At 50.2% G+C, this 922,746-nt stretch carries 806 protein-coding genes, 18 tRNA genes, 6 rRNA genes, 2 other RNA genes, 34 pseudogenes and 3 riboswitches (2 of these 869 only partly in view); of the genes and pseudogenes, 376 read left to right on the forward strand and 490 right to left on the reverse strand.

All coding sequences use genetic code 11. The features are described 5' to 3' along the window. Positions 1–1,562: the 5' portion of a M10 family metallopeptidase C-terminal domain-containing protein gene (locus EL143_RS00555; protein ID WP_158087827.1), read on the reverse strand. 208 nt of this gene lie to the left of the window's left edge; only the first 1,562 of its 1,770 coding nucleotides appear in the window; the start codon lies at positions 1,560–1,562; its stop codon lies beyond the left edge, outside the window. A 179-nt stretch (positions 1,563–1,741) separates the two neighbouring features. Between EL143_RS00555 and EL143_RS00560 the strand changes: the two genes are divergently transcribed. The 3 genes from EL143_RS00560 (at position 1,742) to metK (ending at position 4,209) form a co-directional block, all read left to right on the forward strand. After that, entirely contained in the window at positions 1,742–1,924 is a 183-nt protein-coding gene (locus EL143_RS00560) for a hypothetical protein (RefSeq protein WP_126326470.1), read from the forward strand. Between the two features lie 9 nt (positions 1,925–1,933). Then, positions 1,934–2,809: a lysophospholipid acyltransferase family protein gene (locus tag EL143_RS00565; RefSeq protein WP_085416367.1), complete on the forward strand. Its 876-nt coding sequence runs from the start codon at positions 1,934–1,936 to the stop codon at positions 2,807–2,809. Between the two features lie 230 nt (positions 2,810–3,039). Beyond that, a complete protein-coding gene (gene metK, locus EL143_RS00570) occupies positions 3,040–4,209 on the forward strand; it encodes a methionine adenosyltransferase (protein ID WP_085416368.1) in 1,170 nt (389 codons plus the stop codon). A gap of 94 nt (positions 4,210–4,303) precedes the next feature. On the opposite strand, the gene EL143_RS00575 is transcribed toward metK, so the two are convergent. From EL143_RS00575 to EL143_RS00590, 4 genes are all read right to left on the reverse strand, one after another. Next, on the reverse strand, positions 4,304–4,642 hold the full coding sequence (locus EL143_RS00575; RefSeq protein ID WP_085416369.1) for a hypothetical protein: 339 nt from the start codon (positions 4,640–4,642) through the stop codon (positions 4,304–4,306). A 116-nt stretch (positions 4,643–4,758) separates the two neighbouring features. Beyond that, a complete protein-coding gene (gene menA / locus EL143_RS00580; protein WP_085416370.1) occupies positions 4,759–5,676 on the reverse strand; it encodes a 1,4-dihydroxy-2-naphthoate octaprenyltransferase in 918 nt (305 codons plus the stop codon). Positions 5,677–5,732: 56 nt separating this feature from the next. Further along, complete coding sequence (locus EL143_RS00585; protein ID WP_197719605.1) at positions 5,733–8,612, reverse strand: Rne/Rng family ribonuclease; 2,880 nt, start codon at positions 8,610–8,612, stop codon at positions 5,733–5,735. 292 nt (positions 8,613–8,904) lie between these two features. After that, the gene (locus EL143_RS00590; protein ID WP_085416371.1) at positions 8,905–9,204 is read right to left on the reverse strand and encodes a hypothetical protein; all 300 of its coding nucleotides are present in this window, start codon (positions 9,202–9,204) and stop codon (positions 8,905–8,907) included. A gap of 45 nt (positions 9,205–9,249) precedes the next feature. On the opposite strand from EL143_RS00590, the gene EL143_RS00595 reads away from it, so the two are divergent. Further along, the gene (locus EL143_RS00595) at positions 9,250–10,236 is read left to right on the forward strand and encodes an RluA family pseudouridine synthase (RefSeq protein ID WP_085416372.1); all 987 of its coding nucleotides are present in this window, start codon (positions 9,250–9,252) and stop codon (positions 10,234–10,236) included. Between the two features lie 81 nt (positions 10,237–10,317). On the opposite strand, the gene EL143_RS00600 is transcribed toward EL143_RS00595, so the two are convergent. Next, positions 10,318–10,761: a hypothetical protein gene (locus EL143_RS00600; RefSeq protein ID WP_126326472.1), complete on the reverse strand. Its 444-nt coding sequence runs from the start codon at positions 10,759–10,761 to the stop codon at positions 10,318–10,320. A 223-nt stretch (positions 10,762–10,984) separates the two neighbouring features. Here EL143_RS00600 and EL143_RS00605 point away from each other — a divergent pair, with 223 nt between their 5' ends. Next, positions 10,985–11,638, forward strand: a complete 654-nt coding sequence (locus EL143_RS00605) for an HAD-IA family hydrolase (RefSeq protein WP_085416412.1) — start codon at positions 10,985–10,987, stop codon at positions 11,636–11,638. Positions 11,639–11,731: 93 nt separating this feature from the next. Next, positions 11,732–12,727, forward strand: coding sequence for a S49 family peptidase (locus tag EL143_RS00610; RefSeq protein ID WP_085416374.1), 996 nt, complete (start codon positions 11,732–11,734; stop codon positions 12,725–12,727). A 97-nt stretch (positions 12,728–12,824) separates the two neighbouring features. Here EL143_RS00610 and rnhB read toward each other — a convergent pair whose 3' ends face one another. Further along, complete coding sequence (gene rnhB / locus EL143_RS00615; protein ID WP_085416413.1) at positions 12,825–13,415, reverse strand: ribonuclease HII; 591 nt, start codon at positions 13,413–13,415, stop codon at positions 12,825–12,827. 199 nt (positions 13,416–13,614) lie between these two features. Here rnhB and pyrH point away from each other — a divergent pair, with 199 nt between their 5' ends. The 17 genes from pyrH (at position 13,615) to ptsP (ending at position 30,768) form a co-directional block, all read left to right on the forward strand. Beyond that, entirely contained in the window at positions 13,615–14,334 is a 720-nt protein-coding gene (gene pyrH, locus EL143_RS00620; RefSeq protein ID WP_085416376.1) for a UMP kinase, read from the forward strand. 248 nt (positions 14,335–14,582) lie between these two features. After that, positions 14,583–15,530, forward strand: a complete 948-nt coding sequence (locus EL143_RS00625) for a DUF4424 family protein (RefSeq protein ID WP_232001310.1) — start codon at positions 14,583–14,585, stop codon at positions 15,528–15,530. Positions 15,531–15,666: 136 nt separating this feature from the next. Next, a complete protein-coding gene (gene frr, locus EL143_RS00630) occupies positions 15,667–16,224 on the forward strand; it encodes a ribosome recycling factor (RefSeq protein ID WP_085416378.1) in 558 nt (185 codons plus the stop codon). Between the two features lie 51 nt (positions 16,225–16,275). Beyond that, entirely contained in the window at positions 16,276–17,022 is a 747-nt protein-coding gene (locus EL143_RS00635; RefSeq protein ID WP_085416379.1) for an isoprenyl transferase, read from the forward strand. Between the two features lie 3 nt (positions 17,023–17,025). Further along, positions 17,026–17,820, forward strand: coding sequence for a phosphatidate cytidylyltransferase (locus EL143_RS00640; protein WP_085416380.1), 795 nt, complete (start codon positions 17,026–17,028; stop codon positions 17,818–17,820). A 105-nt stretch (positions 17,821–17,925) separates the two neighbouring features. Then, a complete protein-coding gene (gene ispC / locus EL143_RS00645; RefSeq protein ID WP_085416381.1) occupies positions 17,926–19,113 on the forward strand; it encodes a 1-deoxy-D-xylulose-5-phosphate reductoisomerase in 1,188 nt (395 codons plus the stop codon). A 9-nt stretch (positions 19,114–19,122) separates the two neighbouring features. After that, positions 19,123–20,466 carry an RIP metalloprotease RseP gene (gene rseP / locus EL143_RS00650; protein ID WP_085416382.1) on the forward strand — a complete coding sequence of 448 codons (1,344 nt, stop codon included), beginning with the start codon at positions 19,123–19,125 and terminating at the stop codon, positions 20,464–20,466. 5 nt (positions 20,467–20,471) lie between these two features. Next, the gene (bamA, locus tag EL143_RS00655; RefSeq protein WP_085416383.1) at positions 20,472–22,886 is read left to right on the forward strand and encodes an outer membrane protein assembly factor BamA; all 2,415 of its coding nucleotides are present in this window, start codon (positions 20,472–20,474) and stop codon (positions 22,884–22,886) included. Positions 22,887–22,926: 40 nt separating this feature from the next. Next, positions 22,927–23,433, forward strand: a complete 507-nt coding sequence (locus EL143_RS00660) for an OmpH family outer membrane protein (protein WP_085416384.1) — start codon at positions 22,927–22,929, stop codon at positions 23,431–23,433. A 105-nt stretch (positions 23,434–23,538) separates the two neighbouring features. Beyond that, entirely contained in the window at positions 23,539–24,579 is a 1,041-nt protein-coding gene (lpxD, locus tag EL143_RS00665) for a UDP-3-O-(3-hydroxymyristoyl)glucosamine N-acyltransferase (protein WP_085416414.1), read from the forward strand. A 48-nt stretch (positions 24,580–24,627) separates the two neighbouring features. Further along, positions 24,628–25,086 carry a 3-hydroxyacyl-ACP dehydratase FabZ gene (gene fabZ / locus EL143_RS00670; protein ID WP_085416385.1) on the forward strand — a complete coding sequence of 153 codons (459 nt, stop codon included), beginning with the start codon at positions 24,628–24,630 and terminating at the stop codon, positions 25,084–25,086. 61 nt (positions 25,087–25,147) lie between these two features. Then, positions 25,148–25,924, forward strand: a complete 777-nt coding sequence (gene lpxA, locus EL143_RS00675) for an acyl-ACP--UDP-N-acetylglucosamine O-acyltransferase (protein WP_085416386.1) — start codon at positions 25,148–25,150, stop codon at positions 25,922–25,924. Positions 25,925–26,233: 309 nt separating this feature from the next. Further along, positions 26,234–26,884 (forward strand): acetyltransferase, encoded by a 651-nt coding sequence (locus EL143_RS00680; protein WP_085416387.1) that lies wholly within the window; start codon positions 26,234–26,236, stop codon positions 26,882–26,884. 67 nt (positions 26,885–26,951) lie between these two features. Continuing rightward, positions 26,952–28,106: a lipid-A-disaccharide synthase gene (gene lpxB, locus EL143_RS00685; RefSeq protein ID WP_085416388.1), complete on the forward strand. Its 1,155-nt coding sequence runs from the start codon at positions 26,952–26,954 to the stop codon at positions 28,104–28,106. Positions 28,107–28,329: 223 nt separating this feature from the next. Continuing rightward, entirely contained in the window at positions 28,330–28,746 is a 417-nt protein-coding gene (locus EL143_RS00690; protein ID WP_085416389.1) for a PTS sugar transporter subunit IIA, read from the forward strand. After that, positions 28,743–29,012, forward strand: a complete 270-nt coding sequence (locus EL143_RS00695) for an HPr family phosphocarrier protein (RefSeq protein ID WP_085416390.1) — start codon at positions 28,743–28,745, stop codon at positions 29,010–29,012. The genes EL143_RS00690 and EL143_RS00695 overlap by 4 nt, the downstream gene beginning before the upstream one ends. A 1-nt stretch (position 29,013) precedes the next feature. Beyond that, positions 29,014–30,768 carry a phosphoenolpyruvate--protein phosphotransferase gene (gene ptsP / locus EL143_RS00700; RefSeq protein WP_085416391.1) on the forward strand — a complete coding sequence of 585 codons (1,755 nt, stop codon included), beginning with the start codon at positions 29,014–29,016 and terminating at the stop codon, positions 30,766–30,768. Between the two features lie 77 nt (positions 30,769–30,845). Here the strand turns inward: ptsP and rfaQ are convergent, their stop codons facing one another. Then, positions 30,846–31,916 (reverse strand): putative lipopolysaccharide heptosyltransferase III, encoded by a 1,071-nt coding sequence (gene rfaQ / locus EL143_RS00705; RefSeq protein ID WP_169709817.1) that lies wholly within the window; start codon positions 31,914–31,916, stop codon positions 30,846–30,848. Between the two features lie 131 nt (positions 31,917–32,047). Between rfaQ and glnE the strand changes: the two genes are divergently transcribed. The 4 genes from glnE (at position 32,048) to EL143_RS00725 (ending at position 36,406) form a co-directional block, all read left to right on the forward strand. Then, on the forward strand, positions 32,048–34,732 hold the full coding sequence (glnE, locus tag EL143_RS00710) for a bifunctional [glutamate--ammonia ligase]-adenylyl-L-tyrosine phosphorylase/[glutamate--ammonia-ligase] adenylyltransferase (RefSeq protein WP_085416393.1): 2,685 nt from the start codon (positions 32,048–32,050) through the stop codon (positions 34,730–34,732). A gap of 92 nt (positions 34,733–34,824) precedes the next feature. Next, positions 34,825–35,082: a hypothetical protein gene (locus EL143_RS00715; protein WP_085416394.1), complete on the forward strand. Its 258-nt coding sequence runs from the start codon at positions 34,825–34,827 to the stop codon at positions 35,080–35,082. Positions 35,083–35,348: 266 nt separating this feature from the next. Beyond that, entirely contained in the window at positions 35,349–35,954 is a 606-nt protein-coding gene (locus EL143_RS00720) for a glutathione S-transferase N-terminal domain-containing protein (protein WP_085416395.1), read from the forward strand. Positions 35,955–36,004: 50 nt separating this feature from the next. After that, on the forward strand, positions 36,005–36,406 hold the full coding sequence (locus EL143_RS00725; protein ID WP_085416415.1) for a ClpXP protease specificity-enhancing factor: 402 nt from the start codon (positions 36,005–36,007) through the stop codon (positions 36,404–36,406). Positions 36,407–36,493: 87 nt separating this feature from the next. Here EL143_RS00725 and galU read toward each other — a convergent pair whose 3' ends face one another. The 5 genes from galU to EL143_RS00750 all read right to left on the reverse strand — a co-directional run bounded on the left by galU (position 36,494) and on the right by EL143_RS00750 (position 42,785). Beyond that, the gene (galU, locus tag EL143_RS00730) at positions 36,494–37,366 is read right to left on the reverse strand and encodes a UTP--glucose-1-phosphate uridylyltransferase GalU (protein WP_085416416.1); all 873 of its coding nucleotides are present in this window, start codon (positions 37,364–37,366) and stop codon (positions 36,494–36,496) included. 105 nt (positions 37,367–37,471) lie between these two features. Then, positions 37,472–39,895, reverse strand: coding sequence for an NAD-dependent DNA ligase LigA (gene ligA / locus EL143_RS00735; RefSeq protein ID WP_085416417.1), 2,424 nt, complete (start codon positions 39,893–39,895; stop codon positions 37,472–37,474). Positions 39,896–40,004: 109 nt separating this feature from the next. Continuing rightward, positions 40,005–41,333: a cell division protein ZipA C-terminal FtsZ-binding domain-containing protein gene (locus EL143_RS00740; RefSeq protein WP_085416396.1), complete on the reverse strand. Its 1,329-nt coding sequence runs from the start codon at positions 41,331–41,333 to the stop codon at positions 40,005–40,007. 113 nt (positions 41,334–41,446) lie between these two features. Beyond that, entirely contained in the window at positions 41,447–42,037 is a 591-nt protein-coding gene (gene ampD, locus EL143_RS00745) for a 1,6-anhydro-N-acetylmuramyl-L-alanine amidase AmpD (RefSeq protein ID WP_085416397.1), read from the reverse strand. After that, complete coding sequence (locus EL143_RS00750) at positions 42,018–42,785, reverse strand: alpha/beta fold hydrolase (RefSeq protein WP_085416418.1); 768 nt, start codon at positions 42,783–42,785, stop codon at positions 42,018–42,020. The genes ampD and EL143_RS00750 overlap by 20 nt, the downstream gene beginning before the upstream one ends. 351 nt (positions 42,786–43,136) lie before the next feature. Here EL143_RS00750 and mltG point away from each other — a divergent pair, with 351 nt between their 5' ends. Beyond that, a complete protein-coding gene (gene mltG / locus EL143_RS00755) occupies positions 43,137–44,165 on the forward strand; it encodes an endolytic transglycosylase MltG (RefSeq protein WP_085416398.1) in 1,029 nt (342 codons plus the stop codon). Between the two features lie 124 nt (positions 44,166–44,289). On the opposite strand, the gene EL143_RS00760 is transcribed toward mltG, so the two are convergent. Then, a complete protein-coding gene (locus EL143_RS00760) occupies positions 44,290–46,317 on the reverse strand; it encodes a prolyl oligopeptidase family serine peptidase (protein WP_085416419.1) in 2,028 nt (675 codons plus the stop codon). Between the two features lie 74 nt (positions 46,318–46,391). Between EL143_RS00760 and EL143_RS00765 the strand changes: the two genes are divergently transcribed. After that, the gene (locus EL143_RS00765; protein ID WP_085416399.1) at positions 46,392–46,952 is read left to right on the forward strand and encodes a hypoxanthine-guanine phosphoribosyltransferase; all 561 of its coding nucleotides are present in this window, start codon (positions 46,392–46,394) and stop codon (positions 46,950–46,952) included. Positions 46,953–47,418: 466 nt separating this feature from the next. After that, positions 47,419–48,591 carry a calcium-binding protein gene (locus tag EL143_RS00770; RefSeq protein ID WP_158087829.1) on the forward strand — a complete coding sequence of 391 codons (1,173 nt, stop codon included), beginning with the start codon at positions 47,419–47,421 and terminating at the stop codon, positions 48,589–48,591. Positions 48,592–48,943: 352 nt separating this feature from the next. Here EL143_RS00770 and aceK read toward each other — a convergent pair whose 3' ends face one another. The 22 genes and pseudogenes from aceK to EL143_RS12540 all read right to left on the reverse strand — a co-directional run bounded on the left by aceK (position 48,944) and on the right by EL143_RS12540 (position 72,259). After that, positions 48,944–50,710, reverse strand: a complete 1,767-nt coding sequence (aceK, locus tag EL143_RS00775) for a bifunctional isocitrate dehydrogenase kinase/phosphatase (RefSeq protein ID WP_085416401.1) — start codon at positions 50,708–50,710, stop codon at positions 48,944–48,946. A gap of 488 nt (positions 50,711–51,198) precedes the next feature. Next, positions 51,199–55,377, reverse strand: a complete 4,179-nt coding sequence (gene rpoC / locus EL143_RS00780; protein WP_085416402.1) for a DNA-directed RNA polymerase subunit beta' — start codon at positions 55,375–55,377, stop codon at positions 51,199–51,201. Positions 55,378–55,440: 63 nt separating this feature from the next. Next, the gene (locus EL143_RS00785; RefSeq protein ID WP_085416403.1) at positions 55,441–55,911 is read right to left on the reverse strand and encodes a hypothetical protein; all 471 of its coding nucleotides are present in this window, start codon (positions 55,909–55,911) and stop codon (positions 55,441–55,443) included. A gap of 89 nt (positions 55,912–56,000) precedes the next feature. After that, complete coding sequence (gene rpoB / locus EL143_RS00790; protein ID WP_085416404.1) at positions 56,001–60,179, reverse strand: DNA-directed RNA polymerase subunit beta; 4,179 nt, start codon at positions 60,177–60,179, stop codon at positions 56,001–56,003. A gap of 201 nt (positions 60,180–60,380) precedes the next feature. Then, positions 60,381–60,752 carry a 50S ribosomal protein L7/L12 gene (gene rplL, locus EL143_RS00795; RefSeq protein ID WP_085416405.1) on the reverse strand — a complete coding sequence of 124 codons (372 nt, stop codon included), beginning with the start codon at positions 60,750–60,752 and terminating at the stop codon, positions 60,381–60,383. Positions 60,753–60,815: 63 nt separating this feature from the next. Beyond that, on the reverse strand, positions 60,816–61,313 hold the full coding sequence (gene rplJ / locus EL143_RS00800; protein ID WP_085416406.1) for a 50S ribosomal protein L10: 498 nt from the start codon (positions 61,311–61,313) through the stop codon (positions 60,816–60,818). Between the two features lie 245 nt (positions 61,314–61,558). Then, complete coding sequence (rplA, locus tag EL143_RS00805; protein WP_085416407.1) at positions 61,559–62,254, reverse strand: 50S ribosomal protein L1; 696 nt, start codon at positions 62,252–62,254, stop codon at positions 61,559–61,561. After that, positions 62,254–62,685, reverse strand: coding sequence for a 50S ribosomal protein L11 (rplK, locus tag EL143_RS00810; RefSeq protein ID WP_085416408.1), 432 nt, complete (start codon positions 62,683–62,685; stop codon positions 62,254–62,256). Before rplK ends, rplA begins: the two co-directional genes overlap by 1 nt. A 218-nt stretch (positions 62,686–62,903) precedes the next feature. Further along, positions 62,904–63,443, reverse strand: coding sequence for a transcription termination/antitermination protein NusG (gene nusG / locus EL143_RS00815; protein WP_085416409.1), 540 nt, complete (start codon positions 63,441–63,443; stop codon positions 62,904–62,906). 5 nt (positions 63,444–63,448) lie between these two features. Further along, the gene (gene secE, locus EL143_RS00820) at positions 63,449–63,892 is read right to left on the reverse strand and encodes a preprotein translocase subunit SecE (RefSeq protein ID WP_158087830.1); all 444 of its coding nucleotides are present in this window, start codon (positions 63,890–63,892) and stop codon (positions 63,449–63,451) included. A gap of 61 nt (positions 63,893–63,953) precedes the next feature. Continuing rightward, positions 63,954–64,029 (reverse strand) — tRNA-Trp (locus EL143_RS00825). A 7-nt stretch (positions 64,030–64,036) separates the two neighbouring features. Beyond that, on the reverse strand, positions 64,037–65,221 hold the full coding sequence (gene tuf, locus EL143_RS00830) for an elongation factor Tu (protein ID WP_126326477.1): 1,185 nt from the start codon (positions 65,219–65,221) through the stop codon (positions 64,037–64,039). Between the two features lie 55 nt (positions 65,222–65,276). Next, positions 65,277–65,351 (reverse strand) — tRNA-Thr (locus EL143_RS00835). Positions 65,352–65,361: 10 nt separating this feature from the next. Continuing rightward, positions 65,362–65,435: transfer RNA gene (locus tag EL143_RS00840), tRNA-Gly, on the reverse strand. A gap of 37 nt (positions 65,436–65,472) precedes the next feature. Further along, positions 65,473–65,556 (reverse strand) — tRNA-Tyr (locus EL143_RS00845). A 108-nt stretch (positions 65,557–65,664) separates the two neighbouring features. Continuing rightward, complete coding sequence (locus tag EL143_RS00850) at positions 65,665–65,916, reverse strand: YfhL family 4Fe-4S dicluster ferredoxin (protein ID WP_085417484.1); 252 nt, start codon at positions 65,914–65,916, stop codon at positions 65,665–65,667. A 192-nt stretch (positions 65,917–66,108) separates the two neighbouring features. Continuing rightward, positions 66,109–66,669 carry a 16S rRNA (guanine(966)-N(2))-methyltransferase RsmD gene (gene rsmD / locus EL143_RS00855; RefSeq protein WP_085417483.1) on the reverse strand — a complete coding sequence of 187 codons (561 nt, stop codon included), beginning with the start codon at positions 66,667–66,669 and terminating at the stop codon, positions 66,109–66,111. 219 nt (positions 66,670–66,888) lie between these two features. After that, complete coding sequence (gene topA / locus EL143_RS00860) at positions 66,889–69,183, reverse strand: type I DNA topoisomerase (RefSeq protein ID WP_085417482.1); 2,295 nt, start codon at positions 69,181–69,183, stop codon at positions 66,889–66,891. 99 nt (positions 69,184–69,282) lie between these two features. Further along, entirely contained in the window at positions 69,283–69,738 is a 456-nt protein-coding gene (locus EL143_RS00865) for a DUF494 domain-containing protein (protein WP_085417481.1), read from the reverse strand. Between the two features lie 22 nt (positions 69,739–69,760). After that, positions 69,761–70,744: pseudogene (gene dprA, locus EL143_RS00870) on the reverse strand (DNA-processing protein DprA); the annotation flags it as partial. A 126-nt stretch (positions 70,745–70,870) separates the two neighbouring features. Then, positions 70,871–70,942: pseudogene (locus EL143_RS12900) on the reverse strand (hypothetical protein); the annotation flags it as partial. A gap of 201 nt (positions 70,943–71,143) precedes the next feature. Beyond that, positions 71,144–72,259, reverse strand: a complete 1,116-nt coding sequence (locus tag EL143_RS12540) for a peptidoglycan-binding protein LysM (protein ID WP_232001314.1) — start codon at positions 72,257–72,259, stop codon at positions 71,144–71,146. Positions 72,260–72,432: 173 nt separating this feature from the next. Here EL143_RS12540 and def point away from each other — a divergent pair, with 173 nt between their 5' ends. Genes def through EL143_RS00905 form a run of 6 tightly spaced genes read left to right on the forward strand, consistent with a single transcriptional unit; the run spans position 72,433 to position 79,128 of the window. Next, positions 72,433–72,936 carry a peptide deformylase gene (gene def, locus EL143_RS00880; protein ID WP_085417479.1) on the forward strand — a complete coding sequence of 168 codons (504 nt, stop codon included), beginning with the start codon at positions 72,433–72,435 and terminating at the stop codon, positions 72,934–72,936. A 24-nt stretch (positions 72,937–72,960) separates the two neighbouring features. Beyond that, positions 72,961–73,884: a methionyl-tRNA formyltransferase gene (gene fmt / locus EL143_RS00885; protein WP_085417478.1), complete on the forward strand. Its 924-nt coding sequence runs from the start codon at positions 72,961–72,963 to the stop codon at positions 73,882–73,884. Further along, positions 73,881–75,143 (forward strand): 16S rRNA (cytosine(967)-C(5))-methyltransferase RsmB, encoded by a 1,263-nt coding sequence (gene rsmB / locus EL143_RS00890; protein ID WP_085417477.1) that lies wholly within the window; start codon positions 73,881–73,883, stop codon positions 75,141–75,143. Before fmt ends, rsmB begins: the two co-directional genes overlap by 4 nt. Beyond that, positions 75,109–75,711: a DUF4390 domain-containing protein gene (locus EL143_RS00895; protein WP_085417476.1), complete on the forward strand. Its 603-nt coding sequence runs from the start codon at positions 75,109–75,111 to the stop codon at positions 75,709–75,711. Before rsmB ends, EL143_RS00895 begins: the two co-directional genes overlap by 35 nt. 7 nt (positions 75,712–75,718) lie before the next feature. Then, on the forward strand, positions 75,719–77,830 hold the full coding sequence (locus tag EL143_RS00900; RefSeq protein ID WP_085417485.1) for a sensor histidine kinase: 2,112 nt from the start codon (positions 75,719–75,721) through the stop codon (positions 77,828–77,830). Then, the gene (locus EL143_RS00905; RefSeq protein ID WP_085417475.1) at positions 77,827–79,128 is read left to right on the forward strand and encodes a sigma-54-dependent transcriptional regulator; all 1,302 of its coding nucleotides are present in this window, start codon (positions 77,827–77,829) and stop codon (positions 79,126–79,128) included. Before EL143_RS00900 ends, EL143_RS00905 begins: the two co-directional genes overlap by 4 nt. A gap of 56 nt (positions 79,129–79,184) precedes the next feature. On the opposite strand, the gene EL143_RS00910 is transcribed toward EL143_RS00905, so the two are convergent. After that, positions 79,185–80,162, reverse strand: a complete 978-nt coding sequence (locus EL143_RS00910; protein ID WP_126326483.1) for an IS30 family transposase — start codon at positions 80,160–80,162, stop codon at positions 79,185–79,187. Between the two features lie 108 nt (positions 80,163–80,270). Continuing rightward, entirely contained in the window at positions 80,271–81,674 is a 1,404-nt protein-coding gene (locus EL143_RS00915; protein ID WP_085416993.1) for a cryptochrome/photolyase family protein, read from the reverse strand. Positions 81,675–81,868: 194 nt separating this feature from the next. Here EL143_RS00915 and EL143_RS00920 point away from each other — a divergent pair. Both EL143_RS00920 and asd read left to right on the forward strand, forming a co-directional pair. Then, positions 81,869–81,944: transfer RNA gene (locus EL143_RS00920), tRNA-Phe, on the forward strand. A gap of 160 nt (positions 81,945–82,104) precedes the next feature. Continuing rightward, positions 82,105–83,223, forward strand: coding sequence for an aspartate-semialdehyde dehydrogenase (asd, locus tag EL143_RS00925; protein WP_085416992.1), 1,119 nt, complete (start codon positions 82,105–82,107; stop codon positions 83,221–83,223). A gap of 80 nt (positions 83,224–83,303) precedes the next feature. On the opposite strand, the gene EL143_RS00930 is transcribed toward asd, so the two are convergent. Both EL143_RS00930 and EL143_RS00935 read right to left on the reverse strand, forming a co-directional pair. Next, on the reverse strand, positions 83,304–84,185 hold the full coding sequence (locus EL143_RS00930; protein WP_085416991.1) for a prephenate dehydrogenase: 882 nt from the start codon (positions 84,183–84,185) through the stop codon (positions 83,304–83,306). Between the two features lie 60 nt (positions 84,186–84,245). Beyond that, positions 84,246–85,037, reverse strand: a complete 792-nt coding sequence (locus tag EL143_RS00935) for a 3'-5' exonuclease (protein ID WP_085416994.1) — start codon at positions 85,035–85,037, stop codon at positions 84,246–84,248. Between the two features lie 173 nt (positions 85,038–85,210). On the opposite strand from EL143_RS00935, the gene EL143_RS00940 reads away from it, so the two are divergent. Further along, positions 85,211–86,017, forward strand: a complete 807-nt coding sequence (locus tag EL143_RS00940; RefSeq protein ID WP_085416990.1) for a DsbC family protein — start codon at positions 85,211–85,213, stop codon at positions 86,015–86,017. Between the two features lie 59 nt (positions 86,018–86,076). Here EL143_RS00940 and EL143_RS00945 read toward each other — a convergent pair whose 3' ends face one another. From EL143_RS00945 to EL143_RS01015, 15 genes are all read right to left on the reverse strand, one after another. Beyond that, positions 86,077–87,471: a sensor histidine kinase gene (locus tag EL143_RS00945; protein WP_085416989.1), complete on the reverse strand. Its 1,395-nt coding sequence runs from the start codon at positions 87,469–87,471 to the stop codon at positions 86,077–86,079. A gap of 17 nt (positions 87,472–87,488) precedes the next feature. Beyond that, positions 87,489–88,166: a response regulator transcription factor gene (locus EL143_RS00950; RefSeq protein WP_085416988.1), complete on the reverse strand. Its 678-nt coding sequence runs from the start codon at positions 88,164–88,166 to the stop codon at positions 87,489–87,491. 204 nt (positions 88,167–88,370) lie between these two features. Next, positions 88,371–90,170, reverse strand: coding sequence for a PglL family O-oligosaccharyltransferase (locus EL143_RS00955; protein WP_085416987.1), 1,800 nt, complete (start codon positions 90,168–90,170; stop codon positions 88,371–88,373). Then, positions 90,167–90,523 carry a DUF2069 domain-containing protein gene (locus tag EL143_RS00960; protein WP_085416986.1) on the reverse strand — a complete coding sequence of 119 codons (357 nt, stop codon included), beginning with the start codon at positions 90,521–90,523 and terminating at the stop codon, positions 90,167–90,169. Before EL143_RS00960 ends, EL143_RS00955 begins: the two co-directional genes overlap by 4 nt. A 155-nt stretch (positions 90,524–90,678) precedes the next feature. After that, a complete protein-coding gene (tatC, locus tag EL143_RS00965; RefSeq protein ID WP_085416985.1) occupies positions 90,679–91,422 on the reverse strand; it encodes a twin-arginine translocase subunit TatC in 744 nt (247 codons plus the stop codon). Positions 91,423–91,547: 125 nt separating this feature from the next. Next, positions 91,548–92,081, reverse strand: a complete 534-nt coding sequence (gene tatB / locus EL143_RS00970; RefSeq protein ID WP_085416984.1) for a Sec-independent protein translocase protein TatB — start codon at positions 92,079–92,081, stop codon at positions 91,548–91,550. 2 nt (positions 92,082–92,083) lie between these two features. Beyond that, positions 92,084–92,293, reverse strand: coding sequence for a Sec-independent protein translocase subunit TatA (gene tatA, locus EL143_RS00975; protein ID WP_085416983.1), 210 nt, complete (start codon positions 92,291–92,293; stop codon positions 92,084–92,086). Between the two features lie 71 nt (positions 92,294–92,364). Next, complete coding sequence (locus tag EL143_RS00980; RefSeq protein WP_085416982.1) at positions 92,365–92,688, reverse strand: histidine triad nucleotide-binding protein; 324 nt, start codon at positions 92,686–92,688, stop codon at positions 92,365–92,367. An 89-nt stretch (positions 92,689–92,777) separates the two neighbouring features. Next, positions 92,778–93,101 carry a phosphoribosyl-ATP diphosphatase gene (locus EL143_RS00985; RefSeq protein WP_085416981.1) on the reverse strand — a complete coding sequence of 108 codons (324 nt, stop codon included), beginning with the start codon at positions 93,099–93,101 and terminating at the stop codon, positions 92,778–92,780. Positions 93,102–93,160: 59 nt separating this feature from the next. Then, on the reverse strand, positions 93,161–93,559 hold the full coding sequence (gene hisI, locus EL143_RS00990; RefSeq protein WP_085416980.1) for a phosphoribosyl-AMP cyclohydrolase: 399 nt from the start codon (positions 93,557–93,559) through the stop codon (positions 93,161–93,163). A gap of 77 nt (positions 93,560–93,636) precedes the next feature. Further along, positions 93,637–95,163 (reverse strand): amidase, encoded by a 1,527-nt coding sequence (locus EL143_RS00995; protein WP_372338561.1) that lies wholly within the window; start codon positions 95,161–95,163, stop codon positions 93,637–93,639. 26 nt (positions 95,164–95,189) lie between these two features. Beyond that, positions 95,190–95,654, reverse strand: coding sequence for a copper resistance protein NlpE N-terminal domain-containing protein (locus EL143_RS01000; protein ID WP_085416977.1), 465 nt, complete (start codon positions 95,652–95,654; stop codon positions 95,190–95,192). A gap of 40 nt (positions 95,655–95,694) precedes the next feature. Beyond that, positions 95,695–96,453 carry a sulfite exporter TauE/SafE family protein gene (locus EL143_RS01005; protein ID WP_085416975.1) on the reverse strand — a complete coding sequence of 253 codons (759 nt, stop codon included), beginning with the start codon at positions 96,451–96,453 and terminating at the stop codon, positions 95,695–95,697. A gap of 27 nt (positions 96,454–96,480) precedes the next feature. Then, positions 96,481–97,032 (reverse strand): CreA family protein, encoded by a 552-nt coding sequence (locus EL143_RS01010; RefSeq protein WP_085416973.1) that lies wholly within the window; start codon positions 97,030–97,032, stop codon positions 96,481–96,483. Positions 97,033–97,142: 110 nt separating this feature from the next. Further along, positions 97,143–98,021, reverse strand: coding sequence for a LysR substrate-binding domain-containing protein (locus EL143_RS01015; RefSeq protein WP_085416971.1), 879 nt, complete (start codon positions 98,019–98,021; stop codon positions 97,143–97,145). Positions 98,022–98,134: 113 nt separating this feature from the next. On the opposite strand from EL143_RS01015, the gene EL143_RS01020 reads away from it, so the two are divergent. Together EL143_RS01020 and EL143_RS01025 are read left to right on the forward strand one after the other, a co-directional pair. Further along, positions 98,135–98,815, forward strand: coding sequence for an FMN-dependent NADH-azoreductase (locus tag EL143_RS01020; protein WP_085416969.1), 681 nt, complete (start codon positions 98,135–98,137; stop codon positions 98,813–98,815). A 101-nt stretch (positions 98,816–98,916) separates the two neighbouring features. Beyond that, positions 98,917–99,372: a J domain-containing protein gene (locus tag EL143_RS01025; RefSeq protein WP_085416967.1), complete on the forward strand. Its 456-nt coding sequence runs from the start codon at positions 98,917–98,919 to the stop codon at positions 99,370–99,372. Between the two features lie 143 nt (positions 99,373–99,515). On the opposite strand, the gene EL143_RS01030 is transcribed toward EL143_RS01025, so the two are convergent. From EL143_RS01030 to pilC, 4 genes are all read right to left on the reverse strand, one after another. After that, positions 99,516–101,510 (reverse strand): transglutaminase family protein, encoded by a 1,995-nt coding sequence (locus tag EL143_RS01030; protein ID WP_085416965.1) that lies wholly within the window; start codon positions 101,508–101,510, stop codon positions 99,516–99,518. 249 nt (positions 101,511–101,759) lie between these two features. Then, positions 101,760–102,701: a DUF58 domain-containing protein gene (locus tag EL143_RS01035; RefSeq protein ID WP_085416963.1), complete on the reverse strand. Its 942-nt coding sequence runs from the start codon at positions 102,699–102,701 to the stop codon at positions 101,760–101,762. Further along, positions 102,685–103,596 carry an AAA family ATPase gene (locus EL143_RS01040; RefSeq protein ID WP_085416961.1) on the reverse strand — a complete coding sequence of 304 codons (912 nt, stop codon included), beginning with the start codon at positions 103,594–103,596 and terminating at the stop codon, positions 102,685–102,687. Before EL143_RS01040 ends, EL143_RS01035 begins: the two co-directional genes overlap by 17 nt. Before the next feature lie 86 nt (positions 103,597–103,682). Next, complete coding sequence (gene pilC / locus EL143_RS01045; protein ID WP_085416959.1) at positions 103,683–106,832, reverse strand: PilC family type IV pilus tip adhesin; 3,150 nt, start codon at positions 106,830–106,832, stop codon at positions 103,683–103,685. 519 nt (positions 106,833–107,351) lie between these two features. Between pilC and EL143_RS01050 the strand changes: the two genes are divergently transcribed. Next, entirely contained in the window at positions 107,352–108,884 is a 1,533-nt protein-coding gene (locus tag EL143_RS01050; protein WP_085416957.1) for an AmpG family muropeptide MFS transporter, read from the forward strand. A gap of 242 nt (positions 108,885–109,126) precedes the next feature. Here the strand turns inward: EL143_RS01050 and EL143_RS01055 are convergent, their stop codons facing one another. From EL143_RS01055 to EL143_RS01065, 3 genes are all read right to left on the reverse strand, one after another. Then, positions 109,127–110,299, reverse strand: coding sequence for an HlyD family efflux transporter periplasmic adaptor subunit (locus tag EL143_RS01055; RefSeq protein WP_085416956.1), 1,173 nt, complete (start codon positions 110,297–110,299; stop codon positions 109,127–109,129). Positions 110,300–110,515: 216 nt separating this feature from the next. Next, positions 110,516–111,832, reverse strand: a complete 1,317-nt coding sequence (locus EL143_RS01060; RefSeq protein WP_232001316.1) for an efflux transporter outer membrane subunit — start codon at positions 111,830–111,832, stop codon at positions 110,516–110,518. Between the two features lie 167 nt (positions 111,833–111,999). Continuing rightward, the gene (locus EL143_RS01065) at positions 112,000–112,494 is read right to left on the reverse strand and encodes a MarR family transcriptional regulator (protein WP_009117565.1); all 495 of its coding nucleotides are present in this window, start codon (positions 112,492–112,494) and stop codon (positions 112,000–112,002) included. 313 nt (positions 112,495–112,807) lie between these two features. Beyond that, a riboswitch (PreQ1 riboswitch) is annotated at positions 112,808–112,852 on the forward strand. Positions 112,853–112,856: 4 nt separating this feature from the next. On the opposite strand from EL143_RS01065, the gene queF reads away from it, so the two are divergent. Together queF and EL143_RS01075 are read left to right on the forward strand one after the other, a co-directional pair. Continuing rightward, on the forward strand, positions 112,857–113,330 hold the full coding sequence (queF, locus tag EL143_RS01070; RefSeq protein ID WP_085416952.1) for a preQ(1) synthase: 474 nt from the start codon (positions 112,857–112,859) through the stop codon (positions 113,328–113,330). A gap of 11 nt (positions 113,331–113,341) precedes the next feature. Continuing rightward, entirely contained in the window at positions 113,342–114,031 is a 690-nt protein-coding gene (locus EL143_RS01075) for a 7-cyano-7-deazaguanine/7-aminomethyl-7-deazaguanine transporter (protein ID WP_085416950.1), read from the forward strand. A gap of 134 nt (positions 114,032–114,165) precedes the next feature. Here the strand turns inward: EL143_RS01075 and rpmA are convergent, their stop codons facing one another. Together rpmA and rplU are read right to left on the reverse strand one after the other, a co-directional pair. Further along, a complete protein-coding gene (gene rpmA / locus EL143_RS01080; RefSeq protein ID WP_085416948.1) occupies positions 114,166–114,438 on the reverse strand; it encodes a 50S ribosomal protein L27 in 273 nt (90 codons plus the stop codon). Between the two features lie 28 nt (positions 114,439–114,466). Continuing rightward, positions 114,467–114,775 carry a 50S ribosomal protein L21 gene (gene rplU / locus EL143_RS01085; RefSeq protein ID WP_003763980.1) on the reverse strand — a complete coding sequence of 103 codons (309 nt, stop codon included), beginning with the start codon at positions 114,773–114,775 and terminating at the stop codon, positions 114,467–114,469. Positions 114,776–114,990: 215 nt separating this feature from the next. Here rplU and EL143_RS01090 point away from each other — a divergent pair, with 215 nt between their 5' ends. The 3 genes from EL143_RS01090 (at position 114,991) to EL143_RS01100 (ending at position 116,516) form a co-directional block, all read left to right on the forward strand. Next, on the forward strand, positions 114,991–115,965 hold the full coding sequence (locus EL143_RS01090) for a polyprenyl synthetase family protein (protein WP_085416946.1): 975 nt from the start codon (positions 114,991–114,993) through the stop codon (positions 115,963–115,965). A 20-nt stretch (positions 115,966–115,985) separates the two neighbouring features. Further along, a tRNA-Arg gene (locus EL143_RS01095) sits at positions 115,986–116,060 on the forward strand. A gap of 72 nt (positions 116,061–116,132) precedes the next feature. Beyond that, positions 116,133–116,516 carry a nuclear transport factor 2 family protein gene (locus EL143_RS01100; protein WP_085416945.1) on the forward strand — a complete coding sequence of 128 codons (384 nt, stop codon included), beginning with the start codon at positions 116,133–116,135 and terminating at the stop codon, positions 116,514–116,516. Between the two features lie 64 nt (positions 116,517–116,580). Here EL143_RS01100 and EL143_RS01105 read toward each other — a convergent pair whose 3' ends face one another. The 8 genes from EL143_RS01105 to parC all read right to left on the reverse strand — a co-directional run bounded on the left by EL143_RS01105 (position 116,581) and on the right by parC (position 125,943). Next, complete coding sequence (locus EL143_RS01105; RefSeq protein WP_085416943.1) at positions 116,581–117,414, reverse strand: NAD-dependent epimerase/dehydratase family protein; 834 nt, start codon at positions 117,412–117,414, stop codon at positions 116,581–116,583. Between the two features lie 28 nt (positions 117,415–117,442). After that, complete coding sequence (locus EL143_RS01110; RefSeq protein ID WP_085416941.1) at positions 117,443–117,913, reverse strand: DUF2269 family protein; 471 nt, start codon at positions 117,911–117,913, stop codon at positions 117,443–117,445. Continuing rightward, positions 117,910–118,296 carry a DoxX-like family protein gene (locus EL143_RS01115; RefSeq protein ID WP_085416940.1) on the reverse strand — a complete coding sequence of 129 codons (387 nt, stop codon included), beginning with the start codon at positions 118,294–118,296 and terminating at the stop codon, positions 117,910–117,912. Before EL143_RS01115 ends, EL143_RS01110 begins: the two co-directional genes overlap by 4 nt. A 596-nt stretch (positions 118,297–118,892) precedes the next feature. Further along, entirely contained in the window at positions 118,893–119,156 is a 264-nt protein-coding gene (locus EL143_RS01120; RefSeq protein WP_085416938.1) for a glutaredoxin, read from the reverse strand. 2 nt (positions 119,157–119,158) lie between these two features. After that, positions 119,159–119,917, reverse strand: a complete 759-nt coding sequence (locus EL143_RS01125) for a class I SAM-dependent methyltransferase (protein WP_085416936.1) — start codon at positions 119,915–119,917, stop codon at positions 119,159–119,161. Between the two features lie 272 nt (positions 119,918–120,189). Continuing rightward, positions 120,190–121,959 (reverse strand): sigma-54-dependent transcriptional regulator, encoded by a 1,770-nt coding sequence (locus EL143_RS01130; protein ID WP_085416935.1) that lies wholly within the window; start codon positions 121,957–121,959, stop codon positions 120,190–120,192. Continuing rightward, complete coding sequence (locus EL143_RS01135; RefSeq protein ID WP_085416933.1) at positions 121,946–123,574, reverse strand: two-component system sensor histidine kinase NtrB; 1,629 nt, start codon at positions 123,572–123,574, stop codon at positions 121,946–121,948. The genes EL143_RS01130 and EL143_RS01135 overlap by 14 nt, the downstream gene beginning before the upstream one ends. 68 nt (positions 123,575–123,642) lie before the next feature. Beyond that, complete coding sequence (gene parC / locus EL143_RS01140; RefSeq protein WP_085416932.1) at positions 123,643–125,943, reverse strand: DNA topoisomerase IV subunit A; 2,301 nt, start codon at positions 125,941–125,943, stop codon at positions 123,643–123,645. Positions 125,944–126,156: 213 nt separating this feature from the next. Between parC and EL143_RS01145 the strand changes: the two genes are divergently transcribed. Next, positions 126,157–127,200 (forward strand): metallophosphoesterase, encoded by a 1,044-nt coding sequence (locus EL143_RS01145; RefSeq protein ID WP_085416930.1) that lies wholly within the window; start codon positions 126,157–126,159, stop codon positions 127,198–127,200. Between the two features lie 145 nt (positions 127,201–127,345). On the opposite strand, the gene carB is transcribed toward EL143_RS01145, so the two are convergent. From carB to EL143_RS01185, 8 genes are all read right to left on the reverse strand, one after another. Beyond that, complete coding sequence (carB, locus tag EL143_RS01150; protein WP_085416929.1) at positions 127,346–130,555, reverse strand: carbamoyl-phosphate synthase large subunit; 3,210 nt, start codon at positions 130,553–130,555, stop codon at positions 127,346–127,348. 39 nt (positions 130,556–130,594) lie between these two features. Continuing rightward, positions 130,595–131,464, reverse strand: coding sequence for a hypothetical protein (locus tag EL143_RS01155; protein ID WP_126326485.1), 870 nt, complete (start codon positions 131,462–131,464; stop codon positions 130,595–130,597). Between the two features lie 185 nt (positions 131,465–131,649). Then, on the reverse strand, positions 131,650–131,925 hold the full coding sequence (locus EL143_RS01160) for a PhzF family phenazine biosynthesis protein (protein ID WP_232001317.1): 276 nt from the start codon (positions 131,923–131,925) through the stop codon (positions 131,650–131,652). A gap of 408 nt (positions 131,926–132,333) precedes the next feature. Further along, on the reverse strand, positions 132,334–132,837 hold the full coding sequence (locus EL143_RS01165) for an isoprenylcysteine carboxyl methyltransferase family protein (RefSeq protein WP_085417487.1): 504 nt from the start codon (positions 132,835–132,837) through the stop codon (positions 132,334–132,336). A gap of 92 nt (positions 132,838–132,929) precedes the next feature. After that, positions 132,930–133,772, reverse strand: coding sequence for a PhzF family phenazine biosynthesis protein (locus EL143_RS01170; protein WP_085417488.1), 843 nt, complete (start codon positions 133,770–133,772; stop codon positions 132,930–132,932). A 51-nt stretch (positions 133,773–133,823) separates the two neighbouring features. Beyond that, the gene (gene leuE / locus EL143_RS01175) at positions 133,824–134,474 is read right to left on the reverse strand and encodes a leucine efflux protein LeuE (RefSeq protein WP_054618290.1); all 651 of its coding nucleotides are present in this window, start codon (positions 134,472–134,474) and stop codon (positions 133,824–133,826) included. Between the two features lie 219 nt (positions 134,475–134,693). After that, positions 134,694–135,500: a cation transporter gene (locus EL143_RS01180; protein ID WP_085417494.1), complete on the reverse strand. Its 807-nt coding sequence runs from the start codon at positions 135,498–135,500 to the stop codon at positions 134,694–134,696. A gap of 223 nt (positions 135,501–135,723) precedes the next feature. Beyond that, the gene (locus tag EL143_RS01185; protein ID WP_085417489.1) at positions 135,724–136,458 is read right to left on the reverse strand and encodes a dienelactone hydrolase family protein; all 735 of its coding nucleotides are present in this window, start codon (positions 136,456–136,458) and stop codon (positions 135,724–135,726) included. A gap of 144 nt (positions 136,459–136,602) precedes the next feature. On the opposite strand from EL143_RS01185, the pseudogene EL143_RS01190 reads away from it, so the two are divergent. Beyond that, a pseudogene (locus tag EL143_RS01190) lies at positions 136,603–138,068 on the forward strand (DASS family sodium-coupled anion symporter). An 82-nt stretch (positions 138,069–138,150) separates the two neighbouring features. Here EL143_RS01190 and EL143_RS01195 read toward each other — a convergent pair. Then, the gene (locus EL143_RS01195; protein WP_009115799.1) at positions 138,151–138,309 is read right to left on the reverse strand and encodes a DUF1328 domain-containing protein; all 159 of its coding nucleotides are present in this window, start codon (positions 138,307–138,309) and stop codon (positions 138,151–138,153) included. A gap of 492 nt (positions 138,310–138,801) precedes the next feature. Here EL143_RS01195 and EL143_RS01200 point away from each other — a divergent pair, with 492 nt between their 5' ends. The 5 genes from EL143_RS01200 to EL143_RS01220 all read left to right on the forward strand — a co-directional run bounded on the left by EL143_RS01200 (position 138,802) and on the right by EL143_RS01220 (position 144,779). Beyond that, positions 138,802–138,999, forward strand: a complete 198-nt coding sequence (locus EL143_RS01200; protein WP_085417490.1) for a CsbD family protein — start codon at positions 138,802–138,804, stop codon at positions 138,997–138,999. A gap of 354 nt (positions 139,000–139,353) precedes the next feature. Next, positions 139,354–142,140 (forward strand): DNA polymerase I, encoded by a 2,787-nt coding sequence (gene polA, locus EL143_RS01205; protein WP_085417491.1) that lies wholly within the window; start codon positions 139,354–139,356, stop codon positions 142,138–142,140. Between the two features lie 457 nt (positions 142,141–142,597). Then, positions 142,598–143,170 carry a hypothetical protein gene (locus tag EL143_RS01210; RefSeq protein WP_126326487.1) on the forward strand — a complete coding sequence of 191 codons (573 nt, stop codon included), beginning with the start codon at positions 142,598–142,600 and terminating at the stop codon, positions 143,168–143,170. Positions 143,171–143,187: 17 nt separating this feature from the next. After that, positions 143,188–143,535: an STAS-like domain-containing protein gene (locus tag EL143_RS01215; RefSeq protein WP_085417492.1), complete on the forward strand. Its 348-nt coding sequence runs from the start codon at positions 143,188–143,190 to the stop codon at positions 143,533–143,535. A 272-nt stretch (positions 143,536–143,807) separates the two neighbouring features. Then, entirely contained in the window at positions 143,808–144,779 is a 972-nt protein-coding gene (locus EL143_RS01220) for a calcium/sodium antiporter (protein WP_085417493.1), read from the forward strand. Positions 144,780–144,828: 49 nt separating this feature from the next. Here the strand turns inward: EL143_RS01220 and EL143_RS01225 are convergent, their stop codons facing one another. The 11 genes from EL143_RS01225 to EL143_RS01275 form a co-directional block, all read right to left on the reverse strand. Continuing rightward, on the reverse strand, positions 144,829–145,806 hold the full coding sequence (locus tag EL143_RS01225) for an IS30 family transposase (protein ID WP_126326489.1): 978 nt from the start codon (positions 145,804–145,806) through the stop codon (positions 144,829–144,831). A 139-nt stretch (positions 145,807–145,945) separates the two neighbouring features. Continuing rightward, a complete protein-coding gene (locus EL143_RS01230; protein ID WP_085415335.1) occupies positions 145,946–147,178 on the reverse strand; it encodes an HlyD family type I secretion periplasmic adaptor subunit in 1,233 nt (410 codons plus the stop codon). A 76-nt stretch (positions 147,179–147,254) separates the two neighbouring features. Then, positions 147,255–149,429 (reverse strand): type I secretion system permease/ATPase, encoded by a 2,175-nt coding sequence (locus EL143_RS01235; protein ID WP_085415336.1) that lies wholly within the window; start codon positions 149,427–149,429, stop codon positions 147,255–147,257. Between the two features lie 43 nt (positions 149,430–149,472). Beyond that, positions 149,473–150,756: a TolC family protein gene (locus EL143_RS01240; RefSeq protein WP_085415337.1), complete on the reverse strand. Its 1,284-nt coding sequence runs from the start codon at positions 150,754–150,756 to the stop codon at positions 149,473–149,475. 249 nt (positions 150,757–151,005) lie between these two features. Continuing rightward, positions 151,006–151,578 (reverse strand): 50S ribosomal protein L25/general stress protein Ctc, encoded by a 573-nt coding sequence (locus EL143_RS01245; protein WP_085415338.1) that lies wholly within the window; start codon positions 151,576–151,578, stop codon positions 151,006–151,008. 66 nt (positions 151,579–151,644) lie between these two features. After that, positions 151,645–152,631, reverse strand: a complete 987-nt coding sequence (locus tag EL143_RS01250; protein WP_126326802.1) for a ribose-phosphate pyrophosphokinase — start codon at positions 152,629–152,631, stop codon at positions 151,645–151,647. Positions 152,632–152,804: 173 nt separating this feature from the next. Next, positions 152,805–152,881, reverse strand: a tRNA-Gln gene (locus tag EL143_RS01255). A gap of 10 nt (positions 152,882–152,891) precedes the next feature. After that, positions 152,892–152,968: transfer RNA gene (locus EL143_RS01260), tRNA-Gln, on the reverse strand. 13 nt (positions 152,969–152,981) lie between these two features. Continuing rightward, a complete protein-coding gene (gene ispE / locus EL143_RS01265; protein ID WP_169709806.1) occupies positions 152,982–153,830 on the reverse strand; it encodes a 4-(cytidine 5'-diphospho)-2-C-methyl-D-erythritol kinase in 849 nt (282 codons plus the stop codon). Continuing rightward, positions 153,827–154,420: an outer membrane lipoprotein LolB gene (locus EL143_RS01270; RefSeq protein ID WP_085415341.1), complete on the reverse strand. Its 594-nt coding sequence runs from the start codon at positions 154,418–154,420 to the stop codon at positions 153,827–153,829. Before EL143_RS01270 ends, ispE begins: the two co-directional genes overlap by 4 nt. A gap of 111 nt (positions 154,421–154,531) precedes the next feature. Continuing rightward, positions 154,532–156,367, reverse strand: a complete 1,836-nt coding sequence (locus EL143_RS01275; RefSeq protein WP_085415342.1) for a tetratricopeptide repeat protein — start codon at positions 156,365–156,367, stop codon at positions 154,532–154,534. A gap of 297 nt (positions 156,368–156,664) precedes the next feature. On the opposite strand from EL143_RS01275, the gene EL143_RS01280 reads away from it, so the two are divergent. Then, the gene (locus EL143_RS01280) at positions 156,665–157,267 is read left to right on the forward strand and encodes an NUDIX hydrolase (protein WP_085415343.1); all 603 of its coding nucleotides are present in this window, start codon (positions 156,665–156,667) and stop codon (positions 157,265–157,267) included. Positions 157,268–157,382: 115 nt separating this feature from the next. Here EL143_RS01280 and EL143_RS01285 read toward each other — a convergent pair whose 3' ends face one another. Continuing rightward, positions 157,383–158,165, reverse strand: a complete 783-nt coding sequence (locus tag EL143_RS01285; RefSeq protein ID WP_085415344.1) for a competence/damage-inducible protein A — start codon at positions 158,163–158,165, stop codon at positions 157,383–157,385. Between the two features lie 153 nt (positions 158,166–158,318). Here EL143_RS01285 and argG point away from each other — a divergent pair, with 153 nt between their 5' ends. Beyond that, positions 158,319–159,665: an argininosuccinate synthase gene (argG, locus tag EL143_RS01290; protein ID WP_085415345.1), complete on the forward strand. Its 1,347-nt coding sequence runs from the start codon at positions 158,319–158,321 to the stop codon at positions 159,663–159,665. Positions 159,666–159,825: 160 nt separating this feature from the next. On the opposite strand, the gene ccoP is transcribed toward argG, so the two are convergent. Genes ccoP through ccoN form a run of 4 tightly spaced genes read right to left on the reverse strand, consistent with a single transcriptional unit; the run spans position 159,826 to position 163,528 of the window. Beyond that, positions 159,826–161,259 (reverse strand): cytochrome-c oxidase, cbb3-type subunit III, encoded by a 1,434-nt coding sequence (gene ccoP / locus EL143_RS01295; protein WP_085415346.1) that lies wholly within the window; start codon positions 161,257–161,259, stop codon positions 159,826–159,828. Positions 161,260–161,304: 45 nt separating this feature from the next. Then, entirely contained in the window at positions 161,305–161,454 is a 150-nt protein-coding gene (locus tag EL143_RS01300) for a cbb3-type cytochrome oxidase subunit 3 (RefSeq protein ID WP_085415347.1), read from the reverse strand. A gap of 4 nt (positions 161,455–161,458) precedes the next feature. Then, a complete protein-coding gene (gene ccoO / locus EL143_RS01305; protein ID WP_085415348.1) occupies positions 161,459–162,067 on the reverse strand; it encodes a cytochrome-c oxidase, cbb3-type subunit II in 609 nt (202 codons plus the stop codon). 24 nt (positions 162,068–162,091) lie between these two features. Next, positions 162,092–163,528, reverse strand: a complete 1,437-nt coding sequence (gene ccoN / locus EL143_RS01310) for a cytochrome-c oxidase, cbb3-type subunit I (protein WP_197719606.1) — start codon at positions 163,526–163,528, stop codon at positions 162,092–162,094. 334 nt (positions 163,529–163,862) lie between these two features. Between ccoN and EL143_RS01315 the strand changes: the two genes are divergently transcribed. Together EL143_RS01315 and EL143_RS01320 are read left to right on the forward strand one after the other, a co-directional pair. After that, a complete protein-coding gene (locus EL143_RS01315) occupies positions 163,863–165,653 on the forward strand; it encodes a M61 family metallopeptidase (protein ID WP_085415349.1) in 1,791 nt (596 codons plus the stop codon). An 18-nt stretch (positions 165,654–165,671) separates the two neighbouring features. Next, the gene (locus EL143_RS01320) at positions 165,672–166,109 is read left to right on the forward strand and encodes a TIGR01244 family sulfur transferase (RefSeq protein ID WP_085415350.1); all 438 of its coding nucleotides are present in this window, start codon (positions 165,672–165,674) and stop codon (positions 166,107–166,109) included. A 342-nt stretch (positions 166,110–166,451) separates the two neighbouring features. Here the strand turns inward: EL143_RS01320 and EL143_RS01325 are convergent, their stop codons facing one another. The 9 genes from EL143_RS01325 to EL143_RS01365 all read right to left on the reverse strand — a co-directional run bounded on the left by EL143_RS01325 (position 166,452) and on the right by EL143_RS01365 (position 174,879). Next, entirely contained in the window at positions 166,452–168,050 is a 1,599-nt protein-coding gene (locus tag EL143_RS01325) for an isocitrate lyase (protein ID WP_085415351.1), read from the reverse strand. 476 nt (positions 168,051–168,526) lie between these two features. Further along, entirely contained in the window at positions 168,527–169,405 is an 879-nt protein-coding gene (locus EL143_RS01330; RefSeq protein WP_085415352.1) for a lipid A biosynthesis lauroyl acyltransferase, read from the reverse strand. Positions 169,406–169,554: 149 nt separating this feature from the next. Beyond that, positions 169,555–169,878 (reverse strand): ribosome hibernation-promoting factor, HPF/YfiA family, encoded by a 324-nt coding sequence (gene hpf / locus EL143_RS01335; RefSeq protein ID WP_085415353.1) that lies wholly within the window; start codon positions 169,876–169,878, stop codon positions 169,555–169,557. 76 nt (positions 169,879–169,954) lie between these two features. Continuing rightward, positions 169,955–171,313 (reverse strand): RNA polymerase factor sigma-54, encoded by a 1,359-nt coding sequence (gene rpoN, locus EL143_RS01340; RefSeq protein WP_085415354.1) that lies wholly within the window; start codon positions 171,311–171,313, stop codon positions 169,955–169,957. Positions 171,314–171,395: 82 nt separating this feature from the next. Continuing rightward, on the reverse strand, positions 171,396–172,130 hold the full coding sequence (gene lptB, locus EL143_RS01345; protein ID WP_085415355.1) for an LPS export ABC transporter ATP-binding protein: 735 nt from the start codon (positions 172,128–172,130) through the stop codon (positions 171,396–171,398). Between the two features lie 118 nt (positions 172,131–172,248). Further along, the gene (lptA, locus tag EL143_RS01350; protein ID WP_085415356.1) at positions 172,249–172,755 is read right to left on the reverse strand and encodes a lipopolysaccharide transport periplasmic protein LptA; all 507 of its coding nucleotides are present in this window, start codon (positions 172,753–172,755) and stop codon (positions 172,249–172,251) included. Next, positions 172,736–173,317 carry an LPS export ABC transporter periplasmic protein LptC gene (lptC, locus tag EL143_RS01355; RefSeq protein WP_085415357.1) on the reverse strand — a complete coding sequence of 194 codons (582 nt, stop codon included), beginning with the start codon at positions 173,315–173,317 and terminating at the stop codon, positions 172,736–172,738. Before lptC ends, lptA begins: the two co-directional genes overlap by 20 nt. Next, positions 173,314–173,850 carry a KdsC family phosphatase gene (locus tag EL143_RS01360; RefSeq protein ID WP_085415358.1) on the reverse strand — a complete coding sequence of 179 codons (537 nt, stop codon included), beginning with the start codon at positions 173,848–173,850 and terminating at the stop codon, positions 173,314–173,316. Before EL143_RS01360 ends, lptC begins: the two co-directional genes overlap by 4 nt. A gap of 51 nt (positions 173,851–173,901) precedes the next feature. Beyond that, the gene (locus tag EL143_RS01365) at positions 173,902–174,879 is read right to left on the reverse strand and encodes a KpsF/GutQ family sugar-phosphate isomerase (protein WP_085415359.1); all 978 of its coding nucleotides are present in this window, start codon (positions 174,877–174,879) and stop codon (positions 173,902–173,904) included. Positions 174,880–175,041: 162 nt separating this feature from the next. Between EL143_RS01365 and tal the strand changes: the two genes are divergently transcribed. From tal to rpsI, 9 genes are all read left to right on the forward strand, one after another. After that, positions 175,042–176,097 (forward strand): transaldolase, encoded by a 1,056-nt coding sequence (gene tal, locus EL143_RS01370; protein WP_085415360.1) that lies wholly within the window; start codon positions 175,042–175,044, stop codon positions 176,095–176,097. A 382-nt stretch (positions 176,098–176,479) separates the two neighbouring features. Then, complete coding sequence (gene acpP / locus EL143_RS01375) at positions 176,480–176,716, forward strand: acyl carrier protein (RefSeq protein ID WP_009117440.1); 237 nt, start codon at positions 176,480–176,482, stop codon at positions 176,714–176,716. A 165-nt stretch (positions 176,717–176,881) separates the two neighbouring features. Continuing rightward, a complete protein-coding gene (gene fabF / locus EL143_RS01380) occupies positions 176,882–178,129 on the forward strand; it encodes a beta-ketoacyl-ACP synthase II (protein WP_085415361.1) in 1,248 nt (415 codons plus the stop codon). Positions 178,130–178,314: 185 nt separating this feature from the next. Next, positions 178,315–179,304, forward strand: a complete 990-nt coding sequence (locus EL143_RS01385; RefSeq protein WP_085415362.1) for an NAD(P)H-dependent glycerol-3-phosphate dehydrogenase — start codon at positions 178,315–178,317, stop codon at positions 179,302–179,304. Between the two features lie 119 nt (positions 179,305–179,423). Continuing rightward, a complete protein-coding gene (locus EL143_RS01390; protein WP_085415363.1) occupies positions 179,424–179,741 on the forward strand; it encodes a hypothetical protein in 318 nt (105 codons plus the stop codon). Between the two features lie 17 nt (positions 179,742–179,758). Next, positions 179,759–180,070, forward strand: a complete 312-nt coding sequence (locus EL143_RS01395; RefSeq protein WP_085415364.1) for a cell division protein ZapA — start codon at positions 179,759–179,761, stop codon at positions 180,068–180,070. Positions 180,071–180,085: 15 nt separating this feature from the next. Further along, a non-coding RNA gene (gene ssrS / locus EL143_RS01400) (6S RNA) lies at positions 180,086–180,268 on the forward strand. A 290-nt stretch (positions 180,269–180,558) separates the two neighbouring features. Beyond that, positions 180,559–180,987, forward strand: a complete 429-nt coding sequence (rplM, locus tag EL143_RS01405) for a 50S ribosomal protein L13 (protein ID WP_085415365.1) — start codon at positions 180,559–180,561, stop codon at positions 180,985–180,987. A gap of 9 nt (positions 180,988–180,996) precedes the next feature. Further along, a complete protein-coding gene (gene rpsI, locus EL143_RS01410; protein ID WP_085415366.1) occupies positions 180,997–181,389 on the forward strand; it encodes a 30S ribosomal protein S9 in 393 nt (130 codons plus the stop codon). A 130-nt stretch (positions 181,390–181,519) separates the two neighbouring features. Here rpsI and EL143_RS01415 read toward each other — a convergent pair. Continuing rightward, positions 181,520–182,144, reverse strand: a pseudogene (locus tag EL143_RS01415) (IS1595 family transposase). 130 nt (positions 182,145–182,274) lie between these two features. Between EL143_RS01415 and EL143_RS01420 the strand changes: the two are divergent. The 3 genes from EL143_RS01420 (at position 182,275) to EL143_RS01430 (ending at position 185,056) form a co-directional block, all read left to right on the forward strand. Continuing rightward, positions 182,275–182,514 carry a GlsB/YeaQ/YmgE family stress response membrane protein gene (locus EL143_RS01420; RefSeq protein ID WP_085415367.1) on the forward strand — a complete coding sequence of 80 codons (240 nt, stop codon included), beginning with the start codon at positions 182,275–182,277 and terminating at the stop codon, positions 182,512–182,514. A 62-nt stretch (positions 182,515–182,576) separates the two neighbouring features. Beyond that, on the forward strand, positions 182,577–183,089 hold the full coding sequence (locus tag EL143_RS01425; protein WP_085415368.1) for a protein disulfide oxidoreductase: 513 nt from the start codon (positions 182,577–182,579) through the stop codon (positions 183,087–183,089). A gap of 458 nt (positions 183,090–183,547) precedes the next feature. Beyond that, complete coding sequence (locus EL143_RS01430) at positions 183,548–185,056, forward strand: catalase (protein WP_085415369.1); 1,509 nt, start codon at positions 183,548–183,550, stop codon at positions 185,054–185,056. A 298-nt stretch (positions 185,057–185,354) separates the two neighbouring features. Here EL143_RS01430 and accD read toward each other — a convergent pair whose 3' ends face one another. The 5 genes from accD to EL143_RS01455 all read right to left on the reverse strand — a co-directional run bounded on the left by accD (position 185,355) and on the right by EL143_RS01455 (position 189,103). Then, entirely contained in the window at positions 185,355–186,224 is an 870-nt protein-coding gene (accD, locus tag EL143_RS01435; RefSeq protein ID WP_085415370.1) for an acetyl-CoA carboxylase, carboxyltransferase subunit beta, read from the reverse strand. Further along, positions 186,208–186,576, reverse strand: a complete 369-nt coding sequence (locus tag EL143_RS01440; RefSeq protein ID WP_126326493.1) for a hypothetical protein — start codon at positions 186,574–186,576, stop codon at positions 186,208–186,210. Before EL143_RS01440 ends, accD begins: the two co-directional genes overlap by 17 nt. A gap of 13 nt (positions 186,577–186,589) precedes the next feature. Then, positions 186,590–187,372: a tryptophan synthase subunit alpha gene (trpA, locus tag EL143_RS01445; protein ID WP_085415371.1), complete on the reverse strand. Its 783-nt coding sequence runs from the start codon at positions 187,370–187,372 to the stop codon at positions 186,590–186,592. Between the two features lie 87 nt (positions 187,373–187,459). Then, complete coding sequence (locus EL143_RS01450; protein WP_009115922.1) at positions 187,460–188,815, reverse strand: PFL family protein; 1,356 nt, start codon at positions 188,813–188,815, stop codon at positions 187,460–187,462. 15 nt (positions 188,816–188,830) lie between these two features. Further along, positions 188,831–189,103, reverse strand: a complete 273-nt coding sequence (locus EL143_RS01455; protein WP_085415372.1) for an ACT domain-containing protein — start codon at positions 189,101–189,103, stop codon at positions 188,831–188,833. Positions 189,104–189,476: 373 nt separating this feature from the next. Here EL143_RS01455 and EL143_RS01460 point away from each other — a divergent pair, with 373 nt between their 5' ends. Beyond that, positions 189,477–190,085, forward strand: coding sequence for an MlaC/ttg2D family ABC transporter substrate-binding protein (locus tag EL143_RS01460; RefSeq protein ID WP_085415373.1), 609 nt, complete (start codon positions 189,477–189,479; stop codon positions 190,083–190,085). Positions 190,086–190,157: 72 nt separating this feature from the next. Here the strand turns inward: EL143_RS01460 and EL143_RS01465 are convergent, their stop codons facing one another. The 6 genes from EL143_RS01465 to EL143_RS01490 all read right to left on the reverse strand — a co-directional run bounded on the left by EL143_RS01465 (position 190,158) and on the right by EL143_RS01490 (position 193,435). After that, complete coding sequence (locus EL143_RS01465; RefSeq protein ID WP_197719607.1) at positions 190,158–190,355, reverse strand: zf-HC2 domain-containing protein; 198 nt, start codon at positions 190,353–190,355, stop codon at positions 190,158–190,160. Further along, positions 190,355–190,948, reverse strand: coding sequence for a sigma-70 family RNA polymerase sigma factor (locus EL143_RS01470; RefSeq protein WP_085415374.1), 594 nt, complete (start codon positions 190,946–190,948; stop codon positions 190,355–190,357). Before EL143_RS01470 ends, EL143_RS01465 begins: the two co-directional genes overlap by 1 nt. A gap of 2 nt (positions 190,949–190,950) precedes the next feature. Continuing rightward, entirely contained in the window at positions 190,951–191,700 is a 750-nt protein-coding gene (locus EL143_RS01475; RefSeq protein ID WP_085415375.1) for an HvfC family RiPP maturation protein, read from the reverse strand. Continuing rightward, entirely contained in the window at positions 191,675–192,520 is an 846-nt protein-coding gene (locus EL143_RS01480; protein ID WP_085415376.1) for an HvfB family MNIO-type RiPP peptide maturase, read from the reverse strand. The genes EL143_RS01475 and EL143_RS01480 overlap by 26 nt, the downstream gene beginning before the upstream one ends. A gap of 84 nt (positions 192,521–192,604) precedes the next feature. Next, the gene (locus EL143_RS01485; protein WP_197719608.1) at positions 192,605–192,898 is read right to left on the reverse strand and encodes an HvfA family oxazolone/thioamide-modified RiPP metallophore; all 294 of its coding nucleotides are present in this window, start codon (positions 192,896–192,898) and stop codon (positions 192,605–192,607) included. Positions 192,899–192,955: 57 nt separating this feature from the next. Further along, on the reverse strand, positions 192,956–193,435 hold the full coding sequence (locus EL143_RS01490) for an HvfX family Cu-binding RiPP maturation protein (protein ID WP_085415378.1): 480 nt from the start codon (positions 193,433–193,435) through the stop codon (positions 192,956–192,958). A 425-nt stretch (positions 193,436–193,860) separates the two neighbouring features. Between EL143_RS01490 and EL143_RS01495 the strand changes: the two genes are divergently transcribed. Beyond that, positions 193,861–195,207: a DUF2868 domain-containing protein gene (locus EL143_RS01495; RefSeq protein WP_126326495.1), complete on the forward strand. Its 1,347-nt coding sequence runs from the start codon at positions 193,861–193,863 to the stop codon at positions 195,205–195,207. 129 nt (positions 195,208–195,336) lie between these two features. Then, on the forward strand, positions 195,337–196,671 hold the full coding sequence (locus tag EL143_RS01500) for a GTPase/DUF3482 domain-containing protein (protein ID WP_085415379.1): 1,335 nt from the start codon (positions 195,337–195,339) through the stop codon (positions 196,669–196,671). 600 nt (positions 196,672–197,271) lie between these two features. On the opposite strand, the gene EL143_RS01505 is transcribed toward EL143_RS01500, so the two are convergent. Then, positions 197,272–197,736 (reverse strand): winged helix-turn-helix transcriptional regulator, encoded by a 465-nt coding sequence (locus EL143_RS01505; protein ID WP_085415380.1) that lies wholly within the window; start codon positions 197,734–197,736, stop codon positions 197,272–197,274. Between the two features lie 263 nt (positions 197,737–197,999). Here EL143_RS01505 and EL143_RS01510 point away from each other — a divergent pair, with 263 nt between their 5' ends. Together EL143_RS01510 and EL143_RS01515 are read left to right on the forward strand one after the other, a co-directional pair. After that, positions 198,000–199,271, forward strand: a complete 1,272-nt coding sequence (locus EL143_RS01510; RefSeq protein ID WP_085415381.1) for a D-amino acid dehydrogenase — start codon at positions 198,000–198,002, stop codon at positions 199,269–199,271. A 237-nt stretch (positions 199,272–199,508) separates the two neighbouring features. Continuing rightward, entirely contained in the window at positions 199,509–201,035 is a 1,527-nt protein-coding gene (locus tag EL143_RS01515) for a helicase HerA-like domain-containing protein (protein WP_085415382.1), read from the forward strand. A gap of 142 nt (positions 201,036–201,177) precedes the next feature. Here the strand turns inward: EL143_RS01515 and EL143_RS01520 are convergent, their stop codons facing one another. From EL143_RS01520 to zwf, 5 genes are all read right to left on the reverse strand, one after another. Further along, positions 201,178–202,653 carry a DUF3360 family protein gene (locus EL143_RS01520; RefSeq protein WP_085415383.1) on the reverse strand — a complete coding sequence of 492 codons (1,476 nt, stop codon included), beginning with the start codon at positions 202,651–202,653 and terminating at the stop codon, positions 201,178–201,180. A 312-nt stretch (positions 202,654–202,965) separates the two neighbouring features. After that, on the reverse strand, positions 202,966–203,826 hold the full coding sequence (locus EL143_RS01525) for an SIS domain-containing protein (RefSeq protein WP_085415384.1): 861 nt from the start codon (positions 203,824–203,826) through the stop codon (positions 202,966–202,968). Between the two features lie 194 nt (positions 203,827–204,020). Then, on the reverse strand, positions 204,021–205,043 hold the full coding sequence (locus EL143_RS01530) for a glucokinase (protein ID WP_085415385.1): 1,023 nt from the start codon (positions 205,041–205,043) through the stop codon (positions 204,021–204,023). After that, entirely contained in the window at positions 205,024–205,725 is a 702-nt protein-coding gene (gene pgl / locus EL143_RS01535) for a 6-phosphogluconolactonase (RefSeq protein WP_085415386.1), read from the reverse strand. The genes EL143_RS01530 and pgl overlap by 20 nt, the downstream gene beginning before the upstream one ends. Before the next feature lie 120 nt (positions 205,726–205,845). Further along, positions 205,846–207,282, reverse strand: coding sequence for a glucose-6-phosphate dehydrogenase (gene zwf, locus EL143_RS01540; RefSeq protein WP_085415387.1), 1,437 nt, complete (start codon positions 207,280–207,282; stop codon positions 205,846–205,848). 420 nt (positions 207,283–207,702) lie between these two features. Between zwf and edd the strand changes: the two genes are divergently transcribed. The 5 genes from edd to EL143_RS01565 all read left to right on the forward strand — a co-directional run bounded on the left by edd (position 207,703) and on the right by EL143_RS01565 (position 213,158). Then, on the forward strand, positions 207,703–209,532 hold the full coding sequence (gene edd, locus EL143_RS01545; RefSeq protein WP_085415388.1) for a phosphogluconate dehydratase: 1,830 nt from the start codon (positions 207,703–207,705) through the stop codon (positions 209,530–209,532). Between the two features lie 70 nt (positions 209,533–209,602). Continuing rightward, a complete protein-coding gene (locus EL143_RS01550) occupies positions 209,603–210,229 on the forward strand; it encodes a bifunctional 4-hydroxy-2-oxoglutarate aldolase/2-dehydro-3-deoxy-phosphogluconate aldolase (protein ID WP_085415389.1) in 627 nt (208 codons plus the stop codon). A gap of 187 nt (positions 210,230–210,416) precedes the next feature. Then, positions 210,417–211,238, forward strand: a complete 822-nt coding sequence (gene mutM / locus EL143_RS01555) for a bifunctional DNA-formamidopyrimidine glycosylase/DNA-(apurinic or apyrimidinic site) lyase (RefSeq protein ID WP_085415390.1) — start codon at positions 210,417–210,419, stop codon at positions 211,236–211,238. A 177-nt stretch (positions 211,239–211,415) separates the two neighbouring features. Then, positions 211,416–212,219 (forward strand): lysophospholipid acyltransferase family protein, encoded by an 804-nt coding sequence (locus EL143_RS01560; protein ID WP_085415391.1) that lies wholly within the window; start codon positions 211,416–211,418, stop codon positions 212,217–212,219. A 204-nt stretch (positions 212,220–212,423) separates the two neighbouring features. After that, entirely contained in the window at positions 212,424–213,158 is a 735-nt protein-coding gene (locus EL143_RS01565; protein ID WP_085415392.1) for a glutathione peroxidase, read from the forward strand. Between the two features lie 68 nt (positions 213,159–213,226). On the opposite strand, the gene EL143_RS12195 is transcribed toward EL143_RS01565, so the two are convergent. Further along, complete coding sequence (locus EL143_RS12195; RefSeq protein ID WP_158087805.1) at positions 213,227–213,388, reverse strand: hypothetical protein; 162 nt, start codon at positions 213,386–213,388, stop codon at positions 213,227–213,229. A 38-nt stretch (positions 213,389–213,426) separates the two neighbouring features. On the opposite strand from EL143_RS12195, the gene EL143_RS01570 reads away from it, so the two are divergent. Beyond that, entirely contained in the window at positions 213,427–214,872 is a 1,446-nt protein-coding gene (locus EL143_RS01570) for a dihydrolipoyl dehydrogenase (RefSeq protein ID WP_085415393.1), read from the forward strand. An 86-nt stretch (positions 214,873–214,958) separates the two neighbouring features. On the opposite strand, the gene EL143_RS01575 is transcribed toward EL143_RS01570, so the two are convergent. After that, entirely contained in the window at positions 214,959–215,594 is a 636-nt protein-coding gene (locus EL143_RS01575) for an MBL fold metallo-hydrolase (RefSeq protein WP_085415394.1), read from the reverse strand. Positions 215,595–215,678: 84 nt separating this feature from the next. On the opposite strand from EL143_RS01575, the gene EL143_RS01580 reads away from it, so the two are divergent. Both EL143_RS01580 and EL143_RS01585 read left to right on the forward strand, forming a co-directional pair. Continuing rightward, a complete protein-coding gene (locus EL143_RS01580; protein WP_085415395.1) occupies positions 215,679–216,482 on the forward strand; it encodes a DNA ligase in 804 nt (267 codons plus the stop codon). Positions 216,483–216,534: 52 nt separating this feature from the next. After that, complete coding sequence (locus tag EL143_RS01585) at positions 216,535–216,729, forward strand: hypothetical protein (protein WP_054618697.1); 195 nt, start codon at positions 216,535–216,537, stop codon at positions 216,727–216,729. 133 nt (positions 216,730–216,862) lie between these two features. Here EL143_RS01585 and rmuC read toward each other — a convergent pair whose 3' ends face one another. After that, a complete protein-coding gene (gene rmuC / locus EL143_RS01590) occupies positions 216,863–218,338 on the reverse strand; it encodes a DNA recombination protein RmuC (RefSeq protein WP_085415504.1) in 1,476 nt (491 codons plus the stop codon). 179 nt (positions 218,339–218,517) lie between these two features. Here rmuC and dusB point away from each other — a divergent pair, with 179 nt between their 5' ends. The 3 genes from dusB (at position 218,518) to purH (ending at position 221,522) form a co-directional block, all read left to right on the forward strand. Then, entirely contained in the window at positions 218,518–219,510 is a 993-nt protein-coding gene (dusB, locus tag EL143_RS01595; RefSeq protein WP_085415396.1) for a tRNA dihydrouridine synthase DusB, read from the forward strand. A gap of 107 nt (positions 219,511–219,617) precedes the next feature. Beyond that, positions 219,618–219,863 (forward strand): Fis family transcriptional regulator, encoded by a 246-nt coding sequence (locus EL143_RS01600; RefSeq protein ID WP_085415397.1) that lies wholly within the window; start codon positions 219,618–219,620, stop codon positions 219,861–219,863. Between the two features lie 81 nt (positions 219,864–219,944). Beyond that, a complete protein-coding gene (purH, locus tag EL143_RS01605; RefSeq protein WP_085415398.1) occupies positions 219,945–221,522 on the forward strand; it encodes a bifunctional phosphoribosylaminoimidazolecarboxamide formyltransferase/IMP cyclohydrolase in 1,578 nt (525 codons plus the stop codon). 198 nt (positions 221,523–221,720) lie between these two features. Here purH and EL143_RS01610 read toward each other — a convergent pair whose 3' ends face one another. Then, positions 221,721–222,266 carry a DNA-3-methyladenine glycosylase I gene (locus EL143_RS01610; RefSeq protein ID WP_085415399.1) on the reverse strand — a complete coding sequence of 182 codons (546 nt, stop codon included), beginning with the start codon at positions 222,264–222,266 and terminating at the stop codon, positions 221,721–221,723. 119 nt (positions 222,267–222,385) lie between these two features. Then, positions 222,386–222,787, reverse strand: a complete 402-nt coding sequence (locus EL143_RS01615; RefSeq protein ID WP_143824209.1) for a hypothetical protein — start codon at positions 222,785–222,787, stop codon at positions 222,386–222,388. Positions 222,788–222,949: 162 nt separating this feature from the next. Between EL143_RS01615 and EL143_RS01620 the strand changes: the two genes are divergently transcribed. Continuing rightward, complete coding sequence (locus EL143_RS01620) at positions 222,950–223,390, forward strand: VOC family protein (RefSeq protein ID WP_054618704.1); 441 nt, start codon at positions 222,950–222,952, stop codon at positions 223,388–223,390. Between the two features lie 79 nt (positions 223,391–223,469). Then, a complete protein-coding gene (locus EL143_RS01625) occupies positions 223,470–223,820 on the forward strand; it encodes a DUF1801 domain-containing protein (RefSeq protein WP_054618705.1) in 351 nt (116 codons plus the stop codon). 74 nt (positions 223,821–223,894) lie between these two features. On the opposite strand, the gene EL143_RS01630 is transcribed toward EL143_RS01625, so the two are convergent. From EL143_RS01630 to gcvT, 5 genes are all read right to left on the reverse strand, one after another. Next, positions 223,895–224,584, reverse strand: a complete 690-nt coding sequence (locus tag EL143_RS01630) for an aspartate/glutamate racemase family protein (protein WP_085415401.1) — start codon at positions 224,582–224,584, stop codon at positions 223,895–223,897. Between the two features lie 152 nt (positions 224,585–224,736). Further along, the gene (gene gcvH / locus EL143_RS01635; RefSeq protein ID WP_085415402.1) at positions 224,737–225,120 is read right to left on the reverse strand and encodes a glycine cleavage system protein GcvH; all 384 of its coding nucleotides are present in this window, start codon (positions 225,118–225,120) and stop codon (positions 224,737–224,739) included. Positions 225,121–225,221: 101 nt separating this feature from the next. Continuing rightward, positions 225,222–225,800 carry a DJ-1/PfpI family protein gene (locus EL143_RS01640; RefSeq protein WP_085415403.1) on the reverse strand — a complete coding sequence of 193 codons (579 nt, stop codon included), beginning with the start codon at positions 225,798–225,800 and terminating at the stop codon, positions 225,222–225,224. Positions 225,801–225,920: 120 nt separating this feature from the next. Further along, on the reverse strand, positions 225,921–226,310 hold the full coding sequence (locus tag EL143_RS01645; RefSeq protein WP_085415404.1) for a VOC family protein: 390 nt from the start codon (positions 226,308–226,310) through the stop codon (positions 225,921–225,923). Between the two features lie 420 nt (positions 226,311–226,730). Further along, positions 226,731–227,831: a glycine cleavage system aminomethyltransferase GcvT gene (gcvT, locus tag EL143_RS01650; protein WP_085415405.1), complete on the reverse strand. Its 1,101-nt coding sequence runs from the start codon at positions 227,829–227,831 to the stop codon at positions 226,731–226,733. Between the two features lie 161 nt (positions 227,832–227,992). Further along, positions 227,993–228,089, reverse strand: a riboswitch (glycine riboswitch). 227 nt (positions 228,090–228,316) lie between these two features. Between gcvT and EL143_RS01655 the strand changes: the two genes are divergently transcribed. Then, positions 228,317–228,802 carry an Lrp/AsnC family transcriptional regulator gene (locus EL143_RS01655; RefSeq protein WP_085415406.1) on the forward strand — a complete coding sequence of 162 codons (486 nt, stop codon included), beginning with the start codon at positions 228,317–228,319 and terminating at the stop codon, positions 228,800–228,802. A 67-nt stretch (positions 228,803–228,869) separates the two neighbouring features. Here EL143_RS01655 and pntB read toward each other — a convergent pair whose 3' ends face one another. The 7 genes from pntB to EL143_RS01690 all read right to left on the reverse strand — a co-directional run bounded on the left by pntB (position 228,870) and on the right by EL143_RS01690 (position 238,424). Further along, positions 228,870–230,258 (reverse strand): Re/Si-specific NAD(P)(+) transhydrogenase subunit beta, encoded by a 1,389-nt coding sequence (pntB, locus tag EL143_RS01660; RefSeq protein ID WP_085415407.1) that lies wholly within the window; start codon positions 230,256–230,258, stop codon positions 228,870–228,872. After that, complete coding sequence (locus EL143_RS01665; protein ID WP_231718071.1) at positions 230,258–230,626, reverse strand: antibiotic biosynthesis monooxygenase family protein; 369 nt, start codon at positions 230,624–230,626, stop codon at positions 230,258–230,260. The genes pntB and EL143_RS01665 overlap by 1 nt, the downstream gene beginning before the upstream one ends. A 39-nt stretch (positions 230,627–230,665) precedes the next feature. Then, positions 230,666–232,201 (reverse strand): Re/Si-specific NAD(P)(+) transhydrogenase subunit alpha, encoded by a 1,536-nt coding sequence (locus EL143_RS01670; protein ID WP_085415408.1) that lies wholly within the window; start codon positions 232,199–232,201, stop codon positions 230,666–230,668. Between the two features lie 402 nt (positions 232,202–232,603). After that, a complete protein-coding gene (locus EL143_RS01675) occupies positions 232,604–234,160 on the reverse strand; it encodes a TerC family protein (protein ID WP_085415409.1) in 1,557 nt (518 codons plus the stop codon). A 263-nt stretch (positions 234,161–234,423) separates the two neighbouring features. Further along, entirely contained in the window at positions 234,424–235,608 is a 1,185-nt protein-coding gene (gene ccsB / locus EL143_RS01680; RefSeq protein WP_085415410.1) for a c-type cytochrome biogenesis protein CcsB, read from the reverse strand. Further along, positions 235,601–237,550 carry a cytochrome c biogenesis protein ResB gene (locus EL143_RS01685; protein ID WP_085415505.1) on the reverse strand — a complete coding sequence of 650 codons (1,950 nt, stop codon included), beginning with the start codon at positions 237,548–237,550 and terminating at the stop codon, positions 235,601–235,603. The genes ccsB and EL143_RS01685 overlap by 8 nt, the downstream gene beginning before the upstream one ends. 244 nt (positions 237,551–237,794) lie before the next feature. Beyond that, positions 237,795–238,424, reverse strand: coding sequence for a c-type cytochrome (locus EL143_RS01690; protein ID WP_085415411.1), 630 nt, complete (start codon positions 238,422–238,424; stop codon positions 237,795–237,797). 138 nt (positions 238,425–238,562) lie between these two features. Here EL143_RS01690 and yihA point away from each other — a divergent pair, with 138 nt between their 5' ends. Beyond that, entirely contained in the window at positions 238,563–239,213 is a 651-nt protein-coding gene (gene yihA, locus EL143_RS01695) for a ribosome biogenesis GTP-binding protein YihA/YsxC (protein ID WP_085415412.1), read from the forward strand. A gap of 189 nt (positions 239,214–239,402) precedes the next feature. On the opposite strand, the gene EL143_RS01700 is transcribed toward yihA, so the two are convergent. The 4 genes from EL143_RS01700 to EL143_RS01715 all read right to left on the reverse strand — a co-directional run bounded on the left by EL143_RS01700 (position 239,403) and on the right by EL143_RS01715 (position 243,953). Next, positions 239,403–240,359 (reverse strand): AEC family transporter, encoded by a 957-nt coding sequence (locus tag EL143_RS01700; RefSeq protein WP_085415413.1) that lies wholly within the window; start codon positions 240,357–240,359, stop codon positions 239,403–239,405. Between the two features lie 76 nt (positions 240,360–240,435). Next, a complete protein-coding gene (locus tag EL143_RS01705; protein WP_085415414.1) occupies positions 240,436–241,905 on the reverse strand; it encodes a protein adenylyltransferase SelO in 1,470 nt (489 codons plus the stop codon). 136 nt (positions 241,906–242,041) lie between these two features. Further along, positions 242,042–243,484 (reverse strand): metalloprotease TldD, encoded by a 1,443-nt coding sequence (gene tldD, locus EL143_RS01710; protein ID WP_085415415.1) that lies wholly within the window; start codon positions 243,482–243,484, stop codon positions 242,042–242,044. A gap of 283 nt (positions 243,485–243,767) precedes the next feature. Then, a complete protein-coding gene (locus EL143_RS01715; RefSeq protein WP_126326499.1) occupies positions 243,768–243,953 on the reverse strand; it encodes a hypothetical protein in 186 nt (61 codons plus the stop codon). Positions 243,954–244,119: 166 nt separating this feature from the next. Between EL143_RS01715 and EL143_RS01720 the strand changes: the two genes are divergently transcribed. Further along, entirely contained in the window at positions 244,120–245,085 is a 966-nt protein-coding gene (locus tag EL143_RS01720) for an MBL fold metallo-hydrolase (protein WP_197719609.1), read from the forward strand. Positions 245,086–245,190: 105 nt separating this feature from the next. Here the strand turns inward: EL143_RS01720 and EL143_RS01725 are convergent, their stop codons facing one another. From EL143_RS01725 to glnA, 3 genes are all read right to left on the reverse strand, one after another. Further along, the gene (locus tag EL143_RS01725) at positions 245,191–246,225 is read right to left on the reverse strand and encodes a lysozyme inhibitor LprI family protein (protein WP_085415416.1); all 1,035 of its coding nucleotides are present in this window, start codon (positions 246,223–246,225) and stop codon (positions 245,191–245,193) included. Positions 246,226–246,320: 95 nt separating this feature from the next. Then, positions 246,321–247,562, reverse strand: a complete 1,242-nt coding sequence (gltS, locus tag EL143_RS01730) for a sodium/glutamate symporter (protein ID WP_085415417.1) — start codon at positions 247,560–247,562, stop codon at positions 246,321–246,323. A 353-nt stretch (positions 247,563–247,915) separates the two neighbouring features. Further along, the gene (glnA, locus tag EL143_RS01735) at positions 247,916–249,334 is read right to left on the reverse strand and encodes a type I glutamate--ammonia ligase (RefSeq protein WP_085415507.1); all 1,419 of its coding nucleotides are present in this window, start codon (positions 249,332–249,334) and stop codon (positions 247,916–247,918) included. A gap of 330 nt (positions 249,335–249,664) precedes the next feature. Between glnA and aroE the strand changes: the two genes are divergently transcribed. Both aroE and mtgA read left to right on the forward strand, forming a co-directional pair. Continuing rightward, positions 249,665–250,483 (forward strand): shikimate dehydrogenase, encoded by an 819-nt coding sequence (aroE, locus tag EL143_RS01740; RefSeq protein WP_372338549.1) that lies wholly within the window; start codon positions 249,665–249,667, stop codon positions 250,481–250,483. Then, the gene (mtgA, locus tag EL143_RS01745; protein ID WP_085415419.1) at positions 250,470–251,156 is read left to right on the forward strand and encodes a monofunctional biosynthetic peptidoglycan transglycosylase; all 687 of its coding nucleotides are present in this window, start codon (positions 250,470–250,472) and stop codon (positions 251,154–251,156) included. Before aroE ends, mtgA begins: the two co-directional genes overlap by 14 nt. A 135-nt stretch (positions 251,157–251,291) precedes the next feature. Here mtgA and EL143_RS01750 read toward each other — a convergent pair whose 3' ends face one another. The 5 genes from EL143_RS01750 to EL143_RS01770 form a co-directional block, all read right to left on the reverse strand. Beyond that, complete coding sequence (locus EL143_RS01750; protein ID WP_085415420.1) at positions 251,292–252,350, reverse strand: hypothetical protein; 1,059 nt, start codon at positions 252,348–252,350, stop codon at positions 251,292–251,294. Between the two features lie 302 nt (positions 252,351–252,652). Continuing rightward, positions 252,653–252,979, reverse strand: coding sequence for a hypothetical protein (locus EL143_RS01755; protein WP_126326501.1), 327 nt, complete (start codon positions 252,977–252,979; stop codon positions 252,653–252,655). Between the two features lie 417 nt (positions 252,980–253,396). Further along, on the reverse strand, positions 253,397–255,091 hold the full coding sequence (locus EL143_RS01760) for a calcium-binding protein (RefSeq protein ID WP_085415422.1): 1,695 nt from the start codon (positions 255,089–255,091) through the stop codon (positions 253,397–253,399). Positions 255,092–255,460: 369 nt separating this feature from the next. Continuing rightward, the gene (gene dapB, locus EL143_RS01765; protein WP_085415423.1) at positions 255,461–256,270 is read right to left on the reverse strand and encodes a 4-hydroxy-tetrahydrodipicolinate reductase; all 810 of its coding nucleotides are present in this window, start codon (positions 256,268–256,270) and stop codon (positions 255,461–255,463) included. A 21-nt stretch (positions 256,271–256,291) separates the two neighbouring features. Beyond that, positions 256,292–256,732 (reverse strand): outer membrane protein assembly factor BamE, encoded by a 441-nt coding sequence (locus EL143_RS01770; RefSeq protein WP_085415424.1) that lies wholly within the window; start codon positions 256,730–256,732, stop codon positions 256,292–256,294. 155 nt (positions 256,733–256,887) lie between these two features. Here EL143_RS01770 and fur point away from each other — a divergent pair, with 155 nt between their 5' ends. The 3 genes from fur (at position 256,888) to dapD (ending at position 259,265) form a co-directional block, all read left to right on the forward strand. Further along, on the forward strand, positions 256,888–257,316 hold the full coding sequence (gene fur, locus EL143_RS01775) for a ferric iron uptake transcriptional regulator (RefSeq protein WP_085415425.1): 429 nt from the start codon (positions 256,888–256,890) through the stop codon (positions 257,314–257,316). Between the two features lie 118 nt (positions 257,317–257,434). Then, a complete protein-coding gene (aat, locus tag EL143_RS01780; protein ID WP_085415508.1) occupies positions 257,435–258,184 on the forward strand; it encodes a leucyl/phenylalanyl-tRNA--protein transferase in 750 nt (249 codons plus the stop codon). 259 nt (positions 258,185–258,443) lie between these two features. Continuing rightward, positions 258,444–259,265, forward strand: a complete 822-nt coding sequence (dapD, locus tag EL143_RS01785) for a 2,3,4,5-tetrahydropyridine-2,6-dicarboxylate N-succinyltransferase (RefSeq protein WP_085415509.1) — start codon at positions 258,444–258,446, stop codon at positions 259,263–259,265. Positions 259,266–259,505: 240 nt separating this feature from the next. Here dapD and EL143_RS01790 read toward each other — a convergent pair whose 3' ends face one another. The 4 genes from EL143_RS01790 to EL143_RS01805 form a co-directional block, all read right to left on the reverse strand. Continuing rightward, positions 259,506–263,423 (reverse strand): translocation/assembly module TamB domain-containing protein, encoded by a 3,918-nt coding sequence (locus EL143_RS01790; RefSeq protein WP_085415426.1) that lies wholly within the window; start codon positions 263,421–263,423, stop codon positions 259,506–259,508. Further along, positions 263,423–265,264 (reverse strand): autotransporter assembly complex protein TamA, encoded by a 1,842-nt coding sequence (locus EL143_RS01795; RefSeq protein WP_085415427.1) that lies wholly within the window; start codon positions 265,262–265,264, stop codon positions 263,423–263,425. Before EL143_RS01795 ends, EL143_RS01790 begins: the two co-directional genes overlap by 1 nt. Positions 265,265–265,547: 283 nt before the next feature. Further along, positions 265,548–266,033 (reverse strand): DUF302 domain-containing protein, encoded by a 486-nt coding sequence (locus EL143_RS01800; RefSeq protein WP_085415510.1) that lies wholly within the window; start codon positions 266,031–266,033, stop codon positions 265,548–265,550. Between the two features lie 63 nt (positions 266,034–266,096). Beyond that, positions 266,097–266,462 carry a rhodanese-like domain-containing protein gene (locus EL143_RS01805; protein ID WP_085415428.1) on the reverse strand — a complete coding sequence of 122 codons (366 nt, stop codon included), beginning with the start codon at positions 266,460–266,462 and terminating at the stop codon, positions 266,097–266,099. A gap of 194 nt (positions 266,463–266,656) precedes the next feature. Between EL143_RS01805 and sstT the strand changes: the two genes are divergently transcribed. From sstT to metE, 5 genes are all read left to right on the forward strand, one after another. Then, the gene (gene sstT / locus EL143_RS01810; protein ID WP_085415429.1) at positions 266,657–267,904 is read left to right on the forward strand and encodes a serine/threonine transporter SstT; all 1,248 of its coding nucleotides are present in this window, start codon (positions 266,657–266,659) and stop codon (positions 267,902–267,904) included. Positions 267,905–268,174: 270 nt separating this feature from the next. Beyond that, a complete protein-coding gene (locus EL143_RS01815; protein ID WP_085415511.1) occupies positions 268,175–269,131 on the forward strand; it encodes an L-lactate dehydrogenase in 957 nt (318 codons plus the stop codon). Between the two features lie 108 nt (positions 269,132–269,239). Next, positions 269,240–270,826 carry an L-lactate permease gene (locus EL143_RS01820; protein WP_085415430.1) on the forward strand — a complete coding sequence of 529 codons (1,587 nt, stop codon included), beginning with the start codon at positions 269,240–269,242 and terminating at the stop codon, positions 270,824–270,826. A 173-nt stretch (positions 270,827–270,999) separates the two neighbouring features. Next, a complete protein-coding gene (locus tag EL143_RS01825) occupies positions 271,000–271,698 on the forward strand; it encodes a hypothetical protein (protein WP_126326503.1) in 699 nt (232 codons plus the stop codon). A gap of 214 nt (positions 271,699–271,912) precedes the next feature. Next, positions 271,913–274,189 carry a 5-methyltetrahydropteroyltriglutamate--homocysteine S-methyltransferase gene (gene metE, locus EL143_RS01830; RefSeq protein WP_085415431.1) on the forward strand — a complete coding sequence of 759 codons (2,277 nt, stop codon included), beginning with the start codon at positions 271,913–271,915 and terminating at the stop codon, positions 274,187–274,189. A gap of 410 nt (positions 274,190–274,599) precedes the next feature. Here metE and EL143_RS01835 read toward each other — a convergent pair whose 3' ends face one another. The 14 genes from EL143_RS01835 to sodA all read right to left on the reverse strand — a co-directional run bounded on the left by EL143_RS01835 (position 274,600) and on the right by sodA (position 289,135). Continuing rightward, a complete protein-coding gene (locus EL143_RS01835; protein ID WP_085415432.1) occupies positions 274,600–274,980 on the reverse strand; it encodes an MAPEG family protein in 381 nt (126 codons plus the stop codon). 55 nt (positions 274,981–275,035) lie between these two features. Then, entirely contained in the window at positions 275,036–275,473 is a 438-nt protein-coding gene (locus EL143_RS01840) for a c-type cytochrome (protein WP_085415433.1), read from the reverse strand. A gap of 222 nt (positions 275,474–275,695) precedes the next feature. Beyond that, positions 275,696–277,147 carry an alanine/glycine:cation symporter family protein gene (locus EL143_RS01845; protein WP_085415434.1) on the reverse strand — a complete coding sequence of 484 codons (1,452 nt, stop codon included), beginning with the start codon at positions 277,145–277,147 and terminating at the stop codon, positions 275,696–275,698. A 245-nt stretch (positions 277,148–277,392) separates the two neighbouring features. Continuing rightward, positions 277,393–278,862, reverse strand: coding sequence for an aldehyde dehydrogenase (locus EL143_RS01850; protein ID WP_085415435.1), 1,470 nt, complete (start codon positions 278,860–278,862; stop codon positions 277,393–277,395). 195 nt (positions 278,863–279,057) lie between these two features. After that, positions 279,058–279,921, reverse strand: a complete 864-nt coding sequence (dapA, locus tag EL143_RS01855; protein WP_085415436.1) for a 4-hydroxy-tetrahydrodipicolinate synthase — start codon at positions 279,919–279,921, stop codon at positions 279,058–279,060. An 88-nt stretch (positions 279,922–280,009) separates the two neighbouring features. Next, positions 280,010–281,263, reverse strand: coding sequence for an NAD(P)/FAD-dependent oxidoreductase (locus EL143_RS01860; RefSeq protein WP_085415437.1), 1,254 nt, complete (start codon positions 281,261–281,263; stop codon positions 280,010–280,012). Continuing rightward, entirely contained in the window at positions 281,260–282,210 is a 951-nt protein-coding gene (locus EL143_RS01865; protein WP_085415438.1) for a 4-hydroxyproline epimerase, read from the reverse strand. Before EL143_RS01865 ends, EL143_RS01860 begins: the two co-directional genes overlap by 4 nt. Before the next feature lie 296 nt (positions 282,211–282,506). Continuing rightward, a complete protein-coding gene (locus EL143_RS01870; protein WP_085415439.1) occupies positions 282,507–283,259 on the reverse strand; it encodes an AraC family transcriptional regulator in 753 nt (250 codons plus the stop codon). A 205-nt stretch (positions 283,260–283,464) separates the two neighbouring features. Beyond that, positions 283,465–283,857 (reverse strand): hypothetical protein, encoded by a 393-nt coding sequence (locus EL143_RS01875; protein WP_085415440.1) that lies wholly within the window; start codon positions 283,855–283,857, stop codon positions 283,465–283,467. A gap of 113 nt (positions 283,858–283,970) precedes the next feature. Further along, entirely contained in the window at positions 283,971–284,447 is a 477-nt protein-coding gene (locus EL143_RS01880) for a DUF4112 domain-containing protein (RefSeq protein ID WP_085415441.1), read from the reverse strand. A 182-nt stretch (positions 284,448–284,629) separates the two neighbouring features. Next, positions 284,630–284,908: a hypothetical protein gene (locus EL143_RS01885; RefSeq protein WP_085415442.1), complete on the reverse strand. Its 279-nt coding sequence runs from the start codon at positions 284,906–284,908 to the stop codon at positions 284,630–284,632. Between the two features lie 86 nt (positions 284,909–284,994). Then, the gene (gene betB, locus EL143_RS01890; protein ID WP_085415443.1) at positions 284,995–286,458 is read right to left on the reverse strand and encodes a betaine-aldehyde dehydrogenase; all 1,464 of its coding nucleotides are present in this window, start codon (positions 286,456–286,458) and stop codon (positions 284,995–284,997) included. Positions 286,459–286,752: 294 nt separating this feature from the next. Next, positions 286,753–288,279 (reverse strand): family 20 glycosylhydrolase, encoded by a 1,527-nt coding sequence (locus EL143_RS01895; RefSeq protein ID WP_085415444.1) that lies wholly within the window; start codon positions 288,277–288,279, stop codon positions 286,753–286,755. A 232-nt stretch (positions 288,280–288,511) separates the two neighbouring features. Beyond that, the gene (sodA, locus tag EL143_RS01900; RefSeq protein ID WP_085415445.1) at positions 288,512–289,135 is read right to left on the reverse strand and encodes a superoxide dismutase [Mn]; all 624 of its coding nucleotides are present in this window, start codon (positions 289,133–289,135) and stop codon (positions 288,512–288,514) included. Between the two features lie 216 nt (positions 289,136–289,351). Between sodA and EL143_RS01905 the strand changes: the two genes are divergently transcribed. Then, complete coding sequence (locus tag EL143_RS01905) at positions 289,352–289,897, forward strand: hypothetical protein (RefSeq protein WP_232001321.1); 546 nt, start codon at positions 289,352–289,354, stop codon at positions 289,895–289,897. Between the two features lie 115 nt (positions 289,898–290,012). Then, positions 290,013–291,101, forward strand: a complete 1,089-nt coding sequence (locus EL143_RS01910) for a class I SAM-dependent methyltransferase (protein ID WP_085415446.1) — start codon at positions 290,013–290,015, stop codon at positions 291,099–291,101. 54 nt (positions 291,102–291,155) lie between these two features. Here EL143_RS01910 and EL143_RS01915 read toward each other — a convergent pair whose 3' ends face one another. The 25 genes from EL143_RS01915 to tmk all read right to left on the reverse strand — a co-directional run bounded on the left by EL143_RS01915 (position 291,156) and on the right by tmk (position 314,099). Beyond that, positions 291,156–292,397 carry an aromatic amino acid transporter gene (locus EL143_RS01915; protein WP_085415447.1) on the reverse strand — a complete coding sequence of 414 codons (1,242 nt, stop codon included), beginning with the start codon at positions 292,395–292,397 and terminating at the stop codon, positions 291,156–291,158. A 251-nt stretch (positions 292,398–292,648) separates the two neighbouring features. Further along, positions 292,649–292,724: transfer RNA gene (locus EL143_RS01920), tRNA-Asn, on the reverse strand. A gap of 76 nt (positions 292,725–292,800) precedes the next feature. Continuing rightward, positions 292,801–293,271, reverse strand: coding sequence for a 23S rRNA (pseudouridine(1915)-N(3))-methyltransferase RlmH (gene rlmH, locus EL143_RS01925; RefSeq protein WP_085415448.1), 471 nt, complete (start codon positions 293,269–293,271; stop codon positions 292,801–292,803). 20 nt (positions 293,272–293,291) lie between these two features. After that, positions 293,292–293,684 (reverse strand): ribosome silencing factor, encoded by a 393-nt coding sequence (rsfS, locus tag EL143_RS01930; protein ID WP_085415449.1) that lies wholly within the window; start codon positions 293,682–293,684, stop codon positions 293,292–293,294. A gap of 277 nt (positions 293,685–293,961) precedes the next feature. Continuing rightward, positions 293,962–295,227: a cell division protein FtsZ gene (gene ftsZ / locus EL143_RS01935; RefSeq protein ID WP_085415450.1), complete on the reverse strand. Its 1,266-nt coding sequence runs from the start codon at positions 295,225–295,227 to the stop codon at positions 293,962–293,964. A gap of 152 nt (positions 295,228–295,379) precedes the next feature. Continuing rightward, a complete protein-coding gene (gene ftsA, locus EL143_RS01940) occupies positions 295,380–296,615 on the reverse strand; it encodes a cell division protein FtsA (protein WP_085415451.1) in 1,236 nt (411 codons plus the stop codon). 27 nt (positions 296,616–296,642) lie between these two features. After that, complete coding sequence (locus tag EL143_RS01945; protein ID WP_085415452.1) at positions 296,643–297,380, reverse strand: cell division protein FtsQ/DivIB; 738 nt, start codon at positions 297,378–297,380, stop codon at positions 296,643–296,645. Next, positions 297,370–298,281 carry a D-alanine--D-alanine ligase gene (locus EL143_RS01950; RefSeq protein ID WP_085415453.1) on the reverse strand — a complete coding sequence of 304 codons (912 nt, stop codon included), beginning with the start codon at positions 298,279–298,281 and terminating at the stop codon, positions 297,370–297,372. The genes EL143_RS01945 and EL143_RS01950 overlap by 11 nt, the downstream gene beginning before the upstream one ends. 77 nt (positions 298,282–298,358) lie before the next feature. Continuing rightward, entirely contained in the window at positions 298,359–299,756 is a 1,398-nt protein-coding gene (gene murC, locus EL143_RS01955; protein WP_085415454.1) for a UDP-N-acetylmuramate--L-alanine ligase, read from the reverse strand. Between the two features lie 330 nt (positions 299,757–300,086). After that, positions 300,087–300,881 carry a thiazole synthase gene (locus tag EL143_RS01960; protein ID WP_085415455.1) on the reverse strand — a complete coding sequence of 265 codons (795 nt, stop codon included), beginning with the start codon at positions 300,879–300,881 and terminating at the stop codon, positions 300,087–300,089. Positions 300,882–301,008: 127 nt separating this feature from the next. Beyond that, positions 301,009–301,452, reverse strand: a complete 444-nt coding sequence (gene yciA, locus EL143_RS01965) for an acyl-CoA thioester hydrolase YciA (RefSeq protein ID WP_009115759.1) — start codon at positions 301,450–301,452, stop codon at positions 301,009–301,011. 105 nt (positions 301,453–301,557) lie between these two features. Then, positions 301,558–301,752: a sulfur carrier protein ThiS gene (gene thiS, locus EL143_RS01970; RefSeq protein ID WP_085415456.1), complete on the reverse strand. Its 195-nt coding sequence runs from the start codon at positions 301,750–301,752 to the stop codon at positions 301,558–301,560. 138 nt (positions 301,753–301,890) lie between these two features. Continuing rightward, entirely contained in the window at positions 301,891–303,048 is a 1,158-nt protein-coding gene (locus tag EL143_RS01975) for an FAD-dependent oxidoreductase (RefSeq protein WP_372338550.1), read from the reverse strand. Positions 303,049–303,059: 11 nt separating this feature from the next. After that, a complete protein-coding gene (locus EL143_RS01980) occupies positions 303,060–303,425 on the reverse strand; it encodes a TIGR02328 family protein (protein WP_085415515.1) in 366 nt (121 codons plus the stop codon). After that, positions 303,422–304,375, reverse strand: coding sequence for a LysR family transcriptional regulator (locus EL143_RS01985; protein WP_085415457.1), 954 nt, complete (start codon positions 304,373–304,375; stop codon positions 303,422–303,424). The genes EL143_RS01980 and EL143_RS01985 overlap by 4 nt, the downstream gene beginning before the upstream one ends. A gap of 361 nt (positions 304,376–304,736) precedes the next feature. Beyond that, complete coding sequence (moaA, locus tag EL143_RS01990; RefSeq protein WP_085415516.1) at positions 304,737–305,711, reverse strand: GTP 3',8-cyclase MoaA; 975 nt, start codon at positions 305,709–305,711, stop codon at positions 304,737–304,739. A 265-nt stretch (positions 305,712–305,976) separates the two neighbouring features. Beyond that, a complete protein-coding gene (yccS, locus tag EL143_RS01995; RefSeq protein WP_085415458.1) occupies positions 305,977–308,139 on the reverse strand; it encodes a YccS family putative transporter in 2,163 nt (720 codons plus the stop codon). Positions 308,140–308,250: 111 nt separating this feature from the next. After that, positions 308,251–309,522, reverse strand: coding sequence for a lipid IV(A) 3-deoxy-D-manno-octulosonic acid transferase (waaA, locus tag EL143_RS02000; RefSeq protein ID WP_085415517.1), 1,272 nt, complete (start codon positions 309,520–309,522; stop codon positions 308,251–308,253). 129 nt (positions 309,523–309,651) lie between these two features. Continuing rightward, complete coding sequence (locus EL143_RS02005) at positions 309,652–310,383, reverse strand: LytR/AlgR family response regulator transcription factor (RefSeq protein ID WP_085415459.1); 732 nt, start codon at positions 310,381–310,383, stop codon at positions 309,652–309,654. 285 nt (positions 310,384–310,668) lie between these two features. Continuing rightward, positions 310,669–310,745, reverse strand: a tRNA-Met gene (locus tag EL143_RS02010). A 207-nt stretch (positions 310,746–310,952) separates the two neighbouring features. Next, positions 310,953–311,744, reverse strand: coding sequence for a TatD family hydrolase (locus tag EL143_RS02015; RefSeq protein WP_085415460.1), 792 nt, complete (start codon positions 311,742–311,744; stop codon positions 310,953–310,955). Between the two features lie 8 nt (positions 311,745–311,752). Further along, positions 311,753–312,028 (reverse strand): DUF3079 domain-containing protein, encoded by a 276-nt coding sequence (locus tag EL143_RS02020; protein ID WP_085415461.1) that lies wholly within the window; start codon positions 312,026–312,028, stop codon positions 311,753–311,755. 72 nt (positions 312,029–312,100) lie between these two features. Continuing rightward, positions 312,101–312,454 (reverse strand): PilZ domain-containing protein, encoded by a 354-nt coding sequence (locus tag EL143_RS02025; protein ID WP_085415462.1) that lies wholly within the window; start codon positions 312,452–312,454, stop codon positions 312,101–312,103. A 17-nt stretch (positions 312,455–312,471) separates the two neighbouring features. Further along, positions 312,472–313,449 carry a DNA polymerase III subunit delta' gene (locus EL143_RS02030; protein ID WP_085415463.1) on the reverse strand — a complete coding sequence of 326 codons (978 nt, stop codon included), beginning with the start codon at positions 313,447–313,449 and terminating at the stop codon, positions 312,472–312,474. 32 nt (positions 313,450–313,481) lie between these two features. Then, positions 313,482–314,099: a dTMP kinase gene (tmk, locus tag EL143_RS02035; RefSeq protein WP_085415464.1), complete on the reverse strand. Its 618-nt coding sequence runs from the start codon at positions 314,097–314,099 to the stop codon at positions 313,482–313,484. Between tmk and EL143_RS02040 the strand changes: the two genes are divergently transcribed. Continuing rightward, a complete protein-coding gene (locus EL143_RS02040) occupies positions 314,098–314,331 on the forward strand; it encodes a hypothetical protein (protein ID WP_085415465.1) in 234 nt (77 codons plus the stop codon). The genes tmk and EL143_RS02040 overlap by 2 nt on opposite strands. 10 nt (positions 314,332–314,341) lie before the next feature. After that, a complete protein-coding gene (gene sodC, locus EL143_RS02045; RefSeq protein WP_085415466.1) occupies positions 314,342–314,866 on the forward strand; it encodes a superoxide dismutase family protein in 525 nt (174 codons plus the stop codon). Positions 314,867–314,940: 74 nt separating this feature from the next. Here the strand turns inward: sodC and EL143_RS02050 are convergent, their stop codons facing one another. Then, positions 314,941–315,573: an esterase/lipase family protein gene (locus tag EL143_RS02050; protein WP_085415467.1), complete on the reverse strand. Its 633-nt coding sequence runs from the start codon at positions 315,571–315,573 to the stop codon at positions 314,941–314,943. A 478-nt stretch (positions 315,574–316,051) separates the two neighbouring features. On the opposite strand from EL143_RS02050, the gene EL143_RS02055 reads away from it, so the two are divergent. Then, entirely contained in the window at positions 316,052–317,125 is a 1,074-nt protein-coding gene (locus EL143_RS02055) for a zinc-dependent alcohol dehydrogenase family protein (RefSeq protein ID WP_197719629.1), read from the forward strand. A 269-nt stretch (positions 317,126–317,394) separates the two neighbouring features. Here the strand turns inward: EL143_RS02055 and EL143_RS02060 are convergent, their stop codons facing one another. Further along, positions 317,395–318,183 carry an inositol monophosphatase family protein gene (locus EL143_RS02060; protein ID WP_085415469.1) on the reverse strand — a complete coding sequence of 263 codons (789 nt, stop codon included), beginning with the start codon at positions 318,181–318,183 and terminating at the stop codon, positions 317,395–317,397. Positions 318,184–318,253: 70 nt separating this feature from the next. Here EL143_RS02060 and EL143_RS02065 point away from each other — a divergent pair, with 70 nt between their 5' ends. Then, positions 318,254–318,982 (forward strand): 16S rRNA (uracil(1498)-N(3))-methyltransferase, encoded by a 729-nt coding sequence (locus tag EL143_RS02065; RefSeq protein ID WP_085415470.1) that lies wholly within the window; start codon positions 318,254–318,256, stop codon positions 318,980–318,982. Between the two features lie 110 nt (positions 318,983–319,092). Here EL143_RS02065 and EL143_RS02070 read toward each other — a convergent pair whose 3' ends face one another. Together EL143_RS02070 and EL143_RS02075 are read right to left on the reverse strand one after the other, a co-directional pair. Then, positions 319,093–319,644: an NAD(P)H-dependent oxidoreductase gene (locus tag EL143_RS02070; protein WP_085415471.1), complete on the reverse strand. Its 552-nt coding sequence runs from the start codon at positions 319,642–319,644 to the stop codon at positions 319,093–319,095. A gap of 50 nt (positions 319,645–319,694) precedes the next feature. Further along, complete coding sequence (locus EL143_RS02075) at positions 319,695–320,072, reverse strand: nuclear transport factor 2 family protein (protein WP_085415472.1); 378 nt, start codon at positions 320,070–320,072, stop codon at positions 319,695–319,697. 102 nt (positions 320,073–320,174) lie between these two features. Between EL143_RS02075 and EL143_RS02080 the strand changes: the two genes are divergently transcribed. The 4 genes from EL143_RS02080 to rpmG all read left to right on the forward strand — a co-directional run bounded on the left by EL143_RS02080 (position 320,175) and on the right by rpmG (position 323,144). Then, positions 320,175–320,525, forward strand: a complete 351-nt coding sequence (locus tag EL143_RS02080) for a winged helix-turn-helix transcriptional regulator (protein WP_085415473.1) — start codon at positions 320,175–320,177, stop codon at positions 320,523–320,525. Between the two features lie 79 nt (positions 320,526–320,604). After that, positions 320,605–322,503, forward strand: a complete 1,899-nt coding sequence (speA, locus tag EL143_RS02085) for an arginine decarboxylase (protein WP_085415474.1) — start codon at positions 320,605–320,607, stop codon at positions 322,501–322,503. A gap of 227 nt (positions 322,504–322,730) precedes the next feature. Beyond that, entirely contained in the window at positions 322,731–322,964 is a 234-nt protein-coding gene (gene rpmB / locus EL143_RS02090; RefSeq protein WP_085415475.1) for a 50S ribosomal protein L28, read from the forward strand. 24 nt (positions 322,965–322,988) lie between these two features. Beyond that, positions 322,989–323,144: a 50S ribosomal protein L33 gene (gene rpmG, locus EL143_RS02095; protein ID WP_085415476.1), complete on the forward strand. Its 156-nt coding sequence runs from the start codon at positions 322,989–322,991 to the stop codon at positions 323,142–323,144. A gap of 459 nt (positions 323,145–323,603) precedes the next feature. Here the strand turns inward: rpmG and tsf are convergent, their stop codons facing one another. The 3 genes from tsf to EL143_RS02110 form a co-directional block, all read right to left on the reverse strand. Next, positions 323,604–324,458, reverse strand: coding sequence for a translation elongation factor Ts (gene tsf / locus EL143_RS02100; protein WP_085415477.1), 855 nt, complete (start codon positions 324,456–324,458; stop codon positions 323,604–323,606). Positions 324,459–324,614: 156 nt separating this feature from the next. Further along, on the reverse strand, positions 324,615–325,343 hold the full coding sequence (gene rpsB / locus EL143_RS02105; RefSeq protein ID WP_085415478.1) for a 30S ribosomal protein S2: 729 nt from the start codon (positions 325,341–325,343) through the stop codon (positions 324,615–324,617). Between the two features lie 147 nt (positions 325,344–325,490). Continuing rightward, positions 325,491–325,694: a hypothetical protein gene (locus EL143_RS02110; protein ID WP_085415479.1), complete on the reverse strand. Its 204-nt coding sequence runs from the start codon at positions 325,692–325,694 to the stop codon at positions 325,491–325,493. 249 nt (positions 325,695–325,943) lie between these two features. On the opposite strand from EL143_RS02110, the gene EL143_RS02115 reads away from it, so the two are divergent. The 8 genes from EL143_RS02115 to EL143_RS02145 all read left to right on the forward strand — a co-directional run bounded on the left by EL143_RS02115 (position 325,944) and on the right by EL143_RS02145 (position 333,369). Then, positions 325,944–326,474, forward strand: coding sequence for an inorganic diphosphatase (locus EL143_RS02115; RefSeq protein ID WP_085415480.1), 531 nt, complete (start codon positions 325,944–325,946; stop codon positions 326,472–326,474). A 3-nt stretch (positions 326,475–326,477) separates the two neighbouring features. Further along, positions 326,478–326,630, forward strand: a complete 153-nt coding sequence (locus EL143_RS12200; protein ID WP_158087806.1) for a hypothetical protein — start codon at positions 326,478–326,480, stop codon at positions 326,628–326,630. A 50-nt stretch (positions 326,631–326,680) separates the two neighbouring features. Beyond that, positions 326,681–327,745: a class II fructose-bisphosphate aldolase gene (gene fba / locus EL143_RS02120; protein WP_085415481.1), complete on the forward strand. Its 1,065-nt coding sequence runs from the start codon at positions 326,681–326,683 to the stop codon at positions 327,743–327,745. Between the two features lie 140 nt (positions 327,746–327,885). Continuing rightward, positions 327,886–328,398 carry a hypothetical protein gene (locus EL143_RS02125; protein ID WP_085415482.1) on the forward strand — a complete coding sequence of 171 codons (513 nt, stop codon included), beginning with the start codon at positions 327,886–327,888 and terminating at the stop codon, positions 328,396–328,398. A 137-nt stretch (positions 328,399–328,535) separates the two neighbouring features. Continuing rightward, positions 328,536–328,910 carry a hypothetical protein gene (locus EL143_RS02130; protein ID WP_085415483.1) on the forward strand — a complete coding sequence of 125 codons (375 nt, stop codon included), beginning with the start codon at positions 328,536–328,538 and terminating at the stop codon, positions 328,908–328,910. A 70-nt stretch (positions 328,911–328,980) separates the two neighbouring features. Continuing rightward, positions 328,981–329,757, forward strand: coding sequence for a type I methionyl aminopeptidase (map, locus tag EL143_RS02135; RefSeq protein ID WP_085415484.1), 777 nt, complete (start codon positions 328,981–328,983; stop codon positions 329,755–329,757). A 322-nt stretch (positions 329,758–330,079) separates the two neighbouring features. Beyond that, entirely contained in the window at positions 330,080–330,370 is a 291-nt protein-coding gene (locus EL143_RS02140; protein ID WP_085415486.1) for a helix-turn-helix domain-containing protein, read from the forward strand. A gap of 170 nt (positions 330,371–330,540) precedes the next feature. Beyond that, positions 330,541–333,369 (forward strand): valine--tRNA ligase, encoded by a 2,829-nt coding sequence (locus EL143_RS02145; protein WP_085415487.1) that lies wholly within the window; start codon positions 330,541–330,543, stop codon positions 333,367–333,369. A gap of 252 nt (positions 333,370–333,621) precedes the next feature. On the opposite strand, the gene EL143_RS02150 is transcribed toward EL143_RS02145, so the two are convergent. Next, entirely contained in the window at positions 333,622–334,041 is a 420-nt protein-coding gene (locus EL143_RS02150) for a hypothetical protein (RefSeq protein ID WP_126326507.1), read from the reverse strand. 56 nt (positions 334,042–334,097) lie between these two features. Between EL143_RS02150 and EL143_RS02155 the strand changes: the two genes are divergently transcribed. Beyond that, positions 334,098–334,298, forward strand: a complete 201-nt coding sequence (locus EL143_RS02155) for a hypothetical protein (protein ID WP_126326509.1) — start codon at positions 334,098–334,100, stop codon at positions 334,296–334,298. Here the strand turns inward: EL143_RS02155 and pyrI are convergent. From pyrI to EL143_RS12205, 7 genes are all read right to left on the reverse strand, one after another. Continuing rightward, on the reverse strand, positions 334,253–334,711 hold the full coding sequence (gene pyrI, locus EL143_RS02160) for an aspartate carbamoyltransferase regulatory subunit (protein WP_085415489.1): 459 nt from the start codon (positions 334,709–334,711) through the stop codon (positions 334,253–334,255). The two genes, EL143_RS02155 and pyrI, sit on opposite strands and share 46 nt — an antisense overlap. Before the next feature lie 10 nt (positions 334,712–334,721). Then, complete coding sequence (gene pyrB / locus EL143_RS02165; protein WP_085415518.1) at positions 334,722–335,642, reverse strand: aspartate carbamoyltransferase; 921 nt, start codon at positions 335,640–335,642, stop codon at positions 334,722–334,724. A 290-nt stretch (positions 335,643–335,932) separates the two neighbouring features. Continuing rightward, the gene (gene speD, locus EL143_RS02170; protein WP_085415490.1) at positions 335,933–336,313 is read right to left on the reverse strand and encodes an adenosylmethionine decarboxylase; all 381 of its coding nucleotides are present in this window, start codon (positions 336,311–336,313) and stop codon (positions 335,933–335,935) included. Continuing rightward, a complete protein-coding gene (locus tag EL143_RS02175) occupies positions 336,310–337,971 on the reverse strand; it encodes a DUF4178 domain-containing protein (RefSeq protein WP_085415491.1) in 1,662 nt (553 codons plus the stop codon). The genes speD and EL143_RS02175 overlap by 4 nt, the downstream gene beginning before the upstream one ends. A gap of 71 nt (positions 337,972–338,042) precedes the next feature. Continuing rightward, positions 338,043–339,068: an SPFH domain-containing protein gene (locus EL143_RS02180; RefSeq protein WP_085415492.1), complete on the reverse strand. Its 1,026-nt coding sequence runs from the start codon at positions 339,066–339,068 to the stop codon at positions 338,043–338,045. A gap of 57 nt (positions 339,069–339,125) precedes the next feature. Beyond that, positions 339,126–339,524, reverse strand: coding sequence for a DUF350 domain-containing protein (locus EL143_RS02185; protein ID WP_197719610.1), 399 nt, complete (start codon positions 339,522–339,524; stop codon positions 339,126–339,128). A 160-nt stretch (positions 339,525–339,684) separates the two neighbouring features. After that, positions 339,685–339,825, reverse strand: a complete 141-nt coding sequence (locus EL143_RS12205; RefSeq protein ID WP_158087807.1) for a hypothetical protein — start codon at positions 339,823–339,825, stop codon at positions 339,685–339,687. 249 nt (positions 339,826–340,074) lie between these two features. Here EL143_RS12205 and EL143_RS02195 point away from each other — a divergent pair, with 249 nt between their 5' ends. Continuing rightward, complete coding sequence (locus EL143_RS02195) at positions 340,075–341,589, forward strand: polyamine aminopropyltransferase (protein WP_085415493.1); 1,515 nt, start codon at positions 340,075–340,077, stop codon at positions 341,587–341,589. Positions 341,590–341,664: 75 nt separating this feature from the next. Here the strand turns inward: EL143_RS02195 and EL143_RS02200 are convergent, their stop codons facing one another. Then, positions 341,665–342,261, reverse strand: a complete 597-nt coding sequence (locus EL143_RS02200) for a uracil-DNA glycosylase family protein (protein WP_085415494.1) — start codon at positions 342,259–342,261, stop codon at positions 341,665–341,667. A 168-nt stretch (positions 342,262–342,429) separates the two neighbouring features. Here EL143_RS02200 and mmsB point away from each other — a divergent pair, with 168 nt between their 5' ends. Next, positions 342,430–343,341: a 3-hydroxyisobutyrate dehydrogenase gene (gene mmsB / locus EL143_RS02205; protein WP_085415495.1), complete on the forward strand. Its 912-nt coding sequence runs from the start codon at positions 342,430–342,432 to the stop codon at positions 343,339–343,341. Positions 343,342–343,812: 471 nt separating this feature from the next. Here mmsB and EL143_RS02210 read toward each other — a convergent pair whose 3' ends face one another. The 3 genes from EL143_RS02210 to EL143_RS02220 all read right to left on the reverse strand — a co-directional run bounded on the left by EL143_RS02210 (position 343,813) and on the right by EL143_RS02220 (position 347,973). Next, entirely contained in the window at positions 343,813–345,312 is a 1,500-nt protein-coding gene (locus tag EL143_RS02210; RefSeq protein ID WP_085415496.1) for a CoA-acylating methylmalonate-semialdehyde dehydrogenase, read from the reverse strand. 71 nt (positions 345,313–345,383) lie between these two features. Continuing rightward, the gene (locus EL143_RS02215) at positions 345,384–346,541 is read right to left on the reverse strand and encodes an iron-containing alcohol dehydrogenase (protein WP_085415497.1); all 1,158 of its coding nucleotides are present in this window, start codon (positions 346,539–346,541) and stop codon (positions 345,384–345,386) included. A gap of 40 nt (positions 346,542–346,581) precedes the next feature. Beyond that, complete coding sequence (locus tag EL143_RS02220; protein ID WP_085415498.1) at positions 346,582–347,973, reverse strand: GntP family permease; 1,392 nt, start codon at positions 347,971–347,973, stop codon at positions 346,582–346,584. A 312-nt stretch (positions 347,974–348,285) separates the two neighbouring features. Here EL143_RS02220 and EL143_RS02225 point away from each other — a divergent pair, with 312 nt between their 5' ends. After that, positions 348,286–349,062 carry an IclR family transcriptional regulator gene (locus tag EL143_RS02225; protein ID WP_085415499.1) on the forward strand — a complete coding sequence of 259 codons (777 nt, stop codon included), beginning with the start codon at positions 348,286–348,288 and terminating at the stop codon, positions 349,060–349,062. 95 nt (positions 349,063–349,157) lie between these two features. Here the strand turns inward: EL143_RS02225 and EL143_RS02230 are convergent. The 4 genes and pseudogenes from EL143_RS02230 to EL143_RS02240 all read right to left on the reverse strand — a co-directional run bounded on the left by EL143_RS02230 (position 349,158) and on the right by EL143_RS02240 (position 355,478). Next, positions 349,158–350,172 (reverse strand): annotated as a pseudogene (locus EL143_RS02230) (virulence RhuM family protein). A 47-nt stretch (positions 350,173–350,219) separates the two neighbouring features. Then, the gene (locus tag EL143_RS12405) at positions 350,220–350,771 is read right to left on the reverse strand and encodes a TaqI-like C-terminal specificity domain-containing protein (RefSeq protein ID WP_197719611.1); all 552 of its coding nucleotides are present in this window, start codon (positions 350,769–350,771) and stop codon (positions 350,220–350,222) included. Then, complete coding sequence (locus EL143_RS02235) at positions 350,771–353,134, reverse strand: Eco57I restriction-modification methylase domain-containing protein (RefSeq protein ID WP_197719612.1); 2,364 nt, start codon at positions 353,132–353,134, stop codon at positions 350,771–350,773. Before EL143_RS02235 ends, EL143_RS12405 begins: the two co-directional genes overlap by 1 nt. 55 nt (positions 353,135–353,189) lie before the next feature. Beyond that, a complete protein-coding gene (locus EL143_RS02240; RefSeq protein ID WP_085415500.1) occupies positions 353,190–355,478 on the reverse strand; it encodes a Tex family protein in 2,289 nt (762 codons plus the stop codon). Positions 355,479–355,566: 88 nt separating this feature from the next. On the opposite strand from EL143_RS02240, the pseudogene EL143_RS02245 reads away from it, so the two are divergent. Further along, positions 355,567–355,971: pseudogene (locus EL143_RS02245) on the forward strand (IS1595 family transposase); the annotation flags it as partial. A 312-nt stretch (positions 355,972–356,283) separates the two neighbouring features. On the opposite strand, the gene EL143_RS02250 reads toward EL143_RS02245, so the two are convergent. The 6 genes from EL143_RS02250 to EL143_RS02275 all read right to left on the reverse strand — a co-directional run bounded on the left by EL143_RS02250 (position 356,284) and on the right by EL143_RS02275 (position 362,171). Continuing rightward, positions 356,284–356,580 carry a ComEA family DNA-binding protein gene (locus tag EL143_RS02250; RefSeq protein WP_085417575.1) on the reverse strand — a complete coding sequence of 99 codons (297 nt, stop codon included), beginning with the start codon at positions 356,578–356,580 and terminating at the stop codon, positions 356,284–356,286. Positions 356,581–356,840: 260 nt separating this feature from the next. Then, positions 356,841–356,953, reverse strand: a 5S ribosomal RNA gene (gene rrf, locus EL143_RS02255). A gap of 152 nt (positions 356,954–357,105) precedes the next feature. Then, positions 357,106–359,992, reverse strand: a 23S ribosomal RNA gene (locus tag EL143_RS02260). Between the two features lie 333 nt (positions 359,993–360,325). Next, positions 360,326–360,401, reverse strand: a tRNA-Ala gene (locus EL143_RS02265). A 49-nt stretch (positions 360,402–360,450) separates the two neighbouring features. Continuing rightward, positions 360,451–360,527, reverse strand: a tRNA-Ile gene (locus EL143_RS02270). 103 nt (positions 360,528–360,630) lie between these two features. Beyond that, a 16S ribosomal RNA gene (locus tag EL143_RS02275) occupies positions 360,631–362,171 on the reverse strand. The 16S, 23S and 5S rRNA genes sit together here with 2 tRNA genes alongside, the layout of an rRNA operon. Positions 362,172–362,712: 541 nt before the next feature. Between EL143_RS02275 and thrB the strand changes: the two genes are divergently transcribed. Next, positions 362,713–363,636 carry a homoserine kinase gene (gene thrB, locus EL143_RS02280; RefSeq protein ID WP_085416836.1) on the forward strand — a complete coding sequence of 308 codons (924 nt, stop codon included), beginning with the start codon at positions 362,713–362,715 and terminating at the stop codon, positions 363,634–363,636. Between the two features lie 53 nt (positions 363,637–363,689). On the opposite strand, the gene EL143_RS02285 is transcribed toward thrB, so the two are convergent. The 4 genes from EL143_RS02285 to hemL form a co-directional block, all read right to left on the reverse strand. Then, entirely contained in the window at positions 363,690–363,926 is a 237-nt protein-coding gene (locus EL143_RS02285) for a TM2 domain-containing protein (protein WP_085416838.1), read from the reverse strand. Positions 363,927–364,095: 169 nt separating this feature from the next. Then, complete coding sequence (locus tag EL143_RS02290; protein ID WP_372338571.1) at positions 364,096–364,668, reverse strand: 5-formyltetrahydrofolate cyclo-ligase; 573 nt, start codon at positions 364,666–364,668, stop codon at positions 364,096–364,098. Positions 364,669–365,217: 549 nt separating this feature from the next. Further along, positions 365,218–366,396 carry a phosphoglycerate kinase gene (locus EL143_RS02295; protein WP_085416844.1) on the reverse strand — a complete coding sequence of 393 codons (1,179 nt, stop codon included), beginning with the start codon at positions 366,394–366,396 and terminating at the stop codon, positions 365,218–365,220. A gap of 161 nt (positions 366,397–366,557) precedes the next feature. After that, positions 366,558–367,841 carry a glutamate-1-semialdehyde 2,1-aminomutase gene (hemL, locus tag EL143_RS02300; protein WP_085416924.1) on the reverse strand — a complete coding sequence of 428 codons (1,284 nt, stop codon included), beginning with the start codon at positions 367,839–367,841 and terminating at the stop codon, positions 366,558–366,560. 196 nt (positions 367,842–368,037) lie between these two features. On the opposite strand from hemL, the gene EL143_RS02305 reads away from it, so the two are divergent. Both EL143_RS02305 and EL143_RS02310 read left to right on the forward strand, forming a co-directional pair. Next, on the forward strand, positions 368,038–368,751 hold the full coding sequence (locus tag EL143_RS02305) for an AzlC family ABC transporter permease (RefSeq protein ID WP_085416845.1): 714 nt from the start codon (positions 368,038–368,040) through the stop codon (positions 368,749–368,751). Further along, positions 368,748–369,047, forward strand: a complete 300-nt coding sequence (locus tag EL143_RS02310; RefSeq protein ID WP_085416847.1) for an AzlD family protein — start codon at positions 368,748–368,750, stop codon at positions 369,045–369,047. The genes EL143_RS02305 and EL143_RS02310 overlap by 4 nt, the downstream gene beginning before the upstream one ends. A 50-nt stretch (positions 369,048–369,097) precedes the next feature. On the opposite strand, the gene lysS is transcribed toward EL143_RS02310, so the two are convergent. Both lysS and EL143_RS02320 read right to left on the reverse strand, forming a co-directional pair. Beyond that, positions 369,098–370,612, reverse strand: a complete 1,515-nt coding sequence (lysS, locus tag EL143_RS02315; protein WP_085416849.1) for a lysine--tRNA ligase — start codon at positions 370,610–370,612, stop codon at positions 369,098–369,100. A 187-nt stretch (positions 370,613–370,799) separates the two neighbouring features. After that, positions 370,800–371,252, reverse strand: coding sequence for a hypothetical protein (locus tag EL143_RS02320; RefSeq protein WP_126326513.1), 453 nt, complete (start codon positions 371,250–371,252; stop codon positions 370,800–370,802). A 290-nt stretch (positions 371,253–371,542) separates the two neighbouring features. Here EL143_RS02320 and EL143_RS02325 point away from each other — a divergent pair, with 290 nt between their 5' ends. The 5 genes from EL143_RS02325 (at position 371,543) to EL143_RS02345 (ending at position 376,691) form a co-directional block, all read left to right on the forward strand. Further along, positions 371,543–373,705 (forward strand): primosomal protein N', encoded by a 2,163-nt coding sequence (locus EL143_RS02325; RefSeq protein WP_085416853.1) that lies wholly within the window; start codon positions 371,543–371,545, stop codon positions 373,703–373,705. A gap of 128 nt (positions 373,706–373,833) precedes the next feature. Further along, positions 373,834–375,237, forward strand: a complete 1,404-nt coding sequence (dacB, locus tag EL143_RS02330; RefSeq protein ID WP_085416855.1) for a D-alanyl-D-alanine carboxypeptidase/D-alanyl-D-alanine endopeptidase — start codon at positions 373,834–373,836, stop codon at positions 375,235–375,237. A 74-nt stretch (positions 375,238–375,311) separates the two neighbouring features. After that, positions 375,312–375,572: a glutaredoxin 3 gene (gene grxC / locus EL143_RS02335; protein ID WP_085416857.1), complete on the forward strand. Its 261-nt coding sequence runs from the start codon at positions 375,312–375,314 to the stop codon at positions 375,570–375,572. Positions 375,573–375,623: 51 nt separating this feature from the next. Further along, positions 375,624–376,091, forward strand: coding sequence for a protein-export chaperone SecB (secB, locus tag EL143_RS02340; protein WP_085416859.1), 468 nt, complete (start codon positions 375,624–375,626; stop codon positions 376,089–376,091). 222 nt (positions 376,092–376,313) lie between these two features. After that, positions 376,314–376,691: an ACP-like domain-containing protein gene (locus tag EL143_RS02345; RefSeq protein WP_085416861.1), complete on the forward strand. Its 378-nt coding sequence runs from the start codon at positions 376,314–376,316 to the stop codon at positions 376,689–376,691. Positions 376,692–376,795: 104 nt separating this feature from the next. On the opposite strand, the gene EL143_RS02350 is transcribed toward EL143_RS02345, so the two are convergent. The 4 genes from EL143_RS02350 to orn all read right to left on the reverse strand — a co-directional run bounded on the left by EL143_RS02350 (position 376,796) and on the right by orn (position 380,934). Then, entirely contained in the window at positions 376,796–377,569 is a 774-nt protein-coding gene (locus EL143_RS02350) for a ParA family protein (RefSeq protein ID WP_085416862.1), read from the reverse strand. 116 nt (positions 377,570–377,685) lie between these two features. Beyond that, on the reverse strand, positions 377,686–378,312 hold the full coding sequence (rsmG, locus tag EL143_RS02355) for a 16S rRNA (guanine(527)-N(7))-methyltransferase RsmG (protein ID WP_085416864.1): 627 nt from the start codon (positions 378,310–378,312) through the stop codon (positions 377,686–377,688). A gap of 253 nt (positions 378,313–378,565) precedes the next feature. Further along, positions 378,566–380,200, reverse strand: a complete 1,635-nt coding sequence (pgi, locus tag EL143_RS02360; RefSeq protein WP_085416866.1) for a glucose-6-phosphate isomerase — start codon at positions 380,198–380,200, stop codon at positions 378,566–378,568. Positions 380,201–380,385: 185 nt separating this feature from the next. Beyond that, entirely contained in the window at positions 380,386–380,934 is a 549-nt protein-coding gene (orn, locus tag EL143_RS02365) for an oligoribonuclease (RefSeq protein ID WP_085416868.1), read from the reverse strand. A 122-nt stretch (positions 380,935–381,056) separates the two neighbouring features. Here orn and EL143_RS02370 point away from each other — a divergent pair. Then, positions 381,057–381,132 (forward strand) — tRNA-Lys (locus tag EL143_RS02370). A gap of 66 nt (positions 381,133–381,198) precedes the next feature. Here EL143_RS02370 and EL143_RS02375 read toward each other — a convergent pair. Next, positions 381,199–382,174 (reverse strand): annotated as a pseudogene (locus tag EL143_RS02375) (tyrosine-type recombinase/integrase); the annotation flags it as partial. Further along, the gene (locus tag EL143_RS02380; protein WP_085416870.1) at positions 382,075–382,404 is read right to left on the reverse strand and encodes a helix-turn-helix domain-containing protein; all 330 of its coding nucleotides are present in this window, start codon (positions 382,402–382,404) and stop codon (positions 382,075–382,077) included. The pseudogene EL143_RS02375 and the gene EL143_RS02380, both read right to left, overlap by 100 nt. A gap of 222 nt (positions 382,405–382,626) precedes the next feature. On the opposite strand from EL143_RS02380, the pseudogene EL143_RS02385 reads away from it, so the two are divergent. Continuing rightward, positions 382,627–383,294 (forward strand): annotated as a pseudogene (locus tag EL143_RS02385) (IS1595 family transposase). Between the two features lie 514 nt (positions 383,295–383,808). Here EL143_RS02385 and EL143_RS02390 read toward each other — a convergent pair. Beyond that, complete coding sequence (locus tag EL143_RS02390; protein ID WP_085417572.1) at positions 383,809–384,459, reverse strand: LexA family protein; 651 nt, start codon at positions 384,457–384,459, stop codon at positions 383,809–383,811. Between the two features lie 159 nt (positions 384,460–384,618). Here EL143_RS02390 and EL143_RS02395 point away from each other — a divergent pair, with 159 nt between their 5' ends. Continuing rightward, positions 384,619–384,759 (forward strand): Cro/CI family transcriptional regulator, encoded by a 141-nt coding sequence (locus tag EL143_RS02395; RefSeq protein WP_232001361.1) that lies wholly within the window; start codon positions 384,619–384,621, stop codon positions 384,757–384,759. A gap of 148 nt (positions 384,760–384,907) precedes the next feature. On the opposite strand, the gene EL143_RS02400 is transcribed toward EL143_RS02395, so the two are convergent. After that, on the reverse strand, positions 384,908–385,201 hold the full coding sequence (locus EL143_RS02400) for a HigA family addiction module antitoxin (RefSeq protein ID WP_085417571.1): 294 nt from the start codon (positions 385,199–385,201) through the stop codon (positions 384,908–384,910). Positions 385,202–385,210: 9 nt separating this feature from the next. After that, complete coding sequence (locus EL143_RS02405) at positions 385,211–385,489, reverse strand: type II toxin-antitoxin system RelE/ParE family toxin (protein WP_085417570.1); 279 nt, start codon at positions 385,487–385,489, stop codon at positions 385,211–385,213. 42 nt (positions 385,490–385,531) lie between these two features. Between EL143_RS02405 and EL143_RS02410 the strand changes: the two genes are divergently transcribed. The 8 genes from EL143_RS02410 (at position 385,532) to EL143_RS12815 (ending at position 389,345) form a co-directional block, all read left to right on the forward strand. Beyond that, positions 385,532–385,717: a hypothetical protein gene (locus tag EL143_RS02410; RefSeq protein ID WP_085417569.1), complete on the forward strand. Its 186-nt coding sequence runs from the start codon at positions 385,532–385,534 to the stop codon at positions 385,715–385,717. Positions 385,718–385,733: 16 nt separating this feature from the next. Further along, the gene (locus EL143_RS02415) at positions 385,734–386,192 is read left to right on the forward strand and encodes a hypothetical protein (RefSeq protein ID WP_085417568.1); all 459 of its coding nucleotides are present in this window, start codon (positions 385,734–385,736) and stop codon (positions 386,190–386,192) included. A 164-nt stretch (positions 386,193–386,356) separates the two neighbouring features. Next, the gene (locus tag EL143_RS02420) at positions 386,357–387,334 is read left to right on the forward strand and encodes an IS30 family transposase (RefSeq protein ID WP_085417567.1); all 978 of its coding nucleotides are present in this window, start codon (positions 386,357–386,359) and stop codon (positions 387,332–387,334) included. Beyond that, a complete protein-coding gene (locus EL143_RS02425) occupies positions 387,331–388,056 on the forward strand; it encodes an N-6 DNA methylase (protein WP_232001323.1) in 726 nt (241 codons plus the stop codon). The genes EL143_RS02420 and EL143_RS02425 overlap by 4 nt, the downstream gene beginning before the upstream one ends. A 22-nt stretch (positions 388,057–388,078) precedes the next feature. Then, positions 388,079–388,330 carry a hypothetical protein gene (locus EL143_RS02430; RefSeq protein ID WP_085417565.1) on the forward strand — a complete coding sequence of 84 codons (252 nt, stop codon included), beginning with the start codon at positions 388,079–388,081 and terminating at the stop codon, positions 388,328–388,330. Between the two features lie 11 nt (positions 388,331–388,341). Then, complete coding sequence (locus EL143_RS02435) at positions 388,342–388,536, forward strand: hypothetical protein (RefSeq protein ID WP_126326515.1); 195 nt, start codon at positions 388,342–388,344, stop codon at positions 388,534–388,536. Continuing rightward, positions 388,527–388,970, forward strand: a complete 444-nt coding sequence (locus EL143_RS02440; RefSeq protein ID WP_232001324.1) for a hypothetical protein — start codon at positions 388,527–388,529, stop codon at positions 388,968–388,970. The genes EL143_RS02435 and EL143_RS02440 overlap by 10 nt, the downstream gene beginning before the upstream one ends. Positions 388,971–389,216: 246 nt before the next feature. Further along, the gene (locus EL143_RS12815; protein ID WP_269471231.1) at positions 389,217–389,345 is read left to right on the forward strand and encodes a hypothetical protein; all 129 of its coding nucleotides are present in this window, start codon (positions 389,217–389,219) and stop codon (positions 389,343–389,345) included. A gap of 17 nt (positions 389,346–389,362) precedes the next feature. On the opposite strand, the gene EL143_RS02445 is transcribed toward EL143_RS12815, so the two are convergent. From EL143_RS02445 to EL143_RS02455, 3 genes are all read right to left on the reverse strand, one after another. Then, positions 389,363–389,644, reverse strand: coding sequence for a hypothetical protein (locus EL143_RS02445; protein ID WP_232001326.1), 282 nt, complete (start codon positions 389,642–389,644; stop codon positions 389,363–389,365). Between the two features lie 100 nt (positions 389,645–389,744). After that, a complete protein-coding gene (locus EL143_RS02450) occupies positions 389,745–390,551 on the reverse strand; it encodes an integrase core domain-containing protein (RefSeq protein ID WP_126326518.1) in 807 nt (268 codons plus the stop codon). 33 nt (positions 390,552–390,584) lie between these two features. Then, the gene (locus EL143_RS02455) at positions 390,585–391,112 is read right to left on the reverse strand and encodes a hypothetical protein (RefSeq protein WP_085417551.1); all 528 of its coding nucleotides are present in this window, start codon (positions 391,110–391,112) and stop codon (positions 390,585–390,587) included. A gap of 21 nt (positions 391,113–391,133) precedes the next feature. On the opposite strand from EL143_RS02455, the pseudogene EL143_RS02460 reads away from it, so the two are divergent. The 3 genes and pseudogenes from EL143_RS02460 (at position 391,134) to EL143_RS02470 (ending at position 392,916) form a co-directional block, all read left to right on the forward strand. Then, a pseudogene (locus EL143_RS02460) lies at positions 391,134–391,801 on the forward strand (IS1595 family transposase). A 55-nt stretch (positions 391,802–391,856) separates the two neighbouring features. Further along, positions 391,857–392,126: a hypothetical protein gene (locus EL143_RS02465; RefSeq protein WP_232001327.1), complete on the forward strand. Its 270-nt coding sequence runs from the start codon at positions 391,857–391,859 to the stop codon at positions 392,124–392,126. 19 nt (positions 392,127–392,145) lie between these two features. Further along, complete coding sequence (locus EL143_RS02470) at positions 392,146–392,916, forward strand: TIGR03915 family putative DNA repair protein (protein WP_085417554.1); 771 nt, start codon at positions 392,146–392,148, stop codon at positions 392,914–392,916. 68 nt (positions 392,917–392,984) lie between these two features. Here the strand turns inward: EL143_RS02470 and EL143_RS02475 are convergent, their stop codons facing one another. Both EL143_RS02475 and EL143_RS12545 read right to left on the reverse strand, forming a co-directional pair. After that, positions 392,985–394,262 carry a BaiN/RdsA family NAD(P)/FAD-dependent oxidoreductase gene (locus EL143_RS02475; protein WP_085417552.1) on the reverse strand — a complete coding sequence of 426 codons (1,278 nt, stop codon included), beginning with the start codon at positions 394,260–394,262 and terminating at the stop codon, positions 392,985–392,987. A gap of 184 nt (positions 394,263–394,446) precedes the next feature. Beyond that, on the reverse strand, positions 394,447–397,671 hold the full coding sequence (locus EL143_RS12545) for a calcium-binding protein (protein ID WP_269471232.1): 3,225 nt from the start codon (positions 397,669–397,671) through the stop codon (positions 394,447–394,449). Between the two features lie 490 nt (positions 397,672–398,161). On the opposite strand from EL143_RS12545, the pseudogene EL143_RS02485 reads away from it, so the two are divergent. The 3 genes and pseudogenes from EL143_RS02485 to EL143_RS02495 all read left to right on the forward strand — a co-directional run bounded on the left by EL143_RS02485 (position 398,162) and on the right by EL143_RS02495 (position 400,983). Continuing rightward, positions 398,162–398,892 (forward strand): annotated as a pseudogene (locus tag EL143_RS02485) (IS1595 family transposase). A 557-nt stretch (positions 398,893–399,449) separates the two neighbouring features. After that, positions 399,450–400,625, forward strand: coding sequence for a hypothetical protein (locus EL143_RS02490; RefSeq protein WP_085416872.1), 1,176 nt, complete (start codon positions 399,450–399,452; stop codon positions 400,623–400,625). Between the two features lie 52 nt (positions 400,626–400,677). Beyond that, positions 400,678–400,983, forward strand: coding sequence for a PAAR domain-containing protein (locus tag EL143_RS02495; RefSeq protein WP_232001329.1), 306 nt, complete (start codon positions 400,678–400,680; stop codon positions 400,981–400,983). 596 nt (positions 400,984–401,579) lie between these two features. Here EL143_RS02495 and EL143_RS02500 read toward each other — a convergent pair. Both EL143_RS02500 and arsC read right to left on the reverse strand, forming a co-directional pair. Beyond that, positions 401,580–402,230: a YdcF family protein gene (locus EL143_RS02500; RefSeq protein WP_085416875.1), complete on the reverse strand. Its 651-nt coding sequence runs from the start codon at positions 402,228–402,230 to the stop codon at positions 401,580–401,582. A gap of 8 nt (positions 402,231–402,238) precedes the next feature. After that, on the reverse strand, positions 402,239–402,595 hold the full coding sequence (gene arsC, locus EL143_RS02505; RefSeq protein ID WP_085416877.1) for an arsenate reductase (glutaredoxin): 357 nt from the start codon (positions 402,593–402,595) through the stop codon (positions 402,239–402,241). A gap of 143 nt (positions 402,596–402,738) precedes the next feature. Between arsC and EL143_RS02510 the strand changes: the two genes are divergently transcribed. After that, a complete protein-coding gene (locus EL143_RS02510; protein ID WP_085416879.1) occupies positions 402,739–403,215 on the forward strand; it encodes a TlpA disulfide reductase family protein in 477 nt (158 codons plus the stop codon). A gap of 247 nt (positions 403,216–403,462) precedes the next feature. Here EL143_RS02510 and EL143_RS02515 read toward each other — a convergent pair whose 3' ends face one another. Further along, the gene (locus tag EL143_RS02515) at positions 403,463–403,756 is read right to left on the reverse strand and encodes a hypothetical protein (RefSeq protein ID WP_085416881.1); all 294 of its coding nucleotides are present in this window, start codon (positions 403,754–403,756) and stop codon (positions 403,463–403,465) included. Positions 403,757–403,885: 129 nt separating this feature from the next. Between EL143_RS02515 and EL143_RS02520 the strand changes: the two genes are divergently transcribed. Genes EL143_RS02520 through EL143_RS02530 form a run of 3 tightly spaced genes read left to right on the forward strand, consistent with a single transcriptional unit; the run spans position 403,886 to position 405,312 of the window. After that, positions 403,886–404,305 (forward strand): CopD family protein, encoded by a 420-nt coding sequence (locus EL143_RS02520; protein ID WP_085416883.1) that lies wholly within the window; start codon positions 403,886–403,888, stop codon positions 404,303–404,305. A gap of 60 nt (positions 404,306–404,365) precedes the next feature. After that, positions 404,366–404,833: a CYTH domain-containing protein gene (locus EL143_RS02525; protein WP_085416885.1), complete on the forward strand. Its 468-nt coding sequence runs from the start codon at positions 404,366–404,368 to the stop codon at positions 404,831–404,833. A 32-nt stretch (positions 404,834–404,865) separates the two neighbouring features. Next, on the forward strand, positions 404,866–405,312 hold the full coding sequence (locus tag EL143_RS02530; RefSeq protein ID WP_126326522.1) for a hypothetical protein: 447 nt from the start codon (positions 404,866–404,868) through the stop codon (positions 405,310–405,312). Positions 405,313–405,835: 523 nt separating this feature from the next. Here EL143_RS02530 and EL143_RS02535 read toward each other — a convergent pair. From EL143_RS02535 to EL143_RS02610, 16 genes are all read right to left on the reverse strand, one after another. Next, positions 405,836–406,261, reverse strand: coding sequence for a F0F1 ATP synthase subunit epsilon (locus tag EL143_RS02535; protein WP_085416889.1), 426 nt, complete (start codon positions 406,259–406,261; stop codon positions 405,836–405,838). 10 nt (positions 406,262–406,271) lie between these two features. Beyond that, positions 406,272–407,669, reverse strand: a complete 1,398-nt coding sequence (gene atpD, locus EL143_RS02540; protein ID WP_085416891.1) for a F0F1 ATP synthase subunit beta — start codon at positions 407,667–407,669, stop codon at positions 406,272–406,274. Between the two features lie 38 nt (positions 407,670–407,707). Then, the gene (gene atpG, locus EL143_RS02545; protein ID WP_085416893.1) at positions 407,708–408,583 is read right to left on the reverse strand and encodes a F0F1 ATP synthase subunit gamma; all 876 of its coding nucleotides are present in this window, start codon (positions 408,581–408,583) and stop codon (positions 407,708–407,710) included. 27 nt (positions 408,584–408,610) lie between these two features. Beyond that, the gene (gene atpA, locus EL143_RS02550; RefSeq protein ID WP_085416894.1) at positions 408,611–410,158 is read right to left on the reverse strand and encodes a F0F1 ATP synthase subunit alpha; all 1,548 of its coding nucleotides are present in this window, start codon (positions 410,156–410,158) and stop codon (positions 408,611–408,613) included. A 10-nt stretch (positions 410,159–410,168) separates the two neighbouring features. Then, on the reverse strand, positions 410,169–410,717 hold the full coding sequence (locus tag EL143_RS02555) for a F0F1 ATP synthase subunit delta (RefSeq protein WP_085416896.1): 549 nt from the start codon (positions 410,715–410,717) through the stop codon (positions 410,169–410,171). A 4-nt stretch (positions 410,718–410,721) separates the two neighbouring features. Next, complete coding sequence (locus EL143_RS02560; RefSeq protein WP_085416898.1) at positions 410,722–411,192, reverse strand: F0F1 ATP synthase subunit B; 471 nt, start codon at positions 411,190–411,192, stop codon at positions 410,722–410,724. A gap of 76 nt (positions 411,193–411,268) precedes the next feature. After that, a complete protein-coding gene (gene atpE, locus EL143_RS02565) occupies positions 411,269–411,502 on the reverse strand; it encodes a F0F1 ATP synthase subunit C (RefSeq protein WP_085416900.1) in 234 nt (77 codons plus the stop codon). A 95-nt stretch (positions 411,503–411,597) separates the two neighbouring features. Next, entirely contained in the window at positions 411,598–412,464 is an 867-nt protein-coding gene (atpB, locus tag EL143_RS02570; RefSeq protein ID WP_085416902.1) for a F0F1 ATP synthase subunit A, read from the reverse strand. Continuing rightward, positions 412,454–412,807 carry an ATP synthase subunit I gene (locus EL143_RS02575; RefSeq protein WP_085416904.1) on the reverse strand — a complete coding sequence of 118 codons (354 nt, stop codon included), beginning with the start codon at positions 412,805–412,807 and terminating at the stop codon, positions 412,454–412,456. The genes atpB and EL143_RS02575 overlap by 11 nt, the downstream gene beginning before the upstream one ends. Positions 412,808–413,407: 600 nt before the next feature. Then, positions 413,408–414,268 carry a ParB/RepB/Spo0J family partition protein gene (locus EL143_RS02580; RefSeq protein ID WP_085416905.1) on the reverse strand — a complete coding sequence of 287 codons (861 nt, stop codon included), beginning with the start codon at positions 414,266–414,268 and terminating at the stop codon, positions 413,408–413,410. A 45-nt stretch (positions 414,269–414,313) separates the two neighbouring features. Next, positions 414,314–415,309, reverse strand: coding sequence for a serine hydrolase domain-containing protein (locus EL143_RS02585; protein ID WP_085416907.1), 996 nt, complete (start codon positions 415,307–415,309; stop codon positions 414,314–414,316). Between the two features lie 217 nt (positions 415,310–415,526). Continuing rightward, positions 415,527–416,570, reverse strand: coding sequence for a 3-deoxy-7-phosphoheptulonate synthase AroG (gene aroG, locus EL143_RS02590; RefSeq protein ID WP_085416908.1), 1,044 nt, complete (start codon positions 416,568–416,570; stop codon positions 415,527–415,529). Between the two features lie 196 nt (positions 416,571–416,766). Further along, on the reverse strand, positions 416,767–417,255 hold the full coding sequence (locus EL143_RS02595) for a peroxiredoxin family protein (RefSeq protein ID WP_085416909.1): 489 nt from the start codon (positions 417,253–417,255) through the stop codon (positions 416,767–416,769). Then, on the reverse strand, positions 417,252–417,641 hold the full coding sequence (locus tag EL143_RS02600; RefSeq protein WP_085416910.1) for an acyl-CoA thioesterase: 390 nt from the start codon (positions 417,639–417,641) through the stop codon (positions 417,252–417,254). The genes EL143_RS02595 and EL143_RS02600 overlap by 4 nt, the downstream gene beginning before the upstream one ends. Before the next feature lies 1 nt (position 417,642). Then, the gene (locus tag EL143_RS02605; protein WP_085416911.1) at positions 417,643–418,002 is read right to left on the reverse strand and encodes a VacJ; all 360 of its coding nucleotides are present in this window, start codon (positions 418,000–418,002) and stop codon (positions 417,643–417,645) included. 955 nt (positions 418,003–418,957) lie between these two features. Next, on the reverse strand, positions 418,958–420,193 hold the full coding sequence (locus EL143_RS02610; protein ID WP_372338570.1) for a LysM peptidoglycan-binding domain-containing M23 family metallopeptidase: 1,236 nt from the start codon (positions 420,191–420,193) through the stop codon (positions 418,958–418,960). A gap of 350 nt (positions 420,194–420,543) precedes the next feature. Here EL143_RS02610 and EL143_RS02615 point away from each other — a divergent pair, with 350 nt between their 5' ends. The 6 genes from EL143_RS02615 (at position 420,544) to EL143_RS12820 (ending at position 429,412) form a co-directional block, all read left to right on the forward strand. Next, positions 420,544–421,533, forward strand: a complete 990-nt coding sequence (locus EL143_RS02615; protein ID WP_085416912.1) for a hypothetical protein — start codon at positions 420,544–420,546, stop codon at positions 421,531–421,533. Between the two features lie 176 nt (positions 421,534–421,709). Continuing rightward, a complete protein-coding gene (gene obgE, locus EL143_RS02620; protein WP_085416914.1) occupies positions 421,710–422,852 on the forward strand; it encodes a GTPase ObgE in 1,143 nt (380 codons plus the stop codon). Positions 422,853–423,215: 363 nt separating this feature from the next. Continuing rightward, positions 423,216–424,625 (forward strand): cysteine--tRNA ligase, encoded by a 1,410-nt coding sequence (cysS, locus tag EL143_RS02625; protein WP_085416915.1) that lies wholly within the window; start codon positions 423,216–423,218, stop codon positions 424,623–424,625. 235 nt (positions 424,626–424,860) lie between these two features. Then, complete coding sequence (gene rpmE, locus EL143_RS02630) at positions 424,861–425,076, forward strand: 50S ribosomal protein L31 (RefSeq protein WP_085416917.1); 216 nt, start codon at positions 424,861–424,863, stop codon at positions 425,074–425,076. Positions 425,077–425,208: 132 nt separating this feature from the next. After that, positions 425,209–426,849 (forward strand): hypothetical protein, encoded by a 1,641-nt coding sequence (locus EL143_RS02635; protein ID WP_085416919.1) that lies wholly within the window; start codon positions 425,209–425,211, stop codon positions 426,847–426,849. Positions 426,850–427,120: 271 nt separating this feature from the next. After that, a complete protein-coding gene (locus tag EL143_RS12820; RefSeq protein WP_085416920.1) occupies positions 427,121–429,412 on the forward strand; it encodes a NosD domain-containing protein in 2,292 nt (763 codons plus the stop codon). Positions 429,413–429,633: 221 nt separating this feature from the next. Here EL143_RS12820 and gnd read toward each other — a convergent pair whose 3' ends face one another. From gnd to EL143_RS02655, 3 genes are all read right to left on the reverse strand, one after another. Continuing rightward, positions 429,634–431,082 (reverse strand): decarboxylating NADP(+)-dependent phosphogluconate dehydrogenase, encoded by a 1,449-nt coding sequence (gene gnd / locus EL143_RS02645; protein WP_085416922.1) that lies wholly within the window; start codon positions 431,080–431,082, stop codon positions 429,634–429,636. Positions 431,083–431,374: 292 nt separating this feature from the next. Further along, the gene (locus tag EL143_RS02650) at positions 431,375–432,310 is read right to left on the reverse strand and encodes a peptidylprolyl isomerase (RefSeq protein WP_085417208.1); all 936 of its coding nucleotides are present in this window, start codon (positions 432,308–432,310) and stop codon (positions 431,375–431,377) included. Continuing rightward, the gene (locus tag EL143_RS02655) at positions 432,307–434,652 is read right to left on the reverse strand and encodes an LPS-assembly protein LptD (RefSeq protein ID WP_085417207.1); all 2,346 of its coding nucleotides are present in this window, start codon (positions 434,650–434,652) and stop codon (positions 432,307–432,309) included. Before EL143_RS02655 ends, EL143_RS02650 begins: the two co-directional genes overlap by 4 nt. A 61-nt stretch (positions 434,653–434,713) precedes the next feature. On the opposite strand from EL143_RS02655, the gene amgK reads away from it, so the two are divergent. The 3 genes from amgK to EL143_RS02670 all read left to right on the forward strand — a co-directional run bounded on the left by amgK (position 434,714) and on the right by EL143_RS02670 (position 438,298). Continuing rightward, positions 434,714–435,718 (forward strand): N-acetylmuramate/N-acetylglucosamine kinase AmgK, encoded by a 1,005-nt coding sequence (amgK, locus tag EL143_RS02660; protein WP_085417206.1) that lies wholly within the window; start codon positions 434,714–434,716, stop codon positions 435,716–435,718. 133 nt (positions 435,719–435,851) lie between these two features. Continuing rightward, the gene (gene murJ / locus EL143_RS02665; RefSeq protein WP_085417205.1) at positions 435,852–437,393 is read left to right on the forward strand and encodes a murein biosynthesis integral membrane protein MurJ; all 1,542 of its coding nucleotides are present in this window, start codon (positions 435,852–435,854) and stop codon (positions 437,391–437,393) included. A 347-nt stretch (positions 437,394–437,740) separates the two neighbouring features. After that, positions 437,741–438,298 (forward strand): opacity family porin, encoded by a 558-nt coding sequence (locus EL143_RS02670; protein ID WP_085417204.1) that lies wholly within the window; start codon positions 437,741–437,743, stop codon positions 438,296–438,298. Positions 438,299–438,384: 86 nt separating this feature from the next. Here the strand turns inward: EL143_RS02670 and murG are convergent, their stop codons facing one another. The 17 genes from murG to mraZ all read right to left on the reverse strand — a co-directional run bounded on the left by murG (position 438,385) and on the right by mraZ (position 454,529). Then, entirely contained in the window at positions 438,385–439,452 is a 1,068-nt protein-coding gene (gene murG, locus EL143_RS02675; RefSeq protein WP_085417203.1) for an undecaprenyldiphospho-muramoylpentapeptide beta-N-acetylglucosaminyltransferase, read from the reverse strand. Between the two features lie 4 nt (positions 439,453–439,456). Beyond that, a complete protein-coding gene (gene ftsW / locus EL143_RS02680; protein WP_085417202.1) occupies positions 439,457–440,617 on the reverse strand; it encodes a putative lipid II flippase FtsW in 1,161 nt (386 codons plus the stop codon). Positions 440,618–440,952: 335 nt separating this feature from the next. After that, positions 440,953–441,369: a hypothetical protein gene (locus EL143_RS02685; protein ID WP_126326525.1), complete on the reverse strand. Its 417-nt coding sequence runs from the start codon at positions 441,367–441,369 to the stop codon at positions 440,953–440,955. A 99-nt stretch (positions 441,370–441,468) separates the two neighbouring features. Further along, complete coding sequence (gene murD / locus EL143_RS02690; RefSeq protein WP_085417200.1) at positions 441,469–442,806, reverse strand: UDP-N-acetylmuramoyl-L-alanine--D-glutamate ligase; 1,338 nt, start codon at positions 442,804–442,806, stop codon at positions 441,469–441,471. Between the two features lie 172 nt (positions 442,807–442,978). Then, a complete protein-coding gene (locus tag EL143_RS02695; protein WP_085417199.1) occupies positions 442,979–443,269 on the reverse strand; it encodes a GIY-YIG nuclease family protein in 291 nt (96 codons plus the stop codon). Positions 443,270–443,464: 195 nt separating this feature from the next. Next, positions 443,465–443,962 carry a group II truncated hemoglobin gene (locus EL143_RS02700; protein ID WP_085417198.1) on the reverse strand — a complete coding sequence of 166 codons (498 nt, stop codon included), beginning with the start codon at positions 443,960–443,962 and terminating at the stop codon, positions 443,465–443,467. Between the two features lie 16 nt (positions 443,963–443,978). Beyond that, a complete protein-coding gene (gene mraY / locus EL143_RS02705; protein ID WP_085417197.1) occupies positions 443,979–445,061 on the reverse strand; it encodes a phospho-N-acetylmuramoyl-pentapeptide-transferase in 1,083 nt (360 codons plus the stop codon). A 94-nt stretch (positions 445,062–445,155) separates the two neighbouring features. Further along, the gene (locus EL143_RS12215) at positions 445,156–445,326 is read right to left on the reverse strand and encodes a hypothetical protein (RefSeq protein WP_169709830.1); all 171 of its coding nucleotides are present in this window, start codon (positions 445,324–445,326) and stop codon (positions 445,156–445,158) included. Positions 445,327–445,385: 59 nt separating this feature from the next. Then, positions 445,386–446,750 (reverse strand): UDP-N-acetylmuramoyl-tripeptide--D-alanyl-D-alanine ligase, encoded by a 1,365-nt coding sequence (locus EL143_RS02710; protein WP_085417210.1) that lies wholly within the window; start codon positions 446,748–446,750, stop codon positions 445,386–445,388. Positions 446,751–446,798: 48 nt separating this feature from the next. Then, complete coding sequence (locus EL143_RS02715) at positions 446,799–447,971, reverse strand: PIN domain-containing protein (RefSeq protein WP_085417196.1); 1,173 nt, start codon at positions 447,969–447,971, stop codon at positions 446,799–446,801. A gap of 54 nt (positions 447,972–448,025) precedes the next feature. Further along, positions 448,026–448,547 carry a M23 family metallopeptidase gene (locus EL143_RS02720; protein ID WP_197719613.1) on the reverse strand — a complete coding sequence of 174 codons (522 nt, stop codon included), beginning with the start codon at positions 448,545–448,547 and terminating at the stop codon, positions 448,026–448,028. Between the two features lie 59 nt (positions 448,548–448,606). Further along, positions 448,607–449,476 (reverse strand): peptidase, encoded by an 870-nt coding sequence (locus EL143_RS02725; RefSeq protein WP_085417195.1) that lies wholly within the window; start codon positions 449,474–449,476, stop codon positions 448,607–448,609. Positions 449,477–449,527: 51 nt separating this feature from the next. After that, positions 449,528–451,003, reverse strand: coding sequence for a UDP-N-acetylmuramoyl-L-alanyl-D-glutamate--2,6-diaminopimelate ligase (locus EL143_RS02730; RefSeq protein WP_085417194.1), 1,476 nt, complete (start codon positions 451,001–451,003; stop codon positions 449,528–449,530). A gap of 19 nt (positions 451,004–451,022) precedes the next feature. Beyond that, entirely contained in the window at positions 451,023–452,789 is a 1,767-nt protein-coding gene (locus EL143_RS02735) for a peptidoglycan D,D-transpeptidase FtsI family protein (RefSeq protein WP_085417193.1), read from the reverse strand. Between the two features lie 25 nt (positions 452,790–452,814). Beyond that, on the reverse strand, positions 452,815–453,075 hold the full coding sequence (gene ftsL, locus EL143_RS02740) for a cell division protein FtsL (protein WP_085417192.1): 261 nt from the start codon (positions 453,073–453,075) through the stop codon (positions 452,815–452,817). Between the two features lie 39 nt (positions 453,076–453,114). Next, complete coding sequence (rsmH, locus tag EL143_RS02745; RefSeq protein WP_085417191.1) at positions 453,115–454,077, reverse strand: 16S rRNA (cytosine(1402)-N(4))-methyltransferase RsmH; 963 nt, start codon at positions 454,075–454,077, stop codon at positions 453,115–453,117. After that, positions 454,074–454,529 (reverse strand): division/cell wall cluster transcriptional repressor MraZ, encoded by a 456-nt coding sequence (gene mraZ, locus EL143_RS02750; RefSeq protein WP_009115447.1) that lies wholly within the window; start codon positions 454,527–454,529, stop codon positions 454,074–454,076. Before mraZ ends, rsmH begins: the two co-directional genes overlap by 4 nt. A gap of 328 nt (positions 454,530–454,857) precedes the next feature. On the opposite strand from mraZ, the gene EL143_RS02755 reads away from it, so the two are divergent. From EL143_RS02755 to EL143_RS02800, 10 genes are all read left to right on the forward strand, one after another. Next, a complete protein-coding gene (locus EL143_RS02755; RefSeq protein WP_085417190.1) occupies positions 454,858–456,015 on the forward strand; it encodes a class I SAM-dependent methyltransferase in 1,158 nt (385 codons plus the stop codon). Between the two features lie 151 nt (positions 456,016–456,166). Next, positions 456,167–456,243: transfer RNA gene (locus tag EL143_RS02760), tRNA-Met, on the forward strand. Between the two features lie 6 nt (positions 456,244–456,249). Beyond that, positions 456,250–456,325, forward strand: a tRNA-Ala gene (locus EL143_RS02765). 333 nt (positions 456,326–456,658) lie between these two features. Next, entirely contained in the window at positions 456,659–458,461 is a 1,803-nt protein-coding gene (locus tag EL143_RS02770) for a DUF294 nucleotidyltransferase-like domain-containing protein (protein WP_085417189.1), read from the forward strand. Positions 458,462–458,471: 10 nt separating this feature from the next. Next, positions 458,472–459,089, forward strand: coding sequence for a 3'-5' exonuclease (locus tag EL143_RS02775; protein ID WP_085417188.1), 618 nt, complete (start codon positions 458,472–458,474; stop codon positions 459,087–459,089). A gap of 8 nt (positions 459,090–459,097) precedes the next feature. Then, a complete protein-coding gene (locus tag EL143_RS02780) occupies positions 459,098–459,772 on the forward strand; it encodes a TIGR02117 family protein (protein WP_085417187.1) in 675 nt (224 codons plus the stop codon). A 306-nt stretch (positions 459,773–460,078) separates the two neighbouring features. After that, positions 460,079–461,461 (forward strand): Na+/H+ antiporter family protein, encoded by a 1,383-nt coding sequence (locus EL143_RS02785; RefSeq protein ID WP_085417186.1) that lies wholly within the window; start codon positions 460,079–460,081, stop codon positions 461,459–461,461. Then, on the forward strand, positions 461,461–461,685 hold the full coding sequence (locus EL143_RS02790; RefSeq protein ID WP_085417185.1) for a SlyX family protein: 225 nt from the start codon (positions 461,461–461,463) through the stop codon (positions 461,683–461,685). Before EL143_RS02785 ends, EL143_RS02790 begins: the two co-directional genes overlap by 1 nt. A 241-nt stretch (positions 461,686–461,926) precedes the next feature. After that, on the forward strand, positions 461,927–462,304 hold the full coding sequence (locus EL143_RS02795; RefSeq protein WP_085417184.1) for a hypothetical protein: 378 nt from the start codon (positions 461,927–461,929) through the stop codon (positions 462,302–462,304). Between the two features lie 219 nt (positions 462,305–462,523). Further along, a complete protein-coding gene (locus EL143_RS02800) occupies positions 462,524–463,369 on the forward strand; it encodes a class I SAM-dependent methyltransferase (RefSeq protein ID WP_085417183.1) in 846 nt (281 codons plus the stop codon). Between the two features lie 344 nt (positions 463,370–463,713). On the opposite strand, the gene EL143_RS02805 is transcribed toward EL143_RS02800, so the two are convergent. Together EL143_RS02805 and EL143_RS02810 are read right to left on the reverse strand one after the other, a co-directional pair. Continuing rightward, entirely contained in the window at positions 463,714–464,586 is an 873-nt protein-coding gene (locus EL143_RS02805; protein ID WP_085417182.1) for a pirin family protein, read from the reverse strand. Positions 464,587–464,661: 75 nt separating this feature from the next. Then, on the reverse strand, positions 464,662–464,901 hold the full coding sequence (locus tag EL143_RS02810) for a DUF896 domain-containing protein (protein WP_085417181.1): 240 nt from the start codon (positions 464,899–464,901) through the stop codon (positions 464,662–464,664). Between the two features lie 197 nt (positions 464,902–465,098). Here EL143_RS02810 and EL143_RS02815 point away from each other — a divergent pair, with 197 nt between their 5' ends. Together EL143_RS02815 and truC are read left to right on the forward strand one after the other, a co-directional pair. Beyond that, positions 465,099–465,470: a winged helix-turn-helix transcriptional regulator gene (locus tag EL143_RS02815; protein ID WP_085417180.1), complete on the forward strand. Its 372-nt coding sequence runs from the start codon at positions 465,099–465,101 to the stop codon at positions 465,468–465,470. A gap of 278 nt (positions 465,471–465,748) precedes the next feature. Further along, the gene (gene truC / locus EL143_RS02820) at positions 465,749–466,465 is read left to right on the forward strand and encodes a tRNA pseudouridine(65) synthase TruC (RefSeq protein ID WP_085417179.1); all 717 of its coding nucleotides are present in this window, start codon (positions 465,749–465,751) and stop codon (positions 466,463–466,465) included. Between the two features lie 323 nt (positions 466,466–466,788). On the opposite strand, the gene EL143_RS02825 is transcribed toward truC, so the two are convergent. Both EL143_RS02825 and EL143_RS02830 read right to left on the reverse strand, forming a co-directional pair. Further along, the gene (locus EL143_RS02825) at positions 466,789–467,199 is read right to left on the reverse strand and encodes a hypothetical protein (protein ID WP_232001330.1); all 411 of its coding nucleotides are present in this window, start codon (positions 467,197–467,199) and stop codon (positions 466,789–466,791) included. Between the two features lie 299 nt (positions 467,200–467,498). Further along, a pseudogene (locus tag EL143_RS02830) lies at positions 467,499–468,491 on the reverse strand (IS5 family transposase); the annotation flags it as partial. 148 nt (positions 468,492–468,639) lie between these two features. Here EL143_RS02830 and prfB point away from each other — a divergent pair. From prfB to EL143_RS02845, 3 genes are all read left to right on the forward strand, one after another. Then, complete coding sequence (prfB, locus tag EL143_RS02835) at positions 468,640–469,743, forward strand: peptide chain release factor 2 (protein WP_085417544.1); 1,104 nt, start codon at positions 468,640–468,642, stop codon at positions 469,741–469,743. Between the two features lie 68 nt (positions 469,744–469,811). After that, complete coding sequence (locus EL143_RS02840) at positions 469,812–470,231, forward strand: NfeD family protein (protein ID WP_085417543.1); 420 nt, start codon at positions 469,812–469,814, stop codon at positions 470,229–470,231. Positions 470,232–470,262: 31 nt separating this feature from the next. Beyond that, on the forward strand, positions 470,263–471,213 hold the full coding sequence (locus EL143_RS02845) for an SPFH domain-containing protein (RefSeq protein WP_040667286.1): 951 nt from the start codon (positions 470,263–470,265) through the stop codon (positions 471,211–471,213). Between the two features lie 226 nt (positions 471,214–471,439). Here the strand turns inward: EL143_RS02845 and yecR are convergent, their stop codons facing one another. The 4 genes from yecR to cyaY all read right to left on the reverse strand — a co-directional run bounded on the left by yecR (position 471,440) and on the right by cyaY (position 473,669). Beyond that, positions 471,440–471,817, reverse strand: coding sequence for a YecR family lipoprotein (yecR, locus tag EL143_RS02855; RefSeq protein ID WP_085417542.1), 378 nt, complete (start codon positions 471,815–471,817; stop codon positions 471,440–471,442). A 249-nt stretch (positions 471,818–472,066) separates the two neighbouring features. Then, the gene (locus EL143_RS02860; RefSeq protein WP_126326526.1) at positions 472,067–472,258 is read right to left on the reverse strand and encodes a hypothetical protein; all 192 of its coding nucleotides are present in this window, start codon (positions 472,256–472,258) and stop codon (positions 472,067–472,069) included. Between the two features lie 142 nt (positions 472,259–472,400). Then, on the reverse strand, positions 472,401–473,267 hold the full coding sequence (gene rsgA, locus EL143_RS02865) for a ribosome small subunit-dependent GTPase A (protein ID WP_085417541.1): 867 nt from the start codon (positions 473,265–473,267) through the stop codon (positions 472,401–472,403). Between the two features lie 72 nt (positions 473,268–473,339). Beyond that, complete coding sequence (gene cyaY, locus EL143_RS02870; protein WP_085417545.1) at positions 473,340–473,669, reverse strand: iron donor protein CyaY; 330 nt, start codon at positions 473,667–473,669, stop codon at positions 473,340–473,342. Between the two features lie 66 nt (positions 473,670–473,735). Between cyaY and lptM the strand changes: the two genes are divergently transcribed. From lptM to EL143_RS02885, 3 genes are all read left to right on the forward strand, one after another. Next, complete coding sequence (lptM, locus tag EL143_RS02875; RefSeq protein WP_085417540.1) at positions 473,736–473,897, forward strand: LPS translocon maturation chaperone LptM; 162 nt, start codon at positions 473,736–473,738, stop codon at positions 473,895–473,897. Positions 473,898–473,899: 2 nt separating this feature from the next. After that, a complete protein-coding gene (lysA, locus tag EL143_RS02880) occupies positions 473,900–475,120 on the forward strand; it encodes a diaminopimelate decarboxylase (RefSeq protein ID WP_085417539.1) in 1,221 nt (406 codons plus the stop codon). Between the two features lie 433 nt (positions 475,121–475,553). Further along, positions 475,554–475,865 (forward strand): DUF2288 domain-containing protein, encoded by a 312-nt coding sequence (locus tag EL143_RS02885; RefSeq protein WP_085417538.1) that lies wholly within the window; start codon positions 475,554–475,556, stop codon positions 475,863–475,865. 79 nt (positions 475,866–475,944) lie between these two features. Here the strand turns inward: EL143_RS02885 and EL143_RS02890 are convergent, their stop codons facing one another. The 14 genes and pseudogenes from EL143_RS02890 to EL143_RS02955 form a co-directional block, all read right to left on the reverse strand. Then, positions 475,945–476,475, reverse strand: coding sequence for a DUF4126 domain-containing protein (locus EL143_RS02890; protein WP_232001331.1), 531 nt, complete (start codon positions 476,473–476,475; stop codon positions 475,945–475,947). A gap of 259 nt (positions 476,476–476,734) precedes the next feature. Continuing rightward, positions 476,735–477,330, reverse strand: a pseudogene (locus EL143_RS02895) (IS1595 family transposase). 9 nt (positions 477,331–477,339) lie between these two features. Then, on the reverse strand, positions 477,340–477,564 hold the full coding sequence (locus tag EL143_RS12905; RefSeq protein WP_408634065.1) for a transposase: 225 nt from the start codon (positions 477,562–477,564) through the stop codon (positions 477,340–477,342). A 279-nt stretch (positions 477,565–477,843) separates the two neighbouring features. Further along, positions 477,844–478,149 carry an IS630 transposase-related protein gene (locus EL143_RS02905; protein ID WP_085417536.1) on the reverse strand — a complete coding sequence of 102 codons (306 nt, stop codon included), beginning with the start codon at positions 478,147–478,149 and terminating at the stop codon, positions 477,844–477,846. A gap of 111 nt (positions 478,150–478,260) precedes the next feature. Then, positions 478,261–478,557 (reverse strand): ComEA family DNA-binding protein, encoded by a 297-nt coding sequence (locus tag EL143_RS02910; protein WP_085417575.1) that lies wholly within the window; start codon positions 478,555–478,557, stop codon positions 478,261–478,263. A 260-nt stretch (positions 478,558–478,817) separates the two neighbouring features. Then, a 5S ribosomal RNA gene (gene rrf, locus EL143_RS02915) occupies positions 478,818–478,930 on the reverse strand. A gap of 152 nt (positions 478,931–479,082) precedes the next feature. Beyond that, positions 479,083–481,969, reverse strand: a 23S ribosomal RNA gene (locus tag EL143_RS02920). Between the two features lie 333 nt (positions 481,970–482,302). After that, positions 482,303–482,378: transfer RNA gene (locus tag EL143_RS02925), tRNA-Ala, on the reverse strand. Positions 482,379–482,427: 49 nt separating this feature from the next. Then, positions 482,428–482,504, reverse strand: a tRNA-Ile gene (locus EL143_RS02930). A 103-nt stretch (positions 482,505–482,607) separates the two neighbouring features. Then, positions 482,608–484,148 (reverse strand): 16S ribosomal RNA (locus EL143_RS02935). A gap of 359 nt (positions 484,149–484,507) precedes the next feature. Further along, on the reverse strand, positions 484,508–484,924 hold the full coding sequence (dksA, locus tag EL143_RS02940) for an RNA polymerase-binding protein DksA (RefSeq protein WP_085416007.1): 417 nt from the start codon (positions 484,922–484,924) through the stop codon (positions 484,508–484,510). 222 nt (positions 484,925–485,146) lie between these two features. Next, the gene (locus tag EL143_RS02945; protein ID WP_085416008.1) at positions 485,147–485,704 is read right to left on the reverse strand and encodes a YggT family protein; all 558 of its coding nucleotides are present in this window, start codon (positions 485,702–485,704) and stop codon (positions 485,147–485,149) included. 150 nt (positions 485,705–485,854) lie between these two features. Beyond that, on the reverse strand, positions 485,855–486,649 hold the full coding sequence (gene proC, locus EL143_RS02950) for a pyrroline-5-carboxylate reductase (RefSeq protein ID WP_085416009.1): 795 nt from the start codon (positions 486,647–486,649) through the stop codon (positions 485,855–485,857). Between the two features lie 65 nt (positions 486,650–486,714). After that, positions 486,715–487,407, reverse strand: coding sequence for a YggS family pyridoxal phosphate-dependent enzyme (locus tag EL143_RS02955; RefSeq protein ID WP_085416010.1), 693 nt, complete (start codon positions 487,405–487,407; stop codon positions 486,715–486,717). Between the two features lie 139 nt (positions 487,408–487,546). Here EL143_RS02955 and EL143_RS02960 point away from each other — a divergent pair, with 139 nt between their 5' ends. Beyond that, entirely contained in the window at positions 487,547–488,584 is a 1,038-nt protein-coding gene (locus EL143_RS02960; protein WP_040667268.1) for a type IV pilus twitching motility protein PilT, read from the forward strand. 24 nt (positions 488,585–488,608) lie between these two features. Then, on the forward strand, positions 488,609–489,862 hold the full coding sequence (locus EL143_RS02965) for a PilT/PilU family type 4a pilus ATPase (RefSeq protein ID WP_085416011.1): 1,254 nt from the start codon (positions 488,609–488,611) through the stop codon (positions 489,860–489,862). A gap of 231 nt (positions 489,863–490,093) precedes the next feature. Here EL143_RS02965 and EL143_RS02970 read toward each other — a convergent pair whose 3' ends face one another. From EL143_RS02970 to EL143_RS02990, 5 genes are all read right to left on the reverse strand, one after another. Beyond that, positions 490,094–490,987, reverse strand: a complete 894-nt coding sequence (locus EL143_RS02970; protein WP_085416013.1) for a polyprenyl synthetase family protein — start codon at positions 490,985–490,987, stop codon at positions 490,094–490,096. After that, positions 490,974–491,204, reverse strand: coding sequence for an exodeoxyribonuclease VII small subunit (locus EL143_RS02975; protein ID WP_085416106.1), 231 nt, complete (start codon positions 491,202–491,204; stop codon positions 490,974–490,976). Before EL143_RS02975 ends, EL143_RS02970 begins: the two co-directional genes overlap by 14 nt. A 238-nt stretch (positions 491,205–491,442) precedes the next feature. Next, positions 491,443–492,204, reverse strand: coding sequence for a 3-oxoacyl-ACP reductase FabG (gene fabG / locus EL143_RS02980; RefSeq protein WP_085416014.1), 762 nt, complete (start codon positions 492,202–492,204; stop codon positions 491,443–491,445). A 138-nt stretch (positions 492,205–492,342) separates the two neighbouring features. Then, on the reverse strand, positions 492,343–492,852 hold the full coding sequence (locus tag EL143_RS02985; RefSeq protein ID WP_085416015.1) for a hypothetical protein: 510 nt from the start codon (positions 492,850–492,852) through the stop codon (positions 492,343–492,345). A gap of 219 nt (positions 492,853–493,071) precedes the next feature. After that, complete coding sequence (locus EL143_RS02990; protein WP_126326534.1) at positions 493,072–495,141, reverse strand: hypothetical protein; 2,070 nt, start codon at positions 495,139–495,141, stop codon at positions 493,072–493,074. Between the two features lie 185 nt (positions 495,142–495,326). On the opposite strand from EL143_RS02990, the gene EL143_RS02995 reads away from it, so the two are divergent. Beyond that, entirely contained in the window at positions 495,327–496,034 is a 708-nt protein-coding gene (locus EL143_RS02995) for a CobW family GTP-binding protein (protein WP_085416017.1), read from the forward strand. A gap of 23 nt (positions 496,035–496,057) precedes the next feature. Here the strand turns inward: EL143_RS02995 and EL143_RS03000 are convergent, their stop codons facing one another. Beyond that, positions 496,058–496,378 (reverse strand): hypothetical protein, encoded by a 321-nt coding sequence (locus tag EL143_RS03000; protein WP_085416018.1) that lies wholly within the window; start codon positions 496,376–496,378, stop codon positions 496,058–496,060. A 327-nt stretch (positions 496,379–496,705) separates the two neighbouring features. Here EL143_RS03000 and EL143_RS03005 point away from each other — a divergent pair, with 327 nt between their 5' ends. Then, entirely contained in the window at positions 496,706–497,038 is a 333-nt protein-coding gene (locus tag EL143_RS03005) for a zinc ribbon domain-containing protein YjdM (protein WP_085416019.1), read from the forward strand. A 64-nt stretch (positions 497,039–497,102) separates the two neighbouring features. On the opposite strand, the gene gltX is transcribed toward EL143_RS03005, so the two are convergent. Continuing rightward, on the reverse strand, positions 497,103–498,497 hold the full coding sequence (gene gltX / locus EL143_RS03010) for a glutamate--tRNA ligase (RefSeq protein WP_085416021.1): 1,395 nt from the start codon (positions 498,495–498,497) through the stop codon (positions 497,103–497,105). Between the two features lie 222 nt (positions 498,498–498,719). Between gltX and EL143_RS03015 the strand changes: the two genes are divergently transcribed. Continuing rightward, positions 498,720–500,258, forward strand: a complete 1,539-nt coding sequence (locus tag EL143_RS03015; protein WP_085416022.1) for an ABC transporter permease/substrate-binding protein — start codon at positions 498,720–498,722, stop codon at positions 500,256–500,258. Continuing rightward, entirely contained in the window at positions 500,255–501,190 is a 936-nt protein-coding gene (locus tag EL143_RS03020; protein WP_085416023.1) for an ABC transporter ATP-binding protein, read from the forward strand. The genes EL143_RS03015 and EL143_RS03020 overlap by 4 nt, the downstream gene beginning before the upstream one ends. 73 nt (positions 501,191–501,263) lie before the next feature. Here the strand turns inward: EL143_RS03020 and EL143_RS03025 are convergent, their stop codons facing one another. From EL143_RS03025 to EL143_RS12915, 5 genes and pseudogenes are all read right to left on the reverse strand, one after another. Beyond that, complete coding sequence (locus tag EL143_RS03025; RefSeq protein ID WP_232001332.1) at positions 501,264–501,593, reverse strand: hypothetical protein; 330 nt, start codon at positions 501,591–501,593, stop codon at positions 501,264–501,266. 38 nt (positions 501,594–501,631) lie between these two features. After that, positions 501,632–502,258 carry an FMN-dependent NADH-azoreductase gene (locus EL143_RS03030; protein WP_085416025.1) on the reverse strand — a complete coding sequence of 209 codons (627 nt, stop codon included), beginning with the start codon at positions 502,256–502,258 and terminating at the stop codon, positions 501,632–501,634. Positions 502,259–502,466: 208 nt separating this feature from the next. Next, positions 502,467–503,351: a polysaccharide deacetylase family protein gene (locus EL143_RS03035; RefSeq protein ID WP_085416026.1), complete on the reverse strand. Its 885-nt coding sequence runs from the start codon at positions 503,349–503,351 to the stop codon at positions 502,467–502,469. A 171-nt stretch (positions 503,352–503,522) separates the two neighbouring features. Beyond that, positions 503,523–504,576: pseudogene (locus EL143_RS03040) on the reverse strand (amidase family protein). Further along, positions 504,518–504,706 (reverse strand): annotated as a pseudogene (locus tag EL143_RS12915) (amidase family protein); the annotation flags it as partial. The pseudogenes EL143_RS03040 and EL143_RS12915, both read right to left, overlap by 59 nt. Here EL143_RS12915 and EL143_RS12415 point away from each other — a divergent pair. The 10 genes from EL143_RS12415 to EL143_RS03090 all read left to right on the forward strand — a co-directional run bounded on the left by EL143_RS12415 (position 504,638) and on the right by EL143_RS03090 (position 515,237). After that, positions 504,638–504,925, forward strand: a complete 288-nt coding sequence (locus EL143_RS12415) for a hypothetical protein (RefSeq protein WP_197719641.1) — start codon at positions 504,638–504,640, stop codon at positions 504,923–504,925. The pseudogene EL143_RS12915 and the gene EL143_RS12415 sit on opposite strands and share 69 nt — an antisense overlap. A gap of 216 nt (positions 504,926–505,141) precedes the next feature. Then, positions 505,142–506,197 carry an NAD(P)H-dependent flavin oxidoreductase gene (locus EL143_RS03050; RefSeq protein ID WP_085416029.1) on the forward strand — a complete coding sequence of 352 codons (1,056 nt, stop codon included), beginning with the start codon at positions 505,142–505,144 and terminating at the stop codon, positions 506,195–506,197. 404 nt (positions 506,198–506,601) lie between these two features. Beyond that, on the forward strand, positions 506,602–507,231 hold the full coding sequence (locus EL143_RS03055; protein ID WP_085416030.1) for a TetR/AcrR family transcriptional regulator: 630 nt from the start codon (positions 506,602–506,604) through the stop codon (positions 507,229–507,231). Further along, entirely contained in the window at positions 507,228–508,199 is a 972-nt protein-coding gene (locus tag EL143_RS03060) for an HlyD family secretion protein (protein WP_085416031.1), read from the forward strand. Before EL143_RS03055 ends, EL143_RS03060 begins: the two co-directional genes overlap by 4 nt. Before the next feature lie 68 nt (positions 508,200–508,267). Further along, on the forward strand, positions 508,268–508,612 hold the full coding sequence (locus EL143_RS03065) for a DUF4298 domain-containing protein (RefSeq protein ID WP_085416032.1): 345 nt from the start codon (positions 508,268–508,270) through the stop codon (positions 508,610–508,612). A 316-nt stretch (positions 508,613–508,928) separates the two neighbouring features. Beyond that, complete coding sequence (locus EL143_RS03070) at positions 508,929–511,148, forward strand: TonB-dependent siderophore receptor (protein ID WP_085416034.1); 2,220 nt, start codon at positions 508,929–508,931, stop codon at positions 511,146–511,148. Positions 511,149–511,298: 150 nt separating this feature from the next. Then, on the forward strand, positions 511,299–513,065 hold the full coding sequence (locus tag EL143_RS03075; protein ID WP_085416035.1) for an ABC transporter ATP-binding protein/permease: 1,767 nt from the start codon (positions 511,299–511,301) through the stop codon (positions 513,063–513,065). Between the two features lie 117 nt (positions 513,066–513,182). Beyond that, positions 513,183–514,049: an ABC transporter six-transmembrane domain-containing protein gene (locus EL143_RS03080; protein ID WP_085416036.1), complete on the forward strand. Its 867-nt coding sequence runs from the start codon at positions 513,183–513,185 to the stop codon at positions 514,047–514,049. Between the two features lie 173 nt (positions 514,050–514,222). Further along, positions 514,223–514,558 (forward strand): TfoX/Sxy family protein, encoded by a 336-nt coding sequence (locus EL143_RS03085; RefSeq protein WP_085416037.1) that lies wholly within the window; start codon positions 514,223–514,225, stop codon positions 514,556–514,558. 13 nt (positions 514,559–514,571) lie between these two features. Continuing rightward, positions 514,572–515,237: a glutathione S-transferase gene (locus tag EL143_RS03090; protein ID WP_085416038.1), complete on the forward strand. Its 666-nt coding sequence runs from the start codon at positions 514,572–514,574 to the stop codon at positions 515,235–515,237. A 309-nt stretch (positions 515,238–515,546) separates the two neighbouring features. On the opposite strand, the gene EL143_RS03095 is transcribed toward EL143_RS03090, so the two are convergent. The 4 genes from EL143_RS03095 to EL143_RS03110 all read right to left on the reverse strand — a co-directional run bounded on the left by EL143_RS03095 (position 515,547) and on the right by EL143_RS03110 (position 524,020). Then, positions 515,547–518,579 carry a type I restriction endonuclease subunit R gene (locus tag EL143_RS03095; RefSeq protein ID WP_085416039.1) on the reverse strand — a complete coding sequence of 1,011 codons (3,033 nt, stop codon included), beginning with the start codon at positions 518,577–518,579 and terminating at the stop codon, positions 515,547–515,549. Positions 518,580–518,628: 49 nt separating this feature from the next. Next, complete coding sequence (locus EL143_RS03100; protein WP_085416041.1) at positions 518,629–519,753, reverse strand: Fic family protein; 1,125 nt, start codon at positions 519,751–519,753, stop codon at positions 518,629–518,631. Between the two features lie 295 nt (positions 519,754–520,048). Beyond that, positions 520,049–521,266, reverse strand: coding sequence for a restriction endonuclease subunit S (locus tag EL143_RS03105; RefSeq protein WP_085416042.1), 1,218 nt, complete (start codon positions 521,264–521,266; stop codon positions 520,049–520,051). 3 nt (positions 521,267–521,269) lie between these two features. Beyond that, positions 521,270–524,020: a type I restriction-modification system subunit M gene (locus EL143_RS03110; protein WP_085416043.1), complete on the reverse strand. Its 2,751-nt coding sequence runs from the start codon at positions 524,018–524,020 to the stop codon at positions 521,270–521,272. Between the two features lie 278 nt (positions 524,021–524,298). On the opposite strand from EL143_RS03110, the gene EL143_RS03115 reads away from it, so the two are divergent. Both EL143_RS03115 and EL143_RS03120 read left to right on the forward strand, forming a co-directional pair. Beyond that, on the forward strand, positions 524,299–524,499 hold the full coding sequence (locus EL143_RS03115) for a hypothetical protein (RefSeq protein WP_126326538.1): 201 nt from the start codon (positions 524,299–524,301) through the stop codon (positions 524,497–524,499). A gap of 92 nt (positions 524,500–524,591) precedes the next feature. Further along, entirely contained in the window at positions 524,592–525,734 is a 1,143-nt protein-coding gene (locus EL143_RS03120) for an NADH-dependent flavin oxidoreductase (RefSeq protein WP_085416045.1), read from the forward strand. Positions 525,735–525,830: 96 nt separating this feature from the next. On the opposite strand, the gene EL143_RS03125 is transcribed toward EL143_RS03120, so the two are convergent. Continuing rightward, positions 525,831–526,082, reverse strand: a complete 252-nt coding sequence (locus tag EL143_RS03125; protein ID WP_085358990.1) for a hypothetical protein — start codon at positions 526,080–526,082, stop codon at positions 525,831–525,833. A 188-nt stretch (positions 526,083–526,270) separates the two neighbouring features. Between EL143_RS03125 and EL143_RS03130 the strand changes: the two genes are divergently transcribed. After that, the gene (locus tag EL143_RS03130) at positions 526,271–526,756 is read left to right on the forward strand and encodes a VOC family protein (protein ID WP_085416109.1); all 486 of its coding nucleotides are present in this window, start codon (positions 526,271–526,273) and stop codon (positions 526,754–526,756) included. Positions 526,757–526,955: 199 nt separating this feature from the next. Here EL143_RS03130 and EL143_RS03135 read toward each other — a convergent pair whose 3' ends face one another. Next, positions 526,956–527,432 (reverse strand): DUF2938 domain-containing protein, encoded by a 477-nt coding sequence (locus tag EL143_RS03135; RefSeq protein ID WP_085416046.1) that lies wholly within the window; start codon positions 527,430–527,432, stop codon positions 526,956–526,958. A 107-nt stretch (positions 527,433–527,539) separates the two neighbouring features. On the opposite strand from EL143_RS03135, the gene EL143_RS03140 reads away from it, so the two are divergent. Together EL143_RS03140 and EL143_RS03145 are read left to right on the forward strand one after the other, a co-directional pair. Then, the gene (locus tag EL143_RS03140; RefSeq protein ID WP_085416047.1) at positions 527,540–527,950 is read left to right on the forward strand and encodes a helix-turn-helix domain-containing protein; all 411 of its coding nucleotides are present in this window, start codon (positions 527,540–527,542) and stop codon (positions 527,948–527,950) included. A gap of 165 nt (positions 527,951–528,115) precedes the next feature. Beyond that, on the forward strand, positions 528,116–528,961 hold the full coding sequence (locus EL143_RS03145; RefSeq protein ID WP_085416049.1) for a CPBP family intramembrane glutamic endopeptidase: 846 nt from the start codon (positions 528,116–528,118) through the stop codon (positions 528,959–528,961). Between the two features lie 73 nt (positions 528,962–529,034). Here the strand turns inward: EL143_RS03145 and EL143_RS03150 are convergent, their stop codons facing one another. Next, a complete protein-coding gene (locus EL143_RS03150; RefSeq protein WP_085390884.1) occupies positions 529,035–529,541 on the reverse strand; it encodes an HPP family protein in 507 nt (168 codons plus the stop codon). 85 nt (positions 529,542–529,626) lie between these two features. Here EL143_RS03150 and EL143_RS03155 point away from each other — a divergent pair, with 85 nt between their 5' ends. The 10 genes from EL143_RS03155 to EL143_RS03200 all read left to right on the forward strand — a co-directional run bounded on the left by EL143_RS03155 (position 529,627) and on the right by EL143_RS03200 (position 540,650). Next, the gene (locus tag EL143_RS03155; RefSeq protein ID WP_085390885.1) at positions 529,627–530,175 is read left to right on the forward strand and encodes a TetR/AcrR family transcriptional regulator; all 549 of its coding nucleotides are present in this window, start codon (positions 529,627–529,629) and stop codon (positions 530,173–530,175) included. A 62-nt stretch (positions 530,176–530,237) separates the two neighbouring features. Further along, positions 530,238–533,369 carry an ATP-binding cassette domain-containing protein gene (locus EL143_RS03160; protein WP_085416050.1) on the forward strand — a complete coding sequence of 1,044 codons (3,132 nt, stop codon included), beginning with the start codon at positions 530,238–530,240 and terminating at the stop codon, positions 533,367–533,369. Positions 533,370–533,404: 35 nt separating this feature from the next. Further along, positions 533,405–533,857: a methyltransferase family protein gene (locus EL143_RS03165; protein ID WP_085416051.1), complete on the forward strand. Its 453-nt coding sequence runs from the start codon at positions 533,405–533,407 to the stop codon at positions 533,855–533,857. A gap of 122 nt (positions 533,858–533,979) precedes the next feature. Further along, positions 533,980–534,846, forward strand: coding sequence for an alpha/beta fold hydrolase (locus EL143_RS03170; RefSeq protein ID WP_085416053.1), 867 nt, complete (start codon positions 533,980–533,982; stop codon positions 534,844–534,846). Positions 534,847–534,902: 56 nt separating this feature from the next. Continuing rightward, a complete protein-coding gene (locus EL143_RS03175) occupies positions 534,903–535,643 on the forward strand; it encodes an HD domain-containing protein (RefSeq protein ID WP_085416056.1) in 741 nt (246 codons plus the stop codon). 34 nt (positions 535,644–535,677) lie between these two features. Then, a complete protein-coding gene (locus tag EL143_RS03180; protein ID WP_085416057.1) occupies positions 535,678–536,799 on the forward strand; it encodes an ABC-2 transporter permease in 1,122 nt (373 codons plus the stop codon). Positions 536,800–536,835: 36 nt separating this feature from the next. Then, positions 536,836–537,591, forward strand: coding sequence for a methylated-DNA--[protein]-cysteine S-methyltransferase (locus EL143_RS03185; protein ID WP_085416058.1), 756 nt, complete (start codon positions 536,836–536,838; stop codon positions 537,589–537,591). 53 nt (positions 537,592–537,644) lie between these two features. After that, positions 537,645–538,196: a hypothetical protein gene (locus EL143_RS03190; RefSeq protein ID WP_085416060.1), complete on the forward strand. Its 552-nt coding sequence runs from the start codon at positions 537,645–537,647 to the stop codon at positions 538,194–538,196. A gap of 239 nt (positions 538,197–538,435) precedes the next feature. Continuing rightward, the gene (locus EL143_RS03195; RefSeq protein ID WP_085416061.1) at positions 538,436–539,125 is read left to right on the forward strand and encodes a DNA alkylation repair protein; all 690 of its coding nucleotides are present in this window, start codon (positions 538,436–538,438) and stop codon (positions 539,123–539,125) included. Positions 539,126–539,192: 67 nt separating this feature from the next. Next, positions 539,193–540,650, forward strand: coding sequence for an efflux transporter outer membrane subunit (locus EL143_RS03200; protein WP_085416062.1), 1,458 nt, complete (start codon positions 539,193–539,195; stop codon positions 540,648–540,650). 253 nt (positions 540,651–540,903) lie between these two features. On the opposite strand, the gene EL143_RS03205 is transcribed toward EL143_RS03200, so the two are convergent. After that, entirely contained in the window at positions 540,904–541,530 is a 627-nt protein-coding gene (locus EL143_RS03205; RefSeq protein ID WP_085416063.1) for an opacity family porin, read from the reverse strand. Between the two features lie 301 nt (positions 541,531–541,831). On the opposite strand from EL143_RS03205, the gene EL143_RS03210 reads away from it, so the two are divergent. Continuing rightward, positions 541,832–543,103 (forward strand): O-acetylhomoserine aminocarboxypropyltransferase/cysteine synthase family protein, encoded by a 1,272-nt coding sequence (locus EL143_RS03210; RefSeq protein WP_085416111.1) that lies wholly within the window; start codon positions 541,832–541,834, stop codon positions 543,101–543,103. Positions 543,104–543,253: 150 nt separating this feature from the next. Here the strand turns inward: EL143_RS03210 and glmS are convergent, their stop codons facing one another. The 12 genes and pseudogenes from glmS to EL143_RS03265 all read right to left on the reverse strand — a co-directional run bounded on the left by glmS (position 543,254) and on the right by EL143_RS03265 (position 554,586). Continuing rightward, entirely contained in the window at positions 543,254–545,092 is a 1,839-nt protein-coding gene (gene glmS / locus EL143_RS03215) for a glutamine--fructose-6-phosphate transaminase (isomerizing) (RefSeq protein WP_085416064.1), read from the reverse strand. A 145-nt stretch (positions 545,093–545,237) separates the two neighbouring features. After that, positions 545,238–546,611: a bifunctional UDP-N-acetylglucosamine diphosphorylase/glucosamine-1-phosphate N-acetyltransferase GlmU gene (gene glmU, locus EL143_RS03220; protein ID WP_085416065.1), complete on the reverse strand. Its 1,374-nt coding sequence runs from the start codon at positions 546,609–546,611 to the stop codon at positions 545,238–545,240. A gap of 46 nt (positions 546,612–546,657) precedes the next feature. Next, positions 546,658–546,918: a spore cortex protein gene (locus tag EL143_RS03225; RefSeq protein ID WP_085416067.1), complete on the reverse strand. Its 261-nt coding sequence runs from the start codon at positions 546,916–546,918 to the stop codon at positions 546,658–546,660. A gap of 68 nt (positions 546,919–546,986) precedes the next feature. Next, on the reverse strand, positions 546,987–547,658 hold the full coding sequence (locus EL143_RS03230; RefSeq protein ID WP_085416068.1) for a pyrimidine 5'-nucleotidase: 672 nt from the start codon (positions 547,656–547,658) through the stop codon (positions 546,987–546,989). Positions 547,659–547,895: 237 nt separating this feature from the next. Next, positions 547,896–549,977, reverse strand: coding sequence for a methionine--tRNA ligase (gene metG, locus EL143_RS03235; protein WP_085416069.1), 2,082 nt, complete (start codon positions 549,975–549,977; stop codon positions 547,896–547,898). Positions 549,978–550,196: 219 nt separating this feature from the next. Then, positions 550,197–550,472, reverse strand: coding sequence for a chaperone modulator CbpM (locus tag EL143_RS03240; RefSeq protein ID WP_085416070.1), 276 nt, complete (start codon positions 550,470–550,472; stop codon positions 550,197–550,199). Between the two features lie 3 nt (positions 550,473–550,475). After that, entirely contained in the window at positions 550,476–551,465 is a 990-nt protein-coding gene (locus EL143_RS03245; protein ID WP_085416071.1) for a DnaJ C-terminal domain-containing protein, read from the reverse strand. 134 nt (positions 551,466–551,599) lie between these two features. Then, the gene (mltA, locus tag EL143_RS03250; RefSeq protein WP_085416072.1) at positions 551,600–552,922 is read right to left on the reverse strand and encodes a murein transglycosylase A; all 1,323 of its coding nucleotides are present in this window, start codon (positions 552,920–552,922) and stop codon (positions 551,600–551,602) included. 135 nt (positions 552,923–553,057) lie between these two features. Beyond that, positions 553,058–553,486: a DUF3617 domain-containing protein gene (locus tag EL143_RS03255; RefSeq protein WP_085416073.1), complete on the reverse strand. Its 429-nt coding sequence runs from the start codon at positions 553,484–553,486 to the stop codon at positions 553,058–553,060. Positions 553,487–553,671: 185 nt separating this feature from the next. After that, the gene (locus EL143_RS12825; protein ID WP_269471233.1) at positions 553,672–553,806 is read right to left on the reverse strand and encodes a hypothetical protein; all 135 of its coding nucleotides are present in this window, start codon (positions 553,804–553,806) and stop codon (positions 553,672–553,674) included. 40 nt (positions 553,807–553,846) lie between these two features. Beyond that, positions 553,847–554,161, reverse strand: a pseudogene (locus EL143_RS03260) (IS3 family transposase); the annotation flags it as partial. A 203-nt stretch (positions 554,162–554,364) separates the two neighbouring features. Then, positions 554,365–554,586 carry a hypothetical protein gene (locus EL143_RS03265; RefSeq protein ID WP_085416075.1) on the reverse strand — a complete coding sequence of 74 codons (222 nt, stop codon included), beginning with the start codon at positions 554,584–554,586 and terminating at the stop codon, positions 554,365–554,367. Positions 554,587–554,753: 167 nt separating this feature from the next. Between EL143_RS03265 and EL143_RS03270 the strand changes: the two genes are divergently transcribed. Continuing rightward, entirely contained in the window at positions 554,754–556,607 is a 1,854-nt protein-coding gene (locus EL143_RS03270) for a ribonuclease catalytic domain-containing protein (protein WP_085416076.1), read from the forward strand. Positions 556,608–556,780: 173 nt separating this feature from the next. On the opposite strand, the gene ggt is transcribed toward EL143_RS03270, so the two are convergent. Further along, on the reverse strand, positions 556,781–558,532 hold the full coding sequence (ggt, locus tag EL143_RS03275; RefSeq protein WP_085416112.1) for a gamma-glutamyltransferase: 1,752 nt from the start codon (positions 558,530–558,532) through the stop codon (positions 556,781–556,783). A 136-nt stretch (positions 558,533–558,668) separates the two neighbouring features. Continuing rightward, positions 558,669–560,501 (reverse strand): DNA helicase RecQ, encoded by a 1,833-nt coding sequence (recQ, locus tag EL143_RS03280; RefSeq protein ID WP_085416077.1) that lies wholly within the window; start codon positions 560,499–560,501, stop codon positions 558,669–558,671. Between the two features lie 62 nt (positions 560,502–560,563). On the opposite strand from recQ, the gene EL143_RS03285 reads away from it, so the two are divergent. The 4 genes from EL143_RS03285 to EL143_RS03300 all read left to right on the forward strand — a co-directional run bounded on the left by EL143_RS03285 (position 560,564) and on the right by EL143_RS03300 (position 562,811). Further along, positions 560,564–561,001 (forward strand): surface-adhesin E family protein, encoded by a 438-nt coding sequence (locus EL143_RS03285; RefSeq protein WP_085416078.1) that lies wholly within the window; start codon positions 560,564–560,566, stop codon positions 560,999–561,001. 22 nt (positions 561,002–561,023) lie between these two features. Next, a complete protein-coding gene (locus tag EL143_RS03290; protein WP_232001333.1) occupies positions 561,024–561,434 on the forward strand; it encodes a hypothetical protein in 411 nt (136 codons plus the stop codon). Positions 561,435–561,549: 115 nt separating this feature from the next. Continuing rightward, a complete protein-coding gene (locus tag EL143_RS03295; RefSeq protein ID WP_085416079.1) occupies positions 561,550–562,029 on the forward strand; it encodes a hypothetical protein in 480 nt (159 codons plus the stop codon). A 98-nt stretch (positions 562,030–562,127) separates the two neighbouring features. Continuing rightward, positions 562,128–562,811, forward strand: coding sequence for a 2,3-diphosphoglycerate-dependent phosphoglycerate mutase (locus tag EL143_RS03300; RefSeq protein WP_085416080.1), 684 nt, complete (start codon positions 562,128–562,130; stop codon positions 562,809–562,811). A 67-nt stretch (positions 562,812–562,878) separates the two neighbouring features. Here the strand turns inward: EL143_RS03300 and lpxC are convergent, their stop codons facing one another. After that, the gene (gene lpxC, locus EL143_RS03305) at positions 562,879–563,799 is read right to left on the reverse strand and encodes a UDP-3-O-acyl-N-acetylglucosamine deacetylase (protein WP_085416081.1); all 921 of its coding nucleotides are present in this window, start codon (positions 563,797–563,799) and stop codon (positions 562,879–562,881) included. A gap of 564 nt (positions 563,800–564,363) precedes the next feature. Between lpxC and gap the strand changes: the two genes are divergently transcribed. The 3 genes from gap (at position 564,364) to ftsY (ending at position 567,302) form a co-directional block, all read left to right on the forward strand. Then, positions 564,364–565,371 carry a type I glyceraldehyde-3-phosphate dehydrogenase gene (gene gap / locus EL143_RS03310; RefSeq protein ID WP_085416083.1) on the forward strand — a complete coding sequence of 336 codons (1,008 nt, stop codon included), beginning with the start codon at positions 564,364–564,366 and terminating at the stop codon, positions 565,369–565,371. A 314-nt stretch (positions 565,372–565,685) separates the two neighbouring features. Then, on the forward strand, positions 565,686–565,898 hold the full coding sequence (locus EL143_RS03315) for a hypothetical protein (protein WP_085416084.1): 213 nt from the start codon (positions 565,686–565,688) through the stop codon (positions 565,896–565,898). 156 nt (positions 565,899–566,054) lie between these two features. Further along, positions 566,055–567,302 (forward strand): signal recognition particle-docking protein FtsY, encoded by a 1,248-nt coding sequence (gene ftsY, locus EL143_RS03320; protein WP_085416085.1) that lies wholly within the window; start codon positions 566,055–566,057, stop codon positions 567,300–567,302. 57 nt (positions 567,303–567,359) lie between these two features. Here the strand turns inward: ftsY and EL143_RS03325 are convergent, their stop codons facing one another. Further along, positions 567,360–567,971, reverse strand: a complete 612-nt coding sequence (locus EL143_RS03325; RefSeq protein ID WP_085416086.1) for a LysE family translocator — start codon at positions 567,969–567,971, stop codon at positions 567,360–567,362. 147 nt (positions 567,972–568,118) lie between these two features. On the opposite strand from EL143_RS03325, the gene EL143_RS03330 reads away from it, so the two are divergent. Further along, on the forward strand, positions 568,119–568,958 hold the full coding sequence (locus EL143_RS03330; RefSeq protein WP_085416087.1) for a LysR family transcriptional regulator: 840 nt from the start codon (positions 568,119–568,121) through the stop codon (positions 568,956–568,958). A 75-nt stretch (positions 568,959–569,033) separates the two neighbouring features. Here the strand turns inward: EL143_RS03330 and EL143_RS03335 are convergent, their stop codons facing one another. The 4 genes from EL143_RS03335 to tsaA all read right to left on the reverse strand — a co-directional run bounded on the left by EL143_RS03335 (position 569,034) and on the right by tsaA (position 573,446). Next, positions 569,034–569,438: a VOC family protein gene (locus EL143_RS03335; RefSeq protein WP_085416088.1), complete on the reverse strand. Its 405-nt coding sequence runs from the start codon at positions 569,436–569,438 to the stop codon at positions 569,034–569,036. Between the two features lie 62 nt (positions 569,439–569,500). Further along, the gene (locus EL143_RS03340) at positions 569,501–570,355 is read right to left on the reverse strand and encodes an AraC family transcriptional regulator (RefSeq protein ID WP_085416089.1); all 855 of its coding nucleotides are present in this window, start codon (positions 570,353–570,355) and stop codon (positions 569,501–569,503) included. Positions 570,356–570,551: 196 nt separating this feature from the next. Then, positions 570,552–572,597, reverse strand: a complete 2,046-nt coding sequence (locus EL143_RS03345) for a M3 family metallopeptidase (protein WP_085416090.1) — start codon at positions 572,595–572,597, stop codon at positions 570,552–570,554. A gap of 168 nt (positions 572,598–572,765) precedes the next feature. Beyond that, complete coding sequence (tsaA, locus tag EL143_RS03350; protein ID WP_085416091.1) at positions 572,766–573,446, reverse strand: tRNA (N6-threonylcarbamoyladenosine(37)-N6)-methyltransferase TrmO; 681 nt, start codon at positions 573,444–573,446, stop codon at positions 572,766–572,768. Between the two features lie 96 nt (positions 573,447–573,542). On the opposite strand from tsaA, the gene EL143_RS03355 reads away from it, so the two are divergent. From EL143_RS03355 to EL143_RS03430, 15 genes and pseudogenes are all read left to right on the forward strand, one after another. Further along, a complete protein-coding gene (locus EL143_RS03355; protein ID WP_085416092.1) occupies positions 573,543–574,181 on the forward strand; it encodes a nicotinamidase in 639 nt (212 codons plus the stop codon). Between the two features lie 77 nt (positions 574,182–574,258). Further along, positions 574,259–575,236, forward strand: a complete 978-nt coding sequence (gene waaC / locus EL143_RS03360; RefSeq protein WP_085416093.1) for a lipopolysaccharide heptosyltransferase I — start codon at positions 574,259–574,261, stop codon at positions 575,234–575,236. A 165-nt stretch (positions 575,237–575,401) separates the two neighbouring features. Continuing rightward, positions 575,402–576,148, forward strand: coding sequence for an electron transfer flavoprotein subunit beta/FixA family protein (locus EL143_RS03365; RefSeq protein ID WP_085416094.1), 747 nt, complete (start codon positions 575,402–575,404; stop codon positions 576,146–576,148). A gap of 10 nt (positions 576,149–576,158) precedes the next feature. Then, positions 576,159–577,094 (forward strand): electron transfer flavoprotein subunit alpha/FixB family protein, encoded by a 936-nt coding sequence (locus tag EL143_RS03370; protein WP_085416095.1) that lies wholly within the window; start codon positions 576,159–576,161, stop codon positions 577,092–577,094. 119 nt (positions 577,095–577,213) lie between these two features. After that, on the forward strand, positions 577,214–578,275 hold the full coding sequence (locus EL143_RS03375; RefSeq protein WP_085416096.1) for a threonine aldolase family protein: 1,062 nt from the start codon (positions 577,214–577,216) through the stop codon (positions 578,273–578,275). Positions 578,276–578,330: 55 nt separating this feature from the next. Continuing rightward, on the forward strand, positions 578,331–578,951 hold the full coding sequence (locus EL143_RS03380; protein WP_085416097.1) for an IMPACT family protein: 621 nt from the start codon (positions 578,331–578,333) through the stop codon (positions 578,949–578,951). Positions 578,952–579,164: 213 nt separating this feature from the next. Then, a complete protein-coding gene (locus tag EL143_RS03385; RefSeq protein ID WP_085416099.1) occupies positions 579,165–581,375 on the forward strand; it encodes a UvrD-helicase domain-containing protein in 2,211 nt (736 codons plus the stop codon). Positions 581,376–581,556: 181 nt separating this feature from the next. Next, positions 581,557–582,468, forward strand: a pseudogene (locus EL143_RS03390) (IS30 family transposase); the annotation flags it as partial. Between the two features lie 179 nt (positions 582,469–582,647). After that, positions 582,648–583,424, forward strand: a complete 777-nt coding sequence (locus EL143_RS03400; RefSeq protein WP_126326546.1) for an ankyrin repeat domain-containing protein — start codon at positions 582,648–582,650, stop codon at positions 583,422–583,424. Between the two features lie 241 nt (positions 583,425–583,665). Further along, a complete protein-coding gene (locus EL143_RS03405; protein WP_085416102.1) occupies positions 583,666–584,559 on the forward strand; it encodes a mechanosensitive ion channel family protein in 894 nt (297 codons plus the stop codon). Between the two features lie 20 nt (positions 584,560–584,579). After that, complete coding sequence (pncC, locus tag EL143_RS03410; RefSeq protein ID WP_085416103.1) at positions 584,580–585,047, forward strand: nicotinamide-nucleotide amidase; 468 nt, start codon at positions 584,580–584,582, stop codon at positions 585,045–585,047. A gap of 198 nt (positions 585,048–585,245) precedes the next feature. After that, positions 585,246–586,739 carry a vWA domain-containing protein gene (locus EL143_RS03415; protein WP_372338564.1) on the forward strand — a complete coding sequence of 498 codons (1,494 nt, stop codon included), beginning with the start codon at positions 585,246–585,248 and terminating at the stop codon, positions 586,737–586,739. Positions 586,740–586,842: 103 nt separating this feature from the next. Continuing rightward, complete coding sequence (locus EL143_RS03420; protein ID WP_232001334.1) at positions 586,843–587,490, forward strand: YdcF family protein; 648 nt, start codon at positions 586,843–586,845, stop codon at positions 587,488–587,490. Positions 587,491–587,625: 135 nt separating this feature from the next. Further along, on the forward strand, positions 587,626–588,996 hold the full coding sequence (purB, locus tag EL143_RS03425; RefSeq protein WP_085416105.1) for an adenylosuccinate lyase: 1,371 nt from the start codon (positions 587,626–587,628) through the stop codon (positions 588,994–588,996). A gap of 122 nt (positions 588,997–589,118) precedes the next feature. After that, a complete protein-coding gene (locus EL143_RS03430; RefSeq protein WP_126326548.1) occupies positions 589,119–590,096 on the forward strand; it encodes an IS30 family transposase in 978 nt (325 codons plus the stop codon). Positions 590,097–590,166: 70 nt separating this feature from the next. On the opposite strand, the gene EL143_RS03435 is transcribed toward EL143_RS03430, so the two are convergent. Continuing rightward, positions 590,167–591,843 (reverse strand): formate--tetrahydrofolate ligase, encoded by a 1,677-nt coding sequence (locus EL143_RS03435; protein ID WP_085417173.1) that lies wholly within the window; start codon positions 591,841–591,843, stop codon positions 590,167–590,169. A gap of 83 nt (positions 591,844–591,926) precedes the next feature. On the opposite strand from EL143_RS03435, the gene EL143_RS03440 reads away from it, so the two are divergent. The 11 genes from EL143_RS03440 (at position 591,927) to ygiD (EL143_RS03490) (ending at position 601,279) form a co-directional block, all read left to right on the forward strand. Continuing rightward, positions 591,927–592,358 (forward strand): EamA family transporter, encoded by a 432-nt coding sequence (locus EL143_RS03440; RefSeq protein ID WP_085417172.1) that lies wholly within the window; start codon positions 591,927–591,929, stop codon positions 592,356–592,358. A 134-nt stretch (positions 592,359–592,492) separates the two neighbouring features. Beyond that, a complete protein-coding gene (locus EL143_RS03445) occupies positions 592,493–593,056 on the forward strand; it encodes an L-threonylcarbamoyladenylate synthase (RefSeq protein ID WP_085417171.1) in 564 nt (187 codons plus the stop codon). 177 nt (positions 593,057–593,233) lie between these two features. Next, positions 593,234–594,031 (forward strand): ABC transporter ATP-binding protein, encoded by a 798-nt coding sequence (locus EL143_RS03450; protein ID WP_085417170.1) that lies wholly within the window; start codon positions 593,234–593,236, stop codon positions 594,029–594,031. A gap of 73 nt (positions 594,032–594,104) precedes the next feature. Beyond that, positions 594,105–594,881 carry a lipid asymmetry maintenance ABC transporter permease subunit MlaE gene (mlaE, locus tag EL143_RS03455; RefSeq protein ID WP_085417169.1) on the forward strand — a complete coding sequence of 259 codons (777 nt, stop codon included), beginning with the start codon at positions 594,105–594,107 and terminating at the stop codon, positions 594,879–594,881. A gap of 4 nt (positions 594,882–594,885) precedes the next feature. Next, positions 594,886–595,398, forward strand: a complete 513-nt coding sequence (gene mlaD / locus EL143_RS03460; protein WP_085417168.1) for an outer membrane lipid asymmetry maintenance protein MlaD — start codon at positions 594,886–594,888, stop codon at positions 595,396–595,398. 49 nt (positions 595,399–595,447) lie between these two features. Further along, positions 595,448–596,044, forward strand: a complete 597-nt coding sequence (locus EL143_RS03465; protein WP_085417167.1) for an MlaC/ttg2D family ABC transporter substrate-binding protein — start codon at positions 595,448–595,450, stop codon at positions 596,042–596,044. A gap of 2 nt (positions 596,045–596,046) precedes the next feature. Then, positions 596,047–596,322 carry an STAS domain-containing protein gene (locus EL143_RS03470; protein WP_085417166.1) on the forward strand — a complete coding sequence of 92 codons (276 nt, stop codon included), beginning with the start codon at positions 596,047–596,049 and terminating at the stop codon, positions 596,320–596,322. Beyond that, positions 596,319–597,197, forward strand: coding sequence for an MlaA family lipoprotein (locus EL143_RS03475; RefSeq protein ID WP_085417165.1), 879 nt, complete (start codon positions 596,319–596,321; stop codon positions 597,195–597,197). Before EL143_RS03470 ends, EL143_RS03475 begins: the two co-directional genes overlap by 4 nt. Positions 597,198–597,640: 443 nt before the next feature. After that, positions 597,641–598,873, forward strand: coding sequence for a capsule biosynthesis protein (locus EL143_RS03480; RefSeq protein ID WP_085417164.1), 1,233 nt, complete (start codon positions 597,641–597,643; stop codon positions 598,871–598,873). Positions 598,874–599,066: 193 nt separating this feature from the next. After that, on the forward strand, positions 599,067–600,197 hold the full coding sequence (dnaJ, locus tag EL143_RS03485; RefSeq protein WP_085417163.1) for a molecular chaperone DnaJ: 1,131 nt from the start codon (positions 599,067–599,069) through the stop codon (positions 600,195–600,197). Between the two features lie 281 nt (positions 600,198–600,478). Further along, entirely contained in the window at positions 600,479–601,279 is an 801-nt protein-coding gene (gene ygiD / locus EL143_RS03490) for a 4,5-DOPA-extradiol-dioxygenase (RefSeq protein WP_085417162.1), read from the forward strand. A gap of 67 nt (positions 601,280–601,346) precedes the next feature. On the opposite strand, the gene EL143_RS03495 is transcribed toward ygiD (EL143_RS03490), so the two are convergent. Beyond that, the gene (locus EL143_RS03495; RefSeq protein WP_085417178.1) at positions 601,347–601,967 is read right to left on the reverse strand and encodes an HI_0552 family protein; all 621 of its coding nucleotides are present in this window, start codon (positions 601,965–601,967) and stop codon (positions 601,347–601,349) included. 185 nt (positions 601,968–602,152) lie between these two features. Between EL143_RS03495 and EL143_RS03500 the strand changes: the two genes are divergently transcribed. Continuing rightward, positions 602,153–602,680 (forward strand): YhcB family protein, encoded by a 528-nt coding sequence (locus EL143_RS03500; protein ID WP_085417161.1) that lies wholly within the window; start codon positions 602,153–602,155, stop codon positions 602,678–602,680. Between the two features lie 77 nt (positions 602,681–602,757). Further along, entirely contained in the window at positions 602,758–603,924 is a 1,167-nt protein-coding gene (prpF, locus tag EL143_RS03505; RefSeq protein ID WP_085417160.1) for a 2-methylaconitate cis-trans isomerase PrpF, read from the forward strand. 230 nt (positions 603,925–604,154) lie between these two features. Here prpF and EL143_RS03510 read toward each other — a convergent pair whose 3' ends face one another. Next, on the reverse strand, positions 604,155–605,447 hold the full coding sequence (locus EL143_RS03510; protein WP_085417159.1) for a M16 family metallopeptidase: 1,293 nt from the start codon (positions 605,445–605,447) through the stop codon (positions 604,155–604,157). A gap of 99 nt (positions 605,448–605,546) precedes the next feature. Further along, a complete protein-coding gene (locus EL143_RS03515; RefSeq protein WP_085417158.1) occupies positions 605,547–606,866 on the reverse strand; it encodes a M16 family metallopeptidase in 1,320 nt (439 codons plus the stop codon). A 262-nt stretch (positions 606,867–607,128) separates the two neighbouring features. Here EL143_RS03515 and EL143_RS03520 point away from each other — a divergent pair. The 9 genes and pseudogenes from EL143_RS03520 to EL143_RS03560 form a co-directional block, all read left to right on the forward strand. Further along, a pseudogene (locus EL143_RS03520) lies at positions 607,129–607,772 on the forward strand (TonB-dependent receptor plug domain-containing protein); the annotation flags it as partial. Between the two features lie 257 nt (positions 607,773–608,029). Next, positions 608,030–608,929, forward strand: coding sequence for an ABC transporter ATP-binding protein (locus EL143_RS03525; RefSeq protein WP_085417157.1), 900 nt, complete (start codon positions 608,030–608,032; stop codon positions 608,927–608,929). 8 nt (positions 608,930–608,937) lie between these two features. After that, on the forward strand, positions 608,938–609,693 hold the full coding sequence (locus tag EL143_RS03530) for an ABC transporter permease (RefSeq protein WP_085417177.1): 756 nt from the start codon (positions 608,938–608,940) through the stop codon (positions 609,691–609,693). Between the two features lie 215 nt (positions 609,694–609,908). Beyond that, the gene (cysG, locus tag EL143_RS03535; RefSeq protein WP_085417156.1) at positions 609,909–611,357 is read left to right on the forward strand and encodes a siroheme synthase CysG; all 1,449 of its coding nucleotides are present in this window, start codon (positions 609,909–609,911) and stop codon (positions 611,355–611,357) included. Between the two features lie 10 nt (positions 611,358–611,367). Further along, on the forward strand, positions 611,368–612,111 hold the full coding sequence (locus EL143_RS03540) for a phosphoadenylyl-sulfate reductase (RefSeq protein ID WP_085417155.1): 744 nt from the start codon (positions 611,368–611,370) through the stop codon (positions 612,109–612,111). 79 nt (positions 612,112–612,190) lie between these two features. After that, a complete protein-coding gene (cysD, locus tag EL143_RS03545; protein WP_085417154.1) occupies positions 612,191–613,111 on the forward strand; it encodes a sulfate adenylyltransferase subunit CysD in 921 nt (306 codons plus the stop codon). 198 nt (positions 613,112–613,309) lie between these two features. Next, positions 613,310–615,076, forward strand: a complete 1,767-nt coding sequence (cysI, locus tag EL143_RS03550; protein ID WP_085417153.1) for an assimilatory sulfite reductase (NADPH) hemoprotein subunit — start codon at positions 613,310–613,312, stop codon at positions 615,074–615,076. 91 nt (positions 615,077–615,167) lie between these two features. Continuing rightward, on the forward strand, positions 615,168–616,478 hold the full coding sequence (locus EL143_RS03555; protein ID WP_085417176.1) for a sulfate adenylyltransferase subunit 1: 1,311 nt from the start codon (positions 615,168–615,170) through the stop codon (positions 616,476–616,478). Positions 616,479–616,558: 80 nt separating this feature from the next. Next, complete coding sequence (locus EL143_RS03560) at positions 616,559–618,334, forward strand: assimilatory sulfite reductase (NADPH) flavoprotein subunit (RefSeq protein WP_085417152.1); 1,776 nt, start codon at positions 616,559–616,561, stop codon at positions 618,332–618,334. 60 nt (positions 618,335–618,394) lie between these two features. Here the strand turns inward: EL143_RS03560 and ushA are convergent, their stop codons facing one another. Beyond that, a complete protein-coding gene (gene ushA / locus EL143_RS03565; RefSeq protein WP_085417151.1) occupies positions 618,395–619,978 on the reverse strand; it encodes a bifunctional UDP-sugar hydrolase/5'-nucleotidase UshA in 1,584 nt (527 codons plus the stop codon). A gap of 121 nt (positions 619,979–620,099) precedes the next feature. Further along, positions 620,100–621,680 (reverse strand): inorganic phosphate transporter, encoded by a 1,581-nt coding sequence (locus EL143_RS03570; RefSeq protein ID WP_085417150.1) that lies wholly within the window; start codon positions 621,678–621,680, stop codon positions 620,100–620,102. A gap of 154 nt (positions 621,681–621,834) precedes the next feature. Here EL143_RS03570 and thiE point away from each other — a divergent pair, with 154 nt between their 5' ends. The 3 genes from thiE to EL143_RS03585 all read left to right on the forward strand — a co-directional run bounded on the left by thiE (position 621,835) and on the right by EL143_RS03585 (position 624,719). Next, positions 621,835–622,461 carry a thiamine phosphate synthase gene (gene thiE, locus EL143_RS03575; RefSeq protein ID WP_197719616.1) on the forward strand — a complete coding sequence of 209 codons (627 nt, stop codon included), beginning with the start codon at positions 621,835–621,837 and terminating at the stop codon, positions 622,459–622,461. A 282-nt stretch (positions 622,462–622,743) separates the two neighbouring features. Continuing rightward, positions 622,744–623,316 (forward strand): TMEM165/GDT1 family protein, encoded by a 573-nt coding sequence (locus EL143_RS03580; RefSeq protein WP_085417174.1) that lies wholly within the window; start codon positions 622,744–622,746, stop codon positions 623,314–623,316. A gap of 146 nt (positions 623,317–623,462) precedes the next feature. Next, positions 623,463–624,719, forward strand: coding sequence for an NRAMP family divalent metal transporter (locus EL143_RS03585; RefSeq protein ID WP_085417149.1), 1,257 nt, complete (start codon positions 623,463–623,465; stop codon positions 624,717–624,719). A gap of 91 nt (positions 624,720–624,810) precedes the next feature. Here EL143_RS03585 and EL143_RS03590 read toward each other — a convergent pair whose 3' ends face one another. Then, entirely contained in the window at positions 624,811–625,320 is a 510-nt protein-coding gene (locus EL143_RS03590) for a c-type cytochrome (protein WP_085417148.1), read from the reverse strand. A gap of 190 nt (positions 625,321–625,510) precedes the next feature. Further along, positions 625,511–625,586 (reverse strand) — tRNA-Lys (locus EL143_RS03595). 103 nt (positions 625,587–625,689) lie between these two features. Here EL143_RS03595 and murU point away from each other — a divergent pair. Further along, positions 625,690–626,385 (forward strand): N-acetylmuramate alpha-1-phosphate uridylyltransferase MurU, encoded by a 696-nt coding sequence (murU, locus tag EL143_RS03600; RefSeq protein WP_085417147.1) that lies wholly within the window; start codon positions 625,690–625,692, stop codon positions 626,383–626,385. Between the two features lie 562 nt (positions 626,386–626,947). On the opposite strand, the gene EL143_RS03605 is transcribed toward murU, so the two are convergent. Beyond that, the gene (locus EL143_RS03605; RefSeq protein WP_085417145.1) at positions 626,948–627,247 is read right to left on the reverse strand and encodes a calcium-binding protein; all 300 of its coding nucleotides are present in this window, start codon (positions 627,245–627,247) and stop codon (positions 626,948–626,950) included. 279 nt (positions 627,248–627,526) lie between these two features. Between EL143_RS03605 and EL143_RS03610 the strand changes: the two genes are divergently transcribed. Beyond that, positions 627,527–628,504 carry an IS30 family transposase gene (locus EL143_RS03610; protein ID WP_126326550.1) on the forward strand — a complete coding sequence of 326 codons (978 nt, stop codon included), beginning with the start codon at positions 627,527–627,529 and terminating at the stop codon, positions 628,502–628,504. Positions 628,505–628,780: 276 nt separating this feature from the next. Here EL143_RS03610 and EL143_RS03615 read toward each other — a convergent pair. From EL143_RS03615 to bioH, 4 genes and pseudogenes are all read right to left on the reverse strand, one after another. Next, positions 628,781–629,433: pseudogene (locus EL143_RS03615) on the reverse strand (IS1595 family transposase). Positions 629,434–629,529: 96 nt separating this feature from the next. Beyond that, positions 629,530–630,423 carry a patatin-like phospholipase family protein gene (locus tag EL143_RS03620; protein ID WP_085417262.1) on the reverse strand — a complete coding sequence of 298 codons (894 nt, stop codon included), beginning with the start codon at positions 630,421–630,423 and terminating at the stop codon, positions 629,530–629,532. A 208-nt stretch (positions 630,424–630,631) separates the two neighbouring features. After that, positions 630,632–631,426 carry a class I SAM-dependent methyltransferase gene (locus EL143_RS03625; protein ID WP_085417263.1) on the reverse strand — a complete coding sequence of 265 codons (795 nt, stop codon included), beginning with the start codon at positions 631,424–631,426 and terminating at the stop codon, positions 630,632–630,634. A gap of 11 nt (positions 631,427–631,437) precedes the next feature. Beyond that, the gene (gene bioH, locus EL143_RS03630; RefSeq protein WP_085417264.1) at positions 631,438–632,193 is read right to left on the reverse strand and encodes a pimeloyl-ACP methyl ester esterase BioH; all 756 of its coding nucleotides are present in this window, start codon (positions 632,191–632,193) and stop codon (positions 631,438–631,440) included. Here bioH and EL143_RS03635 point away from each other — a divergent pair. The 16 genes and pseudogenes from EL143_RS03635 (at position 632,192) to EL143_RS03700 (ending at position 658,967) form a co-directional block, all read left to right on the forward strand. Beyond that, positions 632,192–632,899, forward strand: coding sequence for a ComF family protein (locus EL143_RS03635; protein ID WP_085417265.1), 708 nt, complete (start codon positions 632,192–632,194; stop codon positions 632,897–632,899). The two genes, bioH and EL143_RS03635, sit on opposite strands and share 2 nt — an antisense overlap. A gap of 50 nt (positions 632,900–632,949) precedes the next feature. Next, complete coding sequence (gene trmL / locus EL143_RS03640; RefSeq protein WP_085417266.1) at positions 632,950–633,414, forward strand: tRNA (uridine(34)/cytosine(34)/5-carboxymethylaminomethyluridine(34)-2'-O)-methyltransferase TrmL; 465 nt, start codon at positions 632,950–632,952, stop codon at positions 633,412–633,414. A gap of 90 nt (positions 633,415–633,504) precedes the next feature. Next, positions 633,505–634,221 (forward strand): septal ring lytic transglycosylase RlpA family protein, encoded by a 717-nt coding sequence (locus EL143_RS03645; protein WP_085417267.1) that lies wholly within the window; start codon positions 633,505–633,507, stop codon positions 634,219–634,221. Positions 634,222–634,316: 95 nt separating this feature from the next. Then, on the forward strand, positions 634,317–634,901 hold the full coding sequence (gene ruvA, locus EL143_RS03650) for a Holliday junction branch migration protein RuvA (RefSeq protein WP_085417268.1): 585 nt from the start codon (positions 634,317–634,319) through the stop codon (positions 634,899–634,901). Positions 634,902–634,921: 20 nt separating this feature from the next. Further along, the gene (locus EL143_RS03655; RefSeq protein ID WP_085417269.1) at positions 634,922–635,446 is read left to right on the forward strand and encodes a hypothetical protein; all 525 of its coding nucleotides are present in this window, start codon (positions 634,922–634,924) and stop codon (positions 635,444–635,446) included. A 59-nt stretch (positions 635,447–635,505) separates the two neighbouring features. Next, positions 635,506–637,368, forward strand: coding sequence for an ABC transporter ATP-binding protein (locus tag EL143_RS03660; RefSeq protein WP_085417282.1), 1,863 nt, complete (start codon positions 635,506–635,508; stop codon positions 637,366–637,368). A gap of 322 nt (positions 637,369–637,690) precedes the next feature. Next, positions 637,691–639,493 carry a DUF3616 domain-containing protein gene (locus tag EL143_RS03665; RefSeq protein ID WP_085417270.1) on the forward strand — a complete coding sequence of 601 codons (1,803 nt, stop codon included), beginning with the start codon at positions 637,691–637,693 and terminating at the stop codon, positions 639,491–639,493. Between the two features lie 122 nt (positions 639,494–639,615). Continuing rightward, a complete protein-coding gene (locus EL143_RS03670) occupies positions 639,616–640,614 on the forward strand; it encodes a DUF3616 domain-containing protein (protein WP_085417271.1) in 999 nt (332 codons plus the stop codon). Positions 640,615–641,038: 424 nt separating this feature from the next. Beyond that, a pseudogene (locus EL143_RS12920) lies at positions 641,039–641,428 on the forward strand (ESPR domain-containing protein); the annotation flags it as partial. Between the two features lie 174 nt (positions 641,429–641,602). After that, entirely contained in the window at positions 641,603–652,897 is an 11,295-nt protein-coding gene (locus tag EL143_RS03675) for a YadA-like family protein (RefSeq protein WP_269471234.1), read from the forward strand. A 63-nt stretch (positions 652,898–652,960) separates the two neighbouring features. Beyond that, positions 652,961–653,392 (forward strand): annotated as a pseudogene (locus EL143_RS12570) (outer membrane protein assembly factor BamE); the annotation flags it as partial. A gap of 120 nt (positions 653,393–653,512) precedes the next feature. After that, positions 653,513–653,791, forward strand: a pseudogene (locus EL143_RS12575) (OmpA family protein); the annotation flags it as partial. A 256-nt stretch (positions 653,792–654,047) separates the two neighbouring features. Then, complete coding sequence (mgtE, locus tag EL143_RS03685; RefSeq protein ID WP_085417273.1) at positions 654,048–655,487, forward strand: magnesium transporter; 1,440 nt, start codon at positions 654,048–654,050, stop codon at positions 655,485–655,487. Between the two features lie 215 nt (positions 655,488–655,702). After that, the gene (gene prmC, locus EL143_RS03690) at positions 655,703–656,515 is read left to right on the forward strand and encodes a peptide chain release factor N(5)-glutamine methyltransferase (RefSeq protein WP_085417274.1); all 813 of its coding nucleotides are present in this window, start codon (positions 655,703–655,705) and stop codon (positions 656,513–656,515) included. A 248-nt stretch (positions 656,516–656,763) separates the two neighbouring features. Beyond that, positions 656,764–658,344: an L-lactate permease gene (locus EL143_RS03695; protein WP_085417275.1), complete on the forward strand. Its 1,581-nt coding sequence runs from the start codon at positions 656,764–656,766 to the stop codon at positions 658,342–658,344. Positions 658,345–658,577: 233 nt separating this feature from the next. Then, positions 658,578–658,967, forward strand: a complete 390-nt coding sequence (locus EL143_RS03700; protein ID WP_085417276.1) for a hypothetical protein — start codon at positions 658,578–658,580, stop codon at positions 658,965–658,967. Positions 658,968–659,033: 66 nt separating this feature from the next. On the opposite strand, the gene EL143_RS03705 is transcribed toward EL143_RS03700, so the two are convergent. Beyond that, on the reverse strand, positions 659,034–659,396 hold the full coding sequence (locus tag EL143_RS03705) for a YMGG-like glycine zipper-containing protein (RefSeq protein WP_085417277.1): 363 nt from the start codon (positions 659,394–659,396) through the stop codon (positions 659,034–659,036). Between the two features lie 209 nt (positions 659,397–659,605). After that, a complete protein-coding gene (locus tag EL143_RS03710; RefSeq protein ID WP_085417278.1) occupies positions 659,606–660,499 on the reverse strand; it encodes a DMT family transporter in 894 nt (297 codons plus the stop codon). 394 nt (positions 660,500–660,893) lie between these two features. Between EL143_RS03710 and EL143_RS03715 the strand changes: the two genes are divergently transcribed. The 3 genes from EL143_RS03715 to EL143_RS03725 all read left to right on the forward strand — a co-directional run bounded on the left by EL143_RS03715 (position 660,894) and on the right by EL143_RS03725 (position 663,174). Further along, positions 660,894–661,211: a cupin domain-containing protein gene (locus EL143_RS03715; RefSeq protein ID WP_085417279.1), complete on the forward strand. Its 318-nt coding sequence runs from the start codon at positions 660,894–660,896 to the stop codon at positions 661,209–661,211. A 75-nt stretch (positions 661,212–661,286) separates the two neighbouring features. Beyond that, complete coding sequence (locus tag EL143_RS03720; RefSeq protein ID WP_126326555.1) at positions 661,287–662,519, forward strand: DUF262 domain-containing protein; 1,233 nt, start codon at positions 661,287–661,289, stop codon at positions 662,517–662,519. Between the two features lie 25 nt (positions 662,520–662,544). Continuing rightward, positions 662,545–663,174 (forward strand): HEPN domain-containing protein, encoded by a 630-nt coding sequence (locus tag EL143_RS03725; RefSeq protein WP_126326557.1) that lies wholly within the window; start codon positions 662,545–662,547, stop codon positions 663,172–663,174. A gap of 271 nt (positions 663,175–663,445) precedes the next feature. On the opposite strand, the gene acnD is transcribed toward EL143_RS03725, so the two are convergent. From acnD to EL143_RS03765, 8 genes are all read right to left on the reverse strand, one after another. After that, positions 663,446–666,052: a Fe/S-dependent 2-methylisocitrate dehydratase AcnD gene (gene acnD, locus EL143_RS03730; protein ID WP_085417211.1), complete on the reverse strand. Its 2,607-nt coding sequence runs from the start codon at positions 666,050–666,052 to the stop codon at positions 663,446–663,448. Positions 666,053–666,198: 146 nt separating this feature from the next. Continuing rightward, complete coding sequence (locus EL143_RS03735) at positions 666,199–667,080, reverse strand: EamA family transporter (protein WP_085417212.1); 882 nt, start codon at positions 667,078–667,080, stop codon at positions 666,199–666,201. Between the two features lie 138 nt (positions 667,081–667,218). Next, on the reverse strand, positions 667,219–667,827 hold the full coding sequence (locus EL143_RS03740; protein WP_085417213.1) for an RICIN domain-containing protein: 609 nt from the start codon (positions 667,825–667,827) through the stop codon (positions 667,219–667,221). Positions 667,828–667,968: 141 nt separating this feature from the next. Then, positions 667,969–669,123, reverse strand: a complete 1,155-nt coding sequence (gene prpC / locus EL143_RS03745) for a bifunctional 2-methylcitrate synthase/citrate synthase (protein ID WP_085417214.1) — start codon at positions 669,121–669,123, stop codon at positions 667,969–667,971. A 127-nt stretch (positions 669,124–669,250) separates the two neighbouring features. After that, entirely contained in the window at positions 669,251–669,847 is a 597-nt protein-coding gene (locus EL143_RS03750; RefSeq protein ID WP_085417215.1) for a DJ-1/PfpI family protein, read from the reverse strand. An 83-nt stretch (positions 669,848–669,930) separates the two neighbouring features. Beyond that, a complete protein-coding gene (prpB, locus tag EL143_RS03755; RefSeq protein ID WP_085417216.1) occupies positions 669,931–670,812 on the reverse strand; it encodes a methylisocitrate lyase in 882 nt (293 codons plus the stop codon). A 383-nt stretch (positions 670,813–671,195) separates the two neighbouring features. Beyond that, positions 671,196–672,707, reverse strand: coding sequence for an alanine/glycine:cation symporter family protein (locus tag EL143_RS03760; RefSeq protein WP_085417217.1), 1,512 nt, complete (start codon positions 672,705–672,707; stop codon positions 671,196–671,198). Positions 672,708–672,962: 255 nt separating this feature from the next. Beyond that, on the reverse strand, positions 672,963–673,346 hold the full coding sequence (locus tag EL143_RS03765; protein ID WP_085417218.1) for a nuclear transport factor 2 family protein: 384 nt from the start codon (positions 673,344–673,346) through the stop codon (positions 672,963–672,965). A 203-nt stretch (positions 673,347–673,549) separates the two neighbouring features. On the opposite strand from EL143_RS03765, the gene EL143_RS03770 reads away from it, so the two are divergent. Genes EL143_RS03770 through pcaF form a run of 3 tightly spaced genes read left to right on the forward strand, consistent with a single transcriptional unit; the run spans position 673,550 to position 676,097 of the window. Further along, positions 673,550–674,209 (forward strand): 3-oxoacid CoA-transferase subunit A, encoded by a 660-nt coding sequence (locus EL143_RS03770; RefSeq protein WP_054599750.1) that lies wholly within the window; start codon positions 673,550–673,552, stop codon positions 674,207–674,209. 14 nt (positions 674,210–674,223) lie between these two features. Beyond that, entirely contained in the window at positions 674,224–674,886 is a 663-nt protein-coding gene (locus tag EL143_RS03775; RefSeq protein ID WP_085356537.1) for a 3-oxoacid CoA-transferase subunit B, read from the forward strand. Beyond that, complete coding sequence (gene pcaF, locus EL143_RS03780; protein ID WP_126326558.1) at positions 674,883–676,097, forward strand: 3-oxoadipyl-CoA thiolase; 1,215 nt, start codon at positions 674,883–674,885, stop codon at positions 676,095–676,097. Before EL143_RS03775 ends, pcaF begins: the two co-directional genes overlap by 4 nt. Here pcaF and EL143_RS03785 read toward each other — a convergent pair. After that, on the reverse strand, positions 676,017–677,027 hold the full coding sequence (locus EL143_RS03785) for a LysR family transcriptional regulator (protein ID WP_085417219.1): 1,011 nt from the start codon (positions 677,025–677,027) through the stop codon (positions 676,017–676,019). The two genes, pcaF and EL143_RS03785, sit on opposite strands and share 81 nt — an antisense overlap. A gap of 266 nt (positions 677,028–677,293) precedes the next feature. Between EL143_RS03785 and EL143_RS03790 the strand changes: the two are divergent. Continuing rightward, positions 677,294–677,698: pseudogene (locus tag EL143_RS03790) on the forward strand (IS30 family transposase); the annotation flags it as partial. 64 nt (positions 677,699–677,762) lie between these two features. On the opposite strand, the gene EL143_RS03795 reads toward EL143_RS03790, so the two are convergent. Next, the gene (locus tag EL143_RS03795) at positions 677,763–678,344 is read right to left on the reverse strand and encodes a superoxide dismutase (RefSeq protein WP_085417220.1); all 582 of its coding nucleotides are present in this window, start codon (positions 678,342–678,344) and stop codon (positions 677,763–677,765) included. 209 nt (positions 678,345–678,553) lie between these two features. Here EL143_RS03795 and EL143_RS03800 point away from each other — a divergent pair, with 209 nt between their 5' ends. Next, the gene (locus EL143_RS03800; protein WP_126326559.1) at positions 678,554–679,531 is read left to right on the forward strand and encodes an IS30 family transposase; all 978 of its coding nucleotides are present in this window, start codon (positions 678,554–678,556) and stop codon (positions 679,529–679,531) included. Between the two features lie 60 nt (positions 679,532–679,591). On the opposite strand, the gene EL143_RS03805 is transcribed toward EL143_RS03800, so the two are convergent. The 9 genes from EL143_RS03805 to EL143_RS03845 all read right to left on the reverse strand — a co-directional run bounded on the left by EL143_RS03805 (position 679,592) and on the right by EL143_RS03845 (position 690,173). Continuing rightward, positions 679,592–680,911, reverse strand: a complete 1,320-nt coding sequence (locus tag EL143_RS03805) for a short-chain fatty acid transporter (RefSeq protein ID WP_085417222.1) — start codon at positions 680,909–680,911, stop codon at positions 679,592–679,594. 331 nt (positions 680,912–681,242) lie between these two features. Further along, complete coding sequence (locus EL143_RS03810) at positions 681,243–682,271, reverse strand: formylglycine-generating enzyme family protein (protein WP_085417223.1); 1,029 nt, start codon at positions 682,269–682,271, stop codon at positions 681,243–681,245. Between the two features lie 171 nt (positions 682,272–682,442). After that, entirely contained in the window at positions 682,443–684,167 is a 1,725-nt protein-coding gene (locus tag EL143_RS03815; RefSeq protein ID WP_085417224.1) for an arylsulfatase, read from the reverse strand. Positions 684,168–684,415: 248 nt separating this feature from the next. Continuing rightward, complete coding sequence (locus EL143_RS03820; protein WP_054598608.1) at positions 684,416–684,763, reverse strand: Rieske (2Fe-2S) protein; 348 nt, start codon at positions 684,761–684,763, stop codon at positions 684,416–684,418. Beyond that, the gene (locus EL143_RS03825; RefSeq protein WP_054598609.1) at positions 684,753–685,616 is read right to left on the reverse strand and encodes a dioxygenase family protein; all 864 of its coding nucleotides are present in this window, start codon (positions 685,614–685,616) and stop codon (positions 684,753–684,755) included. The genes EL143_RS03820 and EL143_RS03825 overlap by 11 nt, the downstream gene beginning before the upstream one ends. A 112-nt stretch (positions 685,617–685,728) precedes the next feature. Next, a complete protein-coding gene (locus EL143_RS03830; protein WP_085417225.1) occupies positions 685,729–686,796 on the reverse strand; it encodes a maleylacetate reductase in 1,068 nt (355 codons plus the stop codon). Between the two features lie 198 nt (positions 686,797–686,994). Beyond that, on the reverse strand, positions 686,995–688,464 hold the full coding sequence (locus EL143_RS03835; RefSeq protein ID WP_085356895.1) for an aldehyde dehydrogenase family protein: 1,470 nt from the start codon (positions 688,462–688,464) through the stop codon (positions 686,995–686,997). A gap of 177 nt (positions 688,465–688,641) precedes the next feature. Beyond that, positions 688,642–689,646: a hydroxyquinol 1,2-dioxygenase gene (locus EL143_RS03840; protein WP_085417226.1), complete on the reverse strand. Its 1,005-nt coding sequence runs from the start codon at positions 689,644–689,646 to the stop codon at positions 688,642–688,644. 23 nt (positions 689,647–689,669) lie between these two features. Next, positions 689,670–690,173: a cupin domain-containing protein gene (locus EL143_RS03845; RefSeq protein ID WP_054598613.1), complete on the reverse strand. Its 504-nt coding sequence runs from the start codon at positions 690,171–690,173 to the stop codon at positions 689,670–689,672. A gap of 461 nt (positions 690,174–690,634) precedes the next feature. Here EL143_RS03845 and EL143_RS03850 point away from each other — a divergent pair, with 461 nt between their 5' ends. From EL143_RS03850 to mutS, 4 genes are all read left to right on the forward strand, one after another. Further along, on the forward strand, positions 690,635–691,651 hold the full coding sequence (locus EL143_RS03850) for a YeiH family protein (RefSeq protein ID WP_085417227.1): 1,017 nt from the start codon (positions 690,635–690,637) through the stop codon (positions 691,649–691,651). 53 nt (positions 691,652–691,704) lie between these two features. Continuing rightward, positions 691,705–692,244, forward strand: a complete 540-nt coding sequence (gene ruvC / locus EL143_RS03855) for a crossover junction endodeoxyribonuclease RuvC (protein WP_085417228.1) — start codon at positions 691,705–691,707, stop codon at positions 692,242–692,244. 176 nt (positions 692,245–692,420) lie between these two features. Further along, on the forward strand, positions 692,421–693,350 hold the full coding sequence (ppk2, locus tag EL143_RS03860) for a polyphosphate kinase 2 (RefSeq protein ID WP_085417229.1): 930 nt from the start codon (positions 692,421–692,423) through the stop codon (positions 693,348–693,350). A 96-nt stretch (positions 693,351–693,446) separates the two neighbouring features. After that, positions 693,447–696,035 carry a DNA mismatch repair protein MutS gene (gene mutS / locus EL143_RS03865; RefSeq protein WP_085417230.1) on the forward strand — a complete coding sequence of 863 codons (2,589 nt, stop codon included), beginning with the start codon at positions 693,447–693,449 and terminating at the stop codon, positions 696,033–696,035. A gap of 180 nt (positions 696,036–696,215) precedes the next feature. Here mutS and pyk read toward each other — a convergent pair whose 3' ends face one another. Beyond that, positions 696,216–697,685: a pyruvate kinase gene (gene pyk, locus EL143_RS03870; protein ID WP_085417234.1), complete on the reverse strand. Its 1,470-nt coding sequence runs from the start codon at positions 697,683–697,685 to the stop codon at positions 696,216–696,218. Positions 697,686–697,852: 167 nt separating this feature from the next. Beyond that, positions 697,853–698,386, reverse strand: a complete 534-nt coding sequence (locus EL143_RS03875; RefSeq protein ID WP_085417231.1) for a gamma carbonic anhydrase family protein — start codon at positions 698,384–698,386, stop codon at positions 697,853–697,855. Positions 698,387–698,447: 61 nt separating this feature from the next. Here EL143_RS03875 and argE point away from each other — a divergent pair, with 61 nt between their 5' ends. Next, on the forward strand, positions 698,448–699,605 hold the full coding sequence (gene argE / locus EL143_RS03880) for an acetylornithine deacetylase (protein WP_085417232.1): 1,158 nt from the start codon (positions 698,448–698,450) through the stop codon (positions 699,603–699,605). Between the two features lie 335 nt (positions 699,606–699,940). Here the strand turns inward: argE and EL143_RS03885 are convergent, their stop codons facing one another. The 15 genes from EL143_RS03885 to wecB all read right to left on the reverse strand — a co-directional run bounded on the left by EL143_RS03885 (position 699,941) and on the right by wecB (position 719,262). Next, positions 699,941–700,438, reverse strand: a complete 498-nt coding sequence (locus EL143_RS03885; RefSeq protein ID WP_085417531.1) for a pilin — start codon at positions 700,436–700,438, stop codon at positions 699,941–699,943. A 175-nt stretch (positions 700,439–700,613) separates the two neighbouring features. Further along, positions 700,614–701,105 (reverse strand): pilin, encoded by a 492-nt coding sequence (locus tag EL143_RS03890; RefSeq protein ID WP_085417529.1) that lies wholly within the window; start codon positions 701,103–701,105, stop codon positions 700,614–700,616. Between the two features lie 755 nt (positions 701,106–701,860). Next, positions 701,861–702,511, reverse strand: coding sequence for an ABC transporter ATP-binding protein (locus tag EL143_RS03895; RefSeq protein ID WP_085417528.1), 651 nt, complete (start codon positions 702,509–702,511; stop codon positions 701,861–701,863). After that, complete coding sequence (locus tag EL143_RS03900; RefSeq protein ID WP_085417527.1) at positions 702,508–703,305, reverse strand: ABC transporter permease; 798 nt, start codon at positions 703,303–703,305, stop codon at positions 702,508–702,510. Before EL143_RS03900 ends, EL143_RS03895 begins: the two co-directional genes overlap by 4 nt. After that, on the reverse strand, positions 703,305–704,468 hold the full coding sequence (locus tag EL143_RS03905; RefSeq protein WP_085417526.1) for a capsule biosynthesis protein: 1,164 nt from the start codon (positions 704,466–704,468) through the stop codon (positions 703,305–703,307). Before EL143_RS03905 ends, EL143_RS03900 begins: the two co-directional genes overlap by 1 nt. Positions 704,469–704,484: 16 nt before the next feature. Next, positions 704,485–705,645 carry a polysaccharide biosynthesis/export family protein gene (locus EL143_RS03910; protein ID WP_085417525.1) on the reverse strand — a complete coding sequence of 387 codons (1,161 nt, stop codon included), beginning with the start codon at positions 705,643–705,645 and terminating at the stop codon, positions 704,485–704,487. A 165-nt stretch (positions 705,646–705,810) separates the two neighbouring features. Beyond that, a complete protein-coding gene (locus tag EL143_RS03915; RefSeq protein WP_197719617.1) occupies positions 705,811–707,838 on the reverse strand; it encodes a capsular polysaccharide biosynthesis protein in 2,028 nt (675 codons plus the stop codon). A 1-nt stretch (position 707,839) separates the two neighbouring features. Further along, entirely contained in the window at positions 707,840–708,820 is a 981-nt protein-coding gene (locus EL143_RS03920; RefSeq protein WP_085417524.1) for a CgeB family protein, read from the reverse strand. Further along, positions 708,820–709,968: a DUF6270 domain-containing protein gene (locus tag EL143_RS03925; protein ID WP_126326560.1), complete on the reverse strand. Its 1,149-nt coding sequence runs from the start codon at positions 709,966–709,968 to the stop codon at positions 708,820–708,822. Before EL143_RS03925 ends, EL143_RS03920 begins: the two co-directional genes overlap by 1 nt. A 6-nt stretch (positions 709,969–709,974) precedes the next feature. Then, positions 709,975–711,072, reverse strand: coding sequence for an alpha/beta hydrolase (locus tag EL143_RS03930; RefSeq protein ID WP_126326562.1), 1,098 nt, complete (start codon positions 711,070–711,072; stop codon positions 709,975–709,977). Positions 711,073–711,081: 9 nt separating this feature from the next. After that, a complete protein-coding gene (locus EL143_RS03935) occupies positions 711,082–712,269 on the reverse strand; it encodes a glycosyltransferase (RefSeq protein ID WP_085417546.1) in 1,188 nt (395 codons plus the stop codon). 14 nt (positions 712,270–712,283) lie between these two features. Further along, positions 712,284–714,647 carry a glycosyltransferase gene (locus EL143_RS03940; RefSeq protein ID WP_085417547.1) on the reverse strand — a complete coding sequence of 788 codons (2,364 nt, stop codon included), beginning with the start codon at positions 714,645–714,647 and terminating at the stop codon, positions 712,284–712,286. Next, the gene (locus EL143_RS03945; RefSeq protein WP_085417548.1) at positions 714,644–716,698 is read right to left on the reverse strand and encodes a CgeB family protein; all 2,055 of its coding nucleotides are present in this window, start codon (positions 716,696–716,698) and stop codon (positions 714,644–714,646) included. Before EL143_RS03945 ends, EL143_RS03940 begins: the two co-directional genes overlap by 4 nt. 158 nt (positions 716,699–716,856) lie before the next feature. Beyond that, positions 716,857–718,122, reverse strand: a complete 1,266-nt coding sequence (gene wecC, locus EL143_RS03950) for a UDP-N-acetyl-D-mannosamine dehydrogenase (RefSeq protein WP_085417549.1) — start codon at positions 718,120–718,122, stop codon at positions 716,857–716,859. A 66-nt stretch (positions 718,123–718,188) separates the two neighbouring features. Next, on the reverse strand, positions 718,189–719,262 hold the full coding sequence (gene wecB, locus EL143_RS03955) for a non-hydrolyzing UDP-N-acetylglucosamine 2-epimerase (protein WP_408634064.1): 1,074 nt from the start codon (positions 719,260–719,262) through the stop codon (positions 718,189–718,191). Positions 719,263–719,512: 250 nt separating this feature from the next. On the opposite strand from wecB, the pseudogene EL143_RS13000 reads away from it, so the two are divergent. From EL143_RS13000 to EL143_RS03970, 3 genes and pseudogenes are all read left to right on the forward strand, one after another. Continuing rightward, positions 719,513–720,318: pseudogene (locus EL143_RS13000) on the forward strand (integrase core domain-containing protein). Positions 720,319–720,477: 159 nt separating this feature from the next. Beyond that, positions 720,478–721,314: a 3-deoxy-8-phosphooctulonate synthase gene (kdsA, locus tag EL143_RS03965; protein WP_085417428.1), complete on the forward strand. Its 837-nt coding sequence runs from the start codon at positions 720,478–720,480 to the stop codon at positions 721,312–721,314. Positions 721,315–721,516: 202 nt separating this feature from the next. Then, positions 721,517–721,711, forward strand: a complete 195-nt coding sequence (locus tag EL143_RS03970) for a hypothetical protein (RefSeq protein WP_085417429.1) — start codon at positions 721,517–721,519, stop codon at positions 721,709–721,711. A 71-nt stretch (positions 721,712–721,782) separates the two neighbouring features. Here the strand turns inward: EL143_RS03970 and EL143_RS12830 are convergent, their stop codons facing one another. The 4 genes from EL143_RS12830 to EL143_RS03985 form a co-directional block, all read right to left on the reverse strand. After that, the gene (locus tag EL143_RS12830) at positions 721,783–721,914 is read right to left on the reverse strand and encodes a hypothetical protein (protein ID WP_269471236.1); all 132 of its coding nucleotides are present in this window, start codon (positions 721,912–721,914) and stop codon (positions 721,783–721,785) included. A gap of 34 nt (positions 721,915–721,948) precedes the next feature. Next, positions 721,949–723,322, reverse strand: coding sequence for a tRNA uridine-5-carboxymethylaminomethyl(34) synthesis GTPase MnmE (mnmE, locus tag EL143_RS03975; protein ID WP_085417430.1), 1,374 nt, complete (start codon positions 723,320–723,322; stop codon positions 721,949–721,951). Positions 723,323–723,427: 105 nt separating this feature from the next. Beyond that, positions 723,428–725,155, reverse strand: a complete 1,728-nt coding sequence (locus tag EL143_RS03980) for a hypothetical protein (RefSeq protein WP_085417431.1) — start codon at positions 725,153–725,155, stop codon at positions 723,428–723,430. A gap of 180 nt (positions 725,156–725,335) precedes the next feature. Then, the gene (locus EL143_RS03985) at positions 725,336–725,983 is read right to left on the reverse strand and encodes a site-2 protease family protein (RefSeq protein ID WP_085417432.1); all 648 of its coding nucleotides are present in this window, start codon (positions 725,981–725,983) and stop codon (positions 725,336–725,338) included. Positions 725,984–726,136: 153 nt separating this feature from the next. Here EL143_RS03985 and EL143_RS03990 point away from each other — a divergent pair, with 153 nt between their 5' ends. Next, positions 726,137–727,999 (forward strand): acyltransferase family protein, encoded by a 1,863-nt coding sequence (locus EL143_RS03990; protein ID WP_085417433.1) that lies wholly within the window; start codon positions 726,137–726,139, stop codon positions 727,997–727,999. 350 nt (positions 728,000–728,349) lie between these two features. Here EL143_RS03990 and EL143_RS03995 read toward each other — a convergent pair whose 3' ends face one another. Both EL143_RS03995 and EL143_RS04000 read right to left on the reverse strand, forming a co-directional pair. Further along, the gene (locus EL143_RS03995) at positions 728,350–728,970 is read right to left on the reverse strand and encodes an L-threonylcarbamoyladenylate synthase (protein ID WP_085417434.1); all 621 of its coding nucleotides are present in this window, start codon (positions 728,968–728,970) and stop codon (positions 728,350–728,352) included. A 62-nt stretch (positions 728,971–729,032) separates the two neighbouring features. Beyond that, positions 729,033–730,517, reverse strand: a complete 1,485-nt coding sequence (locus EL143_RS04000) for a patatin-like phospholipase family protein (protein WP_085417435.1) — start codon at positions 730,515–730,517, stop codon at positions 729,033–729,035. A 372-nt stretch (positions 730,518–730,889) separates the two neighbouring features. On the opposite strand from EL143_RS04000, the gene EL143_RS04005 reads away from it, so the two are divergent. Continuing rightward, positions 730,890–732,086 (forward strand): O-antigen polymerase, encoded by a 1,197-nt coding sequence (locus EL143_RS04005; RefSeq protein ID WP_085417436.1) that lies wholly within the window; start codon positions 730,890–730,892, stop codon positions 732,084–732,086. Positions 732,087–732,156: 70 nt separating this feature from the next. On the opposite strand, the gene EL143_RS04010 is transcribed toward EL143_RS04005, so the two are convergent. From EL143_RS04010 to EL143_RS04020, 3 genes are read right to left on the reverse strand one after another with little or no spacing between them, the layout of a single operon-like run. Then, positions 732,157–732,990 carry a PHP domain-containing protein gene (locus tag EL143_RS04010; protein ID WP_085417437.1) on the reverse strand — a complete coding sequence of 278 codons (834 nt, stop codon included), beginning with the start codon at positions 732,988–732,990 and terminating at the stop codon, positions 732,157–732,159. After that, positions 732,983–733,201, reverse strand: a complete 219-nt coding sequence (locus EL143_RS04015; protein WP_085417438.1) for an oxidoreductase-like domain-containing protein — start codon at positions 733,199–733,201, stop codon at positions 732,983–732,985. Before EL143_RS04015 ends, EL143_RS04010 begins: the two co-directional genes overlap by 8 nt. After that, on the reverse strand, positions 733,179–733,412 hold the full coding sequence (locus EL143_RS04020) for an RNA-binding S4 domain-containing protein (protein ID WP_085417439.1): 234 nt from the start codon (positions 733,410–733,412) through the stop codon (positions 733,179–733,181). Before EL143_RS04020 ends, EL143_RS04015 begins: the two co-directional genes overlap by 23 nt. Before the next feature lie 196 nt (positions 733,413–733,608). Between EL143_RS04020 and EL143_RS04025 the strand changes: the two genes are divergently transcribed. The 3 genes and pseudogenes from EL143_RS04025 to EL143_RS04035 all read left to right on the forward strand — a co-directional run bounded on the left by EL143_RS04025 (position 733,609) and on the right by EL143_RS04035 (position 738,644). Further along, entirely contained in the window at positions 733,609–733,917 is a 309-nt protein-coding gene (locus EL143_RS04025) for a PepSY domain-containing protein (protein ID WP_126326566.1), read from the forward strand. A 118-nt stretch (positions 733,918–734,035) separates the two neighbouring features. Then, the gene (gene dnaE / locus EL143_RS04030; RefSeq protein WP_085417440.1) at positions 734,036–737,476 is read left to right on the forward strand and encodes a DNA polymerase III subunit alpha; all 3,441 of its coding nucleotides are present in this window, start codon (positions 734,036–734,038) and stop codon (positions 737,474–737,476) included. Between the two features lie 190 nt (positions 737,477–737,666). Then, positions 737,667–738,644: pseudogene (locus EL143_RS04035) on the forward strand (IS30 family transposase). A gap of 131 nt (positions 738,645–738,775) precedes the next feature. Here EL143_RS04035 and EL143_RS04040 read toward each other — a convergent pair. The 13 genes and pseudogenes from EL143_RS04040 to EL143_RS04095 all read right to left on the reverse strand — a co-directional run bounded on the left by EL143_RS04040 (position 738,776) and on the right by EL143_RS04095 (position 751,645). Continuing rightward, positions 738,776–739,387: a hypothetical protein gene (locus EL143_RS04040; RefSeq protein ID WP_126326568.1), complete on the reverse strand. Its 612-nt coding sequence runs from the start codon at positions 739,385–739,387 to the stop codon at positions 738,776–738,778. Between the two features lie 42 nt (positions 739,388–739,429). Further along, positions 739,430–740,037, reverse strand: a pseudogene (locus EL143_RS04045) (IS1595 family transposase). Between the two features lie 107 nt (positions 740,038–740,144). Next, positions 740,145–740,498 carry an AHH domain-containing protein gene (locus tag EL143_RS12940; protein WP_408634066.1) on the reverse strand — a complete coding sequence of 118 codons (354 nt, stop codon included), beginning with the start codon at positions 740,496–740,498 and terminating at the stop codon, positions 740,145–740,147. Positions 740,499–740,531: 33 nt separating this feature from the next. Further along, a pseudogene (locus tag EL143_RS12945) lies at positions 740,532–741,335 on the reverse strand (RHS repeat domain-containing protein); the annotation flags it as partial. Positions 741,336–741,353: 18 nt separating this feature from the next. Further along, positions 741,354–741,716, reverse strand: a complete 363-nt coding sequence (locus EL143_RS04055; RefSeq protein ID WP_126326572.1) for a hypothetical protein — start codon at positions 741,714–741,716, stop codon at positions 741,354–741,356. A 26-nt stretch (positions 741,717–741,742) separates the two neighbouring features. Then, positions 741,743–743,560: pseudogene (locus EL143_RS04060) on the reverse strand (RHS repeat-associated core domain-containing protein); the annotation flags it as partial. Between the two features lie 30 nt (positions 743,561–743,590). Then, positions 743,591–744,046, reverse strand: coding sequence for a hypothetical protein (locus tag EL143_RS04065; protein ID WP_126326576.1), 456 nt, complete (start codon positions 744,044–744,046; stop codon positions 743,591–743,593). A 4-nt stretch (positions 744,047–744,050) separates the two neighbouring features. Continuing rightward, positions 744,051–745,682: an RHS repeat-associated core domain-containing protein gene (locus EL143_RS04070; protein ID WP_232001335.1), complete on the reverse strand. Its 1,632-nt coding sequence runs from the start codon at positions 745,680–745,682 to the stop codon at positions 744,051–744,053. A 280-nt stretch (positions 745,683–745,962) separates the two neighbouring features. After that, positions 745,963–746,385, reverse strand: coding sequence for a DUF4265 domain-containing protein (locus tag EL143_RS04075; RefSeq protein WP_158087848.1), 423 nt, complete (start codon positions 746,383–746,385; stop codon positions 745,963–745,965). A gap of 11 nt (positions 746,386–746,396) precedes the next feature. After that, positions 746,397–747,137, reverse strand: a complete 741-nt coding sequence (locus EL143_RS12610) for an RHS repeat-associated core domain-containing protein (RefSeq protein WP_126326578.1) — start codon at positions 747,135–747,137, stop codon at positions 746,397–746,399. A gap of 122 nt (positions 747,138–747,259) precedes the next feature. Further along, positions 747,260–749,431, reverse strand: a complete 2,172-nt coding sequence (locus tag EL143_RS12615; protein WP_232001336.1) for a DUF6531 domain-containing protein — start codon at positions 749,429–749,431, stop codon at positions 747,260–747,262. Between the two features lie 252 nt (positions 749,432–749,683). Then, on the reverse strand, positions 749,684–749,986 hold the full coding sequence (locus EL143_RS04090) for a hypothetical protein (RefSeq protein ID WP_085417557.1): 303 nt from the start codon (positions 749,984–749,986) through the stop codon (positions 749,684–749,686). A 12-nt stretch (positions 749,987–749,998) separates the two neighbouring features. After that, complete coding sequence (locus tag EL143_RS04095; protein ID WP_126326580.1) at positions 749,999–751,645, reverse strand: RHS repeat domain-containing protein; 1,647 nt, start codon at positions 751,643–751,645, stop codon at positions 749,999–750,001. 75 nt (positions 751,646–751,720) lie between these two features. Here EL143_RS04095 and EL143_RS12620 point away from each other — a divergent pair, with 75 nt between their 5' ends. After that, positions 751,721–751,882, forward strand: coding sequence for a hypothetical protein (locus tag EL143_RS12620; protein ID WP_232001338.1), 162 nt, complete (start codon positions 751,721–751,723; stop codon positions 751,880–751,882). A gap of 102 nt (positions 751,883–751,984) precedes the next feature. On the opposite strand, the gene EL143_RS04100 is transcribed toward EL143_RS12620, so the two are convergent. The 27 genes and pseudogenes from EL143_RS04100 to tagF form a co-directional block, all read right to left on the reverse strand. Beyond that, positions 751,985–752,320: a hypothetical protein gene (locus EL143_RS04100; protein ID WP_040667335.1), complete on the reverse strand. Its 336-nt coding sequence runs from the start codon at positions 752,318–752,320 to the stop codon at positions 751,985–751,987. 11 nt (positions 752,321–752,331) lie between these two features. Beyond that, positions 752,332–753,219, reverse strand: coding sequence for an RHS repeat domain-containing protein (locus tag EL143_RS04105; protein ID WP_232001339.1), 888 nt, complete (start codon positions 753,217–753,219; stop codon positions 752,332–752,334). A gap of 313 nt (positions 753,220–753,532) precedes the next feature. Then, positions 753,533–753,736 carry a DUF4926 domain-containing protein gene (locus EL143_RS04110; protein WP_085357097.1) on the reverse strand — a complete coding sequence of 68 codons (204 nt, stop codon included), beginning with the start codon at positions 753,734–753,736 and terminating at the stop codon, positions 753,533–753,535. A 23-nt stretch (positions 753,737–753,759) separates the two neighbouring features. Continuing rightward, the gene (locus EL143_RS04115) at positions 753,760–757,887 is read right to left on the reverse strand and encodes a DUF6883 domain-containing protein (protein ID WP_197719618.1); all 4,128 of its coding nucleotides are present in this window, start codon (positions 757,885–757,887) and stop codon (positions 753,760–753,762) included. A gap of 59 nt (positions 757,888–757,946) precedes the next feature. Then, positions 757,947–758,588: pseudogene (locus EL143_RS04120) on the reverse strand (DUF2169 domain-containing protein); the annotation flags it as partial. Between the two features lie 66 nt (positions 758,589–758,654). Next, complete coding sequence (locus EL143_RS04125) at positions 758,655–759,017, reverse strand: cytochrome C biogenesis protein (RefSeq protein WP_126326582.1); 363 nt, start codon at positions 759,015–759,017, stop codon at positions 758,655–758,657. Positions 759,018–759,026: 9 nt separating this feature from the next. After that, positions 759,027–763,331: an RHS repeat-associated core domain-containing protein gene (locus tag EL143_RS12625; protein WP_126326584.1), complete on the reverse strand. Its 4,305-nt coding sequence runs from the start codon at positions 763,329–763,331 to the stop codon at positions 759,027–759,029. A 59-nt stretch (positions 763,332–763,390) separates the two neighbouring features. Further along, on the reverse strand, positions 763,391–764,527 hold the full coding sequence (locus EL143_RS04135; RefSeq protein ID WP_085417459.1) for a DUF2169 family type VI secretion system accessory protein: 1,137 nt from the start codon (positions 764,525–764,527) through the stop codon (positions 763,391–763,393). Between the two features lie 12 nt (positions 764,528–764,539). Further along, positions 764,540–765,265 (reverse strand): annotated as a pseudogene (locus EL143_RS04140) (bacteriophage T4 gp5 trimerisation domain-containing protein); the annotation flags it as partial. A 110-nt stretch (positions 765,266–765,375) separates the two neighbouring features. Next, positions 765,376–765,870 (reverse strand): hypothetical protein, encoded by a 495-nt coding sequence (locus EL143_RS04145; RefSeq protein WP_126326586.1) that lies wholly within the window; start codon positions 765,868–765,870, stop codon positions 765,376–765,378. Between the two features lie 13 nt (positions 765,871–765,883). Further along, positions 765,884–770,071 carry a DUF6531 domain-containing protein gene (locus EL143_RS12630; RefSeq protein ID WP_126326588.1) on the reverse strand — a complete coding sequence of 1,396 codons (4,188 nt, stop codon included), beginning with the start codon at positions 770,069–770,071 and terminating at the stop codon, positions 765,884–765,886. Positions 770,072–770,130: 59 nt separating this feature from the next. Beyond that, positions 770,131–771,267: a DUF2169 family type VI secretion system accessory protein gene (locus EL143_RS04155; RefSeq protein ID WP_085417459.1), complete on the reverse strand. Its 1,137-nt coding sequence runs from the start codon at positions 771,265–771,267 to the stop codon at positions 770,131–770,133. A gap of 12 nt (positions 771,268–771,279) precedes the next feature. Continuing rightward, positions 771,280–773,553, reverse strand: coding sequence for a type VI secretion system Vgr family protein (locus EL143_RS04160; RefSeq protein ID WP_085417464.1), 2,274 nt, complete (start codon positions 773,551–773,553; stop codon positions 771,280–771,282). Positions 773,554–773,702: 149 nt separating this feature from the next. Continuing rightward, positions 773,703–777,260 carry a type VI secretion system membrane subunit TssM gene (tssM, locus tag EL143_RS04165; protein WP_085417460.1) on the reverse strand — a complete coding sequence of 1,186 codons (3,558 nt, stop codon included), beginning with the start codon at positions 777,258–777,260 and terminating at the stop codon, positions 773,703–773,705. 31 nt (positions 777,261–777,291) lie between these two features. Beyond that, positions 777,292–778,557, reverse strand: a complete 1,266-nt coding sequence (gene tssL / locus EL143_RS04170; RefSeq protein ID WP_085417461.1) for a type VI secretion system protein TssL, long form — start codon at positions 778,555–778,557, stop codon at positions 777,292–777,294. Between the two features lie 24 nt (positions 778,558–778,581). Then, positions 778,582–779,925, reverse strand: a complete 1,344-nt coding sequence (gene tssK, locus EL143_RS04175) for a type VI secretion system baseplate subunit TssK (RefSeq protein ID WP_085417462.1) — start codon at positions 779,923–779,925, stop codon at positions 778,582–778,584. Between the two features lie 31 nt (positions 779,926–779,956). Further along, a complete protein-coding gene (gene tssJ, locus EL143_RS04180; RefSeq protein ID WP_085417463.1) occupies positions 779,957–780,583 on the reverse strand; it encodes a type VI secretion system lipoprotein TssJ in 627 nt (208 codons plus the stop codon). Between the two features lie 156 nt (positions 780,584–780,739). After that, positions 780,740–783,388: a type VI secretion system ATPase TssH gene (gene tssH, locus EL143_RS04185; protein WP_085417465.1), complete on the reverse strand. Its 2,649-nt coding sequence runs from the start codon at positions 783,386–783,388 to the stop codon at positions 780,740–780,742. An 81-nt stretch (positions 783,389–783,469) separates the two neighbouring features. Then, complete coding sequence (gene tssG / locus EL143_RS04190) at positions 783,470–784,510, reverse strand: type VI secretion system baseplate subunit TssG (protein WP_085417466.1); 1,041 nt, start codon at positions 784,508–784,510, stop codon at positions 783,470–783,472. Further along, positions 784,507–786,483: a type VI secretion system baseplate subunit TssF gene (locus EL143_RS04195; RefSeq protein WP_085417467.1), complete on the reverse strand. Its 1,977-nt coding sequence runs from the start codon at positions 786,481–786,483 to the stop codon at positions 784,507–784,509. Before EL143_RS04195 ends, tssG (EL143_RS04190) begins: the two co-directional genes overlap by 4 nt. Further along, entirely contained in the window at positions 786,476–786,991 is a 516-nt protein-coding gene (gene tssE / locus EL143_RS04200) for a type VI secretion system baseplate subunit TssE (RefSeq protein WP_085417468.1), read from the reverse strand. The genes EL143_RS04195 and tssE (EL143_RS04200) overlap by 8 nt, the downstream gene beginning before the upstream one ends. A 32-nt stretch (positions 786,992–787,023) precedes the next feature. Beyond that, positions 787,024–787,839, reverse strand: a complete 816-nt coding sequence (locus EL143_RS04205) for a type VI secretion system accessory protein TagJ (RefSeq protein WP_085417469.1) — start codon at positions 787,837–787,839, stop codon at positions 787,024–787,026. A gap of 160 nt (positions 787,840–787,999) precedes the next feature. Beyond that, on the reverse strand, positions 788,000–788,482 hold the full coding sequence (locus EL143_RS04210; RefSeq protein WP_085417470.1) for an Hcp family type VI secretion system effector: 483 nt from the start codon (positions 788,480–788,482) through the stop codon (positions 788,000–788,002). 79 nt (positions 788,483–788,561) lie between these two features. Next, a complete protein-coding gene (gene tssC, locus EL143_RS04215; protein ID WP_085363575.1) occupies positions 788,562–790,061 on the reverse strand; it encodes a type VI secretion system contractile sheath large subunit in 1,500 nt (499 codons plus the stop codon). Positions 790,062–790,095: 34 nt separating this feature from the next. Further along, positions 790,096–790,614: a type VI secretion system contractile sheath small subunit gene (gene tssB / locus EL143_RS04220; protein ID WP_085417471.1), complete on the reverse strand. Its 519-nt coding sequence runs from the start codon at positions 790,612–790,614 to the stop codon at positions 790,096–790,098. Between the two features lie 70 nt (positions 790,615–790,684). Then, positions 790,685–791,752: a type VI secretion system protein TssA gene (tssA, locus tag EL143_RS04225; RefSeq protein WP_085417472.1), complete on the reverse strand. Its 1,068-nt coding sequence runs from the start codon at positions 791,750–791,752 to the stop codon at positions 790,685–790,687. A gap of 4 nt (positions 791,753–791,756) precedes the next feature. Further along, positions 791,757–792,311, reverse strand: coding sequence for a type VI secretion system-associated protein TagF (gene tagF, locus EL143_RS04230; protein WP_085417473.1), 555 nt, complete (start codon positions 792,309–792,311; stop codon positions 791,757–791,759). 320 nt (positions 792,312–792,631) lie between these two features. On the opposite strand from tagF, the gene EL143_RS04235 reads away from it, so the two are divergent. The 15 genes and pseudogenes from EL143_RS04235 to EL143_RS04310 all read left to right on the forward strand — a co-directional run bounded on the left by EL143_RS04235 (position 792,632) and on the right by EL143_RS04310 (position 814,599). Further along, complete coding sequence (locus EL143_RS04235; protein ID WP_232001341.1) at positions 792,632–796,855, forward strand: DUF6531 domain-containing protein; 4,224 nt, start codon at positions 792,632–792,634, stop codon at positions 796,853–796,855. 12 nt (positions 796,856–796,867) lie between these two features. Beyond that, positions 796,868–797,260, forward strand: coding sequence for a hypothetical protein (locus tag EL143_RS04240; protein WP_126326590.1), 393 nt, complete (start codon positions 796,868–796,870; stop codon positions 797,258–797,260). 844 nt (positions 797,261–798,104) lie between these two features. Further along, positions 798,105–799,571: an RHS repeat domain-containing protein gene (locus EL143_RS12265; RefSeq protein WP_408634067.1), complete on the forward strand. Its 1,467-nt coding sequence runs from the start codon at positions 798,105–798,107 to the stop codon at positions 799,569–799,571. 40 nt (positions 799,572–799,611) lie between these two features. Beyond that, entirely contained in the window at positions 799,612–800,028 is a 417-nt protein-coding gene (locus EL143_RS04255; protein ID WP_085417519.1) for a CTP synthase, read from the forward strand. Between the two features lie 229 nt (positions 800,029–800,257). Then, positions 800,258–800,989: pseudogene (locus EL143_RS12640) on the forward strand (RHS repeat-associated core domain-containing protein); the annotation flags it as partial. Between the two features lie 71 nt (positions 800,990–801,060). After that, positions 801,061–801,354 (forward strand): hypothetical protein, encoded by a 294-nt coding sequence (locus EL143_RS12645; protein WP_232001342.1) that lies wholly within the window; start codon positions 801,061–801,063, stop codon positions 801,352–801,354. Positions 801,355–801,375: 21 nt separating this feature from the next. After that, entirely contained in the window at positions 801,376–801,783 is a 408-nt protein-coding gene (locus tag EL143_RS04270) for a hypothetical protein (protein WP_085417518.1), read from the forward strand. A gap of 189 nt (positions 801,784–801,972) precedes the next feature. Continuing rightward, positions 801,973–802,260 carry an RHS repeat domain-containing protein gene (locus EL143_RS04275; protein ID WP_232001343.1) on the forward strand — a complete coding sequence of 96 codons (288 nt, stop codon included), beginning with the start codon at positions 801,973–801,975 and terminating at the stop codon, positions 802,258–802,260. After that, positions 802,158–804,479, forward strand: coding sequence for an RHS repeat-associated core domain-containing protein (locus EL143_RS12655; RefSeq protein WP_126326592.1), 2,322 nt, complete (start codon positions 802,158–802,160; stop codon positions 804,477–804,479). Before EL143_RS04275 ends, EL143_RS12655 begins: the two co-directional genes overlap by 103 nt. A 1-nt stretch (position 804,480) precedes the next feature. After that, the gene (locus tag EL143_RS04285; RefSeq protein WP_085360961.1) at positions 804,481–804,906 is read left to right on the forward strand and encodes a hypothetical protein; all 426 of its coding nucleotides are present in this window, start codon (positions 804,481–804,483) and stop codon (positions 804,904–804,906) included. A 177-nt stretch (positions 804,907–805,083) separates the two neighbouring features. Next, on the forward strand, positions 805,084–809,370 hold the full coding sequence (locus EL143_RS04290; protein WP_170162405.1) for a DUF6531 domain-containing protein: 4,287 nt from the start codon (positions 805,084–805,086) through the stop codon (positions 809,368–809,370). 18 nt (positions 809,371–809,388) lie between these two features. Then, a complete protein-coding gene (locus tag EL143_RS04295; RefSeq protein ID WP_085417588.1) occupies positions 809,389–809,901 on the forward strand; it encodes a hypothetical protein in 513 nt (170 codons plus the stop codon). Between the two features lie 218 nt (positions 809,902–810,119). Then, on the forward strand, positions 810,120–813,461 hold the full coding sequence (locus EL143_RS12660) for an RHS repeat-associated core domain-containing protein (RefSeq protein ID WP_126326594.1): 3,342 nt from the start codon (positions 810,120–810,122) through the stop codon (positions 813,459–813,461). A 19-nt stretch (positions 813,462–813,480) separates the two neighbouring features. Then, positions 813,481–814,014, forward strand: coding sequence for a hypothetical protein (locus tag EL143_RS04305; RefSeq protein ID WP_085417517.1), 534 nt, complete (start codon positions 813,481–813,483; stop codon positions 814,012–814,014). 183 nt (positions 814,015–814,197) lie between these two features. Further along, positions 814,198–814,599, forward strand: a complete 402-nt coding sequence (locus tag EL143_RS04310; protein ID WP_232001344.1) for a hypothetical protein — start codon at positions 814,198–814,200, stop codon at positions 814,597–814,599. Positions 814,600–814,631: 32 nt separating this feature from the next. Here the strand turns inward: EL143_RS04310 and EL143_RS04315 are convergent, their stop codons facing one another. The 12 genes from EL143_RS04315 to tssB (EL143_RS04360) form a co-directional block, all read right to left on the reverse strand. Further along, positions 814,632–815,327 (reverse strand): RHS repeat domain-containing protein, encoded by a 696-nt coding sequence (locus EL143_RS04315; RefSeq protein WP_232001345.1) that lies wholly within the window; start codon positions 815,325–815,327, stop codon positions 814,632–814,634. Next, on the reverse strand, positions 815,209–816,435 hold the full coding sequence (locus tag EL143_RS12665) for an RHS domain-containing protein (protein ID WP_232001347.1): 1,227 nt from the start codon (positions 816,433–816,435) through the stop codon (positions 815,209–815,211). The genes EL143_RS04315 and EL143_RS12665 overlap by 119 nt, the downstream gene beginning before the upstream one ends. 22 nt (positions 816,436–816,457) lie before the next feature. Beyond that, a complete protein-coding gene (locus EL143_RS04325) occupies positions 816,458–817,546 on the reverse strand; it encodes a hypothetical protein (protein ID WP_085417586.1) in 1,089 nt (362 codons plus the stop codon). Between the two features lie 78 nt (positions 817,547–817,624). Beyond that, a complete protein-coding gene (locus EL143_RS04330; RefSeq protein WP_170162406.1) occupies positions 817,625–818,635 on the reverse strand; it encodes a DUF2931 family protein in 1,011 nt (336 codons plus the stop codon). Between the two features lie 71 nt (positions 818,636–818,706). Then, positions 818,707–818,868 carry a hypothetical protein gene (locus tag EL143_RS12270; RefSeq protein WP_158087853.1) on the reverse strand — a complete coding sequence of 54 codons (162 nt, stop codon included), beginning with the start codon at positions 818,866–818,868 and terminating at the stop codon, positions 818,707–818,709. 61 nt (positions 818,869–818,929) lie between these two features. Further along, entirely contained in the window at positions 818,930–819,946 is a 1,017-nt protein-coding gene (locus EL143_RS04335; RefSeq protein WP_170162407.1) for a DUF2931 family protein, read from the reverse strand. A gap of 71 nt (positions 819,947–820,017) precedes the next feature. Next, a complete protein-coding gene (locus EL143_RS12275; RefSeq protein WP_158087853.1) occupies positions 820,018–820,179 on the reverse strand; it encodes a hypothetical protein in 162 nt (53 codons plus the stop codon). 61 nt (positions 820,180–820,240) lie between these two features. Then, complete coding sequence (locus tag EL143_RS04340) at positions 820,241–821,251, reverse strand: DUF2931 family protein (protein WP_170162408.1); 1,011 nt, start codon at positions 821,249–821,251, stop codon at positions 820,241–820,243. 71 nt (positions 821,252–821,322) lie between these two features. Beyond that, a complete protein-coding gene (locus EL143_RS04345; protein WP_085417582.1) occupies positions 821,323–822,669 on the reverse strand; it encodes a phospholipase effector Tle1 domain-containing protein in 1,347 nt (448 codons plus the stop codon). A 16-nt stretch (positions 822,670–822,685) separates the two neighbouring features. Beyond that, positions 822,686–825,133 (reverse strand): type VI secretion system Vgr family protein, encoded by a 2,448-nt coding sequence (locus EL143_RS04350; RefSeq protein ID WP_126326602.1) that lies wholly within the window; start codon positions 825,131–825,133, stop codon positions 822,686–822,688. 317 nt (positions 825,134–825,450) lie between these two features. Then, the gene (gene tssC, locus EL143_RS04355; RefSeq protein WP_085417558.1) at positions 825,451–826,983 is read right to left on the reverse strand and encodes a type VI secretion system contractile sheath large subunit; all 1,533 of its coding nucleotides are present in this window, start codon (positions 826,981–826,983) and stop codon (positions 825,451–825,453) included. Between the two features lie 35 nt (positions 826,984–827,018). Continuing rightward, positions 827,019–827,519, reverse strand: coding sequence for a type VI secretion system contractile sheath small subunit (gene tssB, locus EL143_RS04360; RefSeq protein WP_085417559.1), 501 nt, complete (start codon positions 827,517–827,519; stop codon positions 827,019–827,021). A gap of 234 nt (positions 827,520–827,753) precedes the next feature. Here tssB (EL143_RS04360) and tssK (EL143_RS04365) point away from each other — a divergent pair, with 234 nt between their 5' ends. From tssK (EL143_RS04365) to EL143_RS13005, 14 genes and pseudogenes are all read left to right on the forward strand, one after another. Next, the gene (gene tssK / locus EL143_RS04365) at positions 827,754–829,103 is read left to right on the forward strand and encodes a type VI secretion system baseplate subunit TssK (protein WP_085417560.1); all 1,350 of its coding nucleotides are present in this window, start codon (positions 827,754–827,756) and stop codon (positions 829,101–829,103) included. 3 nt (positions 829,104–829,106) lie between these two features. Further along, complete coding sequence (locus EL143_RS04370; protein WP_085417561.1) at positions 829,107–829,766, forward strand: DotU/TssL family secretion system protein; 660 nt, start codon at positions 829,107–829,109, stop codon at positions 829,764–829,766. Between the two features lie 5 nt (positions 829,767–829,771). Further along, on the forward strand, positions 829,772–831,418 hold the full coding sequence (locus tag EL143_RS04375; RefSeq protein WP_126326605.1) for an OmpA family protein: 1,647 nt from the start codon (positions 829,772–829,774) through the stop codon (positions 831,416–831,418). Between the two features lie 116 nt (positions 831,419–831,534). Beyond that, positions 831,535–832,023, forward strand: a complete 489-nt coding sequence (locus EL143_RS04380; RefSeq protein ID WP_085417562.1) for an Hcp family type VI secretion system effector — start codon at positions 831,535–831,537, stop codon at positions 832,021–832,023. A gap of 141 nt (positions 832,024–832,164) precedes the next feature. Next, a pseudogene (locus EL143_RS04385) lies at positions 832,165–832,772 on the forward strand (IS1595 family transposase). An 83-nt stretch (positions 832,773–832,855) separates the two neighbouring features. Then, the gene (gene tssH / locus EL143_RS04390) at positions 832,856–835,684 is read left to right on the forward strand and encodes a type VI secretion system ATPase TssH (RefSeq protein ID WP_085417532.1); all 2,829 of its coding nucleotides are present in this window, start codon (positions 832,856–832,858) and stop codon (positions 835,682–835,684) included. A 363-nt stretch (positions 835,685–836,047) separates the two neighbouring features. Then, a pseudogene (locus EL143_RS04395) lies at positions 836,048–836,700 on the forward strand (IS1595 family transposase). Between the two features lie 118 nt (positions 836,701–836,818). Continuing rightward, positions 836,819–837,259, forward strand: coding sequence for a hypothetical protein (locus EL143_RS04400; RefSeq protein WP_126326607.1), 441 nt, complete (start codon positions 836,819–836,821; stop codon positions 837,257–837,259). A 43-nt stretch (positions 837,260–837,302) separates the two neighbouring features. After that, positions 837,303–838,109, forward strand: a complete 807-nt coding sequence (locus EL143_RS04405) for an integrase core domain-containing protein (protein WP_126326518.1) — start codon at positions 837,303–837,305, stop codon at positions 838,107–838,109. A gap of 38 nt (positions 838,110–838,147) precedes the next feature. Further along, positions 838,148–839,686: a type VI secretion system baseplate subunit TssF gene (gene tssF, locus EL143_RS04410; protein ID WP_126326609.1), complete on the forward strand. Its 1,539-nt coding sequence runs from the start codon at positions 838,148–838,150 to the stop codon at positions 839,684–839,686. Then, positions 839,650–840,771, forward strand: a complete 1,122-nt coding sequence (gene tssG / locus EL143_RS04415; RefSeq protein ID WP_085417426.1) for a type VI secretion system baseplate subunit TssG — start codon at positions 839,650–839,652, stop codon at positions 840,769–840,771. Before tssF ends, tssG (EL143_RS04415) begins: the two co-directional genes overlap by 37 nt. Before the next feature lie 85 nt (positions 840,772–840,856). Next, a complete protein-coding gene (tssJ, locus tag EL143_RS04420; protein ID WP_085417425.1) occupies positions 840,857–841,393 on the forward strand; it encodes a type VI secretion system lipoprotein TssJ in 537 nt (178 codons plus the stop codon). Positions 841,394–841,403: 10 nt separating this feature from the next. Next, positions 841,404–841,817, forward strand: coding sequence for a type VI secretion system baseplate subunit TssE (tssE, locus tag EL143_RS04425; protein ID WP_085417424.1), 414 nt, complete (start codon positions 841,404–841,406; stop codon positions 841,815–841,817). A gap of 161 nt (positions 841,818–841,978) precedes the next feature. Then, positions 841,979–842,772: pseudogene (locus tag EL143_RS13005) on the forward strand (integrase core domain-containing protein). Positions 842,773–843,196: 424 nt separating this feature from the next. On the opposite strand, the gene purD reads toward EL143_RS13005, so the two are convergent. Both purD and EL143_RS04440 read right to left on the reverse strand, forming a co-directional pair. Next, positions 843,197–844,468: a phosphoribosylamine--glycine ligase gene (gene purD / locus EL143_RS04435; RefSeq protein ID WP_085417423.1), complete on the reverse strand. Its 1,272-nt coding sequence runs from the start codon at positions 844,466–844,468 to the stop codon at positions 843,197–843,199. 88 nt (positions 844,469–844,556) lie between these two features. Then, entirely contained in the window at positions 844,557–844,766 is a 210-nt protein-coding gene (locus EL143_RS04440) for a hypothetical protein (protein ID WP_126326611.1), read from the reverse strand. 274 nt (positions 844,767–845,040) lie between these two features. On the opposite strand from EL143_RS04440, the gene mnmG reads away from it, so the two are divergent. Next, the gene (gene mnmG, locus EL143_RS04445) at positions 845,041–846,927 is read left to right on the forward strand and encodes a tRNA uridine-5-carboxymethylaminomethyl(34) synthesis enzyme MnmG (protein WP_085417421.1); all 1,887 of its coding nucleotides are present in this window, start codon (positions 845,041–845,043) and stop codon (positions 846,925–846,927) included. 275 nt (positions 846,928–847,202) lie between these two features. On the opposite strand, the gene EL143_RS04450 is transcribed toward mnmG, so the two are convergent. Continuing rightward, positions 847,203–848,096: a LysR family transcriptional regulator gene (locus EL143_RS04450; RefSeq protein WP_085417420.1), complete on the reverse strand. Its 894-nt coding sequence runs from the start codon at positions 848,094–848,096 to the stop codon at positions 847,203–847,205. Positions 848,097–848,196: 100 nt separating this feature from the next. Here EL143_RS04450 and EL143_RS04455 point away from each other — a divergent pair, with 100 nt between their 5' ends. Both EL143_RS04455 and ygiD (EL143_RS04460) read left to right on the forward strand, forming a co-directional pair. Then, complete coding sequence (locus tag EL143_RS04455) at positions 848,197–848,607, forward strand: DoxX family protein (protein ID WP_085417419.1); 411 nt, start codon at positions 848,197–848,199, stop codon at positions 848,605–848,607. 263 nt (positions 848,608–848,870) lie between these two features. Continuing rightward, positions 848,871–849,656 carry a 4,5-DOPA-extradiol-dioxygenase gene (gene ygiD / locus EL143_RS04460; RefSeq protein ID WP_085417418.1) on the forward strand — a complete coding sequence of 262 codons (786 nt, stop codon included), beginning with the start codon at positions 848,871–848,873 and terminating at the stop codon, positions 849,654–849,656. Between the two features lie 52 nt (positions 849,657–849,708). Here the strand turns inward: ygiD (EL143_RS04460) and EL143_RS12685 are convergent, their stop codons facing one another. Beyond that, positions 849,709–849,840, reverse strand: coding sequence for a lipoprotein signal peptidase (locus EL143_RS12685; RefSeq protein WP_085417417.1), 132 nt, complete (start codon positions 849,838–849,840; stop codon positions 849,709–849,711). Between the two features lie 51 nt (positions 849,841–849,891). Here EL143_RS12685 and EL143_RS04470 point away from each other — a divergent pair, with 51 nt between their 5' ends. Further along, positions 849,892–850,236, forward strand: a complete 345-nt coding sequence (locus EL143_RS04470; protein WP_085417416.1) for a cupin domain-containing protein — start codon at positions 849,892–849,894, stop codon at positions 850,234–850,236. A gap of 98 nt (positions 850,237–850,334) precedes the next feature. Here the strand turns inward: EL143_RS04470 and EL143_RS04475 are convergent, their stop codons facing one another. Together EL143_RS04475 and EL143_RS04480 are read right to left on the reverse strand one after the other, a co-directional pair. After that, positions 850,335–851,747 (reverse strand): surface lipoprotein assembly modifier, encoded by a 1,413-nt coding sequence (locus EL143_RS04475; protein ID WP_085417415.1) that lies wholly within the window; start codon positions 851,745–851,747, stop codon positions 850,335–850,337. 284 nt (positions 851,748–852,031) lie between these two features. Beyond that, positions 852,032–852,760 (reverse strand): Slam-dependent surface lipoprotein, encoded by a 729-nt coding sequence (locus EL143_RS04480; RefSeq protein ID WP_085417414.1) that lies wholly within the window; start codon positions 852,758–852,760, stop codon positions 852,032–852,034. A 431-nt stretch (positions 852,761–853,191) separates the two neighbouring features. Between EL143_RS04480 and fghA the strand changes: the two genes are divergently transcribed. Together fghA and EL143_RS04490 are read left to right on the forward strand one after the other, a co-directional pair. Further along, a complete protein-coding gene (fghA, locus tag EL143_RS04485; protein WP_085417413.1) occupies positions 853,192–854,034 on the forward strand; it encodes an S-formylglutathione hydrolase in 843 nt (280 codons plus the stop codon). An 86-nt stretch (positions 854,035–854,120) separates the two neighbouring features. Then, positions 854,121–854,855 (forward strand): LOG family protein, encoded by a 735-nt coding sequence (locus EL143_RS04490; RefSeq protein ID WP_085417412.1) that lies wholly within the window; start codon positions 854,121–854,123, stop codon positions 854,853–854,855. A 276-nt stretch (positions 854,856–855,131) separates the two neighbouring features. On the opposite strand, the gene thiC is transcribed toward EL143_RS04490, so the two are convergent. Further along, the gene (gene thiC, locus EL143_RS04495; RefSeq protein ID WP_085417411.1) at positions 855,132–857,006 is read right to left on the reverse strand and encodes a phosphomethylpyrimidine synthase ThiC; all 1,875 of its coding nucleotides are present in this window, start codon (positions 857,004–857,006) and stop codon (positions 855,132–855,134) included. A gap of 91 nt (positions 857,007–857,097) precedes the next feature. Beyond that, positions 857,098–857,201: riboswitch (TPP riboswitch) on the reverse strand. 125 nt (positions 857,202–857,326) lie between these two features. Between thiC and EL143_RS04500 the strand changes: the two genes are divergently transcribed. From EL143_RS04500 to EL143_RS04510, 3 genes are all read left to right on the forward strand, one after another. Next, entirely contained in the window at positions 857,327–857,590 is a 264-nt protein-coding gene (locus EL143_RS04500; protein WP_169709833.1) for a cytochrome-c oxidase, read from the forward strand. A gap of 175 nt (positions 857,591–857,765) precedes the next feature. Then, the gene (locus EL143_RS04505; RefSeq protein WP_085417410.1) at positions 857,766–858,293 is read left to right on the forward strand and encodes a PepSY domain-containing protein; all 528 of its coding nucleotides are present in this window, start codon (positions 857,766–857,768) and stop codon (positions 858,291–858,293) included. A 708-nt stretch (positions 858,294–859,001) separates the two neighbouring features. Beyond that, positions 859,002–859,310, forward strand: coding sequence for a hypothetical protein (locus EL143_RS04510; protein WP_126326614.1), 309 nt, complete (start codon positions 859,002–859,004; stop codon positions 859,308–859,310). Here EL143_RS04510 and EL143_RS12690 read toward each other — a convergent pair. Continuing rightward, a complete protein-coding gene (locus EL143_RS12690; protein WP_232001351.1) occupies positions 859,305–859,580 on the reverse strand; it encodes a hypothetical protein in 276 nt (91 codons plus the stop codon). The two genes, EL143_RS04510 and EL143_RS12690, sit on opposite strands and share 6 nt — an antisense overlap. On the opposite strand from EL143_RS12690, the gene EL143_RS12695 reads away from it, so the two are divergent. From EL143_RS12695 to EL143_RS04545, 7 genes are all read left to right on the forward strand, one after another. Continuing rightward, complete coding sequence (locus EL143_RS12695; RefSeq protein ID WP_232001353.1) at positions 859,570–865,740, forward strand: calcium-binding protein; 6,171 nt, start codon at positions 859,570–859,572, stop codon at positions 865,738–865,740. The genes EL143_RS12690 and EL143_RS12695 overlap by 11 nt on opposite strands. A gap of 304 nt (positions 865,741–866,044) precedes the next feature. After that, entirely contained in the window at positions 866,045–867,739 is a 1,695-nt protein-coding gene (recJ, locus tag EL143_RS04520) for a single-stranded-DNA-specific exonuclease RecJ (RefSeq protein WP_085417235.1), read from the forward strand. 204 nt (positions 867,740–867,943) lie between these two features. Continuing rightward, complete coding sequence (locus tag EL143_RS04525) at positions 867,944–868,618, forward strand: histidine phosphatase family protein (RefSeq protein WP_085417236.1); 675 nt, start codon at positions 867,944–867,946, stop codon at positions 868,616–868,618. Between the two features lie 361 nt (positions 868,619–868,979). Continuing rightward, positions 868,980–869,573 (forward strand): Csu type fimbrial protein, encoded by a 594-nt coding sequence (locus EL143_RS04530; RefSeq protein ID WP_085417237.1) that lies wholly within the window; start codon positions 868,980–868,982, stop codon positions 869,571–869,573. A gap of 31 nt (positions 869,574–869,604) precedes the next feature. Next, positions 869,605–870,330 carry a fimbrial biogenesis chaperone gene (locus EL143_RS04535; protein WP_085417238.1) on the forward strand — a complete coding sequence of 242 codons (726 nt, stop codon included), beginning with the start codon at positions 869,605–869,607 and terminating at the stop codon, positions 870,328–870,330. After that, positions 870,317–872,944, forward strand: coding sequence for a fimbria/pilus outer membrane usher protein (locus tag EL143_RS04540; RefSeq protein ID WP_085417239.1), 2,628 nt, complete (start codon positions 870,317–870,319; stop codon positions 872,942–872,944). The genes EL143_RS04535 and EL143_RS04540 overlap by 14 nt, the downstream gene beginning before the upstream one ends. Next, positions 872,923–873,948: a Csu type fimbrial protein gene (locus EL143_RS04545; protein WP_085417240.1), complete on the forward strand. Its 1,026-nt coding sequence runs from the start codon at positions 872,923–872,925 to the stop codon at positions 873,946–873,948. Before EL143_RS04540 ends, EL143_RS04545 begins: the two co-directional genes overlap by 22 nt. Before the next feature lie 204 nt (positions 873,949–874,152). On the opposite strand, the gene dmpE is transcribed toward EL143_RS04545, so the two are convergent. The 15 genes from dmpE to EL143_RS04615 form a co-directional block, all read right to left on the reverse strand. Continuing rightward, entirely contained in the window at positions 874,153–874,938 is a 786-nt protein-coding gene (gene dmpE / locus EL143_RS04550) for a 2-oxopent-4-enoate hydratase (protein ID WP_085417241.1), read from the reverse strand. Beyond that, the gene (locus EL143_RS12835) at positions 874,935–875,066 is read right to left on the reverse strand and encodes a hypothetical protein (protein WP_269471237.1); all 132 of its coding nucleotides are present in this window, start codon (positions 875,064–875,066) and stop codon (positions 874,935–874,937) included. The genes dmpE and EL143_RS12835 overlap by 4 nt, the downstream gene beginning before the upstream one ends. A 131-nt stretch (positions 875,067–875,197) precedes the next feature. Continuing rightward, positions 875,198–876,658 carry a 2-hydroxymuconic semialdehyde dehydrogenase gene (locus EL143_RS04555; protein ID WP_085417242.1) on the reverse strand — a complete coding sequence of 487 codons (1,461 nt, stop codon included), beginning with the start codon at positions 876,656–876,658 and terminating at the stop codon, positions 875,198–875,200. Positions 876,659–876,893: 235 nt separating this feature from the next. Next, positions 876,894–877,820 (reverse strand): catechol 2,3-dioxygenase, encoded by a 927-nt coding sequence (locus tag EL143_RS04560; RefSeq protein WP_085417243.1) that lies wholly within the window; start codon positions 877,818–877,820, stop codon positions 876,894–876,896. 89 nt (positions 877,821–877,909) lie between these two features. After that, positions 877,910–878,290: a 2Fe-2S iron-sulfur cluster-binding protein gene (locus EL143_RS04565; protein WP_231718136.1), complete on the reverse strand. Its 381-nt coding sequence runs from the start codon at positions 878,288–878,290 to the stop codon at positions 877,910–877,912. Positions 878,291–878,301: 11 nt separating this feature from the next. Beyond that, positions 878,302–878,493 carry a 4-oxalocrotonate tautomerase gene (locus EL143_RS04570; RefSeq protein WP_054600024.1) on the reverse strand — a complete coding sequence of 64 codons (192 nt, stop codon included), beginning with the start codon at positions 878,491–878,493 and terminating at the stop codon, positions 878,302–878,304. A 21-nt stretch (positions 878,494–878,514) separates the two neighbouring features. Continuing rightward, the gene (dmpH, locus tag EL143_RS04575) at positions 878,515–879,306 is read right to left on the reverse strand and encodes a 2-oxo-3-hexenedioate decarboxylase (protein WP_085417244.1); all 792 of its coding nucleotides are present in this window, start codon (positions 879,304–879,306) and stop codon (positions 878,515–878,517) included. Further along, positions 879,303–880,334, reverse strand: coding sequence for a 4-hydroxy-2-oxovalerate aldolase (dmpG, locus tag EL143_RS04580; RefSeq protein ID WP_085417245.1), 1,032 nt, complete (start codon positions 880,332–880,334; stop codon positions 879,303–879,305). The genes dmpH and dmpG overlap by 4 nt, the downstream gene beginning before the upstream one ends. A gap of 10 nt (positions 880,335–880,344) precedes the next feature. Beyond that, positions 880,345–881,253 carry an acetaldehyde dehydrogenase (acetylating) gene (locus EL143_RS04585; RefSeq protein ID WP_085417246.1) on the reverse strand — a complete coding sequence of 303 codons (909 nt, stop codon included), beginning with the start codon at positions 881,251–881,253 and terminating at the stop codon, positions 880,345–880,347. A gap of 72 nt (positions 881,254–881,325) precedes the next feature. Continuing rightward, a complete protein-coding gene (locus EL143_RS04590) occupies positions 881,326–882,387 on the reverse strand; it encodes an NADH:ubiquinone reductase (Na(+)-transporting) subunit F (RefSeq protein WP_085417247.1) in 1,062 nt (353 codons plus the stop codon). 18 nt (positions 882,388–882,405) lie between these two features. Next, positions 882,406–882,768, reverse strand: a complete 363-nt coding sequence (locus EL143_RS04595; protein ID WP_085417248.1) for a phenol hydroxylase subunit P4 — start codon at positions 882,766–882,768, stop codon at positions 882,406–882,408. 93 nt (positions 882,769–882,861) lie between these two features. After that, a complete protein-coding gene (locus EL143_RS04600) occupies positions 882,862–884,361 on the reverse strand; it encodes an aromatic/alkene/methane monooxygenase hydroxylase/oxygenase subunit alpha (RefSeq protein ID WP_085363678.1) in 1,500 nt (499 codons plus the stop codon). Between the two features lie 34 nt (positions 884,362–884,395). Further along, on the reverse strand, positions 884,396–884,668 hold the full coding sequence (locus EL143_RS04605; protein ID WP_085417249.1) for an MmoB/DmpM family protein: 273 nt from the start codon (positions 884,666–884,668) through the stop codon (positions 884,396–884,398). A gap of 2 nt (positions 884,669–884,670) precedes the next feature. Next, positions 884,671–885,675, reverse strand: coding sequence for an aromatic/alkene monooxygenase hydroxylase subunit beta (locus EL143_RS04610; RefSeq protein WP_085417250.1), 1,005 nt, complete (start codon positions 885,673–885,675; stop codon positions 884,671–884,673). Positions 885,676–885,792: 117 nt separating this feature from the next. Beyond that, a complete protein-coding gene (locus EL143_RS04615; protein ID WP_085417251.1) occupies positions 885,793–886,047 on the reverse strand; it encodes a phenol hydroxylase subunit in 255 nt (84 codons plus the stop codon). Positions 886,048–886,449: 402 nt separating this feature from the next. Here EL143_RS04615 and EL143_RS04620 point away from each other — a divergent pair, with 402 nt between their 5' ends. Continuing rightward, positions 886,450–888,144: a sigma-54-dependent Fis family transcriptional regulator gene (locus EL143_RS04620; RefSeq protein WP_085417252.1), complete on the forward strand. Its 1,695-nt coding sequence runs from the start codon at positions 886,450–886,452 to the stop codon at positions 888,142–888,144. A gap of 88 nt (positions 888,145–888,232) precedes the next feature. On the opposite strand, the gene rbsB is transcribed toward EL143_RS04620, so the two are convergent. From rbsB to ubiG, 5 genes are all read right to left on the reverse strand, one after another. After that, entirely contained in the window at positions 888,233–889,156 is a 924-nt protein-coding gene (gene rbsB, locus EL143_RS04625) for a ribose ABC transporter substrate-binding protein RbsB (RefSeq protein WP_085417253.1), read from the reverse strand. A gap of 32 nt (positions 889,157–889,188) precedes the next feature. Further along, positions 889,189–890,127 (reverse strand): ABC transporter permease, encoded by a 939-nt coding sequence (locus EL143_RS04630; protein WP_054600382.1) that lies wholly within the window; start codon positions 890,125–890,127, stop codon positions 889,189–889,191. Next, the gene (locus EL143_RS04635; RefSeq protein ID WP_085417254.1) at positions 890,124–891,617 is read right to left on the reverse strand and encodes a sugar ABC transporter ATP-binding protein; all 1,494 of its coding nucleotides are present in this window, start codon (positions 891,615–891,617) and stop codon (positions 890,124–890,126) included. The genes EL143_RS04630 and EL143_RS04635 overlap by 4 nt, the downstream gene beginning before the upstream one ends. After that, a complete protein-coding gene (rbsD, locus tag EL143_RS04640) occupies positions 891,617–892,018 on the reverse strand; it encodes a D-ribose pyranase (protein WP_085417255.1) in 402 nt (133 codons plus the stop codon). The genes EL143_RS04635 and rbsD overlap by 1 nt, the downstream gene beginning before the upstream one ends. A 232-nt stretch (positions 892,019–892,250) precedes the next feature. Further along, positions 892,251–892,988, reverse strand: coding sequence for a bifunctional 2-polyprenyl-6-hydroxyphenol methylase/3-demethylubiquinol 3-O-methyltransferase UbiG (ubiG, locus tag EL143_RS04645; protein WP_085417256.1), 738 nt, complete (start codon positions 892,986–892,988; stop codon positions 892,251–892,253). Between the two features lie 137 nt (positions 892,989–893,125). Here ubiG and EL143_RS04650 point away from each other — a divergent pair, with 137 nt between their 5' ends. The 3 genes from EL143_RS04650 to rnpB all read left to right on the forward strand — a co-directional run bounded on the left by EL143_RS04650 (position 893,126) and on the right by rnpB (position 895,038). Then, positions 893,126–893,920, forward strand: a complete 795-nt coding sequence (locus EL143_RS04650; RefSeq protein ID WP_085417257.1) for an alpha/beta hydrolase — start codon at positions 893,126–893,128, stop codon at positions 893,918–893,920. 160 nt (positions 893,921–894,080) lie between these two features. Beyond that, positions 894,081–894,620, forward strand: a complete 540-nt coding sequence (locus EL143_RS04655) for a hypothetical protein (RefSeq protein WP_085417258.1) — start codon at positions 894,081–894,083, stop codon at positions 894,618–894,620. Between the two features lie 55 nt (positions 894,621–894,675). Then, positions 894,676–895,038: RNase P RNA component class A (gene rnpB / locus EL143_RS04660), an RNA gene on the forward strand. 93 nt (positions 895,039–895,131) lie between these two features. Here the strand turns inward: rnpB and EL143_RS04665 are convergent. Beyond that, on the reverse strand, positions 895,132–895,458 hold the full coding sequence (locus EL143_RS04665; protein ID WP_085417259.1) for an FKBP-type peptidyl-prolyl cis-trans isomerase: 327 nt from the start codon (positions 895,456–895,458) through the stop codon (positions 895,132–895,134). 49 nt (positions 895,459–895,507) lie between these two features. Next, the gene (locus EL143_RS04670) at positions 895,508–895,738 is read right to left on the reverse strand and encodes a DUF2061 domain-containing protein (RefSeq protein ID WP_040667363.1); all 231 of its coding nucleotides are present in this window, start codon (positions 895,736–895,738) and stop codon (positions 895,508–895,510) included. A 159-nt stretch (positions 895,739–895,897) separates the two neighbouring features. Between EL143_RS04670 and EL143_RS04675 the strand changes: the two genes are divergently transcribed. The 22 genes and pseudogenes from EL143_RS04675 to proB all read left to right on the forward strand — a co-directional run bounded on the left by EL143_RS04675 (position 895,898) and on the right by proB (position 918,070). Next, positions 895,898–896,845: a D-2-hydroxyacid dehydrogenase gene (locus EL143_RS04675; RefSeq protein ID WP_085417260.1), complete on the forward strand. Its 948-nt coding sequence runs from the start codon at positions 895,898–895,900 to the stop codon at positions 896,843–896,845. A 120-nt stretch (positions 896,846–896,965) separates the two neighbouring features. Beyond that, on the forward strand, positions 896,966–899,101 hold the full coding sequence (gene dinG / locus EL143_RS04680) for an ATP-dependent DNA helicase DinG (RefSeq protein WP_085417261.1): 2,136 nt from the start codon (positions 896,966–896,968) through the stop codon (positions 899,099–899,101). 660 nt (positions 899,102–899,761) lie between these two features. After that, positions 899,762–900,130 carry an NADH-quinone oxidoreductase subunit A gene (locus tag EL143_RS04685; protein WP_085416694.1) on the forward strand — a complete coding sequence of 123 codons (369 nt, stop codon included), beginning with the start codon at positions 899,762–899,764 and terminating at the stop codon, positions 900,128–900,130. Then, positions 900,121–900,600 carry a NuoB/complex I 20 kDa subunit family protein gene (locus tag EL143_RS04690; protein ID WP_009115715.1) on the forward strand — a complete coding sequence of 160 codons (480 nt, stop codon included), beginning with the start codon at positions 900,121–900,123 and terminating at the stop codon, positions 900,598–900,600. The genes EL143_RS04685 and EL143_RS04690 overlap by 10 nt, the downstream gene beginning before the upstream one ends. A 9-nt stretch (positions 900,601–900,609) precedes the next feature. Further along, positions 900,610–901,197, forward strand: coding sequence for an NADH-quinone oxidoreductase subunit C (locus EL143_RS04695; protein WP_054599409.1), 588 nt, complete (start codon positions 900,610–900,612; stop codon positions 901,195–901,197). Then, complete coding sequence (gene nuoD / locus EL143_RS04700; RefSeq protein WP_085416693.1) at positions 901,190–902,446, forward strand: NADH dehydrogenase (quinone) subunit D; 1,257 nt, start codon at positions 901,190–901,192, stop codon at positions 902,444–902,446. Before EL143_RS04695 ends, nuoD begins: the two co-directional genes overlap by 8 nt. Continuing rightward, the gene (gene nuoE, locus EL143_RS04705; protein ID WP_085364297.1) at positions 902,446–902,919 is read left to right on the forward strand and encodes an NADH-quinone oxidoreductase subunit NuoE; all 474 of its coding nucleotides are present in this window, start codon (positions 902,446–902,448) and stop codon (positions 902,917–902,919) included. The genes nuoD and nuoE overlap by 1 nt, the downstream gene beginning before the upstream one ends. A gap of 159 nt (positions 902,920–903,078) precedes the next feature. Continuing rightward, positions 903,079–903,429: an ester cyclase gene (locus EL143_RS04710; protein ID WP_231990503.1), complete on the forward strand. Its 351-nt coding sequence runs from the start codon at positions 903,079–903,081 to the stop codon at positions 903,427–903,429. A 48-nt stretch (positions 903,430–903,477) separates the two neighbouring features. Continuing rightward, a pseudogene (locus EL143_RS04715) lies at positions 903,478–903,620 on the forward strand (NADH-quinone oxidoreductase subunit NuoE); the annotation flags it as partial. Positions 903,621–903,660: 40 nt separating this feature from the next. Further along, the gene (locus EL143_RS04720; protein WP_085416692.1) at positions 903,661–904,056 is read left to right on the forward strand and encodes a GFA family protein; all 396 of its coding nucleotides are present in this window, start codon (positions 903,661–903,663) and stop codon (positions 904,054–904,056) included. 218 nt (positions 904,057–904,274) lie between these two features. Further along, positions 904,275–905,570 carry an NADH-quinone oxidoreductase subunit NuoF gene (gene nuoF / locus EL143_RS04725; RefSeq protein WP_009119547.1) on the forward strand — a complete coding sequence of 432 codons (1,296 nt, stop codon included), beginning with the start codon at positions 904,275–904,277 and terminating at the stop codon, positions 905,568–905,570. A gap of 179 nt (positions 905,571–905,749) precedes the next feature. Continuing rightward, positions 905,750–906,280 (forward strand): DUF411 domain-containing protein, encoded by a 531-nt coding sequence (locus tag EL143_RS04730; RefSeq protein ID WP_009115723.1) that lies wholly within the window; start codon positions 905,750–905,752, stop codon positions 906,278–906,280. 323 nt (positions 906,281–906,603) lie between these two features. Then, positions 906,604–908,862 (forward strand): NADH-quinone oxidoreductase subunit NuoG, encoded by a 2,259-nt coding sequence (gene nuoG, locus EL143_RS04735; RefSeq protein ID WP_085416691.1) that lies wholly within the window; start codon positions 906,604–906,606, stop codon positions 908,860–908,862. A 2-nt stretch (positions 908,863–908,864) separates the two neighbouring features. Next, positions 908,865–909,914 carry an NADH-quinone oxidoreductase subunit NuoH gene (gene nuoH / locus EL143_RS04740; protein WP_085416690.1) on the forward strand — a complete coding sequence of 350 codons (1,050 nt, stop codon included), beginning with the start codon at positions 908,865–908,867 and terminating at the stop codon, positions 909,912–909,914. 15 nt (positions 909,915–909,929) lie between these two features. Then, positions 909,930–910,409, forward strand: a complete 480-nt coding sequence (nuoI, locus tag EL143_RS04745; RefSeq protein WP_009115726.1) for an NADH-quinone oxidoreductase subunit NuoI — start codon at positions 909,930–909,932, stop codon at positions 910,407–910,409. 12 nt (positions 910,410–910,421) lie between these two features. Then, on the forward strand, positions 910,422–911,081 hold the full coding sequence (locus tag EL143_RS04750) for an NADH-quinone oxidoreductase subunit J (protein WP_085416689.1): 660 nt from the start codon (positions 910,422–910,424) through the stop codon (positions 911,079–911,081). Continuing rightward, positions 911,078–911,383, forward strand: a complete 306-nt coding sequence (gene nuoK, locus EL143_RS04755) for an NADH-quinone oxidoreductase subunit NuoK (RefSeq protein ID WP_009115728.1) — start codon at positions 911,078–911,080, stop codon at positions 911,381–911,383. The genes EL143_RS04750 and nuoK overlap by 4 nt, the downstream gene beginning before the upstream one ends. An 18-nt stretch (positions 911,384–911,401) precedes the next feature. Further along, entirely contained in the window at positions 911,402–913,420 is a 2,019-nt protein-coding gene (gene nuoL / locus EL143_RS04760) for an NADH-quinone oxidoreductase subunit L (protein ID WP_085416688.1), read from the forward strand. A 37-nt stretch (positions 913,421–913,457) separates the two neighbouring features. Continuing rightward, a complete protein-coding gene (locus tag EL143_RS04765; protein ID WP_085416687.1) occupies positions 913,458–914,975 on the forward strand; it encodes an NADH-quinone oxidoreductase subunit M in 1,518 nt (505 codons plus the stop codon). Positions 914,976–914,984: 9 nt separating this feature from the next. After that, complete coding sequence (gene nuoN, locus EL143_RS04770) at positions 914,985–916,436, forward strand: NADH-quinone oxidoreductase subunit NuoN (RefSeq protein WP_085416686.1); 1,452 nt, start codon at positions 914,985–914,987, stop codon at positions 916,434–916,436. Positions 916,437–916,585: 149 nt separating this feature from the next. Then, a complete protein-coding gene (locus EL143_RS04775) occupies positions 916,586–916,885 on the forward strand; it encodes a DUF2818 family protein (protein ID WP_085416685.1) in 300 nt (99 codons plus the stop codon). A gap of 54 nt (positions 916,886–916,939) precedes the next feature. Next, positions 916,940–918,070 carry a glutamate 5-kinase gene (gene proB, locus EL143_RS04780; RefSeq protein WP_085416684.1) on the forward strand — a complete coding sequence of 377 codons (1,131 nt, stop codon included), beginning with the start codon at positions 916,940–916,942 and terminating at the stop codon, positions 918,068–918,070. A 96-nt stretch (positions 918,071–918,166) separates the two neighbouring features. Here proB and carA read toward each other — a convergent pair whose 3' ends face one another. After that, positions 918,167–919,297 (reverse strand): glutamine-hydrolyzing carbamoyl-phosphate synthase small subunit, encoded by a 1,131-nt coding sequence (gene carA, locus EL143_RS04785; protein WP_085416683.1) that lies wholly within the window; start codon positions 919,295–919,297, stop codon positions 918,167–918,169. Positions 919,298–919,739: 442 nt separating this feature from the next. On the opposite strand from carA, the gene EL143_RS04790 reads away from it, so the two are divergent. The 4 genes from EL143_RS04790 (at position 919,740) to EL143_RS04805 (ending at position 922,542) form a co-directional block, all read left to right on the forward strand. Further along, positions 919,740–920,057: a DUF5339 domain-containing protein gene (locus EL143_RS04790; protein ID WP_126326618.1), complete on the forward strand. Its 318-nt coding sequence runs from the start codon at positions 919,740–919,742 to the stop codon at positions 920,055–920,057. A gap of 452 nt (positions 920,058–920,509) precedes the next feature. Further along, positions 920,510–921,358, forward strand: coding sequence for an energy transducer TonB (locus tag EL143_RS04795; RefSeq protein WP_126326620.1), 849 nt, complete (start codon positions 920,510–920,512; stop codon positions 921,356–921,358). 95 nt (positions 921,359–921,453) lie between these two features. Next, positions 921,454–922,113, forward strand: coding sequence for a MotA/TolQ/ExbB proton channel family protein (locus EL143_RS04800; protein WP_009115737.1), 660 nt, complete (start codon positions 921,454–921,456; stop codon positions 922,111–922,113). 45 nt (positions 922,114–922,158) lie between these two features. After that, positions 922,159–922,542: an ExbD/TolR family protein gene (locus tag EL143_RS04805; RefSeq protein ID WP_085416699.1), complete on the forward strand. Its 384-nt coding sequence runs from the start codon at positions 922,159–922,161 to the stop codon at positions 922,540–922,542. Between the two features lie 110 nt (positions 922,543–922,652). Here the strand turns inward: EL143_RS04805 and EL143_RS04810 are convergent, their stop codons facing one another. Continuing rightward, positions 922,653–922,746, reverse strand: partial view of an FxsA family protein gene (locus EL143_RS04810; protein ID WP_085416698.1) — the end only. 395 nt of this gene lie beyond the right edge of the window; only the last 94 of its 489 coding nucleotides appear in the window; its start codon lies beyond the right edge, outside the window — the gene reads right to left on this strand; the stop codon is at positions 922,653–922,655.

Genomic DNA, 922,746 nt, shown 5'->3' on the forward strand with positions numbered 1-922,746 from the left:
TCTTTGCCGCTGTTGCTGTTGGCCGAGAACACAAACACGTCTTTACCTGCGTTGCCGGTAAGCGTGTCGTTGCCCGCTCCGCCGATTAAGATGTCGTTGTTGTGGCTGCCCACCAGTTTGTCGTCTCCGCCCTGCGGGTTGGTATCGACCAAATCTTTGTAGTTTTCGCGCACAAAGCGGATCACTTCCTCATCGCTGCTGGAAATGCCGTTGGCTTTCAGATAATCGCGGATACCGGCCACGGCGTTGTCGTAGCTGCTGCCTTTTACGGTGGTGCCGTCAGACTGCCAGCTCAGATGGTCGATATTCAAACGGTCGCCGACCAAAATGTCTGATGAGCTTGATGAGGCGCGCGTGCCGGCAATGATGGTGTCGTTGCCTGCCGCACCGTTAAACGCATCGCCCAGCAGCAGATCGGAATCATCTATACCGCCGACCAGTTTGGCCGAGCCGCTCACACGGTTGTCTCCCGCCAAAATTTTGCCCTTGTCTTCTACAAAAATACCGAAATCGCCCTCGAAATGACCCCAGTCATAACTCACCCTCAAGGTGGATTTGTCGGTTTGCTGGCCGTTACTTACGGTGTAGGTAACTTCCGGCGTTTCGTAAACGGTGTATGCACCGTTGGAAACAAATTCGTAATCGCCGTTGGCTTTCAGCTGCAAAGTGCCGCCGTCAAACTGGATTTTGTCGCCCGGCTTGTGACCCATACCGCTTTCTTTGAAGCTGGTTACACCCAAGCTTCCGAAAGGCTTGCCGCCCAGCGTGCTGCTGGCGTTGTCCAGCACATTACCGCGGATATCCGCATAAAGCTCATCTTTGTCGATTAAGATGCTTTCTTTGTCGGATGGCTCGCGCAATACTAAGTTGGAAGAAGAAGCAGCATAACCGTTGCTCACGGTAAACGCGATTACCGGTATTTTGGCGCCTTCTTTCAAATCGTCGGCTTTGATGGTGTAGGAGCCGTCGCGGTTAACCGTCACTTCGCCGAAGTTGTCCACTTCCACGGTCTGCCCGCTGGCATAATAGGCGTTGCCCACACGGAAGCCTGCGATATAAGGCTTGTCGGAACCTTCGTAATTATGCAGCACATTGCCGCTGGATTCTCCGTCGTTCAATACGCCTGTGGTGTTCAAATCCACCGACACATTGGCTTTCACATTGGCCTCGGGATAAACCTCGGCTTTTACCTGTTTGTCCAGCGTAATGGTTAATTCGGACTGGTCGGTTTGACCGCCGCTTTTCACGGTGTAACGCACCACGGGCATTTTTACCGCATCAACGCGCTGGCCTTCCACCGAGAAATCATACATACCGTTTGCATTCAGCTTGAACGTACCGATGCCGAAAATCGCGGCAGTCTCTCCCGCTTTGTAGGTCATCCCGTTAATGGAATAGCTTTCTACCTTAGCCGGCTCGTCCGCATTACCCGTATTGCCCAACACATAACCCACAAGCTTGTTGCTGGTTGCTTGAACGGCTTCGTCTCCATCGGTAAACCGGCTTACCGCAGCATTGGCCGCTTGGTTGCCCGCGGCCAAAATAGTTTGATTTTCTCTCATATTACATTTTCTCTTATATGTTATTACCTTAAACAGACTGCTCATCAATCATCATTTTTTGCAGTCATATTAAAGACGCTTTTCATGCCTCATTAGTTCATTACAAATTGAAGGGCAATATACTTATCGAACCTAATTATTTTCAAGATATGGCTTTATTCTATTTTCATTAAATATACATGTTCACCATAATTAGACAAACGGCAGCTATCAGGGTCAAACGCTTAAAGATTGCCGCCCGTAAAACCGGGTTTGGCAACACCCCGGTTTCAGACAGGCATCGGCATTTCCACCACACCAAATCCACATGCCTGATGGGCGCATCCGCCGTTTTCCATTACAATCCGTTTTCCATTTCATGAATCCACATTATGCAGAGCCTCTTATTTTTCCTGTTCCGCTGTTTGGCCGCCTTACCGCTTTCCTGGCTGCACCGCTTGGGCGCGCTATTGGGCAATCTGGCATTTTATTTCGACTCATCCGACAAACAGCGCATTAAGGCCAACCTGCAAGCCGCCGGCCTGAATGCGGACAATGCAACGGTAAAAGCCGTGTTTCAGGAAACCGCCAAAGGCGGCTTGGAGCTGCCCGTAGCCTTTTTCAGGCCGCCGGAACGCATTGAAACTTTGTTTAAAGCGGTACACGGCTGGGAACACGTTGAATCCGCATTAAACGCAGGCGAAGGGCTGCTGTTTATCACTCCGCATATCGGCAGCTACGATTTGGCCGGCCGCTACATCAGCCAGCAGCTGCCTTTTCCACTAACCGCCATGTACAAACCGCCGAAAATCAAAGCATTCGATGCCGTGATGCAGGCAGGCCGCGTGCGCGGCAAAGGCAAAACCGCGCCTACCAATATGCAAGGCGTCAAGCAAATCATCAAAGCCCTGCGCGCAGGCGAAGCAACCATCGTTTTGCCCGACCATGTACCCGCACCCGAAGAAGGCGACGGCGTATGGGCCAAGTTTTTCGGGCGCGACGCCTACACCATGACGCTGGCCGGCAAACTCGCCCAAGTAAAAGGCGTAAAAACCCTGTTTTTCTGCGGCGAAAGGCTGCCGGACGGTCAAGGCTTCGTGCTGCACATCGAGCCGTTGCAAGGCGGACTCAACGGCGACAAAGCCCACGACGCCCAAATCATCAATAACAACGTCGAATACTGGGTGCGCCGCTTCCCCACCCAATACCTGTTTGCCTACAACCGCTACAAACATCCCGCAGGCGCCCCGCAAGCGCCAAACCAATAAATATGCCTGTCTGAAAACACTTTTCAGACAGGCATATTTTCAGTTTACCCAAAATTAATACCAAGCTCAGTAATCAAGCGGCACGAAACAATCCGGTTTAACGCGCAAATTGTTTGTTTTGCCGCCGGATAAAAGCGCCTTTCCGCCCCGTTCTCTGCTATAATTTGCGCCGTTTGGTTTCTATCGGCAAACGGAAAATCTGTTTGCCCTTTTGCAGAAAGAATTTCCCAATGAGCGAATATCTATTCACTTCCGAATCCGTTTCCGAAGGCCATCCCGACAAAGTTGCCGACCAAATTTCCGATGCCATTCTCGATGCCATTCTGGCGCAAGACCCTACCGCCCGCGTGGCAGCGGAAACCCTTGTCAACACAGGCTTATGCGTGTTGGCAGGCGAAGTTACCACCACCGCGCAGGTTGACTACATCAAAGTTGCCCGCGAAACCATCCGGCGCATCGGCTACAACTCTTCCGAGCTGGGCTTCGACGCCAACGGCTGCGCCGTAATGATGTGTTACGACCAGCAATCGCCCGACATCGCACAAGGCGTGAACGAAGGCGAAGGTTTGGATTTGGAACAAGGTGCCGGCGACCAGGGTTTGATGTTCGGCTACGCCTGCGACGAAACCCCGACCCTGATGCCTTTTGCCATTTATTACAGCCACCGCCTGATGCAGCGCCAAAGCGAAGTACGCCGCGACGGCCGCCTGCCGTGGCTGCGCCCCGATGCAAAAGCCCAAATCACCTGCGTTTACGATGCCGAAACCGGCAAGGTGAAACGCATCGACACCGTGGTGCTTTCCACACAACACGAGCCGGAAATCGGGCATGACGCCTTATGCGAAGCCGTAATGGAACACATCATCAAACCCGTATTGCCCGCAGAAATGCTCACGCCCGAAACCAAATACCTGATCAACCCGACCGGCCGCTTCGTAATCGGCGGCCCGCAAGGCGATTGCGGCTTGACCGGCCGTAAAATCATTGTCGACAGCTACGGCGGCGCAGCACCGCACGGCGGCGGCGCTTTTTCAGGCAAAGACCCGACCAAAGTCGACCGCTCCGCTGCCTATGCCTGCCGCTATGTCGCAAAAAACATCGTTGCCGCAGGTTTGGCAACCCAATGCCAGATCCAAGTTTCCTACGCCATCGGCATTGCCGAACCCACTTCGATTTCCATCGACACGTTCGGCACAGGCAAATTAGACGAAGAAGCCCTTATCACTTTGGTACGCAAACATTTTGATTTGCGCCCCAAAGGCATCGTGCAGATGCTCGACCTGTTGCGCCCGATTTACAGCAAAACCGCCGCCTACGGCCACTTCGGCCGCGAAGAACCGGAATTCACTTGGGAGCGCACCGACAAAGCAGCCGCTTTGAAAGCCGAGGCGGGCTTGTAAGCCTTCCGAATCCTTAGCAGCACACCAAATAAAATTAAAATGCCTGTCTGAAACCTTTTCAGACAGGCATTTGTATTAAGCCACCGATAACGGCTTATTTCACAATCTCAACCGGGCCGTGGTCATCGCAATGATCGCCGTGTTGATGGTGCAGGCGGCCGTTTACGATATAGTCGATATGATCGCCGTGCGGCACCGCTTCGTGGCCGCAACCTTCGCCGTGAACATGGCCTGCGCAATCGTGCACCGGTCGGCAACCGTCGGGATTGGTTTCGTTCACTTCTAAAACATGCTCGTCATAATGGCCGTTGTGCTCGTGATGCAGGTGGCCGTCGTGCAGATAATCAACATGATCGCCATGTTTGATGGCGGTGTGTCTGCAATCTTTTCCGTGCACATGATCATGGCTTTGATGGATTTTACAGTCGCTCATGGCAAACTCCTTTTCTGATTGAGGTGGAAGTATTAACCATCATACACGACCTGTTTTTATCTGTAAACCATTGTTATTACATAACATTACATCAAAACAAGCTGTTTTTTCCGCACTCAATCCGCCGCTGCCAGCCACAAACAGGCCACCCACACCAGCACCGAAATGCTCCACTTCGGCAAAAGCCTGTCCAAAGCCTTAATGCCTGTCTGAAACACTTGATAAAGATGAATGCCCGAAAGCAGCGCAAGCATGATATTCAGACAGGCATAGGCCGTACCGTCGAACACATGCGCCAACCACACCAGCCACAAAACAAAAGCGGTGCCGCACATCACAGCATGGTAACGCTTGGCACCCGCCGGCCCCAAACGCGCAGCAACCGTCATTTTTCCCGCAGCCAAATCATCATCCATATCGCGCATATTGTTCAGATTCAGCACCATGCTGCACCATAAGCCCAATGCCGTTGCCGGCAGTAAGGACCAGCCTTGCAGCGCGCCTGTTTGCAGATATTCGCTACCGAGCACGCCCAGCCAGCCGAAAAACACCAGCACCGCCAAATCGCCCCACCCTGCATAACCGTAAGGCTTACTGCCCGCGGTGTAACCGAATGCCGCGGCAACTGCCGCAGCGCCCAAGCCCAGCCACAGCAGCCACATGCCAAAGCCATGCCGCCCAATCGCAGGCAGCGCCTGCGCCAGCAGCGCCATGCCGCTGACGCAACACATCCCGGCCGCAAACAGCAATGCTCGACGCATCGCCTGTTGGGTAATCCGCCCCGAAGCCACCATCCGCGGCGGCTGTTTATCCGCCTTATCCACACCGTGGCAGGCGTCGCCATAATCGTTGGCCAGATTACTGAACGCCTGCAAAGCAACCGCAGTCAGGCAACACAGCAATGTAACCGAACCATCATGCCGTTGATCCAATTTCGCCAGCAAAGCGCCGCATAAAACAGAGGCTGCCGCCAAAGGCAAAGTTCGGATGCGTAAAGCAGCCAGCCAATCACATAGGGAAGCAGTATTTTTCATATCAAACAAATGCCTGTCTGAAAAATTTCAGACAGGCATTCCATATCGAACCGCGGTTATGACGAAGTGGTTTCCACTTGCTGTAAAGGTTCGCCGGCTTCCGAATCCTGCGCGGCAGGGCGCGGAACATCGGAGCGGCGGCGGCCTTTCGGCAGCTCGGGCTGTTCGGCTTGCGCAGCGGCGGCCAGAGCAGAATTATCGGTTTGCACCAACACCAAACCGCCTAAGTCCAATTCGGGCTTTTTGCTCTTCGGTGCAGCCGCTTTCCGCTTCGGTTTCGCAGGCGTATCCTGCTTGGGTTCGGGTTGTTCAGCTTGCGGTGCGGTTTCTCCCGCCGCCACTTCCACCTCTCCCAGAATCAGGCGCACGGCTTCTTTCACTTTTGCACTGCTTTGAGCAATGATAGCAGCATCTTCGTCCTCTTCAAGCGCAAACAAAACAGACACGGAAGCAGGCACATCTACCACAGGTTCGGGAATCGTAATAACCAGCGGGGCATTGGAAACCTCTTCCTCAAAACCCGTTACCGAAACCACCACCGGCGCCGCTTTGTTTTCACCAAACACATGGGCCACGGCATCGCGCACCCGGTCGCCGACAGCCGCAATCATCAGATTGCGCTCGATTTTCTCGGCTGAAGGAATGTTGCGTTTTTTCTCACCGCGTCCGCCTCGGCGGTCATTCGAGCGGTTGCGTTCGTTACGCTCGCGGTTATTGCGGCGCTGTTTGTCGGCATTTTCGGCCTTGGCTGTTTGCTCCGCCTTGTTGCCTTTGCCTGCTTTGGCGGTTTTTTCTGCCGCAACGTTCCCAACCGCTGCATCATCCGCCATAGCAGCCTTCTTAACTGCATCAACCGCTTCGGTTTGCGCCGGCACCTGTACCGCCGGAACCGCATCCTCATGATTGCGCCCTTTGCGGTTATTGCGGCGGCGGTTGTCTTGCTGTTCGTTCTGAACGGCTTTCACAGTTTCGTCCGTTACCGAATCACGCGGTTCGTTGCGCTCTTTACGGTTGTCGCGGCGCTCCTGATTACGCTCTTCCTTGCGGTTGCTTTGACGGCGGTTTTGCGGCTGCTTCGCTTGCTCTTGCGCGCTTGTTTCCTCACGGTTTTTATCGCCGCTCTCGGCATCTGCATCGGCATGACGGGCGGCATTACGGCGGTTGCCGCCGCGGCGCCCGCTATGCCGGCTGTTTTTCATATTGCGGCGGCTGTTGCCTTTACGCTGCGGCTCGGGCTTGGCTTCTTCTTTCTTGCCGCCGCCGAACAGGCCTTTAAACCAAGATTTAAAGTTATCCCACCAGGAATCTTTTTTCTCTTCAACCACCGGCGCAGGCTGATCGTGGCGCACGCCTTTTACCGCAGGTTCCGGGCGCGCGGCTTTGGTTGCTTTATTGGCCGCAAAGGGCACGGTGTCTTCTTTTTCCGGCTCTGCCACGCGTTTATAGCTCGGCGCCGCATCTTCGTCCACATCGTCAACCCGCACACGGGTTACTTCATAATGCGGATTCTCCAAATGAATATTGGGTATCAGCACCACCGAAACATCCAAACGCTCTTCCATGCCAAACAATTCGGCACGCTTCTCATTCAGTAGGAAGGTTGCCACATCCACCGGAACTTGTGCATGCACTTCGCCGGTGTTGTCTTTCATCGCCTCTTCCTGAATGATGCGCAACACATGCAGCGCAGTCGATTCGATGCCGCGGATAACGCCCGTACCCGCGCAGCGCGGGCAGGCAATATGACTGCTTTCGCCCAAAGCGGGTTTCAAGCGCTGGCGGGAAAGCTCCAGCAGGCCGAAACGGGAAAGTTTGCCCATCTGAACACGGGCGCGGTCTTTCTTCAAAGCATCGCGCAACACGTTTTCCACATCGCGTTGGTGCTTGGGGTTTTCCATATCGATAAAATCGATTACCACCAAGCCGCCCAAATCGCGCAAACGCATCTGGCGCGCCACTTCTTCGGCCGCTTCCATATTGGTTTTGAAAGCCGTGTCTTCAATATCGGCGCCGCGTGTAGCGCGGGCGGAGTTCACATCAATCGAAACCAGTGCTTCGGTGTGGTCGATAACAATCGCGCCGCCGCCGGGCAGGCTCACGCTGCGTGAAAACGCGCTTTCAATCTGATGCTCGATTTGGAAACGGGAAAACAGGGGCGTGTGGTCTTGGTAAAGCTTCAACCGCCCGACATTGCTCGGCATCACATAGCTCATGAATTCCGAAACCTGATCATGCACTTCCTGATTATCCACCAGAATTTCGCCGATGTCGGGTCGGAAATAGTCGCGGATGGCGCGTATCAGCAGCGAGCTTTCCATAAACAAAAGATACGGCTCTTGATGCGCTTTGCCCGCTTCTTCAATCGCCTGCCACAATTGCAGCAAATAATTGAAATCCCATTGCAATTCTTCAACGCTTCTGCCGATACCTGCCGTGCGGGCGATCAGGCTCATGCCGCGCGGCACGTCCAATTCCGCCATTGCCGCTTTCAACTCTTGGCGCTCGTCGCCTTCGATGCGGCGCGACACGCCGCCGCCGCGCGGATTGTTCGGCATCAAAACCAGATAGCGTCCGGCCAGGCTGATGAAAGTGGTTAAGGCCGCGCCTTTATTGCCGCGCTCGTCTTTTTCCACCTGCACGATAACCTGCATGCCTTCTTTGAGCACATCCTGAATGCGCGCACGACCGCCTTCGTAGTCTTGAAAATAGGAACGGGAAACTTCTTTGAACGGGAGAAAGCCGTGGCGGTCGGTGCCGTAGTCAACGAAACATGCCTCCAACGACGGTTCGATGCGGGTAATCACACCCTTATAGATATTGCCTTTACGCTGCTCTTTACCCAGCGTTTCGATGTCCAAATCCAGCAGGGTTTGGCCATCCACAATCGCCACGCGCAGCTCTTCGGCTTGCGTGGCATTGAACAACATGCGTTTCATTTTATTATAACCTCTTGGTTTTAAATATTTTTTAAAACCCAATAAGGCACTATTACGAAGCGCGTAACCAGTATTTGGACTTTGCTTCCGCAAGTGTTCATGCCTGTCTGAAAAATATGAAGGCCGGTGGTTTGTATGGTTTGTTCAAACGGCGGCGGCATGTGCGGATGTTAATTAAAGAAGGAAAATAAAGAACGATAGGCTGCGTGTGAGCCTGCCGGGCGGAACCCGGTATGTTTACGGTGCCGTTGCGGGATAAATCCAGCCGCCAACGACACTCCGAATAGAGCCATCAACTTCTTAAATTATTATTTGAGCGGTCTTCCGCCCGAAGCGGCGTTGTGTTTAACGTCTTACGGCTGTAGCGGCTGCCATGCTCAAATTTTAAGTCAAACTTAATTACTGTGTCCGGCTGTCGGGCTTGGCGGCAAGCCGGAAGAAATGCTTTGTAGAGTGCGTTTTTAATATAAAATAGCCTACCAAACCCTGAATCAAACTGGATTTTTATCATTCGGCGCGCTTGTGCTCTGATTACTCCCGAGGCTTTCGGCTTGGCCGTTGCAGTAGCGGATACAGGTTTGGTATCAATCAATTAACCTGCCTGTTTTAAAAGCAGGCTTGCGGATTATATTAGAAAATGCCTGTAATTAGCAAAGACTTAGTCAACCATTTGAATATTTCTGAAAATGATGCGGGGCAACGCCTTGATAACTTTCTGTTTAAAGTTTTGAAAGGCGTGCCCAAGAGCCATGTTTTGCGCATTATCCGCGCCGGCGAAGTACGTTTGAACAAGAAGCGCTGCAAGCCTTCCGACCGTATCGAAACAGGCGATATTCTGCGCATTCCCCCGGTGCGCACGGCTGAAAAGCAGGCCCGGCCTGCGCAAACCGTGCCGGCGCGCGAGTTTGACATTGTTTATGAAGACGATGCCATGCTGGTGGTGAACAAGCCTTGCGGCGTGGCGGTTCACGGCGGCAGCGGGGTGAGCTTCGGCGTAATCGAACAAATCCGTCGCGCCCGCCCCGAAGCCAAATATCTGGAACTGGTGCACCGCCTCGACAAAGACACCAGCGGCTTGCTGATGATTGCCAAAAAGCGCAGCGCGCTGGTCAGGCTGCACGAAGCCATCCGCAACGACCATCCGAAAAAAGTTTATCTCGCGCTGGGTGTAGGCAGGCTGCCGAACAATAAATGCCATGTCAAGCTACCGCTGTTCAAATATACCGGCGCGCAGGGCGAAAAGATGGTGCGCGTGAGCGAAGACGGCCAATCCGCCCACACCATCTTGCGCGTGCTCAACCATTTTTCAGGCGCAACGCTGCACCGGATAGGCCTGTCTGAACTGACTTTGGCGGAAGCCACTTTAAAAACCGGCCGCACCCATCAAATCCGTGTGCATATGCAGTCGCAACACTGCCCCATCGCCGGAGACGAGCGCTACGGCGACTATCAGGCCAACAAACGCCTGCAGAAGCTGGGCTTGAAAAGAATGTTTCTGCACGCCGCGGAGCTGCACCTCAACCACCCGCTGAGCGGAGAGAAACTGCTGCTTAAGGCGGAATTGCCGAAGGAGCTTCAGCAATTCCTGATGCTGCTGAGCAAGGCTGAAACTGAGGGTTGTTAAACCGCTCCCTATAAAACAATGCCTGTCTGAAAAACTTTTCAGACAGGCATTTTTAGGAATCCAAACCACGGCCGACGGGCTTTATCGCCAGACCAAATACAACAACCTAGCCAAAAACGCCGCTACCAACAAAGCCAATACCGCATATTCCATCCAGCGCATAAACCGCCCAACCAAGCGGTAACACCTGCGCGGCAAATAGCAAACCGCCACCTCGAGCAGCAATCTGAATCCGAAACACAATATCGCCGCAAACAAAATCTGCTCGGCCAAACCGGCAAACCGCACAACGCCGCCGAATTTACCGGGCACCCAAATCCCTTTTCCGGCATACCCCCGATAAGCATAAAGCATCGCCGCAGCAGCGACCGCAACATAAATCAATCTGCGCCTTAAAGACAAACGGTTTTCGGTATAGGTTGCATCCGCCGCCTGAACGCTCCTGTCCCATTTTGTCAACACAACCGTTCCCAGCACAATCAACAGCGGCATACTGATCAACATGGCCAACACCAGCAACAACATTCCCATCTTCCCTTTAAATATCAGAACCATTTGCCTGCTTAAAATTATAGGCAACACCAATGCCTGTCTGAAACCTTTCAGACAGGCATTTCCATCCGCCGCCCAACCGGTTGAAAACAAAAAGTATATAATACCGCCGAAAAACCATCTGACATCCCCCCGCAGGCACAGCGCAGCCAATCCGCCGCCCCTGCCCGTTCCCTACCACAACCTTACAACCGCCATGCCTCCAAAACTGATTATTTTCGACTGGGACGGCACCCTCGCCGACACCACCTTCCCCATCATCCTAACCATGCAGCACGCCTTTGCCGAATGCGGTCTCGACATACCGGCGGAAGCAGCCGTCCGCCCGCTGATCGGCAAAAGCCTTGCCGGCATCATCCACACGCTGGCGCCCGACCTGCCTGCAGAGCGGATCGAACACATCGCCTATGTTTACACCCGCAGCTACCTCAATCCCAACAATCAAAACATGAAGCTCTTCAGCGATGCCGTTGCCTGTCTGAACACATTGAAAACACAAGGCTACTGGCTGGCCGTGGCCACAGGCAAGGGCCGCACCGGCCTCAATCAGGCAATCGCCCAAACCGGCACCGCCGGTTACTGGCTGGCCACCCGCTGCGCCAGCGAATGCCCGCCCAAACCTGCGCCCGACATGGTTTGGGAAATCTGCGACGAATTAGGCCTCACGCCCGCAGAAGCCTTGGTAGTGGGCGACACCGTTTACGATTTGGACATGGCTGCCAACGCCAAAGCCCGCGCCGTCGGCGTGGCCACCGGTGCCCACACGATTGACCAGCTTCAAAGCGCACCCCATCTAGCCATACTGAAATGCCTGTCTGAATTACCCGGCTTTCTCGACACCCTGAAATAAGGCGGCCAAACCGTAAAAGTTGCAGCGAAACTTTTCAGACAGGCATAAAGTCCCTACAATAACACCACTCAACTTATTGGATAATCAGTATTTATGTCATACAAAATCAGCCGAGACAACGACCAAACCCCGCCGATTGGCGACAATCCGCAAGAAAACTGGGAGCGCAACACCCTGCGCGCCGTATTGCTTGAAGCCTATAAAGAACAACGCAGCGCCCGCAATTGGCGCAACTTTTGGCGTTGCGTATGGGCTTTGCTCCTTGTATCTTTTATTGCCGCCATCATGAGTTCGTGCAATCCGAAAAGCGAACACAAAAGCAGTATGCGCAGCGAACACACCGCCGTGATCAACCTCGAAGGCATCATCGGCGGCCCTTACAGCGACCAAGTGGCCATGCTGCGCGACGGCATGGAAGCCGCTTATGCCAATCCGAAGGTAAAAGGCATCATCATCCGCGCCAACAGCCCCGGCGGATCGCCTGTGGTTTCCAATTCGGCGTTTAACGAAATCCGCCGCCTTAAAGCCGAACACAAAAACATTCCGGTTTACGTTGTAGCCGAAGATGTGTGCGCGTCCGGCTGCTACTACATCGCCGCCGCAGCCGACAAAATTTATGCCGACCCGGCCAGCATAGTGGGCAGCATAGGCGTGATCAGCGGCAGCTTCGACTTTACCGGCCTGATGGACAAACTGGGCATCAAGCGCCGCCTCTACACAGCCGGCAGCAACAAAGGCTTCGGCGACCCGTTCTCACCGGAAACGCCCGAACAAAAAGCCATTTTGGAAAAAATGCTGCAGGAAATCCACAAGCAGTTTATTTCAGCCGTGAAGTCCGGCAGAGGTTCACGTTTGAAAGAAAAAGATTTTTCTGAAATTTTCAGCGCACGCGTCTATACCGGCGCCGAAGCGAAAACCGTTGGCTTGATTGACGATTTCGGCAGCGTGTACAGCGTATCCCGCGATGTGATCAAAGCGCCCGAGCTGGTGGACTACACGCCTGATGAAGATTTCAACCTGCTGCTCAGCCGCCATTTAGGTTCGGAAATCGCCGGCAAAATCGAGCAGGTTTTTGACCGTGTATGGTAAGCAACGATTCGGCTAGCCGATAAAAAATGCCTGTCTGAAAAAATTTTTCAGACAGGCATTTAAGTCTTCATAGCCAACCTACTTACATAAAACAATATCATTCAAACAGCTTCCCCTGCGCCAACAAAGCTTTAACCGGCGCAAAGCCGCTACGGTGCTCCGGCAACGCCCCGTATTGACGCAAAGCAGCCAAATGCTCGGCCGTGCCGTAGCCTTTGTGGCGCTCAAACCCATATTGCGGATAGCGTTCCGCCAGAGCATACATCTCCGCATCGCGCGCCGTTTTGGCAAGTACCGAGGCTGCCGAAATCTGCATGATTTTGCTGTCGCCCTTCACCACCGCCTCCGCCTCAAAACCCAAATCCTGCGGAATCCGGTTGCCGTCAATCAACACATAATCCGGCGGCACATCCAAACCCTGCACCGCACGTTTCATCGCCAGCATAGTGGCATGAAGAATATTCAGACAGGCAATTTCCTGCACACCCGCCGAAGCCACACACCAAGCCACCGCCTGCGCCTTAATCAGCAAAGCCAGCTCATCACGCTTTTTTTCAGTCAGTTTTTTCGAGTCGGTCAAGCCCGCCAAGCGGCAATCCTCAGGCAATATTACCGCCGCCGCAAAAACGCTGCCGACCAAAGGCCCCCTGCCCGCTTCGTCCACGCCGGCCACCAGCTTTTGCATCATCATTATCCTGTATCCTGTTTATCGTTTATTAAAACCGCCTATTGTAAACCCCTCGCGCGCCGCCGCAAAATCAAGCCCGGCAAAAAGGAAAACAACAAGCAAAAATCCTGCGCCAAACCACCAAAAAAACGCAGCCTTTACGGCTCGAAAAGCGTATAATATCGCCGTTTGAATTCCAAAAGCATAAGAGAGTACCCCCATGACCCAAGCAACCAAATACAAACGCGTACTGCTGAAACTTTCCGGCGAGGCCCTGATGGGCAACGACCCCTTCGGCATCAACCGCGACACCATCATGCAAATCGTCAGCCAAATCAAAGAAATCACCGACATGGGCGTGCAAGTCGGTGTGGTTGTCGGCGGCGGCAATATTTTCCGCGGCGTATCCGCCCAAGCAGGCAGCATGGATCGTGCCACAGCAGACTACATGGGCATGATGGCAACCGTGATGAACGCTTTGGCATTGAAAGACGCTTTCGAATCACTAGGCGTAAAAGCCCGCGTACAATCCGCACTCTCCATGCAGCAAATCACCGAAACCTACGCCCGCCCGAAAGCCATCCAATATTTGGAAGAAGGTAAAGTGGTTATTTTCGCCGCAGGTACCGGCAACCCGTTCTTCACCACCGACACGGCGGCTGCCCTGCGCGGCGCGGAAATGAACTGCGATATCATGATGAAAGCCACCAACGTCGACGGCGTTTACAATGCTGACCCGAAAAAAGACCCTTCCGCCGTACGCTACCAAACCCTTACATTTGACGAAGCACTGATTAAAAACCTGAAAGTAATGGATGCCACCGCATTCGCCCTGTGCCGCGAACGCAAACTGAACATCGTGGTATTCGGTATCAGCAAAGAAGGCGCCCTCAAACGCGTTATCCTCGGCGAAGACGAAGGCACCTTGGTTCATAATTAACTGCCGGCCGGTTACACAACGGTGGGATTTCATACCGAACTGCAATTTATAAGGCAGCAGATGAAATTTCACACCGGCAAACCGTAAAGAGCGTGTCGTCAGATACATACGGCACGCTCTAAACTTACACAGCAACACCTTGATTCATTTAAATTAAAATAAACGATATCCGCCATACGGCTGCGCCCAACAGATATTTACAAACAGGAAATACCATGAGGATACGCCTGCTACTTGCCGCATCACTAATGACACCGCTTATTGGGCAGGCCAACGACAGCTCCAGCTTTATCGGCACAGGCGGCATTGAATATCTGAAAAACCCGCACATCAGTATGCTGAGCGAAGATTTATATATCAGCAAACAACAAATCCGCGTGGCTTACCAGCTCAAAAATCAAAGCAAACAGGATATCCACGAAACCATACTGTTTCCCCTACCGATATTGGAGCGCTTTTACGATAGTGATTTTGCCGATACGGCCGCACTTGTTAAAAGCTTTAAAGTTCAAGTTAACGGCCAAAATTTACAGCCCGACATCCATGTGCGCGCCTTCATGCATCCGCATACCCCTCAAGGCGCCAAAACCGGCAAGCCGGTTGATGTAACCGAATCACTGAAAAAATGCGGCTTCAGCGATACGGAATTGATGGCTCCCTGGACTGAACACCCCCCCAACCTGCAACTATATGAAAAACTAAGCCGGTGCGATAATCCGAAAATACGCAAATTAACAGCTGCCCGCAATCCGCAAGAAGACACCTCCGAGATTTCCCCATGGGCCTCGCAAATCATTTACAGCTGGCGGCAAACTTTTAAAGCAGGCTCAATAACCGAGGTTAAGCACCAATACACCCCGCTGGTAGGCAGCAGCGTTCACTTCGATGCACGAAAAAATAAAGAAAACGCCTTTTATACCTCCTACTGTATTGATGACAATTTCCGCCGTAAAATGAAAGCCGGTGGAAAAAATTATCCGGCCCACCGCGCATTAAGCTATATACTGACAACCGGTGCCAACTGGGCGGGGCCCATCGGTAGATTCACGCTCACCATCGAGCGCGATCCCAACGAATTGGTATCGCTATGCTGGGATAAATCACTGAAAAAAGTCGGTGCAAACCACTTCCGTGCCGTTAAACACCATTTCACACCCACACGGGATTTAGACATTATATTTGCCGAAGGCATCTAACCGCGGCTAGAATAAGCCGATTAACACAAACAGCCGGATATACCGACGCAGCCGAACCTGCATCCTATCCGTCCCTTCCATTCCCTCCCGGCCTTACGGTTGGGCAAATTTAAGCATTTTTTAAAGAGAACCCGATATGATTAATGACATTCAAAAAAGCGCCGAAAGCAAAATGCAGAAATCTTTGGAAGTATTGAAAGACAACCTGGCCAAAGTACGCACCGGCCGCGCCCATACCGGCCTGCTCGACCAAGTGGACGTTGAATATTACGGCAGCCCCGTACCTGTAAGCCAAGTAGCCAATGTTACCCTGCTCGACGCGCGCACCATCGGCGTGAAAGTGTATGAAAGCAATATGGCCGCCGCAGTAGAAAAAGCCATCCGCGATTCCAACCTCGGCCTGAACCCTGCCGCCATGGGCGATGTCATCCGCGTACCCATGCCCATGCTCACGGAAGAGCGCCGCAAAGATTTGATTAAAGTGGTGCGCGGCGAAGTGGAAGAAGGCCGTGTCGCCATCCGCAATGTGCGCCGCGATGCCAACACCGAAATCAAAAACTTGCTGAAAGACAAAGAAATCTCGGAAGATGAAGCGCGCCGCGCCGAAGAAGCCATTCAAAAGCTGACCGACAAATATATCGCCGAAACCGATAAAACGCTCGCAGCCAAAGAAGAAGACCTGATGGCTGTTTAAGCCGCTTATTCCAATCCCTTTTCAGACAGGCCTGCCTGAAGGAGCGCCACCGTGAAGAGCAGCACCCAAACCATTCTGGAATATACTCAGATTCCCCGCCACATCGCCATCATTATGGATGGTAACGGCCGCTGGGCAAAAAAGCGTCTGCTGCCCCGGGTAATGGGGCACCAGCGGGGGCTTAAGGCCTTAGAAAACCTATGTAAAGAATGCGCCCGGCTGGGTGTTCAATATCTGACCGTTTTCGCGTTTTCCACCGAAAATTGGCGCAGGCCTGAAGAAGAAGTGTCTTTCTTGATGGGTTTGTTTTTGCAGGCATTGAAGAAAAAAGTGCAAAAAATGCACAAACACGGCTTGCGTCTGAAAGTGATTGGGGAGCGCAGCCACTTCAATGCCGAAATCCGTCAAGGCATTGAAGAAGCGGAAGCGCTTACCTCAGGCAACACCGGCCTCACACTGGTTGTAGCCGCCGATTACGGCGGCCGCTGGGATATTCTTCAGGCAGCCAACAAAGCCTTAAAAGCAGGCAAAACCGAGCTGACCGAAGCCGACCTGGCCGAGCATCTGATGCTGGCGGAAGCTCCCGAACCGGATTTATTCATCCGAACCGGCGGCGAAACCCGAATCAGCAACTTCCTGCTTTGGCAAATGGCCTATGCCGAATTTTATTTCACCGAAACATTGTGGCCGGATTTTGATTCCGACGCATTCAACGCAGCCATTGCCTCATTTCAAAAGCGCGAGCGTCGGTTCGGCCGAACGTCAGAGCAATTACCGGCAGACCAGCAACGGAATTAAACCATGTTACAACGCATTATTACCGCGCTCGTCCTGCTGCCCTTAATGATGGGCATGCTGTTTTACGCACCGAATAGCCTGTGGGCTTTTTTCTGCGGGTTAATCTCCATAATCGCCCTGTGGGAATACAGCCGTTTGTGTAAAATGCCGTTCAACCAAAAAATGCCCTATCTGGCCGGAACCGCTTTATTCATGCTGTTCGCCCATTTAGGCGGCTGGCAGCTCCCTAATCTCGCATGGTGGATGGTGTTGGCTTTCTGGTTAGTGGTGATGCCTTTATGGCTCAACAACAAATGGGCACTGCCTAATGATTGGAAAGGCTTGGCTGTCGGCTGGATGCTGATGCTGCCTTTTTGGTTTGCCCTCGTTGGCTTGCGCCCCGAGCCGGAAGCCGCCTTGCCCCTTTTGGCCGTAATGGGTTTGGTATGGGTTGCTGACTCGTTTGCCTATTTTATAGGCAGGGCATACGGCAAACGCAAAATCGCGCCTGCAATCAGCCCGGGCAAAAGCTGGGAAGGCGCCGCCGGCGGCATAATATGTGCCATAATTTATATGCTCCTGGTTCGCAACGCCGGCTGGCTTGGGTTTGAAACCACATGGCTGGGAGCCGCCGCTATTGCCGCGATTTTAACCATTGTCAGCATTTGCGGCGATTTACTGGAAAGCTGGCTCAAACGCACCTCAGGCGTGAAAGACAGCAGCAATCTGCTCCCCGGCCACGGCGGCGTGTTTGACCGGACGGATTCGCTGCTTGCCGTATTAAGCGTTTATGCCGCCATCAATTTTCTGTTTGCCTGACTTTCAGACAGGCATAGCGTCAAGCTCTGCAATGCCTGTCTGAAAACATAACAACAAAACCATTCGGACACAGCAAGCGACATGCCTGTCTGAAAACGAACCAACATCATGAAACAAACTCTAACCATACTTGGTGCAACCGGCAGCATCGGCGTCAATACGCTCGACGTGATTGCCCGCCACCCTGAAAAATTCGAAGTTTTCGCACTGGCAGGCCATCGCCAAGTGAGCAAACTGGCTGAACAATGCCGCACTTTCCGCCCCAAATTTGCCGTTGTCGCGGATGAAGCCTGCGCCAAAGAGCTGGATGCCTGTCTGAAAGCAAGCCGCACAGCCACTGAAGTCTTGTTCGGCGGGCAAGCATTGATTGATGTTGCCGCCGCTCCTGAAGTAACCGGCGTTATGGCCGCCATTGTAGGTGCTGCCGGATTGCCTGCCACATTGGCTGCCGCAGAAAAAGGCAAAACCGTTTATCTGGCGAATAAAGAAACTTTGGTTGTTTCCGGCTCACTCTTCATGGAAACCGCCGAAAAATCGGGTGCAAAAATACTGCCCATTGATAGCGAACATAATGCTATTTACCAAGTTTTGCCCGAACATTACACAGATAATCCGCACAAGCACGGAATTCAGTCTATCATTCTGACCGCCTCAGGCGGCCCTTTCTTGGAGGCTGATTTAAATACGTTTGATAACATCACCCCTGCCCAAGCGGTAAAACACCCCAACTGGAGCATGGGCAAAAAAATCTCGGTTGATTCGGCCACGATGATGAACAAAGGGTTGGAGCTGATTGAAGCACATTGGCTGTTCCAATGCCCGCCTGAAAAGCTGGAAGTGGTTATCCACCCGCAAAGCGTAATCCACAGCATGGTGCGCTATCTTGACGGTTCGGTATTGGCACAAATGGGCAATCCGGATATGCGTACACCCATTGCATATTGCCTAGGCTTGCCGGAGCGCATAGAGGCAGGTGTAAAGCCTTTAGATTTCAGCAGCTTGAGCAACCTGACATTTAAAACACCGGATTTCAGCCGCTTCCCCTGCCTCAAACTGGCTTACCAAGCCATGCAGACAGGCGGCAGCGCACCCTGCGTTCTAAACGCAGCCAATGAAATCGCCGTCGATGCTTTTTTGGCAGAAAAAATCCGTTTCACCGATATCGCCCGCGTGGTAGCACATTGTTTGTCACAAAACTCTTCCAGCGATAGCAGCAGCATTGAAAGCCTGCTGGCACAAGACAAGCAAACCCGCGCCGAGGCAACACAGTTTATTGCGGCAATGCGCCGCTAGGAGTTTGATTTGCTGACCATTATTGCCTTTTTAGCGGCAATCCTGCTATTAGTAAGCCTGCACGAATTCGGCCATTATTTTGTTGCGCGCCGATGCGGCGTCAAAGTATTGCGCTTCAGCGTAGGCTTCGGCAAACCTTTCTATACCAAAAAAATCGGCGACACCGAATGGTGCCTCGCACCAATTCCGTTGGGCGGCTATGTTAAAATGGTCGACTCCCGCGAGGGTCATGTTGCCGAAAAAGATCTGCCCTATGCATTCGACCAACAACACCCCGCCAAGCGCATCGCCATCGTTGCAGCCGGCCCTATTACCAATTTGCTATTGGCCGTTTTATTGTTCGGATTGAGTTTTTCGTTTGGCGTTACCGAAATCAAACCTTTTATAGGCACGGTAGAAAAACACAGCATTGCCGACAAAGCCGGTTTTCGTGAAGGTGATTTGATTTTAAGCGTTAACGGAGAAACCGTTAAAGACTGGGCGGACGCCCGAACAAAAATCACATTAAATTTAGACGCCGGAAAAGTTGACATCCAGGTCGTCGACAACCAAAATCAGCCTGCCCTGCGCCAGATTGATATTGCCGGTACCCCGGAAGCATCACTGGTTGCCAAACGCAACGGCTATATCGGCTTAGATGCTGCAAAGCGTTCAAACCTGATTGGCAAAATCAAAGAAAACAGCCCTGCCGATAAGGCAGGATTGAAAAAAGGCGACCTTATTGTTTCCGTTGACGGTAAAATGACGCCTTCATGGCAAGATTGGAGCGCAATAGTACAAAACAGTCCCGGTCAGAAACTGATGTTGGGCGTTGTGCGTAACGGTCAAAACCTGCAAATTGCCATCCGCCCCGACTCTCAAGAAACACGTAACCGCAACCGCTTGGTAGGCTTTATTGGCGTTTCTTCCGACATCGACAAAGCTTGGGAAGAAAAAATCAGCCGCAAATACACCCCTTCGGTAAGCCAAGCTTTCAAAATGGGTTGGGACAAAACCGTAGAATTTTCAACGTTAACAGCAAAATTTTTCGGCAAGCTGCTGACAGGCCAAGCTTCTATTAACCATATATCCGGCCCTTTAACAATTGCTGACGTAGCCGGTAAAACAGCCGCTATCAGTATGCAGGCTTATTTAGAATTTTTAGCCTTGGTGAGTGTCAGCTTAGGCGTTTTGAATTTCATGCCTGTTCCCGTGCTTGACGGCGGTCATTTAGTGTTTTATACCCTAGAGTGGCTGCGCGGCAAACCTTTGAGCGAACGAGTGCAGATGATGGGCATACGTATCGGTATTACCGCTATGTTGATGCTGATGCTGCTGGCCTTCTTTAACGATATTACCCGTCTGTTTGGATAGAGTTTATGAAACTGAAAAAGATTACCGCTGCTTTAGTATTAATGGGGATTGCTCCGCTGGCCCTAGCCGATTTCACCATTAGAGACATCCGCATCGAGGGCTTGCAAAGTACCGAGCCGGTAACAGTGTTCTCTTATCTGCCTGTAAAAGTGGGCGATACATTTACCGATGCTCGCGGAGAAGAAATTGTCAAAGAGCTTTATGCTACCGGTTTCTTTGACGACGTTCGCGTAGAAACCATGGGCGATCAGGTTCTGCTGACTGTAATTGAGCGTCCCACCATCAGTGAGCTGACCATTACCGGCGCAAAATCGCTGCCGGCTGACGCCATCAAGAAAAATTTAGCTTCCTTCGGTTTGGGCCAGTCCCAACCTTTCAGTCAGGCCAAACTCAATCAGGCAGTAAGCGGCTTGAAAGAGGAATATGTTAACCGCGGCAAACAAATGGTCAATATTACGCCAACCGTTAACAAACTGGCTCGTAATCGTGTATCAATCGACCTCAAAATCGAAGAAGGCAAAACCACTAAAATTGCAGATATCCGTTTTGAAGGCAATGAGAAATATTCAGACCGCCGCTTGCTCAGACAAATGTCGCTCAGCGAAGGCAGCATGTGGAGCTGGTTGACCAAAAGCAATCAATTTAACCAAGAAAAATTCAACCAAGACATGGAGCGCCTGAGCGATTTCTACCAAAACAACGGTTATTTTGACTTCCGCATTTTAGATGCAGATGTACAAACCGCTGAAGAAGATAAGGCCAAGCAAACCATTACAGTCAAACTGCATGAAGGCGAACGCTATCGTTGGGGCAATGTAACCATCGAAGGCGATACGAATGAAGTGCCTAAAGAAGACTTATACAAATTGCTGAAAATGAAAGAAGGCAAATGGTATGAGCGCGAACTGATGGTGCAAAGCCTTCAAGACATTCAAAATGCCATGGGTAGCGCCGGTTATGCATACAGCGAAGTAAACGTACAGCCGCGCCCAAATCCGGAAACAGGCAAAGTTGACTTTGTTTTGCTCGTTGATCCGGGCCGCAAAGTTTATGTAAATGAAATCAACATTACCGGCAACAACAAAACGCGAGACGAAGTCATCCGCCGCGAACTGCGCCAATTGGAATCCGCGCCTTATGATTCTTCCAAGCTGCAACGCTCAAAAGAGCGCGTGGAGCTGCTGGGTTATTTTGACAATGTGAAGTTTGATGCGAAACCGGTAGAAGGAACGCCCGACCAAGTCGATATAGATATGAGCGTTGAAGAACGCTCAACCGGCTCGTTGGATTTAAGCGCAGGCTGGGTACAGGACACCGGCTTGGTCGTGTCTTTCGGTGTGGCACAAGATAATCTGTTTGGTACAGGCAAATCTCTTTCCGCCCGCTTATCCCGCAGCAAAACCACTAAAAATGCTTCTTTGTCATTTACCGATCCTTATTTCACGCCCGACGGCATCAGCTTAGGCTATGATTTATACGGTAAAATCTATGACCCGAGAAAATCCGACACCACAACCCGCCAGCAATACAAAACCACTACATTCGGTGCAGGTGTCCGCACAGGCATTCCGGTTACCGAGTACGATCGAATCAACTTAGGCTTGGCGCCGGAGCATTTTAAAGTAAACACCTATGAAAATGCACCGAAGCGCTATCGTGATTTTGTAAAAGAATATGGCAAACTTAATAATGAAAGCACCGGCGAAGGTTCATTCAGCGGCTGGACTTTGAAAGGCACTCTGGGCTGGGGTCGCAATAAAACCGATAATGCATTATGGCCGACCCGCGGTTACTTGACGGATGTGAATCTTGAAGCCGGTTTGCCGGGCGGTGATTTGCAATACTACAGCCTAACCCATAATCAAAAATGGTTTTTCCCTTTAAATAAAAACCTTACCTTGATGTTGGGAGGCAATATCGGCTATGCCGACGGTTACAGCAAAACTAAAGAGTTGCCTTTCTTTGAAAATTTCTATGGCGGCGGTTTAGGTTCTGTGCGCGGTTATGAGAGCGGCACGCTAGGCCCGAAAGTTTATGACCGTGAAGGTGACAAAGTAAGCTATGGCGGTAACAAAATGGTGGCAGGCACGGCTGAACTCCTCTTCCCATTCCCCGGCGTAAAAGACAGCCGTACTGTGCGTTTAAGCTTATTCGCTGATGCAGGCAGTGTGTGGGATGGTAAAACCTACAACGATGACAGCAGCGATAGGCGCCATACCGACAACACGCCGCAAAACGTTTATGGTTTGGGCAACACCCATAAGTCGACATTCAAGGAAGAGCTCCGTTATTCCGCAGGCGCGGCTGTCACTTGGATTTCACCATTAGGCCCGATGAAATTCAGCTATGCCTACCCGATTAAGAAAAAACCGACTGATGAAATCCAGCGTTTCCAATTTCAGTTGGGTACCACATTTTAGAAATAACATAAAACCAAATTTAAGATATAAAGGTTGATTAATGAGTAGAATCCATTCCGTTTCCCGCATTACGGCAGCTTTGGTGTTAAGCTGCTGTATGGCAGGCGGTGCTTTGGCCGAGGGCGTTCAAAAACTTGGATTTATTGATACTGAACGAGTATATCGCGAATCCAAACAAGCCCAACGTATTCAAACTTCCCTGGAAAGCGAGTTTGCCTCGCGCCAAAACAAATTGCAGAAAATGCAGCAAGAAGGCGAAGCATTGGAAAAACGCTTGGCTTCCGGTCAAATACCCGAAACAGAACGGGAAGCTGCGGTAAAAAAACTGACAGACATGATTCAGGAATTCCGCTTGGAGCAAGCGAAACTTACTGAAGATTACAATCTGAGCCGCAACGAAAAATTTGCAGCATTACAGCAAAATGCCAACCGCGTCATCATTGACCTGGCGAAAAAAGAAGGATACGACCTGATTATCCAAGATGCCGTTTATGTAACCGGGAAGTTCGACATTACCGACCAGGTTATCAAGCTGCTGAACAAATAGTTTTCAGACAGGCATTCTTTAAAACTAAGGCTTTTCATTGAGTCTATGGCAAGGCTCAATGAAAAGCTGATTTCGGTTAATCGGCTTTATTATTTTAGGTTAGACATGGCATCTTACACATTATCCCAAATTGTTGCGGAGCTTGGCGGAGAATGGCGCGGCGAAGATATCGCTGTGTCAGGCGTACGCCCGCTTGATAGCGCGGAAGCTAACCATATCGGTTTTTTGGCAAACCCGAAATACAAGGCAACCGTGGCTGAAAGTTCGGCCGGTGCCGTTATTGTCAGCCCTAAAGTGGCTGATGAATTCAATAACCGCAATCTTATCATCGCTGCCGACCCTTACTTATACTTCGCCAAAACTGCCAGATTGTTCTCCCCTATTGTCAAAGCCAATAGCGGCATACACCCTACCGCCGTTATCGAACCTTCGGCCACCGTGCCTGCCGGCTGTGAAATCGGCGCGCACGCCTATATCGGTGCGAATACTGTTTTAGGAGAAGGCTGCCGGATTTTGGCCGGCGCGGTTGTCGAACATGACTGCACACTCGGAAACGAAGTGGTAATCCACCCCAATGCGGTCATTTACCACGGCTGCACTTTAGGCAACCGTGTCGAAATACATGGCGGAAGCGTGATTGGTGCCGACGGCTTCGGTTTGGCTTTTGCCGGCGACTCTTGGTTTAAAATACCGCAAACCGGCGGTGTAACGCTGCACGATGATGTCGAAATCGGTGCCAACAGCATGATAGACAGAGGCGCCATGACCGACACAGTAGTAGGCCGCGGTACAAAAATCGACAATCAGGTACAAATCGGCCACAATTGCCAAATCGGCGAGCATACGGTTATTGCAGCCTGTGCTGGCATTTCAGGCAGCACAAAAATCGGTTCCTACTGCATTATCGGCGGGGCAGCCATGTTTGTCGGCCATATTGAAATTGCCGACAAAACCACTATCGGCGGCGGCACGGCCGTTACCCACTCGATTAAAGAACCGGGTCATTATGCCACCTGTTATCCAATGCAAACCCACAAAGAATGGGCGCGCAACGCAGTACATATACGGCATTTGAGCGAAATGTCGAAAAAAATCAAGCAACTTGAGCAAGACATCGCTGCTATGCAGCACTCAAACAAAGCATAAAACCGGCCGCTTTCCAACAAGCTGCCCATACTTTAGGACAATAAAACAATGGAAATCAAATTACCGATTGAAGTTCGTGAAATTCAAAACTTATTGCCTCACCGCTTTCCTTTTTTGCTATTGGATCGCATAGTTGCCGCTGAACCCGGCAAATCGCTTACCGCCATTAAAAACGTTTCCTTCAACGAATCGTTTTTTCAAGGCCACTTTCCCGAATCACCGGTGATGCCCGGCGTATTGATTATCGAAGCGATGGCGCAAGCCTGCGGCGTGCTGGCCGTGCTTTCACAGGGCAGTACGCAGCGCCGAGAAGGAGAAATCACACTCTTCGCAGGCTTGGATAATGTGCGCTTCAAGCGCCAAGTTATCCCCGGAGACCAGCTGGTTTTCGAAGTCGAGCTTTTAGCGCACAAACGCGGTATCGGCAAATTCAACGCCGTTGCCAAAGTAGACGGCCAGCTGGCCGTAGAAGCACAAATCATGTGTGCCCAACGTATTGTTGAATAGCCCGTAAACCATGCCTGTCTGAATTTTCAGACAGGCATTTCCTCCAATAAAGAAAGCAGCCATGAGTTTGATTCACCCTACTGCCATTATCGATCCCAAAGCGGAACTGGACAGCAGCGTCAAAGTCGGCGCCTATACCGTTATCGGCTCTAATGTGCAAATCGGCGCCGGCACCGAAATCGGCCCGCATACGGTTATCGAAGGTCATACCACCATCGGCGAAAACAACCGGATTTTCCAATTCGCTTCACTCGGCGCACAACCTCAAGATAAAAAATACCGCGACGAGCCTACGCGATTGATTATCGGCAACGGCAATACCATCCGCGAATTCACAACATTCAACACCGGCACCGTTACCGGCATAGGCGAAACCCGCATAGGTGATGACAACTGGCTGATGGCTTATGTGCACATTGCACACGATTGCGTGATCGGCAACCACACTATTTTTGCCAACAACGCCTCGCTCGCAGGCCACGTTACCATTGGCGACTGGGTAATTCTCGGAGGTTACACGCTCGTTTTCCAGTTTTGCATCATCGGCGACCATGCCATGACGGCATTCGCAGCAGGCGTACACAAAGACGTTCCGCCTTACGTTATGGCGGCAGGCTACCGCGCAGAACCTTCGGGCCTCAACACCGAAGGTATGCGCAGGCGCGGCTTTACCCCCGAACAAATTGCCAACGTGAAAAATATTTATAAACTGATTTACCGCCAAGGCCTGAGTTTGGAAGAAGCCAAGCAACAAGTTTTGGCACTGAGCGAAAGCGCCCCGGAATTGCATGCCTTCAAACCGTTTTTTGAAGCTTCCACCCGCGGAATTGTGCGTTAATCCAAGCATACGCCTGTCTGAAAACAGCATATCATTCAGACAGGCATAAACTAAATCACACATAATTTTTCTAAAAGAAATAAACTATCGAATCGGAAAAATGTCTTTAAAATAAGAATGATAATGCAATGGCTATGAGTTGATCATAAACAGCATAAACAAGCTAAAACTTTAATCAAACTATCCACTAGCTGTCTAATCACCGGATAATTCGTCGGAAGCTTGCTTATCCGCTATACCGTTTAATAACATATCAACAACAACCATTCCTGCTCAAAACCAATAACGACAACTTTAAGGATTGTGCCCATGACGGATATTTCAGCTTCCTCCTCCAAAAAACTGGTTATTCTCGGTGCCGGCGGACATGCCAAAGTAGTATTGGATACCGCCCTACTCATGAGAAAATGGTCGGAAATAGTATTTGTGGACGACTTCCACAACAGTGAAAACCATTTCATGGGCATTCCGTTATTGGGCGACAGCAGCCTGCTTGGAAAAAGCATCTGCCCAGACCAATACGACGCCGTTGTTGCCGTTGGCGATAATGTGGTACGCGGCAGAATGCTCAATCTTGCAAAAGAGCTGGGCTTTACGCTGCCCTGCCTGTATCACCCCAGCGCCATCATCAGCCAATTCGCCACAATCGGGGAAGGCAGCGTGTTATTCGCCCAAACAGTCGTTAATGCCGATGCCAAAATCGGCAGAGGTGCCATTATCAATACCGCGTCATCTGTAGACCACGATAGCGTTTTAGGCGATTTCGTCCACATCAGCCCCGGAGCACGCCTGGCCGGAAACACCCATGTAGGCGATTTCAGTTGGGTGGGAATCGGCAGCTGCACCCGGGAAGGCAGCACAATCGGCAGTCATTGCATCGTTGGCGCCGGCGCCGTGGTGCTTGGTGATTTGCCTGATAACACTACGGCAGTAGGTGTCCCCGCAAAGGCACTCAAGTAACTCCTTAAAAAACCACCCGTTACCAACCCATTCCAAGTGCCTACATTCTGAAATACAGCCTAATCACATGACATCCCCCAAGCCTCTGACTATTGCCATGTGCGCAGGAGAAGCCTCCGGCGATCTGCTTGGCGCACATTTGATCAAAGCCATCCAAAAACACCGCCCCGACGCCCGATTCATCGGTATCGGCGGCCCCCAAATGCTGGCTCTTGGTTTTGAAAGCCTTTACGAGCAAGAAAAATTGGCCGTCCGCGGGTTTGCCGAAGTCATCAAACGCCTGCCTGAAATTTTAAAAATACGGAAAGGCCTGACAAAACAAATGTTGTCATTAAAGCCTGATATTTTCGTGGGAATCGACGCTCCGGACTTTAATCTCGGCGTAGAAGCCAAGCTCAAACAAGCCGGCATACCCACCATTCATTATGTAAGCCCTTCAGTTTGGGCGTGGCGGCGCGAGCGGGTCAACAAAATTGTTACCCAAACCAACAAAGTGCTCTGCCTATTCCCAATGGAACCCCAGCTTTACACGGAAGCAGGTGGGAAAGCCGAGTTTATCGGCCATCCGTTAGCCGAAACCATGCCTATGGATACGGACAAAAATGCCGCCCGTGACACATTGGGCATCCCGAGGGAAATTCCCGTCTTCGCGCTGCTACCGGGCAGCCGTGTCAGCGAAATCGATTACATGGCGCCAGTTTTTCTGGAAGCCGCCTGCCTTCTGCAACAACGCTACCCCTTGGCCCGTTTCGTTTTACCCGCCGCCACGGAGGCCACACGCCGCCGCCTGCGGCTTTTGCTGGCCAAACCCAGCTTCAGCCAACTGGATGTTCTGATGACCGAAGGCAACGCCACGCTTGCGGCCACCGCAGCGGATGTGGTTATCGTAACCAGCGGCACCGCTACTTTGGAAGTTGCCTTATGCAAACGGCCGATGGTGATCAGCTACAAAATCTCCCCGCTTACCTATGCTTATGTTCGCCCCAAAATTAAAGTACCCCATGTAGGCTTGCCCAATATCCTGCTCGACAAAGAGGCCGTACCCGAACTTATGCAAGATATGGCAAAACCCGAATTTATCGCTTTGGCGGCCGCCAAATGGTATGAATCCCCCGAGCGGATTGCCTCCCTTAAAGCAGACTTTTACCATCTGCACGAACTGCTGAAAAAAGACACCGCCAACCTTGCCGCCGAAGCTGTATTGCAAGAAGCTAAAATATAAAGACCTCAAACCGGATAAATTTCAAATCCTTATCACACTCATCCTCCTTTTCAAACCTTATATAGATTTTCAAAACCACCGGCTATATAATTCCCATTTAAACATGATAAAAACCAGCTCCGGGCCATCCATATAAAATCCATATAAAAATCACGCTCTCGGTGACAAATACACATTTCACCGCGATATATGCCTGTCTGAAACACAACAAGGAATACACAATATGATCGGTGTTATCATCCTCACCCATCAATCACTTGATGAGGCATTTCGTACATTAACGCAACATTTTTTCCCCGACATACCCGACAACATCCGCCTGCTCGGTGTTAAAAACAGCGAAGACCATGATGATGTGATCCGGCAAATCAACCAATTAATGGAAGAAATCAACGCCGATCAGGGCGTGCTCGTACTCACCGATATATTCGGCGCCACACCCTGCAATGCCGCCCGAAAACTGGTGATTCCCAACAAAACCGCCATGCTTACCGGTTTAAATGTGCCAATGATGATTAAAGCCATCCAACACTCCGGCAGCAGCATCGATTTAGCCGAATTTACCGCCAAAGTCAAACAAGCCGCCATAAACGGCATTATCGATATTACTTCACCAAACGGAGGGGTCTGCTCATCATGATTAAACAATCCGTCGAAATCATCAACAAGCTCGGCCTTCATGCACGGGCTTCCAGCAAATTCACCCAAACCGCATCAGGCTTTCAAAGCGAAGTGTGGGTCAGCCGCAACGGCCACCGCGTTAACGGCAAAAGCATTATGGGGCTGATGATGCTGGCTGCCGCAAAAGGCACGGTTATCGAACTTGAAACCGACGGTGCCGACGAACAAGCCGCCATGCAGGCATTGGTCGGCCTGATTGACGATTATTTCGGCGAAGGAGAATAAAATGAGCATCGTCCTACATGGTGTAGCCGCCGGCAAAGGCATCGCCATAGGCCGTGCTCACCTCCTTTCCCGCGGCATGAGCGAAGTGCCGCAGCAAAACCTCGAACCGGATGACATCCCCGCAGAAACCGCCCGTTACGAATCCGCCATTAAAGCCACCCGCCGGCAAATGGAGCAACTGCGCAGCAACATTCCCGAAAACGCCCCCACCGAGCTGGGTGCGTTCATCTCGCTGCACTTGATGCTGCTGACCGATGTAACCCTGTCGCGCGAACCGGTCGACATCATTGAAGAAGAATATATCAATGCCGAATGGGCGCTCAAAATCCAAACCGACCGCCTAAGCCGCCAGTTTGACGCCATCGAAGACGAATACCTGCGCGGCCGCAAGCAAGACATGCTGCAAGTGGTGGAACGCATCCACAACAACCTTATCGGCCAAAGCAACGAACTGAACCTCAGCCCGGATTTGCTGGACGACACGATTCTGATCGCCCAAGACATCTCGCCCGCCGACACCGTTCATTTCAAAGAACAGCGCGTTGCCGCTTTCGTAACCGATGCCGGCGGCCCTACCAGCCATACCGCCATTTTGGGGCGCAGCTTGGAAATTCCTTCCGTTATCGGCCTGCGCAACGCCCGCAACCTGATTAGTGAAGACGAATGGGTTATCGTAGACGGCATCAACGGCATTCTGATTATCGCGCCGGACGACCTCGTGATTGCCGAATACCGGCGCAAATTGCGCGAGTACCGCAGCCGCCAACGCCAGCTCAGCAAGCTGAAAGACACCGCGGCTACCACCGAAGACGGCGTCGATATCGAACTGCTCGCCAACATCGAATCGGCCGACGACATCAAAGCCCTGCATAAATACGGAGCCGACGGCGTAGGTCTGTTCCGCAGCGAATTTCTCTTTCTCAACCGCGACACCCTGCCCGATGAAAACGAGCAATACGAGGTTTACAGCGACATCATCAAAAAGCTCAAAGGCAAACAGCTCACCATCCGAACCGTTGACTTGGGCGTAGACAAAAACCCGCGCTGGTTCGGCCAGCACGGCACACCCAACGGCAACCCCAACCCCGCCCTCGGCCTAACCGGTATCCGCCTGTGCTTGGCCGAGCCCGTGATGTTCCGCACCCAGATGCGTGCCATCCTGCGTGCCGCCGTGCACGGCCCGGTAAAAATCATGTGGCCGATGATTGCCTCGGTTTCCGAACTGAAACAATGCCTTATCCATTTGGAAACAGCACAAAAACAGCTGACCGAGCGGGGTGAAGCATGGCAAGAAGTGGAAGTGGGCTGCATGATTGAAATCCCCGCCGCCGCGCTGACTACCGCCACACTGCTCCGATATGTCGATTTCATTTCCATCGGCACCAACGACCTCATCCAATACACCCTTTCGGTGGATCGCGGCGACGACAGCGTCAGCTACCTTTACCAGCCCGCCCATCCGGCCGTATTGCGCCTGTTGGCCCACATCATCCGCACTGCCAACCGTATCGGCAAATCGGTGTCGGTATGCGGCGAAATGGCCGGCGACACCGACTTTACCCGCCTGCTTCTCGGCCTCGGCCTGCGCCGCTTCTCTATGAACACTACCAACCTGCTGGCCGTTAAAGATGTGGTGCTACACAGCAATATCGACGAATTGGAAACGGAAATCGGTAAAGTGATGCGTAACGATGACCCCGACAAATCGGAAAAACTTTTGAAAAAACTGAATGAAACAGAAGAAATCTCCGTATAAAAACCTTCATTAAACACAATGCCTGTCTGAAAGCACCGAAAGCTTTCAGACAGGCATTGTGTCGGATTCAATATTTTTCAGACAGGCATTTGCCGCTCCACCGCTTCCCATACGGCATCCACCGGAATATTGTCCAAATAACGCTCGCTGGTGTTCACATCAATACTATCGGGGTGAGGCAGCTCTCCGAAATCTCCCGCCCACACCACTTCCGCACGATCCGAATAAGGCCGCCAACGGCTGACCCAGCTCGGGCCGAACAAAGCAACTTGAGGCTTGTCCAACGCAGCCGCGATATGCATGGGCACGGAATCGACACCGATAAACAGTTTGGCGCGGTCAATCCCGGCAGCCAGTTCGCGCAAAGTCAACACACCGTCAAGCACCCACAATTTTTGCGGTAAAGCGATATGAATCTGAGATTGCAAATATTCCAACATCGCATGTTCGCGCGCATCGGGCGCGGCCGTGAGCACCACATTACGCCCGGAATCGAGCAGCCTTTTCAAAAGCTCGACCATTTTATCGTCTTCCCAGCACTTGAAAAACCAACGCGACCCGGGATGCACCAATACATAATCTTCACCCCGCCAGCCCCTGTCTTTCAATTTCTGGTCAAAGTGCCGGCGTGTTTCCTCAGAAATACCCACGCGCACTTTAGGCTTGTAATGTTTTAAATCAAGCTTTAAAGGAGCGAGCATGCTCAAATTATTATCGACAGTATGCACATCCACACCGTTGGGTTCTACCAAGCCCGTATGCAGGTTACGCCATAAAGCATTTTGCCGGTTATGCCAATTGAAAGCCAAACCGCATGGAGCTTTACTGAGTTTGGTTACCAAACCGGCACGCCAGCGGTTGGAAAAATTCAACACAAAATCATAACCTTGCACTTCTATCCATCGGATCAACGCAATTTCCTGCTGAATATGAAACAACCGCCCCTGTTTTTTCCAAGCGCGATCCACTGTATGTATTTGGGAAATCAAAGGATTGTCGATTAAAATATCTTCCATTCCCTTATACACCAGCATATCTACATGACAATCAGGAACAGCCGCTTTCAACGCATCGGCCACAGCCGTGGTAAGCAGCACATCTCCGTGGTGCATCATCTGTATCAATAAAAATCGTTGTTTTTGATTCATCACTTTGCAATCTGATTATCTGCCCGCAGGCAATTTTTATTATCGGCATCCATTATAAAACCAAAGTGGTTTTTCAGACAGGCATTTGATACTATATTTGCCGATGCCTGTCTGAAAACCGATAAACCGCCATGTCTACCATCGAAACCGCCCGCCGCTATTCACAATACCTTTCCCGCCATCTCGACAACGGCAACCTCAAGCCCGAGGTTCTGAACCCGCTGCTGCAACGCCCGCTTGAAACCGCCGACTTTGAAGCGTTTACCGATTGGAAAAAACTGCAACAAGATGAACATGAAGCAGAATTGGCGCGCCAACTCCGAATACTACGCCGCTATGTGATGGCGCACATCCTCATCCGCGACCTCAGCCGCCAGAGCAATTTAGCGGAAGTAACCGGCACCATTACCCGCTTTGCCGAATTTGCCGTCAACGCAGCCTTAAACTACGCCTACGCCTATTATCAAGACATGTACGGCACGCCGATCGGCCGATACAGCGGCACACCGCAACACTTGAGCGTAGTCGCCATGGGCAAAGCCGGCGGCTATGAATTGAACGTGTCCTCCGACATCGACCTGATATTCATCTACCCCGAAAACGGCGACACCGACGGCAAACGCGAACGCACCAATCAGGAATTCTTCACCAAAGTCGGCCAAAAATTAATCACCCTGTTAAACGACATCACCGCCGACGGCCAAGTGTTCCGCGTAGACATGCGCCTGCGGCCCGACGGCGACAGCGGCCCGCTCGTACTCAGCGAAACCGCATTGGAACAATACCTCATCACACAAGGCCGCGAATGGGAGCGCTACGCCTGGTGCAAAGGCCGCATCATCACACCGTATGCCAACGATATTTCCTCACTCGTGCGCCCCTTTGTGTTCCGCAAATATCTGGATTTCAACGCCTACGAAGCCATGCGCGGGCTGCACCGGCAAATCCGCCGCGAAGTGCAGAAAAAAGATATGGCCGACAACATCAAACTCGGCGCCGGCGGCATACGCGAAATCGAATTCATCGCCCAAATTTTCCAAATGATACGCGGCGGCCAAATCCGCGCCCTGCAACTGAAAGGCACGCAGGAAACCCTGAAAAAGCTGGAAGAATTAAGCATTCTCAGCAGCGAAACCGTTGCCCGCCTGCTGGAAGCCTACCATTTCCTACGCGACATCGAACACCGCCTGCAATACTGGGACGACCAGCAAACGCAAACCCTGCCGCAGCAGCCTGAACAGCAGCAACTGCTGGCCGAAAGCATGGGCTTTGACAACTACGAAGCGTTTTCAGACAGGCTTCGGAAACACCGCCGCTTCGTCAACCAAACCTTCGAGCAAGTGCTTGCCGAGCCTGAAGAGCAACAAGACGAAGAGGCTCAAGAATTTGCCGCACTCTGGCACGAAGGCGGCGACGATGCCGAAAAGCATAAGCAGCTCGCCTCACTCGGCTTTGATGCCGACAGCGTTGCCGCACGGCTCGCACAACTAAAAAAAGGCAGCAAATACCGCCACCTGTCCGCCCGCGCACTGCACCGCTTCGATGCCGTGGTGCCGCAAATCATCGCCGCCGCCCAACCATGCAGCAACCCCACCCAAACCCTGTTCCGACTGCTCGATTTTCTCGAAACCGTCAGCACCCGTTCCTCATATCTTGCCTTTCTGCATGAATATCCCAAACAATTGCAGCAACTTGCCGAAATCATGAGCCAAAGCTCATGGGTGGCCGATTATCTGCAACGCCATCCCGTTTTGCTTGACGGCCTGCTTTCATCGCAATTAATGGTGCAGACACAAGATTGGCACAAAATTAGTGCGGAGCTCACCCAAACCCTCGAAGCCTGCGACGACACGGAAAATAAAATGGACACACTGCGCCATTTCCAACACGCGCAAACTTTCCGCTTAGCCGTGCAGGATTTGGCAGGCTTATGGAAAGTGGAAGCCCTCAGCGACGAGCTTTCCCTGATTGCCGACATCATCCTCGCCCAAACCCTAATTCACGCATGGCGCGACATGCCGAAAACCCACACCGACACCCCATGCTTCGCCATCATCGGCTACGGCAAACTCGGCGGCAAAGAGCTGGGCTACACCTCTGACCTCGATCTGGTTTTTCTATACGACGACCCGCATCCCGACGCTTCCGACACCTACACCCGCCTCGCCCGCAGGCTGACCACCTGGCTCTCCGGCAGCACCGGTGCCGGCACGCTCTATGATGTTGACCTGCGCCTGCGCCCCAACGGCGACAGCGGCTTTCTCGCCCATACCGTGGCCGCTTTTGAAAAATACCAACACGAAAACGCTTGGACATGGGAGCACCAAGCCCTCACCCGCGCCCGCTATATCGCCGGTTCGCCTGAAATCGGCAACGCTTTCGAACGCATCCGCCGCGAAATCCTTACCCGCGAACGCGACGCCGGCACACTGCGCAGCGAAATCATAGACATGCGGGAAAAAATGTTCCCTACCCACCCGCCTGTCGAGAACGATGTAAAATATGCGCGCGGCGGCATAGTTGATGTAGAATTCATTGTGCAATACCTGATTCTCGCCCAATCACGCCATTGCCCCGCCTTGCTGGAAAACTACGGCAACATCGCCCTTTTGCGCATTGCCGCCGAACACGGCCTGATTGATCAAGAATCCGCACGTCTCTGCCGCCGCGCCTACCGCTTTTTCCGCAAACTGCAACACAATAAAAAACTGCGTGATGCAGACAAAGTTGAAGCCGACGAAGAATTATCCGCGCATTATCAGGCGGTAAAAAAACTGTGGCAGGAAGTATTCGGAGAAGCCCCGAAAACAGCTTAAAGCAGCAATGCCTGTCTGAAAATTCAGACAGGCATTTTGAAAACACAACCTATTGTAAATAACCACCCTCAAACCAAACACATCGAATACACATGAATACAATCGACATCACTCTAGCCGCCTTATTGGTTATCTGGTTTCTCGCCAGCATCGTGTGGGGCAGCATCTGGCTCAATCTGGTTACCTCCAGCCAAGAAGACAAAGAAGAGTTCCTCAACGAAAGCATCCGCTCCCCTTCCGACCGCCTCGGCGTGAGCATGCTGCGCTTTCCCGTGCTGCACCTCATCATTTGGCTGCTGAATGTGGTCGGCTTGTGCTGGGTGGCGACCGGCTGGTGGCAAAACCTATAAAATCTTGTCCGAAATCAACCGATGCCTGTCTGAATATATGTTCAGACAGGCATCTTTGCGCTTAAAACCGTCTGCAAGAGCCGGGAGCATGGTTTCCTAAAAAAGCCCCGTTTCCATCAAAGCCCCAACATCCGCCAAAACACAAATTTTAAATTAAAAACATACACTTAAAATCATTTTCTTGGTTTTTTGCTGCAAAAATATTATACTGCTTCATATTTTCTTTCCTAACACATCCCTCAAAAATATTCAGGAGCATCCCCAAGATGATGATTCTTTATTCAGGTATTACCTGCCCGTTCAGCCACCGTTGCCGCTTTGTGCTTTTCGAAAAAGGTATGGATTTTGAAATCAAAGATGTAGACGTGTTCAACAAGCCGGAAGACTTGGCCATTATGAACCCGTATAACCAAGTGCCGGTTTTGGTGGAACGCGACCTGATTTTGCACGAATCCAATATCATCAACGAATACATCGACGAACGCTTTCCCCACCCGCAACTGATGCCGGGTGATCCGGTGATGCGTGGCCGCGGCCGATTGGTGCTGTTCCGTCTGGAAAAAGAGCTGTTCAGCCATGTACACGTTTTGGAAGATCCCGAAGCCACGCCGAAAGAGCAGGCCAAAGCGCGCGAGGCAATCACCAGCGGCCTTACCGTGCTTGCGCCCGCATTCAATAAAAACAAATACATTTTGGGCGACGATTTCTCCATGATCGATGTTGCACTTGCCCCGCTGTTGTGGCGCCTGAATCATTATGAAATCAAGTTGGGCAAATCGGCTGCCCCGCTGTTAAAATATGCTGAAAGAATTTTCCAACGCGAAGCCTTTATCGAAGCGCTTACCCCAGCCGAAAAAGCCATGCGCCGTTAATCAAATGCAAGGGAAAGCCGGGCTTTCCCTTTCTGCTATGGTGGATGTATATGACAACCAGTACCAAACCCTATTTACTCCGCGCACTGTATGAATGGTGCATCGACAACAACCAAACGCCGCATATCGTTGCCTGGGTCAACGAGCACACGCGCGTGCCGATGCAATATGTGCGCGACAATGAAATCGTGTTAAACATCGGCCCCTCCGCCAGCCCAAACGTGAGCATCGACAATGAATGGGTTCACTTCTCTGCCCGCTTCGGCGGCGTGGCACACGAAATCTGGATTCCCGTAGGCCACATCGTGAGCGTCTTCGCCCGCGAAAGCGGAGAAGGCATGGGCTTTGAAGTTGAGCCTTGGCAACCTGCAAACGCCTCTGCCGAAAAAACAGACGACACCCCGCCGGATGGCAATACGCCGAAGAAAAAAGGGCTGAAGTTGGTGAAATAAACGGTTCAAACCAAATATGCCTGTCTGAAAAATATCTTCAGACAGGCATATTTATTGAAACTAGGCGGGTTAAACCGATATAGATATTCAGTCGGCTAAAACATAACGCTTCAACAACTTAGCAAACTCCCCACCCGTTTCAGGGTGCTTCAAACCATAAGCTATCGTCGCTTCCAAATAACCGAGCTTACTGCCGCAATCATAGCGCGTTCCCTCAAAAGCATGTGCCAAAACGGTTTCTTCCTGCAGAAGCTTGGCAATGGCGTCCGTCAGCTGGATTTCATTGCCTGCGCCGCGCGGCAGATTGACCAACAAATCGAAAATACGCGGAGTCAGGATATAGCGGCCGACCACGGCCAAATTTGAAGGTGCATCTTCCGGCTTGGGTTTTTCCACAATGCTTTTCACCCGCTGCGTATGCCGGAACGCTTCGGTTTCCACAATGCCGTAAGACCCGGTTTGCGAAGGATCCACGGTTTCCACGCCGAGCACGCTGCTGCCGGTTTCGCTATACAGATCAACCATCTGCTTTAATGCTCCTTGCGGCGCATCAATCAAATCATCCGCCAGCAACACCGCAAAAGGCTCCTGCTCGACTGCCGGGCGCGCGCACAAAACCGCATGCCCCAAACCGAGCGCTTCGGGCTGGCGGGTGTAGAGAAAGCTCACGTCTTTCGGCACGATGTCTTTCAAATGCGCCAGCAATTTTTCTTTATTACGCAAAGCCAGCTCCGATTCCAATTCATACGCTTTGTCGAAATGGTCTTCAATGCTGCGCTTGTTGCGGCCGGTTACAAAAATAATCTCGGTGCAGCCTGCTTCCACAGCCTCTTCAACCGCATATTGAATCAAAGGCTTGTCAACAATCGGCAGCATTTCTTTGGGGCTGGCCTTGGTGGCGGGCAGAAAACGCGTGCCCATGCCGGCCACGGGGAAAACGGCTTTTCTTAAAGGTTTAATAGTGTTCATGAATTCATATAAAATCAAATTATTAATTTGGTCATTATAACATAAACTCAATAATTAAAACTTCAACCTAACAGGCGACTTCTGCTAGCTCCAAAGTTATTCACTTTTATTCAAGATTTCAATCAATGCGGTTTCGTCCAACACCGCCACGCCCAAAGCATTGGCTTTCTCCAGCTTGCTGCCTGCCGCCTCGCCAGCCACCACATAATCGGTTTTCTTCGACACGCTGCCCGATACCTTGCCGCCTGCCGCTTCAATCAAAGCTTGTGCTTCATCACGCTTTAAGGTCGGCAGCGTTCCGGTTAACACAAAGGTTTTGCCTGCTGCGGCATGATGCCTGTCTGAAACCTCAACAGGCTGATCGTCAGACAGGTTTTCCGCCAGAAAGTGCTGAACCGCCTGCAACAATCTGCGGTTTTCATCTGCTGCGCGCCATGCCTGCCACTCGGCCGGCAAAGCTTTATCGTTCAGCAACGCATCTATATCCTGCCCCGCCAAATCCCACAGAGCCTGCGCCTTGTTTTCGGTAAGCCGGATGCCTGGCAGGCGGGCCAGCCATTTCTGCGGTTGTGCATATTGAGCTAAAGGCAGGCTGACCGGCTGAGTTTTCGGCATCACACCGGCCGCCAACAGCTCATCTATCATCGCCTGTTGCTCACTTTGTGCGAAAAAATGAGCGATTGAACAGGCCACCACGGCGCCGATGTCGGGCAAACAGGCCAACAGCGGCTCCGGCGCCCGCCGCACGTTTTCAAGCGTACCGAACGCCTGCGCCAGCACTTTGGCCGTGCGTTCGCCCACATGCCGGATGCCGAGCGCAAACAGAAAACGCGACAATTCCGGCTGCCGGCTGGCGGCAATGCCGTCAAGAATATTCTGCGCCCATTTGGTGGGCGACTGTTTTTTATTTTTGCCCTCGTCCGCCACATCTTCGGCGGCATTTTCTTTCATACGCTGCAAAGCGGCAATATCCAAATGATATAAATCGGCAAAATGGCGTACCAAATCCTGCTCCACCAAAGCCTCAATCTGCCTCTGCCCCAGACCCTCGATATCCATCGCTTTACGCGAAGCAAAATGAATCAAACCCTGAGCGCGCTGGGCTTGGCAAAGCATTCCGCCGCTGCAGCGTGCCACCGCTTCCCCCGCCTCACGCTCGATGTCGCTGCCGCAAATCGGACAATGCACGGGCAAACGGTAAGGCAGGTAAACCGGTTCTGCGCCTCCGCTTTCCACGGCGGGCACAAACAAATCGCTCTGCACGGTTTCTTGCAGATGCCTGTCTGAAACATTTGCAGCGCGCATCGGCCGCCTATCTGCCACAACCCTTACCACTTCGGGAATCACATCGCCGGCACGTCGCACCACCACGGTATCGCCCACACGCACATCTTTGCGGCTCACTTCGTCCTGATTGTGCAAAGTGGCGTTGGTTACGGTTACACCGCCCACAAATACCGGCTGCAAACGGGCAACCGGCGTTACCGCGCCCGTGCGGCCTATCTGCACGTCAATCGCCTCCACCACTGTTAACGCCTCCTCGGCAGGAAACTTGTGGGCAACCGCCCAGCGCGGCGCGCGGGAAATAAAACCCAGCTCGCGCTGCTGCGCCAAGCTGTTCACCTTCACCACCATGCCGTCGATTTCATATGGCAACTCGGGGCGTTTTTGGCGCATATCTTCATAAAAACGCAACACTTCCGCGATATTGCGGAAGCAGCCGAAATGCCCGTGCGGGAGGCTGAATCCGAGTTCGCTTAAATAAGCCAGCTCCTGAATATGCGCTTCGAGCACTTTACCGCCCTGCTGGCGAGCAATGCCGTAAGCAAAAAAATGCAGCTTGCGTTGCGCCGTGATGCGCGAATCCAATTGGCGCAGGCTGCCGGCTGCGGCATTGCGCGGATTGGCAAAGGTTTTCTGCCCCGCCTCGGCCTGCCGACGGTTTAATGCTTCAAAATCGGCCTTCAGCATCAGCACTTCGCCGCGCACTTCAATCAACTCGGGTGCATCGCTGCCATACAGGCGCAACGGCACGTTGCCGATGGTTTTTACGTTTTGCGTGATGTCTTCGCCTGTTTCGCCGTCGCCCCGGGTTGCACCGCGCACCAACACACCGTTGCGATACAGCAAGCTCACGGCCAAGCCGTCGAACTTCGGTTCAATCACATACTCGGGCTTGCCGCCTCCCAAACTGCTGCGCACCCGCTCGTCGAACGCCAGCATTTCGGCATGGTCGAACACGCCGTTGTCATCCTGCGGCGAAAAAGCATTGGAAAGCGACAACATGGGCACTTCGTGCCGCACGCTCTCGAAGCCCGCCAACAAGCCGCCGCCCACCCGCTGCGTCGGGCTTTCAGGCAGGCGTAGTTCGGGATGCGCCGCTTCCAGCGCTTCCAGTTCGCGGAACAGTCGGTCGTATTCCGCATCCGGCACGGTAGGCGCGTCGAGCGTGTAATATTCGTGGGCATAGCGGTTGAGTTGGTCGGTAAGCGTTCGGATGCGGTGTGATAAGTCGTTCATAATGATATGTGAATGAATGCAGGCAAAGAGAGAAATGCCTGTCTGAAAAAAAGCGGGCACTGAATCAAGTGCCCGCCCATTATAACGCATATAGTGATTTGGCTATAGCTTAAGAGAAGAGGCGTGCGGCGAGATCGCCACCCGGCTCGATGCCCACTTTCTTCATCTCTTCTTGGCGCGCCAATACGAAACTGCGCACGTTTTTCAACCACTCCGGAGAAAGCTGGTTCATATTATCGTCAACCAAATCCAAGCCGAGGCTGCCGGAGAAGTTTACGGCGATGTCCATAAAGCGGTTGAAATATTTCTCGCCGGCCGGTACGCGGGTAATGTCAAACAGCATGCTGAAACCGCGGTAAGCCTGGCTGGAAAGCAGGCTGGCGGTAAACGGGCTGCCGTCCACCGTAACAATGCTGAACAGCGGCTCGCCGTTGCCGTCAGGCAGGTGAAACGCGCCGTCGTGACCCAAGCGGAAACCTGAGTTTTCCAAGACGCTGCGCAACTCCATGCCGCTGATGCTGCCGCGCGACACCAAATGGATAGCAATGGTTTGGTCGACACGCTCGCACAGCTCGTCCAGCGGGCGGGCGGTATTGAGGAAGCTGGGCACATCCATCAGCAGCAATCCGGCGTCAAGCTGCTCGGCAAAGTGGTTTACCTGCTCGCCGAAACGCTCCAATTCCTGGGTTGTGGCCAAACCGTTGCGGCTGATGGCCTGCAAGCCCACTACAAAGCCCTGGTAATAAACGCTGGGAATCGGCTCGGCAATCTGCCAGCGGTCGTCCATAGTGCAGCCGGCAATCTGAAAACGGCGGCCTGCAAAACGCGGCAGAGCGTGCAGTTCTTGCGGCTCGCGCAGGGAAATGTAGGCCATGTAATCGAAATTGTGGTTAAACCACGGCAATTGCTGCTGCACCATATCATCCAAATCAAGCAACAGCTCTTTTTTGTTTTTCACTTTGGTTTGCGAAGGCACGGGCACTTCTACTTTCTTAAACTTAAAGCCCCTGCCCTGCTTTGCTTCTTTCTCCAATTGGGCATCCAAATCGAGCGAAAACGCCGTACCGAAATTGTCTTCTTCCATCTCGATTTCGACATTGCGGTGGTCGCCGGAAGCTTTGCGCGCACGCTGCTTCTGCGCTTTTTGCTCGGCTTTTGCGGCAGCGGCGGCCATTTGGTCGAACATATCTTCGGTGGGCAGCTCGGAAATGTCTTTTTCCCTTAATTTCTTAACGGGTTCGCTTTTGGGCTGGTGGCCCGGCAAACGGCCGTCGCGCACGGAACGGGTTTGCTTTTCCAGCAGCGCGTCTTTGTCGGAATGGCCGAACTGGGCGCGCACCTGCTGGCGGTATTTGTTTTCCTGATACATATTGTAGGCAATCACGCCGAGAATCACGACGGCGCCTAAAACTAAAAAAATCAGCATGGCATCACTCATTGTTAGAAATAGCTGTTTGGTATGATTTTAAGATTTAATTTTGAACGGTAGAAACTGGCCGTGATTATACCCAAAATTAACGGCTTAGGCATCCATGCCTGTCTGAAAAACGCTCAGCGCACCACGGGAAAACCCGCCTGCCGCACACGCGCCCAATCGAAAAAATGGCCGGGGTCGGATTTGCGGCCGGGCGCGATGTCTTGGTGGCCGGTAACGGCTTCAATCGGATAGGCCTGCCGCAAAGCGTGCAGGAGCATACTCAAACTTTCATACTGCGCCTCGGCAAACGGCTCGAAATCGCAGCCTTCCAGCTCGATGCCTATCGAAAACGCATTGCATTTTTCGCGCCCGCGAAACGAAGACACGCCTGCGTGGTAAGCCATATCGTCGCACGATACAAACTGAACCACTTCGCCGCTTCGGGCAATCAGAAAATGGCTGGACACGCGCAATTCGGTCAGAATGCTGAAAAAAGGGTGCTCCGCCGGATTGATGCGGTTGGTAAACAGTTTTTCCACCGCTCCGTTGCCGTATTCAAACGGCGGCAGCGAAATATTGTGCAACACCACCAAATTCACGCGCTCACCTGTCTCACGCGCGCAGAAATTGGGCGAATCCACCCGCCTCGCCCGATTGAACCAGCCGTTTTGCCAATTGTTCTCCACTGTTTGCCTCACTATGTTTTCAGACAGGCATGGTTTCATGCTTTTGAAACGCCTGCAGCGCCGCCCACACCATATCGGGCTGCTCTTTGATGACTTCGTGCGCCGCAAAGGGTATGTTCATCAGATGCGCATCGGGCAATTCGCTTTTCAGCGCCGCCCAGTCCACCAGCGAATAAAGAAAATCCGCCTCGCCGCGGATAGCCAGCACTTGCGCTTTGATGCGGCTGACGGTTTGGTTGGGATAGCCGGTATCGCTTTCGTCCAACCACATCGCCCTCAGGCCGGCAGCCCATTTTTCCACATCCGCCTCAGGATTCTCCGCCTCATAAGCGGCCAGTTGCCCCGGCATATGCTCGCGCACGAATTCGGCATCAACTGCTTCAAACATCGGGCGCGTTGCGCTTAAGTGGTCTTTATGCCAATCTGAACCTATGGTGATGATGCGCTGTACATGTTCATCTTCCGCGCCCAAGCGGTAAGCAATGATGCCGCCGTCGCTGAAGCCGAACACGCTGTATTGCCGGATATCCAAATGCTGCAAAATCCGGCGCACATCTTCGGCGGCTTGCGCATAAGTCAATGCGGCATGGCCGAAAGTGCTGCGGCCGTGCCCCCTCGTATCAATGGCGAGCACGCGGAAGTGCTGCTGCAAACGCGGCAGCAAAGCGGCGAAATCTTCAATCGAGCCGAACCCGCCATGCAGCAGCACCATCACCGGTGCGTCTGCCTGCCCGCCGAGCCGGAAATGCAAATCCGCGCCTTTGTGGGTTAGAAAATGAGAATGCATCATTCACTTTCTCCTTACCATAGTTAATCAACGCATTTTTGATACGGGGCAGCAATCAGAAAGCTGTGCGGATACACAAAACTGATTTTTCTCGGTTTAAGCAACCTACAAAACCGTTCCCTTTTAGCGCTAAAGCGGCAGCAACATATCAGAATATGCAAACGTTTTTTCAGACAGGCATGATAACAGCGGGATGTGTCAGCTTCTGTCAGAAGCATTTTCGGTGCAATGCCTGTCTGAAACCGGATGCACGCCCGCACCCGAAAAAACACCGCCCGCATTGTAACACGCCCCACGCGGCATATCCTGTTATACTTACGCCCGATTTCATCCATAATACATCAATAATTCATGGTAAAACAAAAGACTAAAAAGCATTCCGGCAAGCCCGTTCTGGTTGGCGCACTCATATTTCTGGCCGCAGCCACAGCCGGCGGCGCTTTCGGCTACCTGCTCTTTGCCGAAAAAGACAACGGCCAAACCTACCGCATGCGTGTCGCCAAAGGCCAGGGCATTTCCGGCGTAAGTCGCAAGCTGGCTGAAGACGATGTGATCTACAACCGCACCGTCATGATGGCCGGCGCTTATGTTTTAGGCGTACAAAACAAGCTGCACACCGGCAACTACAAGCTGCCGCAAAAAGTATCCGCCTGGCAGATTCTCAAACGCCTCAAAGAAGGCCGCCCCGACACCGTTACCATCCGCATCATCGAAGGCATGAAATTCAGCCAGATGCGCAGCGTCATCAACCAGTCGCCCGATTTGGCGCACGACACCAAAAACCTGAGCGATACCGAGCTTCTGCAAAAAATCGACCCCGCGGCACCGAGCAGCCATCCCGAAGGCCTGTTTGCGCCCGACAGCTATGAAGTCGATGCCGAAAGCAGCGATTTGGCGCTCTACAAACTGGCCTACAAAACCCAACAAAAAAACCTGCAAGCAGCTTGGGAGGAACGACAAAGCGGCCTGCCCTACAAAAACCCTTACGAGCTCTTGACCATGGCCAGCATTGTGGAAAAAGAAACCGGCCATAAAGACGACCGCCGCCACGTTGCCGCCGTGTTTGTCAACCGCCTCAACATCGGCATGCGCCTACAAACCGACCCCAGCGTTATCTACGGCATGGGCGATGCTTATAAAGGCAACATCCGTAAGTCCGACCTCCAGCGCGACACACCTTATAATACCTACACCCGCGCAGGCCTCACCCCCACGCCCATCTCCCTGCCCGGCAAAGCTTCGCTGGAAGCCGCCGCGCATCCGAGCAATGCCAACTATCTTTACTTCGTTTCCAAAATGGACGGCACGGGCAAAAGCAAATTCAGCCACTCGCTGAGCGAACACAACGATGCCGTGCGCCAATATATTTTGAAAAAATAGGCACCTGCCGCGCAGATAACTCAATGCCTGTCTGAAAAGGTTTTCAGACAGGCATTTTTATCAGCATTACGATCCAAGTAAAGCAAGTAAAAGGCGCAATACTTGGGCTCTGCAGGCGCCGCTTTCAGTTGCTTGACCGCGCCACCGCCCCGCCGGCCAATGCCTCTTCCAAAAACCGCAACACACAAGCCAGCTCTTCCGCGGTTTCTTCCTGCGTTCCGTTGCCGGTATGGCCGCCGCCCGAGGGCGCATACAGCCAGCTCGGTTGGGAAAGATGGCGCAGCTTGGCATAAAACTTCAAAGCGTGCGCCGGATGAACGCGGTCATCGCTCATGCTGGTGGTAATCAAAGCAGGCGGATACGCGCTTTGCCCGTTTAGATTGTGATAAGGCGAAAACGCTTGCAGAAACGCGCGGTCAAGCTCGTTGTCAGGGTCGCCGTATTCCTCAATCCAGCTGGCACCGGCCGACCATTTCGTGTAGCCCAACATATCGGTCAGCGGCACTTCGCACACCAACGCACCGATACTCTGCGGCGCCCGTACAAAAGCAGACGCCACAACCAAGCCGCCGTTGCTGCCGCCCTGCAAAGCAATCCGCTTAGCAGACGACAAACCGCGCGCGCATATATCCTGCACCACTGCCAGCAAATCATCCACGCTGCGGTGTTTGTGTTTACCTTGCGCCGCCGCATGCCAATGCTTGAATTCGCCGCCGCCGCGCACATTCGCCACCACAAACGAGCGCCCCGCTTCCAGCCAATGCCGCCCCATAGTACCCAAATAATGCGGCAATTCCGGCATTCCGAACCCGCCGTAAACATAAATCAGCGTAGGCGTATCGGGCGAAGCGGCCTTACCCACATGGTAATAAGGAATCTCGGTTCCGTCGGCCGATTGTGCCCAAAACTGATTAATTTCAATGCCCGCCGCATCAAACTGCTTGGGCTGGCGGCGCAGCACCGTCAGCTCCATCACATTCAAATCCAATGAAAACAAAGTGAGCGGGGTTGTGAAATGGCTGGCCGCAAAATACACCACATCGCCGCCCCAAGGCTGGTCGGTCATTTCCACCGCGCCGCCGGGCAGTTCCGGCAATGTCTGCTCCTGCCATGTGCCGCCGGCATAGCGCCATGCTTTCAGACAGGCATTGACCTTGTCCAAATAATTCACCACCACAAAGCGCTTGGTCGTTTCCACGCTTTCAACCGCCTGATTTTCATCCGGCGCAAACAGCAGCTGCGCCGCACCCAATTCGCCCTTGTTCAATTTTACCGCCAGCAAAGCGCCCGAAGGATAAGACCGGTTCGCCCGTTTCCATTCCGCGCGCAACTGCACCATCAGCTGGCCGGCCAAATAGCCGACAATTTCACAATCTTTCGGCAGCGCCAGCAATTGCACTTCGCCTGCGGCATCCACCTGAAAATAATCTTTGGTAAAAAAACCCGTACCCGCTTCGATTAAATCGACCGGCACACCTTGTCCGTCCAAATAGCGCCACGCATGCACCATCACACCTTGTTCATCCATTTGGTAAACCGGCAACGCCTCTTCAAAACTCTGGCCGCGCTCCATCAGCCAAACCTGCCGCGGATAACCCGAAACCGTAAGCTGTCGCTCATCCCAAGCCGGACACACCCAAACGCTGTTTTCATCCCGCCATGCAATATGGCTTTTACCTGCCGGAAAATGAAAGCCGCCCTCCACCAGCGAGCGCGCCGCCAAATCAAATTCCAAAGTGTAGGCCGCATCGGCGCCGGCCACACTCAAGTTCAGCAAAACCCGCTGTGGGTTTTCTACATAATGCGACACACCGTCCAAATACACGTCATCGCCCAAAACGGCGTCGAAATCAGCCACATCAAACAAAATCTCCCAATCCGGCATGCCCGCGCGGTAAGAAGCAGCCGAACACACGCGGTACACGCCCTTCGGATGCCGGGCATTTTGATGGAAGTGGTACATTCTCGCCCGATGCTCCTGACAAAACGGAATCTGCCGCTCATCCTGCAACTGCGCCGTAATATCGGCTTTCAAACGCTCAAATTCCGGCGTCTGCATAAAGCGCGCAAGCGTTTCCCCGTGCGCCCGTTTCACAAAATCCAAGGTTTCCGGCGCATCCAAATCTTCCAAAGAAGCAAATTTATCCTGCATGACAAAATATCGCGTGAAAAAATAAAACGCGATTATAATATGCTTTTCAATCGAATTAAGCGCAACCCAAAACAATGGATATCGAAACCAAACGCCTCCAAACCCAATCCCTGCTCGACAACGCCGATTTATTGTTCGACGAGGCTGCATGCCGCAGCGCACTGCACAAAATCGCCGCAGACATTACCCGCGACCTGAGCGACAAATACCCGCTGATTCTGCCCGTAATGGGCGGCGCCGTCGTGTTCAGCGGCCAGCTGCTGCCGCTGCTGCATTTTCCGCTGGATTTCGATTATGTCCACGTTTCCCGCTACGGCGACAAACTGCAAGGCGGCAATTTCAACTGGAAGCGTATGCCCGAAGCCGAAACCATTGCCGGCCGGCATATTGTGGTGCTCGACGACATTCTCGACGAAGGCCACACCATGGCCGCCATCAAAACCAAGTTGCTCGAAATGGGTGCCGCCAGCTGCCGCACCGCCGTATTTGCCAACAAACTCATCAGCAAAGAAAAACCCGTCAGCGCCGATTACGTCGGCCTCGACGTACCCGACCGATATGTGTTCGGCTACGGCATGGACGCCGCAGGCGCATGGCGGAACATCGGCAAAATTTATGCGTTAAAGCAAAATTAAAATACACAAAATAAATGCCTGTCTGAAAGAATTTTTCAGGCAGGCATTTATTTTGCAAATAGTTTTATCAAAAATAAACTTATATCAAACAATAAATCGGTGACAGCTCTTTCCCAAATCAAAAACGTTCATATAAATATAAACAAGTCAAACATAACCACGGTTATATTTGTCGACTCATTCAACACTTAAGCAAATGGAATATGCATAACTTATAAATTCAGTTTAATCAAAATGCATAAATAAAATTCCAAAAACTAATATTTTCTGATTTGTTGCATAAAAGTCATGATTAAAAAAATATCAATATACCGTTTATTTCATTAATACACCACATTTCTCAAAAATCATTTATTTTTTCCAGCTTAGCTAATATAGATATACCCTTTACACACGATTTCCTAACGATTCGTATCGTTAGTTTTTTTAAGGCATTTTTAAAATATTAATTTCGGAGGTTATGACAATGTCAGCATTTGGTTTTAAAGCTTCTTATGCTTACTACTGTGCCCCTACCGGCGGCAAACAATGGGACTTCGGCAAAAGCTGGGGATATGGCAAAGGTTCTTTCAACAAAAGTTGGGGATATGGCAAAGATTTTTGTTATGACAAAAACTGGGGCAAAGATTTCGGCAAAGGCTGGGGCTACAGCAAAGATGCCTACCTGAAAGGTTGGGGTTACGGCTATGGAAAAGGCTGGGATTACGGTTATGGAAAACAGCCGAAAGGTTCTTGGTGCTGGGACAGCAAAAAAGGCTGGTATTTCGAATCTTACAGCAAAGTACCTTCAGACAAAAACGACCTTGTTTACGGCACAGATAAAGATGACGACATTTCCACCGGCAAAGGCAACGACATCATCATCGCCAAAGACGGCAATGACGTTCTAGACGGCGAATCCGGTCGCGATATCATGGTTGGCGGCAACGGTAACGACACTTATTATGTAGATAACAAATGCGATGTTGTTGTCGAAAAAGCCGATCAAGGCGACGACACCATTCTGAGCAGCGTAAATATTGCAGCGCCTGCCAATGTTGAAAACATCAGCCTGCTGACCGATAACAACCTGACTGCCATCGGCAACAAACTGAACAATGTGCTGCACGGTAACGACGGACACAATTTCCTGAAATCATTGGAAGGTAACGATAACCTCTACGGCCATGCCGGTAACGATATCTTGGTTGGCGGCAACGGCAACGACTTCCTGAACGGCGGAGCGGGCTGCGACGTTCTCAATGGCGGCGCCGGTTGCGACACTTATGTGTTCGGCCGCGGCTTTGACAACGATGTGATCTACGATTGCGATACCAATCCTGAACACAACGACATTCTTCAGTTCAACGGTGATATTACTGCTTCCGACCTGTGCTTCGAGCGTGTAGGCAACGATTTGCTGATTAATATTGCCAGCCAAGCGGAAGACGGCGGCAAGACCTCTGAAGACAGCATTACCATCAACAACTGGTTTAAAGGCAGCCAATACCAAATCGAAGAATTTGTGTTTACCGACAGCAACGTAACTTGGGATGCCAAACAAATCGCTGATGCAGTTAACTGCTACTCTTGTGCAGATACCGGCTTGTCAAGCTCTGTTCAAGATCAAATCCAAGCGCAAACCCAAATCTGCTGCTAAGCTGCTCTAGTTGAAAACAACAAACAACACATAAGCAAATGCCTGTCTGAAAACTTTCAGACAGGCATTTTTTCCATCCCATTTAAATAACTTATTTATATAGAATAAGCCTCTTTATTGCTATGCTTTCACCATACTCATGCTTTCGACCCGAATATTTCCTAATATCTCAAGAAACCGGCCAAAATATAATTCAAAGCAATCAAGATAACGGATATGCCTGTCTGAAAGTTTTCAGACAGGCATAACATAATACCGAGCTTCAAAAACTCCATATTTATGAAGCAACCTAAAATCAGCCATGCGTCTCGTCTATTCTGTAATTGGTTTGACCATACACGCCGGCAAAACATCAAACATCAGTACGATCCACCAAACCGGCTTCTGTTTTTTCAGGCCTAAAGCGCAATGATTGAGGATAAGGATAAAAATCGTCCAATTCTCCTTTCATCAAGCGCTCTTTCTTACCCTGCCAAAATTCAGGGGTCAGCAGATCTTTATGGTGCTGTAAAAAGACTTGCCGCACATCCGGCTCTCCCAACAGAAAAGGCCCGAATTCCTCGGGGAACACGTCCCCTTTATTTACCGGATACCATACTTCTCCCGACATTTCGTATTCAGGATTCGGCGCCGGAGGAATTTTGCGGAAATTACAGTCGGTCATATATTCGATTTCATCATAATCATAGAAAATGACACGGCCGAAACGGGTCATCCCGAAATTTTTGTAAAGCATATCGCCCGGAAAAATATTGGCGCTCGCCAACTCTTTCAAAGCAAAACCATAATCGATAACAGCAGCCGCTTTCTCTTCAGGTGATGCTTTTTGCATAAACAGATTGAGCGGTTTCAACCGGTATTCGATATAAACATGCTTGATTACCACCAAATCATCGGTTTCTTCGATTTGGCTGGGCGCAAGTGTGCGCATTTCCGCCAAAAATGCTTCATCACAACGGTCTTTAGGCAGCGCCACATCGGAAAACTCCAAGGTATCCGCCATTCGCCCTACCCTGTCATGTTTTTTTACCAACAGATATTTCTGGCGCACATACTCCCTATCGAAATCCTTATTCGGCCCGAAAGTATCCTTAATCACTTTGAACACATAAGGAAACGAAGGCAGGGTGAACACACTCATCACCAAACCTTTAATGCCAGGAGCCAAAATAAACTTATCTTGCGAATTACTCAAATGACGCGTGAACTCGCGCCAAAAAATATTTTTGCCTTGCTTGTGCAAGCCAATCAAAGTATAGAAGTCGCCATCCGAACGCATCGGCAGCATTTCACGCAAAAACCGAACATAGCCGCTGGGAACCGGCATATCCACTAAAAAGTAGGCTCGGGCAAATGAGAACAACACCGAAATCTGCCGGGGATCAAACAAAGCGGCATCAATCTGAAGCTTCCTTTCCCCGTTGTGTACCACAGCCAAAGCAAATGGATGCTTGCTGCTGCCATTAATCATCATGCCGAAAATATAAGCAGACTTATTCCGATAAAAAGCGGCGTTCAATACCTGGATATGGAGGTTTAATTCTTTCGGCGGCCATTCTTCTTTTAAATAATTTTTAGCTGCATGTAAGATGCCGCTAATATCTTCCCTCATATTCGCAAACGGCACATTCCAGTCAAAATGGCTCAAAATTTTGCGCAAACAGCCACGTAAACCTTGCTTGTCGGGATAAAAAGATTGGAAAATCCGCTCGTCAGAATCAATAAACTCGGTGCTGGTTGCGGGTTTCACGAAAATGAACTGATTGTTAAAATATTCTTTTGCCAAAAGCTTGGTAGACACAGAATTGAAAAACGTTTCCGCCAACTCGGGCTGCTTATGATTAATCAGTAATGCGATATATTCTTTTTTTGCGGCCGCCCAAACTTCATCAGGCAAATTGCCCGCATTGTATTGCACCCGCAGCTTCTCCACAGCTTCAGCAACCCGGTTGTCATACATTTGGATACGCAAAGCAACCAATTCCTGAATGCCTTTCCAATCGGCAGCTTCAAATAAACCTTTAGCCCGTGCAGACGCTTCACGATAAAGAGTGTAGTGGCGGTTAAAGCCGGCCAACATCGTTTCGGCCACCGAGCGGGCAGTTTCTCGTTTACTCATCATCTTTCCTTTATATTATTGTTACTTTTTTCTTCTCTAAGCTTTACGGTATGATAGTCAATTAATATATTTTTGAACAAAGCAGTAAGCCGAAGACAATACAAGAATTTTTTACTGTTTCAGCATTTTACAAAATCGCTCTCTTTGAATTAAGGCATAGCAACGCGGTAACATAAAGCCAAGTTGGTTAACTATAGTCAATTCACTTAAGTTTAAGAACGATACCGTTATACTCGGGCTTGCCCCGAGTATCTTGAGCTCCAGTAACTTTAAAGAGATACTCGGGTCGAACCTGAGTATGACAAGCGTACTATTTTTTAAGTTGATTTACTATAGTTCAGATATGAATGTTTAAGTTTCACGACCATACATAACCTTATGACTTTTTCTAATCCGATGCAATAACCTCTTACTATATGCCTGTCTGAAAAAAACCGCCGACCATAATCAGTCGGCGGTTTTTTTAACTAAGCGAGAAGCGATCAGAATTATTCCGGCAGCTCTTCACCCGCTTGTTCCACTTCATTGGCTTCAGCCCATTCATTACGGCGGGTACGGTGATAAGTCAAACCTGTGCCCGCAGGAATCAACCGGCCGACAATCACGTTCTCTTTCAGGCCACGCAATTCATCATGTTTACCCATAATGGCAGCCTCGGTTAACACGCGTGTGGTTTCTTGGAACGACGCCGCAGAAATGAAGCTGTCGGTCGACAACGATGCTTTGGTAATACCCAACAGAATGTTATCGAAACGGGCCGGCTCTTTACCTTCGGCAATGGCTTTTTCATTCGCCTGCATCACATCGGCGCGCTCTACCTGTTCACCAGGAATGAATCCGGTTTCGCCTGCATCGGCAATGTTCACCCGACGTAACATCTGACGGATAATCACTTCGATATGCTTGTCTGAAATCTTCACACCTTGCAAACGGTACACTTCCTGCACCTCTTGCACAATGTAACGCGCCAAAGCTTCAACACCTTGCAAACGCAGAATATCATGCGGATCAACGGCGCCATCCACAATGGTTTCACCACGGTTCACCACTTGGCCATCGTGCACCAGAATCTGTTTCTCTTTAGAAATCAGAGTTTCATACGCCACACCGTCCAAATCGGTAATGATCAAACGCTGCTTGCCTTTGGTTTCCTTACCGAAAGAAACGGTACCGGTAACTTCAGCCAACATGCCGGCATCTTTCGGCACGCGTGCTTCAAACAGCTCGGCAACCCGCGGCAGACCACCGGTAATATCGCGGGTTTTCGAAGAAGCTTGCGGAATACGGGCCAATACATCACCTTTCCCAACTTCCTGATCTTCGCGTACCGTAATAATGGCACCAACTGGGAATGCCATAGATACGGATGTTTCCGTACCCGGAATTTTTACTTCCTCACCATTTTCGTCCAACAGTTTTACTGTCGGGCGCAACAATTTGGAAGCGCTTGATGCACGGCGCTTGCCGTCAATTACCACCAAGGTCGACAAACCGGTAATTTCATCGGTTTGCTTGGTAACGGTTACACCTTCTTCGATATTTTCAAACTTCACACGACCGGCGTGTTCGGTAATCATTGGGCGTGTATGCGGATCCCAAGTGGCCAAAGTTTGGCCGGCTTTCACGCCTGAGCCGTCATTTACCAATAAAGTGGCACCGTAAGGTACTTTATGGCGCTCACGTTCGCGGCCGATTTCATCGTGAATCACCACCTCGGAAGAGCGGCCAATCACAATCAACTCACCTTTGTTATTCATCACATAACGCATTTGGCTGTTGAAGCGTGCCGTACCGTTGGATTTAGCTTCAACTTGGCTGGCCGCTGCGGCTCGGGATGCCGCACCACCAATGTGGAAAGTACGCATTGTCAACTGAGTACCCGGTTCACCGATTGATTGTGCGGCGATTACGCCAACAGCTTCACCGGCATTAACCAGTTTACCGCGCGCCAAGTCCCGGCCATAACATTTGGCACACAAACCATAACGGGTTTTACAGGTAATCGGCGTGCGTACTTTAACTTCATCCACACCCGAGTTATCAATCAAGTCAACCAATTGCTCGCTCAGCAGCGTGCCGGCTTCAACCAGAGTCTCACCACTGGAAGGATCAACCACATCGGCAGCTGTTACACGACCCAAAATACGGTCACGCAACGGCTCGATAACATCACCGCCTTGCACCACAGCTTTCATAATAAAACCGTCGGAGGTGCCGCAATCGTCTTCAATAACCACCAAATCTTGGGTTACGTCTACCAAGCGGCGGGTCAAATAACCTGAGTTTGCGGTTTTCAATGCGGTATCCGCCAAACCTTTACGCGCACCGTGTGTGGAAATAAAGTATTGCAATACTGTCAGACCCTCGCGGAAGTTTGCGGTAATCGGAGTTTCGATAATCGAACCGTCCGGTTTAGCCATCAAACCACGCATACCGGAAAGCTGCTTGATCTGCGCCGCAGAACCACGGGCACCCGAGTCGGCCATCATATAGATGGAGTTAAACGACTCTTGATCTACTTCCTTACCTTCTCGGTCAGTTACTTTCTGCGTAGAAAGATTATCCATCATCGCTTTAGCGATTCTATCGCCTGTACGACCCCAAATATCCACTACTTTGTTGTAACGCTCACCGTTGGTTACCAAGCCCTGACGGTATTGGTTTTCAATTTCTTTAACTTCACTTTGTGCCTCAGCCAACAACGCAGCTTTCTGCTCAGGCACTTCCATATCGTCCACGCAAATCGAAATGCCGCCCTTAGCTGCCAATGCAAAACCCATATACATCAAGTGGTCGGCAAAAATCACCGTATCACGCAAACCGCATAAACGGAATGAAGCATTAATCAATTTGGAAATTTCTTTTTTCTTCAATGCCTTATTAATATATTCAAACGGCAGGCCTTTAGGCAGAATTTCGCTTAACAATGCGCGGCCTACGGTAGTTTCGTAACGGTTAACTACCGGCTCAAACTCTCCCTCGTCATTCTTTACCCACTCGCGTACACGTACGGTAATTTTCGTACCAAGTTCTACCTGTTTGGTGTGGTAAGCACGGTGTACTTCTTTCACATCGGCAAACAAGCTGCCTTCACCTTTACCGTTGATTTTGTCTCGGGTCATATAGTACAAGCCCAATACAATATCTTGCGAAGGCACGATAATCGGCTCACCATTGGCTGGAGACAATACGTTGTTGGAGGCCAGCATCAAAGTACGCGCTTCCATTTGTGCTTCCAAGCTCAACGGAACGTGAACAGCCATTTGGTCACCGTCGAAGTCTGCGTTAAACGCCGCACACACAAGCGGATGCAGCTGAATGGCTTTACCTTCAATCAGAATCGGCTCAAAAGCTTGGATACCCAAACGGTGCAAAGTCGGGGCACGGTTAAGCATAATCGGATGTTCACGGATTACCTCTTCCAAGATATCCCACACTTCCGGCACTTCCTGCTCTACCAGCTTTTTCGCAGCTTTTACGGTTGAAGCCAAACCTTGCAATTCCAATTTATGGAAGATGAAAGGCTTAAACAACTCCAAGGCCATTTTTTTCGGTAAACCGCATTGATGCAGACGCAGGTATGGGCCTACGGTAATTACGGAACGGCCGGAATAGTCAACGCGCTTACCCAACAGGTTTTGACGGAAACGGCCGCCTTTACCTTTAATCATATCAGCCAAAGACTTCAACGGACGCTTATTTGCACCGGTCATTGCTTTACCGCGACGACCGTTATCCAGCAATGAATCGACAGCTTCTTGCAACATGCGTTTTTCATTACGCACGATAATGTCTGGGGCATGCAACTCCAACAGACGCTTCAAACGGTTATTACGGTTAATAACCCGACGATACAAATCATTCAAATCAGAAGTAGCAAAACGACCACCGTCCAAAGGAACCAACGGACGCAAATCCGGTGGCAACACTGGCAGCACATCCATAATCATCCATTCAAGCTTCATGCCCGAACGTTGGAAAGCTTCCAATACTTTCAAACGTTTAGCAATTTTCTTGATTTTGGTATCTGAACCGGTGGATTCCAATTCTTGACGCAATAATTCGATTTCGGCAGCAATATCCAAATTACGCAGTAAATCACGGATACCTTCCGCACCCATTTTGGCGTCAAAATCATCACCATACTCTTCCAACTTGCTGTAATAATCTTCTTCAGTCAGCAATTGGCGGCGTTGCAGCGGAGTCATGCCTGGGTCGGTAACGACAAAAGCTTCAAAATACAATACGCGTTCAATATCGCGTAAAGTCATATCTAATACCATACCCAAGCGGGAAGGTAATGATTTCAAAAACCAAATATGTGCAATTGGCGCAGCCAATTCAATGTGGCCCATGCGCTCACGGCGTACTTTAGACAAAGTTACTTCCACACCACATTTTTCGCAGGTTACACCTTTAAATTTCAAGCGTTTGTATTTACCGCACAAACATTCATAATCCTTAACAGGGCCGAAGATTTTGGCGCAGAATAGGCCGTCACGCTCAGGTTTAAAAGTGCGGTAGTTGATGGTTTCCGGCTTTTTAACTTCACCGTACGACCATGAGCGAATGGTTTCCGGGGAAGCAATGCCAATTTTAATCGCATCAAATTCTTCTTCCATGCCTGCTGATTGCAGGGGGTTAAACAGGTCTAACAAAGCTTTCATTTTTGCTCCTTGGGGTACAAGCTGACCCTCTTTGGCGTTTTAAATGGTATTCGGACAGAAAATTCAGTTTGATTTGATACAAGATAATTTGTCGGATTCATTTCCTGTGACATAAGCTGTCATCTGTTTATCTTTAATTTGCTCAACTTGCAGATAACTTTTTTCAGATTTCCTGCGCTGAACATCACCTTGTAACTCAGAGAACATCCACTCGTCCGTTTGTTTAGCTAATTCCGATTTCAATTCCGTATGTATGCGATCTACTTGATTGAATCGCGCATCCAAAAAAACTTGCTGGCCTTTAAGCAACCAAGTTCCTTTCATCCCGATGCGATACAAAAGAAAACTGCCGTCATCATTTGGTATCTTAAGATTCACAGATGATTCAAGTCCCTTATCATTAGCAAACGAAAAAGTCATCTCTGTTTCATCAGAACTTTTACATTGCCAATTTCCAATGAGTTGCTCAGGGGTTATTGCCCATACAGTAGAAACACTTAATGCCATCAATAAAGATATCGAAATCTTCTTCATGCCAAACTTCCTAACTTCGATTTAACATATTCAGCAGCGAGATTTTCAGACAGGCATACAAACTTTCCATGCCTGTCTGAAAACCGTTGTCAATACCGCTCTAAATCGATATCCAAGCCCAGCGAACGGATTTCTTTTACCAAAACATTGAAAGATTCAGGCATACCCGCATCGATTTTGTGTTCACCTTTAACAATGTTTTCATACATCTTCGTACGGCCGGTAACGTCATCGGATTTAACGGTAAGCATTTCTTGCAAGGTGTAGGCTGCGCCGTAAGCTTCAAGCGCCCAAACCTCCATCTCACCGAAGCGCTGGCCACCGAATTGTGCTTTACCGCCAAGAGGCTGCTGGGTAACGAGTGAATACGGGCCGGTTGAACGGGCATGCATCTTCTCATCCACTAAGTGGTGTAGTTTTAGATAATGCATCACGCCTACCGTTACTTTGCGGTCAAACGGCTCACCGGAACGGCCATCATACAAAGTGATTTGCGTTTTGCTATCGTTAAAACCCAATTTTTGAACTTCCGGATCATCACTCGGGTAAGCCAAATCAAGCATTTCGTAGATTTCGGCCTCTTTGGCACCATCGAATACCGGGGAAGCAAAGGTTGCACCTTCTTTCAGATTTTCAGCAAGAGCCAGAATTTCTTCGTCGCTCAACTCATCCAAATTTTCCTGTTTACCGCTGCCGTTGTACAAACGGTTGAGGAATTCACGGATTTCACTTGCTTTACGCTGTTCGGCCAACATACGGTCGATGCGTTCACCGATACCTTTTGCAGCCCAGCCCAAATGCACTTCCAAAATCTGACCGATATTCATACGAGAAGGTACGCCCAACGGATTCAATACGATATCCACAGGGCGGCCGTCTGCCATATAGGGCATATCTTCTACCGGAAGGATACGGGATACCACACCCTTATTACCGTGTCGACCAGCCATTTTGTCACCTGCTTGCAGGCGGCGTTTAATAGCGATAAACACTTTCACCATTTTTTGTACGCCGGGTTGCAGTTCGTCGCCTTGAGTCATTTTTTTCTTTTTAATTTCATAAAGAATTTCAGACTCTTCTCGTTTTTGCTGCAGACTGAGCTTAATGAGCTCGAGCTGTTTCGCTAAATCTTCACTAACTGGGCGGATATCAAACCAATCGTGCTTACTGGGCAGGCTTGCTAAATATTCGGAAGTAATCTCACTGCCTTTAGTCAGCTTCATAGGGCCGCCATTGGCTTTTTGCCCAACCAGCATACGTTCGATACGGTCGAATGCATCATTATCGAAAATACGCAATTGGTCGCCCAAATCTTGACGATAGCGTTTCAATTCGGCATCAATAATAGATTGCGCACGTTTATCACGCGGAATACCTTCACGGGTGAAAACTTGAACGTCAATCACTGTACCGCTCATACCGGTAGGCATACGCAATGAGGTATCCTTCACGTCACTGGCTTTTTCACCGAAAATGGCGCGTAGCAATTTTTCTTCCGGGGTCAATTGGGTTTCACCTTTAGGCGTTACCTTGCCCACCAATACGTCTCCCGCTTCTACTTCTGCACCGATATAAACAATACCGCTCTCATCCAAACGGTTTTGCATACGCTCTGAAAGGTTCGGAATATCACGGGTAATTTCTTCCGCGCCCAATTTGGTATCGCGGGCAACTACGTTTAATTCTTCGATATGAATAGAGGTATAGCGGTCATCTGCTGCCACCTTTTCCGAAATCAAAATTGAATCTTCGTAGTTATAACCATTCCACGGCATAAACGCGATGGTCATATTCTGGCCCAATGCTAACTCACCCAAATCAGTAGAGGCACCGTCGGCAACTACATCACCGCGTTGTAACACGTCACCCGCTTTAACCACAGGGCGTTGGTTGATATTAGTAGATTGGTTAGAACGTGTGAATTTCACTAAATTATAAATATCCACACCTACTTCACCGGCAGTGGCTTCTTCGTCATGCACACGCACTACGATACGGTTGGCATCCACATACTCCACCACGCCGCCACGGCGCGCAACAATAGCAGTTGCCGAATCAACAGCAACGGAACGCTCAATGCCTGTACCTACCATTGGCTTTTCAGGACGCAAACAAGGAACGGCCTGACGCTGCATGTTCGCACCCATCAATGCACGGTTCGCATCATCGTGCTCAAGGAAGGGAATAAGCGAAGCCGCCACAGAAACCACCTGTCCGGTTGCAACGTCCATATATTGGACGCGGTCCGCGGTAGCCATAATGGTTTCGCCCTTTTCACGGCAAGTGATTAAATCACCTGTTAAATTGCCTGCTTCATCTAACTCTGCGTTGGCCTGTGCAATTACATACCTGCCTTCCTCAATAGCAGACAAATAATCAATTTCATTGGTTACTTTGCCATCAATAACACGGCGGTAAGGAGTTTCTAAAAAGCCGTATTCATTTGTTCGCGCATATACAGATAATGAGTTAATCAATCCGATATTTGGACCTTCAGGCGTCTCAATCGGACATACGCGACCGTAATGGGTTGGATGCACGTCCCGCACTTCGAAACCTGCTCGTTCACGGGTCAAACCACCTGGACCTAAAGCCGATACACGGCGTTTATGGGTAATTTCAGACAGGGGGTTGGTCTGATCCATGAACTGACTCAACTGGCTGGAACCGAAAAACTCTTTAATGGCCGCAGAAACCGGTTTAGCGTTGATTAAATCGGTAGGCATTAAGTTTTCTGACTCTGCTTGATTCAAGCGTTCTTTTACTGCACGTTCGACACGTGACAAACCACTTCTGAACTGATTTTCCGTAAGCTCTCCGACAGAACGGACACGGCGGTTACCCAAATGGTCAATATCATCTACCTCTCCATGACCATTGCGCAGCTCAACCAAAGTTGCAATCGAAACGACAATATCCTCTACACTTAATACATAGCCACCTTTCTCAGCAGCACCTGCAAAGGTTTCATTAATTAGACGACCATACCAAGATGCTTTTTGAGCATCAGTCAATTTTTGTTCATATGTCCGTGTATTAAATTTCATACGGCCAACACGCGACAAATCGTAGCTATCTTCATTGAAGAATAAGCGGTTAAACAACAACTCAACCGCCTCCTCTGTAGGAGGTTCACCAGGACGCATCATGCGGTAAATCGCTACCCTTGCGGCTTGTTGATCAACTGTCTCATCTGTACTTAATGTTGCAGAAATATAACCACCTTGATCCAACTCATTAATATACAGGGTTTCCAAATTGGTAACGCCTTGGATATCCAGCTGAGCCAACAATTCTTCTGTAATCTCATCATTAGCAACAGCTAATACTTCACCTGTATCAGGCACAACAACATCTTTGGCTAAAATTTTTCCAATCAAAGTATCTGGTTCTATCGCTAAACGCTTCAAGCCTGATTTTTCAATATCACGGATATTTTTAGCAGTAATACGCTTACCGGCACTTACCAAAACATTGCCATCTTTATCTGCGATATCCAACTTAGCTGTTTCACCTTTCAAACGAGCAGGCACCAAGTCTGTTTCAATACCATTTTTAGATAAATAGAATGTTTCTTTATCATAAAAAGTATCTAAAATCTGCTCATTGCTGTAACCCAAAGCTTTTAAAAGAATAGTTACAGGCATTTTCCGACGACGGTCAATACGGAAATATAATAAATCTTTTGGATCAAACTCAAAATCTAACCATGAACCACGATAGGGAATAACTCTTGCGGAAAACAATAACTTACCAGAAGAATGCGTTTTACCACGGTCATGTTCAAAAAACACACCGGGGGAACGATGCAGCTGAGATACAATAACCCGCTCGGTTCCATTGATTACAAAAGAGCCGCTTGGGGTCATCAAAGGAATTTCACCCATGTAAACTTCATTTTCGCGCACCTCTTTTACTGTAGGCTTAGAGGATTCTTTATCTAAAATCACCAACCTGATACGAGCACGCAAAGGAGCAGCATAAGTGATGCCGCGTAATTGACATTCAGCGATGTCAAACAGAGGCTCCCCTAAAATATAATGCACAAATTCAAGACGTGCGTAACCATTATGACTAACTATCGGGAAAATAGAATTGAATGCAGCTTGCAAACCATCATCACTACGTTTATCAAAAGGTTTTTCTTGCTGCAAAAATTTAGAATAAGAGTCTAATTGTGTTGCCAACAAAAATGGCACATCCAAAACATTTGCACGCTTTGCAAAACTCTTACGAATGCGCTTCTTTTCTGTAAAAGAATAACTCATGTAAAACACTCCCAAAAACGGAAAGATGGTTAAAGAGAAACTATTGAATCTTACTTATTAACAAGTCCATATTCACAAATTTAAATAAATTTACTGTGTAACAACCAAAAAATAGAAAATTTATGTAAACTTATGAGTTATATTTTTCTAAAAGCGAAATAAGGCTGGCAGTAAACTGCCAGCCCAATCTGCAGAAAAAGCTTATTTGATTTCGACTTTAGCGCCAGCTTCTTCCAATTGTTTCTTAATATCATCAGCTTCTGCTTGAGAAACACCTTCTTTAAGCGTTTTCGGAGCACCATCGACCATATCTTTAGCTTCTTTCAAGCCTAAACCAGTAATGGCGCGAACAACTTTAATAACACCTACTTTTTGGTCACCGGCAGAAGCTAAAATAACATCAAATTCAGTTTTAGCTTCAGCGGCAGCAGCACCAGCAGCAGGACCAGCAGCAACAGCAACAGCAGCAGCTGATACACCAAATTTTTCTTCAAACGCCTTAACTAAGTCGTTCAACTCCATTACAGTTAAATTACCAACTGCTTCTAAAATGTCTTCTTTAGTAATAGCCATGCTATCAAACTCCTAATTTTTAATTCAAAATATTTGATTATTTAGTTAATAAAGCTGTTATTTTCAAGCAGCTTCGCCTTCCTTCTTCTCTGCCAAAGCAGCCAATCCTCGAGCAAGACTTGAAACAGGCGCTTGCATAACAAATAACAATTTAGACAACAATTCTTCACGGCTTGGAATAGATGCTAACTCACTAACCTGACTTGCATCCATAACTTCACCATTATAAGAACCTGCCTTAATAATGATTTTGTCATCTTTTTTCGAGAATTGATGTAACACTTTTGCAGCAGCAACAGCATCTTCTGATGCAGCATAAACTAAAGGGCCTACCATTTGCTCAGCTAAAGCAGCAAATGAAGTACCTTCAACTGCGCGACGAGCCAATGTATTCTTAAGAACGCGTAAATACACACCTTCTTTTCGTGCATTGGAACGCAACTCTGTCATGCTAGCAACACTGATACCGCGATATTCGGCGATAACCATAGTTTGAGCATTAGCAATACTTGTACTAATTTCTTCTACGGCTGCTTTCTTGGTTTCAATATTGAGACTCAAGGTCTACCTCCCACTGTTTACAATCAAAATATCTAAAAGCAAAAATAGATATTTCACCAGCGCGGCAACCTGAAAAGACATTCACAAGCAATTTTGCTTTAACACTTCAGGACTACCGTCTGCGTAGGGTTAAATTATTAAATCTTTCGATCCCTACGGTCTTGGACATCTACTTAAATAATTAAGTAGCCCATAGTATATGGTGACTTTTGGCAACCCAAAAGTCACCTATAAAATCTTACTGCTTAGTTGTTCACACTCGTTGTGTCGACCCGAACACCTAAACCCATCGTGCTACTTACAGCCACTTTCTTTAAATATTGGCCTTTAGCAGCAGCAGGCTTTGCTTTAACCAAAGCATCTAACAATGCGTAAAAATTCTCTTTTAAATCAGTTTCAGAGAAAGAAGCCCGACCAATTGTTGCATGTACAATACCAGCCTTGTCTGTCCTATATTGAATTTGGCCTGCTTTTGCATTTTTAACAGCTTCTGCAACATTGGGGGTTACTGTTCCTACTTTAGGGTTCGGCATTAAGCCACGAGGCCCCAAAATAGTTCCTAACTGTCCAACGATGCGCATAGCATCAGGAGAAGCAATCACCACATCAAAATCTAAATTACCTTTTTTGACTTCTTCGGCTAAATCCTCAAAACCTACAACATCTGCACCAGCTTCTTTTGCCGCCTCTGCATTAGCACCTTGGGTAAACACAGCTACTCGAGTAACTTTACCCGTACCTTTAGGTAACACAACAGAACCACGAATCACTTGATCAGACTTGCGAGGATCAACACCCAAATTAAATGAAGCATCAATTGACTCGTCAAATTTTGCTGTCGCAGCTTTCTTCACTAAAGAAATAGCCTCATCAATTGAATATAATTTATTGGCCTCAACTGACTGCCTCAGAGTTTTTAAACGCTTGGACACCTTAGCCATTACACACCCTCCACATCGAGACCCATAGAACGAGCAGAACCAGCAATAGTACGAACAGCCGCATCTAAATCAGCAGCAGTTAAGTCTGGCTCTTTAGTTTTAGCAATCTCTTCCAGTTGCGCACGTGTTATTTTACCTACCTTGCTAGTTAACGGATTTGAACTACCTTTTTGCAAACCAGCCGCCTTCTTCAACAAGATTGAAGCAGGGGGCGTCTTCATCACAAAAGTAAATGATTTATCAGCAAAAGCTGTAATCACCACAGGAATTGGAAGACCAGGCTCCATCCCTTGAGTTGCCGCATTAAACGCTTTACAAAATTCCATAATATTCAAACCACGTTGGCCTAATGCTGGACCAACCGGCGGTGAAGGGTTCGCTTTCCCTGCAGGAATTTGCAGTTTAATATAACCAATAATTTTTTTTGCCACAATTAAGCTCCTAATAACGGGTATAACGTGGAAACTTCCACTCCCCAAAAAATCAAGTCTTAAATTATAAAATGCTTTTTATTTAATTGCAACTGATTAAATAATCCCATATTTATGAATAAACCGTATTATTCATAAATATCTAAAATGATAAAGCCACTTTATGCTTAAAATTAAGTGACTTTGTATTTCAATATTTTCGAAAAATTAATTCAAAGTTAAATTTTTTCAACTTGGCTAAATTCAAGCTCAACAGGTGTTTCTCTGCCAAAAATCTGAACTAAAACCCTTAGCTTGTTACGCTCATAATCAACATCTTCTACTACGCCATTAAAATCAGCAAATGGACCATCATTTACTCTCACTTGCTGACCAATATCAAACTCAACTTTAGGCTTAGGTTTACGATCAGTATCACCCTTGCCCACTTGATTCATCAACGACTCAACTTCTTTCTGAGAAATAGGAATAGGCCGATTCGCAGTACCACCAATAAAGCCATTCACCCTAGGCGTACTTTTTACCAAATGCCATGACTCATCCGTCATTTCCATTTCCACAAGAACATAACCCGGAAAAAACTTTCGTTCACTAACAGTACGTCGCCCATTCTTGATATCCACCACTTCTTCAACTGGCACAAGAATCTCACCAAAATAGCCCTCCATATTTTCACGAGCAACTCGTTCTTTCAAGGTTTTTTGGACATTTTTTTCAAAGCCAGAATAAGCTTGAACAACATACCAGCATTTAGCCATTTTTCTTAACCTCTCAACAATACTGCATTAAATACTATAGTAATCAGGCTATCTACAGTATAAATAAAGGCTGATAATATTAGTGCAAAAATGATTACTCTAATTGTAATTTTAGTAGACTCGGCTCTAGTCGGCCAAACAACTTTCTTAAATTCAACATACGAATCTTTAATATAAGAAAGAAAGCCTCTGCCATATTGACACCAAGACAAAATCATTACCACTGCAACCAAACCACTCAAAACTAAGAGCGCATATCTTAAATACAGGGAAATATTCAAGACATTAAAATAGTACACCCACAACCCTAAACCAAATATAGAAAATGCGATAACTGACTTCATGTAATCAGCAACGCTTATTCTTTTCTTAACTTGGTTGCTTTTTTTATCCCACTGAGCAATACCCGTATTAGGTGAGTGTGATTCAGAAGGTGTTTTCTCTGTCATTTTAAACCCAAACAAATTAATAAAAACTAACCGACTCATAAGGCCGGTTAGTTTTCTGATTTGGCAGGCCAGGAGGGTCTCGAACCCCCAACCCTCGGTTTTGGAGACCGATACTCTACCAATTGAGCTACTGGCCTCTAAACTTTAAGCAATAATAGAAGAAACCACACCTGCACCTACAGTCCGGCCACCTTCACGAATCGCAAAACGCAAACCTTCTTCCATAGCAATCGGTGCAATCAATTCTACTGTGATGGCTACATTCTCGCCAGGCATAACCATTTCAACACCTTCTTCCAAAGTCACAGCACCTGTCACATCTGTTGTACGGAAGTAGAACTGAGGACGGTAGTTTGCAAAGAATGGAGTATGACGACCACCTTCTTCTTTGCTCAAAACATACACTTCAGCTTTAAATTTGGTGTGAGGTGTAATTGTACCCGGTTTGGCCAATACTTGACCGCGCTCCACTTCTTCACGCTTAGTACCGCGCAACAAAACACCAACGTTATCACCAGCTTGCCCCTGATCCAACAGCTTACGGAACATCTCAACACCGGTACAAGTGGTTTTTTGGGTTTCTTTCAAACCTACGATTTCAATTTCATCGCCTACGTTGATAATACCACGCTCAACACGACCGGTTACTACGGTACCGCGGCCAGAAATAGAAAATACGTCTTCAATCGGTAACAGGAACGGTTTGTCGACAGCGCGCTCAGGCGTAGGAATATAGCTATCCAATGCTGCAGCCAGTTCATAGATTTTTTCTTTGTATGCTGCGTCACCTTCCAAAGCTTTCAATGCAGAACCTTGGACGATCGGGCAGTCATCACCCGGGAAATCGTAACTAGACAACAGGTCACGGATTTCCATCTCAACCAATTCCAACAACTCTGCATCGTCAACCATATCGCATTTATTCATAAATACGATAATGTAAGGCACACCCACCTGACGAGCCAACAGAATATGTTCGCGAGTTTGCGGCATAGGACCGTCGGCTGCAGAACATACCAAAATCGCACCATCCATTTGGGCTGCACCGGTAATCATGTTTTTAACGTAGTCTGCGTGACCCGGGCAATCTACGTGTGCATAGTGGCGGGTTTCAGTTTCATACTCTACATGTGAAGTGTTAATGGTAATGCCGCGGGCTTTTTCTTCCGGAGCATTGTCGATTTGGTCGTAGCCTTTAGCCTGACCACCAAATTTCTCAGCCAAAATTGTGGTTAGTGCTGCTGTCAATGTGGTTTTACCATGGTCAACGTGACCGATGGTGCCAACGTTTACGTGCGGTTTGCTACGTTCAAATTTTTCCTTAGCCATGGCAATTTCCTATATTTAATAAAAGTTTTGTTTAAAGTTACGGATTTCAAGAATTTGGTGCCCATGGGCAGATTTGAACTGCCGACCTCTCCCTTACCAAGGGAGTGCTCTACCCCTGAGCTACATGGGCCAATATGAATTGGAGCGGGTGAAGGGAATCGAACCCTCACCGTAAGCTTGGAAGGCTTCTGCTCTACCATTGAGCTACACCCGCATACTTACTATTCTTTTGCCCCATAAACTTGGATGTTTGGTGGTGGGAGAAGGATTCGAACCTTCGAAGCTCTCGCAACAGATTTACAGTCTGCCCCCTTTGACCGCTCGGGAATCCCACCTCAAGAGAAAACGAATAATACAAACTAGCTTAAAAGCCGTCAAGTATTATTCGTTATATTTTTCCAATTATCTCTTAAAATTTTAATTTATAAACGAATTATTTCAGACTATTTTGCCGCAACAATGCGTTCATATTTAGCCTGCAACTCTTCTTGGCTTTCCGGATGCTCTTCATCTATTAAGATACAGTCTACCGGACATACCTGCTGGCATTGAGGTTCATCATAATGGCCAACACATTGTGTGCATAAGCTCGGATTGATTTCATAGATTTCCTCGCCCTGATAAATTGCATCATTAGGGCATTCCGGTTCACATACGTCGCAATTGATGCACTCATCCGTAATAAAGAGTGACATTTCAAAATCCTTTTATATTTTCAAATTTAAACTTAATTAGTTAACTGAGGATTATAGCACAAACTGTTTTTTTCGCTGGCTGTTTAAGCTATTTTTCAATTTGAGAATAATTATTAAAATCAAAGAAGTATAAACCAATTCAGTGTGATATAGATGCTGACATCATGAGGCCTTTTATTGCTTATTTTTCACTTAGGGTTGATATATTCTTACTTCAAATAGGCTTTTTCCTGATTTGCCTTTACGATGCAGATACAGCCATTGGGGGATTGGAGGCATATTTGCTGCTTCTATATACACCATTGCTTTTTCAGACAGGCATTTTTCCAACACTTCGAATAATATTTCCCAATCCTCCCATATATATGGTGGATCAAGAAACACTACATCAAACTTTTCGCCTGATGATTTTAAATAATTAAGCGCATCCTGAGATGCTACGGTTATCTTATCTTGAAGCTCCAGTTCAACTGCATTTTGCTGCAATAGGCGGCTGCTATCTTTGTATTTTTCCACCATTACAACATGTCTGGCATTACGAGACGCCGCCTCTAACCCCAAAACACCACTGCCTGCAAATAAATCCAGCACTTTCAGACCGGTCAAATCTTGACCGAGCCAATTAAATAGCCGCTCTCTAACCATATCTGCGGTAGGACGCAAACCGTCGGCTGATAAGAATCGGATTTTCCGCCCTCTGCAGCTACCGCCGATAATTCTTACTTGATTAGCGTGCTTTGAATGTTTTGACACCTTAACCTCCTTTTTCAGACAGGCCTTGATTGTTGTTTCAAATTGATTTTTTAACTGTACTATGTGCAGCCTATGAATGCCTGTCTGAACAATTTCCGGGATGTAACACCGCCGACAAGCAGTATTTCACGAAACAAAACCTAGTTAGTTCTGTAACTTGTAAACTACTCAGCCTAAACAGATAAAGAAAAGCGGATATTAATATCCGCTTTACAGCTTTTATTCCTTAGGTGCAGGTGGTTCAATTTGTTCGCCCCAGCCGCACTCTTTTTGCGGGCAAACTTTTTCAGTGCCTCTTCGCTTGGTCGTTTTAATCGTTAAAACAGGCCATTGGCAATTGGGGCAGGTTTCTGCAATAGGCGGATTCCATACTGCATAATCGCAATCCGGATAAGTGTTGCAACTGTAAAAAAGTTTACCATATCGTGATTTTCGCTCGATTAGCTGGCCTTTACCGCATTTCGGACATGCCACACCGGTTTCTTTCGGTTTTTCCAACGGCTCGATATGTTTGCATTTCGGGTAATTGGCGCAGCCGATAAACTTACCATAACGGCCTTTTTTATAAACCAACTGCCCACCGCATTTCGGACAATCCCGCCCTTCGACTACTGTTGGCTCTTCCAACTCTTTTGCCGCGTCTTCTGCGGTTTCATTCACATTTCGCGTATAGTCACAGTCAGGATAGCCAGAGCAGGCAATAAAACGGCCGCGTCTGCCGAATTTAATTTGTAATTTATGATTGCCGCATTTCGGGCAAATTTCTTCTAATTCTTCAGTAGTGATTTTAGCCCGCTCAATTCCTTCCTTTTCAACCACCTGCTTGTGGAATCCCTTCCAGAATTTATCCATAACAGGAATCCATTGGCGCTTACCGCTGGCGATTTCATCCAAACTATCTTCCAGCTTGGCCGTAAAATCATAATCTACATATTGCTCAAAATGCTCTGTTAAGAATTTATTCACAATATCGCCGGTATCAGTAGGCATAAAGCGGCGCTGATCCACGGTAACATATTCTCGGTCTTTGAGTGTTTTAATAATGCTTGCGTAGGTTGAGGGGCGGCCGATACCGAAATCTTCCAGCGCCTTTACCAATGTGGCCTCATTAAATCTCGGAGGCGGTTGGGTAAAATGCTGCTCACCATAAAGCTTGTCGACGGGCAGTTCATCCCCCAGCTTCAAATCAGGCAGTTTTTTATTGTTTTCGTCTTCATCGTCTTCGTCTTGGCCTTCCTGATAAACATTCAAGAAGCCGGCAAACGCAAGCACCTGGCCTGTAACTCTGAACACGCCTTGACCAACATGGATATCAACCGTAGTTGCATCAAACTTGGCATCCACCATCTGACAAGCAACCGTTCTCTGCCAAATCATTTGGTAAAGCTTAAATTGATCGGTACTTAAAAACGGCTTCACACTTTCCGGCGTACGGTAAACCGACGTTGGCCGTATCGCTTCGTGTGCTTCTTGGGCATTTTTCGATTTGGTTTTATAAGCTCTCGCTTCTTTGGGCAGAAAATCCGCGCCGATTTTATTTTCAATATAATGCCGCAACTCAACAACCGCATCGGCAGACAGGCTCACGCTATCGGTACGCATATAAGTAATCAAACCAACTGCGCCCTGCCCTACATCGATACCTTCGAAAAGCTGCTGGGCCGTACGCATGGTGCGGTCGGTAGTCATACCGAGTTTGCGCACTGCGTCCTGCTGCATGGTAGAAGTAGTGTAAGGAGCAACCGGCTTTCTGGTCGCTTTCTTTTTCACCACATCAGTAACAACAGCCTTCTCGCCTTCCAAACCTTTCAACACTTCAGCCTGCGAAGCTTCGTCCGGCAAAGAAAACTGCTCCATCTTATTGCCTTGCCAGTGCGTCAACTTGGCGCTGAATTTCTGGCGGCCTTTATGGCTGTCCATATGGACAGACCAATATTCCCGGCTTTCAAAAGCACGGATTTCGTTTTCCCGCTCACAGATCAACCGCAGCGCGGGGCTTTGTACACGGCCCGCACTCAATCCCCGACGAATCTTTTTCCAAAGCAGAGGAGATAAGTTAAAACCCACCAAATAATCTAAGGCACGGCGCGCTTGTTGTGCATCCACCAAATTAAAGTCCAATTCACGCGGATTTTGAATCGCCTCTTGAACGGCTTTTTTGGTCACTTCATGAAACACAATGCGCTGCGGATGAATATTTTTCAAACCGCGCTTGCTTTTCAAGATTTCCCACAAATGCCATGAAATGGCCTCGCCTTCCCTATCCGGGTCGGTGGCCAGATAAATATTGTCTGCCTCTTTTGCGGCTGCCACAATGGCATCCACATGTTTGCCGTTTTTGGCGACAATTTGATATTTCATGGCAAAGTCATGCTCGGGATCAACCGCCCCATTTTTAGGAATCAAATCGCGCACATGCCCGTAAGATGCCAGCACCTGAAAATCAGAGCCTAAATATTTCTGCATGGACTTAGCTTTGGTAACTGATTCGACAATCAATAAATTTTTGGTCATCTACGCCGCTCTCTATAATTTTTAAATTTATTATGTTTTCAGACAGGCATTCAGGTTAAAGAATGCCTGTCTGAAAAGAAAAACAGATACTGTACCGACTTAATGCATCGTTGCCGCACCATGCAATGCAACCATCAAGTCATCACCAATCAAAACAGGCAACTCGGACTGGTGGGCCCACAACACCAACAAAGCCAGAATTTTCGCCATATTAACCGTTACTTCTTCCTGCGGCATAAACAATAAGGCATTAATCACAAACTCTCGTTGCGCTGCATCAATTGCTTTCTCTTGCTCTAAATAATGCAGCAAACCCAACACTTCCTGAGGCAGAACTTCCAACTCTTCCCGGCAATAAACCCGTACAACCTTACCGGCATTTTCCGGTAGATTCATTTTGGGCTGGCTCTCCAAAGCTTCCAACAACATCAGTAAATTACCGATTTCCACATCGCCAAAGCCGGCTTCTTCCAGCAACACCCCCAAATCATTGGAAGGCGGGCATGCATCAAAATTTCCAAAATGTTCGATTAAAAAAGCAATTACATCTGCCATGTCGTTCCTTAACTTCCTAATTTTATTTTGCAATCCGCTGGTAACGCCCTCCAGGCATTGCAGCAACGATGCCATCAAGCTCCATTTCCAACAATAATGCGTATACATCCGCCGTTGCCATAAGCAGTTGTTCAGCCAAGCTATCGGGATGAACCGGAGCATATCCCATTCTTTCCAACAGGCTCTCGGCTTCTTTTTTGTTATGTTTTTCAGACAGGCATTTAGAAATAAAGTTGTCTTCTTTCTGCTCCGCGGACGAATCCTGACTCTGACGGGATTCAGACTGCCTATATATAGAATATGATGATACTTGTGGTTTTTGCAACAACCGCGGACATTCTTGTAAAATATCTTCCAAGCTTTCTACCAGTTTCGCACCTTCTTTAATTAGTTTATGGCATCCCTTGCTGTGCGGATTGTCTATGGAACCGGGCACCGCCATGACCTCTCGCCCCATATCAGCCGCCAACTTCGCCGTAATCAGCGAACCGGATTCCAATGCAGCTTCCACTACCAGCGAAGCCTGCCCCAGCGCAGCAATCAAACGGTTTCGCCGCGGAAAGTTCCCGGCCAAAGGTCTGGTACCCAAAGGAAACTCCGACACAATCAAGCCTTTTTCAGCGATTTGATAAGCCAATTTTTGATTGGATTGAGGATAAATTCTGTCAATTCCGGTTCCCCACACCGCTACCGTTCCCCCATCTCCGGCCAAAGCGCCTTGATGTGCCGCAGTATCGATGCCGGATGCCATACCCGAAACCACTCCTATACCCTGCTGCGACAAGGTTTGGGCAAAATCATGAGCAATACGCATCGCTTGAGGTGTTGCATGACGGCTGCCGACAATCGATACCGAAGGGCGGCACAACAACTCCGGATTGCCTCTCAAAAAAAGCAAGGGAGGCGGAGTAAGCCCTTCCGTCAGCATTAAAGGAAAATCTTCGTCGCCCAATAACATCAAACGGCAACGTTCGCCTTCCGACCACTTTAACGCCGCATCAGCCGAAGCTTTTGCAAGCTCACGTCCGGTATCCCACTCTTTTGCCGCCTGTTTATGGTGCACCAAGTGCGCAATTTGTTCTGCCGACGCGGCTAAAGCTTGTTTAGCAGAGCCGAAAAAACGGATAAGGTTTAAAAAACTTTCGGCACCGATGTAAGGCGTGAGTGCCAATTGCACCCAAGCATAGTATTCATAATGATTCATTATTCCGCCTTGTAATGTGTTTCAGACAGGCATTATTACCGGATTAAAATTATTTTCTTAATTACAGTTTCACATGTAGCTCATATACTGTAAAGAACAATTTACAGCAAATACCCATATCCCCGCCCTCAATAGAAATAATAAAGCACACAAATTTTGTGTGCTTTATTTCAGACAGGCATTAATTCTTAACCACCAGAATTAATAGGGATTAATGTTGCTTCTGTAATTATATTCGTTGTGTTCGGTATCATGAGGATCCTGCGGAACATTTCTCACATGAACCTTATCGCTCTTCATATTATCCAAATCCTGCCCCGATTCCGAAGCCACATCACCGATATTGATATTGGTTAGGCTCTCCAGAATAATAGCCGAAGATAAATTTTGGCTGGTTTTATACACCATTGCCAGGCCGACTTCCTCAGCAGGAATAGACACATATTTCATCATGCTGCGTCGGCCTTTTTTACCTTCGTCAAAATCCATTTTAACCTGTTGGCTCTTTTTATATAAGCTCACTACACTGCCCACATCCAAACCGCCCGCCTCACCTTTATTCAGAGTAATGGTTTGAAACTGGCCTGCTTCGCCTACGCCGTCGAAAATCGATACCACACGCGCATCAATATGTTGACTGGGCGCATGGGGCTGAATATTGCGATTGAGTGTTTGCAGGTTTTCATCCAACTTCAGCAGATAATCGCCTTTTTTGATTTCCGAAATCGCTTCTTCCACTACCATAGGTTGTGCGGTTTTGGTAGGCACTTTAGCCAGCGGATGTAAGCGGGTGTAATATTCGCCGTCCTGCAAATATTGGGCATCTTTTTCGCTGCGCGCGTCTAAAGCGCTGTTGGTGTAAGGCAAAGTGCTGATAATGCCGCTGAATACCACTTCCTGACCTAAAAACTTATTGGTTTCCGGATCGAGAACATCTTTACGCGCACGGTATACCAAATAGCGACCCGGCTCATTGATACCGTAAGCATAAACGCGGTCACCTTTACTATACATTACCCGATTGTCCGGGCCTTTAATCAAGCGTGGTGCATTTTGAGTTTCCTTTTGCGGAATCACTTGCGGATGCCGCATAAACATACGGAAAAAATCCACGTTCACGGCTTGGATACCGTAGCCGGAAGACACTTCGCGCACGCGGGGCGCCAGCTTAACGGTAGGAATGTGTTCACTTTGATTGTAAGTACGGCTGATTTTTGCTTTGGATGTTTTTTTGGCTTTTACCTTCGATTTAGCCATAGCCGGCGCAGAAATAGCCACGCCAAGCGCACAAAGCAAGGTTATAATATGTTTTTGCATGACGAACTCCCCTTGAAATACTTCAATACAGTCATCTATTCGTTTAATTAATTAAAACAAACGAGCCAATTAACTTAACCCGCCCCTAAATACTTAATGCGGTATTTTAACACCGTTTTCAGTTAATATCCTAGCGTTGAAAGAAAACTGACATTATTGTTATCGAGAGAATTATGGCTTTATTAAATATCTTAAAATATCCCGATGAACGGCTGCATATTGTTGCCAAACCGGTTGCGGAAATTGACGGGCGCATTAAAACTTTGGTTGCCGACATGTTTGAAACCATGTACGAAGCCCGCGGCATCGGTTTGGCGGCAACCCAAGTAGATGTGCATGAACGTGTGGTTGTGATGGATTTAAGCGAAGAGCGCAACGAGCCGCGCGTATTCATCAACCCGCAAATTACCCATAAAGACGGTGAAACCACTTACGAAGAAGGCTGTCTTTCCGTTCCCGGCATTTACGATAATGTAACGCGCGCCGAAAGGGTAACCGTTGAAGCGCTTGATGAAAACGGCGAGAAATTTACCTTGGAAGCCGACGGCTTACTTGCCATCTGCATACAGCACGAGTTGGATCATTTGATGGGCAAAGTGTTTGTCGAACATCTTTCCCAACTGAAACAAAACCGCATCAAAACCAAGCTGAAAAAACGCGCAAAACACGACTTATAAACTTTTCAGACAGGCATACCCCTTATGAACGTTATCTTTGCCGGCACACCCGACTTTGCCGCCACCGCGCTTAAAGCCATTGCAGATGCCGGTTTCCACATCCCTTTGGTATTGACCCAACCCGACCGCCCGAAAGGCCGCGGTATGCAGCTGCAAGCCAGCCCGGTAAAGCAAGCGGCACAAACGCTCGGTTTAAACATTGCCCAACCGCAAACCTTGCGCAGTGAAGAAACCCAAGCCTTACTGCGCGAACAAAATGCCGATGTAATGGTGGTTGCCGCTTACGGGTTGATTCTGCCTGAAGCTGTTTTAAGCATCCCCAAACACGGCTGTCTGAATATTCATGCCTCACTCCTCCCGCGCTGGCGCGGAGCCGCCCCTATACAGCGCGCCATCGAAGCCGGCGATACCGAAACCGGTATATGCATCATGAAAATGGACGCAGGCTTGGATACGGGCGACATTATCAGCGAACACAAATACACCATCCAACCCACCGACACAGCCAATGAAGTACACGATGCCCTAGCTGAAATCGGCGCTCAAGCAATCGTGGCAGATTTGCAACAACTCGCTCAATCCGGCCGCTTAACTGCCACTAAGCAAAGCGAAAACGGCATCACTTACGCTCAAAAATTAAACAAAGAAGAAGCCAAGATCGATTGGCATCAACCGGCTGCTGCAATCGAACGAAAAATCAGGGCGTTCAACCCCGTACCGGCGGCATGGACAGTATGGCAGGATGCTCCGTTGAAAATCTGGCAGGCCGAGATCATCAACGAAACAGGCGCACCGGGTGAAGTGCTGCGCTGTGATTCCGAGGGCTTGGTAGTGGCGTGTGAAGAACAGGCTTTACGCATCACCTCGCTGCAACCCGCCGGCAGCAAACGTATGGATATTGCCGCTTTTGCAGCAGGCAGACACATTGATCAAGGCACCGTATTATGAGCTTGGCACGCATTCAAACCTTAGCAGCACAAAGCGTCGCAGAAGTTGCACAAGGCAGAAACCTGCAAGATGTACTTGCCGATATCCGCTCGGCCAACCCAGACTTAGGCCTGTCTGAAAAAGGTGCTTTGCAGGATATTGCTTACGGCTGCCAGCGTTACGCGGGCAGCTTGCGTTTTATGCTTGCCCGAATGCTGAAAAAGCCGATTACCCATCCGCAATTGGAAAGCCTGCTGCTGGTTGCACTCTACCAGCTCAACCATACGCGAAACGCACCGCACGCAGTTGTCAATGAAGCAGTAGAAGCAATCGCCCGCATCGGCAAAGGCCAATACCGTTCGTTTGCCAACGCCATTTTGCGCCGCTTTCTGCGTGAAAAAGACAAGCTCAACACACAATGCAAAACTAATATAGTTGCCAAATATAACCATCCCGAATGGTGGGTTAAATATCTGCAAAACCACTATCCGAAATATTGGAACAACATCATCACTGCATCACAAAGCCATCCGCCGCTAACACTACGCATCAACTGCCGCCACACAAATGCCGAACGCTACATAGATGAATTACAAGAAGCAGGCATTGAAGCCAAACAATTGGGCACCCATGCAGTAAAACTGAAAGAAGCCCTGCCCGTTAGCCAAATTCCCGGATTCAGCGAAGGCAGGGTATCCGTGCAGGATTATGGTGCGCAACAAGCCGCATTGATCTTAAAACCGCAAAACGGCGAGCGCATTTTAGATGCCTGTGCCGCGCCCGGAGGAAAAACCGGCCACATACTGGAATTGGCAGACTGCCACCTCACAGCACTAGACATCGATGAAGCCCGTTTGGCGCGCGTACGCAACAATTTAGACCGTTTAGGCTTTCAGACAGGCATTGTTATCCGCTGCGCCGACGCACAAGACACGGCATCGTGGTATGATGGGCAAATATTTGATGCCATACTTGCCGACGTACCCTGCACCGCCTCCGGCGTAGTAAAGCGCAATCCCGACATCAAATGGCTACGCCGCCCCACGGATGCATTCAAAACAGCACGCCAGCAAGAAACATTACTCGATACCCTTTGGGAGCTTCTCAAACCGGGCGGCCGTATGCTTTTAGCAACTTGCTCCATATTTGAAGAAGAAAACAGCAGCCAATTACAAAAATTCCTAAACCGGCATGCTGATGCCCAATGCGACGAAACACATGTTTTACTCCCAAATAACAACCAAGATGGCTTTTATTACGCGCTTATTCAAAAGCGGTAGTGCCTTTCTACTGCTTTTTATAGCCCTTACTGCATTCTTCCCCATTTCCTCCCGGGCAGAAGGCATCAGTGCACTCCGCAGCCAAGCTTACCTAACCGAAAATGGTCAGCTGGCCATCAGCAGCCGTTTCAAAAACGAATTGCCCGATCAACTCAAGCAGGCCCTAAGGCAAGGCGTTCCGCTGCATTTCACACTGCAATATCAATTATCCGCACCCACCTGGGCAGCTTACAAATTCAAATTCAACCAAATCGTAGGCAGCGACAGCCAAGTTTCCTACAAGCTCTCATATCACCCACTCACCAACCGTTACCGAATAAGTGTCGGAACGTTCTCCACAGAATACAATAATTTAGAAACCGCTCTTCGCGGGGTCGGCGCCATTTCCGATTGGCGCGTATTGCCATCAGGCGCTTTATCGGGCGAAACCGCGGAAAGTGTCCGAGCAGAAATCAGATTGGCGCTCAGCACCTCCAAGCTTCCCAAACCTTTCCAGATTAACGCCATCAATTCGAAAAGCTGGCAACTTGATTCAGGCTGGAAATCACTGAACATCAGCACGGAATAACGCCATGATCCAGCGCCTGCTTCCACTGATTATTATCACGTCTATCGCATTGCTTTACCTGCTGACCTTGTCAACCAGAAGCAACAGCGACCTAGCCGATTATTTCTGGTGGTTTATCGTAGCCGCTTCCGTGCTGATTGCCATATTGTTCGTTGCCGTTATCCGCTACATTTGGTTTTTGACCCAGGCGCACCGAAAAAAAGTATTAGGCTCGCAAATCGCACGCCGCTTGGCTATCATGTTTACCGTAGTAACCGTTTTACCCGGTTTGTTTGTATTCGGCGTATCCGCCCAATTTATTTCCAACAGCATCAATTCTTGGTTTGGCGACGAAACCGACCAAGCTTTGGAACATAGTTTGAGCCTGAGCAAATCGGCCCTCAACTTGGCAGTAGACAACTCGTTCGGCCGTGCCGTTAATATGCAAGTGGATTTATTCCGCTCCGTTTCACGCGGCCGAAGCCTGATGAGTTCATTGGAAAACGCACCTTTAGCCAACCAATTTGAACAATTAGCTCTTTATAATTTGAGCACCAATCAAACCAGCACCGAACGCAATCCCAGAAAATTACCGGCCGCCTCCCCTTCTTCGGAAATATTAGACGAGCTTGCCAATGACGGCTCTTCCCGCTCAATAGAAAGCATCAACGGTACGTTATATGCACAAGGCTGGCTGGTGCTACCCGAATATAACCAGCAGCAATACGCTTTATTTTTCCGCCAGCCCATTCCAAACAAAGTAGCACAAGATGCAACCCTAATCGAAAGCGCTCGGGCTAAATATGCCGAGCTCAGTTACGCAAAAAAAGGATTACGTAACTTTTTCCTGATTACCCTTCTGGTTGCCACACTCATTGCCATTATGCTGGCACTGAGCATGGCTCTGTTTTTCTCTTACCGCTTTATCGAACCCATCCTCTCTTTGGCCGAAGGCGCACGCGCTATCGCCCAGGGCGATTTTTCACAAAAACGTCCCGTATTCCGCAACGACGAATTAGGCAGGCTCACCCATTTGTTCAACCATATGACCGAGCAACTCAGCCTTGCCCAAGAATCGGCAGAGCGCAACCGTTTGCAAACAGAAGCCGCCAGAGATTATTTGGAAACCGTATTAGAGAGCCTGACCGCAGGTGTGGTTACCCTTGATCATTCAGGCATTCTGAAAACTTTTAACCAAAGTGCAGAAAAAATCCTCGGTATTCCGTTGGATGATATGCTGGGCAGCAATTGGCGCGAATGGAGCCGGCAATCACCTCAGCAAGCCATGCTGGCAGAAGTTTTAGAAACCATTTTAGGCACATTGGAAACCGACAAGCCCATACAGATACCTTACACGGCGCCTGACGAAGCAAGAATTCTACTGGGCAAGGCTACACCTTTGCAGGAAGACGGCTTAGTTATCGTATTCGACGACGTTACAGCCTTAGTCCGCGCCCAAAAAGAAGCGGCATGGGGAGAAGTGGCCAAACGGCTGGCACATGAAATCCGTAATCCGCTCACACCCATCCAGCTTTCTGCCGAGCGCATGGCATGGAAGCTGCAAGACAAATTGGATGAGAAAGATGCCCAAATTCTCAACCGCTCGACCAATACCATCATCAAGCAAGTAGAAGCTTTAAAAGAAATGGTAGAAGCATTCCGCAATTATGCCCGATCCCCCTCGCTGAAATTCGAAACCATTGATTTAAACGAAATCTGCGAAGAAGTGCTTTTATTATATGAAGGCAGCCCGTGTACATTTACATCCAATTTGAGTAATATACCCGTTTATATCCAAGCTGATCATGGCGCAATGCGTCAGGTTCTGCACAATATTTTGAAAAATGCAGCAGAAGCCGCCTCAGAAAGCGACTCCCCCAAAGTTGATTTAAGCATTGGCCGTGATGAACAATATGCCATATTAACCGTATGCAATAACGGCAAAAGCTTCAGCAACGAAATGCTCCACAACGCTTTCGAGCCTTATATTACCGATAAACCAACCGGCACAGGTTTAGGCTTGCCGGTAGTTAAGAAAATCATTGAAGAGCATGGCGGACGCATCAGCATAAACAATCAAACAACAGGCGGGGCGTGTGTTAAGATCTCCCTGCCGGAATTGGTGGAAAATAAAGAATGAGAAGTAGCGACATCTTAATCGTAGATGACGAAATCGGCATCCGCGACTTACTATCAGACATTTTGCAAGACGAAGGGCACACAGTTGCTTTGGCTGAAAACGCCGAAGAAGCCCGTCGTTTGCGCAATCAAATCCGCCCGGCGATGGTACTGCTGGATATATGGATGCCGGATTGTGACGGGATTACCTTATTAAAAGAATGGTCGAAAAACGGCCAGCTCAATATGCCGGTTGTCATGATGAGCGGCCATGCCAGCATTGACACCGCCGTTGAGGCAACCAAAATCGGCGCACTGGATTTTTTAGAAAAGCCTATTGCATTAAAGCGGCTCTTAGCCACCGTTGAACGCGCTCTAAAATACAGCGAAATGCAGGCTGCATCCGGCTTATCGTTCGACAAACTCGGCAACAGCCCCGCTATTCAAGAACTCAACCAAACCCTGGAAACAGCGGCCAAACAAAATGTGCCCGTATTGTTAAACGGCGAATCAGGTTCCCCATTCGAGCTGGTAGCGCGCTATTTTCAAAAAAACAAAACGCCTTGGGTCGAACCGAACAAAACAGAACATATCGTCGACACACCGATGGAGTTACTGCAAAAAGCCGCCAACGGCATTTTATATTTAGGCGACATTTCCCAATACAGCCGCAATATCCAACAGGGCATTGCATTCTTAATCAGCAAAACCGACCGCTACAATGCGCGTATCGTCTGCTCTTGCAGCGTCCCGTTTGAAAACCTGCAGGAAAACAATCCCGACTGCAAACTGGTTTCGGCGCTGGAAAAACACATTATCCATATTCCGCCTTTACGGGAACAAGCCGACGATATCGCATTTTTGATTGATACCATCATCACAGAGTTAGCGGAAACCCAAAAAATTCCTCCGGTAAAATTCAGCCCTGCCGCGATAAGCGCCCTGCGCCAATATGAATGGCCGGGCAATTACGACCAGCTGTGCAACATCGTTAAAAATCTCGCGTTGACCGCCGAGCAAAATGAAGTGGACGAATCTGCCGTTATGGAGATTTTAGGCCAGTTCTCAACCAACCAATCGCCGGAAATCATCGGCGGCTTCAACTTCAACCTGCCTTTGCGAGAATTGCGTGAAGAAGTGGAGCGGCGCTATTTTGAATACCATATTGCCCAAGAAGGCCAAAATATGAGCCGCGTTGCACAAAAAGTCGGCTTGGAGCGCACTCACCTTTACCGCAAACTGAAGCAGCTGAAAATCAACTTCTCCCGCCGCCAAAACTCCGGCAAATCCGATGAGATAGGCGAAAACGGCGAAGAGTAACCCTCAAATACGACAATGCCTGTCTGAAAACTTTCAGACAGGCTTAGATTCGAATTTCAAGTGCAACACTCAGGCAGTAGAGGTTGGAACAGATTCAAGAATAAAACACTTGGCGTTTCATAGCCAAGTGTTTTTCTTGGCCTACGGTTCAGTTCATCTTGAACCCTGCGTATCTCCCGATGGCTGATGTTGCGGAAATCGGTTTGTTTGGGGAAATATTGGCGGATGAGTCCGTTGGTATTTTCATTCAGTCCTTTTTCCCAAGAACGGTAGGGGCGGCAAAAATAGGTTTCCGCCTCCAATGCTTGGGCTATTCGGATGTGTCGGTAGAATTCTTTGCCGTTATCCATGGTAATGGTATGTACCCTGTTTTTATGCGCCTTCAATACCTTGATGACGGCGTTGGCAGTGTCTTTGGCTTTGAAGTTCTTTAACTTGCAGATGATGGTGTAGCGGGTAACCCGCTCGACCAAGGTCAGTAATGCGCTTTTCTGATCTTTGCCGACGACGGTGTCGGCTTCCCAATCGCCGATGCGGGATTTTTGGTCGACGATGGCGGGTCGGTTTTCAATGCCGACGCGGTCGGGTACTTTGCCTCTGCTCCATGTACTGCCGTAGCGTTTACGGTAGGATTTGCCGGCTATTCTGAGATGCTGCCGCAAAGTGCCGCCGTTGCTTTTGTCTTGACGCAGATAGCGGTAAATGGTGCTGTGGTGGAGTGTGATTTGGTGGTGTTTGTGCAAATAGGCGCACACTTGTTCGGGACTGAGTTTGAGTCGGATGAGGGTGTCGATGTGTTGAATCAGCCGGGAATGGAGCTTATAGGGTTTTCGCTTACGCTGTTTGGTAAGCCGGCTTTGCTGTTGGGCTTTTTCGGCACTGTATTGCTGCCCTTGTGGGCAGTGCCGTTTGATTTCGCGGCTGATGGTGCTTTTGTGGCGGTTAAGCAGTTTGGCGATTTCGCTGATGCTGTGGTGGCGGGACAGGTATTGGATGTGGTATCGTTCGTCTTGGGTCAGTTGTGTGTAGCTCATGGCAATCTTTCTTGCAGGAAAGGCCGTATGCTACCGCATACCGGCCTTTTTCTGTTATGGAAAGTTGCACTTCAAATCCGAATCCGCCAGGCATTTTTTATAAACCAACTAATCGGCAACTCCGTCATACAGCACAAGCGTCTTCTTTCTTTGGCTTGAATACTCCGCAACAGGATCGGGATAACCGTTGGTATTGATACTGGCTTTCCCGAGCCACGGGGTATGAATAACATCTTTCGGCACATGGGCGAGCTCAGGAACATACCGGCGGATAGTTTGTCCGACAGGATCAAGCTTTTGCGCCGCGAACACAGGATGCATCATACTCAGCGGCTTTTGTGCACATGCACCCACACCCACAGCATCCTGCCAGCAGCCATTGTTTACGGCCAAATCAAAATCCAACAATTGTCCGGCAAAGTAAGCTTCCCCCAAACGCCAGTCACACAATAAAACCTGTGACAAAAAAGCCGCAGCATAACTGCGTAAATTGTCCGGCAAATAGCCTGTTTGATTCAGACACCGCATCGCAGCATCGAGCAAAGGATAACCCGTCCGCCCCTCCTGCCACGCAACAAGATATTGAGGATTGTTTTCCCAAGCTATATTCCGATATTTCGGATTAAAACCCTGCAGTAACACGTTTGGATAGCGATAAACCAGTCGGTGATAAAATTCGCGCCGCATCAAAGCATTTAGCAAAACCTCTTCATCCTCGCCCCCCATTCTCTTGATCAAACCAATCAAATAGCGAACAGAAATCACACCAAAACGCAAATAAGGCGAAAGCCTGAAGTTATCACTCTGCGCAGACAAACCGCGCCCAAGGTGATAGTCCCCCATGCGGCGCATCAATCCAGCCAGCAGCTTATCCGCCGCCCGCTCACCGCCTTCAAAGACTGAAGCCCCATCCTCCACACCCAATTGCTTTAAAGACGGCAACTCCGGCGCAAAACGTAAATGTTCAGACAGGCCTGTCTGAAGCCCTGTCAAAGCCGCCCAGTCGTCAGAAGGCTGCCAAACCATTCCGTCCGACGCCGCAAGCCAAGCTTTTCTATAAGCATCGAAATCCGTATAAAGTTTGCCTTCGGAATCGGCCGAGACAAATTTTGATAACACTGCATCATCATTCACCACCTTAAATTGCCGCCCATCCCCAACCAAGTGCGCCGCAACCACGTTTTCCTGATGCACAGAGTCCGGCTCTCCCGCTCCCGCACACACCACATAAGCAGCATCCACATCATTTGCAAAAGCAGGCACCTCCCGCTCCGCCGAGCCGATTGCCACAAACAGCGGCACACCTTTTTCAGCCAACCTGCTTTGAAGTTCAGACAGGCATTGATGCACAAACACCCGCCTCCGCCGACGCCCTTCTGAAACCGGCGCCTCTTCCGGTTCAAACACATACATACCCACCACAGGCAAACCGAGCCTAACAGCCTCCTGCAAAGCAGTGTGGTCAAACGCCCGCAAATCATAACGGAACCAAACAAGAGTGGTCTGAAACATAACGCAAACGGCTTCCGTAAATATTTTCGCAACGAATATTCTACCCGATTGCCCCCGCAACTCATTAAAAACTTCACCAATCACAACACATCAGTAACTTTTATCCCATATAAAATAATTATTTGTAAAAAAAGCACAACACAGATATTGAACAAATGCAGCAGGTATGGTTTAATACGCCTTCTTCACACAGCGGCCAGATAGCTCAGTTGGTAGAGCAACGGACTGAAAATCCGTGTGTCGGCGGTTCGATCCCGCCTCTGGCCACCAAAAAAACCGCTTATGCGGTTATTTTTTATCCTCATCACTCTTTTTCATTCATCTTCCAAATTCTTCAACCTATTCCACTATTGAACCCCCGCCCTATAAAGAGTATATTTATCCGATTTTCGGAAATATTAACATCTGCATATTCTTGAGGAGCACATAAATGAAAGTAGGTTTTATCGGCTGGCGCGGCATGGTCGGTTCTGTTTTGATGCAGCGCATGCAGGAAGAAAACGATTTTGCCGATATCAAAGAAGCCTTTTTCTTCACCACTTCCAACGTAGGCGGCGCCGCACCTGATTTCGGCCAAGCAGTCAAAACGCTGTTGGATGCCAACAATATCGAAGAGCTGGCGCGCATGGATATTATCGTTACCTGCCAAGGTGGCGATTACACCAAATCCGTGTATCAGCCCCTGCGCGAAAGCGGCTGGAACGGTTATTGGATTGATGCCGCTTCTGCGCTCCGCATGAATGACGATGCCATCATCGTGCTCGACCCTGTAAACCGCAACGTGATTGATGCCGGCCTCAAAAACGGCGTGAAAAACTACATCGGCGGCAACTGCACCGTATCGCTCATGTTGATGGCACTGGGCGGCCTGTTCCAAAACAATTTGGTTGAATGGGCTACCAGCATGACTTATCAGGCGGCTTCGGGTGCGGGTGCGAAAAACATGCGCGAGCTTATCAGCGGCATGGGAGCCATCCACAACCAAGTGGCTGACGAATTGGCAGACCCCGCCAGCGCGATTTTGGATATCGACCGCAAAGTTTCCGATTTCCTGCGCAGCGAAGCCTACCCTAAAGCCAATTTCGGTGTGCCGCTGGCCGGCAGCCTGATTCCGTGGATTGATGCCGATTTGGGTAACGGCCAGTCCAAAGAGGAATGGAAAGGCGACGTGGAAACAAACAAGATTTTGGGTAACACCGGCAATCCCACCATTATCGACGGCTTGTGTGTACGCGTCGGCGCGATGCGCTGCCACAGCCAGGCGATTACGTTGAAATTGAAAAAAGATTTGTCCGTAGCCGAAATCGAACAGCTCCTGGCCGGTGCAAACGACTGGGTAAAAGTGGTGCCGAATGAGAAAGAAGCTTCCGTTAAGGAGCTGACGCCCGCCTCCGTTACCGGCACTTTAACCGTACCGGTAGGCCGCATCCGCAAGCTGGCCATGGGCGGCGAATACATCAGCGCCTTTACCGTGGGCGACCAGTTGTTGTGGGGTGCCGCTGAGCCTATCCGCCGCATTTTGAATATTGTGTTGGGCAAACCGCTCTAAACGATTTTTGCCAATAAAAATGCCTGTCTGAAACATTTAAATGTTTTTCAGACAGGCATTTTGATTAGGTGTTTTACACATCAGCTCTGTTTATCAAGCCAATCATCCCGTGTTGCCTTAGCCTCTTCAAAATAGCGATACAGGCTCTCAGAATCGCCCGTTTCCAATAAACGTTGAACCGTATCCAACTGGGCGCGCTGCCCCGCAATCAAGTCAAGCAAACCCTGTCGGTTAGCCAGGCAGATATCCGTCCAGATAGCAGGATGGCTGGATGCGATGCGGGTAAAATCGCGAAAGCCCGATGCGGCAAAATCCAAGTAAAGCTGCCCGTCGGCATGGTCTTTGATTTGGTGCACATACGAAAAAGCCAATACATGAGGCATATGCGAAACTGCTGCGAAAATAGCATCATGCTCTTCTGCCGGCATGATAAAAGTGTGTGCACCCACTGCCTGCCATAAACTTTGCATCAAATCTAATGCAACAGGATTTTGTTGCTCGTGCGGGCACAGAATCAGCTTTTTACCTTCATACAAGCCAAACTTGGCCGCCAAGGCACCATGCCTGTCTGAACCGGCAATCGGATGCGCGGCCACACAATTGGGCAGATGCGCCGGCAAATAGCGGGCGAACGCCTGAATCGCCGACTGCTTGGTGCTACCTACATCGCTGACTATGGTTTGTGCGCTTAACAAAGGTGCCAGCTCGGTGCAAATTGCAGGCAAAGTTGCCACCGGCGTTGCAATCAACACCAAATCCGAGGCGGCTATGCTTTGCGGCTGAATACCTTGAGCCGTTTCATCAATCACTTTGCGTTCAAGCGCGCGCTCAAGGTTTTGCCTGTTCACGTCCACACCCACCACATGGCGCACCAAACCTTTGCGCTTGAGATCCAGCGCAAATGAGCCGCCGATCAGGCCGACGCCGATCAGAGTGATTTGGTTCAACGGGGTGGTAGACATAACAATCGGATTTTATTTTGAAAGAATAAAAAACGGCAAACCGGTTCAGACAGGCATATTTCACCGCCATGCGGCCAAAAACTCGTGCCAATGTGCTGCATCTTCCTGTGTTTTCAGATAATTGCGCAGAATACGGATTTCCTGCTCATATTCGTCGCCGTCCAGCGCGCCGCTCATTAAGCGGAAACGCAGATACATTAAATAAGTGTTGGCCGCATCGGTTTCGCAATAATCGCGGATGGCCTTGAGCATGCCTGTCTGAAAAGCTTCCCAAACCTTGCTGCCGTCCATGCCTAACTTACCCGGGAAGCCGCAAAGTTTGGCCATATCGTCTAGCGGCACATTGGCGCGCGGCTGATAAAGCGCCAGCAAGTCCATCAAATCGCAATGGCGGTTATGGTAGCGGCTGATGTAGTTGTTCCACTTAAAATCACGGCTGTCGCCGAAATCGCCCTCTCCCGTATCCCAATAGCGCGCTGCGGTAATGCCGTGAATCAAGGCGCGGTAATGCAGCACCGGCAAATCGAAGCCGCCGCCGTTCCAGCTTACCAATTGCGGCGTATGCGTTTCAATCAGGTCGAAAAATTTGGCAATCACGGTTTCTTCGCTGTCGTGCTCGTCGCCTATCGTGCCGATATGGATTTTTTCCGCTCCCCAGCGCATGCAGCAGGAAACCGCCACCACTTGATGCAGATGGTGCTGCATAAAATCATTACCGGTTTGGGCGCGCCGTTTCTGTTGCGCAAAAGCCACCACGTCGTTATCAGGAATGTCTTCAGGCAAACCGTAAAGCAACCTTATGCCGTGCACATCGGGAATCGTTTCAATATCAAAGGCAAGAATCGGGGTCATAATGGCGGTTCCATAGTCAACAACGGCATTGTGCATGAAGTTTCAGCCTTTGACAAACCTGCTTGTCCACCGGCACAGGTGTGCTAAATTACATAAATTTTCTTGGTGTATCACAATGGTTTAGGCATAATATCGCACGTTTGAAATTAGATAAGACTGAAAGTTTTAAGCCAATGAATTTATCGAAAACCCTTCTCTCAATCGCCTTTCTGCCGTTGATCGCTTGCAGCCAGCCTACAGCCAGCAATCCAAACAAAGCCGCCGGCAGCCCTCAAAAGAGCGCATCCAAACCGGCAATCAAAAGCGATGTTCCCGAAGCCACGGCAAAAACCATCAGCAGCAAGCTGGAGCAGGCATACGGCCAGCAAAAATTGAAAGTGCAAAGTATCCAGGCCTCGCCGGTAGCAGGCTTGTTTGAAGTGGTGGTTTCCGGCAATCAGATTGTTTATACCGATGCCGATGCTGATTATATGTTTGTTGGCGATTTAATCGATATTAAAAGCCGCAAGAGCCTCACGGAAGAGCGCTCTGCCGATATCAGCCGCGTAGATTTCGCCAGCCTGCCTTTGGAAATGGCCATTAAAGAGGTGCGTGGCAACGGTAAGTTGAAAGTAGCCGTGTTCTCCGACCCCGACTGCCCGTTCTGCAAACGCTTGGAAAAAGAATTCGGCCAAATGAACGACATCACCATCTACAACTTTATGATGCCTATTGCCAGCCTGCACCCGCAAGCGCACCAAAAATCGGTTCAAATCTGGTGCCAAAAAGACCGCACTGCCGCTTGGGCCAACTGGATGCGCAAAGGTGAGATGCCGCCCGCGGTTGCAGAATGCGACAATCCGGTAGAGGAAACCACTTCTCTTGGAGAACAACTCGGATTCACCGGCACGCCTGCGGTGATTTTCCCCAACGGCAAAGTACAGGCCGGTTATTCGCCTAAAGCCCAATTGGAACAGGCAATCAGAAGCAATCAGAAATAACGGTTTGCCCAAACAAATGCCTGTCTGAAAGGTTTTCAGACAGGCATGTTGTTACACGGCTACAAACCCGCTTTCAATTCTTTTGCCCGCTTAGGCAACACAAAACGAATCCGCAAGCCGTTGGGGCTGATGTTGTTGGCCATAATTTTGCCGCAATGCTGCTCGACAATATGCTTGGTAAGCGCAAGACCCAATCCTGTGCCTTGCTTGTTGGCGCTGCTGTCCGCACGGTAAAACGCGGTGAAAATATGCGGCAGCTGGTTTTCCGACACTCCCGGGCCGTTATCCGTGATGTCCACCATCCAATTTTTTGAATCCTGATAAATTTTCACCTTAATCGTGCTGCCTTCCGGGCTGTAATTCATGGCGTTTCGGATAACGTTATCGAATGCGCGGTAAAGGTAACTTTCATTGGCCAAAAGTTTGGCATCTTCCGGCACTTTTTCCACCACCAATTCCACGGTTTGATGATTCTTCTCCGCCACAGCTTGGCTGTCTTCCACCAAATGACGCAGAAACGGCACCAGCGCCAGATTTTCTTTTTCCATGGGGATATTGTCGGTTTCCAAGCGCGAAAGCGTCAGCAACTCACCCACCAGCGCATCCATGCGCACCAGCTCGCTTTCCAGGCGCTGCAAATATTCGTCCTGCTTTTTCGGCTGAGTCTGAATCAGGCCGACAATAGCCTGCATACGCGCAAGCGGCGAACGCATTTCGTGCGACACATGATGCAAAAGGTGCCGCTCTTTTTCCACCAGTTTTTGTAACTGTTGCGCCATTTTGTCAAACTGATCGGCCAATTGCGACAATTCGTCATCGCGGTCTGTCATCTGTTGCGAAATGCGTGTTTCCAAATCGCCTGCTGCCAGCCTGTTCATACCCCGGCCTAAAATACGGATAGGCTTGGTAATATTGTTGGCCAGAATATATGCCAATAGCAAACCCACCACAAAAATAAAGCTCAAGATAATGATTTCGTGCCACACCGGCTCAAGCGGCAGCCCGGGAATAAACAATGGGCTGATCGGGCGCTGAAGCTGGCGGTTTTTCCAATCACGCACGAAAAACAGATATTCCTCACCCCATCTGTCATACTCAATACGGGCATTTTCCAAATCAACCTGCTTTACCGCCGCATTGCGCATCGACTCGACCACTTTGGGATCTATCGGCCTGCCCAGCACATCTTTCCGGTTATCGCCGGTAATCATATACACATTTTTAGAAATAGGATGCTCGCTCCATTCCTGCAATGTGTCTTTCGCACCTTGCGCACCGCGTGCACGGAAGGCCGAAATCATGCTATTAAGCAGCGTGGTTTCCAATACACGCTGCTGCTTGAAATGGTTTTCCGCAATGGTGTTCTGCACCACCCAGAAAGAAAAACTCGCCACGAATATGGCGCAGATAATCACGGCGCAAAACGTGGCGAATATACGTTGAAACAGTTTCATGAACAGTCTGTTTGCTATTAGTTTTTAACAAATAAATAACCCAAACCGCGTACGGTTTGAATCAGAGAAGCATCACCCAATTTATGGCGGATGCTGGAAATATGTACATCAATACTGCGGTCAAATTTGGCCAGCTTGCGGTCGAGCGCCTCGATAGACAAGGTTTCTTTACTTACCACCTGACCCGCATGACGCATCAGCACTTCCAACAGATTGAATTCCGTACTGGTCAATTCCAAAGGCTCTTCACCGATGGTTGCCTGACGCTTGGCCGGATACAGAGTAACATTGCTTACTGAAATGCTGTTAGGCGCTGTGCTTTGTTCGGAAGCACTTTGGGCGCGGCGCAAAATGGCGTTGATACGAGCCAAAAGCTCACGCGGCGTACACGGCTTGGGCACATAATCATCCGCCCCCATTTCCAAGCCGATGATGCGGTCGATATCGTCACCTTTGGCAGTAAGCATAATCACAGGAATCGTGCTTTGCGCACGCACGGTTTTCAACACCTCCAAACCGTTCATTTTCGGCATCATAGAATCCAATACAACCACGTCGTAATTGCCGGACAAAATTTCTTGCACACCTGCTTCACCATCCGGCACGCTATTTACCGACAAACCTTCGGCTGTGAGATATTCGGTCAGAAGCTCGGTTAATAAAGCGTCGTCATCTACCAATAACACATGGCTCATTGCATATTTCCTTATCTGGTTGTCTTTAAAATTTTAAGGATGCCTTCCGTTATGAAGGGGCAAAGCTATCTTAACATGCAAGCCTGTATTTTTGGTAGCATGTCTGCTCGCCCCTTTGCTCTTTTTTGCACGGAATGTCAAGGGCTTTACATAGCAATACTGTGTCAGCCGCCCCTGCCCGCGCCTTTTCAGACAGGCATGTTTCTATTGCTTGCAAGGCTTGGCATTCGGATTGATTTTGGCATATTCCGCGCAAGCCTGCTCCCACTCCGGCCGCAAACCGGAAAGATGCGAAGATTTGTCTATCAGGGAACCGTAATACGGCATCTGCATCGGGTAATACTCATACATCATGCGCATCCACCGGCGCCCTGCCGCCTGATGGCCTGTCCGGTAAAGATACATACCCACCACATGCGCATTGGCATAAGGGCGGAAGACCATCGCCTCCAACGCAGCACCAACCGCCCACGGCTGAAGCTCGGCATCAGCAGGCGAAACCCGGCGCATCAAAGAAAGCTGCGCATAATAACGTAACATGGGTTCGGTTCTGGCAATTTTCAACATACCGTTGATTTTTTCCTGCTTTTGTTCAGCGGTTTCCGTTTTCTCGGTGGTGTTGAACTTGACCAATTCGTGATACACCAAACCCAAGCGCACAATGCCCACGATGATAAACACCGACGCAACCGCCACGCCCCAATTCAGCCATTTAATCTGATGCCTGTCTGAATCGGCTGTCGGTTCAACATCCTGCATACCCAGCATCAGCCCGACCGGCACCAAAAAGTATATATACCACAAAGGATATTCCAGCAAAGAGTGACAGAAAGAAATGGAGAGCAAAGCCAAAGGTAAAAAATTTTCATTGCTTACCGGCTTTTTAAAATAAGGCCACACCACCCAAAGCAAGCCGCCGAATACCAACAACGCACCCACCAAGCCCATGTCCGCCAAAATCTGCAAAACAATATTATGCGTATGCGTATAAAGCACGCTGGTTTCATCATTACGCCAGCCGGTAGGAAACACATTGGTTAAAAAACTTTGCAGTGAATACGATTCCCAGCCGTGTCCCCATATCGGAGCCGTCAAAAAGACATGCCACGCGCGTACCCACTCCACTTCGCGCGGGGAAGCAGCAAAATCCTTGCTGCCCATCCGGTCGAGTGCGCTGAAATAATCAATGCCAATCAGTGCCATCAGCTTATCAAACGAAAGCTGCACCACCACCACCATAAGCAAAGCAAACAAAAACACCTTAACCGCATGATTGCCTTCACTGCCTCTGCGCCAGCGCCAAAATACCGCCAACAAAGCCACCGCTGCCACATAGGCAAACAGGCTGCGGGAATTCACCATGCCCATGATTAGCGCCAAATACACGATCATAAAGCAGCCGAACCAATTCGACACCCGCCGCTGCGACCACAGAAAAGCGGCGGCCACCACGCCCCACATCAAGTAATGCCCCAAATGGTTACGTTGCGCCAGCTGACCCATAATATTATTAATATCGCTATACAGCACATAGCCCTTCAAATGCGAAGCCCAGCCGGTAAACTGAATAATGCAAACCAGCGACTGCAGCAGCGCACCCGTGACCAGCACCGAAGCAAACACCGTAACCACCCGCTCCTGCCCGACTTCCCGAATCCAGCCCCTGCATGCCCAAAGCATCAGCCCAATCACCACAAACGACCAGGCCGCCATATCGCTCATACCCGGATAAGGCAGCTCCATAACCCTTGCCTGCACGGCCCAATAAGCAGCCAAAGCAAAAAAATACACGCTGCCCCGCGGTATCCGCGCACCCAACATTCCCGAAAGCGCACTGCCCAACACAAAAAACAGCGCGAGCAGCAATGAAGCACTTTCCAGATAAAGGCTCGACAACGGCCCCGTCCGCCAAATGGACATAAACGGCACGATACAGACAAACGCCAACCCGCACACCAATAAAGTGGTATCGGTTTTACGGCTTTCCACATAATCCAAAATCACACAGCGGCCTTTCTTTTATTTTTCACAAAAGCCAAACAAGCAATAAAAAACACCACGCTCAACACCAACATCAATGCGGCACACACCCTGCTCAGCGGCTGCACATCAAACAGGCGCATTACCGCTTCGGCAAAATAAATCAAAATCATCATACAAGACCATTGAAAAGTATAGACCTTTCCTTTCAACACTCCGGCCAGCGGCAAGCACAAAGGCAAAGCTTTCAAAGCCATCCAAGAGCCGCCCGCGCGCAAAGGCGCCAACCACAGCTCCCAAGCAACACTCAGGATAATCATGCCGATCAGGCTGATTGCGGCAGCCGCTTGCGGCCATTGTTTTTCATAATGATTCATTTTGAAATATTAAATAAAGTTATCAAATGCATTATAAACAAAAGTTCGCCTGAAACCCCTTCCGACTTCAGACGATTCTTTTTCAATTTAATTCCGTGGTTTGAATGCCTGTCTGAAAACAAGTCCACCGCTCCAAACACACCATACCGACCAGCCTAATCTTCAAATTCCTCGGCCGCACGCTCTATCGGCTTAACCATCCGTGCCAGCACCAAACCCAGCTCGTAAAGCACAATCAACGGCACTGCCAGCATAAATTGCGAAATCACATCCGGCGGTGTAATCACAGCCGCCACCACAAACGCGCCCACAATCACATAAGGTCTTGCCGCTATCATTTTTTCCATCGAAACCACACCCATTCGGTGCAGCAGAACCACCACTACCGGCGTTTCAAAAGTCGCACCGAATGCCACAAACATGCCCAATACAAACGACAGATATTTATCAATATCCGTCGCCATATTCACGCCCTCCGGCGTTACACCGGCCAGAAACTTGAAGATCACCGGAAAAACCAAAAAATAGGCAAACGCCATACCGCAGGCAAACAAAATCAAACTGGAAAGCACCAGCGGGAAAATCAGTTTTTTTTCATGCTTATAAAGCGCCGGCGCCACAAACGCCCACACTTGGTAGAGCGTGTGCGGCAGAGTCGCCAAAAAAGCCGCCATCAGTGCCACTTTAACCGGCACAAAAAAAGGCGCAATCACTTCCGTAGCAATCATGCTCGTGCCTTTCGGCAGATTCGCCATCAAAGGTTGTGCCACAAATGTGTAGAGCTGCTGCGCAAAAGGCATGGCTGTAAAAAATGCCGCCAACATCACCACAACAATCCACACCAAACGGCGGCGCAGCTCAATAAGATGTTCGACCAGAGTCTGAGTTTGCTCAGTCACTTTTTATCCATATAATTTAACAGCCGGATTTCACCGCTGCTACTGCTTTTATAAACCGAATGACGCGTTAGAAAGTTTTCATTAAGCTATGCCTGTCTGAAACGCCAATACAAAGCAAGACAAACTTACCGCCCTTGGCCTTTTCTCACACTCAAACGCGGGCGCGTCCGGTATTTCGGGCGCATATCACGCCGCTGCATCATGGCGCGCCGCTTGAGCGACACGGGCGGCGGCGCATGGCGCAGGCCATAATCGGAACCGTAATCGTCTGCATCAAAGTCATGCAGATCCACCAACGGCTTGCCCGCTTCGTCCAAACCGAAATCGGCGGGCGTGCGCTGCTGCGGCAAACGCTCCCAGGCGGGGCGCAAATCCAGCCCGTCGCGTATGGCTTGCGAGCTTTCTTTTACCGAATCGCCTACACTTTGAAAGCTTTCTTTAAAATCCTTTGCTGCGTCTTCCACATCTTTTTTGACGCTACTCAATTCAGAAGCATCAATCTGGCGCCCCAGCTCGGATTTGACATTGTTCACAAAATACTGGATTCTGCCGGCCCACTGCCCCGCAGCGCGCGCCACTTTGGGCAGGCGCTCCGGCCCCAGTACAATCAGAGCCACCACACCGATCAGCAATAATTCGCTGAAACCGAAATCAAACATAATCAGGCTTGTTTGTCTGGATTGCTCTCATCGGCTTTGTGTTCGATCACATCGTCTTTTTTCGCCTCTTCCGAGCCTTCATTCAAACCTTTTTTAAAATCGTGCACCGCACCACCCAAATCTTTACCGACATTGCGCAGTTTTTTCGTGCCGAACACCAGCACCACAATCACCAATACAATGATCCAGTGCCAAATTGAAAAGCTGCCCATAAGAATTCCTTTTTAATTTAAAGCGTAAATAATCACAATCATGAAATGCGCCAAGCATTTTCAGACAGGCATCAAACAGGCCGCCCCATAATATGGATATGCAGGTGAAACACTTCCTGCCCGCCGCCCTTACCTGTGTTGATTTGGGTTTTGAAACCGTTGGCCAAGCCGTTAGCCTCTGCAATTTGCGGCACTTTCATCATCATTCTGCCCAACAGCGCCTCATGTTCGGGCTTGGCATGCGCCAGCGAATCGAAATGCTCTTTGGGAATCAGCAGCAAATGCACCGGCGCGGCAGGGTTGATGTCTTTAAAACACAGCATCTCATCGTCTTCATACACCACGCCCGCAGGGATTTGCTTATCCACAATTTTGCAGAAAATACAGTCAGTCATCAAAAATACTCCGAAACCGTAGGCCGATTGCGCTATTGTATCAGCACACAGCGCCTGCCCATTGAATAAATACAGATTTTAATACAAATTCAGCTTTCCTGCCGCGCCGCTTTTTCCGCCAGCCCCGACAAACCCTGCCTGCGCGCCAACTCATTTAACACATCTTCAACGCGCAAGCCGTGATGCGCCAGCAATACCTGCGTGTGAAACCACAAATCCGCCACTTCGTAAATCAGATGTTCTCCGCCGCCGTCTTTTGAAGCCATCAGCACTTCTCCCGCTTCTTCAATCACTTTTTTCAGGATTTTGTCTTCGCCTTTGTGCAGAAGCTGGGCCACATAAGACGTTTCCGGATCTTGGCCTTTGCGGGAATCGATAACGTTTTGGATTTGGGTTAAAACTTGGTCGGTCATAGTTAGTATTCTCTTGATTTAATTGAACCGCATGGCGGCATACTGATTTCAGACAGGCATCAACCGTGCGTATGCCCGTAAATCTCTTTTTCGTCTTTCAATACCGCATCTACAATGTGCCATTTGCCATCGCGCCACACGCGGTAAAAACAGCTTTCACGCCCCGTATGGCAGGCAATACCGCTGGCTTGGTCTATCAGCATAATCACCGCATCGCCGTCGCAATCCAAACGCAGCTCGTGCACTTTTTGCGTATGCCCCGACTCTTCGCCTTTCATCCATTGCTTTTGGCGCGAACGGCTGTAATAGTGGGCATAACCCGTTTCGGCGGTTTTTTGCAGCGCTTCGTCGTTCATCCAAGCCACCATCAGCACGCGCAGGGTTTTCGCGTCTTGTGCGATGGCGCAAACTAAGCCTTTTTCATCGAATTTAACGGCATCCAGCAGTGGGTTCGGCATGTTTGTTACTCCTTTTTCAGACGGCCTTGTTGTTACAGGCTTTCTTATACGACATTTTTAAGGTTGGTAATTTTGTCTTATATGGACGGCTGTTTATCCGCCCACGGTTGAATCTGCTCTAATTGCGCCGCCAAGCGCAGCAGTAAATCTTCCCGCCCGTGTGCTGCGGCAAACTGTGTACCTATCGGCAGCCCGTTGTGCCAAAACAGCGGCACACTCATGGCAGGATTGCCGCTCATATTAAATGGTGCGGTGTAGCCGATGTATTGCAACGTGCACTCGGCTTCTTTCTCAATCAAGGGGTTTTGTTTCATCAGCCAGCCTAATTTCAACGTGCCGAACAGCAAACGGATGATCTTTTGCTCGGTTTCAGACGGCATGAGTTCGCCGATTTTCGGTGTGCTACGCGGGCAAATCGGTGTCATTAAGACATCGTAGCGTGTAAAAAACGCTTCGGCGGCGCGCCCCTGTGTCAGCATCACATCACGCGCCCACGCCATTTCGCCTGCACTGATTTGCTGTCCTTGTGAAATCAACGCCCAAGTTGTCGGTTCCAACTGGCTGTGATGCAGTTTTTGCCCCGTTGCCTGTTGATGAAGATAAAGCAGTTTTGCTGTTTCACCCATCACCAAGACCCTTGCTGCACGGTTGAGTATTTTAGGCGGGGAAAAATCGGGAGAGGCTTCTTCCAAATGATGCCCTGCATCTGACAACAATTTCAGGCTGTGGGCAAATGCCGCTTGCGTGTCTGCATCATTTTCTCCGCCAAACCACGGCTTCTGCCAAAAAGCGATTTTCAGACAGCCTGTGTCGTGTTTGAGGCCGTCTGAAAACGATTCGGCAGGTCGGGGGCAGGCATACAGGGCGTGTGTTTGGGTTTGAGCTGCAATATCGAGAAACAGGGCGCTGTCGCGCACGCTGCGGGTCAGCACATGTTCGTTGACCAAGCCTTGCCATGCTTCGCTTTGTAACGGTTCAAAGCTGCTGCGGCCACGGCTCGGTTTCAAGCCGAAGATGCCGCAATTATGGGCGGGCACACGTATCGAACCGCCGCCGTCGCCGCCATGCGCTGCCGGCACAACACCTGCGGCAACGGCTGCCGCCGAACCGCCGCTGCTGCCGCCCGGTGTATAGCTTAAGTTCCACGGATTACGGGTAATGCCATAGATTTCTGTTTCCGTTACAGGATACGCGCCCCATTCCGGCGTGGTGGTTTTACCGAAAATGCGCAACCCCGCATTTAGATAAGCCTGAGTTAAAGCGCTGTTTTGTTTGGCTACATAATTTTTCATCATGCGCGAACCAGACCATGTGGGCGTGCCTTCCCAATCGGCGATTAAGTCTTTCAATAGAAACGGCACGCCAACCAAAGGCGCATGGGGATTTTCAGACGGCCTCTGCCATGAAAAAGCCCGTTCGCGCAAATCATGGGCCAATAAATTCAGCTTGGGATTTACCGCGTCTAAACGGTTTAAGGCCGTCTGAAGTACTTCATCGGCAGATACTTCGCCTTTGCGGATCAACTCTGCCAAGCCGACGGCATCATATTTTCTGTATTCCTCAAACTGCATGATTTCTCCTCGTTGTACAGCAGAGCAGGCCATCGGAAGAATGCCTGTCTGAAAACCATTCACTGCCCGGGCACAAAACTGCCGGTTTTCGCCAAACCGCAGATTTTCCCTTTGCTGTCGGGATAGGCTTTGCCGTCGTTGCCGCGCATTTGCAGGCCTTTTTCGTGAGCGAAAAACACCATATTGTCGCCCGTTGCATCCAATTGCAGCAGGCCGTCGTCGCGCCAAAGGAAGATGCCGCGTTTTTCAGACGGCAATACGCCGGCCACTCTGCCGACGTGTCGGGTAGTTAAGCTGTAATGCAGGTTGTCGCGCAAAACGATGGTGGCTTCGATGTAATCGCAGTCGGCGCAAGGCAGTTCGCCGCGATAGATGCCGACCCAAGAAGCCGAATCTTTGGCGGCAACCGGTGATAAAACTTCGCGTTCGGCTTGGAGTTCGCTGCTGCGTTCGGGCGTGCAGGCCGTCTGAAATACGGTTAGGGCAAGCAGAATAAAGCGGTAGGATTTTGTGTTCATGTTCATTAATTTATCTTTTGAAATCTGTATTTTCAGACGGCCTCATTTACTTCAAAAACGCCGCGGCCACGGCCACAACCGTCATCACAAACAAAATCGTGCGTAAGGTGTTGGGCGAGAGTTTTAAGGCAATTTTCACGCCGATCATCGAACCGATGGCATTGCCTGCTGCCAGCACAAGGCCGACATCCCACCAAATCTGCCCCTGTACGATAAACACGGCCAAAGCCACGACGGTAAACGCCAGCGTGCACACCAGTTTTAAGGCGTTGGCGCGCAGCAGGTTGTAGTGCAGCACGCCCGCCAGCACGGGCAGCAGAATAAACGCGGTGCTGGCCTGCACAAAACCGCCGTAAATACCGACGGCAAACAGCAAAACCGCCGCCCCGCGCGTGTCGGACACTTTGCGTTCCTGCACGTTTTGCGGCGGCAATAAAAGCTGCGGTTTGAGAAAAGTGAGCGTGGCCACGCCGAGAATACAGACGAGCAATGCGGGTTTCAGAATCTGATTAGGCAGAACCGAAGCCAACACGGAGCCGACCAAACCGCCGAATATCATCGGCAGCAAAATGCCGCGCAAATCGTGCGTAGGCAACGCGCCGGCGTTTCTAAACCCGCGGATACCGGTGAGCGACTGGAAAAAAATGCCGACGCGGTTGCTGGCGTTGGCAATGTCGGGCGGCACGCCGAAGGCCATCAACAGCGGCAGAATCAGGTTGGAACCGCCGCCCGCCAAAATATTGATGATGCTGGCAAAAATGCCCAGCACGGCAATCGCCGCATAATGCCAAAGGGTTAAATCCATGCTGCTCCGATCTTTTTCAGACAGGCATCAGCGCTGTGCTGCCGCAGTAACGATGCACGAGCCGTGAATCTGCTGGTTGGGCTGCACACTCACTTTGGCAGCATCCAGCGGCGCGCCGGTATAGCAGGAAAAAGCGTCCATCGAATTTTTCGGCGAACCTTGAATCACTTTATCGCTGTACACCATGTATGAAAACACTTTGCGCGCGGGGTCGTAATAGCGCATCACTTGCAGGGTTTTGAAAATAAAGCTGGAGCCTTTTTTGAAAATTTTCTGCGGCTTGGCGATTTCGGCTTCGTTGAAAGTGATTTGCGGTGCGGTCTGAACGCAGGATACGGAAGCGTCGGAAGCATCTTCTTCCAAGTTCACCGTTTCTTTCAGGCCGCCTTTTTTGGCGTAGGAAATATAGCAGGTAACGCCTTTGATTTGCGGGTCGTCGAACGCATGGATTTCAATACGGTCGTTTTTGCCGAGCATGTTGAACACGGTGCTGGCCTCGCCGATTTTATCGGTACCGTCTCCGCCGCCGCACGCGCCCAATAATGAAGACAACGCCAATATCCCAATCGTTTTTTTCATTTTTATATCCATTTCGTTATTCAATCGTTTTCAGACAGGCATTCAAGCTAAAACGCTTTCAATTATACAGAGTTCGCAGACAAGTATATCAATAAACATTTGCCGCCCCCTCAACCCGCCTGCGTCAACAGCCACACCTTCACTTGCTGAACCACCGATGTATCCGCATGCCGCTGCGGCTCGCACAACCAGTAAAATTTATCATGCAAACAAGGTTCTGCCGCCACGCTTAAAAGCCGCAAATCCAATTCCTCCCGCACCAGCTTCACACTCAGTAAAGCCACGCCCTGCCCCGCAACGGCTGCCTGTATGGCATGGCTGCCGTCTGAATAACGGATGCCGCTTTGCACATCCGCATGCGGCACTCCCGCTGCATCCGCCCACTTGTTCCAGTCCGCCGCATCATGTGTATCACGGTGCCAATCAAGATGAATCAGCGGCCAATCCCGCACATTTTTCGATAATTTTGCCAATAAGGCCGGGCTGGCCACGGGCGCAAAACATTCTTGGAACAAAGGCGTTGATTGCACCTCGGGATAGTGCCCGTTACCGTAGCGCACCGCCAAATCGGCTGCGCCCGATTTTAAATCGGCAGGTTCGTAAGATGCATGGATATGGAGGTCGATATTCGGGAAGGCGGTCTGAAAAGCGGCCAACTTAGGTACCAGCCATTTCCCTGCAAATTCGGGCGTTACCGAAATACTGACCACTTGGCGCACCGGTTCGCAAATGCGTTCCAACGCGGTCGTGATGACGGCAAAGCCTTGCGCAGCCGCATCAAACAGGATGCGGCCTTCGGCGGTGAGCGACACAGCACGCACTTTTCTGACAAACAAAGGTTTGCCCAGCTGCATTTCCAGTAAGCGGATACGGTGGCTGATAGCAGTGGCGGTTACATTCAGTTCAGCCGCCGCCGATTTAAAACTGCCGGTACGCGCCGCCGCTTCAAACGCATAAAGCGCATCAAGGGAACAATTCGGCTTTCGCATGATATAGATGAATTAAATTGACTTATAAATTGAGAATATATCGTTTGTAGCAAGAGCAAACAAGCAAGACAATCAATATACATTGATTTTGTTCATCTGAAAGGAAGCTGATAATGACTACCCTACTCCACATAGACGCCAGCGCCCGCAGCGGCTTATCCGGCCGCGATCCGCATGGTTCTCACACCCGCCGTTTGAGCGCGCGCTTTGTCGAACAATGGCGCCAACACCTACCGAACACCGAAATAATCTACCGCGATGTCGGGCAGCATCCGCCCGCACCGGTAAGCGGCGCATGGATTCATGCCGCTTTCACGCCCGATCAGCAACGCGAACCGTGGATGCACGATGTTTTGCGCCAAAGCGACGAATTGGTTGACGAGCTGATTCGTGCAGACATCATTGTAGCCGGAGTGCCGATGTATAACTTCGGCCCCCCCGCCCAGTTCAAAGCCTATATCGACAATATCGTGCGCGTGGGTCGCACATTCGGTTTCGACCGCAGCCACGCAGGCGAGCCTTATTGGCCGCTATTGGCCGATATGGGCAAGCGCCTGATTATCCTTTCTTCACGCGGCGATTACGGTTACGACAAAGGCGGCAGAATCAGCGCACGCAACCATGTCGAGCCGGCCGTTCAAACCGCTTTCGGATACATCGGTATCACAAAGAGCCACTGTATCGCGGTGGAGTACGATGAATTTGCCGATGAGCGTTTGGCCGCGTCTATCCGGCAAGCAGAAAACGAAGTGGATGATTTGGTGAATCGGCTGACAAAAAATTCAGCGCGTTGAATTCACACACAAACATGCCTGTCTGAAAGCAATATTCTCACTCTTTTCAGACAGGCATTGATATAATAAGGCTATTTAAATAAAAAACTTGCCGCAGCGCAATGCCGAAAAAACCGCATACCCACTACGACAACCTCAAAGTTCCCCGCGATGCCGATTTAAAAACCATACGCGCGGCCTATCGTGCGCTCTGCAAGCAATACCATCCCGACCGCTGCCCCGACAATCCCGATGCACACCGCGTGATGAGCATCATCAACCGCTCTTATAAAGTGCTGACCACGCCGGAAAAGCGGCGCAGGCATGATGAATGGATTGCCCGCCAGTCTGCCTCCGGCACTCAGGAGCCTGCTTCCCAACGCATTTCCAGCCCGATGCCCAAAGGCTTCCGCCAACCCGAGCAACAGGTTCCCCGTGCGAAATATCTGCTGTGGCTGCTCAGCGTTGCCCTGCTGATTGCCGCACTCTTTTTCTACACCCAGCACCAACGCTCCGCCGCCGCCAACGACGGGCGCGATTTGCCGGTTAAAACACAGCCGAAAACTGCGGGCGAATGACGCACCGCCAATCAGGAACGGTTTCAACAGCTTCAAACGGTAATGCCTGTCTGAAAAAAGTTTCAGACAGGCATTACCGTTATTACATTTACCGTTATGGCAATACTGTTCTTTTAAATTTATTTGCCATATTCAGGCATTTCCTAATGCCTGTCTGAAACCGATTTCTCCGCCTGCTTCTGATAAGCAGCCGCCATTTTTCTTACCTGTTTCAACCAAGCATGTTGCTGCGCTTGCGTGGGCGGGCGGTCTGCCGTATATTGCCAATTCTCATACTGCTCCAACACGCGCTCCAACTGCGCATCCTGCAAACCGTTTTCCCGCATCAGGGTGCGCAATTCGGATGCGGTTACGCCGTAACGCGTTTCGTCTTCCACGCCCAATAGTGCGTTTTTCAGCAATACAAAACCTTCTTCAAGCGGGTTTTGATCATTTCTGCGGCCTTTTCGCCACCAGAAAAACACGGGAATCAGCGCAAGCGCGCCGCCAACGCCCAGCACCAGCGCAAAAGCGGCAAAGCCGAATCCGCCCAAGCCGAGTTTGGCAAACAGATTGTTTTGGCGGCTTTGGTCGTAGTTCACCACCCATTGCTGCCAGTAATACTGGCCGGTTTCACGCCATTTGGCAAACGCGCCGCCGCCGTTTTGCACCAAACCCTGCTCGTTTTGCGGCAAAGACTGCTGCAAGCCGCCCGCCGCACGGTTTGACGATACCGCCGCAGTCGGATCCACCCGCAGCCACACCTTTTCTTCCGGCAGCCACACTTCCGCCCAAGCATGCGCGTCTTTGGAACGAATCTGCCAAAAATCACCTTCGGCAATGTAGTCCGCGCCCAAATAACCGGTTACCACCCGCGCAGGCAAACCGGCGGCACGCATCATCACCACAAAACTTTGCGCATAATGCTCGCAAAACCCTTGTTTGGTCTGAAACATAAACGCATCCACGCCGTTCGCACCCTCCGTGAGCGGTGGCTGCAAAGTGTAGCTGAACGCATTTTTGCGGTAATAAGCCAATACCTTTTGAATAAACGCCTGCGAATCGGCCGATTGCTGCGCCAAGCTTTGCGCCAGCACACGCGAACGCGTGTTGCCCGGTGGCAGGTAGAGATAATGCTGCAAAACAGCCGGATTGGGCTGATCGGGCAGCCTGCCGCCCAACCGGGCTTGCAGATCAAGGCGGCGCAAACTTTCGTAGCTGCGCTGCGCCCGCAGCACATTGCCCAAACGGCGCGCAATGCTTTTCGGAAAACTGCCGACCGACTGGTCAAGCGCGGGAATCACGCCGTTTTGGTCGCGCAAAATGATTTGGTAGGAAACAGTCTCTCCCGGCATATCGTCTGCACGCGCTTCGTCAATCGTGTTATCGGGCTGAGCCTGCCAGCTCGTGCCGTTGAAATCGGTCATGATAATCGCGCGCCAATACAGCTCTTCGGGCGCAGGTGCATTTCCTTTGAATGTTATATTGGCAACCCATTCGTTGCTCTGCACCAGATTGCTGATGCTGCCCGGCTGCATGGTGTTGGAAAGCCCGGTTTTGGCCTGATTGCTTTTTTGCGGAATGCCCCACAAAGGCTCGCTTTTACGCGGCACCGCCACAAACAGCACCACCATCAGCGGCAGCGTCAACACCAAAGCCAGCGCACCTGTTTTGGCCGCATCTTTCAAATACAAACCGCCCAACATACCGAAACACACGCTGGCGGCAAACAGACACAGCACGGCCCATACGCCGGTGAGCGGGCTTTGGTCGAACAGCACCCCGCCGCCCATCAGAAACAGCATGGCCAGCAGCAACACCTGCCAGTCGCGCCGTGTGCTGCTTTCAAAGGCTTTGAGTGCCACCATCAAAAGCAACAGCGAAATGCCGCCTTCCCTACCGATAACCGAACCCACCTGCAACCACACCAGCAAGCCCGCACCTACGGCAAGCAGCAACAAAACCAAAGGCGGCGTTTTGTGCCAACCGGCCTGCATCTGCACAAACCGCGCCAACAACAATGCGGCAAAAGTAAGCATCACGCCGCCCGGCAGGTTTGCCATCAAAGGCAAAGCCGACATCAGCAGCACGCACAAAATCGCAGCCTGCACAGCAGGACGCGGCTGCCCGGATAGGAAAGGAGGGTTTTGGATAAACATAATGAATCAAGTCGCAATGTGTGGCGCCGTGTTTTCAGACAGGCATAGGGTATAAAGAATGCCTGTCTGAAAACCTGATTGAGAGCAGCCCAATTAAATTATTGTGTAAAGGTATGGCGCAACCGCCTGCATCGTAGCAGTACCGTCATATCCGAGCTTGCCGCGTGCATCTCGGAAAGCTGCCGGATTTAACAATACTCGGCCCAAGCCAGAATATTGGTGTGTATGGCCATTGTTTGGCTTAACCCGCTACAACAAAGCCAACGCTGCCAACGCCATTTCCCGCTGGCCTTTCTGCGGCGGAATCGTACGCTGCGGCAACTCAAGAATATAAGGCAGCTTGGTTTTTTCCGCTTCCAGCACGCGGTAGCACAGCATGCCCGCCAGCCGGTCTTTATCGGCCTGAGCCGGATAATCCCGATAGGAAATCACCATATTGCGAACAGCCGCCTGCGGCTCCTCGAAACGCTTGTCCAACATTTCGCCGGTTTTGGCATAAGTTTTCCAAGCTACATGCTGCAACGACATTCCAGGCCGGTGCTCCTGCAAATAAGCCAATTCGTCACCACCCTGAACGCGCGGGCGTGCGGGGTCTTCTTCTCCGTCCGGCAAAGCCGCGTGCAGCACTTGGTGCTCAATAGGCGCGGGATAAACCAACGATTCGGTCTGCCAATGCCACGCCGTTTGCAACATGCTCAACCCGAAAGGCGCGATACTCGCCACTTGCAACTCCGGCACATGTAAATAACCGCGCCGCCGCATCACCACCTGCCAAACAAACGGTTCGGGACGCTTCGCATCAATCCGCCAATCAAGCCAGCGCGGCAATGTATTTTCGACAGTCGGGTTATCCACCCGCAGCCACAACCAACGGCTGCGTCCGCGATGCTCTACAACGTCAAGCGCCAGTTGCGCCTCCGTACCGGCAAACACTTCCTGCGGTACCCTCAACCCCACCTTCAAAGCCGAAAACTGGCGCATGTTGAGCAACACTGCCACACACACAAAACCCAGCAGCCAAAATGATATGGCATAAGCCAAATTCACTTGATACTGCAAGCCCACCAGCCAAAGCAGTACCACCGCCGCCAACATCCCGGCACCAAAGCGCGTAGGCCGCAAGCGGAAACGCCCCACAGCCACCGGTTCCGGCTGCTTTTCAGGCTGAATAGGTTTACGAAACAGCAACATGATTAAGCAAACCTTCCAAAATCTGACGGCTGCTGTGTTGCTGCTGCACAGATTGCAAACGGTGCGCCGCCACAGGCACCCAAACCGCTTTCACATCGTCCGGTAAAATATGCGCCCTACCCTGCATAAATGCCCAGGCCTTAGCCGCAGCAATTACCGCCAAGCCCGCCCGCGGGCTCAATCCGGTTACAAAACGTCCCGGCTGGCGGGTAGCCTGCACCAACCTGAACACATATTCTGCCACCGCAGGCGAACATTTCACTTCAACCGCCTGCTGCTGCCACTGCACCAAAGTTTCCGCATTACACACCGCTTTGACAGCCGACAAGGTTTGCCGTTTATCCCCCTCCAGATACAGCCTTTTTTCAGCTTCTTCAGAAGGATAACCCATGCTCAGGCGCATCATAAAACGGTCGAGCTGGGATTCCGGCAAAGGAAACGTACCGAGCTGCTCAACCGGATTTTGCGTGGCCACCACCAAAAACGGGCGCGGCAAACGGTAAGTTTTACCGTCCACCGACACCTGTTTTTCTTCCATCGCTTCCAGCAAGGCCGACTGCAGCTTGGGCGAAGCGCGGTTTATTTCATCCGCCAGTAAAAACGAATGAAACACCGGCCCGGGATGAAACTCAAACTTACCCTCATCAGGCCGGTAAATATTGATACCGAGCAAATCCGAAGGCAGCATATCATTGGTAAATTGCACACGCCGGTAGTTCAAACCCAACACCGCCGCCACGCCATGCGCCAAAGTGGTTTTCCCCACGCCGGGTACATCTTCCAATAGCACATGCCCGCCCGCCAACACACAGGCCAGCAGCTGCTGCATCACCGTTTCTTTCCCCAAAATCAGCGTATTGAGCTGTTCTAATGCATTTTGTATCGAAGGATTCATGATTTTCCTTTTTTTCTTTATGAAGTTGTTGATGATACGAAATGCCTGTCTGAAAACTTTCAGACAGGCATTGTTTTTAAAGATGCTTAAGTCAGTTCACGCCAACTGATGCGGCGGACAAACTGATCGCACAAAGGACCGTCAACTTGCAAACTATACAACTCACCTTCAGTCGATTGGAGAACGATACTTTGGTTTTCTTTAGACTTAAAGCAAGTATTAGGCTGCCGTTTGATTGACTCCCCCGGCCCTTTAATAGGCTTTTCTTCACCGCTTCCTGCATTTTGTCCATCAACAGTCAAGGTATCACCTTTCAACGCAGCAGCCACAGAACCGTTACTTACCAACCCGTTGAATAATTTTCCGTTGGCAAAATAATTTCCGTCCTCGCCGCCGTCTTTATAAACGACCCGCGCATCTCTTTTGGTTAAAGCACCTCCGTTTGTGCTGTTAATTTGAAGCAAACGGCTTTTGGCTTCAATAGTATCTTCTGTTTTCTGCACGGCACAGATATCGCCCGAAATCTCATCTTTATTTGAAACGGTGTTTTTCACATAAGCACGGGTTTCTATAAGAGCCGTACGCAGCAACATCTTGCCTTGGGTAACCACACGCTCCCCGTTCAAATCGCTCAAATCAATTTTCCAACCTTTATGCTGCGGTTGAATCTGATTATTGCTCAAATAATAAAACCCCCGTCTCTGTGTAAATTGCTGAGACAACAAATCTGTTTCTTGAGCCGGTAACGAGGGTGTGGTGTTTACATCGTCAAAAATACCGTAAACAGATTGGGTTTCCGTGCTGTTGAAATCTTCATCGTATACCTCACTACCCGTACCCACGATAACGATATATTTACCGTTCGGCCGATAAGAAATGGTAGGCGCAGCTACAATGGGCTTGTTACCGTTACCGGTAAAAATACGTGTTACTTTCCATTCGTTTATCCCGCCGCGCAAATCGAAACGGTAAAGATTGCCGCCATAATCACCCGCATAAGCCAAGTCATAGATACCGTCAGACTCTATATCCAACAACACCGGCGTTGAAAGGCCGCCCACTCCGTCTGCCACAACTATTTTTTTCAACAATTGACCCGGTTTACTGCCTGAAACAGGCTGAGCGGTAACCGCATCATGTCCCAGCATATCATACAGGTACAAAGCTGTTTCGTTCACATTCTCGGAAGAGCCGTTTTTTGCGGGCTTGTTTTTGTAACCGCTGGCCAAAATACCTGCATAGCGTATATCACGGCTGCTGGCATCCACCAAAACACGCCCGATACGAGGCGTACCGATGGTAAAGCCCAAATTATTTCCCTCTCCTTTTTCTGTTTCAAATAAAGGAACTTGGCTTTCCCAGCTTGAAGCTTCTGCATGAATACCGACGGGTCTTCCGGTATGAATATGTTTGCCGCCTACGTTCAAAGCATAAGCCCCCCTGCCGCCCTGCCCCATCGCACCAAACATAAAGTAATGTCTGTCACCGTTTTCTTTTTTAGGCGTACCCAAAACAGTAAACCCGCCGTTGATCAAATACCGGTGTGGGTTGGCATCGGTTTTACCATACTCTTCGTGAGCTACTTGCTTCAATATTGAAGCAAGATTTTCATTGCTGCGCTCCATTGTTGCAGGAATATAACTTGCCTTCAAATCATAAGGATGGTCGCCTTCGGATTTTTGGAAAATATGCACCATGCCGTCGTTAGCCGAAGTAATCAAAAATTCCTGTCTCCCTGTTTCGTTGCTTCCGATGGCTGTAACAGGGCTGTCAATAATATCGCCCAAATTGCGCGCTTTACCTTCACGAATACGGTAAGGTTGTGAGTATTTCCGTTGTTCGGCCATGTTTTTAATTGAGTTGTCATCAGCGGAACGTGCGGTCCACTTCAACAGTGCATCCCGCCATTCATTGGCATCCTGGCCGGTCTGGGTAATGCCAAAAAACTCATTACCCGGTGGAGACGCATTCAACTTCTCAACAAAATGCGTTCCGTTTCCTACATTAATCAATGTTTTTCGATTTGTATAAGAAGGCTCTTTATAATCTTCACTAAACTCAAGATTTTTTTTGTCGTTTTTATTGGCTTCATAAAAACGGATTTGGCTGCTCCATGAACCGCTGTCGATAAGCACCGAAATAGCGCCTTCGGCACCGGATCTATTGGCCACGATAGCCGGCGCCACCGTTCCGCTGGTTGCGGTAGCCACAACACCGCCCGACTCATTTGCGGATTCGGCTGCCTGCTTAAAAGCGTTTAGCAATTCTTGCCGGTCGTTGGCGATAAAAAAGTTCTTCTTTCCCCGATATGAGCTGGCACCATTTCTCAAATAGTCCTCACCTCTTCTCGTAATACCGCTTAAACCGATGGTAAACGTATTAATCGTTTGCTTTTCATATTTACTTTTTGGCTGTTTCGTTTGACGATCTTCCTCAGTAGGATCGACACGGACATCCCCGTTCCAACTTCTTCCGGTTCTATCGATTCCTTCGGTTTTAAAATCCTTTGTGGCCAATGTGTGGCTGAAAAATTGTAAACCGTTATCAACATCCCAATGTGAATCAACTGGGCCGTCATCTTTATTTTCGCACCTACCGGGCTCCCCGGGGCCGAAATAGGGATCGTAAAAATACTTATCCCAACTAATCCAACTCGAACCCACATATTGACCATTTTTTTTATAACTGTAGTTAAAAGTTTTGTTACGCCATCTCCCTGTAGTACAACTACTGTTCGCATCACCATCGGTCATTACAACAATGAAGTTTTTTTCGCAACGGTATTTAGTCTTATCCCTCATGATATTGGTTACTTCGTAATAACGGCGTGTGGTGGGCGTACCGTCATTCGGTCTGATTCGACCCACCCTTTGTTTAACATCCCGCCAATCCGAAGTATAGTCATTCAAATCAGATCTGCCGTTGTTGTGATAAGTTTGCAAACCCCAGTTGAAATTATCTTGGTATTGATCCAATACTGCATAAAGGGCATCTTGAGTAGCCTTCAATCTGGTTGTGGAATCTCTTCTGTTCACCGGCTCATTCATACTGCCCGAATCGTCAATAAGCAGCATAAAATTAGGCTTCACCTTGCTTTGTGCTGTGGTTACCTTATTTTGCAGCCTGAAAGGCGTTTCCGAAATAGTGGCTGCAGAAGCAGAATGATATGCGGCCATCAAGGTTAGTGCTCCCAATACACTTTGGCAGATGGGCTTCATGTTTTTTTGTTGAGACATTTTTATATTCCCCTAGAGTTTAGTCGGTATATGCTCTTGGTTTAGGTAATTGAAACAACCCGCCCGTCATAACGAACGGATATAAATACATTTTTTAAATTTTATCATACAGGTTGCGGCAAGCTGCAAATAAATATGGCCTTTACTCTTTCCAAACACATTCATGCTGCAATATCTCCACATTTGCTTCAGCCTGATGACATAAAGAGTAAACAGAATGGAACACTTGTTTAATTCATCATTACTTAAGATACGCGGATAAAGAACATAACCAGCGGGTAATATCAATGCCTGTCTGAACAATATTGTCCAGACAGGCATTGATTAAGCTGAAGTCTGGAACCGAAACAGATTGTTCGATTATCGGGATACATCAAACTTGATGGAAAAACATATTTCCAGCCATTGATACCGCTTATGTTGTACTTTTATTGATTTAATATACAATTTGGCATTTTATTCCCTGCCTGCGCTGCAATTCTGTGCTAACGCTTTCAGACAGGCATTTAGGATGGTTACATGTCATCACATCAAAACAGCTGGGGCAAAGCTTTTGCCAGCTATCTGGACGGCCGCTCGATTACTTTGTTTTTTCTCGGTTTTTCTGCGGGCATTCCCATTTTGCTTATTTTTTCGAGCCTCTCTTTGTGGCTGCGCGAAGCGGGGGTAGACAGAAGCACGGTTACGATGTTCAGCTGGGCGGCTTTGGCTTACTCGTTTAAATTTGTTTGGGCGCCTTTGATCGATTCGCTTCAGCTTCCATTATTGGGCAGATTGTTTGGCAAGCGGCGTTCTTGGCTGCTGCTGGCGCAGGTACTTATTGTGGCGGCAATCTGCTTGATGGCGCTGATCAATCCTGTAGACAAACATGCGCTCACAGTGATGGCCGCCGCCGCCGTGTTGTTGGGTTTTTCTTCGGCAACACAAGATGTGGTGATTGACGCTTACCGTATTGAAGTGGCTAAAGGGGATGATGCGATGCAGTCTGTAACCGCCGCCACTTATAATGCCGGCTACCGGATCGGCATGATTGTGGCCGGGGCGGGCGCTTTGTTTTTGGCTTCGTGGCTGGGTTCTAAAGAAGGTGCTTATCTGTATGAGGCTTGGCGCCACACTTATCTGATTATGGCGCTGACTATGGGCGCGGGCATTGTAACGACTTTGCTCTGCCGCGAGCCGGATGTTTCAGACAGGCATTCGGAAGCGCCGCTACGCTCGGGCGATAATTTCCGCTTGTTGCTTTTGTTTGTGTTTATGGCTGCGGCATTTGTGGCTGCGTTTGCTTTTTCGGGAACATTCCTGCCGGCCACAGAAAGCGTGCTGGGCACATTTTTAATCGAGGCCGTGCGCCTGCTTATCGGCGCCTGCGCGGCGGCGGCGGCTTGTGTGCTGACGGTTAAAAGCGGCCTGGTGCCTGCCGGTTTGGCCAAAACGACCTGGCTGGATCCTGTGATGGATTTTTTCCACCGCTACGGCAAATCCGCCCTGCTGCTGCTTGCTTTAATCGGCGTATACCGCATTTCGGATATTGTGGCCGGCGTGATTTCCAATGTGTTTTATCAGGATTTGGGATTTTCAAAAGAAGACATTGCGGCTGCTGTGAAAACTTTCGGTTTGATTATGACGATTGCCGGCGGCTTTTTAGGTGGCCTGTTGGCGCAACGTTTCTCTTTGATGAAAATGATGATGTTGGGCGGTGTTTTGGCATCTGCGACGAACTTGATGTTTGTTGTTTTGGCCAACCGCGGGCAGGATATGGCTTTGATGTACACGGCCGTGGCGTTTGACAATCTTGCCGCCGGCTTGGCGGGTGCAGTGTTTATTGCGTTTCTTTCCGCTTTGACCAACATCCGCTTTACTGCCGTGCAATATGCGATATTCAGCTCTTTGATGACTTTATTGCCGAAAGTTTTAGGCGGCTATTCCGGCACGATTGTGGACAAGGTCGGCTATCAGAATTTCTTCCTGTTTACCGCCATACTGGGTTTGCCCGTTTTGGTTTTGGTTTATTTGGTCGACAAAAAAATCTTCCAAAAGCAGATTCGGGATTGATATTCGGCAACTGGAATATAGCTAAGGTAACAGTAATGCCTGTCTGAAAGAATTCAGACAGGCATTGTGTTTTGGGAAGCCGGTAAAGTTATGGCAAAGCAACTTATTTTTATCTGAGTTTGTTTGTCATAAATATAGCCAATCGAGTTACATAATAACGATACACCGCCATTCTCGGGCACACTATTCTTGAGTGATTAACTATATTTCTGTGTAAACGGTTAGCAATGCCTGTCTGAAACCTATTTCGAATACTTTTCAAACACTTGCTCAATAAGCGTTTCCACCGGTGTCCAATCCACCGTATTCCCCTCCGACGCTTCCGTTTTTCTGCGTGCCGCCGATGCTATTACCGGCCCGCTGCTGTCTATGGTGCTCACTCGAACCGTCATCGACAAGCCAACCCTAAGCGGATTTTCGGCAAGCTCTTTCGGATCCAAGCTGATGCGCACCGGAACTTGGGTAACCTTGGTTTGATTTTCAGGATGCTGCTCTTCAATGTCGCGCTGGTTTCTCGTGCCGACTGAAAGCCCGAGCACCTTGCCGTTATACACGACTTTTTTACCGTACATTTCCGAGGTCATCGTTACAGGCTGACCGATACGCATTTTCCGCAACTGGGATTCCTTAAAATTGGCGTCAACCCATAAATCGTTAAGCGGCACCACCGACATCAAAGGCACTCCAACCGCAACCTGTTGCCCGACCTGAACATGACGCTCAGCCACCTGTCCGTCAACCGGGGCGCGTATTTGTGTGCGCTGAAGATTCAACCAAGCGTCTTTGATATGGCTCACCGCATTTTGCACGGCCGGCTGCTTACGCAGAGGAATATTTTTGCCCAAAGATGCCAACACTGCTTCTTGTTCCGCTTCCACCGCACGCAAAGCTGCTTGCGCCTGCACAACTGCCGCACGCGCATGGCTTAATTCTTCCCCTGAAATGGCATCGCTGCCGGCCAAAGATTCCCGGCGGCGCAAATCGACTTGAGCTTTCGCCAAATCGGCTTTGCGGGCTAAAACTGCAGCCTTGCTTTGCGCGCCGGCCGCTATCTGCTGCTTGTTTTGCCGGATGGCCTGTATCAACTCGTTTTGCGCGCGTTCGTAAGCGAGCTGGTAATCGCTGTCATCCAAAGTAACCAGCACGAAGCCTTTATTCACAATTTCCGTATCTTCCGCCGAAACTTGGCGCACCGTTCCGGCAATTTGCGGCGCAATCTGCACGGAGTGTCCTGCCACGCGGGCGTTATTGGTCGTTTGCTCGTGTTGCCAGATTAAAAAATACATCATGGCAAAGCCCAAGCCCACCACAATCAGCAGCAAAACCACTAAGGTGATGTTGCGCTTTTTATGGCGGCTGGTTGATGGAACTGTTTCGTTTTCCGCCGGTAAAGCTTGGTCTTTCGTATTATTCATTGTTTATCTACCCGTTATTTCACTCATATTTTCAGACAGGCATTTGAATAACTATGCCTGTCTGAAAAGACATTTATCCCAAATTGTCATTAAAAACAGCCGCTGGCTGTTCAAACACAAGTTTTTTCAACCACAGCTTCCATAACTGCAGTGTTTTTAATATTCCATTATTATATTTTATCTGCTTATAAAAATGCAGAATGAAACTGCCAGTTCTCACAAATGCTGTTCTTGCTTAAATCCGCCTCCCAGTTGAACATTCAGATTACTCCACGCCGCAAGTGCAGCCGAATGTTTCATCAGGACTACCGCCTGCTGCTGCAACACATCATCTTGCTTGCGGTAATATTCCGCTTTATTTGCCAAGCCCGCATTGACGCGCCTTAGTATACTTGCAGAAATTTTACGGGCAGTTGCCGCTGCCTGCTCTGCCTGCGCATGTTGCGCTTTATGATTTTGATAGTCTGTTATGGCATCTGCCGCCAGCCGCATCGCATCCAAAACCGTTTGATCGTATACCGCTACCTGTTCATCATATTCCGCATTGCGTTTTGCCAGTTTCGAGCGCAAAGCACCGGACGTAAAAATCGGCAGATGAACCGCCGGCACCACCCCAAGCATACCCGAATTGCCGCGCACCAAATCAAATGCATCAATATGCGATAAACCTGTCAGCAATTTCAGCTCTATATTCGGATAAAAATCCGCTTTAGCTTCCCGAATATTTTGGCTTCGCACATCCAACAATTCACGCTGCACCGAGATGTCAGGACGACGGCCTAATATATCGGCTTTCAAACCGCCTACTTTCACATCCGGCACGCCGGACATCGCCGCCGGCTGTTGCTTGTCCAAGCTATCCGGTTTACTTCCGGTCAACACAGCCAAAGCATGGCGGGCATGGGCGATTTCTTTATCTAATTGTAATTTTTGCAGCGCCAATTGCTGCTGCATCTGTTGCTGCTCATAAACAGCAGACGGCGCGGCAAGTTGCGCTTTTACCCGCTCCTGCATCAGCTTTTCGATTTGTTTTGAGTTTTCAATGCGTTGATTCAGAATATCCTGTTGGGCAAGCAGACCCTGCCAGGTAAAATACTGCTCGGCCACCGCATGTGTCAGCAAAATTTCCGCTTGCCTGATTTCATAATAAGCGGCGTTCCGACGCCCCAGTACAGACGCAATACGCGCTTTATTCTTTCCCCAAAAATCAAACGACCATTTGGCTTGCGCTGAGATGTGCGCAAGCCTGAAATTGCGGTCAGGCTCAGCAAATGAAGCCGACGGCCTCTTTCCGAGCAAAGCCCCCTTGCCTTCGGCCACAAGGCCTGTCTGAACTTTACTTTCTTCACCCAAAATACCAAGCTCGGCTTGAAGCTGTTCAAAACGGGCTTGCGCGCTTTTCAGCGAAGGTGCATTTTTTAAAGCTGCGTTAATATAGCGGTTCAACTGCGGGTCTTTCAAAACCAGCCACCATTGCTCTTGCACTGCAAAAGTTTGTCCGGAGGAAAGTGCATGCTCAGCAGGTGTGTTCACCTTCCCTTCCTTAGGAAACTGCGCACAAGCACCGGCCAAACATAAAGCCGCAATTACCACACTATGCCTAATATATTGCATACCCATCTCAAACCTATTAATTAAGGGCTGTTGCTACGATACTATCATAACAACAGCCCATCCAAAACACCTCAGAATCGACGCAATCAAGCCCCCAAACTGGTTAACACTTTACCCAGCAATGCCTGCAACTGGTCAAATTCTTCTTTGCTGAAATCTTTCCACAATGGCGCATAGCCTTTGCTCATGTGCGGCTGTACTTCTTTGATAAAATCTTCACCGGTTTTGGTTAGTTTCAACACGATTTGGCGGCGGTCTTTTTCATTCATGCTGCGCTCAATCCAACCGCGGCCAACCATTTCATCGGAAAGCCTTGTTGCACTGGTACGCGTTAAATCCATCAAATCGCTCAAACGCGAAGGCAGGATTTCATGGTTGGGACTGATGTAAACAGACAGAATGGCAAACCACAGATTTTCATTAATGCCGTATTCTTTCAAAAGTTCGTTTTGGCGGCTGCTCAAACGATCCGAAGTAATACGGAGCAAACGCATCGTATGCGCTTCACGCTCTGAAAAATCGGGCAGTTGCTCGGATAATTGTTTCAGGGCGTGTTCCAGCCCGGCTTGTGTAAAACTCATGATGATGTTCTCGTCTTGTATCGGTATTTGGCGGTGCCTTTAAGCGCTTTACAAACTTCACGCTCGGCGTTATTGATGTAGCGATACTAACTACTGTATATTATTTTTACCAATAATCACGACATACGGTTTTAGTTTTCTTATAAACGGTTTTATCTTTTTTTAACAAAACCATTAATCTTTTTTATATATCCGTTTATCTAAAAACTTATATATAAATCATCATCTAATAAATTTTTTCAAACAAGTAATTCCAATATCATAATAAAAATAATTTTTTGCAAAATCCAATATTTAATCTAAAATACCGCCCTTCCCTGTGGTTCGCAAACTCCCACATTAAAAAAACTAAGGAATCAAAAATGACCCGAGAAATCGAAGAATTGGGCGGCATTACCCTTTTGGGCAGCCGGAAAACCCAATATCCCGCCACTTATACGCCTTCCATTCTGGAAGCGTTCGACAACAAACATCAGGGCAATGATTATTTTGTTAAATTCATCTGCCCCGAATTTACCAGCCTCTGCCCGATGACCGGCCAGCCCGATTTTGCCACCATCCACATCCGTTATATCCCCGATGTCAAAATGGTGGAAAGCAAATCACTGAAACTCTACTTATTCAGCTTCCGCAACCACGGCGACTTTCATGAAGATTGCGTCAACATCATTATGAAAGACCTGATTGCGCTCATGCAGCCGAAATACATCGAAGTATTCGGCGAATTCACTCCGCGCGGCGGCATTGCCATCCATCCTTTTGCCAATTACGGCCGCTCAGGTACACCGTTTGAAAAACTGGCGCAAGAGCGTTTATTCAAACACGATATGCAATAAGGAAACACTTCATGTATGAATTTTCTCCTGCGCAACAGCGCAAAGCCTTACTGCGCCTTTCGCTCCTGCATATCGCTATCATTGCCGTCAGCAATTATCTGGTTCAGTTTCCTTTTACCGTAACGCTGCCTACCGGTTATGAAGTCCATTCAACCTGGGGAGCGCTTACTTTCCCGTTTATCTTCCTTACCACAGATTTAACCGTACGCATTTTCGGCCAACGCTTGGCCCGGCGGATTATTTTTTGGGTGATGCTGCCTGCTTTATTGCTCTCTTATATCTTATCGGTCGTGTTTCAAGACGGCGGCTGGACAGGCTCGGCCTCATTGGCCGTATTCAATTTATTTGTATTCCGAATTGCATTGGCCAGCTTCTCTGCTTACGCAGCCGGCCAGATTTTAGATATTTTCGTGTTCAACAAATTGCGCCGCTTGAAATCATGGTGGATTGCCCCCACCGCTTCGACTTTTGTCGGCAATGCCGTTGATACCCTGTTGTTTTTTGCCATCGCTTTTTACGCCAGCAGCGACGAATTTATGGCTGCAAACTGGCCGCACATCGCATTTGTCGATTACTTGTTCAAGCTGGTTATCTGCATGCTGTTTTTCCTGCCGGCCTACGGCTTTATCCTAAACACTTTAACTAAGAAGCTGACCGAGCTGCATTTTAACGAACAGCCTGTTGCCATACAGCCCAAATAAAGCAATGCCTGTCTGAAAACTGTGTTTCAGACAGGCATTGCTAATATTGCAGCCGTAAAATTCAGAAGCGGCATTCACACTAACACAAAAAACCCTGCTTAAATAAGCAGGGTTTGTTTCAGAAATATTCCGAATTACTCATCTACGCCGGGGTAAGGGCGAACGCTTACAGTTTTGCGGTTCAAGCGGCCTTTCACGGCGAATTCCACATAACCGTCTACTTTTGCAAACAGAGTGTGGTCTTTGCCCATGCCTACATTTTCGCCGGCATGAAATTTGGTGCCGCGTTGGCGAACAATGATAGAGCCTGCAGGAATCAGTTCGTTACCGAAAGCTTTCACGCCCAAGCGTTTGGCTTCTGAATCGCGACCGTTTTTAGAGCTACCGCCAGCTTTTTTAGTTGCCATTTGTGTTTACTCCTAAAATGTTAAAAAATTAAGCGATTGCCACGATTTCGATTTGGGTGAAATTTTGGCGGTGGCCTTGTCGTTTTTGGTAGTGTTTGCGGCGGCGCATTTTGAAAATGCGGACTTTCTCGCCACGACCGTGGGCTACCACTTTAGCCGTTACTTTTGCACCTTCGATAAAAGGCGCACCTACTTTTACAGACTCACCGTCAGCAATCATCAAAACTTCAGTCAGTTCGATTTGGCTGTCGAGTTCGGCAGGTATCTGTTCTACTTTCAATTTTTCGCCAACGGCAACTTTATATTGCTTGCCGCCGGTTTTTACGACCGCGTACATACTCAACTCCATGAGAATTTGGTTAACAAATGCTGCGCTCACACGCAGAATCGGTAATTCTATTATCTTTATCGGTTTTTGTCAAAGACTTATCTAAAAACAATCCACCCTTTTCGATTGCTGCATTTCAAGATAGTTACTGATATAATTGCGCGCTGTATTTTTTATCGGCGAACCGCCCTGCAAGGGCAAACTGCCTGAACAGAAAGTTCATCATGCTCAAAAACCTGCCTTATTTTCAAAAAAACCTCGAAAGCGATTTAGGCCGCGTCAATGTTGTGATAAACCGCGCCGTGCAATCGGAAGTGGCGCTGATTTCACAAATCGGCACCTATATCATCAGCGCCGGCGGCAAACGCCTGCGTCCGATCATCACCATTCTGGCAGGAAAATCTTTAGGTTATGACAACGACAAGCTCTATTCTTTAGCCGCAATGGTGGAATTTATCCACACTTCGACGCTGCTGCATGATGATGTGGTAGATGAAAGCGAACTGCGCCGCGGCCGCAAAACGGCCAACAACATGTTTGGCAATGCGGCTGCCGTATTGGTGGGAGACTTTCTCTACACGCGTGCATTCCAGCTGATGGTCGGTTCGGGCAGCATGAAAATTCTGGAAGTGATGGCGGATGCCACCAATATTATTGCCGAAGGCGAGGTGATGCAGCTGATGAACATCGGCAACACCGACATTACCGAAGCGGAATATGTTCAGGTTATCCAATATAAAACCGCCAAACTCTTTGAGGCCGCCGCGCAAGTGGGTGCTATTTTGGCAGGCGCCTCAGCCGAACAGGAGCAAGCGCTGAAAGACTACGGCATGTATGTGGGCACGGCATTTCAGATAATCGACGATATTCTTGATTATTCGGGCGACACGGCGGAAATCGGTAAAAATGTGGGTGATGATTTGGCTGAAGGCAAGCCGACTTTACCTTTGATTTACCTGATGCGCCAGGGTAGCGCCGAGGCGGCGGAAGACGTGCGCACAGCCTTGCATAATGCCGACCGCAGTTACTTTGAAAAAATCCACCATCACGTTACCAACTCGGACGCGTTGGCTTATTCCACCGAACAGGCGCGGATTGCAGTGCAACATGCGCTGGCTTCTTTGGATAAATTGCCCGATAATGAAGTTACCCTGGCCATGCGCTCTTTAGCCGAGCAATCATTGGCCCGCATCTCTTAAAGTTTAAAAGTTTGCATAACCTCGCCGTAGTTCAACGGATAGAACGTATGCCTCCTAAGCGTAAAATACAGGTTCGATTCCTGTCGGCGAGGCCACTGAATTTTTCAGTTGAAAGGCTGTCTGAATGATTTTCAGACAGCCTTTAAAACTTATCCAAGGATGATACTTTGCAAGATTTATTAGCCCATCTTACCGCTTTGGAATCCGAACTTCACCACAAAGGCATTTTATGTGCCGCTGAGCGCCTGCAGACATTACTGCATCCGCAGTTTCACGAAGTCGGCCGCTCAGGCATGCCCTACACGAGAGACACGGTTATCCGTTATTTGACAAATTGTACCGAAGCGCCCCAAACTCGTTCGTTTCACCACCGCCTACAAAGCCTCGGCCCGCAGCAGGCGCTGCTTACTTATCTTTCCGTTTCCACCGATTCCCACACACCCCTCTACACTTGGCGCTCATCCGTGTGGATACTCGAAGGCGGGCAATGGCAGCTGCTTTACCATCAAGGCACGCCTGCCTCATCCGAATCCATACACGCACTCTCGTAAACCAAACCTTATAATGCCTGTCTGAAAGCCATTGGCTGCTTTTCAGACAGGCATTCCTTCAGGCCTACTGAAAACAATCTACCGACAAAGGCTTACGCCCCAACAATGCTTCAAATCCGGTTGATTCCGCCACAGAACCTACACGCAAAAGCTTCATGCTGTCTGAGCTTACCATGCCGTTACTGAAGCGCTTGGCAGCATAGGCGGCCAAATCAGCCACCCAAGCCGGTATGGGAATGATTTTCCGCGTATCTTTGCCATGAATATTCCGGCGCATCACAGCCAGATATTCGGCCAAACTGCATTCGCGCCCGCCCGCCATATCCACCACATCAGAAACAACCCGCTTTTCTTCCACCAACCTGCACAAACCTTCCGCCACATCGTCCACATGCACCGGCTGCAAACGGTACGCTCCTCCCTCCGGCAACGGCAGCAGCGGCAACTTAGCCAACTTGATAAACAACTCACAGCTTGCCCCGCCGCGCCCGAACACCACAGAAGGCCGCGCAATCCGCACGTCCAAGCCGCTTTGCAACAACGCCGCGTCACCACGGCCTTTGCTGCCTAAAAAAGCCGTTTCATGATCCTTATGCGCCCCCAAAGCGGAAAGTTGAACAAACCGCCCCACTCCCGCTTCACACGCGGAACGCGCAATCTCAAGCGGCGCAATATGATGCACGGTTTCCAACACATCCGCCCGATACGACATCACACCAACGGCGTTAACCACACAATCCGCCCCTTGCAGCAAAGGCATGAGCCGATCCTTCTGCGGTCGCAGATAATCAAAATCCACCCGCTGAACGGCCTTTACCCGATGCCCGCGCTCACTCAGCATCTGCTCCACGCGTTTACCGATAAACCCGCTCCCGCCAAACAACACGATGTTCATCATCAATCCTTTCAGACAGGCATCGCAATAATCAATAAGGCTTCAAAACCATCAAGAAATACACCACCAGCATCGCTGCAAACGCAGGATAACCCAGCAGCTCCCAATACCTTGCCGCCCGCCAATATTCCGGAGGCATGTCGTCTTTATTTTCCGCCGCAGCCTGCGCCGCCATTTTCGCCATGCGGATTTGCAACACCACCACCGGCAACCAGCAAATTCCGGCCAGCGCATACAGCGCCAACGCGCCCCAAATCCAAGTAACACTCCACGGCACACCCAGCTCGCGCATCATCCACAAACCCGACAAAGGCTGAAAAATCACCGCCGGCGTAGTAAACCACCAATCGGCCCGACACACCCATTTAGCCACCACCGCCTGCGCCGGAACACAGCCGCTGCGGTTGGCAAAAAACAGATAAAACGCCGTACCGAAACCTGTACCCACCATCAACGTGGCCGACAAAATATGCAAAGTCTTCACGATCAAATAAGTGTTCATTTCCCACTCCTTTTCATCAAATAAAACATCAACGCCGCAATCGGCAGGTTTTTCAATAAAGGTGCAAACGGATGCAGCCAATGTTCAGGCAGGCACAGCCCCACAATCAGGCTGTACACAACCACCACAACCAGCTGCACCGCCCAAAGCACCGCCCTCCTGCGCAACGGGCTGAAACATGCCAAGCCCAACACAACATCCAGCGCCGAAGCCGTCCGCAACACCGGCATCTGCCAAACCTGCCCGACACCCACCTGCCCCAACAAATCCAACGACACTTCCTGCGCAGTCAGCAGCGGCTGCACACCGCTCCAAATCCATAAAATTCCGACGGATGCCGCAAGATAGGCCGGCGTATCATTCAAGTATTTTTGATTGCCCATAACCGTTCCAAAATTTCCTTAATTTCTGTCTATGCAGAAATATTGAATTAAAAAATAGAGAATACATCTAAACCATGTCGAACCAGCATGTTTCCACATGAAATGTATGGAAGCATTAATACGATTTTCTTAACTGAAAAAGCGCTGTCTTAGCCCGGTTTTATTTAAATGCCTGTCTGAACCATACGCCACGCAACAGACTTCATTTCCATGAAAGCTATTTTATACTTTTATTTATTTCTGTCAATACAGAAATAAATAAATTTAGTTATTCAAAAAACGGCCTTCACAAAGGTTCATCAATCCAACTAAGAATGTCTAAGTCATACACTCAACCAAACTTGTATAGTAAATCAACTTAAGAATAGTACGTTCGTCATGCTCGGGCTTGACCCGAGTATCTCCTAAAGTTAGCGGAACTCAAGATATTCGGGTCAAGCCCGAGTATGACGGAAATGCTACTAAAATTAAGTGTTTTAACTATATATACATGACAAAAGGAATCTTTTAAGTTGGTTGACTCTATAAAAGCCTCTTCAAAAGCAAATGCCTGTCTGAAAAATCTTTCAGACAGGCATTTTGAAACACCACGCATCCTACTTACCGAAATAAGTCATCAACTCTTCCGGCGAAAACACATAATCTCCGTTTTCCGTAATCAGCACCGGCACGCCGACCGACAATGTACCCCGGCATGACGCATAGGCATCCGCCGTATCCCTAAGCTGCAAAAAACGTTTCAGATTGGCCATACTTTCGGTAATGTTGACTGCCTCACAATCAACACCCAACTCTTGCAAAGCCGCATCAAACGGCGGCGTATCCGGACATAAGCTGCTGTAAAAATAGAGATTCGGCATAGTTACTCCTGCTGATTAACGGGTTGAAACGGCAAATATACATCAAACCGCGTGCTCTTTCCCGAATATTGGTAGGCGGGCCTCTCATGATTCAAAAAGCCGCCCAAACGCGGACGTTTGACCACCACCCGTTTTTTGGCTACTTCGCGCGCCATGTGAAGCAAAGCCGCTTCATCATCGGCCATGCCGACCAAATCATGAAAATAAGCCATTTCTTTTTTCACCGCAGCCGATTTCTGCCGCTCCGGATACATCGGATCCAAATACACCACATCCGGCCTACCCTGCTCTTTGGCCAACTCAGGCATCAAGGCAACGGCATTGCCGGAATACAAACGAATCCGCCCGGCAACTTCAGAAGTTTCCGCCGACCCGGCAGCCCTTGCCAAGCCATCGGCCAGCAAGCAGGAAACCACAGGGTTTTGTTCAAACACACAAACCTGCAAACCCAAACCGGCCAACACGAATGCATCACGCCCCAACCCGCCCGTTCCGTCCCATACCACGGGATGGGCGCTGTGGTTTACGGCTTTGCCGATCAACTCGCCGCCACCTTTGGTGCGCCGGTATTGTGCCGCACCTCCTGTAAAATCTACTTTTACCCGTCCTTTTTCACCAACTTTGCATAAAGCGATACCTTCCGAATCCGCCCGCAAATACAGCCCTGCCTGCGGAGGCTCGGTACAGCCTTGCAAACCGAAATCAGCAACACGCTGCTTCAGCAATTCATCGGTATCGTCTCCAAACACCACAGGAATCATAAACGTATTCTTTCTTGATTTTTCAGACAGGCATTTGATGATGCCTGTCTGGAAACATGTATATCGCCAATCAACCGCATCATATAAAAGTAACAAACCGAAGGCAGTGCAGGCAATATTGAACTGATTTTGTTGCTGCTCGAGAATTTACAAAATCATTCTTTTTGGGCTAGATGCAGCAACGTTGCCGCAAAAGTAAGTTGGGATTATCTATTCGCACATAAACCAAACGGCCATGCCTGATAGCATGGCCGCGCCCATGTCATGTATATTTACTCAATCGCCAAGCGTTCCATACGGTAGCGCATCGAGCGGAAACTGATGCCCAGCAGCTTGGCCGCCTGTGTCCGGTTGAAACGTGTTTCTTGCAAAGCCTGCAAAATAATGCTGCGCTCCACCTCATCCAGATAATCCTGAATCTGCGTTTGCCCTGTTACAAAGAGCGGAACTTCCGGCCGGATTTCATGTGCAGAAGCAGCAACCATATTCATGGTCGGCAGATTTGAGGCACCAGATAAACCATCGCCACCGGAAAATGATTTGAAAATAGCCGCTTCTTCGCTATTGTCTTCAGGCAGAGGCGCTTCTTGGCACACACCGACCGCATGAATCTGCAAATCATCCACCTGAATGATGTTGCCCACGGTCAACGCAACCGCTCTTTCCAAAATATTTTCCAATTCACGGAAATTACCCGGATAGCTGTATGAAAGCAAAGCATCCTGCGCTTTGGGGCTGAGTTTGTAAGCCATCTCCCCTACACGGTATTTATTCAGCAAACGGAAAATCAGCGGACCCAAATCCTCGCGCATTTCACGCAAAGGCGGCATATGTAAAGTAACCACATTCAAACGGTAGTATAAGTCCTGTCTGAAAGAACCGGCTTCCACCAAAGCTTCCAAGTTCTTATGCGTGGCACATACAATGCGTACATCCACTTGGGTTTCCTGCGCATCACCAATCCGGCGGACGGCTTTTTCCTGAATCGCGCGCAACAGTTTCACTTGCATGCCGAGCGGCAAATCCGCCACCTCATCCAAGAAAAGCGTACCGCCGTTGGCATGTTGGAAAAAACCCATACGGTCGGAATCGGCACCGGTAAAGCTGCCTTTTTTATAACCGAAGAATTCGCTTTCCATTAAATTTTCAGGAATTGCGCCGCAGTTCACCGCGATAAACGGCTGCTCCCTACGCGCAGACAATTCATGAATGCTGCGGGCTGCCTGCTCTTTACCGCTACCCGACTCACCGGCAATATAAACCGGTACAACACTGCCGGCCAATCTGCGGATCAAATGGCGCACTTCCACCATTTGCGGAGAATTGCCCAGCAGGCGCGGCATATCGGGATCACTGCCCAGCTCCTGCACCTGCTGCATTTCCCGTTCGCGCTGAACAGCCCGGGTTTCCGTGGTGCTGAACAAACGTTGGCGCAAAGATTTCATGCCTTGAGTCACTTCCGAAGGCTTGTCTATCCCGCCCGAAACACCTTTACGGCCCGCCGAAGCAGGCATAGGCGCGCGTGGCATATTACCCGGCAAATCCGGCGCTCGTGCAAATTGCCGGGGAGCGGCTGCAGCCGGTTTGGCAGAAGAAGAAAGGGAAGATTTCGATACGGGCTGTTCCGGGACTGGAGCCGGCGCTGCAACTGCGGCAACCGGCTCATTTACCTTTACCGCCGATTTCACCAATGAGCGCAGCTGCGATAATGTAATCGGTTTTTGCAGGTAATCAAACGCACCGGCTTTCAAAGCTTCTACCGCCTGATCGGCATTGCCGAAAGCCGTAATCACCGCCACAGGCGTGTCCAGCATTAATTCGTTAATGTGTTGAACCACCTCCAAGCCCGAACCGTCCGGCATACGCATATCGGTCAGCACCAGCGAATAATCTTTGTCTTCCAGTTTCGCTTTGGCGTCAACCACACCTACTGCCGTATCGACGGACAGACCCATCTTCATCAGGGTCATTTCCATAAGGTCACGGATATCTGCTTCATCATCCACAACCAATACAGGTTGCTGCAAACTATGCTTCGTCATTGCTTTCGTCTCTCGGTAAAATCAGTTCGAAACCGTTCATTTCCGGATGGTAATGCAATTGCCCCAAATTGGCATGTGCCAGCTCCCTCGCCACATAAAGACCCAAGCCGGTACCTGTTTTTTCCGTGGTAAAGAAAGGTTCAAACAAACGGTTGCGCACTTCAGGCGATACACCCGAGCCGTTATCGGCTACCACAATGGAAATGTGCATTTTGCCGCTCGGGCGGATCAACACCTTAATCGCTTGCTCATCTTTTCTGCTGTGCCGCCAAGCGTTGTTACACAAATTCCACATAATCTGCTGAAGGTGCATGGAGTCTGCAACCACCGCTAAATTATTGCCATCCATAGTCATACGCACACAGCCGATTGCATCGGGATTATTCAGCGTGAATTCTTGTTTGAAGGCCAACCAGAATTTCATTAAATTAATATTTTCGCGGCTGATATTGTCTTTTTTATTCAGCGAGGTAACATCCTCAAGCATTTTATCGATGCGGCGAATATTGCTGTCTATAATATCATGCAATTTAGCATTGGTCGGGTCCTGCATACTTTCTTGCAATAAGTCATTGGCATGACGGATTGCCGACATCGGATTGCGGATTTCATGTGCCAGATTGGCAGTGAGCTGCCCCAAAGAAGCCAATTTGGTCGCCATCGCTTCCGCAGCCACTTCCCGTAACGAACGGATAAACAGCATTAATAATTCTGTTTTTTCATCACTCTGCACCAAAGGAACTGCGCGCACGCGCATTGAATGCTGATGAAGATGGATATCGGTTTCGAAGCTTTTTTCAGGAGAGTGTTGCCACTGGCGGATTAAATCACTAAAAATAGTTTCATGGTTATCAATCGCCAAGCTGGGAAAATAGGTTTTCGCCTGGGCATTAAACAGCCATATCCTTTGATCCATATCCAACACCACAACCGCTTCCTGCACTCTGTTCAACACCAGTTTGTTTAACCCGCTTACCCGGTTGAAAGCCTGTTTGTGTTTATCGGCAGAATCGGTTGCCGCCTTGAGCCGGTTCACAGAAAGCGCCGTGAGTCCTGCAACCAAATAACTTGCACCAATCAAAAACAAACCGATGATAAAGGGGCGGACATCCGAACCATTCCATTTTTTATCCAAAATATTGAAGATCAGCTGATCGCTCAAAAGCAGGCAGAAAATAATCAGCAATGTGGCATAGGAAGCGTAAAGCATCGGATAGCGGCCGTAACTGAGCAGGCAGGATGTGGCCACAAACGGCAACACCAAAGCACCGAAACCCATACCTATACCGCCGGTCATGTAAACCAACAGCATAATCATAGAAATATCGGCCACTGCCGCCGCGTTCGGCAGCGTCATATTTTGGCGCTGCCACTCAGGTTTGAATAAAGTGAGGATGACAATGCCGCCATAAACAGCCGCCCAAGTATAAAACTCAACCGGTTTAAACAGATTCCCCAGTTTGCCTGTATCCATATATAGGTAATCGGAACCTATCTGGAAAACCAGCAAAGAAATGATGATGGTTACCCTTGCCAGGTTAATCAACACCGGCAAACGCCCCATCTGTTGTTCCCAGTCTTTGCGGGAATATAGCTGCGCTTTTGCGTAACTCATATTGGATATTCTCTAATTATTCATAACAACGGTTGCCTGAACCGCTTTATTGCTTCATATTGATTACACTATTCCGTGATACCGGTTATGCGGCCGGACACATCTAAAATTTTACCTTTCCGCCCGCGCTTGTTTTGGATATCCACAATACGCAGCCGCTCGTTTTTTTCTCCGCCCCTTTTACCTTTAATCTGCACGGTAAATTCAGGCTGATTGACAACCGAAACCAAGCTTAGTTTCATGTTTTCAGACAGGCTTATCAGTTGCAGCCCCCTGCCTTTGGCCATAATCTTCAATTCGCCCAATTCAAACGCCAGCAAGCGGTTGTCTTCCGATACCAGCACCACTTTGCAATCCGGATTAATCAGCGATACTGCAAACACAGGCAGAGGCTGCAAAACGGTTTCTCCCGCTTCCAAACTCATAACCACTTTGCCTGCTTTAATCCTACTAACCATATCTGCCAGCTTGGTGATAAAGCCGTACCCGCCGCTGTTGCTCAATAAATAATGCTGTTCAGACAGGCCTGTGAGCATGGCCACCACTTTGGCGCCGTTTTGCAGCTCAATCAACGAGCTGACAGGAATACCGTCGCCGCGTCCACCTGGGATTTCGGCGGCATCCAAAGTATAAGAGCGCCCTTGCGAATCAAGCACCACCACCGGCCATACGGTTCTGCCTTCCAATACCTGCTTCAAACCGTCGCCTTCTTTGAACACGGTCTGGCTCAAATCGAGATTGTGGCCGGCGCGGCTTCTGATCCAACCTTTTTCCGACAAAATCAGCGTAATCGGCTCGTCAGCAGTAGTTTGCGTTGAAGATGCGCGCTCGGCTTCCTGTATCAGCGTTCTGCGCTCATCACCAAACTGCTTCATATCGGCACGCATTTCCTGAATGATCTGTTTGCGCTTGGCAGATTCATCGCCCAACAAATGATTCAGCTTGTCTTGCTCTTCTTTCAATTCGGCCAGCTCTTTTTCAAGCTTGAAGCCTTCCAGCCTGGCCAATTGGCGCAAGCGGATTTCCAAAATATCTTCCGCCTGAATTTCAGACAGGCCGAAAGCCGCCATCAAATCTGTTTTGGGTTCGTCCGATTCGCGGATAACGCGTATTACCTCGTCAATGTGCAGAAACGCAATCATGCGCCCTTCGAGGATATGGATGCGTTTTTCCACTTGCGCCAAACGGTGCTGCAAGCGGCGGGTAACCGTGTGCACACGGAAATCAAGCCATTCCTGAAGAATGGTTTTCAGGTTTTTCTGGGCCGGGCGGCTATCCATGCCCATCATCACCAAATTTATCGGCACATTGCCTTCAAGGCCGGTACGCGCCATCAGCGTGTTCATAAAGCTTTCAGGATCAATCCTGCCCGACTTCGGCTCGAACACCAGCCGAACGGGATGCTCGCCGTCGCTTTCGTCGCGCACTTTTTCCAGTAAATCCAGCATCAGCTTTTTCGTATTGAGCTGCTCCTGATTAAGCTGCTTTTTACCGGCTTTAGGCTTAGGATTGGTTTGCTCTTCGATTTCGGCCAGAATTTTTTGGGCGCTCGTACCCGGCGGCAGCTGGGTAACAATGGCGCGCCATTGTCCGCGCGCCAGCTTTTCGATTTCATAACGCGCCCGCACGCGCACGCTGCCTTTGCCGGTTTCATAAATCTGCAGCATATCGCTTTGCGGCGTAATAATCTGCCCGCCACCCGCAAAATCGGGGCCTTTGATATACGCGGTCAGCTCCGCCGTGCCCATGGCAGGCTTTTTCAAAAGCGCAATGGCCGCTTCGGTAACTTCGCATAAATTGTGCGGCGGTATTTCGGTTGCCATACCTACGGCAATACCGGAAGCACCGTTCAGCAGCACAAACGGCAGCCGCGAAGGCAAAATAACGGGCTCTTCAAAAGCGCCGTCATAATTGGGCACAAAATCAACCGTGCCCATATTGATTTCCGAAAGCAGCAATTCGGCTATCGGCATCAACCTTGCTTCCGTGTAGCGCATAGCCGCCGCGCCGTCTCCGTCGCGCGAACCGAAATTGCCTATGCCGTCTATCAGCGGGTAACGCAAAGTAAAGTCTTGCGCCATGCGTACCATTGCATCATAAGCGGAGCTGTCGCCGTGCGGGTGGTATTTACCGAGAATTTCCCCCACCACGCGGGCAGACTTAACAGGCTTGGCGCCATACACCAAACCCATATCTTTCATTGCATACAGAATGCGGCGCTGCACCGGCTTCTGCCCGTCGCCCACATCAGGCAGCGCCCTGCCTTTTACCACGCTCATTGCGTATTCGAGATACGCGCGTTCGGCATATTGGCCCAACAATAAAGAATCATCGTCGGCTGGGGCTGTGGCGTTTGGCAGGTCATTCATGTTTTAATTAAGTTCCGGCACGTTTTTAACAGGTAAAATTGCCCTCTATTGTAATGCAAATTGCCCTTCTTTGCCGAACTTAACAGCCCTAAGTTTATTTTTTCAAACCTTGCTTGTTGGTTCCGTGCATATTTTAAATTGTTACAATATCCTAACAAATGATTTAAGTTAAACAATATCACTTTACCTTTTTGAAAAATTGAAGAGCCTGCTATGTACCAACCCATTCAAACGCTGCCGCAAGGCCCTTTAGATATCATCGGCGATATTCACGGAGAATTTGATGCCTTGCAGAAATTGCTCGTCCGCTTGGGCTATGATGAACACGGCAATCATCCCCAACAGCGAAAGCTGGTGTTTGTGGGCGACTTATGCGACCGCGGCCCCGACAGCCCTGCCGTTTTATATTGGTTCAGGCAGGCATATGAAGCCGGCAACGCATTTATGGTGTTGGGCAATCATGAGTTGAACCTGTTGGTAGAAGACCCGAAAGACGGCTCCGGCTGGTATTTCCCCCAACGCGCCGCCAAAGAAAGCCATCTCTATGCGCCTTGGCAGACCATGCCGAACCACGAGAAACCGGCACTTATCAATTGGCTGGCAGATATGCCGCTGATTTTGCAACGCAGCGACATACGCATCATCCACGCCGCCTGGCTGCCCGAATCCATCCGCCAAATTCAGACAGGCATTGCCGGCAGAGGCTTAATCAGCGCCTACCGGCAATGGGATGCCGATTTAAAACAGTCTCTGCAAACAGCCGAATGGTATGCCGATTACGAGCACCAGCAAGCCGATTCCACCCTGCTTGACAACCCCGACCACATGCCGCCGATACAGCAGGCGCTGGCCGAATTCGAATACCGCCGCAGCCGCCTGCACCCCGTGCGCGCCCTGACCAGCGGCGTCGAAGTATTCGTAGACACCCCGTTTTACGCCGGCGCGCGCTGGCGTTTTACCACGCGCTTCGCCTGGTGGGACGAATATACCGACGACATTCCCGTGGTTATCGGGCACTACTGGCGCAGCTGGCAGCCGAAACATTCCGGCCTGCTGCCCGAGCCGCCCAATTCATGGTTCGGCGCCAAACGCAACGTATTCTGCATAGACTACTCGGTAGGCGCACGCTGGCGCGACCGTCGCGCCACACCGCCCGTTTCGCCCGAGCAATCCGGCTTCAGGCTTGCCGCCTTACGCTGGCCGGAAAATCTGCTGATGTTTGATAACGGGGAAACCGCCGCCACCGTTTCCACATAAAGCTAATCAAATTAACTTGATAACCACGGCTTGATCCGGGTATTTGAACACCATCAGCTAATCCACTTACACGATGACACTACAAACAAATGCCTGTCTGAAAACAATTTCAGACAGGCATTCCACTTCAAAAGCATCTAAGCGCTTATTTCGTCAACCGCGCATGCAGCTCCTGTACGCTGTACACGCCCATGGCGTTCAGGCTCTTCACGCCTTCGCTCATGGCTTCGCCGCCGGCGATGGTGGTGTATTGCGGCACGCGCTGGGTAAGCGCGCTGCGGCGGATGCTGTGGCTGTCGGCCACGGCTTGCGGGTCGCTGATGACGGTGTTGACCACCAGCGCGATTTCGCCGTTTTTAATCGCATCCACGATATGCGGGCGACCTTCCTGCACTTTGTTGACCACCTGCACGCCCACGCCGTACTCTTTCAGGTAGGCAGCGGTGCCGCGGGTGGCGCACACGCCGTAACCGAGCGATTGGAAGTTTTTCGCGGTTTGAACCACCAGCGGTTTGTCTTCGTCGCGCACGGCGATAAACACTTTGCCCACAGCCGGCATGCGTTCGCCCGCGCCGAGTTGGGCTTTCAGGTAGGCTTCGGAGAAGGTTTCGCCCACACCCATCACTTCGCCGGTGGAGCGCATTTCCGGGCCGAGAATGGTGTCTACGCCGGGGAATTTGATGAACGGGAACACGGCTTCTTTCACGGCGTAGAAATCCGGAATCACTTCTTTTTCAATGCCTTGCTCTTTCAAGCTGATGAGGGCCATGGCGCGTGCGCCCACTTTGGCCAGCGGCACGGAAGTGGCTTTGGAAACGAACGGCACGGTACGCGAAGCACGCGGGTTCACTTCCAGTACGAACACCACGCCGTCTTGCACGGCAAACTGTACGTTCATCAAGCCGACCACGTTCAGCGCATAAGCCATCGCTTTGGTTTGGCGGCGGATTTCGTCTTGAATCTCTTCGGAAAGCGAGTATGGCGGCAGCGAGCAGCCCGAATCGCCCGAGTGGATACCGGCCTGCTCAACGTGTTGCATGATGCCGCCGATCACCACATCTTTGCCGTCTGAAACGCAATCTACGTCTACTTCGATGGCGTTGTTTAAGAAGAAATCGAGCAGCACGGGGCTGTCTTCGGAAACCTGCACGGCTTCGCGCATGTATTTCTGCAACTGTTCGGCAGAATGCACCACCTGCATGGCGCGGCCGCCCAACACATAAGACGGGCGCACCACCAGCGGATAGCCGATTTCTTCGGCCAGCACCAACGCTTCTTCTTCGTTGCGCGCGGTGCGGTTGGGCGGCTGGCGCAGGCCGAGATCGTTGAGCACTTTTTGGAAGCGTTCGCGGTCTTCGGCGGCGTCAATCGAATCGGCAGACGTGCCGATGATGTTCACGCCGTTTTCCACCAAAGCGTTGGCCAGTTTCAGTGGCGTTTGGCCGCCGTAATGCACAATCACGCCCCACGGGTTTTCGGTGCGCACGATTTCCAGCACATCTTCCAGCGTGAGCGGCTCGAAGTAGAGGCGGTCGGAAGTGTCGAAGTCGGTGGAAACGGTTTCGGGGTTGCAGTTCACCATAATGGTTTCAAAACCCGATTCGCGCAGCGCCAGCGCAGCGTGTACGCAGCAATAGTCGAACTCGATACCTTGGCCGATGCGGTTGGGGCCGCCGCCGAGAATCATCACTTTGCGTTTTTCAGACGGCCTCGCTTCGCATTCTTCTTCGTAAGTGGAATAGAGATAAGCGGTGTCGGATTGGAACTCCGCCGCGCAAGTATCCACGCGCTTGTACACGGGGTGCAGCTTCAAGCCGTAGCGGTGTTCGCGCACTTCTTTTTCGCTTACGTTTAACAATTGTGCCAAACGTTTATCTGAAAAGCCTTTGCGTTTCAAACGGCGCAGAGTGGCGTAGTCCAAATCGCTGAGGCTACCTGAAGCCACGGCTGCCTCTTCTTGAACAATGTCTTCAATCTGCGCCAAGAACCACGGATCAATCGCGCAAATTTCGTGGATGTCTTCCTTGCTGAAACCGGCGCGAAAAGCATCGGCCACATACAGAATGCGCTCTGGGCCGGGGTTGGCCAGCTCGCGGCGGATTTCCGCCTTGTCGGTAGTTTTCGGGTTGAAGCCGCACAAACCGGTTTCCAAGCCGCGCAGGGCTTTCTGCATCGACTCCTGAATCGTGCGGCCCATCGCCATCACTTCGCCCACCGATTTCATTTGCGTGGTCAGGCGGTCGTCGGCAGCGGGGAATTTCTCAAACGCAAAACGCGGGATTTTCGTTACCACATAGTCAATCGAAGGCTCGAAAGACGCAGGCGTGCGGCCGCCGGTGATGTCGTTGCGCAATTCGTCCAACGTGAAGCCCACCGCCAGTTTTGCCGCCACTTTCGCAATCGGAAAGCCCGTGGCTTTGGAAGCCAGCGCCGAAGAACGGCTCACGCGCGGGTTCATCTCAATCACAATCATCTCGCCGTTTTCAGGGTTGATAGCAAACTGCACGTTCGAGCCGCCCGTATCCACGCCGATTTCGCGCAGCACCGCCAGCGAAGCATTGCGCATGATTTGGTATTCTTTGTCGGTAAGCGTTTGCGCGGGCGCAACCGTAATCGAGTCGCCGGTATGCACGCCCATCGGGTCGAAGTTTTCAATCGAACAGATGATGATGCAGTTGTCGTTTTTATCGCGCACCACTTCCATTTCGTACTCTTTCCAGCCGAGCACCGATTGCTCGATCAGCAACTCATGCGTGGGCGAGGCATCGAAACCGCGTTCGCAAATCGCCAAAAACTCGTCTTTATTGTAGGCAATGCCGCCGCCCGAACCGCCCATGGTAAACGACGGACGGATCAGCGTAGGAAAGCCTACCTGCTCTTGCGCCGCCAGCGCTTCGTTCATGGTGTGGCACACAAAAGATTTCGGGCAAGAGAGGCCGATTTTTTCCATCGCCTCTTTAAAGCGGCCGCGGTCTTCCGCTTTATCAATCGCATCTTCCGTTGCGCCGATTAACTCGACGTTATATTTCGCAAGCACACCGTTGCGCGCCAAATCCAGCGCACAGTTCAGCGCCGTTTGGCCGCCCATGGTCGGCAGCACCGCATCGGGGCGCTCTTTGGCGATAATCTTTTCCACCGTCTGCCACATAATCGGCTCGATATAGGTAACATCGGCCATTTCAGGGTCGGTCATAATCGTGGCGGGGTTGGAATTGACGAGAATGACTTTATAGCCTTCCTCGCGCAAAGCCTTACACGCTTGTGCGCCGGAATAGTCAAACTCGCAGGCTTGGCCGATTACGATGGGGCCGGCGCCGATGATGAGGATGGATTTTAGGTCGGTACGTTTGGGCATGGTGGGTCTTTCTTTTAAGATAATTTAAGATAAGAAAAATTATTTTTCAGAAATTATAATCTTCAAACTTGCGTTATGGGTTATTTTTCCTTTTAAAATAAGTGTCTTATTAATTTTTTCATCAATAAATTTGATAATATGATTTATAAATATAGAAGTGCCATTTGCACGCAGCAACATACCAAGTAAGACAAAATCTTTATTGTTGTCGATGACGAAAACTGGGGAACCACTAAAACCATTCAGCTCAGAATTTAAGTTTTCTTTGCCTATTTTTTTATCATTATTACTATATTTAATTTCAACCAGATTAAACAAATTTAAATTGTTATTCTCTCGATTTATTTTACCTTGTATTATTTCAAGTCCTAAGGTTTGTTCTACTTTTTGCTCATCATTACACAAATCATAGTCATAATCTGGGTGTTCTAGAGGGAAGCCAACACAATAATTTCCTAGATATTTAGATGAAATAATTTCAGTTATTATTTTTTCAAAATTAAATTCCAACTTAAATAAAGGTAGCTTAATTTTAATTTCATCAGGTAATTGATTATTCAATTTAATAATTACAAAATCATTTTCATCTATTGGTGCTCCTGTTTCTTCATGAGTTAGCTCTGAAAAAAAGATATGGTGGAAATGTCTAGGTTCTATTTCTAAATTAAGTATTGGATTGGAAATAAATAGATTTTTCTCATTACTAGATATTTTCTCCTTATTTATTCCCATATGCTGAAAATTATGCAGCGTTAAAATAAAATATATACATTCTCTATACAATACAAAAAAACCTGAACCAATAGGTCTGGGGGGCTCATTAACTGGATGTATTCTTAAAATAGAAACTAAACTATTAAAAAATTCTATGCTTGTGTTATCAAGATCTACTGTTTGAGTTTGTTTCATAATTTTTCAATAAAAAATGATAGCTGTAGGCCAGATACTCGTATCCGACAAACCATTTGAGACCGTCTGAACTATTTTCCTTACATCCCCATTCTGTCGGATTCAAGAATCCGACCTACATCTGAATAATTTAAAAAAACCAACCTTAAACATGGCCATATAGTGCCGGTAAAATATTTTACAGATTAACGCGGCAGCTTGAACACGCCGCGCCCGACTTCCACCACACGCCCGCCCACATAGATATTTTCGGCTTCGTCCACGCGCAAACTGAGGCGGTTGGGGCGGCCGGTTTGGTCGCCTTGCCGAACGCTGCGCCTAAGCGGAAAAGTGCCGCGCGAAAGGTAGTAGGCTCCGAGATTGGCACAAGCGGAGCCGGTGCCGCTGTCTTCTAAAATGGTACCGTTTTGTGCGTAAAACATCCGCGCCTGAACGGTGTCGCCTTGTTCGTGCCAAAGCAAGCGTAGGTCGGATACTTGTATCCGACAAAATCAATTTAAGGCTGCCTGAAACATTTTTTCTTGCCGTGCCTTTCCTATTTGTCGGATTCAAGAATCCGACCTACATCAGGGCAATCTTAAGTATGCGTTTTTTATTTGTGCCGCAAACCTCGACAACCACTTGCGTGCCGTTGGCACACACCCTACCTGTTCTCGTCAATGCCTGTCCGAAAACCCCATCAAGCTGCCCTTTCCCGTGCATATCGATATGCTGCGTTTATCTTGTAAAAAGGCTGTCTGAAATTCAGACAGCCTTATGTTATGCGCTTCTTTTTTCTGCCTGAGTGGTTTTTTATCCGGCCAGGCGGGATTATACGATATTTAACGGCGCTTGATTATGCTTGGCGCAAAAATGTTTTTAAACTCGGTTTACCACAAATGGCGCATGGCTTCGTGTTCTTGGCGGATGCGTATGGCGAGAATCACAAAGTAAGCGGGCAGGCCTACGGCCATGGTTGCCCAGGCGTGACAGAGCAGGCCGATGCCGATGAGTTCGGGAATGATGTTTAAAAAGTAGTTGGGGTGGCGCACATGGCGGAAGAGCCAGGAGCGGTTGAGGGTGTGCCGGGGGTGGATATAGATTTTCAGCGTCCAGATTTCGCCAAGCTCGCGGATCACGTAAAACAGCATCGCGAGGGCGAAGGCGGTAACGGCGGTGCCGGCGGTGGAAACGGCATCAAACTGTGCGCCGCGGATATGGGATTCGGCCAGGGCGGCGAAGTAATAGGCGATGTGAGCGGCGGCGAGCAGCTTGGAATTTTTTTCGCCGAACTGTTTGGCGCCTTCGGCAATCAGGCGCTTTTCGTTGCGGATGGAAATGGAAAGGGATACGAGGCGGATGGCGAAAAAGAGGATAAAAATCAGGGTAATCATTGAGGTGGTTTCCTTATGTTTGTGAAGTGTTTTGTTTTCAGACAGGCATTGTTAAGTCAATCGGATGCCATACTCGGGTTGGGCCCATGCTGCTAAAGCGGCAGCGTAAACACGCCGCGCCCGACTTCCACTACGCGCCCGCCCACATAGATATTTTCGGCTTCGTCTACGCGCAAACTGAGGCGGTTGGGGCGGCCGGTTTGGTCGCCTTGCCGAACGCTGCGCTTAAGCGGAAAGATGCCGCGCGAAAGGTAGTAGGCACCGAGATTGGCGCAGGCGGAGCCGGTGCCGCTGTCTTCCAAAATGGCGCCGTTTTGTGCGTAAAACATCCGCGCCTCTACGGTGTCGCCTTGTTCGTGCCACAGGTAAATCATGGTGCGCCCCGAATCTGCGCAGCAAACGGCATTGAGTTTGGCGTAGTCGATACGGGCGTTTTCCAGCGCGGCGGCGGTATAAACTTGCAGCAAAAGCTGCGGCGAACCGCTATCCAGCCAATAAGCGTGTTCGGCGATTTGCGCCTCGGGAATGCCTGCTGCTTCGGCCAATTCGACACGGGAAGCGCTTGAAGGGCGGCAGGTGTAGCCACTGATTTTCAGGGTCATCGTGTTGTTTGAGCCGCTCAGGCAAACGGGCTTGGCGCGTGTGTTGAGCACAAAGTTTTCAGACAGGCCTTGCCGTTGCTGCAACACGGATGCGCTGCCGAGGATGGGATGGCCGGCCAGCGGCAGCTCGTGTGCGGGCGTGAAAATCCGCAGGTCGGCGGCGGCGGATTCCGAGGGGAAGGCAAACGCGGTTTCACTTAAATTAAACTGGCGCGCAATCTGCTGCATGGCCTCGTCGTCCAGCCCTTCGGCTTGGGGGAACACGGCCAGCGGGTTGCCGCCGAAATGGGTTTCGGCAAACACGTTGACCAAAACAAATTCATATTCGCGCATGGTTTGCTCCTTAAATTTGAAGTGTTCAGGCAGGCATTCCGCGTGCCCGCTTTATATCGCGGCCATCCACATTCTCACGGCAAACGCGGCGAACATCAGCCCTACGGCGCCCATGGCGGCGGCGGATAGTTTATGGTGCCGCCGAAAGAGGCGCGTCATATTGTGTCCGGCGAACACCAGCATGTTGAGATAAATAAAACTGGTGGCCTGCAAAATCAGCGCCAACACGAGAAACGAAAGCGCGGGGTGCGGGTAAGCGGGGTCGACGAACTGCACGAAAAACGAGAGGAAAAACAATATGGCTTTCGGGTTGGTCAGGCTCAGCAGCAAGGCGCGTTTGAAAATGTGGGGCGCGGGTCCGGCGGCGGCTTCGGAGCCGGTTGGAAATTTAGACGGATCAAGCTGCCATTTTCTTACAGCGCCGCGCAGCAAGTTGAAGCCGATATAGGCCAGATACAGCCCGCCCACCAGCTTGAGGCCGTGAAACAGCGGCGGGTAGAGTTTTAATAATGTGCCCGCGCCCAAAACGGTGGCGAGTATCAGGAAGGAATCGCCCAGAATAATGCCTGCGATGGCGCGGTAAGCCGCTTTTACGCCGTGCTGCGCCGCCATGGAAAGGCAAAACATGGAATTGGGGCCGGGCAATAAAATCACGGCGACCGTGCCGATAATGTAGGTGGTGAGATTGATGGTGCCGAGCATGGTTTTCAGACAGGCATTGGGTTTGCGGATAAAGGGCTTGGCATTTTATAACGGATGGCCGGCCTTGCGGTAGGCGGAAATGTTGCTGGAAATTTATCGGATTCGAGAATGAGACGGACGCAGCAGATTTGTCGGATTCAAGAATCCTACCTACGGTGGCCAATATGCCTGTCTGAAAACATTCTTTCAGACAGGCATGTGTATCGCAACAATCCAACCCTAACGCGCCAATTTCAAAATCTTCCACGCGCCCGAGCCCACCAACACGAATACGATTGTGCCCACTATCAAATCAGGATATTTGGAATGCGTCCACAGCGTGAACGCGCCGGCGGCTATCACGCCCAAGTTCACGATAATGTCGTTCGACGTGAAAATCATGCTGGCCTGCATATGCGCTTCGCGGCTTTTGCTTTTTTGCAGCAGGTAAAGGCAGAAAGCATTACCCGCCAGCGCGAACAGGGAAACGGCAATCATGGTTTTGAAATCGGGCACGCGCTCCCAGCCGATAAAGCGTTTCACCACTTCGGCAAAGCCCCACAGCGCCAACACCAGCTGGAACACGCCGGCTGAAAATGCGGTTTTTTTCTTGCGCTGCACGGTGCCGCCCACGGCCAGCAGGGCGAGCGCATACACGGCGCTGTCGGCGAGCATGTCCAAGCTGTCGGCCAGCAAACCCATCGAACCGGCCAACACGCCGCTTACGGCTTCCAGAAAAAAGAAAAAGAGGTTAATCGCCAGCACTTGCCACAACAATGCGCGTTCCGCTTTGCCCTGCCCTTGCGCAGCGGCTCCCTGCTCTATTGTGTCTACGGCTTCGCTGCCGATCAGGGTGGTGTCGAACTTCAGGCTGTCGAGCTGTTTGAAAACGGCTTCATGGCCGCCTTCGTGATACACCGTGAGCCGCCGGCCGGGAATGTCGAAATCCAACGCATGTATGCTGCGGCACCCGGCTAATTTCATCCGGATCATCTGCTCTTCCGAGGGGCAGTCCATTTTGGCGATATTGAAAACGGTTTTTTGCATCATGCCGAATCCTGTCTTTGTGTGATAGTGAATCAACTTAAAAAATAGTACGTTCGTCATACTCGGGCTTGACCCGAGTATCTCTTAAAGTTACTGGAACTCAAGATACTCGGGTCAAGCCCGAGTATGACGGTATCGTTATTAAGCTTAAGTGAATTGATTATACTTTATTCAACAATGCCTGTCTGAAAACATTCTTTCAGACAGGCATTGCTCGGTGTGCTTATAAATGGCGCTCTAAAAAACCCAGCATATTGCGCCAGCTGGTTTCGGCGGCCTCGGCGTTGTAATCGAGAAAATCGACATGGTTTTTCTCGCCGTTTTCGGTGGCTTGCGGATTGGTGAAACCGTGTTTCACGCCGGGGAACACGTCGATATGGTAAACCACTTTGGCATCATCCATTTCTTTACGGAACGCGGCCACGTCGTCCATAGTGGTGAGCGTGTCGGCCTCGCCGTGCTGCACCAGGATTTCGCCCTTCACCATGCCTTCAAGCGCAGGCACGGCGGGCGTGAGGATGCCGTGGAAACTGGTTACGGCCTTGAGCGGCAGGCCGCGGCGCGCCATATCCAGCACCACTTTGCCGCCGAAGCAGAAGCCGACGGCGCCCACATTTATTTGCGCCACTTCGGGCAGGTTTTGCAGTTGGGTCAGCGCAAGGTCGGTGCGCTCGTTGAGGATTTCAGGGTGTTCAAGCAGGTAAGTCATGTTTTGGTTGGCTACGTCTGCTTTGTCGGTGAGCAGTGCATCGCCGTATAAATCGATCGCTAGCGCCGCGTAGCCGGCTTCGGCCAAACGCTCGGCGCTGCGTTTGACGTGTTCGCTCAAGCCCCACCATTCCGGCGCTACCAACACGCCGGAAAGGCCGTCTACAGCTTGCTTGGGCAGACAGAGATGGCTTTTGAGGGTGACGCCTTGCGAATCGGTGTAGCTTAGGGTACGGGTTTGAATTGTCATGCTTTTTCTCCTTTGTTAATTTTTTCAGACAGGGGTTTGAGGATAACTGAATTATTTTATTTGTGCCATATCATTTTTCCGGCAACAAAATAGCGTTAGAATCGTTTCTTATTTTTATACAATAATCATCAAGGAGTGTCCGATATGGATAAATTGGGTTTTAAGCCGATACCTGCTGCGGTTGCACTGGCAATCGCCCTGGTCATTTGGTTTCTGATTCCCGTACCCGCAGGGGTTGCGCCGCAAGCCTGGCATCTGCTGGCGATGTTTGTGGGCATCATCGCGGCAATTATCGGCAAAGCCATGCCCATCGGCGCGCTGGCCATTCTGGCGATTATGCTGGTGGCGGTAACCGGCGTTACCGCGGAAAAACCTGACAATGCCATGAAAGACGCGTTAAGCAGCTTTGCCAGCCCCCTGATTTGGCTGATCGGCGTGTCGATTATGATTTCCCGCGGCATCCTGAAAACCGGTTTGGGCGCGCGCATCGGCTATCTGTTTATTTCCGTGTTCGGTAAAAAAACGCTGGGTATCGGATACAGTTTGGCGCTTTCCGAGCTGCTGATCGCCCCGGTTACGCCGAGCAACACGGCGCGCGGCGGCGGCATCATCCACCCGATTATGAAGGCGATTGCCAGCAGCTACGACTCCGACCCGGAAAAAGGCACGCAAAGCCGCATGGGCAAATATTTGGCCTTAGTCAATTACCACAGCAATCCGATTACTTCGGCCATGTTCATCACCGCCACTGCGCCCAACCCGCTGGTTGTAAAATTGATATCCGAAGCCACCGGTGCGGAAATCAACCTCACTTGGAGCACTTGGGCGCTGGCCATGCTGCTGCCCGGTTTGGCTGCGATTGCGCTGATGCCGCTGGTGCTTTATTTCATCTTTCCGCCCGAAATCAAAAACACACCGAATGCGGCGCAGTTTGCCAAAGAAGAATTGGCCAAGCTCGGCCCGATGAGCGGTGCGGAAAAAATCATGCTGGGCGTGTTTGCCGTGTTGCTGCTGCTTTGGGCAGGCGTTCCCGCCATGATTTTCGGCAAAGCGTTTGCGGTAGATGCCACGGCCACGGCGTTTATCGGCTTGGTGTTGCTGCTGCTGACCGGCGTGCTCACTTGGGATGACGTGCTGAAAGAAAAAGGCGCGTGGGACACGGTAACTTGGTTTGCCGCTTTGTGATGATGGCCACTTTCCTCAATAAGCTCGGTTTAATCGCCTGGTTTTCCGGCACGCTGGAAGACGGCATTTCCCATTTGGGCATAGGCTGGGTGGGCGCTTCCGCCCTGCTGATGCTGGCTTATCTTTATGCGCATTATATGTTTGCCAGCACCACCGCCCACATCACCGCCATGTTCGGCGCGTTTTACGCGGCAGGCATCGCATTGGGCGCGCCGCCCATGCTGTTTGCACTCTTAATGGCGGCTGCCTCCAGCATCATGATGACCCTCACCCACTACGCCACCGGCACATCGCCTGTGATTTTCGGCTCCGGCTACACCACGCTGGGAGAGTGGTGGAAAGCGGGGTTCATTATGAGCGTGGTAAACATTATTGTGTTTGTATTAATCGGCGGCATGTGGTGGAAAATACTCGGCCACTGGTAATGCCCACCTGAAGAAACATGCCTATCTGAACCGCTTTCAGACAGGCATGTTTCTTATTGAACCGTATAATTGAAAAGTTTACTTACCGTTTTCGGCCGAAAATCAGCGACAACACGGCCAAAATCAAGAAGCCGATAAACAGGATTTTTGCGATTCCGGCTGCGCTGCCCGCAATGCCGCCAAAACCCAACACACCTGCAATAATCGCAATTACAAAAAATATAACAGAGTAGCGTAGCATATTCTTTCCTTTTTATTTATTTAATGAATTGTTATGTATTCCGCCAACATCTCAAACTTGAAACTTCCGTAAAAAGCAGCGGAACGCCGCTCACAGTAACATACTGTTTCCCCTACACCAATTACATAAAATGATAAAAACCAACATTGAAAACGGAGTTTGATAATTTAAATAAAAACTTGCAGTCCGTTATGTAAAAAAGGATTGAATACTGTTTGCCAAATTATTCAACATCAATCAAAAATCAAGATAAACCATTATTTTTAATGGAAAATATTAAGAATCAATCAATATCTATAATTAACCATTGCTCGTTTTCAGTAAAAAATATATTAAGGCGGCCATTTAAAAATTTGATTTTTGTCAAATTTCTATTTTACCTATGTTAAAAAACAAAGCCTTTCCTTGAAAACAAATTCTCCCGCCTCATCTGCTGGGTACGCACAACGCGTTATTTTTTATAATTAATTTTTAGATTAGAGAGGAATCCAAATGAACTGGGATCAAATCGAAGGTAAATGGGATCAATTTGTCGGTAAAGCAAAAGAAAAATGGGGCAAATTAACCGATGACGATTGGAAAGTAGCTGAAGGCAAACGCGACCAATTGGCCGGCAAAATCCAAGAGCGTTACGGCTACACTAAAGAGCAAGCCGAAAAAGAGTTGGACGATTGGATGAACAGCAACTAAGCGCTTGCACAAGTTAGCAAAGCAAACCCGCATCAAGCGGGTTTTTTCACATATGCCTGTCTGAAAACGAATAATGGGATTATCCGACCGCGTTTTCAGACAGGCGTACTATAGTTAATCAATACACTTTTAATACAAAGCAGCAAGCCGAAGACAATACAGGCAGCACGGGACTGATTTTGTGCTGCTTCAGCAGCTTACAAAATCGTTCTCTTTGAGCTAAGGCGCAGCAACGCCGTAGTAAAAGTTAAGTTGATTAACCATATTCAAAGCGGCCCCATATTAGCTACAAAGTTCCCTGCCCTATACCTTATAATTCCACCATCTATACTCTATTTTCAGACAGGCATCATCATGACCCAGCAAACCCTCCTCCTCGTCGACGGCTCTTCCTATCTCTACCGCGCGTTTCACGCCATGGCACCGCTTACCGCACCCGACGGCACGCCCACCGGCGCGTTGTACGGCGTACTCAACATGCTGCGCCGCCTGCGTGCCGATTATGTGCACGACTATTGCGCGGTGGTGTTTGATGCCAAGGGCGAAAACTTCCGCCACAAGATGTATCCCGACTACAAAGCCACGCGCCCGCCGATGCCCGACGAACTGCGCCCGCAAGCCGAAATGCTGCCTGAACTGGTGCGGCTGATGGGCTGGCCGGTGTTGATTGTGCCGGATGTGGAAGCCGACGACGTAATCGGCACGCTGGCCAAGCAAGGCGAGGAAGCGGGCTGGAACGTGGTGATTTCCACCGGTGATAAGGATATGGCGCAGCTGGTGTCCGAGCACGTTACCCTCGTCAACACCATGAGCAACGAAAAGCTCGACATCGAAGGCGTGAAAAACAAATTCGGCGTGCGCCCCGACCAAATCATTGATTATTTAACCTTAATCGGCGATAAAGTGGACAACGTGCCGGGCGTGGACAAATGCGGCCCCAAAACCGCCGTGAAATGGCTTGACCAATACGGCACGCTGCAAAACGTGATGAACCATGCGTCTGAAATCAAAGGCAAAGTCGGCGAAAACCTGCAAGCCGCGCTGCCGCAACTGCCCCTGTCTTACCAACTCGTTACCATCAAAACCGATGTGGACTTGCACGGCGATCTTTCAGACGGCCTCGAAAGCCTGCGCCGCACCACGCCGAAATGGTCGCAACTGGCGGTGGAGTTTAAACGCCTCAATTTCCGCACTTGGCTGAAAGAAGCCGAAGAGCGCATGCACGAAGGCAACGGCGATTTGTTCGGCGCGGCACATATCGGCGAACAGGCTGCGCTTGCTGCCGAGAGGCCGTCTGAAAAGGAAATCGGCATCGCCCAAGCCCCTGAAACGCTGGATTATCAAGCCGTTACCACCGAAAGCCAATTCGCCGCCCTGTTGAGCAAATTGTCGCAAGCCGACACCATCGGCATCGACACCGAAACTACCAGCCTCAACCCGATGGAAGCGCAACTCGTCGGCATCAGCATTGCTTTCAAAGCAGGCGAAGCCGTGTATATCCCGCTCGGCCACACACCCACCGCCGCGCCCGAACAGCTTGATTTGCAGGACGCATTAGGCCGCCTGAAACCCCATTTGGAGAATGCCTGTCTGAAAAAAATCGGCCAAAACCTCAAATACGACCAACACATTTTCACCAACTACGGCATTGCCCTGAACGGCATTGCCGGCGACGCCATGCTTGCGTCTTACATTATCGAAAGCCACTTGGGGCACGGCCTCGACGAACTTTCCCAACGCTGGCTCGGCCTGCCCACCATCACCTACGAATCCCTGTGCGGCAAAGGCGCCAAGCAGATTTCGTTTGCCGATGTCGGCCTCGAACAAGCCACCGAATACGCTGCCCAAGATGCCGATTTCGCCCTGCGTATCGAAGGCTGGCTGAAAGCACAAATGGACGAAAAACAGCTGGAAATGTATCAAAACATGGAGCTGCCCGTGGCCCAAGTGCTGTTTGACATGGAGCGCAACGGCGTACTTATCGACAAAAACGAACTCGCCCAACAAAGCCACGAACTCGGCACCCAACTGCTGGCGCTGGAGCAGCAGGCTTATGAAGCCACAGGCCAGCCCTTCAACCTCAACTCGCCCAAACAACTGCAAGAAATCCTGTTCGACAAAATGGGCATTCCCACCAAAGGGCTGAAAAAAACCGCGTCCGGTGGTATTTCCACCAACGAAGCCGTGCTCGAACAACTCGCGCCCGACTACCCGCTGCCCAAAATCATCTTACAAAACCGCGGTTTGGCCAAACTCAAGTCCACCTACACCGACAAACTGCCCGAAATGATCAACCCGCACACCGGCCGTGTGCACACCACTTACGCCCAAGCCGTCGCCATTACCGGGCGGCTGGCCAGCAACAACCCCAACCTGCAAAACATCCCCATCCGCACCGAAGAAGGCCGCCGCGTGCGCCGCGCCTTTACCGCCCCCGCAGGCAGCGTAATCGTGTCCGCCGACTATTCCCAAATCGAACTGCGCATCATGGCACATTTAAGCGGCGACAAAACCCTGATCGAAGCCTTTAAAAACGGCGAAGACATCCACCGCCGCACCGCCGCCGAAGTGTTCGGCGTCGCACAAGAGAGCGTGAGCAGCGAACAGCGCCGCTACGCCAAAACCATCAACTTCGGCCTCATCTACGGCATGGGCCAATACGGCCTTGCCAAATCACTGGGCATCGACAACCTTTCCGCCAAAAACTTCATCGACCGCTACTTCGCCCGCTACCCCGGCGTGGCCGACTACATGCAACGCACCAAAGAACAAGCCGCCGCCCAAGGCTACGTAGAAACCCTGTTCGGCCGCCGCCTCTACCTGCCCGACATCCACAACAAAAACGCCAACGCCCGCGCCGGAGCCGAACGCGCCGCCATCAACGCCCCCATGCAAGGCACCGCCTCCGACCTCATCAAACGCGCCATGATCGCCGTCCGCAACTGGCTCGTTTCAGACGGCCTCCAAAGCAAACTCATCATGCAGGTGCATGATGAATTGGTGCTGGAAGTGCCCGAATCGGAACTGGATTTAGTGAAAACCAAACTTCCCGAGATTATGGCCGGCATAGCCGACGGCATGCTGGGCGTGCCGTTGGTGGCGGAAGTGGGCGCGGGGGAGAATTGGGAAGAGGCGCATTAGAAGATAACTATGATATATAATTCTAAAATATATAATTATTTTTAATATTCTAAATGCCAAACCTTACTTTAAAGAATTGTATTATGACTAAAGATATTTTATCAGCATTGCAAGAATGTAACTTAAGCTCCAACTTTTGTATTAAGGAGGAAGATTTTCTTAAACCATCATATATTGTTACTGTAGCAGCCTATCTTAAACTGTAGCAGCCTATCTTAAAAAGAATCCTATTCCACCAAATTCCTTTCAGATTCAGTCAGAAAAGCATAACAGTTACTTAACCACGATTGGATTTAATGAGGCATTATGGGATATTCCTTGTACTAATCAGCGTCCTAATGTAGGTCATACTTATTCCGTCTTAACACTACTTGATAACGAGGAATCAACAGACACAGCTAATACACAAATTATCAGCTGTATTAACAAATTTACAGATCATTATCAAAGTGAAGGGTTGAATTCATTAAAAGAAGTAATTGGTGAAGTGCATGATAATGTTTGGTCTCATGGGAAATCTACTGGTTTTTCAATGATACAATGTTACAAAAATGGTATAATTGAATTTGCATTAGCAGATTTAGGAGGAGGTTTCTTAAAAGAACTGAACCGTGTTCAATTATTAATTTCAACACATGAAGAAGCCATTAAATGGTGCATTGAAAAAGGACACTCTTCTAAAAAAATTGAAGCAGAAAAACACGATGATTGGACACAACAATTACCTCCTGATGCAATTGGTAATCCAATGGGAAAATTGGCAAAATACAGGAAAAACAACAATCATGCAGGACTAGGACTTGCGAAACTTATTGAGTTAATTCAACAATATTGTGGCAAATTAAACATACTTTCTGGAAATTGCATGTTGTCAATTGACTCAAATTCACCTAATATGTCTTATATCCCTCTTAGTTATGAGTGGGATGGTGTTGTTATTAAATGTCAATTAAATGTAGCTAAACTAAAAGCTCAGACAGCATCAACTAATTCTGAACTTAGTGATATTTTAGCAGCATTAACCAGTTAAAATCAGGAGTTATCATCATGGAACAAACTATTCGCTTACCTAGCGGTAGCCTTGCTTCTCGTCGCTCCGCTATTCCTTTTCGAGATCAAATTATTAGTCTCATTGAAGACAAGAATTGTTCGAAAATTACCCTTGATCTCAGAAATACAGAAATCATTTCAGGCTCGTTTGCAGATGAATGTGTAGGTATTTTAGTCAAAATTTATGGCTGGGATACCGTTAAATCAAAAATACGTTTAATCAATGGTAATGGGCAAGCGGAAAAAAGTATTGCAAAGGCTATTTTGGATAGAAAAAATGAACTATCTAACACACATGAAATTTCTAATAAGAAAATAAAAACATTAGATTTTGTAATGGCTTAATTATATTTAAAAATAAAAAGGTCATCTGAAAATAGTCACCGTAGTCGGATACTCGTATCCGGCATTTGAGAGACCCTTTGTCGGATTCAAGAATCCGACCTACTACTGCTTACCTTATTGATGATACTAAAACCAAACCTACGCAAATGCCTGTCTGAAACCTTTTTCAGACAGGCATTTCGTATTCTGCCCCGTAAAACAAAACCGCATACGCTTAAGGGTTGAACAATGTTACAATACGCGGCTTTCATTTTTAAAACTTAAGGAAAATAATGCTTTACGCGATCATAGCGGTGATTATCGGTTTGGTGCTGCTGGTTTGGAGCGCAGACCGTTTTATTGACGGTTCGGCGGCCACGGCGCGTCATTTTGGGATGCCGCCTTTGTTAATCGGCATGGTGATTGTGGGCTTCGGCACGTCGGCGCCGGAAATTGTGGTGTCGGTGATGTCGGCGCTCGACGGCAGCCCGGGCATTGCGCTGGGCAATGCTTATGGCTCGAATATTGCGAATATTGCGCTGATTTTAGGGATTACGGCGCTGATCAGCCCGATTGTGGTGCAGCCGCAGATTGTAAAAAAAGAGATGCCGGTTTTGCTGGGCATTACGGCTTTGTCGGTGCTACTGCTGCTTGACGGTAGGCTGGCGGTGTGGGACGGCGCGGTTTTGCTGCTTGTGTTGGGCGCTTATATGGTGCGCACGGTTATGCAGAATCTGAAAGGTGCGGATAACTTGATTGAAGATATTTCGGCTGAATTGGAAAACACGCAAATGTCTTTAAGAAGGGGCTTGTTTTGGCTGGCTTTGGGCTTGCTGGTGTTGGTGTTGAGCTCGCGCCTGCTGGTGTGGGGCGCGGTTACGGTGGCGCAGAGCCTGGGGGTGAGTGATTTGGTTATCGGTTTAACGGTGGTGGCCATCGGCACTTCCCTGCCGGAGCTGGCTTCTTCTGTGGTGGCAGCGCGCAAGGGCGAGCATGATATTGCGCTGGGCAATGTGGTGGGGTCGAACTTGTTCAACACTTTGGCGGTGGTGGGTTTGGCGGCCGTGATTTCACCGATGGACGTGGCGCCGGAAATTCTGAATCGTGACGTGGTGGTGATGTCGGCATTAACTGTGTTGCTGTTTGTGTTTTGCTTGGGCAAGGGCGGCTTCGGCAAAGTCGGCCGCCTCAAAGGCTTGGTGCTGCTGGCGGCTTATACTGCTTATACGGTTTATTTGATTATGGGCAGCTTTCCTGCGGCATAATAATCATGCCTGTCTGAAAAATGTTTTCAGACAGGCTTAGATTCGAATTTCAAGTGCAACACTCAGGCAGTAGAGGTTGGAACAGATTCAAGAATAAAACACTTGGCGTTTCATAGCCAAGTGTTTTTCTTGGCCTATGGTTCAGTTCATCTTGAACCCTGCGTATCTCCCGATGGCTGATGTTGCGGAAATCGGTTTGTTTGGGGAAATATTGGCGGATGAGTCCGTTGGTATTTTCATTCAGCCCTTTCTCCCAAGAATGGTAGGGGCGGCAAAAATAGGTTTCTGCCTCCAATGCCCGGGCTATTCGGATGTGTCGGTAGAATTCTTTGCCGTTATCCATGGTGATGGTGTGTACCCTGTTTTTATGCGCCTTCAATACCCTGATGACTGCGCGGGCGGTGTCTTTGGCTTTGAAGTTCTTCAACTTGCAGATGATGGTGTAGCGGGTAACCCGCCCGACCAAGGTCGGTAATGCGCTTTTCTGATCTTTGCCGACGACGGTGTCGGCTTCCCAATCGCCGATGCGGGATTTTTGGTCGACGATGGCGGGTCGGTTTTCTATGCCGATGCGGTTGGGCACTTTTCCTCTAGTCCATGTGCTGCCGTAGCGTTTACGGTAGGGTTTGCGGGCTATTCTGAGATGTTGCCATAGTGTACCGCCGTTGCTTTTGTTTTGATGCAGATAGCGGTAAACGGTGCTGTGGTGGAGTGTGATTTGGTGGTGCTTGTACAGATAGGCGCACACTTGTTCGGGACTGAGTTTGAGTCGGATGAGGGTATCGATGTGTTGAATCAGCCGGGAATGGAGCTTATAGGGTTTTCGCTTACGCTGTTTGGTAAGCCGGCTTTGCTGTTGGGCTTTTTCGGCGTTGTATGGCTTTTTCTGTGTACTGTGCCGTCTGATTTCGCGGCTGATGGTGCTTTTGTGGCGGTTAAGCAGTTTGGCGATTTCGGTAACGGTGTGGTGGCGGGATAGGTATTGGATGTGGTATCGTTCGTCTTGGGTCAGTTGTGTGTAGCTCATGGCAATCTTTCTTGCAGGAAAGGCCGTATGCTACCGCATACCGGCCTTTTTCTGTTATGGAAAGTTGCACTTCAAATCCGAATCCGCTAGGTATTTAAAAGCCCTGTTAGAAACAGGGCTTTTATAAACACCATTACAATTAACGTTCGGTCAACGCTTGTTTCATACGGGTAATCGGCTTGATCAGGTATTGGAATACGGTTTTCTCGCCTGTTTTCACATCCACAGTTGCCACCATACCCGGAATAATCGGCATATCCTTACCGTTACGGTCTTTCAAGCTATTAGCATCTGTTTGTACCAAAATACGGTAATAAACTTGGTTTGGATCTAATTTCAATTCATCGGTACGAGCCTGATTACTGATGGTATCCGGGCTGATCAAGGTTACTTTGCCATCCAAGCCGCCATAAATCGCATAATCATACGCACTGATTTTAACCACTGCCGGCAGGCCCGGGCGCAAAAATGCAACGTCTTGCGGACGGATATAAGCTTCAACCAATAATTTCTCGTCTAGCGGCACAATATTCAAAATATCTTGCCCTGCATTTACCACACCGCCAACAGTATTGATTTTTACATCTTTCACAATACCGCGTAAAGGTGCTCGGATTAACGAACGTGAAACCGGGTCGGCACGCATAGCCATATTCTCTTTTGCTTGAGCCAGCTCAGACTCAGTCTGCACCAACTCGTTATTGGCATCAGCCATATAGCGGTTTTGACGCTCTGCGATTTGTGCGGCCAAATCACTTGATTCGCGCTGCATGCGTAATAGTTCCACTTCTGAAACCACACCTTGTTTTACCATCGGTGCAGTAATGGAAATTTCACGATCCAGAGCCGCTTTACTCATGCGTAAACCTTGAACGGCATCTACTACTGCACGGCGGCGTGCAACATAAGCAGCCTGCTCACGTTGCTTCAAAGCCGGGCTGATGCCGCTGGGGAAGTTTAGCGGACCGCCATAAGCTTCAGCTTTCAAGCGGGCTGCCATAGCTTCCAAGTTGGCAACTTTCGCTTCACTTTCACGCAATACGGCAGAGCTTCTGGTATCGTCGAGACGTAAGAGAATCTGACCTTTTTCAACAATGTCACCCTCTTTTACCTTCATTTCCGAAATGGTACCCGGATCCAAACTTTGAATCACTTGCTCACGGCTGCTCGGAATTACACTGCCATTACCCCGGGTCACTTCTTCCAACGGGCTGTTATACGCCCAAATCACGAAAACGACCAAAAATACAAAAAACAGGATAATGACCCAAAATTGACCGTGATGCTTCTCTTTTTGTAAAGCCGCATTTAGATCATTCACGAGCTTCAAATCACTGGATTTAACACTTTCCTGATTGTTTTGTTCACTCATAATGACAAAAACCTTATTACACTATTTTTCATGAAAAGGCTGCCCGGATGAAGCAGCCAGCTTTTCAAAACATACATTAACCGTTCGCTTGACGGATACCTTGTTTCGCTGATGCTGCCTGCTGATTAGATTGTTGCTCGTTCTGCATTAATTTTTGCAACACCAAATCACGCGGGCCGTCCATCACAACTTTTCCGTTATCCATCACAATAATGCGATTAACAATCTGCAATACTTGTGGGCGGTGAGTAACCACAACCATGGTTTTGTCTTTACACCACTGCCCTACCGCATTAAGCGCCATACGCTCGGTCGCTTGATCCAAACCTGTAGTGGGTTCATCCAACAACACGACTTTCGGATTACGCAAAGTCATTCTGGCAAGAGAAATAATCTGCTTTTGCCCGCCCGACAAGCCCAAACCATCTTCACCCAAAGGCATATCCAAGCCACGCGGATGGTTTCTGATAATCCGGTCAAGACCGAAACGTTTCAAAGCAACCAATAATTCTTGATCCGTTGAGAAACCGTCTGTCCGAGCCAAATCCATATTCTCACGCAACGTGCCTAAAAATAAACGTGGTGACTGGCTCAACAGCAAAACTTTATTGCGCAAAAAGTTCGGATCAATTTGGCGCATATCCACGCCATCTAAAGTAACATTGCCCGACGCACCATCATATAAACCACTGGCCAATTTAAGCATGGTGCTCTTACCGCTACCAATTCGACCCAATACGCCTACTTTCTCTCCGGAACGGATATTGATATTTAGGCCGGAAACTGCAACAGCTCCATCTTCGCCGTATTTGAACGAAACATTTTCAAAACCAATCGCACCTTGAACATTGTCCAAAGTAATGTATTTACGCTCGGGTTGGCGCTCAATGGGGCGCTGTACAATATTGTTCACACCGCTAAGGGCCAACTTCGCCTGCTGAAAACGGGTAGCCAGCCCGGCAATCTGAGCCAGCGGCGCCAATGCCCGACCAGATAAAATAACCGATGCAATCAAAGCACCCATTGTAATCCGGTCACTTGGGTTTTCAGCGTGAATAAGATAAGTGCCCAACAAAACAAGGAATACTGTATTCAGCTGCTGCATAGCAACAGCAAAGTTGATCATAAAGTTACTGGTATCTTTTACTTTTATAGAAGAAGCCGAAGTTTTGGCAGTATATTCGTCCCAACGCTGTTGCGCCCAAGTTGTCGCATTATTGGTTTTTAAGGTTTCGATGCCTTCCAATGCCTCTACCGCCAAACCTTGACGCTGAGACGACTCTTTCATTGATTCATTAATATAACGGGACAAAGGGCGTTGAACCAAGAAACCCACAATGATAACAATAGGAATAATAGTTAAGGGAACCAATGCCAATTTACCACCTACAATCCCAATTACGGAAACGAATAAAAGCAGGAACGGTAAATCAACTAAAGTTAATAAGCTGGCACTGGTCATAAACTCACGAACAGACTCAAACTCACGCAAGTTATTCGCATACGATCCGGCAGACGCAGGCCTGTCTGCCAAACGCAAAGCCATAACCCGGCGGAACAGCGCCGAACTGATGATTAAATCCGCTTTTTTACCAGCGATATCAGTTAAATGGCCGCGAATTAATTTAGCTATAAATTCAAAGGTAATAGCTAAAACCACACCGATACTCAACACCCAAAGTGTTTCATAAGCCTGATTCGGAATAACCCTGTCGTACACATTCATCACATACAAAGAGCTGACCAAGGCTAAAAAATTAATGATGAATGTTGCTAAAATTACTTGGTAATAATACCCTTTAAAACGCCAAATAACTTTCCAGAACCACGCTTTCGGCAAATCATATTCAGGGAGGTCTGAACGGGCATCCGATACCATTTTGGGTTTGATGAACCAACAGTAACCCAAATAAAGATCAGATAGCTGTTCGTGACTCAATTCTTGAGCCAATCCATCTGCCTGTCTGATATGGTAAGTTCTTGAACGACCTGCACCGTTTATCTTTGTAATCACAGCAGCTTCTTCATTATGAAGAATAACTACGACTGGTACTGCCAAAGACGGTATTTCATCTAAATTCCGCTTCGAAAGCGTATTTTCAAAGCCGTGGCTTCTCAAAACTTCTTTCAAAGAATGAAAATTAACATTGAGCTTTTTATCTCTAACTACCTCAGCAGATAACACCGCCTCAGATACAGGAGAACCCAATATCTGAGTTGCCAAAGCAATATGTTCGATAATTGATTTCATAGCTTTTATTCAATCGTAGATTCTAAAAAATATGTAAGTTTATTTATTTTTGGTTGCTTGATTCTTCAGTAGTAATCCCTGCCCAATTCGCAATTTGAGCCTGAGCAGTAAGATACTCTAACGCAGCATCACGAAAATCGTTTCTAGCTGTAATATTTTCCTGCTCAATGTTAGCAAGTTCGTTATAAGCACCTAAAACATCTGTCAAAGTACGGCGAGCAACCTTAAATTGCAACTCATACGCCTTTACTACTTCTTTCTGTGAAACGATATGTTGCGCTGTAATTCCGGAACGCAGTTCACTTTGAGCCATATCCATTTCAGCTGTTTTCGCACGTTCGGCAACTTCACGTAAAATCTGATCCAGTTTTGAATCTGCCGCTTCCACAGTATGGAGATTTTTATCTACCGTATGACGGGCTGCTTGGTCAAAAAAGTTCCATGACAAATTTAAGTAAACTTGCTTGGTCTCTTTGGTAGCAACACCCTCTAAATTAATTGCAGGCTTTCTAGCTGCTTTCGAAGCTTGCAATTCATAAAAAGTGCTCTCACGTTCTGCTTTTTGTGCTAAATAACTCGGATTCACTCCATTATCCATACCTTTATAACGGCTGATAAGCGTACGGGTTGTTTCGGTACGGAAAGGGTCTTTAAGATCCTGAGGACGAAGAGAGGTAACTGTATACTTGGATAACCTGCTCAATGCCAATTCCATGGTACGTGTGAGTTGCGCGATTGTTGTTTGCACTTGCAAACGTCTGGCCTCCGCTTCCACTAACTCAGAGCGCCGGCCTGTGTCATACTTTGCTACAACACTTAAATCTTTTAATAATTTATTATGCCGATTTAAGCTGTGTTGGTTAACTTCGATAGATTCTTTTGCCCTTAATGCAGTCAAATACAATTTACCGATCTCACCACCTAATTGTTCTTGAGTTTCATAATATTTATATTTGTAATAAATTTCTTTTTGCTTGTCCCGGTTTACTGAAGCAGTAATCCCCCCCCAAGAATACAGGTTCAACGTGCCTTTCAAGCCGATAGCATTTTTTAAATCATCATCTGCATCTCTGTTGTCTTGCATCAACACTTGCGTGCCAGTTAAACCAACAACTGGGTAATGAGCAGCTTTAGATGCTTTAGTAGCACTTTCAGCAGCAGCCAAATTTGCCCTAGCCTCCAACAAAGAGGGATCAGCCACTAAAGACTTTTGTAGAATTTCACGTAATTCTTTCGCGGCCACCGGTTGGCTTATGAAAACCGCAGCAACATAAAAAACGGAAGCGCGCTTCAAAAAACCAATTGTTTTATAGAGATGCTTTTGCATATTTTTAAACTTATTCGTAATTTACACTATTACCATATGAACCATCGGCATCAATATAGTTCACAAGCATATAGCTAATTCAAAACTATTGCAGAATAACACCATATTGCAATTTATTCACGCAATGAGTGATAAAAGGTTCCCTTATTTGTTAAAAGTGTAGCGTAATTATGTTTTAATTCTACGCCTTAGGTAAGGAAAAACAAAGCCCTTACTGTATCACAGCAGGGCTTGGCTCAAAATTAAATCTTAACGTTTTTTACCGGTAACTGTTGCCACCGCTAAATTAGCATCACGCTTCAATGCAACGCTGCTCACACCCTCAGGATACGCGATATCAGTCAGGTGCAAAATATCTCCAGCTACTACATTTTCACAGTTCAATTCCAAAAAAGCAGGAATATTTTTAGGATCAACAATACAGTCAACTGTAGTGCTCAACAAAGAAACACGTCCGCTTTGCAACTTCACAGCCTGAGATTTCTCAGCATTAACGATATGCACAGGCAAGCGCATACGCAAAGGTTTGTTGGAATCTACTACTTGAAAGTCAAGATGCTGCACTTCTTGACGAACCGGATGGATCTGAAAATCACGAACGATAACATCATGAACTTTGCCATCCAAAGACAATTTAATCAATGCAGTATGGAAAGACTCTTTTTCCAAAGCATAGAATACAGTTTTGTGATCAACTGCAATAGCAGTTGCTGCTTGATCTTCACCATATAAAACTGCCGGGGTTTTACCTTCGCGACGCAGGCGGCGGCTCGCACCAGTACCTTGAGCTTCACGAACAACGGCTTGAATTTCGTACGACATAGTATAAATACTCCAAAAAATTAAACAATACTGCCTGTAACCGCGACCAGTATCCAAGCAGCAAAATTATGGGAGGAAAATCGCTCCCGGTGCTACAAGTTCCTCATTAAACAGATAAGAAACGGATTCTTCGTTGCTGATCCGTCTTACAGTTTCCGCTAGTAAACCAGCAATAGTTACTTGGCGGATTTTAGAACATTTTTTTCCATCTTCAGACAAAGGAATAGTGTCTGTTACGACTACTTGGTCGATATCCGAAGAAGCGATACGGCTTATGGCTTCACCAGAGAAAACGGGATGTGTCGCATATGCCAACACCCTTTCCGCACCACGCTCTTTCAAAGCAGATGCAGCCTTACATAAAGTATTTGCAGTATCAATCATATCATCAATAATCAAGCACGTACGGCCTTGTATGTCACCGATAATATTCATTACTTCTGCTACGTTCGCTTTTGGTCGACGTTTGTCAATAATCGCCAAATCAACATTCAGCATTTTTGCAACTGCCCGTGCACGCACTACGCCTCCAATATCAGGGCTTACAACAGTTAGGTTTTCTATGCGCTGCTGCTGTATATCATTAATTAAAATAGGCGTAGCATAAATATTGTCTACTGGAATATCGAAAAAACCTTGTATTTGGTCTGCATGCAAATCTACCGTCAACACCCTGTCGATACCTGCAGAATACAGCATATTGGCAACCAGTTTAGCTGAAATAGGTACACGAACCGATCGGGGACGTCGGTCTTGGCGCGCATAGCCAAAATAAGGAATTGCTGCTGTAATACGTCCGGCAGAGGCTCTTTTCAAAGCATCCGCCATAGTCAATACTTCCATTAAATTATCGTTCGTAGGCGCACAAGTTGGCTGGACGATAAATACGTCACGGCCACGGACATTCTCCAACAGCTCAATGGCAACTTCACCATCTGAAAACCTGCCCACGGAAGCGTTACCCAAGGAAATACCTAAGTGTTTAACTACATTTTTTGCCAATTCGGGGTTAGCATTTCCGGTAAACACCATCAAGCTGTCGTATGCTGCCATTTCTTTATCATCCAAGATTGTTTTTTTGCACCCAGGAAACATCGCAAGCTTCCTTGTTTCTCAAAATAATGGAAACGTATTATACGCATCTACCGCATTTCCTCAAAGCACAAACGGCATTTTTTACGGTTGAACGTAATAAAAGCGTGCAAGCTAACTTACACGCTTTTGTTTGGCTGGGGATGTAGGATTCGAACCTACGAATGCCGGAATCAAAATCCGGTGCCTTAACCAACTTGGCGAATCCCCAATAACCTGGGTGGCTGGGGATGTAGGATTCGAACCTACGAATGCCGGAATCAAAATCCGGTGCCTTAACCAACTTGGCGAATCCCCAACGCTTCAAAACATTATATATCAAACAAAGGATGCTGGGTTAAACCTTCCACGCAAAATGCCTGATATTTTTTTGAAACCTCTTTGCAGATTATTTCAGCTTTTTCTTTAGTGCTTACAGCGATAAAAACACAGGCGCCTGAGCCTGTCATCAATGGATCGCTGCCATGTACTTTTAAATCTTCAAAAGCGGTAAAAACCTGCGGATACTCTTCAAACACTACTGACTGCATATCATTTCTAAAAGGCTGTAGTGCCTGAAAGCTGGCTATTATGCTTGGTTTTGAATCACGCGTCAAGTTTTTGTGCGAAAAAATCTTTTGGGTGCTGACATGCACATTCGGCCTGATTATCACATACCACTGTTTGGGTATATCGATTTCGGTTAATTTCTCTCCGATGCCCCGAGCAAATGCATTACGTCCGAATATAAAAAACGGCACATCCGCCCCCAACTGTACGCCCAAGTCCATAAGTTGTTGACGGTTTAAACCACATGTCCATAAACGGTTCAAAGCAAGCAGCATGGTTGCGGCATCTGAACTGCCTCCTCCTAAGCCGCCTCCCATCGGTATTTGCTTTTCCAGCCAGATATCCACACCGAACTTACTCTGTGTTGCCTTTTGCAATAATTTGGCAGCACGAACAGTCAAGTCATGCTCCGGTTCCACACTGAAAGTCGGTGTATGCAAAACAATTTCACTATCTTGACGCACGGCAAGATGCAGGGTGTCATATAGTGCAACCAAGCAAAAAATGCTTTCCAATTCATGATAACCATCACTTCGGCGGCCCGTAATTCTCAGATCCAGATTCAGTTTGGCCGGTGCGGGATAAGTTCGGGCGTTCGCAGGCAGATTCATTGCCGGCCCCTTGCGGCGCATTGTGCGGCGGCTTGGGTATCTTTTTCAAGCAACTGCATGTTATCAAACACCAGCCGCAGTATGAGTTTGCTGCTTTCCAGTAACAGGATACGCGGCGTGCCGTTTTCATTGACTTGCCTTGAAATGATCCAATTAAATTGTTGCAGGCGCCCGTCATGGGAAATCTGATAAGGCGCGCCTTTTACCCATTGTCCTGCTGCCCAGATATTCAAATATTGCACTGGCAGCTCATAGCCCAAAAGCTGCTCGCTTAATTCTTGAGGCGTTGCCGCACTGAAGACTTTTCCGTTGCCGTCTACCGCCAAAACACCTTCTGCATCCTGGCACAATTGCCCCATTGTGCTGCCCAACGGCGTGTTCACATCTATGGTTTGCACTCCGTTTTGATAGGTCCAATCAAAATTGGCATAAGAGCCTTTTTCGTTCACTTTTACAGCCAGCCGGCCGTCTGCATTAAAGTCGTTCAACTCTCCCTGCTCGCGCCAATCAGCCGGTTTTTGATAAGTCGAAGTACAGGCGCTCAATGCTGCACCCAGCAGCAACGCGCCCATAATTTGGGAAAACTTCATTATGTTTGTCCTTGTGTAAGTGATGCCTGTCTGAAAACAGTTTCAGACAGGCATTTAGCTCAATGGTTGAATGTAAACAGTTGTTTTTTTGCCTGATTGGGTACAGCAACACTATTCTGTTTTAGGCACGGCCAAACCCAACCGTTTCATGGTTTCCAGCAAAATAAAGCGTTTGCCTTCTTTTTCTTTCAGACCTTTTTTGAATACTTCTTTGGCTTTTTCCTGCTTGCCAAGTTTCCAATATGCCTCGCCCAAATGGGAAGCCACTTCCGGGTCGGGCTGCTGCTCGAAAGCGAATTCCAAATAAGGCAAAGCGGCTTTTGCATCGCCTTTTAAGAAATGTGCCCAGCCCAAACTGTCGTTGATTGCCGCTGATTCCGGCTCCAAACGGTAAGCCGCTTCAATCAATTTAAAAGCCTCTTCTATATTGCCGCCGGGCACGCTTAACATGGTGTAGCCCAAGGCGTTCATGCCTTCAACGCTGTCAGGGCGCAATTGGCGGTACCGCTTCAAATCGGCAATGGCTTTCTCAGGCTCGTTCAAATCATCAGCGTAGAGAATGGCGCGTTGGTACAAAACATCGGCCAGTTTCTCCTGATTATCCTTTTGCTTGCTGATTTTTTCATAAAGCTCATTGATTTCCCGAACAGCCTCTCTAGGTTTTTTATGTTTGCCCAAAGCAAACAGCTGCACCTTGAACAAATCTTCATCACTGAAAAAGCTGCCCTGCTGCTCAGGCAGGTTTTTGGCGGTTTTAATATGCTCCATCGCCTTCTGCCAATCGCCCGCCTCTGCTTCTATGGAAGCGGCCAGCACCACTTTGTCGAACACATAAATCGGCGCTTTGATTTTCTCCGCCCACTCACGCGCAGCTTGATAGTTTTTCATGTCGGCATAGCGCATGGCGGCAACCACTGCCGCCCGGCTTCTCTGCTCCTGCGTGCCGGTGTTATAAGCCTGCTCCAAATAAGACATTATCACCGGCAGCTCTGCTTTTTGGTTGATAGCTAACAATGCAGCCTGCATATAAAGGTCGGCATCCGGCTTTTCTTTCAAAAGATTTTGCAGCAGATTATAAGCTTCGGAATGTTTTCCGGAATGTATCAGGCCTTCCACCTGAAGCTCGCGCCATACGGGCGAAAGTTTATCCGTTTTCGCCTCTGAGAAAAATTTATTCAAAATTTCGGGATTTTGCTGACCGATGAGGCGCAAGGTAAACATGGTGGCGGGCACAATCTGAGTGTCCAACTCGGTTAAACGCTGCAAAGCCTGTATCGCGCCCCGTTCATCATTGGCCATCGAGCTGAAAATCGCTTGGGAAATGACGGCTTCCGGCATATCGGGATAAGGCTTGGTCTCGCGTTTGACTTTCCGGTCAAGACGTTTGGCCAGCTCGGGATGCTCTATTGCTGTTTGGGCCAACTGCAAAAATAATTTGCGCTTGCTCTCGCTATCCGCCTTTTGCATTACTTTGTCGAAGTTTTTCTCAACTTCATCAAACTCTTTTAAAGACAAGCTGCGTACCCAAGCCATACGTTGCTGCGCTGCACTTGGCTCGGGCTCGATGGCGCGCCAGCGCTGGTAAATGGCTTCAGCCTGCTCATAAGCATGCAGGCTGATTGCTATCTCCATCGCCCGCTCGCCCACTTCGGGATCTTTAGTTCGGTTAAACGCAACCATATAGCTTGCCAGCGCCGTAGCAACATCGCCTTTTTGCAAGGCAATTTCGCCGCCCAAAAGGGTAAACAGCTCGCTGGCATGCTTCACCAAACGCGAACGGCGTTCATATTCGCTGATTTGCGGCTTTTTCTCCGCTTTTTTTACAGCCGACCCGATACGCTGATAATCGGAAGCTTGCGGCGCTTCGTTAGACGCCGAAGCCGGCAAAGCTGCACTTAACAATAATGACAATACTAGCGGTTGAAAACGTTTTTGAAAAAAAGGCATAGCATTCCCTTTAGTGTGGTATATCTTCCGGCTGCCGTCTGCATTTTCCGGAATCATTGTGTGGGCGGCAGTATTGAGAAGTATTTAAAATAATACCGGCAGCGCTGCGCACTGCATCCCGCCCTTATTAAAACCCCACCACAAAACTTGATCTGTGAATATATCGAGTAAAAATAAACCGCTACTTTATCACAAGGCATAAGCCTGAGGCGATTTTTGCAACAATTAACGAGAGGTGCAAAAGCTTTTCAGACAGGCATATAATGGTTGCAATGCCTGTCTGAAAACCATAAAACAATGAATATTGAAACTTTACGCCGCCTCCTGAAAAGCCTTTCTGCCCAGCCGCATGGTTTATTAAACAAGCGGAACCGGCTTTTTATCAGGCAGCCTGCCGATTCCTTCCGCCCCGCCGCCGTTTTGCTCGCCGTGGTGCCGCATCAGGAGGAATGGAAGATATTGCTGACCAAACGTGCAGAAACCCTCAAGCACCATACGGGCCAAGTTGCTTTTCCCGGCGGCGGTTATGATCAGGAAGACGCTTCGCTCACCGTAACCGCCTTGCGTGAAGCGCATGAAGAAGTCGGTACGCCTTACCACACTTGGGAAACTTTCGACATTATCCCGCCCTGCTACACGCCCAGCGGCTATGCCGTTTATACCGTGCCTGCTTTATCCGAAACCGAACCCAAGCTCATTTTGAACCCCAGTGAAGTAGCCGAGGCTTTCTATGTGCCGTTGTCGTTCGTTCTGGATACGGCCAACTACCGGCAGCGCATATTCCAATATCAAAATCAAACAGCCCAAGCCCCTGCCCTGCCATATTTGCATTACGACATTTGGGGGCTGACCGCCAGCATTTTGTATTCGATGGCGGAGCATTTCAGGCATTACCGTTAACTTATACCGCTTGATACTCTTTACTTTAGATACGATAAATAATGCCTGTCTGAAAACTTTCAGGCTTCATTTGCGAAACCCTGTTTTCAGACAGGCATTGCCCTATCCTTAAGCTTTACCGCTTAACTTCTTCCAACCTACCGCCCAAGTTTTCCAACTCGGCCAAAACTTCCGGCCAAGCTACATCAAGCAGTTTGCAAGCCTCACCGGATGCTTTAATGCCAAACTCAATGTGCGCCTCTTGATGCTCGGTTTTCTCGGTTGGCAGACTGAACGTTTTCACTCCCGGATAATCCTGCTGAATCCGCTCCATCAAGCGGCCGATTCTGGATTCCGGCAGCTTAAACACCCATATGGAACGCGAAGCCTGCTCGGTTTGGTTAAACTTGTCTGCATAATAACGGTTCAGCACCCACTCCGCCATCGGCTCTACCATCACGGGAAAACCGGGCAAGAAATAATGCTCGCGGATGGAAAATCCCGCAATCGTGTTATACGCATTTTCCACCAAATCAGAGCCTTCGGGAAAATCCGCCATAGTAAGACGGCGCCGATGCTCTAACGAATCAAGCGTTTCGCCCCGGCTGAGCGTTACCTGCTCAATATAGCCCGCCGCAACAGGATGGTTTTCAATCGCCAAGCCCAGCGCCTCGGCAGCCGCCTGGCGGGTATGGTCGTCAGGCGTCGAACCTATACCTCCGGTAACAAACGTCGGCATAGCGTCATCAAAACTGCGCTTGAGCTGCCGCACCAAAATTTCCCGGTCATCCGGCAGATACTGCACCATGCCCAATTGAAAACCATGTTGTTCCAAAAGCGTTTTAAAAAACATAAAATGTTTGTCTTCACGGGAACCGTGCAATATCTCGTCGCCAATAATAATTAAATTGAATTGCATATCTCACACTGCCTTTCTCTCAATGCCTGTCTGAAAACTGAAAATAAGTAATTTTTCTTATTTGCCCGCGGCTAAGCCTAGACTAATCAAAGGATTCGTACAATAATAAGCCATTTTACATCTGCGAAAAATCAACACAGGAACAATCCGATAATGAGCAATAATCATACCATCTTGCAAAACCTGCCTGTCGGCCAAAAAGTCGGCATCGCATTCTCAGGCGGCTTAGATACCTCGGCCGCATTATTGTGGATGAAACTCAAAGGTGCCAAACCTTATGCCTACACCGCCAATCTCGGGCAGCCGGATGAAGACGATTATAACGCTATTCCCAAAAAAGCTTTGGAATACGGTGCAGAACAAGCCCGCTTGATTGATTGCCGCAGCCAGTTGGCACACGAAGGCATCGCCGCCATACAGTGCGGCGCTTTCCACGTCAGCACCGGCGGCATCGCCTATTTCAACACCACACCCCTCGGCCGTGCAGTAACCGGCACCATGCTGGTTTCCGCCATGAAGGAAGACGACGTTAACATCTGGGGAGACGGCTCCACCTACAAAGGCAACGATATAGAACGTTTCTACCGTTACGGACTGCTAACCAATCCGAATTTGCGCATTTACAAACCCTGGCTGGATCAAACATTTATCGACGAGCTGGGCGGCCGTCAAGAAATGAGCGAATTTCTGATTGCGAATGGCTTTGACTACAAAATGTCTGCCGAAAAAGCCTATTCCACCGATTCAAATATGCTCGGAGCCACGCACGAAGCCAAAGACCTTGAGTTCTTAAATACCGGCATTAAAATCGTAAAACCGATTATGGGCGTTGCATTTTGGGATGAAGGCGTAGCAATCAAACCCGAAGAAGTGACCGTACGCTTTGAAGAAGGCGTGCCTGTTACTTTGAACGGCAAAACCTTTGCCGATCCCGTTGAATTGTTCCTCGAAGCCAACCGTATCGGCGGCAGGCACGGCTTGGGCATGAGCGATCAAATAGAAAACCGAATTATCGAGGCCAAATCGCGCGGTATTTACGAAGCCCCCGGCATGGCTTTGCTGCATATTGCTTACGAGCGCTTGGTAACCGGCATTCACAACGAAGACACGATCGAACAATACCGCATCAACGGCTTGCGCTTAGGCCGCTTACTTTATCAAGGCCGCTGGTTCGACCCGCAAGCATTGATGCTGCGCGAAACAGCCCAACGCTGGGTTGCAAAAGCCATTACCGGCGAGGTTACGCTCGAATTACGCCGCGGTAACGATTATCTGATTTTAAATACGGAATCACCGAATCTGACTTACCAACCCGAACGCCTATCTATGGAAAAAGTGGAAAATGCCGCCTTTACTCCTGCCGACCGTATCGGCCAATTGACCATGCGTAATTTAGACATTACCGATACTCGCGGGAAACTCGGCGTGTACTCGCAAAGCGGTTTGTTGTCTTTGGGAGAAGGTTCCGTGTTACCACAATTAGGACACGATAAAAAATAAATGCCTGTCTGAAAAGCTGTAACGTAGCTTTATAGCGAAATATCCAAATCTGACACAATAAATGCCTGTCTGAAACCGCTTTTTCAGACAGGCATTTATTTATAGCAAATAAAAAGACCGACTAAGCTAGCCGGTCTTTAAATTATTGTAGGTGATGTTGTTAACCTTCAATTCTTACTTCGACTCTACGGCCTTCAACATCATTTCCTTGAGCACCTGTTGTATTCTCAGGCTTGCGTAACTCAATATTCTTCGCATCCACACCTTGAGCTTCCAAGAATGCTTTTACTGCTTGGGCACGTTTTTTAGAAAGCTCCTGATTAGCCTTAACATTGCCTGTGCTGTCGGTAAAGCCACTAATTACCAGTTTCTTACCGTCTTTACCCGCTTTGATTAAGTCTTGTACGATCAGGTTGGCATTATCTGCAATATCACTTTTACCGGTAGCGAAATAGAAAACGGCCAAACCGCTACCTGCCTGTGTATCAAAAGTTACCTCGGCTTTATCACTAGCTAGAGCAGCCGGCTTAGAAGCTGAAGCAGCAGATGCAGGTGCCGCTACTGGAGCAGGAGCCGAAGAAGCTTGAGGCTCGCTGGTTTTGGTTGCTCCGGCGGTTTTAGCGGCTTTATCACCCAAGGCATTCTGAGTATCGGTAGGCAGAACTTTTCCATCCTTGTGTGACAATCCCCATACATAGGCTGTCATGATGTGCATCTTATCATCATCCAGGAAATTGCCCCATGCCGGCATTTGGTTATGGCGGCCATTGGTAATGGTTTCCATAATGGCTTTTTGAGTACCGCCCCACAACCAAGTATCATCCGTTAAATTCGGACCAGTACCTTGAATACCCTGGCCTTTATCACCGTGACAGGTATAACAATTTGCAGGCGGGCCGTGGAAAATGGCATCTCCGCGGGCGGCACGCTCAGAATCGTAGCTGCCTTCGTCTTTAGAGAGGGACATCACATAGTTCGCAACGTCTTTTACCCGCTCCTCGCCCAAAACAGGACCCCATGCAGCCATAATACCGATACGGCCGTTTTTAATGGTTTCATGAATCTTCTCAGGAGTACCGCCCCATAACCAATCATTATCTGTCAAGTTGGGGAAACCGCGGGAACCTTTGGCATCCGAGCCGTGGCATTGAATACAATAGGTATCGAACAGATTTTTACCGATGCGTTGAGCCTGCGGATCTTTTGCTACTTCAGCGATGGGCATTTTGGCAAATTTGGCATAAATTTTGCCATACTCGGCATTTGCTTTTTTTACTTCTTCTTCGTATTGGCCTTTACTGCTCCAGCCTAAAAGACCTTTAAAGTCTCCCAAACCAGGATAAGCCAACAGATAGCCTACGCCAAAACATACTGTCAGAATATATAAGACAAACCACCAGCGCGGCAAAGGATTGTTATATTCTTCAATACCGTCCCATGAATGGCCCATGGTTTTAACATCTTCACCTTTTGGCGGTGCTTTTACTTTGTTCTGAGAAAATAAAAGCCATAACAGCCCAATTATACTCAGTACCACAATAGCAATGATGTAATAACTCCAAAAACTGCTGGTAAATTGTGAATTTGTGTTCATTTATTTAGCTCCGTTATCACGGGATTATGTATTGGGCAGGAATGATCAGTGAGGTGAATCATCATCTTGAATAATACTGTTACCTGCATCTTCATGTTTTTTTTTATTCCGCTTACTGAATACAACATACAGAACCAAAATAAAACTGATGAAAATCCAAACTGTAAACAAGCTCCGCGCCCAATTCACATCCATGACATTACCTTTTCTTCAGCGCCAAGCCCAAACCTTGCAGATAAGCAATTACTGCTTCCATTTCCGATTTGTCTTTCAACAATTCAGGTGCTTTGGCTATTTCTTCATCACTGTACGGAGTACCCACAGCCCGCAAAGCTTTCATTCGAGTAACTACAGATTCCGGATCTACTTTATTGCGTGCCAACCATGGGAAAGCAGGCATATTAGACTCAGGAACAACACTGCGCGGATCCAACAAATGCAAGCGGTGCCATTCGTCAGAGTAACGGCCGCCAACCCTTGCCAAATCAGGCCCTGTGCGTTTTGAACCCCATTGGAAAGGACGGTCATAAACAGACTCTCCTCCAACAGAGTAATGGCCATAGCGCTCGGTTTCAGCACGGAAAGGACGAATCATCTGGGAATGACAGTTATAACAGCCTTCTCGAACATAAACATCACGTCCTGCCACTTGAAGGGCATTATAAGGTTTCACCCCTTTAGTTGGTTCGGTAACGGCCTTCGTGAAAAACAAAGGTACAACTTCAACCAGCAGACCTACACTAATCACCAAAAAAGTGAACACAATCAAAAATCCAACTTTTTCTTCAACAAGTTGTTGTAATTTCATTTTGGTAGCCTATTCTCTTATTCTTTAGTGATGCTGTGATTGGGTTAGTGCAGGAATTTCAGCATCAACCGCTTTACCAACCGAAACAGTACGGAATACGTTATAAGCCATAATCAACATACCGCTCAAATACAACATGCCGCCAGCAAAACGTACCATATAGAAAGGCTTGCTGTCTTTAACAGATTCTACAAATGAATAAGTCAGTGTACCGTCGGCATTTAAAGCACCCCACATCAAGCCTTGCATCACACCCGAAATCCACATAGATGCGATATAAAGCACGACACCAACCGTAGCAATCCAGAAATGCAGCTCAATCAATTTAACACTGTGCATTTCTTTTCGGCCAAACAGACGGGGAACCAAATAGTAAATAGAACCAATGGTAATAAAGCCTACCCAGCCTAACGCTCCTGCGTGAACGTGACCTACCGTCCAGTCAGTATAATGGCTCAATGCATTAACTGTTTTGATAGACATCATCGGGCCTTCGAAAGTAGACATACCATAGAAAGAGAGGGATACCACCAAGAATTTCAGAATCGGGTCTGTGCGCAATTTATCCCACGCACCAGAAAGGGTCATGATACCGTTGATCATACCACCCCAAGAAGGCGCAAACAGAATTAAAGACAACACCATGCCCAATGATTGCGTCCAGTCGGGAAGAGCCGTGTAATGCAAGTGATGTGAGCCTGCCCACATATAGGTAAAAATCAAGGCCCAAAAGTGCACCACAGACAAGCGGTACGAATACACAGGACGACCCGCTTGTTTAGGCACAAAGTAATACATCATGCCCAAAAAGCCGGCTGTAAGGAAAAAACCTACCGCGTTATGGCCATACCACCATTGAACCATGGCATCAATTGCACCTGCGTACACAGGATATGATTTCATCATACCGGCAGGAATACTGATGTTATTTACAATATGCAATAAGGCTACTGCCAAAATGAATGCACCGTAAAACCAGTTTGCCACATAGATGTGTTTGATTTTACGTTTTGCCAATGTTCCAAAGAAAACAACCGCATAAGCCACCCACACTACTGCAATCAGGATATCAATCGGCCACTCTAATTCGGCATATTCTTTACTTTGGGTGTAACCCAACGGCAAGGTAATTGCAGCCAATACAATTACAAGCTGCCAGCCCCAGAATGTGAAGGCCGGCAAGAAGTTGCCGCCGAACAAGCGCGTGTTACAAGTGCGCTGAACAACGTAATAAGACGTGGCAAACAAACCGCACCCGCCGAAAGCAAAAATAACCGCATTGGTATGCAGCGGACGGATACGGCCGAAGTGAAACCACGGGCCGACATCAGAGAGGTTGAGCATGGGTGCAAATAATTGGGCGGCAGCAATCACACCGACCAACATACCCACAACACCCCAAACTACAGTCATGATGGCGAATTGACGCACCACCTTGTAGTTATAAGTTTGCGTTTCCATGAGGATCTCCATTAAACATGGCAATTTAAACATCTGGCAGGTTTGTAAACAAAAGCCGCCTGAAACAGCTTTAAATATAAACCACCTTATTTAACTTATCTTAATTTAACACCTTATCCCCAAACAAGCTTAAAAGGATATGGAAGTTTAACTTCCGTATTTTAAATCAAAATACCGCTTGAACCAAGTCATATCATCATAAAGCCTGCCGAGTCATGCAAATGAGTTGCCAAATATCGGATTTTGTAAGAGTATAAGCTTTATCACAAGCCTTATTTGACCGATATCAAACAGGTTGAAATCCGCAAACAAATCTTAACAAAAAATTTTATTTATGTTGTACTATTCCCTAAGCCCTACTCCAAAAAGCCACTTATGGCAAATTACATTGCGCTACACGCACAAAGCCCATACTTCTTTTGTGCTCCGTTTGCCCAATTGGGTTCCCGGCAGCTATATGATCAGGGATTTTTCACGGCATATTATTTCCATTGAGGCTGACTGTAACGGCCAACCCGCCCTGCTGACCCAAACCGCCAAAAACCTTTGGCAAACGGAAGCCAAAGCAGGAGATTGGCAGATTCATTATACGGTTTATGCCTTTGATCTTTCCGTGCGCGGCTCTTATTTGACTACCGAGCGCGGTTTTTTCGACGGCGCCTGCATGTTTCTCAGTATCGAAGGTCAGGAGCAGCAGCCGTGCTCCCTAACAATCGATCATTTGCCTCAAAATTGGCATACCGCATCTACCCTGCCATGCCTGTCTGAAAACCATTATCAGGCTGCAAACTATGCCGAGCTGATTGATCATCCGTTTGAATTCGGCACCATAGAAACCATCTGTTTCCAAGCTTGCGGCATTCCCCACAGAATCGCCCTCAGCGGCGATTATGCCGATTTCGACCGTGAACGGCTGAGCAGGGACATCCAGAAAATTTGCGAAGCCCAGTTGCAAATGTTTCCTCATCCTGCACCTTTTAAAGAATATTTGTTTATGCTGTATGTCGGCGACAATATCTACGGCGGTTTGGAACACATCAGCAGCACGGCCTTGCAAACCGATAGAAAGTGCCTGCCCCGCAAACACATGAAAGAAGCAGACGAAGACTACACTTTGCTGCTCGGGCTTTTTTCACACGAATACTTCCATGCCTGGAATGTAAAATCCATTAAGCCCGCTGCTTTTCTGCCCTATCGACTCGACAGTGAAAGCTACACAGAGCAGCTGTGGGCATTTGAAGGCATTACTTCCTATTATGATGATTTGTTCCTCGTGCGAAGCGGCGTTATCAGCCCCGAGGCCTATCTGAAACTGCAAGCAAAAAATCTGACCCGGGTGCAGCAAAGCAAAGGCCGCACCAAGCAAACCCTGGCACAATCGAGCTTTACCGCTTGGAATAAGTATTACAAACAAGATGAAAACAGCCCCAACGCAATTGTCAGCTACTATCAAAAAGGAGCGCTGGCTGCGATGTGTTTGGATCTCCTCATCCGTCAACGGAGCAACGGCCAAAAAAGCTTGGACAACATCATGTGCGCGCTATACCAAGCATGGCTCGACACCGGCAAAGGCCTGTCTGAAAACGAATGGCAGCAACAAGCCGAAGCAATCGTAGGATTGGATTTGCAGGATTTCTTTCAAACCGCCCTGTTCAGCACAAACGACCTGCCGCTGGAGGCCTGCCTGAAAAGCGCCGGCATAGCGTTAAAATGGCAAAGCGCCGAGCGCAGCCACGGCGGCGCCTTAGTTGAAAGCTTTGACGAATGCCGAACCGACACACCTGATTTCGGTGCCCGCTTCAAGCAAAACGCAGAAAGCATCACCCTAACCCATATTTTCAACAACGGCAGCGCCGAACATGCCGCATTGTGCGCACAAGACAAAGTCATCGCACTCAACGGTTTTTGCTGTTCGGATTTTGCCCGGCAATGGTCCCAACTTTCCGTGGGAGAAACCGCTACCTTGCACTACTTCCGCCAAGGCGTACTGAAAGAAACCGAAATCACAGTAAAAGCGGCCGAAGCAGATACCGCATTCTTGAAAATCGAAAACCGGCAGCTACTTGAAAAATGGTTGGGCTGTACCGAGCCGCAACCCGACCCAAATGCCTGTCTGAAACCCTAATACAAGAAAGGAAACACCATGAGCTTTTTCCGCCTTACCGATAAACTGTATATCTCTCCCCAACCCAACCGGAATGACGCGGCCGAAGCAGCCAAATTGGGCATCACCGGCGTAATCTGCAACCGCCCCGATCAAGAAGAACCCGATCAGCCGACCTTCACCGAAGTGTCCTCATGGTTTGCCGAATCAGGCATCCGCAACCTCACACACCAACCGGTAGTCGGCCCGCAAATTACCGAATCAGATGCTGAAGCATTTGCCCAAACCCTGGCCTCACACGACGGCCCCGTGCTGGCCTACTGTCGAACCGGCACACGCTGCTCATTATTATGGGCAATGCATCAAGCCGCCCAAGGGAAAGATGCGGCGGCACTGATTGCCGAAGTCAAAGAAAAAACCGGCTTGGATCTGGGCAACTTTGAAGCCAAACTGCAAGCGGCCAAAAACGCAGGCTGATCAATATTGCAAAAGCCGCACGGATACGTTGGCAGCATTTCCAAACGGTAACAACTTCGTCATGCTCAGGTTAAACCTGAGCATGACGATGCACTAAGTTCAAGTTTATTTACGATGCAACAATGCCTGTCTGAAACCTTTTTCAGACAGGCATTCCCATTTCAACAAGCAATAAAAAAGGGGGCAACTGAACAGTTACCCCGAATACCTCAAATCAGAGATTTACGCTTCACAAACATACAGGCTTTCGCCTGTACCTTTATCAGGCAGCTCAACTCTGCCCGATAAAGCCGGTCGTTTTCAGACAGGCATGCAATGCCTGTCTGAAAACATCATTCCCAATTAAGAGAATTGATTCATTGTGTTGTCTTTACCGCCTGCTTTCAACGCAGCTTCACCGGCAAAGTATTCTTTATGGTTGTCACCGATGTCTGAACCGGCCATATTTTGGTGTTTCACACAAGCCAAACCTTGGCGGATTTCCTCACGTTGAACATTCTTCACATAAGCCAGCATACCTTCATCTGCGAAGTAGCCTTTAGCCAAGTTGTCGGTAGACAATGCGGCAGTATGGTAAGTCGGTAGAGTGATGAGGTGATGGAAGATACCTGCTTCGCGGGACGCATCTCTTTGGAAAGTGCGGATTTTCTCGTCTGCTTCTTTAGCCAATTCTGTATCGTCATAATCAACGCTCATCAATTTAGCACGGTCGTATGCAGATACGTCTTTACCGGCTTCTTTCCAAGCATCGAATACTTGCTGGCGGAAGTTCAGCGTCCAGTTGAACGACGGGCTGTTGTTGTATACCAGCTTAGCGTTCGGGATAACGGCGCGGATTTTGTCCATCATCTCTTTGATTTGGCCGACGTGCGGTTTTTCGGTTTCGATCCACAGCAGATCGGCACCGTTTTGCAGAGAAGTAATACAATCCAACACTACGCGGTCGATACCGGTACCTTTGCGGAATTGGAACAGGTTGCTGGCCAAACGGGTCGGCTTGATGGTTTTGCCGTTGGTGTTCACAATTACGTCGCCGGGTTTAACTTGGCTCAGGTCGGTGATTTCTTCGCCGTCCAAGAAGCTGTTGTATTGGTCTGCCAAGTCGCCTTTCTCGGCAGAGAACGCGATTTGTTTGGTCAGGCCGGCACCCAAAGAGTCGGTACGGGCAACGATTACACCGTCATCAACGCCCAGCTCCAAGAATGCGTAGCGTACGGCATTGATTTTCGCCAAGAAATCAGAATGCGGCACGGTTACTTTACCGTCTTGGTGGCCGCATTGTTTCTCGTCTGATACTTGGTTTTCGATTTGGATACAGCAAGCGCCGGCTTCAATCAGTTTTTTCGCCAACAGGTAAGTGGCTTCGGCATTACCGAAACCGGCATCAATGTCGGCAATAATCGGCACAACGTGGGTTTGGAAATTGTCGATTTGTGATTGGATTTCTTGCTCTTTGGCTTTATCGCCTTCAGCGCGGGCGTTGTCCAAAGCAGTAAACAACAAATCCAACTCGCGGGCATCGGCTTGACGCAGGAAAGTGTAGATTTCTTCAATCAGTTCAGGCACGGAAGTTTTTTCGTGCATAGATTGGTCGGGCAGCGGACCGAATTTAGAACGCAAACCGGCAACCATCCAACCTGAAAGATACAAATAGCGTTTATCAGTGGTTTTTTGATGTTTTTTGATAGAAATCAGCTTTTGTTGCGCCACGAAACCATGCCAGCAGCCGAGAGATTGAGTGTATTTGGCATGGTCGGCATCGTAGTCGGCCATATCTTTACGCATGATAGCAGCAGTATATTTTGCAATGTCCAAACCGGTTTTGAAACGGTTTTGCAAACGCATACGGGCAACATATTCGGGGGTTACGTCATGCCAGCCCGCACCCATTTTTTGTTTCAAATCACCTGCTTGTTTGATTTCTTCCTGATAATTCGCCATGAAAATCTCCTTTGTTCTAGCTTGATTTTTGGATAAATATACTCACTACATTCAGCAACCACATATTTTCTTGTAGTTCCATGTAGTACCGATGGGCGAAATGTACGCTTATTTTTCCTGCTTGCCAAGCCCCCTTATGATAATTGTCAAACCGAGCCTTACTTTTCCTATTGTTTACAAATATCTATATTTCTGCATCTTTCAGCTTTAAATAGGTATTTTTCGATTGCTTTTTGCTTATTTTAGCAATCCGATTAGCATTTATTATTATATTTAAAATATCCAAATTGCCTTAAGGAAAAATATAATAAATATTAATTTATTGAATTTAATATATTTATTTTTTTGTTTGTTTAGGCATAGTTTTTAAAGTGGCTTTTTTCGTTATGTTGTAAATGTAACCTAATGTAGCAATGCCTGTCTGAAACTTTCAGACAGGCATTGCCAATATTCATCAACCTAACATTGTTCAAGATTTACGCAGAGCGGTAAAAATCCGCCTCGCCCTCCGGTCTGGTTTTAAAACGCTTATGCAGCCAATAATATTGCGACGGATGTTCGCGGATGCGGGCTTCTATAAAGTCGTTCATGCGTTGCGCATCCGCCTCGGGGCTGCCTTCGGGAAAGTTTTCCCAAGCGGGATAAAAACGCAGCACCACCGTACCGTCTTCCTGCCGGATGGGAATGGCAGGCACCACTTTTGCGCCCGTCATCGCAGCAATCCTGCCCAAACCGGCAATAGTGGCTGTTTTAATGCCGAAAAAATCAACAAAAACAGAATCTTTCCTGCCGAAATCCTGATCAGGCAAATAAAGAAACGGCGCATCGCTTTTGCGCAACTGCTTGATAATGGCGCGCAAACCTTCCGTTCTGCCGATTAAGAACACATTATCGTAACGGTGCCGCCCTTTGAGAATCTGCTCGTCCAGCGCTTTGTTTTTTTGATTGGAATACATGCTGATAAGCGGTACATCCTGATTAAGTGCGTACACCGCCAGCTCAAATGCGGTAAAGTGCGGATAAAGCAAAATCACTTTTTCACCTGCCGACAAAGCATCGTCAAGATGGTGTTTGTCTTGGTAGCGCACCAGCGCTTTCAATTTTGCCGCATCGCCATACCAATACAGGCCGTACTCCGCCAAGAGCTTACCCATATGTTCAAAATGCTGCTTCAACACAATGCGGCGCTGCTCTTGCGTCCACTCCGGAAAACATTTTTCCAAATTTACCATGCCAACTTTCCGGCGGGGCGGCACAGCGTAATAGCTTGCTTTGCCAATTAAAGAACCGATTTTTTGAATAATCGGGAAAGGCAGGCGGCTGATGAGTTTCAATAAAAAAAAGATAAATTTCATAGTTTGTTCAGGCAGGCATTGTACGGTTGGTACATTATAGTGGAATTCGCCGGCCAGATAACTTGATTCTGCAAGAGCGGCGCAAAAAAGCGAAATGCCTGTCTGAATATATTCAGACAGGCATATAACAGGCTTCAGGTTACGATGATTTACTCATTTTCCGGTGTAGGTGCAGGAGCGGAGCGCACATCGTTGCTCTTTTCTTTATGTTTCAATACGGCGCGGTCAAGTTTGTCCATCAGCACATCAATTGCCGCATACATATCCGTGTTGTCAATCTGCTCTACATGCAAATCCTTACCTGCCAGATGCACATGGGCTTCGGCTTTGTTTTGCAGCTTTTCTACCGAAAGGGTGACGGTTACTTTAATCAGATTGTCGGCATGGCGGCTGATGCGCTCAAGTTTGCTTTCAACATGATTTCTAATTGCTTCAGTAATATCGAAATTTAAACCGTTGATTTTGAGATTCATAAGTTTTACTCCTTCGGTTGATAACGAGCAGCCCGACAGGGCAACTCTTTAAAATCTGTTTATTAGCATCTTGATTTTATGATTCTTTACGCTGGCTCGCCGGAGGGATACCCAACGCCTCTCTGTATTTCGCAACCGTCCGGCGGGCTATATCCACCCCCTGCTGTTTGAGCAGGCCGCTGATGGCTTCGTCTGAATACGGTTTTTTCTTATTCTCCCTGGCAATCAATTGCACCAGCATGGCTTTAACCGCACTCTGGCTGACCCCTTCTCCGCCCTCTTCTGCCGACACGGCTTGGGTGAAGAAATAGCGTAGCGCAAACAGCCCCCGCGGGCAAGACAAATATTTCTGATTAACCGCGCGCGATACCGTGCTCTCCGCCACATCCAATTTCTGCGCGGCATCTTTTAAAAGCATGGGGGTTAAGCCGATTTCGCCGAACACGAAAAAATCTTCCTGCTTCTCAACAATATATTCGGCCAAACGCAAAACCGTGCTTTTGCGCAACTCCAAGCTCTCAACCTTTTGGCGCGCTTCCTGGATTTTTTCACGCCACACGGAATCCATTCCGCCCTCTTCCTTCAGGGCATCGCTCAATTCGTGGTTAATCTGGATACGGGGCCATGCCGCTTCGTTGCTCTGAACCACCCATCTGCCCTCTTTATCTTCTTTAATGATGACATCAGGTTGGATATAAGAGGTCGGCTCAGCCGAAGCAAAACCGTAAGCAGGAAAAGGATTCAGCTGCGCCACCATTTCAAGTGCGGTTTGAATGACATTTACATCATAATTAGGAAAATGTTTTTTCAGTTTCGCTATGTTTTGCGACACGCTTTTGCTTAAATCATCCAAGTACATATGCACGATTTTGGCCGCGCATTGCCTGGCCGGAGAAGCCGGAAGACGCTGTAATTGCAGCAATAAAGATTCGGTTAGGCTTGCCGCGCCCACACCCGGCGGGTCGAAAGTTTGCAGATGATCCAGCGCCTCGCGCATTTCGTCTTCATCCAGCATCCATTCTAACGGGCAATGGTCGATTACCTCGGTGATGCTGTCTGTAAGGTAGCCTTGTTCATCCAGAAAATCTATCAGAATATGAACCCGCGCCGCTTCGAGCTGGCTTAAGGGATGTTCGCAAACCTGTTTGTGCAGATAATTGATGAAATCTTCTTCTTCGGCAATCGTCGCCCAGATGTCCTCTGCTTCGTCACCGCTGATTTTGTTGCGGCTGGCAATGGTTGCGGAAATCGTGCTCTGTTCCAGCGGCGCCTCCGGCACCTCGCCCCGCTCAAGCAGCGGATTGTCTTGCAGCCAATCTTCTACCTCCCGCTCCAGCTCAATACCGGACATTTGCAGTATGCGCAAAGATTGCTGCATGGTCTGGTTAAGCTGTTGCGTCTGTTTCAGTTTAAGATGGAAAGATTGGCCGCTCATAATGTGGTTTCCGTTGATTTTGGAACTATTTTTGTTGTGGTGTGGTGTATTTTATTGTTTTAAATCTCTTTCTTACCTAGAATCAATAATCGAAGTTTTCACCCAAGTAAACTTCTCTGACCTGTTCGTTATTTACCAGCTCTTCGGGCGTGCCGGTGGCCAACACTTTACCGTCGCTGATAATAAAGCCTCTGTCACAAATGCGTAGGGTTTCGCGTACATTATGGTCGGTAATCAACACCCCGATACCGCGGGTTTTCAAAAAGCTGATGATTTTTTGAATGTCGATAACCGCCAGCGGGTCAACGCCTGCAAACGGTTCATCCAAAAGAATGAAGCGCGGCTGCATCGCCAGCACGCGTGCAATTTCCACACGCCGCCGTTCGCCGCCCGATAAGGAGGGAGCAGGGTTTTCGCGCAGCCGTTCAATATTCAAGTCTGCCAAAATTTGGTTTAAACGGCGGTCGATTTCGGCTTTGTCTTTGGTGTTGATTTCCAAAATGGCGCGGATATTCTGCTCCACGGTCATTTTGCGGAAAATGGATGCTTCCTGCGGCAAATAGCCCAAGCCCAAACGGGCACGCTCATATATCGGCATATGGCGCAATTCTTTGCCGTCGAGCACGATACTGCCGGTATCGGCGGCGATAAGGCCGACTATCATGTAAAAGCTGGTGGTTTTGCCTGCGCCGTTGGGGCCGAGCAGGCCGACAACTTCGCCGCTGTTGATATCCAACGAAAAATCTTTGACAACTTGGCGCTTTTTAAATGTTTTTTGCAGGCTTTTCACCACCAGACTGCTGTGTGCTTGTTCCATAAAATCCCGTTAGGCTGTTGCGTTCCAATCATTGTTTTCAGACAGGCATATCCTGAATCAATGCCTGTCTGAAAAATATCCTGCGTGTTCTGTTCTATATATTCAGACAGGCATTCGTTTATTTTTTGGTGGGCTGTATCACAACGGTAACCCGTTTGCCCGATTTACCCGAAACGGCTTTGCTGCCGCTGACGGTATAAACCTCCGTCCGTGTGTTATACACAATGCTCTCTCCCTCGGCCTTATCTCCGCCCCGGGTTACTTTGGCATTGCCCACCAGCCTTACCACACCGGTATCCGACGCATATTCCACGTTATTCGCCTGCCCGTCGACTTTGCCGCCTTTTTCGAGCTGCTGGCCGAATTTTACCGGGCTGCCGCCCGCCTTCATAAATTGGTTGCCATTCGCATCTTTCGATACGGTAACGCTGCCTGCCCGTATGTACATTGTACCCTGTTTGATAACCACATTGCCGCTGAACGTGGTGGTCTGGTTTTTCTGGTCAAGCGTACCTTGGTCGGCTTCGATTTCAATCGGCTTGCTGCGGTCGCTTTCCAGCGCATAGGAAGGCGCGGCAGCCACAACGGCGGAAAGGGCGGCGGTTTTAAGGATTTTTCGGATCATAAATAATGGCTTTCACTCTTGAGGGCAAGTTCAATACGCCCTTTTCATTGTCGTAAGTCAGACCGTTTGCCGTGCCGTGCGATTGGCCGTAACGGTATTCCACCCGGGCATCGGTGTGGGCATTTTCAGTTTGTGTATCAATAGTGATGTGGCTGGTTTTCAGCATACCGGCAGGTTTATCGGCTTGTGCTGCCTTAGTGAACTCCACATCGTTTTCAAAGTAGATCTGCCGCTTTTCCGTATCATAACGCGCATCTTTACTGGTTACCCGGTAAATCTGCCGACCTTGGGCAAACATTTCCAAATCAGGGTCTGCAAACATTACCTCGTCTCTATTCGGCAACTGCCAGGCTTTTACCGCGCTGAGGTTTTCTTTGACAAAGCCTTGGCCGTCAAACCGTTTTCCGGCGATACCCTGCATTTCATATTTCGGCTCGTTGGGGTTTAACGCCGTTTCCTCCACCTGCACTTCGCTAATCCGGCCCAGCCATGCGCTCAAGCCGCCCAGCGCAACAGCCAACACCAAAGGAAACAGCCAACCCGAACGGAATTTCATGTTCATTTGATATATTCTTCCAATGCCGGCTGCAAACTGCCTTGCGCCTGCATAATCAGATCACACAATTCCCTTACCGCACCTTGGCCGGCGGAACGGCGGGTCACATAAGCAGCGTGCTGCAATACAAAATCATGCGCTTCGGGCACGGCTGCCGGCAAACCGCAACGCACCATCACCGGCAAATCCACCACATCATCACCGATAAACGCACACTCATGTTCTTCGACGCCTGCCGCAGAACGCAGTTCATTATAAGCTGCTTTTTTATCGTGTATACCTTTATAGTAATACCCGATACCGATTTGTTTGACGCGCACGCCCACAGACGGAGCATCTCGGCCGGTAATAATCGCCGTTTGCACACCGCTTTGCTGCAACATTTTCAGGCCGTGTCCGTCCAAAGTATGGAACGATTTGATTTCTTCGCCGTTGTCACGGATAAAAATACGGCCGTCGGTCAGTACACCGTCAACATCCATAATCAATAATTTAATCTTCGCAGCACGCGCTTGGATTTCAGGAGATAAAGTCATCATGACCACATTCTTTCTTTTCAGACAGGCATCGCCAAACCTGGTAAATCAACACTAAGCAATGCGCGCCAGCAATAAATCATGCATGGTTACCACACCTTCCAGCTTACCTGCCCCATCCGTTACCAAAAGGCTGCTGATTTTTAATTCCTGCATACTTTTAATCGCTTCCGTGGCCAACTTTTCCGGCGAAATCGTTTTCGGATTGGTGTGCATCACGCTGTCCAAAGTCAGGTTATTCACTTTTTCGTGCTTTTCAAACACACGCCGCAAATCGCCGTCGGTAAAAATACCCAATACCTTGCCTTCGTCATCCACAATGCAGATCATGCCCAAGCCTTTGGCGCTCATAATCAAAATACCCTCACGCAACAAGGTATCCGTTTTAGCAACCGGCAAACGCTCGCCGGTGCGCATGATGTCGGCCACCCGCAGCAGTAAACGTTTACCCAAGCTGCCCGCAGGATGGCTCAAAGCAAAATCGTCCGGCGTGAATGATCGGGCACGAAGCAGCGCCACTGCCAAAGCATCCCCCAAAGCCAAAGCCGCCGTGCTGCTGGAAGTTGGTGCCAACCCGAGCGGACAGGCTTCTTTCGACACCGCCGCCGTGATATGCACATCAGCATTCCTGCCTAAAGTCGATTTCGGGTTCGCGGTGATGCAGATCAAACCGATTTTTTTACGCTTTAACGCAGGCAGCAAAGTTACGATTTCGTCACTTTCGCCCGAATTCGACACCGCAATCACCACATCCCCGTCAACAATCATGCCCAAATCGCCATGCGCCGCTTCCGCAGGATGAACGAAAAAAGCGGGTGTGCCGGTAGAAGCCAAAGTAGCGGCAATTTTGCGGCAGATATGGCCCGATTTGCCCACGCCGCACACCACCACCCTGCCCGTGCAGTTCAAAACCGCGGTTACCGCCGCTGCAAAGTGTTCGTCTAACGAAGCAGCGATTTCAGTCAAACTTTCCGCCTCAATCCTCAGCACGCCGCGTGCCCATTCAATGTAATTTTCTTGATTGTTTTCCATAATGTCCACTAATCGCTTAGGGCTATCCAAAGCTGCTTTTTCGCGTTAGGATTCCAGAAGCTGTTTCGCATTACCGCACCAACCAATACAGATTGGCAATGCGAAATTTGAATTACCCAGCCTCTTATCAGATTTACTCTAAAACACAAAGGAGCCGTTTAAATGACCATTCTATCGGACGTTAAAGCATTAGGCCAACAAATTTGGCTCGACAACCTTTCCCGTTCGCTCATCCAAAGCGGAGAGTTGGCGCAAATGCTGCAACAAGGCGTATGCGGTGTAACCTCCAATCCCGCCATTTTCCAAAAAGCCTTTTCCGGCGACCCGCTTTATGCAGAAGACATTGAAAAATTAAAAGCACAAAACCTCAGCCCCAAAGCACGCTACGAAACGATGGCCATCGCAGACGTACAGGCTGCGTGTGACGTATGCCTGTCTGAACACCAATCCACAGGCGGCAAAACCGGATTTGTCAGTCTGGAAGTCGCACCGGATTTATCCCATGACGCAACAGGCACCGTTGCCGAAGCCAAACGTCTGCACGCAGCCATTGCCCGCGACAACGTTATGATTAAAGTTCCCGCGACCGATGCCGGTTTAGAAGCCTTAACCGAACTGGTCGCCGAAGGCATCAGCATCAACCTGACCTTGCTCTTTTCCCGTGCCCAAACATTAAAGGCCTACGCCGCCTACACCAAAGGCATCGAACAACGCCTAGCTTCAGGTCTGCCGGTTAACCGCATCCATGTGGTAGCCAGCTTTTTCATTTCCCGCATCGACAGCGCACTCGATCCCACCCTGCCCGAACATCTTCAAGGTAAAGTTGCAATCGCCTTAGCAAAAGCGGCCTACCAAGATTGGGAAAACTATTTCGGCAGCCCGGAATTCTCCCGGTTGCAACAAAAAGGCGCCAACCGTATAGCGCTGCTTTGGGCCTCCACCGGCGTCAAAAATCCGGCCTATCCCGACACTTTATATGTAGACAGCCTCATCGGCGCGCAAACTGTAAACACCGTTCCCGACGCCACACTTAAAGCCTTTATCGATCACGGCACAGCCGAAGCCACATTGACCGGCAACACCGAACAAGCCGAGCAAAAGCTGGAAGAAGTCGCACAACTGGGCATCAATCTCGAAGCGCTGGCAACCCGTTTGCAGGAAGACGGCTTAAAACAATTCGAAGAGGCTTTTGAAAAACTCCTCAAGCCATTGGCATAAGCAATCCACCAGTTATAAAATCAGGCAGTCTCTTTTAGATACATATTCACAAATTAACGTGCCCACAGCAAACACAACCATAAATGCCTGTCTGAAAACTTTCAGACAGGCATCTTTCAAATCATCACACCAACTCAGCGAAACCCTTTAAATTCCTTTAACACAGCAACAAAACCCACAAGCCTCAATGCAAAATTGTAAGGATTCAAAAATATCCTTGTCAGTCAAAATGACCCTATGCTAGTATGCCGCCTAACCCCATGAGGGCCAAATTACCCTGAATTCCGATAGAAAACCCCGGCCCGATTCGGTAAAATACAAGAATACCGGTTATAAGGTTTTCAAATTAACCCGCCACAAGGCAAATTAAGGATAAACAAACATGTCAAACATCGAACAACAAGTTAAAAAAATTGTTGCTGAACAACTGGGTGTAAGCGAAGACGAAGTGAAAAACGAATCTTCATTCCAAGACGATCTGGGCGCAGACTCTTTGGATACTGTAGAGCTGGTTATGGCTTTGGAAGAAGCTTTCGGCTGCGAAATTCCAGACGAAGAAGCAGAAAAAATCACTACCGTGCAACTGGCGATTGATTACATTAACGCCCACAACGGCTAATCGCGTAGTTGAAATATTCCGGATTTCCCCAAATCAGCATCCATATGCCTGAACCGGCGGATTTCCACAAAGCCCCTGTTGCGCGGCCAGTCTGCACAAAGGGGCTTTTAACCTTTCAAGACACCCATCCAAACACTCGGGACAACTAGAGAAACGGGAAGATTTATGAGCCAGAGACGAGTGGTCATCACAGGCCTAGGGCAAGTATCACCCATCGGTAACGATGTAGAAACAGCATGGAATAACCTTTTGGCCGGCCAAAGCGGCATTGATGTGATTACGCGCTTCGACGCATCAGAGCTAAGCAGCCAAATTGCCGGCGAAGTCAAAAACTTTGACATCAGCCAATACATCAGCGCCAAAGAAGCCCGCCGTATGGACGTGTTCATCCACTACGGCATAGCCGCCTCCTTACAAGCCATTGCAGATGCCGGCCTGAACGAAACACCCAATTTAAATAAAGACCGTGTAGGCGTGAATGTGGGGGCGGGTATCGGCGGCTTGCCCAGTATCGAAGCCACCAGCAAAATCGTCGCAGCCGACGGCCCGCGTAAAATCAACCCATTCTTCATCCCCGGCTCATTAATCAACATGATTGCCGGCCATGTTACCATCCTTACCGGCTACCACGGCCCGAGTTACGGCATGGTTTCCGCTTGTACCACCGGCGCACATTCCATTGGCGATTCCGCCCGCATTATTCAATACGGTGATGCCGATGTGATGATTGCCGGCGGTGCCGAAGGAGCAATCTGTATGCTCGGCATGGGCGGTTTTGCGGCAATGAAAGCTCTTTCCACCCGCAATGACGATCCTAAAACAGCATCACGCCCATGGGATAAAGGCCGCGACGGTTTCGTGATGGGCGAAGGTGCCGGCATATTGGTGCTGGAAGAATTGGAACATGCCAAAAAACGCGGCGCCAAAATCTATGCGGAATTGGTCGGCTTCGGCATGAGCTCCGATGCACACCACATTACCGCACCCAACGCCGAAGGCCCGGCACTTGCCGTAACCCGCGCCCTGGCCGATGCCGGTCTGAATCCTAGCGACATCGACTATGTTAACGCACACGGCACATCTACGCCGCTGGGTGACGCCAACGAAACCAACGCCTTGAAGCTGGCTTTCGGAGATCACGCCAAAAACTTAGTGGTTAACTCTACCAAATCCATGACCGGCCACTTACTCGGCGCGGCAGGCGGTGTAGAGGCAGTGTATAGCGTACTGGCGGTCAACAAGCAAATTTCACCGCCCACCATCAACCTCTTCGAACAAGACTTTGAATCAGGTTGCGATTTAGACTACTGCGCCAACCAAGCCCGAGAAATGCCGATTCGCGCAGCCATTTCCAATTCATTCGGATTCGGCGGCACCAACGGTACGCTCGTATTCAAAAAATTCGAGGGTTAACACCCGAAGCCACACAAAATGGCCGCACCTGCCTTGATAAGCAAATCCAGTGCGGCCTTTAAACTTTAATGCATGAACACAATGCCTGTCTGAAAATATCGACTGCTTAACTTTCCCGTATTTCCCTTGCAGCATCTTCAAGCATGTTTTAAAGTTAAAGCAATTTCTACCAAAAGAGAAAAACGATGAAAATTACTGTCATTGGTGCCGGCGCTTGGGGCACAGCACTAGCTATCCATTTCGCATTGCATAACAACCAAGTTGCCATGTGGTCGCGCAACAGCGCCCATCAAGAAGCAATGCAGCAAGATAGAGAAAACAAGCGCTACCTACCCGGCTTTACCCTTCCCGAAAGCCTTTCCGCGCACACAGACCTAAACGAGGCTCTACAAGACAGTGAGCTCGTCCTCATTACCACATCCGTTGCCGGCTTGCGTGACAGCGCAGAGCTTTTAAAGCAACACGGCGCAGGCCATCTCCCTATCATCACAGCCTGCAAAGGCTTTGAGCTGGACACCGGCCTGCTGACTTTCCAAGTCGTTCAACAAGTATTGCCCGACAATCGACATATCGGCGTTTTATCAGGCCCCAGCTTCGCACAAGAACTGGCCAAACAACTTCCCTGCGCAGTAGTTCTCGCCTCTCAAAACGAAGCATGGATCAACGATTTAGTTGCCAAACTCAACACCAACGTAATGCGTCTATACGCCAATACCGACGTTATCGGGGTGGCCGTTGGCGGTGCAGTAAAAAACGTCATGGCCATAGCCACAGGCCTGTCCGACGGCCTGCAATACGGCTTGAACGCCCGTGCCGCATTAGTAACCCGCGGCTTAGCAGAGATTACCCGTTTGGCGGTTGCCATGGGTGCACAACAAAAAACCATGATGGGCTTGGCCGGCATGGGTGATTTAATCCTAACTTGCACCGGCGCACTTTCACGCAACCGAAAAGTCGGTTTAGGCTTGGCCGAAGGTAAGGAATTACATGAAGTATTAACCGAAATCGGCCATGTGGCAGAAGGTGTACCCACCATCGACGAAGTATTCGATGCCGCCTGCAAATACCAAATCGATATGCCGATTACCCAAACGCTTTACCAACTGGTTCGTAAAGAGCTTCCGGTAAAAGAAGTAGCAGCGCGCCTCATGTTACGCGAAGCCAAACCAGAATAATGCTTTTATAAACCTCAAATTAAATGCCTGTCTGAAAATAAAACTTTCAGACAGGCATTATTGACACGCATAGCGCACCACACTATCCTTTCACAAAAATCAAACGGTATTTAAGCATCATGGAACAACCCTTAGATAAATTGGAAATCAGCGTTTACCAGCTGGCTCAAAAATTCGAAACACTCGTTGGCGAAAACAAGCGCCTTACAGATGAAGTCCAACTCTTAAAAGAAGAGAAAATAAAATCAGAGCAACAACACGAAGCTGCGATTGACGAACTAAGTGAAGCATTATTGGTACAGGTCAACAAACTGAAAGAAGATTTACAAAGCAAAATCGACAGCTTAATCTTTGAAAATCAGCAATATCGCGACCTATTAGTAAAGAATGCCGATCAAATCCGCGCCATATTAGCGCGCCTACCGGTAGAACCTTAAAAGAAAGTAGTACAAAAATGAGTGAAATTGTTCAAGTTGACGTTGACATCATGTCCCGCCAATTTAAAATCGGCGCACCGGCGGAAGAAAAAGAAACCCTACTACAAGCAATTGATTTACTAAACCAAAAAATCACAACCGTTAAAGAAAGCGGCAAAATTGTAGAAAGCGACAAAATCCTTATCATGGCCGCATTAAACGTTGTGCACGATTTGCTGAAAATGTCGATGCAGAATGGTTTGGCAATTGGCGAATTTGAGCGTAAAATAACTGACATGCTACAAGTTTCCGAGCGTGCATTGGCCAAACTGCCCAGTGCACAAGCATGAAACAGTAAACTTCTTCTTTCCCTGCGGTGTTCGCTAAGGCATACATTCCTTTGAACCAATAAGTTCGCTTAAGGTTTCCGGGAGTTTACAGTGGGCGCGAGCGTTCTCTTTTGAATGCACCCGAAGCTGTCCAAGGAGACCGCCTTGTCTGACAAGGTTCAAGCGGATTGAGCCTCAAACGGCACCAGCGGGGATCCCCCAAATATAAAACACCGCTGAAGCGGTGTTTTATTCTTTCCCAATCTAAGCGCACAACAATTTAAAAACCAAAACCTATCCCCTATCAAAAAGCTCTAGAGTACAAACACTCAGGCTGAGTTATTCCAAGGAACAAGCATCGCCAAAATATTCGGTTTTGCCCCATAAAAACAACAAGAATTTGCGTTTTCTCAAATGCTGCCCCAGCAGACAACATCAATAAAATTGACAAAAACCCGTTTTCTCCTTAAAATTAGTAGCTTTCTATATATTTATTTGGATTACTCCTCATGAAAACCTTTTCAGCTAAACCGCATGAGGTTAAGCGCGAGTGGTTCGTGATCGACGCAGAAGACAAAGTTCTGGGTCGCGTTGCAGCCGAAGTTGCTAGCCGTTTGCGTGGCAAACATAAGCCAGAATACACTCCCCACGTAGATACCGGCGATTACATTATCGTTATCAATGCAGACAAACTGCGCGTTACCGGTACCAAACACGAAGACAAAAAATACTATCGTCACTCAGGCTATCCGGGCGGCATCTACGAGCGCACTTTCCGCGAAATGCAAGAGCAATTTCCCGGCCGCGCTTTAGAAAAAGCCGTAAAAGGCATGCTGCCTAAAGGTCCTTTAGGCTATGCCATGATCAAAAAATTGAAAGTGTACGCAGGTTCTGAACATCAGCACGCTGCACAACAACCTAAAGTTTTGGAAATCTAAGGACGCGACATGAACGGTAAATATTACTACGGCACAGGCCGCCGCAAAAGTTCAGTGGCTCGTGTATTCCTGCAAAAAGGCAGCGGCCAGATCATTGTAAACGGCCGCCCTGTTGATGAATTCTTCGCTCGTGAAACCAGCCGCATGGTTGTTCGCCAGCCTTTGGTTCTGACTGAAAATGCCGAAGCATTCGACATCAAAGTTAATGTAACCGGCGGTGGTGAAACCGGCCAATCCGGTGCAATCCGTCACGGCATTACCCGTGCTCTGATCGATTATGATGCAGCATTAAAACCTGCTCTGTCTCAAGCCGGCTTCGTTACCCGTGACGCCCGTGAAGTTGAGCGTAAGAAACCCGGCCTGCGCAAAGCACGCCGTGCGAAACAATTCTCTAAACGTTAATCTGTTACCAGAATTAATTGTTTGGATTACAAAGCCCGTCGATATGTACGGGCTTTTTAGTTGGAGCTTAGTGAGCGCTAAAGTTAAATAGTATTCGCTAAAAATACAAATGGGGCTTAGGAAGCAAAATTCATTTTAAAGGATCTTTCCGCAACATTCCCAACAGCACTTTGTACAAATCATCATGCCTGTGATTGAAGCGGAACCCGGTTTCTTTTAAATGCAGGTAAAACGTATGTTTCGGCACCCCGTTAAACTGTACCAAGCGATGCTTCGCGTAGCTCCAAAAAGATTCGATACCGCTGATATGCTGGGTACCACGGGCAAATTCATTATCACCATGACGCACTCTGAAATGCTTCGCGAAGCCCATATCGACCAACCCCTGATAACCTTTTGTAACGTTGCTTTTGAAGCATCGGAAACGATTTCGGTATAAACCTTGTCACCTCGTTTAAGTATGCCGAAAACAATCGTTTTACCGCCCGCACCGCGCCCGCGTTTGCCTCGGATACGTTTTGCGTCGAAATAGGATTCGTCCAATTCCACTATGCCGCAGAAAGTGTCTGCCGCTCACATTCGTCAGCCAATCGTCGCCGTAGTTTCAGGTACAGGCTGTTGATGCTTCTGACGCTGATTCCTGTCAGTTTGGCGGTGTCGGAAGTGGTCAGATCCAAGGAAAAAAGCCGCAGGATTTGACGGAATTTGGACTCGGTAATTTTGCTGAACTTTTGGTAATTGTTTTTTAATTTCATTTCAGAAGCTTATCACTATATTTGGTGATTTTGCTTCCTAAGCCCCTACAAAATATTTCACCTCAACCCTTTAAGAATCCATCATTAACCCCATATAGGAAACTCATTCACATCAAATTAAGGAATTAAAATGCTTTCTACCATTATTATTGGCTTTATCATCGGTGTATTGGCTAAATTTCTACACCCGGGCCGTGATAATTTGGGCCTGATCATGACTACCCTATTGGGTATCGGCGGATCATTATTGGCAGGCTGGGTAGGTCAATCAGTTGGTATGTATCACATGGGCGAGCCGGCAGGTTGGCTTGCTTCTACCATAGCGGCAGTAGTTATTTTAATAATTTACACCCGTGTAATTAAAAAATAAATCATTTTTCAAGAGCAGGCGCTTAAGCCTGCTTTTCCGCGTTCAGACAGGCATTTATATTTATGCAACAGAAAAAATGGCTTTCTTGGTTAAAAGAAGGAAGCATCCTGCTGGTGCTTATTCTACTTATTTCCATTGCATTAGATTGGTGGCGTAAACCAAAAGAGCTGCCAAACTTTGCGCAACAACCCCTCCAAACTATTTCAGGACACAACACCACTTTCGCTCAATTCAGCCAAAATCGTGTGGCCGTTTTATATTTTTGGGGTTCTTGGTGTGGAATCTGCAAGCACACTTCTCCCACGGTGGACAAACTAAGAATAAATGACATACCAGTTTTAAGCGTGGCGCTGTCTTCCGGCAGTGACGAAGAAGTACGCCAGTATCTGAGTAAACACCATTTTCAATTCGATACAATCAACGACCCCGACAGTTCGCTTTCCAAGCAATGGCGTGTTGCCGTTACACCGACCATTGTTTTATTAAAAAACGGCAAAATACTGCATAGTACATCCGGCATCAGCAGCTATTGGGGATTGCGCATGCGAATCTGGCTTTCTGATTTATTTTACTGATAGCCCAGTCAAAAATATCGCAACACATGAATTGAGATGCCTGTCTGAAAAAGAAGACAGGCATTCCACACTCTAGCAGCTTTAGAAATTTTACCTTAGCTAAAATTTCCAATCACAGAACCTGTGGTTGCTCATTGCAAACCAATACTTTCGTCACTTTCGTACTTAAAACATCGAAATCTCATTGTCATTTTTCCTGTTACAACGATTACACAACCGTAAATCGAATCAAAATACTAGACAATTAATTGTTTTATAAAGATAATTAAAACTATCAAGTTAAATTTTTCGATTTACAATATAAATTTCAAATCGAATTCATAGTTTTAATAGCGAAAACAATCATGTATAGTGCGCTTCATTATCCTTGATAAAGGGCAATAAAAAGTTCTTCAAGTTTGTTATATTTACGCTCGCAAACACCAACGATTATCTCTTGCTAACAAAAGGAGCAAACCATGAGCAAATGTCCTGTAACCCACTTAACCATGAACAACGGCGCGCCCGTTGCCGATAACCAAAACAGCCTGTCTGCCGGTCCGCGCGGCCCGCTGTTGACTCAAGATATATGGCTTCATGAAAAACTGGCCAACTTCGTGCGCGAAGTGATTCCTGAGCGTCGTATGCACGCTAAAGGTTCCGGTGCTTTCGGTACATTTACCGTTACCCACGACATCACTCAATACACCAAAGCCAAAATTTTCAGTCAAGTAGGCAAAAAAACCGAAATGTTCGCCCGCTTTACCACCGTAGCCGGTGAGCGCGGTGCAGCCGATGCCGAGCGCGACATCCGCGGTTTCGCCCTAAAGTTCTACACTGAAGAAGGCAACTGGGATATGGTGGGTAACAACACGCCCGTATTCTTCATGCGTGACCCGCGTAAATTCCCCGATTTGAACAAAGCGGTAAAACGCGATCCGCGTACCAATATGCGTTCCGCCACCAACAACTGGGACTTCTGGACCCTTCTGCCCGAAGCCTTCCACCAAGTAACCGTTGTGATGAGCGACCGCGGTATTCCTGCTTCTTACCGTCACATGCACGGTTTCGGCAGCCATACTTACAGCTTCATTAATGCACAAAACGAGCGTTTCTGGGTGAAATTCCATTTCCGTACCCAACAAGGCATTAAAAACCTGACTAACGAAGAAGCTGCCGCAATCATTGCCGATGACCGCGAAAGCCATCAGCGCGACCTGTATGAGTCTATCGAGAAAGGCGATTTCCCGAAATGGACCATGTATATCCAAGTGATGCCTGAAGCAGATGCAGAAAAAGTGCCTTACCATCCGTTTGACTTGACCAAAGTATGGCCCAAAGGCGATTACCCGCTGATCGAAGTAGGTGAGTTCGAGCTGAACCGCAACCCTGAAAACTTCTTTGCCGATGTTGAGCAATCTGCCTTTGCACCGAGCAATCTGGTTCCCGGTATCAGCGTGTCTCCCGACCGCATGTTGCAAGCCCGCTTGTTTAACTATGCCGACGCACAACGTTACCGCTTGGGTGTGAACCACCATCAAATTCCGGTGAACGCACCGCGTTGCCCCGTACACAGCAATGCCCGCGACGGTCAAGGCCGTGTTGACGGCAACTACGGCAGCACCATCCATTACGAGCCGAACAGCTTCGGCCAATGGCAAGACCAAGCCCAATACGCCGAGCCGCCTTTGAAAATCAACGGTGATGCGGCACATTGGAACTACCGTGAAGACGACTCAGACTACTTCAGCCAACCGCGTGCCTTGTTCAACTTGATGAGTTGCGAACAAAAAGAAGCATTGTTCAAAAACACCGCTGCAGCCATGGGTGATGCGCCTGATTTCATCAAATACCGCCATATCCGCAACTGTAATGCCTGCGATCCTGCTTACGGTGAAGGCGTAGCCAAAGCTTTGGGCTTAAGCGTTGCTGATGCGATTGCCGCCCGCGAGAGCGACCCGGCTTTAGGCCAACCCGGACTTCTGTAATGTGGTTGGATATGAGTGAAACTTTGGCTGAAATCATCGACCGGGTTTCTAGAAAAAGCGGGCAAAAATAATCCTGCTGATGTATAAGCAGAATGCCTGTCTGAATACGTTCAGACAGGCATTTTTTATTATTGTGTATAGTTAAAACACTTAATTTTAGTAGCATTTCCGTCATACTTGGGCTTGGCCCGAGTATGACGAGCGTACTATTTTTTAATTTGATTAACTATAGTTGCTAGAAATGCCTGTCTGAAATGAAAGTTTTCAGACAGGCATTTCTATAACGACAAACTGTTTCTTAAGCGGCATGAACGGCCGGTTCTCGTCGCAGCAAGGTAATCAAATTGGTAATACGCTGCTTCATTTCCCTGCGGTCGACAATTTGATCGATCGCACCTTTTTCCAATAAGAATTCTGCACGCTGAAAGCCTTCGGGAAGGGTTTCGCGCACGGTTTGTTCAATTACACGCGGGCCTGCGAAACCGATCAGTGCACCCGGTTCGGCCAACACAACATCGCCCAAAAACGCGAAACTGGCAGACACGCCGCCCATGGTCGGGTCGGTGAGCACGGAAATAAAAGGCAAGCCTTTTTCCGTGAGCAGGTGCAAAGAAGCGCTGGTTTTGGTCATCTGCATCAACGAACTCAAACCTTCCTGCATACGCGCGCCGCCGCTGGCGGAAACACAGATAAAGCTGCAATGGTCGGCCACGGCGCGGCGCACACCTTCTACAAAACGCTCGCCCACCACGGAACCCATCGAGCCGCCGATAAAACGGAATTCAAACGCGGCAACCACAACGGGATGGCCGTTCATCGTCCCTTTCATTACCACCAGCGCGTCATCTTCGTTGGTCAGTTTTTTGGCGGCGGAAAGGCGGTCGGGATATTTTTTGCTGTCTTTGAATTTCAGAATATCGGTGGGTTTCACATTGGCGGCGATTTCTTCACGGCCTTCTGCATCCAGCAGCAAATCCAGCCGCTCGCGCGCGGTCATGGCATTGTGGTGATTGCATTTCGGGCACACGTTTTGGTTTTGCGCCAAATCGGTGGCATATAAGGTTGCGGAACAAGACGGGCATTTATGCCACAGGCCTTCGGGAATACCCGATTTGCCGTTTTCGTCTTTTTTAATTTTGGGCGGAAGAATTTTATCCAGCCAGCTCATGGTCGACTCCTTGAATGTGTTCAGACAGGCATTGGCCTATCCGCAATGTATTAGTAGTAATCCGTGATATGGGAATATTGCTGCAACACTTTGCTGATTCGGGCGTTGCCTTGATATTTACGGATAAGTTTCGGTATTGCTTACCGGCCGCGGCGCAGACTCTTTGTGCTGTATTTGCGATGCGGCGTTGCTCTTTTTGAGGTAAATCAGGATCAAATTCTCCGACGAAGTGTTCGCAATCTTCAGCATGTTTAATGAAAACAGCCACTTCACGCGGATAAGATATATGGGGTTCAGCCTTAGAAACAGGCAATATAGCCAGCAAAAGCAGGATTGGCAATTGTTTTTTCATAACTGCTCCGGCGTTACAGCGCCGCTTTGAGCTCTTTAACCAACGCGCCGACTGCTTCGGCCTCTTTACCCGGATGATGCTCGATTTCTTTCACAATCCTGCTGCCGACAATCACGGCATCGGCAATTTGGCTGATTTTTCGGGCGCTTTCGGTGTCGTTGATACCGAAACCCACGCCAATCGGAATGGAGATGTATTTACGCAATACGGCAATTTTTTCAGCCACAGCTTCCGTATCAAGCGCGGCGGAGCCGGTTACGCCTTTGAGCGACACATAATAAACGAAGCCGCCCGCATGTTCGGCAATGGCTTGGATACGCACTTCGCCGGTGGTTGGCGCAATCAGAAAAATGCAGTCTATGCCCTCGTCTTCCAACACATGCTGTAAGGGGGCAATGGTTTCAACCGGATCGTCTACGGTCAACACGCCGTCCACTCCGGCGGCTTTAGCTGCACGGGCAAATTCGGCATAGCCCATTCTGTGTATGGGGTTCAGATAGCCCATCAAAACCACGGGCGTGGTTTGGTTGGTTTGGCGGAACTCTGCCACGGCAGCCAATACGTCTTTCAACGAAACACCGTTGGCCAATGCTCGCTCTGCGGCACGTTGAATGGTAGGGCCGTCGGCCATCGGGTCGGAAAAAGGCACGCCCAGCTCGAGGATGTCTGCCCCGTTTGCCGCCATGCTGTGCATCATGCCGACGGTGGCGGCCAAGTCAGGATCACCGGCTGTGATGTAGGTAATCAGGGCTTTTTTGCCGTTTAAAGCGGAGAAAGTGGTTGAGATTCTGCTCATGTGGATTTCCGGATTTGATGTTTTCAGACAGGCATCAGCATGTCAAACTTTATTATATGCCTGTCTGAAAATTTCTACCAATAGGGTTTAGTTTTTCAACGATTGCACCGGCGCCGGAATCCGCCCGCCGCGGTTGACAAACACTTCGCAAGAGCCTGATTTCACCGGCATAATCGGCGCATAACCGAGCAGCCCGCCGAATTCCACGCTTTCGCCCACATCTTTGCCCGGCACGGGAATAATGCGTACGGCGGTGGTTTTGCTGTTGATCATACCGATGGCTGCTTCATCGGCGATGATGCCGGAAATGGTGGCCGCACTTGTATGGCCGGGCACGGCAATCATGTCCAAGCCCACCGAACATACCGCAGTCATCGCTTCAAGCTTATCCAGCGTGAGTACGCCGGACTCTGCGGCGGCAATCATGCCTTCGTCTTCCGACACGGGAATAAACGCGCCGCTCAAGCCGCCAACTGCGGAAGAAGCCATCATGCCGCCTTTTTTCACCGCATCGTTGAGCAGCGCCAGCGCAGCGGTGGTGCCGTGAGTGCCGCACACGCTCAAGCCCATGGCTTCGAGAATGCGCGCCACGGAATCGCCCACTGCCGGCGTGGGCGCGAGCGATAAATCGAGAATACCGAAAGGAATGCCCAAACGCCGTGCGGCTTCATGACCGATTAATTCGCCCACGCGGGTGATTTTAAACGCGGTTTTTTTCACGATTTCGGCGATTTCGGTTAAATCTTTGCCTTCACAATCGGCCAACGCAGCCTGCACCACACCGGGGCCGGACACACCCACGTTCAGCATGACATCGCCTTCACCTGCACCGTGAAATGCGCCTGCCATAAAGGGGTTGTCGTCCACAGCATTGCAAAACACCACGATTTTGGCGCAGCCGAAGCCTTCGGGCGTGATCTCGGCCGTGCGCTTGATGGTTTCACCCATCAGCTTCACGGCGTCCATATTGATGCCCGCACGGGTGCTGCCGATATTGACCGAACTGCACACAATATCCGTGGTTTTCATGGCTTCGGGAATCGAACGTATCAACACTTCGCCCGAAGGTGTCAGCCCTTTGGGCGCGAGCGTAGAAAAGCCGCCGATAAAAGATACGCCGATGGCCTTAGCGGCTTTATCCAGTGTTTGTGCCACACTTACATAAGAATCCGCTCCGGTAGCCGCGGCAATTTGGGCAATCGGGGTGACGGAAATGCGCTGGTTAACAATCGGCACGCCGTATTTGGCGGATAGGTATTGCGCGGTAGCAACCAAATCTTTGCCGACGCGGGTGATTTTATTGTAGATATTTTGATTGAGCGTATCGAGGTTGGGGCTGATACAGTCGTGCAGGTCTATGCCGATGGTTAAGGTGCGCACGTCGAAATTCTGGTCGGAAACCATGCGCACGGTTTCTAAAATCTCGCTGGATTGGATACTCATGATTCAGGCGGCCTTTCAGATGCGGTGCATGGCGTTGAACAAATCTTCGTTTTGCATGCGTATGTCAAGCGCGAGCTTTCGGCCTTCTTCGGCAAACAAATCCAGCATTTCCCGGCGTGATTTGGGGCATTGTTCGGTGTCGGCCAAAATAATCATGGTAAAAAAACCACCCATCAGCTGTTGGCTGATGTTAACGATATTAATCCGGTTTTCCGCCAACAATTTGGATACGTCGTACACGATGCCGATGCGGTCTTTGCCGATCACGGTGATTACTGAATGGCTCATAATGATATTCCTGATTAAAATGTTTTCAGACAGGCATCTGATGGTTGCAATGCCTGTCTGAAAACGCATGTGATTTTGGTCATTAGAAATGAATAAGGCAGATTATAACCGAATCGCGGGGCTTGATTGTTAAATTGTTGCACGCCCGAACGGATGTTGTGTGGCCGGTTATGTTATTCAATTAGGTTTACTTTCAGCAAAATATTGAAAACCTTTCGCACCCAGATACCCATCCTGCTATGCTTACAGCCGTTACAGCAAAAAAACTTAACTTTGGTGCCGCATCATTGCTGCGGTTTACCTGCATAAGCATCAAAAAACCGTTTAATTGCGATAAAACGTTTTAAAACAAAAAACCGGAGAGGATTGAATAATGAATAAACTGTTCACCGTGATGTTGGCTGCGCCTGTTATGGCAGCCGCTCCTTTTGTACACGCTGCGCCTGCCGAACATCCGGCGCAAACCCAGTTTAAACAAAATATGGACGCCGTGCTGCAAATCGCACGCGACAAAAGCTTGAACGAAAACCAGAAAATCCAGCGCATTACCGGCTATGCCGACCGCTATTTGGATTATCAGCGTATTTCCGCCCTAGCCGTTGGCATGCCGTGGCGCGAGTTCAGTACCAAGCAGCAAGGCGACTTTATCCAAGCGTTTAAAGATATGGTGGTTTCCATTTATTCGCGCTCTGCTTTAATGGGTGCCGCCGATGCGCAAGTAACCATGCTGCCCAAAATGACGGAAGAGAAAAACAAACGCGTAACCGTGTTCACCGAAATCAAAACCGGCAACGGCAAGAAATACGAAGTGGGCTACCGCCTCTACCCCGTTGGCTCTACCTACAAAATCTACGATATTCAGGTTGACGGCTCCAGCCTTGTAACCGTATACCGCAACCAGTTTAATGAGTTGGTCAAACAAAAAGGCATCGACGGCACCATCGAAACCGTGCGCCAAAAAGGCCTGAAAAAAGTCGAATAAGCCTGCTTCTTAAACGCAAAATCAACAATGCCTGTCTGAAACCGTTTTCAGACAGGCATTGTTTATCAGCCTTTATTTTTTATGTTCTTCCGATAGATGCTTCAGCCACTCTTCCATACTGTCGCTGATTTGCTGCATTTGCCGGCTGTATTTTCGGCAATGGGAGCAATAAGTAAGATGAAGACGCAGGGTAATTTGCTCCTGCACGCTCAGCGGCCTGTCCTGCTGCTCGGAAAGCAGCCGGCATGCCTCTTTGCATTTGATCAACACTATGGTTCTCCTTTGTCGGTTCCGTACCAGTTTTTCTGCAAGCATTGGCGCAGGCCGTTGCGTGCGCGGTGCAGGATGGCGTAACAGTTGTTGGATGTAATGCCGAAATCCCGGCAGATTTCCTCCACTTCCATTCCCATCACTTCCCTAAGGTAAAAAATACGCGCGGTATTTTCCGGCAGGTTGCCGAGACATTTCTCCAATGTTTTGAAAAATTCTTGTTGTTCCAAATGCGCTTCAGTCGGATTAGGCTGCCAGGCTTCGGGGCCTGATTCTTTCTGCCAATGTCCCCCTTCGTCGAAGCAGGCTTGATATTGTGCATCAATCCGCGCGGCTTGGTCGCTGTCATCCAGGCTGACCATTTCTTTTTTGCCGCGGTAGTAATCGATGATTTTATTTTTCAGTATACTCATCACCCAGGTGCCGAGTTCGGCACCCGCCCGGTATTGTTCTTGTTTGTTAATGGCGGCAGAAAGCGCGTCCTGCACCAAATCTTCAGACAGGCTTTCGTCCCGCAGCTGCATTCTGGCGAATTTAAGCATGGCGGGACGCATAGCGGCGATACGGTTACTGAAATCGGTAAATGTTGGCATGGTTATCCGTTTTGCACCCTAATCAAAACACCTTCTCCCTGCCAATGTTTCAGTCTTTCGAGCAATAAAGGCTCGGCATCGCTGTTGCCCGTCAATTCTCGGATACTCTCGGTAAGCGAAACAATGCTGTCGTTTTGCTGCTCGAAATGCTGCAATAAAAACACGTCAATATCATCAATGGCTTGATAACAGGTTTCGTCTTCCAAATTGCGCCAAGTGAGCACATAGGTTTCACCGTCTTCAAAATCCTGCAAACCTGTGCTGATAAAATCAACAGGATATTGCTTAAGGCGTACTCCCTCTGCCAAAGCCAGAATATCGCTGTTTGATTCCGCCTGTTTTCTCTGCCCGCACAATGCAGTTTCCGCATGCAGTAAATCTGTTTCAAACTCCATCATCGCCAATACGTTCTGCGGCAAAAGCCTGTCTGAAACCTGGTTACGGGCAAATGCTAAAAACTGGGCGGGAATATCCTTAAAATAAGGCGATTCCGGCTTACCTTCGCTTAAAAAGCGGTTCTGCAAGTCCTGCCACAGCTCCGCATCGGCAAATGTAATGCTGTCGCTGAAACAGCGTTCCAAAAACGAAGCGATATTGTTGTGTACCAAGCGGCGGTAAACCGCCAAACCGTTTGCATTGAAACCTTGCGGAATTTCCGCTTCGAGGTTACCTACCGCGGTAGCCAGTGTGGCTTGAAAGTCCCCGCCGCTACATTTGCTTACATCATTACGCTGCATCTGCTTGCTTTCCATATATTTTCTGAATGGCGGCAATCCTTGCTACTTCTGCTTCCAGCTCGGCAAAGGGCGGGAAATTGGTGTCGCGCTCAAGCAGACAGGGCGGCTGGTGGGCAAACTTGCTGCATGCGTAATCGAATAATGACCACACATCGCCGCAAATCGCTTCGCCGTGCGTATCGATTAAAATTTCTTCATCTGAATCATGCCCTGCCATATGCAGGTAAACCACTCTACCCAAATCTACCGTATCGATAAATGTTTTGCCGTCGGTTTGACCATGATTCATCGCATTTACATAAATATTGTTAATATCCAAATGGATATCGCAATCCGCTTCTTTTGCCACTGCGTTGAGAAACGCCACCTCGCTCATTTCGTTACCCGGAGCGAGCAAGTAGGAAGATGTGTTTTCAATGGCAATACGCATTTCCAATATATCTTGCGTTTGACGGATTCTTGCTGCGGTATGCCGCACAGTTTCATCATTGAACGTGAGCGGTAAAAGATCATAAAGGTGTCCGAAATGGCTGCAATAGCTCAGATGTTCGGAGAAAAAATCAATCTTGTATTGGCGCATAAAGGCTTTAACTTCCTGCAAAAAGCCTACCTGCAAAGGATCTCGCCCGCCCAGTGAAAGCGAAAGCCCGTGGCAGGCGATCGGGAAGCGTTCCGACAGCGCATCAAGCTGTTTGCGCGCCGCGCCGCCTGTCTTAATCCAGTTTTCCGGAGCCACTTCGATAAATTGAATCGGGCTGTCGGAGGTAGTATTCAGTAGGTCTTCCGCCAGATCGCGCTTAAAGCCCAAACCGGCACCTTGCAAAACCGTAGCCATATGCTTACCTGTTCAAATTAAATTTAAGTTTGGAAAAGAAAGCCGCTGCACGAGCACAGCTTTATGCAGCGGCCGGCAAACAGCTTATTTTTTGCTGCCGCATTTACCTTCGCCACATTTGCCTTCACCGGCTTTGCTGTGGGCTTTAGAAGCACCGCATTTACCTTCGCCACATTTACCTTCGCCGCATTTGCCTTCACCGGCTTTAGCTTTGCTGGTTTTGTGCGAAGCACCGCATTTACCTTGCCCGCAAGCACCTTCTTTAGCTTTTTGCGATTGTTGTTGAGCAGGTTGTACGGTAGTGGTTTTGCTGTCGGCACATGCAGCACCAGCCAAAGTCAATGCACCGGCCAAAGCGATCAAAGAGGTTTTTTTCATTATGTTTACTCCTAAAAAATTGATTTAATAAAGTTAACGAGAGGGTAATAACCGTTTTTACAACGGAAATTTAGAAAATTTTTTCTTCAGCAAGGCATCCAGAGACAATTTGCCTGAACCTTGCAATATAACAGGTAACAAAACTAAACAATAAATTAACGCCATTTTATACCCATTATCTACAACATTGTAACCATTTTCTGCGTGAACCGCATACCAAGCCACAGCGGTAAGCACAAATAATGCCGCAGCAGCATAACGGCCGAACAAACCTAACACGAGCAAAACGGGGGCTACCAGCTCCACGCCCATTGCGGTATACCAGTTGAGATCTGCCGGTAAAGCGCTGAATGGAAAAGGAAAGGCTGTTTGAATGTCTGCAAACCAGTTTTCGCCGTTCCATTTTTCCACACCCGCTTCCCAAAATTCATAAGCGGCAAACAAGCGCAGGGCAAGTAAAGAAATGTCTTTAGTCCAAGTAGAGGAAAAGCTGCTGTTGCAATTTTGATAAGCAGCGGATTGTGCTATCTCTGTCATTTTGGTGAACCTTTCACTGTGTATTTGCTGTACACACGTTTAGACGGCACTCAGTAGCAAATTCTTATATTTTTTTATAAAAATAATTATATCTTAATGATATTTAAAGAAAATTAATTCAAAAATCTTAATAAGGACAAAACTCCTGTCTGAATCGGGCAATCATTCGGCCGTTCCAATATGAAAAATTCATTTCTAAAGCTATGGTTCGGCACTATTGACACCGCCGCAAGCCGAAACATCACTAAAGTGGTACAAGGCTGATTTTGCCGCTTCAGCAGCTGACACAATCGTTCTCCGATGAAACTAAAGTACAATAATGCCGTAGCAAAAGTTAAGTTGATCCTCTACAACGCAGCCATCATCATGCTTTGCTTTATCTCTATGTTAAAATTCCGATTTTCCCAGCATACAAACCCACAATAATGTTCCCTCTTCCCATCCAGCTCACCGAACTCGTGCGCCTTTTGCAAGAGCGCGGTTATATTTTTGCAGCCGATCCGCAGCCGATCACCGAAGTATTGCGCCAAACAGAAGGCAGTGCAGAAGAAAAACTCGTCCGCCGCGCCGAAATGATTGATAGCGACCAAAAACTTCACGACACACTGCTTCGTGTGCGCAACACAGCAGGCTGGGCTTTAACCGCTGCCACCCTAATCTGGCTGCTTATCGGCTTTTCAGGCACTTTCGGGCTGATGCAGCAAAGCGGTTTGAACTTCTTTTTCGTATTGGCCGGCGTATTGGGGCTGCACACATTAATGCTTATTGTATGGCTGGTTTCCCTGTTTCTATTGCGCAAAAACACCGGTTTTTTCATCAACCCTGCTTTATGGATACGCGGCAAAGATCCGGTCAACCAAGCCGTTTTGCGCCTTTACACCGATGCGTTCAATCACCCATCCGCCCGCTGGCGCATCGGTGAAACCACCCACCGCCTGTGGCTGGCCACCTTATTCGGCATGCTTGCCGCCGTGGTGCTGCTCCTGATGGTGCGCCAATACACATTCAATTGGGAAAGCACGCTGTTAAGCGACACCACATCCATCAATCTCGTCAGCCTCTTGGCATGGCTGCCTGCCAAACTCGGTTTTCCCGTGCCCGACGCAGAAGCCGTACTCGGCAGCAGGCTCAACAGCAACACCGAAACCGCCCGCCAATGGGGCGGCCTCTTGATCGGCAGCATCTTATGCTACGGCGTCCTGCCACGTTTCGCCGCATGGCTCACCTGCAAAATCCTGTCGCGCAAACGCATCAACCGCCTGCCGCTCGACAAACCCTATTATCAAAACATCATCCAACAATGGCAAAAACGCGTGGTCGATGCAGACACCCAAAGCGAAACCGTTACCACCGTTGCACCCAAAATCAGCCTGAACGAAGCCCCGAAATGGGCCGTGATGCTGGAAACCGAATGGCCCGAAGCGCATTGGTTCAAACACGTTCTCGGTCAAGAGTGGCTGGACAAAGGTACCGCCGACAGCCGCGACGCCGTAGCCGCGCTGAAAAACGAATTGCAGCAACAGCCCGCCCAACTGCTAATCGGCGTGCGCGCCCACAACGTGCCCGACCGCGGCGTTTTGCGCCAAATCGTGGGCTTGGCCGAAGCAGCACAAGGCGGCGCCGTGATCCAACTGCTCGCCGCCTCTGATGTTTCAGACAGGCTTGATGATTATTTAAGCCAATGGCACAACGCGCTTAACGAACGCAATCTGCCGTGGTTGAATCCGCCGAGAGTCAGCCAGCAGAGCAGGCAAAAACCAATGCCTGTCTGAACATCATTTGAACTCGAATTTCAGTCTCAGCGAACCTCAACATAATAGTGAAAACCGATGATTCGATTTCAGACAGGCATTTAAACAAACACACGACACATCCGCCTTAACTTATATACAAATAATGTCATGATAAAAAACATCCCCCTATCCCTAGCCGTAGTCGGCCACACCAACACCGGAAAAACCTCCCTGCTGCGCACTCTGCTGCGCGACAGCCAGTTCGGCGAAGTCAAAAACGCGCCTGCCACCACGCGCCATGTGGAAGAGGCGGCGATTAACGACGGCAACCGCACGCTGGTTCACTTATATGACACGCCCGGTTTGGAAGATGCGGGCGGCGTGTTGGATTGGCTGGAAACCCACACCTCTTCGCGTGAAGACGGCATCGAGCGGCTGCACAAGTTTCTTGAAAGCCCCGAAGCGGCGGGCGATTTCAATCAGGAAGCCAAAGTGCTGCGCCAGCTCTTGCAGAGCGACATGGCCTTATATGTGGTGGATGCGCGCGAGCCGGTGTTGAACAAATATAAAGACGAGCTTACCGTTTTATCATGGTGCGCCAAGCCCGTGATGCCGGTGTTCAACTTTATCGAAGGGCAGGATTTAAGCGAATGGACCACCATGCTGGCGCGGCGCGGATTGCATGTTTACAGCGGGTTTGACACCGTGGCTTTTGATTTTGAGGGCGAAGTGCGGCTGTGGGACAACCTTGCCACCATGCTGCCCGAGCGCGGCATACTTGACCGCTTAATAGAAATGCGCAGGCGCGAATGGGCGCAGCTCAACATTGATTCCAAACGCGATATCGCCCACTTTCTACTTGATGTGGCGGCTTTCAAACAAGAAATCGACGAAAACGACCCGCCCGAGCCTACGCTGCACAAAATGCAGGCTTCGGTGCGCCAATTGGAGCGCGCGCTTCAGCAACAGCTTTTTCAAAACTACCGTTTCTACCACAATGAAATCGACACCGGAGAATGGGCTTTAAAAGAATTCAGACAAGACCCGTTCGATGCGGAGCAACTTAAAGCCTACGGCATCCGCACCGGCACGGGCGCCGCCACCGGTGCGCTAATCGGCTTGGGCGTGGATATGGTCACACTGGGCGGCTCGCTCGGCTTAGGCACGGCCATCGGCGGCATTTTGGGCGGCGTATTGCCGAATATGCAGGATATTTCCGATAAATTAAGCGGTAAACAAACCCTGTTTATCGACCCGGAAAGCATAACCCTGCTGGCAGCCCGTGCGCTGGATTTATTGGCTGCACTGCAAAAACGCGGCCATGCCGCACAGCACGATATTCAGATGATCAGCGGCAAAACGCCGTGGCAACCTTCCCGCTTGCCGAGCGAACTCTCGAAAGCCAGAAGCCATCCGAAATGGTCTTCGCTCAACACTGGCGAGCCGGAGAGCAGCCGCAGGGAAAGGCTGGAAGCCGTGCCTGCTTTAATCAGGCACTTGTAAGGCTAACGCCGTAATATCTGCTGCCGGGACAGAGAGCAAAATATTGCCATCCCGAACCCGGCAAACCGCAATCACTTTGGCAACAAACAATAAACAATGCCTGTCTGAAAACACATGTTGCAATAGAGAAACATAATCGGATTTATTGCTTATTTGAAACAAAACAACATTGACCAAACAACAACATTGGCGCAAAATAACACTCGTCAGGTTGCCCGATTCGGCAGCTTGGCAGTTTCTCCTCTATTTCTCCTTTGTAGACTTGGCGCACATCTTTTCAGATGTGTGCATTTTTTTATGCGGCGCTTATCCTGACAGTTTAAAATAAAATCGCTTGCCCAGTGATGCTTTTTTGCAAAAAAATTTAAAATCAACCGAAAATTTATCAGATTTTTATTGACGGGCTCAAGGCTCCCACCGCATAATGCAGCCCGTTAGGTGGTTGCAATGACTGCTTAATAGTTTCTCCTCTATTTCTCCTTTGTAGACTTGGCACACATTCTTAAGAATGTGTGCATTTTTTTATCCCGAATCGTGCCGATGAAACAGATGCCTGTCTGAAAGAAAGCTTCAGACAGGCATATTTTTTCAGCCTTTGATTCAGTCAACTTGTAACAAGGTATCTTCTTTCACCTCTTCCATTGCCATATAGCTGCGGCTTTCTCTCGCTGCTGGCAGCTGGAGCAGGATGTTGCCCAGCAAATCGCGATAGGCCGACATATCGGGCAGGCGCACTTTAAGCAGATAATCGTATTCGCCCGAAATCAGATGGCATTCCATAATTTGTGGGATTTTCAGCACTTCGCGGCGGAAGTCTTCAAAAATATTGCCCGACTTGGATTGCAGCTTCAATTCCACAAACACCAGCAGATTCTGCCCCAATGCCTGCGGATTCAGACGGGCATGGTAGCCTTCGATCACACCTTCACGCTCCAGCCGTCGGACGCGCTCGGTAACCGGCGTGGTGGACAGCCCTACTTTCTCCGCCAACTCGGTCATGGGGATGCGGGCGTTTGATTGCAGAATGCGCAGGATTTTGCGGTCGGTTTTGTCTAAATCTTTCATCTGCTTTTCTCTTTCAAAAGGCGGAAATTCTCGTAAAACAGCTTTTTAAAGCGCTTATTATAGTGAAAAAAACTATCGGTTTTTGCATACACTACAATCTTTCACTAAATAAACACATACCGGTGGCATCCTTTAACTAACCGAACAATCTACCGCAAAACAATGCGCAACCACAGGCCTCACAACAATAATAAACAGTTCCGCATCAACTTGTTTTGTACCGGTCGCTTAAGGGTTCCACTATTGTCAAACGAGGAGCAGGAATGAAAGTTATCGTGTTGGGCGCAGGCGTGGCCGGCGTGAGTACGGCTTGGTTTTTGTGTAAGGCGGGGCACGAAGTTACGGTTATCGACCGTGCGGAAGCGGCGGCGATGGAAACCAGTTTTGCCAATGCCGGCCAGCTTTCCTACGGCTACACCACGCCCTGGGCCGCACCCGGCATTCCCCAAAAAGCAGCCAAGTGGCTGATGAAACCCCATTCCCCTCTGATTTTCCGCCCCGACGGCAGCATGTTTCAGCTTAAGTGGTTGAAACAGATGCTGGAAAACTGCGACTCCGGGCATTATAAGTTGAATAAAGAACGTATGGTCCGCGTGTCGGAATACAGCCGAGAAATGTTTGCCCGCGTGATTGCGGAAACCGGTTTGGCTTTTGAAGGCAGAAACAAGGGCACGCTTCAGATATTCCGCCAAGATAAAGAAGTGAAAGCCGCCGAAAAAGACATGGTGGTGTTGGCTGAATACGGCGTGCCTTATAAGCAATTGAGCGCACTCGAATGTTTGGAATACGAGCCTGCATTGGCCGGAGCGGTGGGCAGGCTGGCAGGGGCGCTGCATCTGCCCAACGACAGCACCGGCGATTGCCATTTGTTTACCACGCGCCTGGCCGAATTGTGCCGCGAAAACGGCGTAACATTCCGTTTCAACCGCACGATTGAGCGTTTTGATTACAGCGGCAAGCAGATCCGGGCGGTTTATGCCGCCGGCGAGCGCTTCGGGGCCGATCATTTTGTGTGCGCACTCGGCAGCTTCAGCCGCCCTGCCCTGCTTCAGCTGGGCTTGGACTTGCCTGTTTATCCGGTAAAAGGTTATTCGCTCACCCTGCCGGTTATCAACCCGCAAGAAGCACCGGTTTCGACCGTGTTGGATGAAACGTATAAAGTGGCCATTACCCGCTTTGACGAGCGCATCCGCATCGGCGGCATGGCCGAATTGTCGGGCTATCAGATACGGCTTAGCGAGGCGCGGCGCAAAACTTTGGAAACTGTGGTTAACGACCTGTTCCCCCAAGGCGGCGACATAACGCGCGGCAGGTTTTGGAGCGGCCTGCGCCCGATGACGCCGGACAGCACGCCGATTATCGGCCGCAGCGGCTTCGACAATCTCACCTTAAACACCGGACACGGCACATTGGGCTGGACGATGTCGCTCGGTTCCGGCAAAGTTGCGGCGGATATCGCAAGCGGCGTAAAACCTGAAATCCGCACCGATGATTTGGGTTTGAACCGCTACGGCAAATATAGCCAATCAATTTAAGCAATAAGTACACACGTCATACTCGGGCCTGACCCAAGTATCTTGTGTTTCAGTAAGCCTAAGTATGACGGTGCTGTTATGATGTATGTAAGTAGATTGACTATAAAGCGGCAGCCTGTTTGACCCGCAGTTTGAAATGCCTGTCTGAAAAGTTGCTTGGAAAACTTTTCAGACAGGCATTTGACATTAAGCTAAAATAAGCCTACTTAATCTTTTGTTTTCAAGGATATTGCAAAAATGACCACTCCCCTGACCATTGCCTTTTCCGTAACCGGCCAGCACCCTCTCGACATCATCGGCAAAATGTCCAACCGCCACGGCTTGATTGCCGGCGCAACCGGCACGGGCAAAACCGTTACCTTGCGCAAAATGGCGGAAACCTTCAGCAATCAAGGCGTGCCGGTATTTTTGGCAGACGTGAAAGGCGATTTGTCGGGCTTGTGCCGCGCTGGCGACGGCAGCGGCAAAGTGGGCGAGCGCATGGCCGAATACGGTTTGGATTCATCTTATTTAAGCGCGTTTCCCGTACGTTTTTGGGACGTATACGGCGAAAGCGGCATTCCCGTCCGCGTAACCATCTCCCAAATGGGCCCCATGCTGCTCGCCCGTCTGATGAACCTGAACGACACACAAGAAGGCCTGCTCAATCTCGTGTTTAAAGTCGCCGACGACAACGGCTGGCATTTAATCGACTTAAAAGACTTACGCGGCATTCTGCAACACGTTTCAGACAACGCCAAAGAATACCGCACGCAATACGGCAATGTGTCGGCCGCCAGCGTAGGCGCCATCCAACGCCAACTGCTGGTGCTTGAAAACGAAGGCGCCGAACATTTTTTCGGCGAGCCGGAGCTGAACCTGCAAGACTGGATACAGACCGAGGGCGGCAAAGGCGTTATCAATATTCTCAATTCGGAAAAACTGATGCGCAGCCCGCGCATGTATAGCGCGTTTTTACTGTGGTTTCTGGCAGAATTGTTCCAAACGTTGCCCGAAGTGGGCGATTTGGACAAACCCAAATTTGTAATGTTTTTCGACGAAGCGCATCTGATGTTTGACAATGCCGCGCCTGCTTTGGTGGAGCAAGTCGAGCAAGTGGTGCGCCTGATCCGCTCCAAAGGCGTGGGCGTGTATTTCGTTACCCAAAACCCGCTCGACCTGCCCGACAGCATTCTCGGCCAGCTCGGCAACCGCGTGCAGCATGCTTTGCGCGCCTTTACCCCGCGCGACCAAAAAGCCGTGCGCGCCGCTGCCGACACATTCCGCAGCAACCCGAATTTAAAAGTGGCCGAAGTAATAACCGAATTGGGCGTGGGCGAAGCATTGGTGTCTTTTTTAGATGAGAAAGGCATGCCGAGCATTGTGGAACGTGCCAATGTGATGCCGCCGCAATCCCAGCTCAACCCGATCAGCGCAGACGAACGCAACAGAATGTATCAAACCGATACGCTTTATCCGGCCTATAAAGATGCCATCGACAATTATTCCGCCTATGAAGCATTGCAGGAACTGAACACGCAAAAAGCAGCTGAAGCGCAGGCTCAGGCAACCGCCAAAGAACAGGAAGCTGCTGCCAAAAACCAACCGGCGGAAAAAGACGGCGTAGTCGGCGGCTTCCTCGGCGGCCTCTTCGGCAGCCGCAAAAAAGCCAATCAAGGCATGGCTTACGATTTGGCCGATTCGGTGGGCGACCAGCTCAACAAACAAGTAACCCGCGCCATTTCCCGCAGCATCATGGGCGTGATCAAAAATATGATGAAATAAGCGCCTCTTAAACCCAATGCCTGTCTGAAAAAGTGTTCAGACAGGCATTCTTTTCACAGCCGAACCATAAAACCAATGCACCCGAAATCACATTCCGGCGCATTAAACATACCGCAAATCAACTTTTGCAGTTGACTTGATGCTATTTGGAGCGGAAGTCTTCCAAGAAAGCCGGAATACCGGGGAACATCCCCACAGCACCCATAGCCACACACAAAATCACAAAACCGGCCAGCGGCACCACCACCCTGCCGGAAAAGCCCAGTTCAGTGCTGCGCTCTTTACAGCCGATCAAGCCCAAATTATCCAGCAGCATCGTCAAAGACCAACCGAACACAGGGTTAACCAAAGCAGAAGCAAACACCACAACCGCAGCAGATTGCGTGGTTTTCCCTTTGCGGGTCATTTCCATGCCCGCTTCCAAGAGCGGCACATACACGCCCACCACCAAAGCCACGCTTAACACAGGCTGCCAAATCGCCAAGTCCATCGGATAGCCCCAAATGCCGGCAACGATACAAAACAAAGCAGTCAGCACGGCACCTGCGGGAATCGGGCGTTTGGCGATCGACGCCGGTACGATATAAGTGCCCCACGAAGAAGAAAAGTTCGCGCCGCCCAAGATAGAGCCGACGGTTTGTCTGGCAGAACAGCTGATCATGGTGTCGTCGATGTTCATATGCACTTTTTCCGTGCGCTCGGGATAACTGATTTTTTGGAAAACTTGATGACCGAGAAAGTCGGGCGACCACATCGCCACCGCCAACACGGCAAAAGGGAACACCACCAAGAAGCTTTCCATAGTCGGCAAACCGAGCATCCAGCCGCTGTTTTCGTCCCACCAGTAAGCAGGACTCATCGGCGGCAGGCCGGGGGCGGTTTTAAACTCAAACGGCGCCCCCAACACATAAGCGGTAACACCCGCCAGCAAACAGCCTAAAGGCACGGCCAGCCAGCGTTTCTGCCAGTGCTCAAGCAAGGCGTATAACAATATCGTACCCAATATCACAATAAATGCGATATGCGGCATATTGAAACCTTCCGCCCAAGTAAACAGTTTTTTCACCTGCCCCGTGGTGCCGATAAAGCCGAGATAGAGCAGCAGCCCTCCGCACACACCGTTACTGGTCAGCTTCGCCATCAGGCTGCCGCCTTTGGATATGCCGAGCAAAAACCCGAACAGGCCGATCAGTAAACCGAATGCCAAAGGATGGCCGCCGGCTGCCACCACCAAAGGAATCAGCGGAATCAACGGGCCGTGGGTTCCCGGCAGGTTGGCCGACGGCAGGAAGAAACCCGACAATAAAAGGATAAAAACAGATGCGATGAGCAGCTCATAACGCACATTTTCCAACACGAAACCTTCCGGCAAGCCCAACGGCCCGGCAAAAGCCGCCGCCACCGCCCCCACCATCACCACTTTACCGATGGTGCCGGCCATGGCGGGAATCATGTCTTCAAATTCAAAACGGTAATCACGAAACGGCAGGTTGGCACGCCAACGCTTGGGTTGCATGATTTGCAGCTCGTGTTCCAAATATTCGTTTCGGGTTGGAAAGTCCGAACTCGGCTTATGCAGCTCCGCATAAGGCTTTTCTGGCGAGTGACTCACAATCATCTCCTTGTTGTTTTATCAAATTAACTTTTTTATCAAATTTATTAGTGGGCGGATATTAGCATAAGGTTTCAAAATTCGGTCAAACAAATTAATCTGCATAGAAAAGCAACACGCCGCAGACAGTACGGGTAGTACGGCAAGGCGCAGCAACGCCGTAGTAAAAGTTAAGCTGATTGACTATGGCCAACAACATAAAACGGGGTCCGACTGCCCAATAAAAAACGGAAATTACCGGAGCCGCTGAAGCCGGCCCGAAGTAATTTCCGAAGTGTTGAGTAATCTGTTTACACTTGGGTAAAATGCGTTAACCCGTTATTTTTTATTGTCTTGCGGCCCATATTCCACGCGCTTGCCGTAAATACTGCGTTTGCCTTTTTGCAGCTGCAGGCTGGCGGTTTCACCCAAGCGCAATGCCAAACCGATTGCCAAAATATCCACCACCACAAGTTGCAGCAGGCGGGACACCATAGGTGTGTATTGCTCGCTGTTTTCCGAAGAAGCCACGTTCAACACGCAATCGGCCAAATGTGCCAAAGCAGAATCCGCCCGAGTAATGGCAATTACGGCGGCGCCGTTTTCTTTGGCGATACTCACGGCATCCAACACTTCAATCGACGAGCCCGAATTGGAAATGACCACCAACACATCTTGATCGCTCAACACCGACGCGGCCATCAATTGGATATGCGGGTCGGAATAAGCCACGGTCGACATGCCGAAACGGAAAAACTTATGCTGCGCATCCTGGGCGACGATGCCCGAATTCCCGACACCGTAAAATTCGATGCGGCGTGCATGGGTAAGCATGGCAATGGCATTTTCCAACTCGGTTTCGCTTAAGTAGCGGCGCGCGCCGAGAATGGAAGCGGCGGTATTGCCGAGCACTTTTTCCGTTACATCGCCCATATCGTCGTCGCTGTTGAGCTCGGCGTGTACATAAGGCATGCCTTCATGGCCGATGCTGGCCGACAAAGCCAGCTTGAATTCAGGCAGGCCTTTATAGCCGAGGCTGCGGCAGAAACGGATAACCGTAGGCTGGCTCACGGATGCGCGTTCGGCGATTTCCGCCACCGCCGCATGGACAAACCATTTCGGTTCCGCCAGCGCACACTCGGCCACTTTCCGCTCGGCACCAGATAATTCGCTTAAGAATTCACTGATTTTACTCAACATTTTATCGTTCCTTATGTGGATTTTTTCTTGATTCAGGAAGCGCGTAAACTCTGTTTCAGACAGGCATGGTTAATATTATGCTCCGGCTGTCGGCCCAGACCGTGATGCCTGTCTGAAAAAATGCCGCATGCCGTGTTAGTTGGCGTGATCTTGTTCAGCTTTCCGCAAATCCTGTTTGCAGAAACCGCATACGTTCAACAGATGCCTTTGGCTGACAATTCATTTTCCAAAGCCACTGCTGCGCCGGAAATGCCCGGATAATCGGCCAGCACGATATACACCGGAATAGCCGCCAAGTAAGCGTCGAAGCGGCCTTTGCTCTCAAAGCGGTTGCGGAACGGCGAGTTTTTAAAGTAGTCGATAAAGCGCGGAATGATGCCGCCGCACAAATAAACACCGCCGCGCGCGCCCAAAGTGAGCGCGAGATTCGACGAAACGGTACCCAGCATGGCGCAGAAAATATCCAATGTTAAGCGGCATAAGGGGGAAGTGCCGCTCAAAGCCCGTTCGCTGATTCCTGAAGGTGTCAGCTTTTGCGGCTTCAGCCCTTCGCGCGCCGATAACGATTCATAAATCAGCATCAGTCCTGCGCCGCTCAAAAAACGCTCTGCAGAAACGTGGCCGAATTTTTTCTTTGCATACTGCCAAATCAGCATTTCCGCGTCGTCAAAAGGAGCAAAGCTCACATGCCCCCCTTCGCCTGCCAACGCGGTGTAAGTATTATTGCCGTTGGGAATCAAACCGCTCACGCCCAAACCCGTGCCCGGGCCGAGCACGGCTTTCGGGGCGTTTGGAATCGGGGAGGAACCGCCTATCTGCACCAGTTTTTCAGAATCCATTTTGGTAATCGCCAAAGCCTGTGCGGTAAAATCATTCAAAAACAATAAGGTTTCCAAGTGCAGGGCTTGACGCGTGGTTTCAATGGAAAACGCCCAATGGTGGTTGGTCATCTGCACCCAGTCGCCGACGATAGGATTGGCTATGGCTATGGCGGCATGTTTGACGGTCGGATTATCGACGCGGCTCAGATATTCTTTAATCGCATCCACAACCGTGTCGTAATCGTTGCACGGTAACACTTCCACTTTTTCGATTTTCTGCGGCGCGGTTTCAAGTGCGAAGCGGGCGTTGGTGCCGCCGATATCGGCCACTAAACGCGGCCATAAAACGGTTTCGGTTTGCGGGGGCGTTTGGGCTTTAGTGTGTGTAGTGGACATGGCAGACAACCTTTTCTGAATTGAGGACAAAACTTACCGGCAATGCTTTATCGGCGGCTTTTACAGCTTCATCAAACACAGCTTTCTTTTCCGCGCCGGCTATCGCCAGAAACACGGCCGCTGCGTTTTCAATCGCAGGCAAAGTCATGGAAATGCGCTCATGCGGCGCCGTTACCGGCGTGGTGTGCAGCAGCGGAACGCTGTTGGCTGCATCCAGCCCTTTATCCAGTTGCGGCGCTTGCGGAAACAGCGATGCGGTATGCCCGTCGCCGCCCATGCCCAGCACCAGCACGTCCGGCTGCTCAAAGTGCCGCAAAGCAAATGCGACCGCTTTTTCACTGTCGGCCAAAGCAGCCTCATCGGCACCATCCTCAATCACCGGAATCCAGGCAGCTTGTTCGGCTTGGTTTCGCAGCAGATATCGGCGCACCAAGCCTGTGTTGCTGTCAGCATGGTCGGTGGGCACGATGCGCTCGTCCACCAAGGTAATGCCGACCTTATCCCAATCCAAATTAATCTGCGACAAAGCTTCGAAAAAAGCGATCGGCGATTTGCCGCCCGACACGGCCAAAACAGCCCTGCCTTTCTGCGAAACCACATCCTTTAATGCAGCGGCCACCGCCTCTGCCAAAGCCCGTGCAGCTTCGGCAGCATCGGTGTGCTTATAGAGTTGATAAGTCATTTTTGTATTCTCTCGTTTTCATTGCTTTCCTCTTTACGAGGTATTTTGTGTTTTCAGACAGGCATTGCCCCAAGATGGAAATGCCTGTCTGAAAAATAGTGTTGCTTTAAAAGCTGAATATTATTGGTCTTCCAACCAAGCGTTATTGTCTTTTGCCAATAAATCACGCGCCGCCTGCGGCCCCCAGCTGCCTGCGGGATATTGGTGAGGCGGCACCTTGCTTTGCGCCCAATGTTCCATAATCGGCATAACCCATTCCCATGCGGCTTCCAGCTCGTCACGGCGGTTAAAGCGGCTCAAACGGCCGTCAATCACTTCACGCAGCAGCAGCTCATACGCTTCCGCCCGGCGGCCTTCGACCGCATGCGCCAAATCAATCACCATTTCCACCGGCATGGCGTTCATGCTGCTGCCCGGCTCTTTGATAAACACACAAGTGCTCACCGTTTCACGCGGCTGCATGTTCACAATCAAACGGTTGGGGGTATTGGGGAACAAATCATCCAGATCTTCGCGGAAATTCAACACGATTTCTGCCGTTTTGGCTGCCAGGCGTTTGCCCGTGCGCAGATAAAACGGCACGCCGTGCCAGCGTTCGTTGTCAATTTCGGCTTTGATGGCCACATAAGTTTCCGTGTGGCTGCCGGCCGGTACGTTATGCTCTTCAAGATAGCCGGCATGTCCTTCGGCTGTCGTGTATTGCGCCCGTATCACATGGGTATCCATATCCTCAGGGGATAAAGGTTTGAGCGCTTTTAATACTTTCATCTTCGCATCGCGCATATCATCGCCGGCCAAAGACTTGGGCCGCTCCATCGCCACAAAGCAAAGCATTTGCAGCATATGGTTTTGCACCATATCGCGCAACGCGCCGGTTGCATCGTAAAACTCGGCACGCTCTTCCACGCCCAGCTGCTCGGCAATGGTAATCTGCACGCTTTTAATAAAGTCTTTATTCCAAACCGGCTCGAAAAACACATTGGCAAAACGCAGCGGAATCAGATTTTGCAGGCTTTCCTTGCCCAAATAATGGTCGATACGGTAAATCTGGGATTCTTCGAAATGCTCGGCAACATCGGCATTGATTTTCTGCGACGACGCCAAATCCGTGCCCAACGGTTTTTCCAAAACGATGCGTACATTCTTGCCATTCAAGCCTACTGCGGCAAGATTTGCACAGGTTTGTGCGAAAAAGGTCGGCGCGGTGGAAAGATAAACAATCACGTTTTCGGTGTTTTTGCGTGCCTGCACCAGTTCGGCCAGCTTGTTGAAATCTTCCGGATGCGTTACATCTACTGCAAGATATTGAATACGCTTGAGAAACGAATCCCACATTTCTTGGGAGAAATTGCTTTTGATATGGATTTTGGCATCATGCTCCACTTGCTGTAAAAACCCGGCCGTATCCAATTTGCTTCTGCTCACACCCAGAATACGCCCTTCAGGATGCAGTAAACCCGCCGCATGTGCCTGATACAGATTGGGTAAAAGTTTGCGCATCGCCAAATCGCCGGTTGCACCAAACAGCACCAAATCAAAATTTGTTTGTTTATTCATTACAATTTTGTTCCTTACAACATCACGAGAATACGGCTGATCAAACCTGCCGTATTCTTTTCGATGCTATTTTGTATCGAAAAGCCGTTTCAAAACATCTCTCCCGGAAATTACTCACCTTTGATTTATAAGAATAATTTACTGAGTGATATTTTTAAAATACCATCTCATACTGCGTAGCAATACTACACGCGGTTACATTTTTTGTCTATCGTTTCCTGCATGTAAAAATTTGACCTAAGTAAATACTTTCTCAACCTAAAATGCTATCATGTTGGAAAATTACAATAAAACACTGAGCTCGAAACACTTTGATTCTGTAACTCGGCTACAACCCATATATTTCAATATCATAGCCAAACAACACAGCAAACATAACCCGCCCGCCATCTCAAATACCACACACCCGCAAGGTGCCATATGAACACTGTAAACCCTGCCTTAAAAGCGATTACCGAGCGCATTATCGAGCGCAGCCGTCCTAGCCGGGAAGCCTATCTGAAACGCATCCGCGCCCTCAAACAGCAAGGCCGCGTCGAGCGCGACCAACTGGGCTGCTCCAATCTGGCGCACGGCTACGCTGCGATGCCCAAAACCATCAAAATCGAAATGTTGCGCCCCAACGTGCCCAATTTGGGCATGATTACCGCCTATAACGATATGGTATCGGCGCATCAGCCTTTCGCAGAGTTTCCGGCTTGGGTGAAAGACGAAGCCTTCAAACACGGCGCCACCGCCCAAGTGGCCGGCGGCACCCCCGCCATGTGCGACGGCATCACGCAGGGTTACGAAGGCATGGAGCTTTCTTTATTTTCCCGCGACGTGATTGCCATGAGCACAGCTATAGGCCTGTCGCACCAAATGTTTGACGGCGCGCTTTACTTCGGCGTGTGCGACAAAATCGTGCCCGGCTTGATGATAGGCGCACTGAGCTGCGGCCACCTGCCCGGCATTTTCGTGCCTGCCGGGCCGATGACCAGCGGCATAGCCAATAAAGAAAAAGCCCGCACCCGCCAGCAGTTTGCCGAGGGCAAAGTCGGACGGGACGCTTTGTTGGCGAGCGAAATGGGCTCTTACCACAGCCCCGGCACCTGCACATTTTACGGCACCGCCAATTCAAACCAAATGATGATGGAAATGATGGGCGTGCACCTGCCTGCCGCTGCCTTTTTCAACCCCTACACCCCCATGCGCGAAGCCTTAACACGCTATGCGGCGGCGCATATGGCTCAAAGCATTAAAAACCAAACCATCAAGCCGCTTGGTGAAATGCTGTCTGAAAAATCGTTTGTAAACGCTTTGATCGGCCTGATGGCAACCGGCGGCTCGACCAACCACACCATGCATTTGGTTGCCATGGCGCGTGCGGCCGGCATTATTTTGAACTGGGACGATTTCGACGAAATCTCTTCCATTATCCCGCTGCTCATCCGCGTTTACCCCAACGGCCAAGCCGACATCAACCATTTCGCTGCCGCCGGCGGCCTGCCCTTTGTGATTCGCGAACTGCGCGATGCCGGCCTGCTGCATGATGATGTCGACACGGTAATGGGCCGCGGCATGGAAGCCTACACCAAAGAGCCTTTCCTAATCGACGGCCGGCTCGAATGGCGCAGCGCCGTTGCCGAAAGCCGCGACGAAGAAATTCTGCGCCCATGTGCCCGCCCGTTCTCCCCCGACGGCGGCCTGCGCTTGATGAAAGGCAACATCGGCCGCGGCGTCATCAAAGTTTCTGCAGTAAGGGAACATTGCCGCATCATCGAAGCGCCCGCCATCGTGTTCGACGACCAACGCGAAGTATTGGCCGCCTTCGAGCGCGGCGAACTGGAGCGCGATTTTGTGTGTGTGGTGCGCTTTCAAGGCCCACGCGCCAACGGTATGCCCGAGCTGCACAAACTCACGCCGCCCTTAGGCATTCTGCAAGACCGCGGCTTTAAAGTGGCGCTCGTTACCGACGGCCGTATGTCCGGCGCATCGGGTAAAGTACCCGCCGCCATCCACATGTCGCCCGAGGCTCTGCTCGGAGGCGGCATCGGCAAAATCCGCACCGGCGACCTTATCCGTTTCAACTCAATCACAGGCGAGCTTTCCGCGCTGGTTGACGAAGCCGAATGGAACGCCCGCGAAACGCCCGAGCCGGATTTGAGCCGCAACGCCCGCGGCATAGGCCGCGAATTATTTGCCGGCTTCCGCAGCATTGCCGGCAGCGCGGAAAAAGGCGCCATGAGCTTCGGCGGAGAATTTGCCTGACTGTTTTTTTCAGACAGGCATCTTCACCCGAACAATGCCTGTCTGAAACCCGTTTCGGAGAAAAACCATTATGAAAAACGCACGCGAAATCCTCAGCGCCGGCGCAGTCGTGCCGGTGATGGCCATTGAAGACTTATCCGCCGCCGTCGATTTAGCGCACGCTTTGGTCGAAGGCGGCATCCCCACGCTTGAAATCACCCTGCGCACCGAACACGGCATCAAAGCCATCGAGCTGATCAAAAAAGAAGTGCCCGACGCCATCGTGGGCGCCGGCACGGTAATCAACGGAGAGCAGCTTAAAGCCGTAGAAAACGCGGGTGCCGAATTCGCCATCAGCCCCGGCTTCAACACCAGCTTTGCCAAAGCCGCCGAGCGCAGCGGCATCGCCGTGATTCCGGGCGTCGCCACGCCGGGCGAACTGATGCTGGCCTTGGAACACGGCATCGACACTTTAAAACTTTTCCCCGCCGAAGTTGTGGGCGGGCGCGCCATGCTCAAAGCCTTGCACGGCCCGTTTCCGCAAGCTAAATTCTGCCCCACCGGCGGCATCACCCCCGAAACCGCGCCCGAATATCTGAAACTGCCCAATGTATTGTGCGTGGGCGGCTCGTGGCTTACCCCCACAAAAGCCGTCGCCGCAAAAGACTGGGCTGCCATAACCCGCTTGGCCGAAGCCGCCGCGGCACTGCGTCCATAAAAAACAGACTGAAAAAATCAAGATCAAAAAATTTATGGGCCATATGCTCAACTGCCGCCCCACCCGAACCCAAACCGGATATAACAGCCATGTTCCGGACAATAGCTTAACCCATTCACGGCCGGCTTGAATTATCAAGCACCCGCACACATAATCCACGCATTACCGTTCACCGCACACCCATATCATGCCCGAGCTACCGGAAGTCGAAACCACCCTACGCGGCGTATCACCGCACATTACCGGCAAAACCGTTGCCTCCGTCGACATCCGCCAGCCCAAACTGCGCTGGCCGGTGCCCGAACATCTGGCCGACACCCTTCACGGCCAGCCCGTTACCCATTGCACACGCCGCGCCAAATACCTGCTCGTCCATTTTCAGACAGGCATTCTGATCATCCACTTAGGCATGTCGGGCAGCCTGCGCATTTTCACACCCAACGCCGCCCCGCCGCCCGGCAAACACGACCATGCCGACATCGCTTTTGCCGACGGCACCATCCTGCGCTACCACGATCCGCGCCGCTTCGGCGCCATCCTCTGGTTTGCCGGCATTGCCGAACACCACCCGCTGCTGTCAAAATGCGGCCCCGAACCGCTTAGCGAAGCATTTAATCCCGAATATCTTTATCAAAGTTTGAAAAAACGCAAATGCGCCGTAAAACTTGCCATCATGGATAACGCATTGGTGGTGGGCGTGGGCAATATTTACGCCAACGAAAGCCTGTTCCGCGCCGCCGTTTCCCCCAAACGGCAGGCCTGCACAGTCAGTAAAAAAGAAGCGGCCGCACTCTGCGGCCACATCAAAAGCGTCTTGCAGCGCGCCATAGACACCGGCGGCAGCACCTTGCGCGATTTTGTCGACAGCGAAGGCAACAGCGGCTATTTCCAACAAGAATACGCCGTTTACGGCCGCCACAACCAAGCCTGCCCGCGCTGCGGCCAACCCATCCGTAAAGAAACCGTAGGCCAGCGCGGCACGTTTTATTGCCCTGGCTGCCAAAAATAATTTCAGACAGGCATCCGATAAATTTTCAGCAGATGCCTGTCTGAAAACAACTTATTGATTTAAAATGAACGCGTCGCATCATCTGCCAAACGTTTAAAATTAAGCAAACCCGCTCTACAAAACGCCCCGAGCTTCCTATAATCCACCCTTGATTATTACGAACACACCACACCAAAAATGTCTTACAAAAAAACACCTTTTCTAAAACGGTTCGGCCGCCTCTGGCGCCTGAGCAAACTCATCATCACCCAAAGCCGCCGGCTTACCCGACCCGAATCCGCCGTTGCCGACACCCGCAACCGCATCATCAGCAACATCAGCAGCGAAATCCTCCACATCCTGAACGTGAAGCTGGAAGTGCGCACGCCGAAACCGCCAACCGGCCACAGCATGCTGGTGGTTGCCAACCACGTTTCATGGCTGGATATTTTTGCCATCAGTGCCCTGTGCCCCAGCGGCTTTATCGCCATGAAAGAAATGCAGTCTTGGCCGATTTTGGGCAAAATCGCCGCCAACGCGGGCACCGTGTTTATCGACCGCAAAAACCGCAAAGACATCAGCCCCATCAACCATGCCATCAGCACCGCCTTGGCCGAAGGGCACAACGTCTGCTTCTTCCCCGAATCCGCCACCTCATCCGGCATCGGCCTGCTGCCGTTTAAAGCCGCGCTGTTTGAATCCGCCATTCAGGCCGATGCCGCCATCCAGCCGATTGCCCTGCGCTATTACGACAACACAGGCAGCCGCACAACCGTGCCCTCTTTCGCCAACGTCAACCTGATTCAATCCGTATGGCGCATCCTGTCTATGGACGAAATGACGGTAACGATGGATTTCGCACCGCCCATCATGCCATCCGAGCATCCCGAAAAAGACCGCTTCGCCCTGAAAGACATGGCTGAAACACTCATCCGCGAGAAAGTTTATGAAGACTCTCCCGGACCGCCGCCGGAAATCGCTGCGCTCAGTAAAGTTCCGTAAACCACATTGAACCGCAGCCCGACAGCCTAATATATTTTAATGATTCGGTTTATCCCAACCGGATATAGTTTTTTATAATAAAGACTATTTGGACTATAAATCAGCCGCCGCTTGCCGGCCGCTTATAATAGTGCCCACAGCTTAAAGCTACACAATATTTTTCTAATCCCATATCAATATATCTATATCTAAAGGAGTATCATAATGGCATTGCAAGACCGTACCGGCCAACAAGTACCGAACGTTGTTTTCCACACCCGCGTAGGCGATTCTTGGAAAGATGTTTCTACCGATGACTTGTTCAAAGGCAAAAAAGTCGTTGTATTCTCCCTACCCGGCGCATTTACCCCCACTTGTTCTTCCACCCACCTGCCGCGCTACAACGAGCTGGCCAAAGCGTTCAAAGAAAACGGCGTTGACAGCATCTTGTGCGTATCCGTAAACGACACTTTCGTTATGAACGCATGGGCTGCCGACGAAGAATCCGACAACATCATCATGGTTCCCGATGGCAACGGCGAGTTCACCGAAGGCATGGGCATGCTGGTTGACAAAGACAACTTAGGCTTCGGCAAACGCTCTTGGCGCTATTCAATGCTGGTAAACGACGGCAAAATCGAAAAAATGTTTATCGAGCCTGAAAAAGAAGGCGACCCCTTCGAAGTTTCAGATGCCGATACCATGCTGAAATATATTGCACCCGATTGGAAAGCCCAAGAATCCATCGCCATTATTACCAAACCCGGCTGCCAATTCTGCGCCAACGCCAAAAAAGTTCTGGAAGACAAAGGCTTGGCTTACGAAGAAATCGTTTTGGGCAAAGATGCCAGCATCGTTTCCGTACGCGCCATTACCGGCAAAGCCACTGCACCGCAAGTATTCATCGGCGGCAAATACATCGGCGGCAGCGAAGATTTGGAAGCTTACCTGGCTAAATAATCCGGTTTGCCAACCGAAATCGAAGTAAAACAAGGGCTGCTCATGCAGCCCTTAATTTAGAATCCTTCCTAAGCTATGCTGATTTGGCTGAGGTAATGTTTATTCAAGCAGCAAAAGCTGAGTTGATCGGCGATAAACACTACCTGAACCCAATCCACCCAAATATACACACATTGTTTTTTATCATTTAACAAGCCGGTTTTCAGACAGGCATTTTTCACAACAACCATCACCATGCTTGTCTGAAAGCCCTCCTGAAAGGAAAACCATGAAACAGATTCAAGCCGATGTTGTGGTAATCGGCGGCGGTACTGCCGGTATGGGCGCATTCCGCAATGCCCGTTTGCATACCGACAATGTTTACCTGATCGAAGGCCATACCTTCGGCACAACCTGCGCCCGCGTGGGCTGCATGCCATCCAAACTGCTGATTGCCGCTGCCGAAGCGCGTCACCATGCCCTGCATACCGATCCTTTCGGCATCCATTTGGATAAAAACAGCGTTACCGTTGATGGCGAAGAGGTTATGCACCGCGTGAAATCCGAGCGCGACCGCTTTGTCGGCTTCGTTGTTGAAGATGTTGAAGCATGGCCTGCCGACAAACGCATCATGGGACATGCCAAATTTATTGACGAACACACCGTTCAAGTTGACCAACACACCCAAATCAAAGCCGACCGCATCGTGATTGCCACCGGCTCGCGTCCTTGGCTGCTTCCCGCATGGCAAACATTGGGCGACCGCCTGATTGTGAATGACGACGTATTTTCTTGGGATACCTTGCCTGAAAGCGTAGCCGTATTCGGCCCCGGCGTAATCGGTTTGGAACTCGGGCAGGCTCTGCACCGCTTAGGCGTGAAAGTCCATATCTTCGGCCCCAACGGCTCTTTGGGCGGCATTTCCGACCCTGTGGTTTTGAAAGAAGCCATAGAGGTGTTCGGCGAGGAGTTAACCATGTCGCTGACAGCCCAAACCGAAGTCAGTCTCAATAAAGAAGGCAATGTGGAAGTAAAATGGCGCGAAGGCGATAAGAGCGGCACTTTTACCGCACAATACCTGCTGGCCGCCGCCGGCCGCAGCCCGAACGTAGACAATATCGGTTTGGAAAACCTCGATATCGTGCTTGACGATCGCGGCGTGCCCAAAGCCCACCCGCTCACCATGCAAACCAGCATCCCGCACATCTTTATCGCAGGCGATGCGTCCAACCAACTGCCTCTGCTGCACGAGGCGAGCGACCAGGGCAAAATCGCCGGCGACAACGCAGGCCGCTATCCCAATATTGAAAACGGCTTACGCCGCAGCATGATCGGCGTGGTCTTTACCAGCCCGCAAATCGCAAGTGTAGGCTTAAGATTTGCCCAAGTGCAGGAGCGCTATAAAAATATGGAATGCGTGGCCATCGGGGAAGTATCGTTCCGCAACCAGGGCCGCAGCCGCGTGATGCTGGTTAACAAAGGCCATATGCGCGTTTATGCCGAACAAGGTTCCGGCCGCTTTATCGGCGCTGAAATCTTCGGCCCGTCGGCAGAACATTTGGCGCACCTTTTGGCTTGGGCGCACCAAGCGAAAATGACCGTTCCGCAAATGTTGGATATGCCTTTCTACCATCCCGTTATCGAGGAAGGCCTGCGCACGGCGCTGCGCGACGTGATGTCCAAACTGAGAACCAGCGAGCAGCACAGCGAATGCAAAGAATGCCCCGGCGATTAATTTGGTTTTTATAAGTCCAAGGGTAAACACAATGCCTGTCTGAAAAAGATTTCAGACAGGCATTGTCTATTCCGGCTTGTTTCGGCTTATCTCAAAAACGGATTGTGCGTTTTTTCATGCCCGATAGTCGTCGTGCGGCCGTGCCCCGGCACCACCAGAGTATCGCCCGGCAGCGTAAACAGCTTGGTTCGGATATTGTGCAGCAAATCCTCATGGTTGCCGCGCGGGAAATCCGTTCGGCCTATGCTTTCGTAAAACAACACATCGCCCGCAATCAAAAGCTTGTCGTCAGGCGCATGAAACACCACATGGCCGGGCGTATGCCCCGGAATATGCAGCACCTCAAAACGGTGTTTGCCCACCGTTAAGCTGTCGTTTTCCTTGAGCCAACGATCAGGCGTAAACGAAGGCGACACAGGGAAGCCGTAATTCGCAGTCACTTCAGGCAGACTTTCCAACAAAAACAAATCATCCTCATGCGGCCCGATAACCGGCAAAGACTTGCGCTCCAGCATATCCACCACACCGCCCACATGGTCGAGATGGCCGTGCGTCAGCCACACGGCCTGCACATTCAGCCCCAGCTTTTCGGCCTCCTCCAGCAAAAACAGCGCATCGCCGCCCACATCAGTAAACACCGCATCGCGGGTTTCCTCATCCCACAAAAGCGTGCAGTTTTGGCGGAAAGGCGTAACAGGCATAATTTGGCATTTTAAAGTCATAACTTCTTTCAGACAGGCATAGTGTGTTTAATTGAAGCAGCGATTATGCCATAATCAAACCACAACCAAAACACGGGGAAAATCATGAAAACCATACTTTACGCGCTGCTCTTAGGCACCGCGGCAAACGCGGGTGCGCAAGATTTATTGTTGGCCAAAACCTTCGAAGGACAAAATCTCAGCGGTTGGGCCATGAGCGAAAAGCTCGACGGCGTTCGCGCTTATTGGAACGGCAAACAGCTTATCAGCCGCCAGGGCTACGCATTCACGCCGCCCCCGAACTTTACGCACAATTTCCCGCCCTACCCGCTTGACGGCGAATTATTCAGCGCACGCGGCCGGTTCGAGCAGATTTCCGCTGCCGTGCGCGCACGGTCGGGCAACTGGCAAAGCATTAAATTCCATGTGTTCGACGTGCCGCGCGCCGAGGGAAATTTGTACCGGCGTCTGCATGTGATGGAAGAGCGGCTGAAAGTTTATCCGGCCAATATCGAAGTGATCACACAGATTCCGGTTCGCGATAATCAGCATGCGCTTGATTTTATGAACCAAATCATCGCGGCAGGCGGCGAAGGCGCGATTGTTCGCGATCCCGCTCTGCCTTACACCGGCGGGCGAAGCAACGGTTTTTTAAAGCTCAAACCCGAACAAGACGCCGAATGCACCGTAACCGCACATCATGAAGGCAAAGGCAAATACGCAGGCAAGCTCGGCGCCATCAGCTGCCGCAACGAATCGGGCGAATTCAGAATCGGCAGCGGCTTTAAAGAGAGTGAACGCAGCAACCCGCCGCCCATCGGCACGCTGGTTACCTACAAACACCGGGGTTACACACAAAAAGGCCTGCCCCGCTTCGCCACATTTCTACGCGTGCGCAGCGACCGATAGGAAATAATATGTTTTTTAAACAATAATTTAGCCATATCCATCCGTACCTGTTATGCAAAAAGAAAAGCAGGCCGCGCTCAAAGCAGCGGCAAAATTGAAAACAAGTAAAGAGGCCAAGCTCAAAGAATGGCGCGACGTGTCGGCGCAGCAGAGTTTCGCCAACGAATTCACCGTGTCTGCCCGCTTGGGCGAGCCGGCTTTCACCCAAGAGCAAGCCGATATGGTGGCCGCTTTGTTCGGCAAGTAGACCATGCCTGTCTGAAAACTCGGCTACGGTTTCGTTATGCCCGCAACAAGCCCGAGCATGGCGGAATCCAAACCGGATTATGAAATGCCTGTCTGAAAAGTGTTTCAGACAGGCATTTTCCAAACCCGCACACTCACGCTTCCCCGCCGCTTCCAACCGCTCCGATTCGAGGCGCTTCCTGCTCCGCCGCTGCCTGCTCGGTGAGGCTTTTCTCCAATTGTTTGCCTGCTTTAATGCCCAGCTTGCGCAGCTTTTCCGCGCGGTTCACCAAATTGCCGCGGCCTTCGTAAAGCTGTTTGTAGGCCGCCTGATATTGGTTTTGCGCCTGTTCGATGTTTTTGCCCACGCTCTCCAGCGTTTGCACGAAGCCGACAAACTTATCGTAAAGTTTGCCGCCCTCTTCCGCTATGGTCAGCGCGTTTTGGTTTTGCTGTTCATTGCGCCACAAATGCGCCACCGTGCACAAAGTGGCCAACAGCGTGCTCGGGCCGGTGAGCATGATGCGCTTGTCGAAACATTCTTGAAACAGGTTGTTGTCATGTTGCAGGGCAAGCAGATACGCAGGCTCGACCGGGATAAACATAAACACAAAATCCAATGTGCTCACACCTTCGATTTCGCTGTATTGCTTGAGTGACAAGCCTTTGATGTGGCTGCGCACGCTGGCGGCATGGGCGGCCAATTCGCGCTCGGCATCTTCTTTCGTTTGCGCCTGAGTGTAGCGCACATAGGCGGTGAGCGACACTTTGGCGTCGATAATCATCTGCTTGCCGTCGGGCAGGTTCACCAACACATCAGGCTGCAAGCGGCGGACGCTGCCGTCTTCTTCCTGGCGGGTGGAAGATGCCTGCACGATATACTCGCGACCCTTTACCAAACCCGAATTTTCCAACACGCTTTCCAATATCATTTCGCCCCAATTGCCCTGAGCCTTGTTTTGCGTGCCCACCAGCGCTTCGGTGAGCGCTTTGGCGTCGATATGCAGCTGGTTATTCAGGGTTTGCAGCCTTTTTAATTCGTTTTCCAGCGTCAGCCGCTCTTTGGTTTCTTTTTCATAAGTGTTCTGAACCAATTGGCTGAAACCGCTGATGCGCTCGTTGAGCGGGTTGAGCAGTTGGTTGAGGTTTTCGCGGTTTTGCTCGGTGAAGCGTTTGGTTTTTTCTTCCAAAATATCGTTGGCAAGCGTTTGGAACTGATGGCTCAGATTGGCGCGCGCATCTTGCAGCAGGGTGATTTTTTCTTCGTGAATGCGCCGCTCCTGCTCCATTTGCGCGTTCAGCCGCTCGTTGCTCACGCGCAAGTCTTCATAATCTTTTTTCAGACAGGCGTAATCGCTTTGCCGCGCCTGCAAATCCTCAATGTGTTGGTTGGCGGCGGCAAGATTGCTTTGCGCCGATTGGTGGGCTTGGCGCAACCCGGCAAGCTCGGCTTCCGCTTCTTCTTTTTCCTGCGCGGCAAAACGGTATTGCTCGGAACGTTCGGCAAGCTGGGTGTGCAGCGCCTGCCGCTCGGTTTGGTAGCGGTGGCGCAGCACCGCCCAAGTCAGCAGAAACACAAACATGCAGGCAGCGGCGGCGGCAATCAGCAGATAAATGAGTTGGTCGGTCATATTGATGCGTGAAAAGCGGAAACAAAGCCGCATGTTAGCAGATTTCGCCTCCATTCTGCCGCCGGCCAAGATAATTTTCAGACAGGCATACAAATACGGCATTCTGTTGCTTGGCTAATTCTGCCTAAAAATTGTACAATTACGTTCCTGATAATAAGCAAAACCACACACCATCTACTATGCTTATCGGCCCCTACCAAACCGAATTTCCGCTCGCTCTGGCGCCGATGGCAGGCATCACCGACAAACCTTTCCGCAACCTTGCCCGCGCATTCGGCGCAGGTTGGGCGGTAAGCGAGATGCTGACCAGCGACCCCTCGCTCAGAAACACCAAAAAAACCCTGCGCCGCAGCGACTATCAAGGCGAAAACGGCGTGATTGCCGTGCAGATTGCCGGCAGCGACCCGGCCCAAATGGCGGAAGCCGCACGTTACAATGTCGAGCAGGGCGCGCAGGTTATCGACATCAACATGGGCTGCCCTGCCAAAAAAGTGTGCAACGTATTGGCCGGCAGCGCCTTGCTGCAAAACGAGCCTTTGGTCGAAGCCATTCTGAATGCCGTGGTGCGCGCGGTGGATGTGCCCGTTACCCTGAAAACCCGTTTGGGCTGGAACGACGACAATAAAAACATCCGCACCGTCGCCCGCATGGCCGAAGATGCCGGCATTGCCGCATTGGCCATCCACGGCAGAACGCGCACCCAAATGTATAAAGGCGAAGCCGAATACGGGCTGATTGCCGAAGTAAAACAGCATACCGGCATCCCGTTGTGGGTCAACGGCGACATTACCAGCCCGCAGAAAGCCGCCACCGTGTTGGCGCAAACCGGCGCCGACGGCGTGATGGTAGGACGCGGCGCGCAAGGCCAGCCTTGGCTGTTTGCCGACATCCGCCATTACCTGCAAACCGGCGGTCTGCCCGCCCCGCTGCCGTTTGGTCAGGCCGCAGCCACCATGCTGGCGCATTTGCAGGCCATGCACGATTTTTACGGAGAAACCGCAGGCGTGCGCATCGCCCGCAAACACATCGGCTGGTACACAGCCCGCCTGCCGCAGGGCGAAGCCTTCCGCAAAGAAGCCAACCGCCTGGAAAGCGCGGCCGCCCAATACGACGCCGCAGCCCGCTTCCTCGAAAGCTGCCCGCTGGAACACTGGCCCGCCGATTACCGATAGAAATTACTGTGCCTGTCTGAAAACACGCCACGCAGCTTCTGCGCAGCCCTACGCTTTTCAGACAGGCATTCCGTCAGACAATATGAATTACTATAAAGGAAAACACCATGCCCGGCAGAGTGCCCGACATCGCCCATACCATCGAACAAAACCTCAACCAATACTTCCGCACGCTCGACGGCGAGCCTGCGCAAGGCGTTTATGATATGGTTATCCTCCAAGTAGAGCAGCCCCTGCTGCGCTGCGTGATGGCACAATGCGGCGGCAACCAATCCAAAGCCGCCGCCGTGCTGGGGCTGAACCGCAATACACTACGCAAAAAACTCATGCTGCACGGATTATTAGAACCATAACAAAGGCCTGTCTGAAAACCTTTATGTTTTCAGGCAGGCTTTTTCATACCAACCCACCGACCTAACCCATAAGGAACCAAAATGGCAACCGTAAAACGTGCCCTCATCAGCCTGTCCGACAAAACAGGCGCCGTAGAATTTGCCCGCGCATTAAGCTCGATGGGCGTTGAAATCCTTTCCACCGGCGGCACCGCCAAGCTGCTGGCCGACGCAGGCCTGCCCGTGATAGAAGTGGCCGACTACACCGGCTTCCCCGAAATGCTCGACGGCCGCGTGAAAACCCTGCACCCGAAAATCCACGGCGGCATTCTCGGCCGCCGCGACTTGGACGAACACGTTGCCAAAATGAAAGAGCACGGCATCGATACCATCGACTTGGTGTGCGTCAACCTCTACCCATTCGCCGCCACCATCGCCAAACCCGGCTGCACATTGGAAGACGCGATTGAAAACATCGACATCGGCGGCCCCACCATGGTGCGCTCCGCCGCCAAAAACTGGAAACACGTCGCCATCATCACCGACAACAGCGACTTCGCCCCAGTAATCGAAGAGCTGCAAAACAACGGCGGCCGGCTGAGCGACAAAACCCGCTTCAACCTCTCGCGCAAAGCCTTCAGCCACACCGCCCAATACGACGGCATGATTTCCAATTACCTCACCAGCGTGTGCGACGAAAAACTCAGCGGCGAGCCGCAAATCAACGAGTTTCCCGCCCAAATCAACCAAAGCTGGATCAAAGTGCAAGAAATGCGCTACGGTGAAAACCCGCACCAGCAAGCCGCGTTCTACCGCGATTTCTACCCCGCTGCCGGCAGCCTTTCCGCCTACACCCAGCTGCAAGGCAAAGAATTGTCCTACAACAACATTGCCGACGCCGATGCCGCATGGGAAGCCGTGAAAGCCTTCGACCAACCCGCCTGCGTGATTGTGAAACACGCCAACCCGTGCGGCGTGGCCGTGGCAAACGACACGCTCACCGCCTACAAACTGGCCTTCGCCACCGACACCACCAGCGCATTCGGCGGCATCATCGCGTTTAACCGCGAAGTGGACGCCGACACGGTAGAAGCCGTAACCGGCCAGTTCCTCGAAGTGTTGATGGCACCCAAGTTTACCGACAAAGCCAAAGAAATCATCGCCGCCAAGAAAAACGTGCGCGTACTCGAAGTGCCGCTGATGGCCGGCGCCAACCGCTTCGAACTCAAACGCGTGGGCGGCGGCCTGTTGGTACAAACCCCCGACATCCACCGCATCAAACGCGACGATTTAAAAGTGGTTTCCAAACGCCAGCCGACAGAACAAGAGTGGCAGGACTTAATGTTTGTGTGGAACGTGGCCAAATTCGTAAAATCCAACGCCATCGTATTCGGTAAAGAAGGCCAAACCTACGGTATCGGCGCCGGCCAGATGAGCCGCGTCGATTCCACCCGCATCGCCGCGCGTAAAGCGCAAGACGGCGGTTTTAACCTCAACGGCGCCTGCGCCGCCTCCGATGCTTTCTTCCCTTTCCGCGACGGCATCGACGTGATTGCGGAACAAGGCATCAAAGCCATCATCCACCCCGGCGGCTCCGTGCGCGACGAAGAGGTGTTTGCCGCTGCCGACGAGCACGGCATCGCCATGGTCCTCACAGGCGTGCGCCACTTCCGCCACTAATGCCCGCATAAACAATGCCTGTCTGAAAACTTTTCAGACAGGCATTTTGTATTGTTGGCAAAGTATGGCAATAAACTTAACAATCAACATATCCGTCATACTCGGGCTTGACCCGAGTATCTTCTCAACTTATCGGAACTCAATATACTCGGGGCAAGCCCGAGTATGACGAGTGTAGTATTTTTAAGTGGATTTACACTATTCCGCCCACTTCGGCTGCCGCTTCAACACCTCCCCATATACCGGACAACTTACCGCATGCGCGCCGGGCAAATACCCCGTGCTCATCAGAAACTCTTTCACAATCTCGCTACCGACAAACTTAAAATGCTTTTTAAACAGCTTCACCCATTCAGACAGGCCTCTCGGGTGATGCGCGTCCAGCCAGTTCTTAAACGAACCGTATTCCTGCTGCAAAGCCAAAATCCGCCCGGCATTATAAATGGCCGCATTGATTTTCAAACGGTTGCGGACAATGCCCGCATCATTCAGCAAACGCCCGCGGTCGGCTTCGGTGTAAGCCGCAACGGCGGCAATGTCAAACCCCGAATAAGCCGAGCGAAACGCCGCCTGCTTACTCAATATCAACGTCCAACTCAACCCGGCCTGATTGATTTCCAATACCAGCCGCCCAAACAATTCATTGTCGTCATCAATCGGAAAGCCGTACGCACAATCGTGATAATGCTTGTTCGGATTATCCGTATCCGGCGGCAGCGAGTTGGCAAAGTCGCAATAAGTCATTTCAGACAGGCCTTTTATATAGACAATGTTATCGACACACAGTAACGACGTGATTAAACCATCATCATAACGATAGGAGGGCATCGTTTATTACGCCCTCCCGATTCTTGAAACAAAGATTAATACGTCGCTTTCTGCCCCAATCCCCTCGACTTGCAATAATCACCGTGATCCGACCATTTGGCGCGCTCGCCTGAAAGGGGGCGGCCGCCGGTCGCATAATTATCACAGGCAGGATCAAAATGTTTGGTGGCAGAATGGTCAGGATAAGGTTTGACAGTCAAATTATCCGTATCGAGATAACTGCATGCGCTTAATAAACACACGCAAAGAGCAGCCGAAAGCCTCTTTGCCGCCGTCGTTTTGGCGGCGGCACACATTGCAGATGCAGAATACAAAAAGGTCTCCAAGCGATTCGCACGGGTAAAGTCCCGATTCGGATTGCCGCCCTTATCCTCAACCGGAGAAAGGTTTCCCGAAATGCGTTCTGATTCTTGCACCTTATTTTGCCGCATCATCAAGCTCCTGCGCTAAATTTGTCAAATCCGATTAACTGGAAAGTAGTTGCATGCATTTTCTTCATGCGTCGTCGTGACCTTAAAAAATCTCTACTTGTCTTTGATGTTTTTTTTATGATAATTAAGAACAGTTAACTTATACAAAACTCAAATTAGGAGAAGACCATGAACCAAAAAGTAAAAAATCTGCTAAAAATAAGCAAATTAACACCTGTTGTTGCGGTGGAAAATGTACAGAAAACTGCCGAATTTTATACCAAACATTTAGGTTTCCAGTTGGCTTTTGCCGTTCCCAATCACGATGCGGTGGAGCAACTCTTTGAAAATGGCAAAGAATATCGTTATGCAATGCTGAAATCAGGGGAATTAGAGATAGCATTTCAGCGACTAGATACTTTTCAAAACGATATTCATTTTGCTAAAAATCAGCCTATTGGGGCTTCGGTCTCTTTTTATATGGATGTTGATAATATCGAAGATTTATACAATCGGTTAAAGTCTGAAAATTTGGAAATTACCGAACTGAAAACTACTTGGTATGGAGTTCTCGAATTTTATCTAAAAGACCTAAACGGATACACCTTGGGATTTGCCCAACCAGCTTAAAATCAATCCAATGAATTTCGTGTTATTAGTTGAATTTAAGAACAATTAATTTATACAAAACTCAAATCAGGAGAAAACCATGAACCCAAAAGTAAACAATCTACTGAATGACTGGAAAATTGCTAATCCCGCCTTGTATGAAATTGTCAATAGTGTGCGCACGAGAATATTGCAACTGGCAGGTACAGTAGACGAAGAAGTGAAATATGGCGGTATTCTGTTTGCCGCACCTGAACCGTTTTGCGGCATTTTTGTTTATAAGCAACATGTATCTGTGGAATTGAGTCATGGCGCCGAGATAGTAGACCCACACGGTTTATTAGAAGGAAAAGGCAAAGGCCGTCGTCATTTGAAATTACATACGCTTGAAGACGTAGAAAATAAGTATTTGACGGATTACTTACGATTGGCGCAAAAAGCAGCAGAATAAGTGGAATACCGCCTTTTTGTTCGCAGGATTTACGTTTTTATACCGATTTATGATGGCCCTGCTGCAAAACAAGTTCACCCCAACGCAAAATCCACCGCCGCCAGCGCATGGATTTCTGCGCTGTCAAACACGGGAATCGGACAATCCTGCCGCTTGAGCAAAAGTCCGATTTCGGTGCAGCCGAATATCACGCCTTGCGCGCCCTGCTCTTTCAGACAGGCAATGATGTCGAGGTAAGCGCGCTTGGCAGCCGGCTCAAAGCGGTTTAGGCACAGCTCCTCGAAAATGATGCGGTGGATGGCGTGCTGCTGCGTATCTGCGGGCACCAATGTTTCAATACCGTGTTGTTTCATGCGCTCGGTATAAAAACCGTCGCTCATGGTGAAACGTGTGCCGAGCAGGCCGACGGTGTTCAACCCTTGCGCTTTAACGGCTTCGGCGGTGGCATCCACCACATGCAGCAAAGGGATACCGACTGCGCTTTGTATGGCGTCGGCAATTTTGTGCATGGTATTGGTGGCCAACACCAACACATCCGCCCCCATACTTTCGAGTTTACGCGCGCTTGCCGCCAAAATTCGACCGGCGCCCGCCCAATCGCCTGCTTTTTGCAGGCGCACAACGGTTTCAAAATCAATGCTGTGCATCACGATGTCGGCGCTGTGGTTGCCGCCCAAGCGCGCGTTGGTTTCTCGGTTGATGATTTGGTAATACGACACGGTGCTTTCAGGGCTCATGCCGCCGATGATGCCTATGGTTTTCATGATATGCCGCCGGATGGTTTTTCAGACAGGCATTCGTCTCAAATGAAGCTTGATGCCTGTCTGAAAAATATGAATAAGTGTAGGGCGGGTATCCCTGCCCGCCGTCTCTTGCAAAAAAGCGGGCAAAAATGCCCGCCCTATTCTGGTTGCTATTAAGCGATTTCCGCAGCATATTGCTCGGCAGTCAGCAAGCCGTCCAAATCAGCCGCGTCGGCCGGTTTGATTTTGAAGAACCAGCCTGCGCCGTAAGGCTCGCTGTTGGCCGTTTCGGGCGCATCCACCAAATCCCGGTTGATTTCCACCACTTCGCCGGCAATCGGTGCATACACATCGGAAGCGGCTTTCACCGATTCCACCACGCCGGCCTGCTCTTCGGCAGCCAGATTCGCACCCACTTCGGGCAGCTCCACAAACACAATGTCGCCCAGCAGCTCTTGCGCATGCTCGGTGATGCCCACGGTTACGGCGCCGTCTGCTTCCAGACGCAGCCATTCGTGGCTGGATACATATTTCAAATCAGCAGGAATATTGCTCATGGTTTGTTCTCCGTTGGTTGAGACGGGCGGAACGGCCGCCGCGATGGTTAAACAGTTTTTTCAGACAGGCATTGTATCAAGATGCCTGTCTGAAATAAAAATCAAATCTTAATTTCCGCACCCAAAAGCTTCACAAACTGTGCCAGCCATGCCGGATGCGCAGGCCATGCGGGCGCGGTAACCAAATGGCCGCTGGTTACGGCATCGGTAACCGCAATATCGGCATAATCGCCGCCTGCCGCACGCACGTCGGGCGCACACGCCGGATAAGCCGAGCAGCGCCGCCCTTTCAGAATATCCGCCGCCGCCAAAAGCTGCGCACCGTGGCACACTGCGGCAATCGGTTTTTCAGCCGCATCAAACTCGCGCACAATCTCAATCACGCGCGGATTAAGCCGCAGATATTCCGGCGCCCTGCCGCCGGGAATGACCAAACCGGCATAATCGGCGGCGTTTACTTTATCGAAATCATAATTCAGCGCAAAATTATGGCCGCGCTTTTCGCTATACGTTTGCCCGCCTTCAAAATCATGCACCGCCGTCGCCACCGTGTCGCCCGCTTTTTTATCGGGGCACACGGCATGAACTTCGTAGCCCAAACCCAGCAAAAACTGAAACGGCACCATGGTTTCATAATCTTCGGCATAATCGCCTGCCAACAGCAGGATTTTCTTGCTCATTGTATTCTCCTTGTTATGGTTTGTGTTTTCAGACAGGCATGTTAACGAAATGCCTGTCTGAAAACTTTTTAAATATGGGTTGAAGTTACGGTTTACTTCTTAAGTATGTACGACATCACTCTACATACGGTGAAAAGCACAAAGCTTATGCCCATCCAAATCACGCACGTACGCCAAGTACACCTCTCCCGTTGCATTTTTCCTTATACCGGGCGGATCCTCGATAGGAGTGGCACCCAGCTCAATGGCGGTAGAATAAAATTGCTGCACTTGCTCCGGTGAATCACATTTAAAACCGATAGTACTTCCGTTGGCTACTGTGGCAGGCTCTCCATTGATAGGTTCGGAAATACCCAACATACAGCCGTTATGGATATAGAAAATACGCTCCTGTCCTGTTCCGTTGGTATGACGCAAACCATTACCTGCACCGATGACAGCAAGCAGGCCATCATAAAAAGCTTGGGCACGGTCGATATTGTTGGTACCGATAACAATATGGCTAAACATATTCCATCCTTTCTTTTTCTAAAACATAAACTGGTTTATAGTCAATCCAATTAACAGTAACAGCACCCTCATTACTCAAGCTTAATCCGAGTATGACGAGCGTACGATTTTTAAGCTGATTCACTATAACCCGCAATCCGAACACACTTCAAACCCTTCGGTATTTTTAGGTTTGCACCTTATCTACCAAATTTTGCGGGCTGTGATTTATTCGGTTTGCCTGTTTATCATACTGTTTATGATAAAGAAATCCAAGCTGCTTCATTAAATATTAACTAACGTTTGTAGCGTTCCCCGTCTCTTTTTGCCTTTACCGAAAACCAGATTTCATCTAAGGCAAGCTCCAACCAAACAGCAAGTTAGATTGCACCTAGGGTCAACCCAACTTTACTATACTATCTGTATTTTTCAGACAGGCATTCAATCAAACTGCTTCTGCCCATTCCGTACAAACGGCAGTTTCAACACGCGCACATCCACTTCTTTGCCGCGAATCACCACTTTGGCCGCGTCGCCTTCAAAGGCTTTGGGCACGCGGGCGATGGCGATGGATTGTTTCAGGCTGGGGGAAAACACGCCGCTGGTGGTGATGCCTTTGCCTTGTTCGGTAACGACTTCCATGCCTTCGCGCAATACGCCGCCTTTGGCCAGCAACAGGCCGACTTGTTTCACGTCCACGCCTTTTTCTTTGAGGGCGACGAGGGCGGTTTTGCCGATGAAGTCGCGGTTTTCGTCTTTCAAATCCACCGTCCAGCCCATGCCGGCTTGCAGGGGGCTGGTTTCGTCGTTCATGTCGTGGCCGTAGAGGTTCATGCCGGCTTCCATGCGCAGGGTGTCGCGTGCGCCGAGGCCGCAGGGTTGTACGCCGGCTTCGCACAGGGCGGTGAAGAAGGTGGTGGCTTCGGTGCCGGGCAGAATCACTTCTACGCCGTCTTCGCCGGTGTAACCTGTGCGGGCAACAAACCAATCGTTGCCTAAGTCTGCGCCTTGGAAGGGCTTGAGCGCGTTGACGGTTTCGGCCCATTCGGGTTTGACGGCGAGCAGTTTTTCAACGGCTTGGGGGCCTTGCACGGCGAGCATGGCGAGGTCGTAGCGGGGGGTGATTTCGATGCCGAACGCTTCGCCCACTTTGGCAAATTGTGCCAAGTCTTTTTCGCGGGTGGCGGCGTTGGATACGATGCGGTATTGGGTTTCGGCTTCGTTGGTGCGGTAAACGATCAGGTCGTCCATCACGCCGCCGTTGTCGTTGAGCATGGCGGAATAGAGGGCTTTGCCGACGAACGAGAGTTTGGCTACGTCGTTGGCGAGCAGCTTTTGCAACCATTGCTTGGCTTGGCTGCCTTTGATGTCGGAAACGAGCATGTGGGATACGTCGAACATGCCTGCGTCGGTGCGCACGGCTTCGTGTTCTTGGATTTGCGAGCCGTAGTTGACGGGCAGCTCCCAGCCGGCAAAATCGACGAGTTTGCCGCCTGCATCTTTATGGGCTTGGTTGAACGGGGTGGTTTTGAGGGTAGTCATGTTTCAGGTCTCCGAATAGGGGGAAATGGCCGCAACGCATCTGTGCGGTTGCTTTTCACGCGTCCCTATCTGTCCTTTAACCTGAGATTTTCGGCCGGTTTGAAGCATTCAAACGCCTTTTCCCCTTCGGTGGGCACTGCTGCGCCGCTCTCCAGATGTTTGTGATAAATGCAGTCCTTTTGCCTGAGCGATTTAAGGGTGTCTGCGCCTTCGGCGGTTACGGTGTAATCGGGTGTAACGCTCTCCTGCACGGGGATGATTATGGCTAAAATCCCCCCGAGCGGCAAGATTTTCCTCAAGAAAAACCCTTCGGCGGCGGCATATGGCTGATGCAGGCGGTTTGCGTATTCATCCGTTCAACTAAAAAAACATATAATTTTAAAAAAAAATAATTTTTTAAACTATTGTGCGTTAAATAAAATTATCATATATTTGGATTCCAGCACTCTGCATTGTCTACATTAAAAGAAAAAAAGGATGAAACCATGCCACAAACCATAACCTTGGATAAAACCGATCTGAAAATCCTGCAGGTTTTGCAGGAAAACGGCCGCTTAACCAACGTAGAGCTTTCGGAACGCGTTGCCCTCTCCCCTTCCCCCTGCCTGCGCCGCTTAAAGCAGCTTGAAGACGCGGGCATTATCCGCCAATATGCCGCGCTGCTCTCCCCCGTGGCGGTCCAACTCGGTTTGCAGGCTTTTATCAGGGTTTCCATCAACAAAGCCAGCGAAGCGCGCGACGATTTCGCCGCTTCGGTGCAAAGCTGGCCCGAGGTATTAAGCTGTTTTGCGCTCACCGGTGAAACCGATTATCTGCTGCACACGTTTTTCACGGATATGAACGCATTCTCCCATTTCGTGCTCGACACCCTGCTCTCCCACCCCGGCGTACAAGACGCGCAATCCAGCTTTGTGTTGAAAGAAATCAAAAAAACCACGGCCCTGCCGCTCGGGCATTTGCAAAAGGATTAATGCCTGTGTGAAAAATAAAATGCCTGTCTGAAATTGTTCAGACAGGCATTTTATTTTTCAGACGGCCTTATTTCTTCAATTCCGCCAGAATCTCATCCACAGTCGCTTTCGCATCGCCAAAGCACATCACGCTGTTTTCATTGAAGAACAGCGGGTTTTGTACACCGGCATAGCCCGTGTTCATCGAGCGTTTGAACACCACCACTTCTTTGGCTTTCCACACTTCCAATACCGGCATACCGGCAATCGGGCTGTTCGGGTCGGTTTGGGCAGCGGGGTTCACGGTGTCGTTCGCGCCGATCACCAGCACCACATCGGTTTCGGGGAAATCATCGTTGATTTCATCCATCTCCAACACGATGTCGTAAGGCACTTTGGCTTCGGCCAGCAATACGTTCATGTGTCCGGGCAGACGGCCTGCAACGGGGTGGATACCGAAGCGCACTTCCACGCCTTGTTTGCGCAGTAAGTCGGTAATTTCGGCAACCGGGTATTGCGCTTGGGCAACGGCCATACCGTATCCGGGCGTGATGATCACTGAGTTTGCACCTTTGAGCATTTCGGCCACTTCGGCGGGTTTCACTTCGCGGTATTCGCCGATTTCTTCTCCGCCTGCTGCTGTGGAAGAACCGTCGGTGCCGAAGCCGCCTGCAATCACAGAAATGAACGAGCGGTTCATGGCTTTACACATGATGTAAGACAAAATCGCACCGCTTGAGCCGACCAACGCGCCGGTAACAATCAGCAAGTCGTTGGCAAGCATAAAGCCCGCTGCGGCAGCCGCCCAGCCCGAATACGAGTTGAGCATGGAAACCACCACCGGCATATCAGCACCGCCGATAGAGGCCACCAAGTGCCAGCCGAACGCGAGTGCAATAGCGGTCATCAGAATCAGGGCGAACCAGCTGCCGTCGTCAGCCGATACGAACACCAGCAGCAAGATAAACGACACCAACAAAGCAACCAGATTCAGCTTATGCTTGTGCGGCAGTTGCAAAGGTGCGCTGCTGAGTTTGCCGTTCAGTTTGCCGAACGCCACAATCGAACCGGTAAAGGTTACGGCACCGATGAAAATGCCGAGAAACACTTCCACCAAATGAATGGTGTGCATATCGGAAGATACCTTGTCCGCTTCGATAAAGCTGTTGAAGCCCACCAACACGGCAGCCAAACCCACAAAGCTGTGCAGCAAGGCAATCAGCTCGGGCATTTCGGTCATTTCCACTTTTTGGGCTTTGTAAATACCGATGGCCGCACCGATAGTCATAGCGATAATAATCCAACCCAAGCCTGCGGTTTGTTCGCTGAACACGGTGGCAAATAAAGCAATCACCATACCGGCAATGCCGTAATAGCAGCCGTTTTTGGCGGTTTCCTGTTTCGACAGGCCGGCCAATGAAAAAATAAATAAGATTGCGGCGACGATATATGCCGCAGTTACAAGTCCTGAAGACATTATAAATTCTCCAAATTTTTGGGGTCCTGATACAGTTCGGATTGTCTGAAAATTGTGCCGTAAGCACGTTCCACCTTGCACACGCGGACAACAAAATCGGCATACCATATTGCTTTGCCGGTTTCTCGAGCGGCTCTGTGTTCTGTATGCCTTTTCCACTCGGCAATAGACGCTTCACTCTCCCAATATGAAACCGTGATACCAAAACCTTCCGAACGCACGCTTTCTGCGCCAAGAAAACCTGCCTGTTGCCGCGCCAATTCAAGCATTCGCACGGCAGTTTGGTCGTAGCCTCTATCGCCGTCGGTGCGCTGTGATGTGAAAACAACAGCGTAATAAGGTGGATTAGGTGTTTGCGCAAACATCATTCCTGAATTCCTTGAATATTTTTCAGACAGGCTTTAAACCTATCCTTTTCTAAACATATTCAACATACGGCGGGTAACGTAGAAACCGCCGAAAATATTGATGCTGGCAATCAGCACGGCAATAAAGGCGAGGAACGACACCACGCCGTTGCCCTGCCCGATTTGCAGCAATGCGCCCACTACGATAATGCCGGAAATGGCATTGGTTACCGACATCAGCGGCGTGTGCAGCGAATGGCTCACGTTCCACACCACGTAATAGCCGATCACGCAAGCCAGCACGAACACGATAAAGTGGTTTAAGAATTCGGCCGGAGCAACGGCACCCATCCACAATACCAATACCGCACCAATCGCCGCCGGAGCCAGTTTTTTCCATGTCGGAACGGGTTTCGGCTCAGGTTTCGCCACAGGTGCGGCTTGCGCTTGCTGTTGCGGCGCAGCAGACACTTGAATCGCGGGCGGCGGGAAAGTGATTTCGCCGTCTCGGGTAACGGTCATGTTGCGGATAATCACATCTTCAAAATCAAGCGCAATTTCACCGTCTTTATTCGGGCTTAACAGCTTGCTCAGGTTCACGAGGTTGGTGGCGTAAAGCTGTGAAGACTGGCCGGCCAAACGGTTGGCCATATCGGTGTAGCCGATGATTTTCACGCCGTTATCGGTAACGAACAGCTCGCCCGGTTTGGTCAATTCGCAGTTGCCGCCGGTAGCCGCCGCCAAATCGACAATCACCGAACCCGGCTTCATGCTTTCCACCATTTCTTTGGTAATCAACTTCGGCGCAGGTTTGCCCGGAATGGCCGCCGTCGTGATGATGATGTCCACTTGTTGGGCTTGCTCGGCAAACAGTTTCATTTCCGCCGCGATAAACTCTTCGCTCATCACTTTGGCGTAACCGTCACCGCTGCCGCCCGCTTCTTGCGGGAAATCGAGCTTCAGGAATTGGCCGCCCATTGATTCGATTTGTTCGGCCACTTCCAAACGGGTGTCGAACGCTTTAACCACAGCACCCAACGAGTTTGCCGTACCAATCGCCGCCAAACCGGCCACGCCCGCACCAATTACCAGCACTTGCGCCGGCGGCACTTTGCCCGCGGCGGTAATCTGGCCGGTAAAGAAACGGCCGAACGCATTTGCCGCTTCAATTACGGCACGGTAGCCGCTGATGTTCGCCATAGACGACAGGGCATCCAATGCCTGCGCGCGTGAAATACGCGGCACCATATCCATCGCCAGCACGTTCACTTTTTTATCAGTAAGTTTCTGTACCAACTCGGGATTTTGTGCAGGCCATAAGAAGCTTACCAGCGTTTGGCCTGCGTTCAGACGCTCGATTTCGGTTTCAGACGGTGCGTTGACTTTATAGATCAACGGGCAAGACCATACTTCGGCGGTGTCCGCCACCGTTGCTCCCGCAGCTTCATACGCTGCATTATCCAAGCTGGCTGCCAAACCCGCACCGGTTTCCACCACCACTTCAAAACCCAGCTTTTGTAGCTGAGTTACAGTTGAAGGGGTGGCTGCAACGCGTGTTTCCAGTGCCAACGTCTCCTTCGGAATGCCGATTCTCATAATTAAATCCTTTAATAGATTAAAAAATTAACAAACTTAAACCAATAACCTAATTTGTAAATTAATTACAAAATTTATTTAATTGCTCAAATATTTTGTTACACCTTCGGTTATAGCGAATTTAGCGGCGGCTGACAATACCTATAATCAATCAACACATTTTTATTGCAAGGTAACAGGCCGAAGACAGTACAAGTAGTACGGCAAGGCGCAGCAACGCCGTAGTAAAATTTAAGTTGATTAACTATACAAGTCAGATTCAAACCAAGCCTAAGTATGACAATGATTTTGTTTTTACGTTGGCCAATGCCATATCAAAAGTTAAATTTATTTGCTGTATCAATGAAACAATGCCTGTCTGAAAACTCACTTTCAGACAGGCATTGTTATTCAGCCCTGCATTTATTCTTCCGGCAGCTTGGTAATCTTCACCCGCTCAATCCGCTGGCCTTCTTTTTCAATCACTTCAAAGCGCCAGCCGTGGAAGGTGATAAAGTCGCCCACATCAGGAATGGTGTGCAGCTCTTCCATAATCAGGCCGGCCACCGTGTGGTATTCGGTATCTTCATCTTGCGGCGGCAGGTTGAGCTGCGGCACAAGCTCCACATATTCAAGCGAGCCGTCAACGGTAAAGCTTTCGTCTGCATTCTCTTGCAGGGCAGGCTCTTCTTCGCGTTCAAATTCTTCGGGGAACTCGCCTGCAATGGTTTCAAGCAGGTCTTTCATGGTTACCATACCGAGCACGGCGCCGAACTCATCCACCACTAAAGCATAATCGGCGCTGCTTTTCCGGAAAAGCTCGATGGCATCCAGCGCCGTGGTACTGTCGGGCAGAATCAGCGGCTGACGTATGGCGGCCTGAATATTGATTTCGCCGCTCTCCAAAATCTGGCTGAGCAAATCTTTTCTGTTGATATAGCCCAAAGGCTCGTCCACACCGGCTTTACCCACAACCAGCAAACGCGAATAAGGTGTTTCCTGAAGCTTCACGCGCTGCTCTTCTTTGCTTTGCGAAATATCCAGGCGCTCGATGTCGCGGCGTGGAATCATCACGCCCATAATCGGACGCTCGGCCAGCGTGAGCACGCTGCGTATCATGGATTTTTCATTTTCTTCAAAATGCGTGTCGTCTTCCGATTCACTGCCCGCTTTGGCCAGCACACTTTCACGTATGCCCATCATACCCAACACATTTTCCGCTGTGCGCTGCCGCCATGAACGGCCGCTGTAGGCATTTTTATCGGTGTTGCGGCGGGCAATTTGGTTGAAAATTTCAATCAAAATCGAGAAGCCGATGGCCGCATACAAATAACCTTTCGGAATCTCAACATGGAATGCTTCGGCAATCAGCGAGAAACCGATCATCAACAGGAAGCCCAAACACAGCATTACCACGGTAGGATGCTTGTCAACAAACTCAGTCAGCGGTTTGCTGGCCCAAATCATCATGCTCATTGCCGCCACCACGGCGGCCATGGCCACTTCGATGTGCTGCACCATTGCCACTGCCGTGATGACTGCATCCAGTGAAAATACGGCATCCAATATCAAAATCTGCGCCACCACACCCCAAAAAGGCGCATGGGTTTTCTGGTGGTCGGCCACGGCATAATGGTTTATGCCCTCCAAGCGCTCATGCAGCTCCGTTGTTGCTTTATAAAGCAGAAACAAACCGCCGAAAAACATGATCAGGTCTTTGCCCGACACGGCATGTCCGCCGATTTCAAACAGAGGCGCGGTCAGCCGCATCATCTGCACCATAAAACTCAGCATTACCAAGCGCATCATCACGGCCAGCACCAAGCCGGTTACGCGTGCGCGGTCGCGGTATGCAGGTTTGACTTTATTGGCGAGAATCGCCACAAATACCAAATTGTCGATGCCGAGCACCACTTCCAACACAATCAGCGTTGCAAAGCCCAGCCAAGTTACCGGATCTGCCAACCAACTGAAATCCATGATATTTGATATCCTTATTTTTAAAACGACGAAAGGCAGCCTGAAAAATCAGGCTGCCTGAATCGGGCATATACGAAGGCGCGTGTTATGCTGCTCTGCTCTCCGTCTTTCATGATGTAAAGTATGCCTTTGGGTTGATTGAATGGCATGAGTTTAACAGTTTGAACAAGATAAGGCAAAGAAGAAAATGCCTGTCTGAAAAGGTAGCGCAAGTTGCCGCACAACCCAAACTTTCAGACAGGCATCAGCCTTTGATTTTGCTATTAAAGCGTACCGTAAGAATGCAGGCCGCTTAAAAACATATTCACGCCCACAAAAGCGAAAGCCGTGATAAACAGGCCGATAACCGCCCACCAAGCCAACACTTTGCCGCGCCAGCCGGCAACCAAACGCAAGTGCAGCCACACCGCATAGTTCAGCCACACAATAAACGCCCAAGTTTCTTTCGGATCCCAGCTCCAATAGCGGCCCCACGCATCAGCCGCCCACAAAGCGCCAAGAATCGTGGCAATGGTAAAAAACAGGAAACCCACCGCAATCGCCTTATACATGGCTTCCTCAATGGTTTGCGCATCCGGCAGCCATCTCACACCGTTTCTACGCAGCACCACAAGTTCCGCCACACCCAGCATCGCCGCCATACAGAACGCGCCGTAGCCGATAAAGTTCGCCGGCACATGGATTTTCATCCACCAGGACTGCAAAGCAGGGATCAAAGGCTGAATCTGGTGCGCCTCGCGCGCAATGCTGTACCACAAAATAAAGCACACCACACCCGCCATAAAAGTAAACACAAACGCGCCCGCGCGTTGCAGGGAAAACTTGGCTTCATAATAAAGATACATCAGCGCCGTAATAACCATAAACAGAATAAACACTTCGTAAAGGTTGGACACTGGTATATGCCCTGCATCCGGCCGCAAAAGATAGCTTTCATGCCAGCGCACCAAAAGGCCGGTAAACCCCGCCAACGCAGAAACCCAGCCCAGCACAGAGCCCATACCGAGCAAAGTATTGGTGCTACGCTGCTGTTTGGCAGCCACCAAAGCACCGGCTATATAGCAGAACCATGCCAAAAACACGGTGGCACATTGCCACATGATTGCCGACTGGCTGCTTAAAAAGTAGCGCAGCAAAAACTTATCGTGGTTGTCGAAATTACCGGCATACAGCATTACCGCGCCATAAGCCAAACCGATGGCAACCGGCACAAACCAGCGCATAGGCTTAAAAAACCAGCCCAACAAAACAGTTGCCACGGCGCTGCCCCACAAGATGCTCACTTCATAAACATCCATTTGGTGCGGCACTTTAAACTGCGCCGTCACAGCAACCAATAGGATAAAAGCGGCAAACAGCCAATCGGCAACATTCAGGCTTCGCCAAAAAGAGCGCTCTCGCAGCAAATGATGCTGCGGTAGTTTGACGGTTTTGGTAGCGTTATTCATGGTTTAAGTCCTCGGCCAATTCTTGTAAATGTCGAGTGTGTTCGGGAAATTCTTTTTCTAAATCGCGTTCATTCCGGCTGGACGACATCGCAAAGCGTACCTTGCCTTTGTCAAACAGCACCCAAGCGCGTTTTTCTCTTACATAAAACATAAAAATCGTGCCCAGCACCAGCAATACCGAACCCAGATAAACCAGCGAAGCGCCGGGTGAGCGGGTCATCTGCAAGCCGGAAGAGCGCACTTCTTTGAAACCGTTCAGTTGCAGCAACACAGGGGCGGGATATTCTTTCAAACCTGAATAGGCTTCCAAAACATGCGCTACAAAAAGATCACGCGCATTATCGGGCGCCCAAACCGCCAGCTTTCCGTCTGCCACGGCCTGCTCCAGCGTGGCGTTTACCGCGCCATACACGATTTTGTAATAATACTCCCGCATTTTATCCTGCTGCCCTGCAGGAAATGCTTGGGTAATAAATTCTTCAATGCCGGGGAAGCCTTTACGCGCAAACAGCTCCAAAGTGTTGTTGACTGCCTGACCGAACTGCCGGCGCACATCTTGCGGCGCAGCTTCCGCGGCGCGCACCACAATCTTGCCGCGCTCATCTTGGTTGTTGATTAACTCGCGCAGCATCATGAACGTGTCGATTTTGCCCTGATTGTCTGCCGGAATGCGCAACCAACGGTATTGCTGATCTAAAGCTTGGCGCGTACCTGAGATAAAGAAATACGATCCGCCTTGGTTGATCGGCAGCATATAGTTTTTATACTCAACGGCTTGTCCGGCGCTGTCGCGTAGGCGGTAAATGATGGAAGGGCCGATATTGGTAAAGCGTTTTTCCTGCTTCACTGCACGCACATCGTTTAATTTGCTGCGGAAATCTTTTTCCCCTTCAACAGGCGCGCTCATGTCTTCCACATTCATAGCAGAGAATTGGTCAAATTCAACCTGATATTTTTGCGCCGCCAAATTCAGCGGAAATGCCGCCATCGATTTGGCATTCAGATCGGCAAACTGTCTTCCGGGATTACTCAGATCCCACGCTTTGAATTTCAAATCCGATCCGCCGTCGGCAAAGCTGGCCTGATAAATCGTGATGCCCTCGACCGTAAGCGGGTGGTTTACACGGATGGTATGTTCCGATTTGGCACCGGTTTTACGGTCGGTTACGATTAAATCACTGGCAAAATCTTTCGGCATGCCGGTGTTGTAAAAATCAATATGGAATTTTTTCAGGGTAACACTGAAAGGCAGATCCTGAACCAACATGCCTTTATCGGCGTTGAGAAACACCACATCCGCCGTTTGCCCCTCGATAACGTTCACATTGCCTCGGAAAGAAATATTGTTCTCCCCCATCACGCTTTCAGGTTTGAAATCTTTGGCGAACATGGAAGTTTCATCGGCCACGATACGGCCTGTGAGCATACCCATTTTCAAAAGCAGGTTACTGTCAATCAAGCCGCCCACGCAAATCACAATCAACGCAACGTGTGCGCAGATATAACCCCACTTATTGGCAGAACCTTTTTTAGCCGCCACGATTACCGAACCGTCTTCACGCTCGGCGGTTTTGCTGACAAAGCCCTGCACTTCCAAATAACGCGCTGCCACATCCGGTGAAAGATTATGGTTCAACTCCACGCTGTGGCGCATGGCTGCCAACGACTGGGCTTTGGCTTGAAGGCGGAAAGATTTCATTTCCCGCATAAACGGCGGGATATTGCGCCACAAACACAAGCTCGTGCTGATTACCAAAAAAAGCATAATCAACACAAACCAGCTTGAGGCATACACATCATACAAGCCTAAAAAGCGGAAAATCTCCGACCAAAACGGGCCGAATTTCACCACATAATCCGTGGCTTGCTGGTTTTGCTGCAGCACCGTACCGATAATCGAGGCAATGCCCAACACACTCAACAACGCCACGGCAAAGCGCATGGAGCTGAGAAAAGCAAACCATGGTCGGCGGATAAGTGGTGTTTTTTTGGGCATATTCATATTATTGGTAGCGGGAAACAATCTGAAAATAGGTTTCAGACAGGCATTTGATTTCTTGCAACTTATGCCTGTCTGAAATATTTTGCAACATCAAAATATTGTGGATTAAGCAATCGGATTTTACTACAAAACAGGCTGCCCGCACGGAAAAACCGTACAGGCAGCCTGCCTATCTTATTAAAAATTAATGTAAACCTTGAATGAAGTTACCCACGGCATTCATTTCTTCTGCCGATAAACGTTTGGCAACATCTTCCATCATAGCGTTTTTACGAACACCGCTTTGATAGGCTTTCAACTGCTCCACCACATATTCTTTGTGTTGGCCGCCGATACGCGGGAAAGCCAAAGTATCGGTGCCGCCCGCCGGCATACCTGCGCCGTTCGGACCGTGACAGGACATACATGCCGGAATGCCTTTTTCAGCCAAACCGCCGCGGAACAGCTTCGCGCCCAGCTCAGGATTTTCTTTCGGATGCACTTCACCGGCTTTCGAATATTGCGTAGCAAAGAAAGCGGCCACATCACGGATTTGCTCGTCGGTCAGCGTAGAAATGCCGGGAGATACTCGCATTTCTTCGGCTTTACCCCAAGTGCGTTTGCCGTCGCGGATATCGCGCGCGTGTTTTTCAATATAATTCGGCATTTGTGCCGCCAGGCGCGGATAAGCTGCAATGCCGCTGTTACCGTCGGTCGCGTGGCACGAAGAACATAAAGTTGCTGCGATTTCTTTACCTTTGGCAACGTCGGCTTTAGGTGCGGCAGAAACCCCACATGCCAATACCGACAATGCCAACAAAGTAATTCGTTTCATGGAAATGCTCCTGATTACAGCATTGCAAACCGCAATACCCTTTTATTCTATACTCAACGGGCTTATTTCTGCCCGAATCAAACCGATTAATCTTAAATATGATATTCTATACCAAATTTACAGTATTTTTCCATAGCCATGAATTTATTTCAAAATGCAAAATTCTTCACAACCGTAAACCACTTGAAAGATCTGCCCGACACACCGGCCGAAATCGCTTTTGTGGGCCGCAGCAACGCCGGCAAATCAAGCGCCATCAATACACTATGCAACCATGTACGGCTGGCTTATGTTTCCAAAACACCGGGGCGCACGCAGCATATCAATTTTTTCGAGCTATCCGACGGCAATTTTATGGTCGATCTGCCCGGTTACGGCTATGCCGAAGTGCCCGAAGCGGTTCGCAGGCATTGGGTGCAGCTTTTAGGCAACTATCTGCAAACCCGCAAAGAGCTTATCGGGCTGGTGCTGATTATGGATTGCCGCCATCCGCTCAAACCGCTGGATATGCAGATGCTTGATTTTTTTGAAGCAACCGGCAGGCCGGTGCATATTTTATTGTCTAAAGCCGATAAATTATCTAAGAACGACCAGATTAAAACCTTGTCTTCTGTCAAAAAAGCGTTAAAACCGTTTATGGAACGTCAAGAAGTGAGCGTGCAGCTTTTTTCCAGCTTGAAAAAACAGGGTATTGAGGAAGTGAATGAAACGGTGGCCGGGTGGTTTGCGAGGTTGCCGCAGCCTCAGCATGAAGAAACGCCAACGGAAGAATATAGTCAATCAACTTAACTTTTACTACGGCGTTGCTGCGCCTTAGCTCAAAGAGAACGATTTTGTAAGCTGCTGAAGCAGCAACACAATCAGTCCCGTACTATCTGTACTGTCTTCGGCTTACTGCCTTGTATTAAAAATGTGTTGATTGATTATAAAACCATGCCTGTCTGAATATTTTCAGACAGGCATTTTTAATGAACGCGCTTACATCAATCCGGCCGAACGCAGCCATACCATTCCCGCCACGGCGGAAAAAATAGCGCCTGCCGTGGTAATGCCGGTGATATTGGCTGCCGCCACATCGTTGCCGCCCATCGATTTCGCCATCACATAGCTGGCCGACGCAACCGGCGTGGCAGTCATCAGAAACAGCACACCCATCGGTATTCCGCTGAAACCGAAAGCTAACCCGACCGCCACTGCCACAACAGGCGCCACAATCAGCCGCCCTATGCTGGCCTGCATCGAAATATCCGAAGAATGGATAACGGAGCGGATATCGAATGTCGCGCCTGCGCAAATCAAAGCCAGCGGCAGGGCAATATCCGCCAGATAGCCGCCCATACGCATCACGGTTTTCGGAATAGCGATGTTAAACTGCTGCAACAGCATAGCGGCCACAATGGCCAGAATCAGCGGGTTGGTCATGATTTTTTTGACCGTATCTTTTATCCGCCACCCGATTGAACCTTCAGCCGAACGGCTCAAAGTGACCACGGCCAAAATGTTATACAGAATGGTAATCACGCCGGTGTACACTGCACCGGCAGCCAATCCCGGGGCGCCATAAGCATTGGACACAAACGACAGCCCGATAATGCCGAGGTTGCTGCGGAACACGCCTTGCACAAACACGCCTTTGTCGCGGAGTTGCGGCACCCTTTTCCAAGCATAAAGCTCGGCGGCCAGAAACAAAACGAGCGTCGAAACCGCGCCTGCCGCCACCAGCATCAGCTGCTCCTGATAATGCACTTCGCTTTTCATCAGGCTGACAAACAAAACACAGGGCAGGCCGTAGCGGAACACCAGCTTGGATGCCTGTGCGCAAAAATGCGCATCTATCTGCCCGCTGCGGCGCAGATACCAGCCGAACACCAGCAGCAGAAAGTTCGGCAGCGTCACACCGAGTGCGAATAAAAATGCGTCGAAAATACCGGTCATGATAGTGGGGTTGGGTTGGCGGTTAAGGTTTCAGACAGGCATTCCGGTTATCCGGCCAAATGCCTGTCTGAAAGTCTCAGCTTGAGCAGCTCACGCAAATGCCTGCCGCCCATTCGGGCGCGGGTTGGGCAAAATCGACGAACTCGGCCCGTTCTTCAAACGGGCTGTCTAAGCAGCGGCGCAAGCGTTCGATTTCGCCGAAGTGCCCTTGCTTGGCCTGTTCAATCGCTTGCTCCGCCAGATAATTGCGCAGCACATAAAGCGGGTTTACGGCATTCATACGCGCGGCGCGCGCTTGCGGATCGCTGTTTTCCGCCCGCAAACGGGTGCGGTAGCCGCCCAGCCACGAAATGAACGCTTCCATATTTTGCCCGCCGAACAAGGCGGCAAGTTTGGGCGGAACGGGTTCGCCGTGTGTATTGCCCGTTTCGCTCAAGTGCCTGAAGAATAATGTGAAATCAACTCGGCGGCCTTGCAGCACGTTAAACATATCGGTGATTAATTCTTCGTCTTCTTTGCGCTCGGTTTGCAAACCCAGCTTGGCACGCATGTTTTTCAGATAGGCATTGCGGTAAAGATTGGGGAAAGCATCCAACACGGCCACCAAGCCGGCTTCTTCGCATAAAGGCAGAAAGCAGGATGCCAGCCGCGACAGGTTCCAATGCACCACATAAGGCTGCTCGTTATAGGCATAGCGCCCGCCCGAATCGGAATGGTTGCACACATGGCGGCGGTCGTAGGCATCAAGAAAACCGAACGGGCCGTAATCAATGGTCAGCCCCAGCGCCGACATATTGTCGGTGTTCAACACGCCGTGGCAAAAGCCCACAGCCTGCCACGCAGCCACCAAGCCGGCAGTACGCTCGGAAATGGTTTGCAACAAGGCGAGATAGGGCTGATCGGCTTGTACGCATTCGGGAAAATGGTGCCGGATTAAAAAATCGGCTAAAGGTTGCAGATATTCGTGCATGCCCTTGTGGTAGAAATATTCGAAGTGGCCGAAGCGGATAAAGCTCGGCGCGATGCGGGTAACCACGGCGGCGGTTTCCGGCGTTTCGCGGAACACGGTATCATTGCTGCCGGCAATGCACAGCGCGCGCGTGGTGGGAATGTCCAAGCCGTACATGGCTTCGGAGCATAGGTACTCGCGGATTGAAGAACGCAACACGGCGCGGCCGTCGGCAAAGCGGGAAAACGGCGTTTTTCCTGCGCCTTTGAGCTGCCATTCCCATGCCTTGCCTTGCGCGTCTTCGCTTTGACCCAACAATACGGCGCGGCCGTCGCCCAATTGGCGCACATACACGCCGAATTGGTGGCCGCTGTATACGCTTGCCAAAGGTTGCGGCACATATTTTTTCGCGCTGCCGGCCAGCATGGCGAGCGTTTCGGGTGAGTCGAAAAAATCATCCGGCAAATTTAATGCCGCGGCCAAATCGTGGTTTTGCGCCACCCAATAAGGATCGCCCAAAGGCTCGGTTTTAACGCGGGCGTAGAAAATATCGGGCAGCTCGGCAAACGCTGTTTCGTGTAATCGGAATGTGTGCATGATGGAATGTCTTTGTAGATGTGTCGGTATTGTATAGCGAAACACAATGCCTGTCTGAAAACGGGCCACGCGGATTTCTGCGAAGCCAAAATATCTTTTCAGACAGGCATTGTGCCGTTGCGGGCGCTCGGTTGGTTTAAGTCTCGCTGCCGCCCACGGTAAGCCCTTCGTCAATGCGCAAAGTCGGCTGCCCCACGCCCACGGGCACGCTTTGGCCGTCTTTGCCGCACACGCCTATGCCTTTGTCTAAAGCCATATCGTTACCAATCATGCTCACATGCTTCAACACTTCGGGGCCGTTGCCGATGATGGTAGCGCCTTTCACCGGATATTGCAGCTTGCCTTGCTCCACCCACCACGCTTCCGAAGCGCTGAACACAAACTTACCGCTGGTAATATCGACCTGGCCGCCGCCGAAGTTTACCGCGTAAATGCCTTTGTCGATCGAAGCAATGATTTCTTCAGGGTCGTGCCCGCCGCTTTCCATAAACGTATTGGTCATACGCGGCATGGGCGCGGCTGCATAGCTTTCGCGCCTGCCGTTGCCGGTAACCGGCACGCCCATCAGACGGGCATTGGTTTCGTCTTGCAGATAGCCGACCAAAATGCCGTCTTCAATCAGAACATTGCGTTTGGTTTCATTGCCTTCGTCATCAATATTGAGCGAACCGCGCCGATCGGCAATGTCGCCCTGATCAATCACGGTAACACCTTTTGCTGCAACACGCTCGCCTATTCGGCCTGAAAAAGCGCTGGTTTCTTTGCGGTTGAAGTCGCCCTCCAAACCATGCCCCACCGCTTCATGCAGCAGCACGCCCGGCCAACCGCTGCCCAACACCACATTCATGGCTCCGGCGGGCGCAGGGCGCGCCTCCAAATTAATCAGCGCCTGCTTAACCGCCGTATCGACATAGCTTTTCAGCACTTCATCGCTGAAATAAGTCAGATCAAAGCGCCCGCCTCCGCCGGAGCTGCCCATTTCGCGCCGATCGCCCTGCTTGGCAATCACGGTTACGCTCAAGCGCACCAGCGGGCGGATATCGGCTGCATGTTTGCCGTCCAAACGGGCGATGTAAATCAAATCGTGCTCACAAGTCAGCCCCGCCATTACCTGCACAATGCGCGGGTCGGCCGCCTTAGCCAATGCCTCCACTTTATTCAACAGCTCAACTTTGGCTGCAGAATCCAAACTGTGCATTGGATTAACCGTTTGATGCACCGCTTTCCCGCTTACCGGCAAAGGCACATGCACACGCCCTTCCCCGCCGATCGAACCAATTGCGCGCACCGCCTCAGCCGAACGCGCAATGCTCTCCATGCTCAGATTATCCGCGTAAGCAAATGCCGTTTTTTCACCCGAAACTGCGCGCACACCGACGCCCTGATCAATCTGAAAGCTGCCGGATTTCACCATTCCCTCTTCCAGATGCCAGCTTTCAAAAGCCATGCGTTGGCAATAAATATCGGCGTAATCCACTTTGTTGGCACCGATAATGCCGAGGCTTTTTGCCAAGGCTTCAGGAGAAAGCTGATTGGCACCAAGCAGGTCCCGCACAACGGTTTGATAAGTATTCTGCATATTTGTTAAGCGTATTTAAGAATTTGAATTAGCTGGTGATTATACTGGATTTAAATGTGCTTTAACATGCTGCTTAAATTCGCTAAATATACTGCATACAGAAATTTTATCGTTTGCACCGCTATTTTCTTATAATTTTTTTAATTACTTATCAATCAGTTACAAAAACAAAGCAAATTTACTTGATAAATATATTGATAATTATTATCGTTTATGTATAATAAAACCCACTCAGTTATCCATAGCTGAGAGCCATTAAACATCAAAACATCTATTCCCTTTTTTATTTAACCATATTGCTTTTTGGAGAATGCCTATCAGCTGAAACAATTCCCTTACCTCGAATACTCAAAACCGAAACCACACCACCCGTTGCCTGAAACAACGGGTGGTGTGGTTTTATAAAATTAAGAATCATGATGCCTGTCTGAAAAGCAACTTTCAGACAGGCATCTAAAAAGTGTTTCATAAATCCCAAGCATCACCACAAAAATGGACATTCCGCGAAGCGCCGCTTATCTTTTTGATTGTTTTTTCGATATAATTCCTCGATTTCGGATGCGCTTTAACATTTGGCTTAAATGCTTAAAACATCCTTGTTATTCATTCTAAACACTTAAACAACCGGTTGGAAAATGCTCTCCTTTTTATTAAAACCCTATTTATTCTTGAAAATGCTGCTCGGTCTGATCATTGTACCGGCCGGCGCACAAGCGGCACAATGCAGCCACAACAATTTGGATGTGGTCGTACTCGGTTCGGGCGGGCCCGAATTAACCGATAAGCGCGCATCTACCGGTTATCTGGTGCGCGAAAACGGCAAAGCGCGGTTTATCGTTGATTTCGGCGCCGGCGCTTCCCTCAATTTTGAACGTGCGGGCGGTAAAATCAACGATTTGGAAGCCCTGCTGTTTACACACTTCCATGTCGATCATTCCAACGACCTGCCCGCATTGGTTAAAGCTTCTTTCTTCTCCGACCGCGAACGCGACCTGCCCATTTACGGCCCTACCGGCAACCACACCATTCCCACCACGCCCGAATTTATCGAGCGTCATTTCGGCGAACACGGCGTTTACCCCTATCTTTCGGATTTCCTGACCGGAGATGCCGCTTTTTCTATCAAACCGATTGCAGTAAATGCCGATAAAGCAAAGCCCCAATTGTTTGAAACCAAAATCGCCGGCTTTACCCTGAAAGCCATTTCGGTAGAACACGGCCTGCTGCCTTCTTTGGGCTGGCGCATTGAAAAAGACGGCTGTTCCGTTACCGTGTCTGGCGACACCAGCAATGCAGGCAAAACGCTGGATATTTTGGCTAAAAACACCGATATATTTATCGCCCACAATGCCGTGCCTGAAAGCAGCAAAGATTCGATTGCTTTAAAACTACATATGCCGCCTTCTGAAATCGGCAGAATTGCCCGGAAAACCCAAAGCCGCAGCTTGGTGCTTTCCCACTTTATGCAGCGCACGGTAAATGCCAAACCGGCCTCCACGTCTGCCATCCGCCAAAGTTATAAAGGGCCGCTTTCTTTTGCCGAAGACTGCGACATTTACTCTTTAAAAAGCGGCATGAAAACCGGCAGCTGCAAACAATAAAGCTTTACGCTTATCGTTGAACCGCAAATAAGAATGCCCGTCTGAAAACCGGCAACGCAACTGCGAAGCAAAGGTTTTCAGACAGGCATTTAATCCGACAGCGCGTTACTGAATACTGTACCCTTTCAAATACTGAATACGTTCGCGGGTCATGCGCGTGCTGCACTGCAATTGCAGGTACTCCGCTTGTTGGGAATCGCCTGCACGGGCGGCCGCTTGGCGGCAGCTGTTATTTTTTTGGCTGATCCAATCACGCTGCTCGTTCAACAGCTCTTTACGCACGGTCTGATCCAGATTGTTCCAAATACGGTTGATTTCCCTATCCGCCGAATCATGGCTGTTGCGCGCCTGATCCACTTCGAATTCAGACAAACCCGGTGAGCGCTCTGCGTCTGCCGGCGTAATGGTTTCCGCCTGCTGCTCCGAGAGTGGCGAAAAATCAAAAACAGATGATGCACTGTTATTTTCCAAAATACTCTGCGGATCATTTTCAGACAGGGGTTGCGACTCTTCACTATTTGCCGCTTCGTTGCTCAATTGCTTCAACGCTTCTTCCCTTGCAACCGGCTTGCCGTCTATCAGCACATGATTTTTTACACCGTAAGGCAAAAGCAGCGCAGACACGGCATCGGCGGTATTGTTCAAGTCATCTATCAAACTGATACTCACCCCGCCGTCACCGGGCATGGCCTTATAGCGCAGGGTTTGGGTGAATACACCGTTACCGTTATAAGCAGTTTTGCCGCTGCCTACATAGCGCTGAAGAATACTGTTGGGATCTTCCTTGCCGTAAATCAAAGGCAGGTTGCTGTGGGCGGTTTGCAAAACGGCATAAGGCACGGTTATGCTGAGCTGCGCGGAACAGACCGGATGGGTTTCCGTGGTAGCCGCAGCATTTTCCAACGTAATGTTCAATTCACTGCCGGCAGCAATCACTTTGTCGGCATCCACATATTGACGGTTGTCATGCTGGGAATAATGGCGCGCTTTTTGTTTGATCGTATCCTGAATCAAAGTGCGCACATTTTGTAAAACCGCAGGGTCGTTACACGCTAGCGGCGTATTCTGCTTCTGCTTATCATCACCACATGCGGCAAGCGACGCGGCAATCACTGTAAAGGTCAGCAGTTTTTTATACATGATCTAGTTTCCGATTATCAAAAAATAAGCGCTATCATAGCAAAAAGCACTTGAAACAGGTAAGCGTTTCAAGTGCTTTTCAGTTTACTTGCCGATTATTTGAGGAAGTTAACAAAAGTCTGCAAGATAACAACGTTAATCAAATCAACAAAGAAGGCACCCACCATCGGCACAATCAAGAATGCTTTATGAGAAGGGCCGAAACGCTCGGTAATCGATTGCATGTTGGCAACCGCAGTAGGCGTTGCACCCAAACCGAAGCCGCAATGGCCGGCGGCCAAAACCGCTGAATCGTAATTGCGGCCCATAACATTGTAGGTAACAAAAGAAGCAAACAAAATCATCACTATGGTTTGCACCACCAAAATCGCCGTTACCGGGCCGGCCAATCCGGTCAGCTCCCACAGCTTCAAATTCAACAAAGCCATTGCCAAAAAGAGCGACAAAGAGGCGTTACCGAACACGTCGATAGCCCGGTCAAACATATTGAATTTGAAAACAATGGTCAAAATATTGCGCAGAATCACACCGCCGCCCAAAGCCCAAACGAATTTCGGCAAATCGAATAAATGCTCCTTATCGATACCGTCCATCACTTCGGCAAAAGCCAAACATGCAGCAAACATAGCCAATGTTTCAATAGCCGAGCTCGCTGTAATCAAACGCGATTGATCGGGATGCTCGAACACATCATCCGCATTTTGGTCAGAGCCCGAAGCGATTTGCGCATGAGCAACGGCCTTCAACTCAGCATCGCCTTGAGGCTTTCTCCCCATTTTATTCAACAATCGGCGGGCAACCGGACCGCCTATCAAGCCGCCGAATACCAAACCGAAAGTCGCGCTGGCAATGCCCAAGCCGGTAGCACCCACCACACCATGTTCTTTTTCAAACAAAGGCCCCCATGCACCCGCCGTGCCGTGACCGCCTGTTAATGTAATGGAACCGGTAATCAGGCCGAGCAGCGGGTCCAAACCGAATGCACTCGCCATACCGACACCTACCACGTTTTGTACGATAATGTAGCAGCCGACTACAAAAGTAAATAAAACCAATGGAAATCCACCTGCTTTTAAGCGCGAGAAATCTGCACTCAAGCCGATGGAAATAAAGAAAATCAACATAAAAGCATCTTGCAACGGCTTCTCAAATTTGAAGCTGACGCCATAGAATGCGTGCAGAACATAAAGAACAGCAGCGGCAACCAACCCTCCGGCTACCGGCTCCGGAATATTGAAATCTCGTAAGAATTTGATTTTATTAACCATCAGTTTACCAAACAGCAGCACGATGGTCGCGGCAATCAGCGTGTAATAGCTGTTGAATACCCATTCCATAAGTTTTCTCTTTCCTTAGTTGATGTTTTCTTAAAGCATTTTTCAGTGCAAACACATGAAAGGCGGAATATTAGGGGAAGAGTTAAAATTTGTCAAAGAACTTTGGTATTTTTATTTCAGCAAACAGATTTTTTGAGCGTTTTTTATTAAAATATAAACAACATCAACAGCTTTGTAGCAGGAATATTTCAGACAGGCATTGTAAATTTTTTCTAACCCGATGTTGGAATGCCTGTCTGAAAAAAGCCTGGATAGTCAAACTATCCAGGCCCATAATTTATTCAATCTATCTTTGAATTCAATACTATTGAACTTCCCGAAAATACTTGTTGCGTAGTTACGGTACTCAATTTTTACAGCGAATAATACATTTCAAATTCCAGCGGATGCGGTGCCATGCGGATGCGTTTCACGTCTTCCGATTTAAACGCGATGTAGCTGTCGATCCAATCTTTGCTGAACACGCCGCCGCGCAACAAAAATTCGTGGTCGGCTTTCAATGCCTCCAAAGCCTCTTCGAGCGAAGCGCACACAGTCGGCACCAATGCGTCTTCTTCAGGCGGCAGGTCGTAGAGGTTTTTATCGGCCGGGTCGCCCGGGTGGATTTTGTTTTGAATGCCGTCCAAACCTGCCATCAGCAAGGCGGCGAAGCACAAGTAGGGGTTGGCGGTCGGGTCGGGGAAGCGCGCTTCGATGCGGCGGGCTTTGCTGCTGTTCACCGACGGAATGCGGATGGAAGCCGAGCGGTTTTTGGCGGAATAAGCCAGCTTAGTCGGCGCTTCGAAGTGCGGCACCAAACGCTTGTAGGAATTGGTGGAGGGGTTGGTAATCGCATTCAACGCTTTGGCATGCTTGATGATACCGCCGATATAATAAAGCGCGGTTTCAGACAGGCCTGCGTAGCCATCTCCGGCAAACAGGTTTTGGCCGTCTTTCCAAATGGATTGGTGAACGTGCATGCCGCTGCCGTTGTCGCCCATAATCGGCTTGGGCATGAAGGTGGCGGTTTTGCCGAAATTGTGTGCCACGTTCCAAATCACGTATTTCATGTCTTGCGTCCAGTCGGCGCGTTTCAGCAGGGTGCTGAATTTGGTGCCGATTTCCATTTGCGTACCGGTGCCGACTTCGGCGTGATGCACTTCGACGGGAATGCCGATTTCTTCTAAAACCGTTACCATTGCCGAACGCAAGTCTTGGCCGGAATCCACCGGTGCCACAGGCGCATAACCGCCTTTTACGGTCGGGCGGTGGCCGGTGTTTTGGCCGTCTAAATGCAGGCCGCTGCTCCATGCGCCGCTTTCGGAAGTGATTTCGAAACGCGCTTTGTGCATGTGGGTTTCAAATTCGATGCCGTCGAACACGAAAAATTCAGGTTCGGGGCCGAAGAATGCGGTGTCGCCGATACCGGAAGATTTCAGGTAGGCTTCGGCGCGGCGGGCGATGGAGCGCGGGTCGCGGTCGTAGCCCTGGCCGTTGGCGGGGTCGATGACGTCGCAGGTCAAAACGAGGGTGGCATCGTCGTAGAAAGGGTCGATGTAGGCGGTGGAAGCGTCGGGGCGCAGCTGCATGTCGGAAGCCTGTATGCCTTTCCAGCCGCCGATAGACGAGCCGTCGAAAGCTTGGCCGTTTTCAAACCATTCTTCGGGGTCGTCCAAAACAACGCGCGAGGGAATCGTGAAGTGGTGCTGTTTGCCTTTGGTATCGGTAAAGCGCAAATCAACGAAACGTATTTCGTTTTCTTCGATTAACCGCACAACATCTTTGATAGACATGTTGTTGTTCTCCATAAACTCAAATCATTCAATAATATTTTTCTGCCGTGCCTTATACAGCCGCAGCATCCATAAGTATTCCTACTAACCTGAGGATTGTTTCAGAGCGCATTTGTGCCGTCAATATAAATCATATCTGCCAAACCGGCTGCTTTTTTTAATTTTTTAAAAACAAAAAGATAGCTTCACCCGAAATGTGGCGGACCGGAGCACACCGCAGGAGCGGATTCAATATGCCTGTCTGAAAGAACAGGTTAAACCCTTTCAGACAGGCTTCATCTTATACAATCTTTGCCCCATAATAATGAAAATCGACTTGAACGCAAAAATATCATGACAATCGCACTTTATGCCGTGTTCGGCAACCCCGTCGCACACAGCAAATCGCCCGAAATCCACGGGCGTTTTGCCGCTCAGGAAGGCGCCGACATCGAATACCGGCGCATTTTAGCCGAGCCGGATGCGTTTGCCGAAGCCGCCGCAGCGTTTTTCGCACAAGGCGGCTGCGGCGCCAATGTTACCGTGCCGTTTAAAACCGATGCCTATCATTGGGTCAACGAACTTTCCGAACGTGCGGCGGCTGCCGGCGCCGTCAACACCCTGATCCCGCTGCCCGACGGCCGCATCCGCGGCGACAATACCGACGGCATCGGTTTGGTTAAAGACATTATCGAAAACCACGTCATACCGCTGGCGGGCAAAAAAATCTTACTTCTAGGCGCAGGCGGTGCGGTACGCGGCGTTATCCGCCCGTTGCTGGAGCAGTCGCCCCAAAGCCTGACCATTGCCAACCGTACGTTCAGCAAAGCGCAGGCTTTGGCAGATGAATTCGGCATCGAAGCAGCGGAATTGGGCCGGCTTCCGCCCAACTATTACGATATTATCATTAACGGCACATCCGGCAGCTTGAGCAGTCAAGTGCCCGACGTTCGACCCAACGTATTCGGCAAATGCATTTTGGCCTACGATATGGTGTATGGCAGCGAACCCACCGCTTTTCTTACCTTTGCTCAAAATGCCGGCGCGCAGCACATTGCCGACGGCCTCGGCATGCTGGTGGCGCAGGCCGCATTTTCTTATGAACTCTGGCGAGGCTTCGCCCCCGAAATCCGCCCCGTTATCGAATGGATGAAACATGGGCGTGATTAAATGGCTGATTGCCTTGCCTTTTATGGCTTTTATTCTCTTCAACGCCTATGTGTACGGCAATATTTTAACTTACCGCGCCGTAGCACCCGGCCAAACCGCTTTCATGAAAATGCGGATGAACGAATACCGCAGAAGCGGCAAAGAAGTGGCTTTAGATTACCGCTGGGTGCCTTATCACCAAATTTCCACCAATCTGAAAAAAGCACTGATTGCCTCGGAAGACGCAAACTTCGCAGCGCACGAAGGCTTCGACTGGAGCGGCATCCGCCACGCCATGAAGCGCAACCAGCAAAGCGGTAGAATCAGGGGCGGCGGCTCGACCATCAGCCAGCAGCTTTCGAAAAACCTGTTTCTCAATGATTGGCAAAGCTATATCCGCAAAGGCGAAGAAGCGGCCATCACAGCGATGATGGAAGCCACAACGGATAAAGACCGCATTTTTGAAATTTATTTAAACGTAATCGAATGGGGCCACGGCATCTTCGGTGCAGAGGCCGCATCGCAGCATTATTTCAGAAAAAATGCGGCCAATCTCAGCAAACAGCAAGCCGCCCTACTGACCGCCCGCGTTCCCGCGCCCTTGTTTTATGCCGACAACCCCAAAAGCAAACGCCTGCGCGGCAAAGCAAATATTGTGTTGCGGAGGATGGGCTCGGCAGAGTTGCCGGAGTGATACAGCGAATACCGCTCATAAAGCCGCCGCCATATAGTATAGTATAGCCAATCCACTTACAAACAAAATGCCTGTCTGAAAAGCTTTCAGACAGGCATTCCTTATTTAAGGCTTTAAATCCCGTCATACCTACGGTTATGCCGAACCCGCCGGCAGTAACTTATGCAGATAAGGCTCCGCACCGTGACTGGTTTGGGCATATAGGTTTTCGTCGGACAACAGGGCTTCTATCATCTGCTCGTCGCTCGCATACCGGCCGCGCAACAGCTGCATTTGCTCCGAGGTAAACAGAGGGCACAGCTTGTATCGGTATGCAAAGGCATCCTGGTCGAAAATAAATTGCCGGGCAACCGCCACAAAAAGATTATGGATTTCACGGATGCGCTCCAGCCCGGATAATCCGCGTAACGGCGCAAAAGCTTCAGGCAGTTTGCTGCTGTCGGCAAGCATGATTTCATGCATATCTTCACGCGCATCGCGCAGCCATGCGAATGCCTCCCGGCTGATATTAAAATGTGTTTTCAGCAAAGGCACGCGGTTGCCTGCCAGTTTGGGATAGCTGCCCTGAGCAACCCATGTGTCGTATATCGTGCGGATATCGGCCAATTGCGCGGCAATGTCAACGGGCTTGAATGCGTCCAAATCAAACTGCGGCAGGCTCAACGGGAATGCAACATCCATTTTTTGCTGCTGGTCTTTGTCTGCTTTAATGAATTGAACCACGTTTTCACCTTCGTCTTCCGGGCAAAAAACATATAAACGTGTGGCACACTCTTCACGCTCAAGCAACGCGTTCACCCAATAAGCCAGCTCTTCTGCAATGGCTTTGTAAGCGTGCTTGCTGTTGGCAGAAAAAATATTGACTGTATAAACTTGATTGCCTGTCTGAATCATTATGGGAGTGGTTGCAACTTCGCCGCCCCACTCCGGTAACGGGTTTAATTGAATGCTTTCTTTGCTGCCTGCCTTATCTTCCAGCCAACCGACCTGCCAATCAGGAGCGGCAAAAGCCAGCATTTCTGCGAAAACGCTGCCGCAATTGTTACCTTCGTACACATCTTCGGTTAACCAAAAATATTGGTAATTAGGCGAACAGGTTAGCTGATCGAGTATGGCTTCCGCTTGTTGCGCATCATCCCCAGCAAGCAGACTCTTCTCCTCCTGCTTGCCCAGCAAGCCGGTTTCAACAAGCATCCGGCTCACTTGCTCATAGCTTATTCCATTATTTTTTAGGTATGTTTCGTAGTCTGACCAACTGTTAAAGTTGTAAGTTACAGCATTTTCCATATGAATTATCCCGTTATTTTATTTATATATGAAGGTTAAAACCCAAACATTCACAACCGTCAGAAAAGTAATACGGCTTTAAAATGCTTGGCTTGTGAAACTTAAATTTTTAATGCCTGTCTGAAAACAAGCCAAACATGCAAGCAAGCTTTTCAGACAGGCATTAAATGAAATGTTCTTTACTGAAGCTAAAGCAGCGGCATCCATCATCAGGCAACGGGGTCTTCCACCTGTCTGAACAAAAAAGGCGCCGACCATGTTAACAAGCCGCCGGCTGCGGAAGCTGCCAAAACATATATAAACGGCATAGCGGGCATGGACAAAGACAAAGCAGTACCAAACAAAGCCAAGCCGATAATCGCGCGAATTTGTGCGGAAGAAATCAATAAGGAAGACAGAAATGCAGCCAAAATACAGTTTGCAGCCAGCATATGGTTTAAATATTGGGTGCCGACAAACAGCAACAAAACCGGTGCAAGCATAATGCTGGTGGTTGTCAGAAATAAAGCGATGTTACGGAGATTATGCTTGGACATTTGGTTTTCCCTATCTATATCTATTTGAAAAATTTGATGCATTGTATTTCCTAAACTCTTTATCAAGCGGCAGCAAAACTTATTTTTACGAATTCATACACAAACTGCATGTGTGAAAAGATTAAAAAACAGCCGATTAAGCGTAAAACCGTCGCTAAAAAATCAAATAATTCATTGTTTTTTTTAAATTAAAAATTTAAACATCTTTCTCTAAAAAAGCCTCAACCATCAGTTAAACCCATTGTCGTATCCATGCAACTGAACGGTTGTATTTTTTGACTAGCGTACATGTTTTTTTAATTTACCGCAACAAATGTTTCATATCAGGATGCATAAAACCGCACCTTTCAAGCTTGAAAACTTGTGCAGGAAAGGTGCGGCCGGTTTCATATTCGGCAACCGAATATGCCTCTGCTACTAAATGATGGAAAAGCTTTCATGGGTGAGCTGGTCAAGGCCGATGCCGCTTAACGTTGCAAACTGAACGGCATCTGCGCCTCCCGCGCCGTCCGCATCGTAATACAGCGCACCGTCATTTTGATCAAACAAGAGTTTTTGCTCCGCATTTGTTGCCACGCTGCCGAAGGCAAATTCAGATGCATCAACCTGCTGGCCGAGCGCACGGAATACCTGACCGCTCAACTGGATGTTATCCAAGCCTTGAGTGAAATCGGTAATAATGTCGACCGTACCGTCCAGCATATCGGCAAACTGGAACGTATCCCTGCCTGCTCCGCCGGACAACACATCCTCTCCGAGGCCGCCGTTAAGCGTATCGTCTCCGGCTTCTCCCAAGATGACGTCGTTGCCGAGACTGCCTAGCAAACGGTCATTGCCGTTGCCGCCGTAAAGCCGGTCGTTCCCCTCCGAGCCGTCCAAATCGTCGATACCGTCATTGCCGAACAGCCTGTCGTTGCCCTCACCGCCAACCAAATAATCATCACCCGTGCCTGCAAGAATATAATCATTGCCTGCTTCACCGGTCATGATATCGTCGCCATCTGCACCGACAATCCTGTCATCACCATTTCCACCGTACAGATAATCGACACCTGCTCCACCATTAATGGAATCATTACCTTCTCCTCCGACGATGAAATCTTCACCATCGCCGCCGTGTAAACGGTCGTCGCCCTCATCGCCGAAGAGTTCATCATCGCCGTTACCGCCGCTGATGATGTCTGCACCGCTGCCGCCGTAGAGTTTGTCGTTATCATCGCCGCCGGATACATAATCGTCGCCGTCGCCGCCGAATACCACATCCTCGCCGGCATCGCCGTAAACATAATCATCCCCGGCTTGGCCTTCAAGCAAGTCGTTGCCTTCTCCGCCATACAGTCGGTCGTTATCATCTCCGCCATATGCCATATCGTCGCCCGCACCACCCTGCAAAATATCTTCTCCGCCGTGGCCGTAGAGCGTATCGTTGCCGTTACCACCTTCCATACGGTCATTGCCGTCGCCGCCGTGTAAACGGTCGTCGCCCTCATCGCCGAAGAGCTCATCGTCGCCGTTGCCGCCGCTGATGATGTCTGCACCGCTGCCGCCGTAGAGTTTGTCGTTATCATCGCCGCCGGATACATAATCGTCGCCGTCGCCGCCGAATACCACATCCTCGCCGGCATCGCCGTAAACATAATCATCCCCGGCTTGGCCTTCAAGCAAGTCGCTGCCTTCTCCGCCATACAGACGGTCGTTACCTTCTCCGCCCTCAAGCCGGTCATTGCCTTCTTGACCTAACAAGCTGTCGTTGCCTTCGTCTCCATAAATTCTGTCATTACCGGCTTGGCCGTGCAGAATGTCATCACCGGCGCCTCCATGAATCCTGTCGTTTCCATTACCGCCTTCGGCTTTATCGTTGTCGGCACCGCCGTCGATAAAATCTGCACCGTCACCGCCGTAAAGCTCGTCCTCTCCGTTACCGCCCCACATACTGTTGTCGTGGGCGCTGCCGTAAATCTTGTCGTTTCCGTCTTCCCCATGCAGATGGTCTATATCGCTGTATCCGTGGATGACATCGTCTCCTCCTCTTCCGAATATATTGTGCGTGCCTGCAAGAACATCATTGCCAGCCGTTCCGTAAGTGTAGGCATTATTTGTTGTGTTACTCATGATACTTGCTCCTGTGTGAATATATAAAATAGAAAATCATCATGAAAGTAGAAAATAATAATGATTATATTTTCTATTTATTATTTTATCATTTGAAACAAGTATAAGAAATTGAATATATAAAATGAAAATATATTTTTTATAGATATTTAAAAAGTAAAATATTTTAAATTTATGACATTTAAATTTAAAATCAATTTTCAAAAACATCAAATACCGCTATCAAAAACGCCAATGCCTGTCTGAAAGCCGTTTTCAGACAGGCATTGGCCTTGAGCCGCTTTATTTGAAAGCCCGTTAAGCAATCTTCAGCCGATAGAAAAGCAGACGATGCCGCCCGCTTGTGAAATCACTCTTAAAGATGCTTGATTACCGGCTTTTCAAGCCCAACACATCCTGCATATCATACAAACCTTTCCTTCCCTTCAGCCATACGGCGGCGCGCACGGCGCCGGCGGCAAAAGTCATGCGGCTGGAAGCTTTATGGGAGATTTCCACCCGTTCGCCGTCGGTAGTGAACAGTGCGGTATGGTCGCCGACAATATCGCCGCCACGCACGGTGGCAAAACCGATGGTTTGCGGATCGCGTTCGCCGGTATGACCTTCGCGACCGTAAACGGCGCAGGTTTTCAAATCGCGCCCCAATGCGTCGGCAATCACTTCGCCCATACGCAAAGCAGTACCGCTGGGCGCATCAACTTTATGGCGGTGGTGCGCTTCGATTATTTCAATGTCGTAACCTTCGTTCAATACGCGGGCAACGGTATCGAGGATGTGGAACGTCAGGTTGACACCCACACTGAAATTAGCAGCAAACACAATGCCGGTTTGCCCGCCTGCGGCTGAAATAGCCGCTTTGCCCGCGTCATCAAAACCGGTGGTGCCGATAATCATGTTGACCCCTTTATCAACGCATTTCTGCAAATGGTTTAAGGTCGGCTCGGGACGGGTAAAGTCAATCAACACATCGCTGGCAGCCAACACCGCGTCCAGGTCGGCAGAAATGAAGACACCTGTTTGGATGCCAATCGCATGACCGGCATCCAAACCGAGTGCGTCGGAGCCGGCATGTTCCAATGCGCCGCTCAGCACGGTGGCCGGATTGTTGTTTACGGCTTCAACCAATACTTTGCCCATTCGGCCGTTAGCGCCGGCAATCGCTACTTTTAACTGAGTCATGTCAAGAGTCCTGTCGGCGGATTAGTTATCGGGCGTCCAAAGCGGTTCGGGGGCGGGCCGGGTTTGCTGCTGCGCTGCGGGCTGCTGAACCGCTTGTTCGCCGTAACGCTCTTTGAGCTGCCCCACGGCATATTCAATGGCGTCGCCCTCGGCTTTAACCAATTGGTCGTTTTGGAAAGTCAGCTTGAGATTGCGCTGCTCCTGCACGATGCCGTTGCGGCTGATTTCATAGGTGTAATCCCATTGGTCGCCACGGAAAGCCGGACGGAGCAGCGGCGTGCCCAACAAAGCCTGTACTTGCTGGCGGCTCATGCCCGGTTGGAGTGAAACTACTGCGCGGGGGTCAAGCTCGTTGCCTTGGATGACTTTGAGTTTGTAAGACGGAATATTGGAGATGCGCTCGGCGCTGCAACCGGCCAAACCGGCTGCCAGCATCAGGGCAAGTATGAGGGGTTTGTTCACGCTTTTACCTTTCCGATTGATATCGAGTATGTGACGGGCTTTGTTGCGTAAAGGCTTATCATTAAAAACCTTTAGCTATCCGATAGTGGGCAAAATGCTTAAAAATGCGTATTATAACGGCATTTACACAACTTCGGTACGGATGGAAAGATACTATGGAAAGCAATATTGCACAATTAAAAGACAGCGGTCTGAAGGTTACCGGCCCGCGCCTGAAGATTTTGGATTTGTTTGAAACGCACGCCGAAGAGCATTTGAGCGCAGAAGATGTGTACCGCATCCTGCTCGACGAGGGCATTGAAATCGGCGTGGCCACCATCTACCGAGTGCTGACCCAATTCGAGCAGGCCGGCATCCTTTTGCGCCACCACTTTGAAACGGGCAAAGCGGTGTATGAATTAAATGTGGGCGGCCACCATGACCATATCGTATGTGTAAAATGCGGTAAAGTTACAGAATTCCACAACGAAGAAATCGAAAAACTGCAAGACAAAATCGCTGATGAAAACGGCTTCCGCATCGTTGACCATGCTTTATATATGTATGGCGTGTGCGGCGATTGCCAGAAAAAAGAAAAGCGTTGATTTCCTCTTCCGGCTGAACTTTTCAGACAGGCATAGTTAACAGCATGCCTGTCTGAATGCATTTGTGCCCCAAGCCGGCGATGCCCTGCCCTCATACTGCCCGTTTATACTGACTTCAATGGACATACCGTTTCTTCCCCCCGGCAACTACCGTTTTCCCGACCCCCGCCCCGCATTGGCGGAAAACGAAGGTTTGGTGTGCGTGAGCACGGATTTGGCCGTGCCGCGGCTCTTGGCCGCTTATCCGTTGGGCATTTTTCCCTGGTTTGAAGAAAACGGTGTGTTTTTCTGGTTTTCCACCGCACCGCGCACGGTGCTGCTGCCCGACAAAATCCACATCGGCCGCTCGCTGGCCAAAACCCTGCGCAACAAGCCCTATGTGGTTACGGTAAACCGCAATTTTCCTGCCGTGATTGCCGCCTGCGCCCAAATTGCGCGCCCGGGGCAGGAAAGCTCTTGGATAGGCCCGGCTTTCAGACAGGCATATGGCGAGCTGCACGAAGCCGGCCACGCCCACTCGTTTGAATGTTGGTATCCCGACGGCGAAGGAAATTTAAACCTCGCCGGCGGGTTTTACGGCGTGCAAATCGGCCGCGCATTTTTCGGAGAGTCCATGTTTGCCGCGCAGCCCGATGCTTCAAAAATCGCTTTTGCCTGCGCTGTGCCCTATTTGGCGGAATGCGGTATCGAGTTAATCGACTGCCAGCAGGACACACATCATCTGGCGCGGTTCGGTTCGCAGCAAATGGCCTTCAATGATTTTCAGGCCACGGCTCTGCGGCTGAGCCCGAGCGGTTTGCAGCAACCGATTACCCGGAGCATATTGCGGGAATCCTGCAACGGTTTAACTGTACGGCATATCGGATAAACTTGTTTTTCATCATGGTTTCAATTTCATCATAATCAGGTTTAGCCGGAATATTTCCTATAAAATTGCCGTAATTTAAACGGCACGGTGCAAACCCGAACTGAATAAAGATGCTTTTTTGAAGTTGATTTATTATAAAACTCGCCCCACTCAACTCATAAAGCATGAACATGCCTGTCTGAAAAAGTTTCAGACAGGCATTCACTTGCGCTTTGCGGTACAATCCAACTTTAATTCTCAACTAACCTTGGAAAAAACCATGTCATTACAAAACATCATCGAAACCGCTTTTGAAAACCGCGCCGACATCACGCCCGCCAGCGTTACGCCCGAAGTGAAAGAAGCCGTAGAAGAAACCCTGCGCCAGCTTGATTCCGGCGCTTTGCGCGTGGCCGAGCGTTTGGGTGTCGGCCAATGGAAAGTCAACGAATGGGCGAAAAAAGCCGTGTTGCTTTCTTTCCGCATTGCCGACAATAAAGTGTTGAGCGACGGCGTAAGCCAATATTTCGACAAAGTGCCGACCAAATTCGCGGGCTGGAGCGAAGAAGATTTCAAAGCAGGCGGCTTCCGCGTGGTGCCCAACGCCGTTGCCCGCCGCGGCAGCTTTGTAGCCAAAAACGTGGTGTTGATGCCCTCTTATGTGAACATCGGCGCCTATGTGGACGAAGGTGCGATGGTGGATACTTGGGCGACCGTAGGCTCATGCGCGCAAATCGGTAAAAACGTGCACCTGAGCGGCGGCGTAGGCATCGGCGGCGTATTGGAGCCTTTGCAGGCCAGCCCGACCATTATCGAAGACAACTGCTTTATCGGCGCGCGCTCGGAAATCGTGGAAGGTGTGATTGTGGAAGAAGGCAGCGTGATCTCTATGGGCGTGTATATCGGCCAATCCACCAAAATTTACGACCGCGAAACCGGTCAAATCCACTACGGCCGCGTACCCGCCGGCTCGGTTGTCGTATCCGGCAGCCTGCCCGCCAAAGACGGCTCGCACAGCCTGTATTGCGCGGTAATCGTGAAAAAAGTGGATGCGCAAACCCGCGCCAAAACCAGCGTGAACGAACTGCTGCGCGGCGTGTAACACAACGGTATTCCATCGGAAATGCCTGTCTGAAAACATTTTTCAGACAGGCATTATGCTGCTGCGGTTACCCGCGTCTATAGTTAATCAACTTAACTTTTACTACGGCGTTGCTGCACCTTAGCTCAAAGAGAACGATTTTGTAAGCTGCTGAAGCAGCAACAAAATCAGTCCCGTACTATCTGTACTGTCTGCGGCTTGCTGCCTTGTATTAAAAATGTGTTGATTAACTATAATCCATCAGTCGAAGCGGATGATGTATTTCAACTCGCCGCCCGAAGATTTCGTACCAACCCGGGCCACGGCTTGGAGCGGACGGCTCAATTGGTAGATTAATTTTACCGATTGGCTGGCGCTGTTGATACCGTATTCATAACCCAAATAAAGCTCGCCGGTCAGCTGTTTGCCGAAAGTCAAAATTTGCTCGGCGGGGTTCAACTCGCCTGTTTGGGCATCCCGCGTGCGCTGGCTGGTTAGGCCGAAATTGTCAACCAAGCCGATTTTGTCGTTTACCTTTCCGGCAAGGAATGCGCCTGCCGCGGTAGCCAGCGCCGCTTCGTCACTGTCGTTGCCGCTGCTGGCGCGGTTGAGGATCAGCCAGGAAAGCTTGTCTTTCTCGCTCATCGCTTCGTTCGCCACAAGGCTGACGCGCGGTTTGTTGAGGCTGCCCAACACTTCCACCCCCGCTCCCACCGGCGACAGATTGCGCGTGGCGCGGATGTTGAGATTGGGGTTGTCCAAGGGGCCGACAAACGAAATCTTGCCTTTTTCGATATTCAAGTCCTGCCCGTAGGCTTTGTATTTGCCTTTTACCACATTCACCGTGCCGACACCCTGCACGCTTTCACCGGGCCTTGCGGTTAGCGCCAGTTTCCCGCCGAGGGTTACATCCAAACCTTCGCCGCTGAAACGGAAGCGGTCGTTCAAATCCAATGTGAGGTTCATATTAACCGGCGTGGCGGCTGTCGGCTTTTCTTTAACCTCTCCCATCACAATCACATCATCGTCCAGCGTGGGCATGCCGGAATCTTGGAAACCGAAATGGCCGTTATCGACCTTCAACAAACCGGTCAGCGTTACGCCCGCCGTGTCGGTATATTGCAGCTTGGTATCGCCGCTGACCGTCAACCGGCGGTTGGGTTTGTCCAACATATGGTAACGGTCAAACACGGCAACCACGTCAACATCGGGCGCATTGTTTGCCGCCAAACTGATGCTGCCGCTGAGTTTTGCCGAACCGCCCCGATGGAAGGTAAGGCTGTCAATCTGCCAGCGCTGCCCTGCAAGGCGGGAACGCAATGTACCGTTATCCAAAATAATGCCTTGTGCATGGTTGCGGTAATAGAGGTTGTCGCCGTTGAGCGTTCCGTTTAGTTGCGGCTGCCCGAGCCTGCCTGAAATAACCGCTTCACCTACCAACCTGCCCCTCAAAACCTGTCCTACCGGCATCAAATGGCGGAATGCCTCCAAGTCGGGGGCGTTCAGGCCGATTTTGCCGCTCACGGGCGCCTGCGCGATGGCATTGCCGAAGTTTTGGCTGATTATCAGATTACCGCCGATTTTGCCGTAGCGCGTTACGCCTTCGACAGTATTGTCGATACGCCCGTTTTGGAAGCGGGTTTGCAAAGTGAGGTTCCCCAGCCCCAAAGCCTGCTTGCGATAAGGAATAACCACGTCGCCGCTTTGTCTGCGCACGTTGATATAGCCGCGCATGTTTTGTGTGTACACAACATCCCAATCCCCCGCCAAAACAAGATTGTGTTCGACCGGCGGTGTGTAGAAATTGTGCAGCTGCGACATGTGAAGGTTATCCGCACTGCCTTTGGTAACGATGCCCTGCTTTTTATCCCACACGAAATTCTGCAAGTTCAGGCTGCCGCCCATTGCGCTCCAGCGCGCTGCGCCCAAACTCACCCTTTCGGCGCCCGCTTCGAGATTCAGGCGGTTTTGCAGCTTCAGGTTGAATGCGCCGTTGATGTCTAAGGCATCTACATAGCCCTGCCATTGGTTTTTGCTGTTCAAGCCTCCGTTGGCAGACACAAGCAAACGGTAAGGTTTGCCGTCGAGCCTCATGTTGCCGTTGCCGTTGATGCTGTGGCTTTTGCCCGTACCGTTGACCGCGAGCTGGATATTGTCGATGCGCGTCGGTTCGGACTCGCCCGGAATAATGATTTGCCGCCCGTCAGCCTTGATATTGAACGGCCGGTTGATGTCGGGCGAACCATTCACCTGAAAATCAAGGTGGCTGATTTGAACGGCTTTCTGAATGCGCAGGTTTTCCGCCCTGCCCGCCACATTGGCTTCCAGCCGTTTCGGGTCGCCGGCAAGCGTGCCTTTGGCAACCAGCAAGCCGCTCATTCCCAAACCGAAACGGCTCAAATCGGGCGCGTTCACATCCAATGAGAGTTTGTCGCCTTGTTTGCCGAAACTGCCGTTGGCAAACAACCGGTTATTGCCGAGCTGGATATTGGAAGCGATTTTGCTCAGATGGTCTTTGTCGTAAACCACATCGGCTTTGCCGCTGAGGCTTACGTCGGAAAGCGTGCTTTGGCCGAAATTCAAATTGGCGGCAATATAATTCTCCGCCAGCCTGCCGTTGACCTTGAAGCTGCCGTTGACCTTGCCTTCGGGTAAATCTTTATAAATGCGGGCAGGGTTAAAATCTTTGCTGGCAAACTCAACGGCAAGGTTTTGTTTGTCGAACAGCTCCAAACTGCCGCTTCCTTTGATTTCCCCGCCGTTTTGCGGTTTGATGGCAATTTCTTTCAACTTAAGGCTGCTTTGGCCTTTTTGTGCATCCGACACCAGCATCACTTCACCGCCGGCTACCGTTTTGCCCACAGTCAAATCCAGCAGCGCTTGCGGGTTGCTGTATGTGCCGCGCAGTTGGAGCTTACCGTCTATCGGTTCGGCAAAACTCTGTTTCACCACGTCTGCCAACACCGCATTTTGAATATAGGTATCCAGATTGAGGGTTTGCTTGGCGGTATCGGTGCTGCCGCTGAATGCGATATTGCCTTTTTTCAACAAAGCCGCATCGGCTTCTTTGATAACCAGCACACCGTGTTCGTTCACGACAAAATCAGCCAGCAGCGATCGCACCGGGATACCGCTTGCATCCGCCTCGGCGGCCGTGAGGTTGGCTAAGTCGATGGAACCTTCCAGCGCAATACCGTCCAGCTTGGACGGCACAACGGTAGCGTCAAAATCAAAATGCGCCTGTGGAGCGGAAGGCAGAAAAGCGCGCGGGTTTATGTTGTAGCCTTTAACCTGCACATGTTCGATAATTTCATCCAAACCTTTGCCAAACGGACTCACGCGCGTATCCACCATGAGCTTGATATTGTTGATGCCGTTTGCAGCTTGGTCGGGAGCTTTTTCCGTGGCCGCCGTTTTCATGTCGGTTTTCAACGTGACGGTTTGCAGGCTTCCGCCCAGTTTCACATCATTGGTGATGGCGATATTTTCCAACACACCTTGGCTGTGGATTCTGCCGCTTAAGGCAAAGGGCGATGCGGTTGCCATTTTCAACGAGCCGTTTGCATCGCTCCACGGGCTTTGCAGCGAAATCACGTTTAACTGGTGCTGCTTGTGGTCATAAGCGTAGTACAAACGCACATGCCGGGCGATAACGGTTTTGTTTTTCCCGGTGGTAATCTGCCCTGTTTCCAAACTTTCGATAACCGCTTCAACAGGCAGGCTGACGCTTTCCGGCATTTTGGTGTCGGTTTTCGGCTTGGGCGGAGTGGGTTTGTCCTGAATATGGATGTCGCCGGCGGCGATTCGGCGGATGTGCAGTTTTTTATTCTTTAATTCGCCGGGCTGCCAGCTGAATACCAAGCTGGAAATGTCTATATCGGCGCCTTCTGTTTCAATGCGCCAGCCGTCGCCCTCAAAGCCTTTGAGCAGGGTGCCGTTCAGGCTTTTGGATGTGATGTTGACGCCGAACCAGGCGGGAATTTTGTATAAGCCGAAACGCAGGCCGGATTCGGTGGCGATCAGCCAAGCGATAATGCCGCCCAGCATCAACACGGCCAGTGCGAAAACCAGCAAAATGGCTTTCAACCATTTTTTGCCGCGTTTTTTCGGGGCGGGCTGCTTTTCAGACAGGCTTTGTTCCTGTGCGGGCTGAACAGTTGCTGTGGTTTCTTGTGTCATCAGAAACGGGTTCCTAAGCTGATGTGCCAGCGGATTTTTTTATCCTGATGGCCGTGGGCGATGTCAAATGAAAAAGGGGCGACGGGGCTGAACCAGCGTACGCCCAAACCGGTGCCGTGTTTCACACTCATGGATTTGAAATTATGGGCGACATCGCCCATGTCGTGGAATACGGCGGCTGCGAAATCTTTGCCGATCGGATATTGATATTCCAAGCTGGCCACCGCCAGAGCGCGCTCGGGCAGCACGGAATTATTGGGGCCTTCCAAGCCTATGCTGTCAAGCTCGTAACCGCGTATCGAACCCGAGCCGCCGGTGCGGAACTGTAAGGTGGAAGGCACTTCCTTGTCATCTTTCGCATACACATAACCGAGCTGGCCGCGCGCGATGAATGTGCCGTATTTTTTCTCCTCCGGCGTAAAGTAATAGCCTGCCGAAGCCGTTACCCGCTGCACGGAAGTCGAGGATAACAATTTGCCCAGCGATGTGCCGATTTTACCGTCGAGATAATAGCCGTTGGCCGGGCGCAGGAGGGTTTCGATATTCTGCCTGCGCCATGAAGCTGTGAGCATGGTGGCGGCGCTTCGGCCCAAATCGTAGTTGGTTCCGGGCACCCTCCGTCTTTCGTTAACATGTTCCACGCCTAAGCGGGATTCGATGCCGTTGCGGTCGCGCACATACCATACGCCCGTTGTGAGTGCGTTTTTCTCCAGATTTTGTGTGGTCGAGCGGTTGTAGGAAAGGTTGGAAGTCCAATATTTGCCGTTGCTCTTGCGCGGCTGGCTGACACCTACGGCTACGGTGGTTTCGTATTTGTCGTAATCGAACACGGCCGAGCCGACGTAGCCCCTGTTAAACAGGTTGTAATGGTCATAGCCCATGCGGATACCCGGGCCGTATTCGGAATCGTAGCGCAAACCCATTTCAAATTTTTGGCGCTTCATTTCGCTCACGTTCACTTTTACCGGAACGCGGTCGCCCTGCATATTGTTGAAATCAGGGAAAACAGATGCGCCCGAATAATGGCTGTCCTGCTCCAGCGCCTGCTGGTAATCCAGCAGTTTATCAAGGTCATAAGGGCTGCCCGGCTCAAACTGCGCCAGGCCGCGGGCCACGCTTTCCGGATAACGCTCGACGCCGGTAATGTCGATTTCGCCGAAGTAGACCGGCTGCTTGCTGTCCACTTCAATACTTAAGTCGGCCTTGTTGGTGTTGGGATTAATCAGCGCTTCTGTTTTTGATAGCTGCGCCAGCGGGTATTTTTTGCGCACTACTGCGCCGAGCACGGAACTTTTGCTGCTGCTCCAGCCGGATTGGTCGAAAGGCGCGCCCACCGGCAGCGCCCAATCGGCCAGCGCCTGTTTGTAATACACGCCCAAATCGCTGTCCGACACCATCTCGCCGGTTAAGGCCACATTCACATTGTCGATTTGGGTGCGCGGACCGGTTTCCACATCCACCCGGTAGCCTTCGCCTTGCGGCACTATGTTGACTTTTCCGTTGAAATAGCCTTTGGTTTTCAGCATGGTCTGCACATCATTCGGCGCATCTTCCGCCAAAAAGCCCAATTGTTCTTTATCCAAATCTTCCTGCCGCTGCTCGTTAATCAGCGGCAGGTGTTCTTCGAGCATTTCTTTCACTTCTGCATCGTTGGCGCTGATTTGAACCGGATATTTCGGCTCCCGTTTACGCCCTTCCATTTCTTCATCTTCTGATTGATATTGGTCGGCAACGGGCACGGCAACGTAATCCTCGGCCTTAGGCTCAAAGGCCGGGGCGGCATATGCTTGGCGGCAAGCAAGCGCGAGGATGGTTAGGGTGAGGGCGGTGTGCGGTTTCATGAGTCTCTGAATGCTGTTTTTATAGCCGTAAAGACCGGCTTTTCGTATCAAGCGGAAAACCTAAGGTAAAGATTCGGTTTCGCCGCCATATTTCTTTGGAATCAGGGAAATTTTAACATTGTTTCCAATACTTGTGATGTGTATGCCCGTCTGAAACCGGGTCCGACGCTTTTCAGACAGGCATATGGCTTGTGCAATGCGTTATTTGGATGCGCGTGTTATTCAATAAGGGAAACAAGCCTGTCTGAATAACTTTCAGACAGGCATTGAGAGGGAAAGCGGGTTATTCCGTTACCGTTTTGGCAATCAGTTTTTCTGCATTGGCCAACGTGTTTTCAACGTCTTGGTATTGGATTTTGCTGCCTTTGATAACCGATTTAATATCGTTGAAAACCACTTTCACCGAGCCTTCCGTTTCGGTAATCAAAACGCGCAGCGGCAATTGAAAAGCGAATTCAGGGTCTTTCACCATCAAAGGCGTGCCGGCTTTCGGCGTACCGAACACGATTACTTTCGCCGGCTGCATCTGCAAGCCGTTTTGCTGCGCCGCCGCCTGATGGTCGATAACGGTAAAAATCTTCATGCCTTTCGCTTTCATGGCGTTTTCAAGGCGGCTTACCGTTTCATCGAAAGCGTATTTGCTGGTCAGCGTGTGCGTGGTCTTCATGGCTTGAGCGTGTTCGCTCCGTTGTTCCGAATGTTGTGCTTTCGGCGTATGCGTGCAGGCAGCCAGCGCCGCCGCAGCAAGCAGTAGGAAAGTCGGCTTCATCCATTTCATTTTTCATTTCCTTTTCTTAAGTTACCAAACTAAAAATCCGCAGCAATGAATGCCCTAGCGGATACCTTGTTGAAGTAAATCCTGATAGCCTCCGTGGTTGGTAACATCCGTGTAGCCCAGCTCTTTCAATTGCTTCACCGCAACTTCGGCACGGCGGCCGCTGCGGCAGTAAAGATGGATGGGAGCCTGTTTGTCGGGGATAACGCGGTGAATCTGCCCGGAGATTTGGTCAACCGGTATGTTGAGCGCGCCCTGGATATTGCCGGTTGCAAACTCTTCCGGCGTGCGCACGTCAATCCAAATGCCTTTTGCTTTTACTGCCTGCCCCGCCGTTGCTGCGGTTACCTGCCCCGTTTTAGTGTGTGTTCCGGCAAAAACCAATAAAGCCGATACTGTTAAGATAGTCAGCAGCCACTTCACTGTCTGCTCCTTAGAGTGTGTTTTGGAAAGTTTGAATGGTAAAACCAAAACGCCGGAAAATCAAAATCTGTTTGCTCCAAACCGCCATGCCTGTCTGAATTTTTTCAGACAGGCATTTACTTTACGGATAATTATGTTTTATTTACAATAGCATCTTAATCTTTACATTCGTTATAACTCAACAAGGAGCGGTTATGGCTACCGGAAATCCTGTTATTGATGCTGTCAACCGCGTCGGCCTGGTTCAGCAGATTATTATCGGTTTGTTGTTCGGCGTGGGCTTGGGCTATCTGGCCAACCCGGATGTCGGCATCCTTCCTGCATCTTCCGTGCCTTTGCTGTCGCTTTTGGGCAGCATGTTTGTCGGTGCACTCAAAGCAGTTGCGCCGATTTTGGTGTTTGTGTTGGTTACCGCCGCCATCGCCAGCCATCAAAAAGGGCGTGAAGCGCACGTTAAACCGATTTTGATGCTTTATATTATCGGCACGTTCAGCGCAGCCGTGGTGGCCGTGGCCGCCAGCTTCCTGTTTCCGAGCGAAATTGCGCTGGTTCAGAAAGAAATATCGAATACGCCGCCGGCAGGCATCGGAGAAGTGTTGAAAACCCTCTTGATGAATTTGGTGGCCAACCCGATCAGCGCAGTTGCCAATGCCAATTATGTAGGCATTCTGATGTGGGCTTTGCTGCTGGGATTTGCCCTGCGTCATGCGGTGGAAAGCACGCGTGTGATGATTGCAGATTTGGCTTCCGCCGTTTCCAAAATCGTGGGCTGGGTTATCCGCTTCGCACCTATCGGCATCTTCGGCCTGGTTGCCGAAATGGTTGCCACTTCGGGCATCGACGGCTTACTCAGCTATATCAGGGTGTTGGCGGTATTGGTTTTATGTATGCTGTTTATCGCATTGGTCGTGAACCCGATTATCGTTTGGTGGAAAATCCGCAGAAACCCCTATCCGCTCGTATTTACCTGCTTGCGCGAAAGCGGCATCACGGCATTTTTCACACGCTCTTCCGCCGCCAATATTCCGATCAACATGGCCTTGTGCAAAAAACTGAACCTGCATGAAGACACTTATTCCGTGTCCATTCCATTAGGCGCAGCCATCAACATGGCCGGCGCGGCAATCACGATTACCGTATTGTCGCTGGCTGCGGCACATACGCAAGGTGTTCAGGTCGATTTCATGACCGCCCTCTTGCTTAGCCTGGTTGCCACCGTCAGCGCATGCGGCGCTTCCGGTGTGGCCGGGGGTTCTCTTCTGCTGATTCCGCTGGCATGCAACCTGTTGGGCATTTCCAATGATATAGCCATGCAGGTTGTGGGCGTGGGCTTTGCCATCGGCGTGGTGCAGGATTCCTGCGAAACTGCGCTCAATTCCTCTACCGACGTGCTGTTCACAGCCGCCGCCGACATGGGCCGCCAACGCACAGGCGAGCTTTGATTAAGCCTTCAAGCTGTAATACTATTTAAAATCCGGCAACACAAATGCCTGTCTGAAAAGGTTTTCAGACAGGCATTTGTAGTTTTGCATCAACCAAAAAAGAGCAATATCAACATTTTACTTTAGCAACAACGAAACATTGCCCAAATATTTTATTATTGGCATTTTTTTGACCAGCATCAATACGCAATATGGTATTTTATTACACAAAAGAGTAATATAGTTTCATTAAATATGAAATTGATTAAGATGCTAATAGGGAGCAAAAAAATGATTCAAAAAACAGGTAACAAAGTTGTAATCATCGGCACGGGTGCCGTAGGCATCAGCTATGCGTTTTCCATGCTCAATCAAGGCAACTGCGACGAGCTTGTGCTGATTGATTTGAACGAAAAACGCGCGCATGCAGAAGTGCGCGACCTGCGCCACGGCGTACTGTATGCACCCACACCCACCAAAGTAAAACAAGGCACTTACGCCGACTGCACCGATGCGGATGTGGTGTGCATCTGCGCAGGCGTACCGCAACGGCCCGGCGAAACCCGCCTGGATTTGATTGACAACAATCTGAAAGTATTCCACAGCATCGTGGGCGAAGTGATGAAAGCGGGTTTCGACGGCATTTTCTTGGTCGCCACCAACCCGGTAGACGTGCTCTCTTATGCCACTTGGAAATTCTCCGGCCTGCCGAAAGAGCGGGTAATCGGTTCGGGCACCATCCTAGACACAGCCCGTTTGTGCAACTGCTTGGGCAAAGCTTTTGACGTGGCGCCGGTCAGCGTGGATGCGCACATGATCGGCGAACACGGCGACAGCGTTATTGCCGCTTGGAGTACGGCCAACATCGCAGGCATGTCGTTGAAAGAAGCGCTGCAAAAACAACCCGACGGCGAAGCCCGCATGGCGAAAATCCATGCAGACGTGCGCGATGCGGCTTATTCCATCATCGAAGGCAAAGGCGCTACCTACTACGGCATCGCCATGGGCTTGGCCCGCATCACCAAAGCAATTCTGCACAATCAAAATGTGGTGCTGACCATTTCCGCGTTGCTGCAAGGCGAATACGGCGAAGAAGATGTGTATATCGGCGTTCCGGCAGTGATTAACCGCTACGGTATTGCCCGCGTTATTGAAAAACCGCTGGATGAATCCGAATCCGAAAAATTTGCCAAATCCGCCAATATTTTGCGCGAATACCAGCAGAAAGTCGGCGAATATTTGAAATAAGGCAGCCGGCAAACCGGGCAGCGCACCTGCCCCCTGCCGATATTTCATCTATATTATTAAGCAAATAATTATTTAAATTTATAGTTAACTTATAGAAAGACAATAATTATGTTCTCACCCACATTTGACCCGCTGGGCAACATCTGGCTTTCCGCCGCTGTTGCCTCCGTGCCGATTATCCTTTTCCTGCTCGGCCTGACCGTGTTGAAAATGAAAGGCATCCATGCCGCCCTGCTCACGCTGGTGGTGACTTTGATTCTTTCGTTTTTTCCGTTTGCCCTGCCTGCCGATGTGGCGCTGGCTTCCGTGGTGCAAGGAATTGTGCAAGGGATGTGGCCTATCGGCTATATCATCATCATGGCGGTTTGGCTCTACAAGCTCACGGTAGCCTCCGGCAAATTTGAAGTGATCAAAGGCAGCCTCGCCATGATTTCGCCCGACCAACGCATCCAGCTGCTGCTGATTGCTTTCTGCTTCGGTGCGTTTCTCGAAGGCGCGGCAGGATTCGGCGTACCGATCGCCATCTGCGGCGTGATGTTGGCCGCATTGGGCTTCAACCCTTTACAGGCGGCAATGTTGTGTTTGATTGCCAACGCAGCCTCCGGCGCATTCGGAGCCATCGGTATTCCGGTTGCCATCATCGATACTTTCCATTTGGAAGGCGTAACCGCGATGGACGTATCCAAAGCCACCAACACCACTTTGCCTTTTATCGCCGCGAGCGTGCCGTTTTTGCTGGTGTGGATTATCGACGGCTTCAAAGGCATCAAAGAAACCCTGCCTGCACTCTTGGTTACTTCCGGCGTGTTTACCGCAGGCCAAATGGCGGTTACTTACTTTGTCGGTCCCGAGCTGGCGGACATTCTGCCACCCCTGCTCTCTTTAATCGCACTGGCCGCTTTGTCAACCAAATGGCAGCCGAAAAACATTTTCCGCATCGTGCCTGAAGACAAAGACGACACCACCCGCCATTCGTTCGGCGCCATCATTTCCGCCTGGTCGCCGTTTTACATCCTCAGCGCGTTTGTGATTGTGTGGAGCCTGCCGTTTTTCAAAGCCCTGTTCAAACCGGGTGCACCGCTCGACTTTACCAATCTGGGCTGGACTTTGGCCGCCGCAGGCGAACAAAAAATCACCGTAGGTTTAGGTTTGATCAACTCAACCGGCACCGCCATTCTGCTGGCCGTGATTGCCACCATTCTGGTTTCCGGCAAATCTCTCGGCATGGCGCGCGCAATGGCCGATTTAAAGAAAACCTGCAAAGAATTGTGGCTTTCCATCGCCACCATCTGCTTCATTCTTGCCATTGCCAAGCTCACCACCTACACCGGTATGACTAAAGCATTGGCCGAAGCCGTGGCCGTAACCGGCGGCGTATTCCCGCTGCTCTCTCCTGTGTTGGGCTGGATCGGCGTGTTTATGACCGGTTCCGTAGTCAACAACAACACCCTGTTTGCCCCCGTGCAATCTATTGTGGCGCAACATCTGCACATCGACCCCGCCCTTCTGGTGCAGGCCAATACCGCAGGCGGCACGATGGCCAAGCTGGTGTCGCCGCAATCTATCGCCATTGCCACCGCCGCCGTAGGTAAAGCAGGTCAAGAGTCCACCTTATTGAAAATGACCTTGAAATACAGCATCGGCTTGCTGGTGTTTGTGTGTATCTGGACATTTATTCTGGCCTCCCTCCTTTAAGCAAGCCGCAAACCGAAATGCCTGTCTGAATGTTTCAGACAGGCATTTTTCACACCGGCGCAGCCTACAGCCTCTTGCACGGATTTTCAGCCACACGGCTATATAAAACCCAAATTTACATAAGATTTCGCTATAATCGCGCAAAATTCAACCACGATAAACCGCACAATCTAATGAAAAAAACCGTTTTACTTTCCGCAGGTTTGCTGAGCCTGCTGTTTACCCAGCAAAGCTTTGCCCGAACCAACTACATCTGCCAACTAAACGGCAAAGCAGTGTACACCACACAAAGAATCAACAACACCTGCCAAGTTTCCGAAATGAACGGTATTTCCGAAGAAACCGTATCCGTGGAGCGAACCTCCACGCCCAGCATGGCGGAAATCATGGGCAAAACCCCGCATACCATCGCCTTAAACACCCGTGTCGAACTATACGGCGAACCCTCTTTCAACTTCACCAACCTCAACGAAAGCGACCAAATCGCCCACATTTGGGAAAAAGAGCAGTTCGGCTCCTATGACGACATCAAAATCATGCCCCGCGCCGACATCGAAAAACCGGCCGACATGAACATAAAAATCCGCAACCAGCCGACAGACAAAACCAAAATACCCGCATCCCGCTCGGTGCAGGCCAACACCCGACTGCCGGCCAACTACCAACCCCTGCCGCCGCCCAAACCCAAGCTGACACGCAAGCAGATTCTGCAACGCGAAATCGCCAGCGAGCAGGCCGCTTTGGTAAGAGCGCAGGCACAGCTCGCCAACGCCCGCAAATCCGGCAGCAACACCGGCCCGTTGGAGCAAACCGTGCGCGACCGCCAAGCCAACGTGCGCGCGCTGCAAAATGAATTGAAGCGCCAACGCTAAACCGTTTGCCGCTGAAAAATGCCTGTCTGAACGTTTCAGACAGGCATTCTTTATTTGGCTGTAAAAATTCCGTTCCCCATTTCCGCCGCAAACACAAACATTAAAAACATTCATGTTGCCATGCAAATAACTCGTTTGCGCCTTGCCCGAAAAACCTTCAAGATACGACCATCCGAATAAGCATCCGCAATTGATTTAACAACAGGAGTTGAACATGAACACATTTCATCTATCCGGCTACCCGCGCATCGGTGCGAAGCGCGAGCTGAAATTTGCCGTAGAAGCCTTTTGGAAAGGCGCGAAAAGCGAAGCCGAGCTGCAAGAAGTTGCCGCCGAAATCCGCCGCATGAACTGGACCACCCAAAAAGCCGCCGGTGCCGATTTGCTGCCCGTAGGCGATTTTTCTTTTTACGACCACGTTTTAGACCTGCTCTGCACTTTGGGCGCGATTCCTAAGCGTTTCGGTTTCGACGCGGCCAACCTGAGCCTGCCCGAATACTTCCAATTGGCGCGCGGCAACGCCACCCAGTTTGCGATGGAAATGACCAAGTGGTTCGACACCAACTACCACTACATCGTACCCGAATGGCACGCCGACACCGAATTTAAAGTCAACGCCAAAAACCTGATTGCCCAAATCAAAGAAGCCAAAGCACAAGGCCACGACATCAAGCCCACGCTGGTCGGCCCCGTTACCCTGCTGTGGTTGGGTAAAGCCAAAGACGACAACTTCAAACGCATCAACCTGCTGCCCAAGCTGCTGCCCGCTTACGCACAACTGTTGCGCGAACTGGCCGCCGAAGGTGTAGATTGGATTCAGATCGACGAGCCGATTCTCTCTGCCGACGCCGATGCCAACTGGATCAAAGCCGTTGAAACCGCTTACAAAGAATTTGCCAACACCGGCGTGCGCATCATCATCGGCACCTACTTCGCCTCTGCCGCCGAACACCTCAACCTGCTCAAAGCCCTGCCCGTTCACGGCGTACACATCGACTGCGTGCGCGCACCCGAGCAGCTCTCCGTGTTTGCCGATGCCTGGCCGGAAAACAAAGTATTGTCGGTCGGCCTGATTGACGGCCGCAACGTATGGCGCGCCAACTTGAGCAAAGTGATCGACACGCTGAAACCCGTTCAAGACAAACTGGGCAACAACCTGTGGATCGCTCCGAGCTGCTCGCTGCTGCACAGCCCGCAAGACTTGGCCGTAGAAGAAAAACTCGATGCCGAAATCAAAAACTGGATGGCTTTCGCCGCCCAAAAACTGGTTGAACTGGGCGTAGTGAAACAAGCCTTGGTACACGGCAAAGACAGCGTAAAAGAAGCCATTGCCGCTTCCGATGCCGCCGCTGCCGACCGCGCCACCAACAAAAAAATCCACAACGATGCCGTTAAAGCCCGCGTGGCCAATCTGCCCGAAGGTGCCGACCAACGCAAATCACCGTTTGCCGAGCGCATCAAAGCGCAACAGGCTTGGATGAACCTGCCCGTATTGCCCACCACCACCATCGGCTCGTTCCCGCAAACCACCGAAATCCGCCAAGCGCGCGCCGCCTTCAAAAAAGGCGAACTCTCCGCAGCCGATTACGATGCCGCGATGAAAAAAGAAATCGCCTACTGCGTGGAAGTACAGGAAAAACTGGAACTCGACGTGCCCGTACACGGCGAAGCCGAGCGTAACGACATGGTGGAATACTTCGGCGAACAACTGGCCGGCTACTGCTTCACCCAATTCGGCTGGGTACAAAGCTACGGCTCGCGCTGCGTGAAACCGCCCATCATCTTCGGCGACGTATCGCGCCCCGAACCGATGACCGTTTACTGGTCTGCCTACGCGCAAACCCTGACCAAACGCCCGATGAAAGGCATGCTCACCGGCCCGGTAACCATGTACAAATGGTCGTTTGTGCGCGACGACATTCCGTTGAGCGAAGTGGCCAAACAAATCGCCTTGGCCTTGAACGACGAAGTGTTGGATTTGGAAAAAGCCGGCATCAAAGTGATTCAGATCGACGAACCGGCCATCCGCGAAGCCATGCCGCTGAAAAAAGCCCAATGGGACGAATTTTTGGCTTGGGCGTGCGAAGCCTTCCGTTTGAGCAGCACCGGCGCGGAAGACAGCACCCAAATCCACACCCACATGTGCTATTCCGAGTTTAACGACATCCTGCCCGCCATCGCCTCTATGGATGCCGACGTAATTACCATCGAAACATCTCGTTCCGACATGGAATTGCTCACCGCGTTCGGCGACTTCAAATACCCGAACGACATCGGCCCCGGCGTGTACGACATCCACAGCCCGCGCGTACCGACTGCCGCCGAAGTGGAAAAACTGCTGCGCAAAGCCATGGAAGTGGTACCGGTCGAGCGCTTGTGGGTCAACCCCGACTGCGGCCTGAAAACCCGCGGCTGGAAAGAAACCATCGAGCAGCTTGAAGTGATGATGGAAGTAACCAAAAAACTGCGTGGCGAATTAGCCGCCAAATAAAGCCGAGTCTGTGAAATAGAGAAATAATGCCTGTCTGAAATGTTTTCAGACAGGCATTTTTAGTGTAATAGTCAAAATCAATATGCGTAAATTGTTCGGCTTCTTTACTGCGTCCGCTTTGTCCGTCGGTGCCGCAGAACGGAACGGGATTTTCAGGGGAATAAAACCGTACGGTTATAAAGTGCAAGCTGCAATTCACCTGAAACGGGGAAGATTTACGAAAAGCATGCTGTCATATAGTTAAAAAACTTAATTTTAGTAGCATCTCCGTCATACTCGGGCTTGACCCGAGTATGAAGAACGTACTATTTTTAAGTTGATCCACTATATATATATATCGGTGTTGAATTGGTTCACCATAGAAAATGCCTGTCTGAAAACTTTTTCAGGCAGGCATTTCACAATAACAATCAAGCCTCAAACACGGCGCCAATCAAACCGGCGATAATCAACACAAAGGAAGGAATCACGGTCAGCAGAAAACCGATTGCGCGGCTGTTCGGGTCGGCTCTGTAAGCCCGCCAATACACAAAACGACCCACCAGATACACCACGCCGGTCAGCGCGACAAAGCCTTCAGACCAATAAACGGCGGCAATAAACAGCGCGGGCAGAAACACCACCAGCTGTTCCAATGTGTTTTGCTGGATACGCAGGGCACGTTCGAAATGCTCGTTGCCCGAAACCGCAGGCGCGTGGATGCCGTATTTGGATCGGGCGCGCCCAACCATAAATCCGAAGAAAAAATACTGAATCAACGCGAGTATGGCGACGATGTGGATCAAGTTCATAACACTCCTCCTGTTGGGTTGAAATCAGTTTCAGACAGGCCTGTCTGAAAGCCGTTTACTGCCTGAAGCCCTGATGGCAGGCTTTGCAGCTTTGGCCTAGTTGGCCGAAAGCGGTTTTAACCGCATCGTAGCTGCCGCTTTGTGCGGCTTTATCCAAAGCCGATGCGGCTGCGTTGAAACGCTTGATTGCGGCTTGAAACTCCTGCGGTTTGCGCCAAACATCGGCAGAGGCATCGGAACCTGCACCGTCGCTGCCGGCATTGTAATGCTGCCAAGGCTCATTGGCGGTCGCTTTCAATTGCGCGGCCAATGCGGCAAACGATTCGGCAGGGAAAGAGGCTGCATCGTGTTTTTTCAAAAGGCCGCCCATTTTTTTATTCAGGCCGCTCCATTCTTTCATGTATTGTTGGCGCGCTTTAATGTCACCGGCATCGGCATGTACCAAACCGGCAAGCAGGCAGAAACATAATGTGGTTAGAAAATGTTTTTTCATGGTGTGTCCTGTTATTTTATTGTTGGTAGCGGCTGAAGAATACGCCAACTCAAAGCCAGCGTCCAGCTTTGGTGGGAATCTTGCGGAAGTTGGAATCGGAATATATGGCAAATAAACTGTATTTCTGCTACGGCGTTGTGCGCTACACAGATATGCATAAATGCCTGTCTGAAAACTTTTTCAGACAGGCATTCTTCACTCATCTACCCTAACGGCGCAAACTCAACGCTTACCGTGCTGCTGTGCGTACTCTATCCAAAACTCCGCATTCTCAATTCCCGCCTCACGCGGGTCGAACACCGGGTCTAAGCCCGCTTTTTTCTGGCGGTCGTAATCACGCAGCGCACGCAGAGCGGGTTTGCTCAGGAACACGATGGCAATCAGGTTGAGGTAACACATGCTGCCGAAGCCGATGTCGCCCAAGCCCCACATCAGGCTGGCGGACTGCACGCTGCCGGTGAACACGACGGCTAAAAACACCACCCGCAAAATCATGCTGAGAATGGGGTATTTCAGCTTTTGGTCGAGATAAAGCAGCGCGGTCTCGGCGATGTAGTAGTAAGCCAGCAGGCAGGTGAAAGCAAAGAAGAAAATGCCCACCGCCACGAATGCGCCGCCGAAATCGCCGAACACCGTGCCCAAGGCCGCCTGCGTGTAGGCCGAGCCTGCAACCACGCCGGGGATATTTTCCACCAGCGGCGTTTCCATGCCGGGCGGTTGCACGTTATACATGCCGGTAATCAGAATCATGATGGCGGTTGAGGTACACACCAGCACGGTGTCGATATACACCGAAAAGCCTTGCACCAAACCTTGTTTCACGGGATGGCTCACTTCGGCTGCTGCCGAGCTGAACGTTGCTTCGCCCGCACCGGCTACGTTGGAGAACACGGCGCGGCGCACGCCCCACGAAATGGCGGTGCCGACTATGCCGCCGAATACCGCATCGGTGCCGAACGCGCTACCGATAATCAGGCTCACGGTTTCGGGAATTTTCGCAGCGTGGCTAACCAACACAATCAGCATCAGGCCGACATAACCCAAGGCCATCAGCGGGATGATGCGGTCGGCGGCGCGGGCGATGCGTTTGGTGCCGCCGAAAATCAGAAACGCCAGCATGGCGGAAACCGCGGTGCCGGTGATCCATACGGACAGGCCGAAGGCGTTCTCAAACGACGTAGCGATGGTATTGGCCTGAATGCCCGGCACCAACACGCCGTAGCTCAAGAAAATCACCACGGCCACCAACACAGCAAAGGCTTTCAGCTTCAGGCCGCGCTCGATGTAGTAAGGCGAACCGCCGCGGTATTCGGTGCCGACTTTGGTTTTATACACCTGCGCCAAAGTCGATTCCACAAACGCGCTGGCACCGCCCAACAGAGCCATCACAATCATCCAAAACACCGCCCCCGGCCCGCCCGCGGCAGTGGCGGTGGCCACGCCGGCGATGTTGCCGACACCGATACGCCCCGACAGCGACATACAGAATGCCTGAAACGACGAAATACCCGCGCCGGATTCCTGCTTTTCCCTCAACAGGCGGATCATTTCGGGCAGATAGCGGAACTGTACGCCTTTGGTAATCACGGTGAAATAGAGGCCGACGGCCAGAGCCAGATAAACGAGGCCGTTACCCCAAATATAGTCCACCAGCGTATTGACTATGTTTTCCATCTTTTTCTCCTTTGTGGTTATTTGTGGCGATATAGCTAAAACACTTGATTTTATTAGCATTTCCGTCATACTCGGGCTTGACCCGAGTATCTTGAGTTTCGCTAACTTTAGGAGATACTCGGGTCAAGCCCGAGTATGACGAACGTACTGTTTTTAAGTTGATCCACTATAGAAGGCCGTCTGAAAAAGCAGTTTGGGCTTCGCAGAAACCTACCGGCTTCAGACGGCCTGAGTATTGTTTTTTGTTATTCCACAAACCAAATCGTTTTTGCCTGCGTGTACTGTTCAAACGCCTCCACGCCTTTATCGCGGCCGCCGAAGCCGGACTGCTTGTAGCCGCCGAACGGCGTGGCGATGCTGCCTTCCGAAAAGCCGTTTACCGATACCGTGCCTGCCTGAATTTTGCGGGCAACGCGGTGGGCGCGGCGGACATCGGAGGTGTAGAACGAAGCGGCCAAGCCGTAGTCCGATTGGTTGGCCAAACGAACGGCTTCTTCTTCGCTGCCGAAGGTGGTAACGGCCAGCACCGGGCCGAAAACCTCTTCTTTAAACACGGTCATATCGGCGGTTACGCCGTCGATGATCGCCGGCTCGAAATACCAGCCTTCGCCGGTTTTGCCGCCGGTGAGCAGTTTGCCGCCCTCTTTCAATGCGGTATCGAAATAACGGCACACCTTATCGAAATGCGCCTCTTCCACCAGCGGGCCGAGATTGGTTTCAGGCAGGCGTGGATCGCCGACTTTCCAATCTTGCTTGAGGCCGTCTGAAAGCTTGGCCAGCAAAGCGTCTTTAATGCTTGCTTCCACAATCAGGCGCGAGCCGCAGCTGCAGTTTTCGCCCATGTTCCAGAACGCGGCGGCCAAAATCGACGGCACGGCCTTATCCAAATCCGCGTCGGCAAACACGATTTGCGGGCTTTTGCCGCCGCATTCCAACACGATTTCTTTCAAATTGCTCTTGGCCGAATATTCCAAGAAATAACGGCCGACTTCGGTAGAGCCGGTAAAGGCCACCATGTCCACATCTTTGTGCATGCCCAAAGCTTTGCCTACCGTTTCGCCCAAGCCGCACACCAGCGTCAGCGCCGCTTCGGGCACGCCCGCTTCATGCGCCAGCTGCACCATGCGGTAGGCGCTTAGCGAAGTCAGCTCGGCCGGTTTCACAATCACCGAATTGCCTGCCGCCAATGCCGGCACCACTTTCCACGCGAACATCTGCGCGGGGAAGTTCCACGGCAACACCGCGCCGACCACGCCGACCGGCTCGTGCACAATCAAGCCCATGGCGTCTTTGCCGGTGGGGGCGACGCGGCCGAAGGCTTTATCGACATATTCGGCGTAAAAATAAAAGGTTTCGATGGTGGCGGGCATATCGGTGTTGATGCACTCGCTGATGGGCTTGCCCGCGTCGATACAGTCCAACGCGGCCAGCTCTTCGGCGTGTTCTTCAATCAATTGCGCCCAACGCAGCAGCACGACCCGCTTTTCAGACGGGCTTTGGTCTGCCCAGAGGCCGTCTGAAAACGCAGCCCGCGCGGCGCGCACGGCGGCATCCATATCCTGCTCGCTGCCGTCTGCGATATAGCCGATAAGGGAATTGTCGATGGGCGTGCGGTTTTCCAGCTTCTTGCCCGAATCGGCGTGGTTCGGAATCAAATGCCCCGCCCACAGGCTGCCTGCTTTGGCGGCCTCGAAGATTTGTTCAACGGTTTTCATCTACACTCCTTTTCGTTCGGAAACCTCTCTCAAGAAAGGTTGGGTATTTTTGAACACACTGATAGTGATCAACTTAAAAACAGTACGCTCGTCATACTCGGGCTTGACCCGAGTATCTTGAGTTTCAGCAAACTTGGGAGATACTCGGGTCAAGCCCGAGTATGACGAGCTGTAATAAAGCAAGCGGTTCGAAACTTATTTCAACAAAGCCGTAAATTCGGCTGCTTCCTGCGCGGTCAGGTTGTGCAGCGGCAGGCGCACTTTGCCGGCGGGTTTGGTGCCGTTTAAGCAGCCGATTTTGGCTTTTTGGTTGTAGTCGCCCGATTCCATCGAATGCAGAGCGGGATAAAGATTGGTGAGAATTTGGCGGGCTTGGTTCCAATCTTGGGCTTGGGCGGCGTTAAACAGGGCAACCTGCTCGCCGGGGAACACGTTGGCGGCACCGGCAATCCAGCTTTTCACGCCCCAGAAGAAGAAATCCAAAGGCTGGTCGTCGCAGCCGCACACCACTTGGAAGTTATCGAATTTGGCCTGAATCATGCGCAGCGCATTGGAGAAATTGCCGGTACTTTCTTTGATGCCGACGATGTTGGGGTGTTTCGCCAAATGCGCCACGGTGTCGAATTCGAGTTCCACTCCGATGCGGGCGGGGAAGTTGTAGAGAATAATCGGCAAGTCGGTTTTGGAAGCCACATATTCAAAGTGTTCGATAATGCCTTGTTGCGACGGCAGGCTGTATGGCGGCGCCGACAGCATCAGGCCGTGGTAGCCCAATTCTTTGGCGCGTATGGCACGTTGCGCCGCCACTTCGCTCGACATATCGCTCACACCGGCAATCAGCGTGCAGCGGCCGGCGGCGGCTTTGACGATGGTGTTCAACACGGTTTCGCGCTCGGCTTCCGACAAAGCGTAATACTCGCCCGTGGTGCCGCAGGCCACGATGCCGCGCACGCCTTTGGCGATAAACGCGTCCACCAATTCGGCCAGCAGCGCGGTATCGACCTGATTGTCGGCGGTAAACGGGGTAACGATGGGAACTAAAATACCTTCGATGTTCATAATGCTTCTCCTCTTGAGATGAATGGTGAATCAATTTAAAAAACTACATCCGTCATACCGGGGCTTGGTCCGAATATGGCGGCACGCCCTAGCTGCCGAAACGGTTAAAACGGTAAGGGCTTAAATCCATGGCAGGCTGTTCGCCGAAATACAGGGCTTTGACCAATTGCGCGGTCAGCGGCGCTTGGGTCAGCCCCAAATGCTGGTGCCCGAACGCCAGCAAAACGTTTTCTTTGCGGTCGATTACCGGCAGCGAATCGGCAACCGACGGGCGGAAACCCATCCACGGCACGGCATCTTGCCTGTTCAGACGGCCTTTGAGCATAGGCTCGGCCAAGCGGAACAGCTGCTCCGCCCGTTCCATATTCGGCGGCGCGTCCAGCCCGGCAAACTCCACCGTACCGGCCAAGCGCAAGCCCGCGTTCATGGGCGTCATGATGAATTTGCGCTCGAAGCTGCTCACCGGCACGTTCAAAATATCTCGGCTGTGCGGCAGCATCAGGTGGTAGCCGCGTTCGGTGTCGAGCGGAACGCTGCTGCCGCACAACTTTTTCAGCCACGGCTTGGAAAACGCACCGGCGGCAATCACCACGCGCTTGGCTTCAAACGCTTTGCCGCCGCCGATGATGCGGAACAGGCCGTCTGAAAAGGATTGGATATCGGAAACGTCGGTATGTTCACTCACCGTGCCGCCCGCCCGTATGAATGCTTGCTGCAAATCCGCCGCCATGCCCGCCAAATCGACCACATGGCCGGTATCGGGGTAAAACAGCGCACCGCGTTGCGTGTCGGCCAGCGCCGGTTCGCGCTCGTGCAGGCGGGCACGGTCGAGCCATTCGTTGGCCACGCCCAATTCATTCAACTCCCTGCCGTGTTTCTGCAACGCCGCCTGCCCGCTTTCGGTTTCGCACACCAGCAGCGAGCCTTCGATGCGGATATGCTTTTCCACGCCCCACTCGCGCGCAAACGCCTGCCATGCCGGCAAAGCGCGGCTGTTGAGCGCCATCAGGGCGCGGTGGCTGCGCCGGAAGCGTTCGGGCGTGAGATGGCGCAGCAGGCTGAACAGCCACGGCGTGATTTTGGGCAGGTATTTCCAATCCAGCCGCAACGGGCCGAGCGGGTCGAGCAGCATTTTCGGCAGCTGCTTAAGCACGTCGGGCGACGCTATCGGAAACACCTGTTCGGTAGCGATATGCCCCGCATTGCCGTAAGACGCGCCGCCGCATACGGTATCGCGCTCCAACAGCAGCACGCTTTCGCCGCTGCGCTGCAATGCCAGCGCAATGCTCAAACCGACGATGCCGCCGCCAACCACTGCCGCAGAAAAAACCTGCCCGCTCATGATGTTTCGATTCCGTAGCGGAACGGGTCGTCCGCGTTCACAAAAATTTCCGCCGCCGCATGAATGTGCGCCTCACCTTTGATGGTCGGTATGATCATGCCGTCTGAAAACGGTTCGTAAGACGCGGCAAAGCGGCTGCCGATCACGCTTTCCTGTATCCATTCTTTTTCAGACGGCCACACGCCGTCGGCCGCCAAACAGGCCATCTTCGCGCTGGTGCCCGTACCGCAGGGCGAGCGGTCGTAGGCTTTGCCCGGGCAGAGCACGAAGCTGCGGCTGTTGGCCGTGTCGGTTTTGCCGAACAGCTCGATGTGGTCGATTTCCTGCCCGTCTTTACCGGTAATGCCCTGCTCGTTCAGCGCGGTGCGGATGCGCCATGAAACATCGGTGAGCTGCTCCAGATTGTCGGGCGCGATGGTGCAGCCGTGGTCGTTTACCAAGAAAAACCAGTTGCCGCCCCAAGCAATATCGCCGGTAATGCTGCCGATGCCTTCCACGTTGAGCGACACGTCTTTGCGGTAGCGGTAGGCCGGCACATTGCGCACGCTCACCGAGCCGTCTTCATGCAGCGTACAGCGCACATTGCCCACCGGCGTTTCGATGGTGTGGGTGCCGACATCAATGCGTTTGAGGTGTTGCAGCGTTTTAATCAGGCCGATGGTGCCGTGGCCGCACATGCCCAAATAGCCGCTGTTGTTGAAAAAAATCACGCCGGCGGCAGAAGCGGGGTCTTGCGGCTTGCACAACAACGCACCCACCAAAACATCCGAACCGCGCGGCTCCAAAATCAACGCGCGGCGCAAATGGTCGAAACGGTCGGCAAAATCGGCGCACTGCTCCTGCAAACTGCTGCCGGAAAGCTCGGGGAATCCGCCGTACACCACACGGGTCGGCTCGCCGCCGGTGTGGGAATCGATCACGGAAAAAGTGTATTCGGTATGCGGCATAGCACAATCCTATCGCTGAACAAACTTCCGCCAACCTTACAAAACCGCCGCTGCCGCCGTCTTGATGAATTTCCCGTTTTTTGTGCAGAAATGGGCATACCCACAGTTAAATCACAAAACCGTCATACTCGGGCTTGACCCGAGTATCTCGAATTTCAGTAAGGCCGGGAGATACTCGGGTCAAGCCCGAGCATAACGGACGTACTTTGGTGCAAATTGCTTCACCTACCATTTGCACAAAACAGAAATGCCTGTCTGAAAACCCTTTTCAGACAGGCATTTCTATACGTTCGCTGTTATCTCGATTTCTTAAATTCAGACGGCGACAGCCCCACCAACGCCTTAAACTGCCGCGTAAACGCGCTGTGGTCGGCATAGCCGCAGCGGGCGGAAATTTCCGTTACCGACAAGCCCGTTTCCAGCATCGCCATCGCCGCTTCGATGCGCACTTTTTGAATGTATTGCGAAGGCGTGATGTGGAAAATCTTTTTGAAATAACGCTCGATTTGGGCGGTGGAAAGGCGCGAAACGGCTTCCAAGTCTTTCATTTTGATGCTTTGGTCGAAATGGCCGGCGATGTATTTTTCAATCAGCGCGATTTTTTTGTTCAGCTCGGGGCGGTTGCTGTCGTTGGTTTCCACGTCCACCGACACACCCAGCATGGCAATAACCTCACCCTGCGGATTGCGCACAGGCATTTTATGCGTGATACACCAGCCCAGTTCGCCCGAAGCATAAGTATGCAGCTCCAGCTTGTTGCTGATGATTTTACCCTCGCTCAGCACTTCCCTGTCCTGCTGCGTATAGCGCTGCCCCCATTCCGACTGAAACAAGTCTTCCGATGTTTTGCCGATCAAAGCGGCCATATCGGGCAATTGCAGGCGGTGCAGCAACGTATCGTTGGCATAAACGTATTGCGCCTGCGTGTTTTTTACAAAAAACACCGTGCTCGGCAGCACCTGCAACACAGGCGCAAACATGTTCAGGCTGCGGATGAGATCATTTAAATCTTGCGGCTGAACCGGGGGCGGGAGGAAAGCGGGTAGCATGGTTGGGTGCATCTGTGAAGGTTGCAGTAATAAAATATGCCGGAGCGACTACGGGCATCACACCTGATGCGCTTTGAGCATACGCCAAGTCAAAGCCATCGTCCAGCCTCTGTTTTCAGACAGGCATCCGATAAAAAACACAGGCCGAAACAACCGGCCTGTGTTCATATCAAAGCAACTGCTGTCTGATGGCAAAGGATAGCCGTTATTTGGTTTTGGCAGCATCCTTAGCTGCGTTAACCGCATCTTCGGCAGCATTTTTCGCATCATAAGCGGCTTCTTTGGTGGCTTGGGCTGCGTCATGAGCAGCTTCTTTTGTAGCCTGTGCTGCATCATGGGTAGCTTCTTTGGTGGCCTGTACGGCATCTTTTGCCTTATCTTTGGCTTCGGCAGCAACGTCTTTGGCGGCTGCGCTGGCCTCTGCGCCGGCTTCTTTCGCATTTTGTACCGCTGCGCCTACTGCGGAAGCAGCTTGGTCTTTAGCGTCTTTAATGTCTTCTTTTACCGCTTGTGCAGCTTCTTTGGTTTCTTGTTTGGCTTCTTGTGAACAAGCGCTCAAAGCGGCAACAGCCATAACGACAGCTAGAAATTTTTTCATATCGGTTCCTCTCGTAAAATAGATTGTTTGGGCTCGATTTAACCCGGCCTGCGGCAAATCATAACATATTTAGCCGCGCGTCCATAAAAATAATCCGGCGGTTGCATTCACATTCAGAACACGCCCGGCAGCCAATGATACAGTGCCACCAGTAAAGAAAACGTCCATTTAACCAGCATCACTATGCCTGCCAGCAAGAGCACTATTCCCACCACAGCCATCGCTGCCTGACGGTTCACCCGGCTTACCACAGCCTGATCTCCTACGGCAAAACCTTCAATCAGGGCGAGATTGCGTTTGTAGGATTTATTCACAAAGTCCAACACCTCGCCCAAAAACGGAATCAGGCCGATGAAAATATCCAGCAGGCTGTTAAACAAAATCACCAGCGTCAGCCGCGCCGAACGCAGCTTGACCGCCGACAAATACAAAAACACGGCATGAAAACTCTGCGACACGATATCGCCTGCCACAGGCACCAAACCGATCACGCCGTCGAGGTAGTTGTCATCGAGCCAATAACTGATTTTTTTCGCCGAATGGTAGCTGCGGCTGTGTTGAAGTGAGTCAAGTCTTTTCGGATGATTCATCGTAATCCCTTATTTTATGTTTTATGAAATGAAAATACGCAGGCTATACGCTGCGACGGCGCATCATAACAAATGCCTGTCTGAAAACCCGGAAAAAAGATTCGGACGGCTTGCGTTTGATACGAGAAGGTTTAAGGCGCGGGAAAAGTCAGGCTGTTGAACCCAAAAGCCGGAAGGGATTGTTAATCCAAACATTCGACATGAATGTCATACATATGCTTTTGCGCCTGTGCCAACAGGCTATCCCATTCTTCAGACGGCATCACGTCGTAGCCCAAACCGATTAAAGCCCGATCGAGCGAATCCTGCAAAGCCCATACGGCGCGCCGTTCTTCTTCCGTCCATGTTTCATATTCGCGCAGGGCGGAAAGCCTGTCTGAAAGCGTTTGACACAGCATCAGCACATGGCCGAGGCTGAGTTCGACGTTTACTGTGTGCCGCATGGAATGGTCGGGCTTCATGGTAATCCTTTGGGATGAAAGGCCGTCTGAAAAATAAGAAGTATCGGGTTTTCAACCGGCTGAATTAAACCGCTTTTCAGACGGCCTCAAAACACCGATTGGTAATCCCCCAGCTCCACCAGCACCGATTTGGTTTGGGTGTAGTGCATCAGCGTTTGGATGCCGTTTTCGCGGCCGATGCCGGATTGTTTGTAGCCGCCCACGGGCATTTGCGCGGGCGATTCGCCCCAGGCGTTGATCCAGCAGATGCCTGCCTGAAGCCGGCCGATGATGCGGTGGGCGCGTTTGATGTCGGGCGTAACCACGCCTGCGGCCAAGCCGTATTCGGTGTGGTTGGCGCGCACGATCACTTCTTCTTCGGTGGTGTAGGCCAAAATGCTCATCACGGGGCCGAAGATTTCTTCGCGGGTAATCGCCATATCGTCGGTGCAGTCGGTGAACACGGTAAGGGCAACATACGCACCGTGTTCCATGCCGTTTTCTTTCAGACGGCCTCCGCCCGCCAGCAGCCGTGCGCCTTCCGCTTTGCCTCGTTCAATGTAGCCCAGCACTTTTTCCATGTGCGCGAAACTGGCCAGCGGGCCGAAGTTCACATTGTGGTCGAGCGGGTCGCCGGCGCGGATGCGGGCTACGCGCTCCACCACTTTGGCTTCAAACGCTTCTTTTTTGTTCACCGGCACAAACACGCGCGTGCCGTTGGTGCAGACTTGGCCGGAGCTGTAAAAATTGGCCATCAGGGCAATGTCGGCGGCAAGGTTCAAATCGGCATCGTCGCAAATAATCAGTGGTGATTTGCCGCCCAGCTCCATCGTGACTTCTTTCAGGGAAGACGCGGCGGCTTGCGACATCACTTTTTTGCCGGTCGCCACACCGCCGGTAAACGACACTTTGGCAATCTGCGGATGGTTGCTCAAGGCCTCGCCCACGCGCCAATCGCCTTGAACCACATTAAACACGCCGTCGGGCAGACCGGCTTCGGTGAAAATTTCCGCCAGTTTCAGCGCGCCGGTGGGCGTCACTTCGCTGGGCTTGAAAATCATGGCATTGCCCGCCGCCAGCGCGGGAGCAGCTTTCCACATGGCAATCTGAATCGGATAATTCCACGCGCCGATGCCGGCCACCACACCCAACGGCTCTTGGCGGGTGTAGGCAAAAGCGGAATCGCGCAGGGGAATTTGGCGGCCTTCGATCGCCTGCGCCAAACCTGCATAATATTCAATCACATCTGCGCCGGTAACAATATCGACATACAGGGTTTCAGACAGGGGTTTGCCGGTATCTAAGGTTTCGATGCGCGCCAATTCGTCGTTGCGTTCGCGCAAAATGGCCACGGCTTTGAGCAAAATGCGGCTGCGTTCCACAGCGGTCATCGCCGCCCAAACCTTTTGACCCGCCAAGGCCGTCTGAACGGCGGTTTCGATTTCTTCGGCACTGCTTTGCTGAACGGTAGATAAAACATCACCGTTGGCAGGGTTGATATTGCTGAATGCTTCGGCTTGGGAGTCGGCGGTTACATAAGCGCCGTTAATATATGCGGTGAGTGTTTGCATGGAAACTCCTTGTATTTTCTGCACGGCAATACGTTTTTACTGCGTTTGCCGCTTGAATTGACGGCTTTGCGCGGCTGCCGCGCGGCCATAAGATGTTGCAACTTCGACATGCCCGGAGCACGATGGGATTATGATACGGCGTGTTGGCGTTACCTATCTTTAAATAGATTGGATTGATACCTACTATCCGTTTTACCATAACATATTTAAAAAAGGCTGTCATGGCACAGGCGCAGAACAATGCCTGTCTGAAAAATGTTTTCAGACAGGCATTGTGCAATCGGGAATACGGGATTAGCCGGCAAACAGCTCAATAGGCACTTTTTTATCTATCCACAAAGTATTGTCCAGATATTTATAGGCGCGGTAGTTTACCCCTTCTTTTTCGGCAATGTCTTCGGTTTTCTGCCAATGGCCGTTCAGCACCACTTTGTTGTTTTCCGCGCCGCGCACCCAAACGTTGAGGTTTTTCCGCTTCTGCAACGCCTGCTCCTGCAACAAATGCAGGCTTTCGGTGCCGTTGTCTTGCAGATTAAGCGCTTCGCCGTCCTGAATCAGCGACCAATCCACATAGCTTTGCTTGAGCGAATTACCGGAAAGCACTGCCAGATTCTGCATCAGTTTATCGCCCGAATCGGATTCGGAACGGGTTTTTCGGATGATGGATTCCAGCAAACCGGACGTATATTTCTGAATGGTTTTGCTGCTCATCGAACCCGCGTTTTCGCCCCAGATGGCAAGCGCGGCACCCATGATTTTACTGGTGTCTTTGATCGCGTTTTTCTGGTTTTCACCATCCCACACGCCGAGGCTCCAGCGGTTGATGATGTCGCGCGTGGCAAAATCGCTGTTATAGGAAGTGCCCCAATCCTGCTTCGGGTTGACATACAGATAATAAGAGTTGTAGTTCAACACGTTGAAGCCCCTATCAATCAGCTCGGGCATGCTCACGCGGATTCTGCGGCGCTCCTGGGCGGTTTGTTTGTTTTCCACATCGCCGTCATAACTCCAATAAGTTACTTGGATTTCATGGTTGAGCTTGTCTACGGTGGCTTTGATAATGCCGTCGTTCCATATGCGGGTGGTCAATCCTTTTTGCTTGAGAAAGGTTGCCAATTCATTGGCATACGCAATAAATTCGTGATTGCTGTCGACACTGTAGCCGAATTCGTCGCCGCCGATGTGGAAATGGCTGCTGCTGTTGCCAAACGCATCGGCAACTTCGCCAATCAGCGATTTCATAAATGCAATGCTTTCCGGATTGGTAATATTGATTTCTTCATCGGAATAACGGGATTTGATTGCATTGACAAAATCTTTGCCGCGGTGTGCTTCCAGCAGCGTGAAAATCGTGGTCATGTGGTTGGGGCTGTCCACCTCGGGAATCAGATCGATGTTTTTCGATTTTGCATACGCTTTGATTTCTTCAAGCTGCTCAAAGCTTAAGAAAGGCTTGTTTGTCAAAGGGTTGATATACACACCGTCTGCATTGCGCTTGGCGTCGGCCGCGCGCTGGTTCAGGATTTTGCTTTCCAAAGCATAGTTTTCGTGATCGGAAAAATGCAGATGCAGGAAATTGCCGCCGGAGCGGGCAATGGTATCGATAAAATCTTTAATCACGCTTACCGGATAAAAGTGGCGGGCGGTGTCGAGCATCAGGCCGCCTTGCTTCGGCGCCATTGTTTGTGCGGCTGAATTCATCAGGATTTTTTCAGGATCGGTTGAGGCTTGCGAAAAGCCGACGGTACCGGCAGCCGCCACTATCAGCAGCAACGCCAATGCTCGCTTGAGGCGCGGCATTTTGGATGTGTTTTTACTCATAATAATGTGTTGTGTTGCGTATGTTTTATTGGCATACCTATATTTTATACCAATTGCATATTAAGTTGTGCAATCTTTGAATTAAGATTGTGACAGATATTTCCTCTAATGTTCGAAAACCGGGTTTAAGCGGCACGGAAAACACCCTGCGTGCTTTTTCATTGTGTTTCAAATAAATAAAACCATGCCTGTCTGAAATGTTTTCAGACAGGCATGGCGCGATTATAGCATGTTATGCTGTTTGCGACTCAAATCTGCGTGCGGCCTCATCCCAGTTGACAACATGCCAGTATGCTTTCACATAATCCGGCCTGCGGTTTTGGTATTTCAGATAATAAGCATGTTCCCACACGTCCAAGCCGATAATCGGATAGCCTTTGCAGCCGGCAACCGCTTCGCCCATCAGCGGGGAATCTTGGTTGGCGGTCGACACCACTTTCAAACGCCCTTCATCCAACACCAGCCATGCCCAGCCCGAGCCGAAGCGGCTGGCCGCTGCTTTTTCAAATTCGGCCTGAAAGTTTTCCACCGAGCCGAAATCACGTTCAATGGCCTCTTTGAGACGGCCAGACAATTGCGTGCCCTGCTTGAGGTTTTTCCAGAAAAATGCATGGTTGGCATGGCCGCCGGCATTATTGCGCAACACGGTTTGCTTGTCGGCAGGCAATTCGTTTAAACGGGCAATCAGCTCCTCTACCGGCAATCCGGCAAATTGCGGCAGGCTTTCCAGCGCGGCATTGGCATTGTTTACATAAGCCTGATGGTGCTTGGTATGATGGATGTTCATCGTCATCTCGTCAAAATGCGGCTCCAGCGCATCATAGGCATAACCGAGTTCGGGCAGTGTGTAAGCCATAAAATCTCCTTTCTTGAACGAACCAGTTAATTTGCTTTATTTATGATAATAATTATTATTTATATGTAATGCAAGCTAAGAAGCCTGTCTGAATACTTTTCAGACAGGCATTTGTATTTGTAAGAAGCCGTAAACTTGTGTCAAAATACACATATCGAATTAAATTAGCATTTTCTTTATTTATTAACAGCACATTCTCATCACAAAGGAGCTCGTATGAAATCTTCTCTCTCTACTCTTTTAACCATCAGCGCCGTTTTGGCTTTGTCAGCCTGCGCAGGTAAAAGCCAACCTGAAAACCAGGCACTGGAAACTCGCTCTTCCGAAGCGAAAAGCCAACCGGCAGCAAAAAGCCAGCCGGCTGCCGCATCCGGCGGAGCGTGCCGCAGCATAGGTGAAGGCCATAAAGTGAACAATAAAGGCAAAAACGATGCTTATATGTGTTCTGCTTCTGCCGCACTCAATTCACAAGAAGCGAAGGAAGTATTGGACTCTTCCATTAAAGTCAGCTACGGCAGCACCGGCGGTAAAACCATGGTATCCCGCCAAGTGGCCAACGCCGTGGGCAAAACGCCTGACCAAACCTGCCAACGTGCATTCTTAAGCGCCGTAAAACGTTTCCAATCTACCGCCGCTAAGAAAAACGCAAAATCAGTACGTTTGGTTAGCTATTTCGACAAGCAAACCAAAGGCGGCAGCGAATACGAATGCCACATCGGCACTTGGAACAGCCGCGTAGTGCTTAAAGGCAGCGTGCATTAAGCCTTGTAAACCAAGCAAGCCGTTTGAACTATGTCAAACGGCTTGCTGGTTGTTTAAAGATACCTTTTATTTACGATACAATGCCCACTACATAATTCACATTTCCGGAACCATAATGAAATTATCCCCCGTTTTAGAAGAACGCTATTCAACCGAGCGATTCTCTGCAGGTGCCGCGCAACGGTTGGCCCAAGAAATCGCTTTCGGCCCGATTGTTTTTCAAGTTTCGCGGCTCATGGTTAAATTCGGTATCCTCGACCGCTTAAACGAGCAGCAGGAAAAAGGAATGTCTTTAGAAGAAATTGCCGAAAGCGCCGGCCTCAGCCGCTATGCAGCTCAGGTATTGCTCGAAGCCTCGTTGTCTATCGGCACCGTGCTTGTGCAAAACGGACGGTATGTCATCAGCAAAGCGGGGTGGTTTTTGCTTAAAGACAAAATGGCTCGGGTGAATATGGATTTTGTGCAGGAAATTTGCTATCAAGGCATGTTTGACTTGGAAGCCACCCTGCTAAGCGGCAAACCCGAAGGGTTGAAAGTGTTCGGCCAATGGCCGACCATTTATGAAGGCTTATCGCAACTTCCGGCCGAAGCGCGGGAAAAATGGCTGGCTTTCGACCACTTTTATTCCGACAGCGCTTTTCCCGAAGCTCTGAAAATCATTTTTTCCAAACCGGTTAAACGCCTGCTTGATATCGGCGGCAACACCGGCCGCTGGGCGCAGCAATGCGTGGCACACAACGCCGAAGTAGAAGTAACCATTATGGATTTGCCGCAGCAGCTCGGCCTGATGCGCGAAGCCGTAGCAGGCAAGCCTGGAGCAGAACGCATCCACGGCCATCCCGCCAACCTGCTTGATGCGTCCTCACCCTTCCCGAAAGGCTTTGATGCCATATGGATGAGCCAGTTTCTCGACTGTTTTTCCGAAGATGAAGTGACCTGCATTCTGCAACGCGCTGCCGACTCTATGGATGCCCACACCGACCTCTACATCATGGAACCCTTTTGGAACAGGCAGCAATACGAAACCGCAGCTTATTGCCTCACTCAAACCAGCCTCTATTTCACAGCGCTGGCCAACGGCAACAGCAAAATCTATCATTCGGAAGATATGGCCCACTGCATCAACCGTGCCGGCTTGAAAATAGAATCCGTTCACGACGGCATCGGTTTGGGACATACCATTCTTCGTTGCAGGACAATTTAACAACAATGCCTGTCTGAAAACATTTTTCAGACAGGCATTCTGATTCACATTTGCTTAGCCCTTAAACACAGGCACCCAACCCCATTGGCTCAACAATTGCGCTGCAATATTAACCACTCCAAACACAAACACCCACACCATCAGCCACACACCGCCATACACACGATAATTATCACTCGTACCGAATTTTTTCCGCGCCTTATAAAGCATCATGGCCGGCACGATGGAAGTCCACACCGCAGCCGCCAATCCCACATAACCGATAGCCGTTACAAAACCGGTAGGCAGCCATAAACAAAGCAGCAAGGGCGGCAGAAACGTAATGGCCGCCGTTTTGGTTCTTCCCGCAAAATCATCGGCAAATTTAAACATATCGGCCAAATAATCAAACAACCCCAAAGTCACGCCCAAAAACGAAGAAGCAATTGCCATATAAGCAAAAAAGCTCAGAATCTTCCCCATTGCCCCTACTTGAACATACTTGGCAAGATTTTCAATCAACACCCCCACATCACCGTCGGCCGCAATAACCGGCGCAAAAGCCGAACGCGGCAAATTGCCTTGCACCGCCAACTGCCACAAAACATAAATGGCTAATGCAATCAGCGTACCCAACCATAAAGCCTTGGCGACTTTGGGTGCATCATGCTGAAAATATTTGAGCAGACTGGACACATTGCCGTGAAAGCCAAATGAAGCCAAACACACAGGCAACGCAGCGGCAATATAAATCCAATAAGCAGCATCCGCAGGAGCGGTATGATCCAACAAAACCGGCACCTGCACGGAACCCAGCAAGCCGCCTGTGGCCCATAAAAACGCAATAATCATACCGCCCAGCAACACACTCGCCACCCGATCGACCAAACGCGCCGACAACCACACACACCCGGCAAAAACCGCAGTAAACAGCAACTGCCCCACATACAAAGGCTGCTCCGATGCGCTGAGTGAACCGACTGCTTGCGCAGTGAGATTACCGCCCACAAATATATAAGCATAAGTGAGCAAGTAAAGCACAAACGCAACCGCCAACCCGTTCACAATATTCCAGCCTTTACCGAGCAAATCCTTTACCATCGTATCAAAGCTCGAACCGTAAGGATAATGGGTGTTGACCTCTAAAATCATCAAACCACCCGACAACATGGAAAACCATGTGTACACCAACACCGCCAACGAACCGATAAACCAAATACCGGAAGTGGCCGTGGGGTTCGCAAACATGCCGGCACCAATAACTGTGCCGGCAATCAACAAAGCGCCACCGATCAGCGATGGTTTTTTAGCGGGCATAATTGTCCTTTCTGGTATGTGAAGTTTATCTCTCTGAAACTGAATTTCTATATAGCCAATCAACTTGATTTTTATTGCGGCATTGCTGCGCCCTAACTCAAAGAGAACGATTTGGTAAGCTGCTGAAGCAGCAACAAAATGAGTCCCGTACTACCTATGCTGTCTTCGGCTTGCTGCCTCTATTAAAAATGTGTTGATTAACCATAGCATAATAGAAAACGAGCCTGAGTGTATCACTCAGGCTCTGAATTTGGCTCCCCGACCTGGGCTCGAACCAGGGACCTGCGGATTAACAGTCCGTCGCTCTACCGACTGAGCTATCGGGGAATAGAAAGAAATTATATCGGGCACATTTTTTCCTGTCAAGCATTATCCGCATTTAGCGTTTCAGACAGGCATCGGATTATTCACGGTGATACGGATGGTTATTCAAAATAGATGCAGCACGGTACAGCTGCTCGGTGAGCAACACCCGCACCATGCCATGCGGCAAAGTCAGATTAGACAAACGCATCATCAAACCGGCCTTCTGCTTCACAGCATCCGTCATACCGTCTGCACCGCCGATGACAAAGCAAACATGCTCGCCATCACGCTGCCATTGCGCTAAATAACCGGCAAGCTCAACGGAAGTAGGCGCTTTTCCCCGCTCATCCAAAGCCACCAAAAAAGCTCCGTTCGGTATCGCCTCCAGAATCCTACGCTCCTCCGCCAACATACCTTGCGACGCATTCACGCCCGCGCCACGCTTTTCCGGTTTGATTTCTTTGATGGTATAGTGAATATCCCGACCAAATCTTTTGGCATATTCTTTAACTGCCTCGTCAACCCAGCCCGACATTTTTGTACCTACGGCTAAAACCGTGATATTCATTACCCTCACCTGTATAACGGTTAATTATCCGCCGCGTGCCAAGGCTTTTGTGCTCCGGCATGGAAAGAAGGTTTTTCACCGCCCCATAAGGCTTCAATGTCATAAAAATCCCGTACTGCCGGCAGCATCACATGTACAAGAAGATCTCCCGCATCAACCAATGCCCATTCACCCGAATCCTGCCCTTCGCTACTTAAGATTTCAAAACCTGCTTCTTTTAAATCTACCGCCACATTGTTAACCAACGCTTTGACCTGACGTGTACTGTCGCCACTGGCAATAATCATACGGGCAAAAAGCGAGGTTTTCCCGCTTGTATCTAATACAGTAATGTCTTTCGCTTTCACATCTTCCAATGCGTTTACAGCAATATCCGTCATACGTTGTAAATCTTGCAGCTCTTGCTCTGTCATTTAATTTCCTGAAATATATAAGTGTTGGTTTTAAATATTCTATATTCTAGGAGTAAGAACTCTATGTCTTACAACGAGAAAAAATATAAGTTACCAACATTGATAAAAATAATATCAAACCAATAATAACAAGTGTTTACTGTAGATTCATCAGATAATATAGTGAATAAACATGTCTTGTTACTGTTTCCATTTGCTTTTTCAGACAGGCATTGAAGTATGCCTGTCTGAAAAAATAAGCCAGGCATATGCCCAGCTTATTTCACGTTCTGCTTGATTAATCGTTACGATTATTTTGATTTTGCTTGCGGCGCAGCATTGCTGGAATTTCCAAATCATCTAAAATGGTTTGATTGGAAAAATCAGCAGCTGATAAATCCATTTTTCTGGCACCGCGTCCGGAACGGATCACATTATCCAAAGTAGGATAGCTGCGCTCTTCTGTCATTCTGGCAGCGGCAGTCATCTCATCAAGTTCGTCCGCACCATAAGGATTGTGGCGTCCGACATGCCCACCAAAAGACTGGCTTCGCCCCCCTTGTCTTACACCGCTTTGATGCGTCGGTTGGGTATAGTTTTCTTTCAAACCGGTGGCAATAATGGTAACACGGATGGCGTCTTCCGGCATATCTTCATCTTCAGATGTGCCATATTTACGCTCTGAATCAGGATGCGCATATTCGTTCACCACACGCATAATTTCACGGTATTCAGACATTTTCAGACAGCCAGGAGCAGTCGTGATATTTACCAATACACCGCGGGCACCATCAAGGCTCACATTGTCGAGCAGCGGGCTGGCAATCGCTTGTTCAGTAGCCAAGCGCGCACGGTCAACACCTTGAGCAGAACCCGAACCCATCATAGCCATACCTGTAATGCTCATTACGTTTTTCACGTCGGCAAAATCAAGGTTGATAAAACCGGGGCGGGTTACCACTTCGGAAATACCTGCAACCGCAGCATGCAATACATTATCAGCTGCTTGGAATGCTTCACGCACGGTTACATCTTCACCCAAAGCAGTCATCAATTTATCATTCGGAATCACAATCAGTGAATCCACTTGGCTTTTCAGCTGCTCAATACCCTGATGGGCAATATTGATACGTTTGCCTTCGTGTTCAAACGGACGTGTCACAACAGCAACCGTTAAAATGCCCAATTCTTTAGCGATTTCCGCAACAACAGGAGCCGCACCGGTGCCGGTGCCACCGCCCATACCGGTTGTAATGAACAGCATATTGGAACCACGGATGGCATCCGCAATAGCCTCACGATCTTCTTGAGCCGCCGCACGACCTACTTCCGGATTGGCACCAGCACCCAAACCGCGCGTAAGGTTGGTACCCAATTGAATCCGTTTAGGCGCTTGATTTTTGCCCAATGCTTGCGCATCGGTATTGGCACTGATAAATTCAACACCTGCAATGGTGTTGTTAATCATGTTGTTAATCGCATTACAGCCGCCGCCGCCGATACCAATTACCTTAATTACCGCAGGGCTTGCGGCAGACTCTACTACGTCATAAACCAAATCCATTTAATATGCTCCTCAGCGCCCTGCGTTAGGACGTACAAAAATTTTTGCAAATAAGTGTTATTATAAAGAACTCTTTATTACTTGTATACTTGGCAAAAGCGTTCTTTTCGGCATCTTGAGCGATTGTTATAACGATTTCACGCAACTTTCAATTAAAAGTTATTTCTTAACCAATCTCTGATTTTCGTCCACAAACTTTCTTTGCCGTTACCGACCGCTACCGCACCGCTCACATGCTTGCCTTCCAACTCTCCGCGAGCCGCTTGCAGCAGACCGATGGCCGTGGCATAACGCGGGTTTCTGATGCGCTCTGACACGCCGGCCATATCTTGGGGTACGCCGATACGGGCGGGCACTTGGAAAATTTCTTCGGTTAACTCTATCATGCCGGGCAATAAAGATGCTCCACCGGTTAATACCACACCTGAATTCAACACTTCTTCCGGAAAGCCCGAACGTCTTAATTCATTCAGTGTCAACTCAAGAATTTCTTCTACGCGCGGCCCTATCACTTGAGCCAATACGCTGCGTGGAACTTGGCGCATCGGCCGGTCGCCCACGCTGGGCACTTCCACCATTTCATCTTCCATATCCATATCGGCGATGGCCAATCCATGATGGATTTTGATGTATTCGGCATGCACATAAGGCGTTCTCAATGCATGGGCAATATCGCTGGTAATCAAATCGCCTGCTACCGGAATAACCGCAGTATGGCGGATGGCGCCGTTGGTATAAACGGCAATATCTGTGGTGCCGCCACCGATATCAATCACGCACACGCCCAAGTCTTTTTCATCCTCAGTCAACACCGCCTGCCCGCTCGCCAAAGGCTGGAGCATGATTTGTTCCATGTGCAAACCGCAACGGTTCACGCATTTTTGGATATTCTGTAAAGCGGTAATGGCTCCGGTGATGATGTGGACACGGGTATCCAGCCGCACGCCGCTCATGCCTATCGGCTCCTTAACGCCCGGCTGGTTGTCAATGATGTATTCCTGCACTACGGTATGCAGAATATTATGATCAGGCGGAATATTGATGGCTTTAGCCGTTTCAATTGCGCGGTCGATGTCGGCTTGGGTTACTTCTCCGTCTTTGATTTTGACTACGCCTTGCGAATTCATGCTGCGGATATGATTGCCTGCAATACCGGTGGTTACGCTGTCAACCTTGCTGTCGGCCATGCGTTCGGCTTCTTCCATTGCCTGCTTGATGGCTTGTGCGGTTGCATCGATATTGGTTACCATGCCTGCTTTCAAGCCGCGTGAAGGCGCCTGCCCCAAACCGACAATATGGATTTCGTTGTCGTCTCCTATCTCGCCTATCAGAGCAATCACTTTAGATGTGCCGATATCCAATGCGCTGATGTATTGTTTGTTAATCATAATATTCCATTCGATGAATTCGATTTGTTAATCTTCTTGTTGGTTTTCGTTCGCCGGGGCCGGGCTTTCTGCCGCTTTTTTGCGTATGGCAAAGCCGTCTTTATAGCGCATATCCACATAATCCAATACGGCTTGCTGCGGTTTCAATATGCTGCGCCACACTTCGGCAAACCGGGTTAGGCGCTCTTTTTCTTTTTCGCGCCCTAGGTGGACGGTAATATGGTTGTCCAGCTCTACCGACCAGGCGGAACGGGGGGTATAAATCAGTTTCTGGATTTTCAAATTCAGCGGAACAAGCTGCTGTTGAAACAGCTCGTAATGTTCAGCCATATTTTTTTCAGTGCCCGGCTCGCCTTCAAACACGGGAAAGACTTCATCGCTGGACGCTTTGAAAATTTTTCCGCTGCTGCTGACCAGCCTGCCGTCTTTCCAACGGGCAACCGGCTGATGCTCCGCCAACTGGATTTCGACCGTGTCGGGCAACTTCCGGCTGACCACAACCGTGTCTATCCAGGGCATGGATTCAAATGCGACTTGGGCACCGTTCAAATCTGCTTGGAAAATATTGCCGCGCATGTATTCTTGTGCAATTTTTTCCAATTCCGTGCTGTTTGTACGCGCCAAATTGCCTTCTATTTTAACCTGTTTAATCGGGAAATAGGTGGAATTATACAACCATGCAATAATCACGCCCAAACACAGCACAACAGCCAGCAGAATCAGCCAGCCTCTGAAACGGCGAAAGGGTTTTAGCTTATCCGACATGTGCGCTCTTTAGTATTTCCACGCACAAATCGGCAAACGGTATGCCTTGCTGTGCCGCCGCTTTCGGAACCAAACTGGTAGCGGTCATGCCCGGCAGGGTGTTCACTTCAAGCAAATAGAGTTTGCCTTGTTCGTCTTTCAAGAAATCGACGCGTCCGTTGCCTTCGCCGCCTATCGCCTCGAATGCGCGGATGGCCAGTTCACCCATCTGTTTTTCTTCCGCTTCGCTTAAGTCAGACGGACAAAGGTAAACCGTATCGTCCCGCTCGTATTTGGCTTCCTTGTCGTAAAACTCGTTTTTCGGAATAATCCGTATGCTGGGAAGGGCTTTGCCGTTGAGTACGGAGCAGGCGTATTCGCCGCCGCCGATAAATTTTTCCGCCAAAATTACGCCGTGCATGTGCTTGATGGATTCATAAGCGGCTTTGAGGCTGCCGGCTTCTTTCACTTTAATCACGCCGACGCTACTGCCCTCTGCGGCAGGCTTGGCAAAAAGCGGCAGACCGAGTTTGCGCTCAACCGCATCAAAATCGGTTTCATCCGTCAAAACGGCATAATCCGGCACCGGCAAATCCAATGCTTTCCAAAGCAGTTTGCAGCGGTATTTGTCCATACCGATGGCCGAAGCCAAAACGCCGCAACCGGTGTAAGGAATGCCGAGCATTTCGAGGGCGCCCTGCACCACGCCGTCTTCGCCGCAGGTGCCATGCAGAATATTAAAGGCAACATCGAACTGCTGAGTTTTCAATTCGCCCAGCGGCGTTTCTTTCGGGTCAAACGCATGGGCGTCGATGCCTTTGCTTTTCAAAGCCGCCACAATCGCTCTGCCACTGCTCAACGAAACGTCGCGCTCACTGGAAAAACCGCCCATCAACACGGCTACTTTACCGAAATCCTGCATGTATCATCCTTTAATTTCTATACTCTGAATGCCTGTCTGAAACCCGTCGGGCTTTTTTCAGACAGGCATTGCCGTTCCTATTTGCAAGCATCCACCAAAGCCTGCGCGGTTTTGTTGATGCTGCCCGCACCCATAGTCAACACCACATCGCCGTCTTGCAGCACGTTCAGCAGGGTTTGCGGCAGTTGGTTCACATCTTCGCAATACATCGGTTCCACCTTACCCAGCACGCGGATGGCGCGGGCCAATGCGCGGCTGTCGGCTGCAACAATCGGCTCCTCGCCCGCCGCGTACACTTCGGTCAGTACCAAACTGTCTACCGTGGTTAATACGCCGACAAAATCTTCAAACAAATCACGGGTACGGGTATAGCGGTGCGGTTGGAACGCCAACACCAAACGTTTATCGGGATAAGCGCCGCGCGCCGCTGCCAGTGTGGCCGCCATTTCAACCGGATGGTGGCCGTAATCGTCAACCACCAAAGCTTTGCCGCCTTGCGGCAAGGCAATTTCGCCGTAGCTTTGGAAGCGGCGCCCTACTCCGGCAAAACCCGACAACCCTTTCCGAATGGCATCCACACCCGCACCGCATTCGAGCGCCACGCCGATGGCAGCCAACGCGTTCAACACATTGTGGCGGCCGGGCATGTTCAAAACAACGTCAAACGGCTCGACACCGCTTTTCGGCGCGTGCACGGTAAAGTGCATTTGGGCGCCTTCTGCGCGCATATCGGTTGCATAAATATCGGCTGATTCGTCCAAGCCGTAGGTGGCAAAAGGTTTGCTGACTTTCGGGATGATGGCGCGCACATGCTCGCTGTCGACACACAAAAACGCTTTACCGTAGAAAGGCATGCGGTGGATAAAATCCACAAACGCCTGATGCAGCTTTTCAACGCTGTGGCCGTAGGTTTCCATGTGGTCGGTGTCGATATTGGTTACCACCGACATCACCGGTGTCAGATGCAGGAAAGAAGCGTCGGATTCGTCTGCTTCGGCCACGATATACTGGCCGTGCCCCAGTTGGGCATTGGTACCTGCGGCGGTTAACTTGCCGCCGATTACGAATGTGGGATCCAAACCCGCTGCGGCCAAAATAGAAGCCGTGAGGCTGGTGGTGGTGGTTTTGCCGTGTGTGCCGGCAACGGCGATGCCTTCGCGGAAGCGCATCAGCTCGGCCAGCATCAGGGCGCGCGGAATCACGGGAATTTTCTGCGCCAGCGCTTCCACCACTTCGGGGTTTTCCCGCTTAACCGCGGTGGAAGTAACCACCACATCTGCTCCGTTTACATGCTCTGCCGTGTGGCCGGGATAAACCTGAATGCCCAAGCCTGCCAAATGGCGGGTTACGGCACTTTGCGCCTGATCGGAGCCGGAAACGGTAAAACCGAGGTTATGCAGCACTTCGGCAATGCCGCACATTCCCGAGCCGCCGATGCCGACAAAATGGATGTTTTTCACTCTGTTTTTCATCATATCCGTATTTCCAATCTGCACTTTTCAGACAGGCATTTGCGCTGTTGCGCAAGCCCTGTGGTTCGATTTTTAAAACCTGTTATTTTAAAGTGTGCAAAGAAGATACGCTATGATTTTTATACGTGCATGAAAATATTTTTCAGAAACTTACTTTCCCGCTCTCCGGATGCTTGCAGGCGGCAGTTTAAATGGATATTTTCTGCCTCTGCCATGTAACGGTAAGGATACCGTGATATTTGGACACCGCTTTGCGGGGTATTCTTTAACAAGCTGCTTTGCTATAACAAAAATGCCTGTCTGAAAACATTTCAGACAGGCATTTTGCCTTCTTCAATACTCCGCGGAATGCCAAAACGGCTGCCCCACAGTAGGCGTGCTGGCTTGTGCCTGTTCGCGCGGCTGCACGGGTTCGGCTCCGTATGCCAAGCGCCCCGCTTCCACCGCCAGCGCAAAGGCGTGCGCCATATCGGTGGGGCTGCCGGAGCGGGATACGGCGGTGTTGAGCAATACGCCGTCGTAGCCCCATTCCATTACTTGTGCCGCCTGCGAAGGCAGGCCTAAGCCGGCATCGATAATCAGCGGGGTTTCAGGCAGGCGTTCGCGCAAAACTTTCAACGCATATTCGTGCACCACGCCCAAGCCGGTGCCGATCGGCGCCGCCCACGGCATCAGCGCTTGACAGCCCGCATCCAACAGGCGGCGGCAGGCAATCAGATCTTCCGTGCAATACGGCAGCACTTTAAAGCCGTCGTCAATCAGGATTTTCGCGGCTTCGACAAGCTGGAACACATCGGGCTGGAGCGTGTCGTCGTCGCCGATCAGTTCGAGCTTGATCCAATCGGTTTCAAACACTTCGCGCGCCATTTGGGCTGTGGTTACGGCTTCTTGAACGCTTTGGCAGCCGGCGGTGTTCGGCAGGATGGGGATGTTCATTTCCTGAAGCAGCGCCCAAAAGCTCTGCCCGTGGGTTTCGCCGCCCGAACCGGCGCGGCGCAGCGACACGGTAATCATGGCGGGCTTGGCAACGGCCACCGATTGGCGCAGCATTTCGGTGGTGGGATAGGCTGCGGTGCCGAGCAGCAGGCGTGAAGGGAAGGTTTGATCGTATAGGGTAAATGGGTTCATGAACATTCTTTCGGGGCTATGGCCGATCCGCTTACATAATAACGATACCGTCATACTCGGGCTTGACCCGAGCATGACGAACGTACTCTTTTTCAGTTAGTTGGCTATACGCCTGTCTGAAAACGGTTTATCCGTTGATTAATGCTTTTTCCAAATCGGGGTTGTTTTCTCTGGGCACCGGGCGCGGGTTGCCTTCGGCGTCGATCGCCACATAGGTAAACACGGCTTCGGTTACCAGCTTACGGGCATTGTCTGCATTGTCATGCATGGGCTTTTTAATCCACACTTCGATTTTGATTTGCAGCGAAGTGTTGCCTACCCGCACGCAATAGCCGTAGCAGCAGACCACGTCGCCCACGCTCACGGGCCGGATAAACGCCATTTTTTCCACCGCCACGGTAACGACGCGCCCTTGTGCGATTTCGGCTGCCAAAATGCCGCCGCCGATGTCCATCTGCGACATAATCCAGCCGCCGAAAATATCGCCGTTGGGATTGGTGTCGGCCGGCATGGCGAGGTTGCGCAGCAGCAGGCTGCCTTTGGGTGATGTGTGTTCGGTTATCGTATTCATTTTAGGTTCTCTTTTCCGACGGACATACAATAACAATGTCCGCGCTTAATTTCACCACGCCGCACAAGCAGCTTCCTTTCATCTCCATTCCTTTTCAGACAGGCATCAGCCGCCCACTACGGGTTTGACGATATCGACTTTGTCGCCTTCGTTCAACACCGTTTCGGCATAACGGCCTTTCGGCACAAAGCCTGTGTTCACCGCCACAGCAAACGGCTTGGCCGGCTCGGTTTGTGCGATTAAATCGGCCACCGTCTGCCCGCCCAATTCAACGGCGTCGCCGTTTAAAATAATCTTCATAACCACCTCTCGGGATTAATGGAGCACACTGCTCCGGATGAAATCAGAATGCCTGTCTGAAACGGTTTCCCGTCAGACCCTTACCAACCGCTTAAGCATATAGCAATCCGCTTACATAATAACGATACTGTCATACTCTTAAGTTGATTCGCTATACATGGCGGCTTGACCGGGCATTTCAATACAAGGCAACGCAGTTTCGGCATCCTGCGGCAAGGGCTGCTGCCCGTCCATCAAAGCCAAAGCCAGCCGCACCGCCGCTCTGGTTACCGCCGGCGCAATCATAAAACCGTGGCGGAACAAGCCGTTCACTTCCATCACGCGCATTTCGCGGCTGAAACGGATTTCGGGATTATGGTGGTTTAAAGTCGGCCGCAAGCCTACCGCTATTTCCAACACCTGCGCCTCGCCAAACGCCGGATGCACGGCATACAGCGCCGACAACAATTCCAAACCCGAGCGCACGCTCACCGGCGCACGGCTTTCGCTTTCAATTTGGGTGGCACCGATCACAAACACATGCTGCTCTTTCGGCGCGATATAAAGCGGATAACGCGGATGCAGCAGCCGCACGGGGCGGTTGAGCGAAATTTCCGGCGCATACACCCGCGCTACTTCGCCGCGGATGCCGCGCAGCCTGCTGGGCGAAGGCGCGGCAGCACGGTTCCACACGCTTTGCGCGCCGAAACCGCGGCAGTCGATTACCCATTGGTAGCTTTGCCGCAAGGTTTCCACATCGGTTTCCGTGTGCCAATGGCAGGCAAGCTGCTGCTCCAGCGAGTCGGCCAAAGCCAGCAATACCTGCCGCCCGTCGAGCTGCCCTTCTTCGGGCAGATAAATGCCTGTCTGAAAACGCGGGGCAAGCTGCGGCTCGTGTGCGGCAATGTCTGCACGCTGCCAATGCTGCGCCACATCGCCTGCGGCGCGGTGCAAATGCTGCTCAAACTGAACCGCCAGCGGCTTATCCTGCGGGTGCCACACAATCAGGCTGCCGTTTTGCTGCATAAACACGGGTTTATCCAAACGGCTTAAAATATCGCGCCACAAGGGAATGCTCTGCCTGCCCAACGCCACCACCAAAGGCGTGGCTTCCACCGATTCCGCCGAAGGCGCCAGCATGGCGGCCGCCACAAACGCGGCGGCATCGCTGCCTTCGCGCGAACCTTTGTCGAACACATCCGCCTTAATGCCATGCTGCATCAGCTGCCAAGCCGTTAAGCGGCCTACCAGCCCGCCGCCCAATACGGCCACCATTGCGCCCCCTTTGTGCCGAAGGTCGGGCGATTCTGTTTTCATGTCAAACAACCTCATTCCAAAATAATGTTTTTGCCGCGCAAATTATCCAAACATTCCGCCATATAGGCATCGTCGTGCTCGGGATACAGCGGCGTTTGCGGCGGCACCGGCACCAGTTCGGCATAAGCCGCTTCGGTTTTGCCCCGATACAGCGGATCGAACCAGCGCCCGTCGGGCCGGTACCCTCGCCGTAGCATTTCCCGCATCACCAATTCGTGATAGAGAAACAGCAAATAAGGGGAATGCGCAAACACATAATTCACCGTGGCATGCGGCTTGCCCCAGCCGCCGCCGCGCAAAGCCGCGCATTCCCTGTGCTGCCCCAGCAATTGGGCGCGGGGCAGCTTTTCAATCAAATCCTGATGCCACAGCCTCATGAAGCGGATTGCTCCGGCCATTCGGCCATTTCCAGCACGCTGAGCCCCGGCAGGTCGGCAAAGCCTTTATCGCGCACAATCCGGCAGAAGTTTTCCAAATAGCTTTTGCCCGCGTCTTCCGCACGGATGGCGGCATAAAGCTCGCTTTGCAGGCCTTTTCGGGTGATTTTGCGCGAAATCACATAGCCTTTTTCCAGATACGGCATCACCGTCCAATAAGGCAGCGCGGCAATCCCGCGGCGGCTTGCCACCAATTGCACAATGGCAATCGTGAGTTCGCTGTGGCGGCGCGGCGGGTTGATGCCTTCGGGCAGCAGCACTTTGCGCAGTAAATCCAGCATATCGTCGGGCACGGGATAAGTAATCAAGGTTTCGTCCGCCCAATCTTGCGCTTCCCACACTTCTTTCTCCGCCAAAGGATGGTCGGGCGCACAAATGCCCACCATTTCGTAGGCAAACAAAGGCCGGTAGGCAATGCCGGTTTGCGGCACGGCTTCCGAAACAATGGCCAAATCGGCGCGGTGCGTGAGCAAAAGCCCCACCGGATCGGCCTGAAAACCCGACACGATATCCAATTCCACCTGCGGCCACAAGGGGCGGAACACGCCCATCGCGGGCATCAGCCAGTCGAAACAGGTATGGCATTCCACCGCCAGCCGCAATTCGCCCGCTTCGCCTTCGATAATCTGCGCCATATCGCGCTCTGCCGCGGCCACTTGCGGCAGCAGGTCGCGCGCCAGTTTCAGCAGCCGTTCGCCCGCCGGCGTGAAGCGCAGCGGGCTGGACTTGCGCTCGAACAGCGGCGTTTCATAATAATTTTCCAGCGCCCTGATTTGGTGCGACAGCGCCGACTGCGTTAAAAACACGCGCTTGGCCGCCAGAGACACGCTGCCGGTTTCTTCCAAAGCCAGCAGGGTTTTGAGGTGGCGCAATTCGATAATGGATTCCATAGCTTTTCAGACAGGCATAAACGGAGGCCTATATTAAAATAATTCATATTGACATGCAAATGATTGCAAATGGTGTATGCCTGTCTGAAAAAGATTCAGACAGGCATTGCAATGCCAACTGCTTGGCGGAATAAGGAATTTTTGGTTTTGCTTTATTTTAAGCTTGAGCTTCATGGTGGCGCGGCCATCGGGTTGGTACACAATACGCCGGGGTGCATTCCATGCAAAACCAGATCACCCCCATATAGTGAATCAACTTAAAAGTATGACGGTATTGTTATTATGTAAGTGGATTAACGATAAACACATGCCTGTCTGAAAACCGGTTTTTCAGACAGGCATGTGTTTAATCATGGAAGCTCTAGCCGCCGGTCAGTGCCATCACGCGGATGATTTTTTTCGGGTTTTCTACAAACTCATGTTTCTCCGGCTTTTTCATCACCGCATCGCGTATGGTTTGCTCCAATTCGGCATCGGTGCAGCCTTCGCGCAACATCGGACGCAGGGCTACTTTGTCTTCCTGCCCCAGGCACAAATGGATATTGCCGGTGGCAGAAAGGCGCACGCGGTTACAGGTGGCGCAGAAATGCTGGCTCATCGGGGTAATCAGGCCGAGGGTGAAACCGCCGCTGCGGCTTTGCCAATAACGGGCCGGGCCGCCGCCGATTTTGCCTTCGAACGGTACTAAATCAAACCGCCGCTGCAAATCGGCCAACACGGGCTGGAGGCTCACTTTGGCCTGCGCCTGCCCGGTTTCGCCCATGGGCATGGCTTCAATCAGGTTGAGGATGAAACCGTGTTCGATGCAGAACGCGACCATGTCGTCCAAATCGCGGTCGTTGATGCCTTGCAGCGGCACCATGTTGATTTTGATGCGCTCGAAGCCTTCTGCTTTGACGGCTTTGATGCCTTCGAGCACTTGCGGCAGGCAATCGGTGCCGGTGATGCTTTGCACGCAGTCGCGGCGCAGGCTGTCGAGGCTGATATTGAGGCGGCGCACGCCGGCTTGGCGCAGCGCGTGCGCGTGTTTGTGAAGCTGTGTGCCGTTGGTGGTGAGCGAAATATCTTCCACCCCGCTTTGGCGGTTAATCCCGGCCACCAAGTCGGTTAGACCTTTGCGCAACAAGGGTTCGCCGCCGGTTAAGCGGAAGCGCTTGGTGCCCAGCCGGGCAAATGCGGCGGCTACACGGCCTATTTCTTCGATGGTCAGCCAGTCTTGGGGAACGGCGAAACCTTTGAAGCCTTTGGGCAGGCAGTAGGTGCAGCGCAAATCGCAACGGTCGGTTACGGATATGCGCAGGTAATCTACGGTGCGGCCGAATGCGTCGGTTAACATGGCATGCTCGCTTGGTGGGTTGGCTGTGGCGGAAAGAGGCAACATCGGCTCTGCCGGCTGTTGGTCGGTTATATGTTTGATTCTAAGCTGGTTTGCAAAGATTGTTGATGCTGCCTTGTATTTAGTGCCTAGTTATTTCGGTGTATGGCAATGCCTGTCTGAAAGATGATGCCGGTGGCGCTTATAAGGATATGCGGCCTAACGCGGGGCGGGCCATAACGATGCCTGTCTGAAAACAGGAAAGCTTTTCAGACAGGCATTGTGTTCACGCAGCGGCCTGCTCGGAAAATTCTTCTTCAACCCGGCTTAAGGCCCGATAACAAGGTTCGAGCAAGTTGGTAATCATTACAAGCTGCTGCCACAAAACATTGCTTTGTTCGTCGTGGTATTCGATATTGTGCAAAACATCCAGCCGGCTGCGGATGGCCGCCATGCGCGCGGCAAAATCCTCCGGCTGCAAATCGCTGATGCGCTCCAGCGTATCGGCCAGCATGTCTGCTGCTTCGAAAAAAACGCCGAGAAAAGCCTGGTCGGTTTCGTTTTTATGGATTTGGTTGCGGTAAGCCCCCAGCGCGGAAATATAGCCGATCAGCGAATAGTTGATTTTCAACAGGCTGAAACCTTGCTGCAAACAATCGCCGTATTTTTCCGGCTCGCCCGACATATCCGACAAAGTGCTCGACAAAGCGGCCGCGCGCTCGTGCGCGTTGCGGCGGGCGCTGCGGTAGAGTACATGGTCGCCGCCGCCGTTTTTCAGCTGCTCCAAAATGCTTTTCAGATAGCCGGCATTCCCGTTCACCGCCTGCACGCCGGTTTTGTTCAAAGCCAAATAGTGCCAGTCCGGCCAGAGGTAAGACACGGCGGCCCAGGCCAGCATTGAGCCGATAACGGTATCGACCATCCGCCAGGGAATCGCGCTCACCGTATCGAAGCCGGCAATCGAAAAGCTGGTAAGCGCCTGTATGGTGATGAAAAAGGTGGAATAGCTGTATTTATTGGTGCGGAAGAAATAAAACAGCGTGGTCGATACCACCACCACAATCAGTTTGGTTTCCAGCGAAGGTGTGAAATAAGGCAGCACGGAACCTATCAACACGCCCGCCAGCGTGCCGATAATGCGCTGCTTGAGCCGCTTTTGCGTGGCCGAATAGTTGGGCTGGCACACAAACACGGCAGTCAGCAACACCCAATAGCCCAAGTGAAAATGGGTGATTTCCACCAAAGTGCAACACACCAGCGTAATCAGCGCCATGCGCACGGCATGGCGGAACGTGGCCGATTCCAAATTAAACTGGCCGGACAAGGCTTTCAGAATATTGCGCAAACCGCTGGCTTCGTGGTGCGCTATGCGGGTGGCGTCGCCGCTTTGCTCCTGCTCGGGATTGTTTTCCAGATTGCCGAGCTGGAGGTTCACGCCGTTGAGGTTGGCCGCCAGCCTTTGCAACGGGTGTACTTCGCTTTCCGCATGGTTTGCCGCGTAATATTGCAGCGATTGCGCCAAGCCTTTCGCAGAACGCGCCAAGCGTTCGTCATACACATACGCCGTGTTGTCGCGCAGGGCGGCGGCCACATCGCGGCACGCCTGCGCCTGCAATTCGAGCAAACGCTGAAAGCGGAAAATCAAATCGCTGTTTTTCAGCTTTTCGGCCATTTCCTGATACTGAACATGGCTGGAGCTGGCACGCTCGTGAATATCCTGCGCGGCAAAATAATAACGCAGCATCCGGCTGGTGCGCGGATGGCGGTGCTGGCCGCGCATCCGGTAAAACAATGCGCTGCGGCATTGGTTAAACGTTTGAATCACACGGCTGTTTTTCATCGCCAGCCGGATTTGCTTCTGCTCGATCTGCCACACTTCGTCGGGGTCGAAAAAATCGGCTTTGCCGTCCAGATAATCCGCCAGCGCAGAATACGCGGCAGCCATATTTTCCTGCACGGGGCGGTGGGGGAACACCAAATGGCAGAGCAGCGTAATGCCGCTATACAGCAGCGTGCCGATCAAAATCATCAGCGAATTAATGTAAAGCGGCTGCTCCGGCTCGTAGGTGAGCAAGGTATAAACCGACACCGCCAGCGTGCCGAACGCAATCGTGCGGTAGCGCACGCCCGCCGCGCCGATAAAGGTGAACGAAAACGCCAAAAGCGTCATCACCGGCACCAGCGCCCACGGTTTGCCCACGGAAAGCTGAGTGGACAGGGTGGACACGGTAAAGGCCAAAAGCGTGATGAAAATATTTTTGATGCGGCCCGTGAGCCGGTTGTCCAAATCCACCAGCCCGCCCGCAATCACGCCGAGTATCAGCGGAATCGCCTCCATACTCAGATTGAAATAACGTATCGCCAGCGCGGCCACGCACACGCTCAAAAAAACCGGTAACGTGGCAATCACTTTGGCGTTTACCGGCGGCGTTTTAACCATAAACCTCATAAATAATAAGCACTCAAAATGCCTGTCTGAAACATTGAGCCACACAACCGAACCCTTCATGCGGATTCAAATTTTTCAGACAGGCATACATTATCCCGTTCTATCAATTCACTATCTGATTTGCCGCCTCACCGATTCGGCAATCAAGTCTGCCATTTTGCTGCTGGCGCCTTTGTGTCTGCCCACAAAAGCCTCGGCCGCATCGGCATAGCTCTTGCGCTCTTCCTCATTCAGCAGCCAGCGGCTGACCACGGCATACCACTCCTGCGCGCTGAACACCTGTTTGGCCGCGCCCGCCGCTTCCGCACCTTTGCAGGTGTCGGCAAAATTATAAATAGAGGCGCCGAATAAAGTGGGCACTTTGCAGGCAATCGGTTCGATAATATTCTGGCAGCCCGCATCCACCAAGCTACCGCCCACAAATGCTACGTCGGCGCACAGATAATAAGCAAACATCTCACCCATACTGTCGCCCACCCACACCTGCGTATCCGGCGCCACCGGCTGCCCGTCGCTGCGTTTTTGCGTTTTAAACCCCAATGAGCGCGCGGTTTCATACACTTCGTCAAACCGCTCGGGATGGCGCGGCACCAACACCAAAAGCGCATCACCATGATAATTTTGCCATGCCTTGAGCAGCATTTCCGCTTCGTTCTGCTCTTTATAAACACGCGTGCTGCCGCACACCACGACCGGCCGCTCCCCGATACGCGCCTTAAAGGCCGCCGCCGTTTGCCTGGCCGAAGGCGGCGGCGCAATATCGTATTTTGAATTGCCGCACACATGCACATTGGATGCACCGATTAAATGCAGCCGCTCTGCATCGGCCGCCGTTTGCGCATAACAACCGCTGAGCGTCTGCATGGCAGGTTCAACCAGCGAGCGGATTTTCAAATAACCGCGCTGTGATTTTTCAGACAGGCGTGCGTTTGCCAAAAACAAAGGCACATTGGCTTTGGCACACTCATGCATCAGATTCGGCCAGATTTCGGTTTCCATCAAAATGCCGAAACACGGCTTGTGTTCTTTCAAAAACTGCCGGATATAGGCCGGTTTGTCGTAAGGCAGATAACGGCACTGCGCATCCGGCAGCAATTTCTGTGCGGTCTCGCGGCCGGTGGGCGTCATCTGCGTCATCAAAATCGGCAAATCGGGAAAATGCTTGCGCAAAACCTGCAAAAGCGGCTCCGCCGCCCTGGTTTCCCCCACCGACACGGCATGCACCCACACCGCGCCTTTGAGCGGCTTAATATAAGGTTCGCCGAAACGCTCGCCCCAATGCGCCAAATAAGCAGCATTCTTCTGCCCCCGCTTTTTCAAATAGCGGCGGATAAAAAACGGGGCAATGTCCCACAGGCGTGTATAAAAACTTCTGATATTCATAAGCGCAGGCATAATCGCACACAACAGCTTGTTATTGTACCCTTTAATCCACAATCATTCATCGCAATTTCAAACAAAATGCCTGTCTGAAAACACTTTCAGACAGGCATTCCATTGCAAACCTACCAATCAGCCGTTATCGCGCAGAATACGGCGTATCGCAGAAAGCTGGCGGCGGCTGATGGGCAGCGGATCGGGAATATCCAAAACCTGCGCACCCCAGCTTGCATTGCCTTCATCATCGTCATCATCCAAACGGATCAGGCAGTCGAGCGTGTGGCGGAACACCAGCGCATTGCGGTGCACGCGGATAACCTTGTCGCCCAACACCTCTTCCCAATGCACCAGCGTTTTCGGCAAATCATAGCTTTTACCGTCGCCCGTAAACAAAAACACCGTTTTGTGTTCGGCCAACAAATAACGCGCCTGCTGCCACGGAATTTCCACCATGCGGTCGCGGCTGAACACTTTGAAATGGGTAAAGCCGCCACCCTCTTCTTCTTCCTTCTCACTCACACGCGCCAAAGCCGTTTGCAGGCGGCTGAGCTTGATCGGTTTGAGCAGATAATCCGCCACCGCCAATTCAAAGGCACGCAAAGCATGCTCTTCATAAGCCGTGGTAAAAATCACACTGGGTTGCTTTTTCGCAATGCGCTTAATCCGTTCGGCAAACTCCAAGCCGTCCATTTCAGGCAAACCGATATCGGCAAAAACAATATCCACCTCATGCACGCTCAACCATTCCAAAGCGGGTTGGGCATGATGGAATGTTTTCAGTAATACGACCTGACATTCCTCAAGCAACACACGCAAACGCTCTGCTGCCAAAATTTCATCTTCTACAATAATCGCGCTGGGCATAATATTCTTATTTGGTTGTTAGTCGGAATAATAATATCGTACCGCGGGAAACTACGGATATCAATATTTAATTGGTTATCATTATATCTGCATCAGATATTTTTTAAGATGTAAGACACAGCACAGCTTGCTGAATATGTAAGCATTTTACGCGACAATTACCGCCATAACTAAAACTTTGCAAGAAGATAAAACTTATTTGACTTAAATCAAATTTAATACCCACCAAACGGCACTTCAAGCGCCAAAGAAAAAGCCCTGCGGTTTGCAGGGCTTTTTGAAATCTGGTTGCGGGGGCAGGATTCGAACCTACGACCTTCGGGTTATGAGCCCGACGAGCTACCATGCTGCTCCACCCCGCGTCTGAAGAATGTAACTATATTCCTTAACCATAACCGTGTCAACCCCCAGCTAAAAAATTAAGTGCTGAAGTAGATTCGGCCCCATATTCAAGCAGTTTTCTTTACAGAATCTTCTTTAACTTACAGTGAGTTTCTTCATTTTGGCAACCTATCATGACTGCTAATCTACTTCAGCCCCTAAAGAATAACCACAGCAATAAGGTTAATCTAGATTAGCATCTGTGCTTCATTGAATTTGGGAACTTTATCGAACAAGCGGTAAAAATTGGCCGTGGTTGCTGTGGCGATGTTTTCCAATGTGTCGCCGCGCAGCTGTGCCAGAAATTCGGCGGTGTGGCGGACGTAAGCCGGTTCGTTGGGTTTGCCGCGTTTGGGCACGGGGGCGAGGAACGGGGCGTCGGTTTCGACCAAAATGCGGTCTAGCGGCGTGTAGCGGGCGGCTTCTTGAATCAGCGGCGCGTTTTTGAATGTGACGATACCGGAGAATGAAATGTAAAAACCCAAATCCAGCGCGAGTTTGGCAACGCGCACGTCTTCGGTAAAGCAATGGATCACGCCGGCATGCGCTTGATGGGTTTTGAGCATGGACATGGTGTCGTCTGCGGCATCTCGGGTATGCACAATCAGCGGCAGGCGGCTTTGGTTGGCTGCTTCGATGTGTTCGGCAAACCGCCGGTGCTGCCAGGCTAAATCGCCTTTGCACCAATGGTAATCCAAGCCGGTTTCGCCTATGCCGACCACTTTGGGGTGGCGGGCGTGTTCGAGCAATTCGGCGAGGGTGAATTCTTCGGTATCGGGATCATCGGGGTGGATGCCGACGGTGGCGTAAATCTGCGGGTGCTGCTCGGCTATGGCTAAGATTTCGGCAAAGCTTTTTTTGCTGACGCCGATGGCGAGTGCTTGCTTGACTTGGTTGTCGGCCATATTGGCCAATACTTCGGGCAGACGGTCGGCCAGTCCTTCGAAATTGAGGTGGCAATGTGAGTCGATCAGTTGCATGGTGTGTTTCAGGTGGTTTTTTTTGAGGTGAGCGGTAATTTGATATGCGGTTTTTTAGGTTTGGTTTCGGAGGCGGACTTCAGCCCCAGCTCGATTTGCTGCGCTTCGCTCAGCAGGTTGCTCCAGTCGCCGTTTTTATACCAGTCGGCGCCGTCGAGCTCCATCGGGTGCTGTATGCGTTCGCAGCCGTTGCCGCACTGTAAATCGCTGCCTTTGCAGTATTTGTCGCAGCCCCAGCAAATCCGTTCGGGGTTTTTTGGGTGGATGGGAAACTTTTTAGCCATGGTGTTTCACCGGATGTCGGTCGGGCTAATGCCTGTCTGAAAACATAAAAGCGGGCATTGGCCCGCTGCGGTTTACAGGGTGTAAGTGGGGCGTTCGCTGCGCAATACGTTGCCCAGCATGTTTTCGATTTTGTTGCGTACGGCAATGCTGATTTCGTCTGAATCGAATGCCAGGCCGATACCTTTGGGGCGGTTGGCCGAAGTGCGGGCAGGGTTGATCCATGCGACTTGGGTGCGCAGGAATTTTTTGTCGCCGTCTTCGCCCAGCTCGATGGCAAGCAGCACTTCGTCGCCCAGCTTGAAGGCGTCTTCGGAGGGCACGAATACACCGCCGAATTCTAAAAACGGCATGTAGCTGTTATACAGCATGGCTTTGTCTTTAAGCTGCAAAGACATCATTTTGCCGGGTAAATTGGTAAGATTCATAAGGTTTTCCTTGGTAATTATTTGTTTTGTCTGAATGAAAGATACTCGGTCAGTAAAAATTCAAGCTGCATTTTAACACTCAAGGTGTGGTGGCCGTAAGGGCTGATGCGGTTTAAAGTGTCGGTGAGCCTGAATAGTGTGGCGGGATTGGTTGTTTGGGCGATGTCGGCCAGTTCTGCTGCGTAATCGGGAAAGTAGAGCGGTGCGATTTTTTGTTGTGCCAAACCGATATCCAGCAGCCATTTTTGCAGCCAGTCGGTAAACACGGCCAGCGGCCATTTTTTTTTGTCGAATGCGGCGGCGTAATCGAGTATGGCCAAAAGCCTTGGGCTGGCAAGCAGGGTGCATAATTCTTCGCGCATTTCGTCTTGCTCCGCATCGTGCGGGAACAACGGTGCGCCGCTGTGAAATGCCAGTAAAGCGGCGGCATTTACGGTTTCGGTGCGGTTTAGATAGGCGAGCGCCTCTTCGCGGTTTGGCGCCGGCAAAACCATTTGGCGGCAGCGGCTTTTGATGGTGGGCAGGAGCTTGTCGCGGTTGTGGCTGATTAGCAGAAACACGACATCGGCAGGCGGCTCTTCGAGGATTTTTAAAAGCCCGTTGGCCGCTTGCAGGTTCATGCTTTCGGCGGGATGAATCAATACAACGCGCAACCCGCCGCGCACGGATGTGAGCTGCACTTGGGAAATCAGTTCGCGCACTGCGTCGATTTTGATTTGCAGCAGTTTGCGGCCCACGGCTTCGCCTTCGGGGATTTCGGGCGTCAGTTCGTAAAAATCGGGATGGCTGTTTTGGCTGAACAGGTGGCAGGAAGGGCAGCTGCCGCAAGGCTCGTGCGACTCGGCAGGCGATTCGCACAACAGCGCTTGCGCCAAATGGCGGGCAAATGCGGTTTTGCCGGTATTTTCTTTGCCGTTGAACAGCCAAGCGTTGGGGCGGGTGTGCCAATGTTCGGCGATTTGCTGCCAAGCGGCGGTGTGCCAAGGGTAAATCATGGGCGGGCTTCCTGTTTCAGACAGGCATTATGTTAACTGAAATGGCCGGCTAGCGTTGCTTCGATATCGGCCTGCACTTCGCTGCGGGCGCGGTTGCTGTCGATAACGGCGTAGCGGTGCGGCGCAGCGGCGGCACGTTGCAGATAAGATTGGCGCACGCGGGTAAAGAAATCGGCTGCTTCCTGTTCGAAGCGGTCTTTTTCGCGCGTTTCGGCCAAGCGGCTCATGGACACTTCGAGCGGCACGTCAAGCAGAATGGTTAAATCGGGGCGCAGGCTGCCCTGTACCCAGTTTTCCAGCGTTTCGATGTCGGCCTGCGGCACGCCACGCCCACCGCCCTGATAGGCAAACGTGGCGTCGGTGAAGCGGTCGGACACAACGTGAATGCCTTTTTGCAAAGCGGGCAGAATCACGTCTTCGATATGCTGGCAGCGGGCGGCAAACATCATCAGCGTTTCAGTCCGCAATCCGGCTCGGGTGGCCGGGTTGAGCAGAATTTCGCGCAAAGCTTCGCCAACCGGCGTGCCGCCCGGTTCGCGGGTAAACAAAACGGGCAGCCGGCGGGCTTCAAACCAGTTTTTGATTACTGCCAGATTGGTGGACTTGCCCGCGCCGTCGATGCCGTCGAGCGTGATAAAGCGTGCTTTCATGGTGCTGGAAATATTTAAGAAACAGACGGGTGCGTATCATACTCTATGCCATGCCTGTCTGAAAGCAGGCGTGAGAGTATTGTGTTTTCAGACAGGCATGGGCGGAGCCGGTAACGAAACTTTGGTTCCGCCCTCAGGTCTGATTAACCATCAGGCAAATGTGCCGCCTGCTTTGAAAAAATCGGATTTATCTGTTATAAAGCCGAGCCCGTTTGGGCAAACTCAGAGATAGGATATTTATTATGAAAAAAATCATTACCGCTTTATTTTTGTGCGCTGCGCCGTTTGCCGCGTTTGCGCAAAGTGAAATCGTGGTTCCGGTATCTTTGCTGGACGTGGAAAAAGGCGACAAGCCGATTGGTGAAATCCGCATCACCCAAAGCAAACACGGCGCCGTGTTTACACCCAAGCTGGAAGGTTTGAACCCCGGTATTTACGGCTTCCACGTTCATGAAAAACCCAGCTGCGCGCCGGGCGAGAAAGACGGCAAGAAAGTGGCGGGCTTGGCCGCCGGCGGACACTGGGACCCTAAAAAAACCGGCGCACACAAAGGCCCGTGGGATGACAGCGGCCACTTAGGCGACCTGCCTGCGCTGGCAGTGGATGCCAAAGGCCATGTTCAGCCTGTGGTGGCTCCGCGCATCAAAGACATCAAAACGCTGAAAGGCCGCTCGCTGATGATTCACGAAGGCGGCGACAATTACAGCGATACGCCTGCCAAACTGGGCGGCGGAGGCGGCCGTATGGCTTGCGGTGTGGTGCGTTAATCACTGAGCATTTGATGCTGAATGCCTGTCTGAAATTTTTCAGACAGGCATCACTTCAACCAGCCTGAACTTGCTCACTCACAACCATGCTGAAAGCAGCCGTGATTTAAAAAATAGGCAATCTGTTGCGCCACCGCTTTATCAGCCAACATGCCCGTGTGCGATACCGGCAATACGATATGGTCGGACAAGTTTTCGGTTTTGGTTTCTTCCAGCAAAACGGTTCCGTCATTGGTGCCCTTAAGTTCAAACACTTTCCCCAACCCCAAAGAATGGCTGCCCGCAATGCTGCCCCATTGCGCGCCCTCGGTTATTTTGGGTGCCGAGCCATCCAATGCCTCTTCATAAGCCTTGCCCAATGTAAAGGGCGCAAGCCGGTGAAGTTTGTGTGCAATCGAGCTTCCTTGATGCGGCGTGCCCAGCGTAACCACCCTGCCGCGAACCAAATCAGGGTATTCGACGGCAAAACGGCGCAGCACCAAGCCGCCCAAGCTATGCCCCACAAAATGCAGAGGCTCATCGGTTTTCGCATAATGCGCCCTTACCTGCTTGGCCAATGCCTTACAATGCGCATCAAAGTTTTGAAATACGCTGTAATAGCCGAACACGCTTGCATCGACACCTTGATTTTTCAGCAAACGCGCCAATGGCAGCATGGCCCATGCATGCATATGGATGCCGTGAAGGAGGAGAACATGTTGGGTCATCTTGAATCCCTTTAATTTACAAAAATCTGCCGTTTTACGGCTTGATACCGCATTTTATAAAACGCCCGGCCGGAAAGTAAGCGCATTGTAATCTTGATTGTGCAAGGATTTTATAACCGTTGCCATATGGTTGGAATCAGACAACGGCTGCAGCATGTTCAATTACTATTCTTCAATGCCTGTCTGAAAAAGCTTCATTCATCAGTACGCAAGCCGTGTTGGCCAATCCTCAACCCAACCACTTTGTTATAACATAACATTATGTTTTTTAAAAAGATATTTTCCAGGATTATTTGCAGCAGATTGGAAATGGTGCTTATAATGAAATCAAACTCAAAGCATCCCGATATATTCGGCACACAGCAAATTGAAAATATGTGCCGTTCGTAATGATAGCCGGCATAAGGCCGATTCCGGACGGATGCTTTAACAGTTTCGTTTCAATAACCAAGTATCGGAGGCAATTATGAGCAACACAATGAAAGCAATGGTTTATTACGGCGAAAACGATATCCGCTTTGAAGAGCGGCCGGTTCCGACCATTATCGAGCCGACCGATGCCGTAATCCGCATTACCAAAACCACGATTTGCGGCACCGATTTAGGCATATGGAAAGGCAAAAATCCGGAAATCGAAGCGGTGGCGCGCCAAAAAACCGGCGAATGGAAAGGCCGCATTCTCGGGCACGAAGGCATCGGCATTGTTGAAGAAGTCGGCTCTGCCGTCAAAAACTTCAAAAAAGGCGATAAAGTGATTGTGTCTTGCGTAAGCCGCTGCGGCTCCTGCGAAAACTGCCAGAAACAGCTTTATGCACACTGCGAAAAAGACGGCGGCTGGATTATGGGCTATATGATTGACGGCACGCAGGCCGAATTTGTGCGCACACCGTTTGCCGACAACTCGCTATACCACCTGCCCGACAGCCTGAACACCGACGTAGCCGTATTCCTGTCGGACGTATTGCCGACTTCGCACGAAATCGGCGTGCAATACGGCAATGTAAAACCGGGTGACTCCGTGGCGATTGTCGGCACCGGCCCCATCGGCATGGGCTGCCTGCTGACGGCCCAATTCTATTCTCCGGCCACCATTATCGCCATCGATATGGATGACAACCGCTTGACTATGGCCAAAGAAATGGGCGCAACCCACACCATCAACTCCTCTAAAGAAGATGCGGTTGCCAAAGTATTGGAAATTACCGGCGGCAAAGGCGTCGACTGTGCAATGGAAGCCGTGGGCATCGAACCCACTTGGGATATTTGCCAGAAAGTCGTCAAAGCCGGCGGCCATATCGCCAACGTAGGCGTGCACGGCAAATCCGTTAACTTCGAGCTGGAAAAACTGTGGATTAAAAACCTGACCATCACAACCGGCCTGGTTAATGCCAACACCACCGGCATGCTGCTGAAATCTTGCGAATCGGGCAAGCTGCCGCTGGCCAAAATGGCAACACACCATTTCAAATTCGCCGAAATGGAAAAAGCCTATGATGTGTTCAAACATGCGGCTGAAGAAAAAGCCATGAAGGTCATTATTGAAGTTGCTTAATGCCTGTCTGAAAAAAGCACCCTGCCTGCTGCGGCCGGGTGCTTTTTTCAGACAGGCATTGATTGTTGCAGACAAAAAAAACCATTCATGCAGGGAAGCGTGAATGGCCAATACATATACGGGAAAATGTCGTACTTACTTGGGTTGCAGGGAGATGAACAACCTTTGTGAGACGTTTGAGATTATAACTATGTTAATTTTAATTAAAGTTAAGTATTGCAATAATTATATTAAATAAATGTATTATTTAGTGAATCCTATAACGCGGTCTATTGGTTTTCCCTGATCCATCTCAGCCATGTTGCAAACAATTCCGGTTCGGTCGCGGCGATAACCGAACGTTTAAACACATGTTGCCCGCTCCAAAAATCATCGCCTTCCAGCGTAGCCAGCAAACCACCCGCTTCTTCAAAAATCAGCGCACCTGCCGCGTAGTCCCACAATTTTTGTCCGCCGTGCACATAAACGTCATAACGGCCGGCAGCCAGATAGCACCAATCCAAAGTGCTGCTGCCCAAGCTCCTGATGCTGCCAAACGGAGAAAGCGTATTGATGCGGCTGGAAAGCTTGCCCGAACGCAGATATTTGATTTCCACGCCCGCTATCGCGTGTTTGAGCTTTTTAGCCGACCTGCGCAACGGTAAGGGGCGGCCGTTGAGGAAAGCGCCTTTGCCCCGTTCGGCATAAAAGCATTCATCGTTTGCAGGGTTATATACCACCCCCAATTGCGCGCGCCCGTTTTCGATATAGGCTGCGGATAAAGCAAAATGGGGAATGCCGTTGATAAAATTATTGGAGCCGTCAATCGGATCAACCACCCACAAACCGGTATCCGAGTTTTCCCATAAGCGGCGCTGCTGCGATTCGGTCATTTCTTCGCCTAACATCGGGCAGTCGATAATATCGGGCAAACCGTAGGCAAAGGCCGCCTGCGAAGCGAGATCGGCCTCTGAAAACAAGCTGCCGTCTTCCTTGCGGCTCACGCTGGTGTTGAGAAAATGTGGCATCACTTCGGCACGCGCCACTTCGCGCACCAATGTTTGCAGTCGGTTTAACACGGTTTGTCCTTAAAATTTCCGGTTTGGGTATAATTGCGGGCTTATATTAACCCATTTTTTCTATAAAAACATGCCTCGTTTTTATCTTGAAGCCGAACTCTCCCCCGGCAAAACACTTGAGCTTCCCTCCGGCGTGGTGCGCCATGTGAATGTGCTGCGTTTGCGGGAAGGCGAAGAAATTGTTTTGTTTAACGGCAACGGAAAAAGCTATCCCGCCGTGTTACAGACGTTGTCGAAACGATCCGTGCAGGCTTTGGTTATGCATGAAGAAGCAGCCGATAACGAATCCCCGCTGGACATTACATTGATACAGGCCGTATCCAGCGGCGAACGCATGGATTTCACCCTGCAAAAAAGCGTGGAATTGGGCGTGAAACGGATTATTCCCGTATTAAGCGCGCGCAGTATTGTCAAATTGGACGGCGAACGTGCGGAAAAACGGGTGGCCCGCTGGCAGGAAATCGTGGTTTCCGCCTGCGAACAAAGCGGGCGCAATATCGTGCCGGAAGTATCGCCGCTGGTCGGTTTGAAGGAAATGCTGCAATGCCTGCCTGAAAGCGATGTGAAACTTTTGCTTGGACTGAATCGGGCGAGAAGCCTCAAAGAGGTGGCAACACAGCCTGACAAAATCGTGTTTATGGTAGGCCCCGAAGGCGGTTGGACGACCGAAGAAGAAGCTCTCGCTTTTGAAGCAGGGTTCCAATCGGTCTTACTGGGTAAACGCGTGCTGCGCACGGAAACCGCTGCGCTGGCAGCCATCGCGGCTATGCAGACTTTATGGGGGGATTTTGTTGGCTGATGCTTAAATGGATTCCAACATTTGTATAGTATATCCCATACCCGAAGCAAGCCTGCATATACCGATGTTTTGCTGCCATGCACATGGTTTAGCTCTGTCGGGTATTTAAATCATCTGAATATTTGCTGCAAATATTCAATATAATTTTGAGCACTACGATCAATTTTGCGCAAAGCTTCATCATCGTAAGCCGCATGGCTGTCGATGCCGTAAAAGACAAAAGGTGCTTGATAAGCGGCTTTTATATATTTGGCCGTTAACTCAAAAGGGGACAATATTTCCGGCAGCGTTATACCCCAACTCCCTTGCTGCGAATAATCTTGGGCAGAAATACCCGTCGAAACCGCCAATCCTATTTTTTTATCGCGCAATTTATTGCCGTGAACGCCATATGCCCAACCATAAGTCAATACCTCATCAAGCCACTGCTTCAATAACGGCGGGCTGTTGAACCAATAAACGGGAAACTGCAAGACAAGATTCTCATGGCATTCGACCAACTCTTGTTCGAATAATTTGTCAATGCAACGATCGGGATAACTCCGGTAAAGTTCGTGTATCGTAAATGTTTCCGGGTATTTTTCCAGCTCCCTAATCCAACGTGAGTTGACAGTTGAATGCTCAATGTCCGGATGGGCCACAATAATTAAAGTTTTTTTCATATTATATTCTCTTACTCATAGATATTCTTTTCAGACAAGCATTCTTCAAATTAAGCCATCACTACGGCATGTTCCCGAAAAACCTGCCAACGGCCTGCTTCTTGCCTGAGCATCAAAGAAAAAACGATGGTTTGCCCGCCCGCTCCCAAGTCTACATTTCGGGTAACAATCACATAGCCCGTATTACCTTGTTCGCCGACGTAATCAAACCGGGCTTCGGTGCTGAGCGCTGCCGAGCCTTCCTCCAAACGCCTGCGGAAAAATGCCATATTCTGTTCGTAATCGAACTGTGCCGTTTCTCCGTTAGGCTGCACGATAATGATGCGTAAATCAGATGTGTAATATTGCGCCAACTCGTCCAAGCGGTAGTGGCAGCCGGCATCTATCAGTTTTTTCACGGTTTGAATCAAAGGGTGGGTGAGGTTCATTTTTCTATCCTGTTGCGAATCATGCGTATCAGCATATAATCGGCTTACAGGTTTAACAAGTACGCACGTTTAGGTTAGGTACTTACCCAAAGGAGAGTGTAAATGATTAAAACACCTTGTAATCCGTTGGTTACAGATTTGGCCGACACCGGATTCGGTTACACTTTGTCGCTGATTGGCGGCAAATACAAAATGCTGATTATGTATTGGTTGCATAAAAACCCGCCGGTTATGCGTTTTAACGAGCTAAAGCGCTGCGTCGGCAGCATTTCTTTCAAAACCCTTTCCAGCACTTTGAAAGAGTTGGAAAACGACGGCTTGGTTATCCGTACCGAATATCCGCAAGTGCCGCCTAAAGTAGAATACGGCCTGTCTGAAAAAGGGCAGTCGCTGATGCCCGTATTGGACATGATGTGCCGCTGGGGCAACGAACAGAAAAACATGCCTGTCTGAAAAAGTTTTTCAGACAGGCGTCATATTGCATTACAATCACATGCTTTATGAAATACACGCTTAACAAGGAATCCGATTCATGACATGGAATGCGGCAGAGAGCGCCGGCCTTTACGGCATCCGCCACTGGGGCGACGGCTATTTTTCAGTATCCGAAGCGGGCGAGGTGATGGTGAAACCCAACCCCGAACACGGCACGGAAATCAGCCTGTATGATCTGGTGCAGCAGCTCAACGGCCGCGGGCAAGACCTGCCCATGTTGTTCCGCTTCCCCGATATTCTGCAAGACAGAGTATTCCGTTTGTGCAAAGCCTTCAACCGCTCCATCCGCAAGCTTGATTATCAGGGCAAATACACGGCGATTTACCCGATTAAGGTCAACCAGCAGGAAAGCGTGGTAAAAAACATCATCGTGCCGAAAAACGATGAAGTGTCCATCGGTTTGGAAGCCGGCTCCAAGCCCGAGCTGATGATTGTGCTCGCTTATGCGCCGAAAAACGGCATCATCGTGTGCAACGGCTATAAAGACCGCGACTTCATCCGCCTGGCATTAATCGGCCAGCGGCTGGGGCACGAAGTATTTATCGTGATTGAAAAAGAAGCCGAAGTGGATTTGGTGATTGAAGAATCAGCCAAACTCGGCATCAAAGCCAATATCGGGCTGCGCGTACGCCTTTCTTCGCTGGCCTCCAGCAAATGGGCCGACACGGGCGGCGAAAAAGGCAAATTCGGCCTTTCCGCCGCTCAGCTGATTTCTGCCGCAGAAAAGCTCAAAGCCGCCGGATTGGGCGAATGCGTAAGGTTAATGCACTTCCATATGGGTTCACAAATCGCCAACATCGGCGATTACCGCTCCAGCTTTAAAGAAGCCGTGCGCTACTTTGCCGAACTGCGCTCGTTGAGCTTGCCTGTGGATTATGTGGACGTAGGCGGCGGCTTGGGTGTGGACTATGACGGCACCCACTCGCGCAACGCCAGCTCGGTAAACTACGACATCGGCGAATATTCGCACGTGATCATTTCCATGCTGCAAGAATACTGCAACGAACACAACATTCCGCATCCCAACGTATTCAGCGAATCCGGCCGCGCCATGACCGCGCACCATGCCGTGTTGGTGATGAACGTTACCGATGTGGAACGCCTGCCAGAAGAAGTGCCGCAGATAGAAAATGTGTCCGAATTATCGTTTGCCACCCAAAAGCTGGTTACTTTGCTGGAAAAAGGCATCGACAGCGAAATGATTACCGAAACGTATTACCGCATCGGCCATTATTTAGTGGAAGTCAACGAAAATTACGTAGAGGGGCGCATAAGCCTGTCTGAAAAAGCCTTGGCCGAACAGCTGCACGCCGTATTATGCCGCAGGCTTAAGCAGAAACTTACCAGCAGCGGCCGCAGCCAACGGCAAGTGTATGACGACCTAACCGACAAACTGGCCGACAAATACTTCTGCAATTTCAGCGTGTTCCAAAGCCTGCCCGACACATGGGCCATCGGCCAAGTGCTCCCCATCATGCCGATACACCGCCTCAACGAGCAGCCGACCCGCCGTGCCGTATTGCAGGATTTAACCTGCGATTCCGACGGCAAAGTCAGCCAATATGTCGACCGCCAAAGCATCGAAACCAGCATGCCCGTTCACGCCCTGAAAGAAGGCGAACCTTATATTCTCGGCGTGTTTATGGTGGGCGCATACCAGGAAATTCTGGGCGATATGCACAACCTCTTCGGCGACACCGATTCCGTCAACGTCTATGTGCGTGAAAACGGCCAAATAGAATTTGCCGGCATGGAAGAACACGACACCATCGAAGACATGCTGCGCTATGTGCATTTGCAGCCGCAGGAAGCAATCAACAAATTTGAAGAAAAAACCCGCTGGGCAAAACTTTCCGGCAACGAACGCAACCTCTACACCGCCGAATTCTTCCGAGCCCTCAAACAAAGCAGCTACCTCAGCTTGGAAAGCGAGTAAGCCCGTGCCTGTCTGAACGCTTTTCAGACAGGCACGGCCTAAAAATAGGCAAGCAGCAGAAAATTTGTTATAATTCCGCCTCTTTCCCCTTGTGTTTGGAAAAACAACAATTTCCGGCGGTTTGGCGCCATAAAATCCTTTTTTCAGAAAACATGCTTGAATAGAAACAGGATTTTATGGTATAAATCGCGTTTTACTATTTTCATTAAGAAGTTTGGAGTCCAATCATGGCACGAGTTTGTAAAGTGACCGGTAAGCGCCCGATGAGCGGCAACAACGTGTCACACGCCAATAATAAAACCAAACGTCGTTTTTTGCCTAACTTGCAAACACGCCGTTTTTGGGTAGAAAGTGAAAACCGCTGGGTTCGTCTGCGCGTATCCAACGCAGCATTGCGCACCATCGATAAAGTAGGCATCGACGCCGTTTTGGCCGAAATGCGTGCTCGCGGCGAAGCTTAATTCAATTTTTAAAGGAATAAAGCCATGCGCGATAAAGTCAAACTGGAATCTTCTGCTGGTACTGGCCACTTCTACACCACTACCAAAAACAAACGTACTATGCCCGGCAAACTTGAGATCAAAAAATTTGATCCCGTTGCCCGCAAGCACGTTATGTACAAAGAAACCAAACTGAAATAAAACTTTAGACTGCTTTGCGATGCAAGGCACAGGTTTCGTGAAAGCTGCATTTTTAAAATGCAGCTTTTTTTATTTAAGCGAAATCACCCACACTATCAAAGTCAGCCAACCCATTCTTGCACTATCGGCTTCAACCAACTGACAAAATCCGTTCCTTGTAAACTCAAACACAACAACGCCGAAGCAAAAGCAAGCTTATGTACATAAGAATGCCTGCCTGAAAACCCTATTTCAGACAGGCATTTCAAATTCCCTGACCACACACCAGCCAGAGTCGATCAACACATTTTTCATATAACGCAGCAAGCCGAAGACAATATATAGCAATAGGAGACTGATTGTGTTGTTGCTTTAATAGTTAATCAACTTAACTTTTACTACGGTGTTGCTTGTAAAAAATATGCTTATAAAAATACCCGCACAAGGCGGGTATTTTTGCAGTTAACAATATCCAACCGCTTATACTTTAGCAGCAGCAGCCACTTCGGCAGCGTAGTCCACTTCTTTTTTCTCAATACCGTCGCCCACTTTGTAACGCACAAAGCTTACCACTTCAGCACCGTTTTCTTTCAAGAACTGAGCTACAGTTTGATCAGGGTTCATTACAAATGCTTGGCCATTCAAAGTTACTTCAGCCAAGAATTTTTTGATACGGCCTTCAACCATTTTTTCGGCGATTTCGGCAGGCTTACCTGATTCGATGGCTTGTTGAGTGTAAATACGGCGTTCTTTTTCAACAGTTTCCGCATCTACTTCGCTCTCAGAAACACATTGCGGTTTCGCGGCAACGATGTGCATACCCACTTTGCGGGCAACATCTTCAGCACCTTTAAACTCAACCAACACGCCTTCAGTAGCCAAAGCGCCGTGAATATAGGCGGTCAGATTATTAGCGGTTTCAATCACTTGGAAACGGCGTACAGACATGTTTTCGCCCAATTTAGCGATGATGGCTTTACGCTCTTCTTCAACCAAAGCGCTCAACTCTTCAACAGAAGCAGGCTTTTTCTCAACTGCAGTTTTGGCTACGAAATTGGCAAACTCCACAAAACCGGCATCTTTGGCTACGAAGTCGGTTTCACAGTTCACTTCAACCAAAGCACCTACATTGCCTTCGATGGCATATGCCAACACACCTTCAGCAGCAGTACGGCCAGCCAGTTTGCCGGCTTTGGCACCGGATTTGATGCGCAGGATTTCTTCGGCTTTTTCCATATTGCCTTCGGCTTCAACCAAAGCTTTTTTGCATTCCATCATGCCCAAGCCGGTAGCGGCACGCAGATCGGCAACCATTTTTGCGGTAATTGCAGACATTTTTGTCTCCTAAAAATTTGAAAACGCAAACACGACAGAGACCGTGTTGTCATATATTGAAAGATCCGAAGCTTGCCTGAAACCGTAAATTTTCAGACAGGCATTCTAATGCGGATAAATTAAAGGGGCATCTGCCCCTTTATACGATACTGAAGCTTAAACGGATGCAGCTTCTTGGGCAGCGGCTACGGTTTCAGCTACTGCTTGGTTTTTACCTTCCAACACAGCATCGGCAATGCCGCGGCAGTACAAGCGGATGGCTTTGGCAGAATCGTCATTGCCCGGAATAACGTGTTTCACACCGTCGGGGCTGTTATTGGTATCCACTACTGCGATAACCGGAATGCCCAACTTGGCCGCTTCCACCAAAGTACCGTGCTGATAGCCGGTGTCAATAACGAAAATCGCGTCAGGCAGACCTTTCATATCTTTGATACCGCCCAAAGAACGCTCCAGTTTTTCAACTTCGCGGGTCATATCCAACAATTCTTTTTTGTTGTAACCGCTGGCTTCGGCATTTTCCAAAACGGCTTTTTTCTCTTCCAAGCGTTTGATGGATTGCTTAACGGTTTTGTAGTTGGTCAGCATACCGCCCAACCAACGGTAGTCAACATAAGGCATACCGGCGCGGGTTGCTTCTTCACGCACGATTTCACGCGCCTGGCGTTTAGTGCCCACAAACAGGATATTGCCTTTATTAGCAGCCAAACGGCGTACCACTTCTTGTGCTTCTTGGAACAGAGGCAGGGTTTTTTCCAGGTTGATGATATGGATTTTGTTGCGTGCGCCGAAAATGTATTGCTCCATTTTCGGGTTCCAGTAGCGGGTTTGATGGCCGAAGTGAACGCCTGCTTCCAGCATTTGGCGCATGGTAATTTGAGACATTTAAATTCCTTTTCAAAGGGTTAGTTGCAAACACCGGCGCACAGAACCTGCTGGAACAGGCACCCTTCGGCGCACGGTGCGAGCGTTTCAAAAATTAAATTAAAAAGGCTTTCATCGGGAAAGCCGCGAAATTATATAGAAATCTCCTTAATCAGGCAAGGATTTATCCTGGTTATTCACTTCTTTATTCAAGCGTTTATTGCGCCTGCGCGTCATCACTACCCAAAATGTAAACAGCGTAGGCAGGATTGTCCAAAAAACCAGATAAATCAATTTTCTGGCAATATCCGGCTGCGCCAGTGAAAACATCATGGTGGTAAAAATATAGCCGATGGCGACAATGTGCCACATAGTGTGTATTTCTTTCTTCAAAAACCTATAATCAAGTTTGGGCCTGCAAGATTGGCAATATCCGGATTTTACAAGCCGTTTTCCGTCATAAACTCAAGTATCATTCTATCTTTATTTCAGCCCGCCAACAAAATCCGCTTATTTCGGCATTGCTTTTTTCAGACAGGCATTGCCTTTTTGAAAAACAGTTTTGCTATAATCGGCACTTAAATTTGTAATCCAACAACCCAAAACAAGGAATCCCCTAAAATGGCAGACTTCAACAAAATCCTTGATGCCGGCGATGTAGATGGCGGCATCATCAATGTGGTCATTGAAATTCCCGCAGGTTCCAACCACAAAATCGAATGGAACCGCAAACTGGCCGTGATGCAGCTCGACCGTGTTGAGCCGATTGCCTTCGCCAAACCCACCAACTACGGTTTTATCCCGCAAACTTTGGACGAAGACGGCGACGAGCTAGACGCACTCATCATCACCGACACCCCGCTGCCCACCGGCATTTTCATGGAAGGCAAAATCATCGGCGTGATGAAATTTGTTGACGACGGCGAAGTGGACGACAAAATCGTTGTCGTGCCTGCCGACGACCGCAACAACGGCAACGCCTACCAAACTTTAAGCGATTTGCCGCAACAGCTGATCAAACAAATCGAATTCCACTTCAACCACTACAAAGACCTGAAAAAACCGGGCACCACCCAAGTAACCAAATGGGGCGACGTGGAAGAAGCCAAAGAAGTAATCCGCGAATCACAAGCCCGCTGGAAAGCGCTGTAAACCATGCAAACGCTGCTTGATTGTCCAATCAAAGCAGCGTTTTTCATTTTCAGACAGGCATTTTCAAGCAGCCTCAAAACCCGTTTTCTGCTGATATGCGGCAGATTCAAACCGATTATCCGCAGCGGTTTATTTTTGCCCGAAACCACACTATAATCAGCGCGGACTTAATTAATTACACATGATTACAAACAGGAGATTCCACAATGGCACTTGTATCCATGCGCCAATTACTCGACCATGCAGCAGAAAACGGCTACGGTCTTCCCGCATTCAACGTAAACAACCTTGAGCAAATGCGTGCCATCATGGAAGCCGCCGACCAAACCGGCGCCCCCGTTATCGTTCAAGCCAGCGCCGGTGCGCGCAAATACGCAGGCGCTCCGTTTCTACGCCACTTAATTCTGGCTGCCGTAGAAGAATTCCCGCACATCCCCGTAGTGATGCACCAAGACCACGGCACATCGCCCGATGTGTGCCAACGCTCCATCCAATTGGGCTTTTCATCCGTGATGATGGACGGCTCCCTGATGGAAGACGGCAAAACCCCTTCCAGCTACGAATACAATGTGGATGTAACCCGCAAAGTGGTGGAATTTTCACACGCTTGCGGCGTGTCTGTCGAAGGCGAAATCGGCGTGCTGGGCAACCTGGAAACCGGTGAAGCAGGCGAAGAAGACGGCGTGGGCGCCGTGGGCAAACTTTCCCACGACCAAATGCTTACCAGCGTGGAAGACGCAACGCGCTTCGTGAAAGACACCGGTGTTGACGCGCTGGCCATCGCCATCGGTACCAGCCACGGCGCCTACAAATTCAGCCGCAAGCCCACCGGCGACGTGTTGCGTATCGACCGCATCAAAGAAATCCACGAAGCCCTGCCCAACACCCACTTGGTGATGCACGGCTCAAGCTCAGTGCCGCAAGAATGGCTGAAAATCATCAACGAACACGGCGGCGGTATCGGCGAAACCTATGGCGTACCGGTTGAAGAAATCGTGGAAGGCATCAAACACGGCGTGCGCAAAGTGAATATCGACACCGACCTGCGCCTTGCATCCACCGGCGCCATCCGCAAATTTATGGCGGAGAATCCTGCCGAATTCGACCCGCGCAAATATCTGGCCAAAACCGTAGACGCCATGAAGCAAGTGTGTATCGACCGCTATCTGGCATTCGGCTGCGAAGGTCAGGGCGCCAAGATCAAACCGATTTCGCTTGATAAAATGGCTACACGTTATGCCAAAGGCGAACTGAACCAAATCGTTAAATAAGCATCTATTATGCAGCACAATGCCTGTCTGAAACTTTTCAGACAGGCATTTAAACATAATGGCATAAAAAAGCCTTTCCATCCGGTAAATAGCAACACTATTACAATAAACATTGCCACCCCCGAACAGGAATCTTGCATATGAAAAAGTTTTTTTTCACACTCACAACAGCCCTCCTTCTCAGCGCCTGCGGCCAAAATGAAGAAAGCCCTGCCGCCTCAGCCGCGTCCAACCCAACACCACCTCCGCCCGCGGCCCCCGTATCATCCGCTTCCGACAACTGGATTACCGACAACGGCGAACACACCAACGCCCTGCCTCCGGCAGCTTCGATACCTCATGTTAACACGCCCGCCGCCTCCGCCCCGACTCCGGTTCCCGCACCACCTCCTGCCCCTGCTTCCCCGATAAACACAACGGCGGCCTCAGCAGCAACACCGCCGTCGCCCACCGGAAAAATCGCCCCGGCATGCGAAGCGCTGATTAACCGCATGAGCCGCTGCTACGACCGGCTTCCGGACGACTCGGCCGCAGAAATGAAAGCCACTTTAGACGACGTGCGCACCTCTTTGGCCGGCACTGACGGTAACGTGTGCAAAACCACGATGACGGAAGAATTCAACGGCACAGCCGCCGCACTCGGCTGCGAATAACAGCCGAAACCATGCCTGTCTGAAAACTTTCAGACAGGCATGCCACAGAGAGAACGGGCAAAGCCCGACATGATAAACAGTTAAACATTATCTTGACACCAAGCCGTTTAACGATAAAAACAAAATCAAACAACCCGATGACCACATACAGATCAATCCTGCCCGCCTTGCTGACCGCCTGCCTGCTGGCCGCCTGCAACAATACCGAGCCGCTGCAAGCCGACACCGTTTCCCACGCCGCCTCGCCGGCCGAAACCCCGCCGGAACCCCAGCCCGAAGCCAAGCCCGCAACGCCCGGGCAACTGCGTGATGCCAACGGCCTGCTGCCCGCCTGCGCAGCCTATGTACGTCAACTCGAAGCCTGCTACAACAGACTGCCCAAAGCCACCGCAGCCCCCTACCTCGAAACCTTCAAAGAAACCCGGGAAGCCTTGAAAGAAGCCGACAGCCAAGCCTGCGAAACTATGAGCCAAGATTTCAAAAAAACAATGAAAACATTAAAATGCGGCTAAGCGCAACATTGGTTTAACAAAGCAAAGTGTTATAATCTTTCCGTTTTATCCAATTATTTCAGAGAAACACATGCCCATCATCATCAAAACGCCCGAAGAAATCGAAAAAATGCGCGAACTCGGCCGCCTCGCCGCAGAAGCGCTGGATTATATCGGCCAGTTCGTCAAACCAGGCGTAACCACCAACGAGCTGGACAAACTCCTCCATGATTACCATATCGATGTACAAGGCGGCTATCCCGCCCCGCTCAACTACGGCAACCCGCCCTATCCCAAATCATGCTGCACATCGGTCAACCACGTTATCTGCCACGGCATCCCCGACGACAAACCGCTGAAAGAAGGCGACATCATCAACATCGACGTTACCATCAAAAAAGACGGCTTCCACGGCGATTCCAGCCGCATGTTCGCCGTAGGCCGGATCAGCCCGCAGGCACAGCGCCTGATTGACATTACCCACGCCAGCATGATGGCCGGCATCGAAGCCGTAAAACCCGGCGCCACTTTGGGCGACGTCGGCCACGCCTGCCAACAGGTTGCCGAAAATGCCGGTTATTCCGTGGTGCAGGAATTTTGCGGCCACGGTATCGGGCGCGGCTTTCACGAAGAGCCGCAAGTGCTGCATTACGGCAGAAAAGGACAAGGCACAGAGCTCAAACCCGGTATGATATTTACGGTCGAACCGATGATTAACCAAGGTAAACGCCATCTGCGCATCTTGGCCGACGGCTGGACGGTCGTTACCAAAGACCGTTCGCTTTCCGCGCAATGGGAGCATGAAGTTTTGGTTACCGAAACCGGTTACGAAATCCTCACCATCAGTCCGGCAACCGGCCAACCCTAGAGCTTTCCGTTCAATAAAAACGCTAAACATTACGCTGCCATATTAATCAAACCGTGGCAGCGTTTTATATTTTAATCAAACACATAATATGCAATCAGCATTATATATTTATTACCGTAAACCCGCTTTTTTGATATTGTTCCATTTCCCACACAAATTTATATGCTTTTATGTTAAGCAAACACAATTTTATTCGATTACAGTTGAAATTATTCTGCAAGCCCTTATACTGCAAATGCATAATTTGCAACATCATAAAAACGACTTTTTAAAACAATATATAAAGTTATTACCAATCACATAGGTAAAAGGAAACGTACTAATGGCTAATTTTGAAAAAATCGATAATATCCGCGATATCCGTCGCAATCTGGGCATGAACCAAGTTGATTTCTGGAGCAAACTGGGCGTAACGCAATCCGGCGGTTCACGCTACGAATCAGGCCGCAACATGCCTAAACCCGTTCGCGAACTGCTGCGCTTGGTGCACATCGAAAAAGTGGATCTGAGCAAAATCAACAGCGATGATCTGGCTGTCGCTTCCATGCTGAAAGAGCAAAACCCCGAACTTTACGAGCAACTTTTGTTGGACTCGCGCACCAAAAAATCATAATCGAAACGCAATAAAAATTCAGACAGGCATTTCAGATACCGGAATGCCTGTCTGAATTTTTTATTATCGGCTGCAACACAAACCCCAACGGATGCCCGCCTTGTCTGCACAAGGCTTGCCGCTATATAATAACCAGTTAATTTTTATTCAGAATCACAGCAGACAACATCATGCTAGACAAATACAATCCCGCCGAAATCGAAGCCAAACATTATCAAAACTGGCAGTCTCAAGGCTATTTCCAGCCTGATTTTTCCCGCACCGAATCTTTTGCCATCCAGCTTCCCCCGCCCAACGTTACCGGCACCCTGCACATGGGTCATGCCTTCAACCAAACGATTATGGACGGCCTCGCGCGCTATTACCGCATGAAAGGCCGCAACACCTGCTGGATTCCCGGTACCGACCACGCCGGTATCGCCACGCAGATTGTGGTGGAGCGGCAGTTGGCCGAGCAGGGTGTTTCGCGCCACGATTTGGGCCGCGAAGGATTTTTGGAAAAAGTGTGGGAGTGGAAAAATGTTTCCGGCGGCACGATTACCGAACAAATGCGCCGCATGGGCTGCTCTGCCGACTGGAGCCGCGAATATTTCACGATGGACAACGTGCGTGCCGAAACCGTTACCGAAGTGTTCGTGCGCCTGTTTGAGCAGGGCTTGATTTACCGCGGCAAACGCTTGGTAAACTGGGATCCCGTGCTCGGTACTGCCGTTTCCGACCTTGAAGTGGAAAGCGTGGAAGAGCAGGGCAGCATGTGGCACATCCGTTATCCGTTGGCCGACAATCCTTCAGACGGCCTCATCGTCGCCACTACCCGCCCCGAAACCTTATTGGGCGATGTGGCGGTGGCGGTGCATCCCGAAGACGAACGCTATGCCCACTTAATCGGCAAAGCACTGCTGCTGCCGTTGGCGAACCGCCGCATTCCGATTATTGCCGACGAATATGTGGAAAAAGACTTCGGCACCGGCTGCGTGAAGATTACTCCCGCGCATGATTTCAATGACTATGAAGTCGGCAAGCGCCACGATACGGCTTTAATCAACGTGTTTGATTTGGAAGCGAAAGTTTTAAGCCAAGCCGAAGTGTTCAACTACAAAGGCGAGGTTCAGACAGGCATTGTTTTGCCTGAAGCCTACGCAGGTTTGGACCGCTTCGCCGCCCGCAAGCAAATCGTCGCCGATTTGGAAGCGCAAGGTTTGTTGGTGGAAGTGAAACCGCACACCTTGATGACCCCGAAAGGCGACCGCACCGGCAGCGTGATCGAGCCGATGCTGACCAGCCAATGGTTTGTGGCGATGAACGCGAAGCCCAACGGCGGCAAACCGGCTGGCGAGTTTGCCGGCATGAGCTTGGCCGAAAAAGCCAAACACGCCGTAGATTCCGGCCAAGTGAAGTTTATCCCCGAAAATTGGGTCAACACCTACAACCAATGGATGAACAATATCCAAGACTGGTGTATTTCGCGCCAACTGTGGTGGGGCCATCAGATTCCCGCTTGGTACGATTCAGACGGCCGCGTTTACGTTGCCCGCAATCAGGAAGAGGCGGAAAAACTGGCAGGCAAAAGCGGCTTAACCCGCGACGAAGACGTGCTGGACACTTGGTTCTCGTCTGCAATGGTGCCGTTCTCCACTTTGGGCTGGCCGTCTGAAACCGAAGAATTGAAAGCCTTCTTGCCGAGCAACGTATTGGTAACCGGCTACGAAATCATCTTCTTCTGGGTGGCGCGCATGATTATGATGACCACCCACTTCACCGGCAAAGTGCCGTTTAAAGACGTGTATATCCACGGCATGGTGCGCGATCACGAAGGCAAGAAAATGTCGAAGTCCGAAGGCAACGTGATTGACCCTGTCGACTTAATCGACGGCATCGACCTCGAAAGCCTGCTGGTGAAACGCACCACCGGTCTGCGCCGCCCCGAAAAAGCGCCGCAAGTGAAAAAAGCCACCGAAAAGTTGTTCCCCGAAGGCATTCCCGTGTTCGGCACCGATGCGCTGCGCTTCACGATGGCGAGCTACGCCAGCCTCGGCCGCAGCATCAATTTCGATTTCAAACGCGCCGAAGGCTACCGCAATTTCTGTAACAAGCTGTGGAACGCCACCAATTTCGTGTTGATGAACACCGAAGAAAAAGACTGCGGCCAAGACGAAACCCTGCCGCTGGCGTACAGCTTTGTCGACCAATGGATTATCGGCCGCCTGCAACAAACCGAGGCCGCCGTTGCCGAAGCATTCGATACCTACCGCTTTGATTTGGCGGCGCAAACGCTGTATGAATTCGTGTGGAACGAGTATTGCGACTGGTATATCGAGCTGGCGAAAGTGCAACTGCAAACCGGCTGCGAATCCACCCAGCGCGCCACCCGCCGCACTTTGGTGCGCGTGTTGGAAGTGGTACTGCGCCTAATGCATCCGATTATGCCGTTCATCACCGAAGAGCTGTGGCAGGCCGTTGCGCCACTGGCAAACGCCAAGAAAACCGACAGCATCATGCTGGCCGCTTGGCCGGTTGCCGACAACGAAAAAATCGTGCCTGCCGCGTTTGAAAAAATGGCCGCACTGCAAGACTTAATCGGCGCGGTGCGCAATCTGCGCGGCGAAATGGGCTTGGCACCGAGCGTGAAAGCACCGTTGTTTGTCGAAGGCGGCAAAGATTTGGAAGCCTTGCTGAAATATGTGCCGATGATGGCGCGTTTGACCGAAGCCAAGTTGGTCGACAAACTGCCCGAAAGCGAAGATGCGCCGGTGGCCGTCTGCCAAAATGCGCGTCTGATGTTGAAAGTGGAAATCGACAAAGCCGCCGAAACCGCCCGCCTGAACAAAGAAGCCGAGAAGCTGCAAAAAGCGTTGGACAAACTCAACGCCAAACTCAGCAAACCCGGCTACACCGACAAAGCCCCTGCACATCTGGTCGAAAAAGACCGCGCGGAGCTGGCCGAGTTGGAAGACAAAATGGCGAAAGTACAAGCGCAACTGGCTAAGTTGAAAGATTAATCCGGCCTGATAAAAATGCCTGTCTGAAACCTCTTTCAGACAGGCATTTTTATCATAACAAGCAAACTTTATAAAGAACCTATTTGTCATAATAAACTTAGCCCTAATGCCGTAAGTTTTATGTTTTTCAATGCAAGACATTTCGTCTAATCTCCATAGACTGAATGTAAAAACAAGTCGCTATTACGGTCGGTACACACTTTAAAACAAAGAAAATAAAAAAATTGATAACTGCATTTCTTTGAAAATCTTCTATATTTCTTGGGGTATTTGTTGCCTCAAATAATGAAAAAAACAAATATAAGCCAATATAAATATTAAAATGGCATAAGAAATAGCAGACATTTTATTTACACTGACACTTTTCCCCTCATTATTTGAATAAAAATTTTTTTCAATTAATTGGCTAACATTATTAGGTAATCCCCAAATAGCATACTTCACGACTGAAAGACAAAAAAACATAATTGAATAAAAACTTAACATATCAAATAGCCATTTGTTTTGACTTGTCCCTCGTATTGTTTTTGAATATATAAAAATACCCTGATAACCTTCCGGCACAAAAAATAAGCTAATTAAGATAAGCAAAGGACAAATAAAATAAGTAATTATAGGAAAAAAAACTATATTTTTAAATATTAGCAGCATTGTTTGGTTTGTATCTTTCATTGCTATTAATAACCTCCAAAAAATAGGGGCTGAAGTAGATTAGCCCTAAATGATGAATGACGGCTTTTGTGAAAGAAAACATCAAAAACCAATTGGATTCCGTGCTCAAAGCATATGTGGGGGAAATTGAAATGATTCAAAATGCCTGTCTGAAAACGGTTTCAGACAGGCATCATTTTTTAGTCCCACATTTAAACCCAACGCACCATCTTTACGCCTCCACCACCACATCGCGCGGGAAGGTTTTTTCGCAATAATGGCATTTCAGCTTGGTTTGGCCGCCTTGCGTGTTCACATAAAAACGGCTTTTTACCGGCTCTTCGCGGCTGGCGCAGTTCAGATTGGGGCAGCGGAACACTTCGCTGATGGCTTCGGGCAGGCGCAGCTGCATTTTTTGCACGACTTTGAAATCTTCAATCACGTTAACCGTGGCTTCGGGCGCAAACAAGGCCAGGCGGTTGGCGGTTTGTTCGTCGAAATGCACGCCGGAAATTTTCACGATGTCTTTACAACCCTGCGTTTTGCTCGGCAGGTTGAAACCCACGGTTACGGCGCTGCCGTAATGCAGCAGCTTGAATTGGCGCAGAATCGTCAAACCTTTGCCTGCCGGGATGTGGTCGATAACCGTGCCTGTCTGAATGGCTTCTACGCTGTATTGTTTCTTATCCATCTCGCGCTCCTTACACTTCTTCGTTCAAAATCAAAGACAAAATCGCCATCCGCGCATACACGCCGTTGGTGGCCTGCTCGAAATAATAGGCATAAGGCGTGGCATCGACGTTCGGGTGGATTTCGTCAACGCGCGGCAGCGGGTGGAGGATGCGCAGATTGTCTTTGGCGTTGCCCAGCATGTCGGCGCTCAGGTTGAATTTGCCTTGGATTTTGGCAAACTCCTGTTCGTCGAAACGTTCGCGCTGCACGCGGGTCATGTAGAGGACGTCGGCCCATTCGACGGCGCTTTCCAAATCGGGCAGGATTTCATAGCGGCAGCCGGCTTCATCCAGCTCTTCGGTAATGTAAGCGGGCATTGCCAGGCTGGGCGGGGAAACAAAAGCGAAGCTGCACCCCCAGCGCTTGAGCGCCTGTGCCAGCGAATGCACGGTGCGTCCGTATTTCAAATCGCCTGCCATGGCGATTTTCAGATTGCCGAGCGTGCCTTGCGTTTCATGGATGGTAACCAAATCCAGCAGGGTTTGGCTGGGATGCTGGTTGGTGCCGTCGCCGGCGTTAATCACGGGCACGCTGGAAAATTCCGCTGCCACGCGCGCTGCGCCGTCTTTGGGGTGGCGCTGGATGATGGCATCTGTGTAGCTGGAGATGATGCGCGCGGTGTCGGCCAGCGTTTCGCCTTTTTTCGCACTGGTGTTGGCTCCGTCGGCAAAGCCGATCACTTTGCCGCCCAACCGCTGTACGGCGGTTTCAAATGAGAGGCGTGTACGGGTGGAAGGCTCGAAAAAGCAGGAACCGATCAATTTGCCTGCCAGCAAATCGCTGCGCGGCTCGGCTTTGAGCTTGAGCGCCGTGTGCAGCAACAATTCGAGCTGCTCGTTGGAAAGATCGGAAATGGAAATCAGATTCTGTCGGTATAAAAGATTAGCCATCGTGGTTCCTTTAAGTTTTGCCGGCGCAACGGCCACAAAAAAGCCCGTTTGCTTGCTTAAACAAAACGGGCGCGGCCGCGGCAACGGATGGCGGCTGCTCGAGTGTCGTTTGCCGGATGGGGCATTTGCTGTTTCATATGGGTTCCGTTGCTGAAATCGGTGCGATTATCGCATAAACCATGCCTGTCTGAAAGCGGGTTTCAGACAGGCATTTAATTATAATTACACCGCCTGCATAGTAACGATGCCGTCATACTCGGGCTTGACTCGGGTATGACGGTGCGCCATTTTTAAGTTGATTCACTATGAATAAGCTGCCCGAGCTGCGCGCCGCGTTTTTCCACACGCCATGCCTGCTGCTGCGGCTGAAAGGCTTCGCATAAAAACCGTTTGGCCTGCTCTATCTGCATTTCGCCGCACAAAAAAATATCCAGCGCGGCAAAGCCGTGTTCCGGCCAGGTGTGGATGCTGATATGCGATTCGGCCAAAAGCAGCACGCCGGTTACGCCGCCTTCGCCGCCGAAACGGTGGAAATGCCCGCCCAACACGGTGGCACCCGCCACTGCCGCCGCTTGGTGCAGCAGGTTTTTCAGACAGGCCTCGTCGCGCAGCATTGCCGCATCGCAGCCGTATAAATCCAGCAAACCGTGGCTGCCCGGCTGGTAGCTCATTTATGGCCTCCTGAGAAACCGCCGCTGCCGCTGCCGCCGATATAACCGCTGCTGCCGCCCGTATCGGCCAGCATCATATAATTCACAAAAGTAATCAACAAAATCAATGCAACGGAAAACGCAACAAAGCCTGCCATGGTAACGCCTTCTTCTTTTCTCCGGTGAAACACCAAATAAGCGCCTACGCCCAACAGCATCACCGACATCATGAAGTCTTCCGACACAAACAGCGCAGGCAGGTTCACAAACACCAAAACCGCCAGCATAACGATCAGCGCGCCTTCCGATGCGCCTTCCGCCTGCATTTTTTCGGTATATTCCGGCTTTTTATCCGGCAGGTTGAACCATTCGGCAATTTGCCGGTAGCCGACCGGCGTGCTTTTGCTCCACGCCAGCTCATTCGGCGAATATTCGGCACTCAGCTTTTCATGGCCTTGTTTATAGTCGGAATAATAATTGATGTCGCCTTGCCGGATATGCCAATAAAACGCGCCCGCCGCATAGTTGACCCGGCCGCCGTAATCATAAAGCTTGGGGCAGCCTTGCGGCTGGCCGTTGATGTCGAGGCGCGGCCAAACATCCAATGTTTCAGACAGGCTCCATTCGCCCTCGGAAGTTTCCACCAGCCATAAAAAGCCGGCCTGCGGATGGTAAAGCAGGTATTCAAACCAAGAGCCTTGCGGCACGAAGCCTTGCGGCACTTTGCCGTAAAGCGCGTCAAACGCGGTTTCCCCTTCCAATTCGTCTTTGCGCAGCGCGCCGATAACGGTGTAGGTTTTGTTGTTGATTTTGCCGCGCGAACCCAAAGGCAGCGTAAACGCTTTTTCCTGCGCTTTGCGCATTGTGTTGGCTTGGATCAGCTCGGCTTTGCCGGCAGAAGTGTCCAGCTCGCTGCCGCACGAAGGGCAGATAACCAAATCGGTTAAGCCGTTTACCCATTGCACGGGCGAGCCGCAATTCGGGCAGTTTTCCGATTCGCGCACGCCTTTGAGGCTGCCTGCCGCCTGATTAATCTGATCGTCGCTGCGCGTGTTGGCAAGGTGCAGCTCGTCCAGCGTGACGCCTTTACCGAGAAAGCCCTGCGGCTGCTTTTGCGCATAATCCAGCGTGAGAAACAAATGCTCCCAACGCCAGTCTGCCACGCGGTTAACGCTTTCGGCTTTCAGCTCGAACGGCAATTCGCCCTGCGCCGCCGAGCGTTTCAGCGTGATGGTGCGCACATCCGATGCGAGAAATTTTTTGTTTTGTAAGGTAAACGTGCTGAAACCGGCGCGGATGCTGTCGAATTCAGGCGTGTCGGCAGGCAGATTGCCGATTTCCTGCGTAAACACATAGCGGTCGCCCGCTTCCGAGAGCCAGCCGGTGGTGCCGTCGGCAAACAAAGCGTACCACTCATTCCACATGCCTTCGTCGTAGCGCACCTGCAGGCGGCCGATAAGCGTGAAATCCCGGGTGCTGAATTTGCCTGTGGTGCCGATTTGCAGCGGGCTGAAATCTTCCAGCAGCGCGGAATCGCGACCGGTGTCGGCAATGCTGTCATCATGGCGCACCAGCATGCTGTTGCAATAGCCGCACACCAGCGTAACCGCAGTAGCGGAATGCGCGTGCACGGGCGCGCCGCAACTGGGGCAGTCGGTTTTGAATAGGGGTTCGCTCATAGAAAGTCGCTTGTATCAGACAATGCCTGTCTGAAAACACAAACCATGTTTTCAGACAGGCATTCGGGGCATCAGCCTATCAGTTGTTTCAACACTTCGGCTTTGGCTTGTTCGTAGTCTTCGGCAGAAATCAAACCTTCGTCCAGCAGGGTTTTGAGTTTGCCCAACTTAGCCTGCGGATCTTCCGCCTGCGGCGCGGCAGTTTGCGGCTGCGGTGCGGCGGCTGCTTGCTGCGGCTGCATCATGCCCGCCATCGCTCCGGCCATTGCCTGCCCCACTCCGGCGCCCACGCCCAAACCTGCGCCGATACCGGCCAGGCCGCCTTCGTTTTGCGCCGCCATCGGAATGGCTTCGGCGGTTTGGTATTGCGTGTATTTGCCCAAATCGCCGATGATGCCCATAGACATTCTGCTGTCGAGCGCTTTTTGCACGGCTTCGGGCAATGTGATGCTTTCAACGGTAAAGTTTTCCAATAGCAAACCGAGTTTGGCAAACTCAGGTGCGAGCAGTTCGCCCATTTTTTGCGACAGCAGCACTTGGTTCGCCGCCATATCGAGAAACGGAATGCCCGATGTGCCGAAGGCGGCGGCCAGCTGGGTCATCGCGATATTGCGCAATTGCTGCTCAAGCTGCTCGCCGCTGTAGGCCGCGGTAACGCCCGAAACTTCCCTGAAAAATGCCGCCGGGTCGCTGATGCGGTAGGAATACATGCCGAACGAGCGCAGCTGCACCACGCCGAATTCGGCATCGCGCACGGTTACCGGCTGCGCCGTGCCCCATTTGCGTGCCAGCTGCTGCTTGGTGTTGAAGAAATAAACGTCTGATTTAAAGGGCGATTGAAAAAGCTTATCCCAGTTTTTCAGGTTGGTAAGCACGGGCAGCGTGTTGGTATTGAGCGTGTAGCGGCCGGGGGAGAACACATCGGCGGTTTTGCCCTCGTCGACAAACATCGCCATCTGCGCCTCGCGCACCGTAAGGCTGGCGCCGTTTTGAATCTCTTCGTCGGCCATCGGGAAACGCCACACCAGCAGCGATTCGTCGGGATCGGGCCATTGGATTACATCAATAAACTGCTTCTTGATAAAACTGCCAAGCATGGGCTATTCCTTTTTGAACGGGCGCGCAACGCGCGCTTGGGTGGAGGGAAACGGCAATCAGCTCAAACAGGCTGCGTTCAACAGGCCGATGCTGATGGAAAACGCACCGAACAAGGCGCCTACCGCAACGTTGTTGTTAACCAGCTCTTTATCGGCATCGCGCACGATTCTGGTGGCGGCGAAATAAACCAGAATCTGAATCACAGCCGCGCCCAACCCCCACAACATAAAATCAGGCAGGTTCACGCTGTGGGCGATGCTGGAAGCCAGCGGCAGGCAAAAGCCGACCAAGGCGCCGCCAAACGACAATGCGCAAGCCAGATTGCCGTTTCTTATCAGGCGGATTTCTTCGGCGGGCGTGATGCGCAGGTAAATGGCGCCAAAGGCCACCGTCATCAAGACGCCGACCAGCATATATTGCAGATAAAGCAGGTATTGTGCGGGGGAAATGCTCACGGTTGCTCCATTCGGTTGCAAAAACAGGGTTTTATTATGCCATAAAAACCTGTTGTTCCTTCAAAAAAGAATGCCTGTCTGAATACCGGATTCAGACAGGCATCTTGTTGTATTGATTGTGTTTTCACGAACAATCAGATGGCATCAACAACATAGCATATTACCCGATCAGCCGAAACGGCGAAGCAGGCTGACATTCGGGCGGGGGCAACTTACCCACCAGCGCCGCCGAGCCGCCGAACGGAGCGGGGTTTTCGGGGAAACAAGGCCGCTCCCGGAGCGAAGCGACTAGCGGCCGCACCGAAAATTCCGCGCAGTGAGGGCAGTTTGCGCAGCAAACCGGCAACCGCGGTCGCCTTTCTTTGCTTACTTTCTTTGGCGAAGCAAAGAAAGTAAGTGGCCGCGCAGCCATGAAGCGCAACCGCAACCGACGGCGCAACAGTTTATGGCAAGTCTGCTCATGCTTGAATAACACAATGCCTGTCTGAAACCCATGTTCAGACAGGCATACTGTTATAATCCCTTTCTCCCCAAATGCCTGTCTGAAACCATGAAACTCAACCGCACCCTGATTATCTCCGTGTTCATCGTAGCCAGCTGCGGGCTGGCCTACGAGCTGATTATGGCGGCGCTGGCCAGCTATCTTTTGGGCGACAGCATTTTGCAGTTTTCCTCCATCATCGGGCTGTATCTTTTTGCCATGGGCATCGGGGCGCACTTAACCAAATACATCAAAGACGAAGACGCGCTGGCGCGTTTTATCGAAATCGAGCTGCTGGTGGGGATTATCGGCGGCGTGTCGGCGCTGGCGCTGTTTGTGTCGTTCGGGCTTTCCGCCGCGCCGTTCCGCACGCTGCTTTACGCGCTGGTGTTAACCGTGGGCACGGTTGTGGGCATGGAAATCCCGCTGGTGATGCGGGTGCTCAACCAGCAGCAGGCCGATTTTAAAGAGCTGGTTTCGCGCGTGCTCACTTTCGACTATCTCGGCGCGCTGGCCGTGTCGCTGCTGTTTCCGCTGGTGCTGGCGCCCAAGCTCGGCATGGCGCGTTCGGCTTTGTTGTTCGGCCTGCTCAATGCCGCGGTGGCAGTGTTGACCGCCAAGGTGTTCAAAAGCCAGCTGCCGCGTTACCGCGCCATCCAAACCCGCGGCGTGTTTGTGTTGCTGATTTTGGGCTTAGGCTTTGTTTATGCCAATAAGATTACATTCAAGGCCGAACAAAGCTATTTCGGCGACCCGATTGTGTATGAAAGCCACTCTCCTTACCAGCGCTTGGTGGTCACGCGCTGGAAAGACGACACGCGGCTTTATATCAACGGCAACCTGCAATTTTCCTCGCGCGACGAGGCGCGTTACCACGAGGCTCTGGTGCTGCCGGCCATGCAGATGGTGCCGAATGCGCAAAACGTTCTGATTCTGGGCGGCGGCGACGGGCTGGCCGCGCGCGAAGTGTTGAAATACCCGCAGGTGAATAAGGTAACGCTGGTCGATCTCGACCCGCATATGACCGACACGTTCAAGCATTCCGGCGAATTGAGCAAGCTCAACAACCGCTCGCTCAGCCACCCGAAGATGCATATTGTGAACGCCGACGCGGCCAAATGGCTGGAGGAAACCGGCGGCAAGTTCGACGTGATCATTATCGATTTTCCCGACCCGGCCAATTTCTCGCTAGGCAAGCTTTATTCCGTGCCCGTTTACCGGCTGGTTGCGCGCCATCTCGCGCCCAACGGCTTGATTTCCGTGCAGTCCACCTCGCCCTATTTCGCGCCCAACGCTTATTGGTCGATCGTGGCCACGCTCGAAGCGGCGGGGCTTTACACCGCGCCGTATCACGTTTATGTGCCCTCTTTCGGCGAGTGGGGATTTGTGTTGGCGGGGAGAAACAACCATTTCCCTTTGCCCGAAAAATTTGACGTGGCCACCCGTTTCCTCAACGGACAAACCGCTGCCGAAATGTTCCGCTTTCCGCCCGACATGGCGCGCCGGAAAGTAGAGCCGAATTTCTTAAACACACAGATTCTGGTGAGCTATTTCGAGCAGGATTGGGGCAATGTAATGCGTTAAGCAAATGCCTGTCTGAACCGTCATACTCGGGCTTGACCCGAGTATGACGGCATCATTATTATGTAAGCGTATTAACTATAACAACAAACTGATTTCCGCAAAAAACCGACCGTAAATCTCGGCCTTTTTCTCCAAAGCCAACGGATATGCCCGCGAAGAAGACGGCAGGCGGTATAAACGCAAATGCCTGTCTGAAAACGCCGCTTCGGCAAACCCGCCGATTTTCGGCTTGCCCGTATCGGGCGGCATCAAAGAAAGCAGAGTATCCGTTGCCAGCTCGCCGGTTGTCATCACTGTTTGGCAAAGCGGCATCTCCGCCAACAATCCCTGCAAATCCACCGGCTCGACAATCTGCAAAAACTTATCCGAAGCATTGCCCTGCAAGCGGATTACCTTATGCGCCGTATCGCTGATGGCAATGCCTTTATCCGCCAAAAATGCCCGCAACGGCTTTTCTTTAAACGCTTTCCCGCCTGCTTCGACAAAATAATCCTTATCGCCGAAAAACACCAAACCGAAAATCCGCCACATATCGTTTTGAAAATTCGGATAATAAAAATCCATCTTCCAACGCGCCTGCGGCGGCGGGAACGAGCCGAGCATCAAGAGCTTGGCATTGGCGGGCGTGAAAGGGGGCAAGGGGTGGGTTTCGATTAACAGATGTTCATCCATGGTTTTCAGACAGGCATTCTCAAAAGGGCTTCACTATAAACAATAAACCGCTTAAATTCCAACTTCATCATTTTTCATGATGAAATGCATAAAATAATACAATTTGTATCAAATAGCGGAAATTTGCTATGTTTAAAGTGGCAAAATTCGTAAGCAAAGGAGAAAACCATGTCTGAAAAAATCAAAATCGTGTTTATCGGCTTGGGCAATATGGGCGCACCGATGGCGGCCAATCTGGTGAAAAAAGGGTTTGACGTAACCGTGTTTGATTTGAACCAAGATGCGGTTGCCAATCTGGTTGCCCAAGGCGCAAACCAAATCGACAGCCTGTCTGAATTACCAGAAAACACGCAGCTGGTTATCAGTATGTTGCCGGCAGGTGCGCATGTGCGAAATGTGTATCTGGGCGAACAGGATAACGGATTGTTCTATAAATTGGCCTCGGGCAGCCTGGTAATCGATTGCAGTACCATCGCCGCCACCGACGCGCGCGAACTGGCCGAAGCGGCCGCCAAACACGGCATTGCCTTTTTGGATGCGCCCGTATCCGGCGGAACGGCAGGCGCGGCAGCCGGCACCTTAAGCTTTATTGTGGGCGGCAGCGCCGAAGATTTCGAGCGCGCAAAACCCGTGCTTGAAGCCATGGGCAAAAATATTTTCCACGCAGGCGGCCACGGCGCGGGGCAGGTAGCCAAGATTTGCAACAATATGCTGCTCGGCATTTTAATGGCCGGCACGTCCGAAGCCATCGCGCTGGGTGTGAAAAACGGCTTGGATGCGAAAGTGTTGTCCGACATCATGTCGAAAAGCTCCGGCGGCAACTGGGTGCTGAATGTATACAACCCTTATCCGGGCGTGATGGAAAACGCGCCCGCCGGCCGCAGCTATCAAAACGGCTTCATGGCCACCTTAATGCTGAAAGACCTAAACCTCGCCCGCTCGCTGGCAGAATCCTGCGGCAGCGACACACCGATGGGCGAACAGGCGCTGGCGCAATACAACCGTTTTGTCGAAACCCACGAAGGCCAATTGGACTTTTCCGCCATTATTGATTTATACAAGCCGGGTTTGGTGAAATGATTTAAAGCGTTATCAACCACAACACAATGCCTGTCTGAAAATGGGTTTCAGACAGGCATTGTGTTGTAGCAACTATGACAAACCAATTTAAAATTCGACATGGCAGCACGTCCTTTTTACTTGTCTGTTTCATGCTGTTCAAGATTGCGCTTCATGGCCGCGCGGCCACCTACTTTCTTTGCTTCGCCAAAGAAAGTAGGCAAAGAAAGGCGGCCGCGGTTGCCGGTTTGCTACGCAAACTGCCCTCACTGCGCATGCTTTTCGGGGCGGCCGCTAGTCGCTGCGCTTCGGGAGCGGCCTTACTCCCCCGAAAATCCTGCTCCGTTCGGCGGCGCCAACGGAGAAGCGGACGTAGCCAAGATTACTGAAACTCGAAATGCAGGTCAGACCCAAGTATGACTACATAACAAATATGCCTGTCTGAAAAACAAATTTCAGACAGGCATATTCAAATCAGTTTAAGTCTTGATCTTAACCCAGTGTCGGCATCGAGAATACCGCACCTTCGCGTACTTCCGAAGTCGGCCAGCGTTGGGTGATGGTTTTTCTGCGGGTGTAGAAGCGCGCACCATCGCGGCCGTAAGCGCCTAAATCGCCGAAGCTCGATTGTTTCCAGCCGCCGAAGCTGTGGTAAGCCACCGGAACGGGCAGCGGGATGTTGATGCCGACCATGCCGACCAAAATGTTGTCGGCAAAGTAACGGGCGGCTTCACCGTCGCGGGTGTAGATGCAGGTGCCGTTGCCGTAGATATGTTTGTTAATCAAATCCATGGCTTCCTGCATGGTTTTCACACGCACCACTTGTAGCACAGGGCCGAAGATTTCTTCCTGATAGCTGGTCATCTCCGGGGTAACGTGATCAATCAACGTACCGCCCAGATAGAAACCGTTTTCATAACCCGGCACGGACGGGTTACGCCCGTCCACCACGATGGTTGCGCCCTGCTCCGCCGCACTGGCGATATAGCCTTCCACTTTTGCTTTGTGCGCGGCGGTAATCAAAGGGCCGAAATGGTTGCCGGCATCGGAAAACGGGCCGACTTTCATGTTTTTCATGCCTTCTTTGATGCCCGCTACCATGCGGTCGGCAATTTCGTCGCCCACCGCCACGGCTACCGACAAAGCCATGCAGCGCTCGCCCGACGAACCGAATGCGGCGCCAAGCAGCGAATTCACCACATTGTCCAAATCCGCATCCGGCATCACGATGGCATGGTTTTTCGCGCCGCCCAAAGCCTGGCAGCGTTTGCCGTGTGCTGTGGCGGTGCTGTAAATATATTTGGCAATCGGGGTGGAACCGACAAAACTGATGGCTTGAACGCGCTCGTCGGTCAGCAGCGTATCCACGGCTTCTTTATCGCCGTTTACCACGTTCAGCACGCCGTCAGGCAGGCCTGCCTGCTGCAACAGCTGCGCCAAAAAGAGGCCTACGCTCGGATCGCGCTCAGAGGGCTTCAATACGAAAGTATTGCCGCACACAATCGCCAGCGGGAACATCCACAAAGGTACCATAGCCGGGAAGTTGAACGGGGTAATGCCCGCCACCACGCCCAAAGGCTGGAAATCACACCACGAATCGATATCGGGGCCTACGTTTTTGCTGAAGTCGCCTTTCAAAAATTCGGGCGCGCCGCAAGCGTATTCCACATTTTCAATGCCGCGCTGCAATTCACCCGCCGCATCATGCGAAATTTTGCCGTGCTCCGAGCCGATCAGCTCGCAGATTTTGTCGCGGTTTTGCTCCAGCAGCTCTTTGTATTTGAACATAATGCGGGCACGCTTCATAACCGGTGTTTGCCGCCATGCGGGGAACGCGGCTTGTGCGGCTGCGATGGCTTCTTCAACCGTGGCTTTGGAAGCCAGCGCCACCTGTTTGCTTACCTCTCCTGTGGAAGGGTTATACACATCTTGGGTGCGCGCTTTGTCTTCAATGATTTTTCCGTTGATAAAATGACCGATGATTTGGCTCATGTTGTTTCTCCTGGTTTAAAGTTTCGGTATATCCATACCGTTTCAATTCATAAAAATAAAGGTCTACCCGGCTACCATAGCTGGCGGTAGATGGCGATAATCTCTTCTTTTTCGGGTACGCGCGGGTTATTACCGGGCGAACCGGAAGCCAAAGCCTGCTCGGCCATGGTTTCCACCACTTTGTCGAACTCGGCTTTCTCCACACCGAACTGCGCCAAAGTGGGCACATTCAATTCACGGTTTAAAGCCACCAAGCCCTCAAGCAGCTTCCGGTTGGCCGTGTCCGTGTCGTCATCATGCGAAGCGAATCCGGCTGCGCGGGCGCATTCGGCATAGCGTTCCGGCGCGGCAGGCACGGAATAGGCGGTAACGGCAGGCAGCAACATGGCATTGGACAAGCCGTGCGGCACATGGAAAAACGCACCTATCGGCCTGCTCATGCCGTGTACCAACGCAACCGACGCATTGGAAAACGCAATGCCCGCCAGAGTCGAACCCAGCATCATGGCTTCGCGCGCGGCAAGGTCGCTGCCGTTGTGGTACACCTTGCGCAAATTGCCGCCGATCAGTCTCATGGCAGCCAAAGCCTGCGCGTCGCTATACGGATTGGCTTTTTTGCTCACATAAGCTTCGATGGCATGGGTAAGCGCGTCGATGCCGGTATCGGCAGTGGTACGCTGCGGCACGCTCACGGTCAGCTCGTAGTCAATCACTGCTGCCGCGGGCATAAATCCCAAGCCGACGCACAACAGTTTTTCGCTGGTGGCTTCATCCGTGATGATGGTAAAGCGCGTGCATTCCGAGCCTGTTCCCGCCGTGGTGGGCACGGCAATCAGCGGCAGGCCGTGTTCGTTCACTTGGCGCGGAAATTTGTATTCGCGTATATTGCCGCCGAACTTACCCAACACGGCAATGGCTTTGGCACTGTCGATCGGGCTGCCGCCGCCTAAAGCGATAATGATGTCGTAATTACCGTTTTTTACTTTTTCCACACCCGCCTCAATCGAAGAATCGGTAGGCCCAGGCACGGTATCGTCGTAAATATCGGCTTTAAGGCCGTCTGAATTCAAAATATCGCAAACTCGTTGCACATAGCCGAGCTGAACCATCATTTTATCGGTTACGATCAAAGGCTTGCTGCAATCTAAAGTTTTTACCAGCTCAGGCAGCTTTTCGCAGGCGTGCCTGCCGATGTGCATAAAACGGGGTAATACAACTTGTGCGGACATAATTCCTCCTATTTATCTTCCGTCTTTTTTCAGACAGGCATTAAAACGAACCGAATAGGGTGCCCAGCCCAACCACGGCAGCCAAAGCAATCAACGGCACAATCACGGCAACCACCAAAATATCCAAATAAGATTCCCTGTGTGTCAAACCGCAAATCGCCAGCATGGTAATCACAGCGCCGTTGTGCGGCAGCGCGTCCAAGCCGCCTGATGCAATTGATGCCACACGGTGCATCAGCTCGAGCGAAGTGCCGGTTTGGTTCGCCATCTGCACATAGGTTTCGCCCATCGCGCTGAGTGCGATACTCATGCCGCCGGAAGCCGAGCCGGTAATACCTGCCATCACGTTCACCACAACCGCTTCGGAAATCAAAGGATTATCCGGAGAAAGCCCGATCATAAAATCACGCAGAATGATAAAGCCCACCAAAGTGGCAATTACCGAGCCGTAACCCACTTCGGATGCCGTGTTGAAAATCGGCAGCAATGAACCCATCGCACCGTCATTGAGCGACTTTTTCAAGTTGCGCCAGTATTTCATGTTGGCAAAAATCAGAAACACACATCCCGCCACCAAAGCCGCAATAATCGCCCACAAGCCGACCACCGAATTCAGGGAAACGCCGCCGAATTTTTTATCGGCCAAATAAGCCGTATCCATCGCAGGGAAAATAAACTTGGTTAACGCGTAGTTCAACGCAATTACCACAATAATCGGTACCAGCGCTTTGGCCAAACCCGGCAAATGCTTGAAATCCTGCTCTTTCACATGGCTGTCGTGGTGATTGCCATAGCCCTCGCCCGCTTCCGCCGCATGCTTGAGGCGGCGGTTGAGCCACATCATGCCGAAAATAAACATAATCACTCCGGCAATCACACCCAAACCCGGAGATGCAAACGCATCGGTTTGGAAATAAGGAATCGGAATGGCATTCTGAATAGAAGGCGTACCCGGCAGGGCGGTCATCGTGAATGTGAGCGCACCTACGGCAATCGCCCCGGGAATCAAACGTTTGGGAATATCAATCTCACGGAACAAAGCCGCCGCAATCGGGTACACGGCAAAAGTCACCACAAACACCGACACACCGCCGTAAGTCAAAATGGCCGAAGCCAACACAATCGACAGCAAAGCTTTCTGTTTGCCCAATTTATCCACCAACGTATGTGCGATACTGTGCGCCGCACCGGAATCCTCCATCAGTTTGCCGAAAATCGCGCCCAATAGAAAAATCGGGAAAAACTTAATCGCAAATCCCCCCATCCCCTGCATAAAAACCTGCGTGTACGTACCCAAAAGCTCATTCGAAGGCGCACTAAACAACACCGCCAACATTGCCAACAAAGGCGCCAAAATCAACACGCTCACACCCCTGTAGGCCAACACCATCAAAAGCACGAGTGAAAGCACAATGCCTGTCAAACTCAACATAATCGGTTTCTCCTTCCATTTCCCATTTATCGGGCCGGCTGCACCAAAAGCTTATTACCCATCGGCTGCCGGCTTATTCTTATTGCTGCGGATTTTCTGCATCAATTTTTTGATATAAATTTTACTAATTTGAAACAATTTGTATCGTTTTAAACCGATTATAGAAACAGCAAAGCTTAGGATAAAATCATAATTTCTAATGTTTACAATCAGAATAAGTTATATATAATTGATTTTGAGCGTTTTAGATTCATAAATCAGCTTATTTCACAACAGCTTATCTTTAATGATTTCAAATAGAAGGAAAGAAAATTGGACACGTCTTCCGGCAGAGGTTCATCCATCACACGGGTTTTGGAAATTATCGAAGCAGTGGCCGCCGCAGACCGCCCGCCCACACCGCAAGATTTGATTCAAGATTTGGATATCCCCAAACCCAGCCTGCACCGCCTGCTCAAACTGCTGGAAAGCGAACAGTTTATCCAAACCGATTTGCAAGGCGGCATCGTGCCCGGCATCCGCTCATTAAGGTTGAGCGTCAACATTTGGCAAAGCAAACACCATCAAGCGGAACGGATAGCAATTTTAGGCACGCTTTCCGCCAAAATCGGCGAAACCTGCGGCATCAGCGTGCCCAACGGCAACTGTATGTCTTATACCGACCGCGTACAAACCAACTGGCCGCTACAAGTTTATCTACCCAGCGGCACACAAGTACCGCTGTATTGCACGGCCGGCGGCAAGCTCTACCTCAGCTCCCTGCCCGCATTAAAACGAAAACGGCTGATCGAACATATGCAACCCGCCCGCATGACACAAAACACACTCACCGACCCCACAGCCTTAGAACAAGCCGTAAAAAAAATCGGCAAAACCGGCATCGGCTTTGACGATGAAGAATTCATTTCCGGCATGGTCGGCTGCTCCGTACCCGTGCTTGATGCCGACGGCCAATTTATCGCCGCCCTATACACCCACGCCCCCACCATCCGCAAAAGCCTTGATGACCTACTCTCTTTCGTTCCCGATATGAAAGCAGCCTCGGAAGAAATCAGCAAACTCTTGTTTCAAGACCCTAAATCCGCTTAGTTTAAAAACGATAAATGCCTGTCTGAAAAGATTTCAGACAGGCATTTGTTAAACTACTTAATCCCCGATACAAAGCAACAACGCCATGACAAACTTTAAGTTTGTTTGCGGCCTTCAGACTTTTTAGCTTGCAGGCGCAATAATTCGGCAATATCGTCTTCGCCCTGCTGTTCCTTGATTTGACGCTGCGCAGCCATATAGCGTTCGTATTCGGCTTCTGCTTTGGCATCGGCCTGTTTTTTGCTGATTTCACCTGCACCTTGCAGCACTTCACGGTCGTTAAACGCTAAAAATTGATCCAGCTTTTCCGTCCAATCCTTTAAAAACACCTGCTTTTTTCTCTGTGCCTGATCTTCGGCAAAATCCAGCCACATAGTGACTATGCGGTTTAACTGGCTGATTTCTTTTTCGTTTAAATAGTTTTTGGCCGTTTTACGAACTACGCCATCGGTTGTATGCGTTAAACCCATTAACGGTTTGGAGGCATCGACACGCCGATAAACCAGCTCCGCAGCAGTATGCCCGGTGGCGGCAAAATGCAGCTTGTTTTGAATGGTTTTAAAAAATTGCGTGGTTTCTTTAAAGCTGGGCTGATAATCCGCAGCCAGCGCAAAAATCTCACGCACACGTAAATACACCCGCTTTTCACTAGCGCGGATATCACGGATGCGTTCCAGCAATTCATCAAAATGATCCGGTGCAGGCAAGGTACCCACCGGCGGATTTTTCAGGCGCTCGTCATCCAGCACAAAGCCTTTTTGCAGATACTCGCCCAAAGTACGCGTCGCCCATTGGCGGAACTGTGTACCGCGCGAAGAACGCACGCGGTAGCCAACGGCGATAATCATCGGCAGGGAATAGTGTTTTAACTGCCGTTTGACCTCGCGCTCACCTTCCATTTGAACTTGTAAGTATTCCTTACAAGTTGCCGCTTCATCTATTTCAAACTCTTGATAAATGGCTCTGATGTGTTGGGTAATCGATTGTGGTGTTACTTGGTACAACTCTGCCATTTCCGCTTGCGTCAACCAAAGCTGCCCACCTAATTCACGTAAAACAAATTGAGAGGCCGTCTGAAGTAATGTAGAGGATAAGGGTGTTGTCGATCATATTTTTTACATCATTTAGAAAAGATAGCTGTTCTAATCGAGATCCTTTCAGGTAGCCCGACGTTCGATCAAACTGATTTCTTCTTCATTTAATTGGTATATTTTATAAACAGCTTGATTGATTTTGTTTTCGAGAAATTCAATTCTGTTACTAAAAAAATTGCGGTCTGCGTCGCTTAGGGCAGTATGTGCTTCTGCCTTGGCGGTGAGCATTTTACTGGCCAGCTTAGCCAGTTCGTCATGCAAGGTTTGATTTTGCTCCGAGATCAAAGGCAATGGAAGTTGTTCGACATGGGTTTTCTTGACTTCTGCCAAGGCTTCCCCTGTCTCAGGATTGAGTTGGTAATAGTAGAAGTCAGCTAATTTAGAGTTGAGTATCGCCAGCATGAATTTATGGTCTACCGTATCGGAAAGCACAATATGCAGATTATTTCGACAAATAATGTTTGGCCCGATTACGGTGGCAATAATGCGGTCGGCGGTTTGACGGATCACAATTTTTTCAGGTGCGGAAAAAATTTCCGGCTGCCTCGGTTCTGCCAACCACTCTCCATACTGTATCCATGAATCCCCGTTCCAAAAGTTTTCGTATTTGTGCATTAAGCTGCCGCGCAACAGCGGTTTCCAATTAGCACCTTCCGGCTTGGACTGGTTTTCTTTAACAAAGGGTTTTGTTTTAACAATGTCTTTCGTTTGCTTGGGTTTACCTTTACCTGTTTGAAATGGTTTAACTCCAACAGTGGAAATAGTGCAATCTGCCAAGGTTTGTGATTGTGCTTTAATTTTGTCAAACAAATCAGTCTCAGCGGGGGAGGCAAGTATGTTGATGATGCCACCTTCCTTGTCGAAACGTTTTTGGTTGAGCTGCTGATAGGCCGTAGCCGTTTCATTTTGAACCAGTTCGACATCAAACAGGTGCTTGCCTGAAGCGGCTGTTTGTCGAAAATAAGTACATGTGTATCAACCACAGCATCTTTAAAAATATGTTCGCGGCTGTGCAGGATTTTTTGCCAGCGGTAGCTGTTCAACAGGTGCTTACGGATATTAGTGAAGGTTACGGATTGCAGCCATGTATTCGGCACAATCACGCCGAGTTTGCCGCCTGTTTTCAGTAAACCGTAGAAACGTTCGAGAAAAAGAAGGTATAGATCGTATTGGTAGTTTTGATAGTGGAAATGCTGTTTGAAAAAGGCGAGTTGGGTTTTGTCATCTACTTTCACATAGGGCGGGTTACCAATCAGGGCATCAAATCCGCTTTCAGGCCGTCTGAATACTTGAGGAAATGCCATGGCAAAATCAAACGGGTTGATTTTGCGCCTTTCGTCTGCTGAAAATGCCAGTTCTCCGTCTAAAATTTCATGGCTGATCAAAGAATTTCCGCATTTGATGTTACCACTCAAATCAGGCAGGATTTTTTCGTGAAACAATACCTGCATTTCGTTGGCGGTGGTCATGGTTTCGTCTTCCAATAGTTTTAAAAACAGCGATACCTGACTGACTTCTACCGCTTGTAAGTCAATATCCACACCGTAAATATTGTTAAGTAGGATTTGCTGTTTCTGTCTAATGGAAAGCACCCAGACACCATGCTCGGCATTCCAGATGCAACCTGCTTTTTCTGCGGCGGTAGGGTATTGGTTGTAGTAGTTTTTATGATATTCGAGCAAGTAGTCGTATGCACCAATGAGAAAGCTGCCACTGCCGCAGGCAATATCGGCAAATTTCATTTCGGCAATTTTGGTAGGGCTTTTCCCGGCTATTTGTGCACCTATGGTGTATTTGACAATATAGTCGACAATGTATTTTGGGGTGTAGTAAACACCGCCTGCCTTGCGGACTTCGGGTTTGGGTTCTATCGCTATTTTGCCGTCTGAAACGGTGATTACTTTACCGAGAAAACGCTCGTAGATATTGCCTAAGATATGGATAGGAATGTAGTTAAAGTCATAGGGTGTGTTGGTGTGGTCGAGATCGGCTGCAATATCGCGAAATAGGTCTTGATCTGCACCGAGAAAAGCATTTTGATCGATAAAATGAGGTTTGAAAACGATACCGTTATATTTGGCATCCAAGCGTTTGCTCTCGCTGATGAATTTGTGCCATGGTTTACTGTGATTTGCGATGTTGTGCAGCAAGTTTTCAGGCTCGATCTGCTTATCTTCCAAAAAACGCATGAAGACCAAGCGGTCAATAGTACGCTGTGTGGCTTCGGTCAGCTCATATGGGTTAAGTTTGGGATTGCCACAATAAAAGGCTTGCGCCATTTGCAGGCGGATGTTGTCTATATATTCCAAAAAGCTGTCGTCAATGGATAAACCACCACCAAACAGACTGCCTTGCCGCCCCCTTTTGCCTTTGCTGCGGCTGTGTTCCAATTCTTCCACATAAAGGCGCAGATTGCCGGCCGACACTGCTTCACGGGAAAATAGCCAGTAGACTTCGGCAAAGGTGTCTACATCTCTAAAATCAGTGTATCTGAAATATTTGATTTCGTTAGTAAGGGCAGTGTCTAAATCGGGTTTAGTGCGGCAGTCGATGATGACAAATTCTTCAAAATCAGTCAGCACGGAAATGCCTGTTTGTGAGTTCCAACCGTATTTGGCGGTTTGGAAATAGTCTTCGCTGTTTTGGCGCAAAGTGCGACTGGGTTTTTTAGCTTCTACAAAAAATTGTACAGTGCGGTAATCAGGTGCCAAATGAAAAGCATAATCCGCCCGCTTTTGCGCCTGCGAGCCTTCCTGCCGCTGTGCTTTTTCTACTTTAACTTCTTGCTGAAAAGGATTTTTTTGATAATTATGGGCTACGTCCCAGCCAAGAGCGGTAAAAAACTTATCGATAAAGTCTTGGCGTACAGCAGCTTCAGTATAAGAGGGTGAAAGATAATGTGCCTCGCCAGCTTTAAAATCATCAATCAGAGCAATTACAGAAGCGTGTGCAGTTTCAAATACGGTACTATTCGACATGAATTAGACTTTCAAATAACTTAATATAGAATCAATTTTCTGGCATTGAGTTATTTTACCTTTTCAACTTCGCAAACGCATCCGCCATTGCCGAATTAGTCGGTGCCTGCTCGCGCGGGTTGCGTTGATTTCTACTGCTATCATTGCGTCGGTTTTCAGACGGCCTGCCGCTTCTTGTCGAACCGCTGCCTGCTTCGTCATCCAAACGCATGGTTAGGGCGATGCGTTTGCGGGCGGCATCGACTTCCAGCACTTTTACTTTGACTACGTCGCCGGCTTTGACGACTTCGCGCGGGTCTTGAACGAACCGGTTCGACAAGGCGGAGATGTGGACGAGGCCGTCTTGGTGTACGCCGATGTCGACGAATGCGCCGAAGTTGGCGACGTTGCTCACTACGCCTTCCAAAATCATACCGACTTGTAAATCGCTGATTTCGTTGATGCCTTCGGCAAAGGTGGCCGTCTGAAATTCGCCGCGCGGGTCGCGGCCGGGTTTTTCGAGTTCGGCGAGGATGTCCATGATGGTGGGCAGGCCGAATTGCTCGGTGGTGTAGCTGGTGGGCTTGATTTGTTTGATTTTTTCGCGGTTGCCGATAAGGTCGGCGGCTTTGATGTGCAGGTCGGCCAGCATTTTGGCGACAACGGGATAGGCTTCGGGGTGGACGGCGGATGCGTCGAGCGGTTCTTTGCCGCCGTTGATGCGCAAGAAGCCGGCGGCCTGCTCGTAGGTTTTTTCGCCGAGACGCGGTACTTTGAGGAGTTTTTTGCGGCTGTCGAATGCGTCGTTTTCGTCGCGGTAGGCAACGATGTTTTGCGCCAGCGTGCTGTTGAGGCCGGAAATGCGCGCGAGCAGGGGGGCGGAAGCGGTGTTCACGTCCACGCCGACGGCGTTCACGCAGTCTTCCACCACGGCATCCAGCGATTTGGCGAGTTGGCTTTGGTTGACATCGTGCTGGTATTGGCCGACTCCGATGGATTTGGGGTCGATTTTTACCAATTCGGCCAGCGGGTCTTGCAGACGGCGGGCGATGGAGACGGCTCCGCGCAGGGAAACATCCAACTCGGGGAATTCTTTGGCGGCCAGCTCCGAAGCGGAATAAACGGATGCGCCGGCTTCGGAGACGACGATTTTATGCAGCCCCATTTCAGGCAGGCCTTTCACCAATTCTCCGGCGAGTTTGTCGGTTTCGCGGCTGGCGGTGCCGTTGCCGATGGCAATCAGTTTCACGCCGTGTTGTTTGATGAGGCGGGCAAGGGTAGCTAAGGCGTTGTTTTCTTGGTGCAGATAGACGACGGCGGTGTCGAGCAGTTTACCGGTGTCGTCCACTACGGCGGTTTTGATGCCGGTACGGAAGCCGGGGTCGAGGCCCATGGTGGCGAGGCGGCCGGCGGGGGCGGCGAGCAGCAGGTCTTTGAGGTTGCGGGCGAACACGGTAATCGCGTCGGTGTCGGCGGCTTCTTTCAGACGGCCTAAGGCTTCAAGCTCCAGCGAGAGGAAGATTTTGGCGCGCCATGTGAGGCGCACGGTGTCGCGCAGCCATTTGTCGGCGGGGCGGCCTTGATCGGCGATGCCGAAATGTTTGGCGATGATTTTTTCGTATTCGCTCTGCTCGGTGATCGGGGTTTCGTCGGGCTGATATTTGAGGGCGACTTGCAGCACGCCTTCGTTGCGGCCGCGCAATACGGCCAGTGCGCGGTGGCTGGGCATGCTGCGGACGGGTTCGCGGTGGTCGAAATAGTCTTTGAATTTTTCGCCGCTTTCTTCTTGTCCGGCAACCACTTGGGCATGGATTTCGGCTTCGTTCCACAGCTTTTCGCGCAAGTTGCCGAGCAGTTCGGCATCTTCGGCGAACTGTTCCATCAGAATGGCGCGCGCGCCGTCGAGCGCGGCTTTGGTGTCGGGCACTTGCTCGTTCAGATAGGCTTCGGCGGCGGTTTCAGGGTTTTCAGACGGCCTCTGCAACAAGCTGTCGGCCAAAGGCTGCAAACCGTTTTCGCGGGCGATTTGGGCTTTGGTACGGCGTTTGGGTTTGTAGGGCAGGTAGAGGTCTTCGAGTGCGGTTTTGTTGTCGGCTGCTTCGATGGCCGTCTGAAGCTCGGGCGTGAGTTTGCCTTGTTCTTCAATGCTTTTTAAAACGGTTTGCTTGCGCTCTGCCAATTCGCGCAGGTATTGCAGACGCTCGGCGAGATGGCGCAGTTGGGTGTCGTCCAGCCCGCCGGTAACTTCTTTGCGGTAGCGGGCGATAAAGGGCACGGTGGCGCCGTCGTCGAGCAAGGTAACGGCGGCTTGGATTTGGGCGGCGGTGGCGTTTAATTCTGATGCGATGGTGGAAATGATGTTCATGGTGAAGGTTTTGAAGCTGAAAAAAAAGGGAAAAGGATAGCGGTTTTGGGGAGGTTTGGCAAAGGTCCTCTGAAAAAGTAAAAATCATGGTAGGAGTGTGGTGGGTAAAGTGGTAGTTTTCGGTATCCTTAAACGCGGAGGTAAGGTTTATACGGTTGTAGTGAATAATACTCAAAAGGAAAGCTTATTTCCTGTTATTACAAGGAAAATCACGCCTGACAGCGCAGTTTATATGGATAGTTTAAGCAGTTAGACATCTTGAATGCCAATGTTTTACTACCACTGGATTAACCACAGCCAGTTATTGCCAACCGACAAAATCACATCAACAGCATTGAGAATTTTTGGAATCAGGTGAAACATGTCTTACGCAATACAACGGAGTTTACCGAAAGACTTTTCCTTTATTCTTGAAAGAATGTGAGTTTCGTTTTAACTTCGGTACACCAAAACAGCAGTTAAAAAAACTCTGCAGCTTTGGTGTGGTATTTAAGGCTAATCTACTTCAGCCTCCAATAATAAACATAGGTATATTATACGAGCATATTTAAGTAAGACTTATACACTGATTTATATGTTTATTTACTGTTTGGGATGGTTTTAGGGTATGAGGCTTTTCAAAGCGGGATGATTGAAATGGCAACGCCGAATTTCTTATCAACTTATGAACCCGAACCCTGCCTGTCCGAACAGCGTCTGCATCTTCCGTCTTATTGACGCGTTCACCTCCAGCCAGCCCGCAACAAAGGCCCGTTGACGGGCCTTTTGCACTATCGGTGTTAACAGCTTCGTTTCCAGTTAAAGGCTACTTGGCCTTGGGCTGCACCGGTTTGGCCGGTTTGGCCTTCGCCGCACCCGACACCGTCGCCTCTTCCTTCAGCTTATTGAAGATACCGTCCCCGATACCCTTCACCTTCTTCAACTCCTCCACACTTTTAAAGGCACCGTTGGCCTGACGGTATTCCACTATCGCCGCCGCCTTCGCCGGGCCGATACCCGGCAACGCCTTCAACTCCTCCGCCGTCGCCGTATTGATATTCACCGCCGCCAGCGACCACGCACACGACAACGCCGCCAACACACCCAACATCAGTTTTTTCATGTATGTTCCATCCTTAATATGATACAGCCGGTTTCCCGAATGTGTTTGGTCAATATACCGTACATAACGAGCCTCCGCCCTTTATGAACAGCCATCATAACCAAACCCTCCCGGCCTTACAAGCCGTTTTTCCCGTTATTATCAGTTTTACAACAGTTCAACTATTAAATTTTTACCCCTCTGCACCGCCATACACCCAATACCGCCAAAAGCAAAAGCGAATCCCCGATATCATACAATATCGGGGATTCTGAATGGGTGTCTGGCAGTGACCTACTTTCACATGGGTATCCACACTATCATCGGCGCTGAGTCGTTTCACGGTCCTGTTCGGGATGGGAAGGCGTGGGACCAACTCGCTATGGCCGCCAGACGTAAACTGTACAAATCGGGAAAGCCGTTATGGAAGAGTCCTTCCACTTATTTATTCTTTAATCAACTGTGATGTGTATCGTCTTCAAGACTGATATAAGCTTTCATATTCAAAGTACCGCATCCTTCAGAATGCAAAGTTCTTCAAATGATAGAGTCAAGCCTCACGAGCAATTAGTATCGGTTAGCTGCACGCATTACTGCGCTTCCACACCCGACCTATCAACGTCCTGGTCTCGAACGACTCTTTAGGAGGGTCAAGCCCTCAGGGAAGTCTCATCTTCAGGCGAGTTTCGCGCTTAGATGCTTTCAGCGCTTATCTCTTCCGAACTTAGCTACCCGGCGATGCGACTGGCGTCACAACCGGTACACCAGAGGTTCGTCCACTCCGGTCCTCTCGTACTAGGAGCAGCCCCCGTCAAACTTCCAACGCCCACTGCAGATAGGGACCAAACTGTCTCACGACGTTTTAAACCCAGCTCACGTACCACTTTAAATGGCGAACAGCCATACCCTTGGGACCGACTACAGCCCCAGGATGTGATGAGCCGACATCGAGGTGCCAAACTCCGCCGTCGATATGAACTCTTGGGCGGAATCAGCCTGTTATCCCCGGAGTACCTTTTATCCGTTGAGCGATGGCCCTTCCATTCAGAACCACCGGATCACTATGTCCTGCTTTCGCACCTGCTCGACTTGTCGGTCTCGCAGTTAAGCTACCTTTTGCCATTGCACTATCAGTCCGATTTCCGACCGGACCTAGGTAACCTTCGAACTCCTCCGTTACTCTTTGGGAGGAGACCGCCCCAGTCAAACTGCCTACCATGCACGGTCCCCGATCCGGATCACGGACCTGGGTTAGAACCTCAAAGACACCAGGGTGGTATTTCAAGGACGGCTCCACAGAAACTGGCGTCTCTGCTTCTAAGCCTCCCACCTATCCTACACAAGTGACTTCAAAGTCCAATGCAAAGCTACAGTAAAGGTTCACGGGGTCTTTCCGTCTAGCAGCGGGGAGATTGCATCTTCACAACCATTTCAACTTCGCTGAGTCTCGGGAGGAGACAGTGTGGCCATCGTTACGCCATTCGTGCGGGTCGGAACTTACCCGACAAGGAATTTCGCTACCTTAGGACCGTTATAGTTACGGCCGCCGTTTACTGGGGCTTCGATCCGATGCTTGCACATCTTCAATTAACCTTCCAGCACCGGGCAGGCGTCACACCCTATACGTCCACTTTCGTGTTAGCAGAGTGCTGTGTTTTTAATAAACAGTCGCAGCCACCGATTCTCTGCGACCCTCCAATGCTTACAGAGCAAGTCTTTCACATCGAAGGGCATACCTTCTCCCGAAGTTACGGTATCAATTTGCCGAGTTCCTTCTCCCGAGTTCTCTCAAGCGCCTTAGAATTCTCATCCTGCCCACCTGTGTCGGTTTGCGGTACGGTTCGATTCAAACTGAAGCTTAGTGGCTTTTCCTGGAAGCGTGGTATCGGTTACTTCTTGTCCGTAGACAATCGTCTTCACTTCTCGGTGTTAAGAAGACCCGGATTTGCCTAAGTCTTCCACCTACCGGCTTAAACAAGCTATTCCAACAGCTTGCTAACCTAACCTTCTCCGTCCCCACATCGCATTTGAATCAAGTACGGGAATATTAACCCGTTTCCCATCGACTACGCATTTCTGCCTCGCCTTAGGGGCCGACTCACCCTACGCCGATGAACGTTGCGTAGGAAACCTTGGGCTTTCGGCGAGCGGGCTTTTCACCCGCTTTATCGCTACTCATGTCAACATTCGCACTTCTGATACCTCCAGCAACCTTCTCAAGTCACCTTCTTCGGCCTACAGAACGCTCCCCTACCATGCACTTAGTGCATCCGCAGCTTCGGTTACAGATTTGAGCCCCGTTACATCTTCCGCGCAGGACGACTCGACCAGTGAGCTATTACGCTTTCTTTAAATGATGGCTGCTTCTAAGCCAACATCCTGGCTGTCTGGGCCTTCCCACTTCGTTTACCACTTAATCTATCATTTGGGACCTTAGCTGGCGGTCTGGGTTGTTTCCCTCTCGACAACGGACGTTAGCACCCGCTGTCTGTCTCCCATGATTGCACTTTCCGGTATTCTTAGTTTGCCATGGGTTGGTAAGTCGCAATGACCCCCTAGCCATAACAGTGCTTTACCCCCGGAAGTGATACATGAGGCACTACCTAAATAGTTTTCGGGGAGAACCAGCTATCTCCGAGTTTGTTTAGCCTTTCACCCCTATCCACAGCTCATCCCCGCATTTTGCAACATGCGTGGGTTCGGACCTCCAGTACCTGTTACGGCACCTTCATCCTGGCCATGGATAGATCACTCGGTTTCGGGTCTACACCCAGCAACTCATCGCCCTATTAAGACTCGGTTTCCCTACGCCTCCCCTATCCGGTTAAGCTCGCTACTGAATGTAAGTCGTTGACCCATTATACAAAAGGTACGCAGTCACCCAATAAATAGGCTCCCACTGTTTGTATGCATCAGGTTTCAGGTTCTATTTCACTCCCCTCCCGGGGTTCTTTTCGCCTTTCCCTCACGGTACTGGTTCACTATCGGTCGATGATGAGTATTTAGCCTTGGAGGATGGTCCCCCCATATTCAGACAGGATTCCACGTGTCCCGCCCTACTTGTCGTATACCTAGTACCACTGATGAAATTTCGAATACGGGGCTGTCACCCACTATGGCCAAGCTTCCCAGCTTGTTCTTCTATCTCAACAGCTATCATATACAGGCTCCTCCGCGTTCGCTCGCCGCTACTTACGGAATCTCGGTTGATTTCTTTTCCTCCGGGTACTTAGATGGTTCAGTTCTCCGGGTTCGCTTCGCTTATCCTATGTATTCAGATAAGGATACCGTACAAAATACGGTGGGTTTCCCCATTCGGACATCACCGGATCATAGCTTTATTGCCAGCTCCCCGATGCTTTTCGCAGGCTTACACGTCCTTCGTCGCCTATCATCGCCAAGGCATCCACCTGATGCACTTATTCACTTGACTCTATCATTTCAAGAACCTCTCTGACTTCGTTGTTTCGGCGTTGACTACCTACGTAACTTGAAGACTTTACTTTGACAAAGCTTACTGCTTGTTGTGTACTGAACTGTGCCTTTTGTGTTTCACAGCTCAGTCGATACAATCATCACCCAAATACTGCGGCTTACCTGTTACAGTAAGCCGACATTGTCTTTGTTTGTTGATTTCGGCTTTCCAATTTGTTAAAGATCAATGCGTTTATATGAAACAAACTTTTGTCTCAAACTTCGCAAATTAAAATGAGCTGCGCATTGTAGCAGCTAACTTTAATTTGTAAAGTCCTTTTATTGAAGTTTTTGGTGGAGGCAAACGGGATCGAACCGATGACCCCCTGCTTGCAAAGCAGGTGCTCTACCAACTGAGCTATGCCCCCATACTCTTACTCAAGTATCGATACTGCTTACTCTTGCTTTGAGAATGTCTGGTGGGTCTGGGAGGACTTGAACCTCCGACCCCACGCTTATCAAGCGTGTGCTCTAACCAGCTGAGCTACAAACCCAGGTCTCATCAAGCAATCTTTACAATCGCTTCTTCAATAATACCGCTTCTTCAATATACAGTTTACCGATAAGTGTGAATGCGACAAACCTGCTCTTCTCTAGAAAGGAGGTGATCCAGCCGCAGGTTCCCCTACGGCTACCTTGTTACGACTTCACCCCAGTCATGAAGCATACCGTGGTAAGCGGGCTCCTTGCGGTTACCCTACCTACTTCTGGTATCCCCCACTCCCATGGTGTGACGGGCGGTGTGTACAAGACCCGGGAACGTATTCACCGCAGTATGCTGACCTGCGATTACTAGCGATTCCGACTTCATGCACTCGAGTTGCAGAGTGCAATCCGGACTACGATCGGTTTTGTGGGATTGGCTCCACCTCGCGGCTTGGCTACCCTCTGTACCGACCATTGTATGACGTGTGAAGCCCTGGTCATAAGGGCCATGAGGACTTGACGTCATCCCCACCTTCCTCCGGTTTGTCACCGGCAGTCTCATTAGAGTGCCCAACCAAATGATGGCAACTAATGACAAGGGTTGCGCTCGTTGCGGGACTTAACCCAACATCTCACGACACGAGCTGACGACAGCCATGCAGCACCTGTGTTACGGCTCCCGAAGGCACTCCTCCGTCTCTGGAGGATTCCGTACATGTCAAGACCAGGTAAGGTTCTTCGCGTTGCATCGAATTAATCCACATCATCCACCGCTTGTGCGGGTCCCCGTCAATTCCTTTGAGTTTTAATCTTGCGACCGTACTCCCCAGGCGGTCAATTTCACGCGTTAGCTACGCTACTAAGGCATCAAGTGCCCCAACAGCTAATTGACATCGTTTAGGGCGTGGACTACCAGGGTATCTAATCCTGTTTGCTACCCACGCTTTCGAGCATGAACGTCAGTATTATCCCAGGGGGCTGCCTTCGCCATCGGTATTCCTCCACATCTCTACGCATTTCACTGCTACACGTGGAATTCTACCCCCCTCTGACATACTCTAGCCACCCAGTTCAGAACGCAGTTCCCAGGTTGAGCCCGGGGATTTCACATCCTGCTTAAGTAACCGTCTGCGCTCGCTTTACGCCCAGTAATTCCGATTAACGCTCGCACCCTACGTATTACCGCGGCTGCTGGCACGTAGTTAGCCGGTGCTTATTCTTCAGGTACCGTCATCACTCCAGGGTATTAACCCAAAGCTTTTCTTCCCTGACAAAAGTCCTTTACAACCCGAAGGCCTTCTTCAGACACGCGGCATGGCTGGATCAGGCTTGCGCCCATTGTCCAAAATTCCCCACTGCTGCCTCCCGTAGGAGTCTGGGCCGTGTCTCAGTCCCAGTGTGGCGGATCATCCTCTCAGACCCGCTACTGATCGTCGCCTTGGTAGGCCTTTACCCCACCAACCAGCTAATCAGACATCGGCCGCTCGAATAGCGCAAGGTCCGAAGATCCCCTGCTTTCCTTCTCAAAGCGTATGCGGTATTAGCCATCCTTTCGGACAGTTATCCCCCACTACTCGGTACGTTCCGATGCATTACTCACCCGTTCGCCACTCGCCACCAAAAGAGCAAGCTCTTCCGTGCTGCCGTTCGACTTGCATGTGTAAAGCATGCCGCCAGCGTTCAATCTGAGCCAGGATCAAACTCTTATGTTCAATCTCTAACTTTTTAACTTCTGGTCTGCTTCAAAGAAACCGACAAGATTTCTTGTCTGTCTTTCAAACAGTGTGGGGCTCGCCGCACCCACACTTATCGGTAATCTGTATTGTTAAAGAGCTAAACCAATCAAAACAGCACTATGCTATAATAACCGGCCTGTCAGTCACTGCCGAAGCAGCGAAGAAACCGAACTATACGCCCACACAATCACAACGTCAATACCCCAAAACAACAAAATACGGACAAATACAACAATACGCTGTTTTAACTCAATATTTAGTTTTAAACTTTGCTCTACGGAAATGCATTTTCATTCACCTCCAAACTGCAAACAGGCTTAAATTCTCTAACAAGGTGCTTTCAGAAAGCCCTGCTGTTTCATTCTATTGAAACAATAAACAAGTGTGTATATTATCTACACAAAACTTTGGTTCGAATTTGGTTCAATCATTCACAGGCTTTACAATTTACCAAATTGAATCTTTCCCTCTATAGCATCAAGATTTTAATTTATCGATCAATATTTTATTATAAATAATGTCAGTTTATACCCATGTTTCTAATGATGAAATAAATGACCTTTTGGCCTTTTATGAATTGGGTCAGTTTGTTTCTTTGCAAGGGATTGCGCAAGGTGTTACCAATAGCAATTATTTTTTAACCACTTCTTCGGGGCGCTATGTATTAACGGTATTTGAAGTATTAGAGCAACATGAGCTTCCGTTTTTCCTGCTATTGAAGAAACATTTGAACGAATCCGGAGTGGCTTGCCCCTTGCCGATACAAAGAAAAGACGGAAAATTCGACTCAACATTAGCCGGAAAACCGGCTTGCATTGTCAGTTGTTTGGATGGTTGCAATATCAGCTGGCCTACGGATTTACAATGCTTCAGCACCGGAGCGATGTTGGCAAAAATGCATATTTCCGGCCAATCATTTCCTATGAGCATGAAAAACCCCCGCTATACCGAATGGTGGAAAGCATCTGCCCAAAAGCTGTTACCTGTTTTAGACCCCAATGACGTTTTACTTTTAAAATCTGAAATTGCCGATATTGATAAGCATTCTGCCCAAGCCCTTGATTTACCTAGCGGCATTATTCATGCAGACTTATTCAAAGACAATGTATTGTTAAATGGCAATCAGATAACCGGCTTTATCGACTTTTATTATGCTTGCAATGGTAATTTCATGTATGACTTGGCCATTGCGGTTAATGACTGGGCCCGCACTTCGCAAAATATTATTGATCCGCAATTAAAATCGGCATTTCTTGAGGGTTACGAAAGCGCGCGGCCAATCAGCCGGGAAGAAAAAGAATATTTTCCGATAGCCCAGCGGGCGGGATGTATCCGTTTTTGGGTGTCGAGGTTATTGGATTTTTACTTCCCCCAAGAAGGGGAGATGACTTTTATCAAAGATCCGAACACGTTTAGAGACTTGCTTTTGTCACTAAAATAATGGCTTAAAACAGGCCGATACCTGAATAATCCGCAGGTATCGGCCCGTTAAATTTAAACCACAATTGCACCGAAAGAATCCGTAGGCTTAAACGCGGCCAGTACGCCTTCGATCACACCGATCACCGTTGGGATAGACGTGAAACTCAGCGCAACATAGAGCACCCCCATCCATATCCGGCCGGCACAGAATTTGTGTACGCCGAACGTGCCGAATAAAAGCGCCATTGCCACATACAAAGCTTTGTTGCAGGTGTGGGGGTAGATTGCCGCATAAGAAACCGTTTGCATATTTTGATTTCCTTTCCGATAGATTCATCAAAAGCCTGTTTGCCTGTTCGCACCCCAATATTCCATCTATCTCTCAGATTTAAATAGATTTTTCTGTAAAGAAACGCAAATACCTGTCTGAAACTTTTTCAGACAGGCATGGTTAGCAGCAGACTTATCGGTTACAGCCTCAAAACCATACTGCTCCCCGCTCGCTCACAAAAGCATCCAAGCGCATATCATGCGCTTCGCGCGGCAATGCCGGCACCATTTGGCAAGCAAATCCCACTCCGATTTTCAGAGGTCTGCCAAACCGTGCATACAACAGCGAAGCATCATAATAACCGCCGCCCTGCCCCAACCGGCAGCCTTGCGCATCCACGCCCACCAATGGCAGCAACATAGCATCCATATGTTCGGCACGTATTTTTTTGCCCTGGAATTGTGGAATATTCAGGCGGCCTTTGCGGTTGCGCTCAGGGCTTAAACCCGCATGGTAAGGGGTAAACCAAAGCCGCAGGCTGCGTTTTTCGATATAGGGCAGATAAACTTGCACGCCGCGCTTGAACGCGCTGCGAACCAGATCGTCCAACACCAATTCGCTGCCAACCGGCCAATATACCGCCAATTTTTTTCCGCGCTTGAGCAACTTTTTCAGATTCCGGTTGGCGGCAAGCGTGGCGCGACGGCGTTCCCGGCCGGAAAGGCTTTTGCGTGCCCGACGCAGCCGGCTGCGGATTTCGTGTTTGCTGTGCGGCATGATGGTTTCCTGATATTACCGGGTTGGTGTTTATGCCTGTCTGAAAAACAGTTCAGACAGGCATTTGTTTATTTACAGTAAGTCATCTAAAAAATCGTATGTTTAAATCATGAGTAAATCTTGGCTATTTCTGCCTGCCCGCCGGCGCCGCCGAACGGAGCGGGGTTTTCAGGGAAACAAGGCCGCTCCCGGAGTGAAGCGACTAGCGGCCGCCCCGAAAATCATGCGCAGTGAGGGCAGTTTGCGCAGCAAACCGGCAACCTCGGTCGCCTTTCTTTGCTTACTTTCTTTGGCGAAGCAAAGAAAGTAAGTGGCCGCGCGGCCATGAAGCGCAATCTTAGAAAGTAACAGAAATATGAAATTAAAGACGCGCATTGCGATAACAAACCTTAAGTGACCCACTATAGTTGATCAACTTAAATTTTACTACGGCGTTGCTGCCTTGTATTAAAAATGTGTTGATTAACTATATACTTACATAAACAATGCCTGTCTGAAAAAACTTTCAGACAGGCATTGTACGTTGTTCCCGCTAAGCGGAAAACGGTGGGGTTAACCTGCGAATTTTTCCAACGCGGCTACGGCGGGCAATTCTTTGCCTTCCAAAAACTCGAGGAACGCGCCGCCGCCGGTGGAAATGTAGCTGATTTGGTCGGTGATGCCGAATTTGGCAATGGCTGCCAAGGTGTCGCCGCCGCCGGCAATCGAGAAAGCCGGGCTTTCGGCGATGGCTTTGGCCAACACTTCGGTACCGCCAGCAAACTGGTCGAACTCAAACACGCCGACCGGGCCGTTCCACACCACGGTGCCGGCTTTCTTCAGCAAATCGGCCAATTGCTCTGCTGATTTCGGGCCGATGTCGAGAATCATCTCGTCGGCTGCTACGTCGTCGATTGATTTCACGGTCGCTTCGGCATTTTCGGCAAATTCTTTGGCCACCACCACATCAACCGGCTGCGGCACGGCGCCGCCTTTGGCCGACATTTTTTCCATGATTTTTTTCGCTTCGTCCACCAAGTCGGCTTCCGCCAGCGACTTGCCGATGGGTTTGCCTTGTGCCAGCAAGAAAGTGTTGGCAATGCCGCCGCCCACAATCAATTGATCCACTTTGTCGGCCAAGCTTTCCAAAATGGTCAGCTTGGTGGACACTTTGCTGCCTGCCACAATGGCCACCATCGGGCGTGCGGGTTCTTTGAGGGCTTTGCCCAAAGCGTCCAATTCTTCGGCCATCAAAATACCGGCGCAGGAAAGCGGCGCGGCGGTGGCAACGGCTTCGGTTGAGGCTTGCGCACGGTGCGCAGTGCCGAATGCGTCGTTCACAAACACGTCGCACAACGAAGCATAGGCTTTGCCCAGCTCGGAGGCATTTTTCTTCTCGCCTTTGTTGATGCGCACGTTTTGCAGCATGGCCACTTCTCCGGCAGCCAAATTGGGTTTGTTTTCCTGCCAGTCGTTCAACACTTTCACTTCTTTACCCAACAGGCCGCCCAGATGCGCGGCAACGGGCGCAACGTCGTCTTCGGGGTGGAATTCGCCCTCGGTCGGGCGGCCGAGATGCGACATCACAATCACGGCGGCGCCGTTGTCCAACGCGTATTTGATGGAAGCCAGCGATGCGCGGATGCGGGTGTCGTCGCTGATTTTGCCGTCTTTAAACGGCACGTTCATATCGGCGCGGATCAATACGGTTTTGCCTTGTACGTTTTGTTCGGTGAGTTTTAGAAATGCCATGTTTTGATTCCTCAGTAGTCGGATTGGATTTATTAATGTGTGATGTGATTATGCTTGATTGGGCCCGGCCGGGTAAAGGCAGCCCGGCTGGACGGTATCGGAAAAAACTTGAATGCCTGTCTGAAAGCCGCGTTACCCGCTTTCAGACAGGCACCGGCCGCTTAAACCGACATGGCGGCAAACACTTTGCGCGCTGCTTTCACGGTGTCTTCAATCAACTCCGGCGTGTGCGCGGCAGACATAAAGCTGGCTTCGTAAGCCGACGGGCCGAATGCCACGCCTTCCTCCAGCATACCGTGGAAAAAACGTTTGAAATTCTCGATATTCGAAGCCGTCATATCGGCGTAGGTTTCAGGCTTTTTGCCGGCGAAATACAGGCCGAACATGCCGCCCACCGAATCGGCGGTAAACACCGTGCCTGCCGCCCGCGCCGCTTCGGCGAGACCGTTCACCAGCTGTTCGGTGCGCGCGGTAAGGTTTTCGTAGAAACCGGGGCGCTGAATAATTTCCAGCGTTTTCAAGCCGGCAGCCACGGCAACGGGGTTCCCCGACAAAGTGCCCGCCTGATACACGCCGCCCAAAGGCGAAATGCAGGCCATGATTTCTTTTTTACCGCCAAACGCCGCCAGCGGCATACCGCCGCCGATTACCTTGCCCATGGTGGTTAAATCGGGCGTGATGCCGTGCAGCGATTGCGCGCCGCCCAAAGCCACGCGGAAACCGGTCATCACTTCATCGTAAATCAGCACGCTGCCGTTTTCTTCGGTAATCCGGCGCAGGGTTTGTACGAATTCACTGCTCGGTTTTACCAAATTCATATTGCCCGCAATCGGCTCGATAATCACGCAGGCGATTTCGTGGCCGAACCCGGCAAATGCTTCTTTCAACGCTTCGGTATCGTTATAAGGCAATACCACGGTATGTTTGGTGAAGTCGGCAGGCACGCCCGCGGAACTGGGGTTGCCGAATGTGAGCAGACCGGAGCCGGCTTTGACCAAAAGGCTGTCTGAATGGCCGTGGTAGCAGCCTTCGAATTTCACGATTTTGTCTCGGCCGGTATAGCCGCGCGCCAGGCGGATGGCGCTCATGGTGGCTTCCGTGCCCGAGCTTACCAAGCGCAGCTGCTCCACGCTCGGCAGGATTTTGGCGATTTCTTCTGCAATCACGATTTCCACTTCGGTCGGCGCGCCAAACGATAAACCGTCTACAGCCGCTTCGCGCACGGCTTCGAGCACTTCGGGATGCGCATGCCCCACAATCGCCGGCCCCCATGAGCCGACATAATCGATATATTGCTTGTCGGCCGCGTCCCACACAAACGCGCCCTGCGCTTTTTTAATAAAACGCGGCACGCCGCCGACGCTGCCGAATGCGCGCACAGGCGAGTTCACGCCGCCGGGAATAATGGCTTTGGCTCGGTTGAAAAGCTCTTCGTTGCGGTTCATAGGTTTATCCTCAGCATAATCAAAACAAGTTTTCAGACAGGCATTGCCTGTCTGAAATGCAAAACAGCGAAATCGGGATTTTAACAGATTCAATCCGCCGCCGCGCATTACAACAGCGGCATTTGCCCGAAGTTTTATCAGTTATATTCCGTTATAATGGCGCATTTTCTTCAAATTGAGTCCACGAAAGCTTCCTATGGTTCCGCCCCAACCTTCCCCAAAATCCGAATTTATACGCGGCATGAAAGAAGTGGTGCCGGTATTGTTCGGCATGTTGCCGTTTGCACTGATATTGGGTGTGCAGGGTGCAGAAAAAGGGATGAGCGTTTTGGAAATGCCTTTGATGACCGGACTGAACTTTGCCGGCGGCTCGGAATTTGCCGCTGTCGGGTTGTGGGGAGACCCGCTGCCGGTGCTGCTGATTATCGGCGTTACCTTTATGATCAACACGCGCCATATTTTGATGGGGGCGGCTCTGGCGCCTTATCTACGCCATCTGCCGATGAAAAGGGCCTTACCCGCTCTGTTTTTTATGACCGATGAAAGCTGGGCGCTGGGCATGGCCGATGCTTTGAAACGCAAGGCGCAAGGGCTGCCTGCGTTCAGCCTGCCTTATTACATGGGCACGGCACTGACTTTGTATGTGATGTGGGTATTGCTCACCGCATTGGGCACAGCTGTCGGCCCGCAATTGGGCAATGTGGAAGCTTGGGGCTTCGGCATGGCCTTTCCGGCCGTGTTTCTGGTGTTGCTGCGCGGCATGTGGAAAGGTTTCAAAGCCGCCCTGCCTTGGCTCGTGAGCCTGATTGCGGCGGCTGCGGTTTATCTCACTGTTGACGGCGCATGGTATGTGCCCGCCGGTGCGCTCGCAGGATTGGCCGCAGCTTATCTGGCGGAGGAAAGCGCATGATCAGCTGGTCTTCTTTTCTAACGATTTTGGGTATGCTGGCCGCCACTTATTCCACCCGCTTAATCGGCTTTTTCGTCCTGCGCAACCGCACGCTCGGCAAACGCGCCGCAAGAGTGATGGAAGCGGCGCCCGGCTGCGTGCTGATTGCCGTGATTGCACCGCATTTTGTGTCCGGCAAACCGCATGAACTGATTGCACTGACAATCACGCTGCTTGCCGCAAGCAGGCTTTCCATGCTGCCGACCGTATTGATTGCCGTGTTTTCCACAGGCATTTTGGGGTATGTGATGGGATAAAAAAATGCCTGTCTGAAAAGCTTTTCAGACAGGCATTTGGCTATCTTGCTTTATTCGGGGCGCATTTGCGGGAATAGAATCACATCGCGGATAGACGGCGCATCGGTGAGCAGCATCACCAAGCGGTCCAAGCCGATGCCGCTGCCGCCGGTGGGGGGCAGGCCGTATTCCATGGCGCGGATGTAGTCGGCATCGTAGTGCATGGCTTCGTCGTCGCCGGCATCTTTCTGCGCCACTTGCGCTTTAAAGCGGGCGGCTTGGTCTTCGGGGTCGTTCAGCTCCGAATAGCCGTTGGCCAACTCGCGGCCGACGATAAACAGCTCGAAGCGGTCGGTTAAGCCGGGTTTGGTGTCGGATGCGCGCGCCAGCGGCGACACTTCCACCGGATAGTCGATGATAAACGTCGGGTTCCACAGTTTGCTTTCCGCACAGCCTTCAAACAAGGCCAATTGCAGGCTGCCGATACCGGGCGACGGCGGGATTTTTTCGCCGTGTTTCACGATCTCTTTTTTCAGCCATTCGGCATCGTTCAACTGCTCGTCGGTGTAGTGCGGGTTGTATTTTTTGATGGCTTCGAGAATGGTCAAACGCTCGAACGGGCTTTCCAAATCGACTTCTTTGCCGTTGTAGCTCACTTTGGCGGTGCCGCACACTTCTTTGGCGGCATGGCGGATCACGCCTTCGGTCATTTCCATCATGCGCTCGTAAGTGCAGAACGCTTCGTAGAATTCCATCATGGTGAATTCTGGGTTGTGGCGGGTGCTCATGCCTTCGTTGCGGAAGCTGCGGTTGATTTCAAACACGCGCTCCAAACCGCCCACAACCAAGCGTTTCAGATACAACTCGGGGGCGATGCGCAAATAAAGCGGCATGTCGAGCGCGTTGTGGTGGGTAACGAAGGGCTTGGCCGTGGCACCGCCGGGAATCGGGTGCATCATCGGGGTTTCCACTTCGAGATAACGCTCGTTAACCATGTAGTTGCGCACGGCTTGGATGATTTTGCTGCGTTTGATGAAAGTGTTGCGCGAATCTTGGTTGGTAATCAGATCGGCGTAACGCTGGCGGTATTTCTGCTCTTGGTCGGTCAGGCCTTTGTGTTTGTCGGGCAGCGGCCGCAGCGATTTGGTGAGCAGATGCAGCTTGGATGCACGCACGGTCAATTCGCCGTGGTTGGTTTTGAACAGCGTGCCTTCCACGCCGATGATGTCGCCCAAATCCCAATGTTTGAAGGCGTTGTGCACGTCTTCGCCCACGCCTTGATTGTTCACATACACTTGAATCTGGCCGCTCACGTCTTGGATGGTGGCGAAGCTGGCTTTACCCATGGCGCGTTGCAGCATCATGCGGCCGGCCACTTTAACGGGGATTTCCTGCGGGTCGAGCTCGGCTTTTTCCAGCGAACCGTATTGCGCCTGCAAATCGCCGGCAAAGGCATCACGCTTGTATTGGTTGGGGAAGGCGATGCCGTGTTTGCGCAGTTCGTTTAATTTTTCGCGGCGCAGGGCGATGATTTGGTTTTCGTCTAATTGGGGTTCTTCGGTTTGGGGATTGTGTGGTTGACTCATTCTGCTTTTCCGAAAATTCAGGCAGTTACATACCGCCTGTTAATCAAATTAAACCGAGCATTTTACGCCGGTTCGGTGCGTTTTAAAAGCATAGCCGACAGAAAATGCCTGTCTGAAAACAAGCTACACACGCTTCTGCGGAGCCAAAAGTTTCAGACAGGCATTTGAAAACCAAACCAGCTTCTAATCAAGCGGTATTGGGTTTTCCATCACAACAGTATTTCTTGAAAACCCATAATGCAGCAAAAAAAGCCGGCAGCAGGTTCGAAATCAATAAAAGGTACAGAATATATCTGTTGGTTCTTTTGTATCGCATCTCAATTTCTTCTTTGTGTTTTACATTATCAATGATTACATCTGCATCATTTAGCGGGTTGGCAAATCTCATATACAGCACAAAACCGGAACGGTCGCTCATTTTGATATATTTTAGCTCTCGTGCCGAAAGTGCGGCATTGAAATAAGGTTCACATACCGAATAATTCAAACCGACACAACTTCCTTGATACTCATTAATGGCATCACTGATTAAGAGCAGTTTTTCATAAGGCCTGCCGACAACTTCAACCGAAACATTTTCCATTAAGATTTCTTGACGGTCATAAATACCGAAAATGGGTTTTACCTCCAACAAACCCATACAGAAAATATCGAAAAACACCGCACAAAATAGCCAACATAAAGCTAATTTTCCCGGATTATCAAATTGAAGTCTGTTACATAAGCGTACACATATTCTATTCATGATGAGATTACAAATAAATTGACAGTTTCAAAGCCATAAACCCATTCAAGCATTTTAAAGTTTTCCCAATTCAAAACCAATTCATCTCTACAATGCCTGTCTGAAAACAAGCTACGCGCGTTTCTGCGGAGCCAAAAGTTTCAGACAGGCATTTTCCCGTTCCAATCCGTTTTATAATACCCGCCATGATTTACCACCATATCGCCCTCAACGTTCCCCTCGGCCTGCTCACTTATGCCCACCCCGCCCCCATCCCGCCCGGCACGCGGGTGGCGGTGCCTTTTCGCGGCAAGCCTGCGGTGGGGGTGGTTTGGGCGCATTCGGTGGCGCCGGATATCGAGGTGTCGAAAATTCTGCCGGTGCAGGAAGTTTTTGACGCGGAACTGCTTTTGCCGGAAAACTGGCGCGCGCTGCTGGATTTTGTGGCGCGTTATTATCTCTACCCGCTCGGGCAGGCGGTGTTTGCGGCGCTGCCTCAGGGTTTGCGGGAAACGAAAGCGGTGGAGCCGCCGCAACTGCCTGTTTTTTATACGCTCAATGAGCAGGGCCGTGCGGATGAGCCGCCGCCGGAGCGCTTTCATAAGAAACGTGCGCTGTGGCTGGCTTTGCGTGAAGGTGCAAAGGATATGGCCTGTCTGAAAACGGTTCATCCGCAGGCAGCGAAGTTGGTGGCCGAATGGTGCGGGGCGGGTTGGATTGAGCGGAGCCGCGCCGCAGACCCGGTAATTCCGCCGGCGGAATATGCGTTAAACGAAGCGCAGCAGGCGGCTTCGGATGCGGTTCAGACAGGCATCGGCGGCTTTCAAACGTTTCTGCTCTACGGCGTCACGGGCAGCGGCAAGACGGAAGTGTATTTTGATGTGATGGCCGAGGTGTTGGCTTCGGGCAGGCAGGTTTTGTTTTTGCTGCCCGAGATTAATCTGACGCCGCAATTGCTCAAACGCGTGCAAACGCGGTTTGCGCACGTTCCCACCGCCGTGCTGCACAGCCAAACCGCCGCGGGCAAACGCACGCAGGATTATCTGCGCGCGCTCACGGGGCAGGCCAAGCTGGTTATCGGCACACGGCTGGCGGTGTTTACGCCGCTGCCGGATTTGGGCTTGATTGTGGTGGACGAAGAACACGATGCTTCGTTCAAACAGGATAACGAGCTGCGCTACCATGCCCGCGATTTGGCGGTGTGGCGCGGCAGGCAGAGCGTCTGTCCTGTGATTTTGGGCAGCGCCACGCCGAGTTTGGAAAGCTGGCACAAAGCGCAAACGGGCGCTTACCGGCTGCTTGAGTTGAACAAGCGCGCCCACACCGCCGCGCGCCTGCCGCAAGTGGATATTTTGGATGTGCGCCGCGTGAAGCTGGATAACGGTTTTTCACCGCAGGCCTTGAAGCTGCTGCAAGAAAACCATCGGCAAGGCGGCATGTCACTGGTTTATCTCAACCGCCGCGGCTTTGCACCGGCGCTGTTTTGCGGCGACTGCGGCCATATTTTCGGCTGCCCGCGCTGCTCGGCCAAGATGGTGCTGCACCAGCGCGCGCGCCAGCTGCGTTGCCATCATTGCGATTTCAGACAGGCCATTCCTTATAAATGCCCGGATTGCGGCAATCAGGATTTGACCGCGGTCGGCCAGGGCACGCAACGCGTGGAAGAAACGCTGCGCACATTCCTGCCGCAGGCACGCATCGCCCGCGTCGACCGCGACAGCACGTCCAACAAAAACGATTGGGCGGCTTTGTATGAACATATTGCTGCCGACAGCATCGATATTCTGGTCGGCACGCAAATGCTGGCCAAGGGGCACGACTTTGCGCGGCTGAATCTGGTGGTGGTGCTCAACGCCGACGGCTCGCTTTACAGCGCGGATTTCCGCGCACCGGAGCGCTTGTTTGCCGAGCTGATGCAGGTTTCCGGCCGTGCCGGGCGCGCCGATACGGCGGGGCGCGTGTTAATACAAACCCAATTGCCCGAGCATGCCGTGTTCGCCGCCGTGAAAGCGCAAAATTACCGCGCGTTTGCCGACGCCGAGTCGGCAGAGCGGAAAATGTTCGGCATGCCGCCTTTCGGTTTTCAGGCAGCCGTCCGCGCCGATGCGCCCAAAGTAGATGACGCTGTGCGCTTTCTCAACGAAATCAAAGCCGTGGTCGAGCCGCTGTTGCCGGAAGACACCGCCCTGCTCGGCCCCGTGCCGATGATGATGGTGCGGCTGGCGGAGCGCGAACGCGCGCAAGTGTTTATCGAATCGGCCTCCCGCAAAAACCTGCACCGCGCCGCCGCGATGTGGCTGCAAGTATTGCAAAGCTACCGCGGTTCGGCGGTAAGGTGGTCGGTGGATATCGACCCGATGGAGATGTAGCAACCGATGCCTGTCTGAAAAGCCGATTCGCTGCCGCACGGTTGGTTTTTAATGATGCCGCGTGCCGTTTTCAGTAAAATCCGCATGGTATTTCAATCTCACAAAACACACGATAACGATACGGAAAAATGAACACACAATGCCTGTCTGAAAAGCGGATGCGCCGCTTTCTGCTCTCCGCCCTGCTCCTGCTGCCCGCTGCCGCATCCGCGCTCGACACCGGCACGATTCCGCCGCAGGAAATCGCGGTGTATGTGCAAGACCTCAACAGCAAAACCGTACGCGTGGCGCATCAGGCCGACGCCTCGTTCAACCCGGCTTCCACCATGAAGCTGGTTACGGCGTTTGCCGCGTTCAACGCACTGGGGCCGGATTTCCGCTGGCAAACCGAATTCAAATCCGCCGCCCCCGTAAGCGGCGGCAGCCTGAACGGCGACATCTATTGGGTGGGCAGCGGCGATCCGGTTATGGATCAAGATGACCTCATCGCCGCGCAGCAGCAATTGCGCGACAAAGGCATCAACCGGATTACCGGCTCGCTGGTGTTCGACCGCAACATCTGGGGCAACGCAGGTACCGCACACGGTTTTGACGACGATGCCGGCGAAGCCTTTACCACCGATCCCGACCCGCAAATGCTGGCTTACAAAGTGGTGTGGCTCAAACCCGCATTCAACGAAGCCGGCCTGCCCGTGATAACCACCAACCCGCCTCTGCCCGATGTGGCGCAAAACAACCAAGTGCGCTTCACCCCCTTCGGCACCTGCCGCTCGCTCAAACGCTACCTTTCCGCCAAATATGAAAACGGCGTGCTGCACATGAGCGGCACGCTGCCCGAAGCCTGTATCGGCCAAGAAACCTTTATCAACATGCTCGACACGCAGGATTTTGCCGCCAAAAGCTTTGTCAACCAATGGCGTGCCGCAGGCGGACAGATGGCATCCGGCTACCGCGTCGGCACCGCGCCGGCCGATGCAGCCACCCTGGCCGTGCACCGCTCCCCGCCTTTGCGCGAAGCCTTAACCAGCATGAACAAGCTTTCCAACAACGTGATTGCCCGCACCGTATTCCTCACCATGGGCGAGCGCGCCGCCGACAACCAAACCGGGCAAAACGCCCAAGCCGCCGTGCGGCGCGAGCTGGTTAAAGCCGGCCTCGACGACGAAGCCCTGATTCTGGAAAACGGCTCCGGTCTCTCCCGCCGCGAGCGGCTGACCGCCCGTTTTCTCGGCGAACTGCTGGCCAAAAGCTACGAAAGCCGTTTCAGACAGGCATTTATCAACACCCTGCCCATCGCCGGCACCGACGGCACCTTGGAGCATCGCTTCAAAAGCCGAAAGGGCGAGCTTTACCTCAAAACCGGCACCTTGAAAAACGTGCGCGCCTTGGCAGGCTACTACCTGCCCCACCATGCCAACAGCTCGCCGCTGGCCGTTGTCGTGTTGGTCAACAGCCCGAAATCCGACTATTATGTCAACGAAATCGACAAAATCGTAGAGCGCCTCCTGCCGCCTCCGCAACCGGCACAATAATTTTCAGACAGGCATCTTGTAAAAACACACCTCAGGCTCCATACTGCAACCATCATCAAGCAGGAATTACCGCCATGCAACCCGTTACCATGTACACCGGCTCCTACTGCCCCTATTGCGGCATGGCCAAAAGACTGCTCAGCCAACTTGGCGTGAGCGAAATCAAAGAAATCGACATCAGCCGCGACAGCGCCGCTTTTGCAGAGATGCAACAGATTACCGGCCAGCGCACCGTGCCGCAGATTTTCATCGGCGACACCCATGTGGGCGGCTTTACCGATATGCAGGCGCTGCACAAAAAAGGCGGCCTCGTCAGCTTACTCAACGGTGAATAGCGCACCGTTTCCTTTTCCAACCTTAAAAACCTCATAAAAGCGAGACAAATAATGAGCGAACAAGATCAAGTTCAAGACCAAGTCCAACAAGAAAACCAGCCCGTGTTCAGTATTGAAAAGCTGTATGTAAAAGACATGTCGCTGGAAGTGCCGCACGCACCCAAAGTATTTTTAGAACAAAGCGAACCGAATGTGGATATGCGCGTAGCCACCGAAAGCCAAAAGCTGGAAGACGAATTCTACGAAGTGAGCGTAACCGTAACCGTAACCGCCAAGCTGGCGGAAGAGCGCGTGATGTTCCTCAACGAAGTGACCCAAAGCGGCATCTTCCGCCTGGCCAACATTCCCGAAGAAGATTTGCAGCTGCTGCTTGCCGTAGCCTGCCCCAACATCCTCTTCCCTTACGCGCGCGAAGCCGTGTCTTCCACCATTACCCGCGCCGGATTCCCGCCGGTATTGCTCGCACCGATCAACTTCGAAGCGCTCTACCAGCAGCAGCAAGAGCAAGGCAACGCTTAATCGTTCCAATGCCGCACCATGCCTGTCTGAACCATGTTTCAGACAGGCATGGTTATTTAAGCAAAAAATAATTCCCGTTACTTTTATGCTTTTTAACTCAACATTACACCGTGTCTCTATTACAAAACATACACCTATGTATAATCACTTTCCGGCACGTCCCTGATGATTCTATCGGTGCCCCATACATTAATATGTCATTCATTTTAAGGAAACAATGATATGAAAAAATTATCTGCTGCATTATTGGCTTGTTCTTTGCTTGCTTCAGGCCTTGCCCATGCCGAAAACCCAGCCGGTAAAGCCGTAAAAAAATCAGTGGTAACTTACTCTTGCCAACAAGGTAAAAAACTGAAAGTAACTTACGGTTTCAACAAACAAAACCTGCCTGTATACGCATCAGCCTATATGCACGGCAAAACCCGCTACATGCCGATCAACCTGAATGTTTCGGATAATGTTGATACCGTGTTCGGTGATGAAAACAATTTTAAACTGAGTACCAACTATCTGGACCGCGCAAATCACCGCAAAAATTCTGTAATGGTCACCTCCCCAGGCCAAGAAATCATTTTCAAAGGCTGTAACCCCAAACGTTAAAACCTGACAGGCTGACGCAGATAAACATCCGACTCAGCCCCAAAACCGATTAAGTAATGCCTGTCTGAAAGCTTTTCAGACAGGCATTATCGTATTCATACAGCTTATTTCGTTTTCGTTCTGGTCAACACTTCCTGAGCCAATTCCTCATAAGCCACCGCACCTTTGGCTTTGGCGTCGTAAGCCAAAATCGGCATACCGTGGCTGGGCGCTTCGGCCAAGCGCACGTTTCTCGGAATCGTCGTGGCAAACAATTGCTTGCCGAAATGGGTTTGCAGCTGCTCCGACACATCTTGCGAAAGGCGGCTTCGGCTGTCGTAAAGCGTGCGCACGATACCGAGGATATCCAACTGCGGATTAATGGCTTGGCGGATTTTGCGCACGGTTGCCACCAAATCGGAAATACCTTCCAGTGCATAATATTCGCATACCATCGGCACAATCACGCCGTTGGCCGCCACCAGGCCGTTTAAGGTCAGCAGCGTCAGTGTGGGCGGGCAATCGATTAACACATAATCATAATCGTCGGCCACTGCCGCCAGCGCATTTTTCAGGCGCATCTCACGGGCGATTTCCTGCACCAATTCCACTTCCGCACCGGCCAGCGCACGGTTGGCCGCCAACACATCATAACCGCCGCTCTCGCTGCGCAATACAGCCTCTTTCACTTCGGATTCGCCCAATAAAACCTGATAAATCCCGTTGGAGATGGTGTTTTTCTCGATACCGCTGCCGGTGGTGGCATTGCCTTGCGGGTCTAAATCCACCACTAAAACACGCTGACCGGCGGCGGCAAGCGAAGCGGCAAGGTTAACGGCGGTGGTGGTTTTGCCCACTCCGCCTTTTTGATTGGCAATCGCGATAATGTTTATGCTCATGATGTTGGCCGGTGAATGTGAAAACTGGGTGGAATTGTACCTTTATTCTTTTGAAAAAGGTATCTGCGGCTTGCGTGTGCGGCAAAAAGCCGCCTTAAAGGCGGCTTGCGGGCAGTTTATTTTTTCGGGCGCATCACCACCATATGCCGCTCGGCATTGAGCATGGGCACATCCAGCTTTTCTACGCACGCCACTTCCACATTGTCGGGCACATGCTCCAGCTCTTCGTAAGGATACACGCCTTTCATCGCCGCCCAATAGCCGTTTTCGTTCAACAGATGTTTGGTCAGCGCGATAAAGTCGGCCAGCTCGGCGAACGCGCGGCTGGTTACCACATCCACTTTTTTATCATGCATCGCTTCCACGCGGCCGCTGGCCACGGTAACGTTGTTTAAACCCAGCTCGATAACGGCCTGCTGGAGGAAGGTGGTTTTTTTGGTGTTGGAATCCAAAAGCGTAATCTGCAAATCCGGCCGGCAAATGGCGGTGGGAATGCCGGGCATACCGCCGCCCGAGCCTACGTCCATCAGGGTTTTGGCGTCTTTCACATAGGGCAGCAGCGTGAGGCTGTCGAGCACATGGTGGCTGATCATGGTGTTTTCGTCGCGCAGGGCGGTAAGGTTGTATGTGCTGTTCCATTTTTTCAGCAGCGCCACATATTCGAGCAGCAGCAATTGCTGCGCGGTGGTGAGTGAAAGCCCCATTTCTTGCAGGCCGGTTTGCAGTTGTTGCTTATTATCCATTGTTTTTCCTTATTCTTAATTTGCTGTAATAGTAACGGAAAACGGGAGATTGATGGCATGAATTGTTTGAATGCCTGTCTGAAAAGCCATTCATAGTGGGTTTCAGACAGGCATACATAAGTATCCGCAGAAAGCTTGTACAGGCGCTCGGGGCAAGCCCGAGTATGACGGCGCTGTTATTCTGTAAGCGGTTTAACCATAAACATGCCTGTCTGAAACCGCTTTTTCAGACAGGCATGGTTTTGATGCGGCATCAGCCTTGATGCTGGCTGCGGTAATAAGCAATCAAACCGTTGGTAGAGCTGTCGTGCTGCGGAGTGCCTGCACCTGCCAGCTCGGGCTGGATGGTTTTGGCCAGCACTTTGCCGTATTCCACGCCCCATTGGTCGAATGAATTAATCTGCCAAACCGCGCCTTGTACAAACACTTTGTGTTCATACATCGCAATCAGCATACCTAATGTGAACGGGTCGAGCGCATCGAGCAAAATGGTGTTGCTCGGGCGGTTGCCGCTGAATTCGTTGTGAACGGCCAACTCGCTGCGCTCGTTTTCCGGCAAATGCGCCAGCGCTTCTCGGGCTTCTTCCAGGGTTTTACCGCGCATCAGTGCTTCGGATTGGGCGAAAGCATTGGCCACCACAAATTGATGATGCGAGCCGATTTGGTACGGCGTGGTAACGGGCACGACAAAATCCACCGGAATCAGGCGCGTGCCCTGATGAATCAATTGGAAAAACGCATGTTGGCAGTTCACGCCCTCTTCGCCCCAGATAATCGGGCCGGTTTGGTAATCGACCTCTTTGCCGCCCAGCGTGGTGTGTTTGCCGTTGCTTTCCATATCAAGCTGCTGCAAGTGGGCGGGCAGGCGGCGCAGCGCGTGGCTGTAAGGAATCACGGCATGGCTTTCGGCGCCGTAAAAATTGCTGTACCAAACGCCTAAAAGACCAAGCAGCACGGGAATATTGCGGCGGTAGGGCGCACTGAAGAAATGCTCGTCCATCGCATGCGCGCCGGCCAGAAAAGCACGGAAATGCTCGGCGCCCACAGCCACCATCACAGGCAGCCCGATCGCCGACCACACGGAATAGCGGCCGCCCACCCAATCGAACATGGCAAAAATATTTTCCGGCGCGATACCGAATTGCGCCACCGCAGGCAGGTTGGAAGAAATCGCAACGAAATGGCGCTTAATATCGGCTTCGCCCATACCTTGCGCTAAGAACCAATCCCGCGCGGTGTGGGCATTGAGCAGGGTTTCCGGCGTGCCGAAAGATTTACTGGCAATGCTGAACACGGTGCGGCGCGCATCCAGTTTGGGCAGCACTTCGGCAATGTCGGCATCATCCGCGTTCGACACAAAATGCACGCGCACGTTTTTGTGATAAGGCTTCAAGGCCAGCGCCACCATTTGCGGCCCCAAATCGGAGCCGCCGATACCGATGTGCACCAAATCCGTGATGCGCTCGCCGCTGCTGCCGGTGTATTCGCCGCTAATCAGTTTTTCGGCAAAATCCAGCGCGCGCTCCAGCTCCCGATGCAGCTTGGGCACCACGTTTTCGCCGTTTACATAAACCGGCCCGGCATCCGCCGGCAGACGCAGCGCCGTGTGCAATACGGCACGCTTTTCGCTGGTGTTGATGATGCCGCCGCGGCGCATGGCTTCGGCTTTTTCAGGCAGGCCTGCGGTTTCGGCCAGCCGGCAAAGCAGGGATAGGGTTTCCTCATTAACGCGGTTTTTGCTGAAATCCACCAGCATACCGTGCAGCTTTTCATGCATGCGGCTGAAGCGGTCGGGTTCATCGGCAAACTGCTTACGCATTTCCACGTTGCGCGTGTGTGTGTAATGTTCGGTCAAAGCTTGCCAGACAGGCGTTGTATTAATATTCATTGCGGGTTTCTTGTTGAGATTTTTATAAAAAAGGAATTGTAGGAAATTTTGCCGTTTCTGTTGCGAAAGACATTTAAGCGGATAGGATTTGCCGATAAACAGAGTGCGCCCGGCACAATATATGAAATATGAATTTACTGTCAACACAATATGATGCCTGTCTGAAACATTCAGACAGGCATTTGCTATTCGGGCAACTTAATAAAATGCTCGCGGTAATGGCGCATCTCTTCAATACTTTCCAAAATATCGTCCAACGCCTGATGCGAACCCCGCTTCACCACGCTCTTGGCCACCGCCGGATGCCAGCGGCGGGCAAGTTCTTTCAGGGTTGACACATCCAGATTGCGGTAATGGAAATAAGCCTCAAGCTTGGGCATATAGCGCACCATAAAACGGCGGTCTTGATGAATGGTGTTGCCGCACATCGGCGAAGTTTTTTCAGGAATCCATTGCGCCATAAAGTCCAGCAGCTTCTGCTCCACCTCGTCTTCGGTAAGCTTGGATTCCCTTACCCGCTGCACCAAACCCGTGCGCGTGTGCGTGGCCGTGTTCCAATCGTCCATCGCATTCAGAACCTCATCACTTTGATGGACAACATACACTTCCGACTGCGCCAGCACATTTAAATCCGCATCGGTAATAATCATCGCCACCTCGATAATCCGCTCTTTTTCCGGATCCAGACCGGTCATTTCCATATCAAGCCAGCATAAATTGTTTTCGTTTTGCATCCGCTTCTTTCAGACAGGCATTAATCAATAAACGCGATTGTATAACAAAACCCCCAAACCCTGCTGCTTTCAAAAATATGTTGACGCAGAAGCATCGAGCTTATATACTTTGCAACTCTTTCGGGTCGTTAGCTCAGCTGGTAGAGCAGCGGACTTTTAATCCGTTGGTCGAAGGTTCGAATCCTTCACGACCCACCATCTTTCCTAAGCCTAAACAAACGTTTAGGCTTTTTTCTTTGCCACCACCTATCTTGGGGTGTGCCGAATTTGTGCCGAAACCAAGACCGGCACCGTCCAATACAGCCGCATGCTCATGCAAATGTTCAGGGGCAAGATGTGCGTAACGCTGCACCATACTGATGCTCTCCCATCCGCCCATCTCCTGCAAAGCCACCAGTGGAACACCGGATTGTACCAGCCAACTTGCCCATGTATGGCGCAGGTCATGCCATCTAAAATCAGTAATTCCGGCTTCAGCCAGCGCATTTTTCCAAATCCGCGAACTGATGCTTTTTACCGGACGGCCATCCGGATAAGTAAAAACAAATGTTGGGTGTTTCCCCATTCGTTTTTCCAGCACACCGAGCGCAGTCTGATTCAGAGCAACACCGATAGCGCGTCCGGCTTTGGCTTCATCGGGATAAATCCATGCCGTTTTACGGCTGAGGTTGATTTGCTCCCACTTCAACTCCAAAACATTTCGCTGGCGCAATCCTGTGGCCAAACTGAAAACCGCCATATCAGACAAATATTCAGGCAGTGCCGCTATCAGTTTTTGCGCTTCTTCTCGCGTTAGCCAACGGATTCGCCGTCTAGCTTCCCGGTACAACGTGATTTTCGGCACGCTGTCTAACCATTTCCACTCATGCGCGGCCTTATTCAAAATAGCCCTAATCAACGCCAAATAGCGGTTTTTGGTGCTGTCGGAACAGGGAAAACTACCCACGGTTTCCATAATAAAGTCCCGATTCATGTGGTGCAAAAACACACCTCTGAATTGAGATAAGCCGCGCAAGCGGCTGATGTCGTCTTTGATACTTTTCTTTTTACCTCCCTGCTCTTTAATCCATCTGACGGCTGCTTCCTCCCACAACCGTTCAGGCTTCTTTCCCAAATATTGCTGCTGCCATAGCTCGTAAGCTAGTTTGTCATGCAGCTTTTGGGCCTCTTCCCTGTTTTTGGTGCCAGCAGACTGTCTAATTCTGCGGCCGCCTGCCGTTGTGATGTCAACGTACCATATGCCATTGTTTCTTTTGTAGATAGGCATTTTTCTTCACTCCTATTCGTAAGTGAAGCCTGCACGGCGTCATTTTCAAGACCATTCAAAAATGCGTCAAGTGCAGACTGGGTAATACAGTATTTCCGACCGGGTTTGGATGCAACCAACCGGTCTGCCCTGATATGCTCCCTAATCGTTTCAGGATGGCATTTGCAATATTCGGCCGCTTCGGTCACGTCGTAGGTTTTCATTTACCTATCTCCGATAAAGCACACCGTCATCGCACAAGTATCCTGTGGTTGAGAGATTTCTCTCAACTACTTTACAAGAGTGTGCTTCTTTGAACTTCTGCCATTCCTCATCCTCTTTTTCTGCGTGATAGAAAGGCCAGAGGAAAGCCCCTATTGTTACGAGAGTAACTAGAGAGAAAATAGTTTTTTCTAAAATATTGGGGCTGAAGTAGATTAGCAGTCATGATAGGCTGCCAAAATGAAGATAACCACTGTAAGCTAAAGAAGATTCTGCAAAGAAAACTGCTTGAATATTTTGTATTGGAAGTAACCGCACGTTCGGCTGCCGATATCTTGGGTATTCAGCCCAATACGGCCATTCTCTTTTACCGCAAAATCCGTCTTGTTATCAGCCATCATTTGGCTTTGGAAGCAGATCAGGTTTTTGAGGGTTCTATAGAATTGGATGAGCGCTATTTCGACGGGAAGGGTAAAGGAAAGCGCGGTAGGGGAGCAGCAGGTAAAGTGGTGGTTTCGGTATCCTTAAACGTGGAGGCAAGGTTTATACGGTTGTCGTGAATAATGCCCAAAAGGAAAGCTTATTTCCTGTTATTACAAGGAAAATCAGGCCTGACAGCGTAGTTTATACGGACTGCCTGAGCAGTTACGACGTGTTGGATGTCAGCGGTTTTCACCATTACAGGATTAATCACGGCAAAAAGTTTGCCGACCGGCAAAACCATATCAACGGCATTGAGAATTTTTGGAATCAGGCGAAACGTGTCTTGCGCAAATACAACGGAATCGACCGAAAATCTTTTCCTCTGTTCTTGAAAGAATGTGTGTTTCGTTTTAACTTCGGGACACCAAAGCAGCAGTTAAAAACCCTGCGGCTTTGGTGTGGTATTTAGGGCTAATCTACTTCAGCCCCTATAAATATTATTTAATGGAGTTAAATCTTAAAAATTGAGATATCTAAACTTTTTCAGATTACTTAAAATATCTATTTAGTTAGAGCAAGGGGCTGCTATATCGGTATTTGATAGTCATGATAAAAATATAGACTATCAGCAATATGAAGCCTATGTGCGCACAGAAGTGAAGAGAGGATTAGCTGATCTTGCAGCAGGCAAAATGTGTGGCGGGAAAGAAGTTGATCGGGAAATGAAGCATTACTAGCGTTATAGCTAACTGAAAAGCAAAAAAGAAACGAAAAATAAATGAAGGCATACTAAAATTCAGACACTTTAAAATAACTTAATTAACTCTAAGTAATCAATTGACAATTATCCAAAAACAGAACTAAACCGCTTACATTATCGATAATTTGTCAGTTACATGATAAGCTCGGAATATCTGTCGATGTCTTAATACGGATTTAAGAAAAAGCCTGCCTGAAATGAAAATTTTCAGACAGGCTTTCATTTATCGCTTACGCCTATAAATTCTGTGTTCAACCATTATGCCAACAATTTGAATCTCTGTGTCATTTGATGAAATTACGGGATAGTCAGAATTTAAGGGCTGGAGACTGAATTGCCCAAGATTATCAATTCGATATTTTCTAAATAGCACATCTTCTCCTACTATTGCCAATACAAACTCACCAGGTTCAGGCTTTTCCATTGGGTCAATAATAATGATGTCTCCATTTAAAAATGCATCTTCCATTGAATCGCCTTTGAGTTTGAGGGCAAACGTGATTTTTGAACTTTTTATATCGCTCATGATGAACTCTACTGTGGTTACTATTTCAGGATGAGTGACATCAAACTCAAAAACATCTTCATAGCGTAGAAGAGGAATTTGCACCGAAGAAATTTTTGGAATTAATCTCGCATTACTGGATTCACTTTCAATCCCCTTTAGTAGCCATCCAAAATCACAGCCGAATAGTGTTGATAGTTCATACAAGTTTTCCGCATTGGGTTTAGTCGTGTTTGATTCCCATTGAGAAATTGCGACATGAGATACATCTTTCAGCTTTTTGGCCAAATCTTGCTGAGTTAAGTTCATGCCTTTTCTCATTTTACGAATTCTCTCTCCAATAGTATTTGCTTGAACAATCAACCCCATCTCAAAATAACTTGGCTTTAAGTTATCTTAACTCATGTTGTTTAAGTATTATTTATACCTATAATTTAAGCAAACTTAAAAAAGAAATGTTCATTATGCTTACTTAAAGATGTTATTGCTTTTTATGGAACCAAAATAGCTGTTGCAAGAGCGCTAGGAATAAGTCCTTCTGCTGTCAGTCAATGGCATAACGTTGTTCCTGAAAAACAGGCGTACCGAATCCAAATACTTACAGGTGGAAAAGTGAAAATAAATCCGCGCCTGTATCAAGTGACGCGGGTTCAAAAAGTCAAAGAATAATCAGCAGACTCCAAAAATGCTCATAGCCGATATCCGCCCCTACCTAAGCGAAAAATTCGTCCAAATCTATGACGAATTTATGCTCCTATACACACATAAAAAAACAGAGCCTGTTACGGTTCCGTTGTATGGCGGTTGTTGCGGTTGTTTATGCCTGCATAGGGATAATGTGGTCGATTTCCTGTTTCAGAGACTGTTCCGCCACTTTCAGATCGTAGGCGTTTTGCAGGTTCAGCCAGCTTTGTGCATCGCCGCCGAAATAGCGGGCAAGCCGCAAGGCGGTGTCGGGACTGATGCCCCGCTTTTCGCGCACGATGTCGTTAATGCGCGGTGCGGGAACATGCAGGGCAACAGACAGGGCATTGGCCGTTATACCCAGCGGAATCAGGTATTCTTCGCGCAAAATTTCGCCGGGGTGTATGGGTCTCATTTGGTTATTCATCGTGGCTCCTTAATGGTAATCGACAATTTCAACATCGTAGGCATGACCGTTTTCAAAACGGAAGCAAACCCGCCATTGGTCATTGATGCGGATGCTGAACTGTCCGGTACGGCTGCCTTTGAGTGCTTCAAGTCTGTTGCCGGGCGGGGAACGCAGAAAATCCACAGTAACGGCAGAATCCAACATTTGCAGTTTGCGCTCCGCTGTCTTTCGGATAGCCCTGAATTTCAATGGGCAGCGACCTTGGAACAGCTGCTCGGTGTGTTTGCAGTTAAAAGTTTGAATCATGGATATATTATATAACGCATAACGTTAAACGTAAACCATTAAATGCTAATCGCCGATCTGCGCCCTCATCTTTCCAACAAATTCTCTGTAGTACACAATGAATTTATTGTCATGTGCGGTTCAAATTTGCAGGCGGCAAACCTACTGAGCAATCTCTTTTGGTGGTCCCAAGTCAACGATGCGCAGCCCGAGCGAAAAGGCTGGCTCTACAAAACGGCAGCCGATTAAAAATAAAGAATTGGGTTTGACCCGACGGGGATACGAAAAAGCACGCAAAGGATTACTGGAGCTTGGTGTGCTGCAATACCGACGTAGCGGCGTGCACGGTAAAATGCACTGGCTGCTCAATCGGGAAAAACTATTGGAAAAATGCTACCAAGCACGCGGATTGAAACTCCCCAAAGGCTTCTCAAGCCAATTCATCATAGACCGCGACAACTTCCGGTTGGACAACTGGGTACCGCTGGATTTGTGGCACGCATTCTTAGATATGCGGATTGATACAGGCAATAAAGTTTCCATTAAAGGCAAGAAGACGTTACTCAAGCAGCTTCAAATCATCCATAATAAAGGTTTGGACATAAATGGAAAATGCGATCGCCTCCGGCTGCTACGGTTTTCTCTTATCGGATTTAAACAAATCCGCACTCTCTTCCGAAACAAATCAAAAACAGGCAGACGAAAAGCTGCGGCGAGAGTATGAAGAGATCATACAAGCCCAACAGCGGGCTCTGGCAGAAAAAAAGAATAAACCCCCGCCGAGCAAACCGGATAAAGGGCGGATTCGGATTTGAAGTGCAACTTTCCATAACAGAAAAAGGCCGGTATGCGGTAGCATACGGCCTTTCCTGCAAGTAAAGATTGCATATGAGCTACACACAACTGACCCAAGACGAACGATACCACATCCAATACCTGTCCCGCCACCATAGCATCAGCGAAATCGCCAAACGGCTTAACCGCTATAAAAGCACCATCAGCCGCGAAATCAAACGGCACTGCCCACAAGGGCAGCAATACAGTGCCGAAAAAGCCCAACAGCAAAGCCGGCTTACCAAGCAGCGCAAAAGAAAGCCCTATAAGCTCCATTCCCGGCTGATTCAACACATCGACACCCTCATCCGCCGCAAACTCAGCCCCGAGCAAGTGTGCGCCTATTTGCACAAACACCACCAAATCACACTCCACCACAGCACCATTTACCGCTATCTGCGTCAAGACAAAAGCAACGGCGGCACTTTGCGGCAGCATCTCGGAATAGCCGGCAAATCCTACCGTAAACGCTACGGCAGTACATGGAGCAGAGGCAAAGTACCCGACCGCGTCGGCATTGAAAACCGACCCGCCATCGTCGACCAAAAATCCCGCATCGGCGACTGGGAAGCCGACACCGTCGTAGGCAAAGATCAGAAAAGCGCATTACTGACCTTGGTCGAGCGGGTTACCCGCTACACCATCATCTGCAAGTTGAAGAACTTCAAAGCCAAAGACACTGCCAACGCCGTCATCAAGGTATTGAAGGCGCATAAAGCCAGAGTCCATACCATTACCATGGATAACGGCAAAGAATTCTACCGACACATCCGAATAGCCCAAGCATTGGAGGCGGAAACCTATTTTTGCCGCCCCTACCGTTCTTGGGAAAAAGGGCTGAATGAAAACACCAACGGACTCATCCGCCAATATTTCCCCAAACAAACCGATTTCCGCAACATTAGTGAGCGGGAAATACGCAGGGTTCAGGATGAACTGAACCATAGGCCAAGAAAAACACTTGGCTATGAAACGCCAAGTGTTTTATTCTTGAATCTGTTCCAACCTCTACTGCCTGAGTGTTGCACTTGAAATTCGAATCTAAGAGGGATTTTATTGAAGTAACCGCCATTGTATTGATTAACCAATACGCATTTAACGATAAGTGGGAAGAAAGAGAGAACCGTTATCACGAAATCCGCACACAGTATGCGGAAAGTGATTTTAAGCGGTTTGCTGAAATATTGGGCTTATTGATTGTTGAAACCCATAGCCACAGAGAACAAGGCTTATTTTCCGATATTTTAGGCTGCTTATACATGGACTTTGGATTAGGCAACTCAAACAGCGGGCAATATTTTACCCCTTACAACATCAGCAAACTGATGGCGGCCATTGTCAATCAAGACTTGGCCGAAAAGCTGAAAACCGAGCCATTTGTAAGCGTTTTAGAACCTACCTGCGGCAGCGGGGCGAATATGATTGCTTTTGCCGAAAACGTCCGTTCACTTGGCTACACACCTGCACAGCACATGGCCGCTATCGGAATTGATATTGATACCTTGTGCGTTTGGATGTGTTTCATCCAATGCCAGCTTTACCGTATCCCCGCCAAAATCGTGCATGGTAACAGTTTGACTAACCAATTTTGGGCGGCTTGGTGTACTGCCGATTGGATACTTGGCGGCTTCGGTCAGGCAATGGCGGACAGAATATCCGCTGACAAGAAAGAAGCAGCAGAAAGCACAGAAAATCCGATTACGGTAATTCCGCAACGCATACTTACGCTTAAAGAACAGCTTGTTTTGTTTTGACGGCTTAAAACAGGAAATAAAAATGAAATATCGGTTTGAATACAGAAATGACGGCAGCCGCCTGATGGTAGCCGAATTGGATAGCGAGCTTGACTATATCGGCTGCACGGATGAAGAGTTGGACTGCTTGAGCGAATATTATCGGGACTTAACCGTAACTTTTGATATAGACCTTTATTGCTGTCTGCACCGAATGCTATTAGCGGCGGGCGAAAGCCGAAAAATGGTCAAAGTCTATATGGAGGCTTCTATAGCTCGTTTGAATATGCGCTGATGGGATGCTGTTTGGAAATCTGTTTTTACGGTGCACTCGATATTGCCGCCCATTGGTTTTGGCGGAATACCAATATTGATTTTAATGTTGAGTTGGATTTTCCGCCTGATTTTTATGTAAACCCCGCAGCATGGTTTGAAAAAGAGATAGCAGCGAAAGGGATTCAAAATGCTAAAGAAGTTATAGAGACGGAACAATGCAAGTAAACAATGTTGACCACATTCTCACTCAAATATCTCAACTTCACCCGAAGCAGATGCGGGAAGTGTTTATGACGATGTGGCGTGATATGAATGGTTTGAATGATGGTTTAACCGCGGACGACTGCATAGAAATTTTTGCTTCGTCCTTAAAAGGAAGTTTAGATTTTACTTACGATTTACTGCCGCAAACATGTGCAGATTACGAGGTCGGCACCATGACGGAAACATTTGCATTATTGCCCCGCGCAACGTATGAGAAGTTATTTTCAGACTGTTTGAAAGGGGATATTCCCCCCAATACAAGGCTGGATACTGTAGCTTTAACTAATCTGCTGATGCTGGAAAATGTCGCCAATGCAGAGGCCAGCATAAGGAATAGTTGCATAAGAGCAACACATTTCATAGGCTCTGATGGAAAATTTATTTATGACTCATGAATTGATGATAAAGAAAATCTATGAGAAATTGATGAATTTAGGGAAGCCTACCCTAAGACTTGGTGGACAATCGAGCAAGTAATCTTCAATTTTTAATATAGCAGGCCGTCTGAAAGAGACGGTTTCAGACGGCCTGAAAATGACAGAAGGGAAAGCCCGTTTGTCAAAATCCAGCCCGCAGCAGCCCGGTTCCCGGCTCCGTACATCCGCCCGAAACGTCCCCACGCCCCCAAGCCGAACTTGACCATGCCGACCGCTCCGGCACCTGCGGCAGCCTACTCAACCGGCAAGCCCAAGCCCGACTTGCCCCCCTGCGGGAGGATTGTTGTTATTACTTCTTTGTTGAAATATATAGAAGTGAAGAAAGCTGCCTGAAAAGGTTCCGGCAGCTTTCAACGTTCGGGTTCGGGGCCGCCCAATGGCGGATGCCGCTCTTTAATTTGGGCTAACAAACGCCCATACAGATTAATCCGTGCCTGCATCTGTTCGGCAGGCGAAAGCCCGTTTATTACGGCTTCGCCCGCCTGTATTACCTGCTTTTGGGCAGAGGATAAAAGATGGGCGTTCTTTTGAAAATCCGCCCGAATCTTCTCGAGTTCCCGCTCATTGCGGTGTAATTCATAATCGATAGCTGCGCCGGGCATCTGCCCGACATGGATACGACTGTCAAACACCAAACCATCCCTGCTATATACCCTGAAATAATCGGCTTTGCCGGATAAAACACAGCATCGGCATTACTTGGCAACATGGTGTAAGAAATCCTCGCGTTGTTTACACAACAGATTGAGAAAAATAAGCCTGTAAAACCTCAAAAGGCGTATCGCCCTTCAAGCCCTTATGCGGCTTAACCGTATTATAAAAATTCACAAAACGGCACAATTCCTTCTGCCTGTGTTCCGAATCCATAAACGGAACTTTGTCATGCCACATTTCCATCAGGGTGCGGATTACCCGTTCTGCCTTACCGTTGGTCTGCGGTCGGGCAATACGGGTAAACTTCTGGTTGATGTTGTTCTGCACACAGGCAACCGCAAACGGATGCGACGCATTGCCACGGTATTCCATGCCGTTATCCGAATAGGCACATTCGATGGTATAAGGACAACAGTCAATCACATCACGCAAAAGGAACTTGGCCGCACTAGCCGCTGTACGGTCGGGCAAAATGGCCGCATACAGTTCGCGGGAATAGTCGTCAATGGCGACAAACAGGTAATCTCTCGAGGCGGTTGCTTTTTGGTTTTGCAACAAAGGCAGTCGTTTGGTGTCGAAATGCACCATTTCGCCGGGATAGGATTTGTTGTAGCGTTTGGCCTGTTTCTTGAGCTTTTCTTCGATGTGTTTTTCCACTTTTGCCAAACGCTTCATTCCGTATTTGGCCTGTTTGAAACGGTTGTTGGTGCTGTTTTGTGGTGCGAGCAGCTGCAGCCGTGCGGCCTTTAGGATGCGGTAAATGGTAACCCTGCTGACTTGGTATTGCCGGGCCAGTGAGGTAACGGTGATTTTATCCTGCGTATAGGCGCGCCAAACGGCTTGGCGTTGGTGCGGGGTAAGGCGGGTGTTTTTATGGATGTTCATGGCAGTATTGTCTTTCAAATACTGTAAACAACGCTAGAGTTTCTTACAGGAGTTTTGCTTATCGCAAGCGATAAATTCGGTCTTACTGTTAATGTCAGTAATCGAGCTGCCCAAATACTTAATATCTGGCTTGGAATATCGAAACAATTCCTTAGCCATCCCGGAATTGATATCTATTAAGTCGTAAGTTTCGGTATTTGTATAATAATCATCCGTAATGGTCAGAAAATGTTCGCCGAAGACGTTGGCAGCTACGATTCTTTCATAAGGCCACGGGTATTGTTTGATATTGCCACTTATATCTTCCACACACAGGGATTGGTTCTCCAAATTAATAGTATAAAAAAATAGTTGATTATTTCTCCAGTAATAATATGAGCTGCCACATTGTAGTTGTTTTAATGTTTTTCCTGTTAAGTCTCTGAAGAATAATTCCTTTTCTTTATTTAAATCGCTGCTTTCATCCAAAAATCCGATGACCTGATTTTGTGGATTGATAACTGGTTCAATGGTATTGCCAGTTTGATAAATTATATGGGGCTTAGGAAGCAAAATCACCAAATATAATGATAAGCTTCTGAAATGAAATTAAAAAACAAGTACCAAAAGTTCAGCAAAATTACCGAGCCCAAATTCCGTCAAATCCTACGGTTTTTCTCCTTAGATCTGACCGCTTCTGATACCGCCAAATTGACAGGGATTAGTGTCAGAAGCATCAACAGCCTGTACCTGAAACTACGGCGACGATTGGCTGACGAATGTGAGTGGCAGACACCTTTCTGCGGCATAGTGGAATTGGACGAATCCTATTTCGGTGCCAAACGTATCCGAGGCAAACGCGGGCGAGGTGCAGGCGGTAAAACGATTGTTTTCGGCATACTCAAACGAGGTGACAAGGTTTATACCGAAATCGTTTCCGATGCTTCAAAAGCAACGTTACAAAAGGTTATCAGGGACATATCTCTGTTGAGAGCGTCATCAATACTGATGGATAGCGCGGTTATCAGGGGTTGGTCGATATGGGCTTTGCGAAGCATTTCAGAGTGCGTCATGGTGATAATGAATTTGCCCGTGGTACCCAGCATATCAACGGTATCAAATCCTTTTGGAGCTGCTTTGTACAATTTAACGGTGTGCCGAAGCATACGTTTTACCTGCATTTAAAAGAAACCGAGTTCCGCTTCAATCACAGGCATGATGATTTGTATAAAGTGCTGTTGGGAATGTTGCGGAAAGATCCTTTAAAATGAATTTTGCTTCCTAAGCCCCAAAAAAGATATGAATGATTTTTTGAAAGGAAGATAAATGACGGAAGATATTTATGAAGGTGATTTGGAGATGCAAATAGCCACAGCAAAAGAAATCGTGCAGGCCCGCCGCTTCCGCATGATTACCATGGCACAGCTGCGCAAAATGGGCGTGGCGCTCAACCGCGCACGCTATTTCATCACCCTACCCGAACCCAACCGCTACGCCGACTTAATCGACAGCCCGCAACTGCGCGGCCTGCTTTTACAAAACACACGCTCCAAATTCAGCCAAAGCGATGCCGTGCAAAGCGATTTGTTCGGCTGATAACGAAAAGGTCAACATTATGCAAATCACTTTGCACTACGACGGCAGCTTCGACGGCCTGTTAAGCACGGTGTTTCATGTTTACGCCTGCAAATACGCTCCTGAAAACGTACACATTACCCATGATGCGCAGGATACGGATTTATTCAGCCGCAGCGAAACCGTTGCCTCCTCCCCCGAACGTGCCCAACGCGTATTCAAACAGCTCGAACGGCAAATCGGCCGTAAAGGCATGATCAAATTGCTGTACGGCTTTTTAATCGCCCTGCCCGAAATGCCCGACACCTTCCTACGCCTTGTCCGCCTGATATTGGCACGCCCTGCACGCACAGACGTACTCAGCGATTACGGCCATTTCGACGTTATGCAATGGGCGCAATGGGTTAAAACCGTGGGTCACGAAAAACACCGCATGGAGGCATTTGTGCGTTTTGAAGAGCTGGCGGACGGTCTGTATCTCGCGCGTATCGAACCTCAATACGATGTGTTGCCCTTGATTGTGCACCATTTCCGCAACCGTTATCCGCAACAGCAATGGGCGATATTCGATATGCAGCGCCATTACGGCATCTTAAGCGACCCAAACGGCCTGCACGCAATCAACGGGCTTGAAGCCCACCGCATCCAAGCGGCGCACGCCCCGAATGAACGCAGCTACCAAGCCCTTTGGCAACGCTATTTCAACAGCAGCAATATTCCATCCCGACGCAATCCCCGGTTGCACCGCCAACACATGCCGCAACGCTATTGGAAATACCTTACTGAAAAGCAACCTGCTGTTTTCAATTAAAAATGCCTGTCTGAAAACAGGTTCAGACAGGCCTTACGGCGAATAAACTTATTCTTTATCAAGATTCTTCATTCCGCACACACCGCCTCCGCCGCGCACACCGCCGATGCCCATGCCCATTGGAAATTATAGCCGCCGAGCCAGCCGGTGATGTCCATCACCTCCCCGATAAAATATAAACCCGGTTGCCGCTTGCTTTGCATGGTTTTGGCTTCGATTTCTTTTACATTCACACCGCCGCGGGTTACTTCGGCTTTTTTATGGCCGTCGCTGCCGCTGGGCAGCAATGCCCAGTCGTTCAAGCTGCCGCCCAGCTGCTGCAAAACCGCGTTGGGAATGTCGGCCCATTTCTGCGCGGCATAAGGCGCAAATGCTTCTTGCGCCAGCCAGAAATCCAGCAGCCTTTCGGGCAACTCGGGACAAAGTTGTTTGAGCGCGGTGTTGAGTTGGATTTTGCGGCCGGTTTTGCCCTCGCACAAAGCCTGCGCCACATCGGTATGCAGGCATAAATCAATATGCAGCAAACGACCGGGCTGCCAGTAGCTGGAAATCTGCAAAATGGCCGGGCCGCTCAAGCCTTTGTGGCGGAACAGTAAATCTTCGTCGAAAGTGGTTTTCCCCTTGCCTTCGCCTGTGCTGATACGCACGGGCAAGGCGATGCCCGACAATGTGTGGTAGCCGTGTTGCGCCCAATGTTCAAAACGCAAAGGCACCAAAGCAGCTTCGGGCGGCACGATGCTGTGGCCGAACTGTTTGGCCAGTTCATAACCGAAAGGCGTGGCGCCAATTGCGGGCGCAGCCAATCCTCCGGTGGCAACCACAAGATTGCGGCAATGAAACACGCCGCTGCCGCTCTCTATTGCAAAGCGTGCAATGCCTGTCTGAACCGCAGACACGGCCTTGATCGGGCAGCCGGTATGCCATTGAACCCGCCCTTTTGCGCACTCCTGATTCAGCATGGCAATGATTTCCGTAGCGCTGCCGTTGCAAAACATCTGCCCTTTGTGTTTTTCGTGATAAGCAATGCCGTGTTGTTCCACAAGCGCGATAAAATCCCGGCTGGTATAGCGCGATAGGGCATGTCGCACAAAGCGCGGCTGTTGCGACACGAAATAAGGCGAACCGTCGCCGCCGTCTAAATTGCGGTTGGTAAAGTTGCAGCGGCCGCCGCCCGAAATGCGGATTTTTTCGCCGATTTTCACGGCATGGTCCAGCAATGCCACGCTTTTTCCACCCTGCCCTATCCGTGCGGCGCACATCATGCCGGCGGCACCGGCACCGATAATCACGGTGTCAAAATAGGAAGCAGAAGCTGCTTTGTGCGGGGTATTGGGGGCTGCTTGCATAAGGGCCGGCTCCGATTGGAAACGATGGGTAGATTATATCGCCGAATAGGCGTAAACGAAGAATGCCTGTCTGAAAACATTCAGACAGGCATTAACTCAACGCTGTTAAACCAACCGGCAAGCCGAATCATCAAATCATATCGGGTATGATAAAACCATTCGGTTTACCGGCTGCTTTCCGGCATTAATAAATGGTGAAGTTGGAAGCGCTTAATTCGTAGTCCACACCGTCCAACTCGGCAAACTGCACCGCGCTGAAGTATTTACCGGAGCCGTCGGCATCATAAAACAGCTTGTTGCCGTTTTGAATCACGCGGGTCTCTCTGGTTACCGCGTTGGCTTGGGCAAACCAGTCGCCTTCCAAGGCACCGAACACCAACGTGCTTAAGCCTAGCTTGTCGCTGTCGGCGCTGAAGTCGGTTACACGATCCACTTCACCGTTTAACTGGGCGTTAAACAGGAACGTATCATTACCCTCGCCGCCGGTCAGAACATCTCTGCCCTCGCCGCCGATTAGTACATCGTTGCCCAAACCGCCGTCCAATACATTGGCCCCCACGTTGCCTTTGATCAGGTTATCCAGATCATTGCCCGTACCGTTGATAGGCCGGATATTGAGCAAGACCAAATTTTCCACGTTATCGGACAGCGTGTAATCAACCGTGCTGTATACCGTGTCTTTGCCGCCGTTGGCAGACTCTTTAACGGTATCGTGAACATTGTCGATAAAATAGGCGTTGTTGGCTGCCGAACCTACATAGTTCTGCACCGTACCTTTCATATCGCCGTTATGCTGGTTGACAAAGCCGTTGATGTCGGCGCCGTTGGTATGTGTGTCCACAAACTTATAGAAGCCTCCGCCCATCACATGATTGCCGGTAAACTTCAGGTTGTTGATGTCGCCTACCAAGTTCTCATTGCCATACAGACCGTTGGAAGTTTCCGCACCCATAAACAACACGGAAACCTGCTTGTTGGTGGCATTGCTGGCGATAATATTATCGGTTACGCGCACATCGTTCAAATCGCCGGTACCGCCGTTATAGCTAGTGGTGTAGTTCTGTTTGGTCACAATATCATGCAGGGTCAGCGGACGCGGCATATAAGCGCCCACCACACCGTTGGATGAATTGCTGTCCCAAATCGACTCCACACCCACCACTTTGCGGTTTACATTACCGTTTAAGGTATTGTGGCCGAATACCGTACCGTTGGAATCGGTACCGGTATAGAGCATCCAGCCGGTTCCCAGCTTGCTGGTAACATTGACTTCATTGTGGGTGAATTTGTTGTTTTGGCTGCCTTGGTAAGCCTGCAACAAACCTTGGCCGCTCGCCTTGGAGCTGGAAACGATGTTTTTGCTGACCGTGTTGTTGTTTGACATATAAGCGATATGTACCGCAGAAGATTTACCTTCGGTCAGATAGTTGTTGATTACCTTGTTGTTATCGCTGCGGTTCTGCATAGAAATATTACGCATGTTCTCGCTGATAACATTATTGCTGATGGTGCTGTTGCTTACCCCTGAAAAAGAGATGCCGTAATAGCCGCCTGTGATTTTGTTGCCGGTAATCAGCGCGTCGGTAATCTGATATTTATTGTCGGCGACTTTCTTGTCGCCGCGGTATTCGTGCCACTTGGTCAAGCTGCCTGAATACAGGCTGGACTCAGACTGGTTGTAAAGAACAATGGCATAGTTCGAATTGGCATCGCTCTTCACACCCTCTTTCAAAACAATATTGTTGTTTTTGATGGTCAGATCATCAATGTTGCCGTCTTGCGTGACAAAGCTGATGGCCCTGTTTTTCACATTAACAAAGTTATTGTTTTCAATGGTTACGCCGCTGCTGTTGATACCTGCAATGCCGCGCACGCCTTCCAGATTCTGCAAATCGAAGTTGAAACCTTCGATCTCCACATCTTTCACGTTTTTTGCAAGCGTGATGCCGCTCTTAAAGCCGCTGGTAATATCTTTGTAAACCAAAGTGGAATTGTTGCCGCTCAGATAATCGGTACCTGCCAAAACAACCGCGCCTTTACCGCTCAAAACGAAAGTGCCGTCGGTCGGCATCTCTACGCCCAAGCCTTTTTTAGCCGCGATGTTGATGGCCGATTGCAATGCGGAAGTAATGTCGCCGCCGCCATTGTGGAATGCGGCAACCGAAACACTGTCTTTAAACGTAGCGCCCCATGTGCCGGAGCCCCACTTCACCGTGTAGTCTCCGCCCGCACCTTTGGTAAACAAAGTGTGGTGGTCGCCGTCGCTGATGACGATATGCTTCAATCCGCTGTTGCCCGCGGCAGCTTTCGCAGCTTCCGCCGCATTTTTCACGACGGTATACGAAGCACCCGACGGTACGTTACTGCTTATGAATGCGCTGGTTGTTACTGTTTTTGGGCCAGTAGTAGTCAAATCAATCTCCTGTTTTTTGGATATTTCAGCAAGAGTATTTGGGTTTTCTTCATTCTGTGCTTTGGCAGCGGGGCCGGCCAGACCCTCCGCCTCCGACTCAGCAATTTCCACACTGCCAACAGTGGAAGGCTCTACAGCAACCTTCTCGTTGTTTTGAGGTATTTCGTTTGTTACTTCGGGAACACTGCTTTGTTCGGCAGCTTGCTCTTCAGTAACATTCGGTCTGCTGCTTGGTTCTTCCTCGGATTGAGGTTCATCAGACTCAAGCGCTTCCTTCTCGTTATGATTTAATGAAGCCGTTACTTGCGGCTCTTCTTCGGCAGGCACAGGCTGCGCTAAAGGCTGCCTCGGCTGCACTACCGGCTGGGCCTGTGTTTCAGGCCCAGCCCTCTCTGTTATTTGCACAGAAGCGGCCGCTTCCTGTTTGCTCTCTTCTTCGCCCGGCAAACTGATTAGCTCTTCAACCGGGACACTGTCGGAAACTTTGTCGTCTATTTGATGCCCAACCGCTTCTTCATCTTGTCCGGCAACCTTTTCCACACGGTTCTCTACCGGCTTGTTCTGTGCAACCGGAATAACCGGAGCAGCCTTAGGCTTGGCCTCGGTATTTTTTCCATGGGAATCGGAGCCCGAACCGCCGCCTGAAGAAGCCAGGCCGGCAATCAGCCCGCCGCCCAAGCCCAAACCGGCCAGCCAAGGATAGGCCGAAGAACCGGCAGCCTCTGCTGCCTGTATTTCCGTTGCTTCCACGCCTGCATCTTGCGGCAAGTCAATCGCCACCGGATTCAATCCATTGGCTGCATACTCGTTACCAGACAACGTGTTGCCATCATATTCCGGAGCAGAAACCGCTTCGGTTAAAGCAGTTTCCAATCCGTCCTGCGGCAAAGCTTGTGCCAATTCGGGCTCGAAAACAGCATTTAAAAATGGTTCGTCTTTACCCGTTGTAATGTGATCTTGGCTTAATTCAAAAGCCTTTATATTGGTATTATTCATGGTTATCGACTCTGATTTCATAATCTACAAAGCTCCCAAATAGTACAACACTTCCGTTATTATTTCATTACAAAATCAATTATAAACGGTCAAAAAAACAGATAATTGGTGTTTGTGTTGTTTTTTTATGACTTTTCATTTATTTTTTATTCAATTTGCATTATTTTGATTGATTAAATTTTGCATCTGTCTATTGAGGGGATATGCATTAAAAGGTTCAAAAAATATTGCGTTTCGCAATATAAACACATAACTATCAATGACGCTCAAATAATCAAATAAGCGGTATGAATAAAGTAACGACTATGGGATTAATGTAAAAAAAGAAATAGTCATTTAAATTATATGATAAAAAGTTAATTTATCAAAAATAATTATTTGATTAAAATAGTTTAATTATCTGTACTATTTTTCATGAAATAAGTCAATCTAATTCATTGTATTATATAGTAAATTAACTTAATTTAAGGACTGAAGTAGATTAGCAGTCATGATAGGCTGCCAAAATGAAGATAACCACTGTAAGCTAAAGAAGATTCTGCAAAGAAAACTGCTTGAATATTTTGTATTGGAAGTAACCGCACGTTCGGCTGCCGATATCTTGGGTATTCAGCCCAATACGGCCATTCTCTTTTACCGCAAAATCCGTCTTGTTATCAGCCATCATTTGGCTTTGGAAGCAGATCAGGTTTTTGAGGGTTCTATAGAATTGGATGAGCGCTATTTCGACGGGAAGGGTAAAGGAAAGCGCGGTAGGGGAGCAGCAGGTAAAGTGGTGGTTTCGGTATCCTTAAACGTGGAGGCAAGGTTTATACGGTTGTCGTGAATAATGCCCAAAAGGAAAGCTTATTTCCTGTTATTACAAGGAAAATCAGGCCTGACAGCGTAGTTTATACGGACTGCCTGAGCAGTTACGACGTGTTGGATGTCAGCGGTTTTCACCATTACAGGATTAATCACGGCAAAAAGTTTGCCGACCGGCAAAACCATATCAACGGCATTGAGAATTTTTGGAATCAGGCGAAACGTGTCTTGCGCAAATACAACGGAATCGACCGAAAATCTTTTCCTCTGTTCTTGAAAGAATGTGTGTTTCGTTTTAACTTCGGGACACCAAAGCAGCAGTTAAAAACCCTGCAGCAAGCCGTAGACAGTACAGATAGTATGGGACTGATTTTGTTGCTGCTTCAGCAGCTTACAAAATCGTTCTCTTTGAGCTAAGGCGCAGCACCGCCGTAGTAAAAGTTAAGTTGATTAACTATAGACCCCAAACACCACTCTTGTATCTCCAGCCATCTTCCGCTATTGTTCAGACATAATCACAACATCATAGGGCTTTAGAAGATACGGTGGTCAGTTGAGATTGTCGGTTAGTCGTTATACCTAAATTGAACAGGGTAAGATCGACCAAAATCTACTGCGCTTATAGGGGATTGCCGATGCCTTCAGCATTAATGTGATTGATTTGATCTTAATGATTGATTTGATGTTAAATAGTGACAACAAATAATCTGCCTAATTAATAAGGGGGTTTGAGACAAGGACATAATTTTTACAGCAGCCATGGTATGCTGGCTGAGATTGAGTGTTTCGAGCAGGTTTTAAATAATTCTGCAGGCGAGTGGTGAGAAAATAATACATTTGTCAGCCCTGAACATACCGAGAACAACACGATGAATTTACATTAAGTACATCATTACTTATGCCTTAGCACTTATGCTTTAGCCTATTTTTATATTACCACAAAACCCATAATTTTTTATGTTATACAATAAATCATGACTTGGCCTATTCCTGAAATTCCCGATGTTGTTAAGCCTGCCTCCAAAAGCAATGTTGGATTATGGTTTGTTGGGCTAATTGTGCTCTATCTTATAGCTGCCCCTTTCATCTGGAAATTATGGAGCAACGAAAATCGCTCCTTGTTATGGTTATTGATTGGCTTCCCACTGTTGTTATGGTTACTAAGTTTATTTGTAGTTTTTATCTGGAAAATGAATCAGGACAGCCAATTCAAAGCATGGGAACAGGAAAAAGACAATATCCGCCAACGTTGGATTTTATGGGCCCAGAAAAAATTGGCACTGGTAGATAGTAGTTTTCATCTACCTACAACATTTGATACAGCCAGAATCTTGATACCAAATAGTATAGATAATAAGGGGCATATTTATACTTTTTCCACCGATTTGGATTCAGATGATCATATTTCTACGATCTATACCAAATGCCTTAAAGAGATAATTAATTTTTTGCACAAAGTACAAAACAATAAAATTAATATCTATGTTGAAGCAGAAGATGAAGATACTTACCAGAAACATATTGAGTATCTTGAAGCCAGTCTAAATAGTATGAATATACAATCCTCTTTGAAACCTCAGCTGTGTCAGACAGGTATACAGTTGGATTTGATAGATCATTGGTTTGAAAATACTATTGAAGGGCTAAATATCATCTTTTCGGTTGCACATAATCACGATGACCAATTCTCCGAATTTACAGAACATATTAGCTGGGTAGCTCTAACTTCAACTGAATGGGCAAAGCAAAATAAACTACCTATTCAAGCCTTTATCCAACGCCCGATTGATATTGATATATCGGATAAACAGTTACTAGGGGTTGCTTCAAAGCAATTCAAGGGGTACGGCTTAGTGGGAAAAGAAATAGAAGTTTTTTGGTCAGTCGGTATCTCACAAAATGAAGCCATACAATTGAATACAGCTATATTTAAATCAGGTATTAATTTATCATATGAAAAAAAACAGGCTGCCATTCTGAATATTGATGCTTGCATTGGTACTCCTTCTGTCAATATGGCTTGTTTGGCATTGGCTTTGGCAACGTACAATCTCAATCAACAACATCAACTATTATTCGCATGGCCAAATAAAAACGGCTTAGTAAACTTGAGTTTGCTCTACACTTCAGAAACCCATTTATCCTCATAAAAAACCGAAGTTAGGACATTTAAAGCAGAATTATTTACAAATAAGGCATAATTTGCTTGAACCATTTATTAATTGGCACAGAGGTACAGAAATGAAAGGGATTATACGCTTAGGAGATGAAACTACTCACGGCGGGAATGTCATCGAAGCTTCGTCTCAAATGATCATCGATGGCAAACCAGCAGCTTTAGTTGGTGACTTGGTTAGCTGCCCCCTCCCTGGCCATGGAATTAACCCTATTATTGAAGGCAGCGAAACCATATCTTTTGATGGTAAAGCCGTTGCCCTAGAGGGCTGCCAAACAGCTTGTGGTTGTACCTTAATTAGCAGTATGCCTAATGTGAGCAGCGACTCGTAGTATTGAAACCCAATATTAGTAGCTGTCCTAGATAACTAGAGTCATGTGAAAAACAGATTAGTGAAGTTTAATGGTATAACACTACCTTAAACACTCTTTTTACTTACACTTGAAAAAAATAGAGTTTCTCTTTAATCCTCACAAAAGAGACCTACATTAGCTCTTGCTAAAGATGTCGCGTAACCACTTTTAAGATATTTGCTTCCTAACCCCCTATTATATAGATCACAACAAAACGAATCGCTCACTGCCGCATAAAACCCGTATAATACTAAGTATTGCTTGTAGCAAGACTTAAAGAGCTACTTTCAAAGCCATTCTTGGTTTACGGTCTCCTCTTAATTCTCTGGTCAAAATAGATATTTCAGCATGGCCATTTTGTGGATAAGCTCTTGTGTTCAATTTATGACGGATTCATATAAAAAACAGGGGATTAAGTCTGTATTATACAGACATCACTGATTAATGTTTTCAAATAGTTACATTTTAGGACTGGCTTTTAATCCGTTGGTCGAAGGTTCAAATCCTTCACGACCCACCAAATTTATTAAGCCTAAACATTGATTGTTTAGGCTTTTTGTGTTTAGGCGAATATTTCAAGCCAAATGCAAAGTACTTAAAATGCGCTCGCTCCAATAATTCCAACGGTAGCTGAACAATGCATAAGTTTCCTGCATCAAAAAACGACGGCGCTTGCCCTCTTCGGTAAAGCGGCTGGTTGGGGTGGCGGAGGTAACGGCATCGATGCCTAAATCATGGGCAATCGTGCGTGCGCGTGCCAAATGGTAAGGGTCGCTTACAAGAATGACTGTGTCGATATCGTTATCGCGTAGAATTTTGCGGATGTTTTGCAGATTTTGAAAAGTGTCGCGCGAGGTGTTTTCGAACAGAATATCTTTTTTCGGCACACCTTGCTTCAAAGCATAAAGCCTGCCCACTTCTGCTTCCGTCATATAGCCTTCTTTCGGCGTGCCTCCGGTAAAAATCAGCTTGCCCACGCGCTGGCTTTGGTAAAGTGCAATGGCATGGTTGATGCGCTCCCTGAATACGGGCGAAGGTTTTTTGCCCCACGCGGCAGCGCCGAGCACCACGGCGGCATCGGCATACAGCGTTTGGGGCTTGGCATTGCCGGTTTGGTAAACATCAAAAGCGCAATAAAGCATCAGCAGAGCGGGCAGCATCAGGCTGGAGAATATGCCGACGAAAAAATAGCGCAGCAGGCTTTTTCCTGTTTTGAATACGTTCATGCGGGCTTTTAAGGTAAAATCGCCTCAATGTTATCTAGCGGTCGGCCTACTGCGGCACGGTCGCCGACAACGGCAATCGGGCGCTCCAACAGGGCGGGATGTTCTGCAATTGCTTGTAAAAGCTGCTCGTTACTCAGATCTGGCTGATCCAAACCGAGGCTTTTATACAGCTCGTCTTTCACGCGCATCATGCTGCGCGGGGAATCCGACCCCAGCTTTTGAAAAATATGCAGCAGCGTGGCGAAGTCGGGCGGTGTATCCAGATACCGGATTACTTCGGCCTGAATTCCTCTGCTTTCCAGCAGGGCAAGCGCATCTCGCGATTTGGAACATTTGGGATTGTGGTAAAGGATGATATTTGCCATGATTTGCGGGTAAAATTGGTTTTCGATATTTAAGCTGTTTTCAGACAGGCATTACTTATTGCGTTATTGTATGCCAGCGTTAATGTTTTGTCGCGCGTAATCTCCCGTCAAACGGGCAGCATACGGTTTAACAAGGAAATATGATGAAAAAATTAATGGTGTTGTTGGCGGCTGTGGGTGCTGTGCAGGTGTCTGCCGCTGATTTGCAAGACTGGAAAAGCAGTAAGCCGCAAAATATGGGCGCCCTTCCCGGGCAGGTTAAAGTCGTTAACATTTGGGCGACATGGTGTGCACCTTGTCGCAAAGAAATGCCGGCTATGTCGGCGTGGTATCAAAAACAGGATAAGAGAAAAGTGTCGCTGGTGGGTGTGGCGATTGATAAGCAGGAAAGCATTGGTCAGTTTCTACAGAAAACACCGGTTGCTTACCCGATTTGGCATTATTCGGGTGATGACAGCCGCGCTTTTATGAAAACGCTCGACAATCAATTCGGCGGCGTTCCTTATACCGTGGTTTATGCAGACAAGTGCGATAAGCGCCATAGTATTGCCGGCGAGGTAAACGCGGCCAAACTGGATGCTGCGGTAAAAACCGTGCGCATGCAATGCAAGCTGGGTTAGCTTGGTACAAACTTTCAGACAGGCATATTATTAATAATGCCTGTCTGAAAAAGCTTTATAGCAGTACAAACATGGTTAGCCGGCTTTAAAGATATCCGTTATATTCTGAGCCTAAACCAAACATCTCCGATTTCAGTAACAATCATCAAGATGCCCGAATGAAGCGCGGCCGGCAATTGCTTTAATCAACAATGCCTGTCTGAACATTTTCAGACAGGCATTTCAAATACTGTTTCAACGTTTTTTTTCAACGTTTTTTCTGATTGTTGTTTTTACTGCCCTTGGGCTTTTTATCCGTCGCAGCCAAACGCTGTGCCACAAATTCAACCATCAATTCTTTCTTTTCCCAGAAAAAAGTTTCCATTTTGGGCAGCGAATAAATTTTTCTTACCATAGCGGGCAAACCTGCGTGGATAATCGCAGCCACTTCTTTATTGGTTTCTTCCGCATCCATTGCCTGCTGCAAAGTTATGCTTTGATTATCAAGATATTCCTGCAACGATTTTTTCACGCCGCCGTGGATTTCAAATTGTCCGATCATTTCGTTTTCCTTGCGTTTTAACATTATCGACCATGCGGCAAGCATTCTAGCAAACTTACCCGCCAGCCGTGCTGCCTCCAACAAATTTTAACGATATAATGCATCTTTTCTTCCCATGCCTGTCTGAAAATGTATCTTTGGTTTAAATTTATCCATATTTTCTTCATTATTTCCTGGTTCTCAGGGCTGTTTTATCTGCCCCGCATTTATGTGAATCTGGCAATGGTAGCTCCGGAAAGCGTCGAATACGGCCGATTAATGGTAATGGCTGAAAAACTGTTTAAATTTATGACACCGCTGGGTATCGGCGCACTAATTGCAGGCATCATCGTACCGTTCACAACCCATTGGTGGGGCAACGGCTGGGTACACGCAAAAACGCTTATCGGCCTTCTGCTGGCGGGCTACCATATCTATTGCCGGGTGCTGTTGCGCAGTTTTCGTGCGAAAACCAACCGCCACAGCCATAAATGGTATCGCTTTTTCAATGAAATTCCCGTGATATTGATGATTGCCGCGCTGTATTTGGTGGTATTCAAACCTTTCTAAAACATAATGACTTTCAGAGCCTTAACCAAACTCTTAACAACCCTCTAAATCAAAACAACCATGAGCAATATCGAAACAGAGCGCCGCTTCTTAATTAAAAATGACAGCTGGAAAGCCCACGCTTCAAGCCCAAAACTAATGAGCCAAGGCTACTTAAGCGTTGAAAAAGAACGCACTATCCGTGTGCGGATTATCGGCCGGCAGGCATGGTTAACATTAAAAGGATACATTTCCGATGTTACCCGCAGCGAATTTGAATATGCAATTCCACTCGCCGACGCCCAAGCCATGGTGGACACGATGTGCCCGTTTAAACTCGAAAAATCGCGTTACGAAGTCGTCCATGAGGGGTTCACGTTTGAGATAGATGAATATTTCGGAGAAAATGCGCCGCTCATCGTAGCAGAACTGGAGCTGCCTTCAGAAGACACTCCTTTTCCCAAACCCGATTGGTTGGGCGAAGAAATCACCTCAAACGGAAAATACACCAATGCTTATTTGAGCAAACACCCCTATTCAACATGGTAATCAAAAAATATCGGCCTATAAAAGCGTTTTCCGTGAGCACAATAATTTGCCTTCTGGTCGGGATTTTCGGCGGGTTAAATTTCGATGCTTCATGGCAAGGCATATTTGGATTTACATGGATGCTTTGCATCCTAGTCAATTCCACATTGGCTATCTTTTATTTAAGACAACGCGCCTTGCTGCGTGTACTAATCGGTGCATTCGCGTATGCAACTATCCCAATGGCTTTTGGCTGCTTTTCAACTGTATTTATCTTTGCTTTCGGCATAGTCGGCGCTGTTTATATGTGGTCTGCAGAGTTTTTATTGATTACTTTGGAAGCTCTTTACAGTAGTTCAAACATTGATGCACGGCAGCAAAACACTGGCAGTATGGAGCAGCTTTTACTTTTTGCTTCAGCGGCTTTCAAAATCGTTCTCTTTCAGCGAGCACAAAACGGCGCAGCTTATCCGCTATATTCAGTTCAAATTTCCGAATAATAGAGATGCCTGTCTGAAAGACGGTTTTCAGACAGGCATAATGGTATGGCTGCTTTTTAAGCGTAAGATAAAGCTATATCAATCAACTTAACTTTTACTCCGGCGTTGCTGCGCCTTAGCTCAAAAAGAACGATTTTCTAAGCTGCTCAAGCAGCAACAAAATCAGTCCCGTAGTATCTGTACTGTCTTCGGCTTGCTGCCTTGTATTAAAAATGTGTTGATTGACTAGATTGTCGATAAACGTAAGTTTTATTACGGCGTTTTACTGAGTCTTAGCCCAAAAAGAACGATTTTGAAAGCCGCTGAAGCAAAAAGTAAAACTGCCCCATACTGCCTCTGTATTATCTTCGGCTTAACACCTTGTATCAAAAATAAATTGATTCGCCTTACATTTATCCCTGTACGCAACTTACCTTCAAGATTGATTCAAAATAATAATGCCTGTCTGAAACTCAATATTTTCAGGCAGGCATTGATTTCTGTATTACAAACAGTTCCCACACGAGGAAACCAATACATAACATTAACGTTTTCTTTGCGAACGGAGATAATCCAGCGTTTTGAGTTCGGCAATCGCAGCCGCCAAAGCAGCTTGTGCTTTAGCGAGCGATTCTTCGTCATTAGCTTCGGAAATACGGGCTTCAGCAGCTTTTTTAGCCTGCTCGGCACGCGCCTGATCCATTTCGGTACTGCGCACCGCCACATCAGCTAAAACGGTAATCTTGCCAGGCTGTACTTCTAACAAGCCACCAGAAACCGCCACCAACACCTCTTCCGCCTGTCCGGGAACCTGCAAACGCAAAGCGCCCGGGCGAACTAAACTCATAACCGGCTCGTGTCGCGGATAAATACCAAGTTCACCATTCAGAGTGGGCACCACAACAAAACTGGCTTCACCTGAAAAAATGTTATCTTCGTTACTTACCACTTCAACTTGCATGACACCCATGCCGGCCTCCTTAACTTAAGGTCTTACCTTTTTCAACGGCTTCTTCGATACCGCCTACCATATAGAACGCTTGCTCCGGCAGATGATCATATTCACCGCTCAAAATAGCTTTAAAGCCAGCAATAGTGTCACGCAGAGAAACATATTTACCCGGTGAACCTGTAAATACTTCGGCAACGTGGAACGGTTGTGACAAGAAACGTTGGATTTTGCGGGCACGCATTACAGTCAGTTTATCTTCATCAGATAACTCGTCCATACCGAGAATGGCGATAATATCACGCAATTCTTTATATTTCTGGAGAGTAGACTGCACACCGCGCGCTACATCATAGTGTTCCTGACCCAATACCATCGGATCCAATTGGCGTGAAGTAGAGTCAAGCGGATCCACAGCCGGATAGATACCCAAAGAAGCAATATCACGGCTCAATACCACTGTTGCATCCAAGTGTGCGAAAGTAGTCGCGGGAGACGGGTCAGTCAAGTCATCCGCAGGTACATATACGGCTTGAATAGAAGTAATAGAGCCTGTTTGGGTTGAAGTAATACGCTCTTGCAAGCGGCCCATTTCCTCTGCCAACGTCGGCTGATAACCTACTGCCGAAGGCATACGGCCAAGCAATGCAGATACTTCTGTACCGGCTAGGGTATAGCGGTAAATATTGTCTACAAAGAACAATACATCACGGCCTTTACCGTTTTCATCTTTCTCGTCACGGAAGAATTCGGCCATAGACAAGCCAGTTAGCGCAACGCGCAAACGGTTACCGGGAGGCTCGTTCATCTGACCGTAAACCATGGCTACTTTATCTAATACATTGGAATCTTTCATCTCATGATAAAAGTCATTACCTTCACGCGTCCGTTCACCCACACCGGCAAATACAGACAAACCGCTGTGTGCTTTCGCGATGTTGTTAATCAACTCCATCATATTTACGGTTTTGCCCACTCCCGCACCACCAAACAAACCTACTTTACCGCCTTTGGCAAACGGGCAAAGCAAATCAATTACTTTAATACCTGTTTCCAAAATCTCTGTGGCGCTAGAAAGCTCGTCGAACTTAGGAGCAGGTTGGTGGATTGCTCGGGTTTGCTCGGAGCCAATCGGACCAGCTTCATCAACCGGATTACCTAATACGTCCATAATACGGCCTAATGTTGCTTTGCCCACAGGCACTGTAATTGGAGCACCGGTGTTAACTACCGCCAAACCTCGTTTGAGGCCGTCGGAACTACCCATCGCAATAGTACGAACGACACCATCACCCAACTGTTGTTGTACTTCAAGCGTCAGTTCTCTATCCACTAGTTTAAGAGCATCATATACGCGCGGAATAGAATCGCGTGGAAATTCCACGTCTACCACCGCACCAATAATTTGTACGATTTTGCCTTGGCTCATTATCGTATCCTATAGTGTTTAATTGACAGGCAGCTACCTTACACGGCAGCAGCACCTGCCACAATTTCTGACAATTCTGTGGTAATTGCTGCTTGGCGCGATTTGTTATACACCAAACGCAACTCTTTAATTGCATTACCAGCATTATCTGTCGCAGCTTTCATCGCCACCATACGAGCAGCTTGTTCTGAAGCCATATTATCGCTTAATGCTTGGTAAACCACAGACTCTAAATAACGGCGGACCAAATATTCCAACACTGCCGAAGAACTAGGTTCGTAACGGTAATCCCAATTATATTTACCATCCCCCATTTCTTCAAAAACACTTTTACCAATTGGTAAAAGCACTTCCATGCGAGGCTCTTGTCGCATTGTATTGACAAAACCTGAATAGACAAGATGAATTGTATCTAATTCATGTTTTTCATATCGTTGGAAAATTTCTGTTAATGGACCCAGCATCATTTCCATCCTAGGCGTATCACCTAAGTTAGTAACACTGGCAATCACATCCAAACCGATACGCTGACAAGCCGCTAATCCTTTGCTACCGATGCAAACAACATCAACTTCAATACCTTGAGATTGGTATTCTTGCACTTGCATTAAGAATTTCTTCAGGATATTGGCATTTAAACCACCACACAAACCTTTATCAGTGGTAATTAAAATAAAGCCTACACGCTGTACACTTTTGTGCTCTTCAAGCAGCTTAATGCCATGTTCCTTATCGTTGGTTTGAGCCAAGTGGCTCATCACCAAACGAACTTTTTCTGCATAAGGTCTAGCCAAGCGCATGCGCTCTTGAGTCTTCCGCATTTTAGAGGTTGACACCATTTGCATCGCTTTAGTGATCTTTTGGGTATTCTGAACACTACGGATTTTGGTGAGAATCTCTTTACCTACTGCCATTTCAGACTCCTTTCAGTCTCTTTGATCTTACGCTTGATAATTGTAAGAAGATTTGAAGGATTTCATGGCCTGGGTCAGCACTTGTTCGCTATCGTCAGACATCGCTCCGGAAGCATTAATAGCATTCAGAACATCCGGGTGTTGAGTGCGTACATAGCTCAGGAACTCTGCTTCAAAAGCCAATGCTTTAGATACAGGCACATCTTCGTAAGAACCATTATTAATGGCCCACAAAGTCAATGCCATTTCTGCAGTATTTAATGTACTGAATTGTTTTTGTTTCATTAATTCAGTCACAATTTCACCATGCTGGAGTTGCTTACGAGTAGCTTCATCCAAATCCGAAGCAAACTGTGAGAACGCTGCCAGTTCACGATACTGAGCCAATGCCAAACGGATACCACCACCCAGCTTTTTGATGACTTTAGTTTGTGCCGCACCACCTACACGCGATACTGAAATACCAGCGTTAATTGCGGGACGGATACCAGAGTTAAATAAATCTGTTTCCAAGAAAATCTGACCGTCAGTAATTGAAATTACGTTAGTCGGAACGAACGCAGAAACGTCACCGGCTTGGGTTTCAATAATTGGCAGTGCTGTTAATGAACCTGTCTTACCTTTTACTTCGCCATTGGTTAATTTTTCTACTTCATCGGCATTAATACGCGCAGCACGCTCTAACAAACGAGAGTGCAGGTAAAATACATCACCGGGATAAGCCTCACGACCAGGAGGACGACGCAGAAGCAAAGAAATTTGACGATAAGCAACTGCTTGTTTTGACAAATCATCATATACAATCAATGCATCTTCACCACGGTCACGGAAAAATTCACCCATGGTACAACCAGCATAAGGCGCGATAAATTGCAGTGCGGCAGCTTCTGAAGCTGTTGCAGCAACAATAATGGTATGTTCCATTGCCCCATGCTCTTCTAATTTGCGTACTACGTTAGCGATAGAAGAAGCTTTTTGACCAACCGCAACATAAATACAAATTACACCATTGCCTTTTTGGTTAACAATAGCATCCAAAGCAACAGCTGTTTTACCAGTTTGACGGTCACCAATAATCAATTCGCGCTGGCCTCTACCAACCGGAACCATTGAGTCAATCGACTTCAAGCCTGTTTGCATCGGCTGATCAACTGACTGACGTGCAATCACACCCGGTGCGATTTTTTCAATTGGGGCGGTCAATGTGGTATTGATAGGCCCCTTACCATCAATCGGTTGGCCTAATGCGTTAACTACACGACCAACCAATTCACGACCAATCGGCACTTCAAGAATGCGGTTAGTACATTTAACTTCATCGCCTTCTTTAATATGCTCATATTCACCCAACACAACGGCACCAACGGAGTCACGCTCCAAGTTCATTGCCAAGCCATAAGTGTTACCGGGAAACTCAAGCATTTCACCTTGCATTACATCTGATAAGCCATGTACACGAACAATACCATCAGTTACAGAAATTACCGTACCTCGTGTGCGTACTTCCTGTTTGGTGTTCAGGTTCTCAATTTTGGCTTTCAGCAAATCGCTAATTTCAGCAGGATTAAGCTGCATGAAAACTCTCCTAATTTGTCATTGCCGCATACAGGTTTTTTAGCTTTGCCTGCACCGACAGATCCAGTACTTGATCACCCACTTCAATTTTGAGACCGCCAATTAAATTTGGATCAACCTCAAACTCCGCCTCCAAACGGGTATTGAAGTGCTGCTCAAGCTCTTTGACGATATTTGCTTTTTGACCTTCGCCAGCAAACTCATATGCACTATAAATAACCGCTTTCTGGGATTGGTTACGTGATAAAGTCAAATCTTGGTATTGGGTATAAATTTCAGGTAAAACCTGAAGACGCTTCTCTTCGGCTACAACATAAATAAAGTTGCGAAACTCATCACTTTTCATAGCTTCAGATTCACTCAATAAACGAGCTAGTTCATCGGCTTTTTGAGTGCTGCTAGCATCGGTTTCTTCAATCATAGCTGCAACCGAAGTCTGCTGCACAGACCATGCTAATTCTTTTAGTCCGCCCAACCAAGCTTCAATTTGATTTTTTTCAACTGCCAGCTCAAATAATGCTTTCGCATAAGGTCTGGCAATGGTTGCGAACTCGGCCATAGTATTACAGCTCCTGTTTCAGATTGCTCAACAACTGTGCGTGCTGTGCTTCATTTACTTCACGACGCAAAATTGATTCAGCACCTTTTACAGCCAAGAAAGCCACTTGCTCACGCAAAGCTTCGCGGGCGCGATTCGCTTCTTGTTCCACATCAGCTTTAGCTTGTTCTGCAATACGGGCAGCTTCTGCAGATGCTTGGCTTTTGGCCTCTTCTACAATTTGCGCTGCACGTTTTTCGGCATTGGCTACCATTTCGGTAACCTGGTTACGCCCTTCGGCCAAGAGTTCTGCAACTTTCTTTTCTGCCTGCTCAAAATCGCTTTTGCCACGTTCTGCTGCAGCCAGACCTTCTGCGATTTTGTCGGCGCGCTCATCTAATGCTTTAGCGATTGGAGGCCACACAAAACGCATGGTAAACCATACCAAACCGACAAATACAAGAATTTGCGCAAATAAGGTTGCATTAATATTCATTACTTAACCTTCGCATTTAGGGTTAATCAAACAAACGGACTTATACCATTTGTATCGAAACAGTTTTCTGTTTTGATTAGCCTGAGAACGGGTTAACGAAGGCAAACAACAGTGCGATGGCCACACCAATCAAGAAAGCCGCATCAATCAAACCTGCAATCAGGAACAATTTAGTTTGCAGCGGGCCAATCAGTTCTGGCTGACGTGCAGAAGATTCCAAATATTTAGAACCAACCATGGCAATACCGATAGAAGCGCCTAAAGCACCCAAAGCCACGATCAAACCACAAGCGATAGCAATCAAACCCATCTCAAAACTCCTTAAAATGAAAGAAAAACTAAAGGTTAAAACAACGTTAAAAAACTACTAAATTAAATAATCTCTATTAAATTGAAAGTTTTCACCTAGTGGGCATCATGTGCTTGTCCAATATAAACAAACGCCAATGCCATGAAAATAAAGGCTTGCAGCGTAATAACCAAAATATGGAAAATAGCCCAAATCAAGCCTGCGATAAGATGAAAAACAAACATAATCGGATCTAAAACGCCTACGCTTCCAGATGCAGCCCAAGCACCACCTAATAATGCGATTAGCAGGAATACCAATTCTCCTGCATACATGTTACCGAACAACCGCATACCGTGTGAAACTGTTTTAGACAAGAATTCAACAATATTTAAAATAAAGTTTGCCGGGCCGAGTTTCGGGCCAAATGGCGCACTAAACATTTCATGCAACCAGCCGCCAAACCCTTTGATTTTGATGTTATAGAAAATACAGATTATCAATACTCCGATAGCCAAAGCCAAAGTAGTATTTAAATCCGCAGTAGGTACGACACGCAATAATGCATGGTGCTCACTTGTAACAGTTTGCCAAGCAACCGGCAACAAATCAACCGGCAGCAAATCCATGGCATTCATCATAAAGATCCAAACAAACAAAGTCAGACCCAGCGGTGCAACAAACTTGCGCGATTTTTCGTTATGTACAATGCCTTTGCACATATCATCGACAAATTCAAACAGAATCTCTACTGCTGCCTGAAAACGCCCGGGAACCCCGGCGGTTGCTTTCCGTGCACCACGCCACAGTAAAAAACTACCGATCACACCTGTCAATACAGCAAAAAATATCGCATCGATATTAATAAATGAAAAATCAGCGATATTCTTCAGGCCTTGCCCTTGTGTTACATCCGACAAACTCGTCAAGCTTTGCAAATGGTGCTTGATATAGTCGGCAGCGGTTATTGATTCACTTGCCATAACGTTGAACTTTCCAAAATACTAAAAAAACCACATGACTGACCGCCAGCAATCCGAATAAAAACGGAATGAAAACCAGCACTTGATGCCATATTGCAAACACAACAAGCATCATAATCAAAGCCAGTACTATTCTTAAACCTTCTCCGAGAAGAAATCCATAACCCGCAAACTTGGGATAAGGCTTGAAAAGTTTTAAGACCAGTACCGTAACAGACGAAGGCAGCAAATAGCACAAACCGCCTGCCAAAGCCGATAACAAGCTATCAACACCGCCTACAACACCTGAAATTGCTGATACAACAAGCAAGACGCCCGCCTGCAATATTAAAATCTTACTCATAGCTTAGCTGCAATTTTTAGCGCATAACAGCCGCATATTTAACGGCGCTACTATAATAAAAGAGCTGTATCAGCGTCAAGGAATTTGTTAATTTTCGTCAATCTTTTTACCCTGGCTGTATCTGAACATAAGCACGAACGTTCAACGAAAAATTGATCAAACTCATCAGTTTTGACTCAAGGCGTATTTCATCTTAATTCCCTCAAAATTACAAGAGATTACACCAAAATCGCAATAAAATCTTACAGTATGTAAAAAAGAAGTCATTTGTTCACAAATCAAACTCTCAGCCACAAACCAAGAAAAATATTGAATTATGTTTCAATATGAAAATATTGAAACATATTATGTCTATATTTTATAATATACGAAATATAATTCTAATTATTTTTAGAATAGAAATAAGTTTTTCTTTTCATTCAATCGCAAATTCATGCTATGATTTTTTAAGAGGCAGCGCATATTAAAGTTCATTTTATTTTTAAATGAACCAATGCCTATCTGAACAAAAGGGTATTTTCAGACAGGCATTCGGTAAATCAGACTATTGTTAAATATCATCGAACTATGATTAATAACATCCAATTGTTGGTTAATGAATTAATCAAATTCGATACCCAGTTTTTTTAATAAAGCATCCAATGTTTCCGGAGTGTCGAAATGCAAAACGATTTTGCCTTTTTTATTGTTCGTGCTGCGTATCTCCGCATTAACCCCAAGGGTTTCAGTGAGTAAATCGTTAAGGCGTTGAATGTCCGGATGATTTTTTTTCACGGGTTCAGTTTTTTTGCCATGTTGCAAAAGTTGGCTTCGGCGTTCTACTTCCCGCACAGACCAACCATATTTCACTGCCTTTTGAGCCAACTCCAACTGCTCCACAACCGGTAGGGTCAATAATGCTCTGGCATGCCCCATTTCCAACCGGCGCTGGTAAAGCATATCTTGAACAGGCACCGGCAGACCGAGCAAGCGCATGCTGTTGGAAATGGCACTGCGGCTTTTTCCTACCGCCTTGGCAATGGTTTCGTGTGTCAGGCTGAATTCATCCGCAAGACGTTTCAATCCGCGTGCTTCTTCAATAGGATTAAGATTTTCCCGTTGCAGGTTTTCAATCAAGCCCATCGCCAAAGCAGTTTCATCGCTGATGCTTTTGATTACCACCGGAATTTCTGTTAATCCGGCCAATTGGCTGGCCCGCCATCTGCGCTCGCCTGCTATCAACTCATATTGCGACAGCCCATGCTCACGCACGATAACCGGTTGGATAACGCCTTGTGCTTTAATGGATTCGGCCAATTCCTGCAAAGCTTCATCATCCATTTGTACACGCGGCTGGTAGCGGCCGGGTTTGATATCGCCGATGGGAATTGTGGTTAACTTGTCGCCGCTATTGTCTTCTATATTTCCGGCCAATAGTGAATCCAAGCCCTTGCCTCCAAGGCCGCCTTTGGGTTTTGCCATAATTTATGTTTCCTGAAGTTATTGCGGCTATTTTAGGCATTGGTTTTATCGTGACACCCGATTTTTATCACACGCCGCGATTGATCGAAATATGGTTGCGTACGGTTTGTATTTGAGCTGGTTGACTGTGCCGGTAACAAACACTTCTTTCTGCGGGCAATAAAATGCAAAGCTACCGGTAACGCCGCTATGACCGCGAATCTCGCGAACGCCTCTGAAGAAATATGCTACCAACGGCGCTACTGTTAGCTGCATCATGCCGCTGCCGTACTTTAAGGGGAAGAATTGGATAGCCCGGAAAGTCGGGCTATCAATATGCGATGCGTTGAAAAGCTTACCACCAAAGAATGCCTGCGTAAAGCGCATCAGCTCTGCATTGGTTGCAACAATACCGCCCTGATAGACTTGGCTTGCAAGATATTGTCGGCAGGCTATAATGCGGGCGCCGTTATATATCGGTGCGATTTCTTCGCTGCCGTCCGCCCAATGTGTCTGCTTGAGATCAAGCGGTTGGCAAATAGAGTCAGTCAATAATTGTTTGGCAGATTTTCCGGTAATCACTTCAGCGATTTTACCCAACAGCATAGCATTGATATCGGCATAATATGCCTTTTGCCCGCCCGGCTTTGACTTTGGCGGCAGCCTTGACAAAATCTCCAGCGCTTCTTCCAATTCCATTCGCCGGTCATGCCGAAAAATCTCGTTTATCAGTACCGTACCACCCGGCTGGCAATCTTGTTCATAATTAGGAAATCCAGAGTTTTGGTCGATAAGATGGCGGATGCTTACTTGTCCAGCTCGAGGCAAATAACGGGTGATATTGTGCGGCAAAATATCAGTCAATTTTGTTCCGTAACTCAATCCGCTGCGGTCAATTAGCTGAAAAATCAGCGCATGCGTATACAATTTGGAAATGCTGGCGACGGCAAACGGGGAATCACTCGTCATGCTACCTTTAGACTCTTCAATGCATGTGATACCGCCACGACACACCAGCAGGCTTGCATCGTGAACAGCATGATTCTTCAGGAAATGCGCCATATTTCATTCTTCAGTTTCATAGTTAAACCGCTTACTTAATAACAGTATTCATGCTCGGCCTGATCCCAATCTCTCCGACATTAGTAAAGCTTAAGCTACTCTGGTCAAGCCCAAATATGATAATTCTGCTATTTTTAAGCTGGTTTCTCTCTATTAAAGAAAACATGCCTGTCTGAATGTGTTTTCAGACAGGCATCGCTCTTCTGCTATCTATATCTTACACGCGGCTGCGGTTTGCTTCGGCCAGCAACTCAAGCAATGCTTCCGTTTCGTTCCAACCGATGCAGGCATCCGTAATACTTTGGCCATAAGTTTCGGGTTTGTCTTGGCGGCCTTCTACCAAATGACTTTCCACCATCACACCCATAATATTGGTTTCTCCGTTATGGAGCTGTTGGGCAACATCTTGCGCCACTTCCATTTGGCGTTTGTAGTCTTTCCGGCTGTTGGCATGGCTGAAATCAACCATCAATTTCGGCGTTGCACCTGCTTTAATCAGCTCCTCTGCCGCGGCTTTCACATGTTTGCTGTCGTAATTCGGCTCTTTGCCGCCGCGCAAGATAACGTGGCAATCTTTATTACCGGCAGTATGTACGATGGCGCTGTGGCCGGTTTTGGTAACCGAAAGGAAATGGTGCGGATGGGAAGCTGCGCCGATTGCGTCGATGGCAATCTTCAAATTGCCGTCCGTACCATTTTTAAATCCGACAGGGCAAGACAAGCCGGAGGCAAGTTCACGGTGAACTTGGCTTTCGGTTGTCCGCGCACCGATGGCGCCCCACGAAATGAGGTCGGCATAATATTGCGGCGTGATCATATCCAAAAATTCTGTGGATGCCGGCATGCCCAAGGTATTTAAATCCAATAATAATTTACGCGCTTGGCGCAGGCCGAAATTGATGTCGAATGTGCCGTCGAGATGCGGATCGTTAATCAAACCTTTCCAGCCTACGGTGGTGCGCGGCTTTTCAAAATAAACCCGCATCACAATCAGCAATTCTTTTTCATATTTTTTGCGCAATGGCAGCAAACGTTGGGCATATTCGATTGCCGCTTGCGGGTCATGGATAGAGCACGGGCCGATAATAACCAGCAAACGGTTGTCTCTGCCATGCACCAAATCAGCGATTTCCTGACGGGTTTTTACCACCAAATCAACCACTTCATCGGTAATCGGTAATTCATATAAATGGGCAATCGGGGGCAATAACTCATCAATGGCATTAATGCGTACATCATCTGTTTTTTGTAAGCGGTTCATATTATTCTCAATTTATACTGGGTAAATCATGCTGCGTAGGGTAGCGTTTTTAACGCGTTTTGACAAGCTGTTTCACTACCAAATTGTTATTTAATTGCGTAAATTTCTCACATATATCTTATTGTAAAATTTAATTATCAAAATAAACCAATAAAAGATACAAAATGCCTGTCTGAATTTCAGACAGGCATACCGGCTATTTATTCAGTTCAGCATCAATCTGCTGATACAAAGCCGCAAAATCAGGCTCGCCCACAAAAGTTTTCAATATCTCGCCGTTTTTATTGATGAGTATCGAAGTCGGGTAAACCACGGTATTAAACGCTTTCCCCACTTTACCGTCGGCATCATACACCACCGGGAAAGGCAACGAACGGCTTTTCGCATAGTTTTCGACGCTTTCGAGCGGATCGATCGGTTGTGCAATGCCGAGCACCTGAAAGTTTTTCCCCCGGTAATCTTGCGCCATTTTAATAACCTTCGGCATCTCGCTCACGCAGCCGGGGCAAGTGGGAAACCAAAAATTAATAAAAGTAACGTTACCTTTCAGACTGGCATTACCGTACATTTTGCCATCCAAACCTTTTAGTGAAAAATCGGGCGCTGGGTTTGCTTTCGGCACCAGCACATAAGCAATTAAACCGCCAACCAACGCCAACACGACCAATAACAAAATTTTCTTCATCTATCCCTCTCAAACAAAAGATTCAGCGCTTCCCGTAAGGGCGCCGACAAGCTCACGGCTTTCCCGTTTTGCGTACTCATTAATGTAACTTCCGCTTCGACTGCCGTTTTCCCACCCTGCACAAAGAAGATTGCCTGTCTGAATTTTACCTGCCGCGGCAAAATCTCCAGCAAACGGGTCTCCATTTCCAAAATATCACCCTCGGTAGCGCTGCGCCGATAGCGGATATCAATGCGAGACACCACCATCTGTATGCCCTGCAACAAATCAGACAAACCATGCCGCTCAAAAAAAGCCCAGCGCGCTTCTTCGAGAAACTCAAGATAGCGCGCATTGTTTACATGACCGTAGCCATCAAGATGGTAGCTGCGTACAGTAATAGCCATATCAACTTAATTTAATCGGCTCAAACGATTCCCGTGCCAACGGTTCGGCAGACAAATCGGTAACAATAGTCGAGAGCTGGATATCAAACCATTCCTGAAAAATATCAGGATGCAAATCAGGCCATAAGTCCTCGTCTTCACACCAATCGGCCAATTCGGCGGCAAAAATTTCTTCAAAACGCGATTCGATTTCGTCCCACACTTGTTCAACGTCATCACAAGGGCTGACCAAGTAAGAATTTGCATCTGCCTGCAAATCTTCCAAAGTAAAATCTTCCGCATCCACACCGATTTCCTGCAACCAGTTCCAGAAAGGCTCCAGCGGAATCAGCAAAAATACGCTTCGGTTTACTTCATACATAGTCTTTTCCTTTAAATCACCGGCTTGGTTGATTAATGATAATGCGAAAAGGCCATTGCGTCATTACTTGCGGCCAAATTAAATAAACCTTTCGCCATTTTTGTAAACGAAAAGCAAAAAAAAGCTTCTTTAATATGACTATTAAAGAAGCGTAAAGTTAGAAATACAGCTTAAATTATCAAAGCAAACACCCCCTGTCTGCCTGATAATAGGTTGCGGGCACAAATCCATGCAACATTTCTGCCCGCCAGCCGGATGCAGGTTTTCCCCCTATATATACTGCTGCCGACTGAATCTTTACTGCGGGTCTGAAAACCAACGGATGATGATTTTTCACAATCCGTGCGCCCGCTTAATCATGAGTAACTGCTTTAATGTGTTTGGCCTGTGTTCTTTTTGCGCTTTTTTTACTGCTAACGCTGTCCCCGTAATGTATTTGGCCTATTGTTTCCCTTTAAGTTTTTTTGAGTAATTAAGACGTTTCCCTGTAGTGTATTTGCTCAATGCTTCCCCTTTCCTGTTTCCTGCTTGATGCCGTGATGTGTTTGGGTGTTTTCTTTTCTAGTTTTTCGTTTGAGACGCTGACCGTAATGTGTTTGGCTTTATATAAATTAATTTCCCTTAATTGTGTCTGCGTTGCTTTGCAGACATAAAATATCTAGCATTTATCATGCCAATTTATAAATTAAATTAAAAATATATTCTATCTACTTGTTTTTTTTATTATTTAAAATAAACAAAAACCTTCTTTCCTGAAAACAGCAAAATTTGCCCCTATCGTGATGCGTATATTGTTTGCCATTTTTTGTCATAACAAACATTTTCCGCCAATTTGCCGATGACATTTTTTGTCATATTTCTGTCACATGAAGGTAAAAGCCAATCTTCAATAAAAAATAGAAAATGCCTGTCTGAAATTTTTTCAGACAGGCATTTTTAAACAAACTGCTTAAAACTAATCTACTTGAGCCACCGTTACCGGAAGATTGCGGATAGCGGAGAGCATTGTATCGGATTTCTCACGCTGCTGGTTAAATCGCGCCATATTAACCTGCTCCATTTTCGGAGTCGGCAAAGCAACGGTGGTAGGGTTAACATGTTGGCCGTTAATACGCGCTTCATAGTGCAGGTGCGGACCGGTAGAGCGGCCTGTGCTGCCCACATAACCGATGAGGTCGCCTGCTTTTACCGCAGTACCTATCGGTGCGTAAGCGCTCATATGACCATACAGCGTTTCCACACCATTCGAATGCATCAGCATAACCGTATGACCATAACCGCCTTTCCAGCCTTTCCAAGTTACCGCACCATCGGCAGGTGCATAAATCGGTGTGCCTTCAGGCGCCGCATAGTCGATACCGGTGTGCATTTTTACCGTATGCAATACAGGGTGCATACGCACGCCGTAAGGAGAGGAAATGCGGGTGTACTCAACCGGCTTCACATTAAACGCGCTGGCATGTTTCAATGATTTGCCGCGCTCGTCATAATAACTGCCGCCTTCATCGCCTTTATCATAATAATAGGCTTTGTAAGTTTTACCGCCCTTGATGATTTCCGCCGCCAAAATGTCTCCCGCTGCCATTTCCTGACCACGGAAGTACATGCTGTTATACAGCAGGCGGATTTGGTCGCCGGGTCGCAGCTCATCCACATTCATTTTATCGCTGAAAATATCGCGCAAAGATTCACGCAATTCAATGCCCACGCCTGCCTGCGCCAAAGCGCCTTGTGCAGATGTGCGCACGATAATGGAGCGTAACGAAGGCATGGTCTTCATGGTGATTTCGGAAGTAGAAGCCTGCCATTGGCCGTTTACTTTCTGAATGGCTACCAAATTGCTTTCGCCGTTGTCGTCATTGGCGAAAAACTGGATATCGGTAGCATCGCCGGTCGAATCCAAGCGGATGCTCACGGTTTGGCCGGGATTGAGTTTTTTCAGATTGTTATCGATTTTGCTTTGCAGCAAAGCTTTTTTGATGCTGCCTTCCGAAATACCTGCACGCGCCAGCACATCGCTCAGGCTGTCGCCCACTTCAACGGTTTCGGCAGTCCAGTAGCTGCTCTGCACTTCATTGCTTTTTACAAATACGGCCGGCAGCTCTTGCGAAATGCGCTCGGCTTTATAAAGCCCTTTAGGTAAGGGTTCGGTCACAGCGTAAGTGGTCATCACGGCGGATACCGGCAGCATAATGCCCAATAAAGTCCAGCGGATCGGTTTTTTAGCTGTGTTTGCTGATGGTTTCTTTTCTGTTGTCACGGTTCTGTCCTGAATGTTTCGTGGTGCGGATTACACACCGTTTACGCCTTCAAGATGACGCTTCATAATTAGAATCAATGATTAGGATAAATAAATTTTCGGCTGTATTATCAGGGCTGTCCGTTAAATTGACAGCATGGTTTTCTCTTTTTTACCCAATTTATCCCAATTGATATTCTACCATAAAACAGCCCGAAACCACTCACACAAAACCGCTAACCGCGCCAAGCATTTCAAAAATAACGTAGAATGCGGCTTTCGCACTTGAGCCAACCCACCTCATGGAACTGACCATCGCCCTGCCCGCCCTTAATCAAAGCAGCCCCGCGCAATTACCGCCTTTAAGCACACCGGCTTTAAACGAATTGTTGCGCTTCGGCATACTCACGCCCCACTCTGTTGATACTTCTGCATTTTTTGCATCGTTTTTATGGCAAGGCAGCCTGATTGCACATGCCAAGCACACGCTTGGCATCGCCCCTCAACAAACCGCCGTATTTGCCAGCCCCGTATGGCAGCAGATGGGAATGCACAGCGCCAGCATGTTGGGCGGGGCGGGTTTGGGCATTTCCGCCCGACAGGCTGAAGCTTTCTGCACAGGATTAAACGGTTTTTATGCAGACACAGGCTGGCGTTTCCATCCCTACCGGCCGGACTTATGGCTGGTTGAAACACCTCACCAACCCGATTGGCAGGTTCCCTGCATATTGGATGTATTAGGCTCACTCGACGGCACAGCACGGGCAGAAGGCGGCGATGCAACCCAATGGATGCAGTATCAAACCGAAATCCAAATGTGGCTGCATTCATCCGACACCAACAGCGAACGCACCGCACAAGGCCAGCCGGCAGTAAACGGGGTTTGGCTGTGGAACGATCTGGCCGGCACACAAACCCGGTTTGACCCGCTCACCACCGACAGCGAATGGGCCCAAGCCTATTCCGGCCCGAAGTCCGATGCACCTTACGACTACGCCGCATGGCAACAGTGGGCAGCAGAAGCCCCCGCTTCAGACAGGCATCTTATTTTTCTAAACGACTTGGCCGACACCGCCCACACAGGAGATGTGTGGACTTACAAACACACGCTTGAAACTTGGGACGATCGCTTCTTCGCCCCCGCCCTGCAAGCATTAAAGCAAGGCAGCCTCAAGCAGCTCACGCTGGCAACCGACGGCGCTTTCGGCGGCACATTAAACATCAAAGCCAAATCCGGCCGAGCTTTTTGGAAGCGCAAACGCAATTTTCAAGGCAACTGGCAACAAGCCTAACCCATGCCTGTCTGAAAAGTTTTCAGACAGGCATGCGCATATCCCAAACGCGCATTATGCTTTATAATATAGCGCATCCGTTTGATTACCCATTGATTTCACATTACCGATTCCTTTTCAGACAGGCATAAATAAATGCCTGTCTGAAAACATCTTAAAAGCAAAGAAACACCATTATGAAATTTATAGACGAAGCAAAAATCGAAGTTTCCGCAGGACGCGGCGGCAATGGCGCAGTCAGCTTCCGCCGTGAAAAATTCGTACCGCGCGGCGGCCCCGACGGCGGCGACGGCGGACGCGGCGGCAGCGTGTATGCGGTGGCCGACGAAAACATCAATACCCTGGTTGAATACCGTTTCGTCAAACGCTACCAAGCCAAAAACGGCGAAAAAGGTCACGGCTCCGACCGCTACGGCGCAGGTGCCGACGATATCGAGCTGCACATGCCCGTGGGCACGCTTATCCGCGATGCCGACACCGATGAAACCGTAGCCGACCTCACCCGCCACGGCCAAAAAGTCTGCCTGGCCAAAGGCGGCAAAGGCGGATTGGGCAACATCCATTTCAAATCATCGGTCAACCGCGCGCCCAAACAGGCCACGCCCGGCGAAGAAGGAGAAGCCCGCAGCCTGATTTTAGAGCTGAAAGTATTGGCCGACGTCGGCCTCTTGGGCATGCCCAACGCCGGCAAATCCACCCTTATCCGCGCCGTTTCCGCCGCACGCCCCAAAGTGGCGGACTATCCGTTTACCACATTACACCCCAACCTCGGCGTGGTACGGATTGATGAAAACCACAGTTTCGTCATGGCCGACATCCCCGGCCTGATCGAAGGCGCGGCAGAAGGCGCGGGGCTCGGCCACCGTTTTTTGAAACACCTCTCCCGCACCGGCCTCTTGCTGCACGTTGTGGACTTGGCTCCGTTTGACGAAAGCGTGGTTCCCGCAGAAGAAGCATTGGCCATCATCAACGAATTGCGCAAATACGACGAAGAGCTGTACGGCAAACCGCGCTGGCTGGTATTAAACAAGCTCGACATGCTCACACCCGAAGAAGCAGAAACCCGCGCAGCCGAGTTCTTAAACGCCATCGGCTGGGATTTCCCCGAACCGGACGACCGCTTCGGCTTCGACATGAACACCCCCCGCCTCTTCAAAATCAGCGCCCTTACCCACGAAGGCACACAAGATTTGGTACACCAAATCAGCCTGTACCTTTCAGAGAAAAAACGTCAGGAAGCGCAAGCCGCCGAAACAGAAGCAGACAACACCGCAGCACCTGCCTCGCAAACCGACACTTCGGTGTTCAAAGCGGAATAATGCCTGTCTAAACCCCGGAAAGAGCGCAATCGCCAAACCATAAGCCTGTCTGAAAGCTTTTCAGACAGGCATCGCAAACAGCATCTTAAATGCAGAAAGTATTTAAGGTTTTCCTCACGGTTAAAATATAGTTAAAATATTTAAAACCAACACAAGCCGGCGACAGCGCAACAACAGCTATAAAGCCGCTTATGGTAAAACCCGTATAGCGTCAAAACCTACCACTTAATAAACCTGATCACACTCAATAAACATCGGGCAGGATAATGAGCACGTGCAGTTATATAAACACAATATAATCAGCCGCATCATTTTCCAAACAATTCCGAAACACTTACCCAACTTACAACAGAGTCAAACCGTATGCTTACTGTTTACAACACCCTAACCCGCCAAAAAGAACAGTTCATTCCACTCAATCCCGAAAACGTGCGCATGTATGTATGCGGCATGACCGTTTATGATTACTGCCACTTGGGTCACGCCCGCGTCATGGTTGTATTCGACATGATTGCCCGCTGGCTGCGCCAAAGCGGCTATCCGCTCACCTATGTGCGCAACATCACCGACATCGACGACAAAATCATCGCCCGCGCCGCTGAAAACGGCGAAACCATAGGCGAACTGACCGCGCGCTTCATCCAAGCCATGAACGAAGATGCCGCTGCGTTGGGCGTTATCCGCCCCGACGTCGAGCCCAAAGCCACAGAGCATGTACAGCAGATGCAGGCCATGATCCAACGCCTGATCGACAACGGCAAAGCCTATCCCGCCGAAAACGGCGACGTTTATTACGCCGTACGCGAATTCTCCGCCTACGGCCAATTATCAGGCAAATCGCTGGACGACCTGCGTGCCGGCGAGCGCGTGGAAGTGGACGGATTTAAACGCGACCCGCTGGATTTCGTATTATGGAAAGCCGCCAAACCCGGCGAACCTGCATGGGAAAGCCCTTGGGGGCAAGGCCGCCCCGGTTGGCATATCGAATGCTCCGCCATGAGCGAAGAATTATTCGGCGACACGTTCGACATCCACGGCGGCGGCGCGGATTTGCAGTTTCCCCACCATGAAAACGAAATCGCCCAAAGCTGCGGCGCACACGGCGGCAGCTGCGGCCACAGCCACGGCGGAAAAACCATTGAAAGCCATGTCAAATATTGGCTGCACAACGGCTTTATCCGGGTGGACGGCGAAAAAATGTCGAAATCATTGGGCAACTTCTTTACCATCCGCGACGTGCTGAAAGCATATGATGCCGAAGTGGTGCGCTTCTTTATCTTGCGCGCACACTACCGCAGCCCTCTGAACTATTCCGACGCCCATTTGGACGATGCCAAAGGCTCGCTTACCCGCCTTTATACCGCGCTGAAAAACACCCCGCCTGCCGAATTTGCACTAAGCGAAAACGCCAACGACTACACCCGCCGCTTCTTCGCTGCCATGAACGATGATTTCGGAACCGTAGAAGCCGTGGCCGTATTGTTTGAGCTGGCCAACGAAGTCAACAAATCCAACGATGCCGGGTTGGCAGGCTGCCTGAAAGCACTCGGCGGCATTATCGGCCTGTTGGAACGCAATCCGCAGGAATTCCTGCAAGGCGGTACGGCTTCAAGCGGGCTTTCCAATGAAGAAATCGAAAACCTGATCGCCCAACGCAAACAAGCCCGCGCCGAAAAAAACTGGGCGGAATCCGACCGCATCCGCGATTTGCTCACAGCGGAAAACATCATTCTCGAAGACGGCGCCAACGGCACAACTTGGCGGCGCGCGTAACGCAGCACGTTCAAATGCCTGTCTGAAAAGCGTATCAAGCAGCCGGCTTTTCAGACAGGCATTCGCGCTACCGCGCAAAACTTGCCAAAACACCAATAACTTGCGATAATCCGCCGCTTACGCTACAAAATATGCATCCATATCAACCGGCCACGCCGCAAGGATGCTGTTTTGAAGCCGTCTTATCTGAAGCATAGGCACAACCCCTATGCCCGCCAACCAAAAGGAAATAAACATGAAACAAGGTACTCATCCGGATTACCATGAAGTAAACGTAACCTGCTCTTGCGGTAACAAATTCGTAACCAAATCTGCAATGGAAAAAGAAAACTTCACCATTGAGGTTTGCTCACAATGCCATCCTTTCTACACCGGCCAACAAAAAATCGTTGACACCACCGGCCGCGTGGACAAGTTCAAACAAAAATACGGCAATATGTTCAAACGTTAATCTTTGGATAGATTGCAAAAAAGGCTGCTTCGGCAGCCTTTTTTAAGCGCTGCCGAAGCAGCCGCACTTTAAAGTAATTTCACAATAATCCTGCTAAACTCTTTCCATCAAGCAACCCGTCTATCCCGCATCATGCTGACTTACCTGCCCCCCGACCAACGTCCGCCCGCCCCTACTCATGAAAAACCGTGGCTGCTGCTGCTTTTGGTTTTTGCTTGGCTGTGGCCCGGCGTATTTTCACATGATTTATGGAATCCCGCCGAACCTACGGTAAATGCCGCCATCAATGAAATGATGACCGACGGCCGTGCCTGGCTGCCCACAGCATTGGGCGAACCGCTTTACAACGTGTCGCCTGCCTATATCTGGCTGGCCTCGGCCTGCCGCCGGCTGTTTTCCCCTTGGTTGGCAGATGCTTATTCCGCTTCGCGTTTTGCCAGTGTGATATTCACCGTTATCGGCCTCACCGCTTCCGGTATGGCTGGTTTCCACCTGCTCGGCCGCCATCAGGGTCGCAGCGTGGTGTTGATTATGGTCGGTTCGGCAGGCTTGATTGGTGCGGCACATATGCTGGGCGGCATGTCGGTGCAATTTGCCGCATTGGGATTGGTTCTCTACGGGTTTGCATTGGCACGCAGCCGCGTGATTATGGCTTCCCTGCTCTTAGGTGGCGGTTTGGCATTGCTTTCGCTTTCAGCCGGTTATTTGCTGCCGCTGGCTGTCGTGTTAACTGCAGTATCCCTGTTGGCCAGCCCGCATTGGCAGCATAAGCGTTATTATATTTCTCTTTTCGGTGCGCTGGCGGTGGGGCTGCCGCTGATGGCACTTTACCCTTCCGCCTTGTTCACAACCGATCCCGCCGCATTTGAAACATGGCGTCTTTACCATGCTTTCGGCAGCTTCGGCGGATTTGGTAATTTCCGTGTATCGTTGAATGCAGGCTACTATCTGAAAAATTTGTTGTGGTTTGCCTTCCCTGCCTGGCCGCTCGCAATCTGGACGCTTTTACGCGGCAATCTGGCCAAAGAGCCTTGGATAGCGCTGGCTTTGGCATGGTTGGTTCAAATGGGTCTGCTTTTAGCCGCCGATCCCTCCTCCTATCAAGATAATTTATTGTGGATTTTGCCGCCGCTTGCGCTTCTGGGTGCGGCCAGACTCGACAGCCTGCGCCGCGGGCCGGCTGCTTTTCTCAACTGGTTCGGCATTATGACTTTCGGCTTGGCTGCTGTGTTTTTATGGCTCGGCTTCTTTGCCATGAATTACGGCTGGCCGGCCAAGCTGGCCGAACGCGCTGCTTATTTCAGCCCGTTTTACACGCCCAATATTGCACTTGTTCCCATGCTGGTTGCCATTTTGTTCAGCCCGATCTGGCTATGGGCCATCACGCGGAAAAACATCCGCGGGCGGCAGGCTGTAACCAACTGGGCTGCCGGTATGACTTTGGTTTGGGCGTTATTGATGACCCTGTTTCTTCAATGGCTCGATCAAGCCAAGAGCTACCGCCCCGTGGTAGAACAAATGGAAGCCGCCGCTCCTACCGATTTGCGCACAGGCTCGGCCTGCATCAACATTCCCCGAAACGAGCAAGCTGCCCGCTTGGCATGGAGCGAATATAGCCGCCTGCTCATACGCGTTGGAGACGAAAGCTGCGCCTACAAATTGGTGCGTACCCATATGGATGACGCACCGCCCGTCGGCTGGCAGAAAGTCTGGCAAGGCAACCGCCCGCGCAACAAAGGTTGGGTTTTCGTATTGACCAAAAGGTCTGCTTAAGCACCGGTCATTGCCGCCAACCGCACTGCCAACAAGCAATGCCTGTCTGAAATTTTTCAGACAGGCATTGTGGTTATAAGGCCGCTTATGCCTGTCTGAAACCGACTTTCGGAAAAACAGCGCATGATGCACTCGGGCTTACATAATATCGACATATACCAAACGTTAATATGCAGCAATAAACTTTGTTGTTGCCGCATCGTGGCTGCCTTATACCGAAAACAAGTTCCTCCGCCAGATTACCGCACCAACCAACCGATTGATAACGCCCATGTTTTTCTTATCCACGCCGATTCATTTCTATTTTGAAGCCTATCCCACCCTAGCCGCCGCTGCTGCGCAATCCGCACAAACGTTCGCAGCGGGCCACATACCCAAAGGGCAGAATTTCAAAATCGTTGCCAATCTCGGCGAAGCACAAAAAGCCGCGCAAAACCCCAATCTGCGCTACCTCATTATCAGCGACGGCAAATACCACGCCCTGTTTCAAAAAGACAACGGCGGCCACAGCGCTGCCGGACTTTCCGGCTGGAGCGCCTATTTCGCCAAAGCCGGCTATGTGCCTGCCGTGGCTTTTTACAGCGGCAGCGGCGAAATTTCAGCCGCAGTCAACCAAGCCATGATTGCGGCGAAAAAAGCCGGTGTGGGCGTAGAGATGAGTGAAAACCAAACCTACACCAGCGAATCGCAAATCAAAGTGCTGCGCGGGGTAAAATATCTGCACGGCAACGGCAGCACCATTCAGATTGGTGCAGGCGTGCGCGAATCCGCCGTAAAGTTTGAAACCGGCTCGCAAAACTCAACCATAGACGGTTTGGTGCTGAACATGAACAACCGTCCCTTGAACGGCATTCTGGCACAAGGCACGCAACACACCACCATCAGCAACAACACGGTTTACAACACCGGCGCCAACGACAAGGCCGCCATTTCCATTACCGGCGTTTCCAATCCGAGCACCCGCTTGAGTACCGCCAACGTATCCATCTTAAACAACCGGATCATCATGCCCGGCGGCAAAATGGAACGCGGCAGCGGCGGCACGGCCATTTATGTGGGCGGTTACCCCACCGCACCCAAAAGCAAAACCCCTGCCGAACAACGCCTGTATGCGGCAGCTGCAAAAGATGTACCGCCCGGTCAAGATTTGGGTCGCTGGAGCCTTTATGCCAAAGGCAACGGCAAAGTAGCGGAAACCAATCCCGAAGCCAAAGCTGCCGACATCACCATTCAAGGCAATTATATCGACGGCGGCCGCTACGGCATCGGCTTTAACGAAGTGAGCGGCAACAGCACCATCAGCCACAACTACCTCACCAACAACACCCGCAATATTTCCCTGCAAAACAACGTGTTTAATGTTGCCGTTAAAAACAACCTGCTTACCGACGCCCTTTCAACCGGCGTGTTACTGGGCTACAACGCCGACCACAACACCATCAGCGGCAACATCATCACCAGTACCCGCTTTATCGGCCAGGCATTAATCATTGCCGTACAAGGCAGCAACCACAACACCATTACCCGCAACCACCTTGACGCCGCCAAACCTTCAGGCAGGCATGAACCGGGCAAATGGCTGGTATATGCGGGCTCCGATGCCAGCGATAACCACATTACCGACAACATCATTTCCGGCTCCGCCAAAGGCAGCGTGCTGGGTGTGGAAGCCGTTTGGGACAGAGCGTCCGCTTCGGGCGAGCGCGCCGCTTACGCCACAGGCCTGCCGATACATTACAACGGCGGTAACGGCAGCACTAACAACGTAAGCATCACCGGCAACATCATCGCGCCCTCCTTTGCCGCTGCGCCCGTGTTGTATGTGGGTGCAGACACATCCAAAGGCTGGAACAAAAAAAGCAGCGACGGCCAATACGACTTCCCCGCCAGAAACATCATCGGCCACATCACCGGCCTGAGCCTGAAAAACAACACCGTTTTAGGCACACAAGGCACGCACTTCAGCGAGCTGATCCGCAAACATGAAAACGGCGGCGCAACCGTAAACGGCGGTAAAAAACTGGAAGGTTTGCAGCTGGAAGAAAAAGGCATTACCCGCCGCAACCGCACCGTATATGCCGTTCACAGCCACAACTTAAGCGGCAGCGACAACACTTTGATTCTGATGGGCAACCAAGCCGTTAACGGCAACGGCGGCACATCAGACGACACAATCACCGGCAACACCCAAGCCAATGCGCTAACGGGCGGTGCGGGCAACGACACCATAAACGGCGGTTACGGGCATGACGTGTTAACCGGCGGAGCAGGTGCCGACACTTTTGTGTTCGGCAGCAAATTGAGTGAGACGGAAAATATAAATATGCTGGCGGACTTCAATCCGAAAGAAGGCGACAAAATCAGTCTGCACCCCGCGCTAAGCGGAGGCAAACCGCCGGCAGTGTGGTTTGCCAAAGCAGGCTCGGAAACGTTTGCCACGCGCGTTATCCAAAAAGGCAATGCCCTCTATTACGATGCGGATGGCAGCGGTAGCGCATTCCGGCCGGTGAAATTTGCCATTTTGCCCAACAATGTCCAACTTAATGCAGGGCAGTTCAAATAACTTTCCATACAACAATGCCTGTCTGAAAACGAATAAAGCGGGTTTTCAGACAGGCATTGATATGTTTTGGGAAAGCTCAAGCAGCCGTATAGTTAATCAATTTACATCACAACTATACCGTCATACTCGGGCTTGACCCGAGTATCTCCTAAAGTTACCGGAACTCGAGATACTCGGGTCAAGCCCGAGTATGACAAGCGTGCTATTTTTAAATTGATTCTCTACACATGATAGGTGGTTGAGGCCGTATCTCCGCCTTTTCCGGTCCAATTGGTGTGGAAAAATTCGCCGCGCGGTTGGTCTGTGCGCTCATAAGTATGGGCGCCGAAATAATCGCGCTGGGCCTGCAACAAGTTGGCAGGCAAGCGTTCGCTGGTGTAGCCGTCGAGAAAGGTAATGGCCGAAGCCATGCAGGGCATGGGCAAGCCGGCTTCGATGGATTTTGCCACCACTTTACGCCATGCAGGCAGACATTGTTCCAAAATACCTTTGAAATAAGGATCGGCACCGAGGAATACCAAATCGGGATCGGCTTCGTAAGCATCGCGGATATTGCCCAAAAATGCGCTGCGGATAATGCAGCCCTCACGCCATAACAGCGCGGTTTTGCCATAATTCAACGACCAATTATTGATTTCGCCGGCTTCGCGTATCAGCATAAAACCTTGTGCGTAAGAAATAATTTTTGAAGCCAGCAAAGCTTGGCGCAAAGCTTCCACCCATTCGGCTTTATCGCCGGCAACCGGCCGGATGGTTTTGCCAAACAGCGCGTGCATTTCGCGACGCTGCTCTTTGAATGCGGACACGCAGCGTGCAAACACGGCTTCGCTGATTAAGGTAAGCGGGATGCCCATATCCAGCGCGTTGATACCCGTCCATTTACCCGTACCCTTTTGGCCTGCGGTATCAAGGATTTTTTCAACCAAAGCCTCGCCGTTTTCGTCTTTGAAACCGAGAATATCGGCAGTAATCTGAATCAGGTAAGAATCCAACTCGGTGGTGTTCCATTGGCTGAATGTTTGGTGCATTTCCTCGTAAGACATGCCCAAGCCGTCTTTCATAAACTGATAAGCTTCGCAAATCAGCTGCATATCGCCGTATTCGATGCCGTTATGCACCATTTTCACAAAATGGCCGGCACCGTCCGCGCCCACCCAATCGCAACAGGGCTCGCCGTTTGGCGTTTTGGCGGCAATCGCCTGCAAAATCGGCCGCACATACTGCCATGCCTCGGCATTGCCGCCCGGCATAATCGACGGGCCGTTGCGCGCGCCTTCTTCTCCGCCTGAAACGCCTGCTCCGACAAATAAAATGCCTTTTTCGGCCAGCTCATGCGTGCGGCGCGTGGAATCGGGATAATTGGCGTTGCCGCCGTCGATAATGATGTCGCCCTGATCCAAAAGCGGCACCAATTGCCGGATAAATTCGTCCACCACCGAGCCTGCTCGAACCATCAGCATGATTTTTCTCGGCTTTTCTAACTTTTCAACCAAATCTTGCAGGGAATAAGCACCGGTAATCCGGGTGTTTTGCGCAGGGCCGTTGAGAAATTCGTCTACTTTGGAAGTGGTGCGGTTATAGGCAACAACTTTAAAGCCTTTGTCGTTCATGTTGAGAATCAGGTTCTGACCCATCACGGCCAAACCGATTACGCCAATGTCGCCTTTCATTTTGTGTCCTTATATTTGTGAAGCCTGAGCCCGGCTTAATGAGCAGATGCTTAATTCTAAGCCATAGCAAACCAACTTGTTTTGATACAAGGCAGCCATGCCATAGCGGGTTAAGTTTATTTGTTATAACAAAATGTAACTTTCTTAAAGCAATACTTTACCTTATTCGTGCTTGTTACTACAAGGTTTCGTCTGTTTTTTGTTGTTTTACAACAGGCTTTCCTATTTTCTTTGCTACAAAACAATGCCTGTCTGAAAATGCTTTTCAGACAGGCATTGCTTTGTTCAGGCATTATTGCACGCGGATATCGATATAAGCGTTTTTATGCAGGTCTTGAAGCAACTGATAAGCAGCCGCCTGCGCTTTTTGCTGCTCCAAAGCACGGCGGACGGCAACCTGGGTGCGCTCTTCGGGCGTACCGGCTTCCCGCACTTCGTTCAGCTTCACAATATGCCAACCAAATTGGGAGCGGACGGGCGGGCTGACTTGGCCGGGCTTGAGCTGGTGCACGGCATTTTCAAACTCCGGCACCATCTGTCCGTCGGTAAACCAGCCCAAATCGCCGCCTGCTGCTGCGCTGCTGTCTTGCGAATATTGGCGGGCCAGTTGGTCGAAGTTTTTACCGCTGCGCGCCTGCTGCCAGATTTGGCGGATGGCCGTTTCTGCGGTCGGGTCGTTTTGGCCTGCTTTTACCAAGATATGTTGTGCGCGGTATTGGCGGATGGCTTCGCCCGAAGGCAGCGCCTGCCCTTTGGCTTGTGCGTCCGCAATTGCGGCATTCACCTCGGCATCACTGACACGGGCATTTTGCGCGGCAACCTGCTGCTGCACTTTGTTGGCGATAATGCTGTCTGCCACATTGCGGCGCAAAGCATCTCGGCTCAAACCCGAAGTGGCATACAGTTTATCTACGGAAATTTTACGGCCGGCCGCCGTTTGTGCAATCACACTGTCAATTTCCGCATCCTCCGCCGTGATGTTGCGGCGCTTGCCTGCCTGCGCCACCAGCGACTGGTTGATTAATTGGGTAAGCACCTGTTTGCGGTGGTCGGCATCGCTCATGCCTTGCGGCTTCGCGCTGCGCGCAATCGCGGCTTGCAGGTTGCGCTGGGTAATCACGTCGTTATCGGCAATCGCTGCCACGCCGTCAATGTATTTGATGTCGGCAGCTTGGGCGCCGATGGCGGTAGCAGCCACTAAAGCCAGAATCAGTTGTTTTACTTTCATTTTTTTATCACCTCGTTGCTTTTACTGTAGCCGGGAATGGCGCGGCTCAGCTCGTTGTAGGGGTTACTGCCGATATTGCTTAAGTCTTTCAGCTGGAGATTGAGAAACACGGCGTTTTTGTATGTGCTGTTTTTAGCCGAATCCAAACCGTTTACATAACGCTGCGCCGTCACGCTGGCGCTCCAGCAGCCGCAGCCGCTTTTATATTCCAGCCCGACAAGCTGCTCCAGCGGTTTTTTCACATCCAAACCGTAATTCAAACGGGCAACGGCGTAGAGATTCTGGCGAAGCGGCCATTGCGCGGCCAAATCAACCTGTCTGAGCTTTTCATAAACATATTGTGATGTGCCGTCGGCGGTTTTCTCCAAATAAATCGGTTCGTAGCGGCCATATTTATAACGTGCGCTTACCACTTTGCCGCGCTCGGGATTGTAGCGCAAGCCGGTGTCGATATTGTCGAAACGCTCTTGGTTCTGGTTGTAATGCACCAATGCATGGCCGCTTACGGTATCGGTAATACGGCCGTGGCCAAAGGCTATCCAGTCGGAACGGTTGCGCGGGTGTTCTTCGATGCTGCCGCTCAATGCCACGCTGTCGGTGGTGAAATAAAATTTCTGCCCGATGCCGGCGCGGAAACGCTCCGAGCCGGTTTGCCGGTCAAGGTAGCGGGTTTGTATGGCGGTGGTCAAACTATTGGACGAATTGATGCGGTCATTGCCCGAATAAAGGTTTTCGCGGAACAGTTGCTCGTAGCTGAAGCTGTTTTCCGACGAATCAAAATTAGGCAGGTCGTTTTGCGATTTGGTGGGGATGTAGTTGTAAAACAAGCGCGGCTCGAGCGTTTGCACATAATCTTTACCCCAAAGCGAAGTCGGCCGTTCGAATGTTACACCTGCATCCACATTAATCAGCGGCAGCACCCGGGAAGCGGAACGGCTGCTTCTGCTGCCAAAGGTATCAAGATTGTAATGGGTGTAGTGCACGCCGACTTTCGGTGTGATGAATCCCCAGCTGTTATGGAAATTCCAGCTTGCGCTCGGATAGGCTACGATGCGGCTGCCCGATTGTTTGTCGTCATGCTGGAAGCGGGTAAACTGGCCGAACGCATTGAATTGCAGATTGCCGAAATTCTTCTGCCAGCGGGTGCTCAACCGCGGCATCAAGGTATAAGGTTCGTCTTCATAGCCGGCAACATTGGCCAGTGTTTGGTGTTTCTGTATGGTGGCGTAGCTGTCAAGCGAGCCGTCGAGCAGGCGCATATTGTGGTTTAACCATATCTGGCGGTTAAGATTGACATGGGTGGCAATGTCGTTTCTGCTGTAAAAATCGCGGAAATAATCGTCATCAGATACTTGGTTGAAGTCCACGCCAACGCTCACAGACGGCGTGATGCTTTGCTGATGCTGCCATTTGGCATGGTAGCGGTTATTGTGTTCGCTGCGTCTGTCGTTAGGCATCCAGGTTGCAGAAGTTTCGCCGCGCATTTTCGGGGTGAGGTAGCGGAACTCGCCGTGCAGCTTGACACCCCTGTCTGTAATCACACCTGGCGCCAATGTTGCGTCATAGTTCGGCGCCAAGTTGAAATAATAAGGCAGCTCGATTTCTGTGCCGTCCGAACCTACTTCCAAGGTGGGCACCAAAAGACCGCTTTTCCGGTTGCTGTTGAGCGGAAAATCCGCCCACGGCGTGTAAAGCACCGGCACACCACCGAATACCAGTCTGGCGTTTTTGGCCACGCCTACGCCTTTTTCGTAGTCCGCCTCAATACTGCTTGCCGCGATATACCAGCTGGCATCGCCGCGCGAACAGGTGTTGAATTTGGTGTTGTGCAGAACGTATCGGTCTTTGCCTTTCAATTCGACTTTTTCGCTCACCGATTGCAATCGGCGGCCTTCGTGTTCTGCCTCAAGACGGGCGTTTTCCGTAGAACCGGTACCTTTACCCAAATGATATTCAAGCTTCTCTCCGGTTAAAGTCGAACCGTTTTGATACAGCACAAAAGAGTCTCCGGCGCGCACGATATCGCGGGTTTGGTCATATTCCGCCCACGCCGCATTGAGCACTTTATCGTTATATTCTACGATAACGTCGCCCTGCGCGGCCACGGCAATCTTGCTCTGGCCTTGCATTTTATCCGCCGTAATTCTCGTGTAATCGGCAGGCAGCTTTTCTTCACCGCTGGTTTTTACCTGCGGTTTTTCTCCTGCGGCGGCTCGGATTTTTTCCGGATCGCAGCGCAGGCAGGTTTCGCCCAAAGAAAGGTTATCGGCATAGACCGATCCTGCGCAGAAGGCCATGCCTAAAGCGAGTACAACGGGTTTTAGTGTAAACAAGCGTGCCAAAATATCACCTTAAATCGGTTTTGCCAGTTAAAATAGCATTTATTTTAACCCGAAAACACCTATGCAACGAGAAAACGAATTAAAAAACTGGTTGGAAACGGTTTATCCTGCCGATAAGTTTACCTTGTCTTTTGCTGCTGCGGATGCGGATTTCCGCCGCTATTTCCGCGCCGTATTCGACGACGGGCGCAGCATTGTCTGCATGGACGCGCCGCCCGATAAAATGAGCGTGGCACCTTATCTGAAAGTGCAAAAGCTCTTTGATATGGTGAATGTGCCGAAAGTTCTGCATGCGGACGAAGCACAAGGGTTTGTTGCGTTGAACGATTTGGGCAACACCACTTTTTTAACCGCCATGCAGATCGACCCGAGCGAAGCGGCGCACAAGGCGCTTTTGCTGGAAGCGATTAACGAACTGGTGGTGTTGCAGCAAAACAGCCGCCAAGGCGTGCTGCCTGAATATAACCGTGAAGTCATGCTGCGTGAAATCAACTTATTTCTGGAATGGTTTGTGGCCAAAGAATTGGACAAAGAATTGAATTTCAAGCAGCGCGGCCTGTGGCAGCAAACGGTGGAAACGCTGCTGCCGCCGCTGTTGGCTCAGCCGACGGTTTATGTTCACCGTGATTTCATCGTGCGCAATCTGATGCTGCAACCGGGCAGACCGGGCGTGCTGGATTTTCAGGATGCGCTTTACGGGCCGATTTCTTATGACTTGGTGTCGCTGCTGCGTGACGCGTTTATCGAGTGGGAAGAAGAATTCGTGCTGGATTTGGTGATCCGCTACTGGGAAAAAGCCCGCGCTGCCGGGCTGCCCGTGCCCGCCCAATTTGACGAGTTTTACCGCTGGTTTGAATGGATGGGCGTTCAGCGCCATTTGAAAGTGGCCGGTATCTTCGCCCGCTTGTACTATCGCGACGGCAAAGACAAATACCGCCCCGAAATCCCGCGCTTTTTGAATTATCTGCGCCGCGCCTCCCGCCGCTATGCCGAACTTGCCCCGCTGTACGCGCTTTTGGTGGAACTGGTGGGCGACGACGAACTGGAAACGGGCTACACTTTCTAAGCCTGCCCGTCCGGCTTAACAGCCAATGCCTGTCTGAAAGCCTGTTTGACACGTTTTCAGACAGGCATTGGTAATCAACCAACCATTTCAGCCAATCATCGTTAATATTGGTTAACCTAATCCTCACAGCATCATGAACTTACTCAACGCGCTGGCCAAAGTCAGCAGCCTAACCATGGTATCGCGCATACTCGGCTTTATACGCGATATGATTATTGCACGGGTTTTCGGCGCTTCGGCGGCCACCGACGCTTTTTTCGTAGCGTTCAAACTGCCCAACATGTTGCGCCGCATCTTCGCCGAGGGTGCGTTCTCGCAAGCTTTCGTGCCGATTCTGGCCGAATACAGGCAAACCCGCTCGCCCGAGGCAACGCGCGATTTCGTGCAACATGTGGCCGGCATGCTCACTTTTGCGCTGACCGTCGTTACCGCCATCGGCGTGTTGGCCGCACCGTGGATTATTTATGCCACCGCCACCGGTTTTGCCAAAACGCCGGAAAAAGCCATGCTGGCTTCCGACCTTTTGCGCGTGATGGCGCCTTATATTCTGTTTATTTCCCTCTCTTCTTTTGTCGGCTCGATTCTGAACACTTACCATAAATTCAGCATCCCTGCGTTTACGCCCACGCTTCTGAACATCTCGTTTATCGTGTTCTCGCTGTTTTTCGTGCCCTATTTCGACCCGCCGATTATGGCTTTGGCATGGGCGGTGTTTGTGGGCGGTCTACTGCAATTGGGCTTCCAGCTGCCCTGGTTGGCCAAACAAGGCTTTTTGAAGATGCCCAAACTCGATTTCAAAAATGCCGCCGTTATCCGCGTGATCACCAAAATGGGGCCGGCCATTTTCGCTGCCAGCGTTACCCAGATTTCCCTGATTATCAGCACCATTTTTGCTTCCTTCCTGCAAACCGGCAGCGTAACCTGGATGTATTATGCCGACCGCTTAACCGAGCTGCCCACCGGCGTGCTCGGCGTGGCTTTGGGCACCATTCTGCTGCCCACGCTCTCAAAACACGCGGGCGGGCGCAACCCGAAAGAGTTTTCCAAACTGCTCGACTGGGGTTTGCGCCTGTGTTTCCTGCTTTCCGCACCCGCCGCCCTGGCCCTGACCGTGTTGGCCTTCCCGCTGATTTCCACGCTCTTCATGAGCAAAGGTTTTACGGTTTACGACGTTACCATGACGCAAAAAGCCCTGATGGCCTACTCGTTCTGCGTGGTCGGCCAGATTATGGTAAAAGTGCTGGCGCCGGCATTCTATGCCCAACAAAACATCAAAACGCCGGTAAAAATCGCTCTTTTCACGCTGGTTGTTACCCAATTGATGAACTTGGCTTTCGTAGGCCCGCTGCAACACGTCGGCCTTTCGCTGGCCGTAGGCTTGGGCGCCTGTTTGAACGCAGGCCTGCTGTTTGTGCTGCTGCGCGTTAAAGATATCTACCAACCCGCCAAAGGCTGGGCATCATTCTTATTAAAGCTGACAACCGCCTTGCTGGTCATGGGTGCCGGTCTCTGGGCGGCGATGAACTATCTGCCCATGGATTGGGTCAACGCCGGCAGCGGGCGCAAAGCCTTGCAACTTCTCGGCTTGATTGTGCTCGGTGTGGCGCTATATTTCTCAACTTTAGGTTTGTTAGGTTTCCGCCCGCGCGATTTCAAACGCTCCGAATTGCAATAACACAATGCCTGTCTGAACCCCTTTCAGACAGGCATTGTTCTAATCTGTATCGCCTTTACCACATCATGCACGCTTCATAGCTCATCCTGCGGCTTTCCGCCCCATTTTATTTTTCTCTTTCAATTCAACAAACTAAAAAATAAAATCATTTAAAATAATTTCAATTAGTAATAATCAGCCACTTTTACCTTACTTTAACCAAAGCGCAGCTCCAACAAGCTTTTTCTCTTTTACCATTTCCTTATAATTGATTCTTCATAAATTTCACGGCAGGAAAGCTTAGTTTGCCCGGCTGCCGTCGCACCTTTTCATTCCGCAACACACTACGTTTTTACAAGGAAAACATCATGAAACACACTTACCGCAAAACCGCTTTGCTGCTCGCCGCATTAACCGCCGTTTCCGCCCCTGCCTTTGCCGCGGGCGACAAAGGCTTTTATGTGCAAGGCGATTTGGGCGTTTCACGCGTTAAAGCCGACGCCAAAGTGTTGGAATTCAAAAAAACCGGCTTCACACCGCGCATCAGCGCCGGTTATGACTTCGGCACCATCCGCGTTGCCGCCGATTACACCCACTACCAAGACATGAGCGCCCGCCAAAACGGTTTGAACGCCGAAGTAAAAGCCAAAAGCGCCGGCATCTCCTTAGCCTACGATATGCCCGTTTCCGACAATTTCGAACTCTACATGGGCTCGCGCTTCGCGATGAACAACATCAAAATGAACGCTTCCCGCGCAGGATACCGCGGCTCTTCAGATGAAACCAAATTCGGCTCCGGCTTTTTAGCCGGCGGCGTTTATCAGTTTAACGACAACCTCAAACTCGACGTAGGCTACCGCTTCAACCGCTTGGTTGCTGATTTCAATGCACACGAAGTGAGCGCCGGTTTGCGCTATCAATTCTAAACCCGCATTCAAACCAAATGCCTGTCTGAAAACCCGCGTGGTTTGTTTTCAGACAGGCATTTGATTTGGTTGTATAACCACAACCACTAATTAGCCACCTGCACCGCAATATCCGCCACATCATCTGCGCTGTGCGGCATGGCCAATGTGCGCGCATTCTTTGCCCAAGTCAGGCACTGTTCTCGCGTGAGGCCGCCGAGAATAGTGGCAAGTTTGTCTGCTGTGAGCTCGTTTTGCGGCAGCAGCAAGCCGGCATCGGCTTTCACCATGAAGCGGGCGTTGGCGGTTTGGTGGTCGTCAACCGCATGGGGATAAGGCACCAGCAGCGCGCCTACGCCGGCAGCGGTCAGCTCGGCAATCGTCAGTGCTCCGGCGCGGCAGATGACCACATCCGCATGGCTGTATACTTTTACCATGTCGTTGATAAACTCCCTGCACTCGGCTTGCGCACCATGTTTGGCGTATGCCGCCTGCAAAGCATCAAGCTTGCCGCGCCCCGACTGGTGGTACACAACCGGCCGTTTTTCCGGCGGCAACTTGCCTAATGCGGCAGGCACGGTTTCATTCAATACTTGAGCGCCCAAGCTGCCGCCCACCACCAACACTTTCAGCCGGCAGTCGCGCTTGGCAAAACGCACTTCCGGCTCGGGCATACCGGAAATTTCGGCGCGCACAGGGTTACCCACCAGGCCGTCGGGCGCGTCAAATGCTTTGGGAAAGGCATACAACACACGCCTGGCCCAGCGGGAAAGCATCTTGTTCGATAAACCTGCCACGGCATTTTGCTCGTGTATAACCAGCGGCACACCCGATAATTTGGCCGCTACACCGCCGGGAAATGTAACAAAACCGCCGAAACCAATGGCGCAGGCGATGTTGTGTTTCCGAATGATTTCTTTTGCTGAGGAAACGGTTTTCATCAAGGTGAAAGGCAGCATCAGTTTGCGCTTGAGGCCGTTACCGCGCACGCCCTTAATGGCCAGCGTTTCCAAAAGAATATTATGTTGCGGCACGATACGCGTTTCCATTGCGCCTTCGCTGCCCAGCCACACCACTTTGTGCCCGCGATTTTGCAAAGCCCGAGCTACCGCCAGTGCGGGGAAAATGTGCCCGCCCGTGCCGCCGGCCATCACAAGAAAAGTTTTACCGCTCATGATCTTATCCTTCAATTTTATAGCCGCGCATTTTCTGGCGGTTTTCAAAGTCCACCCGCACCAAAAGCGCCATGCACACCAGCATCACTATCACTGCCGAACCGCCGTATGACATCAGCGGCAGCGTCAATCCTTTGGTGGGCAGCAAGCCGATATTCACGCCGATATTGAAAAAACTTTGGATACCGAGCCAAATGCCGATACCTTTGGCAACAAACGCGCTGAAGTAAAGCTCCAAATCCCGCGCCTGTTTGCCGATGGAAAAAGCGCGCAACACCAGCCACCCATAGCAGCAAATCAATGCCAGCATTCCGAAAAAGCCGAATTCTTCTGCGATTACCGCCAAAATAAAGTCGGTATGCGCTTCGGGCAGGTAAAAGCGCTTTTCCAAACTGGCACCCAACCCGACACCGAACCATTCGCCGCGCGCAATCGCCATCAGGGCATGGGCAAGCTGATAGCCTTTGCCCATCGGATCTTCAAACGGATCAAGAAACGAGGTTATCCTCGCCATACGGTAAGGCGCAACCACAATCAACGCACCCATCCCGATCACGCTTACCGACACAATAATACCAAACCATTTGAGCGGCAGCCCCGCCAAGTAAACCAAACCGAGGAAAATCGCCGAAGCCACCACGGTTGAACCGAAATCCGGTTCCATCATCAGCAAAAACAGGCCGATTACCACCGGCAGCCCCACATACCACACTTTTTTCAAATCGCGCAAAATCTCGGATCGGCGCGTGAAGAAGCTGGCCAAATAAAGAATGGTGGTGAGCTTGAACACTTCCGAAGGCTGCACGTTAAACGGCCCTAAGGCGATCCAGCGCTTGGCGCCGTTAATTTCCCGCCCGAACAGCACCACTACCAACAATGCCAAACTGATCATCAGCAACACAGGCGTAGCCTTTTTCCACACCCGCATGGGCACTTTCGTGGCAGTAATCCACGCAAAAACGGCTCCTATGCCCACAAAAATCATCTGGCGCGTTAAATAATGCCACGAGCTGCCGCCGTCGTGCCCTGCATAGGCGATGGATGCCGAATAAATCATCATCAGGCTGAACGCAGTCATCAGCGTTACCACCCAAATTAGGTTCTGGTCGTAACGGTAGCCTTTTCTGAGGATTTTTCGGTCGAGAAGTTTGGATTCGGTAATCATGATACAACTTAATCTAATTTAAATAATCGGTGTTCAGACAGGCATCGGTTAAAGTTCGACAGACAATGCCTGTCTGAAAAAACTGCCCCACCTCTCTTCTAGATCTGAATACAACCAAACAAATTACATGAACTGGGAGGCTGCAATCAGAAGAGACAATACAAGTGGTACGAAACTGATTCTTTTGGCTTAGGCAACTCAAAAAAATCATTTTCTTTAATCTTCAGCACAATAGCACCACAGCAAAGGTCAAATCAATTGACTATACATATATTTTATTTTTTAAAGGCTCACTGCCGTAAATGGGTTTTATCACGGCATACCTGTTACCATTTTCAGGCAGGCTCTTTCTTCATGTTGCCATCCCCCGAATGAGGCAACCATATCGAAAACAGCAATGCCGACAATGCCCCGCTTGGGGTATACATGAAGATACTGTTCTGCAAACCTACCATAATCGCCCCATATACCAACGAAACTACCGCTCCGGCCAAGGTCATCAATACGCTACCGCACAAACCTTTAGACAAACCGAACATCGCTGCAACAATACCTGTCAGCAAAGCGGAACCAACTCCCATCGGCCAACCAAGCAACACAAACCAAACATAAAAAAGCGGGCTTTCCCATGATTCCGGAATACTCGCTCCGTCTTCAAACACAGATAATACGGAAATTAATAAAGAAAAGGCCAGTCCTCCCACCGGCCCGCCGAAGAGAAACAGCAGCCACAGCATTTTTTTATAACCCAAAGACTTTCCGGGTATTTTCGATAAAGCATCAGCCTGATTGTTTTCCGTCTGATTCATTTTCTCTATCCAACGTAAAATCCTATGCCTGTCTGAAAAATCTCACAACGCCTCAAACGCCTCAACAAACACCTGCGCCCGATGCGCATAGCCTTTGAACATATCGAAGCTCGCGCAAGCCGGGCTGAGTAAAACGATATCGCCGCTTTGCGCCAGCTTATAGGCCGTCTGAACGGCTTCTTCCAGCGTTGCGCAGTCAATCAAATCCACACCGCAGCCGGTTAAATCGCGGCGGATAAGCGGCGCATCTTCACCGATCAGCAGCACGGCGCGGGCTTTGTTATGCAGCGCGGCGCGCAGGGGCGTGAAGTCCTGCCCTTTGCCCTGCCCGCCCGCAATCAACACCAGCGGGCTTTGCAAACCGGCAATAGCGGCGGCGGTGGCACCGACATTGGTGCCTTTGCTGTCGTCGATAAACATGATGCCGTTTTTCTCGCCGACTTTTTCCACGCGGTGCGGCAAACCTTTAAAGGTTTGAATGTGTTGCAGCAATTCGGTTCGCGGCAGGCCGACGGCTTCGCACAAGGCCAAAGCCGCCAGCACGTTTGCCGCATTGTGCAAGCCTTGCAGGGGAATGGCGGCGGTGTCCAGCAAATCGTTTGCGCCGGCTTTCAGACGGCCTGCCTGAACGTCCGCCCAATAATCGGCCTGCCCTTCCAACGAAAACCATTTGATGTTGCGGTTAGGGCGTTTCATCGCGCGGCACACCACGTCATCGGCATTGAGCACCTGCACGCCGTTGCCGCGGAAAATTTTGTCTTTGGCGTGGGCGTAGTCGAGCAGGTCGTCGTAGCGGTCGAGATGGTCTTCGGAAATGTTCAGCACCACCGCGGCATCGGCGGCAAGATGGTCGGTGTTTTCAAGCTGGAAACTGGATAGCTCGAGCACCCATACGTCCGCTGCTTTGCCGCCGCGCTGCATGTAGGCTTCCAATACGGGCGTGCCGATATTGCCCGCCACCACAGTGTCCAGCCCGCATTTTTCACACAGATAACCGACCAAACTGGTTACGGTGGTTTTGCCGTTGCTGCCGGTGATAGCGATGATTTTGTCGCTTTTGCCTTTCAACTCGTACGCCAGAATTTCCACGTCGCCCAACACCACGCCGCCGCTTTGCTTGAACGCCTCGATTTCAGGCGTACGCTCGCTGATACCGGGGCTGAGGGCAAGAATATCGAAGCCGTGCGCCAAAGCATCTTTCAGACGGCCTGTATAGCAGCTTAAGCCGCTAAACCGCTGCTTCAATTCCGCCTCGCGTTCGGTTTTCAGACAGGCATCATAAGCCGCCACCTGCGCGCCCTGCCGCTGCAAAAACGCAATCATCGAAACACCCGTGCCGCCCAAGCCGGCGACTAGGATTTTTTTGTTTTGCCAGTTCATTTTGTTACTCTGAATATGTCCGTCATACTCGGGCTTGATCCGAGTATCTTGTTATCTGCAAGGCCGTCTGAAATACCTCCCCCTGATACTTGGGAGATACTCGGGTCAAGCCCGAGTATGACGATACAGAACAAGCCTGTCTGAAAAGGTAATGCCTTTGGCGAATCAACCACTACCCGATAATTTCCTGCCACAAATCCCGCCAATCCGGATTGTTTTTTTCAATCAATTCAAGTTTCCACTTTCTCAACCAATGTTTCATCGTATGCTCGCGTTGAATGGCGCTTTCCATTGTTTCATGCAATTCATACCAAACCAACATTTCCAAATTGTAGCGGTCGGTAAAGCCTTTTACGATATGCTGCTTATGCTGATAAGCACGCTGTACTAAATTGGATGTCACGCCTAAATACAACACGCCGTTTTTGCGGTTGGACATGATATAAACGGCCGGTTGCTTCATGTTATATCCTTATTTTTCAATTCCCCGTTTGAGCAATCTTTAACTGCCGCCCACCCGTCTCAGCGGTCGTCATACTCGGGCTTGATCCGAGTATCTTGCTGCCCGTAAAGGCCGTCTGAAAAACCTTTCCCTACTTTGGGAGATACTCGGGTCAAGCCCGAGTATGACGCGCTATTTTTATATCGATCAATTTTTTCAGACGGCCTCAAAAAACCCTACCACCCCAAACGCTTTCAACACTGTCACCAACTCCGGCAGCCTATCTTCAGGATTCCCCGCCATCGGCGGCATGGGCGGAGCATATTCCGGTTCGTTTTGGTTGCGCATCCAGTCGGCCAATACAAACAGGCGCAGCAACAGAGGTTCCGCCCATTCGGGTTTGACCGACAATTCCTGCAAGGCTTGGGCGAAACAGGCGATCCATTGGTTGCGCGTGTTCATGCTTACGGCAAAGGGAAAATGCCGCTGGCGCAAGCGCGGATGGCCGTGCGCCTGCTCGTACAGCGGCGGGCCGCCTAGCCAGCCGCTTAAAAATTGAAACAGGCGTTCGCGGGCATAATCCAGCGTTTCGCCGTGTTGTTCGCGCAGTTCGGCGTATTGCGGCTCCAAGTCCATCAAATCATAGAAGCGGTCGGTCAATTCCTGCATGCCCGCTTCGCCGCCCAATAAGTTGTAGAGGGTTTGTTGTGTCATATCTTTTCAGACGGCCTCAACGCACTTTCAGCGTGCTCAACCCGATCAGCACCAACACGATGGTAATGATCCAAAAGCGCACCACCACCTGCGTTTCTTTCCAGCCTTTTTGTTCGTAATGGTGGTGAATCGGCGCCATCAGGAAAATGCGTTTTTTCGTGCGTTTGTACCAGCTCACTTGCAGCATCACCGAAATAGCTTCGACCACAAACAGGCCGCCCATAATCACCAGCACGAACTCTTGGCGGATAATCACGGCCACGGTGCCGAGTGCCGCGCCCAAAGCCAGCGCACCCACGTCGCCCATAAACACTTGCGCGGGGTAGGCGTTGAACCACAAAAAGCCCAAACATGCGCCGCACATGGCCGCGCAGAAAATCACCACTTCGTTCGCGCCTGCTACATACGGCTGCTGCAAATAGGCGGCAAATTCGGAGTGACCGCTGGCGTAGGCAAAAATCGCCAAACCGCCCGCCACCAGCACCACGGGGAAAGCGGCCAAGCCGTCCAAACCGTCGGTAAGGTTCACGGCGTTGGACGTGCCGACGATGGTGAGATAAGCCAACACCACAAAGCCGATTACGCCCAGCGGCAAGGCGACTTGTTTGAAGAAGGGCACAATCAGAATATTGTTGGCCGAGTTCTGCGCCACATAAAACAGCAGCAAACCCGCCGCCAACGCCACGCCCGACTGCCACACCATTTTGAACCGCGCCGACACGCCGTTCGGGTCTTTATAAACCACCTTGCGCCAGTCGTCGTAAAAACCCAGCGCGCCGGTGGCCAGCAGCACCAGCAGCAGAATCCAGATGTAGATGTTGCCGAGATTGCCCCACAGCAGTGTGGACACGGTAATCGCGGTGAGAATCAGCGAGCCGCCCATCGTAGGCGTGCCGGTTTTAATCAGGTGGGTTTGCGGCCCGTCGTGGCGCACGGCTTGGCCGACTTTCAACTCGGTAAGCTTGCGGATGGTCCACGGGCCGAGCAATAGCGAGAATGCCAATGCGGTTAATGCCGCCATCACGGCGCGGAATGTGGTGTATTGAAAAACGTTCAGCGCGGAAATCCAGTCGCTGAAGTGTGCTAACCATAGAAACATGGGGTTTACTTCCTTTTTGTTGTCGTATTTTTATGTTGTTTAGGCCGTCTGAAAAAGCTTCAAATATTTTCAAACCTGTTTTCAGACAGGCATTTTATTGATCGGTTTTGCGCTCAATCACGCATATCGGATAACCGCCCGGCTGTTTGCCGCCGCCCAAATCCAGGCATAAATCATCATAAACATGAGCTTGAAATTTCATGCCTGCGTAAAAAGCGGCCACCAGAGCGGCGAGGAAAATAATGGTTTTGAGTATTTTGTTCATTTTAAAATATTGACTTGTTCATGTATCCATTTTCTCAACACGGGCCGTCTGAAAATATTTCAGACGGCCTTATCCAACAACGCCTCAACCACTTCTTCCATCTTCATAAAGCGCGAGCCTTTCACCAACACGTTCGCCCCTTGCGGCAAATCGTGCGCCAGCACTTGAATCAGCGGGTCTTTGTCGGCGAACCACAGGCCATTGCCGCCGAAGGTTTCCGCTGCGTGTGCGCTGTCGTTGCCGACAAAATAGGCCGCTTCGATACCTTTGCTGCGGGCGTATGCGCCCACTTCGGCGTGCATGGCGGCAGCTTCGTCTTCACCGAGTTCGCCCATATCGCCCATCACAAACACGCGCGGGGCGGGGAGTTGGGCGAGCACGTCGATGGCGGCTTTCATGCTGTCGGGGTTGGCGTTGTAGGTATCGTCGAGCACGGTTGTGCCTTTGATGCCTTTTTTGATATTCAGACGGCCTTTGATGTTGGCAAAACCGGCGAGGCCGTCTGAAATTTCTTGCAGGCTCAGTCCGGCTGCTTGGGCGAGCGCGGCGGCGGCCACGGCGTTGTGAACGTTGTGTTTGCCGGGCACGGGCAGTTTGACGGCGGCGCGTTGGTTGCCGCACACCAAATCAAATTCGCAGGAAAGCGGGTTCAACACGATATTTTCCGCATGGATACCGCCCTCTTCCGCGCCGAAAGTTTGGCATTTCAAGCCTTGTGTTGCGGCTTGAAAAACAGCGGCATTCGGGTCTTGGCAGGGAATCAGGGCGAGGCCGTCTGAATCCAGTCCTTGATAAATCTCGCTCTTGGCTTTGGCAATATCGCCCACGCCGTCGAAGCCGCAGCCGACATGGGCGCGCAGGGCGTTGTTGACGAGCGCGACATCGGGCTTGGCAATGCGGGTAAGCTCGGCCAACTCGCCGAAGTGGTTCATGCCCATCTCAATCACGGCATAGCGGTGCGCGGGCGTGAGCTTGAGCAGAGTGAGCGGCAGGCCGATATGGTTGTTGAAATTGCCCGCCGTCGCCAGCACGGCCTGTTCGCCGAAACAGTGGCGCAACACGGCGGCCAGCATTTCTTTAACGGTGGTTTTGCCGGACGAACCGGTGATGCCGAACACAAACGGGTTGATATTTTCCCGCCACGCACGCGCCAAATCTTGCAGGGCTTTGAGCGTATCGGCCACTTTCAACGCACCCGGCAGCGCGGCGCAATCTTCGCGCGACACCACGGCGGCAAGCGCGCCTTTTGCCAATACGTCTGCCACAAAATCATGCGCGTCGAAGCGTTCGCCCGCCAAGGCAAAAAAGACATCGCCGCTTTGAATATCGCGGCTGTCGGTAACGATGCGTTTGACGGTTTGGTTGTCAGACGGCATCGGTAGGTTGAGGGTTTGGCAGATAAAAGATAGATTTAAAGTATTCATCATTATTCAATTAATTTGTATTTTCAGACGGCCTGAAATATCGGAAAACTAGAGTAACTCGGCTTTATATTGAAGTTTTCCATTTTCCACTTTGATATGCTTTTTAGTTTGCAAACGGGTAAGCAGCAATTCTATTTCACCGTCTTTTAAACCTAATGATTTTTCTTGCGATTTGAGAATATTACGCAAACCGCTTAATTTAGTCGGGCGATTCTTTTTACTCAGTAAAGCCAATATTTTCTGCCAAACAGACGTATTAGGCTGATACGCTGTCGTCTTCGACTCCGTTTGAGGCAACACTTCTATTTTTTCAGACGGCATAAACGGTGCATAAGTGATTTTGCTTTGTTTTATTTTAATCAACTGCCGTTTTTCAAGGCTGCTGGCAAACTGCTGCATAGAATGGCTATCTGCCTCAATACCGAAACCGGCCAAACTGCTTCGTATGACGTTGTATAGCTTTTCCAATGTTTTAGCCTTGCTCGACAAAGCTCTTTCTTCAATTTTTTTCAAAATAAATTCAGCATCAAGATGATAGGTCAGCAAACCGTCAGGTTGTTTTTCTATCAAACCTTTCTTCAATAATGCGGCGACCAGATTCTCAGCTTGTGTTTGGCGCAATTCATCCGTGTAATTTGTCCATTGATCTGCCAAGATAATATTTTGAATCCTGCTCACCAAATTACCGTAACTGCGCGGCAGAAACGCTTGCGGCTCCCTCAATGCCTGCACAAGCAAGGATAAATCTTTCGTCGAATAAACGCCCGATTGAACTTGATTCTCTGACGCAATTTCTGCTGACCCGGCAGCAATTTTTGGAATCACGATTTCAGACGGCTTTGATGTATTCGGCAGAAGCTGAATATCATCCAGACTGACCAACCGCACTATCCCGCTTGCCAATCCGTTATCCTGTATATGCTCTATCAGGACATCATAACCACCATCTTTGGAAAGAATACCGATAAGCGCCTGAGGATCTTGCTCGGTAATTTTGCCGAGATAAAAACTCAGGTAAAAATCCAAAGCATTTTTACCTGCTTTTGCTACACGCACAAAATGAACATTTTTACCAAAACGACACAAAGATTCGCAAAGTTCCAAAGCGATATTTTTCTGCTGGTTCACTCCAAGAAAAAGCCAAATATGAGTATGTTCTTCATTCAGCTTGTTTAAATTTTCCGGTCGAATGTTTTCAAAATCAATCAGTAAGTGATTCATAATTCCCCTTCATTATTTAGCAATATTATTTATTTTATATATTTTTCAGACGGCCTATCTACTCTGATCAATCAACGGATAAGGATTCACCGCACCGCTTGGCAAATAAACACCGTAATGCAGATGCGGGCGGGTGTTTTTGGCATTGCCGGTTTTACCGACATAGCCGATCACTTCGCCCGCTTTCACGCGGCGGTAGAGTTTGCGGTTGGCGAATTTGTCCAAATGGGCGTAGTAATGCCACGCGCCCGGGCCTTGTATGCCGATCACTTTGCCGCCCAAGCGGTTTTTGCCGAGTTTGGTCACGATGCCTGCCGTGGTGCTGCGTACCGGTGTACCTGTTTTGGCGAAAATATCCACACCTTCGTGTTTGCGGCCGCCGCTACGCGGTGCATGCCAACTGTCGTCGAAAGAATGGCCTTTCACGGGGTTGATCAGGCTTTTATCGGTGGGCGCGGGCATGGCCCTTAGTGCGGCTAATTCTTGGGTTGGCCGCGGGGCGTGTTTGGTTTGGCAGCCCCATAGGAAGATCAGGGCGACGGCGAAGCATAAGTTGCGTTTGAATTGTGTTTGCATGGTCTCGGCTCTACTTATGTTGTGAAACGGCGGAATGTTTTCAGACAGGCATCATGCTCTTAATAACTACCGAATTTCCCGTAACGCTGATAATCGGAAAATAAAAACACTGCAACCGTTTTGCCGTTTTTTTGATACGGATAAAACAATTCGTAATTGCCTTCCTGTGCAACAAACTCGATTTCATTCGAATTGTTTTGGAACGTTTTTTGCAGGTATTCCCGCTCACGCAAATCGGCGCTATGCAGATAATCTGCTTTTCTGATGATTTCCTGACGATCATCGACACGCTTATAAACCAGCGTATCTTGCGGCTGCTTGTCTGTTGCCGAGGCTGCATTGACCGCTTCGGAAAAATCTTCCAAAGTGCGACTGCCGAAGCCCAAATACACCGGCGTTCCATTGATGGTATCAGGCACAATCACGGCTACGCTTTTGAAAGCCGTGTCTTGCTTTTCCATCAAATTCAGATAATTCGCCGTGTTTTGTATATAAGGCAGCTCAAAACGGTAATCCGCCATGGCTTGCGTTTGGGCGGGGTGCTGTTTTACGAGCTTTTCTGCCGACTGTATCAATATCTGCTGTTTCTTCTGCGCAGTCAGATAATTGCCGCCAAACAACACCGCAGCCAGCAAGGGAAATACCAGTAACAACATATACAGCAGTTTCTTACCGCTGCGAATCTCGCTGCCGCCCTCCCCTCGTTCGGCAATGCGGGTCAGGTTCAGCATGATATTCAGCATCAATGCTCCGGCCATCAGCGAAATAATGCCTAAGATGCTGAAACCGAAAGTTTCCGTGAGGTGTTGGCGGAACACTTTCAGGCCGAATACCTGTATCAAGATAAAAGCGAACACCCAATATCCGAGCAAAACTATCGACACCAACCCGATGATATTGCTGAGTTTAACCAGTTTTTTTGTATCCATTGCGCTATCCTTGTTTTTCAGACAGGCATTACTTATATGCCTGTCTGAAAACTACCTTCCCGCCAAAGCTTTCTGCGCTTCGTCAAAATCGGAAAAATAGTGCTTCTGACCCTGCACGTCCTGATAGGTTTCGTGGCCTTTGCCGGCAATCAGGATGATGTCGTTGGCGGCGGCATGTTTAACCGCGTATTCGATGGCCGAGCGGCGGTCTGGTTCGACGTGTTCGGGTTGGGGCACGGCGGGGAGGATGTCGTTGATGATGTCGGCCGGTTCTTCCATGCGCGGGTTGTCGCTGGTTACGACGACTTTATCCGCACCGGCCACGGCAGCTGCGCCCATCAGCGGGCGTTTGCCTTTGTCGCGGTTGCCGCCGCAGCCGAACACGCACCACAGGTTTGCGCCTTGCGGTTTGATTTCCTGCAAGGTGGTAAGTGCTTTTTCAAGGGCATCGGGGGTGTGGGCGTAATCGACGACAACCAACGGTTTGCCGGGATTCATGATGCAGTCCATACGGCCGGTGGCGGGGCGGATTTGGGCAAGCACGCGCAATACTTCGGCCAACGGGTAGCCTGCCGAACACAATACGCCAACGCACGAGGCGAGATTTTGTGCGTTGAAGCGGCCAAGCAAGCGGGTTTTGACTTCGCCGCCGCCCCACGGGGTGTCGAGCTGCACGGTCATGCCGTCTGAAGAGGCGGTGAATCGGGTGATGCGGATGTCGGCTTGCTCTGTAAAGCCGTAGCCGTACACGTTTAATTCGGGGCGCTCTGTTTTCAGACGGCCTGCCAGCGCTGCGCCGAACGGGTCGTCCACATTAATCACGGCGTGTTGCAAACCTTGCCAGTAAAACAGGCGGGATTTGATTTCGCCGTAGAATTCCATGCTGCCGTGGTAATCGAGATGGTCGCGGGTGAGGTTGGTGAACACGGCCGTCTGAAAAGGCACGCCGTTAACGCGGAATTGGTCGAGGCCGTGGCTGGACACTTCCATCGCTACGGCTTTTGCGCCTTGCTGTTTGAACCGGTGCAGCAGGGTTTGCACGGAAACGGGATCGGGCGTGGTGTGGGTGGCTTCTTCCAGCGCGCCCCAGAAGCCGTTGCCGACGGTGCCGATGATGGCGCATTTTTCATCCAACAAATCCGCTGCTTGCGCCAGCCATTGGGTAACGGAGGTTTTGCCGTTGGTGCCGGTTACGCCCCACACTTTGAGGCCGTCTGAAAGATTGCCGTACACTTGGGCGGCCACAATTCCGGCGCGGGTTTTCAGGTTTTTAATGCCTTGGTTGGGCACGTTCCATTCGGGATTCCACGCGAATTTGCCGTCGTCGTCCCAAAAAACAAAAGCCGCGCCGTTGGTGATGGCTGCGGGAATATAGGTGCGTCCGTCGGTATATTCGCCTTGGCACGCGATGAATATGTCGCCGGGTTTGATTTTTCGGCTGTCTGAATGCAACAAACGCCCTGCTGCGTTTTCACACAGCAAGGGCGGTAAGTCGGTTTCAGCTAAAGGAACTAAGTCGCTGAACATATTAATATTTCTCTTAAATTCATAAGGTTTGGTTGGCTTTTTCAGCAACGTGGATTGTGGTTGTATTGGTCAGCTGCTTGGTAGGTGCCACGCCCAAAATGTTCAAGCTGCCCGACATCACACTCTTAAACACCGGGCCGGCTACCGTGCCGCCGTAATAGCCGTTTTTGGTGGGTTCATCCACATTCACAGCCACAATCACGCGCGGATTTTCTGCCGGTGCGAAACCGACAAACGTTGCCATATGTTTGTCGTTGGCATAGCGGCCGTTAACCAATTTACGCGCCGTACCGGTTTTCGCTGCCACATTAAAGCCTTCTACCGAACCGGCAGTGCCCGTGCCGCCCGGCTCCGTTACGGAAACCATGATTTTGCGCATCAAAGCAGCAGTTTCGGGCTTGATTACCTGCTCGCCTTTCGGCGCCATCAACTGCTTCTCAAAGCTGATAGGCAACAAACGACCATCAGTGGTAAACACGGTGTAAGAACGGGCAAGCTGCAAAAGGCTGGTTTGCAAGCCGTAACCGAACGACATCGTTGCCTGACTAAACGGCTGCCAGCGCTTCCAGTTATGCAAAATACCGGCGGTTTCTCCCGGAAAACCCGAATGCATGCGCTTACCGATGCCTACGCTGCTGTAAAACTCATACATTTCCTGCGGGCTGAACATCGCAGAAAGTTTGCTGGTGCCCACATTAGAAGACTTCTGCATAATGCCGCGCAAATTCAAGGCTGCATACACATGGGTATCGCGCACCACGTTACCGCCGATTGAATAAGGATGCGTGTTAAACCAAGATGCTTCGTTTACTTTGCCAGAATCGATGGCTTTTGCAATCGGGAAAGGCTTCATGGTTGAACCGGGCTCGATCATATCGGTTACCGCGCGGTTACGACGCTGCTCGCTGCTGGCTTGGCCTGGGCGGTTCGGGTCATAAGCCGGGCTGTTGACCAAAGCGAGAATTTCACCGGTTTTCGCGTCCAACACAACAGCGCTGCCGGCTTTGGCTTTATGATGGTCGATCGCTTTATTCAACTCGTCATAGGCAAGTGTTTGGATCCGCTGGTCAAGCGACAAAACCAAATCATTGCCGTTTTTCGGGTCGCTGTTGCGCGGCGAATCCAAGCTATCGACAATATTGCCTTTGTTATCCCGCAAAACCACTTTGGCACCGTTGATACCGCGCAATTCTTCTTCACGCGAAAGCTCCAAGCCTTCCTGGCCTTTGCCGTCGATATTGGTAAAGCCGATAACGTGTGCAAACAGATTGCCCATAGGATATTGACGCTTGGCTTCCTTTTGGAAAGCCAAACCTTTAATACCCAAGGCTTCTATCTGTTTGGCCACTTCATGCGGCAACTGGCGTTTGATGTACACAAAATCTTTATCTTTTTTCGACAGCTTTTCTTCAACTTCGCTCTCAGGCACACCAAGCAGTTTCGCCAGCTTGATGATTTGCGCATTGGTCGGCATTTCATCCATGGCGGAAGGAATGGCATATAGTGATTCCGTAGGCGCGCTCAACGCAAGCGTGGCGCCGTTTCTGTCGGAAATCATGCCCCTTGAAGCCGTGAGCGCAACGGTGCGCACAAAACGGCGATCCCCTTGGTCTTTCAAAAAAGCATGTTCGCTGGTTTGCAGATAGATTCCGCGGCCGATCAAAGCCACGAAAGCCACTGCCAAACCGCCGAGCACAAACAGGATACGGCCGTTGGTGCCGACTCCTTTAGGCACCTTGGGCTGTTTGGCCAGCATTTTGGGTTTATATTCGTTTTTGATTAACATGCAACTATTCTCTAACTTCTCTAAATTATTTTACTTCCACGATTTGCGTATCCTCTTGAGCGGGCGGGCGGAGGTTTTGTTCTTTTGCTGCCGCCTTTATCAACTGGTGGTTCGCCAACTTAGCCTGCTCGAATTTCAAACGGGCATATTCCTGCTCCAGCACCGTTTTCTGCTTTTGCGCTTTATCCAGCGCGATAAAATACTGGCGCGACTGGTTTTGCACGGTTACCACCAACACGCCGGATACCAAGGCCAATGCCAGCAGTAAAATATTCAACTTATTCATATCAACTTTTTCAGACAGGCATAGCATCCTGCCCTGATTTTATACATCTTGTTCAAACACGCCGCTTGTGCGCTCTGCCACACGCAACACCGCCGAACGCGCGCGGGGATTCATTCTGATTTCCTCATCCGAGGGCTTAACGGCCTTGCCTATTGCCTTCAAAGGAGGTTGCGGCAGGTCTGCTTCTCTCACGGCAGCCCATTTGGGCAGCGGCGCATGGGTAGAATGCTGTTTGATAAACTGCTTCACAATGCGGTCTTCTAAAGAATGAAACGCAATCACTGCCAGCCTGCCGCCTTCATTTAATCTTGCCACCACTTGCGGCAGCACCGCTTTTACCTCTTCAAGCTCACGGTTGATGAAAATCCGAACGGCTTGGAACGTCCGCGTCGCCGGGTCTTGACCGCGCTCACGAGTACGGACGGCTTGTGCCACGAGTTTCGCCAGCTTGCCGGTTGTATCAATAGGGCTTTCCTCGCGTTGCGAAACAATGGCGCGCGCAATCTGGCGACTAAACCGCTCTTCACCATAATTCTTAATCACCTCATGTAATTCTTGCTCTTGCGCCACCGCAATCCATTCGGCAGCCGACGCACCCCGCGTCGTATCCATCCGCATATCCAGCGGCGCATCATAGCGGAAACTGAAACCGCGCGCGCCGTCGTCAATCTGCGGGGAAGAAATACCCAAATCAAACAAAGCGCCGTCTATTTTATTGACATCCAATTCATTCAGGGCTGTCTGAAACGTGGCAAAACCGTTATGCACCACGCTCACACGTTTATCCTGCTCGGCCAGCGCCCTCGCCACCGCAATGGCCTGCGGGTCTTTATCAAACACAACCAAACGGCCTGCTGCGCCCAGCTTCGACAAAATCAGGCGGGAGTGCCCTCCCCTACCGAAAGTGCCGTCTACATAAATGCCGTTTTCGCGCACCGCCAAAGCCTCTACGGCTTCGTTCAGCAAAACGGTTACATGCCGGAATTCCACCTGTTCCGTCATAGCTGCAAATCCGTTTGCGCCAACTCCATTTCCAAATCTTCAGGATCGGCATCCAAAGCCTGCTCCATCTCAGCTTCCCAATGCTCACGTCCCCAAAGCTCCAAACGGTTGGCGCGGCCGACCAGGGTCACTTCTTTATCGAAATCAACGCGCTTTCTCAAATTGGCAGGCAGCAGGATGCGGCCCGCACCATCCAGCTCCAAAGTATCGGCATTGTGCAAAAGCAGGTTTTGATAACGCTGCAAAACGGGCTTTCCGGCCACGGGCAGAGCCAACAGTTGGGCCGCCACTCCTTCCCAAACGCTTTCGGGATAAATCAGCATACGGCTGCGCGAATCCAGCGTAACCACCACAGAGGGCGTATAGCGGCGCAGCAAAAGCTCGCGGAACTTGGCAGGAATCGCCAACCGCCCTTTGCTGTCTATGCTTAATTCATGAACGCCGCCAAACAAAATTTGCCTCCCGAAGCCGGAATAATCTTTTTTTTGGGATTTTGGTGCACTTTAATACACCTTACCCCACTTTGTGACACTATAAAAAAAATCTTCTTATTGGTCAAACGCATACAATCCCAAAAAACAACCGCTCAGACAAGCACTTACCTTTCATTACCGACACCCGTCCTATCCTTACACGGCAACACCTCATGAAAAACCCAACAAACACTTACACATAGGCAAAATGCCTGTCTGAAAAGGCGATTGGGCAAGGCATACACAGCAAACTGCTTCACACGTTATAATAAGAACAAACACTCTTATTTTTACAAAATATAACACTATGAAAACAACACTCCCGCAACCCTCGGCTGAAGCGACTGCCGCCAGCGAGCAACTGCAAACCATCATCCGCGAAGAAATCCAATCCCAAAACGGCTGGATTCCGTTTTCCCGCTTCATGCAGCTGGCGCTTTACGCCCCCCGATACGGCTACTACACCGGCGGCGCACACAAAATCGGCGCAGCAGGCGACTTCATCACCGCACCCACCCTCACCCCTCTTTTCGGGCAGACGCTCGCCCGACAGCTCAACGCCCTTTTGCCCCAAACCGAAGGCAACCTCTACGAATTCGGTGCGGGCACAGGCGACTTGGCCGCCTTATTGCTGCAAAGCTGCGCCGACACCTTATCGCACTACTACATCATCGAACTTTCGCCCGAGCTTGCGGAGCGCCAAAAACAGCACATCGCAGCAACCGCGCCCGAACATGCCGATAAAGTTACCCACCTCAGCGCCTTACCCAAACAATTCAACGGCATCATCATCGGCAACGAGGTGCTGGACGCCATGCCGTGCGAACTCATTCAATACAACAACCAACATTACCAGCGCCTCGGCGTCAGCCTTTCAGACAGGCATTTCACCCTCACGCCCCAAGCGCTCGAACAACCCGGGCTGCAAGCCGCTGCCGCACAATACATTCCGCCGCAGCAAGGCTACACCAGCGAGCTGCATCCGGAGCAATACGCATTTGTACACACCTTGGGCGAACGCTTGGTGCGCGGCGCCGTCATCCTGATTGATTACGGTTTCGACGCCGCCCAGTATTACCACCCTCAGCGCAGCGAAGGCACGCTCATCGGCCACTACCGCCACCACAGCATTCACGATCCTTTTTTCAACATCGGCCTCACCGACCTGACCGCCCACGTCAACTTTACCGACATCGCCCAAGCCGGCACCGACGCCGGCCTCGACCTCATCGGCTACACCACGCAGGCCGCGTTTTTACTGAACTTAGGCATCACCGAATTGCTGGCGGAAACTTTCCCGCCGCAGGCAACCGCCTCGCCCGACTACATCCGCGAAGCCGCCAACCTGCACAAACTGACCGCCCAGCACGAAATGGGCGAATTATTTAAAGTTATCGCATTCGGGCGGGAAATCGACGTGGATTGGCAGGGCTTTGCCTTCGGCGATATCTGCCACAAGCTGTAAACCGCCCAACCGTCAAACATGCCTGTCTGAAAACCGCCGACGCACGTTCAGACAGGCATTATTTTCAATAAAATCAAACAATAATAAAAACACACCAAAATACTGTTTGACAAAATCGGAGCAAACCATTAAATTACGCCCTCTCAAACAAGGCGAATTAGCTCAGTCGGTTAGAGCAGAGGAATCATAATCCTTGTGTCCGGGGTTCGAGTCCCTGATTCGCCACCAAATTCCGGGGGTATAGCTCAGTTGGTAGAGCGCTTGCATGGCATGCAAGAGGTCAGCGGTTCGATCCCGCTTACCTCCACCAGTGAAACGAAATCGAAGCCTGCTGAATCTTCAGCAGGCTTTATTCATTTCCGGTTTTCTTCAAAACAAACTGATTTTTCGATACCGGGCAATAACAACAGCACATAAGTTAAGTTTATTGCCATCCTCTCTATAGAGTTAACCAACTTAAATAGTACGCTCGTCATACCCGCTCAAGCCCAAGCATGACGGTATCGTTAATGTAAATAGATTGACTGTGAATGCCTGTCTGAAACTGTTTTCAGACAGGCATTTATTTATACTGAAAACATGGCATAATAATCCGAAAACCACAACAACAAACTGAATATAAAAGGAAACAAGGAGAAAACCTATGGAGCGTTTCGACTTCGGCTATGCCCCCTACGACAGCCTGAGCAGCCAGCAGCGCCGCATTTTGCAGGAAGCGGTGGACATTGCGTTTTTCGATGAAGACACCTGCATCATCGAACCGGAGCAGCAGATTGAGCATTTGTATGTGGTTATCAAAGGTTTAATCAAAGAAATCAACAACAATAATGAAGTGGTGGCGCTTTACCACACGCACGACACATTTGAAGCCCGCGCATTGGTGGAAGGCGCGAGCCAAAACCGCTTTGTGGTGGCGGAAGAAGCTTTGGTTTATCTGATTCCGAAAAAAGTGGTAACCGAGCTGGTGGAATCGAATGCCCAATTCGGCGCTTATTTTTACGCCTCGGTAGCGGAAAAGCTAGCCAGCTTGTCGGGCAACAAAAGCGAAGAAGAATTCGCCAGCCTGTTCACTGCCCGCGTTCGCGATGCCTACCGCCAAAACAGTGTTTGGCTGGACGGCAATGCCAGCATTTTAGACGCCGCCGTTGCCATGAAAGAAGGCAAAACCAAATCTCTGCTGATCCGCCATAAAGGCCGCGTGGGGCTGTTTACAGAGTCGATGTTCCGCAATATTTTGATTGACGGCATCCCTTCAAGCGAAGCCGTGCATAAGTGGACGACGTTTGATCTAATCAGCGTGGACATCGACGACTTCGTGTTCAACGCCCTGCTGCGCATGATGGAGTTTTATATCCAGCGGGTGGTGGTTACCGAACACGGCGAGGTTATCGGTTCGCTGGAGCAGATAGACGTGCTGGCTTATGTATCCAACCACAGCCATTTGGTGGCGCAGCGTTTGGAGCGCGCCGACAGCATCGACGATTTGGTGGGCATCGCGCAACAAATGACCGAATCCATCCGTGCACTGCGTAAAAACGGCGTGCGCGCACCGCAACTGGCGCAACTGATGCAGGTTTTAAACTCAAGCCTGTTTGAAAAAGCATGGCGGCTGATTGCTTCGCCCGAACTATATGAAAACTCCTGTCTGATAGTGATGGGTTCCGAAGGCCGGGGCGAGCAGGTATTGAAAACCGACCAGGATAACGCGCTGATTCTGCGGGAAAATGTTAATCCGGAAGAAGCCGCCGCCGCCGAACAGTTTTCAGACACGCTTTCGCGACTGGGCTATCCGCCCTGCAAAGGCAAAATCATGGTCAACAACCCCGAATGGCGCAAACCGGTGGGAGAATTTAAAAACATGGTTGCCGGCTGGGTGCGCTCGCCAAGCCCTGCTTCCATGATGAATCTGGCGATTTTTATCGATGCCAAAGCGGTGGCGGGCGACGCTTCACTGCTGGCGGAAGTGAACGCGCACTTGCGCAAATATTTGGGCAACGATGTGGGCATGCTGATGACGTTTGCCCGCGCGGTAGAACAGTTCGACAGCCACGAACAAGGCTTTTTCTCGCAGCTCTTGCGGCGCGACCGCCAGGAAAAAATGGACATCAAAAAAATGGGGCTGTTTCCAGTAGTACACGGCGTGCGGGCACTGGCGCTGGAAGCCCGCATCGAAGACACCGGCACGTTCGACCGCCTGCAAAAACTGGCTCAGATGAACGTTATCGACGAGCATCTGGCCAAAGATGTGGCCGAAGCGCTGCGCTATCTGATGGAAATGCGCCTCAAAGCCGGCCTTTTGGGCATGCACAACGGCCATGTTACCGAGCCGAACCAAGTGGATTTGCAAAGCCTCACCACGCTCGAGCGCGATTTGCTCAAAGAGGCGCTGCAAGTGGTTAAGCGCTTCAAAAGCGTGGTCCGCCACCATTTCCACTTAAACACTTAGGAGCGCGGCGATGGGTATTTTCGATACATTCAAACACAACCGCAACCGCCGCAAACTGACCGATCAGAGCTTTGATTTTTTATTCGACGGGCACCCCGACGAGCTGGTGAGCTTCGATTGCGAAACCACCAGCCTGGATGTGAAAGAAGCGGAAATTATTTCTATCGGCGCGGTAAAAATCCGCGGCAATAAGATACTTACCAGCGATGCGTTTTATGTGCTGGTTAAGCCCGAGGGCATCATGGAGGCATCCAACGTTACCATCCACGGCCTGCGCCCCAAAGACTTGAGCGACGGCTTGCCGGTGGAAGAAGCTTTGCGCCGGTTTCTCAATTTTGTCGGCGGCAGGCCGGTAGTGGGCTATTTTCTGGAATATGATGTGGCGATGATCAACAAATTCCTCAAACCCATGCTCGGCATTCAGTTGCCCAACCGGCAAATTGAAGTTTCGAGCATCTATTACCGCCAAGAAGTCAGGAAAAAGTTTTACGACAGCTATGTCGACATGCGCATGGCACCGATGATTAAAAAACTCGGCATCCCCGATCTGCCGCGCCACGATGCGATGAACGATTCGATTAACGTGGCGATGATGTATCTGGCGCTGCAAGCCCGCGGCAGGCGGTAGGCACCGGCATGTTACGAAAAATGCTCCGACTGCTGCTCAAAGGCTTGTTTACCCTTTTGTTTCTTGCCGGTGTTTACTTTGCCTCGGCATGGGTACTCGGACGCATCCCTGTGAACAGCGGGCGAGCGGAACAAGGCGACATCACCATTTTTCTGATTTCCAACGGCGTACACACCGATATTGCCATGCCGCTTACCAATGCGGAATTCGACTGGCGATCGGTTATCTCCCCGGCCGACACAGACAATCCGCGCCTAGCGGCCGATTATGTGGCGCTCGGCTGGGGCGACCGCACTTTTTATCTCGATACACCCGGCTGGTCGGATTTAACCGCTACGACTGCATTCAAAGCGCTCACCGGCCTGAGCCGCACCGCCGTGCACGCCACGTTTTCCCCTAAACCGCAGGCCGGCAGCCGCAGCATCCCGATCCGGGTTCTGCCTGCCGAATACCTGAAACTCGTCAACAGCATCCTGCCTCAATTCCAATACAGAAACGGCCGCGCCATCGCCATTGCAGGCAGGGGATACAGCAGCAATGATGTTTTTTACGAAGCACAGGGCAGATATAGCCTTTTTGTTACCTGCAACACTTGGGCCAATACGCATTTGAAAAACAGCGGCTTGAAAAGCGTGGTTTGGACACCTTTTTCAGGCGCCGTCATGGATGTTTACCGCAAATAAACGAATGCCTGTCTGAAAACGGTCTTAATGGCAGATAAGCGGTTTGACCGCAGCCCCGCAAAAACCCGCATTGCTTTTTTTCAGACAGGCATTGGCTCCTAATCTTCTTGCAAACCATTATTTCCCGACATTCGCAACAAATCTGCTGGCTTGTAAAATCCTGTTAGGTTATGATTTGGGCTTTGTTAAAACCGGCTTTCAGACAGGCATTTAGCGTTTCCTTCCCAAGCAGGCCGGCAAACGCCCACACGCCTCAAAGCGGTTTTAACTGTAAAACCTTATCAAAAGCATTGGAGAAACTGAACAATGAATGCAGTAGTGATTGCCGTGGTTATCATGCTGGCTTTATCCCTCGCCCGGGTGCACGTGGTGCTCAGCCTGGTGGTGGGTGCGTTTGTCGGCGGCCTGGTGGCGGGCTTGCCGCTTGCCGATGTGAGCAACGCCGCAGGGGAAGTGGCCACCAAAGGCGTGATGACCCATTTTCAAGACGGCTTGGCGGGCGGCGCCAAAATCGCGCTTTCCTATGCCATGCTCGGGGCGTTTGCCATGGCGATAACCCATTCCGGCCTGCCGCAGCAGCTGGCGGGCGTGGTGGTTCGCAAGCTCGACGGCGGCAGGCAGCCCGACCATATTTCTGCGGCCGCAGGCTCGGTGAAATGGCTTATCCTGTTGGCCATTTTGGTTATGGGCATTCTCAGTCAAAACGTCGTGCCCATCCACATTGCCTTTATTCCGATGATTATTCCGCCGCTTTTATTGGTGTTTAACCGGCTGCAAGTCGACCGCCGCTTGGTTGCCTGCGTGATCACTTTCGGCCTGGTAACCACTTATATGTTCCTGCCTTACGGCTTCGGCGCCATTTTCTTAAACAAAATCCTGCTGGCCAATATCGAATCCTCCGGCCTGAGCGTACAGGGCATCAATGTGATGCACGCCATGGCGATTCCGGCGATCGGAATGCTGTGCGGCCTGATTCTTGCGTTTTTCCACTACCGCAAGCCGCGTGTTTATGAAAACAAGCAGGTCGATATCGAAAGCAACGAGGCCGCCGCGCGCCAGCCTAAAGCTTCGGGCTACCGCAGCCTGGTGGCGGCTTTGGCCATTTTGGTGTGTTTCGCCATCCAGTTAATTTACGACGATGCGCTGCTTTTGGGCGCAATGGTGGGCTTTGCCGTGTTTATGGCGCTGGGCGTGGTGCGCCGTGATGAAGCCAATGATGTGTTCGGCGCAGGTATCAAAATGATGGCAATGATCGGCTTTATCATGATTGCCGCACAAGGTTTCGCTGCGGTGATGAAAGCCACCGGCGACATCCAGCCGCTGGTGGACACCAGCGCAGCCATGTTCTCCGGCAACAAAGCCATGGCCGCTTTGGCTATGTTGATGGTGGGCCTGCTGATTACCATGGGCATAGGCTCTTCTTTCTCCACCCTGCCGATTATCACTGCCATTTATGTGCCTTTGTGCCTGAGCCTCGGCTTTTCGCCTTTGGCCACCATTGCCATTATCGGCACGGCAGGGGCGCTCGGCGACGCAGGTTCGCCCGCTTCCGACTCGACGCTCGGCCCCACCATGGGCTTGAACGCCGACGGCCAGCACGACCACATGCGCGATTCCGTTATCCCGACTTTCCTGCACTACAACCTGCCCCTGATGGCGGCGGGCTGGGCAGCCGCAATGGTGTTGTGATGGATAGCAAAACCGATTGGGAAAGCCGCATTACCGAGCTGGAAATCCGGCAGGCTTTGCAGGAAGATTTGCTGCAAAGCCTGAGCGACACCATTGCGCGCTTGCAGCAAACGCTGGATTTGCAGCAGGCTCAGCTGCGCCTGCTCTACAACCGCCTGCAAGACAAAGGGCAGGATGATGATGCGCCTTACAGCCTGTCTGAAAACATTCCGCCGCATTATTGAATACACTGCATTCTGCGCACACCAAAAAGTTCACAAGCGCAGCCGCAAAAAAGCGTAATGAAAAGTGAATATGACCGGCAGCAGGTAAAAAGATGTTCAAGCTGTTGTCATACACAACCAGCCTCTACTATTATCTTGCCGCAACGCAAAAGGAAGCCTGTCAGGCTTCCTTTTTTATCGGGTGAATCCGACATAATCTATATACCGTTTCCATAACAGCAAGCGTCAAAAGGATAGTTTTATGAAATACCCAACCCAAGCCGCTACGCTTACCGGCATCCTGGCCCTGTTTTCCAACAGCGCGTTTGCCGCCACCCCGATTCCACACGAAATTTACAGCCCGGCCGATGCCGTTGTTGTGCGGACGGAGCTGCCCGGCAGCGGGGAATTTGGTGTGAAATTCCGCCTCAACAGCCGCCACACTAGCGTGAAAAATCTGGCGCAGGAAGTGCGCAGGCACGCCAAAAGCCAAGGCTTTAAAGAAATACGCGCGTTGGTGCAACACAACGATGCCGACTTGAAATTCAAGCGTAAAGACCAAGAGCTGGATATTTCGATTGAAGAAAAACAGCACGGCGTTATCGAATACAAAGCCGACTTGGATCTCGACAAAGCCTAATTGCGGCAAGCACTCCCGTCATACCCCGGCTTGCCCGGGTATCTTGAATGGATTGTTTTCAAACTGATGCCAATGCCTGTCTGAAAAGCCGATGCGTTTTCAGACAGGCATTGCTGTAAGCGCGTAATTTATATCCAATTGATTCACAAAAGTTAAAACACTTGGCATAGCGTCCGAATCGGCCTATCATTTAAGAACTATTCTTATTTAGGCCGATTTATGAACAACCGTATCCAACCCCGCTCCGTAAGCGCCCTTTCCGAAACCATGTTGATTCCGCTATGGGCCAAAGCCACCGAAACCCTACGCGCCGACGGTATTCTGCACGATGCCGAAGCGGTGCGGATGATGGGTTTGATCGACTATGATTTTGACAATTTTGCCAAAGCCCGTACTTCCCAAGCGGGCTGTTGCGGGCGCGCGCTGTTGATCGACAACATCACCCGCAACTTTATTGCGGAACACCCGCAAGCCGTGGTCGTTCAATTGGGTGCGGGCTTGGATGCGCGCTTCGAGCGCTTGGGTAGGCCTGCCGTTGCGGCGTGGTACGATTTGGACTTACCCGAAGTGATAGATTTGCGCCGCCGCCTGCTGCCCGAATCCGGCAACCATTACATCGGCGCCTCGCTGTTTGACAAAGGGTGGACGGAAACCGTGGCGGCGCATAACCGGCCGGTGCTGCTGATTTTGGAAGGCGTGTTGATGTATTTTGAAGAGCGTGAAGTACAGGCGTTTTTCGAGATGGTTGCACGCAAGCTGCCGGGCGCCGAAGCGGCATTGGACGCTTTGCCGAAAATGCTGGCCGGCCGCGCCAAACAGCATGATGCCTTGAAGAAAATCAACACCAAGCCGCCCGAGTTCAAATGGGGCATAGGCCAAGCTTCCGAGCTGGAGCGCTGGCCGGGCGGAATCAAGCTGCTGTCACAGACAGGGCTGAGCAGCGTGTGCAGAAAGCGCTATCCCTGGCTGCTGCGCCTGCTCTATCTCAGCGCTTGGGGGCGGCAAAATCTGGATATGCCGGTTCTCCATCTGCGCATAAACGGGTTTCAGACAGGCATTCATTGAGTTGGCATCGGATGGCTTGATGCGGAGCATTGCCGAAGCCGCACGCTATAGTCAATCAACACATTTTTAATACAAGGCAGCAAGCCGCAGACAGTACAGATAGTACGGGACTGATTTTGTTGTTGCTTCAGCAGCTTACAAAATCTTTGAGCTAAGGCGCAGCAACGCCGTAGTAAAAGTTAAGTTGATTGACTATACTGCTGTCTGAACGCTTTCAGACAGTCATAGCAAACCCGCTTGGTACAGCACACTATACATCCGCCCTGTTCGGGCTTGACAAAACCATGATAAAAAGCGGGTAAGCACCGCTTGGAACTTACCCGCCCTGCTTTTAGCCAAACCGCTTAATTGATGCGTCCGAAACGCCCGCTGTTAAAATCTTGAACGGCTTGACGGATTTCTTCCGCCGTATTCATCACAAACGGGCCGTAGCCGACCACCGGCTCTTGAATCGGCACACCTGAAAGCAGCAGGATTTTCACATCTTCGTCATCGGCTCGGATGCGCACCCCGCCGCTGCCGTTTTCAAAACCCACCAACTGCCCTGCTCCGGCCCGGTCTGTGCCGTTGAACAGCGCCTTGCCGCGCAACACCACCATAGACAGGCTGTGGGTTTCCGGCACACGGATTACCGCTTCGCTACCGGCGTTCACCACCACATCCCACACGTTCATTTCGGTGAAGGTTTCCGCCGCGCCCCGCACACCTTCATGCCCGCCCGCAATCAGGCGCAGATAGCCGGCATTGTCGGGCAACTGCACAACCGGAATATTTTCTTTGGCAAGGTGTTGGTAGCGGGCCGGAGTGTTTTTATGTTTGGCAGGCAGGTTCACCCACAACTGCACCATTTCAAACAAACCGCCTTTTTCGCTGAAAGCTTCGGAATGAAATTCTTCATGGATAATCCCGGCGCCGGCAGTCATCCATTGCACGTCGCCTTCTTTGATAACCCCGCCGCCGCCTGCCGAATCGCGGTGCGCCACTTCGCCGTGGTAGGCGATGGTTACGGTTTCAAAACCTTTGTGCGGATGCTGGCCCACCCCGCGTTTGCCGCTGCGGTGGTTGGGCGCAAATTCATGGGGCGCGGCGTAATCCAGCATCAAAAAGGGATCGGTGCCGCGGTCTTTGCCCATGTGGGAAAACAAAGGCTGAACCAGAAAACCGTCGCCCACCCAATGTTGGCTGTCGGCGCGGTAGATTTGGCGTACTTTACGCATGATGTGTCCTTTCTCAAACACCTCAATATTCGATGGCTCCGTTTACCCGCCCTTTTCAGACAGGCATGTTAAGTTTTATTGCCCTTCAACCTGCATACCGGCGGCCTGCGCCCGACGCAGCTTGGCCGGAGTGACATCATTGCCTTCCGCATCGATAACCGTAACGGTTGACAGCATATTGGTTAACTGTCCGCATACTTTGCCGATATACGCTTGGCGCAAAGCCGCGCGTTCCGCCAGCTCCGCCGCGTTCAAACCTTCGGTTTTGGCTTTGCGGGCAAGCTCGTTGATGCGGTCTAATTCCATGATGCGCATGGTTTGCTCCTTTCAGGAATACCTGTTTGAACCACTTCAAACAGAATGATGATTGTTCAATAATCCGCCCAACCTGCAAATTTTACTGGGCTTTTTGCTGTATTAGGCGTATTATAATCCGTACAAACAAATTAACAAGTACGCACATTTTTTATACTTAAAACCAGCCTAATCCACCCGATAAAAAGGAAACCGACATGCCGGCCGACCAAGACCCCATATCCCAATACGACCTTTCCGCCGACTGCTGCCCCGTACGCACCACACTGGATATTATCGGCGGCAAATGGAAAGTGCTGATACTCTACCATTTGGATGCCGAAACCCACCGCTTCAACGGGCTGCAACGCCTGCTTCCCGGCATTACCCAACGCATGCTTACCCTGCAACTGCGCGAGTTGGAATCAGACGGCATCGTCCACAGGGAAGTCTACCCGCAAGTACCGCCCAAAGTGGAATACTCCCTAACCGAATTCGGCCGCACCCTGATGCCCGTGATCCAAGCCATGCACCACTGGGGCAAAACCTACGCCCGGGAATGCGAAAAACACAAACACACACCCGTGTAAAGCAAGCGACCACACACAACAATGCCTGTCTGAAACCCATTCCGCTTACCCATTGAAGCCAGGTTTTCAGACAGGCATTGCCATACACAAGCCCCGTTCCGCCACTCCATCCGATTATTCGTTGTGCATTCCCCACAACCACACCGGAATCACACCAGAAAGCTGGCTATTTATCCTCCATCCGTTTAGAATACGAACTGCAACTTTTCATATACTTCTACTCCAAACGAAGTGCTTTCACAACCCTTGTTTCTCAAGGGTATTTTTTTCCTTCCGATATGCTCGACATCCTCTACCGCGACGAAACCTGCATCGCCGTAAACAAACCCGCCGGAATACTGGTACACCGCAGCCCCATTTCCCCCCAAGAAACCCGCTTCGTGCTGCAAACCCTGCGCAACCAAATCGGGCAACACGTTTACCCCGTCCACCGTCTCGACCGCCCCACCTCCGGCGCGCTCCTGCTCGCCCTCAACCCACACACCGCCCGCCAGCTTACTGAGCAGTTCGAGCACCAACACATCCGAAAAACCTATTGGGCCGTAGTACGCGGCCACCTGCACGGCAGCGGCACCATCAACCACCCACTCAAAGAAGAGTACGACGCCTACGGCGCACCGCACATCCACCCCGAAAAAGCCGCCCAAAGCGCCATAACCGATTGGCAAAGCCTCGCCGTGGCCGAACTGCCTTTTCAATCCGCCGCCCGCTACCCCACATCACGCTACTCATGGCTCGTCCTCACGCCGCACACCGGACGCCGCCACCAACTGCGCCGCCACATGAAACACATCTTCCACCCCATTATCGGCGACACCACCCACGGCGACGGCCGCCAAAACCGCGCCGTTGCCGCATTCTGCGGCACCAACCGCCTGATGCTGCACGCCCGCAGCCTCAGTTTTACCCACCCCCACACCCAACAAACCATTACCCTCGAAGCAGAAGCGGACAACAACTGGCGGAACCTGTTCACAGCATTCGGTTGGGATTAAAATTCGAAGCCGTTCTGTGGATTGCCCACACCGTAAGTTCACGGCACGTTCCACCCAAAACCTTTGGCAACTGGAACAGCATTTACCAACAGTACCGCCGCTTTCAAGAATATATTAAAAATTACTCGTAGCACTTAGTAGTTATCTTAAATATTTTTGTTGAAAGCTCCATTCATCAATTGAATTACAATCTTGAACCGTCTCAAGCCAAAATTTCAATCCTTGTAAATTATTAGCTATTGCAGGCACTCTTATGCGGACTTCTATAATTTTAAATAAAGCAATCCTGTCTTTTTCATCATAAAAAATGTCGTAATTTGCTACTATATATGGCTTATATTCGCTATAGCTGTAATTAACAATTCATTATTATATCTATATGATGCTTTATATTTTCTATCTTCAAACACCAATACCCTGCCATCTTCTATTGGTTCCTGGACGGTTTCCAAATCCTGCCGTTCTTGCTCGCTGATTTTTGCCCAATATTCTTCAGGTGTAACATAAACGGTAAAACCTGAATTTTTACACCACGCCTGTGCAGTCTGCCGAAGCGTCCAATATTCCGTAGCCCAACTAACCATCCAGCCGCCCATCAGCAGCATAAACCCGGCAAACCGGCCTATCCGTCTTCCCAAACCCAGCTTCGAAGTAAGCTTTCCGCATAAATAAGCGGCCAAAACCGTCAGACCAAGCCAGACTAATAAACCAAACAATACAGCCAATGCCAACATGGATATTCATATTCCCGAATGCAAATATATTAATTCATAATAATTAAACAGAGTATTAATGCAATTAAAAATATAACATACAACACAACAACATTCTTACAAAGCAATTACAAATATTGCACTAGATTTAATCAAATTAAATATTTTTAATATAAATAAATTATCATGGATGATTTGTTTATAAACCACCGGTTTTATTAATTTAAAACCAAAATTTTATCTGTCGTAGTTTTTAGACAGACAGAAAACTCTGACAATATTATTAGACCTTTGCAAAATAACCTCTTGAACCCAATAGTCGCACGCAGCCTGTTGGCTGCTTTCAACAGATTCAAACACATCGCCTTCAGATGGCTTTGCGCACTCACTTTGCTCAGACCAAAATAGGCTGCCCGGGCATGGCGGAATTTACGGTGCAGAGTACCAAAGCTTTGTTCGACCACATATCGGGTTTTCGATAAATGTCGGTTACGTTTGATTTGCGCTTCCGTCAGCGGCCGGTTGCGGTGGGATTTGCACATGATGCCGTCCCGCAGCTGATGTTCTTCCAGATGTTGCCGGTTTTCCATACTGTCGTAGCCTTTATCGGCATAGACAGTCGTGCCTTTGGCTAGGCCTTCCAACAAAGGCAGCAGGTGTTTGCACTCATGGGCATTGGCGGCAGTGATGTGCAGTTTCTCAATGTAGCCTTCCGCATCGGTACGGGTATGTTGTTTGTAGCCCAGCCTGTATCGCCCGTCTTTCTTCACCCAACGGGCATCGCTGTCTTTACTCGGTGTGGTTTGGCTACTTACTTGTCCTTCGTCATCCACTTCTATGGCCTGACGTTGTTTGCCGCCGGCCGTCTGAATAATGGTGGCGTCAACGATGGCGGCGGATGCTTTCTCTACTTTTAAACCCTTGTCAGTCAGTTGGCGGTTAATCAGATCCAGTAATTCGGCCAAGGTGTTGTCTTGCGCCAGCCAGTTGCGGTAGCGGCATAAGGTGCTGTGATCGGGGATGCTCAGTTCGTCAAAACGGCAAAACAGATGGAAATCGATGCGGGTAATAAGGCTGTGTTCGAGTTCGGGATCGGAAAGGCTGTGCCATTGGCCGAGTAGAACGGCTTTGAACATGGATAGCAGGGGATAGGCGGGACGACCGCGGTGGTCTCGAAGGTAGCGGGTTCTTTGATGGTTGAGGTAATGTTCGATCGGTTGCCAATCAATCACCTGCTCGAGTTTCAACAGGGGGAAGCGGTCGATGTGTTTGGCAATCATGGTTTGTGCGGTTTGCTGAAAGAAGGTGCTCATGAGAAATCCCCTAAATGTCTTGGTGGGGAATTTAGGAGATTTGGGGGAATTTTGCAAAGGTCTCAGGCATTCCCTTTACCCGCCGCACAGACAAAGCCCTTGAAATCCAGTACAATACGCGCCTGAATTTTTTAACGAAAAGAACATCATGGAAGCCGAAATCATCAACCAGCTCAACAACACCTTAGACGATCTCGAACAGCGCAGCGCCGATATCCGCGTTTACCTGGATTACCAAGGCAAAAAAGACCGCCTGGAGGAAGTGATCGGCCTTTCCGAAGACCCCGATTTATGGAACGACCCGAAAAAAGCGCAGGAAATCGGTAAAGAACGCAAAATCCTCGAAGGCATCGTGCTCACGCTGGATTCCATCGGCAGCGGCATCGAAGACAACCGCATGCTGATTGACATGGCGGTGGAAGAAAACGACGAAGCCGGTTTTGCCGCCGTACAGGAAGACGTGGCCGCGCTGGAAACCCAAATGGCCGAGCTTGAATTCAAGCGCATGTTTAACCAGCCGGCAGATGCCAACAACTGCTTTATCGACATCACCGCCGGCGCAGGCGGCACCGAAGCGGAAGACTGGGCGGGCATGCTTTTGCGCATGTACAGCCGCTACGGCGAGCGCAAAGGCTTCAAGCTGGAAATTTTGGAAGAGGACGAAGGCGAAATTGCCGGCATCAACCGCGCCACCATCAAACTCGAAGGCGAATATGCCTACGGTCTGCTGCGCACCGAAACCGGCATCCACCGCCTCGTACGCTATTCGCCTTTTGATTCCAACAACAAGCGCCACACCTCGTTTGCCTCCGTATTCGTGTATCCCGAAGTGGACGACAGCATCGAAATCGAAATCAACCCGGCCGATTTGCGCATCGACACCTACCGCGCATCCGGCGCGGGCGGCCAGCACATCAACAAAACCGATTCCGCCGTGCGCATCACCCACGAGCCGACCGGCATCGTGGTGCAATGCCAAAACGACCGTTCGCAACACGCCAACAAAGCCGCCGCAATGGATATGCTGAAATCCAAATTGTTCGAGCTGGAAATGCGCAAACGCAACGAAGAAAAGCAATCGCTGGAAGAGAGCAAGTCCGACGTGGGCTGGGGCCACCAAATCCGCTCTTATGTATTTGATTCCTCGCGCATCAAAGACTTGCGCACCGGTCACGAAGTGGGCAACATCAAAGCCGTGATGGACGGCGATTTGGACGGCTTTATCGAGGCCAGTCTGAAACAAGGCGTGTAACGGGATCCTGCAGAAAATTGAAACTCAAACCAAACATGCCTGTCTGAAAAACTGTGGAGGAAATGCTCATGGTTTATTGGTTTATCGCCGCTGCATTGGTGCTGATTCTCGAATTGTTTATCGGCACGATTTACCTGATGGTAGTAAGTGCCGCCCTGTTCGGCGCAGGCATCGCGGTTTGGCTGTTTGGCAACCTGACTGCCGGCATCATCACCGCCGCCGTGCTGTCTGCCGTGGGAATTTGGTGGACGCACGGCTGGATTGCCCGCCACCGCCGCTCCGCCCATGAAGAAACCGCCCGCAACGATTTGGACATCGGGCAAAGCGTTCAAATCATGCGCCACTTGGGCGGCGGGCTGTACGAAGTGCATTACCGCGGCACCGTCTGGCAGGCGCAGGCGGAAAACGTGGCCGGCTCATCCGCCGCACCGCATTCTGCCGTGATTACCGGCAAAAACGGCAACCTCCTGATTATCCATCTGCACTAAAAAAGGAGCCCTTATGGACTTTGATTTCTTCATCGGTTTCCCCATTCTGCTGCTTATCGCCGTGATCGTATTCGGCTTCAAAGCATTTACCGTGGTGCCGCAACAGGAAGCTTATGTGGTGGAACGTTTGGGCCGCTTTCACAAAGTGTTGAACCCCGGCCTCAGCATCCTGATTCCCTTTATCGACCGTGTGGCCTACAAGCACACGCTGAAAGAAATCCCGCTGGATGTGCCGAGCCAAGTCTGCATCACGCGCGACAACACCCAGCTCACCGTCGACGGCATCATCTACTTCCAAGTAACCGATCCGAAACTCGCCTCATACGGCTCCAGCAACTACATCATGGCCATCACCCAGCTTGCCCAAACCACGCTGCGCTCGGTTATCGGCCGAATGGAATTAGACCGAACCTTTGAAGAACGCGACGAAATCAACAGCATCGTCGTGGCCGCGCTGGACGAAGCCGCCGTATCGTGGGGTGTGAAAGTGCTGCGTTACGAAATCAAAGACTTGGTGCCGCCGCAAGAAATCTTGCGCTCGATGCAGGCGCAAATCACCGCAGAACGCGAAAAACGCGCCCGTATCGCCGAATCGGAAGGCCGCAAAATCGAACAAATCAACCTCGCCAGCGGCCAGCGCGAAGCGGAAATCCAGCAGTCCGAAGGCGAAATGCAGGCCGCCATCAACGAATCGAACGGCGACAAAATCGCCCGCATCAACCGCGCACAAGGCGAAGCCGAAGCCTTGCGCTTGGTGGCCGAAGCCAATGCCGACGCCATCCGCAAAATCGCCGATGCCCTGCAAACTCCGGGCGGCAATGAAGCCGTGAACCTGAAAGTGGCCGAGCAATATGTAGAAGCCTTCGGCAAACTGGCCAAAGAAAACAACACGCTGATTATGCCCGCCAACGTGGCCGACATAGCCGGCTTGGTTTCCACCGGCCTGAAAATTGTGGAAGGTAATAAAACGGTTGCCAAATAAAGCCTTATAGTCAATCAAATTAATTTTTAATACAAGGCAGCAAGCCGCAGACAGTACAGATAGTACGGGACTGATTTTGTTGCTGCTTTAGCAGCTTACAAAATCGTTCTCTTTGAGCTAAGGCGCAGCAACGCCGTAGTAAAAGTTAAGTTGATTGACTATATTGCAAACAGCAATGCCTGTCTGAAACCTTTTTCAGACAGGCATTTTGCTTCACGGCAACCGTTTATTGTTTCTTGCTTTTCTGCTTCATTGTTTTCTTAACCGTTTCTGATTTAGCCTGCTTCGGATATTCGCCGCACAAATATTCATAAGTGGTACGCGTTACCGAGCAGGTGCCGATCATGCCGCCTTTGCGCACGCATTCGCTGCGCGAGCCTTGCACACGGGCGGCTTTCTGAAAACCGAGCTGGCGGCAGCGCTTATCCGCCATCAGCTGCGGACTGACCTTTCCTGCCCTGGCATTCTGAAATTCGGCATGGTCGTAAGAAAGATAAACAATGCCTTTTTTGGCATCGCCGCCGCGGTATTGCCATTGTACAACCGGCTTGCCGGTAGTACAGGCGGCGAGCAGGGGCAGGATAAGCAGAAAGCTGGGCTTCATGTTTGGAAATATGACAGGGTAATTAGTTTTAGATTTAAGGATTGTAGCAAGTTTTTTCCCGCCGTCGAGCCTTTCAGACAGGCTTTTCAGTAACAACTTTAATATTTTGCTCTATTTATATCTAAAAACCGCAGTTCCATTATCTCCACAAACTAAATATGAAGCATCCAAGTCAATAAACGTTATTCCCGCAGAATAAATTAAAGCCCATCTGAGTGTTCAGACAGGCTTTTTATTTAGAAAACCAATTTATCTGCAAGTATCCGTATGGACACAAGCGTTTCTCAACGCATCAAGAAATTTCGATATAGTATCCCAAATATCGCTAAAAAAATATGCTTGAGGTAATGTATTGAATGAGTCAGATAAAAGTGAAATAGGGGCTGCCGCTACAATTGAAGCCGTACATAAAACCATCATACCCAATAAAACTCGTTTCATTATTTGCTCCTTATTAATTAAGATGAAATACTATCATGAGTATTTATTTGGAATAAACAGCCCAATAAAAGTTCATTTTATAAAAAACAAAAGCAATGCTTTTTTAATTAATCATCAACTAAAATTTTCAGTCAGGCTTTATTCAACGGCTCAATTCATCAGTAATCCGCTGTAAAAACGCCAACCGTTCAGGGCGGATTTCGCCGCTTTCTGCCGCAGCTTTTACCGCACAGCCCGGCTCTTGGCGGTGGGTGCAGTTATGAAAACGGCATTGTCCGACCAGATGGCGCATATCGGGAAAATAATGCAGCAAATCGGGCGCATTGAGATGGAACAAGCCGAATTCCTGCAGGCCGGGGGAATCAATCAGCTTACTTTCTTCATCCAAATCATAAAGTCGGGCGTGGGTGGTGGTGTGCCTGCCTGAATCGAGTGCGGTGGAAATATCACCGGTGCGGGCAATGTCCCGCCCCAGAAGCGCATTGGTAAGCGTGGACTTGCCCATACCGGATTGGCCGAGAAAAATCGAGGTTTGCCCTTGCAGCGCCGGTTTTAAGGATTCGGCGTTTTCCAGCGCGCTCACTTCGTAAACCGGATAACCCAGCATTTCATAAAAACGCAGTTTTTCGCGCCAGGCGGCGGTTTCTGGCAAATCGGCTTTGTTCAACACAATAAAAGGCTCAATGCCACCGGCTTCTGCCGCCAACAAGGCGCGTTGCAGCAGCATTTCATTGGGCGAAGGCACGGCGGCCAACACGATAAACAGGCGGCTCACATTGGCGGCTATCAGCTTGGTTTTCCAGGCGTCTTTGCGGTAAAGCAGGCTTTGGCGCGGCAGGTAGTCTTCTATTACCACCTGCTCGGCATTCTGCGGAATGATGCGCACAAAATCGCCGCAGGCGAAATCTACGCGCTTTTTGCGGGTGGTGGCGTCGTAAACGGAACCGTCGCCGGTGCGCACGGTGTAGCGGCGGCCGTAGCTGGCGGTGATTTGGGCGGTGTCGGTCATAAAGTGTTTTGGGCAACCATAGGTAAACAAAATGCCTGTCTGAAAAAGTTTCAGACAGGCATGGCTGTATTGTCAGCCTGAAAAAGGCGGAATCTCGGCTGTTTCGCCGGCAGCGGCGCTCAAGGCTTGATTTAACACGGCAAAAAATTCGCTGCCGTCGCGCGTGGCAAGCCAGGCGCCGTTTTGGTGTGAAAAATGATAGCCGCCGCTTTTGGCCGCTATCCATAATTCCTGATTGGGCGTGTGGCGGTTCACAATAATCTGCGTGCCGTCGTCTGCCTCAATGGTGAGCACATTGCCGGCCAGGCGGCAGTCGAAATCCAAACCCGCTTCGTCGATTTTGTCTTCGATATGGGCAAACAGGCGGTCGGAATGCTGCAAAAATTCGCTTTCGGTCATCATTGTTTTGTGTGTATCGTGATTTTTGTTTAAGATACCGAATCTTGCCATATATAAGGCTAAAACACCATGAAAAAACTGTTCTCCGCCGCGGCCTTGCTGGTTTTGCTTTCGGCCTGCGGCTATAAAAGCGATCTTTACCTGCCCAAAGAAGGCGACAAAGCCAAATTCGGCCCGGTACAGACCGGCCTGCAATTCGAATCAAAAGAACCCGTTACCCAACCGGAATAACCATGTCCCTCAAATGTGAACAACTCACCTACACCGAGCTTGCCGCCCGATTCGGCACACCGCTTTATGTGTACAGCCGCGCCGCGCTGGATGAAGCTTTTAAAGCCTACCAAACCGCTTTTGCAACGCTCAACCCGCTGATCTGCTATGCCGTGAAGGCCAACAGCAACCTGAGCGTTATCCGCCGCTTTGCCGAATTGGGCAGCGGCTTCGACATTGTTTCCGGCGGCGAGCTGGCGCGCGTATTGGCGGCCGGTGGCGATGCGGGCAAAACCATTTTTTCCGGCGTAGGCAAAAGCGAAGCAGAAATTGAGTTCGCGCTCAAAAGCGGCGTGAAATGTTTCAACGTAGAATCGCTGCCCGAGCTCGACCGCATCAACCAAGTGGCCGCCGCGCTGGGCAAACAAGCGCCGGTTTCCCTGCGCATCAACCCCGACGTGGACGCCAAAACCCACCCCTATATCTCCACCGGCCTGAAAGCCAATAAATTCGGCATTGCCATGAGCGAAGCCGAAGCCGCCTACCGCTATGCCGCTTCCCTACCCCATCTGAACATCACCGGTATCGACTGCCATATCGGCTCGCAACTGATCGACCTCGCCCCGCTGACAGAAGCTTGCGAACGCATTTTACTGCTGGTCGATAAGCTCGAAGCCGCCGGCATTGCGCTGCAACATATCGACTTAGGTGGCGGCGTGGGCATTGTGTACCACAACGAACAAAAGCCCGATTTGCAGGCTTATGCCGATGCCGTAGCCAAGATGATGGATAAGCGCCCGCAGCAGCTGGTTCTCGAGCCGGGCCGAAGCTTGGTAGGCAACGCAGGCGCGCTGCTGACAAGGGTTGAATTCATCAAACAGGGCGAAGAAAAGCATTTCGTGATTGTTGATGCCGCCATGAACGATCTGATGCGCCCCGCGCTTTATCAGGCTTACCACCACATTGAAAACGCAGAACCCACCGATGCCGCGCCGATTTTGGCCGACATTGTCGGCCCGGTTTGCGAAACCGGCGATTTCCTCGCCCAAAACCGCGAAATCGCCGCCAAACCGGGCGACTTGCTGGTGGTGCGCAGCGCAGGAGCTTATGCTTCAAGCATGGCCAGCAACTACAACACACGCGCCCGTGCCGCCGAAGTGTTGGTGGGCGGTAATGAAGCCAAACTCGTGCGCCGCCGCGAAACCATCGAAGAGATGTTGGCCAACGAAACAGAGTGTTTATAACTATCATTCAAAAATGAACAATGCCTGTCTGAACAGGATTTCAGACAGGCATTTGCAGCACGCTCCGACAGAAAAAGCCGCTCGAACATTTCCGGCGGCTTTTTATCCCAACAGATTTCTCTTTTTTCCTTTGCGACTTATTTTTAGCCATCTTTCATTAAGTTGGCGATTACAAAATACAACAAACTTAACGGAAAATCAAATTTCATTGGCATAATTTGTCTGTTGTCATAAAATCCTCATAAATAACATAAAACTGTTCGGTTGGTTTTATCTTTAAACATCATCAATGCCTGTCCAATTGCCTAAATAGGATTGAATTGCTGCCGAACAGTAAACAATGCCTGTCCGAACGGCCTTGTTTCAGACAGGCATTGTTTGCACTAAGATCGGTATAATACCGCTTCACTTTTTTACACCGGAAACCCAAACCATGTCCGACCTGCTCAACGATAAACTTAACCTCGAAACCGCCCGCATCAACTGGCAAGAGCTTCAGCCGCATTTTGCCCGCGGAGCCGCCGTTTATGTGAGCCCCGACCTTGATTTAATCCAAACCGCCCGCCTGATGGCAGACGACGACACCGCAACACTGGGCAAGCTGATGCAGCAAGGCAAGTTCGGCGTGGTCAGCGAAGTCCAAGCGCAGCAGTTTGTGGCCGATAATCAGGCGATGTGGGCGGTTGTGGTGGCACCGTGGGTGCTGGTTCAGCCGTGTGAAACCGACAAAGGGTTGACGCAATAAGGATTTGCGGCGCCGCATTCAAACAAATGCCTGTCTGAAAACTAGAACTTGTTTTCAGACAGGCATTGCTTTACCCGGCTTAAGCCGTAGGCATTTTGTTCCGCTGATAGCGTGTATATTTCCGATACAGCCAAAACACCACCGCAACCACCAAAAATACCGCCAGCACCGGCACAAACAGGCCCAACACGCTCATCACCACGGCCATGCCGGTTTCAAAAACCGAAAACACAGGGTTGGCCAAGCCGCCGGTTGTGGCCGTGCTGGCCATGCGCGTGGTGGCACTCGCGCCTTTAATGGCTGCCGCCGCGCCCCCGCCGGCAATAATCGCCAATGTCCACGTTACCGCCGGGCTTAAATCCGCAGCAGTAGAAGCCACCACCGCCGTTCCCGCCAAACCGGCCAGCGGAACGGCAATGGTGTCGAGCAGGTTATCCACAAACGGTATCAGATAGCTGAGCGATTCGGTAATCGCAGCAATCCCTAGAATAATCAAAGCATTGGTGCTTGCCAACCATTGCCAGCTTTCATTCAGCGGCCACATACCGAAATATGCCGACAGGCTGAGTGCAAACAAAGGCAGAAACACGCGGAAACCGGAGCTGGCCACCAGCCCGATTCCGAGCGCAATGCTGATAAGGGTGTCGAAATATCATGATTTTTCGGAAGATATAAAGAAAATTTGATGATATAGTATATCCACTTAATTTAAGTAAAATTGTAACTTTTCCTCAAAATCTTCTAGTACATCTGAAGAGCAGTCGTCTGTATTATTTAACCATAATTTATATGAATTATCTGATTCTTGTCCTACACCAGCTGTAAAATATCTTCTCTCTATTATTTTTTGGGACTGTACTAGATAAGCCCTAAACATCACACCATTTTCGCAGCATTTTAAGCTGCTCAGACAGTGTGCCAAAATTAAAACGAAATTCGCATTCTTTCAAGAACAGCGGGAAAGATTTGCGGTCGATACCCTTGTATTTACGAAGTCCCCGTTTTGCCTGATTCCAAAAATTTTCGATGCCGTTGATGCGGTTCTGACGATCAACAAATAATTTGCTGCGGTTGATACGATGATGGGTAAAACCACTCACATCCAGCACATCATAACTGCTCAGACAATCTGTATAGACAATGCTATCCGGCATGATTTTCTTTGTAATAACAGGCAACAAGCTTTCCCGTTTGGCGTTTTCCACCACCACGGTATAAACCTTACCGCCGCGTTTGAGTCCGCCAAAATAACTTTCATCCAATTCGACAGCACCATCAAAAGCCGCATCGGCCTCCAACACAAGATGATGACTGATGCCTTCGCGAATTTTGCGGTAGAACATAGCCGCTGAATTGGAATGGATACCTAACAAATCGGCAGCAGAACGGGCGGTTACTTCAAGTACAAAAATTGAAGCAACTTCTTTTGAATACTCTTTTTTAATTTACAATGAGTTATCTTCATTTTTGCAGTCTAGCATGACTGCTTATCTAGCACAGTCCCCATTATTTTGTGCTTTCGCCGCTGCGCCTTTACCCAAACCCATTTCTTCTCTATCGGATTCAAGTCGGGGCTATAAGGTGGCAGCCACAGTACACTATGCCCTTTCCCTTCCAACAACGCTTCGGCATCTCCCTTGTGGAAAGCTGCATTGTCCATCACCACCAGACTGTTGGCAGGAAGCTGCGGTATCAACATCCGTTCTACCCAAGCATCAAATATTTGACGGTTAATGCTGCAATCAAACAAACCGACGGCAAATAACCGGTTGCCAGCACACCGATGGCATTGGTTTAGTTGCGTCCCTGCCAATTATAGCTGTCGCTACAAAGGCTGCCTTTAGTAGAATAGCCGTAAGGACGGAAAGCGGAGGTTCTGAAGCCGCTTTCATCCAAACAGACAATGGGGTGCTTTTTCAGATGAAGACGGTGTTTAAGTTTAAGGAAGCGTTTTCTGAGCCGGGCATCTGGATGTTTATTAGTCTTTTTTTCGGCTAATACCGTATCTTTTCAATGCCTTGTAGACGGCATTGGTTGAATAGCAGAAACACTGTGCCCGTTCGGCACAATACGCATCAGGATATTGGGAAGCATCCTGAAGAAGTACCTGCCTACTGATTTTGCGGGGTTTTCTATCTTTAGGGTAACCTTTGGGGAAGGGGTTCTTTTTCCATTTATACACCGTATCGGGACTGATACCGGGTTTCCGGGCTACTTTGCGGATGGAGATGCCTTGTTCGAGTTTGGCTAAGGCAAGTTTTCGGAAGTCTGTTGAATAGGTCATGAAAAGATTGTAATGTAAATTAAGTGGATTTACTATAGCCCACCCGCAACAAAGGCCCGTTGACGGGCCTTTTGCACTATCGGTGTTAACAGCTTCGTTTCCAGTTAAAGGCTACTTGGCCTTGGGCTGCACCGGTTTGGCCGGTTTGGCCTTCGCCGCACCCGACACCGTCGCCTCTTCCTTCAGCTTATTGAAGATACCGTCCCCGATACCCTTCACCTTCTTCAACTCCTCCACACTTTTAAAGGCACCGTTGGCCTGACGGTATTCCACTATCGCCGCCGCCTTCGCCGGGCCGATACCCGGCAACGCCTTCAACTCCTCCGCCGTCGCCGTATTGATATTCACCGCCGCCAGCGACCACGCACACGACAACGCCGCCAACACACCCAACATCAGTTTTTTCATGTATGTTCCATCCTTAATATGATACAGCCGGTTTCCCGAATGTGTTTGGTCAATATACCGTACATAACGAGCCTCCGCCCTTTATGAACAGCCATCATAACCAAACCCTCCCGGCCTTACAAGCCGTTTTTCCCGTTATTATCAGTTTTACAACAGTTCAACTATTAAATTTTTACCCCTCTGCACCGCCATACACCCAATACCGCCAAAAGCAAAAGCGAATCCCCGATATCATACAATATCGGGGATTCTGAATGGGTGTCTGGCAGTGACCTACTTTCACATGGGTATCCACACTATCATCGGCGCTGAGTCGTTTCACGGTCCTGTTCGGGATGGGAAGGCGTGGGACCAACTCGCTATGGCCGCCAGACGTAAACTGTACAAATCGGGAAAGCCGTTATGGAAGAGTCCTTCCACTTATTTATTCTTTAATCAACTGTGATGTGTATCGTCTTCAAGACTGATATAAGCTTTCATATTCAAAGTACCGCATCCTTCAGAATGCAAAGTTCTTCAAATGATAGAGTCAAGCCTCACGAGCAATTAGTATCGGTTAGCTGCACGCATTACTGCGCTTCCACACCCGACCTATCAACGTCCTGGTCTCGAACGACTCTTTAGGAGGGTCAAGCCCTCAGGGAAGTCTCATCTTCAGGCGAGTTTCGCGCTTAGATGCTTTCAGCGCTTATCTCTTCCGAACTTAGCTACCCGGCGATGCGACTGGCGTCACAACCGGTACACCAGAGGTTCGTCCACTCCGGTCCTCTCGTACTAGGAGCAGCCCCCGTCAAACTTCCAACGCCCACTGCAGATAGGGACCAAACTGTCTCACGACGTTTTAAACCCAGCTCACGTACCACTTTAAATGGCGAACAGCCATACCCTTGGGACCGACTACAGCCCCAGGATGTGATGAGCCGACATCGAGGTGCCAAACTCCGCCGTCGATATGAACTCTTGGGCGGAATCAGCCTGTTATCCCCGGAGTACCTTTTATCCGTTGAGCGATGGCCCTTCCATTCAGAACCACCGGATCACTATGTCCTGCTTTCGCACCTGCTCGACTTGTCGGTCTCGCAGTTAAGCTACCTTTTGCCATTGCACTATCAGTCCGATTTCCGACCGGACCTAGGTAACCTTCGAACTCCTCCGTTACTCTTTGGGAGGAGACCGCCCCAGTCAAACTGCCTACCATGCACGGTCCCCGATCCGGATCACGGACCTGGGTTAGAACCTCAAAGACACCAGGGTGGTATTTCAAGGACGGCTCCACAGAAACTGGCGTCTCTGCTTCTAAGCCTCCCACCTATCCTACACAAGTGACTTCAAAGTCCAATGCAAAGCTACAGTAAAGGTTCACGGGGTCTTTCCGTCTAGCAGCGGGGAGATTGCATCTTCACAACCATTTCAACTTCGCTGAGTCTCGGGAGGAGACAGTGTGGCCATCGTTACGCCATTCGTGCGGGTCGGAACTTACCCGACAAGGAATTTCGCTACCTTAGGACCGTTATAGTTACGGCCGCCGTTTACTGGGGCTTCGATCCGATGCTTGCACATCTTCAATTAACCTTCCAGCACCGGGCAGGCGTCACACCCTATACGTCCACTTTCGTGTTAGCAGAGTGCTGTGTTTTTAATAAACAGTCGCAGCCACCGATTCTCTGCGACCCTCCAATGCTTACAGAGCAAGTCTTTCACATCGAAGGGCATACCTTCTCCCGAAGTTACGGTATCAATTTGCCGAGTTCCTTCTCCCGAGTTCTCTCAAGCGCCTTAGAATTCTCATCCTGCCCACCTGTGTCGGTTTGCGGTACGGTTCGATTCAAACTGAAGCTTAGTGGCTTTTCCTGGAAGCGTGGTATCGGTTACTTCTTGTCCGTAGACAATCGTCTTCACTTCTCGGTGTTAAGAAGACCCGGATTTGCCTAAGTCTTCCACCTACCGGCTTAAACAAGCTATTCCAACAGCTTGCTAACCTAACCTTCTCCGTCCCCACATCGCATTTGAATCAAGTACGGGAATATTAACCCGTTTCCCATCGACTACGCATTTCTGCCTCGCCTTAGGGGCCGACTCACCCTACGCCGATGAACGTTGCGTAGGAAACCTTGGGCTTTCGGCGAGCGGGCTTTTCACCCGCTTTATCGCTACTCATGTCAACATTCGCACTTCTGATACCTCCAGCAACCTTCTCAAGTCACCTTCTTCGGCCTACAGAACGCTCCCCTACCATGCACTTAGTGCATCCGCAGCTTCGGTTACAGATTTGAGCCCCGTTACATCTTCCGCGCAGGACGACTCGACCAGTGAGCTATTACGCTTTCTTTAAATGATGGCTGCTTCTAAGCCAACATCCTGGCTGTCTGGGCCTTCCCACTTCGTTTACCACTTAATCTATCATTTGGGACCTTAGCTGGCGGTCTGGGTTGTTTCCCTCTCGACAACGGACGTTAGCACCCGCTGTCTGTCTCCCATGATTGCACTTTCCGGTATTCTTAGTTTGCCATGGGTTGGTAAGTCGCAATGACCCCCTAGCCATAACAGTGCTTTACCCCCGGAAGTGATACATGAGGCACTACCTAAATAGTTTTCGGGGAGAACCAGCTATCTCCGAGTTTGTTTAGCCTTTCACCCCTATCCACAGCTCATCCCCGCATTTTGCAACATGCGTGGGTTCGGACCTCCAGTACCTGTTACGGCACCTTCATCCTGGCCATGGATAGATCACTCGGTTTCGGGTCTACACCCAGCAACTCATCGCCCTATTAAGACTCGGTTTCCCTACGCCTCCCCTATCCGGTTAAGCTCGCTACTGAATGTAAGTCGTTGACCCATTATACAAAAGGTACGCAGTCACCCAATAAATAGGCTCCCACTGTTTGTATGCATCAGGTTTCAGGTTCTATTTCACTCCCCTCCCGGGGTTCTTTTCGCCTTTCCCTCACGGTACTGGTTCACTATCGGTCGATGATGAGTATTTAGCCTTGGAGGATGGTCCCCCCATATTCAGACAGGATTCCACGTGTCCCGCCCTACTTGTCGTATACCTAGTACCACTGATGAAATTTCGAATACGGGGCTGTCACCCACTATGGCCAAGCTTCCCAGCTTGTTCTTCTATCTCAACAGCTATCATATACAGGCTCCTCCGCGTTCGCTCGCCGCTACTTACGGAATCTCGGTTGATTTCTTTTCCTCCGGGTACTTAGATGGTTCAGTTCTCCGGGTTCGCTTCGCTTATCCTATGTATTCAGATAAGGATACCGTACAAAATACGGTGGGTTTCCCCATTCGGACATCACCGGATCATAGCTTTATTGCCAGCTCCCCGATGCTTTTCGCAGGCTTACACGTCCTTCGTCGCCTATCATCGCCAAGGCATCCACCTGATGCACTTATTCACTTGACTCTATCATTTCAAGAACCTCTCTGACTTCGTTGTTTCGGCGTTGACTACCTACGTAACTTGAAGACTTTACTTTGACAAAGCTTACTGCTTGTTGTGTACTGAACTGTGCCTTTTGTGTTTCACAGCTCAGTCGATACAATCATCACCCAAATACTGCGGCTTACCTGTTACAGTAAGCCGACATTGTCTTTGTTTGTTGATTTCGGCTTTCCAATTTGTTAAAGATCAATGCGTTTATATGAAACAAACTTTTGTCTCAAACTTCGCAAATTAAAATGAGCTGCGCATTGTAGCAGCTAACTTTAATTTGTAAAGTCCTTTTATTGAAGTTTTTGGTGGAGGCAAACGGGATCGAACCGATGACCCCCTGCTTGCAAAGCAGGTGCTCTACCAACTGAGCTATGCCCCCATACTCTTACTCAAGTATCGATACTGCTTACTCTTGCTTTGAGAATGTCTGGTGGGTCTGGGAGGACTTGAACCTCCGACCCCACGCTTATCAAGCGTGTGCTCTAACCAGCTGAGCTACAAACCCAGGTCTCATCAAGCAATCTTTACAATCGCTTCTTCAATAATACCGCTTCTTCAATATACAGTTTACCGATAAGTGTGAATGCGACAAACCTGCTCTTCTCTAGAAAGGAGGTGATCCAGCCGCAGGTTCCCCTACGGCTACCTTGTTACGACTTCACCCCAGTCATGAAGCATACCGTGGTAAGCGGGCTCCTTGCGGTTACCCTACCTACTTCTGGTATCCCCCACTCCCATGGTGTGACGGGCGGTGTGTACAAGACCCGGGAACGTATTCACCGCAGTATGCTGACCTGCGATTACTAGCGATTCCGACTTCATGCACTCGAGTTGCAGAGTGCAATCCGGACTACGATCGGTTTTGTGGGATTGGCTCCACCTCGCGGCTTGGCTACCCTCTGTACCGACCATTGTATGACGTGTGAAGCCCTGGTCATAAGGGCCATGAGGACTTGACGTCATCCCCACCTTCCTCCGGTTTGTCACCGGCAGTCTCATTAGAGTGCCCAACCAAATGATGGCAACTAATGACAAGGGTTGCGCTCGTTGCGGGACTTAACCCAACATCTCACGACACGAGCTGACGACAGCCATGCAGCACCTGTGTTACGGCTCCCGAAGGCACTCCTCCGTCTCTGGAGGATTCCGTACATGTCAAGACCAGGTAAGGTTCTTCGCGTTGCATCGAATTAATCCACATCATCCACCGCTTGTGCGGGTCCCCGTCAATTCCTTTGAGTTTTAATCTTGCGACCGTACTCCCCAGGCGGTCAATTTCACGCGTTAGCTACGCTACTAAGGCATCAAGTGCCCCAACAGCTAATTGACATCGTTTAGGGCGTGGACTACCAGGGTATCTAATCCTGTTTGCTACCCACGCTTTCGAGCATGAACGTCAGTATTATCCCAGGGGGCTGCCTTCGCCATCGGTATTCCTCCACATCTCTACGCATTTCACTGCTACACGTGGAATTCTACCCCCCTCTGACATACTCTAGCCACCCAGTTCAGAACGCAGTTCCCAGGTTGAGCCCGGGGATTTCACATCCTGCTTAAGTAACCGTCTGCGCTCGCTTTACGCCCAGTAATTCCGATTAACGCTCGCACCCTACGTATTACCGCGGCTGCTGGCACGTAGTTAGCCGGTGCTTATTCTTCAGGTACCGTCATCACTCCAGGGTATTAACCCAAAGCTTTTCTTCCCTGACAAAAGTCCTTTACAACCCGAAGGCCTTCTTCAGACACGCGGCATGGCTGGATCAGGCTTGCGCCCATTGTCCAAAATTCCCCACTGCTGCCTCCCGTAGGAGTCTGGGCCGTGTCTCAGTCCCAGTGTGGCGGATCATCCTCTCAGACCCGCTACTGATCGTCGCCTTGGTAGGCCTTTACCCCACCAACCAGCTAATCAGACATCGGCCGCTCGAATAGCGCAAGGTCCGAAGATCCCCTGCTTTCCTTCTCAAAGCGTATGCGGTATTAGCCATCCTTTCGGACAGTTATCCCCCACTACTCGGTACGTTCCGATGCATTACTCACCCGTTCGCCACTCGCCACCAAAAGAGCAAGCTCTTCCGTGCTGCCGTTCGACTTGCATGTGTAAAGCATGCCGCCAGCGTTCAATCTGAGCCAGGATCAAACTCTTATGTTCAATCTCTAACTTTTTAACTTCTGGTCTGCTTCAAAGAAACCGACAAGATTTCTTGTCTGTCTTTCAAACAGTGTGGGGCTCGCCGCACCCACACTTATCGGTAATCTGTATTGTTAAAGAGCTAAACCAATCAAAACAGCACTATGCTATAATAACCGGCCTGTCAGTCACTGCCGAAGCAGCGAAGAAACCGAACTATACGCCCACACAATCACAACGTCAACACCCCAAAACAACAAAATACGGACAAATACAACAATACCCTGTTTTAACTCAATATTTAGTTTGGAAATTTCTCAATAAAACAGCCGGGGTTGTTCATATATAAACCACCCGGCTGTTTTGTTTTCCAAATATTTTTAGTCGGCAAACTGTTTTTTCATCTGCTCGCGACGCTCTTGCGCTTCTACTGAAAGGGTTGCGGTTGGCCGGGCGAGCAGGCGTTTTAATCCGATGGGTTCGCCTGTGTCTTTGCAATAGCCGTACTCTCCTTCATCTATTGCGCGGATAGACGATTGGATTTTGCTCATAAGCTTTCTTTCTCTATCGCGTGTGCGCAGTTCAAGGGCATACTCTTCTTCTTGGGTTGCGCGATCGGCGGGATCTGAAGCGGATTCGTGTTCTTGCAAATGCCCCGTTGTGATGTTGGCTTTTTCAATCAATTCTTCTTGAAGTTTCACCAACAGCTCACGGAAAAAGTTTAGATGATCTTCGTTCATGTAATCTTCTTCAGGGCCATTCCAATTGAGAATGTCTTGTTCTGTCAGCTTTGCCATATATGTTTCTTTCTTTGTTTCAGGTTGATTATTATTGTCACGACAGTTAAAACCGTGAATTTATTTAGGCCAATCACTTTAGTTATCTGTGTTGATTCGGAAGGGACAAATCATAACACGAGTACAGCTTAATATTATTGTTTTTATAGATGTTTGCATTAGTAACTATTTCAATCGTATTAGTTATACCACAATCTATCCAATTCCTGCCTGCAATGCTCTTTATGATAAGAGCCATAAGTCCAAGCGATGAATCAGGTTGGGTGAAAATGTTACCAGCCAAATCCATAAAACCAATACCAATATACTGCCTGAAAAATCGTATCGGCCTATCCTTAAAAAGACAAACGGGCGCAATAAGGGTTCGAATATATTGTTTAAAACGGGTAAAAGTTTGCCGGCAGGATTGTTAAAGCTCAACACCATGCGGGCGAAAAGGCCGATAAACAGCAAATAGCACAATGTTTTCACCATGCTGATCAGGGTGTAGCACAAAACGGCAATCAGAGATTTGGCCGGGTTTGCATGAGGTAAAGACAGGAAAACGATCAGGGCAAACGCTATATAATAAACGGCCACGGCGGCCACAATGTAGGCGATGTCCCAACGCCCGATTGGCTTGAACACTTTTCTCACGGGCCGCACCAACCATTCGGTAAACTGTTTGCAAAACCGAGCAATCGGATGGTCGAAATGCATTTTGCCCCATTGCAACAAGCAGCGTCCGATACACAGCATGGCAAAGCCATCCGCCAACAGTTGAATGATTTTTTGCAGCATAGTTTTCTCTTTCAGGTAGGCATTCTATACATATTATGCCTGATTTAAACACTTAAACACTATGCCTGTCTGAAACATTTTCAGGCAAGCATTAAGCTTCAAGCTGATTTTATTCTTCGGTTTTTTTAAAGATCCGAATTTCCCCAATATTTATTCAAACTGGGTAGCAATTTCCTGCGAACGCGCCACACAGGCTTCCACACCCAAACCGATGGCTTCGGCAACACGATGGTGCTTGAATGTTTCAACCGCAGCATGTGTGGTGCCGCCTTTGGATGTAACATTTTGCTGCAAAACCGCAAAACTTTCTCCGGTTTGCTCCGCCAGCGCAACCGCACCTTTAAACGTTGCCAAACTTAATGCCCTCGCCTCGCTTTCTTCAAAGCCTTGAGCCTTGGCCGCCTCTTGCAAAGCGTTCATCAAATAAAACACATAAGCCGGGCCGCTGCCGCTGATACCGGTAATGGCATGAATCTGCGCTTCCCCGCCCAACCAAACCACCGCTCCCGAAGGGCGCATCATTGCTTCCGCCTTGATTTTATCTGCTTCTCCGACCCCATCCGCTGCATAAAGCCCGCTTACGCCCATGCCGATTTGCGAAGGCGTGTTCGGCATTGTGCGGATAATGCGCCGCGTTCCGCCGAGATAACGGCTCAAAGTATCCACACCCAATCCTGCCGCCACCGAAATGACCAACGCGCCATTGGTTTGCACACCCAAACAGGCTTGTTCCATATCTTGGGGTTTTACCGCCAACACCAGCGTGTCGTCTGCCGAAAGCGGCGGCAAAGTTTCCGAAGTGCGCACGCCATAACGCTTTGCCAGCTTTTCACGCTTTTCCGCGCCGCGGTTTACCACATGCACTTCGCCTTGCCTGCCCTCCCTGTGCAAACCCGCAACAATAGCCGCCGCCATATTACCGCCGCCCAAAAAGTAAATTGTCATATCCTGATTGCTCCTTTTAACCCGATGCCTGTCTGAAAACCCGGTAGCTGCTTTCAGACAGGCATTTAAACATAATGGCGCTTGCCGAAAATAGCGCTGCCTATCCGCACATGTGTCGCACCGCAGGCAACCGCCAACGGCATATCGGCAGACATTCCCATCGACAACACATCCGCATCCACACCTGCCGCCTGCAGCCGCCCCAATAAATCACGCATCAGCAAAAACTGACGTTTCAACTCATCTTCACCGACCACCGCTTCGGCTACGCACATCAATCCGCGCACTTTCAAATTAGCCAGTTTGCTCACCGCCGCAGCCAATGCTACCGCCTCTTGCGGCGGCACGCCGTGTTTGCTCGCCTCACCCGAAACGTTCACCTCGATACACACCTGCAAAGGCGGCATGTGCTGCGGCCGTTGAGCACTCAAACGCTCAGCCGTTTTCAACTTATCAATGGTATGCACCCAATGCGCCCGCTCGGCCACAAACTTGGTTTTATTCGACTGCACCTGCCCGATAACATGCCAAACCAAATCAGGTAAATCCGCCAACTCCTCTGTTTTGGCATACCATTCCTGAATATAGTTTTCACCAAAATCACGCTGCCCCGCCGCATACACCTCCCGGATATCCGATGCGGGAAACGTTTTGCTTACCGCTATCAGCCGTACGCTTTTGTCATGCCGTTTAGCATGTTTTTCAGCCGTTGCAATCTGCGCCAACACAGATTGGTAATTTTGTTGCAACATCGCCATGATTTCACCTCGGTTTGCGCCGTTTTACCGCCAAATACAATTTTGGCATGGTCTAAACGGACGCAATTATTTAGAATATGCAGGATTTTTTAAGGGTTAAAAAACCACAAAACGTATCTTAATAAAACGAGACCACATTATGCAAATTACCGACTTACTCGCCTTCGGCGTAAAAAACAAAGCATCCGACCTTCACTTAAGCTCCGGCTTGCCGCCCATGATCCGTGTGCACGGCGATGTGCGCCGCATCAACCTGCCCGAAATGACTTCGGAAGAAGTGGGCCATATGATCACTTCCGTAATGAACGACCATCAGCGCAAAAACTACCAGCAAAACCTCGAAACCGACTTTTCATTCGAGCTGCCCAATGTTGCGCGCTTCCGTGTCAACGCATTTATGTCCAACCGCGGCCCGGCTGCCGTGTTCCGTACTATTCCCAGCACCGTTCTGACTCTGGAAGACCTCAAAGCACCGCGCATTTTCCAAAAAATCGCCGATACGCCGCGCGGCCTGGTTTTGGTTACCGGCCCGACAGGTTCGGGTAAGTCCACCACACTGGCGGCCATGATTAACTACATCAATGAAAACCATCCGGCGCACATCCTTACCATCGAAGATCCGATCGAGTTTGTGCATGAAAGTAAGAAAGCGCTGATCAACCAGCGTGAATTGCACGAACACACCCACAGCTTTGCCAACGCACTGAAATCGGCACTGCGTGAAGACCCGGACGTGATTCTGGTGGGCGAGATGCGCGACCCGGAAACCATCGGCTTGGCATTGACCGCCGCCGAAACCGGCCACTTGGTATTCGGCACCCTGCACACCACCGGCGCAGCCAAAACCGTTGACCGTATTGTGGACGTATTCCCGGCCGGCGAAAAAGAAATGGTGCGCTCCATGCTTTCCGAGTCGCTGCGTGCCGTAATTTCGCAAACCCTGCTGAAAACCAGAGACGGCCAAGGCCGTGTGGCAGCCCACGAAATCATGATTTCCACTCCTGCCGTGCGCAACCTGATCCGCGAAAACAAAATCGCCCAAATCGGTTCCGTGCTGCAAACCGGCCAAACCCACGGCATGCAAACGCTTGACCAAGCGCTGCAAAATCTGGTCCGCCAAGGTGTGATCAGCCCGGAAACCGCGCGCGCCAAAGCGCAGAACGCCGACTTCGCGTAACCCGTTTCAGCAAGGCAGAATATCATGTCAGACCAATCACACAAAGACCTGCAAGACCTGCTCAGCAGCATGGTTGCCGCCTATGCCGACAAACAAGTCGCTTCAAACGGCTCTTCATTCCAGCAAAAACCCACCCCTTCGGCCATCGGCGTGCATATCCACCCGATTCTCGACCGTATGTGCTTTGACGCCGAAGATCGCGGTGCATCCGATATCTTTATCAGCGCAGGCTTTCCGCCGGCAATGAAGCTCAACAGCAAACTGATGCCTGTACCGATGCCGATGCTTACCGCGGAAGACACCAAAGCCATCGTCGATTCAACCATGAACGACGAGCAAAAAGAAATCTTCAAGCGCGAGTTGGAATTAAACTATTCCATCCAATCGAAAAGCAACACCCGCTACCGTGTAAACGCCTATCACGAACAAGGCCGCGTCGGCTTGGTATTGCGCCGTATCAACACCGAAATTCCGACGGTGGAAGCGCTTGACCTGCCGCCGGTGTTGAACGATTTGATTCTGAAATCGCGCGGCATGCTGATTCTGGCGGGTGCGACCGGTTCGGGTAAATCCACCTCGATGGCAGCGATGCTCAACCACCGCAACCACAACCTTCCCGGCCACATGATTACTATCGAAGATCCGATTGAGTATCTGCATACGCCGAAAAAATGCATTATCACTCAGCGCGAAATCGGCATCGACACCGAAAGCTGGGATTTGGCCGTGCAAAACGCCATGCGCCAAGCACCCGATGTGGTGTGTATCGGCGAAGTGCGTTCGCAGCAAAGCATGGAATACGCCCTACAATTGGCACAAACCGGCCATTTGTGCGTATTCACCATTCACGCCACCAATGCCAACCAAGCCATCGAGCGCATCATGAACCTTTATCCTGAAGAGCGCCACAAGCAGGTGTTGGTTGACATTGCCATGAACCTTACCGGCATTATCGGCCAGCGCTTAGTGGTGAGAAAAGGCAACAAAGGCCGCACGGCTATCGTGGACTTGCTGATTAACACACCCGCCGTGCAGGATTTGATTTTCAAAGGCGATTTGATGGCGATCAAAGAATTGATGCAGCGCTCTCCTGAAGACGGCATGCAGACATTCGACCAAAATCTGTTCCGCCTGTATAACAACGGCGTCATCGATTACAACGAAGCCCTGCGCCAGGCCGACTCCGCCAACGATTTGCGCTTGCGCATCCAGCTTCACGAAGAAGGCGGCAAATCGGATCATCTGTTTGACCGGGTTAGCGATTTGAACCTGATTTAATACAGCAATCCTTAAACCGAATCTCTTAAACAAACACGCCATACTCGGGCTTTTGTACGGGTATGGCGTTAAGCGTTATAGTTAATCAACTTAAAAATAGTGCGCTCGTCATACTCCGGTCAAGCCTGAATATGGCGGTATCGTTATTATACAAGTGGATTGACTATAATCCTTAACGAAACAATGCCTGTCTGAAAACCTTTTTCAGACAGGCATTGTGACCAACCAGCATCAGTTTTTGCGCGCAGTAACAAATTCGGCCAAGCCGCGCAAGCGGGCGGCTTTTTCACCGAAAGGCTCCAACAGCGACACGGCATCGGTAACCAGCGTTTCCGCATAAGCGCGGGCATCGGCCAAGCCCATCAGTTTCACATAAGTCGGCTTATCATTATCCGCATCTTTACCGGCGGTTTTGCCCAAAGTGGCAGTGTCGGCCTCACAGTCGAGCACATCGTCAATCACTTGAAAAGCCAAACCGAGCTTTTCGGCATAGGCATCCAAACGCGCTATGTCATCATCGTTCAGGTTCGGGCAACACAATGCACCGAGCATTACCGCTGCGCGGATTAACGCACCGGTTTTCAAACCGTGCATCTGCTCCAACTCAGCCTGGCTCATCGCTTTGCCGACATTGGCCAAATCAATCGCCTGCCCGCCCGCCATGCCGAGGCTGCCCGCGGCCTTTGCCAGCACAGCCACCATTTTCAGCTGGCGCGCGACAGGCAGATTGGCCGGGCGGCTTAACACATCAAATGCCAGCGTTTGCAGCGCATCACCCACCAAAAGCGCGGTTGCTTCGTCGTATTGCACATGGCAGGTGGGTTTTCCGCGGCGCAGGCTGTCGTTATCCATTGCAGGCATATCGTCATGCACCAACGAATAAACATGCACCATCTCAATCGCCGCCATCGCCTGCTCCACCGCCGTAAAATCGGCTTCTCCCAACTCGGAAGCCGCCAGCACCAAAAGCGGGCGCAGACGCTTACCGCCGCCGAGCGTGACATAACGCATGGCTTCGTGTAGGGTATTGGGTACGGCATGGTTTGCAGGCAGCACGCGCTCAAGCGCAAGCTCGGTTTGCGCCTGCGCCTTTTGCTGCCACAGTTTCAAATCATTCGCCTGCATCAAGATTCAGCTCCTTAAGCCCGCCCGCATCCAAAACTTGCAGCTTCTGCTCCACTTCGGCCAATTTGGCTTGGCAGTATTTCACCAGCTCGTTGCCTTCCTGATAGGCGGCCAGCGCTTCTTCCAGCGGCATTTCGCTGCTTTGCATGGCTTGCGTGAGTGTTTCCAAACGCTTGAGCGCTTCTTCAAATGATTTTGGGGCGGCTGCTTTCTTCATGATGGGACTGGGATAGTTGTGAAAATGGTTGTGAAAACGGCATTGTAACATTTTCGGCTGCCTGCCGCAGAGGCGGCTTAGGCAAAGCAATGCCTGTCTGAAAAGTTTTTCAGACAGGCATTGGTGTTGTCCAAGTTTGATAGCTAATCTACTTACATAATTAAGGATACCGTCATACTCAGGCTTGACCCGAGTGTGACGAACGTACTATTTTTAAGTTGATTGACGATAGCAATGCTTAAAGCAGGGCTTCGGGTGATTCGGGCAGAATCTGGCCGCCGTCAACAATCAGCGTTTGGCCGGTAATATAGGCGGCTTCTTTGCTGGCGAGGAAGCAGGCGGCGTACCCGATGTCTTGCGGCGTGCCGAGGGTATGCATGGGGATGGCGGCGCGCATTTGGTTCAGATAGGTTTCGCCTTGCGCCTGTAAGCCTTCGGTCAGAATATTGCCGGGCATCACGGCATTGATGGTGATGCCGTGGCGCGCGTATTCCAGCGCCGCGCTGCGCATAAAGCCGAGCTGCCCGGCCTTGCTTGCGCCATAATGGCTCCAGCCGGGAAAGCCGGTAACCGGGCCGGTGATGGATGAGGTAATCACAATCCGCCCGTAATGCTTCGGCTGCATCACGCGAATGGCAGCCTGCACGATAAAAAACGTGCCTTTCAGGTTGATGCCGTGGGTTTCGTCCCAATCGGCTTCGTTCATGTCGGCAAGGTTTTTCTGCGGGAAAATGCCTGTGTTGGAGCATAGAATATCCAGCTTGCCGAATTTGGCCGCAACCGCTTCAACGGTCTCGCGGCAGCTTTGCTGCGAACGCACATCCAAATATTGGTAATGGGCGCCCAATTCGGCCGCCGTCCGCCCGCCTTGTTCGCGGTCGATATCGGCAATCACAATATCCGCACCTGCCTGCTTCAACACTTGGGCAATGCCTTTGCCAATACCCTTGGCTGCACCAGTTACCAAAGTTACTTGACCTTGCAGGGAAAACAAACTCATATTAACTCCTCTCTGAAATTGTTAGATTATTGCAGTGAAAGGGATATTTTATACTTTATTGCAATATTTGATTTTCGATAAATCACAAAAGTTTCAGATAAAACGACAATTCATGCCATATTCAGACCCAAACTTTTATTATTTTCGGAAACTGCTGAAAAATATTCCGAAGTAGCGCGTAAACACATAAATGATGGAGCTTTTCAAGCCTATACCCGTCAAAAATAAAAAAGGCGTGTTTTGAAAATAAGGTTTAGCCAAAAAATTTTTACTGCCCGATCTGTCATACATTTCTTGCGGCATCGTACTGAGCCATAGGAAAAATACGAGTAACACTAATGAAAACAAACTGGCTTGCACGATATGTCGAGTTGTTGCTTGATGGAAATTGTGCGGCCAATCCCATTTCCAAATGGACACCGCAACGGCGCAGAAAAAAGCCAAAATAGTGGAAACGCTATTGGTGGCTTTGGCTGCCAGCGGATAAGCCTCCGGATGATAATAACCGTTGCCGAATAAATAATTATCTATAAATTGTTCCAATGCAAAATCGGAAGGGTTGGCAGGGTGAGCAGGTGTTACAACAAAAATCAACGCCGAGAAAGCAATAATTCCCCACATAATATAGGGTTCAATTTTTTCTTTCATTGGAAAGTCTCTCTTGAATTATTCAAACAGTTTAAAAAGTCGTAACCAATTTGGATCTTCAGTTAACCTATTAATTTATAGCTAATCAACTTAAAAATAGTAAGCTCGTCATACTCGGGGCAAGCCCGAATATGACGGCACCGTTATTATATAAACGGATTGACTATGGTTGTGCCATCATGCCGGGACAAAGCCGCGCATGATAGGTTTCCAATTACTTTATAGGTAGGTTTCAGGGGGATGATCTGTAGAAGGAGGTAAAGATATATCAGGATAAGCCGTCTTTTCTTTGGGGACAGCAGGCGTAGACTCCTCAGCCGGCTTATTAAAAATTTTTTCCAACTCCATTGTTTGGTATTCGATAATTGAATCAATTAAGCTTGGATCCGGAATATCTTCCATTTCAGGTACTTGCGTTAGAAACGTTAAATATTCCTGTGGGGATTTTTGTGCTTTGGCCGCAGCAGCTTCCAAATAAGCTTGATTGATATAAGGATCCGAATCCAAGATAATTGTTTTATCTGCTTGGGATTGAATTGGGTTTTCAGCATGGGGATTTTCTTGGATAGACGATTCAGCAAATGTTTCTTCTGTTTTTGAATCTTCATTGATCAAAAGAGGTTCTTGCATAAATTTATCGGAAATATCTTTTCCGGGGATAACTTCAATCTTAGGGCTTTTGATCATTAAATTTTCATTCGTATTACCAATGATGGTAACGGTTTCACTTTCAATTTCTAAATTTTTAAAATGGTTCTTACCAATTAAAGTAACATTTTCAGCTTTAAGTTTAATATGCTCTTGGCTACTATGATTACCTATTAAAACCAAATCGGTATATTTATTGTCAGCATTTTTGAAATTCCACTGATCTGAATTGGAAACGTATTTCTCTAAATAATCGATGCTATTACTAATGATAATAGCAACTCCTGCTCCTGCAAGTACGCCCATTGCAATCGTACCGAGGCCTGAAGCAGCCAAGAGCAACCCCGCGCTTCTGGCAATTACCGCACCTGTACTTGCGGTTGCCGATGTGGCAACTATTTTGCTGACTTGTCCCACCACAGGGCTCCAGTTGTCATTATCAAAAGCATTTTTGATGCGGTCGCCTAATTCGTAAGCGTCTGCAAGATTTCCAATAGCACCGGTGATTTTGGAAATTCCGTTAAGGAAATAAATTTTACCGGCAGTGTCCCCATGCTTTTGTGTTAGTTCTGCCGCATCGGCACGGATTTTATCTATTGCCTGATTTAATGCTTCACGGTTATTGGCATAATAAGCCTTGCGTTCATCCAATATGTTGCCTTGCTCAAATTCCATAATACTATGTGAAAAGCTAGAAGCTAAATCATGTTTTAGAGATGCACTGTTCTTCAGTTTTTCGGCTTCTGCCAAAAAGGTTTGATGTGGATTTTTTGCAGCGGCATTAGCAATCGTAGCTGCATTGCCTAAGGTGCTAATGCTTTGGTTTAACGGTGGGGTTGTGTTGGTGGCCGTATTTGTATTATCGGGTTGTTGGCTTTGAACGTTTGCTAGAGGCTCGGGAATGGAATTGGTGTTTTCATTAAGAGAAGAGGTGTTCGGTTGCTTGGATGAAGCAATATCATTTTGGGGTTGTTTGGGATTATGATTTGATGCGGTATTTATTGGAGATGAAGCCGATGAAGGAGCTTGTGGAGGTTGAGTAGCCGTGTAATCCTGCGCTTGTGGAGTAGAGTTATTTTGGCTGTTTATAATGGCCGTAATTTCATCATTGCTTAGTTTCACATTGTCTGATGCTACTGCATGAGAGGAATCTACAGAAACAGCATTATTTTCGAACGTATTTGTGGCAGGAGTGTGGTAGTTTGTTACCCAAAATGAACTGTTATCTGTAACAGTAAAAACTCTTCCCGGTAACACGGAACTTTCGTAGCGTTCAACCGTTCTGCCCTCCTCTGTAACTTTCTCAACGGTGCCGCCAATATTTTTAAAAAAATTGATAACTTCTTCTTTTGGTTTGCTGCCTATTTCTTGCAATTCTTGAATACTATAGTGTTTGTTATCAGCTGCGGAGATTTCAGCAGTAGGCATAGTCGGGGGCGGAGATTCTGTAATCGGTGCTTCTGATTCGGCAGGAGATCGTACATAATCAGATGCTTGGGGTGCAGAAGAAGGTGAACGGACATAATCTGAAGCTTGCGGGCTGGAAATATGCCTCCAATCCGATGAGTTGAAAGTTTCCGGAGGGTCTGCGCGCCATCCACTAAACCCGAAAGCAGATGTTCCATTATTGTATAAGTTCATTTGGTTACCCTTTATATTTTTTAAATAAAAGTCATTCTTAAATTAAAAAAGACTAAAAGTCACCTAAAAAGTTTCGACAGGACTCTTAATCTTTACTTAAATTACTTGTTATATCATGATTCAAAGACATTAAATCGGCCAAAGTGTTCCACACGATTGGCACTATTCAAAACACAGGTAAACGCATGAGCCCTACCCAAACTCCTGTAACCATCCTTACCGGCTTTCTCGGCTCGGGAAAAACCACCGTATTGCAAAAAATGCTGGCGGCGGAGCACTACGGCGACACGGCGGTGTTGATTAACGAGTTTGGCGAAGTCGGCATCGACCAGCAGCTGGTTACACCGGTTTCACCCAATGTAGTGCTGCTGGATTCCGGCTGCCTGTGCTGCCAGATTCGCGGCGAGTTGAAAGATTCACTGGTGGAAGTTTTGGATGCCCGCGCACAAAAACAGGTGCCGCCGTTTAAACGGATTGTGATAGAAACCACCGATTTGGCCGAACCGACGCCGATAGTTGCCACCATACAGGCCGATCCGCTGCTCATACACCAGCTTAGCGTGGCGCACATAATAACCGTGGAGGATGCCGTAAACGGCAATGAAATGGCGCAAAGCGGCAATGCAGTGTGGACGCAGCAGGTTACTGCCGCCGATATGATTCTGATTGCCAAAGCTGACCTCGCGCCTGATCAGGCCGTGCAATTGGAAGCCCGTTTCGCCGCCATGCTGCCCGCCGCAGCATTTAACCGCATGGCCGCACGAACCGCATCATTCGCAACTCGTCATCATCATGGCTGGGCTGGATGCGGAGCAGGTGGAAGCATCATTCCGAAAATATGTTTTGGTGGAATAAAACCCAAAATATCAAAATGCCTGTCTGAAAACGGGTGAGGTTTCAGACAGGCCTCAGGTGTTCAGATACTTGGTGTAAAGTGTCGCTCCTTTTTCGGCTTGGCTTTTTTCTTTTTTTCATCACTGCGCCAATCGCAGTCGGCACAATCGAACACATCCAAAATGCTGCAATATTTTTGCCCGTTGGAGGCGCAACGCTTGAAGTCGGCGCAATCCACGTCACACGCATCAAGTACATCGCAAAAACCTTGCTGCGAACGGAGATGCGCTTTGTTTTCATGAAGCCGCCCGGCAGCGTAGCCGCAATAGGAAAAACGCCGCTGCAAAACCGCCCAACCTTTGAGCAAACCGTAGCGGCGGATCAGAAGGTGGCCGACACCCAAGCAGCCGCTGCCGCCGTAAACACGGCGGTAGGCAAGCCGTATGATTTATAAGGAGAAAGCCAACGTTGGTAAAGTCTGATAGCGGCAAGAGCAATACGTGCTGCGGGAGAAAGGTGCATGATTGTGCGAGAGGTAAAAGAGTGGATAACCGTCAAATGATAAACAAGTTAGCGTGAAATTGCTTGCTCCTTGGCCAGGCATCTGCAAAATCATGCCTGTCTGAAAGCCAGCTGTTTTTCAGACAGGCATTTGCCCTGCTGCGGGGGCGGGTGCTATATAATCTGCCCGCATAATCATGTCATTTATTCAAACAAGGAAACCAACCATATGACCTACCCAGCCTGCCCGCAATGCGGCTCAAACCTTACCTATCACGACGGCCTGCATTTGGTCTGCCCCGAATGCGCTTTTGAGTGGGACGAACATGCGGAGGCGGATGCCGGCGATGCCTTCAGCGTGAAAGATGCCAACGGCACGCCGCTGGCCGACGGCGACAGCGTGGTGCTGATAAAGGATTTGAAAGTCAAAGGCAGCTCGCAAGTGATTAAGCAGGGCACCAAAGTGAAAAGCATCCGCCTGCAGGAGGGCGACCACAACATCGCCTGTAAAATCGACGGCAGCGCCATGAATTTGAAATCGGAGTTTGTGAAAAAGGCGTAAAGTCCGTATGACAATGCCTGTCTGAAAACTTTTTCAGACAGGCATTGTTGTGTGTTGCGGGCGGTTAGGAGCGGATGCGTGTCAACACTTCTTCTTTGCCCAATAAGGCCAACACGGCGTCGATGCTCGGGGTTTTGGCGGTGCCGCACACGGCCAGGCGCAGGGGCATGCCGAGTTTGCCCATTTTGATGTCTTCGGCGTCGCAGAAGGGTTTGAACAAATCGTGAATCGCTTCGGCGTTCCAGTCGGGCAGGCCTTCCAGTTTTTCGGCGAAGCGCAGCATGCGGGCGGGGGCGTCTTTATCCCAATGTTTTTGCACATCGGCTTCGGCGGGCGTGCCTTTTTGGTAGAAATACACGCATTCGTCGGCCAGTGTGTTCAAATCTTGAGCGCGGTCTTTCACCAGGTCCAACACGTCTTCCAGCGCCGGTTTGTCGAAAACTTCTACGCCGCGCACGGTCAGGCGCGGTTTAACCAGTTCGGCCAGTTTGCCGTTGGGGGTTACTTTGATGTGCTCGCCGTTAATCCAGTAGAGTTTTTTCAAATCCATGCGGCTGGGTGAGGGAGAAACGTCTTTCAAATCAAACCATTCGACAAACTGCTGCATGGTGAAAAATTCGTCGTCGCCGTGCGCCCAGCCCAAGCGGGCAAGGTAGTTGAGCATGGCTTCGGGCAGAATGCCCATTTGGCCGAAATCGGTAATGGCCACGGTGTCGCCGCTGCGCTTGGAGATTTTTTTGCCTTGTTCGTTGAGAATCATCGGCAGGTGGCCGTATTCGGGCAGTTGGTTGCCCATGGCTTTTAAGATGTTGATTTGTTTCGGAGTGTTGTTAACGTGGTCGTCGCCGCGGATGACATGGGTAACGCCCATGTCGTGATCGTCCACCACCACGCAGAAGTTATAGGTGGGCGTACCGTCGGCGCGGGCGATGATTAAATCGTCGAGCGCTTCGTTGGGAATGCTGATTTCGCCTTTGACCAAGTCGTTCCATTTGGTTACGCCTTCGGTGGGGGTTTTGAAGCGCACCACCGGTTCTACGCCTTCGGGCACGGGCGGCAGGGTTTTGCCCGGCTCGGGGCGCCAGCGGCGGTCGTAAGTGGCGGTGCCTTCTTTTTCGGCTTTTTCGCGCATGGCTTCCAGCTCTTCTTTGCTGCAATAGCAATGGTAGGCGTGGCCTTTTTCAAGCAGCTCGGCAATCACTTCTTTATAGCGGCCGAAGCGGTGGGTTTGGAAGATAACGTTGTCGGCATTGTCGTAATCGAGACCGACCCATTTCATGCCGTCGAGAATGATGTTGACCGATTCGGCATTGGAGCGCTCCAAATCGGTGTCTTCGATGCGCAGCAGGAATTCGCCTTTGTGTTTGCGGGCGAAAGCCCATGAAAACAAAGCAGTACGCACGCCGCCGATATGCAGGTAACCGGTGGGGCTGGGGGCGAAGCGGGTTTTAACGGTCATGATGGCAGCTCCAGTATGTGTGAAAAGAGGGTATTTTATAATTTGGGGCGCGAATATGCTACATCAAGCGGTTTTGATTTGCAGCACAGTATCGCCTAGAATGGAACCAAATAAGATTTGTGCGGCCTCATTAATATCGGCTGCATAATCAAAAACATCAGACGCCCGTTTCAATAAAGCAGCCAGCTTCGCCCCGCCCGCCAACCTTCCCAGAAAATATTTATGAATGCTATTCTGCAAACGCTTCTGGAGCGTAAACACGATCTGCTGACCGCCACGTTCGAGCACTTGGTGCTTTCGCTGCTTGCGCTTTTGTGTGCCATCGCGATAGCCGTGCCGCTGGCGGTTTGGTTTTCCGCACACAAAAAGCAGGCGGAAGTGGTGTTGCAGCTCACCAATATCCTGCAAACCATCCCCTCACTGGCCATGCTCGGTTTGCTGATTCCTTTTGTGGGCATCGGCACGCCGCCGGCTTTGATTGCGCTCACGCTTTATGCGCTGCTGCCGATTTTTCAAAACACTTATTTAGGCCTGTCTGAAATCAATGCTTCGGTGCAGGAAGCGGCCACGGCATTCGGTTTGTCGCGCCGGCAGAAGCTGTTCCGCATCGAGCTGCCGATGGCGCTGCCTGCCATGGTTTCCGGCATACGCACGGCCGCCGTGCTGATTATCGGCACGGCCACGCTGGCCGCTTTAATCGGCGCGGGCGGGCTGGGCAACATCATCCTGCTCGGTATCGACCGCCACAATATGGCGCTGACCTTTATCGGCGCGGTGGCTTCCGCGCTGCTGGCGGTGGCGGTTAGCGGGCTGGTATATTGGCTGCAGCGGAAAAAAGCGGGCTTTGTGCTGGTGTTGGTGGCGGTAAGTACCGCCTTGCTGCTGGGCGCGCAATGGTGGAGCAGCCACAGCGGCGGCAAGCAAACCGTGATTGCGGGCAAGCTGGGCAGCGAACCGGATATTTTAATCAATATGTATAAAATGCTGATTGAAGCGGAAAACCCGGAAATCGATGTGGTGTTGAAGCCCAATTTCGGCAAAACCAGTTTTCTTTTCAATGCACTTAAAAGCGGCGAAGTGGATATTTATCCCGAGTTTACCGGCACGGTTGTCGAAAGCTTGGTGGCGTTACCTGAAGCCGAAAAAAACCGCCCGCTCAGCCCCGAAGAAACCTACACATTGGCGCGCCGCTTGATTGCCGAGCAACACAACCTGCGCCTGTTGCCCTCCATGAAATACCAAAATACCTACACACTCGCGCTGCCGCAGAATTATGCGCGGGCGCACGGCTTGGTGAATATTTCCGACTTGGTCAAAGTGAAAAACCAAGTACGCGCCGGTTTCACGCTGGAGTTTATCGACCGCAAAGACGGCTACAAAGGCCTGTCTGAAACCCACCGCATTCCACTCAAACACGTTTCCAGTATCGAGCCGGCTCTGCGTTACACCGCGCTTCAGGAAGGCCGCATCAATTTGGTGGACGCCTATTCCACCGATGCCGAAATCCGCCAATACAATCTTTACATGTTAAAAGACGACTTGCGGCTCTTTCGCGCTTATCAGGGCGCGCCGCTGATGAAAGCCGAGTTTGCCGAGCAAAACCCCGAAATCGTCGGCGCGCTTAACCGTTTGGCGGGCAGAATCAGCGAAGAAGAAATGTCGGAAATGAATTACCGCGTGAAAAACGGCGGGGAAACGCCGGCCCAAGTGGCGGCCGATTATCTGAACAAACACAAACTGCTGGAGAAAAAAACGCCATGAAGCCGATTATCCGGTTCGACCATGTTGCCAAGCGTTACGATGGCAAAACCGTTATCAGCGGTTTGAATTTAACCATCAACGAAGGTGAGTTTTTCGTGATTGTCGGCCCTTCCGGCAGCGGCAAAACCACCACCATGAAAATGATTAACGCGCTGGTGGAGCCGACCGACGGCAATGTGTATTTCAACAACCGGCGCATCAAAGACTACGACATCCGCCGCCTGCGCCACCGCATCGGCTATGTGTTGCAGCAGATTGCCCTGTTTCCCACCATGACCGTGAAACAGAATATCGAGCTGATACCCGACATCCTCGGCTGGAAAAAAAGCGAACGCAACCGCCGCTCCACCGAGCTGCTCGAAATGGTGGGTTTGTCGCCTCAGAAATACGCCCACCGCTACCCGCACGAACTGTCCGGCGGCGAACAGCAGCGCATCGGCATTTTGCGTGCAATTGCCGCCAAGCCCGACGTGCTGCTGATGGACGAACCCTTTAGCGCGCTCGACCCGATTTCACGCAACGCCTTGCAGGAAATGGTGGCCGAAATCCACCAAAAGCTCGGCACCACCGTCGTTTTTGTAACCCACGACATGAACGAAGCCATGCGCCTGGCCGACCGCATCGCCGTGATGCAAAACGGCAAGCTTCAACAAGCGGGCACACCGGAAGAGATTCAAACCCGGCCGGCCAACGAATTCATCCGCTCCTTTTTCCAAAGCACCCGCACCGACTACGGCAAAATCAGCGAACTCGCCGCACTCGGCCTGCTGCCTATGAGCGAAGCGCCGCTGCCCGAAGTATCGCCCGAAGACGGCATCGAAACCCTGTTCCCCCTGCTCAGCCGCCACGAGCGCGTGCGGGTGGGCAAAAGCGGCGAAATCGACAGCAGGCTGGTGTTCGGCTATTTGCACAGCCGGGGCGGTAGTAGTTGAAAGAAACACCAATGCCTGTCTGAAAAACTTTTCAGACAGGCATTCTTTCACTCCGACACCTTTGCAATCGGGTTTACGATAAAGGATCAAACGGCCTGCCGCTGATGCTTTCCACCGCCGGCGAAATCTGACTCAGGTTTTCAGCCAATGCGGTTTTGCCCGTAGCGCCGCAAAGCTGGTATTGCACGCCCTGCCAGTCGCTCACTTTGATATGGTGCGGCTCAAGCAGGCGGTTGATGATGGCGATGCGATGCGCCCGCAACCGGCGCCGGTGCGCGCTGTCGCTGCCTTGGCCGCTGTTTTCAAGGCGGGTGACCCAGTGGGCTTCTTCGCCGAATATGCCGCATGTCCGCACATAATGCCAAACCTTTCCTATTTGTTTCCGTTCAGCTTGGGTTTGCAAACTGACCGTATCCCAAGCTTTCCGAAACCGGTGTTGCTTTATTCCGCCATAAACGCTTCAAACTTCGCATCAATATCGGCACATGCCTGCTTCACGGCAGCTTCCAAGCCGATGCGTTCCATTGTGCCTTCGGCGCGCACTGCCTCTACGCTTGAAAAGCCTAAAAATCCGCCCAGCAAAGCTTTCAGATAGGGAATGGTAAATTCCATCTGCGCATTACTGCCGCTGCTGAACACGCCGCCACTGGCTTGCAGTATCAAGGCTTTGTGTCCGCTCATCAGGCCTTGGAGAATTCCGTTTTCATATTTGAACGTTTGTTCCGGGATAACGATGTTGTCTATCCAGTTTTTCAGGCGCGCGGGGATGCCGAAGTTATACAGCGGCAGGGCAATAACCAGCCGCGGCGCGGATTTGAACTGCGCCGTTACTGCGTTTATGCGCGCCAGCAATTGGGTTTGCGCCGCATCAAGCGGCTCTTGGTTCAACAAGGTTTGGGCAAACGTATCCAACACGGCTTTATCCACCGGATGAATATCGGCTTCGGCCAAATTAACCACTTCCACATCTTGGGCAGACAGCTTGGCAAGCAGATGGCGCACCATTTGGTTGGTGGCGGAGAGGGTTGAGTGCGGGTCGGGATGGGCGTTGATAATCAGGGTTTTCATATATACCTCTTTCGATTATTGGTAAACGGCGGGCTTTCCGGCCTTGTTCAGACAAGCATTGTAAAAGCCGCGTTTGTCGGTAATTGTCAGTAATTCTAATGCTTACATTGCAGCCGGTACGCTCTTCACTACACTTCAAAAGCTGCCTGAAAAGCCTATGGCACAGGCAAGCTGCAGGCATAAGCTTTCAGACAGGCATTGGCTTCATTCACTTCCACTCGCGCGGATTGCGGGCGATGAAATCATCGGCAATCTGGTCAAACCTGCACCATTCTACGCCTTCGTGGCTGTTGATATGCTCAATCAGGCGCTCGTGCATCAGCAGCACTTGCGGGCGACCGGACACGTCGGGGTGGATGGTCATGGTAAACACGGCGTAGTCGTTTTCGCGGTACACCCAGTCGAACTGGTCGCGCCATAACTGCTCAACGTCGCGCTGGTTTATGAAGCCGTGGCTGTTGGGCGATTTTTTGATAAACATCATCGGTGGCAAGTCGTCGAGATACCAGTTGGCGGGGATTTCCACCAGCGGGGTTTCTTTGCCACGCATGAGCGGTTTCATCCAGTGGCTGGGATGTTTGGAATAGTCGATTTTGATCCAGCTGTCGCCCACGCGCACATAGTCAGGGTGAAAATCGTTGTGCATCAGCGAGTGGTCGTATTTGATGCCGTGCTCCAGCAAAAGCTCGTTGGTAACGGGGCTGAACTCCCACCACGGGGCAACGTAGCCGGAGGGGCGTTTGCCGGCCAGCCCGGTAATCAGCTCCAAAGAGCGGTCGAGCACGGCGGTTTCCTGCTCGCGGGTCATGGCAATCGGGTTTTCGTGGCTGTAACCGTGCATGCCGATTTCGTGGCCGCGCCGCGCCACTTCTTTCATTTGTTCGGGGAAGGTTTCAACCGAATGGCCGGGGATAAACCATGTGGTTTTCAGCTTGTATTTGTCGAACAGGTCGAGCAGGCGGATGGAGCCGACTTCGCCTGCAAACAGGCCGCGCGAAATATCGTCGGGGCTGTCTTCGCCGCCGTAAGAGCCGAGCCAGCCGGCCACTGCGTCCACATCAATTCCGTAGGCTACCAAGATTTTCTTTGCCATCGTGTTTCTCCTTGCGTTCACTGTGGTTCAGGCTTATGCCTGTCTGAAAAAGCAGGTTGATGTGTGCAGTTTTTTGATTTTTATAAGCTTTAGACAGTTTTTACGGACAGGCGTTCGCTTTGGCGGGTGCAATAGGAAACCCTGCCTGCCCGTACTGCTTTCAGACAGGCATTATTCAAACCTTTTGCGGTTTAAAGCCGCATCCCCGGTCAGCAGGCCGGCAAAGGTTTTGCCCGCGTACAACACATATTCGTCGCGCCCGCTTGCAGCCGAAACCAAAAGCGCGGCGGGCAGGCCGTTGCGGTTAAGGCCGGTGGGAACGGTAAAACCGGGCATGTCCAGAAAGCTGCCTGCCATGGTGTTGCGCAGGATTTTGCGGTTGGCTTCGGCAAAAAATTCCCGGTCATTTTCCAAGCGGGCGAGCGGCGGCGCGTCGATGGCGGTGGTGGGCAGCAAAAGCAGCGCACCCTGCAATTCTTCCGCCAACTGCTTTTGCAGGCGGGCGCGCCAAGTGAGCAAGTCAAACAGATGGTGCAGCGGGTAAATCCGGTTGCTCTGCAAACGCTGCGCCACCCGCTCATCCATGATGCCTGTCTGAAGGGGCGCGTTTTGATGCAGCTGCCATGCCTCGATGCCGACCAGCGTGCCGTATTCGTCGAACAGGGTTTCCAGCCGTTGCAGCGCACGCAGCGGTTTGCGGATAATCCCGACACCTGCCTGCGCCAGCCGGGCGATGCTTTGCTCGAAAGCCGCCAGAATCTGCGGCTCGGCATCCTCAGTAAACAAACCTTCGGGCACCACGGCTTTGAAATGCCTGTCTGAACAGCTTGCCGAATCAATATGAAACGCCTGCATCACCGTGCAGATGTCGGCGGCGGTGTGCGCCAGCGGGCCGATGCTGTCGAGCGTGGGCGAAAGCGTCCACACCGATGCGCGGCAGGCGGGCGGATGTGGGTTTGAACCCGGCCAGGCCGTTGAGCGCGGCAGGGATGCGCACGGAGCCGGAGGTGTCGGTGCCCACGGCATAAGGCACGATGCCTGCCGCTACCGAAACCGCCGCCCCGCAGGACGAGCCGCCCGGCGCCAGCGGTTCGGCAGCGGACCACATTCGCAGGCGTGCCGAAATACGGGTTCTGCCCCAAGCCGGAAAGGGCGAACTCGGTAAAGTTGGTGCGCCCGATGGAAACCGCGCCCACACTTTCCAGCAGCGACACAACGGCGGCATCCTGCGCGGCGGGCGGGTTATCCGCCGTGGTTAAGCTGCCGGCACGGGTGGTTTCGCCTGCTTGGTCGAACAAGTCTTTCCACGATACGGCAATGCCGTCGAGCGCACCCAGCCGCTTTCCCGCCCGCAGCCGCGCGGCTGCCGCCTCGGCCGCCGGCCGGGCACGGGTTTCAGTGAGGCGGATAAACACGGCGCGGTTGCCTGCTTCCCCGACGCTGCTCAGACCGGATTCAAGCAGGGAAACGGGATCGGCTGCGCCGGATTCGAATGCGGCGTGCCAATCGGCAAGGGTAAGCAGGGGCGGATTCATGGTTGTTCCTCGCATTGCTTGGTTACTGTATATAGTTAAGAGTATGGCTTGTGGCGGAAAAGTTCATCATCAGCCATAGCCATACCTGTCTGAAAAAACATTTCAGACAGGTATGGCTATAATCAATCAACTTAACTTTTACTACGGCGTTGCTGCGCCTTGCCGTACTATCTGTACTGTCTTCGGCTTGCTGCCTTGTATTAAAAATGTGTTGATTGACTATATAATCCCCATACGCAAACAAAGGAGAACATCATGCAGAACAATCCATACTTAAACGCTTTGGGTGCCGAGTTACCGATTATTCAGGCGCCGATGGCGGGCGTACAGGGCAGCGCGCTGGCGGTAGCGGTGTGCCGGGCGGGCGGTGTCGGGTCGCTGCCCGCAGCCATGCTCACGCCTGAAAAGCTGCGCGAAGAATTGGCGGCCATCCGCGATGCGGTAGGCGGCAAACCTTATAACGTCAACTTTTTCGCCCACCGCAACCCCGAAGTTTCCGAAACGCAAAAAGCCGCATGGTTTGATGTGCTCAAGCCTTATTTTGAAGAGTTCGGTTTAACCCGGGCCGATATTCCGGCAGGCGGCGGGCGCAATCCGTTTGACGAAACCGCGCTGGAAATAGTGCAGGCATTCAAGCCGCCGATGGTGAGCTTCCATTTCGGCCTGCCTGAAAAGCCGCTGTTGGATGCGGTGAAAGCCACGGGTGCACAGATTTGGTCGAGCGCCACCACAGTGGAAGAAGCACGCTGGCTGGAAGCCAACGGCGCCGATGCCGTGATTGCGCAAGGCTGGGAAGCGGGCGGCCACCGCGGCATGTTTTTAAGCCGCGACTTGGGCGCGCAATCGGGCACCTTCGCCCTACTGTCCAATATCGTGGCAGCGGTCAAGTTGCCGGTGATTGCCGCAGGCGGCATCAGCAACGCGCAAACCGTGCGCGCCGCGTTTGATTTGGGCGCAACCGCCGTGCAGCCCGGCACCGCGTTTCTGCTGGCCGACGAAGCCGACACCTCCGCCGCCTACCGCGCTGCGCTGCAAAGCCCGCGGGCAGAGGATACGGTGATTACCAACCTGTTCAGCGGCGGCTTCGCCCGCGGCATAGCCAACCGGTTTATCCGCGAAGCCGGGCCGATCAATGCCTCAGCCTTGCCGTTTCCCTTTTCCGGCGCGGCGGCCGGTGTGTTGAAAGCCGCAGCGGAGCGCGCCGGTTCGGATGAGTTTTCTTCATTCTGGGCAGGGCAGAACGCACGGTTTGCCCAAGCAGGCAGCGCGGAAGTGATTTTGCGCAGACTGGCCGAAGGGTTGGTTTGGTGAGCTTATCGGGAAAGGATAGTGGATCAACTTAAAAATAGTACGTTCTTCATACTCGGGCTTGAACCGAGTATCTTGAGTTCCGTTAATTTTAGGAGATACTCGGGTCAAGCCCGAGTATGACGGAAATGCTGATAAAATTAAGTGTTTTAACGATACATGGTAAACCATAATTTTTTGCTAAGTCGTTGCTGCTTCTTAGTTTGAAGAGAGGATTTTGTAAGCTCCTATAGCAGCAAAAAAAAACGGCACGCACTATGCTTGCTGTTACCTTCGGTTTGCCGGCTATATTTGACCGAACTCAAATGCCTGTCTGAAAAGCCCCAATGGGCTTCAGACAGGCATTTGCATTTGGCATTTTCTAAACTATACTGGACATCCGTCCAATATATAAATCAAACACTTCTATGAACCTTCCCGCCCGCGCCCAATTTATCGAAGCCGGTGTGCGCCTTTATCCGCAGCTGGGCTACCGCAAGCTTTCCGTGCGGCTTTTGGCGGCCGAAGCGGGGTTGAGCCCGGGGATGTTTCACCATTTGTTTGCCAGCAAAGATGAATTTGTGGCCGAGCTTTTGCAGTCGCAATACGAACACACTTTCGGCCGGGTGGATTTTCTGCCCGATCAAGATGCGGATGTGGTGCAAAAGCTGCGCCATGCGATCCGTTTGCTCGCATTTTGCCTGCGGGATAATTTGGCTTGGGTTAACCGTATTTTTGCCGACAGTGCCGACGGCGTGAACATTGCGGAAACGTTTTTACGCCGCCGGTTTGATAATTATTCGGGTCGGCTTTACGCCCTTTTGAGCGACTGTTTTCCCGACACGCCGTTTCCCGAATTGGTGAAGCGCATGTCGTATATCAGCGCATCGGTGGTGGCGCCGATGTTTTTGGGCATCCGCTTCAGCCATATGGGCATGCTGCCCGAAGATGTGCGCAGCCATATTTTTGCCGTATTGGATGACGATGCCATTGAAGAGCGTATCCGGTGGACATTTTCCGCCCTATTCCCCAACTATTCTTTTCAGGAAAAACCATGAAAAAACTGATCGTTGCCTTGTTGATTGCCGCGCTGGCCGCGGGCGGATGGTATGCGTATAACCAACAAAGCCAAAGCGGCCTGCCCAAAGGCTTCGCCCAATCCAACGGTCGTTTGGAGCTGAACCGCTTTGACATTGCCAGCCTGTATCCGGGGCGGGTGCAGACGGTGTTGGTGGACGAGGGCAGCGAAGTGAAAGAGGGCGACGTATTGGCCGAGCTTTCTTCTGTAACCAGCAGCAGCCAGCTTGAAGCCGCCAAAGCCCAGAAACAGCGCGCGCAGGAAGCGGTGGCGCGGGCAGATGCCGAAATCAAGGCGTACGAGCAGCAGCAGAAAGTGGCGCAAATGGAATTGGGCAATGCTCAAAGTTTGAAACGCGACGAATTGGTGTCGTCGGCGGAAGTAAGCAAACGGCTGGCCGCGCGTGACGGTGCGGCGGCTTCGGTGAAAGCGGCGCGAGCCGCCCGTGCCGAAGCGGTGGCGGCAGTAGCGGCGGCTCAGGCGCAGATTAACCAAGCGGCTTCGGCCAATGACGACATGACCATCCGCAGCCCTAAAGCGGGCAGGGTGGAATACAAAATCGCCGAAACGGGCAGCGTGATTGCCGCAGGCAGCAAAGTAGTGAGCCTGCTTGATCCGGCTGATGTGTCGATGAACATTTTTCTGCCCAATGCCGAAGCAGGCCGTCTGAAAGTGGGCGGCGAGGCACGGATTGTGCTCGACAGCGTGAAAGCAGTGTTCCCCGCCAAAATCAGCTTCATCGCCACCGATGCCCAATTCACGCCCAAATCGGTGGAAACACAAAACGAGCGCGAAAAACTGGTGTTCCGCGTCAAGCTGAAAATTCCTGCCGACACCGCGCTGAAACACAAAGGCCTGCTCAAAGGCGGCATGACGGGCAACGGCTATGTGCGTACCGACGATGCGGCCCAATGGCCGTCTGAATTGACGGTTAAGCTGCCGCAGTAACGCCGCCCCAATGCCCAAATACTGCAACAAAACGACTCCACACGAACACAGAACAGAAAGGATACCCCATGACCGACTTGCCGAATCAAGCCGAAGCACAGGCGCGCATCGACCATATTCAGAAACTCTACCGCGAATGGACAGAGCTGCTCCCCAAACTCGAAGCCGCCCATCAAGACTGGTTGCGCGGCGAGGCCATCATGCGCGAGCTGGCGCAGTTTTACTTTGAAGGCGAATACAGCCGCTACCACCAAGCCCTCGAAGACGGGTTGGATGTGAATCTGCACACGCAAGGCGAATACAGCATCATGAGCGAAGACGCGCTGTGGAACGCCTTCACCGAACAGCAAAGCCTCGCTTGGCAGCGGCTGCGTTCGGCTGTGGCGGTGTTGGATAGGGATGGCGGGGATTGAGGCCGTCTGAAAAAATGCCTGTCTGAAAAGGCCGTCTGAACACACCATGCCTGTCTGAAAGCTGTTTCAGGCAGGTATTTTTACGCTGTGAACCATCACATATAGTTAATCAACTTAACTTTTACTACGGCGTTGCTGCGCCTTGCCGTACTATCTGTACTGTCTGCAGCTTGCTGCCTTGTATTAAAAATTAATTTGATTAACTATAGACAACATAAAAATATCTATAAATATAAATGATAATAATTTTTAAATGTATTAATATAATAAAATTTTTGAACCGATATTACTTTTATAGGTAACAGGATATTTTGAGATGAAAACATGTTTCACTTCAGTGGTTCTAACAGTAACGGCAATGGGAGCCGGAGCGCCGGCATGGGCGGAAAATCAGCCTCCTTTGTCGGATTCGGCACAGCAATCCCCGCTGCCGCAAGCGGTTGAAATCGATACGGTAACGGTGCGCGGTAAACGCATTACCATGGAAAAAGGCTATAAAGCCGAACGCAGCGACATTACCGGTGTCAACACATCCATTCTTGACACACCTTACAGCATTGATGTGGTCACTCAAGAGCAGTTGCAGGATAAACAGCCGCAAACTTTGGAGGAAGCGGTAAAAGGCATCAGCGGCCTTACGCAAGGCAACAATTTAGCGGGCACCTTGGATACGGTTATGCGCAGAGGTTACGGAAGCAACCGCGACGGCTCGATTATGCGCAACGGTTTGGCCAGCTCGATGGCGCGCAATTTCACGGCCAATGTAGAAAGAGTGGAAGTATTGAAAGGCCCGGCGTCAATGCTCTACGGAATGCAGAATCCCGGCGGCGTGATTAATGTGGTAACCAAAAAGCCGGACTATACGAAAAACAGCACCGCAGTAAACGTCGGCTACGGCAATTATGCAGCAAGAAATCTCGGTATTGATACAACCGGGCCTATCGGCAACAGCGGCTTTGCTTACCGTTTGGTTGCCGACTATCAAACCAAAAATTACTGGCGGAGTTTCGGTAGCAACACCGAATATGTCATCGCCCCTTCTTTATCTTGGAAAAACGATAAAACTAAGGTTTCGGCGGGCTACGAATATCAGAATTACGAAGGCGTGTTCGACCGGGGTACTTTTTTAGACGTTAGTGGCACGGCCGCAAATAATCCCAATTATGGCAAGGCGTTGGACATCCCTTTAAAACGCCGTTTGGACGACCCGATTAACGTGACCAAAGGTTATTCGCACACTTTCCAATTAAGCGGCGAACACAAGCTGAATGCTGATTGGCGGTTGCAGGCAGAGTACGGGTTCAGCAAAAATCATTACAACGATTGGCAGGCACGCGTGATGAGCTATAACGCCGCCAAGCGGGAAGTTAGCCGCCGTATCGACGGCACAAGGCCTTCCGATGCAGTTACGCACAGCCTGAACCTTTCTGCCAACGGCCTCGTTGACCAAGGTGAAAACATTACGCACAAATTGCGTGCATCTTTGCAATTGCAAGACTATAAATTGAAATTGGGCGATTTGCGCCGCAGCGCCACCCGTCACACCATGAGTGTGGACAATCCCATTTACGGGCAAAACTGGATTGAATCGACCAATCCGACGGCAGACGCGCGTACCAGCGATACGCTCGAGCATTACAAAACCGCCGCCCTGCTGCTGCAAGATTCCGCCTATATCGGCAACCGTTGGATTGTTTCCGGCGGTGTGCGCGGGCAGTGGCACAAAATAGAATCCGGGCAAGGCCGCCCGGCACGCTTCCGCAACCACAGTAGCGGTTTCGACCTGCTGCCGCAAATCGGCGCCGTATACCTACTTAACCCGAGATGGTCGGTTTACGGCAATTTCGGCACATCGGCCAAACCCAATGCTTCGCGCAACATCGACTACGGCGGCAAAAAAATCCCGCTGGAAAAAAGCCGCCAGTTTGAGGTCGGCAGCAAATACAACGGAGAAAACCTTAGCGCGAATCTGGCTTTATTCCATATCAAAAAAAGCAATGTTGCACGCCCCGTAACTTTGGACAACGGTGAAGTGGAAACGCGCGTTATCGAGAAAAACCGTTCGCAGGGTATGGAAGTGGATGTCAACGGCAAAATTACCGACAAATTGGGTATTTCCGCCAATTACACTTTCACAGACACAAAAGTGATTGAAGATAAAAATGAGCCGCTCAACGAAGGCACGCAATTCGACAGCATTCCCAAACACACCGCCGGCCTGACGCTGTTTTACGACTTCGGCCGGGCTGCGGGCGGCAACTGGCGCGCAGGGGCGGGTTTGGACTACCGCGGCACATGGGGCTTTAATTATGTGCGGAACAACCAAGCCCAATGGTTCAAACTGCCTTCGGCAACCACATACAGCGCGTTTGTGTCTTATGACACAAAAGTCGGCGGAAAACCGTTGAATGTGCGTCTGACCGGTAAAAATCTGGGCAACAAGCAATACTTTGTGTCGCACACTACCGCCACCATGGAGCATTTGTCTATCGGTGAGCCGCGCACGGTAACTTTGGGCGCCAAGTTAAGCTTCTGATACCTTGCCGCCGCCTTTGCATCTGGTTTTTAAAGAAGGCATTCCCCTATTTGGGTTTGCCCGTCTTAGGCGGCAATATCATTATTGTTTATTTTATTTACCCTATGCCTGTCTGAATTTTTTCAGACAGGCATCCTATTACTGCTCATTATGGAAAAATGGCAAATCGAATTAAATGCCACGCCGCTCTGGTTTCTACAGACTTTTATAGGCGTATCTGTTTCTCTTGTTGCAATAGTTTATATTATCGGCAAAACCCGTTTCGGCAGACAGTTCCGGCAAATCCTTTCACCGTGCTTGGATAAAGCAGGCCGTCTGAAAATTCTGCTGTTGCTGGCCGCTATGGTAATGCTGCTGCTGACCGAAATCCGTCTGAATGTTTTGAACACATTTTTTTACAACGGCTTATACAGCGCATTGCAAGACAAAAAAGCAGCGGCTTTCTGGTTTTTCGCTTTAATCAATGCCGGCGTGGTGATTATGCGCACGCTCAACGGTATTGTTAACGACTTTTTAGACCAGTCTCTTGCAATTAAATGGTCTGAAAAACTGAACGGCGTGCTGGTTTCACGCTGGTTTGCCGATAAAAATTATTACCGGCTGCATATGCTGCGCCATGAACCGGATAATATAGACCAACGCATCCAGCAAGATGCGCAGGAATTTATCGCCAATACCATCGAATTTATACGCGGGATGCTCAATTCCGTTTTGTCGGCCATTGAATTTACCGTCGTGCTATGGGGGTTGTCCGGCGTTTTATCCTTATTCGGCCTGAACATTCCGCGCGGCATTGTGTTTTTCGTGTTTATTTTTGTGCTGCTTTCCACTGCCGCAGCGATGTGGATAGGTAAGCCGCTCATCCGTTACCATTACGACAATGAAAAGCTCAACGGCGACTACCGTTATTCTCTTATCCGCATCCGGGATCACGCCGAAAGCATTGCCTTTTACCGGGGCGAATGGAAAGAACAACAGCAACTGGGCGACCGTTTCCGCGCCGTCATCCGCAACCGCTGGAAAATCACCCGGCAAAGCGTAGTCTTGGGCGGATTCAACGACCTCTTGACCCAAAGCGTCCAATTGCTGCCTTTGATGCTGCAAGCTCCGCGCTTTTTTGCCGGACAAATCAAAATCGGCGATATGCACCAAACCGTGCAGGCATTCAACCGTCTGCAACGCGCCTTGTCGTTTTTCCGTAATTTTTATGAATCTTTCACCGCCTACCGCGCCCGCTTGGAGCGTTTAAGCGGTTTTCTTTCCAACTTGCAAAACGCCGACTACGGCTCAAACGGCATTGACGTTGTTTCAGACAGGCTTGAATTGGAGAATGTTGCCGTTTACCGCACCGATGGCACGGTATTGCTCAATCATGTCGCTTTAAAAGCGGAATGCGGAGACGCTTTGCTGATTCAAGGCGCGAGCGGCTGTGGCAAGACTACATTGATGCGTGTTTTGGCCGGACTGTGGCCTTTCGGCAGCAGCGGTACGGTAAGAAGGCTGCCTCATCACGAAACCTTGTTTGTACCGCAGCGCCCTTATGTGCCGCAAGGTACGCTGTACGAAGCCATATGTTATCCTGATCTCAACCCTTCACCCGAAGAGCTGCGGCTGGTATTGGCAGACTGCCGCTTGCATTATCTCGCCGGATGTTTAGATAAGACCGACGACTGGCAGCACCGCCTTTCTCCGGGAGAGCTGCAACGTATCGCTTTCGCCCGTATTCTGTTGGCACGGCCCAAATTGATTTTGCTTGACGAAGCCACCTCCGCACTAGACGAAAGCACCGAAGCAGCACTTTACATGCTTATCCGCCAAAAGCTGCCCGACAGCATCATCGTCAGTATCGGCCACCGCAATACGCTCTGTGCATTCCATAACAAAACCATGCAGATAAGCGGATCGATGGCCGTTTGAAAAGTGAAACCTCTTGGCGGGATGCCGCAGATGCGGCAAATACACCATAACGGCAATGCAGTTGAATTTTTTATAATACGGTATGACTGCACCGATGATGGGAAATGAAGTTTAACCATGTGGAATACTTTAAAAAATATCGGCACCACACACCGTAAAAAGCTGTTGCTCACGTTCAGTATCGTGGCTTTGGAAAACCTGCTGTTTCTGATTTACCCCGTGTTCGGCGGTTTTGCCGTCAACGCGGTAATACAGGGCAAGGTATGGCAGGCGCTGACTTACGCGCTTTTGGTATTGTTGATGTGGTTGGTGGGGGCGGCACGGCGCAGCGCAGATACGCGCGTGTTTGCCCGTATTTACAGCGAAATCGCCGTGCCTGTGATTGTGAAGCAGCGCATACAGGGGCAGACGCCGTCTGAAATTGCGGCGCGGGTGGCATTGTCGCGGGAATTTGTCGATTTTTTTGAAATGCATTTACCGACGGCGGTTACTTCGCTGGTGTCTGTGTTCGGCGCGGCCATTATGCTTTTGGTGCTGGAGTTTTGGGCCGGCGTGTTGAGCCTGATGATTTTGGCGGTATTTTTGATATTGCTGCCGGGTTTTTCGCGCGTGAGCGAAAAACTGTATTTCAAACTCAACAACCGCTTGGAGCGTGATGTGGATATGATTCAGTCTGCTCCCGAAATCATGCTGCACAGGCATTTCGGTTTGGTTGCCCGTTTACGCATTTTGATTTCCAACCGCGAAGCATTGGGCTATCTGTGCGTCGGCATAGCAATGGCCTTGTTGTTCGGCTTTACTTTCGTGTGGATTACCTTAAACGGTTACGGCAGCGCAGGACATATCTATTCGCTCACCACTTATTTATGGATGTTTGCCATGAGTTTGGACGATGTGCCGAGGCTGGTAGAAAGCTATTCCAATCTGAAGGATATTGCCCGTCGCGTGGAAGTGGAAAGCATTCATTCCAAGCAGGCCGTCTGAAAAACATGCTTGTCTGAAAAAGCATTTTAAAAAACAGCACGTCCGTCATACTCGAGCTTGACCTGAGTATTTCCCGAAGTGGTTGGAATTCAAGATACTCGGGTCAAGCCCGAGTATGACGGTACGGTTACTACTGAAGTTGTTTGGTTACACATGGGAAAAAAGAGGCGCATATGGCATCCGGCAAAGCATATTTGGATTTTATTTTGGAACAATTATCCGACTTGGACGACATCACTTATCGAGCCATGATGGGCGAGTATATTCTCTACTATAAGCAGAAAATCGTCGGCGGCATCTACGATGACCGATTGCTGTTTAAGCCCGTTCAGTCGGCAATCGACTATATGCCGAATGCGGCCTATGAGTTGCCTTACGAAGGCGCAAAAGCAATGCTGCTTGTGAGTGAAGTGGATGACAAGGCTTTTTTAACAGGGCTGTTTGAGGCCATGTATGATGAATTGCCCCAAGCCAGCCCAAGAAAAAGTAAACCGCAAAATCAGCGATGAAAGGAAGTCCGCTATGATTACCCTATACGCACTCAAACAATCGCGAGCCTACCGCATCGCATGGCTGCTCGAACTGCTCGGCTTGGAGTACCGCGCGGAAGTGATAGCACGCGATGGCGAAACCTCGCTTGCGCCCGACGGCCTGCGCCGTGTCCACCCGCTGGGCAAATCGCCCCTGATAGACGACAACGGCTTGGTGCTGGCCGAAAGCGGCGCGATTGTCGAATACCTGATCACACGCTACGGGCAGGAAACGGGATTGAGGCCGTCTGAAAACAGCGCAGCTTATCCCGAATATCTGTTTTGGCTGCATTATGCCGAAGGTTCGCTGATGCCGCCGCTGGTGATGTCGCTGGTGTTCCGCAAAATCGAAACGCGCAAAATGCCGTTTTTCGCCAAACCCGTTGCCCGCAAGATTACCGACGGCGTGCGCGCATCGTTTTTGAATCCGCAGCTCAAACTGCATCTGGAATTTGTTGAAAACAAGCTAAAAGGCCGCACTTGGCTGCTGGGCGGAGAAATCAGCGGTGCCGACATCATGATGGGTTTCCCCTTGCAGGCAGCCGTGTCGCGGACCCCGCAGAACCTGCCGAATATCTCCGCCTATGTGCGCCGCATTGAAAACGACCCCGCCTACCAACTGGCGCAAGAACGCATCGGGAAACTGGAATTGCTGTGATGCCGTGCCTGTTTGAAAACTTTTGTGCGTAGGGCGGGCATCTCGCTTGCTGTGGAGCAGCTAACATAAATTTGACGTGCATTGAGCAGATATAGTCAATCAACACATTTTTAATGCAAGACAGCAAGCCGTAGACAGTGCAGATAGTACGGCGAGGCGCAGCAACGCCGTAGTAGAAATTAAGTTGGTTGACATACTGATGTTGTGTAATTGAATTGACTATATGCTTTATTGGATGGAAGTAACGGAGAGCAAGGCCGTCTGAAAATCTTTTGAATGGGTTTTCAGACGGCCTTTGTTTGCAGGTACTTAGGCGGTAATCAGTTCCCTTAAAAACGTATCAATCTGCTTGTTCAGAAAAATCAGGCGGTCTACTTTGAAATACGCCTTGGCTTTTTCTTTGTCCACGGTGGCTTTTAAGGCGTTCAGTTTGGCTAGGTCTATGCTATCGCGGTTGTATTTTCGGGCGAGCATCTCGCGCAGCAGGCTGCCGTTCAGCCCCAAATCGTCAATCACTTTCTGTATTTTCTGTTCGGCCTCGGTGTGTTTGCGGGCGGTGATGTAGTCGCTCAAGGTTAGGGCGGGGTCGAGGGTGATGTCGCCCGATTGTACGTCGTGCAAAAACTGTTCGGCGATGCGCTGGTCTTCTTTGGACAAGGTGGCAAATGCGTGGTGCAGCTCTTCAAACGCCGCCGTTTTTTCCGTATCGCCGATGGCTTTGAGCCATTTTTCAAAACGGGCGTTCATGTAGTTTTGATCGATTTTATCGGTTTCGATTTCGTTGATGTGCGACTGCAAATCAAAAGGTACGCTGTCATCGCCGCTGCCCGTGCCGCTGCTTTCGGCAAACAAATCCTTGTAACGCGCCAGCAGCTTGTCGTAGGTTTGTCGGTCGAAATCCAGCGTGGCGGTAATCACGCTGCCGTTTTCCTGCATCACGTCGTAGCTTTGCTTTTCCCACACAAATCCCAACAGGCGTGCTGATTGCAGGTGGTTGTTGAGTTGGTTGAAGTCCTTCACAAATTTGGCGCATGCGGTGGCATCGTCGGGATTTTGGGCAAAATCCGCCTGCCCTGCGTGTTTGAAAATCGCGGCAATATCGGCAAAGCAGTCGTTCATTTTGTTGATGACTTGATCGAGATTGTCCACAAACAGCCCCAGCGGGCGGTCGCCAGAATAAAGTTTGACCGCCTGCTCGATGTTTTTGTGCATGGTGTGCGGTTTGCGGTAGTAGCGGATTAAGCCGAACGGCTTGTCGGTGTTGTCGCACAGGCGGTTAGTGCGCGAAAAGGCTTGAATCAGGTTGGCGTACTCCAAGAGCTTGTCCAAATACAGCGTATTGACCCATTTGCTGTCGAAGCCGGTGAGCATTTGATCGACCACAATCAGCAAATCCAGTTGCTCGGCAGGCTGCACCCGTTTGTAGGCTTTGATGTGGGCGAGGCGGTCGGACAAATCGGCTTTGAATTTACCGTAATCGGCATAGCCGAAATGCGTACCGAATCGGGTGTTGTAATCGCTTAGAATTTCGGCAATCCACGCTTCTTTGTCGCTGCCTTGTCCGTCGTTGGCAATACTCGGATCAAACAGTGCGGTAAGCTTCAGCCCCGTATTTCTGGCTTTGATTAAGCGGTAATACTGCACCGCTTCGGGGATGGAACTCGTGGCAAAAATGGCGTGGTATTTGCCGCCTTGGCTTAGCCGCTGCCAGTTGCCCAGCAGGTCGTCAATCACGGCATTCACATGCTCCGCCACTTGATATTGCGCGTTCGGCACATGTTCTTCAATCTCCACCATATCCACGTCGTTCATAAAGCGGTTATAGATTTTCTTTTTCTTTTCATCGGTAAATACTTCAAGTTCATCTTTCGCCTTGGCTTCCTGCAAGGCCACGGCGCGGCGCAAATCGCTGTCTTTGAAGGTGCTGATGTGAAAGGGGTGAAAGCCCAGCACATTGCCGTCACGAATGCCGTCGGCAATCGAATAGCGGTGCAGCTCTTTGCCGAAAATTGTGGCAGTCGTCGCGTCTTTTTTTGCGTTTTCGTCTTCAATCGGCGTACCGGTAAAGCCGAAGAAAATGGCGTGGGGAAAGGTGTACTTGATGGAAATCAGCATCTCGCCGAAAGTGGTGCGGTGCGCTTCGTCAATCACAAACACCAGCCGCTTTTCGGCAATTTGGGCAATATCCGCTTCGTTTATGTCATCTTCTGGTTTGATATTGCTCATTTTTTTGATGGACGTTACGATCAGGCCGTCGCGGTCGGCATCGCTTTTGAGCTTGGCGAGCAATACACCGGTATTTTCTGTTGCCTGCACATCGCCCTTATTGTCGGCAAAGTTTTGATACTCCTCCAGCGACTGCTTGCCCAGCTCGATGCGGTCGAGTAGAAACACCACCTTATCGGCATCTTTGCGGCGGCTGATGAGCTGCGCCGCCTTAAAGCTCGACATGGTTTTGCCCGAGCCTGTGGTGTGCCAGATATAGCCGCCGCGCTGATTGCCCGCTCCCCAATGGGTGCTTGCCACCGTATCGGCGATTTTGTTTACCGCGTAATACTGATAGCTGCGCAGCACTTTGAGCTGTTCGTCTTTGGCATCGGCAATGGTGTAATCGCCGATAAACTGATGCGCCATCGGAATGGAAAGAAAATGCGTCGTCACCTTATCCCACTCTTCAATATATTCATTATTGAAATCCGCCCAGCGGAAATAAAACGCCGGATTCAACGCCCCGCTGGTATTGGCAAAATAGCGGCACTCCTCGGGTGACATCGCCACAAAAATCTGCACCAAGCTGAAAATCCCCGAAAATGCCCCCGCCTTGTGGTAACGCTCGATCTGATTCGTGGCCTGGCTGACAGGCACGCCCGATCGTTTCAATTCGATATGGAACATCGGCATACCGTTGATTAACAGCATCACATCGCCGCGCTGTTTGGGGTATAAATCCGAACGCGCCGCAAACTGCGGCTGGCGGGCGATTTGGTAGCGGCTTTTGCCTGCCGAAATCTCTTCGCGGTCGAAAATATCCAGCGACACTTCCTTGCCGAAATGGCGGCTTTCGGGGTGTTCGCGTTTGATGGCGACGGTTTTGCCGTTGATAAAACCATTGAGCGCATAAGGTGTTTTCAGCGTTTGCACCTGTTCCAGAATCTGATCCATTTCGCTGCGCAACAGCGGCACATCAAGCCTGTCGATATGCTTGTTGGTCTTATCCAAATGTGCCTGCCAGTTGGTAATCAAATCTTCTTCGGTGGGATGGTTTAACGCCTCCGCCTCCCAACCCTTGGTGGAAAGCAGTTTGATTAAAGCGTTTTCAAAATCGGATTCTTTGTTGAACATGGTGCGTTTCTCTTGTTTTTAGATTTTTTTCAGACGGCCTTATCGGGCATTAAACCCGAACCAACTCCATCATCTGCTCAAATGAATACAATGCCGATTTACGTCCGCCGGCCTCTTCTTTTAGCGATAAAATGCCTTTATTTAACAATAACTTGGTAAATCGGTTTGCCGTGGCCGGCGGAATGCCTGCAAAGTCGGACAAACGGCTGTTGCGGAAAACAGGATAAGTAAACACAAAATCCAGCACGGCAAGCGAGTGCTTGGAAGAAAGTGTTTCGGCAAAAACAGATTTCATTTCCTCATAAAGCGAATGAATGTTTTGGGCAATTTCAAGATTGTGCACTGCCTGCCAATAAACCGCCTCCAAGAAAAATCTGCACCATTCGTTCCAATCGCCCGTGTCGGAAACCCCGCGCATCAATTCGATATAGCGTTCTTTATGTTCCTCAAAATAGCCGCTGATATAAAAATGCGGCGCACTGATGGCATCTGCCTGCCAAAGCATCAAGGTAATCAACATTCTGCCGATGCGTCCGTTGCCGTCTTGAAACGGGTGGAGCGCTTCAAATTCAAGATGGGAAACCGCCGTTTTCGCCAAAATCGGCGCAGGGTCGTGATGAATGTAATCAAATAACGCATCCAAGCCTTCATCTAATTTTTCAGGGCTGATCGGCACAAAGAGAATGGCTTTTTTCCCCTTGTCCGCCAAATAATTCTGCTCGTGCTTGAACGTTCCCGGCGATTTATTGGCACCGCGCCCGTAAGACAAAAGCTGCTGGTGCATGGTTTTCAATAAAAACTTGCCGAGCGTATAGCCGCCTTCCAAGGCATTTTGCGCATTTTTTAAAGCCCGTTGGTACAGCACGGTTTCCACAATATCCGAACGCACTTCGGCAGAATGGCTGCCGTCGCCGAAATCCGCCTCATACTGCATAATCTCGTCCATCGTGCTGATGGTGCCTTCCATACGCGAAGAAATCACTGCTTCCTGATTGCGCAGCGGAGCCAGCAAAATTTCACTGTTGTGCATATTTTTCAGCATCTGGTCGTAACGCGCCAAAGCATCGGTTGCCTTGAGCAGTCCTGCCATCAGCAGGGGATAATCCAGCGTTTGAGGTGGAAATCGGTTGTAGTGATACCCAACGGCATCATCAAAATTAAGCAGTTGCTTCAATAGCTTCCCCTTTGTTAATCAAAAAATAAGAATTTTGAGCGACAAGTCGTATTGTCGCTCATCAATGATTGACAAGCAAGTTTGTCAATCAAAAAGAACGAAAAATGATTGGCAAAATAGTTTGTCGCTCACAAATGAGCGACAAACCGGCAGGCATATCGGTTTTTCAGACGGCCTTTGCCGTCAAACAACTATGACCTACCGTGCTTTACTATGCCTTACTACCCACTACTGCCAACCACTACCAAGCACTAGAAACCCGCTTTCAGACAGCCCTTTGTTTTTCAGACGGCCTTTACACCAGCATGGCGGCGAGCAGGGCTTTTTTCAGACGGCCGAGTTTTTCGGTTTCCAAAGCGTACAGAGCGATGGTGTTATCCAGTTGGCGGAAGAAGTTGCCGATGGCGGTTTGTTCTTCGGGGCTTGGGAAAGAAATTTCAATTTTTTTCACAATTTCTCCCGACAAATTTCCTTGCCCGCCCTGCAAGTACAGATTAACGATATTCTCTTTGTTGGCTTTCAGCCATTGAGAGATAAATTCAGCATCATAATTTTCGCTGGGGATGATTGCCAAAATAGCCTGATTTATCGCTCCGTCCATTTGGCTTCTTCCAACTTCTCCGCTTGTTGCACCATAAAGGGCATACAAAATATCGCCTTTTTTCACTAATTTTGCAGATGAGTTTTCCAAGCCGATTTGGGTTAAAAACAGTTCGGTTTTTGAACTGTGAATTTCGCCTGAGCGAATAAAAGGAATATTGCCGCCATAAAATTTATTATTTCCAATACTGGGTGTTCCGCCTGAGTAAGAAAAAGCAATTTCCCCCAACGTTTTCCTTTCCCATTCCCCCGTAAAGCCTTTAAATCGGATTTTAGGGGTGGTTTCGCCTACGGCAGGGAACATTTTTGTCAGCATGGCTTTTTTAAGTTGGCGGCTTTTTTCCCACAAGGCACGGCTTTGGGTGATACGGTGGTCGAGCTCACGGAAAAAGTTGCCGAGTTGGGCTTGTTCGGGGAGTTGGGGAATAAAAAGTTCAGCTTTTAATAGCTTATTTTTTGATACCTCCAAAAACGTTGAACCAGACGCATTTTTCAGTGCATATTCCTTGATTTTAAATCCCATTGAGTAGAGAAAATAAATATCCAGTTCTTTGCCAACGACAAAAGATTGAAATCCTTGATTAGTTGATCCTGCTTTAGTAAGGATTGCCATATCGCCAATACTTGCCCTTGACGTAAAAAGTACCGTTTTATTTTCAGGTAGCATTTTTGCCGAACTTTTCTGCAATCCTTGCGATGTAATTTTTTTTACGCTTCCGTTTGCATAAATATGCTCGCCAATTTCGGTTGGTGAGTACCAATCAATATCTCCGTTCCAGTATGCTGGATTTGTGGTATCAGGCGTTCCACCGCCAATAATTTCCACTATCTCACCGAGCGTTTTCTTTTCCCAAGCTCCACCAAAGCCTTTAAACCGCAGGCTTGGGGCGGTTTGTTTGTGCCGTGTCGTCATTGCTTACCCCTTAAGTAGCGCTTGCCAGGCGGCGATGCCCTGCATATCGAAGTCGTCGCCGGTGAGGTCATCCATCATCTGCGCGAGTGCGGCGGCGCTTTGGCGGCGGCGTGCGTGGATGTCTTGGTAGGTGTCGGCGTATTTGGCGCACAGGGCGGTGAGTTTTTGGCTGAAATCGGCGAGCATGGTTTCAGGCAGCGCGAGCATGGCTTGGTTTAGGGGAGTGAACCATTTTTGCCGCAGCAAATCGAGTGCTTCTTCGTCGCTCAACTTTTCCATTGCCGCTTTGGTGTCGCTGTGCAGCTTGGCGGCGGCGGTTTTGATTTCGCTTTTTAGGGTTTTTTCTTCGTCTAATAATTCTTGTACTTTTAATAATTTACTTTCTAAGCTGTCTTCGGCAAATTTATAATCGCTACGCAATACGTTCAAATATGCATTGATTTTTGCCTTAGCATAAGTACCGTCTTTTGATGCTTCAATATTTTCCCAATGTACAGCCGTATTATTTTGAATAAAGGCTAATTTTTCAGGCTTTTTGGCTTTGTTTTCCAATAACTCCAGATAACTTTCTAAGGCTTGGGTTTCTTCGGTAGTAATACTTGCATAAATCATTTTGAAATAGGCAGTGATTTCTTTGGCAACAAAAGCGTCATTATTATCATTGACATACGCTCCGCTTTTTTCTTCTTCGCTTAAATTTTCCAAAATGCTTTGCATGTCGCCGTCGATTTCAGTAAGCCGGTTTTCCTGGGCTTTCAAGCGGGCAAGCGCATCCGGCAGTTTAACCTGCTGCACCAGTTCAAAGGGCAGGATATGCCCCACCCAGCCGTCCTGCACTTCGACTTCTTTCTTGGTTTTGCTGTCTTTTTTCAGCACCATAAAGGGATCAACCTGCTTGATGGCTTGCATGCCTTCGCTTTGGATCATTTCCAAATCGGCGGCAATGCCGGCGGCGTCGGCACGCCACAGGTCGTCGAGTTTCTGGTAGGCGGTGTAGAAGTCGATGAGCGGGGTGGCGGCAAGTTTTTCGCGGATGAGTTCGGCAAGGGTTTGTCGGGTTTGGGCGATGCCCAGCGTTGCCATCGGCTTGATAAGCAGTTCTTCCAAACAAGCGGTGAGATTGTCGAAGTTTTTTGCAAAGGCCGTCTGAAACGCGGCCACGCTGTCGTGACTTTGGATGGCAGTTTTGAGGTTGTCGGTTTTGGGTTGCACATAAGGCGTGCCGTTGTCGGTAAACAGAGCGTTTTGCAGGCCGTCGAAGGCTTGCCAGTAGTCGGCAAACTGCGCCAGCTCGGTTTTGGGGATGCCGCCGTGCATGATGGCGAAGATGTCCCATGTTTCGGCGGTTTCAGCGGCATCGACGTAGCGGGGGATGTTGAGGTTGTAGCCGTTGTCCATGATTTCGGCTTTGGGTACGCGGCGGGAGAATTTGGGGATTTCGCGGCGGTGGGTGACGCAATCGACAATGCGCTTGATGTCGCTTGCCTGCAAGTGGTTGTTTTTGCCTTTTTTGATAAAGTGCTTGGAGGCATCAATCATCAGCACGTCGTCGCGGTTGCGCTCTTGCCGTAAGACGATGATGATGGTGGGGATGCCGGTGCCGAAAAAGATGTTGGCGGGCAGGCCGATAATGGCGTCGATATGGTTGTATTCAATCAGGTTTTTGCGGATTTTCTCTTCTTCGCCGCCGCGAAACAACACGCCGTGCGGCAAGACGATGGTCATGATGCCGGCGGGTTTCAAGTGATACAGGTCGTGCAGCAAAAAGGCGAAGTCGGCTTTGGTTTGCGGGGCAAGGCCGAAGCGGCGGTAGCGCGGGTCGCTTTCTTTGTCTTTGGGGTTCCACGGTTGGGAATACGGCGGGTTGGAAACGACGGCGTCGAGATAGAGCGGCTCGCCTTCGAGCGGCCAGTCGTCTTCCAGGGTGTCGGCGTTGCGCACGAAGATTTTGTCTTGAGAAATGCCGCGCATCACCAAATTCATGCGGGTGAGGTTGTAGGTGTTTTCTTTGAGTTCTTGGGCGTAATATTTGATGCTGTCGGGGCTTTTTAAGTGCTTGGCAACGCTGTGGCCGATGTTGATGAGCAACGAGCCCGAGCCGCTGGTGGGGTCGTAAATGCTGATTTCCTCGCGGTCTTTCAAGTGGTCGGCAACGATTTCCGACATCAGCAGCGATACTTCGTGCGGGGTGTAAAACTCGCCCGCTTTTTTGCCGGCATTGGCGGCGAACATGCCGATCAGGTATTCGTAGATAAAACCCAACACGTCGTAACCCTGTCTGCCGTCCATAGGAATGTCTTTAATCAGCTCGAACAGGTCTTTGACGGCGGTGGTTTGGCTCGCGGCGGTATCGCCCAACTTACTCAGACCCGATTCCAGGGTTTTGAAAATACCGTCGAATACGGCGGTGTATTGGGGATGGATGTTACGCCCGAACGCGCTCATGGCAGTGCGGACGTTGGCAATATTGAAATCCGAACCTTGTTCAAGCCAAGTGGAAAACAGATGCTCGTGGGCAATGAAATAGCCGATGTTTTCTTTGATGAAATCGGTAAATTCGCCGTCTTCGGTGAGTTCAGCGGCAAAGTCGGCTTTGGGCAGCCCTTGGCTGATGACGAATTTTTCCAGCTTGTCGCACAGGAATTTGTAGAAGATAAAACCGAGAATGTAGTCTTTGTATTCGTTCGCTTCGATTTTGGAGCGCATTTTGTTTGCCGACTGCCAGATTTTGGCGGCAAGTTGCTGTTTGTTCATGGATTGGCCTGTGTTGGGGATTTTGAATCGTGAAAATGTAGAGTCATTTAAAATAAGAACGATACGGCGTTGGCTGCGCCTTGCCGTACGTACTACTTGTACTGTCTGCGGCCTGCCGCCCTGTCTCGTTCTTATTTTAAATGACTCTATAGAGTGGTGTTTATTATAGCAATTTTTGTTAAGAAATGTATGGGGAATGGCGGGCGGTTGCAAAAGGCCGTCTGAAAATCTTTATTAAAGGTTTTTCAGACGGCTTTTTGTTTTGCAAGCGGTAGGATTTGATGGACATTTTGCCGATTTTCGGCATAATCGTATCGCTTGCATGGAGGCTGTTCAAATGTGCCGGCCGATTGGCTATGCCGTCTGAAAACGGTGCACCCGCACTCAAAGGCACCGCCAAACGCTTCTGCGAAGGTTGCAACCGGTTCGGCCGCGAGCCGAAAACCGTATTGGATTTTTTTGCCAAATATATGAAGTAATTACAGGTTCTGCCTAAACCCCAAAACATTGGTTTTGCGGAAAGGCCGTCTGAAATCGTATACCCGTTTGAACGACAAGAAAGTGATACACAATGAACCCCAAATACACCCCGCTTTTCCAACCTTACACCCTCAACAACGGCACGGTCATTAAAAACCGCTTGGCCGTTGCGCCGATGACGCATTGGGCTTCTCTGCCCGACGGCAACATCAGCCCGGAGGAACGCCTGTTTTTGAGCAACCGCTTCAAAGGTTTCGGCCTGTTTATTTCCGCCGCCACGCTGGTGTCGCCCGAAGGCAAAGCCTTTGCCGGACAGCCTGAAGCCGTCGGCACCGAACATTTGCCGAGCTTGAAAGAAGTGGCGCAGATTGCACACGAACAAGGCGCGAAAGCGGTTTTGCAGCTTCATCACGGCGGTATTCAAGCCTCTGCCGATTTACTGAACGGTGCCGACAAAATAGCACCGTCGGATGACGAAGCCAGCGGTTCGCGCGCGCTCACCGAACCGGAAATCCGCGCCCTGATCGATGCCTTTGCCCGCGCCGCCGAGTTGGCACTCGAAGCAGGCTTCGACGGTGTGGAAATCCACGGAGCAAACGGCTATCTGATTCAGCAGTTCGTTTCCGCCCAAAGCAACCGCCGTTCAGACGAATGGGGCGGCAGCTTGGCAAACCGCCTGCGCTTCCCGCTGGCCGTCGTCGAAGCCGTCGATGCCGTGCGCCGCAAACACAACCGTCCCGATTTTATCGTCGGCTACCGTTTTTCACCCGAAGAAGGGGGCGACAACGGCCTGACCATGCAGGATACTTTCGCGCTGATTGATGCGTTGGTGCAAAAACCGCTGCAATATCTGCACGTTTCGCTTTGGGATTTCTACAAAAAAGCCCGCCGCGGTGCTGATACAAATTTGACGCGCATCGAGCAGATACACCAACGCATCGGCGGCAAACTGCCCCTGATCGGCGTAGGCAACCTGTTTACCGCCGAGCAGATTTTGGCGGCCTACCAAACCGGCTGGGCGGAATTTATCGCATTGGGTAAAACCGTTTTGCTCAATCCCGATTTGGCCGAACTGATTGAAAACGGCCGCGAAGCCGAAATCGTGAGCGAACTCGATCCCGATAAAGCCGACCGCTACCGCATCCCCGAAAGATTGTGGCAGCAGTGCCAAATGGGGTTGGCATACCTGCCGCCGCTTAAAGGCCGCGCCGATTGGCAGCCGGTAGATATTTGATTAGATAGGCTTTCATGTGCAGGGCGGGCAAGAATGCCCGCCCTGAGTTTTGCTGCATGATTGAATGATGCCGTCTGAAAAATGCCTGTTGGAAACTTACTCTTCGGCTTCGTCGTCTTCAAAAGGCGGCTTGCCCTGTTCTTTGCGGGTAAGGTAAGTGGCTACCAGCGGAAAGAATGCCGCCAGCACACATGAGCCGCCGATAACCAGCAGAGCGATTGCACCAATGGGTTGGTCAAGCAAATCATGCACCCAACCGCCCAAGCCGAACAGCACCATCAGGCCGGGGATAACGGCAGACAGGCCGCAGATTAAGATAATGATAGAACCGATATGCATACGGCGCATGGCATGCTCCTTTCCGTTGACAGGGTGAAAAAGGAACAAAAGCAATTACGGATAATCTAACACATTGTTTTTTATCATACCTATCGGCATTTTTTCTGGAGGCCATCAGAAAAGCAAATCTGTAGACATTTGTGAATGCGGATATTGGTAGAGTGGCATACTTACCTGTAACGATATTGGGAGTCTATATGTTCAGCCATATTACTGTCGGTACCAATAATCTCTCACGCTCGGCGGCGTTTTACGACGCTCTATTGCTGCCACTAGGCATGCGACGTAGGCATGAAAAACCGGACGGTGGCCCTGATGCTGCATGTTACGGATTACCGGGTCAAATGCTGCCGATTTTTTATGTACACGAAACCTTTAACCGTCTGCCTGCTACAGCAGGAAATGGAAGTATGGTGGCTTTTCTTGCATCTAGTGCAGCATTAGTGGATGTCGCATACACCGCAGGCTTAAATGCCGGAGGAACCGATGAAGGCGCGCCGGGTGAGCGGCCTCATTACGGTAAAGGCTACTACGGTGCTTATTTGCGCGATCCGGACGGCAATAAAGTGCATATTGTCTTCAGAGGCGATTTTTGTTGGTCGGCAAGACGAAGTGATGCCTGTCTGAAAATAACCATGCGTAGGACGGGCGCCGCTGCCCGCCATTTTGGCTTGCATGTGTGAATCATACGGCGGGCATGATGCGGCGCGGATTTGCGATTATTCGGATGAGGCCGTCTGAAAAACGATGCCTGTCTGAAAACCTCAATCGTTGGTTGTGTCTTCTTCAAGTTCGTTATGCGGTATTTCATTCCAATATGCGTGTGAGCGTGTTTCACATAAGCTCGCAAGTAAGTTTGGAAACAGCCTGAATGCTCGTTGTTTAGATGTAAAAATAATTTGATAACAACCATCCTCCTAAATATAGGCCGATGCCGAAAGATGTATGTGCAAGCAGACTATTGCGGCGCACGATATTCGGCTTAGGTGTTTTTGCCCCCGCAATGCCGAAACCGAAAGCAGGCTGCATCAGGAAAAAAGGTATGAACACTGTTATCCATCCCATCAGCAAGGATGGTAATAACGCAGGCGGATGGCTGAAATGGAGCAATATAGCTGCAAAAATCACACCGATAAGATAATGCATCACCCAGCCAACGATGCGCTCACCTGCAAGCGGTTGCGTTTGCATAATTGTGTGATGATAAAACCGCCCTTGCCGTATACTTAACAGCCAACGTCCCAACAATCGGTAATCCAAAGGCATAATGCCAAACAAATGTTTTTGCACAAAAGCCCAAATATCCATAAAGGTGGTGGCTAACAGGCCAAGTGCAATGATATAAATTATTTGATTCATAAATATTGTCCTTTCCTATCAAAAATTAAGAGCTTCTATTTTGTGATTTGTTTAGATAGAACCACGGACATGATAATGATTCAAGCTGACTTGAGGTCAAGTGCCATATGAAGATGCTGGATATTAGCAAAGTATCGACGCAAGCAGGCGTTCCGCCATCTACGTTACGCTATTATGAAGAATTGGGGTTGATTCAATCTGTTGCCCGTCACGGCTTACGGAGGCAATTTGAAGAATCTGTATTGCTGAAACTCTCCCTTATTGCGCTCGGTAAGGCTGCCGGTTTTTCATTAACAGACATCGCTGATATGTTCAGTGAAATGTTCAATGAAGGTTGTTTACAGATTCCCCGTGATAAATTGCGTGCCAAAGCTGATGCGCTAGGACAACAAATCTGCCATTTGCAAAAGCTGCAACAAGCCATACTGCATGTGGCAGATTGCCCCGCCCCCTCACATCTGGAATGCCCGAATTTTCAAAAGCTTTTGCGTGACGCGGGTAAGAATAAACCGAGTTAACTACACATAAAACAACCTATTGAAGCATCATGAAAAAATAATCAAAAATAGCAATAGGGATATTTATCGTTTGTTGGTTTATTTGGTTTACGGGTAATTCACTTAAACCCAAACTACGGATTGGTAAAAAATTAAAGTGCCTGTCTGAATAATAGGAAGATGCCGATGACCTCGACCCAACACACTTTCAATCGCGCAGTTTACCGGCCCGTGTTTTTCTTCACATGGTCGCTGCTGCTGCCGTGGGCGTTGTGGTTTGCAGCGGCTTATCGCAGCCATATGCCCGACGGAGGGCACAATGGTCTGCTCACGGCCTTGCTGTTGGCGGGTTTGTTCGCACCGGTGTGTTTGGCGGCAGGTTTGTTGTGGCGTCAGCCTTCTCTGCGGGCAGATGCCTTGTCGCGTTTGCGTTTTTCCGGCGCGCCCAAACGGTATTTGCTGGCGGCGGTGCTGTTGCCGCCGCTGTCGCTGGTGTTGGCGCAGGGCGTGTCGCTGTTGTTCGGCTATCCCGCCGAGCAGTTTCACATTTCAGGCAGCCCGTCGTTTACTTCGGCGCTGATTTCGCCGTGGCTGGCTTTGGTGCTCGGAGCGGTGCTGGAAGAGCTGGCGTGGCACTCCTACGGCACGGACGCGCTGCTGTCGCGCTTCAGCCTGTTTGCCGCGTCGCTGGTTTTTACCGTGTACTGGGCGCTGTGGCATGTGCCGCTGGGTTTGGTGAAAGGCTATTACCACAGCGAACTGGTGGCACAAGGCTGGCTTTACACCGCCAATTTTGTCGCCAGTATGGTGGCGTTTGTGCTGCTGATGAACTGGCTGTATCTGAAAAGCGGGCGCAGCATTGTGGTGGCACTGCTGTTCCATTTGGCCGCCAATCTCGGCAACGAGATATTCCAAACCCACCCCGACAGCAAAGTGATTCAGACAGGCATTCTGCTGTTGTTGACTGCATGGGTGCTGTGGAAAGAGCGAACTTTGTTTTTCAGACGGCCTAAGTTTAAACAGGCTGGCTGAAAGGCCGTCTGAAAAACCATGCCTGTATGAAAATACTTTTCAGACAGGCATCATTAAAACCAAGCTGTGAAAACTAAAACCAATAAGTCGGATAGCGTCTACCTTCACCCCAATTGTTATAGAACAAAGCAACCGCTACCAAAATCAGGGAACCTAACAATGTAGGTGTCAATAAAAAATCCCAGCCTACCCCACCCAACATAACAATCAATGGATTTGAACCGGCAGGAGGATGCGGAACGCGTAAAATAAGCATCAAGGCAATAGCTGTTCCGACCGCAAGCGCCATACTCCACCAGCCGGAACCGAAAATGCCCATAAGTATCAAACCCGTCAAGGTGGCGACAAAATGCCCGCCTATTACATTTCGAGGCTGTGCAAACGGGCTTTGCGGGTAGGCAAATACCAATAAACAACTTGCTCCGAAAGAACCTAACACCAAAGGCAACACCAGAGTGTTTCCCAAACCCGCGAAGGCTGCTGTGGCCAAGACGGCGCCAAGCCAAGCAAACCCAATGGTTTTCCAAGGCAAGCGGGGCGGGCAGTTTTCTGTTGCTTGAAAGCGTGGTTTATCGACCATATGATTCTCCGTATCAATTAAAATTTAAATATACCGACTGGTGTACTAATGATATACCGTTCGGTATATCGGAACAAGGGTTCACATGGATATCCGTCAGAAAATCTTAGAAACTGCTTATCAAACGTTTTATCGTCGAGGCTTTCATGCCTGCGGTGTAGAGTTGTTGGCAGCGCAGGCCAATACGACCAAACGGACACTTTATGCGCATTTCGGCAGCAAAGAAGGTCTGATTGAAGCAGTTTTGCAATACCGGCACGAGCAATTTATCCAAAATATGATCGACGCACTAGCGTGTTATACGGAGCAGCAAACGGCTTATGCTTATCTCGATTTCATTATCAATTGGACACAATCTGCCGATTTTCACGGCTGCATGTTTATCAACGCATGTGCCGAGTATTCCGATAAGGCGAGCATGCCGCATCAAAAATCAAGCCAACATAAGTCCGAAGTCAGGCAGATTCTGCGTCAACGTTTGCAAAACTGCGGCGTGCCTGAGTCGGACAAAAAAGCCGATATGTTGTTTATGATTGGGGAAGGATTGATTGTTGCCGCACAAAGCGGACAGGATTTGACCTGTACCATAGAAGAAATGGCTAATTTGTTTGATGGGTGTAGGTCGGATTCCTGAGTCCGACCTAACCTCCGAGGCCGTCTGAAACCCACAATACCTGTCTGAAAACAGAGTAACCCATGATAAACAACCCCGCCGTCTCCCTCCGCTCCGTTTCCCACCGCTACGGCAAAACCGTAACGGCGCTGGACGATGTGTCGCTGACCATCCCGCGCGGGGTAACTGTGGGCTTAATCGGTCCCGACGGAGTGGGCAAATCGACGCTGTTGTCGCTGATTGCCGGCGTTAAAATCATTCAGAGCGGCACGGTGGAGGTGTTCGGGTACGACATGGCCGCCAAAGCGGCGCGGCAGGCGTTGTCGCACCGTATTGCCTTTATGCCGCAGGGTTTGGGGCGCAATCTGTATCCCACTTTGAGCGTGTATGAAAACGTCGACTTCCATGCGCGGCTGTTCGGCCTGAATGCCGCCGAACGCAAAGCGCGCATCAGCCGTCTGCTCGCAGCCACCGGTTTGGCACCGTTTCCCGACCGCGCGGCGGGCAAGCTCTCGGGCGGGATGAAGCAGAAGCTGAGTTTATGCTGCGCATTGGTGCATTCGCCCGATCTGCTGATTCTCGACGAGCCGACCACCGGTGTCGACCCGCTGTCGCGCCGCCAGTTTTGGGCGTTGGTGGACGAATTGCAGGCCGAAAGTGCGGGCATGACGGTAATCGTGGCCACCGCCTACATCGAAGAGGCGGAACGTTTCGGCCATCTGCTGGCGATGGACGACGGCAAACTGCTGGTCAACAAGCCCACCCGCGAGGTGATGCGTGACAGCGGTGCGGCCACACTGGAAGCCGCCTATGTGCAGATGCTGCCGTCTGAAAAACAGCAAGGCTTGGGTGGGTTGGAGATGGTGCCGTTTGCGCCCGATCCCGCTTCTCCTCCGGCAATCGAAGCACACGGTTTAACCAAACGGTTCGGCAGTTTTACCGCGGTGGATCATGTGAGTTTTACGATTCAGAAAGGCGAAATCTTCGGCTTTCTCGGCTCTAACGGCTGCGGCAAATCCACCACCATGAAAATGCTTACCGGCCTGCTGGAAGCCAGCGAAGGCAAGGCCGAATTGTTGGGGCGGCCGATTGAAGCGGGCAATATCCAAACGCGGATGCGTGTGGGCTATATGTCGCAGGCGTTTTCGCTGTATGAAGAACTGAGCGTACGCGACAACTTGATGCTGCATGCCCGCCTCTACCAAATGGGCGCGGCCGGCGAACAGGCGGTGGCCGATGCGCTGGTTCAGTTCGACCTCAGCGATGCCGCCGCTGCCAAACCCGCCTCGCTGCCTTTGGGCATCCGCCAACGGCTGCAACTGGCGGCGGCCTGCCTGCACAAACCCGAAGTGCTGATTCTCGACGAACCGACCTCCGGCGTCGATCCCGCCGCCCGCGACATGTTTTGGCGGCATCTGCTCAAACTCTCGCGCGAAGACAAAATCACCATATTTGTGTCGACCCACTTCATGAACGAGGCCGAACGCTGCGACCGCATTTCCTTCATGCACAAAGGCCGCGTGCTGGCGGTGGGCACCCCCGCCGAACTGGTGGCGCAATACCGTGTGCAGAATTTGGAAGAAGCGTTTGTGCGCTATCTGTTGGATGACGAGATGCGCGAAAGCCTGTCTGAAAGGCCGTCTGAAACGGCGACTTCCGCGCAAGCAAACGCGCAAACAAATAATGCCGCCGTGCCGCCGCAACAAACTGCCGATTCGGAGAGGCCGTCTGAAACCGAAAGCGTGGCCCGACTGGCGGCGAGGATTGTTCGGTCGGATCAGGATTTGGACGTGCAGGCAGGGATAAGGCCGTCTGAAAATGTCCGTTCCGACAGCAGCCTTGCTTCCTCGCAAGCGGAAGAGAAGCAAACGGTTATTGCACCGGAAGCCTCAGTTTCTTCCACCCCAGACGAACCGTGTTTGGAAACCGGCAAGATTACAGAAAGGGAACAAGCCGCCGATGTTTCAGACAGGCCGTCTGAAACCGAAAGTGTGGCTCAAGTTGCAGCAAAGAGCGCGCAGGAAAATCAGGATTCGGATGCGCAAACAGGCAACAGGCCGTCTGAAAACACACCGCCGACCGACACCTTGAAATACTGGCTGGCAAGCGTGCGCACGTTTGCTTTACGTGAAACCAAAGAATTGCTGCGCGACAAGGTGCGGCTGTTTTTCGCCTTAGCGGGGCCGGTGATTTTGATGGTGGCTTTGTCGTGGAGTGTGTCGTTCGACGTGAAAGACCTCACGTTTACCGTGCTCGACCGCGACCAAACCACGGAAAGCCGCCGCCTTACCGAATATTTTTCCGGTTCGCGCTATTTTCAGCAACAGCCGCCGCTCTCGTCGCCAAGCGATATCGACACCGCCTTGCAGTCGGCGAAAACGCGTTTGGTGATTGAGATTCCCGAAGGTTTCGGGCGCGATATGCTGGCGGGCAGGCGGCCGGAAGCGGCGTTTTATGTCGACGGCGCGATGCCGTTCAACGCCAGCAACATCCAAGGCTATATCGGCGGCATTTTTGCGCTGTACGGGCAGGATTTGGCGCGCGAAACGGGGCTGACGCTGCCGCCTCCCGCGGCCAAAATCGAGCAGCGGTTTATGTATAATCAGGATTTTGAAAGCATTTTCGCCATCGCGCCGGGCGTGTTGATGCTGGTGCTGATGCTGATTCCGGCGATGATGTCTGTGGTCGGGGTGGTGCGCGAACGCGAAATCGGTTCGATTTCCAATTTCTACACCTCGCCCGCCACCGTGCCGCAGTTTCTGCTCGGCAAGCAGCTGCCGTATATTGCGGTGGGCATGGTGAATTATGTGGTGCTCACGGCGATGATGGTGTTCGGCTTCGGCGTGCCGGTGAAAGGTTCGCTGCTGGTGCTGACGGCGGGCACGCTGATTCTGCTGTTTGTGTCCACGGCGCTGGGCTTGCTGGCTTCGACCATCGTGCGCTCGCAAGTGGCGGCCATCAGCCTCACCGCGATTGTGATTATGATCCCGACCTTCAACTATTCCGGCTTTCTGCATCCGCTCTCGTCGATGGAAGGCGGGGCGTACTGGATGGGCAAGCTGATGCCCGCGTCGTGGTATCTCAATATCAGTATCGGCAGCTTCACCAAAGGCTTGGGCGGGCACGACCTGGGCCGCGAAATGCTGGTGCTGCTGGCGTTTTACGTGGTGTATTTCACCTCGGCCTGCTGGATTTTGAAGAAGCAGGAAAAATAATGCCTGTCTGAACGTATCGGGCAAAAGGAGGCGATATGGAAAACCTGAAAATCCCGCCGGTGCTGCAATTTATCGCCTGCGCTGTATTGATGCGGCTGCTGGCGGGTGCGCCGGTGGCGGCTTTGCAATGGCCGTCTGCCGGAGTTTGGGCCTTGCTGCCCGCAGCGGTAGGTTTGGCCGTCGGCGCGGCGGGCGTGGCGGCTTTCAGACAGGCACAAACCACGATGAACCCGGTTCATCTGGACAAAGCCTCCCGTTTGGTGAGCAGCGGCGTTTACCGTTTTACCCGCAACCCGATGTATTTGGGCTTATTGCTGATGCTCGCGGCTTGGGCGCTGTGGCTGGGACACGGCCTGTCTTGGCTCGGGCTGCCGCTATTTGTCGCCGGCATGAACCGCTTTCAAATCCGCCACGAAGAGCGCGTGCTGGCGCAAAAATTCGGCGAGGATTATTTGAGCTATTGCCGTAAGGTAAGGCGTTGGGTTTAAGGGAATGCCTGTCTGAAAAGGCTATACAACCATTCTATAAGCCGGCCCGAATATTGAGATACTGAATCCATACGGGTTGGCTGAAAATATAAACGCGCTTCATATTTTGGAAAAGATGCATTATGAACACTATCGAAACACATACTTTAACCCTGTCTGACGACCTTTCGGTCGCCTGCCACACCGCAGGCCGGCCCGAAGAAGAAGCCTGGGTATTTCTGCACGGCGGCGGTTTGGATTCGGCGATGCTGTCGTGGCGCGAAATCATAACGCAGTGGCCGGGCAACGAATATCTGGTTGCCCCCGACCTGCCCGGCTACGGCCAAAGCAGCAAACCCGATATCGACTACACGCTGGATTTTTACACCGAGCTTCTCTACACTCTTTGGAAAACGCTGGGCCTGCAGCGTATCAACTTATGCGGCCTGTCGCTCGGCGGCAGCGTGGCTTTGCAGTTTGCTTTGCGCTACCCCCACCTGCTCAAGCGGCTGGTGTTGGTGGCGCCGTGGGGTATCAGCACCGAGCTGCCGTGGCCGCGGTTGGGCGGCTGGTATGCCCGCTCGCGCTGGAACCTGCCGGCCTACCGCCTATGCGCCAGCCGCCTGCTGACCCGCCGCCTGATTGCCGCCACACTATTCGGCGATGCCGGCAAAATCAGCGCAGAATTGGTTGGCGAAGTGCGCGCGGCTGCGCTGGAAGAAGAGGCCGGCAAAGCATTCCAATCTTTCCAGCTCAGCGAAACCTACGGCGGCAAACCCACAGGCCGCCTGCTGCCGGAGCTGCCGAAAATCGATTTCCCCGTGCTGCTGGTACATGGCGATAAAGATCCGGTTATCCCGCTTGCCGATGCCGAAGCCGCTGCAACCATCATGCCCAACGCACAGCTGGAAATTTTTGAAGAACACAAACACTGGCCGCAAAAAGAAAGCCCCGAACGATTTTTGCAGACACTGGCGGACTTTTCCGAAGCAACCGCTGAGGTAGTGTGATATGCCTGTCTGAAAACAATCGAATCTGCTGTAAAAAATAAGTCAGGAGGAAAATAATGAGCAATATAGGAAAATATCAGTGGGCAAAACAAACGTCAGGCATTCTAAACATGCGTGAAAAATTTGAGCTGATGCTGATGATAATTCAGTCGGAATGGAAACTCGCTTGCGAAAAGCGCCGTTATCGTAACAAGCTGCTGGAGCGTGCCGATGAAATTACCATCCCCGACAGTCGACTTATCCGTAATGTTTTTCAAGATCTTGAAATCTTATACTCTCCCACATTGCAGCTACACTGCATCCGTACTTATTGCTGGGCATTTTTACTTGCAAGGGCAGACAAGGTACATACCGATTTAGAACAGCTCTACCTTGCCTCTATGCTGCATGATTTAGGTTTGGCTCCGCAACACGTGCATCACGCACAATGCGGTTGCTTTGCCGTTTACGGTGCCGAGCAAGCAACACAGCTCTTGGAAAAACACGATGCCGACAAATCCTTGCAGCATATTGTTTATGAAGCCATCAGCGCACATTTGAATCCATGGATAAGCCCTTCTGATTTTCATAATGTTTCCATATATGTAGGACAAGGTGCTTTTTTGGATGTAACAGGTAAAAGGCTGTTTAAAATCCACACTGAAAATAAAAACACTGTGTTACAAGCATATCCTCGCACATCTTTTCAAACAGAGATCTTGGCTACCATGAGCCAACCTCATCATAAAAGTACACGGGCAGGCCTGATGCAAAAAGCCTTTATTAAAATGGTTAAATCCAATCCTCTGGATATTTAACCAAAAAAATTAAACCATGCCTCAAGATAAGCCCATGCGCAGCATTAAAAACATTTTCTACTTAGCACAAAAAGAACTCCGCAGCCTGTTTTCCGACTTGGTGCTGATGGTGCTGATTGTGTTTATGTTTACGGTTACGATTTTTTCCGCCGCCCAAATCGACCCGGGCGTGAAAAACGCTGCCGTGGCGGTGGTGGACGGCGACCGTTCGGCGCTTTCCTACCGCCTACGTGATGCCGTGCGCGAGCCGTTTTTCCAGCCGCCGCAGGAAGTGGAAGCGGAGGTGGTAAATCAGGCCATGGACAAGGGCGAGTATATTTTTGCATTGGAGATTCCGCCGAACTTCGAGCGCGATGTGCTGATGGGGCGCAGCCCCGAGTTGTTGTTGCAAGTAGATGCCACCGCCATGTCGCAGGCAGGTTTGGGCGCGGCTTATCTGACCCGCATTCTGGAGCGCGAAACGGCAGAGTTTGCGCGGCAGCAGCCGGCGGAAAAATGGCTGCCCGTGAAGCCGGTAATCCGTTCGCATTTCAACGCCAATGCCGAAGGCAGCTATTACGGGCCGCCGATGGAGTTGGGCAATATGGTGCTGGTGTTGGCGCTGATTTTGGTGGGCGCGGCAGTTATCCGCGAGCGCGAACACGGCACCATCGAGCATCTGCTGGTGATGCCGGTGAACGCCGCCGAAATCATGCTCGCCAAAGTGCTGGCCAACAGCGCGATGATTTTGCTGGTGTCGATATTGGCAATGTGGATGGTGGTGAAGGGCATACTCGGCGTGCCGATTTACGGCTCCATCATGCTCTACGGCTTCGGCGTGGCCGTGTATCTGTTTTCGATTGCCGCGCTGGCGGTGATGCTTGCCACGATTGCGCCGAGCATGGCGCAGTTCGGCCTCTTGATGATTCCGCTGTACATGGTGCTGCTGCTGTTTTCCGGTGTGGCCTCGCCGCGCAACAATATGCCCGCAGCGGCGCAATGGATCAGTGAATATTGGCCGAGCACGCAGTTTATTCAATTTGCCCAAAGCGTGCTGTTCCGCAATGCCGGCCTCAGCATCGTGTGGCCGCAACTGTTAGCAATGGCTTTGACCGGCTTGCTGTTTTTGGTATTTGCGTTGATGCGGTTTAGAAAAATGCTGGAGCAACAGGGCTGAGGTTTTCAGACGGCCGTCTTAGAGAAAGGAAACGTAATGGATATCCGCCATTTGCCCGATCCGCAAACACAGCTTCCCGCACGATGGCAGGCTTATGCTGCATGGCTGGCTGCACGGGGAAATCCGCCCAAATCCTACCGCGACCACCCGTTTGAATCGCCAGACGAACTGGCGGCTCTGAAAAAAGATTTCGAACGGTACGTCGGCATGTCGCTCGGTCAGTACATCCGCCTGAAACGCATCATGCACTTGCTGGCACAACGCAACAACAAACACGGCAACGAGCTGATGGTCTCTGTATCTGCCACGCCGTTGGGGCAGATGCTGGCCGTATTCAGCACACAAGGCTTGTGCCTGCTGGAGTTTCCCGAGCGCAAAATGCTGGAGAGCGAACTTTTGGCGGTGCAAAAAGCATTTCAAGCGGATTTTGTGTGGCGCGACACGGCGCACAGCCAAACTTTACAGCAAGAGTTGAATCTGTATTTTGAAGGCCGTCTGAAAAACTTCTCCACGCCGCTTGATCCAGTCGGTACGCCGTTTCAGCGGCAAGTTTGGCGAGAACTGCAAAGCATTCCCTACGGCGAAACCCGCAGCTACAAACAACAGGCGGAACGCATCGGCAAACCGCAGGCCGTGCGTGCCGTAGCCGCGGCCAACGGGCAGAATAAGATTTCCATCCTGATACCGTGCCACCGCGTGATTGGCAACAACGGTGATTTAACCGGCTACGGCGGCGGCCTTGCGCGGAAAAAGGCGTTATTGGCATTGGAAGGCGTAATCTCTGTTGTTTGAAAAAAATGACGGGAACGCCTGCAACATTTTAATTGAAAGGAACAGAAATAAAGATGAGTTCAGCTTCAAATATATTCTGTAATAAAACTGTATGGTGGTTACTATTTGCAGCAACAATGACAGTATATCTGATTATGCTTACCGTTACCCTGCCTCAATTACAGGTATTTTCAGACGGCCTTAGAGTACCGGATATGATGGTTTCGGGCTACGATACTGCATATTTACAGCAATTTTTCAGCAAATTAGGTAGTTCAGGCAGGCAATTTTATCTTTGGCGACAGCTCCCGCTTGATATGCTTTACCCTGCTTTGTTTGCCGCCACTTATTCGGTTCTGCTGGCGTATTTATCCTTAAAAACAGGGAGGAAAGCAAAGATATGGAGAAAAGCCCTGCCTTTATTACCGTTGATTGCGGGTTTATTTGATTATCTTGAAAACATATTATTAATCGTACTGTTACGCCAGTATCCACAAGTATCTGTCATACAGGCCGCAACTGCATCAGTGTTTACAGTATGTAAATCGGCATTCGGTGCATTGAGTTTGCTGGCTGTATCCGTTTTACTGGTTATTTGGATATGGAAGCGCGGCACAAAATACTGAAATAATAAAATCCCCTGTTACTGCAACACAGGAGCAAAGCATGAAACTGTTTAAAACCAACAACTTGGTTTCCATTATCAATGGTGGTGTATTATGAAAATGCGCTGGTGCGATATCAAACACGGCCCGGAGGGCTGATGAGATGCCAGATGGAAGGCAACGGCATTTCTTTTGTGCAGCTTAAAGAATAACTTGCAGGCTCGAATGGCATTGTTGGCCGTCTGAAAAAGGTGCATACAATGAATTACGAAGAACTGCTCGCTATCCTTACCCGCGAAGCCGACCCCGAACGCGCCGTGCCGATGAAAGCCTATATGAAGCACCGTTTCGACTATCTCGGCATCAGCAAGCCGCGTTTGGCTCAAATCTGCAAGCCGTTGTTTAAAAATGCGGCGGCAGCAGAAGTTGACTGGCGGTTTGTCGAACAATGTTGGGCTAATCCGCACCGCGAGCTGCAATACTGTGCGCTTGAGTATCTGAAAACCATGCAGAAAAAGCTCACGCCGCTAGACATTCCGCACCTGAAAAAGCTGATTACCGAAAAATCGTGGTGGGATACGGCGGACGTGCTCGACCGCATTGTCGGCGGCATCGCTTTGGTTTACCCCGAAACCAATGCCGTGCTGCTGGATTGGAGCAACAGCGGCAATATCTGGCTGCGGCGCGTCGCCATCGACCACCAGCTTTTGCGCAAAGACAAAACCGACACCGCGCTGCTGGAGCAAATTATCTGCAACAATTTGGAGCAAAAAGAGTTTTTCATCAACAAAGCCATCGGCTGGGCGTTGCGCGATTACAGTAAAACCAACCCCGAATGGGTGCGGGCATTTATCGAACGGTATCGCAGCCGTATGGCGAAACTCAGTATCCGCGAGGCGGAGAAATATGTGCAAGCCGCATTACCGAAACAATCTGCACAAACGTTTTAGCGAAACTCACAAAGTTTGCTTTCAGACGGCCTCCATGCCTGTCTGAAAATAAAGATAAGGAAAAGCCATGAAACCCCGTTTGAACCCTGTTGCAAGCAGCCTGATGTTGGCGTTGATGCTCGCCGCCTGCAAAAGCACCGTTGTGCCGCTCGACAGCAAAATCAATATTCCGCAAGCCTTCAGCCAAGCAGAAGCGGCGCGCGGCAGCGCGGAAATCGGCCGCTGGTGGCAGCATTGGAACGATCCCGTACTCAGCCGCTTAATCGAACAAGGTTTGCAGCAAAACCACGATATCCAAATCGCCCGCAGCCGTTTGAACGAAGCGCGCGCCATTGAGCGCTTGGCCGATGCCGACAAAGGCCCGACGGTTGGCGCGGGCGCGGAAGCATCGCGCCTCAACGCCCGCATCAGCAACCCGCTGAGCGACGAAGCGCGCTCCTTGTTGGGCAGGATTCCGCAGGCTGCCGATTTGGCGGGCGAGCGTTTCACGTTGAAAGGCAACAGTCTTACGGGTGGCTTTTCCGCGTCGTGGGAGCCGGATATTTTCGGGCAGAAACGCAGCGATGCCGATGCCGCCGCTTATGCCGCACTCGGCAGGCAGGAAGAAGTGTACGGTACGCAAGTGCTGATCGGTGGCGAAATTGCCGAACATTACCTGCAAGCCCGCGCTGCCCAAGCACGTTTGAAGTCGGTAAACCGCAATATCGCCACCGTCGAGCGGCTGGCGAAATATGTGCAAGGCCGTTTCAAAGCAGGCCATGTTACCGCTTATGAAGTGGACGAAGTCGCTGCCAAGCTCACCGCCTTGCGCGCCAAACAAAGCACCATCGAATCGGAATACGCCGCCCATGTGCGCAGCATTGCCGTGCTTACCGGCCAAACCCCGCAAACCTTTGCCCTGCCCGAAAGCAGCGTCAACATCTTAAGCGCGCAACCCGCCGCCCCGAGCGGCCAAACCCCGCAAGGCTTGCTTGAGCGCCGCCCCGACATCCGCGCCCATGCCGCGCAAGTGAACGCCTACGCTGCCAAGCTCGCCAGCGCCAAAGCCGATTTGCTGCCGCGGTTTACCATCGAATTTTTGGGCAGAGGCACCATCAGTATCGACAGCGACAGCGATTTAAAAGGCTGGGGCAGCTTAATCAAAGCGGGCATCAAAGTGCCGATTTTCACCAACGGACGCATCAAAGCCAATATCGCCGCCGCCGATGCACGGCTTCAGACGGCCTTATTGCAATACGACCAAAACATTCTCAAAGCCCTCGGCGAAGTGGACAGCGCATATCAGGCACACAGCGCACTCACCCGCCAAAACACCTTGCTCGTTACCGCGCACAAACAGGCGGCAAAACAGGCGGGCAATGCCGAAAAACTGTTTAAATACGGCCAGAAAACGCTCGATAACGCCCTCACCGCACGCCTGAACGAAGAAGCGGTGCGGGAAAACCTGATTCAATCGCAACTGGCACGCGCGCGGATGCTGATCGGTTTGTATAAGGCTTTGGGCGGCGGTTGGCATGCCGATTAGAAGATAAAGAGGAAATGCCTGTCTGAAAAAGAAAAACGTGTTTTCAGACAGGCATATAGTTAAATCCCTTGGATAATAGTACCGTCATACTCGGGCTTGACCCGAGTATCTCGAGTTTCAGTAAATTTGGGGATACTCGGGTCAAGCCCGAGTATGACGTGTGTGCTTTTTCTTAAGTTGATTGGCTATGATGTAAAAAAGCGTACCGCCGAAGCAGTACGCTTTTTTTATGTCAGCCAAAAAGGGTTTTGAATCAGTTGAATGTGTAGCGCACACCGGCAGATACTTCATGCGCTTTCAGGTCTGAATCCAAACGGTTATAGCGGTAGCCCACGTCGGCGGCCAGATTGTTGCTGAATTTGTAGCCCACACCGGCCATGGCGCCGTAGCCTACTTTGGTTTTGCTTTCGGAAGTGTGGGAGCGGGTGCCGGCTGAAACGCCATGCGATTCATATTTCAACCGGTTGGCTGATATGCGCGCGCCAACATAGGGTTGGAAGTTGGATTGTAGCGGCACGTCGTAAATCACAGATGCGCCCATGCCTTGGGCTTTCACTTTAACGTCCAACTGCTCGTTGCCTTTTTGGGCGCTGTCGTTCATGTTTTTATAGTGGGTGTAATCACCAGCCACGCGCACGTCGCCGAAATCATAACCGGCGCTCACACGGGGCATAAAGCCTGAATCTTTGTACGAGTTTTTCAGGTCTTTGAATGTGTCGCGTACTTTGAATTTCTCGTCATCATCTACTTTTACATTGGCTAAGCCTATATCGCCTTGAATGTAGGGACCGGTTACTTCATCGGCGATTGCAGCGGTAGAAAACGATACTCCCAAAGCTGCCGCCACAAAGGCAGCCAAACGTGCAGATTGATGTTTCATGGGGAAACCTTTCTTGAGTTGATTTGATTATGAGCAGATATGCTCATTGCCTTTTTCATTGATATTGATACAGGTGCCTAAAATTGTAGCAAGCCTGATGTTAAAGCAAACAGGCTTTGTGTAAGCTTGTTTTTTATTTTTACCTAAATTGTTGCAGATTGTAAAAACGGCTCAATGCGCCTTGAATCCCGCAGATTCGGCTTGCGCTTTTATCGAGCCTTCCGGATCAGCTGCGGTGCGCCGCTCTAATCATGTACAATGGCAATTTTATTATGCACTCGCACAACACAACGGAGCAAATATGAAACTCGAAACCCAAGCCATTCACGTCGGCTATAAGCCGGAACCCACCACCAAAGCCGCAGCCGTGCCGATTTATCAAACCACCAGCTACGCGTTTGACAACACCCAACACGGTGCCGATTTGTTTAACCTCAACGTGGCCGGCAATATCTACACCCGCATCATGAACCCCACCACCGCCGTTTTGGAAGAGCGTTTGGCCGCCATTGAAGGCGGTATCGCCGCCTTGTGCGTGGCCAGCGGCATGGCGGCGATTACCTACGCCATCCAAACCATCGCCGAAGCGGGCGACAACATCATCGCCACCAAAACCCTCTACGGCGGCACGTTTAACCTGTTTGCCCACACCCTGCCCAAACAAGGCATCGAAGTGCGCTTTATCGACCCGGCCAAGCCCGAAGAAATCGCCGCCAACACCGATGCGCGCACCAAACTGGTTTACTGCGAAAGCATCGGCAACCCCGCTATCAATGTGGTTGACCTGCGCGCCTTCGCCGAAGCCGCACACGCGCAAGGTTTGCCTTTAGTAGTGGACAACACCGTCGCTTCGCCCGCCTTGTGTCGCCCGATTGAGCTGGGAGCCGACATCGTGGTGGAATCCCTCACCAAATACATAGGCGGCCACGGCACCAGCATCGGCGGCGCGATTATCGACGGCGGCAAATTCGACTGGAGCAAAGGCGAACGCTTCAAAGTGTTGACCACGCCCGACGTGTCTTACCACGGCGTGAATTACAGCGAACACTTCGGCCCCGCCGCATTCATTGCCCGCGCCCGCGTCGTGCCGCTGCGCAACACCGGTGCCGCCATCAGCCCGATGAACGTATTTTTAATCCTGCAAGGTCTCGAAACCCTTGCCCTGCGCATGGAACGGCACAGCGACAACGCGCTGAAAGTGGCCGAATTTCTGCAAAAACACCCGCAGGTGAATTGGGTAAACTATCCCGGCTTGGCCGACAGCCCCTACAAAGCCCTGATTGAGCGCGACTTCGCCGGCAAAGCCTCCGGCCTGCTCAGCTTCGGCATCAAAGGCGGCATCGAAGCCGGCGGCAAGTTTATCGACGCGCTGCAACTGTTCACCCGCTTGGTCAACATCGGCGACGCCAAATCTTTGGCCACCCACCCCGCCAGCACCACCCACCGCCAATTGAATGCCGAAGAATTGGCACAAGCGGGCGTGAGCGAAGACATGGTTCGCTTGTCTGTCGGCATCGAACATATCGACGATTTGCTGGCCGATTTGGAACAGGCTTTGGCTGCGGCGGGTTAATCAAGAACAACCCAAACACCAGCGCTTGCTTTGGCTGAAATACATCAATGCCTGTCTGAAAAGGTTTCAGACAGGCATTGATTAGCAATAAAGATCACAAAAGTACACACAAAAAGCCGCATGATTATGCGGCTTTTACTATACCTGCATTTACTCCACGGTTACGGATTTTGCAAGGTTACGCGGCTTATCCACATCGGTACCGCGTGCCAATGCTGCATGGTAAGAGAGAAGCTGCACCGGCACGGTGTGTACGATGGGCGACAAGGCGCCGACATGGCGCGGTGTGCGGATAATGTGCACGCCTTCGCTTTCTTCGAAATGGCTGTCCAGATCGGTGAATACAAACAATTCGCCGCCGCGCGCGCCCACTTCCTGCATGTTGGCTTTCACTTTATCCAGCAACTGGTCTTTAGGCGCAATCACCACCACCGGCATGTTTTCATCTACCAAAGCCAACGGGCCGTGTTTCAATTCGCCGGCAGGATAAGCTTCTGCGTGGATGTAGGTAATTTCTTTCAGCTTCAAAGCGCCTTCCAGGGCAATCGGATAATGGATGCCGCGGCCGAGGAACAGTGCGCTGTTTTTCTGGGCGAATTTTTGCGCCCAAGCGGCGATTTGCGGCTCCAAATTCAACACATGCTGGATGCTGCCCGGCAGCTGGCGCAGCTCTTCGATATAATCGTGAGCCTGCTCTTCGTTGACCAAGCCGCGCATTTTGCCCAAGGTAACGGCCAAGCCAAACAAGACAACCAATTGGGTTGTAAATGCTTTGGTGGAAGCTACGCCGATTTCCGCACCGGCACGGGTGTAAAGCACCAACTCGCTTTCGCGCGGCAGGGCGGATTCCATCACGTTACAAATCGACAAGCTGTGTTTGTGGCCTAAAGATTGCGCGTATTTGAGAGCCTCCATTGTGTCGAGCGTTTCGCCGGATTGGGAAATGGTTACAATCAGCTGTTTCGGGTTGGCGATAACGTCACGGTAGCGGTATTCGCTGGCGATTTCCACATCGGTAGGCACTTTGGCGATGCTTTCCAGCCAGTATTTGGCGGTTAATGCGGAATAGTAAGATGTGCCGCAGGCGAGGATTTTGATGCTGTCGATATCGCCGAATACTTCGCGCGCTTTGTCGCCGAAGTTTTCCGGCTCGAAACCGCCGTCCAAAAATACTTCCGCCGTGTCGGATACAGCTTTAGGCTGCTCGTGGATTTCTTTTTGCATGAAATGGCTGTACGGCCCGAGCTCCAGAGAAGCCAGCGAAAGCTCGGATACTTTCACTTCGCGTTGGGCTTCTTGGCCGTTTTTGTCGAGCAATTTGCTGATGCCTTGGGCAGTTAAAAGGCCGATATCGCCGTCTTCCAAATAGGCGATGTTGCGGGTAAACGCAATTACGGCGGATACGTCGGAAGCAATAAAGGTTTCGTTGTCGCCGAAAGCCACCAAAAGCGGGCAGCCCATACGCGCAACCACCATGTTCTCAGGTTGGTCGTTGGCAATCACGCCGATGGCATATGCACCGTGGAAACGGGCGCACGCGGCTTGAACGGCGGCGAATAAATTGTGGCCGTTTTTGGTGTATTCATTGTGAACGCTGTGGGCGATTACTTCGGTATCGGTTTGGGAATCAAAAGTGTAGCCCAAATCCTGCAGGCGTTTGCGCTCTTCTTCGAAGTTTTCGATGATGCCGTTGTGCACCACGGCAATCAGGCCGCCAGAAATATGCGGGTGGGCATTAGGCTCGGTTACGCCGCCGTGTGTGGCCCAGCGTGTGTGGCCGATACCGATATGGCCGCTCACGCCTTCGGCTTTGGCAGCGTCTTCCATCAATTGGACGCGGCCTACGCGGCGCACGCGGGTAATTTCGCTACCGGTTTGCACGGCAATGCCGGAAGAGTCGTAACCGCGGTATTCAAGGCGCTTTAAACCGTCGGTCAGAAAATCTACTACGTTTTGATTGGCGCGGATGGCGCCGACAATACCACACATATTTTTGTATCCTTATATTTAAATCATGCTTTGGCAAGCTTGCTGCTGTGGATTACTTAAAATTCGAACATGGCCGATACACGCTCGGGTGTATGGTTTCAGACAGGCATGGTTAAGGGGTATGCCTGTCTGAAAAACTGCGGCTTTATTGTTCTTTCTTTTCTTTTACGGGGCGTACCCAGCCTTCAATCACGGTTTGACGCGCCCGCGCCAACACCAGCGTGTGTTCGGGGCAGTCTTTGGTAATTACGCTGCCGGCACCGGTAGTGGCGCCGGTTTCAATGCTTACCGGAGCCACAATCATCGAACCTGAGCCGATAAATACATCATCGCCGATAAAGGTTTTATGTTTGTTGACACCATCGTAATTGCAGGTAATGGTGCCTGCTCCGACATTGCTTTGGCTGCCGATTTCGGCATCGCCCAGATAAGTCAAATGGTTGGCTTTGCTGCCTTTGCCCATTACAGTGTTTTTCACTTCGACGAAATTGCCGATATGCACTTCGTCACCCAATTTCGCATTGGGGCGCAAGCGGGAAAACGGGCCGATTTTGGCATGTTCGCCCACTTCGCAACCGTCCAAATGCGAGAACGGGGAAATTTTGGAACCTGCGGCAATTTTGGCATTGCGGATAACGCAGTTCGCGCCGATTTCAACACTGTCGCCCAGCTCTACATCGCCCTCGATAAGCACGTTTGCATCAATCACCACGTCTTGGCCGTGTGTGAGCGTCCCGCGCAAATCAAAGCGCGCCGGGTCGCGAAGGGTTACGCCTGCGGTCAGCAAAGCCTGTGCTTGCTCGGTTTGGAAAATGCGCTCCAGCTCGGCCAGCTGCAATTTGTTGTTGACGCCGGCAGCCAAGTGGGACGCGCGTACTTGAACGGGATGCACGGCTATGCCGTCGCGGTTGGCCAGGCCGATTAAGTCGGTAAGGTAGTATTCGCCTTGGGCGTTATTGCTCTGCAAGGCGTTGAGCCAGCCTTCCAGCTTGTGGTTGGGCAGCACCAAAATACCCGTGTTGATTTCCTGCACGGCTTTTTGCACATCATCGGCATCTTTTTCTTCTACGATGGCAACCACTTTGCCGCCTTCGCGGATGATGCGGCCATAGCCCGTAGGATTGTCGAGCACATCGGTTAACAGGCCCACTTCGTCGCCGGCGGCGCTGAGCAGCGCTTCCAATGTGGTTTTATCAATCAGCGGCACATCACCGTACAGCACTAATGTTTTGCCGTTGGCTGGCAGGTGCGGCAAAGCCACTTTCACAGCATGCCCCGTGCCCAATTGCTCGGTTTGCTCCACCCACACCACATCACGCTTAACGCGCGCCAAAACCTGGTCTTTGCCATGGCCGATAACGACGGCAATGCTTTGCGGATTGAGGCCGGCTGCCGTGTCGATCACACGCTCCACCATCGGCTGGCCGCCGATTTCATGCAGCACTTTGGGTTGTTTGGAATACATGCGCGTGCCTTTGCCGGCCGCGAGGATAACGATATGCAGATTATTTTCGTTCATAATGATTTACTGAATCGGAGGATGGTTTCCAGCCTTGCGGCTTTCATTATTGATTGTATCGGGCAGGCTTTTCCCAGTGTGTACCGCGCGCTTCTTGATCAGTGCCGCTGCTCTGCTGGATGGCATGCTGTTCGGGGCGGAATTCGTTATTGCGCATATTAGGCGAATAGGTGCCGCTCTCATAATAAACAGGGGTTCCTTTCGGATATTTCTGGCGCAGCGAAGTGCGGCCGTCTTCTGTTTGATAAGTTTCCCAAGTACACCCTGTGAGCGCCAGAGCTAAAAGCAGGCAATGGATATAACGCATGATGATTCCTTAATTTCCCGAAATTGGTAAAGGATGGGATTGTAACGGATTTGGCCGTGCTCCAACAATCAAACAGCTTCGCTGCACAGCCCTTGATTTACAGCCCACGCACTTAAAGCATCCATATCGGATATGGCGGCATCAACAAACGGTAGGTCATGGTTTTTTTGGCCGAACCAGAGGGTGGTCATTCCCAGCTTTTTGGCCGCCAGCAGATTTTCTGCGCTGTCGTCAATCATAATACAGCCGCAAGGATCGGCTTTCAATAAACGACAAACGGTTAAATAAGCTTGGTCGGAGGGTTTGTATAACAAGCCGAAATCGTCGGTACCGAATAAAGCCTCGAAGTAACTGCCAAGCGCCATTTTTTCGACAAGTGCAGCCACATAAAAAGACGGGCCGTTGGAAAAAACGGCTTTCTTTCCTTTAAGTTTTGCCAGTGTGGCGGCGGTGTACTCCATGGGAACCAAAGCTTCCAACAATGGCGGCAGCGGGTGGCTGCGTTGGAGAAATTCGTGCACATCGATTTCGGGATGGTGTTTTTGCAGGCCTGCCAAAGTGGCGCCGTAGCGGTGCCAATAATCTTGCCGTACGTGCGAGGCTTTTTCGGTGGGAAGTGCTAATTTTTCCGCCAGATAATCGGTCATATAGCAGTTTATCAGGCCGAAAATAGCGGCATCGGCATGATGCAGGGTGTTGTCGAGGTCGAAAAGCCAAACGGGGTCGGATGGAAAGTTCATGGTGTTTCAGACAGGCATTATGTTGGGAACGGTTGGCGGCATTATTTAAAGCCGACGCAGAAATTTTAGGCGTAACCTCTTGATGATTGCAAAGCTTGCCCGTTGATTGAAGCAACGGCGCAAGCCTTGGTAAACAACAGCCAATGCCTGTCTGAAAAGTTTTCAGACAGGCATTGGTTACGGCCGGACTTCTATACGACACTTACCGCCATACTTGGAAAAATATGGGCAGGAGCCTTAACCCACCTTATCCCCCGGCTGTGCACCTGCATCCACGTCCAGCAGCTTCAATTTGCCGTCTGCCGTGGCGGCGGAAAGAATCATGCCTTCGGATACGCCGAATTTGGCCATTTTGCGCGGGGCGAAATTGGCGACGGCGATGACCATGCGGCCGTTGAGTTCGGCAGGGTTGGGGTAGCTGGCAGCGATGCCGGAGAAGATGATGCGTTTTTCAAAGCCGAAGTCGAGGTCGAATTTGAGCAGTTTGGTGCTGCCTTCGACGGCTTCGCAGTTCAGTACTTTGGCGACGCGCATGTCGATTTTCATGAAGTCGTCGAAGCTCGCTTGCTCGGCGACGGGCGCGTATGGAGATTTTTCGGCGGGGGCGGCTTCGGTTGAGACCGTCTGAATGCTTTGTTTGTTGGCTTCGATTAAATCGTCCACTTGTTTTTGCTCCACTCGTTGCATTAAATGTTCGTATTGGTTGATGGTGTGGCCTTCGGGCAGCACGGTTGCGGCGTCGTCCCAGCGCAGGCCGTCGAGATTGAGGAAGGCGGCGGCGCGCTCGGCGACTTTGGGCAGCACGGGCGCGAGGTAGATGGTGAGGATTTTGAAGGCGTTGATCAGCTCGCTGCACACTTCGTGCAGGCGCGCGTCTTGGCCTTCTTGTTTGGCCAATTCCCACGGTTTGTTGGCATCGACGTATTCGTTCACGGCATCAGCCAGCGCCATGATTTCGCGCAGGGCTTTGGCGTATTCGCGGTGTTCGAAATCGGCGGCGATGTTGTCGCGCTCGGCGGCGAGTTTTTGTACCAATTCGCTGCCTGAAACGCCTTTCAGACGGCCTTCGAAACGTTTGGCGATAAAGCCGGAGGCGCGGGCGGCGATGTTGACGTATTTGCCGACTAAATCGCTGTTGACGCGGGCGATGAAGTCGTTCAGGTTCAAGTCGATGTCTTCGATTTTGCTGTTGAGTTTGGCGGCGATGTAGTAGCGCATCCATTCGGGGTTGAGGCCGCCGTCGAGGTAGGATTTGGCGGTGATGAAGGTGCCGCGCGATTTGGACATTTTTTGGCCGTCGACGGTTAAAAAGCCGTGGGCGAACACGCCGGTGGGGGCGCGGTGGCCGCTGAATTTGAGCATGGCGGGCCAAAACAGGGCGTGGAAGTAGAGAATGTCTTTGCCGATGAAGTGGTACATCTCGGTTTGGCTGCCTGCTTGGAAATATTCGTCGTAATTCAGGCCGGTGCGGTCGCACAGGTTTTTGAACGAGGCCATGTAGCCGACGGGTGCGTCGAGCCAAACGTAGAAATATTTGCCGGGTGCGCCAGGGATTTCGAAGCCGAAATAAGGTGCGTCGCGGCTGATGTCCCAATCGGAAAGGGTGGTTTCGCCGTTTTCTCCGCCGCCCAGCCATTCGTTCATTTTGTTGAGGGCTTCGGCTTGCAGGTGCGGCTGGATGCGGCCGTCTGAAAGTGTGGTGCTGCCCGAAGTCCATTCTTTCAGGTAGTCGGCGCACTCGCCCAGCTTGAAGAAGAAGTGTTCGGATTCTTTCAGCACGGGAGTGGCGCCGGATACGGCGGAATAGGGGTTGATCAGCTCGGTGGGCGAATAGGTGGTGCCGCACGATTCGCAGTTGTCGCCGTATTGGTCTTTGGCGTGGCATTTCGGGCATTCGCCTTTCACGAAACGGTCGGGCAGGAACATGTTTTTTTCGGAGTCGAACAGCTGCTCGATGACGCGGCTTTCGATTTTGCCGTTGGCTTTGAGGGCAAGGTAGATTTGTTCGGAAAGCTGTTTGTTTTCAGGCGAATGGGTGCTGTAATAGTTGTCGTAGCCGATGTGGAAGCCGGTGAAGTCGGCCAAATGCTCTTCGCGCACTTTGGCAATCATGTCTTCGGGCTTCATGCCTTGTTTTTGGGCGGCCAGCATCACGGGCGTGCCGTGAGTGTCGTCGGCGCAGCAGTAATAGCATTCGTGGCCGCGCAGTTTTTGAAAGCGCACCCAGATGTCGGTTTGGATGTGTTCGACCATGTGGCCTAAGTGGATGCTGCCGTTGGCATACGGCAGGGCGGAAGTGACGAGGATTTTGCGTGTCATGGTTTGTCTTTAAGGGTTTAATCTTTAATTATGGAATCGGCGGTTATTATAGCTGTGAAAACCAATATTTCATACAAGGCGGCAGGGGTCGAGGGCACTTGGCGACGATATAGACATGCCTGTCTGAAAATGATGCCCTTAATGAAGCAATCGCTTTTTCAGACAGGCATTCGTGTGCATAAGCATCTAAAGCCAATAAACTGGCAAGGCTTCGCTGTATCAGAAGCCGGATGTCTGACTTTTGCGCAGGCTTTCCAGTTCGTCCAGCAATTCCAAAATCAGCGCGGTGGCGGGTGCGCTGGCTTCGAAATCGCGGCTGATGCGGCGGGCACGTCGGATGCGGGCAAGCTGGAAGCCGCTGAAGCTGGCCTGTTGCGGGCTGCCGCTCACGGAAATGATTTCTTCTTCTATGATGCGCACTACCCAGTCGGTATCATCGCCGCAGGCGTGAACGATTTCGTTGAAACTTAGTTGTACGTCTTGCTCGTGGTTCATGGTTTATCCTTTCGCACCGTAGTGTTCCGCCAGATTTTGCCATACTGCCTTGTCGGCTTCGCTGTCGGCACGCGGCAGAACGATGTTGATGGTCAGATACAGGTCGCCGGCTTCTTTGGCCGGAATGCCTTTGCCTTTGAGGCGCAGGTTTTGGCCGTTGCGGCTGTTGGCCGGTACGTTGACATTCACTCGGCCGGCGGGGGTGGCGACTTCCATTTGGCCGCCGGTTGCCGCCGTCCACGGCATCACGTCGATGCGCCGGTAAACGTCTTTGCGGTCTTTCACATATAGGTTTTGCGATTCGCGGAAACGGATTTTCAAGTATAAATCGCCGTTGCCGCCGCCGTTGAACCCGGGCAAACCCTGCCCGCGCAGGCGGATTTGCTGGCCTTCGCCTATGCCTTTGGGGATTGTTACATGCAGGGTTTTGCGCTCGTAGGCCATTTCGCCTTCGGGTGTGAGCGTGGGCATGTCGATACTCAGGCTGCGCTCGCTGCCTTCGTAAGCGGCGGCGATGTCGATGCTCAGCTCGGCATGTTGGTCTTCGCCCCGAACCGGGCCGGCGGGGCGTGATGCGCGGTGACGGCGGGCTTGGCCGAAAGCGGAGAATATGTCGTCGAAGCGGAAATCGCCGCTGCCGAAAGGCTGGCCGTCACCAAAGTGGCTGCTGTCGAAGTTATAATATTGATAGCCGCCCTGGCCGGGATTGAAACCTTCAAACCCTTCAAAGCCGCCGTAGCCCTGCCCGCCGCCTGTCTGCTGATACTGCTTGAACGGGTTGGCGAGCATTTCGTCATATTCGGCGCGCTTTTCAGGGTCTTTCAAGGTATTGTAGGCCAGATTGATTTCGCTGGTTTTTTGGTCGGCATCCGGGTCTTTGCTCACGTCGGGATGATATTTGCGAACCAGTTTTCGGTAGGCCTTTTTGATGTCGTCGGTGCTGGCATCTTTGCTGAGGCCGAGTACCTCGTAATAGTTTTTTTCAGTTGCCATAGTTGTCTCGCATGTTTGTATAAAATTTTATTCTTTTCAACATGATGACAATATATTAAAAAGCAAGTCCCGTTTTCGGTAAAAAATATGCCTGTCTGAAAACTTTCAGACAGGCATATTGGCTTATCCAAAGGCTACGGGCGGTATTGCGGCTGCACGCCGTTGGGCAGCAGCTGCCACACATAGCCTGTGTGTTTCATCTTGCCCGCTACTTGGCCGGCTTCATCGCCGTAGCCCCAGAAATAGTCCACCCGCACGGCGCCGCGGATGGCGGAGCCGGTGTCTTGCGCCATCATCAGACGGTTAAGCGCGTGGTTGCTTACGGGATGGGTGGTGGCCACGAAAATCGGTGCGCCCAAGGTAATGTAGCGGCGGTCAACCGCTCCGGCAAATTCGCCGTGCAGCGGCGTGCCCAATGCACCGATGGGACCTTCGTCTTCCTTGCCGTCAAGCTTGCGGAAAAATACATAGCTGGGGTTTTGCCCGAGCACTTCGGCCAGATGCGAGGGGTTTTGCTGCATCCATGCTTTGATGCCCTGCATGGTGGTTTTGCCTAAGGGCAGATAGCCTTTGTCGGCCATATAGCGGCCGATAGACACATAAGGATGCTCGTTTTTATCGGCATAACCGAGGCGGATGTAGTCGCCCTTCGGAGTTTTCAGGCGGCCGGAACCTTGGATTTGCAGAAAGAAAAGTTCCACCGGATCATCGGCATAACCGAGGATGGGGGCTTTGCCGTCGATCGCGCCGCCGTTGATTTGGGCGCGGGTGTAATAAGGAATAAAGCGGTTGCCGCTCACAAAACGGCCTTTGATGCTTTTGCTACGCTCGTTGATGGGGAAATCGTTGAGGTTGGCGGTGTATTGCCCGTCGGCAGCGATGGCGCCTTTGTTGTCGCCGGTGGGTTTCACGCGAACCGTGCCTTTTGATGCGCGCAGGTTGGCGGGCAGCTCAACCGACACAAAATCGCCGGGAATACCGTAAATCGGGAAACGCGCTTTGCCGGTGGCTTTGCTGTCGCCGTGCAGCACCGGCTCGTAATAGCCGGTTATCGTGCCTGCCAGATTGCCGTTTTCGCTCACTTCCCACACGGTAAAATAGCGCTCGAAAAAGTGCTTGGCGGAAAAGTAGTTGCGCGAAGTGCGCTCGGCTTGGGCGCACACGTTCTGCCATTCGATGCGGGCTTTCAGCTTGGTGCAGCCGCTTTTGAAAGACTCGAGGCTGCGCACAAAATGCTGGGTATTCCAATGCGGAAGCGCATGGTAAGACACGGCGCGGTAGCTGGCCGGGCTGCCTGCGGGGTTCACTATCGTGCCGGGTGCGGCCGGCGAGCCGGTAGGCAGCGCGCCGCCTTTGCCGATGGGCACATAGCCGCCGGCTTTCTTGCCGGTGGAACATGCCGCCAAAAAGGCGGTAAGGCCGATGAGGGAATAAGTTACAAGGGTTTTGCGGTTCATATCAAGAAGGACGGCTGCTGATTGTTTTCAGCTTCGCGGCAACCCGCGTAGCTCGTTTTCAGACAGGCATGGTCAAAGTGGATAAACAAAGGGCAGACTATATCAGCTTATGGCAAACTCACCAAATCGGGCGCTTTATTCCGCGCAGGATGCGGTTTGCCCGCCTTTGCGGCGCATGGTGCCTGAAGCGGTGTAGCTTTTGTCTTTGCGGCTGTAAATGGTTTGGGTAAACCGGATTTCGTTTTCGCCCAGCTTTTCATATTCCGCATCAAAGCTCATGGTTTCGCACGCGGCTTTAAACGAAGCCTTGTTGCCCCGGCTTTGAAAATTGCTCACTTTGCAGTTTTCCGCCGCAAGGCTGTCGGCCTGCGCTTTGGGGTAATCGGTGCTGCTTTTTTGGCTGATGCAGATGCTTTCGCTGCCTTTTACACTGTCGGTGCTGTTGCTGGTTTTGTCGTGCCAGGAAATCGTGTGCGGCCATTGCCATTCGCCGGATTGAACGGAAAACGCCTGCGCACCGGCCGCAGCCGCGCAGAACGTGAGAAACAAAAACGGTTTGTCCATAAATTGCTTTCGGTTGGTGGGGATTCGGTTGGCTAAACATTATAAGATAATGCCTGTCTGAAAAAGTTTCAGACAGGCATAAACTATGGTTAATCAACACATTTTTAATATAAGGCAGTAATCCGAAGACAGTACGGCAAGGCACGGCAACGCCGTAGTAAAAGTTAAGTTGATTAACTATATAATTATCCTATGCTGCGCCCCATACTTTGACTTTGCTCGTAAGCAGCGATTTCCATCGCCCGCTGCTCTGCAGCCAATGCCAAGTCACGTTCCGCCTGTCGGGATTGGATAACGTTTTCTTTAAGAGTCGTAGCCAATGAACTGTCCCCCAATCCTTGGACAAGTTAAGAATATTTCTCAAACAGCCTCTTCAAGCTGAGTCCTGTAGGCCACAGGGCTCAGCTTTTTTAAGTTTAAACTAATGCGTTCATGATTGTAATAATGTATGTAATCATTGATCACCGTTGTCAGCTCGGCCACCGATAACGCACCTTCTTCGTAGAAGCTTTCCGTTTTCAATGTACCGAAGAAACTCTCCATCGGCGCATTGTCCCGGCAGTTGCCTTTGCGCGACATACTTTGCACAATCCCGTTCTCAGCCAATTTCGCCCGATAAGCACTTGTCCGATACAGTACGCCTTGGTCGGAATGCAGCAGCGGTGTTGCTCCTTTCAGACGGCCGAATGCGTTATCCGGCATTTGCGTTACCATTTTACCGTTCGCTCTGCGGCTTGTTGAAGTGTTCTGCGGTGCGCTGTTGGCTGTGCACTTGGTGATAATGGAGTACGGCTCGGTATTTGAAGTCTGGTGTATATTTGGACATAAGAAAACTGCACCTTTTTAGTTGGAGGGGTGTCCAACTTTTGGGGTGCAGTTCAGTTTGTATCGGTGTACATCACGTCCTGTACCGTATAATCCACCATCCTCACTTTCCTGCCCCCTAATGTGCCGATAATATCGGGCGCATCGTACACCGGCGGCAATGCGCCGATTTTTTCGATAGGTATCGCGTTGCGCGGCTGCGGGGAACAAGCTGTGGCTGCGGCGGCAGACAGCAGCAATACCGCCCGACAAAATGTTTTTCCGGCAAACTGCATGGTATTTCTCCTTGTCAATATCGATATTTTTGGCCGTCTGAAAATCTTTACCTTTATATTATTATGTAAGAAAAAGATTCTTTGAAGATATTTTAGAATGCCTGTCTGAAACTTTTCAGACAGGCATTATGTTAAAATCACGCCCTTAATCAATAAATGACACCAACATGAATATATTCTACGAAGAAAGCGGCCAATTTAAGGTCGCTTCCGTGATCCAGAAAACCGAAGGCCATTATCAGGTGGAAACACAGCACGGCAAGCGTGTCAAAGTGAAAGCCGCCAATGTGTTTGCCGAATTCGACACGCCGCCGGCAAGCTTTCTCGAAACCGCCGAAGCCGAAGCGGCGCAGATCGATACTGATTTATTATGGGAAGTGTGCGGCGAAGAAGAATTCAGCGCAGCCCAGATTGCCGAAGAATATTACGGCCACGCGCCCACCAAAACCGAGCTGGCGGCTACTTTGATTGCACTTTATGCCGCGCCCGCCTATTTCTATAAAAAAAGCAAAGGCGTGTTTAAAGCCGCGCCGGAAGAAACGCTCAAGCAGGCGCTGGCGGCCATCGAGCGCAAAAAGCAGCAGGATGCGCAAATGGAAGCTTGGTCACAAGCTTTACAGCAGGGCAGCCTGCCCGCAGAAATCGGCGCCGACCTGAAAACCATACTCCACGCGCCCGACAAACAATCGCTCACTTACAAAGCTTTCACCAAAGCCGCCGCCGCCATGAAGCTTTCGCCTTACGAGCTGGCCAAAAAAACCGGCGGCGTTACCTCGTTGGCACAATTTATGCGCGAAGGTTTCGAGCTGAAAAACTATCCTCAGGGCACCGGTTTTCCCGCCGTCGATATTCCGCAGCTGGGCGATTTGCCGCTGGCCGAAGGCATTGAAGCCTTTTCGATTGACGACGAAAGCACCACCGAGGTGGACGACGCTTTATCCGTGCAGGATATCGGCGGCGGCATCAAGCGCATCGGCATCCATATCGCCGCGCCCGCATTGGCGGTGGCGCCGGGCAGCGACATTGAAAAAATCATTTTCCAGCGCCAAAGCACCGCCTATTTTCCCGAAGGCAAAATCACCATGCTGCCGGAAAACTGGATCGCCGCCTTCAGCCTCGACACCGGTGCGGCGCGCCCTGCGGTGAGCATCTATTTTGATGTGGACGAAGCGTTTAATGTGAGCAACCCGCAAACCAAAATCGAACGTGTGCAGATTGCCGAAAACCTGCGCATCGGCGCCATCGAGCCGCACTTCAACAGCCAAAGCGGGCTGGATGCCGAAGGCGAAGCCATGTTTGCCCACCACAAAGCCTTAATCTGGTTTTACAGGCTGGCGGTGGAATTGCAGAAGCAGCGCGGCAAATACGATGCCGAAGCGGCGCCGCAATATGATTACGGCATCGGTTTCGGCGAAGCGGGCAAAGTGGAAATCACCGTGCGCGAGCGCGGCTCGCCGATCGACACGCTGGTGTCGGAAATGATGATTCTGGCCAACAGCACTTGGGCGCAAATGCTGCATGAAAACGAAGTGCCCGCCCTGTTCCGCGTGCAGCCCGCCGGCAAAGTGCGCATGAGCACGCAATCGGAGCCGCACATCGGTATGGGCGTGCAGCACTACGGCTGGTTCACTTCGCCGCTGCGCCGCGCCGCCGACTATATCAACCAAAAGCAGCTTATCAGCCTGATTGAAGCGGATGCAGAGCCGCGTTTTGCGCGGGGCGACAATATGTTGTTTGCCGCCATGCGCGATTTTGAATCGACTTACACGGTTTACCATGATTTCCAGCGCGAAATGGAAGCTTATTGGTCTATGGTGTACCTCGCGCAGGAAGGCATCCGGGAAATCAACGGCTTGGTGTTGAAAGAAGAGCTGGTGCGCCTCTGCGGCCTGCCGATGGCCGCCCGCGCCACCGGCATTCCGCTGGAAATTCCGCCGAAAACCACGGTGAAGCTGGCCGTGACGGAAGTGGATCCGGAAAAGCAGGTTTTGGGCTTGAATTATTTGAACGCGGTGGTTTGATATAGCAAACAAACTAAAAAACAGCGCTTTCGTCATACTCGGGTCAAGCCCGAATATGACGAGTTTACTGTTTTCAAGTTGATTCACTATTCTATACTGCCCACATACAAATGCCTGTCTGAAAAAGTTTTCAGACAGGCATTCTTTATCATTCACCGCCGATCGACAGCCCGTCAGTCGCCCATCACTTTGCCTTCCCTGCGCGGGTCGGCGCCGCCGATTAAGCCTTTATCGGTAATCACGATGCCTTGCACGCCGGAATTCAGATCTCGCACTTCGGTTTTGTAGCCGATTTTCTGCAAAGCTTCGGCCTGTTTGGCCGCTGTGGTGTTTTGTTCCAGCTCGTACGTGCCGAAGCGGTTGAGCATATTGGGCAGGGAAATGGCTTGCTGGATGTCCATGCCCCAATCGATATGCGCCACCAGCGTTTTGGCCACATAGCCGATGATGCGGCTGCCGCCGGGCGAACCGACCGTCATATAGGGCCGGCCGTTTTTCAACACAATAGTCGGCGCCATAGACGAGCGCGGGCGCTTACCGCCTTCAACGCGGTTGGCAACAGGCTTGCCGTTTTTTACCGGCTCGAATGAAAAATCGGTCAATTCGTTGTTCAGCAGATAGCCGTTGGCCATCAGGGTGGAGCCGAACGCATTTTCAATGGAAGTGGTCATGGAAAGCACGTTGCCTTGTTTGTCCACCGCCACGACATGGCTGGTGGAAGGCAACTCGATAGCCGGTGCGGCGGCCTGTGTGCTGCCGAACTCGCCGGCCGGGGCGTCGCCGAGGGCTTGGGCGGTATCGGCGAGCAAGGCGGCGCGCTGTTTCAGATAGGCATCGGAAACCAGCGCTTGCGTAGGCACTTTTACAAAATCCGGATCGGCCACATAAAGGTCGCGGTCGGCAAACGCCAAGCGCGAGGCGTCGCCGAGCAGACGCCAGCTGTTGAGGCTGCGGTAGGAAGATTGTTTTTGCTCAAATTGGTTCAGAATGCCGGTAATCTGCGCCAGCGCAATGCCGCCCGAGCTGGGCGCACCCATGCCGCACACTTGGTATTCGCGGTAACTTCCGCACACGGCTTCGCGCTCGATGATTTTATAGTTTTTAAAATCAACGGCGGCCAATTTGCCGGGATTGTCTTTGGCACCGCGCACGGCTTTGATGATGTTTTGCGCGTATTTGCCGTTATAAAAAGGTTTAGCGCCGTCTTTGGCCAGCGTTTTCACTGTGGCGGCAAACTCGGGATTTTTCAGCAACGCACCTGCCTGCAAGGCTTGTCCGTTGGGCAGGAAATAGGCGGCAGTGGCGGGATAGCGCTGCAAGTGCTCGGCATTGCTCTGAATGGAAGCCGCCATGCGCGGCGACACTTGGAAGCCTTCTTCCGCCAGCTTCACCGGCATATCAAACAAGCGCGCCCACGGCATTTTGCCGTAACGCTTGTGCAGCTCTTCCATCATTTTCGGCACGCCCGGGGTGCCGACCGAACGGCCGCCCACCACCGCCTGCTTGAATTCCAGCGGCTTGCCTTCTTTATCTAAAAACAATTCGGGCGTAGCGGCTTTGGGCGCGGTTTCGCGCGCATCAAACGTGGTGAGCTTTTTCGCCTGATTGTCCCAATACACCACAAACGCGCCGCCGCCCAAACCGGAAGACTGCGGCTCCACCAAGCTTAATGTGGTTTGCATGGCAATCATGGCATCCACCGCGCTGCCGCCTTGTTTCAAAACCCGATAGCCCGCTTCGGTAGCCAACGGGTTGGCGGAAGCAGCCATAAATTCTTGGGCGCGCACAAGCTGCTGCTCGGTGTTGCCGTGGCCTTGTTCTGGCGCAAAATCATCGGCGCCGCGCGCGGTTTGTTTTTCGGGCGCTTGGGAAGACGAACAAGCCGCCAGCAACACGGCTGCGGCCAAGGCAAAAGCGGTTTTCATCGGCATCATGGCATTTTCTCCGGATGTTATGCAAAAAGGGTTTGCATAATTTAACCGATTTTGCCGGAAAAGCACAATGCCTGTCTGAAAGCCGATAAACAGGTTTTCAGACAGGCATTGCTTAACTGCTTGCCGATTAAAATACATCTCCTCCGTCGTCGGCTTCCTGCATAAACTTGGCGCACAAAGCCAACACTTCGCTGCCGTATTTCTCGATTTTCGCTTCGCCCAAACCGTAAACTTCATGCAGATCGGCTTCGGTTTGCGGCAGGTTTTGCACGATACTCTGCAAGGTGCGGTCGCCGAAAATGATGTAGGCGGGCACGTTTTCCGCTTTGGCCTGCTCCAGCCGCCAATGCCTGAGCTCCTGCCAAATGCGCTCTTCGCGCTCGGTGCGCAGCCATTGGGTTTTGCTGCCCGCAGCCGCGGTTTTTTGGCGTTTGAGCGGGCGCAGCCACACGGTTTGCCCGCCGGTTAGCACGGCTTTGGCTGCGGGGGTGAGGCGCAAGGCCTGATAATTGGCGGTATCGGTGTCGATCAGGCCGAGGCCGAGGCATTGGCGGGTAACGGCGCGCCAGTCTTTATCGGATTGCTCGGCGCCGATGCCGAATGTGGAAAGCTTGTCGTGGCCATTTTGCTTGATCCAGTCTTCGTTTTTGCCGCGCAACACGTTAATCACATAGCCTGCACCGAAGCGCTGACCGACGCGGTAGATGCAGCTCAAAAGTTTCTGTACCAACACGGTGCCGTCGAAGCGCACGGGCGGGTTGAGGCAGTTGTCGCAATTGCCGCAAGGCCCGCTTTCTTCGCCGAAATGGCGCAACAAGGGCACGCGGCGGCATTCGGCGGTTTCGCACACGGCAAACATGGCGTTGAGCTTGGATAACTCAATCTGTTTTTGAAAATCATCGCTGCCGCTTTCCATAATGCGTTCTTTAAGCAGCATGAAATTATTCATGCCGTAGCAAAGCCAGCTGGCAGCGGGCAGCCCGTCGCGCCCCGCGCGGCCGCTTTCCTGATAAAAATGCTCGATGCTTTGCGGCATGTCGAGGTGGGCGACAAAGCGCACGTCGGGCTTGTCGATGCCCATGCCGAAAGCCACGGTGGCCACCACGATGATGTTGTCTTCCTGCGTGAAACGGCGCTGGTTTTGCGTGCGCGTTTCCATGCTCAGGCCGGCGTGGTAGGGAATGGCGTTTAAGCCGTGGCTGCTTAAAAATCCGGCGGTGTCTTCCACGCTTTTGCGGCTGAGGCAGTACACAATGCCGCTTTCTCCCTGCATGTCTTTAAGGATAAAGTCGAGCAGCTGCTTTTTGCCGTTGTTTTTTTCAACCACTTGGTAGCGGATATTGGGGCGGTCGAAGCTGGCGACAAACTCGGGGGCGTCTTCCAGCTTGAGATAATGTTTGATGTCGGCGCGGGTTTCGGCGTCGGCCGTGGCGGTAAGCGCGATGCGCGGCACTTGCGGATAGCGTTCGGCCAAAAGAGCGAGCTGTCGGTATTCGGGGCGGAAATCGTGGCCCCACTGGCTCACGCAATGGGCTTCGTCGATGGCAAACAGGCTGATCCGGGTGTTATCCAGAAAGCGCAGGAAACGCTCGCTCACCAATCTTTCGGGCGCAACGTAAAGCAGCTTGAGCGAGCCGTTGTGGATATCTTCGGCAATCCGGCGCACTTCGTCGGGATACGTGCCGCTGTGCACGCTGGCCGAATGCACGCCCGCGGCACGCAGGTTGGCCACTTGGTCGTTCATCAGCGCAATCAGCGGCGACACCACTATGGCCACGCCTTCGCGCATCAGCGCCGGTATTTGGTAGCAAAGCGATTTGCCGCCGCCGGTGGGCATCAAAACCAAGAGGCTCCGGCCGCCGGCGAGCGTGTCCACAATTTCGGCCTGACGCCCGCGGAAACCGGGGTAACCGAACACATCGTGCAAAATCCGCCGTGCATCGTCGCGCTGCTTGGTCATTTGGAGAATTCCGTTATAATAAGGCGGATATTTTAATGAATGCCTGTCTGAAAGGAAAGTTTATGAACCCACGCAAGGCTTTGCGGTTAGCCGCTCCGCTTGTTTTGCTCGGCCTTCTGGCCGCGTGTGCCGGCGGCCCGAAAGTTGAAGGAAGCTGGCAGAGTATCGGCGAGAGCAACGAAGGCAATATCCGCAACTATATCGATAAAAACAGCGTTAAGCGCAACGGCAACATCGTAACTTTCCGCGACAAGAAAACCGTGATGAAACCCGCGCAAGAGCGCTATGTCAACACGCCGCGCTACAAAACCGCCATCGGCACGTGGGAAATCGACTGCGCCAAAAAAACCTACCGCCTAAGCGCGCTCACGCTCTTAGACGAAAGCGGCAAAGAATTGCTCAAGCAAACCTACACGCCGGTAAACGTGCGCCCGATGCCGGTTGCCGAGAGCGGCTCCATTGTCGAAAAACAATATCAAACCGTATGTTCGGGCAAATAATGCCTGTCTGAAAGGATACACAATGAAGCCTTTTTTAGCCGTTTTTTTACTGTTCCCCCTTTCCGCCTGCACGTTTAACAACCCTTTCGGCAGCACGGCCGAACCGGCACCCGCCAACCTGCCGCCGGCAGCCACCGCACAAGTAGCCGCCGGCTCCGGCTCAGCGGGCGACGAATTATTGAGCGCGCAAGCCGCCTACCGCGAAGCCATCCGGCAGCAAAACCGCAGCGACGGCAATATCGCCAGCCTCCAACGCAAGCTTCACGATGCCGAGCGCCGCAAACAGCAGGCCGACGACGACATTACCCGCCTGCGCGCCGAGCTGCACCAAGCCAGCGAATCGAAAACCGGCACCGACAGCGCCACCCAAGCCGCCAGCCAACGCCTGAACGCAGCATGGGAAGCTGCCCGCCAAGCCGGATTGGTGCATTAATCCGAAAAACCGAATGCCTGTCTGAAAAAACACCTTGCTTTCAGACAGGCATTTATACTGAGTAAAGCTGCTTTAAGCAGCCGACAACAAAACTTTTTACTCACTTAACATAACAATGATGAAATCCAAAGCCATTTCCCTGCTCGCCTTACTGGCCGGCCTCGGCGCCCACGCCGCGCCCGCCCAAACCGGCGGGAAAACCCAACTACAGCCCGGCCAATACCAATATGCTCTCTACGGCCCTTACGGCCCGTCCGACTTCCGCGAGCTGGTTTTTGTTCATGTATTACCCGAAGGCAGATACTGCATGTTTTCAACAGGAACGGATTTAAGCTACGAAGGCATGCAGCTGGGCAAATGGCGGAAACAAAAAGGCAATATCATGCTGGATAACCAAACCGTTATCAGCAACCAACCCGTTTTGGGCAGCGCGGAAGCGCCTGCCGACGATACGGGCATGAAAGGCGCGCTGCTCGGTAAGCAACCGGCGCTTTTCATCAATGCAAGAAACGCCGAATATCAGGCTTACCACAATAAGCAGGCGCTGGAAAAAGCCCGCGCGGAATGCGTGGAAATGCAAAAAAATTCATACTGAGTTACCGGGCAAACGGAATCCTGAAAATTTCCCGTTTGAAATGACCGTTTGCACCGATACCTGTTGTTAACCTTAACCCCGATATGGAGAAGAAATAAATGGAACTCGTACTTATCCGCCACGGCCAAAGCGAATGGAACGCCAAAAACCTGTTTACCGGCTGGCGCGACGTCAAGCTTTCCGAGCAAGGCATTGCCGAAGCCACTGCGGCCGGCCGCAAGCTGAAAGAAAAAGGCTATCTGTTTGACATCGCGTTCACCTCGGCTCTTTCCCGCGCCATCAAAACCTGCAACATCGTACTGGAAGAATCCGACCAATTATGGGTGCCGCAAATCAAAAGCTGGCGCTTAAACGAGCGCCATTACGGCCAATTGCAGGGTTTGGACAAAAAACAAACCGCCGAAAAATACGGCGACGAGCAAGTGCACATCTGGCGCCGCAGCTACGATACCCTGCCGCCGCTGTTGGATGCCGGCGACGAATTCTCCGCCCACAACGACCGCCGCTATGCCCATTTGCCTGCCGATGTGGTGCCCGACGGCGAAAACCTGAAAGTAACCCTCGTACGCGTGCTGCCTTTCTGGCACGACCAAATCGCTCCGGCCCTCTTGAGCGGCAAACACGTGCTGGTGGCCGCCCACGGCAATTCTCTGCGCGCTTTGGTGAAGCATCTGGAAGGCATTTCCGATGAAGAAATCATGGGCGTGGAAATTCCTACCGGCCAGCCGCTGGTATATAAGCTGGACGATAATTTGAAAGTGATTGAGAAATTCTATCTGTAAGCGTTTACGGATAAAGCAATGCCTGTCTGAAAAGGTTTTCAGACAGGCATTGTTGATATCCCCGCAATCAAGCCACGTCTAAATTCAAATTATGAAAAGCCGGCGGCAAATCTTCGTCTTGTTTGAATTCCACCCATTCGTAAGACGTTTCGTCTTCCAACACTTTGCGCAACAAAGCATTATTGACGGCATGTCCGGATTTGAAGCCTTCAAACGCGCCGATAATCGGGTGGCCGACAATATACAAATCACCGATGGCATCCAAAATTTTATGGCGCACAAATTCATCGGGGTAGCGCAAGCCGTCGGGATTCAGCACGTCGGCATCATCAATCACAATTGCGTTGGAAAGGTTGCCGCCCAAACCGAGGTTGTGCGAGCGCATCATTTCTACTTCCTGCATAAAGCCGAACGTGCGCGCACGGGCGATTTCTTCCACATAAGATTTTCCTGCAAAATCAATCTCAAAGCGCGGGCTGCTGCGGTTGAACACCGGATGGTCGAATTCAATCGTCAGCGCGGCTTTAAAGCCGTTATAAGGCGTGAATTTCACCCATTTGCCCGGTTCCCGCACTTCCACTTCTTTCAGTATGCGCAAAAACTTTTTCTGCGCTTTCTGATCCACAATGCCCGCATCCTGCAAAAGATAGATAAAAGGCAGGCTGGAACCGTCCATAATCGGGATTTCCGGCGCGTTCAATTCAATCAACACGTTGTCCACACCATAGGCGGCCAATGCCGACATAATATGCTCAATGGTTCCGACGCGCACACCTTGTTCGGTAACAATGGTGGAAGACAAACGGGTATCGTTAATCAGATAAGGGCTCAGCTTGATGATTTCGCCCTGCTCTCCGCCCAAATCGGTGCGGCGGAAAGCGATGCCGCTGTTTTCTTCGGCCGGATGCAGGGTAAGCGACACACGTTCGCCCGAATGCAGACCCACGCCGGTTGCCCGCACGGATTTGGCCAAAGTACGCTGTAGCATAGAAATCCTTCCATAATGGTCGAAATAGGGGTTCACGGAGCATCATACGGTAAAACAGGCATGAATAACATTGAATTTGTTTATGGATAAAGTAGCTTTATCCACATGGCCGGCGGTTTCAAACCGGTTTGTTCTTTTTGCTGCACATGCTGTCTCCAGCTTTTCCCGCCGCTTTACCTCAGCTTATCCATAGTTTTTCAGACAGGCTTATCGTTTGATTTTACATGAAAAACTTAACTTATCCACAGAATATCGCCTGAATAAAGCCATTTATCTACATCATAATCTTTTTATTTTTTAAATTAAAAAGTAAAAAGGAAGTTTAAAAACCGCCGATTTCCAACCTGATAAAATCAAATTTGCATAAATAACTGTATGTAAGCTTAGGTAGTATTTGAAAAATATGATAAAACCGATATAAATCAGCCCGATATTGTTTTTAATTTGCCCTAGCAGGTTAAACACAATATCGGCCAAGCAGCCGTTCAACCGGCTCTATGCTGAAAATACCTCGATAATTAAATTTTCACGCTTTCAATTCATCCTAAAAAACAGGAGTTTAATATGGGTATCAAAGTTGCCGTCAACGGATTCGGCCGCATAGGCCGTTTGGCATTGCGCCGCCTTGTCGAACAGGACGATATCGAAGTGGTTGCCATCAACGACCTTACCCCACCCGATATGTTGGTGCATCTGTTTAAATACGACACCATGCAGGGCCGTTTTCAAGGCACGGCCGAGCTGAAAGAAAATGCCATTGTTGTGAACGGCAAAACCATCCGGGCGTTTGCCGATGCCGATCCGGAAAACCTGCCGTGGCGGGAATTGGGTGTGGACGTGGTGTTGGAATGCACAGGCTTTTTCAACAGCAAAGACAAAGCCGAAGCGCATATCCGGGCAGGCGCCAAAAAAGTATTGCTTTCCGCGCCCGGCGGCAATGATGTGAAAACCATCGTATTCGGTGTGAACGAACACACTTTGGACGGCAGCGAAACCGTGGTTTCCGGCGCTTCCTGCACCACCAACTGTTTGGCGCCTATGGCCAATGTGCTGCACAAGGAATTCGGTATCGTCCAGGGGTTGATGACCACCGTGCATGCCTACACCGGCGACCAAAACACGCTGGACGCACCGCACCGCAAAAGCGATTTCCGCCGCGCCCGCGCCGCCGCGCAAAACATCGTGCCCAACAGCACCGGCGCGGCCAAAGCCATCGGTTTGGTGATTCCCGAGCTCAAAGGCAAGTTGGACGGCGCCGCCCAGCGCGTTCCGGTGGCAACCGGCTCGCTGACCGAGCTGGTTTCCGTGCTTTCCCGGCCGGTAACGGTGGAGGAAATCAATGCCAAGATGAAAGCGGCTGCAAACGAAAGCTATGCTTATACGGAAGATCCGATTGTGTCTTCCGATGTAATCGGTTTGGAAGCCGGTTCGATGTTTGATGCAACACAAACCAAAGTGATAACGGTGGGCGACAAGCAGTTGGTCAAAACCGTGGCGTGGTATGACAACGAAATGTCTTATACCTGCCAGCTGATCCGCACGCTGCAATATTTTTCCGCTTTGATGAAGTGAATGTTGCATTAAAAAATGCCTGTCTGAAAGTTTTCAGACAGGCATTTTTGTATAAACGGTACTGTTTTTGAAACAAACGGTATTTTATATAAAATTATATTCTTAATAAAATCAATAATATGATTCAAATGTCGAAAAATAATTACCGTTTATCTGTTCCCAACGGTAAAAACTTTGTCTAGAATGCAATCCAACAAAACAAAAAACAGATTCAATCAAATAAAAAATATTTACGGGCAGGCAAGAAATAATCGATTGCCGATTTATTTTAAAGCCGTTTTTCTATCAGATATTAAAGAAAAAGGAAAACCATCATGTTAGGCTTTTTATTCAACCGCAAAAACAAACAAAACAATGCTCCTGTTGTGAAACAACCCGTTGTGCAGGCCACTCTTGCCAAATTTGCGCTGGATAAAATCCAAGCTGAAGAATTCAGCTTCGACGACAGCGAATTGGGTTTGAATGTCAGCTTCGACGAAAAGCCGATGACCCGCGACCAAGTGCGCATGCTTGAGCTTGCAATGTAAACCGAATCACAGCGAAACCGCCCGAACAGATTGTTTTCGGGCGGTTTGCTTTTGCTTTGTTCAGACAGCCATTGTGCTTGTGTTAACATACAAACCTCAGCAATTAGGCTACAATAAGCTTCACGATACAACCCTTCCAAATTTAAAGAGAATTTTATGTTTAGTTTTTTTAAACGCAAGAAAAAACAAGAGCATACCGAGCTTGAAGCCGAACAGGAACACAGCCTGCGGGAGCGGGAAGAAGCTTTAAGCGATCCGGCTCCCGTTGAAGAGCCGGCAGGGCAAACGGAAGCAACCGTTTCCCTTGTTGAAGAGCAGGAACAAGCGGCAGATACATCCGAAGCGCAAACTTTGCCTGCCGAACCGGTACAAGATGCGGCCGTACCGGAAGCTTTGCCGGAGGAAGCCGAAACCGAGCCTGAGATTCAAGCCGGCCCGGAGGAAAAACCGCTTTCGGTTGCCGCGCAACCGGCTCCCCGGCAGGAAGAAAAACTCGGCTGGGCGGCGCGCTTGAAAAAAGGCCTCACCAAATCGCGCGACCATATGGCCAAATCGCTGGCCGGTGTGTTCGGCGGCGGTCAGATTGACGAAGATTTATACGAAGAACTGGAAACCGTGCTCCTTACCAGCGATATGGGCATCGAAGCCACCGAATATCTGATGGACGACGTGCGCAAACGTGTGTCGCTTAAGGGATTGAAAGACGGCGCCGAGCTGCGCCAGGCCTTGAAAGACGCGATTTACGACCTGCTCAAGCCGCTGGAATCGCCTTTGGAAATTCCGGAAGGCAAAGGGCCTTTTGTGATTATGATGGCGGGCATCAACGGCGCGGGTAAAACCACTTCCATCGGCAAATTGGCGAAATATTTCCAATCACAGGGCAAATCGGTGATTTTGGCTGCGGGCGACACATTCCGCGCCGCCGCCCGCGAGCAGCTGCAGGAATGGGGTGCGCGCAACGGCGTAACCGTGATTTCGCAGGCCAAGGGCGATTCTGCCGCCGTGTGTTACGATGCCGTGGAAGCGGCCAAAGCGCGCGGCGTGGATATTGTGCTGGCCGACACTGCCGGCCGCCTGCCTACGCAGCTGCATTTGATGGAAGAAATCAAAAAAGTGAAGCGCGTGCTGCAAAAAGCTATGCCTGAGGCGCCGCATGAAATCATTGTGGTGCTGGATGCCAATATCGGCCAGAATGCGGTGAACCAAGTGGTGGCGTTTGACGATGCGCTGGGCGTAACCGGCCTGATAGTAACCAAGCTAGACGGCACGGCGAAAGGCGGCGTGCTGGCCGCTTTGGCTTCCAACCGCCCTATTCCCGTGCGTTATATAGGGGTGGGCGAAAGTATCGACGATTTGCGCCCGTTTGATGCCGGAGCGTTTGTGGATGCTTTAATCGACGGATAATCCGGCTCGGATAATTAAAATGCCTGTCTGAAAAAGTTTTCAGACAGGCATTGTCCATTAACGTGCAGCGAACAGCAGCATGGCGCCCAAACCGAACAATACCATGCCGATGAAACGGTTTACATATATCTGTTTGCTTAATAAAGCATTACGGATTAAAGGATTGGCCAACACGGTGGCAACGGCGGCAAACCACGCGAAATGCGCCAGCGACATAAACGCCCCGTAGCCCACCTGCACCGGCATGGGCGTGGCAGGCTTGACCACTTGGGTGAATGTGCTCAACACAAACAAAGTGGTTTTGGGGTTGAGCGCATTGGTGGCAAAGCCGGTTTTGAATGCGGCCAAGCGGCTGATTTCGCTGTGATTGCCGCTTAAATCGACGTTTACTTTCCGATGGCGGAAAGTTTTGAACCCGATATACATCAAATAAAGCGCGCCTGCTGTTTTAACCAGGTGGAAGGCCGCGGGAAATTTCACCAGCAGCACGCTCACGCCCAGCAAAGTATAGCCAACGTGAATCCAAACGGCGGATGCGATGCCCACCGAAGTCCACACCCCTGCCCGCCGCCCGTAAAGATAACTGTTGCGCGTTACCATGGCGAAATCCCCGCCCGGGCTGACAACGGCCAAAATCGTGATGGCGGCAACGGCGAAAAGTTCGTTCATCAAGCACCTCTTTATATGAAAAAATTTCTGATATGATATGGAACAAGTGGCAGGCAGGAATGCCTGCTTTTTGATTAAAAGAGCGGATATTTTGAACAAAAACCGCTTTCAAAAAAATCGAAATAATGTCGGATAAGGTGTGAGATTTTGGAACATATTAAAAAGCTGCCCTTAAAGGCTTTGAAGTTTTTCTATTTTGCCGGCCGCTACGGCAGCTTGAGCGAGGCGGCGGAAAGGCTGCATGTAACGCATGGCGCGGTGAGCAAGCAGATGAAAATTTTGGAAGCGCATTTGGGCACCGCATTGTTTGTGAAACAGGGGCGCAGCCTTGCTTTGTCTGAAGCGGGCAAGCAATTGTATGACTCATGCGGTTATGCTTTTGAAGCGCTGGAAAACACGGTGCAGAAAATCAGCGGCGCGCGCAAACGGGATTTAACCGTGTCGTGCGAGCCGACTTTGGCAATGAAATGGCTGATTCCGCGCATCGACCGGTTTCAGACAGGCATGGGTGTGAACGTGGTGATTTTGGCGGCCGGCGGCGAAATAGATTTCGACAAACATCCGGCCGACATTGCCATCCGCCGCAACGATTTCCGTTGGTCTGCCGGTTTGTATGCGGAAAAACTGATTGATGAATACATCGGCCCGGTGCATAGTCCGGGCGTGAAAAGCCGCAACAGACTGCACACCCGAACCCGTATGCAGGCATGGGCAAACTGGGAGGCAGCCGCGGGGCAAAGCTTTGATGCGGAGAATGATGTTTTTTTCGAGCATTTTTATTTGTCGATACAGGCGGCGATTGCCGGCATGGGCGTGGCGGTTGCGTCTGAGTTGATGGTTGAAGCGGAAATCGGGCAAGGTATTTTGCAGGCGCCTTATGGTTTTGTGCCCGATGGATCGGCTTATTATGCGCTTTCGCCTACTGATTTTTCGGCCGATGCCAGAGTGGAACGCCTGGTTGCATGGCTGAAAGAGGAAATGCGGTAAACGCTTGCCCGATAAAGGCAAAGCAGCCGGGATGATGAACATGCCTGTCTGAAAAATGTTTCAGACAGGCATGTTTTATTTATCTTCCAGCCATGCCATGGCTTCGATTTTGTGGCCGTCCAAATCGCGCACGAAGCAGCCGTAATATTCTTTGCCGTAGTGCGGGCGAGGGCCGGGTGCGCCGTCGTCGGTGGCGCCGGCGGCCAGGGCGGCTTGGTAGAAATCGTCTACTTCTTCGGCGGTGGCGGCGAAAAAGGCGATGTGTACGCCGTTGGCGGTTTCCGCTTTTTGACCGTCGCAAGGCCGCGTTATCCAGAATTCGGGATAAGCGCGGCCATAGGCCATGGCTTGGTACTCGCTCAAATCGAATACGCGGCAGATGTTCAGCGTGGCGAGCACTCGGTCGTAAAAGGCGACTGCTTCGTCGAAGCGGTTGGTGCCGAGAGAAACGTGGGAGAGGATGCTTGGGTTTTCGTTCATGGTATGTGTTCCTATTGGTTGGGATGGATTGCAAGCTTGCCTTGCCGGTTTTCAGGCAGGCATTAATCTGCAAGCGGCAGATAGATATTGGTGCGCAATTCGTGCGGTGCAACTTTTTGCCAGTCGTTGAGGTATTCCTCAAAACACGGGGCGTCACGAACTTGGTAAGGGGTATTTAAAAGTTCGCTGTAAAACCATGTGTAGGCTTGTTCGAGGTTACTGTATGGCCCTTGATAAGGGTAAACGGCGTAGCGTCCTCCGGCAATGGTGCCGCTTTGGATGGGCGGATCGAAGCTGTGTTGCGCGGTGTTGAGGAAAATGGCGGCTTGTGCGCGCAGCTCCTGCTCGGGCGTGCAGGCGGGATCGTTGAAATAAATGCCGAAAAAACGGGCGTCCGGTGCAGGCAGTAGGCCGCGCAGGGTCAGCAGGCCTTCGATGAGTTCAAAAGATCGGCCGATGCGCATATAGCTGCCGTTGTGCGGTACTAAGGCAATCGGTAAGGGTTCGATGGTGGTGATTTCTATGGGCGGCCGGTTTGCGGGCGGACATGTTGATGAGGACTGATGGTGATAAGGTGCGTGCGGTTGCATGCGGTAAGCGCCGGGCGCAAGGCCGTAGGCTTGGCGGAAAATGCGTTCGAATGATTGGGTGTTGCCGCTGTATCCGCATTCGCGAGCGATTTCGGCTACCGGCTTTTGCGTGCTCACTAAAAGCTCTGCAGCATAGTGTAGGCGCAGGCGTTTGACGGTTTCGTGCACGGTTTCGCCCATCACGGCGCGGTAAATCCGGTGCCAGTGGTAGGGCGAGAGGCTGGCTTCTTCGGCAACGCGGTTTAGGTTGATATTTTGCCGGAAATGCCGGTGCAGATAATCAAGCGCTTTGGCGAAGCGCGTTTCATTGTATTCGCGGTGGCTCATAAGCGGCTCCTTGTTAGCTTAATGACAATAGCTTACATGAAGTGGGTGGATCAATCTTGCGGTTTTGCTTTCGGTTTGGATTTGGTAATCCGGAATAAAGTTTGATGTCGAAGATGAAAACGGCTGTATGGCGGTTTAAACAAAAATGCCTGTCTGAAAATGATTCAGACAGGCATAGGTGTGTTTCAGACAGGCATTATGCGGCTTCGTCAAAACCGCTATGGCGCAGGAGCGCGTCGATTTCCGGCTCGCGGCCGCGGAAGGCTTTGAACGATTCCATTGCGCTGCGGCTGCCGCCCATGGCGAGGATTTCGTTCCAGAATCTGGCGCCGGTGGCTTTGATGTCGTCGCTTTCTTCAAAAGCGGCGTAGGCATCGGCGCTGAGCACTTCGGCCCAAGCGTAGCTGTAATAGCCTGCAGAGTAGCCGCCTGCGAAAATGTGGCTGAAGCTGTTGGCAAAGCGGTTGAATTCGGGCGGATGCACCACGGCCACTTCTTTGCGCACTTCGTCCAGCGTTTTCGCCCAGTCGCCCAGTTTGGCAGGGTCGTTTTCGCTGTAAATCAGCATGTCGAACAGGCCGAATTCCATTTGGCGCACCATAAACATGCCGCGTTGGAAGTTTTTGGCGGCCACCATTTTGTCGAACAGCTCGCGCGGCAGCGGCTGGCGGGTTTCTTCGTGTTCCGACATTTGCACCAACACATCGTATTCCCACACGAAATTTTCCATAAATTGGCTGGGCAGCTCTACGGCATCCCATTCCACGCCGTTGATGCCCGACACGCCCAGTTCATCCACGCGCGTCAGCAAGTGGTGCAGGCCGTGGCCGGTTTCGTGGAACAAGGTGATGATTTCATCGTGCGACAGGCGGGCTTCTTTGCCGCCTACGGGCGGGGTAAAGTTACACACCAAATAAGCAACCGGTGTTTGCACCCGGCCGGCTTTTTCGGGCGCGATAAAGCGGCGGCGTCCGCGGTAATCGTTCATCCAGGCGCCGCCGCGCTTGCCTTCCCGGGCATACAGGTCGAGATACACGCCGCCGATGATGCCGCCGCCTTTTTCCAGCTCGAAATAGCGCACGTCTTTATGCCAAGTGGGCACGGTTTTTTCAATCAGGTTTACGCCGTAAAGTTTTTGGATTTGGGCAAACAGGCCGGCCAGCACTTTGCCGGCAGGGAAGTATTTTTTCACTTCGGTTTCGGAAAACGCGTATTTGGCTTGGCGCAGTTTTTCGCTGGCGTAGGTTAAATCCCAAGCTTGCGGGTCGTTGATGCCCAATTGCTCGCGTGCAAAAGCTTGCACTTCTGCCAAGTCTTTTTCGGCGAAAGGCTTGGCGCGGCGGGCCAAATCCCTGATGAAATCAAGTACTTGTTTGGGAGATTCGGCCATTTTGGTAACCAGCGACAATTCGGCGAAATTGCTGTAACCCAAAAGCTTGGCTTCTTCGAGCGCGATTTCCAGGCGGCGGGTGATATTGGCGGTGTTGTCCCATTCGGCTTTGCCGAATTCGCTGGCGCGGGTGGTGTAGGCGCGGTAAACGTCGGCGCGCAGTTGGCGGTCGTCGGCGTATTGCATGACGGCGAGATAATGCGGCATTTGCAGGCCGATTTTGTAGCCTTCTTTGCCTTCGGCTTGTGCGGCGGCGGCAAACATGGCTTTGGCATCATCGGGAATGCCGCTTAAGCGATCGTCGTTTTCCAGATAGATGGCAAACGCATCGGTCGCATCCAAAACGTTTTGGCTGAATTGGGCGGCCAGCTGCGCGCCTTCGGTTTGCAGCTCGGCAAAGCGTGCCTGCTGCTCGGGCGGTAATTCGGCGCCGCTCAACACGAAATCGCGCAAGTCGTGCTCCAATTTGGTTTTTTGGGGGGGGTCGAGTTTGTCAAATTCGGCCGATGCACGGATGGTTTTGAAACGCTCGTAAAGTTCGATATCTTGGCCGATTTCGGTGAAAAACACGGTAACTTCGGGCATCAGCGCATTGTATTCGGCGCGCAATTCGGGCGTGTCGACCACGGCGTTGAGGTGGGCGATTACCCCCCAGATTCTGCCGACGCGTTCGGTGATGTCGGTGAGGCGTTCTACGGTGTTGGCCCAAGTGGTTTCGCTTTGGGCTTTGACTTCGAAGATTGCGCGGCGGGCTTCTTCCATTGCGCTCTGCATGGCAGGCTTGATGTTTTCGATTTGGATATCGCTAAAGCGCGGCTCGTCGGCCAGATTCAGTAATACATTGTTTTGCATAAGGTTCTCACTTTGATGGTAGTCAGGCCGGGTGGATGCCCGTCTGAAAAATATCGTTGTAAACTTAAATGGGTGTTGGGTAACGAATGGATAAATAAGGGCAAATCGGGGAATTTCCAGCGGGTTTTTACTCCGATGCTGTCTGAAAATATTGCCGGATCGGGCTTTTCAGACAGGCATCGGCAATACCGACAGTATCAATGCCCTGTTTTCATCAATTTGAAACTTCACTTCGCAATCTCCCACGTTCATCACATATACGCGCTCGGGAATGTTTTGATAAGCCGGGCGCGGGTCTTGCGCGATGCTTTGGCTGATCAGCGAGGCAAACGCTTCGGTAAGATGCTGCCGGCCGCTTGCTTCGTGCCAAAGAATATCCAGCTGCGGCGGTGCGCCGTCGATAAAACCGGCGGCGGCGTTGGGTTTGGCTTCAACGAAAGGAATGTAAGGCTTGATGTCGATAACCGGTGTTTCGTCGAGCAAATCGGCGCCGCTGCACCATAATTTGACACCTGAATCGGTGGTGATGCGTTCGAGTTTGAGTAGGGATAAGCCCAAATGGTTCGGCCGGTGCGGGCTGCGGGTGGCAAAAACCCCTTTTTTCTGCTTACCGCCGAGGCGCGGCGGGCGAACCAATGGCGCCCAACCTTCGCCGAGCACGCCGTGAAAAATAAAATGTACCCAAATATAATCAAACGTTTCCAAGCCGCGCACGCAATCGGCCTGAAAACGCTTATCCAGCGAAATGCAGATTTCCGCGGCAGGTACCAAGCCGGGTTGGCGGGCAATGCCGAATTTTTGTTTGTAGGGCGAGCAAACGGTGCCGATGGTTTCTATGGTGTACTGCATGTGGATAAGTTTGTTGAAAAGTTTGTGGAATTGTAGCACGGGGTGCGGCTGCTTTTGTTATAATGTGCGGGTTTCAACGGTTTGGCGGGGCAGCAGATGATTGTTTCGATTGATGTGGATGCGCAGAAAACCTTTACGCCGCTTTGCCCGCAAGAGCTTCCTGTGGCAGAAGGCGATAAAATTGCGGATGAATTAAACGCGCAAGCCGCATTGGCCGATTTGCGGGTGATGACCAAAGATGCCCACAGCCCGGCTGCCCGATGGCTTGTGGATAATTCTGTGGATATGTTGAAACCCACAGGTTTGAAAAATGCTGATTTAACTTGGGTGGCTCATGCTATGGTGGGTACCGAAGGTTTCGAGCTGCTTGACGGCCTGCCGGATTTGAGCGGTTATGACTATTGTGTGTGGAAAGGCGTTGACCCGCAGCTTCACCCTTACGGCGCATGTTTTCATGATATTGAAGAGCGGTTGAGCACAGGTTTAATCGAATGGTTGGCTTTAAAAAATGCGCAAACTGTGATTGTGGGCGGATTGGCTACCGATTATTGTGTGAAAACCACGGTTTTGCAGTTGCTCAAAGGCGGCAAATGGCGCGTAATCGTAAACGAGGCTGCTTGCAGAGGTATTGCGCCGGAAACCATAGAAGCTGCCTGGCAGGAAATGAGAGCTCAAGGTGCTGTGGTATTGGAAAATGCTGAAGCAGTGGAAAAATATTTAAAATCAAATGTTTGATAGTGTTTCACGTGAAACAAAAGGTGCTTGAAGTTTTTCAGACAGGCATTGTGATGCAAGGTTGAGGAGTGTTGGAAATGAAGGTATTGCTTGTTCGTTTGTCCAGCATGGGCGATTTGATTCACACTTTGCCTGCAATTGAAGATTTGTCGCGTATGCTGCCGGATGTGGAACTGCATTGGTTGTGTGAAGCGGCGTTTTCGGATATTGCCCGTTTGCATCCTTTTGTGAAGCAAGTTCATACTTTGGAATGGCGGCATTGGCGTAAGCATCTGAATGAAAGCGGGACATGGCGGGCAATGAATCAGTTGCGCAAAACCCTGTGGCGCGAGCATTATGATTTTGTGCTAGACAGCCAGGGTTTATTTAAAAGTGCATTGTTTGCAAAAATGGCAAATGCGCCCACTCAAGGCTTGGATAGATACAGCGCGCGCGAAGGTTGGGCTGCTTTGGCATATAACAAAACTTATTATGTGCGCAAAGGCCAAGATGCGGTATTGCGTAACCGTTTACTATTTGCACAGGCTTTTGATTACAAGCTGCCGCAGGAAATGCGTTTTGGCCTGGTGGTGCCGGAGGCCGGAAGCTTGCAAGGCCTGTCTGAAAATTATCACGTTGCCCTTCATGCAACCAGTCGCGACAGCAAATTATGGCCTAACGAATATTGGTCGGCTTTTTTGGAAGAGCTGCATAAATATGACGGCAGCACGATTTATTTGCCGTGGGGCAATGAAACGGAAAAGCTTAGAGCCGAACTGTTTGCTGCCAAGTTGCCTTTTGCTGTGGCATGTAACAAATTGAATTTATTGCAGGCAGCATGGTTGTTGAACGGTGCAAAAAGCGTGATTGGCGTAGATACCGGGCTGCTGCATTTGGCTAATGCTTTGGATAAGCCGCTGGTTGGTATTTATACCGATTCGGATCCGGTCAAAACCGGCGTTCAAACCTCTGCATATGCGAAAAATATCGGCGGTATCGGACAGTTGCCGAAAGTGGAAGATACTTTCAGGTTATGGCAGGAATGCCTGTCTGAATATAACAGGCTTAAAGCATAATGCCTGTCTGAAACCGAGCAGTTGAGGGTTAATCCGGTTGGATTATCTTGTTATTTATGGTGTCGGGTTCAAGCACAAACACTACCTAATACAGATTCATCAATTTGTTTTCAGACAGGCATAGCCTCTTGAATTGGAAGCGGAAAAGATACGATAAGGAAAATCATGAAAGCATTGGTTGCAGTAAAGCGCGTTGTTGATTACAACGTGAAAGTGCGTGTAAAAACAGATGGTTCGGATGTGGATATCGGCAATGTGAAAATGTCGATGAACCCTTTTGACGAAATTGCTGTAGAAGAAGCCGTGCGTTTGAAAGAAGCCGGCAAAATCAGCGAAATCGTGGCGGTTTCTTTGGGTGAAAAGAAATGCGAAGATACTTTGCGTACAGCGTTGGCAATGGGTGCAGACCGTGCGGTGCATGTGGAAACCGATGCCGTGCTGGAGCCTCTGGCTGTGGCCAAACTATTAAAAGCAGTAGCCGAAAAAGAGCAGCCGCAGCTTTTGCTGCTGGGAAAGCAGGCGATTGATGATGATGCCAACCAAACTGCGCAGATGCTGGCTGCTTTGTTAAATGCGCCCCAAGGCACGTTTGCCAGCAAAGTGGTGTTGGAAGGCAGCGAAGTGTTGGTAACCCGGGAAATTGACGGCGGCTTGGAAACTGTAGCCTTAAAGCTGCCTGCTGTGATTAGCGCCGATTTGCGTTTGAATGAGCCGCGCTTTGTGAAGTTGCCCAACCTGATGCAGGCGAAAAAGAAACCTCTTGAAAAATTATCCCCAGAGAGCTTGGGTGTGAATATTGAAGCCCGCTTAAATGCGCAGCGCTATGCAGAGCCGAAGCAGCGCCAAGCCGGTGAAAAAGTGGCCAATGTTGCCGAACTGGTAGAAAAACTGCGCGCGGTAAAAGCGATTTAAGGAGCAAGAAATGACAGTATTAGTAATTGCCGAGCATAATAACCAAACCTTAAATCCAGCTACTCTGCACGCTGTTTCTGCTGCTGCCAAGCTGGGCGATGTGCATGTGTTGGTGGTTGGAGAACATGCCGAACCGGTTGCCCAACAAGCAGCAAAAGTGGCCGGAGTGGCGAAAGTTTTATTAGCGGAAGCGCCTCATTATGCCGAATTTTTAGCTGAAGAATTAGCCCCTCTGGTGATTTCTTTAGCTGCCGATTACCGTTATATCGGCGCCACGGCTACCGCCTTTGGAAAAAACTTGATGCCTCGGGTTGCGGCTTTACTTGATTGTTCACAAGTATCTGATTTAACAGAAATTGTTGATGGTAAAACGTTTGTCCGCCCTATTTATGCGGGTAATGCTTTTGTTACAGTAAGCAGTGAAGAGCCAAAGCTGGTGCTGACTTTCCGTGCGGCTGCATTTGAAGCCGCTCAGGCCGAAGGTAACAGCGCGGTCATTGAAAAAGTGAGCGTTACACCTGCGCAAAACTTAAGCCGTTTTGTAAACCGCGAACTTACTCAATCTGACCGCCCTGAGCTAACGCAAGCCCGGGTAATTGTGTCCGGAGGCCGTGCATTAGGCAGCTCGGAGCAATTCAATGCCCTACTCACTCCTTTGGCGGATGCTTTAGGCGCAGCAATCGGCGCTTCAAGAGCGGCTGTGGATGCCGAGTATGCCCCTAATGATTACCAAGTTGGGCAAACAGGCAAAGTGGTGGCGCCTGAGTTGTATATTGCAGTAGGTATTTCCGGAGCGATTCAGCATATTGCCGGTATGCAAGACAGCAAGGTGGTTGTGGCTATCAACAAAGATCCCGATGCACCGATTTTCAATGTAGCTGATTTTGCTTTGGTTGGCGATTTGTTCAGCATAGTGCCCGAGTTGACTTCGGCGCTTAAAAACTGATTGTGTTTCACGTGAAACATAAAGCAAATTGCAGGTTGTTTTTCAACCTGCAATTTGTTTACCCTTAAAGCTAATTTTGTAACGGAAAAAGTGGATTAATAAAGTTTAAAGGCTTGGCTATGAAAGCACTGCACCATCCCGACAAAATTTCATTTGCTTCTGATAACTATTCGGGTGTGCATCCTGAAATAATGCAAGCGCTTGCTGTTGCAAACGGTGGTCATGTGGGTGCTTATGGTGGTGATGTTTATACCGAATACCTGCAAGTCGTTATCCAACAACATTTTGGAGAGCGGGCTGAAGCATGGCCGGTTTGGAGCGGCACCGGCGCGAATGTTTTGGCATTGCAGGCTTTACTGCCGCGTTGGGGTGGTGTGATTTGTGCGGAGAATGCACACATTCATGCAGATGAAAGCACTGCGCCCCAATCGGTGGGTGGTTTTAAATTGTGGACAGTTGCGTCGCCATGCGGCAAATTGTCTCCCCGATTGATTGATACTCAGGCATGGGGCTACGGATTTGAACATCGCGCGCAACCTTTGGTAACAAGCATTACACAAACTACAGAGCTCGGAACTTGTTATGCGGTAGAAGAAATTAGAGCAATTTCCCGTCATGTACACAAATTGGGTATGACGCTGCATATGGATGGTGCCCGCTTGGCAAATGCGGCGGCGTATTTAGGCGTTTCTTTGCGGGAAATAACCACCGATGCAGGTGTGGATATACTCTCTTTTGGCGGTACAAAAAACGGTTTGATGTTTGGCGAATGTATTGTTGTGTGTAATCCTGAAGCCATAAAGGCAGATGCTTTGAAATATCTGCGTAAACTAAACTTGCAGTTGGCTTCAAAAATGCGCTTTTTGTCGGCTCAATTTATCGCTTTGTTGGAAAACGATTTGTGGCTTCGGTCTGCCGAGCAAGCAAACACAATGGCTTTGCGCTTGGCTGCCGGTTTGAGGAAGATTGAAGGCATAGAGATTTGCCAGGCAGTGGAATCCAATGCGGTTTTTGCCAAGCTGCCATATGGTGCGGCGGATAAATTACGCCAACATTATGCTTTTTATGATTGGGATAATGAAGGCACGATACGTTTGATGTGCAGCTTTGACACCCAAGAAGCCCATGTTGATGAGTTTTTGCAAAATGTGCGGCAGGTTTTAAAATCAATGCCTGTCTGAAAAACAAAACCCGGCTTGCTCAAGGTTGGGTAGAAATTTCGGTAAACAGATGGTTATGATAGGCACTTATAAAACGATTGCAGCTCCGGTGGTTGGCGAATTTAAAGATAAAGGCAGCCGATTTATTGCATTTGCCTACCCTGTTGACACAGCAGATAAAATCAAAACGCATGTGGATGAATTGCGGCAAGAGCATCATAAAGCACGCCATTGGTGCTATGCTTACCGCCTTGGTACGGAAGGTTTGCAGTTTAGGGCAAACGATGACGGAGAGCCTTCTGGCAGCGCGGGCAGGCCGATTTTGGGGCAGATAGATTCTTTTGGCGTAACCGATGTGCTGATCGTGGTGGTGCGCTATTTCGGCGGCACATTACTGGGCGTGCCCGGTTTGATTAATGCATATAAGCATGCTGCGGCTGAAGCATTGTGCCAAGCCGAAATTATCGAGAAGAATATCGAAAAAACGGCATGGATTATTTGTGATTATCCGCACTTGAGTGAAGCGATCAGGATAGCCAAAGCGAATAATGCCGAGGTTATCCGTCAAGATTTGGCGCTGGATTGCCGCTTAACCGTTAAAATACCTCTGGCTGATTATGAAAAATGCTTAGCTGCTTGGCAGGATACACGGCATATCGAAGTGCAATCGGAACCTTTCCGTAGTAATAACCCATGATTCCGCTTTACCAAACGTCGGGTATAAAATGCTTGTTATTGGACGAGCCAGCCGTAATGCCTGTCTGAAAAGTTGCAGCTTGATTAAACAGGGTTGTAAGAATTCACCTATAGCAAAGAAGCTTATTTTTGATATAAGGCAGTAATGCCGTAGCGGAATAAAGTTTATGTATCAGTTTTTAAAGCGATAAAGCTTACCTAAAAGTACAACACAATGTTTCCAGAATCCCCTTCGTCTTCCTTTTTACAAGGCTTGAATCCGGAGCAGCTTGCCGCAGTAACATGGCCGCCACAATCTGCGCTGGTGCTTGCAGGCGCCGGTAGCGGGAAAACCCGGGTGTTGACCACCCGCATCGCATGGCTGTTGCAGAGCGGGCAAGCCAGTGTCCACAGCATTATGGCGGTTACGTTTACCAATAAAGCCGCTAAAGAAATGCAAATGCGTTTGGGCGCCATGCTGCCGATCAATGTGCGAGCGATGTGGTTGGGAACATTTCACGGCCTTTGCCACCGGTTTTTACGCTTGCACTACCGCGATGCCGGCTTACCTGCTGCATTTCAGATTCTCGACAGCGGCGATCAGCTGGCGCTGATTAAGCGTATGCTGAAAGCTTTAAACATCGCTGAAGAAATCATTGCGCCGCGCACATTGCAAGGCTTCATCAACGCGCAAAAAGAAGCCGGTTTGCGCGCTTCTGTTCTGGAAGCGCAAGATCCGCATACCCGTAGGCTGATTGAATGCTACGCGGAATACGACACAATATGCTGGCGCGAAGGTGTGGTTGATTTTGCCGAATTGATGTTGCGCAGCTATGAAATGCTGTTGGCAAACGAAACCTTGCGCCGGCATTATCAAAACCGCTTTAACCATATTTTGATTGATGAATTTCAAGACACCAACAAGCTTCAATATGCCTGGCTGAAACTGATGGCCGGTGAGAGCGCGGCACTGTTTGCAGTGGGCGATGACGACCAATCTATCTACCGCTTCCGCGGCGCTCACATCGGTAACATGAATGCGCTGATGGATGAATTCGACATAGAAGCACCGATCAAGCTGGAGCAGAATTACCGCTCGGTCGGTAATATTTTGGCCGCAGCCAATGCCGTGATCGAAAACAATGACGAACGCTTGGGTAAAAATCTGCGCACGGATGCCGAGCTTGGCGACAAAATCCGCTTTTTTTCCGCACCCACGGATTTTGACGAAGCTTTGTTTATTATTGATGAAGCCAAGTCTTTGCAACGCGAAGGCTGGGCATTGAGTGATATGGCTGTTCTTTACCGCAGCAACGCCCAATCCCGAATTATCGAGCAAGCCCTTTTTCGCAGCGGCATCCCTTATAAAATCTACGGCGGTTTGCGCTTTTATGAGCGGCAGGAAATCAAACATGCGCTTGCTTATTTGCGCTTGGCAGCCAATCCCGAAGACGACAATGCTTTATTGCGCGTCATCAATATGCCGCCGCGGGGTATCGGTGCCCGAACTATCGAAAATATCCAAGCTACCGCTTCCGAGCAAGGTGTTTCGCTCTGGCAGGCCGCCTGCAGCATGGGTGCGAAAGCCGCCAAAGTAGCTGCTTTTGTGCGCCTGATTGAAAACCTGCGCAATCAAGTCGGGCAGCTATCTCTTGCCGAGATTATGAGCGGAGTGATTCATGACAGCGGCTTGGTTGAATACTACAAAACCCAAAAAGGCGATCACCAAGACCGGCTGGACAACTTAGACGAGCTGGTCAATGCCGCTGTGGTGTTTAAACCGGAAGAAAGCAATTTTGAGGTGTTGCCGGAAAACAGCGCGGAAAATCCGGCATTTGATGTGTTGGCATTTTTGAGCAACGCTGCGCTGGAATCGGGCGAAAACCAAGCAGGCGAAGGAGACGATGCCCTCCAGTTAATGACCGTACATGCGGCCAAAGGCTTGGAATTTGATGCCGTATTTCTCACCGGCATGGAAGAGAGCCGTTTTCCCAGCGAATTGAGCCTGGCCGAACGGGGCGGTTTGGAGGAAGAGCGGCGCTTGATGTATGTAGCGATTACCCGCGCCAGAAAGCGGCTGTATATCACGATGGCCCAACAGCGCATGTTGCACGGTCAAACACAATTCGGTGTGGTTTCGCGCTTTGTAGAGGAAATTCCCGAAGAGCTGCTGCATTATCTTTCGCCCAAAAAACAGGCTGTTTCAGGTTATGCTGCAAGCGGCAGCGCATTCAGACAGGCATCGGCAGGCAAAACCGCAAATTACTCGCCGCCGAAAGATTTTTCCGGTTTCCGCATCGGGCAGAACGTGCGCCATGCAAAATTTGGCACGGGCGTGATTATCGATGCGGTGGATAAAGGCGAATCGGCCAGGCTGACGGTGAATTTCGGCAAAGAAGGCATTAAAGAGCTGGATACGAAATTTGCCAAACTGGAGCCTGTCTGAACCCCCCTCCAACTGTTTGAAATACATATAGAAAGATCATTCCGAAGCATGAGCCGGCGGATAACGAAACACCCGATTAAACCATCAATGCCTGGCGGATTCGGATTTGAAGTGCAACTTTCCATAACAGAAAAAGGCCGGTATGCGGTAGCATACGGCCTTTCCTGCAAGAAAGATTGCCATGAGCTACACACAACTGACCCAAGACGAACGATACCGCATCCAATACCTGTCCCGCCACCACACCGTCACCGAAATCGCCAAACTGCTTAACCGCAACAAAAGCACCATCAGCCGCGAAATCAGACGGCACAGTACACAGAAAAAGCCATGCAACGCCGAAAAAGCCCAACAGCAAAGCCGGCTTACCAAGCAGCGTAAGCGAAAACCCTATAAGCTCCATTCCCGGCTGATTCAACACATCGACACCCTCATCCGACTCAAACTCAGTCCCGAACAAGTGTGCGCCTATCTGTACAAACACCACCAAATCACGCTCCACCACAGCACCGTCTATAACTACCTGCGCGACGACAAAAGCAACGGCGGCACTTTGTGGCAGCATCTCAGAATATGCAGCAAATCCTACCGTAAACGCTACGGCAGTACATGGACTAGAGGAAAAGTACCCGACCGCGTCGGCATTGAAAACCGACCCGCCATCGTCGACCAAAAATCCCGCATCGGCGATTGGGAAGCCGACACCGTCGTCGGCAAAGATCAGAAAAGCGCATTACTGACCTTGGTCGAGCGGGTTACCCGCTACACCATCATCTGCAAATTGAAGAACTTCAAAGCCAAAGACACTGCCCGCGCAGTCATCAGGGTATTGAAGGCGCATAAAGCCAGAGTCCATACCATTACCATGGATAACGGCAAAGAATTCTACCGACACATGCGAATAGCCCAAGCATTGGAGGCGGAAACCTATTTTTGCCGCCCCTACCGTTCTTGGGAGAAAGGGCTGAATGAAAATACCAACGGACTCATCCGCCAATATTTCCCCAAACAAACCGATTTCCGCAACATCAGCCATCGGGAGATACGCAGGGTTCAAGATGAGCTGAACCACCGGCCAAGAAAAACACTTGGCTAGGAAACGCCAAGTGTTTTATTCTTGAATCTGTTCCAACCTCTACTGCCTGAGTGTTGCACTTGAAATTCGAATCTAAGCCTGTCTGAAACTTTTCAGACAGGCATTGATGGTTTGTGCTTGATATACGTTTAGATTAATATACCGAACTGATTGAGAATCATAGAAAGGATAATACGATGAAGAACTTTAACAAACCGTTTTCGATTGCGGCGCTTATCGCCGTGAGCTTGGGGCTGCAAGCCTGTGAAAGCGCAGCCAACAAGCCGCAAAGCGAGCCGACACAGGCCGCTTCTGCACAAGGCTATAAAGGGTTCCGCTTCAGCTTGGAAGAAATGCAGGATATCGCCAATCCCCAAAAGCTTTCTTGGCGCATTTTCTATGAAAAACCTTCCGAAGGCCCCGATGCGGCGTGGTTTGATGCGGTAAAACGCGGTGATTTGGCCGCTGTGAAAAAAATGGTCGAAAACGGCCAGAATTTGGAAGCCAAAGATGAAGCCAGCTTAGGGCAAACCGCTTTGGGCTGGGCAGCCTTTATCGGCTACGAAGATATGGTGGATTATCTGATTGGGCGCGGTGCAGACTTAAATGCCACCGACCGCGGCGATGTTTATAATGTGTTGAAATCGGCAGTTTTGGGCAAGAACACCAATATTGTGAAAAAAGTGTATGCCAAGCTGAAAGACAAAACCGATTTGAATGACCAAACCGTTGAGAGCGACGGAGAAACCCTGATTATGGTTGCCGCCAGCAATAACCGCATCGACACCGTAAAATATCTGCTTTCTTTGGGCGCAAACCCGAATCTGGTAACCACCCAAACCGATAAATCGGCAGGTTCGTATAATCAAAGCGCACTATCTTACGCCTGTACGCGCGGCCATAAGGAAATGCAGCAATTGCTGATTTCACACGGCGCGATCAACCACAGAACAGGTAAATCAAGCTGTGAATAAAATGGTTGGCTAACCGGTGAACGGTCATGGACGTAATGCCTGTTTGAAAGCGGTTTTCAGACAGGCATTTTTCTATCCTCTATCATGAATATGACAATACATGCAGCCGGAAAAGGAAGAATCGATTCAGCTTGCATCGTGCATCGGTTTATTCGCTATAATAAGCACTTAATATTCTGAATTTCAAACATAATTATCTTTTCAGACAGGCCTTGCAAATCACAAACGGAATAGCGCAATCATGTGGGAAACCATTAATTATTATCTTCACAACGGGCCGGTAAAAGCCGAAATCATTGAGTCGGTGCTGATGGTAATCGGCATTTTGCTCCTGCGCACGGTAATTTTGCAGACGCATTTCCGCAGCCATCCGACCATGGAAATTGAAGACAAACGCCGTTGGGTGGTGGCCAGCCGCAACATCACGCTGATTATGGTGATTTTCGGGTTGGCGATTATCTGGGCGGCACAGATTCAAACCTTGGCGCTTTCCATGTTTGCGGTGGCCGCCGCCATTGTGTTGGCAACCAAAGAGCTGATTATGTGCCTTTCCGGCAGTCTGTTGCGCTCAATGACCAAGCAATATTCGGTAGGCGATTATATTGAAGTGAACGGGCTGCGCGGGCGCGTGGTGGACATCAACCTTTTCAACACTTTGATGATGCAGATCGGCCCGAACCAACTCATCGGCCAGCTTTCGGGCAAAACGATTTCTTTTCCCAACAGTCTTCTGCTTTCGTATTCGGTTCAGCGGGATAATGTGCTCGGTTCTTTTGTGGTGCATACTTTTGAAATTTCCGTGCCGATTCACTTGGATTCGGATAAGATTGTGCCGGTTTTAGAGGATGTGTTGCAGAAAAAGTGTGCACCTTATATTAAAGTGATTGAGAAATATCTCGAAGAAGTGCAGCTCGAAAAACTGTTTATCACGCCGGCTGCCCACCCCCGAATCAGCCGGGTGCCTTTCGATGATAAAGTTTATAATTTGGTGGTACGCTTTGCTTCACCGGTGTCGAAGCGGCTGGAAGTGCAGCAAGCTGTGCTGGATGCCTTTATCCGCGTGCAATACCGTTTGATGAACCATAATGGCGGGCAAGAAGCCCATGGCTATGATAAACCCGTTATGCCTGTCTGAAACAATCCAATGGAAGAGCCATGAATGTATTAAACAGCCTAACCGCAAAATTGTCGGCCAAACAGCTTACCGTTACTTGTGCCGAATCGTGTACCGGTGGATTGCTGGCGGGCGAGTTAACGCGCCTGAGCGGCAGCTCTACCTGGTTTGAAACAGGTTTTGTTACTTACAGCAACGAAGCCAAACACAAGCTGCTGGGGGTGCGTGAGGAAACCTTGGCTCAATATGGAGCCGTAAGCAGGCAAACGGTTGAAGAGATGGCCGCGGGTGCGCTCAAGGCTGCGGATGCTGATTTTGCTTTAAGCATTTCGGGCATTGCCGGGCCAACCGGCGGCAGCGCGGAAAAACCAGTGGGCACAGTATGGTTCGGTTTGGCATCGGCTGAAAGTGTGGAAGCAAAATGTGTGAAGTTTGAAGGCGGCCGCGATGAAATCCGCGCGCAGGCGGTGGCATACGCGCTTGCGTGGTTGGATAGTGTGGTGCAATAATTTATCTTGAATTCAAAAAGTTAATTGCAATATTCGTTAATCGGTTTATCTGAGGAAAATAATATGTTCCTGCGGTTTTGTCGGTCTTTCATTGCCGTTTCCGTGGCTGTCGCTTTTTTAAGCGCGTGCAACCAGTCTTTACCGTCCTCTTCCGATACAAAATCAGCTGAACGCTCTCCTATGATGCAGCCCGCTGAGATGAGCATAGCCATGAGTGGGCCTGTCAAAGCTGCGGTGGAAATGCCCAGGCCGCGCGAAAATACCGAGCGTTACGGCAAAATCGACACCAATCCCGTACATGCCGTGGCGCAAACACCGGTTTCCACTTTCAGCATTGATGTGGATACCGGTAGCTATGCCAACGTCCGCCGTTTTCTGAGCAATTCGGGCAGGTTGCCGCCGAAAGATGCGGTACGCATTGAGGAAATGGTTAATTATTTCGACTACCATTACCCGCTGCCGGAAGGCGGCAAACCTTTTGCCGTGCACACCGAAACCGTTGATTCCCCTTGGCAGAAAGATGCCAAAATCATCAAAATCGGCATTCAAGCAAAAGATTTGGCGGTGAAAGCGCTTCCGCCGGCCAATTTGGTGTTTTTAGTAGATGTGTCGGGCAGCATGGATAGCGAAAACAAACTGCCGTTGGTGAAGCAAACCCTGCGCCTGTTAACCGAACAATTGCGCGAGCAGGACAAAGTTACCCTGATTACCTATGCCAGCGGTGAAAAGCTGGTGTTGCCGCCCACTTCGGGCAAACACAAAGAAACCATTTTGCGCGCTGTTAACGAGCTTAGTGCAGGAGGAGCAACCGCAGGCGAAGCGGCGATTCAAATGGCGTATAAAGAAGCGGAAAAAGCGTTGGTGAAAAACGGCATCAACCGCATTCTGCTGGCAACCGACGGCGATTTTAATGTGGGCATCACCGATTTTGAAACGCTCAAAAGCATGGTTGCGGAAAAGCGCAAAAGCGGCATATCGCTAACCACATTGGGTTTTGGCGAAGGCAATTACAATGAAAATCTGATGGAGCAGCTGGCCGACGCGGGCGACGGAAATTACAGTTACATCGATAACCGGAAAGAAGCCCAAAAAGTATTGCAGCGCCAGCTTTCCTCCACGCTGGCCACCGTTGCGCAAGACGTGAAAATCCAAGTTGAATTCAATCCGGCTACCGTAAAAGAATACCGCTTGATCGGATATGAAAACCGCCTGTTGAAACAGGAAGACTTCAATAACGATAAAGTGGATGCGGGCGACATCGGAGCCGGCCACAGCGTGACCGCGCTGTATGAAATTATTCCGGCGGGTAAACAAGGCTGGCTGAATGAATCGCGCTATCAAAAGCCGGCTCAAACGGCCGGCGGCAAAAACGAATACGCCTATGTGAACTTGCGCTATAAACTCCCCGGCCAAGAGAAAAGCATTTTGCTCAGCCAGCCGGTGGCGGTTAAAAGCAAGCCGCTAACACAGGCTTCAGACAATACCCGGTTTGCATTGGCTGTAGCCGCTTACGGGCAGGCATTGCGCGGCGGCGAGTATAACGGCAATATGGATTGGGGCAGCATCGTCCGGCTTGCCCAAGGCGCAGCAAAACCCGATCCTTACGGCTTGCGCGAAGAATTTATAGAGCTGGCGAAAATTGCCCAGAGCTTGAGCAGCAAAGCGCCGGAAGCGCAAATCAATCTGAAATGATAATGCGGGCTGTACCGCGGCAACCCGATGATGCCTGTCTGAAAACTTGCTGCCTGTTTCAGACAGGCATTTAACCCGCCAATACTGTTGATATGCAAAAATCATGTTTTCATCCCCTTCTTCCAACAAGCAACCTTGCCGGCCTTACAACGACCAAAACTGGCCGTTTCGAATTATGCTGTTAATCGTGTTTGCCGGTGCACTGGCATGGGGTGCCATTGTTTACTACATTTACCATCTGGCAGAAGAGGCTAAAAAACGCACGGTGCAGACCATTGCGTCTGCCGATGCCATTATGGTGTTGGGCAATGCGGTTAACCGCAACGGTTCGCCCAACCCCTGCCTGCGTTCGCGCGTAGAAGCCGGTGTGTCGCTTTATTATGCCGACAAAGCGCCTATGTTGCTGATGTCGGGCGGCACCGATAGCGATGGCAGCAACGAAGCCGAAGCCATGCGTGATATTGCTTTGTCATTGGGCGTGCCCGCCGCCCATATCCGGTTGGAAAACCGCTCGGAAAGCACTTATGAAAATATCGCGTTCAGCACACCTTTGCTGAGCGGCAAAGACAGGATTGTGCTGGTAAGCGACGGTTTTCATTTGGCCCGCGCCGAATGGCTGGCGGCCAAGCAGTGGCCTCGGAAAAACATCCAATCCTACTCCGGCGCAGGTTGCCGCGAGCCTGATTGGCAGTATACCCGTAAACTGATACGCGAAAGCCTGGCTTGGGCGAAGGCTCTGTTTGTGCATTAGCGGCCTGCCGAAAGCGTGCCATGAGATGCCGTTGCTTGAGGTATAATTATCCGCTTTACAGCGTATTACCGTGAAGCCTGCCTTTCTCCGAGGCTGATTTGCCCTAGCTCAATCCGAAACAGATAGGAACCCAACATGATCAACCCCATTTCCGCCCTTTCCCCGCTCGACGGCCGCTACGCCCAATCCGTAGAAGCCCTGCGCCCCATCTTCTCCGAATACGGCCTGATGAAAGCCCGTGTCAAAGTTGAACTCAACTGGCTCAAAGCTCTGGCCGCCGAACCCAAAATCACCGAAGTGCCCGCATTCAGCGACTTCACCATTGCCGAAATCGACCGCGTTATCGCCGAATTTTCACTGGAAGATGCCGCCGCCGTGAAAGCCATCGAAGCCACCACCAACCACGACGTAAAAGCCATCGAATACTGGTTGAAAGAGCGTTTTTCAGGCGTGCCCGAAGTTGCCGCCGCCAGCGAATTCATCCACTTCGCCTGCACCAGCGAAGACATCAACAACCTTTCCCACGCCCTGATGCTGCAAGAAGCACGCGAAGCCGTGTTGCTGCCGAAGCTGGCCGAAATCACCGCCAAACTCACCGAAATGGCGCACGACTTGGCCGCCGTGCCGATGATGAGCCGCACCCACGGCCAACCCGCCACACCTTCCACCTTGGGCAAAGAAGTCGCCAACGTCGTTTACCGCCTGCAACGCCAAATCAAACAGCTTACCGCACAAGAATTTTTAGGCAAAATCAACGGCGCGGTCGGCAACTACAACGCCCACATGGTCGCCTACCCCGATGTGGATTGGGAAGCACACTGTCAAACATTCGTCGAGCAGGCATTGGGCCTCACCTTCAACCCCTACACCATCCAAATCGAGCCGCACGACTACATGGCCGAGTTCTTCCAAACCCTCAGCCGCATCAACACCATCTTAATCGACTTCAACCGCGACGTATGGGGCTACATCTCCCTCGGCTACTTCAAACAAAAAGTCAAAGCGGGCGAAGTAGGCAGCTCCACCATGCCGCACAAAGTCAACCCCATCGACTTTGAAAACTCCGAAGGCAACTTGGGCATGGCCAACGCCGTGTTGGGTTTCCTTTCGGAAAAACTGCCCGTTTCCCGCTGGCAGCGCGACCTCACCGACAGCACCGTGCTGCGCAACATGGGCGTGGGCGCAGGCTACACCGTACTGGGCTTGACCGCCCACCTGCGCGGCCTGAACAAACTGGAAGCCAACCCCGCCGCCCTAGCCGCCGACTTGGACGCCACTTGGGAACTCTTGGCCGAACCGATTCAAACCGTGATGCGCCGCTACGGCGTGGCCAATCCGTATGAAAAACTGAAAGACCTTACCCGCGGCAAAGACGGCATCACGCCCGAAGTGCTGAAAGTGTTTGTCGAATCGCTGGACATCCCTGCCGATGCCAAACAGCAGCTGCTGGCTTTAACACCTGCACTGTATGTGGGCAAAGCCGAAGCGTTGGCCAGAAGGATTTAAAAATCAAAATGCCTGTCTGAATATTTCAGACAGGGGCGGATTCGGATTTGAAGTGCAACTTTCCATAACAGAAAAAGGCCGGTATGCGGTAGCATACGGCCTTTCCTGCAAGAAAGATTGCCATGAGCTACACACAACTGACCCAAGACGAACGATACCACATCCAATACCTGTCCCGCCACCACAGCATCAGCGAAATCGCCAAACTGCTTAACCGCCACAAAAGCACCATCAGCCGCGAAATCAAACGGCACTGCCCACAAGGGCAGCAATACAGTGCCGAAAAAGCCCAACAGCAAAGCCGGCTTACCAAACAGCGTAAGCGAAAACCCTATAAGCTCCATTCCCGGCTGATTCAACACATCGACACCCTCATCCGACTCAAACTCAGTCCCGAACAAGTGTGCGCCTATTTGCACAAACACCACCAAATCACACTCCACCACAGCACCATTTACCGCTATCTGCGTCAAGACAAAAGCAACGGCGGCACTTTGCGGCAGCATCTCAGAATAGCCGGCAAATCCTACCGTAAACGCTACGGCAGTACATGGAGCAGAGGCAAAGTACCCGACCGCGTCGGCATTGAAAACCGACCCGCCATCGTCGACCAAAAATCCCGCATCGGCGATTGGGAAGCCGACACCGTCGTCGGCAAAGATCAGAAAAGCGCATTACTGACCTTGGTCGAGCGGGTTACCCGCTACACCATCATCTGCAAGTTAAAGAACTTCAAAGCCAAAGACACTGCCAACGCCGTCATCAAGGTATTGAAGGCGCATAAAAACAGGGTACATACCATTACCATGGATAACGGCAAAGAATTCTACCGACACATCCGAATAGCCCAAGCATTGGAGGCGGAAACCTATTTTTGCCGCCCCTACCGTTCTTGGGAAAAAGGACTGAATGAAAATACCAACGGACTCATCCGCCAATATTTCCCCAAACAAACCGATTTCCGCAACATTAGTGAGCGGGAAATACGCAGGGTTCAAGATGAGCTGAACCATAGGCCAAGAAAAACACTTGGCTATGAAACGCCAAGTGTTTTATTCTTGAATCTGTTCCAACCTCTACTGCCTGAGTGTTGCACTTGAAATTCGAATCTAAAGGACATTCGATTGTTATGAAATATCTTTATTATATAAAAATTATATAAAAACTGTATTAGAACAACCCTGTGATGATGCCTTCATCGTTCACATCAATTCTTTCTGCCGCCGGGGAAGCGGGAAGCCCGGGCATTTTCATCATGTTTCCGCATAAGGCGACGATAAAGCCGGCGCCGGCTGATAAGGTAATGCCGCGAACGGTTATCCGAAAGCCGTTGGGGCGGCCTAAGAGCTTGGCGTTATCGCTTAATGAATATTGCGTTTTGGCCATGCAGACAGGCATTTTATCCAAGCCGAGTTTTTCCAATGATTGGATTTCAGCCATGGCTTCCGCGCTGAAATCTACGTCTTCCGTACCGTAAACCTTTTGAGCGATGGTACGGATTTTTTCGGGAATGCTTGCCTGTTCATCGTAAGCAAAAGAGAAGCGGTTGGGCTGTTGTTCGATGGCGGCCAATACTTTTTCGGCCAAATCAATACCGCCTTTCCCGCCTTTTTCCCACACCTCGGTTAAGGACACTTCTACGCCGTGCTCTGCACAGGCTTGCTTGATTAAATCCAATTCTTGATTGGTGTCGGACACAAATCGGTTGAGGGCAACCACAATAGGCAGGCCGAACACGTTTTTAAGGTTGTCGATATGTTTCAACAAATTGGGCAAACCTTTTTGCAGAGCTTCCGGATTTTCGCGGTTTAAATCGGGCTTTGCTACGCCGCCGTTATATTTGAGTGCGCGAACAGTAGCCACGATAACGGCTGCATCCGGCTTGAGGCCGGCCAATCGGCATTTGATGTCGCAGAATTTTTCTGCGCCCAAGTCGGCACCGAAGCCGGCTTCGGTTACGGCGTAGTCGCTCAAATGTTGAGCCAAAAGCGTGGCGGTTACGGAGTTGCAGCCGTGGGCAATGTTGGCAAACGGGCCGCCGTGTACGAATGCGGGCGTGCCTTCTATGGTTTGCACCAGGTTGGGTTTGATGGCGTCTTTCAACAAGGCGGCCATTGCGCCGTGGGCTTTTAAGTCGCGGGCGTAAACCGGCTGCCCGTCGTGGCTGTATGCGACCAGTATATTGCCTAAACGTGTTTTGAGGTCGGTCAAGTCTTTTGCCAGGCAAAACACGGCCATCACTTCGGATGCAACGGTAATATCAAAGCCGTCGGGGCGCATCACGCCGTCTGTGGGCTTGCCCAAGCCGCTGATAATGTTACGCAGTTGGCGGTCGTTTATATCGACGGCGCGGCGCCATAACACGCGCTTGGGGTTGATATTTAATTGATTTCCTTGGTAAATGTGGTTATCCAGCATGGCGGCCAGCAGGTTGTTTGCCGCGCCGATAGCGTGAAAGTCGCCGGTAAAGTGCAGGTTGATGTCTTCCATCGGCAAAACTTGGGCATAGCCGCCGCCTGCTGCGCCGCCTTTGATGCCGAAAACAGGGCCGAGCGAAGGTTCGCGCATGGCCACCGCAGCGTTTTTGCCGATTTGGTTCAACGCATCGGCCAAACCGATGGTTACGGTGGTTTTACCCTCGCCTGCGGGTGTGGGGTTGATGGCGGTAACCAGAATCAGGCGGCCTTGTTTTTTGGGCAGGGCAAACGCATCGGCGGGGTTGATTTTGGCTTTGTATTTGCCGTATTGTTCAAGTTGATCGGCAGAGAGACCGAGTTTGGCAGCTATGGTTTGGATGGGTTGCATCGCGGTTTTGCGGGCGATTTCTGCATCGGATCGGTGGCTCATATCGGCTCCTGTTTGGGTTAGGCTGAAATTGCACATATTATAGCCGAACTGGTTTTTCTTATTGAGATTGAGAAGGCTGCTTAATGGTTACGGGCTCTTGGTTTTATTGGGCGCTGGCTTCCGCTTTTTTTGCCGCGCTCACGGCGGTGTTTGCCAAAGTGGGTTTGCAGGGGATTGATTCGGACTTTGCAACCTTTATCCGAACGCTGGTGATTATCGCCGCGCTGGCGCTGTTTCTCACTTATACGGGCAAATGGCAGGGTGTGGAAGGATTCAGCGGGAAAAACTGGGCATTTCTGATTCTGTCGGGTTTGGCAACGGGCGCTTCGTGGCTGGCTTATTTCAAGGCTTTGCAGCTGGGCGAGGCTTCGAAAGTGGCGCCGGTGGATAAATTCAGCATCGTGTTGGTAACCGTGATGGCGGTGCTGTTTTTAAAAGAACGTCCGAGCGCGCAGGAATGGTTGGGCATCGGTTTGATTACGGCGGGCGTGCTGGTTTTGGCGTTGAGAAAATAACCCCGCTGTTGCGGAATGCCTGTCTGAAAAGAGCGCACCGGTTTTTTCAGACAGGCATGGTTATGCCGAAGCCGGTGCAATAAACTTTGCCGATTCGTGTACAATCTTGCCTTTTCCCAATCCTTCAATATCTTATGCCGCGCCCGTTTTCCGCACCGTTTTCCCGCCGTTTGTCCAGCCGTCTGAAACGCGGCGGCCTGGTCGCCTATCCCACCGAATCATGCTACGGCTTGGGCTGCCTGCCGCAGAACGTGCGTGCGCTGCAAAAATTAGTGCGCCTCAAAAAGCGGCCGCAGCATAAAGGCATGATTGTAATCGGCGACGGTTTGCTCCGCTTGCTGCCTTTGTTGAAAGGCCTGTCTGAAAAAGAACAGCAAGGCATTGCTGCCGCTTGGCCCGCGCCGCTCACTTACCTTTTGCCCGTTTCATCCAAAGCCCCCGTTATGTTACGCGGCAAGGGCCGCAGCAAGCTGGCCGTTCGGGTGCCGGCGCATCAAGGCGCACGCGCATTATGCCGCGCTTTGCGCACCCCGCTGGTTTCCACTTCGTGCAACAAAGCGGGCAAGCGGCCCTGCAAAACCGAGCGTGAAGTGCGGAGGCAATTCGGGCGGCAGGTTGCCGTTGTCGGCGGGCGCTGCGGCGGCGCCAAAACACCGAGCCGCATAGTGGATTGGGCGAGCGGCACGCGCTTGCGTTGATGCCTGTCTGAAACATAGGTTTTCAGACAGGCATTGTGGCTTATATTCCGCAAATGAAACAAAGCATTAAACATACATTAATGTATCTAAGCGCTATGCCTGCCTGAAACATTGCTACAAGCAGCCAAACCCATTAAAATACAAACATTTGAATCTAAATAAACAAGCATTCCAGCAATGACCCAGCCCTTTATCGAAATGAAAGACGTGGCCTTTGCCTACGGCGACCGCCCCATTTTGAACAATGTTAATTTCAGCATTGAGCGGGGTAATTTCGCCGCCATCATGGGCGGTTCGGGCAGCGGCAAAACCACGCTGATGCGCCTGATTACCGGGCAGATTCATCCGCAAAAAGGGCAGGTTTTGGTGGAAGGGCGCGATTTGGCCGCGCTTTCTGCGTCCGAACTGTATGAACACCGCCGCCGCATGGGCGTTTTGTTTCAACACGGCGCGCTGTTTACCGATTTATCCGTGTTCGACAATATTGCCTTCCCGATGCGCGAATTAACCGAGCTGCCGGAAGACGTGATTCGGGATTTGGTGATTTTAAAATTGAACGCTGTGGGGCTGCGCGGTGTCGAACATTTAATGCCGTCGGAATTGTCGGGCGGCATGGCCAGGCGGGTGGCCTTGGCGCGTACCATTGCGCTCGACCCGGAATTAATGCTTTATGACGAACCGTTTACCGGCTTGGATCCGATTTCGCTGGGCGTGATCGCTTTATTAATCAGCCGCATCAACACGGCGCTGCGCTCTACCAGCGTGATGGTGTCGCACGATGTGGCGCAATCGTTTGCCATTGTGAACCAAGTGATTTTTCTGGCGCACGGCGAAGTGATGTTTTCCGGTTCGCCCGAAGAAATCCACACAATGGATTCGCCGTGGGTGCAGCAGTTTATCGGCGGCAAGCCCAACGGGCCGGTGAGCTTCCGTTATCCCGCAGAAACCACCCTGCAGCAGGATTTACAGGTATAACCGGAATACCGGCCCTTTCAGACAGGCATCATGAATGCCTGTCTGAATCTGAAAAACACAATATGAAAACCCTATGAGCTTTTTCCAATTTATCGGCGCCAAAGTTTTAAACTTTCTGCAAATCCTCGGCAGCCAGATTCTGTTTTTTTTCAGGATAATCGGCGCTTCCGGTTCGGCCGTTATGCGGCCGCGCCTGAGCCTGCGCCAGATTTATTTCGCCGGCGTTTTGTCGATGCTGATTGTGGCCGTGTCCGGCCTGTTTGTCGGCATGGTGCTCGGCTTGCAGGGCTATACCCAGCTTGCCAAATTCAAATCGGCAGATGTTTTGGGCTTTATGGTGGCCGCTTCCCTGCTGCGCGAGCTGGGGCCCGTGTTGGCCGCCATACTGTTTGCCAGCAGCGCGGGCGGCGCCATGACCAGCGAAATCGGTTTGATGAAAACCACCGAGCAGCTCGAAGCGATGAATGTGATGGCGGTTGACCCCGTGTCGCGCGTGGTGGCACCGCGCTTTTGGGCCGGCGTACTTTCCATGCCGCTTTTGGCTTCGATTTTCAATGTGGCGGGGATTTACGGCTCGTATATCATCGGCGTACAGTGGCTGGGGCTGGACAGCGGCATTTTCTGGTCGCAGATGCAAAACAATATTTCGTTCAGCTACGATGTGCTTAACGGTTTGATCAAATCGGTGTTTTTCGGTGTGGCCGTTACCCTGATTGCCGTTTATCAAGGCTTTCACGCCAAACCCACATCGGAAGGCATTTTACGCGCCAGCACGCGCACGGTGGTTTCTTCCGCACTCACCGTTTTGGCCATTGATTTTATCTTAACCGCCTTTATGTTTACCGGATAACACTATGAAAAGAAGCACTTTAGAACTCTGGGTCGGCTTGTTTGCCGTAATCGGCATTGCCGCCATCGCCTTTTTGTCTTTCCGAGTGGCAGGCGGCGGGGCATTGGGCAGCTCAAGCGGGCAAACCTATACCGTGTATGCCAATTTTTCCGACATCGGCGGCTTGAAAGTCAAAGCCCCGGTTAAAGCGTCCGGGGTGCTGGTGGGGCGAGTGGGCGACATCCGGCTCGACCCGAAAACCTACCATGCGCAAGTGACCCTGGATTTATATAAGCAATACCAGTTCAGCAGCGACGTGAGCGCACAAATCCTCACTTCCGGCCTGCTGGGCGAGCAATATATCGGCCTCACGCAGGGCGGCGATATTGAAGAGCTTGCTGCGGGCGACACCATCACTTTAACCAGCTCGGCTATGGTATTGGAAAACCTGATCGGCAAATTTATGACCAGTTTTGCCGAGAAAAATGCCGAGTCTTCACCCGGCGGCAGCCCTGCGGCAAGCGGCACAACAGAATAAAGCCGCCATTAAACTTCACAAAACCAATCCAAATATAAGGAATACATAAATGAAAAAAACGGCCATCCTCTCAGCATTGGGCATAGGCGTGATGAGCATCAGTATGGCATTTGCCACACCGCAGCAGGCGGTTAGCCAAGTGCAGTCAAGCGCAGATCAAGTGTTGAGCATTCTCAGCAAGGCCAACGGCAGCAACAACGCAGCCATACGCAAACAGGCGGAAAACTATGCGATGCCCCATTTCGATTTCCAACGCATGACAGCGCTGGCCATCGGCAATCCGTGGCGCAGCGCCAGCCCCGCGCAACAAAAAGCCCTGACCGATGAGTTTAAAACGCTGCTCATCCGCACCTATTCCGGCACCATGCTGCAATATAAAAATGCCAAAGTAAACGTGGCGCCCAATCCAACCGTCAACAAAGGCGGCAAAGAAGTGGTGGTGCGCGCCCAAATTACCCCGGCCGGCGGCAAAACCGTGAATATGGATTTCACCACCTACCAAAGCGGCGGCAAATACCGCGCGTATAACGTGGCTATTGAAGGCGCCAGCCTGGTAACCGTGTACCGCGGCCAGTTTGGCGAAACCATCAAAGCCAAAGGTATCGACGGCCTGATTGCCGATTTGAAAGCCAAAAACAGCAAATAATGATGAACACCGAAATCCGTGAAAACGTATTGCTGCTGAGCGGCGAAGTAACCGTAACCACGGTAACTGCCGCTACCTACCGGCAATTCAGACAGGCATGTACATCACCGAAGGTCGACACCCTTGATTTATCGGGCGTTACCCGCGCCGATTCCGCATGCTTGTCGCTGCTGCTGAGCGCAGTTCGGCGCGAGCCCAAACCCGCTATCCGCAGCATCCCCGAATCTGTCGCCTCACTTGCCGAGCTTTACGAAATTCAAGAATGGATACGCGTATGAACAAGCACCAAACCGCAGTTCTGGCCAGCTTACTGCTTGCACTCAGTGCCCCCGCATCGGCCGAACACAATCCACACGACCCTTACGAAGGTTATAACCGCTTCATGTTTAAAGTGAACGACGTGGCCGACCGCTATGTGATGACACCTGTAGCAAAAGGCTACCGCGCGGTTACGCCCAAGCCCGTACGCACCGGTGTAAGCAACTTTTTCAATAACCTGCGCGATGTGGCGAGTTTCGGCAGCAACGTTTTGCGCTTGGACATCAAGCGCGCCAGCGAAGATTTGGTGCGCGTGGGCGTCAACACCACGTTCGGTGTGGGCGGTTTGATTGATGTTGCCGGAGCAGGCGGGGTGCCGAACAATAAAAACACATTGGGCGATACGTTTGCTTCTTGGGGTTGGAAAAACAGCAACTATTTCGTTTATCCGCTTACCGGCCCCAGCACCGTGCGCGACGCACTCGGCAGCACCATCACCACAGCGGCTTTGCCGGTGGATAACTATATTTTCAAAGATACCGGCGTGCGTATCGGTGAAAAGGCGCTGAATGCGGTAAACCAGCGCGAACAATACCTCGACCTCACCGCCAGCCTGGATGAGGCGGCCATCGACAAATATGCCGCAGTGCGCGACGTGTATATGAGTATGCGCGCCAAGCAGCTCGGCATTGCTCCGCCGCAGGCCGGCGAGGAAATCGATATTGACGATTTGGTAACAGATGATGCGCCGGGTGCCGAACCGGCGGTTGCGACAGAGAATGTTGAAGCGGAAAACATGTCTGTTGTACCTAGGCAAACCGATGCACCTGCTTCTGTGATTCAGCTGAAAAACGGGGAAACGGTAAGCATCAGCGATTATGTGCCGGCACAATAAGTTTTTTGATATTTTTAACCAAATGCCTGTCTGAAACGGATTTTCAGACAGGCATTTGGTTTATAGGGGTATAATTCATTTTGTTGTCATTTTTAAGAACCTATTAACCAATAAATTTTTGGGTATAAGGCAGCAAGTTGTATCAACTCCTCAGTAGAAATCAGTTGTTTGTGATATGGAACCAATCGAACTTATTTAAAAGGTTTTAGTCTGTACTACATTTTTCTTAAGATTAAAAACCTATGTAACCGAAAAACTATTGTAGCCGGTGTCAGGCGGAAAATGCCGATAATAAGTTATTTGTTGGAAGAAAAAGCGCGTGATATGAACTATTTGTCCACATGGCTACGGAAAAATAAGTTGATTTGCTAGATATTTTAGAAATTAAAAAATCAATAAAGTTAGAAGTTGTTTCTAATATTTTGAAAAAAACTTAAAACATAATGCAAGCCCAAACCATTCCCTCTAATTTAGAGAATCTTGCCAGACACAAGCAAATTCTTTTGCTGCAAGGCCCGATCGGCCCGTTTTTCCGTAACTTGGCACAGTGGCTGGAGCAGCAAGGGGCGGCGGTATTCAAATTTAACTTCAATCACGGAGACCAGGTTTTTTACCCCTTATCGGTCGGCAATACCCATAATTATCAAGGGCGTTATGAAGCGTTCCAATCCATGTTGGAAGATTTTTTGAAGGCCAACGGCATTCAGGCGGTGGTTTGTTTTGGCGACACGCGTCCGTATCATCGGATTGCCAAACAAGTATGTGAAGAATTAGGCAATATCAGTTTTTGGGCGTTTGAAGAGGGCTATTTCCGCCCGCATTTTGTTACGCTGGAAGAGCATGGCGTGAATGCTTATTCCGAGTTGCCGCGTCAAAAGCAATTCTTTTTGGATGCTTATGCCTGTCTGAAACAGCAAGAATATGCTGCACCCAAGCCCGTGCCGGACGGCTTTTGGCCGAGGGCGAAGCTGGCGGTTCGTTATTATCTGGCCGCCAGTTTGGGGCAGAGTAAATATCCTGATTATAAGCACCACCGCATTGATAAGCTGCGGCATTATGTAAAGCTGTGGACTCTTTCCGGCATCAAGCGCTTCAACTATATCTTGAACGACCATAATTTCGCCCGGCAAGTAGAAAACGGCAAGTTCGGACGCTTTTTCGTGTTGCCGCTGCAAGTGTTCAACGACAGCCAAATCCATGTGCACAGTGATTTTGCCAGCGTGCGTGAATTTCTCTTGTATGTGTTGGAATCTTTCGCAGCGCACGCGCCGTTTGATAAGGTGTTGATTGTCAAACACCATCCTATGGACCGTGGATTTATCGATTACCAGCAAGACATTGATTTGTTTCTGGACAAATATCCCCAATTGCGCATGCGTATCCATTATGTACACGACGTGCCGCTGCCGGTGTTTTTGCGCCATGGCGCCGGAATGGTTACGCTCAACAGCACAAGCGGCATTTCAGCGCTGGTTCACAATATGCCGGTTAAAGTGATCGGCCGGGCGCATTACGATATTCCCGGGCTGACTTCCCAACAAAGCCTGTCTGAATTCTGGCACCGGCCCGATAAACCCGATGCGGCTTTGTTTCATGCTTACCGCATGTATCATCTGAATGTTACCCAAATCAACGGCAGCTTTTACAGCCGCGTTAATTTACCCGAAATCAAATAAAACCGGCATCCGCCTTTATTTCGTTATATCGGCAATGCCTGTCTGAAACGAGCAGCCCGGGTTTCTGCGGAGCCAAAGCGTTTTTCAGACAGGCATCATTTATGTTGCCGACAATTACACAAAGCCCCTTTAAATTTTCGCACCCAGCCCATATGTTCCGTGCAACTTTCTTATAACCAATCCGAAACAAACCATCATGAACCAAGATTTTTACGAAACATTAGGCGTATCCAGAAGCGCCAGTGATGAAGAGATTAAAAAAGCCTACCGCAAGCTGGCAATGAAATACCATCCCGACCGCAATCCGGGCGACCAGGCGGCGGAAGAAAAATTCAAGGAAGTGCAGAAAGCCTACGATGTGCTTTCCGATGCGCAGAAACGCAGCGCATACGACCAATTCGGCCATGCCGGAGTCGACCCGAATATGGGTGGCGGATTCGGCGGGGGCTTTGGCGGATTCGGCGGTGCACAAGGTTTCGATTTCGGCGATATTTTCAGCCAGATGTTCGGCGGAGGCGGAGCAGGCGGCCGCCAGCAAAATTATCAGGGTGCGGATTTGCAGTATGCAGTTGAAATCACTCTGGAAGAAGCCGCGGCAGGCCTTAAAAAACGCATACAGATTCCTACCTACGAAGAATGCGATGTGTGCCACGGCAGAGGCGCCAAACCCGGCACTTCGGCGACAACGTGTTCCACCTGCCACGGCAGCGGCACCATCCATGTGCGCCAAGCCATTTTCCAATTGCAGCAAACTTGTCCGACCTGTCACGGCACGGGCAAGGAAATCAAAGATCCGTGCATCAAATGCCGCGGCGAAGGCCGTGTCAAAACCACCAAAACCGTTGAAGTCAATATCCCTGCCGGTATTGACGACGGCCAACGCATCCGCTTGAGCGGCGAAGGCGAACCGGGTAAAAACGGCGCGCCCAGCGGCGATTTATATGTGATCGTCCATGTGAAAGCACACAAAACTTTCGAGCGCAACGGCTTGGATTTGCATTGCGAATTGCCGATCAGCATCACCACTGCCGCGCTTGGCGGGGAAGTGGAAGTGCCCACATTGGAAGGCAAGGTTAAGTTGAGCATTCCGAAAGAAACACAAACCGGCCGCCGCATGCGCATCAGGGGCAAAGGCATCAAATCCCTGCGTTCGAGTGCACAGGGCGATCTATACTGTCATGTTGTGGTGGAAACGCCGGTTAACCTTACAGACAGGCAGAAAGAGCTGCTGGAAGAGTTTGAAAACATCTCTACCGGCCTGAGCCGCTCGCAAACCCCGCGGCAGAAATCGTTTAAAGATAAACTGCGCGATTTGTTTGAATAAAGCGGTTCGGATAAAACCGGAAATGCCAATGCTTGCCGTTGTAAAAAACGGCAAGCATTTTTTATGGATGGATAGGGTAAAATAAAAGTGGGTCATTATTACGGTAATGAAAAATTGCTTGGTCTATAATCCCGTTTTGGTAGTTCATGCAGCCGTGGAAACCTTTTGTTTTCCGTGACAGCAGAAACCCCCTTTTGCTTTGACTGAACCGTAGCCGTTTCCCGGCAATCTCATTTATAATTTGGTTCATAATCGGATTTCCCCCTGAGAATACATCATATATGACACTTCCCGCATTATTTATCGGGCACGGCAGCCCCTTAAATGCAGTTGAAGATACTGCCTACCGGAATTCCTGGCTGGATTTGGGTGAAGAATTACGCGATATTTATGATGATGAAATCGAGAATATTCTGTGTATTTCATCTAATTGGATAACCGACGGCACAGCTGTTACCGCCATGGACGAGCCGCCGACCATCCGCGATTTCAGCGGCTTTCCACCCGTGCTCGACAATATCTCCTATCCGGCACCGGGGAATCCCGAATTGGCGGCGCAAATACAGCAATTGCTTGCGCCCGAGCCTGTAACGGCGGATTTGTCTTGGGGATTGGATCATGCGGCTTGGATGGTGTTGCGCAACCTTTTTCCCGATGCGGATATTCCCGTGGTGCAGCTGAGCCTCAACCGCAATTTCAATGCCCGCCAGCATTATGAAATGGCGCAAAAGCTTGCTGTGCTGCGCAAGCAGGGGGTGTTGATTGTGGGCAGCGGCAACATTATCCATAATCTCGGCCTGCTTGATTTGCGCCACGCCAACACACCCGGCCCCGGCCACACTTGGGCGGAGCTGGCGCACCAGCTGACTTTGAAATGGCTGAAAAACAATAATCTGAATTCTTTGCTTGATGACGGACACTATCCCCAGCCCATCCGCATGTCTATGCCTTCCCCCGAGCATTTCTGGCCGCTTTTGTATGTGTTGGGCGTGCGCAAGGGGAAGGAATATATGGAAATTTTCAACGATGAAATCGTGGGTAAGTCTGTGAGTATGACTTCGCTGATTATCGGTATGGATTAGCCGGCTATGTCGGCCGGATAGCGGAATGCCTGTCTGAAAAGATTTTTTCAGACAGGCATTGTCATAATCAGCCGGTGAAACACGCTTCATAAAGCGGCTGCAAGGTGCGGATTTGCCGGCTGATCCAATTGATGCTGTCGGTTTGCCCCAGATTGTCCCGCTCAATGTGTTTGCCGATGCAGAAAAAATCTTCCGCCGAGAGCAGGGTAAACCCGTTTGCGGCCTGTTGCGCCACGGTCGGGTAATCGGCATATTCGCTTTCATTGCCGTGCCAGATATCGAAGCTGCCGAATGCGCCGTTACTCAGGGCGGCGGGCCATTGATTGTAATCGGCAAGTTTAATTGATGACCGGTCGGCTTTATAGCAATGCCAATCAAGGCTCACGGTTAAGCGGCGACGGTTGAGCAGTATGGAGAAAATAGCGGCGTCATTTTGGTGGTCGGCATATTTGAAATAAGCAAAAAAATGGGCGCGCACCTGCCAGCCGTTGCACCAGCGCTCGATATGCGGCGGTGCAAACGGTGCGCCCAACTGCTGCGCCACCTGCCGTATCGTATTTTGCCAATCCCGCCATGCGGCTTGGTAATCGGCTTTGATTTGCGGGATGGTTTCCGGCTGGTGTTTTTTAAGCTGGGCAAATTGGAAAAAGGGCAGGTTGAATAAATCGCAATGAGCGGCGGTAAGCATGGGCGAAGCTCCGATGTTACAGTTGGGTTGCCAAGTATAGCCAAATTGTGATGCGGCGGGGTTGGGCATTAAACCGATATAAGCGATATTTTCAGACAGGTATTCGGTTGTTTTACCTATTATGGTTTCATTGGTAAGATAGCGGTAAAAAATAAAACCGTTTTCATCAGTTTAAAGGAGCATTTATGAATAATCTTCCTGTGGAGCATTATGTGGTGGCCGCCGTTTGCGGCCTGTTGCTTGGCGTGTTGGTTACTTGGCTCTCGATGCGCGGCAACAAAGCCAAGCAGCGGGAGCACGAAGAGCTGGTGCGCGAATTTTCCGACTACCGTGCCAAAGTTGACCGCCATTTTGTCGACACGGCCGAGGCTGTGGATGAATTGAACCGCAGTTATCAAAAAGTGGTGCAGCACTTAAGCACCGGCGCGCAAAGCCTGATGGGCAAAGAAGCATTGCAGGAGCAGCTGAACCTGCGCAGCAACAAAGCGGTTACAGTGGCTTATCTGGCCGCGGCCGCACAAGAAGTCCGCCCCGAAACCGTAGCTGTGGCTGAAGCCGAAGAAACGGCGAAAGTGCCGCCGGCGCCCGAAACCGTTGTGCCGCTTGACGTTGCGCCGCTTGATCCGGTGGAACAGGAGCCGGTAAGCGCCGTGCCGGTTACCGATGCGCCGCCCACAGCCGATGTGCCCGAAAAAGAAATGCCTAAATCATAAACAGCCCGCCGCGCCATACCAAGCGCGGCTAAGTTGTGCAAACCTGCCATAAACGAAAACAAAGGAGAAATCCCCCTATGCAAATCAAAATCCCTGCCGTTTACTACCGCGGCGGCACATCCAAAGGCGTGTTTTTCAAACGCAGCGACCTGCCCGAAGCAGCTCGGGAAGCAGGTGAAGCGCGCGACAAAATCCTGCTCCGCGTACTCGGCAGCCCCGATCCTTACGGCAAACAGATCGACGGCTTGGGCAACGCCAGCTCGTCTACCAGCAAAGCCGTGATTCTCGATAAAAGCAGCCGCGCCGATCATGATGTGGATTACCTGTTCGGCCAAGTTTCCATCGACAAGCCTTTTGTCGACTGGAGCGGCAACTGCGGCAACCTTACCGCCGCCGTGGGCGCGTTTGCCATCAGCAACGGTTTGGTCGACCCGGCCAAAATTCCTGAAAACGGCATCTGCACCGTGCGTATCTGGCAGAAAAACATCAGTAAAACCATCGTGGCGCATGTACCCATGCAAAACGGAGAAGTGCTGGAAACCGGCGATTTCGAGCTGGACGGCGTAACTTTCCCCGCTGCCGAAGTGCAAATCGAATTTCTCGACCCGGCCGACGGCGAAGGCGATATGTTCCCTACCGGCAACTTGGTTGACGATTTGGACGTGCCCGGCGTGGGCGTGCTGAAAACCACGCTGATTAATTCCGGCATCCCTACCGTGTTTGTGAACGCCGCCGACATCGGCTATACCGGCAAGGAGCTGCAAGACGACATCAACAATGATGCCGCCGCGTTGGAAAAATTTGAAACCATCCGCGCATACGGCGCTTTGAAAATGGGCTTGATTAAAGATGTTTCCGAGGCCGCGACTCGGGCGCACACGCCGAAAATCGCTTTTGTCGCGCCCGGTGCAGATTATGTTGCTTCCAGCGGCAAACCGGTTGCCGCCGGCGATATCGACTTGCTGGTGCGCGCTTTGAGCATGGGCAAACTGCACCACGCCATGATGGGCACGGCATCCGTAGCGATTGCCACTGCCGCCGCTGTTCCGGGCACGCTGGTCAATTTGGCAGCGGGCGGCGGAGAGCGGCAGGAAGTAACGTTCGGCCATCCTTCCGGCACTTTGCGCGTCGGCGCTGCCGCCGAACAGCAAAACGGTAAATGGACAGCCACCAAAGCCGTGATGAGCCGCAGCGCGCGCGTGATTATGGAAGGTTGGGTACGCGTGCCGGATGATTGTTTTTAAAACAACGGGTTGATATTGAGAATGCCTGTCTGAAAATCGTTTATTGCGGATAAACGTGTTTTATCATAATCAGGCTTGCACCGAGTGTGTTGAGTTCCGGCTTTAGTAGATGCTCGGGTTAAGCCCGAGCATGACGGATGTGTTGATTATTAAGTTTATTTGCTACAAATGGATTGGCCGTATGCCTGTCTGAAACGCTTTTCAGACAGGCATATTTATTTCCTTTTCCTTTATTCACCCACAATGACCACATTCATATTTTCCGGCTTTACGCGGCGCTGCCAAGCGGAGGCCACGTCACGGGTGGAGAGGGCGGTGATTTTTTTCGGATATTGGTCGAGCCAGTCGGAAGGCAGGTCGTAAAAACCGATTACGTTCAAATAGCCGAGCAGCTTGCTGTTGGTATCGAAGCGCAATGGGAAGCTGCCGGTGATGTTGTCTTTGGCCTGCTGCAATTCGGCTTCGGTCGGGCCGCTGCGGATGAAATCGGCCAGTACTTGTTTGGCTGTGGCCAGCGCATCTGCGGCGTTGGCTTTTTCGGTGGCAAATCCGATGGTAATGGGGCCGGATTCGCGCAGCGGCGTCAGGCTGCTTGAGGCGCCGTAAACATAGCCTTTTTCGTCGCGCAATGTTTTCATCAGCCTGCTGTCGAAGCCGCCGCCGCCGAGAACGTAGTTGCCGAGGACTAAGGCGTAATAATCGGGATCGTCGCGTTTAATCAGGGGCATGGTCAGCAGAATTTGGCTTTGTTTGCCTGCGAAAGGCTGCTTGTCGGTTTGTGCGGCGCGCGGGTTAACCGGCGGAATCGTTGCGGAGGCTTGGTTTTTGGCCGGCAAATCGCGCAATATTTCCCGCACCAGTTTTTCGGCCTGTTGTTTGTTGATGTCGCCCACGATGGAGACCACGGCATTGTTGCGGGCATAGTGTGTGCGGTGAAAGGCTTTGATGTCTTCCGGTGTAACGGTGCGCAGGGTTTGCTCGGTTTGGTAGGCGGAGGCGGAATAGGGGTGGCCGGAATAGTTCAAACGGCTGGCGGCGCGTGCGGCGATGAAGTCGGGGCTGCTGAGCTGTTGTTTCAGGCCGATAATTGCCTGCCCTTGCGTGCGCTTGAACACATGCCCGTCATAGCGCGGCGATGCCAGCGAATCGCGCAACAGGCCGATTGCGGGCCGGAGCGTTTTTGCGCGGGAAAGGCTGCGCAGGGTAACGCTGCTGCCTTCTGCATCGGCGCTGCTGCTGATGCGGATGGCCAAATCTTCGCTGCGTGCGTTGAAAGCTTCTTCGTCAAGCTGTTTCGTGCCGTTGGTCAGCAGCGCGGCGGCAAAGTCGGCCGTGCCGCTTTTGCCTTGCGGGTCGGCAGCGCTGCCGGTGCCTTTGAATGCTACGGAAATGTCGACAATCGGGTTTTCATGACGCTCCACCAGCAATACGGCGGCACCGTCTTCGGTGCGCCAGCGTTGGATATCGATGGCGCAAGCGGGCAAAGCGGCGGTCAATGCGGCGGTAAGAACGAGTTTTTTCATAATTTTCCTTCATCATGCCATGCCTGTCTGAAAGCTTTTCAGACAGGCATATGGGATATTGGTTTGCATGGCTGTGCGAATGGGATCGTCAGCCGGACTTTATTTCGCACCTTCTTTCTGCGGTGTGACAATCATCAGGGTTTCGCGGGCGGGCGTAAGCAGCTTGGCGGCGGCCTGTACATCTTTTGCACTCACTTTCGCCAGTCGGCGGCGCAGCTCGGCTTCATCCTGATAGCTGAAGCCGTTGGCTTCCAAAGAGCCGATCAGGCCGGCCTGCGCTTCCATCGAATCTTTGCCGTAAATTTCCGAGGCTTCCATTTGTGTGCGCACGCGTGCCAGCTCGGCTTTGCTTACGCCGTTGGCTGCAATATCGGCAATTTCGCGGCGTATTTCGGCCGCCAATTCCTGCACGCTGGTGCCTGTGGAAGGCATGGCTTGCACCATAAACAGCGAAGACGGTTTGCGGCTTAACATATCGTAGCCCACGTTGATGTCGGCGGCTTTCTGGCTGCCGCGCAGCAGGTTTTTGTCCAAACGGCTGGAGTTGTTGCCGCCCAATACTTCGCTCAACACATCAAGCGCATAAGGCATGGTGTCGCCCAGCTGTTTGAGGGCGGGCACGCGGTAAGCCAGAATAAACATAGGCTCTGCCGTGATGGCTTGCGTTTGTGCGGATTTCGGCTCACGTTCGAGCGGCTCGTTCAGACTGTTGCGTTGCGGCAGCGTGCGCGAAGGAATGGCGCCGAACAGTTTTTCCACCGTGCCCAGCGTCTGCTTCGCGTTCACATCGCCAACAATCACCAGCGTGGCATTTTTGGGCGCATACCAGCTCCGGTACCAGTTGCGCAAATCGTCTGCTTTAAGTTTGTCCAAATCCGCCATATAGCCGATAACGGGCGCGCGCACCGCCGGATTTTGATAAGCGTTGAGCATCAAATGCTCCCAAAGCTTGCCGGAAGGATCGTCTTCCGCCCGCATGCGCCGCTCTTCGCGGATCACTTTCATTTCATTATCGAAATCTTTGTTGCTGAAATTTAGGTTGGCCATGCGGTCGGCCTCCATTTCCAGCACTTTCGGCAGGTTTTTTACCGCCAAATCGGTTACATACACCGTTTCTTCCTGTGAAGTGAACGCATTGTCCCGCCCGCCCAAAGCCGCCACGCGGCGCGAAAACTCGCCCGCAGGCACTTTGGCCGTGCCTTTAAACATCATGTGCTCAAGCGCGTGGCTCAAGCCGGTTTTGCCCGGCTGTTCATCCAAGCTGCCCACTTTATACCAAAGGCGCGACACCGCCACCGGCGCGCGCCTGTCTTCTTTAATAATGACCTTCATGCCGTTGGGCAACGTGTGTTTCAGGGTTTCGGCCGCAGCGGGCAGGGTAGCGGCCAGCAGTAAAATCAAAGCGGTTTTTTGCAACATAAGGGTTATCCTGTTTTAATGTAAAGCGCATGATAATGGAAACATAAGGTTTTCGGAAGTTTTGCTCCTGATATAAATGATATAGATTATCAAAATAATTTAAATTACCTGATTATTTTAAATATAATTACATCTTGTTTTATCAATCTGTAACAGAGAGAACGCTCATGAAAACCAAACCCCTTGCCCTGCTGGTAGCAGGCATTTTTTTGCCTGTCAGGCTTATGCGCAGGATGAAACCACGCAGCCTGCGAATTATGTTGTAACCGTGCCGACCGTAACGACTGAAGGGCGGCAGGCCGACACGCATTCGCTTAAAGGCTGTCTCAATTATGACGAGGCCGCCGCTACCCGAAACGGGCTGCCGGCCAAACAGATTCCGCAAACCATTGATATTCTTAATATCCAAAAAAACAAAAATTACGGCACCAACGATTTAAGCTCGATTCCGGAAGGCAATGCCGGCATCGATGCCACTTACGATATGTGCGGCGAGAGTCTGTTTATCCGCGGTTTTGAAGCCGGTGCCAACGATATTTACCGCGACGGGTGTGGGAAAGCGGGCAGGTGCGCCGCAGCACGGCCAATATAGAGCGCGCGTAGAAATCGTGAAAGGCCCCAATTCCGTGCTTTACGGCAGGGGAAATGGCGGCGGTGTGATTAATATGGTGAGTAAGTATGCCAACTTCCAGCCCAACCGAGCCGTCGGCATTGCCTACGGCTCATGGGCAAACCGCAGTATCAACGCGGATATCAACCAAGTGATCAACGACAATGTTGCCATCCGTTTCAATGCCGAATACGGCAAAGCCGATTCATTCCGCTAAGGCATCGACAGCCGCAACCGTATGGTTTCCGCCCGGCATCACGGTGAAAAGCGGCAACGGTTTGAAATGGACGGCCCAATAAAAACTGGAACTCCACGCTGGCGGCCTATAACCTGTTCGACAAACAATACTGACGTGCCAACGATATGCCCGGCTCGCCCCGCGCCTTTACCGCCCGTGTGAATTACAGCTTCTGATTTCAAGGATTGCATGTATTTAAGTGAATATGCCTGTCTGAAAGGTAAAGCTTTAACGATATATAAAGCGTTTCAGACAGGCATTCGGTTTGCCGACGCGTTATAATTGCCCTTTTCTTAAAACCAAACAGACACAACCATGACCGCTCTACATATCAGCCGTGCCTGCAAAACCTATGCCAACGGCTTTACCGCGCTCAAAGACCTGAGCTTTGATGTGCAGCAAGGCGAATTTTTCGCGCTGCTCGGGCCTAACGGCGCGGGCAAAACCACCCTGATTTCCGCTATGGCCGGTTTGAACCGCCTCACATCGGGCGAAATTTCCGTGATGGGATTTGACGTGGTGCGGCAGTCGCGCGAATCGCGCATGAACTTGGGCGTGGTGCCGCAAGAATTGGTATTCGACCCTTTTTTTACCGTGCGCGAAGCTTTGCGTTTCCAGTCGGGCTATTTCGGCATTAAAAAGAACGACGACTGGATAGACGAAATCCTGACCAACCTCGGCCTTCAGGATAAGGCCTCCACCAACACCCGCAACCTTTCCGGCGGCATGAAGCGGCGCGTGATGGTGGCGCAGGCTTTGGTACACCGCCCGCCGGTGATTGTGTTGGACGAGCCTACCGCCGGTGTGGACGTGGAGCTGCGCCACAGTTTGTGGACATTTATGCGCAGCCTCAACCGGCAAGGCCACACGATTATCCTCACCACGCATTATCTGGAAGAGGCGGAAGAAAACTGCCACCGCATCGCCGTGATGAAGCAGGGCGCTCTGGTGGCGCTGGATAAAACCGAAAACCTGCTGCAGGGCGAAAAAGGCGTGCGGGTGGAAATGCTGCTCGATGCAACCTTGCCCGAAGCGTTGAACGGCAAAATCGAGCTGGCTGACGGTTTGAAATATGTGTTGAAGCTGGCCGATTATGCCGAGTTGGCCGATGTGTTGATTTTCCTGAAAACGGCGGGCATCCGCATGATTCACCTGAGCGTGTTGGAAAAAGATTTGGAAGACGTGTTTACCAAGCTGACGGGGAGCGGACAATGAATATCAATATGACGGGTTTTTCCACCTTGCTGCGCAAAGAGGTGATGCGTTTTACCAAAGTGTGGCTGCAAACGCTGGGCGCGCCGGTGCTGACCGCGCTGCTGTATCAGCTGATTTTCGCGCAAGCCATAGGCAAACATGCCGAGGCTTTGCCGGGCGTGCCTTACAATGCGTTTCTGATTCCCGGCCTTGCCATGATGAGCATGATGCAGAATGCGTTTGCCAACAGCGCATCCAGCCTGATTCAGTCGCGCATTACCGGCAATCTGGTGTTTATCTTGCTGCCGCCGATTTCCAATGCCGCATTTTTTTCGGCTTATGTGCTGGCGGGTATTTTCCGCGGGTTGTTGGTGGGCGCGGGCGTGGTGGCCGCTACCGCATGGTTCGGCCTGCCGCTGCCGCACCATATCGGTTTTGTGCTGGCGTTTGGGTTTTCGGGCTGCCTGTTTATGGCGTCGTTGGGCTTGCTGGCCGGCATTTGGGCGGAAAAATTCGACCAGCTGGCCGCGTTTCAAAATTTCCTGATTATGCCGCTTACCTTTCTTTCGGGCGTGTTTTATTCCATCCACAGTCTGCCCGCTTTCTGGCAGGCCGTGAGCCATGCCAATCCCGTGTTCTATATGATAGACGGCTTCCGCTACGGATTCTTCGGTGTGAGCGATGCTCCCCCGTGGCTCTCACTTGCCGTGGTGGGCGGTTTTTCGCTGAGTGTTTCGGTGCTGGCGTTTTTGGTGTTGCGTTCCGGCTGGAAGCTGCGCGGGTAAAGCTTAGCGGCGGCACGTTTGGGTTTGACCTGTATGGTAAGAATGCCTGTCTGAAAAAGTTTTCAGACAGGCATTTGGTTTGGCGGCGGGTGTTTTCGAACCGTTCCGTTTCCGGTTTATATAATTTTTCATTCTATCTTAGGTATAAATAAGTCTTTCCGCTGCAACCGACCCCTCGCTTATGATTGGGGCTCGGTTTCAGAGTGGAAAGCAAAATGAATTACCTACCTTTATTCGCAGATTTAACCGGCCGGCATGTTTTGGTTGTGGGCGGCGGAGCCGTTGCAGAGCGTAAAGTGGAAATGTTGCTCAAAGCCGGTGCCGAAGTCGGGCTGGTGGCCGAAAAGCTTAATCCTGCTTTGGCGGAGCTGGCCGGGCAGCGGCGAATCGAATGGCTGGACACCAAGTTTCAGCCAAGCCGGTTGGATGCCGTTTGGCTGGTGATTGCCGCCACCGATAACCACGAGCTTAACCGGCAGGTATCCGAAGCCGCCGAAAGCCGCCGGATTTGGGCGAATGTGGTGGACGAGCGCGATGCCTGCTCGTTTATCTTTCCTTCCGTTGTCAATCGCAATCCTATTCAAATTGCCATTTCCAGCGGCGGCACCGCGCCTGTTTTGGCACGCCTGCTGCGCGAAAAATTGGAAGCGCTGTTGCCGCAAAACCTGGGTGCGATGGCGGAAACCGCCGCCCGCTGGCGCGGGCGCGTAAAAGCCAAGCTGCCTTCCATTGCACAGCGCCGCCGCTTTTGGGAAACCTTATTTACACATCCTGCATTTTTACGGTTGAGCGAAAGCAGCCAAACATCTGCTGCCGAAGAGTTTTTGTCGCAGCAGTTAAACGGTGCGCAAACAGGCTCGGGAGAAGTGTCTCTTGTGGGCGCAGGCCCGGGTGATGCGGGATTGCTCACGCTCAAAGGCTTGCAGCGCATCCAGCAGGCCGATGTGGTGTTATACGATGCTTTGGTTTCCGATCAAGTGTTGGAGCTTATCCGCCGCGATGCGGAAAAAGTGTTTGTCGGTAAGCGCGCCGGCAAGCACAGCGTCATGCAGGAGGCAACCAACCGTTTGTTGGTCGATTATGCGAAAAAAGGCAAACGCGTCGTGCGTTTGAAAGGCGGTGATCCTTTTGTGTTCGGCCGCGGCGGGGAAGAATTGGAAGCGTTGAAGGCCGAGGGGATTGCGTTTGAAGTGGTGCCCGGAATCACCGCGGCTTTGGGCGCCACCGCTTATGCCGGTATTCCGCTCACGCACCGCGACCATGCGCAAACGGCGATGTTCATTACCGGCCATTGCCGCGCCGGCAGCGATGACTTGGCATGGCAAACCATTGCACAAAGCAACCAGACGCTGGTGGTTTATATGGGCACGATTAAGGCCGCCGAATTGCAAACCAATCTGATTGCCCACGGCAGGAGCGCAGACACGCCGGTTGCCGTAATCAGCAAAGGAACCTTGCCCGACCAGCAGGTTTTTTCCGGCAAGTTGAACGATTTGGCCGTTTTGGCCGCCCAAGCGCCTTCGCCGGCTTTGTTGGTAATCGGCGAAACGGCGGGGCTGGGCAGCGATTTGGCGTGGTTCGGCGGCGCACCGCAGCAATTTGTCGATACCCGAAACGCATTGTGGCAGGTTCCAGAAGAACGAGCCTTGCCAAAGGCAGGTTGAGGAGTAGGCCGTGCAAACAGAATTGTATATTAAGCCTCAGCTGTGGCGTATTCCCGCCATACCGGCAACCGTAACCGAATGCCTGTCTGAAAAAACGGCCGGGCTGCAACAGAGGCTGCAGCTGATTGTGTCGCAACACCCAAATGCGAAGTTTGCCAGCAGCCTTGCCGTGGAAGATATGGTGATTACCGACGTATTGGCAAAGATGCAGGCCGGTATCGAAGTGTTTACCTTGAACACAGGCAGGCTCAATGCCGAAACCTTAGCTTTGGCCGATACCGTCGGCACACATTATCCCAAGCTCACCTTCAGGCTGTATACACCGGAGGCCGCGGCAGCAGAGGCATACATTTTGGAAAACGGGCCGAACGCATTTTACGAAAGCATCGAATTACGCAAAACCTGCTGCCGTATCCGCAAAGTAGAGCCGCTCAACAAAGCGCTGGCCGACGCCGATGCCTGGCTCACCGGGCAAAGGCGCGGGCAATCGGTAACACGCACCGAGCTGCCGTTTGTCGAAGAAGACAATTCACGCGGCATCCTAAAATACAACCCGATTTACGATTGGAGCGAAGCGGAAGTGTGGGCCTACATCCTCCAAAACCAAGTGCCCTACAACCCGCTTTACGAACAAGGCTATCCCAGCATAGGTTGCGAACCCTGCACACGCCCCGTGCGCATCGGCGAAGACATCCGCGCCGGCCGCTGGTGGTGGGAAAGTCAAGACAGTAAAGAATGCGGCCTGCATAAATAGATTTCAGACAGGCATTCCCGCGCTTTTGATGAAAGCCGGATTCCGCCCCGTAAACCCTCTATTCCATAAGGCAAACCATATGCAAACTTCCATCCAAAACCACCACCTCAACTGGCTTGAAGCCGAATCCGTTTACATCATCCGCGAAGTGATTGCCGAAGCGAAAAACCCCGCGCTGCTGTTTTCCGGCGGCAAAGATTCCGTAGTGCTGCTCGCGCTGGCCGTGAAAGCCTTCCAAATCGAAGGCCGGCCGCTCAAGCTGCCGTTCAAACTGCTGCACGTCGATACCGGCCACAACTACCCCGAAGTGATTGCGTTCCGCGACCAAACCGTCGCCCGTACCGGCGTGGAACTGGTGGTGGGCAGCGTGGAAGATTCCATCAAACGCGGCACGGTGGTTTTGCGCCGCGAAAACGACTCGCGCAACGCCGCCCAAGCCGTTACCCTCGTCGAAACCATTGAAGAACAAGGCTTCGACGCATTGATGGGCGGTGCAAGGCGCGACGAAGAAAAAGCCCGCGCCAAAGAACGCATCTTCTCTTTCCGCGACGAATTCGGCCAATGGGACCCGAAAAACCAGCGCCCCGAACTCTGGAGCCTCTACAACACCCGCCTCTTCCCCGGCGAAAACATGCGCGTGTTCCCCATTTCCAACTGGACGGAACTCGACATCTGGCAATACATCGCCCGCGAAAACCTCGCCCTGCCGCCGATTTACTACGCCCACGAGCGCGAAGTAGTAGAACGCAGCGGCCTGCTCGTGCCCGTTACCCCGCTCACACCCAAGCGCGACGGCGAAACCACACAAGTGCGCAGCGTGCGCTTCCGCACCGTCGGCGACATTTCCTGCACCTGCCCCGTTGCCAGCACCGCCGCTACGCCGGAAGACATCATCGCCGAAACCGCCGCCGCCACCCTTTCCGAACGCAGCGCCACCCGCATGGACGACCGCGTTTCCGAAGCGGCCATGGAAGAGCGCAAAAAAGCCGGCTATTTTTAGAACCGGCAAGCCGAAACCGATAATGCCTGTCTGAAAAAGCGTTTCCCAAAGCAGCCGGCTTTGCGCTTGATGCCGAACATTTCAGAGGCATTCATATAACAAAATCATCTTAAATTAAAACAAACCATTCTTTCCTTTTTTGAAGCTGCTTCAATAAAGTATTGCCGTTCAAGCCAACTTTAAAAGAAAGACAACCATATGACCACCACCGACCCGCGTGCCAAACTCCCCGACGCGCCGCTTGCCGACAACGAACGCTTGAAAGACCAAAGCCGCTATCTCGAAGGCACGATTAAAAACGACCTTTCAGACGGCCTCACCGGAGGCTTCAACGGCGACAATTTCCAGCTGATCCGTTTTCACGGCATGTACGAGCAGGACGACCGCGACATCCGCGCCGAACGTGTCGAGCAGAAACTGGAGCCGCTGAAAAACGTGATGCTGCGCTGCCGTTTGCCAGGCGGCATCATCCAGCCCGCGCAATGGCTGGGCATCGACGAATTCGCCACCGACCACACCCTTTACGGCTCCATCCGCCTCACCAACCGCCAAACCTTCCAATTCCACGGCGTGCTCAAAGAAAACATCAAACCCATGCACCAATGGTTGCACAAGCTCGGTTTGGATTCCATCGCCACCGCCGGCGACGTGAACCGCAATGTGTTGTGTACCAGCAATCCCGTTGAAAGCAGTCTGCACAAAGAAGCCTACGAATGGGCGAAAAAAATCAGCGAACACCTGCTGCCGAAAACCCGCGCCTACGCCGAAATCTGGCTGGACGGCGAAAAAGTCGAATCCACCGAAACCACCGCGCCCGCGCCGCTGCCTGAAAGCGTGAAAAGCGGCGATGCCACCGAACCCGTGCTCGGCAAAAACTACCTGCCGCGCAAGTTCAAAACCACGGTTGTGATTCCGCCGCACAACGATGTCGATTTACATGCCAACGATTTGAACTTCGTGGCTATCGGCGAAAACGGTAAGCTGGTCGGCTTTAACGTATTGGTAGGCGGCGGTTTGTCGATGGAGCACGGCAACACCAAAACCTATCCCAACACCGCCAAAGAATTCGGCTTCGTGCCTTTGGAAAAAACGCTCGATGCCGCCGCCGCCGTGGTTTCCGTGCAGCGCGACTGGGGCAACCGCAGCGACCGCAAAAACGCCAAAACCCGCTACACGCTCGAGCGTGTGGGCGTGGATGTGTTTATCGAAGAAGTGGAAAACCGCATGGGCGCGAAGTTCGAACCCGTGCGCCCGTATGAATTTACTTCGCGCGGCGACCGCATCGGTTGGGTGCAGGGCGAAGACAAAAACTGGCACCTTACCCTGTTTATCGAAAACGGCCGCCTGCTCGATTACCCCGGCAGACCGTTGAAAACCGGTATGCGCGAAATCGCCAAAGTCCACAAAGGCGACTTCCGCCTCACCGCCAACCAAAACCTGATTGTGGCCAACATCGCCCCGCGCGATAAAGCCAAAATCGAAACCATTGCCCGCGAACACGGCTTAATCAGCGATGCCGTTACCCCGCAGCGCGAACACAGTATGGCCTGCGTATCGCTGCCGACCTGCCCGTTGGCAATGGCGGAAGCCGAGCGTTTTCTGCCGCAGTTCACAGATAAATTAGATGCGTTGTTTGCCAAACACGGCTTGCAGCAAGAGCATATCGTGTTGCGCATTACCGGCTGCCCCAACGGTTGCGGCCGTGCCATGCTGGCCGAAATCGGCTTGGTCGGCAAAGCGGTAGGCCGCTACAACCTCTACACCGGCGGCAACCGCGAGGGCACGCGCATTCCGCGCCTGTTTAAAGAAAACATTACTGAGCCGGAAATTTTGGACATCATCGACGGCTGGCTGGGTGAATGGGTGAAAGGCCGTCTGAACAACGAAGGCTTCGGCGACTTTGCCGTACGCACCGGCATCGTGAAGCCCGTACTGGATGCGCCGCGCGATTTTTGGGCGGCTTGAACCGGTAAAAATGCCTGTCTGAAAAAGGTTTCAGACAGGCATCATGAAATCAATGCCACAAACCAACAGCAGCAAAACAAAGGATTCAATCATGAATGAAACCACCACACCGCTTTTGCGTTTTATTACTGCCGGCAGCGTTGACGACGGTAAATCAACCTTAATCGGCCGCCTGCTCTACGACAGCAAAACCCTGCTTACCGATCAGTTTGCAAAGCTCGACCATACCGTGCAAAACGGTCAAACGCCTGATTTCGCCAGCCTTACCGACGGCTTGGCCGCCGAACGCGAACAAGGCATTACCATCGATGTTGCCTACCGCTACTTTTCCACCCCCAAGCGCAAATTCATCATTGCCGATACGCCCGGCCATGAGCAATACACCCGCAATATGGTAACCGGAGCTTCCACCGCCGACGCAGCCATTGTGTTGGTGGATGCGACCCGTGTCGATTTTAGCGGAGAGGAACCTGCCCTGTTGCCGCAAACCAAACGCCACAGTGCCGTTTTGAAGCTGCTCGGCTGCCCGAGCGTGATCGTAGCGGTCAACAAACTGGATCTGCTGGGTTTTGATGCCGAAAAATACCAAGCCATTACCCGGGCTTACCGGAAGCTGGCCGAACGGATAGGCCTGACTGCACAAATCCATTTCCTGCCCATCAGCGCGCTCAACGGCGACAATATTGTCCAAGCCAGCAAGCACACCCCTTGGTACACAGGCCTGCCGCTGCTGCCTTTGCTGGAAATGCTGCCGGTAGTGCGCAACCGTGCGGAAAAACTGCCTGCACACTTTCCCGTGCAGCGCGTTGCACGGCAAGACGGCAGCAGCAGCGACGATTTCCGCGGCTATCAAGGCCGTCTTGAAGCGGGCGGTTTGAACGTGGGCGATGCAGTCAAAGTGCTGCCCGGCGGGAAAATCGCACGCATCGCAGAAATTTACGGAGCAAACGGCAAAGCCGGCAGCGCGCAAACCGGCGAAGTGCTTACCGTTACGCTGGATACCGATATTGACATTTCACGGGGCGACAGCATCGTTTCGATCGACAGCCCGATCACGCCCGGACAAAATTTCCAAGCCGCATTGTGCTGGTTTGATGAAACCCCGCTCAACCTGCGCCGCAAATACCTTTTGAAACAAAGTACGCAAACTACTGCGGTGAAGATAAGCGAAATTGCTTATGTGTGGGATGTCAACACACTTAGCCGCGTTCGGGCGGCAGACGCACTCAAGCTCAACGACATCGGAAGCGTCAGCCTGAAAACCCAACAGCCGCTCAACACCGGCACTTACGCCGAAAATGCCGCAACAGGCGCATTTATCTTGATAGACGAGGCCACCAACCATACCGTCGCGGCCGGCATGATACGGGGCGGCGATTCTTCAGGCACATTTGAAATCTGATACCGCCTGCCGTTTTCTGCAAAGAGAAAATCCCTACATACACAGGCCGATAACCAGAAAAACCATATCGAGGAACCGTTATGAACCCTATCCCTCCCGAACTGCTCGACCGATTGGCCGCCTTGTCTCCGCAACAATTGGCTTTTTTGTCGGGCTATGCCTGGGCCAAAAGCCAGGGCGCAGAATCAGGCACCGATCCGCTTGTGCGCCCTCTTCAAGCAGAACCGCAGACGGCACGCGCTGTGACCATACTTTCCGCTTCGCAAACCGGCAATGCGCGAAAAGTGGCCGAAGAGCTGCTGATTAAGCTGGAAACCGCAGGTGTCAATGCCAAACTTACCGCCGCCGCCGATTATAAAACCAAGCAAATCGCCGCAGAAGACATCCTGCTGTTGGTGACTTCCACGCAGGGGGAAGGCGAGCCGCCGGAAGAAGCCGTGCCGCTTTACAAGCTGCTGACCGGTAAAAAAGCACCCAATTTGAGCAAAGTGAGCTTTGCCGTGCTGGGGCTTGGCGACAGCAGCTACCCCGATTTCTGTCAAGCAGGCAAAGATTTCGATGCGGCGCTGGCACAGCATGGCGCTAAGCGTATCGGTGATTTAGGGGTGTGCGACCTTGATTATCAGGCCGCAGCCGCAGAATGGGTGGCGCAAACCGCCGCACGGGTGGCCGGGCTTGCCGCTGGCGGTTCGGCGGCATCCGCCTTTGCACCCTCAGGGCATAACCGACCCGACGGTGTGCATTACAGCAAAGAGCAGCCTTTTACCGCCGTGTTGTCTGCACGTCAGAAAATCACGGCACGCCAAGCTGAAAAAGATGTGGCGCATATCGAAATCGACCTTGCCGGCTCGGGCATCAGCTATCAGGTCGGCGACGCTTTAGGCATCTGGCCGGTAAACGATGAAAACTTGGTTGCCGAAATACTGCAACACAGCGGTTTGGACGGCAGCGAAACCGTGCAAAAAGCCGACGGCAGCCTTACCGACATCCGAACCGCCTTGCTGCACGATCTGGATATTACCCAAACCACCCCCCAATTTGTGCGGCAATACGCTGTGCTTTGCGGATCGGAAGCGCTCAAACGCACGGTAGAGGAAAGCGAAGCGCTCAATGCCTATATCGCCCTCACGCCGCCGGTGGGTGTGCTGGCGGCCTATCCCCACACCTGCGACGCACAAGCCCTGTTCGGGCTGTTCCGTGCGCAAACGCCACGCCTTTATTCTATTGCTTCTTCACAGGAAGAAGTGGGGGAAGAAGTGCACCTTACGGTAGGCGTTGTCCGCTTCGACCACCACGGCAACAGCTACACCGGAGCGGCTTCGGGCTGGCTCGGCAGCCGTTTGGAAGAAGGCGGCACGCTTCGTGTATTTGTTGAGCCGAACAAACTCTTCCGCCTGCCTGAAAACGGCGACACCCCCATCATCATGATCGGCGCAGGCACAGGCATCGCTCCTTTCCGCGCTTTTATGCAGCAGCGGGAAGCCAACGGCGACAGCGGTAAAAACTGGCTCGTGTTCGGCAACCAAAAATTTACCGACGATTTTCTTTACCAAGCCGAATGGCTGCAATACCGTAAAGCAGGCCTGCTTACCCGCGCCGACCTTGCATGGAGCCGTCAGGGCAAAGAAAAAGTATATGTTCAGCACAAGCTTGCCGAGGCGGCCGCGGAAATATGGGCATGGTTGCAGCAAGGCGCCCACATTTATGTGTGCGGCGATGCCGCCCGTATGGCGCGTGATGTTGAAAACACTTTACTCGGTATCATTGCCGAGCAAGGCAAAATGAGCAGCGATGATGCGGAAGATTATCTGAACGAAATGCGTGAAGACAAGCGCTACCAGCGCGATGTTTATTAAGCATGATTGGAAAGCCATGCCTGTCTGAAAACATTTTCAGACAGGCATTCTTACTGCCGCTTAATTTTCCGGCTCGAATTGCGCGGCATCAATCGGGGAATGTTGCTCGAAATAGTGTTTCAGTACTTCGGCATCGACAAAACCGGTGTTGACATAGGAAGGGTTGTCGGAAAGTTTGGGATAGCCGTCGCTGCCGTTGGCCAAGTAATCGGAGAGGCTGAGGCGGTAGGTTTTGCCGGCTTGCAGCGCTTGGCCGCCGATGCGGATGTTGCCGATATTGCCTGTTGCGTCGGTGTCGAAGGAAACGTTATCAAACTGCGGGTAGCCGCCGGAACCGGGCGGCATACGGCTGAGGGTTTGCAGATAGTTTTGCAGTTCGCTGCCGGTCAGCCCGACATGGCCGATCAGGTTGCCGAAAGGTTGCACGCGCAGGATGTCTTTGTAGGTAACGGTGCCTGCCTGAATGGAATCGCGGATGCCGCCGCTGTTCATTACGGATAGGTCGGATCGGGTGCGCACGCGCTGGGCATGGGCAATCAGGCGGCCGAGATTGGTGGGCTGCCGACGGACGATGCTGCGGTCGCCTTCGAGTTTGGCGGTGCTGCTGCCGATGCGGATGCCGAGCTTTTTATCGGCCTTGTCTTGGTATCGTTTCAATTTGGCCGCCAGCTTTTTGTCGGGCGGGATTTCAGGCTGGATGAGGGTGTATTCGGTTTTGCCATCGGCGGTTTCGGTTTTCTGTTTCAGGTTCACGGGGATGAGGCGGTAGGATTCGAGGGTGAGCTTGCCGTTGGTGAAGCTGAAATCGGCGCGCCCGAGGTATTTGCCCCATTCGCCCGCCTGCATGATCCATGTGCCGTTTTGAAAGTCGGGGCGGCAGCTTTGGCCGGGGCGGTAGTCTTTATTCAGTTGGCCGTTGCCGTCAACGCACACGGTGTGGTGGCTGTGACCGCCGATAATCATGTCGAAAGTTTGCGGCGGCAGCCCGCGGGCCAGTTTGATGTCGCTGTGATAGCCCAAATGGGTTAGGGCGATTGTGATGTCGGGTTTGCGGCCGCTTAAGTTTTGCAGGGTGCTGCGGGCTGCTTGGGCGGCGTTGTCGAAGTTGAGGCTTCGGGTGTAGTTGAGGTTGGCGGATACGGCCGTGTCTTCCGTTGTGAGGCCGACCACGGCGATGCGCAGCCCCTGTTTGCTGAGCAGGGTATAGGGTTTGACCAGGTGCAGGCCGCTGTGTTTGTGGCGGATATTGGCGGAAATAAAGGGGAATTTTGCCCATTGCTCCTGCATGCCGAGCATTTGCAGCGGGTTGTCGAATTCATGGTTGCCCAAAGTCATGGCTTCGTAGCCGATGGCGTTCATGGCTTCGATATCGGGGCGGGCGTTGTGGATGTCGGATTCGGGCACGCCGGTGTTGATGTCGCCGGCGCTGAGGATGATCAGCGAGCCGCCTTTTTGTTTGACTTCGTTGCGGATTTGTTTTACCAAAGTCTGATGCGCAGCCATGCCGTATTCGCCGCGCTCGTTCGGCCAGAAGCGACCGTGGGTGTCGTTGGTGTGTAACACGGTTAGGCGGTAGGTTTTGCCGCTTTGATAAGCCTGGGCAAAGGCCGGCAGGATGAGGGCGGCAAGGAGGATGGGTTTCATGGGAATGCTCCGGCTGTTTCAGACAGGCATTTGATTATATAGCGGATATGCCGGATGCGGTTGGGCAAAATGATTTGCCCCTCCCGGTGGCGGAAGGGGCAAAACGATTATGCCTTAACGGTTAACCCAAAGTGGCGTTCAATATCAAAAAGCAGATAACCGAAAGTATGGATGCGGCGGGTAAGGTAATCACCCAAGCCAAGCCGATGGGTTTCATCATGGCCCAGTTGGCGTTGCGGTTTACCAAGCCGATGCCCAATACGGCGCCGACCAAAATATGTGTGCTCGACACGGGCAGGCCGAGCAGCGAGGCCATCATGACCACCGAGGCGGCGGCCAATTCGGCGGTAAAGCCGGAAGAAGGGTGCATTTTCGCCAGGTTGGTGCCCACGGTGGCAATCACTTCTTTACCGATAAACCATAAGCCCACAATCAAGGCGATGCCGAAAGTCAGCATCACTACCGGCGGGATGGGGGCGGATGCGCCGATATCGCCGGTGCGCAAAACATCCATAATCGCGGCAAACGGGCCGATAGCGTTGGCAATGTCGTTGGCACCGTGGCTGAATGCGAAGCCTGCGGCGGTAAACACCTGCATCCAGCTGAACATCAAAAAGGTGGATTTGCCCAAATCTTTGCGTTTTAAAGTTTTGGCATAGATAAATGTGGCCAACCAAATGCCTGCGCCGATCATGCCGATTGTCAGGAAGCTTTGGATGGTGCTCATGCCCAGATCAAGGTTTTTCAAGCCTTTGAAAATCAGCATGGATGAAATAACCATGCCGCCGATTGCGGAAATAATCGGCACCCATGAATGGAGCGCGCGGTAGGCATCTACGCCCTGTTTGCGCTGGTCGATTTCATAGAGGCCTTTGTAGTAGTGGGATTCGAGTTCGGAAGGGTCGAAATCCTGTTCGCTGTAAATCTGTGCGTCGCGCGCCATGGCGGTGGCAACTTTGATTTTTTCATGTTCTTCCAGCGATTCGAAGCTCAGTTTGTGCTGTTCTTTGTGCAGCTTGCGTTCGGCCTTGATTTGTTTGAGTTGCTCTTCTGCCGCATCGTTGTAATCCAAAACGTGTTTTTTGATTTGATGGAATAAAACATAAGAAACCAAGCCGCCCAAAACGGGGGAAAGCACCCAGGAAACGGCAATCGAGCCGATGGCGTTCCATTTAACCAGCGAAAGCGACATTTCGCCGCCGGCGAGCTGGTAACCGAGCATAATCGAGCTGCCGACAATACCGCCGATAATGGCGTGGGTGGTGGAAACGGGCAGGCCTTTGTAGGTGGCAAACAGCAGCCATAAAGCGGCGGAAAGCAGCGCCGACATCATGATAAACACAAACTGCATCGGTTCCATAGGCAGCGCGCCGAGGTTGACGATGCCGCTGCGGATGGTTTCGGTTACCTGGCCGCCTGCGATGACCGCGCCGCTCACTTCAAATATGGCGGCTACCACGAGAGCCTGCGGGATAGTGAGTGTTCCGGCGCCCACACTGGTGCCGAACGAGTTTGCCACGTCGTTGCCGCCGATGTTGAAAGCCATAAACACGCCGAACAGGGTGGCAAGCAGGAAGACGGTGTTGTAATTGTGCTGGGTGTAATCCAAGCCCCAGAATATAAAATAGCCGAGCATGCTGATGAGCATGACGGCAAAAAAGAGATTGGTTTTGTGCATCGGACCGGTTTGCGCCTGGGCCATGACTTTTTTCCTTGTTTAAATGGGGGGGGAAGCGTTTTAAGCCTTATTGGTTTGTAATGGATTTAAAACGAATACAAAATACGCAAGAAATATCATAAACTCCCAATATTTCACTGATATTATAATTGGGTTAACCGGTATCTGAAAGAGAATTATGGCTAAAATGTTAAGATTTGTGGGTGTGGACAGCCCGTTGAAGTTTTATGCGGTCGTGCCCGATGCTAGCTGGGTTGAAAGAATGGTTAAGGCCGGGGCGGATACGGTGCAGCTGCGTACGAAAACGCTGCAAGGCGATGCCTTGTGTAATGAAATCGAGCGTTGTGTCAAAGCCTGCGAAGGCAGCCGCACCAAGCTTTTTATCAATGATTATTGGCGCGAGGCCATTGCCGCCGGCGCTTACGGCGTGCATTTGGGGCAGGAAGACATGGATGATGCCGATTTGCAGGCCATTGCCGATGCCGGTTTGCGCTTGGGATTGAGCACGCATTCGGTGGCGGAGCTTGACCGTGCTTTATCGGTCGGCCCGAGTTATGTGGCCAGCGGCGCGGTGTTTCCGACCACAACGAAAGTGATGAAATCCGAGCCGCAGGGTTTGGAGAAGCTGCGTGAATATGTGAAGCAGGCGGGCGATACGCCTGTGGTGGCAATCGGCGGCATTGACCTTGGCAATGCCCGCGAAGTGCTGGCGACCGGTGTGGATTCGCTGGCAGTGGTGCGCGCGGTAACGGAAGCCGCCGACCCTGAAGCGGCGGTCAAGGCTTTTCAGGCTTTGTGGGATTGAGCCGCGCCGTATTTCAGACAGGCATGATTGTATGATGCCTGTCTGAAACATTTTCCCTTTATCTGCGGCAATCGGCTATAATGTGCCGCAACTCTTAGGGGAGTAGCCATTCGGGCGGAGTTTCAGGCCTGCCCGGAACCGTTGTCAACATAATTGCCTTGCGGCATGGCAGCGGTATCTTTGCTTATGCTCAGACAGGCAAGACTTAAGACATATCCGGTGCCGCGGGCGCGCCGGGGTATGTCTTATTTTTTTGCCCGCACGGTTTTGAGTGATCTGGTTATGGAAGCTTTTGTTTCTTCAACGCTGGCGGTTGCCGTTGCCGAAATAGGCGATAAAACTCAGCTGCTTGCTCTGTTTCTCGCCGCCCGGTTTGCGCAGAAAAGCGCCATCATTTCCGGCATCTTTGTGGCAACTTTGCTGAATCATTTTGTGTCTGCCGTGTTGGGCGTGTGGATTGCCGAATGGGTAGCGCCCGAAACCGTGAAATGGATTGTGGGCCTCAGCTTTATCGCCGTGGGTTTGTGGCTGCTGCTGCCCGACAAGGATGGCGACGACGGGGGAAGGTGGTTGCAGTATGGTGCGTTCGGGGCAACGCTGATATTGTTTTTCTTGGCCGAAGTGGGCGATAAAACCCAGATTGCTACGGTGTTGTTGGCGGCAAAATACCAAACGATGTTTTGGGTGGTGGTCGGCAGCACGTTGGGCTTGATGCTGGCGAATGTTCCGGTGGTGTATTTGGGTGAGATGTTGATGAAGAAAATCCCTGTGGCTGCCGTGAGGGCCGCTGCCTGTATATTGTTCTGCATTTTGGGTGTGCTTACCTTGATGGGCGGCGGTATCAGCTTCGGTTAGCGCGGAATCTTTTCAGACAGGCATTGCGTTCGGCAATGCCTGTTTTGCTTGAGCTGCCGCGAATCGGTTTGCTGATATAATTTGCCCGGGATATTTTTAATCAACGATGACAAGCCGTGTGCAAGCACGGGCACGAAAGATCACATATGAACGAACAAACAGGAAACAGTGCGTCGGGTTGGCGCAGCAGGCTGCGGGCGATGGGTCCGGGCATTATGATGGCTTCTGCGGCGGTGGGCGGATCGCACATTATTGCTTCCACACAGGCCGGTGCGCTTTACGGCTGGCAGCTTGCGCTGATTATTGTGTTGGCCAATCTGTTCAAATACCCGTTTTTCCGGTTTGCGCCGCAATACACGCTTGAAACGGGAAAAACGCTCTTGGAGGGTTATGCGGAAAAGAGCCGGGTTTACCTTTGGGTGTTTTTCCTGATGAACCTTTTTGCCACCGTAATTAATACGGCGGCCGTAAGTATGCTGTGCGCTGCAATTTTGAACTTTGTTTTGCCCGGAGAGTGGTCGATGAACTGGCTTTCGGTGGCAGTATTGGCATCAGCGGTGTTGTTACTTTTAGTAGGCCCGTACCGTACGGTTGACGGTATGTCGAAAATCATTATGGTGAGTTTGACCATTACCACCGTAGCGGCGGTGGTTGTGGCGGCTGCCAAAGGCGCGCAGATGCAGGCGGGTTTTGTCGAGCCCAGCCCGTGGAACCTCGGTGCGCTGGCGTTTATCGTGGCTTTGATGGGCTGGATGCCTGCGCCGATTGAAATTTCCGCCATCAATTCAATGTGGGTGGCGGCCAAGCGTAAGCTGGAAAAAGTCAGCTACGAAGACGGTTTGTTCGATTTCAACGTAGGCTATATCAGCACGGCTTTGCTGGCGCTGGTGTTTCTTGCTTTGGGTGCGCTGGTGCAATACGGCTCGGGCACGGAAGTGAAGATGGCGGGCGGTGCGTATATCGGCCAGCTGATTAATATGTATGCCTCTACCATCGGCGAATGGTCGCGCTGGTTGGTTACATTTATTGCGTTTGCCTGTATGTACGGCACGACGCTCACGGTTATCGACGGCTATTCGCGCACCAATATGGAATCGTTGCGCTTGATTGTGGGCGGCGAACGCAACACCAACCGTATTTTGGCCGTATGGATTGTGTTTGCAGCGGTAACGGGGCTGTGCGTGATTCTGTTTTTCAAAGGCGCGGTGTTGGCCATGTTGAAATTTGCCATGATTGCCTCGTTTGTGAGCACGCCGGTATTTGCGTGGCTGAACCTGAGCTTGGTACGCAAAGGCAAGCATGCGTTGCAACCCTGGCTGATGGGGCTGGCTTGGATAGGCCTGCTTTATTTGAGCGGTTTTGCCGTGTTGTTTTTATTGAACCAAAGCGGTGTGCTGGCTTAGCGTTGATTGAGCCGGTAGAACAATGCCTGTCTGAAAACCGGTAATTCGGGCTTTCAGACAGGCATTGTTATGTGTTCAGGCTGCGTCGGTATTATTCGGCACGGAAGCTGTCGTGGCAGGATTTGCAGCTTTGACCCACTGCGCCGAACGGTTTTTTCACGTCATCCAGTTTGCCGGAAGCAGCCGCAGTTTTCAGAGCGGCAGTAGCAGCGGTGAATTTGTCGATTTCTTTCTTAAACTCATCCGGCTTGCTCCAGATTTCCGGTTTGGCTTCGGATTCTTCTTTAGCGCTTTCTGCAGTATAGTGTTCCCACGGCTTACCGGCATTGGCATCCAGATTGTCGGCCGCTTGTTGGAATGCTGAGGCGTCAAACTGCGCTTCGCCTTTTACCATTTTGCCCATAGCGCCGAGGTCTTCTTTGAAGGCCTCCATCAAATCGGCGCGGGCTTTAACAGAAGCTTTCGCGTCGGCAGCAGCGCCGGAGGCAGCCGCTTCGGCAGGCGTGGAGGCTTTACTCGCCGCTTGGTTGTTTTGACCGCCGCAGGCAGTCAGAAAAGAGAGCGCGGCCAAAGCGCCGAGCGTGTAGAGAGATTTGTTCATGGTTTTGTCCTCATCATAATATTGTTATTGCGGCATATGCCGTTCGGCTGAGGGGAGCAGCCTGTGTCCAATTTAACAGGTGCAGGGGCGGTGCAGTCAAGCATTTTTGGATTTATGTGCCTGATTTTCTGATGAATAAAGCAAATTTGGATATGAAAAAGCCCAAACGCAAGGTTTGGGCTTGGGAATTTGGTGGGTCGTGAAGGATTCGAACCTTCGACCAACGGATTAAAAGTCCGCTGCTCTACCAGCTGAGCTAACGACCCGGATAATCTGCGCATTTTAAACGGCTGAAAAAGGCTTGTCAATTATTTTTTTAAAGCGGATGTTTGCGGTACAATTCTGCGGTTTTTTAATGTGGGATATGCTATGAAAGCCATGATTCTGGCGGCGGGACGGGGCGAGCGGATGCGGCCTTTAACGGATACCACGCCGAAACCTTTGTTAAAAGTAGGCCGCGAGCCTTTAATCGGCTGGCATCTCCACCGGCTGCGCGACGCGGGGTTTTCGGAGATTGTGATTAATCATGCCTGGTTGGGCAGCCGGATTGTGGAAACGTTGAAAGACGGTTCTGATTACGGCGTGTCGCTGGCATATTCGGCAGAAGGCGAGCAAGGCTTGGAAACGGCGGGCGGGATTGCTACGGCGCTGCATTTGTTGGGTAACGCGCCTTTTTTGGTTATCAACGGCGATGTGTTGACCGATATTGATTTCGCGGCGGCAAGGGCTTGTTCGGACAGGCTTCAACAAGAAGGCAGGTTGGCGCACTTATGGTTGGTTCCCAATCCCGAACACAATCCCAAAGGCGATTTTTCTTTGCTGGAAAACGGCACGGTGGCTTCCGAGGCGGACGGGGGCAGAAGGATGACGTTCAGCGGCATGGGGGTGTATGACCCGAAACTGTTTTGCAACACGCCGGTTCGGCAGCCAGCAAAATTGGCTCCGCTCTTGCGTGAGGCGATGAACAAGGGTTTGGTCAGCGGAGAGGCGCACGAGGGTCTGTGGCTGGATGTGGGTACGGTTGAGCGGTTGGCCGAGGCGGATAAGTTGGCGCAGGGCTGGTAGGGTTGGATTGGTAATTGAAATGCCTGTCTGAAAGCGGTGATTACGGTTTCAGACAGGCATTTTGTTTGTGTGCCCTTTGATGGAGCAGGCGGCGTGCTTTGGTACGCTGCACCATAAATTCCGCTATGCCCGGGCAGCCTATTTTGGTGGGCAAAGTGAATGCGCAAAGCCACCTGTAAGTGATGTGCTTGAACCTGTTGGGAAAGGGGTTATTTTGCAAAGGTCTCTGCCTGTTTGAAAAGATTCAGACAGGCATTCGGGCGGCAGGCTATTTAAAGTTTTAACCAATCACGCTGGTGTAGGTGTTTTCGGTGTTTACCGCATCGGGTAGAAACACCGACATTGCATAAGCGTTGCTGCTGTTTGCAGCATATTTGCCGAAGTCGGGATTGGATAAGATGTGGTTTTTGAATTCGAAGTTTTCGATTTGGAAAAAAGGCCCTCTGAAAAAATGGGATAGCTCAATTGAGCTGCCGTCGTCTTGGTCGAACAGGACAAAATAGTTGCCGACTTTTTAAACATGATTTCTTCGGGCGAGGCTTCGGTAAACTTTATCGTGTCTTTATTGGGCGGCTGAGCCGAAATCTCTGATGATATCGTTGCCGTGCAGTTTGCCGAACACGTAAGTATCTTGCCCGCTGCCGCCTTGAAGGGTATCGTCGCCGTTATCGCCATATAGCAGATCATCGCCGCCGTCGCCCCACAATTGGTCGTTATGGTCGCCTCCGTAAAGGGTATCGTTATTTGAACCGCCTGCAATTTTGTCGTTCCATGATCCGCCCTGGATAATGTCTTTGGTGTTGGAACCCAACAATACATCTTGTCCGGCCGAACCCATGCCTTCTACTCTGATATTGGCCATATCCTCAAAGCTGAGGGTTTTGTCTGTAAACTTGAATTGATAGTAGCGGTAATCTTCCGAACTTTTTTCTCGGTAGACTGCGAGAAATCGTAGATTTTCCCGCCGAAATAACGCCTCACGGTTACTTGGTCGTTATCACACGTTTTGATGATTAAATCGTTATCGGTGCGGGAAAATTTTGCAAAATATGAGGCGGATTCGGATTTGAAGTGCAACTTTCCACAACAGAAAAAGGCCGGTATGCGGTAGCATACGGCCTTTCCTGCAAGAAAGATTGCCATGAGCTACACACAACTGACCCAAGACGAACGATACCACATCCAATACCTGTCCCGCCACCATAGCATCAGCGAAATCGCCAAACGGCTTAACCGCTATAAAAGCACCATCAGCCGCGAAATCAAACGGCACTGCCCACAAGGGCAGCAATACAGTGCCGAAAAAGCCCAACAGCAAAGCCGGCTTACCAAGCAGCGCAAAAGAAAACCCTATAAGCTCCATTCCCGGCTGATTCAACACATCGACACCCTCATCCGACTCAAACTCAGTCCCGAACAAGTGTGCGCCTATTTGCACAAACACCACCAAATCACACTCCACCACAGCACCGTCTATAACTACCTGCGCGACGACAAAAGCAACGGCGGCACTTTGCGGCAGCATCTCAGAATAGCCGGCAAATCCTACCGTAAACGCTACGGCAGTACATGGAGCAGAGGCAAAGTACCCGACCGCGTCGGCATTGAAAACCGACCCGCCATCGTCGACCAAAAATCCCGCATCGGCGATTGGGAAGCCGACACCGTCGTCGGCAAAGATCAGAAAAGCGCATTACTGACCTTGGTCGAGCGGGTTACCCGCTACACCATCATCTGCAAGTTAAAGAACTTCAAAGCCAAAGACACTGCCAACGCCGTCATCAAGGTATTGAAGGCGCATAAAAACAGGGTACATACCATTACCATGGATAACGGCAAAGAATTCTGCCGACACATCCGAATAGCCCAAGCATTGGAGGCAGAAACCTATTTTTGCCGCCCCTACCGTTCTTGGGAGAAAGGGCTGAATGAAAATACCAACGGACTCATCCGCCAATATTTCCCCAAACAAACCGATTTCCGCAACATCAGCCATCGGGAGATACGCAGGGTTCAGGATGAACTGAACCATAGGCCAAGAAAAACACTTGGCTATGAAACGCCAAGTGTTTTATTCTTGAATCTGTTCCAACCTCTACTGCCTGAGTGTTGCACTTGAAATTCGAATCTAAGTTTGTCTAAAGTGTGGGAACCGAAAATATCGTCATCTCGTTTGGTGCCTTCTACTTTGACTGTGATCTGCCCAATGTCTTCCAAGGCTAAGGTTTGGTCTATAAAGGTAAATTCAAAATTGCTTGCGTTGTAGGAGTAATAGTTTTTCACATTGACTTGGTCTTCTTATCCGAAGGCCCGGATAATCAGATTGTCTCCTTTGCGGGAAAACACGGCGTCAGCCAGTTTGGCATTTTTTCAAAGGGGCTGAAGTAGATTGGCTCTAAATACCACACAAAAGCCGCAGAGTTTTTAACTGCTGCTTTGGTGTCCCGAAGTTAAAACGAAACTCACATTCTTTCAAGAACAGAGGAAAAGATTTTCGGTCGATTCCGTTGTATTTGTGCAAGACACGTTTCGCCTGATTCCAAAAATTCTCAATGCCGTTGATATGGTTTTGCCGGTCGGCAAACTTTTTGCCGTGATTAATCCTGTAATGGTGAAAACCGCTGACATCCAACACGTCTTAACTGCTCAGGCAGTCCGTATAAACTACGCTGTCAGGCCTGATTTTCCTTGTAATAACAGGAAATAAGCTTTCCTTTTGGGCATTATTCACGACAACCGTATAAACCTTGCCTCCACGTTTAAGGATACCGAAACCACCACTTTACCTGCTGCTCCCCTACCGCGCTTTCCTTTACCCTTCCCGTCGAAATAGCGCTCATCCAATTCTATAGAACCCTCAAAAACCTGATCTGCTTCCAAAGCCAAATGATGGCTGATAACAAGACGGATTTTGCGGTAAAAGAGAATGGCCGTATTGGGCTGAATACCCAAGATATCGGCAGCCGAACGTGCGGTTACTTCCAATACAAAATATTCAAGCAGTTTTCTTTGCAGACTCTTCTTTAACTTACAGTGGGTTATCTTTATTTTGGCAGCCTATCATGACTGCTAATCTACTTCAGCCCCAATCAAATATGCCTGTCTGAAAGCTTTCAGACAGGCATTTTGTGTTCTTATTTAAGATCAATAGCGGTAGGCCGCCAGCTTTTTCTTGATTTCCGGCAGCGCGGCCAGTGCGGCTTGTTCGCCCAGTTTGATGGCTTGGGCTTTTTGGTCGAAACCGCCTACCGAACCGAGCTTTTGCACTTGCGGCTTGATGACCACGTTGGCTTGGCGCAGCTGGTATTCCAGCGCGGGGGCGCTCATGATGTTGAGGCTTTGGTCGAGGTAGTCGAAAAAGCCGGAGCCGTTTTCGAGTTTGGCCGGTTTGGCGGAAATATCCACCGCAATCACAAAGTTGGCGCCTTGCTCTCTGGCAGCGGTAACGGGCACGGGAGCGGAGAGGCCGCCGTCGACATATTGGCGTTTGCCGATTTCGGCAGGCAGGAAAATGTTGGGGATGCTGGCGGAGGCGCGCACGGCCTGGCCGGTATTGCCGGTGTTGAAGGCTACGCTTTTGCCCGAGTTGAAGTCGGTGGCGATGGCGGCGAATTTAACGGGCAGGTTTTGCAGAGGGCGGTTGCCGACTTTGCGGTTGATGTAGTTTTGCAGTTTTTCGCCTTTGATGATGCCGCGGGTGGACAGGGTAAGGTCTACCAAATCGGCTTGGCTGAGGATTTCGGCTTCCAATTCGAGTCGGTCGGGCGACATGCCTGAGGCATAGAGGCTGCCGACGATGGCGCCGGCGCTGGTGCCGGTTACGACGTTTACGGGAATATTTTGCTGTTTCAATACTTTAATCACGCCGATGTGGGCAAAGCCTTTGGCTGCGCCGCCGCCGAGTGCGAGGCCGATGATGGCTTTGGGCTTGGCTGTCGGTTGGGGTGCAGGCGGGGTTTTGCGTCCGATTTGGCAGCCGCTGAGGATGAGGGCGCCGAGGGAGAGGAGTAAGACACGGCGGTTGAATTTTAAATGCATATTTGAATTCCTGTGTCGGTGTGTTTGGGGAAGTGTGCCTGCTGCTTGGCGGGAAGGGGGAAGAGGCTTGTTCAGGCAGGCATTATAAAGTGTGCCGATGCCTGTCTGAAAGCGGGTTTATGGTCAAATCATTTTAAGATAATGTAAGAGCAAAGGACGGTTTCAGACAGGCATGGTTGGGGCGGATGCCTGTTTGAAAAGCCGGCCTTTAAGCTTTGCCGGGCATTTTGGGGTAAAACTGCACGGGGCTGGCGCCTTCGGGCAGCACGGTTTTTTTCACGGCGTGGCCGTACACGGTTTCGAGCGTGATGCTGAAACGGCCTGCGGCGATTTGCTGCTCAACCAAGGCGCGGGCGGCGGCTTCGTCGCTGAAGGTGAGCGACGCCCAAATGCCCAGCGTGTCCATATCCTGCCAGAAGGTTTGGGCGCCGGTGTAGGAAAGTTCGAGCTTGGCGGTATCGGTAACGGGGTCGTAAAAGCCGCATTCGAGCAGTATGTCGCCCAAGTCGTGCATGTCAAACAGCATGGGCGCTTCCACGCTGATGCCGGCCTGTTTCAGGCAGGCACTGAGGCTTTGCAGGCTGTCGATGCCGAAGTGGGTGAAAAAGAGCAGGCCGTTGGGCTTGAGTGCGTGCGCCCAGTTTTTCAGCACGGGGAGAGGCTCGGAAGCGGTAATCAGGCTGAGGTTGGCAAACAACATGTCGGCGGCGGCTTCGGGCAGGGGTGCGGTGAGGCTTTGGCAATGTTGAGGTACGCTTTTACCTGCAAGCTTGGCGAAAAAGCCGGTTTTGCGTGCGGCGGCGGCTTCGTCTAAAAACGCTTGGCGCGGGTCGTATTCGCTGAAGGCGGCTTTGGGATAGCGCGCGGCAAGCAGCTTGCGGGTTTCGTCGTGGTCGGCACCGACGAGCAGGATGTGTTGCGGCGCATTGCGCAGCAGTTGCAGGCGCTCGTCGGTGTTTTGGGCGAGGTGGCGGTGTATCAGCCAGCGGTCGTTAGGGTTCATGGTGGGTTTTTTCAGACAGGCATGGATTGTTGTTCTGCAAAGGTTTTGAGCAATCGGGCGAATTCGTCGGCATGGCTCAGAAACGGCGCGTGTGCGGCTTTTTCCAGCGTGTGCATTCGGGCGTTGGGCAGGTGGCGCTCGAGATAGCTGCCCATGCGCGGCGGTGTGATGGTGTCTTTGCCGCCGTAAATCAGGCAGACCGGTTGCGGCAGCTCGGGCAGCAAAGTGCGGGCGTCGGCTTCGGCCAGCGCGTCGAGTGCGCTTTGCAGGGCGGCGGGCGCGCCGTGTTTGACAATGTCGGGCAATACTTTTTCCAGAATGCTGTGTTGGTCTTTTGCGTATAAAAATTGCAACTGGAGAAATTGTTTCATATATTTATGGTAGTCTTGCTGAAACAATTCAATCATTTTGGCTAAAGCGGGGTTGCTTAAGCCTTCGGGATAATCGGGCGCAGCGCGGAATTTGGCGAAGCTGGCGGTGAGGCAGAGCGCGCGCACTTTTTCGGGATGGCGGTGGGCGATGTGCAGCGACACCAATCCTCCGAGCGACCAGCCGAGCAGGCAGGCAGGCTCGGTGATGTGTTCGGCCAGCGCGTCGGCGGCGGCAATCACATCGAAGCTGCCTGCAAGCGGCGCTTGGCCGTGGCCCGGCAAATCCAGCGCCTGAATCTGCCAGCTTTCGGGCAGGCGCTCAATCAAATCGTCGAACACATGGCGGTTGGCCGCCCAGCCGTGGATTAAAACGAGATTATTTACAGGGGAAGTCATGGGTTTTCTTTCTTTCAGGCTGCCGCAATCGGAAGCCTGCTTATTATGCCATGATTCGGGCGCGGATAAGGGCTTGTGCGATGCCTGTCTGAAAGACTTGCACGTGTCGGCTTCGGATGCGGCCAACGTGTGCCCCCGCTGCGGCGGCACCGGCGCGGGGGCGGCGGTGTGCGGGCAATGCCAGAAAGAGCCGCCGCCGTTCGAGCGCTTGTGGGCTTCGGTGGAGTATGCGCCGCCGGTGAGCGGCATTCTGCACCGGTTCAAACACCGGCGCGACCGTTCGTTGGCGGCGCCGCTGGTGTCGCTGATGGCGTCATTGCCGCCGCCGTGGCTGGATGATGTGCGCATAGATACCGTGCTGGCCATGCCTTTGAGCCGCGAGCGGCGGCTGTTTCGCGGGTTTAACCAGTGCGACGAATTGGCCGAAGCGTTGGCAAAGCTTTACGGCTGGCAGGTGTTGCCGCACAATTCGGTTTTCAGACAGGCATCCGCGCCCCAGAGCACCCTGCCTTTTGAGGCGCGCAAGAAAAACGTGCGCGGCGCTTTTCGGGTAGATGCCTGTGTTAAAGAACGTAACGTGTTGTTAATCGACGATGTTTTGACCAGCGGCGAGACTTTGCGCGAATGTTCCCGAATGCTGCGCCGCTCGGGCAGCGGCAGCGTTTTTTGCTGGACGCTGGCAATATCCAAATTGAAAATTTTTTGATGAACTAAGCACTTATCTAGTATAGTGCGCCCCTGGATTTTGGAATCTTCATGTTTACCGTAGTTTTATACCAACCCGAAATTCCGCCGAACACAGGCAATATCATCCGATTGTGTGCCAACACCGGCATGGATCTGCATTTGGTCAAGCCGCTGGGCTTTCCGCTGGATTCGGCCAAAATGAAGCGGGCGGGTTTGGATTATCACGAGTTTGCCTCGCTCACGGTGCACGAAGATTTCGATGCCTGTCTGAAAGCTTTGGCAGGGCGGCGCATTTTCGCGCTCACCACCAAAGGCTCCGGCCGTTACGACCAAGCCGCATTCGCCCCGGGCGATGTGTTTTTGTTTGGCCCGGAAACGCGCGGCCTGCCTGCCGAAATTTTGGATGCCCTGCCTGCCGGGCAGAAACTGCGCCTGCCCATGCAGCCGCAAAGCCGCAGTATGAATCTTTCCAACACCGTGGCGGTGACGGTTTACGAAGCATGGCGGCAAAACGGTTTCGGCGGGCAGGTTTAGTCCGTTTATTATTTATCAGTTTTAAATCGACCGTACAAGAATCAGAACAAAAGCGGTTTGCGTTATTGACTCAAAGAATAGGAACCTGTTTTGACTAAAGCCACAAAAACCCTGTCTATCGGCGCTTTGGGCGCCGCCCTTGCGCTGATGAGCGCTTCGTCTTTCGGCAAAGACCGTTTGGTGTCCGAAAACCAAGTCCGCCACGAGCCGCTGATTAAGGCGGCCAATATGAGCTACAAAGTGCGCGGGATGCGCTACACGCCCGTTAAACAGATTAAAACTTTCAGTCAAACAGGCCAGGCCTCATGGTACGGCCCCGGCTTCCACGGTAAGAAAACCGCCAGCGGCGAACGCTTCGATATGCATGCTTACACTGCCGCACACAAAACCCTCCCCATTCCCAGCTACGCCAAAGTAACCAATCTTTCCAACGGCAAAAGCGTGATTGTGCGCATCAACGACCGCGGCCCGTTCCACGGCAGCCGGGTAATTGATTTGTCTAAAGGCGCGGCTCAGAAAATCGGCTTTTCCGGCGTAGCCAATGTGCGTGTGGAGCAGATTGTGCCCGGCCAAATCGCGGCTGCCCAACCTGAGCAGATTTATGTTACGCTGGCGGCGTTTGACAGCGAATCTGCGGCGCGTGATTACGCAGGCCGCACCAACAGCCGCCTGCAGGGCGCCGCTTCCGCCCACCGCGCGCTTACCGAGCGTAAAGACGGCCGGTATGTTGTGAAACTCGGCCCGTTTGCCAAACCGGAGCAGGCCGACAGCGCCCGCCAAATGGCGGTTGCCCAAAATTCGATTTAAAGCCTGAAGCCGCTTTAGATTATTGTGTTTTTTGTTTTCAGACAGGCATTTCTTGCAAGATGCCTGTCTGAAATGCGTTTGAAGAAAGCCTTATTATGATTAGCAGACTGACGGGAAAACTGGTGGAAAAGCAGCCGCCGCAGGTTGTGATTGATGTGAACGGCGTGGGCTATGAGGTGGATGTGTCGATGCAGACTTTTTACGCGCTGCCCGCGCTCAACGAAACCGTGCAGCTCTATACCCAGCTTGTGGTGCGCGAAGATGCGCATTTGCTGTTTGGTTTTGCTTCGGCGGCCGAACGCGCTACGTTCCGCCAGCTGGTTAAAGTGAGCGGCATCGGCGCCAAAACCGCTTTGGGTATTTTATCGGCCATGACTTCGGACGAGCTGGCGCAGGCTGTGGCGCAGGAGGATGTGAAACGGCTTTCTTCCGCGCCCGGCATAGGCAAAAAAACCGCGGAGCGTATGATTTTGGAGTTGCGCGGCAAGCTGGTGGCCGAGGGTGCGGGCGCAGGCCTGTCTGAAAGCATTCCTGCGGCGGATGAAACCGATGATGTGGTGAACACGCTGTTGGCGCTGGGCTATAACGAACGTGAGGCCAAAGCGGCGGTGAAGGGCATTCCGGCCGGCACGGATGTGAGCGAAGGCGTGCGGTTGGCATTGAAGAATTTGTTGAAATAGCCGGATTAAACAAATTAAAGATGACTTACATCGAATATGAATCCAAGCATGATCCATTAGATAACCGGCGCCTTGCCCGCAGCCGTTTTGCAGCATATTGTCTGCCGGCTGCTTTGGCGGCGCTGCTGTTGAACAGGTTTGTTCCGTGGTTTCTTGATGTGTTCGGTTCGGTCGGCTCCAATCAAACCCATTTGGGTAAGGCGGGCGTCGCTTTTGCCTTTTTTTCCTGCGTTTTGATTTATTATCAAAATAAACAATTGGATAAGCGCTGTAATGATGCGGGAAGGGGGTGGACGGTATGCAGGAGGGTGTATCAGTTGGGTATGGGCTCGGCAGTGCTGTCTGCGGTCATCCCGCTGTTGATGCCGTTTGCGCTGCTGGCTATGCTGGTGCAGTTTGTTTACGGGTTGGTCTTGCCGGCAAATTCGGAACCCAACTTGAGCGGCTACCCCAACAAACCTGCCGATACGCCGGTGTTGCTTGCAGCGGTTGCCACCGTATCGATTTATGCGTTTATACTGCTTGGGTTTCTGCATTATTTTTAAAGAGATGAATTTTTCAGACAGGCATTTCCCTTACGGCCTGTCTTAAATGGATGAAATGGATGATTAAGCGTTTTTTTGACTGGTTCGAATCCCGTATCGACCCCTATCCCGATACGCCGCCGAAAACGCCCGACAAAGGCTTGTGGCGTTTTTTGTGGAGCAGCATGGAAGGCATGCGCGGCTGGATTGCGGTGTTGGCGTTGATGACGGTCGGCATCGGCATTATGGAAGCCTTGCTGTTTCAGTTTATGGGCAAAGTGGTCGACTGGCTGGGCCAATATACGCCGCAAACCTTGTGGGCGGAAAAGGGCTGGGCTTTGTCGGGCATGGCGGCGTTGATGGCGTTTGCCGTGCTGTGGCATTTCATTGCATCAAACGTGCGCCTGCAAACCCTGCAAGGCGTGTTTCCGATGCGCCTGCGCTGGAATTTCCACCGCCTGATGCTGGGGCAGAGCCTCGGGTTTTATCAGGACGAATTTGCCGGGCGGGTTTCGGCCAAAGTAATGCAAACCGCGCTGGCGGTGCGCGATACGGTGATGACACTGGCCGATATGGTGGTGTATGTGCTGGTGTATTTCATCAGCTCGGGCGTGATTCTGGCGGCGTTCGACGGCTGGCTGCTGCTGCCGTTCGTGTGTTGGATTATCGCGTTCGGCACCGTGATGCGCGTGCTGATTCCCAAGTTGGCGAAAACCGCACAGCGTCAGGCAGATGCCCGCTCGTTGATGACCGGCCGCATCACCGATGCCTATTCCAATATCACTACAGTCAAACTGTTTTCGCACGGCGCGCGCGAGGCGCGGTATGCCAAGCAGTCGATGCAGGAATTTATGGTAACGGTGCATGCACAAATGCGTTTGGCGACTTTGCTGTCGACTTGTAATTTTATTGTGAATACGTCGCTCACCTTGTCCACCGCTGCCTTAGGCATTTGGCTGTGGCAGAACGGGCAGGTCGGCGTAGGCGCGATTGCCACTGCCACCGCCATGGCTTTGCGCGTGAACGGGTTGTCGCAATACATCATGTGGGAATCGGCCCGTTTGTTTGAAAACATCGGCACCGTAAATGACGGCATGGTTACTTTGTCTAAACCGCAAACCATTTTAGACAAACCGGACGCACTGCCGTTGAAAGTGGAGCATGGAGAAATCCGCTTCGAGCATGTCGATTTTTCCTATGATGAAGGCAAACCGTTGCTCAACGGCTTTAACCTTGCCATCAAACCGGGCGAAAAAGTCGGCCTGATAGGGCGTTCGGGCGCAGGCAAGTCCACCATCGTGAATTTACTGCTTAGATTTTATGAAGCGCAAAGCGGCAGCATTACCATCGACGGCCAAAACATCAACGACATCACCCAAGAAAGCCTGCGCGCCCAAATCGGCTTGGTAACACAAGACACCAGCCTGCTGCACCGCTCCGTGCGCGACAATATCATTTACGGCCGCCCCGATGCCACCGAAGCAGAAATGTATCAGGCCGCCGAAAAAGCCGAAGCCGCCGATTTCATCCCCAACCTTTCCGATGCCAAAGGCCGCAGGGGATACGATGCCCATGTGGGCGAAAGAGGCGTGAAACTTTCAGGCGGCCAGCGGCAACGCATCGCCATCGCCCGCGTGATGCTGAAAGATGCGCCGATTCTGTTGCTCGACGAAGCCACCAGCGCGTTGGATTCCGAAGTGGAAGCCGCCATTCAGGAAAGCTTGGATAAAATGATGGAAAACAAAACCGTGATTGCCATTGCCCACCGTTTATCCACCATTGCCGCTATGGACAGGTTGATTGTGCTCGATAAAGGCCGTATCGTCGAAGAGGGCAGCCATGCCGAACTGCTGGAGAAAAACGGTTTGTATGCCAAGCTGTGGGCGCACCAAAGCGGCGGGTTCTTGGCCGGCCATGCCGATTTAAGATTGGCCGATAATTGAGCCAAGGTTAAGTCAAAGTTAAGCCGAAAGTTGGTTTATGCGGTTGATAGCTTTGATTGATAAAGATGAACTAATCAACCCAAATGCCTGTCTGAAACCCTTCAGACAGGCATTTTGCTTTATAAATTTGACCGTTTAGATTTTTTATTATTCAAACACCATTTTAATATAAGATAATTATTATTTTTTAATGAATGGAAACATTCATACTTTAAATTCAGAAAAACAAACTGATTTTTTGAAGAAAACCCTGTTAAAGCCTGTCTGAAAAATATCTTCTGAAGCACCGGCAGGGTATCGACATCATCTTAGGAAAAAAATAATGACAGTAGAATCTGATAATCAACAACCAAACACAGATAACACCAAACCGGATTCCGGTAACCCGGCTCCTCCGCCCTCTGGTAACACGCCGAGGCATACCGTACCCTTCTTGGTGCCGGAACTCTCACTGACCAACCTTCCGGACGAAGAAGCCGACGCCGATGCCGGAAAAGCCGGGGCGGGTACAGAGAAAAAAGCCAAAAAAGCGAAGAAAAATAAAAACAAGGAAGAAAAGCAAAAGGAAGAAATTGTACCCATCGGTACGGCCAAAGGTGTGGAAACCATGTTCCGCAATGCCTTCCGCACGGAGATGGAATTGCTGGCTCTGGCGGCAACCAAAGCCAACATCATGATTTCGCTCAACGGTTTTATCGTATCGGCTTTGATGATTTCCGGCGCGTTCGTATTTGCGTCTTCCCCTGAATTTTTGGTGCCAGCCGGCATCTTTATGTTTACCGCGGCAACTTCCATCGTGTTTGCCCTGCTTTCGGCCTCTCCCGACAGGGCGGGTAAAATCCGTTCGATTCTGGATTGGTTTTCGGATTGGCGCAAAGGCCGTGCAAAATTGAGCGATTTGAAATCCAGAGTGGTGCGCCCCGAAGGCCACTTTTTCGGCGAAACCCCCAACATCCTGATTTATGAAGACCGTGTGAAAATTTCCAAAGAGCGCTATTGGAAAATGATGCAGGACATCATGGCCGACCGCGAGCAGGTTTACCATAAAATGAGTGATGAGCTTTATTGGTTGGGTTTGATGGCCAACAAGCAGTTTAAATATCTGAATATGTCTTACGCCGCTTTCCGTTGGGGTTTGCTGGCTTCCGTGTTAGCCTTTATCGGCGTGAAAACCCTGCCGCAGATTATTCCTGCGATGCAGCAAAGCAAACAGGAAGCCGAATTGAAAGGTTTCGGAATATACACATTTAAAGGTGTATACGAGCCTTCTGCCGTGCAGCAGCTTCCTGACGGACGTTTGCTCATTATGGAAGACGAAGCCACCCGCGCCGCGAGCATATTATCTTTTCAGGCGGACGGAACCCTTGCAGAAGACGATGCCGCAGACACGCGCGTTATACGCGGCTTCAAACGCAAATTGAGCGATTTGGAGGGCCTTACCCGCGATCCGGACGGTTATATTTATGCCATTACATCCCATGCAGTAAATAAAGAAGGCCAGCGCCGCCCCGACCGCGAACATTTGTTGCGTTTTAAAATCCAAGGGCATGATGTGCGCGAACTCAGCTATTTCGACAAATTGACCGACACTTTGGAGCAATCCGAGCAGCTTAAAGAGCTGTTCAAATCGAAAATCGGTACCACTTTGGATTTTAAAACCATCAATATCGAAGGTTTGGCTTTTGACCCGAACAAAAAGCAGTTGTTGCTCGGTTTGCGTGATCCTGAGTTTAACGAGCGCTCCATCGTGCTTTATATCGATAACCCGAAAGCCGTGTTTGAAGAAAAAGCAGAGCCGAATTTTGTCGATATAGCTTTTCTGGATATTAAAGGCGGCGGTATCCGTTCCCTCAACTACGATCCCGTGTTGAAATCCTTTATCATGACCAACGAAGTGAAAGATGATAACGGCACCAAATATTCACAGCTTTGGACGTGGAGCGGAGCGCCGAAAGACCCTGCAAAAGCCGTACCTTTGCCTAATCTCCGCCATATGACCAACGTAGAAGCGATTGATTCCATCAAAGTCAATGGTCAGCCGCGCCTGATATTGATGAGTGATGAGGGCGATGCAACCAAGCAGCTTACGGCCAAGTATATGCTGGTGGATTATAACGACTTGTAACAGAACCTCAGTAAAGCATTCGGCAAGGCAGATGCCTTGCCGAATTTTCAGACAGGCATTGTTACTCCATAAGTTGGCAGTAGCAATGCAAGAAATCAGATTGATTGAAGAAAGGAGCGCATATGCCTTCCAAACGCAAAGCATTTTATTGGAGCGTCCCTGCCCTGATTGCCGTTGGCGCATTATCTTGGGCGGTAGCCAAATCGGTTGTTCCCGAACAAATTACCAAACACACCTTGGCCGGCACCTATGAGCCGTCTGCCGTGCAGAGGCTGCCGGATGGAAGGTTGCTGGTTGCGGAAGACGAAGCAGTGCGCGCACTAAGCCTGCTTACCGTTAAGGACGACGGTACCCTGCAAGAAGATCAAGCCGCCGCTGAAGCATTGATGAAGAGCTTAACAGTCAAACTGGACGACCTGGAAGCCCTGGCGTTTGACGATAAAGGCTACATCTACGCATCCACCTCTTTTTCCCCAACGAAAAAAGACAGCCGCGAACCCGACCGCGAAAGATTCGTGCGTTTTAAAATCCAAGGCAACCGGATTCAAGGGCTGCAAGAAGCCGCCAACTTGAAAGAAGCCTTGCTGAAAGCGCCTGAAGTGCAGAAAACCATTCAAAGCAAAACCGGAAAACCGGTTGATTTCCACGATTTGAATGTGGAAGGCTTGGCATACGACACGAAAAACAAACGGCTGATGCTCGGTATCAGGGAACCGGTAGCCGGCGGATATTCTATGATTATCGCCATTGACAACCCGAATGAAATGTTCGAACAAAAAGCCCGGCCTAAATTCGGAACCGTATTCCTGCTTGAATTAGAAGGAGGAGGCATACGTTCTTTGGATTACCTGGCTGAAACCGACAGCTATTTACTTGCCAACGAGTTGGAAAACGAACAAGGAAAATTCCGTTCACTTTTGTGGAAATGGGATGGCCGACCCGAATCACAGCCTAAAAAAATAGCATTAAACACAGATGAAAAATGGAAAAATGCGGAAGCTGTTACCATGATTCAGGCAAAAGGCAAACAATATGTGCTGGTAATGTCGGATGACGGTAAAGCCAAAAAGAACAAACCATCGAGTTATATATTGGTAGATAAAGAACTTATAACCAAATAAACTATAATTTAGTTAAAAGATATAAAACCGTAAGGTTTCTTTGGATGCCGAACGGTCGGTTTTTTATAACCAGCCTATTTGCTGAAAACAAAAAATAACAAATTGGCATGATTTTTGCTTGATTCTAATGTGAAGTATTGAATTTTATAAGGCTCGATGGAGTTCGGGAAAGAGAAAAAACTTATTGTGGTTCTATTTTCCGATAAACGGTAAGGGTCTGCCTGAGATTCAAACAAATTGAAATGTAAAAAATCGGTTGGTGTTGCTCTGAGGCAAACAGATATGTTTTTTGTTACTGAGTGACGCAAATTGGCAGTTTGTAACGGTAATAGTAATTTTTATGGGTATATTATTGATTATTACTATTTCATATTTTTCAATAAATAAGCAAACTATTCATCTATATTAAAGAGAGTCAACAACTATGAATAAAAATTACCGCACAATATGGAACGATGCGTTAGGGGCATGGGTCGCTGTATCGGAGATTGAGAAAGCCAAAGGGAAGCCTGCGGGAAGCAAAGTAAGTACAGTTGCAAAAACAGGATCTTCAAAAAGTTTACAGTTGAAAATTATCATTTCTTCTTTAATAGCTGCATTGGGAATGTTTTCTTTTTCTTCATCTTTTGCAGCATCTGGTCCTTTGGAGTGCCGATGGAATGGAGCGGGAACTAATGAAGGCGCGCCTTCAAGTGGTGCCCATAATATATTGTGTGGATCAGGTACAGCAGGGAGTCAGGATCAATCAGTGGCAATTGGTCCGAACGCTAAAGCTAATGGTGCCCAATCAGTTGCATTGGGAGGGGATACTCTAGCCCAAGGCCATAACTCTGTTGCGATCGGGGGTGATGATTTATCCAAGGTGGCGAATAGAGCTAATACTTCCGATGTTGCTGTTAAATACAATCAGTTGACAGGAGATGTTTTATATAAACGGTATTTTGGTACAAGGGCAAATGCAGGAGGGGTTGCTGTAGGAACTTCTGCTATGGCCGGAGATTTATCTACCGCATTTGGTACGCGCGCAACAGCTGATGGAACGGCAGCTTTGGCCCTTGGTGTAGGCTCTTCTGCCGATAAAGAAAATGCAGTAGCTATCGGTGCGGGTTCTACAACAGCTAGTGATGCGACCGCTCCGCAAAGTGTAGAAATCAATAATGTTACTTTCAATTTTAGCGGCGGGCAAAATTTAACTGCCGGGGACCAAGTGTCTTTCGGTTCCCAAGGTTTTGAACGTCAGCTTAAAAACGTTGCTGCCGGCGTTGTTTCACAAAACAGCACCGACGGCATCAACGGTAGCCAGCTTTATTCGGTTGCGGAAGAGCTGACAAGGGTTCGCGGCAATGTGAATACGCTGCAAGACGAAAAAATCCATTTTTATAGTGTAAAAGACACTACTTCCAGCGAACAGCAAAAAGCAGGCAACTACAATAATGACGGTGCAACGGGCAATAATGCTTTGGCTGCCGGTGTAGGGGCGTCATCCACGGCATTAAGCAGTGTGGCGGTAGGTACCAACGTTGCGGCTACTGCTGACGCTTCGGTTGCGGTAGGTTCTCAGGCGGCGGCTTCGGGAGGCTCTGCTGTGGCTATCGGTAACACGGCCAAGGCCGTTCATGAACAATCCGTGGCGGTTGGTGAAAATGCCCAAGCTTCTGCCAAATGGGATATTTCAATCGGCCGTCAGGCGGGTTATAACCAAACATCGCCTGTAAGTGACGGCAGAAATATTGCTATTGGCGACGGCGCTTTAAAGGGTGCGGTTTCTCCAAACAACAATACTGCTTTGGGTACTTCTGCCGGCGACAGTCTGCAAGGCAGCCACAACATTATTTTGGGTGCCTATGCAAACAGCCCGACCGCCGGGCAAAAGGTAACTGCCGACAATACTATTGCAATCGGTCAACGGGCTTATGCAAATAAAACGTCTTCCGTTGCAATCGGCAACCGCAGCCAATCAACAGGCTCTGTCGCTTCGGCTTTCGGTGCGAGTGCCAATGCGTCGGGAACCAATGCGGTTGCAGTCGGCTTCAATTCAACGGCCGACGGAACGTCTTCCGTTGCGATTGGCGGAAGTAATGATGCGAATAAAACCGTTGCAAGCGGGCATTATGCCGTTGCTTTGGGCTTTAAGGCAGAGGCCGTTGGGGCAAGTTCGATTGCTCAAGGCCGAACTGCACGGGCAGGAGCATCCAATTCGATTGCAATCGGCGATGCAGCTCAAGTTAATACAACCGCCGATTCTACCGGTGCAATAGCTGTCGGTTTGAATTCCATATCGGACGGCAAAGCAGCGGTGGCAATCGGTAATGAAGCAGGTGCCAGCAAAAACCATACTGTTGCCTTGGGTGTGCGTGCCCAAAGTACGGTAGAAGGTGCCGTGGCTGTGGGCCAGAATACAGTTGCCTCGGGTACGAACGCGGCAGCTGTGGGCGCATTGGCCCAAGCTACTGCCAGCACGTCTTCGGCTTTCGGCCAAAATGCCCGTGCCACAGGCACGGCATCAACAGCAATCGGTAACGGCTCTGTTGCCAGCGGTAATAATGCCGCGGCTCTGGGTACAACCGCCCAAGCCTCGAATAACTCTGCAACTGCATTTGGCGATTCTGCACAGGCATCGGGAGGGTCATCTACTGCTTTGGGCGCATCTTCCCATGCAGGTGGTGATGGCGCCATTGCGGCCGGTTTGAGTGCAAATGCGACCGGTTGGAGAAGTACGGCTTTGGGTGTGCAAAGTGTGGCGAGAAGCTCTAAAGCTGTGGCGATCGGCGATAGCAGCCAAGCGACCAACAGTAATGCTGTTGCTATAGGTACAACTGCCGTAGCAAATGCAAAAGACAGTATTGCATTAGGTACGGGTGGTGTTGCTGGTGGTGATGTCGGATCTGTTGCAATTGGTAATACGGCACAAGCTACGCACAGTAATTCCATTGCAATCGGTACGGCTCGTGCTACAGAATCAAGTGCGGTTGCGATTGGTAATGAATCTGTTGCTGCTAAAAAAGACGGTTTGGCTGCGGGTTATCAAGCTTCAGTTGCAGAAGCCAGCGGGGTAGCGGTTGGTTCCAAAGCAAACTCAACGGTTGCCCAAGCCGTGGCCGTGGGGTACCAGTCAAGCTCGATGGGTTATCAAGCCGTAGCGGTAGGTTCGAATGCACGCACGGAAAAAGGGGGCACTGTTGCCGTGGGTCGAACAACCGTAGCTCGCGGCGGCAACTCCGTTGCCATCGGCAATGAAGCCCAAACCGGTATCGACGGTTCAACGGTGGTTGCCGACGGGAATGCTGCCGTAGCGATAGGCAGCCAAGCCAAAGCTCAGAAAGAGGATTCGGTTGCATTGGGCACCGCTTCGACTTCCGGAGGAGCCAGGGCGATTGCGATCGGTAAAAATGCCCAAGCTACCGGTTTGCAATCGATTGCGATCGGTGTGGGTAACGTGGTGAGCGGAGAAAATTCGGGTGCGATCGGTGATCCGAATACGGTAAGCGGTTCAGGTTCCTATGCCTTGGGTAACGACAATAATATTGAACAAAATAACACTTTTGTGGTGGGTAATAATGTTACTTCTTCGCAAGCCAATAGTGTGATTTTGGGCAATGCTTCCGCAGATAAAGCTGCTGTTGCGGTAAGTTCTGCCGAGGTAGGCGGATTTGAATATGGTGGCTTTGCCGGTTTGGGTTCTCCCGAAAATGGCGTAGTAAGTGTGGGCGCAGCAGGAAAAGAGCGTCAGCTTATTCATGTGGCAGCGGGCGAAATTTCCGCTTCCAGTACCGATGCCGTCAACGGCAGCCAGCTTTTCCGTGCACTTGAAAAAACACAACACCACTATTTCAGCATTCAAAATAATAATGAGCAGGGCACCAACTATTCGAATGAAGGTGCAACCGGTATCAATGCAATGGCAATCGGTAAAAATGCGGTTTCCAACGTGGAGGACGGTGTTGCTTTGGGTTATGGTGCCGTATCAAGCAATGACCAAGTAATGAATGCGAATGACAATATTCCCGATGCTTATATCGGCTCCGTAGCAATCGGACGCAATGCGCATACTTCGGGTAAATCAGCTATTGCTGTGGGCCTGAATACGGAAGCTTACGGCAGGGGTGCGATTGCTATCGGTGATTATGCCGATGCCAAATTCGGCCAAGCCATCGCTTTAGGTGCAGGTTCTGTATCCACTCGGGCCGGATCGATAGCGGTCGGTTCGGGTTCGCGTTCAACCGCAGACCATTCATCGGCTTTCGGTGTTGCGAGCAATGCATCCGTTGCCCGTTCTGTAGCTTTGGGTAGCGAGTCGGTTGCTGACCGTGGCGCATTGAGCAATGTTACAGTAAGCGCTACGCCGAGTACCCCCAACCAGCTTTATGCAAGCGAGCTAGCAAGTGATACTCAAAAATCAGCGGTAGTGGCTACTGTGAAGGGTAATTTGGCAGCCGTATCCGTCGGTTCGAATGAAAAAACACGTCAGATTATCAATGTGGCGGCCGGTTCTGCTGATTCCGATGCGGTGAACGTGGCTCAATTGAAAGCTGCGGTTCAGGCAACCCAACATCACGACTATAGTGTGAATAGCGTTGAACCACGTACAGACACCAACTACAACAACCGTGGTGCAACAGGCATTAATGCTATGGCGGCAGGAGTGTCTGCATCGGCGGCGGGAAATGAATCTGTTTCAGTAGGTTATTTGTCTCAGGCTGCAACCAATGCTTCCGTGGCCATTGGTAAAGGTGCATCTACAAGCGCAGGCGCTGGAAATCCTGCCGTGTTGAACCCTAATGGGGTAACTGCGGTAGGTGCGACTGATGGATTCAATACGGTTGCAATCGGTACGGGTGCGGTTGCCATCGGGGATCAAAGTATTGCAATCGGTAGAAATTCAGGTACCGGAGGGTTAGGTTCCAAAAATATCAGTATTGGCGATGCCGCAGGTCAAAATACGCAAACAGGTGAAAATATCTTTATTGGTTACCAAGCAGGTAAAAACCGTACTGCCGGTGCCGGAATGAATGAAGGAACGCCGTTTGTAGCCGGTAACAATATCGGTATTGGTAGCGACGCTGGCTCAAGTGGTGCTGGCGAACACAATTCTTCCATTGGCTGGAAAGCCGGCATGCAGCAAAATGGTGACCATAACGCCAATATTGTTGCTTTGGCTGGTCATAGCCAAACAGGTAACTTTAACTATAACATCGGTTATTTTGCCGGTGCTAGTACAAACGGCGATGAAAACATCAACATCGGTAAAGAGGCCGGTAGTAAAGACTCAAGTAGTGAAGCGCTTCGCAATAAGGCTATCAGTATAGGTAGTAAGGCAGGTGCATCGGCTACTAATGCGATTGCAATGGGTTCTGAAGCTAAAGCATCGGCTGAATATGCTGTAGCTGTTGGTGCTGCTGCTAAGGCGTCGGGTAATAACGCATCTGCTGTGGGGGTGGGTGCAAACGCTGCCGGTATGCGCTCAACTGCTTTGGGTAATGATGCCGCCGCACAGAGTGATCAGGCATTGGCTTTGGGTAACAACAGTATTGCGGCCAATGCAAAAGATGTTGCTTTAGGCGCAGATTCCGTAACCGAAGCAGCCCAAGGCACTTCATCGGCTACTGTAAACAATATTGCTTACGGTAACTTTGCCGGAGCCAATCCTGCTGCAACCGTGAGTGTTGGTAGTGGAAACCTTAAGAGAACCATTACTAATGTGGCCGCAGGCCGTATCAGCGAAGACAGCACCGATGCCGTAAACGGCAGCCAGCTTTATCTGACCCAAAAGGCTTTAGGTAATGTGGGCGGCAGTATTGCGAATGTGTTGGGCGGCAACGCCGTAATGGGTGAAGATGGCAATATTGCCATGTCCAATATTGGAGATACCAACCAAAATACGGTAGATGCTGCAATCAGGGCGGTTAACACGCAAGCTAACAACCCGTTGGTTTTCGGGGGAGACAGCGGCAGTAATTTCAACCGCAGGCTGGGCGAACAGGTGTTCGTGAAGGGCGGTGCGCAAGGCCAGTTGAGCGATAACAATATCGCCGTGGTATCCGACGGCGGCAACACATTAAATGTTAAATTGGCTAAAACTTTAACCGGTTTGACCAGTGCGCAATTTACAGATGGCTCCGGCAATCAAACTACTGTAAACGGTAACGGTGTGACTATAGCGCCTGTTAACGGCCAACCGGTACGCCTGTCTGAAAACGGTTTGGACAACGGCGGAAATAAAATTACCAATGTGCTTGCAGGTGATCAAGACAGTGATGCGGTAAATGTTAAGCAATTGCAGCAGGCCTTAAAAGATTTGTCCGTATCCAATTTGTCTGTGGTTGAAGCCAACTCGCCATTTTCATATGTGAACGGTGCCGGAGAACAGTTAATCCGTAAAGTTGACGCCCAGGGTCAAGTTACTTTTGTGACTGCCGAAGGTAACCGGCCTTACACAGGCAACGATATTACGATAGCCGCTTTGAATCCGAATAAACCGCAAACAACGGTGGCAACCAAAGTGGGTAATGTTGCTGCGGGTACCAAAAATAGCGATGCAGTTAACGTATCCCAGCTGACGCCGATTGCGCGGGCTTTGGGTGTGAACGTTGATGCGGCTACCGGTGCGGTTGCTGCGCCTTCATTCACGGTTAAACAGGCCAACGGTACACCGTATGCGCCGGCATCAACTGTGCAGGAAGCATTGGACAATGTCGGCAAGGAAATTCAAAAACCGATTACCTTTGCCGGCAATAGCGGCCAAACCGAGAAACGCTTAGGCGATACCTTAAACATTCAAGGCGGCTTGGGTGACACTGCGGCGGCATCAACACAAAATATCCGCACAAAAGTAGATAATGGTGTGATGCAGATTGAATTGGCCGAGCGTCCTCAATTCGGCAACCTTACCCTTAATGCAGATGGCAGCGGCAAGATTGCAGGCCTGTCTGAAGGTGCTGTAAATAACAACAGCCGAGAAGCAGTAAACGGCAGCCAGTTATATGAAGTGGGTAAAGGTGTTGAAAGCATTGTGGGCGGTTCAACCGTTTACAATCCGGATAACGGCACGTTTACCAATAACGATATCGGAGGTACAGGCCAAAACAATATTGATGCGGCCATCCGTGCGATTAATACGAGCGTGGGCGCAGCCTGGAATTTGTCTGCCGAAGGTGCCAACAGCAGCAAAGTTGCGTCAGGTAATACGGTTGACTTAAGCAGCAATGATAACAACATTGTGATCAGCAAAACGGCAACCAGTGACAACGTAACGTTCGATCTGGCGAAAAACCTGACCGGTTTGACCAGCGCGCAATTTACAGACGGTTCCGGCAATCACACTACTATAAACGGTGAAGGTATGACTGTTCAGCCGGTTGACGGTTCCGATGCTGTGAAACTGACCACAGCCGGCCTGAACAACGGCGGTAAGAAAGTAACCAATATTGCTAAAGGCAATGTCAGCGACAGCAGTAAAGATGCGGTAAACGGTAGCCAGTTATACGGTACAGCCAACAGCATCGCCCAGACTTTGGGCGGTGATGCGGCGGTCGGCGCCGACGGTAATGTGACGATGTCGGACATCGGCGGTACCGGTCAGAATACGGTAAATGAAGCCATCCAACATGTTGCCCAAGGCTTTAAACTGAATACTTCCAATGATGGCGGTGGGGAAGTAAGCAACAATAAAGAAGCTGTGGTTAAAGCCGGCGAAACGGTTACCGTGGATGCGGGCAGCAATATCAAACTTACCCAAACCGGTAAAACGGTTAGCGTAGCCACCAAAGCCGATGTGAACTTCAACAGCGTGGTCGCAGGTAAGGGTGTTAATGCGGTTACTTTGGATAGAGACGGTGTGAAAGTTAACGGTAAAACTTACGTTAGCGATGCCGGTTTGAATGCCAATAACAAAGTTATCAATAATGTTGCAGCCGGGAAACAGGCGGAAGATGCGGTAAACGTATCCCAGCTGAACCCGATTGCCCAAGCTCTGGGTGTGCCGGTAAACCCGAATACGGGCACTGTGGCCGCGCCTTCTTGGGTGGTTACCAAAGCGGACGGCAGCAAATACGACGGTGCATCTACCGTTCAGGATGCGTTGAACAATATTGGTACTGAAATCCAAAAACCGATCAATTTTGCTGGCAACAGCGGTAATACAGCCAAGCGTTTGGGTGAAACCTTTACTGTAAAAGGCGGTTTGGGCGCAGCGGCCAAAGCTTCGGATAAAAATATCCGCACCGAAGTTGGCAACAACGGCGAGATGTTGATTGAGCTGGCTGAAAGCCCAACCTTCGGCAATGTTGTGGTAAATGCGGAAGGCAGCGGAAGAATTGCCGGAGTAACCGCCGGCCAGGATGATCAGGATGCCGTCAATATGGCGCAACTGAAAGGTGTGAATAAGAATGTTGAAGGCAATATGCAAGCCTTGGGTGGAAAATATGATCCTGATACCAACACTTATACCCCACCGTCATTCGCAACCAAATCGGCAGACGGCCAAGCCAAGCAGTCGGTAAATACCGTTCAGGACGCATTGTCCAACCTTAATGACGAAATCGTAAAACCGATTACATTCAGCGCTGATGACGGTCAAAACAGCACGCGTGTATTGGGTTCGACTATGGCGATCAAAGCAGGTAATTTCAAAGGCGCCGCTTCTGCCGACAATTTGATTACCAGCAACGACGGCAACGGTACCATCATGATTAAACTCGCCGATGCGCCTACCTTTAAAGGTAAAGTAAGCGCCGTCGGTTTGGATGCGGGTAATCAGAAAATCACCGGTGTTGCCGAAGGCGAACAAGATCGCGATGCTGTCAATATGGCTCAGCTGAAAAAGGCGATGGAAGACATCATTGTCGAGAACCAAACGCTTGTAGAGGCCAACTCGCCGTTCTCTTATGTGAATGGCGCCGGTGAGCAGCTTATCCGCAAAGTAGACCAGGATGGCAATGTAAGTTTTGTGAAAGCTAAGGACAACATTGAATATAAAGGTAAAGATATCTTTATCAGCGCCTTGAATGCCGTCGATCCGCAAACAGCCACACCTACCCGTGTTACCAACCTTGCCAAAGGTACGGCAAATACGGATGCAGTAGCGGTTAGCCAGTTGCGGGATACCATCCGTGCTTTAGGTGGCCAATTCAATGAAGCAGACGGTTCGATTGCAGACCCCGTATACGAGATTCAGCGTGCTGACGGCACAACCCTGGAGAGGGTGGGCAATGTTAAGGATGCTCTGACTAAGTTGAATTCGGTGATGCAGGATCCGATAACCATTACCGGCAACAGCAATCAAGGTACGAGCGCGCGAGATAAGGGCAGCGACCAAAAACTCGGCTCTTTGCTGGCAATCAAAGGTGCATCCGTTGACGGCACGGCATCCGCCGATAATGTGCGCACTGTTGTCAGCGATAACCAAGTGGAAATCCAACTGGCCGATGCCCCTACATTCAAGGGTAAGCTCAGCGCCAAAGGTTTGGATGCAGGCGGTGAAAAAATCACCAATGTGGGCGCAGGTGAAAATCCGAATGATGCGGTTAATAAATCGCAGTTGGACGAGGTGCGCACTTTGGTGGGTGACGGCTGGAATATTTCCGCCAACGGTAAGGCTGAAAGCAAAGTGGTTCCCGGCAACAAAGTTGACCTGAATAACACCGATAGCAATATTGTGATCAGCAAAACAGCCGACAGCCACAATGTGACTTTTGACTTGGCCGAAAACATCAGCATCGGTAAAGCCAAACCGATCAGCATTAACGGCAATGCCGGTACAATCGGCGGGTTGACCAACACAACTTTCGATGCTGCCAATCCTGTAACCGGCCAAGCGGCAACCGAAGACCAATTGGCGGCAGTAGCCAACACACCGCTGATTTTTGCCGGTGATACAGGAGGCCTGTCTGAACGCAAACTGGGCTCTACCGTAACGGTGAAAGGCGGTGTAACCGAGGCCGACAAACTCACCGACAATAATATCGGTGTCGTTTCAGACGGCAACGGTACGTTGGAAGTGAAACTGGCGAAAAACATCAAGTTGGGCGCAGACGGCAGCCTGGCCGCCGGAGATACCGTTGTGAACAATGATGGTGTTTCAGTAGGCAATGATGTTGCTCTGACTGCAGACGGTTTGAAAGCCGGAGATGTGCGTGTGGGCAAAGCAGGCATTAATGCAGGCAATAAAACGATCAGTAATGTGGCCGATGCCGAAAACGATACTGATGCGGTTAACCTGAAACAGTTGAAAGACCTTGCAGCTGCATCCAGCAACAAAGTGGCGGCCGGTAAAAACGTTGAAATTACGCCTGAGAAAAATGCCGATGGCAGCACCACTTACAAAGTGGCCACCAAAGACGAAGTTGAGTTTACCCGTGCGGCCGTTGGCAGCGGTGAAAACCAAGTGGTGCTTGATGACAATGGCGTGAATGTAGGCGGCAATACCTACATCAGCGCCCGAGGCTTGGATGCCAATAATCAGAAAGTAAGCAATGTGGCGGCAGGCAATATCAGCCCGACCAGCACCGATGCGGTTAACGGCAGCCAGCTTTTCAATGCCGGTCGAAAAGTGGCCGATGCGTTGGGCGGCGGTTCGACGGTAGATGCCGACGGCAATGTTACTGCGCCTGCTTATGCTTTAACCGGCGGCAATCCGGCTACCGGTGAAAGCAAAACCTACAATAACGTGGGTGAGGCTTTGAACGGTTTGGATAAAGCAGTCAACCAGCCGCTGACTTTTGCAGCCGACAGCGGCAGCAATGTCGAGCGTAAGTTGGGCAGCACGCTCAATGTAAACGGCGACGGCAGCAACATCCGCACCGAAACCACGGCCAACGGTGTAAAAGTGGCATTGAACGACCAAATTTCGGTGAAACAGGTTCAGGTTGCCAACGGCCCGACCATCAACGGTCAAGGTATTGCGATGAACAATCAGCAAATTACCGGTTTGAAGAGCGGCTTGGACGGTAAAACCATCGACCAGATCAAAGCAGAGGGCAGCAGCAGCGAGCAATGGAACAACGCCGCTACCGTAGGTGATTTGGCAACGGTGCAAAACAACGTAACCAATATCACCAATGTTACCAACAACATTCTGGGCACCGACGATGGTAAAGGCAATACCTACACCAACGAAAAAGGCGAGCTGACCGAAGCCGGTAAATTGGCACTGAAAACTTACGACGTTGCCGGACAAACCGCAACCAACGACAACACTGTGATTTCGGCCATTAAAAATATGAACGAAGGCGGTATCAAATACTTCCATACCAACGACGATTCAGGCCAAACCACCGGTGGCACGGTTCAGGATACTGACGACTCGAGCGCATCAGGCAAATTTGCCACTGCGGTAGGTTTCAATGCGGAGGCCAACTCTGAAAACGCCCTGGCCATCGGTAAAGGCGCCAAAGCGCTGGCCGAAAACGCCTTGGCTATCGGTACGGGCAACATCGTTTCCGGCCGCAATTCCGGCGCCATCGGCGACCCGAGCGTTGTCAGCGGCAACAACAGCTATTCGTTGGGTAACAACAATACTGTTGCAACCGACAACACCTTTGTTGTGGGTAACTCGGTAACGCAAACTGTGGCCAACTCTGTTGTGTTGGGTAACGAATCTGCCGCGGTTGGAGTGCATAAAGCCGAAGCGGGCAGCAGCAACTATACCTACAAAGGTGAGAACGATGCCAATGTAGCGGGTGTGAAAGACGTTGTCGGCGTAGTGAGTGTGGGTAAAGACGGTCAAACCCGTCAGATCCAAAACGTAGCGGCCGGTGTGGTTTCCGCAACCAGCACCGATGCCATCAACGGCAGCCAGCTCTACTACACCAACAAAGCCATTGAAGAGGTGAAAGGCGGCGGTGCAGGTATTGTTCAATACAGCAATCCCGAAACGCCAACCCGGCCGAACGGCGGCACAGCGTCTAACGACGTTACCTTGGTCGGCGCGGATACCAATGCACCGGTTGTGCTCCACAACGTAGGTGCAGGTTCCGCCCCGACCGACGCGGTGAACGTGAACCAATTATTGGGCGTAGGCAACCATCTGAACCAGAAGATTGACGATGTGGGCAGACGCGCCAACGCAGGCACTGCATCAGCCATGGCCATGGCCGGCCTGCCGCAGGCTTACCTGCCCGGCAAGAGCATGATGGCGGTATCAGGCAGCACATACCGAGGCGAAAGCGGCTATGCCATCGGCTACTCCAGCATTTCCGACAACGGCAACTGGATTATCAAAGGCACAGCCGGCGGCAACTCCCGCGGCCACTTCGGCGCCACAGCCGGCGTAGGCTACCAATGGTAAGGTTCAACCCGTAAACACTTTTCAGACAGGCATTCTATGCCTGTCTGAAAAAAAGGATTAAAAATGAAACACAAACAAATCATTAAAGCGGGCGTAAGCCTGATGCTGGCCGCCGTGTTGTCGGCTTGTGCAACCAAAAGCGACGTGAAATCCGACGGCACCACCGACAACCCCGTATTTCCCGATGTGAAACGCGTATCCCCTTCGTTCGACCATAACCGCGGCACATTCCCGACCGCCGACGAATTGGCGCAGATTAAATCGGGCATGACCAAAGATCAGTTTTACAAACTTCTGGGCCGCCCGCATTTCAACGAAGGCATGTTCCATGTGCGCGAGTGGGATTACCTGTTTCATTTCCACACGCCGGGGCAAGGCACGGATAACGTAACCACTTGTCAATTCAAGATTATTTACGACATCAAAAAATATGCCCGCAGCTTCCACTGGAAAGCCGTCGATCCGGAAAACGCCGTGTGCCCGCCGATGAAGCCTTCTGAAGGCGCACACCGTTACACCATCGGCGCCGATGCCTTGTTCGGTTTCGACAAAAGCGGCATGGGCGACATCAATCAAGCCGGCAAAGAAAAGCTGGATGAATTTGCTGCCAAAGTGAAAACGTTCGACCGCCTTACCGCCATCCGCATTACCGGCCATACCGACCGTTTGGGCGACGATGCCTATAATCAACGCTTGTCGCAAGCGCGTGCCGAAACCGTGCGCCGTTATCTGATTAACCGAGGCGTACCCGCCGGCGTGATGAGCGCCGTGGGCATGGGTGAGAGCCTGCCGGTGCAGGAGTGCACCGGCAGCCTGCCGCGCAGCGAGCTGATTGAATGCCTGAAACCCAACCGCCGTGTGGAAATCGAAGTGGAAGGCTCCGGTAAGCTGTAATTAAGCCCGTAATCAAGAATGCCTGTCTGAAAAATTTCAGACAGGCATTCTCTATTGGTTCATCCCAAATGGTAAGGATTTTTCAATTGCCCGTCGGGATATGTTAAAATACGCTCCGTTTCCGACTCAAAGCCCTGTCTGAAACGGCAGGCAAATATCATGGACAGTCCCGGTTCATCTTATCTAAACCGCACAATCAAAAAAACATAATCATCCTGCCCGGAACGCTGCCGCGCCCCAGGCGGGCGGAGCAGTTATGAGCACAGAACCCCAAATCACAGAAACCGTTGAAGAGCGTGAGCACCAGCCGCTGAATATCGGCCGCATTCACGACCTGGCCGAGGCATTGCTGCCGGTATACAGCCAGATTGACCAGCACACCTCCATTTCCGACCCCGAATTAAACCAGAAGCTCATCGAATTGATGGGTATCCTGCGCGACCTGCACCCGGCCGACGTGGCAAACGTGCTCGAATCGCTGCCGCAAAAAGAGCGGGTGATTGTGTGGAAGCTGGCCGAGCCGGAAGACGACGGCGACGTGTTGCTCGAAGTATCCGACGCCGTGCGCGAAACCCTTATCGACGCTATGGATAAGGACGAGCTTCTGGCCGCGGTGGAAGACTTGGATGCCGACGATTTGGCCGAGCTGGCCGAAGATTTGCCGCAGCATGTGGTGGCCGAAGCGCTGCAAACCCGCGACGAAGAAGAGCGGGCGCAGGTGCAGGCGGCGTTGTCGTATGAAGACGACCAAGTCGGCGCGATCATGGATTTTGAGCTGGTGAGCGTGCGCGCCGACGTGGCTTGCGAAGTGGTGCTGCGCTATTTGCGCCGGTTTGAGAAACTGCCCGACCATACCGACAAAATATTCGTGGTGGATGAGGAAGATGTGTTAATCGGCGTGTTGCCCATCCGCAAGCTGCTGGTTTCCGACCCGGAAGAAACGGTGGAAAACGTGATGGCCAAAGATGTGGTTCGCTTCCGCCCGACCGACGACGTGGAAGAAGCCGCTCAGGCATTTGAGCGTTACGACTTGGTAACCGCGCCCGTGATTGACGAAAACAAAAAGCTGATCGGCCGTATCACCATCGACGATATGGTGGATGTGATCCGCGAAGAATCCGAAGCCGATATGTTGAACATGGCCGGTTTGCAGGAGGAAGAAGACCTGTTCGCACCGGTGTGGGATTCGGTGAAGAACCGCTGGGTTTGGCTGGCGGTCAACTTGTGTACCGCCTTTGTGGCCAGCCGCGTGATCGGCGCGTTTGAAGGTTCGATTGCGCAAATTGTGGCGCTGGCGGCGCTGATGCCGATTGTGGCCGGTATCGGCGGCAATTCGGGCAACCAAACCATCACCATGATTGTGCGCGCGATGGCGATGGGGCAGATTACCGGCCAGCAGGCGGGGCGGCTGTTAAACAAAGAAATCGGCGTGGCGCTGGTAAACGGTTTGATTTGGGGCGGCGTGATGGGCGTGGTGTCGTGGCTGCTCTACCAAAGCCCCGGTATCGGGCTGGTGATGGTGGCGGCGATGACGCTGAACCTGCTTCTGGCCGCCGCCGTGGGCGTGATGATTCCCGTGTTGCTCGACAAAGCCGGCCGCGATCCCGCGCTGGGCAGCTCGGTGCTGATTACCGCGGTAACCGATTCAGGCGGTTTCCTTATTTTTTTGGGGTTGGCCACGATTTTCCTGTTGTAGCCTGACCATATGCTTTCGGAATGCCCGGGTGCGCACCGGGCATCTTTTCATTTTAATACAGCAAGTAAACTTAAAAATCAGCCTATCCGTCATGCTCGGGCTTGCCCCGGGTATCTTGGGTTTCGGTAACTTTAAGAGATGCCCGGGGCAAGCCCGAGCATGATGAACCATGACAAAAATCAAGTTTATTTGCAATATGCCTGTCTGAAAACGCCATGAACATCAAAACATTTCTCGAAAACACCGCATTGCCTAAACTAGAAGCGCGTATGCTGGTGCAGGAAATTACCGGCTATACCCGCGCCCAGTTGATTACCCGCGACGAAGCATGCCTGTCTGAAAGCCAAAGCAGCCGGCTGCGCGGGCTTGAGGCGCGGCGTTTGGCGGGCGAGCCGATGGCCTACATTCTGGGCTGGCGCGAGTTTTACGGCCGCCGCTTCAAAGTTACCCCGGCCACCCTGATTCCGCGGCCGGAAACCGAACATCTGGTTGAAGCCGCGTCGGCCAAATTGCCGCAGGGCGGGGCGGTTTGGGATTTGGGCACGGGCAGCGGCGCGATTGCGGTAACGGTTGCGTTGGAGCGCCCCGACGCACAGGTATGCGCCAGCGACATCAGCCGCGAAGCCCTTGCCGTGGCTCAGGAAAACGCCCGATTGTTGGGCGCTCAAGTGGCTTTTGGCTGCGGCTCGTGGTTTGAAGCGCAATGCCTGTCTGAAAAGATAGGGTTTGACCTTATTGTGTCCAATCCGCCTTATATCGAAGCGGGCGATGCGCATCTGGGCGAAGGCGATTTGCGTTTCGAGCCTCAAACCGCGCTCACCGATTTTTCTGACGGGTTGTCCTGCATCCGCATTTTGGCCGAAGGCGCCGGCGCCCGTTTGAAGCCGCAAGGCTGGCTGATGGTGGAACACGGCTATGACCAGGGCGCTGCCGCCCGCCGCATTTTTGAGCAAAACGGTCTTGCCCAAGTACACACTTTGCAGGATTTGGCCGGGCTCGACCGCATCACGTTAGGGAGAAAAGCATAAGGAATGTGCGGATATTGCACGTTCACCCGAAATGCCTGTCTGAAAGCTTTCAGACAGGCATTTGTATTCTGTATCGGATTCCCATCAATACAATATTGTTTTCCCATTTTGAGAAAAGATATTGTTTAAATTTGTCAACACTAAACAAATTGGCATGTTATACTCGCGCGTTGTAATTATGTGTAGTTTATAAGCACCGCAAAAATAAAGATTTCCCACCTCAAAATCTTAGAATAAGGACTCTTCATATGGCTCTGTTTCTTAGCATTTTCCCCATCGTGCTCTTGATTTGGCTGATGGTGAAGAAAAACGGCATGGCCTCATACATTGCCCTGCCGCTCACGGCTGCGCTGATTTATATTTTGCAGCTCACCTATTTCGGTAACCCGTTTATGCTGCTTAATGCCAACATCGTATCGGGCTTGGTTTCCACGCTCACTCCGATTACGGTGATTTTCGGCGCGATTCTGTTTAACCGCATGATGGAAACCACCGGCTGCATCGACGTTATCCGCAAATGGCTCGGCAACATCAACCCCAATCCTGTGGCGCAGCTGATGATTATCGGCTGGGCCTTCGCCTTTATGATTGAGGGCGCCAGCGGCTTCGGCACGCCGGCGGCCATTGCCGCGCCGATTTTGGTCGGCCTCGGCTTCAACCCTTTGCGCGTGGCCATTTTCACGCTGGTAATGAACTCCGTACCGGTGTCGTTCGGTGCGGTGGGTACGCCCACTTGGTTCGGCTTCGGCTCTTTGAATTTGAGCGATGCCGATATTTTGTCTATCGGCAAGCAAACCGGCCTGATCCACTTTTTCGCCAGCCTGGTTATCCCGCTCATGGCCTTGAGCTTCATTACCAGCTGGCAGGAAATCCGCAAAAACATTGTGTTCATTTACCTGAGTGTGATGGTCTGCACCATTCCTTATGTTTTGCTGGCCACGGTCAACTATGAATTCCCGGCTTTGGTGGGCGGCGCAATCGGCCTGCTGCTGTCTGTGGGCTTGGCGAACAAAGGCGTGGGCTTGAGCAAAGAATACGAAAAAGAAACCGGCGGCGAGAAGCTGGGCGCTGCCGTGGTAATGAAAGCGCTGGCTCCTTTAGGCATGCTGATTGCTATTTTGGTGGTTACCCGCATCCAGCAGCTGGGCTTGAAAGGCTTGCTCAACGATGCCACCACGCTGTTTGCCGTACCGTTGGGCATCTTTGATTTCGAAGTGAGCCGCGCGCTGATTCTGAGCTTTAAAAACATCTTCGGCCAAGGCGTGAACGATGCTTATAAAACCCTGTATGTGCCTGCGCTGATTCCGTTTGTGGTAACCGTGTTGGCTTCCGCAATGATGTTCAAAACCAGCGGCAGCGACACCAAAGCCATGTTCGGCACGGCTATCCAGCAAGTGAAAAAACCGTTTTTGGCTTTGTTGGGCGCATTGATTATGGTGAAATTGATGTTGGTTGGCGGCGATGCTTCCATGGTAAAAACCATCGGTAGAGAATTTGCGGCCTTGGCCGGCCAAAACTGGATGTATTTCGCATCTTATTTGGGCGCAATCGGTGCGTTTTTCTCCGGTTCCAACACCGTATCCAACCTGACTTTCGGCGGCATCCAGCAGCAAATCGCTTTGGATACCGGCCTGTCGGTAACCCTGATTTTGGCTTTGCAGTCGGTGGGCGGAGCAATGGGCAATATGGTGTGCATCAACAATATCATTGCGGTGTGTACCGTAACCAATGTGCAAAACCAAGAAGGCGCAATTTTGAAGAAAACCGTGGTGCCGATGGCTGTTTACGGCGTGATTGCCGCAGTGGTGGCATTGTTGTTCCTGGTTTAAACTTCAGAGCATAAACCCGATGCCTGTCTGAACATTTCAGACAGGCATCGTCTTAATTAAAGCATTTGCCGCTTTTATATAGCTAATCCACTTGCATAATAACGATGCTGTCATACTCGGGCTTGACCCGAGTATCTTGAGTTTCAATAAGTTTAGGAGATACTCGGGTCAAGCCCGAGCATGACGAGAGTAGATTTGCCTTATCAGCCCGTTTGATGAAAGAAAGAATCTAGATGAAGCCTTTTTTAGTTTTCCCTCTACTGGCACTCGGCCTGCTTACCGCCTGCGACAAAGGCACGAAACCGGCCGACCCCGCAAATCCTGCCAAGCAGGAGCAGGGCAGCAGCTTTCGCGAAGAGCTGGTCGGCCGTTTCAGCGAACAATGCATGGCTTATGTGCCGCACGATTCCGCTGTGTTGCAGGCCAAAGCCAAGCAGCTTTGCGATTGTGCCGCCAAGCGGGTGGCCGATAATGTCAGCCTCACTGATTTAGGCGGCTTTTTTCAGGGCAATACGCAGGAGCTGCACGCGAAGTTTGCCGATACCGTTAGACATTGCGCGCAAGAACAGCTGCTGCCGGCGCAGGCCTCGGCAGCTTCCGCATCTCAAAGCCAAGCCAAATAATCAAAGCCTGTCTGAAATTTTCAGACAGGCTTTCTTCTGCGGTGCAACCTTCAGGAAACTTAAATATTAATCGTCATCGTCATCATCGTCGTCATCATCCCAATCGCGGTGTTTCTTGCGTTTGTGATATTTTTTCTTGTATTTCTTATGCTTGTAGCGGTGTTCCTCATAATAGTGGCGGTCACGTTCGCTCGCTTCCATTTTTTTATTATGGTAAGCATAAGCATTGCCCGCCAATCCGCCGATCGTTGCGCCGATTACCGCGCTGCGGGTATCTTTACCCATCGCTGCGCCTACCGCGGCACCTGCCGCCGCACCGGCAATCGTGGCCTTGGTTTGGTTGGTTGTGCCGCGAGCCTGCACCGTGCCCGCCGGCAATACCAGCGCAGCCGAAACCAATGCGGCCAATAAAGCTTTTTTGCCTATCATTGTTATTTTCCTTTCCGTTTACACAGAATCAAAACATAGCAGCATGCCCGAATCATCAGGCAACCGCTGTAAAACAATCATGACTGTATGTTTGAGCAATTAGAGCGGCGTGCTTGAAACAAGTTCCCGCAATGCCTGTCTGAAAAAGCTTTTCAGACAGGCATATCCGCCATTCCGGTTGCCGGCTCACTATATACCAAAACCCCGCCCTAAACACCTTTTTTATTGCTCAGCAAAATCCCGCCGAAAATCGCCAGAATCCCGATGAAATGATACAGATGAAACGCCTCGCCCAAGAGCGTTACCGCCAGCAGCGTGCCGAACACCGGCATCAAATGGATACTCAAGCCCGCGCGCACCGCACCCACACGCGCAATCGCCGCCGTGTAACACAAATAAGCCACCACCGAAGGAAACACGCCCACATAAGCAAAGCCCAGCAGCGCATCAGAGCTCCAGTTTACCTGCGCCCCGCCTGCTCGCTCCCAGAGCCACAAAGGCAACAGCACCAGCAAGCCCAGCATAATCTGCACCGCCGTCAAGCCAGTCCGGTTGATTTTCGCCGGCATATAGCGCATCCACAAAGTATAAAACGCCCAGCATACCACCGCCGCAAACACCCACAAATCGCCCGAATTAAACCGCAAAGCCCAAAGGTTTTCCAAACTGCCGCGCAGAATAATCGCCAGCACGCCGCATAATGACAGCAGCAAACCCGACACCTGAAACCGGTTCAACACCTGCCCGTAAAACACCGCCCCAATCAGCATAATCAGCACCGGAATACACGAATTGAGCAAAAGCGCGTTGGTGCTGGTGGTGTGGTGCAGCCCCGTATAAACCAAAGTATTAAACGCCGCCACACCGGTCAGCGCCGTACCGATAACCAGCTTGGCATGTTTGCAGTACAAACCCTTGTCCCGCCTCACCGCCGCCCAAGCAAACGGCAGCAGAATCAGCAGCGAAATCACCCAGCGCCCAAACGAAAGCGTAAACGGCGGAATATCATTGCGCACCACCCGCGCAACAATCACATTCCCCGCCCACAACAGCGGCGGCGTAATCAAAAAAGGCAGATTTTTAAACAAAGCAGGAGCAGCCATAGCAGCGGATAATCAAAAAAGATAAACAACCGCATGATAGCAAGGGCGGAACGGGCATACCATCGATTTATTATGCCCAAGGCTGCCTGACATAGTTTGCCTCCGCATTCCAGCCACCCATGCAAAGGATGCCTGTCTGAAAACCTTTTCAGACAGGCATCACTCTACCCCGGCTTGACCCGGCCGCCCCTTTTATAGTTAATCAACTTAACTTTTATTACGGCGTTGCTACGCCTTAGCTCAAAGAGAACGATTTTGTAAGCTGCTGAAGCAGCAACAAAATCAGTCCCGTACTATCTGTACTGTCTGCGGCTTGCTGCCTTGTATTAAAATTAATTTGATTAACTATATTTCATAGTCGCATAAAACAAGCCCAAGCCACAGGAGCCTCATAATGGAAAAACACAATATCTTCCACCCTCTGCCCGAACGCACCGACGCAGAAACCTTTGAAGACATCCTGTGCACACCGAATATCCGCATCGAGCGCATCGTTTCGCACGGGCAATCCTCGCCCGAATCAGGTTGGTACGACCAAGACGAAACCGAATGGGTGATTTTATTGCAAGGCGGAGCGGTGTTGGGTTTTGAAAACGGCAAAGAAATCAGCCTGCAAGCCGGGGATTATGTGCATATTCCTGCGCATTGCAGACATAGGGTGGTGATGACAGATAAGGAGGAGGTTACGGTTTGGTTGGCGGTGTTTTATTAATCTTGAATCTTTTAATAACTTTATTATATAGTATTGGCGTTGGAATATTTACTTGTGAAAGAATGGAGCTTTAAAATGGATCAAACCAACTTGAATGATTGCTTTGAGTTAGAAAATGACGAACAAGATAATTCAGAGAATCTCTATCCAGTTGAAAACTTCAAGTTAACTACAACCCCTAATGATTTTAATATATCAACAATTATTTCTTTTTTAGATGCGGGTATTTTTAAAATACCTGATTTTCAGAGAAATTATGTTTGGGATATAAATAAAGCATCACGTCTAATCGAGTCTTTATTGATAGGACTTCCTATTCCGCAAATGTTTTTATATGAAAAAGCAAGAAATGAGTTTTATGTAATTGATGGTCAACAGAGACTTATGTCAATTTATTTTTTTGTAAAAGGCAGATTTCCCAAACCTCAAGCTAGAATTCTCCTTAAATCGAATCACGATGAAAAGAAATTTATTAAAGAGTCATTTATTAATGAAGATGACTATTTCACTAATTTTTCACTAAAATTAGACTCTAAAAACAATCCAAATCAAAATAAATTTCACAATAAAAACTATCAAACTCTAGATAATGAAGATAAAATTACTTTAGATCTTGCAACTATCCGAAATATGGTTATAAAACCTGCTCAAGAAAGTGATGAAAATGTTCAAGCTATGTTTGAAATCTTTAATAGATTAAATAGTGGAGGCATGAATTTAAATAATCAAGAAATTAGAATGTCATTATACAACTCTATTTTCATGAGAGAACTTATAGAGTTAAATAAAAATTCAATTTGGAAGAAATTGATCAAGAAAACAGAAGCAGACCTACGATTAAAGGATGTGGAAACTATTTTACGTCTCTTTGGAATGTTATTAACCGGGTATAATAGCCTAATAGATAAAATTGAATATCAGAACTCTATTATTGGTTTTTTGAATAATTTTGCTAATGCTAGCAAAAAATTTAAACAAGATGAGATTCAACTTTTATCTAAAATTTGGTCTAAATTTATGGAGGAGTGTAAAAGTTTAGATTCAGTAGACTTTAGTTTTTCAAATGACCTAAACTCCAAGTTAAGCATCACAATTTTCGAGTCAGTTTTTTATGGATGTTGTAGAGACGCATACGAACAAAAAAACTTAGCTCTTATTAAGGTAACAAAACAATATGTAGAAGAGTTAAAAAACGATCATGAATTCAAGCTGGCTGCAACAGGAAAAACTACTTCAAAATCGAACGTTACTGATAGACTTAAACGTGCTTATGAAAAATTTCAGGTAGTCTCCCCTAATCGAAATTAAAGATTTTATAAAGAGGGAAAAGCTTATGAATATTAAAGAAGAGGATGAATTTCGCACTATTAACCTGTTGTATGATAATTATCAAAAAGATATAGAAGCCTTGGATGAATTACTAATTTCATCCCCTCATTTGGCTTCATTCAAATCATCATACATTGATTTATTTAGAAAAACATTTTTATTAGCTTGTGCTAATGCTTTTGAAAGACACTTATGTAAACAGTTGATTAAAGTATTCTGTCCCGAACAAGAACTACTATCCTGTTTTTTGAAAAAGCAAGCATTAAATCGAAAATACCATACATTATTTCAATGGGAATCTAGTAATGCCAATGCTTTTTTTGCATTGTTTGGTGATAACTTTAAAAATAATTTTTCTGCTAAATTAAGGGATAATTCACAATATAAAGAAGGAGAAGGACATTTTTTATTTTTAGGTAATAAACGAAATGAAATTGTTCATCAAGGGTTTGATTTTGTACCATTTACAGAAGATGTAAGTGATATATGGGAGAAATATAAAAAAGCTCTTGATTTTTATGTTTATTTATGGAAAGAATTAGAAGAGTTAGTAACAAGAGATAACTCTAATATTCAGACTGAAAATCATCAAACCGAATTAGCAGAATTTCATAACATTCAGAGTGAAATCTGATTCAAAAAATAATAGGGCATTTCTGTATTTGAAGTAACTTGGTTCTCTATAGTGGATCAACTTAAAAATAGTACGTTCGTCATACTCGGGCTTGACCCGAGTATCTCCTAAAGTTAGCAGAACTCAAGATACTCGGGTCAAGCCCGAGTATGACGGAAATGCTACTAAAATTAACTGTTTTAACTATATATTCAGAAAAATTCAGACGGCCTCGAATCCTTTCGAGGCCGTCTGAATTTTTCTAGCTTAAACGTTCAAACTACCTAAACACTCAAGCCGCGTTACCTTCTAAGAAGTCCTGTGCGAAGCGTTGCAGCACGCCGCCGGCTTCGTAGATCAGCACTTCTTCGGCGGTGTCCAAACGGCAGGTAACGGGCACTTCAACCGTTTCGCCGTTTTTGCGGTGGATAACCAGCGTTAAGTCGCAGCGCGGTTCGCGTTTACCGATCACATCGTAGGTTTCGGTGCCGTCGAGTTCTAAGGTGTGGCGGTTAACGCCTTCTTTGAATTGCAACGGCAGTACGCCCATGCCGATGAGGTTGGTGCGGTGGATGCGCTCGAAACCTTCGGCCACAATGGCTTCCACGCCGGCGAGGCGCACGCCTTTGGCGGCCCAGTCGCGGCTGGAACCTTGGCCGTAGTCGGCACCGGCCACGATAATCAGCGGCTGTTTGCGGTTCATATAGGTTTCAATCGCTTCCCACATACGCATCACTTGGCCTTCGGGTTCGACGCGGGCGAGTGAGCCTTGCTTGGTGGTGCCGTCTTCGTTTTTCACCATCTCGTTGAAGAGTTTGGGGTTGGCGAAGGTGGCGCGTTGGGCGGTCAGGTGGTCGCCGCGGTGGGTGGCGTAAGAGTTGAAGTCCTCTTCGGGCAGGCCCATTTTGGCGAGGTATTCGCCTGCCGCGCTGGTCGGCAGAATGGCGTTGGAAGGCGACAAGTGGTCGGTGGTAATATTGTCTGGCAGAATCGCCAGCGGGCGCATGCCTTTTAAGGTGCGCTCGCCTGCCAACGCGCCTTCCCAGTATGGCGGCCGGCGGATATAGGTGGACATAGGACGCCAGTCGTACAGCGGGCTGGGCGCTTTTTCGGCGGTGCCGGTGTCGAACATGGGGATGTACACGTCGCGGAATTGCTGCGGTTTCACATGTTTGGCAACGATTTCGTCGATTTCTTCGTCGGTCGGCCAAATGTCTTTCAGGCGGATTTCGCGGCCGTCTGAAACGCCCAATACGTCGTTTTCAATGTCGAAACGGATGCTGCCTGCAATGGCGTAGGCTACGACCAGCGGCGGCGAAGCGAGGAAGGCTTGTTTGGCGTAGGGGTGGATGCGGCCGTCGAAGTTGCGGTTGCCCGACAATACGGCGGTGGCGTACAAATCGCGGTCGATGATTTCCTGCTGGATGTTCGGATCGAGCGCGCCGGACATGCCGTTACAGGTGGTGCAGGCAAAGGCTACGATGCCGAAGCCGAGCTTTTCCAGCTCGGGCAGCAAACCGGCTTCTTTCAGATAGATTTCCGCTACTTTGGAGCCCGGTGCGAACGAAGATTTAACCCACGGTTTGCGGGTTAAACCCAATTCGTTGGCTTTGCGTGCCAGCAGGGCGGCGGCCACGACGTTGCGCGGGTTGGAGGTGTTGGTACACGATGTAATCGCCGCGATAATCACGGCACCGTCGGGCATCAGGCCGTCTGAAGGCTCTTCGTAGGGTGCGGCAATGCCTTTTTTGGCCAAATCGGCGGTGGCTACGCGGGCGTGCGGGTTGGACGGGCCGGCCATGTTGCGGGTAACGGTAGAGAGATCGAAGGTTAATACGCGCGGATATTCGGCTGTTTTGAGCGCATCCGCCCACAAGCCGGCGGTTTTGGCATAGTTTTCTACCAGTTTGACCTGTTCGTCGTCGCGGCCGGTCAGTTTCAAATAATCAATGGTTTGTTGGTCGATGGCGAACATGGCGGCGGTTGCGCCGTACTCGGGCGTCATGTTGGAAATGGTGGCGCGGTCGCCGATGGAAAGGCTTTCCGCCCCTTCGCCGAAAAATTCGACAAATGCACCGACCACGCGCTCTTTACGCAAAAATTCGGTTAAGGCCAACACGATATCGGTGGCGGTAATGCCGGACTGGCGTTTGCCGGTGAGTTTAACGCCTACAATATCGGGCAGACGCATCATCGAAGCGCGGCCGAGCATCACGGTTTCGGCCTCCAATCCGCCCACGCCTACGGAAATCACGCCCAGTGCGTCCACATGCGGCGTGTGGCTGTCGGTGCCGACGCAGGTGTCGGGGAAGGCCACGCCGTCTTTTACCTGAATCACGGGCGACATTTTTTCCAAGTTGATTTGGTGCATGATGCCGTTGCCCGCGGGGATAACGTCCACATTTTCAAAGGCGGTTTTCGTCCAGTTGATGAAGTGGAAGCGGTCTTCGTTGCGGCGGTCTTCGATGGCACGGTTTTTGGCAAACGCATCGGGATCATAGCCGCCGCATTCCACCGCAAGCGAGTGGTCGACAATCAGCTGGGTTTGCACTACGGGGTTGACTTTGGAAGGATCGCCGCCTTTTTCGGCAATCGCATCACGCAAACCGGCCAAATCTACCAGCGCGGTCTGCCCCAAAATATCGTGGCACACCACGCGCGCGGGGAACCACGGAAAGTCGATTTCCTGCTTGCGCTCAATCAGTTGGCACAACCAGCTTTGCAGCGTGGGCAAGTCCACCTTGTCGGCACGGTTAACCAGGTTTTCGGCCAAAATGCGCGAAGTGTAGGGCAGCGTGTCGTAAGAGCCGGGTTGGATATCTTCACACGCCGTGCGGGCATCGTAGTATTCCAAATCGGAATCGGGTAGGGGTTTGCGGTAGATTTGGTTGGTTTTCATGGTTAAGTCCTTTTTCAATGTTTTTCTTTTAGTGTGTTTTTTCAGACGGCATCAGGCCGTCTGAAAGCCGATAATCATAATTGATAACCGATTGATTCGATATTGGTATGCCTGCCTGAAAGCTTTTTCAGACGGCCATATATCATTTAAATATCAGGCACTGCCCTGCGCCATTTGCTGCCGAAAATATGCAGCGTCAGGCCGCCCATTACCACGACAATGCCCAGCCAATGCCATGCTGCCAAGCGTTCGTTTAAAACGAGATAGCCTGCCAACAAAGCAATCACCGGCACCAATAAAGCAAACGGCGTTACCCTGCCGGCCGGATGCTTGGCCAGCAACGCGCCCCAGCCGGTATAGCCGACCAAGCTCGCCACATAAGCCAAAAACAGAATGCCGACAATGCCTTTCCAAGTCAGGTTGGACACATGTTGTGCCAAACCGTCGGTGCCGTACAGCAGCAGCGAAGCCAGCGTAAATGCGCAAAATGCTGGAATACCGCCCCACACAACCAGCGACAAAGCGTTCACAGAGCCGATACGTTTCACAATAATATTGCCGCATGCCCAAGAAGCTGCCGCACCGAACACCGGTAGCATGGCCGTAATCGGCAGCTGGCCTTGATAATGGCCGATACCGATAAAAACCAGCCCGACAGCGGCGGTAAACATGCCCAGCAAATGATGCGCCAGCACCGGCTCGCGCAGCACGATTCCGGCAATCAACACGGTAAAAAACACCTGCACTTGCAGCATTAACGCCGCCAAGCCGGTAGGCAGCCCCCAATCCAAAGCGGTAAACATCAGGCCGAATTGACCGAAGCTGATGGTTAAACCGTAGGCCGCCAACAAATGCCACGGCACGGGCGGGCGTTTGAGTAAAAATACTGCGGGAAACACCACGCAGAAAAAACGCAGCATACCCAATACCATCGGCGGTATTTCGTTGAGGGCAAACTTCATAAACAGGAAATTCACGCCCCATATACCAATCACCAGCAATATCAGCAGATAATCTTTCAGGTTCATGAACAACCTTTCTTAAGGCGTGTTATCAGCCGGCATTGCGGCGGCACGTTGAGGGGCACAAACCACATCTGCTGCGACAACAATGCCCGCTTATTGTGCCGACGGTTCGGTTTGCCGTGCGGCGATACCGGCATGCGGCTAATGCGTTTTCGGCACGCTGAAACGCCATTTCGACAACGGCAGCGGTGCTTTTTCACACTTCTGCATAAACAAAGCGCGCCAACGGTGGGTGGCATCAAAGGTAGAGGCCGATTCCGCGCCCACGGTCAGGCACAAACCCGATCCGGCCAGCTCGATGCGGCCGTCTGAACGGTGTACGAAATGCTGCAAATGCTGCGATTCGAGAAACGGGCTGCGTTCGCCGCATAATCTCGGCATCACCGCCGCACCTGCCAGCACGGTATTGTTGATGCCGGCCACGGTTGCACATACGCCGTAAGCGGGAAAATGTATCTTGCCGTCTTTTTCCATTACCACGGCTTCGTCTTGATATAAGCCGGGTTTGCAGTTGTGTGCGGTCATCGGCATATCGAAGCGGATATGCTGCCCCGAACCCAAAATGTCCAAACAATAGCCGTCTTGCGGGCGGTCGAGATTGTCGGCCAGCCGTAAATGCCCGATTTGTCCGGGTGCGGCGGCAGGCTGGCCGGGCGCGGCATTTCCGGTTTCGGAGCAGGCGGCTAGGGCAATACAGGCCGTCACGCCGGCTAAAGTGTTCAAACAGTTGTTGGATTTAATCGTTTTCATGCGGTGTCGTACTCTTTCGTTTGTCAAGCAGTACCGGCATTATATTGGGTTTTTAGGGAAAAGTTTTTCAGACGGCCTTATGCCTGTCTGAACCATCAAAAAAGGTACGGTAGGCTTGCGCCGGCCGTACCTTGATTCGGTTTAGCGTTCTTCCATCGGCACGAAAGCCAAATCATCGGGGCCGGTGTAGTTGGCGCTCGGGCGGATGATTTTGCCGTCTTGGCGTTGCTCGAGCACATGGGCAGACCAGCCGGTGGTGCGCGAAATCACAAACAGAGGCGTGAACATGGCGGTGGGCACGCCCAGTTTTTGATAGGAAACGGCAGAGAACCAGTCTAAGTTCGGGAACATTTTTTTCTCGTTCCACATCAGGGTTTCCAAACGCTCGGCAACGTCGAACAAACGCATATCGCCCGCTTCTTCGCTCAATTCGCGCGCCACTTCTTTAATCACGACGTTGCGCGGGTCGGACACGGTATAAACGGGGTGGCCGAAACCGATAACGATTTCTTTGCGGCCGATGCGCTCGCGGATGTCGGCTTCGGCTTCATTGGCATTGCGGTAGCGTTTTTGAATGTCGTAAGCTACTTCGTTGGCACCGCCGTGTTTCGGGCCTTTCAATGCGCCGATGGCACCGGTGATGCAGGAATAAATGTCGGAGCCTGTGCCGGCAATCACGCGCGAAGTGAAGGTGGAAGCGTTGAATTCATGCTCCGCATACAGAATCAGCGAAATGTGCATGGCTTTGATTTGCGACTTGGTGGGACGCTTGCCGTGCAGCATGTGCAGGAAATGGCCGCCGATGCTGTCTTCTTTGCTTTCAACCTTAATGCGCTTGCCGTTGTGCGAATATTGATACCAGTAAAGCAGCATGCTGCCGAGGCTGGCGATCAATTTGTCGGCAATATCGCGTGCTTCGCTGGCCGGTTGGCTTTCGCGTTCGGGATGTACGCAGCCGAGCATAGAAACGCCGGTGCGCAAGACATCCATCGGGTGGGTGTGCGCGGGCAGGCTTTCCAACACTTGAATCACGCGGATGGGCAAACCGCGCAGGGACTTGAGTTTTTTCTTATAGGCAGACAGCTCGAATTTGTTGGGCAGGTGGCCGTGAATCAGCAGGTGTGCCACTTCTTCAAATTCGCAGTGTTTGGCCAAATCGAGAATGTCGTAGCCGCGGTAGCTCAAATCGTTGCCGCTGCGGCCTACGGTACATAAAGCGGTGTTGCCTGCGGGTACGCCTGAAAGGGCAACGGATTTTTTGGGTTTCGGGGCTGCCGGTGTTTTTTCGGTAGTCATTAGGGGTTCTCCTGTGTAGATTAAATGTTGTTTTCAGACGGCCTGTATGCACGCTCAAGCCTGCTGCCGTCTGAAAACAGGGCTTGCGTTTTTAAATAAATACTTGTTGCAAATGCTTGCTGCACAATCAGTAACCGTAGTGTGCCGCAAACAGGTCTACCTCCGGATTGCGCTGCCACACATATTCGGTATGCAGGGCGGTTTCTTCGGCAAGCGCGGTGCCGTAAGCATCGGCAATAAAGCCCAAAGCCATGTCCATGCCGGCCGACACGCCCGAAGAAGTATAAAACTTGCCGTCTTTCACCCAGCGAGCAACAGGCTGCCAATCCACTTCGGGCGATACGCTTTTCACCCACTCAAACGCCTTTTTATTGGAAGTGGCGCGAAGAGCATTTAAACACCCGGCAGCCGCCAGCAGCGCAGAGCCGGTACACACCGCCAAACAGGTTTGCGCCTGCGCCGCCCATGCTGCTAAAGCGGTTAGAAACGCTTTGTTTCCAACCAACTGCCGCGTTCCCTGCCCGCCCGGCACCAGTAGAAGGCTGCAAGGCTCAAGCTCAGAAAGCGGGCGGGTTTCAAGCCGAAAGCCCTGCCTGCTCTTTACCATACCGCCGCTAAAAGAAACATAATGCAGCCGCGCTTCGGGAATACGGTATAAAAACTCAACCGGCCCCATCAAATCGAGCGTTTCGTAATCTTCAAACAACAGGCAGTAAATATCCACGGCGAACCTTTCTGCCGGCAGTTGGTTTGGCTGCGGCGTTTTCAGACGAGCATTTTCAGACGGCCTGTTACCGCATTCAGGCTTTAACTGTTCGAGCTGAACAGCTTATCCAGCTTCTGCTCGAAATCGTGATAGTTGAGATATTCATAAAGCTCGGCGCGGGTCTGCATGGTATCGACCACATTGGCCTGTGTGCCGTCGCGCATAATCGCTTCGTACACATTCAGCGCGGCTTTGCTGGCGGCACGGAAGGTGGAAAGCGGATACAGCACCAGCTTCACGCCGTTTTCTGCCAGCTCTTTTTGTGTATAAAGCGGCGTGGCACCGAATTCGGTAATGTTGGCCAACACCGGCACTTTTACGGCTTCGGCAAACTTTTTATACATACCCAGTTCGGTCATCGCTTCGGGGAAAATCATATCGGCGCCGGCCTCTACGCACGCTTGGGCACGCTCAATCGCCGCATCCAAGCCTTCAACGGCCAAAGCATCGGTGCGTGCCATGATGACGAAGTTTTCGTCTACGCGGGCATCTACCGCCGCTTTGATGCGGTCTACCATTTCGCTTTGCGGCACAATGGCTTTGTTCGGGCGGTGTCCGCAGCGTTTTTGTGCCACTTGGTCTTCGATATGCACGGCGGCCACGCCTGCACGCTCGAAATTGCGGATGGTACGGGCGATATTGAATGCGCCGCCCCAGCCCACATCGATATCGACCAGCAACGGGGTATCGACATTATCGGTAATGCGCCGTGCATCAATCAGCACGTCTTCCATGGTGGTAATGCCCAAGTCGGGGATGCCGCAAGAGCAGGCCGCCACACCGCCGCCGGAAAGGTAAATGGCTTTAAAGCCGCTTTGGGTGGCAAGACGGGCAAAATAGGCGTTGATACAGCCGACAACGGCCAAAGGATTGGATTCTTGAACAGCCTCGCGGAACCGCAGGCCGGCAGAGTGGATACTCATTTTTAGATGCTCCTTTTGTATGTTTTTTTCTTGTGTAGGCAAATGTAGTTTCACTGGCAGCATTAGTAAAATTATTTATTCTGATGCCGTCCATCATTAATTTTGATGGGCTGTGCGCAAAGTCTGATTCTGGGCGGGATTAGATTGATAATGTATTAAATATTTTTGTGGAAGATGTGGTTTTTCTTTTGCGAATGTCTGTTTTACCTTCCAATTGATACCTGAAAATAATGCAAACTTTGTGTTAAAGCTAGTCGGACGGTTTGGAAAGCAGGTTTGTTATGATATGAAATAAACAATCATGGCGGGTTGTTTGAAAACAAACAATGCCTGTCTGAAAGTTTCAGACAGGCATTGTTTACTGCATGGTTTGCAATGCAGAGTTACCAAACATCCGATTTGATTTTACGCTTCAGGGTAGGATGCTCGGAAAGCTTGAACACCGGCTCTTTACCCATGCGCAATTTGCGCTGGTAGTCGCGCAGCAGCATAAACACCAGCGGGGAAAGTATCATGATGGCAACCAGGTTGATGAAAGCCATGATGCCCATGGATAAGTCGCCCATATCCCATACCAACCCCACTTTTACCACCGAGCCGAAGTAAACAAACGCCAACACGGCCATGCGGAACAATGCAAGGGTAAGGCGGTCGTTTTTAATAAACTGCATGTTGGATTCCGCATAGGCGTAGTTGCCGATAATCGAAGAATAGCAGAACATAAACAGCACCACCGCCAGGAAATACTGGCCGAACACGCCGATCTGGCTTTCCAGCGCGGCTTGTGTGAGCTGGCTGCCGGTAAGGTTTGCCGCATTAGGCACATCGGAGAGCAAAATCACAAATGCGGTGCACGAACACACGATAATCGTGTCTACGAACACACCCAACATCTGAATCATGCCTTGCGAAACGGGATGTTTCACATCGGCGGCAGCGGCGGCGTTCGGTGCGGAACCCATCCCGGCCTCATTGGAAAACAGGCCGCGTTTGATGCCTTGCTGCATGGCGGCGGCAACCGCGCTGCCGGCAAAGCCGCCTGCGGCAGATTGGAAGTTAAACGCGCTGTCGATAATCATGCTGAACATGGCGGGCACTTCCGAGATATTGGTTACCACGACAAACAGCGCCATCAAAAGATAGGCGGAAGCCATTAACGGCACCAATGCTTCGGCAATGCGCGAAACGCGGCGGATGCCGCCGAAAATAATCGGCGCGGTCAGAATCACCAAGCCCACGCCCAAAATATGCTTGTAGGAATGCCAAGCGCTTTCGCAATCGGCATTGCCGGCAGCGCAGCCGGAAGCGGATTTAACGGATTCGATAATCGTGTTGGCCTGAATGGCGTTAAACACGAAGCCGAAGCAGAGAATCAGGCTGAGGGCAAACAGAATGCCCAGCCATTTTTGACCCATGCCGCGCGTAATGTAATAAGCAGGGCCGCCGCGGAACTGGTTGTTGCCGTGGTCGCGGATTTTAAACAGCTGCGCCAGCGAAGATTCGGCAAAGGCGGAACTCATGCCCAAAAGCGCAGTCAGCCACATCCACAGCACGGCACCCGGCCCGCCCAGTGAAATTGCAATGGCCACACCGGCGATATTGCCTGTGCCCACGCGGCTGGCAAGGCCGGTGGCAAAGGCTTGGAACGGCGTGATGCCGTGGCCGTGGGAATCGTCGCCTTCGCTGCGGCTGCCCAGCATTTCCTTGATGCTGCGCGCCAGCAGGCGCACCTGCACGAAGCCTGTGGCAAGCGTGAAAAACAAACCGACGGCAACCAAAATAAACACCAGCCATGTCCACACATAATCGTTGCCTATGTTTACACTGCATTGAATCAGATCAAGTGCATATACATTGTGCTGGCCTTGATTAATGCATTCCGAAAAATTATCCATGTTGAAAATTCTCTCTTAAATAACCATGAGCTAAAGCTAATTCACTATATTTGAGTGTGCATTTTAATATAGGTTGTAAATTTGTGTGAGGCATTTTATGCCGCATTTGGCTTGTATGTCGCAATATGTCCGGCAACGGGCGGGATTGCAGGCTTGGGGATTAATGTGAAATACGGGTGGTAATGAAGCCGAATGCCTGTCTGAAAGGAGGATTTTCAGACAGGCATTATTGTGCCGTTATCATTTTGAAATAGCTTATTTGGCTATGGGCGTGGCTTGATAGAAAGCCAGTTTCAGCTCGCCGTTTTCGATTTCCCAAACCGATACGGCGCGGTTGTTGAGCTTTCTGGGCTGCCCGTCCACCAATATATCGGCTTGGAAATCGGCGCGCACCAAAATGGCCGTGCCCAGATGCCGGATTTCGTGAATGGGGTAATGAATGGTTTGGTAAACGTAAAAGCCGGAATGCAGCTTGTCCATTAAAGCATCCAAATCGTCTACGGTGCCGCTGGTATGCACATAACAGAGGTTAGGCCTGCACATGGCGGCAAATTCTTCGTAACGTTGGTTGATCAGGCAATCGGCTCTTTGTTGTTCGGCGGCGCGGACGGCTTCCTGCCAATTTTGTTCTGTGTTCATCAATCTTTCTCCTGTTCGGTTTGCGTTGTTGATTATTTTGCTGCCGTTGCATCTTAATTCTAATTTGTGCGTTTTATTGTTCTAAATTCCAAAACATTGTATTTGCCCGCAGCATGACTACAGTTGGGTTCAAACAGAATAGAATAATGACGGACTCTACCTTACGGTAAGGATTAGATTTATTTTCAACAAGGCAAACCACCATGATAGACAAAACAACCCGTTCTCTGGAGGATGTGCTGGCTCAAATTTCAGACGGCGCCCGTATTATGATCGGCGGTTTCGGTACGGCAGGGCAGCCTGCCGGATTGATCGACGGCCTGATTGAAACGGGAGCGAAAGATTTGGTCATCATCAACAACAATGCAGGCAATGGCGATTACGGTTTGGCCAAACTGCTGAAAACCGGTGCGGTGCGCAAAATCATCTGCTCTTTTCCGCGACAATCCGATTCGTGGGTTTTCGACGAACTTTACCGCGCCGGAAAAATCGAGCTGGAACTGGTGCCGCAAGGCAACCTTGCCTGCCGCATTCAGGCGGCGGGCATGGGGTTGGGCGCGGTGTTTACGCCTACCGGCTACGGTACGCTGTTGGCGGAAGGCAAAGAAACCCGCCATATCGACGGCAAAGATTATGTGCTCGAGTATCCCATCAAAGCGGATTTTGCGTTGATTAAAGCCTTCAAAGGCGACCGCTGGGGCAATTTGGTTTACCGTAAATCGGCGCGTAATTTCGGCCCGATTATGGCGGCGGCGGCCGATGTAACCATTGCCGAAGTGTCGGAAATCGTTGAATTGGGCGCTTTGGATCCCGAACACATCATCACACCGGGAATTTTTGTCCGGCACGTCGTTAAAATTTGATAAGGAGAGCAGCGGTGAACTACCAAAAACTCAACCGTGAACAAATCGCCATGCGCGTTGCCGCCGATATTCCCGACGGTGCTTATGTTAATCTCGGCATCGGGTTGCCGACCAAAATTGCGGCTTATCTGCCCGAAGACAAAGAAATCTTTCTGCATTCCGAAAACGGCCTGCTGGCATTCGGCCCGCCGCCCGCTCCCGGCGAAGAAGACCCCGATTTGATTAATGCCGGTAAAGAATACGTTACGCTGCAAACCGGCGGATGCTACTTCCACCACGGCGACTCTTTCGCCATGATGCGCGGCGGCCATCTCGATATTTGCGTATTGGGTGCGTTTCAAGTTTCGGCCAATGGAGATTTGGCCAACTGGCACACCGGTGCGCCCGATGCCATTCCGGCGGTAGGCGGTGCAATGGACTTGGCCGTCGGTGCCAAAAAAGTGTGGGTAACGATGGAGCATACAAGCAAGCAGGGCGAGCCGAAAATTGTGCAAAACCTCACTTATCCGGCAACCGGCCTGCATTGCGTTAACCGCATCTACACCGATTTATGCGTTATCGATTTAGACGGAGAGGGCTTGCGCGTGATTGAAAAAGTTGACGGCCTAGACTTTGAAGAACTGCAAAAACTGACCGATGCCCCCTTAATCGACGCCACAGCAGGAGCAAAGAAATGAAACTGAACGACGTTTATATTATTGATGCCGTGCGCACGCCTTTCGGACGCTACGGCGGCGGCCTTGCTGCGGTGCGCACCGATGATTTGGGCGCCGTGCCGATTAAAGCGTTGATGCAGCGCCATCCTCAAGTAGATTGGGCAAAAGCCGACGACTTGATTTACGGCTGTGCCAATCAGGCGGGAGAAGACAACCGCAACGTGGCCAGAATGTCTGCTTTGCTGGCAGGCATGCCGCCTTCCGTGCCGGCAACCACCATCAACCGTTTGTGCGGTTCGTCTTTGGATGCGGTGCTTACGGCAGGCCGTGCGATTCAAACCGGCGATGCCGATTTATTGATTGCGGGCGGCGTGGAAAATATGTCGCGCTCGCCTTATGTGATGGGCAAATCGGAGCAGGCTTTCGGCAGAAATCAAAAAATCGAAGATACCACGATGGGTTGGCGTTTTGTCAATCCGGCTATGAAGGCGCAATACGGCGTGGATACCATGCCGCAAACCGCTGAGAATGTGGCGGAGCAATTCGGTATCAACAGGGAAGATCAAGACCGTTTTGCCCTTGCCAGCCAGCACAAGGCGGCGGCGGCGCAGCAGCGCGGTTTTTTCGAGCGCGAAATCGTGCCGGTGGAAATCCCGCAACGTAAAGGCGGCAGCATTGTGGTGAATCAAGACGAGCATCCGCGCCCGGATACCAATGCGGAAGGCTTGGCAAAACTCAAGCCGGTGGTGTTTGAGGGCGGCACGGTAACGGCAGGCAATGCTTCGGGCATTAACGACGGCTCGTCTGCCGTTTTGCTGGCTTCTGCCAAAGCGGTGGAAGCCTACGGGCTGAAGCCGCGCGGCCGTTTGATTGCCGGTGTAACGGTGGGCATCGAGCCGAGGATTATGGGTTTCGCCCCCGCACCGGCAATTAAAAAACTGCTGGCCAAAACAGGCGTGGATTTGGCCGATATTGATGTGATCGAGCTGAACGAAGCGTTTGCCGCCCAAGCTTTGGCGTGTACCCGCGATTTGGGTTTGGCCGACGATGACCCGCGCGTCAACCCTAACGGCGGTGCCATAGCCATCGGCCATCCTTTGGGTGCTTCGGGCACGCGCTTGTTGGCAACTGCACTTAACCAGCTGGAAGTTTCAGGCGGGCGTTATGCGGTGTGCTCGATGTGTATCGGTGTCGGGCAAGGCATTGCGGTGCTCATTGAGCGATGCGACTAGGGGCGACAAGCAGCCTTTGGCAATCAGTTGTTCGTCCCATTGGGGCTGCTTGCGGATGTGTTCCGATAAAAAATCAATCATATGTCTGACTTTTTTGATGTTTTTGGAATTGGGCGGAAACACGGCCCGCAAGCTGTAAGCCGGAACGGGATAATCGGTCAGCACCGATACCAGCCTGCCTTCGAGCAGGCTTTCTTTCGCCACGATGGTCGGCAGGCAGACAATGCCGCCGCCGGTTAAAGCGAAGTCGTGCAGCAGGTGGATGGAAGAAGAATTGATGCGTGCAGAAACCGACACTTCCTGTAGTGAATCTCCGTTAAAAAATTTGATGCGGTTGCGTTCGGGATAGCCCGAGTAATAGCCCAGTTCGAAACGTGCAAGATCGTCGGGCGTTTTCGGCTCTCCATTACGGGCGATGAAATCGGGGGAAGCACAAAATACGCGGTTGACATAGAAAATTTTGCGATCAATCAGGCTTTCGCCTTTGGGCGGAAAAATCTGAAAGGCCACATCAAAGCCGCACGATACCGGATCGACCACTTTATCGCTCATCACCAAATCCAGTTCGATATCGGTATAGGTTTGAGTAAACAGAAACAGCTTTTTGCTGAAATAACCCAAACCGAAACCGGGGACTAAATGGATACGCAGTTTGCCTTTCAAATCGTTTTTGGCCATTGCCATGGCATCAACCAAAGTATCGAAGCGGTTTAACAGATCAACGCATTCGTCGTAATACTTTTCGCCGATGTCAGACAGGCGCACGGAGCGGGTGTTGCGGTGGAATAGCGGCGCGTCGACAAATTTTTCCAGCTGCTGGATGCGCGTGCTGATGACCGAACGCGCTACGCCCAGCTGTTCGGCCGCCTGAATGAAACTCCCGCTTTGTGCTACGCGCACAAAGGCCTCCATACATTGCAGTTTGTCCATGTGTTCCTCCTCTTAAAACCGGTGCGTTGAAATGATTTATAGACCCGCATCGATAAATTAACGGTTTGGCAGGTTTTTGCCAAACCGTTTCTTCAAACGGCGGATTCAAATTTGAAGTGCAACTTTCCATAACAGAAAAAGGCCGGTATGCGGTAGCATACGGCCTTTCCTGCAAGAAAGATTGCATATGAACTACACACAACTGACCCAAGACGAACGATACCACATCCAATACCTATCCCGCCACCACACCGTCACCGAATTAGAAAAGCGCATTACTGACCTTGGTCGAGCGGGTTACCCGCTACACCATCATCTGCAAGTTGAAGAACTTCAAAGCCAAAGACACTGCCAACGCCGTCATCAAGGTATTGAAGGCGCATAAAGCCAGAGTCCATACCATTACCATGGATAACGGCAAAGAATTCTACCGACACATCCGAATAGCCCAAGCATTGGAGGCGGAAACCTATTTTTGCCGCCCCTACCATTCTTGGGAGAAAGGGCTGAATGAAAATACCAACGGACTCATCCGCCAATATTTCCCCAAACAAACCGATTTCCGCAACATCAGCCATCGGGAGATACGCAGGGTTCAAGATGAACTGAACCATAGGCCAAGAAAAACACTTGGCTATATATTTGGTGATTTTGCTTCCAAAGCCCCATGAGCAATAATAAACATCCGCCGGAATGTAATGCAACATTCCGGCGGATGTTTTACCATTAGTTTGATTAAGCAGCAAAGCGTTTGGCTACTTCATCCCAGTTTACGATTTCCCAAAAACCTTTCAGGTAGTTCGGGCGGCTGTTGCGGTAGTCGATATAGTAGGCATGTTCCCATACGTCGCAAGTTAGCAGCGGAGTGTTGTCGGTAGTTAAAGGAGTGGCTGCATTGGAAGTAGAAACCAAATCCAATTCCCCGTTCGGGGTTTTAACCAACCACGCCCAACCTGAACCGAATGTTCCGGCTGCGCAAGCGTTAAAAGCTTCTTGGAATTTTTCAAAGCTGCTCCATTTGGCGTCGATTGCTGCGGCCAATTCGCCAGAAGGTTTTCCTTGGCCTTTGGGGGTAAAGCCCAGCCAGTAGAAAGTATGGTTCCACGTTTGGGCTGCATTGTTGAATACGCCGCCGGAAGATTTTTTTACGATGTCTTCCAATGAAACGTTTTCAAATTCTGTGCCTTTAATTTGGTTGTTAAGGTTGGTGATGTAGGTTTGGTGGTGTTTGCCGTAGTGATATTCCAAAGTTTCTTTGGATAAGTGCGGCTCTAAGGCATCCAATGCGTAGGGCAATTCTGGTAATTTGTGTTCCATTTCGTGTTCCTGTTGTGGTTGTTTTCGATAAATTTTTTGGTTTTGGCAGCTGTTTCGTGACAAAACAACATGTGGGAATTCTACCTGTTTTGGTTTTAAAAGACCAATAAAACTTATGCCTGGCGGATTCGGATTTGAAGTGCAACTTTCCATAACAGAAAAAGGCCAGTATGCGGTAGCATACGGCCTTTCCTGCAAGAAAGATTGCCATGAGCTACACACAACTGACCCAAGACGAACGATACCGCATCCGATACCTATCCCGCCACCACACCGTCACCGAAATCGCCAAACGGCTTAACCGCCATAAAAGCACCATCAGCCGCGAAATCAAACGGCACTGCCCACAAGGGCAGCAATACAGTGCCGAAAAAGCCCAACAGCAAAGCCGGCTTACCAAGCAGCGCAAAAGAAAGCCCTATAAGCTCCATTCGCAGCTGATCCAACACATCGCTACCCTCATCCGCCGCAAACTCAGCCCCGAGCAAGTGTGCGCCTATCTGTACAAGCACCACCGAATCACGCTCCACCACAGCACCGTTTACCGCTATCTGCGTCAAGACAAAAGCAACGGCGGCACTTTGTGGCAGCATCTCAGAATAGCCTGCAAATCCTACCGTAAACGCTACGGCAGTACATGGAGCAGAGGCAAAGTACCCGACCGCACAGGCATTGAAAACCGACCCGCCATCGTCGACGAAAAATCCCGCATCGGCGATTGGGAAGCCGACACCGTCGTCGGCAAAGATCAGAAAAGCGCATTACTGACCTTGGTCGAGCGGGTTACCCGCTACACCATCATCTGCAAGTTGAAGAACTTCAAAGCCAAAGACACCGCCCGCGCAGTCATCAGGGTATTGAAGGCGCATAAAAACAGGGTACACACCATCACCATGGATAACGGCAAAGAATTCTACCGACACATCCGAATAGCCCAAGCATTGGAGGCGGAAACCTATTTTTGCCGCCCCTACCGTTCTTGGGAGAAAGGGCTGAATGAAAATACCAACGGACTCATCCGCCAATATTTCCCGAAACAAACCGATTTCCGCAACATCAGCCATCGGGAGATACGCAGGGTTCAAGATGAGCTGAACCACCGGCCAAGAAAAACACTTGGCTATGAAACGCCAAGTGTTTTATTCTTGAATCTGTTCCAACCTCTACTGCCTGAGTGTTGCACTTGAAATTCGAATCTAAGCCTGTCTGAATATTTTTCAGACAGGCATGTGCTGTTTCTCAGGGCTTCACAAAATAAAGGACATAACGGCGAATACGCCCATAATCCACAGCCCCGACAACACCAGCCACATCACGCAATAGCCCATGATGTCGCGTGCCGACAGGCCGGCCACGCCCAGCAGCGGCAAAGCCCAAAAAGGTTGGATCTGGTTGGTCCAAGCATCGCCCCACGCAAACGCCATAATGGTTTGGGGCAAATCGGCTCCCAATGCTTTGGCCGCTTCCACCACTACCGGCCCCTGTATCGCCCATTGGCCGCCTCCGGAAGGAATAAAAATGTTGACCAAACCTGCCGACAAGAAGGTCATCACCGGAAAGTTGGCGGCATCGGATACCGATACGAACCATTGCGCCATCAGGTTGACCAAACCCGAATCGGTCATCATGCCCGCAATGCCGGCATAGAGCGGAAATTGGACGATAATGCCCTGAGTGGAAGATATGGCGGTTTTCGCCGCATTAAGAAAAGCGGCGGGCGAGCGGTGGAGCAGCAATGATGCCGCCAAAAACAGCATGATCACAATATTCAGATTAACGTCGAAACCTTTTTCGGCGAAATGTTTGCCTGCAAACAGCAAAGGCAGCACGGCCAGCAGCAGGTTAAACAGATAGCGCTGTTCCAGTTTTTCCGAAAAGAAGAGTGGGCCGGCGTGTTGCGCCGCTTGGTTTTTTTCAGGTGTTTCTTGGTGCGCCTGCGTTACCGAAACAGGCTGTTTGGGCGGCGACACGAAAGCATACATCAACAGCAGCAAAACCAAAATGCCGGCGGAAATAAGCAGATTCCATGAAGAATACAGGGTTTGCGACACCGGTATCACGCCGAGTGTTTCGTGTAAGAAGTGTTTGGGTGTCGCCACCACCAGCGGAATGGCCGAAGAGGGGCCGCGTATGATTTCTGCGCTGTATGCCGCCGCCACCACCAGCGGAAAATGCAGCCCCTGCACTTTTCTGCCCATTTCTTTGGCTACCATCGCGCCGACTACCAAGCCGAAACCCCAGTTCAGATAACATGCGGCAAACGATACCGTACCGGTGAGCATCAGTGCCTGCCGGGGCGTTTTGGCGGCATCGGTGAGCTTGTCTAAAAAACGGTTTACCGCCGGTGTTAATGCCAATATGTATCCCAAAAGCAGCACCAGCACCATCTGCATGCCGAAAGTGAAAAGCTTGGAAAAACCTTTGCCCCAGTAGTCGGCCATGTCAAAAAGGCTGTGGCCGCCTGCGGTAACGCCCGCTACCACAATCAAAGCGGTCAGTATGATGGCGAGTAAAAACGAATCGGGCAGGTAACGCTGCATTATTTTGCTTAAGAAATTGGCAATCATGGTTTCTCTCCTGCGCTGTTGAGGCGTGTTGCGACGGGGCGCATAAGGCAAATAAACTTTATTTCTGCTACGGTGTTGCTGCGCCTTGCTATAGTTAAAACACTTAATTTTATTAGTGTTTCCGTCATACTCGGGCTTGCCCCGAGTATCTTGAGTTCCGCTAACTTTAGGAGATACTCGGGTCAAGCCCGAGTATGACGAACGTACTATTTTTAAGTTGAGCCACTATGGTGTCTGCGGCTTGCTGCCCTGTATCCAAAATAAGCTTATTTGCCGTATCTTTGTTTCAAAATTTATTTCAAACTCTTTCATTTCAGACGGCCTTTGGCGGTTAACGGACGGCTTTGACCGTGCGGAAACCGACATGGCTGATGGCTAAGTCTTTTTCTTGCGGATGGCGGGCGGCGGCACGGTAGCGCATGCAGTAGTTTTCGGCGCATAGAAACGAGCCGCCTTTGATGGTGTAGCTGTTGAACGAATGCTGCATGTGGCCGGAATGAAGCTGGCCGATGCCCATATGGTCGTCGTGGTTGCCCGAAAAAGGCGTACGCGTGTATTCCCATACGTTGCCGATGGTGTCGAACAGGCCGAAGCCGTTGGCAGGGTAGCAGCCGACGGGAGCGGCATCGGCATGGCCGTCTTTACCGAGGTTTTGGTAGGGAAATTCGCCGTGCCAAGTGTTGGCGTCGATACGCTCGCGGTCGGTGCTGATGTCGCGTTCTTTACTGAAGCCTTTGGCGGCGTATTCCCATTGCTCTTCGGTGGGTAGCTCGCGCCCGACCCATGCGGCGTAGGTTTGGGCATCTTTCAGCGTGATCATGCGCACGGGTTCGTTGGGGCGGATGCTGCGTTGTGCGTCAGGCCCCCACGGCTGTTTCCAGCTGGCACCTTTTACCAGCCGCCACCAGCCCAGCTCGGCCACGGCCTGGGTGGGTTGGATGAACACTACGGCTTCGCCCTGCTGTTCGGCTTCGGTAACGTAGCCGGTGGCCTCTACAAAACTTTGGAATTGGGCGTTGGTTACTTCGGTGCGGTCTATCCAGAAATCACCGACGGTTCTGCGGCGGTTTTTGAGTGCAAATTCTTCGGGATAATGGTCTTCGCTGCCGATGTCGAAACTGCCGCCTTTGATTTTGACCATACCGGCATAGGGGTCTTGCTGCCATTTTTCGGGCAGGCCGGAATAGTTCAGACAGGCATCGGCGTTGCCCAAACCGGCTTTATCGGCAGCGGTATTTGCGGCAGCAGCTTTATCCGAAGCAGGCGCATTCTGTGCGGTTTTGGGGGTGTCGGGCGAACAGGCTGCGGTTAGGGCGGCAGCAAGGCAAAGGGTGAAACGGGTGTGCAGAGTGTACGGCATGGCGGCTCCTTATTCGTATCGCGGCAAAAAGCAGCGGTTGAGGCCGTCTGAAAAGCAAATGCCTGCCTGAAAGCGGCAGCCGTGTGTTTTGGCTGCCGCCGGGTAAAAGGCTTGAAAAGCGTGACGGCACACTTTAGGCGGTGTTTTCAGACGGCCTGACAGCGTATCAGGTTAACCGCCCGATTTTTTCAGGAAGTCGGGTTGGATACATTCGGTGTAGAAGCAGTTCATTTGGCCGTATTTGTAGCGCACGGGTGCTTCCACCACGCCTACGCGGCGGGCATAGCGGTTCCATTCGCCCGCCAGCTCGCGCGTTTTTTGCGGATGGCGCGCGGAGAGGTCGGTGCGGAACGACGGGTCGGTTTTACGGTTGTACAACGCCCATTTGCCGGTGCCGTAAGGCGGGGTTTGGTGCAGTGCCGCCCAATCGCCGCGGTAGAGTGCTTTGCGGTTGTTGAACTCCCAGCCCAAAGAGCGTTCGGGCAGCTTCTTGCCGGCGAACACGGGCAGGAACGAGCGGCCTTCCATGGACAGCAGCTTGTTGCCTTGATACGAGGCGGGGCGTTTGGCTCCGGTCAGCTCCAACACCGTGGGCACGAAGTCGATAACGTGCAGGGTTTCGCTTTGAATCTGCCCGGCCTTGATCTTGCCGGGATAGCGGATAACGGCCGGCACATGGATGCCGCCGTCAGACAAAATGCTCTTGAAATAAGGCAGCGGTGTGGAGGCAACCTGCGCCCATTGCGGCCCTAATGTAACATACGAACCTTTTTTGCCCATGTTGGCCATGCTGTTGTCGAAAGTGCTGTCCACCCATTCCCTGATGCCGTTTTTGTCTTCGGTGGTGCCGAGCGATTCGGGCGTGGCCGATTCGGCGCCGTTGTCCGACATAAACAGAATCAGAGTGTTGTCGAGTTCTCCCGTGGTGTTGAGATAATCGACAACGCGGCCGATGTTGTGGTCGAGGTTATCTACCATCGCCGCGTAAATCTGCATGGCTTTGGTTTGTTCCTGACGCTGCGCTTCGGTGAGGCGGTTCCAAGACGAAAACACGCCTTCCAGCGGATTGTTGATCTGGGTTCCGGGCGGCATCACGCCTTTTTCAATCATGCGTGCAAGACGCTGTTTGCGTACCGCATCGTATCCTTCGCGGTAATGGTTGCGGTATTTCTCCAAAAACGCATCAGGTGCCTGTAACGGCCAATGCGGTGCGGTAAACGCGAGATAACCGAAGAACGGCTGGCCGCGTTTGCGGTCGTTTTTCAGGTAGGAAATCATCCTGTCGGTAAAGAAATCGCTTGAGAATGTGAAGTCGGCGGGCAGCACGGTTTCTTTGCCGTCTTCAAAATAACGGGCTTTGTAATTGCCGGGGAACATCTGGCTGGCATCCATATGTGCCGCCCCGCCCGGCATCAGGGTGAACGAACGGTCGAAGCCGCGCGCTTTGGGGTGGCTGTCGTCGGTTGCGCCCAAATGCCATTTTCCGGTAACAAACGAAGCATAACCGTGGTTTTTCAGAATTTCGGCAACCGTCATCACTCTGCCGTTCAGACGGCCTTCATAACCGGGCTTGCCTTTTTGCTCGGGCTGGAGATATTCGGCCATCGTGCCGAAACCCGCCTGATGGTGGTCGTTGCCGGTGAGCAGCATCGAGCGGGTTACCGAACAGGTGGGGCCGGTGTAGAAATTGTTTAATACCGCGCCTTCTTTGGCGAGACGGTTGATGTTGGGCGTGGAAATTTCGCCGCCGAAAGGTTCGGTGTCGGAAAAGCCCAAATCGTCTGCCACGATAACCAGCACGTTGGGCGGCTGTTGGGCGGCAGGTTTGGCTGTGGCCGCAGATGTGCACAGCATGGCCGGCACGGATAAGGCCAAAATGATGGGTTTGATGTTCATGTTGTTTCTCCTCTGTGAAAAACAGGCCGTCTGAAAAAGTTATTTTTTATTTGTTTATTGTTTATGATGTTTTGTGGTTTTGTGCGGTTGAATGCGTTTGTTTGATGCTTGAAACGGGTTAACTTCGGGTATGGAAAACGTGTTGATTCAGTTATAGCGTGTGCGTCATGGCCGGGTTTGCCCCGGATATGACCTAAAATGGTATGACTGTAAATAAAGATAAAAATTCAAATAGTTAACGGTGAGTTTTAGGTTTGGCCGTGGGAAAGATAAACGGCTTGCTCGTCTTCCGATACGCTTTCCTGTATCAACGAATGGTTTTTACAGGGGCCGTCTACACACAGGCCGGTTTCGATATCGAACATGGCCGAATGGTGCGCGCACATGATGTAGCGGTTTTGGTAAGTGAAAAAACGGCCTTGGGCATTGTCGAGCTGGATGGAAAAATGCGGGCACACGTTGCGGTAGGCAAAGCAGCGCCCGTCTTTCCTGATCAACACGATGGTGATGTTCTGTTCAACGGGGTGGGGTACTTTGAACACCCCGCCGTTTTCGTCCAGCTCGGTCTGGCGGCAGAGAAAGGTTTTATCGCTCACGGCTCTCGTCTCCCGTTAGGATGAAATCGTATTCAATCAGCCGGTAATCTGTGTTCAGGCCGTAGCGTTCGCGGCTGGTGTCGTCGGCTTTTTCTTCGCTGTAACGCACAATCAGGCGGTCTTTCACGCCGAACACGGCATCGTTTTGCAGATATTCGTCGCCTTCGAGAAACAGGTGGGTAACCAAGCCTTGAAAACCGTCGGCCTCGATTTTGAAATGGATGTGCGCCGGCCGCCAAACGCTGCGCTTGGCATAAGCCATCAGCTTGCCCACCGTGCCGTCGTCGGGAATCGGGTAACTTACCGGCAAAATGGTTTGGAAGGCATAGCTGCCGTCTTCTTGGCTGAGAAACACGCCGCGGAGGTTGTCGGTGCTTTGGTGCGGGTCTTGGCCGGAATACATGCCGTTTTCGGCGGTTTGCCAAACATCGATGCGCGCGCCCGCAACCGGATTGCCTTCGATGTCGGTGATTTTGCCGCGCACCAATAAAGGCGGAGCCGCCGCATCATCGGAAATGATGCTGCTGCCGAACGGCCTTATCGGCATATTGTCGATAAAGAACGGGCCGAACACGGTGGAAGGCGTTTGCACTTCGTTTTTTTCGTGCAGAATCTGATCGATCAGCATCGACACGCCCAATACGTCCGACAGCAAAATGTATTCCTGACGCTGTTCGTGGCAGAGTTTGCCGGTTTCGGTTAAGAAGCGGATGGCCTGCTCCCATTCCTGTTCGCTCGGTTCGGTTTCGCGCACATATTCGTGCAGTTTTTTGATGAAAGTGGTAATGAGAAAACGGTGCCGCTCGTTTTCGATGTTTTGAAAACTGCGGATAACCTGTTCGGTCAGATTCATGCGTTCCTCCTTGGTAGCTTATTGTTTTGTTTATTTTATTAGTAGGCCGAAGGGATGCCCAAGCCGCCGAAAGCGTGCCTCGGGCAGGGTGGAGGCCGTCTGAAAACAGTATTCAGGCGGGCGGCCGACCTTCATGGGCTTTTTTCAATAAGTCGAGCAGCTCGTCGTAAACATACGGGCGCGGGTTGTAATAGGGGCTGTCGCACACGATACGGGCAACTTCTTCGGCTCCGTGTTCGGGAAAGCCGATGTCTTTCAGGGCCATCGGAATGCCTAAAGACTGGTTGAGGCGGTAAAGTTCGGAACCGCATGCTTGCGGGTCGGCGATATCCAAAGCCGAAGCCAGACGAGCCATTGCTTCATCGTCGGCTGAGCGGTTGTAATGCACCGAATAAGGCAGCATGATGGCATGGGCTTGGGCGTGGGGCAGATTGAACGTGCCGCCTAAGGTATGGCAGATTTTGTGGTGTACCGCCATGCCGACCGAACCCAAACAGATGCCCGCCAGCCATGCGCCGTAAAACGCCTGTTCTCGCGCCGTTTCGTCTTGAGGGTTTTGAACGATTTTAGGAAGCGCGTTTTTCAAAGAACGCACCGATTCTTCGGCCATCATGCTGATAATCGGGTTTTTGTTTTCCGCATAAAGGGCTTCAACCGCGTGAGCCATCGCATTCATGCCCGATGCGGCAGATATGGCGGCAGGCAGGGTAAAGGTCAGCTCGGGGTCGTAAATCACGGCTTTGGGCAAAACGCGGATATCTTTGCCGGTGGTTTTGCGGCCGTTGTCGGTGAGGCCGTAAACCGTGGTCATTTCGCTGCCTGCGTAAGTGGTCGGCACGGCCACTATGGGTACGCCCAGCTCCAAAGCCACGGCTTTGGCCAAGCCGATGGTGGAACCGCCGCCCAGCGCGATACAGCAGTCGATTTGGTGTTCGCGCACATAGGCCGAGGCTTTTTGAGCCACTTCCACCGGAACGTGCATCACGGCATGGGGGTAAACACCGGCGGCAATGTCGCCCAATGTTCCGGCCAGTTTTTCACCGGCGCTTTTTTGGTCGGGCGTGGTCATCACCAGCACATTACGGTAGCCGTAGCGGTCTAATATGCCGCGCAGTTCGCTGATGCGTCCTTTGCCGAAATACACATCCAGCGGCAAGGCTTGGTAATGGAAACGGTTCATAACAATTCCTTTGTATTCATGATATGCAGCTAAATCGCTTCACTTAATCGATTAAGTTGTGTCGCGCCGGTTCAGACAGGCATAAGCGGCGGGTAAGTGAAGTGTGATCCTGCTCTTGGAGGCAGTGTGGATATGAGGCAAGTGCGGCGGGCGGCTACCTGAAAGGGATTAGACTTGCCGCCCGAACGCTTTGCCTGCTTACTTGCGTCTGTCGAAGTGCGGCGGAATTTGCGCATCTACATTCACCCACACCGATTTGGCTTCGGTATAGTCGTGAATGGCTTCGAAGCCCATTTCGCGACCGTATCCCGATTTGCCTACGCCGCCGAAGGGGCTGCCGGGGTTAACGCGTTTGTAGCTGTTGATCCAGCACATGCCTGCGCGTATCTTACGGGCAAACAAATGTGCGCGTTGCAGGTTTTTCGTCCACAAGCCGCTGCCCAAGCCGTATTCGGTGCCGTTGGCGATTTCCAAAGCTTCTTCGTCGTTTTTGAAGCGCAGCACAGTAACAAACGGGCCGAACACTTCTTCTTGCGCCACACGGTCGGTAGGTTTGGCTTCCACCACGGTGGGCAAAACGTAGTAGCCGTTTTTCAACGCGGCATCTTCGGGTGCTTTGCCGCCGGTTAGGATTTTACCGCCCTGTTCGGTGGCGATTTCCGCATAGGAAAGCACTTTGTTGCGGTGCGATTCAGAAGTGAGCGGGCCCATTTCGGTTTCGGGGTTAAGCGGGTCGCCCAAGCGGATGGATTCGGCCAATTTCACGAATTTTTCCAAAAACTCGTCGGCGATGGATTCGTGCAGCATCAGGCGGGAACCGGCGATACAGGCTTGACCTTGGTTGTGGAAAATCGCCCATGCCGAGCCGTTAACGGCAGCATCAATATCAGCATCTTCAAACACGATGTTGGCACCTTTTCCGCCCAATTCCAGTTGCAGGCGTTTCAGGTTGCCGGCAGAGGCACGCACGATGCTTTGGCCGGTTTGGGTGGAGCCGGTAAAGGCCACTTTGGCGATGTCTTCATGGTCGGCAATGCGTTGTCCGGCGGTGTTGCCGTATCCTGCAACAATATTGACCACGCCGTCGGGGAAGCCTGCTTTCTGAATCAGTTCGGCAATTTTCAATGTGGAGAGCGGGGTGAGTTCAGAAGGTTTCATCACCACGGTGTTGCCCGCAGCCAAGGCCGGGCCGAGTTTCCATGAGGTAAACATCAGCGGGAAGTTCCAAGGTACGATTTGGCCGACCACGCCCACAGGTTCGCGCACAACGTAGTTTAAAAAGCCTTGTTCGACAGGAATAACCGAGCCTTGGATTTTGTCGGCCATGCCGCCGAAGTAGCGGAAGCAGGCTGCGGTACGGGGAACGTCCAAACGGCGCGAATCGCGGATCGGATGGCCTGTATCGAGCGATTCGATTTGCGCCAATTCTTCGGCATGTTCTTCAATCAGGTCGGCCAGTTTCAACAGCAAACGTCCGCGCTCGGCGGCAGGTGTGGCTGCCCATGCGGGGAAGGCTTTTTTGGCGGCGGCCACGGCAATGTCCACATCTTCCGCTTCGGCGGCGGCGATTTTGGTAATCAATTCGCCGTTGGCAGGATTGAGCACATCAATGGTGCCGCCTTTTTGAGCGGGAACGAATTTGCCGTTGATAAATAATTCTGTATTCATTTAACAAGCCTTTCTTTGTTTTAAATGAAGAGTGGTTTTGTGTCCGGTGTGTTTACATGCGTTTCCGGCGGGTTGCACCGAATAGCGCCGCTCTTTTTTAAAAGCCGGGCGCGGTGCGGTGCTTATCCGGAAAAGCCGGTGCGCTCGCGTCCGGCTTTTTCTATGATGGATTCGGGCTTAAAAAGCAACCGGATAAGGGGGCAATTCGCCTGATTCGTATTTTTGCGGCAGGTTGGGTGTAGCGTTTTCCCAAACCAGCAACATAGAACGTTTGGTCGAATAACCTTGGTGGCGGATATTGGCAGGCATGGCCGCAATGTCGCCGGCTTTCATAATCAGGCGGGCAATCGGTTTGCCGTCGTTTTTATCGGCGATATCCCAAGTGATTTCGTCGGAAAGCTGTAAAAACCACTCTACGCGGTCGTTACCGTGGAAAATCGGCAGAATGTATTCTTCGGTGGTCGGGCAGAAGAGGCTTTCTTTACATACCGAAGTAACCGAAGGGTTCCAAGTAACATCCGAGCGGGAAAGGTATTTGAACAGGTTGAAACCGCCCAATTGGCCTTCAAAGCCGGGTTCGCAATGGATTTCGGGTTCGTCTTGAACCACGTCTTGGAATTGGCGGTTTACCGGCAGATCGTCGCGCAACGGAGAATCGTCGGGCAGGCTGGGCATACGCTTGGTGGCAATACGGTAACGGTCGATGGCCGCTTCGTTGTTGCCTTCTTTGCGTCCGAATGCGCTGCCTGTTTCTTCGGGGGCGGCAAACGGGTCGAAGCTTTCGTTAACCCAGTCGTGCAGGATGGCTTTAAAAGTGGCCATAATCAGCGGGGTTTCGAAGTTTTCGATGTAATCCACACCGGCTTCTTTCAATACGCCGTTAAATGTGCCTGCATAAAGGTCTACGCTGCCGTAGTGGTTGCGGGTGCCGATAACGTCGTCAAAGTTTACCCAGCCGTAGAAAAAGCCCCAAGCCACATCGCGCATCAAAGCACGCAGGAAAGCATCTGCCGACATCAGGTGCGAATGGGTTTCGCCTTTTACGTTCCAAGTGATTTTGGCAAAGTATTCGTCACGCTCGAAAGTGAATTGACCCAAGCGGAATGTGCGGTAGCCGGTCAGCTCGTCGCGTTCGCCTGCCTGCACGCCGGCAGCCAGAAATTCTTCAAATTTTTTATCCATGTTTTTTCTCCTTCCGGGAGGGTTTATTGAATGCAGATGCTGTGCCATTTTTCGACCGACAGCGGGCCTTTGATGGTTTGGATTAAGATAACGCCGGGTTTGGCGGCTTCGAAACGGTAGGCGCTGCCGGCGGGCAAAATGGCCTGATGACCCTGCTTCAGAATGGCGTGTCCCATTTTTTTGCCTTGCGGGTTATCGCCGGCCAAGCGGGTGCCTTCTTCGGCTTCGTCAACCAAGGGCTGGTCGAGCTTGATATAATCAACGCGGATTTCGCCGTCCATCACAATCACGAATTCATCGTGCGAGGCGGTAAACCAAGGCGACGTACCTTCTGCTTTCAATGATTCGATAACGAATTTCAAATTCATGCCGACTACGCTTTTTTCGTAGGGGGCGGATTGCGAGGCAACTTCAAAAATATTGGAAAAAGCATAATTGCTTGCTTCTCCGCTGATCAGTTGGATAGAACCTTTTTCGTAATCGTTCAAACTGCCGAATCGGGTTGCTTTCGCTTGATTATTCTCCATGGCTGTATCTCCAGTTGGTTTGATTTCATTTCTGCATCAAGGGGCTAATGCAGTTGGATGTCAAAATACAATGAAACCCGGCAAACAACAATTCGGCAATTGCCGACATGACTGTTCGTTAAATGAAAGCAATAGTGGCGGTTTGATGAGGACAGTAAGCAGCAGAGGCAGAATGTGGTTGAAAAGCTGAATTCGGGTTTTGGTTTTAAAGTCAGGGGTTACGGGGTTTCGTGCCGTTTTTTCCGGAATGGGCGGATGCCTGTCTGAAAACGATTGAAATTACCCGATAAGTTTTCAGACAGGCATCCGAAGTAAATAAACTTAATCAGCAGGCCATCAGCCATACTTGGGTTTGGCGGAAATACCGTTTTTACGGTATAACCTTTTCACTATAATTATCCATTATCAGTTTAATCAAACTGGGCGATTTGGATGCTGAACCATTTTAAAGGAGCAGGGTAATGCCTTTTTTCCGGCTTAAGGCCTCTTTTTGGCAGGGATTGCTGTTGTGCGGTTTTTTGGCCGGCGTGTCGGTGGCTTTGGCGCCCTTGCTGGGAGAAGCGGTCAGCCCTTTGTTGGTGGCGATTGTGATCGGTTTGCTGCTCGGCAACAGCATTTATCCGCGCTGGGAGCAGGATTTCCGTGAAGGAACCGGTTTTGCCCAAAAGCAGATTTTGCGCACGGCGATTGTGCTTTACGGTTTCAAACTGACCGCACATGATTTGGCGCAGGTCGGTTGGAGCGCTTTTGCCGTTGATGCGGTTATGCTGGTGTCGACATTTTTGCTTGCGGTGTGGCTGGGCAGGCGGGTGTTCGGCATGGACAGGGATACTTCGGTTTTAATCGGTTCGGGAGCCGCCATCTGCGGCGCTGCGGCGGTGTTGGCAACGGAATCGGTTTTGAAGGCGGAGCCCCACAAAGTGGCCGTGGCGGTGGTGACTGTTGTGGTGTTCGGCTCGCTTTCCATGCTGCTTTATCCATTGGTGTATTCACTGAGCATACTGCCTTTCGACGCCGCCCAGTTCGGAATTTACACCGGTTCGACCGTGCATGAAGTGGCGCAGGTCGTGGCGGTGGGCGGCTCAATCAGCCCGCAAACAGCCGATATGGCGGTGATTGCCAAAATGGTCAGGGTGATGCTGCTGGCGCCGTTTTTGCTGGCTTTGTCTTATGCGTTGGCAAAAGGCGGCAGGCAGGGCGGTGTGCGGGGCAATATCACCGTTCCGTGGTTTGCCGTGGGCTTTATTGCCGTGGCAGCGTTGAACTCTTTACTGCCGGCGGATTTTTCGCCGTGGATACGCCGTATCGTTTATCTGGATGATATTTTGCTGGCAGCCGCTATGGCCGCTTTAGGTTTGACTACCCGTGTGAATACGGTCAGGCAGGTCGGTATGCAGCCGTTTAAGCTCGGCTTTTTGCTCTTTGTGTGGTTGGTTGCGGGCGGAGCGGCGGTTAACTGGCTGCTGTTACAGCCGTGAAACCGAATTTTTCCACTATGTCTTTAACTGCCTATATTTAAATATTGTTCATCATGACCCAACCCGTCCGCATTCTCGGCCTTGACCCCGGCAGCCGCACCACAGGTTTCGGTATTGTCGACGTTATCGGCCGCGAACACATTTATGTGGCTTCCGGCTGCATCAAAACCATCCCGAACGACGAGTTGGCCGGGCGCATCGGCGTGATTGTGGAACATCTCAACGAAATCATCGAAGTGTACCGCCCCAATCAGGCGGCGGTGGAACAGGTATTTGTAAACGTGAACCCTGCGGCCACCCTGATGCTCGGCCAAGCCAGGGGAGCCGCCGTAGCCGCTTTGGTCATGCGCGGGCTGCCCGTGTATGAATACACCGCGCTGCAAGTGAAGCAGGCGGTGGTGGGCAAGGGCAAGGCGGCCAAAGAGCAGGTGCAGCATATGGTTGTGCAGATGCTGGGGCTTTCGGGCACACCGCAGTCTGACGCTGCCGACGGCTTGGCCGTGGCGCTCACCCATGCGCTGCGCAACCACAGCCTGGCAGGCAGAATCGGACTGCGCGACATCCAAATCAAAGGCGGCCGCTTCCAGCCGTGAAACAGGCCTGTCTGAAATGCGGTAAACCCAAACAGAACAAAAGTTTCCCGCAATATTTCATCTATATCAAAAAAAGCCGAAGTGCTGACTACAAAGTGCTACATGCCACTATGTCCACTTAACCCGAATGGCGTATAATGATGATAAAAATTGTTAAAGAAAGAAAAAGGAAAAGTATGAAAAACCATCAATTGGAACCATTCCAAAAAGTAGAATTAGGCGAAGAAAAAGACCGTTTGCAGATTTTCGAGCAGGCCGTGCTGCAACATCAGGGCAGCAAATCGGGTGAGGATTCCAGCAGCGCGCCGCTTCCGGAAAGCTATCCTTACCGTACACGCATGAGCCGCCGCGTGTATGAAAAAGAGAAAAAACTGCTGCAAATCGAGCTTTTGAAAGTGCAAAGCTGGGTTAAAGAGAGCGGTCAAAAAATCGTGGGGCTGTTTGAAGGCCGCGATGCAGCCGGTAAAGGGGGCACCATCAAGCGCTATATGGAGCACCTCAATCCCCGCGGCGCGCGCGTTGTGGCTTTGGAAAAACCTTCCGAAAGAGAGCGCGGCCAATGGTATTTCCAACGCTATATCCAAAACTTGCCGACTGCCGGCGAAATCGTATTTTTCGACCGTTCTTGGTACAACCGCGCAGGCGTTGAACGTGTGATGGGCTTTTGCGAGCCGCACGAATATCTGCTCTTTATGCGCCAAACGCCCGAATTCGAGCGCATGCTGGTCGCCAGCGGCATTCATCTGTTTAAATTCTGGTTTTCGGTAAGCCGCGAAGAGCAGCTGCGACGCTTCATTTCCCGCCGCGACGATCCTTTAAAACATTGGAAACTCTCGCCCGTCGATATCCAATCGCTCGACCGCTGGGACGAATATACCGATGCGAAAAACGCCATGTTCTTCCACACCCACACAGGCGACGCACCGTGGACGATTATCAAATCCGACGATAAAAAACGCGCCCGTTTAAACTGCATCCGCTATTTCCTGCATAAGCTCGACTATCCGGGCAAAGACGAAAAAGCCATCGGCAAAGTCGACCCGCTGATTGTCAACGTGCCGACCACGCAGTTTAAAGACAATAATTTCGATATTATTGCCGACTAAGCGGTTTGCAATTTGATGCCTGTCTGAAAAGCCTTTTCAGACAGGCATTATTCATTTTGCTAAAATACCGTTTCTTTTTCCCGATAGGCCGTTTCCATGAGCAAACCCTCCGTTTCCCCCATGATGCAGCAATATCTCGGCATCAAAGAAGCGCATCAAGACAAACTCGTGTTCTACCGCATGGGCGATTTTTACGAGCTTTTTTTCGATGATGCGGTGGAAGCGGCCAAGCTGCTCGACATCACGCTCACCACCCGCGGCCAGCTTAACGGCGAACCCATCAAAATGGCCGGGGTGCCTTATCACGCCGCCGAACAGTATCTCGCCCGTTTGGTGAAGATGGGCAAAAGCGTGGCGATTTGCGAGCAGGTGGGCGAAGTGGGCGTCGGCAAAGGGCCGGTGGAGCGCAAAGTGGTGCGCATCGTTACTCCGGGCACGCTCACCGACTCCGCACTGTTGGAAGACAAAGAAACCAACCGCATCGTAGCCGTGTGCGTGGGCAAAAAACAGATCGGTTTGGCATGGGCATCGCTGCAAAGCGGCGAATTCAAAGCCAAGCTTACCGAAGCGGGCAAACTCACCGACGAACTCGCCCGCCTGCAGGCTGCCGAAATCTTGCTGCCGGATGCCAAAAACGCGCCCGAAATCAAGCTGCCCAATGCCAATATCACCCGGCTCAACCATTGGCAGTTTGCGGCCGACAGCGGCTTCGACCTGCTAACCCGCTATTTCGGCAGCCAGGATTTGCTCGGCTTCGGCCTAGACACCGAACAGCACGCCGCCGCTATCGGTGCCGCGGGCGCTTTGCTCAACTACATTCAGCTTACCCAATCGCAGCTGCCCAAACACCTCGACAGCCTCAGCCTCGAAACTGAACAGCAATATATCGGCATGGACGCCGCCACCCGCCGCAATCTCGAAATCACCCACACGCTCAGCGGCAAAAAGTCTCCCACCCTGTTTTCCGTGCTCGACCGGTGCGCCACCCATATGGGCAGCCGCCTGCTTGCCCAATGGCTGCACCATCCGCTGCGCAACCGCCGGCACATCGCCGCGCGCCAGCAGGCCGTGGCCGCTTTGCAAAACGAACAGAGCCGTATCCATGCCTGTCTGAAAAACATTGCCGACATCGAGCGCATCGCCGCCCGCATCGCCGTCGGTTCCGCCCGCCCGCGCGACCTATCCGGCCTGCGCGACAGCCTGTTTGCTCTGGCCGACATCCGCCTGCCCGATACCGCCGGCCTGTTGCAAACCCTGCAAAATATCTTTCCCGAAGGCGTGGCCGTGGCAGAGCGGTTGCAGGCTGCGATTCTGCCCGAGCCGGCGGTGTGGCTGCGCGACGGCGGCGTGATCAACCAGGGTTTCAACGCCGAGCTTGACGAATTGCGCCACATCCAAACCCACGGCGACGAATTCCTGCTCGCCCTCGAAACCCGCGAGCGCGAGCGCACCGGTTTATCCACCCTCAAAGTCGAGTTCAACCGCGTGCACGGCTTTTATATCGAACTTTCCAAAACCCAGGCCGAACAGGCGCCTGCCGATTACCAGCGCCGCCAAACCCTGAAAAATGTCGAGCGTTTCATCACGCCCGAATTGAAAACTTTTGAAGACAAAGTGCTGGCCGCGCAAGACAACGCCCTTGCGCTGGAGAAAAAGCTCTATGAGGCTTTATTGGCGGACTTGCAGGCAGAGCTGCCGCTGTTGCAGAAAACCGCCAAGGCCGCCGCCGCGCTTGATGTGTTGTGCAGTTTCGCCGCCCTGGCCGACGAGCAGAATTACCGCTGCCCCGAGTTTGTCGATTATCCCTGCATCGAAATCGAAAACGGCCGCCATCCCGTGGTGGAGCAGCAAGTGCCCCGCTTTACCGCCAACCATACCCGTCTCGACAACAAGCATCGTTTGATGCTGCTTACCGGCCCCAATATGGGCGGTAAGTCCACCTATATGCGCCAAGTGGCACTGATAACCCTGTTGGCCCACACCGGCAGCTTCGTACCGGCAGATGCCGCCAAAATCGGCCCCGTCGACCAGATTTTCACCCGCATCGGCGCTTCCGACGATTTGGCTTCTAACCGCTCCACCTTTATGGTGGAAATGAGCGAAACCGCCTATATTCTGCACCACGCCACCGAGCAATCGTTGGTGTTGATGGACGAAGTGGGGCGCGGCACCTCCACGTTCGACGGCCTCGCGCTTGCGCAGGCCATTGCCGAGCATCTGATTCAGAAAAACAAATCCTTCAGTCTGTTTGCCACCCATTATTTCGAGCTGACCCGCCTGCCCGAGGCCCACGCAAGTGCCGTGAACATGCACCTTTCCGCGCTGGAAGAGGGGCTGGATATCGTGTTTCTGCACCACATCGAGCCCGGCCCTGCCAGCAAAAGCTACGGCATCGCCGTGGCCAAACTGGCCGGACTGCCCGCCCGTGCGCTCAAAGCCGCCCAAAAACATTTGGAAACATTGGAAACCCAGGCTGCAGCCAACCGCCCTCAGATGGACATCTTCAGCCAATGCCTGCCTGAAAGCGAACCGGCCGTACAGCCGACGGAATACCCTGCCGCACCTGCCGGCCCCGTTCTTGAAGCCTTAAGCGCGCTCAACCCGGACGAACTGACCCCGCGCGAAGCCTTGGATTGGCTTTACCGTTTGAAAAAGTTAGAGCAGGAATCGGGCAAATCAGCTTAAAAATCAGCCTACCGATGGGCGTGTTGGTTAACTCTTACGGCAAAGCACAGCAATGTCGTGATAATAAGAATGCCTGTCTGAATATGTTTTCAGACAGGCATTCTTTATGGTCGGCCGATGTTGCTCCCTCGGGGCAAGCCAAAGCATGATAATGCTGTGATAAAAATCGGTTTATCTGTATTAACGCACCGTAATCACTTCCAGCATATTGGTTGAACCGGACTGGTGCATCGAAGAGCCGCTGGTCAGGATGTATTGGTCGCCGCTGCACAATACCCCGCGTTTGAGCAGGGCGTGTTCCACTTCGGATACCGCAATTCCGTGGTCGACGCTGGTGTTGACTTTAAGCGGGCGCACGCCTCGGTACATGGCCATGCGGCGCTGCGCATGGATGCTGGGCGTGAGCGCGTAAATCGGCAGCTGGATGCCGTGGCGGCTCACTTGGAAAGCCGTGTGGCCGCTTTCGGTTAAGGCCACGATGGCTTTGGCATCCACTTGGCGGGCAACGTGCACGGCACCGCTTGCAATCGCTTCGTCAACACGGTTTGCCCGTTCTACCGCTTTTTCGTCAATGCCGATGAGGGAATCCTGTTCGCGCTCGGCTGCGGCGCAGATAATCGCCATCTGGCGGACGGTTTCAAAAGGGTAGGCGCCGATGGCGGTTTCGGCGGAACACATCACCGCATCGGTGCCGTCGAGCACCGCATTGGCCACATCGCTCACTTCCGCGCGGGTCGGCACGGGGTTGGTAATCATGCTTTCCATCATCTGGGTGGCGGTAATGCTGAAACGGCGCATTTCGCGGGCGCGCTTAATCATCCGTTTTTGCAGCGCAGGCACGGCCGCATTGCCCACCTCCACCGCCAAATCACCGCGGGCAACCATAATGCCGTCGGAAGCTTCGATAATCTCATCCAAATGTTTGATGGCCTCGACGCGCTCGATTTTCGCCACCAAACCCGGGCGCACGGCATCACTGCCGCTCATTTCCTGCTCCACCAGCGCGCGGGCGGTGTGCATGTCTTGGCCGGATTTCACAAAGCTTACCGCGATGTAGTCGCAACCGATGGCTACGGCGGTTTTCAGGTCGCGGAAATCTTTTTCGGTTAATGCGCCGGCAGAAAGGCCGCCGCCCTGTTTGTTGATGCCTTTGTTGCTTTTGAGCGTGTGGCTGTTTTGCACGGTGGTGAGGATTTCGCTGCCGTTTACGCTGTCCACAATCAAAGTGAGCAGGCCGTCATCCAGCAGAAGTATATCGCCGGGCTGCACATCTTCGGGCAGGTTGCGGTAATCCAGCCCCACCCGCTCGCGGCTGCCTTCGCCTTCCAATGCGGCATCCAGCAGCAGTTTTTCTCCGGCTTCCAAGTCGATGGCGCCGCCGGCCAATTTGCCGATGCGGATTTTCGGGCCTTGCAAATCGGCCATAATCGCCACTTCGTGCCCTGCACGCTTGGCTGCTTCGCGCACGATTTTGGCATTTTCCCGATGGAATTCGGGCGTGCCGTGGCTGAAATTGAAACGCACCACATTTACGCCGCCGATGCGGATCATGTCTTCCAGCAATTCCACATGATTGCTGCCCGGCCCCAAAGTGGCCACGATTTTGGTGTTGTGGCGGATGCGGGTTAAATCACGGTTTTGAGTGTTCATCAGCGGCTCCTTTTTGACGGTGTTGCGGGTATTGTAGCGCGGGGAAGCTTTGGCATGTATTAAAATTACAAACATTATGACTTGGCTCAGACCGATTGCACAGCCAAAACAAACCATGCCTGTCTGAAACCGCATTTCAGACAGGCATGGCAAGTCAGGCTCAAGCTTTATTTGTAATTCGCCGAAACGCGCATATAGTGTTCTGCCGAATAAACCAAGCCTTCCAGCTCTTCATTTGTCAGCTTTCTCACCTGTTTCACGGGCGAACCCACATAAAGGTAGCCGCTTTCCAAACGCTTTCTCGGCGGCACCAGGCTGCCTGCGCCAATCATCACATCGTCTTCGATTACCACGTCATCCAAAACAATCGTGCCCATGCCCACCAAAACGCGGTTGCCGATGGTGCAGCCATGCAGCATCACTTTATGCCCGATGGTTACATCCTCGCCGATAATCAAAGGCGATCCTTCAGGGTTTTTCGCATTTTTATGCGTAACATGCAGCATGCTCAAATCCTGTACATTGCTGCGCTTGCCGATGCGGATTTTGTTGACGTCGCCACGGATTACCGCACACGGCCACACCGACACATCTTCTGCCAAAACCACGTCGCCGATTACCACGCAGGCAGGGTCGATATAGCAGCTCGGGTCAATTAAGGGTTCCGTATCGAGGTAATTTCGAATATTATGCTTATCCATTATGAATGCCTGTCTGAAAAATTGTTTATAATACGACGCATCTTATCAAAGCTTGTTGCACATGAATACCATAGAATGGCTCTGCCGCTTGATTGCCTACGACACAACCAGCCACAATTCCAATTTGGCGCTGATTGACAGCGTAGCCAACCATTTTCTGTCTCACGGCCTAAATCCGTGGGTTACCAAAAATGAAGATTACAGCAAAGCCAACCTCTTCGTAACCATCCCCGCGGCCGACGGCAGCGAGCAGGGCGGATTGATACTTTCCGGCCACACCGACGTGGTGCCCGCCGAACACGAAACCTGGCTTTCCCATCCGTTCCGCGCCGAAATCAGAGACGATAAACTCTACGGGCGCGGCGCCGTTGATATGAAAGGCTTTATCGCCGCCGTGCTTGCCGCCGTGCCTGCCATGAAAAGCGCACGCCTGAAATACCCGCTGCATATTGCCCTTTCGTATGACGAAGAAGTAGGCTGCCTCGGCGCCCCCGATATGATTGAAGAAATACAGGCGCGCGGGCTTAATCCCGAATACTGTATCGTCGGCGAACCCACCGGCATGAAAGCCGTGTTGGCGCATAAAGGCATCCACGTTTTCCGCTGCCGCCTGCACGGCAAACCCGCGCATTCCTCATTGCCCGACCTCGGCGTGAACACCATAGAATACGCCGCACACCTGATCTGCTTTATCCAAAAACTTGCCGAGCGTTTCAAACATCCGCCTTATCACGACCCGAGTTTTAACGTTCCCCATTCCACCCTGAGCGTGAACACCATCAGAGGCGGTAATGCCAACAATATCGTGCCTTCGTTCAGCGAATTTCATTTTGATTACCGTAACCTGCCGCAAATGAGCATGCTCGATGTAATCGACCCTTTATCCGACTACATCCGGCACGAGCTGGAACCGTTGATGCAGAAAACCGATCCGCACGGTCTGGTTGAAATCGACGAAATGGTGAGCGTGCCTGCCATGTCTGTTTCCGGCAGCCCCAAAATTACCGGCCTGCTCAACGTATTGCAAACCCCAACCGCCGAAGAAAACGTGTCTTATACTACGGAGGGAGGCCTCTTTCAGCAAACCGGCATCCACACCATCATCTGCGGCCCCGGCAATATAGAGCAGGCGCACCGGCCAAACGAATTTATCGAGCTGGCGCAGCTGGCGAAGTGTGATGTGTTTTTGGCAAGGCTGATTAAGGCGTTTTCGAAGTGAAGCAATAAGAGAGTATTAACAAATGCCTGTCTGAAAAGTTTCAGACAGGCATTCTCAGTAATATCTATTTTGTTATATCTGTGTTTGGTCTTAATATTAATTAAATTTGTAGAAGTGTAATCAATTAAATTAATTTTTGATACAAGGCAGTAATTAATAAGATAATAAATTGGTACGAAAAGAGCAGAAACGTTGTAACAAAAATTAAGCTAATTGTCTATATAAAAATAAGAAAGATTTAGTATGTGTCATAATCACACAAACGCTTATATCTATGTCATAAATTGTAACAGGTTAATACTAGACAAAGATTGTCTGAGTTTTTGGTATTATTATCAATTAAATGTACAACTATTTATTTGTAAGTTTGTTCGGTTAGTATTGGGAGGTAAGGTTATTCGGCATTGCCAAGTTCCATTAATAGGATTTCGTTCTAAACGAACAACTGTTCCCGTTAATAGGGTACTTACATCCCCACCTAAAGTTGCCTCTAGTCCGGAAAATGAATTTCCATTATTGGTAATTGTAGCTAAACTCACGATATTGGAAGTAGGATTACTGCCATTTAAACCGATATATTCATAAACCGCACCATTAGCATAGGGTTGCCTATTTTGAGTAGGGTCAACGGTAGGAAATCCACCTTGAGAGAGAATAGTATCAATACCCGCTTTGGCAGAAGACAATTCATATACAACTCTTGTGAGTTGGGACTTTGCTATATAATTTTGAAATATAGGTATTGAGATTGCCGATAGTACGCCGATGATGGCTAATACGATCATTAATTCAATTAAACTAAATCCAAGTGAGTCATATTTATTTTTAGCCATAGCCCTCCCCGCTTAAATAAATTTAATTTTGAATTTTTTTATTAAAAAGTTATTAAAAAATTTTTCAATAAATTTTGAAAATGTACTTTATTTGAAATAAGCGTACTACATCCTAAGCATGTAGTACGCTTTTGTTTTAACTTAATATAAGGTATAAGTAAAGATAGTTAGAAAATTATTGTAATGTAGTTGTACAGCCGGCAGGACGGAAATCTCCTGCAACATTTGTAGAACATGTCCAAGTGCCAGTATTATCGCGCGCCCATCGAACACGTTGACCAGTTAAAGTGGCTGCTGCATTGTTACCAAATGTTGCAATAATTGTTGCAGTATTGTTGCCAGTAATTGCTACCTGAGGTACACCTGTACCAGCTGGAATAGTTTCACCAGTTTGTGCGGCTCCATTGAGAAGGCTTGAACCAGTAGCGCCGATAACGCAAGCAGTAGCTACATTAGTATTTGTAGGTGCTGCTACTGTAGTTCGACCGTTCAGCATGCAGGTTTCAACAACAGTTTTCAGATTGCCAGCTTCACCCATAACGCGAGTTACTTGTGAGCGGGCAATATAGTTTTGATACATCGGCAGTGCAATCGCAGCCAAAATACCGATAATGGCGATTACGATCATCAATTCAATCAGGGTAAAGCCTTTTTGTACAGCTTTCATTCTTTCAAACTCCGTATTTATTTAAGTAGTAAAAATTTATCCCGCAATGTATTTGGTAATTTCTTCAAACCATAATAAAGAAGGGAACTTCATCAGTTGCGGCGGGCTGTTTCCAGCATTGCTGCAGACATGAGGTATGTAGCAATAGGTGTGCCAAGATTTGAAATTGGGTAGATTTTGATTTTATTTGTTTGATTTTTAATGAATTAATTATTTATTTTTGCTGTTTGGTAATTTTGATTGATGGTGCCGCTCAGTGGCAATGTGCCGTAATTTGTCAATTAATGAATAATATTTACATATCTTGACTGACATTTTTTGTCAGCCTGCTTAAGCGGGGAGTTTGTGCCGACAAGTGATTTGGAGGCAATGGAAAAATTTATTTTTATAGAAATAGTTACTGTGTTTGTTTAAATAATGGATAATTGGTTTTATTTTTTGATAAAAGGCGTTTGGCGTTGGATTGTTTGGATTGGTTTACAATGTTGGCTGGTAAAGAGGATGAATAGAGAATGCCTGTCTGAAAAAGCTATCTTACGTTCATTAGAGTATTACTGAGTAAAACGATGTGAGTTTAAGCTGCACATTGACCAACTTAAACTTAAGAAGGCAAAGCTACGATATTCAGGCTTTGATTTGTCATCGTTGCAATTACTGAAAAACACTTGGGCGAAGCCTGGGTGTGATGAAATTGTTTTATCTGGTATGGTTTGGTTATATAAGAGAAAAAACGATATTTATCTGTCTGTCTTTAATTACAAATTGGCATTGTAATATTCATAAGCCTTATCCATATTTTCAAATTGATGCAAATGTCCTGCTTCCAGCACCATGGCATTATCACAATACTGCTTCATTGCACTATGGCTGTGGGAAACCAAAATAATGGAGCGGTCTCTTCGTTTTTCAAAAAGCTCATATTTACATTTTGCCGAAAAGCGTGAGTCTCCCACCGCAATCACTTCATCAATCAAATAGCAGTCAAACTCAACCGCTAGCGATAAAGCAAATGCCAACCTTGCTTTCATACCTGAAGAATAGCGTTTTACCGGTTCATATAAATATTGCCCCAGCTCGGAAAACTCTTCAGTAAATCGTTTTACATAATCAGTGTCTACATCATAAATGCGGCAGATAAAACGCAAATTATCCATGCCGGTCAGGCTGCCTTGAAATGCACCGCTAAATGCTAAAGGCCAAGAGATGCTCATGGTTCGTTTGATTTCGCCAGAGGTAGGTGGCTCCACTCCGCTGATCAAACGGATTAAAGTTGACTTGCCTGCACCGTTGCGGCCAAGAATGCCGATTTTTTCACCTTGCTTAAGCTGGAAATTGATATCGTGCAATACTGTGCGCCAACCAGTGTTTGTGCGATATTGTTTTGATACATGTTCAACTGAAATCATTCTGGTTCCACACCCTTACTGAAATTATTCACCATAGCTAAACCAATTAACAGTAATATTAAATTGCAGATAAGCAAAAACCAGATGTTTTCGTATGTGACGATTGAATCGCCAAAATATCCGTGGCGAAACATTTCCGTACCATGCACCATCGGAACCATCAGAGCGTATTCTTGTACTTGATGGGGTAGGGTGTAAACAAAGAAAAAAGCACCGGATAAAGGCAGCGTGATAAAGCTTAAAGTGTTCCATAATTTTCCGAATGCCTCGAAATTAAAAGCAATCGAGCAAATTACCAAGCCTAAGCCGATTGCGAAAAAAGCCATCATTAACCAAGCAACCAGCATATAAAATATATCCGCCGGAGGGTCTATCCATCTCATTAGCACAAACACAGTAACAATTGCAATTTGAGCAATTGTTGCCCCTGCGATTTCTAGTAATATCCGTGCGAAAATGGTGTCTAATACTCGTACGTTCCGGTGATATAGCAAACTTGTATTGGCCGAAATGGCACCGATTGCCCTGTTGGAGGCATTACGCCACATCATCGCCATAGGGTATCCTGTGAGTACAAAGGCGATAATGTTTAAGGTGGAATATTTATCTGCTTGCATGAACTGCCACATTGACACAAGTAGCACTGTTAAAAGCAAAGGCTCTACAAACAGCCATAGAAAACCGATATTATTGCGGCCATAGCGAGTGATAATTTCGCGCATCAGGAGCGCGCCGATAACCCGCTTCTGGATTAACAGTGATTCCCAAAATGAAGTTTTATGCAATTCTTTCATCAGTTTTTATGCTCGCGCACGCTGGCTATCAATAAGCTCAAAATTCCATACATCATCAAACCGATGATAAAAGTAGCAACAATATTATAAAAGCGGTGGGGTTTGGTTGCTAAATCGGGCTCGCTCGGCTGGGACACTACTTCTAAATAGAGCTGTTGGCGGTTGGCTTCTGCTTTGGCGCTTTCAAGTGATGTAATAGCAGCTGCTAATTGCTTGGTAGCCAAGTCATTTTCCAAAAACAAGCGCTGATATTCTTCAGCTTGGCCTGTTAGAGACTTTGAACCTCCGCCGGAAATCATTTTTGTTTGCTGGGCAATTTCTTTCCGCAGGCTTTGCTCACGAGCTTTGAGGCCTTGAAGCTGAGGATTATCCGGGGTAATTGCTTTTACCTGATCCAATTGTGTTTGAATCACAATCAATTCGTCTTGCAACTTGGAAACCAAGCCTATCTGCACTTCTGATTGGGCTTTTAAATCGAAAACTTTATTATTGGTGCGGTAATTGGTCATATTGGCCGCGGTTTTTTTTACCCGCTGTTCCGCTACCTTAACGGCATCTTCAGCATAACGAATGGTATCCTGTCGGGCCCTTTCGTTAAGTTTATTAATCAAATGTTCACCTTGTTTCAGCAAAGCTGCATTGATCTTTTTGGATTCTTTTGCATCAAATGATGTAACTTCCAACAAAGAAATACCGGATACTGCATCAAAATTAATCTGAATTTTATCTTTGTAATATTGATAAAAAGCCTCATTCGATCCAAATAAGCCAAAAGCATTAAAACGGCTGAATATATCGCCTTTTTCCTCATAAAAAGCCCGAACCGGTAAAGCTTTTCCCAGCTCTGCTAGCGCCGTGCGCGAATACATATAATCACGTACTGTATAAGTATCGTCTTGGGCGCGGGAGAAGCCAACATTTTGCAATAATGCCCCTAAACCACTTAAAGAGCTTTGGCTTTTTGAAGAACGCACTACAAAAGTAGATTCTGATGTATATTGATCCGATGCTATTACACTAAAATATACAGCAGAAATAAAAGTGGGGATTACTACAGTAGCCCAAAGTAAAGGTGAAATTTTTTTAGTTAAGCTTTTTTTCTTATTTAATTTTTCAACAGGCCCTTGAGTCTGCTCTTCAACTATTGTTTCTTGTTTTGACATATCCGGTTACAACCTATCAATTTGCAATATTATCAATGCTATTTACCCCGCTAACCACAGGAGAGAACACAAATTGTAAGAATTTTTGCACCTCCTTTAATGGGGCGTTAGAAACGTATACTACGTCTTTATTCTGTACAGGAAAACGTTGCATCCAGAAAAAAGAATTTGCATCAGAAAGATTCAAACGGTAAACCACAGGAATTTCAGCGTCATAAGCATATCCTTCTGCCAACCAATTTCCTTTCTCTTCATCGGGTAAATCTGCCAGAGGTTGATAACGGAACACAAAAACCCCTCGAGCATCCGATCGGTTATCTTGTAAACCGCCCATCCTCCCAATCGCCTCCGCTAAAGATAGGCCTTTAACTGAGAAATTAATCTGCTGGCTATGTCCTACTGCACCCATGGAAGTAAAGCTGTATGGTGTTGTGATCATAGTAACTATGTCATTACGACGCAAAAGAATGTTCTGACGAGGATTGGAAACCAAATCCTCTAGGGCTACAGTTTTGACTTGATCGTCTCGGGTAAGCTGGATATTGGTGTCTTGTACATTCGCTGTAGAGCCACCGACAGCGGCAATTGCATCCAATATCCGTTCTCCGGCTGCTGTTAAAGGCATACGGATACTATTGCCTGCCCGAATAACTGACACATTTGCCGCATTATTGTGCGCTAACCGTACCATTACTTGAGGTTGATTGGCTTTTCTATGCAGGCTCTTTTTGATTTGTTCCTGAATTTGGAGGGGTGTTTTGCCTGCTACATGAATATTACCGACAAAAGGAATAGAAATCATACCCTTTTGATTAACCATCTGTTCGGGCAATTTAGTTGCCTGGGCGGTTCCGGTTCCTGCAACAGAAAGTGAGCCTCCAAATAATACAGCCGGAGCCGCTTCCCAAATCGTAATATCTAGTACATCACCTATACCCACTGCATTAGGTGACGCTTGATTGCTTTCCAGTGACAAAAAAGATTGCCGTAACTGTTGCTGATAAAGATTACGTACAACAGTATCATTAACTTCAATCAATTCAACTTTAGGCACGTTAACATTGGTTTGCTGTCTTTCTAATTGACTGATTTTACGGCCGCTTGGTCCAGAGGACGGAATGCTGCCGCAAGCACTAAGCCCAAGTATAATCATCACAAGTATTAAAGGCTTTTTCATATTTCCAAATAACCTAGATTGCTGGTTAAAGCACCTTTTAAAGTTTTCAATAAACACACAAAAGTCTGAATATATTACACATCAGATTCTGTATCCAATGCCTGTCTGAAAATGAGATTAACATTATAAATTTAATCCCATTTTCAGACAGGCATTATGCTGCATTCATTTCCCTTTTGCAGCCATAATCAGTAATGCTTTCAATTGCATAGACCTACGCCCAAGCCAACTGCTGTGTATTTTTCCAGTCCGTTTTATTTTTTGTTTGTTCAAAACATCAACAATAGCGAAAGCATCCACGAGCTTTCCCGTGTTCGGATGAAGATAAACCGGATAACGCATCATACAACCAACGACTAATTCATAGATCGTTAAACGACGTGTTCGCCTTGATAAAGGCACCATATCTTCGGTCAAGCCCCAGCCCGCGTAAAAAGGAAGTCCATAGCATACGACTTTTTTCCCCCTTAGCAAAGCCTCGAAACCAGCGAGAGAAGTCATTGTGTGAACCTCGTCTACCTGATGGATACATGAAAGAATATCTGCTTCCGATACAATTTGATCAGCAAAAGATAAAGCCGCTTCTTCTGAAACCATACCTACTCTGTTGCCACTCACCACATCAGGATGGGGCTTAAAAACAATATAAGCATCAGGATTTCGCCGTCTTACCGTTTCCAACAAAATCAGATTTGACTGTATTTCCGGAGAGCCATAGCGGATAGAAGCATCGTCTTCCACCTGACCCGGCACTAAAATAACCTTTTCCGGTCGAGGTTCTGGCAATGGCATTCCTCCAATGCCTACATTATATTTGCCAATATTTAATTCATTGAGTTGCTTAATTAATAGTTGGGCAGCATCTATTTCACATTGATCAAATATAGTTTCTTGTAACAGACTTTCCAAACGCGAAACTGTACGTGCATCAAAATAAATACCTTTATTATCTATAACCAATGACAAAGGTGAGGCTAAATTCGATCCTAAACCTACTGAGCGGATAAAACCATCCTCCATAGCCAACACCGGAACCCCATATTGGGCTGCCCAGCGTTCAGCATCCTCTTGCTTGCGCCCCCATACTAAGATTTTTGTATCTTTTGTTAATTTTTCCGAATCAAAATCTGTTACAGAATTAAAAAATTTTAATCTATTCGAAGGTGTTTCTAAAAAAGGAGAGATGGTTTTCTTCTTCCACCAAGATAGACCGGTTATCCAAATCTCTCCTTCTAATAATGTTTCATGCTGTTTATTTTGGCGCAAGTAATCAATTACATCAAAAATCGAACCTTCTTTTCCAAAAAAAGGATTGATATAACAGCTATAGCATAAATATGCCGCAGTAAAGAGCTCCAAAATAGTTGCTTCAGTTCGGCGCCCTAACTGTTTGAGAGGCAAAATTCCTTCATGTCTATCATCTGTTACCCCCCAACCTGCGTACCATGGCAATCCAAAAGTAACAACCCTTTTATTTCTTATTAATGCTTCAAAACCGAATTGGGATGTGACCGTATAAACCTGATCCATTTTTTTCAGTAAAACAGACGGATTCAAATTTTCCGAAATTATCTTTACTTGATCGTTTTGCAATACGTCAGTTAAACACCCTTGCTTTTTTCCTGATAACACATCAGGGTGTACTTTAATCCATAAAACAGCTTCAGGGTTTTCCGCTTGGGCAACCTTAAACATCTCCAAAAAAGTTTCTTTGCTTGCGCCGCCATACTGCAAAGCCAAGTCGCCAACAGTTTGATCTACCAATAAAATATTTTGGCAACTTTCATCTACTGATAACGAATCAGGCCAACTATCTAAGTTACGGTTATATTTGGATAAACCATATTTTAAGACAAGATTCAAAGCCTTCTGTGCTTCATTCGATTTTGAGTGTAATAAGTTTTTGTCTCGAATCAAGCGCTCCAGCTTTGAAGGATTTGTTGCATCATAATAAATCCCCACATCATCTATTACCAATGATAAAGGAGCTTCTCCTTCCACTCCCAAACCCATTGATCGTAAAAAGCCATCTTCCAAGTAAATAATTGGTTTTTTTAATATCTTTTGAGCAAACAATCTTCTTTTGGGGTGCTTTTTACCCCATAAAATAAAGGCATCATCAAGCAAATCAGAAGAAAGAAGAGATTTCAGATATTTCCGTTGCCGAAACAAACCCAAACTGGAGAGCATCATATTATTTTTTAGAAGCAATCACTGCTTCGATTTTTTCCAAAAATTTTTGCCATGTAAAATTATTCAACACAAAATCTGCACCAGCCTTAGCCATTTCTAAATCTTGTTTGGACGGGCCATGTTTTAAACGCTCAAATAAAGCTACTGCCTCATCTTCAGAGTGAACAATATGGCAGTAATCTTTAAATAACCTATCCATCGCCAAACTTGGTGTCGAAACTAAAATACCACCGCAAGCCAACACTTCTACCACACGACGGGAAAACATAGTTGGAGAATCTTCAATCGTATTCACATTAAGCGATACGGCAAATTGCCTGTAAATATCAGCTGTTTGAACATAATCTACAGCAGGACGTACTGTTAAGCCAAATTCTGCTTCTGGATAGCGGTAATTATCTGATTTTCTATCAGAATTTCGATCAAAAATCGTTACTGGCAGACCTGCTTTGGCAGCTGCTCTAAACAATAATTCTTGCCGCTCCCTGCGCTTATTATGGATATGTTTGCTGTAGCTGCCAATAAAATTGGCGGCCATATACTTAAAATTAAACCCTTGATAATTATGGATTCGAGGTTGAACAGGAAACATAGCTACATCAACCGTAGTTTCTGATGGCACGACTACTCTATATCGTTCTACGCAATTTTGATCTACGGTAAAAATATGGTCGAAATGTTTGGCAGAATCAATAAAGCGGTCAAAATGAATCGAGTCTTCTTTATTCCAAAAAACGGTGGGAATTCCCTTGTCTTTGGCCGTCTGAACCAAACGCACTAATTTTTTGTTAGTACGCTTGGGATTGTCGGGATAAGCAGCAACTTTATATTTCCAGCAATTTTTGTAGCCGTTCCAAGCGGATTCGACCAATAAAATCGGATTATCTTTGTTGCTAAGTTGCCACCAAGACTCTTGAATGTTGATGTCTTCACAAAGTAAAGATTGGCGAGTCAGTTCATCGCTGATTAAATAGCATTTCATCAGCTAACCTTATGGATATTAGTTTCCAAAATTACACTCTTTCCTTTTGGATAGAACTCTTGAATAGAGAAAAACACTTTGGTACCAGCTGGGATTTTAAATATGATTTCTCGTTCATACACTTGATATGGCTGAGTTGTAATATATTTAAAATACCCGATTTCCGCCCAATCAGATTTAGCATATTTTTGTTGCGTATAAAATTCGCTATTTTCCGGCTCATATTTAACCGTATGAAGCAGATCTCTTTGGCCAACTTGATGATTGCCAGCCAACATAATATTGATAGACACAGTAGAATCTGCATCTTTTTTACCTTGTAGGATTAAAGGCTGATATGAAGAATCATCCTTCTTTTTAATCGGCAGAGCATCCATAAAAAGCGGCAAATAATCTATATGGATAATATTCTGCTCCAAATTCTTTTGATAGATATTTAAATGATTGATATAGTTCAATAAATGCAGGTAAACCTTTTTGTCATAATGATAAGGTTGAAGCCCCCATTTGTGCTCATCATCCGCTTTTAATAACTCCACAGGATATTCAAGAACTTTAATCCCACTTGATTGCTCGATATAGGTATACAGTTTACCCAACCAAGCATTATTTTCATCAATCCACGACTGATAAGTATCAGCAACAACATTTCCGTCCGATACCGTTTTATTGGTCCAAAAAACCTTATTCAAAATAATTTTATGTAGAAAATTGTGTTGCTTGGCTAAGGCTATAAACTTATCCCAACCTTCTTTCCATCTCTCAAAAAATTCATTGCTGTTAGATGGAATTACTTTTCCTGATTTATCGTAGTGGCAATTATTGGATAGCTCAGGGGATAAAGTAAAAATTTCATTTTGCTCCGATGCAAACAAATTAAATCTTTCATCAATCAAATCAATAATCAGCCAATCAAACTGATTATGAGTAAGAGAATGTTCTGTTTTTTTTAAAACATCGTTTTCTACCATACGACGCTGAAATGCCGAAGGAATAGTAGATAAATCTAATCCTTGTACTACATTATGATGAAACGCACTGGCAAATGAGGTTCTTGCCAAATAGGAAGTGATGTTATAGTTCGCCCCTTCTTTCAATGCAAAGGCATCTCGGCTGACACAAGATCCTAAAATAAATAGCTTGTTCATATTTTACTAATTTTTAAATGTTTTATATTTTAAATCATATACTTGTGTTTTACCTTTAGGGTAAAAGTCTTTAATAGAAAATTCCACAATATCTGATAATGGAAATGGAATTGTGAAAGTTATTTCGTATCTTCCCACTTTTGTTGGTATATACTTAAAAAGCCCTATATCTGATGCAGATGATAATACCAATCCATAATTAGCTGGTTTTGCTTCATTAAAATATTGGGGGGTAAATGATAATAATAAATCTTTTGAGCCTACATTATCATCAGACTCTAAATAAAGCGTAATTTCAAAAAAATTATCATCATTATTACTTTTTTCAATTTTAATTAATTTATTTTTATAGTCTGCAAAAAATTTTCTTTTCTCTACCCAATTTCTAACGTCATCTTGATAAGAATCAAAATAAGCAATAGAGTCCGCTACACTTTTATACATTAGATGCCCAGTTTTAGGCACAATTTCTAAAAAATAATTCACATCTAACTCATCGCACTTATTAATAAAATAATAGATATGCTCCTTCAGATAATTAAACGGATGAAAGCGAGTTTGGGTAATAAAAAATGTAGGATATTTTCTTTTATCAACGCTAGCTAATAAACAAGTTAAATCTGTCCAATAAGGAAAGTCCTGATTTAAAACTACATCTAAGCAATTTTTTATTAGATGATTATTATCTGTATATTCTGTATTTTTGAGTCTAATTTGTGGGACGTTTGCGAAAACAGCTTCGGCACCACATAATAGACCAAATAAAATAGCACCATATCCTCCCATTGAGGAACCCCAAAAATATAACCTATCGCTTTGAGTTTCTTTCTTAATCTGCTCAATTAGCTTAAGCATTAAATCTTTTACAAAAAAATCTCCATTTTCACCAAGAAACCAAGTACCGCCATTATTAAATCCAAAATTGTCCAACGGACAAACCACATTCCAATCTGAGTGGCAAAAACTACTTGGGACGGAACTAAATCCTTGACCATGCAGAATAAAAACTGTTCTAGCTTCGTGCGGTTTTTCAGCCAACCTTAATGCATAGTGTAATTTGCGGCCATAATTATCTTGAACAAAAGGATAGACAATATTTGACATTATTTTTCCTTATGCTATTTCAATCAATTCTATATGAGAAGATTGAAAACGTTCGTCCCACACAACAATTTTCACCTGTGATAGTTTTGCTGGTTGGTCAAGAGTAAAACACAAATTGTCAGAACAAACTCCATTTGCACAGTTTAAATATTTAAACCAACCTATGTTGTTGTAGTTGGAAAAACTCAACCCTGAAATTACCTTAACGTCCCGATCAAAAGTAAAGGAAATTAGGAAAGCTTTTGGAGAAACGGCCTTCTCTGAAGAAACTATTTTATATTTACCTTCATATAGATTCTTGACTTTAGGGTTAGTGATATGAAAGCTGGTATTTTTATCCAAAATTTCAATATCATTTACTTGGTAATAGTATTCTTTATTTTCAACAAAATTTTGGATACTATATTTTAGAGTAGGAAATGCTTTTTCTAATTCTTCAATATTTTCACTTCTAGGGTATTTTGCCAACTCGGCTTCAATCGAAATATTTTCAGTATTCGCTGTTTGAGAGAATCGGTAATGAGTGTCTTGTTGCTTATGGTAGGTTTGTAAATACATTATATTGCGTGAATCAACAATTACAGGAATATTCTGATCCAAATTATGATGACTATACATTGGAGGAAGTTCTAAATTTCCATTTTCCCAATAGCCAATATACGCTTGTCCCATAGATGGATATTTCTGTACTACATTTCTAAAATCGATGTAATTATCATCTTTATAAAATGCAGCAATGCCTTTACCAAAAGATACCGCCATATTCTTATAGGCTTTGGTATTATATTTAGCCAAATTCTCCAAATAATCAACTGATAATAGGTCGTCGTCATCTAACCGGAAAAAAGCAACCGAACCATCTTTTTTATCTTTCAATACCGTATAAATCGGGTTCTCAGGATGATTATCAGATTCACACAAATATAAAAACGGATATTTTTTCTGCAAATCAAATAGCATATTTTTCCATTTTTCAGGCAAAATAGATGAGTACAAAACAATATAAAGAAAATCAAATTGTTTCTGCATTTTTGCCATTATTGGTAACGAAATTTCTGCAAAAATTTTTGCTCTGACACTCATTCTCTCATCCGAAAATAGATGAGCAATATATTCCTGTTCTGTAAAGTTTGATACGTTCCAAACATTGCTTTTAGGAATATATAAACTAAATCTTGTCTGTCCGATAAAATACATAAACGTTCTCCCAATTAAAATCTAAATGCTTTTAAATACTGAAGCTCAATCTCGGCATCTTTCTGCCATAGCACCAATTTCAACTGCTCCACTTTGTTTTTCCCGCTTAACGGTATTTCCAAAAAACAGGCAGTATCATTTTGGGTGGTATCTAAATATTTATATAACCCAATTTCTTTGATATCAGACGGTTTAAATCCTGAAACAGGCTCGCTGTTGGCTGACTTTAATGCTACCAACGCCGCATTTACCTTGATATTTTCTGATAGTTTAAAGTTATATTCCAAAATCAGCTTACAATCACTTTGTGCATCCTTCGGCAAGTCAATCGCAATGGTTTCGGCGGTCAATTTACGGTTTTGGATTTCTGCAATCTGTTGCTGTTCAAACGCTTCGGCAATTGGCGCCGGTGCATAAGCAAAACGTGCTGCCGATAAATGTATTTGTTTGCGTAGCTGTCTGACGAAATATTCAACCGAATAGCGGTCTTTGATCAACTCTATGCCTTGTTGTTTGTAGAGGTCGAACTTAGCCAAGTTGTTTTGGCGGTTGATATGGTCTGCCATTGAGTTGATGGAATCGAAAATATATTTTTCAGGATAGATGTATTCTACGCCATTCCAGTTGAGCAGCAGCCCTTGATTGCCCGCAGAAAAGCCGTCTGCCGGTGCGATGTGGAAACTTTCGGGAATTTCTTCATTATCGCTGGTTGATAATATGAAACCGATATCTTTTAATTCTGTTCTGACATCGACCCAGCCTTTGACTACAACGGATTTTTGCAAATTATTTTGCTGAATATACCGCTTGCACTCGTCGAAATATGCCATCTCGGTTTGGTTGTTTTTTACCCAAGATAGATCTTCGGGCATTTTTCCATACACAAACAATTTGTATTTTTTATTTGTTTCCACTAATTGTTTTAATACTTTTAAGGCATTCAGGTAGCCTTTTCGGGAAGGCAGAATACCGATAATACCAAGATTAAAGAGCTTTTCTTTGTTATTAGACTGCTCGTAATTTTCGCTATCCAAGTAGTTTGGCAATAAACAGGCTTGAGCTCTCGGAATACGGGTGTATTCAACTAATTTTTCAAAGAAATAGAGTGATACGGCAAAAACTCGGTTGACTTTGGTAAAGTCGATCTGTTTAAACCATTGTGTTGTCAGCTCAAAACGGTGCATTCTGATAAAAAGCTTCTGATTGGTTCTGACACGCTGGCTATACCAAACAGCATTGCCCAACATCCATTCACAGAAGATGATTTCAGCCCATTGCAGGCAATCTTCGCTGTGTTGTTCGTTGTGTGCATTATGTCCTGTCCACTCGTCTATGCGGATTTGGTAGAACTGTTCCAAAGTCGGTAAAACGGGCTTGATAAATTTTAAATCATAGCCTGCCACAACCATTCGCTGTTTGATAGCGTTCAAAAAGCCGTTGTAGTTTTGACTATAAATTTCGTTCAGAACGCTTTTAATTCTTTCACTATAATTAAAGGTTTCAACCAAGCGGCGTTGTTGATTGATAAAATCCGCCAATTCGATAAAGTCGCTCTCGCTAATATCAAAACGGTTGTAGGTAATCATAGACTGAATTGCTGTCTGTAAGCCTACCTGTAAGCGGATTTGGTAATAATCCACACCTTGTTTGGATAATTTTTCTTGTGCGGTTTGCCATACTATTATATGGTTTTTTAATTCACGGGAGCCATAATTTTGGGTAGACGAGGCTTCTTCATTGATTTTTTTGTTGTAAACAAATGTTGGGTGATCGATATAGACAATATTTTCCGCAACTGAAAACACATCGGATAAATACAGAGTATCTTCACCTATTCTCAAATCAGAACGCCATTTAATCTGATTTTGGTTAAGCAACTCTCTTTTGATCATACTGGGTACGGTGGTGCTTTGTTTGCTAATGATTGTTTCGATCATGCCCCGTTTATCCAAACCTGAGATATTTCCTTGAATACGATTAGCAATACTCCGCTTATTTCCATCGTCAACAATTAAGTAGCCGCGAACAATATCAGCATTATGTTCTTTTGCTGTTTGAAAATGTATGTTCAGAGTATCGCTGAGAATTTCGTCATCACAATCTAAAAAGAAAACATATTTTCCGACCGCTTGAGATACGCCTAAATTACGCGGTTCAGACGGTGAGCCGCTATTCTGCGGCATTTGTAATACTTTCCAATTTGACTGCGAAGCAACCTGCTCTTTTAAATGAGACAAGGTGTGGTCGGTAGAACAGTCATCTACAAAGATCACTTCATATTGTGAAGCGGGATATTCAATCTTCTGTAAAGAAGCGATACAGGCTTCTATTTTTCCAATTGCATTGTAACAAGGAACAATAATGCTGATATCCATCATTTCCCCTCGTGTTTGTTGATGTAGTAAACAGGCAATTCAACGGCTTGCTTAAAATATTTAACCGCTTCTGAAAATTTTTTTGCTGAGGCAAAAATATGGTTCATATTCATTGTTGATTCAAAGATGTATTTTTGGTTTTTATGCGGCGTTAAGGCGATATAACCATCAGAAAGATAGCTACTGTGCAATAGGGCTTTTTCGACAACAGAGGGATTTAATACTTCCAAATTATCCGTTAAAACAAAATACGGGGTGTCGAGATATTGAGTATTCTGCTTGCCATAACGCAAAAGATATGATTCGGCTAGCACGTTTATCTTGCCGTAGTTAAAATCGGTATATAGCTCCGCAGACTCCAAACCGGAAACATTATCGTCAAGTACAGCAAGTAAGCGGTACTGTGGATGGCTGAACTTTTGTTGGAAAAGACGGATGGCAGCTTTCAACTGCAATTTCCCCGTTACCTTCACAGCTAAAGTTACTTTCTCCAGTTGTTTGTTATACACTACCCCTACTGTATCTAAAATGGTTTCAAAGCGTTTTTGATAAGTGTGGTTTGCCAAAACATTATTCAGATTTTCTTCACGAATACGTTCAATGGTTTGGTTGTCCAAATCTTTCAGCCTGTTTGGTTCTGTATCTAAAAAAATGACATTCTTGCCAAAAAGACGATCCATTCCCTTGGAATAGTTTGACAAAACTAAGGTATTGCTTGACATCAATTCAAATACGCGACGAGCAAACATCGTGTCAGAATCGACTACTGTATTTAAATTTAATCCAAATAAGCTAGATTTATAAATTCTGCTTGTTTCTTTATTGGAAACACTTGGCTTTTCATATTCCTGATATTGCTCAGGAATTAAATGATTTGGATCATTATCACCATAATAGCGGTTATAAAACTCCAGTTCGTAACCACTATCAATCAAACTGTCAAATAATTGATACATTGTTTTGGAACGCTCAACATGATTTGCATACCAACTTCCAGCAAATACTATTTTTTCAGTACGTGGTACAGATGGATTATCAATAGGATTAAAAACCGCAGGATTAGTCGCAAACGGTAGGGCGTATACATTTTTTAAACCGTATTCTTTTTGATACAGTTCTACGCATTCTTGTGCTGTGGTAAATACAAAGTCGAACAGACAGGCCGTCTTGACAAAATCGTGAACACGGTCGGGATAATGGGTTGGGTCTTCCTTGTTCCAGAAAACTGTCGGAATGCCGTTTTTATCGCAATAATCGATGATTTCAAGCAATTCAGTGCGGTTTTCTTTTTGGAAATTTACGCTAGCGTAGATTTTGCCCTTCCATGGACGTGTAACGCTGTCTGTGCCACTCCAAGCGGATTCGCAAAAAAACAGATCGGGTTTTTGTTGCGAAAAAACTGCCTTCCAGTTATTAGGTGTAATAATGATTGGGGTGAATTCGTTTTGAAATGAGTTAAAACTAAACTCATCCAAAATAACAGCTACTTTTAAGTCTTTCGCGGTTTTATGAGCAAAATTGAGCTTAAAGGCTTTACGCTTTTGCTTAGAATGATGAGCCGTTTTTTGAATAGCTGATTCTTCAAGAGGTTTGACAGGGGTGTTTACCAATGTTTCAAAAGTATCATCCACCACTTTTTTAGTGGAAAACGGTTCATACCATTTGACCCATCTTTTTTCAAACGAAGTTAACGTGTGTTTTTTCTGCTTGCGGGTCAAATGCTCTGCATAAATGGATAATAAGGCTTTGGGTGTAATGAAGTGTCGGATTGGATGTTGAAGGAAATCCAATATCAAACGCCCAAATTGGTAAGCAATGGTTTGATTGTGCTTATCTTGAAAACGTTGGGTTAATAAGAGCTGATATTTGCTTTTTTCGATACGCAAGTGATATAACTCATCTTCTAATTGATGAATCTTTTGTTGTTGTTCTGCTTGAGTGTCTTCTAATAGACGATTAAATACCTTGATGATTTTTTCCAGTTGTGCATCATCAAGGTATGTATTTTCCTGCTTGATGCGGGATTTTATACCTTCTAACTCCTTGTTATTCATAGCCAGCTTATTTCCTAATGTGATGTAATTGCTTTCATTTTTACATGTTATCTAAACAGAAAATCTATAAGTTATTTAAACCGCTTATCTTGATTCGATATTATCTGCAACCTGAATTTTGTGCTATTTTGATTCAATAATAGTTTTAATCCTGTTGATTACAAAATTCCCTTAGTATCTACCACAACCGCTTTTAGGGATGCAAACTGAATGGCTTTAAATTCTTTATGATCAACCAATACCACCAGCACATCGGCATCTGATAGGGCTACTGCTAAATCAATCTGAACAATATTCTTAGCCAGTAATTTTTCAGGCAAAACTGCTACATTTGGTTCAACTGCCAAAATTTGATTTGGGTATTTTTCAGCTAACTGCTCAGTAATTTTTAATGCCGGGCTTTCACGTAAGTCATCAATATCGGGTTTGAATGCTAGGCCTAGGCAGGCAATTTTGATGTCGCTTAGGGTTTTATCGGGATTTTTTTGTAAGGCCTCAATGACGGCATCGTTTACTTTATTGATGACCCACTCGGGTTTTCCATCGTTTACTAGGCGGGCGGTGTGAATCAATTTGGCCACATCGGGAGTTTTATTGACGATAAACCATGGATCAACAGCAATACAGTGTCCGCCTACGCCGCAACCAGGCTGTAATATGTTGACGCGGGGATGTCGGTTGGCAAGAATAATTAATTCCCATACGTTGATGTTTAGCTTATCGCAAATAATAGAGAGTTCATTGGCAAAAGCTATGTTGACATCGCGGAAAGAGTTTTCGGTAAGCTTACACATTTCAGCAGTGCGGGCATTAGTAACGATGCAGTCGCCTTTGACAAAAATTTTATATAAAGAAGCAGCCTGATCGGAGCATTTAGGTGTGATACCGCCGATAATGCGGTCATTTTCGATTAGTTCACGCATTACTTGACCGGGTAACACTCTTTCGGGGCAGTGAGCAATACGGATATCTGAGCTTTCTCCGGCTTGCTGGGGGAAAGTTAAATCAGGGCGTGCTTCTGCCAACCATTCAGACATTTGCTCTGTTGCTCCTACGGGCGAGGTTGATTCGAGAATAACGAGGTTGCCTTTTTTCAAGACTGGCGCAATGGCTTTACTGGCTGCTTCAATATAGCTGAGATCGGGTTCGTAATTTGAACCTTTAAAAGGAGTGGGAACGGCAATTAGAAAAGCATCTGCAGGTTCTGGAACAAGTGTTGCTTTCAGCATTCCTTTTGACACGCATTCATGTACGGCAGTGTCCAAATCCGGCTCTACAATATGAATTTTGCCTTGGTTGATGATATCGACGGCGTGTTGATTAACGTCTACTCCAATGACTTTTACCCCGTGTTGTGCAAAGGCTGCCGCGGTGGGTAAACCGATGTAACCCAAACCAATAACTGAAATTGTTTGATATTGCATTTTATTTATTCCTGGCAAATTTTTGATTGTTTCATAATATGGATGAAACTAAAAATTGAATCTTTGTTATAAATATCTTAATAGTGTTTCTACAATCCTACTTGACGCTTTTCCATCTCCGTAAGGATTATTTGCTTCTGCCATTTTTCGATATGAATCTTCGTTTTCTAACAGCTCTGTGCATTTCTTGACAATTTTATCTGAGTCGGAACCTACCAGTTTAACTGTGCCTGCTTCTACTGCTTCCGGTCGCTCTGTTGTGTCGCGCATCACAAGAACAGGCTTGCCTAGTGAAGGGGCTTCTTCTTGTATGCCGCCGGAATCTGTCAAAATAATTTTTGATTTTGTCATTAGATAGACAAAGGGGAGGTAGTCTTGCGGTTCAATTAAGTGGACATTTTTCTTGTTGGAAAGAATTTCCAACAAGGGTTGCCGAACCATCGGGTTCATGTGTAAAGGCAATACAAATTGGATATCTGGATATTTTTCAGCCAAACTTGCAACAGCTTTTCCAATATTCTGTATGCCCGAACCATGGTTTTCCCTGCGGTGCGCAGTCACTAAAATCATGGGTTGATCATTTTTTGTAAATGGAAAAAGGTGTTCCATTTGCAATTTAAGTTCCGGCTGCTGCAATTTTTCTTTAACCATTAATAAAGCATCAATAACGGTATTACCTGTTACAACTACTTTATCCGGATTAACATATTCCTGTAATAAATTTGTTTTTGATTGTTCGGTAGGTGCGAAATGCAGATTGCTTAACACTGAAGTTAGACATCGATTGGCTTCTTCAGGCCATGGGGAATAGATGTTTTGGGTACGCAAACCGGCTTCAACATGGCCTACTGGAATTTTTTGGTAGAAAGCTGCCAAGCTTGCTGCAAATGTGGTGGTGGTGTCGCCATGCACTAAGATGTAGTCCGGGCGGAATTCCGTTAGAATAGGTGTTAAACCGTGCAATATATCGGTTGTGATGCCATGCAAAGTTTGCCCTGGTTTCATGATATTTAAATCATAGTCAGGGCTTATTTCAAATAAGTTCAATACTTGATCCAGCATTTGGCGGTGTTGGGCTGTAACGCATACTTTAGATTCTAATTCTTTAGTGTTTGATAAGGCTTTTACCAAAGGCGCCATTTTGATGGCTTCAGGCCTGGTTCCAAAGACCGTGAGTACTTTCAATTTATATTTCCCCATAATTAAAATTAATAAAATGACATTTCATTAATTACCTTGAGTATTATACCCAATACAAATATCAACTGACAGAAAAAAATGAAGAATTCACATTTTTTTGTTTTTTTAGTCTCTATTTTTTAGGCAATGAGTTAATCTTAATTGTAAGAAACTCTAGCGTTGTTTACAGTATTTGAAAGACAATACTGCCATGAACATCCATAAAAACACCCGCCTTACCCCGCACCAACGCCAAGCCGTTTGGCGCGCCTATACGCAGGATAAAATCACCGTTACCTCACTGGCCCGGCAATACCAAGTCAGCAGGGTTACCATTTACCGCATCCTAAAGGCCGCACGGTTGCAGCTGCTCGCACCACAAAACAGCACCAACAACCGTTTCAAACAGGCCAAATACGGAATGAAGCGTTTGGCAAAAGTGGAAAAAACATCGAAGAAAAGCTCAAGAAACAGGCCAAACGCTACAACAAATCCTATCCCGGCGAAATGGTGCATTTCGACACCAAACGACTGCCTTTGTTGCAAAACCAAAAAGCAACCGCCTCGAGAGATTACCTGTTTGTCGCCATTGACGACTATTCCCGCGAACTGTATGCGGCCATTTTGCCCGACCGTACAGCGGCTAGTGCGGCCAAGTTCCTTTTGCGTGATGTGATTGACTGTTGTCCTTATACCATCGAATGCGCCTATTCGGACAACGGCATGGAATACCGTGGCAATGCGTCGCATCCGTTTGCGGTTGCCTGTGTGCAGAACAACATCAACCAGAAGTTTACCCGTATTGCCCGACCGCAGACCAACGGTAAGGCAGAACGGGTAATCCGCACCCTGATGGAAATGTGGCATGACAAAGTTCCGTTTATGGATTCGGAACACAGGCAGAAGGAATTGTGCCGTTTTGTGAATTTTTATAATACGGTTAAGCCGCATAAGGGCTTGAAGGGCGATACGCCTTTTGAGGTTTTACAGGCTTATTTTTCTCAATCTGTTGTGTAAACAACGCGAGGATTTCTTACATCTAATCCCGTTTCATATAAACGGATTTTTCAAAAATAATGTGTTAGAGTAGCTATGCCTGTCTGAATTTTCCTGCCTTATTACTTTGTCTTATAATTTGCAACATCAAGCATCTATCATCACATATAAGGATTCTTAATGAACATCGGCAATATTTCCCTTTCGAACCACCTTCCTTTCACTCTTTTCGGCGGCATCAATGTATTGGAAGATTTGGATTCCACGTTGAAAGCTTGTGAACATTATGTGGCGGTTACCCGCAAGCTGGGGATTCCTTATGTGTTCAAAGCTTCTTTCGATAAGGCTAACCGTTCCTCAATCCATTTTTTTCGCGGTGTGGGCTTGGATGAGGGGATGAAGATTTTTGAAGCGGTTAAAAAAGAGTTTGGTGTGCCGGTGATTACCGATGTGCATGAGCCGTGGCAGTGTGAGCCGGTGGCTGAGGTAGCGGATGTATTGCAGCTGCCTGCTTTTCTTGCGCGCCAGACCGATTTGGTGGTGGCGATGGCGAAAACCGGTAAGGCGGTTAATATTAAAAAGCCGCAATTTTTAAGCCCTTCGCAGATGAAAAATATTGTGGAAAAATTCAAAGAAGCGGGTAATGACCGGCTGATTTTGTGCGAGCGCGGATCCAATTTCGGCTATGATAATCTGGTGGTCGATATGCTGGGTTTTGGTGTGATGAAGAAAACCTGCCCTGATGTGCCGATTATTTTTGATGTGACGCATTCTCTGCAAACGCGGGAGTCGGGTGCGGCGGCTTCGGGCGGCAGACGCAGCCAGGTGTTGGATTTGGCGTTGGCAGGTATGGCTACCGGTTTGGCCGGGCTGTTTTTGGAAAGCCATGCTAATCCGGATGATGCAAAATGCGACGGCCCGAGTGCGCTGCCTTTGGGCAAGCTGGAGGATTTCTTGCTTCGTGTGAAAGCGGTGGATGATTTGGTGAAATCATTTCCTGAATTGGAAATCCAATAATGCCTGTCTGAAAAGGCTTTCGGTCAATAAAGTGCGGCCGGCATTCTTTCATGGAAAAAGGGTGCGGCTGTTTGAATTTATAAAACTATGTTTTCAGACAGGCCTGTTGGGCGGTGGCCTTTGCGGGCTTTGGTGTTTTCATACGAAGCGGCGGGTTAAAGAAGTATAATGGGGTTCGTTGAAGCCAAGCAGGTATGCCGTTATGCCGCCGGAGAAAATTTATTACGCGGTAATCATTTTGATTTCCGCCGTTTCCATTTTGCTCAGTCCGTTTTTTTATGTGCGGGCCACAAAGCGCGTTAAGTCGCGGCATGAGATTAAAAACGACTGGAAAATGGTTGTGATCAGCAGCATGATTATGTTTGTTGTTTTGCTGCTGATTTGGTTGGTTTTGTGAGGATTGGTGCCTGTCTGAAACCTTCTTTCAGACAGGCATTGCTGTTTGTGCTTCCTCAAGCTGCTGCCGGTTTAATGGCTGGTATGCGAGGTTTCTACGCCTGCTTTGATTTCGCCGTAGGCTTGGGTATTGCCGGAGTTTCCGGTTTGGGTGCAGGCGGCGAGTAAGAGGCCGGTGATAAGGGCCAGGCTGATGGTTTTCATTGAGTCTCCTTTCGTTGTGGCAAGTAAACAGGTGTTATTTTCCGATGCAGAATCTTGAGAAAATCACACCCAGTAAGTCGTCGGCGGTAAATTCGCCGGTGATTTCGCTGCATGCCGCTTGGGCAAGCCGCAGGTGTTCGGCGAACAGTTCTATTTGGTGGTTGCCGCAGAGGGCGGCGTTTTCCAATTCGGTTTTTGCTGTGTGCAGTGCGTTGATATGGCGGCTGCGGGCGAGGAACAGACTTTCGCTTTCGCCTTGCCAGCCGATTTCCTGCAACAGGGCTTGTTTCAGTAAATCCAAGCCTTCGCCGGTTTTGGCGGAAAGCTTGATTAAGGTGTCGGCGCCGCTCAAGGCCGAATGCCTGTCTGAAAACATGCCTGCCGGCTCTCCGGAGAGGTCGGTTTTGTTGTGGATTTCGATTTTTTTCAGGTTTTCAGGCAGGCTTTCCAAGATGCCGCGGGTTTTGGCATTGATGCCTTCGCGCGGGTCAATCAGGATTAGGGCAACGTCGGCTTCGCGCACGGCTTTTTGGCTGCGTTCTATGCCGATTTGTTCGACGATGTCGTCGGTGTCGCGCAGGCCGGCTGTGTCGATAATATGCACGGGCACGCCGTCGAGAGTGATTTGTTCCCGAACGGTATCGCGGGTGGTGCCGGCGATGTCGGTAACAATGGCAATGTCATCTCCGGCGAGTGCGTTGAGCAGGCTGGATTTGCCGACATTGGGTGCGCCTGCCAAAACCACGTTCATGCCTTCGCGCAAAATGGCGCCTTGTTCGGCGCTGGCCAACACGGTTTGCAAACGTTCCTGCAAGGCATGCAGGCGGCCTTTGGCATCGGCTGCTTCGAGAAAGTCGATGTCTTCTTCGGGGAAGTCGAGTGTGGCCTCTACCAGCATGCGCAAGGTAATCAAGTCTTCAACCAAGTCGTGTATGTGGCGGGAAAAGGCGCCTTTGAGCGAGCGCACGGCCATGCGGGCGGCGGATTGGCTGGATGCGTCGATTAGGTCGGCCACGCTTTCGGCTTGGGCGAGGTCGAGTTTGTTGTTGAGAAAGGCGCGTTTGGTGAATTCGCCCGGTTCTGCCATGCGCGCGCCCAGTGCGAGGCAGCGTGCAAGCAGCATCTGCATCACCACAGGCCCGCCGTGGCCTTGCAGTTCGATTACGTCTTCGCCGGTAAAGCTGGCGGGGGCGGCGAAATAGAGCAGCAGGCCGCTGTCGATGGTTTGGCCGTCTGCATCTAAAAAGTCGGTGTAGAGTGCGGTGCGCGGTTGGGGTGTTTTGCCGCCGCTCACGGCTTGTGCGAAAGACAGCAGGTTTTTGCCGGAAATGCGGATAACGCCGACGCCGCCGCGGCCGGGGGCGGTGGCGATGGCTGCGATGGTGGGGTTGGATGATAGGGCGGTCATGGCATGGCGGTAAGGTTCAACAGGATGGGGGGATTATAGCAAGGAGCGGGAATGCCTGTCTGAAAATGCGAAAAGCCGGAGCTTAAACGGCTCCGGCTGCTTTGGTTAACCCAAAACTTGTTGGACTTTTAAGATGTCGTCCAGTTCGATATCGGATTCGATGCCTTGGAATGTGATGGTGTTTTGGTAGGTGTGGCCGTCTTGCGTGCCGGTGAAATGCAGCACCTGGTTGTATTGATCCCATTCGAGCGCATGTTTTTCAGGATCCAGCAATTCGGTAAACACGAGTTTGTCTTGCTCGAAATTGAAGTTGACAATGGTGTCTTGGCCGCTGTCGCTATTGGTTACGAACACATAGCTGTCTTTGCCTTGCCCGCCGTGAAGTTTGTCGTTGCCCGCACCGCCGATCAGGATGTCGTCGCCGGCTTCGCCGCGCAGGAAATCGTTGCCGCCGTTTCTGCTGCCGTCGATGAGCTTTTCCCAGTTTTCCTCAATAAAGTAGCGGACCGCACCGTCACTGCTGCTGCCCAATTCGTTGCCGACGTGGGTTTTTAAGGCTTCGAATGCGCTGCTCCCGTTTTCTGCGGTAAAGCCCAAGTTCGCAGTGCTGATGTTGTCGCCAAACAGAATGTCGTTGCCGTTGTTGCCGGACAGGGTGTCGTTGGTGGCTTGAACGGTGTAGATGATGTTTTTGCCGTCGACTTCGACGGTGGCGGTGTTGTGAATGTCGCCGATTAACACGTCTTTGCCCATATTGCCGTGTAAATCGGCGCTTTCGCCGCGGCTGTTGTCGCCGGTTTTCAGTTGGTAGGCGTAAGGGTTGTCTTCGGTGTCGTTCACGCGTATGGATAAGATTGATCTGTCGAAATCGGGGCCAGCGGCCAGCGGGGTGTGGGCGCGGATTTTGTTGGTTGAGTTATAAACAATATCGGGTACCAAGCCGGTAAAGCCTTCTTGAGGGACGAAAGTATAGCTGCCGTCGGTGTTGATGGTAAGGGTGCCGACACCTTCGATTTCGTGGGCTTCGTCTAGGGAAACATGCTTATCGTTGATTCTGACCGAGTTGAGGTAGGGCGGCTGGTCGAATGATTCGTGAAACATTTCCTGAAACAGGGAGCCAGAGATTTCTTTGCCTTTGGCGGTCCATACGTTTTCATCTTCGTCAATCAAGACCACGCCGCCCGGCCTGCGACCGACGCTGAAGTCGTAAATTGTGGTGGCGGTATTTTTGTCGGCATCCATAGATTCGAGCCAAACCGAGTGATTTCCGGCTTTGATGCCTTCCAATTTGTAGGTAAAATTGCCGTTTTCATCAAGCAGGTCTTTCAGGGGAATCCGCTGCCCGTAGTCGATTTTTAAATAGGCCGCTCCGCTATCCGGTTCCACTTTGCCACGGATTTCCATATCTTTCGAATAAGAGTGCCAAACGCCTCGGTCGTTCGGCTGCATGGCTTCGCCGTCGGATAAAATTTCCAAAGCTTGATTGTTGCCGTTGATTTGACCTGACATTTTGGTGATGATGCTGTTGCCGGAGGCGTCGGCGGTCTCCAGTTCTATCCGGATTTCGCCTTTGTTGGCGCCTAATGCCTGAATGTAGGCAGAGAACGAGCCGTCTTCTTTAATGTCTGTGTTTCTAACGGGCAGGGAGTAGCTTTGTTCAACCACTTCATTGTTGGCCTTGATTACGGAATAATAAGCCGTAATTTTGACATCCTGTGCGCCGCGGGCAACCTGACCGGTAATTTCCAATAGCTGCTTATTGGTTTGGAAATAATTGTTTTCAGGGTTGCGGCTTTCTGCTCCGTTGATGCTTATCCATTGGTAATCACTCATCATTACAATCCTTTTCTGTTGTTGAATGGAATAGTTTTTTTGTTTATCATTGTTAAATAAATCATTGTGTTGTGGCTTGATGCTTGTCTGTTAATGATATTTGATTATGCTTTTGGCGTAAATAAAAAAGAATGCCTGTCTGAAATCTTTCAGACAGGCCTATGTATCGAAGAAGACAAATCAGAAGATGCCGAATGTTTTGAGTACGGAATAGGAAATGAAATTGGTAAACGGCGTCAGAATCGTGCCCAGCAAACCGGTAGCCAGTAAGAAGATCAAAATCCACATGCCGTAAGGCTCGAGTTTTTGAAACTGCACGGAGGCACGCGGCGGCAGCATGCTGTCGACAACCCGGCCGCCGTCAAGCGGGAGGATGGGCAGCATATTGAGTACAAACAATACGGCGTTGATGCCGATGCCGTAGCCGGCCATGCCGGATAAAGGCGTTTGGAAATCCGATGGGGCATAAGGCGCAAGCGCTATGACCGCTCCCCAGCCGAAAGCCATAATCAGATTGGATAAAGGGCCGGCAAATGCCACTGTGAACAAACCCATCCGCATATTGCGGAAATGGCGTGGAATAATCGGTACGGGTTTGGCCCAGCCGAATAAGAAAGGCGTAAATAAAAACATAAATAGCGGAACTATTATCGTTCCTATCAAGTCGATATGGGCTATAGGATTTAATGTGAGCCGCCCCAGCTGTTCGGCGGTGCGGTCGCCCCAATAGCGTGCGGCATAGCCGTGCGCCGCTTCGTGCACGGTAATCGCCAGCAAAACGGGTAATACGGCCAATAAGAAATTAGCCAGATTGAACTCTTGAAACATTATTTTCCTTTATTTTTTAAGGTTTATGAGGTTGAACGTATCGGCCGGAAACAGCGGCTTTGTGCGAAAAATAAAATATTTTAATTGTTGTTTTCAAATTAAGGGGTATTGAAATGAAAAAAAATTTAATTTATACGCAAAATCAGAGGTTTTATGAAATACCGATCAGAGATTGATGGTTTAAGAGCGATTGCCGTAGTGTCGGTTATCCTGTTTCACGCAGGTTTGCCCTTTTTGTCGGGCGGATATGTCGGCGTCGATATTTTCTTTGTAATCAGCGGTTATTTGATTTCTACCATTATTTTCGACGAGGTTGAACAAAAACGGTTCAGCTTCATTACTTTCTACGAGCGTAGGGCGCGCCGGATTGTGCCGGCTTTGTCGCTGATTATGCTGTGTTCCATTCTCCCTGCGTATCTTTTGCTGCAACCTGCCGATTTGATCAGTTTCGGTAAAAGTTTGATTGCCATACCGGTTTTTCTTTCCAATGTGTTGTTTTGGAGCGAGCGCAGCTATTTTGGCTCAGCGACCGAGTTAAAGCCGTTGATTCATACTTGGAGCTTGGCGGTGGAAGAGCAGTTTTATCTGCTTTATCCGGTATTTGTGATTGCCATATTCAAGTGGTTTAAAAAATATCTGGCAGTGATTCTTGTGGTAGCGCTAGTTCTTTCACTAGTAGCTTCTTATTATGTGACCCGCCTGCATTTTGAAACCGGATTTTTCCTGCCGTTTACCCGGGCGTGGGAAATGTTGTTGGGCGGTATGGCCGCTTTGCTGATCCGTAACCGGATAGTGGAAAAATATCCGTTTAACGGTACGGTTGTATCCTTAATCGGCTTGGCAATGATGGTTTATTCAATCGTTGCGTTTGACGATAAAACCATATTCCCGGGCATTGCTGCGGCTGTTCCCGTTATCGGCACGTTTTTGGTGTTGGTTTCACCGCAGCAGGGCAATTGGGTACACAAATTTCTTTCGAATAAACTGTTTGTATTTTTGGGCTTGACAAGCTATTCGCTGTACTTGTGGCACCAGCCGATTTTTGCTTACATCAACCACATGCAGTTGGGGCACGGTTGGCTTTATGCAAGCATAATCCTTGTCGTGATTTTATCGGCTATCAGTTATAGGTGGGTCGAAACACCGTTTCGCAACAAGCAGCTGATGACCAGAAAAACCGTGTTTTCCTTTACCTTGATTACATCGGTGTTTTTCATCATAGTCGGCGGCATTATTGTGTGGAACAAAGGCTTTGTGAACCGCTACAACGAAGCCGACCAAAAGATTCTGTCCAGCGTTGCCGGGGCGGGCGAATACAATTCGAAGCGTTTTGATGACGCTAAACTGGTCGAGTTCGAAGGAGAGGGTAAACGTAAGATATTCTTGGTGGGCGACAGTTTTGCCAAAGATTTTATGAATTTGATATATGAATCCGGTCAGGACAAACGCTTCAGTTTCTCAACCAAGCAGATCAACTCGGAATGCGGCAATATTTACGTGCCGTTTGACAAAGATGCCCACATTCCTCCAATCCGTCGCCTGCGTTGCGATTCTATCGGTTGGTTTGAATCGGATAAAGTGAAGCAGCGTATGCAGGAAGCGGATGAAATCTGGCTGGTCGGCAAGTGGCAGGCTTGGGTGGTGCCGTATATCCGCCCGAGTATCGAGCAGATGGAAAAAGATTTCCGCAAGCCTGTTAAAGTATTCGGCATCAAAGACTTCGGTAAATCTTCTCCGGTTGTGGCCATGAAAGTCCCTGCGGATAAGCGTTTGTCTTATACCCAGCCTGCGGCGCAGGAGGCGGTGGATGTGGAGCAAAAAATGCGTGAAAACGTGCCTGCCGAGAAATTCCGCAGCCTCTTGTCGCTCTATTGCGGCAAAGATTTCGCCACTTGCCCGATGTTTACCGGTGACGGCAGCTTGATTTCGCAGGACGGCGGCCATCTCACGGAGCCGGGAGCGGCCTATCTGGCAGATAAGCTGATACCGCTGTTGGAGGATACTCAAGGCCGATAGCAAGGGTGTTGGAAAATGCCTGTCTGAAAGCGTGTAAGCGGCTTTTCAGACAGGCATTGTTTTATGGGTAGTATTTACGCCTATGGTAAATCAACTTAAAAATAGTACGCTCGTCATACTCGGGCTTGACCCGAGTATCTTGAGTTGCGGTAAGTTTAGGCGATATTCGGGCCAAGCCCGAGTATGACGGTATCGTTATTATGTAAGTGGATTAACGATATGTGCCCAATCAACTTGAAAATTCCCAGCCCTGCATACTCGGTTTAAGCTTATTGAAGAGAGGTACAAATGCCTGTCTGAAAAGCACCTTACATGCTTTCAGACAGGCATTGTTTGCCGAACGGCAGACATTATAGGCCGAACAGTGATTTGTCGCCTTTGCCTTCGCGAACCAATTCCACGCCGTCGGTCATGTCCACCACGGTGGTCGGCTCTGTGCCGCACCAGCCGCCGTCGATAACCAAGTCAACCGAGTGTTCCAAGCGGTCGCGGATTTCATAGGGGTCGGTCAGCGGCTCGTCGTCTTCCGGCAGCATCAGGGTGCAGCTGAGCAGCGGTTCGCCCAGCTCCTGCAATAAGGCTAAGGCGATTTTGTTGTCGGGCACGCGCAGGCCTATGGTTTTGCGTTTGGGGTGCAGCGTGCGGTTGGGCACTTCTTTGGTGGCTTGCAGGATGAAAGTATAGCTGCCCGGGGTGGCGGCTTTCAGCTGGCGGAACTGGCTGTTGTCGACTTTGGCATAAGTGCCCAGCTCGCTCAAATCGCCGCACATCAGGGTAAGGTGGTGTTTTTGATCGATTTGGCGGATGCGCAGGATGCGTTCCATGGCGTCTTTGTCGCCCAAATGGCAGCCGAGGGCGTAACAGGAGTCGGTGGGGTAAACCACGATGCCGCCTTTTTTCACGATTTCGGCGGCTTGTTTGATTAAGCGCTCTTGCGGGTTGTCGGGATGGATGGCGAAAAATTGTGCCATGGTGTGTGTCCTTTTGGTCGGGTTTGTGTATGGTGTATCAGATTGTTTTCAGACAGCATTGTTTAAGGCTTAACCTGTTTTTTTAACAAGCCGTCATATTTTGTGTCGGCGGAATTGGTTTGCTTGTCTTCTTCGGGATCATCGGGAAACCAAATCTGTTTATGCTCGGTCGGGTCGGCCGACAGGGCTTTGAGCAGGCGCGCATACTCCGGTGAGGCGGCCAAAAGCTCCCGCGCGGCGTGTTTGAGTTTGTTGATGTCGTCGTGCGGCAGGTAAAAGCTGGTGGGGATATTCAGCACGCTTTTACGCAATTCCGATTCAGGTAAGTCGCGCAGGTTGAGGCTGATGAAATACATGCCTTTATGACGGCCGTCGGAGTCGTTGCGGGCGGTGTCGTTCCATTGGTCGGCAAAAGAGCGTACCCGGCGCAGCGACTCCTGCGAATATTGGTCGATGGGGATGTTGATGATGGCGTTCAATACATCGGAAACGCCGGGAATATTCGGGCTTTGGTCTATCTGGGTGTCGATTTGGTTTTGCGCATTCACGTTGATGAGGATCACTTTTCTGGCACCTTTTTCTTCGATAACGCGCTGATACAGGTTTTTATCCGAATAGGCTTCCGCAATATCCAAAAGCCCGCGCAAGCCGAGGTTGTCGGTGAGGCCGCCGTCGATTAAGTGGATATAGGGGCGGGCGTTACTGTTGTTGTAGCGTTCGAAAATATTGCTGATTTCTTTCCTGTTTAGGGTTCGCAGGGAGTCTTTATCGGCACTTTCCAGCGCTTGCCGCAAAGGCTTGGGCAGGGTGTAGCCGCAATTGCCGCCGTTATTGTTGAGCGTGACGGGGGCAAACACCAGCGGCACGGAGCTGGACGCGGCCACCGCCCGTGCGATGCGCAGCTCGGAAAGGTTCAGGCACATCGAATCGAAGTATTCTTGGGTAAAATCAAACCTTTGGCCGGTTGACATGTCGGTGGCTGAAATCACGGCAAACGGGCCTTTGCGGCGCTTTTCCAAGTCGCCGAAGGTGGCGTTTCGGAACAGGGTGTTTTCAAACTGTTCTTGTAGTAAGTCGCCGCGGCCGTATTCCGGTGATGTCAGGCGCGGCAGGTTGGCCAACGAAAAAGCCTGCTTGGTTATTTGCCTTTGGAAATTCTGCTTGAGGAAGCGGCGTTCAAATGCCGGAATCACGTCTTTGCCGTGCAGGGAAAAATAAGCGGCCAGCACGGAGCCGCCGGACACGCCGTATACCAAATCCACGCTTTCAAGCAAGGTGCGCTCCTTGCCGTCAAACCACACCTTCTGTTTGCCCAATTCTTCTAATACGCCGTAGCCCAAAGCGGCCGCACGCGTGCCGCCGCCCGAAAACACCATAATCATATAGATGTCGTCGTTGTTGCGCACTTCCCAGTTTTTTTCCAGGCGGTAGCCTTTGTTGGTGTCGATTGCGCTGATGCCCGCCAAAGGCTGGTATTGCACGAGCGTGCAGGCTGAGAGGAAAGCTGCGGTCAGAGGGGTAAAGTGTTTGATGAGTTTTTTAATCATTCTGTTCGGTATGGTTTTGAGTAACTTGATCGGCTGTTTGTGAAATTGATTGTAAAGCAAAACACAGGGCAATGGCAGCCCGGATTGGTATTTTCAGACAGGCATTCGGGGCTTGGGTGCCGGTTCGGATTGTGGGTGTGGGATGTAAAGAATAGGGTGGCAGCGGTGCAGATTTTTCCGCAGTTTAAATTCTAAAAGCATAAATTTCCCAGCTATATCAATATCAGACCGATTGTTTCCGATAGCCGGTCAAACTAAATGCTTCTGCTAAAATTTAAAAACCGTTAGTAAATTGCTAAATAATATAAAGAATGCATAAACAATGCATCGGCAAGAAATCGTTTAACCACTTAAATAATTAATAAAAACAATATGCTCACTTTACTTATTCTGGTCTCCCTGATCGGGTTTCTGGTGTCTAAATACCGGAAACTCGGGGCATTTAATCCGTTCACGCTCTTTTTCGGTGTGTGGTCGGCGATTTTCATCGCCTATAGTTTCTTTCAGGATATTTATTATCCGGTTTCTTCCGAATACCTTCTGATTCAGATATGCGTGCAGCTTTGTGCGCTGTTTGTGATGCTGTTTGCCCGCGCGCCTGCATATCTGCCCGGTGCGGCTTCCCGGTCGGTGTACGAAGTGAATAAGCTGACGTTTTTTATCGTGCAGCTTATTCTGCTGGCGGGCGTTCCGATGATTTATCTGAAAGCCACGGAGCTGGCGGGCGGAAGCGTGTTTACCAGCGTCGGTTACACGCGCCTGCGTTATGCTTTTAATATGGAAGGCGCCAGCGTGGGCATTTTGCGTTATTTCACGCCGCTGTCGTTTGTGGCTTCTGCTGTTGCGGTGTATTTCGCGACAAAAAAACAGATAAGCAAGTTTAGCGCGCTGCTGACGGTGTTTTCGGGCTTGTGCTACGCATTTCTCGCCACGGGCCGGACGTTTTTCCTGCTGATTTTTATCCTGATTGTCGTTCCGTTGGCGGTAAGCGGCAAAATCAAAGCCAAAACCCTTGCGGTATTGGGCGCTTTGTTGGTGTGCGTGTTCTTCCTGATTGCTTGGTTAACATCGAAAGGTACTTCGGTTAACGCTTCGTTCAGTGAAAACGTGGCGGGGTTTGTCGACAGTATGCAGAGCTATCTGGTTGCGCCTTTTGTGGCTTTATCCATGCTGTTCGACAAGCTGACCACCATGCACTACGGCGACTATTCTTTGCGCTTTGTGCTCAGTCTGCTTTCTTCGCAAGGTCTTACCGACCCGCCTGCGCCGATTGTGAAGGGCTATCAGTTTACGCCCATCCCTACCAATCTTTATACGGTTTATGAGGTGTATTTCAGGGATTTCGGTGTGTTCGGCTTTTTCATACCGATTGTATTCCTGCCGGTGCATTGGATGTTTTATAAGCAGGCTAAGCGCAACAACGATTTCTTTATCATTGTGTATGCCATATCGGTGTATCCTTTGCTCACCCAAATTCTGCAAGACCAATACATGACCTTGATTTCGACATGGATTCAAATGGTTTTGGCGTGTATTGTGTTGATTAAAAAACGCGACATCAGGCCGTAAGCCGCGGTGATGGATAAATGCCTGTCTGAAAAGCATCGGCTTGTTTCAGACAGGCATTTTGATTGGGCGGCTATATTTTGAAATGCGCCCAAACCGGTCGGCAGATTTCCGGCAACTCCGGGCAAACGCCCAAGATGCCGCCGCTGAAATCGCCGGCTCGGTGGAAGTCGCTGCCGGTGCTGGACAGCAAACCGTAACGTTGGGCGAGCAGGGCGTAGTTTAAGCGGTCGTTTTTATCGCAGCTGCCGCTGTGTATTTCGATGGCTTGCCCGCCCAGCGCTTTGAATGTTTCAAACAGGTTGCGTTTGGCGGTGGCGGAAAAACCGTAGCGCATGGGGTGGGCAATCACTGCCAGGCCGCCGGCGCCAAGGATAGCGGAAACGCTTTCTTCCAAACCTGCCCATTCGTGTTTGACCGAAGCGGGTTTGCCCTCGCCCAAATACTTGGTAAAGGCCTGCTGTTTGTTTTTGACGTGGCCGCGGGCAATTAAAAAATCTGCCAGATGCGTGCGCGATACCATTTCAGGATTGGCTGCCAATGCCAGCGCGCCTTCGTAAGCACCGTTTATGCCTTTTTTTTCGAGCTTTGCGGAAATGGCGGCCAGCCTTTCCTGCCTGCCTTGCCGCACCCGGGCGAGCAGGGTTTGCAGGGTAGGGTCGTGTTCGTCAAAATCCAGGCCGACAATATGTACGGTGCGGCCGCGCCAGGTTACGGAAATTTCTACGCCGTTGATGAAGCGGATGCCGAGTTTTTGCGCTTCGGCACGAGCTTCGGCCAAGCCCCCTGTGTGGTCGTGGTCGGTTAAGGCCAGCATGGAGCAGCCGTTTTGCGCGGCCAAGCGAACCACTTCGGCCGGGCTTAAGGCACAGTCGGACACGGTGGAATGGCAGTGCAGGTCAATCATGCGGCTTGCTGCTTTCCTGAGATTGTGCGGCGCGCGCGGCTTTCAGGCGCTGCTGTTGTGCGTCGTAGGCGGCTTTTTCATTGTAATAAATGGTTTGGATGCAGGCTTCGCCGCATTCGCTGCCGCAGCATTCCCAATCTTCGGGTTTTACCGGCTCGGGCAAAAGGGGTTCAGACAGGCATTCCTGTTCAGGCTTCTGGGTCGTGTCCATCGCAGATCTCCAAAGTGCAGCCGTTGAATTCAATGGTTTCGCCGCCGCGGATTTTGGCGGTTTTGCGGGTTTCCACCGCGCCGTTGCGCCTTACTTCGCCCGCGGCAATCAAGGCTTTGGCCTGACCGCCGCTTTCTGCCAAACCGGCGAGCTTGAGTAAGTCGCACAGGGGGATGTATTCGTCGTTTTCCAGATATACGGTTGCTTGCATAGTGTGTTCTTCATCAATATCGCAGCAGCCCAAAGCTGCTTTTCAGACAGGCATATTCTACACGAATGCGCTTGTTTAAGCTGTGGGGCTGTTTTATGCTGCGCTGCCATCCTAATTTTCTGCTAATTCCATTGGGATAAATTGGAGCCCGATTAATGAATTCGGTCGGCTGTAAACGATATTTAAGGAGGCTGTTATGGCTGTTACACGGGAAATCGGTGTTGCTTTGTTTTTGGCGATTGTTTTCGGCATTGCCGCCAGCGCGGGCGCCGTGGCTTTCTCATTGGGCATGTTTGCTCCGGTGTCGGGCGGGCAGGCCGCCGCTGCGGCCGTTGCCAAAGTAGGCGGCTATGCCAAAGAAGTAGAGTTTGAATACAACTATCATACGGGCGGCCACTATGAGGTGGACGTTTTAGCCGAAGGTTTGAAACACAAGGTGATTGTGGATGCTTCCAGCGGGCAAGTGCTGGGTGTCGAGCAAAAGCATAAGCACAAGCGTTATTAACCAATTTGCTGAAAGCCTAATGCCTGTCTGAAAAAGGTCTTGATGATTTTTTCAGACAGGCATTGCTGTATTTCAACCCTGTTATAATATCCTTTTACGTTTCCCAACACCTCCCGCCATGACCGATCCCATCTACATCCCCCTGCGCCTGCACACCGAATTTTCGATTACCGACGGCACGGTACGCATCAAAGATGCCGTGAAAAAAGCCGTTTCAGACGGCCTGCCCGCGCTGGGCGTGAGCGACCTGATGAATACTTTCGGCTTGGTGAAATTCTACAAAGCCTGCCGCAGCGCAGGCATCAAGCCAGTGGCGGCGGCGGACGTGTGGATCGAAAACCCCGCCGCGCCCGACAAACCTTTCCGCGCCATGCTCATCGTTAAAAACGACAGCGGCTACCTGCGCCTGAGCGAACTGCTCACCGCCGCCTATGTGGGCAAAGACCGCAACGTCGATCATGCCGAACTGCGGCAGGCGTGGCTGGCAGAAGGCGACAACAGCGGCCTTATCTGCTTATCGGGCGCACACTACGGCGAAGTGGGCGCAAACCTGATGAACGGCCATGCCGATGCGGCCAAAGCGGCGGCGCAAAAATACGCGGCGTGGTTTCCCAATGCCTTTTACCTCGAACTGCAACGCCTGCCCGAACGCCCGCAATGGGAGGCTTCCGTATCCGGCAGCGTCGAAATCGCGGCGGAATTGGATTTGCCGGTAGTCGCCACCCATCCGACCCAGTTTCTCAACCGTGAAGATTTCCAAGCCCACGAAGCTCGGGTGTGCATTGCCGGCGGCTGGGTGCTGGCAGATAAAAAACGCCCGCAAGAATTTACGCCGAGCCAGTTTTTCGTATCGCCCGACGTGATGGCCGAGCGGTTCGCCGACCTGCCCGAAGCGCTGCAAAACACGGTGGAAATCGCCAAACGCTGCAACCTCACGCTCACGCTGGGCAAAAACTTTTTGCCGCTGTTCCCCACGCCCGACGGCATGTCGCTCGACGATTATCTGACCCAGCTTTCCAACGAAGGTTTGCAAGAGCGTATGGTGCAGCTTTACCCCGACGAAGCGGAACGCGCCGAAAAAATGCCCGAATATCAGGCACGCTTGGATTTTGAATTGGGCATCATCATCCAAATGGGCTTTCCGGGCTACTTCCTCATCGTACAAGACTTCATCAACTGGGCGAAAAACAACGGCTGCCCGGTGGGGCCGGGGCGCGGTTCGGGCGCAGGCTCGCTGGTGGCCTACGCGCTGAAAATCACCGACCTCGACCCGCTGAAATACGCGCTGCTGTTCGAGCGGTTCTTAAACCCCGAGCGCGTTTCCATGCCCGACTTCGATATCGACTTCTGCCAAAGCAACCGCGGCCGCGTGATTGAATATGTGCGCGAAAAATACGGTGCCGATGCCGTGAGCCAAATCGTTACCTTCGGCACCATGTCGTCCAAAGCCGTTATCCGCGACGTGGGCCGTGTGTTGGAATTGCCGTTCGGCCTGTGCGACCGCTTGTCGAAACTGATTCCGCTCGAAGCCAACCGCCCCGTGAGCCTTGAAAAAGCGATGGAAATGGAGCCGGAAATCCGCCAGCTGATCGAAGAAGAAGGCGCGGAAGAGTTGATGACGCTGGCGCAAAAGCTGGAAGACCTCACCCGCGGCCTCGGCATGCACGCGGGCGGCGTGTTGATTGCGCCGGGCAAAATTTCCGACTTCAGCCCCGTGTATCAGGCCGACGAATCGGCCTCGCCCGTGTCGATGTACGACAAAGGCGACGTGGAAGACGTGGGCTTGGTGAAGTTCGACTTCTTGGGCTTGCGCAACCTCACCATTATCGAAATGGCGCAGGAAAACATTAAAAACACCGTCGGCGAAGAAATCGACGTAAACACCATTCCGCTCGACGACCAAGCCGCCTATAAAATCTTCCGCGATGCCAACACCACCGCCGTCTTCCAGTTTGAATCGACCGGCATGAAAAAAATGCTGAAAACGGCGCACACCACCAAATTTGAAGAGTTGATTGCCTTCGTATCGCTCTACCGCCCCGGCCCGATGGACAACATTCCCGATTTCGTCGCCCGCATGAAAGGGCAGGCGTTTGAATACATCCACCCGCTGCTGGAGCCGGTGTTGGAGCCGACTTACGGCATCATGGTTTACCAAGAGCAGGTGATGCAGGCCGCACAGGTAATCGGCGGCTACTCGCTCGGCGGTGCGGACTTACTGCGCCGCGCCATGGGTAAGAAAAAGCCCGAAGAAATGGTGAAACACCGCGAAATCTTCGCCAAAGGTGCGGAAGAAAAAGCCATTTCCCGCAAAAAAGCCGACGAAATTTTCGACTACATGGAAAAATTCGCCGGCTACGGCTTCAACAAATCGCACGCCGCCGCCTACGCGCTGATTTCCTACCAAACCGCATGGCTGAAAGCGCATTATCCCGCCGAATTCATGGCCGCCACCATGTCGAGCGAGTTGGACAACACCGACCAGCTCAAACATTTCTACGACGACGCACGCGCCAACGGCATCGAATTTCTGCCGCCCGACATCAACGAATCGGATTACCTGTTTACCCCCAACAACCGCAAACAAATCCGCTATGCCCTCGGCGCCATCAAAGGCACCGGCGAAGGTGCGGTAGCTTCTATCATGGAAGCACGCAAACAGGGCGGCAAATTCACCGGGCTGCTCGATTTCTGCGAACGCGTCGGCAAAGAACACATGAACCGCCGCACCCTCGAAGCCCTGATACGCGGCGGCGCGTTCGACAGCATCGAGCCCAACCGCGCCATGCTGCTCGCCAACATCGACCTGGCCATGAACAACGCCGACCAAAAAGCCGCCAACGCCAATCAGGGCGGGCTGTTCGATTTTGCCGAAGATGCGATTGAAGCCGTGCAGTTGGCGGATGTTCCAGCTTGGGGAGAAGCGCAAAAGCTGGCTGAAGAAAAACAAGTGCTCGGCTTCTACCTTTCCGGCCACCCGTTCGGGCCGTTTGAAAAAGAAGTGCGCCAGTTTGCGCCGGTTAAACTGAACAAGCTCAAACCGCAGGAAAATGTGAGGGTGGCGGGTTTTGCCACGGCTGTTCGTTCCATGATGGGCAAGCGCGGTCGGCTGGTGTTTGCAACATTGGAAGACCCTTCCGGCAGGGTGGAAGTGATGGTAACGGGGCAGGCTTTGGAGCAGGGTTCCGCCGAATTAAAAGCCGACCGGGTGTTGATTATGGAATGCAAGGTCAGCCGCGATGATTATGGCGGCGAGGGCGGCTTGCGCATTATTGCCAACAATGTGATGACGTTGCAGCAGGCGCGCGAGCAGTTTGCACGCAATCTGACATTGCGCTTCAACCCGCAGCATGATATCGAAGCGGCTATCGCGGTGTTGCAGCTTTACCGGGCTACCGATATGCAAACGCAAACCGTGCCTGTGCGCGTGTTTTTCCAAAACGACGGGGCGCGAGGTGAGCTGGAGGTCGGCAGACGCTGGAACGTTACGCCTAAAGCCGAACTTTTTGACAGCCTGACTGATATTTTGGGCGAATATCATTTGACGGTAGGATGGTAAGCTGTTGAAATATAGCAGATAAAATTATTTGTGATACTCAGTGGCGGGACGCGGCAACACACCGGCAAAGTTAACTTGATTGACAGTAAAGTAAAAGGTAATGGCGGATTCGGATTTGAAGTGCAACTTTCCATAACAGAAAAAGGCCGGTATGCGGTAGCATACGGCCTTTCCTGCAAGAAAGATTGCCATGAGCTACACACAACTGACCCAAGACGAACGATACCACATCCAATACCTATCCCGCCACCACACCGTCACCTAAATCGCCAAATGGCTTAACCGCCATAAAAGCACCATCAGCCGCGAAATCAAACGGCACTGCCCACAAGGGCAGCAATACAGTGCCGAAAAAGCCCAACAGCAAAGCCGGCTTACCAAGCAGCGCAAAAGAAAGCCCTATAAGCTCCATTCCCGGCTGATTCAACACATCGACACCCTCATCCGCCGCAAACTCAGCCCCGAGCAAGTGTGCGCCTATTTGCACAAACACCACCAAATCACACTCCACCACAGCACCATTTACCGCTATCTGCGTCAAGACAAAAGCAACGGCGGCACTTTGCGGCAGCATCTCGGAATAGCCGGCAAATCCTACCGTAAACGCTACGGCAGTACATGGAGCAGAGGCAAAGTACCCGACCGCGTCGGCATTGAAAACCGACCCGCCATCGTCGACCAAAAATCCCGCATCGGCGACTGGGAAGCCGACACCGTCGTAGGCAAAGATCAGAAAAGCGCATTACTGACCTTGGTCGAGCGGGTTACCCGCTACACCATCATCTGCAAGTTGAAGAACTTCAAAGCCAAAGACACTGCCAACGCCGTCATCAAGGTATTGAAGGCGCATAAAGCCAGAGTCCATACCATTACCATGGATAACGGCAAAGAATTCTACCGACACATCCGAATAGCCCAAGCATTGGAGGCAGAAACCTATTTTTGCCGCCCCTACCGTTCTTGGGAGAAAGGGCTGAATGAAAATACCAACGGACTCATCCGCCAATATTTCCCCAAACAAACCGATTTCCGCAACATCAGCCATCGGGAGATACGCAGGGTTCAGGATGAACTGAACCATAGGCCAAGAAAAACACTTGGCTATGAAACGCCAAGTGTTTTATTCTTAAACCGGTTCCAACCTCTACTGTCTGAGTGTTGCACTTGAAATTCGAATCTAAGCCTGTCTGAAAGTGAGACATGACCAGTCTTGGGTTATGCTTGATCGTTGAGTCATGTTATCAATAGTTGACAAGAAAAACTTGAATAATAGGATATTAGCTAATTTTCATCAAGATTTTATTTATTGTTATATATAATATCTTCATCATTGTCATATATTTTTTTAATTTCAACTAAAGTTCCATTGTTGTCATGTGTGAATTCTTGTGTTAATTCATTAATAAACTTGAAATTTAATTCAAACTGTTGAGTTTTTACAGTAGATAATAGCCCGTTTGAATTGTAAAAATAGAATTCTTTACGGCAGCCATATTGTCCGACAGAAATTGATGATTCAATTTTGCTATTTTCATAAAAATAATATGTTATATTAGATAATTCTCCATCATAAGAATAGCTAATTGATTTAAAAGGAAGTGAACCATTATTTTCGTTGTAGAAAAAAAATTGAGCATCAAAATTATTAAAGCTACTCCATTCCTTAATTAAAATAATCCGATTATTTTTATCAAAGCAATATTCAAATTTATTATCTTTATTTTTAGGAGGGTTATCCAATAAATCACCTTTTTTTATACCAAATCTCTGGAATGAATAAATAGGGATGTCATAATGCGGTAATGCTGAAAATTCAAATCTTTCTATATCATTAGAAATATCATTTACTAGTTCTTCAATGTTCTTTTTCTCAAAATATCTAAATTCTTCTACAATTTTTTCAAAGTCCATTTAAATTGATCTCCTTAAAATAAATGGGGCTGTCCTAGATAACTAGGTCAAATTCTCTCTTACTAATTGTTTTAAAATGGATAATTGAGACTTTATTTCACTGTGGTTAAAACGCCATTCGCACTCCTTCAAATACAGCTCAAAATGAGCTTTGGGAATGCCATTGAACTTACGTAAATGACGTTTTGCCTGACTCCAAAAATTCTCAATGCCGTTTATGTGGTTTTGCTTGTCCGCAAAATGTGCGCTGTGATTGATACGAAAATGGTTAAATTCGCTGACATCCAATACATCATAGCTTTGTAACAGTCCGTATAAACAATACTGTCAGGCTTAACCTGCTCTCGGATAATAGGCAGTAAGGTGATCGTTTCGGTATTCGGAACGGCGACGGTATAAACCCTACCGTTTCGCTTTAACAGCCCGAACACCGGCACTTTTCCGGCTGCACCGCGACCACGTTTGCCTTTTCTACGGCCACCAAAATAGCTTTCGTCGGCTTCGATTTCACCGTCGAGCATTTCCAAATGCGGGCTGTTTTGATAAATCAGCAAACGTAGACGATGAAAGTAGTAAGCGGCAGTATTTCTATGAACACCTGTTAATTCCGCTGCTGTTCTAGCTGTTACGCCGGCAACGAACAGCTCGATTAGCTTGTGTTGTTTATACTGACTTAAACGGCTTCATAAGGGTTATTTTAAATGCTTTTGAATAACCCTAGTTATCTAGGACAGCCCCAAATAAATTATAAATAAGCTCAAATACTAAAAGTTCCACTTTGAAGTTCTCTACCGATTGCTCTTAACTCTTTTTTGAACAAAACGGGATCATTTATATCTTTTAGCCTATCATAAACATTTTTTTTGTACGTATTGGTATGAACTTTACTATGTGCATGTGCGCTACATGCTCCAGGGTTATCTTGATTACATTTATCTTTTACTGCACTTGAAGTTGGAAGAAATACACTATTTGCAGCATCATTTATCTTTATCCCCATGGTTTGCATTTTTTCTCTTAATGCAACCATCCTTGTGTCCATTGAATTAGACATCACTATATGGTGTGCACTGTTCTTATAATTTGGTTCAGGAACATTTTTGGCATTCATATTTTTTCTCAGTTCCTGTGCATCGCTACTACAATCTAAGCCCCAAGGATCAACCCATCCCTGAGTATTAAGCGCAAATAGGTAAAAATTACTGCCACCCATCAACCCAATCGGGTCTTGATTGACAAACCGACCCGCATCAGGTTCGTAATACCTAAAGAAGTTGTAATGCAGCCCCGTCTCTTGGTCGCAATACTGATTCTGTAACCTAAACGGCTGATGTGCTGTTTCCGTTATGTTTGTTTCGCTCTTCAGCTTACCCCAACCGTAATAATCCCCAAACCAAAGCAGATTACCGTCTTTATCGGTCATTTCTCTCGGTATGCCGATTTGGTCGCAATGGAAATAGCTGGTTTGTTGTTTAGCCTCGCCTTCTGTATCTGTCCAATCACGGATTTGCGCCAGTGGTTCGTAACTGTCTGCATCGGTGTAGATATAGGTGTAGAGGCCGTCTGAATTTTGTTCCCGTAACAGATGGCTGCCGTCCCAAAGGAAGGTAATTTCACTGTCTAAAATATCTTTGCTGTTCGGTGTATTCAGACAGGCATGGTCTTTTAGGCCGTCTGAAAGGGTTTCAGCACCTCCGTTTTCTTTCAGACGGCCTTTGCCGATTCTTCTGCCCAAGGAATCGTAGTGGTAAGCCCAAGTCTCTTTACTGCCGTCTTTCTTAAAGATTTCCACTTTAACCAGTTGGTCATGCAAATCATAGAAATAGTTTTGCACTTCGCCGTTTGGCAGTTCGCGGTGGATTAGATTGCCGAGGTCGTCGTAGTAATAGCTGATGCCGTTGTAGTGTTTGATGCGGTTGTCGGTTACGGCGTTGAGGCCGTCTGAAACAGTTTGGCCGTTGGTGGACTAAGGATTACTTATAACTTCTATATTTGGATTTTGGAAAGTGTACTCTAACCAAGCTTTAGATTTAGAGCTGCATCCTTTAAAGGATATATCATTGTTTTTTATAGAAAATTCTTGTATTAATTCAAAAGGTTCTATTTCATTTTCTAAAATAACTTTTATCAATGGCTTTTCAAAAGGTGATTTAGATATAAAATGCTTTCCACTAAACTTAGACCAATCTTTAATTTTAATTGTAATGTTAGAAATGTATTGCCTCAAAGATTTTGAGTAAGCTTCTGAAAAATAATAAACTATTTCATTTTTATTAATGATTGCTTTAGTTATAGGACAATCGCTAATACTTAAATCATGTATATTCATTTCATTGCCTTTAAATATTTCAACAACTAATTGGGTAGGATGGGAATGTGAGCATCGGGAGATGTTCTATCTACAATATTTCCTTTAATATCTAGAGAGTTTCCTTGTCTATCATATAAATGTGCATGATCATTTGGAGTTTTATCATCAGGAGGATCTAGCCTAACAGCACATTTTCCAGTATCTGTATAATTCCATTGCATAAATCTACCATCAGGTGAACCACCTCTCCATGAAATATTTTCTGATTTTGATAAAACATCTGCAATCTGTTGGCGATTCATACTAGATAGATTTAAACCAACTAAAGGATTTAAACCTAAAGGGTCAATCCAAACTTGCCTATTAGGTGCAAAATGATAAAGATTATTTCCTCCAAGCAGTCCAATTGGGTCTTGATTGATAAACCTACCCACATCAGGGTCGTAATACCGGAAGAAATTGTAATGTAGCCTGATTTCGCTGTCGCAATACTGGTTTTGGAGTCGGAACGGCTGGTGCGCCCTTCCCGTTACGTTGGTTTCTTTGGTTAATTTTCCCCAAGCGTCATATTCGCCTAACCAAAGAAGCTTACCGTTTTTATCAGTCATTTCACGCGGTATGCCGATTTGATCGCAATGAAAGTAATTGATTTCCTGTTTGCTTTCGCTTTCCGTGTTTGTATAGTTGTGAATTTGCGCCAGCGGTTCGTAAGAATCTTGGTCTGTGTAGATGTAAGTATATAGGCCGTCTGAATGTGTTTCCTGCAACAGGTGGCTGCCGTCCCAAAGGAATGTGATTTCGCTGTCTATAATATCTTTGCCGTTTTCAGCTTTCAGACGGTCTTTGCTTACCCTTCTGTCCAAAGCATCGTATTCAAATGCCCAAACTTCTTTGTCCCACTCTCCTGTTTTGGCGTTTTTCTTAAACGTTTCCATTTTAACCAAACGGTCGAACAAGTCGTAATGCAGGTTTTGGGTGCTGCCGTCCGAATGTTCTTTGTGGATGGTGTTGCCGAAGTCGTCGTAGAAGAATTTTATGCCGTTGTAAGCCGCAATGCGGTTGTCTTTTACCTGTTGCCCGTATTCGTTAATCAGGTTGTAGGCGGGGTCGAAGGCAAAGGTTTGGTTTTGCACTTTCAGGGGCTGGCCGAGTTTGTCGTACTCGAAATGCGTGGTACCCGTCCGCTGGTCGCTGCTGTGGAGCAGGTTGCCGGTTTTGTCGTAGCCGTAGCTGCGTTTGACCGCGGTTTGGCTGTAACCCGCTGCTACTTTGTTTTTGCCGTTGCCGCTTTCAGACAGGCTGTTGAGCGCGGCGATTTGTTTTTTCAGACGGCCCAGCGGGTCCAATTCGTAGCGGCTGGTTAAAGCACCCTGTGTCCTTTGGATTTCGCGGTGCAGTTTGTCGCGTTCGATGTCGCTGACGACTTCGCCGTCGAGGTTGATTTGGTGCAGGTGGCCGCTGCCGTAATACAGGTAGTTGATCTGGCGGCCGTCGGGCAATACGGTGGTGGTGCGGTTGCCGTTGAAATCGTAATGGTAATGGATACTTTGGGTCTGCGTTAAAAACAGCATATCGTACTGCGGGTCGCGCCAGTCGGTGTCTATCAGGCCGTTTTGCTCGTTCTCTTCTCGGGTCGGTACCTTCCACCGGTGTTGGCCGATGAGTTGGCCGTTGGGGTTGTAGTCGAAACAGGTTACGGTGTCTCGGTTGGCGGCACGGACGAGGTTGCCGTTAAGGTCGTAATGATAGGCGGTTTCCTGAATATTGCCTGTGTTATCGTGGGCAAGGGTGTGTTTCAGACGGCCTAAGATATCGCGTTGGAACTCGGTGATTCTGAGCGGGGTTTTGTCTTTAAGGCCGTCTAAAATTTTTTAGATTTAATGTAAATTTAACTACGTTTCTTTCAGAAAATCGTAAAATTTTTTACATAAATCTTTTTGAACGTTAGATAGTAGATAAAGAAATCCGCCTACATCTTGATCTTGTTCAACACCATCAAGAAAGTTAGCATTTAAAAAATATAATGTTAATTCTTGTATGCTTTTCTCGAACTCATTATTTAAGCTATCTAAATATCTCAGTGCTAAATTCTCACGTTGATTTAATTGTTTTAAAGAAATTTTTTTATTCAAATACCCTTCTGCAAACTCAATATCGGTAGAGAAACGATAATTGTCGCTTAGAGTAACTACATATTTTTTAGTAAAAAATAGCAATATTTTAACTTCATCTACAACAGAATAATTAACTAACAAACCCTCCGATAATATGTTATTTAAGACAATATTATCATCTCGTTCTACGTTATTATTTATCTGTTTATGAAATTTTTTTTGGACTTTTTTCATCTATTTAAATTCCTAATGAATGAACAGCAGGTGCGCAGTTTGGACATGGTGGTAAAGCTTTTTGATCTATATTTCTTGTAACTTGAATGGCTGAGCATTTATGTTTAGTCAAAAATCTCTTTAAGTCCACCGGTGTATTAAGGTTAAATTCATCAGCAATTTGACTTAATATATCTGCTTCAACGCATTTTCCACTTCTCCCATCTTTTTTATGTTTTTTAAACAATCTTTTTATTAAGGGGTGTCTAGCTCCTTGCCCTCCCGCTCCAGAACTATATCCCGTAAATGTTCTAAATTTATTACTGCCCGTTTTATTCATTTGACACCTCATTGTTCCCCAAGATCCTGATGAGTGCCAACCTAAAATATCTACCCATGTTAAGACATTAGGAGCAAAAGAATAAAAATTATCTCCACCCCACAACCCAATCGGATCCTGATTCACAAACCTACCTACATCAGGTTCGTAATACCTAAAGAAGTTGTAATGTAAGCCCGTCTCTTCATCGTAATATTGGTTCTGCAACCTAAACGGCTGGTGGGCGTTGTTAATGTTGGTCTCGCTTTTCAGCTTACCCCAACCGTAATAATCCCCAAACCACAACAAATTACCGTCTTTATCGGTCATCTCTCTCGGAATACCGATTTGGTCACAATGGAAATAGCTGGTCTGTTGTTTAGCCTCACCCTCTACATCCATCCAATCATGGATTTGCGCCAGCGGTTCATAGCTGTCTGCTTCAGTATAGATATAGGTGTAGAGGCCGTCTGAATTTTGTTCTTGTAACAAGTGGCTGCCGTCCCACAGAAAGGCAATTTCGTTGTCTAAAATATCTTTGCTGTTTGGTGTATTCAGACAGGCATGGTCTGTTGAATGCCTGTCTGAAACTTCGGTACCGTTTGCTTTCAGACGGCCTTTGCTAACCCGTCTACCCAAGGCATCGTAATGGTAAGCCCAAGTCTCTTTCGTGCCGTCTTTCTTAAAGATTTCCGCTTTAACCAGTTGGTCGTGCAAATCGTAGAAATAGTTCTGTACTTCGCCGTTTGGCAGTTCCCTATGAATCAGATTGCCGAGGTCGTCGTAGTAATAGCTGATGCCGTTGTATTCTTTAAGACGGTTGTCTTTTACTGCGTTGTCCCGATGCCTGTCTGAAAGAATATTGTGCGCGGGGTCGAAAGCAAACAGTTCATCACCCGCTTTGGTGATTCTGCCCAGTTTGTCGTATTCGAAATGTGTCGTTCCCGTCCGCTGGTCGGTGCTGTGGAGCAGGTTGCCGGTTTTGTCGTAGCCGTAGCTGCGTTTGACCGCGGTTTGGCTGTAACCCGCTGCTACTTTGTTTTTGCCGTTGCCGCTTTCAGACAGGCTGTTGAGCGCGGCGATTTGTTTTTTCAGACGGCCCAGCGGGTCCAATTCGTAGCGGCTGGTTAAAGCACCCTGTGTCCTTTGGATTTCGCGGTGCAGTTTGTCGCGTTCGATGTCGCTGACGACTTCGCCGTCGAGGTTGATTTGGTGCAGGTGGCTGCTGCCGTAATAAAGGTAGTTGATTTGGCGGCCGTCGGGCAATACGGTGGTGGTGCGGTTGCCGTTGAAGTCGTAATGGTAGTGGATACTCTTGGTGATCGGCTGGAACAGCATATCGTACTGCGGGTCGCGCCAGTCGGTGTCGATCAGGCCGTTTTGCTCGTTCTCTTCTTGGGTCGGTACCTTCCACCGGTGTTGGCCGATGAGTTGGCCTCCTGCGTTGTAGTCGAAACAGGTAATGCTGTGCCGGTTGGCGGCACGGACGAGGTTACCGTTAAGGTCGTAATGATAGGCGGTTTCCTGAATGTTGCCTTTGTTGTCGTGGGCAAGGGTTTGTTTCAGACGGTTTTACGGTTCGGTTGGGTCGAGGCTCAACTTACGCTTGCTACATTTTTTATTGCGAAATTTTTCCGTATTCATAATCTGCTATTTCTTTAGAACTTAAATATTCTAAGTAATTTAAAACTATTTCTATATTTAATGTTATTGGAATGTTTATAGATATAAAATTTGAAGAAAATTTCTCATAATCACAGCCCATTTCTTCAAAATGACTAATACATTCATCTATTTCTTCTTCACTAAAAAAAATAACCCTTATCGTACTATTTCCAGATGATTTAACTGTTTTTTTGTAATATAAATTTTCATTTTTTTCTATGACAGATACAGTATCATCAAAAGAAACATCTTTAGTGTAAAACGGTATATTTTTAATTTTAAAAATATTATCTTCTACTTTATCACCCCAAATACTTTCTTCACTTACTGGTGGATAGCCATCTTTAATAGTTAATTTAAAAAAAATTTTTTTCATAATAAAATTCCTCATTTATTACTTTTTTGTAAGTTGCAAGTTCTACAAAGTATTTGCCCATTTTCAACAGTTCCTGAGCCACCTTTAGATTTAGGGATAATATGATCCACATGTGCTTCATTTTTTGGGGGTGTAACTCCCCGTTGATGTCTTTGAGGTTCAACTACTTCTTTTCCACACCTGCTACAAATCATTTTTCCATTATTGTCAGCTGCATTTTGCTGTTTAACTGCTTTTTTACCTGCGCGAGTAAAGTCTTTACCTGGTCGAGTTCCTTGCTTACTTAGCATTTTTACAAAAAGTCTAACAAGCTGTGCCATTAGCCCAAGAGGGTCAAACCATACTTGGGAGTTAAAAGCAAACTGATAAAAATTACTTCCTCCCCATAACCCAATCGGGTCTTGATTGATAAACCTACCGCAGTCCGGTTCGTAATATCTGAAGAAGTTGTAATGTAACCCCGTCTCAAGGTCAAAATACTGGTTCTGCAACCTAAACGGTTGATGCGCTGTTTCCGTTACGTTGGTTTCGCTCTTCAGCTTACCCCAACCGTAATAATCCCCGAACCACAATAAATTGCCATCCTTATCGGTCATCTCGCGCGGGATACCGATTTGGTCGCAGTGGAAATAATGGATACTTTGTTTGGTTTCTTCTGTGTGTGTCCGGTTGAAGATTTGCGCCAGCGGTTCGTAGCTGTCTGCATCGGTGTAGATGTAAGTATAGAGGCCGTCTGAATTTTGCTCTTGCAACAGATGGCTGCCGTCCCAAAGGAAGGTAATTTTGCTATCTATAATATCTTTACTGTTCTCGGCTTTCAGACAGGCATTGTCTCTTAGGCCGTCTGAAAGGGTTTCAGCACCTCTGTTTTCTTTCAGACGGCCTTCTGCTGCACCAGTTCGTTGCCGGCGTTGTAGTGATAGGCGGTCAGTTTATGGTCGAAACCGCTTTCGGCCACCAAACGGTCGAGCACGTCGTAGGCGAAGCGGTAGCGGGCGCCGTTTTCGTTGGTAAGGCCGATGAGCCTTCTTGCTTGGTCGTAGTGGTAGCCGAAGGTGTGGCCCAGCGCATTGGTACGCTGTGTCGGCAAACCGTCTTGGCCGTATTCGTATGCGGTGGTGTGGCCTTCGCCGTCGGTATGGGCGGTCAGGCGGTCGGCAGCATCATAACGGAAGGTTTCTTTGCTGCCGTCGGGATAAAGGGCGAGGGTGAGGTTTCGGTTGGTGTCGTAATGGTATTCGGTGTGTTGGCCCAAGGCATCGGTGATGCGCGCCAACTGCCCTTCGGGGGTGTAGGCCAGTTTGGTTTGGTAGCCGGAGCAGTCGGTAATCAGGTCGGGCTGGTGGTTATGGTCGTAGTGATACTCGGTGGTGCTGCCTTTCGGGTCGGTAACGCTCAACAGCAAACCGTTGCCGGCATACTCGAAACGGGTGGTGTGTTTGAGCGGGTCGGTGTGGGTGAGCAGATTGCCGGCTTCGTCGTAGGTGTAGCTGTCGTAGTGGCCTTCGGCATCGCTTTTGCGGATCAGGCGGTAGCTGTCGTCGTAGTCGAAATGCAGCATGGCGCCGTCGGGGCGGACGATGGTCTCGATTTGGCCTTCGTTGCTGTATTGGTAACGGGTAACGCGACCCATTGCGTCGGTGTGGCTGAGCAGACGGCCCAAGCTGTCGCGTTCCATCAGCACTGCGCTGCCGTCGGCAAACACCCGTTTGGTCAACTCGTTGTTATCGTCGTAATGATATTGTTCGGTGCGCCCCAAGACATCGGTAACTTCGGTGTAGCCGTCGTGATAAGCGAAACGCCATTCTTCGCCCAACGAAGTCCAGTTGCGCAGCACTTTGCCGGTGGGAGTGTAATGGCTGTATTCGTAATAGGCGGTCAAACCCGCCGCATCGGTGTGCGACACCATCAGGTTGTTTTGATAGGTGAAACTGCGTTTGACTGCGCCGTCGCGGCCGATCACGCGCAGCAAATCGCCGCTGCCGCTGTATTCGTAGCGCACCAATGCCGCCCCGACCTGCGCGGCTGCGCCGACAGCGGGCAGGGCATCAAGCAGCGATACCGACAATAAGCGCAGTTTGGGCGAGGTTTCGTCGGCGACATTGCCGAAATGTAGATAAAACACCCGCCCGTTGCCGTCGATAATGTATTGCGGCAATCCGGTCAGCGGGTGGTAGATAAAACGCTGATGGTTACCGTTGGCATCTTCCACCGCCACCAACGGCAAGAGGCTGCAACTGTCGCCGTTCGGATCGTCTTCCGAGACCGCCAGCGGCGCGAAACGCAACGAAACAGAACCATTCAACGAAGCAATCACATAATGGCCGTCTGAATTCTTACTAAACCAGATTTGCTCGCTTTCGAACAACACCGGTTCTTCATCGTCTTCGTCCACTTCCGGCAGCGGAAACAGCCGCCCCTGGTCATCGATATAGGCCAAGCCTGCCGCATCGCGGATGATGCGTTGGCTGCCGGGTATGCTCCAGCCCTCGCCGAGCCAGCCGGTGCCGTCTTGGTCGGAATAATAGCTGCGGTTCCATACCAGCGGCATCAAGCCTTCGAAAGCAAAGTCGGTTTCGTTCTCCAGAAATTTCAACCCGTGAATCGGATTGACCGGGCGGCCGACCGCCGCTGCCATCTTACAAGAAATACACGGTTTGGGGGGCCTCGGCTTCTTATACTTATTGTTCATATGGAACATATCGCCGGCACGGACGATATAGCGTTGGCGGATTTTAACCGAAGAAGAATGCATCATCGGCCAGGCCGGTTGGGTGGCGGTGCGGGAAATCACCCCTTTGCGGCCGGGCAGGGCGATTTCGTCGCCGTAGGTTTTATTGGTTTTACTGGCATTGAAGACAAAAGCCTGCTTGCGGTTGATTCTGACGTCCTCGGTAACGTTTTGGGCACCGCCGAGGTCGGCGAACAGAGGGAGGGGAATCGGCGGCACTTGCGGCGGAGCGGGCGGGGGCGGCCAACAGAAGTCGGGCACCATAAAAACCACGCGGAACTTGCTGCTCTTACGGGCGATTTTGTTGACGGCCATGAATATGCTCCTGTTTCGGTAATCTGCTTAAAGCGGTTTGCGTTTGGAAATCAATCGGTTTATGCGTGTGCCGTTAGTGATGGCGGTATGGGGATAAATTCGGTTTGCGAATCGCGGCAGGCTTGGGCGGCTGCGATTTGGTCTACAGGATTGTGCTTCTGCGCTTTTAGATAACCTGGAGTTTTGTTGGGTTGAAGCCTAATAGATGTTTACTGATTCGATACCTGCATGAATATGAAAGTAGGTATCGAATTATTGATTTCTTTCTTGAAGAAATTGATTAAAATTTAAAAAAAAGTTATTCAATGCTATCTCTTCATCTTGATAAAGGAAAAATAACAATTTATCCCATGAAACGCTATATCGATCAATGTTGAACTTTTCTTGAATCCAATCTGTAAATTCTATAAGTATTTCTGAATTATCTATATGCTTAGGATTTCTAAAATGCCAACCATCTAGAAAAGCTTTTAAGCAAAAAATACTATTGTGCCCGATATACATCATTGGTCTTTTTTCTATTTCTAAAATAAGTTTTACAATATTATTTTGCATTTTTAATCTTTCTTAAAAAGAAACTGATGAAAAACTATGTCCACCTGGTGAAAAAAGGTCTGAAACCCATTTATTATGTTCAATGCCTCCTGGATTCATATTGTCGAATACAGTGTCTCCACATTTAATCGCATGATGAATTCCATTTTCTGAAATATTTGCTCCTGCTTTATCACTCCAAATATTTCCATAGGCTCCTTTATTTGAATGAGTTTTAACTTTTACTCTTTCTCCACTAATACCTTCTTTTTCCATTTCTTTCTGCAAAGCATCTGCAAAATCTTCACATTTAAAACGTTGTTTAACTTTTGGGCTTAAGCGACTAGCTAATTCTTTTACCTTTTTTGCATCACAACTCCAGCCTAAGGGGTCAATCCATTTTGACGTATTAAAAGCAAAAGTATAAGAATTTATTGAACCATTCAGCCCAATTGGATCCTGATTAACAAACCTGCCCACGTCAGAATCGTAATAACGGAAGAAATTGTAATGCAGCCGGATTTCACTGTCGCAATACTGGTTCTGTAATCTGAACGGCTGGTGCGCGGTTCCCGTTACGTTGGTTTCTTCGGTTAATTTGCCCCAAGCATCATACTTGCCGAACCAAAGCAGCTTACCGTTTTTATCAGTCATTTCTCTCGGTATGCCGATTTGGTCGCAGTGGAAATAATTGATTTCCTGTTTGCTTTCGCTTCCCGTGTTTGTGTAGTTGTGAATTTGGGCTAGGGGTTCGTAACTGTCTTGGTCGGTGTAGATGTAAGTGTAAAGGCCGTCTGAATTTTGTTCCTGAAGCAGGCGGCTGCCGTCCCACAGGAATGTGATTTCGCTGTCTAAAATATCTTTGCTGTTTGGTGTATTCAGACAAGCATTGTCTCTTAGGCCGTCTGAAACGTTTTCAATAGTTTCCATACCGCCGTTTTTCAGACGGCCTTTGCTTACCCTTCTGTCCAGCGCATCGTATTCAAACACCCAAACTTCTTTGTCCCATTCTCCCGTTTCGGCGTTTTTATTAAATGTTTCCACTTTAACCAAGCGGTCGAACAAGTCGTAATGCAGGTTTTGGGTGCTGCCGTCCGAATGTTCTTTGTGGATGGTGTTGCCGAAGTCGTCGTAGAAGAATTTTATGCCGTTGTAAGCCGCAATGCGGTTGTCTTTTACCTGTTGCCCGTATTCGTTAATCAGGTTGTAGGCGGGGTCGAAGGCAAAGGTTTGGTTTTGCACTTTCAGGGGCTGGCCGAGTTTGTCGTACTCGAAATGCGTGGTACCCGTCCGCTGGTCGCTGCTGTGGAGCAGGTTGCCGGTTTTGTCGTAGCCGTAGCTGCGTTTGACGGCGGTTTGACTGTAACCCGCAGCTGTTTTGCTTTTGCCTCTGCCGCTTTCAGACAGGCTGTCGAGTGCGGCAATCTGTTTTTTCAGACGGCCTAGCGGGTCCAATTCGTAGCGGCTGGTTAAGGCACCCTGTGTCCTTTGGATTTCGCGGTGCAGTTTGTCGCGTTCGATGTCGCTGACGACTTCGCCGTCGAGGTTGATTTGGTGCAGGTGGCCGCTGCCGTAATACAGGTAATTAATTTGTCTGCCGTCGGGCAGGACGGTGGTGGTGCGGTTGCCGTTGAAGTCGTAATGATAGTGGATACTCTTGGTAATCGGCTGGAACAGCATATCGTACTGCGGGTCGCGCCAGTCGGTGTCGATCAGGCCGTTGCGGGCGTTCTCTTCTTTAGTCGGTACCTCCCATTGGTGTTGGCCGATAAGTTGACCGTTGGGATTGTAGTCGAAACAGGTGATGCTGTGCCGGTTGGCGGCACGGACGAGGTTGCCGTTAAGGTCGTAATGGTAGGCGGTTTCCTGAATGTTGCCTGTGTTGTCGTGGGCAAGGGTGTGTTTCAGACGGCCTAAGATGTCGCGTTGGAACTCGGTGATTCTGAGCGGGGTTTTGTCTCGGAGGCCGTCTGAAAGTAGAGAGGTGTTGGTTTCGCCAACGGGTTATTGAAGTTTTTATTATGGTGAAATCTGATTATGCAGATAATCAAATAATTGATTGGCAATAAACTCAGCATGATCTTTTTGAACGGGAAATTCAAAGTAATAATACTGATCGTTATATTTTTCTGTAATGTATCCAGGCATGCAGAAAAATTTATTATAAAATGAAAAAATCTCTTTCACAGACTCTGAAATTTCTTCTAAATTATTAGTAATATCAGTTATATCATAGAAAATTTCACTATAATATTTATCAAGAGAGTTTATTGTAATAAACGGGAGTTTTTCTTTATTACAAAATTCCCAATGTTGAGAAGCTAAAGAGCTATTTTTATAAACAAATTTATTCATAAAATATTTAATCACTTAAATTTAAAGTCAGTAACATGGCTCATTTTCCCTTTAGGATCAAATCTTGCCATATAGTGAACTGTCACACCATCTACTTTTTGCTCCATTTTATTCCATCCTTTTCCTGCATAACACTTATCTTTTATCTGGCTTTCATCAATAAGAACATCTCCTTTTTCAGGGTGTTTTTTCACTTGATCCATTATTTTGCTTTCTAGTCGATTTCTTGGCTTGGTTCTTCCTGTTGATTTTGTAGAAACAAATTTTGGTTTACGGGAAGAGGATTTCTTTTTTAACCCAAGGGGATCAATCCAATCTTGTGCATTCGGAGCAAAAGTGTAGAAGTTATCATCACCCCACAACCCAATCGGATCCTGATTCACAAACCGCCCCACATCAGGATCGTAATACCGGAAGAAATTGTAATGCAGCCTGATTTCGCTGTCGCAATACTGGTTTTGTAACCTGAACGGTTGGTGCGCCCTTCCCGTTACGTTGGTTTCTTTAACCAGTTTGCCCCAAGCGTCGTATTCGCCGAACCATATCAGATTGCCGTCCCTGTCGGTCATCTCGCGGGGAATGCCGATTTGGTCGCAGTGGAAGTAGTTGATTTCCTGTCTGCTTTTGCCTTCCGTATCGGTGTAGCTGTGAATTTGCGCCAGCGGTTCGTAACTGTCTTGGTCGGTGTGGATATAGGTATATCTGCCGTTGCCGTACATTTCTTGAACCAAACGGCTGCCGCTCCATACAAACCCGGTAACGTCTTCGAGGCCGTCTGAAACTTGCCCGCCGTTTTTCAGACGGCCTTTACTGATTCTGCGACCCAATGCGTCATAATCAAACAGCCATGTCTCTTTTACCCATTCTCCCGTTTCGGGATTGTGTTTGAAGGTTTCCACTTTTACAAGCTGGTGGAAGACATCGTAATACAGGTTTTGGGTTTCTCCGTCGGCAAATTCTTTGTGTACAGTGTTGCCGAATGTGTCGTAAAAGAATTTTGCGCCGCCGTATTCGGCAAGGCGGTTATCGTGTATTTTGCGCTCGTGGCTGTCGATAATGTTGTGTGCGGGGTCGAAGGCGAACAGCCGGTTGCACGCTTTGATGATTTTACTGAGTTTTTCGTACTCGAAATGCGTTGTGCTTCTTCGTTAGCTAGTGTTATGGATCAGGTTGTCAGTTTACTTTTATCCTTTAAGTTTCCTAAGAATGATGTTATGTTCCAGAAAATGACATCAATTGTTCTGGCTTTAAAGTTAAGAGTGCAATTGTTTTTCCTTCATTATCACAAAATTCAACCTCATATGCTTCATAAGGATTTGAATAAACTTCTACAATTGCACCAATATCCCCCTTTCGTAAATTAAATCTAGGGAAATCTTGTTGTAATTGAACTACTTCTAGAAGAGAATATTTCACAGATACTTCCTTAAAATAATTAACTACAAAACGTATGTAGTTGTTAATCGCGGAATTGATTTTCCACTATCAATTATCCAACCTGTCCTAACTGTGGCAGTTTTTCCATTTGGACCAGTCATTGGAATATCAACGGTATAACGTTGACCATGTTCATCACATTTGCCTAGAGTTGCAGGGTTTTCACAAACACCTTGTTGAATTTTCTCAATTAATTCATCTGCATTTGATTGATTAAATCCTAACGCGGATTGAAAAACTTTTGCTTTATTTCCACCGACTGGGTGTTCTGTATTCAAGGCATATCCTTTGATTTTTTTAGGGTCAATGACAGCTTTATCAGCATTTGGTAATGTGGATTTAGGACAAAGACCTAATGGGTCAATCCATATTTGAATATTGGGAGTTAGTCTGTATGAATTATCTCCACCCAATAAGCCAATCGGATCCTGATTAACAAACCGTCCAACATCAGAATCGTAATACCGGAAGAAATTGTAATGCAGCCTGATTTCGCTGTCGCAATATTGGTTCTGCAACCTGAACGGCTGGTGCGCGCTTCCCGTTACGTTGGTTTCTTTAACCAGTTTGCCCCAAGCGTCGTATTCGCCGAACCAAAGCAGTTTACCGTTTTTATCGGTCATTTCACGCGGTATGCCGATTTGGTCGCAATGAAAGTAATTGATTTCCTGTTTGCTTTCGCTTTCCGTGTTTGTATAGTTGTGAATTTGCGCCAGCGGTTCGTAAGAATCTTGGTCTGTGTAGATGTAAGTATATAGGTCGTCTGAATGTGTTTCCTGCAACAAGTGGCTGCCGTCCCAAAGGAAGGCAATTTCACTATCTAAAATATCTTTGCCGTTTTCAGCTTTCAGACGGCCTTTGCTTACTCTTCTGTCTAACGCATCGTATTCAAATGTCCAAATTTCTTTATCCCACTCTCCCGTTTCGGCGTTCTTCTTAAATGTTTCCACTTTAACCAAACGGTCGAACAGGTCGTAATACAGGTTTTGGGTGCTGCCGTCCGAATGTTCTTTGTGGATGGTGTTGCCGAAATCGTCGTAGATGAATTTTATACCGTTATAGGCGGCAATGCGGTTGTCTTTAACCTGCTCTCCGTATTCGTTGATCAGGTTGTAGGCTGGGTCGAAGGCAAAGGTTTGGTTTTGTACTTTCAGGGGCTGGCCGAGTTTGTCGTACTCGAAATGCGTGGTTCCCGTCCGCTGGTCGCTGCTGTGGAGCAGGTTGCCGGTTTTGTCGTAGCCGTAGCTGCGTTTGACCGCGGTTTGGCTGTAACCCGCAGCTGTTTTGCTTTTGCCTCTGCCGCTTTCAGACAGGCTGTCGAGTGCGGCAATCTGTTTTTTCAGACGGCCTAGCGGGTCCAATTCGTAGCGGCTGGTTAAGGCACCCTGTGTCCTTTGGATTTCGCGGTGCAGTTTGTCGCGTTCGATGTCGCTGACGACTTCGCCGTCGAGGTTGATTTGGTGCAGGTGGCCGCTGCCGTAATACAGGTAATTAATTTGTCTGCCGTCGGGCAGGACGGTGGTGGTGCGGTTGCCGTTGAAGTCGTAATGATAGTGGATACTCTTGGTAATCGGCTGGAACAGCATATCGTACTGCGGGTCGCGCCAGTCGGTGTCGATCAGGCCGTTGCGGGCGTTCTCTTCTTTAGTCGGTACCTCCCATTGGTGTTGGCCGATAAGTTGACCGTTGGGATTGTAGTCGAAACAGGTGATGCTGTGCCGGTTGGCGGCACGGACGAGGTTGCCGTTAAGGTCGTAATGGTAGGCGGTTTCCTGAATGTTGCCTGTGTTGTCGTGGGCAAGGGTGTGTTTCAGACGGCCTAAGATGTCGCGTTGGAACTCGGTGATTCTGAGCGGGGTTTTGTCTTTAAGGCCGTCTGAAAGCGGTGTTCTGTCTGTGCTTTTAACGGGTTGGCCGCCGTATTGCGCCATCAGTTTGGCGGCTACGGAGGCATCGTCGCCGTATTCGCTCTGCTGCACCAGTTCGTTGCCGGCGTTGTAGTGATAGGCGGTCAGTTTATGGTCGAAACCGCTTTCGGCCACCAAACGGTCGAGCACGTCGTAGGCGAAGCGGTAGCGGGCGCCGTTTTCGTTGGTAAGGCCGATGAGCCTTCTTGCTTGGTCGTAGTGGTAGCCGAAGGTGTGGCCCAGCGCATTGGTACGCTGTGTCGGCAAACCGTCTTGGCCGTATTCGTATGCGGTGGTGTGGCCTTCGCCGTCGGTATGGGCGGTCAGGCGGTCGGCAGCATCATAACGGAAGGTTTCTTTGCTGCCGTCGGGATAAAGGGCGAGGGTGAGGTTTCGGTTGGTGTCGTAATGGTATTCGGTGTGTTGGCCCAAGGCATCGGTGATGCGCGCCAACTGCCCTTCGGGGGTGTAGGCCAGTTTGGTTTGGTAGCCGGAGCAGTCGGTAATCAGGTCGGGCTGGTGGTTATGGTCGTAGTGATACTCGGTGGTGCTGCCTTTCGGGTCGGTAACGCTCAACAGCAAACCGTTGCCGGCATACTCGAAACGGGTGGTGTGTTTGAGCGGGTCGGTGTGGGTGAGCAGATTGCCGGCTTCGTCGTAGGTGTAGCTGTCGTAATGGCCTTCGGCATCGCTTTTGCGGATGAGGCGGTAGCTGTCGTCGTAGTCGAAATGCAGCATGGCGCCGTCGGGGCGGACGATGGTCTCGATTTGACCTTCGTTGCTGTATTGGTAACGGGTAACGCGCCCCATGGCGTCGGTGTGGCTGAGCAGACGGCCCAAGCTGTCGCGTTCCATCAATACAGTGCTGCCGTCGGCGAACACCCGTTTAGTCAACTCGTTGTTATCGTCGTAATGGTATTGCTCGGTGCGCCCCAAGACATCGGTAACTTCGGTGTAGCCGTCGTGATAGGTGAAACGCCATTCTTCGCCCAACGAAGTCCAATTGCGCAGCACTTTGCCGGTGGGAGTGTAATGGCTGTATTCGTAATAGGCGGTTAAGCCCGCCGCATCGGTGTGCGACACCATCAGGTTGTTTTGATAGGTAAAACTGCGTTTGACCGCGCCGTCGCGGCCGATCACGCGCAGCAAATCGCCGCTACTGCTGTATTCGTAGCGCACCAATGCCGCGCCGATCTGTGCGGCTTCGCCGACAGCGGGCAGGGCATCGAGCAGCGATACCGACAACAAGCGCAGTTTGGGCGCGGCGGCATCGGCGACATTGCCGAAATGTAAGTAAAACACCCGCCCGTTGCCGTCAATGATGTATTGCGGCAAACCGGTCAGCGGGTGGTAGATAAAGCGCTGATGGTTACCGTTGGCATCTTCCACCGCCACCAATGGCAAGAGGCTGCAACTGTTGCCGTTCGGATCGTCTTCCGACACCGCCAGCGGCGCGAAACGCAACGACACCGAACCGTTTAACGAGGCAATCACATAATGGCCGTCTGAATTCTTACTGAACCAGATTTGCTCGCTCTCGAACAACACCGGTTCTTCATCGTCTTCGTCCACTTCCGGCAGCGGAAACAGCCGCCCCTGATCATCGATATAGGCCAAGCCCGCCGCATCGCGGATGATGCGTTGGCTGCCGGGTACGCTCCAACCCTCGCCGAGCCAGCCGGTGCCGTCTTGGTCGGAATAATAGCTGCGGTTCCATACCAGCGGCATCAAGCCTTCGAAAGCAAAGTCGGTTTCGTTCTCCAGAAATTTCAACCCGTGAATCGGATTGACCGGGCGGCCGACCGCCGCTGCCATCTTACAAGAAATACACGGTTTGGGGGGCCTCGGCTTCTTATACTTATTGTTCATATGGAACATATCGCCGGCACGGACGATATAGCGTTGGCGGATTTTAACCGAAGAAGAATGCATCATCGGCCAGGCCGGTTGGGTGGCGGTGCGGGAAATCACCCCTTTGCGGCCGGGCAGGGCGATTTCGTCGCCGTAGGTTTTATTGGTTTTACTGGCATTGAAGACGAAAGCCTGCTTGCGGTTGATTCTGACGTCCTCGGTAACGTTTTGGGCACCGCCGAGGTCGGCGAACAGAGGGAGGGGAATCGGCGGCACTTGCGGCGGAGCGGGCGGGGGCGGCCAACAGAAGTCGGGCACCATAAAAACCACGCGGAACTTGCTGCTCTTACGGGCGATTTTGTTGACGGCCATGAATATGCTCCTGTTTCGGTAATCTGCTTAAAGCGGTTTGCGTTTGGAAATCAATCGGTTTATGCGTGTGCCGTTAGTGATGGCGGTATGGGGATAAATTCGGTTTGCGAATCGCGGCAGGCTTGGGCGGCTGCGATTTGGTCTCCCCGTTCGTGCCGCGCGATAAATCTGAGTTGGCACGAGGCGATTTCCAGCTCTTCCGCAAAAGAGGTTCGGTAGTTGCAGTCGATGCGCCGTTTTTCCACATCCACAAACACGGTGTCCAACACCATATCTTTACACAAAGACTGATTGGCTGCGGTATAGGCATGGATGAACACGGTTTCTACCGGCAGTTCGACGGTAAAATGTTGGTTGGGCGCTTGGAAGGAATGCACCATGCCGGTGAAACCGAGTTCATAAATATGGTTGGGTTTCAGATGGGGCAGTTGCAGCGACGGATGCGCACCGTTCCAATATGCCATAGAAAAATCTTCCGGCAGCAGCGGGGCGCGGTTTTCAATCCAATGGGTGTCGGCGGTGCCGGTATGTTTGGCGCGTTGGGCGAAGTAGCGCGGCATGAAACCGAAGCCTTCGGGGGAGGCTTTTTCGGCAGGATCGCGCACGGGCTTGGCCGGATCGTAAATCTGATGGGCTCTCAGCATCCGCTTGAAGCTGTTTTTTTGCAGGAAAGATTTCGGGTAATAGCCGATGCCGATGGCGTTTTCCTGATAGCCCGTGTGGTCGTCTTCAACTTCGCTCCCGCCGAAAGCAAATTCATAAAATTATCATATGTAATTTCCGATTTTATTTTTGAAAAATACAAATAACTTAACCCAGATAGGAGTTGCTAATCCCCAAAGTCCTCCTAGGATTATTCCCTCCACAATTAATATATTTTCTCTCTTTATTTGAATCAGCAAACCAAGCATCATGCCAAATAAAACTTGTATAATAGATAAGTATTTACAATTTTTTCTTTCTAATTCAAGATAAAATGATAGTAGAAGGGAAAAAGAAATAATAGGAAATATAGTTAATTTAACTACAATATCATTCCCATAATAAGACATCCAAAGCCAAAGACAAAACCATGAAACTAAGAAGCTTATCCAATATTTTTGAATAAATATTTTTATCTTATTAAACATAGAGATTCCTTATTCGCACGAAGAGTTACTAAAGACACTATGTTTTTCACCACCAACGACCGTTTTAATTAAAGTGCTAGTTGCAAAAACAGCAGCTCCTATTGCAGCAAATTTTTTCATTTGAGATATATTGTTTGCTGCATTCTTATTAGCTTTACTAAGTTGTCTTCCTGCACGCCTACGTGCTTTTCCAGCACCTCTTTTCCCAAATAATTGGTTGTATTTGTTTCTAAATCCTCTTGATGCAAACTTATTTTTCATGAAACTAAAAGCATTTTTTCCAACTTTAAATGCACATTTACCAACTGTAGCTGCACCCGGGATTGTCGGAATAATGCCACCAATTACTGCGCTCACAGCTACCGAATTCCAATTGATACAATCTAGCGGTTTGTCTGTTAGGAAATTCTCCGCGACTTGAAAGCCCACATCCACTGCTGCACCTGCTAATACTCCTATAGCAATCGCAGCCAATATAGGTAAATTACCACTGGGATCGATCCATGAACTGGTATTAGGTGCAAAACGATATAGATTTTCTCCTCCTTCTAATCCAATCGGATCCTGATTAACAAACCTACCCGCATCAGGTTCGTAATACCTAAAGAAGTTGTAATGTAACCCCGTCTCTTGGTCGCAATACTGATTCTGTAACCTAAACGGCTGATGAGCTGTTTCCGTTATGTTGGTTTCGCTCTTCAGCTTACCCCAACCGTAATAATCCCCAAACCACAGCAGATTGCCGTCTTTATCGGTCATTTCTCTCGGTATGCCGATTTGGTCGCAGTGGAAATAGTGGGTTTGCTGTTTGCTTTCGCCTTCTATATCCGTCCAATCACGGATTTGCGCCAGCGGTTCATAGGAATCTTGGTCGGTGTAGATGTAGGTATAGAGGCCGTCTGAATGTGTTTCTTGTAACAGATGGCTGCCGTCCCAAAGGAAGGTAATTTCGCTATCTATAATATCTTTACTGTTCTCGGCTTTCAGACAGGCATGGTCTTTTAGGCCGTCTGAAAGGGTTTCAGCACCTCTGTTTTCTTTCAGACGGCCTTTGCTGATTCGTCTGCCCAAGGCATCGTAGCGGTAAGCCCAAGTCTCTTTACTACCGTCTTTCTTAAAGATTTCCACTTTAACCAGTTGGTCGTGCAAATCGTAAAAATAGTTCTGCACTTCGCCGTTTGGCAGTTCGCGGTGAATCAGGTTGCCGAGGTCGTCGTAGTAATAGCTGATGCCGTTGTATTCTTTAAGACGGTTGTCTTTTACTGCGTTGTCCCGATGCCTGTCTGAAAGAATATTGTGTGCCGGGTCGAAGGCGAAGCGTTCGTTGCCCGCTTGGGTGATTCTGCCCAGTTTGTCGTACTCGAAATGCGTGGTTCCCGTCCGCTGGTCGCTGCTGTGGAGCAGGTTGCCGGTTTTGTCGTAGCCGTAGCTGCGTTTGACCGCGGTTTGGCTGTAACCCGCAGCTGTTTTGCTTTTGCCTCTGCCGCTTTCAGACAGGCTGTCGAGTGCGGCAATCTGTTTTTTCAGACGGCCTAGCGGGTCCAATTCGTAGCGGCTGGTTAAGGCACCCTGTGTCCTTTGGATTTCGCGGTGCAGTTTGTCGCGTTCGATGTCGCTGACGACTTCGCCGTCGAGGTTGATTTGGTGCAGGTGGCCGCTGCCGTAATACAGGTAATTAATTTGTCTGCCGTCGGGCAGGACGGTGGTGGTGCGGTTGCCGTTGAAGTCGTAATGATAGTGGATACTCTTGGTAATCGGCTGGAACAGCATATCGTACTGCGGGTCGCGCCAGTCGGTGTCGATCAGGCCGTTGCGGGCGTTCTCTTCTTTAGTCGGTACCTCCCATTGGTGTTGGCCGATAAGTTGACCGTTGGGATTGTAGTCGAAACAGGTGATGCTGTGCCGGTTGGCGGCACGGACGAGGTTGCCGTTAAGGTCGTAATGGTAGGCGGTTTCCTGAATGTTGCCTGTGTTGTCGTGGGCAAGGGTGTGTTTCAGACGGCCTAAGATGTCGCGTTGGAACTCGGTGATTCTGAGCGGGGTTTTGTCTTTAAGGCCGTCTGAAAGCGGTGTTCTGTCTGTGCTTTTAACGGGTTGGCCGCCGTATTGCGCCATCAGTTTGGCGGCAATACTGGCATCGTCGCCGTATTCGTTTTGCTGCACCAGTTCGTTACCGGCGTTGTAGTGGTAGGCGGTCAGTTTGTGGTCGAAACCGCTTTCGGCCACCAAACGGTCGAGCACGTCGTAGGCGAAGCGGTAGCGGGCGCCGTTTTCGTTGGTGAGGCCGATCAGCCTTCTTGCTTGGTCGTAGTGGTAGCCGAAGGTGTGACCCAGCGCATTGGTGCGTTGCGTCGGCAAACCGTCTTGGCCGTATTCGTATGCGGTGGTGTGGCCTTCGCCGTCGGTATGGCTGGTCAGGCGGTCGGCAGCATCGTAACGGAAGGTTTCTTTGCTGCCGTCGGGATAAAGGGCGAGGGTGAGGTTTCGGTTGGCGTCGTAATGGTATTCGGTGTGCTGGCCTAAGGCATCAGTGATGCGCGCCAACTGCCCTTCGGGGGTGTAGGCCAGTTTGGTTTGGTAGCCGGAGCAGTCGGTAATCAGGTCGGGCTGGTGGTTATGATCGTAGTGATATTCGGTGGTGCTGCCTTTGGGGTCGGTTACCGACAGCAGCAAACCGTTGCCGGCGTATTCGAAGCGGGTGGTGTGTTTCAGCGGGTCGGTATGGGTGAGCAGATTGCCGGCTTCGTCGTAGGTATAGCTGTCGTAATGGCCTTCGGCATCGCTTTTGCGGATCAGGCGGTAGCTGTCGTCGTAGTCGAAATGCAGCATGGCGCCGTCGGGACGGACGATGGTCTCGATTTGGCCTTCGTTGCTGTATTGGTAGCGGGTAACGCGGCCCATTGCGTCGGTGTGGCTGAGCAGACGGCCCAAGCTGTCGCGTTCCATCAGCACTGCGCTGCCGTCGGCAAACACCCGTTTAGTCAACTCGTTGTTGTAGTCGTAATGGTATTGCTCGGTGCGCCCCAAGACATCGGTTACCTCGGTGTAGCCGTCGTGATAGGTGAAACGCCATTCTTCGCCCAACGAAGTCCAGTTGCGCAGTACTTTGCCGGTGGGGGTGTAATGGCTGTATTCGTAATAAGCGGTCAAACCCGCCGCATCGGTGTGCGACACCATCAGGTTGTTTTGATAAGTGAAACTGCGTTTGAGTGCGCCGTCGCGGCCGATAACGCGCAGCAAATCGCCGCTGCCGCTGTATTCGTAGCGCACCAACGCCGCTCCGACCTGTGCAGTTTCGCCGACAGCGGGCAGGGCATCAAGCAGCGATACCGACAATAAGCGCAGTTTGGGCGAGGTTTCGTCGGCGACATTGCCGAAATGTAGATAAAACACCCGCCCGTTGCCGTCGATAATGTATTGCGGCAATCCGGTCAGCGGGTGGTAGATAAAACGCTGATGGTTACCGTTGGCATCTTCCACCGCCACCAGCGGTAGTTCGGCGCAGTTGTCGCCGTTCGGATCGTCTTCCGAGACCGCCAGCGGCGCGAAACGCAACGACACCGAACCGTTTAACGACGCAATCACATAATGGCCGTCTGAATTTTTGCTGAACCAGATTTGCTCGCTTTCGAACAACACCGGTTCTTCATCGTCTTCGTCCACTTCCGGTAGCGGAAACAGCCGCCCCTGATCGTCGATATAAGCCAAGCCCGCCGCATCGCGGATGATGCGTTGGCTGCCGGGTACGCTCCAGCCCTCGCCGAGCCAGCCGGTGCCGTCTTGGTCGGAATAATAGCTGCGGTTCCACACCAAAGGCATCAAGCCTTCGAAAGCGAAGTCGGTTTCGTTCTCCAGAAACTTCAACCCGTGAATCGGATTGACCGGACGGCCGACCGCCGCCGCAGCCTTACAGGAAATACACGGCTTGGGCGGCAGTTTCTTCTTATACTTATTGTTCATGTGGAACATATCGCCGGCACGGACGATATAGCGTTTGCGGATTTTAACCGAAGAAGAATGCATCATCGGCCAGGCCGGTTTGGTGGCGGTGCGCGACAACACCCCCTTGCGGCCGGGCAGGGCGATTTCGTCGCCGTAGGTGCGGTTGGTTTTACTGGCTTTGAAGACGAAAGCGGGTTTGCGGTTGATTTTAACGTCTTTGGCAACGGTTTTAGCACCGCCCAAATCGGCAAACAGCGGGAAGGGAATCGGCGGTACGGTAGGCGGAGCGGGCGGGGGCGGCCAACAGAAATCGGGCACCATAAACACCACGCGGAACTTGCTGCTCTTACGGGCGATTTTGTTGATGGCCATGAATATGCTCCTGTTTCGGTAATCTGCTTAAAGCGGTTTGCGTTTGGAAATCAATCGGTTTATGCGTGTGCCGTTAGTGATGGCGGTATGGGGATAAATTCGGTTTGCGAACCGCGGCAGGCTTGGGCGGCTGCGATTTGGTCTCCCCGTTCGTGCCGCGCGATAAACCTGAGTTGGCACGAAGCGATTTCCAGCTCTTCCGCAAAAGAGGTTCGGTAGTTGCAGTCGATGCGCCGTTTTTCCACATCTACAAACACGGTGTCCAGCACCATATCTTTACACAAAGACTGATTGGCTGCGGTATAGGCATGGACGAACACGGTTTCTACCGGCAGTTCGACGGTAAAGTGTTGGTTGGGCGCTTGGAAGGAATGCACCATGCCAGTGAAACCGAGTTCATAAATATGGTTGGGTTTCAGGTGTGGCAGTTGCAGCGAGGGATGCGCGCCGTTCCAATATGCCATAGAAAAATCTTCCGGCAGCAGCGGGGCGCGGTTTTCAATCCATTGGGCGTCGGCGGTGCCGGTATGTTTGGCGCGTTGGGCGAAGTAGCGCGGCATAAAGCCGAAGCCTTCGGGGGAGGCTTTTTCGGCAGGATCGCACACGGGTTTGGCCGGATCGTAAATCTGATGGGCTCTCAGCATCCGCTTGAAGCTGTTTTTTTGCAGGAAAGATTTCGGATAATAGCCGATGCCGATGACGTTTTCCTGATAGCCTGTGTGGTCGTCTTCAACTTCGCTCCCGCCGAAGGCAAATTCATAGCGGATGGGCAGGGAGAGGATAGGGGAGGGTTCGCCGACAGACCAGCCCACGGCTTCGCGTATCCAATAGCGCTCTCCCGTAACGGCAAGGGTTTTGCGGTAATCGCCGATGCTGACCGAGGCGGCGAATTGTCGGGCGGGCAGATCGTCGGGTGCGTAGGCTACCGCATTGATCACAAAATCCGTTTTAGGCTTATAGAGGCAGAAATCGCTTTCCAACTCGGTGGCGGTTTGCGACGGCTCGCCGTAAAAGGTATCGGCAAACGTAAGCGGCGTTTGCGTGCGGGCAAACTGTAATTCCGTCTTGCCGGTTGCCGGGTCGATTTCAAACTCATAGCTGACTTTGGCTACCACAACATCATACGTTCGATCCAATTGGTCGACGTTTTTAAACTGTTGTGTGTGGAAACAGGTAAAGTTTTCCAGTTCGAACATGGCGGTTCTTCTCTAGTTGATGTCCACTTTTTTACCGTCCATATCCACCACTTTGGTGCCGACGACTTTGATTTTTTTGCTGACAATCGCAATCTTGTTTTTATCCATCACAATCATGGAATTACCGACTTGCAGGGTAATTTTGGAATTGGCGGACAAAGTAATGTTGCGGCCGGCATTGAGGCCGATGTTCATGCCGGCATTGATGTTCATGATCAGGCCGACGCTGTGCATTTCCGCCGCGCCGACGTTGGTCATCCAACCGCCGCCGACGTTCAGCATATAGCCCGCACCGATATTGGTCATCTGGCCGATGCCGACGTTGTTCATACCGTTTTTGCTCACCGTTTCCTGTTTGTTGCCGCCGATGCTGCTGACTTCGTTCGAAACAACGGTTTTATTGCGGTTGGCACCGACGGTAAATGCTTGGTTTTGGCCGACGGTAACGTTTTGATCCTGCCCCACGGTCAAAGCCTGACTTTGGCCGATGGTTACATTTTCGTTTTGACCGACCGAACGGCTGCGGTTCATCGCCACGTCGACGCTTTGGTCTTTACCCACGCTGGTACTTTGGTTTTGGCCGACACTGATGCTTTGGTTTTGGGTGATGCTGGCCGTTTCGTTCTGGCCCACCGATTTGGTGCGGTTTTGGGTAATCGAAGCCGTTTCGTTTTTCTGAACGGTTTTCGCCCTGTCGCCCACCACCGTTACCGTTTCATTATTGCCGATGGTGGAAGAAAAGGCCGTCTGAAAAAGGGGGATGTTTTTTCAGACAGCCTTGCGGGGCGTTGGGGCGAGACCCTATACATTTACGAAAGACATGCGGATTCAGTTAGTGACTATTTTTGTTATGTTTTCAGCTTTATTTCTCTTTTTTGATCATCAAATAATAAATTTATTTTTATTCCTGTTTTGTCAAGACATCCAATAATACTTTTTTGCATCCAAAACTCACCCAGATCTTTACGATTCAATTTATAAAATTTATTGCTAAAATATCCACAAGCTTTTGATGAATTTTCATATCCAGCAATATTCATTAAAAATTCCCCTAGATACTTATCTGAAATTAGATAAATATTTTTCCTTTTTAGTAGTTGCTCTGCCAGATAAAATTTACTATTAATCCCCCCTTTTTTAATTTGTTTGCAATAAATTTTTATGCAACAATTAAATATATCTTGCTTTGAAATCAAATCAATTTGTTTTTTTCCAAAAACATAGTTATCCATAAGTACCGTCGCCATCAATTCACTTTGATAAATACCTAATGATGTCATAAATTCTATTTTTTCCATTAATTCTGATTTATTTTTTATATTCAAGATACTTTGGCTTTTCATAATCTAACATTCCTTATGTATATCCGAGTTGCTGAGCTAATGTCTTGTTAGGGGCAGAAGGGGCGGCTATATCTCCCATTTCTCTCGCCTTTGTAGGCACATGATCACCACATCCATCAAGAATTGCTTCGGTTATTAGAGCACGTAAACTTTGCTGTTCCTTAGTAAATTTTTCAACATGCCCTATATAAGAACCATGTATAGGGTGTTTATTTCTTTTATTTTTGTGTCTTGAAAATAATCCATGCCTATCTAACAATAAATCACCATATCTTTTTTCAACTTCAGAAGTTTTTTTATTTATACTTTCAATAATAGCTTTACACTTTTGAGGACATTTTTCTAATCCTAAAAGGTCAATCCACCCTTGCACATTAGGAGCAAACAAGTAAAAGTTATCCCCACCCCACAACCCAATCGGGTCTTGATTGACAAACCTACCGCAATCGGGGTCGTAGTAACGGAAGAAGTTGTAATGCAGCCCCGTCTCTTTATCAAAGTATTGGTTCTGAAGTCGGAAAGGCTGATGCGCTGTTTCCGTTACATTGGTTTCGCTTTTAAGCTTACCCCAACCGTAATAATCCCCGAACCACAACAGCTTACCGTCCTTATCGGTCATTTCGCGCGGCATACCGATTTGGTCACAATGGAAATAGCTGGTTTGCTGTTTAGCCTCGCCTTCTTCATCCCTCCAATCACGGATTTGCGCCAGCGGTTCATAACTGTCTTGGTCGGTGTAGATGTAAGTATATAGGCCGTCTGAATTGTGTTCCTGTAACAGATGGCTGCCGTCCCACAGGAAGGCAATTTCACTGTCTAAAATATCTTTACTGTTCTCTGTTTTCAGACAGGCATTGTCTTTTAGGCCGTCTGAAAGGGGTTCAGCATTTCCGTTTTCTTTCAGACGGCCTTTACCTATTCGTCTGCCCAAAGCATCGTAGCGGTAAACCCACGTTTCTTTATACCAATCGCCGTCGGCATCTTTGCGTTGGATTTCCACTTTAACCAGTTGGTCGTGCAAATCGTAGAAATAGTTTTGCACTTCGCCGTTTGGCAGTTCGCGGTGGATCAAGTTGCCGAGGTCGTCGTAGTAATAGCTGATGCCGTTGTAGTGTTTGATACGGTTGTCGGTTACGGCGTTGAGGCCGTCTGAAACGGTTTGGCCGTTGGTGGACAGGATATTGTGTGCCGGGTCGAAGGCGAACCGTTCGTTGCCCGCTTGGGTGATTCTGCCGAGCTTATCGTACTCGAAATGTGTCGTTCCCGTCCGCTGGTCGCTGCTGTGGAGCAGGTTGCCGGTTTTGTCGTAGCCGTAGCTGCGTTTGACGGCGGTTTGACTGTAACCCGCCGCTACTTTGTTTTTGCCTTTGCCGCTTTCAGACAGGCCGTTGAGGGCGGCAATCTGTTTTTTCAGACGGCCTAGCGGATCCAATTCGTAGCGGCTGGTTAAGGCTCCCTGTGTCCTTTGGATTTCGCGGTGCAGTTTGTCGCGTTCGATGTCGCTGATGACTTCGCCGTCGAGGTTGATTTGGTGCAGGTGGCCGCTGCCGTAATAGAGATAATTGATTTGTCTGCCGTCGGGCAGCACGGTGGTGGTGCGGTTGCCGTTGAAGTCGTAATGGTAACGGATACTTTGGGTCTGCGGTAAAAACAGCATATCGTACTGCGGGTCGCGCCAGTCGGTGTCGATCAGGCCGTTTCGGGCGTTCTCTTCTTTAGTCGGTACCTCCCATTGGTGTTGGCCGATAAGTTGACCGTTGGGATTGTAGTCGAAACAGGTGATGCTGTGCTGGTTGGCGGCACGGACGAGGTTGCCGTTAAGGTCGTAATGATAGGCGGTTTCCTGAATGTTGCCTTTGCTGTCGTGGGCAAGGGTGTGTTTCAGACGGCCTAAGATGTCGCGTTGGAACTCGGTGATTCTGAGCGGGGTTTTGTCTTTAAGGCCGTCTGAAAGCGGTGTTCTGTCTTTGCTTTTAACGGGTTGGCTGCCGTATTGCGCCATCAGTTTGGCGGCCACGGAGGCATCGTCGCCGTATTCGCTCTGCTGCACCAGTTCGTTGCCGGCGTTGTAGTGGTAGGCGGTCAGTTTGTGGTCGAAACCGCTTTCGGCCACCAAACGGTCGAGCACGTCGTAGGCGAAGCGGTAGCAGGCGCCGTTTTCATTGGTGAGGCCGATGAGCCTTCTTGCTTGGTCGTAGTGGTAGCCGAAGGTGTGGCCCAGCGCATTGGTTCTTTGCGTCGGCAAACCGTCTTGGCCGTATTCGTATGCGGTGGTGTGGCCTTCGCCGTCGGTATGGGCGGTCAGGCGGTCGGCAGCATCATAACGGAAGGTTTCTTTGCTGCCGTCGGGATAAAGGGCGAGGGTGAGGTTTCGGTTGGCGTCGTAATGGTATTCGGTGTGTTGGCCCAAGGCATCGGTGATGCGCGCCAACTGCCCTTCGGGGGTGTAGGCCAGTTTGGTTTGGTAGCCGGAGCAGTCGGTAATCAGGTCGGGCTGGTGGTTATGGTTGTAGTGATACTCGGTGGTGCTGCCTTTGGGGTCGGTAACGCTCAACAGCAAACCGTTGCCGGCATACTCGAAGCGGGTGGTGTGTTTCAGCGGGTCGGTATGGGTAAGCAGATTGCCGGCTTCATCGTAGGTGTAGCTGTCGTAGTTTCCTTCGGCATCGCTTTTGCGGATGAGGCGGTAGCTGTCGTCGTAGTCGAAATGCAGTATGGCACCGTCGGGGCGGACGATGGTCTCGATTTGGCCTTCGTTGCTGTATTGGTAACGGGTAACGCGGCCCATTGCGTCGGTGTGGCTGAGCAGACGGCCCAAGCTGTCGCGTTCCATGATGTTGGTGCTGCCGTCGGCAAACACCCGTTTGGTCAACTCGTTGTTATAGTCGTAATGGTATTGCTCGGTGCGCCCCAAGACATCGGTGACTTCGGTGTAACCGTCGTGATAGGTGAAACGCCATTCTTCGCCCAACGAAGTCCAATTGCGCAGCACTTTGCCGGTGGGGGTGTAATGGCTGTATTCGTAATAGGCGGTCAATCCCGCCGCGTCGGTGTGCGACACCATCAGGTTGTTTTGATAGGTGAAGCTGCGTTTGACCGCGCCGTCGCGGCCGATAACGCGCAGCAAATCGCCGCTGCCGCTGTATTCGTAGCGCACCAATGCCGTCCCGACCTGTGCGGCTGCGCCGAAAGCGGGTAGGGTATCGAGCAACGATACCGACAACAAGCGCAGCTTCGGTGCGGCGGCATCGGCGACATTGCCGAAGTGCAGGTAGAACACCCGTCCGTTGCCGTCGATAATATATTGCGGTAGCCCCGTAATGGGATGATAAACGAACCGCTGGTGGTTGCCGTTGGCATCTTCCACCGCCACCAACGGCAAGAGGCTGCAACTGTCGCCGTTCGGATCGTCTTCCGACACCGCCAGCGGCGCGAAACGCAACGACACCGAACCGTTTAACGACGCAATCACATAATGGCCGTCTGAATTTTTGCTGAACCAGATTTGCTCGCTTTCGAACAACACCGGTTCTTCATCGTCTTCGTCCACTTCCGGTAGCGGAAACAGCCGCCCCTGATCGTCGATATAAGCCAAGCCCGCCGCATCGCGGATGATGCGTTGGCTGCCGGGTACGCTCCAGCCCTCGCCGAGCCAGCCGGTGCCGTCTTGGTCGGAATAATAGCTGCGGTTCCACACCAAAGGCATCAAGCCTTCGAAAGCGAAGTCGGTTTCGTTCTCCAGAAACTTCAACCCGTGAATCGGATTGACCGGACGGCCGACCGCCGCCGCAGCCTTACAGGAAATACACGGCTTGGGCGGCAGTTTCTTCTTATACTTATTGTTCATGTGGAACATATCGCCGGCACGGACGATATAGCGTTTGCGGATTTTAACCGAAGAAGAATGCATCATCGGCCAGGCCGGTTTGGTGGCGGTGCGCGACAACACCCCCTTGCGGCCGGGCAGGGCGATTTCGTCGCCGTAGGTGCGGTTGGTTTTACTGGCTTTGAAGACGAAAGCGGGTTTGCGGTTGATTTTAACGTCTTTGGCAACGGTTTTAGCACCGCCCAAATCGGCAAACAGCGGGAAGGGAATCGGCGGTACGGTAGGCGGAGCGGGCGGGGGCGGCCAACAGAAATCGGGCACCATAAACACCACGCGGAACTTGCTGCTCTTACGGGCGATTTTGTTGATGGCCATGAATATGCTCCTGTTTCGGTAATCTGCTTAAAGCGGTTTGCGTTTGGAAATCAATCGGTTTATGCGTGTGCCGTTAGTGATGGCGGTATGGGGATAAATTCGGTTTGCGAACCGCGGCAGGCTTGGGCGGCTGCGATTTGGTCTCCCCGTTCGTGCCGCGCGATAAACCTGAGTTGGCACGAAGCGATTTCCAGCTCTTCCGCAAAAGAGGTTCGGTAGTTGCAGTCGATGCGCCGTTTTTCCACATCTACAAACACGGTGTCCAGCACCATATCTTTACACAAAGACTGATTGGCTGCGGTATAGGCATGGACGAACACGGTTTCTACCGGCAGTTCGACGGTAAAGTGTTGGTTGGGCGCTTGGAAGGAATGCACCATGCCAGTGAAACCGAGTTCATAAATATGGTTGGGTTTCAGGTGTGGCAGTTGCAGCGAGGGATGCGCGCCGTTCCAATATGCCATAGAAAAATCTTCCGGCAGCAGCGGGGCGCGGTTTTCAATCCATTGGGCGTCGGCGGTGCCGGTATGTTTGGCGCGTTGGGCGAAGTAGCGCGGCATAAAGCCGAAGCCTTCGGGGGAGGCTTTTTCGGCAGGATCGCACACGGGTTTGGCCGGATCGTAAATCTGATGGGCTCTCAGCATCCGCTTGAAGCTGTTTTTTTGCAGGAAAGATTTCGGATAATAGCCGATGCCGATGACGTTTTCCTGATAGCCTGTGTGGTCGTCTTCAACTTCGCTCCCGCCGAAGGCAAATTCATAGCGGATGGGCAGGGAGAGGATAGGGGAGGGTTCGCCGACAGACCAGCCCACGGCTTCGCGTATCCAATAGCGCTCTCCCGTAACGGCAAGGGTTTTGCGGTAATCGCCGATGCTGACCGAGGCGGCGAATTGTCGGGCGGGCAGATCGTCGGGTGCGTAGGCTACCGCATTGATCACAAAATCCGTTTTAGGCTTATAGAGGCAGAAATCGCTTTCCAACTCGGTGGCGGTTTGCGACGGCTCGCCGTAAAAGGTATCGGCAAACGTAAGCGGCGTTTGCGTGCGGGCAAACTGTAATTCCGTCTTGCCGGTTGCCGGGTCGATTTCAAACTCATAGCTGACTTTGGCTACCACAACATCATACGTTCGATCCAATTGGTCGACGTTTTTAAACTGTTGTGTGTGGAAACAGGTAAAGTTTTCCAGTTCGAACATGGCGGTTCTTCTCTAGTTGATGTCCACTTTTTTACCGTCCATATCCACCACTTTGGTGCCGACGACTTTGATTTTTTTGCTGACAATCGCAATCTTGTTTTTATCCATCACAATCATGGAATTACCGACTTGCAGGGTAATTTTGGAATTGGCGGACAAAGTAATGTTGCGGCCGGCATTGAGGCCGATGTTCATGCCGGCATTGATGTTCATGATCAGGCCGACGCTGTGCATTTCCGCCGCGCCGACGTTGGTCATCCAACCGCCGCCGACGTTCAGCATATAGCCCGCACCGATATTGGTCATCTGGCCGATGCCGACGTTGTTCATACCGTTTTTGCTCACCGTTTCCTGTTTGTTGCCGCCGATGCTGCTGACTTCGTTCGAAACAACGGTTTTATTGCGGTTGGCACCGACGGTAAATGCTTGGTTTTGGCCGACGGTAACGTTTTGATCCTGCCCCACGGTCAAAGCCTGACTTTGGCCGATGGTTACATTTTCGTTTTGACCGACCGAACGGCTGCGGTTCATCGCCACGTCGACGCTTTGGTCTTTACCCACGCTGGTACTTTGGTTTTGGCCGACACTGATGCTTTGGTTTTGGGTGATGCTGGCCGTTTCGTTCTGGCCCACCGATTTGGTGCGGTTTTGGGTAATCGAAGCCGTTTCGTTTTTCTGAACGGTTTTCGCCCTGTCGCCCACCACTGTTACCGTTTCGTTATTGCCGATGGTGGTAGTGCGGTCGTTATTGACATTGCGGGTTTCGTTGTTTTTAACCAGCGATGTCAAATCTTTCTGCGCCTGAAAATTCACCATTTCAGAGCCCGCGGTATCGTTGAACATCAACTCATTAAAGTTGGAAAGCGGCGAATTGAAACTTTTACTCTTAATACCGGATTGCTTGGCGGCGGCGGGGAAGCCCCACGGTGGCGACATTGCGCTGTTATACAGACGGCCTAATACGATCGGCCGGTCGGCATCGCCGTTAATGAAGTCGACCAACACTTCTTCGCCAATACGCGGCGTATTGATGGAACCGTATCCCGCACCGGCCGAGCCTTGCGTTACGCGCACCCAGTTGGAGCTGTTTTCATCCATTTTGCCGTAGCGGTCCCAATGGAATTGAACTTTAATATCGCCGTATTCGTTGGTATAAACTTCTTCTCCGGCCGGGCCGGTTACCGTTGCAGCCTGCGTACCCAACACTTTCGGTTTGGGTGTTTTCAGTGGCGGGCGGTATTGGTACGACTTCGGCAATACGCGGAATGAGATTCTGAATTTGCCGATACGGTCGCCGGTGGTATAGCCGGCTTCTTCAAAATCGTAGTTTGCCTTCAAAATCGTATATTCGGTATTGGATGACGAATGCGGGTGTCTGCTCAGAGTAAACGTATAGCCCGGAGCAACCGTTAATGCCGTGCCGGAGCCGGTAATGACTTTGGTTTGGCTCTTCAAATCTTCACTGCGCACTTGGCTGTAATTCTGCGCTTCGGAAACATCGCTGAAGCCGGTATAGAAATCATAGTGTTCCATGGTTACCGAGCTGAAATCGTGAACGGAATCCTGCGATTTCATCGGCACTTTGGCATTTTTGTAATTGTATTCTTGTGTAACGAACTGGCTGGATTTAAGAGAGTCCCGCTCTTCCCAGATGTCGATATAAGCGGTGCTGGGCGCACCCGGCGCGGTTTGGCGGGAGTGGTAAGGAATGTTGGAAGAAGGAATCGCCTGCAAAATGCCGACATCGTCGGCGATAACCAGCTCGTGCGAGCCGTTGCTGTGGGTGAAATAATAGTAAATGCCTTCTTGTTCAAACAAACGGTTTAAGAAATGAAAACTGGTTTCTTGATATTGAACGCAAAAGCCTCTGGTGCGATAACCTTTTTGGCATTTAACCTGATAAGGAAAACCGAATGCAGATAAAACTTCGTTGGCAATATCGAGCACCGATTTATCAACAAACACCCTGCTGTCTACATTTTGAGTGAGATACCACATAAACGGGCGGGCGGTACAAGCATAAGCATGGTAGCCCTCTTCGTCTTCATCTTCGCCGATGTAGCCGAAATCGGTAACCAAGCCGTTCAGGTAGCGCGGGCTGCCCGCTTCGGTGTCGATTTCCAGCGTTACGGGCTGGCCGATGATATCTTTGCCTTGTAAATTGGAATCTTTAGAAACAAATGTGATATCAAATTCAAAAAGATTGGAAACGGATTCCGCCCCAAGCATTTTTTTGAATAACAGTTGTGGTCCCAAAGGTGTATGAGCAACGATCGTTCTATTCATTTCGGGAAATTCCTTATTCACATTAAAAACCAACATTCCGTTTGTTAAGCGCCTAAACCTTTATTTTCATCATTTGCAGGATTAGGGCGGAATGATTTCGGAATATGTTATTTTCAGACGGCCTACTTGTATCTATCCTTATTAGACGCTTAAACGCACTGAAAATTCCTTAATTTATTTAAATTAAAGGGGTTCGATGCGGTAGAGGTTGTAAATTCAACCACAACGTTTTTGCCTTGGATGTTGTATTCAACCACAGTGGTGTTTCCTGTTTGGCGGACGATTTTTCCTTTTTCAATCAGGCGGAAGATTGACCACGGCCCGGTGGCGCTGATACCGGCGCTGTTGATTTGAGGGGAAGAAATGTCTATTTTGGCCAAAGCGTTTTCATTTTTAGACGGCCAAGTAAAGGTCGCAGGATTAACAGGCCCGTGGCTGTATACATAGCTTTTTCCGTCGTACGAAATATTTACGCTCTCCAAGCTGGCATCGAGAATCAAAACTTTAACTGCGAAATCAAACGAAGGGGTTTCCGAACCTTTGTCGAAATAGCCTTGTCGGATGGCTGCTATGTCGTCCAATTTGGAAAAGCGGTCTTTAAACGCGCTGTTTTTAGCCGTTAATGTTTCCAGCTTTTCCGAGCGAGCCAACACGGCAGCTTCGCCTGATAAGTTGGTAAATTTGTTGTAGATGCCGTTAGGGCCGAAGATGCTGGAGAAACTTTCCAAGGCAACATTGTTTTCCGACCCTCTTTCGAAAGGATAGCCCTGTTGGCGTGTTTCTTGGCAACTGTTAGTTAGAGTAGCCAATTGTTTTTCCAAAGTAGACATGAGTTTCTCATCGACAATCTTATCGGTGTTTTTCAAGATAATCTCAGAAAAATTGTCCAGCATTTGGCGGAAAGGTGAGGGCAGTCGGTTTACTTCGGCCTTGTATTTCACAAAAGGATCATCGGGAGGTAGATCCACCCCTTTTTCTACCGCAACGTTAACGGCAACCAAATAAACATACAAATCGTTAATGGCTTCGGTAATGGCGTTAATGGCGGGAGGCTGATCATTTGTGGTTTCGGTCAGTATATGGAAGTCTGCAAAAGCATCATCAACAGGTGTTGCTTGTTTTAAAGCGGCCAATTCGTTTTTCACATTGGCTTCACCTTCAGCGCCTAAAAGCTTGGAGAGGCCGGCTCTGTTTAACCAATCGGCAATTTTGCTGCCTGCTTTTTCAGTGACCCGATTATCAATGGTTAGCGTTGTGTTATCGCTAATTCCTTTGATGATATTAGCCAAAGGGGAATTTTTTTCAGACAGCAGTTTGGCAATCTGAATGCTCTCGCGCGATGATTTCGGCGTAACCAATGACAAGTCGGCTAAATAATGATTCCATACTCTAATGTAGTTGCTGAAATAGAGCCTTTGGGCATCGGAAAGAACGGAAGCCTTGCTTTGGCTTAAAGAGGCGTAATTACCCAGCACCCAATTATCTTCGTTAAAAAACTGTTCTGCCGATTTAACCATGGCAGGTAATACTTTGGTGATGTATGCCTCTTTGGTATAGATGAAGTTAATCGGTTCTTTTAAAGCCCCGCCTGTTTTGCGACGGAACAACAAGTGGCTTTGCACACCGCCCATGCTGGAAAAGGAAACAGGCGTCACCCCTTCTTTTCCTGAGCGGGCAACCGCATTCACGGTATCTTCCAATACCATGGTGGCAATGTCTCTTTGTGCAATTTCCTGACGGCGGCGTTCTACCAATGCTTCATCATAGGGTACGCTGGGCGTGATGCTTTGCTTGGAAAGGATTTGGTTTAACGCTTTCTCAACAGATTTTTTCTGCTGCTCGCTCATGCCTGAAGATTCTGCTTTAGACAGATTAGACATCAGCCAGTTTTGCATAAAAGCCGCATCGAAATGTTCTTTATTAAACATCATCAGATAGGCTTTTAAAGCGTTATAGCCATTGATGCCGTCTGAACCGCTGGTTGTGCGCAGAAGCTCGTCCAGCTTATAGCTGATTAAAGGCATTACGTTGTCTTGGAGAATTCTGCGGTAGGCAGATTCACCCACGTCCTCCATTTGAGCGCCTTGATACAGACCCATGCGGTAGCCGAGGGGAGGGGACGAGAGATCGGGAATTTCGCTGCTTCTGGTGGTGTCTCTAACGTGTTCTGCAAACGTTACCGCTTTAAGCAAATCGGGCGCATCCGCATATTTTTTTGCATCCATGCCCAATTTGGTTGCTTTACTGCCGACCTGCTCCAAATAGGAACGGTTATTGGAGTAGCTGTTCAACATCATGGTCAAGCAGGTAATTACGGTAGCCGCAATCGCGCCGACGCCGAGCCAATACAGCATTTGGTTTTTGACGAACCAAGATTTATTTTCCCCGGCTAAGTTTGCTTCGCTGAGGATAACGTCGGAAAACAATCTGTTCAGGAAGAAGCTGCGATCAGAGGTCTGAGCTGCGGTTCTCTCCGAATCCAAGTATTTTCTTGATAATTGGAAATCGCTTTGCAAACCTTCCAAGATGGGATTGAGATGCTGCCCGGTTTGAGTACCGCTTGAAAAGTAAACACCTCTCCATGCAATCGGTTGCTCAAATTTAGAAGATTTGGATAGCTCTTTAAAGAGAGAAAGCACGGCTTGGTTCAGACGTTCAAACTCTTCAGGGAAAGCAAAAGCAGCAGCTTTGTCTTCAGAAGATTCCAGTTGATGGATAGTACCCAACATAGAAGAGCGCAATTTATCCACAATCTCCGATAAGGCATTGGATGCGGTGGCAATCGGCGTTTCCATTCCTTCTGTGTCAGACAGGGAAATACCTAAGTATTGGTTTCTTTGCTCTTCTGTTAAATGAGCGAAGAATTTATCAAAACCATGTAGCAAATCCAGTTTGGTAATCATGAGGTAAACAGGGAAATGAATACCTAGTTTGGTATGCATTTCGTGGATTCTTTTGCGTAGCTCTGCCGATATTTCCGTGATATTGGTTTTACCGCCCAATAAGTCGTCCACGCCCACAGTAACCAATACACCGTTGATAGGTTGTTTGGGGCGGTAGCGTTTCAGCAACGATACAAATTCTTCCCAGTCGCTGGAATCTTTATTGCTGTGGTTATCGTGCAGAGACAATCTGCCGGCAGTATCCAGCAAAACGATTTCATCAGATAAAAACCAATCGCAATCCCGTGTGCCTGCCAAGCCGCTGACAGACGTTCCCAAAGTGCTTTCCAGTGGGAAATTAAGGCCGGAGCGTTTCAGAGCTGTGGTTTTACCAGAGCCTGCTGCGCCCAAAACGACATACCACGGCATTTGGTAAAGGTATTGGCCTTCTTCCAGTCTCGCCAATAGGCTGTTTTTCGATTTGGAAAACTTGGCGTTTTTCAGCACTTTGTCCATCTCGGCAAACTGGCGGCTCATAGAGCTGATATCGCTTGCACTTTTCAAAATGGGTTCTTGTGCGGCTTTGATTTCTTTTAATAAAGCAGCATTACGGCGCGATTCGCGATATTGACGGAATACGGCTTTAGCCAACCAAATACCGACAATGGCAGCACACACGGCAAAGCGCACGACTTTGCTCGCTAAAGGACGGATTTCTCCTATGGAAATCAGCGGGCCGATAAACCATACCAATATAATCAGACCGGCGATACCCAACATTACCCATAAAGAACGGGAACCTAGAAAATAAAGAATTTTTTTCATGTTTGTTTTTCCGTATCAATCCAATTTCAGATTATTGACCTGCACTGACATCGCTGCTTGGTTGGGCAGCCGGAGCGTCGGTTTGCACTTCTACTGCGCTGCCCAGTTTAGGGCCGCTGCCAGTCGTGAATAGGGTAATTTCAACCCGTCGGTTTTTGGCTCTGTTTTCCACCGTATCATTCGGTACAACCGGATTGGTCGAACCGCGTCCTTCCGAACGGATACGCGTTCCGCCGTTTTTAACGTAAGTTAAGAGAATTTCTTTTACCGCATCAGCCCGACCTTGTGAGAGATGCCAGTTGGACGGGAAATTCAAGCTTTGAATAGGCTTGTCATCGGTATAGCCTGTAACGACAATTTGCCCTTCGACACTATCCAAAGCCTGACCGACCGTAGCCAAGACGGGGTAGTATTGGTCTTGAATCTGTGCGGAGCCTGATTCAAACAAACCGTCGCCCAAAATGGTTACTGTGCTTCTGTCTTGGGAGTCTTCAACAGATACCAGTTTTCTGGCGATTTCGTTTTCCAATAAAGGCCGCAGGCGGATGGTGTTTTTGGTTTCCTGCTGTTTAGGTGCGACAGCGGGAAGTTTGAGGCTGTTTACTTTTGTGCTGGCGGTATCAAAGTCATCGCCCAACGACCATTGCATCGCGAAATAGCCTATTCCCAAAGCAACTGCGCCTAATACGCCTACTACCCATAAAGGAATGGTCAGCCGCTGTTTTCGCTGGATGGTATTGGTAACAATCGGATCGTGCTTGAAGAGATTAACGGTTTGATCCGGCCGTTTGCTGTGAATCAAGGCGAGCAAGTCTCTTTTGATTTTGTCGATTTCCAATTCGCCGCTGTTTAAAACTTGGTATTTGCCTTTGTAGCCGAACTGCAGGCACAAGTACATAAACTCTAATAAATCGATGTTTTTATCAGGGTCTTGCTTTAAGTTTTGAATAATTTCAAAAAAGCGCTCACCACCCCATGTCTCATCGTAAAAGGACACCAGCAGGCTGTTTTTCGACCACGTTTCATCTGCCCAGCCTGCACGGACTGCCAATTCATCTACGAATGTACACAAGCAGTATTTCGCAGCTTGAATGGCATCATATTTCGCTCCGTTTTTCTCAGCATTCTCTTCAAAGTTATTGATTAAAAGAGAAAACTTATTAATCAAGCTGTCGGTAGAGAGTTGACTGGTGGTTTGCTGCATGGCATTCACCAAGATAAAAACGGGTTTGGCAGCTTCAATCAAAGGGTTGTAGATATTTACTGCGCTATGTGCTGCATTATTCTGGTTATTCATAATGAAATTCCAAATTAAACCAAATTAACTCAAAGACTTAATTGCCCAAAATTCAACATCTAAATTCGGAAAATTACCGGCTAAATGGAAGGCCATGCCCGAAGAAGTGTCAAACATATCCCACATCTCGTGTTTTTTATCCAACTCGAAATAAACATAGCCGCTGTGGTAGGGCAATTCTCTCGGTGCAACGGATAAGGCGTGTACCCTGATTCCGGGCAGGTGGTAGGCGACTAATTCTTTTACTTTTTCCACCGTACCTATCTTCACCACGCTTGGAATTTTTTGGCGCAATGCTTCGTTCGGCATATCGGCTTTGATGGCGAGAACGAATGAGGCTTTATCCAGCAGGCTTTGATCAGGCGTTTGGGCAACGTGCGTTGCCTCGTCGCGCATGTCGAGAGGAATTCTGATCGCTCTTTGCTCAAGCACGATAGAAAGTGATTTACGCAGATTGAAAAATAATTTTCCGAAGCATGAGGCCAAGTCGTTGTGCTGATACACAGGAATTTCGCCTACTTTGCGGGCAGGTAAGAAAGTCATCAAATCGGCACACAACTTCGACAGATTAACGAATAATTGTTCCGGATGGGTTTGGCGGGCGCCTTCATTTTCATGGTGTAAATAGGCCAAATATCTGTTGATGGTTTGGAGCATCATGAAATCCATCACTTCAACAGAACCTCCAGTATTGGGATCGTTTACAGCATTGGCCAAGCTATTGCTTTTCTGCATCAAAAGGCCGTATATCTCTGAAATATAAGCCTTTAAATGCTGTTGCTTTTGGCTGCCGAGACAGGGCGGGATATAGGATTCGTCTAAGACCACCTCGAAATCTGCCGAACTGGAATGGATAAGCGCTATGGGGAGGGCAGTTTGTCCGCTGGTAACATCGCTTTCTAAAACCAGCATGGGGTTAAGCTCTGCCAACGTAACTTGGCGGCCGTCTAATTCGGTATTGGTGGTATCTGCAAGTGTTTTATCAAATGCTTTATAGCGGTGAGGGGCAGTTGAGTCTTGATCCGGAAAGCAAATCTCATTGTTCACGGAAGAGGGTAAGTTAACGGCCAAGCAGATTTTGGTGTCTTTAATATTGGCAGGAACGGTTAAGTTCAGATTTTCGAGTTGTTTCTGAGAAAGTAAAAAGACCGAGCCGTCGGGAAACACGCCTTCTGCTTCATGAATACCGATTACCCCGCGCTTGAGGCCGTCTGAATCCAAAACGAGTGAAGAAAATCCCCAAAAATAGCCTTCACGGGAAACGGCTAATTGACGTAAACCGGATTCAATGTAACGTTCAAATTGCTGGAAATGTTGGGGAGCAATGAAGATTCCCTCAGACCAGACCACTTTTGCTTCTATCGCCATGTTTTCAACCTAAATCTTCTATATAAAGTTATTATTTTTCTTCACGGAAAACGCCTTTGCTAAGGTCGCTGTCGTGTTTGCGGACTTTGCCGTTTTCTTTGATGCGTTTGTTGTCGGGGTGGCGCTCTTTATATTCTTGCAGCATGTTGCGCATTTCTGTCTTTGATAACTGACTTAATTTGTTTCTGCCTAGATTTAAATAGAAATAATGTTTGCCAAATTGATACCAGCGTTTTTTCTGTTTCAATAAAATCAGTTGCCATCGGCTGTTATCTAAATCGCGATAACTTGCTACTACACCTAAATATTTTAGATGGGAATCTATTTTAATTGGCAATATCTTTACTGTGTTTGGATACAGCATGAATTGGCTTTGTTGGATTAATTTATCGCCTAAAGTTTCTTTGGCGTTGTTGGTAAGCTCAAAATAATTTGCTTTTTTAAACTCACCATCTGAAGTTAACTGGTATAAATCCAAACGTATGGGAGAAGGCCGACCTACCAAATCAAAATTTACATCAGGTGAAATAATGATTTGTAGGTCAATCATTTCACCGCTTTCATCAGATTCTTTTGGCGGTTTATGATTGGAAGCACATGCGCTTAGCATTAAAGGTATCACCAAAAATAGTATGTATTTCATCAAATCTTTATGCATCTTATATAGCCTAATCTTAATCTATAACTTTATTTATAATAACTTTTGAAATAAATATTGATAGTGTTTTGTTTCGTACTGGTGTTTACATAATGATTTGTAAACATTGCTTATTTAAAATGTTAGAAGGGTTAAACAAATTTTAGTTTTTTCTTTTTACTTAAAATTATCTTTTTTCTTGAATTTATATTTGTATATAAAGTCATGGTCTTTCACGCCGATGCTTACCGCCGAAACCTGTTTGCCTTGCGTTGCACAAGTGAGCAGTTCGCGGCTGATTTGCGGCAGAACGGTGTTGGTGAGAATCGCATCGATCATGCGGCCGCCCGATTCGACTTCGGTACAGCGCGAGGTAATCAGCTTCAGCACTTCGGGTGAATAGGTCAGGTCGATGTTGTGGTTGTCCTTGATCCGTTTCACGATGCGGCCCAATTGCAATTCAACGATTTTCGCGAGCATATCGTCGGATAGCGGATAGTAGGGGATAACCTGCATGCGGCCCAGCAGGGCGGCGGGGAAAACTTTCAGCATGGGCGTGCGCAAGGCTTTGGCCAAGCCTTCCGGAGTCGGCAGCATGTCGGGGTCGTCGCACATGTCCATAATCAAATCCGTACCGACGTTGGTGGTGAGGATGATGATGGTGTTTTTGAAGTCGATGTAGCGGCCTTCGCCGTCTTCCATCCAGCCTTTGTCGAATACTTGGAAAAAGATTTCATGCACGTCGGGGTGCGCTTTTTCCACTTCGTCGAGCAGGATAACACTATACGGTTTGCGGCGCACGGCTTCGGTCAGTACGCCGCCTTCGCCGTAACCGACATATCCCGGCGGTGCGCCTTTCAGGGTGGATACGGTGTGCGCTTCCTGATATTCGCTCATATTGATGGTAATCACGTTTTGCTCGCCGCCGTACAAGGTGTCGGCCAGAGCCAGCGCGGTTTCGGTTTTACCCACACCGGAAGGGCCGGCCAGCATGAAAACGCCGATGGGTTTGTTGGGGTTGTCAAGATTGGCACGCGAAGTCTGAATGCGGCGGGTAATCGCATCTAAGCCGTGGCGTTGGCCGATGATGCGTTTGTTTAAAGTGTCGGCCAGTTGCAATACGGCCTCGACTTCGTCTTTCATCATTTTGCCGACGGGAATGCCCGTCCAGTCTGCCACCACGTCGGCAATCGTGCGGCTGTCGACCAACGGCATGACCAGCGGTTGGATGCCTTGCAGTTCTTTCAGTTTGTCGACCAGCTCTTTTTGGCGTGCGTACAACTGCTCGCTTTCATCATCGGCGGTTTCTTGCCCTGCCTGCATGATTTGTTCGCGCACGGCCAACAGCTCGGCAACCAAGCCGGTTTCTGTTTGCCATCTTTCTTCCAATTCTTTCAGACGGCCTTCAACTTCAGCCAGTTCTTTGCCGATATTCGCCATCCGTTCTTCGGAATCGAAACTGAGTTTTTTCTCGCGTTCCAGATGGGCTTGTTCGAGTTTTAATGCTTCGGATTTTTTTTGCAGATACTCGATGCTGCCCGGTACGGCGTGCTGGCTGACCGCAACGCGCGCGCAGGCGGTATCGATCAGGCCGACGGCTTTATCGGGCAGTTGGCGTGCGGGAATATAGCGGTGGGAAAGTTTTACGGCCGCCTGAATGGCTTCGTCGAGAATAATCACATTGTGGTGTTTTTCCAGCGAGGTGTTCAACGCTCTAAGCATGTTGACGGCTTTTTCTTCGTCGGGTTCGTCTATCTGCACGACTTGGAAACGGCGGGTAAGGGCGGGGTCTTTTTCAAAATATTTTTTGTATTCCGCCCATGTTGTTGCGCCGATGGTGCGCAGTTTGCCGCGGGCCAACGCGGGTTTGAGCAGGTTGGCGGCATCGCCCGTGCCAGCTGCACCGCCCGCGCCGATTAAGGTATGGATTTCGTCAATAAACAGCACAATCGGTGTGGGGCTGGATTCGACTTCGTCCATCACCGCTCTGAGCCGCGATTCAAATTCGCCGCTGATGCTGGCACCGGCTTTAAGCAGGCCGATGTCCAGCAGGATTAACTGCACGTTTTGCAATCCGGGCGGCACGTCGCCTGCGGCCAAGCGCAAGGCCAACGCCTCGACCACGGCGGTTTTGCCGACACCGGCTTCGCCCGTGAGAATCGGGTTGTTTTGGCGGCGGCGCATCAGGATGTCGATGATTTGTCTGATTTCGGCATCGCGGCCGGTGAGAGGGTCTATTTCGCCGTTTTTAGCTTTTTCGGTAAGGTTGCTGCCGTATTTGGCCAACGCACTTTCTTTGTGGGTGGCGGTAGGCTCCGAAGATAAGGCGTTTTTAGCGGCATCGAGATTTTCTTCCGAACCGGCGGTAATGGCGATGATGTCGTCTGCCAGCGTTTCGGGTTTGATTTTGAGGAATTCCGATGAAATGTTGGCCAAGATGCCCTGCAAAGTTTTATTTTGCAGCATGGTGTAGAAAATATGCGCCGTGCGGATTTTGTCGGTGCCGAATTTCAGCGAGCTGTATGTCCAAGTTTGTTCGACAAGGGTTTGGATATGCTCGGAAAAATCGATAACGGCAGTAGCGCCGGCGGGCAGTTTTTCCACGGCGGCCAATACGTCTTTGCGTACTTTCGCTTCGTCTAAATTGAAACGGTTTATCAGGCAGAAAATGTCGGTTTTTTCGGTTTGCAGCAGGGAATGGAGCCAGTGCACCAGCTCGACATAGCTGTTTTCCCGAAGGCGGCAGAATGTGTAGGCATTTTCCAGAGTTTTGTATAAGGTAGTATTCAACTTACCGAATAATACGCTGCGGCTGATGTCTGACATAAGATTTCCTTAAATAATCCAACATGTCCAAAACGGTTTGTAAGAGGCTTTTATCAGGATGAGGCCGTCTGAAAAAGCCGTTTAACGGTTGCTGACGATTAAGTCTTCAGCGTCGCGGGAAACATTGCCCAGCCAAGTCGACAAGCCGAGCTGGGTTTGCCCGCCCAAATCCATCGGGGGAACTTCTTTTTGCATCAAAACGGGCTGTATGTCCCATTCGTATTCGTCTGCGGCAAACAGGCGCACCCATTCCCGCAGGCGGGCGGTGTTGGTGCCGTCTTTGAAAAACGACCGGTAGGCCGGCAGGGTCAGCGGGCCGACGATGATGCGGAATTTGCTTTGAACATCGTAAAGTTTGTCGCCCAGCAGCAAACCTTCTCCCAGCGTATAGCCGCCTGTTGCGCCGATTTGCGTTTTTTCCTCGGCAACTTCAACCCAGTATCCGACATTGGTTTGAATGGTAACGGGCGTTTTGAAATAGCGGTTGAGCAACTGTTGCAGGTTGGCGGCGGAACGGCTTTGTTTCATCAGCAAACCGGCAAAATAACGCTTGGCAAATTCGTGAATCCGGCCTTCGTTGTGTATGGGCGGGGTATTCAGGCCGTTGAAGCCGGCGATGTATCTGCCGAAGCGGTCGTCGGCGTTTTTGTCTAAAGAAGTAATGCTCTGCGCGTTGGCCCATGCCCGATAAAACAAGACCGCCAAACGGTGTTGCAGCATATTGGCAAAGCCCGTCCACGTGCGGTCGCCGTGCTGGTGTTGGCGCTCGTAGGCATATTCGGTCAAATGCAGGGGTAGGGGGCCGGAAGGGCCGAACAAACCGAAGCCGTTGATGGAAATTTCCGCATAATGGGGTGACAGCGTTACCGATTGGATGTTGCGCGGAGAAAAAATAAGCGAAGGCTCTTGACGGATTCTGATTTTTTCCATTTTCGGGCTGACTGCCTTGCCCAACATTTTGCCGCCGGTAACAAACTTAACCGACTCAAGCTGGCGCAAGAGTGAAAAGTAGTCATATTTATACGGCTGGGAGGTGACTTTGTTTAAAAAGCCGGTGAGTTTTTCATCCCAAGCATCGTCCAGCGGGTCGCCGAAATCCGTTTGCACGTTAACCGGACTCATATGATTACCCTTTCTCCAACCGCGGTCGGCCACGTGGCCACATGCCCTTGTTGGAGCGTGTCGATTTGCAGTTGTATGAATGAGTTGATCGACACCAAGCGCCGGAAGTAATGGTTTAAAACCGAGCCGAACAGGAAGGGATGGATGCCGCCCAATTGTGCGTCGTCGAGCGTAACGGTGATTTTGATGCCGCGCACCGGAGCGGCGGTACCGTGATGGCGAACCACTTTATTCACGACGGTGGTGTCCACCCGCGTGATCGATTCAATCTGTTTCTTCAGCAAGTCGTTTTCGGAAGAAACAAACACCATCAATAATTCTTTCAAGGTAACGGGGGCATTTTCTTGGTCGGTGTTCAGCAGCGACAGATAGTTCAGGCTCAATTGGTTTAAAAACGGCCAAAGCGTTCTGTCTTCGCTTACCGCCGCTAGAGGCCGCGTCAGCTTGGAAATCAGTTTGATCGAGCTGACCGGCAAAAAGCCTTCGATTAGGAAATCCGACTCGCCATCACGCGGCATCATCAGCGGCAAATCCCTGCTGGTACACCAAGCATCGACGGAAAGGTGCTGGATGCCTGAATTGAAGGCGTAGTCTTTATTGTCGGCCAGCGACAAAAACACTTCGCTACCCAGATAGGAAGAGCGGAAACCGTTTTTAACGGCATTTTCAGACGGCATCCTGTCTGCCCGCCGCGCCGAAAAATAAGCATGTTGGGTTTGCGCTTCTGGAAACAAACCCATATCCGGCGCTTTGTACATCGGTGAAAAAACCACGGTTTGGCGGTTGTTGGTGTCGAAGCCTTTCACTTGCTCGATAGAGTGGACTTCGTAATTTAACGGCTGGGTGCGGTCGATAACGACATGGTGTTCCCGATCTTGAATGTTCACGGGGAAGCGCGCGCTCTTTTTCCTGAATAGATTCACCACCGGCACGGCGTTTACGGAAAAATCTTCCACGCCGACCAGCTCCGTCAGTTCGGATATTTTGTGGCTGAACAAAAATGACAAGCTGAAATAGCGTTTGCGGTAAGTGATGATTTTTTTATTGATGCCCTTGTCGCTCACGATTTCTTCCAACTGTTCGGGCACTTTGGGCAGATGGCCTTCTTTTTCGGCCTGCCGGACAGCTTGTTTGATGTCTTTTTGGGCAATAAACAGGAATTTTTCCGGTAACCGCGCATATTCCTGAAGAATCCGAAACGCGCTGACCGATTTGTCCAGATTGAAAGACAAGGCTTCGTCTTCGCTAAATCCGCTGTGTTCCGGTTTGGACGGCAGCAGGAAGTGCCATTGTTTGGGGTTTTCATAACTGTGGCAGACTACGCCCACGCATTCGGAAGCCAGCAGAAACAGCAAAGAAGACGATTTGGAAAGCTCCGTGCCTAAAAATACAGGTAATGCGTCCGGCAGCATTTCCGAGCACGCCCCGGGCACGCTAAGCGAGAAATCCAAGCGCAGGGCGGATTGCACTTTTTTGCCGGAAGAGGGTTTGAGCATGGGAAGCGTACCCGGCAAATAGCCGAGCGAATCGGTATATTTGGCTTTTTCTATACGCAGCGGCAGGATTTCGGTGGTTTTGGTTACCGAAAACGGGCAGCTTACCTTGAATTCGTCAATCGGCAGCGACCTCAATATTCTGCCGCGCTCCAGCAGATTGATAACATCGGCGTTGTATTGGCCGGCGGGTTCTAAATTGACAATGGCCGCCGCCGGTTTTTGGTTGATGAAGTCGGGGTAAACGACTTCTAAAATTCTTTGCACGAAACGGGGATATTCCGCATCCAGTTTAAGCTGGGTGCGGGCGGTGAGAAAGCTCACGCCTTCCAGCAGCCGTTCGACGTAAGGGTCGGGAATGTCGGAAGTATCCAAGGCCAGTCGGGAAGCTACTTTGGGATATTTGAGCGCGAACTCCCTGCCCATTTCTTTCAGGAAGGCCAGCTCTTTATTGTAATAAGACAGTAATTTGTTATTCACGGCCCGTTCCCCCTTCTAATAAATTAAACAGCCCGGTTTCGATATCCATGCTGGTTCGCAGCAGGAATTCTTTTGGATAAGGGTTGAGTTTCAGATGGCCTTTGATTTCGATAATCAGTTTGTTGTGCAAGGCATCGTCGTCATCGTCTTCGGTGTTCACAATCACTTGCAGCGATTTGCTGTCGAGTCGCGGTTCGAAATCAATAACGGCCTGCTTGATGTTTTGCTCTACGTCCTGCCATTCTATGTCGGAAAAATTCACGCCGGAAAGGGGCGGAATGCCGTAGTTGAGCGTGGACGAACGCACGTTTGCGGGCAGGTGTTGCTCCATGGTTTCCGCCTGCAGGTTACAGGTGTTCAGCAGGTAAAGAATATCGCGCAGCACGGCTTGCCGATATTGGTCAAGATTGATGGCCTGATCGGGTCGTGCTTCTTTTTTCTTGCGCGGCTCTTCGTCGGTGAGTCTGTCGAACAAAGAAGGCAGCAGTTGGTTTCTGAATGGCGACATGATTAATTACCGTGGCTGACGGATGGGTGGGTTTAACGGTGTTGTCCGAATTTAATGCTGCGGATATCCAACAGGCCGAAATCGTGGTTGTCGGTGTACAGCATCTTCTGGCCGATGCCGGTGAAAAGCCGGTCTGCCGCTTCAACCCAGTCGGTTTGCGCGCATTGCAGCAGCAGATCCGACCATTCCGATTCTGCCTCGGGTAAAACGGCATAGCGGGCGGGGCTGGTGCATTGGATGCATTCGCCGTGGCTGAATGTGATTTCAGACGGCCTCCAAATCACGTCGAGCAAGGAAGCGGGCGCTTTGAAAGAAATGCTTTCGATGGAGCCCCAAGTTTGCCAGTAGTAGTGGCCGCGGTAGAAGTATTCGTAAACAAAAGCGGTACGTACGTCGCCGTCCATAATCCAGTTGTTGCCGGTGTCTGCAACCGATTTGTCGGCCAGAAGATAGCTAATGTTTACCGGTGTTTCGTCGATGTGGTCGGATAAAGCGGCATAGCCGTCGGAAAGGGCCGTGCTTTTTTGCTCTGCTACATAGGCGACCAAAGAGAGTTGTTTTTGCAGAATATCGAGCTTGCCGGCGTGCTGTTCCAGCGTTTTCGGCTTTTGCTGTGCCGATAAAACGGCTTGGCGGCGCATTTCGGCTTCGATATTTTCAATGAGATAGAGCATCAGGGGCTTTTGGCTGTTGGGGAAGAGCTTTTGGTATTGCCCGATCTGTTTCAGCGCCTGATCCCATTTTGCGCACAGGCAGAGATATTGAATCAATGCCAAACGGTGTTCCTGATTGTCGGGATTTGAACGCACCAGCTCAATCATGTCCGATAATTTAGTTTTCAAATCCATCTCAGCAACTCCTTGTTTATTTTTGTAGAAAGTGTAGTAAGAGCGAAAGCCCGAATCAACTTTTCAAGAAGGGTAGAGGCCGTCTGAAAAGTGTATATATGTAAAGCCTGACTTAAAACGCCTTTTAAGCCAGGCTTCTCCAACTAAACATGCATAAGGATTATGCAGATTTGTTTTCTTTGATGTTGAAGGCCATCTGAACTTCGGCGCCTTTGGAACCTTTATCGGTTTGTTCCCAATATTGGTTTTTCACTTTGGCAGCTTGGAATGAGTAACGCATTTTCAGCGCGTCATCACCTTGTACGCCGATGAATTTCACACCGGTTACCAAAACGTCTTCCAATGTGGTGCGCGAATATTCGATCTGTTCGCCGCCGGCTTTGCACACGGAGATTTCTACTTTGCTCAAGTGTTGGCCGGTAGCACAGTTTTTCAGAATGGTCGGAGCGGCTTTATCAATGGCGGTCACTACGGTCAAGTCGTTAAAATTCACTTTGCCGGCACCGCCGCCACCACCGCTGGTCATCGAACCGGGCTGCTCGGCACCCCAGTCGAAACTTTCGATATTGGTCCAGTCTTTGTGGTTGGCATCTTTTGATTCACCGTTTACACCTTCAACTTTCATGAACATATCAATAGCCATGTTTTACTCTCCTTGTTAAGAAATTTAAGCGATCAGACAACAGGGCATGAGTATGCCCGACTAAATAAACCAAACCCGACTATTCCTGTTTAGCCGAAGGCAGTTTGGAAACTAAGCGCAATGAAACGGTAAGCCCCTCAAGTTGGTAGTGCGGCCGCAGGAAGAATTTGGAAGTGTAGTATCCGGGGTTGTCTTCCACTTCTTCCACCACTACTTCCGCCGCCGCCAACGGTTTGCGGGCTTTTGTTTCTTGGGTAGAGTTAATCGGGTCGCCGTCTACATAATTCATAATCCATTCGTTCAGCCAGCGCTCCATATCTTCGCGTTCGCGGAAGGAACCGACTTTGTCGCGCACGATACATTTCAGATAGTGGGCGAAGCGGCAGCATGCAAACAGATAAGGCAGGCGGGCGGACAAACGCGCATTGGCCGTAGCATCGGGATCATAATACTCGGCAGGCTTGTGCAGGGATTGCGCGCCGATAAACGCTGCCAAATCGGTATTTTTGCGGTGGATCAGCGGCATAAAGCCCAATGCTGCCAGCTCGGCTTCACGGCGGTCGCTGATGGCGATTTCGGTCGGGCATTTCATGTCCACGCCACCGTCGTCGGTCGGGAAGGTGTGGCAGGGCAGGTTTTCAACGATACCGCCGGATTCCACGCCGCGGATAGAAGTACACCAACCGTAGTATTTGAACGAGCGGTTGATGTTCACCGCCATCGCATAGGCTGCGTTGGCCCAAGTGTATTTGTTGTGATCCGCACCTTCGGTTTCTTCCTCGAAATCGAATTCGTCCACAGGATTGGTGCTGGCGCCATAAGGCAGGCGCGACAAGAAACGCGGCAAGGCCAAGCCGATGTAGCGTGAATCTTCGGAATCACGCAGGCTGCGCCACGGTGCGTATTCGGCGTTTTGGAAGATTTTGCTTAAGTCGCGCGGATTGGCCAATTCCTGCCAAGATTCCATCTGCATCAGTTTGGGCGATGCGCCGGCGATAAACGGGCAGTGTGCGGCCGCAGCAATTTTTTCGAGGCTGTTGAGCATTTCCACATCGGGTGCGGAATGATCGAAATAATAGTCGCCAACCAAGCAACCGAAAGGCTCGCCGCCGAACTGGCCGTATTCTTCTTCGTAAATACGTTTGAATAGCGGGCTTTGATCCCAAGCCGTGCCTTTAAAGCGCTTCAGGTTGCGGGCGACTTCTTTTTTGGAAATCGGCAATACTTTGATTTTCAGCAGGGTGTCGGTTTCGGTATTGGTAACCAAATGATGCAAACCGCGCCATTCGCCTTCCAGCTTTTGAAAATCTTCGTGGTGCAGAATCAGATTGATTTGTTCGGAAAGTTTTCTGTCGAGTTCGGCAATGATTGCTTCGATGGTTTGATAAGTGTCGTCTGAAATCGTAACGACATTTTGCAAGGCTTGTTGCGCCAATGTCGCTACGGCGTTGGTTACGGCACTTTTGGCTTCTTCGGTTTTGGGTTTGAATTCTTTTTGCAGCAGTTGTTCAAATTCACTCGCTGCAAACGCGGTTTGCGCGCCGCCGCCCCCTTGGATATCTAATTGCTTTTCAGCCATGATTCACTCTCGCTTTATTGGTTTTCATCCGAAATTACTGCCCGTCTTTGGGTGTTGCTTTCGGTGCGGCTGCAAGGCTTTTCAGCAGCTCGCTGTCACCCAAGACTTTTCCGATTAATTCCTCCGCACCGCTCTTGCCGTCCATGTATGAGAGCAGGTTGGAAAGCTCCGTGCGCGCTTGCAAAAGCTCGTTTAGAGGTTCTACTTTTTTGGCTACTGCGGCGGGTGAGAAATCGTCCATGCTTTCAAATTCGAGCTCTACGTTCAGATTGCCTTCGCCGGTGAGCGTGTTTTTCACGTTGAATGCCACGCGCGGTTTGAGGGCTTTCATACGCTCGTCGAAATTATCTACGTCAATTTCCAGAAACTTGCGTTCGGCCAATTCGGGTAGCGGTTCGACGGGCTTGCCGACCAGATCGGCCATGACACCCATCACAAACGGAAGTTCGATTTTTTTCTCGGAACCGTACAGTTCTACATCGTACTCAATCTGTACCCGCGGAGCCCGGTTGCGGGCAATAAACTTTTGACCAGATGATTTGTTTCGTGACATGTTCAGTAACCTTTAAATGATTAAAGCTGTTTTCTCTCAACAAACTTTAGCTTATTACAAATAGACTATTTCACTCGCCGGAAGTTCCAGCTTCTTCTTCCGGTTTGCCGATTAAAACTTCCAAATTGGCAATGCTTTCTGGACTGATATCTTTCATGATGTCGTAGAAGTCCATATTCATCAGACGCTGTACCCTGCGGATAAACAGCGGGGCAGGGTGGCTGGGCTCAAGGGTTTCAAAATAGACGCAGATTTTTTCCAAAGCCAAATCGACATCGGCGCGGTTTTTGATATTCAGACGGCGCCACGCATCGGCATCTTGGAAAGACGTTTGCTCTTGTGTGCCGGTTGGGGCAGAAGTTTCGGCTGTTGGGTCCGTTTGTTCCGCCTGTTGCGGCTGCGGAGTGCTGCCGTCGTTGTAATTGACGGCTTTATGAATCAGGGTGAGCGGCTTTTGAATGACTTCGAAATTGAGGGAATGCTCGTCTTGCAGCTTGGTTGAGAAAGTGTTTTGGATGTCTTTCAGATGGCCTAATGCTTGGATTAAAGCCACCAATTCCGGCTTACCGGTGTCGGCACTTACCCTGATGTCGAGCATCAGCCGGTCTTTTCCGCCCGGATAGCTTTGCGGATCGTTACCTTGTAACACCGAAACCGCTTCTTTGACGGTAACCGGTTGCTGGGTCAGCCCGTTTATCAACAGTTTGGCCGGAAAAATTTCTTTAACGATGCCGTCGAGCGTAGTAAAAGAACTGAGCGCATTGATGCGGTAAAACGGGTCGTATTCGCCGTCTTCATCTTCGAGTTTGGGGAAAACCGAATCCCAATATGAATCAATATTGGCTTTAACGGCTTCGCAGCCGGCGCAGAATCCGACAAGCCCGTGTTTGGCAGTGAGAGCTTGCGTGTAATAAGCCAAGACGCGCAGGTCTTTCGATTCGGCCAGCAATTGGTTGCATAATTTCTCTACCGTTGCCCAATCCGGTTCTTCCGCAGGAATAATGGTGTCGCCGTATTGTTGCTCGGGTTTGCCTTCCGCCGCGCTTTGCAGTTCCAGAAAGCGGCTGTCGTATTCGATATCGACTCCTGCCGGAGCTTCTGCTGAAATCGGTTCGTCCCACCGGGGAAATGTTTTCATGAGCTTACGATCCAAATAATTTATTAAATAAAGAGCATGAAGGAAGCCCTTGGTGTTCTATATGGCGGCCGCTTTCGCTTTCCTGCCAAAAACTGCCGGTATCGCCTGAATTAGATAAATAGTTTCGGAAAGGTTCGGATAAAAGAACGGAGCTATGGCTTGTGCCGGCGTTAAAGCAATTTTTGATAACGCATTTACCGTTGTTTAAGGTGTTGCGGAAGAAATCTGTTTTTTCAGCAATAAAGCTGATGGAATCTGATAAGTCGGAATGAGAGTCGGGTTTGCAGAATAATACGAAAGGATATTGCCTTCCTGTTTGGTCGGCGCTGAGAGCGGTGATGCCCGTATAAGCCATACCGTCGGATAGTTTGATGCAAAATAGCCAAATTCGCGGCGCGGCAAATGTTTTTCGGGTAAACGGGATTAATCTGTCTTGGCTGGTGCAACGGCCAAACCAGCCGTCCCAAAAATGTTTATCGTCGGCTTGAAGATTATCGGAAACAATAAAATCGCGAGATTGGCTTAGTTTGCCGAAAAAATAGACTTCTCTTTGTAGCATTAATCGTAATCCCAACAATGGATGAAATGACGATTATTCCCCTACGGATATTTTTATTTTGAATTTTTCGGCTACTTTACCATAATTTTGATTGGCGCATTAACACTATTTATTTTCAGACGGCCTAACCATTTACCTAAGTTATTCTTCTTGAAAGGAACAAATATTAAGTTTTGATGTCTGATTAAAATTGCTTTTGGTCTCTTGAAATGCAAAGCGGCATTTTCAAATGAGCAGAAGCGATTTAAAATTTATTTCAGAAATCTTCGGTCGCTCTATATTTTAATTTTAAAACAACGGAATTTTGACGGAGTAATCTCATGGCATCTTTCGGCAACACCATAGGCATTCTCATTCCCCAGCCTTCCGCGCCGGCCATGGTATCCCAAGGCTCCGCCAATCCGCCCGAACCGCTGACCAATGCCGCCGGCCCCGTTGATGTGATCGAAATGGTGGCCGATGTCGCTTCTACCGCTTTATCGATTGTTTCCCCCGACTCTGCCGTATCCGCAGCCGTTGATGTGGCTTCTACCGTGATTTCCTTAGCCTCGATGATTCCCGGTGTGCCGGGGCCGAAGCCGCCTACTAAAAAGACCGTTAAAGGGTTCAGTGGCGGCGGTGGAATGGGATTTAACGGCGGGCTGGTTACTCAGGGGAAAGGTAAAAAAGGCAGGGGGCGTAAAGGCAGGCCCGCAGGAGGAAGGGGAGCCGGTTCGGGAGGTTGTCCGTGTAAAGGCGGTGGCAAGGGCGGTGCAGTCGGTCGCCCGGTGAATGCCATACTGGGTATTAAAGTCCTTCCTGGAGAAACCGACTTCGTTTTCGATTCCCCTCTCCCCCTAATCTGGCAGCGCAGCTACTATTCCGACCAACCCGGTAACGGCTGGTTGGGGCAGGGCTGGTCGCTGCCGTTTTCGATGCGGTTGGAACGGGTGGAAGACGGTTTCCTCTACATTGACGAACAAGGCCGGGAAATTCCGCTGCCGGATATCGACGACGAACCGGACGAACCTTCTTCGGCCGCAGACGATGAAGACGACTTCGACACAGAAGAGGCCGACCCCGTTGCCGACCCTGCGGAAGAAGACCCCTACGGTTTGGAAGATGCCTATTTCGACCACGAAGAGCAAATCTATTTTTCACAAGTTTCAGACGGCCTCTACCAAATTGCCTCTGCCGACGGCGGTGCCCGTTTATGGTTTGCCGAAGTCGACGAAGGCGACGGCATTTACCAGCTCATCGCCCAACTCGACCGCAACCATCACCACATCCGCCTTTGCTACGGCGACAACGGACTGCCGCACAGCGTCTACGACAGCAGTGGTCGGCAGTTCCAATTACACTTCTCCTCCATCCGCCTAAACGACAGCGACGAAGTATTCGATGCCGCTGCCGAACACGGCGTATTTGTCGGCAAAGACGACAATCTTTACGTCAACCGCCTAACCTCGGTTACCTTCAACAGCCGCGAACTGGTGCGTTACGGCTACGACGGCTACGGCGATTTGACTGCTGTTTACGGCCGCGACGGCAAACGTCTGCGCGGTTTCGCCTACCGCAACCACATCATGATTGAGCACAACCAGCCCGACGGGTTGGTATCGCGTTACGAATACGACCGTTACGACACCGACGGCAAAGTGCTCAACAGCCATACCAATCTCGGCGAAGCATGGACGTTCGACTACCGCGAGGGCTACACCCGCGTTACCGACGCATTGGGCAGGGAAGAGATTTACGGTTTCGACGAGAACTACGAAGAGATTTACCACATCGATGCCGACGGCCACCGCACCGATACGGAACGCGACGACTGGGGGCGGATTACCCTTCAACGCGACGAACTCGGCCGCGAAACCCGTTTTAGTTACGACACCTTCGGCAACGTTATCAGCATCACCGCGCCCGACGGCAGCCTCACCCAAATCGACTACCACGACACTTTAAACCTGCCGGTTGCCGTCAACGACCCCGCCGGCAGAATCACCGAATACGCCTACGACGGGCGCGGCAACCTGATTCAAGTTACCGACCCAGCCGGCCACTGCACCGGGTACACCTACAACGAACAATGGCTGCCCGCCGCCATCACCGACGCACTGGGCAAAACCAAACAGCTCGAATACGATTCACACGGCCGACTGATCCGCTATACCGATTGCTCCGACCAAGCCACCCGTTTCAGCTACACCGAATACGGCGACCTCGAAACCGTTACCGATGCCCTCGGCCATACCACCCGCCACCATTACGACGCAGCCGGCAACCACATCCGCAGCGACTACCCCGACGGCAGCAGCGAAAGTTTCGAATACGACCGCATCAACCGTCTGATTGCCCATATCGACGGCCTCGGTGCCAAAACCGAATACGAACTGGCGGTGGACGGTTTACCGGTCAAACGCACCAACGCCCTCGGCCATAGCTTCGGCTACCGCTACGACCAAGCCCGCAGATTAACCGTCCTCACCAACGAAAACGGCGACAGCTACCGCCTCGATTACGACAACACCGACAACCTGATTCAGGAAACCGGCTGGGACGGCAAAATCACCGGCTATGCCTACGATGCCGCCGGCCAACTGACCGAACAAACCGAATACGGCCTTTCAGACGGCCCCAATGCCGACCGCCCCGAAATTTGGCACATCCACCGCTTCAAACGCAATATCCTCGGCCAGCTGGTGGAAAAAACCAGCCGCCGCATCGACGGCACCCCCGTTCCCGCCGAAGAGGGCAAACACTACAGCCGCATCCGCTTCGACTACGACCCGCTGACCGGCAATCTGGTCAAAGCCCGCAACCGCCACAGCAGCGTCGAACTCGTTTACGACGTACTCGACCGGCTTGTCAGCGAAACCACCGTCCACAACGGTCAAAGCGCCAGCGTCGGCTACGCCTACGACCCGCTCGGCAACCGTATTCAAACTGTTCTCCCCGACGGCCGCAGCATCAACTACCTCTACTACGGCAGCGGCCACCTGCACCAAATCAACCTCGACGGCGAAGTCATCAGCGACATCGAACGCGACCGGCTGCATCAGGAAATCCGAAGAACCCAAGGCGCCTTAACCAGCCGCTACGACTACGACCCGATGGGCCGTCTGAAACACCAAACCGCCACCGCCAACCGCACCTTGCAGCACAACGGCAAACTCAATACCCTGGTCGGCGGCGCAGTGCGCCGAAGCTACCGCTACGACCAAGCCGGCAACCTGATTCAGACCGCCGACCAACGCAGCGGCGTATTGGATTATGTGTACGACAAACTCGGGCGGATTGAAAGCGCCGTCAACAAACAAACCGGCAGCAGCGAAAAGTTCGCTTTCGACCCCGCGCACAATATTTTGTCTGATAACGTTTCAGACGGCCTCAAAGACACCCAAGGCCTGTCTGAAAACCTTTCAGACAGGCCTCACACAGGCCGTCTGAAAGGCCGCAACATCGGCAAAGGCAACCGCCTCGAAGCATACAACGGCACCGAATACACCTACGATGCCCTGGGCAATATGATTTACCGCCAACTGCCCAATGGTGAAAGCCAGTTGTTCCAATACGACAGCGAAAACCAACTCGTACTGGCCGAGATTAAAAAGAACAGCGGCGAAAGCCAAACATGGGAATACGCCTACGACCCGTTCGGCAGACGCTTGAGCAAAGAACGAACCGATAAAGGTGCCTTAACCGCTACCGCGCCGAAACAAACCCATTTCGTATGGGACGGCAGCCGCCTGCTGCAAGAATATAACTACCGCGGCAGTTACAGCTATATTTACACCGACCAAGACAGCTACGAACCGCTGGCACAAATCTTCGACAACGCCAAAGACGGCAAACAATATTTAAGCTATTTCCACAACGACCAAATCGGCATCCCGCGCGAGATGACCGACCAGCTCGGCAATCTGCTGTGGTACGGCGAATATACCGCTTGGGGCCGTCTGAAAACAGACGAGCGGGTTTATCAGCATGTGCACCAGCCGTTTAGGTTGCAGAACCAGTATTGCGATGAAGAGACGGGGTTGCACTATAACCTTTTTCGCTACTATGAACCGGATTGTGGTCGGTTTGTGAATCAGGATCCGATTGGGTTGTGGGGTGGGGATAATCTTTATCAGTTTGCACCCAATAGCCAAAAGTGGATTGACCCATTAGGATTAACATCGGATCCTTATGCTTTTTTTGATGAAGCTATTAAACGTCAAGGAAGTATTCCTAACGGTTCGAGTTATCCTGCAAGTTTCAAGCATTCTTGGGTTGGCTCAGACGGATTAAAATATACAGTTCGTGCTCATCCAGCGAATCCTGCGTATGGAAAAACTGGAAGTATTTTTAGGGTATCAGCACAAGAAATAGGTAAAGGAACGAGTTATCTAGGAACTGACGGTAATTGGCATCATGAATCAACTTTAAAACCAGGAAAAGCAGGAAATACTAACCCTAACTTTAATAATCAAGCTGCAAGAGACACACATATTCAAATTGATCCAAATAAAAAAGTTGGTCATGCACTTGGTGCATGTGGAACAGCAATGAAAGATACATAAGGAAGCAGCAACATGGATACTTCTATAACTCATGAATTAGCAAAATTAAATAATCACATAAAAACAAACTTTAACTGGTTAGATTTTCAAGTTACTCTGCTTGATTTTACAAAAGTGAATATTATTGCTAGTGATGATCCAAGCTATTATTTTAACTATGATATAGATTTGTATAATGTTAAATATTTATCTGGAAATTTAACATGGAGTGTAGATGTTGATGAGTGTATTACTATTGTAGAGCTTATTGATAAAAAGAATTACGATTACTTGCCAGAGTTACAAGAAAATTGTTTTTTTTTAAAATTTCATAATACAGATTTAGCAACACCTCCTTTTATTATTATGGCAAGTAATATTAGTGTTTCTTATGAGAAAAAATATTTTAATGATCAATACAACTAGATACATAAGCAAGTATAGGTTGTACTGCAAAACTCAACAAAACCATATAGACTTAGCCAAAACCTTTCAGACGGCCTTAAGTGATTAAGGCCGTCTGAACCCTGTTCTTTAACAACCCGAACCTATCAAATACCAAAATAAATACGGGTAAGATTGGTTACCCGTAATCATTTGCTTTTTCAGATGGCCTCGTTAAGTAACGTCATCTGAAAAAATTCTTGCTAGCCCACTCATTACCCAAATCGACTACCACGACACTTTAAACCTGCCAGTTGCCGTCAACGATCCTGCCGGCAAAATCACCGGCTACGCCTACGATGCCGCCGGCCAACTGAGCGAACAAACCGAATACGGCCTTTCAGACGGCCTCAATGCCGACCGCCCCGAGATTTGGCACATCCACCGCTTCAAACGCAATATCCTCGGCCAGCTGGTGGAAAAAACCAGCCGCCGCATCGACGGCACCCCCGTTCCCGCCGAAGAGGGCAAACACTACAGCCGCACCCGCTTCGACTACGACCCGCTGACCGGCAATCTGGTCAAAGCCCGCAACCGCCACAGCAGCGTCGAACTCGTTTACGACGTACTCGACCGACTCGTCAGCGAAACCACCGTCCACAACGGCCAAAGCGCCGCCGTCGGCTACGCCTACGACCCGCTCGGCAACCGTATTCAAACCGTTCTCCCCGACGGCCGCAGCATCAACTGCCTCTACTACGGCAGCGGCCACCTGCACCAAATCAACCTCGACGGCGAAGTCATCAGCGACATCGAACGCGACCGGCTGCATCAGGAAATCCGAAGAACCCAAGGCACCTTAACCAGCCGCTACGACTACGACCCGATGGGCCGTCTGAAACACCAAACCGCCACCGCCAACCGCACTTTGCAGCACAACGGCAAACTCAATACCCTGGTTGGCGGCGCAGTGCGCCGAAGCTACCGCTACGACCAAGCCGGCAACCTGATTCAGACCGCCGACCAACGCAGCGGCGTATTGGATTATGTGTACGACAAACTCGGGCGGATTGAAAGCGCCGTCAACAAACAAACCGGCCGCAGCGAAAAGTTCGCCTTCGACCCCGCGCACAATATCCTGTCGGATAAGGTTTCAGACGGCTTTAAAGACACCCAAGGCCTGTCTGAACACCTTTCAGACAGGCATCACATAGGCCGTCTGAAAGGCCGCAACATCGGCAAAGGCAACCGCCTCGAAGCATACAATGGTATCGAATACACCTACGACGCCTTGGGCAATATGATTTACCGCCAACTGCCCAATGGCGAGAGCCAGCTTTTCCAATACGATACCGAAAACCAACTCGTACTGGTCGAGATTAAAAAGCCCAAAGGCAATACCGAGATATGGGAATACGCTTATGATCCGTTCGGCAGAAGACTGAGCAAAGAGCGTAAAGACAAATTGGCGTGGACGAGCACCGCACCGAAACGGACGCATTTCGTTTGGGACGGAACAAGACTGCTTCAGGAATACAACTACAAAGGCAGCTATACCTACATTTGCACCGACCAAGATTCTTATGAACCCTTAGCCCAAGTCTTTGATAACCACAAAGACCAACAACAATATCTTTTTTATTTCCACAACAATCAGATTGGCACGCCTCATGAGATGACCGACATCCACGGTAATTTACTGTGGTATGGCAGTTACTCGGCTTGGGGTTTCCTTACATCTGAAAAACGCATCTATGAAAACGTTCATCAGCCTTTCAGGCTTCAAAACCAGTATTTTGACCAAGAAATAGGGCTTCACTATAACTGCTTCCGTTACTATGAACCAGATACGGGTCGGTTTGTGAATCAGGATCCAGTTGGATTGTTAGGTGGAGATAACTTTTATTTCTTTGCTCCTAATATCCAAGATTGGCTAGATCCTTTAGGTTTAGCTCGAGCAAGAGCTAGGCCAGGAACATATGGCGCAGAAAGAAGAACCCATACTGGCGGAGAAACTAATCATGTTCCTGCTTATGATGCATATAAAGGATTGGATGGTGCTCCATCTCGACATTATGGCCCAGCATTTCACATGGATAGAGCAGATCATAGAAGCATGACAACTACAGGTTCATCTCATCGTTCTGTAGCTTATAGAGCGCAACAAAGAAGTCATATAAGAGTGGGCCGCTGGGATTTAGCTATGGAAATGGATATTCGAGAAACAAAAACAAAATTTGGTGATAAATATGATCGACGTATGAGAAGAATGATTTCAGAAGCTAGAAGACAACGCTTGCTTTCTAGAAAGCAAGCAGCACGACTACGTAGAATTATTGGAAGATGTTCATAATTTTTTGAGTATTATGATTTAATTACAGAAAGGAAATATCATGAAAATGTTAATTAATTCTTATAAATCGGTAGGTGAGTTCACATTTGGTTCCTCACTTGCTGATGTAAAAAAACAGCATGGAGAGCCAGCACGTTTAATTGAAGATAATATTATGAATAACATTGTTGAACAAAGAAATGCTTGTGAATTGGTTTATGAAAATAATATCCTTGTGTATGTTAATTGTTTTAAAGACTCTAATCCTCAAATAAATGGTATTGATATTTTTAAAGAATCTATTGAAGCCTTGAAATCCATGGATTCCGATTTTATTGAGGGAAAGAAGTATATAACTTTTAGAAATTTGGGAATTTGTGTAGGTGGTATGCTAGGGAAAAAAATACCTGAAGGAAAAATATTAATAGCATTTGATAAAAATCATTTAGATTTTTTTGAAACATTTACTGAAGTATAATTTTTGAGGAATATTTTTTTATTAATATTCTACTCAACTACTTCATCTTCCCCTCTTTCCCCTTGGGCAATCATGGTATCTTGTGGCAACACCATAGGCATTCTTATCTTCCAACCTTCTGCATCAGCCATGGTGTCCCAAGGCTCCATCAATACGTTCGAACTGCTGACTGATGCCACCTACCCCGTTGACATAATCGAGATGGTGGCTCAAGCATCACACCGGCCTCATAAAAGGCCGTAACATCGGCAAAGGCAACCGCCTCGAAGCATACAACGGCACCGAATACACCTACGATGCCTTGGGCAATATGATTTACCGCCAACTGCCGAATGGTGAAAGCCAATTCTTCCAATACGATACCGAAAACCAACTCGTACTGGCCGAGATTAAAAAGAACAGCGGCGAAAGCCAAACATGGGAATACGCCTACGACCCGTTCGGCAGACGCTTAAGCAAAGAACGAACCGATAAAGGCGCCTTAACCGCTACCGCGCCGAAACAAACCCATTTCGTGTGGGACGGCAGCCGCCTGCTGCAAGAATATAACTACCGCGGCAGCTACAGCTATATTTACACCGACCAAGACAGCTACGAACCACTGGCGCAAATCTTCGACAACGCCAAGGACGGCAAACAATATTTAAGTTATTTCCACAACGACCAAATCGGCATCCCGCGCGAAATGACCGACCAATTCGGCAATCTGCTGTGGTACGGCGAATATACCGCTTGGGGCCGTCTGAAAACAGACGAGCGGGTTTATCAGCATGCGCACCAGCCGTTTAGGTTGCAGAACCAGTATTGCGATGAAGAGACGGGGTTGCATTACAACCTGATGCGTTACTATGAACCGGATTCAGGGCGGTTTGTGAATCAAGACCCGATTGGGTTGGACGGTGGGAATAACTTATATCGATTTGCTCTCAACTCACAAATGTGGTTTGACCCTCTTGGACTTAAAGAACTCTATTATCTTGTTGCAACAAAAGATGGTTTTTACCCTGTAATGGAATGGGGTAAGAAAGCACCTTGGGCTCATATACTGAAAGAAGGGGGGGATTTAAACCTGTAAAGGAATGGGGGAAAGATGTAAGCTATATATTTTTAAAAAAAGGAGAGATATGGAAAATTGGGGAAACTAAAAATATTGTAGGAGGAAAACAACGGCGATATTCAGAAGCATGGCTACGTAAGAGAAACTTAGAATACCGAACTGTCATGAGGGGGCCGAAATCTTGCATGCGAGACTGGGAATATAAAAAAATATTGAAATACATTAAACGCTGGGGAAGATTGCCTGCTGGTAATAAATGTAAACATTAAAACGAATAAAAGGAATGTATTATGGAAATTCGTACAACGAGTGATGGATTTAAATGGACATCTGTATCTAATTTAGCAAGAGAGCTTGAGGGTTTACAAATCGTTTTAAATAGATTTAATTCTTTTCCATTTAATATCGGTATTTGTTTAAGGGCATTGGAACAAGATAGTGGTTGGACTTCAAAAAGTCGACATTCTAAATCTGATAATTATTTAAGTATAGATATTGTAGTATACGAAGAAGATTTGGCTTGGGTTAAAAATGACTTAGGTTTGAAAAGGAAAAAATTCGGTATCGAATTCTATGAGTTCTTTACTTCGGCAATGAAAAAATACGAGAAAAAGTTTCCTATTCTAAGAGAAATCAACCCAACTTTCTTAAATGAAGTTAAAAATTGGTTGATTGAAAATAATTGGATTGATAGTTAACTATATATTTTAATTTAGCTTAAAATCTACTGAAAACCTTTTTAGACAGTTCTTCTTGTTCTTTAACAATTTGATTTTCTAACTGTCGTTTACGGCCGCTACACCGAACGCGACGACTGGGGGCGGGTTACCCTTCAACGCGACGAACTCGGCCGCGAAACCCGTTTCGGCTATGACACCTTCGGCAACGTGATCAGCATCACCGCGCCCGACGGCAGCCGCACCCAAATCGACTACCACGACACTTTGAACCTGCCGGTTGCCGTCAGCGACCCCGCCGGCAGAATCACCGAATACGCCTACGACGGGCGCGGCAACCTGATTCACATCACCGACCCCGCCGGCCACAGCACCGGGTACACCTACAACGAACAATGGCTGCCCGCCACCATTACGACGCAGCCGGCAACCACATCCGCAGCGACTACCCCGACGGCAGCAGCGAAAGTTTCGAATACGACCGCATCAACCGTTTGATTGCCCATATCGACGGCCTCGGTGCCAAAACCGAATACGAACTGGCGGTGGACGGCTTACCGGTCAAACGTACCAACGCCCTCGGCCATACCTTCGGCTACCGCTACGACCAAGCCCGCAGACTAACCACCCTCACCAACGAAAACGGCGACACCTACCGCCTCGATTACGACAACACCGGCAACCTGATCCAAGAAACCGGCTGGGACGGCAAAATCACCGGCTACGCCTACGATGCCGCCGGCCAACTGAGCGAACAAACCGAATACGGCCTTTCAGACGGCCTCAAAGCCGACCGCCCCGAAATTTGGCACATCCACCGCTTCAAACGCAATATCCTCGGCCAGCTGGTGGAAAAAACCAGCCGCCGCATCGACGGCACCCCCGTTCCCGCCGAAGAGGGCAAACACTACAGCCGCACCCGCTTCGACTACGATCCGTTGACCGGCAACCTGATCAAAGCCCGCAACCGCCACAGCAGCGTCGAACTCGTTTACGACGTACTCGACCAACTCGTTAGCGAAACCACCGTCCACAACGGCCAAAGCGCAACGGTAGGCTATCAATACGACCCGCTCGGCAACCGTACCCAAACCGTTCTTCCCGACGGCCGCAGCATCAATTATCTCTACTACGGCAGCGGCCACCTGCACCAAATCAACCTCGACGGCGAAGTCATCAGCGACATCGAACGCGACCGGCTGCATCAGGAAATCCAAAGAACCCAAGGCGCCTTAACCAGCCGCTACGACTACGACCCGATGGGCCGTCTGAAACACCAAACCGCCACCGCCAACCGCACCTTGCAGCACAACGGCAAACTCAATACCCTGGTCGGCGGCGCAGTGCGCCGAAGCTACCGCTACGACCAAGCCGGCAACCTGATTCAGACCGCCGACCAACGCAGCGGCGTATTGGATTATGTGTACGACAAACTCGGGCGGATTGAAAGCGCCGTCAACAAACAAACCGGCAGCAGCGAAAAGTTCGCTTTCGACCCCGCGCACAATATTTTGTCTGATAACGTTTCAGACGGCCTCAAAGACACCCAAGGCCTGTCTGAAAACCTTTCAGACAGGCCTCACACAGGCCGTCTGAAAGGCCGCAACATCGGCAAAGGCAACCGCCTCGAAGCATACAACGGCACCGAATACACCTACGATGCCCTGGGCAATATGATTTACCGCCAACTGCCCAATGGTGAAAGCCAGTTGTTCCAATACGACAGCGAAAACCAACTCGTACTGGCCGAGATTAAAAAGAACAGCGGCGAAAGCCAAACATGGGAATACGCCTACGACCCGTTCGGCAGACGCTTGAGCAAAGAACGAACCGATAAAGGTGCCTTAACCGCTACCGCGCCGAAACAAACCCATTTCGTATGGGACGGCAGCCGCCTGCTGCAAGAATATAACTACCGCGGCAGTTACAGCTATATTTACACCGACCAAGACAGCTACGAACCGCTGGCACAAATCTTCGACAACGCCAAAGACGGCAAACAATATTTAAGCTATTTCCACAACGACCAAATCGGCATCCCGCGCGAGATGACCGACCAGCTCGGCAATCTGCTGTGGTACGGCGAATACACCGCTTGGGGCCGTCTGAAAACAGACGAGCGGGTTTATCAGCATGTGCATCAGCCGTTCAGGTTGCAAAATCAGTATTGCGATGAAGAGACGGGGCTGCATTACAACTTCTTCCGTTACTACGAAGCAGAGACAGGACGCTTTACCAACCAAGACCCGATTGGGCTAGAGGGTGGAGTGAACCTGTATTTTTTTGCGCCTAATGCTCAAGGGTGGATTGATGCTTGGGGGTTAACACGAGTTTATCACTATACCAGTAAAGCAGGTTATAACGGCATTATGGGAACAGGGGTAATAGAAGCGAGAGATCCCGGTAGTCGCGGAAAAGGAGCAATTAAAGGTAAAGAAAAAGGTGTCTATGTAACAACAATGAATCCTGAGCAACTAGATGCCTCGAAAGCTCGAGGCCAAATGGGGTTAACTGGAGAAAAAAGTACACACTATATTTCATTTGAAGTGGATGATAGTGAAATAAAACGTGTTGATCGACAAGATGGCGTAAAAAGATTGTATCTGAAAGATGATGTTCAGCTGAGGGATAGCAATAATAAACTAAAACAAGGCATAGAACATGGTGCTTGTAATAGTTCATCGAAACGAAAGAAAGGGAAAAAGAAGGGGAAATAATATGGTTTGGACAGAAGGAAGTTTCTATCGCTTTTATACAGACAAGGAAATTAACAAAGTTTACAAAAATTTCATTAAAGAAATTGAAGAAAATTTAGGATTTAAAAATGAGTACGTTGAATTTGATGGTGAAAAAAATATTCTATTTTATAAAAACAAAAAAATGTTAAATGCGCATTTAGAAAAAGGTTATCATCTCAATAAAAATGGAGAAGGATGCTTTGGAATAGAAAGTAAAAAAGTAAGTATGAATCAAATTGCAAGCTTGCATACATTTAATGAAGATACTGACTTTGATCCGTATGATATTAATTTAATTTTTGGCACAGCTTATTATTATTTTTTAGTTTTGCCAGAGCCTATTGAAAACTCAATATTCTCAGAAAAAGTTTTAAACTTATTCATTAAAGTTTTACAACAAGCGTAGATTTGGTTGCCAAACCCAACAAAAATCGCAGCCTTAACCAAACCCTTTCAGACGGTCTTAGCTCTCTTCATAGGCCGTCTGAAAAAAACTCCCCATATTACGCTATAATCCTTTAACCCCGTTTTCAGACGGCCTCGGCTTTCATTTATCCAACAACCCTTTAACCCTCGGACAACCATGGCATCCATCGGCAACACCATAGGCATTCTCATTCCCCAGCCTTCCGCGCCGGCCATGGTATCCCAAGGCTCCGCCAATCCGCCCGAACCGCTGACCAATGCCGCCGGCCCCGTTGATGTGATCGAAATGGTGGCCGATGTCGCTTCTACCGCTTTATCGATTGTTTCCCCCGACTCTGCCGTATCCGCAGCCGTTGATGTGGCTTCTACCGTGATTTCCTTAGCCTCGATGATTCCCGGTGTGCCGGGGCCGAAGCCGCCTACTAAAAAGACCGTTAAAGGGTTCAGTGGCGGCGGTGGAATGGGATTTAACGGCGGGCTGGTTACTCAGGGGAAAGGTAAAAAAGGCAGGGGGCGTAAAGGCAGGCCCGCAGGAGGAAGGGGAGCCGGTTCGGGAGGTTGTCCGTGTAAAGGCGGTGGCAAGGGCGGTGCAGTCGGTCGCCCGGTGAATGCCATACTGGGTATTAAAGTCCTTCCTGGAGAAACCGACTTCGTTTTCGATTCCCCTCTCCCCCTAATCTGGCAGCGCAGCTACTATTCCGACCAACCCGGTAACGGCTGGTTGGGGCAGGGCTGGTCGCTGCCGTTTTCGATGCGGTTGGAACGGGTGGAAGACGGTTTCCTCTACATTGACGAACAAGGCCGGGAAATTCCGCTGCCGGATATCGACGACGAACCGGACGAACCTTCTTCGGCCGCAGACGATGAAGACGACTTCGACACAGAAGAGGCCGACCCCGTTGCCGACCCTGCGGAAGAAGACCCCTACGGTTTGGAAGATGCCTATTTCGACCACGAAGAGCAAATCTATTTTTCACAAGTTTCAGACGGCCTCTACCAAATTGCCTCTGCCGACGGCGGTGCCCGTTTATGGTTTGCCGAAGTCGACGAAGGCGACGGCATTTACCAGCTCATCGCCCAACTCGACCGCAACCATCACCACATCCGCCTTTGCTACGGCGACAACGGACTGCCGCACAGCGTCTACGACAGCAGTGGTCGGCAGTTCCAATTACACTTCTCCTCCATCCGCCTAAACGACAGCGACGAAGTATTCGATGCCGCTGCCGAACACGGCGTATTTGTCGGCAAAGACGACAATCTTTACGTCAACCGCCTAACCTCGGTTACCTTCAACAGCCGCGAACTGGTGCGTTACGGCTACGACGGCTACGGCGATTTGACTGCTGTTTACGGCCGCGACGGCAAACGTCTGCGCGGTTTCGCCTACCGCAACCACATCATGATTGAGCACAACCAGCCCGACGGGTTGGTATCGCGTTACGAATACGACCGTTACGACACCGACGGCAAAGTGCTCAACAGCCATACCAATCTCGGCGAAGCATGGACGTTCGACTACCGCGAGGGCTACACCCGCGTTACCGACGCATTGGGCAGGGAAGAGATTTACGGTTTCGACGAGAACTACGAAGAGATTTACCACATCGATGCCGACGGCCACCGCACCGATACGGAACGCGACGACTGGGGGCGGATTACCCTTCAACGCGACGAACTCGGCCGCGAAACCCGTTTTAGTTACGACACCTTCGGCAACGTTATCAGCATCACCGCGCCCGACGGCAGCCTCACCCAAATCGACTACCACGACACTTTAAACCTGCCGGTTGCCGTCAACGACCCCGCCGGCAGAATCACCGAATACGCCTACGACGGGCGCGGCAACCTGATTCAAGTTACCGACCCAGCCGGCCACTGCACCGGGTACACCTACAACGAACAATGGCTGCCCGCCGCCATCACCGACGCACTGGGCAAAACCAAACAGCTCGAATACGATTCACACGGCCGACTGATCCGCTATACCGATTGCTCCGACCAAGCCACCCGTTTCAGCTACACCGAATACGGCGACCTCGAAACCGTTACCGATGCCCTCGGCCATACCACCCGCCACCATTACGACGCAGCCGGCAACCACATCCGCAGCGACTACCCCGACGGCAGCAGCGAAAGTTTCGAATACGACCGCATCAACCGTCTGATTGCCCATATCGACGGCCTCGGTGCCAAAACCGAATACGAACTGGCGGTGGACGGTTTACCGGTCAAACGCACCAACGCCCTCGGCCATAGCTTCGGCTACCGCTACGACCAAGCCCGCAGATTAACCGTCCTCACCAACGAAAACGGCGACAGCTACCGCCTCGATTACGACAACACCGACAACCTGATTCAGGAAACCGGCTGGGACGGCAAAATCACCGGCTATGCCTACGATGCCGCCGGCCAACTGACCGAACAAACCGAATACGGCCTTTCAGACGGCCCCAATGCCGACCGCCCCGAAATTTGGCACATCCACCGCTTCAAACGCAATATCCTCGGCCAGCTGGTGGAAAAAACCAGCCGCCGCATCGACGGCACCCCCGTTCCCGCCGAAGAGGGCAAACACTACAGCCGCATCCGCTTCGACTACGACCCGCTGACCGGCAATCTGGTCAAAGCCCGCAACCGCCACAGCAGCGTCGAACTCGTTTACGACGTACTCGACCGGCTTGTCAGCGAAACCACCGTCCACAACGGTCAAAGCGCCAGCGTCGGCTACGCCTACGACCCGCTCGGCAACCGTATTCAAACTGTTCTCCCCGACGGCCGCAGCATCAACTACCTCTACTACGGCAGCGGCCACCTGCACCAAATCAACCTCGACGGCGAAGTCATCAGCGACATCGAACGCGACCGGCTGCATCAGGAAATCCGAAGAACCCAAGGCGCCTTAACCAGCCGCTACGACTACGACCCGATGGGCCGTCTGAAACACCAAACCGCCACCGCCAACCGCACCTTGCAGCACAACGGCAAACTCAATACCCTGGTCGGCGGCGCAGTGCGCCGAAGCTACCGCTACGACCAAGCCGGCAACCTGATTCAGACCGCCGACCAACGCAGCGGCGTATTGGATTATGTGTACGACAAACTCGGGCGGATTGAAAGCGCCGTCAACAAACAAACCGGCAGCAGCGAAAAGTTCGCTTTCGACCCCGCGCACAATATTTTGTCTGATAACGTTTCAGACGGCCTCAAAGACACCCAAGGCCTGTCTGAAAACCTTTCAGACAGGCCTCACACAGGCCGTCTGAAAGGCCGCAACATCGGCAAAGGCAACCGCCTCGAAGCATACAACGGCACCGAATACACCTACGATGCCCTGGGCAATATGATTTACCGCCAACTGCCCAATGGTGAAAGCCAGTTGTTCCAATACGACAGCGAAAACCAACTCGTACTGGCCGAGATTAAAAAGAACAGCGGCGAAAGCCAAACATGGGAATACGCCTACGACCCGTTCGGCAGACGCTTGAGCAAAGAACGAACCGATAAAGGTGCCTTAACCGCTACCGCGCCGAAACAAACCCATTTCGTATGGGACGGCAGCCGCCTGCTGCAAGAATATAACTACCGCGGCAGTTACAGCTATATTTACACCGACCAAGACAGCTACGAACCGCTGGCACAAATCTTCGACAACGCCAAAGACGGCAAACAATATTTAAGCTATTTCCACAACGACCAAATCGGCATCCCGCGCGAGATGACCGACCAGCTCGGCAATCTGCTGTGGTACGGCGAATATACCGCTTGGGGCCGTCTGAAAACAGACGAGCGGGTTTATCAGCATGTGCACCAGCCGTTTAGATTGCAGAACCAGTATTGCGATGAAGAGACGGGGTTGCATTACAACCTGATGCGCTACTATGAGCCTGATTGTGGTCGGTTTGTGAATCAGGATCCGATTGGGCTATGGGGTGGGGATAATTTTTATTTGTTTGCACCAAATACTCAGAATTGGATTGATTCTTTTGGCTTGGCAAGAAAGAAAAAGACCAGTCGTCGTACTTTAGTTAAAAATTGGTCAAACTATGTAGGTTCTAGACCTATTCACGATGAAGTTCATCATGGTTTTCCTGAAGAATTTGCAGATAGATTCAAAAAAATCGCTGATATCGATATCAATGACCCTAAATATTACTATGATCTGACAGTTGCACGACATAGACATCTACCTCGTGGAGTTCATACAAACGGTTCCAGACTAGGCAAAAATTGGAATAAAGTATGGGCTGGTATTTTAGATAGAGTTGAGAAAATGAACTTATCTAAAAATGAAGCAAAAATTTTCTTAGAAAAAAGGTTAAGAGAATTGGCAAGAAAAGAAAGGATTAGTAAATATAATGCACAAGCTGTTCGAGGTGCCAGAGTTTCTATGTTCTCAAGAATAACAAATATTATTCAAAAATTCTTTAAAGCTAAATGCTAGAAGTCTTAGGAGTTTTAAATGTTTACAATACAATCAGAAGACAATATTTTTGAAGATTTCAAAAGAAGAAGTACAAAAATAACCAAATTAGATAAATTACCTAAATTGGATAATTTGTATCTACTTTTTTTATCTGAATTTGAAGGTTTGCAAATTTCTTCTTCTATATTTATTTTCGGATATGAAAAAGCTCTAAATGAAAATAGATATTTAGAAAAAAACTATCCTGAATGTAGTGAGCAATTTTGGGTAATTGGTGCCGCTGGACAAGGTGATGAATGGTTTATAAATAAATCTAATTATCTTATTTATTATTACGATCATGATTTAGGTGAGTATGAGAATAGTGCTTTTGATTGTTTAAATATTTCTTTTCTACAGTTTTTGCAACTTGCTTATTTGTATAAAGAATTAGAAGACTATCAGGATAATCACTATGATTTAAATAGTGAGACACAGCTTCAATTTATTAATGCCGTAAATATGCTACATAAGAATTTATTTGATATTTACCCATTCGAATCTTTTTAATAATTTTTAATAAGCCGTAGTCTGCATGACATATCCATTCCACAGGTAGCAAACCGTAGCCTGCATAAAATGCCTGTTTCGCAGGTAGGGTGTGTGCCTTAGGCACGCACGATTCCTATTTCTTATGTTTTCAAGGCCGTCTGAAAAAATTAGTTAAAATCTTTTTCAGACGGCCTTCCGTTCTTTAACAATTTAAACTTGCTCATGGCGGTGCCCGTTTGTGGTTCGCCGAAGTTGACGAAGGCGACGGCGTTTACCAACTGATTGCCCAACTCGACCGCAACCATCACCACATCCGCCTTTGCTACGGCGACAACGGACTGCCGCACAGCGTTTACGACAGCAGCGGCAGGCAGTTCCAATTACATTTCTCCTCCATCCGCCTAAACGACAGCGACGAAGTATTCGATGCCGCTGCCGAACACGGCGTATTTGTCGGCAAAGACGACAATCTTTACGTCAACCGCCTAACCTCGGTTACCTTCAACAACCGCGAACTGGTGCGTTACGGCTACGACGGCTATGGCGATTTGACTGCTGTTTACGGCCGCGACGGCAAACGTCTGCGCGGTTTCGCCTACCGCAACCATATTATGATCGAGCACAACCAGCCCGACGGGTTGGTATCGCGTTACGAATACGACCGCTACGACACCGACGGCAAAGTGCTCAAAAGCCATACCAACCTCGGCGAAGCATGGACGTTCGACTACCGCGAGGGCTACACCCGCGTTACCGACGCATTGGGCAGGGAAGAGATTTACGGTTTCGACGAGAACTACGAAGAGATTTACCACATCGATGCCGACGGCCACCGCACCGATACGGAACGCGACGACTGGGGGCGGATTACCCTTCAACGCGACGAACTCGGCCGCGAAACCCGTTTTAGTTACGACACCTTCGGCAACGTTATCAGCATCACCGCGCCCGACGGCAGCCTCACCCAAATCGACTACCACGACACTTTAAACCTGCCGGTTGCCGTCAACGACCCCGCCGGCAGAATCACCGAATACGCCTACGACGGGCGCGGCAACCTGATTCAAGTTACCGACCCAGCCGGCCACTGCACCGGGTACACCTACAACGAACAATGGCTGCCCGCCACCATTACCGACGCACTGGGTAAAACCAAACAGCTCGAATACGATTCAGACGGCCAATTGATCCGCTATACCGATTGTTCCGGCCAAGCCACCCGTTTCAGCTACACCGAATACGGCGACCTCGAAACCGTTACCGACGCCCTCGGCCATACCACCCGCCACCATTACGACGCAGCCGGCAACCACATCCGCAGCGACTACCCCGACGGCAGCAGCGAAAGTTTCGAATACGACCGCATCAACCGCCTGATTGCCCATATCGACGGCCTCGGCACCAAAACCGAATACGAACTGGCGGTAGACGGCTTACCGGTCAAACGCACCAACGCCCTCGGCCATACTTTCGGCTACCGTTACGACCAAGCCCGCAGATTAACCGTCCTTACCAACGAAAACGGCGACAGCTACCGCCTCGATTACGACCACACCGACAACCTGATTCAAGAAACCGGCTGGGACGGCAAAATCACCGGCTACACCTACGATGCCGCCGGCCAACTGAGCGAACAAACCGAATACGGCCTTTCAGACGGCCTCAAAGCCGACCGCCCCGAAATTTGGCACATCCACCGCTTCAAACGCAATATCCTCGGCCAGCTGGTGGAAAAAACCAGCCGCCGCATCGACGGCACCCCCGTTCCCGCCGAAGAGGGCAAACACTACAGCCGCACCCGCTTCGACTACGATCCGTTGACCGGCAACCTGATCAAAGCCCGCAACCGCCACAGCAGCGTCGAACTCGTTTACGACGTACTCGACCAACTCGTTAGCGAAACCACCGTCCACAACGGCCAAAGCGCAACGGTAGGCTATCAATACGACCCGCTCGGCAACCGTACCCAAACCGTTCTTCCCGACGGCCGCAGCATCAATTATCTCTACTACGGCAGCGGCCACCTGCACCAAATCAACCTCGACGGCGAAGTCATCAGCGACATCGAACGCGACCGGCTGCATCAGGAAATCCAAAGAACCCAAGGCGCCTTAACCAGCCGCTTCGACTACGACCCGATGGGCCGTCTGAAACACCAAACCGCCACCGCCAACCGCACCTTGCAGCACAACGGCAAACTCAATACCCTGGTCGGCGGCGCAGTGCGCCGAAGCTACCGCTACGACCAAGCCGGCAACCTGATTCAGACCGCCGACCAACGCAGCGGCGTGTTGGATTACGTGTACGACAAACTCGGGCGGATTGAAAGCGCCGTCAACAAACAAACCGGCAGCCGCGAAAAGTTTGCTTTCGATCCGGCACACAATATCCTGTCGGATAAGGTTTCAGACGGCCTCAAAGACAAAGGCCTGTCTGAACACCTTTCAGACAGGCATCACACAGGCCGTCTGAAAGGCCGCAACATCGGCAAAGGCAACCGCCTCGAAGCATACAACGGTATCGAATACACCTACGATGCCTTGGGCAATATGATTTACCGCCAACTGCCGAATGGTGAAAGCCAATTCTTCCAATACGATACCGAAAACCAACTCGTACTGGTCGAGATTAAAAAGCCCAAAGGCAATACCGAGATATGGGAATACGCTTATGATCCGTTCGGCAGAAGACTGAGCAAAGAGCGTAAAGACAAATTGGCGTGGACGAGCACCGCACCGAAACGGACGCATTTCGTTTGGGACGGGGCGAGACTGCTTCAGGAATATACTTACAAAGGCAGCTATACCTACGTTTACACCGACCAAGATTCTTACGAGCCGCTGGCGCAAGTCTTTGATAATCACAAAGACCGACAACAATATCTTTTTTATTTCCACAACAATCAGATTGGCACGCCTCATGAGATGACCGATATCCACGGTAATTTACTGTGGTACGGCAGTTACTCGGCTTGGGGTTCGTTATCTTCGGAAAACAAAATCTATCCGAATATTCATCAGCCTTTCCGTTTGCAGAACCAGTATTTTGATGCTGAAACGGGGCTTCATTATAACTTCTTCCGTTACTATGAGCCGGATACTGGTCGGTTTGTGAATCAGGATCCGATCAGATTGGCAGGTGGTGATAACCTTTATCAATTTGCTCCTAATGTTTACTCTTGGGTTGATCCTCTTGGTTGGATTCCTAGGATGCCTACTTGGTTACCTACAAAACAAGGCTATCAGAGACAACATTTAATCCCTTACTCCTTGAGAAATCATCCTATTTTTGCAAATAGTGGTAGAAGCATACATGGAGCTACAAATATGATGTATCTCCCTGTAAATGTAGGAATTGATCCTAACCCCAAGCTAGGACTCCATCGAGGATGGACAATAGAACATAAACTATATAATGAAATGGTGGGACGACGATTAGATAACTTACAAAGGCTTGCGAAAAGAAATAAATGGAGTAACAAAAAAATTGCCGAGGAAGTGTTGAAATTACAGAGTGAATTAAGAAGGGGCTTTAAAACAGGTAAATATACGTGTGCTAGCCCAATTCAAAAGAAATAGTTTCAGAAAAGGAAAAAATATGAAATTTTACAATATATATTCTGCAGTTGATAATGAAGCTGCCTATGTAGATCTGAAGCAATCAGATATGGGTATTGATGATTTTATTGTTTATGATGAAGGCAGCTATCAGGAAGAAGCTATCTTTATTGCACAGGAAGGATATACTTTAAAAAATATATTTCAAACTGATTTCATCAAAACTATACCTAATATGCTTTTATTCTCTGAAAATTTTGTTAACAAACTATCTAAAAATTTAGAGAAAGAATTAGAGTTTTTCCCTGCAAAACTTAGAATTCAAAATAAAGAATTGAAATGCTTTTTAGCAAAGATAAAATTATCAGTTCCATTAGTTGACTTTGAAAAATCAAACTTTTATGAAGTTGATGGTGAGAAATTTATTGATTATCCTCCTGTTTTCCTTGAAAACATCCAAGGATTTGAATATTGTGCTAAAGAAAATTCTGATGACTTAATTTGGATTTTTACAGAAAAATTTAAAGATTTAGTTCTTGATAATGAGCTAAAAATAGAATTTTTACCTGTTTAAAATAAAATTAGAAAAATAGTTTGTGTGTAAAAGCAAATTGAGTTGAAACCAATATAAAGCAATCATGCCGTCTGAAAACTTTATCCGAAACTTTTTCAGACGGCATTTTCCTGTTTTTTAAAAAATTAACTTCTTTAAGAATAGCAACGACTAAATACAACCAGCCGCTACGACTACGACCCGATGGGCCGTCTGAAACACCAAACCGCCACCGCCAACCGCACTTTGCAGCACAACGGCAAATTCAATACCCTGGTCGGCGGCGCAGTGCGCCGAAGCTACCGCTACGACCAAGCCGGCAACCTGATTCAGACTGCCGACCAACGCAGCGGCGTATTGGATTACGTGTACGACAAACTCGGGCGGATTGAAAGCGCCGTCAACAAACAAACCGGCCACAGCGAAAAGTTCGCCTTCGACCCCGCGCACAATATCCTGTCGGATAAGGTTTCAGACGGCCTCAAAGATAAAGGCCTGTCTGAACACCTTTCAGACAGGCATCACACAGGCCGTCTGAAAGGCCGCAACATCGGCAAAGGCAACCGCCTCGAAGCATACAACGGTACCGAATACACCTACGTGTAAGAAATCCTCGCGTTGTTTACATAATCGTTCAACTATTGTTGCGACATGCCCAACTCGTCGGTAGCCTTAATCAGGCGGCGGTTTTCCCAGCCGTATTTATGGCCGATATGGACGGGCGGTTTAACAATATTACCGCTAGCATCCATATACGAACCGTCTTTTAATTTTGTATAACGTCCATAAACATCCTTCTGGGTCTGCGAGAGCAAAGACGGACGCGTTAAATTGGTTTTCGGCTTATTGGGATTATGGGCATATGTTCCATTCGCATTTCTATACACGCCGTTGGCATCAGGCTTGGCGCATTTACCTACGCCGCAATTTTGCGGTTTAGGCGGTTGCAGTCGAACCGGTTTAGGTGCCATTCCCGGCATTTTTACCTTCGGTCCCCGCCTGCTGCCCGTTGCCATAATTTCTAGTTGTTCATGCAATGGCCTCTTCAGATATTTCTGCGACCAAGCATCTATTTCCTCGTAACTCGGAATATCAAACTCAGGAGGCGATATTTGTTTTGGCCGATATGCCTCGGGAATAGATTTACCGGCATCTAGAGGCTCCAACCCACGCGGGTCTGACCATACTGCAGCGTTTGCTGCAAATTGGTAAAGGTTATCCCCGCCCCACAACCCGATCGGATCCTGCTGCGTAAACCGCCCGCAATGCGGATCGTAATAACGGAAGAAGTTGTAGTGCAGACCCGTCTCTGCATCCGCATACTGGTTCTGCAATCGGAACGGTTGATGCACGTCTTCTTTCAGGTTCGCACTCTCTCTCTGCATTATTCAGTTTACCCCAACCGCCGTATTCTCCGCGCCAAACAATGTTGCCCTCCGCGTCCGTCATCTCGCGCGGAATGCCGATTTGGTCGTTGTGGTAGTACAGAATCTGTCTGTCGGCTTTGCCGCCGTCCCGGTTGGCCGTCTGAACGATTTGTGCCAACGGTTCGTAGCTGCCCTGTTCGGTATAAACGTAAGTATAGGTCGCTTTATCGCCGTATTCCTGCAACAGGCGGCTGCCTTCCCATAGGAAACGGGTTTCCGTTTGGTTGTGGGCGTTCTGTTTGCTCACCCTTCTGCCCAAGGCGTCGTAGCGGTAGTGCCAGTGTTCAGACCGCCTTCCCTCTTGTTCGATACGTGCTTCTGTTAACTGGTTGTCGGCATCGTAGCGGTAATACTGGCTTTCGCCCGTGGCGTGGTTGTGGCGTTCGCTCAGGTTGCCCAGCGGGTCATAAACATAGTGGATGCCGTTATAGTCGGTGAGGCGGTTGCCGGCCACTTTGACACCGTCGCCGCTGATATTGTGGGCGGGGTCGAAGGCGAAGCGTTCGTCGCCGGCTCGGGTAATCCTGCCCAGCGGGTCGTAGGCGTAGTCTTTATTGCCGTGGTGTCGGTCTTCGGTTTGAACCAGATTGCCGTTGGTATCGTAATGGTAACGGCGTTTGATCAGGCCTTTCGGCTCGGTGGCTTTGCCGCCGGGTGCTTCGAGTTGTACCAGCTGTTCTTTCAGACGGCCTAAGGGGTCCGAAATCAGGCGGGTATGCAGTTTGCCGGCGCTTCTGGATACGGGGCGGTGCAGGTCGTCGCGCTCGATATCGGTAATGGTGTCGCCGTCGAGGTTGATGTGGTGCAGATGGCCGCTGCCATAATACAGGTAGTTGAGGGTCTCACCCGTCGGCAGGATGGTTTGGGTGCGGTTGCCGAGGATGTCGTAACGGTATTCGGTGACTTTTTCGCCTTCGCTGTTGTGCGGTTGCAGAATGTCGAGGCGGATGGGTTCGCTGAGGGGGCGGAACCGTTCTTTGCCGAGCAGGCTCTCGGCAATATGGAGTCTCTGCAATAAGCCTGTTTGAAGGCAGGCTTCATTCAGAATATCTTATAACCGATACCAGCCTGATTTCGGAATCATTGTCCTGTTTCCATGCGATTAGCGGGCGGGTGGCGGGCTGTATCTCTTGCAATGCTGACGTAAGCATTAGCCAGTGATTAAACGATTTGATGTTTTTATGTTTGGAAGTTATTTGTTTTAATTTTAGTATGTTACTATTACAAAACCAACCTGTTTCAATTAGTCTGCTTCTGAGCAATGCAGTGGCCTCTTCTGAAAAACCTATTAAGCTGAGAGAGTTTGCCAATTGGTTTTCCAAGGTATATTGTTTGAACTGGGTTAATGCCAAATTTGATTCTTGAGCGGAAAGCAGATTAAATTTGATGGTGCGGCTGATTTCGGCTTGCTTTTTGGGAATGTTTGGCGGAGAGAAAACCAGCCATGCCGTTTGTTCGGCAAAAGTACCATCATCCTTTTCATCGGCAATCATGGAAACAATCACGCTCAACTCCTCCTGAGGTTGCTCCGTCCATAGCGAAACAAAATCCAAGTCATTATGGCCGATATTGGTCAAATAGATTTCTACTTTATCCTCATAAGGTTCAGTTAGTGTGCCAAACAGGGGCCATTGCTCCTGAAGTATGTCCATTGCGAGAGTGGAATCTGCCACAGCAACATAAACCGTTATCTTTTTATGTTGCGACTGTTTAAATAAGGCCTCAAATTTCTTTGTAAAAAAAGCGAGACTGTAAGCGTATTTTTGTGGCGAGTCGTCTGAAAGCGCATAATCCGATTCCACTACGGCAATTTTTTTTCCGGCCCATTGCGTCCACTGCTGACGGATATTCTGTTTTTCGTTTTCCCATGCCTGGTATGCAACTGTTTTGTTGGTTTCGGCGACAACCATGATCGAAAAGCCCAGCAGCCATAAAGCAAAGGGAAACGATCCCGATAAAACCAACATTGTCGTGCCGATTTTCAGTTTGTGCCAAAACAGCCAAACGGCTGGCAGCCACAACAGGTAAACCACTATCAGCCCGAACAGCCAGGCAAATATGCTGTTCCATTTGGTTTTTTGTGGCTTTTTAAATAAGTCGGGAATATCGGGAATCGGCCAAGGCATATTTTTCCTTTGTAATCAAAGTGAGAATAAGAAAGAAGGGGCGAATCCATCCGAAACTTTCGTCAGCCCCGCACCGGTTCAATCCTGCAATGCCAAACGGGTGGGATCCAGTATGATTTTTTCCTCAACCCCTTCCGCCGTCAGATAAACATCCAATTCGTCGTACTTCTTGTCGAAATCGGCCTGAAAGGTAATCGGTTTGCCGTACGCGGCCATTTTTTCAAAGGCGGCCATAATTGCTTTTTTATCAAATTCCATCACATATGAGGCTTTGCTGCCATCAGCCTGTTTAATAATAAATATTATTGCTTCTGGCACAGGGGCATCGCGGAACCGCCCGACTTCTTCTTTCGGGGTCAGCAAAAACTCCCCGTTGACATAATTGGCGTCGTAATCGGTTAACACATTGGGGCGGTTAACGGCCAGCCGCCATCGATAGGTTTTAAAGAAGCGGTTCCAATAGGCGGGGTCGTTGGGCGGCGGGGTTTCTTTCAATGCCGCTATCGATTCTTGATGCACTTCGTTTTTATCTTCAAAAAAATGTTTTTTGGCATCGTCCACATACTGCCGTCTCGGTTCCACATCGGAAACCATCTCGGGATAGCCGCCTATCCCGCGGGCAAAGCGTTCCCAATCGGTATCGGTTTTTTGTGCTTGGTATTGGCCGATAAAGCGAACCTGCCACCCGCCCAGATACACAAACACCTGCCCGGTAGGGACGGCATTGATGATAAATTGGTCAAAAGGGCATCTGGCCTCGCTGTTCTTTTCTCTGATGCTGATATAGTCACACTGCTTAAACAGCTCGGTCAGCCGCTCTTTGGGCATCGCAAACTTACCCTGCCAAAACTGGTTGTCCAGCGGATTGAACCAAAGGATATGCAGGGTGCTCGGTACCGGGAAGTAGTCGTTAGGCGAACTTTGGCTTCCAAAACCTAAACTGGCTCCCCCACTGTTACCGCCAAAATGAATGATCAGTTCGCCCTTTTCATCGGTAAAGTAGGTGTCGGCAAAGCTATGTTTGGCTTCATAAAATTTACTGATGTAAACCTGATAACGTACCCAATCTTTCTGTTTCCAATACTGCATAAACCACCGTCCTGTTATTGATAATAAAACGACAACCGCCAATCCGATTGATATTTTTGCAATCCTTCCCATCAGCGGTATCCTTCGGTTACTTTGGGGCGTACCGGCCTCATCGGGTTGGGCTTGCCGTTTGAACCGCGCTCTTTGGCTTTCGGGGTGCCGGCATTGGGGTTGAAGGGTTTGTCGGTAGCGTCCAACGAAATATATGAACAGCGGTGGTTAATCTTTCTCATCTTATTGTCTCTTGAAGGTATGCAGGCCGCCTGAAATATGTTCAGACAGCCCCGCACCGGTTCAATCCCGCAATGCCAAACGGGTGGGATCCAGTATGATTTTTTCCTCAACCCCTTCCGCCGTCAGATAAACATCCAATTCGTCGTACTTCTTGTCGAAATCGGCCTGAAAGGTAATCGGTTTGCCGTGCGCGGCCATTTTTTCAAAGGCGGCCATAATTGCTTTTTCATCAAATTCCATCACATAGCTGCTCGGAATGCCAATGCCGTCGGATTTTTTAACAAAAAACACCACACGGTACGGTACGGGAGCATCGCGGAACCGCCCGACTTCTTCTTTCGGGGTCAGCAAAAACTCCCCGTTGACATAATTGGCATCGTAATCGGTTAACATATTGGGGCGGTTAACGGCCAGCCGCCATCGATAGGTTTTAAAGAAGCGGTTCCAATAGGCGGGGTCGTTGGGCGGCGGGGTTTCTTTCAATGCCGCTATCGATTCTTGATGCACTTCGTTTTTATCTTCAAAAAAATGTTTTTTGGCATCGTCCACATACTGCCGTCTCGGTTCCACATCGGAAACCATCTCGGGATAGCCGCCTATCCCGCGGGCAAAGCGTTCCCAATCGGTATCGGTTTTTTGTGCTTGGTATTGGCCGATAAAGCGGATCTGCGCTCCGCCCAGATACACAAACACCTGTCCGGTAGGGACGGCATTGATGATAAATTTATAAAAAGGGCATCTGGCCTCGCTGTTCTTTTCTCTGATGCTGATATAGTCACACTGCTTAAACAGCTCGGTCAGCCGCTCTTTGGGCATCGCAAACTTTCCCTGCCAAAACTGGTTGTCCAGCGGATTGAACCAAAGGATATGCAGGGTGCTCGGTACCGGGAAGTAGTCGTTAGGCGAACTTTGGCTTCCAAAACCTAAACTGGCTCCCCCACTGTTACCGCCAAAATGAATGATCAGTTCGCCCTTTTCATCGGTAAAGTAGGTGTCGGCAAAGCTATGTTTGGCTTCATAAAATTTACTGATATAAACCTGATAACGTACCCAATCTTTCTGTTCCCAATACTGCATAAACCACCGTCCTGTTATTGATAATAAAACGACAACCGCCAATCCGATTGATATTTTTGCAATCCTTCCCATCAGCGGTATCCTTCGGTTACTTTGGGGCGTACCGGCCTCATCGGGTTGGGCTTGCCGTTTGAACCGCGCTCTTTGGCTTTCGGGGTGCCGGCATTGGGGTTGAAGGGTTTGTCGGTAGCGTCCAACGAAATATATGAACAGCGGTGGTTAATCTTTCTCATCTTATTGTCTCTTGAAGGTATGCAGGCCGCCTGAAATATGTTCAGACAGCCCCGCACCGGTTCAATCCCGCAATGCCAAACGGGTGGGATCCAGTATGATTTTCTCCTCAACACCTTCCGCCGTCAGATAAACATCCAATTCGTCGTACTTCTTGTCGAAATCGGCCTGAAAGGTAATCGGTTTGCCGTACGCGGCCATTTTTTCAAAGGCGGCCATAATTGCTTTTTCATCAAATTCCATCACATAGCTGCTCGGAATGCCGTCGGATTTTTTAACAAAAAACACCACACGGTACGGTACGGGAGCATCGCGGAACCGCCCGACTTCTTCTTTCGGGGTCAGCAAAAACTCCCCGTTGACATAATTGGCGTCGTAATCGGTTAACACATTGGGACGGTTAACGGCCAGCCGCCATCGATAGGTTTTAAAGAAGCGGTTCCAATAGGCGGGGTCGTTGGGCGGCGGGGTTTCTTTCAATGCCGCTATCGATTCTTGATGCACTTCGTTTTTATCTTCAAAAAAATGTTTTTTGGCATCGTCCACATACTGCCGTCTCGGTTCCACATCGGAAACCATCTCGGGATAGCCGCCTATCCCGCGGGCAAAGCGTTCCCAATCGGTATCGGTTTTTTGTGCTTGGTATTGGCCGATAAAGCGGATCTGCGCTCCGCCCAGATACACAAACACCTGTCCGGTAGGGACGGCATTGATGATAAATTTATAAAAAGGGCATCTGGCCTCGCTGTTCTTTTCTCTGATGCTGATATAGTCACACTGCTTAAACAGCTCGGTCAGCCGCTCTTTGGGCATCGCAAACTTACCCCGCCAAAACTGGTTGTCCAGCGGATTGAACCAAAGGATATGCAGGGTGCTCGGTACCGGGAAGTAGTCATTGGGTGCGCTTTGTGCGCCTTCACCCAGTACATCGCCATCGCTGTGTCCGCCGTAGTGAATAATCAGCTCGCCTTTTTCATCGGTTAAGTATGAGTCGGCAAAGCTGAGTTGTGCCCCATAAAATTGACCGACATACACCTGATAACGTACCCAATCTTTCTGTTCCCAATACTGCATAAACCACCGTCCTGTTATTGATAATAAAACGACAACCGCCAATCCGATTGATATTTTTGCAATCCTTCCCATCAGCGGTATCCTTCCGTGACTTTGGGGCGTACCGGCCTCATCGGGTTGGGTTTGCCGTTTGGGCTGTGCTCTTTGGCTTTCGGGGTGCCGGCATTGGGGTTGAAGGGTTTGTCGGTAGCGTCCAACGAAATATGGATAAAGCCGGCGTATAGCTGCTTCATTTCCTCCGGCGGCAGCAGCGGCACACTGAAATCCAAGCCGTTTTGCCGGTAATTGGCCTGAACATAGGCGTCGGCCAGGCGGTAAAACTTATCCAATACGGGTACGGCCTGCATTTCCCGAATCCGTTTATCCAACTGGGAGTCTGTTTTTTTGGTAAAACCGGCTTCTTTAACCATCAGCGACTGCATAATGGCGGCCGTCACAAACTGGTAATCGATTTTAACGTTGCGGCGGCTGCCGGTTACATTTTCGTTAACATTGAAATCACTGACATAATGATGACGGAATTTCAACTGCGCTTCGGTGAAATAGCCTTTTTCCAGATACCATTTATAGTAAATATGCTTGTCTGAAGTGCGGTTAATGTCTTTGTTGCTGAGCAGCAGATCCACATCGTGGTGCGGCTCGTAATAGCCGCCGCCCACATCGGAGTGCGCTCCGGGAAAACTGCATTCGAAGCCGCGCCCGTCTTTGACCGCCCCTTTGATGGAGGTAAGCGGGAAATGGTAGCGGTAGTCGTTTTGCGCGGTAAAATGCACGATGCGGCGGATGCCTTCGGGCGCGCCGACATCCAGCTTGAATTCTTTCACATCGTTGTAATGGTCTGTCCCCACCGAAGAAACGGTGTCGAACAGCCCGACAAAATTGATGGTAAAGCGTTTTCCCGAACCTTTCTCCGCCTGCCGTATTTTATGGCAGAAATAGCGGGCATAGGCCGCACCCCGGCTGAAGCCGTATACGTTCAGACTGGCCAGTGTGGTCTCGTTTTCTCCCATAATATCAAAAACCGCCCGAACCGCCTCATCCACCCGCATCCCTATCCCGCTGCCGCCGCCGGCGGCACCCAGCCCGGGCATAGACTGGTCCTCTTTACCCCGGAAGGTACCCGCCCCTTCGATATAGACGGTTTGGTGTTTCCTCGGCTTTTTTTTGTGTGACAAATACAGCATGGCCACATTGGAATAGTAGTTGTTGTAGCTCACGCTTTTGCGCAGCGTATCGGGTTGGCGTTTGAACGGGCCGCTTCTGCGGTTGGCTTCGGTATTGAAATAATTGTTGCCGGTGCCGTCGAAATAAACGCTGATGGTCAGGGGTTTGAGGGTAACCTGCACCTTGGTGTTCGGAGGCGGATTGGTGGTTGCACTGCCTAACACTTTCTCTTTGGGTTTTTCAATGGGGAGCATAATTGATCCTTTGCACTTAATCGTCGAAATCTGTCAGAATGTCCAAACCTTCCCTGTCCATACCGCTGTCGATACGGACAGTCATGCCGTTTTCATCGGTGATACCGCGATAAATTTCGCCGGTGGAAGAAACCATTTTATATGGGAAGCCTGCCATTGGATTGCCTTCGTCATCCAATAACAGGAAAGCTTCGTTATTGCTTTTTGAAAATTCAGGTAGCGGTGTCATGATTGTATTCGGTCCCGTTACTTGGAAACCGGCACACCTTATCCTTACCGTCTGTGGACAACCCAGTTCGATATTGCCGTCTTTAATCTTGATATACGCCCCGCCGCTGGTGAGCAGGATTTCGTCTTTAGCTGCCACGGTTACTCTCCCCGCGCTGCTGGTAAGGGTTGCGTCTTTCAATGCATTGACCCGCATTTCATCATTTTGCGCCTGAATTTCCACCGCCCCTTGGTTGGCCTGGATTTTCATACCGCCGTTTTGGGCAAACAAATTGAGGCTGTGCCGTGCGTGCGCGGTAAAGTTGTTACCGCTGCTGATATTCGTATCGCCGCCGCTGATGAGGTGGAAGTGCTCCCCTGCGGTATGCAGTTGGCTCTTCAGGGTGGCGGAGGCGATGCCGTCGGGCGCGCTTTGGACAATGGCGGCACCTTTGAGGTCGGTGTATGCCTGTTTCAGACGGCCTTCGGTTGCCGCAACGGCGGTAGATTCGTTTTGGGCGGTCAGTGCGGCTTTGTTCAGGCTTTTGGCTAAGGCTAAGGCCTGTTCCAACTGGCGTATGGTGTTGTCCATGTCCAGCACGTTCCCCTCCGCACGGCTTTGGCCGTCTGAAGAAATCAACAGTCCCTTAGCGGCGCGCAGTACGCCCCAGCTGTCGGTACGCAGCTCGAAGCCTTCGCCGTTGTCGCCGCGTTTTTGGCGTTGGCTGTCGACGATATGGCCGAGGTTGAGCTGGGTTTTACCGTATTCGGTCGCCAGCTTAATGTGTTCCTGACCCTGTTTGTCTTCCATCCGCAGTTTGTTGTTCGCCCAGGTGCGGATGACGTTGCGGGTGTTCCAATCGGCGGGAACATGGTCGGGGTGGGAACTGTCGTGCATCACCCCGCTGATGTAGGGTCGGTCGGGATTACCCTGCACGAACGACAGCATCACTTCGGTACCTTCGTGCAGCGGAAAGTGTTGGCCGTAGTCGGGGCCGGCATAGGGTTTGGCTAAGCGGATGGGACGGCTTTCTCCGCCCGGGCTCCATTCGTCGAGGTCGAACGGCAGCTTTACTCGGTAGCGCCCCATCTCGTCGATATAGGCATAAGTGTAGTTGCCGGGGCTGGTGATGCGGGCGGGCAAGGTACCGCTGATACTCGGCCGGGGCGTGCCCCGTTGGGGGCGGAATACGGTTTGTGCGGGGATGGCGGTGAAGTGGTGGCTGTATGCTTGGTCGCGGCTGCCGCGGTGAGAGACGGACAGCACCAGCCAGCCGTCGGGCGCCTCATGAAAGGCGGGAGAAGTTTGAAACACCTTACCGGGGCATAGCGCGGTCACATTGCCGCTGCCGTCCGCCTCGATCCGACGGCACAGATTGAGCTGCTGCAACAGGCCTGTCTGAAGGGCGGCCTCGTCGGGCGACTTTTGATGCAGCCCCCAAAAGGAGTCGGAGCCGAGCAAAACCGAAGCATCGTCGGCCCGGTTGAACTCCTGGTGGGCCAAATCGGTATCGGCATCACGGTAATTGTAGTCGCCGACGCGTACGGATTGCACAATCGGATTGTGTTTGACCCGCAAATCGAATACCGCCTCCTCGCTGGCGCTCTCCAATCCGGCATGAGGGCGGAAGGGGTAGGGCGGCACCTTATCCCTTAGATAATGGGCGGGGGCATCGCCGAACACCACCACATCCCTGTGCTGCCCGGATTGCTCGAAGACAAACCAAATGCCTTCCTCCTCGCATAAGCGGCAGATAAAGTCGAGATCGCTTTCCTGGTATTGGGTGACATACTCGCGTACCCCGTAAGAACGGCTTTGGTTGAAGCGGAAATCGACGCCGGAGAAACCGCGGTGTTTCAAAACCGCGGCAATGATGTCGGGTACGGACTGGTTTTGAAACAGTCGTGAAGCGCGGTGGTGGGCGAGTGCGGCCAGTCGCGGCGCCATGATCAGCCGGTAGAGCGTTTCATCGTTGGATACGGACAGTTTCTCGCAGGAAGTGACGATACCGTTCCAGAGTTTGAGCGGTTCGGGCGCATACATCGGGTTGAGATTGGCGAGGGTTCCGGCTTCGGGGAGGACGGAGAATCGCAGCTGTTGGTTGATATAGGAAGAGAGGGGTAAATCGGCATCGGGAGAAGAGAACCAGACTTCGATCCGGTATGGCCGGTTGACGGTTTCGGTAGCGTCGAATCGTGAAACGGAGAGCTCGGGCGAGAATCGGGAGAAGTCGAGATGGTAGGCTTGGGTGCGCATGGGGATTCCGGTAACCAAGGAGGTAAAGAGATGACGGAAGGTTAGCCTAAAGGGGCGGTTTTGCCAAGTGTGCGGATGCCGGTTTGAAAAGGCGGAGGGGGTGGGAAGTTGAAGGAAATAAAAGGTTTCAGACAGGATTTGGCCTGTCTGAAACCTTAATTTAAATATGTTGTGGATGTTTTATCGCACAAGTGCTATCTTGAAGTGATACTTAGAAATATTTGCGATTTATGAATAGCATTGCCAAGACTATGATATAGATAAAACCGCTTATTTCTTTAAAGTAAGAAAGAAGCGGTTTAGGTTTGATAAGTGGATTATTTTTTTTCTTTGGGCATTTGAGAAACCAAGGAGAGGTTGACGTCTAGGCCTTCAATTTGGAAGTGGGGGCGAGCATACAGACGTACCTTGAAGAAGCCGGGATTATCTTCAATATCTTCTACGGTTACTTTCGCCTCGCGCAGAGGATGAGTAGCTTGCAATTCATCACTTGGGTCGGTCATTTCGGTAACCAAAGTGTTAATCCAAGTGTTTAGTTCCAGCTCCAGCATGCGGCGGTCTTTGGTCGTGCCGATATTTTCACGCTGAATTAGTTTTAGATAGTGTGCTAAACGCGACAGCAGGAAAACGTAAGGTAGACGTGCATTGATACGGCTGTTTGCTGTTGCTTCTTTAGTTTCATAGAGTGCTGGTTTTTGAGTAGAGTTTGCTGAGAAAAAGCAGGCATAATCACGGTTTTTGTAGAATGACATTGGGATAAAACCCAGATTGGCAAATTCAAATTCACGGGTTTCCGGAATCAATACCTCTGTCGGAATTTTTACCTGATTACCAGTGCCCAAGTCATACATGTGAATCGGCAAATCTTCAACTAAACCTCCTGCCTGCGGACCGCGGATTTGGACACACCAGCCGTTATTGACAAAACTGCGTACCATGTTAGCGGCAAAGGCAAAAGAAGCGTTAGCCCAGAGATAACGTTCGTGGTCTCCGCCTTTGACTTGCTCTTCGTAGTTGAAGCTGCGTACTGGTACGGTATCGCTACCGTAGGGTAAACGTGCCAAGAATCGAGGCAATGTCAGACCGATGTAGCGAGCATCATCCGAATCACGGAATCCTTTCCATTTAATGTATTCGGCACGATCTAAATAGTTTACGAGATCTTTAATCGCGGCAACTTCTTCCATACTGTCTTTGCCAAAGAAGGCGGGACCAACGGAACCGATGAAAGGCATATGTGCAGAGGCTGAAACGCGTGAAATATTGCGCAACAAGGCAATATCTTGAGGATTACGGCCAAACTCGTAGTTGGAAATAATAGCGCCAATGGGTTCACCACCTGGGGTATCATATTCGCTGATATAGGTATGGCGATATAATCCACTTTGGATGATTTCAGCTGAGTCTTCAAAGTCTTGGATTAAGTCTTCTTTAGTAACATCTAAAATTTCGATTTTGACATTGCGGCGAAAATCGGTTCGGTCTACCAAGAATTTTAAACCGCGCCAAGCGGATTCAATTTCTTGGAATTTTTCGTGATGTAAAATTTCGTCTAATTGGCGGCCGATTTGCTCATCTAAACGGGCGATATGGAAGTCCAGTAAGCTTTTGTCTAAGCGTTCCACTTTTTGAGAGGACTCTTGAATCATTTTCAAAAATACGCTGACAGCAGCAGTAATACGTTCATCAGCTGATGATTCGGACATTTTTTCATTGCTTTGGAATGCTTCAATATCAATTACTGAGTTGACGGTATTTAAGTTGATTTTTTTGCATAAGCTTTCGTAAACACTTGTACCAGCTTCTTTTTCAATAACGGTACTGTGTGATACTTTTTGACTCTTTTGCATTTAGTTGTTTCCTTATTTTAAGATATGCTGGTTAGTTAAGGTTTGACAACAGGGGCCACTTTTTCTAATTGGCTACGTAATTCGTCAGAAAGGTCTTTGTCTTGCAAGATGGCTTCCAATTCACGGCGGAAGCCCGCATCATCAAGTAAGTTGGATTTTAGATCACGCAACAGATTGCGCATGGCCAAGAGCGCACGCAATTCAGGCACACTACGGGCGATAGTTTCTGGGTGAAAATCATTCATAGATTTGAAGTCTAATTTGACATGTAAATCATCGTTGCTATTTGAAATGGTATTTCTAACCGCTAAATCTAATTTGGGGTTAAAATCAGATAAAACCGAATCGAAATTATTTTTGTCGATATTTATCTTTTCTCTTTCGGATAATGGGCGATGCTCTTGCCCGCTGCTATAATCGCCAGTTACCAGTAATTTAAGCGGGAGCTCAACCTTTTTTTGTGCCCCTCCGGTATGTAAATCTAATTTGATATTAATACGTGCTGGTGGTACTTCGTTTTGAAAACTTTTGCTCATTGTTTATCCTAAATTCTAATCGTTTATCAAAATAGCCCTGTTGTCTGGCTGGAAAGGTTTACCCTTTATAAATTTAAAGTAGGGATTCAATAGTGAACCTAAAATATGAGCCGGTAGTGAACTTGGCTTATTGATTTAATATTAAGCTGCTGCTTAACTATATTGGCAGTATAAATGTTACGATATACTGCTGTCTACGGTGTTTAATTGAGTGATATATGAAAGTAAGATATAGTGAAAATTTATAAGCCTTTATGGGAAGAAGGAATTTTACTGTCGCCACAGCATTTCCAGCAACAAAATCGATTTGAAGAATATGTTATTTCTTCTGTAATCAAAATGGGTGGCAGCTTCCAATGGGGGATATTCTCTAGAATGCTGGATGAGAAAGCGCTAGAGTTGGGCTCCGTGAAGCTGGATACTTTTCAATTGTGCATGCCTGATGGCACTTTTATAGATACTTATTTGTTTGGCAGTTATATTTCTTCTCGGGATTTGCAAGATATTCCAACGGAAAAAAGTCAGGTTTTAGTTTATCTTGGTTTACCGAGATGGCAGAACAATACATCAAATTTAGCTGATACTGGTGATGTGCTAGGTAATCCAAGGCGTTTTACGAAGCAGTTCGAAGTAGTATCTGATATTTTCTCCAGTGAAGAAACAGAGTTGGCAGTAGAGCGGTATAATTTACAATTGCGCTTTGAATTTGAAAATAATGAAAATTATATCTTATGTCCTGTCACACGGTTGATTCGTAATGAGCGTGGCCAGTTTGTTTTTGATGTGAATTATATACCACCGTTGTTGACCATTATGGCATCTGATTGGTTGGTGGACTATGTGAGGCGCTTAAATGGGCTGATTTTGTCTCGTATTGATAGTTTGTCGGCTAGACGCCGGGCGCGTGGCGCTGATTTAGTTGATTTCTCGGTATCAGATTCTATTTTATTTTGGTTTCTGCATGGTTTAAATAGTATTTTTCCTGAGTTGGAGCATTTGTCTAAGCACCCCGAACATCATCCCGAGGACTTATATCGCTTACTCATACGTTTACTGGGTATGTTGTACACTTTTCGGGTGGATTCTTCTGTTGTGGATGTAGATGACTATGATCATTATGATTTGTATGGAACATTCAGTAGGCTTGAAAATAAAATTCGCAATTTATTGGATGAGGTAATTCCGTCACCCGTTATAGAGCTTAGCTTGGAACACATAAAAACCACTCAGTGGCGTGCGCAGATTTTTGATAGCCGGATTGATGAAAAGGCGGAGTTTTATTTGTCGGCGCATTCTGATGCAATATCTTTCCTTGATTTGCAGAGGCAACTTCCTTTGGTAAGTAAAATAGGTGCGCCAGACGAAGTCGAGAGGGTAATTAATACGGCAGTTATAGGTGTACCTTTACAGTTGTTAAATCAAACTCCTCCGGGATTGCCATTCAGAATGGATAATGTGTATTTTAAATTAGATAAGCATCATCCTGCATTCAAACGAATGATGCAGGCTCAAGCTTGTAGTATCTATATGCCAGCTTCTATTGCGCGTTTGCAATTAAGTCTTTATGCTATTGTGAGTGTATGAAAAATGAATCAGATGTTAATCAGAGGTAGTTTGCTTGATACGGCATTGGTTGTGTCTGCTTTGTCTTTTGGTGCCCAGCCGGAACATTCGGTTTCTTGGTACGAGTATTGTAAAAATTTGGTTATTCAGCTCAAACAAAGTTTGGCTGAGGGGGATTATGCTGAAAGTGAGATAGAACAAATATCTTATGCACAATGTGCACTTTTAGATGAAGCTGCTCTGAAGTTTTTAAAAGGGGCTGATCGTGATGTATGGGAAATGGAACCGCTACAGGTACACTTTTTTCAGACGTATAATGCTGGGGATGTGTTGTGCAACCGGATTGAAGAATTATCCAAATCGCCCTCACCCAATCCTAGATTGGCTGAAGCATATTTAAGTATTATGAATTTAGGTTTTAGAGGACGTTATGTGTTGGATGAGGCTGAAGCAGATCGGTGGCGTGAGCAGTTAGCTAAGTTTGTACCGGTTGAGTTGAGTGTAGACAAGACATCTGATGGTTATTTCTTTTTTATTGATAAAAAAGGAACTCCTATTAAAAATAGTATTAGAGTTAACCCGACATGGGTCTTTATTGGCTGTACCTTTTTTGCTGTTTGTGTTTATCTGATATTTAATTATTATCTTGATAATTTGGCTCAAAGTCTTCAAATAAAAGCGTAAATGTAATGAGTGATAGAAAACCTGCTTTTTTTATTGTTCTATTGACGGGTATTTTGGCTGTTTTTTATATTATTATCGTTTATTTGGAGGCTTCATGGAGTGTTAAAATTCCCCTTCTGGTTACATGTGCTGTTTTAGGTTTGGCTTTCTGGAGGAGGATGAAAGGAGCTTTGCAGGCCCCTTATTCAATTGTTAGGGAACCGTGGTCACATATTCATAAGATTTTGCAGGGTGTTGAGCAGACGGATACTTATGTTTTATGTTTGGGAAATTCTAATCAATATAGTTGCTCTTTTCGATCTGTTATTGTTAGGGAGGGTGTAACTTATTTAAATATTACAAACCCAGAACATCTAGTTGGTATGGTAGATAAATTATTAATCTATCTACCCAAGAAGATTTTGAAGTTTAGTATAGAGCTCTCTCTTTTTCCTGCTTTATCTCGCGATGATGGGGTGGTTTTAAAAGACTGGTTGCGTAATATTCTTTTTTTACAGAATTACTTAAATGCCAATGTTCCTGTTAATATAGTGTTACATATGCCAATCAATAGTGGACGTAGTGTATTGCCGTGTTGTACTTTGGGTTTGAAAGGAGGGGTAACTGAAGCAGATATTTGTCGGTTGATACAACAATTTAAACAAGTTTTGGGAGAGTCGTTTGTCAAGTATTGCCATAGTTCCAATAATAATCATTATATTAGCTTGATTCACATATTATCTTATCTAGAGGAGATTCTTAGTAAACAAGTTGATATGGGATGGTCATATATTAATGTGCGCAGCATCACGGTGGCGATGGATGGTAGTGGTGATAATCAATCTTTATGGTTTAACTATTTTAAGCAAACAACTGGTGGGTTAGTTTTTCCTTTTGAGTCAGGCGCTCACGAAGTATTGTATTACACCCCGGTATCTTTGTTAAATAAGAATACCGTTTATCGCAGGAATATGGTTATTGATGTTGGATTCAAGGTATTATCCATTATTGCTCTTACTTTTTTAGTGGCATCATCCTTTTCTACTATTAATAATAGCCGCCTTTTGGAGAGGATTAATCAGCATATTTCTGATTTTAAAAAGTATTCTGATAAGTCTGCTGAGGAAACTCAATTTTCGGTGAGACAGTTGCAACAAGATTTACAGTTATTGAAAAAATATCAAAATGAAGGCATACCAGCAAATTTAGGCTTAGGTCTATATCGTGCACAATTATATATTCCTGAGTTAGAGAAAAATTTAGCAAGTATCAAATCAATTACACCTAAACCAGATCCTGTTAAGTCGGTGGTACTGACTTTGGATAGTTTAGCTTTGTTTGACAGTGGGCAGTATGAGTTAAAAAGTAATGCTAATAAAGCCTTAATTGGTGCATTACGAGCAATTGAGGCTCAACCGGCTACTCAGGTATTAATTGAGGGGCATACGGATAATATTGGCAACCCTGCTTCCAACCAACAATTATCTGAAAAGAGAGCCTTAGCTGTCCGGGACTGGTTGGTGGAGTCGTCTAATATTTCTATAAATCGTTTTGCAACCAAGGGGTGGGGTCATAGTAAGCCGGTGGCTGAGAATAATTCTGAGGAGGGGCGAGCTAAAAACCGTAGAGTTGAAATTATTCTAATTCCCAATGAGATAATAACACAACCTTAAGGGCTATAAATGGTATTTAAGTGTTTTGAATATAATATTTAAGTTTAATGCTCAATTTATATTCAAAATTTTTGGTAATCTATTACTTTAATTATTACTTTAATATGGAGTAAAATATGGCAATTCCTGCTTATATGTGGTTAAAAGATGATGGCGGTTCAGCCATCAAAGGTTCTGTAGACGTGAATGGTCGCGAAGATAGTGTGGAGATTGTTGAGTTCCAACATAATGTACGTATTCCAACTGATGCGAATACCGGTAAGTTAACCGGTACTCGTGTTCATGAGCCGATTGTATTGTTTAAAGAATATGACGCTTCATCTCCGTATTTGTATAAAGCAGTAACTACTGGTCAAACTTTGAAAGAAGTGGAAATTAAGTGGTATCAAATTGATGACGCTGGTCAAGAGAAAGAGTATTTCAATACTAAGTTGGATAATGTAAAAGTAGTGGCTGTGGCTCCTGTTATGCACAATATTAAGGATCCAGCACGTGAGCGCTATAATCACTTAGAGCGTGTTGAATTACGTTATGAAAAAATCACTTGGACTTACAAAGACGGTAATATCATTCATGCTGACAGCTGGAATGAAAGCCGCGCTTAAAATGACAAGTGTAAAGTGCTGCCCTCGTGAAAAAGGCAGCACTTTTTAATTTAGGGGCTGTCCTAGATAACTAGGGTTATTCAAAAGCATTTAAAATAACCCTTATGAAGCCGTTTAAGTCAGTATAAACAACACAAGCTAATCGAGCTGTTCGTTGCCGGCGTAACAGCTAGAACAGCAGCGGAATTAACAGGTGTTCATAGAAATACTGCCGCTTACTACTTTCATCGTCTACGTTTGCTGATTTATCAAAACAGCCCGCATTTGGAAATGCTCGACGGTGAAATCGAAGCCGACGAAAGCTATTTTGGTGGCCGTAGAAAAGGCAAACGTGGTCGCGGTGCAGCCGGAAAAGTGCCGGTGTTCGGGCTGTTAAAGCGAAACGGTAGGGTTTATACCGTCGCCGTTCCGAATACCGAAACGATCACCTTACTGCCTATTATCCGAGAGCAGGTTAAGCCTGACAGTATTGTTTATACGGACTGTTACAAAGCTATGATGTATTGGATGTCAGCGAATTTAACCATTTTCGTATCAATCACAGCGCACATTTTGCGGACAAGCAAAACCACATAAACGGCATTGAGAATTTTTGGAGTCAGGCAAAACGTCATTTACGTAAGTTCAATGGCATTCCCAAAGCTCATTTTGAGCTGTATTTGAAGGAGTGCGAATGGCGTTTTAACCACAGTGAAATAAAGTCTCAATTATCCATTTTAAAACAATTAGTAAGAGAGAATTTGACCTAGTTATCTAGGACAGCCCCTTAATTTAAACTTCTTAAGTTTTGCAATTATTATCAATTATCGTTTTTAAAGATTAGAGAGTTATCATGTCCATCCAAGACCAAGCTTTGTTGTTACGCCGTTTGAATAGGCATTGTCAAGAGGCAATGGAAGCTGCCGCTAGTTTGTGCCAAACTCGTGGCCATGCAGAAATTACTGTCGATCATTTGTTTATCAAATTGTTGGAGCTTGGTGACGGAGATGTTTGCGCTCTGTTGCGTCGGTATGAAATCGACTCTGAAGGTATTTGGAATCCTTTATTGGCAACGATGGATAAATTACCTCGTAATATACGAGGAAATCCCTCATTGTCTATGTCATTGAGTAGCCTGTTTTCGGATGCATGGTTGTTTGCATCAGATAGTGGCTATACTGAGATTCGGTCTGCTCATTTATATATGGCACTGTTACACGGATCTTATCGTTTGATGACTCAAGATGCTTGGCCTCTATTGAGCTTGACAGAAACGCAGGTTAGTCGTTTATTAGGCTGGCTGGATGAGGTTTCTGTCGAAGGAAATAAAAATACTTTTGCTTTGGAAGTAGAATCTTTTTCAGACAGGCATTCTGATATGAGCCAAGAGGAAAGGTCGAATGCTATTGTTTCTGCTAACCAAAATGAAGCATTGTCTCGTTTTACAATTAATTTAACAGAAAAGGCATGTAAGGGTAAAATTGATCCGGTGTTTGGAAGGGAAACAGAAATTCGACAAATGATGGATATTTTATCCCGCCGCCGCAAAAATAATCCAATTCTAGTTGGTGAACCAGGCGTGGGTAAGACTGCATTGGTTGAAGGACTGGCTTTAAAAATTGCAAGTAATGAAGTTCCCAAAATCTTGGAAAATACACAGGTTTTGGTGCTTGATTTAGGCTTATTACAAGCAGGAGCAGGTGTTAAAGGGGAGTTTGAGCAGCGTTTACGTAATGTTATTGAAGCTGTGCAGAGTTCGGACGAGCCGATTTTATTATTTATAGATGAAGCACATACTTTGATTGGCGCTGGTAATAGTGCGGGCGGTGCAGATGCAGCAAACTTATTGAAGCCCGCATTGGCAAGAGGTGAGCTACGAACCATCGCAGCAACAACTTGGAGTGAATACAAACAATATTTTGAGAAAGATGCGGCACTGGAGCGTCGTTTTCAAATGGTTAAGGTAGATGAGCCAGATGATGAAGCGGCATGTACCATGTTGCGCGGCCTCAAGCAGCGTTATGCAGCTTACCACCAAGTTCATATTCAAGATACAGCAATTGTTGCTGCTGTGCGTTTATCTCGTAAGTATATTACTGGTCGCCAGCTACCCGATAAGGCTGTGGATCTATTAGATACTGCTGCTGCACGTGTTCGCATGAGCTTAGATACCGTACCACACATATTTGGTTTGATGGAAGCGCAGTTATCATCATTGCAACGTGAGTTGGAGGCATTGCAGGCAGATAATCAATTAGGTCGCTTGAATATAAATAAACATGAACAAATTAGAGCAGTTGAGACTGAAATTTTGGAATTGAATGCCAAAAAAAATTCATTGCAACAACGCTACCAAGTAGAAAAAGCTTTGGCTGATACCATTCAAAAATTGATGAAACAGGTTAAAAACCCAGAGTTGTCAGTTGTAGAGCGTGAGCAAGTACAACGAGATTTAGCTGATAAGCAGGCTTTACTGGATGATAGTGCTACAGAGCAGCCACTTGTTTTTACCAGTGTGGATGAAGTTATTGTTGCTGATATTATTGCTGACTGGACTGGAGTTCCTGCTGGTATTGTACTGAAAGATGAATTGGACAATTTGTTAAAATTAGAAAGCCTGTTGCAAAACCATGTGGTGGGGCAGGATGAAGCGATACATGCTATTGCACAAAGTTTACGGGCAGCAAAAGCTGGTTTGAAAACCAATGATGCTCCGCTGGGTGTATTTCTGTTGACAGGGCCTTCGGGTGTTGGCAAAACAGAAACTGCTTTGGCTTTGGCTGATACTTTATTCGGCGGAGAAAAGTCTCTTATAACCATTAACCTTTCTGAATACAGAGAGGCGCATACGATATCTCAATTAAAAGGTTCGCCTCCCGGTTATGTGGGTTATGGCGAAGGAGGTGTGTTGACTGAAGCTGTGCGTCAGAAGCCTTACAGCGTAGTGTTGTTGGATGAAGTAGAAAAGGCTCATAAAGATATTCTTAACCTCTTCTATCAAGTATTTGATAAAGGTATGATGCGGGATGGTGAGGGGCGTGAAATCGATTTTAGAAACACGGTTATTTTGATGACATCTAATTTAGGAGCGGATAAATTAACACAGTTGTTGCAGCCAGCTTCTGAAGCTGAGGAGTCTCAACGTGACGAGTGTAACGAGGTGGATCAGGAGGGGGCGGTAAGTGTTCCTGAGCAGCAAAATGGTATTGCCGATTATCAAATCGAAGCTCTTGCCCAGCCTATTGAAAAAAAGGTTAAATCTAATCAGATAAAAGAAGAGAAGATAGAATATAGCCTGTCTGAATTAGAAGACATCGTTCGTCCAATTCTATTGAACCATTTCCAAGCTGCGCTATTAGCACGTATGCAAGTTGTGCCCTATCGTCCACTGGATAAAATGGCATTGGCTCGAATTGTCGGTTTTAAATTAGATAAAGTGGCAAAACGACTCTATGACCAACAGCAAACACGATTGAGTTATAGTGACGAATTAGTGGAGTTGTTGGCTGATTCTTGTAGAGTGGGTGAAAGCGGTGCGCGCAATATTGATCATCTGCTGAATCGTCAGATTATGCCAGCTATTGCACAGAACTTTCTACATTGGCAGAAGAGTGTTGGACGTGTGCCTTCTCAAGCACAGCTAACAATAGGAGAGGATGGTGTTGATGTGTTATTCAGTTGATTATAATTACTCTTTAGTTATATTGATCCGAGAACAGAGTCGTTGCAAGGTTTCTAGTTTGAAACATTTTTTAAAAGTGTGGTCAATGTTGGGATAGGTTAGCAATGCGGTTAAGTGGAACCTTGCTCTGAAATAGGTACTGAAGCACTTCAATTAAAGAATCTATAAACTCTAAAAACTCTAATTTTTTGTTTTTGGGCTTGGTATGAATATTATTGTTGTCTCAGAATAAGATATTCGTATCAAGTCCATATTTGAATATATTGGAAAAATGCAAGGTAAATTACACTTGAGGAAGTGGGTATCTTCTATACTTTAATTTTAGGGGCTGTACTAGATAAGCAGTCATGCTAGACTGCAAAAATGAAGATAACTCGTTGTAAATTAAAAAAGAGTATTCAAAAGAAGTTGCTTCAATTTTTGTACTTGAAGTAACCGCCCGTTCTGCTGCCGATTTGTTAGGCATCCATTCCAATTCAGCGGCTCTGTTCTACCGCAAAATCCGCGAAGTCATCAGCCATCATCTTGCTTTGGAGGCCGATGCGGTTTTTGATGGCGCTGTCGAATTGGATGAAAGTTATTTTGGCGGATACCGTAAAGGCAAACGCTGTCGCGGCGCCGCAGGGAAAGTGGCGGTTTTTGGCATCCTCAAACGCGGCGGGAAGGTTTATACCGTGGTGGTGGAAAACGCCAAACGGGAAGGCTTGTTGCCTGCTATTACAAAGAAAATCATGTCGGATAGCATTGTCTATACAGACGGTCTGAGCAGTTATGATGTGCTGGATGTGAGTGGTTTTACCCATCATCGTATCAACCGCAGCAAATTATTTGTTGATCGTCAGAACCACATTAACGGCATCGAAAATTTTTGGAATCAGGCAAAACGGGGACTTCGTAAATACAACGGTATCGACCGCAAATCTTTCCCGCTGTTCTTGAAAGAATGCGAATTTCGTTTTAATTTTGGCACACTGTCTGAGCAGCTTAAAATGCTGCGAAAATGGTGTGATGTTTAGGGCTTATCTAGTACAGCCCCTTAATTTTACCTGTTTACTTGTATAAAAATAAAAATTAAAGAGAGCATTGCCAGAGTGATTTATTTGTTTTGGGTTTCTGTCTATTTAGAAAGTTTGTATGGTTGCTTATCGTTATTTTTTTGCCTTTGCTGGCTTCTTGCTCCTTGCTAATAGTTCTGTTTGTGCAGTGACAACCTCCGCAGAAAACTATTTAGGTATGTTGATCGAAAAAGATGAATACGTTCGTTTGCAAGATTGTGATGAACAGATGGAATATACCTTGGCACCTTCAGGTAAGTATGGTTATGATGCAATTGCGGAGTTAATCAGTCTGAGAAAAAATACTACGGCAAATATTCCTATCAGTGTGCGTTTGAATGGCAGTATTGAAGAAAATATTAATAATAATAAAAACCGATATTTTTTAGTGAATGATATCGCATCAGTTCAGACTGGTAAGAGTTGTTATATTGCTCCAACCAAGCCTCTTGAAGTTTTTCAGACGGATGATGTTATCAAAAAAGGCCTGTCTGAAAAAGAAATTGACAGCCAACTGTAAGAAACTCTAGCGTTGTTTACAGTATTTGAAAGACAATACTGCCATGAACATCCATAAAAACACCCGCCTTACCCCGCACCAACGCCAAGCCGTTTGGCGCGCCTATACGCAGGATAAAATCACCGTTACCTCACTGGCCCGGCAATACCAAGTCAGCAGGGTTACCATTTACCGCATCCTAAAGGCCGCACGGCTGCAGCTGCTCGCACCACAAAACAGCACCAACAACCGTTTCAAACAGGCCAAATACGGAATGAAGCGTTTGGCAAAAGTGGAAAAACACATCGAAGAAAAGCTCAAGAAACAGGCCAAACGCTACAACAAATCCTATCCCGGCGAAATGGTGCATTTCGACACCAAACGACTGCCTTTGTTGCAAAACCAAAAAGCAACCGCCTCAAGAGATTACCTGTTTGTCGCCATTGACGACTATTCCCGCGAACTGTATGCGGCCATTTTGCCCGACCGTACAGCGGCTAGTGCGGCCAAGTTCCTTTTGCGTGATGTGATTGACTGTTGTCCTTATACCATCGAATGCGCCTATTCGGACAACGGCATGGAATACCGTGGCAATGCGTCGCATCCGTTTGCGGTTGCCTGTGTGCAGAACAACATCAACCAGAAGTTTACCCGTATTGCCCGACCGCAGACCAACGGTAAGGCAGAACGGGTAATCCGCACCCTGATGGAAATGTGGCATGACAAAGTTCCGTTTATGGATTCGGAACACAGGCAGAAGGAATTGTGCCGTTTTGTGAATTTTTATAATACGGTTAAGCCGCATAAGGGCTTGAAGGGCGATACGCCTTTTGAGGTTTTACAGGCTTATTTTTCTCAATCTGTTGTGTAAACAACGCGAGGATTTCTTACACTGAAAGTTTGGTCAATATGTTATGGCCGCATTATTTGCGGATGATACCTTCATTGACAATATTGGAAATCCAGCCAGATAGAAATAAGCTTCAAAGTAATCAAATTGTAGAAAAAGGACTGGTAGTGCAATCTGAGCCTGTCAGTTTGAATGATAGGTTGACACGTTGTATTTATCGAACTACAGGTGATACAGAAATTCTTCCTATTCAATTGTTGGGTACTTTTTTAGATTATGATGCACATGGGCGTAGTGTTATTCGAATTTCATTTTCTCTTGATAGGCAAGCACAACGTAACAATCTGGATTTGTCTTCATTACGCTTGTATATTTCTGCAGAAGAGCCGGTTGCTTTTGCTTTGCGCTACGCATTATTACACCAAGTACATTCCATTAAATTCAGTTTGAATCAATATACAAATGTGGAGAAGAATATTCATTTGAAGCAAGTAGGTTTTTCAGATGATAATCGTTTATGGGGAGGGGATAGTAATAGTTTTTATGGATATCAATTGCTCTTGGAATATTTTTGTTTTAAGCAAAAATTCTTCTTTATTGATTTAAAAGGAATAGATATAAATTGGCTATCCGAAAATTCAGAAGTATTTAGTGTAGAGATTGTCTTAACCAAGAATTATCCAGCAGAGTTGAAATTTGATGCTGATGTATTGAAGCTGAATTGTACCCCAGCGATTAATTTGTTCGATATGGAGGCAGAACCGGTAAGAGTTGATCATAAAGCTTATGAATACCCAGTTAAGCCACTTTTACATGAAGGTATGCAGGTGGAAGTTTATTCCATTGAGGAAGTGGTCGCAGTCAATAATGCTACTGGGCAACGTCATGCTTATGTGCCGTTTTCCTCATTCCGTCATCGGGGTGGTTTAATGAAATATGATGCACCTGAGCGTTACTTTCATACTAAAGTTAAGCGGGGAGTCAGCGGAGGGCATGAAACCTATCTGATGTTAGGAGGACAGCTTTGGGAAAAAAATATTCAATTGCCGTCTGAAACTCTATCATTAAAAGTGGTAGGTACTAACGGTATGCTACCACGTAAGACTTTGCGTGAAACCCAGATACAGGACCGTAACACAGGGGAACCAAATGTGATTTTGGTGCGCAACATTATTACACCTAGCTTGTCGTGTTATCCACCTATGGAAGACCGTTTTCAATGGCGTATCCTTTCCCATTTGGCACCCAATTATCTTTCATTGATTAACTCAGACAGTCTGAAAGGTACTTTGGCAATTTATGACTGGACAGAAGATGAGCTGAATAAACGTAAGCTGAATGGCATAATGGAAGTGAAACATGAACAGGTACAACGCATTGAGAAAGGAGCTATACATCGAGGCATCCATATCACGGTAACATTGGATTCCAACGCTTATGCGGGGGAGGCAGAAATTTATTTGTTTGGTGAATTACTGAGCGAGTTTTTCAGTATGTATGCTGATTTGAATTTGTTTACTCGGCTGAGTATTGTTTCTTTACCGTCAGGAAAAAAATATACATGGAAAGACAGCAAAACCACTACCGTACGGTTTTAGAAACAGCAAATCAAAGTGTCGAAGATGAGAGTCTAGTAACGGATATACCGCTATGGGAAATCCCTAAGCCTAAGGTTCAACAGCAAATCGAAGAAGGTGGTATTTTTGACAGTGTGTTAGGGCAGCAAGTTGGAGATACTGCTGCTCAAATAAACTTTTTCCAATTTTGTCGTATTTTAGAAAGTTTATTGGATCAAGATACGGCTGGTGGGTTACAAGGGGTAGTGCGTTTCCGAAGAGTCAAATCGTTGTCTTTTCCTGCAGGCGAAATTGCAGAAGTCGAGCATGTTCCTGAATACAGATTACCTTCGGTACGTACAACTTTTTTGGGACTTTATGGTGTTGACGCAGTATTACCCGATTACTTTTTCAACGATATTGCAACTAATACTGAGGGTAGTGAAAGTCTTGCAGCATTTTTAGATATTTTCAACCATCGGATTTCTATTCTGTTTTATCAAGCTTGGTTGAAATACCGTTACCCGTTCCAGTTTACTTTTGGTGGTTCAGATGACTTGTCTTTGTCTTTATTGCACCTAATTGGACAGACCACAAAGGGGGATGCACTAGGGCACAATATTCTATCCAACCCGATTTTAGATAGTAAAATTTTGGGGTTGTTAAGTGTTTTTCATCAACGTACGCGTACTAGTGATGGAGTGAAGAGCATAGTGAAATATATCAGTCCTAATGCAGCGGTAAATGTAACAGAATTCTGTCAACAATGGATAAATTTGGATGGAGACCGGCAGCTGGGTAATGCGCCGTTACGATTGGATGGGGGAAGTGCTGTTTTGGGGCGACGGATTAAAGATTATAATCATCTGATTGATGTTGATATTACCCCAACCAGGTTTGAAGCGGTACAAGAGCTTTTACCCAAGGAACCTTTGCATCAGAGGTTGATGGAGTTGTTAAAAATTTATTTGGGACATCGCTTAGATGCTTCAATCTATTTAAATATTAAAAAAGAATGGATTCCTCAAGCAAAATTGTCATCAGTTCACATACTTGGCATTAATACAGGATTAGGGAGAGGTAAGGCGGATAAGCGTATTAAAGTTGGAAATTGCCGATTAGGTTGATAGATAAATGCTTAATTCCAGATAGACATAGTCTTCAAAGATGACTAAAGAAGAAGCATAAACTCAGAAAAACGGATTACGAAAAATGAAAATTAGCGTAAAACTCATTATCAAAATATTATTGATATTTAGCCTACCGTTGCTGGCGTTGGCAGGTTGCGGGACTTGGCAGTCAGTAAAAGACGGTACCGTTAATGTTACGCGTAATGTTTTTTACAGCAAGCTGAAAACATTGAAAATTGATCTTATCGCACGTCATGCCCTTAACCAAAATGAACGCGGACAATCTCTATCTACCGTGGTGCGTATTTATCAACTCCAAGATAAACAAAAGTTTGAGAGTGCGCTCTATCGTGATTTACTGAATCAGGATAAGACAACGTTGGGTGATGATTTATTGGAAGACAAAGAAGTGATTATACGCCCGGGTGAAGCAATTGCAGTTGATAGTGAAATTCACAAGGATATGGATTACGTAGGAGTAGTGGTTTTTTTCAATCGAACTGATGATGAACAAGATTGGAAAATGTTGATTCCAAAAAAAGAATTATCCAATAAGAAATCGCTTCCGATTGAATTGGTGGATCGGAAATTATTAAAAATAAATAAGAAAGAAAAATAGGTAAGATTAAATGGAAGCTGGGTTATATGAAAAACTGACGGGTTATTATTCTGATGGTGTGGCAATTGAAGGAATGTCCAGCAGCAGACAGTTAATAAAAAGTGTGTTAGATAATATCCAGCGTATTTTAAATAGTCGCAGTGGTGCGATTAAACATTTGCCTGATTATGGTATTCCGGACTTGAGTATGGTCTATAAAAATCTACCGTCCAGTGCTCATGATTTACGCAACTGTATGAAGCAAACATTGTTGAAATATGAACCGAGGTTAACCAGTTTAAACATAGAGCTAACCGAATCCAAAGATAATTTAATGATACTTTGTTATCAATTGGATTGTAGTATTGAAAGCGTCGGATCGGTAATCATTGACACTTATTTTATGCCGGAGGGGACGGTTACTGTTAAAAATAATGTTTCTTGATAATCAGGAAAATATATAGTCAATCTACTTAATGTTAATGATATCGTCATTAACATTAAGTAGATTGACTATAGTTTACAGGATTGGATAGAGATAACAGTGAGACCTTTGCGTTGTAGAAAATCCTAGCGTTGTTTACAGTATTTGAAAGACAATTCTGTATGAACATCCATAAAAACACCCGCTTAACCCACATAGCCGTCAAGCCATATGGCGTGCTTATACCCAAGACAAAACCACCGTTACCTCTTTGGCTAGGCAGTACAACGTCAGCAGAGTAACCATTTACCGCATATTGAAAGCCGCCCGGCTGCAATTGCTGACCTCCCAGAAGAGTAAAACAGGCTAAATACGGTATGAAACGTCTGGCTAAGGTCGAACGGGAAATTGAAGAGAAATTAAAGAAAAAAGCCAAACGCTACAATAAATCTTATCCTGGCGAGATGGTTCATGTTGATACCAAACGATTGCCGCTACTGCGCCATCAAAAAGCAACCGAACAGAGGGATTATCTGTTTGTTGCTATTGATGATTTCTCTCGGAAGCTGTATGCGGCCATCTTGCCTGACCGTACTTCGACCAGCGCGGCCAAATTCCTAGTGCGAGATGTGATCGACTGCTGTCCTTATACTATAGAGTGTGTTTATTCCGATAACGGCATGGAATACAAGGGCAGCGCCGCCAATCATCCGTTTAGCGTCGCATGCTATGAGAACCATATCGGCCAATTGTTACCCGCGTCGCCCGACCACAAACCAACGGTAAAGCGGAGCGGGTAATACGCACGCTGATGGAGATGTGGCACGACAAAGGGCAATTTAAAGATTCGGAACACCGGCGCAAGGAGTTGTGCCGATTTGTAAATTACTACAATACAGTCAAATCACATAGCGGTTTGAAAGGAGAGACACCTTTCGAGGTATTGCAGGCTTATTTTTCTCAACCTATTGTGTAAACAACGCGACGATTTCTAACACAAAGTGAGTGCGCAAAGCCATCTGAAGGCGATGTGTTTGAACCTGTTGAAAGCAGCCAACAGGCTGCGTGGGTCTGTTGTTGCCTGAATAGCAGCTCACATACCCGATTATCGGGTATGTGAGGAGAATAGAGAGATGATTTAGAACGGAAAACAGCCGAAACCCTGTGTTTGGGTTTCGGCTGTTGGGTAAAGATGTTATTTTGCAAAGGTATCGGCTTGTAACCTGGTAGAGCGCTGCGTTTCGGGTTGAAAACAAAATGCAAGATACTCGGGCTAAGCCCGAGTATGACAAGCGTACTATTTTTAAGTTGATACACTATAGAGATTAGCTTTAACTGAAAGTCGAATGCCTGTCTGAAAAACCGTTTTCAGACAGGCATTCGAGTATCTGGCGAACAGGTCAGCGCCTGATGGCTTTATCCGCAATATCCGTGCGGTATTGCATGCCGTCGAACGAGATGTGTTCAAGCGCTTGGTAGGCTTTGGCTTTGGCTTCAGCCACGCCGTTGCCCAAGCCGACTACGCATAACACGCGGCCGCCGTTGGTGAGGATTTCGCCGCCGTTGCCTTGGATGGTGCCGGCGTGGAACACTTTGCCGATGGCGTTAGCTTCATCCAAGCCGGAAATAGCGTCGCCTTTTTTCGGGCTTTCGGGGTAGTTTTGCGCGGCCAGCACCACGCCCACTGCGGTTTGCGGGCTCCATTCCGCTTCAACGCCGTCCAGTTTGCGCTCAAGTGCGGCTTGGATTAAATCGACAAAATCGCTGTTGAGGCGGCTCATAATCGGTTGGGTTTCGGGGTCGCCGAAGCGGCAGTTGAACTCGATGGTGTAGGGCGCGCCGCTTTCGTCTATCATCAGGCCGGCATAGAGGAAGCCGGTAAATTCGTTGCCGTCGGCTTTCATGCCGCGCACTGTGGGCAGGATGATTTCGTTCATCACGCGCTCATACACGGCATCGGTTACCACGGGTGCGGGGCTGTACGCGCCCATACCGCCGGTGTTGGGCCCTTGATCGTTGTTTAACAGGCGTTTGTGGTCCTGGCTGGTGGCCATCGGCAACACATGTTCGCCGTCAACCATTACGATAAAGCTGGCTTCTTCGCCTTGCAGGAAATCTTCAATTACCACGCGCGCGCCGGCGTTGCCCATTTTGTTGCCGAGCAGCATATCGTCGATGGCGGCGTGTGCTTCGTCCAAAGTCACCGCCACAATCACGCCTTTGCCTGCGGCCAGACCGTCGGCTTTAATCACAATCGGCGCGCCTTTTCGGTTTACATACTCATGCGCCTGATCGGCCTGCTCGAAGGTTTGGTATTGCGCAGTGGGAATGCCGTGTTTTTTCATAAAGGCTTTGGCAAAGTCTTTCGAGCTTTCCAGCTGCGCGGCAGCACGGGTGGGGCCGAACACGGGCAGGCCGGCGGCGCGGAAGTCGTCCACAATGCCGGCGGCCAGCGGCGCTTCGGGGCCGACCACGGTAAAGGCGATATGTTCGGCTTGGCAAAACGCGATTAAATCTTGATGCGCGGTTTTATCGAGATTCTGCAATTTAGGCTCTTGCGCCGTGCCCGCGTTGCCCGGGGCGACAAAAACAGTTTCCACTTTGGGCGATTGTGCCAGCTTCCAAGCTAAAGCGTGTTCGCGCCCGCCGCTGCCGATAACGAGAAGTTTCATAGCTTTCCTTTGCGGTAAGGTTTCAGACAGGCATTATAGCGGATTTCACGATATGCCTGTCTGAAAGCCCGCCGCTGCCGAAAGCATTTTATTCTTCTTTTTTATTATGCATTTTCTTAGCTAACTTAAGCATGGTTACCCTGACTGTAAGAATTATCAGCGTGAAGCCTGCGCTAAGCAGCACTGAGTTTAAGAAGCTGTATCCCGATGCAAAATAAAACATAAGAAACAACACCATCAATACAATCGCAAACATTATTTGCTCGCTGGGTTTGAGTATGCTTTCTTTTGTATTCATATAAGCTCCAAAATAACATTTGATATTTAATCTGTTAAACAACCGGGCAAATGGAATGTTCCGCATTTGCCCGGCTGGTTTTCAAAAATTTTCATTTAATATGTTTAAGGCCAATCTGCTTCAGCTCTATTAAGTTGAACCCTTTACCTGTGCGGAAGCCGCCAAACTATTAGGCAAAACATACACAACGAGGCCGTCTGAAACCGTCAAACCAGTTTCAGACGGCCTTAAAAGCGCGTACAATCACGCTATTTTTCTTATTGCATTCAACACCATGATTTACCCCAAAACCTATGATGTCATCGTGGTCGGCGGCGGCCATGCCGGCACCGAAGCCGCCCTCGCCGCCGCACGCATGGGCGCGCAAACGCTTTTACTCACACACAATATCGAAACCCTCGGCCAAATGTCGTGCAACCCCTCCATCGGCGGCATCGGCAAAGGCCATCTCGTGCGCGAAGTCGATGCACTCGGCGGAGCCATGGCCTTGGCTACCGATATGTCGGGCATTCAATTCCGCCGCCTAAACGCCAGCAAAGGCCCCGCAGTACGCGCCACCCGCGCACAGGCCGACCGCATTCTGTATAAAGCCGCCATCCGCGAAATGCTCGAAAACCAGCCCAATCTCGAGATTTTCCAGCAGTCGGTTGAAGACATCACGCTCGAAGGCGAACGCGCAAGCGGCGTGAAAACCGCCATGGGCGTCGAATTCAAAGGCCGTGCCGTTGTACTCACCGCAGGCACATTCCTTGCCGGCAAAATCCACATCGGCTTGGAAAACTATGCCGGCGGACGCGCAGGCGACCCTGCCGCACAAGGCTTGTCGGGTCGTCTGAAAGAACTCAACCTGCCGCAAAGCCGCCTCAAAACCGGCACGCCGCCGCGCATCGACGGGCGCACCATCGACTTCTCCAAACTCATCGAGCAGCCCGGCGACACCCCCGTACCCGTGTTTTCCGTGCGCGGCAGCGCCGCCTTGCACCCGCGCCAAGTGTCGTGCTGGATTACCCACACCAACCTGCAAACGCACGACATCATCCGCTCCGGTTTCGACCGCAGCCCCATGTTCACCGGCAAAATCGAAGGTGTCGGCCCGCGCTACTGCCCCTCGATTGAAGACAAAATCAACCGCTTTGCCGACAAAGACAGCCATCAAATCTTCTTAGAACCCGAAGGCCTGACCACCAACGAATACTACCCCAACGGCATCTCCACCAGCCTGCCGTTCGACATCCAGCTCGCCCTCGTGCGCTCCATGAAAGGCTTGGAAAACGCCCACATCCTGCGCCCCGGCTACGCCATCGAATACGACTATTTCGACCCGCGCAACCTCAAAGCCAGCCTTGAAACCAAAAGCATCGCCGGCCTGTTTTTCGCCGGACAAATCAACGGCACCACCGGCTACGAAGAAGCCGCCGCACAAGGCCTGTTGGCCGGAGCCAACGCCGTACAGTATGTGCGCGAACGCGACCCGCTGCTGCTGCGCCGCGAACAAGCCTATCTCGGCGTGTTGGTAGACGACTTAATCACCAAAGGCGTAAACGAGCCTTACCGCATGTTTACCAGCCGCGCCGAATACCGCCTGCAACTGCGCGAAGACAACGCCGACATGCGCCTTACCGAAGACGGCTACAAAATCGGCCTCGTTACCGAACCGCAATGGCAGGCTTTCGAGCAAAAACGCGAACAGATCGAACGCGAAATCCAGCGCCTGCGCAGCACATGGTACACCCCCGCCAAACTGCCCGAGAGCGAACAAACCCGCGTGTTCGGCCAAAAACTTTCCCGCGAAGCCAGCCTGCACGACCTTCTGCGCCGCCCCAATATCGACTACGCCTCGCTGATGACTTTGGAAGGCGCACAGCCCGAACAATGCCTGTCTGAAAATGTGATTGAGCAGGTGGAAATCCAAGTGAAATACCAAGGCTATATCGACCGCCAAAACGAAGAAATCGAAGGCCGCCGCGACATCGAAACCCTGAAACTGCCATCTGAAATCGATTACGGCAAAGTCAAAGGCTTATCCGCCGAAGTGCAGCAGAAACTCAACCAGCACCGCCCCGAAACCGTAGGCCAAGCCTCGCGCATTTCCGGCGTGACCCCCGCCGCCGTCGCCTTGCTGATGGTACATTTGAAGCGCGGATTTAAAGATGCGAAGTAGGGCGGTGGTTTCCGTACGGACGGTAAATCAACTTAAACCGCTATAGCCAATCCATTCAACTTTTACTACACGTTGCTGCGCCTTAGCTCAAAGGGAACGATTTTGTAAGCTGCTGAAGCAGCAACACAGTCAGCCCCCTACTACCTGTACTGTCTTCGGCTTGCCTTGTATTCAAAATTAAGTAGATTGACTATATACACTTGTTAAACCCGATGATAACGGTAGGCATAATGATCTAATGCGTTTAACGGTAAAAATGCCTGTCTGAAAAAGTTTCAGACAGGCATTTTTGCTTTCTCACTCAAAAAATCAATAAAGCTCCTCACTTTCGCACTTAAAAAAGCACGATCCACATAAGCTGCATAGAGTTTGACCGCTTTGATATGGTAATCCGGTAGCAGTTGTATCATGTTTCCGGCCGCTACATCTTCGGTAACGCACCATGCAGGCTGGAAGCCGATACCGGCTCCGGCACGGATCAGGCTGCCGACCATAAGGGTGCTGTCGCTGTGAATGGTTGCATTTAATTCCAACAGGCATCGTCGGCCGTTCTGCTTATGTTGGATTTCGATGCGGCTCATATCGGTGTAGGAAGGCAGTAGTGCAGGATGCTGTGAGGCTTCTTCGGGGCTTTCCGGTATACCGTTGCGTTGCAGGTACTCCGGTGAGGCAAGGAGGAAAAACTCTATATTGGCCAATGGCTTGACAATTAGTGATGGTCCCGGGTCGTTGGAAACGCGCAGGGCGAGGTCGAAGCCGTCGGCGATTAGGTCGGTGTGTCGGTTGCTGAGTACCAAGTCGAGGGATACTTCGGGATAGCGTTGTTTGTATTCGCTGATCCAGCGGCTGACACGCGGGCTGGCAAACCATTGCGGCATGGTAATGCGCAGGATGCCTTGCGGTTTTTCGGTAACGCCTGCGGCTTTTTGAGCGGCGGTTTCGAGTGTTTCGAGAGCGTGGCAACATTGGCGGTAATAATCTTCCCCGGCCTCGGTAAGGCGGAGATTGCGGCTGTTGCGGTGTAAGAGTTTGGTTTGGAGGGTATTTTCCAAATGACTTATGTGTTTGCTGGTCATGGCGTTGGAAATACCGAGGCGTTCGGCGGCGCGGGTAAAACTGCCGTTCTCGACTACTTGGCGAAACACCTTGAGGCTGAACAGTGTATCCATGATTTCTTATTAAGAAATGATTATTAAACAAAAAGAGTATATATCTACTGAAAAGAAATATCTATACTGCGACCATCTTTTAACTGTATGAGTAATCTCCATGACAAATACTAATCACGATTTAAACCGTTTCCAACCCATATTGTTGTCTGTTCTTCGTATCACGTCGGCTTATATGTTTATGCTGCACGGCACGGCAAAATTGTTTGAGCTGCCGCATATCGGAATGTTTGACGGTTTGCAGCTGGTATCTATTTACGGTTTGGCAGGTATCCTTGAAGTATTCGGCGGTATATTGCTGCTTTTGGGCTTGTTTACCCGTCCCGTAGCATTTGTGTTGTCCGGTATGATGGCTGTTGCTTATTTTATGGCTCATGCGGCTCAAGCCCCTGTTTTACCGTTGATAAACGGAGGAGAACCTGCGGCATTGTTCTGCTTTATTTTTCTGTATATCGCGGCGGCCGGCGGCGGCGCTTGGGCTTTGGATAACAAATTGGGTAAAAAAGCATAACGCCGTTCGAAGTTGTTTTGCTTTCCGGCCCTTGCTTAGGGAATCCATATGATTCAATTTATGGCAACTCCTTACTTACTATATCAAGCAAGGCAGCTTTTTTAACAATTTGTTTTTTATCATTATCTGTTCCGTCATGTTTGATCTTGGCTCAAGTATGGCGGACATAATGTTTTATTGTTTTATTAAGTTTATTTATCACGGTTTTACCAAACCAGCGTTATCCCTTTTTAAGGGGAACCGTTATATTCCAAACTAGTAATATGAACAGAATCCCTGCTTTATTCCTCGGCCACGGCAGTCCGATGAATGCAATCGAAGCCGATAATCCTTTTAACACCGGCTTTAAACAGGTGGCGGAAAAGTTTCCCAAGCCCCGTGCCATATTGATGATTTCTGCCCATTGGTACGGCGATGCTTTGCAAGTATCTGGCAGCACCGCTCCGGCCATGATTTATGATTTTTACGGCTTTCCCGAAGAGCTGAACCAAGTGCAGTATCCTGCTTCCGGCAGCCCCGAACTTGCCGCCGAAGTGCAGCGTTTGCTCGCGCCCGAACCGGTATCCGTCGATATGCTTCGGGGGTTCGACCACGGCACATGGGGTGTACTCAAGCATCTTTATCCCGAAGCCGACATTCCCGTCGTGCAACTGAGCCTGAACCGGAATCAACCCGCCGAATGGCATTTCGCACTGGCGCAAAAGCTCAAGCCCTTGCGCGAACAAGGCGTGTTGGTTGTCGGCAGCGGCAATATCGTTCACAACCTGCGCACCATCAGCTTTGCCCATATCCGCCAAGCGGGTGCGGCTTACGAATGGGCGGAAACCTTCCGCCGCGACATCAACCAAGCCATTTTGAATCGGGACAACGAAACCTTGATCCACTACTTGCGCTTGGGCGAGGCTGCCGCTTTATCTGTGCCCACGCCCGAACATTACCTGCCCCTGCTCTACATTATGGCGTTGCGCGATGAAGAAGATGAAGTCAAGCTGTTCAACGACGTGATTGTCGGCGGTTCGTTAAGCATGACTTCGGTGTTGCTGGGATAATTTTTTCACTTATACTTTGAATCAATGGCTTATACTTTTCAGACGGCCTCAGTTATATAGAATGAGACCTTTGTAAAGCCTTCAGATGTGGATGCAGTTCAAGGCGTAGCAGCACAGCGAGTGCAGACATATCAGATAGATAGGCAAACGAGCGGGCAGCGCACAACGCAGAAATGCGCCGCAGATGGGAGGGTTACAAAAGTCTCAGGCCGTCTGAAAATCCCATAAGCGCATTATGAATATCCCCAACATTATCCGTTTTGCCGATTATCTGGTTGACCGCCCCGCCGAATCGGTACGCACGGTGCTGCATCAAGGGCGGCAGATGAACATGGTGCTGTGGCAGATTCCGCCCGGCGGCAAACTGCCTGCACACCGCCATCCGCAAGGGCAGGATATTTGGCTGGTGCTGCAAGGCCGCGCCGAATTATTGGATGATGAAAACAGCGGCCGGATAATCGGCGCGGGCGAAAGCATTGTGATCGATTCAGGCTTGATACACGGAGTGCGCAATAACGGAGCAGAAGATTGCGTGCTGGTTTCAGTGGTGTATGCCGAAGCGGGGTTTGAAGCGGTTTGAACAAATGCCTGTCTGAAAACGTTTCAGACAGGCATTATGGTTTTATCATGGCCGGGTATGGCCAAGCTGCGCTAGATTAAGTTGATTGGCTGTATCCGTTAAAACACTTTTACCAGCGACAGACCGACTTCGTTTTGCCGGTATCGGTACAGCCATTCGATGTTGCTGTTGACCCTGCGGTGTTTGAAGGTGAAGGTCGGTTTCATGCCGGCAATGCTCCATCGTTCGGCGCCTGCGCTCAGGATGTAGATTTGCTCGTTGTCGCGGCGGCGTTGTTCGAAAATGGCGTCGTCGGCTTTGTAGGAGCGGTGCTGGAGAATGGCTAAGGCGGAGGCATCGAAGCCGCCGGCGAACTGTTTGCCCGCGCCTATGCGCAAGGCCGGTTGGCGGTAATCGCCTTGGCCGTCTTCGGTGGTGCGTTTTTGCCAGTCCAAACCGCCGAACAATGCCCAGTCTTCCCGCGGCATATAGGTTAGGGTGTTGTAAACGGCGAATGAGTTGCCGTTGTTATGGGCGGATTCTTCGTCGAAATATTTGAGCTTTTTCCATTCGGTTTCGGTGTTCCATGCCCATTTGCCTTTGTTTTCGTTCCATTCGGCGCGCGCGCCGTGAGCTCGGTGCGAGGCATGGCTGCCCTCGGCGCTCCATTCCCATAGGGGTGAGAGGGTGAGCGAGCGGCGGGCGTTGGTAAACTGGTAGCCTGCGCTGAGGTTGAGCGTGTGCTCGTTATGCTCTTGCCGGTTGCGGTACACGCGGCCGAAAGCCAGCGCGCGTGCGGCGATGCCGTGATGCCCCTGTACTTGCCAGTGCTTGCTTAAGGCTGCTTCGTATTTGAGACCCAAAGCGCTTTGCGGCTCGGGCGAATTCCAGTAATCGATACATTCGCCTTCAAATTCGGCATTGCATTTGAAGCCTCCGGCACCTTCGTTGACATTGCTGTTCCACACGCTGCCGATGTTGAACGAGCCTTGCAGGCTTTGCCGTTGGTCGATGGCGGTCTGAAAAGACCGGATGTTGCTCAAAACCGGCTCGGGCAGCGGCTCTTGTGCTGCTTTGGCAAATTCGGCGGCGGCTTCGCGGTTTAGGTGGTCGTCAAACAGCAGGCGCGCCAAATCGAGGCGGCCGCGGGTAAAGTCGGGCTGGCGTTGCAGCAGGGTTTCGTATTTCTGCCGCGCCGCTTTCATATTGCCGTCGGCTTTGCTGAGCGCGGCATCGGCGAAGAGCGCCAGGTCTTCATCGTGATCCGGCTGCTGCCGGTACTGGGCCAACAGGCGGCGCACTTCAGGCCAGTCGCTGTGGTTTACGGCTACAAACAGAGCCTCGCCGGTGTCCTGCTGTATTTCCTGCTGCGGGTTTTCCATGCCTGTCTGAATGGCATCGTCTGCCACGTTTTTTCTTTCCTGCACTTGTACTGCCTGCCGGGTGTTCTGCCAAAGGCGCTGTGCCGTGTCGTCTGCCGCAAAGGCGGGCAGGGAAACGGCCAAGCAAAGGTACATGGATTTTTTCAACATATATGCCTGTCTGAAAAGTTGGGGGTGTGTTGAGGATGGCCGATAAAGATAAAGGGCCAATCCGTTTGGTAATTATAAATTATATAGTGGATCAGCTTAAAAATAGTACGTTCGTCATACTCGGGCTTGACCCGAGTGTCTCCTAAAGTCAGCGGAACTCAAGATACTCGGGCCAAGCCCGAGTATGACGGAAATGCTACTAAAATAAAGTTTTTTAACTATAAGGTAATTATAAAGGCCTACGTTAAAGCAGGCCTTCTTAGATGGATCACAGGGTGATCAGATTATTTTTTGGTACCGCCGAAAGCCGTATCCAAGTTGTGGTTGGTTTTGAACTTGGTTACGCCGGCCAGGCTTGAGGCACCGTTGCCGAAGAAGTGGCCTTCGGTTTTGCCGTAGTGTCCGTTGGCAACGGCATGACCTTTAAATGAAGCTTTGTGCGGCTTGATGTGTGAATAGATGTCCATCTTCACAGCCGAGTTCTTCATTGAGCCGGTCAAAGTGCGTTTGCCGAAATCGGCGTGCAATTGGCCGTGCAGCTGGTTGTTGCCGTTGTAGTTGTTGATGCCTTTCACGTTGTAAGTGGCCGTGCCGGACATCGGCATGTTGGTGGCGCGTTTGTCGCCTGAATAGAAAACGCCGCGGTTTTTACCTTTAACATACTCATTGCCGTTCCACTCGCCGTAGTAAACTTCTGAGCCGCCGCTTTTAATGGTGTTGAAAGCGAATTTGCCCATGTGGCGGCCGTGTTTTTGGTCGTGCGCATGAATGGTTTTTACACCGTTTTTATCGCTGCCGGCAGCGTAGTGGTTCAGGTATTTGTAGTGTACATGCGATTTTTTAGCCACATTTTTCAGCACTTTTTCGCCCACTTCTTCAGAGGCAGGTTTGCCCCATTTTACTTTCTTGGCCGGTACCCAGCCTGCGTCCGGATAGTAGTAATCAGAACCGGCGTAAGCGCCTGAACACAGCAAAGCAGCCATCAGGGTCAGAGTGGTTTTTTTGATATTCATAATGAACTCCTTAAAAGGTAATGGGCATTGGAAGCTGTTTATTTTGTTGCCTCGGTTTGCCCGGTGGGGGATTGGGTTATTTGTTTTTTGATACGGGTTCATTGTAGGAAAGTAAAGTTATGACAGAATTAGCAGACATTTAAATTAGATAAACTTGTGCAGCTTTATGTATGAAAACGATATGCTTGTGTTAAATCGGTTAAGGTGAAATATTAGGGTTTAATAAGATTCATTATATTAAACAAAAGGTTGGGTTTGGTTGCGCGCATCGGAAAAGTTTAATCTGTTATATTAGGCTGCCTAAATCAAATAAGGCAGCCTCAACGCAGAAACATGCCTGTCTGAAAAGGCCGGGCTTAGCCTCCCGCCCCAACCGTTTTCAGACAGGCATCTTCCATTTAGACAATATTAAAGATAGAAAAGCATAAACAATGAGCGATTTAACCCTAATCTCCCGCAATAAAATGTTCAACGGCCATCACGAGCGTTACCGCCACTTTTCCGGGAGCACGCAATGTGAGATGACTTTTTCCGTGTACCTGCCGCCGCAAGCGCTGCAAGGTTACCGCGTGCCGGTTTTATATTGGCTCTCCGGCCTGACTTGCACGGATGAAAACTTTGCCGTCAAAGCCGGCGCTCAGCGTTTTGCGGCGCAGTGGGGCATCGCGCTGGTGATGCCCGACACGTCGCCGCGCGGCAGCCGAGTGGCCGATAGCGAAAGCAGCGATTTGGGGCAGGGCGCCGGTTTTTATGTTAATGCCACCGAAGCACCTTGGGCGGCACACTACCGGATGTACGATTATGTGGCGCACGAGCTGCCCGAGCTGGTTGAAGCCAATTTCCCCGTGACCGACCAACGCAGCATCGCCGGCCACAGCATGGGCGGGCACGGCGCTTTGCTGATTGCTTTGAAAAATCCCGGGCGTTATGCCGCCGTGTCTGCTTTTGCACCGATTGTGAACCCGGGCGAAACGCCGCTGGGCCGCAAAGCATTTACCGCTTATTTGGGCGGCAATCCCTCTGTATGGGCGGAGTACGACAGCACGCAATGGGTTGAACATGCCGAAAAGAAACTGCCGATTCTGATTGACCAGGGCGATGCCGACGGTTTCTATCCCGAAGAGCTGCAACCGGAAAAATTCGTGGCTGCCGCGCGCAATCAGGGCTTTAAGGTTCAATTCAATATGCGCAAAGGTTATGACCACAGCTATTTCTTTATCGCCAGCTTTATCGATGTGCACATTGAATTCCACGCCGATGCTTTGGGCTTGTAGGCCTTGCCGCAGTTTTTCAGACAGGCATTGCCCGGTTTGCCCTTTATGGTATATTCCAACATTCAAAACCTGAAACAAAACACATCATGAGCCTGAACAGCAAACTCCCTTTTCCTTCCCTTCCCGAAGATGTCCGTTCCGACATCCGCGCGCGTGAGTCTTACCACTTGCTCAAAATCATGTCGGAATTTGTGGAAGCCGGCGAAGAGCTGCGCGCCATCCAGCCCGCCGTGAGCATTTACGGCAGCGCCCGAACGCCGGCCAACCATCCCGATTACCTGTTTACCGAGCGGCTGGCGCGCAAACTTTCCGATGCCGGATTTTCGGTGATTTCCGGAGGCGGGCCGGGCATTATGGAAGCCGCCAACAAAGGCGCGTTTGCAGGCAAAAGCCCCGCAGTCGGCCTCAACATTACCCTGCCGCACGAGCAGGCGGCCAACCCTTATCAAGACCTTTCCGTAACTTTCCAGCATTTTTTTCCGCGTAAAGTCATGTTTGTCAAACACGCCGTGGCCTATGTAACCATGCCCGGCGGCTTCGGCACGCTGGATGAACTGTTTGAAAGCCTCACGCTCGTGCAAACCGGCAAAACGCCCGCCCGCCCGATTATTCTGGTAGGCGAAACCTTTTGGCGCGGCCTGATTGATTGGGTAAAAGCGCAGTTGCTTGCCAACGGCATGATCAGTCCCGAAGATATGGATTTAATCCGGTTGATGGACGACGAAGACGAAATCGTCGCCTATATTTTCGAGCACTACGAACGCACGCAAAACGGCTTTTGCAGCACGCCGGTGCAGCACACTTGGGAGTTGGGTTTGTAGGCAGCGTTGAAATAAACCTCTATCCACTTGCATAATAACGATACGGTCATACTCGGGCTTGACCCGAGTATCTCCTAAAGTCAGCGGAACTCAAGATACTCGGGTCAAGCCCGAGTATGACGGAAATGCTACGGAAAGATCCTTTAAAATGAATTTTGCTTCCTAAGCTCCTAACTATATATTTTTTCGGTTGGTTCACGATAACAAACAGCCGGCAAGATAAAAATGCCTGTCTGAAAACATTTTTCAGACAGGCATTTGCTTAACTCATGCTGCTTAGCTGTAAATCTCGGCACCTTTCTTCATAAACTCAATTGCTTTTTCTTCCATGCCTTTTTGCGCGGCGGCGTAGTCGCGCACTTCCTGCGTGATTTTCATCGAACAGAATTTGGGGCCGCACATCGAGCAGAAGTGGGCGATTTTCGCGCCTTCGGCCGGCAGGGTTTGGTCATGGTAGCTTTCGGCGCGTTCGGGGTCGAGGCCGAGGCGGAACTGGTCGCGCCAGCGGAATTCAAAGCGGGCTTTCGATAAGGCATTGTCGCGCAACTGTGCGCCCGGCCAACCTTTGGCCAAGTCGGCGGCGTGGGCGGCCAGTTTGTAGGTGATGATGCCGGTGCGCACGTCTTCTTTGTCGGGCAGGCCCAAATGCTCTTTCGGAGTCACATAACACAGCATGGCTGTGCCGTACCAGCCGATATTGGCCGCGCCGATGCCCGAAGTGATGTGGTCGTAGCCGGGCGCAATATCGGTAACCAACGGGCCGAGTGTGTAGAACGGCGCTTCAAAGCAGTGTTGCAGCTCTTCGGTCATGTTTTGTTTCACGCGTTGCAGCGGTACATGGCCGGGGCCTTCGATCATCACTTGTACGTCGTGCTTCCACGCTTTGGCGGTCAGTTCGCCCAGCGTGTGCAACTCGCCGAATTGCGCGGCATCGTTGGAATCGGCAATGCAGCCGGGGCGCAGGCCGTCGCCGAGGCTGAACGATACGTCGTAAGCCTTCATGATTTCGCAGATTTCGTCGAAATGGGTGTAGAGGAAGTTTTCCTGATGGTGCGCCAAACACCATTTCGCCATAATCGAACCGCCGCGCGACACGATGCCGGTGATGCGGTCGGCAGTCAGCGGCACATAACGCAGCAGCACACCCGCATGGATGGTGAAATAATCCACGCCTTGCTCGGCCTGCTCGATTAAGGTATCGCGGAACAAATCCCACGTCAGGTCTTCGGCCACGCCGCCCACTTTTTCCAATGCCTGATAAATCGGCACGGTGCCGATGGGCACGGGCGCGTTGCGGATAATCCATTCGCGCGTTTCGTGAATGTGCGCACCGGTGGACAAATCCATAATTGTGTCGGCACCCCAGCGCAGCGACCACACCATTTTTTCCACTTCTTCGGTGAGCGAGGAAGTAACGGCGGAGTTGCCCAAGTTGCCGTTGATTTTCACGCGGAAATTGCGGCCGATAATCATCGGCTCCAGCTCGGGGTGGTTGATGTTGGCGGGGATAATCGCGCGGCCGGCGGCAATTTCGCTGCGCACGAATTCGGGCGTGATTTGGTCGGGATGGGTGGGCAGGTTCGCGCCGAACGATTCGCCTGCGTGCTGCTTGATGATTTTGGCGTAACGCGGGTCGCGCCAGATTTCTTCCATTTTCATGCGCTCGCGCAGGGCGACAAACTCCATCTCCGGTGTGATGATGCCTTGCCGCGCATAGTGCATCTGGGTTACGTTTTTGCCTGCTTTGGCGCGCAGAGGCTGGGTGATTTGGTTGAAACGCAGATGGGCGGTTTTCGGATCGTGAGCACGTTCAAGGCCGTATTCGCTCGACAAACCGGGCAGGATTTCGGTGTCGCCGCGCTCGGCAATCCAGGCGCTGCGCACATCGGGCAGGCCTTGTTTGAGGTCGATTTTGGCCGACGGGTCTCCGTATACGCCGCTGGTGTCGTACACCGGAATCGGTGGGTTCGGCTCGCGGCCTTTGTCGGTAACGGTATCGTCTTGGGCGATTTCGCGCAGCGGCACGCGGATGTCGCTGCGGCTGCCTTGCAGATAAACTTTGGTGGAATTGGGATAAGCAAACTGAATGCCCAAATCGTGGGAAAGCTGGTCGAGTTGCTTAGCTTCATTGCCGGTGGTTTTTGTGGCCATAAAAATGCTCCTGTTTCTCAGTCGGGGGATGAAACAGGAGCGGTGTGTGTTTTCAGACAGGCATTTGCTCGGTTGATCCCTGCTTAAACAAGCAGCTTCGCTGAAAACTCCCCACGCAAGTATTATCTTGTTCGGGTAAAAGGGTAACTCTCAGCCGCGCCTTAATGAAAAGGTGCAGCACCCCTGTTTCTTAACGGCGATTAAAACATAAAGCGCCGGTGCTTGCAAATGCCTGTCTGAAAAGGTTTCAGACAGGCATCATAGCCAAGAAGCATAAAATCCTGTATCGTATCCACCACGCAAGCAAGAGGAGTATTACAATGACTACATCAAAAAAAGACGACGTAGATTTAAGCAAAATCAAACCACAGCCCTACGAAAGCTTTGAAGAAGCCGAGCGCCGGCGCGAAGAAGAGGCCACCGAAGTACACGAACCGCTAACCGAGCGGCAAAAAGAAATCGTGCGCGAACAAAGCAGCATCAACCCGATCACCCAAACCGTGAGCGATGCGATGAAAGAAGTCAACAAGGTGCTCGAAATCGACCGCAAATTCGAAGGCTTTATAGAAGAAGACAAAAAATAAAGTGCTATTTATCGAAATGCCTGTCTGAAAACCATACTTTTCAGACAGGCATTCGCTATACATTACACAAAATTAACATTTCCCCTAAGTTCCCACTAAATATCAACCTGTAATATAGCAGCCTGAAAAAACGTAATTAAGTAATAACGTAATAAGTAATAAAAGGAATAAACAAATGTTTAACACCGCAAAAAAACTGGCCGTCGCCACCGCCCTGATTCTCGCCACCGCCTCCACCGGCGCCGTCGCAGCCGACGCATATGTTTCACCCAAACACGCCGCTTTGGCGCAAAGCAAAATTTCCGCCCAGCAAGCCATTGATATCGCATCCAAAAAAGTAAAAGGCTATGCCGAAGAAGTGAACTTCGAGCACAAAAGCATCAGTAGCTACTACGAAGTCGACATCATCGCCAACGGCCAAAAACACGAAATCAAAATAGATGCCGCCAACGGCAAAATTTTGGCAGAAAAAACCAACCCCCATTACAACCAACCCGCCGCACAACCTGCCGTTTCCCTCAGTCAAGCCATTGCAGCCGCACTGGCCAAAACCGGCGGCCACGCCAAAGAAGCCGACCTGAAACACAGAGCCGGCGAAGTGTTTTACAAAGTGGAAACCGTAAACAAAGGCCAAAAACAATATGTGAAAGTCAACGCACAAACCGGCACAGTAGAAGCCGTGCAGTCGCACGACCATTTTTAATTGCTACTGTGTTGCCAAACCGCCTGATTGGATTCAGGCGGTTTTTTGTTATAGCAAAAAGGAATGCCTGTCTGAAAGCGTTAGTTTCGCAGAACACCACGCGGCTTGTTTTTAGACAGGCATTTTTGATGTGTGTGGACTGGAGCAAATAGTTCTCTTTAGTATAAATTAATTTTAAAAAAATAACCAAAGTAATTGAAACTTTTAAAATATTTGAAATACTTTTAACAAAGTGCTATTTTGATCATATTCTTTAATTATTTAAACGTTTTTAGTTGGTTTTATTTTTTTTGAGGTGTTTGTATAGGATTAGATTTGTTCTTTATTTCATAGGTATATAACTATTAATTTAAATATGAATGAAATAGATCAAAGGTGGAATATTTTTTAGATTAATTGGGTATATTTTTATTGATTGTAAGTATAGCTATTCCTGTTTTCTCTAACTCTAAAGAGTATCTCTAGTTTTTTCGATAAAGAGTTTTAAGAAAACAGGTAAGTATAAAAAGGATTAATTGGTTATGAAAATGATTCTGCATCTGGTTATGCTAAATCTCAGCAGGCATACTATGATTTTTGGATAAATGGAGTATGTGTATTGCTTTTTATTTTAGAGTTGGTGCTTATTCTTTTATTTAATATAGTTAATTATATATTATTTAATTGTTATTTTTTATAATAACTTGTTTTTTAATTTTGAGTAGGTTTATGAAAAATTATAAATTATTAGATTATGTTTTGAATTTTTTATTATTGGTTTTGATTTTTGCAATATTTTTTTTAATAAAAAATAATATTGATTTTTTAAAGTTAATTCGGATGTTACAACCACTTTTTTGGTTGTTGACTTTATATTGCTCTATGGTTTTCTATTTTTATTGGTATTTAATTGAGGTGAAATTAAAGGAAAGAGAGGAGCGTTGTTTAGATAATCTATCAAGTAAGAAAAAAAAATATAGAATATTAGGTGTTGTTTTTGGAGTTTTATTGCTTTTGTCAATTTTATTTAGTTCATAACTGAAAAAGGTATAACATGTCTGTTGCAAAAACTATTGAGTATGGGGCAGTATTTATAACTACTGCAGATGCCTCATCATCTGTTACAAATGACTCTAGACCAATTAATATATTAAGTAACGGAGGACAAGTTATTAGTGCTGTTGCTTCTCTAGCGGGGCCTGCAGGAACAATTGCGACAGCTCCGGCTGCACTGACTTTGACGGCTGGGAAAATTATTACGGATGCCAAAAATGGAGATGCTATTAGCTCCGGAGATGTGTTATCCATAACAGGTAATACTGTTGCAATTATTGGTGCTGTTGGTGTTGCTCTCGGTGCACCCGTAGCAATTCCAGCTTTAGCAATTGGTACGGCTATCAATGTACTTGGTGTTGCAGTTAATCAAGGGTGGTTTGAAAAGGCATTTGATGATTGGAAAAATGAAGTTAACCGCGACGGCAAATACAACGTCAATGATCCTTTGGTTCTTGATCTCGACGGTGATGGCATAGAAACCGTAGGCTCTCAGGGCTATAAAGGCACATTATTTGACCATAATAAAGACGGTATCCAAACAGCAACTGGGTGGGTAGCTTCAGATGATGGTCTACTGGTTATTGATCTCAACTCAGACGGCGTTATTAACAACGGTAGCGAGCTTTTCGGCGACAGCGCAGTATTGAAAGATGGCAGCAACGCTGCACACGGCTATGCGGCTTTAAAAGAATTCGACAGCAATGCCGATGGGATGGTTGACGCCAAAGACGAAAACTTCGACAAACTGCGCGTATGGCGTGATTTAAATCAAGACGGCATTAGCCAAGAAGGCGAATTATTCACCTTAGAATCTCTCAATATCCAATCGCTGGATGTAGCCTATCAAGATGTGAATACCCGTTTGGGCAACGGAAACACCATCGCACAAAAAGGCAGTTATACCCTTGCAGACGGCCAAACCCGAGAGATGGGTGATTTGCTCTTGGCTGCCGATCATCTTCACAGCCGTTACAGTGATTCAGTAAAGCTCACAGAGGAGCAGATGCAGGCGGCAAACTTGAAAGGCATAGGCAGATTACGCGATTTGCGCGAAGCTGCTGCACTATCGCCTAAGCTGGCCGAAGTGCTGGCAGCCTACAGCAAAGCTGAAACCAAAACAGATCAACAAGCTTTATTAGACACTTTGGTAGGTGAATGGGCAAAGACCGACCCGCGTTACGGTGGCAATATTGTGTTTGCCGCTCCGTATATTAAAACCGCCAGCGAAGGTGTGGCGCTTACACCTGCGCAAGAGAGGGAAATGTTGAGTAAAGTCTATATCCCTTCCAAAGAATATCTCGATATGGTGGATCAAACCTGGCATAAAATCGCTGCATTAGATGCGTTTTCAGGTGAAAAATCCAACACTATTTATGTTTCTTCAGATAGAGACATCGCTAAATTTTTCCAAGCAGCGAATAAAGCCTATGATACTTTAGGTCAAAATATCTATAAGGCATTGCTATTCCAAACCCGTTTGCAGCCTTATCTGAATGAAATTGGTATCAAAGTTGAAAATAGTGAATTTTCATTTGACTATAATGGGATAGCGGCTAAATTCGGCGATATCTATGTGCAGAATCCACAAAAAGCATTTGTAGACTTGGGCGAGTTTATTGCCTACAGCAGCGACATGGGAAATGGTTTAGAGCTTGCTGCTTTATCTTCACTGATGGCGGGATATGCACAAAATGCAGTAAGCGACGGCACATTTGAGCAATATGCACAGGCTTTAGGCAGCGATGTGTTGGAAAAACTAGGCCATAAGCTGGGCACAAACAATGACGATAGTTTGTCAGGCAATAACTTGGCTAACTTCTTATTAGGTAATGTCGGCAACGATCGCTTATATGGCGGTAACGGTGATGATATTTTAGGTGGCGGCAGCGGCAATGACGAGCTGCAGGGCGGATCCGGAAGTGACACGCTTGACGGTGGCAGCGGTAATGACAAACTATACGGTGGTTCTTCCGAAGCAGACACCTATGTCTTCACCAAAGGCCACGGACAGGATGTCGTCAACGATTATGCTTACCAAGCCGAACATACCGATACCCTGCGCTTTGACGGTGCCAACTTTGCCGATGTGCTGTTTACCCGCAAAGCCGATGATCTGGTTATCAAAGCTTACGGCGGTGACGACCAGGTAACGGTACAAAATTACTTCAACAGCTCGTCCTACCGTTATTATCAGTTTGCCTTTGCCGACAAAACCGTGACGGCGGACGATATGGCCGCTCTAACGGTTGCCGGCGAAGGTACGGATAAAAACGATACGCTTAACGGTTGGAATACCGTGGATGTATTGGACGGCGGTTTGGGTAACGACACCCTATACGGTTACAACGGCAACGACACCCTGCGCGGTAATGCCGGCAACGATTATCTGAACGGCGGTGACGGACAAGACCGTTTGGAAGCCGGAGCGGGTGACGACCGTCTGTACGGCGGCAATGGCAACGATACGCTGCTGGCCGATTCCGGCAACAATGAATTGTATGGCGAATCGGGTAACGATACGCTGATCAGCGGCAGCGGTAATGACAAACTATACGGTGGTTCTTCCGAAGCAGACACCTATGTCTTTACCAAAGGCCACGGACAGGATGTCGTCAACGATTATGCTTACCAAGCCGAACATACCGATACCCTGCGCTTTGACGGTGCCAACTTTGCCGATGTGCTGTTTACCCGCAAAGCCGATGATCTGGTTATCAAAGCTTACGGCGGTGACGACCAGGTAACGGTACAAAATTACTTCAACAGCTCGTCCTACCGTTATTATCAGTTTGCCTTTGCCGACAAAACCGTGACGGCGGACGATATGGCCGCTCTAACGGTTGCCGGCGAAGGTACGGATAAAAACGATACGCTTAACGGTTGGAATACCGTGGATGTATTGGACGGCGGTTTGGGTAACGACACCCTATACGGTTACAACGGCAACGACACCCTGCGCGGTAATGCCGGCAACGATTATCTGAACGGCGGTGACGGACAAGACCGTTTGGAAGCCGGAGCGGGTGACGACCGTCTGTACGGCGGCAATGGCAACGATACGCTGCTGGCCGATTCCGGCAACAATGAATTGTATGGCGAATCGGGTAACGATACGCTGATCAGCGGCAGCGGTAATGACAAACTATACGGTGGTTCTTCCGAAGCAGACACCTATGTCTTTACCAAAGGCCACGGACAGGATGTCGTCAACGATTATGCTTACCAAGCCGAACATACCGATACCCTGCGCTTTGACGGTGCCAACTTTGCCGATGTGCTGTTTACCCGCAAAGCCGATGATCTGGTTATCAAAGCTTACGGCGGTGACGACCAGGTAACGGTACAAAATTACTTCAACAGCTCGTCCTACCGTTATTATCAGTTTGCCTTTGCCGACAAAACCGTGACGGCGGACGATATGGCCGCTCTAACGGTTGCCGGCGAAGGTACGGATAAAAACGATACGCTTAACGGTTGGAATACCGTGGATGTATTGGACGGCGGTTTGGGTAACGACACCCTATACGGTTACAACGGCAACGACACCCTGCGCGGTAATGCCGGCAACGATTATCTGAACGGCGGTGACGGACAAGACCGTTTGGAAGCCGGAGCGGGTGACGACCGTCTGTACGGCGGCAATGGCAACGATACGCTGCTGGCCGATTCCGGCAACAATGAATTGTATGGCGAATCGGGTAACGATACGCTGATCAGCGGCAGCGGTAATGACAAACTATACGGTGGTTCTTCCGAAGCAGACACCTATGTCTTTACCAAAGGCCACGGACAGGATGTCGTCAACGATTATGCTTACCAAGCCGAACATACCGATACCCTGCGCTTTGACGGTGCCAACTTTGCCGATGTGCTGTTTACCCGCAAAGCCGATGATCTGGTTATCAAAGCTTACGGCGGTGACGACCAGGTAACGGTACAAAATTACTTCAACAGCTCGTCCTACCGTTATTATCAGTTTGCCTTTGCCGACAAAACCGTGACGGCGGACGATATGGCCGCTCTAACGGTTGCCGGCGAAGGTACGGATAAAAACGATACGCTTAACGGTTGGAATACCGTGGATGTATTGGACGGCGGTTTGGGTAACGACACCCTATACGGTTACAACGGCAACGACACCCTGCGCGGTAATGCCGGCAACGATTATCTGAACGGCGGTGACGGACAAGACCGTTTGGAAGCCGGAGCGGGTGACGACCGTCTGTACGGCGGCAATGGCAACGATACGCTGCTGGCCGATTCCGGCAACAATGAATTGTATGGCGAATCGGGTAACGATACGCTGATCAGCGGCAGCGGTAATGACAAACTATACGGTGGTTCTTCCGAAGCAGACACCTATGTCTTCACCAAAGGCCACGGACAGGATGTCGTCAACGATTATGCTTACCAAGCCGAACATACCGATACCCTGCGCTTTGACGGTGCCAACTTTGCCGATGTGCTGTTTACCCGCAAAGCCGATGATCTGGTTATCAAAGCTTACGGCGGTGACGACCAGGTAACGGTACAAAATTACTTCAACAGCTCGTCCTACCGTTATTATCAGTTTGCCTTTGCCGACAAAACCGTGACGGCGGACGATATGGCCGCTCTAACGGTTGCCGGCGAAGGTACGGATAAAAACGATACGCTTAACGGTTGGAATACCGTGGATGTATTGGACGGCGGTTTGGGTAACGACACCCTATACGGTTACAACGGCAACGACACCCTGCGCGGTAATGCCGGCAACGATTATCTGAACGGCGGTGACGGACAAGACCGTTTGGAAGCCGGAGCGGGTGACGACCGTCTGTACGGCGGCAATGGCAACGATACGCTGCTGGCCGATTCCGGCAACAATGAATTGTATGGCGAATCGGGTAACGATACGCTGATCAGCGGCAGCGGTAATGACAAACTATACGGTGGTTCTTCCGAAGCAGACACCTATGTCTTTACCAAAGGCCACGGACAGGATGTCGTCAACGATTATGCTTACCAAGCCGAACATACCGATACCCTGCGCTTTGACGGTGCCAACTTTGCCGATGTGCTGTTTACCCGCAAAGCCGATGATCTGGTTATCAAAGCTTACGGCGGTGACGACCAGGTAACGGTACAAAATTACTTCAACAGCTCGTCCTACCGTTATTATCAGTTTGCCTTTGCCGACAAAACCGTGACGGCGGACGATATGGCCGCTCTAACGGTTGCCGGCGAAGGTACGGATAAAAACGATACGCTTAACGGTTGGAATACCGTGGATGTATTGGACGGCGGTTTGGGTAACGACACCCTATACGGTTACAACGGCAACGACACCCTGCGCGGTAATGCCGGCAACGATTATCTGAACGGCGGTGACGGACAAGACCGTTTGGAAGCCGGAGCGGGTGACGACCGTCTGTACGGCGGCAATGGCAACGATACGCTGCTGGCCGATTCCGGCAACAATGAATTGTATGGCGAATCGGGTAACGATACGCTGATCAGCGGCAGCGGTAATGACAAACTATACGGTGGTTCTTCCGAAGCAGACACCTATGTCTTTACCAAAGGCCACGGACAGGATGTCGTCAACGATTATGCTTACCAAGCCGAACATACCGATACCCTGCGCTTTGACGGTGCCAACTTTGCCGATGTGCTGTTTACCCGCAAAGCCGATGATCTGGTTATCAAAGCTTACGGCGGTGACGACCAGGTAACGGTACAAAATTACTTCAACAGCTCGTCCTACCGTTATTATCAGTTTGCCTTTGCCGACAAAACCGTGACGGCGGACGATATGGCCGCTCTAACGGTTGCCGGCGAAGGTACGGATAAAAACGATACGCTTAACGGTTGGAATACCGTGGATGTATTGGACGGCGGTTTGGGTAACGACACCCTATACGGTTACAACGGCAACGACACCCTGCGCGGTAATGCCGGCAACGATTATCTGAACGGCGGTGACGGACAAGACCGTTTGGAAGCCGGAGCGGGTGACGACCGTCTGTACGGCGGCAATGGCAACGATACGCTGCTGGCCGATTCCGGCAACAATGAATTGTATGGCGAATCGGGTAACGATACGCTGATCAGCGGCAGCGGTAATGACAAACTATACGGTGGTTCTTCCGAAGCAGACACCTATGTCTTTACCAAAGGCCACGGACAGGATGTCGTCAACGATTATGCTTACCAAGCCGAACATACCGATACCCTGCGCTTTGACGGTGCCAACTTTGCCGATGTGCTGTTTACCCGCAAAGCCGATGATCTGGTTATCAAAGCTTACGGCGGTGACGACCAGGTAACGGTACAAAATTACTTCAACAGCTCGTCTTATCAATATAAACAATTTGTTTTTGATAATTCAAGTGTAAAAGTAGATGAAAATATTAATATTAGTATTGTTTAACTAAGATTCAAATATTGTAACCTCTTTAAATTTTATCAAAAATTTAAAGAGGTTTTTATTTGATTTTGATATTTTGTAATAAAATACTATGATATTGACTATAAAGCTATAGTGGGTTTATCATGTTTGAGCTTACTTGGAATATCTAGTTATGTTATTGAGATTCAAGATGTTGATGGTGAGCTGTAGGTGTTACGATAGTTGTTAACATTAAATAGTTTAACTGTAACTGAATTCTTTAAAATTACCGACCTTTCCTAAAAAGCATAGTACAATACACACTTTCCGTTTCTCTTTTCCCAGTATGTCCGTCAAAATCCAAACCCGTACATTTAATCCCGAAACCTGCAAAGCTTTGATTGCCGCCGGAGCGGATCCGTTGCTGGCGCGTTTGTGCGCGGCGCGTTCGGTGGAGAGGCCGGAGGAGCTGCAAGACCGGTTGGCGGGGTTGTTGCCGTTTGAGGGCTTGAAGAACTGTGAAGCGGCGGCGGTGCGATTGGCGGATGCGGTGCAAAAAGGGGAGCGGATTCTGATTGTGGCCGACTATGATGCCGACGGCGCAACGGCTTGTGCGGTGGGGATGAAAGGTTTGGGCGCGATGGGCGCGCGGGTGGATTTTCTGGTGCCCAACCGTTTTGAACATGGTTATGGTTTAACGCCCGAGCTGGCCGAGTTGGCGGCGGGGCAGGGCGCGGATTTGCTGCTGACGGTGGATAACGGCATTGCCAGCACGGCGGGCGTGGCGCGCGCGCAGGCGCTGGGCTTGGATGTGTTGGTTACCGATCATCATTTGCCGGGCGATGCGCTGCCGGATTGTTTGATTGTGAACCCAAACCAGCCGGGCTGCACGTTTGCCAGCAAAAATCTGGCGGGTGTGGGTGTGGTTTTTTATGTGTTGATGGCTTTGCGCTCGGGGCTGCGCCGCCGTAACTATTTTTCAGACAGGCATCCCGAACCGAATTTGGGTGATCTGCTGGATTTGGTGGCGTTGGGCACGGTGGCCGATGTGGTGGCACTGGATCACAATAACCGCATTTTGGTGTCGCAGGGCTTGAAGCGGATGAGGGCGGGCAAGATGTGCCACGGTATCCGCGCTTTGTTTGAAGCGGCCAAGCGCGATTGGCGTAAGACGCAGCCTTTCGATATGGGCTTTGCGTTGGGGCCGCGCATCAATGCGGCGGGGCGTTTGGACGATATGTCGCTCGGCATCGCCTGCCTGCTCGCTGATAGTGCTGAAACGGCGCAAGGGTTTGCCTCGCAACTGAATGATTTGAATATCGAGCGGCGCGAAATCGAGCAATCCATGCTGCAGGATGCGCTTGATACGTTTCCCGAAACGCTGCCGGCCGGCCAAACCACGGTTACGGCCTATCGCGAAGATTTTCATCAGGGCGTGGTCGGCATTGTTGCCAGCCGTTTGAAAGACCGTTTTTACCGCCCCGCCATTGTGTTTGCGCCGGCGGATAACGGCGAATTGCGCGGCTCCGGCCGCTCCATCCCCAAGCTGCATTTGCGCGATGCGCTGGATTTGGTGTCGAAGCGTTATCCCGACTTGATTTTGAAATTCGGCGGTCATGCGATGGCGGCGGGTTTGAGCATCGCGGCGGAAAACGTGGGCAGGTTTCAAGAAGCATTTGAGCGCATTGTGGGCGAGCTGCTTTGCGAAGATGATTTGTCGCAAACCTATATTACCGACGGCAGCCTGCCTGCCGAGCAGATTACATTGGAGCAGGCGCAGAATCTTGCAGGGCAAGTTTGGGGGCAGGGCTTCGCACCGCCGAGTTTTACAGATGAGTTCGCAGTTATCCGCCAGCAGGCAATGGGCGTGAACCATAAAAAAGTGTGGCTGCAAAAAGAAGGCTGCCAGTTTGAGGCTATGTTTTGGCGCTGTACGGAGGAAATTCCCGAACGCATCCGCACGGTTTACCGCCCGATTGTCAACGAATGGCGCAATAATTTGGAATTGCAGCTTTATATCGATTATTGGGAAGCAGCTTGATGCTGAAAGGAATATGCCTGTCTGAAAAAGGTTTCAGACAGGCATTGTTTTGTAAGTTTAACCTGAATTGTGATTTAAGGGCACAACCACAGCCATCATCGTGTTAGCACGAATGTGATGAATATATGGCTTTAAAGCAAACCGTAGGCAGGCTAGTCTGCCGTTTTATCATGCCTGTCTGAAAAAATTATGGAAAGGAACAATATGTCTCTGCAAATCTATCTTGTGCGCCACGGCAAAACCGTGTTCAACACCATAGGCCGCCTGCAAGGCTGGAGCGATTCGCCGCTCACGGCCGAAGGAAAAGACATTGCAGCCCGCCTGGGGCGCGGCTTGGCCGAACGCAATATCCGTTTCGACTCCGCCTTTTCCAGCACCGCACCGCGTGCCGCCGAAACCGCCCGCATCATTTTGATGCATCAGGGGCAGGCCGGTTTGCCGCTGGCACAGTTGCCCGATTTGCGCGAATACTGTTTCGGCGGGTTTGAAGGCGAGTTCAACCACGCATTACACGAAATGATTGCCGCATCATTGGGTTTGCCCGATGTGCAGGCATGGAAACAGGCCTATCAAAACGCCGACCACCATTTGCTGGCGGAAACAGTTGCCGCGCTCGACCAACTCGGTTTGGCCGAAAACGAACAACAGTTCGTTACCCGTCTGCAAAATGGCATGGCGGAGGTGGTGCGGCAAAGCAACGGCGCTCAGCGCGTGTTGGTGGTAGCGCACGGCATGGCGATTACGTCGATACTGAAAAATATTGATTTCAACAGCATTACCTACCGCAGCGTAGAAAACGCTTCCGTGTCGCGGCTGAGGTTTGAGTATGGAAAATGGAAGATTGACAGCGTGGGGGAAACCGCATTTTTGATGGATTGAAAAAGCATGTTGGAAACGGTTTGCCTATAAGTTAATCAACACATTTTTAATACAAGGCAGCAAGCCGCAGACAGTACAGATAGTACGGGACTGATTGTGTTGCTGCTTCAGTAGCTTACAAAATCGTTCTCTTTGAGCTAAGGCACAGCAACGCCGTAGTAAAAGTTAAGTTGATTGACTATAAAAACCTACATAATATTTGTTTGATTGTGTAATGGTTTGAAAATAACTTGATGTTACTTTTAATTTTAATAATAATTCCGCCTGTTATCTAATGCATAAACGGTCTGGTAAATAGATTTCTGGTATCTGGATTCATTGGATAAAAATCAAAAAATTTAATAAATAAGGACTTAAACACATGAAAGCGGTTAAAAATCTTTTCGTACTCACTTCAACTATGGCTGCATTGTCTGCATCCGGTATGGCTTATGCAGAGAGCGTAAGTTCTGAATTCCATGTAACTATCCGTATTACACCTGTTTGTGAAGTGGAAACCAGTACAGGCAATGCACCTACTCAAGAACTTACAACGCCTTCAGCTGGAGCCGATATTGATTTCGGTGATCATCTTTCCAACAGCAAAGCTGAAGTGAGACAGATGAGCAAGGCAGGAGCAGGCGGCGGTATTCAGGTTAAATGTACCAAAGGAACTTCCTATCAAATTGCTTTAACACCGGATAGTACAAGCAGCACCACCGGAGCTGGCACAATGAGTGGTTTGCCTGGTTCGGCTGCCGCTAATGCCAACGATAAAATTGCTTATACGCTTTATAAAGATGATGGTTACAGCGAAGCTTGGGGTAACCAAAAAAATGTTAATACATTGACTGGAACTGGCGAGGGTATTGCTTCACCTATCCACCATCCTGTTTACGGTAAGGTGGCTGGTACAGAGTTGGATAAAACTGCAGGCCGCTATATTGACCGTGTAGCCGTCGAAGTTTCTTATTAATTAACTTTCAACAAAATCAAAGCTGATATATATGGCAAGCCTTAAATATCAAAAGGCCTGCTTGTTGGCCGGTTTGGCGCTGGGTGCAGTATCCGGCGCCTTTGCCGCCGGTCTGCAAGTCAGCCCGACCGGTTTATCCCTGCCCGCCAAACAGCGGGCAGGCGTTTTCACGTTAACCAATACCGGTGCCAAGCCGCTTACCGCGCAGGTGCGCGTGTACCGCTGGAGCCAAGACGGTGAAGGCAAAGACGTGCTCACACCCAGCGGCGATGTTGTGGCCAGCCCGCCGATGGTGAAACTGGCTGCCGGGAAGGCACAGCAATTCCGCGTGATCCGCACCAAGCCCGCCGCACCGCACGAAGAGGCGTTCCGCTTGGTGGTAGACGAATTGCCCGCCCCTGAAGACAAACCCCAATCCAGCCTGCAATTTGTGCTGCGCTATTCGATTCCGCTGTTTTTAAACCAAACCGATTCACCCGAGCCGCAACTGCAATGGCGTGTTGAGCGCGCAGCGGGCGGCAAAAGCGTGCTTACCGTTAAAAATATCGGCAAGGCTTATGCCCAGTTGAGCAATATTTCTGTGAAAAACGGCAGCAAAGACAAGAGTTTGGCCGGCGGCTTGGCCGGATATGTGTTGCCGGGCAACACTTGGAAAAGCGTAGTGGATGCCGATCCTGCTTCTTTGAAAAACGGCGGATTGTCGGCCACGGTAAACGGTCGGCAGATAAAGCCGGAGGTTCAAGGTGCAGTACGTTAATACTGCATTTCCTTTAAAACAGATTGTTTCCGGCATTTTCTTGTTTTTATACACGTTTCAGGCATCCGCCGAAACTTTTGCTCCGGAAACCGCCGCGTATGCCCAAGAATGGCTGCCGGTTTATCCGCAGGTGTCTGTAAACGGCAGCACGGCGGAAGGTCTGTTCAAATTTATGTCGCACCACGGGCGTTTATTCGTCAAAGCGGATACGCTCGCTTCTCTCGGCATCCATACGCCCGATTCGCATATACGGCAGGCCAAGCAGGCCGAAGGGCAGATTGGCACCGAAGGCTCTGCCGCGCCTTCAACCGATACAAACCCGAGCACAACAGAATCCGAAACCGAACTTGCCGCTTCGGAAACGCCGTCTGAAAAAAGCCTGTCTGAAAACTTGACCGAGCTTGACGGGCAATCCCCAACACACAACCAAGCACACCGAGCAGGCAATCCAACTGCCGCCGACACCGCTTCATCCGGCTGGCTCGAGCTGGAAACCATTCCCGAACTGCACGTTCAATACGATGCCGCCGCCCAAACTTTGGCACTTACCGCCCCTTTGGACTGGCTCAACCTGCCCGTAACCCATATCGGTAAAGAAACCGAACAAGCCTACCGAATTGCCCGCCCCGGTTTCGCGGGCGTGTTGAACTATGATTACAACATCACGCGCAACAGCAACGGCGGAACCGGCCACGGCCTGCTGACCGAAGCGCGCCTGACCACTCCCGCCGGCTATCTGAGCCACAACCATCTGTGGAGCCGCCATCAAGAAAACGAGCGCAGCACCAACAAAAACGTGCGTTTGGACACCTATTGGCGCAGCACTTGGCCGGAACAAGGCTTGGTGCTGACCGCCGGCGACATTTTTGCCGGTCAGTTGAGCGGCAGCAGCTCGCGCTTGGGCGGCATCAAACTCGAACGCACCTACCGCACCCAACCGTGGCGGAACACCGCGCCTTTGCGTTCTTATTTGGGCGAAACCACCTTGCCCGGCACCGTCGATTTATATCTAAACGGCGTGAAACAATACAGCCAAGATGTCGCCGCCGGTCGCTACGAAATCACCTTGCCGCCTTCCATCAGCGGCAGCGGCACGGCACAAGTGGTGGCAACCGACGTATTGGGCCGCCAAGTAACCGTTGATCTGCCTTTATACCGCGGCACCGGCATGCTGGCCAAAGGCTTGAACGAATGGTCGTTGGAAGCAGGCTATTTGCGGCGCGGCTACGGCATCAGCGATTTCGACTACCACAAAACACTAGTTGCAAGCGGCGCAATACGCTACGGCATCAGCCACTTCCTAACCGGCCAGCTTCATGCGCAGGGCGGCGGCGGATACCGCCAGTTCGGCGCGGCGGCCAACAGCGTTATCGGCTCGCTGGGGCAACTGAACCTCAGCCATGCGCAAAGCCGTTTCAAACAGCACAAAGGCGCACAAAGCAGCATATTTTTCAGCACGCAAAAAGGCGCATGGTCGTTTGGCGCGGGCTGGAGCCTTTACAGCAACCGTTTTTCCGAATTAAGCCGGATTCTCGATGAAAAAGTATTTCAGCCCGAGCCCGGCCACATCCGCACCGCCTCCGCCTCGCTCGGCTGGAGCAGCCGCAAGTTAGGCTCGTTTGCACTCTCTTATCTGCACAACAAACGCAGCGCAGAAAAGCAAACAGACAAAATCGGCACACTCAACTGGAATGTGAATATCGGCAAACGCCTCGGCGTGTATCTGAATGCCGCACACCATTTCAACAACAGCGAACAGCGCAGCCTCTACGGCGGCATATCGCTCAGCTTGGACAAAGGCTATTCCGCCAATGCCGGCAGCCAGCGCGACGGCAGCGGCAACCGAAGCCACCGCGTCTCTTTAAGCAAATCTTCCGCCGGATTGGGCAGCCCTTCTTGGAACATCGGCTGGCAGCAGCAAAGCAGCAGCCACACCAAACGCCAAGGCCATCTGAACGGCTATCTGAACCAGGATACCCAATACGGCGACTTCAGAGGCAGCGTTTACCACACCAACGGCATGACCAACTGGAACACCGGCGTGCGCGGCGGCATCGTGCTGATGCGGGGCGACGTGTTCGCCACCCGCACCGTGAACGACAGCTTTGCCGTCGTCAACGCGGGCGGCATGGGCGGCGTGCCCGTGATGCTGTTTAACAACACCGTCGGCAAAACCAACCGCAAAGGCCTGCTGCTGGTGCCCAACTTATCGGCTTACCAGAAAAACTCGCTTGATATCGACATTACCGATTTGCCGCAAAACGTGCAGGTAGAACACTCGCGCGTACAGGCCGTGCCGACCGAACGCTCCGGTGTGGCGGTGGATTTCAAAATCAACATCATGCGTGCCGCCGCCCTGACCTTGAAACATTCAGACGGCCTCTTTGTAAAAGACGGCTCGGTGATTCGCAGCGAAGACGGCACGCCCGTTGCCGTAGTCGGTTTCGACGGACGCGCATTTATCGAACAGTTGGCGGAAGGCCGCAACCGCTTTACGGTGCAACAGCCCGAAAACGGCGGCGAATGCCGCTTTGAAGTGGATTATCAAACCGAACAACACAAAGACAGCCTGCCCGATTTAGGTGAAATGATATGTTTACAATCAACAAAATAGAGAAAAAGCCACGGCAAACAGGCAACCCTGCCCGCCTGACGGCCGCCTTGTCCGCCATATTGCTGAGCCTGCTGCCTGTTCAGGAGGCTTGGGCGAAGTGCAGGGCCGACATGCAAAATGTCGATTTCGGCAATGTGGATATACTGTCGCCGCAGCCGGCCGCCACTCAAGCGCAAGTATCCGTTACTTGCCAAAAAGGCGATACTACACCCGAGAGTATTGAGCAACTATTCAATATATGTTTGGCAGTAGACGGCGGACGGCATAACACACGCCAGATAAACCCGCGCAACATGTGTTCGAACGGAATCTGTGATTTGTCATACAATTTCTATACCGACCCCGGCCACACAATCGTTTGGTCTACTCCGAGACAGGGCGGCGATACCATCAATGCCACCGTTATCATTCCTCCCGGACGCAACTCTGTAACCGTTAACCTGCCTGTATACGCCAAGTTGGCTCCTCCATTTACAAATACTGTACCAGGGCTGTATACCGCAGATTTTTCAAAAGGGTCTACTTCATTGGCTTTCAGTCCAAAATCATCATGCGGCCTAGCATCGGATCGTTTCGAGTTTACCGCATCCGCCACTGTTATTCCCAGCTGCATCATCAGCGAGGCAAGAGACATCAACTTCGGCACAGTTCAAACAAACGCTACCAACCTGCAAGGCCAATCGTCTTTTAAAGTAACCTGTACCCAAGGCACGCCCTACAAAATCGGCCTGCAACCTTCCAATAACAATCAAAACGGGCAAGGGGTCATGCGGGCTGTGCAGGCAGGAAACCCCGACGGCGTACCCTACCAACTGCGTTCGACCGCCGGATTAAACGGCACCGTTTGGGGAAACACGGCAACCGCCCAAAGCACCAATAACGGCGTAGCCGGAACCGGTAGCGGCACGGCACAGAAACACGATGTATATGCCACCATCAGCTCAGTTAACAACTACCGCCCGGGCGAGTATCGGGACAGGGTGATCATTAACGTTCATTATTGAAACAGACGGATAGGCTTGCCCGCGCCGAACCGCTTGAATACCGCATAGGGTTTGTCGGCAGGCAAGGATACCCGCCCTACGGCGTTTTGATATTTTCCAGCCTGTTTGTTTGGGCTGCATACGGTAGGCCGTCTGAAAGTTTATTTTCAGACGATCTCACCAAAATCAAGCGATTCAACTATATCTGTCCGCTTCCAAACCATTTCAGCTAAACAACACCGAAGCGTTGCCGATGCCGCCGATGGATACCGACATGAAATCGCCTGCGCCCACGTTTTCCAGCGGCACCAGCGCGCCGGAGAGGATGATTTCGCCGGCTTTGAGCGGGATGCCGAAGCTGCCTAGGGTGTTGGCGAGCCAGGCGACGCAGTTGACGGGGCTGCCGAGGGCGGCTGCGCCGGCGCCGGTGCTGATGATTTTGCCGTTTTTCTCGACCACCATGCCGCAGGTACGCAAATCGACTTGGCGCGGGCTGACGGCGGTGTCGCCCAGAATCAGCAGGCCGCAGGAGGCGTTGTCGGCAACGGTGTCTTGGATTTTGATCTGCCAGTTTTCGATGCGGGAATCGACGATTTCAAAACACGGCATCACGCATTCGGTGGCGGCGATGACGTCGGCGGCGGTTACGCCGGGGCCGTTGAGGTCTTTTTTCAGTACAAAGGCAATCTCGCCCTCGGCGCGCGGCTGCATCAGCATTTGGCTGATGGGCATGTCTTGCCCTTGGCTGAATACCATTTTGTCGGTGAGGAAGCCGAAATCGGGCTGATCGACTTTGAGCATGGATTGTACGGCGTGCGAGGTGAGGCCGATTTTTTTGCCGATCACTTTTTCGCCTGCGTCCAAGCGGTGTTGCAGGAAGGCTTGGGAGATGTGGTAGGCGTCTTCGATGGTGATGTCGGGTGCCTGTTCGGTAAGCGGACGGATGGCTTGGCGGTTGGTCATGGCTTGGTAGAGCATGGTGCCGAAGCGTTTAATGTCGTCTTGGGTCATGTGGTTTCTCCGCTTGAGGCCGTCTGAATGTTCAGACGGCCTTTTGTTATGGGTTGTCGGGTGGCGGGAATGCCCGCCCTACGGGTTTTCAGACAGGCATTTCTTCTACTCTGTCTGCATGCCGTCATGCTCGGGCTTGACCCGAGTATCTTGCGTTTCAAAAATGCTGGGAGATGCTCGGGTCAAGCCCGAGCATGACGGACGGTGCTGTTTTTAGCGGTGGCAGGGATGCCTGCCTTACGGGTTTCAGACGGCCTGCTTAGAGTTTGATGCAGATGTTTTTCAGCTCGGTGTAAAACTCGAGGCCGTGTACGCCGCCTTCGCGGCCGATGCCGGATTGTTTGGCGCCGCCGAATGCGGTGCGCAGGTCTCGCAGGAACCAGCTGTTTACCCACACCAAACCGGCTTCCATCTGCTCGGCCACGCGCACGGCGCGGCTGCTGTTTTCCGTCCAGATGGCTGCGGCAAGGCCGTAGCGGGTGTCGTTGGCCAGCGCAATCACTTCTTCTTCGCTGTCGAAGGGGCGGATGTGGCAGCAGGGGCCGAAGATTTCTTCGCGGATCACGCGGGCCTCGTCCGGCAACCCTGTCCAAATGGTCGGTTCTATCCATGCGCCGTCTTGCAGGGCTTCGCCCATGTCGGGTATGCCGCCGCCGATTTCTACGGTTGCGCCTTCTTCTTCGGCCAGTTTGTAGTACGACAGCACTTTATCGCGGTGTTCCAAACTGATTAGGGGGCCGAAATTGGCTTCGGGGTCTTCTGGGCGGCCGGGCTTGAGTTTGGCCACTTCTTCTTTCATGCGTTTTAAAAAGGCATCGAAGAGCGGGCGTTCTACATATACGCGCTCGGTGCCGAGACACACTTGGCCGCAGTTGACGAAGGCGGAACGCATGGTGCCTTCGACGGCTTTTTCCAAATCGCAGTCGGCAAACACGATGGCGGGGTTTTTGCCGCCGCATTCCATCGAGATGTTGCGCAGGCCGACGGCGGCGGCTTTCATGATGATTTCGCCGGTGCGGGTTTCGCCGGTGAAGGTGATGGCGTCGATGTCTTTGTGTTCGGTAAGGAAGGCACCGGCGGAATTGGGGCCGAAGCCGTGCACAACGTTGAACACGCCGGGCGGTACGCCGCATTCGTTCATTACCTCGCCCAGCAGGGTGGTGGTGGCGGGGGTTTCTTCAGACGGCTTCACAACCACGGTGTTGCCGCAGGCCAAGGCGGGGCCGACTTTCCATGTCATCAACAGCAGGGGCAGGTTCCACGGGGCAACCACGGCAACCACGCCTTTGGGGGTGCGGTGGCCGACGTTTAATGCGCCTTTGCCGTCGGGCGTGTCGAGACGGAAGCCTTCGGTGGGGTGGTTGGCCAGGGTTTCGGAGAAGGCTTTGAAGTTGGCCGCGCCGCGCGGGATGTCGATATGGGCGGCCATTTTGCGCGGCTTGCCGGTATCGAGACATTCGGCTTCGAGAAATTCGTCGAAGCGTTCGTTGATGCGGTCGGCCACTTTATTGAGCAATTCGATGCGCTCTGCCTGCGTGAGTTTGCCCCACGGGCCTTTGAGTGCGGCGCGGGCGGCGGCAACGGCGGCATCGACTTCTTCTCTGCCGCCTTCGTGTACGATGCCGATCACGCTGTTGTCTACGGGGTTGCGGTTTTCAAAGGTTTTGCCGCCGGCGGAGCCGACGTATTTACCGTTGATAAAGTGTTTGAATTCTTTCATGTTTCTGCCTCTGTTTTCGATAGGGTTTGTGCAAGCTTTTCAGACGGCCTTGATGCCTGTCTGAAAAGAACGGTTAGACCGCTCAATACTTCATCGATAACCGCCGTCATACCCGGGCTTGACCCGAGTATCTTGGCTTTCAGTCGGTTCAGGGATATTCGGGTCAAGTCCGGGTATGGCGGCCATTCATGTTCAGACGGCCTCCTGTTTCAAGCAGGCCGTCTGAACATGCCGCTTAAGTCAATACGGTTAAGAAACGCTCGTTGAGCACGCGGTCGTGGTAGAAAATGGCTTTGCCCAGCTTGTCGGCATCCCAAGTAACGGGCGGGTGGTCGGGATAATAGTAATCGCCGCCCGCAAATACTTCGTTGCGGTTTCCGGAGGGGTCGAAGAAATAAATCGTCTGCCCGTGGGTTAAGCCGTGGCGGGTCGGGCCGATGTCGATGGAGGTATCGGTCATGGAGATTAAATCGCCTGCCAACAGCACGTCGTTCCATGTTTCCAAGTAAAACGAAGCATGGTGGAACTTGCCTTTTTCGGGGTGGCGGATAAAGGCCACGTCGTGCGCTTTCATCGAGCAGGTTAAAAACTGTGCGGCCCGCGCGCCCTCGGGCGTAACCACCTGCTCGGCCAAACCGAAACCCAACACTTGGGTAAACAGATCAAACGTGCGGTCGAGATCGTCGCCGTAAAGCAGGCAGTGGTCGAAACGGGTGGCCTTCATGCCTTTCAAATCGCGCGGCCACGCTTCGGGGTTGTGGTTGCTCACACCGTATTTGCCCGGTTGGTCTTTGGTGGCAAACAGCTCGAACACATGGCCTGTGGGCGCGGTAAAACGCACGCGGCGGCCGCAGCCTTTCAGTTCGCCGGCGGGGATGTCGTGCACGTCCAAACCGCCGAAATCAACCAGCTCTTGGCGCAGTTGGTCTAAGGTGGCTTCGTCAACCACTTTAAACGCCATGAAATCCATACCGGCTTCGTCTGCCTCGCGCAGCACCACCGAAAAACTGTCTATTTCCGTCCAGCCTTTAAAATAGCGGCGGCCCTGCCCGTCGGTGCCGACGGGAATCAAGCCCAACAAGTCGCCGTAATGTTTCACGGCTTCATCCATATCCAATACCCGGATTTGCACATGGCCGGGGCGCATCACACCTTTTCTCATCTTCTTTCTCCTTGTTTGTATCCAGCAAACAATCTAAAAACGCCATAACGGGCGAACCGATACGCAACCCAAGCGGCTTGAAGCGGCGGTTACGCAAACGGGTTGTAGGGAGTGCAGGGCTTTTCGCTCACCACTTCCATATCGCTTTCGGGAAACACCCGGCAGGCCAAAACCACGCCCTGCGCCAAGTCTTGCTCGTTGATATGGGTTTTGCTCATGGCTTTTTTGCGGTAGCTGCCCGACACGATGCGGATTCTGCACACGCCGCACCCGCCGCCGCGGCAACCGACGGCAATCGGCGGCTGCCCGTTGCGCTCCGAGGCAACCAGCAGGCTTTGCCCTTCTTCAACCGTGATATTGCGCAAACAGCAATCCGAATCGATTTGCTCTTTGATACATACCGTGTAGCACATCACCTCACCTCCTTGCTGCTTGGGTGGTTTCAGACGGCCTCCATGCCGTCTGAACACACTAAGCACCGTCAGCGGCCTTTGGCTTTGGCCGACTCTCCTGCAATACCGAAATGCTGCTTGGGCATTTCGTTAATCAGCACCCGCACCGATTCTTTGGGCGCACCCACGGCGCGGATCATGGCTTCGGTTACTTCGCGGATAACGGCTTCTTTCTGCTCGTCGGTACGGCCTTCCATCATGTGGACTTGAATAATCGGCATGGTTGTTTCCTTTCTTTAGGTTTATTCAAAACGGCCGCTGATGCTGCCCAAATCTTGGAAATGCACGCAGAACGAGTCGCCTTTTTCCACCTGTACGGCGGCGGTAATCGCGCCGATCATCACAAACGAACCGGCCGGTAGATATTCGCCGCGCTCGGCCAGCATGTTCGCCAGCATGGCCACCGATGCGGCCGGATGCCCCAACACCGCCGCGCCCGCGCCGGTCTGCACCACTTTGCCGTTGATTTCCATCACCACGCCCAGCGTTTTCAAATCCAATTCGCTCGCGGGTTTGGCACAGCCGCCGGTAATGAAACGGCTGGAAGAAGAGTTGTCGGCAATCACCGATTTCAAATCGAATTTGAAATCTTTATAGCGCGAGTCAATCACTTCGATGGCGGGCAGCACGAAATCGGTGGCGGCCAATACGTCGCCGATGTGGCAGCCGGGGCCGCGCAGGTCGGCTTTGGTTACAAACGCCAGCTCGGCTTCGATTTTGGGGTGGATCAGCTCGTCGTGCTTCACAGCCGCGCCTTCGGGCACGCTGAAATAGTCGGCCAGAAAACCGTAGCAAGGGTGTTCCACGCCCATTTGGCTCATCTTCGCCCATGAGGTCAGCCCCATTTTCATGCCGACGATTTTGTTGCCGCGCGCTTCTTTGCGGCGGCGGATTTCCCATTGGATATCGAAGGCGTCTTCGTAATCCATATCGGGGAAATCGTCGGTGATTTTGGTGACTTCATAAGCCTGCAATTCGGCGTTTTCCAAATGTTCGGCCAGTTGCTCGATGTGTTCTCTGCTTAATGTGCTCATGCTGTTTTGCCTTTCTGCTTGGCCATCGTGAGTGCCAAATCTTCGATCATGTCTTCCTGCCCGCCGACGGTGCCGCGCTTGCCCAGCTCCACCAAAATTTCGCGGGCAGACACGTCGTATTTGGCTTCGGCGCGTTTGGCAAACAGCAGGAACGACGAATACACGCCCGCATAACCCAGCGTGAGCGCGTTGCGGTCAACGCGGATGGGTTGGTCCATAATCGGCACCACGCGGTCTTCGGCTACGTCCATCAGTTTGAAGAGATCGGTGTCGTGCTCAACGCCCATGCGCTCCAACACCGCCACAAACACTTCCAGCGGCGTATTGCCCGCGCCTGCGCCCAAGCCTGCTACCGAGCCGTCGATGCGGTTGGCGCCGGCGTGCACGGCGGCCAGCGAGTTGGCAATGCCCATACCGAGGTTGTGATGGCCGTGGAAACCCAATTCTGTTTCGGGCTTCAGGGCTTGGCGCAGCGCACCGATTTTTTCTTCCACTTCTTCGGGCAGCATGTAGCCCGCCGAATCGGTGCAATAGATGCAGTTGGCACCGTAGCCTTCCATCAGCTTGGCCTGCTCGATCAGTTTGGCGGCGGGCACCATGTGCGCCATCATCAGAAAGCCGACGGTATCCAAGCCCAGCTCGGCGGATTTGGCGATGTGTTGTTGGGAAACATCGGCCTCGGTGCAATGCGTGGCAACGCGGATGCACGACACGCCCAAGTCTTTGGCCATCAAGAGATGGTCAACGGTGCCGATGCCGGGCAACAGCAAGGCCGACACTTTGGCCTGCTTCATTTTGGGAATCACGGCGCCGAGGTATTCTTCGTCGCTGTGGGCGGGAAAGCCGTAGTTGAGCGACGCGCCGCCCAAGCCGTCGCCGTGGGTTACTTCAATCAGCGGCATACCGGCTTCGTCGAGACCGGTGGCGATGTTCACCATTTCGTCTAACGAAATCTGATGGCGTTTGGCGTGCATGCCGTCGCGCAGGCTCATGTCGTGCAGGGTAACTTTTTTACCTTTTAAATCCATTTCGTTCTCCTTAGCGTGCGGGCAAAGTCAACACGCCGTTGGCCGCTTCTTCGGCAAACATTTCGGCGGTGCGCAAACCGGCGGCGGTCATGATGTCGAGATTGCCGGCATACGGCGGCAGAAAATCGCCCAAGCCCTTCACTTCTACGAAAATCGACACTTTGTTGCCGTCGAACACGGGGCCGTTGACCAGTGTGTAGCCCGGCACATAACGCTGCACTTCGGCCACCATGCGCTGCACCGATTCGGTAATCGCGGCTTGGTCGGGTTCGCTTTCGGTGAGGCAGTGGATGGTGTCGCGCATCATCAAGGGCGGTTCGGCCGGATTGATGATGATGATGGCTTTGCCTTTTTTGGCACCGCCCACCGTTTCCACACCCTGCGCGGTGGTACGGGTGAATTCGTCGATGTTGGCGCGGGTGCCGGGGCCGACCGATTTGGACGACACGGTGGCGATGATTTCGCCGTAGCTAACCGGCTGAACGCGGGAAATGGCCGCCACCATCGGAATCGTGGCCTGCCCGCCGCAGGTAACCATGTTGACGTTCATTTCCAGCTTTTCGGCATGGGCTTTGAGATTAACGGGGGGAATGCAGAAAGGGCCGACGGCAGCGGGGGTCAAATCAATCATGATCACGCCCTGCTCGTTGAGCTTGCGGCTGTTTTCGGCGTGGGCATAGGCCGAAGTGGCATCGAAGGCGATGCGGATATCGTCTTCTTTCACATACGGCAGCAGGCCGTCCACGCCGGTGTCGCTGGTTTTGATGCCCATGTCGCGGGCGCGCTTCAAGCCTTCGGATTGCGGGTCGATGCCGACCATCCACACCGGCTCTATCCACTCGGAACGCTTCATTTTCATCAATAGGTCGGTGCCGATGTTGCCCGGCCCGATAATGGCCGCTTTTAGTTTTTTACTCACGGCTTTCTCCTCTTATTATCTGGTTGTTCGGCTGGGTTTTCAGACGGCCTGTCTGAACATCTGAACCGTGGTTCAGATTTTTTTGAACAAGGCCGAACGGGTTTGTGTTTCGCTGCCGTCGGCAGCAGTTAAGAAACGCTCCATGTGGATGTCGCGCTCAAACAGGCGGCTCTGCATCAGGGTGGATACGGCCGCTTCTATCATCGGCGGCGGGCCGCACAGATAAGCTTTGTGGCCGCTGCAACGGTTGCTGAAATAATCGGCCACGGCTTCGTGTACGAAACCGTTGAAGCCTTGCCAGTTTTCTTCGGGCAGGGCGGCGTTCAATGCCGGAATGTAGTGGAAGTTTTCATGCGCTTCGGCCAGCTTTTCAAACCGCTCGCGGTGGTAGAGTTCGGCTACGTTGCGCGCGCCCTGAAACAGGTAAATCCGGCGGCTGTCGCCCGCTTCCAGCAAGTCGAGAATCATGGATTCGGGGCTGGACAAACCCGAACCGCCGGCAATGAAAATCACATCTTGGTCGTCGGATTTGCGCACGAAGAATTGGCCGTAAGGGCCGGAAAGCGGCAATTCGTCGCCTTCTTTCAGGTTTTCGTGCAGCCAGGTTGTGGCCGCGCCGCCTTCGACTTTACGCACATGCAGTTCAACCGTATCGGCCATCGACGGCGGATTGGCAATCGAAAACGCACGCGTGCCTTCCACGCCCGGCACTTGCAGGTTGATGTATTGGCCTGCCTGAAACTGCATGGGCCGGTCGAGCTTCAGCGTAATGCCCAAAATGGTGGGGGAAAGCGGTTCGGCTGCTGCCACGGTAGCGGTGTAGTCTTCCACGGGGTAGCCTAAGAAATCGGGATCGACATCAATGTCGGCTTCGATGGTTACGTCCGATTCCGGCATGAAGCAGCAGGCCAAAACCTTGCCCTCGTCGCGCTCGACATCCATCAAGGCAAACGGTGAGGCGTTGCCCAAATCGCCGTAACCGTCGGTTACCTGCACTTTGCAGGTGCCGCAGGTGCCGTGGCCGCAGGCAAAGGGCAGCCACACGCCCTGACGCAGCGCGGCATTCAGAATGGTTTGGCCTTCTTCCACTTCGATCACATCGCCGGTCGGCTCTACTGTTACTTGGTAGCTCATTGCACCCTCCTTATCTGCTTATACGCCGCTGCCGTTCCAGCCGTTGAGGCCGGGAGTGTTGAAGCGCAGCAGGGATTTATGGTCGAAACCGAGCTGTTCGAGGGTTTTGCCGTCATCGGGGGCAAGCGCACGTCCGTTCAACTGCCACTCGACATCGTCCCATTTGATGGAATCGAAGTCGGGGTGCTGCGAAAATCCCTGCTTAAGCACGTTTTGGCGGAAATCTTGGAAGGGCATATCGGGCGGCAGGGCGAAAGCCAGCGCCGAACAAAACAGCAGGTGTTTGTCCCAGCCGACAAATACTAAAATGTTGCCGCCGAAGTTTTCGCGACGGTCGCGCACTTCGCCGCAGTAATTGCTCACAATGGCTTTGGTAGGCATGGTGTTCTCTCCTTTTATTTATCGGGTTGTGTATGCAGCCTGTTCAGACGGCCTCTGCGTCTGCGGCAGGCCGGTGCGAACAAATCGGGCGGATCAGGCCACGCCTTTCCATTCTTTCCATCTTTGTTCGTCGGGAGAACCTTTCATATCCAAGTTGTCGGCTCCCACATTGAGGCGGTAGTAGTCGCGCAAAATGCTTTCCAAATCGGGGCCGCCGCAGTTGCCTTGGAGAATTTGATGAACCGGCAGCCAGGCCTGTACGAATTTTTCGGGTTCGTCCACAAAAATATCGTGGCAGCCGTCTGAACACATGTGGTAACGCTCGCCTTCAAATTCGGCGCTGCGGTAGCTGATTTCGCCGGGGTCGCCGTTCATTTCGGTAAAGCCCATCGGCACTTGGCACACTTGGCACAGTTGCGGCAGGCCGTTTGAATAGAAGCGTTTGCCTTCGGCTTCCATTTTTTTCGCCAGCTCCCAGCGCGGGCGGTAGTATTTGTCGAAAGTGTCGGGGTATTTTTCGCTCAGCCAATCCAGCTCTTCGTCGGTCGGAATCCAAGTGTGGAAGCCCGCCGCGTGGCCGAAGTTGTAGAAAATCCACCACGCTTGATGGGAAATGTGCTCTTTTTCTTTCTCGATCACATCGCTGTATTTGGGCAGGCGGATGCCGTAGCGCGACAAATCTTTAAACAGCGCGCCGCCGGCTTCTTCGAAATACACTTCCCATGCTTCTTTCCACGACATCACTTTGTTGGGGAGCATGTAATCCATCATCATGGCCACGATAGACAGCAGGCGGGTGCCGCGCCAAAACCATTTGTCGATCCACTTCTGCACGATGGGCAGGTTGTCTTCGTGCTGTTCCAACAGGAATTTGATGATTTCGAGGCCGAGCGTCATGTGGCGGGCTTCGTCGGATTGCGCGCTGAAACCGAAGGTAACGGTGGCCATGTCGCCGTTGTGCGCCGCGCCCGACATAAACGGCACAAACAACAGATTGGTCAGCACATATTCAAACGAGAAGCTGATGGCCAGCAAAAATTCAAACGGCCCTGCCGAACGGGCGTCTTCGAAGAACGATTTGGGCACGGAGAGATACCACACGCGGTCGTGCATGTGGCTCCAGTCTTGGAAGCCGTCGAAATATTTGTTGTAGTGGCTCATGGCGTGGATTTGGGTTTGCACATGGCGCAATTCGTCGATCGACTGCATTTGCGAGGCAATGCGCGCCCCGATGCCGCCGAACTGGCGGCCTACATGGGCATAACCTTGATAAGCCTGATATTCGAGCGGGGTAACGCCGGTCAGGAAGATTTTGATGGCGTTCACATAGCGCGGATCCGAGATATTCAACTGGCCGTTGTTTTGGGCAAACGCATCAAAAATGGCATACAGTTTTTTCTCTTTTTCGGCCTGATATTTCCAATAGGCATCCATGGTGAGGCGGAACGGGTCTTCCCATTTCGACCAATCGGTAATTTTGATGCCTTCAAAGTCTTCATACGGAAACGCTTCTTTGCGGTCTTGATAGGAAAAATCCCAATCCAAATCGCGGGTAAGCAAGCGGTATTTGTCTTTTAAATTCAGTTTTGCCATTGTTTTTTCTCCTCTTTAATCCTCAAACCGGCGATTAACGGTTCCAGCTTAACGTGAGGCTTTCGTCGTCTTCGTCCACGTTGCCGCCGATGGTAACCAGATTCAGATGCAGCTCCTGCACCTCCCAACTTTGCCCCAGCTTTTCTTCTACCGTGGCTTTGTTCACCACCAACTTGCCTTCACACTCCATACGGATCATGGCGGGCTGGTAAATCACCACCACATCGGGATTGTCCTGTTCGACGGCTTCAACGATATAGCGGGAAGTGTCGTTGTCTTGCAGGGCGAGATAAACTTTTGAACTCATGCTTATTTTCCTTTTTCGATTAATCCGGTTTTCGCGGCGCGCTGTTGGATTTGGGCGGCGGTTTCGGCCAATATGTTTTCGGCTTCGCCGCCAAACAGGTCGGCAATGATGGGGCGGTAGGCGGCAAAAGCTTTTTCCTGCCATTTTTCCATCCAGCTCTTGAGCTGTTCGCGGTTGGCTTCGTTTTCGGAGGCCAGCGTTTTCAATACGTTGTCTGCCCAGCCGGCTTGGTCTTTCAGACAGGACTGCATGAATTCGGTCAACATGGAAATATCGCGCGCGCCGTTGGCAGAAAGCCAGTTATCGAAGTGCTGATAGAAAACGATGTTCAGCAAGGTATCCACCACCAGATTTTGGGCGACGAACAATTCGCCCCAGTCTTTATGTACCAGCAGCTCTTCGCACAAAGCGCGCACGCCCTGCCACGCGGGATCTTCCATCCACGCTTTTTTGGCCACGGCTAAGGATTCGCCGCTGTTGTCGTCCAACGAGAGGCCGATGCGCGAGAGGTATTGGGCGATGCCCAAGCGGTCCATCGCGGCATACAGGCAGGCTTGGGTTAAAGCGGTGCCGTAGCCGTAGGCGCAGCACGACATCATGTTCAGGTTGGCGGTTTGCTCGACATGGCGCAGCGGCAAGAGGCCGGTGATGATGCGCGTTTTCACACTTTCTTTAATCAGCGAAGCGAGATTGCGCTTTTCAAAAAAGGCATAGTTGCTCTCGGCTGTGTCCTGCATCTTGGCGCGGTTTTGCACATAAGCGCCGTAGTAAAACTGGCGCGGGTCTTTCAGCGCGTACCAGTCCTGCATGGTCAGCGCGGTGTGGGTGGGATCGTTCAGCTCTTTTTCGGGCATCCAGAGCGGGCGGTAATGGAAATTGACGGCGGCTTGGGCGTCGTAAGTGGCTTCCTGATAGCGGGAAGCGGGCTTCTCGCCGAAGCGGCGGGCGATGTGCGCGTAGGTTTGGCGCACGGGGTCGATGGTGGCGGTTTTGATTTCCAAAGACATTCTGTTTCTCCTTCTCCTCGGGGGATGGTTATGGCTGTGAAGCAGACTGTTTTCAGACGGCCTTAACTTAAATGCCTGTCTGAAACCGCGTGCCGCAGCTATTGTGGTGTTGGCGGTTTACCGCAGCTCGGCTTCGGTGCCGTAGCGCCATTTGGCGGCTTCTTCGTCGTTTTTCTCCGCTTGTTCTTCGGTCATGTACACGACTTTGTTGCGTCGGCAGAACAGATCAAAACAGTCTTTCGGCATGATGAGTTCCACAAACAGCGACGGGTCGTTAATCGCAAAGTCAAACTCGACAAAACGGGCATCCGGCTCGCTGCGTACCCGGACATACTTTACAAATCTGGCCGGTGCAGTTGTTTGCATATTCATCCACTTCCTTTCTTAAACGGGCAGGCCGTACGAAAAGACTTAGCATTTTTGATGCCAAATCCAACTTTCAATCACAATTTGTTGATAATTAAAAGAATAAAAATTTTATGGGCAAATATGCGGCAGAGATATGAAAGACAAGCTGGAAAAATATTTCATCATTTGGTGAAGCGCAGCAGCCGTTTTCACCAAATAATCAAACAGAATTGAAAATATGTATATAAAACATAGTGATACGAGTTACAAAAATCATTGAAATATTTGACAAAATATTGATAGGTGTGAATATTAGTAAGCAGGGCGCCATCAAATGCCTGTCTGAAAACCGTTTTTCAGACAGGCATTCAGATACAAACAAACGAATAAAGGCCGCCGGGATAATGCGTACAAAGGAGCACTGCTATGCCACCACACCAAACAGGGCAGATAGACAAACAAGACCTGATCGATCAAATCAGGTTTGATGTGGAGAACGGAAAAATCTGGTTTTGCGAACAGCGCATGCTGCTGAGCCACGCCTACGCTTTATGGCGGCTGCGCGAAGATTTGGTCGAATCTTTGGGCAAAGAGCGGGCCAAACGCTTTTTCATGCGCTACGGCTATTACGCCGGCGTGCAGGATGCCGAAATCGCCAAAAAAGTGCGTTCCGGCAGCGACCCGAAAGACGCATTTTTAGTCGGCCCCCAGCTGCATACCACCCGCGGTATGGTAAAAGTCACACCCGTTACGCTGGAAATCGACATCGAACACGGCAAGTTTTACGGCGTGTTTGCCTGGGAAGATTCGTTTGAAGTGGCCTACCACAAAAAGAAAAACGGTATCAGCCAAGAGCCGGTGTGCTGGACTTTACTCGGCTATGCCAGCGGATACAGCAGCTATTTCATGGGCAAACAGATTGCCTTTACCGAAACCCAATGCGAAGCCATGGGGCATACCCACTGCCACATCATCGGCAAACCGATAGAAGAATGGGACGAAACGACTGATTTGGAGCGCTTGATGCTGCCTGATCCTGTAGAAGAAGAACTGTTCAGCCTGCGCAGCGAGCTGGACGAACTCAAACACCGCAAGCAAAACGACCTGCTCGAGCAAGGCAGCCTGTTTGATGCCGTGGGCGAATCCCCCGCCTTCCGTCACGTGTGCGAGATGCTCAACAAAGCCTCCAAAAGCAAAGCCGCCGTGTTGCTCGAAGGCGAAACCGGCGTCGGCAAAGAAGCCTTTGCCAAAGGGCTGCACGCCGGCAGCGACCGCAGCAACCAGCCTTTCGTCGCCATCAACTGCGCCTGCATCCCGTCCGAACTGATCGAAGCCGAACTCTTCGGCGTCGAACGCGGCGCCTTTACCGGCGCCACACAAAGCAAAGCCGGCAAGTTTGAACGCGCCGACAAAGGCACGATTTTCCTCGACGAAGTCGCCGAACTGTCGCCGCGCGCACAAGCCGCATTATTGCGGGTTTTGCAGGAAGGCGAACTGGAGCGCGTAGGCGGCGCACAAGTACGCAAAGTCGATGTGCGGCTGGTGGCCGCCACCAACGAAAGCCTCGCCGACGCCGTGGCCGCCGGCAAATTCCGCGCCGACCTCTATTACCGCCTCAACACCTTCCCCGTCTATATCCCGCCCTTGCGCGAACGAAGGCAGGATATTCCCCTGCTCATCAAATACTTTCTCGAAAAATACAGCGCGATTTACCAGAAAAAAATACTCGGCATCAGCGACCACGGCCGCGAGCTTCTGCTCAAACACCAATGGCCGGGCAACATCCGCGAGCTGGAAAACGTAATCGAACGCGGCATCATCCTCACCGAACACAACCACTTTATCGAGGCGCAAAATCTGTTTCCCCATTTTACGCCCGGTTACGATTATTTCAGTATCGCCGGCGACGCACTTTCCGCCGGAATAGATGCAAACCTCAAAGATACGTATATCGGTCAGCTGCTGGAACAGGGCTTTGACCTGGAAAATTGGATTGCCGATATTCTTCAGGAAGCCGTGCGCCGCAGCGGCGGCAATATTTCCGAAGCCGCGCGTAAACTGAATATCAGCCGCGCCACACTGGCATATCAGCTGAAGAAATACGGTTTGCATTCCGAATAAACGCAATCAATACGGCCGATATAACCGTGCCTGTCTGAACGTTTTCAGACAGGCACGGCTGATTCGGATGCACTGTTGCGGCAACGGATTACGGTTTGATTAATTCCAATTCCACGGGAATGGATTTTTCCACGGTTTCTCCGGCAATCACTTTCTTGGCAGCTTCTACGCCCAGTTCTCCGATTTTGGCCGGTTTTTGGGCGACGGTTGCGGCCATTTTGCCGGCTTTAACCGCGGCTTGGGCGTCGTCGGTTGCATCAAAGCCGACCACGATAACGTCTTTTTTATTGGCTGCTTCCAAAGCTTTTACCGCACCTAAGGCCATTTCGTCGTTATGGGCAAATACTGCTTTAATGTTCGGGTGGCTTTGCAGAATGTTTTCCATTACGGTCAAGCCTTTGGTGCGGTCGAAATCGGCCGGTTGTTTGGCAACGATTTTAATGGTTTGTTGTGCGTCCATCACTTGGTGGAAACCTTCGCCGCGCTCACGGGCGGCGGAAGAGCCGGGTATGCCTTCCAGTTCGACCATTTCACCGCCTGAGGGCAGTTTGCTGACGATATATTCGGCTGCCATTTTACCGCCGGCAACGTTGTCGGACGCCACATGTGAAGCCACTTCGGCACCTTTCACCGAGCGGTCGATGGAAATAACGGGAATGCCTGCTTTGGCCGCACGGTTGACTGAAGCGGCTGCGGCTTCGGAGTCGGTGGGGTTGATCAGCAGCACTTTGATATTTTGCTGCAGCAAATCGTCCACGCCGGCGGCTTGTTTGCCCGAATCGTCGTTGGCGTCCACTACCACCAGTTTCAAACCGAGTTTGTCGGCTTGCGCTTGTGCGCCTTCTTTCAGGTTAACGAAAAACGGGTTGTTTTGGGTGGAAATGGCCAAGCCTACGGTGTCGCCGGTTGCGGCTTCGGAAGCGTCGGTTTTGTTGTCGGCCTGTTGTTGGCCGCAGGCGGCAAGCAGAACGCCGGTAATGAGTAGGGCTGAGGCTTTGCGTAAGAATTTCATCGTGGTTCTCCATTGTGAGAGGGTAAGAAAAATCAGGCGTTTTTGCGGTCGAGTAAAACGGCAAACAGAATAACCGCGCCTTTGATAATCAGTTGGTAGTTGGCCGATACGTTCAGCAGGTTGAGGCCGTTGCTCAATACGCCGAGCAATACCACGCCAACGAGTGTGCCGAACAGCCAGCCGCGCCCGCCGGACAGGCTGGTTCCGCCCAATACGACTGCGGCAATCGCATCCAATTCGTACATCACGCCGGCGTTGGGGCTGGCGGAAGAAAGGCGGCTGGTAACGACCAAAGCGGCCACGGCGGAAAGCATGCCCGATAAAGTATAAACCCAAAGTTTAAGGCTTCTGACTTTCAGGCCGGAAATGCGGGCGACGTCTTCGCTGCCGCCGAGCGCGTAAACGTGGCGGCCGAAACGGGTTTTTTTCAACACAAACCATAAAACGAAATAAACGGCCAGCATCAACACCACAGGCGTGGGAACGGTGTTGAAAAGATAGCCCGAGCCGATATCGTTAAAGAAGCCGTCTACATTGATGGTAATCGGTTTGGATTGGGAATATTCCTGCGCGATTCCGCGGAAGAGAATCATGGTGGCCAGCGTGGCGATGAAGGGAGCGATGCGGCCTACCGACACCAACAGCCCGTTTACCGCACCGCAGGCGGCGCCGAGCAGAATGCCGATGCAGGATGCTAAAATCGGATCCATGCCTGTCTGAATCAGGCTGGCGGTGATGATGCCGACCAAAGCCAGAATCGCGCCGACCGATAAATCGATGCCGCCGATCAGAATCACAAACGTCATGCCGAAAGCCAGCAGGCCGCTGTATGTTACTTGGCGCAATACGCTGAATAAGTTATTAGAAGTCAGGAAGTTGGGCGTGGCCGCACTCAATACGGCCGACAATACCACCAAACCCAATAAAGGCCCCATTTTTTTGACGGTGGCGCCGATAGACAATGGTTTCATGCTGCGTTTCCTCCGGCTGCCAATGCCATGATTTTTTCTTGGTCAGCCTCTTTGGTATTCAAAATGCCGTTCAGACGGCCTTCGCACATCACCGCCACGCGGTCGGATACGCCGAGCACTTCGGGCAGCTCCGACGAAATCATGATGATGGCTACGCCTTCACGGCTTAATTCGTTGATGATGCGGTAAATTTCGGCTTTGCCGCCCACATCTACGCCGCGTGTCGGCTCGTCGAGAATCAGGATTTCCGGCAGTTCCATCAGCCATTTGGCCAACACGACTTTTTGCTGGTTGCCGCCGGAAAGGCGGCGCACGGCTTCTTCGGTGTCGGCCACTTTGATTTTCAGCTTCTCAACCGCTTGTTTGATGTAGCTTTTCTCGTGGGCGCGGTCAACCATGCCGTTTTTTACGGGCAGATGCACCAGCGTGCTGTTTTCGCGAACGCTCATATCAAGAATCAAACCTTTGGCTTTGCGGTCTTCGGTAACGTAAGCGATTTTATGGGCGATGGCATGGCGCGGGCTTTTGATTTGCACGGGCTTGCCGTCGATTTTGATTTCGCCTTCCGCCAGCGGGGATAAGCCGAACAAGGTGTTGGCGATTTCGGTGCGCCCCGAGCCGATAAGCCCGGCAAATGCCAGAATTTCTCCGGCACGCACTTCAAAGCTGACGCCGCTGACGTTGAGGCCGTTTGAAAGATTGCTGACTGCCAATTTCACTTCGCCGATGTTGCTGTTGCGTTCGGGAAAACGCTCGTTCAGTTCGCGCCCCACCATCATGCTGACCACATCGTCGAAATGCGTATCGGCAATCGCTTTGGTGCCGACCGAAATGCCGTCGCGCAATACGGTTATGCGTTGGCAGATTTGGAAAATTTCTTCCATGCGGTGCGACACATAAACCAAACCGACGCCTTTTTCGGCAAGCTGCCGCACAATCCCGAACAAGCGTTGGATTTCAGGCTCGGTTAAGGCGGCGGTAGGCTCGTCCATGATAATCACTTTCGCATCAATCGAAAGCGCGCGGGCGATTTCTACCAATTGTTGCTGACCCACCGATAATTCTTTAATCAAAGTATCGGGGCCGAAGTTGGCCTGCAATGCGGCAAGCTGTTCGGTAACAATTTTGGTCATTTGCTGCTTTTGCAGCACGCCGTGTTTCACGATTTCCCGCCCGAGAAAAAAGTTTTCCACAACCGTCATTTCCGGTAGCAGGTTGAGTTCTTGGTGGATGATGGCGATGCCTAGCTTTTGTGCGTCGACAGGTGTTTTGATGGTTTCTTCGCGGCCATCTATCAACACCCGGCCTTCTTCGGCCTGATAAATGCCGGTGAGGATTTTCATCAGGGTGGATTTGCCCGCGCCGTTTTCGCCCATCAGGGCATGGACTTCTCCGGCGCGCAAATCAAAATCCACACCGCGCAACACCTGCACGGGGCCGAACGATTTGTTGATTTGCCGCATCTCCACCAATAATTTCGGCTGGTTCATTAAAACGGCACTCCGGAATGAAGAATAATATTGGTGTAGGGGGTGGTGTCGCCGGTCCGCACGACGGCACGGGCGGTTTGGGAAAGCTGCTTGAGCGTTTCGTGGCTTACGGTTGCGGTTTGAATGCGGTTGTTTTCAGCATGGTTGTGCGCAAACCGCCATAAATCGGCGCTGTGCGTTTCGGTTTCTTTTGCCAGCGTGATTTTTTCCAAGCAGATTTCCTGCAATACGGCATCCAATACCTGCCGCAGCGCGGGTACGCCCAAGCTGACGGCCAAGTCGATGCAGGGAACGCCGTGGGGAACGGGCAGGCCGGCATCACCGATTACCAGCATATCGCCATGCCCCAAAGTGGCGATGAGTTTGGAGAGTTCTGCGTTGAGTACACCTGTTTTTTTCATGATGGTTCCTTTGCGTAAATTCTCTGTTTGTGCTGAAGGGCAGCAGCCTGCAGAAGCACTTGATTTTTTGAAGACAATTCGGAACTACTTTTGATTACAAGGCGTAAGTATAATGGCTGGTTTGACCGCATTTCAACGAATATTTGGGAAACGGTTGATTTTTGTTAAGAAGGCTTTGCAAAGCACCTAAACAAACGCCTGTCTGAAAAAACGTTCAGACAGGCATGGCTGTTCAAGTGTGGGAAGCCTGCACCGGTTTGCAGGCAATCATGTAGTTCACGTCGGTGTTCTCGTTTAGCGAATAAACTTTGGTCAGCGGGTTGTAGCCCATGCCCTTGGTGTCTACCACGTCAAGCCCGGCTTGGCGGCACATGCGCGCGAGCTCGGCGGGGGTGATGAATTTTTTCCAGTCGTGCGTGCCTTTGGGCACGAGGTTTAAAATGTATTCGGCACCGAGAATGGCGTGAACGTAGGATTTCGGGTTGCGGTTGATGGTGGAGAAAAACACCGTGCCGTCGGGTTTCACCAGTTTGGCGCAGGCGCGGATGATGGAAGCGGGGTCGGGAACGTGCTCCATCATTTCCATGCAGGTTACGATGTCGTAACTGTGCGGGGCTTCGGCAGCCAAGTCTTCCACGCTGATGCAGCGGTATTTTAGGTTGTCTATGCCGGATTCAAGCGCGTGCAATTCGGCGGTTTTCAGTGATTTTTCGGCCATATCGATGCCGGTTACGGCTTCCGTACCCAGTTTGGCCATGCTTTCAGACAAGATGCCGCCGCCGCAGCCGACATCCAGCACGGTTTTCCCGGCCAGCTGCCCGTGCCGGTCGATATAGCCCAGCCGTAGGGGATTAATGTCGTGCAGCGGTTTGAATTCGCCGGCGGTATCCCACCATTTGTGGGCGAGGCGGCTGAATTTGTCGATTTCGGCATCGTCTATATTGCGTTCGGTTTCGGTGTGCTGATCCATGGTGTGCTCGTTGGGATAATGAAAGATTATTGGCGGTATTTTAACCCAGATTGGGAGGGGGCGCAGGCTGGTTGATGCCTGTCTGAAAAATCGGTTAGAGTAGTAGGGTAAATTCTTTGAAGGAAAAGAAGCCGATTATGTTGAAAAAATTATTGGTTTTTTCCGTTCAATGCATGTTTATTTCCTACATTCTGGTGGCGGCTGCACTTTATTGTTTTCAAGAGAAGTTGATATTTCTTCCCGCTCGGCTGGAGAGCGGTTACAGATTTGATCTGCGTTCACCGTTTGAAGAAATCAATTTGGCTGCGGACGGTGCTGTGTTGAACGGTTTGCGTATTCATGCGCAAAAGCCTAAAGGCGCATTGCTGTTTTTTCACGGTAACGCAGGCACGCTGCAAGACTGGAGCCCTGTTGCGGAGCGGTTTGCGGCGCTTGGTTATGAAACTTATCTATTCAATTACCGTGGCTACGGTAAAAGCACCGGCAGGATTTCCAGTGAAGCGGTGCTGTTTGATGATGCGGATAAAGCGGTTGAGTATGTGCGGAACGATTTTGGCGGAAAGCCGGAAGTCGTGGCCGGCTACTCGATGGGCAGCGGTTTGGCGGCGCGGGCGGCCAGGCAATACGGTATCAGGAAGTTGGCTTTGTTTGCCCCGTATTTCAAGCTGGATGATTTTTTGCATGAGAAAGTGGTTTGGATGCCAAAATTTCTCATCCGCTACCGTATTCCTACCGCAGATTTTATTGCTGCGGCCAAGCAATCGGAGATTACTTTGCTGCATGGCCGGCAGGATGCGCTGATTGGTGTTGAAAACATGCATAAACTGTCGAAATTATTGAAAAAGCAGGATAAAGCGTTTGAGCTGGAAGCAGACCATAACACGATTATGTTGAAGCCTGAATTGTGGCAGATTTTGCAAAATAGGCTGTAAAGGTATTGATGCCTGTCTGAAAGTTTTCAGACAGGCATTCTTAAATCGGCACAGCCGGGTAGGTAAGCGGGTAGTACCGCAACTGTTCAACCGGCCGACTATACTGCGCCGGATAATGGTACACTTGCCGCCTTGTTGCCAAGAGTGAAACCATTTGAAAATGAGAAGAATATTGTCGTCGCTGCCGGTGTGGATTGTGTTGGCGGATATGCTTTACGGATTTTCGGCCAACCTGGCCAAAAGCCTGCACCTGAACAAACAGGAGCTGCACAAAGACGGGCTGCCGGTTGCGCCCGAAATCGCGTTTAACGGCTTGCAGGTGCTGGCGAACGGCGGCATGGTGCTGATTGTGGGTTTCGGGCTGCTGGTGTTGCTGCGGCTCAACCGCACCGTGCTGCAAAAGCGCGTAATGCATATCGGCTTTTTCTCCACGTTGGGCTTGCTCGCTGTATTGGCGTTTTCATTGGGTTCATTGTGGGAATGGGCTTGGGCTTTGGTGAAAATGGCGGGCAGGCAGCAGGTGGTGTCTTTCGCCAATCCGCGTTATCTGATTGTGGCGCTTTGCCTGCCGTGGATTGCCATGCTCGCTATCGTGCGTTTGGCGGGTTGGTACCGCTTGAGCAGGCGGCAGGAGCGGTTGGCGGCAGCGCAAGCAGGTTATGCGACAAGCGGAGAGGAAACGCCGCCGCAAAACGGATAATGCCTGTCTGAAACCGAATACCGCCGCCACTTCATGCTATAATCGCCGCCGCATACAGGTAGAACAGGCAATCGCCGCGCAAGGTTTCGTGCCTTGCGGGGAGGAAAGTCCGGGCTCCGCAGAGCAGAATGCCGGCTAACGGCCGGGCGCGGCAACGCGACGGAAAGTGGAGCAGAAAGCAATACCGCCGATGGCTGCTTTGCGCAGCACAGGTAAGGGTGAAAAGGTGCGGTAAGAGCGCACCGTGCACTTGGTAACAAGGCGCAGCAGGCTAAACCCCATTCGGAGCAAGACCAAACAGAACACCACGACGCTGCTCGCCGAGTGTTCGGGTAGGTTGCTGGAGCGCATCAGCAATGGTGCGCCTAGAGGAATGATTGCCCAACGACAGAACCCGGCTTATCGTTTTGCCTGTATGCCTTTATTTTTTATCTTGAATTAAACAATGCCTGTCTGAAAACAAGCTAAATAAGTTTTCAGACAGGCATTGGCTTATCGGGGGTAAAACCGATCAATCGTGCACTTTCAGCAGCTCCACTTCGAATACCAGCGTGGCATTGGGCGGAATCACGCCGCCTGCGCCGCGGGCACCGTAACCCATTTCGGGCGGAATGGTCAGCTTGCGTTTGCCGCCTTCTTTCATGCCGCCGAAGCCTTCGTCCCAGCCGGCAATCACTTGGCCTACGCCCAAAGTGATGGTGAGCGGCTGGCTGCGGTCGATGCTGGAGTCGAACTTGGTGCCGTCTTCCAGCCAGCCGGTGTAATGCACGGTAATTTCTTTACCTTTCACGGCTTCTTTGCCGCTGCCGGTTTCGATGTCTTCAATCTTCAGGCTCATAAACGCTCCTTACTGTTGCGGGTTGGAAATGCCCGAAGCGTAACACAGCTCAGCTGCCTACGCATTGGTGCAGCGGGATTTTGCTTTTTTGGGGAGAGCGGATGCCTTTTTTGCGCTCATAGCGGTTCCATGCTTTTTCATGGAAATAAAACACCACGGTGTTGGCCAGCGGTTCAATCAGCGCCACCGCGCTGGAAATGCCGATGCTGCCGGTAAGCAGATAAGCGATGCTGAAGGCAACGCCGAAGTGTAAAATAGCAAAAGTGATGGTTTTCAACATAATCTTAAGTGCGGTTTGTGTTTTAATAATGAAACACAATATCATTTGCCGCCGCAGAAGCCCATGTGATTTTCTTAATCTGATGTTAGCTAAAATAAATCGTTATTCTTTTTAAGATTTAAAATGCTAAAAACACAGACTTCAATAAAGGAGCAAAGCATGCTCAATATCGTGATTCTCGACCGTGATACCTTACCCGGCCAAGCTTTCCAGCCCAAATGCCCGCACACGCTCACCGAATATCCTTACACCGAGCCGGAAGACACCGCCGAGAGGATTGCCGGTGCCGATGTCATTATTACCAATAAAGTAGTGATTAATGCGCAACATATCGCCGACAATGCGCAGCTTAAGCTGATTGCCATTGCCGCTACCGGTTATGACAATGTGGATATTCAAGCCGCCAAAGCGGCGGGCGTTGCTGTGTGCAATATCCGCGCCTATGGCAACGAATCGGTGGCCGAACATGCGTTTATGCTGATGATTGCCCTGATGCGCAACCTGCCTGCCTATCAGCGCGACGTAGCCGCCGGCGTGTGGCAGCAGGCGCGTTTCTTTTGCCATTTCGGCGCCCCCATGCGTGATTTGAACGGCAAAACGCTGGCGATTTTCGGGCGCGGCAACATCGGCAAGATGCTGGCCGGCTATGCAGAGGCGTTTAAAATGAAGGTGGTGTTCGGGGAGCACAAACATGCCCAAACCGTGCGTGAAGCTTACGTGCCGTTTGAAGAGGCCATCCGCAGCGCCGACGTGGTTTCCCTGCATTGCCCGCTCAACCCGCAAACGCGCAATATGATAGGCGAAGCCGAGCTGCAAAACATGAAACCCGGCGCTATCCTGATTAACTGCGGACGCGGCGGCCTGGTTGACGAACATGCCCTGATTGCCGCGCTGAAATACGGCACGCTGGGCGGCGCCGGTTTCGACGTGCTCACCGAAGAGCCGCCGCGCAACGGCAACCCACTGCTCAAAGCCCGCCTGCCCAACCTGATTGTCACGCCGCATATGGCCTGGGGCAGCATCGAAGCGCGCAACCGTTTGTTTGACATCCTGCGTGAAAATGTGGAGCGCTTTGCAGAGGGCAAGCCGCAGAATGTGGTGGTGTAGCCGGTTATGCCTGTCTGAAAAAGATGGATTCAGACAGGCATAGTGTTCAATGTTAAAATACCGGCTTGATACACTCAGGGTGCGGGCTTTCTTGCCCGCCCGCTTTTTATTGCTGCCGACATGCTGACCGACCTAGAAAAAAACGCCATCCGCGACCATTACCGTGCCATTTCCGAAAACCTGCCTCAGTTCACGCCGCGCCCTTCGCAGCGCGAAATGATTGCAGCCGTGGCCAACGCGTTTTCACGCAGCAAAGTACGGGAAGAGGGCGAAGAAGCCCCCGAGCGCGAGGGCGAGAGTATTGCCGTTATCGAAGGGCCCACCGGCGTGGGCAAATCGCTGGCCTATCTGCTGGCGGGCGGCATTATGGCGCAAACGCGCGGCAAGCGCCTTATTGTGTCGAGCGCTACCGTGGCGTTGCAGGAGCAATTGGTCAACCGGGATTTGCCTTTTCTGGTGGAAAAAAGCGGCCTTGAATTAAGTTTTGTCCTTGCCAAAGGGCGCGGCCGCTATTTGTGCCCCTATAAGCTTTACCAGCTTACCCAAACCAATGCGCAAACCAACCTTTTGGGTTTTGAGGACCTGCCTTCCGTGATGTTCAGCGACAAGCCGAGCGCACAAGATTTGGACACTTTGCGCAAGCTGTCGGACGAATTTGCCGCCCGCCGCTTCAACGGCGACCGCGACACGTGGCCGGAAAAAATCCCCGATAAACTGTGGTTTCAAATTACCAACGACCGGCACGGCTGTCTGAAAGCCGCCTGCCCCAACCGCCCCGAATGCCCGTTTTTTTTAGCGCGCGAAACATTGGAAACCGTAGATGTGGTGGTGGCCAACCATGATTTGCTGCTTTCCGACATCAGCATGGGCGGCGGCGTGATTCTGCCTGCGCCTGAAAACAGTTTCTACTGTATCGACGAAGCCCACCATCTGCCCAAAAAAGCCCTCAGCCGATTTGCCGCCGAACATTCGGTAAACCTGGCGATGTGGACGGTAGAAAAGCTGCCCGCCATTGTGAACAAAGTGGCCGCGTTAACCGACAAAACCGAGCCCGCCAACCTGGCCGACGAAGCCGCTGCCGGCCTGCAGGAAAGCCTGTCTGAATGGCTGTTCCACCTCGGCAGCGAACCGAAGCTGGATTTAAGCGGCAAAGACAACGATCCCGTTTGGCTCTGGGAAGACGGAAAAATTCCGCCCGACTTGGCTTTGCTGGTTTCCAACACGAACACCGCCGCCAAAAGCCTGCTCAAAAACATATATAGCTTAAGCGACGCACTGGCCGCTGCCCGCCGCGACAAAGACAAAGACGGTCCGCTAATCGACCGCCTTACCGGCGAATTAGGCCTTTTTGTCGCACGCGTCGAACAAATCGCCGCCGTGTGGGAGCTGATGGCAACTGAGCCGGAGGAAGGCAAGGAGCCGTTGGCCAAATGGGTGGAACGCAAAACCGGCGACAAAAACGACTACATATTCAACGCCAGCCCCATCAGCAGCGCCGGCCATCTGGCCAACGGTTTGTGGCGCCGCGCCGCAGGTGCGCTGCTGACCTCGGCTACTTTGCGCTCGTTGGGCAATTTTGATTTGCTGCTGCGCCAAACCGGCCTGATATGGCTGCCCGAAACCACCACGCTGGCTCTGCAAAGCCCGTTTAATTTCGCCGAGCAGGGCGAACTTTATATCCCGCCGCTGTCTGCCAGCCCGAAAACGCCGGATGCCCACACCGACGCCATTGTCGAATGGCTGCCCAAACTCATATCCGCCGAAGAAGCCATCGGCACGCTGGTGTTGTTTACCTCGAAAAAACAGATGAACGAAGTGGCCATGCGTTTGCCGGAAAGCCATCTGCCTTATCTGCTGATACAGGGCGAAATCCCCAAAGCCGTGCTGCTGCAAAAACATTACGAAGCGATTGAGGCTGGCCGACCCAGCATCATTTTCGGGCTGGACAGCTTCGCCGAGGGCTTGGATTTGCCCGGCGAAGCCTGTGTACAGGTCATCATTGCCAAACTTCCGTTTTCCATGCCAGACAACCCGATTGAAAAAACGCAAAGCCGCTGGATTGAGCAGCGCGGCGGCATTCCGTTTATGGAAATTACCGTACCGGAAGCCAGCATCAAACTGGTGCAGGCCGTGGGCAGGCTTATCCGTACCGAGCGCGACTACGGCCGCGTAACCATCCTCGATACCCGCATCCAAACCCATTCCTACGGCAAACGCCTGCTCGCCTGCCTGCCGCCGTTTAAGCGGATCGGCTAAGCGGTAAAGTCGAAATGGTTAACATCAGGGTGAAACTATGCCTGTCTGAATTTTGTTAGGGATTACATGTAGCTACACCTGATTATCTATAGAGATTAATTACCTTATGCTTACGGTAATTCTCAGAACCATAAATTTATTCAAATATTCATAAAATCAGAGATTTCCGAATAATTGTTATGCTTGCAAGCAGCTGCAGAATGCCTGTCTGAAAAACACATTTTCCGCTGTTTTATCCGCTATATTTCCGAATAGTGATAATTAAAACATTTAGATAATTGGTTTTTCGGTAAATTGAGCATAAAATTCCAAAAAATAAAAAAATAAGACTTTCCGGATTTCAGACAAAGGATTTGCATGTTTTTTGTGCAATAAATAAAACAATGAATGCGGCAGGCGTGCTATGCATATTGAAAATATTAAGAAAAGTTAAATTGAATTAAATACAGTTTAAAATAATCACGCCTAAAAATGCTCAAAAAATAAGCAAAATAATCTTATAAAATCATTTAATGATAATCGTTATCATAAAAGTATTGAAATTATTGAACTTTTTCAAAAAAATCGGGAGTGTTTAACTTTTAATCAGCAGTAATTTTGGCTACAATAGCCTACATTTATTTTATCTATTTGTGCTTAACAAAACAGGTGTAAAAAACCATGTTAGCTAACTATTTCCCCGTTTTAATCTTTTTGATTGTCGGTTTGGCAGCGGGCATATTGTTTTTGGTGCTGGGTAATGTGCTCGGCCCGAAACGCCACTACCACGAAAAAGACACGCCGTTTGAATGCGGTTTCGAAGCATTTGAAAATGCCCGTATGAAATTCGACGTGCGTTACTACTTGGTGGCGATTCTGTTTATCTTGTTTGATTTGGAAGTGGCATTCATGATTCCGTGGGCAGTGGTGTTTAAAGACCTGATGGTTTCCCACGGACAGTTTGCCTTCTGGTCGATGTTTGTGTTCATTGTGGTGCTCACGGTGGGCTTTATCTACGAATGGAAAAAAGGTGCGCTGGAATGGGAATAGAAGGCGTTTTGAATAAAGGCTTCGTAACCGCCAGCGCGGATACGGTGTTGAATTATGTGCGCACAGGTTCGTTGTGGCCGGTAACTTTCGGCTTGGCATGCTGTGCGGTAGAAATGATGCAGGCAGGTGCGTCGCGTTACGACCTCGACCGTTTCGGCATTATTTTCCGTCCGTCTCCGCGTCAGTCCGACTTGATGATTGTGGCCGGCACTTTGTGCAACAAGATGGCACCCGCGTTGCGCCGCGTGTACGACCAAATGGCCGAGCCGCGCTGGGTGTTGTCGATGGGATCGTGCGCCAACGGCGGCGGCTACTACCACTATTCTTATTCAGTAGTCCGCGGTTGCGACCGTATCGTGCCGGTAGACGTATATGTACCCGGCTGTCCGCCAACTGCCGAAGCCTTGATTTACGGCCTGATTCAGCTGCAAGGCAAAATCAAACGCACTTACACCATTGCCCGTAACTAGGAGAACAAGATGCACGTAAACGATTTGTATCCGGTTGTCCAAAACGTGTTGGGCGATAAAGCAAGCAAAGTGATCTTGGCTTTAGATGAAATTACCGTTGAATGCCAACCCGAGCACTACCTGAATATCATGACCACGCTGCGTGATCATGCCGACCTGCACTTCGAATCGTTGGTAGATTTATGCGGTGTCGATTACAGCACCTATAAAAACGAACCGTGGGAAGGCAAGCGCTTTGCCGTAGTCAGCCAGTTGGTGTCAATAAAAAACAACCAACGCATCCGCGTACGCGTGTGGGCGGCAGATGACGATTTTCCTGTTGTCGATTCCGTTACCGATATCTACAACAGCGCCGATTGGTACGAACGAGAAGCCTTCGACCTGTTCGGTATTCTGTTCAACAACCACCCCGATTTGCGCCGCATTCTCACCGACTACGGTTTTGTCGGCCATCCTTTCCGCAAAGATTTCCCGATTTCCGGCTATGTAGAAATGCGCTACGACGAAGCCGAAAAACGCGTGATTTACCAACCCGTAACCATCGAGCCGCGCGAAATTACCCCGCGCATCGTCCGCGAGGAGAACTACGGTGGCTAATAAATTAAGAAACTACACCATCAACTTCGGTCCGCAGCACCCTGCCGCACACGGCGTATTGCGTATGATTTTGGAGCTGGAAGGCGAAACCATCGTCCGTGCCGACCCCCATATCGGCCTTTTGCACCGCGGTACCGAAAAACTGGCCGAAACCCGCACCTACCTGCAAGCCCTGCCTTATATGGACCGCTTGGACTACGTTTCCATGATGGTCAACGAACAGGCGTATTGTTTGGCAGTAGAAAAACTGACCGGAGTCGAAGTCCCTATCCGCGCCCAATACATCCGTGTGATGTTTGCCGAAGTAACCCGCATTCTGAACCACCTGATGGGTATCGGTTCCCATGCGCTCGATATCGGCGCGATGACTGTATTCCTCTATGCTTTCCGCGAGCGCGAAGAGTTGATGGACTTATACGAAGCCGTATCCGGCGCCCGTATGCACGCGGCCTACTTCCGCCCCGGCGGCGTATATCGTGATTTGCCCGACTTCATGCCTAAATACGAATCGAGCAAATTCCGCAATGCCAAAGTGCTGAAAAAGCTCAACGAAGCCCGTGAAGGCACCATGCTCGATTTTATCGAAGCTTTCACCGAACGCTTCCCTTCTTGTGTAGACGAATACGAAAGCCTGCTTACCGACAACCGTATTTGGAAACAGCGTACAGTCGGCATCGGCGTGGTTTCGCCCGAACGCGCCCTGCAAAAAGGCTTTACCGGCGTGATGCTGCGCGGTTCGGGCATCGAATGGGATATCCGCAAAAAAGCCCCTTATGATGCCTATGCCAACGTTGATTTCGATATTCCCGTCGGCGTAAACGGCGACTGCTACGACCGCTATCTGTGCCGTATCAACGAAATGCGCGAATCCAACCGTATTATCAAACAGTGCGTGCAATGGCTCAAAGCCAACCCCGGCTCCGTGATTGTCGATAACCACAAAGTCGCGCCGCCCAAACGCACCGAAATGAAAATGGGTATGGAAGACTTGATTCACCACTTCAAACTGTTTACCGAAGGCATGCACGTGCCCGAAGGCGAAACCTATGCCGCAGTCGAGCACCCCAAAGGCGAGTTTGGCATTTATATGATTTCAGACGGCGCCAACAAACCTTACCGCCTGAAAATCCGTGCCCCCGGCTTTGCCCACCTGCAAGGCATGGACGAAATGGCACGCGGCCACATGTTGGCCGACGTGGTAGCCATCATCGGTACGCAAGACATCGTATTCGGAGAGGTAGACCGATAATGTTATCCGCAGAATCTTTAAAACTGATAGATGTTGAATTGGCGAAATACCCCGCCGACCAACGCCGTTCCGCCATCATGGGTGCATTACGCATTGCCCAAGAAGAAAAACGCTGGCTCACGCCCGAAACCATAGAGTTTGTGGCCGATTATGTCGGCATCGCACCGGCAGCCGCTTACGAAGTTGCCACTTTCTACAATATGTACGACCTTGCCCCCGTAGGCAAATACAAACTTACCGTCTGCACCAACCTGCCTTGCGCCCTGCGCGGCGGTGTGAATGCGGCCGAATACCTGAAACAGAAACTCGGCATCGGCTTTGGCGAAACCACTTCAGACGGCCTTTATACCTTAATGGAAGGCGAGTGCATGGGCGCATGTGGCGATGCCCCCGTGATGCTGGTAAACAACCACAAAATGTGCAGCTTTATGACTGAAGAAGCGATTGAAGCGAAATTGGCGGAGTTGAAATAAAAGCCAGCCTGAAAGGTAGAAGATTGAGGTTGGTTTGAAAACCCGGTAACACCGCAAAGACCGTCTGTAAAAAAGTGGGTCAATTAAGTTGTTAAGCAGGTTATGAACTCAAAAGAATTGGTGAAATATTTTTATGAGCAGATTTTTTCGAGAAATCTGATGGATGAAATCGAAAATTATGTTGATGAAAAATGTAATTTGAGAGTGGGAACAGAAATATTTCCAATAGGCTTAGATGGTATGAAAAAGCACATTTCAGATGTGCGGGAAACGTATCCTGATTTTACAATCCAAGTTATTAACCAATTCTCAGAAAAAGAGTATGTAATTTCAGAAATTATTGCAATGGGAACCCATAAAGGCGTGTTTTTGGGAATACAGCCGACAAACAGGAAATTGACTTTTACTGGAATTGATGTCGATAAAGTTGAGAATGGTAAGATTGTAGAGCACAGTGGGGCAATTAATACTTTTGAAACTTTTATTCAAGAAAATATTATAAAGATTTGAATAAATAGGATAGTAAGCCGTAGGTCGGATCCAAGAATGCGACCCACAAAACTCGGCATCGGCTGCGATGAAATCACTTCAGATGGCCTCTACACCTTAGTGGAAGGCGAGTACATGGTAAACACAACCACAAAATGTGCAGCTTTATGACCGAAGAAGCGATTGAAGCGAAATTGGCGGAGTTGCAGTAAGGGCTACCTGAAAGGCCGTCTGAAAAGAAAGGAAGCAAAAATGGAAGCAAAATGCTTGTGTGGTGCCGTATCCATAAAAGTTGAAGCTGACCGCAAGCTGCACGCCTGCCATTGCGGCAAATGCCGTACTTGGGGTAGTGGTGCAAGTTTTACCTTGACGGCCAAAAAACCTGAAATCAGTGGCAGCGAACATATCGGCCGCTACTGCTCGTCCGAATGGGCGGAACGCTGTTTCTGCAAACAATGCGGCACGCACCTGTTTGTGCAGGTGGGCGACGATTATTACATCAATGCGGGATTATTTGCCGATAACGCCGATTTTGAGCTGGAAAGCCAAATTTTTATCGACTGCAAAGCACCGTATTACGATTTGGCCAACGATACGCCGAAACTGACCGAGCATGAGTTTTTAGCCATGATTGGCGCGGAGAAATAACGGGCAGCAAGCCGTAGGTCGGATTCTTGAATCCGATACGGCGAAGCATTTTAAACACTTTAAAAAATCCCTTTTCAGACGGCCTCAACAAGGCTACCTGAAAAGCCGTCTGAAAACCCTTCAGACAGGCATGTAAAAAATATCAGCGCATAACCGCATCAGGCGGTTGGGCGGCAAAACAAAAGATTGAAGAAGATTAACCGATTAGGGCTAAGCAAATGGCTATTTTCCAATCAGGCGTGATTTTTGAAAACGTCGATACCCGCAATCCCGACTGTTGGCACTTGGAAGCATACCAAGCGCGTGGCGGCTACCAAGCACTGCGTAAAATCCTGACTGAAAACATGTCGCAAGACGACGTGATTGCCGAAGTCAAGACTTCGGGCTTGCGCGGGCGTGGCGGTGCGGGCTTCCCCACCGGTTTGAAATGGAGCTTTATGCCCCGTTCCTTCCCCGGTGCGAAATACGTCGTCTGCAACACCGACGAAGGCGAACCCGGCACATTCAAAGACCGCGACATCATCAACTTCAACCCCCATGCGTTGATCGAGGGCATGATCATTGCCGGATACGCAATGGGCGCGGAAGCAGGCTACAACTATATCCACGGCGAAATCTTCGAAGGTTACCAGCGTTTTGAAGAAGCCCTGGCCGAAGCCCGCCAAGCCGGTTTCTTGGGTAAAAACATCATGGGAACGGATTTCAGCTTCGAGCTGTTTGCCGCCCACGGTTACGGCGCATATATCTGCGGCGAAGAAACCGCCTTGCTGGAATCGCTCGAAGGCAAAAAAGGCCAACCGCGCTTCAAACCGCCGTTCCCCGCTTCATACGGCCTGTACGGAAAACCCACCACCATCAACAACACCGAAACTTTTGCTTCGGTGCCGTTCATTATCCGTGACGGCGGACAAACCTTTGCCGACAAAGGCATCGAAAACGCAGGCGGCACCAAACTGTTTTCCATTTCCGGCCACGTTGAACGCCCCGGCAACTACGAAGTGCCGTTAGGTACGCCGTTTGCCAAACTGCTGGAAATGGCCGGCGGCATGAAAGACGGCAAAAAACTCAAAGCCGTGATCCCCGGCGGTTCGTCTGCGCCCGTATTGCCCGGCGAAGTAATGATGACCTTGAACATGGATTACGATTCCATCGCCAAAGCAGGTTCCATGCTCGGTTCGGGCGCGATTATCGTGATGGACGAAGACGTGTGCATGGTCAAAGCCCTCGAACGCTTGAGCTACTTCTACCACGAAGAATCCTGCGGCCAATGCACTCCCTGCCGCGAGGGTACCGGCTGGTTATACCGCGTGGTGCACCGCATTGCCGAAGGCAAAGGCCGCCCCGAAGATTTGGACTTGCTCGATTCGGTCGGCAACAATATGGCCGGCCGCACCATCTGCGCCTTGGCCGATGCCGCCGTATTCCCCGTGCGCAGCTTTACCAAGCATTTCCGCCATGAATTTGAACACTATATCGAGCATGGCAAACCGGCTAAAGAGCATAAGTGGTGTTAGTAAAAGCCGGCTGGTTGGAAAGTAGTGCCTTTTCAATAATAAGGTTGGTTTTTTTTCATTGATTGATTCAGTTTGGTTTTTATAAAACTTCAATGTGAAAATGTTGGTTGATTATAGTCAAAATATTTCTCTCGAATTGGTCTAATTGGCTGCTTAAATTTTAATTTGAGGATGAGATTGTGAAAAAAATAAAATTCTTTTCTAAGCAAACAGCTTGGGTTTTTACTGTATCTGTTGCTGTTTCAGCAGTGGTATTTGGCTTGGTGTCCGAGTCTAATCATCGGCAACAAATGGATTACGCAGATTTGGCGGATAAGGATTTGCTTTCACATCAACATAAAGTGGAGGTGTGGAAGGATCCCAATTGCGGTTGTTGTACTGAATGGGTTAAGCATATGGAGGATAACGGCTTCCAAGTGGTTGTACACAATACTGGTAATCGTGAAGCGAGAGATGAGTTAGGGATGCCGCAAAAATATGGGGCGTGCCATACAGCCAAAGTAGATGGTTATGTTATAGAAGGACATACACCTGCAACGGATATTCGCCGTTTGCTCAAAGAAAAACCAGAGGCTTTGGGTTTGGCAACACCTGGTATGCCGTTGGGTTCTCCTGGTATGGATGGAGAAATGTATCAAAATCGGAAGCATCCTTATGATGTGTTATTGGTCGCTAAAAACGGGAGTAATCAAATTTATCAATCTTACTAATATGTAAGAGAAGGTTGGGTTATTAATTCCAGTAAGAGTAGGTTGGGTTGTAAAACCCAACACAAATATCAGGCCGTCTGAAACATTGGGTTTAAAACCCAATCTACTTACATGATTGATTCCCTTTCAATCAGGCAGAATTTGCCTTGAAGCTTTAAAAAACTAATTAATGAAGTCGGAATTGAAAAACAGGCTGCCTGAAACACAGTCAAAAATAAAATGCCTGTCTGAAAACTTGGTAAACGTATACAACAAATAAAAAAACAGTATTTCAGACGGCCTCATTTAAATTTTTAATAAAACCGTAACTAGGAACATTAACCATGTTACAAATTGAAATCGACGGTAAACAGATTGCAGTCAAGCAGGGTGCGACCGTAATGGAAGCGGCGCACGAGCTGGGCACTTATATCCCGCATTTCTGCTACCACAAAAAATTATCCATTGCCGCCAACTGCCGCATGTGCTTGGTGGAGGTGGAAAAAGCCCCCAAACCCCTGCCTGCCTGTGCCACGCCGGTAACAGACGGCATGGTGGTGCATACCCATTCCGCCAAGGCCAAGCAGGCGCAGGAAGGCGTGATGGAATTTCTGCTCATCAACCACCCGCTGGATTGCCCGATTTGCGACCAGGGCGGTGAGTGTCAGCTGCAGGATTTGGCCGTGGGCTACGGTAAATCGTCGAGCCGTTATCAAGAAGAAAAACGCTCGGTTGTACCCAAAGATATGGGGCCGTTGGTGTCGGCGGAAGAAATGAGCCGCTGTATCCACTGTACCCGCTGTGTGCGCTTTACCGAAGAGATTGCCGGTTTGCAGGAAATCGCTATGGCCAATCGCGGCGAGTTTTCCGAAATCATGCCGTTTATCGGCAAAGCGGTGGAAACCGAATTGTCCGGCAACGTGATTGATTTGTGTCCGGTGGGTGCCTTAACCAGCAAACCGTTCCGCTACGATGCCCGCTCTTGGGAATTGAGCCGCCGCAAAACCATTTCCGCGCATGATGCTTTGGGCAGCAACTTAATCGTGCAAACCAAAGACCACACCGTACGCCGCGTGTTGCCGTTGGAAAACGAAGCTGTGAACGAATGCTGGATTTCCGACCGCGACCGCTTCGCCTACGAAGGCCTGTATCACGAAAGCCGTCTGAAAACCCCGAAAATCAAACACGGCGGCCAATGGCATGAAGTGGATTGGCAAACCGCGCTCGAATATGTGCGTAAAACCTTAGATTGCATTCAAAAAGAAGACGGCCAAGATGCGGTAGGTATTTGGGCTAACCCGATGAACACTATTGAAGAGCTGTATCTGGCCAAAAAACTTTCAGACGGCCTCAATATCAAGCATTTCGACACACGCTTGATGCAGCAAGACAGCCGCCTTGCGGGCAGCTTGAAAGGTGCGCAATGGCTGGGTCAAAGCATTGAAAGTTTGGGCAATGCCGATGCCGTGCTGGTTGTAGGCGCGAATCTGCGCAAAGAACAACCGCTGCTGACTGCCCGTTTGCGCCGTGCCGCCAAGTCTTATATGGCTCTGAGCATCATGGCGAGCAGCAAAGAAGAATTGCACATGCCTTTGTTGGCACAAGAAGCTGTACATCCGAACGAATGGGCAGGCCGTCTGAAAAATATGGCGCAAGACCTTGAAAACGCTGTTTCAGGTAGCCTGAAAAATGCCGAAAAAGCGGCAATCGTGTTGGGTGCTGAAGTGCAAAACCACCCTGATTATGCGGCGATTTATGCTGCCGCTCAGGAATTGGCCGATGCCACCGGTGCGGTTTTGGGTGTTCTACCGCAAGCCGCCAACAGCGTGGGTGCGGATGTGTTGGGCGTGAACCGCGGCAATAGCATTCAAGAAATGTTGGCGCAACCGAAAAAAGCCGTGTTGCTGTTGAATGTAGAGCCTGAAATCGATGTGGCAAACGGCGGTAAAGCGGTAGCTGCATTGAAGCAAGCCCAAAGCGTGATGGCATTTACGCCGTTTGAAAGCGAAACCTTGCGCGAAGTGTGCGATGTGATGTTGCCGATTGCGCCGTTTACCGAAACATCGGGCAGCTTCATCAGCATGGAAGGCCGTCTGCAATCGTTCCACGGTGTGGTAAAAGGCTTTGCCGATTCGCGTCCGTTATGGAAAGTTTTGCGTGTGTTGGGCAATGTGTTCGAGCTGGAAGGCTTCGAATACGACAGCAGCGAGCAGGTATTGAGAGAAGCGGTAAACAAAGAAAGCTTGCCTGAAAAACTGAACAACCACAGCACTTGGCAAGGCGAAGCCGTTCAGACGGCCTCCGGTTTGGTGCGCGTAGGCGGTGTGGGCATCTACCATACCGATGCGATTGTGCGCCGCTCCGCTCCGTTGCAAGCGACTTCACATGCACAAGTGCCTGCCGCCCGTATTCATCCGAACACCTTGGCTGCTTTGGGCTTGCAAGACGGCGAGGCCGTGCAGGCAGGGCAGGGCGGCGCAACGGTTGGTGTGCGTGTAAGCGCCGATGCGGGCTTGCCTGAAAATGTTGTGTATCTGCCGCTGCATACTGAAAATGCTGCGTCGGGTGCGTTGATGAACACTATCGAACTGACGCGGGGTTAATCATGCAGGAATGGTTCCAAGCCTTGTTGGGTAATGAGATCGGCTTAATCGTTTCGATTGTGCTGAAAATCGTGATTATCTTGATCCCGTTGATTTTGACGGTGGCGTATCTTACCTACTTCGAGCGTAAGGTAATCGGCTATATGCAGCTGCGCGTCGGCCCGAACGTAACCGGCCCGTTTGGTTTGATTCAGCCCTTTGCCGACGTGCTGAAGTTGCTGTTTAAAGAAGTTACCCGTCCCAAACTGTCTAATAAGGCGTTGTTTTATATCGGCCCGATGATGTCGCTGATGCCTGCGTTTGCAGCTTGGGCGGTGATTCCGTTTTCTGATGAATGGCTGCTGACCAATGTGGATGCGGGTTTGCTGTACATCCTCATGATTACTTCTCTGTCCGTATATGGTGTGATTATTGCGGGTTGGGCTTCCAACTCCAAATATTCATTCTTAGGTGCCATGCGTTCTTCAGCCCAAACCATTTCTTACGAAATTGCCATGGGTGCGGCATTGGTATGCGTGGTAATGGTTTCGGGCAGCATGAATTTCAAAGAAATTGTTGCCAGCCAAGCCCAAGGCATTGCCGGCGGTTCGATTTTCTCTTGGAACTGGTTTGCTTTGTTCCCCGTATTCATCGTGTATCTGATTTCCGCCGTAGCCGAAACCAACCGTGCACCGTTCGACGTTGCCGAAGGCGAGTCGGAAATCGTGGCCGGTTTCCATGTGGAATATTCGGGCTTTGCATTTGCCCTGTTCTTCCTTGCCGAATATATTTTCATGATTCTGATCGGTGCGCTTACCGCCATCATGTTCTTAGGCGGTTGGCTGTCTCCGTTCCCGCAAACCTGGGGCATTATCGGTACGCCGAGCGCATTTTGGATGTTCTTGAAAATGGCCTTTATCCTTTACGGCTATTTGTGGATTCGTGCCACTTTCCCGCGCTACCGTTACGACCAAATTATGCGTTTGGGCTGGAAAGTGCTGATTCCGGTAACTTTTGTGTGCATCGTATTGCTCGGCTTGTGGATGATTTCGCCCTTGAGTTTGTGGAAATAAGGGAGAGAGTGAATTATGGCTAATTTAGTAAAAACCTTCCTGCTCGGCGAATTGGTAAAAGGCATGGGCGTTACGCTCAAAAACTTTTTCGCCCGCAAAGAAACGATTATGTTCCCCGAAGAAAAAACGCCGCAGTCGGTGCGTTTTCGCGGCCTGCATGCCCAGCGTCGCTATCCGAACGGGGAAGAACGCTGCATTGCCTGCAAACTGTGTGAAGCGGTTTGCCCGGCAATGGCGATTAATATCGAAAGTGAACAACGCGAAGACGGCAGCCGCCGTACTACCCGTTACGATATCGATTTGACCAAGTGCATTTTTTGCGGCTTTTGCGAAGAAGCCTGCCCGACCGATGCCATTGTGGAAACCCATATTCTCGAATACCACGGTGAGAAGCGCGGCGATTTGCACTACACCAAACCCATGTTGCTGGCGATTGGCGACAAATACGAAGCCGAAATCGCCAAACGCAAAGCTGCCGATGCACCCTACCGCTAAAGGAACAGAACCATGACTTTTTCTCTGATTATGTTCTACATATTGGCGGCCATTATCCTATTCGGTGCGGTAAAAACCGTTACCGCCAAAAACCCGGTGCACGCTTCTTTGTATTTGGTGCTTACTTTCTGTATGTCGGCAATGATGTGGATGCTGATGCAGGCCGAATTTTTGGGCATTACCTTGGTTGTGGTGTATGTGGGCGCAGTAATGGTGCTGTTCCTGTTTGTGGTGATGATGCTGAACATCGACATCGAAGAAATGCGTGCCGGTTTCTGGCGTAATGCTCCGGTGGCTTTCACAGTAGGTGTGCTGATGGCCGTTGCGTTAATTATGATTTTGATTGCACCTGATACCAATTTGGCCGCATTCGGCCCCATGAAAGATATTCCCGCCGATTACAGCAACGTGCGCGATTTGGGCAGCCAAATTTACACCACTTATTTGCTGCCGTTCGAATTGGCTGCGGTGCTGTTGGTGCTGGGCATGGTGGCAGCGATTGCGTTGGTACACCGCAAAACGGTTAACCCCAAATATATTAATCCTGCCGATCAAGTGAAAGTGAATGCCAAAGAAGGCCGTATGCGTATGGTGAAAATGGAAGCTGTGGTGCATAAGCCCGCACAGCCTGAAACAGATTCAGACGGCCAGGCAGAGGAGGGCAAAGCATGATTACGATTACGCATTATTTGGTGCTCGCCGCCTTGCTGTTCGGCATCAGTGCGATGGGTATCTTTATGAACCGCAAAAACGTGTTGGTATTGTTGATGTCGATCGAGTTGATGCTGTTGGCAGTGAATTTTAACTTTATCGCGTTTTCACAATACCTTGGCGATACTGCGGGGCAGATTTTCGTGTTCTTCGTGCTAACTGTTGCGGCAGCCGAGTCTGCCATCGGTTTGGCGATTATGGTATTGGTATTCCGTAACCGCAACACGATTAATGTAGCGGATTTGAACAGTTTGAAGGGTTAATCGGGAGAAATAAGAAAAATGAACGATATGAGCTTATATCTGGCGATTGCTCTGATTCCGCTGGCAGGTTCTCTGCTGGCCGGTTTGTTCGGCAATAAAATCGGCCGTGCCGGTGCACACACGGTAACCATTTTAGGCGTAGCCGTTTCCGCCGTATTATCGGCTTATGTGTTGTGGGGCTTTATTAACGGCTCGCGCACCAAATTCGATGAAAATGTATACACATGGTTAACCATGGGCGGGATAGATTTTTCTGTCGGATTTTTAGTAGACACTTTAACAGCCATGATGATGGTGGTGGTAACCAGCGTTTCTTTAATGGTGCATATCTATACCATTGGTTATATGCACGACGAGAAAGTAGGCTACCAACGCTTCTTCAGTTATATCTCGTTGTTTACGTTTAGCATGTTGATGCTGGTGATGAGCAATAACTTCATTCAGTTGTTTTTCGGTTGGGAAGCCGTAGGTTTGGTTTCTTATCTGCTCATCGGTTTTTATTTCAAACGTGAAAGCGCGATTTTTGCAAACTTGAAGGCTTTTTTGGTTAACCGCGTAGGTGACTTCGGTTTCATCTTAGGTATCGGTTTGGTATTGGCTTATTTCGGCGGCAGCTTGCGTTATGCCGATGTGTTTGCTTATTTGCCAAATGTAGTAGGCATGCAGATTTTCGGTTGGGATTTGATTACCGTAACCTGCCTGCTGTTATTTGTGGGTGCGATGGGTAAATCTGCCCAGTTCCCGCTGCATGTTTGGCTGCCCGATTCGATGGAAGGTCCGACACCTATTTCTGCATTGATTCATGCGGCAACCATGGTAACGGCCGGTTTGTTTATGGTATCGCGTATGTCGCCGATTTATGAATTGTCTACTACGGCACTTTCGGTGATTATGGTAATCGGTGCGATTACTGCGCTCTTTATGGGCTTTCTCGGTACGATCCAAAACGATATTAAACGCGTGGTGGCTTATTCTACCTTGTCTCAATTAGGTTATATGACTGTGGCCTTGGGCGTGTCTGCCTACTCAATCGCCATGTTCCATGTGATGACCCATGCTTTCTTCAAAGCATTGCTGTTCTTGGCAGCGGGTAGTGCCATTATCGGTATGCATCACGACCAAGATATGCGCCATATGGGCAATCTGAAAAAATACATGCCGATTACCTGGATCACTATGTTGATTGGTAACTTGTCTCTTATCGGCACGCCTCTGTTTTCAGGTTTCTATTCGAAAGATTCGATTATTGAAGCCGTGCATTTTAGCGATCTGCCCGGTAGCGGCTTTGCTTACTTTGCCGTGCTCGCCAGCGTATTCGTTACAGCTTTTTATGCATTCCGCCAATACTTTATGGTTTTCCACGGTAAAGAAAAGTGGCGTGAAATCCATCACGAACACCATTCAGACGGTCACGATGACGGACACCATCACGGTTTGGGTAAAAACGACAATCCGCACGAAAGCCCTTGGGTCGTAACTCTGCCTTTGGTTTTACTGGCCATCCCGTCTTTGATGATAGGCTATGTAGTCATTGAGCCGATGTTGTATGGCGATTTCTTCAAAGATGTGATTTATGTCAACCATGAAGCGCATCCGGTTATGGCGCAAATGAAAGAAGCATTCCACGGCCCATTGGCTATGGTTTCACACAGTTTGCAGACACCGGTTTTATATTTGGCAATCGGCGGTGTTGTAGCAGCATGGTTTCTGTATGTGCAAGCGCCCCATTTGCCGGCCAAGATTGCTTCGGCATTCAGCCCGATCTACAAACTGCTGGATAACAAATACTACTTGGATGTGATTTATTTCAATGTATTTGCAAAAGGCAGCCGCGCATTGGGCAATTTCTTCTGGAAAGCCATCGATACCGCCATTATTGATAATGGATTGGTTAATGGCAGTGCGAAGTTGGTTGGCGGCATTGCTGCTCAGGTTCGTAAATTTCAGACAGGCTTTATCTACACTTATGCCGCATTTATGGTATTCGGTGTGTTGGCTCTGATTGTGACCTTCTTCTGGGGTCTGTTTGTGAAGTAATGGTACGAATTCAATTTTAGAATAACAGGTTACGAATATGTTTGATAACTTACTCAGCTTGGCAATTTGGGTGCCGATAATTGCCGGCGTGCTGGTCTTGGCGACAGGATCAGACCAGCGTGCGGCCTTGGCGCGTATTCTTGCTTTGGTAGGTTCGCTGGCAGGTTTTTTGGTAACACTGCCGCTGTTCACGCAATTTGATCGGTTGAGCGGCGGTTACCAGTTTACCGAATTCCATAGTTGGATTCCTATCTTGAACATTAATTATGCCTTGGGTGTCGACGGCATTTCCGTTCTGTTTATTATCCTAAATGCTTTTATTACCTTGATGGTGGTATTGGCGGGTTGGGAAGTGATTCAGAAGCGCCCGGCACAGTATATGGCGGCATTCTTAATCATGTCAGGGCTGATTAACGGTGCTTTTGCTGCGCAAGATGCCATTCTCTTTTACGTGTTTTTTGAAGGTATGTTGATCCCTCTTTACCTGATTATCGGTATGTGGGGTGGCCCGCGTCGGGTGTATGCTTCCGTAAAGCTGTTTCTATATACTTTGCTGGGTTCGCTGCTGATGCTGGTTGCTTTGGTTTACCTGTCATATCAAGCGGGCGGCAGCTTCTTAATTGTAGAATTTCAAAATCTGAAGCATATTCCTTTGGGTATTCAGCAACTTTTGTTTATTGCTTTCTTTTTGTCGTTTGCAGTAAAAGTGCCGATGTGGCCGGTACATACATGGCTGCCTGATGCGCACGTTGAGGCGCCTACCGGCGGTTCTATGGTGTTGGCAGCGATTACCCTGAAAGTAGGTGCATACGGTTTCTTACGCTTTATCCTGCCGATTCTGCCAGACGCTTCGCGTTATTTTGCACCGATGATTATTGTGCTCAGCCTGATTGCGGTAATCTATATCGGTATGGTGGCTTTGGTGCAAACCGATATGAAAAAACTGGTGGCATATTCATCCATCAGCCACATGGGCTTTGTAACATTAGGTATTTTTCTGTTCAGCGGCATGTTTTCCGGCGCTAATTTGGGTGAGTTGAACGACTGGGGCCTGAAAGGTGCGATTGTGCAGATGATTTCCCACGGTTTCGTATCGGCTGCTATGTTTATGTGTATCGGTGTAATGTATGACCGTTTGCACAGCCGCAATATCGCCGATTACGGCGGTGTGGTCAACGTGATGCCTAAGTTTGCTGCTTTTATGATGCTTTTCGGTATGGCTAATGCCGGCCTGCCTGCTACTTCGGGCTTCGTAGGTGAATTCATGGTAATTATGGGTGCTGTGGAAGTGAATTTCTGGGTGGGAGCGTTGGCTGCCATTACCTTGATTTACGGTGCATCTTATACTTTATGGATGTACAAACGGGTGATTTTTGGTGAAATCAAGAACCCGGAAGTCAAAGAGATGAAAGACATCAACTGCCGCGAGTTCGCTATTTTGGCGATCTTGGCAGTAGCCGTGCTGGGTATGGGTTTGTGGCCGCAACCTTTTATTGAAGTCGTACATCAAGCTGCGAATGATTTGATTGTACAAGTAGCGCAAAGTAAGATTTGAGGTGTGTGAATGAACTGGACTGATTTAAATTTAAATATCGCCATGCCTGAAATTGTGCTGCTTTCGGCATTATTTATCGTATTGCTGGCGGATTTATGGATTAGTGATGCCAATCGTAAAATCACACATTATCTGAGCCTGCTGACTTTGGTATTGGCTGCCGGTGCGCAATATATGGTGTGGTCACCCGCGAGTACACTGGCATTCAATGGCTTCTATGTTGCAGACAGTATGTCGCAATTGGCAAAAATGGTGATGTATGCCACCGTATTTGCAATATTTGTTTATGCCAAGCCTTATAACCAAGCGCGCGGTATTTTCAAAGGTGAATTTTATACTTTGTCGCTGTTTGCGCTCGCTGGTACCAGCATCATGGTCAGCTCAGCCCACTTCCTGACTGCTTATTTGGGTTTGGAGCTTCTCTCTTTGGCTCTTTACGCGTTGATTGCTTTGCGCCGCCATTCTGCGAATGCTGCCGAGGCTGCATTGAAATACTTTGTTTTGGGCGCATTAGGTTCGGGCTTGCTGCTTTACGGTATTTCTATGGTTTACGGTGCAACAGGTTCGCTTGCTTTTGCGGATATTCTGGCGCAGACCCATGTGATGGGCGGTTCTCCATGGCTGCTTAAGTTGGGTTTGGTATTCATTGTGGTTGCCGTTGCATTCAAATTGGGTGCGGTTCCCTTCCACATGTGGGTGCCGGATGTTTACCAAGGCGCGCCAACTTCCGTGGCTGCTTTGGTAGGTACTGCGCCCAAGATTGCAGCGGTGCTGTTTGCGTTCCGTATTTTGGTGGGCGGTTTGGATACCGTATCTGCCGATTGGAGCAAAATGCTGATTATTTTGGCTGTTGCTTCATTGGTGATCGGTAATTTGGCTGCCATTATGCAAAGCAATATCAAACGCATGCTGGCTTATTCAACTGTGTCACACATGGGTTTTATCCTGTTGGCGTTTACCGCGGGTATGATAGGGTTTGCTTCGGCACTTTATTACGCGCTGACTTACATTGTGATGAGCTTGGTAGCGTTCGGTGTGTTGATGCTGCTTTCCAATGAAGAACATGAGTGCGAAGAAATCAATGATTTGGCCGGTTTGAACCAGCGCAATGCTTGGTATGCTTTTCTGATGCTGCTGGCTATGTTTTCGATGGCCGGTATTCCGCCGCTAATGGGCTTCTATGCGAAATTTACAGTTATTAATGCCATGCTTGGTGTCGGTCATATTTGGTTGGCTGTGTTCGCTGTGGTGATGTCGTTGATTGGTGCTTTCTACTATCTGCGTGTTGTGAAAGTGATGTATTTCGGGAAAGCGGAAACCGAGCGTCCGGTTGAAAGCGGTTTGCCGGTAAAGGCTTTGTTATCTGTGAATGCATTTTTACTGTTACTGTGGGGTGTATTGCCGGATAGCGTGATGCAATGGTGTATTGTTGCTGTCCGCCAGGCTGTGGCCATGCAGTAAATAATGCCTGTCTGAAAAATAAAACGGCAACCATAGGGTTGCCGTTTTTGTTAATATAATGCCTTATTTAAAGATATTTCAGACAGGCATTGTATTTCTAGGCGGTTGGTTTGAACAATGCCTGTCTGAAACGCAAAGCATACGGAATTATGAACGCATCTATGTATATTTTGTTGGTGTTGGCGCTGATTTTTGCCAACGCTCCGTTTTTAACCCAACGTTGGTTTGGTTTGATCAAACTGAAGCGTAAACATTTTGGCCACCATTTGGTCGAGCTGGCGGCAGGCTTCGGTTTCACAGCTTTTCTCGCTTTTTTTCTGGAAAACCGCTCGGGCACGGTGCATCCCCAAGGCTGGGAGTTTTACGCGGTTGTGGTGTGTTTGTATTTGGTGTTTGCCTTTCCTTGTTTCGTGTGGCGTTATTTCTGGCATGCGAAAAATCAAGATTAAACATTGAAATATAGCTGTTTGTGAATTGTGTCTTTCTTCAAAAGAGATAACGCTATGCAAAAGATAACCCATAATCTGGCCGAGGCCAAAACAATCGTTGTAAAAGCAGGCTCCAGTTTGGTTACTGCGGAAGGCCGCGGGATTGATCAGGCTGCTTTGGATAATTGGGCGGTGCAAATTGCAGCGCTGAGAAGTCAGGGTATTGAAGTGGTGTTCGTATCCAGCGGTGCCATTGCAGAAGGCATTAAGAGGCTGGGTTGGCTCAAGCGGCCTAAAGCCGTAAACGAATTGCAAGCCGCCGCCGCAGTAGGGCAAATGGGGATTGCGCAGGCATATGAAACAGCATTTTCACCCCACCGCATACATACGGCGCAAATTCTGCTGACCCACGATGATTTGAGCAACCGTACACGCTACCTGAATGCGCGCAGTACATTGAAAACCCTGTTGGCAAAAGGCATTGTGCCCATCATCAATGAAAACGACACCGTAACCACCGATGAAATCAAATTGGGTGATAACGATACCCTCGGTGCATTGGTAGCCAACTTAATCGAAGCAGATGCCCTGATTATTCTGACTGATCAGCAGGGGCTTTACGATAGTGACCCGCGTAAGAACCCGCAAGCTGAATTTATCCGGCAGATTTCCGCCGCGCATCCTGATTTGGAAAGTATGGCCGGAGGTGTGGGCAGCAGTGTGGGTACCGGCGGCATGTATACCAAAGTGCTGGCTGCGAAACGCGCCGCTTTAAGCGGCGCGGCCACGGTAATTGCATCGGGCAGGGAAGAAAACGTGTTGCTGCGTTTGCTAAAAGGCGAGAGCATAGGCACATTGTTTACCAGTGAGCAAAGCCGAATCAATGCGCGCAAACAGTGGCTGCTCGGGCATGTGCAGATGGTGGGGAGCGTTGTGATTGATCAAGGCGCGGAAAAGGCGGTTGCCGAGCAACACACCAGTTTGTTGCCGGTAGGCTGCATCAGAGTAAACGGCCATTTTTACCGAGGCGAATTGGTTGCGGTGTTAAATAAAGAAGGCAAGGAAATTGCGCGCGGGTTGGTTAATTACAGCAGCGAGGAAACGGCAAAAATTTTGCAGACCCCATCCGGTAAAATTGCCGATCGGCTGGGCTATGCGCATGAAGACGAATTGATTCACAGAGACAATATGGCGCTTCATTGGTAAGCATAAAACGGAAAATGCCTGTCTGAAAACCTTTAGCTTCGTGGAAACTCGCGTTGCTCGTTTTCAGACAGGCATTTTCTATTCTTTTAACACAAATCAGGCTTTTGCAGCACGCATATTATCAATAAATTTATCAAACAGATAAGCTACATCATGCGGGCCCGGGCTGGCCTCGGGGTGGCCTTGGAAGCTGAATACCGCCCGGTCGGTAAGCTCGATGCCTTGCAGCGAACCGTCAAACAGAGAACGGTGGGTAACTTTAACATGTGCAGGCAGGCTGTCTGCGTCCACTTCAAAACCGTGGTTTTGGCTGGTAATCGCAACTTTGCCGCTTTCCAAATCTTGCACAGGATGGTTGCCGCCGTGGTGGCCGAAAGCCATTTTTCGGGTTTTTCCGCCAATAGCTAAGCCTAATAATTGGTGGCCTAAGCAAATACCGAAAACAGGTTTTTTGCTTTCCAGTAATTCTTTCACCGCTGCAATCGCATAATCGCATGGCTCGGGGTCGCCCGGACCGTTGGACAGGAACACACCATCCGGGTTCATGGCCAAAACATCTTTGGCCGGCGTTTGCGCAGGCACTACGGTTAAGCGGCAGCCGCGTTCGGCCAACATGCGCAAGATATTGGTTTTTACGCCGAAATCATAAGCCACCACATGATAAGGCTGCTCTTCCGGGGTTTGGAAGCCTTTGCCCAATTTCCACTCGCCTTCCGTCCATTCGTAAGGCTCGGTGCAGCTCACTTCTTTTGCCAAGTCTTTGCCGACCATGCTGCCGAATGCGGCAATCAGTTCGCGTGCTTTTTCTTCCGTGGCGTCTTCTCCGGTAAGGATGGCACCGGCCTGCGCGCCTTTGTCGCGCAGAATGCGGGTTAGGCGTCGGGTATCGATATCGGCAATGGCCACGGTTTGGTTGCGCACCAAATATTCCTGCAAGCTTTCTTTACTGCGGAAATTGCTGTGTAAAAGCGGTAGGTCGCGGATAATCAGGCCTGCCGCATATACAGAGCGGCCTTCCACATCTTCTTCATTGGTGCCTGTGTTGCCGATATGCGGATAAGTAAGGGTAACGATTTGTTTGCAGTAAGAAGGGTCGGTAAGGATTTCCTGATAGCCGGTCATGGATGTGTTGAACACGACTTCGCCGGAGGTTGAGCCTGCGTGGCCGATTGAAGTACCGAGAAATACGCTGCCGTCTGCGAGAACCAAGATTGCGGGGGTTGTCATGATGGATTCCTGTTTAATCTTTAATGAATCTGATGCGGCTTGGCAAGCAAAGGGAAACCAAGCGGCCGGTAACGGCTGAAAAAAAACACGCTTCGCAACTTGCAGCCAAGTTGTGTGACGTGCTTTAGCTAAAACGGTTTAAATGTTTTAGAAGCGGTTTATTTTAGAATAAATCATGCTTCTGCTCAAGGGAGCAAAAGTAAATAAGGCCTGATACCATGCAAAAAACAATGGATACGTTATGAGATGAATGGATGCTAACTTGGGCTAAGCGGCATGAGTTCCAATCAAAACCATGGAACAGCATAGTTTGCACTTAGAAAAGTGAAACCTTTTTATCGGAATCGGGTCAGTTATACTTAGGTTGAAGAACCGAAATAATCATTTTCAATCAAGCCCGGCAAACTCAAATAGGGCGGGAATTAGAGAGGAGTTTACAAAAATGACTAAATCATTATTAGCTGTGATGACGATGGCTCTGGCATTGACTGCTTGCGGAGAAAAGAAAGTCGATACGCCTGCAGCATCCGGTGCGGAAGCAACCGGCAGCGCCGCAAACTTGTCACCTGAGTGCCAAGCTTATTTTGAGCGTATGGAAAAATGTTTTGCCAAAGGTGGCGCTCAAATCGAAAGCTTGAAAGCCGGTTTGGAAGAATCTAAAAAAGGTTTGGTTGATTTACCGGCCGATCAACAGGCTCAAGCGTGTAAAATGGGTAACGACCAATTTACCCAAGTTGCTCAAGCAGCAAAATGTGAATAAAGAATGAGGCTGATATATCAAAATGCCTGTCTGAAAACTTTCAGACAGGCATTTTTCATTAGGAAATTAACATGTTCTAACAAAGGGCTTGGATTTTGATTATTAATCAACTTAAACTTTACTGCGGCGTTGCTGCACCTTGCCGTACTACCTGTACTGCCTTCGGCTTGCTGCCTTGTATTAAAAATGTGTTGATTAACTATAGGATGATTTTCATTTGGTGAATCAATTTAGATGATTTTGGGCGCAGATTCCTATCTGAATAATTTAGTAAATTGGCGGTAGATTAATGAGATAAAAGGTTTTTTGGATTCGTTATGTGAAAATAATTTGCAAATAGAAATAGTTGCTATTAATATCCGTTTCCTATGGAAAATGAACGAATTTTAATACCTTCAGTTTTGGCGGTTATCACACTTTTACATGTGGGATTGATCGCTGCATTATGGAAAATGACACCTCCGAAGCCTATGGAAATCATGGAAATCGAGTTTGTCGATTTGGGCGGCGGAGGTGGCGGCGGCGGAGCGGGAGAGCCTGCTGTTTCCGAGAAAGCTGCGCCCGAGCCCAAGCCGGTGCCGCCGCCTGCAGTTAAACCCAAGCCTGAACCTAAACGGGTCGAGAAAAAAGTTGAGGCGGCCAAGCCCAAAGTGGCTGCTGTGAAAACCCAAAACAAGGATGCGGATTTTGAAGCCAAGCCGAAAGTTGAAGCCAAACCGAAGTTTGAACCGAAACCCGAATCCAAACCCAAACCCGAACCCAAACGGGAAGTAGTAAAAGAAGTAAAACCTGAACCGCAGGAGAAAGCAGAACCACTGCCGAGGAGGCAGGAAACATTTAAACCGAGTGCCGGCGAATATCAGCAAAGGTCGGGCGGCGCTTCCGGCAGCGGCAACAAATCTGAAGCCGGTAACGGCTCAGGCTCCGGAGAGGGATCGGGAACCGGTTCGGGAAGCGGAAAGGGTTCGGGCAGCGGTTCCGGTTCGGGCAGCGGCAAAGGCTCTGGCAGCGGTTCCGGTTCGGGTGGTGGAAAAGGTGACGGCGCAGGCTCCGGCGGTGTGAGGAATATAGGTTCGTTCGGCGTGCCGAGTTATCCGAGCATTTCAAGGGAAAACGGTGAAGAAGGAACTGTGCGTTTAAAGGCCACGGTAAGCCCCGGAGGCGGCGTGAAGGTTGAAGTGATTAAGAGCAGCGGCTATTCGCGGCTGGATAATGAAGCCAAGCGCACGGTGCGGGGCAGCAGTAAATTCAGCGGCCCGGGCGTGTATGTGGGCAATGTGTCTTTCAGGTTAAACCAATAAAAGCTTTTAAAGAGGGCAGGAGTGGTGAGGCCTGTCTGAAAATGCCAAACGGTTTGCAACAGTATTTTAGTTTATTTTTGAGTAACGGAAATATTATGAATTTATCTTTAGTTTTTCAATCGGGCGATGCCGTTTTGATTTCGGTGTTTATGATTCTTGTGCTGATGAGTATTGCCACTTGGAGCATTATCATTATCCGTGCCATTAAATTGATGAAAGCAAAATCTGCGAATGCGCAGATTCATGATACGGTTTGGTCCAACAAATCGTGGCAGGATGCGGAAAAAATGGCGGCACAAAACCATTCGCCGATGGGCGAGCTGCTTCAGGATGCGGTGCGCGCCAATAAGCTGTATCACAGCGGCAGCTCGCAGGATTTGTCTACCCATCTGCCGTTCAACCAATTTATGCTGCGTCAGATTCATCATAAGATGGGCATGATTATGCGCAAGTTTGAAGGCGGTATGACGGCTTTGGCTTCGATTGGTGCCACAGCGCCGTTTATCGGCCTGTTTGGTACGGTTTGGGGTATTTATCATGCGTTAATCAACATCAGCCACAGCGGCCAGATGAGCATTGCTGCGGTGGCGGGTCCGATCGGCGAGGCGCTGGTGGCTACGGCGTTTGGTTTGTTTGTGGCGATTCCCGCGGTTTTGGCCTATAACTTTTTGGTGCGCAGCAATAAAAAACTGGGTCAGGACATGCATGCTTTCGCGCACGAGTTGCATGTGCAGATTTTGAACAGTAAGGAGTAAGCGGTGAAAGATTTTGGACACGGCTACGGCCAAGACGAATCGCCGATGGCCGATATGAACGTTACCCCGTTGGTTGACGTGATGCTGGTGCTGTTGATTGTGTTTATGATTACCATGCCGGTGCTGACGCATTCCATCCCGATTCAATTGCCCACAGCCTCGGAAGCGGCCAAACCTAAAGACGAGCCGAAAGAGCCTTTGCGGTTGGCGATTGATGTAAAAGGAAAATATGTTTTAGGTGAGAAAGAAACACCGCTTGCCGATTTGGACGATGCCTTGAAAGAAGCCAAAACTAAAAACGACAATGTGGTTTTGGCGATTGATGCCGATAAAGACGTATCTTACGATGCGGTGGCTCAGGCGCTGAACGCAGCTAAGGATGCGGGTGTGTCGAAAGTGGGCTTTGTAACGGAAGTGAAAGCGAAATAGAATAGCTTTAGATAAACCGATGCCTGTCTGAAACCTATTTTCAGACAGGCATCGGTTTTGTGTGTTGATGACTGTATCGTTGTGAAGCGGTGAGCCTTACGGCAACATCTTTATTTCGATTTATCTTCCAAATAGTCCACCGTGTCTTTTTTCCCGGGGCTGTCGGTAACCGTATATTCACCCTCAATCACATCGTCTCGGTTA

Source organism: Neisseria canis, assembly GCF_900636765.1.
GTDB lineage: Bacteria > Pseudomonadota > Gammaproteobacteria > Burkholderiales > Neisseriaceae > Neisseria > Neisseria canis.

Bases quoted from the DNA above. Each gene is read 5' to 3' on its own strand.
- nuoG (WP_085416691.1), top strand. From the start codon at position 906,604: ATGTTACAAATTGAAATCGACGGTAAACAGATTGCAGTCAAGCAGGGT.
- EL143_RS00690 (WP_085416389.1), top strand. From the start codon at position 28,330: ATGATCGGTGTTATCATCCTCACCCATCAATCACTTGATGAGGCATTT.
- EL143_RS01015 (WP_085416971.1), bottom strand. From the start codon at position 98,021: ATGCGAAAGCCGAATTGTTCCCTTGATGCGCTTTATGCGTTTGAAGCG.
- EL143_RS04155 (WP_085417459.1), bottom strand. From the start codon at position 771,267: ATGTTCGAACTGGAAAACTTTACCTGTTTCCACACACAACAGTTTAAA.
- mmsB (WP_085415495.1), top strand. From the start codon at position 342,430: ATGTCTGAAAAAATCAAAATCGTGTTTATCGGCTTGGGCAATATGGGC.
- EL143_RS03150 (WP_085390884.1), bottom strand. From the start codon at position 529,541: ATGGTCGATAAACCACGCTTTCAAGCAACAGAAAACTGCCCGCCCCGC.
- EL143_RS03155 (WP_085390885.1), top strand. From the start codon at position 529,627: ATGGATATCCGTCAGAAAATCTTAGAAACTGCTTATCAAACGTTTTAT.
- EL143_RS03125 (WP_085358990.1), bottom strand. From the start codon at position 526,082: ATGCGCCGTATGCATATCGGTTCTATCATTATCTTAATCTGCGGCCTG.
- murG (WP_085417203.1), bottom strand. From the start codon at position 439,452: ATGAGCGGTAAAACTTTTCTTGTGATGGCCGGCGGCACGGGCGGGCAC.
- EL143_RS02490 (WP_085416872.1), top strand. From the start codon at position 399,450: ATGACTTGGCCTATTCCTGAAATTCCCGATGTTGTTAAGCCTGCCTCC.
- EL143_RS03005 (WP_085416019.1), top strand. From the start codon at position 496,706: ATGACCTACCCAGCCTGCCCGCAATGCGGCTCAAACCTTACCTATCAC.
- EL143_RS03805 (WP_085417222.1), bottom strand. From the start codon at position 680,911: ATGATTGCCAATTTCTTAAGCAAAATAATGCAGCGTTACCTGCCCGAT.
- dinG (WP_085417261.1), top strand. From the start codon at position 896,966: ATGCTGACCGACCTAGAAAAAAACGCCATCCGCGACCATTACCGTGCC.
- EL143_RS04160 (WP_085417464.1), bottom strand. From the start codon at position 773,553: ATGAATAGAACGATCGTTGCTCATACACCTTTGGGACCACAACTGTTA.
- EL143_RS12195 (WP_158087805.1), bottom strand. From the start codon at position 213,388: ATGGTTGTTGTGAAAAATGCCTGTCTGAAAACCGGCTTGTTAAATGAT.
- EL143_RS01170 (WP_085417488.1), bottom strand. From the start codon at position 133,772: ATGCGCGAATATGAATTTGTTTTGGTCAACGTGTTTGCCGAAACCCAT.
- lptC (WP_085415357.1), bottom strand. From the start codon at position 173,317: ATGAACATGAAATTCCGTTCGGGTTGGCTGTTTCCTTTGGTGTTGGCT.
- EL143_RS12215 (WP_169709830.1), bottom strand. From the start codon at position 445,326: ATGAACAAAATACTCAAAACCATTATTTTCCTCGCCGCTCTGGTGGCC.
- EL143_RS01320 (WP_085415350.1), top strand. From the start codon at position 165,672: ATGAGCTTTTTCCGCCTTACCGATAAACTGTATATCTCTCCCCAACCC.
- EL143_RS01720 (WP_197719609.1), top strand. From the start codon at position 244,120: ATGCTCTCCTTTTTATTAAAACCCTATTTATTCTTGAAAATGCTGCTC.
- mnmG (WP_085417421.1), top strand. From the start codon at position 845,041: ATGATTTACCCCAAAACCTATGATGTCATCGTGGTCGGCGGCGGCCAT.
- EL143_RS01300 (WP_085415347.1), bottom strand. From the start codon at position 161,454: ATGGATGTGAATTGGGCGCGGAGCTTGTTTACAGTTTGGATTTTCATC.
- EL143_RS02755 (WP_085417190.1), top strand. From the start codon at position 454,858: ATGAAAACAACACTCCCGCAACCCTCGGCTGAAGCGACTGCCGCCAGC.
- EL143_RS02465 (WP_232001327.1), top strand. From the start codon at position 391,857: ATGACGGAAGATATTTATGAAGGTGATTTGGAGATGCAAATAGCCACA.
- sodA (WP_085415445.1), bottom strand. From the start codon at position 289,135: ATGGCTTACACACTGCCCGAACTCGGTTATGCCTATGATGCGCTGGAG.
- EL143_RS02040 (WP_085415465.1), top strand. From the start codon at position 314,098: ATGGTGCTGGAAATATTTAAGAAACAGACGGGTGCGTATCATACTCTA.
- EL143_RS00910 (WP_126326483.1), bottom strand. From the start codon at position 80,162: ATGAGCTACACACAACTGACCCAAGACGAACGATACCACATCCAATAC.
- EL143_RS01130 (WP_085416935.1), bottom strand. From the start codon at position 121,959: ATGACGAAGCATAGTTTGCAGCAACCTGTATTGGTTGTGGATGATGAA.
- EL143_RS01275 (WP_085415342.1), bottom strand. From the start codon at position 156,367: ATGCCTTTTTTTCAAAAACGTTTTCAACCGCTAGTATTGTCATTATTG.
- EL143_RS01440 (WP_126326493.1), bottom strand. From the start codon at position 186,576: ATGAAAAAACAATTGCCAATCCTGCTTTTGCTGGCTATATTGCCTGTT.
- EL143_RS02210 (WP_085415496.1), bottom strand. From the start codon at position 345,312: ATGAGCCAAATCATCGGTCATTTTATCAACGGAAAAATCATTGAAGAC.
- EL143_RS01850 (WP_085415435.1), bottom strand. From the start codon at position 278,862: ATGAAAACCGTTGAACAAATCTTCGAGGCCGCCAAAGCAGGCAGCCTG.
- rpmE (WP_085416917.1), top strand. From the start codon at position 424,861: ATGAAACAAGGTACTCATCCGGATTACCATGAAGTAAACGTAACCTGC.
- EL143_RS03295 (WP_085416079.1), top strand. From the start codon at position 561,550: ATGATGAAATCCAAAGCCATTTCCCTGCTCGCCTTACTGGCCGGCCTC.
- EL143_RS01075 (WP_085416950.1), top strand. From the start codon at position 113,342: ATGTATGAATTTTCTCCTGCGCAACAGCGCAAAGCCTTACTGCGCCTT.
- EL143_RS03930 (WP_126326562.1), bottom strand. From the start codon at position 711,072: ATGTCAAATATTGTCTATCCTTTTGTTCAAGATAATTATGGCCGCAAA.
- ppk2 (WP_085417229.1), top strand. From the start codon at position 692,421: ATGAAAAACCATCAATTGGAACCATTCCAAAAAGTAGAATTAGGCGAA.
- EL143_RS00760 (WP_085416419.1), bottom strand. From the start codon at position 46,317: ATGCAGGATAAATTTGCTTCTTTGGAAGATTTGGATGCGCCGGAAACC.
- EL143_RS02555 (WP_085416896.1), bottom strand. From the start codon at position 410,717: ATGGCCGAGTTCGCAACCATTGCCAGACCTTATGCGAAAGCATTATTT.
- tal (WP_085415360.1), top strand. From the start codon at position 175,042: ATGACCATTCTATCGGACGTTAAAGCATTAGGCCAACAAATTTGGCTC.
- EL143_RS03810 (WP_085417223.1), bottom strand. From the start codon at position 682,271: ATGCCGTACACTCTGCACACCCGTTTCACCCTTTGCCTTGCTGCCGCC.
- mgtE (WP_085417273.1), top strand. From the start codon at position 654,048: ATGAGCACAGAACCCCAAATCACAGAAACCGTTGAAGAGCGTGAGCAC.
- ampD (WP_085416397.1), bottom strand. From the start codon at position 42,037: ATGAAACCATGCCTGTCTGAAAACATAGTGAGGCAAACAGTGGAGAAC.
- murC (WP_085415454.1), bottom strand. From the start codon at position 299,756: ATGATGAAAAACAGAGTGAAAAACATCCATTTTGTCGGCATCGGCGGC.
- glnE (WP_085416393.1), top strand. From the start codon at position 32,048: ATGTCTACCATCGAAACCGCCCGCCGCTATTCACAATACCTTTCCCGC.
- rsgA (WP_085417541.1), bottom strand. From the start codon at position 473,267: ATGACCGACACCGCCCAAATCACCGCCAGCTACGGCCGCCGCTACACC.
- EL143_RS01820 (WP_085415430.1), top strand. From the start codon at position 269,240: ATGTTCTCACCCACATTTGACCCGCTGGGCAACATCTGGCTTTCCGCC.
- proB (WP_085416684.1), top strand. From the start codon at position 916,940: ATGCAAAAGATAACCCATAATCTGGCCGAGGCCAAAACAATCGTTGTA.
- EL143_RS02800 (WP_085417183.1), top strand. From the start codon at position 462,524: ATGAACAACCGTATCCAACCCCGCTCCGTAAGCGCCCTTTCCGAAACC.
- gltX (WP_085416021.1), bottom strand. From the start codon at position 498,497: ATGACCGTTAAAACCCGCTTCGCCCCCAGCCCCACCGGTTACCTGCAT.
- EL143_RS01875 (WP_085415440.1), bottom strand. From the start codon at position 283,857: ATGAAAAAATTTCTAGCTGTCGTTATGGCTGTTGCCGCTTTGAGCGCT.
- secB (WP_085416859.1), top strand. From the start codon at position 375,624: ATGAGCGAACAAGATCAAGTTCAAGACCAAGTCCAACAAGAAAACCAG.
- EL143_RS02030 (WP_085415463.1), bottom strand. From the start codon at position 313,449: ATGATTTACCCTTGGCACACCGCCGCTTGGCAGCAAATCGCCGAACAT.
- tssJ (WP_085417463.1), bottom strand. From the start codon at position 780,583: ATGCATAAAGATTTGATGAAATACATACTATTTTTGGTGATACCTTTA.
- EL143_RS02840 (WP_085417543.1), top strand. From the start codon at position 469,812: ATGGTTTATTGGTTTATCGCCGCTGCATTGGTGCTGATTCTCGAATTG.
- EL143_RS01495 (WP_126326495.1), top strand. From the start codon at position 193,861: ATGTTCCCTCTTCCCATCCAGCTCACCGAACTCGTGCGCCTTTTGCAA.
- EL143_RS12815 (WP_269471231.1), top strand. From the start codon at position 389,217: ATGCCGACCGCTCCGGCACCTGCGGCAGCCTACTCAACCGGCAAGCCC.
- EL143_RS02015 (WP_085415460.1), bottom strand. From the start codon at position 311,744: ATGCAACTGATCGACTCACATTGCCACCTCAATTTCGAAGGACTGGCC.
- EL143_RS02780 (WP_085417187.1), top strand. From the start codon at position 459,098: ATGTTACGAAAAATGCTCCGACTGCTGCTCAAAGGCTTGTTTACCCTT.
- rpsI (WP_085415366.1), top strand. From the start codon at position 180,997: ATGAACGGTAAATATTACTACGGCACAGGCCGCCGCAAAAGTTCAGTG.
- EL143_RS03075 (WP_085416035.1), top strand. From the start codon at position 511,299: ATGGAAAAATGGCAAATCGAATTAAATGCCACGCCGCTCTGGTTTCTA.
- EL143_RS03760 (WP_085417217.1), bottom strand. From the start codon at position 672,707: ATGGATAATTTTTCGGAATGCATTAATCAAGGCCAGCACAATGTATAT.
- tssE (WP_085417424.1), top strand. From the start codon at position 841,404: ATGGAAGCTGGGTTATATGAAAAACTGACGGGTTATTATTCTGATGGT.
- EL143_RS01020 (WP_085416969.1), top strand. From the start codon at position 98,135: ATGACTACCCTACTCCACATAGACGCCAGCGCCCGCAGCGGCTTATCC.
- EL143_RS02715 (WP_085417196.1), bottom strand. From the start codon at position 447,971: ATGAATCACTTACTGATTGATTTTGAAAACATTCGACCGGAAAATTTA.
- tssB (WP_085417559.1), bottom strand. From the start codon at position 827,519: ATGAGCAAAAGTTTTCAAAACGAAGTACCACCAGCACGTATTAATATC.
- EL143_RS03560 (WP_085417152.1), top strand. From the start codon at position 616,559: ATGAACCCTATCCCTCCCGAACTGCTCGACCGATTGGCCGCCTTGTCT.
- EL143_RS04775 (WP_085416685.1), top strand. From the start codon at position 916,586: ATGAACGCATCTATGTATATTTTGTTGGTGTTGGCGCTGATTTTTGCC.
- EL143_RS02125 (WP_085415482.1), top strand. From the start codon at position 327,886: ATGAAAAAGTTTTTTTTCACACTCACAACAGCCCTCCTTCTCAGCGCC.
- EL143_RS03915 (WP_197719617.1), bottom strand. From the start codon at position 707,838: ATGATGCTCTCCAGTTTGGGTTTGTTTCGGCAACGGAAATATCTGAAA.
- EL143_RS04630 (WP_054600382.1), bottom strand. From the start codon at position 890,127: ATGAAACCATTGTCTATCGGCGCCACCGTCAAAAAAATGGGGCCTTTA.
- EL143_RS00720 (WP_085416395.1), top strand. From the start codon at position 35,349: ATGATGATTCTTTATTCAGGTATTACCTGCCCGTTCAGCCACCGTTGC.
- tuf (WP_126326477.1), bottom strand. From the start codon at position 65,221: ATGGCTAAGGAAAAATTTGAACGTAGCAAACCGCACGTAAACGTTGGC.
- EL143_RS00715 (WP_085416394.1), top strand. From the start codon at position 34,825: ATGAATACAATCGACATCACTCTAGCCGCCTTATTGGTTATCTGGTTT.
- EL143_RS01610 (WP_085415399.1), bottom strand. From the start codon at position 222,266: ATGACTTATTGCGACTTTGCCAACTCGCTGCCGCCGGATACGGATAAT.
- EL143_RS01685 (WP_085415505.1), bottom strand. From the start codon at position 237,550: ATGCGCTTTGCCGTGGCGTTGTTGAGTGTGTTGGGCATTGCCTCGATT.
- EL143_RS02155 (WP_126326509.1), top strand. From the start codon at position 334,098: ATGACGGCTTTTGTGAAAGAAAACATCAAAAACCAATTGGATTCCGTG.
- EL143_RS01945 (WP_085415452.1), bottom strand. From the start codon at position 297,380: ATGTCGGATAAGCTAAAACCCTTTCGCCGTTTCAGAGGCTGGCTGATT.
- hisI (WP_085416980.1), bottom strand. From the start codon at position 93,559: ATGCCGAACCCACTGCTGGATGCCGTTAAATTCGATGAAAAAGGCTTA.
- ggt (WP_085416112.1), bottom strand. From the start codon at position 558,532: ATGAAAACCGCTTTTGCCTTGGCCGCAGCCGTGTTGCTGGCGGCTTGT.
- EL143_RS02670 (WP_085417204.1), top strand. From the start codon at position 437,741: ATGAAACACACTTACCGCAAAACCGCTTTGCTGCTCGCCGCATTAACC.
- EL143_RS04440 (WP_126326611.1), bottom strand. From the start codon at position 844,766: ATGAATACAAAAGAAAGCATACTCAAACCCAGCGAGCAAATAATGTTT.
- parC (WP_085416932.1), bottom strand. From the start codon at position 125,943: ATGAATGACCTGCCAAACGCCACAGCCCCAGCCGACGATGATTCTTTA.
- EL143_RS04375 (WP_126326605.1), top strand. From the start codon at position 829,772: ATGAGTGATAGAAAACCTGCTTTTTTTATTGTTCTATTGACGGGTATT.
- prpB (WP_085417216.1), bottom strand. From the start codon at position 670,812: ATGAGTATCCACTCTGCCGGCCTGCGGTTCCGCGAGGCTGTTCAAGAA.
- EL143_RS01915 (WP_085415447.1), bottom strand. From the start codon at position 292,397: ATGCCCGCTAAAAAACCATCGCTGATCGGTGGCGCTTTGTTGATTGCC.
- EL143_RS03300 (WP_085416080.1), top strand. From the start codon at position 562,128: ATGGAACTCGTACTTATCCGCCACGGCCAAAGCGAATGGAACGCCAAA.
- EL143_RS12940 (WP_408634066.1), bottom strand. From the start codon at position 740,498: ATGAATGCCAAAAATGTTCCTGAACCAAATTATAAGAACAGTGCACAC.
- EL143_RS12265 (WP_408634067.1), top strand. From the start codon at position 798,105: ATGGGCCGTCTGAAACACCAAACCGCCACCGCCAACCGCACTTTGCAG.
- EL143_RS01490 (WP_085415378.1), bottom strand. From the start codon at position 193,435: ATGACAGAGATAGCACAATCCGCTGCTTATCAAAATTGCAACAGCAGC.
- tssH (WP_085417465.1), bottom strand. From the start codon at position 783,388: ATGTCAGACATCAGCCGCAGCGTATTATTCGGTAAGTTGAATACTACC.
- EL143_RS03795 (WP_085417220.1), bottom strand. From the start codon at position 678,344: ATGGAACACAAATTACCAGAATTGCCCTACGCATTGGATGCCTTAGAG.
- EL143_RS03020 (WP_085416023.1), top strand. From the start codon at position 500,255: ATGAAGCCGATTATCCGGTTCGACCATGTTGCCAAGCGTTACGATGGC.
- EL143_RS12545 (WP_269471232.1), bottom strand. From the start codon at position 397,671: ATGAATAATACCAATATAAAGGCTTTTGAATTAAGCCAAGATCACATT.
- EL143_RS04310 (WP_232001344.1), top strand. From the start codon at position 814,198: ATGGGCCGTCTGAAACACCAAACCGCCACCGCCAACCGCACTTTGCAG.
- EL143_RS01470 (WP_085415374.1), bottom strand. From the start codon at position 190,948: ATGCCAACATTTACCGATTTCAGTAACCGTATCGCCGCTATGCGTCCC.
- EL143_RS03170 (WP_085416053.1), top strand. From the start codon at position 533,980: ATGAACACTATCGAAACACATACTTTAACCCTGTCTGACGACCTTTCG.
- map (WP_085415484.1), top strand. From the start codon at position 328,981: ATGCCCATCATCATCAAAACGCCCGAAGAAATCGAAAAAATGCGCGAA.
- EL143_RS01755 (WP_126326501.1), bottom strand. From the start codon at position 252,979: ATGTCCAAGCATAATCTCCGTAACATCGCTTTATTTCTGACAACCACC.
- EL143_RS03055 (WP_085416030.1), top strand. From the start codon at position 506,602: ATGAACCTTCCCGCCCGCGCCCAATTTATCGAAGCCGGTGTGCGCCTT.
- EL143_RS01165 (WP_085417487.1), bottom strand. From the start codon at position 132,837: ATGATTACCCTGATTTTTATCCTCTTTTTCGCCATCCGCCTCGTATCC.
- EL143_RS02180 (WP_085415492.1), bottom strand. From the start codon at position 339,068: ATGCTTGGCAGTTTTATCAAGAAGCAGTTTATTGATGTAATCCAATGG.
- EL143_RS03940 (WP_085417547.1), bottom strand. From the start codon at position 714,647: ATGATGGATATCAGCATTATTGTTCCTTGTTACAATGCAATTGGAAAA.
- rpoC (WP_085416402.1), bottom strand. From the start codon at position 55,377: ATGAAAGCTTTGTTAGACCTGTTTAACCCCCTGCAATCAGCAGGCATG.
- EL143_RS01280 (WP_085415343.1), top strand. From the start codon at position 156,665: ATGAATATTGAAACTTTACGCCGCCTCCTGAAAAGCCTTTCTGCCCAG.
- EL143_RS03715 (WP_085417279.1), top strand. From the start codon at position 660,894: ATGGAAAAACACAATATCTTCCACCCTCTGCCCGAACGCACCGACGCA.
- EL143_RS02700 (WP_085417198.1), bottom strand. From the start codon at position 443,962: ATGACACAACAAACCCTCTACAACTTATTGGGCGGCGAAGCGGGCATG.
- EL143_RS04510 (WP_126326614.1), top strand. From the start codon at position 859,002: ATGAAAAATTATAAATTATTAGATTATGTTTTGAATTTTTTATTATTG.
- tatA (WP_085416983.1), bottom strand. From the start codon at position 92,293: ATGGGCAGCTTTTCAATTTGGCACTGGATCATTGTATTGGTGATTGTG.
- EL143_RS04100 (WP_040667335.1), bottom strand. From the start codon at position 752,320: ATGAATAAATTTGTTTATAAAAATAGCTCTTTAGCTTCTCAACATTGG.
- EL143_RS03435 (WP_085417173.1), bottom strand. From the start codon at position 591,843: ATGAGCCACCGATCCGATGCAGAAATCGCCCGCAAAACCGCGATGCAA.
- EL143_RS03945 (WP_085417548.1), bottom strand. From the start codon at position 716,698: ATGAATAACAAGGAGTTAGAAGGTATAAAATCCCGCATCAAGCAGGAA.
- atpD (WP_085416891.1), bottom strand. From the start codon at position 407,669: ATGAGCCAAGGCAAAATCGTACAAATTATTGGTGCGGTGGTAGACGTG.
- EL143_RS00865 (WP_085417481.1), bottom strand. From the start codon at position 69,738: ATGGCAGATGTAATTGCTTTTTTAATCGAACATTTTGGAAATTTTGAT.
- rpmG (WP_085415476.1), top strand. From the start codon at position 322,989: ATGCGCGATAAAGTCAAACTGGAATCTTCTGCTGGTACTGGCCACTTC.
- tsf (WP_085415477.1), bottom strand. From the start codon at position 324,458: ATGTCTGCAATTACCGCAAAAATGGTTGCCGATCTGCGTGCCGCTACC.
- EL143_RS04710 (WP_231990503.1), top strand. From the start codon at position 903,079: ATGGATGAAATCGAAAATTATGTTGATGAAAAATGTAATTTGAGAGTG.
- EL143_RS01365 (WP_085415359.1), bottom strand. From the start codon at position 174,879: ATGGAAAACAATCAAGAAAATTACATTGAATGGGCACGCGGCGTGCTG.
- purB (WP_085416105.1), top strand. From the start codon at position 587,626: ATGATCAACCCCATTTCCGCCCTTTCCCCGCTCGACGGCCGCTACGCC.
- EL143_RS01560 (WP_085415391.1), top strand. From the start codon at position 211,416: ATGTCTTACAAAAAAACACCTTTTCTAAAACGGTTCGGCCGCCTCTGG.
- EL143_RS01475 (WP_085415375.1), bottom strand. From the start codon at position 191,700: ATGGAAAGCAAGCAGATGCAGCGTAATGATGTAAGCAAATGTAGCGGC.
- pyrB (WP_085415518.1), bottom strand. From the start codon at position 335,642: ATGGCTAATCTTTTATACCGACAGAATCTGATTTCCATTTCCGATCTT.
- EL143_RS12690 (WP_232001351.1), bottom strand. From the start codon at position 859,580: ATGGATAACACATCTCCGGAGCTAATAGCATCTCCATTTTTGGCATCC.
- EL143_RS02710 (WP_085417210.1), bottom strand. From the start codon at position 446,750: ATGAATACTTTAAATCTATCTTTTATCTGCCAAACCCTCAACCTACCG.
- EL143_RS03875 (WP_085417231.1), bottom strand. From the start codon at position 698,386: ATGGATAAGCATAATATTCGAAATTACCTCGATACGGAACCCTTAATT.
- mltG (WP_085416398.1), top strand. From the start codon at position 43,137: ATGGTAAAACAAAAGACTAAAAAGCATTCCGGCAAGCCCGTTCTGGTT.
- EL143_RS02770 (WP_085417189.1), top strand. From the start codon at position 456,659: ATGGAGCGTTTCGACTTCGGCTATGCCCCCTACGACAGCCTGAGCAGC.
- tssC (WP_085363575.1), bottom strand. From the start codon at position 790,061: ATGGCTGAAAAGCAATTAGATATCCAAGGGGGCGGCGGCGCGCAAACC.
- rsfS (WP_085415449.1), bottom strand. From the start codon at position 293,684: ATGACAGAGCAAGAGCTGCAAGATTTACAACGTATGACGGATATTGCT.
- EL143_RS01515 (WP_085415382.1), top strand. From the start codon at position 199,509: ATGACCACTCCCCTGACCATTGCCTTTTCCGTAACCGGCCAGCACCCT.
- EL143_RS01980 (WP_085415515.1), bottom strand. From the start codon at position 303,425: ATGAGGCTGTGGCATCAGGATTTGATTGAAAAGCTGCCCCGCGCCCAA.
- EL143_RS04025 (WP_126326566.1), top strand. From the start codon at position 733,609: ATGGCTGTTACACGGGAAATCGGTGTTGCTTTGTTTTTGGCGATTGTT.
- EL143_RS03325 (WP_085416086.1), bottom strand. From the start codon at position 567,971: ATGAACGAACTTTTCGCCGTTGCCGCCATCACGATTTTGGCCGTTGTC.
- thiC (WP_085417411.1), bottom strand. From the start codon at position 857,006: ATGGCCACAAAAACCACCGGCAATGAAGCTAAGCAACTCGACCAGCTT.
- lpxB (WP_085416388.1), top strand. From the start codon at position 26,952: ATGACATCCCCCAAGCCTCTGACTATTGCCATGTGCGCAGGAGAAGCC.
- lpxA (WP_085416386.1), top strand. From the start codon at position 25,148: ATGAGTTTGATTCACCCTACTGCCATTATCGATCCCAAAGCGGAACTG.
- proC (WP_085416009.1), bottom strand. From the start codon at position 486,649: ATGACAATTTACTTTTTGGGCGGCGGTAATATGGCGGCGGCTATTGTT.
- ligA (WP_085416417.1), bottom strand. From the start codon at position 39,895: ATGAACGACTTATCACACCGCATCCGAACGCTTACCGACCAACTCAAC.
- EL143_RS03770 (WP_054599750.1), top strand. From the start codon at position 673,550: ATGATAGACAAAACAACCCGTTCTCTGGAGGATGTGCTGGCTCAAATT.
- EL143_RS01025 (WP_085416967.1), top strand. From the start codon at position 98,917: ATGCCGAAAAAACCGCATACCCACTACGACAACCTCAAAGTTCCCCGC.
- EL143_RS01425 (WP_085415368.1), top strand. From the start codon at position 182,577: ATGCAACAGAAAAAATGGCTTTCTTGGTTAAAAGAAGGAAGCATCCTG.
- wecB (WP_408634064.1), bottom strand. From the start codon at position 719,262: ATGGCGCCTTTGGTAAAAGCCTTATCAAACACTAAAGAATTAGAATCT.
- EL143_RS00740 (WP_085416396.1), bottom strand. From the start codon at position 41,333: ATGAGTGATGCCATGCTGATTTTTTTAGTTTTAGGCGCCGTCGTGATT.
- EL143_RS02115 (WP_085415480.1), top strand. From the start codon at position 325,944: ATGGCAGACTTCAACAAAATCCTTGATGCCGGCGATGTAGATGGCGGC.
- trpA (WP_085415371.1), bottom strand. From the start codon at position 187,372: ATGAGCAGAATCTCAACCACTTTCTCCGCTTTAAACGGCAAAAAAGCC.
- EL143_RS01895 (WP_085415444.1), bottom strand. From the start codon at position 288,279: ATGAGTAAAAACACATCCAAAATGCCGCGCCTCAAGCGAGCATTGGCG.
- EL143_RS02535 (WP_085416889.1), bottom strand. From the start codon at position 406,261: ATGGGTGTCATGCAAGTTGAAGTGGTAAGTAACGAAGATAACATTTTT.
- lptA (WP_085415356.1), bottom strand. From the start codon at position 172,755: ATGATCCGAAAAATCCTTAAAACCGCCGCCCTTTCCGCCGTTGTGGCT.
- EL143_RS03510 (WP_085417159.1), bottom strand. From the start codon at position 605,447: ATGAAAAAACTCGTTCTTACCGCCGCATTGACCGCCGCTTTGCCCGCT.
- EL143_RS03670 (WP_085417271.1), top strand. From the start codon at position 639,616: ATGCCTTCCAAACGCAAAGCATTTTATTGGAGCGTCCCTGCCCTGATT.
- rplU (WP_003763980.1), bottom strand. From the start codon at position 114,775: ATGTACGCGGTCGTAAAAACCGGCGGCAAGCAATATAAAGTTGCCGTT.
- EL143_RS04040 (WP_126326568.1), bottom strand. From the start codon at position 739,387: ATGGACTTTGAAAAAATTGTAGAAGAATTTAGATATTTTGAGAAAAAG.
- EL143_RS03920 (WP_085417524.1), bottom strand. From the start codon at position 708,820: ATGAAATGCTATTTAATCAGCGATGAACTGACTCGCCAATCTTTACTT.
- EL143_RS04270 (WP_085417518.1), top strand. From the start codon at position 801,376: ATGGAAATTCGTACAACGAGTGATGGATTTAAATGGACATCTGTATCT.
- EL143_RS02605 (WP_085416911.1), bottom strand. From the start codon at position 418,002: ATGTATGAAGTAAACCGAAGCGTATTTTTGCTGATTCCGCTGGAGCCT.
- murJ (WP_085417205.1), top strand. From the start codon at position 435,852: ATGAACTTACTCAACGCGCTGGCCAAAGTCAGCAGCCTAACCATGGTA.
- EL143_RS00935 (WP_085416994.1), bottom strand. From the start codon at position 85,037: ATGACCCCGATTCTTGCCTTTGATATTGAAACGATTCCCGATGTGCAC.
- rpoB (WP_085416404.1), bottom strand. From the start codon at position 60,179: ATGAGTTATTCTTTTACAGAAAAGAAGCGCATTCGTAAGAGTTTTGCA.
- yecR (WP_085417542.1), bottom strand. From the start codon at position 471,817: ATGAAGCCCAGCTTTCTGCTTATCCTGCCCCTGCTCGCCGCCTGTACT.
- EL143_RS12625 (WP_126326584.1), bottom strand. From the start codon at position 763,331: ATGGCCATCAACAAAATCGCCCGTAAGAGCAGCAAGTTCCGCGTGGTG.
- EL143_RS12405 (WP_197719611.1), bottom strand. From the start codon at position 350,771: ATGCACAAATACGAAAACTTTTGGAACGGGGATTCATGGATACAGTAT.
- EL143_RS03570 (WP_085417150.1), bottom strand. From the start codon at position 621,680: ATGGCCCAGGCGCAAACCGGTCCGATGCACAAAACCAATCTCTTTTTT.
- EL143_RS01715 (WP_126326499.1), bottom strand. From the start codon at position 243,953: ATGAAACACTTTTTAGATGCCTGTCTGAAAGTTGCTTTTCAGACAGGC.
- thiS (WP_085415456.1), bottom strand. From the start codon at position 301,752: ATGAAGATTATTTTAAACGGCGACGCCGTTGAATTGGGCGGGCAGACG.
- EL143_RS12540 (WP_232001314.1), bottom strand. From the start codon at position 72,259: ATGCAAAAACATATTATAACCTTGCTTTGTGCGCTTGGCGTGGCTATT.
- EL143_RS03230 (WP_085416068.1), bottom strand. From the start codon at position 547,658: ATGAACTTTCCATCCGACCCCGTTTGGCTTTTCGACCTCGACAACACC.
- EL143_RS02560 (WP_085416898.1), bottom strand. From the start codon at position 411,192: ATGAATATTAATGCAACCTTATTTGCGCAAATTCTTGTATTTGTCGGT.
- frr (WP_085416378.1), top strand. From the start codon at position 15,667: ATGATTAATGACATTCAAAAAAGCGCCGAAAGCAAAATGCAGAAATCT.
- tatB (WP_085416984.1), bottom strand. From the start codon at position 92,081: ATGTTTGATTTCGGTTTCAGCGAATTATTGCTGATCGGTGTGGTGGCT.
- EL143_RS03355 (WP_085416092.1), top strand. From the start codon at position 573,543: ATGATTGTTTCGATTGATGTGGATGCGCAGAAAACCTTTACGCCGCTT.
- EL143_RS04450 (WP_085417420.1), bottom strand. From the start codon at position 848,096: ATGGATACACTGTTCAGCCTCAAGGTGTTTCGCCAAGTAGTCGAGAAC.
- EL143_RS03245 (WP_085416071.1), bottom strand. From the start codon at position 551,465: ATGGCAACTGAAAAAAACTATTACGAGGTACTCGGCCTCAGCAAAGAT.
- rsmB (WP_085417477.1), top strand. From the start codon at position 73,881: ATGAGCTTGGCACGCATTCAAACCTTAGCAGCACAAAGCGTCGCAGAA.
- EL143_RS01860 (WP_085415437.1), bottom strand. From the start codon at position 281,263: ATGAGCGGGCAGGTTTTTTCTGCGGCAGTGGTTGGCGGCGGCATCGTC.
- carB (WP_085416929.1), bottom strand. From the start codon at position 130,555: ATGCCCAAACGTACCGACCTAAAATCCATCCTCATCATCGGCGCCGGC.
- EL143_RS01725 (WP_085415416.1), bottom strand. From the start codon at position 246,225: ATGTATAAAAAACTGCTGACCTTTACAGTGATTGCCGCGTCGCTTGCC.
- EL143_RS04665 (WP_085417259.1), bottom strand. From the start codon at position 895,458: ATGAGCCTGAAGATTGAAGACATCGAAACCGGCAGCGGCAAAGAAGCC.
- bioH (WP_085417264.1), bottom strand. From the start codon at position 632,193: ATGACTTCCCCTGTAAATAATCTCGTTTTAATCCACGGCTGGGCGGCC.
- EL143_RS00625 (WP_232001310.1), top strand. From the start codon at position 14,583: ATGACACCGCTTATTGGGCAGGCCAACGACAGCTCCAGCTTTATCGGC.
- EL143_RS03335 (WP_085416088.1), bottom strand. From the start codon at position 569,438: ATGAACGAAAACCCAAGCATCCTCTCCCACGTTTCTCTCGGCACCAAC.
- EL143_RS01565 (WP_085415392.1), top strand. From the start codon at position 212,424: ATGGCATTGCAAGACCGTACCGGCCAACAAGTACCGAACGTTGTTTTC.
- EL143_RS02725 (WP_085417195.1), bottom strand. From the start codon at position 449,476: ATGGATACAAAAAAACTGGTTAAACTCAGCAATATCATCGGGTTGGTG.
- EL143_RS04285 (WP_085360961.1), top strand. From the start codon at position 804,481: ATGGTTTGGACAGAAGGAAGTTTCTATCGCTTTTATACAGACAAGGAA.
- EL143_RS01315 (WP_085415349.1), top strand. From the start codon at position 163,863: ATGTTGTACTATTCCCTAAGCCCTACTCCAAAAAGCCACTTATGGCAA.
- aceK (WP_085416401.1), bottom strand. From the start codon at position 50,710: ATGAGTAAACGAGAAACTGCCCGCTCGGTGGCCGAAACGATGTTGGCC.
- EL143_RS00610 (WP_085416374.1), top strand. From the start codon at position 11,732: ATGTCATACAAAATCAGCCGAGACAACGACCAAACCCCGCCGATTGGC.
- arsC (WP_085416877.1), bottom strand. From the start codon at position 402,595: ATGGCAAATATCATCCTTTACCACAATCCCAAATGTTCCAAATCGCGA.
- atpG (WP_085416893.1), bottom strand. From the start codon at position 408,583: ATGGCAGTAGGTAAAGAGATTCTCACCAAAATCCGTAGTGTTCAGAAT.
- EL143_RS04500 (WP_169709833.1), top strand. From the start codon at position 857,327: ATGACTACATCAAAAAAAGACGACGTAGATTTAAGCAAAATCAAACCA.
- EL143_RS02805 (WP_085417182.1), bottom strand. From the start codon at position 464,586: ATGCGTAAAGTACGCCAAATCTACCGCGCCGACAGCCAACATTGGGTG.
- ubiG (WP_085417256.1), bottom strand. From the start codon at position 892,988: ATGGATCAGCACACCGAAACCGAACGCAATATAGACGATGCCGAAATC.
- moaA (WP_085415516.1), bottom strand. From the start codon at position 305,711: ATGTTAACCGACGCATTCGGCCGCACCGTAGATTACCTGCGCATATCC.
- EL143_RS04765 (WP_085416687.1), top strand. From the start codon at position 913,458: ATGTTTGATAACTTACTCAGCTTGGCAATTTGGGTGCCGATAATTGCC.
- rpoN (WP_085415354.1), bottom strand. From the start codon at position 171,313: ATGAGCGGCCAATCTTTCCATCTTAAACTGAAACAGACGCAACAGCTT.
- tssG (WP_085417426.1), top strand. From the start codon at position 839,650: ATGGAAAGACAGCAAAACCACTACCGTACGGTTTTAGAAACAGCAAAT.
- EL143_RS03700 (WP_085417276.1), top strand. From the start codon at position 658,578: ATGAAGCCTTTTTTAGTTTTCCCTCTACTGGCACTCGGCCTGCTTACC.
- EL143_RS03445 (WP_085417171.1), top strand. From the start codon at position 592,493: ATGCCGCGCCCGTTTTCCGCACCGTTTTCCCGCCGTTTGTCCAGCCGT.
- EL143_RS01510 (WP_085415381.1), top strand. From the start codon at position 198,000: ATGAAAGTTATCGTGTTGGGCGCAGGCGTGGCCGGCGTGAGTACGGCT.
- EL143_RS03345 (WP_085416090.1), bottom strand. From the start codon at position 572,597: ATGCAAAACAATGTATTACTGAATCTGGCCGACGAGCCGCGCTTTAGC.
- EL143_RS03380 (WP_085416097.1), top strand. From the start codon at position 578,331: ATGATAGGCACTTATAAAACGATTGCAGCTCCGGTGGTTGGCGAATTT.
- EL143_RS04685 (WP_085416694.1), top strand. From the start codon at position 899,762: ATGTTAGCTAACTATTTCCCCGTTTTAATCTTTTTGATTGTCGGTTTG.
- EL143_RS03175 (WP_085416056.1), top strand. From the start codon at position 534,903: ATGAGCAATATAGGAAAATATCAGTGGGCAAAACAAACGTCAGGCATT.
- EL143_RS01055 (WP_085416956.1), bottom strand. From the start codon at position 110,299: ATGAATAATACGAAAGACCAAGCTTTACCGGCGGAAAACGAAACAGTT.
- EL143_RS02995 (WP_085416017.1), top strand. From the start codon at position 495,327: ATGAGCCCTACCCAAACTCCTGTAACCATCCTTACCGGCTTTCTCGGC.
- yihA (WP_085415412.1), top strand. From the start codon at position 238,563: ATGAATTTATTTCAAAATGCAAAATTCTTCACAACCGTAAACCACTTG.
- EL143_RS01550 (WP_085415389.1), top strand. From the start codon at position 209,603: ATGAAAAACGCACGCGAAATCCTCAGCGCCGGCGCAGTCGTGCCGGTG.
- EL143_RS01325 (WP_085415351.1), bottom strand. From the start codon at position 168,050: ATGGCGAATTATCAGGAAGAAATCAAACAAGCAGGTGATTTGAAACAA.
- EL143_RS01145 (WP_085416930.1), top strand. From the start codon at position 126,157: ATGTACCAACCCATTCAAACGCTGCCGCAAGGCCCTTTAGATATCATC.
- hemL (WP_085416924.1), bottom strand. From the start codon at position 367,841: ATGAACCGCAACGAAGAGCTTTTCAACCGAGCCAAAGCCATTATTCCC.
- metK (WP_085416368.1), top strand. From the start codon at position 3,040: ATGAGCGAATATCTATTCACTTCCGAATCCGTTTCCGAAGGCCATCCC.
- EL143_RS01620 (WP_054618704.1), top strand. From the start codon at position 222,950: ATGAACCAAAAAGTAAAAAATCTGCTAAAAATAAGCAAATTAACACCT.
- ftsW (WP_085417202.1), bottom strand. From the start codon at position 440,617: ATGATTACCGAATCCAAACTTCTCGACCGAAAAATCCTCAGAAAAGGC.
- EL143_RS01035 (WP_085416963.1), bottom strand. From the start codon at position 102,701: ATGTTGCTGTTTCGTAAACCTATTCAGCCTGAAAAGCAGCCGGAACCG.
- leuE (WP_054618290.1), bottom strand. From the start codon at position 134,474: ATGCTCGGCACCATCAATCTCACCACCTACATTATCGGCACGGTCGCC.
- EL143_RS01270 (WP_085415341.1), bottom strand. From the start codon at position 154,420: ATGAAGTTTTCCCAAATTATGGGCGCGTTGCTGCTGGGTGCAGCATTG.
- waaC (WP_085416093.1), top strand. From the start codon at position 574,259: ATGAAGGTATTGCTTGTTCGTTTGTCCAGCATGGGCGATTTGATTCAC.
- orn (WP_085416868.1), bottom strand. From the start codon at position 380,934: ATGCAAAACGAAAACAATTTATGCTGGCTTGATATGGAAATGACCGGT.
- EL143_RS03710 (WP_085417278.1), bottom strand. From the start codon at position 660,499: ATGGCTGCTCCTGCTTTGTTTAAAAATCTGCCTTTTTTGATTACGCCG.
- secE (WP_158087830.1), bottom strand. From the start codon at position 63,892: ATGACAGAGAAAACACCTTCTGAATCACACTCACCTAATACGGGTATT.
- EL143_RS02140 (WP_085415486.1), top strand. From the start codon at position 330,080: ATGGCTAATTTTGAAAAAATCGATAATATCCGCGATATCCGTCGCAAT.
- aat (WP_085415508.1), top strand. From the start codon at position 257,435: ATGGACATACCGTTTCTTCCCCCCGGCAACTACCGTTTTCCCGACCCC.
- EL143_RS01795 (WP_085415427.1), bottom strand. From the start codon at position 265,264: ATGAAACCGCACACCGCCCTCACCCTAACCATCCTCGCGCTTGCTTGC.
- argG (WP_085415345.1), top strand. From the start codon at position 158,319: ATGAGCAATAATCATACCATCTTGCAAAACCTGCCTGTCGGCCAAAAA.
- EL143_RS04620 (WP_085417252.1), top strand. From the start codon at position 886,450: ATGCCACCACACCAAACAGGGCAGATAGACAAACAAGACCTGATCGAT.
- EL143_RS01500 (WP_085415379.1), top strand. From the start codon at position 195,337: ATGATAAAAAACATCCCCCTATCCCTAGCCGTAGTCGGCCACACCAAC.
- EL143_RS04650 (WP_085417257.1), top strand. From the start codon at position 893,126: ATGTTGAAAAAATTATTGGTTTTTTCCGTTCAATGCATGTTTATTTCC.
- EL143_RS01645 (WP_085415404.1), bottom strand. From the start codon at position 226,310: ATGTTTAGCCATATTGTTATCGGTACCAACAATATCGACCGTGCCCAA.
- EL143_RS02070 (WP_085415471.1), bottom strand. From the start codon at position 319,644: ATGAAAAAAACTTTAATTATTGTGGCCCATCCGGACATTGAGCATTCA.
- ftsL (WP_085417192.1), bottom strand. From the start codon at position 453,075: ATGAATAAGTTGAATATTTTACTGCTGGCATTGGCCTTGGTATCCGGC.
- EL143_RS04750 (WP_085416689.1), top strand. From the start codon at position 910,422: ATGACTTTTTCTCTGATTATGTTCTACATATTGGCGGCCATTATCCTA.
- EL143_RS01230 (WP_085415335.1), bottom strand. From the start codon at position 147,178: ATGAGTGAACAAAACAATCAGGAAAGTGTTAAATCCAGTGATTTGAAG.
- rplA (WP_085416407.1), bottom strand. From the start codon at position 62,254: ATGGCTAAGGTGTCCAAGCGTTTAAAAACTCTGAGGCAGTCAGTTGAG.
- EL143_RS02825 (WP_232001330.1), bottom strand. From the start codon at position 467,199: ATGTTGGCATTGGCTGTATTGTTTGGTTTATTAGTCTGGCTTGGTCTG.
- purD (WP_085417423.1), bottom strand. From the start codon at position 844,468: ATGAAACTTCTCGTTATCGGCAGCGGCGGGCGCGAACACGCTTTAGCT.
- EL143_RS04470 (WP_085417416.1), top strand. From the start codon at position 849,892: ATGAATATCCCCAACATTATCCGTTTTGCCGATTATCTGGTTGACCGC.
- EL143_RS03385 (WP_085416099.1), top strand. From the start codon at position 579,165: ATGTTTCCAGAATCCCCTTCGTCTTCCTTTTTACAAGGCTTGAATCCG.
- EL143_RS04480 (WP_085417414.1), bottom strand. From the start codon at position 852,760: ATGAATATCAAAAAAACCACTCTGACCCTGATGGCTGCTTTGCTGTGT.
- EL143_RS04095 (WP_126326580.1), bottom strand. From the start codon at position 751,645: ATGCTGTTCCAGCCGATTACCAAGAGTATCCACTATCATTACGACTTC.
- EL143_RS02420 (WP_085417567.1), top strand. From the start codon at position 386,357: ATGAGCTACACACAACTGACCCAAGACGAACGATACCACATCCAATAC.
- EL143_RS03105 (WP_085416042.1), bottom strand. From the start codon at position 521,266: ATGACGACACGGCACAAACAAACCGCCCCAAGCCTGCGGTTTAAAGGC.
- EL143_RS04800 (WP_009115737.1), top strand. From the start codon at position 921,454: ATGAATTTATCTTTAGTTTTTCAATCGGGCGATGCCGTTTTGATTTCG.
- EL143_RS02985 (WP_085416015.1), bottom strand. From the start codon at position 492,852: ATGAAAGAAAAAATTGAACCCTATATTATGTGGGGAATTATTGCTTTC.
- EL143_RS02310 (WP_085416847.1), top strand. From the start codon at position 368,748: ATGATCAGCTGGTCTTCTTTTCTAACGATTTTGGGTATGCTGGCCGCC.
- tssG (WP_085417466.1), bottom strand. From the start codon at position 784,510: ATGAGTCCGGTTAACGTGCAAACGGATTTCGGCGACCCGCTGGACGAT.
- rpmA (WP_085416948.1), bottom strand. From the start codon at position 114,438: ATGGCAACTAAAAAAGCTGGCGGTAGCTCTAAAAACGGTCGCGATTCA.
- EL143_RS03845 (WP_054598613.1), bottom strand. From the start codon at position 690,173: ATGGAGAATAATCAAGCGAAAGCAACCCGATTCGGCAGTTTGAACGAT.
- rnhB (WP_085416413.1), bottom strand. From the start codon at position 13,415: ATGATGCAAAAGCTGGTGGCCGGCGTGGACGAAGCGGGCAGGGGGCCT.
- EL143_RS03825 (WP_054598609.1), bottom strand. From the start codon at position 685,616: ATGAATCTGACCGAACAGGTTATCCGCAGTTTTCAAAACATCGAAAAC.
- EL143_RS01705 (WP_085415414.1), bottom strand. From the start codon at position 241,905: ATGCACACATTCCGATTACACGAAACAGCGTTTGCCGAGCTGCCCGAT.
- tssF (WP_126326609.1), top strand. From the start codon at position 838,148: ATGTTATGGCCGCATTATTTGCGGATGATACCTTCATTGACAATATTG.
- EL143_RS03090 (WP_085416038.1), top strand. From the start codon at position 514,572: ATGATTACCCTATACGCACTCAAACAATCGCGAGCCTACCGCATCGCA.
- argE (WP_085417232.1), top strand. From the start codon at position 698,448: ATGAATACCATAGAATGGCTCTGCCGCTTGATTGCCTACGACACAACC.
- pcaF (WP_126326558.1), top strand. From the start codon at position 674,883: ATGAAACTGAACGACGTTTATATTATTGATGCCGTGCGCACGCCTTTC.
- EL143_RS02200 (WP_085415494.1), bottom strand. From the start codon at position 342,261: ATGGATGAACATCTGTTAATCGAAACCCACCCCTTGCCCCCTTTCACG.
- EL143_RS04255 (WP_085417519.1), top strand. From the start codon at position 799,612: ATGAAAATGTTAATTAATTCTTATAAATCGGTAGGTGAGTTCACATTT.
- EL143_RS02525 (WP_085416885.1), top strand. From the start codon at position 404,366: ATGAGCAATATCGAAACAGAGCGCCGCTTCTTAATTAAAAATGACAGC.
- EL143_RS02600 (WP_085416910.1), bottom strand. From the start codon at position 417,641: ATGGCTATTACTGTACGCAGCTACCATCTTGATGGCTACGGTCATGTA.
- EL143_RS03635 (WP_085417265.1), top strand. From the start codon at position 632,192: ATGGGTTTTCTTTCTTTCAGGCTGCCGCAATCGGAAGCCTGCTTATTA.
- EL143_RS02130 (WP_085415483.1), top strand. From the start codon at position 328,536: ATGACCACATACAGATCAATCCTGCCCGCCTTGCTGACCGCCTGCCTG.
- yccS (WP_085415458.1), bottom strand. From the start codon at position 308,139: ATGAGGTTTATGGTTAAAACGCCGCCGGTAAACGCCAAAGTGATTGCC.
- lptM (WP_085417540.1), top strand. From the start codon at position 473,736: ATGAAAAAACTGTTCTCCGCCGCGGCCTTGCTGGTTTTGCTTTCGGCC.
- lptB (WP_085415355.1), bottom strand. From the start codon at position 172,130: ATGGAACAAGCACACAGCAGTCTGGTGGTGAAAAGCCTGCAAAAAACA.
- EL143_RS04210 (WP_085417470.1), bottom strand. From the start codon at position 788,482: ATGGCTATTGATATGTTCATGAAAGTTGAAGGTGTAAACGGTGAATCA.
- EL143_RS02250 (WP_085417575.1), bottom strand. From the start codon at position 356,580: ATGAAAAAACTGATGTTGGGTGTGTTGGCGGCGTTGTCGTGTGCGTGG.
- EL143_RS02790 (WP_085417185.1), top strand. From the start codon at position 461,461: ATGGATAGCAAAACCGATTGGGAAAGCCGCATTACCGAGCTGGAAATC.
- pilC (WP_085416959.1), bottom strand. From the start codon at position 106,832: ATGTCTCAACAAAAAAACATGAAGCCCATCTGCCAAAGTGTATTGGGA.
- EL143_RS03095 (WP_085416039.1), bottom strand. From the start codon at position 518,579: ATGTTCAACAAAGAATCCGATTTTGAAAACGCTTTAATCAAACTGCTT.
- EL143_RS03660 (WP_085417282.1), top strand. From the start codon at position 635,506: ATGATTAAGCGTTTTTTTGACTGGTTCGAATCCCGTATCGACCCCTAT.
- mutM (WP_085415390.1), top strand. From the start codon at position 210,417: ATGCCCGAGCTACCGGAAGTCGAAACCACCCTACGCGGCGTATCACCG.
- fabG (WP_085416014.1), bottom strand. From the start codon at position 492,204: ATGAGTTTGTTTTCCCTGCAAGGTCAAGTAACTTTGGTAACTGGTGCA.
- rsmH (WP_085417191.1), bottom strand. From the start codon at position 454,077: ATGACGGAACAGGTGGAATTCCGGCATGTAACCGTTTTGCTGAACGAA.
- nuoL (WP_085416688.1), top strand. From the start codon at position 911,402: ATGAACGATATGAGCTTATATCTGGCGATTGCTCTGATTCCGCTGGCA.
- amgK (WP_085417206.1), top strand. From the start codon at position 434,714: ATGCAACGAGAAAACGAATTAAAAAACTGGTTGGAAACGGTTTATCCT.
- tssE (WP_085417468.1), bottom strand. From the start codon at position 786,991: ATGTCGCCATTCAGAAACCAACTGCTGCCTTCTTTGTTCGACAGACTC.
- EL143_RS01870 (WP_085415439.1), bottom strand. From the start codon at position 283,259: ATGCTACCCGCTTTCCTCCCGCCCCCGGTTCAGCCGCAAGATTTAAAT.
- EL143_RS03365 (WP_085416094.1), top strand. From the start codon at position 575,402: ATGAAAGCATTGGTTGCAGTAAAGCGCGTTGTTGATTACAACGTGAAA.
- EL143_RS01885 (WP_085415442.1), bottom strand. From the start codon at position 284,908: ATGAAGCCCGACCATTCCATGCGGCACACAGTAAACGTCGAACTCAGC.
- cysS (WP_085416915.1), top strand. From the start codon at position 423,216: ATGCTTACTGTTTACAACACCCTAACCCGCCAAAAAGAACAGTTCATT.
- EL143_RS01115 (WP_085416940.1), bottom strand. From the start codon at position 118,296: ATGGGCAATCAAAAATACTTGAATGATACGCCGGCCTATCTTGCGGCA.
- EL143_RS03440 (WP_085417172.1), top strand. From the start codon at position 591,927: ATGGTTACGGGCTCTTGGTTTTATTGGGCGCTGGCTTCCGCTTTTTTT.
- EL143_RS02390 (WP_085417572.1), bottom strand. From the start codon at position 384,459: ATGGGGTTGATTGTTCAAGCAAATACTATTGGAGAGAGAATTCGTAAA.
- EL143_RS04530 (WP_085417237.1), top strand. From the start codon at position 868,980: ATGAAAGCGGTTAAAAATCTTTTCGTACTCACTTCAACTATGGCTGCA.
- EL143_RS01640 (WP_085415403.1), bottom strand. From the start codon at position 225,800: ATGAGCAAGAAAATCCTGCTGTTGGCAGGCGATTATGCCGAAGATTAT.
- EL143_RS01485 (WP_197719608.1), bottom strand. From the start codon at position 192,898: ATGAAAAAAACCTCTTTGATCGCTTTGGCCGGTGCATTGACTTTGGCT.
- glmU (WP_085416065.1), bottom strand. From the start codon at position 546,611: ATGAACGAAAATAATCTGCATATCGTTATCCTCGCGGCCGGCAAAGGC.
- EL143_RS04475 (WP_085417415.1), bottom strand. From the start codon at position 851,747: ATGTTGAAAAAATCCATGTACCTTTGCTTGGCCGTTTCCCTGCCCGCC.
- EL143_RS01105 (WP_085416943.1), bottom strand. From the start codon at position 117,414: ATGATGAACATCGTGTTGTTTGGCGGGAGCGGGTTTATCGGTAAACGC.
- EL143_RS02110 (WP_085415479.1), bottom strand. From the start codon at position 325,694: ATGTGGCACATTGTCGCCATCGGCTATATTTTTACCACCATGATGTTT.
- EL143_RS01985 (WP_085415457.1), bottom strand. From the start codon at position 304,375: ATGGAATCCATTATCGAATTGCGCCACCTCAAAACCCTGCTGGCTTTG.
- cysG (WP_085417156.1), top strand. From the start codon at position 609,909: ATGAATTACCTACCTTTATTCGCAGATTTAACCGGCCGGCATGTTTTG.
- EL143_RS04075 (WP_158087848.1), bottom strand. From the start codon at position 746,385: ATGAAAAAAATTTTTTTTAAATTAACTATTAAAGATGGCTATCCACCA.
- EL143_RS03830 (WP_085417225.1), bottom strand. From the start codon at position 686,796: ATGAACCGTTTCCATTACCAAGCCTTGCCGCTGGATGTGTATTTCGGC.
- EL143_RS01000 (WP_085416977.1), bottom strand. From the start codon at position 95,654: ATGAACATGAACACAAAATCCTACCGCTTTATTCTGCTTGCCCTAACC.
- fabZ (WP_085416385.1), top strand. From the start codon at position 24,628: ATGGAAATCAAATTACCGATTGAAGTTCGTGAAATTCAAAACTTATTG.
- EL143_RS02515 (WP_085416881.1), bottom strand. From the start codon at position 403,756: ATGATCGGACAATTTGAAATCCACGGCGGCGTGAAAAAATCGTTGCAG.
- EL143_RS02400 (WP_085417571.1), bottom strand. From the start codon at position 385,201: ATGAATAACCAAATGAGACCCATACACCCCGGCGAAATTTTGCGCGAA.
- dacB (WP_085416855.1), top strand. From the start codon at position 373,834: ATGAACACACAATGCCTGTCTGAAAAGCGGATGCGCCGCTTTCTGCTC.
- EL143_RS12630 (WP_126326588.1), bottom strand. From the start codon at position 770,071: ATGGCCATCAACAAAATCGCCCGTAAGAGCAGCAAGTTCCGCGTGGTG.
- EL143_RS03705 (WP_085417277.1), bottom strand. From the start codon at position 659,396: ATGATAGGCAAAAAAGCTTTATTGGCCGCATTGGTTTCGGCTGCGCTG.
- EL143_RS04600 (WP_085363678.1), bottom strand. From the start codon at position 884,361: ATGGCAAAACTGAATTTAAAAGACAAATACCGCTTGCTTACCCGCGAT.
- lysA (WP_085417539.1), top strand. From the start codon at position 473,900: ATGTCCCTCAAATGTGAACAACTCACCTACACCGAGCTTGCCGCCCGA.
- EL143_RS01285 (WP_085415344.1), bottom strand. From the start codon at position 158,165: ATGCAATTCAATTTAATTATTATTGGCGACGAGATATTGCACGGTTCC.
- EL143_RS02910 (WP_085417575.1), bottom strand. From the start codon at position 478,557: ATGAAAAAACTGATGTTGGGTGTGTTGGCGGCGTTGTCGTGTGCGTGG.
- def (WP_085417479.1), top strand. From the start codon at position 72,433: ATGGCTTTATTAAATATCTTAAAATATCCCGATGAACGGCTGCATATT.
- EL143_RS04370 (WP_085417561.1), top strand. From the start codon at position 829,107: ATGAATCAGATGTTAATCAGAGGTAGTTTGCTTGATACGGCATTGGTT.
- tssK (WP_085417462.1), bottom strand. From the start codon at position 779,925: ATGGCGATAGAAGCAAAAGTGGTCTGGTCTGAGGGAATCTTCATTGCT.
- tagF (WP_085417473.1), bottom strand. From the start codon at position 792,311: ATGCTACAAAGAGAAGTCTATTTTTTCGGCAAACTAAGCCAATCTCGC.
- EL143_RS00725 (WP_085416415.1), top strand. From the start codon at position 36,005: ATGACAACCAGTACCAAACCCTATTTACTCCGCGCACTGTATGAATGG.
- EL143_RS04615 (WP_085417251.1), bottom strand. From the start codon at position 886,047: ATGAATATGCAAACAACTGCACCGGCCAGATTTGTAAAGTATGTCCGG.
- EL143_RS01845 (WP_085415434.1), bottom strand. From the start codon at position 277,147: ATGGAAAACATAGTCAATACGCTGGTGGACTATATTTGGGGTAACGGC.
- EL143_RS02410 (WP_085417569.1), top strand. From the start codon at position 385,532: ATGCTAATCGCCGATCTGCGCCCTCATCTTTCCAACAAATTCTCTGTA.
- EL143_RS01700 (WP_085415413.1), bottom strand. From the start codon at position 240,359: ATGACCGGTATTTTCGACGCATTTTTATTCGCACTCGGTGTGACGCTG.
- EL143_RS02145 (WP_085415487.1), top strand. From the start codon at position 330,541: ATGCTAGACAAATACAATCCCGCCGAAATCGAAGCCAAACATTATCAA.
- EL143_RS01835 (WP_085415432.1), bottom strand. From the start codon at position 274,980: ATGAACTTGATCCACATCGTCGCCATACTCGCGTTGATTCAGTATTTT.
- atpB (WP_085416902.1), bottom strand. From the start codon at position 412,464: ATGGCAAGTGAATCAATAACCGCTGCCGACTATATCAAGCACCATTTG.
- EL143_RS03450 (WP_085417170.1), top strand. From the start codon at position 593,234: ATGACCCAGCCCTTTATCGAAATGAAAGACGTGGCCTTTGCCTACGGC.
- yciA (WP_009115759.1), bottom strand. From the start codon at position 301,452: ATGAATACGATAACCGAACACACATCACCCAAAGGCAGCCTGCTGCTG.
- EL143_RS03035 (WP_085416026.1), bottom strand. From the start codon at position 503,351: ATGGCAAAGAAAATCTTGGTAGCCTACGGAATTGATGTGGACGCAGTG.
- EL143_RS00985 (WP_085416981.1), bottom strand. From the start codon at position 93,101: ATGACCGACCAAGTTTTAACCCAAATCCAAAACGTTATCGATTCCCGC.
- polA (WP_085417491.1), top strand. From the start codon at position 139,354: ATGACCCAGCAAACCCTCCTCCTCGTCGACGGCTCTTCCTATCTCTAC.
- EL143_RS03060 (WP_085416031.1), top strand. From the start codon at position 507,228: ATGAAAAAACTGATCGTTGCCTTGTTGATTGCCGCGCTGGCCGCGGGC.
- sstT (WP_085415429.1), top strand. From the start codon at position 266,657: ATGGCTACCGGAAATCCTGTTATTGATGCTGTCAACCGCGTCGGCCTG.
- ftsY (WP_085416085.1), top strand. From the start codon at position 566,055: ATGTTTAGTTTTTTTAAACGCAAGAAAAAACAAGAGCATACCGAGCTT.
- fmt (WP_085417478.1), top strand. From the start codon at position 72,961: ATGAACGTTATCTTTGCCGGCACACCCGACTTTGCCGCCACCGCGCTT.
- EL143_RS01505 (WP_085415380.1), bottom strand. From the start codon at position 197,736: ATGAAAGATTTAGACAAAACCGACCGCAAAATCCTGCGCATTCTGCAA.
- dksA (WP_085416007.1), bottom strand. From the start codon at position 484,924: ATGGCAAAGCTGACAGAACAAGACATTCTCAATTGGAATGGCCCTGAA.
- EL143_RS04455 (WP_085417419.1), top strand. From the start codon at position 848,197: ATGACAAATACTAATCACGATTTAAACCGTTTCCAACCCATATTGTTG.
- lpxD (WP_085416414.1), top strand. From the start codon at position 23,539: ATGGCATCTTACACATTATCCCAAATTGTTGCGGAGCTTGGCGGAGAA.
- ftsZ (WP_085415450.1), bottom strand. From the start codon at position 295,227: ATGGATTTGGTTTATGACGTAGTAGAGTCTGCCGCAAGCCCTGCGGTA.
- pgl (WP_085415386.1), bottom strand. From the start codon at position 205,725: ATGACTTATCAACTCTATAAGCACACCGATGCTGCCGAAGCTGCACGG.
- EL143_RS01065 (WP_009117565.1), bottom strand. From the start codon at position 112,494: ATGAGTTTTACACAAGCCGGGCTGGAACACGCCCTGAAACAATTATCC.
- glnA (WP_085415507.1), bottom strand. From the start codon at position 249,334: ATGTCTATCAAAGATGTTGTGCGGTTAATCGAAGAAAACGAAATACGT.
- EL143_RS02320 (WP_126326513.1), bottom strand. From the start codon at position 371,252: ATGGGTTTGTTGGAGGTAAAACCCATTTTCGGTATTTATGACCGTCAA.
- pyrH (WP_085416376.1), top strand. From the start codon at position 13,615: ATGACCCAAGCAACCAAATACAAACGCGTACTGCTGAAACTTTCCGGC.
- lysS (WP_085416849.1), bottom strand. From the start codon at position 370,612: ATGAGTCAACCACACAATCCCCAAACCGAAGAACCCCAATTAGACGAA.
- EL143_RS02785 (WP_085417186.1), top strand. From the start codon at position 460,079: ATGAATGCAGTAGTGATTGCCGTGGTTATCATGCTGGCTTTATCCCTC.
- EL143_RS03555 (WP_085417176.1), top strand. From the start codon at position 615,168: ATGAATGAAACCACCACACCGCTTTTGCGTTTTATTACTGCCGGCAGC.
- EL143_RS01790 (WP_085415426.1), bottom strand. From the start codon at position 263,423: ATGACACAAGAAACCACAGCAACTGTTCAGCCCGCACAGGAACAAAGC.
- ygiD (WP_085417418.1), top strand. From the start codon at position 848,871: ATGAACAGAATCCCTGCTTTATTCCTCGGCCACGGCAGTCCGATGAAT.
- EL143_RS03980 (WP_085417431.1), bottom strand. From the start codon at position 725,155: ATGAGTGATTACCAATGGATAAGCATCAACGGAGCAGAAAGCCGCAAC.
- EL143_RS00600 (WP_126326472.1), bottom strand. From the start codon at position 10,761: ATGTTGTTGCTGGTGTTGGCCATGTTGATCAGTATGCCGCTGTTGATT.
- ptsP (WP_085416391.1), top strand. From the start codon at position 29,014: ATGAGCATCGTCCTACATGGTGTAGCCGCCGGCAAAGGCATCGCCATA.
- EL143_RS03290 (WP_232001333.1), top strand. From the start codon at position 561,024: ATGAAGCCTTTTTTAGCCGTTTTTTTACTGTTCCCCCTTTCCGCCTGC.
- EL143_RS01010 (WP_085416973.1), bottom strand. From the start codon at position 97,032: ATGAAAAAAACGATTGGGATATTGGCGTTGTCTTCATTATTGGGCGCG.
- EL143_RS03815 (WP_085417224.1), bottom strand. From the start codon at position 684,167: ATGAACATCAAACCCATCATTTTGGCCTTATCCGTGCCGGCCATGCTG.
- EL143_RS02050 (WP_085415467.1), bottom strand. From the start codon at position 315,573: ATGACCCAACATGTTCTCCTCCTTCACGGCATCCATATGCATGCATGG.
- thiE (WP_197719616.1), top strand. From the start codon at position 621,835: ATGGCTAAAATGTTAAGATTTGTGGGTGTGGACAGCCCGTTGAAGTTT.
- EL143_RS02510 (WP_085416879.1), top strand. From the start codon at position 402,739: ATGAAAAAATTAATGGTGTTGTTGGCGGCTGTGGGTGCTGTGCAGGTG.
- EL143_RS01585 (WP_054618697.1), top strand. From the start codon at position 216,535: ATGCAAAAAGAAAAGCAGGCCGCGCTCAAAGCAGCGGCAAAATTGAAA.
- EL143_RS04675 (WP_085417260.1), top strand. From the start codon at position 895,898: ATGCTCAATATCGTGATTCTCGACCGTGATACCTTACCCGGCCAAGCT.
- metG (WP_085416069.1), bottom strand. From the start codon at position 549,977: ATGACACGCAAAATCCTCGTCACTTCCGCCCTGCCGTATGCCAACGGC.
- trmL (WP_085417266.1), top strand. From the start codon at position 632,950: ATGTTTACCGTAGTTTTATACCAACCCGAAATTCCGCCGAACACAGGC.
- EL143_RS03205 (WP_085416063.1), bottom strand. From the start codon at position 541,530: ATGAAACATCAATCTGCACGTTTGGCTGCCTTTGTGGCGGCAGCTTTG.
- EL143_RS03495 (WP_085417178.1), bottom strand. From the start codon at position 601,967: ATGCTTACCGCCGCTCATTGCGATTTATTCAACCTGCCCTTTTTCCAA.
- EL143_RS03190 (WP_085416060.1), top strand. From the start codon at position 537,645: ATGAGTTCAGCTTCAAATATATTCTGTAATAAAACTGTATGGTGGTTA.
- tldD (WP_085415415.1), bottom strand. From the start codon at position 243,484: ATGCAGAATACTTATCAAACCGTTGTGCGGGACCTGCTTGGTGCCAAT.
- EL143_RS02325 (WP_085416853.1), top strand. From the start codon at position 371,543: ATGATTTACCACCATATCGCCCTCAACGTTCCCCTCGGCCTGCTCACT.
- EL143_RS01580 (WP_085415395.1), top strand. From the start codon at position 215,679: ATGAAAACCATACTTTACGCGCTGCTCTTAGGCACCGCGGCAAACGCG.
- EL143_RS04145 (WP_126326586.1), bottom strand. From the start codon at position 765,870: ATGAAAAGCCAAAGTATCTTGAATATAAAAAATAAATCAGAATTAATG.
- EL143_RS01250 (WP_126326802.1), bottom strand. From the start codon at position 152,631: ATGGCAGCATACGACAGCTTGATGGTGTTTACCGGAAATGCTAACCCC.
- EL143_RS02025 (WP_085415462.1), bottom strand. From the start codon at position 312,454: ATGAATCTTACCAATTTACCCGGCAAAATGATGTCTTTGCAGCTTAAA.
- EL143_RS12835 (WP_269471237.1), bottom strand. From the start codon at position 875,066: ATGACGGCATGCAGACAGAGTAGAAGAAATGCCTGTCTGAAAACCCGT.
- EL143_RS03800 (WP_126326559.1), top strand. From the start codon at position 678,554: ATGAGCTACACACAACTGACCCAAGACGAACGATACCGCATCCGATAC.
- EL143_RS02695 (WP_085417199.1), bottom strand. From the start codon at position 443,269: ATGAAGCAACCGGCCGTTTATATCATGTCCAACCGCAAAAACGGCGTG.
- rbsB (WP_085417253.1), bottom strand. From the start codon at position 889,156: ATGAAATTCTTACGCAAAGCCTCAGCCCTACTCATTACCGGCGTTCTG.
- EL143_RS03990 (WP_085417433.1), top strand. From the start codon at position 726,137: ATGAAATACCGATCAGAGATTGATGGTTTAAGAGCGATTGCCGTAGTG.
- EL143_RS02350 (WP_085416862.1), bottom strand. From the start codon at position 377,569: ATGAGCATAAACATTATCGCGATTGCCAATCAAAAAGGCGGAGTGGGC.
- EL143_RS01430 (WP_085415369.1), top strand. From the start codon at position 183,548: ATGAGCAAATGTCCTGTAACCCACTTAACCATGAACAACGGCGCGCCC.
- EL143_RS03110 (WP_085416043.1), bottom strand. From the start codon at position 524,020: ATGAACAAACAGCAACTTGCCGCCAAAATCTGGCAGTCGGCAAACAAA.
- EL143_RS00850 (WP_085417484.1), bottom strand. From the start codon at position 65,916: ATGTCACTCTTTATTACGGATGAGTGCATCAATTGCGACGTATGTGAA.
- EL143_RS02075 (WP_085415472.1), bottom strand. From the start codon at position 320,072: ATGAACCTCACCCACCCTTTGATTCAAACCGTGAAAAAACTGATAGAT.
- EL143_RS01385 (WP_085415362.1), top strand. From the start codon at position 178,315: ATGAAAATTACTGTCATTGGTGCCGGCGCTTGGGGCACAGCACTAGCT.
- EL143_RS01050 (WP_085416957.1), top strand. From the start codon at position 107,352: ATGTCATCACATCAAAACAGCTGGGGCAAAGCTTTTGCCAGCTATCTG.
- EL143_RS03240 (WP_085416070.1), bottom strand. From the start codon at position 550,472: ATGAACCACGAGCAAGACGTACAACTAAGTTTCAACGAAATCGTTCAC.
- rlmH (WP_085415448.1), bottom strand. From the start codon at position 293,271: ATGAATATCACGGTTTTAGCCGTAGGTACAAAAATGTCGGGCTGGGTT.
- EL143_RS04015 (WP_085417438.1), bottom strand. From the start codon at position 733,201: ATGGACACGACCCAGAAGCCTGAACAGGAATGCCTGTCTGAACCCCTT.
- EL143_RS02990 (WP_126326534.1), bottom strand. From the start codon at position 495,141: ATGAACTTATACAATAATGGAACATCTGCTTTCGGGTTTAGTGGATGG.
- gcvH (WP_085415402.1), bottom strand. From the start codon at position 225,120: ATGAGCAATATTCCTGCTGATTTGAAATATGTATCCAGCCACGAATGG.
- EL143_RS02650 (WP_085417208.1), bottom strand. From the start codon at position 432,310: ATGAAAGTAAAACAACTGATTCTGGCTTTAGTGGCTGCTACCGCCATC.
- thrB (WP_085416836.1), top strand. From the start codon at position 362,713: ATGTCAGTTTATACCCATGTTTCTAATGATGAAATAAATGACCTTTTG.
- EL143_RS03085 (WP_085416037.1), top strand. From the start codon at position 514,223: ATGGCATCCGGCAAAGCATATTTGGATTTTATTTTGGAACAATTATCC.
- rplL (WP_085416405.1), bottom strand. From the start codon at position 60,752: ATGGCTATTACTAAAGAAGACATTTTAGAAGCAGTTGGTAATTTAACT.
- EL143_RS02810 (WP_085417181.1), bottom strand. From the start codon at position 464,901: ATGCGCATCATGGAATTAGACCGCATCAACGAGCTTGCCCGCAAAGCC.
- EL143_RS03210 (WP_085416111.1), top strand. From the start codon at position 541,832: ATGAAACTCGAAACCCAAGCCATTCACGTCGGCTATAAGCCGGAACCC.
- EL143_RS02635 (WP_085416919.1), top strand. From the start codon at position 425,209: ATGCTGACTTACCTGCCCCCCGACCAACGTCCGCCCGCCCCTACTCAT.
- EL143_RS03740 (WP_085417213.1), bottom strand. From the start codon at position 667,827: ATGAAAACGATTAAATCCAACAACTGTTTGAACACTTTAGCCGGCGTG.
- EL143_RS02860 (WP_126326526.1), bottom strand. From the start codon at position 472,258: ATGAAACGAGTTTTATTGGGTATGATGGTTTTATGTACGGCTTCAATT.
- EL143_RS00930 (WP_085416991.1), bottom strand. From the start codon at position 84,185: ATGTCTACCACCCCGTTGAACCAAATCACTCTGATCGGCGTCGGCCTG.
- EL143_RS04380 (WP_085417562.1), top strand. From the start codon at position 831,535: ATGGCAATTCCTGCTTATATGTGGTTAAAAGATGATGGCGGTTCAGCC.
- dmpE (WP_085417241.1), bottom strand. From the start codon at position 874,938: ATGACCCAAGACGACATTAAACGCTTCGGCACCATGCTCTACCAAGCC.
- ccoN (WP_197719606.1), bottom strand. From the start codon at position 163,528: ATGGAAACGCAAACTTATAACTACAAGGTGGTGCGTCAATTCGCCATC.
- nuoK (WP_009115728.1), top strand. From the start codon at position 911,078: ATGATTACGATTACGCATTATTTGGTGCTCGCCGCCTTGCTGTTCGGC.
- pyrI (WP_085415489.1), bottom strand. From the start codon at position 334,711: ATGGATAAGAAACAATACAGCGTAGAAGCCATTCAGACAGGCACGGTT.
- EL143_RS01665 (WP_231718071.1), bottom strand. From the start codon at position 230,626: ATGATGTTTGCGCAAACACCTAATCCACCTTATTACGCTGTTGTTTTC.
- EL143_RS00585 (WP_197719605.1), bottom strand. From the start codon at position 8,612: ATGAAACGCATGTTGTTCAATGCCACGCAAGCCGAAGAGCTGCGCGTG.
- EL143_RS02585 (WP_085416907.1), bottom strand. From the start codon at position 415,309: ATGGCGCATTTCCTGAAGAATCATGCTGTTCACGATGCAAGCCTGCTG.
- EL143_RS02610 (WP_372338570.1), bottom strand. From the start codon at position 420,193: ATGCTGCCGGTATCCGCCGTGATGACCACTTACGCTGTGACCGAACCC.
- EL143_RS03675 (WP_269471234.1), top strand. From the start codon at position 641,603: ATGGCCGGAGATTTATCTACCGCATTTGGTACGCGCGCAACAGCTGAT.
- EL143_RS03465 (WP_085417167.1), top strand. From the start codon at position 595,448: ATGAAAAAAACGGCCATCCTCTCAGCATTGGGCATAGGCGTGATGAGC.
- EL143_RS00750 (WP_085416418.1), bottom strand. From the start codon at position 42,785: ATGCATTCTCATTTTCTAACCCACAAAGGCGCGGATTTGCATTTCCGG.
- EL143_RS03270 (WP_085416076.1), top strand. From the start codon at position 554,754: ATGAATATATTCTACGAAGAAAGCGGCCAATTTAAGGTCGCTTCCGTG.
- EL143_RS03030 (WP_085416025.1), bottom strand. From the start codon at position 502,258: ATGAAAACCCTGATTATCAACGCCCATCCCGACCCGCACTCAACCCTC.
- EL143_RS00960 (WP_085416986.1), bottom strand. From the start codon at position 90,523: ATGAATCATTATGAAAAACAATGGCCGCAAGCGGCTGCCGCAATCAGC.
- EL143_RS01530 (WP_085415385.1), bottom strand. From the start codon at position 205,043: ATGTCCACTACACACACTAAAGCCCAAACGCCCCCGCAAACCGAAACC.
- queF (WP_085416952.1), top strand. From the start codon at position 112,857: ATGACCCGAGAAATCGAAGAATTGGGCGGCATTACCCTTTTGGGCAGC.
- nuoF (WP_009119547.1), top strand. From the start codon at position 904,275: ATGGCTATTTTCCAATCAGGCGTGATTTTTGAAAACGTCGATACCCGC.
- EL143_RS00695 (WP_085416390.1), top strand. From the start codon at position 28,743: ATGATTAAACAATCCGTCGAAATCATCAACAAGCTCGGCCTTCATGCA.
- EL143_RS02945 (WP_085416008.1), bottom strand. From the start codon at position 485,704: ATGCTGCAAAAAATCATTCAACTGTTGGCGGATGGCTTTGCCATGCTG.
- EL143_RS02295 (WP_085416844.1), bottom strand. From the start codon at position 366,396: ATGGCATTTCTAAAACTCACCGAACAAAACGTACAAGGCAAAACCGTA.
- EL143_RS02615 (WP_085416912.1), top strand. From the start codon at position 420,544: ATGGAACTGACCATCGCCCTGCCCGCCCTTAATCAAAGCAGCCCCGCG.
- nuoH (WP_085416690.1), top strand. From the start codon at position 908,865: ATGCAGGAATGGTTCCAAGCCTTGTTGGGTAATGAGATCGGCTTAATC.
- lpxC (WP_085416081.1), bottom strand. From the start codon at position 563,799: ATGCTACAGCGTACTTTGGCCAAATCCGTGCGGGCAACCGGCGTGGGT.
- dusB (WP_085415396.1), top strand. From the start codon at position 218,518: ATGCTTATCGGCCCCTACCAAACCGAATTTCCGCTCGCTCTGGCGCCG.
- EL143_RS03970 (WP_085417429.1), top strand. From the start codon at position 721,517: ATGCCGCCGGAGAAAATTTATTACGCGGTAATCATTTTGATTTCCGCC.
- EL143_RS04305 (WP_085417517.1), top strand. From the start codon at position 813,481: ATGAAATTTTACAATATATATTCTGCAGTTGATAATGAAGCTGCCTAT.
- EL143_RS04125 (WP_126326582.1), bottom strand. From the start codon at position 759,017: ATGTTTAATAAGATAAAAATATTTATTCAAAAATATTGGATAAGCTTC.
- accD (WP_085415370.1), bottom strand. From the start codon at position 186,224: ATGAGCTGGCTGGATAAAATTCTTCCGCCCAAAATTAAAAAAGACGAA.
- EL143_RS03285 (WP_085416078.1), top strand. From the start codon at position 560,564: ATGAACCCACGCAAGGCTTTGCGGTTAGCCGCTCCGCTTGTTTTGCTC.
- dnaE (WP_085417440.1), top strand. From the start codon at position 734,036: ATGACCGATCCCATCTACATCCCCCTGCGCCTGCACACCGAATTTTCG.
- EL143_RS04055 (WP_126326572.1), bottom strand. From the start codon at position 741,716: ATGAATATACATGATTTAAGTATTAGCGATTGTCCTATAACTAAAGCA.
- EL143_RS03130 (WP_085416109.1), top strand. From the start codon at position 526,271: ATGTTCAGCCATATTACTGTCGGTACCAATAATCTCTCACGCTCGGCG.
- EL143_RS04020 (WP_085417439.1), bottom strand. From the start codon at position 733,412: ATGCAAGCAACCGTATATCTGGAAAACGACGAATACATCCCCCTGTGC.
- EL143_RS03620 (WP_085417262.1), bottom strand. From the start codon at position 630,423: ATGCATTTAAAATTCAACCGCCGTGTCTTACTCCTCTCCCTCGGCGCC.
- EL143_RS01910 (WP_085415446.1), top strand. From the start codon at position 290,013: ATGAAATTATCCCCCGTTTTAGAAGAACGCTATTCAACCGAGCGATTC.
- tssL (WP_085417461.1), bottom strand. From the start codon at position 778,557: ATGAATAACCAGAATAATGCAGCACATAGCGCAGTAAATATCTACAAC.
- EL143_RS00640 (WP_085416380.1), top strand. From the start codon at position 17,026: ATGTTACAACGCATTATTACCGCGCTCGTCCTGCTGCCCTTAATGATG.
- EL143_RS02405 (WP_085417570.1), bottom strand. From the start codon at position 385,489: ATGATTCAAACTTTTAACTGCAAACACACCGAGCAGCTGTTCCAAGGT.
- EL143_RS01110 (WP_085416941.1), bottom strand. From the start codon at position 117,913: ATGAACACTTATTTGATCGTGAAGACTTTGCATATTTTGTCGGCCACG.
- aroG (WP_085416908.1), bottom strand. From the start codon at position 416,570: ATGAACCGCTTACAAAAAACAGATGATGTACGCATTAATGCCATTGAT.
- EL143_RS02305 (WP_085416845.1), top strand. From the start codon at position 368,038: ATGGTTCCGCCCCAACCTTCCCCAAAATCCGAATTTATACGCGGCATG.
- EL143_RS01880 (WP_085415441.1), bottom strand. From the start codon at position 284,447: ATGAATCATCCGAAAAGACTTGACTCACTTCAACACAGCCGCAGCTAC.
- speA (WP_085415474.1), top strand. From the start codon at position 320,605: ATGACATGGAATGCGGCAGAGAGCGCCGGCCTTTACGGCATCCGCCAC.
- ygiD (WP_085417162.1), top strand. From the start codon at position 600,479: ATGACACTTCCCGCATTATTTATCGGGCACGGCAGCCCCTTAAATGCA.
- EL143_RS04570 (WP_054600024.1), bottom strand. From the start codon at position 878,493: ATGCCGATTATTCAAGTCCACATGATGGAAGGCCGTACCGACGAGCAG.
- EL143_RS04590 (WP_085417247.1), bottom strand. From the start codon at position 882,387: ATGAGCTACCAAGTAACAGTAGAGCCGACCGGCGATGTGATCGAAGTG.
- gcvT (WP_085415405.1), bottom strand. From the start codon at position 227,831: ATGACTACCCTCAAAACCACCCCGTTCAACCAAGCCCATAAAGATGCA.
- EL143_RS01460 (WP_085415373.1), top strand. From the start codon at position 189,477: ATGAATAAACTGTTCACCGTGATGTTGGCTGCGCCTGTTATGGCAGCC.
- EL143_RS03665 (WP_085417270.1), top strand. From the start codon at position 637,691: ATGACAGTAGAATCTGATAATCAACAACCAAACACAGATAACACCAAA.
- murU (WP_085417147.1), top strand. From the start codon at position 625,690: ATGAAAGCCATGATTCTGGCGGCGGGACGGGGCGAGCGGATGCGGCCT.
- EL143_RS03735 (WP_085417212.1), bottom strand. From the start codon at position 667,080: ATGAACCTGAAAGATTATCTGCTGATATTGCTGGTGATTGGTATATGG.
- EL143_RS02450 (WP_126326518.1), bottom strand. From the start codon at position 390,551: ATGAACATCCATAAAAACACCCGCCTTACCCCGCACCAACGCCAAGCC.
- EL143_RS01950 (WP_085415453.1), bottom strand. From the start codon at position 298,281: ATGCAGGATTTCGGTAAAGTAGCCGTGTTGATGGGCGGTTTTTCCAGT.
- EL143_RS02815 (WP_085417180.1), top strand. From the start codon at position 465,099: ATGCCGGCCGACCAAGACCCCATATCCCAATACGACCTTTCCGCCGAC.
- EL143_RS04405 (WP_126326518.1), top strand. From the start codon at position 837,303: ATGAACATCCATAAAAACACCCGCCTTACCCCGCACCAACGCCAAGCC.
- EL143_RS01005 (WP_085416975.1), bottom strand. From the start codon at position 96,453: ATGGATTTAACCCTTTGGCATTATGCGGCGATTGCCGTGCTGGGCATT.
- EL143_RS01185 (WP_085417489.1), bottom strand. From the start codon at position 136,458: ATGACAATTCAAACCCGTACCCTAAGCTACACCGATTCGCAAGGCGTC.
- EL143_RS01180 (WP_085417494.1), bottom strand. From the start codon at position 135,500: ATGCAAAAAACCGTTTTCAATATCGCCAAAATGGACTGCCCCTCGGAA.
- EL143_RS01800 (WP_085415510.1), bottom strand. From the start codon at position 266,033: ATGAAGCCGACTTTCCTACTGCTTGCTGCGGCGGCGCTGGCTGCCTGC.
- EL143_RS04545 (WP_085417240.1), top strand. From the start codon at position 872,923: ATGTTTACAATCAACAAAATAGAGAAAAAGCCACGGCAAACAGGCAAC.
- EL143_RS03145 (WP_085416049.1), top strand. From the start codon at position 528,116: ATGACCTCGACCCAACACACTTTCAATCGCGCAGTTTACCGGCCCGTG.
- dmpH (WP_085417244.1), bottom strand. From the start codon at position 879,306: ATGAGCACATTAAGCAGAGAACACATCGAGCAACTGGCCGAACATTTG.
- dapA (WP_085415436.1), bottom strand. From the start codon at position 279,921: ATGAACATCGAAGGTATTTTAGTTCCCATCGTTACCCCGTTTACCGCC.
- cysD (WP_085417154.1), top strand. From the start codon at position 612,191: ATGCAAACTTCCATCCAAAACCACCACCTCAACTGGCTTGAAGCCGAA.
- EL143_RS01675 (WP_085415409.1), bottom strand. From the start codon at position 234,160: ATGGATTTCAGTTGGTTGGCAGATCCGGTAACTTGGCTGGGCTTTGCA.
- EL143_RS02150 (WP_126326507.1), bottom strand. From the start codon at position 334,041: ATGAAAGATACAAACCAAACAATGCTGCTAATATTTAAAAATATAGTT.
- EL143_RS12655 (WP_126326592.1), top strand. From the start codon at position 802,158: ATGGCTGCCCGCCACCATTACGACGCAGCCGGCAACCACATCCGCAGC.
- mlaE (WP_085417169.1), top strand. From the start codon at position 594,105: ATGAGCTTTTTCCAATTTATCGGCGCCAAAGTTTTAAACTTTCTGCAA.
- EL143_RS02285 (WP_085416838.1), bottom strand. From the start codon at position 363,926: ATGCAAACGGTTTCTTATGCGGCAATCTACCCCCACACCTGCAACAAA.
- EL143_RS02595 (WP_085416909.1), bottom strand. From the start codon at position 417,255: ATGAAGAAAATTTTGTTATTGGTCGTGTTGGCGTTGGTTGGCGGTTTA.
- EL143_RS01215 (WP_085417492.1), top strand. From the start codon at position 143,188: ATGGAACAAACTATTCGCTTACCTAGCGGTAGCCTTGCTTCTCGTCGC.
- EL143_RS04115 (WP_197719618.1), bottom strand. From the start codon at position 757,887: ATGGCCGTCAACAAAATCGCCCGTAAGAGCAGCAAGTTCCGCGTGGTT.
- mtgA (WP_085415419.1), top strand. From the start codon at position 250,470: ATGGGCGTGATTAAATGGCTGATTGCCTTGCCTTTTATGGCTTTTATT.
- EL143_RS03200 (WP_085416062.1), top strand. From the start codon at position 539,193: ATGAAACCCCGTTTGAACCCTGTTGCAAGCAGCCTGATGTTGGCGTTG.
- rsmG (WP_085416864.1), bottom strand. From the start codon at position 378,312: ATGGATAATAAGCAACAACTGCAAACCGGCCTGCAAGAAATGGGGCTT.
- EL143_RS01245 (WP_085415338.1), bottom strand. From the start codon at position 151,578: ATGTCGTACGAAATTCAAGCCGTTGTTCGTGAAGCTCAAGGTACTGGT.
- EL143_RS04350 (WP_126326602.1), bottom strand. From the start codon at position 825,133: ATGCGCACCCAAGCCTACCATCTCGACTTCTCCCGATTCTCGCCCGAG.
- EL143_RS03180 (WP_085416057.1), top strand. From the start codon at position 535,678: ATGCGCAGCATTAAAAACATTTTCTACTTAGCACAAAAAGAACTCCGC.
- EL143_RS01125 (WP_085416936.1), bottom strand. From the start codon at position 119,917: ATGATTCCTGTGGTGTTTGGAGACGATACCGATGAATTGCTGAAGCAG.
- EL143_RS03135 (WP_085416046.1), bottom strand. From the start codon at position 527,432: ATGAATCAAATAATTTATATCATTGCACTTGGCCTGTTAGCCACCACC.
- gap (WP_085416083.1), top strand. From the start codon at position 564,364: ATGGGTATCAAAGTTGCCGTCAACGGATTCGGCCGCATAGGCCGTTTG.
- hpf (WP_085415353.1), bottom strand. From the start codon at position 169,878: ATGAATCTCAAAATCAACGGTTTAAATTTCGATATTACTGAAGCAATT.
- prpC (WP_085417214.1), bottom strand. From the start codon at position 669,123: ATGACTACCGAAAAAACACCGGCAGCCCCGAAACCCAAAAAATCCGTT.
- fba (WP_085415481.1), top strand. From the start codon at position 326,681: ATGGCACTTGTATCCATGCGCCAATTACTCGACCATGCAGCAGAAAAC.
- EL143_RS01670 (WP_085415408.1), bottom strand. From the start codon at position 232,201: ATGAGAATCGGCATTCCGAAGGAGACGTTGGCACTGGAAACACGCGTT.
- EL143_RS02235 (WP_197719612.1), bottom strand. From the start codon at position 353,134: ATGTCGAATAGTACCGTATTTGAAACTGCACACGCTTCTGTAATTGCT.
- EL143_RS04795 (WP_126326620.1), top strand. From the start codon at position 920,510: ATGACACCTCCGAAGCCTATGGAAATCATGGAAATCGAGTTTGTCGAT.
- EL143_RS03070 (WP_085416034.1), top strand. From the start codon at position 508,929: ATGAAAACATGTTTCACTTCAGTGGTTCTAACAGTAACGGCAATGGGA.
- EL143_RS03530 (WP_085417177.1), top strand. From the start codon at position 608,938: ATGACGGGTTTTTCCACCTTGCTGCGCAAAGAGGTGATGCGTTTTACC.
- EL143_RS03500 (WP_085417161.1), top strand. From the start codon at position 602,153: ATGAATAATCTTCCTGTGGAGCATTATGTGGTGGCCGCCGTTTGCGGC.
- kdsA (WP_085417428.1), top strand. From the start codon at position 720,478: ATGAACATCGGCAATATTTCCCTTTCGAACCACCTTCCTTTCACTCTT.
- EL143_RS01040 (WP_085416961.1), bottom strand. From the start codon at position 103,596: ATGAATCCTTCGATACAAAATGCATTAGAACAGCTCAATACGCTGATT.
- EL143_RS03525 (WP_085417157.1), top strand. From the start codon at position 608,030: ATGACCGCTCTACATATCAGCCGTGCCTGCAAAACCTATGCCAACGGC.
- EL143_RS03840 (WP_085417226.1), bottom strand. From the start codon at position 689,646: ATGGATAAAAAATTTGAAGAATTTCTGGCTGCCGGCGTGCAGGCAGGC.
- EL143_RS12270 (WP_158087853.1), bottom strand. From the start codon at position 818,868: ATGAGAAAGATTAACCACCGCTGTTCATATATTTCGTTGGACGCTACC.
- EL143_RS02500 (WP_085416875.1), bottom strand. From the start codon at position 402,230: ATGAACGTATTCAAAACAGGAAAAAGCCTGCTGCGCTATTTTTTCGTC.
- EL143_RS02215 (WP_085415497.1), bottom strand. From the start codon at position 346,541: ATGTCCGCACAAGTTGTATTACCCCGTTTTATGCACATCGGCAGGCAC.
- topA (WP_085417482.1), bottom strand. From the start codon at position 69,183: ATGACCAAAAATTTATTGATTGTCGAATCAGTTACCAAAGCTAAGTCC.
- EL143_RS04805 (WP_085416699.1), top strand. From the start codon at position 922,159: ATGGCCGATATGAACGTTACCCCGTTGGTTGACGTGATGCTGGTGCTG.
- EL143_RS02240 (WP_085415500.1), bottom strand. From the start codon at position 355,478: ATGAACATCATTTCCACCATCGCATCAGAATTAAACGCCACCGCCGCC.
- EL143_RS02220 (WP_085415498.1), bottom strand. From the start codon at position 347,973: ATGTTGAGTTTGACAGGCATTGTGCTTTCACTCGTGCTTTTGATGGTG.
- gnd (WP_085416922.1), bottom strand. From the start codon at position 431,082: ATGAAAGGCGACATTGGCGTAATCGGTTTGGCCGTGATGGGTCAGAAC.
- EL143_RS02005 (WP_085415459.1), bottom strand. From the start codon at position 310,383: ATGCCCAGCGCGATTATTGTAGAAGATGAAATTTTGGCAGCAGAGCGT.
- EL143_RS00605 (WP_085416412.1), top strand. From the start codon at position 10,985: ATGCCTCCAAAACTGATTATTTTCGACTGGGACGGCACCCTCGCCGAC.
- EL143_RS03655 (WP_085417269.1), top strand. From the start codon at position 634,922: ATGACTTACATCGAATATGAATCCAAGCATGATCCATTAGATAACCGG.
- EL143_RS01815 (WP_085415511.1), top strand. From the start codon at position 268,175: ATGATTCAAAAAACAGGTAACAAAGTTGTAATCATCGGCACGGGTGCC.
- ruvC (WP_085417228.1), top strand. From the start codon at position 691,705: ATGACCCAACCCGTCCGCATTCTCGGCCTTGACCCCGGCAGCCGCACC.
- prfB (WP_085417544.1), top strand. From the start codon at position 468,640: ATGGAAGCCGAAATCATCAACCAGCTCAACAACACCTTAGACGATCTC.
- EL143_RS04290 (WP_170162405.1), top strand. From the start codon at position 805,084: ATGGCATCCATCGGCAACACCATAGGCATTCTCATTCCCCAGCCTTCC.
- EL143_RS01090 (WP_085416946.1), top strand. From the start codon at position 114,991: ATGCTCAAAAACCTGCCTTATTTTCAAAAAAACCTCGAAAGCGATTTA.
- EL143_RS01155 (WP_126326485.1), bottom strand. From the start codon at position 131,464: ATGAAACAAACTCAAACAGTAGATCTTGATAACACAAGCATAGAATTT.
- EL143_RS04505 (WP_085417410.1), top strand. From the start codon at position 857,766: ATGTTTAACACCGCAAAAAAACTGGCCGTCGCCACCGCCCTGATTCTC.
- rbsD (WP_085417255.1), bottom strand. From the start codon at position 892,018: ATGAAAAAAACAGGTGTACTCAACGCAGAACTCTCCAAACTCATCGCC.
- gltS (WP_085415417.1), bottom strand. From the start codon at position 247,562: ATGGAATGGGTATTCAACAGCTATTACACGCTGATTGCCGCGACCATC.
- EL143_RS03195 (WP_085416061.1), top strand. From the start codon at position 538,436: ATGAATTACGAAGAACTGCTCGCTATCCTTACCCGCGAAGCCGACCCC.
- EL143_RS01525 (WP_085415384.1), bottom strand. From the start codon at position 203,826: ATGTTGAGTAAAATCAGTGAATTCTTAAGCGAATTATCTGGTGCCGAG.
- EL143_RS02575 (WP_085416904.1), bottom strand. From the start codon at position 412,807: ATGAGTAAGATTTTAATATTGCAGGCGGGCGTCTTGCTTGTTGTATCA.
- rpmB (WP_085415475.1), top strand. From the start codon at position 322,731: ATGGCACGAGTTTGTAAAGTGACCGGTAAGCGCCCGATGAGCGGCAAC.
- EL143_RS01225 (WP_126326489.1), bottom strand. From the start codon at position 145,806: ATGAGCTACACACAACTGACCCAAGACGAACGATACCACATCCAATAC.
- EL143_RS02735 (WP_085417193.1), bottom strand. From the start codon at position 452,789: ATGTTAATCAAAAACGAATATAAACCCAAAATGCTGGCCAAACAGCCC.
- EL143_RS04330 (WP_170162406.1), bottom strand. From the start codon at position 818,635: ATGCAGTATTGGAAACAGAAAGATTGGGTACGTTATCAGGTTTACATC.
- EL143_RS01120 (WP_085416938.1), bottom strand. From the start codon at position 119,156: ATGCCGAATCTCTATTTTTACAGCAGCTTATGTCCGGATACGCCGCCG.
- EL143_RS00895 (WP_085417476.1), top strand. From the start codon at position 75,109: ATGGCTTTTATTACGCGCTTATTCAAAAGCGGTAGTGCCTTTCTACTG.
- EL143_RS04790 (WP_126326618.1), top strand. From the start codon at position 919,740: ATGACTAAATCATTATTAGCTGTGATGACGATGGCTCTGGCATTGACT.
- EL143_RS01455 (WP_085415372.1), bottom strand. From the start codon at position 189,103: ATGAGCCATTCAGTAATCACCGTGATCGGCAAAGACCGCATCGGCATC.
- mnmE (WP_085417430.1), bottom strand. From the start codon at position 723,322: ATGACCGCCCTATCATCCAACCCCACCATCGCAGCCATCGCCACCGCC.
- EL143_RS01330 (WP_085415352.1), bottom strand. From the start codon at position 169,405: ATGAAATTTATCTTTTTTTTATTGAAACTCATCAGCCGCCTGCCTTTC.
- EL143_RS04655 (WP_085417258.1), top strand. From the start codon at position 894,081: ATGAGAAGAATATTGTCGTCGCTGCCGGTGTGGATTGTGTTGGCGGAT.
- ccoP (WP_085415346.1), bottom strand. From the start codon at position 161,259: ATGAACACAAATTCACAATTTACCAGCAGTTTTTGGAGTTATTACATC.
- EL143_RS03925 (WP_126326560.1), bottom strand. From the start codon at position 709,968: ATGAACAAGCTATTTATTTTAGGATCTTGTGTCAGCCGAGATGCCTTT.
- EL143_RS04065 (WP_126326576.1), bottom strand. From the start codon at position 744,046: ATGAAAAAAGTCCAAAAAAAATTTCATAAACAGATAAATAATAACGTA.
- tssC (WP_085417558.1), bottom strand. From the start codon at position 826,983: ATGCAAAAGAGTCAAAAAGTATCACACAGTACCGTTATTGAAAAAGAA.
- EL143_RS03590 (WP_085417148.1), bottom strand. From the start codon at position 625,320: ATGAACAAATCTCTCTACACGCTCGGCGCTTTGGCCGCGCTCTCTTTT.
- EL143_RS03985 (WP_085417432.1), bottom strand. From the start codon at position 725,983: ATGTTTCAAGAGTTCAATCTGGCTAATTTCTTATTGGCCGTATTACCC.
- EL143_RS04720 (WP_085416692.1), top strand. From the start codon at position 903,661: ATGGAAGCAAAATGCTTGTGTGGTGCCGTATCCATAAAAGTTGAAGCT.
- EL143_RS04005 (WP_085417436.1), top strand. From the start codon at position 730,890: ATGCTCACTTTACTTATTCTGGTCTCCCTGATCGGGTTTCTGGTGTCT.
- EL143_RS01630 (WP_085415401.1), bottom strand. From the start codon at position 224,584: ATGAAAACCATAGGCATCATCGGCGGCATGAGCCCTGAAAGCACCGTG.
- zwf (WP_085415387.1), bottom strand. From the start codon at position 207,282: ATGAATAAACAAACAAATTTTGATTTGGTGCTGTTTGGTGCAACCGGC.
- EL143_RS03375 (WP_085416096.1), top strand. From the start codon at position 577,214: ATGAAAGCACTGCACCATCCCGACAAAATTTCATTTGCTTCTGATAAC.
- EL143_RS01750 (WP_085415420.1), bottom strand. From the start codon at position 252,350: ATGCTTGTTGAAACCGGCTTGCTGGGCAAGCAGGAGGAGAAGAGTCTG.
- EL143_RS03900 (WP_085417527.1), bottom strand. From the start codon at position 703,305: ATGAAAGAATTGCATAAAACTTCATTTTGGGAATCACTGTTAATCCAG.
- EL143_RS01575 (WP_085415394.1), bottom strand. From the start codon at position 215,594: ATGACTTTAAAATGCCAAATTATGCCTGTTACGCCTTTCCGCCAAAAC.
- EL143_RS00945 (WP_085416989.1), bottom strand. From the start codon at position 87,471: ATGAAACTGTTTCAACGTATATTCGCCACGTTTTGCGCCGTGATTATC.
- EL143_RS03415 (WP_372338564.1), top strand. From the start codon at position 585,246: ATGAGCATAGCCATGAGTGGGCCTGTCAAAGCTGCGGTGGAAATGCCC.
- EL143_RS04595 (WP_085417248.1), bottom strand. From the start codon at position 882,768: ATGCCTACCAAAGCCATTGTGAGCAATTACTGCGGCGAAGTGCGCGAC.
- EL143_RS04525 (WP_085417236.1), top strand. From the start codon at position 867,944: ATGTCTCTGCAAATCTATCTTGTGCGCCACGGCAAAACCGTGTTCAAC.
- EL143_RS04400 (WP_126326607.1), top strand. From the start codon at position 836,819: ATGGTTGCTTATCGTTATTTTTTTGCCTTTGCTGGCTTCTTGCTCCTT.
- EL143_RS01760 (WP_085415422.1), bottom strand. From the start codon at position 255,091: ATGAGTAACACAACAAATAATGCCTACACTTACGGAACGGCTGGCAAT.
- prmC (WP_085417274.1), top strand. From the start codon at position 655,703: ATGAACATCAAAACATTTCTCGAAAACACCGCATTGCCTAAACTAGAA.
- EL143_RS01570 (WP_085415393.1), top strand. From the start codon at position 213,427: ATGAAACAGATTCAAGCCGATGTTGTGGTAATCGGCGGCGGTACTGCC.
- EL143_RS03120 (WP_085416045.1), top strand. From the start codon at position 524,592: ATGAACCCCAAATACACCCCGCTTTTCCAACCTTACACCCTCAACAAC.
- prpF (WP_085417160.1), top strand. From the start codon at position 602,758: ATGCAAATCAAAATCCCTGCCGTTTACTACCGCGGCGGCACATCCAAA.
- EL143_RS00950 (WP_085416988.1), bottom strand. From the start codon at position 88,166: ATGAGCCATGTGTTATTGGTAGATGACGACGCTTTATTAACCGAGCTT.
- EL143_RS04000 (WP_085417435.1), bottom strand. From the start codon at position 730,517: ATGATTAAAAAACTCATCAAACACTTTACCCCTCTGACCGCAGCTTTC.
- EL143_RS01450 (WP_009115922.1), bottom strand. From the start codon at position 188,815: ATGAGTATCCAATCCAGCGAGATTTTAGAAACCGTGCGCATGGTTTCC.
- EL143_RS04325 (WP_085417586.1), bottom strand. From the start codon at position 817,546: ATGCCTTGGCCGATTCCCGATATTCCCGACTTATTTAAAAAGCCACAA.
- EL143_RS02970 (WP_085416013.1), bottom strand. From the start codon at position 490,987: ATGCAGGCGAATGATTTGAAACTGTGGCAGCAAAAGGCGCAGGCGCAA.
- EL143_RS01235 (WP_085415336.1), bottom strand. From the start codon at position 149,429: ATGAAATCAATTATCGAACATATTGCTTTGGCAACTCAGATATTGGGT.
- edd (WP_085415388.1), top strand. From the start codon at position 207,703: ATGAACACTGTAAACCCTGCCTTAAAAGCGATTACCGAGCGCATTATC.
- EL143_RS03725 (WP_126326557.1), top strand. From the start codon at position 662,545: ATGAATATTAAAGAAGAGGATGAATTTCGCACTATTAACCTGTTGTAT.
- EL143_RS02175 (WP_085415491.1), bottom strand. From the start codon at position 337,971: ATGAGCGAACCCCTATTCAAAACCGACTGCCCCAGTTGCGGCGCGCCC.
- EL143_RS01905 (WP_232001321.1), top strand. From the start codon at position 289,352: ATGAAATCTTCTCTCTCTACTCTTTTAACCATCAGCGCCGTTTTGGCT.
- EL143_RS03370 (WP_085416095.1), top strand. From the start codon at position 576,159: ATGACAGTATTAGTAATTGCCGAGCATAATAACCAAACCTTAAATCCA.
- EL143_RS12200 (WP_158087806.1), top strand. From the start codon at position 326,478: ATGCAAACGCTGCTTGATTGTCCAATCAAAGCAGCGTTTTTCATTTTC.
- ushA (WP_085417151.1), bottom strand. From the start codon at position 619,978: ATGAAACCCATCCTCCTTGCCGCCCTCATCCTGCCGGCCTTTGCCCAG.
- EL143_RS01390 (WP_085415363.1), top strand. From the start codon at position 179,424: ATGGAACAACCCTTAGATAAATTGGAAATCAGCGTTTACCAGCTGGCT.
- cysI (WP_085417153.1), top strand. From the start codon at position 613,310: ATGACCACCACCGACCCGCGTGCCAAACTCCCCGACGCGCCGCTTGCC.
- EL143_RS01520 (WP_085415383.1), bottom strand. From the start codon at position 202,653: ATGATTGTGAGTCACTCGCCAGAAAAGCCTTATGCGGAGCTGCATAAG.
- EL143_RS03625 (WP_085417263.1), bottom strand. From the start codon at position 631,426: ATGAACCCTAACGACCGCTGGCTGATACACCGCCACCTCGCCCAAAAC.
- tsaA (WP_085416091.1), bottom strand. From the start codon at position 573,446: ATGCAGTACACCATAGAAACCATCGGCACCGTTTGCTCGCCCTACAAA.
- pyk (WP_085417234.1), bottom strand. From the start codon at position 697,685: ATGAACACTCAAAACCGTGATTTAACCCGCATCCGCCACAACACCAAA.
- EL143_RS03400 (WP_126326546.1), top strand. From the start codon at position 582,648: ATGAAGAACTTTAACAAACCGTTTTCGATTGCGGCGCTTATCGCCGTG.
- mltA (WP_085416072.1), bottom strand. From the start codon at position 552,922: ATGAACCGCAAAACCCTTGTAACTTATTCCCTCATCGGCCTTACCGCC.
- EL143_RS00575 (WP_085416369.1), bottom strand. From the start codon at position 4,642: ATGAGCGACTGTAAAATCCATCAAAGCCATGATCATGTGCACGGAAAA.
- EL143_RS01395 (WP_085415364.1), top strand. From the start codon at position 179,759: ATGAGTGAAATTGTTCAAGTTGACGTTGACATCATGTCCCGCCAATTT.
- EL143_RS03885 (WP_085417531.1), bottom strand. From the start codon at position 700,438: ATGGCTAAAAATAAATATGACTCACTTGGATTTAGTTTAATTGAATTA.
- EL143_RS03850 (WP_085417227.1), top strand. From the start codon at position 690,635: ATGCCTTTTTTCCGGCTTAAGGCCTCTTTTTGGCAGGGATTGCTGTTG.
- EL143_RS02955 (WP_085416010.1), bottom strand. From the start codon at position 487,407: ATGGCGATGTTGCAACAAAATTACCAATCTGTGTTGGCGCAGATTGCA.
- EL143_RS03585 (WP_085417149.1), top strand. From the start codon at position 623,463: ATGAACGAACAAACAGGAAACAGTGCGTCGGGTTGGCGCAGCAGGCTG.
- EL143_RS04610 (WP_085417250.1), bottom strand. From the start codon at position 885,675: ATGTCTTTGGAAATCAAAACCGCCACCATCGACCCCGTGCGCCAAACC.
- EL143_RS02720 (WP_197719613.1), bottom strand. From the start codon at position 448,547: ATGCAAACACAATTCAAACGCAACTTATGCTTCGCCGTCGCCCTGATC.
- EL143_RS03265 (WP_085416075.1), bottom strand. From the start codon at position 554,586: ATGCAGTTTGCCGGAAAAACATTTTGTCGGGCGGTATTGCTGCTGTCT.
- fabF (WP_085415361.1), top strand. From the start codon at position 176,882: ATGAGCCAGAGACGAGTGGTCATCACAGGCCTAGGGCAAGTATCACCC.
- rmuC (WP_085415504.1), bottom strand. From the start codon at position 218,338: ATGACCGACCAACTCATTTATCTGCTGATTGCCGCCGCCGCTGCCTGC.
- ccoO (WP_085415348.1), bottom strand. From the start codon at position 162,067: ATGAAATTACAACAACTTGTTGAAGAAAAAGTTGGATTTTTGATTGTG.
- menA (WP_085416370.1), bottom strand. From the start codon at position 5,676: ATGAAAAATACTGCTTCCCTATGTGATTGGCTGGCTGCTTTACGCATC.
- ruvA (WP_085417268.1), top strand. From the start codon at position 634,317: ATGATTAGCAGACTGACGGGAAAACTGGTGGAAAAGCAGCCGCCGCAG.
- murD (WP_085417200.1), bottom strand. From the start codon at position 442,806: ATGAACTGGCAAAACAAAAAAATCCTAGTCGCCGGCTTGGGCGGCACG.
- dmpG (WP_085417245.1), bottom strand. From the start codon at position 880,334: ATGGATTTAAAAGGTAAAAAAGTTACCCTGCACGACATGAGCCTGCGC.
- EL143_RS02520 (WP_085416883.1), top strand. From the start codon at position 403,886: ATGTATCTTTGGTTTAAATTTATCCATATTTTCTTCATTATTTCCTGG.
- EL143_RS01420 (WP_085415367.1), top strand. From the start codon at position 182,275: ATGCTTTCTACCATTATTATTGGCTTTATCATCGGTGTATTGGCTAAA.
- EL143_RS03580 (WP_085417174.1), top strand. From the start codon at position 622,744: ATGGAAGCTTTTGTTTCTTCAACGCTGGCGGTTGCCGTTGCCGAAATA.
- EL143_RS04635 (WP_085417254.1), bottom strand. From the start codon at position 891,617: ATGAACCAGCCGAAATTATTGGTGGAGATGCGGCAAATCAACAAATCG.
- EL143_RS03765 (WP_085417218.1), bottom strand. From the start codon at position 673,346: ATGAACACAGAACAAAATTGGCAGGAAGCCGTCCGCGCCGCCGAACAA.
- EL143_RS04345 (WP_085417582.1), bottom strand. From the start codon at position 822,669: ATGCTCCCCATTGAAAAACCCAAAGAGAAAGTGTTAGGCAGTGCAACC.
- EL143_RS04010 (WP_085417437.1), bottom strand. From the start codon at position 732,990: ATGATTGACCTGCACTGCCATTCCACCGTGTCCGACTGTGCCTTAAGC.
- EL143_RS03225 (WP_085416067.1), bottom strand. From the start codon at position 546,918: ATGCGTTATATCCATTGCCTGCTTTTAGCTCTGGCGCTCACAGGGTGT.
- EL143_RS03935 (WP_085417546.1), bottom strand. From the start codon at position 712,269: ATGTATTTTATCGGACAGACAAGATTTAGTTTATATATTCCTAAAAGC.
- speD (WP_085415490.1), bottom strand. From the start codon at position 336,313: ATGAGCTACCAGCCGGGCAGCCACGGTTTGCTGGATTTATACGGCTGC.
- EL143_RS04555 (WP_085417242.1), bottom strand. From the start codon at position 876,658: ATGAAAGAATTCAAACACTTTATCAACGGTAAATACGTCGGCTCCGCC.
- EL143_RS03160 (WP_085416050.1), top strand. From the start codon at position 530,238: ATGATAAACAACCCCGCCGTCTCCCTCCGCTCCGTTTCCCACCGCTAC.
- EL143_RS01200 (WP_085417490.1), top strand. From the start codon at position 138,802: ATGAACTGGGATCAAATCGAAGGTAAATGGGATCAATTTGTCGGTAAA.
- EL143_RS02775 (WP_085417188.1), top strand. From the start codon at position 458,472: ATGGGTATTTTCGATACATTCAAACACAACCGCAACCGCCGCAAACTG.
- EL143_RS00785 (WP_085416403.1), bottom strand. From the start codon at position 55,911: ATGAAGAAGATTTCGATATCTTTATTGATGGCATTAAGTGTTTCTACT.
- EL143_RS00565 (WP_085416367.1), top strand. From the start codon at position 1,934: ATGCAGAGCCTCTTATTTTTCCTGTTCCGCTGTTTGGCCGCCTTACCG.
- rpsB (WP_085415478.1), bottom strand. From the start codon at position 325,343: ATGTCTCAAATTACCATGCGCCAAATGCTGGAAGCAGGCGTTCACTTC.
- EL143_RS02730 (WP_085417194.1), bottom strand. From the start codon at position 451,003: ATGTTCAGCGACTTAGTTCCTTTAGCTGAAACCGACTTACCGCCCTTG.
- EL143_RS04070 (WP_232001335.1), bottom strand. From the start codon at position 745,682: ATGCTGTTCCAGCCGATCACCAAGAGTATCCACTACCATTACGACTTC.
- EL143_RS01220 (WP_085417493.1), top strand. From the start codon at position 143,808: ATGCTTTACGCGATCATAGCGGTGATTATCGGTTTGGTGCTGCTGGTT.
- EL143_RS04335 (WP_170162407.1), bottom strand. From the start codon at position 819,946: ATGCAGTATTGGGAACAGAAAGATTGGGTACGTTATCAGGTTTATATC.
- tssA (WP_085417472.1), bottom strand. From the start codon at position 791,752: ATGAAAACATTTCCCCGGTGGGACGAACCGATTTCAGCAGAAGCTCCG.
- EL143_RS01480 (WP_085415376.1), bottom strand. From the start codon at position 192,520: ATGGCTACGGTTTTGCAAGGTGCCGGTTTGGGCTTTAAGCGCGATCTG.
- EL143_RS04240 (WP_126326590.1), top strand. From the start codon at position 796,868: ATGGATACTTCTATAACTCATGAATTAGCAAAATTAAATAATCACATA.
- EL143_RS02795 (WP_085417184.1), top strand. From the start codon at position 461,927: ATGAAATACCCAACCCAAGCCGCTACGCTTACCGGCATCCTGGCCCTG.
- EL143_RS00915 (WP_085416993.1), bottom strand. From the start codon at position 81,674: ATGTTTCAGACCACTCTTGTTTGGTTCCGTTATGATTTGCGGGCGTTT.
- fur (WP_085415425.1), top strand. From the start codon at position 256,888: ATGGAAAGCAATATTGCACAATTAAAAGACAGCGGTCTGAAGGTTACC.
- EL143_RS02885 (WP_085417538.1), top strand. From the start codon at position 475,554: ATGTCCGACCTGCTCAACGATAAACTTAACCTCGAAACCGCCCGCATC.
- EL143_RS00770 (WP_158087829.1), top strand. From the start codon at position 47,419: ATGTCAGCATTTGGTTTTAAAGCTTCTTATGCTTACTACTGTGCCCCT.
- sodC (WP_085415466.1), top strand. From the start codon at position 314,342: ATGAAAAAAATCATTACCGCTTTATTTTTGTGCGCTGCGCCGTTTGCC.
- EL143_RS03185 (WP_085416058.1), top strand. From the start codon at position 536,836: ATGGATATCCGCCATTTGCCCGATCCGCAAACACAGCTTCCCGCACGA.
- EL143_RS12820 (WP_085416920.1), top strand. From the start codon at position 427,121: ATGTTTTTCTTATCCACGCCGATTCATTTCTATTTTGAAGCCTATCCC.
- EL143_RS12830 (WP_269471236.1), bottom strand. From the start codon at position 721,914: ATGAAAACCATCAGCCTGGCCCTTATCACCGGCCTCTTACTCGCCGCC.
- EL143_RS03905 (WP_085417526.1), bottom strand. From the start codon at position 704,468: ATGTCAAAACAAGAAACAATAGTTGAAGAGCAGACTCAAGGGCCTGTT.
- betB (WP_085415443.1), bottom strand. From the start codon at position 286,458: ATGCAAACACTCACCGCATATATTAACGGCGCTTATGTAACCGCCGAC.
- EL143_RS03785 (WP_085417219.1), bottom strand. From the start codon at position 677,027: ATGGACAAACTGCAATGTATGGAGGCCTTTGTGCGCGTAGCACAAAGC.
- EL143_RS03255 (WP_085416073.1), bottom strand. From the start codon at position 553,486: ATGGACAAACCGTTTTTGTTTCTCACGTTCTGCGCGGCTGCGGCCGGT.
- EL143_RS03475 (WP_085417165.1), top strand. From the start codon at position 596,319: ATGAACAAGCACCAAACCGCAGTTCTGGCCAGCTTACTGCTTGCACTC.
- pgi (WP_085416866.1), bottom strand. From the start codon at position 380,200: ATGAATATTAATACAACGCCTGTCTGGCAAGCTTTGACCGAACATTAC.
- ftsA (WP_085415451.1), bottom strand. From the start codon at position 296,615: ATGATTAACAAACAATACATCAGCGCATTGGATATCGGCACATCTAAA.
- nuoI (WP_009115726.1), top strand. From the start codon at position 909,930: ATGGCTAATTTAGTAAAAACCTTCCTGCTCGGCGAATTGGTAAAAGGC.
- EL143_RS02960 (WP_040667268.1), top strand. From the start codon at position 487,547: ATGCAAATTACCGACTTACTCGCCTTCGGCGTAAAAAACAAAGCATCC.
- EL143_RS01240 (WP_085415337.1), bottom strand. From the start codon at position 150,756: ATGCAAAAGCATCTCTATAAAACAATTGGTTTTTTGAAGCGCGCTTCC.
- wecC (WP_085417549.1), bottom strand. From the start codon at position 718,122: ATGCAATATCAAACAATTTCAGTTATTGGTTTGGGTTACATCGGTTTA.
- atpE (WP_085416900.1), bottom strand. From the start codon at position 411,502: ATGGGTTTGATTGCTATCGCTTGTGGTTTGATCGTGGCTTTGGGTGCT.
- EL143_RS01825 (WP_126326503.1), top strand. From the start codon at position 271,000: ATGAAAAAAACCGTTTTACTTTCCGCAGGTTTGCTGAGCCTGCTGTTT.
- EL143_RS01655 (WP_085415406.1), top strand. From the start codon at position 228,317: ATGCCACAAACCATAACCTTGGATAAAACCGATCTGAAAATCCTGCAG.
- EL143_RS02470 (WP_085417554.1), top strand. From the start codon at position 392,146: ATGCAAATCACTTTGCACTACGACGGCAGCTTCGACGGCCTGTTAAGC.
- EL143_RS00680 (WP_085416387.1), top strand. From the start codon at position 26,234: ATGACGGATATTTCAGCTTCCTCCTCCAAAAAACTGGTTATTCTCGGT.
- EL143_RS02965 (WP_085416011.1), top strand. From the start codon at position 488,609: ATGTCAGACCAATCACACAAAGACCTGCAAGACCTGCTCAGCAGCATG.
- EL143_RS00560 (WP_126326470.1), top strand. From the start codon at position 1,742: ATGTTCACCATAATTAGACAAACGGCAGCTATCAGGGTCAAACGCTTA.
- EL143_RS03340 (WP_085416089.1), bottom strand. From the start codon at position 570,355: ATGAGCCACCGCGAATACAATGAAACGCGCTTCGCCAAAGCGCTTGAT.
- EL143_RS04340 (WP_170162408.1), bottom strand. From the start codon at position 821,251: ATGCAGTATTGGGAACAGAAAGATTGGGTACGTTATCAGGTGTATGTC.
- EL143_RS03015 (WP_085416022.1), top strand. From the start codon at position 498,720: ATGAATGCTATTCTGCAAACGCTTCTGGAGCGTAAACACGATCTGCTG.
- EL143_RS02065 (WP_085415470.1), top strand. From the start codon at position 318,254: ATGCCTCGTTTTTATCTTGAAGCCGAACTCTCCCCCGGCAAAACACTT.
- EL143_RS01865 (WP_085415438.1), bottom strand. From the start codon at position 282,210: ATGCCGCATACCGAATACACTTTTTCCGTGATCGATTCCCACACCGGC.
- EL143_RS02020 (WP_085415461.1), bottom strand. From the start codon at position 312,028: ATGGCTAAAAAGTTTCCCATCCACCCAAAAAACCCCGAACGGATTTGC.
- pncC (WP_085416103.1), top strand. From the start codon at position 584,580: ATGAATGTATTAAACAGCCTAACCGCAAAATTGTCGGCCAAACAGCTT.
- EL143_RS00595 (WP_085416372.1), top strand. From the start codon at position 9,250: ATGCCTGTAATTAGCAAAGACTTAGTCAACCATTTGAATATTTCTGAA.
- EL143_RS00765 (WP_085416399.1), top strand. From the start codon at position 46,392: ATGGATATCGAAACCAAACGCCTCCAAACCCAATCCCTGCTCGACAAC.
- nuoN (WP_085416686.1), top strand. From the start codon at position 914,985: ATGAACTGGACTGATTTAAATTTAAATATCGCCATGCCTGAAATTGTG.
- fghA (WP_085417413.1), top strand. From the start codon at position 853,192: ATGAGCGATTTAACCCTAATCTCCCGCAATAAAATGTTCAACGGCCAT.
- EL143_RS03605 (WP_085417145.1), bottom strand. From the start codon at position 627,247: ATGGCCAATATCAGAGTAGAAGGCATGGGTTCGGCCGGACAAGATGTA.
- EL143_RS04560 (WP_085417243.1), bottom strand. From the start codon at position 877,820: ATGAGAAAAGGTGTGATGCGCCCCGGCCATGTGCAAATCCGGGTATTG.
- nuoE (WP_085364297.1), top strand. From the start codon at position 902,446: ATGTTATCCGCAGAATCTTTAAAACTGATAGATGTTGAATTGGCGAAA.
- EL143_RS03835 (WP_085356895.1), bottom strand. From the start codon at position 688,464: ATGAATACAGAATTATTTATCAACGGCAAATTCGTTCCCGCTCAAAAA.
- cyaY (WP_085417545.1), bottom strand. From the start codon at position 473,669: ATGATGACCGAAAGCGAATTTTTGCAGCATTCCGACCGCCTGTTTGCC.
- EL143_RS03890 (WP_085417529.1), bottom strand. From the start codon at position 701,105: ATGAAAGCTGTACAAAAAGGCTTTACCCTGATTGAATTGATGATCGTA.
- EL143_RS04135 (WP_085417459.1), bottom strand. From the start codon at position 764,527: ATGTTCGAACTGGAAAACTTTACCTGTTTCCACACACAACAGTTTAAA.
- EL143_RS01960 (WP_085415455.1), bottom strand. From the start codon at position 300,881: ATGAACCCATTTACCCTATACGATCAAACCTTCCCTTCACGCCTGCTG.
- EL143_RS04205 (WP_085417469.1), bottom strand. From the start codon at position 787,839: ATGGATTTGAAAACTAAATTATCGGACATGATTGAGCTGGTGCGTTCA.
- EL143_RS02430 (WP_085417565.1), top strand. From the start codon at position 388,079: ATGAAATATCGGTTTGAATACAGAAATGACGGCAGCCGCCTGATGGTA.
- EL143_RS01360 (WP_085415358.1), bottom strand. From the start codon at position 173,850: ATGATGACTTTATCTCCTGAAATCCAAGCGCGTGCTGCGAAGATTAAA.
- EL143_RS01840 (WP_085415433.1), bottom strand. From the start codon at position 275,473: ATGAAAAAACATTTTCTAACCACATTATGTTTCTGCCTGCTTGCCGGT.
- EL143_RS01600 (WP_085415397.1), top strand. From the start codon at position 219,618: ATGCCCGGCAGAGTGCCCGACATCGCCCATACCATCGAACAAAACCTC.
- EL143_RS03720 (WP_126326555.1), top strand. From the start codon at position 661,287: ATGGATCAAACCAACTTGAATGATTGCTTTGAGTTAGAAAATGACGAA.
- EL143_RS02345 (WP_085416861.1), top strand. From the start codon at position 376,314: ATGAAAAAATTATCTGCTGCATTATTGGCTTGTTCTTTGCTTGCTTCA.
- nusG (WP_085416409.1), bottom strand. From the start codon at position 63,443: ATGGCTAAATGCTGGTATGTTGTTCAAGCTTATTCTGGCTTTGAAAAA.
- pntB (WP_085415407.1), bottom strand. From the start codon at position 230,258: ATGTCTTCAGGACTTGTAACTGCGGCATATATCGTCGCCGCAATCTTA.
- EL143_RS02195 (WP_085415493.1), top strand. From the start codon at position 340,075: ATGAAACTCAACCGCACCCTGATTATCTCCGTGTTCATCGTAGCCAGC.
- EL143_RS03470 (WP_085417166.1), top strand. From the start codon at position 596,047: ATGAACACCGAAATCCGTGAAAACGTATTGCTGCTGAGCGGCGAAGTA.
- tmk (WP_085415464.1), bottom strand. From the start codon at position 314,099: ATGAAAGCACGCTTTATCACGCTCGACGGCATCGACGGCGCGGGCAAG.
- EL143_RS04535 (WP_085417238.1), top strand. From the start codon at position 869,605: ATGGCAAGCCTTAAATATCAAAAGGCCTGCTTGTTGGCCGGTTTGGCG.
- EL143_RS01625 (WP_054618705.1), top strand. From the start codon at position 223,470: ATGAACCCAAAAGTAAACAATCTACTGAATGACTGGAAAATTGCTAAT.
- tssH (WP_085417532.1), top strand. From the start codon at position 832,856: ATGTCCATCCAAGACCAAGCTTTGTTGTTACGCCGTTTGAATAGGCAT.
- EL143_RS03165 (WP_085416051.1), top strand. From the start codon at position 533,405: ATGGAAAACCTGAAAATCCCGCCGGTGCTGCAATTTATCGCCTGCGCT.
- EL143_RS04235 (WP_232001341.1), top strand. From the start codon at position 792,632: ATGGCATCTTTCGGCAACACCATAGGCATTCTCATTCCCCAGCCTTCC.
- recQ (WP_085416077.1), bottom strand. From the start codon at position 560,501: ATGACCAAGCAGCGCGACGATGCACGGCGGATTTTGCACGATGTGTTC.
- EL143_RS03405 (WP_085416102.1), top strand. From the start codon at position 583,666: ATGTGGGAAACCATTAATTATTATCTTCACAACGGGCCGGTAAAAGCC.
- rfaQ (WP_169709817.1), bottom strand. From the start codon at position 31,916: ATGAATCAAAAACAACGATTTTTATTGATACAGATGATGCACCACGGA.
- waaA (WP_085415517.1), bottom strand. From the start codon at position 309,522: ATGAATATCAGAAGTTTTTATACACGCCTGTGGGACATTGCCCCGTTT.
- EL143_RS12615 (WP_232001336.1), bottom strand. From the start codon at position 749,431: ATGGCCGTCAACAAAATCGCCCGTAAGAGCAGCAAGTTCCGCGTGGTT.
- EL143_RS03995 (WP_085417434.1), bottom strand. From the start codon at position 728,970: ATGGCACAATTTTTCGCCATCCATCCCGACAACCCGCAAGAGCGCTTA.
- mlaD (WP_085417168.1), top strand. From the start codon at position 594,886: ATGAAAAGAAGCACTTTAGAACTCTGGGTCGGCTTGTTTGCCGTAATC.
- EL143_RS03695 (WP_085417275.1), top strand. From the start codon at position 656,764: ATGGCTCTGTTTCTTAGCATTTTCCCCATCGTGCTCTTGATTTGGCTG.
- EL143_RS02975 (WP_085416106.1), bottom strand. From the start codon at position 491,204: ATGAAGAAAGCAGCCGCCCCAAAATCATTTGAAGAAGCGCTCAAGCGT.
- EL143_RS00995 (WP_372338561.1), bottom strand. From the start codon at position 95,163: ATGGCCTGCTCTGCTGTACAACGAGGAGAAATCATGCAGTTTGAGGAA.
- EL143_RS04295 (WP_085417588.1), top strand. From the start codon at position 809,389: ATGTTTACAATACAATCAGAAGACAATATTTTTGAAGATTTCAAAAGA.
- metE (WP_085415431.1), top strand. From the start codon at position 271,913: ATGAACACATTTCATCTATCCGGCTACCCGCGCATCGGTGCGAAGCGC.
- atpA (WP_085416894.1), bottom strand. From the start codon at position 410,158: ATGCAGCTTAATCCTGCTGAAATTAGCGATTTGCTGAAAGCCAAAATT.
- EL143_RS04090 (WP_085417557.1), bottom strand. From the start codon at position 749,986: ATGCAAAATAATATTGTAAAACTTATTTTAGAAATAGAAAAAAGACCA.
- tssM (WP_085417460.1), bottom strand. From the start codon at position 777,260: ATGAAAAAAATTCTTTATTTTCTAGGTTCCCGTTCTTTATGGGTAATG.
- EL143_RS03895 (WP_085417528.1), bottom strand. From the start codon at position 702,511: ATGATTTCAGTTGAACATGTATCAAAACAATATCGCACAAACACTGGT.
- EL143_RS12905 (WP_408634065.1), bottom strand. From the start codon at position 477,564: ATGTTGATACCGCAGCTTCCTGCCAACAGTCTGGTGGTGATGGACAAT.
- EL143_RS03430 (WP_126326548.1), top strand. From the start codon at position 589,119: ATGAGCTACACACAACTGACCCAAGACGAACGATACCACATCCAATAC.
- EL143_RS04670 (WP_040667363.1), bottom strand. From the start codon at position 895,738: ATGTTGAAAACCATCACTTTTGCTATTTTACACTTCGGCGTTGCCTTC.
- EL143_RS03480 (WP_085417164.1), top strand. From the start codon at position 597,641: ATGCAAGCCCAAACCATTCCCTCTAATTTAGAGAATCTTGCCAGACAC.
- purH (WP_085415398.1), top strand. From the start codon at position 219,945: ATGGCAACCGTAAAACGTGCCCTCATCAGCCTGTCCGACAAAACAGGC.
- bamA (WP_085416383.1), top strand. From the start codon at position 20,472: ATGAAACTGAAAAAGATTACCGCTGCTTTAGTATTAATGGGGATTGCT.
- EL143_RS01030 (WP_085416965.1), bottom strand. From the start codon at position 101,510: ATGTTTATCCAAAACCCTCCTTTCCTATCCGGGCAGCCGCGTCCTGCT.
- EL143_RS03910 (WP_085417525.1), bottom strand. From the start codon at position 705,645: ATGAAAAAGCCTTTAATACTTGTGATGATTATACTTGGGCTTAGTGCT.
- EL143_RS02380 (WP_085416870.1), bottom strand. From the start codon at position 382,404: ATGAAAACCTACGACGTGACCGAAGCGGCCGAATATTGCAAATGCCAT.
- asd (WP_085416992.1), top strand. From the start codon at position 82,105: ATGAAAGTAGGTTTTATCGGCTGGCGCGGCATGGTCGGTTCTGTTTTG.
- EL143_RS01195 (WP_009115799.1), bottom strand. From the start codon at position 138,309: ATGCTACGCTACTCTGTTATATTTTTTGTAATTGCGATTATTGCAGGT.
- dapD (WP_085415509.1), top strand. From the start codon at position 258,444: ATGTCATTACAAAACATCATCGAAACCGCTTTTGAAAACCGCGCCGAC.
- truC (WP_085417179.1), top strand. From the start codon at position 465,749: ATGCTCGACATCCTCTACCGCGACGAAACCTGCATCGCCGTAAACAAA.
- tssB (WP_085417471.1), bottom strand. From the start codon at position 790,614: ATGTCACGAAACAAATCATCTGGTCAAAAGTTTATTGCCCGCAACCGG.
- EL143_RS01690 (WP_085415411.1), bottom strand. From the start codon at position 238,424: ATGAAACGAATTACTTTGTTGGCATTGTCGGTATTGGCATGTGGGGTT.
- EL143_RS03080 (WP_085416036.1), top strand. From the start codon at position 513,183: ATGTGGAATACTTTAAAAAATATCGGCACCACACACCGTAAAAAGCTG.
- EL143_RS03140 (WP_085416047.1), top strand. From the start codon at position 527,540: ATGAAGATGCTGGATATTAGCAAAGTATCGACGCAAGCAGGCGTTCCG.
- EL143_RS01975 (WP_372338550.1), bottom strand. From the start codon at position 303,048: ATGAAAACAGAATCGCCCGACCTTCGGCACAAAGGGGGCGCAATGGTG.
- EL143_RS02580 (WP_085416905.1), bottom strand. From the start codon at position 414,268: ATGGCAAAACCCAAAGGCGGCCTTGGAGGCAAGGGCTTGGATTCACTA.
- rplM (WP_085415365.1), top strand. From the start codon at position 180,559: ATGAAAACCTTTTCAGCTAAACCGCATGAGGTTAAGCGCGAGTGGTTC.
- EL143_RS03050 (WP_085416029.1), top strand. From the start codon at position 505,142: ATGCAGAACAATCCATACTTAAACGCTTTGGGTGCCGAGTTACCGATT.
- mutS (WP_085417230.1), top strand. From the start codon at position 693,447: ATGAGCAAACCCTCCGTTTCCCCCATGATGCAGCAATATCTCGGCATC.
- EL143_RS02905 (WP_085417536.1), bottom strand. From the start codon at position 478,149: ATGACCTATTCAACAGACTTCCGAAAACTTGCCTTAGCCAAACTCGAA.
- EL143_RS01135 (WP_085416933.1), bottom strand. From the start codon at position 123,574: ATGAGTTACGCAAAAGCGCAGCTATATTCCCGCAAAGACTGGGAACAA.
- dapB (WP_085415423.1), bottom strand. From the start codon at position 256,270: ATGACTCAGTTAAAAGTAGCGATTGCCGGCGCTAACGGCCGAATGGGC.
- EL143_RS00905 (WP_085417475.1), top strand. From the start codon at position 77,827: ATGAGAAGTAGCGACATCTTAATCGTAGATGACGAAATCGGCATCCGC.
- EL143_RS04690 (WP_009115715.1), top strand. From the start codon at position 900,121: ATGGGAATAGAAGGCGTTTTGAATAAAGGCTTCGTAACCGCCAGCGCG.
- EL143_RS03515 (WP_085417158.1), bottom strand. From the start codon at position 606,866: ATGTTGCAAAAAACCGCTTTGATTTTACTGCTGGCCGCTACCCTGCCC.
- EL143_RS03065 (WP_085416032.1), top strand. From the start codon at position 508,268: ATGACCGACTTGCCGAATCAAGCCGAAGCACAGGCGCGCATCGACCAT.
- EL143_RS04695 (WP_054599409.1), top strand. From the start codon at position 900,610: ATGCACGTAAACGATTTGTATCCGGTTGTCCAAAACGTGTTGGGCGAT.
- EL143_RS03315 (WP_085416084.1), top strand. From the start codon at position 565,686: ATGTTAGGCTTTTTATTCAACCGCAAAAACAAACAAAACAATGCTCCT.
- EL143_RS03420 (WP_232001334.1), top strand. From the start codon at position 586,843: ATGTTTTCATCCCCTTCTTCCAACAAGCAACCTTGCCGGCCTTACAAC.
- EL143_RS02080 (WP_085415473.1), top strand. From the start codon at position 320,175: ATGATTAAAACACCTTGTAATCCGTTGGTTACAGATTTGGCCGACACC.
- EL143_RS00940 (WP_085416990.1), top strand. From the start codon at position 85,211: ATGAATTTATCGAAAACCCTTCTCTCAATCGCCTTTCTGCCGTTGATC.
- obgE (WP_085416914.1), top strand. From the start codon at position 421,710: ATGAAATTTATAGACGAAGCAAAAATCGAAGTTTCCGCAGGACGCGGC.
- EL143_RS12275 (WP_158087853.1), bottom strand. From the start codon at position 820,179: ATGAGAAAGATTAACCACCGCTGTTCATATATTTCGTTGGACGCTACC.
- EL143_RS00980 (WP_085416982.1), bottom strand. From the start codon at position 92,688: ATGACTGACTGTATTTTCTGCAAAATTGTGGATAAGCAAATCCCTGCG.
- EL143_RS03610 (WP_126326550.1), top strand. From the start codon at position 627,527: ATGAGCTACACACAACTGACCCAAGACGAACGATACCACATCCAATAC.
- carA (WP_085416683.1), bottom strand. From the start codon at position 919,297: ATGACAACCCCCGCAATCTTGGTTCTCGCAGACGGCAGCGTATTTCTC.
- grxC (WP_085416857.1), top strand. From the start codon at position 375,312: ATGCAACCCGTTACCATGTACACCGGCTCCTACTGCCCCTATTGCGGC.
- ccsB (WP_085415410.1), bottom strand. From the start codon at position 235,608: ATGAATAACGCTACCAAAACCGTCAAACTACCGCAGCATCATTTGCTG.
- EL143_RS00660 (WP_085416384.1), top strand. From the start codon at position 22,927: ATGAGTAGAATCCATTCCGTTTCCCGCATTACGGCAGCTTTGGTGTTA.
- acnD (WP_085417211.1), bottom strand. From the start codon at position 666,052: ATGAAAACCAACCAAATCTACCGCAAACCCCTACCCGATTCCGATTTG.
- EL143_RS04605 (WP_085417249.1), bottom strand. From the start codon at position 884,668: ATGAGTTCAAAAGTTTATCTCGCCCTGCAAGACAACGACACTTCCCGC.
- EL143_RS02055 (WP_197719629.1), top strand. From the start codon at position 316,052: ATGAAAGCAATGGTTTATTACGGCGAAAACGATATCCGCTTTGAAGAG.
- acpP (WP_009117440.1), top strand. From the start codon at position 176,480: ATGTCAAACATCGAACAACAAGTTAAAAAAATTGTTGCTGAACAACTG.
- EL143_RS02440 (WP_232001324.1), top strand. From the start codon at position 388,527: ATGCAAGTAAACAATGTTGACCACATTCTCACTCAAATATCTCAACTT.
- recJ (WP_085417235.1), top strand. From the start codon at position 866,045: ATGTCCGTCAAAATCCAAACCCGTACATTTAATCCCGAAACCTGCAAA.
- glmS (WP_085416064.1), bottom strand. From the start codon at position 545,092: ATGTGTGGTATTGTCGGCGCCATCCGCGCCAATCAAAACGTAGTAGAT.
- ispE (WP_169709806.1), bottom strand. From the start codon at position 153,830: ATGAATCTGCCTGCGAACGCCCGAACTTATCCCGCACCGGCCAAACTG.
- mraY (WP_085417197.1), bottom strand. From the start codon at position 445,061: ATGTTTCTATGGTTAGCACACTTCAGCGACTGGATTTCCGCGCTGAAC.
- EL143_RS02475 (WP_085417552.1), bottom strand. From the start codon at position 394,262: ATGCAAGCAGCCCCCAATACCCCGCACAAAGCAGCTTCTGCTTCCTAT.
- EL143_RS04490 (WP_085417412.1), top strand. From the start codon at position 854,121: ATGAGCCTGAACAGCAAACTCCCTTTTCCTTCCCTTCCCGAAGATGTC.
- tssJ (WP_085417425.1), top strand. From the start codon at position 840,857: ATGAAAATTAGCGTAAAACTCATTATCAAAATATTATTGATATTTAGC.